The following is a 922,746-nucleotide window of genomic DNA, read 5'->3' on the forward strand; positions in this document are numbered from 1 at the left end:
CTGACGCTGTGAACATTTCGCGTCGACACCCTGAATTTACGCCCGGCGCGCGTTAAGCACAATCTGCGTGACGATGCCGGCGACAAGACCCCAGAACGCCGATCCTATCGAGAAAAGCGTGAGCCCCGACGCCGTCACCATGAACGTGACAAGCGCTGCTTCCCGCTGGCGAATGTCCTGCATGGCGTTGGTGAGACCGCTCATGATCGAGCCGAACAATGCGAGCGCCGCGACCGAGACTACCAGCGCCTTCGGCAGCGACCCGAACAGCGCCGCGATGGTGGCCCCGAAGATGCCGGCGACCAGATAGAAAATGCCGCACCAGACGGCCGCCATGTATCGGCGGGAGCGGTTCTCGTGCGCTTCCGGCCCGGTGCAGATGGCGGCGGTGATCGCGGCCAGGTTGATGCCGTGCGAGCCGAACGGCGCGAGCAGGAGCGACGCAATGCCCGTTGTCGCGATCAATGGCGCCGATGGCGTGTCATAGCCATCCGCGCGCAGCACGGCGATGCCGGGCACGTTTTGCGAGGCCATTGCCACCACGAAAAGCGGGATGCCGATACTGACCGCCGCCGCGAACGTGAAGTGCGGCATGGTGAAGACCGGGTGCGCCAGCGCGACGTGGAACTGGCTGAAATCGAGCAGGCCGAGGGTTCCGGCGGCGACGATGCCGACCACGAGCGTCGTCAGGATGGCGTAGCGGGGCGCGAGGCGCTTGACGATGAGATAGGTGAAGAACATTGCCAGCACGAGGGCTGTCTGGAACTGCGCGGCCCTGAAGATTTCGATGCCGATCTCGAACAGGATGCCCGCCAGCAAAGCCGCCGCGATGCCTGCAGGGATCTTGCGCATGAGGGTATCGAACCAGCCGGTCAGGCCGACAACCGTCAACAGGACCGCACAGACGATAAACGCGCCGATCGCATCCGCATAGGGCACGTTCGGCAGCGACGTCACGAGCAGTGCTGCGCCCGGCGTGGACCACGCAATCACGATCGGCGCGCGGAACTTGAGCGACAGGCCGATCGTGCACAGCGCCATGCCAATGGAGAGCGCCCAGATCCAGGAGGAAATCTGCGCATCGGATAAATGCGCGGCACGCCCGGCCTGGAACATCAGGACGAGGGAGCTGGTATAGCCGGTCATCATCGCGACAAATCCCGCGACCATGGCTGACAGCGACGAATCGGCGAATGGCCGCAAAGCCGTGGCGGACGGATTCATTTAAAGCCTCTCAGGGACGTTTCGCGCGGATCGTACGCGCCGAGAGGCTGAAAGGGCAGGGACAGTGTGAAAAGAAGTGGCCGTGCCACTTGGGACCCGATTTGATTTATTTGGAAAGCGCACGCATCGCGCTTTCAAGCCCGGCCAGCGTCAGGCCGTACATGCGACCGCCCAGGATCTGCCGGATGACCGATACCGATTGCCGGTATTCCCAAAGCCTTTCCGGTTCGGGATTGAGCCACGCGAAACGCGGAAACTGGTCGGCGAGGCGCCTGAGCCAGACCGCGCCGGCTTCGGCGTTGTTATATTCCACGGAACCGCCTGGTTGCATGACTTCGTATGGGCTCATGGTGGCATCGCCGACAAAGATCAGCTTGGTATCAGGCGAAAACTTGTGCAAAACGTCGAACGTGGCAGTTCGTTCGCCATGCCGGCGCTTGTTGTTCTTCCACAGATAATCGTAGACGCAATTATGGAAATAATAGAACTCGAGATGTTTGAACTCGGATTTCGCCGCCGAAAATAATTCTTCCACGCGCTTGATGTGATCGTCCATTGAACCGCCTACGTCAAGCAGCATCAGGACTTTCACATTGTTGTGGCGCTCCGGCACCATTTTCAGATCGAGCCAGCCGGCATTTGCGGCGGTACTGCGGATGGTATCGGGGAGATCGAGCTCATCGGCGGCGCCTTCGCGCGCAAACCGGCGCAGACGCCGTAACGCGACCTTGATATTGCGCGTACCGATTTCGACCTGGTCGTCGTAGTCCTTGTAAGCGCGCTCATCCCAGACCTTGACCGCACTCCGGTTTCCGGCGGAGTCGCCGTCAATGCGAATGCCTTCCGGATTGAATCCGCCATTGCCGAAGGGCGACGTGCCGCCCGAGCCGATCCATTTACTGCCGCCTTCGTGCCGTTCCCTTTGCTCTTCGAAAAGCTCTTTCAGGCGCTCCATCAGCTTGTCGATACCGCCGAGCGCCTCGATCTGCCGTTTCTCTTCGGGCGTGAAATCCCGGTCGAGCTTTTTCTTCAGCCAGTCGAGCGGGATGTCTAGCGCGGTTTCATCGAGTGCGGCAATGCCGTGGAAATACGTGCCGAAAGCCTGGTCGAATTTATCGAAGTATTTCTCGTCCTTGACCAGTGTCATGCGCGCAAGAAAATAAAACTCGTCGATAGACGGCCCGATCACCTGCGCCTTCAACGCTTCGAGCAAGGTCAGGTATTCCTTGACCGAAACCGGCAGCTTGGCGTTGCGCAACGAATAAAAGAAGTCGATCAGCATGACCGGCGTCCGCTCAACGGTTGTTGCGGTTCATGAACAGGAGCCGCTCGAAAAGGCTCAGGTCCTGTTCGTTTTTCAGCAACGCGCCATGCAGCGGCGGGATGATTTGCTTCTGATCGCTCGAGCGCAGCGCTTCGGGACCGATATCTTCCGCCAGCAGCAACTTCAGCCAGTCGAGCAGCTCGGACGTCGAGGGCTTCTTCTTGAGTCCTGACACGTTGCGCAACTCGAAGAAACTTTGCATGGCGGCCGCAACCAGTTCTTCCTTGATGCCCGGAAAATGCACTTCAACGATCTGCTTCATCGTCGTGGGTTCGGGGAACTTGATGTAGTGGAAAAAGCAGCGGCGCAAAAACGCGTCCGGCAGTTCTTTTTCGTTGTTCGATGTGATGATCACGAGCGGCCGGTGTTTCGCCTTAACCAGCTCGTGCGTCTCGTACACATAAAATTCCATGCGATCGAGTTCGCGCAACAGGTCGTTCGGGAATTCGATGTCGGCTTTATCGATTTCATCGATCAGCAAAACGGTCGGCACGTCGGCATCGAAGGCCTGCCACAACACTCCCTTCACGATGTAGTTGCGGATGTCCTTCACGCGTTCGTCGCCAAGCTGTGAGTCCCTCAGACGCGAAACAGCGTCGTATTCGTACAGGCCCTGTTGCGCTTTCGTGGTCGATTTGATGTGCCATTGCAAGAGCGGCATGCCGAGCGCGGCCGCCACTTCCTCCGCCAGCATGGTCTTGCCGGTGCCGGGTTCGCCCTTGATCAGAAGCGGGCGTTGCAGCGTGATTGCGGCGTTGACAGCGAGCTTCAGGTCGTCTGTGGCGACGTACTGCGATGAGCCTTCAAAACGCATGACGCATCTCTCGAAGAGGGAAAATTGCAGTATAAGTCAGATGCCGTTTTGCCATTGAGCGCCCAAATACCCGGTATTCGGGCATTTTCAGGATGTCCATTGGACACAGTGTCGCAGGCCGCCGGGCCTTGATTGGCAAGGCTTTGCGCGGTGCAGACCTTCCCGCCGCGGCCTGTGGACGCAGGGTAGGCCGCGCGGTACAATTAGCGCGATTTTTTTGGCCCGTGTGGCTGTCAATCAGACGTGCCTCAGGCTGCGCGCTGGAAGCACAGGAAGCACGGCCGATTGATCAGTCCCGAGAAAGTCCCGGAACGCCAGGCCTTTACAAGGTGCCGGATTTCCCCTCATGCCAGGTTAGAAGCTATGAATAAATTCGTCGGCAAATGTGCCGTGATCGCAGCGCTGTCGGGGCTTGCCGGCTTCGCGACCCAGGCATCCGCCGATGTCGTGGGCAACGCGAAAGCGGCCCAGGGCAAGGTTGCGATGTGTATCGGGTGTCACGGCATTCCCGGTTATCGCACCGCGTATCCCGAGGTGTACCGGGTGCCCATGCTCGGCGGCCAGAGCGCCCGCTACATTGAGAACGCGCTGCAAGCCTACAAGAAGGGCGATCGCCATTTCGAGACCATGCACGGCATAGCGGTGACGCTGACCGATCAGGATATCGCCGATATTGCAGCGTACTACGCCGCGCAAACCCCCTCTTCGAAGAACAATCCCGACAAGTGATCCTGCGCGTTGGTCCTGATCATGCAAGGCATCAGGCCCGAGACGCACTCACTCGGCATTCACAATTCGCGGGATAGGAGAATTCATGAAGGCACTCGAAACAGTGTTGAAAACAGCATGTACGGCAGCCGCGCTGGCCGGCGTGATCGCCATGCAGCCGGCGTTCGCCGCCGATGCCAGCAACGGCAAGGTGCTCACCGAAGCGCACAATTGCGCAGCCTGCCACGGGCCGAACCTGAACAAGCCGGTGAGCGCGGAGTATCCGAAGCTCGCGGGCCAGCACGCCGACTACATCTATTGGGCGCTGCGCCAGTACCAGATGGGCAACGGCAATCCGAACTTCGGCCGCGCCAACGCCATCATGTCGGCGCAGGTGCAGAACCTGTCGCAGGCGGACTTGAAGGATATCTCGGCGTATATCGAATCGCTGAGTGGCGATCTGGTGCTGAAGAAGTAACTTTTTGCCGGTTTATCGCGCGTGATGAAACACCTCGCTGATGCGAGGTGTTTTTGTTTGACGCTTCAGCGTCTCAATCCCGCGAGGCGCGCTGTTCGATCAACGCAAGATAGGCATCGGTGTCAGGCGGCGTATTGTTGCGTTGCGCCTCCCAGATGATCTGGCCGAGGCATTCCATGATCGCGTGCTGCGCATCATGCGTCGAACCCAGGCGCCCGACCAGCCGCTCGTGCGCGCGGCGAATTCCCGGCGGTTGATCGATGGAAAGTTGCTCTGTGATCGCCAGATGCATCGACAGGTGCAGGAACGGATTGCTCTTGCCCTGGTCCGGCGAGTAGTCGGCGTGGGCGACGTCGGGATCGGCGAGTTCCTGCTGGTATTCCGGATGCTCGCCAATCCAGTCGGCCGCGATGCTTTCAAGCGGCGTCAGGACGCCGCCTTGCCGCTGTTTGCGCCAGGTTTCGGTGAAAAATTGGCGAACTTCGTCGCGGCTGGGGTTGAACATGGGGTCGTGTCGCTTTACTGAATCGTGGTCTGACGGGCATTTTAAGCTGCATCGATGCGGCTCGCTTGGCGCCGGGACAGAGCGCTTATTCGATGGGCGCCGGCGTCTTCGGGCGGTACTCGCACAAAGGTTCGATCGCGCAGTGCCAGCACTCGGGCACGCGCGCCTTGCACACATAACGCCCGTGCAGGATCAGCCAGTGATGCGCGTCTTGCTTGAATTCGTCGGGGACGAACTTCTCCAGCGCCAGTTCTACCGCACGCACGTCCTTGCCGGGCGCGAGTCCCGTTCGGTTCGAAACGCGAAAGATATGGGTATCGACGGCAATGGTCGGATGGCCGAACGCGGTATTCAGGATCACGTTCGCGGTCTTGCGCCCGACGCCCGGCAGCGCTTCGAGCGCCTCGCGGTTATCGGGCACCTCGCCGCCATATTGCTCGACGAGAATCCGGCACGTCGCAATGACGTTCTTCGCTTTCGTCCGATACAACCCGATCGTCCTGATGTATTCCGTCACGCCTTCTTCGCCGAGCGCCAGCACCTTGGCCGGCGTGTTGGCGACCGGGTACATGCGACGCATCGCCTTGTTCACGGAGACATCGGTGGCTTGCGCCGAGAGCAGGACGGAGATCAGCAGCTCGAACGGCGAGTTGTGCTCGAGCTCGGTGGTCGGATGCGGGTTCAGGCTCTGCAGCGTCTCGAAGATCGCGCGGCGTTTTTTCGGGTTCATCGGATCAGGCGTCGGGGTCGTTTGCGGAGTCGCTGTCGGGCTCGTTGTTCGCGTCAGTCAAACCTAGGCGGCGGCGCCGGGCTTCGGCTGCGTCGATTTGCGCCTGGACCTCGGGGCTCACCGAATCGATGTTCTTCGGCCCTGCGCCAAGCCTCGCCAGTTCTTCCTTTTTCTTGCGCGCACGTTCCATCGCGGCCTGGATGATCGCGCGTTTTTTGGCTTGCGCTTCGTCTTCCGGCGTGGCGGCTGCTGTTTTCACGACGCGATCGCCGGATATGGCCGGTTCGACTGGCTTGGCCGATCCCGCCACGCGCGCCGCCTTACGCGCTTCGGCGGCATCGCGTTCACGCGCGAGCCGCGCCAGATGCTGGTCGTGCCGGATGCGCGCGGCGTCGGCTTGCGTCTGCGTCCATGCGTCCCAGCCGGTCTTGTCGCCGGTGACTGGAATCATGGCGATGCAATCGACAGGGCAGGGCGGCACGCACAGGTCGCAGCCGGTACAAAGCTCGGGGATCACCGTGTGCATCTGCTTGGCCGCGCCAACGATAGCGTCCACCGGGCACGCTTGCAGGCACAACGTACAGCCGATACACAGGTTTTCGTCGATGATAGCAAGCGGCCGCGGCCGTTCAACACCGTTCTCGGGATTCAGCGGAATGACAGGCTTGCCAAGCAGGCGGGCAAGCCGCGCCACGCCTTCCTCGCCACCGGGCGGGCATTGGTTATAGCTCGCCTGACCTGCCGCGATGGCCTCGGCGTACGGCCGGCACGCGGGGTAGCCGCATTTTGTGCACTGCGTCTGCGGCAGCAGGTCTTCAATCTGGCTAGCAAGGGTCGTGGGGAAAGTTGCAATCACTGCTGTCACATTAACGGCTGGGGTATGGCGGCGCCGGCCGCATGAATCAGATGGACACGAAGCGAACAGGTCAAGATGCGAGAAGCATCCTGACACTGCAGACGATTCGCATTCAAGCGATCAAACGGCTAAACCGACGACCACTTGTGGGGATATGTTCAAGCGCTTATGCTCGCGCTCGTTTTGATATCGCATTTGTGCGTTCGGGGCATTCGGCCTGGTTTCGATGCGTTGTGCCCGAGGCGGCATTATCGCCGAATTTCAAGCTGTTCCCAATCAATCCCAATTGCCAACGGGCCAACGATGTGCACATAATCAAATCGCTTTAGATTGACTGCAGGACGGTATTCCCAATCACGTTGGCGCAACCGATCCATCGCATGCTTCTTTAGGACACAGGAATGCATGACGCTACTCTCAAAACGCGGTTTGTCGATCATGAAGCCACCATGAACCAGCCAAAAATCAAAAGAGATCCTGAGGGCACGCGCCGCAGAATCCTGCTTGCCGCCGCCGAGGAGTTCGCGGCGGGAGGCCTGTTCGGTGCGCGTGTGGACCAGATAGCCCGCCGCGCCGAAACGAATGAGCGAATGCTCTACTACTATTTCGGCAGCAAGGAGCAGTTGTTCACCGCCGTCCTGGAACATGCGTTCACGGCGCTCACCGATGCGGAAAAATCGCTCGATCTGGAGGGCGTGGCGCCGGTCGAAGCCGTTACGCAGCTCGCGCATTTCATCTGGAATTACTATCGTGAGCACCCCGAGCTATTACGGCTGGTGAATAACGAGAACCTCCATGAAGCACGTTATATAAAGGGCTCCACGCGTATCCGCGAGCTCATCTCGCCCGTGGTCGCGAAGCTCGCGAAGATACTGGAACGTGGTCAACAAGCCGGATTGTTTCGCAATAACGTGGACCCCTTGCGCTTCTACATCACGTTGTCCGGGCTCGGGTATTACATCGTATCCAACCGGTTCACGCTGGAAGCCACGTTCGGGCTCGATTTCAGCGCTGACGCGGAACGCGATGAAATCATCAAGATGAATACGGAGTTGCTGCTCGCCTACCTGATGCGGCGCTGACCCACGCAACCTGCGCAAAAACTCATGCATCCGACTCGGCACGCCTCACTGAAGGGGTCACGCCCGCAATGAAACACGCCGCGTAAGGACGCGGCGTGCGGTGTCATGCTGATCCGACCGATCCAGACTCAGGCGGGAACTGCTTCCTTCTTCGGCGCCTTGTCGTGCGAGAGAATGAATTCACGCAGTTGCGGGTACACCATCGTGCGCCAGCGGCGGCCCGAGAAAATGCCGTAGTGGCCGGCTTTCTCGGCGGTGTAGTGGCGCTTGTTCTTGGCTGGAATGCCGGTGCACAAGTCGTGAGCAGCGCGGGTCTGGCCGCTGCCCGAGATGTCGTCGAGCTCGCCTTCAATGGTCAAGAGCGCCGTCTGCTTGATGTCCTGCGGACGTACACGCTCGCCGTTCACGTCCCACGTGCCTTCGGCCAGCTGGAAATCCTGGAAGACGATCCGAATGGTATCGAGGTAATAATCCGCGTCCATGTCGAGCACGGCGTTGTATTCGTCGTAGAAACGGCGATGCTGCTCTGCATCTTCGTCGTCGCCACGCATGAGGTTCTGATAGAAGTCCCAGTGCGCGGTCACGTGGCGCTCGGGGTTCATCGCGACAAAACCCGCGTGCTGCAGGAAGCCCGGATAGACCTTGCGGCCCACGCCCGGATAGTTCGCCGGGACCGTGTGGATCACGTTGTTCTCGAACCATTCGTAGGAATGTTCGCTTGCAAGCGAGTTCACGGAAGTCGGGCTGCGCCGTGCATCAATAGGACCACCCATCATCGTCATGGTCCGTGGCGTGTCTTCACCGCGGCTTGCCATCAACGATATGGCGGCGAGCACCGGCACGGTCGGCTGGCACACCGAGATCACGTGCAGGTCCTTCGCGCCGATGTGGCGGATGAATTCCTGGATGTATTCCACGTAGTCGTCGAGATGGAACGACCCGTCTTCTAGCGGGACCATGCGCGCGTCGAGCCAGTCGGTCAGGTAGACCTTGTGGTCCTGCAGCAGCGTTTTGACGGTATCGCGCAAAAGCGTGGCGTGGTGGCCCGAAAGCGGCGCGCACACCAGCACGATAGGTTCGGTCTTGAGGTCCGTGACGGTCGCGCTGTCGTCGGAAAAACGCTTGAAGCGGATCAGCCGGCAAAACGGCTTCTCGATCACGATCTGCTCGACGATAGGAATGGCGTGGCCATTCTTCTCGATCTGATGCAGCTCGAATTCAGGCTTCTCGTAATCCTTGCCCAGCCGATAAAGCAGCTCGTAGCCGGCCGCGAGACGCGTGGAACCGGGAACATACGAAAGCGGACTGGACGGATTGGTGAACGACTTCGACGCCGCTTCCGCCCATGCTGTAAGCGGACTCAGCATGGCCCGCTGGAATTCGTGAAATTGATAGAGCATGTTTTACCCGTGTAAAACCGGCTGCGCCTATGGTGAACGGCGGGGCCGGGGTTTGGCTTCGGATGCATTGTTTCGCCGAACGACCGGTCGGAAACCTTCTCCGATCATAGCCAAGAACACCGTTTTGTGCAACGCAGCATACGTGTCGTTTACCTCAGTAAAACGCTGGTTTTCACGCAAAACTCGTCAACTTTTGACTGAAAATTACGAATCGCTTTCGTTTGTGCTCACGGCTTCCGAGGGTTTGTCCTGACGCTGCGCAGGTTGGCCGGTCGCCTTGGCCATGCCTTGCTCGTGTTTCATCAGGTTCATTCCCGTGTGCACGAGCGCCACGTGCGAAAAAGCCTGCGGGAAGTTGCCGACCTGACGTTTCGCGACCGTGTCGTATTCCTCGGCAAGCAAGCCGACGTCGTTGGCGAGTCCCACCAGCCGTTCAAACATGGCGAACGCTTCCTCCAGGCGGCCCTGGAGCGCGAGGTTATCGACGAGCCAGAAGCTGCACGCGAGAAACGTCCCTTCGCCAGGAGGCAAGCCATCCTGCACTTCGGCCGTGTGATAGCGCTTCACCAGGCCGTCGTGCGTCAGGTCGCGTTCAATGGCATCGAGCGTCGAGATCACGCGCGGGTCTTCCGGCGGCAGGAAACCGAGCAGCGGAATCAGCAGCAGGCTCGCATCGAGGTCGCCGCCGCCGTATGTCTGGACGAACGAATTCATCGATGCATTCCAGCTCTTCGAGCAAACGTCGGCGTGGATGACCGTGCGCTGGTTGCGCCAGTGTTCGAGCGGACCTTCCAGCCCGAACTGTTCCGCCGATTTGATCGCGCGGTCGTACGCAACCCAGGCCATGACCTTCGAAAATGTGAACTGCTGGCGGCCGCCGCGCGTTTCCCAGATGCCTTCGTCGGGTTCCTGCCAGACCGTATCCAGGTGATCGAGCATGGCGCGCTGGATGGACCAGACGGTGTCGTCGCTTTGCAGGCCGCCCACCCGTGCGAGGTGCAGCGCGTTCATGACTTCGCCGTAGACATCGAGTTGCAACTGGTCCACTGCGCCATTGCCGACGCGCACGGGCTTCGAATCCTCGTAACCGGACAGCCAGTCGACTTCCCATTCGGGCAAGCGCCGTTCGCCGGCAATGCCGTACATGATCTGGATCTGTTGCGGCGAACCCGCCATCACGCGGCCAAGCCACGCGCGCCATGCGCGGGCTTCGTCGTAGTAGCCGCTGCGCATCATCGCGAGGAGCGTGATGGTCGCGTCGCGCAGCCAGCAGTATCGATAATCCCAGTTGCGGGTTCCGCCAAGCTGCTCCGGCAGCGACGTGGTAGGTGCAGCGACGATGCCGCCGGTCGGCTCGTAGGCGAGCGCCTTCAACGTGATCAGCGAGCGGCGGATCGCCGGACCCCATCGGCCATCCAGGTTGCTGCGGCCGGACCACTCGAGCCAGAAATTCTCGGTGCGTGCGAACTGCGTATGCGGATCGCGGGCGGGCGGCAGGCGCAAGTGAGATTGCGAATAAACGAGCGAGAAGGGCACGCGTTCACCCTCGCTCACCGTGAACTCCCCGACGGTACGCATGTTCTCGCCAGACAGGTCGATGGGCGTGCGCAGCACGCACAAATCGGGACCGGCGATGGCGCGAATGCCACTGTCGTCCGGAAGGCGGCTGACCCAGGGAATCGATGAGCCGTAATCGAAGCGCAGCACCAGTTCCATCTTCATCTTCACGGTGCCGCGCCGGCCAACGACAATACGCACGAGGTCGGACAGGCCATCGCGAACGGGCATGAAATCGATGAGCGAGACCCGGCCCTCGGACGTTTCGAAATCGGTTTCGAGGATCAGCGTGTCGCCGCGATATTTGCGCGTGATGACCGGAGGCGGTGCGCCCTCGGGCAGGTCAGGCGTGATCAGCCAGCGGCCGTTTTCGGGCGTTCCCAGTAGCGCGGCGAAACAGGCGCCCGAATCGAAGCGCGGCCAGCACAGCCAGTCGACAGATCCCTCTTTCGAGATCAAGGCGGCGGTGTGGCCGTCGCCAACCAGGGCGTAGTCTTCGATCAGTGCGGGCATAGGCAGGTATTGATTTCGATGAAGCGATTGGAGCGGTCGATTATGAAGTGCATTCGTATTTCGTGCGTTGGCATGCGAGTTTGGTGTTCACTTCAAAGCGATCGGTCGAACGGAATATGTAAGCTCAACTTGAAAATAAAGTGGACGAACGCCTAGAATGAAAGTTCGCGCCTGAGCGATGCCAGCTTCCGACCGGCATGCAGATTCTGATCGCACCACGCGTCCACGCTTGCCTGACGTCTTCGAGGAAATCGAACGTGAAAGCCATGCCGAATCCGTTGAGAGCCGATTGCATCGCCATCCTGTCTGCTGCGAGCCGTATCACCGATACGTCCACGCTCATCGATCTCGATTACAAACATCTTGGCCTCTCGCGAAATGGGATGGAGGTCGCGGCGACGTTCCTGATTGAACGCGATTGTTTCACGCAGCATCGGGATATAAACGGCTTGCTGGCTGTCGGCGGCCTTTCGCTGCAGGGCCGCATGCGCCTCGAGCAGCTTTCCAACGGGTGATGTACAGCCTGGGTCGCACCCCCAGGGTTCTTGATTTCAATGCTGCAACCTGATGCGAGACCGCTATGCACGATCTCGCACGGCGTTGCGCGCGTCCCGCCGGAACCTCAATCCCAAAGTACCGTCTTACCTCACCATGCTTCACGCGGTGGCGTGCGGCAAGACGGCGCCTGGGGCATGCAGCATTGTCAAAAATGCGTTGCGCTCAATCCGAACACGCCGATCAACCCGATGATGATCAGATAGATTGCAACAATAAAGTTGAGCAGGCGCGGTACGACCAGGATCAAAATGCCTGCGATGAGCGCGACCAGCGGACCGAGGCTCAGATGGATATCCATTATTGCTCCTTTGTTTTGATAGAAATTTGACAGAGACGTTGGTTGTAATTGGTTGGACGAAGGCATGCATCACGCGCCACATAACCTGAAACAAGCCGTAATAACGAACGATCAGGAGGTTTCAATGCATTCCGTTTTTACTTCTTCTTCCCCGCGTAGCGCCCCCACGCAAACTTCATGCCGCAACATGAATGTTCTGGTCAAGAGTTTCGCGGCGAGCGTGACGATAGGGCTGTCCCTGGCAGCGGGCCCAGCGTTCGCACAGAGCGCGTCCGACCCGCCCGTGAATCCTGCCGGGTCAGCCGAGAGCAGCGTATATGACCTGCTGGTCGGCACTTATACGGGCAGCGGCAAGAGCGAGGGAATCTATGTCTACCGGTTCGATACCGCCAGCGGCGCCATCACGCGTCTTTCCGCGACGCAAGCGGTGAATCCTTCTTATCTCGTGGTCAGCAAGGACAGGCAGCACGTCTACGCAGTCAACGAATTGCCCGGCGACAACGGTCCCGCATCGCAGCGCGGCGGCATCAGTGCGTTCCGGTTTGACCCGGCGAGCGGCCAGCTCACCTTCGTGAACCGCGTCTCGTCCGATGGCAACGATCCCGCGTACCTTGCGTTGTCCCCTGACGGCAGGTATCTGCTCACGGCGAACTACTCGGTGGCGTCGAACCCGGGCGGCAGCTTCGCCGTTTTCCCGCTGGAGGGCGAACGCGTCCTGCCGTCTGTACTCACGGTTCATCACGACGGCAGCGGTCCCGTGACCGGACGTCAGGATAATTCGCACGTTCATTCCACCGTGTTTTCGCCTGACGGCCGCTATCTATTTGCGCAGGACCTGGGAGCGGACAAGCTGTATTCGTACCGATACACCCCCGACGGGACACGTGGCCTCTTCGGTCCGACCGAATCGCGCTACACGCTGGTGAAACCGGGTTCGGGACCGCGCCACATGATCTTCGACGAAGCCGCCAGACATGCTTACGTGACGACCGAGATGAACGCGTCGGTGATGGTCTACGATTACAACGACGGCAAGCTCACGCTCAAGCAGACCTTGGCCATGACCACGCCCGGTTTCAAAGGAAAGATCGGCGGCGGCGCGATCCATTTGTCGCCGGACGGGCGCTTCCTGTACACGACCAATCGCGGCGATGTCAATGAGATCCTGACCTACGCTGTCAATCCCGCCGATGGTCATCTGAAACTGCTTGGCCGGCGTTCTACGCTCGGCAAGACGCCGCGTGAATTCGCCATCGATCCGACCGGCCGTTGGCTGATCGTCGGCAACCAGGACAGCGACAGCGTCTACTTCTTCAGGCGCAATCCGGAGACGGGGGAACTGGCATCGGATCCGAAGAAACTCGAAATCGGTTCGCCGGTCGATTTCAAGTTCGTTTCGCCTTCCTGACGATCTCCGAACGTAATTGGATCGTATTGATGTGCCGGGCCGCTTTCGTTCCACGCGGCCTGGATTTTGCACAATAAGAGTTTTTCAACCCGCAGTGCCCGCCAGTTGCCGGTATGCAAGGAATCGACCGTTGAACATCATCACAGCATCGAGCAAAGAAACAGACCGGCCCAATGCCGCAGCGCCCGACGACTCGAAGGCGCCGCCTGGCTTCATCTGCGCGTTCCGCTTTTCCGGCGCCGAGGCGCTGCGCCTGTCCTGGGACGAAGCACGCCGGGAGATCGTCGGCGATGGCCCGACCTGGCTGCACCTGAGCGCCAACGACGACACCGTCGAAAGCTGGCTCACCGGCGTCACCGCCATGCCGGATGTGGCGCGGGAATTCCTGAACGGCGAGGACAAGCGGCCGCGCGTTCATATGGGATCGACCTTCATGTACGGCGTGGTCGCGGATCTGGAGCGCGTCGCGGAGACGCCCGACGCCGATCCGAATGCGCAGGCCACGCGCCGGGCAACGGGCGCGCTGCGCTTTTACGTCGATAGAAACCGCATGATCACCGTACGCGCGCAGCCCCTGCAATCGACTGACCGGCTGCGCCATGCGGTGCTGGAAGGCACGATGTTCCGCGACACGGTCGATCTCTTCGCGGGTTTGATCCGCGCGCTGAACGACACGTTTGCGGATCGTATCGATGAAATCGGTGATCGGCTCGACGACGTGGAGGAGGGCGTGCTCGACGGCCGCCATTCAAACTGGCGCGCGGAACTGGGATCGGTGCGAAGGCGGCTGGTGGAGGTGAAGCGGTTTGTCGATCCCGAACGCAACGCGCTCACACAACTCGTGACGCGGCGGCTCGACTGGGCCGAACCGCGCTCGATGGAAACCTTGATCCAGGCCATCCAGGTTTTGAACGGACTCGCCGCGGGGCTTGAAGCGCAGTACGAACGCGCGAAGTTGCTGCAGGACGAGATCGCGGCGCTGCTGTCCGAGGACATCAACCGCAAGCTGCTGTGGCTCGCAATCATGTCCGCGTTGCTGATGCCCGCGACGCTCGTCTCGGGCATCTTCGGCATGAACGTCGCCGGTTTGCCCGGCACGCACGACCACTATTCGTTCGCGGTCGTGATGGGCGTGATGGCGGTTTGCGCGGCCGTCACGCTGTTCCTGCTCAGGCGCTTGCGCTTGTGGTGATGCGTTATTCCGGCTGGCTCGGCGCGAGCACTTCGCGATTGCCGTTGGTTCCCATCGGCGAAACGAGACCCGCCGATTCCATCTGTTCAACGAGCCGCGCGGCACGGTTATAGCCAATCCGCAACTGCCGCTGAACCGACGAAATCGATGCCCGGCGCGTACGCAACACGAACGCGACGGCTTCGTCGTAAAGCGGGTCAGCTTCGGCGTCCTGCGTCTCGCCGAATAAATCAGGCGTGCCGCCTTCGGGCGTCGGCCCCGACAAGATCCCTTCCTCGTACTCCGGCTCGCCGAACTGCTTCAGATACTCGACCACGCTGTGCACTTCTTCATCGGCCACGAACGCGCCGTGCACGCGCTGCGGATAGCCGGTGCCCGGCGGCAGGAACAACATGTCGCCGGCGCCAAGCAGCGATTCCGCGCCCATCTGGTCCAGGATCGTGCGCGAATCGATCTTCGATGAAACCTGGAACGCCACGCGCGTCGGAATGTTCGCCTTGATTAGGCCGGTGATCACATCCACCGATGGCCGCTGCGTCGCAAGGATCAAGTGGATACCCGCCGCCCGCGCCTTTTGCGCCAGGCGCGCGATCAACTGCTCGATCTGCTTGCCCGCGACCATCATCAAGTCGGCGAGTTCGTCGATCACGACCACGATCATCGGCAGCTTGGCGAGCGGTTCGGGCGCATCCGGCGTGAGCGAGAACGGGTTCGTCAGTTTCTTGCCGGCCGCTTCAGCGTTGCGAATCTTCTGGTTGAAGCCCTGCAGGTTACGCACGCCCACAGCCGACATCAGCTTGTAGCGCTTCTCCATCTCGCCAACACACCAGTTGAGCGCGTTCGCGGCGAGCTTCATGTCGGTCACGACCGGCGCGAGCAAGTGCGGAATGCCTTCATACACCGACAATTCCAGCATCTTCGGATCGATCATGATCAGGCGCACGTCTTCTGGTTTTGCCTTGAATAGCAGCGACAGGATCATCGCGTTGATGGCCACCGATTTGCCCGAGCCCGTGGTGCCCGCGACCAGCATGTGCGGGGCACGAGCGAGGTCGGTGACGACCGGATTGCCGATGATGTCCTTGCCCATCGCGATGGTCAAAAACGACTTGGAATCGCGATACACGTCGGCTTCGAGGATTTCGGAAAGCCGGATCATCTGCCGTTTGGCGTTCGGCAGCTCGAGCCCCATGCAGGTCTTGCCGGGAATGGTCTCGACCACGCGGATCGATGTCAGTCCAAGGCCGCGCGACAGGTCCTTCATCAAGCCCACGATCTGGCTGCCGCGCACGCCTAGCGCCGGTTCGACTTCGAAGCGCGTGATTACCGGTCCCGCCGATGCGCCGACCACCGTGACCGGCACCTTGAATTCCTGCAGGCGCTGCTCGATCAACTGACCGGTAGCGGCGAGATGCTGCTCGGAGACCGGTTCGACTTCGTCGGACGCAGCTTCGAGCAGATCGAGCCCGGGCAGGTCCACCGCAGATGCCGCCGGCGCATGGAACTCGAACTCCGTCGCGATGAAACCACGGACCGGCGCGCGCGGCTCCTGGGGCGCCGGCGGGGTTTGCGTTATGGGCGCAGGCACAGGCGCAACCGCGCGGGGGAAATGCACGACGTTCGATGGATTCGGCGCCTGATCTTCGAGATCGTCTTCTACTTCAGCTTCCTCTTCGATCTCGCTTATTGGCGGCAGGGGAGGGCGGGGCGTGCTTGCCGCTGTATGCCATGCCGGTGTTGCAGCGTGCTCGATGCCTTCGACCGGCGACTCTTCACGGCGAGTGGCCCATGGCGGAATATCGGCGGGCGGCGTCGGTTCCGGTTGCGCGATGGGTGCAGGTTCGTCAACGGCATCGTCCAGATCGATCGATGCGGTGGGCAACGGGTCAGGTTGAGCATCGAGATCGCTTGCTTGGGCTTCGGGCGGCGTATCGGCGGATGCTGCTTCCGGTGTCGCGCCGAAATCATTGTGCGTCGGAACGGCGGGTGAGTACTCGCCCGCCGCGCTGAACGTCGGCGTCGCGGCAGGAATGGGCGTGGCCGGTTCCTGTGCAACGCTCGCAGGTGGGATTTCCACAGCCGGTGGACCGGCCGTAACGCTTGGAATGCCATTGGCGCGTGTCGTCCACTGCGCTGCCGTCTGCTCGATAGAGCGCAGCGCCTCCTTGATCCGGTCGGGTTCCGGCGGCGGCGCGGCGGGCTTCGCGGGCGCGTTCCCCGCGGAGGACGCGGCCACCGCAAAAAACGATTCCTTGGTGACGACAGGCGCGAAGGTGTTGTTGCGCGAAGCCGCCGCCGATGTGCTCGCCGATGGCCGCATCGATGAATTGCGTGCTGCCTGAGCCGCACGAGCCGCCGACGATCCGATGGAACTGGCCGGCACGCTGCGGGTGATTGTCGATCGCGTTGCATCCGGACGTCGCGGTATGTTCGTCTCGACCTGGCGCTGCGTACTTTGCGTATTCGTCGGGCTCAAAGGCGGCGCAGGCTTCCCTTGCGCTGCGTCCGCCTTCAGCCATCCGGCGGGCGCGACGGGCTCGAGCGGTTCGATTGGCCCAGCGCCGCGACCGTGCAGGTCCCGTCTTTCACCAAACGATGGTTCTATCGGACGCGCAGTCTCGGGGCCGCGCGCCTGACGTTCGGCATCGCTGCGTCGAGCGGGCTGCGGCCGCCAGACCGTCGGGCGTTGATACCGGCTGCCCTGACGGGGTGTGACGGGCGGAATGCCGAGCGGGGGTGCATCGGGTGAAATCCTGCTCGATGAAGCGGCCGCGCCCGCAACGCCGCTCGCTCTTTCCGCTTTCTCCCTTGGCGCTTTCTTGCGCGATGGCTTCTCGCGGACCGCGCGTTCCCTGGGCGCGAAGGAGGCGGGATCGAATCCAAAGCCGAATGCGATGTTCGCCCACGCAAGCACTTCGCGCCACTGGAAGTCGAGGAACCACGGCAGGCCGGTCAACAACACGACGGCCGCGCCGGCACCGACGGCGAGCGCGCCCTCCGGATTGATCACCCCGCTGCGGGATGCGAACGCGTTCAACAATGCATGGCCCAGATGGTCCAGGTCGGTGGCGAAAGCAAAGGAGTGGAACAGGGCGGCTTCGAGCGTGCAACTCGCGAAGAGCACGCAGAAGAAACCGAGCCACAGGCGGATCGTGCCGGGACCGCGCAGGCCGCCGCCGTTGGGCAGGACGGACTTGACGATGCGCCAGAGAAGAGGGATGAACCAGACGGCCGAGATACCGAACCAGCCGAAAACTACCGTGTGCATGCAAGGAACCAGGAATGATGTGAGCGATGTGAGCAGCGAACCAAGGCTCGGAAAAATGCTTGAACCAAAGATAAAACCATACCGCCGAGTTTAACCGTCATGGACCTGGAAATGGTTTGGAGAACCACGCTCGGGTTCTCGTTTTTCCGGTGCGGGCGTCACTCTGAAGAAAACATCCTCAAGGTTGCGTGTGTTCGTTGAACGTCAGCACGTCGCCAGTTTTGAGCGTGATCTGCAACTCCCTTGGCGGGCGCATCTGCACCCCGGTCTTTTCGATGCCGGCCAAGCCTTGCAAGAACGGCTGTTCCAGCGCGCTGGCCGGTCCGGGCGCACATGCCATCCGCGTGCCGGCGAGCGGTCCGAATGTGAGCTTGCCATCGGTCAGGTCGTACGTGCCGGCAAAGCGATTGCAACCAGAGAAGCCGTTTGCGCGGCGCTGGCCGCCATCCGTCGATAGATTCAGCGTAAGGGGCGTGGCGTCCGGAATCTTGCGTGCACGGCCGCTTGCGTCCGTCCAGGTGGCAAGCTGCCATTGGGTATCGTCGAGAAGCTGGGTCGCTGCCGGATTGTACGGATCGGTCGGCGGCGCGGCGCTGTCGGGGTGCGTGGGCAGCGCGCAGCCGGCGAGCGCGCCGCCCAGAACGAGTGCCGCCGTTGAGAAAATAGCCGCCATGGAAAGCCTGGAACGGGCAGAAGCAGCATGGACGTGGCTACGCGCCGAGGGGGGCGCCAGGCGCGAACGGGAAGGCTGCATCGACATGAAAGATCCTCAGGCTGGCAAAACCGTAAGGGTATCGCACTCGTCAGGTGATTGACCAAGGTCGTTTGCATCAGAATCGTTGCGATGTGTAAAGAAATGTCCTGTGCGACTTGCTTTCTGGCATGCAATTTCTTGCGGCGAATGTTCCTGCGCGACAGGTCGCGGATCATGTCCGCAAGGAGGCCGCGTGTTAACATCCCGGGCTTTACTGGCCTCTTTTCCGGAGCATCCATGCAGAGCGCGAAGTCCGCTGCGTCCCCCTTTCAAACCGGCACCATCGGCACGCCGCTCTCGCCGGGCGCGACCCGCGTGATGCTGCTCGGCGCGGGCGAACTCGGCAAGGAAGTGATCATTGCGCTGCAACGGCTCGGCGTGGAAACCATCGCGGTCGACCGTTACGCCGATGCACCCGGCCATCAGGTCGCGCATCGCTCGCACGTGATCGACATGACCGACGGCGCGGCGTTGCGCGCCTTGATCGAAGCCGAGAAGCCGCATTTGATCGTGCCGGAAATCGAGGCCATCGCGACCGACATGCTGGCCGAAATCGAAGCCGAGCAACTCGCCGTCGTGATCCCGACCGCGCGCGCGACCCAGCTCACCATGAACCGCGAAGGCATCCGCCGCCTCGCCGCCGAAACGCTCGGGCTGCCGACGTCGCCTTACGCTTTCGCCGACTCGCTCGACGAGATGAAAGCGGGTATCGGGAAGATCGGGTTCCCGTGCGTGGTGAAACCGGTGATGTCGTCGTCGGGGAAGGGGCAATCGGTGCTCAGAAGTGCAGCCGATATCGAACCCGCCTGGCAACACGCAATGGCCGGCGGCCGCGTGAATCACGGGCGCGTGATCGTGGAGGGGTTTATCGATTTCGACTACGAGATTACACAACTCACCGTGCGCGCGACCAGCCCGGAATCCGGCAATCTGCAGACATATTTCTGCGAGCCGATCGGCCATGTGCAGGTCGCGGGCGATTATGTCGAATCGTGGCAGCCGCAAGCCATGAGCGCGGCGGCGCTGGCGAAATCGCGCGATGTCGCGGAAAAAGTCACGGCGGCGCTGGGCGGACGCGGCTTGTTCGGCGTCGAATTGTTCGTGCGCGGCGACGACGTCTGGTTCTCCGAAGTCAGCCCGCGACCGCATGACACGGGTCTCGTCACGCTCGCCACACAGCGTTTCTCGGAGTTCGACCTGCACGCTCGCGCGATCCTCGGTCTTCCGGTGGATGCGGCGTTACGTGCGCCGGGGGCATCGGCGGTGATTTACGGCGGGCTCGACGAAGCGGGCATCAGCTTCGAAGGGGTAGCTGAAGCGCTCGCGGTGCCGGATTCCGACCTGCGCCTCTTCGGCAAGCCGGAGAGTTTTACGAAGCGCCGCATGGGCGTGGCGCTTGCGACCGGACGCGATACTGACGAAGCCCGGGAACGCGCGAAGCTGGCAGCGTCTAAGGTAAGACCCGTCTCCATTCGATGACGGCAACACGCTGCCCGTATCACGGGTTTTGCACGGGCAGCACGGAGGTTCCAAGTGAAATTGTGTGTGTTGGCCGCGTTATGCGCGGTCCTGGCCGGGCTCGGCGGGTGCGGACTGGCAGCGGCGCCGTGCCGTATTGCGTCGGCGGGGCTGAAGATCGTACCGGTGGTCGGTCACGTCGCGGCGGCTCCAACCGACGCGTGCGCCGGGGTGATCGATCCTTGATTGGCGTGCAGCGCGGCGCTTGACCGCACAAACGACGAACAAAAGGATATCGAGATGAAACGAATTTTTGGACGAACGCGCGAGATAAGGAGGAAGGTCGCCGCCACCCTTGCGGCGCTGTGTGCCGGGTCTGCAGCGCATGTGGCATCTGCCATGCCGCTCACCGTGCCCCAGATCCAGACGGCTACCATGAACACGCTGCGCTACAAGTGCGACGGCGGTCATGCGCTGACAGTCCAGTACATGAACACCAAGAACAAGCAGAGCTTCGCGCTGCTCACCGTGGACGGCCGCAAGATGTTGTTCGTCAACGTCCTTGCTGCGTCCGGCGCGAAATACGTTGGCGACCACTACACGTGGTGGACGAAAGGCCCGGAAGGCACGCTTACCGACGAGACCGCCGACCCGAAAGCCGCGCCCATGCTTGCCGAGTGCAAGACAGGAACCTGATCTGGCCAGTGTGCGGTATGCAGTGAAAGCCCGTTTCGACGTCAATCGAAACGGGCTTTTTGTTTTGGCGATTTCGCCGAAAACATAGGCCGGATGGCCAACATGAAGGCTCGTCGCGGCATCGAACGGCTATCCGGAGTATGGTTGCCATGGTGATGTGGACTGAGGCGCACGCGCCGCTGGTACGCGAATGTTTTGCGACGCCGGGTGCGTCTGATCGACGTGCCTATCTTTAGACTGAGGCAGAGGCTGACATGCTGAAGAAAACCTATCCGTATTACCTGGCGAACAAAGCCGTGAACGCCAACACAGACCTGGAAGTCACCGATAAATACAGCGGCGAGGTCGCGACCCGCGTGGCAATGGCAGACGCGAAAACAATCGATGCCGCCATCGGCCACGCCGTTGCTGCCCAGCGCGCGATGCGCGAATTCAAGCCATACCAGCGGCAAGCCGTGCTCGACCATTGCGTGAAGCGCTTCCGTGAACGTTTCGATGAACTCGCCGAAGCGCTGTGCATAGAGGCCGGAAAGCCAATCAACGACTCAAAGGGCGAGGTAACGCGTCTTATCGATACCTTCAGGGTGGCGGCCGAGGAATCGGTGCGTATCGACGGCGGCATGATCAACCTGGAGATCGCGCCTCGCGCCGCCGGTTATCACGGCTATTACAAACGCGTGCCGATCGGGCCGTGCTCGTTCATCTCGCCGTTCAATTTTCCGCTGAATCTCACAGCACACAAGGTCGCACCCGCGATCGCCGCCGGTTGTCCGTTCGTGCTGAAACCCGCGAGCCGCACGCCGGTCGGTGCGTTGATCATGGGCGAAGTACTCGCCGAGACCGATTTGCCAAAGGGCGCATTTTCGATTCTCCCGGCGCATCGGGACGGCGCGGATCTTTTCACAACCGACGAACGTTTCCGCTTGTTGTCGTTTACCGGATCTCCTGCGGTCGGCTGGGAGCTGAAGAAAAAAGCCGGCAAGAAGAAGGTGATCCTGGAACTGGGCGGCAACGCGGCGGCCATCGTGGACGGCGACCAGGCCGACCGGCTGGATTACGTAGTGGACCGGCTGACGTTCGGCGCGTTCTACCAGTCGGGGCAAAGTTGTATCGGCGTTCAACGGATCATTGCTCACGCGGATATCTACGATGCGCTGCGCGAAAAGCTCATCGCAAAAACGAAATCGCTGAAGATGGGCGATCCGAAAGACGAAAGCACTTTCGTGGGCCCGATGATCTCGGAATCCGAGTCCAGACGGCTGGCCGGCTGGGTGGAAAGCGCCGTGGCGAGCGGCGCGAGGATCATCGCCGGCGGGAAGGTCGACGGCGCCATGTTCGAAGCGACGTTGCTCGAAGGTGTGAAGCGCGATCAGGATCTGTATCGGAAGGAGGCGTTTGGTCCGGTTGCGATACTCGAAAAGTTCACTGATTTCGCGCAGGCTCTCGAAACGGTCAATGACAGCGATTTCGGCCTGCAGGCCGGTGTTTTCTCCGATAGCCTCACCCACGTGAATCTCGCCTGGGACGAGCTGGAGGTGGGCGGCGTGGTCGTCAACGACGTGCCGTCGTTCCGCGTCGACAACATGCCTTATGGCGGTGTGAAGGATTCCGGGCTCGGGCGCGAAGGGGTCAAATATGCCATCGAGGACATGACCGAACTGCGGCTGATGGTGGTTCGCGATGTGCCGAAACCGGCGCCAGACACCGCGTCGAAGGCGAAATAGCCTGTTGTCGCCGCTGCGCTGTGTCGCCGGAAAGCCCGGCAGGCTGGGCCGGCGGGGTTTTCGCGGCAGCGGGGTACGCGACGCGATCCGTGTGTGGCTGCAAGCGGCGCAGTGCTACAATATCGGGCTTTCCCGTAGTTCGGACGCCACGACTGGCGCGGCTGCGGCGAAGGGCGGGACCGGCATGCTTTCATGCCGGTTGCCGTCGAGGTGGCGCCATGTGAGTCGCTGCAACCCTGCGCGCTACTTGTAACTTGCCGTTTGAGCCGTTTGTACTAGCTGCACGTACTACGCTGTCCGGCTGAATCAGTACGGACCTGGCAACAATTCGCAGAGGTCGAAACCTTGCGAATTCGAAGTCCGCGCGTTGATCGTCGATTGCCAGTTGCAAGGCGAAACACGCGGCTTCTTTCTTCACGATGTCCATGAGCGGTGGAATGACCGCTCGCGCGCCGCTCCGGCGCATTTTTAGCGAAAGCGAAAGCCACCAAAGTCACCATGTCCGATCCCGTCGTCACGAACCCGTCCGCCGCTCAATCCGACGCACCCGGCGCTGAAATCAGCGCTACGCCTCACGTACCCGAGGCTGCAGCGCCTGCTCCCGTGCCTACATTCGACCAGTTCGGCCTGTCCGCCGACATCCTGCGCGCAGTCGTCGAATCCGGCTACACGATCCCTACGCCCATCCAGGCGCAGGCCATTCCGGTGGTCCTTGCAGGCCGCGACGTCATGGGCGCCGCGCAAACCGGTACGGGCAAGACTGCAAGTTTCTCGCTGCCGATCATCCAGCGCCTGCTGCCAATGGCCAGCACGAGCGCATCGCCTGCCCGGCACCCCGTGCGCGCGCTGATCCTCACGCCCACACGTGAGCTCGCCGATCAGGTCGCCGCCAACGTGCAGGCTTATTCCAAGCACACGCCGCTGCGCAGTACGGTGGTGTTCGGCGGTGTCGACATGAATCCGCAGTCGGAAGCCTTGCGGCGCGGCGTGGAAATCCTGATCGCAACGCCCGGGCGCTTGCTCGACCACGTTCAGCAAAAGACGCTGAATCTCGGTCAGGTACAGATGCTCGTGCTGGACGAAGCCGACCGCATGCTCGACATGGGTTTCCTGCCGGATTTGCAGCGCATCCTGAACCTGCTGCCGAAGGAGCGCCAGACGCTGCTGTTTTCGGCCACGTTCTCGGGCGAAATCAAGAAACTGGCAGCGACTTATTTGCGCAATCCGCAAACCATCGAAGTCGCACGCAGCAATTCCACGAACGCGAACGTGCGGCAAATCGTGTTCGAAGTCGCTGAAAGCGACAAGTCGGGCGCGGTAACGCAGTTGATTCGCGAGCGCGGGCTGAAGCAGGTGCTGGTGTTCTGTAACAGCAAGATCGGCGCAAGCCGTCTCGCACGCGTGCTCGAAAAAGACGGAATCATCGCGACGGCCATCCACGGCGATCGCACGCAGGGCGAGCGCATGCAGGCACTCGATGCGTTCAAGAAAGGCGAGATCGAAGCGCTGGTCGCGACCGACGTTGCCGCGCGTGGCCTCGACATCACCGATTTGCCGGCAGTGATCAATTTCGACCTGCCGTTCAGCGCGGAAGACTACGTTCACCGTATTGGCCGAACCGGACGGGCGGGTGCGACGGGCGACGCGTTGTCGCTGTGCAGCCCGAACGAGCGCAAGCAACTCGCCGATATCGAAAAGCTGATCAAGCGGCCGCTCGAAGTCATGACGCTGAAGGTCGATGTCCCGGTGCGGCGCGAATCGTCTCCGGGTCGCCGCGACGAACGGCCGGCCCGCGCCGAACGCGGTGAATCCCGGCATGCACGCAGCGAGGAGCCGCGCCGCCGTTCTACATCGTTCGAACGTTCGCATTCGCGCCAGCAACCGGTCGATGACTTTTTCCTGAAGCCGTATGTGGCGTCGCCGGCATCGGCGAGGAAAGCACAGGACGAGGCAGCGGCGGAAGCCGAGCGCAAGAATACGCCGCGTCAGCCGTTGGCTGCGTTGCTGGGCGGATTGGGCATGCCGCGCAGGACGCCGTCGGAGTCTTGATGGGTTCGTGGGAGTGTGTAGCGAAGAAAGCGGCCGCGATGCCGCTTTTTGCTTTTTGAAGATTACGAAACTACGGCCCGAACCTTCGCGCCCATTGAGTCGTGGCGTCCAAGAAAAAAGCTTCAAGCGATCCGGCGGACAAGGGTTCCAGGCTGAGATGCCTCGCTGCTTGCGTCAATGCTGCGAGCGGTTTGGCCGTGTCCAGTGCCGTTGCGCCGGTTTGTTTGCTGAGCTTCTCGCCGTGGTCGTTCTCGACCACGGGCACGTGCAGATAAACGGGCGTCGGCACATCGAGGCATCGCTGCAAATAGATCTGGCGGGCGGTCGAATCTAGCAAGTCTGCGCCGCGAACAACATGCGTGATGCCGCAATCTGCATCGTCCACTACAACTGCAAGTTGATACGCCCATTCGCCATCGGCGCGGTTGAGCACGAAGTCGCCCACTTCCGTTGCAAGGTCCTGCGTCTGCGTTCCCTGCCAGCGATCCTCGAAAGTGAATATGGCGGCGTCTCCGTCCGGCACGCGCATTCGCCAGGCGCGCGGCGGCTTGCCATGCAATCCGTCGCGGCAGGTCCCTGGATAAGCGAGCGTGGCGTGCCGCAAGTGAGCATGCGCGAGCGAATCGGCTATCTCGCGGCGCGTGCATCCACAGGGAAACACAAATCCCGCCGATAACAACTGGTCGAACGCTCTCTGATACGCGTCCTCGCGTTCACTCTGCCAAACGGGTTTCTCGTCGGAATGCATGCCGAACCTGCGCAGCGTTTCGAGGATATCGTCAGCCGCGCCGGCTACTGTGCGCGGACCGTCCACGTCTTCGATCCGCACGAGCCATGTGCCGCGATGGGCGCGTGCGTCGAGGAAACTGGCCAGCGCGCTCACCAGCGAACCGAAATGCAGCGGTCCGGTGGGGGAAGGCGCAAATCGCCCGCGATAGCCTTGTCCGGCGTTCATTGGCTGAGCCTGCTTATTGGCATCGCTCCAAAAAGAACCAGCCACGCGGGCGCGGCCCTCATGCCTTGTGTCGCTGCTCGCCGGGGCCGGGGAAAGACGCCCGGCCATCGGCGGTGATTGCGGCGTGCGCTTCGTCGCTGTTTGCAGCCTCGTCTTCCGCGCCCGCGGCATCGCCACTTAGCGGATTTGCCGCCGGCTCGAGCGCCGCGTTCAACGCCGTCCGATGATCGAACACAAAACACTCGCCGTGGTAATGCGCGCCGCCGACTTCCTCGAAGTATTTGAGGATGCCGCCTTCGAGCTGATACACGTGGTCAATGCCCACTTCCTTCATGTGGATCGCTGCCTTCTCGCAGCGGATTCCTCCGGTGCAAAACGATACCACCGTCTTGCCTTCCAGTTCCGCGCGGTGCGCTTCGATCACGTCCGGAAATTCGCTGAATTTGTCGATGCGGTAATCGAGCGCCTGATCGAACGTGCCCACGTCGACTTCGAACGCATTGCGCGTGTCGAGCATCACGACCGGACGGCCTTCGTCGTCATGTCCACGGTCGAGCCACGACTTGAGCCGGGCTGCGGGGACGGACGGCGCACGGCCCAGTTCCGGTTTGATCGCCGGCTTTTTCATGGTGATGATCTCGCGCTTGAGTTTCACCAGCATCTTGCCGAACGGCTGCGTGGCCGAGATGCTTTCCTTGAATTCCAGGTCCGCGAATTTGCCTTCGAAGAGCGCGTCCGTGCGCAGGTAGTGCATGAATGCATGGATAGGTTCCGGCTCGCCCGCGACAAACAGATTGATGCCTTCGGGCGCGAGCAGGATCGTCCCGCGAAGGCCAAGCGCCGCGCAGCGCTCTACGAGCAACGGCCGCCAGTCGGCGCCGCTCTCGATGCTCACGAATTTATATGCCGAAAGATTGATGATGCTCATGACGCAAATGCTCTTAAAGTGCTTGAAAACGGGCGTTGACGGGCGATAAAGCGGGTTCGACAAGCGGAAACGGCATCTGTCGAATCCGTATTATCTCGCAAACGGCCCGCGCTTCCGACTCGGCCGTTCGGCTAACGAGTACACGTCGATGCGGCACTTTTTTCATCATGCGGATCGATCTTGCGGAACCATAGGTCGAATGGCTAACGCGCGCTTTCAAGGCTATTTTCGCGAATAGGCGCATGTACAATATCGTTCATGTCAGATCCCCGCTTTGTCCATCTTCGTGTTCACTCCGAATTCTCGATTGCCGACGGCATCGTGCGCCTTGACGACGTCGTCAAGGCCGCAGCCAAGGACGGCCAGGGCGCGCTCGCGCTGACCGATCTCGGCAATGCATTCGGCCTCGTCAGGTTCTACAAGGAAGCGCGCAGCAAGGGCGTGAAGCCCATTGCCGGCTGCGACGTCTGGATCACCAATCCAGCGGATCGCGACAAGCCCGCGCGTTTGCTCTTGCTCGTCAAGAATCAGCGCGGTTATCTGAACCTGTGCGAACTCCTGTCGAAAGCGTGGCTGACGAACCAGTATCGCGGACGCGCGGAAGTCGAGTACGAATGGCTCGAAGGCGGGTTGTCGGAAGGATTGCTGGCGCTGTCAGGCGCGCAGCATGGCGACATTGGCATGGCGTTCGCCGCCGGTAACGACCAGGCAGCGCAACGTCACGCAGAGCGCTGGGCGAAGCTGTTCCCGAATGCGTTTTACATCGAGTTGCAGAGGGCCGGACACCCGGGCGGCGAGACCTATATCCAGCAGGCTGTCGCGCTCGCCGCGCAGTTGCAGCTGCCGGTCGTCGCCACGCATCCCATGCAGTTCATGACGCCGGACGACTTTACGGCGCACGAAGCGCGCGTGTGTATTTCCGAAGGAGACATGCTCGCCAATCCGCGTCGTCAGAAGCGCTTTACGACCGAGCAATATTTCCGTACGCAAGAGGAGATGTGCGCGTTGTTCGCGGACATTCCATCAGCATTAACGAACACCGTCGAAATTGCGAAGCGCTGCAATCTCAAGCTCGAACTTGGCAAGCCGAAACTGCCGCTGTTCCCGACGCCCGACGGCATGTCGCTCGACGACTACCTCGTGCATTTGTCGAAGGAAGGGCTCGAGAAACGCCTGGCCCAGCTCTACCCCGACGAAGCCGCGCGCGAAGCGCAGCGCGAGACGTATTACGCGCGCCTGGAATTCGAGTGCAAGACCATCATCGGCATGGGCTTCCCGGGCTACTTCCTGATCGTCGCCGACTTCATCATGTGGGCGAAGAACAATGGTGTGCCGGTCGGGCCGGGCCGGGGATCGGGCGCCGGCTCGCTCGTCGCGTATGCGTTGTTCATTACCGACCTGGATCCGCTCAAGTACAACCTGCTGTTCGAACGGTTCCTGAATCCGGACCGCGTGTCCATGCCTGACTTCGATATCGACTTCTGTCAGGAAGGGCGGGACCGCGTCATTCAATACGTGAAGCAGAAGTACGGGGCTGACGCCGTATCGCAGATCGCGACGTTCGGTACGATGGCCGCGAAGGCCGCCGTGCGCGACATTGGACGGGTGCTCGATCTGGGCTACATGTTCACCGATGGCATCGCCAAGCTGATTCCGTTCAAGCCGGGCAAGCACGTGACCATCGCGGACGCGTTGAAGGAAGAGCCGACGCTGCAGGAACGCTTCGACAACGAAGACGAAGTGCATCAGTTGATCGAGCTGGCGCAACGTGTGGAAGGGCTCACGCGCAACGTCGGCATGCATGCGGGCGGCGTGCTGATCGCGCCGGGCAAGCTCACGGACTTCTGCCCGCTCTACACGCAGGGCGAAGACGGCGGCGTGGTCAGCCAGTACGACAAGGACGACGTGGAAGCGGTCGGGCTCGTGAAGTTCGACTTCTTGGGCCTGACCACGCTCACCATTCTCGACTGGGCTGAACGGTATATCCGCCGGCTGGATCCATCGAAGAAAGACTGGAATCTGTCGCAGGTTCCGCTAGACGATCCCGCTTCGTTCCAGATCCTTAAGAAAGCGAATACGGTCGCCGTATTCCAGCTTGAAAGCCGCGGCATGCAGGGCATGCTGAAGGACGCGCAGCCTGACCGGTTCGAGGACATCATCGCGCTGGTGGCGTTGTATCGACCGGGCCCGATGGACCTGATCCCGAGCTTCTGCGCGCGTAAGCATGGCCGCGAAATCGTCGAGTATCCGGACCCGCGCGTGGAATCCGTCCTGAAAGAGACCTACGGCATCATGGTCTATCAGGAGCAGGTGATGCAGATGGCGCAGATCATCGGCGGATACTCGCTCGGTGGCGCCGACTTGCTGCGGCGCGCGATGGGCAAGAAGAAGGCCGAGGAAATGGCCGAGCATCGCGAACTGTTCCGGCAGGGCGCGGCGAAGAATGGACTGACCGCGGTCAAGGCCGACGAAATCTTCGACTTGATGGAGAAGTTCGCCGGCTACGGTTTCAACAAGTCGCACGCGGCCGCCTACGCGTTGCTCGCGTATTTCACGGCGTGGCTGAAGGCGCATCATCCAGCCGAATTCATGGCGGCCAACATGTCGCTCGCCATGGACGACACGGACAAGGTCAAGATCCTGTTCGAGGATTGCCTCGTCAACAAGATGGTCGTGTTGCCGCCGGACATCAACCAGTCGGCGTACCGGTTCGAGCCAGTGCCCGAAGCCGATGGCAAGCGTTCGAAGACCATCCGGTACGGACTCGGTGCGGTGAAGGGCAGCGGGCAGAGTGCTATCGAAGAGATCTTGCGGGCGCGCGACGAAGCGCCGTTCACGGATATCTTCGACTTCTGCACACGCGTGGATCGGCGCATGGTGAACCGGCGCACGGTGGAAGCGCTGATTCGCGCCGGCGCGTTCGATTCGCTGCATGACAATCGGGCGCAACTGATTGCATCGGTGCCGCTCGCCATGGAAGCGGCGGATCAGGCCGCGGCGAACGCCATGCAGTCCGGTCTCTTCGACATGGGCGACGAACCGCAACAAGGTCACGAACTCGTCGACGAACCCATGTGGTCGGACAAGAAGCGCCTGCAGGAAGAGAAGAGCGCGCTGGGTTTCTATTTGTCGGGCCATCTCTTCGACGCCTACAAGACCGAAGTCCGCCGTTTCGTCCGCCAGAAGATCGGCGAGTTGAAGGAAGGGCGCGAGAAGCTGGTTGCGGGCGTGATCACGACCATGCGCACGCAGATGACCCAGCGCGGCAAGATGCTGATCGTCAATCTCGACGACGGCACCGGCCAGTGCGAAGTCACTGTGTTCAACGAGCAGTTCGAGGCGAACAAGGCGCTCTACAAGGAAGACGAGTTGCTGGTCGTGCAGGGTCAGGCGCGCAACGACGCGTTCACCGGCGGCATTCGTTTTACGGTTGAAGCGGCAATGGATCTGGAGCGCGCGCGCAGCAAATACGCGCAATCCGTGAAGGTCGAAATGAACGGCAACGCGGACGCTTTGCGATTGAAGAAGGTGCTGGAAGCGCATAGCGCACCGCCCGAGCAGGCTGCGGCGCCCGCTGCTGTTCAGCCCTCATCGCGGGGCGGCTTCAGAGGCGGCGATCGCGATGGCGGCGGCCGTGGTCAGCGCGTGCCGGTCCCAATCCCGAATGGCCTGAACGTGAGCATCCTGTACCGAAGCGAACACGCGGAAGGCGAAGTGCGGCTTGGCGACGAATGGCGGGTGAAACCAACCGACGACCTCATCACGGCGTTGCGCGGAGAGTTCGCGGGAAGCTCCATCGAAATCGTTTATTGATGCGCGCCGGGACCGACGCGCGGCCAAGTCTCGGCATCTCCGCAAATGCGCTCAAACAAAGCGGCGGCCTCGAGCGTTACGCGCTGGACCTGGTTCGCGGGCTCAACGCGGCCGGCTACACGGGCGAGCGCAAGCCGGCGTTTTTTGCCCGCAAGATCGACACTTCTCAGCCCGAAAGCGCGATGGTTGCGGCGCACAGGATCAACGTATCCTTGCTGCCGTCCAAGCTGCGCGATTCCTATTTCAACTGGGCGTTGAAGCGTGCGCGCAAGAAGGCGCAAGTCGATGTGCTGATTGGCTGCAATCGCGTGGAGTCTTCGGAGATCGCGATTTGCGGCGGTACGCACATCGGTTTCCTGGCCGCGACCGGACGTCATGAACGTCCCTCTGACACCCGTCAGATCAAGATCGAGCGTTTGCAGTATCAGCAGGCCACGGTGATCGTCGCGCACTCGGAGATGATGCGCGACGAGTTGCGCGCGCTCTACGCCGTGCCCGATTCGAAGATCCGTGTGCTTTATCCGCCCGTGGATGGCGCGCGCTTCTCGCCGGTATCCGCCGAAAAACGCGTGGAGCTGCGCAAGCAGTTCGGTTTCGCCAATAACGAGATCATCCTGCTGTTTCCATCCAGTAGTCACGAGCGCAAGGGTTTGCCGCTGATCGAAGCGGCGTTGCGCGACAGCGGCTTGCCCGTGGTGATCGCAGTCGCGGGAAGGCCGCCTGTGCAGACATCGGAAGCGCTCAGATATATCGGGTACGCGAAGAACATCGAGGACGCGTATCGGGCGGCGGACTTCACGATTCTTGCATCTTCGTATGAACCGTTCGGGCTAGTGGGTATCGAGTCGGTGATGTGCGGAACACCGGTGATTTTCCCGACGAGCATCGGCTGCGTCAGCGCGATTGCTGACAACGCCAAATTCACGTTTCAGCCCGGCAATGCCGATGATCTGCGCCGCGCGGTGCAGCGCGCGCTTGCAGCAAAACCGGCGAATGCATCGGCCGAATCCATTCTCTACGACACGAGCATCGCGGCGCACGTCAGCGCCTTGCTGGAACTCGCCGTCAGTGCGGCTGGTTCAACTGTGACAGTTTGAGAAAGCGGTAATACACGGTCTGCGCGTTGAACACCGCGATCATGAAACCGGCGCGGCCATCGAGAAAACCACGGCGCAGGAAATAGGTCCGCACGAACGCCCATGCACCGCGCAGCACCGCGGTGCTGAAGCTGCCGCGCTTGCCCGCCGCGTGACGTTGTTGTGCACCGGCCGTCGAGTACGTATCGAGCTTGCGCAGCACGGTCTCGAAGTCCTCGTAAGAGTAATGCATCAGCTTGCCGTTCAAGCGCGCGACCTTTGTTGCGTCCGGTTGTGTGAGCACGAGCCGCTCGTGCACGAGATCATCGGAGAAACGCGCCGTGCCGCGTTTGAAGAGCCTGGGAATCCAGTCCGGATACCAGCCGCTGTGGCGAATCCAGTTCCCGCAAAAATTCGATAAACGGTCGACCGCGTAGACATCGGCCTGTGGCTTGGCGAGCGCTTCTCGGATCGCCAGGCCCAGTTCGGGCGACACGATTTCATCGGCGTCGATCGACAATATCCAGTCTGTTGTCAGCGCATCGAGCGCGCGGTTTTTCTGCGGGCCGAAGCCGGGCCAGTCCGGCGCGTCTATCACACGGGCACGATGCGCCTCGGCGATCCCGGCGGTAGCGTCGGTGCTGCCGCCATCGATCACGACGATTTCATCGGCGAACGCGACTGCCTCGAGGCATTGCGCGAGTCGGGCCGCAGCATTGAACGTGATAAGGGCGATGCCGAGCGTTGGGCGGGTCATGGGGCGTGAAAAAGGTACATGAATTGCTATAATTTGACGCTAAAAGCACCGGCCGCGAGTGCTGCGTTTATAGTCGCGGTCGCGGCAATTTATGCCGTGAGCTGCACCAGATCGTGCATGGCTGCAAGACTGGTTGAAGTGCACATCGAGCACCAGGCATCAGGCGGTGTGGCGTGCCTGAAGTCTGCGAAGCTGGACATCGTTATACCAGACTCGGCCTGCCCGGCTCAGCGCCGAAACTCACAATACAACCGCCTGGGGCAAGCAGCGGCACGTCAGGATCAAACGGAGTCCATCACTGCAATGAAACCGCTGAGAATTTTGCACAGCGAATCGTCCAACGGGTGGGGCGGTCAGGAACATCGCACATTCAAGGAAATGCTTGCGCTGCGTGAACGCGGCCATACGCTGGAACTCGTTTGTGTTCCGGGCGCGCGGCTCGGCGAGCGGCTCGGCGCGGAAGGCTTCACGATTCACACCACACCCATGCGATCGGGCATGGACGTGAGCGCGGTCGCGCGCATTCGGCAGCTTTTGAAGGAACGCCGTTTCGACGTGCTCAATACGCACAGTGGCCGCGACAGCCTGCTTGGCGGCGCTGCCGCGCGTCTCGCAGGTACGCCGCTGATCGTGCGCACTCGCCATCTCGCGCTTGCCATCACCTCGCGCGCCACGTACACATGGCTGCCGCACAAGGTGGTCGCCGTGAGCCAGTCGGTGCGGCGTTATCTGGTATCCGAAGGCGTGCCGGAAAACGATGTCGTGACCATTTATACGGGTATCGCGAAACCACCGTCGGTGAGCCGCGCGGCATCCACGCTGCGCGCGGAACTTGGCCTCGGAGAGAACGCGGTAATCGCCGGCACGGTCGCAATCCTGCGCGACAAGAAAGGCCACGCGGATTTGATCCGGATTGCGAAACCTTTGATCCAACAGCGTCCAAACCTGCATTTTGTGTTCGCCGGCGACGGACCTCTCTTCGATGAAATCCGCGCGAGCGTGCAGGACAACGGTCTTGCCGATCACATCCATATGCTCGGGCTGCGCCGCGACATCCCCAATGTGCTGGCAGGCTTCGATCTGTTCGTGCTGCCGACACATCAGGAGGCGCTGGGGACGTCGTTTATCGAGGCCATGGCTGCAGGACTGCCTGTGATCGGCACGGCGGTGGACGGTGTGCCCGAGGTTATCGACGACGGCGTGAACGGCCTGCTCGTTCCGGCGCACGACGACCGGGCGCTCGCCGCCGCCCTGCTGCGCCTGGCCGATGCCCCCGACGACCGCCGCCGTATGGGCGATGCCGGTTTGCGCATCACGCAGACGCGTTTTTCGGTGGACACCATGGCGAACGAAATGGCTGCGTTTTATGTGAGCAGCCTGAGCGAGCGGGGCCTCGCATGAAGACGGCGCGCGCCGTGCCCGTGCTGATGTATCACCACGTGAGCCCGGCGGCGGGCGCAGTGACCGTATCGCCGACGAATTTCGCGGACCAGATGGCGATGCTCGCGCGCGAGGGTTACACGACATTGGGTGCGAGCGCTTTCAGCGCGTATCTTGCAGGCGAGCCGGTGCCCGAGAAGTCCGTGGTGCTCACCTTCGACGACGGATACCTCGACAACTGGGTTCACGCCCATCCGGTGCTCGCACGGCACGGATTTACGGCGCTCGGTTTCCTGGTATCGGGATGGATCAACGACGGCCCCGTGCGTTCCAACTCGGTGAGCGCATTGCCGGACCTGCCCGAGTTGCTGGGGCATACGGCATCGAAGGCGGCGATCGAGGCAGGTGAAACGGACAAGGTGATCGTCCGTTGGTCCGAGATTCATGCCATGCGCCAGGCCGGAACGTTCGAATTCCACAGCCATACGCACACGCATACGCGCTGGGATCGGGTGAGCGCGGACCCGGCTGTCAGACGCGCCAGCCTGCGATATGACTTGCTAGAAGCCCGCGCGACGCTCGAACAGAATCTCGGCGAGGCATCGGATCATCTTTGCTGGCCGCAGGGTTATTTCGATACCGACTATCAAGAAGAGGCCGCCGCCGCGGGGTTCCGGCATCTCTACACGGTGCAACCGGGCACGAACGTCCAGCGCGGTGATCCGGGTCATATCTTCCGGCTCGACGTACGCGACAAACCCGCTGCGTGGCTGAAAAGCCGCCTGTGGGTTCACAGCCGGCCGCTTCTCAGCCGCCTTTACCTGAAAATCAAATGACGATGGACCGAAGCAGCCGCCGCGGCGACGCATTCGGACCCACGCGAGTCCCGACACTTACGAGTAATTATCGCCATGCATGATCGACACGTCTCCGTTATCGGCCTGGGTTATGTGGGTTGCCCGTCGCCGTTGCCTTTGGCATGCAGCGCCGCACGATTGGCTTCGACGTCAGCCCGAACCGGCTCGCCGACCTTCGCGCGGGTCTGGACCGCAACGGCGAGGTCAGCCGCGACGAACTGGCTGGGGCGCAGATCGAACTGACCGACAGCGTCGAGAGCCTGAAGCAAGCCGACTTCCACATCGTCGCGGTGCCGACTCCGATCAGCGCCGGCGCGCAGCCGGACCTGCAGCCGGTGATCCGCGCCTCCGAAACGGTCGGCCGGGCGCTCAAGCGCGGCGACATCGTGGTGTACGAATCGACGGTTTATCCCGGTGTCACCGAAGAAATCTGCGTGCCGATTCTCGAGCGCGAATCGGGCTTGTGCTTCGGCACGGATTTCACGGTGGGGTACAGCCCGGAGCGCATCAACCCGGGCGACAAGCTGCACACGTTCTGCAATATCGTGAAGATCGTCTCGGGGTCGGATGCAAGGACGCTCGACCTGGTCGCCGAGGTGTATGGCTCGGTGGTGACGGCGGGCGTGTTCCGCGCCGGGTCCATCAAGGTGGCCGAGGCCGCGAAGGTGATCGAAAACACCCAGCGCGACCTGAACATCGCGCTGATGAACGAGGCGGCGATCATTTTCGATTACCTCGATATCGATACCCGCGAAGTGCTCGACGCCGCCGGCACCAAATGGAACTTCCTGCCGTTCACGCCCGGTCTGGTGGGCGGTCACTGCATTGGCGTGGATCCTTATTACCTGACGCACAAGGCGCAGGTATCGGGTTACACGCCGCAGGTGATCCTTGCGGGACGACGGGTCAACGACGGCATGGGACGGTTTGTTGCCGAGCGTGCCGTCAAGACGCTGATCCGGACCGGCCGCGCGCCGCTGGGGGCGAAGGCGGTCGTGCTCGGGCTCACGTTCAAGGAGAATTGCCCGGACCTGCGCAATTCCAAGGTGATCGATATTGTTCATCACCTCGAAGACTACGGTCTCAACGTCCAGCTCCACGATCCGCTCGCGGACCCGGAGGAAGCTTTCACCGAATACGGCGCGTCGCTGACCGCGTTCGATGCGCTGGAACAGGCCGATCTTGTTGTTCTCGCGGTGCCGCATCGCAATTTCCTGCAAAATACGGGCGCATTGATCGCGCTGGCGAAACCGGGCGCCGTTTTCGCCGACGTGAAGTCGACCTTGCCGCTGGAGGAGATCGCTGCGGCGGGCCTCGTAGTGTGGCGTTTGTGAACGGTTAGCCGGGCCTGAACCTCCTCTATTGCCGGGTTCGCTGAATGGGCGTGGTTCCTGGCGTGTATCGATCGCAACCCACACACTCTAATTCTCAAGCAGGAACGCTGTCCGATGAGCCGACTTTCTGGACGCATGCGCATCATGACCCGCGCATTGCCCCGGCTGACGTTGAAGCCGTTGCGCCGGAAGCCGCAGGTGGTGAGGCGCGTCCTGATTGCGCATCACTTGTTGCTTGGCGACACGCTGCTGCTGACGCCGCTCATCGCCAAATTGCGCGCCCAACATCCGGATGCGCAGATCGTGCTGACCTGTCCGAAGCCGATCGTGCCGCTTTACGCCGGCAAGCCGTTCGGTATCGATGTGATTCCCTTCGATCCGCGCGACCAGCGCTCGGTCAGGGCCGTGTTGCGTTCGGGACCGTACGATCTCGGCATCGTAGCCGGGGATAATCGTCATGCGTGGCTGGCGCTCGCGGCCGGATGCCGGTGGATCGTCGGTCACGCGCACGATCTCCCTGCCTGGAAGAACTGGCCGCTCAACCAGGCCGTGCCCTATCCAGACCATCCGGGCGCGTGGGCCGATATTGCCGCCGGGTTGATCGACGGGCCGGCGCCGCGGGCATATCGGACGGAGGACTGGCCAGCTCCGGCGCCTGCGGCGCTCGCGGAAGACGATGCACGCATCTTGCAGCAACCTTACGTGGTGCTGCATCCAGGCGCGAGCACTGACGTCAAGCGCTGGCCCGATGAGCGCTGGCGCGCGCTGGCGGCTTATGTGGAAACGCTCGGGCTCAGGCCGGTATGGAGCGGCGGCCCCAGCGAAACCGGGTTGATCGACGCAATCGATCCCGCCGGACGGTATGCGAGCTTTGCCGGCCGTATCGATTTGCGTCAGGTGTGGCATATGTTCGCCGGTGCGCGGGCGATCGTCTGCCCTGATACCGGCGTGGCTCATCTCGGACGTCTGACCGGCGTGCCGACCATCGCGCTGTTCGGGCCGGGCAACGCACTGATCCATGGCGCGGGAAACTACTGGCGCGATGCGCCGTTCACGCCGGTTACTATCGCTGAAATGCCGTGCCGTGATCAACCCGATATTTTCAGGCGGTACGTGGCGTGGGCCCGCCGCTGTGATCGCAATACATCGACGTGCGTCGCATGGCGCGGCGACCATGCCGACTGCATGGGCTTTATATCGCTTGAGGCCGTCTGCAAAAGCTTGCGGGCGGCTCTTCCGGGAGTGCAATGACGAAGATGTGCGTGAAGGTGGAACGCGTCCTGTGGGTGGCGTGTCCAGTCATTATGTTTGTCGCGATGTTCGCCCACATGACCGCGCTCGAAAACCTGTCGCTGGGACTTGTGGGGATCGGCACGCTTGCCGCGGCATTTTCGCCGGACCGGCCATCGCCGTTGCGCTGGCCGTTGGTACTGCCTATAGCGGCCTGGGGCGCCTGGGCGCTGATATCCGTCTCGTGGTCGCCGTTCCCGCGCGACAGCATGCATGCGTGGCTCGACGAAGTGCTGTATCCGCTCGTGTCTTTCCTGGCGTTCTGGCTCATCGGCACACGCACTGAGCGGCCGCAGCAGATCGTGCTGATCAACTGGGTTGCGTGCCTGCTGCTCGCGGCCGGCAGTGTGTATTACTGGGGCCGCCTGCAGCCGCCCACCAATCCCGCCGATGTCCTTCTTCACTACTACAACCGGGTTGGCCACACGAGCACGCTCGCCATCTTCTCGATAACCCTTTTCACCGGCTTCCTGATGGATCGCCGCTGGCGGCTTTTCGGGCTGAGCGGCATTGTGCTGGCGCTGGTCATCGGCCTGGCGACGCTCAATCGGTTTTTCTGGCCGGCTGCGGGTGTCACGCTCGTGGTCGCGGCTTACCCGCTGTATCGGAAGCATTTGTTCCTTGCGGCGGTGAGCGTGCTGGTGATTTGCGTCGCAGCGGTGGGAACGCTCGAGCTGAGCGTGCGTTTGCGTCTCGGTCACAACATGCCGAAACCGGTGGCGCGCGAAGTCACGGTCGCCGGCGACAAGATGTACATGCCGGAGGCACTGGCGGGTATCGGCGACGCGATGTCCTCCGATACCCGTCCCAAACTGTGGGCGTTCTACGGGCGGGAGGGCGAGGCGCGCACGTGGACGGGCGTTGGTTTTGGCAAGCCTTTGCCGGGACGCGTCTTTCAGGCGGAAATTCCGCCGAGCTTGCTGGAGCGTGAGCCGCAGGCGTTGACGCACGCGCATAACCTTTTCCTGAACACGTGGCTCGAGACGGGCATTGTCGGCGTGGTGCTGGAGATTTCGTTGCTGCTGGCGTTGATCTGGCGCTTCTGGCGTCTGCGGCACGCGGTGCCATGGGTGAGCGCTGCGGGAATAGCGCTGGCGGTGGGCATGATCGCGAAAAATTCCACCGATGACTTCATGTGGCAGACGACGGCACTTGCATTCTGGTGTTTTTCCGGCTTCCTGATGGGGCAGGGGGAAAAGCTGGCTGGAATGGTTCCGAAAGCGCGCAACGGCGAACAGCGATGATCGTGCGCCGTATGTGTTAGCCGCGTTTCTGAGCTTCTCGGAAAATTGCCGTGGCGAAGCGCCGAGGGTGTTAATGAGACAGAGCACCCCACCGCATTACAATACCGGTTTGCCGAACCGGCACAGGGCAGAGTCAGGGCAAGAGCACAAAAGCACAGGCGCCGTGCGAGCGGCCAAGTCCCGTGCGCGCCCGCCCATGCACCAACCAGGAAAACAACTTTTGAGTCAAAAGCCAACCTTGAGCAAAACGATCGGCGGCGGCAAGACCACATCGCCCGCCGCCGTCATGACCCGGCTCTGGCCATACATCAAGCCGCTCCTCGGCATCGTGACGCTCGGCCTGATCGCGATGGGTTTTGTCGCCGCCAGCGAAGCCGGTATCCCGATGCTGCTCAAACCGCTGCTCGACCACGGCTTCGGCGCGAACGGCAGCGCGAGCGCCAAGTGGATCGTGCCTGCTGCGGTTGTCGGTCTCGCGGTCGTGCGCGGCGGCATGCAGTATGCGTCCGGCTACCTGCTTTCGTACGTCACCAACAAGATCCTGCTCGAACTGCGCCTCAAGATGTTCGACCGGATGATCAACACCAGCGCCGGTTTTTTCCAGCGCGAAACTGCCAGTACTATCATCAACGCGATCGTGTTCGAGGTGAACCAGATCCTGAACGTGCTGCAAAGCGTTGTCGTGACGCTCGTGCGCGATTCGCTGACGGTGATCTTCCTGCTCGGCTATCTATTCATCCTAAACTGGCGCCTGACGCTCGTGATCGCGGTGATCCTGCCGGCTATCGGCTGGCTGGTCAGCAAGATCAACCGGCGGTTGCGCCGCCTGAACCGCGAGCATCAGTTGCTCACGAACGAGCTGTCGTACATCGTTGAAGAAACGGTCGGCGGCTACAAGGTCGTGAAGGTGCATAACGGCCAGAAGTACGAAAACGACCGCTTCACCGACATGAGCAACCGCCTGCGCGGCTACTCCATGCGCATGACGGTGTCGGGCGGTCTCGCCCAGCCGCTGACGCAATTCCTCGCATCGATTGCGCTCGCGATCGTGATCACCATCGCCGTCGTGCAATCGGCGAACGACCAGACCACGGTCGGCGGTTTCGTCGCGTTCGTCACGTCCATGCTGCTGGTGATCTCGCCGCTCAAGCACCTGATCGACATCAACCAGCCGCTGCAGCGCGGCATGACGGCGGCCGAGCTGATCTTCGGTCTGATCGATGAACCCGTCGAGCCCGAAGGCGGCGGCCGTCCCTTGCAGCGCGCGCGCGGCGAAGTGGAATTCCGCGACGTGTCGTTCAGCTATGGCACGAGCGGCGCGCCTACGCTCGATGCCGTGTCGTTCAAGGTCGCGCCGGGCGAGATGGTGGCGCTGGCGGGGGCATCGGGCAGCGGCAAGACAACGCTGGTCAACCTGCTGCCGCGTTTCTTCGACCCGGCCGGCGGCGCGGTCATGGTCGACGGCGTGGCGCTTCCCGAATACAGCCTCCACGACCTGCGCAGCCAAATGGCGATGGTGAGCCAGGACGTGGTGCTCTTCAACGACACGATCGCCGCCAATGTCGCGTATGGCCAGACACCGGACCGCGAACGCGTGAGAGCGGCGCTCGCCGCGGCAAATCTGGCGGACGTGGTCGACGCCATGCCCGAAGGCATGGAGACACGCGTAGGCGGCAACGGCATGCGGCTCTCGGGGGGCCAGCGCCAGCGGCTTGCGATTGCGCGCGCCATTTACAAGGATGCACCGATCCTGATCCTCGACGAAGCGACGTCCGCGCTCGACTCCGAATCCGAGCGGCACGTCCAGGAAGCGCTGGAAACCCTGATGAAAGGGCGCACGACGCTGGTCATCGCGCACCGGTTATCGACGATCGAGCGCGCGGATCGCATCCTCGTGATGGACGCGGGCAAGATCGCCGAGCAGGGCAGTCACGCCGAATTGCTGCGGCACAACGGGCTGTATGCGAACCTGCATCGGATCCAGTATCAGCAGCAAGCGGCTTGAAACAAGAAGTCGCTCTGACCGAAACGCGCGCTTTGCTCAACAGGCAAGGGCGCGTTTTTTATTTGCGCGGGTTCACGATTGAACCGGCGTTGCCGGTGCGGCCGCCTCGCGCGCTTTCATCCGCTTGCGATAAATGATCGTCCACACCGTCAGGCCGCCATAAATCCCGTAGCCGATAAACGGCGACACCAGCAGGAAGCGTTCGATCGGCCAATGCCACGCAAGCCACGCGCGCAGCAGGTTCTCGCCGGTCAGCCCCAGTCCCCACGCAAACGTCATCAGGCGGATCGAGCGGCGCAATTGAGGCCGGCTCTCCCACAGTGTCTCGAAGCGCTCGGCGCCGCCATCGGATTCGCGTGCCACCGTCGCCCGTGCGAGGTAGAACGTCAGCGGCCGGCGCGCGACGAGCGATAGCAGGAACGCAAGGCCGATGGCGCCGGATGCCATCGATTCACGCATCAGCAAGAGGCGCGGACTGCCGCCAAGCGCCATCAGCACGATGGACAGCGCAATGCCGATCAACACCAGCACGCTCAGGGCATCGACACGCCGGTTCCTTGCAAACTCGGCAAGACTCCAGACAATCGGCGGCACCGCCGATGCATACAGCGCCCCAAGCTCACCCCAATACGGCAACGCGAGTTTGTAAGCGAGCCAGGGCAGCAGCAGATTCACCACGAGCTCGATCACTTGTGCGGGGCGAATCTTCATATTGAACGGAGGGCGGGTCAAAGGCGGATATTCACGTAAAGATCGACACGACGATTGCCAGCCAAAGCGCGCCCACGCCTGCCAGAAAGGCGTGCCGCGCATGGCGTATCAGGGAGTCGTCGTCGGGGTGGGCGACGGGGGAGGTGGCGAGCCAGGGCACCAGACCCAGGCATATGAAGCCGCCGAGTGCAAGGATGGCCACGGTAACATCGGCGAAATGCCACTGGGTTGATTCGTGGATGCCCCAGTACCCGAGGAATACGATGCCGATTGAAAACACAGTCGCCGCCGCCGAACTGAGCGCGGCGACTGTACCCGCGGGATAGGCCATTCCAACCTCCGGCGAACGCGTTAAACGCGGATTGTAGCAATCATAGGTCGTTGCGACGGGAGTTTGGGAAAGCGGTGCGGCCGCCCGGTCAGCTATCGCGCGAACCCTGGATATCGGCGCGGGGCAGGTCGTCGAGTTCTGTGCTGGCCGATGGTTTTTCGCGGGTCATCGACTTGAATTTGCGCTGCATGAATCTTTGCACCGATACCACGATGAAAAACGCCAGCGGCGTGAACACGAGCCCGAGGACGGTCGCGGTGATCGCGCCGCCGAACACGCCGGTGCCAATCGAACGCCGGCTTTCCGCCCCGGCGCCGCTCGACACGAGCAGCGGCGTGACGCCCAGCAAAAATGCCGCCGATGTCATCACGATTGGCCGGAAGCGGGCGCTTGCAGCGGCGACGATGGCTTCGGCCAGCGCCATGCCATCGGCGTGAAGCGTGCGGGCGAACTGCACGATCAAGATCGCGTTTTTCGCCGATAACCCGATCACCGTGATCATGCCGACCTTGAAATACACGTCGTTCGGCATGCCGCGCGTGTACATCGCGATCACCGCGCCGATCATGCCGAGCGGCACGATGGTCAGCACCGCCAGCGGAATGGTCCAGCTCTCGTAGAGCGCGGCCAGCGCCATGAACACGGCCAGCAGCGACAAGCCGATCAGCACCGGCGTGAGCCGCGCCGCGCGGGTCTCTTCGAGCGCGGTATCGGTCCAGTCGAAGCCGACGCCAACCGGCAGCATCTGCGCGAGGCGCTCCATTTCGGCCATCGCCGCGCCGGAGCTCACGCCGTTGGCCGGGCGGCCGCTGACATCGATTGAAGGCGAGCCGTTGTAGCGCGTGAGCACGGAAGGACCGGTCGTCCAGTGGAGCGATGCCACCGACGACAACGGCACCATCTGCCCCGCAAGATTGCGCACCGAGAGATTCATGAGATCGGCTTCGGTCATGCGCGAAGACGCATCGGCGGCGATCATCACGCGGCGCATCCGGCCGCCGGACGGGAAGTCGTCGATGTACGTCGAGCCGAAGGTATTGCCGAGCGCATCGCCGATCCTGTCGAACGACACCCCCAGCGCATACGCTTTTGCACGGTCGACATCCAGCACGATGCGCGGTGCGTCCGGCAGCGCTTCCGAGTGGACATCGGCGAACGCGGGGTTGCGTTTGGCTTGATCGAAGAGCTGTTCCCGCGCCGCGGTCAACGCCTGGATTCCAATGCCGCCACGGTCCTCCAGGCGCATCACGAAGCCTTCTGAATGGCCCATGCCGGGCACGGGCGGCGGCATCTGCGCCGAGACCGTCGCGTCCATGATGCCCGCGAGCGAGCGGTTCAATTTGTCGCGCAGCGCGCCTGCATCGATATCCCGCGCGGACCAGTCCTTCAGGTCCACGAAACACATTGCCACGTTCTGGCCGCTGCCCTGGAAGCTCCAGCCAACGACGCTCGTGATATTCGATACCGCCGGTTCGCGTCGAAGAATGGCTTCCGTTTGTTCGATAGCGGCGAGTGTGCGCGCCTGCGTGGCGCCGGCCGGCAATTGCACCATGACCTGGAGCTGGGCCTGGTCTTCCTGTGGCAGGAAACCATTGGGCATATGCATATAAAGCAGCGCGCATGCGCCGGCGAGCATGAGATACACCACGAACATGGAACCTGCCCGACGCAACACGCGTGCGACGAGGCCGCTGTATTTGCGCGAGGTCCAGTCGAACATGGCGGGAAAGCCGCGTGAACTGTGCTTGCCGTGAGCACCATGTCCTCGCGCGTCGCGCGGCGGCGCCTTCAGCAAGTTCGCGCACAACGCGGGCGTAAGCGAGAGCGCGGTGAACGCGGAGACGAGGATCGACGCGATCATTGCCACCGTGAATTGCCGATAGATCCCGCCTACGCTGCCCGGGAAAAAGGCCATCGGTACGAACACGGCAGTAAGCACCGCCGTGATGCCGACAATCGCGCTGCCCATCTGTTTCATCGCGCGGCGCGTGGCGGCCTTGGGTGCAAGACCTTCCTCACGCATCACGCGATCGACGTTTTCGACGACCACGATCGCGTCATCGACAAGAATGCCGATTGCAAGCACCAGCGCGAACATGGTGAAGACGTTGATGGACATGCCGAGCGCGTAGAGCGCGAGCAGCGCGCCGGTGAGCGCGACCGGAATCACGACGGTCGGCACGAGCGCATACCGCAAGTCGCGCAGGAACAGCCACATGACGAGGAACACGAGCAGCACGGCTTCGAGCAGGGTCAGCGCCACTTCGTGCAGCGCGACGTGGACAAACCTGGAGGTATCGAAGGGGATCACGACTGCCACGCCCGGCGGCAAGCTGCGCGACAGTTCGGCGAGCTTCGCGCGAATTGCATCCGACGTTTCGATGGCGTTGCCTTGCGGCGAGAGCTTGATCCCGACCGTTGCCGATGGTTTGCCGTTCAGCCGTGAAAACGACGCGTAACTATCGCGGCCCACCTCTACACGCGCCACGTCTTTCAGCCGGACCGCCGATCCGTCCGGCCGCGCCTTCAGCACGATTTCGCCGAATTCCTGCGGCGAGATCAACTGGCCGCGCACGGTCACCGTCGCCGTCAGTTGCTGCCCCTCGACGAACGGCACGTCGCCGAGCGTGCCGGCTGTTACCGTCGAGTTTTGCGTGGCGATGGCCTGCGTCACGTCGGCGGCGGCGAGGTTGTACTCGCGCAGTTTCATCGGATCGATCCAGACGCGCAGCGCCTCGCCCGCGTCCCACAAATCGGCGGCGCCGACGCCCGGCGCGCGCTTCAGGTCGCGCAGCATGTAGCGGTTCACGTAGTCGCTCAGCACCACTGAATCGCGCTTGCCATCGGTGGAGGTGAGCGCCACGAGCATTAGGAAGGTGCCCGTGGACTTGAACACGCTGATGCCTTGCTGGACGACCTGCTGCGGCAGCCGCGATTCGATCTGCTTCATGCGGTTCTGGACATCGACCATGGCGATGTCCGGGTTCGTTCCCGCCGAGAAGGTGGCGGCGATCTCGAGTTCGCCGATGCTGTCGCTCGTGGTTTCGTAGTACTGCAGGCCTTCGGCGCCATCGAGACTTTCTTCGATCACGCTCGCGACCGTGTTGTCGACGCTTTCCGGCGCGGCTCCCGGATACATGGCCGAGATCACGATGCGCGGCGGCGTCAGCCGCGGGTATTGCGCGACGGGCAGGAAGGGCGTGACGAGCGCGCCCGCCACGAAAATGGCGAGCGCAACGATCCATGCAAATACCGGACGATCGATAAAGAAAGACGACACGCAGGTCCTGACGATTTAACGGGGTTGATCCGGGCTTTTTTCTGGAAAAGCGTCTGCGAGGCGCGGATGCGCGAGCAGCGGAGCCGACGGAAAATCGATCTTAGAAATATAAAAAGACCGTGTCCAGCATTATTAAAAAGGAGGATTGAAACAGGCGCGCTTCATATTTATTTAATAATCGCGCCAGTGCGTATCTTCACTTTTCCAAATGCTGGAATATGTGTTTAACGCATTGCCTATTATCAAACCTGATACCGGGTGTGCTGGTTCGACGTTGAGGCCGAGGGCAACGCGATGTCGCTTGTTGAGTTGGATGTGCGGCTTCCGGCAGGCCTGCCTTCGCAGTTGCCGGAGCGCCAGGGACGTCAATATTTCAGCCACACGTGGACGCCGGTCTTGAATTCGAGTCTTCGAGCATCGAGATGGCCGCGTGTATTTGTCCAACTCGTTTGCGCTGGGCGGGCATGAGCGTCAAGGACAACATCGAGTCCACGCGTTTTCTCCAGTACGACAGAGAAAGCCCGTGACTCGCGGCAATCTTGTTTACCACGCGTTCAAGATGCACGAGATCTTTTTCGATAAGATAGTTATTCAATTTAATTCCCCGGTTGCGCCACAATTCGGTTGCTATTAATGGTGGCCTGTTTGATTCGAGCCGTTTGCTTTTATTGTCTGAGCGTTCTCGTTCAGACCCGCACTGGTCAATGCGATACGTTTTAGGTGCACGAGACGTGCCACGTATTTCGAAGAGAACACGATTGCTGCTACACCCCGTAGCGTCCCCAGCCGGTCACATTCACCGGGCTGTTACGCCGCAGCGTTACGTAACGGCGGCGAAAAGATCGTAACGCGGAGAGGGATGGAGTGGGTCATCGTTGCCGGTTTAGCTATTTTGGGCGGTGGGACTCAATTAGATTTTACCGGGCCTTTTTCCCGCATTTTTTGTACGGCGCTAATTCGTTTCTACCGATTAAACGGTGAACAGGTTCACAGGTGTAGGTGGTGCGGCGTTATAACTACATCCGCCGAATTAATCCCGATATTGTCTCGACCGCATTTGCCAATAGCGACTAGTATCAGTTAAAAGGACGGCGAAAAATAACGCCACCCATCCTGATATATCTCGCGTGGCGGAAGGACACCCGGCGCGAATTCTCAGGAAACAGATTGGCCGGCTCGCCCCGCGTTCGTACGCTTTTTGCGTCGATTGTTCGTGCGATTTGCCGGTTCTCGGAAGGAGCTTCCGATGAATCCTTCAACCCAACCGGGCTCCCTTATTATTTCGTCCTCTGACTCGAAGGCCCTGAATGAGGAATTACAGGCGATCAATGGGGAGCTTCGTTCTACCGGCGAGGGGCTCGAAGCAGGTAAGGAAGAGCTTCAGTCGGTCAATGAAGAACTCGTCACGGTGAACATCGCGCTGGCCGATACAGTCGCCGAAACCGTCGACGCCAACGACGAGCTGCAAGACCTGATCACCTCCACCGGTGTAGCAACGGTGGCCGTCGATCGCGAACTGCGGATCAAACGATACACGCCGCGTGCGGCCGAATTGTTCCGGCTGAGTGCATCGGATATCGGGCGGTCCCTGCTTCATATCACCCATGGGCTCGATTATCCCGACATGGCCGCCGACGCCCGCGCCGCATTCAACGAGTTCAAACTGACCGAACGCGAGATCGGCTCGGATCGAGGCGAATGGTTTATCGCGCGCGTATTGCCGTATCGCAGGGCGGGTGATCACATCGACGGCGCCGTGATCGCCCTGATCGACATCACCGTGCGTCGCGCCGCCGAAACCGCCATGCGCAGCAGCGAAGAACGCCTGTGGCTCGCGGCCGTCACCACGGACGACTATGCAATCATCGTGCAGGACATGGATGGTCTCGTGGTCATGTGGAACGGCGGCGCGCAGCGCATTTTCGGCTACCTGGAAAGCGAAGTGCGGGGCAAGCCTATCGATCTCATCTTTCTTCCCGATGACCGCGACGCACACGTGCCGCAGATGGAACGCCAGCGGGCTACCCAGGCCGGGCGCGCAGAAGACGAACGCTGGCATGTGCGCAGCGATGGCGTAGAGGTCTTCTGCAGCGGCGTGACGACGCCCGTCGAATCGGGTTCGTTCCGGGGTTTCGCGACGATCTCCCGCGATGTCACCGGCAAGACCGGCGTCGAAAGTCCGCAGCAACTCACGCTGGCGCTGGAGCGCGCCATTCGCACACAAGCCGAAGCCGCAAATCGCGTGAAGGACGAGTTCTTTTCTTTCCTGTCGCATGAGTTGAAGAACCCGCTCAACCTGATTCACGTCAAGGCCGAGCTGCTCACGCGCACCCCCGAGGTGCGCGACAACGCGATCGTCCAGGATGCCGCCGACGCCATCCAGCGCGCGGTGGCGGGACAGGCGAAGATCATCGACGACCTGCTGGATTTGTCGCGCGTGCGCACGGGCAAGCTCGCGCTGCGGTTCTCGCCGGTGGACGTGACGTCGATGTTGCGTGCAGTCGTGCAAGCAAGCACGGCGGATGCGGTTTCGGGGGGTATCGATTTATCGATGACAGGCGCCGACGCCGCCATGATGATTTACGCCGACGCCGAACGCGTCGAGCAGATGATCTGGAATCTCGTGCGCAATGCGCTGAAATTCACGCCGCGCGGCGGGCGCGTGCAGTTGGCGATATCGCAGCTTGCGGGTTCCGTATGCCTTGACGTGACGGACACCGGGCAGGGCATTGCGCCGGACTTTCTGCCACGCATCTTCGAGATGTTCAGTCAGGCCGATGGCGGCGGCCGTCGCGATCGCGGTGGTCTCGGTATCGGACTGTCGCTCGTGAAGCAGCTTGCAGAGTTGCATGGCGGGCGCATCGAGGCGGAGTCGGCAGGGTTGGGACAGGGCGCGCGCTTCAGGCTGTGGTTGCCGGAGAATGCGCCGTCGCCGCGCGGGGAAGCGCCGCGCGAACTCGTCGATCCGAGCATCCTGACGGGCCTGCGCGTGCTGCTTGTCGATGATTCCGTCGAAGCGCTCGAAGCGTTTCGCACGTTGCTGGAAATGGAAGGCGCGCATGTGCGGGCTGAGCCGAGCGCGGAGCAGGCGCTCGTGGCCACGACGCAGCAGGAGTTCGACGTGGTGCTTTCGGACATCGGCATGCCGACCATGAACGGCTACGAGATGATCCGGCAGATGCGCAGCACGCCGCGAACCGCGAGAATTCCGGCGCTTGCGCTTACGGGTTTTGGCCGCGAGCAGGACGTGAAAAAAGCGCTGGATGCCGGCTTCGACGGGCATTTGAGCAAGCCGGTTTCGCTGCATGCGCTGGTCGCAGCGATCGACCGGAGTTTGCATAAGTCTTTCAGTTGAGCGATTTTCTGTTTCACCAATATAAAAATTCCGGACACGATGTGGCGCGGCTGAATCTGGCCGCTGTTTGCGTGCGTATATTCGATCGGTATCGATCGAGGGGCCGTTGATCTTGAACATTTCGAGCGGCCGTATCGATGCCAGTCACAGCTTTTGTCTGCTCCAGAAAACGATGCTATTGAAGATTGGAGAGCGCAATGCACAACGACCTCACCGAATTCGAACTGGACTGGCTGCTCGAACTGGCAATTAACGGAAGCGGGAGGATACCCGCCACGATTGCCGCGCATTTTCGGGAACTGGGTTACGCCGAACTGATCTTTTCGACGACCTGCGTCACGCGCAAGGGCCGCGAAACATTGATGGCAGGAATGCAGGCCGGAGCGGGTTCGAAGATCAAGGTGCGGCCGGGGGTGTTGCTGGATTGAAGTGGGGTGTGCGGCACCCTGGCGGCCGCTACTTCGAGTCACTTGGAGGTTCGCTGATCTTTTTCACATCAATGTGGCGAACCCGACGGCGAGGGGAAATGAAGGTGTACATGGCAACCTCCCAACGAAGCTGGCCTCTCGCTCGTCCTGCTACGGAACAAGGACGTGCAGCGTATGGGCGGGACGTGCACGACCCGGCACTAGCTCAACGCTTTCTCTTTGCATTATACGTATTTTGTATATACAATTAGGTTCATGCACGTCACCTTCGATCCGAACAAGAATTCTCGAAACATCACCGACCGTGGCCTTTCCTTTGAGCGTGCAGTGGACTTTGATTTCGGAACCGCCCTTATAGGCTCCGACGAGCGGCGCGAGTACGGCGAGGTTCGGTACATTGCGCTCGGCTTCCTTGACGCCCGTTTGCATGTGCTGTGTTTCACTGAAACCGATGATGGGATCCGCGTAATCAGTTTTCGCAAGGCTAATTCGAGAGAGGTAAAACGCTATGACAGCACGCAAACCCATGATTGATGAGCACGGTGAAGTGCGTGAACTCACGACTGACGATCTGAAGACGTTCGAGCGCGGTGAGAACGCGTTGCCGCCATCTTTGCGCGCGAAAGTTGGGGTACGTGGCAGCCAGAAGGCTCCGACCAAGGTTCCGCTTTCGCTTCGACTGTCGCCGCAGGTGGTGGCGGCTTTCAAGGAAACTGGAGATGGCTGGCAGACACGGATTGATCTGGTGCTGTCTGAGTGGCTGAAAACGCATTCGCCGAAAGAGTTGACGGTATAGCTGCACCATGCGTTTTCCTACGGATCGAACGCCGTGCTCGCGAGCGTCGGGCTTAGAACAATCTCAGGCTCTTAGCTCGGGCGCGGCTTTCATGGGCGCTCTTTATGCGGTCCTTTCCGGCGTGGCATGATCACATCAAGACAATGTCGTATTGTTCCTGACTCAAATTCGACTCGACCTGCAACGACACCGGCTTGCCGATAAAGTCCATCAGCATGGCCAGATGCTGCGACTCTTCTTCCAGGAACAGATCGATTACCTGCTGTGACGCCACCACCCGGAACTCGCGCGGGTTGAATTGCCGCGACTCGCGCATGATCTCGCGCAGCACGTCATAACACACCGTTCGCGGTGTCTTGACTTGGCCTTTTCCATCGCACGTCGGGCAAGGTTCGCACAGCACATGGGCAAGCGATTCGCGCGTGCGCTTGCGCGTCATCTCGACCAGTCCAAGCTGGGAAAATCCGTTGACCGTCACCCGCGTGCGGTCGCGCGACAACGCCTTCTTCAACTCCCCGAGAACCTGATCGCGATGCTCGACGTTCTCCATATCGATGAAATCGATGATGATGATCCCGCCCAGATTCCTGAGCCGCAATTGCCGCGCAATCGTATGGGCGGCTTCGAGATTGGTCTTGAAGATCGTATCGTCGAAATTCCGGGCGCCGACATAACCGCCCGTATTCACGTCGATAGTGGTCATGGCCTCGGTCTGATCGATCATCAGATATCCGCCCGACTTCAGATCCACGCGGCGGGATAACGCGCGCTGAATCTCCGCTTCGATGTTGTACAGATCGTAAAGCGGGCGCTCGCCCGAATAATGATGCACGCGCGATGCAACCGCCGGCGTGAACTCGGCCGCAAAGTCCGCGAGCATTTGATACGTCTCGCGCGAATCCACTTGAATGCGCGAGGTCTCGTCATTCACGAAATCGCGCAATACGCGCTGTGCCAGATTGAGATCCTGATGCAGCAACGAAGTCGGCGCCACGCGCTGGGCCTGCGCGACGATCGTCGTCCATGTCTTGCGCAAGTATGCGACGTCGGCGGCAAGTTCTTCGCTCGTCGCATCTTCTGCGATCGTGCGGACGATGTATCCGCCTTTTTCATCCACGGGCAGAACCGCCGTGAGACGCGCACGAATCGCCTCGCGCTCGGTCTCACTCGCGATCTTCTGCGAAATCCCGATATGTGGTTCCTGCGGCAAATAAACCAGCGTACGTCCTGCGATGCTCACCTGAGTCGAAAGCCGCGCGCCCTTGGTACCGATAGGATCCTTCACCACCTGCACCATCAGCGCCTGCCCTTCAAACACGATCTTCTCGATGGGGATATGCGGCGCACTCGAATGCGTCTCGCCGGCAATGCGCGGATGCCAGATATCGGCAACATGGAGGAACGCGGCGCGCTCGAGCCCTATGTCGATAAACGCCGACTGCATGCCCGGCAATACACGCACGACCTTGCCGAGATATACATTACCCACTCGGCCGCGCGACAACGTGCGCTCGACATGAAGCTCCTGCACCGCGCCTTGCTGAACGAGGGCAACGCGGGTTTCCTGCGGTGTGACGTTGATCAGAATTTCTTCGTTCATGGACGGGTTTAAAAGTCGACGCGCGCCACGCGCAGGAGTGCGGCTGTTTCGAAAAGAGGCAGGCCCATGATACCCGAATAGGACCCTTCAATCCGTTCGATAAACGCTGCCGCGCGTCCCTGAACGCCATACGCACCGGCCTTTCCGAGCGGTTCGCCAGTGGCGGCGTAGCGTTGCAGTGCAGCACGGTCGACCGCGGCGAAGCGCACGAGCGAACGCGACAGGACGGGCTGGAGCATCCCGCCTTCGGAATCGACGACGGCGAGCGCCGTCAACACTTCGTGATCACGCCCGGACAGCCGTTCGAGCATTGCGACGGCATGGGCGGCATCGTCCGGTTTGCCCATGATGGCGCCATCGAGCGTGACGGTTGTATCGGCAACAAGGATGGGCGAAGGCGCGTGCTCGCCCTTTACGCGCCGAGCATATGCAGCCTGTGCCTTCGCCGCGCATACGCGCAGGACGTAGGCATCGGCGGCTTCGCCGGGAAGCTCGGCTTCGAGCGCTTCGGCGTCTTCATCAGGAAGGGGGAGGAGCAGTTCGCACTTGACGCCGAGTTGCTGCAACAACTCCCGGCGCCTGGGACTTTGCGACGCAAGATAAACAAACGCAAACGTGGTCGATGACATTGAGGCAATCCTCGAAGCGCACGCGTTGGCGGTTCCGCGCCTTCGATGACCCGTTGCCGTTCACGCGCGATGATATGGGTGGTTCTGCGTGATGCTCCACGCACGATAAAGCTGCTCGGCCAGGAGCACGCGGACCATGCCGTGCGGCAGCGTAAGACTCGACACACGCAGTAATACGTCGGCGCGCGCCTTGATGTGCGGATCGAGACCGTCGGCACCGCCGATCACGAAGGCCACGTCGCGGCCATCTTGTTGCCAGTCGGGAAGGGCGCCGGCGAGTTGCATCGTGGTCCAGTCGCGGCCGCGTTCATCGAGCGCGACAAGACGCGCATTTTTCGGCAACGCTGCTTCGATGCGCACACGTTCAGCCGCCATGACGCTCTCGGCGTTACGGCCCGACGAGCGCTGTTCAGGCTTGATCTCGCGCAACTCCACGCGCAACTCGGGCGGCATGCGTTTCGCATATTCGTCAAAGCCGGTTGAGATCCAGTCGGGCATCTTGTGGCCGACCGCGAGGATATGAAGTTTCATGGCAGCGTGAGGCGCACGAAGCGTCCGCCTTCAGGTAAAGCGGTACGTTCGCACTGAACCTGAAGCTCAGCGACGCGTGGTCTTGCGCGCGGGCTTGGCCGCCGGTTCGTCTTCCTCGTCTTCTTCGTCCGCGGTCACACGCGCGCCGCCGAAACCGCCTGCGCTTTGCAGCTTCACGCGCACGGGTTTGTCGCCCCAGACTTCTTCGAGGTTGTAGTACTGGCGCAGCGCCGGTTGCAGGATATGGACGACGGCGTCACCGCAATCGACCAGCACCCATTCGCCGATTTCCTCGCCCTCGGTGCTGATGACGTCGCCGCCCAGCTCCTTGACCTTTTCGCGCACGCTGTTCGCAAGCGCCTTGGTCTGACGATTCGACGTGCCGCTCGCCACGATCACACGGTCGAAGAGGGCGGTCAGGTGAGTGGTGTTGAACACCTTGATGTCCTGCGCCTTGACGTCTTCGAGACCGTCGATGATCGCGCGTTGAAGCTTTTGAATTTCCATATTTTTACCGATGGTACAAGTGGTGTTGAACAATATAGTCCCATACGGCGGACGGAACATTACTCTCGGCAGCAATCCCGCCTGCCGCGTGCGTTTTGAGGCGTTCGCCCGACTGCTCGCGGATTTCGGTGGCGGATACTTCGAGCGCCAGCGCCGAGTCGATCAACAGGTGCCCGTGCGGCGTGGACCGGAGCACATCCGCGCTCGCGCTGCGGGCCGCAATTTCCTCGGCAACAGCGGGTGAAACCGTCGATACATCGAAACCCGCGCGTGTTTCCACGCATACGTGCGCAAATTCGAACAGCCGTTTCCAGTCGCGCCAAGAATCCAGATGCACGAGCTGGTCGGCGCCGATCAGCAACGCCAGCGACGCATCCGCGCCTTCCCGCTCGCGCCAGCGCGCGAGCGTCTCCACGGTATAGGTCGGGCCATCGTGATCGATTTCGTCGGTCGCGACGGTGATCTTCAAACCGTCGATGTGCAGCGCTTGCGCCGCTGCGCGAGTCATTGCGAGCCGGTGATGCGCCGGAGTCACGTCTTTTTTCTGCCACGGTTGGCCTGCCGGCAGAAATACGAGTTCGGTCAGGTCCAGCAACTCGGCGAAACGCCGCGCGAGCGCCATGTGAGCGTTATGTATCGGGTCGAACGTGCCGCCCAGCAAGCCGACGCGGTGAACGCAAGGAAGATTGGGTTTCAGTGGACGGTCCTCTTTGGGGACGGAATGCAACGGGTACAGCGCCGGTTTCTCATGTTTCCGTGGCTATTTAAACCCACTCTCGCGCGACAAGGAAATCGGAATAAAGCCGCGCTTCGGGCGTGCCGGTTTCCGGTTTCCAGTTGTATCGCCATGAAACGGCCGGTGGCATCGACATCAGGATGGACTCCGTGCGCCCGCCGCTTTGCAACCCGAACAGCGTGCCCCGGTCGAATACCAGGTTGAATTCAACGTAGCGGCCTCGCCGATAGGCCTGGAATTCCCGCTCGGCTTCGCCATACGGCGTATTGCGCCTGCGTTCGATGATCGGCACGTAGGCGTTGAGAAAGCTGTCGCCGACGCTGCGCATCATCGCGAACGATTCGTCGAAACCGGGTTCCGAGAAATCGTCGAAAAAAATCCCGCCGATACCGCGCGGCTCGTTGCGATGCTTGAGATAAAAATACTCGTCGCACCATTTCTTGAAACGCGGGTATAAATCCGCGCCGTACGGCGCAAGCGCGTCACGGCACACGCCGTGGAAATGCTGCGCGTCTTCCTCATAACCGTAATACGGCGTCAGGTCCATTCCGCCGCCGAACCAGAAGAGCGGCGCCTCGCCGGCTTTCGTGGCGATCAGCAGGCGCACGTTCATATGCACGGTCGGGCAGTGCGGATTGCGCGGATGCATGACCAACGATACGCCCATTGCCTCGAAACCGCGGCCGGCCAGTTGAGGACGCGCGGCACTCGCCGATGGCGGCAGGGAGTCGCCCGCGACATCCGAAAAGCCAATGCCGCCGCGCTCGAAAAACTGCCCGCCTTCGAGAATCCGGGTACTCCCGCCGCCGCGCAGCCGCTCCGCAGGCCCACGCTGCCATGAATCGACGGCAAATTCGGCGCCATCGAACCTGCCGAGCGTATCTGCGATCTGCTTTTGCAAACCGGTGAGATAGGTGCGGACAGCGTGTACGTCGTAGGTCGAATCGGTCATCGTGCTGCGTGCTTTCTGGTGTGCGGGAAAGGCGGACAAGGAGGCGGTCTGCCGCCATTCGGCGCGTTTCGTCTAAAAACGCACTGCCGGACGCGAAGGTCCGGCAGTGCTGTACTTGAATGCGGTGTCGAATCAGCTTTGTCGATCCGACGCCTTTCGATTGAGCGCCCGATACCCAATGTCCCGCCGATACTGCATGCCGTCGAACGCGATCTGGTTGATCGTATCGTAGACGACGGATTGCGCGCCGCGAACCGAATCCGACAGACCCACTACACACAGGACGCGGCCGCCGGACGTGGTCAGCTTGCCGTTTTCCAGCGTGGTGCCGGCATGGAACGTCACTGCTTCCGGCGTTTCTGCAGGTATGCCGTTGATCCGGTCGCCCTTGCGCGGCGTGTCCGGGTAGTTGTGAGCGGCGAGCACCACGCCAAGCGCGGTACGCCGGTCCCATTCGATCTCGGCCGTGGCAAGCGTGCCCGCGATCGCCAGTTCAACCACCTTCGAGAAATCACCCTTCAGGCGCGCCATGATCGGCTGCGTTTCCGGATCTCCCATGCGGCAATTGAATTCGAGCGTCTTCGGATTGCCCTGCGCGTCGATCATCAGGCCGGCATACAGGAAGCCCGTGTAGCGGATGCCTTCCTGCTCCATGCCGCGCACTGTCGGCAGGATGATTTCGCGCATCACGCGCGCATGCAGTTGCGGCGTGACGATCGGGGCAGGTGAATACGCACCCATGCCGCCGGTGTTCGGGCCCTTGTCGCCATCGAGCAGGCGCTTGTGGTCCTGGCTCGACGCCAGCGCCAGCACATGCTTGCCATCCACCATGACGATAAAGCTGGCTTCCTCGCCGTCCAGGAACTCCTCGATCACCACGCGTGCACCGGCGTCGCCCAGCTTGTTGTCGGCGAGCATGGAGTCGACGGCTGCATGCGCCTCTTCCAGGCTTGTCGCGACAACCACGCCTTTACCGGCAGCCAGGCCGTCGGCCTTGATGACAATGGGCGCGCCCTTCGTGTCGAGATAAGCGTGTGCCGCACCGATGTCCGTGAACGTTTCATACTCGGCCGTGGGAATGGCATGGCGTTTCATGAACGCCTTGGCAAAGTCCTTCGAGCTTTCGAGTTGCGCCGCTTCTTTGGTCGGACCAAAAATCTTCAGGCCACGCGAGCGGAACAAGTTCACGATGCCTGCCGCCAGCGGACCCTCGGGACCCACTACGGTCAGCGCGATCTGCTCATTTTCTGCGAAATCGGCCAGCGCGGCCGGATCCGTGATGTCGACATTCAGCAGACGTTCGTCCTGAGCCGTGCCGCCGTTACCCGGCGCGACATAAACCATCTGCACGCGCGGCGACTGCGCGAGCTTCCACGCGAGCGCATGTTCGCGACCGCCCGAACCGACGACGAGTAACTTCATTTAAACCTCGAAGACCTTAAGAAATTCGTGGCGGCTGGCAGCGCAAACCGGTGAGTTCTTCCTGAACCGGTTCACCGCGCCTCCGCAGTTTTGCTTTGCTGCATTCCGGCTGACTGTCAGTGGCCGCAGGGATCATGAGAGAGAGAAGAGGGCTCGCGCCGATAACGGCTGCGTCACACGACTTCGCGTCTTTAAACCCGGCCGTCAAAAGCCGTTTGCGGCTTGTTTCTCTGCAGACCCGGAACGGCTGCTGAACGCGCATGCACCAATCGGGCCAGAAATGCTTTGGGTTCTCGACTTCGCCTGCTGCAATTTCCAGCGCGTGAAAGACAAGCCCCTTACCAACCCGCGTTTACTCTTCGTCGATTGTTGCGTTGGTATAAACCTCTTGCACGTCGTCAAGATTTTCCAGCGCATCGAGCAATTTCTGCATTTTCGCGGCGTCTTCGCCCGTGAATTCGACTTCAGTCTGCGGTTTCATGATCACTTCGGCGACTTCAGCCTTGAAGCCGGCAGCTTCCAGCGCGTCCTTTACCTTTTGGAAGTCGTTGGCCGGACACACCACTTCCATGCTGCCATCGTCGTTCGTCACCACGTCGTCCGCGCCCGCTTCGAGCGCCGCTTCCATCAGCTTGTCTTCCGGCGTGCCGGGTGCGTACAGGAACTGGCCGACGTGGTCGAACATGAACGCGACCGATCCGTCCGTGCCCATGTTGCCGCCGAACTTCGAGAACGCGTGGCGCACTTCCGCGACCGTGCGGGTCCGGTTGTCCGTCATGGTGTCCACGATGATCGCCGCGCCGCCAATGCCATAGCCCTCGTAGCGGATTTCTTCGTAGGTCGCGCCGTCCACGCCGCCCACCCCGCGCTGGATCGCGCGGTTGATGTTGTCCTTGGGCATGTTGGCGTCGTACGCCTTCTCGACGGAGAGCCGCAGGCGCGGATTGGTGTCGATCTCTCCGCCACCCATGCGCGCTGCAACCTGAATTTCCTTGATAAGACGCGTCCAGACCTTGCCGCGCTTGGCGTCGGTGGCCGCTTTCTTATGCTTGATGTTGGCCCATTTTGAATGACCCGCCATACCTTTCTCCATCGCGCCCGAGCTGTTCTCGCACGCCTGTGTGTCAATGTCGCCGCCTTATGCAGCTTTGTGCAGCTTTCTTTCAGCTTCCCTGCGCAGCGTTTTTCGCCAGCTGGCATGTATGTTCCCGCTGCTTACATGACGGGGCCTGCCGGGCGCGAAAAAACCGCGGCAAGGCTGCCTCAATGCTGCATCAACGCATTTGGCGGACCCGAATTTTATCATGGCGCGCCCGTCCGGCAGGCATTGGCCTTATGGCGGCGACGCGATGAGCCGTAGGTTCGCCGGGCTTTCCGTCAGTTCTTGGTGCCGAACAGCCGGTCGCCGGCGTCCCCCAGGCCCGGGACAATGTATGCGTGCTCGTTCAAATGGGAATCGAGCGAGGCGACGTAAAGCTTCACGTCAGGGTGGGCATCGGAGAAAACCTTCACGCCTTCAGGCGCCGCGACCAGCGCGACGAAGATGATGTTTTCACCCAGCACCTTGCGCCGTTTCATGACGTCGACCGCGTGCACGGCCGAATAGCCGGTCGCGAGCATGGGGTCGCACAAGATGAACACGCGCTCCTCGAGATCCGGGGGCAGGCGCACGAGATACTCGACCGGCCGGTGATCTTCCGCCCGATACACCCCGATGTGCCCCACGCGTGCCGACGGAATCAGGTCCAGCAGCCCGTCCGACATGCCGATGCCGGCGCGCAGCACGGGCACGATGGCGAGCTTCTTGCCCGCAATGACAGGTGCGTCGATGGTAACGAGCGGTGTCTCGACACGCTTCGTGGTCAGCGTCAGGTTGCGCGTGATCTCGTAACCCATCAGCAGCGTGATTTCGCGCAGCAATTCGCGGAATGTACGGGTGGACGTGTCCTTGTCCCGCATGTGAGTCAGCTTGTGCTGGATCAGCGGGTGGTTGAGGATGAAAAGATTCGGAAAGCGGCTGTCCTGGTTCATGGTGTTCGCGCGGTTGCCGCGGCATTAAATGTGGTTTCGGGTCATGCTTGTGACGCAGATTGTCGGTGCGGCTGCTTTCAAACCGCGCGTGCAGGGCGGTTTCAATTGCTGAGCTTGGGCAGTGCCGCCAGTTTACCCAAATTAGGGGCGCTGAAAGTGGAGATTGCGGGCGACAGGCCATCCGGTCTATTGCACGGCCGACGTCCGATCCCTCATTCTTCTAGAATTGCATCATGCGATCCAATGCATGATTGCGAGCCGGGATCCGGCCGACATTCGAAATTCCGCTTGGACCGGTGCAAACCTGTCAAAGCGCGGGCAACTAGCGGACAACTACAAAGGGACAGCAATGGACATGGGAATCAAGGGGCGCACGGCGCTCGTATGTGCGGCCAGCAAGGGTTTGGGGCGCGGCTGCGCGGAAGCGTTGGCCGCCGAAGGCGTCAACCTCGTGATCGTGGCGCGCACGGCGGTGCCGCTGGAAGCCACGGCGGAGCACATTCGAGTGACCTATGGCGTGAACGTGACGGCGGTCGCCTGCGACATCACCTCGCCGGAGGGGCACGCGGCGGCGCTGGCCGCTTGTCCGGCGCCCGACATTCTCGTGAATAACGCCGGTGGTCCGCCGCCGGGCGACTTCCGCCAGTTTTCCCGCGATGACTGGATCAAGGCGCTCGACTCGAACATGCTCACGCCTATCGAGCTGATCAAGCAGACGCTCGACGGCATGATCGAACGGGGTTTCGGGCGGATCGTGAACATCACGAGTTCGTCGGTGAAGGCGCCTATCGACGTGCTGGGCTTGTCGAACGGCGCGCGTTCGGGGCTGACGGGGTTTATCGCGGGATTGTCGCGCAAGGTGGCGGCAAGCGGCGTGACCATCAACAACCTGCTGCCAGGTTCCTTCGACACCGACCGCCTCGTCACCACGTTCGCGGCCGACGCGAAGGCGAACAACATCAGCGTGGAAGAAGCCAAGAAGCGCCGCATGAGCAAGTTGCCTGCCGGCCGCTTCGGCTCGCCGGAAGAGTTCGGCAAGGCGTGCGCTTATTTGTGCAGCGTGCATGCGGGGTACATCACGGGACAAAACCTGCTGATCGACGGCGGCGCGTATCCGGGCACTTACTGACGTATCGATGTATTGAAGTATCGGCACCGAACCCATAACAACCCATGACAGAGAGACATTCGATGAACCCACGCGTCGCGCTGATCGCGCACGACATGAAAAAGGATGACATCGTGGCGCTGGCCGGCGAGTTCGCGGCGACGCTCGCGCAGTGCCGGCTGCTGGCAACGGGCACGACCGGCGCGCGTATCGCGGCAGCTCACGGACTGGAGGTGGAGCGCAAGTTGTCCGGGCCGTTTGGCGGCGACCTGCAGATTGGCGCTGAACTGGCGGAGGGCCGCGTCGACCTGGTGATCTTCCTGCGCGACCCCATGACGCCACAGCCGCACGAGCCGGACATCAACGCTTTGGTTCGCGCCTGCGACGTCCATAACGTCGCGTGCGCCACGAACCTCGCAACGGCGCGCATGATTCTCGACGACTTGAAGCTGCGACTGGGCAGGGCCGCTTAGATAGGGCCGCTAAACCAGGCTTGGCGTTGCGTTTGCTGGTCATTGGACGCGCAAGCGCCCTCAACACGGAGACAACGGTGACAAAAGCAATTCGATTCGAAAAAACGGGCGGCCCCGAAGTATTGAAATGGGTCGATGTGGAAGTGGGCGCGCCGGGCAAGGGCGAGATCCGCGTGAAGCATCACGCGGTGGGCCTGAACTATATCGACGTGTATTTCCGAACCGGGCTTTATCCGATGCCGTTGCCGGGTGGCATCGGCATGGAAGCGGCGGGCGAGGTCACCGCAGTGGGTGAGGGCGTGACCGGGTTCAAGGTCGGTGACCGGGTGGCCTATGCGTCGCGGCCGCCGGGCGCCTATGCCGAGGAACGCGTCATGTCGACGCAATATGTGGTGAGCCTGCCCGACGCCATCAGCTACGAGGACGCTGCCTCCGTGATGCTGCAGGGTCTGACCGCGCAGTACCTGTTGCGCAGGACCTATCGTGTGAAGGCGGGCGACACTGTACTGATTCACGCCGCCGCGGGCGGAGTTGGCATGCTTGCCTGCCAGTGGGCGAAGGCGCTCGGTGCGACCGTGATCGGCACGGTCGGATCGGACGAAAAAGCAGCGCTCGCCAAGGCGCATGGCTGCGATCATCCGATCGTCTATACGCGGGAGGATTTTACCAAGCGTGTGCGTGAAATCACGAATGGCGCGGGCGTTCCCGTGGTCTACGATTCGATCGGCAAGGACACGTATACGGCGTCGCTGGATTGCCTCGCGCCGCTCGGCATGTTCGTGAGCTTCGGCAATACGTCGGGTCCGTTGCCGCCGATCGACTCATCGGAATTCGCCGGGCGCGGGTCGCTTTATTTCACGCGCCCGACGTTGTTCAGTTATATCGCCAAGCGCAGCGATCTCGAGCAGATGGCCGCTGAGCTCTTCGATGTATTGACGACGGGGCAGGTCAAGACGAGCGTGCGCCAGCGTTATCCGCTCTCGGAAGCGGCAAGGGCTCACGAGGATCTCGAAGCACGCCGGACGACCGGGTCGACGATCCTGCAGCCTTGAGCGAATGAGACGGCGCGGCGCTGACCGGGTGTGGACGGTGCTGGCGCCGCGCTCTTTCTTTACACAATTTTTATGCTCGCGCATCGACCTTTGATCCGGTCTTTATGCCAACGCGCTTAATGTTCGAGCCATCGCAGGCTATGCAGACGTCTTAGGCCAAACGGCGGAGGATACAAGTCAGCCCCAGTTAAGCATACTGGGACAGTCGCATACCGACGCGCCGGGTCTTCGCGTCGATATGCTCGTCCCCGCCAGGCATGCGACCGCTCCTGAACACTGAAAAATGAATCGCCCGAACCCAGACGAGCTGCTGGACAAGCTGCAAAGAGAAGAAGAAAAGCGTCATCGCGGACGGCTGAAGATATTTTTTGGCGCATCGGCCGGCGTGGGGAAGACCTACGCCATGCTGCTTGCCGCGCGGCGGCGCAAGGAGCAGGGCGACGATGTGGTTATCGGCATCGTGGAAACGCATGGCCGGACCGAGACCGCCGCGCTCACCGAGGACCTGGAACACCTGCCGCTTGCGCAGATCGCGTACCGCGGCCATTCGCTGCAGGACTTCGATCTCGACACCGCCCTGCTGCGCCATCCGCAACTGATTCTGGTCGATGAACTCGCGCATTCCAACGTCCCCGGCGCGCGTCATCTGAAACGCTGGCAGGACGTGCATGAGCTGCTCGACGCGGGTATCGATGTCTACACCACCGTCAACGTCCAGCATCTGGAAAGCCTGAATGACATCGTCGGCCAGATCACGCAGATCCGCGTGTTCGAGACGGTTCCTGACCGCGTGCTGGATCAGGCCGACGAAGTGACGCTCGTGGACCTTCCGCCCGAAGAGCTGCTGGAACGGCTGCGTGACGGCAAGGTGTACATGCCGCAGCAGGCAGAACATGCCGTGCGCAATTTCTTCCGCAAGGGCAATCTGATCGCGCTACGGGAACTGGCGCTGCGGCGCACGGCAGATCGCGTCGATGCCCAGATGCGTGAGTATCGGGCGGACCGGTCTATCGAGCGCATCTGGCAGGCGCGTGAACGGCTGGTGGTCTGCATCGGTCCCGGGCCGGAAGCGCCTACACTCGTGCGCGCAGCGGCACGGCTCGCTGCCAGTCTGCGTTCCGACTGGATCGCGGTGTACGTCGAAACACCGCGCTTGCAAAAACTGTCCGATGCCCGTCGCGAACGCACCCTCGCCGCGCTGAAGCTCGCGGCCGAACTCGGCGCGGAGACGGTTACGCTGGCTGGCGCGGATGCCGTCGCTACGCTGATTGGTTATGCGCAGGCTCGCAATGCATCGAAGCTTGTTGCAGGAGCGTCGGCGCGACGTGGTTTTGATCGCTGGCTAAAACGGCCGTTTGGTGAGCGGCTGGCGGAGCGCGCAGGGGACCTCGACCTTACGCTGATTCGCGCACGCGAAGGTGAGAAGAACCCAGCGCTGACGCAGAAAGACAAAGCTGGCGGAGGTGAATGGCGAGACACGTTGGGCGCTGCCCGCGAGCAACGCTCGGCGCCGCGTGGCTACCTGTACGCCGTCGCCATCTGCGCAGTCATCACGGTGCTTGCCAGCCAGATTCGTGACCGCTTCGATCTCACCAATCTCGTGATGCTATATCTGGTCGGCGTGATCTATACGGCGGCGCGAATCGGGCGCGGTCCGGGCGTGCTTCTGTCGTTTCTGAGCGTAGCCGCCTTCGACTTCTTTTTTGTGCCGCCGCGCATGTCGTTGTCGGTCACGGACACGCAATATCTGCTGACCTTTACCGGCATGTTGTTGACTTCGCTGGTGATCAGTCACCTGACGTCGAGTCTGCGGCGCGAAGCACGCGTTGCATCTAAACGCGAACGCCGCACGGGCGCCATGTATGCCATGGCGGGTGAACTCGGCGCGGCGCTCGCGACCGAGCAGATCGTGGGTATCGGCATGCGTCATGTCAGCGAAGTGTTTCGCGCAAAAGTCGCCATCTTGCTCCCCGATTCCGCCGATAAAGTCCGCCAGAAACTTGACCCTTCGGAACCTTCGGCCACAGCCTTGTTACTCGAGGAAAGTGCGCTTGATCTCGATGTCGGCCAATGGGTCTACGACCAGCAAAAGCCGGCCGGGCGAGGGACCGATACGTTGCCGGCCGCCGCAGCGCTTTATTTGCCGCTGAAGGCGCCAATGCGAACGCGTGGCGTGCTCGCGGTGATGACGCACGACGCCAGTGAACTCGAGGTGCCCGAGCAGAAGCGCATGCTCGATGCGTTCGCCGCGCAGATCGCGCTTGCGCTGGAACGCGTGCATTACGTGGACATCGCCCGTGATGCGCTTGTCAGCATGGAGTCCGAACGTCTTCGGAACTCGCTGCTGTCCGCAATCTCGCACGATCTGCGCACGCCGCTTACAACTATCGTCGGATTTGCATCCATGCTGGCGCAAGCCCATGGCGACGCCCGTTCGCCGGCAAATGTCGAGTTGATCTCGGCGATTCACGACGAATCGCTGCGCATGACGAGTATCGTGACAAACCTGCTCGATATGGCTCGGCTGCAAGCCGGTGGCTTGCGCCTGAACCTGCAATGGTCGTTGCTCGAAGAAACGGTCGGGGCCGCGTTGCGCGCGTGTCGCCGAGTGCTGGATGGCCGTACGGTCGACGTCCGCTTGCCGGCCGACCTGCCGTTCCTGCAACTCGATGCCGTGCTGATGGAACGGCTCTTCTCGAATCTGCTGGAGAACGCTGCCAAGTACACGCCGACAGGCTCGAAACTCGTGATCGGCGCGCAGAACGTCAGCGCGGGTGGAAAGCCCTTTGTGCGTGTGTACATAGACGATAACGGGCCCGGTCTTCCCGCGAACATGGAAGACCGCGTCTTCGAGAAATTCACGCGTGGGGAGAAGGAGTCGGCAAAGCCGGGTATTGGCCTCGGGCTCTCGATCTGCCGCGCGATCGTGGAGGCCCACGGTGGTACGATCGGCGCTGACAATCGCCTGAGCGCGACCGCTCGAGAAACGCAAATAGAAGGCGCGCGCTTCTGGTTCACGCTGCCGGTCGAGCCCGCGCCGCCCGTCCCTTCTCTCTTCGATGAAGTCGAACAGGACTTCGCCGATTTCCCTCAGTCCGACCCGAAAAGCGCATGAGCGAACCTACTGTCACCGTCGTGCTGATCGAGGACGAAAAGCAGATTCGCCGCTTCGTGCGTGCGTCGCTCGAGGCCGAAGGCATCACCGTGCACGAAGCGGAAACGGGCAAGCAAGGCCTGGTGGAAGCGGCCACGCGCAAGCCCGATCTGCTGATCGTGGATCTTGGTTTGCCGGATACGGATGGTCTCGATGTGATACGCGAGCTGCGGAGCTGGACGGAGCTGCCGGTGATCGTTTTATCGGCGCGTACGCAAGAGGAAGAAAAGGTCGCCGCGCTCGATGCTGGCGCGGACGATTACCTGACCAAGCCCTTCGGCGTATCGGAATTGATGGCGCGGATTCGCGCGCATTTGCGCCGGCGCAACCAGGCGGCATCGAGTGAATCGCCGTTGGTGAAATTCGGCGAAGTGTCCATCGATCTCGGCCTGCGTCAGGTGACCCGTGCAGGCGCGGCCGTGCATCTCACGCCGATCGAATACAGGCTGCTTTCCACGCTCGTGCGGCATGCGGGCCGGGTGTTGACGCATCGTCAGTTGTTGCGCGAAGTGTGGGGGCCTTCACATGTGGAAAGCCACCACTATTTGCGCATCTACATGGCGCATCTACGGCAGAAGCTCGAACGCGACGCCGCCCAGCCCGAGCACATCGTGACTGAGACGGGCGTGGGCTACCGGCTGGTCGGCGCGGTCTGAACGGTGTCGAGCGCCACGTCTATGGGCGTGTCGCCACCGACAAAACCGATCACCTCGTCGCGCACGCCGCGGGTAATGCACGCCACTGTCACGCGCGCCACGTCGTCGCGTGACACCTGCAACGTACTGGCGTTGCGATCGGTTGCGAGCGCGATCGTGCCCCGGCCGGTTTCATCGGATAGCGCCCCCGGACGCAAGATGACATACGGTACGCCGCTTGCCTGCACGTAATCGTCGGCTTCGCGTTTCATCTTCGAGTAGTGCTTGAGTTGGAGCGTGCTTGATTCCGGCCAATACGCCGAGATCGCGCTGATCACCACGAGTTGCTGCGTGCGGCGGCGTTTGGCGTAGTCGGCCGTGCGTTGAACGGCGTCGCGGTCGATCGCGCGTTCCTCGTTCACGCCTTCGCTTTCCGCCGATCCCGCCGCGTAAACGACGTGCGTGACGTCATCGAAGGCATGGGAGAAATCGTGCGTCAGATCGCCCAGCACGATTTGCGCGCCGAGCGCCGCGAACTCACCGCGTTGCGTCGATTTGCGCAGCAGTACCTTGAAAGGAAGAGATGCGGCACGCAGTTGCCGGGCAACGTGACGCCCGGTGCGGCCATTTGCGCCGATGAGCAGGACTTTCATCGCTGAAACGCTCCTTCTATTGGTGGGCAGACGGAAACGTTAAGCCATTTTGGGGAATCCTGCTCAGGGCTTGTTATTGAAGCGTCTCATTCCGTCACGCTTGCCGGTCGTTGCGGACCTCTGCGCGCCCGGCGATTCTCCGACCAGATCCGGATCCGGTCCATATAAAGATAAACGACCGGTGTGGTGTAAAGCGTCAGCAACTGGCTCACGATCAGGCCACCCACGATTGCGATCCCGAGCGGGGCGCGCATTTCCGATCCTTCGCCCGTTCCGAATGCCAGCGGCAACGCGCCGAGCAACGCGGCGGCGGTGGTCATCATGATCGGACGAAAGCGCAGCAGGCATGCTTCCTCGATTGCCGCGCGGGAAGTCGATGCCCCGTGCCGCTGCGCCTGGATCGCGAAGTCGACCATCATGATGGCGTTCTTCTTCACAATCCCGATCAACAGGATCACGCCGATCAACGCAATGATGCTGAACTCGGTGCGAAACAGCAGCAGTGCAAGCAATGCACCGATACCAGCCGAAGGCAGCGTGGAGAGAATCGTGATCGGGTGGATGTAGCTTTCGTAAAGGATCCCCAGCACGATATACACCGCTGCGAGCGCCGCCAGGATCAGGATCGGCTGGTCCTTCGTGGAATCCTGGAACTGCTGCGCCGTGCCCGCAAAACTGCCGCGAACCGTGGCCGGCACGCCGATGGTCGCCATCGTCTCGTAGATTGCTGCAGTTGCGTCAGACAGCGACTTGCCCGGCGGCAAATTGAACGAGATGGTCGACGCCACGAACTGGCTCTGGTGATTGACCGAAAGCGGCGTATTCCCCGGCCCGAACTTGGCGATGGACGAGAGCGGGATCATGGTTTCCTTCGACGTCGATACCGCCGCGCCCGACGACGAACTCGACTTTCCGCTTGCCGCAATGGCATTGGTCGCGCTGTTGCGAATGGACGCAAGCGCAAGCGCGCTGTTCACGCTCGTCGAGGCATCGGCGGCCGTGGTGACGCTGGTCGCGGAAGTGGAAGCCGTGGTGGTCGTCGCGTTTGTCGATGCCGCCCCGTTCGCCGACCCGCCCGACGTGCTGATGTAGATCTGCTTGAGCATCTCCGGGTCTTGCCAGTACTTCGGCGCGAGTTCCATCACCACGTGGTACTGGCTCAGCTCGTTATAAATGGTCGATACCTGGCGCTGGCCGAAGGCATCGTAAAGCGTGTTGTCGATCTGCGCCGGTTTGATGCCATAACGCGCCGCGGTTGCGCGGTCGAACGTGACGAACGATTCCAGCCCGCCTTGCTGCTGGTCGGAATTGACGTCGGCGAGTTCGGGGCGGGCGAGCAGGGCGTCGGTGAGTTTCGGTCCCCACTTGTAGAGGTCGGCCGTGGAATCCGCGAGCAGCGTGAACTGGTATTGCGCGTTCGATTGCCGGCCGCCCGAGCGGATATCCTGAACGGCCTGCAGGAACGTGCGGGCCCCCGCGACGTTGGACAACGCTGGACGCAGGCGCTGGATCACGGCATCGGCGGAAACCTTGCGCTCTTTCTTGGGTTTCAGCGAGATGAACATGAAGCCCGAATTGGTCTGCCGGCCACCCGTGAAACCCGCGACGCTTTCTACCGCAGGATCGGCCTGCACGATCTTCATCATGTCGGAGAACTTGCCCTTCATCGCCTGGAATGACGTGCTCTGGTCAGCCTGAATTCCGCCGACGATCCGCCCCGTGTCCTGCTGCGGGAAAAATCCCTTCGGCACGATGATGTACAAATAAACGTTCAGCCCGACTGTCGCGATCAGCACCAGCAAGACGATTCGCGGATGCGCGAGCGCCACGCCGAGCGTGCGTCCATATCCGCGCTGCATGGCGTCGAACTGGCGTTCGAGCCAGCGCGAGAAACGGCCCGGCGGCTTCTGGTTGTGCGGCTCCTGCAAGAGCCGCGCGCACATCATGGGCGTGACAGTCAGCGATACGACCAGCGACACGGCAATCGCCAGCGACAGCGTCAGCGCAAATTCCCGGAACAGCCGCCCGACAATGCCGCCCATCAGCAGAATCGGCAGGAACACGGCGACAAGCGAAATGCTCATCGATAACACCGTGAACCCGACTTCCTGCGCGCCGAGAATGGCGGCTTTCATGCGCGGCACGCCGTTTTCTATATGCCGCGAGATGTTTTCGAGCACAACGATGGCGTCATCGACCACGAAACCGGTCGCGATGGTCAACGCCATCAGCGAGAGGTTATCGAGCGAGAACCCGAGCAGATACATGGCCGAAAACGTGCCGATAATCGATATGGGCACGGCCACGCTCGGAATCAGCGTCGCGCGCCAGTTGCGCAGGAACAGGAACACGACCATCACGACCAGCGCCACCGCAATGATCAGCGTGGCTTCCGTGTCGTGCAGCGACGAGCGGATCGTGGTCGACCGGTCGGCAGTCGGCGTGATCTCGATGTCGGCGGGAAGGGCGGCCTGCAATTGCGGAACCATGGCCTTCACGCGATCGATGGTATCGATGATATTCGCGCCCGGCTGGCGATACAGGATCACGAGCACGGCGCGCTTGCCGTTGATCAGGCCGAGATTGCGCAGGTCTTCGACCGAATCGACCACTTCGCCTACGTCGCTCAGATGCACGGCCGCGCCGTTGCGGTACGCCACCACAAGGTCGCGATATTGCGCGGCCTTTGTGGCCTGGTCGTTGGTGTAGAGCTGGAAGTGCGTGCCGTTGAACTCGATTGCGCCCTTGGGACTGTTCGCATTCGCCGATGCCAGCGCCGCACGCACGTCTTCCAGGCCAATGCCGTAGTGAAACAGCGCGCCCGGTTCGAGTTCCACGCGCACGGCGGGATTCGCCGAGCCGCTTACATCGACCTCGCCGACGCCCGGCACTGTCGACAATGTCTGTTGCAGCACCGTCGCGGCGGAATCGTAGAGTGAGCCGGCCGTTCGGGTCGGCGAGGACAACGCCAGGATCAGGATCGGCGCGTCGGCGGGATTCACCTTGTGGTACGTCGGATTGCTTCGCAACGATGCCGGCAGATCGGCGCGCGCCGCGTTGATGGCGGCCTGCACGTCGCGCGCGGCGCCATCGATGTCGCGGTTCAAGCCAAATTGCAACGTGATCCGCGCTGCGCCCACCGAGCTCTGCGACGTCATTTCGGTGACGTCCGCAATCGAACCGAGGTGACGCTCCAGCGGGCTTGCCACGCTGGTCGCGACCGTTTCGGGACTCGCGCCCGGCAAGCTCGCCTGCACGGAAATGGTCGGAAAATCGACTTGCGGCAGCGGCGCGACCGGCAGCTTGGTGAACGCGAAGAGGCCAGCGAGCGCAATGCCGATTGCCAGCAGCGTGGTGGCGACCGGGCGCGCGATGAACGGTTGCGACAGGTTCATGCGCTTACTCCACGTCCGCCGCGGGGCGAGGCGGCGCGTTCCGGTTAAAACGCGCACGCACACGGCGGCCGAGCGAATCGAAGCCGAGATAGATCACCGGCGTGGTGAACAGCGTGAGCGCCTGCGACACGATCAAACCACCCACGATAGCGATCCCCAGCGGCCGCCTGAGTTCCGAACCCGCGCCCCAGCCGAGCATCAGCGGCAACGCACCGAGAAGCGCGGCCATGGTCGTCATCAGGATGGGCCGGAAGCGCAGCAGGCACGCCTGGTAGATGGCTTCGCGCGGCGTCTTGCCTTGCTCGCGCTCGGCCTCCAGCGCGAAGTCGATCATCATGATGGCGTTTTTCTTCACAATCCCGATCAGCAACACAATGCCGATGATCCCGATGATGTCGAGATCGTGCCCCGTGATCATCAGCGAGAGCAGCGCGCCGACGCCGGCGGAGGGCAGTGTCGAGAGAATCGTGATCGGATGGATGAAGCTCTCATACAGCACACCGAGCACGATATACATGGTGACGATCGCGGCGAGGATCAGGAACAGCTCGTTCGAAAGCGATGCCTGGAACGCGAGCGCGGCGCCCTGGAAGCGGATCTGGAACGACGCTGGCAGGCCGATGTCCTGCTTCGCCTGTTCGATGGCCTTCACGGCCGCGCCGAGCGACGCGCCGGGCGCGAGGTTGAACGACACCGTGGTCGCCGGGAACTGGCCGAGGTGAGTGATGAGCAGCGGCGCGGCGCGTTCGTGGAACGTCGCAATTGCGGATAAGGGCACTTGCCCGTTCGACGCCGTCGATGACGGCAGATAGATGCCGCTCAGGATTTCGCTGTAATGCGCGTCGCTTGGTTCGTTCTCGAGGATCACGCGGTACTGGTTGGACTGCGTGAAGATGGTCGAGATGATGCGCTGGCCGAATGCATCGTAGAGCGCGTTGTCAACGGTTGCAGGGGTGATGCCGAAACGCGCCGCCGTCGAGCGATCGATTTCCACATACACCGATTGCCCGTTCTGCTGCAGGTCGGTGGCGACATCGGCGAGTTCCGGCGATTGCTGCAGACGTGCCGTCAGCTTTGGCACCCATTCGGCGAACTCGGCCGAATTGGGATCGGTCAGCATGAACTGATATTGCGTCGGGCTGACCGTGGAGTCGATGGTCAGGTCCTGCACCGGCTGCATATAAAGCCGGATGCCGGGAATGTTCGCCACATCCTGCTGCAGGTTGCGGATCACGTCGCTCGACGTGCTGCTGCGGTCGTCGCGCGGCGTGAGGTTGATCAGCATCCGGCCGCTGTTCAGCGTGATGTTGGTGCCGTCCACTCCAATGAACGACGTCAGGCTTTCGACGTCCGGGTTCTTCAGGATCTGCGCGGCGAGCGCCTGCTGCTGCTGTGCCACCGCCTGATACGAAGCGGCTTGCGGCGCCTGCGTGATCGCCTGGATCACGCCTGTATCCTGGATCGGAAAGAATCCCTTCGGAATCCAGATATAGAGCAGGGCAGTGAACACGAGCGTGAGCAGCGCGACGACCAGCGTGGAGCGCTGCCGGTCGAGCACCCACGTAAGCGCGACGGCATACCGTCCAATCACGTAATCGATGAACTGATGCGCCCGCGCCGAGAACCGGTGCGTCTCGGTCGGCGGCGTATGGCGCAGCAGTTTCGCGCACAACATGGGCACGAGTGTCAGCGACACGATTGCCGAAATCACGATGGTCACGGCCAGCGTGATTGCGAACTCATGGAACAGGCGGCCGACGACATCGCCCATGAAAAGCAGCGGGATCAGCACCGCGATCAGCGAAACCGTCAGCGAGATGATCGTGAAGCCGATCTGCTTCGAGCCCTTCAGCGCGGCTTCGAGCGGTCCTTCGCCTTCTTCCACGTAGCGGGCGATATTTTCGATCATGACGATGGCGTCATCGACCACGAAGCCGGTCGCAATGGTCAACGCCATCAGCGAGAGGTTATCGAGCGAGAAACCGCACAGGTACATGACGGCAAGCGTACCGATCAGCGACACTGGCACCGACAAGCTTGGAATCAGCGTGGCCCAGATGTTCGCGAGGAACAGGTAGATCACGAGCACGACCAGCACCACGGAAAGCGCCAGTTCGAACTGCACGTCGCGCACGGACGCGCGGATGGTCGTGGTGCGGTCGGTGACAATGCGCACGTCGAGCGCGGCGGGCAACGCCGCTTGCAACTGCGGCAGGATCTTCTTGATACCGTCGACGACCGCGATCACGTTCGCGCCCGGCTGGCGCTGCACGTTCAAGATGATGGCCGGCGTGTTGTCCACCCATGCGCCGAGCTTCGTGTTTTCCGGACCCGACACCACGGTGGCCACGTCCGTCAGCATCACCGGCCGGCCGTTCCTGTACGCGATGACCGCGCTCTGGTAGGCGTTGGCATCGGTGAGCTGGTCGTTCGCGTTGATGGTGTAGGCGCGCGACGGGCCATCGAAATTGCCCTTCGGCGTATTGACGTTCAGGTTCGCAATGGTCGTGCGCAAGTCGTCGATATTCAATCCGTACGACGCCAGAGCGCGCGTGTTCGCCTGGATTCGCACGGCGGGCCGGTTGCCGCCGCTGACCGAGACCAGACCCACGCCTGCGACTTGCGAGATCTTCTGCGCGAGACGGGTATCGGCGAGATCCTGGACTTGCGTGAGCGGCAGGGTCTTCGAGCTGATCGCGAGCGTGATGATCGGAGCGTCGGCGGGATTCACCTTCGCGTAGATCGGTGGCGCGGGGAGGTCGGACGGCAGCAGATTGCCCGCTGCGTTGATTGCGGCCTGCACTTCCTGCTCGGCGATATCGAGCGGCAAGTCGAGACTGAATTGCAGCGTGATGACCGAGGCGCCCGCGGAACTCTGCGACGACATCTGGTTCAGGCTCGCCATCTGCCCGAACTGTTTCTCGAGCGGCGCCGTCACCGACGTGGTCATTACATCCGGCGATGCGCCCGGGTAGAACGTCTGCACCTGGATGGTCGGATAGTCGACAGCCGGCAGTGCGGACAGCGGCAGGAAGCGCAGCGCAACGAGGCCGACCAGCATGATCGCCGCCATCAGCAGCGCCGTGCCGACCGGACGCAGAATAAAGGGACGCGATGGATTCATGCGGTATCGGTGCGGTTAGGGAGCATCAATGCGTTATTGCGGCTGCGGGCGGTGACGGCCATGATGCGCGCCGGAAGCGCCATGCGCGCCCGATGCCCCCGACGCCGTCGCTGCACCTGATGCACCTGACGCGCCTTTCGGTGCATCGGCCGGAATGGTGATCTTCGCGCCTTCCTTCAGCCGGTCCGACCCGTCGATCACCACGCGTTCGCCCACCTGCAGACCTGTCCTGATGCTGGTGCGCTCGCCATCCACCGGGCCGATCTTCACATTGCGCACCGTCACCGTGTTGTCCGGCTTGACCACATACACAAATGCGCCCGATGACCCGTTGAGCACCGCGGGCGTCGGAACGATGGTCGCGTCCTTGATGACATCGACGAGCAGCTTCGTATTCACGAACTGATTTGGAAACAGCAGCGATTCCTTATTGTCGAAGGTCGCGCGAAGCTTGACGGTGCCGGTGGTGGTGTCGATCTGGTTGTCGACCGTTTCGAGGTAACCGCTTTCCAGCGACGTTGTATTGGCCCGGTCGTAAGCGGTCACCGACATCTTCGAGCCCGCATGAAGCGGCTTCAGGATGGCGGTCAGGTTGTCCTCGGACGTCGTGAAGATCACGCTGATAGGCTGGAGCTGCGTGATGACGACCACGCCGTTTGCGTCGCCGGTGGTCACGTAGTTGCCTGGATCCACTTGCCGCAAGCCGACGCGGCCCGATACCGGCGCCGTGATGCGCGCGTAATTGAGGTCGAGCTTGTATGTGTCCACGTTCGCCTGGTCGGACTTGACCGTCCCTTCGAGCTGTTGCACGAGCGAGGCCTGCGTATCCACCTGCTGACTCGCGATGGAATCCTGCGATAGCAGCACCTTGTAGCGCTGCAGATCGAGCCGGGCGGTTTGGAGCAACGCCTGGTCCTTCGCGAGCGTGCCCTGCGCGTTGCGCAGCGAAATCTCGTAGGGACGCGGGTCGACTTGTGCGAGCAGATCGCCCTTTTTGACCATCTGGCCTTCACGGAACGCGACTTCCTGCAGCGTGCCGTTGATCTGCGTTTTGACGATCACCGACGCCAGCGGCGTGACCGTCCCGAGCGAGTTGATCACCACCGGCATTTCACCTTGTGTCACGTTTGCGACATGCACCGGCTGGGGCTGCGCGCCCATGCCGGGGCCACCACCACGCCTGCCGCCTCCCTGCCGCGCTTGCGGCGCGTTGTCCGGGCTGCCCCGGTTCCACGGATGCCACGCGAACAAGCCAATCAAGACCAGCACCAGCACCACGATCCACAACAACTTGCGGCTGCGGGGGCGTGAAGCGGGTGGACGGGGTGTGGAAGCCTGGGAGATGGGCGAACGCGGTTCAGTATGAGGCGGTGGCGTTGAGTGGTTTTTTTGTTCGTCCATCGTTTCAGTGGCTCGGTGAGTCGGTGGGCTCGGAAAAGGTTTCTTGAAGCAGTGTCTTGATGCGCGGCCGCGCGGCCTTGCCGAGCGCTCGCACTGACGGTCGAAAGCAGGCCTTGAACGGGCCGGTTTTGACGCCGTGGCGGCGACCCGCGTGAGGCCGGGCATGGGCGTTGTGGCGTCCAAAGCGGTTGCACGAAGCGTCGAATGATAGCTTTTAAGCGGTGGCCGGGCGCGCGAAGCATGATGCTACGTCCCGCGCTTCCTTGCAGTCCAGTTATCTTTCTTTCGATTGATTACGAGCGTTACAGGACCTTGCTCGTGCTGCAGGAGAGCATCGGGCGATGAACGCTATGCTGGAAACTGCGCTGTGGGCCGCAAGGGCGTGCAACGAAGGCACGTCTTGAAATGGTAATGAAAGCTTTTGTCGAGACGAGCGCCCGACAGGAAACCGAAATGATCGATGCTGCGCCACTACGACCGGCGCAGCATCGGCACAAGCAAGGCTTTACTCGCTCAGGCGCGCAGTCGGCGTGCCACCGATCTCATTGGTGATTCTTGCGACACAGTCAAGCAACGCCGGCGCTACCGTTTCGAGCAGCACGTCAAGGGGCGCCTGATATTCGGCGCCACCGCAGTTCACCGCGTAACGCTGGCCGGACGGACCGACAAAACCGGCCGCGACTGCATTCAGCCCGTGATGCCACTCGCCGGTCGACATGGCAAACCCGCGGCGCAAGGCGTCTTCGAGTCCGGTCTTCAAACCGCTGTCGATGCTCGGCCAGTCATCGCCCGACGCAATGCGCAGGCTTTCGACCAGACTGTCGCGGTCAGCCTCGCCCAACGCAGCCAGGTACGCCCGGCCGACCGCGGTCCGCCCGAGATCCATGCGCGCGCCCACTTCCAGTCGAGACACGAGTACCGCCGAGCGTGGCCGGATAGTATCGATGACGACCATGTCCAGGCGGTCGCGGACAGCCAGATGAACGCTCAAGGTCGTCCGGTCAGCCAGCGCGATGAGAAACGGCCGTGCGCGTGCCCGGATATCGAAGTTGCGCAGGAATCCGTTGCTTAGCTCGAGCACTGATGCCGTGAGCACGAACCGCTCACTGTCGGGTAATTGAAACAGCAGGTTGGCGCTGACCAGGGTCGCTGTCAGGCGCGAGATGGTCGGCTTCGGTATGCCTGTCCACTCTGCGAGCTCACGGTTGCTTACCGGTGCATCAGCCGCTGCAATTCGCCTCAAGACATCCAGTCCACGTGACAACGCAACTACTTCTTCTCCGTCGCGCCCTTTTTCTTTTTCCCGGCTCGCTGGCCGGCTCTCAGTTGTGTGCATTTATTTTTCGGAACTTGGTTTCGTTGGGAAGGACGTTTGCTGCCGATCGTTGATGCTGACCGGTGACGGGCGTCCCGCTTATCGGAATCGTACCAATCAGCGACCATAGGATGCATTCGCTGAACCCGTTTTTGTCATTAAACCCGTGTACCGTACCGTTGGATAGTCGCTCACCCCCCGAAATTTCGCTTGACTCGGTTTCGCTTAACGTAAAAAATGGAACCCGATTTCGAAAGACTGGTTAGAGACGCTTCAACGACTCGCCAGCCAATTGATCACCGGCTCTCAGGTTCTAGCACGGCCCTCGGAATGGCTAGAACTTTTAAGGCGCTACGGCAACGTAGCGCCTTTTTTTTCGCCCCTGTCCCGCTTAAGCGCGCCGCCTGAAGCGCCATGACACCCGATCTATATACCTCAGACCGCGTAATCCTAATCCGTACGGCATCCTATTTTTTACGTTTTTCCGCTCGCGGAAAGGTTTGTTTAGTAATTTCAGGTGAACTAGACAGTGCCGTCTTCCATCTCAATGTCTCCCGCCAAGCGTCGATTCTTATCGGAGTCGTCGAATAGAAATGTGTAGCACCCCACATAACGCGCGTACCGATAGCCTCAATGCGTCGAGAACATCTTTCCCGGTTTGAGCAGGCGCGTCCCGCGCCAGGCCCAATAAATCCCCGCGAGCATGAGCAATACCGAACTGCTCAGGACCAGGAGCGGGGAAACCAACTGAGGCGACGGCTCGCTGGTCGCTATGATCAGTGCCGCCAGCAACGCCGCGCCCGCCTGAAAGAACGCGCGTTTCGCGCGATTGCGATGCCCGGTAAATCGAACGGATCGCGAGACCGGCGCGCGCGTGAAGGGCTCAAACAGGATCAGTCCCGCGACAAATGCGACCAGCAAGTTCATGAGAATCATGACGACACTTCAATGTAGAAATCAAGGATGGTCCGCACTATAAGAAGGGTCACTCACGAATTGAATCAGAAGGGTCTGAAAGGAGGTCGGATTGTTAACACTCCGGATCGGTCGCCCCGTGAAAGGGCTGTTTTGAATGCTGAAGATTAGGCGCAACGGATAACGTCGCGCTCCGAAATAGAGGCGGCGGGCTTCGGCAGTTATCATTTGTATGGTGCAATCGATTGAACTCAGGAATGGACTTCTGGCGTGCGGCGACACGCACACCGGGCAAGGAAGACGAGAAATGAACAAGTTGCGAACGAAAGGAATGAACCGACTGGCGAGCGCAGTGATCGTGATCGGCTTTCTTGCTGCTTGCGAAAAACACGACGCCGCGGCCGGGCAGGCCATGGGTGCGCTGAACAACGTCGCGAGTCAGGCGGGCCAGAAATTCGACCAGGCCGCCAACTATGTCGGACAGCACGTCGACTCGGTCAAGCAGTCCGCACAGCAGAATGTCGAGTCGGCGGGAACCCTGCCGGATTTGTCGGCGAGCGGCGTAGCGGCCACGGCCCGCGCCAATCTGGACGGGGCCGCGAGCGCAACGAATGCGGCCATCGCGAACGTGGCGAGCGATACTGGAGCCGGTTTGCAGACGGCCGGACGCAAGCTGCAAGGGTGGTCGGCAAGCGCTACGCCTGGTTCCCAAGGGGCGGCGAGTGGGGTGTCCGGCACCGGCGCGGCCGGTTCAGGAGCACCGTCGGCTTCATCAGATCCGGGCAACGCGCGCGCCGACATGGATAAATAAGCTGGAGCGAGCGGCGCGGCTACTGGTTTTTCCCGGCTACATTTCGTTACGCACCTGACCGTTTCGTCTAAAGATAATTTCGGGACAACGGCTAAACTGGCGGTCTTTTACATCTTCCACACCGCCATGAAGCCAAGCCGAATCCGGGCGCTCGCTGGCGCGCTGGTCTTTGCTGCGATGTTTTTCGCCGCCATGACCGGTTTTTCTCCCGACGCGCACGCGGCGCCGCCAGCGCTTGCACTGCCGTCATTTCAGGAACTGGTCAGCCCGCCAGCCGCTTCGGACGCAGCGGCTGTCCCCGCGTTCACAACCGGGGCGTCGGATACGCCTGCGAGTGCCGCGACCAACGCCGACCTGACACGCTCGCTCGACACGGTGATCTCCGCACTCGACAGCGACCGCCAGCGCACGGCGCTTGTCGCCCAACTGAAGAAGCTGCGTGACGCGAAGCGCGATGCCGAATCGGGCACGCTGCCACCCGTCACAGCCAGCGCGACGTCTGCGGATGATTCCGCATCAGCAGCGAGCGCGGCGGCCGAGGCGCCGCCGGCAAGTTCTACGTCGGCGGCGTCCTCCGTCGTCGCGGCGATCACGCCGAAGACCGGGCTGCTGGGGGCAATTGCGTCGGGTCTGTCGAACATCGAAGCCGATATCAGCCGCGGGCACACGCCGCTCAACTACTGGGGCGGCCGTCTGAACGCCGCGGGCAACGAGTTGTACACCATCGCCTCGGGGCAGAGCCGCGAACCGTTCGGCCGCACCTTGCTCAACTTTTTCCTCACGCTTGCCGGTTGGGGCGCATGCGCTTTCCTGCTCGTCTACCTTCAAAGACGCCTCCATGCCCGTTTCAAGATTCATTTCGGGCTGCATCCGAATCCGAGCACCCGCGAACTGCTGATTTTCACACTGCGCCGAGTCGGGCCCTATTTGTTCGCGTTTGTCGCGGCGTTGACGTTCGTGCGGATGATGCCGGTATCGCTCGGCCGGACGCTTGCGATGGTGACGGCCTACGCGATCGTCGCGGGCGCGATTTTCTCGTCGATCTGCCTGATCATGTTTTCGCTGTTTGGTTCGGCGCACCGGCGGGTGGCGGTGAACGTGCTGATCGTCCATGCGCGCCGCCTGCTGTTCGTGATCGGCACGCTTGGCGCGCTCGGGGACGCCGCCGCCAACTATGACGTGGCCCAGCAGCTCGGAACGAACTTGTCGGCGCTGATATCGACCATCGCAAACATGTGCGCCGCTATCCTCACCGGCTACTTTGCGCTCGCGTTCCAGCGGCCCGTGGCCCATCTGATTCGCAGCCGTTCCTACGAGCAGCGCAGCCGCCACAAGGCCGCGACCGAAACGTTCGAAGTGTTCGGCTCGTTATGGCATTTGCCCATGCTGCTCCTTGTTGCCGTGTCCGTGATCGGGACGCTGGCGGGGATCGGTACGTCGGAAAATGTGCTGCAACTCGATATTGCCAGCGCCGGGCTGCTTGTCATCGGCCTGTTTCTCAGCGCGATCGTGCTGCACGTCACGAAGCTGCCGGAGCGCAAGACCCGCCGGCAGTCCGCTTATGTGCGGCGGCTCGTCAGGTACTTCGGCCGGCTGCTGGTGCTTTTTATCTGGCTCGGGTTTCTTGAGCTCTGGTCGCATCTCTGGGGTTTTTCGCTCGCGAATCTCGCGGAGGAAAGCGTCGCCGCACGCGGCATCACGCACGCGGTCAGTGCAATCCTGCTGACCATTTTCGTCTCGTGGCTGGTGTGGATCATCATCGATACGGGAATCCAGGAGGCGCTCAATCCGAACGCGCCGCGCGGCAAGGGGCGCGGGCCGAGCATGCGCGCGCGCACCATGCTGCCGCTGATCCGCAACGTGGTGTTCGTGGCGCTCCTGACCACCGCCGCCATTGTGACGGCAGCAAATCTTGGGCTGAACGTGACGCCGCTGCTTGCGGGTGCGGGCGTGATTGGCCTGGCGGTGGGTTTTGGCGCCCAGTCGCTGGTGGCCGATCTGATCACGGGGCTTTTCATCATTATCGAGGACACGATTTCGGTAGGCGATTCCATCGAAGTCGATGGGGGCCACGCAGGCGTGGTCGAGACGCTGACCATTCGGACGGTGCGTTTGCGCGACGGGCAGGGCGCCATTCACGCGATTCCGTTCTCGCAGATCAAGATCGTTAAGAACCTGTCGCGTGATTTCGCCTACGCCGTGTTCGAAGTGCGCGTGCCGTTCTCGGCCGACGTCGACCATGTCACGCAGATGATCCGGGAAGTGGGCGCCGAACTGAAAGCGGATTTCCGCTACCGGCGCGAGATGCTCGGGCCAATCGAAGTGTGGGGGCTCGACCGTTTCGATCCGAACTGGATGGTGGTGAAAGGGCAGATCAAGACGCTGCCGTTGAAGCAGTGGAGCGTCGCCCGGGCGTTCAACGTCAGGGTCAAACGGAAGATGGACGAGGTCGGGATGGACGTTCCGGTGCCGCAAATGCAGTTGCGGGTATCGAAGGAATCATCGGGCAAGGACGCGCCTTGGGACGATCTCGACGAGGTGAAGGACCCCTCGCCGATGTCGCCCGTGTCCCCGGCTGCGCGCAGCGCCGCGTCGGAGGCGCGCGATATCTCGCATGATCCGCAGCCCGCGCCGCCGGCTACGGATCAATCCGTGCAAATTCCGCCGCAGATTCCGACTGCAGCGGCGCCGGGGAAAGCGTAGCTGTCAGGCGGCTTGCACGAGATCGTTCACGTGCGTCGATATTTGCGCACCCGTCACGCCGTAGACATGAATGGAGACAGCGGTTTTCCGCGCTGCTGATGCGTTACCGAGGCGGTGGATCGCGGCGCGTCCCGCGCCCACCACCGAAACGGCGCCGCAAACGCGCTCGTGCTGGCGGATTTCGACCGCGCGATGGGTATCGGCGTCAAAGGAAAACAGTGTTTCGCTCAGCGTCCCTTCGATTACCGTGTAAGCACACCACGTATGGTGCCCGTGGACCGGACTCATCTGGCCGGGCCGCCACACAAGAGCCGCCACGGCGTAGCGGCCAAGTGGATCCTCGAGCAACAGGTGCCGCCTGTAGCCATCGGCGCTGGATTCGCGCTGTGCGTTGGATAGCAGCCCCGGTTCAGCGGCCAAACCGGCCAGTGCGGCCCGGACACCCAGCGTGAAGCCTGGCGATGCCGGGTCCAGGCAGCACGCGGCATCGATTGCATGGGACAACCGGGCGAGCGAAAGTTGGGTGTCCAGGGCTTCAACGGTGTCGAGGATCAGGGTCATGGCGAGCTTTTATGGTCAGCTTTGGTCCGCAAAAGGGCAGCGAATTTGCGTTCTTCGATAGCTCATTTATACCGGTTTGCTTGTGGAAGAAGTTTCCATATAATTTCGTGAATTAGCGCGAAAGTAGAATAATTTCCTACAAGGGGCGGCGTGGGCATGGACCTTATCGATCGGAAGCTGTTGGAACTGCTACAGGAAGATGTCACGATGCCCATTGCCGAACTGGCGACGCGGGTCAATCTTTCGCAGACGCCGTGCTGGAAACGCGTTCAGCGCCTCAAGGAAGCCGGCGTGATACGCGCGCAGGTCGCCCTGTGCGATCCACGCAAGCTCGGTGTGGGGACCACGGTGTTTGTCGCCGTGAAGACGAACCAGCACACGCAGGACTGGGCGGACGAGTTCACACGTGCCGTGCGGGATATCCCCGAAGTGGTCGAGGTGTACAGGATGAGCGGGGAAACGGACTACCTGATGCGCGTGGTGGTGTCGGATATCGACGATTACGACCGTGTGTACAAATCGCTCATTCGCGCCATTCCGTTGTACGACGTGAGTTCGAGTTTCGCGATGGAACAGATCAAATATTCCACGGCGCTGCCAGTCAGGCCGCCGGTCGGTGTGACAGCGAATTAGCCGTCGGCCCGAATGGGGACCGTGTCTTGCGTGTTTCTCGGAGTGAAACCCCGCAATCCATCTGAAATCAGCGTCGAGTAAGATCTTGCGCTTCATCCAATCTTAAAAGAGCCTCGATTTTCATGACCGATGACCGCCGCAAACAGGCTCCGACGCGCAGCAAGAATCCCACTTTCGCGATCAGTATTCTTATTGTGGTCGTGGTGCTGCTTGTGATCGGAACGCTATTTTTCAACGCGATTCGCGAAAAGCGCGACTACGAGCATGAAAACGCGACGCCGGCATCCGGCACAACGGTGCCCGCCGTGCCTGCCACGGGCGCTTCGCAATAACGCGGCACTCGCGCCTCATTCATTCCGGCAAGTTGATGAGGCTCGCGTCCTTGCGGATCAGGAACGACGCCGTCAGCATCTGCTTGCACTGATGCGCGAGCAGCTTCAGGTCCTGCACGGCGTCGAACGGAATATCTTCTGCGCGCTCGGCGCCCACCACCATCGAATCCAGTTCGACCGTGAGTTGCTTCGATTGCTCGGCTTGATCGTCGGGCGCGGGCACGCCTTCTTGCGCCTGCGTCAGATTGTCACGAATCACGGTCAGCGCGCGTTGAACGGGTTGCGCGGCGTGACCCGCGGCGGACTTTCCAACGGACTGCAGCAAGGGACCAGCAGCCGTGATCTGGGACGCGAGCACGTGGCTGCGCACTAGAAGGTCGTTGAGTTCGGGAACGAACTTCTGCTGCGCTTTGGGCTCGAGCATCATGCGCTGAAACGCCTGGCCGAGATTCGCAAAAGCGATATGCACGTTCTTGCGTGCGAGGCGGTATTTGAAATCGCTGTCCAGGGCCGATGCGGCTTCGGCGGCGGCCGCCGATGCGCCCGACTGAGCAGTCGCCGCGGAGCTTTCGCCGGAAACCGGTTTGGTCTTGGTTGCACCGGCTGCGCTCGCGGCTTCGCTCGTGGTCGCAACCATTGACACACTCTCGGCTTCCGGCGCCGAAGCGGGCGGTTCTGCCTTTGCGAGCGCCATTGTTGCCGCTTCGGCAGTCGCCGCATTGGCATCGGCGAAAAGATTGGGGTTTGTCGCGGTCTTCGCTTCGGGTTGCGTCGCGGGCTTGCCCGTCCACCACCAGCTCGCTTCGAGGTAGTTGCGCATTGCGCCGATCATGTCGTGCACTTGCTTGCCCATCAGCCGGTATTCCCAGTACGGGAACAGATGGCTCGCGGCAATGGCGATGGCGCAACCCACGGCGGTATCGATTGCCCGTTCGCCAATCAGGCGCATCCCGCCTGGTGCGAGCAAATGCAGCATCAGCAACACATACGCCGACGTGAAAACGACGCTCGCCGTGTAATTGAAAAGCAGCAGGCTATAGCTCATCACCATGCAGGCGAACATGGCCACGAGCAGCACATGCGGATCCTTCACCACGAAAATCAGCCCGACACATGCCGTACAGCCTATGGCCGTGCCGATGATCCGCTGCACGTTGCGCTGCTTGGTGAGCGAGTAGCCCGGCTTGAGAATGATGACGGTGGTCATCACGATCCAGTACGCGTTGGTCAGGGGCAACAAGCGTCCGAGCCAGAAGCCGATACCGACCGCGATCGTCACCCGCAGCGCATGGCGAAAGCTCGGCGACGACATGGTCAGATTGGAAAAAATCTGCATGAACGGCACGCGCCGGCTCGACACAAACCGCGACAGTTTCGGATCGACCCGTATTTCTGTTTCCGTGATGCTCGGATCGTGCCGCGTCTGGCGCCGCATTTTATCGATGAGACGAGTCGCGCTCCATAACCGCCTGAACGCCGACGACACTGCCGAATACGCCTCGGGGTTCTTCTGCGGGACTTCATGTTTGCGCATCTGATCGAGTTCGTATTCGATCGCGCGCAACTCCGCTTTCACGTTGATCTTCGGACGCGCCGGTCGATTCTGCAGCACGGCCAGACCAATGTCTTCGAGATCGAGCGCAGACTTTCGCATCAGATCCCGATAGAAGATCAGGATGTCCGCGCCGCCGAAAGTGTTGCGCACGAGCGGATAGTCCGTGTGCGCGCCGACGAACATCTCATGCAGATCCACCGCGTTGATGAACAGGTTGAAGAGCATCGCGCGGCGCGGATCGAGTTTGCCGCTCCTCAGCTTGGGCAGGTTGCGCAGCACGATGTCACGCGCCGCGTCCTGACGTTCAACCGCCTGAATCTGCTTTTCGATCAGCTTTCTATAACATTCGTCGATATTCGTATCGAGATCGTAGAACTCGGAACGCGCGAGCAGATACTCGGCGCAACTGAAGACACTTTCGGCAAGCGCCTGGCGTTCGATCCGATAGACCATCCAGCGGCTGACGAACGTTGCCCAATAGGTGTACCAGAGGCCGCCGAGCAGAATCCACGATGCATAAACGAGCGCCTGCATGGGGGTGAAATGCTCTTCCAGCGTCACGATCATCATGAAGAGCGTGGCGAAGCTGATTTGCGGCCAGCGATTGCCGTACACCACGATCAGCGACAGCACGAACGTGAGCGGCACGACGGTCAGCCACAACGTCACCACATTCGCGCTCGCAATCCCGGTTGCAAGCGCCGACAAAAACCCGATCACCGTGCAAGCCAGCATCTCGTTGTGCTTGTACTTCAGCGGCCCCGGCATATCGACCACGCACGCGCCCAATGCGCCGGTCGCTATCGTGAAGCCAAGTTCACGATTGTGAAAAATGGTCAGCATCAGGACGGCAGGCAGCGAGACGCCGAGCGCAATGCGCAAGCCGCCGAAGAAGTACTGGCTATAAATGAATTTTCTGATTTCTAGCGAGTAACGCATCGACTTCCTAATTTCCCGGCGTGGTCCCGTTTGCCTGTGAGGCGTTCGGCCCCGCCTATCATTGTGGCTCCGAGTCTAACCCAACTCGACGGCGCCGAAACGTAGGCCGTTCGGCCTAATCGCCGTGGAGAACGGCCTTTGCTATCCTGTCGTTTCACCTCGCGACACGTCCCTGGCTTTTGCCGAACGAGCCGTTGCCTTTCACGCTCAACTAGCAGGATCCATGCTCGAACTTTTCTATTCGAACCGCCATGAAACGCTGTCGCAGGCGCTGCTGGACGACGTTGCCGCGTTCGCGCTCAATGATGGTGACCCCTTTGCAAGCAGGACCATCATCGTGCCGAGCGCGGCGGTGCGAAGGCGGCTGGAACTCGACACGGCAGCGCGCTTCGGAATCTGCGCCAACGTGGACCTGTGTTATCTCGCGCAATGGTTGTGGGCGCGCATTGGCGGCGTGTTGCAGGTGCCCGAGCATTCTCCTTTTGCGCCGGACCGGCTGGTGTGGCGGTGCTTTCGTCTGCTCGGCGCAATGGAGGACACGGCGCCCGAGGGTTCGTCGCGGCTTCACGCGTATCTGGATGCAGCCGACGATTCCATGCGCTACGAACTCGCGCGCCGTATTGCGACGGTGTTCGATCACTATCTGACATACCGCCCGGAATGGCTGCAGCACTGGCAGGCGGGCGGCTCGATCATGGCGTCCACCGGCGGCGCGATCGATGCCAACGGTCCACGCCTGCCCGGCGCGAGCGCCATCCAGCGCGAAGACGAACGCTGGCAGGCCGATCTGTGGCGCGCACTGCTCGCCGATCTTGCGCTCGATACCGACGCGCGTGACCCCACGCCGCCTGCGTACAAGTTCCTGACCGAATCGCCGAAGCTGGATCTCGATGCCGTGATGAAGGCGGAGTGGCCCGAGCGCGTCAGCGTGTTCGCGTTGCCGACCATGCCGCCGCTGCATATTGCGTTGCTGCGTGAACTGTCGCGCTGGATCGACGTCCGTATTTACGCCATCAATCCGTGCCGGGAATTCTGGTTCGATATTGTCAGCGAGGCACGGGTTGAACAACTCGAACTCGCAGGCAAGCTGGACTTCCAGGAGGTGGGGCATCCGCTGCTTGCCGAATGGGGCCGCCAGACGCAGGCACAGTTGCATATGCTGCATGAGTTGACCGAGAGTGCAGCATCGCGGGAAGCCAGTCATTTCGAGCACAACGCCGCGCCGAGCTGGCTCGCGCACGTGCAGAACGCCATCCTCGACCTGGACGCGCCGTCCGGAGCGGAGGAGGCACTCTCTCTCGAACCCGGGATCGAGATTCATGTTTGCCATAGTCTGTCGCGCCAGCTCGAAGTGCTGCACGACCGCCTGCTCGGCTGGTTCGACGAGGTCGACGGACTGCAGCCGTCCGACGTACTCGTGGCGTTTCCGGATCTGGCCGCAGCCGGTCCGCTGATCGACGGCGTGTTCGGCACTGCGCCGCCCGGCGTGGCCGGGGAGCGTCGGCGGATTCCGTATCGGATCACGGGTCTGCCGCCATCGCAGGCGAATCCTGTCGCGCGTGTGCTGCTTGACTGGCTGGCGCTGCCCGAGCGCAGCGTGGGTGCACCCGAACTGATCGAATGGCTGCGGGTCGATGCGGTCGCGGCGCGTTATGGCATCGATGCCGTCGCGCTCGAAACCGCGCAGACATGGCTGGCGGCGGCGGGCGCGCGGCGTGGTCTCGCGCCTTCGGCCGTCACTGGCGTGGATGTTCCTGCAGCCCGCCATACGTTTTCGGATGCGCTGACCCGGCTCTTCCTTGGCTACGCGCTGCCCGATGGCGGCGCTCCTGTCGACGAATGGCTGCCCGTGGAAGGCGCGCACGGATCGGATTCGGAGCTGCTCGGGCGGCTGACGCGTTTCATCGACGATATCGATGCCTTCGGCGAGCGCGTCGCCACACCACGCCCGCCCGCGGCGTGGACACAAACGCTGCTCGCCGCGCTCACGCAATTTTTCGATGCTGGCCTGCCGTTCGCCGATTCGATCGCCGATGTGCGCGCAACGCTCGACTCGCTGATGCTTTCAATGAACGAGGGCGCGGCCGAAAGCGAAATTTCCGCAGATGTATTACGCACGGCGCTGACGGATGCCCTGGACGATGCCGCGCGTGGCGGCGTGCCGTGGGGCGGTGTGACGTTTTCGTCGCTGACGAGCTTGCGCGGCTTGCCGTATCGCGTGATCTGTTTGCTCGGCATGGACGACGGCATGTTGCCAAGTCTCGCGCGTGCCGACGAATTCGACCTGATGGCAAGTTTCGGCAAGCTCGGCGATCGTCAACGCCGCGACGACGAGCGCAACTTGTTCCTCGACTTGCTGCTGGCTGCACGCGATCGATTGATGATCGCGTACACCGGACGCAGCATTCGCGACAACGCCGCACTGCCGCCCGCTGCGCTGATCGATGAACTGCTCGATCATCTCGCCGTGACGGTCGCGGGAGACGACGCGTCGCCTAAGGAACTCGAAGCGGCACGCAGCCGCTTTGTGTTCGAGCATCCGCTGCAACCATTCGCGCCTGAGTACTTCAGCAATCCCTTGTTCACCTATGAGCCTGAGCGTGCAGAGCTTGCCCGGACGCTGGCGCTCGGCAAGACCGAGCCGTCGGTCAGATTCTTCGGCGTGCCGTTGCCGGCGGAAGACGTCGAACCCATCGCCTTCGATGACTTCGAGCGATTTTGGCGCCATCCGGCGCGAGCGATCCTGCGCGATCGTCTTGGCATCGCGCTGTTCGACGCTGAAAGCGAACTCGGCGATACCGAACCGTTCGAGCTTGAATATCCCGGCCGTGCGGCGCTCGCTGACCGTGTGTTGCCGTCGCTGCTTGAACTCACCGTTGAAAACGAAACTCGTGCGCTCGAGCGCGCGCGCCGGGTTGCGCGTGCAAGTCCGGAAATGCCGGGCGGTGCGACGGGCGGCGTGTGGCAATCACGCGAGATCGGCGCGTTGCATTCGCTTGCCAATCGCGTTCGGATCGCAACGGAAGTAGGCGCGTCGCGTTTGCCTTTTGCGTTGTACATCGCGCCGCGCTGGCCCGACGCCGAACTCTTCGGACGCTATGACGCGACGTTGCAGGCGGACGCCCTGCAACCAATGCAAATCCACGGCACGTTGAATCTGCTGACCGACGAAGGCCAGATCATCTACCGGTACGACGTCCCGCGTGCGCGCGATTATCTGTCCGCGTGGCTTGCCCATCTCGCATATTGCGCCGCGCTGCCCGACGGTCCGAGGCGCACGGTATGGCACGGGCGCGGCGCGCAATCGAGCGGTTTCGAACTGACGCCTGTCGCCGACCCTCTTGCTCACCTTGCGACGCTTGCGGCGCTTTATCGCGCGGGACGGAGGTTGCCATTGCGGTTCTTCCCCAAGAGCGCGTGGACGTGGGTAACGGAGAGCGAATCCAAGGCGCAGGGCATGTGGATATCGGACAGGACGCGTGGCGAGTCGGATGATCCTGCTTTGCGCATCGCGTTTCGTGGCTCGGATCTGAGACTCGATGAAACTTTCGCCACGCTCGCTCGTCTCGTTTTCGAGCCGCTCAAGCAGCACTTGCGGAGCGACGCATGACGAATATGGCAACAAATATGGCAACGACCGTGAGCATCGGCGAACTCGATGTCTTCGAGTGTCCGCTCGATGGCGTGAACCAGATCGAAGCATCGGCAGGGACAGGGAAGACCTGGAACATCTGCGCGCTTTATGTCCGGCTGCTGCTCGAAAAGAAGCTCGCCGCCGACGCGATTCTCGTCGTCACGTTCACGAAGGCGGCGACGGCCGAATTGCACGAACGCATCCGTTCGCGGCTCGTGCAGATCGCGCATGCAATGGAAACAGGCGACGCGGCGGGTGACGCATTCATCGAGCGCCTGTTCGAAACGACGCTCGAGCGTGTCGATCCGGAGGAAGCGCTCAAGCGTATCCGGATTGCGCTGCACACGTTCGATCAGGCCGCTATTCACACCATTCACGCGTTCTGCCAGCGCGCGCTGCAAGAGGCGCCGTTTGCGGCAACCATGCCGTTCGCGTTCGAACTCGAAGCCGACGACAGCGCGTTGCGTTTCGAAATGGCGGCAGACTTCTGGCGTGAACGGGTCGAGCCCGCCGCGGCGCGTGACTCGTCATTCGCTGCGTGGCTGGTGAGCAAGGGCGCCGGGCCGGCATCGCTCGATGCACAGCTTTCGCGCCGCTTGAAAAAACCGCTGGCGGCGCTGCGCTGGGGCGAAATGGAATCAGGCGTGCGGGAAGACGCACGGGTGTTGTTCGACACGGCCTGCGCGCTCTGGCATGCAGAGCGCGCGACCATCGTGCAATTGCTCGTCGATGCCGAAGCGAAGCTCAGCAAGACCACGCACAAGCGTGCATTGATCGACGCCGCGATTGCCGCATGGTCCGATTATTTCGCCGATAACGACTGTCACGCGGCGCCCCCGAAGGAAGCGCTGAAGCTCACCGCAAGCGCGTTGAAAAAAGGCACGAAGGTGAAGAACGAGCCGCCCGCGCACGTGTTCTTCGACCATGCGGAGACGCTCGCTGCCGCCGCTGCTGCCGCGGAAGCGGCGCAGCGCGCAGCGTGGCTCGGGATCGTGCGTGAGTGGCTCGATTACGCGCCGCTCGAACTGGCGGCGCGCAAACGCACGCGTCGCGTGGTTTCGTTCGACGATCTGCTGTCGAACCTGTATCAGGCGCTCGACGCCAACCCGTGGCTCGCCGACGCGCTGCGTGCCCGCTACCCGGCTGCGTTGATCGACGAATTTCAGGATACCGATCCGCTGCAGTTCGCCATTTTCAGCAGGATCTTTGCGCCGCAGGGGCCGCTGTTTCTCGTCGGCGATCCGAAGCAGGCCATCTACAGTTTTCGCGCGGCAGATCTGCATACGTATTTGAAGGCGCGTGAAGAGGCATCGGCGAGATATACGCTGGCGGTCAACCAGCGCTCGACAGCGCCGATCATCGACGCCTGCAATCGGATTTTCAGCACGAATCCGACAGCGTTCATTCTCGATGGCCTCACATATCAGCCCGTGCGCGCGGGGACGCGCGAGCGCGAACCTTTCACCGATGACACGCCGTCAGCCGCGTATTCCGATACCGCCGATTTTTGCGTCTGGCTCTTGCCGCAAGGTGAATCGGTGTTGTCGAAGACGAACGCGAACCGGCAGGCCGCCGAGGCATGCGCGGCCGAGATCGTGCGCTTGTTGCGCGGCGCGCAGGACGGCGAAGTGTTGATCGGCGAGAAGCCGTTGTCGCCGGGGCAGATTGCCGTGCTCGTGCAGACTCACCGGCAGGGCAGTCTCGTCAAGCGCGTGCTTGCGAACTGGGGCGTGGGCAGTGTGGAATTGGCGCAGGCATCGGTGTTCGGCACGCTCGACGCCGAGCAGATCGAGCGCGTGCTGGCGGCTATCGATACCCCTGGCGACCTGCGTCGCCTTCGCGCCGCGCTTGCAACCGATTGGCTCGGCCTCGATGCATCCGAGCTATGGAACATGGAGCATGGCGAGACCGTAGAAAATGCCTCTGACGCCATGAGCTGGGTCGAGCGGTTCTCGCGATACCGCATGTTGTGGCACGAGCGCGGCTTCGCGGTCATGTGGCGCACGCTCGCGCGCGAGTTGTTCATTGCGCAGCGCCTGGTGGTCGGGCCGGATGGCGAACGCCGCTTGACGAACGTCAACCATCTCGCCGAGCTGATCCAGGCGCGCGGCGCGGTGCAACCGGGCATTGCGCCGACGTTGCGCTGGCTCGCCGCGCAACGCGCGGAGCAGAGTGGGGGAGAGGACGCGCAATTGCGGCTGGAATCGGATCGCAACCTCGTGCAGATCGTGACCGTGCATAAATCGAAGGGACTTGAATATGCGGTCGTGTTTTGCCCGTTCCTGAACGACGGCGCGTTGCGCGATCCACCTTCGTCCGGCCTTCCCGATGCCCGCGAATACCACGACGAAGGCGCAGCCGTCCTGCATTACGGCTATACCGATGAAGAAGGTGAGCGCGCTTCCGGCCTGGCGACGCGCGAGCAGGCAGCCGAGCGTGCTCGGCTGGTCTATGTGGCACTGACGCGTGCGGTGTATCGGTGTTATGTGGTGGGCGGCGTGTACCTGATCGGCAAGTCGGCGAAGGAATCGCGGCGCAGTGTGTTGAACTGGCTGGTCGCGGGAGCGGGCCGCGAGTTCAGCGACTGGCTGGCCGAGCCGCCCGAAGAGGACAATGTGATCGGCGCCTGGCAAGCGCTCGCGACCGGATCGATTTCGGTCGAGCCGTTGCCGGTCATCGATGTCCGCGAACCGCTGGTCGTGCGCCGCGATGCTGCGTTTTCGCCCGAGCCGCGGACGAGTCGTCGTGTGCTGCGCGATAACTGGCGTACCGCGAGCTTCAGTTCCATGATAGCGGCCGGCGCGCGCGAAGAATCGAACCAGCCGCAACCCGCCGACGAACGCCCGGACCACGACGGCCGCATCGATGCGGTTGTGTCTCTCGAACCTCCGTTGCCCGAGACGCCGGTTCCACTCGATCCCGACGACATCCTCGCGTTTCCGCGCGGACCGTCGGCAGGCGAGTGTCTGCACAGGATGTACGAACTGGCGGATTTCACGGAGCCTGCGACATGGCCTGAGGCCATCAAGAAAGCCTTGCACGAACATCCCGTTCCGCTTTCCGTTTTTGACGCACCGGAAACGGATCTCCCGTTGATGATGTCGCGCGTTCTCGCCGATACGGTGAAGACCGAACTCGTGCCGGGCATGCGGCTCGACATGATTTCGCCAAAGCGCCGCATGAACGAACTCGAATTCCTGTTCCCGGCGCAATCGCTGGATTTCGCAGCGTTGCGGCGCGTGCTCGTCGCGCACGGCTTTCCCGATGTCGCACTCGAAGCTGCAACCTTGCGCGGCTTCGTGAAGGGTTTTATCGACTTGATCGTGGAACACGAGGGGCGCTTCTGGATTGTCGACTGGAAGTCGAATCATCTTGGTCTGGCACCGGCCGATTACAGCGGTGCGTCGCTGGACGCTGCAATGGCTTCGCACGCTTACCACTTGCAGGCGCTCTTTTATGTGGTCGCGTTGCATCGCTATCTGAAGATCCGGTTGCGTGAATATGCGTTCGAGCGGCACATCGGCGGGTATTTGTATTTGTTCATTCGCGGCGTGCGTCCGGATTGGCGCAATGGCAGCGACCCTGCGGGCGTGCATGTCGGCAAGCCGTCGTTTGAACTGATCGAGGCGCTCGACCGCCTGATGCAAGGAGTCGCCGCATGAACGCGCCAGATCTGAATCTCATCGCCGACGAAAGCCTGGCGCTCGCCGATGGTTTCGCGCGCAGGATCGGCGTGTTGTCGAAGCGCCTTCAACGCGATGCCGGCAACACCCGATGGGCGCAGCGCGCCGCGTTCGCCGTAAGCCGGGCGACGACGCAGGGCCATGTTTGCATTTCACTCGCCGCATTGGCGCGCCGATACGGTGACCAACCCGGCACTGTGCGCGAGGCCTTGCTCGCGAGCGGTGTTGTGTGTGATGGCGAGGAAGTGGCTGCGGACCTGTTGCCGCTCGTCATCGATTCGGGCCAGCGCATCTATCTTGCGCGTTATTTCGACTATGAACGGCGGCTCGCGCGGGCGTTGGTCGAACGGTCCAAGGCGGACTTCGCCTCAGTTGGTCCAGACGAATTGAAAGCGCGAGTGGGACGGTACTTCACCGCATCAAAGAACGCCGGCGACGGCATCGACTGGCAACGCGTAGCGGCGCTGGTGGCGTTGTCGGGACGCCTGACGATCGTGAGCGGCGGACCCGGAACAGGCAAGACCACGACGGTCGTCGGCGTGCTCGCCTGTTTGCTCGACCAGGACCCCGCCTTGCGCGTGGCGCTTGCGGCACCAACGGGCAAGGCCGCGCAGCGCATGCAGGAGGCGCTGGCCGAACGCGCCGGCAGTCTGCCGCCGGAACTGGCTGCACGCCTGCCCAGCACATCGTTCACATTGCAACGGCTGCTCGGCACGCAGGTGAACGGGCGCTTCCGGCATCATCGCGATAACCCGCTTCCGTTCGATGTAATCGTGATCGACGAAGCATCCATGATCGATGTCGCGCTCGCCGCGCACTTGCTCGAAGCGGTTGCGCCGGACGCTCGCCTCATCATGCTTGGCGACAAGGATCAGTTGGCGGCCGTGGAAGCGGGCGCCGTGTTCGCGGAATTGAGCGCGCGGCTGGTTTTCAGCCAGCGCGGCGTGGAGCGGATTGCTGCGGCGTTGCCGGTGCCGGTGGAACGGTTTATCGGTGAGTTGCCGAGGGCTGAGGAGGATCAGCTATCGGTCGAGCCGGACCTCGAGCCCGCGTGGTATCCCATGCCGGAGGGCGACGCCTACGCCGAACTCGACTGGCATCCGGCCGCGCCGGCCGTCGCCATGGCGGAGGCGCAAAGCCCGCTGACTGATTGCGTGGTATGGCTGCAGCGCAATTACCGGTTCGGGCTGGAATCGGATATTGGCAGGCTGTCAGTTGCGATTCGCAGCGGTTCGGTGGACGAAGCGCTTGCGGCGTTGTGGGCCGGGGGCGATGCAACGCTCATCGATGACGCCGGCCCGCATCTCGCCGACCGTACGCTCGCGCTTCTCAACGCCGGCTTCGAACCCTACGCCCGAGCGCTCGCCGAAGCGCTGGCAACCGGAAGTGACGCAGCGCCGCTATTCGATGCCCTCAACCGCTTTCGCATACTTGCCGCAACGCGTCATGGGCCGCGTGGTGTCGATGAGATCAATGCTCGTGTGTCTGCCTGGGTTCGGGCGGCGGCTTCGGTGACATTGGCTACGGGCGCGCAATGGTTCGCCGGCCGGCCGGTGATCGTCACGCGCAATGACTATGCGCTTGGCGTATTCAACGGGGATGTCGGCATTGCGCTGCCAACACCCGGCGGCGCAATGCAGGTCTGCTTTCGCCTGGCCGATGGCTCGTTGCGCGCCATCTCGCCCGCTGCGCTGCCGCCTCACGATACGGCGTTCGCGCTGACGGTCCACAAATCGCAAGGCTCGGAGTTCGATCACGCCGCGCTCGTGTTGCCAAACGCGTTCGGCCGCGTGTTATCGCGGGAACTGGTTTATACGGCGATCACGCGCGCCCGTAGCCGCGTTGACGTGATCGGCTCGGCGGCGGTTTTTGCGCATGCGGTCCAGACGCCGACGCGGCGTGACTCGGGGCTGGCGGCACGCATTGTGGAGGCGGCATCGTGAATTACATGATCGACTATGCAATCCAGCCGAACGAAGTCGAGCTGATCGCCGTGCGCGCGCAAGGCGCGGGCGGCCAGAACGTCAACAAGGTATCCAGCGCGATCCATTTGCGCTTCGACATACGGGCGTCGTCCTTGCCCGAGTCGATCAAGATGCGGCTTCTCGCATTGCGCGACAGCCGTATCACGCGCGACGGCGTGATCATCATCAAGTCCCAGGAGCACCGCACGCAGGACATGAATCGCGCCGCGGCGCTTGCCCGGCTCGACGAGATGGTCCAGCGTGTGAGTATCGTCCGGCGCACGCGTGTGGCGACAAAACCCACGCGTGCGTCGCAGGTGAGAAGAGTCGAAGGAAAAGTGCGCCGCGGCGCCGTGAAAGCGACGCGCGGGCGAGTGGTCGGCGATTGATCCGCCACCAAAGCTTTAATGCGGAATCATCCACGTCAGCACGTTCTGCTGCAGCCAGACGAGCACGCCGAGCAGTACCGTCAGAAGGATGGAATGCTTGAACGTCTTGGCGAACACCACGCCTTCCTTGCCTTTGAGTCCCGTCGTGGCAACGCCTGTCGAGATGTTTTGCGGCGAGATCATTTTCCCCATCACGCCGCCTGATGAATTGGTCGCGGCCATGAGGATCGGATTGAGATTGAGCTGTCGCGCGGCGACCACTTGCAGATTGCCGAAGAGCGCATTACCGGACGTGTCGCTGCCCGACAGGAACACCGCAACCCAGCCGAGGAAAGCGGAAACCAGCGGGAAAAACGCGCCCACCGACGCCACGCCCAGGCCGAGCGTGTAGTTCATCCCGGAGTAGTTCATCAGGTACGCAAGCCCGACGATCGTCGCCACAGTCATGATGGCGATGCGGGTCTGAATCCACGTGTCCGCGATCGATGCGCCGAATTCACGCGCCGGCAGCTTCACGATCAACGCGGTGATGATCGCCGCGACCAGGATGGCCGTGCCTGTAGCGAGCGGCTGGAAATCCCAGATTGCGGCATATGGCTGGTTGTAGAGCGTGATGAAGACGGCTTTGTCGAGTCCGGGCCATGCCACTTTTACATCGCCGATCATGAAGATCTTCGCCACCGTCCACACGATCACGACCACTGACACCACGATCCACGGCACCCAGCCATGTCCGCCGGAAAGTTTGCCGCGTGTCTGCGCCACGCGATCCACGTTCACTGCGAAGCGTTCATCGGGCGCGGGTTTCCAGACGCGCAGGAACGCGATCGTGAGGATTAGGGAGACGAGTGACGACAGGACATCGGTGAGCGAGTAACTGATGAAATTCGATGTCACGAATTGCGTGAGCGCGAACGTCCCGCCGGCAACCAGCAGCACCGGCCAGATCTTGAGCATGTTGCGAAAGCCCGCGTAGACACCGATCACGTAGAACGGCAGCATCAGCGCGAAGAACGGCAACTGGCGGCCGACCATCTTTGCGAGGGCATCGGTGGGAAGGTGAGTAACGGCGCCGAGCACGGTGATCGGCACGCCCAGCGCGCCGAACGCAACCGGCGCCGTGTTGAAGATCAGCGTGAACGTCAGCGCTTCCAGCGTAGGAAAGCCGAGCAGGATCAAGAGCGAACTCGTGATCGCGATCGGCGTGCCGAACCCGGAGATACCCTCGAGCAGCGCGCCAAAAGAAAAGCCGATGACAACCAGCACGATGCGCCGGTCGTTCGGCAGGTTATCGATCATCCACATGCGGAATGCTTCGAAGCGGCCGGAGCGTTGTGCAATGTTGTAGAGCAGGATGGCCGCGAAGACGATCCACATCACGGGCCAGACGGCGAACATCGCGCCGGCTGCCACAGAATCGAGAGCAAGTCCTACCGGGAAATGCCACACGCCGATCGCTATCACGATCCCGACGACGAGTCCCGCTAGAGACGCCTGCCACGCAGGTCTGCGCGCCCATCCGAGCAACACGAGCACGACAATAATGGGCAGCGCCGCCACGAGGAAAGACCAGCCGAGCGAGCCGCTGACTGGCGTCAGAATCTGGTGGAACATAACGTCTCCTGGTTCTTATTTTTCAAGGACGCGCGGCAGTTCCGATTCTGGCGATCGCGGTTGCGATCCAGACGTCAGCGCGCTTTTAACGCATTAAGTAAGTGATCGGCGAACGTGTATCGACTAAGGATAGGGCGATGTGGACAGACGTCAAGGGATGAATACCCACGGCTGTCTCGTTCTATTGAGTGGTCGGCTCTTGCACGGCGGCGCCAGGCGACGCATCTGTGGACGGCGCATCGCGCAGCACCCAGACGGAGAGTACGCCCAGGCAAGCTGCGAGCCAAAGAAGGATCAGCGTAAAGACCAGCATGATAAGGAGTCCCCTGACGGAGCGCGCGAAACGGCGCTTTCGACGGAGGCAGGAGCGAAAACCGTGCCAGATCGGCTTGAAGGGCTTTACCGGCCGAGCAACGTCGCCTTCAGACAAACCAGCCGCTACTTCGGCGCGGCTGGTGTGAAACGGTTACATCAAACGGGTAAGGCGGGACTAATCCGAACCCTTAGTGATAATGCCCGTGGCCGCCACCGCCATGCCAGCCACCACCGCCGTGCCCACCGCCCCAGAATCCAAAGCCGATCGAAACCGCTGGACCGCCATAGCCGTATCCATAGCCATACGGATAACCGTAATACGCCGGATATGGGGCATAGACAGGGTAAGCCGGGTAGTAGGCGGGAGGTGGCGCGTAGCCTGCGGGCGGCGGCGCGGCAGAGGCATAACTGCTTGAATTCTGCTGTGCGTTTTGAGTGTTGTCGTACTGCTGCGCAGGAGCCGAACCGGAAGCCCCGTCCGGCGCCACAGGAATCTCACGTTGCGCCTGCGCCGTGCCGACCACCGGCTGACCGGCGTACGCGGGGTAGCCGGGGTAAGACGGATAGTATCCGTAAGGCACGTAGTAACAGCCGCTCAAGCTCAAGGCGCCCACGAGGGCTGCGGCTGCGGCTGCGAGCTTCGGGTTCATGATTCGACTCCTCGGTTGCGTAGAAACGCGATGTTCGGAACAACGAGAACCTGATACCAGGAGCCTAGCGCATCGTTGAAACGTGGGAAAGCGTTGGTGAGGCCGCGAATATTTCGACGTGTTTCATGACGATGAAACCGCATCGAATCACAAGCGGCCAATAGCCATCGGGCGCTCTCTACGAAAACTTACTTGCCGACCTGATTGCCGATAATGCCACCCGCCGCAGCTCCGCCGACGGTCGAAAGCGCGCTCCCGCCTAGGGCCGCGCCAGCCACGCCGCCTACGCCAGCGCCAACGGCAGTATCGCGTTGACGGGTGCTCATTTGATCGCAGGCAGACAGGCCACCAAGAAGTGCGACCACGAGAGCAGCAGCGCCAATCTGTTTGATCTTGTTCATTTCAACTCTCCAAATCGATAAATCAAGAAGGTGTGACAGGTGTCGCGGAATCGGCGTGTTCTTGTCTCGCATCCTCCCCGGACGACAAAACAGGTCCCGCCGATTCTTTCAATCAGAGAGCAGAAACAGTGCCCGATCGGGTGATTCCGCAGAACAAAGCAAACGGCCCGCCACATTCGCATGTGGCGGGCCGTTTCCATTTTCATCGTGCGTGAGTTTTTAAGTCCGTTGGTAAATCTCCGAGCCTTTCTTTACGAACTCGATGGCCTTGGTCTGCATGCCTTGCTTCAACGCCTCGATATCCGACACCCCCTGTTTAGCCGCATATTCACGCACGTCCTGAGTGATTTTCATCGAGCAGAAATGCGGGCCGCACATCGAACAGAAATGCGCGACCTTGGCGGAGTCCTTCGGCAGGGTTTCGTCGTGGAATTCGCGCGCCTTGTCCGGGTCGAGGCCGAGGTTGAACTGGTCGTCCCACCGGAATTCGAAACGCGCTTTCGACAACGCATTGTCCCGCACCTGCGCGCCCGGATGACCCTTGGCCAGATCGGCGGCGTGTGCGGCGAGCTTGTACGTGATGATCCCGGTCTTCACATCGTCCTTGTTCGGCAGGCCTAGATGTTCCTTTGGCGTGACGTAGCAGAGCATGGCGGTGCCGAACCAGCCGATCATCGCGGCGCCAATGCCCGACGTGATGTGGTCGTAACCCGGCGCAATGTCGGTGGTGAGCGGCCCGAGCGTGTAGAACGGCGCTTCGTCGCACCAGTCGAGTTGCAGGTCCATGTTCTCCTTGATGAGCTGCATCGGCACATGGCCCGGACCTTCGATCATCACCTGCACGTCGTGCTTCCACGCGATCTGCGTCAGCTCGCCAAGCGTCTTCAGTTCGCCGAGCTGGGCTTCGTCGTTGGCGTCGTAGATGGACCCGGGGCGCAGGCCATCGCCGAGCGAGAAGCTGACGTCGTAGGCCTTCATGATTTCGCAGATGTCCTCGAAGTGCTCGTAGAGAAAGCTCTCCTTGTGATGCGCGAGACACCATTTCGCCATGATCGAGCCGCCGCGCGAGACGATGCCGGTCATGCGGTTCGCGGTCATCGGCACGTAGCGCAGCAAGACGCCCGCGTGAATCGTGAAATAGTCGACGCCCTGTTCGGCCTGTTCGATCAGCGTGTCGCGGAAAATTTCCCACGTCAGGTCTTCGGCCTTGCCGTTCACTTTTTCCAGCGCCTGATAGATCGGCACCGTGCCGATCGGCACCGGGCTATTGCGGATGATCCATTCCCGCGTTTCATGAATGTGCTTGCCGGTCGAGAGATCCATGACCGTGTCGCCGCCCCAGCGGATCGACCACGTCATCTTGTCGACTTCCTCGCCAATCGATGATGTCACCGCCGAATTGCCGATGTTCGCGTTGATCTTCACCAGGAAATTCCGCCCGATGATCATCGGCTCGCTTTCCGGGTGGTTGATGTTGTTCGGGATGATCGCGCGGCCGCGGGCGATCTCCTCGCGCACGAACTCGGCAGTGATTTCCTTCGGCGCACCTTCGCCGAACGCCTTGGCGCCGAAAGCCTGCCCTGGATGCTGCCGGCCCATCATTGCCGCGAGCTTTTCACCGTTCGGACCGCTTGTCCTCAGCGATTCAAGATATTCCGCGCGGCGCTGGTTCTCGCGGATCGCGACGAACTCCATTTCCGGCGTGATGATGCCCTGTCGAGCGTAGTGCATCTGCGAGACGTTCTTGCCCGCTACCGCACGGCGCGGCGTGCGGTGCAAACCCTTGAAACGCAAGTCCGCGGTGGCAGGATCGGCGGCGCGTTCGCGGCCGAAATCGCTGGAGAGGCCGCTGAGCGATTCGGTATCGCCGCGTTCTTCTATCCACGCCTGGCGCAACGCCGGCAGGCCCGAACGGATATCGATGCTGGCCTCCGGATCGGAGTAAGCGCCGGAGGTATCGTAGACATACACCGGCGGGTTTTTCTCGCTGCCGAAACTTTCGTTCGTGTCGGATTGCGTGATTTCGCGCATCGGCACGCGGATGTCGGGACGCGAGCCCGTCACGTAGATCTTGCGCGAATTGGGCAGCGGGGCGATGGCGGCGGCGTCGACGACGGCGTCAGCAGACAGGAATTTCGGGTTGGCGTTCATGCGGTTTCTCCTGTGTCGACCGGACTGGGCGCTTGGGCGCTCAGTCCGGTCCCATGCAGATGGTTGCTATGGGGACGGTGTTCCCAGCCGGCTGGCGCGCGTACAAGAAATTCGCAAGACGATCGCAGGACGATCGAAAGCACGCGCACAGTCGGCTGAGCCAAACGCTAGCAACGGGAGACCGACGAAAAAGCAGAGAGAGAAGGCGGCGGATTTGGCGAGGATGCGCGAGAAGAAAGAGAAAGACCCCGGCGCGGCAAAATCCGAACGCTTCCCTGCGCTGGCATTATCCAGATCAGGTTCAAAGGGTATTTCTCACCCGCGACACACGGACAATCCCGACAGACAGATTGCGATGTGCAGCGCAGGACCCCCGCGTTAGCAGCCGCAACAATACACCCCGGCGTAGCGTGTTGGCAACCATCTGTAACGATCTCGCGAAAGCGCGCGGCGCTTACTGCATAATGGCGACCACTGCGTGTTGTCATGGTGTTTTCCCGGATGCGCCCCGAATATTTTCGTGCTGCCCGGTGTCACCTCAAGCGCGCGGCGGTTCGTGCCGGCTTTCGAGCCGATTCCGAGCTTCGGCATGGTGATGCCTGACCCTTTTTTGCTGCTTCCGACATGTTGTTCTGCCTTGCCCGTTTTGCCGCGATATTCGAGCGGCATGCGCGCCGTTCATCGGGTCGCCGGTTCCTTCCGGCCGGATCGATGCCGGCGGTTCCGAGCATTTCTTCGGATTGGGACGCACGGCCTGCCGATACTGCCAGCGGCGCGGAGTAACGGATGTCCACGTCGTTGCCGCCGCCGCAGTCTTCATCGACACCTGCTTCTTCGTCTTCTTCGCAGTACATTCCGCCCGCGACGCAGACTTCGGCGGACGTGTTGCCGTTTCCGCAGTCCACCGCCGATACCCAGGAGACGGGCGCGACGCAACCAGACGCTTTTTCGCCTGATACGGCGCCGCCTCAGCGCCGTCCGTTCAACCTGCCCGGCTATTTCCCCTTCCGGCTTCCAGCAACGAGAGGCGGGCGCATTGCGCTCGCGCTGTTCGTGGTCTATCTGGTCTGGGGCTCCACCTATATGGCCGTGCACTTGTCGCTGGAAGCCTTTCCTCCGCTGATGCTTTCCGGATTGCGCAATCTGTTCGCCGGCATCGGCTTGTTCATTTTTGCGGCGCGGCGCAATCCGGTCTGGCCGAAAGCCGCCGAAGTCCGCAACGCGGCGCTGGTCGGAACGTTGCTTGTGGGTTTATCGAGCGGGATGCTCGCGTTCGGCATGCGTACGGTCGAAACCGGAACGGCCGCCGTGATGGTCGCGACCGTGCCGCTGTTTGCTACGGTCATCGCCGCCATTGCGGGGCGCAAGGTGGCGAAGGGCGAATGGGTCGCGGTCGGGCTCGGGCTGGTCGGCATTGCATTGCTCAATCATGGCGATCCGTCATCCGGTTCCACGGCAGGCAGCCTGGCTATTCTTTGCGGCGCGGTCTTCTGGGCCGGCGGCTCTCATCTCGCGAGCCGTCTCAAGCTGCCTTCGGATCTGCTGGTATCGACTGCCTTGCAGATCGGCCTGGGCGGGCTGATGGCGACCATCGTGGCGTGGGTATCTGGCGAGCGCATCGTGAGCATGGCGTTCACGCCGTTCCTGTCGTATCTCTACCTCATGCTCGTCGGTTCGATGGCTGCCTACGTGGCTTACGCATACCTGATCCGTCACACGAGCCCGATTATCGCGAGCAGTTGCATGTACGTGAATCCGGTCGTGGCCGTGGTGATCGGCGCGCTCTTCCTGGGAGAAGTGATCACGAAGTGGACCGTCATGGCGACGCTGATCATCCTGGCGAGCGTGGGGTTGTCGTTCTGGTTCGATTACAAGCGGCGCGGGCTGGTTTGAGGTTCGAGCGCAAGACGAAAAAAGAGCCTCCGAGGAGGCTCTTTTTCACATATGCATCGCGTTCCCGGCGCGCTGAATCAATTACGCGCCGCGGTCCGTTCACATTACTCCGCGCCGTGCTTGTCGGCCGAGTTCGTGAGCGCGTTGCCCGCCTTCGAAATATCCTGGCCGGCGCCCGCCGTCGTGTTGCAACCTGCGAGTGCTGCGGTTCCTGCGATCAACAGCAAAGCGATGAGTCGAGTCATGAGCAATTCCCCTTGAGTATGCTGCAATTGATATGGGCAACTGGCCTATTGTCGATAAGCCGAAAAACCTTGCCCGAAGTCCGAATCCCGGCCATTCAGCGTATCAGCTAACACATCGTGGCTTTGGTTACGAGCGACCCTTAAAACGTCATCGCCTGAATCATGATTGGCGGCTTCGTTTCGATCGACCACACCGGTCTAAAGAATCTTAAAAAATTGGCCGTCCGCAGGCTGTAGGTGCGGATGTTTTTATCGTGTAGGCCAGCTCTGCAACTTGTGTCGGCGCTGTCCTACATGACTCAAACAGCCAATGTCACGCCGTAAAGTTGCGTACGCGGGGCATGGTCACGCGGATATCGGTGCCATGCGGTTCTCGCCGCTCGATCTCGATGCGCCCGCCGCGCGCGCTCACCCGCTGCCGCATGCCGAGAAGCCCGTGCGTATGCGTGCGCAGCAGATCCTCCGGCCGGATGCCGACGCCGTCATCGGCGACATGCATGGACACGCGCTCATCGTCGAGCGCCAATGCAATCGATACCCGCGTTGCCCGCGCGTACTTTGCGGCATTCGTGAGCGACTCCTGCGCGACGCGGAACAACGCGATCTCCACTTCCTCGCCCAGCTTGATGTCGTCTTCAGGCAACGCGAGGTCGAGCGTCCAGCCGGTGCGTTGCGCGGTCTCGTCGGCAAGGGTGCGAAGCGCCGTGACAAGCCCGAAGTTCGCGAGCACGGTCGGGCGCATGTCTTCGATGATCCGCCGCTTCAGCGCTATACCCTGATCCAGGTTGACCAATGCGCGGCCGAGTTTTTCGGCCATTGCGGGTTCCACGCTTTTCAGCTTGTTGTTGACCCAGGCAACATCCATCTTGCTTGCCGTAAGAATCGAGCCGAGTTCGTCGTGAAGTTCGCGGGCGAGTTCTGTCTTCTCGTTTTCACTCACCGATTGCAGATGCCACGCGAGCGCTTCGAGTTGGCGCGTGCGCTCGAAGACGAGCTGGTCAAGCTCTTCCTGTTGCGTGATGAGTTTCTGCTGCACGCGGTCCTGCTTGTCTAGCTGGATGCCGAGGTTGCGAAACAGAAGCAAGAACAACACGATGTTGAGCGCACACAACGCGCCCACGCAAAACGTGGAAATGCGCTGGTCGGCGCGGCTTGCATCGAGCGCGGATTGTGCGCGATTTTCCTCGTTGAGGCGCAACAGGGCGAGGGTGGTGTCGAGCGTGTCCGAGGTAGGGGCGGCCTGCGCGTTCAGGCCGGCGTTGATGCGTGCATCGAGGATGGTGCTGAGCTGCCGGAAACTGGTAAGCGCAGTATCGTCGGCCTTGCGACGGTAATAGGCGTCCAGCAATGCCACCGAGTTGCGTATGCGGGCCGCCGCAGCGTTGTAGTCCACGAGAGTCGCCGCGTCCGGCGCCGAATGGAATGCGCGCTCGTCGGCGGTGAGTGACGCAATGTCACCGTTTAGCGCCGTCAACAAGGTGGTCGCGCCTTTGGCCTCGAGCGCGGTCTCGTACTCCGCGGCGATGCGCATGCGGCCGGACTCGAGGATCACGAGACCGCCAACCGTGATCACGATGGCCACGGTCATCGCGACGGCCCAGCTCCAACGGCGCATCCAGCCGTTGATGCGCGCGTTCAGCCGGGCTGCATGGCGCGCGAAGCTTGGGGCCGGGGCCGCCTTGCTGCCGTCGTGCAAAGAGGAAGTCATAAGGATCGCCGGGTTTTTATGTAGCCAGTGTAGCTTTCCGAGTCGGTCGGGTCCTCTGAATCATTACGAAACACAGCAACCCAAGACATTTGAAAGCGTTTGTCGGCGCCGTCCTACAGCAAAACCGGCCAGCATCCAGATGGAAGCCGGCCGACTCGCCGCTACCATCCGGTCATCAAGACCAACTCTATGGGAACCGATCATGTTGAAGTGGGCATTGTTTTTCGCGATTATCGCCGTCGTTGCCGGTCTGCTCGGCTTCACCGGCGTTGCAGCGGGTGCGGCCGGGATTGCCAAGTTCCTGTTCGTGCTGTTCCTGATCGTCTGCGTGGTGTTCCTCGTGCTCGGCTTTGTAGTGACGAAGAAAATAGTCGACTAGCGCCCGCTCGTTTCTTCGACGCGGCCGGTGGGTCGCAAAGGGATTCAACGAAGCCGACTTTGCGAACCCGACGCCCGGAACGCTCCATCGGACGGAGAGGTCACCATGCTTCACTACGCCGTCATTTTCTTCGTCATTGCGATCATTGCCGCGGTGTTCGGTTTCACGGGGATTGCTGTTGGCGCCGCCGAGATCGCAAAGATTCTCTTTTACATTTTTCTCGTGGTGTTTGTCGTGACCTTACTGCTGGGTGTGTTCCGGACATGACGACCGGGCACGCCGTATGCGTGCGATAAATATAGCGACCGTAGACGCGCCGCCCAAGCCGTTACTCATCCCGGCACGCGTCGTGATCCCGTCCAATCGCTGAAATTAGAACCCCAAATCTGGAGCACATCAATGTCGAAATCGTCTGCTGTAAAAGCTGCACCGGTCCAACCCAACGAGACAGGTCAGAAGTCTGATCCGTTCGTGCTGGATGTGGAGAAGATCCGCGCCGACGCACGTCAACACATGGACGACGGTCCCGTTACATCCAGCTATGGCGCTGACAAGGATGTCGTACTGAAGCTGCTGAACGACGCGCTCGCGACCGAGATCGTGTGCACGCTGCGCTACAAGCGTCACTACTTCATGGCGAAGGGCATCCATTCGGAAGCCGTCGCGAGCGAGTTCGCCGAACATGCGACGGAAGAGCAGGAACACGCCGATACCCTCGCCGAACGCATCGTCCAGTTGGGTGGCGAGCCGAATTTCGCGCCGGACAGCCTGGCGTCGCGTTCGCATTCGGAATACAAGGAAGGCGGCAACCTTATCGACATGATTCGTGAGAATTTGATCGCCGAGCGCATCGCCATTGATACGTATCGGGAAATCATCCGGTATCTCGGCGAGAAGGATGTCACCACGCGCCGTATCTTCGAGGAGATTCTGGCAGTCGAAGAAGAACACGCCGACGACATGGCCGACCTGCTCGACGGCCTCGACGGTTGACAGGGCGTTGAAGTAACGGACGACTGAAAGCGAAAGACGGCGCGCGGCGGAATGATTTCCGCCGCGCGCCGTCAGTACAATGGTTCAAATATAAAACGGCCGCGGGCAGCGCAGATGATTCGAGTGTTGATAGCGGACGATCACGCAATCGTGCGAAGCGGGTTTCGGCAATTCGTTGCCGACGAACCCGACATGGAAGTGGCAGGCGAAGCGTCCACCGGGGACGAGACTATCGCGCTCGTGCGTGAGAGCGCGTTCGATGTGGTGCTGCTGGACATTGCGATGCCGGATAAAAACGGCATAGACACGCTGCGCGTGATCAAGCAGATTCGCCCGGAGCAGGGTGTGCTGATGCTTTCGGGCTATCCGGAGAGCCAGTACGCCATCAACCTGCTGCGCGCCGGCGCCAATGGTTATCTGAACAAGGATGCGGCACCCGACGAAATCGTGCGCGCCATTCGCACGGTCGCGCGCGGGCACCGGTACTTATCGGAATTCATCGCCGATGCACTCGCGGACAAGCTCGAAAAGCCCGCTGCGGAGCGGCCACACGAAGCCTTATCGGAGCGCGAGTTCCAGATTTTTTGCAAGCTTGCCGCCGGACAACTGCCGACTGAAATTGCGGATGAGCTGCATTTGTCGGTGAAGACGATCAGCACGTACCGCGCGCGCGTTCTCGAAAAAATGCGCCTCGCGAATAACGCCGATCTTACGTATTACGCGATCAAGAACGGATTGATCGAGTAGGAAGCAGGAGGATGCCCGCCGTGGGCCAACAAACGATCGCCGATGAAACCAGGCTTGCACAGAAGCGGCCGCTGAGCGTGTTGCTGATCGAGGATTCGCCGTTGATCCGGCGCAGCCTCGTGGAGGCCATCGATGCGTCCGGCGAGCTGAAAGTGAGTGCCTGGGCCGATACGCCTGAAGGCGCGATTGCGCTGCTGGCTTCGGCGGCATTCGACGCGGTGATCGTCGACTTGCAGTTGAAGAGCGGCTCGGGCATCGAGGTTCTTTCTTATTTGCAACGCACCGGCATCACCGATTCAACCTTCGCCGCCGTGCTGACCAACCATGCGTTGCCGGCCTACCGCGAGCGATGCCTGCAATACGGCGTGCGCCATTTCTTCGATAAATCCCTGGAATTCGACCGCGTGCTCGACGCGCTGCATCTTTATGCGCGCGCCCGGGGCTGAGCACGTCCGGGAACGGCGTCAATCCGTGTCGGCCTGATCCGGCTTCAAGGGATATTTCGCGGCGAGCGTGGCCGGCGCGAGCCACTGGAATGTGCGCATCTGATCGCCGTCAAAGGTGCATTCCACCGCGGCCGGCACAGGGGTTTTCGTGGTCTTGATCGGTGTCGCGCCCGCTGGCGCAACTCTCAGAATGTAAGTGCCTTCCACTACCACGCGCGTCCCGCGATAGGAAACACGCGGAATCTCATAGTCGAGCTTCGGGCTGGAAGCGGGATAGGTCTCGACCATCTTCGCCTTGCATTGCTGGGCGTTCTGATACCCCGTCGTGCATCCGGCGGTACAGGCGAGAACGGCGGCAGCGGCAACCGTGTAGAGGCTTCGATGTTTCATGTGGGCTCGCGCTAATAGAGACGCTCGATGAGACGCGCAGTCTACTTCAGTCGGCGGGCATTGGCAGAATCGCCCGGAAACGATAGCAGGCACAGGCGGCAGTGGCGTCCGCCCGTCTTTCCAAAGCCGTATCGGGTGCTGGTAGCGGGGACCGGACTTGAACCGGCAAGCCGTTAGGCGGCGGATTTTAAGTCCGCTATGTTTACCAATTTCATCACCCCGCCAGGCGGACGGCATTCTACCATCGGAAGGGCGGAGGGCCAATCCGCGGTGCCGTCAACGTCACGAACTCCGGTCATCGAGTCGGCCTCCGGCGCGCCGTTTTTGCACATCGATAAACGCGTTTATCTACGTTGCGCATTGCAACAAAGACAACTGCCCGCGCACTCGTCCATGTCGCTACCGGAAAGAAACAGAAATATATTCGCGACCGGGTGCATCCGTTTCATCTCAGGCCCGCGTATTTAGCTACGTGAAGATCAGCCGTCCTGATGGCATCAGGGCTTCATCGCTCCGGCCTGTCTTCATTACCTCATCCTCATGTCTCATGCATCACGGCTCCTTGTTGCAAGGTGCAGCCGCTGCTTTAACTCGGCTGTGCACTTCGAATGGCGCCGTACGGTTAATTACTCAATATGCAGGAAAGGAGATAGTCATGGCAGAAGAAATTGCGATCCTCGATATCCTCGAACGCCGCGCCAATAAGTTGGCCAAACGCCGGCAGTTCTTCAGGAGCGCAGGCGGGCTGGGATTGGGGCTCGTCGGCGGCACGATACTCGGCGCATGCGGCGGCAGTTCAGGCGACAATGCCAACGCTCAGACAGGCCCGAGCGATGCGGACATTCTCAACTTCGCGCTCAACCTCGAATACCTCGAAGCAAGCTTCTACGCCTACGCCGTGACGGGCGCAGGGCTACCGGCCAATTTGATGAGCGGCGCAGGCACCCCCGGCACCGTCATTCCGGGGCAAAAGGTCGACTTCACGGGCGACCCGCTGGTCGGCGCATACGCTGCTGAAATCGCGCGTGACGAGCTCGAGCACGTTACCTTTTTGCGCACGGCACTCGGCGCCTCCGCGGTCGCAATGCCGGCGCTTGACGTAGGCGGCACGAGCGCGACGGGGGCATTTTCAATCGCGGCGCAAGCAGCCGGCGTGATCGGCCCGGGCCAGGTCTTCAATCCGTACTCGAGCCCGACGAACTTCCTGATCGGCGCGTTCATCTTCGAAGATGTCGGCGTAACGGCGTACAAAGGTGCGTCGCCGCTGATCACGAACAAGACGTACCTGGAAGCGGCAGCCGGCATTCTCGCGGCCGAGGCTTACCACGCAGGTCTGGTTCGCACGGTGCTGTTCTCGCGCGGCATGACGACGCCTTCTATCTATACGACCGTGCAACAGATCTCCGACGCCCGCGATTCGCTCGATGCCTCGACAGATGTAGACCAGGGCATCACCGGCGCAACGGCGGGAAGCTCGAACATCGTGCCGCTCGATACCAACGGTCTTGCATTCAGCCGCAGTTATGATGATGTCCTGAATATCGTGTACCTGAACAAGGGTGCAGTGACGCAGGGCGGGTTCTTCCCGGCCGGTGTCAACGGCACGCTGCACATGAGCAGCGCGTTCGTCTGAGCGTTAAAGAACTTGGGGTGGGTGAAGCGGGCGGCGCCGGTTCTCGCATGTGGGGTCATGCGGAACCCGGCGCCTCTTCGGTCATTGGATAGCTCAAAAGATTTCAGGAGACGATCATGAAAAACGTTTCTATCGGCGCATGGCGGGAGCGCACGCGGCTCGGGATCGGCTTGTCGATCATCGCGGCCGGTGCCGGCTTGCAGTTGCTTCAGTGGCTTCATACATCGATGCCTGGATAAATACCCCCACCTTTCCCTCGTTCACACCAAATCGACAACACTGTGCCGCTCACGCATAATTTGCAGCGCGCAGTTGCGGCGCCATGCAGCCATGCTGCGTGTCCAGGTCGGTTCAAGTCGTGTAACGGGAGAGGGCGAAGATGGGTACGAACCGGATCGAAGCGTTCAGCGACGGCGTGATCGCGATCATCATCACGATCATGGTGCTGGAACTCAAGGTGCCGCACGGCGCCGACCTTGCCGCGCTAGGCACGTTGATCCCTGTTTTCTGCGCTTATGTCCTGAGCTTCGTCTACGTCGGGATCTACTGGAACAATCATCATCACCTGATGCATGCGGCAAAACGCGTCAACGGCAGCGTGCTGTGGGCAAACCTGCACGTGTTGTTCTGGTTGTCGCTGTTTCCGTTCACTACCAACTGGATGGGTGAAAACCACCTTGCGTCCTGGCCGACCGCACTCTACGGCTTCGATCTCTTCATGACGGCAGTCGCGTGGTATATCCTCACGCGCACGCTGATCGGCTTGCACGGCGCCAACTCCATGCTCGAGCGTGCGATCGGGGCGGACTTCAAAGGCAAGCTCTCGGTGGTCCTCTACCTCATCGCGATTGCCGCGTCCTTCTGGGAACCCTGGATCGCTGCCGCCCTGTACGCGATCGTCGCTGTTGTCTGGCTCGTGCCCGATCGCCGTGTGGAAAAAGTGCTGATGACCGAAGAGCCGTAAGAGCGGCTCCTACCAGCATGAACGGTGCTACGCTTCGGGCATGAAGTCCTGAGAGCGAAGCCCATGTCATCAAATGCGATACGCATCGGCGTAATCTCCGATACCCACAACCTCGTGCGCCCCGAAGCGCTTCACGCGCTGCAAAGCTGCGAGCACATCATTCACGCGGGCGACATCTGCAACCCTGCCGTGCTGGACGCGCTCAACGCGCTTGCACCCGTCACCGCAGTGCGCGGCAACAATGATTCGGGCGTGCAGATCGATGACCTTCCCGAAGCGGTGACGCTGCGTTTGGGCGAGACATCGATTCATGTCGTGCACGATATATCGGATGTCCCGCGACGGCTCGACGGTATCGATGTCGTCATCACGGGCCATTCGCACAAGCCGCTGGTCGAGCGTCGCGGTGCGACGCTATTCGTCAACCCCGGGAGCGCCGGACCACGCCGCTTCAAATTGCCAATAACGCTTGGGATCATGGTCATCGAAAGCGGCGAGGTGAAAGTGGAGATCGTGACGCTGGTCGAGTGAAGCCATCGGAATAAAAAGAGGCCGTTCCCAACCAGGAACGGCCTCTTTGTCTTAGCTGGCGTGGATCAGCCCCGATCAGGCGTGAGCGGTTGCATCCGGCAAACGCTCATCCATCTCTGCAGCCTGCTTTGCACCGCGCAACACAGCATGGGCTTCCGAGCGCGAACCGACCGACGGCGGCGAGCCCTTCAGCGGCTTCCTCGCGGTCTCATGCAGCGCGATCACCGAAACGATTCCGATCAACGACGCACCCATCAGGTAGTACGCAGGCATCATCAGATTTCCCGTCGATGAAACCAGCCACGCCGTCACGAGCGGGGTCGTACCGCCGAACAGCGAAACCGAAACATTGAAGCCGATTGCGAGCGCGCCATAGCGGATCTTGGTCGGGAACAACGCAGGCAGTGCTGAAGGCATCGCGCCCGTAAAGCACGACAGCAACACGCCAAGGATCAGCATGCCGCTGAAAATCGGCATCACGTTGCCCATGCGGATCAGCGTGAGCGCGGGCATGGACAGCACCAGAAGTCCGACGCACCCAAACAGCAGCACCGGCTTGCGGCCAATCTTGTCGGAGAGATGGCCGGCGAAAAGCGTCATCGGCATCATCAGCACCATCACGATCAACACGACGAACAGCCCATGCGTTTCGTTGAACTTGAGCGTGGCGGAAAGATAACTCGGCAGATAAGACAGCGCCATGTAGTCAGTGACGTTGAAGATCAGCACGAGTCCCACGCATTGCAGCATCGGCTTCCAGTTCTTCACGAGCATGTCGCGAAACTGATCCTTCGGCGTGCTGTGCGCTTCGGTCTCGCGCTTGTCGGCTTCACGCTGGAACGCAGGCGTTTCTTCGAGCTTCAGACGGATATACAAGCCGATCAGACCAAGCGGTCCGGCGATCAGGAACGGGATACGCCAGCCCCATGAAAGCAGCGATTGCTCCGACATGGTCGCGGTCAGGACCGCAACGCAGCCCGCGCCGAGCACGTAACCCACGAGGGTGCCGAATTCCAGGAAGCTGCCAAGGAACCCGCGCCGTTTATCCGGCGCAAATTCCGCGATGAAGGTCGCCGCGCCGCCGTATTCGCCGCCGGTCGAAAAGCCCTGCAGCAGGCGAGCAGCCAGCAAAAGAATGGGCGCGAAGATGCCGATGGTGCCGTAATCAGGAATCAAGCCGATACAGAACGTCCCAATGGCCATCATGATCATCGTCATCGCGAGCACGCGCTTGCGGCCGATGCGGTCGCCCAGCGGCCCGAACACCATGCCGCCGACCGGACGCACGAGGAATGCCGCAGCGAACGTGCCGAACGTGGCGATCAATTGCGCGCCGGGATTGCTTGAAGGAAAGAACACCTTGCCGAGCGTCACCGCGATGTAGCTGTACACGCCGAAATCGAACCATTCCATCGCATTGCCGATCGCCATGGCGCCGACGGCGCGCTTGAGGAGGCCCTTATCGACGATGGTGATATCGGCAAGCGACAGGTCTTTCTCGGGTTGGGGTTGTCGCCAGAGGCCGTCGTTCGGTGTTGCCATGAAGAGAAGCTCCAGGTGTGTCGCCGATCCATTGGGGGACGGATCGGCGGGTGCGCTATGCGCACGTTGCCGGGGAAAGTGCAGTTTCGCGACGAGGCGAGGCGTCAGTTCATGAAGAAGCCGAAGGCTGGTCGCACACCGAACGCGTCGGAATGCTCAGAGCAAAGCCTATGCCTCGCAACGATGGTCGCGAAATGGCACTTCGTGGGTACTGCTTGAATTGATGGCTGGACGCAACGAAACCCGTTCAGACGCGGCGCATGATGCGCGGCGGTACGGCTTTGCTGTGTCACGGACGGAAGAGGCTTGGGAACAGCATCCACGGACAGACCATGACCCGTGGAAGCCTCGACAATCACTCGCCGGTATCTCTTAAATGACGCTTGGGGCAAAGGGCTCAGCTACTCGGAAGGCTCTTTGCATCTAGTTCAGTCGTGAGAAATTGACTTTGAATTGCTATTGGAAAGAAGGAGATGATAGCACGATGCAAGACGATGCGCAAACCGCCTGCCCTCGCGCGGCATTTGGGGCGTTCTATCTGGTGCATGGTGGAAACGAAAAAGCCGGTCTTTGGAAGACCGGCTCTTCTAAGCCGAACGGTAGTCCCGTCTCAGCTTTGCGCTGGCGGAACATAGCCTTGAGCGGTGTCCGCGCCTTCACCGAAGAAGTACTTTTCCGTCTGCTTGAGCAGGTACTGACGCGCCCGCGGATCGGCCATGTTCAGGCGGTTTTCGTTGATCAGCATGGTTTGCTGCTTGAGCCAGCCTTGCCAGGCTTCCTTCGATACCGTTTCATAAATCCGCTTGCCGAGTTCGCCCGGCAGCGGGGGGAAGTCGAGTCCTTCGGCTTCCTTGCCGAGTTTTGCGCATTGAACCATTCGGGCCATCTGTCATTCTCCTGTAGCGGGTTATCTGGACGATTCGTTCAGGCGGCGCATGGGTTGCGCGGCGACCGGATCGAAGCGTCTGTAAATGGAGTGCTTAAAGCTGCTTCATCAGCACGAGCGATTTGCGCTGCCAGTTGTAAAGGCGGCGCCGGTCTTCAGGCAGGTCGTCCACGGTCACCTTCACGAAACCACGCTTGAGAAACCAGTGCTCCGTGCGCGTGGTCAGCACGAAAATATGCGTGAGGCCGCGAGCGCGCGCGCGTTGTTCCACGCGCTTGAGCAGCCGTTCGCCGTCGCCCGCGCCTTGTGCTTCCGGCGAGACGGTCAGGCAAGCCATTTCGCCGATACGTTCCTGCGTGTACGGATACAGAGCCACGCAGCCAAACAGCACGCCATCGTGCTCGATCACCGAAAAATGATCGATATCGCGTTCAATCTGGTGCCGGCCACGCCGCACCAGCGTGCCGTCCATTTCCAGCGGCTCGATCAGCGTCAGGATCCCGCCAACGTCATCCGGCGTGGCTTCCCGCAGGCTTTCCAGATTCTCGTACGAGATCATGGTGCCGACGCCGTCGTGCAGGAACAATTCCAGCAGGACGCTGCCGTCGAGCGCGTAAGGGATGATGTGCGCGCGCGCCACGCCGCCGCGGCACGCACGAATGGTGTGCTTGAGGTAAAACGCCGCGTCGCCCTGCAGTTCGCCGCTTTCGTGCAAACGATAAGCGTCATCGAGCGACATTTCGCGCACGAGTTCGCCGTTTTCATCGACGAGGCCCGGTGTTTCGGTCAGGAAAATGATCTTGTCGGCACGCAACGCGATCGCCGCCGCCGAAGCGACATCTTCCATCGATAGATTGAACGCTTCGCCCGTTGGCGAGAATCCAAGCGGGGAGAGCAGGACCAGCTTGTTGCTGGTGAGCGAGTGGCGAATCGAATCGCCGTCGATCTTGCGGACCACGCCGGTGTGCTGGAAATCGACGCCATCCAGAATGCCGACTGGACGCGCCGTCACGAAATTGCCCGATACCACGCTGATGTGCGCGTGCGCCATCGGCGTATTGGGCAAGCCCTGGCTGATCGCCGCTTCAATGTCCAGGCGCACTTCGCCGGCGGCTTCCTTCGCGGATTCGAGCGCGCGGGCGTCGGTGATGCGCAAGCCGTGCGAAAACTCCGACTCCACGCCGTGCAGATTCAACTGCTCTTCTACCTGGGGTCGCGATCCGTGCACGAGCACGACGTGAATACCCATGGCGTGCAACAACCCGACGTCCTGGACGAGTGCGTTCAGCCTGCCTTCCTGCACCAGCTCGCCGCCGAACGCGACCACGAAGGTCTTGTTTCGGAACGCGTGAATATAAGGGGCGACGGAACGCATCCAGTCGACAAACTGGGCGTGTTGATCAGGCGCTTCTGGCTCGGCGGAAACCGGCGGCTGCGCGGCGGGGAGGTCGGTCTGAGTATTCATGCCGGGATTATAATGCTGCACTATGCCGAATGCTTTTAAACGTCCCGCCGATGCGGACAAGCTTGACCCCCAGGAGCAGTTGAAAAAGCTGCGTGAAGCCCTGCTGCGCGACGCCGCGGCGCGCGAAAGCGATGGCGAAAACGACCCGGATGATTCCGCCGATGAAGGCTTGAACCGCAAGAAGGAAGCGGCTGCGCGGCGGTTTGCGGGCGGATCAGGGGGTGCGCCGAGCGGTCCTGGCGCGGGGTCGGGTTCGGGACGGAAGGCTACTCAACCCGCTCCGAAAAAAAATGTTGCCAAGGGTGCCGCGAATTCGCCTGGCGTTGCCCCGGATTCTTCCGCTTCGTCCGCGCAGCGCAAGGAGATTCGGGGCGGTTTGGCCGTGCTGGCCTCATTGGTCGGATCGTCCGATAAAACGGCCGCGCCTGATGATGTTGCCGTCACCGCCCGCGACGTGAAGACACAGCCTAAAGAACAAGCAGTAAAAAAAGCGGTGCTGCCTCCTTTTACTGCGCCTCCCGCACCTCCCGCTCCGCCAACTGCGAAGCCAGTGCCATCGGACAAGCAAGTTGCGCGTCGTCCCGAACATAAGACTCACAAGGTCGCCGGTGTTTCCGTGACCATTGGCGCGCAGTCGTCTTCCGTCGAGCGTGCGCAAAAACCTCCAAAAGCCGCCGCCGTCGAAAAGTCGGCGGCGCCGCAGGAGAGGCGTCCTGAGCCGGGACCTGCGCCTCGCGCACCCGAGCCGCGCGCCGATGCGCCTCGCGCCAATGCGCCGCGCGCGCCCGCAGAAGCGTTGGCAAAGCCCGATTTGGAGCGCGAAGCGACACGCAACGGCGGTCGGCGTGATGCCGCGCCGCAGCCACACTCGGCGCCAGACAGCGTACGCGACCGTGTCAAACCGGACGACAAACAACCGCGCAAGCCCGATGACATCCCGCGCCGCACGCGCGCCGAGCGCGATCCGGCGCGTCACGCCGCGCGCCCGGCCCGGGTGATCGCACCGAACCCGATTCCGCCGATTCATTTTCCCGAGACGCTGCCAGTTTCCGCCCGGCGCGATGAGATCGCTGCAGCGATCCAGTCGAATCAGGTGGTTATCGTCAGCGGCGAAACCGGCTCCGGCAAAACCACCCAGCTCCCGAAAATCTGTCTGGCGCTGGGCCGTGGCCTCGGTGCAGGCGGATCGGGTCTTATCGGACACACGCAGCCGCGGCGGATCGCGGCATCGGCGACGGGACGCCGGATTGCCGAAGAACTCGGCACGCCGTTCGGCGAGGTCGTGGGTTACAAGGTTCGCTTCACGGACAACCTGTCCCCTGGCGCATCAGTGAAACTGATGACGGACGGCATCTTGCTTGCCGAAACGCAGACCGATCCGCTGCTCGCCGCGTACGACACGATCATCATCGACGAAGCGCACGAGCGCAGCTTGAACATCGATTTCCTGCTCGGCTATCTGCGTGAAATCCTGCCGCGGCGGCCTGATCTGAAGGTGATCGTGACGTCGGCGACCATCGATGCCGATCGCTTCGCCCGTCACTTCGGCAGCGATGAAAAACCCGCACCGGTGATCGAGGTGAGCGGGCGCCTGTATCCGGTTGAAGTGCGGTATCGGCCGGTCGAGGAGACGAGCGCTGCGGTGAAGTCGGCGCAGGGGACAAACAGCCCGAGCGCAGCCACGCCTCAGAAAGACCGCCCGAAAAACCAGCGTGAAAACGATCGCGACCTGATGGAAGCCATCGTGGACGCCGTCGACGAACTCTGCCGCGAAGGTCCCGGCGACGTCCTTGTATTCCTGCCCGGCGAGCGCGAAATCCGCGAGGCCGCCGAGGCGCTGCGCAAGCACCATCCGCCGCATACGGAAATCCTGCCGCTGTTCGCGCGGCTTTCTGCGGCGGAGCAGGAGCGTGTGTTCAAGTCATCGAACGCGCGGCGCATCGTGCTTTCCACGAACGTTGCGGAAACGTCGCTGACCGTGCCGGGCATTCGTTATGTTGTCGATACCGGCCTGGCGCGCATCAAACGCTACTCGTACAGAAACAAAGTAGAGCAGTTGCAGATCGAACCGATTTCGCAAAGCTCGGCAAATCAGCGCGCGGGCCGCTGCGGCCGCGTGGCCGACGGCGTCTGCATCCGTCTCTACGAAGAGGATGATTACGCGCTGCGTACGCGGTTCACCGATCCGGAAATCCTGCGTTCGTCGCTCGCGTCGGTGATCCTGCGGATGAAGTCGCTGCATCTGACGGCCATCGAAACGTTTCCGTTTCTCGAGCCGCCGCCGGGCCGCGCGATTGCCGATGGTTATCAGTTGCTGAACGAACTCGGCGCCGTCGATGACGACAACACGCTCACGCCGCTCGGCCGTGAACTCGCGCGTTTGCCGCTCGATCCGCGCGTCGGCCGGATGATCCTGGCCGCGCGGGACCATCAGTCATTGCGCGAAGTGCTGATCATCGCGAGCGCGCTGTCCGTTCAGGACCCGCGCGACCGTCCCATCGAAGCACAGGAGCAAGCCGATCTGGCGCACAAGAAGTTCGCCGATGAACGCTCCGAATTCCTTCAATGGACCAAAATCTGGGCGTGGTTCGAAGACGCGATCACGCACAAGAAATCGAACAAGCAACTCACCGATGCCTGCCGCGCGAACTTCCTGAATCACGTGCGTTTGCGTGAATGGCGGGACGTGCATTCGCAATTGCTGACCGTCGTGCGGGAACACGGCTGGCGGCTCAACGAATCGGAAGCCACCTTCGAGCAGATTCACCTTGCATTGCTGACGGGTTTGCTCGGGAACGTCGGCCTGAAAGCCGATGACGAGCCCTATTTCCTCGGCGCTCGCGGCATCAAGTTTTACTTGTGGCCGGGCTCGGCGTTGTTGAAGAAAGCGGGGCGCTGGGTCGTGGCGGGCGAACTCGTCGAGACGAGCCGGCTATATGCTCGATGCATCGCGAAGATCGAGCCCGAGTGGCTCGAACAAGTTGGCGCGCATTTGTTGCGCAAGTCGATTTCCGAACCGCATTGGGAAAAGAAGCCCGCGCAAGTCAGCGCTTATGAGCGCGCGACCTTGCATGGGCTCATGGTCTATGCGCGTCGTCGCGTGAGTTTCGGCAAGCAAGATCCGGAACGCGCACGCGAATTGTTCATTCGCGGCGCGCTGGTCGACGGCGAGTTTGAAACCCGGCTGCCGTTTTTTGCGCACAACCGCAAGTTGCTCGCGGATATTGAACAACTGGAGCACAAATCGCGTCGGCAGGACGTGCTTGTCGATGACGAACTGATCTTCGGTTTCTACGATTCGCTGATTCCCAAGGGCATTTATTCGGGCGCGGCGTTTGAGCGCTGGTATCGGGACGAAGAGAAAAAAGAAGGGACGTCGCGCCTGCTGTTCCTCTCGCGCGACGACCTGATGCGCCACGAAGCCGCCGGCATCACGACCGACCTGTTCCCCAAGCGGATGACGATGGCCGGCATTGAAATGACGCTGACGTACCACTTCGAGCCCGGATCTCCGCGCGATGGCGTGACGCTGACCGTCCCGTTGTTCGGCCTGAATCAGGTCGACGCCCGCCGTTCAGAATGGCTCGTGCGCGGCATGCTGAAAGAGAAAGTGCAGTTGCTGCTGAAGTCGTTGCCGCAAAAACTTCGGCGCCATCTCGTACCGTTGCCCGAGTTTTCGGCGGGCGTGGTCGAGCGCCACAGCGGCAAGACGTTCGGCGCGGGCGGGTTGCTTGAAGCGCTGATCGCCGATATCCGCGAGCAGACGCAAATCGCAATGAAACCGTCGGACTTCAAGCTCGAATCGTTGCCGGCGCATCTGTTCATGAACTTCAAGGTCATCGACGAACACGGGCGGCAACTCGCGATGGGTCGTAACCTCGCGCAATTACGCTCGGAACTCGGCGGCCAGGCGCAGCAGCATTTCCAGAAGCTCGCGGCGGGTGCGACGCTGGACATTGGCAGCGACGCGGCCGCGCCTGTCACGCGAAGTGCGGCGGCGTCGGAATCTTCAGGTGGAAGTTCAGGCACCGCGTTATACGAAAATCTCACCACGTGGGACTTCGGAAGGCTGCCTGAACTGCTCGAAATTCGACGACGCGGGCAGACGCTGTTCGGTTACCCCGCTTTGGTCGATCGGGGAACACATTGCGACGTTGAGGTGTTCGATTCGCCAGAGGAGGCGGCGCGGATTCATCGGGCGGGTTTGCGGCGCTTGTTCGCGTTGCAGTTGCGCGAGCCGATCCGTTATCTCGAACGCAATCTTGGCGGTTTGCGCGAGATGTCGTTGCAGTACATGGCGCTAGGTTCGCAGGAAGAACTCGCGAGCCAGATCATCGAAACGGCATTGGATCGTGCGTGTCTGCAAGATCCGCTTCCTGATAACGACGCGGATTTCTACGCAAGGCGTGATCAAGGGAAAAGCCGTTTGACGTTGCTGGCCCAGGAAATCGCACGGCTCGCCGGCCAGATCCTTGCGGACTACGCAATGGTGACGAAAAAACTGACGCAGGCAAAATCGTTTGGCGCGCCGTACGCGGATATGGTTGCGCAACTGAACGCGCTGATTGGCAAGCGCTTCATTATCGATACGCCTTACACGCAGTTATCCCACTTCCCGCGATACCTGAACGCAATGGCGTTGCGTATCGATAAATTGAAAGTGGACGCGGTGCGGGACGCGCGATTGTCGGCAGAGATTGCGCCGCTGTTGCAAAACTATCAGCGGGCTATTGCGCAACGCGGCGGAGTAGCCGATGCGCGATTGGGCGAGTACAGGTGGTTGCTGGAGGAATTGCGCGTGTCGCTGTTCGCGCAGGAACTGCGCACGCCGATGCCGATATCGGTCAAGCGCTTGTACAAGGTGTGGGAATCAATGCAACGGTAGCCGGTAAAAAAACGCGAGACCTGACGGACAGCCAAGTCTCGCGTTTTGCAGATTTCACGAAATTACTTCGTCGTACCGCCCGGCGTTTCGACTTCAAGACTGAGCGGTGCTGCCGTCAAGACATTGGCTTCGGCGCTTACCGGCCCGCTGGCTTCTGTGCTGACGGGCGTGAACACGTACTTTTGCCATTTGCCGCCGGTGAGCGTTTCCACGTTATCTCCGCATTTCCGATAGAAATTACGAGCCTCGTCGCGCGAGGTGAACACGGCCTTGAGCTGACAGACCATCTGCGGTGCGCCGGCGTCGTTCGTGACGTTCAGCACGTAGTCCCACTCACGAACGCCGAAGAACCCTTCGTTGAACTGCGGACGACCGAGAAGGCCGGCAACCTGGTTTTTCGTCATGCCGGGCTTGAGCTTGCGCAAAGTTTCGGTAAGCGGATAGCTGCCGCCGACATTCGACGCTGATTCCGGAGCCGGGAATACCAACTGGTCTTGACCGCCGTTGCTGGCAAGACGACTGCCAGTGCCAGTGCCGCACGCAGACATGAGAAGGGCTGTGACTAGCGCAGCTGCGAATGGAAGTGCACGCGCTGCATTGCGGAGGGTGAAGTTCATCTCTTGATCGGATCCGTTGTTTTCATTAACTCGATGTCGCGGGCTTTTTGCATGCCCGCGACACTTCCTCTTATTGACTGCTGTGGCTTACCAGTGCATTCCCGCGCCAACCGAGACGCCAAACTGGCCCCGCGTGCTCGTGGTGCCGCTGACCTTGTACGCCCAGATGCCGTTCTCGGAGAGCTGCGATACGCCGACCGCGACTGCGGATTGACCGCCATACGTGCCGCCGCCAATTGCCACCATGCCGCGGCCCGGCAGTACTGCTTGCGGCAAACCCGCGACTGCCAAGGCCGACGCCGTACCCGCATACGCGTCGCGACGCGTGCCTTCCGTCTTCGAGTCGGTGTAGTCGTTGGCTGACTTGAGCGTGCTGCCTGCGCTCTGGTTCAACTGGTTGACGTTGACAGCATCAGTGCCTTGCGTGCCTGCCGCGACGTTCGTGATCTGGCGTTCGCTGCCTGCCGCACCGACCGACACGGTATTCGCACGATCCGCGACAGAGCTCTGTCCGAGGGCGACTGAATTGGCCGCAGTTGCCTGGGCGCCGTTACCCACGGCAACCGAACCCGTGCCGCTCGCGAGTGCGTTTTGACCCAATGCCATTGCGTTGTCAGCTGTAGCCTGAGCGCCATTGCCCATGGCGACTGATCCAGCGCCCGTTGCGACTGCCTTCGCGCCTACTGCAACCGCAAGCGTGCCGGTTGCCGATGCCGCGTCCACGCTGCGATCACCGTCAGCGCTGAACAAGGGGTCCTTCGCGTCGATGACCGCATTGCTTACCGCGTTCGCAACTGCATTGTTGACTGCATCGCCAACCGATGCGTTAACCTGACCGATTGCATCGTTGAGCTGTCCTACGTTCACTGCGTCGGTCGTATCCACGCCGGCCGCGACGTTGTGGAGCACGGTGCCGCTTGTGCCTTCGAGCGTCACGCTGTCATGGTTGACCGAGCCGTCCGTATTGCGGTCGTATTTGACTGCGCCGTCGGCAGTAGTAGTTGCCGTTGCAGCCGCTGCTGTTGCCTGGTCACTGACCGCCTTCAACTGTGCGACGTTGACCGCGTCCGTATCCAGCGCGCCGGCGGAAACGCCGCTGATCGTGCGGCCGCCGACGTTGACTTCGCCGGTCGATGTTTGCGGTGCCGACAAGCCGAAAGCCGCATAGCCGCTTTGAGCGCCGATGGCGGCCGACGATCCGGCGCCGAGCGCGACGCTGTTATCCGCGGTCGCCGACGCGTTTGTGCCGATAGCCACCGAGTTAGCCCTTGCGGCGGCAGCAGAACCCACTGCAACCGCGTTATCGCCGGCGCCCGAGTTTGCACCGACTGCGATGGCATTCACCCCGTTTGCAGTTGCGTAAGTTCCCGCGGCCACCGAATTGGCGCCTTGCGCCAAAGCCGCATTGCCAATTGCGGCTGAGTTGTCGCCCGTCGCTGCGGCGTTGCTTCCGTACGCGGCAGCGCTGGCGCCGCCGGCAGCGGCATTTGCGCCGGTCGCAGTGGAGTTGATGCCCGACGCCTGGGCGTTGTCGCCGACGGCAACCGACGTCTCGGCCGTGGCGACGGCGTTTGCGCCCACCGCAACAGAGCCGGCCGTCGCAATGGTGCTCGAACCCACCGCCACGCCGTTGTCGGCGGCGCCCGAGTTCGTACCGACCGCAATGGCATTCACGCCGTTTGCGGTTGCGTAGTTTCCTGCGGCCAGCGAGCCGGATCCTTGAGCCGAAGCCGCATTGCCGATTGCAGCTGAATTGTCGCCCGTCGCCGCGGCGCCGCTTCCGTATGCTGCAGCATTGGCGCCGCTGGCGACGGCATCTGCGCCTGTTGCAGTGGCGTTTGCACCTGACGCCTGAGCGCTGTTGCCTAGGGCGACTGCGCTCTCGCCCATTGATGTAGCGTTTGCGCCGACCGCGACGGAGTCAGTCCTCGCCACAGCGGCCGAACCCACAGCGACGGCGTTGTCAGCCGCGACGGTATCTGAACCGACTGCGATGGCATTGACGCCATTCGCCGCGGCATAGTTTCCTGCTGCGAACGAATCGGAGCCCACTGCCGAGGCGTTGTTGCCAACGGCTGTAGCATAAGCTCCCTCAGCCGTTGCGCTGTTTCCAAGAGCGGCAGAGTTGACGCCGCTTGCGGTAGAGTTTGCACCGATGGCCGTGGTGCCTGCGGAAGTTGCACTGGAAAGGGCTCCCAAGGCGATGGCCTGATCTGCGGAAGCGGTCGCGCCGTCACCCAGGGCCACGCTGCTGTCGCCAAGCGCGAATGAGTAGTTGCCGACGGCCACTGTCGCCAGGCCCTGTGCTGCCGACGAGTTTCCGATTGCTACGGAACCATTGCCGGCTGACTGCGCGTCAAAACCGACTGCGGTGGACCCGCTTCCCGTGGATCTTGCTCGATTTCCAAATGCACTCGATCTCGTGCCATCCGCTTCAGCGGCAAAGCCAACAGCGGTTGAACGTTCGCCATTGGCGCTGGCAGTAGGCCCAACGCGAGTGGAGTCGCTTCCGGAGCCGACGCCCGCCCAGTCGTCAACTGCTTGCGCCTGAGCCGAGCTCCCGACGAGGAAGCCCCCGACCATTACCGCATGCACGATCGCGAGCTTGCCTGCAGAAGAGGATCGCTTGGAATGCGATTTGGAAGTCTCGGATGCTGCCACCCAGGTACCGGAAGATTCGTTCCAGACTGCTTTGAAAATTCTATTCATGAAAGAAGGATGTCTAACAATTTGACAAATACTTGTCGGTTGATCGATGGAACAGGTCGCGCTGGGTCCGGATGATGGTCGGAATTGGACGTGACCGTTCCTGGTAACGAGGATCTCCCGCCTCGCAAATTCTGGCCCGCTTGGGCGTTGGACAAGCTTCCTGCATGCTGCGCTTCGGACTCAGAAGCTCGGGATCATCCGCGTTGTAACGCCGGCGATATACACGATCTTTCTTAATTTGAGTGGGCGAGCCGGATAAATGGTTCGTATTGCAAACTAAGTGATTTAAGTGTGAAAATTTGTGATGTCTGGTAGATTTTCGTCGTCGTTTTCCACTGTTGCTTGGCTGCTTCTCTTCGGGGCAGTTGTCGAGCCGGTGGACTGGTGATGTTTTTTGCGGCATCGAACTTTGCACGTGACCGCGCCGGCGTTTGCGCGGTATTGCCAACAAAACGTGGAAAACCTGCGTCCGCTCAACCTCTCAAAAGCGCAAACGTTCTACAATGTCGACTGATTTCTGACTTGAGTTTTCATGCGCAATTTTCTTCGTACTCGCCTTCGTACTCGTTTCTCCCGCGCGACTGCAGTCACTGCGGCATTGCTCTCGGTGTTTTCCGTCACCGCGCCGGCCTACGCCAACAACGTGATCGTGCTGAATTCAGGCGAAGCCACGCTCAGTCTCATCGACGAAGCAACTCGCCAGGTCGTGGCCACCATTCCGACCGGCAAGGAGCCGCATCATTTGATGGCAACACCGGACAATTCGTCGCTGATCGTGGCGAACTCGGTGTCGAACAACCTGATGTTCGTGGACCCGAAAACAGGCAAGCCTCAGCGCTGGGTCGAAAATATCGAGGACCCGTATCAGGTCGGTTTTTCGCCGGACAACAAGTGGTTTGTGTCAACCGGCTTGCGGCTCGACCGGCTGGACATCTACCGCTATGACGGCAAGAATATTTCGATCGCAAAGCGCATCCCGCTCGCGGTCATGCCGAGCCATATCGCGTTCACGAACGACAGCAAGACTGCGTTCATTTCGCTACAGGTATCCGGCGAGATCGCAGCTATTGATCTGGCAACGCAGACCGTGAAATGGAAGATGAAGGTGGGGCCGGTGCCCGCCGGTCTCTGGATGACGCCGAACGACAAGTACATGCTGGTTGGCATGACAGGCGCGGATTACGTCGCCGTGGTGGATTGGCGTAACCAGAAGATCGTCAAGACAATCAAGACCGGGAACGGCGCGCATAACTTCCGCTCGCTGGCGGACGGCAAGCATGTCGTGGTGTCAAATCGCGTCGCGAGCACAATTAGCGTCATTGACCAGGATTCGCTCACAAATGTCGGCGACATCACCGGTCTGCTTCCCGGTCCGGACGATATGGAACTTTCCGCTGACAAACGCTATCTTTGGGTAACGTTCCGGTTCGCGAAGAAAGTCGGAATCATTGATCTGACAAATCGCAAGCTCATACAGACAATCGCTGTGGGCCGTTCGCCGCATGGCATCTATTTTTACGACCGGGCGCCGGTGTTTGGCCCGAACGGCGGCTGAGGCGAGGGGCTGGGTCGCGAGTCACGTTGAGGTTGAAGGGCGATGCTGTGCCGGCAGCGCCTGGTAACGGTTACGGAGTTTCATGTTTCAATCCATCATTTCCGTGCTCGACACGGTTGTCTCGACAATTCAGACATCCCTGTACATCGATGTCGTGCAGCCGCTCCTGTTCAAGGTCGGCTTGATGGGCTATGACGAAGACACGTACGACGCGCTCTATTGGGTGATCGTGGGTGTGTTCGAAGTGCTTGTCATGTACGCGATCCTCAGACCGCTGGAGGCGCTCCGTCCGGCGGAGAAATGGGAAAACAGGAAAGGCGTGCGCGTAGACGCACTCTATACGTGGATCGTCAAGCTTGGCATTCTGAACGTGTTCTTTTTCTTTACCTTCCAGCCGTTCTTCGACAGTTTTCAAAGCTGGCTGCGGATTCACAATATAGCGAACCTCCAGCTCGACAATCTTTGGCCGGGTGTCACCTCTGAACCCATCGTTGCATTCGCAATCTATCTGGTCGTGCTTGATTTTGCCGGCTATTGGTATCACCGGATGGAACATCGAATCGGTATCTGGTGGGAGCTGCACGCGGTTCATCACAGCCAGCAAAAAATGTCGCTTTGGACCGACGACCGGAACCATTTGCTCGACGACATCATGCAAGCGGGTTTCTTTGCTGCCATCGCGCTGGTGATTGGCGTGCCGCCTTCGCAATTCGTCGTGCTCGTCGCGATCACCAATCTCATGCAAAGTATTCAGCACGCCAATATCCGCGTGTATTTCGGCTGGTTGGGCGAACGTCTGCTGGTCAGCCCTTCGTTTCACAGACGGCATCACGCGATCGGATATGGCCACGAAGGTACGGCGTACGGATGCAACTTCGGCGTGCTGCTGCCGTGGTGGGACATGATGTTCAGGAGCGTGTCGTGGAATCGCGAGCTCGAGCCGACCGGTATCCGGGATCAACTGGCCAGTCCGGACGCACCGGGACGCAATTACGGGGACGGTTTCATTGCGCAGCACTGGCTGGCGTTCAAACGGATCGGAGAACGCATAGCATCCCACCGGGCAATGCGCGCGCCCGGGTCCGACTCTGACGCCACAGCGGTTTAGCGGGCCGTTCTCTAGAGAGCTTTTTGCTGTTTTCGCAATTTTTTGCAGTCTGACACGGCGTTGCTCTCTTTGGGACTGACCGGTGCACGGCGCAGGCAGTTCGCTCTCGCGCAGCTTGAATTTGTGTTGTCGGCCTGCAACCGGCGATGTTTTTTGCAACGCCGGCGTTAGCCATCCGGACGAGCAGCGCGCAATGCGCGCTCTGGTTTATCCTAGCTTCTTTCCCTCTCTCAAACGATCTCCGCATGAATGACTTGCTGCGTTCGTTCGTGCGTGCTTTCGCGAACGCGTTTCATCCGAGGATGCTCTGGCTGACGTTCATGCCCTTCGCCGTGGCGACGGTCGCATGGGGCGCTGTCTTGTGGTTTTTCTGGCAAACGCTGACGGGCGCCGCGCGTGACTGGCTCGACGGCTGGGCATTTACATCGGCTATGTACCGACTCTTCGATTCTGTCGGGTTCTCATCGCTGCATGCCGTGATCGCGCCGTTTTTCATCGTGATCATGGCAATCCCGTTGATCGTGGTGACCATTCTGCTGCTCATCGCGACGCTTTCAATGCCGTCCGTGATCAAGCTGCTGACACGGCGCCAGTACGCATCGCTTGAGATGCGGCGGGGCGGATCGTGGTACGGCAGTCTCGGGCATTCGGTCGTCACTACCGTCGTGTGCCTCGTGCTGTTGGTCGTCACGCTGCCGCTATGGCTGATTCCGCCGTTTTTCGCAATCATTCCGCCCGTGCTGTGGGGTTGGCTGACGTACCGGGTGATGACTTATGACGCGCTCGCGATGCACGCCAGCGCAGACGAGCGGCGCACGATCGTGCGCCGCTCGCGTTGGCCGCTGTTTGGTATTGGTGTGGTCAGCGGTTTGCTGGGGTCTCTGCCGACGATGTTGTGGGCGTGGTCAGTATGGCTGCTGCCGTTGTTCCCGATCGTCGCCGCGGCGACCATCTGGATTTACGCATTTATTCTGGTTTTTTCGGCGCTCTGGTTTGCACATTATTGCTTGCATGCGCTCGAGCGCTTGCGCATCGAAACCGCTACAGCGCCTGCGCTGAGCGATCATGGCGCGGCTGCCGAGTTGCACACTCCGGCTAATTACTAAGATCAGGGAGCATTCATGGGCTTTGGCGTGATCATCGTTGGTGACGAAATCTTGTCCGGCCGAAGGTCCGACAAGCATCTGCCAAAAGTTATCGAATTTTTGTCGGCGCGCGGTCTGGCGCTGGATTGGGCCGAATATATAGGCGATGACCGTGAGCGGATTACAGCCACGCTCAAGCGGGCGTTTGCATCGGGCGACGTTGTGTTCTCGACCGGGGGTATCGGCGCCACGCCCGACGATCACACGCGCCAGTGCGCGGCGGCGGCACTGGGCGTGCCGCTTGAATTGCATCCGGAAGCGGCCGAGCTGATTCGCGCGCGCATCCGCGAAACGGCGGGCGACAAACCCGCCGACCTGAACGCACCGGACAACCTGCACCGGTTGAACATGGGAACGTTTCCGATGGGAGCGAGCATCATTCCCAACAGCTACAACCGCATTCCCGGATTTTCGGTCGGCGACGTTCATTTCGTGCCGGGATTTCCGGTCATGGCGTGGCCGATGATCGAATGGGTGCTCGATACCAAATACACCGATTTGCATCACGCGACGCCATATGTCGAGCGGTCGCTGTTCGTATTTGGCTTGCCTGAATCGCGCATTACGCCGCTCATGGAATCCATTGAAAACGATTTTGCGGGCGTGCGCGTTTTCAGCTTGCCGAGCGTCGGGGATGCCTCGCGCGGTGAAGTGTTCGGGCGCGCCCATATCGATCTCGGCGTGAAGGGTGAGCCGGAGGCGGCCAATGCGGCGTTCGAACGGCTGCGCGAGGGCGTGACTGCGCTAGGCGGCGAGATAGTCGAAGTCGAGCCGGGCGCGGGCCACTAAGGCTGAGCCGGCGCTGGCTCAACGATTCATGCGCCAAGCCAGGGCAGGCCGCGAAAGCACCATCCCGAAATGGTCTTGCGGTGACCTTGGGCGTCCTTGTCGCCTTCAAAGCCTTCTAGCAGGTCGAAGGCTTTTGTGAAGCCTGCCTTTTCTGCCGCTACGGCCGCAAGCTTTGAGCGTGCAGCGCTGCGGCAGAGAAACAGGATCGGTGTATCAGGCGCGGCGACCTCGCGTAATTGCTCGATGAAGGCCGCGTTTGGAACGGACCCCGGGTATTGGATCCATTCGATGTGCGTGTACTGCGCAGTATCGATGGCAGGACGACCGACCCAATCCAGTTCAGCGCGCGTGCGGACGTCGACAAGGCGCACAGAAGGATCGAGTTGCAGAAGCTCAAAGGCTTCCGCCGGAAGAATAGCGCCGGCGTAGGAAAGCTGATTCTCAGCAGCGCGGCCTGTACCCTGGGAATACAACTGTTCGAGCGTGCTCATGAACGAAGGTCTCCAATCGGACATTTTAATGAGGCATTCTAGCGTGCCGATGGTGGTATCAAAGCGCGCAACGTAAGACTATGGACGCGCATCAAAAAGGTGCGCAGAGTGTGAATCGCCCTGAATCAGTGCTAACGTTATGAGTTGCTGGCCTCTATGCACTAAAAAAGTGCATTTGGGGTTTGCTGCAGTAGATGCGAAGTTTTCAAGTGTGTGCGGCTTCCCCGAAAAAGCGCGCAGCTTCAACTGCTTAGCGCAATAATGGTGCAGTTGGCATGGAAGCTGCTTTTGACTATGCCGATGGTTTCGAATCGGTTAGGCGGCGAATAAAGTTTCGTCGATTTTGTTAATCAGGAGATAGGTAATGAGCAAATCCGTGGCCGACGTCATGCAACTCGTCAAGGACGAGGACGTCAAGTTTGTCGACTTCCGTTTCACCGACACGCGCGGTAAAGAGCAACACGTTTCGGTGCCGGTCTCGGCATTCGACGAAGACAAATTTGAAAGCGGCCACGCTTTCGACGGTTCGTCTATCGCCGGATGGAAGGGCATCGAAGCGTCGGACATGCTGCTGATCCCGGATGCGGACACTGCGTTTATCGACCCGTTTTATGAAGAGTCGACGCTCGTGATGTCGTGCGACGTCGTGGAACCGTCGGACGGCAAGGGCTATGAACGCGACCCGCGTTCGCTGGCAAAACGCGCTGAAGCCTACCTGAAGAGCTCGGGTCTCGGCGACGCAGCGTTCTTCGGTCCGGAGCCGGAATTCTTCATTTTCGACTCGGTGCGCTGGAGTGCAGACCAGTCGGGCTGCTTCGTCAAGGTGGGTTCGGAAGAGGCGCCGTGGTCGTCGTCGATGGAATTCGAAGGCGGCAACACTGGTCACCGTCCCGGCACGAAGGGCGGTTACTTCCCGGTTGCGCCGGTCGACACGTTCCAGGACATCCGTTCGGAAATGTGCCTGTTGCTCGAGCAAATCGGCATCCCGGTCGAAGTGCATCACCATGAAGTAGCGGGTCAAGGCCAGAACGAAATCGGCACGAAGTTCTCGACGCTGGTTCAGCGCGCTGACTGGACGCAACAACTGAAGTACATCGTACAGAACGTGGCGCACACGTACGGCAAGACGGCAACGTTCATGCCGAAGCCGATCGTTGGCGACAACGGTTCGGGCATGCACGTTCACCAGTCGATCTGGAAGGACGGCAAGAACCTGTTCGCCGGCGACGGTTATGCGGGTCTGTCGGAATTCGCGCTGTTCTACATCGGCGGGATCATCAAGCATGCTCGCGCGCTGAACGCGATCACGAACCCGTCGACGAACTCGTACAAGCGTCTCGTGCCGCACTTCGAAGCACCGGTGAAGCTCGCTTACTCGGCCAAGAACCGTTCGGCATCGATCCGCATTCCGCACGTGTCGAATCCGAAGGGCCGCCGTATCGAAACGCGTTTCCCGGATCCGATGGCAAACCCGTACCTGTGTTTCTCGGCGCTGATGATGGCCGGTCTCGACGGCGTGCAGAACAAGATCCATCCGGGCGAAGCAGCAGACAAGAACCTGTATGACCTGCCGCCGGAAGAAGATGCAAAGATTCCGACCGTGTGTGCCGGCCTGGATCAGGCGCTCGACGCACTCGACGCTGACCGCGAGTTCCTGACGGTCGGTGGCGTGTTCACGGATTCGATGCTCGACGCGTATATCGAATTGAAGACGACGGAATTGCAGCGCTATCGCCAGGCTGTGCATCCGATCGAATTCGAGATGTACTACTCGCTGTAAGCGGATGGCGCGCGTGCTTCAGTTTCCGGTAGTCGGAAAAGCATGCCGCTCGATGCGAAGCAGAAGTGTCAGGTGAACGGAAAAGGGACGGCGCGCCGTCCCTTTTTTAATCGCCGGATCTTCGTCTCACCAGTTTCAAGACCGGGTCTCACTGCACGATGGTTCTCAAGAATCTCATCAAGGCGAGAAAGAGTCCTCCCGACAATTCGCTGTCCGACGACGCGACGCTCGTCGCCACCAATCTGCTGCCGGGCATGGAAGCGTTGCCCACGGTCGTGCTCGTGCTGGACAAGTCGACGCTGAAGATCGCATTTGCGAATCCGTCGGCGGAAGCCATGCTGGAACGCTCGCGCAGGCAACTGGCTCAAACTGCGTGGCCCGAATTGTTCGCCAACGCAGACGAGCTGGTGACGACCATTGCGTCCATTGCCGATCACAGGTTTAACGCGACCCATCTCGATGCCGTGCTCGAACGCCCCGGTCGCGAGCCGCTGCATGTTCATGCGATCGTCGCTTATCTGGAAGTGGCGCCCAATTACGTGCTGCTCGAACTCTTCGAGAACGAGCGGCACCTGAAGACCGACCGCGAAGAACGTATTCACGATCTGACCGCGGTCAACAAGCAACTGATCCGCAATCTCGCGCACGAAATCAAGAATCCGCTTGGCGGTATTCGAGGCGCTGCACAACTGCTGGAGTTCGAACTCGGCGCGCGTGAGCGCGATGAACTGCGCGAATACACGCAAGTGATCATCAAGGAATCGGACCGGCTGCAGACATTGGTCGACCGGTTGCTTGAACCGCACCGGCATCCGCATATCGTGGGCGATGTGAATATCCATGAGGTGTGCGAGCGCGTGCGCGCTGTGATTCTCGCGGAGTTTCCGCGTGGCCTCACGCTCGACCGCGATTACGACGTGAGCGTGCCCGACCTGCGCGGCGACAAGGAGCAGCTTATCCAGGCGCTGCTCAACATCGTTCGAAACGCGGCAGAAGCGCTGCGCGAACGGATTTCGCAAGGCGATGCACGTATCGAATTGCGCACACGCATCGCGCGCAAGGTGACAATCGGCAAACGCTTACACAAACTGGCACTGGACTTGCATATCACTGACAACGGTCCGGGCATCCCGGAAGAGATACGCGACCGGATCTTTTATCCGCTCGTATCAGGGCGAGAAGACGGCAGCGGACTTGGCCTCACGCTTGCGCAAACTTTCGTGCAGCAACACGACGGGTTGATCGAAGTGGAAAGCAAGCCAGGCTGCACCGAATTCACGATCCTGTTGCCGTTCGAAGGATGAACGGCCTCGCCCGGCAACCAACGCAATCGCGGCAGTCATTCAACGATCAATCACGAGGGTTCATCGATATCTTGAAAAGCGCTCATGCGCCTGACCGTTTCGACGGGCTTAAACCGAACCACACGAAGACATCTCGCCGAACTATATGAAGCCGATCTGGATAGTAGACGATGACCAATCCATCCGCTGGGTGCTTGAAAAAGCCCTCGCAAGAGAGAACTTCGCGACGCGCAGTTTTTCCGGCGTCCGCGACGCGCTGACCGCACTCGAACAGGAAAGCCCGCAAGTGCTCGTGTCCGACATTCGCATGCCGGGTGGCTCGGGCCTCGAATTGCTGCAAACGGTGCGCGACAAGCTGCCCGGTCTGCCGGTCATCATCATGACGGCGTTCTCCGATCTCGACAGCGCCGTCGCCGCGTTCCAGGGTGGCGCGTTCGAGTATCTCGCCAAGCCGTTCGACGTGGACAAGGCGGTCGAACTCATCCGCCGCGCGGTCGATGAAAGCATGCGCGGCGAAGCCGCCTACGACAACAGCGTCACCGAAACGCCCGAGATGCTGGGCCAGGCTCCGGCGATGCAGGACATGTTTCGCGCGATCGGCCGTCTGTCACATTCCGCCGCCACCGTGCTCATCACGGGCGAATCAGGCACCGGAAAGGAGCTTGTCGCCCGCGCGCTGCACCGCCATAGCCCGCGCGCGAACGGGCCCTTCATCGCGCTGAACACCGCGGCGATTCCGAAGGACCTGCTCGAGTCCGAGTTGTTCGGTCACGAACGTGGCGCGTTCACGGGCGCGCAGGCCATGCGTCAGGGGCGCTTCGAGCAGGCGGAAAACGGCACGCTGTTCCTTGATGAAATCGGCGACATGCCGTTCGATCTTCAGACACGTCTGTTGCGCGTGTTATCCGACGGCCAGTTTTATCGCGTAGGCGGGCACAACCCGTTGAAGGCGAATGTTCGTGTGATCGCGGCCACTCATCAGAACCTTGAGTCTCGTGTACGCCAGGGCTTGTTTCGCGAGGACTTGTATCACCGGCTGAACGTCATCCGTTTGAGGCTTCCCGCGATGCGCGAACGTAGCGAGGACATTCCGCTGCTCACCCGCCATTTCCTGCAAAAGAGTGCGCGCGACCTCGGTGTGGAACCCAAGCGCGTGTCTGAAGATGCGCTGGCGTTCCTTGCGTCGCTGCCGTTTCCGGGCAACGTACGGCAGCTTGAGAACCTCTGCAACTGGCTGACCGTGATGGCGCCGGCGCAGACCATCGAGCGCAAGGATCTGCCGCCCGATCTCACGCCGACTCAGGAATATGCCGGCGAGAGTACGGCGCTCACAGCGTCGGCGGTGGAGGGCGGAACGAGCTCGGGTTTGGCGAGTGGTCCGAATGGCGCGCCGGTTGCACTCGGCGCTGCACCGGCCGGCATTGCCGCGAGCATCTGGGAAAACGGCTTGCGTACTGAGGTCGCGCGACTGTTGCGCGAAAATACCGCCGATGTCATGGACGAACTCGCTCGACGGTTTGAAGCCGCGGTGATTCGCGAGGCCCTCGATTTCACGCGTGGCCGCAAGGTGGAAGCGGCTGAGCGCCTGGGCATTGGCCGCAATACGATCACACGCAAGATCCAGGAACTGCATCTGGACGCGTGACGTGAAGCGGGGACGATTTCGTCCCCGCTTCATTCAATCAATGGTCGCGATAACCGGTGCGTGATCCGACGGCTGTTCCCACTTTCTCGGCACCTTGTCGACTTCGCATGCAGTGCAGCGTGCGGCGAGTTCCGCCGTCGCCAGAATGTGATCGATGCGCAACCCCGCGTTACGGCGGAATCCGAGCATCCGATAATCCCACCAAGTGAATAGTTTCTCCGGCTGCTCGAATTTGCGGAAAGTATCGGTGAGACCGAGGTCGATAAGTTGCACGAAGTGCGCACGCTCATCGGGCGAAACGAGGTTCTGGCCTTCCCATGCTTTTGGATCGTGAACGTCGCGGTCTTCCGGCGCGATGTTGTAGTCGCCGAGCAGCGCCAGTTGCGGATAGGTTTTCATTTCAACTTCTATCCAGTCGCGCAGCGCTTCCAGCCAACGCATCTTGTATGCGAACTTTTCGGTGCCGGGCGCTTGTCCATTCGGAAAATAGGCCGAGATGATCCGGACGCCTTCGACCGTCAGGGCAATCACGCGTTGTTGCGGATCCTCGAACGCGGGGATGTTGCGCACGATCGTGGTTTCATCGACGCTCAAACTGCTGCGCACCAGAATACCGACGCCGTTGTAGGTCTTCTGGCCTGCGTACCAGCTCTTGTAGCCAGCGGCTTCGAGTTCGGCCACGGGAAATTTGTCGTCAGTGAGTTTGAGTTCCTGCAGGCACAGCACATCGACGCCGCTCGTTGCCAGCCAGTCGATAACGTGCTGCTGGCGGACTTTGAGGGAGTTGACGTTCCAAGTGGCAATTTTCATGAAGTAAATGTTTGGGTTTGACTCTGATCAGTGATGCAGCGGCACGGCGACGAGTTTGACGCCCAGCGCGGCCGCTACTTTCTGGATGGTTTCGAACCGGGGTTTCGCGCCTTCGGAGAGCGACTTGTAAAGGCTTTCGCGCTGCACGCCGGCGTCGGAGGCGACCTTCGACATGCCGCGTGCCTTTACGACGTCGGCAAGCGCCGAGAGCAGAATATCCGAGTCGCCCGAAGCAAGCGCTTCATTCAGATAAGCTGCGATGGCCTCTTCGCTGTCGAGATAGTCGGATGCGTCGAATGCTGAAATTTGAGTGGAGTTCATTTCCGTTCCTGTCTGATTCGCTGCCACATGGCCTTCGCTCGGGCGATATCCGCTACTTGCCCTTGCTTGCAGCCGCCTGCTAACAAGAGATAGACGCTCAGGCCGTCGCGCACATAGTAAACACGATACCCCGCGCCGGTGTGGATCCGCATTTCCCAGACGCTTTCGCCAACATCGTGGCAATCGCCAAAATTACCCTTCGCTGCGCGCTTGATCCGGACCAGGATCGTGGCACGTGCGCTCAGGTCTTTTACGCTCAACAGCCAACCTGAAAATTCACGCGTTTGATTGATGGTGTTGGTCATGCACGTGAATCCCGAGTAAGAGTCGAGCGGGATATCTGGCATCGAGTGTATCTCATTGGATACAGTGATTCAAGATATCGTTTAGTGGGGTGTGGCAGTCAGATCACAGGGATTACTTTGACCTGCGCGCCCTCGCTCTTGAAGTCGACCGAATGGCTAACGCGGCCCGTACGCTCGAAATTCTTCTTTCTGTCCCGCTACAATGTCCAGAACACCTCAGCGAAAGGACGAGCCCCATGGACCTGATCATTCGACGCGCCGCGCTCGCCCACTCGCGCGATCCTGTGGATATCGGCATCAAAGACGGCCGCTTTGCCGCCATCGAGCCGCGGCTCGACGCCACGGCGCCTGAAGAAATCGACGCTGCGGGTGCTCTCGTCACGGCGCCGTTCATCGATGCGCATTTCCACATGGACGCTACGCTGTCCTACGGCTTGCCGCGCGTGAACGCGTCGGGAACGTTGCTGGAAGGCATCGCATTGTGGGGTGAACTGAAGCCTGAGCTCACGCAAGAGGCGCTGGTCGACCGAGCGATGCAATATTGCGACTGGGCCGTCGCACGCGGTCTGCTCGCGATCCGTTCTCATGTCGACGTGTGCGATCCGCGTCTGCTTGCGGTGGAAGCGCTGCGTGAAGTGAAGCGTCGAGTGAAGCCATATCTCGACCTGCAACTCGTTGCGTTCCCGCAAGACGGCATCTTGCGCAGCAAAGGCGCTTTCGAGAATTTGAAGCGTGCAATATCGATGGGCGTCGACGTCGTCGGCGGCATTCCGCATTTCGAGCGCACGATGGCCGACGGCGCCGAGTCTGTGCGGCTGTTGTGCGAGTTCGCAGCAGAGAAGGGCTTGCGCGTAGACATGCATTGCGATGAATCCGATGACCCCATGTCGCGGCATATCGAAACGCTGGCGGCGCAGACGCATCGGCTGGGGTTGCAGGGGCGTGTGACCGGTTCGCACTTGACTTCCATGCACTCCATGGACAACTACTACGTGAGCAAGCTGATCCCGTTGATCCGCGATTCGGGCGTGGCCGCAATCGCAAATCCGCTGATCAACATCACGCTGCAGGGGCGCGCCGATACTTACCCGAAGCGTCGCGGCATGACGCGCGTGCCTGAACTGATGGCGGCGGGCGTCGACGTTGCGTTTGGCCACGACTGCGTGATGGACCCCTGGTACAGCCTCGGTTCCGGCGACATGCTCGAGGTGGCGCATATGGGATTGCACGTGGCGCAGATGACGGGCATCGACGCAATGCGCGCCGCGTTCGAAGCGGTGACTGCGACACCGGCGAAGATCCTGGGTATCGAAGGATATGGGATTGCCGTGGGTAACAACGCGGATTGCGTGGTGCTGGACGCGCGTGATCCTGTCGAAGCGATTCGACTACGGGCGGCACGCACGGCTGTGCTTCGACGAGGGAAGGTGATCAGCCGTTCACCGTCGATGCGGGCGAAGTTGAGCCTCGAGGGGCGGCCGGAGGAAGTGAATTTCAGGCTGGACCGCTAAAGCCGTTGACCAAAAAAAAGCGGCCCCGAGAGGGACCGCTTCATCAACTCAAAAAAACAATCAATGCGCAGCGGTCGGCGACATGCCGTTATGCCTCAACAGCGCATCGATATTTGGCTCACGGCCGCGGAACGCCTTGAACGAGTCCATTGCCGGCCGGCTTCCGCCAACCTCGAGAATCTCGCGACGATACCGGATACCCGTTTCTGCATCCAGCACTGAACCGCCGCCGAGCTTCGCCGCTTCTTCGAAAGCCGCGTATGCATCCGCCGACAACACTTCCGCCCACTTGTAGCTGTAGTACCCCGCCGCGTACCCGCCCGCGAAAATATGCGTGAAGGTATTGGTCCAGCGTGAGAAGGGCGCCTGTGGCACGACGTGGAAACGCTCGTTGATCTCACGCGCGAAGTCGTTGACGTTGGTAGCGCCTGCCGGATCGTAGTTGCTGTGAAGCTGGATGTCGAACATGGACAGTACGATCTGGCGCAATGTGCCCAGGCCGCTCTGGAAGTTCTTGGCTGCCAGCATCTTGTCGAAGAGTTCGCGCGGCAACGTGGCGCCCGTATCGACGTGACCGGACATGTCGGTGAGGACGTCCCATTCCCAGCAGAAGTTCTCCATGAATTGCGACGGCAGCTCGACCGCGTCCCATTCGACGCCATTGATGCCGGAGACGCCGAGTTCATCGACGCGCGTAAGCATGTGATGCAACCCATGGCCGAATTCGTGGAACAGGGTGATGACTTCGTCGTGTGTGAAGCAGGCGGGCTTTCCACCGACTGGCGCCGAGAAGTTGCAGGTCAGGTACGCAACCGGTGTCTGCACGCCGCCATCCTGGCTCTTGCGGCGTGAGCGGGCATCGTCCATCCATGCGCCGCCACGCTTGCCTTCGCGCGCGTACAGATCGAGATAGAACTGCGCGACCAGCGAGCCGTCCTTGTTCTCGACGCGGAAAAAGCGCACGTCCTGGTTCCAGACGGGAGCTTCATCGCGACGAATCGAAACGCCGAACAAGGTCTCCGTGACCTTGAACAAGCCCTTCAACACGGCTTCCTGCGGGAAGTATTGCTTCACTTCGTTTTCGGAAAACGAGTAGCGTTGCTGGCGCAGACGTTCGGCGGCGAAGGTCGAATCCCAAGGCTGCAGTTCCGGCATGCCGAGTTCGGTCGCGGCGAACGCGCGCAACTCCATCCAGTCCTGTTCCGCGTGCGGACGTGCGCGCACTGCGAGGTCTTCCAGGAACGAGACCACTTGCGCCGGCGACTCGGCCATCTTCGGCGCGAGGGAAACCTCGGCGAAATTCTGGTAGCCGAGCGCGTGCGCTTCTTCGTCGCGCAGCTTCAATTGCTCGACCACGTTCGCCGTGTTGTCCCATTCGGGCTTGCCTCGGCCGTAGTTCGCGCCGAGCTCGGACGCCCGCGTCACATACGCGCGATACATCGCTTCACGCAGCGGCCGGTGTTCGGCGTATTGCATGACCGGGAAATACGACGGGAAATGCAGCGTGAACTTCCAGCCTTCGACGCCTTCTTTCTGCGCGGCTTCGCGCGCAGCCTCGATCACGTCTTCCGGCAAGCCCGCAAGCTCGCTTTCATTCGTCACGATGTACGAAAACGCATTGGTGGCATCGAGCACGTGATCGGAAAATGCCTTCGACAGCGCCGCCTGTTCTTCCTGCAGACGCGCGAAGCGTGGTTTCTTGTCCTCGGGCAACTCGGCGCCTGACAAACGGAAACCGCGCAATTCATTGCTGAGCAGCTTCTTCTGCTCGGCTGTGAGTGTTGCGTGTTCGTCGCTCGCGGCGATGGCCTTGTATTTCTCGTAGAGCGCCAGATTCTGCCCAACACTTGCTGAGAACTCGGTCACGCGCGGCAGATTTTCGGCATGCGCGGCGCGCAATTCGGGGGTATCGGCGACGGCGTTCAAGTGGCCGATGACGCCCCAGGCACGTGACAACCGTTCGCTCGCGCGCTCGACACTTTCCACGATGTCATGCCACGTCGCCGGTGTTTCGGGCGCGGCGGCATGATCGACCGCGGCTTTTGCGTCGGCGAGCAGCACGTCGAGCGCGGGCGTGACGTGTTCAGGCTTGATATCGTTGAAAAGGGGCAGGTCGGAGAAGTCGAGCAGCGGGTTGCCCTGGACTTGGGACTGAGCTTGATTCGCGGTATTCGATGGTGTCGAACTGGACATGACTCTCCCGGTCTCGGATGAAAATCTTTAAGAAAAAACACAACGGCGCGCCCGACAAACGTAACGCGCCGAATTGACGGTGATCAATCTATTGTGGGGACGCCTTGGCCAATTCTCAAATCGTTTCTGACTACGGCGGCGATTGATGCATCACGCACTTGACAGGCACGAGCGTCGCGCGGTGAATCAGTCGCGGTCCTGCTGCATTGTTCGTTCCGCAGCTTCGATGGTATTCACCAGCAGCATGGTGATTGTCATCGGCCCGACACCGCCCGGCACCGGCGTAATGAATCCGGCAACTTCCTTTACATTCGCAAAGTCCACGTCGCCGCACAGTTTGCCGTTTTCGTCCCGGTTCATGCCGACATCGATTACCGTTGCGCCTGGCTTGAGCATATCCGCGGTCAGGATGTTGCGCCGGCCCGTCGCCGCGACGACAACATCTGCGTGGCGCGTGAGCGCCGCCAGATCGCGCGTCTTGCTGTGCGTGATGGTGACCGTGGCGCCGGCTTCGAGCAGCAGCATGGCCATCGGCTTGCCGACGATGTTCGAGCGCCCGATCACGACCGCATTCGCGCCTTCCAGCGCGATTTTGTGCGCCTCGAACATCTTCATCACGCCATAGGGGGTGCAAGGACGGAACAACGGCTTGCCGGTCATCAGGGCGCCCGCATTCTCGACGTTGAAACCGTCGACATCCTTCGCCGGCGCGATTGCTTCGATGACCTTGTGGCTGTCGATATGTTTCGGCAGCGGCAGCTGGATCAGAATGCCGTGGACGTTCGGATCGTTGTTCAGGTCGTCGATTCGGGTCAGCAATTCGCTTTCCGTGAGCGTGGACGGGTAACGATCGAACACGGAATGCAGGCCGTTGTCCTGGCACGCCTTGACCTTGTTGCGCACGTAGACTTCACTGGCCGGATTTTCGCCGACGAGGACAACGGCGAGGCCCGGCTGCTGGCCACGGGCGGTCAACGCGGCGGCGCGTGAAGCGACATCGGCGCGAATGGTCTTGGAGAGGGCGTTGCCGTCGATGATTTGGGCAGTCATAGGAATCTGGGCGGGGAGGCCGCCGGGTGCTTGAAGGGCGCAGAGCGCGGGAGGCTGTCGTGCCGATGGAATTCCACAGGCGTAACGTTGCGGTCAGACTTGAATTATACCCGCCATGGCTCGGCGGATTTGTATGGGGAGAGGTGCCGGGAAGGGTAAAAGCTGGTGTTGAGGCGCGTTCGTAGCGAATGCTGAACGCGCAAGCCGATCGTTCGGCGAAGTTGCAACACCGGCGCCGCCGGCCTGATAACCGGCGCGCCGATGTAACGGTAAAACCTTACTGCGCCTGCTGCGTCTGCGGCTTGTTGGAAAGCGCGAGCCTCAGCAAGTCGGCAACGGTATTCACGGAAAGCTTCTCCATGATATTCGCCCGATGTGCCTCGACCGTCTTGATGCTGATTCCGAGGTCATCGGCGATCTGCTTGTTCAGGCGCCCCGCGATGATCCGCTCAAGCACCTGGTGTTCGCGCGCAGTCAGTTTGCCCAGCCGCTCGGCCGCAGCACGCTGCTGCTGCACGCTCGAGCTTTCGGTACGCGCCTTGTCGAGCATGCGTTCCACGAGCTTGCGCAACTCGGCTTCATCGAACGGCTTTTCGATGAAATCCATCGCGCCCTTCTTCATGGTCGAGACAGCCATGGGCACGTCGCCGTGACCCGTCACGAAGATGATCGGCAGCAGCGAATTCTCGGCGATCAGCTTTTCCTGCAACTCGAGACCGCTCATGCCGGACATGCGCACATCGAGTATCAGGCACGAGATCGCGCCGGAATGGGCGATCGGGAGGTAAGCATCGAGGTACGCTTCAGCGCTCGCGAAACACGAGACGCGGTAGCCATTGGCTTCAAGCAGCCAGCGCAAAGAATCACGCACGGCCTCGTCGTCGTCGACGACAAACACCGTTTCCTGAGTGGTGACTGTGCTCATAGCTCTCCCGTAACAGTTTGTTGTGTGGGTTGATGGCTGAGAGCCTCCTGCCCGCTATTACCCGGACTGTCGGCTTCTCCGATTGGCAAACTGCAATGGAATGTCGCGCCCGTGACCTGGCCGGCGGTGTCGATATTGTTCACCACCCAAAGCCGTCCACGATGCGATTCGATGATCGACCGGCAAATATTCAGCCCCATGCCCATGCCGTCGGACTTGGTGCTGTAGAACGGCTCGAACAGGCGCTCGGCGGTGGCTTCGTCCACGCCCGGCCCCTGGTCGACCACGCTGATGCATACGAAACCGCCGTCGGTGCGCTGCACGACCACGCGGATCACCGGATCGACGGCGTTCGGCTTGGCGTCGTGCATGGCTTCGGCCGCGTTCTTCAGCAAGTTCACGAGCACTTGTTCGATCAGCACCGGGTCCACATGGATCACCGGCATGCGCGAACGGATTTCGGTGAGTATTCGGATCTTGCGCTTGCGTGCTTCGATTTCCGCAAGACCCACGGCGTCCGCCACGATGTCACTGACACGCGTCGGCTGCCGCTTTGGCTCGCTGCGCTTCACGAATTCGCGGATGCGCTTGATGATCATGCCCGCACGCACCGCCTGCTGCGCGGTTTTTTCGAGCACGGGCAGCAGCGCGTCCTGCGTCATCCGCCCCGATTTCACGAGCGCGACGCAACCCGAACAGTAGTTATTGATCGCGGCGAGCGGCTGATTCAGTTCATGCGCAAGCGATGACGCCATCTCGCCCATCGTCATCAGGCGGCTGGTGAATTGCAGCTTTTCTTCCTGCTGATCGGCGAGTTCCTGCGCTTGTTTGCGCGTGGTGATGTCGGTCGCGATCTGCATCTGTGCGAGGTGACCGTCCACCCACTGGATGTACTGGCGGCGTACTTCGAACCATTTCTGGATGCCTTCCACATACACTTCCTGCGCGTCCGATGTACTTTCGGTCAGCGCAGTGGCGGGCAGGCCGGCGTAGGTATCGACCATATCGATGGAATCGGACGACGCCTGGGCCGTATCGAAACCCGCGCCCGCAAGTTCGAGATGGCCGTCCGGACGGATGCCGAACAAATGCCGGTAATAGCGGTTCGCGAACAGCAGTTCGGCTTCGTCGGCGGCTAGCACGGACACGGCGGCGTCGAGGCTTTCGAGCACGGTCGTGAAGCGCTCGTGCGCAGCGGCGAGGTCCTCGCGGGCGCGGCGCGGCTCGGTGATGTCGGTCATGGAAGACATCCAGCCCGTCTGGCGTCCCGAACTGTCGATCAGCGGCGACACGTAAAGCCGTGCATGGAAGAACGAACCGTCCTTGCGACGCACGCGCAGTTCAAATCCGGACGATGGCGCCTTGCCGCGCAATGTCATGTCGAGTTGCCGCTGCATCTCGGGGTACGCGTCTTTCGGCCAGTACGGGAAGGGTGCCACCTTGCCGACCAGATCGCTTTCGTCCCAGCCCGTCATGCGGCAAAACGCCGGGTTCACGTGCGTGATCCGGCCGTGCATGTCGAGCACGCGCATGCCGATCAGCACCGAGTTTTCCATCGCGCGGCGAAAGAATGCTTCGGCGTAAAGCGCCTGCTGCGCTTCGAAACGTTGCCGCGTGTGTTTCCAGAGACTCCACAAGCTCCACAACACGAAACACGACAACCCGGCGACGAGCCAGACGAGCGTGTTGTTGGTGAAATTGGTGAGTTGCGGGAACGAATAAACGCGTACCGACACCCCTTGTCCCGGCGGATCGAGCGGCAAATCGTAGAACATGTCGCGCGGCAAGCGTGGCCGGGTCGACGTCGTGGCGAGTTCGCGGTTGTTGAGATCGGTGATGGAAATCTTGTACTTCGCGGAAAGCTCGGAGGGAATGTCGTGCTTCAGAATCCCTTCGATGGAAAACACCGCCGCTATCGAGCCCAGGAACTCGCGATCGCGATACACCGGTGTCTGCAGCGTGATGTAGCCGTTGCCGACGTCATCGTAGATAAGGGGGGAGTAAATCTGGCGGCGGGTGGTGCGGGCTTCGTCAAAGGCGGCCTGGACGGCGTCGTCCATCTGCGCGTCCGTGGGTTTGGCGAGCCGCGAACCCAGCACGGGCAACGGCGTGTTTGGCCAGCGCGGTTTGTGCAGCGCCGTGTACCAGTTCATGTAGAGAATCTCGGGATGCCCCTGCATGATGTCGCCCGTGGAACTCTGGAACGACTGGGGATCGCCGTGGCCGGCCGCGATATCACGTGCGAGCGCCTGGACCTGTTCTTGCGCGCCGGTCATGGAAAGCCGGATCTGCTGCTGCGCCCATGCGACATTTCGATACAGCGTGTCCTCTTGCTGCTGCTGCTCGCGCCGGTTGAGGCTCCATAAGATGAGGCTCATCACGACGAGGAAAACCAGAATGGATATCAGCGGCGTGAGCAAATACGAGTTCGACCACCACGGTCCGTGGTGCCAGCGGGTCGGCGCCGTGTCGTTGAGTTTCTTCGACGAGCGGGCCGAGCGTGCGAAAAGCCGGTCGGTCAACATGCGCGCAATTGTAACGCAGCGAAGGACTGTTAAAAGGCGTAAAAAGGCTTCAAAAGCCCGGCATTTGATTGCAAGGACACTAAACCTCTCTCAAAAAGTCCTTGTCCCACGGTGCGTTGCAGCATTTTTCCGCATTATGAGATTGCCTCTCATGATTCGAAAAATTGCTTGCGTTACCGTTTATAGCCTCTTTAGAATTGCCGCACGCGCGCTTGTCCCCATTGTTTTCCGCGGCTGATCCCGTGGTTTTCCATAAGGCTCGCGTCGTCTGTTCACAGAGCGTTCCTCAAATCAGGAGACGAGCATGTCCGCTGTACCCGACGAAGTGATGAAATATGTCGCCAACGCCAAGGACGACGAAGATCCCCAGGAAACCGCAGAGTGGCTCGAAGCCCTCGACGGCGTTATCTCGGCGGAAGGCCCGGATCGCGCACATTACCTGATCGAAAAGCAGATCGAATTCGCACGCGTGCACGGCGAACATCTGCCGTTCTCGGCGAACACGCCGTACATCAATACCATCCCCGTTGCCGCCCAATCGAAGATTCCCGGCGACCAGGACATCGAACACAAGATCCGCTCGTACACCCGCTGGAACGCGATTGCCATGGTGCTGCGCGCCGGCAAGGACACGAACGTGGGCGGTCATATCGCTTCGTTCGCGTCTGCGGCGACGCTGTATGACGTCGGTTTCAACCACTTTTGGCACGCGCCGTCGCCCGAACATGGCGGCGACCTGGTGTTCGTGCAAGGCCACTCATCGCCGGGCGTGTATGCCCGCGCGTTCCTGCTCGGCCGCCTGAAGCAGAGCCAGCTCGACAACTTCCGCCAGGAAGTGGGCGGCGAGGGCATTTCGTCTTATCCGCATCCGTGGCTGATGCCGGACTTCTGGCAATTCCCGACCGTATCGATGGGCCTCGGCCCGATCATGGCGATCTATCAAGCGCGCTTCATGAAGTACATCGATGCGCGCGGTATCGCCAAGGCGGGCAACCGCAAGGTCTGGGCGTTCCTCGGCGACGGCGAAACGGACGAACCGGAATCGCTCGGCGCAATCGGCATGGCCGGTCGCGAGCGCCTGGACAATCTCGTCTTCGTGATCAACTGCAACTTGCAGCGCCTCGACGGCCCCGTGCGCGGCAACGGCAAGATCATTCAGGAACTCGAAAGCGAGTTCCGCGGCGCCGGCTGGAACGTGATCAAGGTGGTGTGGGGCAGCCGCTGGGACTCGCTCTTCGCACGCGATAAAACCGGTGCATTGATGCGCCGGATGATGGAAGTGGTCGACGGCGAATATCAAACGTACAAGTCGGAATCGGGCGCATATGTGCGCGAGCATTTCTTCAACACGCCGGAACTCAAGGCGATGGTTGCAGAGTGGTCCGACGAAGACATCTGGAACCTGAATCGCGGCGGTCACGATCCGCACAAGATCTACGCGGCGTACGCCGAAGCATCGAAGACGAAGGGCCAGCCGACTGTCATCCTCGCCAAGACCATCAAGGGTTATGGCATGGGCGAAGCCGGTCAGGCCATGAACATCACGCACCAGCAGAAGAAGCTGCACACGGATCAGCTGAAGAAATTCCGCGACCAGTTCAAGCTGCCGATTCCCGACGACCAGATCGCCGACGTGCCGTACCTGACGTTCGAAGAAGGTTCGAAGGAACTCGAGTACATGCGCGCTCGCCGCCAGGAACTCGGTGGTTACCTGCCGGCCCGCCGTCAGAAGGCCGAGTCGCTGCCGGTGCCGGATCTGTCGGTGTTCGAACCGGTGCTGAAGGGCACGGGTCCGGGCCGCGAGATCTCCACGACCATGGCGTTCGTGCGGATCCTCAACATCCTGTTGAAGGACAAGGCGCTCGGCAAACGGATCGTTCCGATCGTGCCGGATGAATCGCGTACCTTCGGCATGGAAGGGCTGTTCCGCCAGATCGGTATCTGGAATCAGGACGGCCAGAAGTATGTGCCGGAAGATTCGGATCAGTTGATGTTCTATCGTGAATCGGAAACCGGCCAGATTCTGCAGGAAGGGATCAACGAAGCCGGCGGGATGTGTGACTGGATTGCGGCGGCGACGTCGTACTCCACGCATAACGAGATCATGATCCCGTTCTACATCTTCTATTCCATGTTCGGCTTCCAGCGCATCGGCGACCTGGCATGGGCGGCGGGCGACATGCGTTCGCGCGGCTTCCTGCTGGGTGGTACGGCGGGACGCACGACGTTGAACGGCGAAGGCCTGCAGCACGAAGACGGCCACTCGCTGATGTGGGCAGCGTCCGTCCCGAACTGCGTGAGCTACGACCCGACCTTCGGTTACGAACTCGCGGTGATCATGCAGGACGGCCTGCGTCGCATGGTGGCCGAGCAGGAAGACGTGTACTACTACGTCACGGTCATGAACGAGAACTACGAGCACCCGGCGATCCCGCAAAGCGATTCGGTTGCGGCCGATATCGTCAAGGGCATGTACGCGTTCCGCAAGTCGGATGCCGACGCAAAGGCACCGCGCGTTCAACTGATGGGCGCAGGCACGATCTTCAACGAAGTGATCGCCGCCGCTGACCTGCTGAAGAACGACTGGAATGTCGCTGCCGACCTCTGGAGCGTTCCGAGCTTTACCGAGCTCGCACGCGACGGCATGGACGTCGAGCGCTGGAACCTGCTGCATCCGACCGAAGAGCGTCGGGTCTCGCACGTGACCAAGCTGCTGAAGGACGCGAAGGGTCCGGTGATTGCATCGACCGATTATGTGCGTGCGCTGGTCGACCAGATCCGCGGCTTCGTGCCGAACAAGTTTGTCGTGCTCGGCACGGACGGTTATGGCCGTTCGGACACACGTGAAAAGCTGCGCCACTTCTTCGAAGTCGACCGCTACTGGGTCACCGTCGCCGCGCTCAACGCGTTGGCCGACGAAGGCACGATCGACCGCAAGGTCGTCGCCGAGGCGATCAAGAAGTACGAGCTCGACCCCGCCAAACCCAACCCGATGACGGTTTAACGTATCGGCCCCCGAGTGTTGCTGCGTGAAGTCGCCTTGGCCCTGGCTGTAAGCCTCGTGCCAGGGCGATTTTCGCGTCGCGACCCAGGAGACAATAAACAATGAGTCAAGCGATCGAAATCAAGGTGCCGGATATCGGCGATTACACGGATATTCCGGTGATCGAGGTACTGGTGAAAGCGGGCGATACGGTTGAGAAAGAGCAATCGCTCGTCACGCTCGAATCCGATAAAGCGACCATGGACGTGCCGAGTTCGGCAGCCGGCGTCGTGAAGGAAGTGAAGGTCAAGGTTGGCGACAACGTTTCTGAAGGAACGTTGATCGTCGTGCTGGAAGGTGGCGAGGCGGCCGCTCCTGCTGCTGCTCCCAAGGCTGCTGAAAAGCCGACTGAACCGGCCAAGGAAAAGACCGCGGAAACCGCTGCGCCAGCGGCATCCTCGGGCGGCGGATCGGTTGAAGTGAAGGTGCCGGATATTGGCGACTTCAAGGATATTCCGGTTATCGAAGTGAACGTGAAGATCGGCGACAAGGTCGAGAAAGAGCAATCGCTCGTCACGCTCGAATCCGATAAGGCCACCATGGACGTGCCGTCGCCCGCAGCGGGCACGGTCAAGGAACTCAAGGTCAAGGTTGGCGACAACGTGTCCGAAGGGACATTGATCGTCGTGCTGGAAGGCGGGGCTGGCTCATCGGCACCCGCCGCTGCACCTGCCGCGCCGAAAGACGAAGCGCCGAAGCAGGAAGCACCCAAGGCGGCTGCGCCCGCTCAAGCCGCTCCGGCTCAGAAAGACGCGCCGTCCGCACTTGCGCTCGCTCCGGCAATTCCCGCTGGCGAAGGCGGTGCGCGCACGTCGAGCCATGCATCGCCTTCCGTGCGCAAGTTCGCGCGTGAACTCGGCGTGGATGTATCGAACGTTTCGGGCACCGGTCTGAAGAGCCGCATCACGCAGGCGGACGTCACCGCGTTCGTGAAGGGTGTGATGACGGGTCAGGGCAAGGCGCCGGCTGCGGCTGCAGCAGCGCCGGCAGGCGGCGGCGAGCTGAACCTGCTGCCGTGGCCGAAGGTCGATTTCACCAAGTTCGGTCCGGTCGATCCAAAGCCGCTCTCGCGCATCAAAAAGATTTCGGGCGCGAACCTGCATCGCAACTGGGTCATGATCCCGCACGTCACCAACAACGACGAAGCGGACATCACCGACCTCGAAGCGTTGCGCGTGACATTGAACAAGGAAAACGAAAAGGCCGGCGTGAAGTTCACCATGCTCGCGTTCGTGATCAAGGCGGTCGTTGCTGCGCTCAAGAAATTCCCGACGTTCAATGCGAGCCTCGACGGCGACAACCTCGTCTTCAAGCAGTATTACAACATCGGTTTCGCCGCCGATACCCCGAACGGCTTGATGGTCCCGGTGATTCGCGACGCCGACATGAAGGGTCTTGTCGATGTCGCCCGCGAAATGGCCGATCTCTCGAAGGCAGCACGCGAAGGCAAGCTGAAGCCGGATCAGATGCAAGGCGGATGTTTCTCGATCTCGTCGCTCGGCGGGATTGGCGGAACGCATTTCACGCCGATCATCAACGCACCTGAAGTGGCCATTCTCGGATTGTCGCGCGGCGCGATGAAGCCGGTCTGGGACGGCAAGGCGTTCGTGCCGCGGCTGATTCTGCCTTTGTCGCTGTCTTACGACCATCGGGTGATCGACGGCGCCGAGGCCGCGCGGTTCAATGCCTATCTTTCTGCTGTGCTGGCGGATTTCCGCCGGGTGAGTCTCTGATTTTTTGCGCCTGGCGGCCCGCTTCGCAGTGGTCCGCCAGCCATCTCGTCGAACTCGCTTTGCATGGCATCAAGGCAAAGACAGGCAAGTCTGCCGACGGCAGAACCGATCGCTTTCGCTTGAACGCTTTCGCAGGTTCTGCCCGCTTCTCATTTAGGGGACACCATGAGTCTCACCGAACTTAAAGTACCCGATATCGGCGATTTCAAAGACGTCGACGTCATCGAAGTCAATATCAAAGCCGGCGATGCCATCGAAAAAGAACAAGGCGTCCTGACTCTCGAATCCGACAAGGCTTCCATCGAAGTGCCGAGCGATCTCGTCGGTACGGTCAAGGAAGTCAAAGTCAAAGCCGGCGACAAAGTCTCGCAAGGCACCGTGATCGCGACCGTGGAAACGGCGGATGCGGGCAGCGAAAAGCCGGCGGAACAACCCGCTGCGCCGGCCAAGGCCGAAGCGGCAGCGCCGGCGCCTGCGCCGAAAGAAGCCGCTGCGTCCAGGCCTGCCGAACAAAAACCCGCAGGCGGCGGATCGCAGGACGTGAAGGTACCGGACATCGGCGATTTCACGGACATCCCGGTCATTGAAATCCACGTGAAGGCCGGCGATACGGTCGAGAAAGAGCAGTCGCTCGTCACGCTGGAATCCGATAAAGCCACCATGGACGTGCCGTCGCCCGCAGCGGGAACGGTCAAGGAAGTGAAGGTCAAGATTGGCGACAACGTCTCCGAAGGCTCGCTGATCCTGACGCTCGAAGGTCAGGGCGGTGGCGTAAGCCAGGTCGAGGAAAAGCCGCAGACCGCCGCGCCGCAGCCCGCCGAAAAGGCAAGCGCTGCGCCCGCGCCGAAGGCCGCATCGTTCTCCGGTTCCGCTGATATCGAGTGCGACATGCTCGTGCTGGGCGCGGGTCCCGGTGGGTATTCGGCAGCGTTTCGCGCGGCGGACCTGGGTATGAACACGGTCATCGTCGAACGCTATGCAACGCTTGGCGGCGTCTGCCTGAACGTCGGCTGCATTCCATCGAAGGCGTTGCTTCACGCTGCATCGATTACCGAAGAAGCCAAGGCGCTCGCGCACCATGGCATCTCGTTCGGTAAACCGACTATCGACCTCGACAAGCTGCGCGACTTCAAGTCGGGCGTGGTCAAGAAACTGACCGGTGGGCTCGCCGGAATGGCGAAGGCGCGCAAGGTCCAGGTGGTGACGGGCGTCGGCAAGTTCGTCGGCCCGAACCACATGGAGATCGAAGGCGAGGGCGGCAAGAAGGTCGTGCAGTTCAAGAAGGCGATCATCGCGGCCGGTTCGCAAGCCGTGAAGCTGCCGTTCATGCCGGAAGACCCGCGCGTTGTCGACTCGACCGGTGCACTCGAATTGCGCCAGATTCCGAAGCGCATGCTGGTGATCGGCGGCGGCATCATCGGCCTGGAAATGGCGACGGTGTACGCGGCGCTCGGTGCGCAGATCGATGTGGTCGAAATGCTCGATGGCCTGATGGCCGGCGCCGATCGCGACCTGGTGAAGGTGTGGGAGAAGTTCAACGCCAAGCGCTTCGCGAACGTCATGCTCAAGACGAAGACCACGAAGGCGGAAGCCCGGGAAGACGGCATCTACGTGAGCTTCGAAGGCGAAAAAGCTCCCGCCGATGCACAGCGCTATGACCTGGTGCTCGTGGCTGTAGGCCGCAGCCCGAACGGCGGCAAGATCGGCGCGGACAAGGCGGGCGTGGCGGTGACGGATCGCGGTTTCATCAACGTCGACAAGCAGTTGCGCACGAACGTCGAGCACATTTTTGCCATCGGCGATCTGGTCGGTCAGCCGATGCTCGCGCACAAGGCGGTGCATGAAGGCCACGTTGCAGCCGAAGCCGCGCATGGCGAGAAGGCGTACTTCGATGCGTTACAGATTCCGTCCGTCGCCTACACCGATCCCGAAGTGGCATGGGCCGGCAAGACCGAGGATCAGTGCAAGGCCGAAGGCATCAAGTATGGCAAGGCAGTGTTCCCGTGGGCTGCATCGGGGCGGGCGATTGCCAATGGCCGCGACGAAGGGTTCACCAAGCTCATCTTCGACGAAGAGACGCACCGGATCATCGGCGGCGGGATCGTGGGAACGAGCGCGGGCGACCTGATCAGCGAGGTGTGCCTGGCGATCGAAATGGGCGCGGACGCGGAGGATATCGGCAAGACGATCCATCCGCACCCGACGCTCGGTGAATCGATTGGAATGGCCGCCGAGTTGTACGAAGGCGTGTGTACCGACCTGCCGCCGCAGCGCAAGAAGTAACGGCCGGCAGTCGAATGCAAAAGCGGCGCGTTCTGCGAAGAACGCGCCGCTTTTTCCTGTCTTGCCACACTTCCCGAAGAGCGTAAAAAAACCGCTCGAGCGTGAACTGGAGCGGTTCTTTTTGCTACGCGACTTTCAAGCATTTACGCGAATCTTTTCGGATGCAAATGCTCGAACTACATCGCTTAAGCAGGCTTCTTTACGGCAGCGCGCGAAGCTTGAGCGGTTGCCTGCGATGCGGCCTTCGTGGCGGCCGTAGCGGCTGCGTTGAAGTTGCTTTCCGCGATTTCAACGGCTTGCTTGCTTGCCTTGTGAATGGTTTCGTACGTGGTGTTGGCGGCGGTAATGGCCGACTTCATCACGGCGACAGCCGTTTCCGAACCTGCCGGTGCGTTCTTGGCAACGTTGTCGACAAGTGCCTGCACCTTGCGGTTCTGGTCTTCGTACTGGGCTTCGGCAACGCGTGCGAATTCAGCTTGCGTGGACGATGCGATCTCATACAGGTGGCGGCCATACGACAGCGCCTTTTCGGCAACCGGCTGAGCCAGGCTGGCTTGCAGTGCGAGCAGTTCTTGCGCGTCCTTTACCGACAACACGCGCTGCGTGTTTTCCTGGCTTTCAGCCAGCGTCGACTTTACGACTTGCAGGTTCAGCTCAAGCAGCTTTTCCATACCTTCGAATGCCTTGTTCGTCAGACCGAACAGCATGTCGAATTGGGCTTTGTTTGCAGCGGCGATTTGTTCCGGGGTCAAAAGGGTCATGTCACGCTCCTGAAAGTCGACCCATCATCAGCGCGGGTCGTGGGTTTTGGCGGCGCCGGATCTCCGGCAGCCGTATGAGGCGAAACAGCTATTGGTGCGTCGCAACATGGAACCATTCTAGGCATATTCCTAAAGATGTCAAGCGTCTTTTTGTGCGTCGCAGCATGGGATGAAATGTTATTAAACAACGGCTTACGTAAGCTAAGTTGTTCTATGGAACCATATTTCGAGATGGAAGGCACCAGTTTGGGGCGACGGGCGCAAACGATTCCGATGCTAGGATCACGCGTCGACAAATTGGAATTCCGTTTCAATGAAGGCTTATTACAGCGACCGCTTCGTGCTGCCCTTGCCATCCGGTCATCGCTTTCCGATGCAGAAGTACCGGATGTTGCGCGAACGCGTCGAAGCCGAGTTGCCGGATGTCGAACTGGACGAGGCGCCCATCGCGTCTGATTCGGATCTCGAGCGCGTGCATGCCGCGGATTTCGTCGCTCGGGTTGCGACGGGTTTGCTGAGTGCGCAAGAGCAGCGGGAAATCGGTTTTCCATGGTCGCCCGAAATGGTCGAACGGTCGCGGCGGTCGGTGGGTGCGACCATCGCGGCATGTCGCGCGGCGCTGCGGGACGGATTTGCCGCGAATCTGGCTGGAGGCACGCATCATTCGTACGCGTCTCGCGGCGCGGGATTCTGTGTCTTCAACGACGCAGCCGTCGCGGCCCGCTTCATGCAGTCCGAGGCGCTCAAGCGGGGCGAGGACATGCTGCAAGTTGCGATCGTCGATCTGGACGTGCACCAAGGCAACGGCACGGCGGCTATCTTCCAGGACGATCCAAGCGTCTTCACGCTGTCCTTGCATGGCGAGTCGAATTATCCGTTCAGCAAGGAGACGAGTGATCTCGATGTCGCGCTGCCCGATGGCTGCGACGACGCCAACTATATGGAAGCGCTGGAAAAAGCACTGGCGACGATGTTCGATCGCGTTCAGCCGGCAATGCTTATCTATCTGGCGGGCGCCGATCCCCACGCGGGTGATCGCCTGGGACGGCTGGCGCTGTCAATCGATGGATTCGCCCGGCGCGACTCATTGGTGTTCGCTATGGCGGCCAAGCGCGGCTTGCCGGTTGCGATTACGATGGCGGGCGGTTATGGCCGCGACATCGACGTGACTGTCGATGTGCATCTGCAAACCATCCAGCTCGCCGCGGTCGCGGCTGGTTTGAGTAGGGCAGAGCATGCCGGGCTTACCGGCGGGGACGGTTGATTTGAAAAGGTTTGAAACGGTGTACACCAAAATTGTTAAACCAACGTTAACATTCGAAGTGGGCTGAAAATCGTCATAGTTTGTATGAACAAAAACTCGCGAGCTTGGTCGAACCGCCGGTCGCTTTACTCGCAGTTACGGATTACCTGAACACTCACTTCTGTTGATTCACTCGCTTTTGGCGAAATTTCGCTTTTAAGGTAGCACGCATGTTTTTCGCGGACGCCCTCCAAGCTGCCTCAAAAAGTGCCTTAAGTTTCACGAACTATTGCCGTTAGTTCGTTGATAGCCAAAGCTCTGCAATTACTTATGATGATCAAAACGATTGTGCTGATTGTCATGTTTTCTTACGATTAGGCCCTGAAACGTGTCCGGCTCCAAGGATCGTCTCTTACAATCCAGTTTAAGTACTGCCCATAAGTGCTTAATATTGCTAATTTTTCGAAGCTTTACTACACTGGCGACACTCTCTCGCCGGTCCAGAACAGAACACTAATGAAAACCGAAATGTTTTCGTCGCTCAGGGTGATCCACGGCGTTGCAGTCCGCACTGCGCTGTCGGTTGCCGTGTCGGTGGCGCTCGCGACGTCTTTCGCAGCCGCACCGGTCGACGCTTTAGCCAAGACCCCAACATCAAAAACCGCAAAAAAATCCACCAAGCCGGCCGCTGCTGCCGCGCCGCAAGCAAAGTCCGCCAAGCTGTCGAAGGTCGGCGCGCGTGCGCCCAAAGGCGCAAAGACGGCTAAAGTCGCTGCTGCTGCTCCCGCCGATGACGATGCAGTGCCCGCTGCGCGCGGTACCCGCCGGCATCGGGTGAGCTACCGGATGGATGCACATGGCCGTCGTGCCGCCGTGCGTTCGGTTGCGTATCAGCCACGCCCGCCGACCGTCGGACAGGCGTTTGGTTTGCATGAAACGCCAGATAGCCTTGCGCTGCGTTCGAGCGTCGCATACGTGGTCGACCAGAACACGTCCGAAACTCTCTTCGATAAAAACTCGCGCGCCGTCGTGCCCATCGCCTCCATCACGAAGCTGATGACCGCCATGGTCGTGCTCGATTCGAAAGCGCCGCTGACGGAAGAAATCGACGTCACCGACGAAGACCGCGACTACGAGAAATACACCGGCTCGCGCTTGTCCGTCGGTTCTGAATTGAATCGCGAAGACATGCTGCATATTGCGCTGATGGCATCGGAGAATCGGGCCGCCGCAGCGTTGTCGCGTTATTACCCGAATGGCCGGCCGGGTTTCATCGCTGCGATGAATGCGAAGGCGCGGATGCTAGGCATGACCGACACGCACTTCGAAAATTCGACCGGATTGACGAGCCTGAACGTGTCGAGCGCACGCGATCTCGTGAAGATGGTCAACGCGGCGTATCAATATCCGCTGATCCGGAAGTTCTCGACCGATCGCAGCTACGACGTATTCACCGGCAAGCGCAATCTGGCTTACAACAGCACGAATGCCTTGATTCGCAATCCGAGCTGGGACATCGGCTTGCAAAAAACCGGCTTCATCAACGAGGCGGGTGAGTGCCTCGTGATGCAGACGACTATCCACGGCCGTCCGGTCGTGATGGTACTGCTGGATTCGTCGGGCAAATATTCACGTTTCGCCGATGCCGGGCGTCTGCGCGGTTTCCTCGAAACCGCCGGAGAACCGCAAATCACCAGCGCCGATGCCGGCGGTGGTGGTACCTGATCTGCGAGGACGCCAGAAGCGTAAAAAAGCCGGTTTATCGAAAGATAAACCGGCTTTTGCATACCTGGCCCGAACAGACGGCGTGTCTAGCGCTGCTGGGAATCGGCGCTTGGTTCCGGCCGGTACCCCAGCGAACGCGAAATCTCGAGCGCGGTCCCGCTCAACTGGTTCAGCCAAGAGTCCTGCAGCCGGTCTGCCGGCGCGGACAGCGATAACCCCGCGACGAGCCGGCCGGTATCGTCGTAGATTCCTGCCGCGATACAGCGCACGCCAAGTTCAAGTTCCTCGTTATCCCGCGCGCATGCCTGGCTGCGTACGAACGACAATTCGCGCTCCAGCTTGGCTAGATCCGTAATGCTGTTTTGCGTGTGGCCGGAGAGGCCGGTGCGCGTAGCGTAGGCGCGGACTCGGGCGGATTCGTCGGCCGCGAGAAACAGTTTCCCCACCGATGTCAGATGCAAGGGCGCGCGTCCGCCAATGGCACGCACGACCTGCATGCCCGAACGCTCCGAATAAGCGCGCTCTATATAGACGATTTCGTCGCCCTGACGCACCGACAGGTTCACGGTCTGCCCGGTTTCGCGATGCAGTTCGCGCATGGGCGGCATGGCGGCTTCCCGAACCGACAGCCGCGCCTTCACCAGATTGCCGAGTTCCAGCAGACGCATGCCGAGCCGGTAAGTGCCTGGATCGGAACGGTCAACCAGCCGGCAAGTCACCATGTCGTTCAGGATGCGGTGCGCGGTCGAAGGATGCAGCGACGTGCTCTGCGAGAGTTCTTTGAGACTGACGGGATCGGTGTGCGCGGCAAGCGCATCGAGCAGGCGCATCATGCGCTCGATCACCTGAATGGACGTTCTGGATTCCGGGCTCGTATCGCTCATGGAGAAAATCAGTTGATACGTCAAACAGCGGAATTGTGATTGTATCTCGTATTGTGAAAAGAGCGAAAGGCGGTCGAACGCAGTCACGCTCGGGTTGTGGGGCCAACGGTAAAACGCAAAACAAAAAAAACCGTCCGGGATCTCATGTGGATCGAGGACGGTTTTTTGTGTGATAAGAAAGCGAGACGTCAGTGATTGCGTTCTGAAGTCTGCGGCGAAGGTTTCCCCCAGTTCGAACGGCCAACGTACGGCGTGCGCGCTTGCTGTTGCTGCGGTTGCGGTTGTGGCGCTGCGCCAGGGCCACCGGCTTGCGGCGGGCGGCCGCCTTGCGGACCGCCGCCTCCGGCTTGTTGTCCGCCGTGACCGCCAGGGGCGCCGCCTTGAGGACCGCCTCCGCCTGCTTGCTGTCCGCCATGACCGCCGCGATCGCCTCTGTCACCGCCGCGATCGCCGCCGCGGTATCCGCCACGATCACCCCGGTCGCCCCAGCCTCCAGGCGGCGGGCGCCGGTATCCAGGTCCATCGTCCCATCGCGGGCCGGGACCGCCGCCGTAATAGCCCCCGCCGATCACCACGCCTGACTGAACAACCGGCGCGCCATAGTAGCCGGGATCGTAGCCGCCAGGGTACGCAGGATAAGACGAGTAACCGCCACCCGCATAGGCGGGCGTGCCGTCGGGATAAACGGCGCAGCCCGCGACGAGCGCGGACGAAACGAGGATGAGTCCTGCGGCAGCGAGTTTCATATTTGATATTGCAAACAGTGGTTGATTACCGTATCTGACAGCATTGACGAAGGGTTGTCGCAAGAAACTTGTAAAGTTTTATCTCGCTGGTAACGCGCGCATAAAGGTCGAGACCCACTTGGGACGCGGCTTGCACCGCATTACAACGCCGATTGAACACGCGCTGTTGACACAACTGCAACAATGCTTTGTGCCTTAACGCATTTATCGGATCAGGACTAACCCTTACAATTCAACTGTCCTGCAGTGGGCCCGTCAGCCCACGGGACACGAGAAAGGGGTTAGAAATGAAAAAGACAATATCGACCTACTGGCCTGTTGCCATGCTTGTACCGCTCGCTCTTGCGGGTTATTGCCACGCAATCCACCCCATGGTGGGAGCGGCAGCACACCCGCAAAGCGCCGCTACAGTCAGCGCGGAGTTTGCGCGTGCCATTTCGCTGGGTCTTGTAGATTCGGACAGCGCCGCACCGGCAACATCGCCGTCGGTCACACAGACGTTTTGAACAAGCGTCGTTCGGGCGCAAAAGCGACGTCCTTTGTATAATTCGGGACCGTTCGCGTGCGCTCGCCTTGAGGGGATGCGAGACGGCAGGCGGTACTTTATCGACGCCTCAAGTCAACGATATCCGGAACCCGATGAACACGATCGCCATCTGCTTTGTGTGCCTTGGCAACATTTGCCGTTCGCCCAGCGCCGAAGCGGTGATGCTTCATCAAGTGGGGAAGGCAAGACTCTCGGACCGGATCGTCGTGGATTCTGCGGGCACGGGTGATTGGCATATCGGCCAGCCGCCGGATGAACGCGCCCAGCGCGCGGCCAGAACCCGTGGTTATGACCTGTCCTTGCTGCGTGGCCGGCAAGTCGGCGAAACAGATTTCGCGCGGTTCGACCTCCTGATCGCAATGGACGATGCCAACGCTGCCGCGCTCGCAAAACTCTGCCCACCGGAGTACCGCGACAAGATCCGTTTGCTCATGGAATTCGCCACGCGCGATGACAGCCGCGTTGTCGTCGATCCTTATTTTGGGGGCGATGAAGGTTTCGAGCGGGTGCTCGACCAGTGCGAGGACGCTTGCGAAGGCCTGCTGAAAGCGCTGCGCACCCAGTTGGTGTCCTAGGCGCATGGCAGCCGAGCGGGTTTCGGCCCGCGAAACGTCTCAGCAAATTCCTAATAAATGAACCTGAGATACTTGACTAAATCCGTAGGCTATTTATACTTGAGCAAAATCATCGAGTATTAGCAGTAGCCCCCGGTAGCCACAAATTATGAGACTCACCACGAAAGGCCGTTTCGCCGTCACGGCGATGATCGACTTGGCATTGCGCCAGGAGCAGGGCCCGGTGACGTTGGCCGGAATCAGCCAGCGCCAGCACATATCGCTCTCTTACCTTGAACAGTTGTTCGGCAAGCTGCGCCGCCACGAAATCGTGGAGTCGGTGCGGGGTCCGGGTGGCGGATACAATCTCGCTCGCCGTGCTGAAAACGTCACGGTCGCGGACATCATCATTGCGGTGGACGAACCTATCGATGCGACGCAGTGCGGTGGCAAGGGCGCGTGCGAAGGCACGAAGCAGCACGACGGCCATTGCATGACCCACGAACTCTGGTCCACGCTCAATCAGAAGATGGTCGAGTATCTCGACTCCGTCTCGCTGAAAGACCTGGTCGACCAGCAGCGTGCGCGCGATGGTTCGCCGGCGGTATTGCGCGATCGACGTGCCGATACGGCGGCCGTGGAGCCTGCCCGCGTGGCGCCAAAAGGACCGAATTCCGTTTTCAACCTGGCCGGCTGACGGCTGCCGCGCGTCCATAAAGCCGACGCGGCTGTCTCGCCTGGAAAAGCCAATTGAGTCAATTCCCGGAGCAACTGATGAACAACGACATTCCCCATCTGCCCATTTACATGGATTACAGCGCAACGACCCCGGTCGACCCGCGCGTGGTGGACAAGATGATTCCGTATCTGCGTGAGCAGTTCGGCAATCCGGCATCGCGTAGCCATCAGTACGGCTGGGATGCGGAACGGGCAGTCGAAGAAGCGCGCGAGAACGTCGCGAAGCTGGTCAATTGCGATCCGCGGGAAATCATCTGGACGTCGGGCGCAACGGAGTCGGACAACCTCGCCATCAAGGGCGCTGCGCATTTCTACAAGAGCAAGGGCAAGCACATCATCACGGTGAAGACCGAGCACAAGGCCGTGCTCGATACCTGCCGCGAGCTCGAGCGCGAAGGATTCGAAGTCACGTACCTGGATGTGAAGGACGACGGTTTGCTGGATCTGGACGTGTTCCAGGCGGCGATCCGCCCGGACACCATCCTCGTGTCCGTGATGAACGTGAACAATGAAATCGGCGTGATCCAGGATGTTGCGGCCATCGGCGAGATCACGCGTGCGAAGGGCATCGTGTTGCATGTCGATGCAGCGCAAGCCACCGGCAAGATCGAGATCGATCTGCAAAAACTGAAGGTCGACCTGATGTCGTTCTCGGCGCACAAGACGTATGGCCCGAAGGGTATCGGCGCGTTGTTCGTGCGTCGCAAGCCGCGCATCCGTATTGAAGCGCAAATGCATGGCGGCGGTCACGAGCGCGGCATGCGGTCAGGTACGCTGGCGACGCACCAGATCGTTGGCATGGGCGAGGCTTTCCGCATCGCGCGTGAAGAAATGGCGACCGAAAACGAGCGCGTGCGCATGTTGCGCGACCGCCTGTTGAGGGGTCTCTCGGAGATGGAAGAGGTTTATGTGAACGGCGACATGGCAACCCGTGTGCCGCATAACCTGAACATCAGCTTCAACTTCGTTGAAGGCGAGTCGCTGATCATGGCGGTCAAGGATGTGGCGGTGTCTTCCGGGTCGGCTTGCACATCCGCTTCGCTGGAACCGTCATACGTGCTGCGCGCGCTTGGCCGCAACGACGAACTCGCGCACAGCTCGATCCGCTTCACGGTTGGCCGCTTTACGACCGAGCAGGACGTCGACTACGTGATCAATCTGTTGAAGGGCAAGATTCAGAAGCTGCGCGATTTGTCGCCGCTTTGGGAAATGCATAAGGATGGCATCGACATCTCGTCGATCCAGTGGGCCGCGCACTAAGCAGCACTTTGCGCCCCGGTTGAACGCACACGCATACGAATTCAAGGAGTTTGAATCATGGCTTATAGCGACAAGGTTCTGGACCATTACGAAAACCCGCGCAACGTCGGTTCGTTCGGCAAGGACGACGACACGGTCGGCACCGGCATGGTCGGCGCGCCCGCGTGCGGCGACGTGATGAAGCTGCAGATCCGCGTGGGCGCGGACGGTGTGATCGAAGATGCGAAGTTCAAGACGTATGGCTGCGGCTCGGCGATTGCCTCCAGCTCGCTCGTGACCGAATGGGTCAAGGGCAAGACCCTGGACCAGGCGCTGACGATCAAGAACACCCATATTGCTGAAGAACTGGCTTTACCGCCGGTCAAGATTCACTGTTCGATTCTCGCCGAAGACGCAATCAAGGCCGCCGTTGCAGACTACAAGCAACGTCATGGTGCGGGCGTTGCAGAAGCGGCTCCGGTTGAAGCGAAGCAGCACGCAGCGTAAGCAATTCAGGGAGGGGCGCCTGGGTCTGCAAGAGAGATCCGGCGCTCGGGTTTTGGATTCAAAGCAAGGCTGCAGCATGCGACCGGGAGCAACCATCCGGATTCAAGCAACTGCTGAAGAGAGACTATGGCAATCACGTTGACGGACAAGGCAGCACAGCACGTGCAGAAGTATCTGGTTCGACGCGGCAAGGGCGTAGGGCTGCGTCTTGGCGTGCGCACGACCGGCTGTTCGGGCCTCGCTTACAAGCTCGAGTACGTGGACGAACTCGCGCCGGAAGATCAGGTGTTCGAGTCGGCGGGCGTGAAGATCATTGTCGATCCGAAGAGCCTCGCTTATATCGACGGCACCGAACTGGATTTCGCGCGCGAAGGGCTGAACGAAGGTTTCAAGTTCAACAACCCGAATGTGAAAGACGAGTGCGGCTGCGGCGAATCTTTTCGCGTATAGCATTGTGGAAGAACAGCAAAGAGGCGGCGCGTGCCGCCTTTTTCTTTAGCGTCACTGCTTTTTAAGTCCATCTATCCTCCTCCCATGGCCACGCTCAACGACAGTCACTTCGACCTGTTCGATCTCCCGCCGACTTACGCCATCGATTCCGCGAAGCTGGACGAAGCGTATCGAACGGTGCAGGCGCAGGTTCATCCCGACCGGTTTGCAGCCGCGGGCGATGCGCAAAAGCGCGTTGCGATGCAGTGGGCCACGCGCGCGAACGAGGCGTACCAGACGCTGCGCGACCCGCTCAAGCGGGCCACGTACATGCTCTCGCTGCGCGGTGTGCATGCCGACGCCGAGAACAACACGGCGATGGAACCGGCCTTCCTGATGCAGCAAATAGAATGGCGCGAAAATATCGAGGACGCGGCGGGGGCGAAGAACGTGGGCGCGCTCGAGTCCCTGCTCGAGGAAATGCGCGACCAGGAACGCATTCGCTTCGAAAAGCTGGCGGCTTTGATCGACAGTCACGCCGATCAGGCGGCAAGTGAAGCCGTCCGCCAGTTGATGTTTATCGAACGTGTGGCGAGCGAGATTGGCAACCAGATCGAAAAGCTCGACTGATTTCAGACCACCAGACGACACTACAGGCGTCACCAACCCCCAATAGAGCAACGATGGCTTTACTGCAAATTTCAGAACCCGGCATGGCTCCGGCGCCGCATCAGCGGCGCATTGCCGTGGGCATCGATCTCGGTACGACGAATTCGCTCGTGGCCGCCATGCGCAACAGCGTAGCTGAAGTGCTGCCCGACGAGGACGGCCATTACCTGCTGCCGTCGGTGGTCCGGTATCTGGAGAAGGGCGGCCGGCGTATCGGTCGTGTTGCGAAGGAAGAAGCGGCGCTTGATCCGCGCAACACGATTGTTTCGGTCAAGCGTTTCATGGGCCGCGGCAAGAGTGAAGTGGAAGGCGCCGAGAACGCGCCCTACGATTTTGTCGATGCGCCAGGCATGGTGCAGATTCGTACTATCGATGGTGTGAAGAGCCCGGTGGAAGTATCGGCGGAAATCCTGGCGACGTTGCGTTATCGCGCGGAAGATTCGCTTGGCGACGATCTGGTCGGTGCGGTGATCACCGTTCCGGCTTATTTCGATGAAGCCCAGCGTCAAGCCACGAAAGACGCCGCGAAACTCGCCGGCCTGAACGTGCTGCGTTTGCTGAACGAACCGACTGCGGCCGCGATTGCTTATGGGCTGGACAACGCATCGGAAGGGTTATACGCCGTGTACGACCTCGGCGGCGGAACCTTCGACCTGTCGATTCTCAAGCTCACCAAAGGCGTCTTCGAAGTGCTCGCGGCAGGCGGCGATTCAGCGCTGGGAGGGGATGATTTCGATGCCATGGTTTATCGGCACGTGCTCGCAAAAGCGAAGGTGAAGCCGGCAACGCCTGAGGACGTGCGGCTGTTGCTCGATCATGTGCGTACGGCCAAGGAAGCGTTGTCGGATGCGCCGGAAGCGCGCATCCAAGCCGCGTTCTCCGATGGTCAGAAAATCGATCTGACAATCACCGAAACCGACTTTGCCGCGCTGACTGAAACGCTGGTTGCACGCACGCTGACGCCGACCCGCAAGGCGTTGCGCGATGCGAAGATCTCGGCGTCCGAGATCAAGGGCGTCGTGCTGGTTGGCGGCGCGACGCGTATGCCGGTGATTCGGCGCGCGGTCGAAGAATATTTCGGCCAGCCGCCATTGACCAATCTCGATCCCGATCAGGTCGTGGCGCTCGGCGCTGCGATCCAGGCCGACATGCTCGCGGGCAATCGAAGCGGCGAGGGCGATGACTGGCTGTTGCTGGACGTGATTCCGCTGTCGCTCGGTGTCGAAACCATGGGCGGCCTGACGGAAAAAATCATCCCGCGCAATTCGACCATTCCGGTCGCGCGCGCGCAGGACTTCACGACCTTCAAGGACGGCCAGACCGCAATGGCCATTCACGTGGTGCAGGGCGAACGCGAGCTCGTTTCCGACTGCCGGTCGCTCGCGCGTTTCGAGCTGCGCGGCATTCCGCCCATGGCCGCCGGCGCTGCGCGCATTCGCGTGACGTATCAGGTGGACGCGGACGGTTTGCTGTCGGTGTTTGCGCGCGAACAATTGTCGGGCGTGGAGGCATCGGTGGTCGTGAAACCGTCCTACGGTCTTGCCGATGACGACGTTGCCCGCATGCTGGAAGAGAGCTTCACCACCGCCGAAGTCGATATGCGCGCCCGCGCGCTGCGCGAAGCGCAAGTCGACGCACGGCGTCTGGTAGAAGCATCGCAAGCGGCGTTGGGCGCGGACAGCGAACTGTTGGACGACGCCGAGCGCGCGAATATCGAAATGTTGATCGGCCAGCTGGCAACGGTCACGACGGGCGACAGCACGGACGCCATCGAAGCCGCGACCAAGGAACTGGCCGCCGCCACCGACGAGTTCGCCGCCCGCCGCATGAACAAAAGTATTCGCCGCGCACTCGCCGGCCGCCGGCTCGACGAAGTCTGAGCCCATAACGACATAGAACGGAAAGAAGTCATGCCCCAGATCGTAGTTTTGCCCCACGTCGAGTTGTGCCCGGATGGCGCGGTGATCGACGCGGACTTATCGAAGAGTATTTGCGACAACTTGCTGGATAACGGCATCGAGATCGAGCACGCGTGCGAGAAGTCATGCGCCTGCACGACGTGTCACGTGATCATCCGCGAAGGATTCAACGCGCTGGTTCCATCGGAAGAAGACGAGGACGATTTGCTCGACAAGGCATGGGGACTCGAGCCGACGTCGCGGTTATCATGTCAGGCGATGGCACCCGCCGACGAGGATCTCGTGGTCGAGATTCCGCGCTACACCATCAATCACGCTAAAGAGAATCACTGAAACTATCAGGGACCTTGAGACAGGAGCGCTTGCCATGAAGTGGACAGACACGCAGGACATCGCGATGGCACTGACCGACGCGCATCAGAACGTCGATCCGCAGTTCGTGCGATTTACGGATTTGCATCGCTGGGTGACGGAATTGGCAGGCTTCGACGACGATCCTGAGAAATCCAACGAGAGGATTCTCGAGGCGATCCAGGCGGCATGGATTGAAGACGCGGATTACTGAATCTGGCGTCGGCCAAGACAAAACAAAACGGCGATTCCGCGAGGAGTCGCCGTTTTGTTATCCAGCTCAACCAGCCAACCGATATCAGCCCGCAGCCAGCGTACCGTTCTCGATGCGCACGCGTTGGCCCTGGCTGAATGGCGGCGGCTCACGATACGTGAAATAACGCGTCTTGCCGTTTTCCATGTGCACGCGCACCGAATAATCGGTCTCGCTGCGCAGATGTTTTTCCACCGCGTTACCGCCGAGGCCGCCGCCTAAAGCGCCGAGAATCGTCATGCCGGTACGGCCACCTCCGCGACCAAACTGGTTACCGATCAGACCACCCGCGACCGCGCCGCCAACTGCACCGATACCCGTGCCGTGACCTTCGCGCTTCACCGCCGAGATGCCTTCAACCGTGCCGCAAGTAGAGCAGTACGCGGCTTGCACTGGTTGCTGCTGCGCATAGTTCGGCTGTTGCGCGGGTTGCTGTTGAGCCACTTGGCGGGCCTGCTGTTCCTGCGCTGCTTGTTGCTGTTGCGCCGCTTGCTGTTGAGCGACTTGCTGCTGCGCCTGTGCCTGAGCCGCTGTCGGCGCCACGGGTTGTGTCGCGACCTGTGCTGCTTGCGTTTGGTCGTTCACAGGCGACGTGCTGGACGCCTTCGGAAAGAGTCCAGTGACGGCGGCCGTAGCCGCGAGACTCGCGATGATGACCGCGCCCGCGGCGGTAGCCACCAGTGGGTGAATCTTGCGATTGGGTGAATTTGGTGTGGTCATGTTGTTGTTGCTGTTATCCATTTTTGAACCTCCGTCTCAAGGCAGAGTGCGATGTTGCTGGGTGTCTGGTGATTAGTTTGCGGCAGTATCCGCCGCCGGATTTATCAATTTGTAACGTTTCGGTGTGATCTATTGACGCAAGAACCGCACCGGGATCGATAAATGCTACAGGTGCTTGTTTTATAAGGGTTTTTGCCTGTATTGGGTCCGTGGTTTCGCTCAACAGCAATTACCTTTTACCTAAAGTTACAAACTTTATGACCCATCTGAACGTAAAAAAGGCGCTTTCGCGCCTTTTTTACAAACCAGCCGTGTTTGCCGAAATCAGTCTTCCCGGCGCAAATGTGGGAACAGGATTACGTCACGGATGCTAGGGCTGTCGGTGAGCAGCATGACCATCCGGTCAATACCAATCCCGCAGCCGCCCGTCGGCGGCATGCCGTGTTCGAGCGCGCGAATGTAGTCGGCGTCGTAGAACATGGCTTCTTCGTCACCGGCATCTTTTTGGTCGACCTGCTTTTGAAAGCGTGCAGCCTGATCTTCAGGGTCGTTCAGCTCGGAGAAGCCGTTCGCGATCTCGCGGCCCGTGATGAACAGCTCGAAGCGCTCGGTGATTCCCGGAACCGTATCCGATGCCCGTGCCAGCGGCGACACCTCCAGCGGATAGTCGACAATGAACGTCGGCTCCCACAATTGCGATTCCGCGGTTTCCTCGAACAGCGCGAGTTGCAGCGCGCCCACGCCGGCATTCAGGAACTGCGGCTGCGATGCATCGACGCCAAACTTTTTTAGTTCCGGGCGCAGGAACGCTGGATCGCCAAGTTGTTCGTCCGTGTATTGCGGTGCAAATTTCTGGATTGCCTCGCAAATGGTCAGCCGATGGAACGGCTTCGATAAATCCAGCTCGCGCCCCTGATAGGTGATGTTGGCGGTACCGCGTGCATCGATGGCCGCCTGCCGGATCAGCTCTTCCGTGAAGTTCATGATCCACGTGTATTCCGTGTACGCGGCGTAGAACTCCATCATGGTGAACTCGGGGTTGTGTCGCGGCGACACGCCTTCGTTGCGGAAATTGCGATTGATCTCGAACACGCGTTCAAAGCCGCCGACCACCAGCCGCTTCAAATACAGCTCGGGCGCGATACGCAAAAACATCTGCATGTCGAGCGCGTTGTGATGCGTGACGAACGGCTTTGCCGCGGCGCCGCCGGGAATCGGATGCAGCATCGGCGTTTCCACTTCCATGAAATCCGCCTTCGCCATGAAGCTGCGAATCGACGCGAACGCCTTCGTGCGCGCAATAAACGTCTGGCGCGTTTCCGGCGTCACGATCAGGTCGACGTATCGCTGGCGATAGCGCATTTCCTGATCGGACAGCCCGTGGAATTTGTCGGGAAGAGGGCGCAACGCCTTCGTCAGCAGACGCAACTCGGTGCATCGGACAGAAAGTTCGCCTTTGTTCGTGCGGAACAAAACGCCCTTCGACGCGATGATGTCGCCCAGGTCCCACTTCTTGAACGCGTCGTAGACGTCCTGGCCGACGTCGGCGGGTGTGATGAAGAACTGGATCTGGCCGCTGCCGTCCTGCACTGTCGCAAAACTTGCCTTGCCCATCACGCGTTTCAACATCATGCGGCCGGCGACAGCGACTTGCAGCGGCTCGGCTTCGAGCGCTTCCTTGTCTTTATCGGCGTAATCGGCTTGCAGCGCGGCGGCCCGGTGCGTCGGACGAAAATCGTTCGGGTACGCGATGCCTTGCTCGCGCAGCGCACGGAGTTTGTCGCGACGCTCGGCGAGGATCTGGTTTTCTTCCAGTTCGGGAGCGGCGCCCGGCTGAGTCGGTTCGGTCATGATGTCTTCGGCGATGAATACGGTGACTGCGGCTGAATTGGGACCTGATTCGGTCGTTGGCCGCGAATATCAGCGACGCAATGCTGCGGTGAATTGCTGCAGAACGTCGCTGCAAAAGATGCTTAAAAGCGTGCTTCGGTTACACGCCCTGTTTCAGGCTGGCGCTGATGAAGTCGTCCAGATCGCCATCGAGTACGGATTTCGTGTTGCTGATTTCCACGTTCGTGCGCAAGTCCTTGATACGGCTGTTGTCGAGCACGTACGAGCGGATCTGGTGACCCCAGCCCACGTCGGTCTTGCTGTTTTCCAGGTTGTCTTTCTCGACCTGGCGCTTGCGCATTTCGAACTCGTACAGCTTTGCCTTCAGCATCATCATGGCTTCGGCGCGGTTGCGGTGCTGCGAGCGGTCGTTCTGGCACTGCACGACGATCCCCGTCGGTCCGTGCGTGAGACGCACAGCGGAATCTGTCTTGTTGATGTGCTGGCCGCCCGCGCCCGACGCGCGATACGTGTCGGTGCGAATGTCCGCCGGATTGATATCGATTTCGATGGAGTCGTCGACTTCCGGGTACACGAAGATCGATGAAAACGACGTATGGCGCCCGCCCGACGAGTCGAAGGGCGACTTGCGCACGAGCCGGTGCACGCCCGTTTCCGTGCGCAGGAATCCGTATGCGTATTCGCCTTCCACCTTGATGGTCGCGCTCTTGATCCCGGCAACGTCGCCGTCGGATTCTTCCAGCACTTCGGTCTTGAAGCCCTTACGCTCGCAGTAGCGCAGGTACTGGCGCATCAGCATGGCTGCCCAGTCGCACGCTTCGGTGCCGCCGGCGCCTGCCTGGATATCGATAAAGCAGTTGTTCGGGTCGGCCGGGTTTGAGAACATCCGGCGGAATTCCATGTCTTCGACGCGTTTTTGAAGCGCTGCCGCGTCTGTCTCGCACGAGACGAGTGTGTCTTCGTCGGCTTCTTCGCGGGCCATGTCGAACAGATCCTGCGTGTCGCGCAGGTCGTTATCGAGGTCCGTGATCGTGGTGACGACGCCGTCGAGCAGCTTTTTCTCGCGGCCCAGCGCCTGGGCGTTTTTCGAGTCGTTCCAGACGTTCGGGTCTTCTAGTACCCGGTTGACTTCGTCGAGGCGAAGAGCCTTGGCGTCGTAGTCAAAGATACCCCCGGAGCTCGCCGGCGCGATGGCGCAGGTCGGCGAGGAGATTCTCGATTGCGTTTAGACGTTCCGCTTCCATGTGATCGTTTTCAGGTTTTTTGGCTAAGAGGGAAATTATAACTTAGCCGCAACCTGCGCTGGGCGGGCGCGGACGATCGGGACCCCGCGTTTCACGCGAGCGCGTGCTCGACGATCATCTGCACACGCGCCACACCATTCCATTTATCTGAAACCAGCCGGTACGCCACCACCGTGCGATTCGGCAACGTGTCCGTATGATTGAACCAGATCGCATTGAAGCGCTGCTGGCCGCGCCGCAGTTGCAGTTTCAGGTGTTTGTCCTTCACCAGCGCCTGCGAAGCCACTTCGAATTCGCCAGAGAAAACCGGCGCGGGGAAGCCCTGGCCCCAGACGGCGTTATCGATCAGTTCGACGAATTGCGGCGTGAAATAAGCGTCTTCGAGTTCGCCGTCGGTTTCAACCACCCGCGATAAGGCGTCGGTTGTCAGCCATTCGCGCCCGACCGCTTCGAACGCGGCGGTGAAGCGGGGAATGTCCGCGGTGACGATGGTCATGCCAGCGGCCATCGCGTGTCCGCCGAATTTCACGATCATTCCGGGCTCGCGCTTGGAAATCAGGTCCACGGCGTCGCGCAAATGGAAGCCGGCAATCGAGCGTCCCGATCCCTTCGATAAAACCCCGCTGTCATCCGCGTGCGCAAATGTGAACGACGGACGATGAAATCTCTCCTTCAAACGCCCGGCGACAATCCCGATCACACCCTGGTGCCAGGTGGGATTGAACAGCGTCAGGGTGGCGGAATCGGCCGGATCGATGCTCGCCAGTTCCTCGAGCGCCTGTTCCTGCATCCCGGCTTCGATTTCGCGCCGTTCGCGGTTGATGCCGTCGAGTTGCTGCGCGAGTTCCCACGCGCGGCCGATGTCGTCGGTGATCAGGCATTCAATGCCGAGCGACATATCCGACAAGCGTCCCGCCGCGTTCAGGCGAGGGCCGAGCGCAAAGCCGAGATCGAAGCCGGATGCAACGCGCGCATCGCGCGCCGCTGCGCGAAACAGCGCCGCGATACCCGGCTGCATGCGTCCCGCGCGAATCCGCTTCAGACCTTGCGCCACCAGGATGCGGTTGTTCGGATCGAGCTTCACCACGTCGGCGACGGTTCCAAGCGCAACGAGATCGAGCAGGCCGTCCAGACGCGGTTCGGGCGCTTCGTCCGTGAACGCATTGCGGCGGCGCAATTCCGCGCGCAACGCCAGCAGTACGTAGAAAATCACGCCCACGCCCGCAATGCATTTGCTCGGAAAGCTGCAGCCCGGCTGGTTCGGATTCACGATTGCGCGCGCCGGCGGGAGATCGTCGCCCGGCAGGTGGTGGTCGGTCACGAGCACATCGATACCCAACGCGTTCGCCGCTTCCACGCCATCCACGCTCGCGATGCCGTTATCGACCGTGATCAGCAAATCCGGCTTGCCTCCCGCGCGACCCGCCGCCAACGCCACGATTTCAGGCGTCAACCCGTAACCGTATTCAAAACGATTCGGCACCAGATAATCGATCTGCGCGCCGAACATGCGAAGCCCGCGAACGGCCACCGCGCAGGCCGTCGCGCCGTCGCAATCGTAGTCGGCAACGACGAGCATGCGGCGCTTCGCTACGAGCGCATCGGCGAGAACAACGGCCGCTTCATCGCAGCCCTTGAGCCCGATGGGCGCGTGCAATTTCTTGAGCTCGGTTTCGATTTCGTCCGGTGAACACACACCGCGCGATGCATACAGCCGCGCGATAACCGGATGAACGCCATGACGCACGAGAACGGCGGCATCGGCGGGAGAGGGGGCACGTGTGACGATTCGGGTCATTCGTTCCAGTTTCTATTCGATGAACAACGCGGCAATCGGACGTCGCCGCCAGAATTTGCGCAACGCACCGCGTGTAACGCTCAGCGATACGGAGCCGGTATCGCTGCACAACGTAAGGCGCAACGTGCCGAGCGAGCCATTTTCGAGCGCGCTGAGCGCAGGGGCGAACCAGTCGCGCTCGAGAACACCGAGCGCCTCATTCCACCGCGCCCAGTCCTGTTCTATAAACGGCGCCGAGAACGGATCGAGTTCTACCAGCGTGCGGCCATTGTTCTGGTTTTGATCTGCGGCAAGCGCCGCGAACGATGCCGGCGGCGCTTCCGGAACGATATCGGCGGCGAGTGCCAGGCCGCGTGTGGCTGCCGCACTCGACATGACCCGCGCGAACGGACTTGTCGCGCTGCGAATCGCGCCTTGTGCGTGCAACCAGATCGAGTTGATCGCGGGCAGGCCGCGCATCTCGCGCGCTTCGTTGAGCGGATGCTCGAACCACGCCATCTGCACTTCGTTCTGCAACTTCATCCATGCCCGCGAGCGCTCGCCCGTGCCGGCTTCGTGCGGCAGCCAGATCTCGATGTTGCGCCCGCTCGCCCGCAACGGCGACGCCCCGGCTAGCGTGCCGAGGCTTTCGCCCGTGACGTACCAGCGCACCGGTTGCGGCGCCTGGATCGTCAGGCCAAGGTCTTCTATTAGTGGCTTGACGACATCGAACAGCGTTCGTGCTTCCTCGTTCTCCACGCCGAGCGTCGCCGGATCGATCAGGACCAGGTGGTCACGCGCAATACGAACGTGAACCGGCTCGATGCAAGCCCATGTGGCATCGGCCGGAGAACCGCCGTCGGCGAGCAGCATGTAGGGCGCGAGCGGTGCTTCGTCGGCGGCCTGCCTTGATGACGTATTCGATGAGTCATTCACCACGCCGAATTGCCGCGCAATCCAGCGTTCGTGCGGCAAGGTGCGCTGAAAATCCTCGCCGATCACGCGTTCGTCGACCGTTGCGCGGGCAAGCAGCCGATCAAGCGCTGGACGCGCGAGGGTGTGAAGCGCAGTTGCCGCGTCGGCGGCGGACGGCAGCGCGAACGGAAGAAGAAGATGGAGATCGTGGAGCTTGGGCGTGGGCATGATGCTGGGCATTGTATGGCAAAGGGCCCGGCGCTTCTGCTGGCTGATTGCGCGTTTTAAGCGCGGGTAGGCTCGCGCGGTTCGACTTTTCGATCGATTTCACTGCGTGTGGGCAGTGTCTTGAGGTCGTACATGGCCTGCAGATTCAACCAGAATTCAGGCGTGGTGTCGAAGTAGCGCGCGAGGCGATAAGCCGTATCCGCCGTGATGCCGCGCCGTTCCTTCACGATCTCGTGCAACCGCGTGGCCGGCACGTTGAGCGCCAGCGCCAGCGCGTTCACGCTCAACTCCAGCGGAACCAGATAGTCTTCCCGGAGAATTTCTCCGGGATGAACTGCGCGCATTCCGTTCTTCGACATGTTGAATCAACCCGCTTAGTGATAGTCAATGATCTCGACGTCGACAGGACCCTTCGTCGTCCATTTGAAACAAACGCGCCACTGGCTGTTGATCCGAATGCTGAGCTGGCCCCGCCGGTCGCCCGACAGCCGTTCGAGACGGTTGCCGGGCGGTGATTTCAGGTCGCGCAACTCGTGCGAAGCATCCAGCGCCGAAAGCCTTCTGGTCGCGACATCTGCAATTGCTGCGAACCGCTTCGGCGTTTCACCTTCGTAAAGTGCCTGGGTGTCCTTGCATCGGAACGTTTGAATCATTATGGTCATCGTATTACGTTTTGCGTAATACGTAAAGGGTTAAATTGAAGGCCGTCGCGGCGGGCATCGCCAAGTCTTTTTGGAAGGGTTCGTGCGGCTGGCGAGCTGATCGAGTATGGACTGACGTCTCGCTTCCCGAAATTGGCCGAATGGCCTGTGTCAAGGGTTTTGCACGCGTTTCGCGTGCGTTTTCCGCCGCATTGCGTCCCTCGGTCTAAAGGGGGGCTTAAGCATTGTGTGGCAAACTTCGCGCTTGATCGGATGCGCAACGGCGCGTCCAGTTCGCGCCTGATCGACGGATCGGGTGATAAAAACGGCGCAAGTCGCACGGAACGTCCATCCGTGCACCGAATGCGCGATGGTCGGATCGAAGAACGTTAGACGCTGAAAGGAATCGCTTGAAACTTCCCTATGAATGGCAGATCGGCTGGCGCTACACCCGCGCCGGCAAACGCACCACCGGCAACGGTTTCATCTCGTTCATTGCGCTGGTATCCATGGCCGGCATCGCGCTCGGCGTGGCCGCGCTGATCGTGGTGCTTTCGGTAATGAACGGCTTTCAGAAAGAGGTTCGCGATCGCATGTTGTCGGTGCTCGCGCACGTCGAAATCTTTTCGCCGACGGGGTCCATGCCCAACTGGCAACTGACCGCTCAGGAAGCGCGCAAGAATCCGGAAGTGATCGGCGCGGCGCCTTATGTCGACGCGCAGGCGCTGCTCACGCGGCAAGGTGCTGTCAGCGGCGTGGCGTTGCGCGGCGTCGAGCCGACGCTCGAGCCGCAAGTGTCCGATATCGGCAAGGAAATGAAGGGCGGCAAGCTCACGGATCTCGTGCCGGGCGGGTTCGGCATCGTGCTCGGACGCGACTTGGCGAGCAATCTCGGCGTAGGAACGGGTGACAAGATCACGCTGGTGGCCCCTGAAGGCACGATCACGCCAGCGGGCATGCTGCCGCGGCTCAAGCAATTCACGGTCGTCGGCGTATTCGAGTCCGGGCACTATGAATACGATTCCACGCTCGCACTGATTTCCATCTCCGATGCCCAGGCGCTCTTTCGCCTGCCGGCGCCCACGGGCGTGCGGCTGAAGCTGAAGGACATGCAACGCGCGCCGGAAGTCGCGCGGCAGCTTTCGCGCACGCTCTCCGGCGACCTTTACATTCGCGACTGGACGCAGCAGAACAAGACGTGGTTCTCGGCCGTGCAAATCGAAAAACGCATGATGTTCATCATCCTGACGCTCATCATTGCGGTCGCGGCGTTCAACCTGGTTTCGTCGCTGGTGATGACCGTGACCGATAAGCAAGCGGACATCGCGATTCTTCGCACGCTTGGCGCGCAGCCCGGGTCGATCATGAAGATCTTCGTGATTCAGGGCGTGACGATCGGGTTTATCGGCACGGCAATCGGCGTGACGCTCGGATGCCTGATCGCCTGGAGCATCCCGTGGCTCGTGCCGGGTATCGAACATCTGTTCGGCGTGCAGTTCCTGCCGCCGTCGGTGTATTTCATCAGCGAACTGCCGTCCGAACTCGTCCCCGCCGACGTGATCCGGATCGGGCTGATCGCGTTTGTCTTGTCATCGCTCGCCACGCTCTATCCGAGCTGGCGCGGCGCGAAGGTCCGTCCGGCGGAGGCATTGCGGTATGAGTGAGGTGTCGAACAACATCGTGCTGGAAGCATCGGCCATTTCGAAGACGTTCGTGCAGGGCGGCTTCAACGTGCAAGTGCTGGACAATGCTGAATTGCAGGTGCATCGCGGCGAAAAGCTTGCGATCGTCGGCGCGTCGGGTTCCGGCAAAAGCACGTTGTTGCACGTGCTCGGCGGGCTCGATGAACCCAGCGCCGGCAAGGTTTCGCTTTTGGGCAAGCCGTTCACCGCGTTGCGCGAACGCGAGCGCAACGAACTGCGCAACAAGGCGCTTGGATTCGTGTACCAGTTTCATCATCTGCTCGCTGAATTCAGCGCGCTCGATAACGTCGCGATGCCGCTGCGCATTCGCCGCATGACCGAAGTCGATGCCCGCAAGCAGGCCATGGACATGCTCGAGCGCGTGGGTATTGGGCATCGGGCGAAACATCGGCCCGGCGAGTTGTCGGGCGGCGAGCGCCAGCGTGTGGCCATCGCGCGGGCATTGGTCACCCATCCGGCCTGCGTACTCGCCGACGAACCTACCGGCAACCTCGACGGCGGCACGGCGGACACCGTGTTCAACCTGATGCTGGAGTTGTCGCAGACGCTTGAAACGAGCTTCGTGATCGTCACGCACGATCCTGATCTGGCCGCGCGCTGCGACCGCATCATGCGCCTGCGCGATGGCGTGCTGTTCGAGGAGCCGGTCGTACCTGTCTAGTTGCGGGAATCACGGAGCGATCATGTGGATCGATACGCACTGCCATCTCGATGCTTCCGAATTCGATGCCGACCGCGAAGACGTCGCGGCATCGGCGCTGAAAGCGGGCGTCGGGCGAATCGTGATCCCGGGCGTCGAGCGCCAGAACTTCAGTACGGTGCGCGAGCTTGCGCATCGGATCGAGGGCGGCGCTTATGCACTCGGCATCCACCCGCTCTTTACTCCGCGTGCACAGGACGACGATCTACGCGTGTTGCGCGAGCATATCGCGGCGAGCATGGATGATCCTCGGTTTGTGGGTATTGGCGAGATCGGGCTGGATTATTTCGTGCCTGGCCTCGATGACGCTCGCCAGACCTTCTTCTATTACGAGCAGCTCAAGATTGCACGTGACTTCGATCTGCCGGTCATTTGTCATGTGCGTAAATCGCAGGACAAAGTGCTCAAAGGCTTGCGTGTGCACGGCGTGAAAGTGGGTATCGCGCACGCGTTCAACGGCAGTTTTCAACAGGCCGAAGCGTTCATTGCGCATGGCATGCGGCTTGGTTTCGGCGGCAATCTCACGTTTGAGCGCGCACGGCAGATCCGGCGCCTTGCGGCTGACCTACCGCTCGATGCAATCGTGCTCGAAACCGATGCGCCGGATATTGCGCCCTCCTGGTTATACAAACATCGGAATGCGCCGGATCAGGTGGCGGGCATTGCGCGGGTGCTGGCTGAATTGCGCGGTATCAGCGAAGAGACGCTTTCCATAGGCACAACGGCTAACGCGCAATTGGCACTGCCGCGGCTTGCACTTATCTCCGCATAATCAGTTCTTCTGACTTGTTCGATTGCACGCGTCGTAGAGAAACGCTTTCTCGCCGATGCGTTTGCGCTCGCGTCAAGGTTTTGAGGAGCGGGCGTGCGGGGAATGTTGATCGGGTTTGCTCTCGGGATCGTGTGGCTGCAGCGGCAGGCTGCGCTGCCCGGCGTGTGGGTTATTTGCGCCGCTGCATGCGCGGTTGCGTGCGCTTGTACGCTCTCAGTTTATTTGCCGCGTTGGCGTTACGCGTGCTTGATCTCCGCCGCGTTTATCGTCGGTTTTAGCTACGCCGCATCGCGCGCCGAAGGTCGTTTGCAATTCGTGTTGCCCGCAGCATTCGAGAACCGCAATATCGAGCTGACGGGCTTTGTGCGCGGTCTGCCAATGCAAGGCGAGGACGGCACGCGTTTCCTGTTCGAAGTGGAATCGAACGAAGCACGGATACCTAAGTTTCCGCGCATCGTGCAGTTGTCGTGGATGGCGGTGGATGCATCGAAACGCAGGCCTGCCGCCTCGCCGCCTCCGCCGCTTTGGGCCGGGCAGCGCTGGACGTTCGTCACGCGGTTGAAACGTCCGCACGGAAACGCGAATTTTCGAGGGCGCGATGCCGAAGCGGCGCTGCTCGCCCGCAACATTCGCGCGACAGGGTATGTATCGATGCCGGAGTCCGCGCGCCGAATGCCCTCCGATGCCCGCGGTTTTACGCTGATGATCGATCACTGGCGCGCCCGGTTGCGCGCAAGGGTGTTGAGCGCACTCGATGGCGCGCCGCACCGGGGAATCGAGGTCGCGCTCGCGGTCGGCGCGCAGGACGTGGTCAGTGACGCCGACTGGGCCTTGCTGCGCGCAACCGGCACGAGTCATCTGGTCGCGATCTCGGGGCTGCACATCGGGTTTGTCGCGGGGCTCGCCGCGTTGATCGGCGGATGGTTCTGGCGACGCCTGCGATGGCGCGGCATGCCGTTGCCGTTGATCGTATCGGCGCAGAAGGCGTCGGCGGCGACGGCGGCCGCGTTCGCAGCGTTCTGTGCCGCGCTGGCCGGTTTCAACGTACCGGCGCAACGATCGATGTGGATGTTGTGCTTCGTTGCGCTTGCCGTTCTGAGCGGGCGCAGGCCGGCTTCGTCGCTGGTGCTGACGTGGGCGCTTGCGCTCGTGCTGCTGCTTGATCCGTGGGCGGTCACGGCCGCGGGATTCTGGCTGTCGTTTTGCGCCGTGGCTGCGATCCTGTTCGCGATTGCATCGCGGGGAAGAAGGGCATCGGTCGGCATCGCGGACGAGGCTGAGCCAGATCGCGACGAAGACCTGATCCCTGATATTCCCCACGATCAGCCGCGCGCACGCCGGCTCATGCGTGACCGGATCGCGGATGCGCTTCGTCGCTCCAGCATTCGCTCGAGTGTGCGGCTCAGACGTATGGCACGAGACATCGGCCGCCGGATCGCTGCAAGTGCACGAGTGCAGTACGCCATCACCATCGGGCTTGCGCCGCTCACCGCCTATTGGTTTTTCCAGATCCCGCTGCTCGGACCGCTCGCCAACGCGTTCGCGATTCCGTGGGTCAGTCTTCTGGTCACGCCAACGGTTCTGGTGGCCGTCTTGCTGCCCGCACCATTGGACGAATTCGCCTACCGCGCCGCCCATGGCCTGTTGACGATCATGTGCGACGTGCTTGCGCATCTGTCCGGCTCCGCGTGGACGCTGTGGCGTCTGCCGCAACCGGACACCTTTGCGATGACCGCCGCTGCCTTCGGCGTGATCTGGGCGCTGGCGCCGCGCGGCTGGCCATTGCGCTTCGCCGCGCCGCTCACGTGGCTGCCGCTGGTTTTTCCTCCATCGCATGCGCCTGCGACCGGCACGTTCCGCGTGACGGCGCTGGATATCGGACAGGGTTCGTCGATTGTCATAGAAACCGCGCGTCATTCCTTGCTCTTCGATGCCGGCCCGGGCCCGGAATCCACGCGCGCCGGCGAGCGGCTCGTCGTGCCATATCTCTTTGCGCACGGCCTTTCCACACTCGATACCCTCATGGTCAGCCACTCGGATTCCGATCATTCCGGCGGTGCGCCCGCCGTGTTCGAAAGCATCCGGGTGCGCCAGTTCGTGGCGTCGATGCGGCCGCACGAAGCTTTGTGGCGGATCGCCCGGGAAGAGGGCAGCGACTCCCTGCGATGCATCGCAGGTCAGCAATGGCAGTGGGACGGCGTGAAGTTCGACGTGTTGTGGCCAATGGCCGGTCCGCTTGCGGCGAAGCCGAACGCGACCTCGTGCGTGCTGAAAATAACGAGCGCGGCCGGGCGCTCGGCGCTCCTCGCGGCGGATATCGAAGCGGACGTCGAGCGCCAGTTACTGACACAAGATGGCGCGTTGCTTCAGGCGGATGTGCTGGTCGTGCCGCACCACGGCAGCAAGACATCGTCTACCGAGCCTTTCCTCGACGCCGTCGAGCCGCGCGTCGCCGTATTTCAGGTAGGCTACCGCAACCGATTCAACCACCCGAATCCAACTGTTTTCGAGCGGTATCGGCTGCGTCGTATCGAGCTGTCTCGCAGTGACGAAGATGGCGCTGCACGCATGGAGATGTCGGCGGATGTTTCCATCGAACGGTTCAGGCAAACGCACGCACGCTACTGGATGGGCCGGTAAGAAAGAAGAGGGCACGAGAAGAGGACACGACGCTTGAAAGACATCCTGCATTTTTCACACGCGAACGGGTTTCCCGCGTCGACGTACCGGACGATCTTCGCCGAGCTCGCCGACGATTACGAGATCCGCGCGGTCGAGCGCTTCGGCCACAATCCGCGCCTGCCGGTCACGCGCGACTGGCCTCATCTCGTGGACGAACTGCTCGAAGACATCGATTCCACCCGTCCCCCCGATACAAAAGTCTGGCTGGTCGGGCATTCACTGGGCGGTTATCTGTCGTTGATGGCGGCGCTCAAGCGTCCGCATTGGGTGAAGGGCGTCGTCATGCTGGATTCGCCCGTCATTGCAGGCTGGCGCAGCCATTTGCTGCGGATATCCCAGTGGACCGGTCTCGACACGCGTTTGTCGCCTGCCGCCGCGACAAAAAACCGGCGGACGAACTGGCCGAGCCGTGAAGAAGCATGGCGCCACTTTCATGCAAAAAGCGCGTTCTCGCGCTGGGACGAGCGGATGTTGTCGGATTACATCGACTTCGGGATTCCGCCGGACACGGCTGCCCCCGCGGCGTCCCGCAGTCTGCGCAAGCTCGCTTTTGATCGCGAGGTGGAATTTCGCATCTACAAGACCTTGCCGCGCACGTTGGGTGCGCGGGTCACGCACGGCGTGCCGGTACCGGTCGGCTTTATCGCGGGAACGCATTCGCGCGAAGTGCGGCAAGTCGGGCTGGATATGACGCGGCGCATTGTGGGCGAGCATCTGGAGTGGATCGAAGGCAGTCATTTGTTCCCCATGGAGCGTCCCATCGAAACCGCCCGCGCGTTACAACGCACGCTTGACGGGCTGCGCCGCGCGGACATCTGATTCATCCATGAATATGCGCCGCGCACTGCAAATCCGCCCCCGCGGCGCTGGGTTCCGGGGCGCCTTTCGGGTATAATCCGTTTTTCCCGCGAGCACCTAGCGATGACCAAATATGTATTCGTCACCGGCGGCGTAGTGTCTTCCCTCGGCAAGGGTATTGCCGCCGCTTCCCTCGCCGCGATCCTCGAATCGCGCGGTCTGAAAGTCACCCTCCTCAAGCTCGATCCCTACATCAATGTCGACCCCGGCACGATGAGCCCGTTCCAGCATGGGGAAGTGTTCGTGACGGAAGACGGAGCGGAAACGGACCTCGACCTCGGCCATTACGAGCGCTTCATCAGCACGAAGATGCGCAAGGCCAATAACTTCACGACGGGCCAGATCTACGAATCGGTGATCCGCAAGGAACGCCGTGGCGAGTATCTCGGCAAGACCGTTCAGGTCATTCCGCATATCACCAACGAAATCCAGGCGTTCCTGCAACGCGGCGCGGCTGCGGCCACGTGCGGCGAGCCGGATGTGGCTATCGTGGAAATCGGCGGGACGGTGGGTGATATCGAATCGCTGCCGTTTCTCGAAGCCGCGCGCCAGATGAGCTTGCGCCTCGGGCGCAACAGCGCGTGTTTCGTGCACCTGACGCTTGTGCCGTACATCGCTACGGCAGGTGAGCTCAAGACCAAGCCTACGCAACACAGCGTGCAGAAGCTGCGCGAGATCGGTATCTCGCCGCACGTGCTGCTGTGTCGCGCGGACCGTCCGATCCCCCTCGACGAATGTCAGAAGATTTCGCTCTTTTCCAATGTGCCGGAAGACGCGGTCATTTCGGTGTGGGACGTGGACAGCATCTACAAGATTCCGCAGATGCTGCACGACCAGGGTCTCGACAACATCATCTGCGAAGAACTCAAGCTCGAAGCGAAACCCGCTGACCTCAGCATGTGGGCCGGCCTCGTGCAAAAGCTCGAGAACCCGCAGAGCGAAGTCACCATCGGCATGGTCGGCAAATATGTGGAGTTGACCGAGTCGTACAAATCGTTGATCGAGGCGTTGAAGCACGCGTCCATTCATACGTCGACGAAGGTGAACATCGAGTACATCGATTCCGAGCAGATCGACACGGACGGCGTCGATGCATTGAAGCATCTCGACGCAGTGCTCGTGCCGGGCGGTTTTGGCGCGCGTGGCACCGAAGGCAAGATCAAGGCAATACGTTATGCACGCGAATCGAAGACGCCGTATCTCGGCATCTGCCTCGGCATGCAACTGGCTGTAATCGAATTTGCACGCGACGTGGCCGGTCTCACGGACGCAAACAGCACGGAATTCGATACATCGACTACAAACCCGGTAGTGGCGCTCATCACCGAATGGTATGACCGCGCCGGTCGTGTTGAAAAGCGTACGGAAGAGTCGGATCTTGGCGGCACCATGCGCCTGGGTTCACAAAAATGTCCGATCAAGCCGGGCACCATGGCGGCTCGTATTTACGGAACGGATGTGAACGAGCGTCATCGTCACCGCTACGAAGTGAACAACCGGTTCGTGCCGCAACTCGAGGCAGGTGGCCTCGTGATCAGCGCGCGCACGCCGAGCGAAGACCTGCCGGAAATGATGGAACTGCCGGAATCGATGCACCCGTGGTTTGTCGGCGTGCAGTTCCACCCGGAGTTCACGTCGTCGCCACGCGATGGTCATCCGCTTTTCAAGGAGTTCGTCGAAGCGGCGCGCGCGCATCACCAGTCGCTTGACGCTGCGGGTCACACCGAGGCTTCTGACCCGGCGCCGGCCGTTGCGGTTTCTGTCGGAGCGCAAGCATGAAGCTGTGTGATTTCGAGGTCGGTCTCGACCAGCCGTTCTTCCTGATTGCGGGCACCTGCGTGGTCGAATCGGAGCAGATGACGATCGACGTCGCCGGCCGCTTGAAGGAAATCTGCGCCAAGGTCGGCGTGCCGTTCATCTACAAGTCGTCGTATGACAAAGCCAACCGCAGCTCAGGCAAGTCGTTTCGCGGTTTGGGCATGGACGAAGGCCTGCGGATCCTCGGCGAAGTGAAGAAGCAACTCGGGCTGCCCATTCTCACCGACGTTCACTCGGAACACGAGATCGAAGCGGTGGCATCGGTGGTCGACGTGTTGCAAACGCCCGCGTTTCTGTGCCGCCAGACTGACTTCATTCACGCATGCGCGCGTTCGGGCAAGCCGGTCAACATCAAGAAGGGCCAGTTTCTCGCGCCGCACGACATGAAGAACGTCATCGACAAAGCCCGCGACGCCGCACGCGAAGCAGGCCTGTCCGACGACCGTTTCATGGCCTGCGAACGGGGTGTGTCGTTTGGTTATAACAACCTGGTTTCCGATATGCGGTCGCTCGCGATCATGCGGGAAACCAATGCGCCCATCGTTTTCGACGCCACGCATTCGGTGCAGTTGCCGGGCGGCCAAGGCACGAGTTCCGGCGGTCAACGCGAATTCGTGCCGGTGCTGGCGCGAGCCGCGGTCGCCACGGGCGTTTCCGGCCTTTTCATGGAAACCCATCCGGACCCGGCGAACGCAAAGTCCGACGGTCCGAACGCCGTGCCGCTGCACAGAATGGAAGCCCTGCTGGAAACGCTCGTTGCGCTCGACCGGGCCGTGAAAAGCGGACCGTTCCTCGAGAACGATTTCAGCTAAAAACAAATCAAGGGCACCGCGTTTCGTGACGCAATTTTACGGACACGGCGCCCGAATCGCATCAGGAGGAGAGGGCAATGGCAAAAGGTTATGTCATCGTGAATGCCAATGTGACGGACCCGGAGAAGTACGCGGCGTACCGACCGCTGGCGGCTGCGGCAATCGAAGCGCATGGTGGCCGCTACCTCGCTCGCGGCGGTAAAAGCGAAACCCTCGAAGGCTCGTTGCTCCCGCGCGGTGTCGTGATCGAATTCGACGATTACGAGACCGCGGTCAAGTGGTACCACTCAGCCGGGTATGAAGCGGCGCGAAGTGTGCGAAGCGGCGCAGCCGAGATGCACATGATGGTCGTCGAAGGCGTGTAAGCCTCCCGTTCGAGCCCGCGCAAGATCTTCAACCCCGGCTTGCTGTCAGACCTGATTTATCGTCATTTCTTGAGGAAACCATGAGTGCCATCGTAGATATCATCGGTCGCGAGATTCTCGACTCGCGCGGCAATCCCACCGTCGAATGCGACGTCCTGCTGGAATCGGGCACGATGGGCCGCGCCGCGGTGCCGTCCGGCGCATCGACCGGATCGCGTGAAGCCATCGAATTGCGCGACGGCGAAGCCGGCCGCTACGGCGGCAAGGGCGTGCTGAAGGCAGTCGAGCACATCAACACCGAAATCTCCGAAGCCATCATGGGACTCGATGCATCGGAACAGGCGTTTCTCGACAAGACCCTGCTCGAACTCGACGGTACCGACAACAAGTCGCGCCTCGGCGCGAACGCCATGCTGGCCGTTTCCATGGCAGTGGCCAAGGCCGCGGCTGAGGAAGCGGGCTTGCCGCTGTATCGTTATTTCGGCGGTTCGGGCGCCATGCAATTGCCCGTTCCCATGATGAACATCGTGAACGGCGGCGCGCACGCCAACAACAGCCTGGACATCCAGGAATTCATGATCGTTCCGGTCAGCCAGCCGACCTTCCGCGAAGCGCTGCGTTGCGGCGCGGAAGTGTTCCACGCGCTCAAGAAGATCCTGAGCGACCGTGGCATGAGCACGGCCGTGGGCGACGAAGGCGGTTTCGCGCCGAATTTCGGCAGCAACGACGAGTGTCTTTCGACCATCGTTCAGGCGATCGAGAAGGCGGGTTATCGTGCGGGTGAAGACGTTTTGCTTGCGCTGGATTGCGCCGCAAGCGAGTTCTACCACGACGGCAAATATCAGCTCGCGGGCGAAGGCCTGCAGTTGTCGTCCACTGAATTCGCAGATTATCTCGCCACGCTCGCCGATAAATTCCCGATCGTGTCGATTGAAGACGGCATGCACGAAAGCGACTGGGACGGATGGAAGATCTTGACCGATAAGCTCGGCAAGAAGATCCAGCTCGTGGGCGACGATCTGTTCGTGACGAACACGCGTATTTTGAAGGAAGGGATCGAAAAGGGCATCGCCAATTCGATCCTGATCAAGATCAACCAGATCGGCACACTGACAGAAACTTTTGCAGCAATCGAAATGGCGAAGCGCGCGGGTTACACTGCCGTTATCTCGCATCGTTCGGGCGAAACGGAAGATTCGACGATTGCGGATATCGCGGTCGGCCTGAATGCCGGTCAGATCAAGACGGGTTCTTTGTCGCGTAGCGACCGCATCTCGAAGTACAACCAGTTGCTGCGCATTGAAGAAGATCTGGGCGATATCGCCAGCTATCCGGGCAAGTCGGCCTTCTACAATTTGCGTTGAAGCTAAAGCTTTCGTCCAGACGGACGTTAGTCCAAATGTAGCCGTTTGTTCAGTCCGCCGCCCCGTGTTCCTTCGAACCCGGGGCGGCGCCGAAATACCAGTTGAAGTTTCAGCGCTTTTCTCTCGCCTCTTAAATGCGGATTGTCACCTTTGTCCTGATCCTGCTGCTGGCGATGATCCAGTATCCGCTGTGGTGGGGGCACGGTGGCTGGTTGCGTGTTCACGAGTTGCAGCAGCAACTGGTCAACCAGACAAAGAAAAATGCGGATCTGAAGCTGCGCAACGAACGTGTGCAGGGCGAAGTCGCGGATTTGCAGAATGGTACGGCGGCTGTTGAAGAACGCGCGCGTTATGAAATGGGCATGATGAAGGACAGCGAGGTATTCGTGCAGTTTGTCTCGCCGAATTCCCCTGCGCCGGCCAACTCGGTGAACGCACAGTCCAGCGCGTCCACGCGAGGACAAGTTTCCGCCGCGCCTTTGCGAGTGGTGCCCAACCCGGTTTCACGATCGAAGGAAGAGCGCCGCGCGTTCGAGCGGCAGGCGACCAAAGAGAAGCAGGACGCCGCCAAGAAGAAAGCGGGCGGCTGAGGCTAGTCGAATCGACCCGACAGAATACAAAAAAGCCGTTCCAATGTAAGTTGGAACGGCTTTTACTATTTGCGGCCCTTCTCGACCCTTGGGAATCAGCCTTACCAATAATACCCCGGGTATCCAACCCCAATACCCGTACCCCATCTGTTACCCCACCCGCCGCTCGAATATCCGCCGTACACCGTCACCGGCGGCCGATAGTATTGCGAATACGCCTGAGCCGCGGCATCCGCAGCCATGGCCTGTTGCTGCTCGGCGAGCACCTGCCGGTCGATCTGGTTGTAGCGCTGTTGCTCTTCCGGGGAAAGCGGCTGGGCCGCATGATTCTGCGTGGCGGGCAGGCGGCTGTAAACCGGCGACGGTCCTGGCGGGTCCATCATGCACCCGCCGAGCGTGAGAAACGCTGAACCGCACACCGCGACGGCCAGTTTCTTCGATACAAATGCAAAGAGTTTCATGTCGACCTCCAGCGGGCCGGGCTACTAATCGGACAGGGATAATGCCACGTCGCGCATCGGCAAAGCGCCATCCCGCGACGTCTTGTTACAGACAACAGAACTCTTCCTGTGCGACGTCGATCAATGCCGTTGATCCGGCGCCGGGCTTACGGCTTGCGAGATTTCTCCCGCGACAAAAAGTTGCGCCACGTCCACGGGATCGAACTCATAGCGCTGGTTGCAGAATTCGCAATGGACTTCAACACTGCCACGCTCTTCGACCACGCTGTCGACTTCTTCCCGACCCAGCATTTTCAGCATTCCGCCGACTTTCTCGCGTGAACACGTGCATTCGAAACGAGCCTGAGCCGGCTCGAAGTGCTGCACGTTTTCCTGCCAGAAAAGCCGCTTGAATACAGTCTCAGGCTCTTCCTTCAACAACTCTTCATTCGACAGCGTGCCGCCGAGGTGACACACGCGCTGCCAGGTATCGGCGTCGTGTTCGCCCGGGTGCGGGACGATACCGCCATCGCCCGGAAGCTTCTGCAGCAGCATGCCCACCGCGCGCTCGGTGTTCGCGGCGAGCCACATGCGTGTATCGAGCTGCTCGGAGTGATGCATATAGTGTTCCAGCACTTCGGCCATCGATGCGAGCGGCCCATGCTCGCCGCTTAGCGGCACGATGCCCTGATACGCCTGCTGGCCGGGCTTCTTGTCGCGCGGGTCGAGCGTGATCACACAACGTCCCTGGCCATTGCGGTTCAGCAAGTCGGGGAGGGTCATGTCGTCGGTGATCGCGACGGGCGCTTCGCTCGCTCCTTCTATTGACTCAGCGAGTTTTGCCGTCGCGCGCAGCGACAGGTCCGAATTGCACTGCACGACGAGCATCGTCACCGGTCCGTCGCCGTAGATCTGCATGATCAACGTGCCATCGAACTTGAGATTCGCCGACAGCAGCGCGCAGGCAGCCATCATTTCGCCGAGCACATTGCGCACGGGCGCGGGATAGGAGCGGCGCGTGAGTACTTCTTGCCATGTATCGCGCAACGAGACGATCTCGCCGCGCACTGGCGCCGCGTTGAACATGAATTTTTGCAGCTGATCGTTAACCACGCTGGGGTCCTTTAATCGATTGCGCAAAACGCACGAAGCGGCATTCAGCCGATCCGCACGAGTTGCGCCTTGTAATATTCGCGGCGTTCCACGTAACCACGCGTGCCGCCCTGCATCTTCGCAATGTCCGCTTCCGTCAGTTCCCGCACGGCTTTCGCGGGTGCGCCGAGGATCAGGGTGTTATCGGGGAAAATCTTGCCTTCGGTCACCACGGCGCCTGCACCAACAAGGCAATTGCGGCCAATTACCGCGCCATTCAAGACCACCGCCTGAATTCCGATGAGCGCGCCTTCCTTGACGGTGCAGCCGTGCAGCATTGCCTGATGGCCGACGGTGACGTTCGCCTCAATGGTCAGGGGAAAGCCCGGATCGGTATGAAGCACCGCTCCCTCCTGGATATTGCTTCCATGGCCGAGCACGATCGGCTCGTTGTCCGCGCGCAGCGAGGCGCCGAACCAGACGCTCGAGTTCTCCTCAAGCGTTACGCGGCCGATGATGGTCGCCGTATCAGCGACAAATACGCTTTCGTGGATGGTCGGGGCGGCATCGCCGAGCTTGTAGATTGCCACTGTGTCTCCTGTGGGGCTGGAAGCGGAATTGGGCGGCAGGCTGGGGCGCCGCGGCTGGACAGTACAATCGGTCGCTGGTTGAGCTCTTGAACGGCGGCTCCAGCGCGTTTTGATGCTGAAATCTGAAATGCGACCGGGGAAACCGTTATTTTAGCCGGTTGCGGGGAAGTGCCGTGCGGCCGGCCGCCGAGGACGGGATTGCCCGGTTCCGGCGTATCAAGCATAAGCACGTCAAAACTCTTTGAGAATCATGTCCGACCCGCTCGATTTGTCCAGTTCGTCATCCTTTCTACTGAGTGTCCGGCACGCTGCACTCGCGCTGTTGCGCGAACGTGATCCGTCGACCAAAGCCCGCGCCACGCAGCTTTTCTACGACCGCATGCTCGCGATGGACATGACGCTCGACGTCACCGCCCGTATCACCGATCCGCTCGACCTGCCCGGGCGCCCCGACGCGCCGGAACTGGTGGCGCCTTCATCGCTCAAACGGCGCAGCATGCAGTCCGACGCCGGGCGCGCCGTGCTGTTGCACGCGCTCGCTCACATCGAATTCAACGCGATCAATCTGGCGCTCGATGCAGTCTGGCGGTTTCCATCGATGCCCGAGGCCTTTTACATCGACTGGTTCAAGGTGGCGGCTGAAGAAGCGCGGCATTTTTCGCTGCTGAGCGCGAGGCTGGCGGAGTTTGGTCACGCATATGGCGATTTTCCCGCCCACGACGGCCTTTGGGAAATGGCCGAACGCACGCGGGGCGACGTGCTCGCGCGCATGGCGCTGGTGCCGCGCACGCTCGAAGCGCGCGGCCTGGACGCAGCGCCGCCGATTCGCCGCCGTCTGGCGCAGGCGGGCGACCATGCATCGGCGGCTATCCTGGACATCATTCTCCACGACGAAATCGGCCACGTGCTCATTGGAAATCACTGGTTCCGGCACTTGTGCGACAAGGCGAACGCCGATCCGCACGTCGCCTACGAAGAACTCGCCGAGCGCTATCACGCGCCGAAACTGCGTGGACCGTTCAATTTCGAAGCGCGCCGCGATGCCGGTTTTGACGAGGCCGAACTGCGCGCGCTCGCAGGCCTCGACGCCACCGGGTCTTCCCGATGAAAACATCCACTTCCGACTTCGTCACCACACGCGGGACGCGCCTGCATGTCCGCCGCTGGGGCCGCCCCGACGCGCCCACGCTTTTCATGCTGCACGGGTGGATGGATGTATCGGCGTCATTCCAGTTCGTCGTCGATGCGCTCGCCGGCGAGTGGCAGGTCATCGCGCCCGATGCCCGCGGTTTTGGCCTGTCGGACTGGCCGGTGGCCGAGGGCAAGAGCGGAAACTACTGGTTCCAGGACTATCTCGCCGATCTCGATGCACTGATCGACCACTACACACCGCCACGCGAGGCGGTGAACCTGGTCGGCCACAGCATGGGCGCGAACGTCGTCTGCCTTTACGCGGGCGTTCGGCCGGAGCGAGTGCGCCGCGTGGTCGATCTGGAAGGGTTCGGGATGGCCGCGATGCAACCCGGGCGCGCGCCGGCACGCCTCACGCAATGGCTGGACGACCTTCGGGCGCCGCCGACGCTCAACACCTACGCCACTTTCGACGATGTCGCCCAGCGCCTGATCCGCACGAACCCGCGCTTGCCGCTCGCGAAGGCGCGTTTCCTGGCCGCCCACTGGTCGAAGCCAGACGGCGAAGGCCGCTTCCATTTACTCGCCGATCCCGCCCACAAGCTTCGTGGACCGGTGTTGTACCGGCTGGAAGAGGTGATGGCCGTCTGGTCGAAGGTCGAGGCGAAGGTCTTGCACGTGGAAGCCGTCGGGTCGCCGACTTTGGCTGCGATCGCGGCGGACGTTCCCATCGATGAATTCAAGCAGCGTTTCACCGCATTCCCGGATTGGCGCGAGGAACTCATCGATAACGCCGGCCACATGCTGCACCACGATCAGCCGGAGCGCGTCGCGGCGCTGATCGAAGCGTTTTGCGCGTGATCCGCTTTGACGCGTTGCAGTAGAATGAATAGATGACTCCCAGAGTTCCAACGATGAACGCCGACCTGCATTGCCATTCCACCGTTTCCGATGGCCAGCTCGCTCCAGCCGAGGTTGCCGCGCGTGCGCACGCAGGCGGCGTGACGCTGTGGTCGCTGACCGATCACGACCAGATCGGCGGCCAGCGCGAGGCGCGCGAAGCGGCCAGGGCGCTTGGAATGGACTATGTCGGCGGCGTCGAGATCTCGGTCACATGGGCGGGACGCACGGTTCATGTCGTGGGGCTCAATGTGGATGCGGATTGCCAGGAGCTCATCGACGGCCTTGCCGAGACGCGTAGCGGCCGCAGGGCACGCGGTGAGGCCATCGGGCAGGCGCTGGCCGCGATCGGCATCCCGGGCGCCTATGAAGGCGCGCTGACCTACGTGAACGACCCGGCAATGATCTCGCGCACACACTTCGCGCGTTTTCTGGTTGATAAAGGCTACGCAGAGTCCACCTCGGACGTGTTCTCGAAATACCTCGGTGACGGAAAACCGGGTTTCGTCGGCCATCGATGGTCGAAACTCGCCGACGCCATGAAATGGATCAAGGCGGCCGGCGGCGAAGCGGTGATCGCGCACCCGGGGCGGTATGATTTCTCGCAGGTCGAATTCGCCGCGCTCTTCGATGAATTCATCCAGCTAGGCGGCCGCGCCATTGAAGTGGTGACGGGCAGCCATACGCCGGATCAGTATCGGGAATATGCGGAGGTTGCGCGCCGCTATGGGTTCTACGCTTCGCGCGGTTCGGATTTTCACGCGGCGGGCGAGGGCCGTATCGACCTTGGCCAATTGCCGCCGCTTCCCGCCGACCTCAAACCCGTCTGGGAATGCCTGCGCTGAGCTTGTCCGCGAGGCTTCGCACGATCCTTGCACCACTCCACGCTTCCCTTGCGCCGTTTGTCGCGCAATAGCATGAATTTGCGGGTATTCTGCCGAGTTCACATGGAGAGCCTCGGGCAAACCGACGGATGCTCCCGCCGGGCAACTTTTCTAGTCCTCTGGTCATGTCTCAATTCTTTCGCATTCACCCGGATAATCCGCAGCCGCGGCTGATCAATCAGGCGGTGCAGATCATCAACGATGGCGGCATCGTGGCGTTGCCGACCGATTCGAGCTATGCGCTGGCGTGTCATCTCGATGACAAGGACGCCGTCGAGCGTATTCGCCGCATTCGCGGACTCGACGAGAAACAACTGCTTTCGCTGCTGGTGCGGGATTTGTCTGAGCTTTCAAATTTTGCGATCGTCGATAACCGGAACTATCGTCTGATCAAATCCGTGACACCGGGTCCTTACGTTTTCGTTTTGCAGGCAACCAAGGAAGTCCCGCGGCGCCTTTCGCATCCGTCGCGCAAGACGATCGGCCTGCGGGTGCCCAATCACGCCATCACGCTTGCGCTGCTGGAAGCGCTCGGACAACCGCTGCTGGGCTCCACGCTGATCATGCCCAATGATACCCATCCGCTCAACGACGCCGAAGAGATCCGCGAAAAGCTCGAAAAACAGATCGATCTCGTGATCGACGCCGGCGCCTGCCCAATGGAACCGTCAACCGTGATCGATCTGACGGGCGAAGTACCGGTCCTCGTGCGCCCGGGGCTGGGAAGCCTGGAGCCGTTCGGTCTCACCGCTGACAGCGCGCAATGACACGGGCGGGCAACATTTCCATCACCTGAATTTCCGCGATGACACAATAGGGCGGCGCGCGAGGCAAAGCGCACGCCTCGACGCGCGACGGCCCGCGAACGCTCGCACACACCGCCATGAGTGGCGCCACAACTGCTTGATACAATAGCGAGCTATGGATTCCTCCCTGATACAAACGATCGCGGTCTACGCGCTCCCCGTGATTTTCGCGATCACGCTGCACGAGGCCGCGCACGGCTACGCGGCCCGCCTCCTGGGCGACAACACGGCTTACGTGCTCGGCCGCGTCTCGCTTAATCCGATGCGCCACATCGACCCCATCGGCACGCTGGCAATTCCGCTGGTGCTGTATTTCGTCACGAGCGGCGCGTTCATGTTCGGGTACGCAAAACCGGTTCCGGTTGCATTCGGCAATTTGCGCAACCCGCGCTGGGGCAGTCTGTGGGTCGCGGCTGCCGGGCCGGCCAGCAACTTCGCGCAAGCGCTGATCTGGGGCGTGATTGCCGTGCTGCTCGCAGCATTCAATGTCAACGAACCCTTCCTCACGCGCATGGCTGCGGCGGGCGTGGGCGTGAACCTCGTGCTCGGCGTGCTCAACCTGTTCCCGCTGCCGCCGCTCGACGGCGGCCGTGTGCTGATGGCCTTGCTGCCGGTGCGTGCGTCGATCATGCTGTCGCGGCTCGAGCCCTACGGGTTTTTTATCGTGATGGCGCTGGTCATGACCGGCACCCTGACGCGTTTCTGGCTCGGACCGCTGGTGAGCGCCGGGTACGTCGCGGTGTCGGCCGTCCTGAATCCCCTTGCTTCGCTCTTCCAATAAAACCATGTTCCCTGACCGTATCTTCTCCGGCATGCGGCCTACCGGCTCGCTGCACCTAGGCCACTATCACGGCGTGCTCAAGAACTGGGTGCGGCTGCAGTCCGAATACCCGTGCTTTTTTGCGGTCGTCGACTGGCACGCACTGACGACGCACTACGAAACGCCCGAGGTGATCGAGAAGAACGTGTGGGAAGTGCTGATCGACTGGCTCGCTTCCGGCATCGACCCGGCGCAGGCCACGCTGTTCATTCAGAGCCGCGTGCCTGAGCACGCCGAACTGGCGCTGCTGCTCGGCATGGGGACGCCGCTCGGCTGGCTCGAACGCGTGCCGACCTACAAGGAGCAGATCGAGAAGCTGAAGGAAAAGGATCTCACCACATACGGTTTTCTCGGTTATCCGGTGCTGATGGCGGCAGACATCCTGCTGTATCGCGCGTCGCTCGTTCCGGTGGGCGAAGACCAGGTGCCGCACGTCGAAATGACGCGTGAAATTGCCCGGCGCTTCAACTATCTTTATGGACGTGAAGCGGATTTCGAAGAGAAGGCGCTCGATGCCGCCAAGAAGCTCGGCGGCAAGCGTGCAAAGCTTTATCACGAGTTGCGCGTCGCGTATCAGCAAGAGGGTGACGACGAAGCGCTCGAACAAGCACGCGCGATGCTGCAGGAATCGCAGAGCTTGTCCATGAACGATCGCGAACGGCTTTTCGGCTACCTGGAAGGCGCGCGCAAGATCATCCTGGTCGAGCCGCAAGTGCTGTTGACCGAAGCGTCGCGCATGCCGGGCCTCGACGGCGCCAAGATGTCGAAGTCGTATGGCAACACTATCGGCTTGCGTGAAGACGCCGAGAGCATCACGAAGAAAGTGCGCACCATGCCGACCGATCCGGCGCGTGTTCGCCGCACCGATCCGGGCGATCCGGACAAATGCCCGGTATGGCAGCTTCATCAGGTCTACACCGACGAAGCGACGCACGAGTGGGTGCAAAAGGGGTGCCGCACTGCAGGCATTGGCTGCCTCGAGTGCAAGCAGCCGGTGATCGAAGGGATCCTGCGCGAGCAGCAACCCATGCTCGAGCGCGCACAGAAATACATGGATGACCCTTCGTTGTTGCGTGCCATCGTGGCCGATGGCTGCGACAAGGCGCGCAAGTTTGCAGTCGAGACCATGCGCGACGTTCGCGACGCCATGGGCCTGTCTTACAACTGAAGCAAGCCGTGATGCCGACGCCCGCGCTGTATTCGCCCCCAACCACCGCCAGTGCATGGATCGAGCAATGGTCGCATCTGGTGGAAAAGGGCGGTGCGGTGCTTGACGTGGCGGCCGGCAACGGCCGTCATTCGCGGTTTTTTGCATCGCGTGGACACGACGTTCTGGCACTGGATCGCGATGAAACCGCGCTCGCCAGTCTCGCTGCCGTGCAGCACGTAAGCACGCGTTGCGCCGATCTTGAAAATGCGGCGTGGCCCTTGCGCGAAGACGAAATGTTCGCCGCCGTGGTCGTGACGAACTATCTTCACCGGCCGTTATTTCCCTTTCTTCTCGATGCCCTCGCGCCCGGCGGCGTGCTGCTCTACGAAACCTTTGCCGCAGGCAATGCGCAATTCGGCAAGCCATCGAATCCGGATTTCCTGCTCAATCCCGGCGAACTTCTCGACGCCGTGCGCCCGCGCTTGCGGGTCATCGCTTATCAGGATGGATTTATCAGCGCGCCGCGTGCATCCTGCGTGCAGCGCATCTGCGCCGTAGCCGGGCCGGCGCCTCTGTCCACGGGCCTTACGGACCGTAACAATGCCGCACCCCCGGATCGTTACGTTCTACAGTCCTAATCCGCTACAATCGCGGTTTCCGACCAATTTCCCTAGCGTTTCATGACAAACGGAACACACGGCGGCATCCAGATCCGCGGCAGCATTCCTGCCATCGTCACCCCGATGCACGAGGACGGTAGTCTCGATCTGCCGGCGTTTCGAAAACTGATCGACTGGCATGTTGAAGAGGGCTCGAACGGGCTCGTGGTCGTCGGCACCAGTGGTGAGTCCGCCACGCTCTCCGTGGAAGAACACGTGTTGATGGTGAAAACCGCCGTCGAACATACGGCCAAGCGCTTTCCGATCATCGCGGGCGCGGGTGGCAACTCCACCTCGGAGGCCGTCGAACTGGCGCGCGCCGCGAAGGAAGTTGGCGCGGACGCTACGCTGCAAGTGGTTCCGTATTACAACAAGCCCACCCAAGAGGGCATGTACCAGCACTTTCGCAAGATCGCGGAATCGGTTGATCTGCCGGTGATCCTGTACAACGTGCCGGGCCGTACTGTTGCCGACATGAATCACGACATCGTGATCCGCCTGGCAAACGTGCCAGGAATCATCGGCGTGAAGGAAGCGACGGGCAACATCGATCGTGCAGCGAATCTGATCAACGAGGCACCCGCGCATTTCGCAATCTACAGCGGTGACGATCCGACCGCGATCGCGTTGATGCTGCTCGGCGGCCACGGCAATATTTCGGTGACCGCGAACGTGGCACCGCGTGCAATGAGCGAACTCTGCCGTGCGGCGCTGGCCGGCGACGCCATCACGGCACGCAAGATTCATTTGAGCCTGCTGTCGCTGCACAAAAACATGTTCTGCGAGTCGAATCCGATTCCCGCGAAATGGGCGCTGACCGCGCTTGGGCGCATGGGGAGCGGGATTCGCCTGCCGCTGACGCCGCTCGACGCGCGTTATCACGACGTCGTGCGCGCCGCGTTGCGCGAGACCGGGCTTTTGGCCTGACTTACCGCGGGCGGATGCGCTTGAACAACACGCGCGTTCGCCTGCATGCAGTGCATCCCGGCCGCACAACCGTTCGGCCAGCCAGCGAGTGTCATCAACCCGTCGTTCATCGACCCGTTCCCGGCTTAGCTTCCAGGCAACGCGCATTCAGCATCACGAAGGACCTCATGAAACGTTCTGCCTTAATCAACAACGCTCGCACCATTGGCGCGCTGTCGCTTGCAATCGGCACGCTGATCTCGCTTGGCGGTTGTGACACCTTGAACGATTGGCTCGCGCCTGACCGTGTGAATTACAAGGGTGCTGAAACGGCGCCGTCGCTGGCAGTGCCGTCGGATCTGACCACCGGCGACATCAGCCAGCGATACGCTGCACCGCCCAAGCTGAATTCGCTCGGCGGCGCGGCACCGCGTTCGCTGACGCCGGCAGGCAATGCGACAGTCGGTTTGCCGACGCCGCAAGACCCGTTCGGCATGCACGTGGAACGCGACGGCGACCGCCGCTGGCTAGTGGTCGACGGCCGCTCGCCCGACCAACTCTGGCCACAGTTGCAGGAGTTCTGGGAAGAGAACGGTTTCACGCTCAAGACCGATGCGCCGGCCACCGGCATCATGTCCACCGACTGGGCCGAGAATCGCGCGAACATTCCGGACGACTGGTTCAGGAAGAGCGTGGGCAAGCTGATCGACTTTGCGTATTCATCGGGTACGCGCGACCAGTTCCGCACGCTGGTGGAACGTGGCTCGAACAACTCCACGGACATTTCGATCAGCCACGCCGCGATGGAAGAAGTGCTGACCGGCCAGGACAAGACCTCATCGAAATGGGAAGAGCGTCCGCGCAACCCGGCGCTCGAAGCTGCGTTCCTTGCGAAGCTGATGGAGAAGTTCGGTCTCACGGATGCACAAGCCAAACAATTGCTGACCGAAGCACGTCCGGCCGAGCCGGCTGTCGCACTGGATCAATCGGGCGGCACGTCTACGCTCGACATTTCCGAGCCGTTCGATCGCGCCTGGTTGCGAGTCGGTTTGGCGCTTGACCGTACCAACTTCACCGTGGACAACCGGGACCGCGCGAAGGGCGTGTATTACGTGCGTTTCTCCGACTCCATGGCGGAGCTGAAGAAGGAAGGGCTGCTCGGCAAGCTGTTCACCGGCAGCGCGCCGAAGCCCTCACGCGAATTCATGGTCAATGTGCGTCCGAAGGCCGATGCCCTGACGCAGGTCGCCGTGGTCGATGCGAACGGTCAGGTCGATACATCGACTGACGCTCAACGTATCGTTGCGTTGTTGCATGCGCAGTTGAACTAGGTCCCGACCAATGCGCTTTGCCAGTCTCGGCAGCGGCAGTGAAGGCAACGCGTTGCTGGTCGAGTCGGCCAGCGGCACGATCACCACGCGCGTGCTGCTGGACTGTGGTTTTTCAGCCAAGGAAGTCGAGCGGCGCCTTGCGAGGCTCGACGTTCGCCCTGATCAGCTCGATGCCATTTTCATCACGCACGAGCATACGGATCACATTGGCGGCGCGCTGACGCTGGCGCGCAAATGGTCCATACCGGTACACATGAGCTGGGGCACGGCGCGCGCGGTAGGCGCCGATGACGCACCGGTCGACCTGCATGTGCTCTGGGGCGACGAGAGCGTCGCTGTGGGCAACCTGCATGTGCTGCCCTACACAGTTCCCCACGACGCACGCGAACCCCTCCAGTACGTGTTTTCCGACGGCGCAAGCCGCTTGGGCGTCCTGACGGATGTGGGCGTTGCTACGCCGCATATCGCCAGCACGTTGAGCGGTTGCGATGCGCTGGTGCTCGAATCCAATCACGACATGGAGATGCTCGCGACGAGCCGCTATCCTGCGTCGTTGAAGGCCCGCATCAGCGGCATGCATGGGCATCTGAACAACGACGCGGCGGCGGCCATCCTTGCATCGCTGGATCGATCGAAGCTGCGTCATCTGGTGGCCGCCCATTTGAGCCAGCAGAACAACTTGCCTGAGCTGGCGCAGGCGGCCCTTGCTTCGGTCTTGGGCGCGACGGCCGCCGACGTGATGGTCGCGACGCAGGCGGATGGCTTCGACTGGCTATCCCTTTGAAGCGTCCTCCGTGACAGGCATATCGAACTTTTAAATCAAGAAGCACCAGACGTAAAAAAACCGGCCCGAGGGCCGGTTTTTTCGTAAGCCTACAAAATCAACCTTGTGGGCTTACTGCGGAGGCTTCGTTTCCTGCTGGATCAATCATGCTCAAGAGCGGGAAACTTGGCCTCTGACTCAATACTTACTGGCTCGCGCCCGAAGCAGCAGCAGCCGGAGCAGCAGCGTCCGATGCCGTTGCAGCAGCCGAAGCTGCGTCGCTTGCAGCAGCCGTAGCGCTCGATGCTGCGTCCGTTGCGGAAGCCGCAGCGTCCGAAGCAGCAGCTGCCGGTGCCGAAGCAGCCGACGTATCGCTAGCAGCGCCCGGAGCAGCCGTATCGCTAGACTTGTTGCATGCAGCAAGAGCAACAGCAGCCAACAGGGATGCTACGAGGAGAGATTTCTTCATGATCACGTCCTTTTATGGTTAAAGGTAAGCAACAGCGCAAAGTACCGGTAATGTGTGCTCCAACACCGACCCGGGCCGTTGTGGACTCACATTATGTATGGTTGTGAGACTTCCTACGGCTTGGGCGGAAATTATATGCACTTTCGTACTGACCGTCGATAAATGCAGGGACAATACGTTGTCTTTCTCATACATTTCATCAGCCTGCGATAACAACCCGGCGAACAACAAGACCAAACAACGCTAGGCGTTCGCGTCGACTTGAATCCAGCCCGCACAATACCACTCGTGCAGTAAGACTGTCATTGACGATTCTCCAGAGAGTGTTACAAACCGTTTCCCCTCCAGATATCGCTTGTCAGCAAGCTCGGGCAGCCATTTTCTGGCTTTCGGCGACATTAACTCGCGTTCGCCGTTGAGAAAATAAGCGTGCTTGTCGTAAAGCAGCACGGTTTTTCTATCGAGCTTCAAACCGGACTGCTTCGCGCGCTCAATAAATCGCTTTTCATTCAAAGGTCGTTGTGGCGGATCAAATACGACATTCGCCTTGGGTTCGCTCAAATAAGTACCGAGAAAACCAGCAACCTCCTTTTCAGTCCATTCGATGTTCGCAAGGATCGCGCCTACCCGCTCGACCAGAAGGGGCGGCAATTGCGCGGGATTCGTGACGGCCGGCTGAGTCGGGTCGCGGTAACGCTGTTCGCCCTTGCCGCGGCCACCCGACATCTCTTCCATGCGCTCAGCCAGGTGATACAGGAATTGTCCCGACAGTTCGGCGGCGGACGGTGCGCGAAAGCCGATAGAGCATGTCATGCATTCGCCTTCGGCCACGCCGTCATGGGCGATATGAGGCGGCAGATAAAGCATGTCGCCCGGCTCGAGCACCCATTCCTCATCGGCTTCGAAGTGCTGTAAAACTTTCAACGGCAACCCCTCTTTTAGCGAGAGATCGCGCTGCGCACCGAAACGCCAGCGGCGTTTGCCATGGACCTGCAGCAGGAAGACATCGTAGGAATCGAAATGCGCGCCGACACCGCCGCCGTCCGTCGCGTACGAGATCATGAGGTCGTCCAGCCGCGCATCAGGTATGAAACGGAAGCGGTCGAGGAGCGACCGGGCGCGGTCGTCGTGCAGGTTCACGCCTTGCACGAGTAATGTCCAGTCACGCTTTTTTACGGACGGCAGTTCATCTGGCGCAAACGGGCCATGTTCCATTGCCCAGGATTGGCGAAAATGGGTGATCAGGCGTGATTCGGCGTCGTCGTTGTCGGCGAGGTCGAACAGTTCGTCGCGCGAGAGGGGCACCTGGATGCCGGGAATCGCCTGACGGATCAGCAGCGGCTTTTTCTGCCAGTACCGGCGCATGAACTGCGCGGGCGAGAGGCCGCCAAGGAGGGTTGAAGGTTCGTCGGGAAGCGGCACCGCGAAAGGACTTGAGGGAACGTTTGGGGACCGCGCTGGCATCGTATAATTGAGGCTTGTATCTTGGAGAATCCAATGAAAATCGCAAAAGACACCGTCGTATCAGTCGCCTATAAGCTGTCTGACGCTCATGGCAACCTGATCGAGGAAAGCGACGAGCCGATGGTCTATCTGCACGGCGGCTATGATGGCACGTTCCCCAAGATCGAGGAAGCACTCGACGGTCAGGAAGCCGGCTATCAGACGCAATTGCAGCTCGAGCCGCAAGACGCGTTCGGCGAGTACGATCCCGATCTCGTGAAGGTGGAGGCGCGTGGCCGCTTTCCGGAGCCGCTCGAAATCGGCATGCAATTCGAGGGCACGCCGGAAGACGGCGAGGACGAACTCGATTCGCTCATCTACACAGTGACCGATGTAGCAGAAGACAAGGTCGTGCTCGACGGCAATCATCCGCTCGCCGGCATGGCGCTGCGTTTCGCGTTGAACGTGCAGGAAGTGCGTGAAGCCACCGAAGACGAGAAAGAGCACCAGCACGCGCATGGGCTCGATGGTCTCGAAGTGCTCGACGAGGACGATGAAGAGCCGGGCAAGGACGCGGGTCCGACCTTGCATTGAGGCGGTTCGGTTTTATCGGTTGATCGGGATCGGAAGTGAACACAAGGCGCAGGCAGGTTGCTGCGCCTTTGTTTTATTTCATTGACCATCTGCTTTATTCGATGCACCGCTTGCAGGTGTTATTGGGTTCGAAGGCGCGTTCAGGATCGGCGGCACAGTCGGCGGCGGATTCGGATTCAGCAACGGTGGCATCTGAGGCGTGGCATTGGACGCTGCGCCGTCGCTCGCGGGCGCAGGCGCCGGATGTTGCTGCACCGGTTGCATCTCCTGGAAAAAAGATGACGGTCCCGGCGCGCCGTTTTCAACGCTCGGCACAGACGATGCAGCCGGCGCCGATGCCGGAGGCGACCCTTGAGCTTGCGCGTTCGGCCGCACGGTCACGTCCCGCACGCGGACACGAAACGGCGGTCGCCAGCTCAGGTCGGATTCGACTTCGAGCCATTGCGTTCGCGGATTCTTCAATCCGACCTCGATGCGCGTCAGATTCGCCACCACGGTCCCCTTGTCATTGCGCAAGGGTTGATCGATACGAAAACCTTTGACAATAGGTGTGTCGGAGCCGTGAATCACAATCATCGGACCCCGAAACGATTCTGCGGCTTTCACAAGGCTGCGCTTGAGCTCGAGAAACCCGTCGCGTGATGTATCGCCGCGCGAAAACCGCAACCACGCAAACCGATCACGCCGTTCATAGCGCGTAAAGTCCGGATCACCTTGCAGGATCACCACGACCGCACGCATGTCGGTGCGGCGCGCGGTTTCGACCGCGTGTTCCAGCCAGAAAGCGTTGGCGACGGAGCGGTCCTCGAACTCGCCGTTGCGTCCGCCGGCGGTCAAATAATGATTGTTCGGCGCGGGCGCATTCAATCCGATGAACGCAATGCCGTTGGTCTGCCATCGCACGTTTTCGCGGAACGGACGAAAGCGCGCAACGTCGCTTTCGCGAATCACGCTCATGGGCGTCTGACCGAGAGAGTTCGAATCCGCGAAGAACGACTGGCGAATGAAGTCCAACCGCTCGACCGGATCATAGCCACCCGCTTGCGACGAACTGCACGACGCCCAGTCATTGCCGCCAGGCAGCAGGACCACGGGTTTGCGCGAGCTATCGAAGATCTGCTGGCGCGTGTTGTACAGGGCGTCGCGACAAGGTTCGGCTTCGCTTTTCAGATTGCCGTCGTAGACGATGAACGACGTATTGCGATCGCGTCCGATGGCATCGAGCATCTGTTGCAGCGTGGTCTCGTCACTTGATCTGTTCACCACGTTCGATGCAATCGCGAAACTCATCGGCGGCGCCTCGGCGCACGCCGCTTGCGCGGCCATGACGACGCAGGCGAGGGCAAACGCGTGTGTCACGCGCGCACGCCGCCAGTGAGCGCGATACGCGCAATTAGCGAGATGCATCCGGAGCGTGCGACGCCAGCTCATGTAGTTCGTACAGCAGGTCGAGCGCGTCGCGGGGACGCACCTCGTTGGGATCGATCGCACGAAGGCGGTCAAGCGCCGGGTGAGGCGCGGCCGACTCGTCGCGCGCTTCGGGTTCGTTAATATCCGTGAGATCTGCCGGCGGGGGCGCGAACAGGTCGAATTGCGGCGACGCCTGGCCGATGGACTGCTGCTCCAGATGCGCCAGGTGTTTTCTGGCGGCCTTGATCACGGCAGGCGGAACGCCTGCGAGTTGCGCCACTTGCAATCCGTAACTCTGGTTCGCAGGACCTTCGTTGACCGAGTGCAAAAACACGATGCCATGGTCATGCTCGACCGCCGACAAGTGCACGTTCGCGGCGTGCGCGAACTCGGCCGGCAACTGGGTCAATTCGAAATAATGCGTGGCGAACAGCGTATGGCAGCCGTTGTGCGAGAGCAGGTGCCGTGCAATCGCCCAGGCGAGCGCGAGGCCGTCGAAAGTCGATGTGCCGCGGCCGATTTCGTCCATCAGTACGAGACTCGACGGGGTGGCGTCGTTGAGGATGGCCGCGGCTTCGGTCATCTCGACCATGAAGGTCGAGCGGCCGCCCGCGAGGTCGTCAGCCGCGCCAATGCGCGTAAAAATCCGGTCGATCGGACCAAAGCTCGCGCGCTTGGCCGGCACGTAACTGCCCACGTACGCAAGCAGCGCGATCAACGCCGTCTGGCGCATGAACGTCGATTTACCGCCCATGTTCGGACCGGTGACCAGCAACAGTTTGCGTTCGGTGTTCAGGCAACAATCGTTGGCGATGAACTGTTCGACTTGCGCTTCGACTACTGGATGCCGCCCTTGTTCGATATCGATGCCCGAGTCGCCCGCAAACGACGGCGCCACCCAGTCGAGCGCGAGTGCGCGTTCGGCGAATGCGCTCAGCAGATCCAGTTCTGCTAACGCCGCCGCCACGCGCTGACAATCGCCGATATGCGGTAGCAACGTCTGCAGCAGCGCGTCGTAGAGCATGCGCTCGCGGGCGAGCGCGCGGTCCTGCGCGGACAGCGCCTTGTCTTCAAACGTCTTCAGCTCCGGCGTGATGTAACGCTCGGCATTCTTGAGCGTCTGACGGCGCCGGTAGTCGTCCGGAACCTTGTCCGTCTGACCTCGCGTGACTTCAATGTAAAAGCCATGCACCTTGTTGTACTCGACTCGCAGATTCGCGATCCCCGTGCGGGCGCGCTCGCGCGTTTCCAGGTCGATCAGGAACTGGTCGCAGTTCTCCGAGATGTCACGCAACTCGTCGAGATCCGCGTCATAACCGCGCGCCATCACACCGCCGTCGCGAATCAGCACGGCAGGCTCCTTGGCAATCGCGCGGGTCAGCAGTTCGAGGCATTCCGGCGGCGGTTCGAGCGAGGCATCGATACGTTCAAGCCATGCCGCGTGCACCTTGACCGAAGCGAGCCGTTCGCGCAGTTGCGGCAGGGCGGCGAAGGTATCGCGCAAGCTCGAAAGATCGCGTGGTCGTGCCGACAACAGTGCAAGCCGGCCCGTGATTCGTTCGATATCCGAAATCTGGCGAAGTGCTGTGCGCAGGCCGTCGAGGCTTGCGTCCGGCGGTGCTTCCAGCAATGCGCCGATCGCGCGCTGCCTTCCCTGGGCGATGGTCGAATCGCGCGGCGGATGGTGCAGCCAGTGGCGCAGCAAACGGCTGCCCATGGTTGTGCAGCAGGTGTCGAGCAACGAACAGAGTGTCGGAGATTCCGTGCCGCGGAGTGTTTCGGTCAATTCCAGATTGCGTCGCGTGGCCGGGTCCAGTCCGATGTACTCCGACTCGTACTCCACCTTGAGGCTTCGGACGTGCCGCAATTGCTGACCTTGGGTTGCGGCGGCATAGAGCAGCAGCGCACCGGCCGCTCCACATGCGCAGGTCAGCGAGTGGGCGCCGAAACCGTCGAGGCCCGCGACATCGAGTTGCTCGCACAAGCGCTGCGTGCCGGAGCCGACATCGAAGTGCCATGCGGGTACGCGCGTGGTTGCGCCGACGTTCGGAACCTGGAACGGTGCGTTCGATTCCGAGAACGAGTCGGCCACCAGCGTTTCCGCCGGCCGGATGCGTTCAAGTGCCGCGCCCAGTTGATCCGGCGCCACTTCAGCAAGACGCAACGCGCCGCTTGCAAGATTGAGCCACGCAAGCCCCACGCTCGTCACAACACCGCGACGGTTGTGTGCAGGGCATAACGCCAGCAGGAAGACGTCGTTTTTATCGGAGAGGAGAGCCGCGTCAGTGAGCGTGCCGGGCGTGACGACGCGTACGACCTTGCGCTCGACCGGTCCCTTCGATGTCGCCGGGTCACCGATCTGCTCGCAGATGGCGACCGACTCGCCGAGCTTCACCAGCTTGGCAAGATATTGCTCGCACGAATGATGCGGAATGCCCGCCATCCTGATGGGGTTGCCGCCCGATGCACCGCGTTGCGTGAGAGTCAGGTCGAGCAGGCGCGAGGCTTTGACAGCGTCGTCGAAGAAAAGCTCGTAGAAATCGCCCATGCGGTAGAACACGAGGGTCCCCGGATGCTCCGCCTTGATTCGCAAGTACTGCTGCATCATCGGCGTGTGATGCGACAGGTCGACCGGCACAGCGGAATCGATGCGCTGCGCGTCAGGTGCGGCGGGAGAAACGGAGGTGTGAGTGCCCATCGTGATTGCTTGGATTTCGCGAATGTCTAAGATGTCTAAGGGCACGAGTGTACCGCGTCAGGGCCTTGGCGACCCCCTGGCCGGATGGCTAACGAGAGGTCGAGATCTTGACGTTTTCGAGCGATCTTCACGCCGTAAAAGCAAAAACGCCGGCAAGCCGGCGCTTTTGCTTTGATCATGCTTGCGATTTTACGAACGTCCTGCCAGAAAACCGACCAGCAGCGCAAGGCCCGCGACGGCGCCCAGCGTGTGCCACGGCTTGTCGTGGACGAATTCATCAGCGTAACCGGCGGCGTCGTTGAAACGATCCGCGATCGCCGAGGACGACCCATCGAATTGCGAACGCGCTGTCTTCAGCTTGGACTGCAAGTCCTTGCGCAACTGGTCCACATTGACGTCTTTCGCGTCGCGGATTGAACTGTCGAGCTCGTCCAACAATCCGCGCAGTTGCGTGCTGGCCGAATCGACCACGTCGCTTGCGCCACGCACAGCACGTCGGCCGACCTTGGCGGCGTCATTGATGTTGCTATCGAGTGTAGAACGTGAAAACAAACCCATTTGCAGCTCCTTTGACGTGTCCCTGGTTTATTTCGATCCGCGCTTTTCAGTCGCGCGGCTCTCAATCGAGCAAAGTGTCCAGCAAATACCGTTCCTGCACCAGGCGTTTTATCATTCTTCCACCAGCGCGCCAAGGTCGACCGTGCGCTCGTTGCGCGCGTGCCGCCGCATCGCGAGGCCCATCATCAGGCAAATAAACACCCCGAACACCACGATGATCCATTCCACCGGCAGTTTGGTCGTGAGCAAGAGTGCGTAGGCGCCGAGCATCGATAACACCGCCAGGTTCTGGTTGAAGTTTTGCACCGCGATCGACGCGCCTGCCGTCAGCAAGGTCGCACCGCGATGCTGCAAGATTGCGTTCATCGGCACGATGAAAAACCCCGACAGCGCGCCAAGCAGGATCATCAGTGGATAAGCGCCGAGGATATAAAGCGGGGCAAACAAGGGCCCGATATGCACGCCCGATCCGGCCGGAAACAGGTCCTTGTTATAGAACGCCATGCAGATGGCCACGGCGCCGGTCACGACTCCGATCGGCAACACCTTGAGCGAACTGCGCAACGGCACCCAGGCGGCAGCGGCCGATGCGCCGATCGCAATGCCCAGTCCCGTCACGCCTTGCAGAACGGCCGCTTTGGAGAGCGACAGGCCGAGGTTGGCATCGGCCCATTTGAGGACGAGCAACTGCAGCGTGACGGCGGCGCCCCACAGCAGCGTGGTCACCCACAACGCGATCTGGGCGAGCTTGTCGCTCCACAGAACCTTGAACGCATGCGTGAAATCGCCAACGAGTTTCGATGGTTCCTTCAGGCGGTTCTTGTAGCGCGCGCCAGTATCGGGAATACCGATGTTGATGACGGCGGCGGCCGCATACACGACCATGACCGCGAACATGGCGGCGTCGGCCGCCGAGCGGATCAGGACGAGGTGCGCCGCGCTTACGAAATGTTCCACGTACTGGCTGACCAGTGCGCCGCCAATCACGGTACCGAGAATGGTCGAACCGACAGTCGCCGATTCAAGCCATGCGTTCGCCGGGATGAGTTTTTCGGGTGGCAACAGTTCGGTGAGAATGCCGTATTTGGCGGGCGAATACGCAGCGGCGCCCAGACCTACGACGCCGTACGCGATCATCGGATGCACGCCCAGGATCATCAGCGCGCAGCCGCCGGCCTTGAGCGCGTTGGAGATGAACATGACATGGCGCTTTTGCATGGCATCGGCGAATGCACCGACAAATGGCGCGAGCAGCACATAGGAAATGGTGAAGAAGATCTGCAGCAGCGGCGTCACCCAGGACGCCGAATGCATCACCGAAAGCATCGCGATGGCGGCAATGAGCAGCGCGTTGTCGGCAAGCGACGACACGAACTGCGCGGCGATGATCGTATAAAAGCCTTTTTTCATGTGACGGCAGGGCGGCAGCGAAGGGTGAGGAGACTCGGATGAGGAAGCGCCGCGAGCGGCCGGACGGGACACTGTAGCGGAGGCGGGCGCTGCGTGCATGAACGCCGCGGACCAACATGAGACCCGTTCCGGACATCAAGTGCAATCTGCGTGCTCCAACAAAAAAGGCGGCCGCAGCCGCCTTTCGCTCAACCGTTACGCGCTCGTGCGCGTGGTCGTGAAGGGATCGAGGATCTTGATCATTTGCGCGTACACCTTAGGGTTCGCCGCGACAATCTCGCTCTTGTGCAGGAAGTCGGATTCGCCGGTGTAGTTGCCGACCAGTCCGCCGGCTTCCGTGATCAGCAGGCTGCCCGCCGCCACGTCCCACGCCTTGATACCTTGTTCAAAAAACGCATCGAGACGGCCTGCGGCCACGTTGGCCAGATCGAGCGCGGCCGCGCCCGGACGACGCAATCCGGCGCACGCTTCGGTCATTTGCGTGAAAAGCTTGCTGTAGGCTTCCAGACCGTCACCTTCGCGAAACGGGAAGCCGGTGCCAACGAGGGCGTCGCCGAGACGATCCAGCTTGCCCACGCGGATGCGCCGCTCGTTCAGGTAAGCGCCCGAACCGCGCGAGGCGGTGAAAAGGTCATTGCGAGTGGGATCGTAGACGACGGCCTGCGTGATGATGCCCTTGTGGGCAAGCGCAATGGAAACGCAGTAATACTGAAAACCGTGGATGAAGTTGGTCGTGCCGTCGAGCGGATCGATGATCCACTGGAATTCGGATTCCTTGTCCAGTTCGCCGGATTCCTCGGCGAGGATGGAATGCTTCGGATAAGCAGTCGTCAGCGTTTCGATGATCGCGGCTTCCGACGCCTTGTCGACTTCCGTCACGAAGTCGTTGTGCTGCTTCTTGCTGACCTGGATCCGGTCCAGATCGAGCGACGCGCGGTTGATGATCTGTCCGGCGCGGCGAGCGGCCTTGACAGCAATATTGAGCATCGGATGCATGAATAGAGTCCTTTGCCCGGCGGCTGCGCTCCACGCCATGCGCGTGAAGCCGGAACCCCGAGCGGAAAGTGCCCAACCGGCGGGCAGAATCGACGTTTGTGTCGACGGCAACAAATTGAAGAAGAGCGATGCACGTGCCTTTTTTCAACCTGAAACTGGCTGAAAACAGCGTAAGGCGCGCGCGAACTGCGTATTTTACCCGAGTCGGGCAGGGCGCGGGTTATGCCCGTTGCGCCGCGATGCACACATTGGAAACCTCGTCTGGCGATACCATGACGGTTTTCCTACCTTTTTCGCAAGCGTTCTATCGTGACCACGAACTCTTCCCCGGATCAACCCGGCGACGCCTTCTCATCGACCCGGTTCGTGCTCGTCGAGCCGAGCCATCCAGGCAATGTCGGCGCAGCGGCGCGCGCGCTCAAGACCATGGGATTTTCCCGGCTGATCGTGGTCGCGCCGAAAATCCCGTTCGTCACCCGCGAACCCGAAGCCATCGCGATGGCCTCGGGCGCCGATGGCGTGCTGGCATCAGCGCAAGTCGTCGAAACACTCACCGATGCACTCAGCGGCGTCCATTGGTCCATCGCGCTCACGGCCCGCACGCGGGAATACGGACCGCCGCAAATGGCGCCGCGCGCAGCCGTTGGAAAAGCCTGCGAGCAGGGCGAGGGCGGCGGCGCGATTGCGCTGGTGTTCGGCAACGAGCGCGTGGGGTTGTCGAACGCGGATGTCGAGCGATGCAGCGCGCTTGCACATATTCCGGCCAATCCGGCGTACAGCTCGCTCAATCTCGCGCAGGCGGTCCAGGTCCTGGCTTATGAGTTGCGGCTTGCGCTGCTCGAGCGTACTGAAGTGCCTGCCGCTTCGGTCCCGAGCGCCGCGGCCAGCGCGCCAAGCGACGAGATCGAAGGCATGTACGCGCATCTCGAACAGGCGCTGGTCGCGCTCGATTTCCTCGATCCGGCCAACCCGAAGAAGCTGATGTCGCGTTTGAGGCGCCTCTTTTCGCGCTCGGGGCTGGAGCACGAAGAAGTGAATATCCTGCGCGGAATCGCCAAGCACATTCTTCTGCGGGTCAAGCGCTGAACGAGTTCAGACCGTGCTGCCAGCGGGGGCATCGGCGCGTTTCCGGACGGCTCGTCCTACAATCTGCGCAAAAGAAGCTATCGATACCCGAAATCGTGCTGAGCCATACGGCCGGGCGTTTTCGTAATAACCCCAGCAGATCACCGACCGAGCCACGCCATGTTCAGCCGACTTCGTGAAAACATTGCCGCCATCCGCGAGCGCGATCCCGCCGCCCGCAGCGCCTGGGAAGTCGTGACGTGTTACCCGGGCTTTCACGCTGTCGTGCTGCACCGGATCGCGCATGCGTCGTGGGTGTCAGGCGGGCGCTGGTTCGGGCGCTTCGTCTCGCAGTTCGCGCGTTTCTTGACAGGCATCGAGATCCATCCGGGCGCGACGCTCGGTCGACGCGTGTTTATCGATCACGGGATGGGCGTGGTTATCGGGGAAACAGCGGTTATCGGCGATGAATGCACGATCTACCAGGGCGTCACGCTCGGTGGCACGTCGCTCGAGCGCGGCGCGAAACGGCATCCGACGCTCGAACGGGGCGTGATCGTCGGCGCGGGCGCGAAAGTGCTCGGCGGATTTACGGTCGGCGCTGACGCGAAGATCGGTTCGAACGCGGTCGTGGTGAAGCCCGTTCCGGCGGGCGGAACGGCGGTGGGCAATCCGGCGCGCGTTGTCATGCCGGCGACCGCGAAGCCCGTTGAGAAAGACTGCACGCCCGAGCGTTCCGCCTTTTGCGCGTACGGAATCACGCCGAACGCCGATGACCCCGTCTCGCTCGCCATTCACGGCCTGATCGATCATGCGTCGACGCAAACGCACCGGGTGGATGAGATCGTCGCGGCGCTGGACAAGCTGGGTACACGCATCGATGCCATCAGCGGCGTGGATAACGCGGCGTTCATCGACTTGAAGCGGCTTTCGGATGTGATGAAAGGCGAAGCGGCGCGTCGTTAGAAGCTGACTAAAACCCGTTACAGCGGCAGCGCGCGGATTCCCTCGGCGTCCACGCGCAGATAACCGCCGCGTGGCTCGCCATGATCGAGTTCCCAATCGGGCATGACCCATCGGACGCCATCGTTTTCACGATGCCGCGCGGGCAAGTGCGTGTGGCCGTGAATCATCGTATGCGTGCCGGTGCTGGCGAACAACTGCGCCACGGCGCTTCGCGTCACGTCGTATTTGGCCTGCACGGGGCGCATCCGTCCATCTTCGCTCGTTGACCGCATGCGTTCCGCAATCGATAACCGCAGCTTCAGCGGCAAGCTCAGGAACACCTGCTGCGCAACCTGATTACGCGCAAAACGGCGAAAGCGCTGGTACGCGGGGTCATCGGTGCAAAGCGCGTCGCCGTGCGCGACCACGATCCGCGTGCCGAATGCGGTGATGACGAAAGGATCGGGCAACGACATTGCGCCGGCCGCGCGCATGAAACGCTTGCCGAGCAGGAAGTCGCGATTTCCGTGCATCACGTACAAGCCGATGCCACGCTCGGACAACGTATGCATCAGCGCCGTCATGCGCCGCGCGAACGCCGCGCGCGGACCTTGCACGCAGGCCGCGAGCACGTCGTCGCCAACCCAGAATTCGAACAGATCGCCGAGGATGAAAACCGAGTCTGCGTCGTTCGCCGTCACTTCGATGAAATGCTCGAACGCCGCCACCGTCTTCGGAATGGCGTCGCTCAGATGGAGATCGGAAATGAAAAACAGCGGGCGCGCTGTAGCATGCGCGCCCGCTGTTTCCATTGAATCGATCAAGCCGTGCGTCAAGTCAGTCATTCACCGACTACAACAGCCTTCTCGATCACGACGTCATCCGCCGGCACGTCCTGATGAAAACCCTTCGAGCCGGTCTTCACCTTGCGGATCTTGTCGACGATATCCATGCCGTCCACGACCTTGCCGAACACCGCATAACCCCAGCCCTGCGACGTCGGCGCCGTGTGGTTCAGGAACTCGTTGTCGCCCACGTTGATGAAGAACTGCGCGGTCGCCGAATGCGGATCGTTCGTGCGTGCCATGGCGAGCGAACCGACTTCGTTCTTCAGGCCATTGTTCGCTTCGTTGTCGATGGGTGCGTCCGTCGGCTTTTGCGTCATGCCCGGTTCGAAGCCGCCGCCCTGGATCATGAAACCGTCGATCACGCGATGGAACACGGTGTTGTCGTAGTGACCTTTCTTGACGTAGTTCAAGAAATTCTCGACGGACTTCGGCGCCTTTTCAGCGTTCAGTTCGATCTTGATGATGCCGTGATTCGTATGGAGTTCGACCATGATGAATTCCTTTCCTTTTCAAGAGTTGTTGGAGCATTACGCGACGCGCACGGCGTATGCCTGCTGCTGCAGCTTTTACTTTCCGACCACGCTGGCGGACTCGATCACGACGTTCGATTGCGGCACATCGCCCATGGGACCGCGCGTGGTGGTGGGCGTAGCTTCGATCTTCTTGACCACGTCCATGCCGGAGACGACCTTGCCGAATACGGCATAACCGTTGCCGTCGCCGTTGGGGTAATCGAGGCCGGTGTTATCGACGGTATTGATGAAGAACTGCGACGTGGCCGAGTTCGGATCGCTCGTGCGGGCCATCGCGAGGGTGCCGGTGCTGTTCTTCAAGCCGTTCTTGCTTTCAAGCGGAATGGGCGCGCGCGTGGGCTTCTCAGCGAAGCTCGTGGTATAGCCGCCGCCCTGGATCATGAAGCCTGGAATCACACGATGAAAGATCGTTCCGTTGTACTGGCCGGACTTCACATAATCGAGAAAGTTGGCGACGCTCTTCGGCGCCTTTTCAGGATAAAGCTCGACCTTGATTTCGCCTTGCGATGTCTTGAGCAGCACGTTCGGATGAGCGGCCGCCGGCGACGACTGGGCAAAAGCAGGCGCCTGGGCAATGAGTGCAGCGCTGCCGAGCGCCAACAACAAACTTTTCATGAGCAATCGATCCTCTGGTTGGAGCTGCATCGTGTAGCGGTCTGTACGGACATCCGGACCTGCGCGGTTCGGATGTCCGTACACGCCGGGTCACGGTTTGGAAGGTGCGAAATAAGGCGTGTTCGAGAGCGGCACGCTGGGTCCGCCGAACGGCGAATAAAGCGGTGCGGACATGTCCGTGGATGACGAGGACGAGCCTGTCGTGCCCGAATTCGGCGCGTTCCAGTCACCGTTGTTTGACGTCGCCGCCGATGAAGCCGCTACAGGCGCCGAAGCCGCCGGCACACCCGATGCGCCTGAAGCTGCCGCCGCTGCTGCAGCAGCCGCTTCCGGACGACGCCGCGGCGGAGGTGAAACGATCTTTTGAATATCGCCCACGCGCTGCGCGGTCAGCGGGCTTCTCGAGCCGAGCGTCTGAGCGCGCTTGTACGATTCGCTTGCGAGACGCAGATAAAGATCGCCCAGGTTCTCATACGCAAGCGCGTAGCTTGGATTGGCCTTCGTTGCGGTTTCAAGCGCAACGCGCGCTTCGTCATAACGGCCTTCCTTCGCGTAAAGCGCAGCGAGATTGTTATACGGCTCGGGCAACTCCGGATACGTTTGCGTGAGTTCGGTGAAGGCCGTGATGGCTTCATCGTCCCGGTTCAGGCGCGCGAGGACGGTGGCGCGCTTGAACTTTGCCTGCACGTCGCGCGGATTGGTCGCGAGGCGCGCGTCGAGCTGGATGAGCGCGCTTTGCCATTGCTTCTGCGCAATAGCGGTGTCGATGGCGGGCGTGTCATCTGCAGTGGCGGTGGAGACTTGCGCAAGCGCCGGCATGACCGGCCACAAAGTTGCGCCAAGTCCGAAAGCGGCAGTTGCAAGTGCGGTCGCCGCGAGCTTGGCAACGCTTGGTACGCGGCGGCTGGTAGGTTTCATAGGCTCGTTTCTGAATGTTATACTCCGGCCCATTCTAACAAAACGTCCGCAACGTTCCGTCGAACGTCCGGACAGTCTTTACGCCACTCGCGGCCGCCTCCGTTTTGATTCGCATGACCCGCATGTTTTTGCGGCGCTCTCGCTCCTGTTCCGACGTGCTCTCATCGGGATCGCATCGCTCCGGTTTTTATAGCTGAACATGTCTCTCGCCGTTATGCCATCGTCATTATGTTGCTGCCGGTCATGCTGTCGTTCTAGTTCTTGTCGCCAGCCGATCGCTACCTGTAGCATGATCATCTCGGCGCCGACGTGCAGTTTGCACATTTTGTAAAAGGCGCCTACGTGTGAACCACGTGCCTTACGTGGGAAATACGCAGCACGCTCGCCACATTTGGCCAGCAATCGAAACACTCGGATGTCCCGGCCCACGCACCATCGTTTATGAACTCATTGCGCATCTACAACACGCTCGCGCGTGACAAGCAAGCTTTTGTGCCGCTCCGTGCAGGAGAAGTGCGCATGTATGTCTGCGGAATCACGGTGTACGACTACTGTCACGTCGGGCATGCACGCATGATGATCGTGTTCGACATCGTTCAGCGCTGGCTTCGTACGATCGGCTATGACGTGACCTACGTGCGCAACATCACGGACATCGACGACAAGATCATTCGGCGCGCCGTGGAAAACGGCGAATCGATCAAGGCGCTCACCACGCGATTCATTCAGGCCATGTATGACGATCTCGATGCCCTCGGTGTCGAGCGCCCCGACCACGAGCCGCGTGCAACCGATTTCGTGCCGCAGATGCTCGGCATGATCCAGACCCTCGTGAACAACGGCTACGCCTATCAAGCAAGCGACGGCGATGTGAACTATGCGGTGCGCAAATTCGAGGGCTACGGCAAGCTGTCGGGCAAGTCGATCGAGGACTTGCGCGCGGGCGAACGCGTGGCGTCGAACGACGCGAAGCTGGACCCGCTCGACTTCGTATTGTGGAAACGCGCGAAAGAGGGCGAACCGCCCGACACGGGCTGGGACTCTGCATGGGGACGCGGGCGGCCGGGCTGGCACATCGAATGTTCGGCCATGGGCTGCACGTTGCTCGGCGAGCGTTTCGACATTCACGGCGGCGGCCAGGACCTGCAGTTTCCGCACCATGAGAATGAAATTGCGCAGAGCGAGGCGGCGACCGGCGTTCGGTTCGTGAACTACTGGTTGCACAACGGCTTCGTGCAGATCGACAGCGAAAAGATGTCGAAGTCGCTTGGCAACTTCTTCACCATTCGCGAAGTCCTTGAAAAATTCGATGCAGAAGTCGTGCGGTTTTTTATTGCACGGGCACACTATCGGTCGCCGCTCAATTACAGCGACGTACATATAGATGATGCACGTGGGGCGCTCACGCGCTTGTACACTGCGCTGAAAGATGTGAACCCGGATACGAATCTGCTCGACTGGAACGAGGCACATGCGCAGCGTTTCCAGGCAGCCATGAACGACGACTTCAATACACCCGTGGCTGTTGCCGTGCTGTTCGAACTGGCGAGCGAAGTGAACCGCTCACGGGATGCCGTGCTCGCGCGTCAGTTGAAGTCGCTTGGCGGCGTGCTCGGCTTGTTGCAGCGCGAGCCGCGTGCGTTCCTTCAGGATGCGCCGGGCAGCAGCAGGAACAACGGCGAGGAGGGCGCTGCCGGCCTCACGCCTCTTGATATCGAAACGAAGATCGCTGCTCGCGTTGCTGCGAAAAAAGCGAAGAACTATGCCGAAGCAGACCGGATTCGCGCTGAGTTGCTCGAGGCCGGAATTGCACTTGAAGACAAACCGGGTGGGTCGACCGAATGGCGTCGTAACTGAACGTCCTTCGCATTTCTTTGATCGACTCACCAGGTAGGAGGCATGATGGCAACGGCCAGAAAGACGCCGGCTAAACGAGCCGCGTCCGGAAGTACCGCAGCGACCGAAACAACGGCTACGCGGCGTGCAAATGTAAAGACATCGACGGCGTCCAAGCCCTTGGCCAAGCGGCTCAATGGCGCGGCCGACGGCGCGGCGGGCAAGACGGCATCGAAGAAACGCGCGGTCAACGGCGCCGCGCATGAAGACGTGTCAAAAGCAAATGCAGCGAATGGCGCGACTCGGGCACGCAAGACTGTGCATACGGGCGCGCTTAAGGCGTCGCCGAAGACAGCGAACGGCGACGCGGCCAGGGCGATCGATGTCAAGGTCAACGAAGCCGATCTCGCTGCAGAGTCTTCGCAAGCGCTCGTGCGCGATCCCCAGGCTGATGGCGCGATCGTCCGAAAGTCGCGCGCCATCACTGCGGAAAAATCGGTCCCGGTGCAAACACCCGGGCTTGCCCCGGAAGCCGCCCGTCCCGAGTATTGGGAAAAAGCGTGCGCGGATCTGGTCAAGCGCGACCGGATCCTCAAGAAGCTGATTCCGAAGTTCGGCCCGGTGCACCTCGTGAATCGCGATGATCCGTTCACCACGCTCGCGCGTTCTGTCGTCGGCCAGCAGATTTCGGTGGCCTCCGCGCAAGCCATCTGGAAACGCGTGGAGGTGACGTGCCCCACGCTCGCGCCGCAGCAGTTCATCAAGGTCGGTCCGGCGAAGCTGCAGTCGTGCGGGTTATCGAAGAGAAAGTCCGAGTACATTCTCGATGTCGCCCAGCATTTCGTGTCGGGCGCATTGCACGTGGATAGCTGGACGTCGATGGAAGACGAAGCCGTGATCGCGGAGTTGACGCAGATTCGCGGCATTGGCCGCTGGACCGCGGAAATGTTCCTGATCTTCAACCTGTCGCGCCCGGACGTCCTGCCGCTCGACGACCTCGGCCTGATCCAGGCCATCAGCGTCAACTATTTCAGCGGCGAACCTGTCACACGCAGCGAAGCGCGCGAAGTCGCGGCCAACTGGGAGCCGTGGCGCACCGTCGCGACGTGGTACATGTGGCGCAGCCTTTATCCAGTGCCCGCCGATCACTAAAAGGTATCGTCGGAGTCGTTCGACTATCAATATTATATAATCGATAGTTTCGACCCGAAATTTAGTGAGGCTGGCGCGGTTAGAATACGCGCTGCCCGATGCTCTAGGATTCGTACATATGAAGACCACTTTTCTGGATTTCGAACAGCCGATCGCTGAACTCGAAGCGAAGATCGAAGAATTGCGCTTTGTTCAGGACGATTCCGCTGTCGATATCTCGGAAGAAATCGAGCGGCTTTCGAAGAAGAGCCAGCAGCTCACGAAAGACCTGTACGCAAACCTGACCCCATGGCAGGTTTCGCAGATCGCGCGGCATCCGCAGCGTCCGTACACACTCGACTATGTGAACGAGCTTTTCACCGACTTCCACGAACTGCACGGCGACCGCTCATATGCCGACGACCTGGCCATTGTCGGCGGCCTCGCGCGTTTCAACGGCCAGGCCTGCATGGTGATCGGCCAGCAAAAAGGGCGTGACACCAAGGAGCGCGCCGCGCGTAATTTCGGCATGCCGCGTCCGGAGGGGTATCGGAAAGCCGAGCGCCTGATGCGTCTCGCTGAAAAATTCGGGCTGCCGATTTTCACGTTCATCGATACACCCGGCGCCTATCCCGGCATCGGCGCCGAAGAGCGCGGCCAGTCGGAAGCGATCGGGCGCAATCTGTATGTGATGGCCGAGCTGAAGACGCCGATCATTGCGACGATCATCGGCGAAGGCGGCTCCGGCGGCGCGTTGGCAATTGCCGTTGCGGACAGCGTGCTGATGCTGCAGTTCTCTACCTACTCGGTGATTTCGCCGGAAGGCTGCGCGTCGATCTTGTGGAAGAGCGCGGCGAAGGCGCCGGAAGCAGCCGAAGCGCTTGGTTTGACTGCGCACCGGTTGAAGGCGCTCGGTCTGATCGACAAGATCGTGAACGAGCCGCTTGGCGGCGCGCATCGCGATCCGAAGGGCATGGCCGCGTTGCTGCGCCGTGCGTTGGCTGACACGCTGCGTCAGTTCCACGGCATGAACGCACTCGACGTCCGCGCACGCCGGTTCGACAAGCTGATGGCCTACGGCAAGTTCAAGGAAAACCTGCCGGGTGCGTGAGCGGCAACGCTTCGCTCACCTTCTGCGGATAAGCGATTCCCGTGACCTCCGACACTGAAACTCCCGCCAGCCGCCTCGTGATCGATGCGGTGCGCGCGGCGTTAGCCGACGTGTCGACTTCCACCGACAGTCCCATCGCCGTTGCTTTCAGCGGCGGTCTTGATTCCACCACGCTGCTCGATGCCGCCGTGCGTTGCGCGGGACAGGCTCGCGTCATCGCGTTGCACGTTCATCATGGCCTGAGCCCCAATGCCGATGCGTGGGCCGGGCATTGTCATGCGTTCGCCCGCGGGCTGGGCGTGCGGTTTGTATCGCGCCAGGTCGATGTCGTGCGTGAAGGTGGCGAGAGTCTCGAAGCGGCGGCGAGAGATGCGCGTTATCGAGCGCTCGATGCCTTATGTGAAGAGCAGGGCGCCACCACGCTCTGGCTTGCGCATCACGCCGACGATCAGGCGGAAACCGTGTTGCTGCAACTGCTGCGCGGCGCCGGTGTGGCGGGGCTCGCCGCCATGGCGCCACAACGCGCCGACGGTCTTTCCGTGCCGCGTGTCCGGCCCTTGCTGCATGTGTTGAAAGCGCAGCTCGAGCACTATGCGCATCAGCGGGATCTGCGCTGGATCGACGACGAATCCAACGCCGATACCCGTTATGCGCGCAACGCGTTGCGCCACGATGTCCTTCCCGCGCTCGCCGTGCATTTCCCCGGTTTTCGCGATGCACTTGCGCGCACGGCGTCGCACGCGGCGTCGGCACAACGCCTGCTGGATGATCTTGCGCGCATCGATTTGCAATCGGCCGCCCATCCCGACGATGAAAACGCATTGATGTCATCGGCTGTGCTCATGCTCGACGATGAACGCGCGATCAACCTCTTGCGCTACTGGATGCGCGTGCTTGGACTGCAGGCGGCATCGACGGCGCGTATTGGCGAGATCCTCCGCCAGTTGCGCGATGCCGCGGCTTCCCGCGACGGTCATGCGTTGCGCATCGATCATGCGGGACAGTGTTTGCGGGTGTACCGGGATTCCATGTTCTGGGAGACGGGTGACAGCGCCGATCCGGCAGATCTCGACAACGGCGCATCATCACCGCGCGCGGCAAGCAGACTCGACTGGAATGGCGAGAGCGTGTGGCGCTTGCCGCAGTGGCGCGGGACTTTCGTGTTCTCGCCAGTGACCGACGACGACACCGATACTGCCGGCTCCGTTTCCGAAGCCACTCTGCGCCTGAGCCCGCTCACCGCACGTTCGCGTGCGGGCGGCGAGCGAGTGAGGATATCGGCAAATGGGCCGAGCCGCACGCTCAAAAACCTGTTTCAGGAGCAGGGAGTGCCGGGATGGAAGCGCGACGTGCCGCTTCTCTTTTCAGGCGAGACTCTTTTGTTCGTGCCGCTGATCGGGATCAACCGCGCGTGCGAGCGACCCGGCAGCGAAACCGGCCCCCGCTGGCGTATCGCGTGGCAACCGGATCTGGTGATCGCCTGACCCGTCGAGCGGTCCAGGCATCATCTGCCGGTCGGTAATTTTCTCCCTTCCTGCGGATTCCGACGCCGTCATGCCACGTAGGAAACGGCCGTTCCAGCTTGTGTTTTAGGCCTCGATCGGGTACGTTTACCGGTTTCCCGCTACGCCTTTCAAGCAGCTTTTCCGTCCAGAAGACGCGTTTTTGGCCGCTGGAATCGCATTTTGCGTGTGAGCGAACCTTGCGCGCGCGGCGTCCGCGTTTCGTCGTCACGCTTAAGTCGTCGATCGCACCTATCCAGATTCCGCCCGGACTCACGCTCAAGGCGGGCTTCTGTTGCAATACGTGAACCACGTGCGGTACGCGGCGCATTACACGGCGCGCAGCGCGGCTTTTCCTCCAGTTCAAAACGACAATGGCACTCATCGTACATAAATACGGCGGCACTTCGATGGGCTCGGTCGAGCGCATCAAGAACGTCGCCAGGCGCGTCGCCAAATGGCACAAGGCAGGCCACAAGCTGGTCGTCGTCCCGTCGGCCATGTCCGGCGAAACGAACCGCCTGCTCGGCCTCGCGCGCGAAATCACCGCGAACCCCGACCCGCGCGAGCTCGACATGATCGCCTCCACGGGTGAACAGGTAAGCGTCGGCCTCTTGGCTATCGCATTGCAGGCCGAAGGCCTCGAAGCGGTCAGCTACGCCGGCTGGCAGGTTCCCATCAAGACGGACAGCGCATTCACGAAGGCACGGATCAGCGAGATCGACGGCACGCGCGTGCTCGCCGATCTCGATGCAGGCAAGGTCGTCGTGATCACGGGCTTCCAGGGCGTCGATCCGGAAGGCCATATTGCAACGCTCGGACGCGGCGGTTCGGATACGTCGGCGGTGGCCATTGCGGCGGCATTGAAAGCCGACGAATGCCTGATTTACACGGACGTCGACGGCGTCTACACCACAGACCCGCGCGTGGTGGAAGAGGCGCGCCGGCTGGATCGTGTGACGTTTGAAGAAATGCTGGAAATGGCGAGCCTCGGATCGAAGGTGTTGCAGATCCGTTCGGTGGAATTCGCGGGTAAATATCAGGTGAAGACACGGGTGCTGTCGAGCCTGACGGACCCCTTGATTCCGCTCGAAACCGAAATGTGCTCGGGCACCCTGATTACTTTTGAAGAAGACGAGACCATGGAAAAAGCTGTTATCTCGGGCATTGCATTCCAGCGCGACGAAGCGCGTATTGCCGTGATGGGCGTGCCTGATAAGCCAGGTATTGCGTACCAGATCCTGGGCCCGGTGGCGGATGCGAACATCGACATCGACATGATCATCCAGAACACGAGCGTGGACGGCAAGACCGACTTCACGTTCACGGTGGGCCGCGGCGATTACGCGCGCGCCATGGATATCCTGACAAACCAGGTGAAGGAACATGTGAAGGCCGAGCAGGTACGCGGCGACCCCAAGGTGTCGAAGGTGTCGGTCGTGGGCGTGGGCATGCGTTCGCACGTGGGCATTGCCAGCACGATGTTCCGGACGCTGGCGGAAGAGGGCATCAACATCCAGATGATCTCGACGTCCGAGATCAAGATTTCGGTGCTCATCGACGAGAAGTACACCGAGCTCGCCGTGCGGGCGTTGCACAAGGTGTTCGAACTCGATCGCGCTTGAATTGCAAATGGGTGAATGAATAGCGCGTTAGCCGGGGTGTTTGTTACCGTTTTGAGGGCTTGATGTGTCGTCCTTCAACGCACTCTCAGATACGAAAATTTTTGTCTCATGAAATTGACCCGCAGCCGCTAACCCGCTATGATCTTGGCTTCGTCGCGTTGACTCCCGCGCGGCAGAAAGTGCAGGAGACGTGGCCGAGAGGTTGAAGGTACTCCCCTGCTAAGGGAGCATCTGGGCTAAAACCTGGATCGAGGGTTCGAATCCCTCCGTCTCCGCCAGAAGATGGTCAAAACCCCGTAGATCGTCAGATCTACGGGGTTTTGTTTTTTCTGCTGAGCAACGAATCTGCAAGACGCCCCGCAAGGTCTTCTGGCTCGCGGCGGACTTCGCCTCTCAAGCAACAGCTTCTTCCTCTTCGTGCTGCCAGCCTTTCTCGGTTTCACGCATGACGATGGTCAGCACTCTTTCTGTCACATTGAGTGCTTCGACCAGATCCTTGACCTTCTGATTGCCACCCACGTGTTCCATGTAGATGGCCCGCATGGCGAAGTCGGCCAGCTTGGGCAGCGGAACGTGCTTCTTTTCCCACTTGGCAACGGCCTGATCGGTTACGCCCATCAAGCGTCCAACCGACGTCTGCGATAAACACAGCGCTTGCCGAAGATAGCGAAACTCTTCGGCGGTAAGCGGTGAACGCTTGCTTGCAAGCGCGAGGCAGATTGCCCGGATCAGGCCATCCAGGTCGTGAAACGAAACGCCCGGGCCAAACTCGGTGTCGTGCTCTTCGTATCCGTTCGCGACGACAATGTTGGTCAAGCCGCCATCGGTATAGGTGTACATTTTTTTTCTACTCCTCTCTATCTTTGTCGAACGCAGTGACAACTATGGTTTGCGTCGCGCCCATGCCGGCTACTGCCGCAATGACCTTGATCTCGTCCCCGCCACAGTCGTACTCCATCCGGCACTTCATGTTGCCGCCTGGCGTCTGCACGGGTGGACGCACTATATGTCCTCGACGCAGCGTTTCCAGCACCATTGCTTTCGTGATGCGTCGTGCTGTCATCATCTCGTCGGCATGTCTGGTAAAGATCACGTTGATGGTGCTTTGCGCTATCTCATGAATGAGCTTTTCCCAATCGCGGTTGGTTGCCATAATCTATAAAAAGTATAGATTGATGCGATTCAAAACGCAACCGAAATTTTCATGTCGGTTGCCTCGCCCGCGCCGAGGCTTGACCTATACACTCGCCGGTTTCAAGCATTTTCGGCAAGTAATAATTCTGCAAATTAGATTGGGATGTGACCACGCGAGCTCTCGCGCAGCACGTTGCAGCCATCGATGATTTTGCTTCGCAGAGCGACGGAGTTTTATCGCTTCAACGCTGCGGCTGTTGCTTCATCGGCGGGAAAGAACATCTCGATGGCAAGCTCCGACAGCGTCACATCGACCGGTGTGCCAAATACCAGCGTCGTCGTGATAAACGATAGACGTCCGGCCGTGGTATTCAACACGAACGGAATGGCGATGGACGATTCCATCGTCCGGTCTTCGTTCGAGGCGCCCGGATAGCTCGATAACTCGTCGCGCAATGCGATGAGTTGCACGTCGCCGCTCACCCGTATCTGGCCGTCGAGCCGTTCGAGCAGATGCCTTCGCCACTGCCCGAGATTCGCGATCTTCGACGCAAGCCCGTTCGGATGCAGGCTCAACCGCAGCACGTTGACCGGTGGCTCGAGCAGCGCAGGATCAGCACTGGCGACAAGCGCTGCGACCGCACCATTTGCCGAAATCAGATTCCAGTGCCGGTCGATTGCCAGCGCCGGGTAGGGATCGTGTCCCTTCAACACTTGCTCGACGGCGAGCCTTGCGGGCGCCATCGATTGATCTTCGAGTGAGCGTTCCCGGAACACCGGCGCAAAGCCGGCTGCCGTGAGTAATTGATTGCGCTCGCGCAGCGGAACATCGAGGTATTCGGCGAGACGCAACACCATCGCGCGGCTTGGCGAGGCTCGGCCGGTTTCGATAAAGCTCAGATGCCGGCTCGAGATCTCTGCTTCGTTGGCAAGCAAAAGCTGGCTCATGCGCCGCCGTTCGCGCCAATGCTTGATCAACGTGCCGATAGGTACGGCCGACACGGCCGTCGAGGTCAGAGTGTTCATGTCCTTACCTTAGCAAAGCGCCGTGCACGCGGCCATTACCTCTCGCGTAATCGACGCGCCGCGCGCCTCTCCCGATCATGACTTCCACGCCGTGCCAATCCGGTTCGGCCGCAAGTCAGTCACGTTGAAAACAGGAGAGCATGATGACCGAGCATGAGGTTCTGGTAGGCCGTTATATCGATGCCTGGAATGAGACGGATATGTCACGTCGCGAAGCGCTTGCTGCGCAGGTGTTGCAAGAAAACGGGCGCTACACCGACCCGATGATGAACAGCACCGGCCCCAAGGGCTTCGCCGGCATGATCGGTGCGTTCCAGGCGGCCATGCCGGGCTTGAAGTTCGAGCGTATTGGCAAGATAGATGCGACGGGACAAGTGGTGCGCTTCAGCTGGCGTCTGATCGATGCAACCGGGCGGCAGTTTGCAAGCGGCACGGATATAGGCTATTTCGGCATGGATGGACGCTTCGCCAGCATTACGGGCTTTATCGACAGTGCGTTGATGGGCCGCGACTGGAGTGTCGAGAAGTACGCAGCGTTCTGGGCGGCGCCGGATTTCAGCAAGCCGTCGGACGAACTGGCCGCGGATATCGAAGGATATTGGCCGGGGCTCGATACACCGCTGAAGGGCGTCGAAGCGTATGTTTGTCCGCTGCATGAACTGCTCCGGCGGGTTCCCGATTTCAGCCTCGAAGTCGCAGACTACGCAGGCCGCGGCGACACGGTTTTCATTCGATGGATCGCGACGGGTACGCACGAAGGTTTGCCACTGCGTTTCGAAGGCGTGGACTGCGTCCGGCACAAGGACGGTCAGGTCCATGAAAACCGCATCTTTTGCGACCACCCGCTGGTGCTTTCGTTGAACCGCTAAAAGGCTGTGGTCAGCGGTTATACATCGCCCAGGACGTCATCCTGATCCACGTCGATATCCGGCTGTCCGCGCACCGTGCGGCGCTTTTGCTGTACGTGATAGGCGCTCAGGACGGCGTGGACGACCATGTCCAGCGCCGGCTTCGCAATGCCTTGCTTGTCGGTCCAGACCTTCGGCGTGAGCGCGCCGGCGAGGGAGACGCTGTCGCCGTCATCGAGCGCCTGCAGCGCTTCCTTGGCTATATCGTCGAAAGCGATCACGTTGATGAAAAGGCTCTCTCCATCGCCTGCCGTGGCACGAACGCGGCATGTGACGAAATGCGTGCCGTGCTGGCCGGTGCGCACTTGCGCAGTACCGTAGAGTCGTCCGGAAACGAGACCGTCGATCATCGTATGTTCCTTCGAAATCACGGATTGTCTCACTGGGACTGCGACAGGGCGTGGTAACCGCGCAAGCTTTCGATTTGCAGTGCAAGCGCGCGAACAGCTTGAGTCAAATTTAGAAGGCGAAAATCGGCGTTCCAAGGCGTTTCTCATGCTGCGACGCATAAGCGCCCGCTAATCATGCCATTCATCCTAAAAAAGCATGCGCGTGCGGTAGGTAAAGGTATAAGAACCGGACGCGTCAAACACCACTAAAATCACTTATCACTTTAATAATTAAATGCTACGATTATTGAAAGAGGGCGCTCTATGACGTAATGGAGTAAAGCCACTAGACCTGAGAGTAATAAGAGAGCGCGTTGCCCTGCTTCATAGCAGGGCAACGATGCTTTACGAGTTAAATGAAAGGCCAGCTTGGCCGTTGGCTTGGTTTCAGCTGATGGTCCCATGCGCCAGCCTATGCAATCTGCTTATCGGTCATAACCCAAAGCTAAGCGCACTTACACGATAAGGGTGTTGCCAAGCTCTCCAATGCCTTTACTTCGAACAGCGCTTCCCCCCTTCTGCTGTACCGTTCAGCGCGCTTGTAATGGCTGCATCACGGAAACCGTGATTGAAAAGAACGTTATAACCAGGATCAGACGCCTTCCCGTTAGGTTGAATGAGCAAGCCTGTTGGCCAGGTTAGCAGATATATCAAATATGGTTGAGTGCCGAAACATAGTGACGAAAGCGGTAAAAGCCGGTTTGTCCGGGAAGCACTAAAAGAAACTACTGATCAGGCGCGATCGATATACCGTCCCGCGCCAAGCCATCCGAATTACAACGCGCAAGCAGCCGCATTTCCTCAGGCTGGTATCCCAGATAACACGTCGAACGAATTTGGAGTGCCGGGAAAACATTTGTTATTGGCGAGGCCCGCTGGAAAATGACGGCAGTGTCTTAAGTCACAGCCATCAATAACGGGAAACGGTGGGAAACTTTAGCGGCAAGCTCAATCACGTTCGAACAGTGTGCGCCGACCGACCTGCAGGCGGGACGGTGTGCGCAGAACTGGCGGCGCTCGTCAGGGCTGCGACAGACCAAGTGCCACTTCCGGTCGTGAGGCAGAGGGGCGGCGCTGCTTTCCCACGCCAAGCCCCCGCACATCGGGCGAACCGCTGAAATTTTATGTCACATCCGGTCGGTAGTCGTAATTCGGGGTTACTGCGTTGAAACACTACCCGGAGATCGTTCAGCTAAGATTTCCATAACAACATTCCGTTGAGGTGGTCTTCAAATGAACAACAAGTTAAAGACATCGATTCTTGCAGGCGCAGTCGCCATCGGGGCGTTGGGACTGTCTGGTGCAGCTATGGCACAGGTTCGGTTAGGTGTGAATATCGGCGTTCCCGCGCCGGTGTATGTCGCGCCGCAACCGGTTTATGCGCCGCCCCCGCCACCCGTGGTCTATGCACCGCCGCCGCCCCCGCCGCCAGTTGTCTATGCGCCGCCTCCGCCGGTGTATGCGCAACCCGCGATCGTGATCGGCTGGCATGGCGACCGTTATTACGATGGCCACCGCTACTGGGCACGCGACGACTGGTACCGACATCATGGCGGCGGTCCGCGATACGGCGATCGTCGCGGATATTGAGCGAACGCGGTCTGGTTCAAGTCCGAGGCCCCAGCAACAAGGCCATTCGACGAAAGCCGAATGGCCTTTCATACAAGTTGCACGGCAGCGATCTTCGCCGCTGTCCGCCGTCCTCGTGTACGTAACAAAGAGTAAGCTTTCCACAGACGATATCACTCGTCACCGAACAACTTACAAAGTTGAAATACTGGATTGGTCTCGATCCGCTATATTCGCTTCCACCTGAACAATGACGGCCCGAGGCGCGCCTTTACACATGAATACGACCAGAAGCATCCGCAGTCTTGCAGGCATTGCCGGCATTTGCCTCATCACCTTGTCCGGCGCGGCCCACGCGGGCGGCGTGCACTTGGGTATCAATATCGGCATTCCTGCACCCGTCTACGTTGCGCCGCAGCCGTATTACGCGCCGCCGCCCCCGCCGGTCGTTTATCAGCCGGCGCCTGTGTACGCACCGCCCCCGGTTGTGATCGGCTGGTACGGAAACCGGTACTATGATGGACGGCGTTACTGGGCTCGCGACGACTGGTATCGGCATAATGGCGGCGGTCGGGGCTACTACGGTGGTCCGCAGCATGGCCATGGCGGCGGGGGCGGTGGAAATGGTCACGGGGGCGGTCACGGAAACGACCACCGCAGATAACCCCTCGCGCGATCCACAATACAAAAGGCCGTCCCGGTAAAACGGGACGGCCTTTGCATTTGCTGTAAGACCAAGGCTTCCGATCGACGACTTACTCCGCCGCAGCCAGAGGTGTCATGCCGCCAACCACCGCGTTGAAGCCGCTGTCGACGTGAATGATCTCCGCGCTTACGCCGCCCGCAAGATCTGACAGCAGGAACGCCGCGACGTTGCCGACCTGATCGATGGTCACATTGCGCCGTAACGGCGCGTTGTTTTCGACGAATTCCAGGATCTTGCCGAAGCCCTTGATGCCGCTTGCCGCCAGCGTCTTGATCGGGCCGGCCGAGATGCCGTTCACACGCACGCCTTTCCCGCCCAGCGATTCCGCCAGATACCGCACGCTCGCTTCCAGCGATGCCTTCGCGAGACCCATGGTGTTGTAGTTCGGGATCGCACGCTCCGCGCCCAGATAGCTGAGCGTGAGCAAGGAAGCATCGGGGGAAAGCATCGACTGGGCGGCTTTTGCGAGCGCCGGGAAGCTGTACGCCGAAATATCGTGGGCGATGCGGAAGTTCTCACGCGTCATGCCATCGAGGAAATTGCCTGCAATCGCTTCGCGCGGCGCAAAGCCGATGGAATGCATGAGACCGTCGAGCGTGTCCCAGCGTCCCTTGAGCGACGTGAAAAGGGCATCGATGTCCTCGTCGCTTGCCACGTCGCAAGGAAATATGAGATCGCTGCCAAATTCCGTCGCGAACTCGGTGATGCGATCCTTGAAGCGCTCGCCCACGTACGTGAATGCGAGTTCGGCGCCTTCACGCTTGCATGCCGCCGCAATGCCATAGGCGATCGACCGGTTCGACAACAAGCCCGTCAGCAAAATCCGTTTTCCAGCGAGAAATCCCATGAATGCTCCTTAAGAAGTCAGTATTGCGCCTGCCCCGAATGATGGCGCGATTGCGGCGCGAGAAGCCTGTGCGCCTCGTTACAATGCCCGGGACAGTTGTTTTAAGTAGAATTCTCTCACACTGCCGCGGCTCGGCCGCGGGTTGAGCAGGCATTGCCGGACGATGCTTGCCGGACGTTTTCAATCATCGTTGCAATGGTACGCATAAAGGCACTCATGACGACTGGCTCCCGACGGGTCCTCGGTCCACTGTTCGCAGGTTTGGCTGTTGCCTTCGGCGCACTCGCGGTTTCCCATCCGGCATTCGCCGTGTATGCCATCGCGCAGTATGGCGAGCCGAAATACCCGGCCGGTTTCAAGCACTTCGATTACGTCGATCCTGACGCGCCGCGCGGCGGCACGCTCGTCCTTGCCAATCCGAACCGGCTGACGAGCTTCGACAAGTTCAACCCCTTCACGCTGCGCGGCAACTCGGCGCCCGGTCTCGGCTTCATGTTCGAGAGCCTGACGACGGGAAGCCTCGACGAAGTATCGACCGCCTATGGTCTTCTCGCCGATGACATCAGCGTCGCGTCCGACGGCCTCTCAGCCACGTTCCATATCAATCCGAAAGCGAGGTTTTCGAACGGCGATCCCGTCACCTCCGACGACGTCAAGTACTCGTTCGAGACGCTCAAGAGCCCGCAGGCAGCGCCACAGTATTCGGTGTACTTCGGACAGATTTCGCGGGCGGTGATTGTCGATCCGTTGACGATTCGCTTCGAGTTCAAGGAGCGCACGCGCGAGATGCCGTTCATCGCGGGCGGGATTCCGGTGTTTTCGCGCAAGTGGGGCATGAAGCCGGACGGAAGCCACGTACCGTTCGATCAACTCGCGTTTGAGAAGCCCATAGGCAGCGGACCGTATCTCATCGAGCAATATGACAACGGCCGCACGATCACTTACAAGCGCAATCCGGCGTATTGGGGCAACGCGTTGCCCGTGCGCGTCGGCACGTATAACTTCGAGCGTATCAACTACAAGCTGTATTCGGATGGCGTTGCACGGCTGGAAGCGTTCAAGGCCGGCGAATACGATGCGCTCGTGGAGTACATCGCGCGCAACTGGGTACGGCGTGACATCGGCAAACGCTTCGATAACGGCGAACTGGTCAAGCGCGAATTCCGCAATCACAACGGCACGGGCATGCAGGGGTTCTTCATCAACACCCGCCGCCCCTTGTTCAAGGACGTGCGCGTGCGGCAGGCCATCGATCTGGCCTTCGACTTCCAGTGGCTGAACCGGCAATTGTTCTTTAACCAATACACGCGCATCGACAGTTTTTTTGCCAACACGGATCTCGCGGCGACCGGCATGCCGAGCGCGGGTGAACTTGCGATCCTGTCGCCGCTGCGCGCGCAACTCGACCCGGCTGTCTTCGGCCCGATGGTGAAGCAGCCCAGCACCGATTCCCCCGGCTCCCTGCGCGCAAACCTGATCAAGGCGCGCCAGCTTCTCGCCGATGCCGGCTGGACGTATCGCGACGGCGCGTTGCGCAACGCGAAGGGCGATCCGTTCGTGTTCGAGATACTCGACGATTCGGGCGGCGGCGCATCGATGGAACCCGTCGTAGCGACGCTCCAGCGCAACTTGCAGAAGCTCGGGATCGTGGCGAACTTCCGCACGGTGGATTTCGCGTTGATCCAGAAACGGCTCGACGCGTTCGACTTCGACGTCACGAGCATCCGCATGCCCGACGTGCAGATTCCGGGCACGGAGCAGGAGACGCGGTTCGGCAGCAAATCGGCGGATCAGCAGGGTTCGGATAATTACATCGGCTTGAAGTCGCCGGCGGTCGATTCGATCGTGCATACGCTGATCGGCGCGCAGACACGCGAGCAGCTTCTCGATTCCACCCATGCGCTCGACCGTGTGCTGATGCACGGCTACTATGTGATCCCGCATTGGTACACGGCGTCGCACCGGGTCGCTTATCGCAACACGCTCGCGTATCCAGCGACCTTGCCGCTCTACTACACCGCCGAGGACTGGATCACATCCACGTGGTGGTTCAAACCCGCGCAGCCGACCGCGCAGTAAATCAAAGCATTCAACCGGAGCGCCGCTTATGTGGAGCTACATCCTCAAACGCATCTTGCTGATGATCCCGACCTTGCTCGGTGTCCTCACGCTCACATTTGCCGTGATCCAGTTCGTGCCGGGCGGACCGGTCGAGCAGGCCGTGCACGAATTGCGGCGCGGCGAGCAGGGCACGAGTTTCGGCATGCGCCAGCATACCGGCGTGGACGCGCAACAAGTCGCGCAACTCCGTGCGCTATACGGCTTCGATAAACCCCCGCTCCAACGCTACTTCCTGATGCTCGGCCGTTTCGCGCGCTTCGACCTTGGCGATAGTTATTTCCGGCATCAAAGCGTGTGGTCGCTGATCGTATCGAAACTGCCGGTGTCGATCAGCATCGGCTTGTGGACGTTTTTTATTACCTATCTGATATCGGTGCCGCTCGGCATTGCAAAGGCGGTGCGCAATGGCTCCACATTCGATGTGACCACCAGCTTGCTCGTACTGATCGGCTTCGCGATTCCGGGTTTCGTGCTCGGCGTGTTGCTGCTCGTGCTCTTCGGTGGCGGCTCGTTCTGGCAACTGTTTCCGCTGCGCAATCTCACCTCGGACAACTGGGCGACCCTTAGCCTTGGCGGGAAAATCGCGGACTACCTATGGCATATCACGTTGCCGATCATTGCATCGGTAGTCGGCAGTTTCGCCGTGATCACCATGCTGACAAAGAATGCTTTCCTCGATGAAATCCGCAAGCAATACGTTCTGACTGCGCGGGCAAAGGGTTTGTCCGAGCGCACGGTGCTGTGGAAGCACGTCTTTCGCAACGCATTGCTGCCGTTGATCGTAGGATTTCCCGGCGCGTTCATCGGTGCGTTTTTCACGGGCAGCTTGCTGATCGAAACGCTTTTTTCACTCGATGGACTCGGCCTGCTTTCATACGAATCCGTCGTGCGGCGTGATTACCCGGTCGTGCTCGGCACGTTGTACTTGTTCACGCTGATCGGACTTGCCACCAAGCTCATCTCCGACCTCTGTTATGTGTGGGTCGACCCGCGCATTCAATTCGAACAACTGGAGCGTTGAGTTGAACCAGTCCATGCTCCGCACGCCCCGCGACAGCGACGCAAAACCATTGAGTGCGCCTGTCTCGACCACGCCCGGACGACGCGTCTGGCAGCGCTTCAAACGCAACCGGCTCGGTTACTGGAGTTTCGTGATCTTCGTGATCGCGTTTGCAATCAGCCTGGCCGGACCGTTATGGTCCAACGACAAACCCCTGGTCGTTCGCTATCAGGGGCAGCTCTATTTTCCGCTGGTGAGGACGTATTCGGAAACCACCTTCGGCGGTGACTTCCCGACACCCGCCGATTACCTCGACCCGTACATTCGCGACCGTTTCAGCGAGGGCAGCAACTTCGCCGTCTATCCGCCGAATCACTACTACTACGACACGCTGAACTACTTTTCGAAGGGCTCGAACCCGGCGCCGCCATCGCGCGAAAACTGGCTCGGGACCGATGACCGCGGCCGCGATGTATTCGCGCGGCTTCTGTACGGATTCCGCGTCTCGGTGATCTTCGCGCTGGTGCTGACCGCAATCGGCACTGTGCTCGGCATGCTGGCCGGCGCGGTACAGGGTTACTTCGGTGGACGCACCGACCTGACCGGACAGCGCCTGATCGAAATCTGGAGCGCGCTGCCCGAGCTTTATTTGCTGATCATCTTTGCGTCCATCTTCGAGCCGAGTTTGCTGCTGCTCGTCGTGCTGCTTTCGCTTTTCGGATGGATAGGCTTGTCCGATTACGTGCGCGCCGAGTTCCTGCGCAACCGCACGCAAGACTATGTTCGCGCGGCGCGGGCGATGGGGTTGTCGAATGCGCAGATCATCTGGCGGCATATCCTGCCCAACAGCCTCACACCCGTCATCACGTTCCTGCCGTTTCGCATGAGCGGCGCCATCCTCGCGCTCACGAGCCTCGACTTTCTCGGCCTCGGCGTGCCTTCGCCGACGCCGTCGCTTGGCGAACTGCTCGCGCAAGGCAAGGCGAATCTCGACGCGTGGTGGATTTCGTTATCGACTTTTGGCGTGCTGGTCGCGACCCTGTTGCTGCTCACGTTCATGGGCGACGCGCTGCGTAATGCTCTCGACACCCGCATCTCGGATGCCATCAAGGCCGGAGGCGGGAAATGAGCGCGCCGTTGCTGGACATCGCGGATTTGCGGGTGCGCTTTGGCGACACCATGGCGGTCGATGGCGTCAGCCTCAGGATCGCAGCCGGTGAGCGCGTTGCGCTGGTGGGCGAGTCGGGGTCGGGCAAAAGCGTGACGGCGTTATCGATCCTCCGTCTTTTACGCGATGCCGACCTGACCGGGTCGATCCGGTTCGACGGCCAGGAGTTGCTCTCGAAGAGCGAGCCGGAGATGCGCAAGCTGCGCGGCTCCGACATCGCGATGATCTTCCAGGAGCCAATGACGGCGCTCAACCCGCTGTACACAATCGGCGACCAGATCATCGAGACCATCGTGCTGCACGATGGTGTATCGGCACGCGATGCCCGTCGCCGCGCGATCGACCTGCTGGCGCGCACGGGCATTACCGAGCCGGAAAAACGCATCGACCGGTATGCGCATCAGCTTTCCGGCGGACAACGGCAGCGCGCGATGATCGCGATGGCGCTTGCGTGCCGCCCGCGCCTGCTTCTCGCCGACGAACCGACGACGGCGCTCGACGTCACGATCCGTGCGCAGATCGTGGAATTGCTCCTCGAACTTCAACGCGATGAAGCCGCGTCGCGCGGCATGGCCGTGTTGCTGATCACGCACGATCTCAACCTGGTGCGCAAGTTCGCGCAGCGCGTGGCTGTGATGGAGCAGGGTGTGCTGGTGGAAAGCGGGACGGTGGAATCGATTTTCGCGTCGCCGCAGCATCCGTACACGATCCGCCTGCTCCAGAGCAAACCGGAGCGGACAGTGTTGCCGGTGTTGCCGTTGTCGCCAGTTCTGCTCGACGCGAAGGATGTATCGGTGGAATTCGCCACGAAGATCGCGGGCGTGGGCGGCTGGTTCCGGCGCGGCGCGTTCAAGGCGGTCGACGGCGTTTCCGTAAGCGTGCGGCAGGGCGAGACGCTCGGCATTGTCGGCGAGTCGGGCTCAGGCAAATCCACGTTGGCCATGGCGTTGCTCGGTTTGCAGCGGACCTCGCACGGACAGGTCGAGTTCCAGGGGCGTTTGCTCGCCGATTACCGTGGCCGTGAGCAGACGGTGCTGCGATCGAACATGCAGGTCGTGTTTCAGGACCCGTACAGCTCGCTCTCGCCCCGCCAGACCATTGAGCGGATCGTGGGGGAGGGGCTGGCGCTGCATCGTCCCGGGCTCGACGCTGCCGCCCGTCACGCAAAGGTCGTTGCGGTCCTGCGCGAGGTCGGCATGGATCGGACTTGCCTGAATCGTTATCCGCACGAGTTTTCCGGCGGCCAGCGTCAGAGAATCGCCATTGCCCGCGCATTGGTGCTCGAACCGCGCATCCTGATCCTCGATGAGCCCACCAGCGCACTCGATGTTTCAATTCAACATCAAGTTTTACGTCTGCTAGCCGACATACAACAGAAGTACAACCTGGGCTATGTCTTTATCAGCCATGACCTGGAGGTCATCGGCGCAATGGCACACCGGGTGGTGGTCATGCAGAACGGAACTGTCGTGGAAACCGGTGATGTAGAGAATATTTTTGCCACGCCGTCCCACGAATACACAAGAAAGTTACTGAAAGCCGCGATCGCGGCCTAATTTTCACCAATTAGGTGCGCATCTTAATTGTATTTTTCTATGCCTTTTGACATGTAAATAATATCTGGCTAGTATCGAGCAAACTTTTTCCGCATCGCCCTGATTTTTCAGACTTTTCACCCCAAACTTACCGACCGATGCAGCCATTGACCTTGACTCAGACATGCGCGCGTGCAGCAGCCAGCATGTTGATCGGCCTGATGATGACAGCAGCTAGCGGTGCGTTCGCCGACGAAGTCAACATTTCGAGCCAAAATGCCAGCAACGGCATTTTTTCGTCGCCGAAAGCAGCGAATGACATCTATCCCGTTGCAGGATCCAGCAACGTGACAAGCACCTCATCTTCTCCGGCACCCGCTTCTACAACTGGCGGTACGCGTTCTTTTCTTTCCGGCATGGCGAGCAAGGCAGGCGACGTGGTCGTCGGCGCGCTCAACATGATCGGCGTGCGTTACCGCTGGGGCGGCAACACGCCGGACTCCGGCCTGGATTGCAGCGGCTTTGTGCGCTACGTGTTTCAGGACACGCTCGGCATGACGCTGCCGCGCCGCGCGGAAGAGATGAGCCGGGTTGGTGAAAAGGTTCGCGTGAGCGAGCTGAAACCCGGCGATCTGGTGTTCTTCAACACAATGCGCCGTTCGTTCTCGCATGTCGGCATCTATATTGGCGACAACAAGTTTGTGCATTCGCCGTCCACGGGCAGCACGATCCGTGTCGACGACATGGACAACAGCTATTGGGAAAAGCGTTATACCGGCGCTCGTCGAATCGAAGCGACGTTCCCCATCGACGGCGTGGATCTGCGCCAGCGAGTTAGCGCCACGATTGGTGGCAACGGCGACAATTAAATTATTCGAAATGAGCTGATGCCGGCTGATAGGTAAATACGCGCCAGCCAGCAACACATGCCTGCCTTTCGAAAGAAGGCGGGCTTTTGTCGTTGATCGAAACAACTCAGGCACGCTGACGCGCTCAAGACAAAACTTGACACCCTGATCGCTGCCTGCAGGCAACCTTGCCACGTACAATCGCCAGCTTTTCACGCTGACTGCGGCTCCCTGCCGCAGCCAATCACGCAAATGCCGTCAAAGCGTTTCGAAGTGAATAAAAGCGCATGTTGAAATTCGAAACAGGCTGCTGCAAATCCTTGCACCCTGACGAACCGAAGTGCGTTTAGGATCGGAAGCGCTTTTTAACCCCGTCATTCTTCCTTTGCAACGAATAAACGGCTGGTTCTAAAAGTTAATAGTTTCGGAATCCGAAATAAGTTCCGGAATTTGATTGAATGTGACCTAAGGGCGTTGAGTCGCTTGGGTGAGGAGAGTGATATGGGGGAACTCGACCGATCGCGTCGTGGTTTTCTTAAGGCGAGCGTCGTTGCAGGACTGACTGTCATCATCGCGCCGCTTGGCAGTCGCGCTTTCGCCGCGTTGTTTGAAGAAAAGGTGCTGACGCCGATCCAATGGGATGCGGCGACCGGCCGCGCGAAGTTTCGTATCGACGGGATTGCAAAGGTCACCGGGTCCAAGGTGTTTGCTCGTGACGTACGCGCCGCTGACATGCCGCACTGGCCGAACCAGCAGTCCCATGCGTTGATCTTGCGCACGACGCAGGCCGACCGGACCTATGAGGGCTTCGATCTCGGCCTGCTTGGCGACGAACTGAAACCCGACCGGATCGTCACGGCCGAGGATCTGGCGCGTGACGGTCTCGCGTTCCCCGCCTTCTATGGCGACGACATGCTCCTGCCTCAGGGCAAGACGCCGGCCTATCTGGGCCATGCCGTCGCGATGCTGATCTATCACGACTTCGCGCGCTTTCGCTTCGCGAAAGACGCGCTGCAGTTCCACGAAGACGTCATTCGCTACGGCGCGAAGACCGGGCCGCTCGAACGCGATCCATGGGGCACGTTTCGCTTCGTGCGCGTCGGCGGTGCGACCCCGTTCGACGAGGACACGTTCTCGAGCTTGAAAGACACCATGCTTTTCCCAAGCGCGATGCGCAAGCACGAGCCGCTGTGGGCCGCCGGCAATGCAAGCGGCAAGCTCGATCAGCAGGGCATGTTCCATGCCGAGAAGTTGCGCGATGAACTGGACCATCCGCCGGCAGACTGGCTGGTGCTGGATCGTCACTACACGACGCAATCCGTCGATACCGCCGCGCTCGAAGCCGACAACGCGAATTGCTGGTACGACGCGTCAACGCAGTCGCTGCACATGGTTGTGCCCACGCAAGGGCCGACCGAAGTCGCAGCAAGCGCCGCGGGTATGGCGACGAAGTGCCGGTTTCCGGTGAAAAACCTCTTCGTGCACCCGGTATCAACCGTCGGTTACGGGTCGAAGGATCACTACAACGTGCCGTTCTACGGCCTTGTCGCCGCCATGTACGGCGATGGCCGGCCGGTGCGCCTTGCCTTTGACCGCTACGAGCAGTTCCAGACTTCCATCAAGCGTCATGCGTCGAAGATGCACTACCGGATCGGTGTCGATAAGAAAACCGGCATGCTGCAATCGTTCAACGCCGAGCTCGAAGTCAACGGCGGCGGGCGTTCGAATTTTTCACCATCGGTCGCGATGGTGGGCGCGTCGGCCGCGCAGTCGATCTATTACTTTCCGAAAAGCGATCTGTTGGGTGTGGCGACCGCATCGCGTGCAATCGATGCCGGTTCCGCGCGCGGTTATGGCACGCTGCAGACCATGGCTGCAACCGAGATGCTGATCGATGAATTGGCCGGGCAGCTCGAAACGGACGCCATCGATTTGCGGTTGAAAAACGCGCTGCGTTCGGGTATGAAAAACACGCAGGGCGCGATCCCGGCGGGCGCGATTCGCGTCGACGAAGTCCTGCAGAAAGCCAAGGTTCATCCGCTCTGGACCGAACGCGCGAAGAAGAAGGCCGAGTACGAATTCGCGCATCCGGGCAACCGGTACGGCGTGGGGTTCGCCTGCGTGCAGAAAGATTTCGGCACGGGCGCGGAGGCTTCTTTTGCTAAGGTCGAGATCGCGGCCGACGGCACGATCAAGCTGCAGCATACCGCCGCTGAAATCGGCACGGGCATTTCCACGTCGCAGGCAATCGCGTGCGCGAAGTGGCTCGGCAAGCCGGCGGCGGTGGTTCGCATGGCAATTGTCGACTGGCCCGAATTGCCGATGATCACGAGCGGCGACCCGTACATGATGTCGCAAGCCGAGCAGGACAAAGTGTCGGCGAATCCGCGATGGACCCCGGAGCTGGCATCGCCTTCGAGTGCCACGAATTCGGCGTTCTATTTCACGCACAGCACGCATGAAGCAGCGCGCGTCGTCTTCACTCATGGCTTGTGGCCGGCAGCCATGTCCATCTGGGGTGGCGGTATTGGCGGCGGTCAGGCTGCGCCGCTGGTCGTCCGGCGCGAAGATGCGCGCTGGGTGGACGGCAAGCTGACCGCGGCGGGTCTCGAACCCCTGCCGCTAGAACAACTTGCGAAGAAGGCGCACGAACTCGGGCTCGTCACCGGCGCGGTCGTGCACGTGTTCAACCGGTGGCAATGGACCGAAGCCGAGTTCGACATCCGTGGCGCAACGGACCGTTTGCCAATAGACGGGTTGTCGCTGCTCTTCGGCGAAGGGGAAGCCAAAAAAGGGGAAGCCAACAAGGGCGAAGCCGCACCCGCTGCGCCCGCGTATCACGCTGTGAACCGCAAGCGCGTTTTCATCGCGCCTGTTCAGCGCAATAACGCGGCCGTGACGTATTACAGCGCGGTCGGAACGCTGGTCGAACTCTCGGTCAATGAAGCAAGCGGCCGCGTGGATCTGCTCTCGCATCACTCGATCATGGAGTGCGGCAACATGCTTTCGCCGGAACTCGTGTCGGGCCAGTTGCAGGGCGGCCTGGCGATGGGTATTGGCCACGCGCTGCACGAGTATTTGCCGCTTTACGAGGAAGGTCCCGGCAACGGCACCTGGAACTTCAACCGCTATCACCTGCCGCGCGCAAGCGATGTCGCCGTCTGGACCCAGACCGGCGAAGTGCTGCCGCCCTTGTCCGAAACCGATCCGCCGAAGGGCATTGCGGAAGTGGTGATGATTCCGGTGGTGGCAGCAATCGTCAACGGCATTGCGCACGCTATCGGGCATCGGTTCAACGACTTGCCTGTCACGCCCCAAAACATTCAGGAGGCGCTCGCATGACGGCCCCTAATCAAACCAGCATGATCCAGATGAAGCCTCTGTCGCTCACCATCAACGGGGTGGCGACCGGTCCGGTCCAGACGCCCGACGGGCTGATGATGATCGACTTCCTGCACGAATACGTCGGTCTGACGGGCTCGCGGCTCGGCTGCGGGCAGGGCGTCTGCCACGCGTGCGTGGTGATTCTCGACAAGCCCGACGGAACCAGCGAGGAAGTGCGTTCGTGTATCACGGGCGCGCATTTCTTCGATGGCAAGAAGATCCGGACCATCGAAGGTCACGGTTCGAAGAACGAGCAAGGCGAGATTGTCGAACTCTCGCCGGTGCAGCAAAAATTCCTTGAGCACTTCAGTTTTCAATGCGGGTACTGCACGCCGGGATTCGTCAATGCTGCGACGGTTTTTATCGAACGTCTGAAGCGCGAGCCGATCTCGAAGGCATCGGTGGATAGCGAGATCATGAAGGCGCTCGACAACCACATCTGCCGATGCACAGGCTATGTACGCTATTACGAAGCGGTAAAGGACGTTGTGATGAACACGCCCGGGCTCGTCAAGGATTCCGCATGAGCACGACATCCTCACTTCGTCTTGGCGCCCTGGCGTTATGCATCGCGGCCCTGTCTACTTTGGCAGCGTGTAGCAAGACACCCGACAATACGTCCGTCGATGCGCGCACGTCCACGCCCGATCAGATCGCACACGGCCGTTATCTTGCGAAGGCCGCCGATTGCGCCGCGTGCCACACGAGTCCCGGCGGCGCACCGTTTGCGGGCGGCGTGCGCCTCGGTTCGCCGTTCGGCACCTTCTATGGCACGAACATCACGCCGGACCCGGTGCATGGCATCGGCAAATGGACGGCGGCCGAGTTCTACAAGGCCCTGCACGATGGCGTGACGCCCGACGGCCAGCTCTATCCGGCGATGCCCTACACGTCGTACCGGACAATGACGCGTGCGGACAGCGACGACATTTACGCCTACTTGATGGCGCAAAAACCGGCTGCTGTGCCGAACCTCAAGCCCGACCTCAAGTTCCCGTTCAACATGCGGTTTGCCGTGATGTTCTGGAACATGCTGTTCCTGAAAGACAGCTTGCCGGATGCATCCGTTGGAACGTCGGCTGACTGGACGCGCGGGAAATATCTGGCTAACGCGCTGGGCCATTGCGCCGAATGTCACACGCCGCGTGGCGCGTTCGGGCAGATGAACGGGGCGAAGGCGCTGCACGGATCGGATCTCGGACGCGTCGTTCCACCGGATATCACACCCGCCGCGCTCGTCGCGCGCGGATGGACCGGCGCCGACCTGCAAACATTCTTCGCGACCGGGATCAGCCGTCAGGGACCCGCGTTCGGAGAGATGCATCCGGTGGTTTATCTGAGCACGCAATATCTGTCGCCGGGCGACTTGCGCGCGATGTCGGTTTATCTGCTGGGCGACGCACCGCCGCCGCCAACACCCGTACAGCCGGGATCGGCGGATGCCGCTCAGGTCGCCGCTGGCCGCAACACCTACGTCGCGGTGTGCGCGGGGTGTCACGGACTCGGCGGGGAAGGCAAGCCGCACGTGTCGGTATCGATGCAAGGCAGTTCCACGCTGCGTCAGGCCGATCCGCACAACATGCTCGTCGCGATGCTCGACGGCGTGGAAGCGTCGGCGTTCCCAGGCACGGAGAGCCTGCAGGCAATGCCGGCGTTCGCCAAGACGCTCAACGACGAAGAACTTGCGCAACTCGCGAACTATCTTCGTTCAGGCTGGGGCGGCCAACCCGGCGATGTCACCGCGGCGAAGGTCAAGGCGCTGCGAGACGCGCCGTCGCACTAAGGCCCCTGGGCGCTTCCGTCCTCTCAGACGGCAGCGCCTTTGGCCGCCAGTTGCCGTTGCAGATCGGGCCAGATCCTGGCAACGGCTTCTTCGCCCGCCAGGATCGCCGCATTGCGCTGACTGAAGTCGCTGCCGCTCATGGCGGCGAGGTTCGGGCGAATGACGAAGTCGGCGTATTTATCGAGCTCGTAGGCCTTGATGGTCTGGCCCATGATCGTGAAGGTCTGCATCAGCACGTCGAAAGAGCTCTGCGTCAGCGCCGTTTCCGGACGCGCTGAAATATCCACCGCGATCACGAAGTCCGCACCCATCTTGCGCGCAAAAGCGGCCGGCACCGGACTCACCAGTCCGCCGTCCACATACTCGTGGCCGCCGATCTTCACGGGCTCGAAGATCGACGGCACGCTGCACGATGCACGCACGGCAATGCCCGTATTGCCGCGCTGGAAGAGGATCGGCTGGCCGGTTTTCAGGTCGGTTGCAACGATCCCGAGCGGTTTCGCCATCTTCTCGATCGGCTTGTTATCGAGCGTCTTGTTCAGGTAATTCTGCAGCGCCACGCCTTGCAGGAAACCGCGCGTGCGAAACGGCATGGCCCAGTCGCTGATCGACGCTTCGTCCATGGTGAGCGCGAGTTTGTTGATGGCAATCCCGTTCATCCCCGATGCCGATAACGCCGCGATCACCGATCCCGCGCTCGTGCCGCTCAGCAGGTCCACCTTCACGTTGCGCGCTTCGAGCGCCTTGATCACGCCGATATGCGCGAACCCGCGCGCCGCGCCGCCGCCGAGTGCAAGACCGATGCGGACGGGTCGCTGCGGCGATGTCGCGACCGGCGAAGCCGGCGTGACGCCCGATGTCCCCGCTGAACTGGACGATGTTTGAGATGTGGTAGCCGTCGTGCAGGCGCTAAGGACCGCGGACGCGCAGCCGAGAGAGAACGCCCGGCGGGACAAGCCGGACAGGCGAGGCAAAGGGGGGAGCGTTGGGGAAAGCGGCGATTTCAAGGAGTTCTCCTGCTGTGCGGCGAACGAAGCGTATTTAAGCAGATCAAGCGGATCAAGCGGGAGGCGCGCGTCCGGTCGGCGGACCTGGCCGTTCGGATACGTCGTCCTGTAGCGGCGGACATGATAAAACATGATGACCGGCCGCCGCAGGTCGAAAGTCCCCGGCAGGTATAATTCCATCTCGCATTGAGCGCTTGCAGTGTTAATCAGTAACCGCGCGGAACACGGCGCGAAAACACTTTGCCCCAAGCCGTTCCCCGATGTATCGCCTGTCTGGCAGTCCGTGCCGGCATGCGCATTTGAGCTATCGAGCACACCGCACATGACCCAAGTCCGTACCCGTTTCGCTCCCAGCCCCACAGGCTTCATCCACCTCGGCAACATTCGCTCCGCGCTTTATCCGTGGGCGTTCGCGCGCAAGATGAAGGGCGTTTTCGTGTTGCGTATCGAGGACACCGACCTGGAACGTTCAACCGACGCATCCGTGGACGCCATTCTGGAGGGCATGGAATGGCTCGGCCTCGACTATGACGAAGGTCCGATCTATCAGATGCAGCGCATGGAGCGGTATCGCGAAGTGCTCAAGCAGATGCTCGACAAGGGCCTTGCATACCACTGCTACATGTCGACGGAAGAACTCGACGCATTGCGTGAACGCCAGCGCGCCGCCGGCGAGAAGCCCCGTTACGACGGCACGTGGCGCCCCGAAGAGGGCAAGGTGCTGCCGCCCATTCCCGAAGGCGTGTCGCCCGTGATCCGCTTCCGCAATCCGATTGGCGGCGTGGTGAGCTGGGACGACGCGGTAAAGGGCACCATCGAGATCTCGAATGACGAACTCGACGACCTGGTGATCGCGCGTCCGGACGGCACGCCCACGTACAACTTCTGCGTGGTCGTGGACGACCTCGACATGAAAATCACCCACGTGATTCGCGGCGATGACCACGTGAACAACACGCCGCGGCAGATCAACATCCTGCGTGCGCTGGATGGCGAGGTGCCGGTGTACGCGCACTTGCCGACCGTGCTCAACGAGCAGGGCGAGAAGATGAGCAAACGTCACGGCGCGGTTAGCGTGACGGGGTATCGCGACAGCGGTTACCTGCCGGAAGCGGTGCTGAACTATTTGGCGCGGCTGGGTTGGTCGCACGGCGACGCGGAAATCTTCTCGCGCGAACAGTTTGTGGAGTGGTTCGATCTCGACCATCTGGGCAAGTCCCCGGCGCAATACGACCCAGACCGTCTGAACTGGCTGAATGCGCACTACATCAAGGAAGCCGACAACGCACGGCTCGAGATGCTCACCAAGCCGTTCCTGGCGGACCTGGGCATCGATGCGGCCATGCTGGAACAAGGGCCGGCACTCGAGCTCGTGATCGGGCTGCTGAAGGATCGTGCATCGACGGTAAAGGAGATTGCCGAGAACGCCGCCATGTTCTATCGCGAACCCGTGATCGACCCGGCTGCGCTCGAGCAGCACGTCACCGACGCCGTGCGTCCGGCGCTGGCCGACCTGCGCCATGCACTGAGCGAAGTTGAATGGAACAAGGAGGCGATCTCGGCGGCATTCAAAGCCACGCTGGCGAGCCATAAGCTCAAGATGCCGCATCTGGCCATGCCCGTACGTCTGCTGGTCGCAGGCACCACGCATACGCCCTCTATTGACGCCGTGTTGATGTTGTTCGGACGCGAAACGGTGCTGGCGCGGCTGGAAAAGGGTGCCCCCTGATCCTGGCAACGGACGTGCTCGCGCCGGCAATTTGGAACGGGCACGAACGGTGTCTGATTCACGTGTCCGTTTTGCACCCTGAAGACGATTTATTTTCAGAAGCTGTGGCGAAAGGTATTTACAACTTCAATAGCCCCCTTTAAAATCTCGTTTCTGTTCTGCAAGGGGGGTATAGCTCAGCTGGGAGAGCGCTTGCATGGCATGCAAGAGGTCAGCGGTTCGATCCCGCTTACCTCCACCACGGAATAGAGTGAAGTCAGTTGAAACGCCAAGGCATCGGACAAAAAACACTTCACAAGGTACAAAAAGCTGTTTATAATGTCGTTCTTCGCTGATCACTGAAACAAACTGATTAAACGATTCGAATGATTAAGAAGTCGTTAATCATGGTTAATCAGAAAATAATCAGGGTTTAAGCGAAAATAGTAAAGACATTAACTGAAAAGTTTATGTCCCCTTCGTCTAGAGGCCTAGGACATCACCCTTTCACGGTGAGTACAGGGGTTCGAATCCCCTAGGGGACGCCAAAACATCGGCGGCTGCTAGAAGCGCTGCAAGCTTGATGAGTCGACCAACCTCTCAAGCCGATGAAAAGAAGTGGAGCGGTAGTTCAGTTGGTTAGAATACCGGCCTGTCACGCCGGGGGTCGCGGGTTCGAGTCCCGTCCGCTCCGCCAACGAGTTGTAAGAAAAAATCCAGCCTACGCTGGATTTTTTTCGTTGAGCGTCCGCTTTTCACGCTGGCGTGTTTTACCCTGTTGAACAGGCGCGACAAACGTCGTCAAAAGCGTGTGCCCGGAAAACTCTCCATTGCCAGCGGGCGCGAGCTGACTTAGTGTGGTGACCTGATTCAGTGCTTTTATCGCGCAATGCTCGATCCCACCGAAGCCCTCTCGCCGTTTATGCTGCGCCTCGCGTCGATGGACGATTTTTCGTTCGCCGAAGCGCTCACGCGCAACAACATGAACGGCTACTATCGACGCCACAACCTCGTGTGGCGCAGCGACCTGTTCCTCGGGAGCTGGCGGGAATCCGAAAACTTCGTGCTCGAGTGCGATGGCAAAGCCATTGGCGTGATGCGGGTGACCGAAGAAGACGAGTCGCTTCATATACGCGATGTTCAGGTCGTCGAAGGCTGGCGCCGCACGGGCGCAGGCACGTTCCTCCTGGACACGGCTCACCGATGGGCGCGCGCACGTGGATTGAAAGAAACGCAATTGCGCGTTTTCGTCGATAACCCCGCGGCCCGGCTTTATGTTCGAATGGGCTATAAGCCCGCGGGTTCTCGGCTCGCACAGTTCGGCGCGATCCGGCACATGGTGCGCAGCGTCTGACAAGCTGAATTAATCCCTTTCGTCAACGGTCCGCCACGTCGCGCGGCTCGCTATCGCGGACAAAAAACGCGCGTGGACTTTCGCCGAACGCACGCCTGAACATGGCTGAGAATGCGCTCTGGCTCTGATAGCCCAGCAGCAGCGCGACTTGCGCAAGCGGTCGTCCCTGGCTCAGCAACGGAATGGCGCGCGCCAGCACTGCCTGTTGCCGCCATTGCGAAAAACTCACGCCCAGCTCGCGACGGAACAAACGCGCGATCGTGCGCGTGCTTGCACCCACAAGCGTCGCCCAATGTTCGAGCGAATCGGCGGAAGCGGGGTCCTCCAGCACCGCTTCGCACAACGCGAGCAAGCGTTTGTCCGTGGGCATGGGGATGGAGAGGGGAAGGGGGCGGGATCGCGTGATCTCGTCGAGCGCGAGGGTTCCAAGCAGCCGTTCACGTTCGCGTGAGATGGATGTGTCATTCAGTGCGACCGCCACTTCGCGCAGCAGCGGCGATACTTCCACCACGCGACATGCATCGAGTCCTTCGGGCACGACGCTTTCATCGATATAAAGCGTTCGCAGGAACGCGTCTTCCACGATCACCACTTCATGCGTGACGTTGGGCGGTACCCAAATAGCCCGCGATGGCGGCACCATCCATGTAGAACCTTCTGCGGCGATCCGCAACACGCCGCGCGTCGTACACGCGACCTGCGCCCACGCATGCGTATGACGCGCGATCCGGACGCCCGCCGGCACGGGCCGCGAACGCACGCGGATGGGGTGTGCGGGCGTAGGCGACGATTCGGCCGGAATGTCGAGGTGCTCGACTTCCTCGGCGGTCGGGCTTTCTGTCTGCTGGCGGGCGTGTATAAGCATGCGGTCTCTCGACGAATTTCATCATGATAGTCAATGCAGTGCTGTTTCTGCTCTTGGCATAATGCGCTGGCTTGTCTGCAATCGATAATTCAAGGAATCAAGCGCATGCAACACGTATTCGTCTACGGCACGCTGCGGGCCGGGGAGAGCAATGACATTCACCGCGCGGCCGAGCGCAATGGCGTCGCGGACCCGGTGCTCGTCGGTTCGGGCCGTATCCATGGCCGGCTTTATGATTTCGGCGCATATCCGGGCGTGGTTCTTGATGCCGACGCCTCATCGGTTCATGGCGATGTTTATCGGATAGAAGATACGCTCGTTCCCGTACTCGATGAAATCGAGGAAGTCGTGCCGGGTATCAGCGGACTCTTTCGTAGTGAGCATATGCACATGACGGTGGGGCTCGATGGACCTGCCGAGACGATCGAATGTCTGGTTTATCCGGTGAGCGACGCGGCCGTGCAGGGGCTGCCGCGTATCGATCATGGCGACTGGGTGAGTTACAGGCGAGCGCGATAACTCAGGGTTGGCTTGGGCGTTCTCCGATTCCGTTACTACAATGGAAGACCACACGGAGCGGCGGGGAGCCAGCCATGTTCAAGCACATTCTCGTTCCGACGGACGGGTCGATCCTGTCGCAGAAGGCCATCGACGGCGCGATCGACCTGGCGCAATCGGTGGGCGCGCGGATCACGGCCTACGCCTGCTTGCCGCTCTATCCGTATTCCCCTTTCGCCGATGTCGCGGTCGAACCGCCCAGCGACTTCCATGAGCGATCGGAGCGTGAGGCGCGTGAGCATCTCGCCGCGGTTGAAGCGGCTGCGGCCGCCGCGGGCGTTTCCTGCGATGCCGTGACGAGCGTCGAGTCGGCGCCCTACATCGGAATAATCGATATCGCCGAGCGTGATGGCTGCGATGTGATCTTCATGGCGTCGCACGGACGACGCGGGCTGGGAAGCTTGCTGATCGGCAGCGAAACGCAGCGCGTCCTGACGCATACGAAGATCCCGGTGATCGTGTATCGATAACGCCGCAGCGGGGCGTCGTCTATCTGTTTTCACGTGCAAGCGCGAGGAAGGCGAGGACGGCTCCACTGGTTTCGTTGGCACGACTTAACAGCATCAGATCCGCCGACATCTCCGTTTCTATGATCGGCCGGTAAGTCAGGTTTGGAATCGCGACGCGAGCAACCGGCGCGGGGACAATGGCAACGCCGAACCCTGCCCCTGCGAGCGCGAGCACCGTCAACGTGCTCGACACCCGATGCACCGCCTTGGACTGCGTACCCATTTGCGCGCTCAGCATCGCCACGCTCTTTTCGCCTTCATTGAGACCGTAAAGAATGAGCGTTTCGCTGACCAACGATTTCACCGATACGCGTTTCTTTTTCGCCAGCGGATGATCCTCTGCCATGGCGATCAGCAACGGCCACGCTCCAATCTTTTCCACGATGAGTCGCGGGTCTGGCGTCGACCCCAGACTCGGGCTGTATCCGACATCGAGTTGGCCCGCAAGGATGGCCTCGCTCTGCAAATGCGGCGACATTTCGACCGGCTGCAATTCCGCATCGGGGTAGCGTTGGCGAAACGCGCGCAAGTTGTCTGTCAGCTTGCCGGTCACAACGGCGTTGCCCGCAAAGCCGACCCTGACCGTGCCGGTCTCGCCCCGCAGCGATCGCTGCACAATGTCTTTCGTGCGCTCGGCTTGCGCAAGCGTGCGCCGCGCTTCTACCAGAAGAAGGGATCCCGCCTGCGTGAGTTCGACGTTCCGGCTCGTGCGTACAAAAAGTGCGCCGCCAATTTCTTCTTCGAGCGAGCGTATTTGCATGCTCAGCGCAGGCTGCACGATGTGCAGACGTTGTGCCGCGCGACCAAAGTGCTTCTCTTCTGCAACGGCAACGAAATAACGGAGATGACGCAGGTCCACGATCGATCACTCATCAGAAAAATTGATTAATCGATCATATCAATCTACTTAACGATACGGCTCCAATGCGTGACACTACGTTCACGTTGCGGCGATCGAGAATTCGCTGCCCACTCGCGTTAGAAGGAGATTGACTGTGCAAACGTACCTGGAAGACCGGCTCAGCATTGCAGATTTGATGACCGGATGGATTCACCGCGATCTCGCGCAATGGGACGAGCTGCGCGAACTGTTCCATTCTGACGGCACTATCGAGATCACCTGGTTCGACGGCCGCTTCAGCGATTTCGTCGATGGATCAATGAAAATGGGCGCCTCCGATTTGCGCACCAAGCATTTCATCGCGGGGCCGGTGGTCGAGTTCAACGGCAACAAGGCCATCGTCGAGACCAACGCAATGATCGTTGGCGAGAATGTTCGCCTTGGCTTGGGCTGCAGTTCGCACAACCGCTTCTACGATCGGGTCGAAAAGCGCAATGGCGTCTGGAAGATCGTGAGGCGCCAGAGCATTTACGACATGGGGTCGTTCACGTTCCCGCGCGGTATCGTCGAGATTGACGCAGCGGCCGTTGAAAAGCACCCGCGCGAATACGCACCGCTCGCTTATCTGCTCGAGAAAAGCGGCTTTCCTGTACAAAAGACCTTCGCCACCAAAGGTAGCGACCTGGAGAAGAGAATGAAGGCGGAAGGGCAGGCCTGGCTGGCGGGCTGAACAGCAGCGGTGTCAGCCACGTAGAAAAGGGCATACGGTTTTTGACCGTATGCCCTTTGCAAGCCTTAAACGTCAAGCCTCAAACCAAGCGTAGCCTTTTAAGCCACTTTTTCCTCGAAGAACTGTTCGTCTTCGGTAGAACCGTGCAACGCCGTCGTCGAGGCTTCTTTTTCGACCGCCTGCGTGACGGCATCGAAATACCCCGTGCCCACTTCACGCTGATGCTTCACAGCCGTGAATCCCTTTTCAGCCGCGGCGAACTCCGCTTCCTGCATTTCGACGAACGCGCTCATCTGGTTGCGCGCATAGCCGTGGGCGAGATTGAACATCGAATAATTCAACGCGTGGAAGCCGGCGAGCGTGATGAACTGGAACTTGTAGCCCATCGCGCCGAGTTCCTTCTGGAACTTCGCGATGGTCGCATCGTCCAGATTCTTCTTCCAGTTGAACGAAGGCGAGCAGTTGTATGAAAGCAGCTTGCCCGGAAATTCGCGATGAATCGCTTCGGCAAATTTTTTCGCATATGCCAGATCCGGCTTGCCGGTTTCGCACCAGATCATGTCGGCGTACGGTGCGTATGCAAGACCACGCGATACCGCTTGTTCCAGGCCCGGCTTCGTGCGGAAAAATCCTTCGATAGTGCGTTCACCGGTGAGGAAAGGCTTGTCGTTTTCATCCACATCCGATGTGACCAGGTCAGCGGCTTCGGCATCCGTCCGTGCAAGCAGGATCGTGCGCGTGCCTGACACGTCGGCGGCCAGTCGCGCGGCCGTGAGTTTGGCGACGTTCTCACGCGTCGGCACCAGCACCTTGCCGCCCATGTGTCCGCATTTTTTCACCGATGCCAACTGGTCCTCGAAATGCACGCCGGCCGCGCCGGCTTCGATCATTGCCTTCATCAGTTCGAACGCATTCAGCACGCCGCCGAAACCGGCTTCGGCATCGGCTACGATCGGCTGGAAGAAGTCGAGATAACCTTCCTCGCCGGGGTTCTTGCCTTCCGACCACTGGATCTGATCGGCGCGCGTCAGCGTGTTGTTGATGCGCTTGACGACGAGCGGCACCGAGTTTGCCGGATACAGCGACTGGTCCGGATACATTTCGCCCGCGACGTTCGCGTCGCCTGCCACTTGCCAACCGGACAAGTAGATTGCCTTCAGGCCCGCTTTCACTTGCTGCATGGCCTGGTTGCCCGTCAGCGCGCCGAGTGCGTTGACGAACGGCTCTTCATGGATCGATGCCCACAGTTTTTCCGCTCCGCGTTTTGCCAGCGTATGTTCCACCGGCACCGAGCCGCGCAGGCGCACGACGTCATCGGCCGAGTAGCTGCGCGTGATGCCTTTCCAACGCGGGTCCGTATCCCATTGCTTCTGGAGTTCCTGAGCTTGTTGTTGACGCGACATGGCGTTTCTCCTTTGATTGCTGATAAGTAACCGGATGGTCATCTGGCCGAACAAGCAGGGCGGTGCTGCTTCCTGTTGCTCAACTCTTATATAAGAGTCTAGTGAGATGAAGACATCCGATCCAGCCTTTAAACGGAGATTTCACATAAAAATAGTATATATAAATCATAAGGATGGAGCAGAAATTTCACATCGAGAAATGACCTCTTTCATCCTGAGATTCCGAAATTTGTGCCGTGCACCAACAATTTCGCCGCCCGCAACCTCTTTCCACATCGTGAAACGTCGACCACAGGCGAAAAAAAACCGATGCACGAGGGCATCGGTTTTTTTAATCGAACAAGGCGTGCAAGGCGCACGCCACGCTCTGGCTACATTTAGCTGCCACGACGCGGAGCGCGCGGGCCGTCATTGCGACGTGCTGCATAACCATCGCGCGAACCGCCGCCGAAGCCCGAACCGCCATCACGCGATCCACCGCCGCTGCGATAGCCGTCACGCGAACCACCATCACGCGAGTCACGTGCACCAGCGCTCGCCGGCTTGTTGCCCCAGCCACCCGGTTTGCCCGTACCGCTGCTGCTGCCGCCGCCACTACCAAAACGACGGCCCGCGCCAGCACCTGCACCACCGCCCGGACGGCCACGGCCGCCAAAGCCCGGACGACCACCGCCACCAGCGGGAGCCGAACGACGCGGTTCGAAGCCGACAATGACGCTCACTGCCAACGGCAGACGAACGAAACGCTCGATGCGCTTGAGCGCGCCTTGCTCTGCATGGTGCACGAGGCTGATTGCCGTGCCCGTACGGCCAGCACGGCCCGTACGACCGATACGGTGAACATAGTCTTCCGCGAACTTCGGCAGATCGTAGTTGAACACGTGCGTGATGCCGGGGATGTCGATACCGCGAGCCGCGACATCGGTTGCCACCAGCACGCGCACCTTGCGTTCACGCAGCGCACGGATCGTGCGGTTACGCGCGCCTTGCGGCAGATCGCCGTGCAGTGCAGCCGATTCAAAACCAGCGTCCGACAGACGGATAGCCAGTTGGTCAGCGTCGTTCTTGGTTGCCGTGAAAACGATAGCCTGGTCGAGGCCTTCATCGCGCAACAGATGGTCGAGCAGACGATCCTTGTGATCGCGGTCATCGACGTAATGCACTGTCTGCGCAATGTTGTTCTGTGCTTCGAGCTTTTGAATGATCTCGATGCGTTCCGGGTTCTTCAACAGGCGGCCGGTCAGCGAGCTGATCTTGCCGTCGATGGTCGCCGAGAACAGCAGCGTCTGACGCGAAGCGGGCGTAGCGGCAACAATGGTCTCGATGTCGTCGATGAAACCCATGTCCAGCATGCGGTCGGCTTCGTCGAGCACGAGCATTTGCAGTTGCGACAGGTCAATACGGCCGCGTTCCAGGTGATCCAGCAGACGGCCCGGCGTTGCAACCAGGATTTCCGGGTTCTTCGCGAGCAGCATCAATTGCTGGCCATAGGCAACGCCACCCAGGATGCTGACGGTACGCAGCCGGCGCAGGTGCTTGCCGTACGTGGTTGCAGCAGCGGTAACCTGCATGGCGAGTTCGCGCGTGGGCGTCAGAACCAGCATGGTCGGACGAGCGACCGGCTGCTGGCGGCGTGCCGGACGCGCATTCGGGTCATGCGGCTCACGGGGAGCTGCGGCCTTGGTTTTTTCGAGTTGCGAAAAACGTTCGATAGCCGGCAGCATGAACGCTGCCGTCTTGCCCGAACCGGTCGGGCTGGACACCAGCAAGTCACGGCCGGCGAGCGCTGCGGGAATTGCGCGCTGCTGAACCGGGGTCGGTACTTGATAGCCGGAAGCGGTCAGCGCAACGACGATCTCGGGCGACAGGCCGAGCGACTCGAAGCTCGGGCCAGTCTGCACAGCGATTGCGGCGGCGACAGGCGCTACTGATGAAATGGGGGTGGGAGCAGCCGGCGAAGCAGATGCTGCGGGCATGGCGGGTGTATCGGCGCCTAGTGCCTGTGCAGCGATGGAGTCCAGCGGGCTGTTGGTGTTGCTCGAAGTCATGTCGATCCTTGAAACGGGGAATAAGGCGTGTGGCGCCAATCGGCATACCCAAGTCGTCAGATTCAGCGAGCAAAGAAGCAGCGAGCAAATCGAAAAACGGGGGCAGCTCGCAACAATGAAGGCGAGCTTTTCGTTAGAAGCTGTATCGGATTCGACAGGCCGAGGCGGCGTTGTCGTCAGCCTGATGCATGATCGGCCGAAGAAGGCCTAGCAGGGAGGGGACAGTTTCTAAACTGGATTGGAGCAAAACGCTACGAGGCGCCGCGCTGCGTGCGATGAACTGACCTCAAACATCAACTCACCCGGTCACAGTGAAGCGCAGGCAACAGTATATCGGGAATTGTTGCGCTGCGCCAGATTTTAAGACAGTTTGATTCGATTGGCGCTTCACCCGCTGCAAAGTTGCGGGCGTTCTTACCAGTGCTTACGCAGATTCGCCATCTTTCAGCGATTCCACCAGTTCCACATATTGCTGCTTGGCCGTGTCCTGCGATGTGCCAGTTAGCGCTGACCAGGCGTCGTACTTGTACTTCCCGACAATATCGGCGAAACCGGGCTTGTCGCCGTCCGCATCGCCCACGCTGCCTTGCTTGAACAGCGCGTAAAGGCGCAGCAAGGTGAGATTGCCCGGACGTTCAGGCAAATCCTTGACATCGGCCTGGGCTTTTGCGAACTGCGCATCGATATCGCTCATTCTTGGTCTCCGTAATTGCTGGTTCAGGGCGATCGATCATAGCAAGCGTACTCAAAGCAGATTTCGAAGGTTTATTCCAAAATCGTCGCAGAGGGAATTACCAGGAACCGGCGTGAGCAGGCACTCACGCACCCTTCGACGCCGACGCCACGCATTACAATAGCGGCTATGACACGTACCGTTTTGCTCGCTCTCGATACATCGACCGAATTCTGCTCGGTCGCGCTGCTGGTCGCCGGTCCGGCGGCCGACTCGGCATATCGAAACCCTCCGCACCATGTTTCCGGCGAAATCCGCGTCTGGTTCAGCCATGAAATGACCGGGCCGGTCTCCAGCACGCGTTTGCTGCCCGCTATCCGCGAACTGTTCGATGAAGCAGGTCTTAAGCTCGCCGATTGCAGCGCGATCGCCTTTGGCGCCGGGCCGGGATCGTTCACGGGCTTGCGTACGGCAACAGGCGTGGCGCAGGGGCTCGCGTTCGGTTTGAGTGTGCCGGTTGTCCCAATCGGAACCTTGCTTGCGTGCGCCGAGTTCGCGCGGCTGCATGATCCAGCGGTCACACGCGTGCTCGCAGCACTCGACGCCCGCATGAACGAGGCGTACTGGGCAGATTTCCGCTGGGGCGACGCCACGAACGAATGGGTCACGATCCAGGCGGCATCGCTGGATGTTCCTGGCGCGATTGCGGCGCCCGATGTTCCGTTCGTGCTTGCGGGCAATGCAGCCGCCGCATTCGGCGATGTTTTATCGCTCCAGCAATCGGCCGCATGCCGAGTCGACTTCGATGCGCTTCCCCATGCCTTGCCTGTCGCGCTCGCCGGCCTCCGCGCGTTTCGCGACGGCCGCACGGTCGCGCCGGACCAGGCTGCGCCGGAATATGTGCGCAACAAGGTCGCGCAAACCACGGCCGAGCGCATGGACGCGCGGGCAGCCAAAGACGCCGCCGCTCAACTGGATTCCCAGGCCGCTTCCGCCGCGGAGCCGTTACGGTGAGCGGCGTGTTGCTCGCCGATCGCTATCTGTCTCCCATGACGGAGGCCGATCTCGATGAAGTCGCCGCCATCGAAAAGATTGCGTATGAATTTCCGTGGAGCCGCGGCAATTTCCAGGATTCGCTGCGCAATGGCTACTTCGGCGTGTGTCTGCGCCACGTCACCGGCACGTTGCTCGGTTATTGCGTGCTCATGCCGGTCGTCGATGAAATGCATCTGCTGAATCTTTGCGTCGCGCCGCAAGCACAACATGCGGGCGCCGGGCTGACGCTGTTGCGCGAAGCGGTGCGCATTTCGAAGCACCAGAAGCTCGATGGCGTGCTGCTGGAAGTGCGGCCCTCGAACCCGCGCGCCATATGGCTTTACGAGCGCTTCGGATTTATGACCATCGGGCGTCGGAAGAACTATTACCCGGCGCGGCATCGTTCGCGCGAGGATGCGCTTGTCATGCGCCTGACGTTTTCAAGGGAGGCCGCCGATGGCGCTGCATAAGTCGATGCTCGACGAGTTTGGACTCGGGACTATCTGGGTGAGGCGGGGAACGCAGCCGGTCGAAACGGCTGTGGAACCCGATGCAGTCGCGCCCGAAAGATCGACAGCCGTTCCGTTGAACCGCGCAGCGGCGGCTGAACTTGCTGAACTCGAGCGCGCCGCGCCGGGCGCGCCGCAGCGTAGCGCCAGCGAGACCTTGACCGCGCTCGATGCCGTGCTTTCCGCGGCGCAAAAGAGCCGAAACGTTGCACGAGAAACGCGAGAAGCGCGAGAAACGCCAGAAGCGTCAGAAGCGCCGGTGGTGGCGAAGTCCGATCCGCAGGAACCGCCTGCCTTCGATGACATTCCGTGGATCGACGATCTTCCGCAACACATGCCGCCCGAACCGGAAGCCATCGATGAAACCGCGAACGACATTGCGTCCCTCGACTGGGACACGCTTGCCGCCCGCGTCTCCGTTTGCGAGCGCTGCAAGTTATGCGAGCGGCGCACGAACTCGGTTTTCGGCGTGGGCGACCGTGATGCCGACTGGATGCTGATCGGCGAAGCACCGGGCGAAAACGAGGACAAGCTAGGGGAGCCGTTCGTCGGGCAGGCGGGCAAGCTGCTCGACAGCATGTTGCATGCGGTGGCGTTATCGCGTGAAGACAATGTGTTTATCGCGAACGTGATCAAGTGCCGCCCGCCCGGCAACCGTAATCCTGAACTCGATGAAGTCGCGCGTTGCGAGCCGTATCTGAAGCGTCAGGTCGCACTGGTGAAGCCAAAGCTGATCGTCGCGCTGGGACGTTTCGCGGCGCAAAGTCTGCTGAAGACCGAGGCGAGCATTGCGTCGCTGCGCGGGCGGGTGCATGACTATGAGGGCGTGCCGGTCATCGTGACGTATCACCCCGCGTATCTGCTGCGCAGCTTGCCCGACAAAGCCAAGGCGTGGGCCGACCTATGCCTCGCTCAGGCGACTTATCGCGAGTCGCTGAAGGTGGCGAACGGCGCGTGAGCTTCGCCGGCGCGGTTGCGCGATTCAACGATGCTGCCGTCCGGGATCTCGCGTGGCTACTGTTCTCACCTGACTTGCTGAGCGCGTCACATGCGGGCGCGCCGCTGGCGTGTCCTGTCGAAAGCGATAAGCGCGCAGCCGTTTCAGGCTGGCTCGAAGCGCTCGATGACAATCCCGAAGCGCTTCACGCGCTGGTCCGCAAACCGTCGCTGAGACGGCTCGGTCTCTATGCCGAGGCCTTGCTCGAATACTTTTTGACGCATGGACCCAATGCACGGCTGATCGCCGCCAACGTGCCGTTGCGCGCAGCAGGGCAGACCCTCGGCGAGGTCGATTTCCTCTTGCACAACGCCCGGCGCGAACGTCTGCATTGGGAGCTTGCCGTGAAGTTCTATCTGCATATCGGCGAGGGTGCGGCCGCGTTATCCGATTATGTCGGACCCAATCTGCAGGATCGCTTCGACCTGAAGCATGACCGGCTCTTGCATCATCAACTCGGTTTGAGCGCGCGCGATGAATTCGCATCGCTCGGATTCGAAGGACCGTGGCGCGCTGAACTGTTCGTCAAGGGCAGGCTGTTTTATCGACAATGCGCCGCGCCGACGCTGCCCCCCGAACTCGCCGACGATCATTTGCGCGGCTGGTGGATGACGGTATCGGAGTGGCAGGAGTCGAAAGGAGACGAGGCCTTTGCCGTTGTGCCGAGACTTGCGTGGCTGGCGGAACGGTCGTTGTCGAACGAAGAAGCCGGAACGCTGACCTTCGATGCCGGCGCGCTGACATCGCCGACCATGGTCGCAAATTACGACCGGAGCGCCGGCGATATCTGGCGCGAGCGCTCGCGTGGTTTTATCGTGCCGGATGAATGGCCCGAACGCGCGCTGCGTTATGCGCGCCTCACCACCACTTGAAGAAATGATGCACAGGCCCGACGCCGTGCCCGACTTCGAGTCGCGCGCTCTGTTCGATCGCGCCGGTCAGATAAAGCTTGGCATCGGCGGTTGCGGCGGCGAGCGAGTCGCGCTGCGGCAATAACGCGGCGATCGACGACGACAACGTGCATCCCGTCCCATGCGTGTTTTTCACCGGCACGCGCGGACCGCACAGCCGTAGCGAACCACTTGCCTCGATGAGCCAGTCGGGACTGTCGGGGGCGCTCAGATGGCCGCCTTTCATCAGCACGGCCTTCGCACCCATCGCCCGCAGCGCTTCGCCCTGGCGCACCATTGTTTCTTCGTCTTCCGCTGACACGTCGTTCAATAGCGCCGCCGCTTCCGGCAGGTTCGGCGTGACGATGGTGGCCAGCGGCAATAATTCATCGCGTAACGCGGCGACGGCTTCCGGTGCGAGCAACGCATGATGACTCTTGGAAATCATGACCGTGTCGAGCACGACATGCGCCGGTTGGTATCGACGCAACGCTATCGCAACCGCGCGCACCACATCGGCGTTGGCGAGCATGCCGATCTTCACGGCATCGATACGGATATCGTCGAAAACAGCGTCCAGTTGCGCCGTGACGAACGACGCATCCGGCGTGTGGATCGCCGTCACGCCGCGCGTGTTTTGCGCGGTAAGGGCGGTGATCACCGACAAACCATATGCGCCGAGCGCCGAAAACGCCTTCAGGTCGGCCTGGATACCCGCACCGCCGCCCGAGTCGGAACCGGCGATGGTGAGAACGTTGGGGATCGAATGGGTCATGATGTCCGGGAATTTTCAGCGCGCAATTGCTGCGCGGCGAGACGTGGATCGGCGGCCTTGCAGATCGCCGATACCACCGCGATTCCGCCCGGTTTTGCGCGTTTGACATGCCCGGCGTTGCTCAACTGGATGCCGCCGATAGCCACCGTCGGATGCAACGACCGCGCACACAGCGCCGCAAACCCTTCTATACCCAGCGCCGCCGATGCATCCGGCTTCGTGGGGGTGTCGAACACGGGTCCGACGCCGACGTAATCGATCATCGTGCCGAGCGGATTGGCGTCATCGACTTCGCGTTCATCCGATACCGACAGACCGATCAGCGCACGCGGTCCGAGCAGCTTCCGGGCAACCGCTGGCGGCAGATCCTTCTGCCCGATATGCACGCCATCGGCGCCGCAGGCGAGCGCGACATCGATGTGATCGTTGATGATCAGCGGCACGGCAAACTGGCGCGTGATCGGCAGCAGATCCGAGGCGAGCGCGAGCCACGCGCGCTTGTGCCATTGCGGCGCGCGCAGTTGCACGATCGTGACGCCGCCTTCAAGCGCGGCTTGCGCGATGGCGAGCGAGCCCGCATGTCCGCCGCACTGCACAGGGTCGAGCACGAGATAAAGCGAGAGATCGAGGTTCATATTCAGGCGGCCGGGATATCGCGCTGGACGAGCGTGGCGGCGAACGCGTCTTCAGCAAGCGATGCCAGCCTGTCCAGATACGCGACTGCAAAGCTGCCGGGTAACGCTGCGTCGCGGGCGGCGAGTTCGCCGGCAATGCTCGAATACGCGACGGCGGCCAGGGTCGCGGCCCAGAACTCGTCAGCTACGGCTACGCCCACGAATGCTGCCACCGTCGCCGATAACGCGCACCCGACGCCCGTCACGCGCGTCATCAAGACCGATCCGTTCGATAACGCCACAGTCCGCCGGCCATCGGTGATGTAATCGGTCGCACCCGTCACGGCCACGATCGCGCCCGTTTTCAGCGCGAGGATCTGGGCTGCATCGAGCGCACTTTCGGCCAGGGCCGTGCTGTCCACGCCGCGTCCGCTCGACGCGCCGCCCGACAGGCTGATGATCTCAGACGCGTTGCCACGAATCACGGCGGGTTGTGCATTGAGCAGATCGAGCGCGAATTCAGTGCGAAAGCTCAGCGGGCCGACCGCGACCGGATCGAGGATCCAAGGCTTGTGCGCGCCGTTGGCGGCATCGACGGCGGCGCGGATCGCGCGGCTTTGCGGCAGGTCGAGCGTGCCGAGATTCACCGATACCGCGTTCGCCATCGGCGCAAACTGGCTGACTTCCTCGCGCGCGACGACCATCGCCGGCGCTGCGCCGATCGCGAGCAGCACGTTGGCCGTAAAATTCGTGACAACGAGATTCGTCAGGCAATGGACGAGCGGCGCGCGTTCGCGCACGCGGTTTGCGAACGAAAAGAGATCGGCGGCGAGCATGGAGTCTGGCGTGAAGAGAAATGGATAGCCCGATTATCGCGCGTCCGGCTTCGCTCGCGTCGTGCCGGGTTCGGCCGGGTTCAGTGGCGTGATTCGCCGATCAGCGCGACCGAATCGAACGCGCGCTGATTGGCCTGATGCCGCCGCATGACGAAGTACATCATCAGGCAGACAAAGGTGCCGAACAGCACGATCACGAATTGAATCGGTACATCGAGCCAGACGAGCACGGCATACAGGCACAACATCACGAGCACCGAAAGATTCTCGTTGAAGTTCTGCACCGCGATCGAATGCCCGGCCGAAAGCAGCACGTGTCCGCGATGTTGCAGCAGCGCGTTCATCGGCACCACGAAAAAGCCCGACAGGCCGCCGACGATCATCAGGAAGATATACGCGACGATCAGGTAACCCGGAAGGTGCATGCGACCAAAATAGATGCCCCAGTGCACCGGGAAGAGATGCTTCGAATAGAACGCGAGCAGCATCACCGCGACGCCCATCATGATGCCAACCGGCAGCACCGACAGTGACTTCTTCAGCGGCACGCGCGCCGCCGCGAGAATTGCACCCACGGCCACTCCGACCGCGATGATCGCCTGGAGAATCGCCGCCTCCGACAGTGACATGCCGAGCGACACTTCCGCCCACTTCAGCACGATGAACTGCAAGGTCGCGCCCGCGCCCCAGAACAGCGTGGTCACGGCCAAAGAGATCTGCCCGAGCTTGTCGTGCCAGAGCGCATTGAAACAATCGGCGAAGTCGGTGATGAGTTTGATCGGGCGATGTTCCTGCTTCGGATAACGTGCGCCGGTATCGGGGATCCGCAGATTGAAGATCGCGGCGACGATGTACATGAACACGATCACGAGCATGGCCGCTTCGGCGGGCGTATCGACCTTGGGAATATGTAGCGAAAGTATGTGCGACGCTATATGCGGACTGATCAGCGCACCGCCCATGACCGTGCCGAGAATGATCGACCCGACCGTCGTCCCTTCAATCCATCCGTTGGCCGCGACCAGACGGTCGGCAGGCAGCAGTTCGGTGAGAATGCCGTACTTCGCGGGCGAGTACGCGGCCGCGCCGAAACCGACAATGCCATACGCCAGCAGCGGGTGCGCGCCGATCAGCATGGTCAGGCAGCCGACTACCTTGATGGAGTTGGTGACGAACATCACGTGACCCTTCGGCCGTGAGTCGGCGAAGGCACCTACGAAAGCAGCCAGAACTACGTATGACAGCACAAAGAACAGCTTGAGCAGCGGCGTCATCCAGTTCGGGGCGTGAAGATCTTTCAGCAGGGCGATCGCAGCGATCAGAAGGGCGTTGTCGGCCAGCGACGAGAAAAACTGCGCGGCCATGATGGTGTAAAAACCTTTTTCATCTGATCCGATGCTAGTCCGCACTGCGGGTGATCCGCCCCGTTTCCGCACGGCGCGCTCGTCTTTCGCGTCCGGGTTCGCGCTCAGGCTCCCGTTCAGGCAATTTCTGTTTGAAATGGGTTGTGTGCACGGCTTTATAACACGAAAATAGGCGCATTCTGACTAGCAGTAACCTCCATGACAGTCCCCTGGCGCTCATGTGACATGCGTGCCGCAACATCGGCTGGCATCAGGGTGACGATAAAGTATTGATTCGAAACATGTGTTCTTTTCGAATTTCGTGCCGGGTTCGCGGTCTTAAGTTCATCGGCGAGCTGACAGGTCTTCTGTACGAAGTCTCTCGTGCAACCGCAGCGCGGCGGTTTGCCACCGCGCCAGCGCAGTCGGAACACAGTCCGCTGTTACCGCGCCGACCTTGAAAATGCCCCGTCCGCGACGACGGCCAGCTTTCGCGGAATTCCCCGTTCATCCAACCGAACCTTCCATGCCGCGCCCCTTATCCGCTACTGTCCACACTGCCGCACTCGCCAGCAACCTGGCCATCGCACGGGCGCATGCGCCGAAATCCAAGATATGGGCCGTCGTCAAGGCCAATGCTTATGGCCACGGATTGGCGCGAGCGTTCCCCGGATTGCGTGCAACCGATGGTTTCGGTCTTCTTGACCTAGAGGAAGCGGTCAAGTTGCGTGAACTCGGCTGGGCCGGCCCGATTCTCCTGCTGGAAGGCTTTTTTCGTCCGACAGATATCGATGTAATCGACCGGTACAGCCTCACAACCGGCGTTCATTGCGACGAACAGTTACGCATGCTCGAAATGGCGCGCTTGTCGAAACCGGTGAATATCCAGCTGAAGATGAATACGGGCATGAACCGCCTGGGCTACGCGCCCGAGCGTTTTCGCGCCGCATGGGAACGGGCGCGGGCGGTGCAGGGCATTGGCCAGATCACGTTGATGACCCATTTCTCCGATGCCGATGGTCCTCGCGGCATCGACCATCAGATGGAAGCGTTCGAGCGCGGTGCCGAGGGCATTGCCGGCACGCGCAGCCTGGCGAATTCGGCAGCCGTGCTCTGGCACGCCGGATCGCATTTCGACTGGGTGCGCCCGGGGATCATGCTGTATGGCGCGTCGCCGTCGGGCAGGACCGAGGACGTCGCGAATATCGGCCTGAAGCCGGCCATGACGTTCGCGTCCGAACTGATCGCCGTGCAGACCGTGGCGGCAGGGCAGACGGTGGGCTATGGTTCGTCGTTTTCCGTCACTTCGCCTATGCGCATTGGCGTAGTGGCGTGCGGTTATGCGGACGGTTATCCTCGTTGCGCGCCGGAAGGCACGCCTGTCATTGTGGATGGCGTGCTCACGCGCATTGTCGGGCGCGTCTCCATGGACATGATCACGGTGGACCTGACGCCGGTGCCGACGGCCGGCATCGGAACGCATGTGGAAATGTGGGGTGCGAAGCTGCCTGTCGATGACGTTGCCGCCGCGTGCGGCACGGTCGGCTACGAGCTGATGTGCGCGGTCGCGCAACGTGTGCCGATGCGGGCTGAATAACAGCAAGTTTGTGTGTGTAACGATGAAACCCAGGAAGGCGAGTGGCGAAAGTAGCGAAGGTTAAAACGCTTTACGTATGCACGGAATGCGGCGGGCAAGCGCCGAAATGGCAGGGCCAGTGCCCGGCTTGCGGCGCGTGGAATACGCTGGTGGAGTCGGTGGCGGAGTCGCCGTCGGCGCATCGCTTCCAGGCGCTGGCGAAGACATCGCCTGTGCAGCGTTTGTCGGAAATCGAAGCGTCGGATGTGCCGCGCTTCACAACGGGTATCGGCGAGTTCGATCGCGTGCTGGGCGGCGGTCTGGTCGCGGGCGGCGTGGTGTTGATCGGGGGCGATCCGGGCATCGGCAAGTCGACGCTGTTGCTGCAATCGCTCGCGGAAATCGCGCGTGAACGGCCCGCGCTTTACATCAGTGGCGAAGAATCCGGCGCGCAGATCGCATTGCGCGCCCAACGGCTCGGCTTGCTCGGCGATTCGGGTAACGCGGCGCCCGATTTGCGCCTGCTCGCGGAAATCCAGCTTGAGCGGATCCAGGCAACCATCGATGCCGAACGGCCGGAAGTGGCGGTCATCGATTCCATTCAGACGGTTTATTCCGAAGCGCTGACTTCGGCACCCGGATCGGTTGCACAGGTGCGCGAATGCGCGGCGCAACTGACGCGGATCGCCAAGCAGACCGGGACGGCCATCATCATGGTCGGTCACGTGACGAAAGAGGGCAATCTCGCCGGACCTCGCGTGCTGGAACATATCGTCGATACCGTGCTGTACTTCGAAGGCGATACCCATTCGTCGTTCCGGCTCGTGCGCGCGTTCAAGAACCGGTTCGGCGCGGTCAACGAGCTTGGTGTATTCGCAATGACCGAGCGCGGTCTGCGTGGCGTGGCGAATCCATCGGCGCTGTTTTTATCGCAGCATGAGCAGAGCGTGCCGGGGTCCTGCGTGCTCGTCACCCAAGAGGGATCGCGGCCGCTGCTGGTGGAGGTACAAGCACTGGTCGATACCGCCCACGTGCCGAATCCGCGACGCCTTGCCGTGGGACTGGAGCAGAACCGGCTGGCATTGCTGCTGGCGGTGTTGCATCGGCATGCGGGAATTGCCTGCTTCGATCAGGACGTGTTCCTGAACGCAGTCGGCGGTGTGAAGATCACAGAACCCGCCGCCGACCTGGCCGTGCTGCTGGCCATTCAGTCATCCCTGCGCAACAAGCCGTTGCCCAAGGGCTTGATCGTGTTCGGCGAGGTGGGTCTTGCGGGCGAAATCCGGCCATCGCCGCGTGGTCAGGACCGGCTGAAGGAAGCGGCCAAGCTCGGTTTTTCGATCGCGCTGATTCCGAAGGCGAACGCGCCGAAACAGCCTATCGACGGACTGGAAGTGATCGCCGTGGACCGGATCGAAGAAGCAATCGACCGGGCGCGTGCGTTCGACTGATTTTGCGAAAGACTCGCGATCGGGATCGGGCCCTTTCGTAATGTGGCGTAAAAATCGGTGCAGTCCCTGTAACCCACGTGGCGCGTCCTTTTTCTATGCTTCTATCGCGACAAACCCCGATACGAGCGGAAAAGGACGACGCCTTGAAACACGCAAATCAAACTTCGTCAGCCCCATCATTTCATCTGCGTGGCTGCCGGGTGTCAGCACCTATCCCGCAACCGTGGGGCGGTGGCTGCAGAATCGTCGAATGGATCGATGCGGAAGGGCAGATCTCCCGCCGCGTGGTGGCGGAAAACGTGACTGAGGACGAGGTCGTGGCAACGATCCGCTGCCACGTAAAGGGCCGCAAGCACGTGCTGCACGACGACGAAGGCATGCCGAGGCAAACCTTGCCACGGCGTTAGCCTGGACTCACTCAAGTCAGCCGATCTGCTCGAGTTCTTCGTGTGCCTCGAGCCATTGCGCTTCCAGCGCTTCGAGTTTGATGTTCACGTCGGCCTGACGGCGAATCGACTCGGTCAGCTTGGATTTCATTGACGGCTCGTAGCTCGCGGCATCGGCTACGAACGCATCCAGTTGCGCCTTCTCGGCGTTCAGCTTGTCCATCTCCTTCTCGATCTTCGAAATCCGCGACTGCAGCGGTTTCTTCAAGTGCGAGAGTTTCTGGCGCTCTTGCGCTTCCAGCCTGCGCTGTTCCTTGCGGTTCTGCCCCGAATCGAGCGTGTCGTCCGCGCTGTCACTGCCGGCATCCTTGGCGGCCGCGCGCTGCTCGGCCGCGTGCTGGAGCAGCCAGTCACGATAATCGTCGAGGTCGCCGTCAAAGGGCTGAAGGCGGTGTTTTGCCACCAGCATGAACGTGTCCGTGGTCGCGCGCAGCAAGTGGCGATCGTGCGAAACCAGGATCAGCGTCCCCTCGAATTGCGCCAGCGCCATGGTCAGGGCGTGCCGTGTTTCGAGGTCGAGATGGTTCGTTGGTTCATCGAGGAGAAGCAGATTCGGCTTTTGCCAGATGATCAACGCGAGTGCCAGGCGCGCTTTTTCCCCGCCGGAGAACGGGGCGATCTTCGCGGTCGCCATCTCGCCCGAGAAATTGAATCCACCCAGGAAGTCGCGCAGTTCCTGTTCGCGGGTATCGGGCGCGAGACGGGCGACGTGCTGCAAGGCGGAGTCATCCGGACGCAGGGTTTCGAGCTGATGCTGCGCAAAATAGCCGATCCGCAAGCCCTTGCCTTCGCGCACGGTCCCGCTGAGCGCTTCCAGTGTCCCGGCGAGCGTCTTGATCAGCGTGGATTTGCCCTGGCCGTTAGCGCCCAGCAGACCGATGCGCTGGCCGTTCTGAATGGAGAGCGTGACACCTTCCACGATCGGCACGTCGCCCGCTTCCGTGTGGTACCCGCAGCGCACGCCTTCCATCACCATCATCGGATTGGGCGCGGAGTCAGGCGTGCGGAACTCGAACGTGAAGGGCGAAGAAGCATGCGCGGGCGCGATGATTTCCATGCGCTCGAGCGCTTTCACGCGGCTTTGCGCCTGCTTCGCCTTGGTTGCCTGCGCCTTGAACCGGTTGATGAAGCTCTGCAGATGCTCCACCGTCTTCTGCTGCTTCTCGTATGCGCTTTGCTGCAACGCCATTTGCTGCGCGCGGAGGATCTCGAACTGACTGTAGTTGCCGCCGTAGCGCTTGATCTGCCGGTTTTCCAGATGCAGCGTGACGTTGCACACCGAATCGAGGAATTCGCGATCGTGCGAAATCACGATCAGCGTCCCCGGGTATCGATGCAGCCAGTCTTCCAGCCAGATGATCGCATCGAGGTCCAGGTGGTTCGTGGGTTCGTCGAGGAGCAGCAGGTCCGAACGGCACATCAGCGCCTGCGCAAGGTTCAGGCGCATGCGCCAGCCGCCCGAAAAACTCGTGACAGGATCCTTTGTCTGCGCGAGCGTAAAGCCCAGGCCAATCAGCAGCGTCTCGGCGCGGGCGGGCGCGGTGTAGCCGTCGGCATCGGCGAACGCGGCGTGCGCGTCACCTTCCGCAGCGCCGTCGTGAGCGGCTGATGCCGCCGCGATCCGCGCTTCGATGCTGCGAAGCTGCGTGTCTCCGTCGAGCGTGTAATCGAGCGCGGTGCGGTCCACCGCCGGCGTATCCTGCGCGACGTGCGCGATTTGCCATGACGGCGGCATCGTAAAATCACCGCCGTCTGCGTGCAGGTCGCCGCGCAGAACGGAGAACAGCGTGGATTTGCCTGCGCCGTTTGCACCGACAAGCCCCGCCTTTTCGCCAGGATTGAGCGTGAACGTGGTCTGTTCGAAGAGCGGTTTCGTGCCGCGGGCAAGGCTGAACTGATTGAAGCGAATCACGGCGTGAGACCCAGGCGAGTACGGGAAAACGCTATTTTAGACTGCCGCCGCTGCTCGCCACGTGCTCATTCATGTCCGGCGCCTCGCTGGCCGTTCGGCCGAATGTTCTTTGCCTGGCGTTTCGCTTAGACTGGATTTTTTCAAGCGGAGACTCGAATGAACCCTATCTACTCGTTTTCGGCGGAAACCCTGGGCGGCGAGACAGCCAGTCTGGAGCAATACCAGGGCAAGGTGCTGTTGATCGTGAATACCGCGAGCGAGTGCGGATTCACCCCGCAGTACAAGGGTTTGCAGGAAATCTACGACCGGTATAAAGACCGCGGTTTCGCGGTACTGGGTTTCCCGTGCAATCAGTTCGGGAAGCAGGAACCGGGCGACGCCGCGCAGATCGGCAGCTTCTGCGAGAAGAATTACGGCGTCACGTTTCCCATGTTCGCCAAGGTCGATGTGAACGGCGCGAACGCGCATCCGCTGTTTCGGTATCTGACTGAAGAAGCACCGGGTGTGCTCGGAACCGAGGGCATCAAGTGGAACTTCACGAAGTTTCTCGTCGATAAGGAAGGCAACGTGACCAACCGGTTCGGATCGGTGACGAAGCCTGATGCTCTGTCCAGAGATATCGAAAAGCTGCTTTAAGCATGGGTACGGTCGAACACTTCGATTCGACCGCATCACCTCTTTCCATGGCGACGCCCGTCCGGGCGGCGCTTTCCGAGTAACGGCAGATTGATCGGAACCCGTGCATGCGTCGGGATTCCCTCGTCACATCCGAACCATCGCGCTGGACGTGTTAAGTGCTGCTCATTGTGGAAATATGTCATACATAACAATTTCTTGAGGCTAAATTATGTATGATTTATTCCACTGACCTTGAGCGAGTTCTTCGATGAAACCCGAATCGGCGGCCGCGCCGACCATGACGAAGCTGCACGAGGCGATTGTCGTTCACCTTGCGGATGCAATCCTTTCTGGCGTCCTTCCGGTCGGATCGAGCTTGCCAAACGAGAATGAACTTGCCGCCGCGCATGGTGTGAGCCGTACGGCAGCCCGGGAGGCGATGCAAAAACTGGCATCGCTCGGATTGATCGAAAGCCGGCGGCGCAAAGGCGCGACAGTTCTTCCTCGCGATAACTGGAAGCTGCTGGATGAATCCGTGCTCGACCTGGCAGTGTTGCGCGTCACCGACGCCGCGTTCTTCCAGTCTTTGGTGGAAGCGCGGCTGTTGATCGAGCCACGCGCGGCAGAGTTGGCGGCGCAACGGGCCTTGCCGGCCGATATCGCCTGTATCGAAGAGGCGTTGACCGCGATGGCGAGCGAAGCGGATGGTGCGCGCGGAGCGCTGTGGGCCGCAGGAGACGTCGAGTTTCATGCGGGCGTCATTGCGGCGGCCGGCAACTGGGTGTTCACGCAATTGATCGGCACGGTCCGCGCGGCGCTGGGTGCAGGGATTCGCCTTACTGGAGAACACGCGCTGTCGGCGCAGGCGTCACTGGAACAGCATCGTGCTGTGTTCGAGGCAATTCGCCGGCGCGATCCTGCCGAAGCACACGCGGCCATGACGCGACTGCTGCTCACAACGCGGCGTGACTTCGACGCGCTGGAGCAAGACGGCGTGCTGTCGGGTCGGTGACCTTAAACCTCAACAAGACACATCATGCGCAAACTTCGATCGCAACAATGGTTTGGCACGCACGGGAAAGACGGTTTCATTCACCGTTCGTGGATGAAGAACCAGGGCATCCCGCACGACAATTTCGACGGACGGCCTGTCATCGGCGTATGCAACACGTGGTCCGAGTTGACGCCCTGCAACGCGCATTTTCGAGAACTTGCCGAATACGTGAAGCGTGGCGTGCGCGAAGCCGGGGGATTGCCGCTCGAATTTCCCGTGATGTCGCTCGGCGAATCCAACCTTCGTCCCACGGCAATGCTGTTTCGCAACCTCGCTTCAATGGACGTCGAGGAATCGATCCGCGGCAATCCGCTCGATGGCGTGATCCTCCTCGTGGGCTGCGACAAGACCACGCCGGCGCTTCTGATGGGCGCGGCGTCCTGCAATTTGCCGGCGCTCGCAGTCTCCGGCGGACCGATGCTCAACGGCCGGTATCGCGGCAAGCCGATTGGTTCGGGAACCGGCGTATGGCAGATGTCGGAAGAGGTGCGTGCGGGCACGATGACGCAGGAGGAATTCACGGAAGCGGAGTCCTGCATGAACCGCTCGCGCGGCCATTGCATGACCATGGGCACGGCGTCCACGATGGCGTCGATGGTCGAATCGCTCGGCATGGGCCTGCCGCACAACGCGGCGATTCCTGCCGTCGATGCCCGGCGTCAGGTGCTCGCGCACATGGCCGGACGGCGAATCGTCGATATGGTCCGCGAGGACTTGACGATGGACCGGATCCTTACACGCGAAGCATTTGAAAATGCGATTCGCGTGAACGCGGCGATTGGTGGCTCGACCAACGCCGTGGTGCATTTGATTGCGCTCGCAAAGCGCATTGGTGTGCCGTTGACACTGGAGGACTGGGAGCTCGGTTCGGATGTGCCATGCCTCGTGAACCTGCAGCCATCGGGCGAATTTCTGATGGAGGACTTCTACTATGCAGGCGGCTTGCCGGCCGTCCTGAGGGAACTGGGCGAACACGGTTTGCTGCACAAGGACGCGCTTACGGTGAACGGCAAGACGATCTGGGACAACGTCTCGAACGCCCGCAATGACGACGAGAAGGTCATCACGCGGTTCGCCGCGCCGTTCAAGCAGAAAGCGGGCATTGCCGTGCTGAAGGGAAACCTCGCACCAAACGGCGCAGTGATCAAGCCGTCGGCGGCGACGCCTCATTTGCTCAAGCATCGTGGCCGGGCGATCGTGTTCGAGAACGTGGAAGAACTGCACGCGAAAGTGGACGACGAAGCGCTCGATATCGACGAGCACTGCGTGATGGTCTTGAAGGGCGCGGGGCCGAAGGGTTATCCGGGATTTGCCGAAGTCGGCAATATGCCGCTGCCGAAAAAGGTGCTTCAAAAGGGCATCACCGACATGGTGCGCATCTCCGATGGCCGGATGAGCGGCACTGCATACGGCGCGGTCGTGCTGCATGTGTCGCCGGAAGCGGCTGCCGGAGGTCCGTTGGCGTTCGTGCAGACCGGCGACATGATCGAGCTCGATGTCAAAGCGCGGCGGCTGCACCTGGAGGTTTCGGATGAAGAACTCGAACGGCGGCGGGCGGCGTGGCGGACACCGGCATCTCCGCTGCGTGGATACGTGAAACTTTACGTCGATCATGTGCTGCAGGCGGATCAGGGCGCGGACCTCGATTTCCTGGTCGGGGCAAGCGGCGCGCCCGTGCCGCGTGACTCGCATTGAACTACAGCCTTAAGGAGTCACGCATATGGAATTGACCCGCGCAACACTGCCTGCGAACTCGCCGGCCGGCATATGGCCGGTCCTCTACGCTTATTTCGATCACAGCAACCAGCTCGACCGCAACGCAATGCGCACTCAGATCGAGCGGACCATCGCGGCGGGCGCGCCTGGCATCGTGGTGCTGGGTCTCGCGACCGAAGTGCAGCGGTTGTCTCGTAGCGAACGCGAGCAGATCGTGGATTGGGCGCATCAGGACATCGCTTCGCGCGTGCCGCTCGCCGTGACGGTCACAGGCGAGACCCCTGAGACGCAGATCGAGTTTGGCAACTGGGCCATCGCGCATGGTGCGCAATGGCTGATCTTGCAACCGCCGTCGGCTCGCACCCAGCCCGAGCGATTCTATTTCGACTTCTTCGCTTCGGTCATGAGCGGTTTGAACAATACCGCCGGTGCGGGTATCCAGAATGCGCCGGAGTATCTTGGCGTGGGTTTGTCCCCGGAATCGATCGCGGAACTTGCGCGGCAATGTCCGAACTTCCGGTGGTTGAAAGGCGAGGGCGCGGCGACGGTGCTGCACGCCACGATCGAATGCTTGCGCAGGTCCGGCAGCGCCATGCCTGTGTTCAACGGGCGCGGCGGACAGGAGTTGCTGGATAACCTGCGCTCCGGCTGCGCTGGAATGATCGTGGCGCCGGACAGCTTCGATCATCAGGTGAGCATTTTCCAGGCTTACGAGCACGATCCGGCTGAGGCGCAGCAGCTTTACGAAGATGTATTGCCGGCGATCGTTTTCGTGATGCAGTCGCTCGATGCCCTAACGTGTTACGGCAAGCGCATTGCGGCATGGCGAATGGGGTTTGAGGTCAGTCACGATCGCGGTATGGCGCCTACGGCCTTCGGCCTCGATTGTGCACGGCGCTTTGCCGACAGCCTTGGGCCCTACGCGGGATAATGCCAGCCTAAAGAATGGGCGAAAAAAGCCGCGCGACATGCATGGCCATGCGCCGCAGAGGGGGCGCACCAAGGTAATCGTCGCGGCTGATTTCCCACGATTGCGCGAAGTCGTCGAGCAGCATCTTTTCGACTTCGGCGGCAAAGCTCTGGTCCACCGTCAGCACCATGATTTCGAAGTTCAGGCGGAACGAGCGGTTATCCAGGTTCGCGCTGCCGATCGCCGCCGACATGTCGTCGACCAGCACCACTTTCTGATGCAAAAAGCCCGGCCGGTAACGGAAGATCCGCACGCCGGCGAGCAACGCATCGTAGGCATACAACTTCGACGCGGCAAACACCACCCGATGATCGCGCCGGCTCGGAATCAGGATGCGCACGTCCACGCCGCGCAGCACGGCAAGGCGTAACGCGGAGAACACGGCTTCGTCGGGGATGAGATAGGGCGTCGTGATCCATATGCGCGAACGCGCCGCGTTGATGGCTTCGACAAAAAACAGCGAACACGTTTCCTGCCGGTCGGCGGGACCGCTTGCGAGCACGAGACAGCTCATGTCTTTTTCAGAGACCTTCGATGCCTCGACTTCCGGGATGCGCTGCGTCGCCCAATACCAGTCTTCAATGAACACGAACTGGATGCTCGCGACCGCCGGCCCGCGCACTTCAATGTGTGTATCGCGCCATGGCGACAAGCGCGGATTGCCGCCCAGATATTCCACGCCAACGTTGTGCCCGCCGACAAACGCGCGTTCGCCGTCCACCACGACGATCTTTCGATGATTGCGAAAGTTGATCTGAAAGCGATTGACGAATTTTCGCTTGGTCGCGAAAGGATGCGTCTGCACGCCGCCGGCGCGAAGCGCGTTCACGTAGCGATGCGGCAAATCGAAACTGCCGATGCTGTCGTACAGGAAATAAACCCGCACGCCTTCTTGTGCTTTCCTGATCAACAGGTCTTTCAGCTTCAGCCCGAGTTCATCGGCGCGAACGATGAAAAACTGCACGATCACATAAGTCTTTGCTTTTTCAATGGCTTCGAAAATTGCATCGAAAGTCGTGGTGCCGTTGATCAGCACGCGTACCGAATTGCCGCGCAAGAACGGCATTCCGCTCAGACGCGTGAGCGCGCGAATAGTCGGGTGTCCAAGATATTCGGCGGGATCGCCGGGCGCCACGCCGCGAAGGCGGGCGGCTTCATCGGGGAAATTCCATTCGGTCGGATGCGCGCTTTTGCGCAGGATTTCGTTCTCGAGGCGCCTTGCGTCGATATACCCCGCGAACTTGCTGCGCCCAAGGAACAGATACGGGATGAGCGTGAAGTACGGCATGGCGACGAGCGACACTGCCCACGCAACCGCGCCCTGTGACGTGCGCGTGTTGAGCACCGCATGGCACGCGGCCATCACGCCGAGCAAGTGGGCGATGATGACAAACGTGCCTAGATGCAGCCAGTCCTGCCATTCAATATGCATGTGCGCGGTCGGCCCGTGAGCGTGCTCTAGTGGTGCTGGAGTCCTGCGGTGGACATCAGGCCGGCAGGTCGGCGGCCTGGATGAGGAACACGTTGTCGTCGCCGGCACTGGTCGAAAGCCAGACCATGTCCAGTCCGCCGAGCGTCGCTTCCACGTTCGCACGTTCGTTGCCGATCTCGATCACGAGCACGCCGTCCTCGGTCAGCCATTTGCGCGCTTCGCCAATGATCCGCTTCACGATATCCATGCCGTCCGCGCCGCCGGCAAGCGCCAGTTCAGGCTCATGACGGTACTCGGCCGGCAACGACTGCATGGCGAGCGCGTTGACGTAGGGCGGGTTCGTGATGATGACCTCGTAACGGCCGCCGGGCAGCGGCGCGAACAAGTCGCCTTCGTACAGGGCGATGCGCGAATCCAGGTCGTAGTCGTCCACGTTCTGGTGCGCGACTTCCAGCGCTGGCGCGGAGATGTCGACGGCATCGATATCCGCATTCTGGAACGCCTGCGCCGCGAGAATCGCGAGACAGCCCGAGCCGGTGCAGAGTTCGAGCACGCGCGAGACTTCGTCGGGGTCCTGCACGTACGGCTGCAAGCCGTCCTGCAACAATTCGCCAATGAACGACCGCGGCACGATCACGCGTTCGTCGACGTAAAAACGATGCCCGTGCATCCACGCCTCGTTCGTGATGTACGCCGCGGGCACGCGATCTTTCGCGCGCCGCTCGATCACTTTCATGATGGCGTCGATTTCGGTGTCGAGCAGACGGGCGTCGAGAAACGGGTCGAGCGTGTCGAGCGGCAAGTGCAAGGTGTGCAGGACGAGGTACGCGGCTTCATCGAATGCATTCGATGAACCGTGCCCGAACGACAGCTTTGCCTCGGTGAATCGCGAGACGGCAAAGCGCAGCAGATCGCGTACGGTGGTGAAGGGAAGCGCCATCGCAGGCTCCTTTAAAGAGTGGTTTGGATCAGGCGAGCAAGGTTTCGAGCACGCGCCGGTACACGTTTTTCAACGGATCGATGAACGCGATCTCGACATGCTCGTCGATCTTGTGAATGCTGCCGTTGGGCGGTCCGAATTCGACGACTTGCTCGCAGATCTGCGCGATAAAGCGGCCGTCCGACGTGCCGCCGGTGGTCGAGAGTTCGGTGCGAACGCCGGTTTCATCGAGAATGGCCTGCTCCAGCGCGCCCGACAACGTGCCGCGCGGCGTGAGGAACGGCAGGCCGCTGACGCTCCATGCGAGGTCGTAGTTGAGCGCGTGTTGGTCGAGGATCGCGTGGACGCGGCTTTGCAAGCCTTCCACCGTGCTCGCCGTGGAGAAGCGGAAATTGAACATCAACTCGATGTGACCCGGGATCACGTTGGTCGCGCCCGTGCCGCCATGCAGGTTGGAGACCTGCCACGTGGTCGGCGGGAAATATTCGTTGCCGTCGTCCCAATGCGTCTGGACGAGTTCGGCCAACGCCGGTGCAAGCAAATGGATCGGGTTCTTCGCGAGATGCGGATACGCAATGTGACCCTGCACGCCTTTCACGACCAACTTGCCGGACATCGAGCCGCGGCGGCCATTCTTGACCATGTCGCCAAGCCTGGCGCTGGATGTCGGCTCGCCGACGATGCAGTAATCCAGCCGCTCGCCGCGTGCTTTCAGCGCTTCGATCACCTTGACAGTGCCGTCGGTCGCGGGACCTTCTTCGTCGCTCGTGATCAGGAATGCGATCGAGCCGCGATGCGCGGGATGCGCCGCGACAAACTCCTCGCTCGACACCACGAACGCCGCGATCGACGTTTTCATGTCTGCCGCGCCGCGGCCGTACAGTTTGCCGTCGCGGTGTGTCGGCTCGAACGGCGGCGATGTCCACTGCTCAAGCGGGCCGGTCGGCACCACGTCCGTGTGGCCGGCGAACGCAAGCAGCTTGCCGTCAGTGCCATCCGTGCCGCGTTTAACGGCCCACAGGTTCGTGACGCCGCCCGACTCGATGGTTTCGCATTCGAAACCAATCGCCGACAAACGCTCGATCAGCACATTCTGACAGTGTTGATCGTCCGGCGTGACGGACGGACGCGCGATGAGTTGTTCGGAGAGAAGAAGGGTGCCGGACATGGTTTCGAGCCACTTTCAATAAAAATGCCGGCGCGGCGGCCGGCATGGATGATTATTCACGCAGGATTCACGCGCGCTACGATGGCGCGCGATGCTGCATGCAAAGCCGAAACTTCAAACAAACAGCGTTTGGTACTTTTCGGCGTCGAACCCGAGCGACTTCACGCGGCCGTTCACGACCAGCACGGGCCGCTTGATGATCGACGGCTTGTGGATCATCAATGCAATCGCGCCGGCGGTCGATCCGGCTTCGTCCTTGTACGTATCCGACAAGCCGCGCCATGTCGTGCCGCGACGGTTGATCAGTTCGTCGAGCGTGACGTCCTTCAACCAGTCCTGCAACAACGCCGTCGATACACCGGCCTTCTTGAAGTCGTGGAATTCGAACGGCACGTCATGTTCTTCCAGCCACACGCGCGCTTTTTTCACGGTGTCGCAATTCGGAATCCCATACACGACGATCTTTTTCGCGGCCATGGATCAATCGCCTCGCAGCAACTCGTTCAGACCAACCTTGGCGCGCGTCTTCGCATCGACCTTCTTCACGATCACCGCGCAGTACAGGCTGTGCGAACCGTCCTTTGAAGGCAGATTGCCCGCAACGACCACCGAACCTGCCGGAATGCGGCCGTACGTCACCGAACCGGTTTCGCGGTCATAGATCTTCGTGCTCTGGCCGAGATACACGCCCATGGAAATGACCGAATTTTCTTCGACGATCACGCCTTCCACCACTTCCGAACGCGCGCCGATAAAGCAGTTGTCTTCGATGATCACGGGGTTTGCCTGCAGCGGTTCCAGCACGCCGCCAATCCCCACGCCGCCCGACAAGTGCACATTCTTGCCGATCTGCGCGCATGAACCGACCGTGGCCCAGGTATCGACCATCGTGCCTTCATCCACATACGCGCCAATGTTCGTGTATGACGGCATCAGCACCACGTTCTTCGCGATGAACGAACCGCGGCGCGCAATGGCAGGCGGGACGACGCGAAAACCGCCCGCTGCGAAATCTTCAGCGGTGTAGTTGGCGAATTTCGACGGCACCTTGTCATAGAACTGGCTGTAACCGCCGGCGGGCATCGGCGCATTGTCTTCAAGACGGAACGACAGCAGCACCGCTTTCTTCAGCCATTGATTGACCAACCATTCGCCGTTCTGCTTTTCGGCGACGCGCAGCGCGCCTTTGTCGAGTTGCTCGATTGCGTGAGCGACGGCGTCGCGTACCTCGGCGGGCGCCGCTTTCGGCGACAGCTCGGCGCGGTTTTCCCAGGCGGTATCGATGATCTGCTGAAGTTGTTGCGACATGGTCGTGACTTAAAGTGAGTGCTGAGATTAAGGAGGGATCTAGCGGTCCAGCGAGCGGCAGAAATCCACGATTCGCTGTGCGCCTTCCACGCATTCGTCGACATCCGCGACCAGCGCAATGCGGATAAAACCGCTGCCGGGATTCGTGCCGTGGGCATCGCGTGCCAGGAACGAGCCCGGCAAAACCGTCACATTATAGTCGGCGTAAAGGCGTGCGGCGAACTCGGTGTCCGAGAGGCCGGTGCGCGCTACGTTCGCCCAAAGGTAGAACGCGGCGTCGGGCAGGCGCACGTCAAGCACCTCGGCGAGCATGGGCGTCACCGTCGTGAATTTCTTCAGGTAGAGCGCGCGGTTTTCGCGAACGTGCGCCTCGTCTTTCCACGCGACGGCGCTCGCTGCCTGGAACATGGGCGAGAGCGCGGCGCCGTGATACGTGCGATAGAGCAGGAATTGCTTGAGGATGGCCGCGTCGCCGGCGACAAAGCCCGAGCGCATGCCGGGCACGTTCGAACGCTTGGACAGGCTCGACAACATTACCAGGCGCTCAAACCCGCGCCCGAGCTTGTGCGCCGCTTCCAGGCCGCCAAGCGGCGGGGCGGCTTCGTCGAAATAGATCTCGGAATAGCATTCGTCGGATGCGATCACGAAGCCATGGCGATCCGACAACGCGAACAGTTCGCGCCAGTCGTCGAGTGTGAGCACGGCGCCAGTCGGGTTGCCCGGCGAGCAGACGAAAAGCAACTGCGTGCGCGCCCAGATGGCGTCCGGTACGGCCGAGTAATCGCAGGCGAAATTGCGCGCCGGATCGCTGTTCACGAAATACGGCTCGGCGCCGGCCAGCAACGCCGCGCCTTCGTAGATTTGATAAAACGGATTCGGGCACACCACGACCGGCGGTTCGGCGGCGCTACGGCTGTCGATCACCGTCTGAGCCAGCGAAAACAGGGCCTCCCGTGAGCCGGAAACCGGCAGCACCTCGGTGGCGGCGCTGACAGCGGGAAGCAAGTAACGTTGCCTGGTCCATTCCGCAATCGCCTGCCGCAACGGCTCGCTCCCGGCGGTGGCCGGATAGGAAGCCAGCCCCGCCATGGCATTGACAACAGCTTCGCGGATCAGCGCGGGCGTGGCATGTTTCGGCTCGCCGATGCCAAAGCTGACCGGTGAGAAATCCGCCCGCGGCGTGACGCCCTTGAACAGCGCGCGCAGCTTTTCGAACGGATACGGCTGAAGTTTCTGGAGAAGTGGATTCACGGCTTGGTCGATGCCCTGGGGTTCATGCGTCAGGTCGCGGCTGACAGTGAGACAACAAGGCTGCGATTATATCCCGGGGCGCTTTCCCGGCGGCCCTGCAACTTCAATGGCGGGGCCATTCGGACTAGAAAAACGCCCGCTGACCTGCCTGGTCGATTGCCGATAAAAGACATACACAAAGCGTCCGCCTTGAGCGAAAAGAAATCATTCCGCGCGATGGTATGATTGTCATCGTTCGCCGGGCAGTGTCTTGATCAAGGGTCCAGCCCGCGCCGCCCGAGCGTTTTCGACCGGCGTCTTACGCCCTCCGCTGCACGGACATGCGTGCACACGAGGTTCGCCGGCCCGTTTCCAGCATTCATTTCAATCAGCGATATCGCCGTGCGTCTGACCTCGATAAAACTCGCTGGCTTCAAGTCCTTCGTCGATCCCACCCATTTCCAGGTCCCAGGCCAGCTTGTCGGCGTGGTCGGCCCGAATGGCTGCGGCAAGTCCAACATCATCGACGCCGTGCGCTGGGTGCTCGGCGAATCGCGCGCCTCCGAGCTGCGCGGCGAGTCGATGCAGGACGTGATCTTCAACGGTTCCACCGCGCGCAAGCCGGGCAGCCGGGCCAGCGTCGAACTGATCTTCGATAACGCCGACGGCCGCGCCGCCGGGCAGTGGGGCACCTACGCCGAAATCGCCGTCAAGCGCGTACTCACGCGCGACGGTACCTCCAGCTACTACATCAACAACCTGCCCGCCCGCCGCCGCGATATCCAGGACATTTTCCTGGGTACGGGCCTTGGGCCGCGTGCGTACGCGATCATCGGGCAGGGCATGATCGCGCGGATCATCGAGGCGAAGCCCGAAGAACTGCGCGTGTTCCTGGAAGAGGCCGCGGGGGTATCGAAGTACAAGGAGCGCCGGCGCGAGACCGAAAACCGCTTGCACGACACCCGCGAAAACCTGACCCGCGTGGAAGATATCGTGCGCGAGCTGAGCGCGAACCTCGAGAAGCTCGAAGCGCAGGCAATCGTCGCGACGAAATACAAGACCTTGCAGGCCGATGGCGAGGAAAAGCAGCGGCTCTTGTGGCTTTTGCGCAAGAACGAGGCGGGCAACGAGTCCGAGCGTCAGCAGCGTGCAATCAGCGACGCGCAGATCGAACTCGAATCGCAAACCGCGAAGCTGCGCGAAGTCGAAGCACAACTTGAAACGCTGCGCGTGGCGCACTACAGCGCAAGCGACGCCATGCAAGGCGCTCAGGGCGCGCTCTACGAAGCGAATGCCGAAGTCAGCAAGCTCGAGGCGGAAATTCGCTTTATCGTCGAATCGCGTAATCGCGTGCAGGCGCAGATCGCCGCGTTGACCGCGCAGCGCGAGCAATGGCAGATGCAGGCCGGGAAAGCGCGCGGCGAGATCGACGACGCTGAAGAAGCACTGGCTGTCGGCGAGGAAAAGGCGGCCATCGCGCAGGAAACGGCGGCTGCGAAACAGGACGAATTGCCTGCGCTCGAAGCGCGTTTTCGCGATGCACAGACCGGATTGAACGACGAACGCGCGACCATTGCGCGCACGGAGCAGGCGTTGAAGCTGGAGGCCGCGCATCAGCGCAATGCCGACCAGCAACTGCAGCAATTGCAGCAGCGCCACGAACGCCTGAAAAGCGAAGCGGGCGGCCTGGATGCGCCCGACGAAGCGCAGCTCGAAGAGTTGCGCATGCAAATGGCCGAGCACGAGGAAATCCTCGCAGAGGCCCAAGCGCGTCTCGCCGATGCACAGGACATGGTCCCGCGTCTGGACGGTGAACGGCGGGCCGCGCAGGAGAAAGTGCAAGCCGAAAGCGCCCAGATTCACCAGCTCGAAGCGCGGCTCGCGGCGCTCAGGCAGTTGCAGGAAAACGTCCAGACCGAGGGCAAGATCCAGCCGTGGCTCGACAAGCACGAACTCGGTTCGCTGCCGCGTCTTTGGAAGAAGCTGCATGTGGAAGCCGGCTGGGAAACGGCGCTGGAATCGGTGCTGCGGGAACGGATCGCGGCGCTGGAAGTGTCGAATCTCGATTGGGTGAAGGCGTTCGCCACCGACGCGCCGCCGGCCAAGCTCGCGTTCTACGCGCCGCCGAATGCCGGCCCAGCGCAGGAAACGCCCGCGGGTTTGCGGCCGCTCCTGGGGCTGATCCGTATTGACGACGCGGGTTTGCGGGCCGTGCTGACCGACTGGCTGGCCCAGGTGTTCGTCGCCGATGACATCGCCCAGGCGCTTTCCACGCGCGCTCAATTGCCCGATGGCGGCGCGTTCGTGGTGAAGGCCGGGCACGTGGTAACGCGGGTCGGCGTGCAGCTTTACGCGGCCGACTCCGAGCAGGCCGGCATGCTCGCACGCCAGCACGAAATCGAAAACCTGACGAAGCAGGTCCGCGCCCAGGCGTTGCTCGCCGACGAAGCCAAAGCCGCCGCCGTTCGCGCGGAAGCGGCGCACACGCAGGCATCGGGGGCGCTCGGCGACGCACGTTCGGCCGCTGAACGCGCGACCCAGCGCGTGCACGCGCTGCAAATGGACGTGCTGAAGCTCACGCAGGCGCACGATCGCTACATGCAGCGCAGCACGCAAATCCGTGAAGAACTCGCAGAAATCACGGCGCAAATCGATGAACAACGCGCTTTGCGCGCCGAATCGGAAGCGAACTTCGAGCGCCATGACGGCGAGCTTGCTGAATTGCAGGCGCGTTTCGAAGACAACCAGCTTGCGTTTGAAGCACTCGACGAAGCGTTGACCAACGCCCGTCAGGAAGCGCGCGATCTGGAGCGCGCGGCTACCGACGCCAGCTTCGCGGCGCGCGGGCTTGCGGCGAAGATCGAGGAATATCGGCGCAATATCGAAACAGCGAAAGAGCAGAGCGAACGTGTTGCAGGCGCCCTCGAAGATGCGCGTGCCGAGCTCGAAACCATCAACGAGCAAACGGCGCACACCGGCTTGCAAGACGCGCTCGAATTGCGCGCGGCCAGGGAAGAGGCGCTGCAGTCAACGCGTATCGAACTGGACGATCTCACCGCGCGTCTACGTCAGGCAGACGAGCTTCGGCTGATCGCCGAGCGTTCGTTGCAGCCGCTGCGCGACAAGATCAGCGAGTTGCAGTTGAAAGAGCAGGCCGCGCGCATCAGCGGCGAGCAGTTCGTCGAGCAACTGGCGGCCGCCGGCGTGGACGAAGCCGATCTGCAGGCCAAGCTCACGCCGGACATGAAGCCTTCGTACCTGCAAGGCGAAGTCACGCGTCTGAATAACGCGATCGCGGCGCTTGGCGCGGTCAACATGGCGGCGCTCGACGAACTCGCGGCGGCGAGCGAGCGCAAGTCGTTCCTCGATTCGCAATCGGCGGATCTGAACGACGCCATCGGCACGCTGGAAGACGCGATCCACAAGATCGACCAGGAAACGCGCTCATTGTTGCAAGGCACGTTCGACGAGGTCAACCGTCATTTCGGCGAGCTGTTCCCGCGTCTCTTCGGTGGCGGTCAGGCGAAGCTCGTCATGACGGGCGATGAAATTCTCGATGCCGGCGTGCAGGTTCTCGCACAGCCGCCCGGCAAGAAGAATTCGACCATCCACCTGCTTTCGGGCGGTGAAAAGGCGCTGACGGCGACCGCGCTCGTGTTCGCCATGTTCCAGTTGAATCCGGCGCCGTTCTGCTTGCTGGACGAAGTCGACGCGCCACTCGACGATGCCAACACGGAACGCTTCGCGAACCTCGTCCGGGCGATGTCGGAGAAGACGCAGTTCCTCTTCATCTCGCACAACAAGATCGCGATGGAAATGGCGCAGCAACTGATCGGCGTGACGATGCAGGAACAGGGTGTATCGCGGATTGTTGCCGTGGATATGGAATCTGCGGCGGGTTTCGCCCAGAATGCATGAACGTTTCGCCGGAGCGCGGATTGATGCACTTCCGGCGATCAAAACAGAGTGAAGAACCGGTCCGGCAGGCCGGTTCTGGCGCGTCAGGCGCGGAGTGGCGAACGGGGTTCGATTTGTGAATCCTGATGCGGCGCAGATCGCGGGGCGTAATTCAATACAAGCGCTGGACACGGGTAGCGGCAGCTTAAAGGGCGCCGCTCGGCATGAAACAGCGCAAACAGAAAGTATGACGGAGCGTGCATGGACGAGTTGACACTCGGGTTGATCGGGGCAGGAGCCGTGGTGGTGGGCGGCGTGGTGGTCTACAACGCGTGGCAGGGCGCAAAAGTGCGCCGCAAGATGCCCCGTCCAATGCCTGAGGAAGCGGCGGAATCGCTCGCCCGGCAGGATACGGAGGACGAGCAGCCGTTCATTGAACCGACGCGCCCGGTACGGCGCGAGCCCGCAATCGGCGAGGCTGACAGAACCGACACGCCGGACTCACGCGTGGAACCGAGTTTCGGCGGCACCGGGCCGCTGTCCACGGTTGCGCCGGCGGACACGGCCGTGGATATCCAGGCCGAATCGACTTCGGTGAATGGCGACTTCGAGGAACCGGATTCGCCCTCCATCATTGCCGATGACGACGAACCGGTGCTGCCGGCCGCGACCACCATTTCTTCGGCGCCGCCGGCTATCGTGGATCGCCGGATCGATTGCGTTGTGCCAATTCGCCTTGTCGCACCCATTGCCGGCGACAAGCTGATTCCGAGCGCACAGAAGCTGCGGCGCGCGGGCGCGAAACCGGTACACATCGAAGGCAAGCCGGAAGGCGGCACGACGTGGGAATTGCTCAAGAACGGCGCACGCTACGAGGAATTGCGTGCAGCGGCCCAGCTTGCCAATCGCGGCGGCCCGCTGAATGAACTCGAGTTTTCCGAGTTCGTGACGGGCGTACAGCGTTTCGCCGACGGAATCGACGGTTCGCCCGAATTCCCCGACATGCTCGAAACAGTCGGAATGGCGCGTGAGCTCGACGCGTTCGCGGCCCAATGCGACGCTCAGTTGTCCATCAATATTCTCTCTGACGGCGCGCCCTGGTCGGCCAACTACGTGCAGGCGGTGGCGTCGCAGGACGGCTTGCTGCTTTCACGCGACGGCACGCGCTTCGTCAAGCTCGACGCACGCCAGAACCCGGTTTTCATGCTGCTTTTCGGCGATACCAACTTCCTGCGCGACGACCTGACCTACAAGGGCGGCCAGATGATCACGCTGGTGCTGGACGTGCCGGTCGCCGACGAAGACATCCTGCCGTTTCGCCTCATGTGCGACTACGCAAAATCGCTGTCCGAGCGCATTGGCGCAAGGGTGGTGGACGATCAGCGCCGGCCGCTGCCGGAAAGCTCGCTGCTCGCCATCGAAAAACAGTTGATGACGCTCTACGCGAAGCTTGAGCAAGCCGGCATTCCCGCGGGCTCGCCCGCCACGCGGCGCTTGTTCAGCCAATAAAGCTTACCGCAGCGGCGCGGCATTGCCGAATCAATTTCGGAGGCATCGGCCATTCGGCCGATGCCACGATCAGCCGTTCTCTGAGACAATCGACAGGTCGGTTTCTTCCAACTTCTCAGCCCGTCCTGCCGCATGTCCGCCAAACCGAAAGCCGCTGCCAAAGCAGAAAAAGCAGAGCCCGCTGTTCCAGCTACGCCCATTCCGGGCGCCGACCGTCCGGCCGAGCGCGCCGGGTGGCTGCGCGCGGAACTCGAGCGTGCGAACTACGCGTATTACGTTCTCGACCAGCCGGAGCTGCCTGACGCCGAATACGACATTCTGTTCAAGGAACTACAGCAGATCGAGGCGGCGCAACCTGACCTGATCACGCCGGATTCGCCCACGTTGCGGGTCGGCGGTCAGGTCGCGACAGGTTTCCAGCCGGTCACGCACGACGTGCCCATGCTGTCGCTGAACAACGGCTTTGCCGACGAAGATATCGTTGCATTCGACAAACGCGTCGCTGACGCACTCGGCCATACGCCCGTGGAATATGCGTGCGAGCTGAAATTCGACGGCCTCGCCATTTCGCTGCGGTATGACGACGGCGTGTTCGTTCAGGCGTCGACGCGCGGTGACGGCGCGACAGGCGAAGAAGTGACCGAAAACGTTCGCACCATTCATTCAATTCCGTTGAAACTCAAAGGCAAGAACATCCCGAAGCGGCTCGACGTCCGTGGCGAAGTGCTGATGTTCAAGCGTGACTTTGAGCGGCTGAACGCCCGGCAGCGCGAGGCGGAGCAACGTGAATTCGCCAACCCGCGCAATGCGGCTGCAGGCGGTCTACGGCAGCTCGATTCGAAGATGACCGCGCAGCGGAAGCTGTCTTTTTTTGCGTATGGGATCGGTGTGCTGGAAGGCGCGGAAATGCCGCCGTCGCACTCGGCGCTGCTCGACTGGTACAAGCAAATGGGCCTGCCGGTGAACGCGGAGCGCGGTGTCGTGAAGGGCGCGGACGGGTTGCTCGCTTTTTTCCACAGGACCGGCGAGAAGCGCGATGGTTTGCCGTATGACATCGACGGCGTGGTTTATAAGGTCAATCAGCGCGACGAACAGGACAAGCTGGGATTTGTCTCGCGTGCACCGCGCTTCGCGCTTGCACACAAGTTTCCGGCGCAGGAAGCGCTGACGCAGTTGCTGGCCATCGACGTGCAGGTCGGGCGGACCGGCGCAATCACACCGGTCGCGCGGTTGATGCCGGTGTTCGTCGGCGGCGCGACCGTGACGAACGCGACCTTGCACAACGAAGACGAAGTACGGCGCAAGGACATTCGTATTGGCGATACGGTGATCGTGCGACGTGCCGGCGACGTGATTCCCGAAGTTGTCGGCGCGATCCTGGATCGTCGTCCCGACGACGCGCGCGAGTTCGTGATGCCGACCGCGTGTCCGGTGTGCGGTTCGAAAATCGAACGGCTGCCCGACGAAGCCATCGCCCGTTGTACCGGTGGCCTGATCTGTCCCGCCCAACGCAAGCAGGCGCTGTGGCATTTCGCGCAGCGGCGCGCGCTGGATATCGACGGACTGGGTGAGAAGATCATCGACCAACTGGTCGAACAGAACATTGTGCGCACGCCGGCCGATCTGTTCAATCTGGGCGTCGCGAAGCTCGCGGCGCTGGACCGGTTCGCCGACAAATCTGCCCAGAATCTATTCGATTCCATCGGCAAGGCCAAGCACACCACCTTGCCGCGGTTTCTCTATGCGCTGGGTATTCGGCACGTGGGCGAGTCCACCGCGAAGGATCTCGCCAAGCATTTTGGTTCGCTCGATCCGATCATGGCGGCAAGCGTCGAAGAATTGCTCGAAGTGAACGACGTGGGTCCGGTCGTGGCCGAATCGCTGCACAATTTTTTCAGCGAAGAGCACAACCAGATGGTGATCGAGCAATTGCGCGCGCCGGGCAACGTCACATGGCCCGAAGGGCCGCCGGCGCCCAAGGCGCCGCAAGGTGTGCTCGCCGGCAAGACGGTCGTGCTGACCGGTACGCTGCCTACGCTTTCGCGCGAGGACGCCAAGGAAATGCTCGAGGCTGCGGGCGCGAAGGTGGCAGGCTCGGTATCGAAGAAAACGGATTACGTGGTGGCTGGAGCGGAGGCGGGCAGCAAGCTCGTGAAGGCCGAGGAACTCGGCGTTCCGGTACTCGACGAAGATGGTATGCGCAAGCTTTTGGAGGGAGAAACACCATGATTCGCGAAATCCTCAAGATGGGCGATCCGCGTTTGTTGCGTATCGCCGAGCCGGTGGATCATTTCGATACGCCCGAACTGCACGCCCTGGTGGAGGACATGTTCGACACCATGCGTCATGCGAACGGCGCTGGGCTTGCGGCGCCGCAGATCGGCGTGGACCTGCAGGTAGTGATTTTCGGCTTCGCTCACAACGAGCGTTATCCGGACGCGCAACCGGTGCCGGAGACGGTGTTGATCAATCCGATCATCACGCCCGTGTCGCACGACATGGAAGAAGGGTGGGAAGGGTGTTTGTCGGTGCCCGGGTTGCGCGGCGCCGTGCAGCGGTATTCCATGATCCGCTATCAGGGTTTTGATCAGTACGGCACGGCCATCGAGCGGCTTGCCGAGGGCTTTCACGCGCGTGTCGTGCAGCACGAATGTGATCACCTGATCGGCAAGCTTTATCCGATGCGCGTGACGGACTTCTCGAAGTTCGGTTTCACCGAGGTGCTGTTTCCCGGGCTGGATCCGAAGAGCGACGACTGAAAGTCGTCACTGGCAGCCCGTGGAATTGCTTTGAATCGACGGGCTGCCGACGGGTTTCAGGCAAAGCTCTTATTGCCCGAAGCCGTCTCCGGCTGACGAAACAGCTTGATATGTTCCGGATTTGCCGATGCCTGCAAGCGCCCATCCGGCAAACGCGCAATGACGACTTCGCCAATGCCCGGGCTCATTACCACGACTTCGTCGCGCAACGCGAGCAGTGCGTCGAGGCGACGTCGGCCGCTGACGATTTCGAGGCCGGTTTTTGTTTCGCGAACAATGATCTCAACGGACATGGCAATTCTCCAGTGGCTTTTGCAAGGCACACGCGCGGCGGAGCGGTAAATTGCACGTGTACCTGCCTAACGGTCATCAGTCATATTTTCTTTAACCAAAATATTGGCCAAAAAAAATCGATGTGATCAGCGGGTGCTGTTCACATCGATTTGTGCGGATTCCGTCGTTTTTTCGCGACGTTATCTATCAGATCAGAAGCTTTCGTCTGCGCCGAGGTAACGCCATTGTCCCGGCGGCAGCGCACCCAGGGTCACGTGGCCCATCCGGATTCGCTTCAGCCCAACCACTTCCAGGCCGACCAACTCGCACATCCGGCGAATCTGGCGCTTTTTGCCTTCGCGCAACACGAAGCGCAGTTGCTCTCCGTTTTGCCAGCTAACCTGGGCGGTCTTGAGCGGCACGTCGTCAAGTGCGAGGCCGTGGCGCAAGAGCGCGAGGCTTTCCGGTGGGAAGTGCGATTCGATATCGAGTTCATGCTCGCCGAATTTCACGCGCACGAGATATTCCTTGTCGACATCCGAATGTCCGCCGATCAACTGCTTCGCCACGCGGCCATCCTGCGTGAGCACGAGCAGACCTGTCGAGTCAATATCCAGACGTCCCGCAGGCGCCAGCGTGCGCAGATGCGTGGGTGAAAAGCGGATGCCGGATTGGTCATCGGCCCAATGGTTCGAAGGGTTGACCAGCGTGACCGCCGGCTGATACCCGTCTTCCGCCTGACCCGAAACATAGCCGACCGGCTTGTGGATCAGGATCGTCACCTGTTGCATTTGTGCGGCATGCGCGGCCTGAGCGATCTCGATGTTCTGATCGGGACGGATCTTGGTGCCAAGCGTATCGATGACCACGCCGTCTACCAGCACCCAGCCTTTTTCGATCCACTCATCGGCTTCCCGGCGCGAACAGAGGCCGAGTTCCGACATCACTTTCGACAAACGCACGAGCCCGTCTTCACCTTCGCGCGCGATGCGGGCCGGTGAGGGCGGCGCGTCTGCATCGCGGGGTTTAGAGGGTTTGGCCGCTGGTTTGCGTGGGGGCTTGCGCTCGTCACCGAAGCGTTCCGGCGATGCCTCGCGTTTTGCGTAGGGACGATCGCCTGGCGGACGCTGGCGATCGAAGGAGGCCGGACGCGGGCTGCCATCGTGCGCGTGGTTGCGCTCGCGGCGAGGTGCGCCGGTGTCACTGAACGACGGGCGCGGCGCGCGATCGCTTGCCGGGCCGCGGGAATCTTCACGGGGCTTGAACGGGCGGCCTTCGCCGTCACCGGTCGGGCGATCGCCGCGCGGCGCGGCGCGGTCGTTGAACGACGGGCGGGGCGTACGATCGCTGCTTGCGCCACGGGGCGCGTCGTCACGCGGGCTGAAGGGACGGCGTTCACCGTTCCCCGTAGGACGGTCACCGCGCGGAGCGCCGCGATCGCCAAATGACGGACGTGGTCCACGATCACCGCGGGGTGCATCCCCACGCGGCGGGAACGGACGACGTTCGCCATCGCCCGAAGGACGGTCGCCACGTGGTGCGCCACGATCTCCAAACGAAGGACGTGGTCCACGATCACCACGAGGTGCATCGCCGCGCGGCACAAACGGACGGCGTTCGCCATCGCCCGAAGGACGGTCACCACGCGGAGCGCCGCGATCGCCGAATGACGGACGTGGTCCACGATCACCGCGGGGTGCATCGCCACGCGGCGCAAACGGACGGCGTTCGCCATCGCCTGAAGGACGGTCACCACGCGGTGCGCCACGATCCCCAAACGAAGGGCGTGGGCCGCGATCGCCACGCGGTGCATCGCCACGAGGTGGGAACGGACGACGTTCGCCATCGCCCGAAGGACGGTCGCCACTTGGTGCGCCACGATCGCCGAATGACGGACGTGGTCCACGATCACCGCGGGGTGCATCGCCACGCGGCGCGAACGGACGGCGTTCGCCATCGCCTGAAGGACGGTCACCACGCGGTGCGCCACGGTCCCCAAACGAAGGACGCGGCCCGCGATCGCCACGCGGTGCATCGCCACGCGGCGGGAACGGACGACGCTCGCCATCGCCCGAAGGACGGTCACCACGCGGTGCGCCACGATCCCCAAACGAAGGTCTAGGCCCGCGTTCGCCACGAGGTGCATCGCCACGCGGAGTAGCCGGGCGATCTCCCGCCTGATCGACCCTTACCGGCCGATCTCCAGCCGGCCCCTCTGTCCGAGGCGGTTTTTTCCGTCCGGCAACGCTGCCGGTACGAACGGGGGAACGCGCCGGCGATGCCGGTCGCGGATGTTTCGCTGTCAGTTTGACGCGCATAGATTCTCAGGCTGCGATCGCGCGCAGCAGCTCGGTTTCGACCTGGATTTGCGTCCGGTTGTCGGATAGGGTTTTGCCGTCGAGCAGGAACACGTCTTCCACACGTTCGCCAAGCGTGTTGATCCGCGCCGCATGGACGCCGATCCGGTGCTGGGCGAGAACCCGCGCGATCGAATAAAGGAGGCCCTGCCGGTCGTTGGCCGACACGGACAGGATGTAATACTGACCACGTTCGTCGGGACGCAAATCCACGCGCGGTGTGATCGGGAAAGTGCGCACCAGCCGGGAAACCCGTCCCTTCGACGGTTCCGGCAAGATGCCCTCGGCGGTGAGCAACATGCTCAACTGCTGTTCGACGAGGTTGGCAATGTCGCGATAATGCCCGTCATGGTCCGGATGCGCGACCAGAAAATTGTCGAGCGCATAACCGTGGCGGGTCGTTGTAATGCGTGCATCGAGGACGGACAGGCCGTTTTTGTCGAAATAAGCGCAGATGCCGGCAAACAGGTCCGGCCGGTCCTTCACGTACACGAGCACTTGAAGCGCCGCGCCGATCGGCGATGGGCGCGCCCGCACGATCGGCTTTTCACTCTCGACGTGCTTGTAAAGCACGCGGGTCTGCCAGGCGATATCGGCAGCGTCATGGCGCAGGAAATAGCCGACATCCAGCTTGTCCCACAACGCTTTTTCAGCGTTCTCCGGCACCGTTTCAAGGCGCAGCAGCGCAAGCGCGTCTTCCTGGCGCGACTTGAGTTCCGAGTGCGCGTGCATTTCGGCGCCGCCAAGCACGGCACGGGTGGCCCGGTACAGATCCTCGAGCAGCTTGCCTTTCCATGCGTTCCAGACCTTGGGGCTCGTGCCGCGGATATCGGCGACGGTCAGCAAATACAGCGCGCTCAGCCGGCGCTCGGTCTGCACCATCGATGCAAACCGCTTGATGACTTCCGGATCGCTCGTGTCCTGCTTCTGCGCGACCTGGCTCATGGTCAGGTGCTGTTCGACGAGCCATACGACCAGGTCGCTGTCGTCGGCATTCATGTTGTGGTCGCGGCAAAAACGCCGGGCATCGACCATGCCGAGCGTGGAGTGATCGCCGCCGCGGCCCTTCGCAATGTCATGGAACAGCGCCGCCACGTAGAGCACCCACGAGCGTTCGAAATTGCCCATCAACTGCGTGCAGAACGGATACTCGTGCGCGTGTTCGGCCATCGCGAAACGGCGGATATTGCGCAACACCATCAGGATGTGCTGGTCGACGGTGTAGACGTGATACAGGTCATGCTGCATCTGCCCGACAATGCGCCGGAAATTCAGCAGATATCGGCCGAGCACGCTTGTCTGGTTCATCAGCCTGAGCGCGTGCGTGATGCCTTCGGGCGCCTGCAGGATCGCCATGAACAGGCGCCGGTTTTCCGGGTCGCGGCGCCAGTCGCGGTCCATCAGGTCGCGTGCGTTGTAGATCGCGCGCAACGTCCTCGCCGATAACCCCTTCACCCCGCGCGTTTGCTCATACAGCAGGAAGGCTTCGAGAATAGCGTTCGGCTGACGCTCGAAGACATCGTCGCTGGCAATTTCGAGCATTCCCTGCTTCTCGACGAAGCGCTCGTTCAACACGCGCGTCACGCCGCTCGTCGATGGAAACAGTTGCGCTTCCACGTTCTGGATCAGGATGGTTGCGAGCTGCGTCACGGCTTTCGCGGCCCAGTAATAGCGGCGCATGAGCTGTTCGCTGGCGCGTTTGGACGATGTCGCCTTGTAACCCAGGCTTTCCGCGAGCGCGGTTTGCAGATCGAATACGAGAATGTCCTGCCGGCGCTTCGCAATCACGTGCAACCGCGCTCGCAGCGTCTTCAGGAAACCTTCGTTGCGCCTGAGCTCACTCGCTTCACGCTCGGTGATGAGCCCGCGTGAATCGAGTTCGCGCCAACTGCTGCCAAAACCCGCCGCACGCGAAATCCACAGGATCAGTTGCAGGTCTCGCAAGCCGCCGGGGCTTTCCTTGATGTTCGGCTCGAGGCTATACGGCGTGTCCTGGTATTTTGCGTGGCGCTGGCGCATTTCCAGCACCTTCGCCTGGAAAAACGCACGCGGATCGAGCGTCTGCTGGTAGCGCGCTTCGAAGGCATCGACCAGTTTCTCGTTGCCCACGATCCGGCGCGCTTCGAGCAGCGACGTCCGGATGGTGATGTCGTTGCTCGCTTCGTGGATGCACTGCGACACCGAGCGCACGCTGCTGCCAATCTCGAGCCCGAGATCCCACGCCATGCCGATCAGCTTTTCGATACGTGCACCAAGCGTTTCCACCTGATCGGGCGTTTCGTGATCGGGCAGCAGGACGAGGATATCGATGTCCGAATACGGCGCGAGCTCGCCGCGCCCGTAACCGCCGACCGCCAGCAACGCCGCCGATGCCGGCATCTCGCACGCGTCCCACGCGCCCTTGAGGGCGTCGTCGGTGGCGCGGGCGAGGGCATGCATCAGGCCATCGACATTGGTCGCGCTCTTGAAGCGCTCGAGCAGCGCGGCTTTCGCTGTCTTGTACGAGGCTTTCAGCGAATCGGCAATAGGCGGGGCGTCGGCAGGTACGCTCATGGGCAGGCGGATCGTGAGGTCAGTGGAAGAACGTTATATTCGACGAAACGCTGCGCTCGCCGTCTTTCAATGCGCCGGGCCGTGCCCCGAGCAGTTGCGCGAGATACCGGGTCTCTCGCGGGGTGCTTCCGATCAATCAAGCCGTCGCGGCGATCAGCTCGGAAGGTGCCTGCGTTCCGGCCGACACGGTCAGCACTTCATAACCCGTCGGCGTCACCAGCACTGTATGCTCCCATTGCGCCGACAAGCTGCGGTCGCGGGTCTTCACGGTCCACTGATCAGGCATGGTGCGGATATCGCGGCGACCGGCGTTGATCATGGGTTCAACGGTAAAGATCATCCCGGCCTGCAGTTCGATGCCCGTACCCGGGCGGCCGTAATGCAGCACTTGCGGGTCTTCGTGGAACACCTTGCCCACGCCGTGACCGCAATATTCGCGCACCACGCTGTAACCTTGTGCTTCGGCATGTTTCTGGATGGCGTAGCCGATATCGCCCAGATGCGCGCCCGCCTTGATCTGGTCGATGCCAAGCCACATGCAGTCGAACGTGGTCTGCACCAGCCGCCTGGCCAGGATGGAACCTTCGCCGACCAGGAACATGCGGCTGGTATCGCCGAAATAACCGTCCTTGATCACCGTGATGTCGATATTCAGCGCGTCGCCGTTCTTCAACGCCTTGTCGCCGGGAATGCCGTGGCAGATCACGTCGTTGACGGAAATGCAGGTGGCCTTGGGGTAGGGCGGATAGCCCGGCGGCTGGTAATTCAGGGGCGCGGGCACGGTGCCCTGTTCCTTCGCCATGTATTCGTGGCAAAGGCGGTCCAGTTCGCCGGTCGTTACGCCCGCGACAATGTGGGGCGTGATGAAATCGAGTACCTCGCTCGCGAGCCGGCAGGCGATGCGCATTTGCGCAATATCGTGATCGTTTTTCAGCGTGATGGACATGACTTGTATCGAAAATGCGTGTTAGCGGCTTGAAACGCCAATCGCGCATTATCGCACCTTAGGCGGCACGCCGCAGTGGAAAACCGGTGAGGTTTGCGCCAAAAGCGCCGCCCGGCGCGGCACCGGCGGCTTTGGCGCACCCGGAAAACGCAGTTCGGAACGACTCCTTGCGGATCGTCAGGCAGCTTGAAACGCGACATTGGTGCGTGATATACTCGCTGGCTAAGTCTGCATCCACTTTGCAATCGTCTTTTCAATGCCTTTTTCCAGAAACCCCGGTTTCCGGGCAAGCCGGCGAAAAGCCCATCAAGAAGAGATCGGACTTGAATCGCAAGCCGGCGCACCCAGGGTGTCCGACGCCTCGAAAAGCTAAGAAACACGAGGCGCCCGATGCGGCAGCCGGCTTAAGACCCAACCCTCGCGGAGAACTCTCATGGCAGTAACAATGCGTCAAATGCTGGAAGCCGGTGTCCACTTCGGTCACCAAACGCGCTTCTGGAATCCGAAGATGGCTCCGTTCATTTTCGGTCATCGCAACAAGATTCACATTATCAACCTCGAAAAAACGCTGCCGATGTACAACGACGCGCTGAAGTACGTGCGTCAACTGGCAGCAAATCGCGGCACGATCCTGTTCGTCGGCACGAAGCGTCAGTCGCGTGACACGGTGGCAGAAGAGGCGCAACGCGCCGGCATGCCGTTCGTGAACGCACGCTGGCTCGGCGGCATGCTGACCAACTTCAAGACGCTGAAGGTATCGATCAAGCGCCTGAAGGACATGGAAGCAGCGCTGGAAGCCGGTGAAACGGAACGCATGAGCAAGAAGGAAGCGCTCCTGTTCGAACGCGAAATGGCCAAGCTGGTGAAGTCGATTGGCGGCGTGAAGGACATGGGCGGCATTCCGGACGCAATTTTCGTGGTTGACGTGGGTTACCACAAGATTGCCGTGACCGAAGCCAAGAAGCTTGGCATTCCGGTTATCGCGGTGGTCGACACGAACCACTCGCCGGAAGGCATCGACTACGTGATCCCGGGTAACGACGACGCCAGCAAGGCTGTCGCGCTGTACACGCAAGGCGTGGCCGACGCGATCCTGGAAGGCCGTTCGAGCGCGGTGAACGAAGTGGTGCAGGCAGTTCGCAGCGGCGAAGGCGACGAGTTCGTTGAAGTCAACGCAGAAGCGTAATTTGCAAAAGATGACGCCGATATGATGTATCCGGCTAGAAAGGGGGCTTTGCGAAAGGCCCCCTTTTTTTAGCCAGGCTCGTTTGGCCAGCCTCAGTAAGCGCTGAGCAACACGCAGGTCATCGAATAGTGTTGAAGTAACAAGCAGTACCCCATTCTGGCCGCGGGTGATTTTCGCCGGCGGCGCGTGTCAATAGTGCGATTCACGTGCCTTAAAGCTAAGGCTAAGGCACGGCACAGACTCAAGGAGCAAATGATGGCGGCAATTACCGCAAGCATGGTGGCAGAACTGCGCGCAAAGACCGACGCGCCCATGATGGAATGCAAGAAGGCGCTGACCGAAGCCGATGGCGACATGGACCGCGCTGAAGAACTGCTGCGCGTGAAGCTCGGCAACAAGGCGAGCAAGGCTGCATCGCGCGTGACGGCTGAAGGCATCGTCTCGGCGCATATCGCCGACGGCGTGGGCGTTCTGGTCGAACTGAACTGCGAAACCGACTTCGTTGCCAAGAACGACGACTTCCTGGCGTTCGGCAAGACGGTCGCAGAACTGATCGCGAAGAACCATCCGGCTGATGTGGCGGCCCTCTCGGCGCTGCCGCTGGAAAGCTCGACGGTTGATGCAGTGCGCCTCGCACTGATCGGCAAGATCGGTGAAAACGTCTCGGTGCGCCGTTTCGTGCGTTTTGAATCCGCCAACAAGCTCGCTTCGTACCTTCACGGTACGCGCATTGGCGTGCTGGTCGAATTCACGGGCGCGGACGAGCAGGTCGGCAAGGATGTCGCCATGCACGTTGCAGCAATGAAGCCGGTTTCGCTGTCGTCGAACGACGTGCCGGCGGAATTGATCGCGAAGGAACGCAGCATCGCTGAGCAAAAGGCTGCTGAATCGGGCAAGCCGGCTGAAATCGTCGCGAAGATGGTCGACGGCAGCGTGCAGAAATACCTGAAGGAGGTGTCGCTGCTGAACCAGACGTTCGTCAAGAACGACAAGCAGACGATCGAGCAGATGCTGAAAGCGGCAGGCGCATCAGTGCAGAAGTTTGCGCTGTTCGTGGTCGGCGAGGGCATCGAAAAGCGTACGGACGACTTCGCTGCCGAAGTGGCTGCCCAGGTCGCCGCTGCCAAGCAAGGCTGAGAAGCAGGTCCTCGCATGACGTTTCAAGCGGTGGCGGGTGTTCGCAACTGACGCTCAGCCGGCCCGTCCAACCGGGCCGCTCGACCGATGCACAGCTCGCCGCCGTGTTGTCACAGTTTCAAAAAGCAGTCGGATGCGGGTCTGGCGTTCCCATCGAGGAACGCTCGTTCCGTACCCTCATAGCGGCCAAAACCGCGCCGGATGGGCAAACCGGGGTCAACTCGTTATGCCGCCGCGGCTTGCCCAATATGGGATGCTTGCCGTAAATATCGTTTCACCCCTACAGTTCTACGTTGTTGCACTCCCTCTCGGCGCGAAACCGGAAATCTCATATGCCCACAGCCTACAAACGCGTACTCCTCAAACTCTCCGGCGAAGCACTCATGGGCGACGATGCCTTCGGCATCAATCGCGCAACAATCGAAAGGATGGTGGCAGATGTTGCGGAAGTGGTGCGCATGGGCACGCAACTCGCGGTCGTGATCGGTGGCGGTAATATCTTCCGCGGTGTGGCGGGCGGCGCGGCCGGCATGGACCGTGCAACAGCCGATTACATGGGCATGCTTGCCACCATGATGAACGCGCTGGCCTTGCAGGACGCCATGCGCCATGCCGGTATCGAAGCGCGCGTGCAGTCCGCGCTGCGCATGGACCAGGTGGTCGAGCCGTACATTCGCCCGCGCGCGATTCGTCAGCTCGAAGAAGGAAAAGTGGTTATTTTCGCGGCCGGCACGGGTAACCCGTTCTTCACGACTGATACCGCTGCTGCCCTGCGCGGTGCGGAAGTCGGCGCGGAAGTCGTGCTCAAGGCGACCAAAGTGGACGGTGTATATTCCGCCGATCCCAAGAAAGATGCGAGCGCTACGCGTTACAGCACGATCAGCTTCGACGAAGCGATTGGCAAGAACCTGCAGGTGATGGACGCGACGGCGTTTGCGCTGTGCCGCGACCAGAAGCTGCCGATCCGGGTGTTTTCGATCAATAAACCGGGGGCGCTAAAGCGCATCATCCAGGGCGACGACGAAGGTACGCTCGTCCACGTGTAAACTCTCGCAGTAAGTAACGAAAGCAGGCTTGAGGCCGAGTGCGGGTTCGTTGGGACCGGCGCCCCCCATGCCTGCACTGCGTGTAACAAAGCAAGTACGGAGGCTGAAATGAGTGTGGCTGACATTAGAAAGAGCGTCGACCAGAAGATGCAGAAGTCGATCGAAGCGTTCAAGAACGATCTCGCCAAGATTCGCACGGGTCGCGCCCATACGGGTTTGCTCGACCATATCCAGGTGGATTACTACGGCTCGAGCGTACCTATCTCGCAAGTCGCGAACATGACGCTGATCGACGCGCGCACGATCGGCGTGCAGGCGTGGGAAAAGAAGATGGTGCCGGTGGTGGAAAAGGCGATCCGCGATTCGGATCTCGGCCTGAACCCGTCGAACCAGGGCGACCAGATCCGAGTGCCAATGCCCGCGCTGACGGAAGAACGCCGCCGCGAACTGACGAAAGTGGTGAAAAGCGAAGGCGAAAACGCCAAGATCGCGATTCGCAACCTGCGTCGCGACGCGAACGAGCAACTGAAGAAGCTTGTGAAGGACAAGGAAATCTCCGAGGACGACGAGCGTCGTGCAAGCGATGACGTCCAGAAATTAACTGACAAAAACGTCGCGGAAATCGACAAGCTGGTGGTGTCGAAAGAAGCCGAAATCATGACGGTTTGAGGCCGATCACGGTCTCTTGCGTCGTGCCGGCGCGTCACTCTGTCGATACTAAGATTCAGCGGCCATGACCTATACCAGCTCTACCGTTCGCGTGCCCGATGTCGCGGCTGTCCCGCGTCATATCGCGATCATCATGGACGGCAATGGCCGTTGGGCAACGCAGCGGCGCCTGCCGCGCGTAGCGGGCCACACGCGCGGCGTCGATGCCGTGCGGGCAACGGTCGAAAGCTGTGCGCGCCAGGGCGTCCAGTTCGTGACGTTGTTTGCCTTCAGTTCCGAAAACTGGCGGCGTCCAACTGACGAAGTCTCGTTCCTCATGCGCCTGTTCGTCACGGCGCTCGAGCGGGAAGTCGGCAAGCTGCACGCAAACGGCATCCGTTTGCGGGTGGTGGGCGACACGTCCATGTTCGACGATCGCATCCGCGCGCTGATCCAGCGTGCCGAAACCAAGACGGCGCGCAACACGCGCCTGACGCTGACCATTGCGGCGAATTACGGTGGCCGCTGGGACATCATGCAGGCCGCCAGGAAGCTCGCCGAGCAGTCGGTGGAAGAAGGCCGCGTCGTTCCCGTCGACGAAGCGTCGTTCGAGCAGCATCTGGCCATGGCTTATGCGCCCGAGCCGGATCTCTTCATCCGCACGGGCGGGGAGCAGCGCATCAGCAACTTCCTGCTGTGGCAACTGGCCTACACCGAGTTCTATTTCACCGATACCTATTGGCCCGACTTCGACGCCGAGGCGCTCGCACGGGCGCTCGAGTCGTATGGCGAACGCGAACGCCGCTTCGGCCGCACCAGCGCGCAACTCGAACCGCAATCGCAGAAGGCCGATACCCTTTCATGCTAAAGACCCGTGTCATCACGGCAATCGTCTTGCTGGCAGTGCTCCTGCCAATCACGTTTTTCGCACCAGTGGGCGCTTTCGCGGCGCTGATCGCCGTAGTCGTGATCTTCGCGGCCTGGGAATGGGCGCGGCTCCTCAAGCTGGGCGGCGGGACGCCGGTGGTGTACGCGGTGATTGCGGGCGTGGCGCTGGTCGCCAGCACGCGGCTCGGGCTCGGTTACAAACCCCTGTATCAGATGGCCGCGATCTTCTGGGTCCTGGCCGGACCATTTGCGCTCGCCCGCAAGCCGGCGCTGGCCGAAGGCGCGTGGCGCGTTTTCCTGTTGTTCGCGGGAATCGTGACGTTTGTGGCGTGCTGGCACGCTTTGGTTGCGGCTCGTACGGTAGGCGTAGCATTCGTGCTATCGCTTCTCCTAGTCGTATGGCTGGCCGACATTGGCGCATACTTCGCCGGAAAAGCGTTTGGCCGGCACAAGCTCGCGCCGTCCATCAGCCCGGGCAAGACCCGCGAAGGCGCGGCTGGCGGCTGGCTGGCGGTGATGGTCGTGGGTTCGGCGGCCGCTGCAACGATGGTTTTTGCGCCAACCCTTTATACGGCGCTCGTGGAGCATCTCGGCTGGCTCGGCGCGCTGGTGTCATTGACCGTGCTGACCGTGTTCAGCGTGATCGGCGATCTGTTCGAATCGCTGCTCAAGCGCCAGGCCGGTGTCAAGGATTCGAGCGGATTGCTCCCGGGACACGGCGGCGTGCTCGACCGGATTGACGCTCTCCTGCCGGTATTGCCGATCGCGCTGTTGTTGCTCGGATCGTTCGGCGGCTAGTTGGCCAGAAAGAGTGGCCACGTGTGCGGTCTTGCAGGTAGCCAAATGCGATGTAGCCAAATGCGCCAAATCGAAGCTAAATCGGCGGCCGGGTTGATCCGGCCAGCCCGCTAAAGAAGGATTTATGCAAAAACGTCTGACTCTGCTCGGCTCAACGGGCTCGATCGGCGAGAGCACGCTTGATGTCGTGGCGCGGCATCCCGACCGGTTCAAGGTCTACGCACTGAGCGCGCATCGCAACGGCGACAAGCTCGTCGATCAATGCCTGCAGTTCCAGCCGGAAGTCGCGGTCGTGGGCGACGCCGGCACCGCCGAGAAGGTCGCAGCCGCGCTGCGCGAGCAAGGTTGCAAGACCGAGGTGAGCTACGGCCGGCAGGCGCTCGTGGATGCATCGGAGAGTTCGGGTTGCGATACCGTGGTCGCCGCGATCGTCGGCGCCGCGGGGCTCGCGCCCACGCTGGCCGCAGCCCGTGCCGGCAAGCGCATCCTGCTGGCCAACAAGGAAGCGCTGGTCATGTCGGGGCAGATTTTTATTGATGCCGTGCGCGATCACGGCGCCGTCCTGCTGCCGGTGGACAGCGAGCACAACGCCGTGTTCCAGTGCCTGCCACGCGAAGTGGCGCTGCACGGCGGGGTATCGAAGATCATCTTGACGGCGTCGGGCGGACCGTTCCGCACGCGCGACCCGTCGTCGCTCAAGCATGTCACGCCCGACGAAGCCTGCAAGCATCCGAACTGGGCCATGGGCCGCAAGATTTCCGTCGATTCCGCGACCATGATGAACAAGGGTCTCGAAGTGATCGAGGCGCACTGGTTGTTCGACGTGCCGGGATCGCGCATCGAAGTGCTGATTCATCCGCAAAGCGTGATTCATTCGCTGGTGTCCTACGCCGATGGCTCGGTGCTCGCGCAACTCGGCAATCCCGACATGCGCACGCCGATCGCGCATGCGCTGGCGTTCCCGGATCGTGTCGATTCCGGCGTCGCACAACTGGATCTCGCGCAAATCGCCACACTCACCTTCGAGAAGCCCGACCTCAAGCGTTTTCCGTGTCTCGCGCTCGCGCTCAAGGCGCTGGAAGCCGGTGGCACGGCAAGCGCGGCGCTCAATGCTGCCAACGAAGTCGCGGTGGAGGCGTTCCTGACGCGCCGTATCGGCTTCATGGCGATTGGCGAAGTGGTCGAGCGCGTGCTGAACGCCATGCCGAACGGCAATGCATCGACGCTCGATGAAGTGCTCGCAGCCGACGCCGAAGCGCGCCGCCTCGCGGGCGAGTTCTCGGCCTTGCTGACCATGGACGCGCCGCAAGCAGAGCGCGTCCTGCATTGAGACGGACATGAACTTCCTGACTGAAATCGTTGCGTTTGTCGTGGCCATCGGCGTCTTGGTCGTCGTCCACGAATTTGGCCATTTCAGCGTCGCACGGCTGTGCGGCGTGAAGGTCCTGCGATTTTCGGTCGGCTTTGGCAAGCCGCTCGTGAAATGGGTCAGCAAGACCACTGGCACCGAGTGGACGATCTCGGCGTTGCCGCTTGGCGGCTACGTGAAGATGCTCGACGAACGGGAGTCGGACGCGACCATTCCCGAAGCCGATCTGCCGCACGCGTTCAACCGCCAGCCCGTGTTCAAGCGCATCGCGATTGTTGCGGCGGGTCCTGTCTTCAACTTCATTCTCGCCATCCTTTTGTTCGCTGGCGTGTTCGCCGCAGGCGTGTCCGAGCCGGCGGCGATCCTCGCCACGCCGGCAGCCGGTACCGTGGCCGCGAAAGCCGGCTTCGAAGGCGGCGAGACAGTCGTTTCGATGCGCGACATGACGCCCGGCGGCGGTGCGACTGGTGACACGTTGCCGATCCGGTCATGGTCCGACCTGCGCTGGAAGCTGCTCGATGCATCGTTTGACCAGCGCCGCGTCGTGCTCGCGGCCAAGACGAGCGAAGGTACGTTCGATTTTCCTGTGACGGTGGGCAAGGTCGACGACCAGGACATCGACCAGGACTTCATGGACAAGCTCGGCTTCGAGCCGGGCGGCGGCACGTTGTCGGTGGCGGGCGTGGAAGCGGGTAGCGCGGCCGCGAAAGCGGGTCTTCAGGCGGGCGATGTACTGCGCGCAATCGATGGCAAGAAGATCGACAACGCGATGGGCTTCATCGACTATGTCCAGCATCGTCCGGGGACGCCGGTTTCGTTGACGGTCGAGCGCAACGGCGCGCAGCGCGCCGTGCAGATCGTGCCGGAACTCAAGGCCGATGCAAGCACGAACCGCAACGTCGGCCGCATCGGCGCGTCGCTTGCCACGCGCATTCCTTCGGTCGACGTGCGCTACGGTCCCATCGAGAGCCTGCAACTCGGCGTGAAACGCACCTGGGACATCAGCATCTATTCGCTGCGCATGTTCGGCCGGATGATCACCGGCGAAGCCTCGCTCAAGAATCTTTCGGGTCCCGTGACAATCGCGGACTATGCAGGCAAAAGCGCGCGCCTTGGCTTGTCAGCGTTTCTGTCCTTCCTGGCACTCGTGAGTATTAGCCTCGGAGTGTTGAACTTGTTACCGATTCCGGTTCTTGACGGTGGGCATCTGTTATATTATTTGGTTGAAGCCGCAACTGGCAAAGCCGTGTCTGATCGCTGGCAGATGGTTTTGCAGCGAGCGGGTCTTGTCTGCATCGTTGCCTTGTCGGCGATTGCACTCTTTAACGACCTCGCTCGGTTGATTCGCTTTTGATCCGGTTTCCGATTCACATTGATCCTTTTCATCTTGTCCGGCGGCGCTTGAACGAACGCGGTCCGGCTAGATGCAGCTATACACACTGGGGAAGCACGTTGTTCAAACCTCATCGCTTTGTTCCTAAGTCGGCTGTGGCCGCAGCATTGGCCGCTACCGGCATGGCGGCGCACGCGACAACGCCGTTTGTCGTGCAGGACATCCGGATTGACGGCCTTCAGCGCATCGAACCCGGCTCGGTTTTCGCCTACTTACCCATCAAGCAGGGCGACACGTTCACCGACGACAAAGCCTCCGAAGCGATTCGGGCGCTTTACGCAACGGGCTTCTTCAACGACGTCCAGGTTGCAACACAGGGCAACGTGGTGGTCGTGCAGGTGCAGGAACGTCCGGCTATCTCGCAGATCGATTTCTCCGGCATCCACGAGTTCGAAAAAGACAACCTGATCAAGGCACTGCGCTCGGTCGGCTTGTCGCAAGGCCGCTCGTACGACAAGGCGCTCGTCGACAAAGCTGAACAGGAACTCAAGCGCCAGTATCTGACGCGCGGTTTCTATGCAGCGGAAGTCACGACCACGGTCACGCCGGTCGACCGCAACCGTGTGCAGATCTTGTTTTCGGTGGCTGAAGGTCCGAGCGCGAAGATCCGCCAGATCAACTTCATCGGCAACAAGGCGATCAGCACGAGCACGCTGCGCGACGAGATGCAGCTGTCCACGCCGAACTGGTTCTCGTGGTACACGAAGAACGACTTGTACGCGAAGGAAAAGCTCACGGGCGACCTCGAAAACGTACGTTCGTACTACCTGAATCGCGGTTATCTCGAGTTCAACATCGACTCGACGCAGGTGTCGATCTCGCCGGACAAGAAGGACATGTATCTCACGGTTTCGCTGCACGAAGGCGAGCCTTACAAGATCAGCGCCATCCAGCTTTCGGGCAATCTGCTCGACCGTCAGGCCGAGTTGAACAAGCTCGTCAAGATCAAACCAGGCGATCGTTTCTCGGCTGAGAAGCTGCAGGCGACCACCAAGGCGATCGTCGACAAGCTGGGCGAATACGGTTATGCGTTCGCCCAGGTCAATGCCCAGCCGCAGATCAATCAGGCCAATCACACCGTCGACCTGACGCTCAACGTGGATCCGAGCCGCCGCGTGTATGTGCGCCGCGTGAACATCGTCGGCAATACGCGCACGCGTGACGAAGTCGTGCGCCGCGAAATGCGTCAGCTCGAAAGCTCGTGGTTCGACTCGAGCCGCCTTGCGCTCTCGAAGGACCGCGTGAACCGTCTCGGTTACTTTACCGACGTCGATGTGACGACCACGCCTGTCGAAGGCACGAACGACCAGGTGGACGTGGACGTGAAGGTCGCTGAAAAGCCGACTGGCGCCATTACGCTCGGCGCCGGTTTCTCATCGACGGACAAGGTCGTGCTGTCGGCCGGCGTGTCGCAGGACAACGTGTTCGGTTCGGGTACCAGCCTTTCGGTCAACGTCAATACGGCCAAGACGTATCGAACGTTGACGGTGACGCAGGTCGATCCGTACTTCACCATCGACGGTATCAAGCGTATTACCGACTTGTACTACCGCACGTATCAGCCGCTGTATTACTCGACCGATTCGAGCTTCAAGATCGTGACGATTGGTGGCGACCTGAAGTTCGGCATTCCGTTCTCCGAGCAGGACACGGTCTACTTCGGCGCGGGCCTCGAGCAGAACACGCTGGATGTGGATGCATCGACGCCGCAAAGCTACAAGGACTACGTCAACGAATTCGGCCGCGTCGTGAACAACGTGCCGGTGACAGTGGGCTGGTCGCGCGACAATCGGGACAGCGCGCTGGTCCCGAGCCGCGGGTACTACACGCAGACGAACGCCGAGTACGGCACGCCCGCGGGTAACACCACCTATGTCAAGGTGGACGCGCAGGCGCAGTATTACTATTCGTTCGCTCGCGGCTTCGTGCTGGGCCTGAACCTGCAAGGCGGATACGGTAAGGGCCTGAAGGGCCAGACGTACCCGATTTTCAAGAACTACTATGCAGGTGGTATTGGTTCGGTCCGGGGTTATGAACCAAGCTCGCTCGGTCCGCGCGACACAACCACGGGCGATCCGATCGGCGGTTCACGCATGGCGGTGGGTAACATCGAGTTGACGTTCCCGTTGCCGGGCACGGGTTACGATCGCACGTTGCGCGTGTTCACGTTCCTTGACGGTGGTAACGTCTGGGGCGATCCGGGTCAGGGCGGTACGACCACCGGCGCAAATGGCCTGCGATACGGTTATGGTGTGGGTCTGGCGTGGATCTCGCCAATTGGTCCGCTCAAGCTGAGCCTGGGTTTCCCGCTGCAGAAACATGAAGGCGACCAGTATCAGAAGTTCCAGTTCCAGATTGGTACGGCCTTCTAATACCGTGGGAACAGTTTTCGCGACCCGGGTTGCGCTGCGGCGGAAACCGGGTCGAGACGAAATGGATTTCGCAGCAAACGTAAATCAAGCGACGTAAATAAGTAACGTGAGGAAGACTTTGCGAACCGGTAAGCTTTCGAAACATGTGGCACTGGCACTCCTGATGTCGGTGGCGTTCGGACTGACGGGCGTGGCTACCGCAGACGCGCAAGAGGCCCGGATTGCAGCCGTCAATTCCGATCGCATCCTGCGCGAGTCGGCGGCGGCCAAGGCGGCGCAGTCGAAGCTCGAACAAGAGTTTTCGAAGCGCGACAAGGCGTTGCAGGACATGGCCGCGCGTTTAAAGACCATGTCGGACGCCATGGACAAGAACGGCGCGGCCATGGCCCCGGCGGACCGTGCTGCCAAACAGCGTGACCTGTCGCAACTGGACCAGGATTTCCAGCGCAAGCAGCGCGAGTTTCGGGAAGACCTGAACCAGCGCCGCAATGAGGAACTCGCGGGTGTGCTTGACCGGGCCAACAAGGTCATCAAGCAGATTGCGGAGCAGCAGCATTACGACCTGATCGTGCAAGAAGCGGTGTATGTCAGTCCGCGTATCGATATCACGGATCAAGTGCTGAAGGCGTTGGCGGCGAATCAGTCGAGCCTGTCGACCAACCCGGGCGCCGGCACATCGAACTGATCGTCAAATAGTCAATCGAGTCACTGAATTTGCACTGATTTGGAGCGGTATAGCGGATGGCATCAAACAGCGCAATCACGTTAAGTGAGTTGACACAGCGCTTCGGCGGAGACATAGCGGGCGATGCCGGGCATCGTGTGAACGGCCTTGCGCCGCTCGATAAAGCAGGGCCCGAGCAACTCGCGTTTCTTGCAAACCAAAAGTATTTGCCGCAGGTGGAAAGCACGCGCGCGGGCGCGGTGCTGATCTCGCCGGCCGACCTGGAAAAAGTGGCGTCGCCGGAAGGGCGCAACTTTATCGTCACACCGAATCCCTACGCTTATTTCGCCCGGGTGGCGCAGGTCTTCATCGACCTCGCGACGCCTCCGGCTGAACCCGGCGTGCATCCCACGGCGTTTGTCCATCCAGCGGCAAAAGTCGCGGCGAGTGCTGTGATCGGGCCGCATGTGAGCGTGGAAGCGGGCGCGGTGATCGGCGAGCGCGTGAAGCTTGACGCGGGCGTTTCGATTGGACAGGGCGTCAGGCTCGCGGACGACGTGCATTTGTATCCTCACGTGACCGTCTATCATGGCTGCAAGCTTGGCGCGCGCGTGATCGTGCATGCGGGCGCGGTGATCGGAGCGGACGGCTTCGGTTTTGCGCCGGACTTCGTTGGCGACGGCGAAGCGCGCACTGGGAGCTGGGTGAAGATTCCGCAAGTCGGCGCGGTGGTTATCGCCCATGATGTGGAGATCGGCGCAAACACCACTATCGATCGTGGCGCCATGGCCGATACGATCATCGAAGAATGCGTGAAGATCGATAATCTGGTGCAGATCGGACATAACTGCCGGATCGGCGCTTATACGGTGATTGCGGGCTGCGCCGGCATTGCGGGCAGCACGAACATTGGGCGGCATTGCATGATCGGCGGCGCGGTGGGCATCGCCGGCCACGTCACGCTGGCGGACTACGTGATCGTCACGGCGCAGTCGGGCGTGTCGAAATCCCTGCTGAAACCCGGCATGTACACCAGCGCATTTCCCGCTGTGAATCATGCGGACTGGAACAAGAGCGCTGCCATTGTCCGGAATCTGGACAAGCTGCGCGAGCGTATCAAGACGCTGGAAACGGCGGCTGAGAAGCTTCAAGACAAGCCCTAAAGCGAGCCATACCACAAGCTGTACGGCGAGCCGTGGCGGCGAACTGGAAAGCACTTCGGACACACACCAAGACGGTAAAAACCGCCATCCCACGCGAAGTCGCCCGAGACGAAATCCACGAGCGCCTTCGCAGTCAACACCCGCGCTGTGAAGCGCGCGAGCAGAACGACTATGAGCACCGACAAAATCAATTTAGACATTCACAAGATCCTCACGCTGCTGCCGCATCGGTATCCGATCCTGCTCGTGGATCGCGTGCTCGAACTCACGCCGCACAAGAGCATCAAAGCGCTCAAGAACGTGTCGATCAACGAGCCCTATTTCCAGGGCCATTTCCCGACGCGACCGGTAATGCCTGGCGTGCTGATTCTCGAAGCGCTCGCACAGGCTGCGGCGCTGCTGACTTTTGTCGAAGATGGTGAAACAGCGCCGCATGATCCGGAAACGACGCTCTATTACTTCGTCGGTATCGACAAGGCGCGCTTCAAGCGCGTGGTCGAACCAGGCGATCAGTTGATCCTGAACGTGAATTTCGAGCGCTACATGCGCGGCATCTGGAAGTTCAGCGCGGTTGCTGAAGTCGACGGCGCGGTTGCAGCCGAGGCCGAGCTGATGTGCACGATCAAGAACACGGCTACCGAGCCAAAATGATGCCGGCCGCGCAATCAGTGCAAAGGGCGCCATCGGCGCGGCGAACAGGCAGCAGAACACATAGCGAGGGCGCATGAGCAAGATTCACCCTACCGCGATCATCGAACCGGGCGCGCAGCTCGACGAATCCGTCGAAGTCGGTCCGTACGCGATCGTAGGGTCGCACGTGCAGATCGGTGCACGTACGACCATTGGCTCGCATAGCGTGATTGAAGGCCATACGGTGCTCGGCAGCGATAACCGCATCGGCCATTACGCGTCGGTCGGCGGCCGGCCGCAGGACATGAAGTACAAGGACGAGCCCACGCGGCTCGTGATTGGCGATCGTAATACCATTCGCGAATTTACGACCATTCACACGGGCACGATGCAGGACACGGGCGTGACCACCATCGGTGACGACAACTGGGTCATGGCCTACGTGCACGTCGGTCACGACTGCCAGTTGGGCAGCAACATCATCATGTCGAGCAACGCGCAGCTTGCGGGCCACGTGATCATCGGCGATTACGCGATCGTCGGCGGCATGTCGGGCGTGCATCAGTTCGTGCGGATTGGCGCGCATTCCATGCTGGGCGGCGCTTCGGCGCTCGTGCAGGACATTCCCCCGTTCGTGATCGCGGCCGGAAACAAGGCCGAACCGCATGGCATCAACGTTGAAGGACTGCGTCGGCGCGGTTTTTCGGCCGAAGCCATCTCGGCGCTGCGCTCGGCGTATCGGCTGGTCTACAAGAGCGGCGCGACGCTCGAAGAAGCGAAGATGCAGTTGCGCGAACTCGCTTCCGCAGGCGGCGACGGCGATGCGCCGGTCACCGCTTTCGCTGATTTTATCGACGCGTCGCAGCGCGGCATCATCCGTTGACCGAGCGCCCGATGACGCTCACGCCCGCACCCTTGCGTGTTGCGATGGTCGCCGGCGAGCCGTCCGGTGACTTGCTGGCCGCGTCGCTGCTCGACGGCCTGAACGCGCGCTTGCCTGCGGGTACGCGGTTCAGCGGCATTGGGGGTCCGCGCATGACGGCCGCCGGTTTCGATGCCCACTGGCCCTTGGAGAAGCTGACCGTCCGCGGCTATGTGGAAGCGCTCAAGCACATTCCCGAGATCCTCGGCATTCGCAACGAGCTCAAGCGCCAGTTGCTTGCCGAGCCGCCATCTGTGTTTATCGGCGTGGATGCGCCTGATTTCAATTTTGGTCTCGAACACGCGTTGCGCGATGCCGGCATTCCGACCGTGCATTTCGTGTGTCCGTCGATCTGGGCGTGGCGCGGCGGGCGGATCAAGAAGATCGTCAAAGCCGTCGATCACATGCTGTGCGTGTTTCCGTTTGAACCGGCGCTGATGGAAAAGGCGGGCATAGCGTCCACTTATGTGGGCCATCCGCTTGCCGATGAAATCCCGCTCGTCCCCGACGTCGATGCCGCCCGCCGCGAACTGGGTCTGACCGTGGGTGGTCCGATCATCGCCGTGTTGCCAGGTAGCCGGCGCTCGGAGATTACGCTGATCGGCCCGACGTTTTTCGATGCAATGGCGCTGATGCAGCAACGCGAACCCGGCGTGCGATTCGTGATGCCGGCGGCGACCGCCGCGTTGCGCGAACTGCTGCAACCGCTCGTGGCGGCGCATCCGGATCTGGCGTTGACCATCACGGAAGGCAAGGCCCAGGTCGCGATGACCGCCGCCGACGCCATCCTGGTCAAGAGCGGCACGGTGACGCTCGAAGCGGCATTGCTGAAAAAGCCGATGGTGATCTCGTACAAGGTGCCCTGGCTGACTGGCCAGATCATGCAGCGCCAGGGTTATCTGCCGTATGTCGGCTTGCCGAATATTCTGGCGGGGCGTTTTGTCGTGCCGGAGATCCTGCAGCATTTCGCCACGCCCGAAGCGCTCGCCGATGCAACGCTCAAGCAGTTGAACGACAACGCAAACCGCGCGACACTCACAGAAATCTTCACCGAAATGCATCATGTATTGCGTCAGAATACGGCGCAACGGGCGTCGGAGGCTGTGGCGCAGGTGCTGGAAACGAGGAGGCCGCGGTAATGGCTAAGATCGTCGTAAAGGGCGTGGTCAGGCGCGCGAATCAGCCGGAGTTCGACTTCGATTCCCCGTCCGACATCATTTGCGGTGTCGACGAAGCCGGCCGTGGTCCGCTCGCCGGCCCGGTGGTTGCGGCGGCAGTGATCTTCGATCCGTCGAAACCGAAGATTCGCGGCCTCGATGACTCGAAAGTGCTGAGTGCCAAGAAGCGCGAGGAGTTGTACGAGAAGATCATCGATCGCGCGCTGGCGTATTGCGTGGCATCGGCGAGTGTCGAGGAAATCGACACCATCAACATTCTGCACGCCGCCATGCTCGCCATGAAACGCGCGGTCGAAGGGCTGTCGGTCACGCCGACGGTCGCGAAGATCGATGGCAACCGGTGCCCGACTTTGTCGATGCGTTCCGTTGCCGTCATCGGCGGCGACGCGCTGATTGCGCAGATATCGGCGGCATCGATTCTGGCCAAGGTCACGCGTGACCGCATGCTGCTCCAATTGCACGATACACACCCCGTGTACGGCTTCAATGCTCACGCCGGGTACGGTACGCCGCAGCATCTGAAGGCGCTGCTCGACCATGGGCCTTGCGAGCATCATCGGCGTTCTTTTGCGCCTGTGCGCGAAGCGCATGCGCGATTTGGCGTGGTGCTGCCACCCGTCGCGCCGGAGTTGCTCGCGGCAGCCGCTGCTGCGGCGGCCAGTGCCGAGCCAGGTATCGACGCACCTCCGTTTTAAATCCAAGTGAAATCCATAACCTCGCGGGACAACCCGCTTTACAAGCGGTTGAAGGCGCTCGCCGGGTCGACGGCGCAGCAGCGCCGCAGCGGCCATGCGCTGCTGGAAGGCCTGCATCTCGCCGATGCCTATCTGCAAGCGGCCGGACAGCCCGAGACTTGCGTGGTGACCGAAGGCGCGTTGCAGCACGATGAAGCGCGCGAGATCGTTGCCCGCATCGATCCCACACGGGTCCATACGTTGCCCGATGCCTTGTTCGGGCAATTGTCGGGTGTCGTGCACGGCGTGGGCATGGTGTTGCTGGTTGACCGGATTGCGCCGGTTTTGCCTGTGCGTGTGGATCAAACCTGCATCGTGCTCGATGGGGTTCAGGATGCCGGAAATGTCGGTTCCATCTTGCGGAGCGCGGCGGCGGCGGGGATCCAGCACGTGTTCTGTGCGCCGGGAACGGTGTACGCATGGTCGTCGAAGGTCTTGCGCGCCGGCATGGGCGCGCATTTCCTGCTGAACGTCTTTGAGGATGTCGAGGCAGCGGATCTGCGGTCGCGGCTCGAACCCGAAGTGCGGGTTACCATCACTGATTCGCACGGCGCGAAGGCGCTCTACGACATCGATTTGTCCGGCCCGCTGGCCTGGGTGATGGGCAATGAAGGCGCGGGCGTTTCGACGTTCTGGCGCGATCATGCGGCGTTGCGCGTGACGATCCCACAGCCCGGTGGCATGGAGTCGCTGAATGTGGCGGCGGCTGCGGCGGTGTGCATCTTCGAGCAGTGCCGGCAGCAACGCGTATAAAAAAGCCGTTTCAACGCAGGTTGAAACGGCTTTTTGCTGAAGGTCGCCGCCTGCTAATAATACGAAGGCCGCTCCAGGCGAATCTCCTGCAAGATCGTGGTGGCGATTTCCTCGATCGACTTATGCGTCGATGACAACCACTTGACGCCTTCGCGCTTCATCATCGCTTCGGCTTCGTTGATTTCGTAGCGGCAATTTTCCAGCGCGGCATACTTGCTTCCCGGGCGGCGCTCGTTGCGGATCTCGGCCAGCCGCTGCGGATCGATCGACAAACCAAACATCTTTTCCCGATACGGCAGCAGAGGCGTCGGCAACCGGCCGCGCTCGAAGTCTTCCGGGATCAGCGGATAGTTGGCCGCTTTCACGCCGTACTGCATTGCCAGGTACAAGGAGGTCGGCGTCTTGCCGCTGCGCGATACGCCGACCAGGATGACATCGGCATCTTCCAGGTTGCGGTTCGACTGGCCATCGTCATGCGCGAGCGAAAAGTTGATCGCCTCGATCCGGTTCTTGTACTCGTCCGTGTCGGCGTTCTGGTGAACGCGGCCCATTGCATGCGTGGACTTGATGTCGAGTTCGATTTCCAACGGCTCGATGAACGTCTGGAACATGTTCAGCACCAGCGCGTTCGAACGCTGCACGATCTCGTTGGACTCGCTGTCGACCAGCGTGGTGAATACGATCGGACGGCGGCCATCGAGGGAAACAGCCTCGTTGATCTTCGCGATGGTCGCATGCGCCTTGTCCGTGGAGTCGACGAACGGCACGCGCACGAGCCGGAACTTTTGATCGAACTGGGAGAGGATCGAGTGCGCGAAGGTTTCGGCAGTGATCCCGGTGCCATCTGAAACGATAAATACGGTTGGCGGCATCGGCGTGGTGAGCGTTGAATGACGTGAAAGAATGAGGCGATTATCGCCGATGTGCGTCGCCACACGTAACACGTGTGAAGGGTCTCATTGCGCAGCGGATTTATGCCCCGCAATAGAACATTTCGAGAGCCATCACGGTAGAATAGCGGCAACCTGTTCGATAAGCAATTGCGAACGTTCTGCCCGAGAATTGCACGAAGTTACGTATAGATCGCGTGTTCTGGGCGAAATTGTTCGGTTTTCAAAGCAAATTTGATTGGTGGCGGCGAGTTCGGCCGAACCGTCATCGTGGCTCAGGAAGTCTTATGCGGTTGCTTATCAAACAGGTTATGCAGGTTGCGGTACGCGTTGCCAATCAACGCGGCCGCATCGAGCCCACTTGCATGATCGTGAATTCCATCCACCTTAGGGGCTTGTATGACTAACGAAGCTAACGTTGCAAAGGACCAGGCGTATGTAGTTCCATTCGAGCAGTTGCGAATGACCGACGTCGACATTGTCGGCGGCAAGAATGCCTCACTCGGCGAAATGATCAGCCAGCTCGCCGAAGCCGGCGTGCAGGTGCCGACTGGTTTTGCGACCACGGCGCAGGCATTTCGCGACTTCCTGCATCACAACGACCTGACTGAGCGCATCGCCAAACGTCTTGAACTCTTCGACGTAGACGATGTAAAAGCCTTGGCCGAAGCAGGCAAGGAGATTCGTCAATGGATCGTCGACGCGCCAATGCAGCCGCGCCTCGAAGAACTGATCCGCAAAGGCTTCGACACACTTCAGGCGAGCTCCCCGGAAGAACTGTCGTTTGCCGTGCGATCGTCGGCGACCGCTGAAGACTTGCCGGACGCATCGTTCGCAGGTCAGCAGGAAAGCTATCTGAACGTGGTCGGCATCGACGAAGTGCTCGATCGCATGAAGCACGTGTTCGCGTCGCTCTATAACGACCGTGCCATTTCGTACCGCGTGCACAAGGGTTTCACGCATGCTGAAGTGGCGTTGTCGGCAGGCGTGCAGCGCATGGTTCGCTCGGACGTGGGCGCAGCCGGCGTGATGTTCACGCTCGATACCGAATCGGGTTTCAAGGACGCCGTGTTCATCACGTCGAGCTACGGTCTTGGCGAAACGGTCGTGCAGGGCGCCGTGAATCCGGACGAGTTCTACGTCTTCAAGACCACGCTCGAACAGGGCAAGTACCCGATCATCCGCCGCTCGATTGGCTCGAAGCTCATCAAGATGGAATTCACGAAGGCCGGTGAAGCCGGTCGCGTGAAGACGGTCGACGTATCGCACGAGCAGCGCAACCGTTTTTCCATCACCGACGAAGACGTGATCCAGCTCGCGAAGTACGCGGTGATCATCGAAAAGCATTATCAGCGTCCAATGGATATCGAGTGGGGCAAGGACGGCCGCGACGGCAAGATCTTCATCCTGCAGGCACGTCCTGAAACGGTGAAGAGCCAGAACGCGGGCAAGGCTGAAATGCGCTTCAAGTTGAAGGGCCAGTCGAACGTGCTCGCAACGGGTCGGGCCATCGGCCAGAAGATCGGCGCGGGTCCCGTGCGCGTGATTCACGATCCGTCCGAGATGGATCGCGTCCAGCCCGGCGACGTGCTGGTGGCGGACATGACCGACCCGAACTGGGAACCGGTGATGAAGCGTGCATCGGCGATCGTGACGAATCGCGGCGGACGCACGTGTCACGCGGCCATCATCGCGCGTGAGCTGGGTGTGCCGGCAGTCGTCGGTTGCGGCGATGCTACCGATCTCCTGAAAGAAGGCCAGTTGGTGACGGTGTCGTGCGCGGAAGGCGACGAAGGCAAGATCTACGACGGCCTGCTGGAAACCGAAATAACCGAAGTCGAGCGCGGCGAATTGCCCGAGATTCCGGTCAAGATCATGATGAACGTCGGCAACCCGCAACTGGCTTTCGACTTCTCGCATCTGCCTAACGCAGGCGTGGGCCTGGCGCGGCTCGAGTTCATCATCAACAACAACATCGGCGTGCATCCGAAGGCGATTCTCGAGTATCCGAATATCGATGCCGATTTGAAGAAAGCTGTGGAAAGCGTCGCACGCGGTCATGCATCGCCGCGTGCGTTTTATGTCGACAAGCTGACGGAAGGCATCGCGACGATTGCCGCGGCGTTCTATCCGAAGCCGGTGATCGTGCGCCTGTCCGACTTCAAGTCGAACGAGTACAAGAAGCTGATCGGCGGTTCGCGTTACGAGCCGGACGAAGAAAACCCGATGCTCGGCTTCCGTGGCGCTTCGCGTTATATCTCGGAGGACTTCGCTGAAGCCTTCCAGATGGAATGCATTGCGCTGAAGAAGGTGCGCGAAGAGATGGGCCTCGACAACGTCGAGATCATGGTGCCGTTCGTGCGGACCTTGAAGCAGGCCGAGAAGGTTGTTGGACTGCTGGAGAAGTTCGGTCTCAAGCGCGGCGTGAACGGCCTGCGCCTGATCATGATGTGCGAGATTCCGTCGAACGCGATCCTTGCTGAAGAGTTCCTTGAATTCTTCGACGGCTTCTCGATCGGATCGAACGACCTGACGCAGCTCACGCTGGGCCTGGACCGCGATTCGGGCATGGAGTTGCTCGCAGTCGATTTCGATGAACGCGATCCCGCTGTGCAGTTCATGCTGAAGCGCGCTATCGAAACATGTTTGCGGCTGAACAAGTACGTGGGTATCTGTGGTCAGGGTCCTTCGGATCATCCGGACCTTGCTGAATGGCTTGCGAAGGAAGGCATCGCGTCGATGTCGCTCAATCCGGATACGATCATCGACACGTGGAAGACGCTTGCGAAGGCGTTGAACAAGTAAGGCTGCAGGCAGTTCGCGCATTGGCAAGAAGGCTTTTTATCAAGCTTTCAAAACCGTAAGCGTGCTATAACACCCCGGACACCATCCGGGGTGTTTTTGTTTGGAGCGGGTCAGGAGGTAGGCAATGGCTGCTAACGGATTTTTCTGGTGGATCGGCGCCGGCGCGCTCGTCTTGCTCGAGTTGATGTCGGGCACGTTTTATCTATTGATGATCGCGCTTGGATTTGTGGCGGGCGGGATCGCGCATCTGGTGGGAGCGGGACTTGAGATCGAATTGCTCGTGGCCGCGCTGGTCGCGGTGATCGCGGGAGCCGTGTTGCGGCGTTCGAAGCTCGGGCGTCCTGCGCGCCGGGACGCATCGCATGATCCGGGCGTGAACCTAGACATTGGCGAGACGTTGAAGGTCAACGAATGGCACGAAGGCCGCGCGCGGGCGATGTATCGCGGCGCCGAGTGGGATATAGAACTGGCGCCGGGGGAAACGGAAGGTGCGCAGCTCTACAGGATCACGGCGTTTTCCGGCAACACACTGGTTGTGGCTGCCAAGCGCTGAGATGTTGGACCGGGGTTCAAGCCTTTATCAGCAGGACATGCATTGTTAAGGAGTGGAGATGGACGTGACTATCATCGGGGCAATTTTGTTGATCATCGTTATTGCGATTGCCGCGCAGACGATCAAGATCGTGCCGCAGCAACATGCCTGGGTGCTCGAGCGGCTGGGGCGTTATCACGCGACGTTGACGCCGGGCATGACGATCGTGCTGCCGTTTATCGATCGGGTGGCCTACAAGCACGTGCTCAAGGAGATTCCGCTCGAAGTGCCGAGCCAGGTTTGTATCACGCGCGACAACACGCAGCTTCAGGTGGATGGCGTGCTGTATTTTCAGGTCACCGACGCCATGAAGGCATCGTACGGATCGAGCAACTTCATCTATGCCATCACGCAGTTGTCGCAGACCACGCTGCGTTCGGTTATCGGCAAGCTGGAACTCGACAAGACCTTTGAAGAGCGCGACTACATCAACCACAGTATTGTCACGTCGCTCGATCAGGCAGCCGCAAACTGGGGCGTAAAGGTGCTGCGTTACGAGATCAAGGATTTGACCCCGCCCAAGGAGATCCTCCACGCAATGCAGGCGCAAATCACGGCGGAACGTGAGAAGCGGGCGGTGATCGCTGCGTCCGAAGGTCGCAAGCAGGAGCAGATCAACATTGCCTGGGGCGCGCGCGAAGCGGCCATTCACAAGTCCGAAGGCGAGCGCCAGGCGCAGATCAACCAGGCAGAAGGCGAGGCTTCGGCAATCCTGGCGGTGGCCGTTGCAAATGCTCAGGCGATCGAGAAAATCGGTGCGGCAATCCAGACGGCGGGCGGCATGGAAGCGGTGAACCTGAAGGTCGCCGAGCAATACGTCACCGCGTTCGGAAACATTGCGAAGCAGGGCAATACGCTGATCGTGCCGGGGAATTTATCGGAGATGAGTTCCATGATCGCGTCCGCGCTGACCATCATCAAGGGCGATGCCGCGCCGGGTAGCGTGATCCGCAAAAGCTGATTTTTACTGTGGCTGAATGCAAAAGGGCGTCGACTCAACCAGTCGACGCCCTTTTTGTTTTGCCATACTGACAGCCATGCGCACGCCCTCGATCAATGCTTGGCGCCGCGCATGATTTGCGCTTTTTCGCGTTCCCAGTCGCGCTTCTTCTCGGTTTCGCGCTTGTCGTGGAGCTTCTTGCCCTTGGCAAGGCCGATTTCGCACTTCACGCGGCCGCCTTTGTAGTGAAAGTTCAGTGGCACGAGCGTGTGGCCTTTTTGCTCGACCTTGCTGATGAGCTTGGAAATTTCTTCGCTATGCAGCAGCAGCTTGCGCGTGCGGACCGGATCCGGATGGATGTGGGTCGAGGCTTCGGGCAATGGGCTGATATGTGCGCCGATCAGGAACAGCTCGTTGTCACGAATGATGACGTAGCCTTCCTTGATCTGGCCGCGACCAGCCCGGAGGGCCTTGACTTCCCACCCTTCCAGCACGAGCCCCGCCTCGTAGCGATCTTCGATGAAGTAATCGAAGAAGGCTTTTCTGTTGTCGATGATGCTCATGAATGAAAAGTGCCCAACTCGTTTAAAATCCTGATTTTAGCAGCGCGGGCCCGGTAAAGCCCGCAAAGCTTCCCACTCTTGCCACGCGTTGCGCCCTTTATGGCAGATGTTCAGAAAACTGTATTGATCCGACATTCTGCTGAGCAGATGTTCGACCTCGTCACCGATGTCCCCGATTACCCGAATTTCTTGCCCTGGTGTGGCGGCGTGGAGGTAGGCCGCCACGACGAGCACAGCATGGAAGCGAAGATCCACATCAATTTCAAGGGTATCAAGCAGCATTTCGCGACGCGTAACGTGCAAACGCGCCCGACCAGTATCGATATGGAGTTCCTCGACGGGCCTTTCAAGAAGTTCACCGGGTATTGGCGCTTCACGCCGTTGCGGGCGGACGCCTGCAAGATCGAGTTCGCGCTGCACTACGAATTTTCGAACATCATTCTCGAGAAGATCATCGGGCCTGTTTTCAGTCACATTGCGCACACGTTCGTGGATTCGTTCGTGAAGCGCGCCGACCAGCGGTATGGGAAGTGACGAACCTTTCCATTGAGGTTTGCTACGCGTTGCCGGACGGCAAGGGGGCGGTATGCGCGCTTTCGCTGGCTGAGGGCGTGACGGTGCAGGAGGCTATCGATGCAAGCGGGCTGCTGGCCCGTTTTCCGGAGATCGATCTCGGGGTACTGAAAGTTGGTGTCTTCGGGAAAATTCAATCGTTGGATGTCGTGCTTGCGGATTTTGATCGTGTGGAGATTTATCGGCCGCTGAAGGTCGATCCCAAGGTCGCGCGGCAACGGCGGGTTGAAAAGACACGACGCGGCGGATCCATAGAAGGGCGGCGCTGGACGCGAAAGGAAGCCCGCTGAGCGCAGCGCGTCATCTCGGGTCTTCCGCAAAACCGAACTTCGATTGAACCTGAGTCGAGCGAAAAAGTGAAAAGGCGGCGTGAGCGCCGAGGCCCATAAATTGCACTGCAGAGGTCAAACGCGACCTAAGCCGCTGTTCGGGCAGTGAAAATCCGGGGAACTATCGGTATAATTCGGTTTTGCGCCCATAGGATTTGCCATGCGTCTGATCCAGAAAGCACTCACGTTCGATGACGTGCTCCTCGTGCCCGCGTTTTCCAACGTGCTCCCGCGCGACACCAGCCTGAAAACTCAGGTAACCCGCAAGATTTCCCTGAATATGCCCCTGTTGTCCGCTGCCATGGACACAGTCACCGAAGGCCGGCTCGCAATCGCGATGGCCCAGCTCGGCGGCGTCGGCATCATCCACAAGAATCTCACATCAGCCGAACAGGCCCGCGAAGTCGCGAAGGTAAAGCGTTTCGAATCCGGCGTCGTGCGCGATCCGATCACCGTTCCGCCGCAAATGAAAGTGCGCGATGTGATCGCCTTGACGCAACAGCACGGCATTTCCGGTTTCCCGGTGGTCGAAGGGCCGCAGTTGATCGGTATTGTGACAAACCGGGATTTGCGCTTCGAAGAACGTCTCGACGACGAAGTGCGCAAGATCATGACGCCGCGCGAGCGGCTCGTGACGGTCAAGGAAGGCACGCCGCTCGCAGAAGCCAAGGCGCTGATGCACAGCCATCGGCTGGAGCGGGTGCTGGTCGTCAACGACGCGTTTGAATTGCGCGGCCTGATGACGGTCAAGGACATCACCAAGCAAACCGAACACCCGGACGCCTGTAAAGACGAACACGGCAAGCTGCGCGCCGGGGCGGCAGTCGGTGTCGGTCCGGAAAACGAAGAACGCGTGGATCTGCTGTCGGCGGCGGGCGTGGACGTGATCGTAGTCGACACGGCGCACGGCCATAGCCAGGGCGTGCTCGAACGCGTGCGCTGGGTGAAGCAGAACTATCCGCACATTGAAGTGATTGGCGGGAATATCGCCACGGCCGCGGCGGCCAAGGCGCTCGTGGAATACGGCGCGGACGGCGTGAAGGTGGGTATCGGCCCGGGGTCGATCTGCACCACGCGAATCGTGGCCGGCGTCGGCGTGCCGCAGATCACGGCGGTGGCGAATGTATCGGATGCATTGCGCGGTTCGGGCGTGCCGGTGATTTCGGACGGCGGTGTGCGTTTTTCCGGCGATGTCAGCAAGGCGCTTGCCGCCGGCGCGGACGCCGTGATGATGGGCAGCATGCTGGCCGGCACGGAAGAGTCCCCGGGCGACGTGTTCCTGTTCCAGGGTCGCCAGTACAAGGCGTATCGCGGCATGGGTTCGGTCGGCGCGATGAAGGACGGCGCGGCGGATCGCTACTTCCAGGACAACTCGGCGAACATCGACAAGCTGGTGCCGGAAGGGATCGAAGGGCGGGTCGCCTATAAGGGCTCGGTCAATGCGATCCTGTTTCAGGTCATTGGCGGCGTGCGGGCGAGCATGGGATATTGCGGTTGCCGCAATATCGGCGAAATGCACGACAAGGCCGAGTTTGTCCAGATCACGGGCGCCGGCATGCGCGAGTCGCACGTGCACGACGTCCAGATCACGAAGGAAGCCCCCAACTACCACGTGGACTGACCATGAAACCGCTGCTGCGCGTTGTACTTGTCGTCAATGCACTGATCTTCCTCGCGTTTGGCGTGCTGTTTTTGCTGAGCCCATGGGGATCCTTGTGGGAATCGATGCATCTCGTGCGCGTGCAGCCGCCTCTGATCGGCCAGTTGCTGGGTGTGGCGCTGATCGGGTTTGCGTGGCTCGGGTTTCACGCGGCCATCGATGGCGCTCTCACTGCGACCGCGGCGAAGGTTTCAGGGCATGTGGAGTGGTTGTCGGGCCTGATACTGATTGTGTGGCTCGGGCTCCGGATGTCGGACGTGACCGGCTTCGGGCAGTTGCTCGGCGCGCTGATCGGCGCCGCGTTGCTGATATTGGGGCTCGGCAGCGTCCGGCTCTCCGGCGCCGTGCGGCGGCGTGAGCGCGCGGCGATTGCCGGTGCGGCTGCTGCCGAGCGTGCCGAGAAGCAGGCAGCGAAGACGCGTGCTGAAGAGCGTGCTGCGGGCACGCCCGTGCGGCCGCCCATGACGTCGGACCCCGTTGCGCCGGCAAACCCGCGCTGGGACACGGAGCCTGTCGTGGGTGAAGCGGTGCGGCCGTCTACGTCGGCCCGGCCTGCGGCGAATGCAGCGTTTGATCCGGCCACGGGACATGCCATCGGTCCGGCCACGGGCCGTTCGCTCGATCCTGTGACCGGCCGCGCGTTCGAGCCGGTAAGCAGCGGTCACAAGATCGATCCCGAGACCGGCCGGGCAATCGACCCGGTGACCGGACAAGCCATCGATCCGGTGACGGGCGCCACGATTCGCCGCGATCCGCATTGAACGTCGTGAGCGGCAACTGTGCCGCTCCAAGTGTTTCCAAAGACGAGCGGCGTCAGACGCCGGCCGTTGATATTTCTGCGCGACGCGACGCGCGGGACACCGTTCCCGCCGCTTCGCGTTTCTGTTTTGCCAACCGTTTCCGCTCACTCGCCTTCTGGCCGCTGCCATGCACGACAAGATCCTGATTCTCGATTTCGGCTCCCAAGTCACCCAACTGATTGCGCGGCGCATCCGCGAATCGCACGTGTATTCGGAGATCCATCCGTACGACGTCGATGAAGCGTTCATTCGCGAGTTCGCGCCGAAGGGCATCATCTTGTCGGGCGGACCCAACTCTGTGACCGAGCTGAATTCGCCGCGCGCCCCGCAAGTCGTGTTCGATCTCGGTGTGCCGGTCCTCGGCATTTGCTACGGCATGCAGACCATGGCCGAACAGCTCGGCGGCAAGGTCGAACTCGGCAATGTCCGCGAATTCGGCTATGCGGAAGTGCGCGCGCATAACCATACGAGTTTCCTGAACGGCATCGAAGATTTCCAGACGGCCGAAGGTCACGGCATGCTCAAAGTGTGGATGAGTCACGGCGACAAGGTGGCCGACATGCCTTTGGGATTCAAGCTGATGGCATCGACGCCGGCTTGCCCGATCGCCGCCATGGCCGACGACGAGCGCCATTTCTACGGCCTGCAGTGGCATCCCGAAGTCACGCATACAGTGCAGGGCCGCGCGATGCTCGATCGCTTCGTGCTGGAACTGTGCGCAGCGCGGCCGGATTGGGAGATGGGTCATTACATCGATGAAGCCGTCGAGAAGATCCGCGCCCAGGTCGGCGACGAACACGTGATCCTCGGGTTGTCGGGCGGCGTGGATTCGTCGGTGGCCGCGGCGCTGTTGCATCGCGCGATTGGCGCGCAACTGACGTGCGTGTTCGTCGATCACGGCTTGTTGCGGTTGAACGAGGCCGAGCAGGTCATGACGACGTTCGCCGATCACCTTGGCGTGAAGGTGATTCACGTCGATGCCAGCGAAGTGTTCTTGTCGAAGCTTGCCGGTGTCAACGATCCCGAAGCGAAGCGGAAGATCATTGGTGCTGAGTTCGTGGAAGTGTTCCAGACGGAAGCAAACAAGCTGAAAGATGCAAAGTGGCTCGCGCAGGGGACGATTTATCCCGACGTGATCGAGTCGGCGGGCAAGGGCAAGAAGGGTCACACGATCAAGAGCCATCACAACGTGGGTGGTTTGCCGGAGACGTTGAACCTGAAGCTGCTGGAGCCGTTGCGCGAGTTGTTCAAGGATGAGGTGCGCGAGCTGGGCGTGAAGCTTGGACTGCCGCCAGCGATGGTTTATCGGCATCCGTTCCCGGGTCCGGGGCTGGGTGTGCGGATTCTTGGCGAAGTGAAGCGCGAGTTCGCGGATCTGTTGCGTCACGCGGATGCGATTTTTATCGAAACGTTGAGGAATACGTTCGATAAGGAATCGGGCAAGTCATGGTATGAGCTGACGAGCCAGGCTTTCGCGGTGTTCCTGCCGGTGAAAAGTGTCGGCGTGATGGGCGATGGGCGGACCTATGAGTATGTGGTCGCCTTGCGCGCCGTGCAGACGCTGGACTTCATGACCGCGCAATGGGCGCATCTGCCTCATGAGCTGCTCGGGCATGTTTCGAACCGGATCATCAATGAGGTTCGCGGGATCAATCGCGTTGTTTATGATATTTCGGGGAAACCGCCGGCGACGATTGAGTGGGAGTGAGCTTCGAAGTTTTCAGCAGCATCTCTTTCGCCATAAAGTGGAATGGACACCTATAGAAGTTAGGCTGCAGCTTTAGTCTATCGTTTGGCTATAACGCGCGACGCCCCCCGGCATCGCGCGCAGTCCCATCTCACTGCTTATCCGGCAACGCATAAGCCATCACGTAATCGCCCAGCTTGGTCCCGAACGACCCATGACCACCTGCCGCGATGACCACGTACTGCTTACCACCGGCCTCATACGTCATCGGCGTCGCCTGGCCTCCCGCAGGCAGGCGAGCTTCCCATAGCTGCTCGCCGGTATCGGTATTGAACGCGCGCAGATAGTTGTCCGCAGTCGCCCCGATAAAGAACACGTGACCCGCCGTCGTGACTGGACCGCCGAGCATCGGCATGCCCATCTTGAACGGGATCGGGATGGGCGAGCTGTCACGCGTCGTGCCGATGCGCTTCTTCCAGATCACCGCATTCGTGCCCAGATCGACCGCCGATACATAACCCCACGCAGGTTGCTTGCACGGCAATCCCAACGGTGACAGGAACGGGTTCAGCGTCACTCCAAACGGCACGCCATATTGCGGCTGGACGCCGGTTTCGGTGCCCGTACCACTCTGGCCGGAGGCGGGAGGCTCTATCGGATTTTTAGGCCCGCGTGGAATGAGCCGCGAGACGAAAGGCAGCGCGATCGGATTGGCGATAGCGATGCGCCGGTCTGTATCGATGGCAAGTCCGCCCCACTCGAACATGCCGAGATTCCCAGGAAACACCAGCGTTCCTTGCTCAGAAGGCGGCGTGAACGGTCCTTCATAACGCAAACGATGGAACATCACGCGGCACACGAGTTGGTCGAACATCGTCGCGCCCCACATGTCCGCGCCGGTCAGGTTCTTCTTCGGCCTGAACGTGAGATCGGAGAATGGCTGGGTCGGCGACACGTGATCACCCGTAGCCGCGCCTTGCGGCACCGGTTGCTCGGGTGCGGGCACGATCAGCTTGCCGGTGCGCCGGTCGAGCACGAAGATGTTGCCCGTCTTGGCCGGCGCATAGATCGCGGGGATGATGTTGCCGCTGCTGTCCTTGATATCGGCGATGGTCGGCTGCGCCGGCAGGTCCATGTCCCACAAGTCGTGGTGGACGGTTTGATAGAACCAGGCAAGCTTGCCTGTCGTTGCATTCAGCGCAAGCAGTCCGCTCGCGTAGCGCTCCTGATCGGGCGTGCGATGGCCGCCCCAGATGTCGGGAGTCGTTACGCCCATCGGCAGATAGATGAGATCGAGTTTCGGATCGTAGGCTGAGGGAGCCCATGAGTTTGGCGAGTTCATCGTGTAACTATGCTGGTCGCCAGGAATTGCGTTGGGGTTGGACGCGCCGGGATCGAACGCCCAAAGAAGTTTGCCCGTGTCCACATCGAATCCGCGTATCACGCCGGACGGCTCGCGCGTTCCATAGTTGTCGGTGACGGCACCCGCAACGACGATGACCTTCGATGTAATGATCGGCGGCGACGTGGGCTCATACTGACCAGGGGTCTTGACCGGCTGCAGATGCTGCAGATCGAGCACGCCGTTTTCGGCGAAGGTGGCACAGCGCTGACCGGTGGCGGCATCGAGTTCGAACAGGCGGCCATCGTTCACCGGGAGGATGATCCGGCGCGAGCACGCGGGCAGGGCCGCTGCGCTGCTGGTCTCGCGCGCCTGCGATGCGGCGGCGGTCTCGTGGTAGGAGACGCCTCTGCATGTTACGTGCTGGAAGCTGGGATCAGGCTTGAGGTCCGGGTTGAAACGCCATTTCTCCTTGCCTGTCGCTCCATCCAGCGCGATCGCAATCTGATGCGGCGTGCAGAAGAACAGCGTTCCATCGACTGCCAGCGGAGTTACTTCGTTGGTTATCTCGACCGGATCGTTCGGCCCTTTCATGTCGCCGGTGCGAAACGTCCAGGCCTCTTTCAAGGTGCCCGTGTTCTTGCTGTTGATCTGCGTGAGCGGCGAATATCGCGTTCCAGCTTGCGTATTGCCGTAGGCGAGCCAATCGCCCGGCCGGGAGGCGGCCGCTGCCGGCGCGCTGTCTGCCTGCGCCTGCACGGTGCCGTTGATTTCCTGCGGATCGTTGAACGCGGCATATGCAAGGGCGATGCCGCTAAGCACCACCGCTGCAGCGAGCGTCAGGCCGCCTTTCTTTACGGGCGTCGCAAACAGGCGATAGGTGAATGGAAGCAACAGCCAGACGCCGGCGATAACCAGTACGTCCAGGCGCGGCGCCAGCGCCCAAAAGTCGAACCCCGCCTCGATGACCGCCCATATCAATGTGCCAAAGAGCAGCAGCGCATAAAGATAAAGCGCCGATGTGCTTCGTCGCCAGACGAGATAAGCGACCGCCAGCATGAAAAGTCCGGCGATCACGTAATAAGGCGACCCTCCGATTGCGATCAGCCAGATACCCATTGCCACGAGGTAAATCCCCGACAGCAACAAAAACGCAATGGTGAGCCACTTTACGATGGGAGATGACGCGACAGGGGATCGCGCTGCCGGAGAGTTCGTGTTCATTTACGCACCTCGGGTTGTAGCCTCTAGCGGTTCTTGGCAGAACGGTGCCAAGGAAATTGCATGACGGGAAGGGTAACCGGTGTGGAATACGCTATGCCGGATCGACTTGATGCGGCTATCGCGCCGTCGAACATGGCGACGCGAAAGGCATACATATCGGCGGAGCGCCCGGGCGGGGCGCGCAAGCTTTCAAAAAAGTCGAAATTTCGGCGATGCGCATGGATGTGACTTTTATAGAAACAAGCGCTGCCCCGCAATCATCATGCCCGGAGGGTCACATCGAGCCGGGGGCATGGGTCAGGTTGCGCGTCTAGCGCTTCGTGACTGCGGCAATATCGAACACGGCACGGACTCCGAATCCGAGCTTTTCATACACGCTGGCTGCGCCGGTGTTTCCGTCTCTCACGTGAAGAAACGCGGTGTCGCCACGCTCGAGGATGGTCTCCGTGATTGCCGCGCTCAGTAGCTGCGCATAGCGCTTGCCTCGATGCTCAGGATGCGTGCATACGCCGCTTACCTCGGTTGCGCCGTCGAGCCGCATCCGCTCCCCAGCCATTGCAATGAGCTTGTCGTCGTCATCGAAAATGCCGAGATACCGGCCTAGTGTGACCGTTCGAGCTTCCATCGGGCCGGGCTGTGCGAGCGCCGCGAGTTCGACCATGGCGTTGCCATCGGCGAGGGTGAGTACGCGCATTGACGGGTGAGCAGCCGCGCGTGCGGGTGCCTTGAAACTCGCCCTCGTGCATGTCATCTGCGCGAAGGTGTAGCGCCAGTCGACAGTCCAGTCTTCGGGCGGCGCGTCCTTGTCGATGGCGAAAACGCCAACCAGCGAACCGGCGCCTACAACTTCGGCCAGTGCGCTCCAGCAAGCCGGATCGGCGGAATTCATGACCGCTGCGATGGGCGATATGGACGGTTCGAAGCGGCGAGCCAATTCATTGCCCGAGCTGACCGAGCGTTGCAAGGTGGTGAGCGCGTTCCACGCCGGATTGTCGAGAGGATGCACTAAGCGAAGCTCCTTTTAAGGTTAGTGGGGGGTGCCGTCTTACCATGAACACCAGGCAGCCCGCAATATTCCCTGCACGGCTAACCGATTACCGATATCTCGGTTGCCAATAGTGCCTTCATTGCCGGTCGTCTGCTGCTTCTGTATGGTGGTCGTCATGCGCAATGCACTGATACGCAGCACAGAAGAGGATACTGAATGACGTTCGAGAACGGCACCCATACCGGTACCCCGATCCGCACCGATGTCCTGATTGTCGGTGCCGGTCCCGTTGGACTTTTTGCGGCGTTCGAGGCGGGCGTCGTCGGTTTGTCGTGCCAGATCGTGGACACGCTTGGGCGCATTGGCGGGCAATGCATCGAGCTGTATCCCGACAAACCCATCTACGACATCCCCGCGGTTCCATCGTGTACGGCACGCGAACTCGTCGACCGGCTGATGGAACAGTGCCGTCCGTTTGATCCGCCTATCCATCTGAACCAGCGCGTCGAAACAGTCGACCAACGCGACGATGGCCGATGGACCGTGACAACAGGTCAGGGCCTCGTCTTCGATACCGCCGCCATCATGCTCGCGGCCGGCAACGGCGCGTTCGTGCCGCAGCGTCTTGCTCTGCCGGAAGCCACACCGCTGGAAAATGAATTCGTGCATTACAGCGTGCGCTCGCTCGCGGACTTCGCCGATAAAACCGTCGTGGTCGCCGGCGGCGGCGACTCGGCGCTCGACTGGGCGCTGGCCTTGCGCAAGCTTGCGCGGCGCGTGGTGCTGGTGCATCGGCGCAATGGGTTTAGCGCGGTGGCATCGAGCGTCGATCAGATGCGGCGTGCGGTCGATGCCGGCGAGATGGAGTTCATGGTCGGCTCGATCGCCGGGCTGCAGATGCTCGATGACAAGCTCGCGTCCATCGAGATCCGACAGATCGGCGGCGCAGCGCAGATCGATGCCGATCATCTCGTGGTGCTGTACGGCCTCGTTGCAGATCTCGGACCGATCGCGAAGTGGGGTATCGAGATCGCGGGTGGCCGCGTCAATGTCGATACATCGAACTACGAGAGCTCGCGGCCGGGGATTTTTGCGGTAGGGGATATCGCGAACTATCCGAACAAGCAGAAGCTGATTCTCTCGGGGTTTCACGAAGCATCGCTCGCGTTGAGAAAGGCGTACACATACGCGTACCCCGACAAGAAGCGCACCCATGTGCATTCGAGCTACGACGCGGGACTGGCCGAGCGGATTACATCGAGTGCAGCGCATGATGACAACGCGGCATGGCCGCGCATCAGCTGATGTTGAAATGAACGCGAACATCCTGATGGCTTTCGACCGCATGGCCGTCCTGCATCGCGGGGAAGAAACGCCACTTACGCAGTGCGTCCAGCAGTAACGCGTTCAGGCGCGGATTGGACGTCGGTTTCGATAGTTCGACGTCCACGCTTCCGTCCGCATGGACATCGAAACGGGCGATCGCCACAGCTTGAAAGGCGTCTTCGCGAAGATCATCGGGAAGAGAGGGCATGGGCTGATTGATGACCCGCGCGGTGGAGCTTGCGGGGGCTGCGGACTTATCGCTCTCCGGTGCCGGCGGTGACGGCGCGGGTTCCTCGGAATGTGGAGGCGCTTCAGTCTTGTCGATGGCGTGTTCGATCGCCGGCAAGCGTGTCACGCGCGGCTCTCTCGCGTGAATTGGCGCTGGACTCGGCCGTGCATGAAGGGGTTTCGCTGAGGGTTCGTTGTGGGCAGGCGCGGGCTCAAGCACAGCAGGCGGCGTGATTTCGACAAGACGCATCTCCACGGGTGGCGGCTCTTGCACAGGACTTTGCGGCGACGGCTGCGACAATCGGCTCATGACATGAGTCAGCAGGATCATCCACGCAGCGACCGCGATCAGAAGCGCAATGCTCAACCTGAAGCGCGGACCATCGAGCAGAACGTTCAAACGTCGCGTCCAACTATTCACGATCTACAGCGATCAGGAAATGCTCGGCGCCGCCGCGACGTGCGGCGAGCATCGCGTGCACGACGACGCCTTGGGCTGCGGCGTCATCTGCGGCAATCACCACGTTCCGATCAGTTTTAAGGCGTCGCTTTACGCTGGCCTCGACCTGATCCAGTCGAACCGGTTGATGATCTATAAAGATCCCGTTCTTCTGATCGATGCTCATTGTCAGCGGTTGGTTTTCGGCCATGCTCCCGGCCTGTCCCGATGGCAAATTGATCTTCACTGCATCGAGGTGTTGCATTGCCAGGGAAGCGAGCATGAAGTTGGCGAGCAGGAAAAACATCACGTCGATCATCGGAATGATTTCGATGCGGCCGCGCTTCGATGCTCGTGATCGCCGAAGTTTCATGGAACATCGCTCGCATTTGCTACTGTATTTTCAGCTCCGAGGCGTAGTTCACTGAGGCGCTCGTTGGCGAAAACCTCGAGGTCATCCATCAACCGCTCGAGGCGTCGCGAAAAGTAGTTGAATGCGAAGAGCGCGAACAACGCAACGATCAACCCGATCGCCGTCGCCACCAGCGACTGCGCGACACCGCCAGTCACTGCGCCGGGATTCACGAGTCCGCTGCCTCCAAAGAGCTGGAAGGAATGCATCATTCCCACGATGGTTCCGAGCAACCCCAGCAATGGCGCAGCGGTGACGATCGTCTCGAGCAGCCAGAAACCCCGACTCATGTCGCGCTCGATGCGCGTTGCCAGAGACTGCGCCCGCGTTTCGTGCAGCCATAACGGCGTGCCGGGTTGAGTGACGAACATCGCGTCGAGGCGCCTGAAGGCGTGAAAGCGCGCAAAGACATAAGCGCGGTCTATGGTTATCGCCATTGCCAGCACCGCAAGCAGCGTCAGCGGATAGACGACCCATCCGCCTACTCGCACGGCAGCAAGCATTCCTCCCCAATCCTGCATGATCGAAGCCCTTAGCTAGTTATCCGGTCCATCAGAAATTTTTCGTCACGCCTGCGTACAGCGCGAGGTGCGGACCGTACTGTGGCGCACCTACGCCAATGCCGGATCCATCGCGCAACTCGTACACGCGATTGAACGCATTGATGAGCAGCAGCCGCCCGTCGAACTTGCCGATCAGCGGCTCCTTGAAGTCGAAGTGATGAATCACGCCGAGGTTGATCTGCGTGTACACCGGCAGGCGATCTGTGTTCGCAAAGCCGCTGCGCAGCCCGCTGCCGACAATGCCATCGAACGTGAAGGTGGTGGTGCCCAACTGATAGGCGCCCCCAAACGATGCTGTCACACGCTGGTCGTGATCGAGGAACACATAGTGGCTGCTGATGAACGCGAGCTCGTCCGGGCCGAAGTTGAACTGCGCCGAGTCGATGTCCTTTCCCTGAGCGCGGCTGAACGCGACGTTCAAGTACGCGGAGACGTTGCCCTGTTTGTAGTTGCTGGTGAACTCGACACCGTACACGCGGCCGTATTGATAGTTGAATGGCGTGAAGATCAGGGCGGTTCCGAACTGCCCTTCATCGAGCAGGTTCTTCGATTTCTTGTAGTACGCATCCACACCGACGGTGATCGCAGACGTCAGCCGTTGCGTGACGCCGAGGTCGAAATAATGGCTGCGTTCCGGCTGCACGGGGTCATTTTGCGTCGATGTCTGCGCAGTCGTTCCGGCGAATCGCGCGATGTCTTCGCCAGAGACAAGTTCAAATGCGGGCGGCGTGAAGTATCGCGAATAACCGGCATGTACGATCGTCGATGGCGTCAACGCATAGACAAGCCCAACGCGCGGACTGAGCTGGCTTGCGCTCACGTACTCATCCATCTTGTCGTATCGCAGGCCGTAGTTGACCGTGAGTTTATCGGTGACTTTCCATTCGTCCTGGACGTAGGCGCTGTACAGATACCCCGTCTTGCTGCTTGAATCCGGTATGTTGAACGGTTGATCGGAGAGCGGGTTGCCGTCCTGATCGGCGGGGAAAACGCTCAGGTCATTGTTGAACACCGCGTGTTCCTGTTGAAACGATATACCCGCGCGCAACGTATGTTTTGCGTTGAGCCGGTAGGTGGTGTCGGCTTGCACGCCGTTCGCGCTGTCGCTGTGAAAATCGCTTGCGGCCACGCCGTTGAAGAGCATATCGCCTACAGGGTCGGGATTGAACTGCGTTCGGGAATAGCGGGTGAAGAGCGCGACCTGATAGTCCAGCGCGCCGCCGTTGGTGCCCTGCAGCGCGACCACCGCGAACTGGTTGAGTTCGGACTGGGTTTCGTTGAGCTTGCTCGAGTCGAACGAGTTGTTGCCGTTCAAGATGAAATTGGTGGGCAAACCCGCCGTGTTCGGAATGTCGAACTGATTGCTCGTCGTGCCGAACATCAGGCTTACGCGCGTGAGCGGGTTGATGATGTACGACATGAGGCCGAAGGCATCGCCCTGACGCGTATGGTCGTGAATGGCGTTCGCGCTCGACGTCGGATTTTCTATCCCCAGGTTGTTCTCGCCCACGGAGCCGCTGAAGTAATAGCTGAACGGCCCCTTGCTGCCGAATACATCGGCGCTGGTCCTGATGGTCTGATGGCTGCCACCAAAGACATCGATGGAACCACCGTTGCCCTGGTCCCCGGATTTCGTATGGATATCGACAATGCCGGCCGTCCGGTCGCCATATTGCGCGGGCAAGGCGCCGGTCAGCAGATTCAACTGATCGATGATGCGCGTATCGAGCGATTGCCCGAAACCGCTGATTGGTTCCGGAATGATCACGCCGTTGATACGGTATTGCAGGTTCGCGTGGTCTCCCCGCACGTGCAACTGTCCGTACGAATCGCTGGCGACGCCCGGCGCCTGCAACAGCACCTGATTGAGCGCGGTGTCCTGGCCAGCGGGGAGGGTGTCGATGTCTGTCTGGCTGAAACGATAAACGCTGCTTCCTGTCTCCGGCAGCAGCCCGTTTCGTGCGCGGTCGAGCCGCTTGGCGTTGACTTGTACATCGAGTGCGTCGCTCTTTGAAATCGATATGGATACCGAAGTATTTCCGTCACTGCTTGTGGTGGCGATGGTGCTTCCGCTCGCATATCCCGGCGCGGCCGCGACGACTGCATAGGTACCCGAAGTCACGTTGTGCACGACAAAATGTCCGCTCGTGTCTGTGCTGGCTGTCCCGGCGGTCGCGCCGCTTGCGTTCTGCAATACGACATTTGCATTCGCAACAGGTTTGCCCGTGCTGTCAATCACAGAGCCGGATACGGTGGCGTCCAGACCGGCTGCATAAGCGTGCCCCACTGCTATCTGGGCAAACAGCAATAACGCCGCATGGGCAAAGAGCGTGCGATTTTTCATCGATTATTTTTTTGGTAAGTGTTGGCGGGGAGCGCGACGAGTCAGGTGGATGAGCTTGGGCAGGGAAATCGATTTGTCGAAAAGGATGTCAGTGATGTAATGTTATAACATTCAACAATGTTGATGCGAGAAATTTGATGACGAAATTGATGGGAAAGCTTCCCGTAACTGTTTTGTCGGGTTTTCTTGGCGCTGGCAAAACCACGCTTCTGAACCACATCCTCAACAACCGCGAAAGTCGGCGGGTCGCGGTGATCGTCAATGACATGAGCGAAGTCAACATCGATGCCGCGCTGATTCGTGAAGGCGGCGCGCAGCTTGCCCGAACCGATGAAAAGCTCGTGGAGATGAGCAACGGCTGCATTTGCTGCACGTTGCGCGAGGACCTCTTGCTTGAAGTGAACCGGCTCGCAAAGGAGGGGCGCTTTGACTATCTTGTGATCGAATCAACCGGCGTGTCGGAGCCATTGCCGGTCGCGGAAACGTTCACATTCGCCGATGAAGAAGGACAGAGCTTCGCCAATGTCGCGCGGCTCGACACCATGGTCACCGTGGTGGACGCGTTCAATTTCTTGAAGGACTACGGATCAGCCGACAGCTTGCAGTCGCGTGGCGAATCGATGGGCGAAGAAGATTCGCGCACAGTCGTGGACTTGTTGGTCGAGCAGGTCGAGTTCTGCGATGTCATCGTACTGAACAAGATCGACCTCGTCAGCGATGAAGATCGCACCCGGCTCATGACGATCCTTCGCGGCCTGAACCCGCGTGCGAAGATCGAGATGGCCGAGTTTGGCAAGCTGAGTCTGGACAAGGTGCTCGACACCCGGCTATTCGATTTTGATGAGGCTTCCAAAGCGCCGGGCTGGCTCACGGCGTTACGCGGCGAACATCGATCCGAAGCCGACGAATATGGCATCACGAACTTTGTGTATCGGGCGCGCCGGCCGTTTCATCCTGAGCGGTTCTGGGATTTCATCGAAAGCGAATGGCCGGGCGTGGTGCGGTCCAAAGGGTTCTTCTGGCTTGCGAGCAGGCCTGCCTATGTCGGTTCGTGGTCGCAAGCCGGCGGTGTATGCCGTCACGGCGCGATGGGGTTGTGGTGGGCCGCGGTGCCGAAATCTTACTGGCCGCAAGACCCCGAGTCGCTGCAATCAATCGAGGAGGACTGGGACCCGCAGGTCGGCGATGCACGGCAAGAGCTGGTGCTGATTGGCATCGATATGGATGAAGCGGCGTTGCGTGCTCGGCTGTACGCGTGTCTTCTCACCGATGTGGAAATGTCGCAGGGACCTGAAGCCTGGCACAGGTTCAAGGATCCGTTTCCAGCGTGGCAACACGAAGCAGAGCTTGCGCACTAAGCGGCCATGATAGTCACCCGCCGCACGAAGCGAGCTCGGCCACTTGCAGCACCTCGCCGTTCGTTCCACGTTCAACGAATGCAACGACGCCGAAGCGCATGGCATCCGACGCGTAATCGCCGGATAGTTGCGCGCGTCCTTCGGTCAATCGAATGGGTCCGATCCATTGGCGCACCACGCGGTCGTGATGCAGTGTCGCGCCGTTGTTTTCTCCGCCGTTGACTGCGCTGACGAGCTGGTTTTCATACACGGCTGCGTAGGCGACAACATCGTCCGGGAGGTTCTTGCGCGCTGTGAACGATGCGTTGAACGCAATATGGCCGGGCGCTGACGGATGGCCGTCGATGTGGATATCGGCGAGCGGCGTTTCGCTGTTCAACTGTTTTATACGCGATTCGAAACTCGCGTCGCTCGACCAGTCGCGCAACTCTTTTCCGCCGACGAAAATCTCCGGCGTGTACACGACATGTCCACTGCCAGCCGATGTCAGTTGCTGTTGGCGCGTGGTGAATGCCGCTTGTGCAAACCGGTCTTTCCACGCCCGGTTATCCCAGTAGTCCACGTGCAGGGCGAGCGGCACGATGGTATCGGTCCGGCGTGCGTGATCGAGTGCGCCAAGCCAGTTGTCGGCGGGCGGGCAACTATTGCAGCCTTCGCTTGTGTAGAGTTCTACGAGCGCCGCGCGGTGAGCGGGACTCGACGCACTGCACGTATTACCCGATGCAGCGTTGGCGCTCGCGGCGCAGAGTGAGATGCAAATAGCAAAGAGGGCGGAAGCAGACGAAGGGCGCATTGCGGACTCCAGACATGGGGCGGATGAAATCTAATTCGACCGGGACATGAAACGGGTTACATCAATGCAAGAATACTTGCTGCAGTCACCGCAGCGCCCATTCAAGGTGCGGGTCGTCGACTAGCCTGATCGATTCGGCAGCGCGTGGCTGCCACCTCGGCCGCTACCAGCGCAACACACGCGGTCCCAGAATCCCGCCGACAATCGTTGGCGCCATCATCCCAAGCACGTACCACACGCCCCAGAACGGCACGGTCATCTCCACGCAATAAAGTGTGTAGACAAGGACGGCCTGAGCGCCGCTGAGCAGACCTGCCGCAGCGCCCGCCAAAACCGGCCGGGTTGGCGCAAGCCCTTTCATGGCCCAGAACACAGCAACAAAAGTCGGCGCTGACAAGATCGCGATGTTGATCGTGCAGACTTGCCACGTGCTGCCAAGCACGAGTTGAAGCCGAAGCGCCGGCGGTGCGGCAATGATCACGATCAACGCCGCCATCCAGATAAGCACGAGTGGAATGGCAAGCGCGATCCATCCGAACGCCGTATCCGCACCGGGGCGTGAAAGTCGGGTCGCGATGAAAAGCGACGCACCAGCGACCACAAGAGGAAACGCAACTTTCAGCCAGAATAGAGGCGTGGTCAGCATTTGCGGCATGTCGCCGCGCACGCCGTAGAGGGCAACCATCAAGCAGGCAGCGCCGCTCAGGCCTAAAAACAGTGCCGTTGCGAAACGTCGCGCGATCACACGAGGGTGGGTCGGGGCGATGCCAGTGGCAAGCATCGATACAAACTCGCTGGTCTTCATGGCCACTCCGCAGACAGGAACCGATAGTGCGTCGATCCCGAGGCCGCAGAACAGGACGCATGACTTCTATTCGGTTTGATCTGCAGGAAGGTTACGCTTGCGTGCGAATTTTTATGAGGCGGCGATTGCGCCTCATTAGCCGAGCTGGCTGCCCCGTCAAGCTTATTACCAGCGCAGGAAACGCGGACCGAGCAACGCGCCGATCAGCGTAGCTAGCGTCATGCCAAGCAAGTACCAGACAGCCCAGAAGGCTACGCTCATCTCGGGACAATGCAGGCAGTACGCCATGGTCGCGATAGTTCCCGCCAGCATGCCGCCCGCGGCACCCGCGAGTCGCAACCGCGTGGGTGCAAGTCCGCGAATCGCCCAGAACACGGCGACAAAAGCCGGCACCGAAAGCAACACGATATTGAACGGGCATGAGCGCCACGTCGTGCCCATTACAAGTGGTATGCGGGCATCGGGGGAAGCCAGGCACAGGACCGCGACCGCAGCGCTCCACACTACAAGGATCGGCACGGCGGGCATTGCCCAGAATGCGCCGATGTTCGTCCCCGGGCGCGACAGGCGCGCCGCCAGGAACAGCGCGCACGCGGCAAGTGTTGCGGGAAATGCGAAGCGCGCCCAGAAGAGCGGTGTGCGCGATACAACAGCGAGGTCGTGTCGCAAGCCGTAGACGGCCAGCATGAGCACGAATGAACCCATGCCGCCCAGCAGCAACGCGCGCACGAAGCGGCGTCGCGACAGGCCGGTATCGACGGGCGTGACCCCTGTCGAGAGAAGCGAAATCAGGTCGTCGGTTTTCATGCGGTGCCTCGAATTTTTGCTGCCAGCGCTTTCAATCCTCGGTGAATGCCCACTTTGACCGCCGACTCCGACATGCCCGTCAGCGTGGCTGTCTCGGTCACGGAAAGACCCTCCAGCTTCACATGCACGATCGGCAACCGGTGACGGTCCGGCAACTGCTCGAGCAACTTGCCGATATCACGTTTCGCGTCGGCGGGCTCTTCATCTGAAATTGCGAAGATATCGAGCGTCTCGTCGAGCGGATCATTCAGCGCTTCGCGCCGTGATCTCGCCCGAAAGAAATCCATCAGCTTGTAACGCGCAATGGCGTGCACCCACGCCGTCAGCGGTTCGTCCGGACGATATGTATGGCGGCTGTTGTGCACCGCCAGCAGGATTTCCTGCACGATGTCTTCGATGTCGTCCTGAAGATAATGGATACGTTTCCTCAGGAAACCGCGCAGGTGTCCCGTCAGGTCGTCCAGAAACGCACGATACGCAACCGCGTCGCCATCCAGGCCGCGTACGAAGAGCGACTTCAGCCGCTCTTCGACACCCGACACGCCATTACCTTGTGTTATTCGCTTCATCGCGGCATTGGGTTACAGCGCGCTCCAAATAAAAAAGCGGCAGGGCGTCTGGTGACCTGCCGAACGCGAAACGTGCGGATTGTGCCGCAACGTTTTGCTGCTGTCGACGTCGGCGCGCAACGCCGGCGTCGAAAGCGGGGCGAGATCAGCGAGCGGCGTCCGGATAATTTGATGGGAAGAGGGCACGGCGTGCTTGTTCGTCAAGTTCGCGCTTGAAAGTCAGGTCGCGGCCGACGGCGCGTGCGCGGGCGACAGCCGGCCGGGCGCTGATGGAATCGAAGAAACGGCGCAGATTCGGGAAGGCAGCCAGCGGCTCCACGTCGCCCGGCAGAACCCGTGGCGCGCGTTCGAGCCAGCCCCAGGCAGACATGTCGGCGATCGAATAATCCTGGCCGACGATATATTCGCGCTGCGCCAGATGTTCGTCGAGCACGCGGTAATGACGTTCGATTTCCCGTCTGTAGCGGTTGATCGCATATGGCAGTTTTTCCGGCGCGGCATGCTGGAAATGCACTGCCTGACCCGAAAACGGCCCAAGGCCCGAACTGATGAAGAACAGCCATGAGAGGAGTTCGGGCCGGTCTGCCGCTGTGCCGGCAAAGCGCTGGGTCTTCTCGGCGAGGTATAGCAGGATCGCGCTGGAATCGAATACGCGCGCTTCGCGGCCGCCGGGGCCGTCCGTATCCACGATCGCCGGGACCTTGCCATTCGGGTTGACGCTCAGAAACGCGGGCAGATGCTGTTCGCCTTTGCTGGTATCGATGGGGATGACCTCGTACGCCAGTCCCGATTCTTCGAGAAACAGTGCGACTTTTGCCGGGTTCGGCGTGGGGTGAAAGTAGAAGCGGATCATGGCGTCCTGGAATTGAAGAGCGATAAGCGGGGCCGCAATGGCCGGCCGTCTGTGTTTAGCGTGTTCGATTCAGGGTATCCGATGAAATCCGGGATGGCAATCGTGTCCCGTGAGAGCGATTTACGCCTGCATGTTTGCTTACGTCCTCGCCTGAGTCGCACTGCCGGCAATAAAGATATTCCGTTGTAACCCGCCATCGGTTTCTGACGAACTAACTTGCAGACACACGTTTGTCTGTGAATGAAAGCTTTCGCAGAAACAATTTTTCGAGCGGTGTAACCGCTTATGCAGCCCCGGCGAATTAGTAAGCATTGGGCTGATCGGCAAGGTCAGCATTTCGATACCGGCACAGGATCTCTTATGAACACGACACATGCAGCACGCGGTATCAAGGGTCCTGCGAGAGTCATCCAGCCCGCATGGGTGCGCACCACGCACTGGCTCAACGCGCTTGCGGTGATCCTGATGATGCTGTCGGGATGGAGGATCTACGACGCATCACCAGTATTCAAGGGCTTCATGATCCCGCCGGGCATAACGTTGGGCGGCTGGCTCGGCGGCGCGCTGCAATGGCATTTCGCGGCAATGTGGCTGCTGGTGTTCAACGGTTTGTTCTACCTCGCGATGAACCTCGCCACGGGGCGCATCAGAACGAAGTTTTTCCCGCTGTCGCTGCGCACGATCTTTCATGACCTGATCGAAGCACTCAAGGGTCACCTCTCGCATGCCGATCCGGGCAAGTACAACGCGGTACAGAAATTCGCTTACCTGTTCGTGATGATCGATATTGCAGTGCTGATCTTGTCGGGTCTGGCCATCTGGAAGTCGGTGCAACTTCCTCTGCTGCGCGACCTGATGGGCGGATATGACTTCGCGCGCGTCGTCCACTTTTGCGCCATGTCGCTGCTGGCGGCGTTCATCGTGGTGCATCTGGTGATGGTCTCGCTCGTGCCGCGCTCGCTCCTCACCATGATTCGCGGCCGATGAATCAACCACCGATCCCAAGCGAAGCCTCTGGAAAATCGATCATGAAACCCATCAAGCCAAACCGCATGACTGTAGACCGTGAGTCGCTGATCATCGACGTGAAGCGTGAACTCGACATGCCTTCGCGCCGCCTTTTTGGCAAGCGCATCGTCACGCTTGGCGGCCTCGCGATGCTGACCGGTTGCAGCATCTCCGACGACAAGTCCGTCGAGACCTTCCTGTCCCGCGTCTCGCGCCTGAACGATACCGTGCAAGGCTGGCTCTTCGATCCTAACCGCCTCGCGCCCACCTATACAGAAGCGCAAATCACACGGCCGTTTCCGTTCAATGCGTTCTACGGCGTTGACGACGTTCCCGAAGTCGATGGTGCCAACTTTCGCTTGAAAGTAAGCGGTCTCGTTCAGGACAAGAAGACCTGGACCTTGCCTGAACTTTACGCGTTGCCGAAGGCCGAGCAGATCACACGGCACATCTGCGTGGAAGGCTGGAGCGCGATAGGGCGCTGGGGCGGAACGCCGTTCTCCGAGTTCCTCAAGCGCGTAGGCGCCGATACATCTGCGAAATACGTGGGCTTCAAATGCGCGGATGACTACTACGAGAGCATCGACATGCCGACGGCATTGCACTCGCAGACGCTCCTTACGTTCACGTATGACGGCAAGCTTCTGCCGCCCAAATATGGCTATCCGATGAAACTCAGGATGCCTACCAAACTCGGCTACAAGAATCCCAAACACATCATGGAGATTTTCGTCACCAACACGTTCCCTGGTGGTTATTGGGTTGATCAGGGCTACAACTGGTTCGGAGGTTCCTGACTGCACGCATGCACCTTGCATTGCGGCGTCAGGTACTTCGATTCATCCCGGCTCGGCCGGCTACTGTTACTTGAGAAGAGGTTTATATGAAACTGTTTATCACGGCAGCACTCGCAGCAACACTCGCATTGAGCGGCTCCATGGCGTTTGCCCAGGCAAGCGATGCAATGGCCCACGATTCAATGGCGAAGGATTCAATGGCCAAAGACTCGATGTCGAAGGACTCGATGTCCAAGGATTCCATGTCGAAAGACTCGATGAAGAAGGGCGACAAGATGAAAAAGCACGATGCAATGGGCATGGGACATCCGGCATCCGGGGCCATGGCTCAGTAATTGCCCGGCGTTTCGAAAGCGATTCAACGCATGCGTGAAATCGCTTTCGATAGAAGTTCTCTTCCCGCAAGCCCAGATCCCGGCTCCCCGCAGAGTCGCAACAGCGGATTTTTGGCGAGGTTTAATCTGTGCTGGTGTTGACCAATACGGTCAACCACGGGCGCAAGCTGTGACACCGAGTGTGGTGTGTCTGCACATTCGCCCCCAAATCATTCATTTTGATAAACAATAACGGCACCGCACGTCTTCGTGAGCTTCGAACCAATACCGCCGATGCCCGATCACCGTTTGCTGATAATCACTCCCGCCACACATGGCGTCGCCATCGACCTGGTCTACGCCACAGACCGCAATCTCACCGGCAAGCCGATCTACAACGCGGCGCACTGCCTGCTGCTGAGCCCCGCTGAAGCGGCGTTGAGAAAGGCTGTCGAGCTTGCCGGAAACATTGGCATGACGCTCAAGATCTTCGATGCCTACCGGCCTCCGCAAGCGCAGCAAGTGCTCTGGGACTTCCTGCCCGACCCCACCTATATCGCTGACCTGAAGCGCGGCTCGAACCACAGCCGCGGGACGGCGGTCGACCTCACGCTTGTCGGCGCCAACGGGCACGAACTCGACATGGGTACGGGTTTCGACGAAATGTCGGTTGCATCCGAACACTTTCACGCTGGCTTGCCCGAGCATGTGCAGCGCAACCGCACGCTTTTGCTAGGCGTCATGCACGGCGCGGGTTTCATGCATATTCCAAGCGAGTGGTGGCATTACGAATTGCCCGGCTCGCGTGAACTTCCGGTCATCGACAATGCGGACAGCGGCCCTTTGCGTCTGATGTAAGGGCGCGCCAAGTACAGCGATCAACTTTCACGGAGCGAGTATGAAACGTGTTTTGCGCAACGCGCTGGCAGCCATCGCGGTGGCATCGACCTTGACGGTGACCATGGGCGGCTTGAGTTCGGCATATGCGGCCACGCCCAAGGACATGCTGGTGATGGCGACCTTGCTCGACGAATTCACCACGTTGGATCCGGGCGAGATCTACGAACTGGTGCCGCAGGAATATGTGGCGAACACGTACGACCGCCTGATTCGTGTCGATCTTAAAGACCCGGCGCGCTTCAACGGCGATGTTGCGCAATCATGGGCCGTGAGTCCCGACGGCCTGACGTTCACGTTCAAGATCCGGTCCGGCCTCAAGTTCCACTCGGGCAACCCGCTCACCGCCGACGACGTCGCGTGGTCGATCCAGCGCACCGCGTTGCTCGACAAGGGCGCCGCGGCGGTGCTCGCGGGCATTGGACTCACGAAGGCGAACGCGCTGCAGAACGTGAAGAAGATCGACGATACAACCGTCTCTGTCACGACCGACCAGAAGTACGCGCCGACCTTCGTGCTCAACGTGCTGGGATCGTGGCCGGCATCGGTGCTCGACAGAAAGCTGCTCGAATCGCACGCGAAGGGCAACGATTTCGGCAACGAATGGCTGAAGACAAATGAGGCGGGGTCGGGTGCCTACAAGCTCGTGAAATGGACCGCGAACGACAGCATCGTGTTGCAGCGTTTCGATGGTTATCGCGTGCCGCTTGCCATGAAGCGCATCGTGATGCGGCATGTGCCCGAGGCATCCAGTCAGCGTCTGATGATCGAAAATGGCGATATCGACATAGCGCGTGACCTGAGTTCAGATGACCTCGCCACGCTTACGAAGAAGGGCGCGATTCACGTGACATCCGTGCCGCAAGCTACGCTGATGTATCTCGGGCTGAACAACAAGAACCCGAATCTTGCGAAGCCGGAGGTGCAGGAAGCAATGAAATGGCTCATCGATTACAACGGCATCCAGCAGAACATCGTGCGCACGACGTACAAGGTTCACGAGACGTTTCTTCCCGAAGGTTTCCTCGGCGCCCTGAATACAAATCCATACCACCAGGATGTCCCGAAGGCGAAAGCGCTGCTCGCAAAGGCTGGTCTGCCGAACGGTTTTGCCGTCAAGATGGATGTGCGCAACGACTCGCCTTATGGCGAAATAGCGCAAGCGGTGCAAGCCAACCTGGCGCTGGCCGGTATCAAGGTAGAGCTCATTTCCAGCGATAACAAGCAGACGCTCGGCAAATATCGCGCGCGCCAGCATGACATATACATTGGCGAATGGTCGGCCGATTACATCGATCCGCACAGCAACGCGCAAGGCTTCGCATGGAATCCGGACAACTCCGACAACTCCAGCTTCAAGATGCTCGCGTGGCGCAATTCGTGGGACATTCCGCAATTGACGAAAGAGACGCAGGCGGCGCTCGAGGAATCATCGACGGCAAAACGCGCGCAACGTTATGAGGTTATGCAAAAGGAAGTGCTCGCCAAGTCGCCATTCGTGATCATGTTCCAGAAGGTCTCGCAGGTCGCGGCGCGGCCGGGGGTGACGGGACTGGAAGTCGGGCCTATCTGCGATCTTGTTTCCTACCGTGACTTGAAGAAGCAGTAAGCGTGGATCTGCAACTAACAGTCTCCCAACGTGCACGCCGCGCGCTTGCAAATCATGCAGGCGTGCGCCGGGGATGGCTGTTCGTACGCTGGCTGTTGATGCTGGTTGTCACGTTCATCGGCTTGCTCGGGGTGACGTTTTTCATCGGGCGGAAGATCCCGATCGATCCGTTGCTCGCCATGCTCGGCGAGCGCGCATCGCCTCAGGCTTACGCGGCGGCGCGGCTCTCGCTCGGGCTCGACAAGCCCCTGATCGTGCAGTTCGCAATCTACGTTCGCGATGTGCTGCATGGCAATCTCGGCATGTCGCTGCTGACGTCGAATCCGGTTGTCGACGACATCAAACGCGTTTTTCCAGTCACGCTTGAACTCGCCACCCTGTCCACCTTCATGGGCATCGTGATCGGTGTGCCGCTCGGCGTCGTGGCGGCAGTGCGGCATAACCGCTGGATCGATCATGTGGCGCGATTCATCGGGTTGGCGGGGAGTTCACTGCCTGTGTTCTGGCTCGCGCTGATGGGCCTGCTTTTGTTCTATGCCAAGCTGCATTGGGTCTCGGGACCGGGTCGTATTGATCCGCTTTACGACGGCATGGTCGATACACATACCGGAAGTTTGCTGATCGATTCCATCATTGCCGGCGAGTGGGACGTGCTGAAGAATGCGCTCTCGCATATCGTCCTGCCTGCCGGCATTCTTGCGTTCTATTCCATCGCTTACCTGAGCCGCATGACGCGCTCGTTCATGCTCGAACAGTTGAGCCAGGAATACATTGTCACGGCGCGGGCAATGGGGCTGAGCGAACGGCGCGTGATCTGGCGTCATGCATTTGGCAATATCGCGGTGCCGCTCCTGACGGTGATCGCGCTCGCTTATAGCTACCTGCTCGAAGGCTCGGTGCTGACCGAGATCGTGTTTGCGTGGCCGGGTATCGGTTCGTATCTCACGGGCGCGCTCCTCAACGCCGATATGAACGCCGTGCTCGGCAGCACGCTTGTGATTGGCGCAACGTTCATCACGCTCAACTTGCTGACGGACGCACTGTACAAAATATTCGATCCTCGCGCCCGATGACTGCCAAAGGTTCATGACGTGCTTCCATCCAGTGATTCCACTCGAATGACGAAACCGCGCAAGGAATGGCAGGCGTGGCTCTTGACGGACACGCCCGCGTCCCGCAGGCAAGCCGCGCTCGGATTGGCATACAGGCGATGGACACGGTTCGCGAGCAACCCACTGAGCGTGTTCGGCCTTGCAATTTTGCTCTTGCTGATCCTGTTCGCTGCAATCGGTCCGTGTCTTCCGCTGCACGATCCTTTGCGTCAGGTACTGGGTGATCGCTTGCTGCCGCCGGGTTCGCCTTCGCATTGGTTCGGCACCGATCAACTTGGGCGCGACATTCTCGCGCGCCTTGTGATCGGATCGCGACTGACGTTGAGCATCGCTATTCTGGTGGTCGTGCTGGTCGTGCCCGTCGGTTTGCTGATCGGCACGGCGGCAGGCTTTTGCGGCGGTTTCGTCGATACCATTCTCATGCGTCTCACCGACATCGCGCTCGCGTTTCCGAAGATCGTGCTGGCGCTCGCGTTTGCCGCAGCGCTCGGACCGGGCGTGATCAACGCGGTCATCGCAATATCGATCACTGCATGGCCGCCGTACGCGCGTCTTGCTCGTGCCGAAACGCTTCGGCTCGTCCAGGCCGACTTCATCCATGTCGCGCGCCTGCAAGGGGCGTCGTCCATGCGGATCTTGTTACGTTATATCGTGCCGATGTGCTCGTCGTCCGTGATCGTGCGTGCAACGCTCGACATGGCGGGCGTCATCTTGACCGTCGCGGGGCTCGGTTTCCTCGGGCTCGGCGCGCAGCCGCCCAGTCCGGAATGGGGCTTCATGGTTGCGTCGGGGCGCGGCGTGCTGCTGGACGCCTGGTGGGTCGCGACCATCCCGGGCATCGCCATCTTGTTGGTGAGCCTTGCTTTCAACCTGCTCGGCGATGGCCTGCGCGACGTCTTCGATCCCCGTCAAGGAGGCTGACATGCACGCTGATACCCTCTGCGAAATCGATAACCTGCGCATTGCGTTCGCAGCCCACGACGGCACGCTGACCGAAGCCGTGCGAGGCATTTCACTTACGCTGGCAAAGGGCGAACGCCTTGGTATCGTCGGTGAATCGGGATCGGGAAAGTCGCTGACAGGACGCGCGCTGCTCGGACTTCTGCCAACATCTGCACGATGGTCGGCCGATGCCATGCGCCTCGACAATCACAACCTGCTTGCCTTGAGCGCCAAAGACCGGCGCCGTCTGTGCGGCACGCAGATGAGCATGATCCTGCAGGACCCGAAGTATTCGCTCAATCCCGTGATGACCGTCGCGCAGCAAATGCGCGAGGCATTCGGGCGGCAATCGCCGAGGCTTAGTGGGAAGGCAATGCGCGAGCGCATTGTCGAAGCGCTTGCTGCCGTGCATATCCGCGATCCGGAGCGGGTTGCCGACGCTTATCCGCACGAGCTCTCAGGCGGCATGGGCCAGCGCGTGATGATCGCGATGATGGTCTCGTCGGGGCCCAAACTGCTTATCGCCGATGAACCCACCAGCGCGCTCGACGTCCTGGTTTCCATGCAAGTGCTCTCGGTGCTCGACGAAATGATCGCGAAGCACGACACCGGTCTGATCTTCATCAGCCACGACTTGCCGCTCGTGATGTCGTTCTGCGACCGCGTGATGGTGATGGTCGGCGGCCGCGTGGTCGAGACGTGCGCGGCGCGTGATCTCGCGAATGCGCAGCATCCGTACACGCGCGCTTTGCTTGCAGCGAGCCCACCGCTGCGCAACCCGCCGGACCAGTTGCCGGTATTGCAACGCGACGCTGCATGGTTCGCCGAGGCCGCGCGATGATCGATGCAAACGCGGTACAGGTACGCTTCAAAACCAAAACCGGTTTCGCCGATGCCGTGCGCGCAGCGACCTTTCACGTGAACGAAGGCGAAGTCTTCGGACTTGTGGGCGAATCGGGCTCGGGCAAGTCGACAGTGCTTCGCGCGCTGACCGGACTCGTGCCCATTGCAGGCGGTTCGATGCGGATCGGCCGGCACGTCCTCGGTGAGCGCGTCGACCGCACGTTCAGGCGCGAAGTGCAGATGGTGTTTCAAGACCCGTACGGCTCGCTTTATCCGCGCTTCACGGTCGACCAGACATTGCGCGAACCGCTGTCGATCAACGGCATGGATCGCCAGGACGAACGCATCCTGGATGCGTTGCGCGAGGTTGGTCTCGGCCCGGCATTTCGCTTCCGGTACGCGCATCAATTGTCGGGCGGGCAGCGTCAGCGCGTTGCAATCGCACGCGCGTTGATTGTGGAGCCGCGCGTGCTGCTCCTCGATGAACCTACGTCCGCGCTCGATGTATCGGTGCAGGCGGAAATCCTGAATCTGCTGCGGCGGCTGCATCGCGAACGCAATCTCACGATGATCCTCGTCAGTCACAACATGGCGGTGGTTGGATTTTTATGCCAGCGGGTGGCGGTGATGCGCGATGGCGATATCGTCGAGCAGCTTTCGGTTGAAGCGGTGCGCGAGCAAACCGTGGCGCATGAGTACACACGAAGCCTGTTGCTCGCAACGCAAGGTTATACGCGAAGAACGGAGGATTCAGCCCGTTCCGGAGCGCCTGATAGAATAGGACATTAGCTGGTGGCATCCCCGAAGCGCGTGACGCCGGGATCGCCTGCGCGGCTATGCACGCGGCCGGCTTTTCCCCGCTACCGCGCAGCGTAACCCTCAAAACGTGACAGTCTGGCTCGATCCGCTTTATCGAACATGTTTAAGAATGACATTCGACAAGCCGGTCGCCGACACCCAAAACGCCGATGAAACTGCTAGATGCCCTGGTCGAACAGCGAATTTCGGCCGCAGCCGCGCGCGGTGAGTTCGATAATCTGCCTGGCGCGGGCGAGCCCCTCGAGTTCGACGACGACGCCCTGGTTCCCGAAGAAGTGCGTGTTGCCAACCGCATTATGAAAAACGCCGGTTTCGTGCCTCCTGCTGTCGAGCATCTGCGCGCGTTGCGTGATCTGCAAAACGAAACAGGCGTTGCGGAAGATCCGGCAACACGTCTCAAGCTGCAAGCCAAGATGCTCGCGCTCGACATGGCCCTTGAATCGCTGCGCGGCAACTGCACGGTGGTGCCGCTCGAGTATCGGCGGCGCATTGCGGAGCGTCTGTCCGAGCGCTGGTCGGAGCAGGAAAAGACCGCAGACGTTGCCACGCACGATCAGGCCGGGCAGAAGTGACAGCCGTTTCCGAGCCTGCATCCCCGGACGAGCGCGACCGCCGGTTCATGGCGCTTGCCCAGGCCGCCGCCGAAAAAGCGCGTGCGCTGGGCGAAGTGCCTGTGGGTGCGGTGCTGGTACGTGGCGACGAAGTCATCTCGACCGGTTTCAATCATCCTATTGGCGCCCACGATCCATCGGCGCATGCCGAAATGGCTGCGTTGCGCGCCGCTTCCATCGCACTCGAAAACTACCGCTTGCCCGGTTGCGAGCTGTACGTCACGCTCGAACCCTGCATCATGTGCGCCGGCGCAATCATGCATGCACGCATTGCGCGCGTGGTGTTCGGCGCGCACGATCCCAAGACCGGCGCGTGCGGCAGTGTCGTCGATGCATTCGCCATCGGCAACCTGAACCATCACACGACCGTTACCGGCGGTGTGCTCGGCGACGAATGCGCCAACGCGCTGCGCAGTTTCTTCGCCGAACGCCGGCGCGAAACCAAGGCGGCACGCGATGCCCGCAACGCCGCCACGCCTGATCCCGCCGATCCACTTTTACCTCGCCCATGACCCTTCGCGCACGCACCATCGATCTCGTTGCACCTTCTGGTTATCCTGCTCTGGAGCCGGTTGAACGCGCGATCGCGCGTCTGCAGGAGCAGGGGCATACGCTCGAGAATGCGTCGTCCGCGTGGCGCCGGTACCAACGGTTTGGCGGTACGGATAGCGAGCGCGCAGCGGATATCAACCGGCTTGCCGATCCGTCGCGGCCTTTGCCTGAAATCGTGCTGGCAGTGCGAGGTGGTTACGGTGCGTCGCGCATACTTCATGGTCTCGACTACGACGGTTTGCAACGCCGCTTGCGTGATCAGCCCGTGGTGATGGTCGGCCATAGCGACTTTACGGCCCTCCAGCTTGCGTTGTTCGCCCGCGCCGGCATCAAGACTTTCGGCGGGCCGATGCTCACTGCCGATTTTGGTGCCGAAGAGCTGAGCGCATTCACCATGGATCACTTCTGGGAAGCGATCACGAAGCCATCTTTCACGGTGACGAGTGACGTCCCCCAAGCGCAATCCGCCGATGTCAACGGCATGCTCTGGGGCGGCAATCTCGCGATGATCGCTTCGTTGATCGGCACACCGTACATGCCACCTGTCGAGGGCGGGATCCTGTTTCTCGAAGACGTCAACGAGCATCCGTTTCGCGTTGAACGAATGATTTATCAGCTTCATTTGTCCGGGATTCTTGCGCGGCAGCAAGCCGTCGTACTGGGTCAGTTCACGAGCGCCAAACTCTCGGAATACGACAACGGATACACGTTCGAGACGATGGTCGAGCAGGTTCGATCGCTGGTCGCGATTCCGGTCGTGACCGGGTTGCAGTTCGGACACGTGCCGGATTTGCTGACCTTGCCTTTTGGCGCGACTGCGCATCTGGTCGCGAGACCAAGTGGTTTCAGTATGAAGCTTTCGGATTACCCGCATTTGTCCTGACTACGTTCGAAGGTCAGCCGAAAAGCGCCCCGTCGGGCGCTTTTTTCATTTGAACGCACTGGATCTGGGCAAATTTGCACGGGTTTCGTGCCCAATATTGTTGACAATATGGGGGCGCACGGAGTGAGGGATTTACCTGATAAGGCCTCCCAAGCCTTTACCTGCAGGCCTCTGGACTGCTTTTGAGTATCGTGACCTCCCGCAGGCGATCGAATTTCACGAGAAATTGTTGACAGTTTTTATGTCCGTCATAAGATGCAACACATACAGGCGAACGCGCTCATGTCCGAAGACAAAATGAAAGCTTTATCGAAGGTAAGCGTCATTGGTAATGCGGTTCCGGCTGCCGCGGCTACGGCCGAATCGATCGCGGCAAACATCCGTGATGCGATCCTCGAACATCGTCTCGCGCCTGCGGCCAAGCTAACAGAAGCGCAGTTGTGCGAAGTATTCGATGTAAAGCGCGGTACGGTGCGCCAGGCGCTGGCGCAACTCGCGAGCGAGCGTCTGGTCGATCTCGAGCCGAACCGGGGCGCATTTGTCGCGAGTCCGTCGGTGCAAGAGGTCCATGAAGTGTTCGAGATGCGGCGCATCGTCGAGATGGCCGTGGTCGAGCGCATTTGCAGCGGACACGGCACGCGCAGGCTGAAGTCGATCAGCGCGACGATCGGACGTGAACGCAAAGCATATGAAAGCCGCGATTTTTCATCGTGGATAAGGTTGTCGGGCGAGTTTCACAAGGAGCTCGCGCAGCTTACCGGCAACACTGTCTTGTGCGAATGCCTGTCGGGGCTGGTGGCGCGCTCCACGCTGATATCGGCGTTGTATGAGTCGCTTGGCCGGAGCTCCTGCAGTTTTGAGGATCATGAGGAAATCCTGGCCGCACTCGACGCCGGCGACGCGCCCAAAGCCGCCGAACTGATGGCGCGTCACTTGCAGGACGTGGAAATGAAAATGCTCGACCGGCCCGCTCGCGGCGCAGTCGATCTGCATGAAGTCTTCGCCAAACCGAAGTCCGCCGAGCGCGAAAAAAGCGCTTGAACGAAGTGTGTTGCCGCGCGACCTTAAGCATGGGCGCGCCGCGATAAGCCTTAATTGAAAGTTGAGTGAATCTTAAGGTCCGCATTGAACGAATGCGTGACTTGACCGTGCCTTTTCCTGGATGCATGCGCTTTTGTGCGCGTGTTGAAGTGTTGAATTGCGTCCGCGCAACGTCTGTATGCGTTTGGACTGCCAAATGAATCGATCAAAAGAACGCCGCGCGCGAACCTGTGCGAAGGCGCCGTGTAGCCATACAACGAAGCCGTAGAAGTCGACGACCTCAACGACGATCTTAAGCGGCGCCATTGCCGAGTTCATTCAAGGAGAAGTCATGGTTCAGTTCAGCGCGACCCCTGGCAGTGCTGCAATACCCCCTTACGAAGATTCGGACCGCGATCCAGATTATCCGGCTGGCTATAGCGATCGTCTTTATAACGACGACCTCGCGCCGCTCAAGCACCAGACCTGGGGCGCATACAACATCTTCGCTTTCTGGATGTCGGACGTGCACAGCGTAGGCGGTTATGTTTTCGCAGGAAGTCTGTTCGCGTTGGGCCTGACGAGCTGGCAAGTGCTGGTTTCGTTGCTGGTTGGAATCGGTATCGTCAATGTACTTTGCAACTTGATCGCCAAGCCGAGTCAACAGGCCGGTGTGCCTTATCCGGTTGCCTGCCGCGCGACCTTCGGCGTGCTGGGCGCGAACCTTCCCGCCGTGATTCGCGGGCTGATCGCGGTCGCGTGGTATGGCATCCAGACGTTCCTTGCTTCCAGCGCGCTCGTGATCGTGTTGCTGAAATTCATGCCGCAATGGATGCCTTACGCCGATGTCCACAATCACGGCTTTGCGGGCTTGTCCGCGTTGGGCTGGGCCGGGTTCATGCTGCTGTGGGTCCTGCAAGCCGTCGTGTTCTGGCGCGGCATGGAGATGATCAAGAAGTTCATCGACTTCGCGGGGCCGGCGGTGTACATCGTGATGTTCATTCTTGCCGGTTACATGGTGTGGCGTGCGGGTTGGCGCAATATCGGATTGAACCTGGGCGGGGTCAAGTATCACGGCATGGAAGTGGTGCCGGTCATGATTACGGCGATCTCGTTGGTCGTGTCCTACTTCTCCGGACCGATGCTCAATTTCGGCGACTTCTCGCGATACTGCAAAAGCTATAAGAGCGTGAAGCGCGGCAACTTCTGGGGATTGCCGGTCAACTTTCTCGCGTTCTCGCTTGTCACCGTCGTGACGACCGCCGCGACCTTGCCGGTGTTCGGTCAACTGATCACGGACCCCGTTGAAACCGTTGGGCGGATCGATCAACCGACGGCCGTCATCCTGGGCGCCTTGACCTTTAAGATCGCAACCATCGGTATCAACATCGTCGCAAACTTTGTTTCGCCGGCTTTCGATTTTTCGAATGTTGCACCACGTCTGATCAGCTGGCGGATGGGCGGAATGATGGCGGCGGTGGCGTCGATTTTCATCACGCCGTGGAACCTCTTCAACAACCCCGCCGTGATCCATTACACGCTCGATGTACTGGGCAGTTTTATCGGACCGTTGTATGGCGTGCTGATCGTGGACTTCTACTTGATGAAGCGCGGCAAGTTCAACGTGGAAGAGTTGTACACGACCTCTGAAACAGGACGTTACTGGTACACCAATGGCGTGAACTGGCGCGCGGTATCGGCCTTGTTGCCCGCTGCTGCGATTGCGGTCGCATGCGTGATGATCCCGGCGTTGCAGGGTTCGGCGAACTTCTCGTGGTTCATTGGCGCGGGATTGGGCGCCTTGTTTTACTGGATCATCGCGGACAAGAAATCAGTGTCGAATTTTTCCTGAAGAAAATTCATGCCGCGCATGGTGTAGCGTGGCATGAACGTGATTTCACTGGTGCTTTCCGTACGCTCAAGGAAGAAGGTATAAATGCGCATCAAACTGATCAATCCAAATACGACCGAACGCATGACACGCGCAATGGATCGCTGCGCTAGAGAGGTGGCATCGGATGGGACGGAAGTCATCTCGGTCAGCGCGTCGATGGGACCACCGTCCATTGAGGGCTATTACGATGAAGCGCTTGCAACGCTGGCCTTGCTGCAGGAAATAGAAAAGGGCGAGAAAGAAGGCCTGGATGGTTATGTCATTGCGTGCTTTGGCGACCCCGGCCTTTACGCGGCGCGCGAACTCGCAAGCGGTCCTGTCATAGGGATAGCCGAAGCGGCAATGCATGCAGCAAGCGTGATTGCGCCGAGCTTTTCTGTTGTAACAACGCTCAGGCGCACATGCACGATGTCGTGGCATCTGGCCGAGCGATACGGTATGAAGCGCTTTTGCAAGAACGTGCGCGCAACCGATGTCGCCGTGCTCGATCTCGACATTCCCGGTTCCGAAGCGCGCGCAATCATCATCGATGAATGTCGCAAGGCGTTAGCGGAAGATGGCGCGGAATCCATCGTCCTGGGGTGCGCCGGCATGGCGGAGTTCTGTCGCGAGATTGAAGATGCAATTGGCGCGCCGGTAATCGAGGGCGTGATGACTGCGGTCAAATGGGCGGAGGCGTTAATTTCGCTAAGGCTTAAAACTGCCAAGCGCGGCGATTATGCGCGCCCCTTGGCTAAACAATACGACGGCGCCCTCGCGGCTTATAGTCCTGAATGAGTCAAATGACCCTGGTGGCGTGCGCAGAACATACCTGTCACCTGACCCGCAATATCTGCGTATGAATATGGGCGCGGCGATGCGTTTTCGCTAAACTGGACTATCGTCGCGCAGGGTCCAATGCAGGGTCCTTAGGCACCGTGCGCGGCCCCATCGACTTTCACGCACTGATCCAGCCATGTCGAACCAATCGAATTATCCACGCGACCTGATCGGCTATGGCCGGCATCCCGTGCAGCCGAACTGGCCCGGGAACGCGCGCATCGCCGTGCAATTCGTGCTGAATTACGAAGAGGGCGGAGAGAACTGTGTTCTGCACGGCGATCCGGCATCCGAGCAATTTTTGTCGGAGATCGTGGGCGCGGCTGCTTACCCGTCGCGTCACATGAGCATGGAATCCATCTATGAATACGGGTCGCGGGCGGGCGTGTGGCGCATTCTTCGCGAGTTCGAAAAGCGTGATTTGCCGCTGACCGTGTTTGGCGTTGGCATGGCGATTGAACGTCATCCGGATCTTGGACGTGCATTCGTCGAGCTGGGGCATGAAATTGCGTGCCATGGATATCGATGGATCCACTATCAGGACATGTCGCCCGAGAAGGAAGCGGAGCATATGCGTCTGGGCATGGAAGCCATCGAGCGCGTAACGGGCGTTAAACCGCTTGGCTGGTACACGGGACGTGACAGTCCCAATACGCACAGACTGGTAGCGGAGCACGGCGGCTTTCTCTACGACTCGGATTATTACGGCGACGACTTGCCGTTCTGGATGGACGTGGAAGTAAGCGGCGGCGCAAAAACGCCGCAACTGATCGTTCCCTATACGCTCGATACCAACGACATGCGCTTCGCCACGCCGCAGGGTTTCAACACGGCGGAACAATTCTTCGTGTATCTGCGCGATGCATTCGACGTGCTTTACGAAGAAGGCAGCGAGGCGCCGAAGATGCTGTCCATCGGCATGCATTGCAGATTGCTCGGGCGTCCCGGGCGCTTTCGCGCGCTGCAGAGGTTCCTTGACCACATCGAACAATATGACCGCGTGTGGGTCACGCGCCGCGTGGACATTGCGCGCCACTGGCGCGAACATCACCCGTATGAAGGTACGGCAGGAGCGAGCGCGTGATGACGACTACACGAATGACACTAGAACAGCTTAACGCCGTGAACGCGGACGATTTCGTTGGCGCGCTGTCCGGCATCTTCGAACACTCGCGCTGGGTCGCGGAAGAGGCGGTGGCGAAGAGACCCTTTGCGAGCGTCGATGCGCTTTTTAAAACCATGGCATCCATAGTCGATAACGCCGGCGACGCGCGTCAGCTTGCGTTGATCAACGCTCACCCCGAGCTTGCGGGCAAGGCTGCGGTGCGTGGCGAACTCACGCACGAGTCCACGCGTGAGCAAAGCGGTGCGGGCCTCGATCTGTGCACGCAGGAAGAGTTCGACACCTTGCAGGCGCTCAACTCAGGCTATCGTGAGAAGTTCGGTTTTCCTTTTATCTTGGCCGTGCGCGGGTTTGATCGTCACGGCATCATCGCGAACTTCCAGGCGCGGCTTAATAACAGCCGCGATGTCGAGTTGCGCGAAAGTCTGCAGCAAATCTACCGGATAGCGCGCTTCAGGCTCGACGATCTGATCGTCGCCTGATGTCCGCGCGCCGCCTTCAACTCATACAAGGAACCTCATGTCCATTCCGACACTCGATCCCAACGCTCCCGAATTCACGCGCCGTTATGTGAACCTCGCGGACCCGCGGCTTGGCGCGCAGGCGCTCGAAGCCAGCGACGATTTTTTTGCGCCCAAGGAGCGCATGTTGAATCCGGAGCCGGCTGTTTTCATCGTGGGCAAATTCGACGATAACGGCAAGTGGATGGACGGTTGGGAAACGCGCCGCAAGCGCGTGAGTGGTTACGACTGGTGTGTGGTGAAACTGGCGCGGCCGGGCGTGATCAAGGGGTTCGATATCGACACGAGCCACTTCACCGGCAACTTCCCGCCGGCGGCGTCCATTGAAGGCGCGCATGTAGCCGATGGCGCGCCAAACCAGTCGACGAAGTGGACCGAGGTCGTGCCGTCCATGACCTTGCAGGGCAACACGCATCACTACGTGGATGTCGCGAATGAACAACCGTTCACGCATTTGCGCGTGAACATCTATCCCGATGGCGGTATTGCCCGGTTGCGCGTCTATGGTCAGCCGCAGCTCGACTGGAGCAGTGCGAGCCGCAGCGAATTGTTCGATCTCGCTGCCATGGAAAATGGCGCGTATCTGGTTGGCACGAACAATCAGCATTTCGGCTTGGCGTCGACCTTGCTGATGCCGGGCCGCGGCGTGAACATGGGCGATGGCTGGGAAACGCGGCGTCGTCGTGAGCCGGGCAACGACTGGTGCATCGTCGCGTTGGCGCAGCCGGGCGTGATCAAGAAAATCGAAGTCGATACCGCGCATTTCAAGGGAAATTATCCTGACCGGTGTTCGCTGCAGGCCGCGTATGTGACGGGTGGAACCGACAGTTCGCTCGTTACGCAGGCTATGTTCTGGCCGGTGCTGCTTGGCGAGCAGAAGTTGCAGATGGACAAGCAGCACGGGTTTGAATCGGAGATTGCTGCACTGGGCCCTGTCACGCACGTGCGGTTCAACATTTATCCGGATGGTGGCGTATCGCGGTTGCGCTTGTTCGGCACGCTGGCGTGAAGTTCATGATGAAGCAGGTCCTGCGATGAAAAAGTTGGCAGTTGAACCGTTGACCAAGGCAGCCTTCGAGCCGTTCGGCGATGTCATCGAGCTCGAGGGCGCGAAGCAGATCCCGATCAACCTCGGGACGACGATGCGCTTCCATGATCTGGCTCGTATCGATGTGGAAGACGAAGGTGGACGGACGCTGGTGAACCTGTTCCGCGGGCAGCCGCGGGTGCTGCCGTTCGAGGTATCGATGCTCGAGCGGCATCCTTTGGGAAGTCAGGCGTTTGTGCCGCTCAACGATCGACCGTACCTGGTCGTGGTGGCGCCGGCTGGCGAGTTGAAACCTTCTGCTATTCGCGCGTTTGTGACGCGCGGGTGGCAGGGCGTGAATTACGCGAAGGGAGTCTGGCATCACCCGTTGATTGCACTTGATGAAGTGAGTGACTTCATCGTGGTTGATCGTGGCGGTGATGGGGTCAACCTCAATGAGCAGCAACTGGAAGAATCGCTCTGGTTGATGGACGAGGACTTCGGTCGTACCTGACTAGAGTATTTGCGTGAACGAAAAGCAGCGAGCCGGTTCAACCCGTGCCGCTGCTTTTTGCTTTACTGGATTTGTTTGAAGGTGTTTCAGAGGCTCAGCTAACTAAGCGAACATTTGATCAAGCCATAGATCGCAAACGAAGGATTCGGTCATACCAAGCCCTATGTGCATTGGAACTAGCCCGAGACCACTGGTGGCGAAGCGTGTGGATGTAAGAGTTCGGAGGGGGAGGGGTTCAAGTGTCGGTGGTTATGGCGTCGAGCGTTCTTCTGAAATACCAAACAGTTTGGAACCGCACGCTCGGGACACTTATGAGCCATCGGTTGAGAGGCGTTTTCTTTGCTTCGTTTCTTTTTCGCCGTTGGAAAAAGAAATGAAGTCCCGCCACGGACAGTGGCTAATAGTGTTCAAGAAATCAGCCAAGACAAACCGCGCGAGAACCTGGACAGCAGCAACCCGGCATAACCGAGCACCGAGCTACTGCCATCAACCGTCCAGGCCCCGCGCAACAAACCAAACCAGTGCGAACGAAAGTTACTTCAAAGCCCCGCCTTGAAACCACGCAGCGATCTTGGCCCGTTCGGCATCGGTCATCTGCGTGACGTTCCCAAGCGGCATTGCTTTGAGCACCACAGCCTGCTGATAGACCCGTTGCGCGTTCATCGAAATAGCATCCGGCGTATCAAGCAAAACCCCTGCGGGCGCGGCGCCCATCATCGTAGGATGTGCAGCATGACAGGTCGCGCAACGCTGCTGCAGGATCGGCTCAATATCGGCAACCCGCACAACCGGCGCACCCGCCACTGGCGCAACAGTCGGCACAGCCTTCGGCATGGTCCACGCAAATGCACCGAACATCAGCAACACGCCAATCACAGGCAAATACCACAACACCTGCCCACGATGCCGCATCACAAAGAACTGCCGAATCAGCGCACCGGCCAGCATGATGATCAGCAACACGGCCCAGTTATACGGATGCGTGTAAGTCATCGCGTAGTGATTCGACAGCATCACGAACACCACCGGCAACGTGAAATAGGTGTTGTGCACCGAACGCTGCTTGCCGCGCTTGCCATAAATGGCATTGGGCACCTGGCCTTTGAGCATGGCATCGACCATCTTGCGCTGGCCGGGGATGATCACGAAAAACACGTTCGCCGACATGATCGTGGCAAGCGTCGCGCCGGTAATCAGATAAGCGGCGCGTCCAGCGAACACATGACATGCCAACCACGCCGCGATGATCACGTAAGCGCCAACACAGATGCCCAGCAACCGGTCGCGATTCCCGAGCAGGCGGCACAGCGAGTCATAAACAATCCAGCCCGCAAGCAGGAAACCCAGCGCTGACGAAACGGCAACGACCGGCCCCATGTCGAGCACGTTTTTATCGATGAGATACGTGCTCGGCGAGAACAGATACAACACCATGAAGAGCCCGAAGCCGGACATCCACGTGGTGTACGAAGGCCACTTCGACCAGTGCAAATCCTCGGGCATGTTCTCCGGCGCGACGGTGTATTTCTGCATGTTGTAAAACCCGCCGCCATGCACGTGCCACAACTCGCCGAATACGCCGCGCTTCGTCGCGGCAGGGTCCTTCGCCGGTTTCAGGCTGTTATCGAGCGCCACGAAATAGAAGGACTCGCCAATCCACGCAATCGCCACAATGACATGCAGCCAGCGCAACGCGAGATTAAGCCAGTCAACAATAAAACCTTGCATGAAACGTCTCCACCACGAATTCTTTAATCAAGCCTCAAAGGCCAGCTCTTGAGCAAAACTCCGATCAACCTCAGCTTCCGCGATACGTGCTGTAAGCCCATGGCGATAAAAGCAGCGGCACGTGATAGTGCGAGGTGGCATCGGCCACACCGAAACGCAGCACCACGCGATCCACGAATCGTGGCTCGGGCAGCGTTACGCCACTGGCAGCGAAATAATCGCCTGCGTGGAACACGAGCTCGTATTCGCCTGTGACGAATGCACCGTCCTGAAGCAACGGAGCGTCGCAACGCCCGTCGGAGTTGGTTTGGGTGGTGAGAAGTGAACGCCGGGTTTCACCGGCAAGAACGAAGAGTTCGACTTTGATGCCGGCGCCGGGACGGCCGTGCGCGGTATCGAGTACGTGGGTTGTTAGCTTGCCCATTCGCGTTGTCCTTGTAGTGTGCGAGGAGCGGCTGCGCATCGAACCGTCTGGAACAGACTTCAGCGGCGGATCGAGGCTCCACAATCGTGGCTACATACCCGTCGGCGTGAGTGGATGCGCGCCGTGTTCAGCATTGTAAAAAGTTGCCGTGATCATAACGCCCGCGATAAGCAAGATAATCCGCAGCACATGAGCGAAAACCCTGCATTGCGGGCGAGAACGGCCATGCGTTCCAACCCTTTTTCATCGCTTCCCGCCGATGCTACCTGCGCCAAAATTCACCATCATATTGAGTCTGTGAAGACAACTATGGCGGCGTTCGCATTGTCAGGGGCTTTTTGGCTTGTGACAGTGAGGCCTTGCACAGCGCGGCTGGCTGGCATCCCGAAGACGGCGATCGACGCTGGGTAACCGGGTGAATACGCGAAGTCGAGTGTTATCTTCGCGCCCTCGGAAAACAGTGAAGCAGCGGAGATCAATATGCAACAGAAGCAAAAAACCTTGCTGGTAAAGAATGCGCAGGTGCTCGTGACCATGGACGACGCACGGCGTGAGATTCGCGACGGCGGATTGTTTATCGAAGGCAACCGGATCGTGGCCGTTGGGCCGACGAGCGAGTTGCCGCAGGACGCAGACGAAGTGCTGGACATGGCGGGCCATCTGGTGATTCCGGGTCTCGTCAACACGCATCACCATATGTACCAGAGCCTGACGCGGGCCGTGCCGGCAGCGCAGAACGCCGAGTTGTTCGGCTGGCTCACGAGCCTCTACAAAATCTGGGCGAACCTGACGCCGGAAATGATCGAGGTGTCGACGCTCACCGCCATGGCCGAGTTGCTGCTCTCGGGCTGCACGACGTCGAGCGATCACCTCTACATTTATCCGAACGGCGCGCGGCTCGATGACAGCATTGCGTCGGCGCAGCAAATTGGCATGCGTTTTCATGCGGCGCGCGGCAGCATGAGCGTCGGGCAAAAAGACGGCGGATTGCCGCCGGATTCAGTGGTCGAGAAAGAAGACGCGATCCTGAAAGACACGCAGCGCCTGATCGAGGCATATAACGACACAGGCCGTTACGCGATGCTGCGCGTCGTCGTGGCGCCATGCTCGCCGTTTTCAGTGAGCCGCGAGTTGATGCGCGATTCGGCTGTACTGGCGCGGGAGTATGGGGTATCGATGCACACGCATCTCGCCGAGAACGTGAATGACGTCACGTACAGCCGCGGGAAGTTCGGCATGTCGCCGGCCGAATACGCGGAGGATCTGGGCTGGGTCGGACCGGATGTGTGGCACGCGCATTGTGTGCAGCTCGACCGCGCGGGTATCGAATTGTTTGGACGCACCGGGACGGGCGTGGCGCACTGTCCGTGTTCGAACATGCGGCTGGCATCGGGCATTGCGCCAATTCGTGCGATGCGTGATGCCGGCGTGAGCGTGGGCATCGGCGTGGATGGATCGGCATCGAATGATGGCGCACAGATGGTCGCCGAAGTACGGCAAGCCATGTTATTGCAGCGCGTGGGGTTTGGTCCCGACGCCATGGGCGCACGCGAAGCCCTGGAGATCGCCACGCTTGGCGGCGCAAAAGTACTGGGCCGCGACGATATCGGCGCGTTGGCGCCGGGCATGGCCGCGGATTTCGTGTCGTTCGATCTAAGCCATCACGCTTTCGCCGGCGCGCTGCACGATCCCGTCGCGGCGCTGGTTTTCTGCGCGCCGTCGCAGGTGGCGACGAGTGTTATCGATGGAAAGGTGGTCGTGCGTCACGGTCAGTTGACGACCGTCGATCTGGGTCCGATCGTCGAGCGTCATAACCGGCTGGCGGGAAAGCTGATGGAAATGGCCCGCTAGGGCCTCGGGAAAGGATCAGGGAACATCGATCAGCGAGCGCGTGGCATCGGCGACCAGGTGACGCAGCCACCGTACTTCGTCGGAGTAATGGCAGCGCTCGTGCCACAACTGGTAATACTGCATTGGCGGGAAATCGAGCGGGGCGGGCACCACGGTCAGCGGCAGGAACTTCGCGTAGTGATCCGCAAAAAGGCGGGTGGTCGTGAACACGAGGTCCGACTTGATCAGCACGTACGGCGCGAGATTGAAGTAGGGCAGCGTGACGACCACATGGCGCTTGAGGCGCTCGCGTGCCAGATGGACATCGATCGCACCGCGCTGGCCCACGGAATAAGGCGTGGGCGCGAGATGCGGCGCGTTGAGGTACTGGTCGAGTGTGAGCGCGCCGCGACGCGCAAACGGATGATTGGAACTGACAAGGCACACGATCTTGTCGACAAAAAGATTCGAGAGATGCAGTTGTTCTGGCGGCTCGGGCCAGTTGCCCACAACGATGTCGAGCTTGCCTTCTTCCAGCGCGAGTTCGTAGTCGAAAGCGGGACCGAGCGAATGAAATTCGAGCGTGGCGTTGGGCGCAGCAATGCGAAAGCGCTCGACCACGGTGGGCACGAACAACACGTTCAGGTAATCAGGACAGCCAATCCGATAACACCGCACCGAAGTCGACGGTTCGAAATTATGTTGCTGGACCTTGATGCGTTCGATCTCGCGCAGTGCGTTTTGCGTGGGTTCGAGCAGGCGCAGACCGTATTCGGTCGGGACCATGCCTGCTTTGCCGCGCACGAGCAGCGGATCTCCGGTGATATCGCGCAGACGCCGGAGCGCCGCGCTGATGGCGGGTTGCGACTGATTCAACTTCACGGCCGCGCGTGTGACGCTGCGTTCCATGAGAAGGGTGTGCAGGACGCGTAACAAGTAAGTATCGATTGCTTCGCGTTGCTGACTCATGTTCTCTCCAATATACGGTCTAGCTGATAGACCAAGGTGCGGGACATATTGTTTTTAATATGACACATTCATGGCGTCAAGACAGACATACCCGAAAGCAAGTTCGTTGCAAGCTTTGCAACAGCCGTTTGTTGCTTGGAAGTGACTTCAATGTGGCGTTATCACGCGCACTATTTTGAGCAATCGACGCCCCGCACCATTTTGGGTATCTTTTCCTCGCAGACTGCTTGTTTCCGTTGCTGCCTGACCGGTTACCCCGGTTTTGCGCAATTTCCGCACTTTCTGAGTCCATATGGGCGACGCTATTTCCTCTTCCATTCAGCCGGGCGGTGCGCGTGTTCCGCGCCTCGCGCTACGCGGCATCAGCAAGCAATATCCCGCCGTCAAGGCGAACGACGACGTCACGCTCGTCGTCGAACCCGGTGAAATCCACGCCGTGCTCGGCGAGAACGGCGCTGGTAAATCGACGTTGATGAAAATCATCTACGGCGCCGTGCGGCCAGACGAAGGCGAGATTCAGTGGAACGGCGAGACGGTCGAGATCGGCAGTCCGGCTGCGGCGCGAAAGCTGGGTATCGGCATGGTGTTCCAGCACTTTTCGCTCTTCGATACGCTGACCGTCGGCGAGAACATTGCGCTCGCGCTCGACGATAAATTCGATCTCAAGACCTTGAGCAAACGCATCCGCGAGGTGTCGGCGGACTACGGACTCGATGTCGATCCGCAGCGCCACGTGCATAGCCTGGCGGTAGGCGAACGGCAGCGCGTCGAGATCGTCCGGTGCCTGTTGCAGAACCCGCGGCTCTTGATCATGGACGAACCGACGTCCGTGTTGACGCCGCAAGCGGTGAAGAAGCTCTTTACGGTGCTCAGAAGACTTGCGTCCGAAGGCTGCAGCATTCTCTACATCAGTCACAAGCTCGATGAAATCCAGGCGCTGTGCCAGACCGCGACGGTGATGCGCGGCGGCCGTGTGACGGGCAGTGTCGATCCAAGAAAGGAAACGCACGCATCGCTCGCGCAATTGATGGTCGGCCACTCGCTGCCGGACTACACGCGGCGCGAACACACGCCGGGCGAGGTGAAACTGGCGGTAAAGAATTTGTCGGTCACGAGTGCCGATCCGTTCGGCACGTCGCTCAAGGACGTTTCGTTCTCCGTGCATGCAGGAGAAATTTTCGGCATCGCTGGGGTGTCGGGGAATGGACAAGCCGAGTTGCTTGCCGCGCTTTCGGGCGAAATCCGCGATAAACACATCGCGCCCGATGCGATCACTATCGTGGGCCAGCCAGCCGCGCGCTACAGCGCCGGTGGCCGGCGTGCGCTCGGCTTCGCCTTCGTGCCCGAAGAGCGGCTTGGACGCGGCGCGGTGCCGGCCATGTCACTCGCGGAAAACGCGCTGTTGACCGGGCATCGCGAACATATGGTGCGGGGCGGCTGGATCAGCACGAAGTCCATGCGCGCGTTCGCCGACCGTTGCATCAGCGCCTTCGATGTCCGCTGCGGCGGCAACGGCGCGCTCGCGCAAAGCCTGTCCGGCGGCAACTTGCAGAAGTTCATCGTGGGCCGCGAGATCCTGCAGGAGCCGAAGGTGCTTGTCGTCGCGCAACCGACATGGGGCGTCGATGTCGGCGCAGCCGGCTTCATCAGGCAGCAATTGCTCGATCTGGCCGCGCGCGGCGTGGCGATCCTGGTGATATCGGAGGAACTGGAAGAGCTCTTCGATATCTGCGACCGCCTCGCCGTCCTTGCCCGCGGCAAACTTTCTCCGGTTCGCGAAACCGGCCTCACAAACGCGGAAGAAATCGGCCTCTTCATGGCGGGTCTCTTCGATGGCAACCGCGCCGAACCCGCCGCCCTCGACACCACGGCATCGACATCATGAATTTTCCGTACCGACTCGAAGCGCGGCCTACGCCGTCGCGCGCCATGCAACTCGCGGTGCCGGTGGTTGCTGCCGTGCTGACGCTGATCATCGGCTTCCTGATTTTTACGCTAGTTGGACAAGACCCCTTGCGCGCGATGCACGGGTTTTTCATCGAACCGTTGTCGAACGTGAATGGCTGGTCCGAGCTTGTCCTGAAAGCGTCGCCCTTGTGTCTGATCGCGCTCGGGCTTGCTGTTGGCTACAGGGCGAACGTCTGGAACATCGGCGCGGAAGGGCAGATGCTGCTCGGCGGGATCGTCGCGGGCGGCATCGCGATTCATCTCCCCGATGCAACCGGCTGGTGGATCCTCCCGCTGATGATGATTGGCGGGGTGATCGGCGGCATGGTCTGGGCGGCGATCCCCGCGTTGCTCAAGAGCCGTTTCAACACCAACGAAATCCTGACGAGCCTGATGCTCACGTACGTTGCGACGCAATTGCTGATCTATCTGGTGAGCGGTCCGTGGCGAGATCCGGAAGGCATGAATTTCCCCATCTCGGCCATGTTCAGCGATGCCGCCCAATTCCCGCGTCTCTACAGCGACTGGGGCTGGGCGTGGCTGAAGGGAACGCGGATCAACGCATCGGTGTTCCTGACGGTGATTGCGATTCCGCTCGTATGGTTGTTCATGAGGAAAAGCTTCGCAGGATACCGGATGAACGTGGGCGGTCTCGCGCCGCTCGCCGCCCGCTACGCCGGTTTCTCCGATAAAAAAGCCATCTGGACTTCACTCCTGCTGAGCGGTGGTCTCGCCGGTCTGGCCGGCATGGGCGAAGTCGCCGGGCCGATCGGCCAGTTGCAGGCCGGGTGGTCACCGGGGTACGGCTTTACGGCGATCATCGTTGTGTTTGTCGGGCGCTTGCATCCTGTCGGGATCGTGCTGGCAAGTCTTCTTATGGCGCTGCTGTATCTCGGTGGCGAAGCGGTGCAGACGTCGCTGCAATTGCCGCAAGCGCTCGCCGGCGTGTTCCAGGGCTTGCTGCTGTTTTGCCTCTTGGGCGCGGATTTGTTCGTCAACTATCGCGTGCGCCGCCGGGTCGTCGCGCACGCGCATTCATAAATAAGTCGATAAAAGCATATGGACATCAATCAAGCCAGTTCGCTTGCATCGAGCGCCGTTGTCGCGGCCATTCCGCTGATGTTCGCCGGCGCGGGCGAGCTTGTCGCGGAGAAGTCGGGCGTTTTGAATCTCGGCGTGGAAGGCATGATGCTGATGGGCGCCGTCACCGGATATGCCGTCACCGCGATCACCGGCAATCCGTGGCTCGGGATCATGGGCGCGATCGTCGCGGGCGTACTGATGTCGCTCGTGTTCGCGTTCCTCACCATCACCATGCTCGCTAATCAGGTCGCCACGGGTTTGTCGCTGACGATCTTCGGCATCGGGTTTTCGGCGTATATCGGCAAGCCTTATACGTCGGCGGCGGTGCGAGCTTCCATCGACGTATTGCCGATACCTGGTCTCGCTTCCATTCCCGTCATCGGACCGGCGTTTTTCATGCTGACGCCGCTCGGTTATCTCGCGTTCATCATGTTCGGCGTGATCGGCTGGTTTCTGTACAAGACGCGCGCCGGGCTCGTGCTGCGCTCGGTCGGCGAGTCGCCGTCGGTTGCGCACTCGGTCGGCTTCCCCGTGGTCGGCGTGCGTTACGCAGCGACGCTTTTCGGCGGCGGCATGGCGGGCATTGCCGGCGGTTATTATTCGATCGTCTACCTGCATTTGTGGCAGGAACAGTTGACCTCCGGGCGCGGCTGGATTGCGCTCGCGCTGGTCGTGTTCGCGACGTGGCGGCCGGGCAGGTTGCTGATCGGCGCGTTGCTGTTCGGCGCCGTGATGGCCCTGCAGTTCTATGCACAGGCGATCGGCGTGCCGATTCCGACACAGTTTCTCGCGATGCTGCCGTACCTTGCGACCATCGTCGTGCTGGTGCTGATCTCGCGCAATCCGAACACGATCAAGCTCAACGCTCCTGCCTCGCTCGGCAAGCCGTTTTTCGCGGCGAGCTAAGGGTGCTTGCCATCCCATTTTTGCACCACGATTTATAAACAACATCGACAGGAGAATCACGATGAAGAAAAGCTGGCTGAATACGTTGGGCGCGGCAGGCGCCGTGGGCACGATGCTCGCGCTCTCCGCCACGATGGTGACCGCCCCGGCGCAGGCCGCCGATGCACCCGGCATTGCGTTCGTCTACCTCGCCAATCCAGGCGATGCAGGCTGGACCTTTGCGCATGATGCCGGCACGAAGGAGATCGAAGCCAAATACGGCAACAAGATCAAGATCACGCGAGTGGAAAACGTCCCGGAATCGGCGGACTCCGAGCGCGTGTTTCGCGACCTGGCGGCGAAGGGCAACAAGGTGATCCTGGGTACGAGCTTTGGTTATCAGGATTTCGAACTGAAAGTGGCGCGCGATTATCCGGACATTACGTTCCTGACCGCGACGGGCTATAAGAAGGCCAAGAATTTCGGCGTCTACGACAACCGCATGTATCAGGGCGCATACCTCGCGGGTGTGGCTGCCGGTTACGTGACAAAGACGAACACGTTGGGCTTCGTTGCGTCGGTGCCGATTCCCGAGGTGATCCGCAACATTAACGCGTACACGCTGGGCGCGCGATCGGTGAACCCGAAGATCCACACGAAGGTCATCTGGATCAATAGCTGGTTCGACCCGGGCAAGGAAAAGCAGGCAGCCGAAACGCTGATTGGACAGGGTGCCGATGTCCTGTTGCAAAACACCGATTCGAACGCGACGCTCGCCACGGCCGCTGAGAAGAAGGTTTATGCATTTGGCTGGGATTCGAACATGAAGAAGTTCGGTCCGAGCGCGCATCTGGGGTCGGTGGTATCGCACTGGGGCGTGTACTACAACATGATGGTTGAGGAGCTTCTGGCGGGTAAGGTCAAGACCGATCCGGTGTGGCTGGGCATGCCGCAAAAGGCGGTCGATATTGAAGACATGAATACGGCCGTTGTCCCGGCGAAAGCGATGCAGGCGGTTCAGGCGAAGCGCGAAGAATTGCAAAGCGGCAAATGGGATGTCTTCATGGGACCTGTGAAGGATCAGGCCGGTGCGGTAAAGATCGAAGCCGGCAAGAACCTGAGCGATCCGGAACTGCAGCGAATCAACTGGTACGTTGAGGGCGTGGACGGTACGTTGCCGAAATAAGTCGCCGGTCGGTATGAACGTCATATGAAAAGGCCGCGCTCTGGTGTGAGCGCGGCCTTTGTTGTCTGCGTCGCGATTAATCTTAATCGTCGATTCGCAGTCCAACTTTAAGCGTGACTTGCCAGTAGGCGACCTTGCCGTTTTCGATCTGGCCGCGGGTCTCGGTGACCTGGAACCAGTGAAGGTTGCGAAGTGTCTTCGATGCTTTTTCGAGCGCAACGCGCACGGCGTCGTCGCTGGATTGGGTGGAGGAGCCTGTCAGCTCGATTTGTTTGTAGACGTGATCGGTCATGGATTCTCCCGGTTCTGTTTAGCAGTCCGCTGCGCGGGGCCTAAGTTGCTCAGAAGTGTTGCAGCAAGTCTTGAGCCTAGGCAGCGCGGACACAATGCCAAGACGCAGGGTTGTCGCTGTCTACATTATTGCGCTCATGCTGATACGCGCAATACGGGTTTCCGATTTGACTGCCACAGGCACTGGTGGCGAAGCGTGTGGGTATCTGTTGACGGAGGGGGAGGGTTTCAAGTGTTCTTGATTGCGGCGTCGAGCGTTCTTGTGAAGTACCAAACAGTTGTCACTGCACGCTTGGGACACTTAAGAATTAGCGGTTGAGAGGCGTTTTCTTTGCTTCGTTTCTTTTTCGCCGTTGGAAAAAGAAATGAAGTGCCGCCACGCACAGTGGCCAATAGTGCGAAAAAGATCAGCCAGGAGGTAACGCGCGAAGACCTGAAAAGCAACAACCCGGCACAAACCCCGACCCCGCCCTACCTCAACCTCGAAGCCGCATCCCCCGCATCTTGCCTGCGGGCCCCACGTCTAACCCGCGAACTCGCGGTCGCACCAAACTCGCTCAAAATCTGCGTTCGGGCCCGGCTGGCAAAGACCAGAATTCCGAACCCATTAGCCTCATACCAATACCCGCCATTCTCGAGCCCATCGATCGGCTGTTCCAACGCATTGGTGATGCACTCAATACACCGCCGGTGCAATTCCTCCACTGCTGGATAGGGCGGTTGCGCACCCCGCACGCTGCAAAGAAGTACATCGAGCCCCGGCAGGACATGTGCATACAACACCGGTTCATCCTGGGCGCGAGCACGTGCGATCTTCGTATCGAGTTGGCCGAACGGCTTGAAATGCCTGAGCACGGCGAGGAAGGACTCATCGCCGTCGACCTTCGCGCGTCTACGCTTTTTCGGGAAGGACATAAAAATTCGCCTGAAAAAGAATTGCAAAAAACGCAGCGTCCTCATGCGGCCACTCCCGTCTGGCGGGCCGCTCGTTTGTCTGGACACGTCGATCTTTTATAGCACATCGAAGTGGTGGGTTCACGGCGATTCAGGGTAAGGGCGCAGCACCTGGGTCAATCGACCTGTCGTGCAGCGCCGCACGAATTCTGCCGAAAACCCTGCTGCGGCTCGCATGGCATTCATGTCTCAATAATAGACCTACGAAACCCCGCTGCGCCAAAAATCGCGAGGAAAATTCAAGCGAATGTCACGAACTGGCATCCCCGCAACAGTGCGGGCACAAAACAAAAAGCCCGCGGCAAGCATCGCGGGCTTTTATGTATCACGCCTGAATCAATCGTGGATGTGAGTGGCAGGTTCCACTTCAAACGCGCGGCGTACCCTTGAGCGAGTCGCGGATCTCGCGCAGCAGGAGCACGTCTTCAGGCGTTGCAGGCGCTGGCGCGGGCGCTTCATTCTTGCGCAGGCTGTTGATGAACTTGACCATCAGGAAAATGATGAACGCCAGGATGATGAAGTTGATCAGTACCGTAATGAACGACCCGTAGCCAAATACGGCGACGCCTGCAGTCTGCAAATCCTTGTACGAGCCGGGATTACCCTTGAACGACGGTGGAATCTCGCCCAGCTTGATGAACAAATTGGAGAAGTCCAGCCCGCCGGTCGCCAGTCCGACGACCGGCATGATCAGATCCTTCACGATCGAATTGACAATGGTCGAAAACGCGCCGCCGATAATCACACCGACCGCCAGATCCATTACGTTGCCTTTTAAGGCGAAGGCCTTGAATTCCTGAACCATGCTCATGCGTCGCTTCCTCCGTAAATAGTTCACAAGAATCGGCAGCAAAGGATGTGCCATTGAATCAAATCCATAAACGAATGGCCGAAACGCCGCGGAAGCTGGAGTCGTTCTGATCGGGCGACCATTCATTGAAACGGATAGTGACAATGATATCGAATCGGTTGCAATTCCGTCCCCGGTTTTTTGTGAGATAGGAGCTGAACAAGCTGTCGAGCCAATCGTCAGGATTTTTCCGGGGGCGCCGCCTTTACGCGTCCCGCGGCGATCGCCTGCACGAAGGCTGCGTGATCGTCGACGGTCTGCGCGCCGTAGCGCTCGGCCCATTGCGCGTATGCGGCGTCCAGCCGCTCCGAGCTGCCGCAATACCCCGCGATCAACGCGGCATCTCCCGTGCGGGCATGGGCGCGTGCCAGCAACAGGCCCAGGCACCAAGCGTAAAAGTCCAACGTCGCGCCATGCAGCCAGTCGACGGGAATCGAGCCGCGCATGTTTTTCATCTGTCGGACATAAAAGTCGCGCCCCGAGATCGTCGTCCATCCAAGCAACGGGTCCGATGAACTTTGCAGCAGGCGCTGCCCGTGCACGACGCGCCGGCCCTGGTGATTGAAAGGTTCTGGCATCGCCGGCATGAATGGCGCGGCGGCCGGCACGATGCCTTCCTTTACCTGCATGAACAGCGGGTCGCCATGTGCGCGCCCGAGCAGCAGCAACAAATACGCACGCGTACCGACGCTGCCCACCCCGACTACCCGATGCGCGACATCGGCCACGTCGTAGCGCTCGAGCATCGTGCGCCACTCGCCGGCGATGGTCTGCGTGTATCCCCGCAATCCTTCGATCACATGGTTCGTCTCAGCTTTGTCGAGACGCGTGAGAATGGGCGGGTCCTCGCGAAAGCGCCAGCTTTTGCCCGCGGGCTCGGCAACCCGCGCGAGCATGGTCGCGTGACTGCGCTTGGTCGCCCGCTCGACGGCCTTCGTGATCGTTGCTTTTTCGGCCGAATCAAGCGCGACGGGCGCCTCGATATGCAGCACGCTCGCATAAGAGCGCATTTGCCAGAGGTCGTAGGCGGGTACTTGCCATAGCGTGGACATCGTTGTCCGATAACCCGCGCAGGCCGAGCGCACGGCGCGCTCGCGGCCGCTGGCATCGACGCCGTTTTCCCGCGCTGCCACGTTGATGCTGGCAGTCAGCCGCTTCAGATCCCATTCCCAGGGCGCGACGATGGTTTCATCGAAGTCATTCAGGTCGAAGACCACGTCTTGCCGCGGCGTGCGGAAAAGGCCGAAATTGTTGAGATGCGCGTCGCCATCGATCATCACGTGATGCCCGATGGACGGCGTTCGCGCCAGATCCCACGCCATCACGCTTGCCGCGCCGCGCAGGAACGCAAACGGAGAAACGGCCATGCGCGCCATTCTCAGCGGCACGAGGCGTTCCTGTCTGCCTGCGTTGTTTGCAAGCACGCGTTCGACCGGATCGGGCCGGTCGTGCTCCGGTTGCCACGCAGCGTGGGCATCAAAGGGAGTGGTGTCGCGCAACGATCGGCCGAGCGCGCGGCTCTCCTCGGCGCTGCCATGGGAAGTGCCGGCTGGCGTTGACTTGACGGAGAGGGGGCGAGTGGGCAAGGGAAAGCCTCTGGATCAATGATGGACAAATGACGTGGCGGTGCTGAGTTCCGTCGCAGGCAAGCCGCGAGCAGGATGCGCGCCGATCTTGCTGGAAAATGCGATCGATAACAGGCACGCAACCTGCTCTTGATCTCTGCCCGTCGAAACACTGAGCGATGCATTTTGCACCTTGACTGATTCAGATCCCTGCGGATCCCGGACTCAGGCGGCGCGCATCAACTACTGACAGCATTACCCAAATACCTGGACACCCGCATACATGGCTCACGATATCCGCATTGCCGAAGGTTCGCCATTTCCGCTAGGCGCGACCTGGGACGGCGAGGGCGTCAATTTCGCGCTGTTCTCCGCGAACGCCTCGAAAGTCGAACTCTGCCTCTTCGATAAAGACGGCGAAAAGGAACTCGAGCGCATCGAATTGCCTGAATACACCGATGAAGTTTTCCACGTTTACCTGTTCGGCCTGAAACCGGGCGCGGTCTATGGTTATCGCGTTCACGGTCCGTACGAACCGGAAAACGGCCATCGTTTCAACCCGAACAAGCTCCTGCTCGATCCGTACGCGAAGGCGCACGTGGGCGAGCTGAAATGGGACCCGGCGGTCTTCGGCTACACGCTCGACGACGACGGCGAAGACCTGAGCTTCGATGAACGCGACAGCGCGCCGTTCATGCAAAAGTGCCAGGTCGTCGACCAGAGCTTTTCGTGGGTCAATCCGACGCGCGTTCGCGTGCCCTGGGAACAGACCATCTTCTACGAAACCCACGTGCGCGGTTATACGAAACGCCATCCCGCCGTGCCGGAACATTTGCGCGGAACGTTCGAAGGGCTCGGCACGAAGGAAGTCATCGAACACATCAAGGGCTTGGGTGTGACATCGGTCGAACTCCTGCCCATTCACGCGTTCGTGAACGACAGCCACCTCACCGACAAGGGTCTTACGAACTACTGGGGCTACAACACCATCGGTTTTTTTGCCGCCGATCCGCGCTTTTTTGCGCAGGGTCCGGGCGCTATTTCCGAGCTCAAGCAGATGATCGACCGCTTCCACGAAGCGGGACTCGAGGTGATCCTGGACGTCGTGTACAACCACACGGCCGAAGGCAATGAACGCGGGCCGACGCTCTCTTTCAAGGGTATCGACAACGCTTCGTATTATCGCTTGCCGGATGACAAGCGCTACTACATCAACGATACCGGCACGGGCAACACGCTTAACCTGTCGCATCCGCGCGTGCTGCAGATGGTCACCGACAGCTTGCGCTACTGGGTGACGGAGATGAACGTCGATGGTTTCCGTTTCGATCTGGCGACCATACTCGGCCGTGAACCCTACGGTTTCGATGAAGGCGGCGGTTTCCTCGACAGTTGCCGTCAGGACCCGATTCTCTCGAGCGTGAAGCTGATCGCCGAACCGTGGGACTGCGGTCCGGGCGGATACCAGGTCGGCGGTTTTCCGCCGGGCTGGGCTGAGTGGAACGACAAGTTCCGCGATACCGTTCGCGAGTTCTGGAAGGGCGAAGAGGGCGTCGCGGCGGAACTCGCCACGCGCATTACGGGTTCGGGCGACAAGTTCAACCACCGTGGGCGTCGCCCGTGGGCAAGCGTCAATTTCATCACCGCGCACGATGGCTTCACGTTAAACGATCTCGTTTCGTACAACGAGAAGCACAACGAGGCGAACGGCGAAGACAACAAAGACGGAAGCTCGGATAACCGCTCATGGAATTGCGGCGCCGAAGGCCCGACCGATGACCCCGAAATCCGCGCACTGCGTGAACGCCAGAAACGCAACATGCTGGCGACGCTGCTGTTCTCGCAGGGCACGCCCATGATCCTCGCGGGCGACGAATTCGGCCGCACGCAGCAGGGCAATAACAACGCGTATTGCCAGGACGACGACATAAGCTGGGTCAACTGGGATATCGACGAAGACGGCCGCGCCTTGAACGACTTCGTGCGCAAGCTCACGACCTTGCGTCACACCTTGCCGGTGCTGCGCCGGGGCCGTTTCCTGACGGGCGAGTTCCACGAAGACCTGCAGGTCGCAGACGTCAAATGGTTCAGCCCATCGGGCGATGAACTAACACCCGAGCAATGGGACGATCCGGCAATGCGCTGCTTCGGCCTGGTTATCGATGGCCGGGCCCAGGCGACCGGTATACGCCGCCCGGCATCGGATGCGACGTTGTTGCTGGTTGTCAACGCGCATCACGATGTCGTGGATTACACGCTGCCCGAAATCCCGGGGAGCGACCAGTGGAGCTGCCTGATCGATACCAATGCGCCGATCCGCGAAGAACTCGAGGACTTCGATTCAGGCGGCGTGTATCAGGTGACGGGCCGTTCGCTCCTGCTGTTCGCGTTGCATGCTCGCGGTGCTACGAAGCGGATTTTCAAGCGCCTCGAAGAAGCGTTGACGGATGAGGTCGAGCCGGAAGGCGGCAACACGATCTGAAGCCGCGCCGCCTGGGTTTTGAGACAGGCGGATCGCAACGGCTATCATGCGGGTCATGAACCCTTTTAAGCCGTTGCGACCCAGTTTGATCTTTCCACTAATACCGCGCGACTTTCAACGCGCCCGTAAAACATGATGCTGGCGACGCTGCTGCACGTCGCCGGTTGGGACCAACTCGAACGGATCTGGGAATTCGTCGTAGGGTTTTTCAAGTTCTTGTGGGCGTTGCTGAGGTTCCTCGGCGGCGGATAAAATAAAAGCGCGGGACGATTTGCATCGTCCCGCGCTTCTTGTCTGGCGCGCTGCATTTAGCTTAGCTGTTGTTATCCCAGTTGCCCGAATCGTTGCTGCCGAGATCCACGCCGCCGCCATCGCTCCAGTCGTTGGAGCCATTGCCGAAGTCAAGGCCGCCGCCGTTGTTGCCACCACCTCGGCGACGCAATTCGTCGTCCACGTCCACCGGCACGTCGCGTTCGATCACGCGTTCCCGGCCGCCGCCGGACAGCGCTTCACCAAGCAGGACGCCGCCCAGCAATCCTCCCAGTCCGCCGCCAAAACCACCGCCGCCTTGCTGAATGACAACCGGCGGCTGTTGCTGCGGATAAGGCGAATAGGGCGGCTGTCCCGGCTGCGTGCGCCCGAAGCGCTCCGCTTCCTGCGCATAGACCGACTGGTTGTCGTTGACGTTCGCCGCGGGCGCTGCTGCACGCGGATCAGGGCGTCCCTCCGAACGTGCCCTGACGCTGTCGATCTGACTCGCCAAATCCTCGATCGCATAAGGCGGCACGGGATTCTTCGAATTGGACAGCGCTTCGACCATCTGTCGCAATTGCGTCTCGATGCCTTCCACTTCCTTTAGCATCCCTTCGTGACCCGGTTGCGTCGATAAACGCACGTCAAGCTTGAGCGAGCGGACATCGTTGAGCAGTTCGGTCGCGCGTTTGAGTTGCGTGCGGCGATCGGTATCGGCCTGACCGTCTTCGTTCGAGCGCGCGCGTTTCAGACCCCATCGCAAAACCAGCGCAATGCCGGCCACCACGACCGCGAGCAACACCCACATTCCCATGGACGGGCCGGGTTTTTCAGGTGCTGCAACCGCGCCCTGGTTAAACGGATTGCGCGTCACCGATGTCACCGCATTACCCGTGGACCGCTCGTTCGTCTGCCCACCCGAATTGGATGATGAATTCACGCGGTTCGCGTCAGAGCGAATCCGCGCTTCCATCGCGTTGAAGCGCGACGGGTCGGTGAACTTGATCGCGGGGTCCAGCGTCTTCGCCTGCTGGATCTGGGCGAGCGCATCGGCAGGACGGCCTTCGCGGTCCAGCACCTGCGCATAAAGATAATGCGCCTTGGCATTGTTCGGATGCGCCTGGATCACTTCGTTCAACTGGGAGTCGGCCTGAGCCCAGTTGCCTTGCGTCATCGACTGCTCGATCTGGCCGGCGCTCGGTACGGCGAACGCCGCAGCCGACACCAGCATCAGCGATGCAGCCACTGCCATCACATATTTTTTCATCAGCGGACCGGGGCGTTCGCACCCGTCTCCATTTCGTGCGACATGTCGATGCAATATCCAGTGTTGCCCGCAGCGGACTCGATGATTTCACCGGCCGCTGCGTCCTGAAGGGCGTTCGATACCCTTCGTTAAACCGGCGCAAGTTTCGCGCCGCTACTTCCTGGTCACTGCGCTGGCGTATTCATCTGCTTCTTCAACGCTTCGAGGCGATCTTCCACCGACGGTCCACGCGTGAGAGCTGCGAGTTTGTCTTCAAGCGCCTTGCCGCTCTTCTGATCGGCAGAGTTCAGCCGGGCATCGGAACGCGCATTCGATAGCTGAACCTTGTCTTCGAGCTTCTGAAAGTCTTCTGACAGGTTCTTCCCGCCGATACCGCCCAGCGCCGTAGCGGCCACGTCTTTCGCAGTCGCAATCTCCTGCTTCGCCTGCAAAATGTTCGAGCGCGAATTGAGCTCGTTGCGGCGCTGGCGCATGTCGTTGATTTGCTGCTTGAGATGATCCGTCGATGGCACCAGCGTCGTCAATTCGGCAGCCAGTGCGTCGCGTTCGGATTCGGCGTTGGCTTGCGCGCTCAGCGCTTCACGTGCAAGCGCTTCGTCGCCGCTTTGCAGCGCGCGCTTCGCGCCTTCCTCGTACTTCCTGGCCTTTTCGGCGGCGACATCGCGCTTGCTTTGCTGCGTGGCGACCTGCGCCTCGATTTCGATCAGCGAGTTCTCGGCTTTCGCGATGCTGTCGTCGAGTTCGCGCACGATCTGACGAGCGTCTCGCGACGGGTCCTGCACGGTGTCGGCGGCGTCGTTCAACAGGCCCTTGACGGTGCGCGAGATGGAATCCAAAAGCGACATGAGTTTCCTCCTGAAAATTGATTCGGCTGCTTCGGGACGGGTCCCTCAGCGAGCCGTGCTGCAACGTTCAACATCTGTTGAACGCATGCTTAAAGTTGCTCTAACGCAGCGCTCGTTGCGCCACGCGTCGGGTAGGTCGGGCCGGGCGCGGTAATTGCAAGCTCGCCGATACACTTTGTTGCGAGCTTTTTTGCACCGGACAATGCCGGGTTTTCGTCTTTGCATCCGGGCCGGTGCATTAAACCATGCATCGGCTTAAACCGGACTTAACAGGCACCGCATCCACTACGGTACACCTTGCGCCCGAGTCCGGAAAATCACATATCTTTCACGCTTTGCTCAACGTACCGGAATGCTCATGTCAAAGACGTTAGTTGTTGCTTTTGTGGCCACCGCCGTCGTGTTCCTGATCCTCGATGCCATCTGGCTCGGCGTGGTTTCGCGAAATATCTATCAGCGTGAAATAGGTGACTTGCTGCTGCCTAAACCGAACTTCGGCGCTGCGGCCATCTTCTACGTGATTTATATAGTCGGCCTGGTTTATTTTTGTGTCGTGCCGGGCGTAGCCGAAGAGAGCGTCATGCGCGGACTGATCAGCGGCGCGTTGTTCGGGATTGTTGCATACGCCACGTACGACCTGACGAATCTCGCGACGCTCAAGGGCTGGAGCACGTCGCTTGTTTTCATCGATATTGCGTGGGGCGCCGTTGCCAGCGCAATCGCATGTGCGATCGCCGTGGCGGTGACTACGCGAGTGGTATCGGCGAGTTGAAACGCCTCTAATCAGGAATGCCCCGAGAGCGACGCGTCTTCATCCGAAGCGTCCGATGCAGACGTGTCCGGTAAAGCCAGATCCTCCGCCTTTTCCGCCGCCAGCGTCCGTTTGCTTGCTTCCCGGGCGACTTGTGCGGCGTCCCGCGCCTCGCGAGCGGCGGCGCGTTCGGCGACTTGCCTGAGCGCGACATTCAGCGGATCGGGCGTCTTCGGCGCACGCAGTTTGTCGACGAGGCCCGCGACCTTGACCTGCTCGCTGGTCGCATTGAAGCTGAGAACAGCGCGTCGCATGAGTTCGCTGACACTGATGCCGAGACCGTCGGCGGTGCTGGTGATCGCGAGTTTCTGCGCGGGGGTCACAAATACGACGATGCGTTCGCTGGGTTTGGTAGTCATGAGCGCCTCACATGCTGGGGCCACGCAAGCGCGGCCGGTCGACGTCCGTCAGCGGCACAACAGGCGACGCGTCCAATATGCGCCGCAGTCGCGGAGTCAGGCAAAATCGCGCAATCAATGCATCCATCATATCGTTTTGGCGCGGCTGCGTGCTTGTGCGCGTGCATGAACGCAGCGTGTGCGAGACAGGTATGAAAGCGTAGAGGTATCAACGACTTGCGTCCTGCAGATGAGAATGCTAAAGCTCCGCTCGACCTGCTGTGCGGCATCGCGCGCATGGCGAGAAAAAAGCGGAAAGGCTTTCCGATCTGGTCGCGAACCCAACTTCTTACAATGGATTTACTTACAAAAAAATCGGGCATCGCCCGGTGCTGCTCCCGCAAATTCTTTAAAATGCGCTGTCATTACGCACTGGGCCATAGCTGTTGCAGGTTTCTTACAACGCTATAACAGCCCGCTGTGGACGCGCAGCCTGTCCGGGGACATCGGCGTGCAATGCAGCGGTTCGCGCCAGATTTGAACCGCCGCACTCTTCGATGATGACGACGGCTGCACATTCGGCTTCAAGGCACAAAGCGCTCATTGGCTCTTTGAAGGCCTCAACATTCATCGTCACGCGGCGGGTTGGCGTGGCGCACCGGGCGCCCCAGAAGCGCACCGTTCAAATCCAGTCATGCCAATCATCAAACGACCTAATTCCTCGAACACGCCACGCGATGACCGGGATCAAGACGGTCCATACAGATACCGCACCTCAGACCGCAAACCTGCCAGACCGTCCATAGCGCTGCGTCTCATGCTGTGGTTCGTCGGGCTGATTGCCGTCATGGCGATCGTCGGCGCATTGATCGTGGGATACGCGCTCGTGGTGATGGGGCCGAATTTGCCGTCGCTTGATGCAATCACCGATTACCGGCCGAAGGTGCCGTTGCGCATCTATACGGCGGACCATGTGCTGATTGGCGAATTCGGCGAGGAGCGCAGGCGCATCGCCCGTTTCGACGAAATTCCGGAGCAGATGAAGAAGGCGGTGCTCGCGATCGAAGATTACCGCTTCTATGAACACGGCGGTGTGGACTTCGTCGGCATTGCACGCGCGGGCGTGAGCGACATCATGCATGGCGGTGCATCGCAGGGCGCAAGCACGATCACCATGCAGGTCGCGCGCAACTTCTTCCTTTCCAGCGAAAAGACCTATACGCGCAAGATCTATGAAATGCTGCTCGCGTACAAGATCGAGCGTGCGCTCACCAAGGACCAGATCCTTGAGCTGTACATGAACCAGATTTATCTGGGCGAGCGCTCGTATGGGTTTGCATCGGCGGCGCGGGTGTATTTCGGCAAGGATCTGAAGGACCTCACGCTCGCCGAATGCGCAATGCTCGCAGGCTTGCCCAAGGCGCCTTCGGCGTACAACCCAGTGGTCAATCCAAAGCGCGCGAAGATTCGCCAGCAGTACATCCTGAAGCGCATGCTCGATCTGAAGTTCATCACGCAGGAACAATTCGATCAGGCGAGCGCCGAGGAATTGCATGCGCGCGTGGCCGGCACGGAGTACAGCGTGCACGCGGAATACGTCGCGGAAATGGTGCGTCAGATGATGTACGCCCAGTACAAGGATGAAACCTACACGCGCGGATTCTCGGTGACGACGACCATCGATTCTGCCGATCAGGACGCGGCGTATCGGGCGGTCCGAAAAGGCGTGATGGATTACGAACGGCGCCATGGATACCGCGGGCCGGAAGGCTTCGTCAATTTGCCGGCAAATCCGGATGACCGCGATGAAGCCATCGACGACGCACTCGCCGATCATCCCGACAACGGCGACATCATCGCGGGCGTGGTGACGTCGGTGAATCCGAAGCAGGTGGTGGTCGAGTTCGTCAATGCCGACCCGGCGACCATCACCGGCGACGGCTTGCGTTTTGTAGCAACCGCTCTGCGCAGCAATGCGACGCAAGCGCTGAAGATCAAGCCGGGTTCCATCGTGCGTGTGATGAAGGACGCGAAGGAAAATTGGACCATCACGCAGTTGCCGCAAGTGGAGGGCGCGCTGGTTTCGCTCGTGCCGCAAGACGGCGCGATCCGGGCGCTGATTGGCGGCTTCGATTACAACAAGAACAAGTTCAATCATGTGACGCAGGCATGGCGTCAGCCGGGGTCGAGCTTCAAGCCGTTCATCTATTCAGCGTCACTGGAAAAGGGCCTTGGACCGGCGACCATCATCAACGACGCACCGCTCTATTTCCCGCCGACATCGCCGGGTCAGCAAGCGTGGGAACCGAAGGACGACGATCAGCCCGACGGCCCCATGTCCATGCGCATGGCGTTGCAGAAGTCGAAGAACCTGGTGTCGATCCGGATTCTGTCGTTCATCGGCACGAAGTACGCGCAGGATTTCGTCACGCAGAAATTTGGTTTCGATGCCGATAAAACCCCGCCGTACTTGCCGCTCGCACTCGGCGCGGGTCTCGTCACGCCGCTCCAACTGGCGGGCGGTTATTCAGTGTTCGCCAACGGTGGTTCACGCATCAATCCTTACCTGATCGGAGAAATCGCCGATGCACGCGGCACCGTGATTTCGCGCGCGAATCCGTTGCTTGCGGGGAACAACGCGCCGCAAACGCTCGAACCGCGTAACGCGTATGTGATGAACAGCTTGCTGCATTCGGTCGCGACTGCCGGCACCGGTTCGGGCACGAATGTGCTCAAGCGCAACGACCTGCAAGGCAAGACCGGTACGACCAACGACGCCAAGGATGGCTGGTTTGCCGGCTATCAGCATCAGCTCGTTGCTGTCGCGTGGATGGGCTACGACCAGCCCAAGTCGCTCGGTGGCCGCGAATTCGGCGCGCAGCTCGCTCTGCCGATATGGGTCGAATTCATGCAGCGTGCCCTTGCGAAGATTCCGCAGCAGCCGATGGAAATGCCCGAAGGTCTCACGAGCATCGACGGAGATCTGTTCTTCGCCGATAAAACCCCGGGCAACGGTTTTGTCGCGAGCATTGGCCTGGATACGGCGAATCCGGCGGAAGGTTCCAGCGACGCCGTTGGCGGAGTCGGACCGGGCGGGATGACGCCGCCACCGCCGCCGCCGGATGTTGCTCCGGCCGAGCGCCAGGAGATCATGAATCTCTTTAAGGGGCATTGACCGGCAATTCAACGCCAAACGAAAAACGCGCCGCAATCAGATTGCGGCGCGTTTTTTTATTGTGCTTCGAGGTGGACGTTGCGGGGTTACTTGCCGAGCGTTGAAGCCGCCTTCACGGCGCACTGTGTGCTGATGCTCGACTGGTCCGAGAACGTCAGCTTGAGCGGGATTGTGGTGCCGACCTTGAGCGGTTTGGGCGCGTCCTCCAGCATCAGGTGATAACCGCTCGGCGCAAATGCGAGCGTGCCGTGCGCGGGGACGTCGGCGGAATCGACCATCGCCATGGTGGACGTGCTGCCGTTGCTGCTCGATTTATGCAGCATGGCCATGCCGAACGCGGGCGTTTCTGCGCCGGTGAGCGTGGCGAGTTTATCGCCGTCATTCGATACCACGAAGTACCCCGACGACGGCAAGCTCGCCGGCATCAAACGAATCCAGCAATCGTGCGCTGTGAGCGTCGCGGCTTGCGCGGACGTGAATGCCATTGCGCTCATCGCGATGAAACCCGCGTGTATCAGTGTGAATTTTTTCATGGTCGGGCTGCTCACTTCACGTTGAAAAGATAATGACCTTGCGTACGATGCCCGTCTTCGGCCACCGCGGTCCACTCGACCTGGTATGCACCGGTCTTCAGATCGCCGAGCGCGACGCTCATATGCTGTTTGTTGCTGCTGTCGACGGCTGACTTTGCGCTGTTGACCTGCTTGCCGCCGGCATCGACGACTATCAGGGTGCTGAAAGTCGGCTCCAGCCCTTCGGAGAAATCGATGGCGACTTCGTGAGGCGCTTCGACGGTTGCGTCGGGCGCGGGTGTCTGTTGCTTCGGCAATGCGTGGGCCATGGCGAGTTGAGCCATGGCAAGAAAGGCGGCTGCAAGCGCGCCGCGCCTGGCCAGCTTTGCGACGTTTGAAAGTGGCGGGTTCATGCTGATCCTGTTTGCGCGAAAAGAAAGTGCCGGCGATAAAGCCAGCCACAGTGCGGAATTCAGATGAAGAAGGGCGGTGCCCTGGGTTGCGCGGCGAATGAGGGAGCGTAAGGCGCCGCGAACAGAGCCGGGGCGTTGACCGCAAGAGCCGCTGCCGCACGATGCGTTGGCAGCGTATCGATGGAAGGCGGCGCCGCGGGCGAGTGCGCTGCGAAATTACAGTAACCGCATGCGTCCCAATGACCTGCCATCGAGTGATGCGGCTGCTGGTGATTTGCTGCAATTAACGTTTGGGATTCCGTTATCGCAGAGCAATGCGCGTTGTAAATCGAGTTCGTGCGAGCACGCGAAGCAAGCGTCTGTGAAATGGCAGGCGCGAGCGTCATCATCAGAATTGCAAGCATTCCGATAAAGCTGCCGAACTTGCGGACGTGACTGCGACGCATGAGGCTGACGATGGCTTCCGAGGCGATTGAGCCGTCGATTATGCCACGCGTGGAATGGGGGATTTGTGCCGAGGGGTCGCACCTTCAGTGGCGCATTGAGGCAGCGGCGAACTGCTACCAATGGACTCTGCAGGTGGAAGTGACTTCAAACGCAAAAAGCCCGGAGAACCGGGCTTTCGACATTTGATCTTGGTTGCGGGGATAGGATTTGAACCTATGACCTTCGGGTTATGAGCCCGACGAGCTGCCAGACTGCTCCACCCCGCGAAAAAGATTATATGACAAGCGGCACTGCAGTGCAACATGTTTGTCACGCTGGACTGCTCGGTGAAAATGGACAAACAAAAAAGCGGCGGCGTATCTCGTTGCCGAGACATGCCGCCGCATTAAAGCACCTTGCTTCAACGTTGCTTAGAAGCCGAACGCGAAACCTGCACCGCCCGTGGTTTCTTCGCCGGTTGTCGAACCGCCGACCGTCAGGACCATGTTCGTTCCAAAGCGCTTCTGGAAGCCGATCGCAATTGCAGCCTTGTCACGATAAACACCCGTGCCGGCCGCGAAGCGATTGTCCTTGTCAGCGATGGCCGCCGCGCTGCCTGCCATCATCGCCATGGCGCTGCTCATTGCACCGACGCTGTTGATATGGTTGTTGGCAAGCGAAAGACCGCTGTTCATGTCCGAGCGCAATGCGTCGGTGTAACCCTTCGCTGACTTCACACCCGTGTTCACCGACTGCTGCATCTGGTTCACGTTGACAGCGTCGGTGCCTTCCGTGCCGGCCGCGACGTTCGTGATCTGGCGCTGACCGCCCGCAGACGCCGTACCGACCGAGACCGCGTTGGCACGATCGGCCACCGACCCTGCACCGAGCGCCACCGAGTTCTTCGCCGTAGCCGATGCATTCGCGCCGACAGCAACCGCATTGGCGCCGCTCGCCACGGACGAGGCGCCCGAAGCAATGGCATTTGCGCCAGATGCAACGGCGTTCGCACCCAACGCAACCGAATGCGTACCGCTCGACGTTGCCGCTTCCGTATCGCGGTTGCCGTCAGCCGAGAACATCGGGTTGTAGGCGCCGTTGGCGAGGTTGGTGACCTGGCTGATCATGTCGTTCATCTGACCCAGGTTGACCGCGTCCATGCTGCTGGTGCCGGCCGTTACGTTATGCAAAGCCGTGCCCGTTGCATTGCCGTTGCCAAGCGTTGCGTTGGCGTAGTCCGGCGTGCCGTCGGCGTTGGTGTCGTACTTGATTGCGGCCGCGCTAAGCGTGCTCACGCTGTTCGAAACCGCGTTGAGCTGGCCTACGTTGACTGCATCAGTCGTTGCCGTGCCTGCTGCTACGTTCGTGATCTGACGCTCGCTGCCAGCGGCTCCCACCGACACTGAGTTGGCCCGATCAGCCACCGAGTTCGCGCCCAATGCAACCGAATTCTTCGCCGATGCAACCGCCGCGCCGCCGATCGCCACTGCATCCGTACCCGTCGCCGACGAATCGATCAAGGTCGAGTTCGAGTGGAAGTACTTGATGCCGCCACCGTTGTTGATGTTGTTGGTGAAGCTTTGCAAGGCTGCGACGTTCTGGTTTGTCGCATACAACTGTGAACCGTTGACTGCGTCCGTGCTCGTTTCCGTCAGGTCGCCCTTGGCGAGGTTGGTCAGAAGCGTGGGTTGCGCCGCGCCCGCGCCGCCCAGCGTTACACGCTGATAGTTCGCCGAGCCGTCTGTGTTCTTGTCGTACTTGACGGCAAAGCTATCGAGCGTGCTGACGTTGTCGGACACGGAGGTGAGCTGACCGAAGTTGACTGCATCCGTCGTGCTCGTGCCGGCTGCCACATTCGTGATCTGACGTTCGCTGCCCGCTGCACCTACCGACACGGAGTTCGCGCGATTTGCCACCGAGTTGGAGCCGAGCGCAACGGCATTGTTCGCCGACGCTTTAGCCGCGCCGCCGATCGCCACGGAATCGGTGCCTGTGGCCACGGAGTCTGCCAACTGCGAGTTAGTGTGGAAGTACTTGATGCCGCCGCCGTTGCTGATGTTCGTCTCGAATGTTTCCAGCGAGCCGACGCGTGTGTTCGTGGCAAACAGTTGCGAGCCGTTGACGGCATCGACGCTGGTCGACGACAACATGCCTGCTTTTACGTTCGTCAGGGTGACGGGCGTTGATGTGCCCGACCCGCCGAGCGTGACCTGCGTCTTCGCGGATGAATCGTAGGCAACCTTGTTGTTCAGTTCCGTGTCGACCTTGGCAATGGCGTCACCGACCGTGCTGAGCGAGGTGCCGGCGACGGTGTAGGCGGGCGCTTTGATCGAACCGTCCGCGTTCACCTTGGCGCCGCCGCCGAGCAACGAGGTAACGTTTTGAAGTTGCGTGACGTTGACAGCGTCGGTGCCAAGAGTGCCAGCGCTTACGCTGGTGATCTGGCGGGTACTCGCTGCGGTGCCTACCGAAACTGTGTTTTCACGGTCCACCGTTGAACCGGCTCCAAGGGCGACGGAATTCTTCAGCGATGCCACTGCGCCGTTGCCAAGCGCCACTGCGCCAACCGCCGATGCCGATGCCGCAGCACCCAGTGCAACTGCGTTCGCGGCAGTCACGGACGACTTCGAACCAATGGTCACGCCACCGGCTGCACCAGCCGCTGTTCCGGACAAGTTGATTGAGTCGTCAGAGTCCGACGTGTTGGTAGGGGAGTTCGAAGTAGCGTCACCGAACGGATTGAACGAAAGCGAGCGGGCAGAATTCACCACATTGCCTCCGTTGGGAGCAAGAAGCACGCTCTCGTGAGAGGCCGCGTCGAGCGAGAGGTAGTTGCTGCCCACGACAACGGAATTGACGGCCTTGTTAGCGATTTGCGAGCCTATCGAGAGCGCGTCGTTAGCGGTACTCTGAACGTCGGAGCCAATGGCGATGGACTCGTTACTTCCGCTGGAAATCGCCTTGTTGCCGATCGCGACTGTTTGATTTCCGGAGGACGTCGACAATGCGCCGATCGCGACAGCGTTCAATCCTGTGGCGGCTGAGTCGTCCTGCGTCGAGTTGACGTGGAAGTACTTGCCTGAGCTTGAGCTGTCGGCGAGTGCAGCCAGCGCTGCACCGACCGTGCTGTAGTTTGTGCCTTTCAATGTGAAGGTCGGACTGGTGACAGAGCCGTCCGCTGCGACTGTGGCGCCGCCGCCCAAGGCGGCGACGACCGGTGTCAACTGGCTCAGGTTCACCGCATCGGTGCCTTGCGTGCCGCGAGCGACCTGTACGAGCTGACGCTGATTGGACGAGTTGCCGATGGAGACGGTGTTGTCCCGGTCTGCAATGGCGCTCATACCGATTGCAGTGGATGCTGTAGCTGACGCAGTAGCATGCGATCCGAGCGCTGTTGATTGAAGGCCGGAGGCGTTGGCGAGTCCGCCGAACGCAGACGCGCTGCTGGCCAAGGCGTGCGCGTTCGAACCAACGCCGACGCTGCCGAGGGCACCTCCGTCGCCAGTTAACGCATTGCTCTTGACGAGCGTGCCGGCGCCGATGGCGATGTCGTTTATGCCTGTGGCCTGCGCTTGAGAACCAAGGGCCACGCCGTAATCGTTGTTTGCACCGGAGCCGGTCCCGATGGCGATACCATTGGTTCGGATATTGTCAGGACCAAGGAATCCACCGCCGTCAAGACTGACAGATGCCGATGCAACGCCTGCTGTACCCAGTGTTACCGCTGACGCCAACATCGCTTTAGCAATACTGCCGCTTTTCTTCCCACGTGCGCGGCTCAATTCCGAAGCTGCCACCCAAGCGCCCAGCGATTCATTCCAGACGGATTTATAAGTTTTGTTCATTCGTACACCTGTGTAAAAGTTAGCCTTTGTCCGGAGCCGGAAGACGGATCACGCTCACGCGCGCTGTGTTGCAGGGCTTTGCATCGGCAGAGAACCGCTGGTTCTTCGGCTTTTGCCTGGAGAAGGCTTGAACTCTACGTAGACGGATGGATAGTCTTAATCGGAAATGTCCTAATCTCGGGCGAGAGGATACATATACAACGCTGTTAGAAGACGGGATGGCAGATTCTCGGAAAAACCGGGACGAAGCGTGTGGGGAACAAGAACACCACCTTCACGCGGCGCGGAGTTTGTGCTTGCGCAGGGCGTGGGAACACCGGTGCATGACGGTCGGGAACAAGCGAATGCAGCCCCTCGTGTCAAAATCCAGGGATCGCGCGATGAACGCTTCCGGTTCACCGCATGTTTGAGCTTTCACTACAAGGATTGACTGGCCATGGATATCGCTCACGATTTGCAAACCATCCTGCATCAGGAGCACACGCTCGTTTTCCCGCAATTCGATACCGACCGCGCGTGGCAGATCGGCTCGCAATTGCGTGAAATGGCAGTGGCGCGTGGCGCCGTCGTCGCCATCGAGGTGAGGACACTCGGCCAGCCGCTGTTCTTTGTCTCGCTGAACGGCACAACCCCCGACAACGCCCGGTGGGTTCAGCGCAAGGCGCGCACGGTCGAGCACTTTCGCCGCAGTTCCTACGCGATCGGCTTGAGCTTGCAGCAGGCATCGACGACCCTAGCCGATAAATACTCGCTGCCCGCCGCCGAGTTCGCATCCCATGGAGGCGCGTTTCCGTTGACAGTCAAAGGCGCGGGCGTGATCGGCGTGGTGACGGTGTCGGGCTTGCCGCAACGCAAGGATCATGAACTCGTGGTCGAGGCGCTGTGCGCGGTGCTCGGACACGATGCGAGCGCGCTCGCATTTGCATCGGACAAGGGGTAAGCGATGCGCACTTCCGCTTATGCGCTGCTCGCGGTCGCGATCGTTGCCGAAGTCGTGGCGACATCGGCCTTGCGGGCATCGGACGGGTTTTCGCGGCTCGTGCCGTCGGTGATCGTGGTGATCGGTTACGGCATCTCGTTTTACTTGCTTTCGCTCACGCTCAGGTCCTTGCCGGTCGGCATCGTGTATGCCGTGTGGTCAGGGGCGGGCATCGTGCTGATCACGCTCGTTGCTGCAATCTTGTTCAAACAGATACCCGATCTGCCCGCCGTGCTCGGCATGGGGCTGATCGTGGCAGGCGTGATCGTGCTGAACGTATTCTCGAAGGTCAGCCCGCATTAGCCGAAGCCCTCGCGGCTGACCGCCGCCGGCGTGGCGGCTTAGTTGCAGCGAACGACCATCGAGCGATTTTTTACATTTGCCGATATCACGTTTGTAATGCCGCCACCCGTCGGGCCGCCTTCCTCGTTGTCCTTCGACACGATCGTATATCCCGTCGCGCCGCACTTGTCGCCGGCCATGACGTAGCAACTCGCCCACGTCGTGCTGGCGTCCGCTCCGCTGCAGTTGATGGCGTAGCCGGACTGGCCATCAGGGAGATGGATCAGAGATGCGTCGTTGGACGATGCACACCCGCCAACGCTCAAGACTCCGGCGGCGCAGAACGCCAGGCCTGCGCCCCGCAGCATGCGCGTGATGGATGTGTTCAGCGGCAACCGCCATGCAAATTGCTTCATTCTTTTCCTCATTAGCCATCGGCCGGGTTATTTGTTGCGCGCATTTTCCCATACACCCGTACCCGCGGGAAAAAGCGCTGTCCTTGATGCAGGTCAAATGATGGCGTGAATGTGCTGGCGCGTGCCTTGCGGAGGTATAGACAAGCTCTATCTTTTTACATTCGTCTCTGATCTGGCGCCTGGAGAAAATGCAACCGGATGCAACCAACGAGAACTTATTGCAGGGCGGCGGACCTTACAGTATTCATGGACATCAAATAAAACGACGAGAGGACAACCATGGCAGAACGCGTCACCGGCCCGTACCGCGGGTATTACATCAGTGCTGCAGCACGGCTGACGCCGGCACCGGAGCAAGGCGAAGAGCCCATTTATGTCGGCACAGTGAACGTCGCGCAGGGCGGCCCGGATAATGTGCACCGGTTTGAAACCATGGTCGATCTGGGCGGCCAGCAACGCTTTGCGACCGAAGACGACGCGCTCGGCCAGGTCGAGGAGGCAGCGCGCGCCTACATCGACAGACTGTTGCAAAATACCTGATGCGCACGCTCAACATCCGTCACCCGGCGATGCGCTGCGTGGCCAAGGCGTTGCTCGATCTTTTTCCGAGCGGCGCGGATATCAGCGAAATCGGCACGGACGCGAAGCCCTGTCTTTTTGTTGGCTGGCGGACCAGCGGCACCGCGGGTCAGCCCGGCAATATTGCGTGGGGCGTGCACTACCGCTTCGAGGCCGAGGCGCTGAGTCTTTTCGATATCGCTTGCGAGCCCGCCCAGCAGCGGCTCTGCGAACACGTGAGGGATATCAGCCGGCATCTGAAATTCGACTATGCCGATCCAGACGCGCTCTCGTTGAAAATTGTCGACGTGACCGCTGACATGGTCCGCGAGTGCATGAGCGAAGCGTAGCGCGCCCGGGGTAGACCGGCCTCTCGCGGTGCGAGTACTATCGATGCGTTTCTGTTTCTTGCGTCCGAGGCAATCATGAACATCCAGTTTCCGGCCGACGCGCCTGCGTATCGCGGCACCAATCTCACCGTGGTTTTTCCCGCGCTGGTCGACGGCGAGCGCGTGCCGTGCGCGATCTCCGTGGAAGCGCTGGAGGACCATTTCGGCGTGAAAAGCTTCGACAGCAACGGCTGGATCAGCGCGTTCCATGCGGCCCGGCCGAAAATCGAGGCGGTGGCGCGCGAGCATTTATCGATAACGCACGGCGCGCCTGTGCTTTTGAAAAGCGGGCATTTTCCCCCGGGCGCAGTTTCTTGCTGAACACCGTTCAGGTTTAAATTGACTTGGCCGTCATCTCGCGGAAAATGCGCGGATGGTCAGCCAAAAACAACATCTGTCCGATCAGCCGCTGCTCCGAAGCCATATTCTCGATGCCGCGCGCTCCATAGTCGTGCGTCACGGATTCGACGCGCTGTCCATGCGCAAGCTCGCCGAGGTTGTCGGCTATTCGCCCGCTTCGCTTTATCTGCATTTTTCCGGACGCGATGCGATCGCCCATGCGCTGGGCGCCGAAGGACATTCAAGATTACTCGCGGCGCTGCATTCGTACGATTTTGTCGAGGACGATACCGACCGTTTGAGATCGATGGGGCATGCTTACGTCGAGTTCGGGCTCAAGCATCCGGAGATGTATCGGCTGATCTTCATGCAGAATGTCGGTTATACGGAAGCGATATTCAATGACGCGGCGGCGTCCGGCGAAACCGCGCTTTCCCTGCTTGCGGAGGCGCTCGCGTTTTCCAGCCAGGCACCGGCTGCTGCCGAAACCTTGTGGACGGCGCTGCACGGCATCGTGTCACTGAGTCTGACCGCGGCGAAGCATCTGGTCACGCCGACCGACGTGCTCATCGATGCAACGCTCGAGCTTTATTTATCCGGCGTCAGGAAAAAACCCGTGCGCCGCCCGCCGAGGCCCCGCGCTGTGTGACGATTGCCGCCATACTTTCCAGTTATTTCGAATCCACCGAACCTGTATTGCACATGACCGAGACTATCGAAGAAATCCGCGTCGAACGCGCGCAGCGCATTGGTTTTATCGCGCTGAACCGGCCGAAGGCGCTCAATGCACTTTCCACGCCGATGATCCACGCCATTCACCGCGCGCTCGAAGCCTGGCGCGACGACGACTCGGTGCATGCCGTGATCATCTACAGTCCGCATCCTCGCGCGTTTTGCGCGGGCGGCGATATCCGCTTCCTTTACCACACGGCGAAAGCGGGCGAGCACGCGGCGATTGACGAATTTTTCACCGATGAATACCGCCTGAACCACGCTATTTTCACGTATCCGAAACCGTACATTGCGTTGCTCAACGGTGTGGTGATGGGCGGCGGCATGGGCATCTCGCAGGGTGCACGGCAAACGGGCGGCTTGCGCGTCGTGACTGAATCCACCCGGATGGCGATGCCGGAAACGCGCATCGGCCTCTTTCCGGACGTTGGCGTGAGCTGGTTTCTCGCGCGTACGCCCGGCGCGATCGGACGCTATCTCGCGGCGACGAGTGCGACCATCGATTCCGCCGATGCCCTCTACGCCAATCTCGCCGATGTCTACATGGAAGAAGACACGCTCGCCGGGCTTGTGGATACGCTCAAACACAAGAGCTTCGGATCAGGTGCGGAGGTCGTGAGGTTCATTGAAGGGGAAGGGCGTGCGGATGCGGGCAAGGCGAGCGAGCTCGAAGCGAATCGCGGGTTGATCGACAAGCATTTCGCGTCGGGCAATGGCGCGGCTTGCCTGAAGTCGCTCGCAAGCGCCACGAACGGCGCCGAGCAGGAGTGGGCGGCGAACACGGCGGCCGAGTTGCGTGAGCGTTCGCCGCTGTCCATCGATGTATCGCTGGAGCTGATCGATCGCGCCAAAACATCGACGATGGCCGAAACGCTGCGCCGCGACCTCGGTCTCACACGCGCAACCTTCGATCACGGCGATGTGATGGAAGGCATCCGGGCGCGCATTGTCGATAAAGACAATCAGCCCGTCTGGAAAGTGACGCGCGTGGAAGACGTGACGCGTGAAGAAGTGCTGCAGATGTACGAAAGCCCGTGGACTGCAGCCGGTCATCCGCTTGCCGATCTGGCGGATTAGTCCGCGTCGCTGCCGGCTGTGAAGGCGCGCATGAAGACGAGCGCGCCCCAACCCCACATTGCATTCGATGCAAATCCGAGCGCCAGTCGCGGCATCATGTTGCCGCTTGGCCAGATGCCGCGCAGCGGATCAAGCACGAACACGCTCGCGGCCGTCAGCACGATTCCGCCGAAGACCAGCGCGCCGATCCACGGCGCGGTGCGATCGGGCGAGACGCGCAGGAGCCACGCCATCAGAATGCTGAAAAACCCGCTCCATAACGCCGCCACGATGAACTCGGGAATGCCAAGCGGCAGGAAGGGAGTAGTCGAATAACCGGTGATTTCGATCACGCCGGCTGCGTGCAGGATCGCAATTGTCGATTCACGGAAGAACAAGGCGGCGAGAAAACCCGCGACGAACGGCAGAATGACTTTTTGCATTGAAAAACACCGCTTAAGACGCGAGCTGCGGCCGCGCCTGATTTTTAGAGTGGCGTCATTATAGGGTCGGGCATGCCGCGAAATGGTGCAATCGATGGCGCCTTTGCGGTGGATGCAACGGAGTCCTTGTCGTCGCTATTTGGCGATGGCGTCGCTCGCCGGATTGTTGTGCAGCATCCGGTCGCTGTTGGCGGGGAGAGCCGGGCGCTTGGTCGGCATGTTGTCTGGATTGTTGGGGTGTGTGGCGCCTGCATCCGGCGACGCCGGTGGTTTGACCATAGATGCAGAGTCGGCGGGCTTGGCGGTCTGGGCCTGGGCAGTGGCCGTCAAGATTGATGCTGCAGCGAGCGCAAGGCCAAGCGAAGTTCTGATGGCGCGGGATTTCATCTTTATCTCCAGTGCGGCGCGCGTTTTGGTCGAGGCTTGCGGGACGCTGCCGTCTGCATTTCTGACAGTGGAAAACGGTGAAGATTCGGTTTTCCTGATGGCCAGACACGTAGTGCCAGGGTTCTCGGTACCGTTCCAGTGGTTACGGTAAAATCACGTACTCGGCGCAAAAACCGCGCCTCACGCTTCGAATTCAGCAGTTTCCATGTCTAAAGCATCAAAAATCAGCCCTCGCCGCGTAAGCGTTGCACCGATGATGGACTGGACCGACAGGCATTGTCGTTCCCTCCATCGCATGATCTCGCGCGACACCTGGCTTTATACAGAGATAGTCACGACCGGCGCCTTGCTGCACGGCGACGTTGCGCGCCACCTTGCCTTCACGCCCGGCGAAGCACCCGTCGCGTTGCAGCTCGGCGGCAGCGAGCCGGCCGACCTCGCCCACAGCGCGAAGCTCGGCGAGCAATGGGGCTATGACGAGATCAATCTGAATTGCGGTTGTCCGTCCGAGCGCGTCCAGCGCGGCGCGTTTGGCGCGTGCCTGATGAACGAGCCGCAACTCGTCGCCGATTGTGTGAAGGCGATGCGCGATGCCGTGTCAATTCCTGTCACGGTCAAGCATCGGATTGGCGTGGATGCCGTCGAAGACTATGGGTTCGTGCGTGACTTCGTCGGCACGGTTGCGAATGCGGGTTGCGAGGTGTTTATCGTCCATGCGCGCAACGCGATCTTGAAGGGCTTGAGCCCGAAGGAAAATCGCGAGATCCCGCCGCTGAAGTATGAATACGCGTATCAATTGAAGCGTGATTTTCCGCATCTTGAGATCTCGATCAACGGCGGTATCAAGACGCTCGACGAAGTGGAGGAACACCTCAAACACGTCGATGGCGTGATGCTCGGCCGCGAGGCGTATCACAATCCGTACGTGCTGGCAGGCGTCGATTCACGGTTCTATGGAGCGTCGACAGCGATTCCTTCGCGCGAAGAAATCGAGGCCGGATTGATCGAATACGCGCGTGAAGAAGTGGCGCGCGGGACCTATCTCGGCGGTATTACACGGCACGCTCTCGGGTTGTATCGCGGCATGCCGGGCGCGCGTGGCTGGCGGCGTGTGTTGTCGGACAGCCGCAGGCTTGCAACCGGCGATCTGGCCGTCTTCGATGAAGCGCGCACGCATCTACGGGAATCGGCCGAATTGATCGAATAAGGGACTAGGCAAACCGAATCTTTGTTCGTATAATCTCGTTTCTCGATTCAGCAAGCCGGTTTTTGGTGCGCCAGAGAAGAAGTAAGTCAGTGGTGGCTGTAGCTCAGTTGGTAGAGTCCAGGATTGTGATTCCTGTTGTCGTGGGTTCGAGCCCCATCAGCCACCCCAAAGAATTTGCTGGTAGTAGGAAGGTTTCAAAGACGGGCACTGTGAGAAATCGCAGTGCCTGTTTTCATTTCAGCCGCCGGTTTTCGCCTTGCGTCCGCTTACTTCCGCCCCCGCATCCCGATGCAGACTGAACAGATCGGCCACGCCGAGCAGCCCCACCGCCGCCACGATCAAGAACGCGATGCTGAAATCCGCGGCCGTCACCGTCTGCGAACCATGGCCATGCATCCATTCGGCGAGCCTCAACGCGATCGCGCCCAACGCCACACCCACACCCATCGTCAGTTGAAACAGCGTGCTCGATAACGCCGACGCACCGCTCATCTGCGCTTTCGGTACGTCGGCAAAACTGAGCGTGTTGAGCGCGGTGAACTGCAGCGAGCGCGACAATCCGCTCGCGAACAACACGGCGACGACGATCCACGTCGGTGTCGCCGGTGCGATCAGGCTCATCACCGCCAGCGATATCGCCGCGATGACGCCGTTCACGATCAGCACCGAACGAAAGCCGTAGCGCCGGACGATCGGCGTGGTGACGAGTTTCATCGATAAATTGCCGGCGAAGACAGACAATGTCAGCAGCCCGGATTCAAACGCGTTCAGCCCGAAGCCGACCTGGAACATCAGCGGCAATAGAAAAGGCACGGCGCTGATCGATACGCGAAAGAGCGAACCGCCGCCCATCGCGACCGCGAATGTCCGGATTCGCAAGGACTTGAGATTGACGACGGGCTCCGGCGTGCGCCGCAGATGCAGCCACGCGGCCACGCTCGCCAGCACGCCCGCGGTGATCAACGCTCCCGTCAAGAACCACGGCGTGTCGTTCCGGCCAACCAGTTCCATCGCGTAGAGCAAGGTCGTGCAGGCGAGGCCGCACAGCATGAAGCCCGCGAAATCGAAGCGGCGCCCGGCCTGTTCGCGGGTGTTGTCGAGATAACGAAGCGCCAGCGCGAACCCAATGATTCCCAGCGGCAAGTTGAGGTAAAAAATCCATCGCCACGATGAATACGTCGTGATGAACCCGCCCAACGGTGGCCCGATCACCGGCGCGACAAGACCCGGCCACGTGATGATCGAGATCGCGCGCATCAGGCCGTCCTTCGGCGTCGCGCGCAACACGGCGAGCCGGCCGACCGGCACCATCATCGCGCCTCCGATGCCTTGCAGCACGCGCGCAGCGGTGAACATCGGCAAGGTGGACGTCATGCCGCACAACACCGAGGCCACCGTGAACACGGCAATCGCGCTGCCAAATATGGTGCGAAGGCCGAAGCGGTCGGCGGCCCAGCCGCTGATCGGGATAAACACGGCAAGCGTCAGCAGGTACGAGGTGATGCCAAGGCTGAGATCGACAGGATGCAGGCCGAACGATTGCGCCATCTGCGGCAGTGCCGTGGCGATGATCGTGCCGTCGAGGTTCTCCATGAAGAATGTCGCCGCGACCAGCATCACGATGACCGACGACCCACGCGGGTTCGTCCGCTGCGATGCGTCGCGGGTGAGATCGGGGGCCTGCATCAAAGGCGTACTCCTGTGGCGGTTACGGTCTCGGCTGCTCGTGTAAGGCAATGAAAAGCTGATCGGAAGCTTGGCGCAATCCAGCGGGCAGTCACTGCAGCAAGGCCCGCGCTATGGTAGCGTCAGCGTTTGGCCGAAGGTCTCGAAACGACGGCCCGACACCTGAACATGACCATAGGAAAGCATACGATGGAGTACCGGAAACTCGGTGGAACGGATATCAATGTCAGTCTGATCGGACTGGGCACGATGACCTGGGGCGAACAGAACACGGAAGCCGAGGCGCACGCGCAAATCGATGCCGCGCTCGGCGCCGGCATCAACCTGATCGACGCCGCCGAAATGTATCCGGTGCCGCCGCGCCCTGAAACACAGGGGCGCACGGAAGAGTACATCGGCACGTGGCTGCGTGCGCATCCTGCCCAGCGCGAGGAGATCGTGCTCGCCACGAAGATCGCCGGACCGGCGCGTCAGCCGCATAATCCGCGTCACATTCGCGGCGAAGGCAATCAGTTCGACCGGAAGAACCTGACGGAAGCCATCAATTCAAGCCTCACACGGCTGCAGACGGACTACATCGACCTGTATCAGTTGCACTGGCCGGACCGCAGCACCATGACGTTCGGCCGCGCCAATTATCCGTGGATCGAAGATGAATATACGGTGCCCATCGAAGAGACGTTGAGCGTGCTCGGCGAGTTCGTGAGAGCGGGCAAGATCCGGCACGTAGGGGTATCGAACGAGACGCCCTGGGGTGTCGCCCAGTTCCTCAACGCCGCCGATAAACACGGCCTGCCGCGCATCGTCAGCATTCAGAATCCGTATAGCCTGGTGAACCGCACGTTCGAAGCAGGGCTCTCGGAATTCACCCACAAGGAAGGCGTGGGCCTGCTCGCCTATTCGCCGATGGCCTTCGGCTGGCTGTCCGGCAAATACGAAGGCGGCGCGCGTCCGGACGGCGCGCGGATCACGTTATTCGAGCGTTTCCAGCGTTACAGCAAGCCGCACGCGGTAAAGGCGGTCAGCGCCTACGTGGAACTCGCCCGGCGTCATGGCCTGAGTCCGGCGCAGCTTTCGCTCGCATTCGTGAATAGCCGGCCGTTCACGACCAGCACGCTAATCGGCGCAACCACCCTTGCGCAGTTGCACGAGAACATCGGCAGCGTGGACGTGAAATTGTCGGACGAGATCCTGGCTGAAATCGACGCCATTCACGAGCTTCAGCCTAACCCCGCGCCTTGATAGGTTCACCGAAAAGTGTCATGCATGGCCGTTATCCTGACGGGTAGCGGTCATCGAATGGCCACGAAAAATTACCGTTTGCGTTCGTTTTTGCAAGGTTTCAAGCGTACAGTTGTCGTCTCAAACAGTATCGTAACCGTCTGTCATAAGCCGCGCCGGGCCTTTGGCGGCGCGCGCTTCGTTGTTCTTTGGTGACGCGCCAGTTCCCATGGCACTACACTTGCTCGAAGGACCCGGTTGCCCGCTGTGGCGCCTCTCGTGCCTCAGCGCGCCCTACGCAAAAGGAGTCGTCGCTCATGCCGCAAACCCCCTCGAACTCGTCGGATCTAGACACACTCGCCATCAATACCATCCGCACGCTGTCCATGGATGCCGTGCAAAAGGCCAATTCGGGGCACCCCGGAACGCCTATGGCGCTTGCGCCCGTTGGTTTTCACCTGTGGCAAAACCACCTTCGCTACGACCCGACCGAGCCGCTGTGGCCCAATCGCGACCGCTTTGTCTTGTCGGTCGGTCATGCTTCCATGCTGCTTTATTCGCTGCTGCACCTGACGGGTGTCAAGGCAGTCGATCATGCTGGCAAGGCGACCGGCGACCCAGCCGTATCGCTGGATGACATCAAGCATTTCCGGCAACTGGACAGCAAGACGCCGGGCCACCCGGAATACCGCATGACCACGGGCGTCGAGACCACCACCGGTCCGCTCGGGCAAGGTCTGGGAAACAGCGTTGGCATGGCAATGGCCGCACGCTGGTACGAGGCGCATTTCAACAAGCCGGACGCGAAGATCTTCGACTATCGCGTGTACACGCTGTGTGGCGACGGCGACATGATGGAAGGCATCTCGCACGAAGCTGCATCCATGGCCGGGCACCTGAAGTTGTCCAACCTGATCTGGATCTACGACAGCAACCGCGTGACCATTGAAGGGCATACGGACTTGGCGTATAGCGATGACGTGGAAACGCGTTTCAAGGGCTATCACTGGAACACGCTGCATGTGGACGACGCCAACGACGCCGGCGCGCTCGAAGCAGCGCTGAACCAGGCGAAGGCGAGCACTGATAAGCCGACGCTGATCGTGGTGAAGAGCATTATTGGCTGGGGCGCACCGCACAAGCAGGACACATCGGCGGCGCATGGTGAGCCGCTGGGTGTCGAAGAAATCAAGCTCGCGAAGAAGTTCTACGGCTGGCCGGAGGATTCGAGCTTTCTCGTGCCGGACGGCGTGTACAAGCATTTCGACGAAGGCATCGGTGCACGCGGCAAAGCTGCACGTGAAGCGTGGCAAAAAAGCTTCGATGATTACTCGAAGAAATATCCCGACCTCGCGAAGGAGTTTACGCAGATCGAGGAGCACGAGCTGCCGGAAGGCTGGGACGCCGATATTCCGGTGTTCGATGCCGACGCCAAGGGCGTGGCATCGCGCGAGTCGTCGGGCAAGGTCCTGAACGCCATCGCCAAGCGGATTCCGTGGATGATCGGCGGTTCGGCGGACTTGTCGCCATCGACCAAGACCGATCTGAAGTTCGAAGGCGCGGGCAGTTTCGAGTATGACAACTACGCCGGCCGGAACCTGCACTTCGGCATTCGCGAACACGTGATGGGCGCGATCTGCAATGGCCTTGCGTTATCGAACTTGCGGCCTTATGGTTCGACCTTCCTGATTTTCAGCGACTACATGAAGCCGCCTGTCCGCCTGTCCGCGATCATGGAAGTGCCGGTGGTCTACGTGTTCACGCACGATTCCATTGGCGTGGGCGAGGATGGTCCGACGCACCAGCCGATCGAACAGCTGGCTTCGTTGCGTGGCGTGCCGGGATTGAGCACCTTCCGTCCGGGCGATGCCAACGAAGTCGGCGAAGCGTGGCGCTTTGCGTTGAACCAACCGCAGACGCCGGCTTGTATCGTGGTATCGCGTCAGCCCATGCCGACGTTCGACCGTACGAAATACGCATCGGCGAAGGGCGTGCACAAGGGCGCCTACATTCTCGCCGATGCCGAAAACGGCAAGAAGCCCGAAGTCATCCTGATGGGGACGGGCACGGAAGTGGGCGTGTGTATCGAGACATATGAAAAGCTCAAGGCGGAAGGAATCGCCGCGCGCGTTGTCTCCATGCCGTCATGGGATGTATTCGAGAAACAGGACAGCGACTACAAGGATTCCGTCCTGCCGCCGGACGTCGATGCCCGGGTGTGCGTGGAACAGGCCGGTTCGCTCGGCTGGGATCGTTATGTCGGCCGTCTCGGCTCCGAGATCGTCATGCATACATTCGGAGCATCAGCGCCGCTTGCCGACTTGAAGAAAAAGTTCGGCTTCACGCCGGAGCACGTCTACGGCGAAGCCAAGAAGCAGATCGAACGCGTCAAAACCAGCCATAAGGAGTAAGCCGTCATGCAGATAGGAATCGTTGGACTCGGCAGGATGGGCGCAAACATCGCACGCCGTCTCATGCGCGGCAAGCAAACATGCGTGGTGTACGACCACAACCCGGACGCGACTCAAGCCGTGGTTGCCGACGGCGCGACAGGATCAAGCGACCTCGGCGACCTGGTGAAGAAGCTCGAAGCGCCGCGAACCGTCTGGCTGATGTTGCCGGCGGGCAAGATCACCGAAGATTCCATGAACGATCTCTACGAGATCCTGGAAGCGGGTGACACGATCATCGACGGCGGCAACAGCTTCTACAAGGACGACATCATCCACGCGGCGAAGCTCAAGCAGAAGGGCATTCATTTCGTCGATGTCGGTACGTCCGGCGGCGTCTGGGGCTTGGAACGCGGCTATTGCATGATGATCGGCGGCGAGCAGGATGTGGTGCAGCGGCTCGATCCCATCTTCTCCGTGCTGGCTCCGGGACGCGGCGACATTCCTGAGACGCCCAATCGCGAAGGTCGCGATGCACGCGTCGAAAATGGCTATATGCATGTCGGGCCGGTCGGTTCGGGGCACTTCGTGAAGATGGTGCATAACGGTATCGAATACGGCTTGATGCAGGCGTATGCGGAAGGGTTCGATATCCTGAAGCACAAGTCATCGACTGATTTGCCCGAGGCGCAGCGCTATGATCTCGATCTCGCCGATGTCGCCGAAGTCTGGCGGCGCGGCAGCGTGGTGTCGTCATGGCTGCTCGATCTGACGGCGGGCGCGCTGGCGGGCAACGGAACGCTCGACAAATACTCGGCTGAAGTTGCCGATAGCGGTGAAGGCCGCTGGACCATCGAGGCGGCGATCGAGGAAGCAGTGCCGGCGCAGGTGTTGTCAGCGGCGCTTTACTCGCGCTTCCGTTCTCGCGACGGCAATTCGTTCGCCGACAGGATGTTGTCGGCAATGCGCTTTGGGTTCGGCGGTCACAAGGAGTTCACGCCGGGTTTGAAGTGAGCGTGTGACTGGCAGTTGGAAAGCCGCTCGAGCGCCAGGCTGAGCGGCTTTTTTTATCAGCGCATCATGCGCCGGCGGAACAGAATCGCGCAGAGGAAAAACGGGACGATTGCATAAGCCAGAAGCACTGCAACGTGCAGAAAGACATGCTCCGGCGGACGATCCAGCATCGCGGGCCGGATCAACGCGACCGCGTGCGATAACGGCAACAACAACGAGACATGCTGGGCGAGCGCCGGCAATTGCGTCAGCGGGAAAAACACGCCCGAGAGCAACAACATGGGCGTGAGCGCGAGGGTCTGGTAGAACATGAAAAAGTCATAGCTCGGCGCGAGCGCGGTCACGATCATCGCCGTGCTGGAAAACGCCAGACCGGTCAGGACGATGACGGGCAGCGCGTAAAGCATCGATGGAAAACTCGCGTACCCGAGCACACCGGCGACCAGCATGATCGCCACACCCGAGAGCACCGACTTGCTCGCCGCCCATATGATCTCGGCCAGCACGATATCGCCGAGCGTCAAAGGTGTATGCATGATCGCTTCCCACGTGCGCTGGACGTGCATACGCGAAAAGCCGGAATACATGGCCTCGAAGCTCGCCGACATCATCACGCTCGACGCAACCGTGCCCGCCGCCAGGAACGCGATGTACGAAACACCGTCCACATGACCGACCATCAGTCCGAGCCCGAGACCCAGGCCGAATAAATAGATCATGGGATCGGCGAGATTACCGAACATCGACGCAATCGCGAGTTTCTTCCAGACGAGATAGTTTCGCCGCCAGACCGAAATCCAGTTCGATGCGTTCGCCGGCATGGACGACAGGAACGGCTCGTCCGCGCGCTTCTGTTCGACAGGCCGGGGCGCGCTTGCGGCGCTTGTTTGCGGTTCGCTCGCCATTGATCAGTCCACCATCTCGCGCCCGGTCAGGCGCAAAAACACATCTTCGAGATTCGCCGGGCGGTGCAGGTAACGCACGCCCGGCCGCCCCTTTACTCGCTGATGCACGGGGGCGGGGTCATCGACGTAACAAAACAGCGTTTCGCCGCTTATTTCCATCCGCCCGACAAACGGCGTGAGCTCGTCCCGCAGTGCTTGCGGATCAGGCCCGTAGATTTCGATGACGTCGCAACCAATCACCCGTTCGATCAGCTCATCGGGTTTGCCTTCCGCCACCTTGCGTCCTTCCTCGATCACGCACAGCCGGTCGCAAAGCCGTTCGGCTTCCTCCATGAAGTGCGTTGTGAGCAGAATTGTCTTGCCGCGCGAGAGCAGCGAGCGCAGACGCTCCCAGATCAGGTGACGCGCCTGGGGATCGAGGCCTGTGGTCGGTTCGTCCATGACCAGAACGTCGGGATCGTTCACGAGCGCGCGGGCAAGCGTCAATCGCCGCTTCATGCCGCCCGACAACTCGCCGACGCGCGCATTCGCCTTGCTTTCCAGCCGCGCAAATTCCAGCAGCGACGGAACCACGGCTTCAATCTCGCGCCCGCTCATGCCGAAATAGCGGCCGAAGATCAGCAGGTTTTCGCGAACGGTGAAATCGGGATCGAGATTGTCGAATTGCGGAACCACACCCACGCGGCGCCGTGCGAAGCGCGCGCGGGATGGAATGGGTTCACTGACCAGATTGATGGTGCCGGCGTCCGGTGCGGCCAGTCCGAGCAGCATCTTGAGCGTGGTTGTCTTGCCAGCGCCGTTCGGCCCCAGCAGTCCGAAACACTCTCCCGGCTGCACGTGGAACGACAAGCCATTGACGACGGTCTTGTCGCCGTAGTGTTTCCGGACATCGATGAATTCGATAGCCGGAGTCGCCGGCGCGTGGTCCGCGGCGGGCGTGTCGAGGGATAACACTGCTGCATCTGCCATGCGTAGGAACTCGGCGTGGGGTCAGGAAACAAGCTGCTTAGTTTAATCGATTGCACCAGCGCGGCGCGTCGCCGCTATTGCCTGCACTGCCAATGCGCATCCTCGCTTGAGTACGGTTGCGCCAAGATTGCGGCAGGAGGCGGTCAATGTCCGGAATGCCCGCCCAGCAAGGAACTGCAGGCGCTGGCACGCCGCACGCTTGACGTTTTTCCGGCGGCGCACATGCATTAGCGTTTTCCATCGTTGCAAGCGATTTGGCAACGCACCATGATGACGGCAACGCCACTCGCGTCATGTTGCCCGATGGCACGGGGCAACACGCGCAATACGTTGAAGACTGTTTTTTTCGATGCCCTTTGCTGCCACGAGCAGCGCGGAGAACCACCATGGCAAGCTACCGAAAAATCCTGCTGTGCTACGACGGCTCCCGCGAAGGACGCAAGGCGTTACGCGACGGCGCAAATCTCGCGCTCGAGCTAAAAGCCGAAACCCATCTGCTGGCCGTTGTCGATATGCGTTCGAGCATCGCGCAAAGCGCGGGCCTCCTCACCGACATGGCCTGCGGGCGCTTTGAAGACGCCGCCCGCGACATCCTGCACGAAGGCGTGGATTGGCTGACCGAGCGTGGTGTACATGCCGAGGGTCATTTTGCGTTCGGGCACCCTATCGATGAGATTGCCGGGCTTGCGCAAAGTCTTCAGGTGGATCTGGTCGTGGTGGGACACCGTTGCCGCACCGGGCTGGCGCGGTGGTGGATGGGCGCGGGGAACACGCCGCTGATGGACCGCGTCTCGTGCAGCATTCTGGTGGCCGTGTCGCCGACCGGATCGACGGCCGAGCAGGAAGATGCCGCCCACGCCGCAGTCCCCGTCAAGGCCGAAGTGAGTGTGTGAGGATGCAGGGCGTCAAGGTACCTGAAGCCCGGTTCATCCGTTCAACTCGATGCCGACCAGCTTCCACGAGAACAGGCCGTATCGTTTGAGAATGGCCGAATAGCGCGCGTCACCGGCGCCGTGCCGGTAGTTCACCGTGAACGTGTCGAAGCTTCTATAACCCGCCGTTGTTTGTGGCGGCTGCTTGGGCGCCGGTTGCGCCGGCGCGCTCGTGACAGGCGGAGATTGCTGTGCGCTGGGTGCCGTGCCAGGTGTGGCGGAATCGGGCGAGGGCGGAGCCGGCGGTTTCTCGCCGGGATCGCCTCGCGGCGGTATACCGTTCAGGATTGCCGCCACGCCATCCGGCGTTGCGTACGAATCCACGAGTGGACCGATCAGCGCGGCGCCAATCATTGCGCCCAGCAACGCCAGCGGATTGCCGCTTTTACGTACATCGATCTTCCGGGTAAGCAGTTGCCCGACTTGTTCCTTCAGACTCTCTCGCAGCAGCGGAAAATCCACGTACGCGTTCACCGTCTCGGCATCGCGCGCATCGGCGGCGCGTTTCATGCGGTCCAGCGCAATATAAGGTGATGCATAAAGTAGTCCGAGCGCTGCGACGGCCGCAATTACGATCAGTGCGGTTAGAACGGATTTGCTGATGCGAGACATACGTCAGGGTGCCTTCGTGAGTTCGAGGTGATTGACGACGACCAACTGACAACCAATCTCAATTGACCGCGCCGTCACGAAATCTATCCCTCAAACTCGAACAATCACGAGGATTACCTGGAGGTCACGCAAGAAGACCGCCTTCGACGCCCGCGCGTTCTTCGTCGATATAACGGTCGATCATGCGCGAAACCGCTTCAATGTTGCCCACCATGATCACGCGCGATTCGCCGCGATAAACCCGCACCGGCGCACGGCGCTCGGCTTGCGCATGAACCGATGCGCTGAGCGACACCCGTGCAAACGCAGGTTGCCGCGAAGGCAGCACAGGCGGTTCGTCGAACATGTCGGGCGTGTTTGTGTCCTTGCGGGTCTTGCAGGAGATCAGCGCGCGCAGATGACGAAAGCGGCCGAACTCGCGGAATTGCCTGAATGAAAGCGGCGACCGTGCTGCGGGCGCGAAAGAAGCTGACGCAGCCGACGAAGCAGATAAAAACGAGGCAGAAAACAGGCGGGCAAATCGTTCCATGATGTTTCTCCGTGAACAATAGGGTGCGCGCCGGTTCATCGCGGATGCGATGTCCGTCACGCTTTATAAGGCCGGAAATTCAACCGCGGCGCGGCTGGTAGCGGGAGCGCCCGCCGCCGCAGAGCGGATCAGAAAGCAGCAATCAAAAGACGAGAATCAGAGCGTGGGCATCAAGTCGACCGCGCTCGAAGCACATCACAATTCGCCGGATCGGATCAGTCCGACGGCGATACCTTCAAGTGCGAATTCGTCGCTGCCCGAAGCCACGAAGATGTTTTCGTAGTCGGGATTCTCGGCGATCAGTTCGACGCCGTCCGGGCGACGCTTCCAGCGTTTCACCGTCACGTCGTCACCGAGCCGCGCGACGACGATCTGGCCGTCTTTTGCCTCGTTCTTCTTCTGCACTGCGAGCAGGTCACCGTCGAAGATGCCGGCGTCGCGCATGGAAAGCCCGCGAACCTTCAACAGGTAGTCGGGCTTGCTCGAGAACAGTGCCGGGTCACAAGCGAAGTGCTGCGAGATATGTTCCTGCGCAAGGATCGGGCTGCCTGCAGCCACGCGCCCGACCAGCGGCAGGGACAATTGCATGATGCTCGCGTGCGGCAATGTGAATTGATGCGGTCCGTCATCAGGACCTGGCTGGTTCAGCAACCGAATGCCGCGTGAGGAACCCGCCGCCAGCTCGATCACGCCTTTACGGGCCAGCGCACGAAGATGCTCTTCGGCGGAATTGGCCGAACTGAAACCGAGTTCCGCCGCGATCTCGGCGCGCGTGGGCGGAAATCCCGTGCGCTCGATTGCGCGCTGGATCAGTTCGAACACCTCTTGCTGCCGCGCAGTCAGTTTGCTTGTCTTGGTCACGTGCTTTAGCCCCTTGTCTGGTCCGCCACCCACTGTATGGATGAACAGATGCCTGTAGTTTTATACAGTATTCGCCGCTTTTCAAGCTTTACTTTAAGTTCGGCGTCGTCCAGACCACACAGAGCGAGAAAACAGGCTGCTCCAACACCCGTTTACCGGTCGCAACGCCGTTGCCAGCCTTCATTAGCACTTTTTGATCTAAAAACATGAAGAACAATTATTTTTAATAATGAAAGGCCGTCGATAGACTCAGCCCATCGAATACCATAAGACGGAGAAGGGGAATGTTGAGTCGTAGATCGGGGTGGGGCGTGCGTGCCAGGAAACTGCTTGCAACGGCGGTTATCGGGGCTGCGTCGGGAATCGGGATGATCGCGCAAGCGCACGCCGATACGTCGTTTCTCAACGTGTCGTACGACCCGACGCGCGAGTTGTATCAGGACTTCAACCAGGCTTTTGGCAAGAAATGGAAGGCCGAGACCGGCGAGACGGTCACGTTCAAGCAGTCGCACGGTGGGTCGGGCGGTCAGGCGCGCTCGGTTCTGGATGGCTTGCAGGCTGACGTGGTAACACTGGCGCTGGCTTATGACATCGATGCATTGTCGGCCAAGGGTCTGGTCGCGCAGGACTGGCAGAAGCGTTTGCCGGACAACGCGTCGCCTTATACATCGACTATCGTGTTCCTCGTTCGTAAGGGCAACCCCAAGCAGGTCAAGGACTGGCCGGATCTGCTGAAGCCGGGTGTATCGATTGTGACGCCGAATCCGAAGACTTCCGGCGGCGCCCGCTGGAACTACCTCGCGGCATGGGCATACGCCGAACATTTGCCGGGTGGCAATGCGACGACCGCCAAGGATTTCGTGACCAAGCTCTATAAGAACGCCGGCGTGCTCGATTCAGGCGCGCGTGGCGCCACCACGAGCTTCGTGCAACGCGGTCAGGGCGACGTGCTGATCGCCTGGGAAAACGAGGCGTTCCTGTCGCTGAAGGAATTCGGTGCGGACAAATTCGAGATTGTGGTGCCTTCGGTGAGCATTCTGGCTGAGCCGCCGGTGGCAGTCGTCGACAAGGTCGTTGACCGTCATGGCACACGCAAGCTGGCCGAGGCGTACCTCAAGTACTTGTATAGCGAGGAAGGGCAGGAGATTGCGGCGCGCAATTTTTATCGTCCGCGTTCGGCAACGGTTCCGGCCGCATTCACCAAGCAGTTCCCAAAGATCAAGCTGTACACCATCGATGATTCGTTTGGCGGCTGGACCAAGGCGCAAAAGACGCATTTCGCCGATGGCGGCGTGTTCGATTCGATCTATCAGCCGCAGTAATAGCGGCGAGTTTCAAAGCATGAAGCACAGCATCGCCTGCGTTGATCCGCTCGCGATGCTGTAGTCGTAAGAAGCCACAAAAAACCAGCAACACCACCACGGCCGCACAGACGGTCAGAACCCCGAAGCGCCGTTCCCCGCGACGCAACGGTACTGGATGATGGACGCATGACAACTTTCACTTTCCGCAAGCCCAGCGCGCTGCCGGGCTTCGGCCTGACGCTCGGCGTCACGGTGGCGTATCTGAGCCTCGTGGTGTTGATTCCGCTCGCCGCGACCTTTGCCAAGACGGCCACCCTCGACTGGGCAACGTTCGTGCGAGCCGTCACGTCGCCGCGTGTGCTGGCGTCGTATCGGCTGACGTTTTCGGCCGCGCTCGGCGGCGCGCTGATCAACGCCGTGTTCGGCTTTCTGGTCGCCTGGGTGCTGGTCCGCTATACGTTTCCATTCAAGCGGATCGTGGACGCTGTAGTCGATCTGCCGTTTGCGTTGCCTACCTCCGTAGCAGGCATTGCGCTCGCGGCCGTGTATGCGCCCAATGGCTGGATCGGACAATTTCTCGCGCCGCTCGGGCTCAAAGTGGCGTTTACGCCGCTGGGCGTGCTGGTGGCGCTGACGTTCATCGGCTTGCCGTTCGTGGTGCGGACCGTGCAGCCGGTGCTCGAAGACTTCGAGCGCGAACAGGAAGAAGCCGCCGCGTGCCTTGGCGCGACTCGCTGGCTGACGTTTCGCCGCGTGGTCCTGCCGTCGCTGTTCCCCGCGCTTCTGACCGGCTTCGCGCTTGCCTTCGCGCGCGCGCTGGGCGAGTACGGGTCGGTGATTTTCATCGCGGGTAATGTGCCGATGAAATCCGAAATCACGTCGTTGCTGATCATCACGAAGCTGGAACAGTACGACTATGCCGGGGCGACCGCGATTGCGGTCGTGATGCTGTGCGTGTCCTTCTTGATGCTGCTCCTGATCAACACGCTGCAATGGTTCCTCCAGCGGCGCACCAGCCGCGGCGGAGCGGGTCCCGCGCCGGCGCTGGCCGGTTCACTGCATGTCGATGGAGCCAAAGCATGAGCGGCGTCGACCAGAAAGCGGCGGATCTCGGGGCGCTGCGTGCCATCGAACACAAGCTCGATCCCGTTACCGAATCGCGCGCCGTGCGCTGGATCCTGACGACGATCGCGCTGATCTTTCTCGCGCTGTTTCTCGTCGTGCCGCTTGCTGCCGTGTTTGCGCAGGCCTTTGCGAAGGGCGTGGCGTATTACTTCGATTCGTTGAAGGACCCCGATGCGTGGTCCGCCATCAAGCTCACGTTGATCACGGCGGCCATTGCCGTGCCGCTGAACGTTGTGTTTGGACTCTGCGCTTCGTGGGCGATCGCCAAGTTCGAGTTTCGTGGCAAGGCATTTCTCACCACGCTGATCGACTTGCCGTTTTCGGTCTCGCCGGTCGTCTCGGGCCTCATCTACGTGCTGATGTTCGGCGCGCAAGGCTGGTTCGGACCATGGCTCATCGACCATAACGTGCAGATCATCTTTGCCGTGCCGGGCATCGTCCTAGCAACGATCTTCGTCACGTTCCCGTTTGTCGCCCGTGAGCTGATCCCGCTGATGCAGGCCCAAGGCAACGACGAAGAAGAAGCGGCGCACGTGCTTGGCGCGTCGGGCTGGCAAATCTTCCGGCGCGTGACGCTGCCCAATGTGAAGTGGGGTCTCCTGTACGGCGTGATCCTCTGTAACGCGCGGGCGATGGGCGAGTTCGGCGCCGTGTCCGTGGTCTCGGGCCATATTCGCGGCCAGACCGACACCATGCCGCTGCACGTCGAAATTCTCTACAACGAATACAACTTCTCGGCGGCGTTCGCCGTGGCCTCGTTGCTGGCGCTGCTGGCGCTCGTCACGCTCGGGCTGAAACTGCTCGCCGAAAACCGCATGGAGAAATCGATAAAAGCCGCGCAAGCCCGGCCTGCCGATATCGATGTACACAAGCCCGCGGCCGCGTCACTCCAGAACTAGAAGGCGAAGATCACCATGAGCATCATCGTTCGCAATTTGCAAAAGCGCTTTGGCGATTTCGTCGCGCTGGATAACGTCTCGCTGGACTTCCCCGCGGGCGAGCTGGTCGCGTTGCTTGGACCGTCGGGCTGCGGCAAGACCACGTTGTTGCGCGTAATCGCGGGACTCGAATACGCGGATGCGGGTTCGGTCGTGCTGAACGGCGAAGACGTCGCGGAAGTCGGCGCGCGCGAACGTCAGGTCGGTTTCGTGTTCCAGCATTACGCGCTGTTCCGCCATATGACCGTGTTCGAGAACGTCGCGTTCGGGCTGCGCGTGAAACCGCGCAAGGAACGGCCGCCGGAAGCCGTGATCCGCGAGAAAGTGCATGAGCTGCTGAAGCTTGTCCAGCTCGATTGGCTTGCGCAACGGTTTCCATCGGAGTTGTCGGGTGGTCAGCGGCAGCGCATTGCGCTGGCGCGTGCATTGGCTGTAGAGCCGAAAGTGCTGCTGCTCGACGAACCCTTCGGCGCGCTGGATGCCAAGGTCCGGAAGGAGCTGCGTAGCTGGTTGCGCCGTCTGCATGACGACCTGCATATCTCGACCATTTTCGTCACGCACGACCAGGAAGAAGCGTTGGAGGTCGCGGACCGGATCGTGGTGCTCAATCGCGGACATGTGGAGCAAGTGGGCAGCCCGCAAGACGTCTACGATCATCCGCAGACGTCGTTCGTCTACGAGTTCCTGGGCGCGGCAAACCGCCTGAAAGGGACCGTCGATGCACAAGGTTTCGTGGCGCAAGGCGCCGCCAAACCGATCGCGACCGAAGCCAGCTTCACGGGTCCGGCGGTCGCCTACGTCCGGCCGCACGATCTCACGCTGTTCCCGACGGCGTCGAGTCATCGCGACGGGATCGTGGTCGACGTGCGCCGCGTCGTGACGCTCGGCGGTTCGGTGCGCGTGGACCTGGAAGGCGCGGAAGGCAACGTGCTCGAAGCCGAACTGGATCGCGAGACGTGGCGCGCTTTGAACCTGAACATAGGCGATGGCGTGACCGCCGTCCCGCGCATGCTGCGCGTGTTCCCGGCACATTGAGACTACCCAAGAAGAGAGGCTGACATGAACTTCCAGCAACTGCGTTTCGTCCGCGAGGCCGTGCGCCAGAACATGAATCTGACCGAGGTCGCGAACGTGCTTTATACGTCGCAATCGGGTGTATCGAAGCAGATCAAGGACCTCGAGGATGAACTCGGCGTCGACATTTTCATTCGTCGCGGCAAGCGTCTGACGGGCCTGACCGAGCCGGGCAAGGAAGTGCATCAGGTGATCGAACGCATGCTGCTCGATGCCGAAAACCTGCGCCGCGTTGCGCGCCAGTTCGCCGACCAGGACAACGGCCATCTGGTGGTCGCGACGACTCACACGCAGGCGCGTTATGCATTGCCGAAAGTCATTCGCCGGTTCACCGAGGTGTTCCCGAAAGTCCACCTCGCGCTGCGCCAGGGCAGCCCGCAGCAGATCGCGCAGATGATCATCAATGGCGAGGCGGACATCGGTATTTCGACAGAAGCGCTCGACCGGTATCCGGACATCATTACCTTCCCATGCTATTCGTGGCATCACACGGTAGTCGTGCCGAAGGGCCATCCGCTGGTCGGGCGCGAGAACCTCACGCTCGACGAAATCGCCGAATACCCGATCGTCACCTACGATAACGATTTCACCGGCCGTTCGCACGTCGACCAGGCGTTCGCGAAAGTGGGCGCAATGCCGGACGTGGTGCTGACCGCCATCGATGCCGACGTGATCAAGACCTATGTGGAGCTGGGCATGGGTATCGGCATTGTGGCTGCAATGGCCTTCGATGAAAAACGCGACACCGAACTCGTCGCGCTCGATACCCAACATCTGTTCGAGGCGAGCACCACGCGCGTGGGCTTGCGCAAGGGCGCCTTCCTTCGCGCTTACGCGTACAAGCTGATCGAGATGTTCGCGCCGCAACTGGATGAAGCGCAAATCGCGGCGCAGTTGCGCGAGGCGGCGTAAAACTCGCTTCAGACACGCTCCGCTACAATTGCGGCATGAACTCCTTACACACTTCATTGCCGCAGATTGCCGTCCTCGCCACCGGTGGCACCATCGCGGGCGAGGCGAGCGATGTCGCGAAAACCTCGGGTTACAAGGCCGGCGTTGTCGGCGTCGACAAACTGCTCCACGCCGTGCCGTCCTTGTCGCAGGTTGCGCGGATTCACTCGGAGCAAGTCGCGAGTATCGACAGCAAGGACATGACGCCGGCGCTCTGGGCCAATTTATGCGCACGCGTGAATGTCTTGCTCGCGCAGGATGACATCGATGGCGTCGTCATCACTCATGGCACGGATACGCTCGAAGAAACCGCGTATCTGCTGCATCTCACCGTCAAGAGCGACAAGCCGGTTGTGCTGACGGCGGCCATGCGGCCATCGACTGCCTTATCCGCCGATGGCCCGCTCAATTTGCTCAACGCGGTCACTGTGGCTGCGAGCAAGGCATCGTGGAAGCAGGGCGTGCTGGTCGCGTTCAACAATCAGATCCACAGCGGGCGCGATGTCACCAAGACCAGCACCTACGCCGTCGATGCCTTCCGATCGCCTGAGGGCGGCGCGCTCGGCTGGGTTCAGGACGGACAGGTCGAATATCAGCGCACGGTCGTGAGACCCCACACGCTGCAGACGCCGTTCGAGATCGCGGCTGAATTGCCGGCGGTCGAGATCGTGGCGAGCTATGCGGGGGCATCGCGAGTGGCTATCGACGCCCTGGTCGCCGCCGGCGCGAAAGGGCTGGTAATTGCCGGTACGGGAAACGGCTCGATCCACTCAACCATGCAGCAAGCCGTCGCCGATGCCACGAAGCACGGCGTAGTGGTCGTGCGGTCATCGCGTGTCGGTTCGGGTCACGTGATGCGCAACGGCGCGGCGCCGGACGACGCGCTCGGCTCGATCACGGCGGGAAGCCTGAACCCGTACAAGGCCCGCGTGCTGTTGATGCTGGCGCTGGCCGCGGGTGTTGCATCGAGAGACCTGCAAAACGTCTTCGATACCTACTGATTCGCACACTCGCTCAATCGCTCGATATCGCCCGACACGATCTGTTCCAGGTGTCGGGTGATGGTTTCGACAGGCCAGTCCCACCCGGCGATGGCCTGCAGCCGGGCAACGGCTTCGGGCGCGAAGCGGGCCTTGATGGTTTTCGCCGGATTGCCGCCTACGATCGTATAGGGCGCGACATCGCCGGTCACCACCGATCTCGACGACACAATCGCGCCGTCCCCGATCCTGACGCCCGGCATGATCAGCGCGTCGTAGCCAATCCAGACGTCGTTGCCTATTACCGTATCGCCCTTATACGGCAAGTCGGAAAGCGATGGCATGACCTTTTCCCAGCCATTGCCGAAGATTTGAAACGGATACGTCGAGATACCGGAGAGTTTGTGATTGGCGCCGTTCATGATGAACTGGGCGCCTTTGGCGATAGCACAAAATTTCCCGATGATCAGCTTGTCGCCAATAAACGGAAAGTGGTAAAGCACGTTGCGTTCGAAGTGCTCGGCGTCTTCGGGATCGTCGTAATACGTGTAGTCACCGACCACGATATTCGGATTCTTGACAGTGTTCTTGATAAAACAGACTTGCGGAAAGCCTTCCATGGGATGTTTGTTCTTCGGATCGGGACCGTTCATGCGCACTCCGGAAAAAGGATGTCATTGATAGGCCGATCCTGCCTTGCCGCGTTGATTCAGGCAATAAAAAACGCGAACCACGGTTCGCGTTCTTCAATTCTTCAACCGACTCAACCTACTCAAGCCAGCGGCGGAATCCGCAAGACCTGTCCCGGATAAATCTTGTCCGGGCTGCTGAGCATCGGCTTGTTGGCCTCGAAAATCACGTCGTTCTTCGCGCCGTTGCCGTAGTACTTGGTCGCGATCTTCCAGAGATTGTCGCCCGCGGCCACAGTGTGAAATTGTGAAACGGGCGTGGGATTCAGAACGGTGATGTGATCGTCGACCTTGTCGACATGCTGCACGTTGCCTGCCGCGACGAGAATCTTCTCCTTGGTCGCCTGATCGGCGGCCTGGCCGCTAACTGTGACCGTATGCGATGCGCCGTCGAACGTGACTTGCAGGTTGTCGGCCGTGAGGCCCTGATTGCGGATGTACGCAGCGATCGCGTCTCCCGCAGTCTTGTTCAACGCCGCTACATCCGGCGCTGCTGGCGCAGCCGATGCGGTTGTCGATACGGCGCCGAACAACTTCTCGCCCGCTTCCTTGATGAAACTGAACATGCCCATGTTGCAACTCCTGTATTAAGCCAATGAGACGGCCGGATAAAGCCGAGCCTCTTAGTCGCACGGCATCGGGCTTAGTTCGCGGTGTTCACGGGAGGAGTTGTAATACTGTGTGGACGGGCACGAAGTGAAACAAAAACTTGAAGCAAAGCTTGAATCAAAAACAAAAAAAGATCCGGCAGGCGGACACCCGGCAATGACGTCTGACCGACCAAGGCTTCCACGTCATCGCCGGGCGCCGCTAGACGGACCCAACGTTATTACACTTCTTGCAACCCACCGGAGATCAGCCGGTTTTCAGCAATTCAGTTTCCTTCGGTAACCTGATGATTCGACATCAGTTCCAGCGCCCGGACCATGCCCGAGTGATCCCACTCGCGCCCGCCGTTCGCCACGCAGACGCTGAACAGTTGCTGCGCGCTCGCCGTATGCGGCAACGCGAGTCCAAGCTTCTTGGCGCTTTCCAATGCCAGATTCAGGTCCTTTTGATGCAGTTCGATCCGGAAGCCCGGGTTGAACGTGCGCTTGGTCATGCGCTCGCCGTGAACTTCCAGGATCCGCGATGCCGCGAAGCCGCCCATCAATGCCTTGCGTACGCGCTCGGGATCGGCGCCGGACTTCGATGCAAACAGCAGCGCTTCACCCACGGCTTCAATGTTGAGTGCCACGATGATCTGGTTGGCCACCTTGCAGGTTTGCCCCGCGCCGTTATCGCCGATGAGCGTGATGTTCTTGCCCATCGCTTCGAAGAGCGGCTTCGCGCGTTCGAACGCAGCTTCCGGGCCGCCGACCATGATGGTGAGCGTCGCTTCACGCGCGCCGACTTCGCCGCCGGAGACGGGTGCATCGAGGTAATCGCAACCCAATGCGTTGATCTTCTTGGCGAATGCCTGCGTTTCGATGGGCGAGATGGAGCTCATGTCGATCACGAGCTGGCCTTTCTCGAGACCCTTCGCCACGCCGTCGTCGGCGAACAGGACGTTGGCGACGTCGGGCGTGTCCGGCACCATCAGGACGATGATTTCGCTGCCGCGCGTCACTTCCGTCGAGCTGCCGACGACCGTGCCGAGCGAGCGCAGATCCTCAGGCACCGGATACGCGCCGTTCAGGACCAGCGTGTGGCCCGCTTTTTTCAGGTTGCGCGCCATGTGGGCGCCCATGATGCCAAGTCCGATAAAACCGATTGTTGCCATTACGTGTGTCTCCTCCAGTTGTCGGGTCGTGGCTTCAAGCCACCGCGCGCGCGTTCTTCCAGCCTGCAAGCTCGCTCAGCCATCCAAGGCCGGCTTCGGTCGTCGCACGCGGCTTGTATTCGCAACCGATCCAGCCTTGATAGCCGACCGAATCCAGCAGCGAGAACAGGAACGGATAGTTGATCTCGCCCGTGCCCGGTTCGTTGCGGCCGGGGTTGTCGGCGAGTTGAACGTGCGCGATCAGTGGCAGGTTGCGTTTGATCGTCGCCGCAAGTTCGCCTTCCATGCGCTGCATGTGATAGATGTCGTACTGCAGGAACAGGTTGTCCGAGCCGACATCGCGGATCACATCCAGCCCTTCCTGCGATTTGTTCAGCGCGAAGCCGGGGATATCGAAGTGATTGCACGGCTCGACCAGCAGCCTGATGCCTTCCTTCTTCAACGCGGCGGCGGCGAACTTCAAATTCTCAACGATGGTCGCCCGTGCGTCCTCACGGCTCACCGAAGCAGGCGGAATACCGACCAGGCAATTGAGTTGCGGCACGTTCAACGCCTTCGCGTATTCGATCGCCTTCGACACGCCTTCGCGAAACTCTTCCTTGCGGTCCGGCAGACACGCGATGCCACGCTCGCCGCCTTCCCAATTGCCGGCCGGGAGGTTATGCAGCACGATCTGAAGGTTGTTGTCGTCAAGACGCTGGCGCAGATCCGCGATGGAGTACGGATACGGAAACAGGAACTCCACCGCCTCGAAACCCGCTTCCGCTGCCGCTGCAAAGCGGTCGAGGAAGGGCACTTCGTTGAACAGCATCGTCAGGTTTGCGGCAAATTTCGGCATGGTTTCTACTCTCTCAGGCTGCATTCAGGCTACGTTCTGACTGGTACTCAGGCGTTCGATGTCGACGCAATGGCCGTCGGCGCGTCCTGCTCGGTTTCGGCGAGCGGCTCGAACTCGTTGATGGCATCGATTTCCGTGCCCATCGCAATGTTCGTCACGCGCTCCAGAATCACTTCCACGATGACCGGCACGCCGAACTCCGCGAGCATCCCTTCGGCCTTGCGCAGCGCCGGGGCGAGATCTTCCGGTTTGAAGACGCGCATCGCCTTGCAACCCAGACCTTCGGCCACCGCCACGTGATCCACGCCATACCCGTTCAGATCGGGCGCGTTGATGTTCTCGAACGCGAGCTGCACGCAGTAGTCCATATCGAAGCCGCGTTGCGCCTGGCGGATCAAACCGAGGTACGAGTTGTTCACGACCACGTGAATGTAAGGCAAGCGGAACTGCGCACCCACAGCCAGCTCTTCGATCATGAACTGGAAGTCGTAGTCGCCGGAGAGCGCCACGATCGGCCGTTGCGGGTCCGCTGCACGCACACCGAGCGCTGCCGGAATCGTCCAGCCGAGCGGGCCGGCCTGGCCGCAATTGATCCAGTTGCGCGCCTTGTACACGTGCAGGAACTGCGCGCCGGCGATCTGCGAGAGACCGATCGTCGAGATGTAGCAGGTGTCGCGTCCGAAGACCTTGTTCATCTCTTCGTAGACGCGCTGCGGCTTCATCGGCACGTTGTCGAAGTGCGTCTTGCGATGCATCGTGCGCTTGCGTTCCTGGCATTCGCCCACCCACGTTCCGCGATCCTTCAGCTTGCCCGCTGCCTTCCATTCGCGCGCCACTTCCACGAAAAGTTCGAGCGCGAATTTGGCGTCGGAGACAATCCCGAGATCCGGTCCGAACACGCGGCCGATCTGCGTCGGCTCGATATCCACGTGCACGAACGTACGGCCCTTCGTATAGACCTCGACGCTGCCCGTATGACGGTTCGCCCAGCGATTGCCGATGCCGAGAACGAAGTCCGACGCAAGCATGTTGGCGTTGCCGTACCGGTGCGCGGTCTGCAAGCCGCACATGCCGGCCATCAGCGGATGGTCGTCGGCGATTGCGCCCCAGCTCATCAGCGTCGGGATCACCGGCACGTTGATCAGCTCGGCGAACTCCACGAGCAGATCTTCAGCAGCCGCATTCAACACGCCGCCGCCGGACACGATCAACGGCCGCTCGGACGTGGTCAGCATCGTCAGTGCTTTTTCGACCTGGGCGCGGGTGGCTTTCGGCTTGTAGACGGGCAGGGGTTCGTAGGTATCGATATCGAATTCGATTTCGGCGAGCTGCACGTCAATCGGTAAATCGACCAGCACCGGACCCGGACGGCCCGAACGCATCAGGTGAAACGCCTGCTGGAACACGCGCGGCACAAGCGCCGGTTCGCGCACCGTGACCGCCCACTTGGTCACCGGCTTCGCGATCGACTCGATATCGACGGCCTGGAAATCTTCCTTGTAGAGACGCGAGCGCGGCGCCTGGCCCGTGATGGCGAGGATCGGAATCGAATCGGCCTGGGCGGAATAGAGACCGGTGATCATGTCGGTCCCGGCGGGTCCCGACGTTCCGATACACACGCCAATATTTCCCGGCGACGCCCGCGTATAACCTTCAGCCATGTGCGACGCGCCTTCCACGTGCCGCGCCAGCACGTGGCCGATACTGCCGGCCCGCTGCAACGCCGAGTAGAACGGATTGATGGCCGCGCCCGGCACGCCGAACGCCATTTCGATCCCTTCTTTTTCCAGCACGAGAACGGCTGCATCTACAGCTCGCATTTTGGTCATGACTGTCTCCATCCACTGTGTGTTTCGTTGCGTCCCGCCATTGCAGAACGTCGTTTGATGGACTTTATGCGTGTGCCGGAGTGTTGATAAGATCAGCCAGAGTCGTTTGATCCGATACAAAAAGTATCGAACGGACAAATACGGAGACAAACAAAATGGATCGCTTCAGGCAAATAGAGACGTTCGTGAAAGTCGCCGAGGCCGGCAGTCTTGCCGCGGCCGCGCTGGAGGAGGGCGTGTCGCCGGTGATTCTCGGGCGGCGTATCGATGCGCTGGAAAAACGTCTGGGCGTCAAACTGATGTACCGCTCGACGCGCCGTCTGGTGGTGAGCGAGGAGGGTGCGGCATTCCTGGAACGCTGCCGCGGGCTGCTCGCCGACTGGAACCAGGCGGAAAACGAGCTCGCCGATGGCCAGCGCACCGTCGATGGTCATCTGATCGTCTCGGCGCCCGCAGCTTTCGGGCGAATGCACGTGGCGCCGCATGCCCCCGGTTTTCTCGCCGACAAACCCGCGCTGCAGATGTCGTTCAACCTGAACGACCGCGTGGCGGACCTGATCCGCGAGGGCTACGACTTGTCGATAAGAATCGGCGGCGCGGTGGACCAGAATTTCGTGGCCGTGAAGCTCGCCGAGAATCATCGCGTGGTCTGCGGCACGCCCGCGTACTTCAAGAAGCACGGCAAGCCGAAAACGCTCGATGACCTTCCGCGCCACAACTGCCTTGCATTCAACCTGCAGGGCGGCCAGAACCGCGGCTGGTATTTCCGTCGAAACGGCAAGCTGGCGACCGTGCGCGTGTCCGGCAACCTGGATTGCAACGACGGCGAATTGCTCCATCGATGGGTATCCGAAGGCCACGGACTCGGCTGGCGCTCGACATGGGAGATCCAGCGGCAACTGGCTGCGGGCGAACTGGAAACCGTGCTGGACGAATTTGCGCTGCCTGACTACGACATCCTCGCGGTGTATCCGCAACAGCGCTACATTCCGGCGAAAGTGCGCTACTTCATTGATTATTTGAAGAAAATCTATGCGCAGCCGGATTACTGGAGCCGCTGACACTAGACCGTACCGGTTGGCTAAAAGCCTGTTGCCGATGCCTTGCCGATGCCTTGTTGATGCCTTGTTGATGCCTAAGCCATTGAAAACACAGCGGAACTAAAGCGCGAAAAGCCCGATTTAGTTGTACGCGCATCCAGATCCGGCTATAATCGCTGGCTTCTCTCTTGCCGCACCGGTCCGACGCCCGGGTGGCTTTATATCCTCAAGGAGTAACAATGCGTCATTACGAAATCGTATTTATCGTGCATCCGGATCAGAGCGAGCAAGTGCCCGCCATGATCGAACGGTACAAAACCACGATCACGTCGCACGGTGGTTCGATCCACCGCATCGAAGACTGGGGCCGCCGTCAGCTGGCTTACATGATCGAGAAACTCGCGAAGGCTCACTACGTGTGCATGAACATCGAATGCAGCCAGGAAACCCTGGAAGAGCTGGAGCACGCATTCAAGTTCAATGACGCAGTGCTGCGTCACCTGATCGTCAAGATGAAGAAGGCCGAAACCGGCCCGTCGCCGATGATGAAGGAAGTGCACCGCGAAGAAGCCAAGAAGGCGGCCAGCCAGCCGTCGACTGAAGCGCAGGCTTAATTAGTCGCCTATACCTAAACATAGGCGTCAAGCCACCAGGATTTAAGTGAACCGGCTGCAACTGACAGCAAGCGTCGTGGAACGCGAACCGGTGCGGTACACCCCCGCCGGCGTCCCCATAGCAAGCTGCACGTTGCATCACTGTACGGAAGTTGTCGAAGCGGGCATTCCCCGCCAGATCGAGCTGACACTTCCTGCGGTAGCGGCCGGAGCTGCGAGCGGCAAGCTGGAAAGCCTTGCGATGGGCGTCGAAACGCTCTTTACAGGCTTCATGGCGAAGAAAAACCGCAACGCGCGAACCCTGGTGTTTCACATCACAGAATTGCAGGATATTGGAAAGGACTGAACATGCCCCGCCCGACTGGTAAGAAATTCGACAAACGTCGTCAGCAACAAAACCCGCTCTTCAAGCGCAAGAAGTTCTGCCGTTTCACCGCGGCCAATGTCGATTACATCGACTACAAGGACACGGACACGCTGAAGGACTTCGTTGGTGAGAACGGCAAGATCACGCCGGCTCGTCTGACTGGAACGAAGGCTCACTACCAACGTCAGCTCGACACGGCTATCAAGCGCGCCCGTTTTCTCGCGCTCCTGCCGTACACCGACCTGCACAAGGCCTAATCAGACGACGCAATAAGGAAAAGCCAAATGCAAATCATTCTTTTGGAAAAAGTCGTCAACCTGGGCAACCTCGGCGACATCGTGAAGGTCAAGGACGGTTACGCACGTAACTTCCTGATCCCGGGCAAGAAAGCTCGCCGTGCAACGAAGGACGCGATCGCGGAATTCGAAGTGCGCCGTGCGGAACTGGAAAAGGTTGCAGCTGAAAAGCTGGCAATCGCTACGGCTCAGGGCGAAAAGCTGAACGGCGCAACCGTTCAGATCTCGCAGAAGGCGGGCGTCGACGGCCGTTTGTTCGGTTCGGTGACGAACGCGGACATCGCCGACGCGCTGAAGAAGCAAGGTCTGGCAGAAGTCGAAAAGTCGCAAGTGCGTCTGGCCGACGGCCCGTTGAAGCTGGTTGGCGATCACGCTGTCCAGGTTGCATTGCACACGGACGTCGTCGTCGACGTGACGGTGTCGGTGCTGGGCGAGCACGCTTAAGCTTCCAGCCAGCCGGGTTGTCTCCCGGCGCTGATGCAAAAGTAAAGTGGTAAAGGAAGGGCGGGAACCCTCAACGGTTCCCGCCTTTTTTGTTTTCTCTTCGCCCGCCGCCCCGTCATTTCGCCGATAATTGCCCCCATGAACGCACCCTCGAAAGATCCGCAAATGGATGCGCTGAAGGTCCCGCCGCATTCCATCGAAGCCGAACAGTCCGTCATTGGCGGCTTGTTGCTCGACAACGCCGCGTGGGATCGCATTGCGGACTTGATGTCGCACAGCGATTTCTACCGCTACGACCACAGGATCATCTACGAGGCGATCGGCAAGCTGATTGCGACCACGCGTCCGGCCGACGTCATCACGGTCTATGAGGCGCTGACCAACACGGGCAAGGCCGAGGAAGTGGGCGGCCTCGCGTATTTGAACGCGCTGGCCCAGAACACGCCGAGCGCGGCCAACATTCGCCGGTACGCGGAAATCGTGCGCGACCGGGCAGTTTTGCGCCGCCTGGTTTCCGTCGCCGATGAAATCTCCGCCGACGCCTTCAATCCGCAAGGCAAGGAAGTGCGCCAGTTGCTGGACGAGGCCGAGGCGAAAGTGTTCTCGATTGCGGAAAGCGGCGCGCGCGGCACGCAAGGGTTTCTTGAGATTGGCCCGCTTTTGACGGAAGTTGTCGAACGTATCGACACGCTTTATCACACCGCGAATCCCAGCGATGTCACCGGTACACCGACGGGTTTTGTCGACCTGGACCGCATGACCTCGGGCATGCACGGCGGTGAGCTGATCATCGTGGCAGGGCGCCCATCGATGGGTAAAACCGCTTTTTCCATGAACATCGGCGAGTATGTGGCGGTCGAGTACGGCCTGCCGGTCGCCGTGTTTTCCATGGAAATGCCGGGCACGCAACTCACCATGCGTATGCTGGGTTCGGTCGGACGCCTCGATCAGCACCGGATGCGTACCGGCCGTCTCACGGACGAAGACTGGCCAAAGCTCACCCACGCAGTGCAAAAAATGAGTGAGGCGCAGATCTTTATCGATGAAACCGGTGGCCTCAACCCGATGGAACTGCGCTCGCGCTCGCGCCGCCTTGCGCGCCAGTGCGGCAAGCTGGGTTTGATCATCGTCGATTATTTGCAACTCATGTCGGGGTCCGGGTCGGGCGGCGAAAACCGCGCGACGGAAATCTCGGAAATCTCGCGATCGCTCAAGAGTCTCGCAAAAGAGCTCGATGTCCCGGTGGTTGCGTTATCGCAGTTGAATCGCGGACTTGAGCAGAGGCCAAACAAGCGTCCGATCATGTCGGATTTGCGAGAATCCGGCGCTATCGAACAGGATGCGGATGTCATTTTGTTTATTTACCGGGACGAAGTTTACAACCCCGACAGCCCCGACAAAGGTACTGCCGAGATCATCATCGGCAAGCAGCGCAATGGCCCAATCGGGCCAGTACGTCTCACGTTCCAGGGGCAATACACGAAGTTCGAGAATTTTGCGGGCGCGCAGAATTTCTACAGCGACTAAAGGAACTCATGTTGCAACCGCACCCGGATTGTTACCGATCAGGGTGCGGCAGCGTTCCCGCGAAGGTACAATGTGGCGGTTTTATGTCAGCCCCATTTTGAGCCACTTTCCGGGATTTTCATGTTCGGTCGATTCATGCCCACCGAGGGCAAATTTTTCGAAATCTTCAATGCGCACGCGAAGTGCATCGTTGACGCGAGCCACGAACTCGAACTGCTGATCGACAACATGGACCAGATGGAAGTCCATAAGCAGAACGTCCAGACGAACGAAAAACGTGCTGACAAGCTCACGCACGAAACCATCGACCTGTTGCACAAGACCTTCATCACGCCGCTCGATCGCGACGAAATCCACAAGCTCATCACGACCATGGACGACATCCTGGACCTGATGGAGGATGTCGCCACGGCAATCTCGCTTTACGACGTGCGCGAATCGACTGCGGAAATGAGCCAGCTCGCTCATATCTGCACGGCGACTTCCGAGCGCGTGCAGCAAGCCGTGCAACTTCTCGCGGACATGAAGCGCGCCAGCGAAATCCTGAAGATCTGCGAAGAAATCGACCGTCTGGAGTCCGATGCGGACCGCGTACTGCGCTCGGCCATGTCCAAGCTTTTCCGCGAAGAAGATAACGTCAAGACGCTGATCAAGCTGAAGGCAATCTACGAGCTGCTCGAGACGATCACCGATAAATGCGAGGATGTCGCGAACATCATCGAAGGCATCGTGCTGGAAAACGCCTGATTTCAGCCGCGCCACTCACTCGATAAACGATGCATTCGATTCAACTCGCCCTCTGGGCTGTCATTACGCTCGTCGTGGTCGCGCTGGTGTTCGACTTCATGAACGGTTTTCACGACGCCGCCAACTCAATCGCAACCGTCGTCTCTACCGGCGTGCTGAAACCTCAGCAGGCCGTGGCTTTTGCTGCAGCTTTCAACGTCATCGCGTATTTCATCTTCCATTTGAAGGTCGCAGCGACCGTAGGGAAGGGAACCATCGATCCGGCAATCGTCGATCAATATGTGATCTTCGGTGCGCTGGTCGGCGCTATCGGCTGGAACATCATCACGTGGCACTATGGCATTCCGTCGAGTTCGTCGCATGCGCTGATCGGCGGCCTGGTCGGGTCTGCATGGGCCAAATCCGGCTGGGGTTCGCTTAACCTCGACGGCCTGCTCAAGACCGTTTCGTTCATCTTCATTTCGCCGCTGCTCGGCTTTGTGCTCGGGTCGCTCTTCATGCTGATCGTCTCGTGGATGTATTTCCGAACGCCGCCGTCGAAGGTGGACCGGCGTTTCAGGCGCTTGCAGCTTGTGTCGGCGGGACTCTATAGCCTCGGGCATGGCGGTAACGACGCGCAGAAAACCATCGGCATCATCTGGATGCTGCTGATTGCGGCGGGTTATGCATCGGTTACAGCCGACGCGCCGCCAATCTGGGTGATCGGCGGATGTTATTTGTCGATGGGACTCGGCACGCTCTTCGGCGGCTGGCGCATCGTGCGCACGATGGGGCAGAAAATCACGAAGCTGAAACCAGTCGGCGGGTTTTGCGCGGAATCGGGCGGGGCGATCACGCTGTTCGTGGCTTCGTTTCTGGGTATTCCCGTCTCGACCACCCATACGATTACCGGCGCGATCGTCGGTGTCGGCGCGACGCAGAAGTTCAGCGCGGTGCGCTGGGGCGTGGCGGGGAACATCGTCTGGGCGTGGATTCTGACGATTCCGGCATCTGCCGCAATGGCCGCCGTTGCATGGTGGCTAGGTCGGCACTTTTTCTAAGCCGGCATGCCATCAGGCAGTTAAAGAAACGGGCGACATCAGTCGCCCGTTTTCGTTTCTAAATCAACGGTGCGCCAACGCCGTCCATCGGAATGATTGCGCCGGACACGTAGCTCGCCTGGCGGCTCGCCAGGAACAATGCAACGTTCGCGATTTCCTCCGGAGTGGCGTAGCGGCCGAGCGGCACTTTCGCCTGGCTGCGCGCCAGCGCTTCGTCGCGTGTGATGCCTTGCCGTTGGGCTTCGAGCGCGAGCGATTCCTCCACACGTTCCGTCAGGGTCGCGCCCGGGTTGATCGCGTTGATGCGAATCCCTAGTTTCGCGTAATGATGTGCGAGACCAACCGTCGCCAGCATCAGTGCCGCATTTGCCGCGCCACCGGCAATGTGAATATCGCTCGCAATCTTGCCGCCCATTCCGATGATGTTCACAACCGCGCCCGGATCGCTCTTCGGGTCCGCTTTCAGCCGCTCGGCCATTTTTTTCAGCACCGCTTGCTGCGGATAGATGCATGGGAAGTACTTGGCTTCCATCGCGGCTTTGTAGGCGTCGGCATCGAGCAGATCGGGATCGTAGCGTTTCGCCGCGCCCGCGGAATTCACAAGGATATCGATGGGGCCAAGCGCGCTCGTGGCTTCCTCCACCACATCCTGCACGCTGTGCGCTTCGTGAAGGTCGGCGCGTGCGAGATGCACGTGGTGTCCGTGCTGCGCCAGCTGTTCGCGGGCGCGCGCCAGGTTCGCTGCATCGCGCGAAACGATCGCGACGCGCGCACCTTCCGCTGCAAATGCCTGCGCGCATGCGAAGCCGATGCCCTTGCTGCCGCCCGTGATGAGCACGACTTTCCCGGCAAGTCCCAGGTCCATGAGGTCACTCCTTATCGAGGCTGATTGCGATTCTTCGACGCTTGGCAATCGATGCTGGCAAGCGTTTGACAACACACGATAGCAGAGGCCGCCGGGGTGTGCGCGTCAGGAGATGTGTGGAGAGGCGTGCGTCGTTCGCGGCTCAGTAGCCGCCGTTGGCAAACTTTGCGATGGGGTCATCGGCGGCGGCGGGGCGCGTGGGCACGAGCGGATTCGTCGACGCACGCATTACGTGGACGGCCGGGTCCGAAGCTGGAATGCGCGCCACGGACGATGGCTGTTGTTCCTGCACCGCGCGTACTTGTTGGGCCGCGAGGCGGGCGGTCGGCGGCGGTGGTTCGAAGGCATCGGCGGCGGCGGCGATGGGGTCCGGCGCATTCGATGCTTTAGCGATTGCGCTCGATTCCGCTTGCGGCTGCCGAACTGGCGAGGTTGCGTTGGCCGCCAGCGCCTGACGTTGCGCGGCGGAAAGCGCGGACGGCGGAGGTTCGAACGGATCGACGCTCGCACGTGCGGTAGACACAGCCGGCGAAACCGCGCCGGCTGATTGCGCTTGTCGCTGAGCGGCAGACAACACCGGCGGCGGAGGTTCGAACGCGTCAACCGCGTTGGTACTGTTCGGCGCCGCCGCGACTTGTGCAGGCGCAGACCGGCTGGCAGCGCCATCGGACGGAGCGGGAACGGGCGACGCCAGATACGTCGGTGAATCGAAAGGCGCTGGAGCCGACTTAGGCGCGGCGACGCGGCGGATGCCATCGAAGCGCTTCGCCCAGTAGGGGTTCGTCAGATAATCAAGCCGGACCGTGCCGCCGGTGGATGGCGCATTCACGAAGCGCAGCTTGCCCACGTAGATCCCGACATGCGAATGCGCGCGTCCGGTCGTGTTGAAGAAGATCAGGTCGCCGGGTGCGACTTCGTCTGGTTCGATGGACTCGCCGCGCCCGCTCATGTCAGCGGTCGTGCGTGGCAGGTTGACCGAGGCGGCGCGGTCGACCACGTACCGAACCAGTCCGCTGCAATCAAAACCGGCTTCCGGTGTATTCCCGCCCCAGCGATACGGCACGCCGACAAGCGCCATTGCCTGAATGGAAATTTCCTCGCGCCCCACGCTGTGATCGACGAAGTTTGGAAACCCGGATGGCTTGGCAAAAGTGCGGTTTGCAGCAGTCGTATTCGATTCGGCCGGCGCGCGCGATATCCGCTGCGGCGCGCTGGAGCAGGCGGCAACGAGAAAGGTGACGAGCAGCAGTGACCAGAATCGGCGCATTCGAAAAGGCGAGCGGACCGCTCACCGTGATGACGGTCTCGCGATACTAGCCCGTCAGATGGGGCTCCGGCAAGTTTTGTTGATAAGTCACTTTAGGTTAACGTTGTAAGTGCGGTTGCATACGACGTCGGTTTAGAGAAAAAACCACAAAAAAAGCCCGGCAAGCGATGCTTGCCGGGCTTTCGGACAGTGGGTGAAACTTTAAAGGATATCTGAAGCGTAATCCGCCAGACGCGAGCGCTCACCGCGCGCCAGCGTCACGTGACCGCTGTGCGTCCAGCCCTTGAAGCGGTCAACCACGTACGTCAGCCCCGAGCTGCCTTCGGTCAAATAAGGCGTATCGATCTGCGCGATATTGCCCAGGCACACGATCTTCGTACCCGGACCCGCCCGCGTGACGAGCGTTTTCATCTGTTTCGGCGTCAGGTTCTGCGCTTCATCGATGATCACGTACTTGTCCACGAACGTGCGTCCACGCATGAAGTTCATGCTCTTCACCTTCAGGCGCGAGCGGATCAGTTCCTGCGTGGCGGCGCGGCCCCATTCGCCGGCGGCGTCGTCCGTTTTCTGCAGGACCTCGAGGTTGTCGTCGAATGCGCCCATCCACGGCTGCATCTTTTCCTCTTCCGTACCCGGCAAGAACCCGATATCTTCGCCCACCGGAACCGTCGCCCGGGTCACGATGATCTCGTTGTAGCGCTTGTCGTCGAGTACCTGTGCGAGGCCGGCGGCCAGCGCCATCAAGGTCTTGCCGGTCCCGGCCTGACCCAGCAGCGTGACAAAGTCGACGTCCGGGTTCATCAGCAGGTTCAGCGCAAAATTCTGCTCCCGGTTGCGCGATGTAATGCCCCACACGTTGTTCTTGTGGTGACTGTAATCGCGCAGCGTTTGCAGCAGCGCCGTCTTGCCGTTGAGCTCACGCACGATGCCATAGAACGACGGTTCGCCGTTCTGCGGTTCGAAGTACACAAACTCGTTCACTAACATGGACGCGCATTGCGGACCGGTCACGCGGTAGTACGTGGTGCCTGTCTTCGTGTCCTGCCAGCTTTCCATGCCTTTCGCGTGCTTCGTCCAGAAGTCCGAAGGCAGCGCGCGCACGCCGGAATAAAGCAGATCCTTGTCTTCCAGGACCTGGTCGTTGAAATAATCTTCTGCCGGCAGACCGAGCGCGTGGGCCTTGATGCGCATGTTGATGTCTTTCGACACCAGCACGACCTGGCGATCCGTGCGCTCTTTTTGCAGCGCGCGAACCACGCCGAGAATCTGGTTGTCCGCCTTGCCGACCGGCAGACCCTCAACCGGCTCGATGTCGGTCAACGTGGTCTGGAAGTAAAGGCGGCCGGTTGCATCGCGGTTACCCAGGGCGGAGAGCGGCAATCCCGCCGACATCTCGCCAACATGGGCGACCAGCGCATCCAGCGTACGGCTGACCTGGCGTGCATTGCGCGCCACTTCCGACATGCCTTTCTTGTGGTTGTCGAGTTCCTCGAGCGTCATCATGGGCAGATAGACGTCGTGTTCCTCGAACCTGAAAAGCGATGATGGATCGTGCATCAGCACGTTCGTATCGAGCACGAAGAGCTTGCCGATCTCGTTTTCCGGCTGGCCGCGCTGACGGCGCTTTTGCTGAACGCGCGGCTGTGCGGCAGCCGAAGCCGGCGCGGCGGGCGGCGCTTCGGAACGAACGCGAGCTTCGACCGGCGCGCGGGCCACGGCCGGCTGCGCCGTGGTCTCGACCTGCTCGGCGGGCGCAGCGGCGGGCTGCAGCAAGGCCGCGGTCTGCCTGGTGCGGCGCGTACGCGCGGCAGGTGCGGCGTCGGATGCTTCGACGGCCGAGCCTTTTGCGGCATTCGCGAGCGTTTCACTGGCGATCGCGCGCAACGTGTTCGCGGCGGTGGGGCGCGAAGCGCTAGCCGGCGCGGCGAAGTCAGTATCGATGTCAGTCGTGGCTAGGTCGCCCTCGCTCGCCTGCTTTCTGGATGGTCGGGCAGGCCGGGCTTTGGCTTTGTATTCTTCAGACGGCAGGAGGTTGCCGAGCTTGACGGGTGCGGTAGGCAAAGGCATGGTTTCCCTCGAAAGGATCGGATCTTATGTCGTGCGTCGCCTGTCGCATCCTGCTGGGTTGGCCTGAGTTATCAGGCCTGACTTCGATGCAGTTTGCGCCCGGTGACGCGCTTCGGTTTCGAAAACGCCGGTTCGCCTAGATTTCGATCGGCTCCTTGGAAGTTGCGTCCTGAAGATCAAACGGGAGTTCAAACGCGCGGACGGCGCGGCGCGCAGCGCGGGAGGGAGCGTCCGCAAACAAAAAAGCCGCCGTCCCGGACGTTGGGACCAGCGGCTCTGGAGCGCCTGCGTACCTGCTCCTTTCGTCCTTCACTTCGCCCGGGCAACATGTGAAGCCGGAGCGTCGTGTGTAGCGGAGACCCGTGCCGGTCGCGGTGGTTGCCGCGATACACCGGGCGCTACGTAAAGAGAAATGGAAGGAGGGGCATGCGCTCATTGCGAATCAATATAACGTGCCTCAAAGCGCTTGTACAGCTTCCACAATCTGCTCGACGTGACCTGGAACCTTTACGCCACGGAACTCCCGGCGAAGCACACAGTTCGCGTCCAGCAGGAAGGTCGAACGCTCGATTCCGCGGACTTCCTTGCCATACATTTTCTTCATCTTGATGACGCCGAAGAGCGAGCAGATGGCTTCGTCGGAGTCGGACACCAGTGTGTACGGCAGTTCCAGCTTCGCCTTGAAGTTGTCGTGCGATTTCACGCTGTCGCGCGAGATACCGATGACCTCCGCGCCGGCTGCCTTGAACTGGTCGTAGAGATCGCGGAATTGCAGGCTTTCAGTGGTGCACCCCGGCGTATTGTCCTTCGGATAGAAAAACAGCACGACTTTCTTGCCCTTCAGGCTGGACAGCGAAAAGTCGCCGCCGGTGGCGGGGGCGGTGAAATCGGGAACAGGTTGATCGACTGCGATCGGCACGGAGTTTCTCCTCTTTTTTATCGATGACGCGTGCCCGGACGCCAGTTTCTGGTGATCGGGCACGTTGAAACGGTGGTGCAGATTGGAAGAATCTCGTTCCTGCAAGCTCGCTGAGCCCGCGCGAGGCATCAGTCCGGCTGCAGGATCAGCTCACCCGCGCGGCCCGGAATCTCGCCCCACGCAACAGGGTACGTGGGCAGCGTCGAGCGGTCCAGCGTCGCATGATAGTCACCCATCGTGCAGAACGTGTGACCCTGGGCGCTCCAGCCAGCCAGCATCTGCTCGAAAACCGGGGCAAGCTTTTGTCCCTCGAGTTCGGCGTGCAGCGTGAATACCTGATCGTGATCCCGCTTCGATGTCAGCCCGAGCAGATGAGCGGCGACGTTGCTCACGTCGACGCCATCGACGCCCAGAACCTCATCCAGCGTGGGCAGCGTGGTCGGCATCTGGACGTGATTCAGGACGCGGCCATCGAGCACGGGAATGTAGGGCGCGTGGCCCCGTCCGTCGGACGCGTACTTCATGCCCCAGGCATCGATCTGTTCAAACGCGTAGCCGTTCATCTGCCAGCCTGCCGCGCCGTGCGTGACGGGCGGTGCGCCGAAGATTTCGATGAAACGCGCGTGGCTGCGCTGCATCTGCGCGGCGGTCCACTCACGGTTGCCTGCGCGGACGTTGTCCTGCCAGTAGACGTGGTCCCACGTGTGGATGCCGCACTCGAAGCCGCCTTCGTGAATTGCGCGCATCTCTGCAACCGCACGCCGGCCGATGTCCGGCCCCGGCAGAAGCACGCCATACATGAGCGTCTTGACGCCGTAGTGCTCCACGACCGATGTCCGCGAGACCTTCTTCAGGAACCCCGGACGAAACACCCGGCGTAAAGCCCAGCCGGTGTGATCGGGTCCGAGACTGAACAGGAAGGTCGCGCGGGCGTGATACTTGTCGAGCAGGCGCGCGAGATTCGGCACACCTTCGCGCGTGCCGCGCAACGTATCGACGTCGATTTTCAGAACGATGCGAGCCACGCGCCGCCCTTAATTCTGGTCTTCGACAAGGCGCCGGGCCGTCGCCACATCGCCGCGATACGCTTCGAAGATCTTGCGCAGGGCGTCGTCCATGGTCGCGACCGGTTTCCAGTCCAGTTCTTCGATCGTGTTGTCGATCTTGGGCACGCGGTTCTGCACGTCCTGGTAGCCCGTGCCGTAATAAGCATCCGACGACGTCTCGACCAGTTGCACGGTCTTCGCGCTCTCGGCGTACTCGCTGATCTCGTTCGCGAGCTTCAGCATCTTGTTCGCGAGTTCGCGCACCGAGAAGTTGTTGCTCGGATTGCCGATGTTGTAGATCTTGCCCGTCGCCACGCCGTTCTTGTTTTCGATGATCTTCATCAGCGCGCCAATGCCGTCGTCGATATCCGTGAACGCACGTTTTTGCGCGCCGCCATCGACGAGACTGATGTTTTCGCCCCGCACGATATGGCCGAGGAACTGCGTGACCACTCGCGAGCTGCCTTCCTTCGGCGTGTAGATGGAGTCGAGGCCCGGGCCGATCCAGTTGAACGGGCGGAACAGCGTGAAGTTCAGGCCTTCCATGCCGTAACCCCAGATCACGCGGTCCATCAACTGCTTCGAGCACGCGTAGATCCAACGCGGCTTGTTGATCGGGCCGTAGCTGAGTTGCGATTCCTCGGGATCGAACTGCTCGTCCGTGCACATGCCGTAGACCTCGGACGTCGACGGGAACACGAGGTGCTTGCCGTACTTCACGGCCGAACGCACGATGGGCAGGTTCGCTTCGAAGTCGAGCTCGAACACACGCAGCGGCTGCTTCACGTAGGTGGCCGGCGTTGCGATCGCGACCAGCGGGAGGATCACATCGCATTTCTTGATGTGATATTCGACCCACTCCTTGTTGATCGTGATGTCGCCTTCGAAGAAATGCATGCGCTCATGGTGGGCGAGGTCGCCCAAACGGTCGCGCTGCATGTCCATGCCGAAGACTTCCCAGTCGGTCGTCTCGAGAATGCGCTTGGAAAGGTGGTGGCCAATGAAGCCGTTGACACCCAGGATCAGGACTTTTTTCATGAATGAGGAAGTGATTGAGTGAGTCGGCCGAATTCGGCGGGACTGACGACGCGTTCGCCGCCGGCTGGAGTCTGGCTTTCGTCCACGAATGGCTGCCGTAGTTCACGAATGGCGACGACGCGGCCATCGCCGCATACGCCAAACAGCGCATTATCCTTCACGTGAAGGCCGGGGGGCAAATCCCCGAGCGCGCGCAGGGTCTCGGCTTCGAAATCGGGCAAACCGGTCTCCGGCACGAGCCGGGCCCGCGCCACGATAAACCGTGTCGGTCCAAGATCCGTGAAAGCGCCCGGATACGGCGGCGCGACGGCGCGAATCAGGTTGTACACCTGCTGTGCCGGTTTCGACCAGTCGATACGCCCATCTTCCGGTTTCCTGCCGCCGAAATAGCTGCCTTTGCTGAGATCGTTCGGAAGATGCGGCGCTTCCCCTGCGATCAGCGCCGGCAGCACACGCCAGAGCGTCTGTTCGGCGGCGACGGTGGTTTTGTCGAAGACCTGGCTCGCGGTGTCGTCCGGGAGAATGGGAACAGGCGTCTGCGCGAGAATGGTCCCGGCGTCGGGCTTTGCCGCCATTTCATGCAGCGTCGCACCGGTTTCCGTCTCGCCGTTCAGCACGGCCCAGTTGGTTGGAACGCGGCCGCGATATTTCGGCAGCAGCGAGCCGTGCATGTTGTACGCGCCGCGCGTGGCGAGCGCGAGCAGGCCGACCGGCAGCATATGACGGTAGTAGAACGAGAAGATGAAGTCCGGCGCAAGCCTGGCTATGGCGTCATGCAGCTCGGCCGACTTCGGGTCGGCGGGCGTGATCACGTCGATCCCATGATCCGCCGCCACGGATTTCACGCTGCTGAACCAGATGTTCTCTTGCGGATTGTCTTCGTGCGTGACGACCAGCGCAACGTCCACGCCGCGCGCCAGCAACACCTGCAGGCAACGCACGCCGACGTTGTGATACGCGAACACGACTGCGCGTGGCTTCATGGCAAAGACCTCATGACGGATCGACCTCGCGCGTGATCGCGGCGACGGCTTCCTGACGCGGCTTGGTACGCGAGATCTGGCCGTCGCGTTCTTCCAGTATTGTCTGAACCAGATAACGCGGCCGTGCACGAACCTGCTGATAGATCCGGCCGATGTACTCGCCGAGCAGCCCCAGCGCGAAGATGATCACGCCGAGCATGAAGAAGGTGATGGCGAACAGCGTGAACACACCTTCGACTTCCGCGCCGAACATGAAACGCCGCACCAGCAGCAGCAGGAACAAACCTGCGGACCCTACCGAAAGAATCACGCCTATGAACGATAACCACTGCAGCGGCACGACCGAAAACCCGGTCACGAGGTCGAAGTTCAGGCGGATCAGGCTGTACAGCGAATACTTGGATTCGCCCGCGAAACGTTCTTCGTGCGCGACATCGATTTCAATCGGATTCTGCGAGAACGTGTAGGCGAGCGCCGGAATGAACGTGTTGATTTCGCCGCAACGATTGATCGTATCGATGATATGACGGCTATACCCGCGCAGCATGCAGCCCTGGTCCGTCATGCGAATCCGCGTGATGCGTTCGCGCAATCGGTTCATCAGCCGCGATGCCTTCTTGCGCCAGAAACTATCCCGGCGCTGCTGACGGATCGTGCCGACATAGTCGTAACCCTCGCGCATCTTGGTTAGCAGCTTGGCGATTTCCTCGGGCGGATTCTGCAGGTCGGCGTCCAGCGTGATTACGCTTTCCCCGCGTGACTGCTCGAAGCCGGCGAGGATGGCCATGTGCTGGCCGTAATTGCCGTTTAGCAGGATCACGCGCGTCGTGTCCGGACGTGCGCGAAATTGCTGCGCGAGCAGTGCGGCGGATTTGTCCCTGCTGCCGTCGTTGATAAAAATGACCTCATACGTTGCACCGAGCGCATCGAGCGCGGGATACAGGCGCGAGAAGAGCGCGGCGAGGCCGTCTTCCTCGTTGTACACCGGGACCACGACCGTCAGTTCGGGGCCGGTCGGCAAAAAATCGGTTTGACTCATATTGGCGATGGTTCCGCTAGATTTCCGTAATCAATTGATGCTGCGCCGGCCGCAGCCCGCGGCGCGGCTTCTTCTTATATGGCGTGCGCCGCGCAGATTTCATCGACGGCCTGCACGACTCGCGTCACGTCGTCATGGGTCATCTGCGTGAAAAGGGGCAGCGTAACCGTGGACGCGCCATACTTTTCGGCTTGCGGGAACATGCCTTCATGGAAACCGCGCGCCCGGTACAGCGTGAACAGATGCAGCGCCGGGTAATGCACGCCCGTGCCGATGCCGCGCTCCTTCATCTGCCCCATGAATTCCGAGCGCGTGAGGGAGAGGCGCTCCAGCGGCAACGCAATCTGGAACATGTGCCAGTTGCTGTCAGTGAAGTTCTGCACCGGCAGTTGCACGCCCGCGCGCACGGCCGAGCCGTTCGCGAAACTCTCGAAATAGGCTCGCGCGAGCTCGCGGCGCTTTTCCGTGAAACGCTCGACGTGCTTCAACTGCCCGAGGCCGACGCGAGCGGCGACATCGGTGAGATTGTATTTGCCGCCGAGCAGGTCGCAGTCCATTCCGTCGAAGCCCGTGCGCGTGATGCCCTGCAGCCGGTACTTCTGGGCCAGCACCGCTTCCTCTTCGTTATTCAGGACAAGCGCGCCGCCTTCTATGGACGTCACGTTCTTGTTGGCGTGAAAACTGAACGAAACCATGTCGCCAAACGAGCCGATTTTCTTGCCGCGCCAGCTTGAACCGAACGCCTGCGCGGCGTCTTCGATCACGCGCAATTTATGGTCGCGGGCGATGCCGTAGAGGCGGTCCATATCCACGGGCAAACCAGAGAGATATACCGGCAGGATGGCCTTGGTGCGCGGCGTGATGGCTTTTTCCAGTAGATCCAGGTCGATATTGCGCGTGACCGGATCGATGTCCGCAAATACTGGCGTGGCGCCCGTTTCAATGATCACATTGCTGGTCGAGACCCAGGTCATCGGCGTGGTGATGACTTCGTCGCCTTCGCCTTCGCCTACGCCCGCAATCCGCAAGCCGATTTCCATGGTCGCCGTACCGGAATTGAACGTGCGCACCGGGCGGCCGCCGCAATAGGCAGACAGATCAGCTTCGAACTGCGTGTTCTGCGGGCCGGTCGTGATCCAGCCGGAACGCAGTACGTCGGCGACGCCCTGGATCGTCTCTTCGTCGATCTCGGAGCGCACGAACGGCAGGAAAGGGAGCGTTTTGGAGGTCACGTTCTGGGTCATGGAGTCTCTGCGTTAGAAATGGAGGAGCGAGGCGTTGACATAAGCTGACAAAAGCGAAGCCGGGGCTAGGCGCGGGTCAACACCACTACGCCAATCAGGATGATGCCGATACCAACCAGGCGCTGCACTGACAGAATTTCACCGAACAAATACCACGCTGCGAAAGCGTTTACCACGTAACCCAATGAAAGCATGGGATAAGCCACGGAAACGTCGACCCGCGACAAACCCACGATCCACACCACGACACTGAACACATAGCAGGTGAGGCCACCGATGATCGGCCATTGCGTTGCAATCTTCAAACCAATCGGCACGATGTTCGCCGGCGTGAACTCGAAATGGCCCACGGCGTTCACACCTGCTTTGAGCAGCAACTGCGCACCGGCGTTCAACAGGACGCCGGTGATGATGCAAATGAAGGATATCGGGTTCATCGTCGACCGTAATAGTGGTTTTTATCGGCGTAGTGCGGCGCAGCATTCTTGTACAAAATGGCTTGCGCGAACGCCGCACCATTGTTTCAAGGCTGCGGCTTTTCCACAATGACCCTTCGATCATCACGCGCAATCACTTTCATCGGCACGTTTTTCGCAAGCATTTCGTCATACCTGCCCGGGGGCATCAGCGCGAGAGCGTATCGATCGGCGTCCCAGCGTTCAATCCACGCATCGATGGTCGGCAACCATTTCTGCGGCTCCGTCGTCACGCCGAACTGCAGTTCGTCGGGCTCCTGGACCATGATCATGGTGTGGCCGAGGTAAAACGGCATGGTGTGGTCGAGCTTGGCAACCGAATAAAACGGCGTGTCTGCCGGGAGCTTTGCCATAGCTGCCTTGACCGCAGGCACCAGTTTCACGCCGGAACTCTCGCGGCCGAAGACATCGTGTCCTGTTCCCGCGATGGTACCGATCAGCAACCACGCGGTGCCCAGCAACACAACGCCGCCAATCGAACTGCGCCGGTTGTACCAGATCGCTGCAAGCGTGACTACGAACGCAACAGCGAGCGCTGCATACACCCAAAGCTGGAACTCACGATACAGAGAGTTCGGCGTATGCCCACCGCCCATGCGACCCAGGAAGATTGCGCCGAATGCCGCCGCGACCAGAAAGACGGCATAGCCAATCAAATGCCGGCTCCATTGCACCCTCGTCAGAAGCGGCAAATAGATTGCGATAAGCAACGCGATCGACGGCGCAATCGGCAGCGTATAGGACAGGAGTTTCGAGTGTGATGCGCTGAAAAACAGGAAGATGAAGGCCGTCCAGAGCAGCAGCAAGGTGACCGGCGCAAAGCCGTTTGGCTGTCGTGGCACTTTCACCGCGTGGCGGGCGCTCTGGAAAATCACGGAGAGCCAGGGCAGGAATCCGATGATCAAAACGGGCACAAAGTAATAGAACGCGCCCGGCCGGTTCTGTTCGGGCGTCAGATAACGCTGAAACTGCTGCACGATGAAAAAGAAGTTCAGGAACTCCGGATTTTTCATCTGCACCAGCACGAACCAGGGCACGGAGATGATCGCAAACAGGATCAGTCCGCTGCCAATGTAAAGGCGCCGCCACAGGGCCCAGTCACGCGCGATCAGCGTGTAGAGCACAAGGACCGCGCCCGGCAGAATAAGACCGACCAGCCCCTTTGAGAGCAATGCGAGCGCCATGCCGGCCCAGCAGAGCCACATCCAAAGCCGGACCTGGCTGGCGGGGAGGTTGGGGCGTTGCGCGAGCAACAAGCCGCACAGCGTGAGTTCCATCCAGAAGGACAAACCCATGTCGAGCGTGTCGAAATGGGCCATCAGATTCCAGTAGGGCGACGTCGCAAGGACGACTGCCGCGCAAAAGCCCGTCACGCCATTGAATACTCGCGCGCCGGTATAGCCAATCAGCAGCACGCCGGCAAACCCCGTCAGTGCGGTATAGAGCCGCGCCTGCCATTCGCCGATCCCGAACCACGCGAACGTCAGCGCGTTCGCCCAGGTTTGCAGCGGCGGTTTCTCGAAATATTTGTAGCCGTTGTATCGCGGCGTGATCCAGTCACCGGTCACGAACATTTCGCGGGCCATTTCCGCGTACCGGCCTTCGTCGCTGGGAACGAGATGGCGCAGGCCGAGGGGCGCAAACCAGACCACAGCGAGCGCTGCGACCAGCAATAAAAGCGAGAGGCGGGTGAGCGGTAGCCGGTAAGGCGTATCGTTCATAGAAGTCGACCTGTCCAGTGCCGCTTTTGCGGCGAAAAGCAAATTCAAAAAGGGGCTCGAGTGTTGCGCATCGAGACTTAAGGGCGGCTTAGGCGGGCTCCGGATGTCTTGTCGCACATGTTCGGTGAACACACGCAGGTTCCGCGTCTTCGACAATACGCACAAGCTGTCCGAATGGGCTGGTAGGTGAAGAAACGTGCAACGTTTCAACTGCTGACCGAAGGGCGCGGGCCGGGCTTACGTGACAAAGCTGCCGGGCGGCAGTTTATCGTACTGGCGTGCCGATTCCGCGCTGAGGCGCCTTGATGACGTTACGAACCGGTTCAGCGAGCGCGGATCAGGCTTCGAGCAGCAGCGCGGCGGCGACCCGGCGGCCTTCCGACATCAGAATGTTGTAAGTGCGGCATGCGGCGCCGAAGTCCATCGTCTCGACGCCAATGCGCTGCTGCGTGAGCCTGGCAGTAAGCCGCGGATGCGGAAAACGCAGGCGCGCGCCGCTGCCGAACACGATGACTTCGGGCGCCAGCTCGAGCAGCGCATCGAAATGTTCAGGCGTGAGCGTCTCGAACGACGTGACCGGCCACTGGATCACGGGACTTTCCGGCATCACGATAATGCTGCCTTCATGACGCTGGAGATTGATCGCGACGTAATCGGCGCCGTAACTCGTGATGGTGTTGAGCGCGCCGCTGGCTTCCTGATGTAATTTCAAATCGATAGTCCGACAGGCGGGTTGATGGCAAGGAGCGACTGTGCGAACGCCCGTGCCGGGAAGAATCTGCCGGCGAGTACGGCGCGCGCATTGCGAAAGTCACGCTTAATCCGCTAAATTATAACTTTTCAGCCGTTCGCGGGTTGCGAGTCCGGACGGCGCAGTGCTTCGCGTGCCGCCACAAGCTGCTTGCCGACACGCAAAAAAGGGCTGTTTTCCTTGGCCTGATGGCCAAAAATCACACGTTTGAGCCCAAACCCGCCTTTATCCGGCGCATTTTCGCTAGACTGCCTGTTCTGCGCTGCCTTCCGAATCCCGAAATTTTCGCCGGTTCAGGAGCGCCATGACGTCCACCACGGTCGAACGTCCTTGTTGCATCTTGTGACCGGCCCGCGTGCATCGACGCGATCCCGGTCCGGATTGGAACGCCTTGCAGCGCAGGCCGCAATGTCCTTTGTTCGTATCCTTTCGCCGACCTTGGCCGCCGACTGCACCCGATAACCAACAGAGCCTGATTTCAAGTAACCGAGTGAGCCTTCCCGCCGTGAAACCGATTCTCAAGTCCAATAAATTACAGAACGTCTGTTACGACATTCGCGGACCCGTGCTCGAACACGCGAAGCGTCTCGAGGACGAAGGTCACCGGATCATCAAGCTCAACATTGGCAATCTGGCCTCGTTTGGTTTCGACGCGCCCGACGAAATCATCCAGGACATGATCCGGAATCTGCCTGCATCGTCGGGATATTCGGACTCGAAGGGCGTGTTCGCTGCGCGCAAGGCGATCATGCATTACACGCAGGAAAAGGGTGTGCTGGGCGTGGAGCTGGACGACATCTACATCGGCAACGGCGCGTCCGAGCTGATCGTGATGGCCATGCAGGGTTTGCTCAACGACGGCGACGAAGTGCTGCTGCCCGCGCCGGACTACCCGCTGTGGACGGCCGCGGTCAGCCTGTCATCCGGCACGCCTGTGCATTATCTCTGCGACGAAGCCGCTGACTGGATGCCCGATCTCGACGACCTGCGCTCGAAGATCACGCCGAACACGAAGGCACTGGTCATCATCAACCCGAACAATCCGACCGGCGCGCTGTATTCCGACGCGCTGCTGACCGAAATGATCGAGATCGCCCGCAAGCACGGCCTGATCATTTTCGCCGACGAGGTCTACGACAAGATCGTCTACGACGGCCGCAAGCATACGGCGGTCGCGGCTTTGTCCGAGGACGTGCTGACGGTCACGTTCAACAGCCTTTCGAAGAGCTATAGGGCGTGCGGGTATCGTGCGGGCTGGATGTTCATTTCCGGGTTGACGGGCGAGAATCGCCGGATTGCGAACGACTATATGGAAGGGCTAGGCATCCTTGCGTCCATGCGCTTGTGCGCGAACGTGCCGGGACAGTACGCCATCCAGACGGCGCTCGGCGGCTACCAGAGCATCAACGACCTGATCCTGCCAGGCGGGCGCCTCTTCAAGCAGCGCGAGCTTGCGTACGACATGCTGACCGCCATTCCCGGCGTGAGTTGCGTGAAGCCGCAAGCGGCGCTGTACATGTTCCCGAAGCTCGACCCGAAGATGTATCCGATCGTCGACGACCAGCAGTTCATCACGGACCTGTTGCTTGAAGAACGCACGTTGCTCGTGCAGGGCACGGGTTTCAACTGGCCGGCGCCCGATCATTTCCGCGTGGTGTTCCTGCCGAACGTGGACGATCTGGCTGACTCGATCAACCGTATCGCGCGCTTTCTCGATGGTTATCGAAAGCGTCACTCTGTTTAACACCTCTCTTAAAAGACTTACGCTGCAATGGAACCGATCAAAGTTGGCCTGCTGGGCTTCGGCACCGTCGGCAGCGGCACCTTCACGGTGCTGCGCCGCAATCAGGAAGAAATCAAACGGCGCGCCGGACGTGGTATCGAAATTTCGCGCATCGCCGTGCGAACGCCGTCCAAGGTGAAGGGCGCCGAAGGCATCGAGATCACGACCGACTTCAATTCGGTCGTGGACGATCCGTCCATCGACATCGTGGCCGAGATGATCGGCGGCACGGGCGTGGCGCGTGACCTGGTGCTGCGTGCGATCGCCAACGGCAAGCACGTGGTGACGGCGAACAAGGCGCTGCTCGCCGTGCACGGCAACGAGATCTTCGAGGCGGCCAGCAAGAAAGGCGTGATGGTGGCGTTCGAGGCGGCGGTCGCGGGCGGCATTCCGATCATCAAGGCGCTGCGCGAAGGGCTGACGGCCAACCGGATCGAATACATCGCGGGCATCATCAACGGTACGACGAACTACATCCTGTCCGAGATGCGCGATCGCGGGCTCGACTTCGCGACCGCGCTGAAAGCGGCACAGGAACTGGGGTATGCGGAAGCCGATCCTACCTTCGACATTGAAGGCGTGGACGCCGCGCACAAGGTCACGATCATGAGCGCGATCGCGTTCGGCGTACCCGTGCAATTCGACCGCGCTTATGTGGAAGGCATCAGCAAACTGGATGCAATCGATATCCGCTACGCTGAAGACCTGGGTTACCGGATCAAGCTCCTGGGGATCGCGCGCCGCACGGAGAAAGGCATCGAATTGCGCACGCACCCGACGCTGATCCCGGAAAAGCGTTTGCTCGCGAACGTGGAAGGGGCAATGAACGCGGTCGTGGTTCACGGCGATGCCGTGGGCACCACGCTCTACTACGGCAAGGGCGCGGGCGCGGAGCCCACCGCGTCGGCGGTGGTCGCGGATCTCGTGGATGTGACGCGCCTGCATACGGCCGACCCGGAGCATCGCGTGCCGCACCTGGCATTCCAGCACGACAGCCTGGCGAATACACCGATTCTGCCTATCGAGGAAGTGACGAGCAGCTACTACCTGCGTTTGCGGGTGGCTGACGTGACCGGTGTGCTCGCCAACATCACGCGCATTCTCGCGGACAAGGTCATCTCGATCGATGCCTTGCTGCAGAAGGAATCCGAGCACGTCAACGGCGAGGACAAGGGCGAGACCGACATCATCCTGCTCACGCACGAAACGGTTGAAAAGGAAATCAACGCAGCGATCACGCAGATCGAAGCGCTCTCCACGGTGGTTTCGAAGGTGACGAAACTGCGCATGGAAGGAATGAAATAAGGCCCTGAAATGAACTACATCTCGACCCGCGGCGCAGGCATTGGCGAGCGCCATACTTTCTCCGACATCCTTCTCGGCGGTCTCGCCAAGGATGGCGGCCTGTATCTGCCCGCTGAGTACCCGCGCGTCACGGCGCAGGAACTCGACGCGTGGCGCTCGCTGCCTTATGCAGATCTCGCCTACGAAATCCTGCGCAAGTTCAGCGACGATATCCCTGACGAAGACCTTCGTTCGCTCACACGGCGCACCTATACCGCAAAGACGTACAGCAACGTTCGCGATCACGAAAGCGCATCGCAGATCACGCCGATCAAGACGCTGGGCGTGGAGAACGGCACGACCGTGTCGCTGCTGGAATTGTCGAACGGACCGACGCTCGCGTTCAAGGACATGGCCATGCAGTTGCTCGGCAACCTGTTCGAGTACACGCTCGCGAAGCACGGTGAGACGCTCAACATCCTGGGCGCCACTTCAGGCGACACAGGCAGCGCCGCCGAGTACGCCATGCGCGGCAAGCAGGGCTTGCGCGTGTTCATGCTCTCGCCGCATCAGAAGATGAGCGCGTTCCAGACGGCGCAGATGTTTTCGCTGCAGGACCCGAACATTTTCAATCTGGCGGTCGTCGGCAATTTCGATGGTTGCCAGGACATCGTCAAGGCTGTATCGAACGATCACGCGTTCAAGGCTGCCAACAAGATCGGTACGGTCAATTCGATCAACTGGGCCCGCGTGGTTGCGCAGGTGGTCTATTACTTCAAGGGCTACTTCGCCGCGACGAAATCGAACGCCGAGCGGGTGTCGTTCACGGTGCCGTCGGGTAATTTCGGCAACGTCTGCGCGGGACATATTGCGCGGATGATGGGCTTGCCGATCGAACAGCTCGTTGTCGCCACGAATGAAAACGACGTGCTGGACGAGTTTTTCCGCACCGGGGTTTATCGCGTGCGCACGGCCGCCGAGACGTATCACACGACGAGCCCGAGCATGGATATCTCGAAGGCGTCTAATTTCGAGCGTTTTGTGTTCGATCTGCTCGGCCGCGATCCGGCCCGAGTACTGCAGCTTTTCCGTGACGTTGAGGAAAAGGGCGGTTTTGACCTCGCGGCAAGCGGCGATTTCGGGCGCGTGAAGGAATTCGGTTTCGTGTCGGGGCGCAGCAGCCATGCGGACCGGGTGGAAACCATCCGCGACGCATTCAGCCGGTACGACACCATGATCGACACGCACACGGCAGACGGCTTGAAAGTGGCTCGCGAACATTTGAAGCCGGGTGTCCCCATGATCGTGCTGGAGACAGCGCAGCCCATCAAGTTCGGCGAAACCATCCGCGAAGCCCTGCAGCGCGAACCGGAACGTCCGGCAGCTTTTATTGGCATGGAAGAATTGCCACAGAAGTTCGATATCGTCAAAGCTGACGCAGGCGTGGTGAAGGCGTATATCGCTGAGCGCGTGTAGGCAGGACACAGGCGGCGAGCGGCCTTCAGCGCCGCTTTGCCGTCCCGTTCCGCTGCAACGCCGCAAATCGTCGCAAAAACTGCTAAAATTGCAGGTTTTTCGCCGTACACCATTCAAAAGGACGCGCTGTGCTGTCTACTGCCAACATCACCATGCAATTCGGGCCGAAGCCCCTCTTCGAGAACATTTCGGTCAAGTTCGGGGAAGGAAATCGCTACGGCCTCATTGGGGCAAACGGCTGCGGCAAATCCACGTTCATGAAAATCCTGGGTGGCGACCTGGAACCGAGCTCCGGCAACGTGATGCTCGAACCGAACGTTCGCCTGGGCAAGTTGCGCCAGGATCAGTTCGCGTATGAAGACATGCGCGTGATCGACGTCGTCATGATGGGCCACACGGAAATGTGGAATGCCATGTCCGAGCGCGACGCCATTTATGCGAATCCGGACGCCACCGACGACGACTACATGCACGCCGCCGAACTCGAAGCAAAGTTTGCGGAATACGACGGCTATACCGCTGAAGCGCGTGCGGGCGAACTGCTGCTCGGTATCGGTATTGCAATCGAAGACCATGCCGGACCAATGAGCAACGTAGCGCCGGGCTGGAAGCTGCGCGTGCTGCTCGCGCAAGCGTTGTTCTCGAAGCCGGACGTGCTGCTGCTCGACGAACCGACCAACAACCTGGACATCACGTCCATCCGCTGGCTCGAGGACGTGCTGAACCAGTACAACTCGACCATGGTGATCATTTCCCACGACCGGCACTTCCTGAACCAGGTCTGCACGCACATGGCGGACATGGATTACGGCACGCTCAAGGTTTATCCGGGTAACTACGACGACTACATGCTGGCGTCGGCTCAGGCGCGCGAGCGTCAAGCGAGCGCGAACCAGAAGGCGAAGGATCGTGTGGCCGATCTGCAGGACTTCGTACGCCGCTTTTCGGCGAACAAGTCGAAGGCGCGCCAGGCGACGAGCCGCGCAAAGCAGATCGAGAAGATCAAGATCGAGGAGTTCAAGCCTTCGTCGCGTCAGAACCCGTTCATTCGCTTCGAGTTCGAGAAGAAGCTGCACAACATCGCGGTCGTGGCCGATGGCATCACGAAGAAATACGACCGGACCATCTTCAATCATCTCAATTTGAGCGTGCAGCCGGGTGAGCGGATCGCGATCATCGGCGAGAACGGTGCGGGCAAGACCACGCTGCTGCGCGCGTTGAAGGGCGCGATCGAACTGGATGGCGGTACGGTCAAGTGGGCGGAAAACGCGCTGATCGGCTACATGCCGCAGGACACGTACGAAGAGTTTCCGAACGACGAGACGCTGACCGACTGGGTCGATCAGTATCGTCAGGACGGGGACGACGACCAGATGGTGCGCGGTACGCTCGGGCGTTTGCTTTTCAACGCCGACGACATCAAGAAGTCCGTCAAGGTGCTGTCAGGCGGTGAAAAAGGCCGCATGATCTGGGGCAAGCTGATGCTCGGCCGCCCGAACGTCTTGCTGATGGACGAGCCGACCAATCACATGGACATGGAATCTATCGAATCCCTGCAGATTGCGCTCGAGAAATACGAAGGCACATTGATCTTCGTGTCGCATGACCGCGAGTTCGTGAACGGCTTGGCGAATCGTGTAATCGAAGTCAAGAACGACGGCACGATTCGTGACTTCGGCGGCACGTATGAAGAGCTGCTGGCAAGTCAGGGTATTCAGTAACACGACAGTCGAATAGCCGAATCCGAAAGGGTCCGCTTCGAAAGAAGCGGACCCTTTGCGTTTTCAAGGCCGCGTTAGTGCCAGACAAGAGCTGCAACACAATCAACCGCAACACAATCAACCGCAAACACGTTCGCGAAAACGAAACGCAGCACAGTCGAACTTGATTGATAAATCGCAACATGGGTCTGTCTAACCTCCTGCAAGCTGAAAAAACTTTGACCCAGGAGTTGAACCCCACATGACGCCTCTTTCCCACCTGACCATCCGCGGCCGCACCTTGCTTCCTGTTGTGCAGGGAGGCATGGGCGTTGGCGTTTCCGCGCACCGGCTGGCCGGCTCGGTGGCAAGGGAGGGCGCAATGGGTACGATCGCCAGCATCGACTTGCGCCACCACCATCCTGATCTGATGGAAATGTGCCGCATTGAACCGTCACAGGAAACACTGGAGACCGCAAACCAGACCGCCTTGCGCCGGGAAATCATCGCAGCGAAGGAGATCAGCGAAGGTCGCGGCATGATTGCCGTGAACGTGATGCGCGCAGTCGCATCGTATGCGGCGGCAGTGCAGACGGCGTGCGATAGCGGCGCCGACGCCATCGTGATGGGCGCGGGACTGCCGCTCGATCTGCCGGACATGACGCAAGGTGTCGACATCGCGCTGATTCCCATTCTTTCGGACAGCCGGGGCATCGCGCTGGTGCTCAAGAAGTGGATGAAGAAGAACCGCCTGCCTGATGCCATCGTGATCGAACATCCGGCGCATGCCGGCGGTCATCTTGGCGTGGCAAGCGTCGCGGATATCCCGAGCGAGCGTTTCGATTTTGCGCGCGTGATCGAAGAAACCATGCTGACGTTCGATGCACTCGGCCTCAGCCGAACGCAGATCCCATTGATCGTGGCGGGGGGTATCGACAGTCATGCTGCGGTACGTCACTGGCTTGCGGCGGGCGCATCCGGTGTGCAGCTTGGAACGGCGTTCGCGGTTACCGAAGAAGGCGATGCGCATCCCGAATTCAAGCGCATTCTCGCCGATGCAAAACCTGAAGACATCGCCGAATTCGTGAGCGTGACGGGTTTGCCGGCGCGCGCCGTGAAGACGCCGTGGCTCGTGCGATACATGCGTCAGGAAACGAAGATTCGCGAGAAGATCGGCACGAAGCCGCAAGAATGTCAGTCGGGCCTGAACTGCCTGACTGCGTGCGGATGGCGCGACGGCATCGAAAAGTTCGGGCACTTTTGCATCGATGCCCGGTTGTCCGCGGCACTACGCGGCGATCGTCAGACCGGATTGTTTTTCCGCGGGCGCGAGGCGCTTCCGTTTGGCTCGGCGATTCGCAGCGTGCGCGAATTGCTCGACCTTCTGGTTGCGGACATTCGTCCTGCGGCGGCGCCGGCCTGAACGACGCCGGAACAACGCAATAGCGCGGCTCAGACCTTGTCGCGCGTGAAACGCATCGCCGAGCCTTCGCGGTTGATACGCTCCCAGATCGCGCGCTTTTCGTCGTCGCTCAGGAATACCCAGTTGGAAACTTCGGAGGCGGTCCGGCCGCAGCCCTTGCAAATGTCGTCGAAGAGCGTGGAGCACACGCCAATGCACGGGCTGTCGGGTAAATCGTGAAGATTCGATGCCATAAGACGCCTGTAAAGCGGGCGCTGCACGTGTTAAACGGCAGCGCCTGCGCGGAAAGTGAACCCGATTTTACCGCGCAATGCTGTATCCGATCCGGGCGATCCAGTGTTGCCGCTGGTTGTAGTCGAGAATGTCCTCGCCGTAGCCGTTAAAATACCCCACCCACAAATAACCGCCCCATGCGCTGTTGATGAGCTTGGCAAGCGGGTACGTGAACTGGGCATCCACGCTGCCGTATTTCGCCTTCGTCCCTTTGCGCAAGGTCGCCGCGAGTTGCCAGCTTTCCGGGCTGCCGTACTTCACGAGCAAATCCACGTACCCGCGATAGTCCTGGATATCCTCGTTGCCGCTCTTTGTGATGTAGTAATAAACCTTCGGCGATATGGTCAGGTGGTTCGAGTTGACATCGCCGAAATCCCACGTCGGGCGGACGAACGCGATATTGATCGCGCGCGAATCGGCGCCGCTCTTGCCGTTCGATTCATGGCCGATACCCGCCGTCACGCCCATGCGCGACCAGAGCGAACTCTTCCAGCCCGTGTCCTGCAGGTAGTAGAACAGTTGCGGCTGGTAGCTGGTATCGCGAAAGGGTGCGGACTCTGCGGACAAGTCCCAGATCGAGGTCTGCGTGTACGCCAAGTACAGGTTGTCCAGGAAGCTGCGTGAGCGGGGATCGTCGGGCAGCATCAGGCGGTACTTGAAGCTGAACTGGAACTTGGCGAGGTTGTCGCCGTTCTGGCCATCGGCGAAATACATGGGTTCGAACGTCGATAAACGGCCGCTCAGCATGCGGTCGCTCGTGGGCGTCGGTACTGCCGATGTATTGGCCGCCGCTTCCGCGCTCGCAAGTTGCTGCGGCGTCTTTGCCTGCGTCTCGGCGGTCTCCGCGGCGACAACCTGGGCTTGCTTGTCGCCGCGGTTAAGCACGATCAGCATGGGCGATGAATCGAAACCCACCGGGTCGACTTTCACCGTGCCGCGCGCCGTGTCCGGCCACGGGGCCGAGTACTTGACCTTCCTGTATTGGCCTGGGCGCAGCGTGAGTCTGTCCGGCACGTTCGCTGCGCGATCGAGCGCCAGCGGTTTCGGCGGCAGATCGCCGTTGGTCAGCGTGACCGTGAGGTTGCGGGGGACGTCGATGGTCAGCGGCTTCTTGTCGTCATCGCTGTACAGCAGCGTGAGTTCGAGCGGCTGCTGAGCGGCTGCTTCCCGCACCGGTTGCAGCACCGAGACCGTGGCATGGGCCGTCGCGGTCCAGCAAAAGCCCAAGCCAAGCGCCGCTGCAAAAGGGGTAAGACGAAAAGCACGCGGAATACCGCGCAGTGGCAAACGATTGATGTGCTGCAGTGGGCCTTGGGCCATGAAACGATCGTCCTTGTGGCGTTGATTGGCATCGGGCGCGGCGATGCGGCAAAGGACGATAAACCCATTCTCCTTGCCGTCTGTTGAGCGCGGCTCACAACCGCAAAACGTCGCGGATTTCGCTCATCGCCGGGACTTGCAGCCAGCGAATCTTCGAAATGCCGAATTGTAAACGCGATGAACGTTTATCTCGAAATACGGTGCAAAACGGGCAGCAACAGCAAGAAGCGATCCCGGGCGGCAAGAATTGCCTGGTGGGATCTCGGTTATATGCTGGAGTGACGTTGCGTCATTACGTGGCCGCTCAGACGTCCGTCACTAATTGCCACAGCAAAGCCACGTTCAACACGACGATAATCCCGGCGCACATCCACGCCAGGGCCAGCGGGATGCGTTTGACGCGCCAGCGGCCCATGAGGCCGGCATCGGAAGCGAAACGTACGAGGGGAATGACGGCCAGCGGCAGTTGCAGGCTCAAGACCACCTGACTCGCCACGAGCAACTGATTGGAACCGTGTTCGCCAAACGCGCCGACGGCAAGCAGCGCCGGTCCTATTGCAAGTGTGCGGGTCAGGAGCGCCCGAGCCCAGCGTGCAATTTTCAACTGCAGGAAACCTTCCATCACCGCCTGGCCCGCCAGCGTGCCGGTGACGGTCGCGTTCAGCCCGCAGGCGAGCAGCGCCGCTGCGAAGATGGCGCTTGCCCACTGGCTGCCGACAAGCGGGGCGATCAGGCGGTGTGCATCGGCGAGATCGCTGACGTCGTAATGTCCGCTTGCGTGAAAAACAGCGGCGGCCACGATCAGTAGCGACGCATTCACCGTGAAAGCCAGGCTGAGCGATGCAAACGTATCGATGTTCACGCCTTTCATGGCGTCGGAGATGGCTTCGTCGTCGCCGCTTTTCGCGTGGTCCTTTACCAGCGCCGAGTGCAGGTAAAGGTTGTGCGGCATGACGGTCGCGCCCAGGATGCCGGCGGCGAGCCAGACCATGCCGGCGTCGCGCAAGAGCGCGGCGGGCGGCGCGAGGCCGGCGAGCGCGCCGCGCCACGAGGGATTGGCGAGCGCGAGTTCGACCACGAAACAAAAGCCCACGAAAAAGATCAGCGTGGTGATGACGATCTGCAGCGGACGTTGGCCACGGCTTTGCAGCGCGAGCATGGCGAACGTGCCCACGGCGGACATCAGCACGCCAACCGTGAGCGATACCCCCAGCAGCAGTTGCAATGCCACGGCGCTGCCGACGACTTCGGCGACGTCGCACGCGATGATCGCGATCTCACAAGTGATCCAGAGGAAAACCGTGGTGCGGCGGCTATAGCGGGCGCGGCACAGTTGGGCAAGATCACGTCCGGTCACGACGCCGACTTTCGATGCCACCCATTGCAGCAGCAAACCCATCAGGCTGGCTGCCAGCACCACGCTCAGCAACTGGTAGCCGTACTTTGCGCCGCTGCCAAGCGCGGTGGCCCAGTTCCCCGGGTCCATGTAACCGACCGCGACCAGCGCGCCGGCGCCGATAAAGGAGAACCAGCGTCCGCGTACTCGGGGAGCGCCGTCGGGCGGTTCGCCGCGATGATTGAGGCGGGAGGCGGGAACGAGATCGGACGGCGGATTGTCCGCAGAGCCAGTCTGGTCGAGAGCGGACGAATTCGTATTCATGCAGTCTGAGGCCTGTTTCCTATAACCGGAAATTCACGAAGCGGGTGGAAAAATGGCGAGTTCGGCAAGAGCAGTGCCGCGGCGAGCGTCGGTTCCGGCTGCGCAGCAACCAACGTTCCGCTCCGTGTAGTCAGCGGCAAATGCACGACAAAAACCTTCGATTCGATAACAACATGGCAATCTCCCCAATGATGACATTACGCAAGCGAATGCGCTTTCAGATTCATTGGCGGCATTATGGTCTTTACCGGTATCGATAAGGTGCCGTGTCCGCACCAGCCACAATGCACCAGCTCGCGCCAGTCCTTGCAGGCAGTGATTCCGCGCATGTGCACTTTGCGCGACAATCGCTCCCGATTGTTTTTTGGTGCGACGCGTTTTGATGATAGTTTTCGTTTTTTTCACCGTCTCGATTGAGCTATAAGGAAAGGGCGCATCGGGATGAGGGTGGTCAACGGCCGGCAAGTCGAAAGGACGGAGGAACTGATATGGCAGAGAAATTGGCGGACCAGTTGTCAAAGCGCGCAGGCGCGGCGGCGTTAGTAGTGGCCACTGCAATGGCATTGGGAGCGTCGATGCCGGCATCGGCGAAAGACACGCAGCTCAACGTCTACAACTGGTCGGACTATATTGCCAAGGACACCATCCCGAACTTCGAGAAGCAGACCGGCGTCAAGGTCAAATACGACAACTACGACAGCGACGACACGCTGCAGGCCAAGTTGCTTACAGGCAATTCGGGCTATGACATCGTGGTGCCGACCAGCAATTACGCGGGCAAGCAGATCGCCGCCGGCATTTTTTCTCCGCTCGACAAATCCAAGCTCCCGAACCTCAAATACCTCGATCCCGACCTGATGAAACTCGTCGCCGGCGCGGACCCGGGCAACCAGTACACGGTGCCCTGGGCGTACGGCACGACGGGTCTTGGCTACAACGTGACGAAGGTCCAGCAGATTCTCGGCAAGAACGTGCCGCTCGATAACTGGGACATCCTGTTCAAGCCGGAAAACATCTCGAAGCTGAAGGCATGCGGCGTGTCGGTGCTCGACGCGCCGGACCAGATGTTTGCGGCGGCGCTGCATTACATCGGCAAGGATCCGATGAGCACGAACCCGGCCGACTACCGCGCCGCGCTCGCGATGCTCAAGAAGATCCGCCCGTACATCACCCAATTCAACTCGTCGGGCTACATCAACGACCTGGTAGGCGGCGATGTGTGCTTTACCTACGGCTGGTCCGGTGACGTCGTGATCGCCAAGCACCGCGCCGTGGACGCAAAGAAGGCGTTCAAGATCGAGTATTACATTCCGAAGGGCGGCGCGCCGGTCTGGTTCGACGTGATGGCCATCCCGAAGGACGCGAAGAACAAGGAAGCCGCGCTCGAGTGGATCAATTACATCGAGACGCCGCAGGTCCACGCCGCAATCACGAACGAGGTGTATTACCCGAGCGCGAACCAGGAAGCGCGCAAGTACGTATCGAAGGATGTGGCTGAAGATCCCGCCGTGTATCCGCCGCAGGACGTGATCAAGACGCTGTTCCTGCTCAAGCCGTTGCCGCCGGAAATCCAGCGCCTGCAGACCCGGCTCTGGACCGAGTTGAAGTCCGGCCGATAAAGAAACGATGCCGCACGGCGTACGATGAACGCAAAGCCCCCGGTCACCCGGGGGCTTTGTTCGTCACCGGTTTGAACATTGGTACAGGAAAAAAACGCAGTGGAACGAGGCAGCACGAACGCGCGGATGCGCACGAGCCGGGCAGCAGATCATGAGTGAGCAGTGGAGTGCAGTGCCTTCCGCACAAGGTGGCCAGAACGGCTCAGGCGGTCCCAACGGCCGCCGGCCGGAGCCCGGCATGCGCAGCCCGGACTGGGCCGAAGAGAACTTCGTGCGGATCGTCGATGTCGTCAAGAAATTCGATGAAACCGTCGCTGTGAAAGGCGTGAACCTGTCGGTCAAGAAGGGTGAGTTGTTTGCGCTGCTCGGCAGTTCCGGTTGCGGCAAGTCCACCTTGCTGCGCATGCTCGCGGGGCTCGAGTCGGTGACATCGGGCCAGATATTGATCGATGGCGAGGATCTCGCGGCCATGCCGCCGTATCGCCGGCCGACGAACATGATGTTCCAGTCGTACGCGCTCTTTCCGCATATGTCGGTGGAAGCAAATGTCGCGTTCGGGCTGAAGCAGGAAGGCGTGCGCGGCGCGGAGCTCAAGGAGCGCGTGCACACGACGCTCGAACTCGTGCAAATGGCGCGATATGCGCAGCGCAAGCCGCACCAGTTGTCCGGCGGGCAGCAGCAGCGGGTGGCGCTTGCCCGCAGTCTCGTGAAGCGGCCGAAGCTGCTGTTGCTCGACGAACCCATGTCCGCGCTCGACAAACAAATCCGCCAGCGTACGCAGATCGAGCTGGTGAATATCCTCGATAAAGTCGGCGTCACCTGCATCATGGTCACGCACGATCAGGAAGAGGCCATGACCATGGCTGGCCGGATCGCGGTGATGAGCGAGGGCGAGATCATCCAGACCGGCACGCCGCACGAAGTCTACGAATACCCGAATAGCCGGTTCACGGCGGAATTCATCGGTTCGACCAATCTCTTCGATGGCAACGTGGTCGAGGACGAACCCGATCACGTGTTCGTGGAGTCGAAGGATCTGCCGTCGCGCTTGTATGTGAATCACGGGATCACTGGACCGCTCGGCATGCCGGTCACCATTTCGGTCAGGCCGGAGCGCATCGCGCTGACACGCAAGCCGCCCGAAGGCGCCTATAACTGGGGCCGTGGGACGATCGCGAACATCGCTTACATGGGCGGCTACACGCTTTATCACGTGAAGCTTGACAGCGGCAAAGTGGTGGTCGCGAACTTGTCGAGCCTGACAATCGGCGAACTCGAATCACCCACCTGGGACGACGAGGTTTATGTGCGCTGGTCGGCGTCGGCCGGTGTGGTGCTCACGGCATGAAAGCGCTGCATTCAATCCGGCAACGCTTTGGTCTTTCCGGAAGGACGGCTGTGATTGCCGGGCCGTATCTCTGGCTCGTGCTGCTGTTTCTCGTGCCGTTCCTGCTGGTCGTGAAGATCAGTTTCTCCGACTCGCGTCTGGGCATCCCACCTTATACGGATTTGACGGCTTTGAAAGAGGGCGTGCTGAATATCGCGCTCGATTTCTCGCACTACGCATTCCTGCTGACCGACAGTTTGTACTTCGCAACGTACATGAACTCGCTGCTGGTCGCGGGGATATCGACGTTGCTGTGTTTGCTGATCGGTTATCCGATGGCGTATTACATCGCGCGATCGAATCCGGCGACCCGCAATCTGCTGATGATGGCCGTCATGCTGCCGTTCTGGACATCGTTTCTGATTCGCGTCTATGCGTGGATCGGCATTCTCAAGAACAACGGGCTGCTGAACAATTTCCTGATGTGGACGGGGATCATTCATTCGCCCATCGAGCTTTATCACACGAATATCGCGGTTTATATCGGCATGGTGTATTCGTATTTGCCGTTCCTCGTAATGCCGCTCTACGCGCATTTGGTCAAGATGGATCTGACCTTGCTCGAAGCCGCTTACGATCTCGGCGCGAAGCCCTGGAAAGCGTTCTTGCAGATCACGCTGCCGCTTTCGAAGAACGGGATCATTGCGGGATGTTTGCTGGTGTTCATTCCGGCGGTGGGCGAATACGTGATTCCGGAACTGCTCGGAGGCGCGGATACCTTGATGATCGGCCGCGTGATGTGGAATGAATTCTTCGATAACGCCGACTGGCCCATGGCCTCGGCCGTGACGTGCGCGATGGTCTTGCTGCTGCTCGTGCCCATGGCCGTCTTCCAGTATTACCAGGCGAAGCAACTGGAGGAGAAGCCATGATCCAGCCTAGCCGCCCGCTGCGTTTTACGTTTCTCGGTATCGGATTCCTGTTTCTTTATATCCCGATCATCAGCCTGATTGTGTATTCCTTCAACGAGTCGCAACTGGTCACGGTATGGACGGAGTTTTCGTTCAAGTGGTATCGCGCGCTGGTTCACGATGAAGAGTTGATCAACGCCGCGTGGTTATCTATACGGATTGCAGTATTTACGGCGTGCGCGTCGGTCGTGATCGGCACGTGGGCGGGTTACGTGCTCGCGCGAATGGGCCGGTTTCGCGGCTTCACGCTCTATGCCGGCATGATCAACGCGCCGTTAGTGATTCCCGAGGTGATCCAGGGGATTTCGCTGTTGCTGCTGTTTGTGGAAATGGCCAAGATTTTCGGCTGGCCTGCGGGACGCGGCTTGTTCACCATCTGGATTGGCCACGTGATGCTGTGTATTTCCTATGTCGCGATCATCGTGGAATCGCGGGTCAGGGAATTGAATCCATCGATTGAAGAAGCCGCACTTGATCTGGGCGCCACGCCGTTACGGGTGTTTTTCTCGATCACGCTGCCGCTCATATCGCAGGCGTTGGTGGCCGGGTGGCTGCTGTCGTTCACGCTGTCGATCGATGACCTCGTGTTGTCCGCATTCTTGTCCGGACCGGGATCGACCACGTTGCCGCTCGTCGTGTTTTCGCGCGTCCGGCTCGGGCTGAATCCCGAGATGAACGCGCTGGCCACGTTGTTTATTGCGTTTGTGACGGTCGGCGTGATCGGCGCAAATTATGTCATGCAGAGAAACGAGCGAAAGCGCCTGGCCAACGTGCTTTAACCGTCAGGCGGCCATCGACAGGTGTTTGTTCAGCGTCGCCGGGTCGGTGTTCGTGCCGCACAGCAGGACGCCGACGCGCTTGCCTTCCAGCGTTTCGCGCAACGGCCCGAGCAGCGCCGCCGTAGCCGCGGCGCATGCCGGTTCCACGGCCAGCTTAAGCTCGTTGAACAAATGCAGCATGGCGCGGCGCAGGTCGGCATCGGTTACGGTCACGAGACGGTCGATATGCCGCCGGCACAACTCGTAGCTGTACTCCTCGGTATGCGGCGCCATCAATGAATCGGCAATGCTCTGCATGGCGCCCATCTTCACCGTGTGGTTTGCGGCGAAGCTTTGGCCCATGGCATCGGCGCCTTCGGGCTCGACGCCGAAGACATGTATCGATGGATTCGCGAGCCGGAATGCCAGCGACACACCCGCAGCAAGGCCGCCGCCGCCGACAGGCAGGATCACCGCGTCGAGGTCAGGCGCTTGCGATGTCCATTCGTAACCGAGCGTGGACGTACCGATCACGGTTCTATATCCGTTGAACGGGTGCACGAAATAGCGGCCTTCCTCGGCTTCGATCTTACGCACGATCTCGAACGCTTCCGCGCCGTTCTCCGCCATCACGACTTCGGCGCCGAAACGGCGGCACAACGCGACGCGCGCCGGACTCGCGGTCTTGATCATCACGACCTTCGCGCCGATTTCGAGGCGCATCGCAGCATAAGCGACGGCCACCGCATGATTTCCCGCCGATACACACGTCACGCCCGCATCGCGCTCACTGTCGGATAAGGCAAGCAGGTGCGAAAAGGCGCCACGCGTCTTGAACGTGCCGCCGACCTGCAGCAGCTCGAACTTGAAGTTGACCGGCGTGCCTTCCAGTGTGGGGAAGTCGTGGCGCTCGAAGGTCGGCGTGCGCGCAACCCACGGCGCGAGCGCCATGTGCTGGGCGGCGATATCGTCGAGGGTGGGGATCGGCGTGCCGTCGATGGTCTGGTCGGGGTGATGGGCGGTGGACATGGGGATGTGCGTAATGTGGGTCAAAGAAGCGTTTCACTCATACCGGCGCCGCTTCCGCCAATACCTGTTCTCGAAACCTGATCGGCAGATAGCCCGGCGTGAGTAAGTCAACGGTCACGCCAAGCACTTCTTCGAGTTCCATTTGCAGGCCGCCCAAGCCGAAAAGCGTTGCGCCAGGCAAAGCGTCGACCAGCAGGTCCAGATCGCTGCGGTCCAGGTCGGTGCCATGCAAAACCGAACCCAACACACGTGGGTTGGCAGTGTGGAAGCGGCCAACCGCTTCGCGCATTGTGTCCCGTTTCAGATCAAGGGCGGCGGAAGGTTTCATCGTATCAACGCACCTGCGCTTCGACCGACATGCTATGAATGAACTTGCCCAAAAACGCCTCGCAGGCCGCAAGCTGCTCCAGCGACACATACTCGTTCGCCTTGTGCGCCTGCTCGATATTCCCTGGCCCGCAGACAATACTCGGCACGCCGGCGAGCTGGAACAACCCGGCTTCCGTGCCATACGCGACCTTGCGTTTGTCCTGGTTCTCCGTCAGCGCGCGCACGAGTTGCGTGATCGCCGCCTGCTCTGAAGCATCCAGACCTGGAGCCGCGGCGATCCGTGAAAACTCGATCGCCGCGTTTGCGTGTTCCTTCTGCATCTTCGGCAGCAACTCTTCGCGCGCGTACTTCTCGATGCGCTGAAAAATCGGCTCCGGATCGAGCGTCGGCAAGTTGCGGAATTCGAACGCGAAATTGCATTCGGCGGGCACCGTGTTGATCGCGTTGCCGCCGTTGATCGTGCTGGTCTGCGCGGTCGTGAAGGGCACGTCGTATTGTTCGTCGAACGGACCTTGCGCGCGGAATTCGTCGGCGATATCGCGGATATGGCAGATCAGCCGCGCCGCGTATTCAATCGCGTTCAAACCCTTCGGTGTCAACGACGAATGCGCCGCCAACCCGCGTACACAGCAGTTATAAGCGTTGATGCCCTTGTGCGCGATGATCGGCCGCATGCTGGTCGGCTCGCCGACAATACAGCCGTCCGGACGCAAGCCGCGCTTTTGCAGGTCGGTGATCAGCAGCGGCGCACCGGCGCAGCCGATTTCTTCATCGAAGGAGAGGGCGAAGTGGATCGGCCGCGCGAGTTTCGTGGCCTGCATCTTCGGCAGCAGGGTCAACGCCGCGCCGATAAACCCCTTCATGTCGCAGGTGCCGCGGCCGTACAGCAAACCGTCGCGGACTTCAGGCTTGAACGGATCGCTGTCCCATTTCTGACCGTCGACGGGCACCACGTCCGTGTGGCCGGACAGCACGATCCCGCCATTCGTCGCGCCGTCGTGCGCGGGAACGGTCGCGAAAAGATTGGCCCACTTGCCGCTCGGGTCGGTGGTCAGCGTGCTTTCGATGCCCGCCGCGCGCAGGTCGTCGCGCACGGTCTCGATCAGGCCCATGTTCGGATTGCGGCTGACGGTATCGAAGGAGACGAGCTTCTTGATCCACGGCAGCGACGCCGGTTCAGTGGAAGGTGTTTGGGCGACGGAAGCCGTCGATTCAGCGATCTGCGACATGACACTCTCCTTGATTTTCACTTTTCGATGATACCGAAAAAGCAATAAAAACTAACGCGATGGTGCGATGGCGGCAGCCGGTTTCTGTTGCCGCACCGGCGCGCCGAGTGCGCGCAACGTTTCCTTGACCGTCGAAATCCGCACCGCGAGGTCCGGACTGCGCACTTCGATGCGCAGCTTGTCCTGCCCCGCGAGCTTGATGTGCTTGTTCTTCTGCACCATCTCGATGATCTTCATGGCGTCGACAGGCGGGTTCGGCACGAACTGCAGCGAGATCACATGTTCCGCCGCATCGATCTTCAGGATCCCCAGCGGTTTGGCGGCGAGCCGCAGCTTGTGGGTCTCGACCAGTGCGCTAGCCTGCGGCGGCAGCTTGCCGAAACGATCGATGAGTTCTTCCAGGATCGAGTCGATGGCATCGCTCGATTCGCAGTTCGCCATGCGCTTGTACAGCGACAAACGTTCCTGCACGTCGGCGCAATAGTCGGCGGGGAGGATCGCGGGCGCGTGCAGGTTGATCTCGGTCGTGGCGGCGAGCGGCGCGTTCAGGTCCGGTTCGCGGCCCTCTTTCAGTGCACGCACGGCGTCGTTGAGCATGTCGGTGTAGAGCTGGAAACCGATCTCGTGGATCTCGCCCGATTGTTTGTCGCCGAGCACTTCGCCCGTGCCGCGAATTTCCAGATCGTGCATGGCGAGGTAAAAGCCCGAACCGAGTTCTTCCATCTGCTGGATCGCTTCCAGCCGCCGCTGCGCCTGTTTCGTGAGCGCGGCCGGATCGTGCACGAGCAGGTACGCATACGCCTGATGGTGCGAACGCCCGACACGGCCACGCAACTGATGCAACTGCGCGAGGCCGAATTTATCGGCGCGATGGATCAGGATGGTGTTTGCGCTCGGCACGTCGATCCCGGTTTCGATAATCGTCGTGCACAGCAGCACGTTCGCGCGCTGGCCGACGAAGTCGCGCATTACGCGCTCGAGTTCGCGTTCATGCATTTGTCCGTGCGCGACCGCGATGCGCGCTTCGGGCACGAGTTTTTCGAGCATCGAACGACGGTTTTCAATGGTCTCGACTTCGTTGTGCAGGAAATAAACCTGACCGCCGCGCTTGAGCTCGCGCAGCATCGCCTCGCGGATCACGCCATCTTCCTCGCGGCGCACGAAGGTCTTGATCGCGAGACGTTTTTGCGGCGCGGTCGCGATGATCGAAAAGTCGCGCAAGCCTTCCAGCGCCATGCCGAGCGTGCGCGGAATGGGCGTGGCGGTGAGCGTGAGCACATCGACTTCAGCGCGCAGCGCCTTCAACGCTTCCTTCTGCCGCACACCGAAACGGTGTTCCTCGTCGATGATCACGAGCCCCAGCCGCTTGAACACCACGTCGCTGGACAGCAGCTTGTGCGTACCGATGACGATATCGACAGTGCCGTCGTTGATCGCCTGGATCGACCCTGCCACTTCCTTCGTGCTCTTGAAGCGCGACAGCTCGGCGATCTTCACGGGCCAGTCGGCGAAACGGTCGGTGAAGGTGTTCGTGTGCTGTTCGGCGAGCAGGGTGGTGGGCGAGAGGATCGCGACCTGTTTGCCGCCAAGCACCGCGATAAACGCCGCCCGCAGCGCGACTTCCGTCTTGCCGAAACCCACGTCGCCGCAGACCAGACGGTCCATTGGCTTGCCGCTCGTCATATCGCCGATGACAGCGGTAATCGCCGCGGCCTGATCCGGCGTTTCCTCGAAGCCGAAACTTTCGGCGAACTTCGCGTAGTCGCGCGCTTCGAGCGGGAACGCGTGGCCCTGGCGCAGCGCCCGCCGCGCGTAAAGGTTGAGCAGCTCGGCGGCGGTATCGCGGATCTGCTGCGCAGCCTTGCGTTTTGCCTTGTCCCACTGGCCCGACCCGAGCGTGTGCAACGGCGCGGTGTCCGGGTCCGCGCCGCTGTAGCGCGAAATCACATGAAGCTGCGCGACCGGCACGTAGAGCTTGGTTTCGTTCTGATATTGCAAATGGAGAAACTCGGTCTCGCCTTCGCCGAGATCCATCGATACCAGCCCCATATACCGTCCGATCCCGTGCTGCGTATGCACGACCGGATCGCCGATTTTCAGCTCGGAGAGGTCGCGCACCATCGAGTCGACGTTGCTCGCCTGTTCCTGGCGGCGTCGTCCGGCGCGGCGCGTGAGTTGTCCGTATAGCTCGGTTTCGGTGACGATCGAGAGACCTTCGCCCGGCAACGAAAAGCCGTTCGAGAGCGGCGCGACGCCCAGGGAAAACTTGGCGTCGCCCGTCAGCCATTGCTGGAACGTGTCGTCGATGGCGGCGCGCAGCCCGTTGTCGGCGAGAAGCTGCTGGATCGTCTCGCGACGACCCGCCGATTCCGTGGCGAGCAGCACGCGATTGGGCGTTTGCTCCAGGTAATGGCGCAGCGCGAGCAACGGATCTTCGGCATGCCGATCCACGGCAAGGCCCGGCAGCGGCACGGCCCAGCCGCCCTCGGGCGAGGGCGGAAACTTGATCTGCGCGAACGGTTTGGCGAAGGAAAAGAAGTCGTCGTCGGAAAGAAAGAGACGCTTTGGTTCGAGCAGCGGCCGCTCGCGGTCATGCGACAGGAAGTTGTAGCGCTGCTTCGTGTCGTTCGTGAAGCGCTTGATTGCCGCGTCCATGTCGCCGACGAACGCCAGTTGCGCGTCTTGCGGCAAATAGTGGAAAAGCGTGGCTGTTTCGTCGAAGAACAAGGGCAGGTAGTACTCGATACCCGCTGCCGGCACACCATTGCCGATGTCCTTGTATATGGATGAACGGCTCGGATCGCCTTCGAAAACCTCGCGCCAGCGGCTGCGGAAGGCGGTGCGGGCGGGTTCATCGAAGGGAAATTCGCGCCCTGGAAGCAGACGCACATCGCGGACCGGGTACAAACTGCGTTGCGTGTCCGGATCGAAGGCGCGGATGGAATCCACCTGATCGTCGAACAAATCGATCCGGTACGGCAGCGGCGAGCCCATCGGAAACAGATCCAGCAACGACCCACGCACGCAGTATTCGCCCGGACGCACGACCTGGCTCACATGCTCATACCCCGCGAGCGTCAACTGGCTCTTGAGTTTCGCCTCGTTGAGCCGCTCGCCCTGCGTGAACGAGAACGTGTACGCGGCCAGGAACGATGCCGGCGGCATCCGGTACAACGCCGTGGTGGCGGGCACGAGCAGGATGTCGCAACGGCCTTCACCGAGGTCGTGCAGCGTCGCAAGGCGCGCTGAAACCAGGTCCTGATGGGGTGAAAACGTGTCGTAGGGCAGCGTTTCCCAGTCGGGCAGCAGCCTGACCCGGGCGTCCGGCGCGAAGAACGGGATTTCGACCGAAAGACGTTGGGAATCCACCGCGCTCGCGCACATCACGACCAATAACGGGACGTTTTCGCGGTTTGCGAGGTGGTAACGCGCGAGAGCGAGCGCGTCGGAGGAACCGGTGGCGCCATCGAAGGCAAAGCGCTGACCGGCCTTGACGAGTGCGATAGGAGACGTTGACTGCAAACTGACGGCTTTTGAAGGCATAAAGTGTGCGGGGAACCGTTCGCGTGCGAAAGTGCATGCGGGACCGGCATGGTCGCGATAGACCTATTATAAAATCCGGGCTTCACTTTTGACTTGGGCGTTTTCAACTCGTGACTTCCCGCCTGTTCGCCCTCATCCCATGTGCCGGTTCCGGCAGCCGTTCCGGCGCCCCCATGCCGAAGCAATATCAGACCGTCGGCCGTCATCCGATGCTGCGCTATTCCCTCGCTGCCTTCGATGCCTGCTCCGAGTTCGCCCAGACGCTCGTGGTGCTGGCGCCGAACGATCATCACTTCGATGACCGCCGTTTCGCGGGCCTGCGCTTCGCCGTGCAACGCTGCGGCGGCGCGACGCGGCAAGCTTCTGTATTCAACGGCCTGGCGGCGCTGGCAGGCTTTGGCGCCCGGGAAGACGACTGGGTGCTCGTGCACGACGCTGCGCGCCCCGGTCTCACGCCCGAGATGGTGCGCAAGCTCGTGGGTGAGCTGAAGAACGATCCGGTTGGCGGGATTCTGGCGCTGCCGGTGGCGGATACGTTAAAGCGCATCGAGGCAGAAGGCACGGCGCACGACGAAGGGCGCATTGCCCGCACCGAGTCGCGCAACGGCTTGTGGCAGGCACAGACGCCGCAGATGTTCCGTCTCGGCATGTTGCGCGATGCAATCACGCGGGCCCGGCAAGACGGCCACGACCTCACCGATGAAGCGAGCGCCATCGAATGGCTGGGACATGCGCCGCGATTGATTCAGGGGAGTTTGCGCAACTTCAAGGTCACCTATCCTGAGGATTTCGCATTGGCGACAGCCATGCTCGGCGCTGTCTGATATTTCATTTAGCTCACCGCTTAACCTTTTAGGATTATCGATGGATTTCAGAATCGGACAAGGCTACGACGTTCACCAACTGGTCGAGGGACGGCCGCTGATCATCGGCGGGGTGACGATTCCTTACGAACGCGGCCTGCTCGGGCATTCGGACGCCGATGTCCTGCTGCACGCGATCACGGACGCCTTGTTCGGCGCAGCGGCAATGGGCGATATAGGCCGTCATTTTCCCGATACGGATGCCGAATTCTCAGGCGCCGATAGCCGTGTTTTATTGCGCGAGGCATTTGCGCGGGTTTCGGAGGCGGGGTTTGCGATCATGAACGTCGATTCGACCGTGATCGCGCAGGCGCCGAAGCTTGCGCCGTTTATCGAGGCGATTCGCGCGAATATCGCAGGGGATCTGGAACTGCCGTTGAGCCGCGTCAACGTGAAGGCGAAGACCAACGAGAAGCTGGGCTATCTGGGCCGGAAAGAGGGGATTGAAGCGCAGGCGGCGGTACTGTTGATGCGTACGGGAATCGATGCCTGAAAAATGCAGTTGATAATAGTCGCGCCGGAGAATCCTCCGGCGCGCTTGATCGATTTACTTCCCTTCAGCCGTAATCGCCAACTGAGCCGCCACGATCACCGCGGCAATGCGCCCGACATCGCGTAATTGCGTCGTGCTCATGCCTTCGCCTACGAGATTCTCGTAGTGCGATTTCACGCAAAAATGGCACTTCCCGACAATCGATGCCGCCAGCGCAAACATCTCGAAACGCCGTTTATCCAGACCGCCGTGCGTGGCGTACGCATTCATCCGCAAAGCGGCGGGCTGCGTCTTCAGGTCGGCGTTATCGGCCATTTCCAAGTACGGATACCAGACGTTGTTCATGCCCATCAAGGCGGCAGCGGTCAACGCGCCGTTCGTTTCCTCAGCCGACAACACGCCCGACTCGCGAATCAGCGTCACGATCTTCGTAGCCTTCGCGGCATAGGCGGCCGCGAGCGCCACGCCGACGGCATCATTGCCTTCCAGCGATGACCGCGCAATCGTCCCGTCCACGTTCAGCCGGATGTCTTTTGCGTAATCAGGAATCAGTTCTTTAATCGATGCGAGGAATTCCATAAATTTCTCCTATCCAACAACCGATAAAAAAGCCCGCCGGCTCGAGCTTGACTCGTAAAGCGGACGGGCTGAGGCGCAGCCATGAAGGCCTCGCCGGTACATATGCAATTACAGCGTCGTACCGCCGACAGCGCGGTTGCACGGGCAGAGTTCGTCCGTTTGCAGGCCGTCGAGAATACGCAGCACTTCTTCCGGGCTGCGGCCGACGTTCAGGTTGTTCACCGAAACGTGCTGGATCACATTGTCCGGATCGATGATGAACGTTGCCCGCAACGCCACGCCCGCTTCCTTGTCACGCACGCCGAGCTGGTCGATCAGTTCGCCCTTCACGTCGCCGAACGAGTAGTGGTTCAGCTTGCTCAGGTCCTTGTGCTCACGGCGCCATGCCAGCTTGACGAATTCGTTGTCCACGCTGCCGCCAAGCAGCACTGCGTCACGGTCTGCGAAGTCGCCGTTCAGCTTGCCGAACTCGACGATTTCCGTCGGGCAGACGAACGTGAAGTCCTTCGGATAGAAATACAGGATTTTCCACTTGCCAGGAAACGACTGCTCGGTGATCTCTTCAAATGCCGACACGCCATTTTCTTCGTGATTGTTGAAACCCGGCTTTGCAGCTGTAACGGTGAAAGCTTCAACTTTATCGCCCACGGTCTTCATATGAATACTCCTGTGTTCGTTGGAAGAAAAACCAAGACTACCTGATCGCTGTAACGCTCACATGACGCAGCATCAAACTCAAAGCCGTTGATCTGGCGAGAGCGCTGCGTTGAACGAAGTCCACTATAACCCTATTGAGCAATGGTATCAATAGATTTTGACTAACACCCCAGATAGCTTTTAACGAATGGACCGATAGGCATTTGAAACCACCCTGCGCATTGAACGCCATGGCGAAACCCTTGGGCCTGCATGAAACTTCATGAGCGCAGTGTGCGTTTTTCCATGGCCGGAAAGTCGATGGTGACTTCGAACCCTGGGTGCGGCGAACGGTTACGCAGCCGCAGCGTGCCGCGCTGACGCGTCACCAGCCGTTGCACGATCGCCATGCCCAATCCGGTTCCGTTGGCCTGCGTGCGGGCGGTATCGACGCGATAGAAGGGCCGCGTGATCAGCGCAACCTGGTCTTCGGGAATGCCGCGTCCTTCGTCCATTACCGATAACTCCACGCGCCCATGGTTCACACGGGTTTGCAGCGTGATCCGCGCGACGTCATCGGCGGCGCTGCGGCCATACTTGCGCGCGTTTTCCAGCAAATTGCCGATCACGCGACGCACATCGGTGGGATCGCCCTCGACGATCGCGCCTTGCGCCAGATCGGTTTTCATCACCACGCCTTCCTCGGTGAGAAAGCGCGCGGTCATCTCGCCGCCGATCATCGACAGATCCACAGCCTCGGCCATGCGCTGCATCGGCCGCGCATAGTCGAGGAAACGCCCGATGATCATGTCCATCTGTTCGATGTCATCGACCATCGCGAGTTTCGTCGCTTCGTCGGAGGGGCTCATCTCGGTTTCCAGCCGCAGACGCGCGAGCGGCGTGCGCAAGTCGTGCGAGATCCCGGCGAGCATCAGCGCACGGTCGGCATCGAGTTGCTCGAGGTCCTGCACCATCTGGTTGAAGCTTCGATTGGTTTCGGCGGCAACGCCCATGCCGCGTTCAGGAAGCGGTTCGGGTGATTGTCCCGAGCCGACCTTGCGCGCGGCAAGCGCGAGGCGCGCGAACGGCCTGTTGACGAGACTGGTGATGAACGCCGCGCCGAAGAGCGACAGCGCGAGCGCAAAGATGCCCCAGCCGGCCCATTGCAGGCCGGTGACGGTATCGAGCTGATCGCGGTCGAGCGCGACCCAGTAATCGTCGTCGTCGATCTTGAAGCTGATCCAGACGCCCGGGATGTCGTTCACCGATTGCGCGATGACCGTGTCGTTGCCCAGGCGGCCGCGAACGTCGCGCTCGATCAGACGGTTCAGCGATTCGTCGGGCTGGAGACGGTATTTATCGGTGGTTTCGCGCGGATACACGCGCACGCCTTCATTGCTTTCCAGATCCTGCAGCAGCGCGCGGCGAAGGTCGGGATCGGAATAAAGGAGGGCGGTGCGGGTGAGCTTGACGACGGCGACCAACTGCAGCGCGACGCGCTGCGCGCGCGGCTCGCGTTCGATCACGCGAAAGCTCTGGAACCAGGCGGCGATGCTCACCGCGATCAACAGCGCGATGAGGGCGAACGTCCGCCAGAACAGGCCGCCGAACGCGAGCGTCAGTAGCCGCCTGTCAATCCGCATGGGTCGTTGACGCTCGTGCTTGTGGCGCGCATGAAGCGCGTTTGCGAGGACTCAATCAGAACTCAACTGGTACTCAATGCTCAAGCCGCGCCGTCCGGAATGAAGACGTAGCCGAGACCCCACACCGTCTGGATGAAGCGTGGGCTGCTCGGGTCCGGCTCGATCAGCTTGCGCAGCCGGGAGATCTGGACATCGAGACTGCGGTCGAAGACTTCGTATTCACGGCCACGCGCCAGTTCCATCAGTTTTTCACGTGACAGCGGCGCACGCGGATGCCGCGCGAAAACCTTCAGCACGGAGAATTCACCCGTGGTCAGCGGGATTTCCTGGCCATTCTTGGTCAGCGTGCGCGTGGCGAGATTCAAGGCAAACTCGCCGAATTCAAACACCTCAGCAGTTTCGGACGGCGCACCCGGCAATTCCGACGGAGACTGCCGGCGCAGCACGGCATGAATCCGGGCCACGAGCTCGCGCGGATTGAATGGCTTCGGAAGGTAATCGTCGGCACCCATTTCCAGCCCGACAATCCGATCCACGTCTTCGCCCTTGGCCGTGAGCATGATGATCGGCGTGCGGTCATTGCTGCCGCGCAGTCGCCGGCAGATCGACAGGCCGTCTTCCCCCGGCAACATCAGGTCGAGCACGAGCAGGTCGAAACGTTCGCGTACCCAGAGCTTGTTCATCGACGGTGCATTTTCAGCGACATAGACATTAAAGCCTTGTTCGCCGAGATAACGCCGCAAAAGATCGCGCAAACGGGGATCGTCGTCGACTACGAGTATTTTTGAGGGATTTTTGGTTTCCATTCCGGCATCTTAGCGCGATTAGAAAGAGGAGCGAGTTTGCGTGAATTATAAGGTAACAGATAGTTACAAAATTTACGGGGACTGTGGCACGACGTAAAGGTTCTATGCGTACACTCCTTTACCTAAGCCCGTCATTCGGTAGATACTCCATTAGTACAACGATTGCGCGTCAGCGACATGGCGGCATGACCGTCCACCTTGCCTGCCACGCAAGCACGCCAAAGAGCCTGAGACTGTCCGGTTGTCGAGCAACGAAGGGAACAACATGAAGGGAGCGCGGCGGCGCAAACCTGTGCGCAACATGCGCATCATCCGACTAACGCTGATCGCTAGCGCGTTTTACGCCGTGTTTGCCGTGCGCAGTGCTTTCGCGCAACCATCCCAATCCTCCAGTCGCAATGCGTCGGCGTTTGACCGGCCGGATTCGTCGTGGGCGTCGTCATCGGGTTATCTGAATTCGGATGCCGGCGAGAATCCAACTGCCGGCGGGTCGAGTGCGCGCCCGCAAAGGAGCCGCAGTTTCGATGGCCGCCTGATGCGCGCACAGCATCGAATGGGCAAGCAGTCTGGAAACACTCAAGCGCAGCAAATGCCTGTCATGCAGCCGCCACCGGTTGACCCGCAACCGCCCGAACGTACGCCACGGCACGGCGTGATGACCGCCGATGAACGCAGGCTGTTGCGCCAGCACATCGAGGAAGCGGTCAGGGATCTGTATAAGCGGTGATTGCTTTCCGTCTGATGCCGGCCGTTCCCGGAACGCAAGCGCGCCTATGAACCGGCGCGATTTTCTTTCTGTTGCTTGCGCACTCGGTGTTTGTGCGATGGCGCCATCGACGATTGCCGTCGCTCGTCAGGTTCAGCCGGCAGCTCAAGGCATGGTGCTGATTCTGGTCGAGCTGAAAGGCGGCGACGACGGCTTGAATACCGTGATTCCGTTTGCCGATCCCGCTTACGCGGACTTGCGTCCGACCATCGGAATCCATCGGGACCATGTGCTGCAGCTCGACGAGCGCAGCGGGCTTCATCCGGCAATGCAGCCGCTGATGCCGCTGTGGCGCGACGGACAGCTCGCAATCGTGCAGGGCATTGGCTACCCGCAGCAGAACCTCTCGCATTTTCGATCGATGGAGATCTGGGACACCGCGTCGCACGCAGACCAGTACCTTCGCGATGGCTGGCTTGCACGGGCGTTTGGCGCGGGAGGCTTCGAAACGACATTGCCCGCCGATCCCATTGGAACGTCAATCAAGACAGCGATGGAAGCGCTTGCAAGCACGCGAGCCTTGTCGGTGATTCGCCTTACGCTCAACGGCTTCGATACTCATCAGAACCAGCCGATACAGCACGCGCGTTTGCTCGGTCAGTTATCGAATGGATTGGCCGCAGTGCGATCCGCACTGACCGAACTCGGTCGATGGAACGACACCCTTGTCATGACGTACTCGGAATTCGGCCGGTGTCCACGTGAAAACGACAGCCGCGGCACGGATCACGGCACGGCCGCGCCGCACTTCCTCCTGGGTGGCCGGGTGAACGGCGGTTTATACGGCGCCGCGCCCGCACTCTCTCGGCTCGACGGCAACGGCAACCTGCCAATGAACGTGGACTTCCGGCAGCTGTATGCAACTGTTCTGGGGTCCTGGCGCGGCATGAACGCCGACGCCGTTCTCGGCGGCAAGTTTGAAACGCTGCCAATAATGCGCGCCTAGCGAACCCGCCACGTAATCCACAGTTTGCGGATGGGCGTGAGCGCGATGCGCTGATGCAAGACCTTGAAATCCTCGCGCTCGATTTCATCGAGCAAGGCCAGCGATAACGCCGCGTGCGAGCGCAGCACGCGCTGCGTCGGGCGTTCATCGGCGGGAATGGCGGCCAGCGCCTGGTTCAGCGCGTCACGGGCACGGCCCGTCTGGAAGCGCATGAGTTCGGTGAACGCGTCGCTGTATTTGCGGTTGATCAGATCGGCCGCCGTGACGCCGAAGCGCTGCAGTTCGTCGATGGGCAGATAGATGCGGCCATGACGCGCGTCGTCGCCGATGTTTTCCACGCGCTCCGCGAGCATCGAGGCCGAGCCCAGCGCCATCGCCCAGTTTGGAACGTTTTCAGGGTGGCGCGCCGTGGCCCGCGCGACGATCACGGCAAACGCGCCGCCCGCGTTATCCAGATATCGCCGAAGACCCGCCCAGTCGATATATCGCGCCTGCTCCAGGTCGAGTTCATAGCCATCGACCATGTTGCCGACATATCCGCGGCCTTCGTCGTCAAGGACCGGCGTGCCGGCCTGATGCGCCGCGATGGCCTTCGTGACCGGGTGCGCCGGTTCGCCGCCGAAGAGGCTTGCCAGTTCCTTCTGCCACCACGCATGTTTGGTCCGTCCGATAGTGGGATCGCTCGTCTCCTTGGCCGTTTCCTCGAGTTCGCGGCGCAGGGCGTGGAGCGCGGTCAGGAGCGGCCGGCGCGAAGCGGGCGCGCGACGCAGCGCGTAGTAGGTGCTGGAGCCATCGGGCGCAGCTTTTTGCTGACAGTAGTCGTCGAAGTTCACGGCAATGAATTGGCAACGGCGCGAAGCCGATAAAGTCCCGCCCAGAAAAAAAGCCATTGAAATTCAATGGCTCCGGCTGTTCTGGCACGAGGACGTGTAGGGGAGGACGGTTGGTCTGTCAAGCCGGCGCAAGAACCGGGTTGCGCGCAAATCTCCCGGCGAATTATCGCCCGGATGAGAATGTGCCGCAAGGCGCGGGCAAGTCGTCGGCACGTGCGGGCGCAGCCCGGCCCGCGTCGCGCACCAGGATACTTAGAATCCCGAATCAAACCTGCGCTTCTTCCTGCTCGCAAACGACATCGAACTTGAGCAAGGCGGTAGGTCCGAAGGTGTTGCTGATGGCCACATCCGCGGCGTCGCGGCCGCGCGCCATCAGCACGCGTCCAATACGTGGGGCGTTGTTGCGTGCGTCGAACGTCTGCCAGCTTCCGCCGATGAACGCCTCGAACCACGCAGCAAAATCCATCGCTGCGTAGGGTGGCGGGAGGCCTACGTCGCTGATATAACCCGTGCAATATCGCGCGGGGATGTTCATCGCCCGGCATAGCGTCACAGCCAGGTGTGCGAAGTCGCGGCAGACGCCCTGGCGCTCCTGATAGGCCTCGAACGCGGTTTTCGTCGGCCGCGCGTGCGCGTAGTTGAAGACGATGTGATTGTGGGCGAAGTCGCAAATCGCCTGCACGCGCGCGCGTCCGGGCGGCGTGGCGCCGAACTGCTTCCAGGCGAAGTCGGACAGCAGATCGGTTTCGCAATAACGGCTGCCGAGCAGGAACACGAGGCATTCGTTCGGCAAATCTTCCACCGGATGCTGTTCGCCGTTCGGCCCGGGCTGTTCGAATTCGCCGGACACTTCGAGCAACGCGGAGGTCGACAGCGATATCCGTCCCGCCGGTGCCACCAGCCGGCTGCACAGGTTGCCGAAGCCATCGCGATACTGCGAGATGGGCACCGGCGGATTGACCGTCAGCACATCGGCCAGCAACACCTGCGGCGCGACTGAAAAGTGCGTATTCAGCATGAGCAGCATTGGTGTCGGTTGCGGACACTCGTAGACCAGTTCGTAGCCAACGCGGAGTTTCATGGGAGCTGCCCTTTGCTGTGAACTATAAAAGAAAACGTCACTGGTTCTCGGTCACACTGACCTCGACATCGAGGCTGCGAAACGATCCGGGCTCGCCATTCCAGGTTCCCCACAGCGGCAGGGCCTGATGGTGATCCCAAGCAACCGCGACGCGTATCAGGTGCCGATTGCCGACAATGCTGTTCGTCGGGTCGAAATCGACCCAGCCCGCGCCCGGGAGATAGATCTGCAGCCACGCGTGCGTGGCGCCGCCGCCGCGCGTGGTGTCGCGTTCGGGCACGAAGATGTAGCCGCTCACGAAGCGCGCCGCCAATCCGAGCGACCGGACGGCGTCCATCATCAGCACCGCGAAGTCGCGGCAACTGCCGCTGCGCAGACGCAGGGTATCGGCGGGACGATTCACGCCTTTTTCCGTGCGCCGTACGTACTTGAAATCGTCGTTGATCTCCTGCGTCATTGCCCGCAAGAGCGCCATCGTGCCCGTGCTTTCCCCGGGCGCAACGAACCGGCGGGCCCACGCGTCGACATCTCCGTCCGGTTCCGGGCGGTTGCGCGCGTTGACGAGATCCGATGCTTCCTCGTTGGTGTACGCGAACGGGAACGTGAGCGCGTAGCGTTCCAGCGCGTAGTCCGGCTGCGGCGACTCGAAGTGCTCGAGCGTCACTTCGCTTTCGAAGGTCAGCTCGGTCGCCTGCGTGTCGAAGGTGGCGACGGCCACCGAATTATCGAAGACATCGTGCAGCCAGCGCAGTCGCGCCGGTTCCGGCGTGATCTTCAGTTGCGTGGTGACCAGCCGGAGATCGTGGCTGGATCGTGGCCTGAACATCATTCGATGCTCGCCGAAATCGACCGGTTCCGAGTATCGGTACACGCTCGTATGCCGGACCGTAAAGCGTTGCGGCTCGTTCACCTGGCAAATCTTCCCAAGTTCAGGCTGGCCGGCCGCAGGGCGCTGCCGAGCAACCACACCGCGGCTTTTGCAGCCTGTTTGTTGAAATCCATGGTGGACCCTTGTATTGCAGCGCCCGGACGTTCCGGTCGCCAGAATTCAGGATACACGAGACAGTTCTGGCGAAAGAATTCGTTTGTGATTCGGTAAGAGGCGTCTTGCGCGCGAGAAGAGGGGAAATGAGCGGCGGGCGCGAGGAGACAGCCGCGCCGGGCGGGACGCTTGCCCGGCAAATCCGGCTTACGCGAGGGCCGGTTCGGTAATCCGCGGCAGGGCGATGCGCCCAAGCCGCAGCCGGGCGATCAGCGAATGGGTAAGCAATACCGCGAACGCACTTGCAGATGCTGTTGTCACCGCCGGGGCTCTGGTTAGCGTCAAGGCCACGAGCGCATGCACGTCCTGCCGGGCGATTGCATCGAGCAATAGCTCGATTGCGTCCTCGGCGCCCAGCGAGGCGTCCGGGCGGTCGCGCCGCCGGTCATCCCGCACGCGGTCTTTCGCCCGATGCACGATCTGCCGGCAATGCACCGCGCTGCGGTTAAGAATCCTGGCGATGCTCGCATAGTCTTCCTCGAACGCCTCGCGCAGCAAAAACGCGGCGCGTTCCTCAGCCGACAGACGCGCGAGCACGCGACGCATTCCGTACGACAAATCGGATTTCTGTTCGGCCAGAGCCTGCGCAGAAGGGGCTTGATCGAAGCCGTCGCATTCCTCGAGCAGCCGCATGTCCTGCGCTGAACGCCGCAGACGGTCGATGGCCGTGCGTTTTGCAACCGTCGTGAGCCACGCGACGGGCGTTTCGAGCGCATCGATACCGCCGGCCCGTTGCTGCAGATGCCATTTCACGAACGTATCCTGCACGACGTCTTCCGCGTCCGCGCGTACGCCGAGAATCCGGTAAGCGAGCGAAAAAAGCCGCGAACGGGACGCCTCGAAGAGGGCGAGCTGCGCTTCGTCGCGATGTGATTCGATCTCAACGCTCATGCGTTTCTCCTTGTTGCGCTTCATCACCTGTGACGCTTATGACGGCTCGCACGGGGCGAACGTGACAGCCGGCGACAAAAATATATCGCGACCGCGAATGTCACGCACGAACGGCGGCGCGCGTCATATGGGCTGGAACGCTCTTGAGTGATCTGAAAACAACCCGGGAACCGCAAAGATATGAATCCGCTGAACCTCGGCCTCGTGCCGACCGTTATCGAACAATCCGGGCGCGGCGAACGCGCCTATGACGTCTATTCGCGGCTGCTGCGCGAACGGATCATCTTCATGGTAGGACCGGTGACGGACCAGACGGCGAGTCTGGTTGTCGCGCAATTGCTGTTTCTCGAAGCCGAGAATCCGGAGAAAGATATTTCGCTGTATATCAATTCGCCGGGTGGCTCGGTCTACGACGGCATGGCGATTTTCGACACGATGCAGTTCATCCGCCCCGATGTCTCCACGCTGTGCACGGGTTTTGCCGCGAGCATGGGCACGTTCCTGTTGAACGCGGGCGCAAAGGGCAAGCGCTACGCGCTGCCGAACGCGCGCATCATGATTCACCAGCCGTCGGGCGGTTCGCAGGGGACGGCAGCGGATATCGCGATCCAGGCAAAGGAAGTGGTGTATTTGCGCGGCCGGCTGAACGCGATCATGGCGGAGCGCACGGGGAAAACCGAAGAGGAGGTTGCCCGCGATACCGACCGCGATAATTTCATGTCGGCGGATCAGGCGCGGGACTATGGCTTGATCGATGAAGTGCTGCAGCAGCGGATTTAAGTCCCGCCGCTTAGACCCGCCGCAACAGAAACGACAAAGCCCCGCAGCTTTCGCTGCGGGGCTTTGTTTTTCAGCCTGGTGCGTGAGGTCGGACTCGAACCGACACGACATTGCTGCCGTCAGGACCTAAACCTGGTGCGTCTACCAATTTCGCCACTCACGCGTATCTGTTCTGGTGGCACGCGCTACGCGCGCTACGAGTACGCACGCCACTGAGCCGGGCATTCTAACTGAATCGATGACCAATGTCTGCAGTACGGCGTTTCAAGCACGGCCCTGCGGCGCCACAATCCGCATTGCATCGCGCGAACGACCTGCCTACAATCGCAACTCATTCTCGTTTGTGTCCACTTCGACAACTTTTACATCGATGAACCGCACTTCGCGCAATCGCTTCGTTGCATGGCTCGGCATTGCCGCCATGTGGCTTGCCATTGTCGCGCCGGTGATCAGCCAGACGCTGGCCTCGCGCGAAGCCCGCTTTGATCTCCTCGAGGCGCTGTGTTCCGTCGACACCCGAGGTCAAACCCAGGCCGCATCGCCCGTTCCGAACGGGTTGAATGTGCAAGCCCAAGGGGAAGAACACGCCGGCCATCACATGTCCGGCGACGCGTTCGATGCCTGCTCGTATTGCGGACTGCTCGCGCACAACGTGCCGCTGGCCTCGGCCCCGGCTGCGGCGCTCGTGCGCATCGAACGCGTTACGCGGCTTGCCGCCGAGCCGGCCGTTCGCGCTGTACACGTCAAGTCGTTCAACGCCGCGTCGCCACGCGCGCCTCCCGTCGTTTCCTGAAGTCCGTCGTCAGAGACCGTTTGCCGTGACCTTGCGCGCCGGTTGAGCGCGTGCGTCCGGCCGGCTTCTCGTCCACTCATTCAGGAATTTTTCAGATGCTCAAGCTCCTCAAGCGAGCTCGGCAGCCTTCCGGCCGCCGAGCCGCCGTGCGTTCGCGCGCGTTCAGTTTTCATCGCCATGCGTGCTTGCCGATTTCGCTGATGGCGCCCGCATTTGCACTCGCTGCGCCTCCCGTCACACCGGAATCGCCATCGGCCGAACGCCGCGAAACCGGTGCCGTGCAGCTCGCACCCGTGGTCGTCACCAGCTCGGCAAGCTCGCCTGCACGTTCGCCGCTCGATCCGGACCTGCCTTCCACGACCGCAACGGTCACCGCCGAACAGTCGCAATACTGGAACGTGGTGACGGCCGAAGACGTGCTGAAATACGTGCCGAACATGGCGGTGCGCAAGCGCTTCATAGGCGACGTGAACTCGCCCATCGCCGTACGCGGCACGAGCAATTCGCAAACGGCGCGCGGTCTCGTCTACGCCGACGGCCTTTTGCTCAGCAATTTCCTCGGCAACACGTTCACCTTCGCGCCGCGCTGGTCGATGGTCTTCACCGACAACATCGACCGCACCGATGTGATCTACGGCCCATATTCCGCGCTGTATCCGGGCAACTCGATCGGCGCGACGGTCGCGATCACCACACGCATGCCGCAAAAATTCGAAGCCGACGCCCACGTCCAGGCGTTCAGCCAGCATTTCGATTTGTTCGGCGTGAACCGCAGTTTCAACGGGACGAATTCGTCGGCGACCATCGGCGAGAAAAACGGCAACCTCTCCTGGCTCATCGGCGTCAATCATCTGGAAAACACCGGGCAGCCGCTGCAATTCGCGACGCTCGCGGCATCGAATGTTCCGGCTCGCACGACCGATCGGCCAGTTACCGGCGCGCTCTTCTACAACGACCAGAACAACGCGCGAACCGCAGTTTTGGGCGTAACGGCCGAAGGCATCGAGCGGACCTTCCAGGATCAGTTCAAGCTGAAACTTGCATACGACTTCACGCCGACGTTGCAAGCCGGCTTCACGCTCGGCTACTGGCATCAAAAATACAACAGCGACACCCAGTCGTTTCTCCGCGATGCCGCCGGCAACCCCGTGTATAGCGGCCTTGTGAATATAGGCGGTTACGAATACAACGTTCCCGCCGCGACGTTTGCGCCGAGCCAGGGTTCGAGCGAGAACTTCCTGTACGGGTTATCGCTGAGAACGCGCAATGCAACGGGCTGGAATGCCGAAGCGGTGGCGTCTTATTTCGACATCACGCAGAGCATTGCGCGCACGGCGAACTCAGGCGTGCCGGGTAACGGTCCAGGCACGATCGCTTTCGGCGACGGCACCGGCTGGAAGACACTCGACCTGCGCACGACATGGACGCCCGAATCGCCGACGGCAGGGCTCGCTGCCCACTGGCTGTCGTTCGGTTACCACTACGACGACTATTTCCTCGACAACGAAACCTACAACACGGCCGCGTGGCGCGACGGAGGCGGGACATCGTTCGCCAATGCATTCGGCGGACGCACGCAAACGCAAGCCGTCTACGCGCAAGACGCGTGGCGTTTCCTGCCGCGCTGGAAATTCACCTACGGCGCGCGTTACGAGAACTGGAATGCGTACGACGGCTCGCGGGCGATCGGCGCGACATCGCTCGACTACGGTGAAGTCAGCCAGAGCCACTGGTCTCCCAAGGCGTCGCTTTCCTTCGATGCCACGCAAGATCTTTTGCTGCGTGCATCGATAGGACGCGCCTACAGGTTTCCCACCGTCGGCGAGTTGTTTCAAGGGCAGATCACGGGTTTGTCGATCGTCAATAACAACCCGAACCTCAAGCCCGAGGACGATCTCTCGAAGGAGCTGACGGCCGAGTGGCAACACGGCAACGGGGTGTATCGGTTCACGCTCTTCCAGGACGATGTGAAGAACACCTTGTTCAGCCAGACGAACACCACAGTGATACCGAACATCACCAACTTCCAGAATATCGACAAGGTGCGCTCGCGCGGCATCGAGACGAGTTACGAAGGGCAGGACGTGCTGATCCATGGCCTGGATCTGACGGCGGGCGTGTCCTACACGCAGTCGAAGATCATCGCGAACAGCGGCAATCCGGCGTCAGTGGGCAAATATTTTTATCGGATTCCGTTGTGGCGCGCGAACGTCGCCGCGACGTGGCGTGCGACGAGCCAGAGCGCAATCACTCTCGCCGCGCGCTATTCGGGCCGCGAGTACAACACGCTGACCAACACCGATACGAACCCGAACACCTACGGCGGGACCAGCACGTACACCGTCGTGGACGCCAAGTTCACCTTCCGGCCGACCAAGCGGACCGAGCTTGGAATCGGCGTCGATAACCTCTTCGATCATCGCTATTACGTGTTCCATCCGTATGCGGGCCGGACGGTTTATGTCGAAGGGCGTATCGGGATCTAGGCACCTTAAAAGGACAACTCACATGCAATCCGCTTCTCTTTCCGATGCCCGCGCGCTCGCGCGGCATCGTCTGCTCTGGCGCTGGCATTTTTATGCCGGCTTGTTTGTCATGCCGCTCTTGCTGGTGCTTGCGATCACCGGCACGCTGTATTGCTTCCAGCCGCAGATCGAACCGTTGCTGTATCACGACCGGATGACCGTCAGCGCCCGCGCCGAACCGCGTATGAGCCAGCAGGTGTTGCTTGCGAAAGCCACCGCCGCCGAGCCGCGCGATGCAACGCCGACGACCGTCGTCGTCAACAACAATCCTCGCCGCAGCGCCGAGTTCGTTTTCAGGCTTCGATCGGGCGGGAGTGAAAGCGTTTATATCGATCCGTATAACGGCGCAGTGCTGGGACGGTTGAGCGTCGAGAACCGGTTGACGAAGCAGGTCCGCAATATTCATCGCGGCTTGCTGCTGGGCAAGACCGGCGAAATCGTGATGGAGCTTGCCGGCTGCTGGACGCTCGTGATGATTGCTACGGGCGTGGCGTTATGGTGGCCGAAAGCGCAACAGAAGAACGGCCGTTTCGTACCGCGTTTGTCGTCAGTGAAAGGCCGTGCTTGGTGGCGGGAGTTGCATGCGGTCGGTGGTGCATGGCTCGCACTCGGCGCATTGTTCTTCGTGCTGAGCGGCCTGCCGTGGTCGAGCACGTGGGGCAAGCAGTTCAAGGCGCTCGCGACGTCGGCACAACTCGGATACCCTAAGGGCGCGTGGGGCAAGGCGCACGTACATTCCGCAACCCCCGCACCGACGATGAACATGGCCGATCCATCGATGGCCGGCATGAAGATGGACGACCTGCCGTTACCGCAAACGCCCTGGGCGGTCGGCGCAACGCATGTACCAGACAGCGCCGCCGATGCAACGCATTCCACGATTGCGCTCGATCAGGTGATCGGCATTGCAGCGCAGGCGGGGGTGAAAGACGGCTACGACATTGCGTTGCCCACCACGCCACAGGGCGTGTACACCGTCTCCTACTTTCCCGCGAATCCGCAAGACGAACGCACGCTTCATATCGACCGATACAGCGGCCGGATTCTCTCGGACATCGCTTACGGTGATTACGGACGTGTGGCGCAGTGGATTTCGTATGGCACTTCGCTGCACATGGGCCGCTATTTTGGCGTGGCGAATCAATTGCTCGCCTCGGCAATCTCGCTCGGGCTCGCCGCCATGACCGTGAGCGGTTTCGTGATGTGGCGCAGGCGCAAGCCTGGCCGGGCGGTAGGTGCACCGGCGCGGCCGGCGTTGCACCCGCCGATGCGCGCGTGGGCGATCGGCTTGACGGCGCTTGGCATCGTTTTCCCGCTGATGGGGTTGACGATGCTGATCGTGTGGCTTTCGGATCGCGTGCTGTTCAGTCCCGGAAGAATCGCCAGCACGCGATGATCAGGACGGCTTCGGTCCGAACTTCAGCCGCGCCAGTTGCTCTGCTTCATTGGCGAGCAATGTGGCGGCGTCGCGGATGGCGATTTCCAGCGTGATCGGACCGGGGGCGGGCGAAAAGCAGCCGCTGAAATATTCCGATAAACGCGGCAACGCCGCCGGATCGATCGCGCCCGACAGCAACGAGGCCTCCACGCCAAACGCTCGCGCATGCTGGCACGCGATGAACGGCGCCTTGCCGTGCAGCGTCTGTACGTCGGAGCGTCCTTCGCCGGTGATGAGCCAGTCGGCGCCCTCGAGCGCGGCATCGAGACCCACTTCCCGCGCGACCACTTCCGCGCCCGCCTCGAAGCGCGCGCCCAGCATGTGCAGCGCAAAACCAAGGCCGCCTGCCGCGCCGGCGCCGGGTTTATCGCGTGCTTCGAGCTTGAGCGCAGGCTCCAGGACATCGGCGAAATGGGCGAGGACAGCATCGATGCCCGCGATCTGCTCGGGCGTCACGCCTTTTTGCGGGCCGAAGATCGCCGTTGCGCCGTGCTCGCCGGTGAGCGGATTGTTCACATCGGACATGCCGGTGAATTCGGCCGCATACACACGCGGATCGAGCCCCGTTGCATCGATGCGCGCAATTCGCGCCAACTGCGAAGGCACGGGTTCGAGCGTGTTGCCGTCCACATCGAAGAGTTTCAGGCCGAGACCCACGAGCAGCCCGGCGCCGCCGTCGTTCGTGCTGCTGCCGCCAAGCGCCACATAGAACTTGCGCACGCCGAGATCCAGCAGCGTGCGGATTGATTCGCCCATGCCGAGCGTGCTGCGTTCCGCAACTGGCACGGCCATGCCGTCGGGGTCCGTGATGCCCACGACTTCCGCCGTCTCCACGATCGCGCTGCCATCGGCGAGGAGGCCCGTCGCGGCATCGCGCCGTTTCGACGACGCCCCGCGCACGTTGAAGAGGCGCCGCTCGCCACCGGCGGCCAGCATGGCGTCGAGCGTACCTTCGCCGCCATCGGCCATGGGAACGATACGGATCACGGCATCGGCACGGGCGCGGCGAATGCCGCCTGCGATCGCTTCGGCGACCTGTTCCGCGCTAAGCGACCCCTTAAATGAATCGGGCGCGATGACGACGACGGGGGGCGTGGAGGAATGGATGGAGGGCATGTTGTCTCGTGTTATGGAATTTGCCTGAAATCTATCGGCACGGCCCGAATTAATCAAACCTTATGCATCCAGCGCATGCTTCCAATGCGCACGGGAAATGGAAGGGCTGCGGGAGAGCGGCGTAAGCCACCAGTGCGCGCGGATTCAAAACGTGCCCGCAGCGGCGCGTCCTACTTGAGAAACCCACCTAAAAACCGCGAAAACAGGTCCGTTTCGACGGTATTTGCACCCCCGAGTCCCGAACCGGCGTGATGCTTGCAAATAGTTTGGTAAAATGTTTGGCTCTGTTGACTCAAACCGGCGTGAACGGTTGCACAAGCGGTTGAATTAGCGGTTTCCTGTCCGGCTTGCTGAACGCTTCTGCGAGCCGCTGGCATTTCAGGAGCCGCATTCAGGAACCGCGAGACGCCGAGCGCCTTACGCGGCGCGAGATCGAACAAGAATTGACCCGATACACGAACCCGAATACTCGATTTACTCTAGGACGATAGAAGCCATGGCTAACGTTGTTGAAAACCTCGGCAAGCTCGAACGCCGTGTGACGATCTCCCTGCCGAAAGATACGGTGCAAAAGGAAGTGGACTCGCGTATTCGTCAGTTGGCGAAGAACGTGCGCATGCCAGGGTTCCGCCCGGGCAAGGTGCCGCTCAAGATGGTCACGCAGCAGTACCAGGGCCAGGTCGAAGCCGAAGTGCTGAGCGACAAGGTCGGCAAGGAATTCTTCGACGTCACGCGCACGGAAAACCTGCGCGTTGCAGGCCAGCCGAGCTTCGCACCGAAGGTGGCTGAAGGCGAGGTCGCTCAAGACTATGCGTTCGACGCCACGTTCGAGGTGTACCCGGAAGTGAAGGTCGGCGACGTCGCGACGGCCGAAATCGAGCGTACGGTGACGACCATCTCGGAAGCCGAGATCGACCGCACGCTTGAAATCCTGCGCAAGCAGCGCGTTCACTTCCACGCTCGCGGCGAAGGTGGCGAGCACGGTGACGGCGGTGCGGACACGGCGGCCAAGGACGGCGATCGAGTGACCATGGACTTCGTCGGCAAGCTGGACGGCGTGCTGTTCGAAGGCGGCAGCGCCGAAGATTTCACCTTCGTGCTGGGCGAAGGCCGCATGTTGCCGGAATTCGAAACCGCGGCGCTCGGCCTGAAGGTAGGCGAGTCGAAGGAATTCGACCTGAAGTTCCCGGACGATTATCACGGCAAGGACGTGGCCGGCAAGACGGCTCAGTTCACGATCACCATGAAGAAGATCGAATGGCCGCATCTGCCGGAAATCGACGCTGACTTTGCCAAGTCGCTCGGCGTGGAAGATGGCGACATCACCAAGATGCGCGGCGAGATCAAGGACAACCTGGAGCGCGAAGCCAAGCGCCGCACGCAGCAAATCGTGAAAAATCAGGTCATGGACGCGCTGCTGAAGATCTCCGAACTCGACGTGCCGAAGGCGTTGGTCGAGCAGGATCAGGAACGTCTGGTGGAAATGGCGCGTCAGGATCTGCAACAGCGCGGCGTGCCGAACGCAGCCGACGCGCCGATCCCCGCAGAAATGTTCGTGGAACAGGCTGAACGCCGCGTCAAGCTGGGCCTGGTTCTGGCCGAACTGGTCAAGGCAAACGACCTGCAGGCAAAGCCGGAACAGATCCGTGCTGAAGTCGACGAATTCGCGAAAAGCTACGAGGACCCGAAGGAAGTCGTCCGCTGGTATTATTCGAACCAGCAGCGCCTCGCCGAGATGGAAGCGTACGTCGTGGAAAGCAACGTCGTCGAATTCGTGCTCGGCAAGGCACGAGTGAAGGACAAGGAAGTAAGCTTCGAAGAGTTGGCCAGCGCGACGGCGCAAGCGTAAGCAGCGTCGGAAAGGCGTGCAGGGCCGTCGGGGTGACGGGCCGGCACGCCTTTTTTGCGTTTGTGCAGGATCGACGTTTTCGGCGCCGGGTTTGCAAGTCATTGCAAGTCACCGTGTTTGGCCTTATCCAAGGATGTTGCTTGTCGTTCAGTATCCCTATTCCGAACAAGGAAATTGCATGACCTATCGCGCTCAATTACTGGACTCGCTCGCGTCAAACGCGCCGCATGATTTCGAAACCAAGGCGCTGGGTCTGGTGCCGATGGTTGTCGAAACTAGCGGCCGCGGCGAACGTGCCTATGACATCTACTCGCGCCTGCTGAAAGAACGTGTCGTGTTCCTGGTCGGGGAAGTGAACGACCAGACGGCCAACCTGGTTGTCGCGCAGTTGCTGTTCCTCGAAAGCGAAAATCCTGACAAGGACATCAGCCTGTACATCAACAGCCCGGGCGGTTCGGTATCGGCTGGCATGGCGATCTACGACACCATGCAGTTCGTGAAGCCCGACGTCGCCACGCTGTGCATGGGCCTCGCCGCAAGCATGGGCGCTTTCCTGTTGGCAGCAGGCGCCAAGGGCAAGCGCGTGGCGCTCCCGAATGCACGCGTGATGATTCACCAGCCGCTTGGCGGCGCGCGTGGGCAGGCATCGGATATCGAAATTCAGGCGCGGGAAATCCTGTACCTGAAGGAACGTCTGAATCAGTTGCTGTCGCACCATACCGGCCAGCCGGTGGAGCGTCTCGCGCGCGACACCGACCGCGACAATTTCATGTCGGGCGATGACGCGCAGGCTTACGGTCTTGTCGACCAGGTTCTTCACAAGCGTCCCTGAGTTGTAACGCGCCGGACTCGGGAATGACCGGTCCAGCCGACTGTTTCATTAAGTAGGCGTTGCGGATCAGTGCTGTGCAGCGGTCTGATTCGCAGCGGCAACGCAGCAAGGAAGCCCGGCACACCATGCTGGAGCCGACGCGCGAAATGGCGTTAAAGCACACGCCACACACGCTTTCACCTGGTGCACGTGCCGTTTCTGCGCGGGTGAATTGAGCGGCGTATTATGTAATCGAGTGTCCGGAGGCTCACACATCCATGGCGGACAAGAAAGGTTCGAACAGCGAAAAGCTGTTGTATTGCTCGTTCTGCGGCAAGAGCCAGCACGAGGTCAAGAAGCTGATTGCCGGTCCTTCCGTATTCATCTGCGATGAATGCATCGACTTGTGCAACGAAATCATTCGCGACGAGGCAGCGGGCGCGGCGGAAGAGGCCGGCCTGACGAAATCAGATTTGCCGAGTCCGCAGGAAATCAGCGAAATCCTGAACCAGTACGTGATCGGTCAGGACCGCGCGAAGCGCATTCTTGCTGTGGCGGTCTATAACCACTACAAGCGTCTCAAGCATCTCGAGAAGAAAGACGATATCGAGTTGTCAAAGAGCAACATTCTGCTGATCGGACCCACGGGTTCGGGCAAGACGCTGCTCGCGCAAACGCTCGCGCGCATGCTGAACGTTCCGTTCGTTATCGCAGACGCAACCACGCTCACGGAAGCGGGTTATGTAGGCGAGGACGTCGAGAACATTATTCAGAAGCTGCTGCAGAACTGTAACTACGAAGTCGACAAGGCCCAGCGCGGGATTGTCTACATCGACGAAATCGACAAGATCAGCCGCAAGTCGGATAACCCGTCCATCACGCGCGACGTGTCGGGCGAAGGCGTCCAGCAAGCGCTGCTGAAGCTTGTTGAAGGCACGATGGCTTCAGTGCCGCCACAGGGCGGGCGCAAGCACCCGAACCAGGATTTCATCCAGGTCGACACCACCAACATCCTGTTTATTTGCGGCGGCGCGTTCGATGGCCTGGAAAAGGTCATTATCGACCGCACGGAAAAGACAGGCATCGGGTTTGGTGCTAGCGTAAAGAGCAAGGTTGATCGCGACGCGGGCGAAGTGCTGCGCGAAGTGGAACCGGAAGACCTGATCAAGTTCGGTTTGATTCCTGAGCTGATCGGCCGTTTGCCGGTGGTCGCCACGCTCGGCAAGCTGGACGAAGATGCGCTGATCAAGATCTTGACCGAGCCGAAGAACGCGCTGGTGAAGCAGTATCACAAGCTGTTCAACATGGAACGGGTGGATCTGGAGATTCGTCCCGCCGCGTTGCAGGCGATTGCGCTCAAGGCAATCCGCCGCAAGACGGGCGCGCGTGGTTTGCGCTCCATTCTGGAACAGGCGTTGCTGGATGTGATGTACGAGTTGCCGACCATGAAGGGCGTAAGCAAGGTTATCGTGGACGACAACACAATCGACGGCGACGGCAAGCCGCTGTTGATTTATGAAGATACACCGAAGGTAGCAGGTTCTAACTAAAGTTGGGCTGTGTGTCGGCGAAAAGCCGTTCATGGCAACGTGAACGGCTTTTTGTTTATTTTTCGGATATCTTGTGGACGTTACTGACACGTTACTGAGGCGAATTTTTTCGATTCACTGATCTTTTCCCACACGCTTAAGGCTTGCAATCCATTTTGACGGCCTTATTTACGACTGAACTGATTCCACTACTGGGGAAATGAAAATGTCAGGAACCCAACTCCTCCCGCAGGAACGCATTACGCTCCCGCTGCTCCCGCTGCGTGACGTAGTCGTTTTCCCGCACATGGTGATTCCGCTCTTTGTCGGACGACCCAAATCGATCAAGGCCCTCGAAGCTGCGATGGAAGGCGGCAAGCACATCATGCTTGTTGCACAGAAAACCGCCGCCAAAGACGAGCCGACCGAAAAAGACATGTACGAAGTGGGATGTATCGCAAACATCCTGCAAATGCTGAAGCTTCCCGACGGTACCGTTAAGGTGCTCGTGGAAGGTTTGCAGCGCGCGAAGACGCTCACGATCGAAGAACAGGAAACGCAATTTTCCTGCGACGTGATGCCGCTCGAACCCGACCATGCCGACAGCGCGGAAACCGAAGCGTTGCGCCGCGCGATCGTGTCGCAGTTCGATCAGTACGTGAAGCTCAACAAGAAGATCCCTCCCGAGATCCTGACGTCACTGTCGGGTATCGATGAAGCGGGTCGTCTGGCCGATACCATCGCGGCGCATCTGCCGTTGAAGCTCGACCAGAAGCAGCACATTCTTGAGATGCTCCCGGTCGTCGAGCGCCTCGAACATCTGCTTGCGCAGCTCGAAGCCGAAATCGACATCCTTCAGGTCGAAAAGCGTATCCGTGGTCGCGTGAAGCGTCAGATGGAGAAGAGCCAGCGCGAGTACTACCTGAACGAACAGGTCAAGGCGATCCAGAAGGAACTCGGCGAAGGCGAGGAAGGTGCAGATCTCGAGGAGCTCGAGAAACGCATCACCAACGCACGCATGCCGAAGGAAGCCAAGAAGAAGGCCGACGCCGAGCTGAAGAAGCTCAAGCTGATGTCGCCGATGTCGGCTGAAGCGACTGTCGTGCGCAATTACATCGATACGTTGATTGGTTTGCCGTGGCGCAAGAAGAGCAAGGTCAACAATGACCTCTCGAATGCGGAACGCGTACTCGATGAAGATCACTTTGGCCTGGAGAAGGTCAAGGAACGGATCCTCGAGTATCTTGCGGTCCAACAGCGTGTAGAGAAGGTCAAGGCGCCTATCCTGTGTCTCGTCGGGCCTCCGGGCGTCGGCAAGACCTCGCTGGGTCAGTCGATCGCTCGTGCAACGAACCGCAAGTTCGTGCGTATGGCGCTCGGCGGCGTGCACGACGAGTCCGAGATTCGCGGTCACCGTCGCACGTACATTGGTTCGATGCCCGGCAAGATTCTGCAAAGCCTTGCGAAAGTCGGCGTGCGCAATCCGCTTTTCCTGCTCGACGAAGTCGACAAGATGGGCATGGATTTCCGCGGCGACCCGGCTTCCGCTTTGCTCGAAGTGCTCGATCCGGAACAGAACCATACGTTTGCCGATCACTACATTGAAGTGGACTTCGACTTGTCGGACGTGATGTTCGTGGCGACGTCGAACTCGCTGAACATCCCGCCGCCGTTGCTCGACCGGATGGAAGTGATTCGCCTCTCGGGTTACACCGAGGACGAGAAGGTCAACATCGCGCAGAAGTACCTGTTGCCGAAGCAAACGCGCAACAATGGCCTGAAGCCGGGCGAGATGGATCTCACGGAAGAAGCAATCCGCGACATCATTCGTTACTACACGCGTGAAGCCGGCGTTCGTTCGCTCGAACGCGAAATGTCGAAGATCTGCCGCAAGGTCGTGAAGATGCTTCTGCTGAAGAAGGCAGATGGCGCGGTCAAGGTCGACGGCAGCAATCTCGATACGTTCCTCGGCGTGCGCAAGACCGACTTTGGTCTGGCCGCGAAGGAGAACCAGGTCGGTCAGGTAACGGGTCTCGCGTGGACGGAAGTGGGCGGCGATTTGCTGACCATTGAAGCTGCAGTCATGCCGGGTAAGGGCAATATCATCCGCACGGGTTCGCTTGGCGACGTGATGAAGGAATCGGTCGAGGCTGCACGTTCGGTGGTGCGTTCGCGTTCGCGTCGTCTGGGTGTATCGGATGAAGCGTTCGAGAAGAAGGACATCCACATCCACGTGCCTGAAGGCGCGACTCCGAAGGATGGTCCGTCCGCCGGTATTGCGATGACGACGGCGCTCGTGTCCGTGCTCACCGGCATTCCCGTTCGCGCTGATGTGGCGATGACCGGCGAAATCACGTTGCGTGGCGAAGTGTTGCCTATCGGTGGATTGAAGGAGAAGTTGCTCGCGGCGCATCGCGGTGGCATCAAGCTCGTGCTGATCCCCGAGGAAAACACGAAGGATCTCGCCGAGATTCCGGACAACGTGAAGAACGCGATCGAAATCGTTCCGGTTCGCTGGATCGACAAGGTGCTCGAGCTTGCGCTCGAACGTGTCCCCGCGGCATTGCCGGAGGAAGAAGCGAAGCCTGCAACGCCGGCCGTGGCCGACAAGAAGGACGCGCCGGCAACGGGTGACTTCGTTAAGCATTGAGGTTGGTTGCCGGTTGAGAAAGTCGAAACCCGCGGGTGCCCCCCGCGGGTTTTTTGTTGCGCGCCCGAGATGGAGAATGGTGGGCGGGATCAGGCTCAATCCCGGTTGACACGCGTGTTTCGGCTACTTCTAATGACCGCCGCATATATGGCTCACGGCCTGTGCTCAAAGCAGTGAATCGCTCTTTTGCATCGCCCAATCACAAACCATTTTCGGGGGATCACAATGAACAAGACGGAATTGATCGACCATATCGCGCAGCAGGCGGATATATCGAAGGCAGCAGCCGGACGGGCGCTCGAAGCGGTGATCGGCGGCGTGAAGACTACGCTGGAAAAGGGCGGTTCGGTGACGCTTGTGGGCTTCGGAACGTTCGCGGTCGGCAAGCGCACGGCACGCACGGGCCGCAATCCCCGAACGGGCGACGCGATCAAGATCAAGGCCGCAAAGGTTCCTAAATTTCGGGCTGGCAAAGCACTAAAAGATGCGCTAAACTAGCGGACTCGCTGGGTACGGAACGGTTTAAACCAGTTTAAACCCGGCAGAAACCCACGCGGTATTGCGAAGTTTGCGAAGCGGGGTGCTTAGCTCAGTTGGTAGAGCGGCGCCCTTACAAGGCGTAGGTCGGGAGTTCGAGCCTCTCAGCACCCACCACCGTTTTGCAAGACGTCCAAGGCAGCCTGAAGAAGTGCAGAGAAGTATCTAGAACCCGCATGGCGATAAGCTCTGCGGGTTTTTTATTGGCTGGAAATCGGCTCGGGACGTCCGCCGTGGTGCCGCCAGTTCTTAAGTTTGATAGTTGTTGATATCCTGGCTCAATAGACGCATCGCTGCGTGTTTGCCTCAGGACAAACGCGCTTCCAGAGAAGCCTTCAGCTTGCCCGGTGTCACGCCATAAATCTCTTTAAAGCCGCGAATAAAATGCGCGGAGTCAGCGAAGCCACATTCGTAAGCGATTACCGTGATGCGCTTCGTCGTGTTGAGCAGCAGCCAGCGCGCGTAGCGCAGTCGCATCGTCCGATAAAACTCCTTCGGCGACATCCCTGTTTCTGTCAGGAAGTTGCGCTCGAGTTGCCTGACGCTAGTCCCGGCCATCTTCGCGATCACCGTGATATTGAGCGGCGCCTCCAGGTTTTCTTCCATCAGCACGATCGCGTGCCGCACCAGCAAATCACCTACCGCCAGATAGCCTAACGCCTTGCGGCGTTCCACGAACGACGTGCCGCCCAGACGGCTGACCGTCATTTGATGGATCACCTTGGAGGCCCTGTCCGGGCCGCAATGCAGGCTGATCAGACGCGTTGCCAGTTCAAGGACAGAGACCCCGCCGGCGCATGTGATGCGGTTGCCATCGATCAAATAGTCTGAATTGGCGACGACCGGCGTGTTCGGGAACATCGTTTTGTAGTCTTCAAGATGGAACGCATGGACGCACGCCACGCGGCCTTGCATCAGGCCGGCGTGCGCCAGTACAAAACTGCCGGTACACATGCCGATCAACGGCACGCCGCTGGCATCCGCCTCGCGCAAATAGTCCCAGTAGCGCCGGTCGACCTGTTCGAGTTTAGGCAGCAGCCCGCCGATCACGACGAGGTAATCGAATTGACGCGGCGACCCGTCTACCGCCTGGACGGGCACGGCCACGCCGCAACTCGCTTCCACGGTTGTAGCGGACGTGCCGAGCAGCGTCCATGTGCATCGTAAAGGCCTGCTCTGGTCACCAAGGTCCGCAGCATGGCGCAATGCGTCGCAGAAACCGGCTAGTGAGAGCAACGGGAAGCTGGGCCAAAGTAAAAAACCGATATTCAGTTCGGCGCCCGCCCGGGAAGGATGGGTGTCGCGCTTCAAACAGGCGCGGTCGAGCCGGTCGACAAGTTCCCGGCCATCGGACGGTGTTCTCTCTGTACCCATGACCTTCCCTCAAGCCGCTGATGAACCCAAGTATAAGAGCCGGCGAACGAGTCCGGCCGGCGTGTCGCGTTTCTTCTATTTTCTTGCGGTTTGGTGCAATGCCAGCGATTTTATCGATCCTAAAGTCAGTCCTGTCGAACGTCCCCGTCGATTCCAGCCGAGCACCGCGGCGATACCTTCAAAGCCATGCAATAAAACAGGAGAGTCTCATGTCGACCAGAAATCCCGGCAGTCTGTTTGCCCGAATTGGAGCAAGCCTGATCGTGCTCGGCTCTGCCAGCGCGTTTGCAGATGAAGTTGTCAAAATTGGACATGCGGCGCCGTTGACCGGCGCGAATGCCGAATGGGGCAAGGACACCGAAAACGGCGCCCGTCTCGCGGTAGAGGAGATCAATGCAAAGGGACTTGTGATCGGCGGCCAAAAAGTGACGCTCGAACTGGATGCACAGGACGACGCGTCTGACCCGCGCCAGGGAACGCAGATCGCGCAGAAGCTCGTCGATGACAAGGTTGTCGCCGTTGTCGGGCATATGAATTCGGGAACCACGATTCCGGCTTCGAAAATTTATAGCGATGCGGGTATCGTCGAGATCTCTCCTTCGGCTACGAATCCGATCTACACACAGCAAGGATTCAAGACCGCTTACAGGGTAGTTGCAACCGATGCACAGCAGGGCCCGGCACTGGCCGATTACGCGAAGAAAACGCTCGGGGCGAAGTCAGTCGCGATCGTGGACGACGCAACCGCTTACGGTCAGGGGCTTGCCAACGAGTTCGAAAAGCAGGCGAAGGTGCTGGGTCTGACGGTCCTCTCGCACGATGCGACCAACGACAAGGCGGTCGACTTCCGTTCGATCCTCACCAAGGTCAAGGGCGAACATCCGGACATCATCATGTATGGCGGAATGGACGCCACGGGAGGCCCGTTCGCGAAACAGGCGCGCCAGCTTGCGATCGGCGCCCGCGTGCTGGGTGGCGACGGCTTGTGCGCCGATTCGCTCGCGAAACTCGCAGGCGAAGCTGCCGATAACGTCGTGTGCTCGATCGCCGGCATGCCGCTCGAGAAAATGCCGGATGGTCCCGCTTTCGAGCAGCGCTATGAAGCCCGGTTTCATCAGCATGTGCAACTCAACGCGCCGTTCGCCTACGACGCGGTGTATATCATCGTCGATGCAATGAAGCGCGCCCGCTCGGTCAAAGCCGCGGACATTCTTGCGTCGATGCCGGGTGCGGACTTCGTAGGCGTGCTGGGACGCACACAGTTCGACGCACATGGCGATCTGAAGCAGGGCGCCATCTCCTTGTATGACTACAAAGGCGGCAAGCAGACGCTCCTCACCGTAGTGAAAATGTGAGCATCATGGAAATCACTGTTCTAGGCGCCGGCGTGATCGGCTTGACAACCGCTTATTACCTGAATGCGTCGGGTCATCACGTGACAGTTGTCGACCGCCGTTCGCAAGTCGGCCTGGAAACGAGCTATGCAAACGGCGCGCAACTTTCGTACAGCTACGTTGCGCCGCTCGCCGGTCCGGGTGTCCTGTCGAAGATTCCTGGCTGGCTGATGCGCCACGACTCGCCAATGCGTTTTCGTCCGTCTGCGGACCCTGCCTTATGGCGCTGGTGTTTCCAGTTCTTGAGGGCGTGCACGCGTCAGAGAAGTTTGCAATCGACGCGGCACTTGCTTGCACTGTCTTTTCTCAGCCGTTCGCTGATGCACAAGCTGGTGGACAACGAACCATTGCTTGATTTCGACTATGCCCGTTCCGGCAAGCTGGTCATGCATCGGGATGCGAAAGCGTTCGGGTCGGCGCTGGGTTTGCTGGAGTTCCAGCGCACGCTCGGCTGCGAGCAGCTGCCGCTCGACCGGGAAGCATGCGTTCGCATTGAGCCCGCGCTGGAATCCATTCGTCACGAGATCGCCGGCGGCATCTACACCGCCAGCGAAGACACGGCGGATTGCTATCGATTCTGTTTGAGCCTCGAAAAGTTGCTGCGCGGGCGCGGCGTGGTCTTCGAATTTTCAGCCGATGTCAGCGCGTTGAAGCACGCGCCGGGCGGACGTGTCGAAGCGTGGGCCGGGGCACGCAGATTGCCCGGTGAACAGATCGTCGTTGCGTTGGGTTGCGGCAGTACGAAGTTGTTGAGGCCGGCTGGTATCGATGTGCCGGTGTACCCGTTGAAAGGATATAGCCTGACGGTTCCAATCAGGTCCGGCGGTATTGCACCCCGTATCAGCGTGACGGATTTCGCCCGCAAGGTCGTATACGCGAGGCTGGATGGGCGCATGCGCGTGGCGGGAATGGCTGATTTAGCGGGTTATTCAAATGCGCTTAACCGTCGTCGGCTTGATATGTTACGCCTTGAGTCGGAGGCGGTCTTCCCGCGGGCTGGTGACTATGCCGCCGCCGATGAATGGGCCGGATCAAGACCCGCTACGCCAGGTGGAATGCCTATCGTTGGCTCGACGCCGATCAAGAATCTGTGGCTCAACGTCGGGCAGGGCGCGCTCGGTTTCACACTCGCGACGGGGTGCGCGCAGTTACTGGACGATCTGATCGCGCAACGCCCCACGGCCTTCGATTGCTCGATGTTCAACCTGAGCGCACACCCATGACGCGCGATACCGCAGCGGCTGCGCGACAGAAAGCGAGGATCGTACTGATTGGCACGGGCGGAACGATCGCAGGTCGAGGCGCCTCGCCGGTCAACACCTCGGCATATGATTGTTCGGTGCTGTCTATCGACGACATCCTAGCTGATCTGCCAGTCGCGGATTCGCTAGCCGACATCACGACTGAACAGCTATTTCAGGTTGGTTCCGAGAATTTCGGCAACGTGCAACTGCTGCAGTTGGGAAAGCGCATTGCGTCGCTCCTGGAACGTGACGACATTGACGGCATCGTGGTCACGCATGGCACCGACACTATCGATGAAACGGCTTATTTCCTCCATCTGACGCTCAAGAGCCCAAAGCCGGTTGTCGTGGTCGGTGCCATGCGTCCGCCGTCCGCCCTAAGCTCGGACGGACCGCTCAACCTGTACAACGCGATAGTCGTGGCTGCGAGCCGGCTTGCACACGGCAAAGGCACGTTGGTCGTCTCGAACGACGAGATCCACACAGCGCGCGACGTCGTCAAGACGAATACCTTCAAGCAGGACGCGTTCAAGTCGCCTTACGGACCCTTGGGATTTGTCGTCGAAGGCAAGCCGGTCTTTTACCGGCTGCCGGCACGTCCCCATACGGTGGACAGCGAATGGTCGATCAACGAGATCGAAGCGCTGCCCCATGTCGGCGTCGTCTACGCGCATGGCGGCATGAACGACGCGATAGTACGCGCCATACTCGACTCAGGCGTAAAGGCGGTCATCTATGCTGCAACAGGGAACGGCAATGTGGCGGTTTCGATCGTCGCTTCTCTGGTCGAGGCGAGAAAGCGCGGCATCCACGTGGTTCGCGGTTCGCGCACGGGAGGAGGCGTAGTCATCCGTAATGCCGCCCAGCCCGATGACCTATACGACTGGCTGGTAACTGACGATCAGCCTGCGCACAAGGCCCGGATCCTGATGATGCTTGCGCTCACCCGAGAGCATTGCACACGAAAGCTGCAGGACGTTTTCTGGCGTTATTGATGTGGGTCTGAGCATATCCGTACTATCGAATTTTTACGTTCGAAGTCCTGAATACAAGCGGTCAACTGCGCAGTTTCGTCGTGGGCGCTTTGGCACCTTTCCTACGCGGCGAGCCCGCAATCCCATAGGAGCCCGCGAACTGCAACTCCCGCGTCGTGTCGATCACAAAAGAACGAAGCCACGCATTTTGCTCATCGTCGTTCTGCGCCGCCTTCCAGATCATGAATACGCGAAAGGCCGGCACGGTGATGGGCACCGGACTCACCGTCAAGCGCGCAATGCGCGCGTAAGCATGGGCCGCAAAGGTCGGCAGCGTGGCAATGGCATCGCTATAAACAAGCGTTGCGAGCATGCCTGAGAAATGAGTAAACGACGCCGAGACCCTGCGCGCGATGCCCTCGTTTTCCAGCAGATCGTCAACGAAGCCACGGCGGCCGTCGAACGACACGCACACGTGGTGATGCAAAAGATATTCGTCGCGGGTGATCGGACTTTTCAGATTCAACCGCACGCCATCGTAGAGACACGAGTACGACGACGAAAACAGGATCTGCGACGAATAGCGCGAGCTGAACGCTTTCGGCTCTGAGCAAAGCACAAGGTCCACGTCGCGCTCGTCGAATACTGGCTTCCATAGCGAGCTGTTGGTCTGGTGGAACGCGAAACCTACCGATAGCCCGCGCGACTGCGCCTCGTTGACCAGCATCGGCGACACGCAACTCTCGATGTCGTCCGACATTGCAATGTTGAACACGCGGCGAGAGGTTTCGGCGGCGAATTGCCTGCGCCCGTCGATCAACGTGGAGACCGCGCCGAGCGCCTCGCTCACCTTCGGTGCGAGTTCGAGTGCACGGCGTGTCGGCGTCATACCACCGGCGCCCCTGATGAACAGGTCATCGCCGAACTGTTCCCGTAGCCGCTTCAATGACGAACTGACCGCACCCTGCGTCAAGCTCAGGATCTCCGCGGTACGCGTCACGCTGCGCTCGTTCATGAGGCACTGGAACACAACCAGCAGGTTCAGATCCATCCGGCTGATATTAGCTACATTAATGATGGTCATTTTTAACATTCGTTTGATTGAATCCGTTCCCGATTTCTACACTGAGGCCACTCAGTCATGCAACTGCAATTTTCGGGAGTTCGGGATGAAACAGATAACGATGGATAGCACGCTGGCCACCCAAGCGGTAGCCGAACAAGGTGTCGACCTACGCAAGCGGGCGATTGCGGTCGGCATCGGCAATTTCATGGAGTGGTTTGATTTCGCGATCTACGGCTACTTCGCGGCGATTATCGGCAGGACCTTCTTTCCATTGGCAGCGCCGGGCGTCTCGCTGCTCTCGTCCCTTGCGGTGTTCGCCGTGGGTTTTCTGGCGCGACCGTTCGGTGCGCTTGTGCTCGGACCGCTCGGCGACCGGCTTGGACGGCGTGCAGTGTTGATCATCACGGTTTTCGGGATGGGTTTGTCGACTACGCTGATCGGCCTGTTGCCGGGCTACGCCACGCTCGGTCTTGCCGCGCCCGCGCTGCTGGTGCTGCTGCGCTTCGTGCAGGGGATGATGGTCGGCGGCGAATGGTCGAGCGCGGGCATCTACATGGTCGAAAGTGCGCCCCGCAACCGGCGTGCGACGGCTGCTAGCGTCATCACGGGAACGGCCGGCGCGGCGTTCCTGTGCGGCACGTTTATCGCTGCCGTGATCTCGGTGTCGCTGCCGGAGGCCGCCGTGGCGTCGTGGGGATGGCGCATGCCCTTCGTCGCGTCCGTCTTCATGACGGCGGTGGCGATCTACATCCGCAGACGCCTGGGCGACACGCCGGTGTACGAAGAAGTGCAACGCCAACGCGCGAGCCACGCAACCGCGCCACCGGCGCGCGGCGAATACGCGAAAGCCATGGTGATGACGCTCGCGTTCTCGGCACTCTTCGGCGTGTCGCTCTACTACTTCATCACATACGCCAACAACCATCTGACGCAGACGGTCGGATTGCCAAAGTCCACGTCCCTCTGGCTATGCAGCATCTCACTGGTCCTGTACACGATTTTCCAGCCCTTGGTGGGACGACTGTCCGACCACATCGGACGACGCACGATGGTGCTCGCGTCGGCGCTCGGTCTTACCGTACTGGCCTATCCAATCTTCTTGCTCCTCAACACCGGCAATGTTGCGGCGATTCTCGTGGGTCTGGTCGTGCTCGCCGCCCTCGTTGCCGTGACGGCGGTCATGGATGTGGTGTTGCTCGTGGAGGTGTTTCCCGCCTCGATCCGTTCGACAGGCGCTGCACTCGGTCACAACATTGCGCTGGCGGTGCTCGCCGGACCGGGACCGTTCATAGCCACTGCGTTGATCCAGTTCACTCACAACCCGAACATTCCCGCGTGGTATCTCGCCGGGGTCTCGCTGCTCTGTTTCATCGTCCTGTACTTCACCTTGCCGGAAACGAGAGACAGGGACATCGTACGTGGTTAAACATGCGATTCAAATTCAATTCAAGCCGGAGTGTTTGTCATGTTCAAAGCTGCTGTAGTCCAGGCTTCGTCGGTTCCTTTCGAGCCGATGAAGAGCGCCGAAAAAGCCGCCAATCTGATTCGCAACGCTGCTCGCGAAGGCGCGACGCTCGCCGTGTTTCCAGAGGCATTTCTCGGTGGCTATCCGAAGGGTGCGTCGTTCGGCACCGTGGTCGGCAAGCGTACCGAAGCGGGCCGCTCGCATTTTCTCAGCTACATGGAAGGCGCGGTGACGCTCGACGGTCCCGAGCTTGCGCTGGTCGCCGAGGTCGCGACAGAGACGGGCGTGCACGTGGTGATTGGCGTGATCGAGCGCTTGGGACGCACGCTGTACTGCACGGGGGTGACGCTCGTGCCGGGCAAAGGCGTCGCGGGCTACCATCGCAAGCTTATGCCGACGGGACAGGAGCGCATCATCTGGGGTTTCGGTGACGGCTCTACAATTGCGCCGGTCGATACGCCGCTCGGCAGTATTGGCACCGTCATATGCTGGGAGAACTACATGCCGGCCCTCCGGCAGGCTATGTATGCGCAAGGCACGGAGTTGTATTGCGCGCCGACCGCCGACGATCGCGCGACCTGGGCGCCGTCGATGGTGCACATCGCCCTTGAGGGCCGCGTGCATGTGTTGAGTGCGTGCCAGGCCATCCGGCTGGGCAAATACCCGCCGTTTTATCGCGAAGACTTTTGTATGGAGGCGGGCGTCGACGATTTCATCATGCGCGGCGGCAGCATGATCGTCGATCCGCTCGGCAAGGTGCTTGCCGGACCCGTGTTCGACACAGAGACGATTCTTTACGCGGATATCGATACCGCTATCGGCCGCGCCAGCAATCTCGACTTCGATGTGGCCGGCCACTACTCGCGGCCGGAAGTGTTCCATCTGTCGGTCAATACCGCGCCGATGCCGCCGGTGACATTCGCGCCGAAGTAATCCACATCGAATCTTGAACAGCCGCAAAAAAGCCCAGGCGCTGGCTCTGGGCAAGTCCACCAGGTTGCAGACCGGTGGAGGAGGTTCTTTAAAAGCAAGCTGACCGCTTATCGAAGTCGATAGCGGTCAGCGTTCCATGGGGGCCGCAGCTACTACTGCCAGGTCGGCTTAGTGACCGAAATAGACCGGCTTGACTCCGTTCGCTGTGCCCGTAAATGCCGGTGCGTGATAGGCACCCGATGCTGAAGAGGTATCCGCAACGCCACCGTAACTGGCTTGGTCATTCCGAGCTGCGATCTTCGCGTCGGCCGCCTGAATCTCTGCCGGATACGTCGTACGGTCCGTCGTCGGGTTGTAACCGGCCCGTTCGACCTGAACGAGCTGCGCCTTCACATCAGCGCGAGTCAGCGGTTGACTTTGAGCGAATGCGGAGAGAGCAGGGACAGCCAGCGCAGCTGCAACGATGATGGTTGAAAGTTTCATGATGCTTACCTCCAGATCTTGTTTTCGCGCAAACACCCGTTTGCGTTTCAGTGAATTCAGTATAGGTAAGCGCACGCTTAATATTCATGTCAGAAAAGACAAAGCATTATTGCGGCGTTTGCGATAACGGCTGGACGACAATCGAACTCCGTTTTCCAAACAGCCGACTACGTCATTAATATTGTGCAATTCGGAATTATTAATTGCGCATATCGATAAAATCAAAGTTGGTTAATCAGACGATTCTATTTCCCGCACCAAATGGAAGCGAAAACGAAACCGCCTCCGCTGCCATTCGAAAACATAATGTAATTACATTTGAAGGAAGCGTAATGCCGCCCGAGGGGTTTTGACTTTTTCATAAAGCTGTACTAGATTAAAAGCAACTCGCGTCTTCCACGAAAGTTGTTGCCAAACATTTTCAGTGCGAGTTAGAGACCGTAAGCGGGCTTACGGTCTCGCCCTTAAACTGCCCATCCTGCATTCATTTGCCGATGGGCATCTTTCGTTTATTAATCAGCGACTTCGATTGACTTGATCAAGTTGCAAAAGGGCAACAGCTTTAATTACTCGTTTTTTTAAGATGTATGCTCTGCGCTGATTCGCTTCCTGATTTTTTATCGCGTGGAGAACAGAATGAAAAAGATCGCTTTAAGTGCGCTTTCGTTGACGCTGTTCGGAATGACCGGCGCCGCCTATGCTCAATCCAGTGTCACACTATACGGCACTATCGATGCAGGTGTCGGTTACGTTAAAACCAGTTCGGGCGCTCGCTGGGGGTTCATTGATGGCACGCTTTCTGGCGATCGCTGGGGCTTGAAGGGATCTGAAGATCTCGGCGGTGGATTGAAAGCAATCTTCGATTTGGAAAATGGCTTCGACATTGCCAATGGCACGCTTGGACAGGGAGGCAAGGAGTTCGGGCGGCAAGCGTTCGTCGGGTTGACCGGGGATTCCTGGGGTACTGCCACGATCGGCCGCCAGTACGATCCGCTCGTCGACATGGTCCAGCCAATCACCGAAGACAACTACTTTGGCAGCGCCTTCGCGACGCCGGGCGACGTCGACAACTACGACAACAGCTTGCGCGTGTCCAATGCGCTCAAGTACGTCTCGCCGAATTTTGCCGGGCTGCAGTTTGAAGGCCTGTATGCGTTCAGCGGTCTTGCCGGTCGCACGGGTCAGGGTTACACGTACAGCGGTGCGGTCACGTACAACAACGGCCCGCTCGGCATCGCCGGAGGTTACTTCCTCGCGACCAATCCGAACCCGACCGCCGGCGCCTTCCGCGACGGTTGGGATCCGACCTCGTCGTCGGACGCGATTTTCGACGGCGCCATCAATACGGGCTACGCTACCGCCAAATCGCTCGGCATCGCGCGCGGTGCGATCCAGTACGCCATCGGGTCGTTCACGGTGGGCGCGTCGTACAGCAATGCGCAATACAAAAACGACGGCGCGTCGACGTTTGCCAGCACCGAGAAATTCAATATTGGCAGCGCGTTCGTGAACTATCAGATGACGCCGGCCATGCTGCTTGGCGCGGGCTACACGTACACGAAGGCGAGCGGCGATACGTCGGCCAAGTACCATCAGGCGAGCCTGGGCGCCGACTACTCAGTCTCGAAGCGCACGGACTTCTACGCCGTGGCCGCCTATCAGCATGCGAGCGGCACGCAGCTCAATCCGGACGGCACGACGCAGAACGCACAAGCATCGATTGGCTCCTACGGTTTCAACGGCACAGCCAGCCAGGAACTCGTGATCCTGGGTATGCGCCACAAGTTCTGATACGCGCGGCTCCCGAAGGCGACGGTTTTCGTACTTGAGTGACGCGCTCGAGCTTGGCGAACGCCGTCGCCATTGCACTGGCCGATCTGGATTCGCGACGGTTGCGCCGCCGCTTATGGCTACTGTGGCCGCCACTGCCGCCACGCCGTTCCTGCGGCGCGCCGTGAATCTCCGGGTCTTCGTCTAGACGCATGTCAACTGCCATGGAACACTGACTTGTTCTGAAGGCATTCACTCGTGCTACAGCGCACAAATCAGACTTCTGCATGACTATGTATTCGCAGAGGGTTTCCGCGATGACATGGCGTCGTCTTGTTGGGTCGCTCAAGGGTCGCTCAAGGGTCGCCACCTGCGTCTGCAGAAGAGAATGCCTGGTGACCTGATGAGGACCATTGCAGAGAATTCAATCGTTTGCTTGCGGCTCCGGTTTCTTACGACCCTGTGCAGCAAAAATTAATTCATCAGATAATGAAATACGCTCTTGGCTCCAAGACCTTGGACGAAGGCAGGACTTCCTTCTCATAGATGGTACGGAGCTCTCGCGATCTTCATGTCAGATATCAACGAACATTGGCAGCGCAATCTCATCGTGTGTCTTCTGGGGTCGTTCTCGACCATCTTCGCCATGACGTTGATGCTGCCGTTCTTGCCTATCTATGTGGAACAGCTTGGCGTGCGCGGGCATGCAGCGATCGTGCAATGGTCGGGAGTCGCCTATAGCGCCACGTTCATGACTGCCGGGCTGGTAGCGCCGTTATGGGGATATCTCGGCGACCGCTATGGACGCAAGCCAATGCTTGTGCGCGCGAGCTTCGGCATGGCGATTGTCATGTCGCTGATTGGATTTTCGACCAATGTCTGGCAGCTTGTCGGGTTGCGCCTGCTTGCGGGTATTGCCGGCGGATACTCTTCTGGCGCCACGATCCTTGTCGCCACGCAAACGCCGCGCGATCGCTCGGCATGGGCGCTTGGCATGCTGTCGTCCGGCGTCATGGCGGGCAATCTGCTTGGACCGTTGGTGGGTGGGTCGCTGCCGCCGTTGATCGGCATCCGCGCAACGTTCTGGTGCGCAGGCGCCATGATTTTTATCGCTTTTCTTGCGACGGTGTTTCTGGTCAAGGAAGCGCCCCGGCAGCCTCGGGGAAACGAACCGAAACCAAAACGCGGTTGGTCTGAAATTTCTGCGAAGACTGTGGTTATCGCCATGCTCGCGACATCACTGTTGCTGATGTTCGCCAACATGTCGATCGAGCCGATCATCACCGTTTATGTGGGCACGTTGGTCAGGGACCCGAAGCAGGTAACGATGTTCGCGGGACTCGCGATGTCCGCGGCCGCGTCGGGCAGCATTTTGTCGGCATCGCGGCTGGGGAAGCTGGCGGACCGCATCGGATATTCCACCGTTATCGTGTTCGCACTGGTCATGGCGGCGCTCCTCATGATTCCGCAGGCGTTCGTCAATTCGGGCTGGCAACTGATCGGCTTGAGATTTTTGATGGGGCTTGCGCTGGGCGGCCTGATGCCTTGTGTCATCGCCGCAATCCGGCGCTGCGTACCGGACCACATGGCGGGAACCGTTTTGGGGTATTGCGTCTCCGCGCAGTTCGCGGGACAAGTCGCGGGGCCGTTGATGGGCGGATTCGTCGGCGGTCATGTTGGTATGCGTGCGGTGTTCCTCGGAACGTCCGTGCTACTTTCACTGGGCGCCGTATTCAACTGGCGCGTGGCCCGACGCGCATCCTCTATGTAGCACGTCACGCTTTCCAGTGGCTGTCCTGGGCATGTTTCAGTCTTGATATCGTGGACGGCAGCGTTGCGCCTCGTTCAAAGCGCCTTCGCATGGCTCCGGTCGCCGGTCGACAAGTAACGATGGTCATCCTGGAAAAATGGCGTGGCCATTCGCCTGAAAGGAGAAATGATGGAAGTGAATCAGCAAAAATTATCGGTGGACTCGGCCGGGACGGTAGATGAGGCGCTGCTGACGCGACGCTCGGTGCGTGCATTTCTGAATAAAGAGGTGGAGCGTGAGCAGATTGAAGACGTCTTGCGCCTGGCATCTCACGCACCCAGCGGATCGAATTTCCAGCCGTGGCATGTGTATGTCGCGACGGGCGAGACACTGGCCAGGCTGACGCATGCAATGCAGGGGGCCTATCTTTCCAACAATGGCGACGTCATGCGGGAGTACGATTTCTACATGAACCCGATAGAAGAGCCGTACCTCAGTCGTCGTCGCGCATGTGGCTGGGGGCTTTATGCAACACTTGGCATTGAACGGCACGAAAAAGACAGGCTGGCCGCGCAACGGGCCCGTAACTTCGTTTTCTTCGATGCGCCAGTCGGCATGATTTTTACTATCGACAGGCGCATGGCGTCAGGGAGTTATATCGATTACGGCATGTTCCTTCAGAGTATCGCATTGGCTGCGCGCGCACGAGGCCTTCACACGTGCGCCCAGGCTTCCATAGCCGAGGTACCGCAAATTGTGTGTGAGCACCTCAACGTCCCGCCTGATGAGATGGTCTTGTGCGGAATGGCGCTAGGTTATGCCGACCCTGACGCAGTAGTGAACGAATTCAGCCCCAAGCGACAAGATGTCGAGGCCTTCACGCGTTTTTTCAACTAGCGGGCTGCGATCAGGCAATACCCACTTGCGTCTCGCAGCCATTCGATGCGGGAAGCAAAACTCTCTCGACAGTCAAGCGGCTGCCGCGGTTATCTAGTGTGGCCGCCGAACTCAAGATTGCGCTCAAAAATGCCGTAATTACGATCGAAAGCCATAAAGTAGTGGCGACGTACAAAAAATATCCTGAGAGAGGTAGTACCCCATGCGATCTTCGAACTCGATTCGATCGCTGTTGCGCGTTTGCGACGACAATCCGGAACTGACCCGTTCGCAACTCTCGGCGCTTGGACGCCAGTTGCCGCTCCTGTACTTCATTCTCGTTGTCAATACCATCGCGGTATGCGTAACGCATTTTCGCCTGGCGCCTTTGTGGCTGGGCGTGTATTTGCCAGGAGCGCTTTGCATCGTTTGCTTGTGGCGCGCGATCCACTGGTGGCAGCGTCGCGCGATCTATCTGTCTCACGACAAGGCTGTCAGCCTTTTGCGAAAGACCGTCCGTCTGACTGTCGTGTTCGGCATCGCCTTTACCGCCTGGGCGCTCAAGCTTTACGAATATGGCGATGCCTACGCGCAGGCGCACATTGCGTTTTACATGTCGATCACGGTAATAGGCTGCATCTTCTGCCTGATGCACCTGCGTCCGGCCGCATTGCTTCTCACCGCAATCGTCGTAATTCCGTGGACCATCTTTTTCGTTCTGAGCGGACAACCGGTATTCATTGCGATTGCCGTGAACATTGCGCTCGTCGCGTTAGCGATGATGGTCATTTTGTTCATCAACTACCGCGACTTTGCGAACCTGATCGATTCGAAGAAACAATTGCTCAAGCAACAGGCCGCTACGCAGACGCTCAGTGACGACAATTTCCGTCTTGCCAATCTCGACAGCATGACCGGCCTCCCGAACCGGCGCAGTTTCTTTTCGTCGCTGGACGCCATGCTTGTAAGCGCAGAGGCGCAGAAGCGCCGTTTCGCCGTAGGACTGATCGATCTGGACGGCTTCAAGCAAGTGAACGACGCCTACGGGCATTCGGTCGGCGACCGGCTGCTCTCGGAGGCAGCGAACCGGCTGGTTGGCATTGCATGCATCCATACACAGGTTTCGAGGCTGGGTGGCGATGAATTCGGTATCCTGATCGATCGGGACATGACGCGCGAAGAGTTGTTGATGCTCGGCAACCTGATTTGCGCGACACTCAAGGACGATGTGCTCATTCGCGACGCCACAGTGGGACTGCTTGGCTCCGTAGGCTTCGCTACGTTCCCCGACGCCGGCGTGACCTCGGAAGAACTTTTCGAACGCGCCGACTATGCAATGTATTTTGCTAAACGAACGGCGCGCGGTTCGTCGGCGATCTTCTCCTCCATGCACGAAACGCAAATCCGTCGGGCAAGTGTTATCGAGCAGGAATTGCGGCTCGCAGTACATCACGACCAGATGACGCTCGCGTTTCAACCGATCGTGGATTTGCACACGACGCAGATCGTCGGCTTCGAGGCGCTTGCACGCTGGACCAACGGCAAGCTCGGAGTCGTCGGTCCGGACGAGTTCATCCCCGTCGCGGAACGCTCTGACCTTGTGCATCTACTGACGACGAACCTGCTGACAAAGGCGCTTGCGGTGCTGACAATATGGCCGTCGGACGTCTTCGTCTCGTTCAATCTTTCCGTTCGCGATCTCTCGTCGAGCGAGCAGACGAATCGCATCATCGATATTGTGAGGGACAGTGGTATTGACCCGGCGCGCATCGAGTTCGAAGTCACGGAAACAACTGTCATGCCGGATATCGACCAGGCGTGCGCTTCGATCGCTGCCTTGCGCAGGCTCGGTGCGCGCATTGCGCTCGATGATTTCGGTTCGGGGCATTCGAGCTTGAGTTATGTGCACCGGTTGCCGCTCGACAAGATCAAGATCGACCGGAGCTTCATCGAAGGGATCGAGTTGGACAAAGCGTGTCGGGATATCGTGCGGACAGTTGTCGACATGTGCCACAGGCTGAAAGTGGAATGCACGGTCGAAGGAATCGAGACCAACCAGCAGCGGGATGCTGTGGTGGCGCTTGGCTGCAACTCGGGCCAAGGCTATATGTTTGGCAAACCGATGAGCGAACAAGATGCGCTTGCATGCCTGATGACGAGGTCTCAACACCAATGACCATCGCGTTGGCTTACGGAGAAACCGCTAGTCACGATGTTCTGCCGATTCAACGGGTCCGGCGCGAAAGCACCGGGCCGAGGAAGCTCGGGTGATTCGATGCTACCGGTCCCACACCTCGTGTGGCACGGGCAGTCCTTCGAGATCGGCTGCGCTCAGCGGTCCATCAGGCGCGATGCCATCGCTTTCCAGCATCAGCATGACCTGGCGCGTATGCTGCGCCGCGTGCCAGGCGGTGCGCTCCAGCACTTCGTGGAACGGCCGGGTGCCGTAGTAGGTCTCGACACTGTAGTTCACCATCGGGTCGCTTTCTGCCGCCCACCAGTCCAGGAATTTCGCATGTACACGCTCACCCCAGGCAGCAATGTCCTCGCCGCTCCAGTCGTCGGGCGGAAGTTCATCGAAGGACTCGAAGCGCAATGGAATACCTTGCGCGGCCTGCATTCCCATCTCGGCCACGCGGAACATATGAAAGCCCAGCCCGGCCGGCGTCCGGTGCCTGTTGCGGAATGGCGTCTTCAATTGCTCCGCGGTGAACTGGCGAATGTATCGGGCATTCGCACTCATCAGAAGGTCGAGCTTGGCCACCAGTTGCGCGGGAGGCAGCGGGTCCATGACGCGCGTCTTGAGGTCGAGGAACTTGATGACATCGTGGATTGACTGGCAGAAGGTATAACGTTTGCCGATTGAAACGACCGGTACGCTGCGAGCGCCCAGTTCCACGAGTTGCGCGAGCGCATCAGGATCGTTATGAACGTCGAGTGATTCGAACTCGATACCCTGTTCAGTCAGGAATTCCTTGGTTCGTAAGCACGACGAACATCCGGGCTGCCAGAAAACCTTGATGCGCGCTGCGTTCAGTGTTTCGGTCATCATCGTTCCCCAAGAATCGACTTTGGTGAAATCAATCAGGAATTCAATCCGTTGTCCGACTTTGCCAGGCTGTGGTGCCACTTCAGCAGCAACAGGTTCACTACCGTTGCAAACACGAACAACAGGATCGCCAGCGCCATGATGGTTCGCGTGTCGTTGCGTCCCATCGCAATCATTAGCATGTGGCCTATGCCGCTTTGCGACGCGAACATCTCGCCGATCAGCGTACCGAGCAGCGTCAGCGAGAAGCCGATGCGCAAGCCCGCGAGCACTTCCGGAACGGCAGCGGGAAGCAGCACGTAACGCGCATATGCAACTGGCGACAGGCGGCAGGCGCGCGCAGTGCGGCCAAAAACCGGCCGCATGTTGCGCACGGCGCCCATTGTGAATACGGTGATGGGAATGATGCCGTGGATCACGCCGAACGTGACCTTGGCGTAGAGGCCCAGTCCGAACATGAGGAGGACAACCGGGTAGAGCGTGATCTTCGGAATAGCATAGAACGCCATCAGGATCGGCTCTATCACGTCGCCCGCGAGGCGCTTGACGCCGAGGACCAGACCCAGGCAAACGCCGCCGACGCACGAGATCGCAAAGCCGAGCGAAAACGCAATCGACGTCACCCGCAAGTTCTCTGGAAAGTCTTCGTCTTGCAGGATTGCCTTAAGGCGGACGGAGGTGGCCCATGGACCGGGCAGGACGTCATCGCCCAATAGCGAACTGGCAATTTGCCACAGCGCAAGCAGGACCACGATCAACAGGACGCTGTCGCTCCATCGTGAGGCGGAGCGTTTTGGCTTCAGGGCAGCCGTCGCAATGGTGCTCATGCCGGGCTCCTCCGTGTGCGGCTGTAGAGACGCTGTTCGGCCATATGAAGCAGCATGTTCAGCGTGCCGACAAAAACCAGCAGTAACAGCATCAGCCCATACATGGTGGGGTTATCGAAATTGTTGTACGCGTAAGCGATCCTGAAACCGAAACCCGATCCCGCCAGAACGAATTCGCCGGCGATCACCGCAATGAACGCATACACCACGGTCAGCTTGATGCCAGTGAACACGAATGGCAGGCTCGAGGGCAGCGTAACGAGACGGATCTCATCGAGCGCACTCATGCGCATGGCGCGTGCGGAGCGCAGCAGCACGCGCGGCACGCGTTCGAGTCCATTAAGTGTATTGGCGGCCATTGCGACGACGCCAAACAGAAAGCCGATAGCAACGAGCGGCCAGCGGTTCAATCCGAAAATCACGATCAGGACCGGATACACAACAAAAATAGGCACCGCGTAATACGACAGAAGCAACGGGTCGATCACGCGCCGCAAGCGCGGCAGCCGGAACAGACCTACGCCGAACGCGAAACCACCGGTCACCGCCAGCAATACCGCGAGTGTCGCATTGGCGAGCGTTTGCAGAATGTCGTGTGTGTAGTCGCCGGAGGCCAGCAACGCCCACGCACCTTCAACCATTCTGGATGGCGGTATGAACGACACCGGATCGATCCACGCAAGCCGGCTTGCCACCTCCAGCGTCGCGACGAAGAGCACGACCAGTGCCAGGCGCCAGCGCGCCGCGACTTTCATGTCTGACTCCCGAGAGCCTTGAGCGCTTCACTGCGCAGCAGTCCCCACACGCGCGCCGTCAGTTCGCCGAAGCGCGGATCGAGTGCGGTGTTGCTGTCGCGCTGCCGTGACCAGCCGGTATGGATCGTTTCAATGAACCGTCCCGGACACGCCGACATCACGCCGATACGATCCGATAGCAGCACTGCTTCATCGATGGAATGCGTGATCAGCATCACAGTCGCGCCAGTCTCGCGCCAGAGCTTCAGCATCTCCTCGCCCATCAGCAGACGAGTTTGTTGATCGAGTGCACCGAAGGGTTCGTCGAGCAGCATGAGCCGCGGACGCACGACCATTGCACGCGCGATGCAAACGCGCTGACGCATGCCACCCGAGAGCTGGACCGGATACGAATGCGTGAACGCCTTCAGGCCCATGAAAGCGAGCGCATGCTCGACCCGTTCGCGGATCTCGCTTTCGGACACGCCCGCACGGCGTGCGCCAAATGCGGCGTTGTCGTAGACATCGAGCCAGGGGAACGTTGCGTCTTCCTGGAAAACCACCGCGACGCCTTCCGGCACTTTGCCTCGCACGGCAGCGCCTTCGAACATCACCGTGCCGGAACTCGCCGCGTTGAGTCCGGCGATGACATCGAGCAACGTCGATTTGCCGCAACCCGACGGGCCGACGACCGAAAAGAACTCGCCTTTCTGCAGGCTCAAGCTGACCGGCCCAAGCGCGTGAAAGGGCGGCTTGCCATGCTCGGCGGCATAGAACCGTGTGACATCGGTGAGCGTCGCGTGAATCTCCGACTCGCCACGCTCCACGTTGCTTGCCGGCACGACGGACAAGGGCAGGGATTTCATCGCTGGCCTCACTTTGAGCGATCACTCGCGGGCAGCATCGATTCGTCGACGATCGCATGCCAGTCGAACGGGCCCGGTTCCACTGCCTTGATCAGCACGAGACCTTTCACCACTTCGTCCATGCTCGTGTAGTTGAAACGGCCGGTGCTCCAGTAGTGCGGATCGGTATCGAGACAGTTGTCGATGGCCGACTTCGCAACCGCCAGATCGATCTTGTAGGCCCTGGCGAGAATCTGCGCGGACTCCTCACGATGCGCGGCAATGTATTGCACGCCCTTGGCGCGTGCATCGATGATCGCCTTGATCGTTTCGGGATGCGCCTTCAGGTAATCAGTTCGCACCACGCCTACAGTCTGCGTCTCGGCCGGGACGATATCGGTCGAGCGAAATGCGATTTTCAATTGGTCCTTGCGCGCGCTGTAGGCAGGCTCCGTCATGTAGGCAACATCGACCGCGTGTTGCTGCAATGCAATCATCATCGTGCCGGAAGCGCCGACGGGTTTGCGCTGTACCTGGCCCGTGAGCCCGGCACGTTCGAGACCGACGATCGTGATCATCTCGGTCATCGATTTGGGGCTGCTGTAGCCAATGCTCTTTCCCTTCATGTCCGCAATGCCGTTCACGTTCGATGCCTTTAGCTGGACCCACAACAGGTCCGCCACGCTCTGTACGCCGCTATGCACGATCGTGATCGGCACGCCTTGCTTGATCGCAGCGATGGCAGCCGGCAACGCAACTTCGCCATAGGGAATCTCGGACGCCATTGCATTGCGCACTGACGTGCCGCCGCCTTCCGATGTAATGAAGCCCGTGACGTCCACCCCGTTTTGCTTGAAATAGCCCTTGTCGAGGGCGACCGCGAAGGGAACCCCATACATGCCGTCGATCCAGTGTGTGACAGTCAGCGTTGCGGCTTGCACATGCGTCGCTGCCAGTACCGGACTCAGTAGCGCCGTCAGCACGGCAAGTCGCGCCAGCGCGCGGTTGAGCTTCATCGGGGGTCTCCTGAATGGTCGTTGTTAGACTTTGATCAGAGATTTATGGAAAAATTGTAGGATACTTTTAGTCCTCAGCTTGATTTGTCGCCATGCTTGTTTACACCTAAAAACCCTGAAAGCCTTGTCAGTAAAGGCTTGTGGCGATCTACTGCGTGGTTTTCCGTGTCTTGTCTCAATTAGAAGCAGCGCGTGGGCACCTTTTTGTCCTACACTTTCAGCGAGCCCAACTTTGCGTTTCCATTGAGACAAAATCCTGTGCAGGCCGAAAAGGCCGCCATATCGATCCATGAACTACGAATCCATTGACCAGCTCGACGACGCGCCCCAAGCCGCGATCGAACCCTTGCTTCGCACCGGGGAAACGGTCGACAGGACAGCGGATCTGCTTAAACAGCAAATCCTGGAAGGGCGCCTTGTCCCCGGGCAGCGGCTGATTTCACGCGACCTGATCGAGGAACTCGGGATCAGCCGGGGTTCATTGCGTGAAGCGTTCAGGCGGCTTGTCGCCGATGGCCTTGTCGATCTGATTCCGAATCGCGGCGCGGTGGTCCGTCACTTGTCCGTCGATGAAATCGCGAACCTGTACCAGGTGCGAGAAGCGCTCGAAGGTTTTGCCGCGCGGCGTGCCGCCGAAGTCATCGACGAGGGCGATAACCGCGCCCGCTTCACCGAGGTGCTGGAGCGCGGACGGCGGCATTTCACGCACCCGGACTTCCAGGCGTTCGTGGTCGATAACCGCCAGTTTCATCGGATCATCGTGGACATGTGCAACAACCCTCAGTTAAGCGAACTGATCGACAGGTACCAATTGCCCGTTTTCATGATCCAGTTGCGCCAGCGCATCGGCGTGGATGCGATCGTGCGCAACTCGTTGGCCGAACACGAGGCGATTGCCGCGGGGATCCTGGCCGGCGACCCGGATGCCGCAAGCAAAGCCATGCGGCAGCACCTGTGGCATTCGGCAGATGCGCTGGTCAAGCTGCCGGCGCTCAAGCCGCCGAAGTAGCGCTGCACGATGTAGCGCTACACCAGCGCACAAACGGCTCGAGCCGTCATTGGGACAAAACGCCAGGGAGACGAGTCGTGGCAAGAACCATGTTCGACAAGATCTGGGACGCGCATGTGATTGCTGACTTGCCCGGCGGCGTCAGCCTGCTGCATGTGGACCGGCACCTGATGCATGAGCTGACGAGCGTCGCTGCGATCCGCCAGCTCGAGCAGCGTGGCGCCGCTGTCCATAATCCCGAGCTGACGTTTGCCACGGTCGATCATGTGATCTCCACGCGTCCAGGGCGCGCGGCGGGCGATGCCGAATGGAGCACGACTGCGATCAGTACGCTGCGGGAACAGACCACCCGGCTTGGCATAGAGCGCTTCGATATCGACGATGGCCGCCAGGGAATCGTTCACGTGATCGGTCCGGAACTCGGACTGACCTTGCCGGGGCTGCTGCTCGTTTGCGCCGACAGTCATACGTGCACACATGGCGCGCTCGGTGCGATCGCGTTCGGCATAGGCTCGACCGAGCAGGTTCATGTACTCGCGACGCAGACCATCCGCCAGACACGTCCTGCCACCATGCGGGTGCGCTTCGAAGGAGAGACGCGGCCGGGCGTCGAAGCCAAGGACATGATCCTGTATCTGATCGGGGTGCTTGGAACCTCGGCGGCAACGGGATATGCAGTCGAGTACGCGGGACCGGCAATCGAGGCGCTGCGCGTGGAGGCGCGTCTGACACTGTGCAACCTGTCGATCGAGCTTGGCGCGAAGGTCGGCATGATTGCGCCCGACGGGACCACGTTCGCTTACATCGAAGGACGCGACTATGCGCCGAAGGGAGAGGCGCTTGACCAGGCCATTTCGCAATGGCGTCTGCTTGCAAGCGATACCGATGCGGTTTTTGATAAGGAAATCACGGTCGACGCCACGCAGATCCGCCCGCAAGTGACATGGGGCACGAGTCCCGAACACGTGATGGCCATCGATGCGCGGGTTCCCGATCCCCTGGATGAACCCGACCCCAGACGGCGCGAGGCGCTTGAAAAGGCCCTGTCCTACATGCAGCTCAAGGCGGGACAACGGCTCGACGACACGCGGATCGACCGTGTCTTCATTGGCTCGTGTACGAACAGCCGGCTCAGCGACTTGCGCAACGCCGCGGGCGTGGTTAAGGGCTTGCACGTGGCTCGCCATGTGAAGGCATGGGTCGTACCCGGCTCGATCGACGTCAAGCGTCACGCCGAACGCGAAGGGCTCGACCAGATTTTTATTGCTGCCGGCTTCGAGTGGCGCGAACCGGGCTGCTCGATGTGCGTTGGCGCGAACGGCGATCTGGTCGGCCCGGGAGAGCGATGTGTATCGACATCGAATCGCAATTTCGTGGGACGGCAGGGGCCGGGTGCACTGACGCATCTGGCCAGCCCAAGCGTGGCGGCCGCGAGCGCCATAGCAGGGAAGATCGCCATGCCCGGCGTGGAGCGTGCCGCATGAAAGCATTCACCGTGTGTGAAGGCATTGCCGCGCCGCTTTTGCGCGACAACATCGATACCGACATGATCGTGCGTGTCGAACGCATTGCGCAATTGCAGCGCGGGCAGTTCAAGGCGTGGGCGTTCGAGATGATGCGTTATCACGCCGATGGAAGCGAAAACCCATCGTTCATCCTCAACCAGCCACCGTTCCGAGGCGCGAAAATCCTCCTTTCCGGCAGCAATTTCGGTTGCGGCAGCTCACGCGAAATGGCGGTCTGGGCGCTGGAAGAGTTCGGCATCCGCTGCGTGATCGCGCAGAGTTTCGGCGACATCTTTTATGCAAACTGCATTCAGAACGGCCTGTTGGCAATACGCATGAGCGCGGCGCAAATCGAGCTGCTTGCTGCGGCAGCCGGGCGCGGCGACCCGCTCTGCGTGGACCTTCACAGCCGCACGGTCAGCGCGCCCGGTGTGCCGCCTGTCGCTTTCGATTTTCCTGGCCACCACCGTGACGCGCTGCTCGAAGGGCTTGACGAGATCGACCAGACGCTCCGGCACGACGCGCGCATTCTTGCGTTTCAGCAAGCCGGCAAGGTGCGGTGTCCATGGGTCTACATTCAGCAATAACATTCATTACATCGGAGTCCGAATATGCTGAGCACGGTACATGCAGGCGCAAGACTGGACCGGTTACCGACTTCATCGTTTCACCGGCGAATCTTGTGGCTGATCGGCGGTGGCATGTTCCTCGATTCCTTCGATATCTACCTCGCCGGCGGGGTGCTTGGTGCGCTGTCGCGCAGCGGCTGGTCGAGCATGACGTTGAACGCGGCATTCCTGTCGTCGACCTTCATCGGCATGTTGATCGGCGCGTTTACGGCCGGACTTCTGGGCGACGCCTACGGCCGGAAGTTCACCTATCAGTTCAACCTGGCGATCTTCGGTATTGCATCCATCGCGGGATCGCTTGCGCCAAGCATGAACTGGCTGATCGCCTGCCGCTTTTTCATGGGGCTCGGATTGGGGGCGGAGATCGTTGTCGGCTATGGCTCGATAGGCGAATTCATTCCGCCGGCGGTGCGGGGAAAGTGGTCGGCGTATCTGTCGTTGATTACGAACTCCGCGCTGTTTTTCTCGACCTATATAGGCTATCTGATCATTCCTACGATCGGCTGGCGGGCGATGTTCGCAATTGTCGGCGTCGGCGCGCTCGGTGTCTGGGTGCTGCGCAAGAAAATGCCGGAGTCGCCGCGCTGGCTCGAATCCAAGGGACGCTTCGAGGAAGCTGAAGCCATCCTGGCGGGCATCGAGGCGGAGACTGCGCAAGGACGCGCGTTACCCGCGATCGTGGAACCGGCGGCTGCTCCGATCAAGGCAACGTCGCTTGGCAGTCTGTTCCGGCCGCCGTTGTTGCGCCGGACGCTGCTCGCGGTGGTGATCCAGATCGCGATCAACGTGGTGATCTACGGTTTTATCGTGTGGGTGCCCACCTTTCTGATCAAGCAGGGACACGGCATGGCGTCGTCTCTTGGCTACTCGTCGCTGATGGCGCTGGGCGGACCGGCGGGCGCGCTTGTGGGTGTGCTGATAGCGGACCGCGTCGGCCGCAAGAACGGACTCATCGGCGTTGGAATCCTTGCCGCCATCGTTGGGTGGCTGTACGGCAATTCCACCAGCGTGGAAATGGCGACGCTGCTCGGCTTTCTGCTCTTCACGATGACTTACCTGATGGTCGCGCTTGGCGTCGCGACATACATTCCTGAGCTGTTCGCCACCGAGAACCGGATGCGCGGCAATGGCATCGCCGGATCGGCCGGCCGCTTGTCGGGCATCGTCGCTCCGCAGATCGTCGTACTCATGTATGCCACTGGCGGCATCAAGGACGTGCTGTCGGTCATTATCGGCGCATTGGTCCTGATGGTCGCCGTACTGGCCGTCTTCGGTGTCGAGACTAACCGCCGCTCGCTCGAAGAAATCGCGGTGGTCCCGGGCGATCCGTCGTTGCATCGCCCAGCCACGGACATTCCCAGCGAGCCGGTTCATTGACTGGTTTCGCTAATCTTTTTCTGTTCACTCATTTCAGAAGGTAATCGACATGACCGCTAATTCCCGTAGAAAAGCGCTGAAAGCACGACTCAATTCCGGCGAGATCGTTGTTGCGCCCGGCATCTTCGACATGATCTCGGTGCGTCTCGCGGACACGATGAACTTCGACTGCCTGTACATGACAGGCTTCGGTACGGTTGCGTCTTATCTTGGCGAGCCGGACGCAGGGATTGCCACATACACCGACATGATCAATCGCGTCACGGCGTTTTGCGCGGCTGCCACGACCCCGCTTGTCTGCGACGCGGATACCGGCTACGGCGGACTGCTCAACATGGCGCATACGATTCGTGGCTACGAACGCGCAGGCGCGGCCGGCATCCAGATAGAGGACCAGGAGTTTCCAAAGAAATGCGGGCACACGCCTGGGCGCCGCGTGATTCCGATAGCCGACATGGTGAAGAAGATCCAGGTCGCGAGCGACGCGCGGGAGGACAAGGACTTCCAGATCATCGCGAGAACAGATGCACGGACAACGCTTGGCCTGGATGAAGCATTGCGCCGTGGCGAAGCCTACGCAAAAGCAGGTGCGGACGTCGTATTCATCGAGTCGCCGGAGACTGTGGAGGAACTCGAAACGATCGGCAAGTCGTTCGATATGCCCTTGCTGGTGAACGTGGTGGAGGGCGGCAGGACACCGCAACTGACGCCGGCGGAGTTGCAGGAACTCGGCTTTTCGATTGCGATTTATCCGTCGGCGGGATTCTTGAGCGTCGCTCGCGCGCTCGAAAATGTATATGGCGAAATAAAAGCGCTCAAGGGAACCACCGGCGCGGAGGCCAACATGATGCCGTTCAAAGCCATGTGCGAACTGATGGGCTTTCAGGCGGTCTGGGACTTCGACAAGGCCCATGCCGAGTGATTGAAATTGAAGAGAACACGGCGATGAAAGGGATGGAGTCGCCTGTCATCCAGCGCCGAATGGATCGCCGGAATTCGGCGCTGGCCTAGCCGGTGTCGGCATCTGCGATGAGCGGCAGCGTCGTGCATGCGACGATGCGTGCTGCATTGGCGACCATCTCGGTCATCGTCAGGAGGCCGTAGTCCGGCAGGCCGAACGACGCTGACGTACCCGCGCCGGTCATGTAGAGGGCTGAGAAACCCGCTTGCTCGGCGAGTCGTGCGGTCAGGCCATCATAAACGCCGGGTGCGACGGTCAATTGACCGCTGTCGAGCAACTGACGCAGGCGCTTCGAGCGTGAAGAGGCAACGGGGTCCGACATGCGCATCTCCTTCAGGGTGATTTCAGACCGCCAGGCGTTGTGCTTGCAGCAAAACGGCTTCCGCTTTCGCGGCGTAAGGGGCATCGATCATGATGCCATCGACAACGATCGCGCCTCGACCCAGCGCGCCGGCTTTCCGCCACGCCTCCACTACCTTGCGCGAAAAAGCGATTTCGGTCCCGCTTGGCATGAATGCCTCGTTGGCTGCCGCGATCTGCGTTGGATGAATGCAGCTCTTGCCGCGAAAGCCGAGGGCTTTTGCGCGCATGGCTTCTTCGCGGAAGCCTGTTTGATCGGCGATATCCGGAAATGCGCCGTCAAAGGCGGCAATACCGGCTTCGCCCGCCGCGAACCGCACTGCAAGTTGCACGTGTTCGAGCGCGCCCGCGTGCTTGCGCCCGATGTCCAGCGGCTCGAAAAGATCGCCATACCCGATTTGCAAGCCCATGACACGCGGACTCGCCAAAGCAATGTCGGCGGCGAAACGCAAGCCGCGAGGCGACTCGACGTTCGCCAGGATCTTCAACGGCCGGCGATGAGCGCGCTGTTTTTCCAGTTCGCCGATTGCGCCGGCAAGCGTGGCGATATCGTTCGCCGACTCGGCCTTCGGCAGATTGACGATATCGAAATCGAGGCCAACGAGCGCGTCGAGATCGGCGTCGAAATGCATAGAACCTAGCGGATTGATTCGGATGAGAATCACCTTCCCATGATCGCGATCGAGATCGCGAACGAAGCGGGCTACGTCACCACGTGCATGTGCTTTCATCGTCTCCGGAACCGCGTCCTCCAGATCGATCGAGATTGCGTCGGCACTGCTGGCAAAGGCTTTCTGGAACAATTCGGGGCGCGCGCCCGGTACGAAGAGCTTGCTTCTCATGGGCGGATGGCTCACGTCAGTCGACCATCCGGCCCGCATTGCCTTCGAGCAGCAAGCGGTTATGGTGCGAGGGCATTTCGCTGAACGGCTTGCGATATTGCGACCACAAGCGCAAGTCCTCTGCCTTGTGGAAGACCTGCGAGTCAGGCATTGCAGGCCATGAAGCCGCGGTGAGCCACAGGCGCATCAGATGCCGCCGGTCCTCGAGCGCCTTTGCGTCCTGATAGTCGGTGCGGCCATGCACCATCACGCGGTTATTGAGGAACTGGATGTCGCCATCGCGAAAGCCCATGTCGAGATAGAACTCCGGCGATGCCGAAATCTTCCGTACCTGATACAGCGCCTCCGATTCAAGCGCCGAGTACGGACGTTCACCGCTTTTCTCGGCGAGGCGCGCATATCCCGTCGGCAAATAACAGATGGTCTGTGGGCCTTCGCCTGTAAAGAACGGCACCTTGAATTCGCTGAACGTGCGCGTGGCACGGCGGCCGTCTTCGTCGGTACGCTTGAGGAACAGTCCATCGCGCAGCACCTCGAGCAGATCCGGCCGGTGTTCAAGCATGTGATTGTGCACGGCAACGGCACTCGAAATGCGGCTTTCGCCGCCGGAAATCGCCGTGCGCAAGCACATCAGGCCAATGATGTCGCAGGAGTCCGTGTGCATCAATTGACCGCCGCCCTTGCGATAACCGCGTGATTTCGGCTCGTAGTCGCTGACATCCATGACGTGCCCGAGCAGATCGCCAAGATACGACTGCGTGACCGGGCGGCTGATGTACGAGCCGAGACCAACGTAGATCTGCGCCATGTCGTCGTCGGAATATTTGTCGCGAGGCAGTCCCCGCAGCATCAGGAAGCCGCGACCATTGGCAAGGAAATGCGGCAGGTCGCGCATCAACTGGCCGACGCCATCCAGTGGAAACGTCTCTGGCGTGATGTCCGGAAAGTCGATGTTACCCAGCGCCTGCAGGTGGCGCAGCGCATGGTCGATCTCGGCAAGCTCGCTGGCGCTGAGCAGATGCAAACCCTCTTTGGTCCAGTCGAGGTCGGGACCTTTCCAGACTGCGGGGCTATCGATTGCTGATTCGATGGTACTCATTCACTGTCTCCAGTTGGAAATTGATTCAGGCGACCGGCGCAATCACCGCGTGCTCGCGGTCCGTTTCCACGATCACACCGTCGGTTACGAGTTTCCGATACGCAGCGTCGCCGAGAAGCGGGGCGAGGATTTCACCGCTATGCTCGCCCTTGAGCGGCGCCGGAAAGCGAAAGCCGCCAGGCGTTGCGGATAGACGCGGGACGACGTTGTGCATCGGCAACTGGCCGACTTCGTGATCGTCGACTTCCACGATGCTTTCCCGCTCGCACACGTAGTGGTCCTCGAGCAGGTCCGCAGCGTCGAAAACGGGGCCGGCGGTGACATCGGCGGCATCGAACAGTGCGCGATTCTCACTCAGCGTCCGCTCGCCGATAAACCCGCCTACGATGCGATCGATCTCTTCCACATGGGCCACCCGGGCGGCGTTGGTTGCATAGCGCACGTCGCTGGTCAGTTCGGGCTTGCCGATGGTCGCGAACAGCCGTTGCGCCATCGACTGTGTCGAGGTCGAAACGCAGAGCCATTTTCCATCCGCCGTCTTGTAGGTATTGCGCGGCGCCGTCGTGCCAGAGCGGCTGCCGGTGCGCGGCTTGATGCGGCCATTGAGCTTGAAGTTTGCAACCTGCGGCCCGAGAATCGAGAGCGTCGGTTCGAAGAGAGAGATGTCGAGCACTTGCCCGCAACCGCCGTTCACCCGCGTATGCCAGAGCGCCATCATCACCGCATTGGCGCCATAGATGCCGGTTGTCATGTCACCGAGGAACATGGGCGGCAGCACCGGTTCACGATCAGCGAAGCCATTCATTGACGCAAAGCCGGAATACCCTTCCACCAAAGTGCCGAAACCAGGTTTGTTCCGGAAGATGCCGGTTTGCCCCCAGCCCGAAATCCGCGCAATGACGAGCCGTGGATTGCGCTCGTGGAGTCTTGCGGGCGCGAGTCCCATTTCCTCCAGCGTGCCCGGTCGGAAACTTTCGACCAGCACATCGGCATCGTCGATCATGCGCGCTATGAGTTCGATTGCTTCCTTGCAACGAAAGTCGACGCACACGCTCTTTTTGTTGCGCGCATACGTCTTCCAGAATATCTCGTAGCCGTCAGTCTTGAACGCACGCAAGGTATCGCCGGCAATGGGCTCGACCTTGACGACATCTGCACCGAAATCGGCAAGCTGCAGAGTCAGCATATTGCCAGCCACGAGGCGCGACAGGTCCACGACCCTCAAGCCCTGCAGCGGGCCGTTTTCATCGTGTGAGAATTCCTTCTTGTGCAGCTTTGACATGGGTTTCCCGAGCGTTGCGCATTGAGGCACTGAATTCAGGTTACACAGAAATAGACATGATGTCTATTTAAGCAGACGGCCGCGCCTTGCGGAGTGCCCTGAATTGCTTTACTTTTAGGCCGCGCGCGGGGCGCGAGACGCTGACCCCGCATAACATTGACGAACGAAATCATTGGCAACACGACATGGCAAATCCAGCCGATACAGGCGTAGCAGCCGTGAACAGGGCGCTGAGCATTCTCAAGGCGTTCGAAGAAAGCGTCGACGGCATGACGCTCGCCGATCTCACGGCGGCAACGGGTCTCTATCACAGCACCATCCTTCGTTTGTGCGAGTCGCTGGAAAGCTTCGGCTACCTCAAGCGTCTTGCCGATGGCCGCTACATGCTCGGCCCCACGCTGTTCCATCTCGGCATGATCTACCAGGGCTCGTTCCGGCTACAGGACTACGCGTTGCCGGTGCTGCGCGAACTGGTCAAGCAGACAGGCGAGACCGCGGCTGTCTACGTGAGGGAAGACGACGTGCGCCTGTGTCTCTATCGGCTGGAATGGCAACGCTCCGTACGTATGCATGTGCGCGAAGGAGAGCGTCTCACGCTCGAAAAGGGCGCCGCCGGCAAAGTGCTGCTCGCCTTCGCAGGCGACAAGGGCGCGACGCTCAAGAAAGTCCGTGACGCGGGCTATGCCGTGTCCCTTGGTGAACGCGATGCCGAGAGCGCTGCCATTGCAGTGCCCGTGTTCGGTGTGGGGCAGAAACTGATATGTGCGATATCGCTGGGCATTCCTCGCTACCGGTTCGACAAGAAGGAATTCAAACTCTATCTGCCGTTCGTGATGCGAGCCGGCGCCGAGCTGACTACTGCCCTCGGCGGTGATCCTGCACTGTTCGAACCGCCGTTCGCGCCAAGCGATGTCATGCGCTGATGCTCTCTAGGCTTGCGCGTTCACGAGCGGTACTGCGCGTCGCGACATCTGCGTCTGGAGGAATGCAAAGCACACGGCGCCGATCAGCAGTGCGCCGATCATGAAGATGAACCCGCCGTTGTACGACCCGCTCGTCTTCACGATCGCGCCTACCACCAGGGGCGCCGTCAACCCGCCAATCTGTCCGCCCGTGTTGATGAAGCCGGCATAGCCGCCGCGCGCGCCTTCGGGCGCCAGGTGCGCGACGAGACCGGCGTACGGCGAAAGGCTGCCGTAGAGCAGGAAAGCCGCCGCGGAGAGGCCGGCGATGCACATTGCGGGGTCGTCGGCGGTGAAAGTGAAGTACAGCGCGATCGCGGTGCCGGTGTAGCCAAGCGCAAGCATGACTGGACGCTTGCGATGCAGCGTGCCGCTCCCCAGCGTGCCGAAAACGATCAGTCCAAGAAAACCGAACAGGTACGGGATCGATGCCGCGAAGCCGAGCGCCTTCAAATCGATATGCCGTTGTGCCGAAAGATAGCTCGGCACCCAGCCGAGGAAGCCCCAATACCCGATGCTGAACGTCATGTATCCGAAAAACAGCAGCCACGTGCTTTTCAGTCTGATGAATGTCTTCCAGTGTGCGCGACGTTCCGCACGTTCCGCCAGCGATGATTTCGCGCCCGCGACTTGCGGCGGAATCATCGCGTAGATCAGAATCGAGACGATCACGCCAGGAATCGCGAAGAAGAAAAATACGTGCTGCCACGGACCGCGCACGAGCAGCCAAACGACGACCGGCGCGACCACCGCCGGACCGATTGCGAGCGCGCTCAGCCACACACTGTGCGCGCGGGCGGCGTCCTTCGAGCTGAAGTTGTCAGCGACCAGTTTGTAGACCGCTGCATTGCACGATCCCTCTGACAATCCAAAGCAGAAGCGCACCATCACCATTGCCGTCACGGTCGACACCAGACCGGTCAATCCCGTGAACAGTGAGAACAGGAGCGGCGCGACGACCAGCAGGGCCTTTGTGCCGAAGCGGTCCGACAGCATGCCGCCCGGCAGTTGCATCAGCGCGTAGCCAAGCGCGAACGCGGCGAAGATCACGCCAAGCTGGGCGGCGTCGAGGTGCAAGGCTTTCATCATCGATGGTGCGGCTACCGAGATGCTGACCCGGTCCAGGTAGTTCACGAACTGCAGCAGCCACGTCAGCATCAGCAGCTTGTACCTAAGGCTCATGTCTTCTCCATGTGATTTTTCGACAGCTCTGGATTCTCGACCGGTGATGATTCTGGATTGTCGGTCTTAAAAACAGACATACTGTCTATTCGGAGTTTATGGGAGCTGTCTGCGCGCTGCAAGCACGTTTGAGGCAGGGATTACCCGCGTTTTTCCTGCGCGGAAATCAATAGCAGAATGCTCAGGCGCGCGTTGCGCCCGCATCGGATGAAGGAAGGTCCATGAACAAAATTGAAAGCCTTAACCGGCACGCCGCAGTTAGAACGCTGTTCGACAAAGTCTGGGATGCGCATGCGATCACGGTCACAGACAACGCGTGGACGCTGCTTCACATCGACCGGATGTTGTTGCACGATCTGTCCGGCAATAACGCACTGACGGCGCTGGAGCAGCGTGGCTTATCGGTTCGGCATCCTGAGCTTTCGTTTTCCACGCCCGATCACGCCGTATCGAGCGCGCCCGGGAGAACCGGTCAAACGTATCCCGGCGGCGCAAAGTTGTGGGCAGGTCTGAAGGGACGTTCGGCCGCGCAAGGCATCCGGTTTTTCGATACCGGTGAAATCGGGCATGGCATCGTTCACGTGATGGGGCCGGAGCTCGGAATCGTCTTGCCGGGCAGCACGCTGGTCTGCGGCGACAGTCATACATGCACGAATGGCGCCCTTGGCGCGCTGGCGTTTGGCATTGGCGCGTCCGAGCTGGTGCACGCCCTTGCCACGCAGACGCTATGGCAGCAGAAGCCAAAGACGCTGCGCGTCACCTTCGACGGTCCGCTGCAGGACGGCGTCACGGCGAAAGACCTGGTGCTGTATTTGATCGGCAAACTCGGGGCCAAGGCGGGAACGGGGTATGCCGTCGAATACGCTGGTTCAACGGTACGGGCGCTGGACATCGAAGCGCGCCTTACGCTTTGCAATCTCTCCATAGAGCTCGGCGCGAAGGTCGGGATGATTGCGCCCGACGACACCACGTACGCGTATCTCGAGGGACGCGACCGGGCGCCGAGTGGGTCGATGTTCGACATGGCGGTGGCGCACTGGCGCACGCTACCTTCTGATCCAGGCGCAGTTTTCGATCGTGAAGCGCACATCGACACGACCGGAATCAAGCCGATGATCACGTGGGGCACGAGTCCCGAGCATGTAATGGCTATCGATGGGGCCGTGCCCGATCCCGCCTGCGCACCCGACGACAAGCACCGCGCAGCCTGGCGCGACGCACTGGACTACATGGGGCTCGCTGCGGGACAAAGCTTGGAGGGAACGCCGGTGGACTGGGTGTTTATCGGTTCGTGCACGAATTCGCGGCTGTCCGACCTGCGCAGCGCGGCAGCCGTGATTCGCGGACAGCAGGTTGCGAAGGGCGTGCATGCCTGGGTCGTGCCGGGTTCCGAGACAGTCAAGCGCGATGCCGAAGCGGAGGGTCTCGACCGCGTGTTCATTGCCGCTGGCTTCGAATGGCGCGAGCCGGGATGCAGCATGTGCGTTGCGGCCAATGGTGAGACCGTACCGCCTGGCGCGCGCTCGGTTTCAACGACCAACCGTAACTTCATCGGCCGTCAGGGCCCGGGCGCGCGCACGCATCTGGTGAGCCCACAAAGCGCTGCTGCTGCGGCCATCACCGGCGTAATCACCGACGCACGAAGGCACCGTCATGGATAAGTTCACTATGCTTAGCGGTGTTGCAGCACCACTGCTGAGGTCGAATATCGACACTGACACGGTGATACGGATAGAACGTCTCACGCAGAACGCCCGGCAGGATCTGGGTCCCTATGCATTTGAAGCGCTGCGCTTCCGGCCGGATGGCAGTGAAGATCCAGCATGCGTGCTGAACCAGGCCCCGTTTCGCGGGGCCCCGATCGTGCTCGCCGGAGAAAACTTCGGTTGTGGTTCGTCGCGCGAAGGCGCCGTTTGGGCTCTGATGGCTGCCGGCATACGCTGTGTGATTGCCGAAAGCTTTGGCGACATTTTCTACAACAATTGCTTTCAGAATGGCCTGTTGCCGGTTCGTCTGCCTGCAAACGAAATCGCGATGCTGGGTCAGGCCGTCGAGGTCGATCTGGAAAAACAAATGGTGAGTTCAGGCTCCCACGCTTTCCCGTTCGACATTGAACCGATCCGGCGCGAAGCGCTGCTTGAAGGTCTGGATGAAATTTCTCGCACCATGAAAAGCGCCGCGGTCATTGCGCAGTGGGAAGAGAACGATCGTGTACAGCGGCCGTGGATTTGGGGTGGGTGATTGGAGAGGGCGGATTGCTGTTTCGAATGGGTGCGCGACGGCAAGTCTGGGAGCTTGGGCATCGCGACGGCGTATTACGCTGTCGTGCTGCTCGATGTTTCTCTCTCGGGCGCATGCGGTATCGATCTGTAAAGCGCGTAACGTACTGCGCGCAACGATGTTCCCGTGCTGACGCTCAATGCAGTGAATGATCTCGAAACGCGTGTGCACAGTCTTGATGTTGGATCCGACGATTGCCCCCGCAAGCCATTCGGCATCCGCGAAATGCTTGAGCGTAGGCGGGCCGTATTGCGGCGTTCGTGCTGCCCCGACCTTCGCTCAGATTGCCAGACCACGCTTGCGTAGCCAGTCAAGCACGATCATTGCGATAGTATCGCTGTTGTCGTCGGCCATGAGGGCGTGAGAATTGCCCGTAATGCCGCGCGCGGGCAAATCGATCCATTCGACATCTGCGCACGCAGCCGCCAGCGCGTCGTACCAGCGACGCACTTTCGGCACCGAGTCGACCCAGAACGAGTGCCGATCGAGAAAGTCGCCCCAAACAAAAAGATGAGGCACATGCCTGAGCGCGGCAGCATCGTTTTGATCGGCAGAAGGGGCGCCCGATGGCTCAAGCGAGATGACTGCCTTGATTCGTTCCGGCGCATTTAGCGCAGCGGTCAGCCCGAAATTGCCGCCCTGGCTGTGCGTGAGAATGATGCTGGCGTCGAGTTTGCCGACAAGAGCGTCGTATGCGCGTTGCGTGCGCTCGTTGTTCGTCGACCAGCGGGGAACGAACTGGTTCATGAAGGTTTGCATCAACTCGACCGGGAAGCGCACGCCAGGGTGTGGGTACCTCGCTCCCGGGTCGCGATGCCATGATCCAACGGGCCCAAACCGAAAGGTCTCTTCCCATGCTTCTCGCGCGGTGCGGAAATACGGCGCTTCGTCATAGACCTCGGGATAGGGCGCCCATGAAGCACGGCCTCGCTCGACCGCATCCGAAACATAAACGTCAAATCCCGCCCGCAGGAAGAACATCTGCCAGCCGGGGCGGCCGTCGGGTGTCGTTTCCCAGTTGACGCCGCTCATGCCGCCTCCATGCCACAGCAGCAGGGGCCATTTGCTGGTCGGACGTTCGAGTTTGACGTACTGGACGTACATCTGGCCGGCAATGATCTCGCCGTTCTGATCGACCGGGTGAATCGCCCCTTGATTGGTACTGACCCGCTCACGAAGCGGCATTCCTTGAAGGCTCAACATTTCTCCGCCCACATGGAAACTGCCCATGTCGCGGACTAGGACCGGGCTTGTCAGTAGCCGCAATGAATCCACCTGCGTTTCTTCGCTCATGACCAGACACCTCCACAGGGTAGCTATTGAAATAATGCCATCTTCATCGGCGGGCGTTCCCTGACATCAATCAGATCCGGCCGGCCGTGAGCACTACCACCACTAGCGCCCAAAGTCCCGAGAGACTCATGCCATCGCACTGGGTTTCATGCACGTTCCTTAAGTCTGGAAATTGTCTCGAACTGCCAAAAGCGCTTTGCGCTTGTGCCCGTTCTGTTGAGCACGCCGCTTCGAACGACGAAACGCAGACCGAACGGGTAACGGCGATATCTCTTCACATCGATTCACGAGGCTGTCAATTTTTACGGCCTGATTCTTCGTATCAGTCGATGTCGTCAACGACTCCTTTCGATGATGCCGCTGACGGCTCTCTAAGCGGAAAAATGAACATGGCGGCGGCAAGGCCGAGTGTGCCGCCGAGCAGCGTTTCCCAGGCGCGGGCGACGAGCAACGCAAGCGAATGCACGCCGCTTGCCGCAAGCGTCACGATCAGCGTGAACGCGAATGCGCCGCACGCAATGTCGTAGCGCTCCGGTAGGGCCATTGCGTAGACGATGATGGCGAGCGCGGCGGCGATCCATATCAGCCGCGGCGCATGTTCCGCGACGGGCAGACAGGCGAGGCCCAACGGCACGCCGATCAGCGTGCCGACGATCCGCCGTCGCACGCGCAGCATTGTGCCGCTCGCCGATCCCGCGACGACATACGTGCAGGCAGTGATTGCCCACGACGATTCAACGAGGCCGATCGATTCGTTCAGACCGACGATGACCAACGCCGCGATCGACGCCTGAAGCCCCATGCAGAATTCGGGCGAGCATCGATGGGAGTCGGAGGCCGGGCCGGCAGAGAGCGCCGCGATGGAAACGGGGCGCTCGGCGGGCCCGCTCAGCACGCGCGGCACAATCGACGCGACCGCCGCGATCAATGCCGCCACGCTTATGGCGCGTAGATCCGCAGTGGTGAGCCGTGCGCCATAAGCGAGCAATTCGCCGATAAAAACCTGCGACCCGATGCCCGCGCCCAGCACCCCGAACCGCTTCAGATATCCGGTGAGGAACGCGCCGCTCACGAGAACCAGTTCCGGCCCCGCCAGACCGGCGAGCGCCAACGGGCGGGACATGACCACGAATACGAGCGCGCCCAGCGCGGCCGCGAGACTCAATAGTGCTAGATCGCGGCTCGACTGGGCTCGCGTCGTCTTGCCTTCGGACACGCTTGCCCAGAGCGCAATGTTGCCCGCGAGAAAGCCGAGCGACGCGCTGCCTGGCAAGCCGATCGCAACGTCGTGAAGCGTCCCGAGCGCCGCCGCAATGCCGTAAGCGGTCACGAGCCGCAACCCCTTGATGCGCCGATGCGTACCCGGGTCGACGCGATCCAGCCAGCACACTGCCGCGTTGAGCCGATTTCGGGTGGTATGTGCGTCTTCAATCATGGCGTTCCCTTTCTGGAAAGTGGTCCAGGTCGCCACAAAAACCTTTGGTTTGCGTGCGCATTCTTTCCCCACTTTCACAGCTCACACTGCCTGCATCGATACGGCGAACCGCTGGCATCACACGAAAGGAGCCGATATGAGAGTCATCCGCCACACCGTCATTGCCGCCGCACTGGGTTGTGGTCCATCAACGGGATTGTGAAGTATGGGCAGGCCGAGTGTTCAGGATCTCACACGAGAGCGCCGATTACATCTTGGAGACGACAACTGTGCCGACCCGCGTCTAGCCACCATTCGATGCGGGGAGCAACACCCTCAACAGTTCGGCGATGTCAGGCAAAGACCCCACATAGCTGATCGGACCGTCGAAATCAATCGCGTTTTGCTGCATGCCTTTGGGTTTGGCGCCTGGTTCCAGAACAAACGTCAGGCCACCGGCGTGGTGAACGGCTTCCGTACCCCGGGAGCCGTCGTCAAGCGCACCTGACAGAAGGATTGCAACGCTTCGATTGCCGGCATGCAGAGCGACGGATTTGTATAACTCGTCCACAGTCCGATTGCGTAATTTGTCATTGCGACCGTCAATGAGCTGCGCCTCGCCTTGACTTCCCAATGTCAGAATCGCGTCGGGTGTTCCAAGATAACAAACGCCCGGCTCCATTAGTTGGCCGTTGCTCGCAATCTCCACGGGAAGGCTGCTGGAACGGCGAAGGATATCGGCGAGGAAACTCACGTGACCGCTCGGGCGATGAAGCACCGCCAACACGGTTACGTCCAGCCCTGTAGGCCAGATTTCCATCAATTCACGTAGGTTGTCCAGGCCTTCAGAGCCGGAACCGCCGATAGCAACATAAGACCGCGAAGAATTTTTGTTCATTCCAGATCATAGAGGATGCGAAAAGGTAGTCTTGAAATCGGACATGGAGCATCTTTCCGGTTAATTACCATGACGCTGCGCTCATCGGAAAAAAACAGTTCGTCGGGCGGGGATGTGCTTCTACTTGCGCTCGGCTCCGAGGACGGCGTCGGCGCACGCGAGGAAGCCCTTGATCAAACGTGCCCTCGGCGACGCCCGGTTCCACAGCACGCCGAATCGACGCGGCTCGGTGTGAACGGGCAGTGCAAGTTTCGCGATGTCCAGATGTACTGTCAGGGGTGACACGATATCCGGCACGAGCGACACGCCGAGTCCGCGATCCACCATCATTGCAATCGCCATCAATGAATTCAATTCGAACAGTTCGCGCGGCATGATCTTCGCCGCACGCAGATACCGGTCAGCCTGCTTGCCACCGCCAAGCGAGCGGTCATAGCGGATGAACGGCTCGTTTCTAAGCAGTCCGTGCGGATCGTGGGCGGCAAAACGCGCTGGTGCCAGCACGACGATCGGCTCTTCTCGCAGCAGGTGCCAGTCGTAAGCTTTCGGTAGTGAAAACCCCGGATGAAGACAGACGGCGATATCGACGTCGGCACGCTGAAGCGTTTCGTAGAGTTCCATCGACGTTCCGGCGCGGATCAAAACCTTCGCGTTCGGATACGACCTGGCGAACGCGGAGAGGACGTCCGGCATCAGGCTCAGCAATGCGGTTGTAATCGTGCCGATCCGCAGTTCGCCCGCCGCGTCGTCTTCGAGCGCCAACGCCTTCAACTCCGAAAAGTCGTGCACCAGGCTGCGCGCGCGCTGGATCACGCGATAGCCGGCTTCCGTAGGCATGACCGTGCGCCCCGAGCGAACCAGTAGTTCGGCCCCGAATGCGCGTTCCAGCGACTGGACCTGCTGGGCCACCGCAGCCGGTGTTATCCCAATCCGGCGCGCTGCTTCCGCGATAGAACCACTGTCGGCAACCAATAAGAAATTCGCCAGAAAAGCGATGTCCATAAAGATAGATTCTGCATCTTTTGAAGATAGGTTCGGATAGTTTATCTAAATTCATTCAGGAATTAGACTGGATCGTGATAAGTCAAATAGATCAGAGCGGAGACATGAGAAGCAAACTGTTTGTGCCAGCCTCGCGACCCGAGTTGTTCGGCAAGGCTTTAGCCAGCGCCGCCGATGCAGTTTCATTCGACCTCGAAGACGCGGTTGCGCCCGAACGCAAGCCGCAAGCACGGGCTGCGCTGAGCGAACTGCTACGCTCCAATCTCGTCGCTGCCGCCAATAAGGTACTGATAGTGCGTGTGAACGCGCTCGACACCCCTTATTTCAATGCGGACATCGATGCCATCGCACAGCGCGGCCTTGATCTGATCAATCTGCCAAAAGCGGAATCGGCCGACGACGTGCGCGCTGCCGCCGATGTGCTCGAGCGCGCCGAAAGGGCCAACGGCGTGACCACACCGATCCGGCTGCTGCTTAACATTGAAACACCCAAAGGATTACGCCACGCCGCCCAGCTCGCCGCTGCGCACCCGCGCGTCGCGGGCTTGCAACTCGGCTTGGGCGATCTGTTCGAGCCGCTCGGTATTGCGCGTCGCGAAGCAGTTGCCATTCAGCAGGCCATGTTCGGCTTGCGCATTGCGGCCGGCGAAGCGGGTGTGTTCGCCTACGATTCCGCGTTCGCCGACATCAAGGACCAGGAGGGTTTCCGTGCCGAAGCACAACTCGCCCGGTCGATGGGTTTTCTCGGCAAGAGCTGCATCCATCCAAGCCAGATTGCGCTCGCCAACGAAATCTTCCGTCCTTCCGACGAGGAGATCGCCCATGCGTTGCGCGTCCTCGACGCGGCACGCGACGCCGAAGCACGCGGCGTCGGTGCGTACGTGGTGGATGGAAAGATGATCGATCCGCCGTTCTTCGAACGCGCGCGCGCACTGGTCCGTGATGCCGAACGCCTTGGCCTGCTGAATGATCGCTGAATCCGCCACGTCGAACCGGGAACCGATGGAGCCACACATGGAACGTTCGTCTCACGCAGCCACGACCGGCATGACAGGCCCGCTATCGGGAATTCGCGTGCTCGACTTGAGCGCTTACATTGCAGGTCCGTACGGATGCACACTGCTCGCGGACCAGGGTGCCGATGTCGTCAAGATCGAACCGCCTGCCGGCGACAATCTGCGCAAATATCCGTCCACCCTCGAAGCCGAAAGTCGCGCCTTCCTGGGTGTGAACCGTGGCAAGCGCGGTCTGGTCCTTGACCTGAAGCAAGCAGAGGCACTCAACGTGCTGATGCAACTCGTCAAAACCGCCGATGTGCTCGTGCACAACTTCCGCCCCAACGTACCGCCGCGTCTCGGCATTGCATTCGAACAGCTTCGCCAGGTGAATCCGCGGCTGATCTATTGCGCGGTCACCGGCTATGGCGAGACCGGCCCGAAGAAGGACAAGGCCGGCTATGACCAGGTCCTGCAAACGATGAGCGGAATGTGCGCACTGCAAGGCCCGAGCGAAGGGCCGCCTGAAATCCTGTACGGCTCGGTGGTTGACTACTACGCTGCGGCGCTCGTCGCGGCGGGCGTGTCTTCCGCGCTTTTCGAGCGCGAGCGTACCGGCGAGGGACAGTACGTTGGTGTATCGCTGCTGCGCAGCGCGCTCACGATGCAATCAGCGCGGATGATCTGGGCCGACAGCGAACCGAGAGACGTTGGCCGCGATATGCGTTCGGGCGGCATCACAGGCATCCATCCGACTCGCGAAGGCTACCTGTATATCTCGGCGAACACGCCACACTTCTGGCAGGCACTGTGTGAGAAAACCGGGCTCAGCGCACTTGCAGAAAACGAACGCTACGACTCGGTGCGCAAGCGCGCGATGCATCGTGATGAAATCGTACCGAAATTGCACCAGGCGCTGGCAGCGCGTAGCGCACTGGAATGGGAAGCGCTGTTCGGCGACGCGGTGCCGTGCTCGGCCGCGCGCACCATCGAAGACATGTTCGACGATCCGCAGGTGCTTGCGGAGGACATGGTGGCCACCTACGACTATCCCGGCGTCGGACGTTACCGCGGCTTTCAGCATCCGATCCGTTTCGGCGATAAAGCAGGAGACGCGACAGCGCACACGCCGCAAGCCGCTCCTGCATTCGGCCAGCATTCGGATGCGGTGCTGCGCGACGCAGGTCTGAGCGATGACGAAATCGCGGCGCTGCGTGCGAGACGCGCGGTGCTGTAGGGAGAGAGTGCAGCGCGGTGTGAGTGACAGGGCAGCACGCCCGACATATAAAACGGAGACGATGATGAATTCGCAGTCGCGTAAAGATAACGCGCAACCCGCCGGGCGCCGAGCCCCTGCAGGCGCGTGCGATTCGCACATGCACGTGTACGACCGCCGCTTCCTCGCGGATGGCGCAAGCCAGGCGAACTTCCCGGATCGCGCGAGCGCTGCGGAGTATCTCGAGGTACAGCGGCAGACCGGCACGACCCGCACCGTAGTCGTAACGCCGCGCAATTATGGCTCCGACAACCGCGTCACGCTGGATGCAATCCAGGCGCTTGGCCGCGAACGAACGCGCGGTGTCGGCGTGCTGACGCCCGAAGTGACGGACGCACAACTCGAACAACTTCACAATGGCGGCGTTCGGGGTATCCGTTTCACGCTTTACACCCCGGCCAATGCCGCCGTCCGCTTCGATATGGTCGAGCCACTCGCGCAACGCATCGCGGAACTCGGCTGGCACGTGCAACTGCACTGGACCGCTGCGCAGATCGTCGAGCACCGGGCGATGCTTGCACGCCTGCCATCGGCAATCGTGTTCGATCATCTCGCGCGTCTGCCATTACCCGACGGTGCTTCACATCCCGCGTTCAATATCGTGCGTGATCTGGCCGAATCGGGTCGCGTCTGGGTCAAGCTCTCCGGACCGTATCTCGACTCTTGCGTGGGGCTCGCCGATGACTATGCCGATACTGCACCGGTCGCACGTGCATGGATTGGCGCGCTGCCCGATCGCGTCGTCTGGGGCAGCGACTGGCCGCACGTGACAGAGTCACACAAGCCCGATGACACGCGACTGCTCGATCTGCTCGATACATGGACCGAGGATACTGCGGTCAGCGACCGCATCCTGGTGGACAACGCAGCCGCGCTGTATGACTTTCCGAATCAAGAGGATCCGGTATCAAAAGCCTGAGTCTTCCATTTCCCAGCGCCCAAAGAACGCGCGACCTACAAAAAATCAAGAGATAAAACGATGAAACCTGCTGCCGCAACACCCATCGAGCGCAAGACGCGTTTCACCGAAGCGACGGTCAGGCTTTTCGAACGGATCATCCCCGACCCGTTTGTCCTCGCGATCCTGATTACCGCCGCGGTCGCGGTATTGTCGGCGGCATTCGGGCCGCGTGCGTCGGCCTCGCACCTGATCGGGGGTTGGTACAAGGGCTTCTTCGACATCCTGACGTTCGCGTTCCAGATCACGCTGGTGCTCGTGACAGGACACGCGTTTGCGCACGCGCCGCTCGTTCAGCGCATGTTCAAGGCGCTGGTCTCGGTCGCGCGCACGCCGGTCCAGGCGGCGGCGCTTACGTTTTTGCTCGTCGCGGTCGCATCGTTCTGCAACTGGGGCCTGGGGCTCGTCATCAGCGCATTGCTGGCGCGCGAAGTCGCGAAGCGCATGCGTGTCGACTTTGCATGGATCGTTGCGGCGGGTTTTTCGGGCTGGGTCGTTTGGGCAACGGGCATGTCAGGCTCGATCGCGCTCGCGCAGTCCACGGCCGGCAGTTCGATGAACGTCGTGCAGAAGCTGACCGGACAAGTGCTGCCGTTGAGCAGCACCGTGTTCACGCGCTTCAACCTCGTGCCGACGATCATCATGCTCGTCGCAATGCCATTTGTGTTTGCGTGGCTCAAGCCATCCGCCGAGGATTCGGTGGTGCTCGACATGACGAAGCATCCTGACGCGCCGAAGCGGGAGCGACCGGCCGGCCCGCTCAGCTTCGCGCGCTGGATCGAATATTCCTGGATCGGCAGCGCATTCATCGGTGTGGCGGGCATCGCGTTTTTCGTGTTGGCGCGCATCGAGAACCTGCCGTTTTCAGGCGTGAATGGCGTGATCTTCGTCATGTTCATAGGCGGCGTGATCCTGCATGGGTATCCGCTCGCGTACGCCGATGCTGTCAAGAACGCTGCAAAGCAGACTGGCTCCATGATGCTCCAGTACCCGCTTTACGGCGGGATCATGGGAATGATGGACGCGACCGGATTGCCCGATGTAATTTCGCATTTCTTCATCGCGATTTCGAATGCACACACGCTGCCGTTCTGGAGCTACGTGTGCTCGTTGATCGTCACGTTCTTCATTCCAAGCGGCGGCGGTCACTGGGCTGTGCAAGGACCGTTCGTCGTGCCTGCAGCCATCGCGCTGCATGCGTCGGTGCCGGCAACAACAATGGCCGTCGCCATGGGCGAACAAGTGTCGAACATGTTGCAGCCATTCTGGGCTGCGCCGGTGGTCGCGATGGCCGGCATCGGCGTGCAGCGTGTGCTCGGCTATACCGCGGTGACGTTTGTGGTGGGCGCACTGGTGTACGGCGCTGCGTTACTGCTGCTGGTGTAGTGCAACACCGCACTGTGCGGTCATAACAAATAACAGGAGACGATGCATGCATCGCCGTCATTTCATCAAATCGCTTGGCGCGCTTGCGGTCAGCGGCACCGCGCTGCAATCGTCGTTTGCCGCTGGTGCGCCGGCCGCCACCTCGATTGCAGAGCAGCTCGCTGCTTACACGGCAGCACTGCGCTACGAGGACCTCGATGAACAGACCATCGAAGCTGTCAGGACACACCTCGCCGACGCGCTCGGATGCGGCGTTGCGGCGCTAGGCGAAGGGCCGGTGACAATCGCGCGCAAGGTCGCCCTCGCCGGTGCGGGCGATGCTGCGGGGTCGACTGTACTCGGCACGTCGCGTCGCACCTCGCCGGATCTTGCGACCTTCGCCAACGGAGCCGCGATTCGCTACTACGACCTGAACGATGTCTATGCGGGCAAGGAGATCGGCCATCCGAGCGACAACGTGTCGGCCTGTCTCGCTCAGGCAGAGGCGGAACACGCAAATGGACGCGACCTGATCCTCGCGATCGTAATAGCGTACGAAATCGATTGCCGCTTGATGGACGCGGCATCGCTCAGTTCGCGCGGCTGGGACCATCCGATCTACAGCCTGCCCGCCGCGGCGCTCGGGGTAGGCAAGCTGATGAAGCTTTCGGCAGCGCAGCTCGCGCAGGCAGTCAGCCTTGCAATCAACGGCCATCTCGCGCTGAACCAGACGCGGGTGCAGACCATGTCGAACTGGAAGGGGCTCGCCGATGCCGACGCCGCGCGCAACGGCGTATTCTCCGCCGCACTGGCGCGGGAAGGCCTGACTGGACCCGCTCCCATCTTCGAGGGCGATGCCGGATTCTTCAAGCAGGTGTCCGGGCCGTTCACCATCGACACGAGTACTTTTGGCGGCAGGGGCCGCCCTTTTCGCATCAACGATTGCTCGGTCAAGTTCTACCCGTCACAGGCGCTCACGCAGACAGCCATTGCGGCAGGCATAGACGTGGCGAAGCAGGTCGGGAATCTGTCGCGTGTGACGAATGTCGAGATCCGGACCTCCCATGAAGGTTACTTCTCAGCGGGTATGGACCCTCAAAAATGGACGCCCGACACCAGCGAGACCGCCGATCACAGTCTCCCGTACGTGACTGCAAGAGCCATGTTCGATGGCGACATCAGCCACGCGAGCTTTAGCGACAAAGCGCTGCACGATCCGGCTATCCGCGCGTTCATGCAGAAGATCAAGGTCGTGGAAGATCCGGTTCTGACGAAGCTGTACCCGAAGTACTACGCGACGATCGTGACAGCGACTTGCGACGATGGACGCACTTTCACGCGACGCGTCGATGATATTCCCGGCTTCGCCACGCGACCGATGCAGCGGCACGACTTTGAATTGAAGTTTCGCAAAAACGTGGCATCGCGGATTGGCGACGCGCGCACTCAAGAGGCACTGCAAATGTTCTGGACCCTTGAGAAGCAGGGGAATATCTCGCAATTGTTCACGCCGTTTGCGGTGCTTTAAATCCATGAACGACCTTCAGGCGCGCGCGACACTGGCGCGACCTGGCCGCAACAGCATGCGCCGAAAGACAGCATTGGTTTGGGCGTCGCTCCCTCGTACCGGACGCATGGTTGAGCAGAACCGGCGGCACGGCGAGGAAGGCCGACGACGCAATTCAGACGCTCGCGGTCACCAAACTCGCCTGAAGAGACTTCAAGCCTTCCGCGATGTCCTTAAGGCTTCGAGTAGATGTCGCTGATGTTGGCGAACGACTGGGTTTCGCGGCGGAAGGTGAGCCGCTCGGTAGCACGTCTGCGTGCAATCAATCTCGCCGTGTCCGCGCGCCGGCTCGCAGTCACGCTGACACCTGCTGCAGGCGCGATGATCGCGGGTTCGCCGGCAGGCGTACCGGTTTGTGCCACCGCGCGCAGCAGCATGTCGCGCGCTTCCGAATCCGAGACGTCGCTGGCCAAAGCATCGCCCGCGGCTCGAAGCACGCACGGTGTATCGCCGGCTTTTTCGCATGCGCGTGCAAGACCCATCGCCGCGTCCCGCGCAAGTTCGCGCTGGATCAACTCGTTCGTGATCTGACGGACGTCGCCGCGTTTGCTTTCACTCGCTGGCAGCATCGAAAGGCGCGTGCGGGCGTCGCGCAATTCGCCACGCACCATGGAGAGCCTGGCGGCATCGACGGTGCCTGCCAGATCGAGCGACGCGGCCTTGGTGCTGAAAGGCGCGTCGATAAGCCGGTCGGGCGCAAGGTGCGGAATGCTGTCCTGCGCGACAGCTTCTGTCAGTTCCGAGTCGCCACGCCCGGGAGTCGGGCCGAAGGCAAGGTACAAACCGCCGGCCAGCAGCGCGACGAGGGCCGCGCCAATCCCCGCGCGCCTGAGTGCACGGCCGGACCCGCTTCCCGTCGCGACCGGTGCGCCTTCCTCATACAGTTCAGGCTCTTCGACGCTTGGGTAGGCCGAGTCCATCGAGGCGCGCTTTTGCGCGAAGCGGTCAGGGAGGGTGGCTTCATCGGCGGCGCTCAGGACGGCTGTTCCTGCGGCGGCCGTGTCGGACAAATGCGGCTCGATTGTCGCGCCGCTTGCGGACACGCCGTTGCAGCGCGTGCAGGCGGTATCGGACGAGGGCAGCGGATTACCGCACGTCAGGCAGTAGTCGGAAGGGTCTGTGTTGGGCACGGTCGGGTCGCATCAGAAGACAAAAGCAAATCGCTCGAAACAGATAGTAACGGTTTGCGGCGGACGGCGAACGTTCGCCTGAAGCAGGATCAATGCCGAGTGTGCTCAGGCGCACACATCGCTCGCAGGCGGGCGTCCCGTCGGAAGGGCCACGCAAGGACCGGCAGCCTCATGTAGGAATCGACCGGACTTTTGAAATTTCGTCGCGTCGATCGTAAGACAAATTATCGAAGCGTCTCGACCTCCAGTTGCGCGACGCTCGCCCGCGACTCGTGCCTTTCCACCTCCTCCACACGATGCACCCCAAGCGTCTGCCGGCGCACGATCCTGTCGAATCCAGCGAGCACGCGGGCGCAGGTCAGCGTATGACGCCACCATTTGTTCTTCAGGAATGCGCTCGGCACCCATTGCCACGGCAGCACCACTTCGACATTACCCCAGGCCGGCCGCCATTTTTCCGACACATTCCTGCGCCGGAACACACTCACAGACGGAATGCCGAGATTCGACGCAAGATGCCCGATGCCGGAATCGTTGCCGATAAACCAGCCTGACTCATACACGTAGCCCGCGAGCTCGCTCAGGTCGTGGATCCTGGGCGCGGCGATACCTTGCTGGCGCAGGTCCCGCCAGCGTTCCCGTTCGTGAGGCGCCAGGATGAACACGACTTCCAGACCGCGTGCTTTCAGTTGCGATGCGACTTTCATGAATCGGGCCGGCAACCAGCGCTTGTCGCCGGTGCTGGCTTCCGGATGGATGATGACGCGGTTTGCATGGCGCCTGTGCACGAGCCCCTTGAGCGCTGTCATGCCGTTGTGCGATGTCGCGCCGCTGATGCCGAGCTCGTCGCGGCAGTAATGCATGAATCGCTCGGCCATGGAGCCTTGCCTGTTTCCATACTCCACGTCGTGCAGCGTAATCACGCGATCATGCATGTCGGCAAGCGTTGGCAGCGGCTGCTCGGGCTGCATCTGAAATACGGCTTCGAACTGGGCGAATGTTTCCTTGATCTTGCTGACGTGCGGCAGCGGCAAGATCCGCGCATCCGGAAACCACGCGCGCAGTGCATGGGCTGGCGCGCCGAACACAGTTACGTCGATGCCATTCCTGATCAGGTTCTGCACGATCACCATGCAGACGAGCGAATCGCCGATCGCGTTCGACATGGAGAATGCCACGCGCCGAAAGGGCAGAAGGCCACGTAACGGCGTTAAAGCCATCGGGTTTCGCTTGTAAGAGTGTTCACGCTGCCTGAATGCCTGGATGCAAGGTTGAGCTGAGAGGGCGGTTCGATTGCACGCATTGAACGCGTTTTGATCCCGGCCGGACCAACATGATAAGCGCCATTGAGAAATTGCTCACGGGTGAGCGCCGGACCAATGCCAAAAGCCAGCAAATCAACCAATATTGTTCGATGAAAATCACGACTTTCGCGAGTCACTCACACTACTCGGGTTGGTGGCAACGCTGAAACCGGAGCCGGTTCGCGGTGAAGGATATGCATCAGGGCTTTCGGGTTGTAAGACGTGTATCGGTGAACACCCTTAAGCCTGCAGCCATCTGTGCAAACGAACGCGCTTAACAGGTAGCATGTGACGGCTAGCTGACAAAAAATTACCTGGCATACAGGAGGAGACAAAAGCATGCGCAAGATGCGTTGGATGGTTGTATTTCTTTGCTTCCTTGCTATCGCGATCAACTACATCGATCGTGCAAATCTGGCGGTCGCAGCGCCGCAGATAGAGAAGGCCCTCAATATTGGTCCCGCGCAAATGGGGCTCGTGCTGAGCGGATTTTTCTGGACCTACGCTTTCATGCAGATGCCGTTCGGCTGGTTCGTCGACAAGATCGGCGGACGTATTGCTTTGCCGCTCGCAGTGGGATGGTGGTCCGTATTCACCGCACTGACCGCGGCGGCCACGAGCGTAGCGGGCATGTTCGGCTGCCGGCTGATGCTCGGCGTGGGCGAGGCGGGCGCTTATCCGGCGTGCGTGAAACTCGTCGCGCAATGGTTCAAGCCCGCGCAGCGCGCGTTTGCAACCAGCATCTTCGATAGCGGTTCGCGTGTCGGCTCGGCGCTCTCCATTCCGGTGGTGGCGCTGATCATCAGCAGCTTCGGCTGGGAAGCGTCGTTCATCGCAACAGGCGCGCTCGGAATCGTGTGGGTGCTGGGCTGGTTCGTCCTCTATCGCAATCCCTCGCGCGGTGACCTGACAGGCGAAGAAGGCGCGGAACCCGTGGTTCAACCAAAAGCAACGGGCAAGAAGATCACCTGGTTGTCGCTCTTCAGGCATCGGACACTGTGGGGCATGATGCTCGGCTTCTTCTGCCTGAACTTCGTGATCTACTTCTTCATCACATGGTTCCCGAGTTATCTCGTTCAGACACGCGGGTTCTCGTTGAAGTCGCTTGGCACGCTCGGCATGATTCCCGCGCTGATATCGATCCCGGGCGGCTGGCTCGGCGGCATTGTCTCCGATGGCCTGTACAAGCGCGGCTGGAGCCTCACCAAGGCGCGCAAGACCTGCATGGTCGGCGGCATGTTGTTGTCGTCGGTGATCACGGTGTCCGCGTTCACCACGAGCACGGCATTGATGCTAGCATCGTTCGGCATCGCTTATGGAAGCCTGGCGTTTGCAGCGGCAAGCATCTGGTCGCTGCCCGGCGATGTCGCGCCAACGCCGGATCATGTCGCATCGATTGGCGGCATACAGAACTTTGCCTCGAATCTCGCGGGCATCGTCATTACCACCTTCACCGGTTTCATGGTGCAGCTCACCAAGGGCTCGTTCACTGTGCCGCTTGTCGTTGCTGGCGGTTTCTGCGTGCTTGGCGCGTTCAGTTATCTGGTGATCGTGGGGAAGGTCGAGCCGTTGCATTTACCCGATGACCCGCCGCAGGATCTCGCAGCCACGCAAGGTGCCGGCGGCCACTGAAACGCTCATTTCTATCCCGATATAAAAATCTTCGCGCCGCCGGAAATTTCGTTATATACTTCGTCCCCGATTGATTGAAACGGTTGTGGCGCAAGGCTGGCAGAGGTGTCGTTCAACTCTTCGGCATGTCGTTTTCCGATTCGAATCAAGCGGTAAGCAGCACAAAATGGAGTGGTAGTTCAGTTGGTTAGAATACCGGCCTGTCACGCCGGGGGTCGCGGGTTCGAGTCCCGTCCGCTCCGCCAATATCGTGGTTCACGCAGCATCAAAGCAAACTTCATAGCCCGCACGCAGCGGGCTTTTTGCTTTTCAGTTTTCCCATGGGTCGGCAACTTAGTGGACGCATCGCGATTTGCAGCGAATCGTCATCCAGTATCATTAACGAACCCCGTTAATGACTTAAGCACGATGCCCGACGACCACACGCCTCCGACTTCCGCGCCGCCTCGCATGGCCGATGTAGCGCGCATTGCCGGGGTCTCCAAGATGACCGTATCGCGCGTGCTCGCCGGCAGGCCGGTGGCCGCCGCCACCCGCGAACGCGTGCTCAACGTGGTCAACGAACTGGGGTATGTGGCGGACGCGGCGGCGGGTGCCTTGTCGTCAGGGAAATCATCGTTTGTAGCGGTGCTCGTGCCGTCGCTGTCGAGTTCGAATTTTTCCGATACCGTGCGTGGCATCAACGACGTGATCGAACCGGCCGGCATGCAATTGCTGCTGGCCAACACCGACTACGAATTGCCGCGCGAGGAAGAGCTCGTGCGCGCCATGCTGCGTTATCAGCCGCGCTGCATCGTGCTGACGGGCAGCCATCACACCGAAGAGACGCATTCGCTGCTTGCCCGGGCGCGCATTCCGGTGATCGAAACATGGGACATGCCGGTCGATCCTATCGACCGGGTCGTGGGCTTCTCGAATGTCGATGCATCGCGCGCGATGGTGCGCCATCTCTACGAACGCGGCTATAAGCGCATCGCGTTCGTGAGCAGCGCGTCGAAGCTGGATAGCCGCGGTATCGATCGGCGTCGCGGGTATCTGAAGGAGGTGAGGGCGGCCGGTTGCGAACCGCGCGACATCACCAAAAGCGCATGGACGACGACCATGGCGCACGGCGTTGCAATGGCGCATGGTGCGGCCGCGTTGCAGCAGTTGCTCGAACGCTGGCCCGACACCGACGCCGTCATGTGCGCAAGCGACATCCACGCGTTTGGAGCGGTGATGGCGTGTCATCGGCTGGGGTTGGCGGTCCCGGGGGATATCGCGATTGCGGGCTTCGGGGACTTCGAGGTTTCGCGGCATTGCTATCCGACCATCACGACCGTTTCAGTCGATGCCTATGGGATTGGCCGCGCCACCGGCGAGTCCTTGCTCACGGCACTGGACGAAGTGGAAGGCGATGAAAAGCTCGACAAGACGCGCGGCGTGAAAACGACCGCTGCGACCAGGCGCAAGCCGTCTCCACCCGTCATCGAAATTCACTACGAAGTCGTGCCGCGCGAGAGCACCTAGTGCTCCCGCGTGGCATGCACGAAGCTGGGCGCTTAGTGGTTGTCTTAGTGGTTATGCCGCGACTCGCCCCGCGTTTCGACAATGTTGAGATACAACGTCGCCGGCTCCAGGCATGCGCCGCTGCCTTGCTGCCCGACCATGCTTCTGTAGATCTCTTCCCACGGCGTCATGTTCTTAAGTACGGGCGGCTTCCATGCCGCACGACGCTGCGCGAGTTCGGCCTCGGGGATCATCAGGTCGACCTTGCGCGTCTTCAAATCGATGCGAATCCTGTCACCCGATACGAGCAATGCAAGGCCACCGCCAACGGCTGCTTCCGGCGAGACATTGAGAATCGAAGGGCTCGCCGATGTCCCGCTCTGACGACCATCGCCGAGCGTTGGCAGTGTGTCGATACCGCGCTTGAGTAACGCTGCCGGCGGCTGCATGTTCACCACTTCGGCGCCCCCAGGGAAGCCGACTGGCCCGCAATTGCGGATGACGAGGATCGAACGTTCATCGACACCCATTGCCGGGTCTTCAATACGCGCGTGATAGTCCTCCGGACCTTCGAACACGACGACCTTCCCTTCGAACACGTCGGGATGATCGGGATCGGCGAGAAAGCGCTTGCGGAAGGCTTCGTCGATCACGCTGACCTTCATCACGGCGCTGTCGAAGAGGTTGCCCGAGAGCACCACGTAACCCGCCGATTCCTTCAACGGGTTTTCATAGGCACGGATGACCTCGCGGTCAGGCACGGGGACCGTGGCCAGATCTTCGCCCAGCGTCTTGCCGGTCACGGTACGCACGGAGGCGTCGAGACGGCCGGCATCGAACAGTTCTTTCATCACCGCCGGCACGCCGCCCGCGCGATGAAACGCTTCGCCCAGGAACCGTCCCGCCGGCTGGCAATCGACCAGCAGCGGCACCTCGGGCCCAAGCCGCTGCCAGTCTTCCAGCGTATGGTCGATACCCATGTGCCGCGCAATCGCGATCATGTGGATCGGACAATTCGATGACGCGCCGAGCGCCGCCGCCGCGACGACCGCGTTCTCGAAAGCGCCCTTGGTCATGATGTCCGAAGGCCGCAGGTTTTCGGCGACCATCTCCACGATCCGCTTGCCGGTCGCATAAGCCATCCAGCCACGCTCGCGATGCGGACCCGGGATCGCCGCGCAGCCGGGCAGCGACATGCCGAGCGCTTCGGCGAGCGAGTTCATGGAAAGCGCGGTGCCCATGGTGTTGCAATGCCCGACCGACGGCGCCGACGACGCCACCATATCCATGAATCCCGGATAGTCGATCTCACCCGCCGACAGCCGTTTGCGCGCGTCCCAGATCACCGTGCCGGAGCCTGCGAGCTTGCCGTGATACCAGCCGTCGAGCATCGGGCCGCCGGACAGGACGATCGCCGGAATGTTGACCGTGGCCGCAGCCATCAGGCATGCGGGCGTGGTTTTATCGCAGCCGGTGGTAAGCACGACGCCATCGATGGGATAGCCGTGCAGGATCTCCACGAGCCCGAGATAAGCGAGGTTGCGATCGAGCGCGGCGGTCGGACGCTTGCCGGTTTCCTGGATCGGATGCACCGGAAATTCGAGCGGAATGCCGCCGGCGTCGCGGATGCCATCGCGCACGCGGGTGGCGAGTTCGATGTGATGACGATTGCACGGCGCGAGATCGGAACCCGTCTGCGCGATACCGATGATCGGCTTGCCCGACTGCAGCTCTTCGCGCGTGATGCCATAGTTCATATAGCGCTCGAGATACAGCGCGGTCATGCCGGGGTCGGAGGGATCATCGAACCAGCGGCGGCTGCGAAGACGGTTTTGCGGGGTGTTCGATTGATTCGACATGCTTGTCTGTCCGTTTTATTTGTATGGGGAGTCAGTGATTCGTTCTAGGTTCAACGCGTGGAAAACTCGGTCACGAGCGGCGCGCCACTGAAGAACGCCCTCAAGTTCTCACGCACCAGTTGCGCCATCGCACTGCGCGTTTCGACGGTTGCGCTGGAGCGGTGCGGCTGCAGCACGACGTTGTCCAGCGTGAAAAAACGCGGATCGATTGAAGGCTCGTTCCAGAATACATCCAGCGCGGCGCCGCGAATACGGCGTTCGTTCAGATATTCGAGCAACACGGGTTCGTCGACAATACTTCCACGCGCGATGTTCACCAGAATGCCATCGGGTCCGAGCGCGTCGAACACATCGCGGCTTACCGATCCCTGGCTCTGCTTGTCCGCCGCCGCACAGATCACGAGGAAATCCGATTCGCGCGCCAGGGCCACGGCGCTGTCGCAATACGTGTAGCCGACATCGTCGAACTGGACGCGATCGTGATACGCAATGGACATGTCGAACGCAGCGGCCCGCTTCGCCAGTGCGCGTCCTACACGGCCGAGTCCGAGAACGCCAAGGCGCTTGCCGAACATGCGCGTGGCGAGCGGAATTGCGGCCTTGCCCCATTGAGCGTCGCGCACGAGGCGATCGTTCGCCGGGATCTGGCGCGCAATCGAAAGCATCAGGCCGATGCCCATGTCGGCGACATCGCCAGTCAGCACATCGGGCGTATTGGTCACGCGAATGCCGCGTTTTGCTGCGTGTGCGAGATCGATCGCATCGACTCCGACGCCGTACGACACGATGATCTCGAGCGCCGGCAACGCCTCGATCAACTCGGCGCTTGCGCCGGCTTCGCCGTTGGTGGCGAGCGCGCGAATGCGGGAACCGACTTCAGCGAGCAATGCACCCCGATTGGCGCAATCCGACAGGACGTGCAGCGAGAAATGACGTTCGAGTTCCGCCATATCACGCTCCGGATACCGGACGACTACCAGTAAATCCGTCTTGTGCATGCCATCTCCTCATGTTAGATTCGTTTAATGGTTACCGGTAACCATACCTCACGATGAAACGCATGTCCAGCAGTGGGTGACTTCAAGGTAGCGAGACGATGACGAATTCAAAGGACCGGCCGGAGAAGATTGCTTTTCTTGGGATCGGCTTGATGGGAGAGCGGCAAGCACGCGTGCTGCTCAGGGCGGGCTACGGGCTAACCGCCTGGAACCGTACCCGGGACAAAGCCGAGCGCTTGCGTGCGGATGGCGCGGACGTTGCGGACTCGCCGGCTGAAGCGGTTCGCAATGCCGACATCGTGATTACGATGCTTGCAAACGGCGAGACCGTGCACGATGTTCTGTTCGATCAAGGCGCGGCGCAGGCGTTGAGTGCCGATGCGGTAGTTATCGACATGAGCTCGATCCGTCCCGACCAGGCGATCACGCATGCGCGTCTGCTTGCCGCGCGAGGTGTTCGACATATCGATGCCCCCGTATCAGGCGGCACGAGTGGCGCGGAAAACGCGACGCTTGCAATCATGTGCGGCGGCGATGCAGAGGTCTTCGATCGTGTATCGCCCGTGCTGCGTTGCATGGGGCGGCCTGTGTTGATGGGCGCTCACGGCACGGGGCAACTCGCCAAGCTCGCGAATCAGATGATCGTGGGCACGACCATTGGCGTGGTGGCCGAGGCGTTGTCGCTGGTTGCGAAGGGCGGTGCGAACCCCGCGATGCTGATCGAAGCGCTCGCGGGCGGTTACGCCGACAGCACCATCCTGCGCATCCACGGCCGCCGCATGGTCGACAAAAACTTCGAGGTCAGTGGCCGGTCGAGCTCGCAACTCAAGGATCTTCAAAACGCGTTGCGTGCGGCACAGGACGTGGGCGCGTCGATGCCGTACACCCAACTCAGCGCGCAGCTTTTCACGTCTCTCATCGCGCATCACGGCGATATCGATCACAGCGGAGTCGTGAAGATCATCGGCGATCAGACAGCATGAACAACCGTTTCATTCGATACGTCCGCAGCCCTAACCAATCCGAAGCGGACAATACATACATAAAGAAATAGCCGGGATTCAATCAACCGGCAAACCGATTTGCAAAGGAGACGCAAATGGATCTGCAGCACCCCCCAATACCCGAACTACCTTCGGCGTCGCTCGCCGGTACGCCAACCAAGGCGCCGGTTTCACCACAGCAATTGCGGCGTGCAATCCTCACGGGCGCGGTCGGAAGCGCCCTCGAGTATTACGACTTTGCGATCTTCGGACTCGCGTCGGCGCTGGTTTTCAGTCATATCTTTTTTCCGGCGCTCGGTGCGAAAGCCGGCCTGCTGGCGAGTTTCGGCACCTATGGTGCGGGCTTCCTCGCGCGGCCGTTCGGCGGCCTGTTCTTTGGTTCCATCGGCGACAGGAAGGGGCGCAAGTTCGTGTTGCTCGTGACCATCGCGATCATGGGGACATCGACCATGCTGATCGGACTGTTGCCGAGCGGCACGATCGGCGCGGTATCGCTCGTCGTATTGCGGCTCGTGCAAGGTTTCGGCGCGGGCGCCGAGCAAGCGGGGGCATCGACGCTCATGGCGGAGGTCGCGCCCGTCAAACAACGCGGCTTCTTCGCGGCGCTGCCGTTCGTCGGCATCTTCGCCGGGCTGGGTCTCGCGACGGGCACGTTCAGCATCATGCAACACGTGCTGGGTGAGCAGGCCATACTTGATTGGGCGTGGCGCATTCCGTTTGTATCGAGCGTAGTGCTGATCGGCGTTGCGGTATGGATCCGGTTGCGCTTGCGTGAGAGTCCGACGTTCCTGAGCCTCGAAGGCGCGCAAGCCGTCATCAAGTCGCCGATGAAAACCGTCATCACCCACGCCCGCCGTCCCGTACTCGCCGCCACGCTGATGCGTTTTGCCGAGCAGGGCGGACGACGATCTACACCACAGTCGTCATTGCGTTCCTGGGCGGCACGGTCGCCGCGAAGCTGGGTATGAAGCCGTCCGCGCTGAGTTCGATCGGCACGACAGGCGCGCTGATCGCGAGCATGGCCAGCGTCATCACCACGCCGATGTTCGGCGCATTGTCGGATCGGATCGGGCGTATTGCGGTGTATCGCGGCGGCGCGATCTTCATGCTGCTCTGGTCGGTGCCGTCCTGGTACATGGTGAGCACGGGCAAACCGCTGTGGGTCGACATTGCGATGTTCGGCGGCCTCGCGCTCGGCGCGAACAGCATGCTTGGCGCGCAATGCGCTCACTTCTCGGAACTCTTCGGCAACCGCTACCGGTATTCGGGCGTGGCGCTCGCACGCGAACTGGGCGCGGTGCTGTCGGGCGGACTCGCGCCCTTGCTCGGCATCTACCTGATCGGGTTATCGGACGGTGCGTTCTGGGTCATGGGCGTCTACATGGCAGTGTTGTCGGCGATCACGCTGATTGGCGTGTCCTTGTCGACGGAAACCCGCCGGCGCGACCTGACCTTGCTCGATGACGCCGTGCACTGATTTCGCCGCGCAAAACGTGCCCGGATCATTGTTGCGGATCCGGTTTCAGCGGCACGTTTATCGAGTCCGCGGAGGGGGCCGGAAGGGGAGCAAGAAGGGGGGGCAAGAAGGGCGCGGATGTTATACTTCGCGCGCTTTACAGAGTGCCCGTTCGTTGACCGAGCGTACTTTCAAGGTGCACCGCGGTTCGTCGAATCGTGCAACGCCTTGACTGATAAGGCTCACCGGCAGGAGGTCGCACCTCGTCCACACCGGCCGAATTCACGAGAAAGGCGAACTCCGGTTCGCCTTTTTTATTGCCCGCTGCTGTAACATCGGGCGTTTCGTATTAGGCAGAATCGTCACGCATGCTCGACTTTTTCCGTAACCACCAACGCCTGATGATGGCCCTGTTGATCCTGATCGTCGTGCCGGGATTGGGTATCGTGGGTGTCCAGGGTTTCAGCAGTTTCTTCGACGAAAACGCAAACGTCGCCAGCGTCAACGGCCACAAGATCACGCGTGTCGAGTACGACGGCGCGATGCGTCAACAAGTCGATCGCGCGCGCCAGATGCTCGGTGCGCAGTTCGACCCGAAGATGTTCGAAACGCCGCAAATGCGCGCTTCGCTGATCGACAGCCTCGTTCAACAGCGCGTTCTCGCCGATGAAACCCAGCGCCTGCACCTGACCGCATCGGATCAGGCCGTGCGCCGCGCGCTCCTGGCCGACCCGACGATTGCATCGTTGCGCAAGCCCGATGGTTCGATCGATCTGGACCAGTACAAGCAACTGCTCGCCATGCAGGGCATCACGCCCGAGCAATACGACGAGCGCGTGCGTTATGGCCTGGCTGCCGATCAGCTTCCTTCGAGCATCCAGTCGACCGCGTTCACGTCGAAGACACTGGCGCAGAGCCTGACCGAGATCGCCGAGCAGCGTCGTGACGTGCAGGGCCTTGCTTTGCGCACCGCCGATTACGCCGCGAAGGTCCAGCCGACCGACGCGCAACTCAAGTCTTACTACGACGCGCACAGCGCCGAGTTCACGACGCCGGAATCCGCGAACATCCAGTACCTGGTGATGTCGCCGGCGACCTTGGCGACCGCGATCAAACCCACGGACGCCGATCTCAGGAAGTACTACGACGACAACATCGCGCGCTTCAAGACGCAGGCCGAAGTGCGCGCGAGCCACATCCTGATCACCGCGCCGAAAGACGCGAGCGCAGCCGACAAGGCCAAGGCGAAGGCGCAAGCCGACGCGTTGCTCGCGCAAGTGAAGGCGCATCCGGACCAGTTCGCGCAGATCGCGCAGAAGGAATCGCAGGACCCGGGTTCGGCATCGAAGGGCGGTGACCTCGGGTACTTCTCGCACGGCATGATCGCGGGCGGCAAGGCATTCGACGACGCCGCGTTCGGCCTGAAGAAGGGCGAAATCAGCGGCGTGGTGCAGACGGATTTCGGTTACCACATCATCCAGGCAACCGACGTCAAGCCGTCCGCCACCCAGTCGTTCGACGAAGTGAAGGACCAGATCACGCGTGACGTCACCGCGACGCAAGCCGCGAAAAATCTCGCCGATGAAGCCGAAGGTTTCACGTCGCTCGTCTACGAAAAATCGAAGACGCTGCAACCTGCCGCAGATAAATACAAGCTGCAGATCCAGACCGCGACGGTCGGACCGAAGCCCGACCCGAAGCTGCCGGCCGACAGCCCGCTGAACAACCCGAAGGTCCTGAACGCCATCTTTGCTTCGGACGCGGTGAAGGAGCGCAACAACACGCAGGCTATCGATATCGGCAACAGCACGCTGGTCGCAGCGCGTGTGACGGACTACAAGCCGGCGGCCGTCCCCGCGCTCGACACGATCAAGGACGCAGTGCGCACCAAGGTCGTCGCAGAGCAAGCCGCGGAGATGGCGCGCAAGGACGGCGCGGCGAAGCTTGCCGACGTGCAGAAATCAAACTCGACGACAGGGTTCTCATCGGTGGCAAAGGTATCGCGTAACGACGCGCAAGGCGTGCCGCCCGCAGCGCTCGCCGCGATCTTCAAGGCGGATTCGTCGAAGCTGCCAACGTACGTAGGCGTCGATCTTGGCGCCGATGGTTACGCGATCTACCGTGTGGACGGGATCGAGAAGCCGGAGCCGGTTGCCGCAGACCGCCTGACGGGTGCGCAGCAGCAGGTCGCGCAGGTTTATGCCCAGGCCGAGATGGAATCGTATCTCGACGCATTGAAGGCGCGCTCCAAGGTGAAGATCAATGCACCGGCCACCAACGCGCCGGCAGAGCAGCCGCAATAAACTGAAGCGTACTTACGCGTACGCAACACAAACAAAAGCCCCGCTGGCCAAAACCAGCGGGGCTTTTTTTATCGCTAAAACCTGCTTACAGGCAGGCCTGGATATCGCCAGTGGCGTCGCTGCCGCCCGCGCCAGCGGCACGGAAGCCGACCCACGAACCCGGGCCCGAATAGTTGGGACGCACGACGGCGGCGGCGCCGTTCGGCGGTTGCTGACCCGGAACGTAGACATCGGCTGCCATGTCGTTCGCGAGCGTGTCTTGCGACACCACTTGCTGCTGTGATTTATCGGCCCATTTCTGCGCGATACATTGTGCGACCACCTTGGGCGGTTGCTGGCTCGTGCCGACCTGGCTGACGTTAGCGGGCGGTTGAGCGGCGCAAGCCGAGATCGCGACGGTCATAGCGAGAATTGGTAAATATTTCACGTTACCTCCTTTCAATGCGCTCACAAGCGGAGCCGGGGTTTTTTCAGGGTTACGCGAAAGTCTTGATGCTGAATCGTGGCCTTTCTTCGCGCATGGCTGAAAGCCGGCTGGGCAACGCGTGACGGGGTTTAAACGTGAATCGCTTCAAAAACGGCTAAATCCCCATCATTTCGATGGCGTGCCCAGCAAAGGTCTCAAAACTGGCCAGACGTTATTTAATAGCAAAGGCTGGGCCTGAGGGGTCGGATGAATTTGGTCTGCCTGGAACATTTCAGGCTTGTTCTCCATGCCTGCAAGAAGGAACGGGACGAGCGGCACCTGTTTCTCCTTCGATAACTTTTCGTACACGGCGTGGAATTTTTGCGAGTAGTCCGGGCCATAGTTAGGCGGAACGTACATGCCGACGAGTAAAACCTTCGCATGGACCGCCTGCGATTTCTCGATGATCGTGCGCAGGTTGGTTTCGGTGGTGGCTAGCGGGACGCCGCGTAACGCGTCGTTGGCGCCCAGTTCCACGATCACCACCTTCGGCTTGATCCGGTTGAGTGCGGCGGGCAGGCGGGCGAGGCCGCCGCTGGTCGTGTCGCCGCTGATGCTTGAATTGGCGACGCTATAATCGAAGCGCTCTTGCGTCAGCTTCTGCCGCATCAGGTTGACCCATCCTGTATCGCGCGGCAGACCGTATTCCGCCGATATGCTGTCACCCAGCACCACAATGGCCGGCGCCGCGGGCGCGGCCATTGCGGTATGGGCCAACGCATCGGCCGCTTGTGCCGGCGCCGTGGCCGCGTATCCGACCATCGCCAGCAGCGCCAGTGTGGCGCGTGGTGTCCAGTTCACCTTAAGTCTCTCCATGCCAAACAATATCGAACCAGTCATTGAAGTACGGGGTTTAAGCAAGCGGGTAAAGGACGCGACGGGTGAATTGATCATCCTCGATCAGATCGACCTGTCGATAGAAAAAGGCAGCAGCGTCGCCATAGTCGGCGCATCGGGCTCGGGTAAGTCTACTTTGCTTGGGCTGCTCGCAGGATTGGACAGCGCGAGCAGCGGGTCGGTTCGCTTGCTCGGCCGTGACCTTGGCGCGCTCAATGAAGATGAACGCGCGGCATTGCGCAGCGGGTCGGTCGGATTCGTGTTCCAGTCGTTTCAGTTGATGCCGCATCTGACCGCGCTGGAAAACGTGATGTTGCCGCTGGAGTTGCGTGGCGGCGTGCCGCACAAGGACATCACGTCGCGTGCGCGCGACCTCCTCGAACAAGTTGGATTGGGTCAGCGGACCGCGCACTATCCGAAGCTTTTGTCAGGTGGCGAACAACAACGCGTGGCGCTGGCGCGTGCGTTTGTCACGCATCCAGCCATCCTTTTCGCCGATGAACCCACGGGCAGCCTGGACGCCGCGACGGGTTACGCGATCATCGACCTGATGTTCGAGATGAACCGGCGCAACGGCGCAACGCTGATCCTCGTCACGCACGATACCGAACTCGCCGAGCGCTGCGATGCGACGGTGACAATCGAAGCCGGGCGAATCGTGAACAGTTTGAGCGTATAAAAAACGAAGGGCGTACCAGTCTCAAGTGACCGGAACGCCCCACGCCGCTTAGATGCTCTTCAGTGCGGCTTGCGCCCGCGCGATCAGCGCCGACGTCGACGAATCGTGCTTGGACGGATCGGACTTCGAACTGGTGATATCGGCTTCAACGACCTTGCCGAGAATCTTGCCCAGTTCCACGCCCCACTGATCGAACGAATTGATGTCCCAGACCGCGCCCTGTACCAGCACCTTGTGCTCGTACAGCGCGATCACGGCGCCGAGCGTTTCCGGCGTGAGTGAATCGAGGATGATCGTGGTCGTCGGACGATTGCCCGGGAAGCTCAAATGCGTCGCGAGTTCTTCCTTGCCTTCGCCCGCAACCTTCTTCGCTTCTTCAAGCGTACGTCCGAGCATCAGCGCTTCACTTTGCGCGAAGCAATTCGCAAGCAGCTTGGCGTGATGATCGATGAGCGGATGCTCCGGCTTCAATACCGCGATGAAGTCGACCGGAATCAGCGTCGGGCCCTGATGCAGCATCTGATAGAACGCGTGCTGGCCGTTGGTGCCGGGTTCGCCCCAGATCACGGCGGCGGTCGGGTAATCGACCATGGTGCCGTCGAGCCGCGCCGACTTGCCGTTGCTCTCCATCTCGAGCTGCTGGAGATACGACGAGAGATACCGCATGGCTTGCGAGTATGGCGCGACCATCACGCTTTGCGACTCGAAGAAATCGCGATACCAGATCCCGATCATGCCCATCAGGACAGGCAGGTTGCGCTCGAACGGCGCGGTCCGGAAATGCTCGTCCATGGCATGCGCGCCGGCCAGCAGTTTCTCGAAGTTTTCAGGCCCGACCGAGATCACGATCGACAAGCCGACAGCCGACCACAGCGAATAACGGCCGCCGACCCAGTCCCACATCTCGAAGACGTTTTCGCGCGCGATACCGAACTTGACCACTTCCTCCGGATTCGCCGATACACCCACGAAGTGCTTCGACAACGCGTCTTCCGGGCAGCCGCTCTTCACGAACCAGTCGCGCATGGAACGCGCATTGGTCATGGTTTCGAGCGTAGTGAACGTCTTCGATACCACGATGGCCAGCGTCTCTTCGGCATTGATGTCCTTGAGCACGTTGTAGATATCGGCGCCATCGACGTTGGAGACAAATTCCGTCTTGATCTCCGGCAGCGCGAGGTGCTGCAGCGCGTGCACGACCATCTTCGGGCCAAGGTCCGAACCGCCAATGCCTATGTTCACCACGTGGCGAATGCGCTTGCCGGTGTAGCCCGTCCACGAGCCGTCGCGAACCTTGTTCGCGAACGCGGCCATCTTGGCTTTTTCAGCGCGGATTTCCTTCTGGAAGGGCGAGTTGTCGTCGGTCGCTCGCAACGCCGTGTGCAGCACTGCGCGATGTTCCGTGACGTTGACGATGTCGCCCGCGAATACCGCGTCGCGCTTCGCTGCGACCTTCGCCTGCCCGGCGAGCTCCACGAGCAGCTTGAGCGTGGCTTCGGTGATGCGGTTCTTCGAGAAATCGACGGAGATGCCGCCGCCGTCGAACGTCAGGCGCTCGGCGCGGGACGGTTGGGTGTCGTTTTGCGGCGCGAACCAGTCGCGCAGGCGCTCGTCACGGATGGCATCGTAATGCGCCTGGAGCGCCGGCCAGGCAGGAAGCGAATTGAGCGTCATAACGGTCCGTTTTTAGAAGGTGGCGGAAAGTGTTGATCATCACGCGCGGCCGGACAGGTTTCACATCGACCGCCTAACGCGAGACAACAAGTATAGCCACGATGGATGAACGATTGCTTGCTTGAGCGTAAAGGCGTGCTGCCGGCATGCCGTGTTTAGTTACGTCGGGTAGAACAGGCGGTTGATCAGCGCGCGAACCTTGGGAGCGAGTTCGCCCGCCGTCAGGCCCGCGGGACCTTGTCCCTCGCCGGTCAGCGTCTCGGCGGCAAGCCCGTGCAGATAGACGCCTGCAAGCGCCGCTTCGTACGCGGGCAAACGCTGCGCGAGCAACGCGCCTATCAGTCCGCCCAGCACGTCGCCGGTGCCGCCGGTCGCCAGCGCGGCGTTGCCCGTCGGATTCACCGATACACGTCCATCGGGCGAGGCGACGATCGTGCCCGTTCCCTTCAGCACGGTGACCGCGGTATATCGCGCGGCCAGTTGGCGCGCCGCCGCAATCCGGTCGGCCTGCACCTTCTTTACATCCGATCCCAAAAGCCGGGCCGCTTCCAGCGGATGCGGCGTGAGCACGCACAGATCGCCGCGGGTGCCGCGTTCGGCGACCTTGCCGGCAAGGTTTTCATCGGATGAAATCAGGTTGAGCGCGTCGGCATCGAAGAGTTTTGCGACATCGAGCGCGAGCACGTCTGTCAGCACCTTCTTCGCACGATCGCTCTGGCCCATGCCGCAACCGACCGCCAGCGCGTCCATCTTGTCGAGAGAAAACTGGTCGATGTGATGCAGCATGAGTTCCGGATGCGGCGGATCGTAGGGCGGCGAGTCCGTGCCGATGAACGCCACGTTCACCTTGCCCGCGCCGCTGTACAACGCCATGCGCGCGGCGAGAATGGGCGCGCCGCACATGCCGGTGTCTCCGCCAATGACAGCCAGCGTGCCGAACGTGCCTTTGTTGGTCGCGAAGTCGCGCGGGGGAAGATGCGGGCCGAACAGCGACGGTGCGTTCAGCACCACGGACGGTTGCGCAAGCGGCCCGATGCCCAGATCGGCGATATAAACCTTGCCCGACAGATCGCGTCCGTCGCCGGTGAAAAGCCCCGGCTTCCCGCCGATGAACGTAATCGTGTGCGTCGCGCGCACGGCCTGAGCGCGGCCGTCGTTGCTGCGGCTGACGGGCTCGCCCGTGTCGCTTGACAGGCCGCTTGCAATATCGAGTGCGAGCACGTTGCCGGAAGACTTCGAACGCTTCGACAATCGCGCCGCGACCTCCGCGAAGACGCCCTCGAGCGGCCGTCCAAGGCCGATGCCGAACATGCCGTCGGCGAGCCAGCCGAAGTCATCGAAGGAAGCGGGCACGTCTGCCGTGATCTCGACGCCGGCCTGACGCGCTTCGTTGAGCGCCCAGCGGGCATCGCCGGGTTTGACTTCTACGGGCATGCAAACCTGCACTTCCACACCCGCCTGCTTGAGGCGCGCCGCCATCACCAGCGCATCGCCGCCATTGTTGCCCGGACCGGCGACGATCCAGACAGGCCGCTGCGAACCGCTATCGACGATGAATTGCGCCGCGGCCGCGCCAGCGCGCGCCATCAGCGTATTGGGCGGAAGAGCCGCCGCGGCGCGGTGTTCGAGCGTTCTGAGTTCATCGAGCGTGAGAAGGGCGATTGCGCGGTCGCCTGGCTCGGCATACGGCGAAGTCAGGGAATTGGAAGCGGAGTCGGTCATGGCGGCGGCGTGAAATAGGAGCTTGAACCCGCCGCAATTATTGCGCCCAAATGACCGGAGCGGCCATCTGCGGGTGTCCCGCGTGCGTTCAATACGTCGCCCGCAACGCGGCGCGCGGCATCAGAACCGGTCGATCCTCAACGCCCTGAGTGTTCGTTCAGGCACGTCGGGTTCCTCATGCGAGACAAGCGCCGCGATCAGTCTGGCGGCTCCGCACGCAATACCCCAGCCCGCCGGACCATGCGCCGTGTTGACGAACAACCGCGCGTGCGACGTTGCGCTCACCACGGGCAGTCCGTCCGGCGATATCAGCCGAATCCCGTCCCAGGCCCGTGCGGCGGATACTTTCGCTGCGCCCGGAATCCAGTCGTGCGTTGCCTGGCCAAGCAGCGCAAGCGCGCGATGGGTCAGGCTTTCGCTCATCGGCTTGCTGGCCTTGGCGATGCTTTGCAATACCGCGCCGCCGGTCACGCGCATGCGCTGGTTGATTCGCGTCATCGCGATGCGTTTCACGGAATCCACGATCGTCAGGTGGGGCGCGCGCTCTTCGTAAGCTATCGGAGCGGTCAGCGTGTGCAGTCGAAGAGGATGCAGGGGCAACGAGATTCCCAGCGTGGCCAGCAACGCCGGCGTCCCGGTGCCGGCCGCCACGACGATGGCATCGGCGCCGATCAGCTCCACTTCGCGAGATCTGCCGCCTTTGCCATCCAGTGCGCCGCTAAGCGGCGCCAGTTCGACCGCGGCGCGTTGAGCCTCGACGCGAATGGCGGTCACCTCGCGGCCCAGCCGGAACTGGACGCCGTCGTCCTCAAGCACTTGCTTGAGCAGCTTGGTGAACAACGGGCAGTTGGCCGTGCGCGCGTCAGGCAGCAGCACACCGCCGGCAAGCGGCGGATCTTCCGGTATGGATGGCTCCGCGGTGACGCATTCCTGCGCGGTGAGCAGCCGGTGCGGCGTTTCGAAACTTTGCATCAGCTTGATTGCCGCATCTGTCAGTTCCAGATCGCGCTCGTGCCGGAACACGTGCAACACGCCGGTACGCTGTTCAAAGTCGAGCGGGAATTCAGCCTCGATTTCCGCGATGGCATCGCGGGAACTGTCGACCAGCGGCCGCAATGCGCCGTATTGAGTGGCAAAGCGGTGCGGATCGTGAAATTCCGTGAGCTTCTTGGCGAATTCGCGTGTTTCCGAATCGAAGCCGGGTTTGAACACGACACCCGTTTTCGCAGCACGGCGCGTTTGCATGAAAGTCGGCCCGAACCAGACGTCGAGCGGTGAGGGCAGGATGGCGCCGCCGTGACCATAGGTCGCGCCTTGCGCGACGGTGGCATGGCGCTCGACCACGCAGACGCGGTGCCCGGCCGCACGCAACTGATACGCGGTGGCGATGCCGCCGATTCCGCCACCGATGACAATGACATCCATGATTCGTTTTCGCCCGAAGGCGCAAGACCTTGACTGGTTCACGAGCCGGCGGCCGCATGAGCGCGGGCGTCCGGACCACTCGACCCGGGCGTGGCGCCCGGACCGCCGGAAATCTCGTAAGAGAGGCGAGCCGGCGCATTGATACCGCTTTGCTGCACGGGTAACCGGTGCGCCGGGTTGGGAAAGCGCGCCATGATAGCGCCAAACGCGCCCGGCCGGGACGCCGCGGGGCGGGGTGAAACGGCCAAACGCGCTCTGTGCGGCCGATCAGCCGGGCGCATCGAGGCTTCGGGCGTGCATCGCCGGGGACGGTCAAAAAGTATCGCGTCGTCTTTGAGAGATTGCCGCGGGCCGTTCCCGCCGTTTCACGCATGGCCGCGAGGGCGTTTTCGAGACACTTCCGGGTTATAATCCGGGTCTTCCCATCGCCAATTGCGGCAATCCCGCAAGCGGCTCCGACGTCTTTCGTCCCGACGTCTTCTCAGCACCGTGACAATGGCCCACTTCTCGTGTTTCCCCGGCGCTTCGGCCCTCTCTGATTTCCGTCAAACCCGCCTGCTCGAAACACTGACGCGCATCGACCCGAATATTGTCGGCGTGCGCGGCCAGTTCCTGCATTTTGTGAACTCGGTCGAACCGCTCTCCGACGAAGACAGCAACCGCATCCACGCGCTGATGCATTACGGAACACCGTTCGATGCCGGCAGCGAGCGCGGCGCGCAAGAAACCTTCATGGTCGTGCCGCGTTTCGGAACAGTGTCGCCGTGGGCCAGCAAGGCCACCGACATTGCGCATCATTGCGGGCTGACGCAGATTCGCCGGATCGAGCGCGGTGTCGAGTACACGGTCCTGCTGAGAAGCGGCTTGCTCGGCACGGGCATCGGCGGCAAGAAGGCCTTGTCCGAACAGGCGCGCACCGAAGTGGCCGCCGCGCTGCACGACCGCATGACCGAAAGCGTAGCGCCATCGCGCGATCACGCCGTGCATCTGTTCGATGAACTGCCGGCTCAACCGCTGCAAGCCGTCGATATCCTCGGCCACGGCCGCAGCGCGCTGGAAACGGCGAACATGGAACTGGGCCTCGCGCTCGCCGACGATGAAATCGACTACCTGGTCGATTCATTCAAGCACTTGCAGCGCAATCCCACGGACGTCGAATTGATGATGTTCGCGCAGGCCAACAGCGAGCATTGCCGCCACAAGATTTTCAACGGTCAGTGGACCATCGACGGCGAGCCGCAGGACATCTCGCTGTTCAACATGATCCGCAACACCGAGAAGCTCAATCACGCCGGCACCGTCGTCGCGTATTCGGACAACTCGGCGATCATGGAAGGCGGCACGGCCGAGCGCTGGTTCCCGCGCGGATCGAGCGAGCATTACGGGCGTCACACCGAACTCACGCACACGCTGATGAAGGTCGAGACGCATAACCATCCGACCGCCATTTCGCCGTTTGCAGGCGCTGCAACGGGTTCGGGCGGCGAGATCCGCGACGAAGGTGCGACCGGCCGCGGCGCGCGCCCCAAAGCGGGTCTGGCGGGCTTCACGGTCTCCAACCTCGATCTGCCCGATGCACGCCAGCCATGGGAAAACGCCCGCGACAGCGCCGTGCCGGTGCCGCAGCGCAACCCCTCGGACAATAACGAACCGTATGGACGGCCGGAGCGGATTGCTTCGCCGTTGCAGATCATGATCGACGGCCCCATCGGCGCGGCCGCGTTCAACAACGAATTCGGCCGGCCCAATCTGGGCGGCTATTTCCGCGCATATGAACAGAACGCCGCAGGGCGCGTGCGCGGTTATCACAAGCCGATCATGATCGCGGGCGGTATCGGCAATATCTCGGACCAGCATACGCACAAGATGGATCTGCCGGCGGGATCGTTGCTGATCCAGATCGGCGGCCCGGGCATGCGGATCGGCATGGGCGGGGGCGCCGCGAGTTCGATGGCGACCGGCGCGAACACCGCGCAACTCGACTTCGATTCCGTCCAGCGCGGCAACCCGGAAATCCAGCGGCGTGCGCAGGAAGTCATCAATGCGTGCTGGCAGTTGGGCGCGCAGAACCCGATCCTGAGCATCCACGATGTGGGCGCGGGCGGGTTATCGAATGCATTCCCCGAACTGGTCGATGGCGCCGACAAGGGCGCGCGTTTCGAATTGCGCCGTGTGCAACTGGAAGAGTCGGGCTTGTCGCCGCGCGAGATCTGGTCGAACGAAGCGCAGGAGCGTTACGTCCTGGCAATCGCGCCGGAAAGCCTGCCGGCCTTCGAAGCCATCTGTACGCGTGAACGTTGTCCGGTCGCTGTCGTGGGTGTTGCGACAGAAGAGCGCCAGCTCAAGCTGATCGACGACGAGAAGAACGCCGATCAGGCGCTCGAACCCGTCGACATGCCCATGGAAGTCCTGCTCGGCAAGACGCCCAAGATGCATCGCGATGTCAAGCGCGAAGCGCTGGCGTTCGAACCCGTCGATGTAACCGGCCTGGTGTTGTCGGAGGTCGCGGTGAGCGTGTTGAAGCACCCGACAGTCGCCAGCAAGTCGTTCTTGATCACCATCGGCGACCGGTCGGTGGGCGGCACGACGGCGCGTGACCAGATGGTCGGCCCGTGGCAAGTGCCCGTCGCCGATTGCGCAATCACGACCATGGATTACGCCGGCTTCCGCGGCGAGGCGATGACCATCGCCGAGCGTACGCCTTTGGCCGTGATCAACGCGCCCGCGTCGGGCCGCATGGCCGTCGGCGAAGCTGTGACGAACATTGCTTCGGCGCCCATCGAATCGTTGAACAAGCTGAAGCTCTCCGCCAACTGGATGGCCGCATGCGGCAGTCCAGGCGAAGACGCAGCGTTGTTCGACACGGTGAAGGCCATCGGCATGGAGTTGTGCCCGGCGCTGGGTATCAGCATTCCGGTGGGCAAGGATTCGCTGTCGATGCGCACCAAGTGGCAGGACGCAACGGGCGTGGCGAAGGAAGTCGTGTCGCCGGTGTCGCTGATCATCTCGGCGTTCGCGCCGGTCGAAGACGTGCGCCGCCAGCTCACGCCGCAATTGCAGCGTGGCACGGATACCGTGCTGATTTCCATCGACCTCGGCCGCGGCAAGAACCGCCTTGGCGGGAGCATTTTGGCGCAGGTCACGCAGCAGATTGGCGACGCTGTACCTGACGTCGATGACGCCGAGGACCTCAAGCGTTTCTTCAACGTCATTCAATCGCTGAACGCGGCGGGCAAATTGCTTGCGTATCACGATCGTTCCGATGGCGGCCTGTGGGCGACCGTGTGCGAAATGGCATTCGCGGGACACGTGGGTGTATCGATGAACGTGGACATGCTGATCCTCGATCCGACCCACGAATCCGATTACGGCGATGCCAAGGACTGGGCGAAGCAGACCAGTGGACGTCGTGAGGACCGCACCATTCGTGCGTTGTTCTCCGAGGAACTGGGTGCGGTGATCCAGGTCCGTCTGTCAGAGCGCGATGCCGTGCTGGCCGCGTTGCGCGAACATGGACTGTCTGCGTGTTCGGAAGTCATCGGCAAGCCGAACGATCGTGACGTCATCGAGATCTATCGTGACGCGAAGAAGGTCTTCGATGCGCCGCGCCATGAATTACAGCGCGCGTGGAGCGAAGTGAGCTGGCGCATTGCACGGTTGCGCGACAACCCCGCGTGCGCCGACGCCGAGTACGACGCGTTGCTCGACGCCAACGATCCGGGCATTTCGCCGGTTCTCACCTTCGATCCGGCGCAGGATGTCTCGGCTCCGTTCGTTGGCAAGGGTACGCGTCCGCGTGTCGCGATCCTGCGCGAGCAGGGCGTGAATTCGCATCTGGAAACAGCTTACGCGTTCGATCGTTCAGGGTTCGACACCCATGACGTTCACATGAGCGATTTGCTGGAAGGGCGAGTCACGCTGGCAGACTTCGCGGGTGCGGTTGCGTGCGGCGGGTTCTCGTACGGCGACGTGCTGGGTGCAGGCGAAGGCTGGGCCAAGACGATCCGGTTCAATCCGCGTCTCGCCGACATGTTCGCCGAGTTCTTCGGCCGCACGGATACCTTTGCGCTGGGCATCTGCAATGGTTGCCAGATGATGAGCAGCCTTGCATCGATGATTCCTGGCGCCGACGCATGGCCCAAGTTCACACGCAACAAATCGGAGCAGTTCGAGGCGCGGCTTTCATCGGTTGAAGTGCAGAGTTCGCCGTCGATCTTCTTTGCCGGAATGGAAGATTCGCGGCTTCCGGTCGCCGTTGCGCACGGTGAAGGCTTTGCAGATTTCTCGCAGCAGGGCGACAAGTCGAACGCCCTGGTCGCAATGCGCTTTGTCGATAACCAGGGTGCCGCGACCGAGCGGTATCCGTTCAATCCGAACGGGTCGCCGGAGGGCATTACGTCGGTGACCACACCGGACGGACGCTTTACGGTGCTGATGCCGCACATGGAGCGCGTGCACAGGAATGTGCAGATGAGTTGGACGCCAAACGACTGGACCGCCGATGCCAGCCCGTGGCTGCGTGTGTTCCAGAACGCCCGGCGCTGGGTGGGTTAAGGCGCAGTACGAAAAAAAGCCGCTCGAAGATCATCGAGCGGCTTTTTTTACGTCTGCACTAAAGCGTTGCTACTTGATAACCGCTTTCTTGCGCAAATCCTCTTCGAACGCAGCCAGCTTCTCCTGCTGGATCTGCTGCGCAATCTGCGCCTTCACCTGCTCGAGCGGCGGCGGAGCGACATCGCGCACATCGTCCAGACGGATGATGTGCCAGCCAAACTGCGTCTTCACCGGCGTATCCGTCATCTCACCCTTCTTCAACTTCTCAGCGGCCGCACCGAACTCCGGCACGTAAGCCTGCGGGCTAGACCAGTCCAGGTCACCGCCGTTCTTGCCCGATCCCGGATCCTTTGAAAACTGCTTCGCCAGGTCTTCAAAGCTCGCGCCACCCTTGATCTTTGCGATCAGATCCTTGGCCTGTGCTTCGTTATCGACCAGGATGTGATGCAGGTGGTATTCCTTGCCGCCACCGGCCTGCTTGACCATATCGTCGTAACGCGCCTTGATCTCGGCATCGGTCGGCGCATTGGCCTTCACGTAATCTTCGATCAACGCACGCAAAACCACCGTCTGCTGGGCCACTGCGATCTGCGCCTTCACGTCGGGACGCGTGGCGATACCGCGGCGGGCCGCTTCCTGCATCAGGATTTCGCGATTGACCAGTTCCTGGCGCACGGCCGCCTGCAATTGCGGCGTGTCCTGCTGGCCTTGCTGGACCAGTTGCGCCACGAGGGCGTCGACACGGGATTTGGGAATCGGTGTGCCGTTGACCACGGCAATGTTCTGAGCGAAAGCAGGCGCTGCCGCGAACGCGGCCAGCAATACCCAAATACGGGGGTTTTTTAGAATCATCGATGGTTCCTGATCAGGACGAGGGCTGGAAATTCTGGAATGAATTGAAGGTGTCTCGAACACGTAAGTCCGCAGCAACCCCGAGGGCTATTCGAACTGGTCTGCGAATTCTTCAGGCGTGTAAGCCTTGATGGCAAGGGCGTGAATGCCTCGCCGCATCTCGTCGGCCAGCGCATCATACACTAGCCGGTGCCGCGCCACGCGTGGCTTTCCGGCGAATCCTGCGGCCACGATGGTCACCGTATAGTGGCTTCCCGCCGACGCCCCGGCGTGCCCGGCATGCGCTGCGCTGTCGTCATCGATATGAACGGATTGCGCGTTGAGCGCCGCATTCAGCCGCGCTTCAAGGTGCGCGATCTTGCCTTCGGCGGACGCGTTGACGAAGTCATCTGTGGAGGTCGGATCGCTCATTTGCCTTCATCCTCTTTCATGTACTTCGCGAGCCACAAACTCTGCGCGACGATAAAAACGAGCAAGCACCCGGTCGCGCCGAACAGCTTGAAGTTGACCCATTGGTCGGTGGTGTAGTTGTAGGCCACGAACAGGTTCACCACGCCGAGGATCGCAAAAAACACGGCCCACGCGAGATTCAACTGGCCCCACACGCGATGCGGCAGCACGATCTGCTTGCCCATCATCGCCTCGATGAGATTCTTGTTGAAGATGCCTTGTGACACGATCAGCGCGCCGGCGAAAAGCCAGTAAAGCGCGGTGGGTTTCCACTTGATGAACGTATCGTCATGCAGCACGAGCGTTGCCCCACCGAACACGACCACGACGCCCAGGCTCACCCACAGCATGGGATCGACCTTGCGATGCCGGAACGCAACCCATGCAATCTGCACGAGCGTGGCGACAATCGCGACCGCGGTGGCGGTGTAGATGCCCCAGATCTTGAATGCGACGAAGAAGAGGAGGATCGGAAACAGATCGAACAGAAATTTCATGTCGTTGGGACGGGGAGGGGCATCGAATTGGAAGCGCAAGTGCGACGGACGTGCCCGGGATCGGATCGGATTCGGAGCCGGCACGAAACGACGCGCGCGTTTTTAGGGTGACCGTTAGTAAGCAGCCACTGAAGAAGCGTTGACAGTGGCCAGAAAAAAGGCGGCTTACCTGAGTAAGCCGCCCTTGTACTTACTTGGGTTCGAATTGTAGCGCAGCCGAGTTGATGCAGTAGCGCAGGCCGGTTGGCGCCGGGCCATCTTCGAAGACGTGGCCCAGATGCGCGCCGCAGTTATTGCATTGCACTTCGATGCGCAGCATGCCGTGCGCGCGATCCGTCTTTTCCTTGATGACTTCGCCGTTGATGGGCTTGAAGTAGCTCGGCCAGCCGCACCCGGCGTCGAATTTCGTGTCCGATTCGAACAGTGGCGTGCCGCAGCACACGCAGTCATAGATGCCGCGTTCCGTGTGATCCCAGTATTCGCCTGTGAACGGCCGCTCGGTGGCGGCGTGGCGCGTGACCTGGTACTGGATATCGGTCAGCTCCTTCTTGTACGTGGCGTCGTCTTTCTGCAGCGGTGCAGCGGGTTCCTTCGCGAGGTCGTCTCGGTTCATCGTTTATCTCCAGAGCGGTAGAGCGGCTTTGATATCCGGCTCAGGTATTTTGGGGCGGTTTCAGGAAGAACAACTCACTTCCAGGTCGCTTGCCCAGTCGGGCGGCAGTCCGGCGTAGGCTTCGAACTCGGGTTGTTCATCAAAAGGATGGCGCAGCACCCGTGCCAGCCGCTCGACTTCCGAAAAATCCTTTTCCTTTGCAAGGCGTATGGCGTTTTCGGCCAGATGATTGCGCAGGATGAATTTCGGATTTACGGCGTTCATGGCCGCGGCACGTTCTTCGTCGCCGCGTGTTTCCTCCGACAAACGTTGCCGGTACTCGTTCGCCCAGACATCGAAAGCGCCGCGATCGAGGAACAGATCGCGCACGGGTGCGTCGCCGGAAGCATCTGCCCTGCGCAGTTTCGCAAGGTTGCGGAACGTCAGTGTGAAATCGGCGCGATTCGCGTTCATGACTTCGAAGAGGCGATTGGCCAGTTTGTCATCGCCGTCCCGGATTTCGGCCAGGCCGAGTTTCGCGCGCATACGCTGTTCGAGCGCCGGTGCAAACCGGTCCCTGAAGCCTTCCAGGACACGCTGCGCATCCTCGATGATTTTTTCGTTGCGCGCGTCCTCGCCATATTGCGGGCCGAACAGCGGCACCAGCGCCTGCGCAAGACAGAAGAGGTTCCAGTAGCCAATCTGCGGCTGCATCTTGTATGCGTACCGGCCCTGCGAATCCGAGTGATTGCAGATGTGATTGGCGTTGAAGCCATCGATAAACCCAAACGGCCCGTAGTCAATCGTCAGCCCGAGGATCGACATGTTGTCCGTGTTCATCACGCCGTGGCAGAAACCGACGGCTTGCCAGTCCGCCATCAGGTCGGCGGTGCGCAACGTGACTTCGCCAAGGAGCGCGAGATACGGGTCATCGGCTTCGCGGCATTGCGGATAAAACCGGTCGATGACGTGATCCGCGAGCTTGCGCAATTCGTCCAGCCGATCGTTCGTGTAGAAATGCTCGAAGTGCCCGAAGCGCACGAAACTCGGCGCGACACGCGTCACGACGGCCGCCGTCTCCATGGTCTCGCGGCGTATCGGCTGGTCCGATCCCGTGACGCACAAGGCGCGTGTGGTCGGAATGCCAAGATGGTGCATGGCTTCCGAGCAGAGATATTCGCGGATCGATGAACGCAGGACCGCGCGGCCGTCGCCCATGCGCGAATATGGCGTGCGTCCCGCGCCCTTGAGCTGCAGTTCGAGCCGTTTGCCGTCATGTTCGATCTCGCCAAGGCCCATCGCGCGTCCGTCACCGAGCTGTCCCGCCCAGACGCCGAACTGATGGCCCGAATAAACCGATGCATACGGCAGCTCATCGGCGGGCAGATCGCGCGTGGTATTGCCCGTGAAATAGTCGATAAACGCCGGATCCTGCGCGTGAGTCGAGTTCAAGCCGACATTGAAGCCGAGCTCGGCAGCGGTATCGGCGGAGAATCCGACCAGATAGGGCGCGGGCAAGGGCGAGGCGGGCAGGCGGGTGAGGAACGCGGAACCGAGCGCGACGAATGAATCACGCCGGTCGGTTTCGATCGACCCGATCAGCTTGCTTACCGGTCCCGAACTCGCATCCGATATCGCGTGCGAGTCCGTCAATTCGGCTTCTGCAGCGGCACTGACAGCCATACCGCTTGGGGAAAACGACATATTGAGCACCTCATGGTTAACCGATATTGTAAATCCGCGCCCGCGCCGCTGCTGGAGCCCGCTCTTAGCCTTATCCGCGTTGGCTTTGAGACAAAATCAGATATTGCTTAGTCGAGAAACACTCAACAAGAAACACCCAGCATCAAATCCCGTGCATCCGGACTTGTGAGGAACTTGCCCATGACGTCGCCGCTTTTAGGCCAGATGATGGATGTACCGCTACTCGCTTCATCGCTGATTTCCCATGCTTCCCGCCATTTCGGCGCTACCGAGATCGTTTCGCGCCGCATTGAAGGCGACATTCATCGCTATACGTGGCGCGATTGCGAAAAACGCGCGAAGCAGCTTGCGCAGGCGCTGATCGGGCTGAATGTGCAGCCGGGCGAGCGCGTTGGTACGCTGGCGTGGAACGGGTATCGTCATCTGGAATGCTATTACGGCGTGACCGGCATGGGCGCGGTCTGCCACACCATCAACCCGCGGCTTTTCCCCGACCAGATCGCGTTCATCATCAATCACGCCGACGACGAATACGTCGCCTTCGACATGACCTTCACGGCGCTTGTCGACATCATCGCGCCGCAGTGTCCGAACGTGAAAGGCTGGATCGCTCTCGGCGACGAAGCGTGCATCAGCACCCATCTCGCCGATATGGCCACGCCCGTCACGAGCTACGAAACGCTGCTCGCGAAACACGATGGCGACTACGAATGGCCCATGCTCGATGAACGTTCGGCATCGTTTCTCTGCTATACATCGGGCACGACCGGCAATCCGAAGGGCGCGCTGTACACGCATCGCTCGACGGTCCTGCATGCCTTCGGCGCAGCGCTTCCCGACGCCATGGCCTGTTCCTGCCGCGATTCGATCTTGCCCGTCGTGCCGATGTTCCACGTCAATGCATGGGGCATTCCGCACGCGGCGCCGCTGGTTGGCGCGAAGCTCGTGCTGCCCGGCAATTGTCTCGATGGAAAATCGCTCTACGAACTGATGGAAGCCGAAGGCGTGACGTACTCGGCCGGCGTGCCGACCGTCTGGCTGGGTTTGCTGAACTACGTGAAGCAGGCTGGCGTGCGCTTCAATACGTTGCAGCGCACGGTCATTGGCGGCTCGGCTTGTCCGCCGGCGATGCTGCGCACGTTCGAGGACGACTATGGCGTCGAGGTCATTCATGCCTGGGGCATGACGGAAATGTCGCCGCTCGGCACGCTCGCCAAGCTCAACTGGGAACAGCGCCAGCGTTCGCCCGAAGAACAACGCCATCTGCGCGAGAAGCAGGGCCATGTGATGTTCGGCGTCGACATGAAAGTCGTCGGCGACGACGGCAACGAACTTCCCTGGGACGGCAAATCATTCGGCGATCTCTACGTGCGCGGGCCATGGGTGATCGACCGGTATTTCCGGAAGGACGATTCGCCGCTCGTCGATGGCTGGTTTCCGACCGGCGATGTCGCGACCATCGATACCGACGGTTTCATGCACATCACCGATCGCAGCAAGGACGTGATCAAGTCAGGCGGCGAGTGGATCAGCTCGATCGATCTGGAAAACATCATGATGTCGCATCCGCAGGTCGCGGAGGCAGCGTGCATTGCGTGTTCGCACCCGAAGTGGACGGAACGGCCGCTGATCGTGGTCGTGCTGCGTCCTGAGGCAACCGTCACGCGCGAGGAACTGCTCGCGTTTTACGACGGCAAGGTGGCGAAGTGGTGGCGCCCGGACGACGTTGTTTTCGCCGATGAACTTCCCCACACGGCGACCGGCAAGCTGCAGAAGCTCCGGTTGCGCGAAATATATCGGGAGCATGTGTTGCCGACGGTCGGTGAAAGCGTCGACTAGCTTGCCATTCACCGGGCTGCCGCCGCGCAGCCCGTTTCTTGTTTTCCGCGTTCCGTCTCCGCCATCCCGCAACAACAAAATTGAACGAGCGTTCGTTTTTGTGTATTCTTGCCGGGTGGCTCAAACCCAAAGCATCACAATCACAGCATCACGCGAATCAGCGCCTTCCGGATTTTTGCCGGAAGATAGATGGCGCACCGAATGGAGGAAGACGAAATGGCAGTGGATTACACGACCCGCGACGGCATCGCCGTCATCACGCTGAATAACCCGCCGGTCAACGGCCTCGGGTTCTCCACGCGGCTTGGCATTGTCGAAGGCATCGAAAGAGCGCAGGCCGATGCGTCGGTCAGGGCCATCGTCCTGATCGGTGCGGGCAAGGCGTTCTCCGGCGGCGCCGATATCACCGAGTTCAACACGCCGAAGGCCACGCAGGAACCGACGCTGCATACGGTCATCAAGGTCGTGGAAGCCAGCTCGAAACCCGTCGTGGCCGCGATCCATGGCGTCGCAATGGGCGGGGGCCTCGAGCTTGCGCTGGGCGCGCATTATCGGATTGCTTCGGCGGGCGCGCAAATCGCGTTGCCTGAAGTCAAGCTTGGTTTGCTCCCGGGCGCCGGCGGCACGCAGCGCCTGCCGCGCGCGGTGGGTCTCGAAACCGCGTTGAACATGATCGTCTCGGGCGCGCCAGTGATGTCGGAGAAACTCGCCGGATCGGGCTTGATCGACCAGATGGCCGAAGGCGACCTGCTCGACGCAGCCATCAAGTTCGCCCAAGAAGCCGGGGCGCAAAACGGGCAGCATCCGTTGGTTCGTGAGCGCAAGATCGAGCATCCGAACGCGGAAGGGTTCATCCAGTTCGCGCGCAATATGGTCACGCCGCTGGCGAAAAATTTTCCGGCGCCGCTTAAATGTATCGATGCAGTCGCGGCCGGCGTAAAGCTCGGCTTCGACAAAGGCCTGGCGGTCGAGCGCGAGTGTTTCGTGGCGCTGGTGCAGACGCCTGAAAGCCGCGCCTTGCGCCATGCATTCTTCGGCGAACGCGCGGCGAGCAAGATTCCCGACGTGCCGTCGAACACGCCCGTTCGCAAGATCGAACGCATTGGCGTGATCGGCGCGGGGACGATGGGCGGTGGTATTGCGATGAACTTCATCAACGCCGGATTGCCGGTGACGTTGCTCGAAACGAAACAGGAAGCGCTTGATCGCGGCCTCGCGACCATTCGCAAGAACTACGAAAGCGCTGTGAAGAAAGGCCGGCTGACGGCGGAGAAACTCGAAGAACGGCTTGCGCTGATCACGCCGACCCTTGCGTATGAGGACCTGAAGGACGCCGATCTCATCGTCGAAGCGGTGTTCGAGGAACTCGGCGTGAAAGAACAGGTGTTCTCCAAACTGGATCAAGTGGCGAAGAAGGGCGCGATCCTGGCATCGAATACTTCCACGCTCGATGTCGACAAGATTGCCGCGTTCACCAAGCGCCCCGAAGACGTCGTAGGCATGCATTTCTTCAGCCCGGCCAACGTGATGAAGCTGCTCGAAGTCGTGCGTGGCGCGAAGACATCGAAGGACGTGCTCGCCACCGTCATGCAACTAGCGAAGAAGATCAAGAAGACGGCGGTGGTGTCGGGCGTGTGCGATGGGTTTATCGGCAACCGGATGATCGAGCAGTACTTGCGTCAGGCGCTGTTCATGCTCGAAGAAGGCGCATTGCCGGCGCAAGTCGATCGCGCGATCGAAAAGTTTGGCTTTGCGATGGGACCATTCCGCATGAGCGATCTGGCGGGCAATGACATTGGCTGGGCGATTCGCAAGCGGCGCTATCAGGAGAAGCCGGACCTGAAGTATTCGAAGATCGCAGATCGTTTGTGCGAGACGGGGCGCTTCGGCCAGAAGACCGGCGCGGGATGGTACGACTACAAGGCCGGTGACCGGACGGCGCATTCGTCGAAAATCGTGGACGAGATGATCGTTGCGTATTCGCAGGAACAAGGCGTCGAGCGCCGCAAGATTTCGGACGATGAGATCGTCGAACGCCTCGTCCTCGCGCTCGTGAACGAAGGCGCGTTGATCCTGGATGAGGGGATTGCGTCGAAGGCATCGGACATCGATATGGTCTATCTGACGGGCTACGGTTTCCCGCTGCATCGCGGCGGTCCGATGTTGTATGCGGACACGGTCGGCCTCTACAACGTCGAACGTGCGATGCGCAAATACGCCGCGCAGCCCAATGGCGATGCATGGCAGCCTGCGGCGAGCGTGACCGGACTGGCGGCCGCCGGCCGTGGTTTCAATAGCTGAAAACCGTAAAGCGAGGCATCAATGAAAGGCGCAGACGAAGTCCTTCTCGTGATCGATGTCCAGAATGATTTCATGCCGGGCGGCGCATTGGCCGTCGCTTACGGCGATGAAGTCGTGCCCGTGATCAACCAGTTTGCGCACGCGTTTTCGCATGTCGTCGTGACGCAGGACTGGCATCCGGCGAAGCATATTTCGTTTGCCGAGCATCACGCGGGCCGCGCGCCTTTCGACATGACCACGCTTCACTACGGCGAGCAGGTCTTGTGGCCGACGCACTGCGTGCAGGACACCGAAGGCGCGGCGTTGCATCGTGATCTCCATGTGCCGCATGCGCGGCTCGTTATCCGCAAGGGCCACCATGTGGGCGTCGATAGTTACTCGGCCTTCATGGAAGCCGATCGCGTCACGCCGACGGGCCTCTCGGGTTATCTGCGCGATGCGGGCGTGAAGCGCGTCTTCTGCTGCGGACTGGCGACGGACTATTGCGTCGGGTGGTCCGCGCTCGATGCACGCAGCGCAGGCTTCGAAGCGGTCGTCATCGACGATGCCTGCCGCGCCATCGATCTGAACGGATCGCTGGAACGCGCGTGGGCGCAGATGACGGCGGCAGGCGTGGAGCGGATCGTCTCGGCGGATCTGCTGCGCCCGTAGCTACGCCCGTAGTGATCAACATCAACATTATTCGTATTCGAAGTGGAGACAGGAATGACTGACGCGGTAATCGTATCGACGGCACGCACGGGTCTCGCCAAATCTTGGCGCGGCGCATTCAACATGACGCATGGCGCGACGCTCGGCGGTCATGTGACGCAGGCGGCAGTGGCGCGCGCGGGCATCGACCCGGCGCGTGTGGAAGACGTGATCATGGGTTGTGCGAATCCGGAAGGCGCGACGGGCATGAACATCGCACGGCAGATCGCGTTGCGCGCGGGACTGCCCGTGAGCACGCCAGGCATGACCGTGAACCGCTTTTGCTCATCCGGGCTGCAGACCATCGCGCTCGCGGCGCAACGCGTGATTGCCGGAGAAGGCGACGTTTATGTGGCCGGCGGTGTGGAATCGATTTCGTGTGTGCAGAACGAGATGAACCAGCACATGCTCTTCGATGGCTGGTTGAAGGAACATAAGCCGAGCATCTACTGGTCGATGCTGCAAACCGCCGAGAACGTCGCGAAGCGCTATGAAATATCGAAGGAACGCCAGGACGAGTACGGCGTGCAATCGCAGTTGCGCGCGGCCGCCGCTCAAGCTGCGGGCAAGTTCAACGACGAGATCGTGCCGATCACGGTGCTTGCCGGTATCGCCGACAAAACCACGGGCCGCGTGTCCACAAAGGAAGTCACGCTTTCCTCCGATGAAGGCATTCGCGCCGATACGACGCTCGAGGGGGTATCGAAGATTCGCACCGCGATGCCCGGTGGCGTGATCACGGCGGGCAATGCAAGCCAGTTTTCCGATGGCGCATCGGCTTGCGTGGTGATGAATGCATCGGTGGCCGAAAAGGAAGGGTTGAAGCCGCTCGGGATTTTCCGGGGCTTCGCCGTTGCGGGTTGCGAGCCGGATGAAATGGGTATTGGACCGGTGTTTGCCGTGCCGAAGCTGCTGAAGAAAGCCGGCCTCAAGGTCAGCGATATCGACCTGTGGGAACTCAATGAAGCGTTCGCCGTGCAAGTGCTGTATTGCCGCGATACGTTGGGCATTCCGGCGGATCGATTGAACGTGAACGGCGGGGCGATTGCGGTGGGACATCCGTATGGCGTGTCGGGCGCACGATTGACGGGGCATGCGTTGATCGAAGGGAAGCGGCGTGGCGCGAAGTTCGTCGTGGTGACGATGTGCATCGGCGGCGGGCAGGGCGCGGCGGGATTGTTCGAAGTGGTGTAGGCGGGCGGTTGGCTGGGGTTTAACCCGGGCAACCGGCTGTAGGGCGCTGGCGAAACGTGGGATAATCGCTACGGGTGGGGTTTGAGCACGAACAGCGTCGCGCAGCCGTCGATTTCGCATTGAAAATGGCGCGCGAACTCATCGAGACAAAAAAGAGTCTTGTGCCTTATACGCCACGTCATTTCAACAACGTCAAGGACACAAGCTCCAGGATGGTTTCACATCGCTTTGGCTGGGTCGGACACGGAACACAGAACAAGCCACCGACGGGTGGCTTTTTTATTGCTGCGTTGTTATTTATGCGTTGTTGTTACCCAGCGCGTCGCAGGTTTTTGCGTCCACGCCATGAACATCGGAATCTGTTAATTTTATGCGTTGAGCAAGAACCCGCAAACGCTAACGAACCAAGGTGATCAAGTTGTTACGACACATCGTCATGTGGAAGCTTAAGGAAAGCGCCGAGGGCGGCACGCGCGCTGAGAACATCGTCAAGCTGAAGGCCAAGCTCGAAAGCTGCCGCAGCATCGTTTCAGGGCAGGGACACTTCGAAGTCGGCGTGGCTCAGGACGGCTACGAAGCCACGTGCGACGTAATCCTCGTTTCGGATTTCGATAACAAGGAAGCGCTGCATGCGTATCAGGTCCATCCCAAACACGTGGCAATCAAGGACTTCGTGGCGGCGGTGCGGGAATCGCGTCAATGCATCGATTACGAAGTCTGAACTCATGACTGACTCCTTCGCGCTTCCTGAAAGTCCGTTCGTCGACTCACTCGGAGTCCAGCTCATCTGCGCCGAAGACGGCGCGAGCGAAGTTTTGCTGCCGCTGACCGCCACGCACATGAACACGTGGGGCATCGCGCACGGCGGCGTCACCATGACCCTCGCCGATGTCGCTCTTGCAATGGCCGCGCGCAGCCTTGCGGGCACGGGTATCGGCGTGGTCACGGTCGAAATGAAAGTCAACTTCATGCAACCGGGCCGCGGCGAGCTTCGAGCGTTCGCACGCGTGCTGCATCGGTCCACCACCATGGCGTATTGCGAGGGCGAAATCCGCGACAGCGAAGGGCATTTCGTCGCCAAGGCACTTGGTACTTTCAAATACATGCGCCGGCTTGCAGTCGGGCGCGACATTGCACAGCAACGCCTTCGATCAGACCCGTCGGCGAAACCCGGTCCAAGCGACGCCTGATCCGCAGGGCCCGACCATAGACCGAACAGGAGTATCACGATGTCCGAAAACGCCGCAATCAATCGTCAGGTTCTGCTTGTCTCACGCCCGCAAGGCGCGGCAAGCGTAGATAACTTCAAGCTCGTCGAGACGCCCCTTGCACCGCTGGCCGACGGTCAGCTACGCGTGCGCAACCACTACCTTTCACTCGATCCCTACATGCGCGGCCGAATGGACGATTCGAAATCGTATGCCGCGTCGCAACCGCTCAACGAAGTGATGATCGGCGGAACCGTGGGCGAGGTGGTGGAATCGAAGAATCCGAAGTTTGCAGTCGGTGACAAGGTCGTCGGAACCTATGGCTGGCAGGAATTCGGCACGTCGGACGGCAAGGGTCTGCGCAAGGTCGACGATACCCATATTCCGCTTTCAGCCTATCTCGGCCCGGTCGGCATGCCCGGCGTGACGGCGTGGCTTGGGCTGAACAAGATCATCGAACCGAAGGCGGGTGAGACGGTGCTCGTCAGCGCGGCGAGCGGCGCGGTGGGCAGCGTGGTCGGCCAGTTGGCGAAGGCGGCGGGCTGCCGGGCGGTGGGCATCGCGGGGGGTGCAGACAAGTGCCGGTACGTGACCGAGACGCTCGGCTTCGATGCGTGCGTCGATTACAAGGCTGGCAACCTGTATGAGGACCTGAAGGCGGCCTTGCCGAATGGGGTCGACGGTTATTTCGAGAACGTCGGCGGGGAAGTGCTCGACGCCGTGTTGCCGCGCATGAACGCGTTCGGCCGTATCGCGTTGTGCGGGATGGTCGCGACCTACGACGGCTCGCCCATGCCGCTCAAGAAACCTTCGCTATTGCTCACACAACGGCTGAAGGTCCAGGGCTTTATCGTGAGTGAGTCGCCGGAAGTGTGGCCCGAAGCGCTCGCTCAGCTCGGGGGCCTCGTCGCGCAGAAAAAGCTGCAGTATCGTGAAAGCATCGCGCAAGGGCTCGAGAACGCGCCCGAAGCGTTTCTCGGCTTGCTCAAGGGCAAGAACTTCGGCAAACAGCTCGTCAAGCTGATCTGAGGCCGGGTGCACATCGAAGGGAGACACAGTGGATCAGTTCGACGGCAAGGTAGCGGTGATCACGGGCGCGGGCAGCGGCTTTGGCCGTGAGTTCGCGCTGAAGGGCGCGGCGCTCGGCATGAAGCTCGCACTCGCAGATATCGATGTCAAAGGCCTCACGGAAACCGTCGAGATGGCCTGTGCGTTGGGCGCGCAAGCGCTGGGCGTGCCGACAGACGTCTCCGATGCAAACCAGGTCGACGCCCTGGCACGCATGACCATGGACACGTATGACGCCGTGCACTTGTTGTTCAACAACGCGGGCGTCGGTGCAGGCGGATTCGTGTGGGAAAACAGTGCGAACGACTGGGCTTGGGTGTTCGGCGTCAACGTAATGGGCGTGGCGAACGGCGTGCGTGCGTTCACGCCGTTGATGCTCGCGCAGAACGAACCGGCGCATATCGTCAACACGGCGTCTGTCGCGGGTTTGTTGTCCGCGCCCGCAATGGGCGTGTACAACGCATCGAAGCACGCGGTCGTCGCATTGACCGAGACGCTTTATCACGACCTGAAGATCGTCGGCGCTCCCGTGGATTGTTCATTGTTGTGTCCGGCGTTCGTACCCACAGGAATCGCTCAGGCCGAGCGTGCGCGGCCTGAGGAATTGCGTAACGAAGAGCCCATGACGCCATCGCAAACCATGGCAGTCAAGCAGCTCACGAAAGCGGTAGAAGGCGGCAAGCTGAGTGCAAAAGAGGTGGCGGAAATCACCTTTGACGCCGTGCGCCAACGCCGTTTTTACGTGCTGACGCATCCGAAGATCCTGGCGTCGGTGCAACTGCGCTTCGACGATGTCGCGCAAATGCGCAACCCGACCGATCCGCTTTCGCTGAAGCCCGAGGTGAGAGGGCGGCCTTGAGCACCGATGTGTCATCATCGCGAGCTTTTACCGCCATCCTTTTCCCATGCCGCTGAATCCTGCCATTGCCCAGGTCCTCGAACTGATCGCGAAGGCGAAGCGGCCGCCGTTTCATACGCTGAGCGCTGCCGCAGCGCGGGCATCGTATGAACGCAGCGCCCTGATCATCGATATCGCGCCGGCACCCATGTTCGATATCCAGGATCTGGCTATTCCCGCGCGAGACGGCGCGTCCATTCGCGCGCGGCTTTTTCATCCGGTCGAACCGGCGTGGACCTCCCCGGTGCCGACGCTCGTCTATTTCCACGGCGGCGGTTTCGTGGTGGGGAGCATCGATACCCATGCGGCCCTGTGCCGGCGTCTCGCAGCAGATTCGGGGTGCGCGGTGGTATCGGTCGATTACCGGCTCGCCCCTGAGCACACGTTCCCGACCGCCGTCCACGATGCCTTCGATGCCCTCACGTGGCTCCACGCACAGGCCTCATCGTTCGGGCTCGACAGCGCGCGTTTCGCCATTGGCGGCGACAGCGCTGGCGGCACACTCGCCACGGTCTGCGCGGTACTCGCCCGCGATGCGGGTATCGCGTTGCGCCTGCAGTTGCTGATCTATCCCGGCGTCAGCGCGCGTCAGGACACGCCGTCGTACGCGCAATTCGCGGAAGGTCACGTCCTGACGGCGAAAACGGTCAAATGGTTCTTCGAGCATTATCTGCGCGAAGAAAAGGACCGCGACGACTGGCGTTTCGCGCCCCTGGATGCGCGAGGACCGATGCCATCGTTTGAAGGAATTGCACCCGCGTGGATCGCCGCTGCCGATCACGACCCGCTCTTCGATGAAAACGTCGCCTACGCGGCGAAACTCGAACGCGAGCACGTGCCCGTCGAACTGGTCCGCTACGAAGGCATGACGCACGAGTTCTTCAAGATGGGCGGACTGGTGCCGGACGTCGCGAAAGCGCATGCCGACGCGGCGAGTGCGTTGCGTCGTTATCTCGACGTCGAAAGTTGATCAGCGGGCGATCACAAACGCGTCGCTGATCTCAAAGTTGCCGGGGCGAACGATCTTGTGTGAACCGTCGTCGTCGCTGAGTTCCTTGATTTGCAGCTCGAGTTGATCGCCTGCAGATGAAACACGCAGCGCCGTCGTGCTCCGCGTCCCATACCCATCCGACTCGATAAACGCCGCCGACAACACGCGTTCGCGTTCAAGCGAAAGGCCGGTCGAGGGCAGCAGGGCGTCATCGGCAATATGCGGGTTTCGCATCGTCCCGATCAGCAGATCCAGCGATGGCTGAACCCGGTCTCCGGTGTGAACGAGATCGCGAAGCGCATCGCGTTGGGCGACGAGCTTTGGCCACGGCGTATTCAGCAAGCTGTTCGATAAACCATGGATACCGGCCTCAAGGCGTGCGGGCGGCGCATCGGCGCGATTGCCGTACCACGCCAGTTCGCGCCGCGTGAAGTCGCCGACAATCAGGTTGAAGCCGTTGTACAGATGCCCGTTGCGGGCGACGTCGTCCAGATAAGCGAGCGGCGCGGCGATTTCTCCCGACAAGAAATTACTGACGAGCGTACCGCGGGTGGGCGCGCCAGGCCGCACCTCGGTCGGCGCCCGATAGTTCGTCAATGCAGCAAACCGGCCATCGCGTGTCACGCCCAGCCATGTCCCGCCGCCCGTGAGGTCGCGTCCGGCGAGCATGCCCGGCGCGTCCTTCCACCAATGCATCGGCTGGGTTTCGCGGCTGTAGAACTCATCGCGATTGGCGGCGAGCCTGAGCATCGGGCGATTCGATGCCGAAGGCCCCGCTTCCGGCTGCCAATCGAAGACGATCAGGCACATGAGCGCCTCAGACTTCTGTGGGGAAGGCGTACGGCAGCGGCGAGAACTTCAGCACGGGACCATCCGCCGCGCCCACATGCACCGATCCCTGTTCCAGCGCCGCAAGCTTGATTTCCACGAGCGCATCCACGCCGCCATCGGGCGCGCTCGCTACGTTGACCACGAGGCCGCAGGGCTGGCCGGGGTCGTCGGAGTGGAACAGTTCGTCGCCGGCTTTGGCCATTTCCGCATGCGCGAGCGATGTGCGCCGCTTGATCGTGCCGCGATACTGGCTGCGCGCGACCACTTCCTGACCCGGATAACAGCCTTTCTTGAAGTTGACGCCGCCGAGCACGTCGAAGTTGACCATTTGCGGGACGAACTGCTCGGACACCGGCTGTGTGATGCGCGGTTCGCCCGCGTGAATGTCGAGCCAGTCCCACACTTCGGCGCTCGCGCGAGTCAGTTTCTTTTCCAGCGCGGCGAGATGCGAATCGACTTCTGCCTTCGGGCCGACCCACAGGAAACGCGGACGGCCGGCGGCATCGGGTACGCGGATCAGCGAACCGAGCGGACCGTCCACTTTCACGTGCACGCCGTCAGGCATGGCATCGAAGAGATGGGACAGCGCGTCGCGCACGTCGCCTGCAAAACCGACGGCGGTCAGCGCCGGAGTGGCATCCGCCAGCTTGGCTTTTGCGCGCATCACGAACATGGACAACCGCTTCTGCACGGTGGCCTGCAAGTCGGCGGCGATCATCAAACGCACTGCGTCCCCGGCACGCCACATCAGGAATGACGCCATCAAGCGGCCTTTCGGCGAGCAATACCCCGCCAGACGCGCCGTCGATGCATCCAGGTGCTGGACGTCGTTCGTCAGTTGCGTGTGAAGAAAGGCGGCGGCGTCGTCGCCGGTAGTATCGATGAAACCAAACTGCGTGAGCGGCGCGAAAATTCCGCCGCTGAGCACAGCCTTGAAAGGAGAAGCAGCGGGTGTACCGGTCGAAGAATTCATGGACCTGACTTGGACGATGGCGAACAAGTATTATATGGGTCTTACCTAGAGCGTGTTTCGCATGTCCCTTTTGAAGAAATGTCTGGTCGCGGCGGTCGTCGCGGTCGTGGTTGCCGGTGCGCTCGTCGCGGGCATGTTCAAGTGGGCGAATAGCCCGGTCGACCTGGCCTCGCCCGAACTCGACATCACCATCAAGTCCCACAGTACGCTGAAAAGCGTGAGCACCCAGCTCGATCGCGGCGGCGCCCATATGCGCCCCGAGCTGTTCGTGCTGATGACGCGCGTGCTCGGCCTGTCGTCGCAGTTGAAATCCGGCAATTACGCGTTCAAGGAAGGCGTCACGCCCTACGAGATGCTGCAAAAAATCGCGCGTGGCGACGTGAACGAATACGTGGCGACGATCATCGAAGGGTGGACGTTCCAGAAAATGCGCAACGAGCTGGACGGCAATCCGGCGCTCCAGCACGACACCGCGGGCATGACGGATACCGATCTGCTGAAGGCCATCGGCGCGCCGGACGACGTGATTGCGAAGGCGACGGCGGAGGGTCTGTTTTTCCCCGACACCTACCTCTTCGATAAAGGCACGAGCGACATCGCCGTCTACAAACGTGCGTACAAACTGATGCAGATGCGCCTGACGGAAGCCTGGAACACGCGTGCACAGAACCTGCCGTACAAGACGCCGTATGACGCGCTGATCATGGCGTCGATCGTGGAGAAGGAAACCGGGCGCGCCGCCGACCGGCCATTGGTCGCGGCCGTGTTTGCGAACCGGCTGCGCATCAACATGCCTTTGCAGACCGACCCGTCAGTGATCTACGGCCTGGGCCCGGCTTACGGCGGCCGGCTCAAGAAGAAAGATTTACAAACCGACACTCCGTACAATACCTACACGCGCATGGGCCTGCCGCCCGGTCCGATCGCCTTGCCCGGCGTCGCGGCGCTGGCAGCGACGGTCAACCCTGCGTCGAGCAGCGCGCTGTATTTCGTGTCGCGCGGCGACGGCAGCAGCTTCTTTTCAGACAATCTCGGCGACCACAATCGGGCCGTCGACAAGTACATCCGGGGACAATGATGGTGCGCGGCAAATTCATCACGTTTGAAGGCATCGACGGGGCGGGTAAGACAACGCACCTCGGGTGGTTCCGCGAACGTCTGGAAGCGAAGATCGCATCGGCCGGCCACTCGGTCGTGATGACGCGCGAACCCGGCGGCACGGCGCTCGGCGAAAGCCTGCGGGAATTGCTTCTCAACCAGCCGATGGACCTCGAAACCGAGGCGCTGCTGATGTTCGCTGCGCGCCGGGAGCATCTGGCGCTTGTGATCGAGCCGGCGCTGGCGCGCGGCGACTGGGTGCTGTCGGATCGATTTTCCGATGCCACCTTTGCGTATCAGGGCGGCGGCCGGGGTCTGCCGCGCGACAAGCTCGAAGCACTGGAGCGTTGGGTGCAGGGCGGATTTCAACCGGATTTGACCGTACTTTTCGATGTCCCGACGAACGTGGCCAGCGAACGCCGGGGCGCGGTACGTGCGCCGGACAAGTTCGAGAGCGAGTCCGATTCGTTCTTTGCGCGTACGAGAGCCGAGTATCTGCGTCGGGCGGCGGAATCACCAGGCCGGTTCGTGGTAATCGATGCAACACGGTCGGTCGCAGATATTCAGAAAAAACTTGAGGAAGTCGTTTCAAGCATCTGATTTCAAAACGAATTTATGCAAGAAATAAAGTTAATTGTAATTTACAACAACGCAGCTTAAATTACTGATTTAAAAGACTTTTCATGATCTATCCGTGGCAAACCGACGACTGGGCTCAACTTGAGCAACTGCGCGCAAGCTGGCCGCATGCGTTGTTGCTGCATGGGCGCGCGGGCATCGGGAAATTGCAGTTCGCGCAACATCTCGCACAGAGCCTTTTGTGCGAAGCACCGACTGCGACGCGGGAACCGTGCGGTCATTGCGTCGCTTGCCTCTGGTTTAGCCAGGGCAATCATCCTGATTATCGGGCGGTGCTTCCGGAAGCGCTCGCCGGCGAACTGATCAGCGACGAAAAGCCGGATGCCGATGAAGGCAAGAAAACCAAGGTGCCGAGCAAGGAGATCAAGATCGATCAAGTGCTCGGCCTGTCGAATTTCTTCAGCCTCGGCTCGCACCGGGGCGGCGCGCGCGTCGTGATGATTTACCCCGCCGAATCCATCAACGTGTTTGCCGCGAACGCTTTGCTCAAGACGTTGGAAGAGCCTCCGGCGGGCGTTGTGTTTATCCTGGTGACGGCGCGTATCGACCGGTTGTTGCCGACGATCATCAGCCGATGCCGACAATGGCCGATGACCCTCCCGGCCGCCGAACCTTCCGTAGCCTGGCTCGCGCAGCAAGGCGTTCAGCAACCGGCGGCGCTGCTTGCGGAAGCGGGCGGTGCGCCACTGACTGCGCTGGCGCTCGCCAACGATGAAAACCGCGCCCTCCGTGATTTCGCGCTGGCGCAGTTGGCGGCGGGTCCCGGCTGCGATGCGTTTGCATGCGGTGAGAATCTGCAGAAACTGCCCGTTCCGATGGTCCTCGGCTGGATGCAGCGCTGGCTCTACGATGTGCTGGCGCAGAAAACGGCGCGGCGGCCGCGGTATTTCCCGGCGGCATCGAAGGCCCTCGAACGCTGCGCCGCGCAACTCGATGTGGACAGGTTTTCCCGCTATCAAAAGTCGGTGACGCGCCAGCGCGCGGTGGAGAATCATCCGCTCAACGCGCGGCTGGTTTTTGAAGAGCTGTTTCTGGGCTATCGCGACGTGTTCAACGCCGCCTGACTTGCCATTCACGTCCGTAAACATTCATTCGCAAAAGCAAAACGCACCATGACTCTCCGTTTCCGCGACGCGGTTCTCGATGATCTTCCCGGCATCGTGGCCATCTACAACTCCACGGTGCCCTCGCGGCTCGTGACGGCAGATCTGGAGCCGGTGACAGTCGAAAGCCGTCTCGCCTGGTTCCATGCTCACGGGCCGAACGCCCGGCCGCTTTGGGTCGTGGAGGAAAACGGCGCGATCGTCGCGTGGCTGAGCTTCTCCGATTTCTACGGACGTCCGGCTTATTTGCGCACGGCCGAAGTCAGCATCTATCTGCACGAGAAAACGCGCGGACGCGGCCTGGGAACGCAGTTGCTGGACGCGGCATTGGCACGCGCGCCGGAACTGGGTATCGATACGTTGCTGGGTTTCGTGTTCGGCCATAACGATCCGAGCCTGCGCCTGTTCCGCCGCTTCCAGTTCGACGTCTGGGGCACGCTGCCGCGTGTCGCGGTGCTGGACGGCATAGAGCGCGATCTCGTGATTCTCGGCCGCCGGCTGATCCCGCAATCCGCCGGCTAATCAAAGCCTTGTCGGAAATCACCACGGAACCACCATGTTCGTCGATTCACATTGCCACATCAATTTCGAAGGTCTCGCCGACCGGCTGCCCGAAGTCCTCAGCAAGATGCACGAGCTGAAGGTGACGCACGCGCTGTGTGTATCGGTGGATCTGGAAACGCTGCCTTCGGTGCTCAAGATCGCGGAAGAAAACGAGCATATCTATGCATCGGTGGGCGTGCATCCGGATCACGAAGATGCGCAGGAGCCGAGCGTCCAGCAGCTCGTGGAACTGGCGCAGCATCCGAAAGTGGTCGCCATCGGCGAAACAGGACTGGATTACTACCGTCTGGAAGGGCGCAGCATCGCCGACATGGAATGGCAGCGTGAACGCTTTCGCACGCATATCCGGGCCGCCCACGAGACGGGCAAACCGCTGATCATCCACACACGGTCGTCGTGGGAAGACACGCTGCGGATCATGGCCGAGGAGCGTGCAAGCGTGCCGGGCGGCGTGATGCATTGTTTCACCGAGCCGTGGCACGTCGCCCAAGCCGCGCTCGAGCAGGATTTTTACATTTCGCTGTCAGGCATCGTCACGTTCAAGAGCGCGAAGGACGTGCAGGACGTCGCGCAACGCGTGCCGCTCGAGCGTTTGCTGATCGAAACGGACTCGCCGTATCTCGCGCCGGTGCCTTATCGTGGAAAGTCGAATGAACCTGCGTACGTAAGTTATGTCGGACGTTTCATCGCGCAGTTGCGTGAAATGCCGGAAGACGCGCTGGCAACCGCCACGACCCGCAATTTCTTCAAGCTCTTCAAGATTCCCGAGCCTGTCGAACACTAGGCTCGCCGGAAGCCTTCGACGCGAAAACTATTAGATTCAGCCAGTAATCCCCAAGGAACACATGCTCAAACTTTCGACGGATTCATTTTCGACATCTTTCAACCGCCAGACGGCCGCGCGCAGCAAGACGTGGCGCTCGCTGGTCACGGGCATCGTCCTGACGGCCGCAGCCATTGCTCAACCGGTTTTCGCGGCGCCTGAGGATTCCATGATCAAGGCGGTGAAATTCGACGATGTGTCGGCCGTCAAGAAGCTGTTGTCGCAAGGCATCGATCCGAATCTCGTCGATAACACCGGCGCGCCGCTGCTCGTGATCGCCGCACGCGAAAAGTCCGACAAGGTGGGCAAGCTGCTCGCCGAGAATCCGAAGACCGATCTCGAGAAGCTCGACCCCGCCGGCGAAAACGCAATGATGCTGGCCGCGCTCAACGACGACCTCGATTTCGTGAACATGCTGATCTCGAAGGACGCGGAAGTGAACAAGAAGGGCTGGACGCCGTTGCACTACGCCGCGACCAACGGCAATGACGATGTGGTCAAGGTACTGCTCGACCATTCGGCGTACATCGATTCGGGGTCACCCAACGGCACCACGCCACTGATGATGGCGGCGCGCGGCGGCCACCTGTCCACGGTGAAACTGCTGCTCGATGAAGGCGCCGACTTGCGCGTGAAGAACCAGATCGGCCTGACTGCGGTGGACTTCGCGAAGCAGTATCACGAGAAGGACGTGGCGGAAGGCCTGGCGGCGCGGCTGGCGTCCATGCAGGCGGCGGGCGCCGCGGGCGCATCCGGAACCCCGCAAACCGGTACAAACAGTGCAAAATGACGCACTCGCGAAGCGAGGCCGGAAAATCAAACCGGTTTCGCGCTCCGCAAAGCGTCATTATAAGAAATAGTCCAAACAAGCCGGGATCGAGCCAAAAGGCGCTGCAAGGCGCAGGGAGGGCCACACCCGGCGACCGCCAATCATAAAAAAGGATCATCATGCTGCGGGTTTTAGTCATGGCCGGGGTGCTTGCGTTTCCGCTCAGCGCGGCAGCGTTCACCGGCAACGATCTGAACATGCTTTGTACCAAGACGGACACCGCTTCGCGCAGCGCATGCGCGGCTTACATAGAAGGTGCCGCTGACGGCATCTACAACACGATCGAAGCAATCGGCGGCACTTCCGGTCCGCAGGTAGGCCAGTATTTTTGCCTTCCCGTCGATGTAAAACCGCAAGAGCTGACTGACGCGGTGCGCAAATTTATCGCCGAGAATCCCGCCCAAGGCACTTTCAACGCGACGACCATGGTTTCCCTGGGGCTGGGTAAAGCCTTTCCGTGCAAGGCGGAAAAGTAAGCGTTTCTTGGCTGTGCGCCCCTCTGATGCCCGCCGCCTGATCAGCCGGGCACAGCATTTGCTGCACTGCAATACGCCGGTCATGTAACCGGCCTTTTGCAAATCCCGTCGTATCCACCTTCTCAAGGCTGATTCCACGACGAAGATGATCAATTTCGATACCTTCGAGCGCATCGCTTCGGCGCCGCTCAACACCTGGCCCGGCGCCATTGTCGTAGCAGCGCTCGCGGTCCTCTTTGCCATCGGCGTACATCGGATCGGCGCACGGATTCTCGTGCGCATCGCGCGGCCGTACCCGCTGATGAGCGTGGTCCTGCGTTTCATCGATAAACCCGCGCTCGCGCTCCTCATCATCCTCGCGCTCGGCTTCGTGCTGGTCGAAGCGCCGGATTCGCTGCCCTTCGCCGCCGCGTTGCGCGACCTGCTGACCCTTTCGTTGATTGTCGCGCTGACGTGGCTCGCCGTGCGTTCGGTCGGCGCCGTGGCCGAAGCGCTGGTTCAGGCCCATCCGCTCGACTCCAAGGATAATCTGCAGGCCCGCCGGATACACACGCAGGCACGCGTGCTGGCGCGCTCCGTGATGGTGGTCATCGTAATCATTGGGTTTGGTGGCGCGTTGATGACGTTTCCGGCCGTGCGGCAGATCGGCGCGAGCTTGCTGGCGTCGGCGGGCGTGGCGGGGCTGGTCGCCGGTATTGCCGCGCGGCCCGTGCTCGGCAACCTGATTGCCGGCTTGCAGATCGCGTTGTCGCAGCCCATCCGGCTCGACGACGTCGTCGTGATCCAGGGCGAATGGGGCCGCGTCGAGGAAATCACGGGTACCTATGTATCCATCAGGATCTGGGACCAGCGGCGCATGATCGTGCCGCTGCAATGGTTCATCGAGAACCCTTTTACCAACTGGACGCGCAATAGTTCGCAGATCATCGGGACGGTGTTTTTCTACGTCGATTACCGCATGCCGATGGCGCCATTGCGCGAAGAGCTCGAACGCATCCTCGAGCATGCGCCGGAATGGGATGGCCGCGTGCAGGTACTTCAGGTCACCGACGCCACCGAAAAGTCGATGCAGATTCGCGTGCTCGTCAGTTCCTTCGATTCCGGCCTGAACTTCGACCTTCGATGCCGCGTGCGCGAAGGTCTGCTGAACTTTGCCCAAGCCGAGTTCCCGCAGTTCCTGCCGCGCACGCGGGCGGATTTGGCGCCGGAGGGCGAGCATGTCGATTTCGTCGCGCCGCTCGACCGGACGCAGGCAAGCAGCGCGATCCGGCCGCCAGTACGCGGAACGGCCAATACGGAAGCCGATCCGGTGGCTAGCCGCGGAGAGCGGCATGGCCCGGATCCGACGGCGCATTCGGCGGCATCGACAGCGCCCGAGCCTGCCAGCGCGGGCGAGCGGCGCTGAACGCCGCATCCGACTTCAAGATCCGGACAAAGTTTGAACTGAGGCCGCCGCCCGGGGCCAAACTCACTACTATTTCCGGATGGACCCGAAAACCCGGACGTCACGAACCAAGAAAGGAATTCCAGGAATGAGCCGTCTAGTCGTTGTATCGAACCGAGTTGCTTCACCGACAGAAACCAAAGGCTCCGCCGGCGGCCTCGCCGTGGGTGTATTCGGCGCGCTGAAGGACAGTGGCGGCGTGTGGTTCGGCTGGAGCGGCGACGTGGTGAGCGACACGGTCGCGAACCAGGGCCCGAAGCTCGAACAGGATGGCGCAGTCACATTCGCGACTGTCGGCTTGCCGAAAAAGGATTACGACCAGTATTACCGCGGTTTTTCGAACGCGACGCTCTGGCCGGTCTTCCATTATCGAAACGATCTGGCTGTCTACGACCGCGACGAATACGCCGGATACAGAAGGGTGAACTCGTGGCTGGCGCACCGTGCGATCAAGCTGCTGCAGCCCGACGATGTCATCTGGGTCCACGACTACCATCTGATCCCGTTCGGCGAAGCGCTGCGCTCTGAAGGCGTCACCAACCGGATGGGTTTTTTCCTGCATATCCCGTTTCCGTCGCCGCAGATCCTGCTCAACATTCCGCCGCACGAGGAACTGGTCAAGTCACTATGCTGCTACGACGTGGTGGGTTTCCAGACCCCCGGCGATCAGGCTGCGTTTCATGACTACATCGTGCGTCACGCGCATGGCACGGCAAGCGCCGACGGTCAGGTGGAAGCCTTTGGCCGAAAGCTGAAAACGGGCGTGTACCGGATCGGCATTTTCCCCGATGAGATCGCCGAGCAAGCCACGCGTGGCGAAGCACGTCAGGATGTGATGGATCTGAAGCAGAGTCTTGAAGGACGCAAGCTCATCATGAGCGTGGACCGGCTGGATTATTCAAAAGGGCTGGTCGAGCGCTTCAAGGCTTTCGAGCATTTCCTCGAGAAATCGCCGGAATGGCGCGGCAATGTCACGCTCGTGCAGATTGCGCCGCCAACACGCTCCGACGTCGATACGTACCAGCAAATCCGCCATAACCTCGAGTATGAGGCCGGGCGCATCAATGGCCGCTACTCCGGTCTCGACTACACGCCGATCCGCTACATGAACCAGCGGTATGACCGGTGGAAGCTGATGTCGCTGTTCCGCGAATCGCAGATCGGGCTGGTCACGCCGTTGCGCGACGGCATGAACCTCGTCGCGAAGGAATACGTTGCGGCGCAAAATCCGGACGATCCCGGTGTGCTCGTCTTGTCCCAGTTCGCCGGCGCCGCCGACGAAATGACGGGCGCTATCATGGTCAATCCCCACGATATCGTCGGCATGAGCGAAGCGATCGGGCGCGCGTTATCCATGCCGCTTGCCGAGCGTCGCGAGCGCTATGAGACGAACATGAAAATGCTGCGCAAGTACGATCTCGGCGTGTGGCGCGACTCGTTTCTCGCCGACCTTCGCGGTGTCCCAAAGGGCAAACCGTCGTCGAAGACGAAATAAGCGGTAATCAAAAAAAACGTTCTCACCACTCAAGAAACGGTCCAAAAACGCCGATGTAACGTTGCAAAACGTGTGTTTCGTGACTGTAACAGCGTCATGAAAGTGAAAGTTTTGCAAACGCCGGCGCATTCACGGCCAATAATGCGGGTGTCGTCATTACGAGAGGAATGCTCGCGCGTGACGACCGGCGACCGTGCTTATCCGGCATTGCACCGGCTAAAGATCGCGGCGACGTAAGACCGAGTGGAGACGAGAACAATGAGAATTGCACAAATAGCACCCCTGACCGAGTCGGTGCCGCCCAAGCTGTATGGGGGAACCGAGCGGGTCGTGTCGTACATCACCGAGGCGCTAGTCGAGCTTGGGCACGATGTCACGCTGTTCGCTTCGGGCGACTCCGAGACCAAGGCCAAGCTCGAAGCCGTCTGGCCACGCGCGTTGCGGCTCGACCCGGCTATCCGGGACCGGATTGCGCCACATATGCTGCTGATGGAAATGGTTCGCCGTCGCGCCGACGACTTCGACGTCCTGCATTTCCACATGGATTACTACTCGTTCTCGCTCTTCAAGCGGCAGGACACGCCGTTCGTCACCACGCTGCATGGCCGGCTCGACTTGCCGGAGCAGCAGCCGATTTTCAACACCTTCAACACCGCGCCGGTCATCTCGATCTCGGATTCGCAGCGCCATCCATTGCCACAGGCAAAGTGGTTGTCAACCGTGTATCACGGGCTGCCGGAAAAGCGATACATGCCGCAGCCGGCCGACCAGACCTACCTGGCGTTTCTCGGGCGCATATCGCCGGAAAAACGCGTCGATACTGCCATTCGTATAGCCGGGCGTTGCGGCATGAAGATAAAGATCGCGGCGAAGGTGGACTCGGCCGATCGCGAGTATTTCGAGCGCGAAATTGCGCCCTTGATGAAGCTGCCGTATGTGGAGTTCATCGGTGAAATCGATGACCATCAGAAAGCCGATTTTCTCTCCGGCGCCCACGCGCTGCTGTTCCCGATCGACTGGCCCGAGCCGTTTGGCCTCGTGATGATCGAAGCCATGGCGTGCGGCACGCCGGTGATCGCATTCAACCGCGGCGCAGTGCCGGAAGTGGTGGACGAGGGCGTGTCGGGGTTTATTGTCGAGGACGAGATTGGCGCGGTTGCCGCCGTGAACCGGCTGCACACCATCTCCCGCGCAGGCGTGCGTAAATGCTTCGAGGAGCGCTTCACGTCGCACCGCATGGCGCAACAGTACGTGGATGCTTATCAGGCCGTTGTGAGGGCGCAGAAGCGTTCACGGCTCAAGCTGATCGACAGCGCCACGAGCTAAAGGACCACGCAAGACAAAACCGCCGCGCAGTACGACCTTTAGGGTCGGGCTGCGCGGCGGTTTTTTTGCGGCATCAAGTCAACAAGACAGGCTTGGAAACCTCAGATGGACAGACGCGAGACCTTCGTGCCTTCCAGTGACAGATTGGCCATCAGGCCGGCGTTCGTCAGCACGAACACTTCGACCGGCGCGGTTGCTGTCGTCGAATCGATGTTGCCGTTTGCGCCCATCTTGACCAGTGCGACGGATGCATCGCCGCCCACCGACCAGCCGTCGGTATTGCGGAATTTGTCGAGTGCGTCCTGCGTCATGAACAGGAAGATGATCGACTTGGATTGCGCACCAGCCTGCAAGCCGATGGAACCCGAGGTCGTGCTGTAATAGCCGACCGAGCTGCCGCCCACTCGCAGCGCGCCCTTGCCGTACTGCGCGCCCACGATGAAGCCCGCCTGGATTACCGACGGGAACACCAGCACGCCGCGCGCCTTGCCCACGAGTTCGCGTGAGCCTTTGGCCGTAACGTACAGGCGCTGCATGGTCGCATCGATATCCGAGTCAATGGAACGGCGTGCGTCCGCGTCGCCTGCCGTCTTTTGTGCGCCCTGGTTCGACGTCGTCGTGCAACCGGCCAGCGCGAAGCCGCCCATTGCAAGTGCGGCGGTCGATTTGATCATGAAGTTTCGTCTTTGCATCGTTTTCTCCATCGTGGTTTTTTGGGAAACCCCATCTAACGAGTGTTCCAGCAGGGCGATTTATAACACAGCAGGTCGTTTAACAACACCTTCGCTGATCGCGCAAAGCCTTGCCCCGCTTGGGCTTGAGCACGATAGTACGATCCGGTGAGGTAATTTTGACCTGGAGCGGCCCGCCGCTTGGCCGAGCGAGAACCCGCTTGTTTGTGTGAAACATTTTGTGCTCCCGTCCAGCAGATCTGCACTGCGCAAAATACGGGCCACCTCAACCAGGAACGGGGAATTACGGTCAAACTTACCCGTAAAAATAAGTTTGAAAGATGGGATGATTTGGTCAAAAAGAAGCGAATTTGTTGTCACAACGCAAATGCGCAGTCTCATGGTTTGGCGACGTGCGTGGTTTTGTGAGCGGGTTCGTGCGTGGATTGAACGTCGTTTTGCTTCATCGGATGACGCAGTGATCGACGAATCACACCGATGATCGCGCCGAGTACGAAAAGCGTGATGGCCGGGACCACCCAGTATCCAATGAAGGCAGTCCAGAGATAGCCGAACAGCACGCCTTTGCGTGTCGCGTATTGGGCGATGGCCTGCTGGTCCAAAGCGGTTTTCGCAGCCAGCATGTCTTGAGGACATCCGGCGCTTCGCGCTTCATCGATCGGACCGTGGCAGCGTTGAGCTGCGGGCTGCGCGCGTTGGGTATCGGTGAACGACCAGGTTGAAAGCGTGTGTGACAGGTCCGCGGAGTCATAAGCGAGTTGCTCGCGGATTTCATTTGCTGCCACGATCATCACCGGGACCGCCCAGAAGACGATCAGCACCAGCCACCGCCTGAACCAGCGGTTTTTATATCGCCACACCATCCTCGGGCCTCCGTCCGTTGCAGTGCTGCAAACCGGCAAGACTGGCGGACCCGTAGCGCTTGCATGTCGTATTTGTGTCTCAGGGCAGGGCCGCCTCCGCGTCATCTTATGAGATAAACCGCGTGGCGCGTAGCATGACCGTAGGTGCGCTGCAATAAGAGCGGGTGCGGGTTTTCCCGGCTTTGCGACCCTTTGCCACGCCTCGCGATGCTTTGTGACGTTCTGCCGCGGGGGGTTTTAGTCGGTCGATCGATAAAAAAGCCGCGGGCCCGAAGGCGCGCGGCTTGCGCGGTAACGACCCGCGTCACCTCGCTGCGGCTTATCCCTTGTTGCTCAGGCAGTCTTTCATGAACGCCTTTCGCTCATCGCCTTTCTTGCCGGTAGCAGTCTTGTTGCATGCCGTCATTTTTTGCTGCTGGGTCATGGGTGCAGCTGCAGCAACTGGCGCCGATGAAAGGCAGTCCTTCATATAAGCCTTGCGGTCGTCGCCTTTCTTGCCGGCGGCTTGCGTGTTGCAAGTACTCATTTTCGACTGCTGGCTGTTCTGCGCGAACGCTGGCGTTGCAGCGAAGCTCCCGCTTAACGCTACGCCCAGTGCCAACGCTGTCATGGTTGCCCGGATCTTCATGGCGATGCTCCCTCTTTGGATGGATGACGTGCTGCAAGGTGACGCCGGTCGAAATCCAGGACTGGCGTTCGCCGAACGGCATATATGCTTCGGCGCCTCATTATGGCAAAAAGCCCTACAAATGCCGTACGGTTTCGTACCGATACAGCATGAAAACCTGCGCTCGCGCGTCGGCGCATGGAAGCGGAAGAACGGTCATCGCTGTACCACGATCAAGGTTGTAAGCTTGTGCTTCACGATGACGGCAATCGACTGTTGCAGGCTTACAATTTCGCCGGTGCTTGCCGCTGGCTGTCCGCACGCCATGCCGCGTTGCAGCGTCGCCACATTGCGGTTTTCGAAATGTTGCAGACCCGCTTGTTCCAACCGTTGAAGGAGTCGCGCATGACCAGCCCCTTGTCAGATCACTACAAAGGTTTTGAAATCAGCGTCCAGGCGTTGCGGCGCGCGAAGGAACGCGACGAGCCCGACGACGGCCCGCGCCATTTCGATATCGTCGTGACCATTTCGCGCAGCTCGGCGGGCGAGAGCGGCAGATCGGAGATGTTCGGCGTGCCGGACCAGGAACCGTTCGAAAGTCCTATCGAAGCAACACGGGCCGGGATCGACTATGCGCGCAAGATCATCGACAAGCAGGTGGAAGGCCAGTCCGTCGATGAACTGTGATGGCTGCGTCATGTGGATCTGGGTCAATGAGCGGGTGTGCTGAAATCAGGGGCAACAGCAATTGCGGCATGCCGGGGAAACATCCACGCTTGGGGCGCGCGGCTGTCGGCCAAACAGCCGGTTGAGCCGTTCTACAGGTTCTACGCGTCATAGGTTCAACGCCGTCCTACCCGACATCCGACAACTCGAACAATCCAGGAGATTCGTTGCATGAACTCACATGACAAGACCGTAAAACCAGCGCTGCGCCGCCGCTTTCTTTCCATCGCGCTGTCGCTTGGCGCTTGCGCTGCGCTGCCTTTGTCGATGTATTCGACCGGTGCCGCCGCTCAGACCGCGCACAAGCCCAAGGTCGCGCTCGTGATGAAGTCGCTTGCAAACGAGTTTTTCCTGACCATGGAAACCGGCGCCAAGGATTACCAGAAACATAATCCGAGCCAGTTCGACCTGATCACGAACGGCATCAAGGACGAAACCGATACCGCCAACCAGATCCGCATTGTCGAGCAGATGATCGTGTCGAAGGTCGATGCGCTCGTGATCGCGCCGGCGGATTCGAAAGCGCTGGTACCGGTGATCAAGAAAGCGGTCGATGCCGGGATCATCGTGGTGAACATCGACAACAAGCTCGATTCCGACGTGCTCAAGTCCAAGGACCTGAACGTGCCGTTCGTGGGTCCGGACAATGCCAAGGGCGCGCGTCAGGTTGGCGAGTATCTGGCGAAGCAGAAGCTCAAGTCCGGCGATGAAGTCGGCATCATCGAAGGTGTCTCGACGACGACAAATGCGCAGCAGCGCACGGCGGGTTTCAAGCAAGCCATGCAAGCTGCGGGTGTGAAGGTCGTGGCGCTGCAGTCAGGCGACTGGGAAATCGACAAGGGCAACGCGGTGGCATCGCAAATCCTGAACGCGAACCCGAATGTGAAGGCGCTGCTGTGCGGCAACGACAACATGGCGATTGGCGCCGTGTCTGCAGTTCGCGCAGCGGGCAAGGCAGGCAAGGTGCAGGTCGTGGGTTATGACAACATCAACGCCATCAAGCCGATGCTCGCCGATGGCCGCGTGCTCGCCACGGCCGATCAATACGCTGCAAAACAGGCAGTTTTTGGCATCGATACCGCGCTAAAAGCAATTGCCGAGCACAAGAAACAGTCGGAATTGTCCGGGGTGGTGGAAACGCCGGTGGATCTCGTTACCAAAAAGTAGTAAGTATCTGCATGGAAAATGGGATTCGTCTGTCGAAATCTGTCTAAAATCTCAAGAACCGGGCATCGCTGCCGATAATTGAAGCAACGGCCGGGTCGTCGATGCGCCATGGAGATGACTGGCCAGGCGATGTTCAGCGTGGTTTTTACTGACGCGAAGGACCGGAGACGGCTTGTCAGAAGGGCTTGCCTGCAAACGATTGCGGCGTGCCTTGCGTGACAGCGTCCGGTCCGCAGCAGCGGGAAGGCGATGGACAACATTATGGAAACCGCTCCGGTTTTAACGGTGAGCGGCGTTGGCAAGACCTATGCGGAGCCGGTGCTGGCGGGCGTCACGCTGGACTTGCGCGCGGGCGAAGTGCTGGCGCTGACCGGCGAGAACGGCGCGGGCAAGAGTACGTTGTCCAAGATCGTCGGCGGACTGGTCGATCCGACTGCTGGTTCCATGACGCTTGGCGGCGAGCCTTACGCGCCCGCGAGTCGCAAGGATGCCGAAGCGCTGGGCGTGCGTATGGTGATGCAGGAGCTGAACCTTCTGCCGACTTTATCGGTGGCGGAAAACCTGTTCCTCAACCGTCTGCCCCAGCGCAAAGGCCTGAAATTCGGCGGGATCGACCGGGCGGCGCTGCGCGAGGATGCGCACCACGCAATGCGCCAGGTCGGACTGGACGCGATCGATCCCGATACGCTCGTGGGCGAACTGGGCATCGGGCATCAGCAGATGGTCGAGATCGCGCGGAATCTGATTGGCGATTGCCGCGTGCTGATTCTCGACGAACCTACGGCCATGCTGACCGCGCGTGAAGTGGATCTGCTCTTTGAGCAGGTCGAGCGGCTGAAGGAGCGGGGCGTGGCGCTGGTGTACATCTCGCACCGGCTGGAAGAGTTACGCAGGATTGCGGGGCGCGCGGCGGTATTGCGCGACGGCAAGCTGGTCCATATCGACGCCATGGCGAACCTGACGAGCGACCGGCTTGTCACGCTGATGGTGGGACGTGACATTGGCGAACGGATTGATCTGGGCGAACGGCGAATTGCCGATGTTGCGCTGAAAGTCGAAGGCATGCGCCGCGCTGACGTGGTTCGCGACGTGTCCTTCGAAGTCAAGGCCGGGGAGATTTTCGGCATCAGCGGGCTGATCGGCGCGGGCCGCACCGAGCTGATGCGGCTGATCTACGGCGCGGACAAGGCCGACGGCGGCGTTGTATCAGTGGCGCATCAAGGCGGAGCGCTCACGCCGGTGAAGATTGCATCGCCGGCTGATGCGGTGAAGAACGGCATCGCGCTCATCACGGAGGATCGGAAAGGCGAAGGTTTGCTGTTGCCGCAGCCGATCGCCGCGAATATTTCGCTGGGGAACATCGGGGCGGTATCGAACAAGGGTTTTGTCGATGGCCGGCGCGAAGCCGCGCTTGCCCAGACGCAGATCGACGCCATGCATATTCGTGCGGCGGGTCCGTCGCAGCCGGTCTCGGAGTTGTCGGGCGGCAATCAGCAGAAGGTCGTGATCGGCCGCTGGCTCGCGCGTGATTCCACGGTGCTGCTCTTCGATGAACCCACGCGCGGCATCGACGTCGGCGCCAAGTTCGACATCTATGCGCTGATGGGCGCGCTCGCGCTCGAAGGGCGTGCTCTGGTGGTGGTATCGAGTGATCTGCGCGAGTTGATGCTGATTTGCGATCGTATCGGCGTGATGTCGGCGGGGCGGATGACCGGGATCTTCGCTCGCGATGACTGGACGCAGGACATGCTGCTCGCAGCGGCGTTCGCGGGCTACGCGAAACGCGATGAGATCTTGCAAGATCCCATCGTGCCGGACGCAAAGGCGCCGCCGGCGGAGACGGGGGAAGTGCAACGATGAACCGGGTCCCGCGCTGCCTGGCACAGCGGGTGCTTTGTTGAGACGCTTCGGGCGGAATGGAAACCGTTCAGTGGTCAGAAGAACGACGCGTTACGTTACACGCTGCTTATTCGCGAGAAGCAGCGAGGTAACAAAGAGGACACACGCAGCTCGGACTGCGGACGTAGCGAGCATGAAGCCGGCACGGGGATGCACGCCGGCTGACGGCCTTGAGGCTGATGAACTTGAGTCGGGGCCGCGAACCAGCGTGGAACGGGTGCTGCCGGGCGGACTGCCGAAAGGCAAGCGTTGCGAGTGCCAACTATAAGAGCAAAAGCAAGACCAAAAGTCAGAGAGAAGGACCAAGTATGGCGACGATCAAAGATGTAGCAGCCATTGCGGGCGTTTCGTTCACAACCGTGTCTCATGTGGTGAACAACTCGCGGCCTGTATCGGCTGAAGTGCGGGTCAAAGTAGAACGAGCAATCCGGGAACTGGACTATGTGCCGTCGGCGGTGGCGCGTTCGCTCAAGGCGCGCAATACGCTCACCATCGGCTTGCTGGTGCCGAATGCGACCAATCCGTATTTCGCGGAACTCGCACGTGGCGTGGAAGATGGGTGCGCGAAGAACGGCTATTGCATGTTCTTCTGCAATTCCGACGACGACCCCGCCAAGCAGCGAAGCTACCTTCGTGTGCTGCAGGAAAAGCGCATCGACGGGCTCGTGATTGCATCGGCGGGAGAAGATGCGGTGCTCGCGCAAAGTCTTGCCGGCGCACGCGAACCGCTCGTGATCCTGGACCGGAATATTGAAGGGGTATCGGCCGATCTGGTGCAGATCGATCACGAAAAAGGCGGGTATCTCGCCACGCGCCACTTGCTGCAACTCGGACATTCGCATGTTGCCTGCATCACCGGACCGATTGGCACCGCGGTGAGCGCAATGCGCGTCCACGGCTTCATCCGGGCGATGGCCGAGCGCGGTATCGAGATCGAGCCGAATGCAATCCAGCAGGGCGCGTTCTCGGCGACAGGCGGTTATGAAGCGGCGTCGCAACTCTTCGATACGTTAAAGCCAACCGGCATTTTCGCGTGCAACGACATGATGGGCGTGGGCGCGTTGCGGGCGGCGGCGGAGCGGGGAATCAACGTGCCGAAGGACTGCTCGATCATCGGTTTCGACGATATCGAATTGAGCCGGTACACGTATCCGGCTTTGTCGACGGTTGGGCAATCGGTGCGGGAACTGGGCGAGCTGGCGGCTCAGACGCTGATTGACCGGATCGCGGGGAAGGTGCCGGCGAGCACACGCCGGCGCGTGGTCACGCCGCATATGATCCTGCGGGAATCGACCGGGGTCGTGCCGCAACAGGCTTGATGGGTCGGTTGGCGCTGCTTCGCGCTTAGGTCGAACGCCGCCCGTTTGAAATCCGCGTTGGGCACAACGAGTGTCTCAACGCGGCTCTCTGTTTCTCTCCAAAACGCTGGCTGCCAGCCACGCTTCTCCCAGTTCGCCCCGACCCTGCTAAATTGCGCTTCATTACACATCTCATTCATGCATGACCGCCGACGAGCGCAGCGTCCGTTTTAACGACTTACTAAACATGAACTTTTCAGGGTTTATCCGCGTCCTGGCGCAGAAAATTGCTAAGGGTTAATCCTCTGACGAAACATCATTTCAATTTTTCCCTAAAGTGCGTGGCTTACAGGCCGTAAATCTGACCAAGCAGGCGCATTCGGCCTCGTCGTGAAGAACGATGGGCTGGATACTGCCGCCGATCATTTCACACACGCGGTTCAAGGAAAATCATGAACATGAGTTTCACGATCAAGGCCCGGCTCGGCCTCACGATGGCTTTTCTCGGCCTCTTGCTGGTGGCGATCGGCGGCCTGGGCCTTTACGGCATGACGCAGTCGAACCACGCGTATCGCGACACGTTCGAAAATCAGATGCCAAGCGCGAATGCCGTGAGCAACGCAGAACTCTATACCGCCCGCGAACGCCTGGTGTTCGATCGCGCGGCTTTCCTCGCCGGTACGCCGGAAGCAGCACCGACCATTGAACGCGGTGCGATGATGCGCTCTAAAGCTGATGGTTTCTGGAAAAAATATACCGAACTTCCCGTGTTCAACGATCACGAAAAGCAGCTTGCGGAGGCATCGAATACAAAACGCCTCGCGCTTCAGAAGCTGATCGATGGCGGGTATGACGCGGTGAGAGCCAACGACCAGGCGCGCATCGTGGAATCAGCCAAGGCGATGCAGGCAACCTACAACGAACTCTCGGGCGCCAATGACGCGCTGCGCAAGTTCCAGTTCGATGCCGCCCGCCAGGGTTACGACGCGGCCCAGGGCGCTGCGTCGACTTTTGAAACGCTGAGCCTGACTGCGATCGTGATCGGACTCGCCGCAGCCGCGTTCTCGTGGTTTGCACTGCGCCGCGCCATCGGCCGGCCGCTCGACGAGGCGATCGAACACTTCGACGCGATTGCCGCCGGCGACCTGCGCCGCCAGGTCAACGTTGCATCGCGCGATGAAATGGGACTGCTGATGCAAGGCCTTGCGCGCATGCAGACGAGCCTCGTTGCAACGGTTCGCAGCGTGCGCTCGGGCAGCGAATCCATTGCGTCGGCGACCAAGCAGATCGCGGCGGGCAACATCGATTTGTCGTCGCGTACCGAGGAACAGGCGTCGGCGTTGCAGGAAACTGCGTCGAGCATGGACGAACTGACCGGCACGGTGAAACAGAACGCCGATAACGCTCGCCAGGCCAGCTCCCTTGCGGCCAACGCATCAGAAATTGCAAACAAGGGCAGCCGCGTGGTCGCACAAGTCGTCGGCACGATGGGCGACATCAACCAGAGCTCCGCCAAGATCGCAGACATCATCACGATCATCGAAGGAATCGCCTTCCAGACGAATATTCTCGCGCTCAACGCGGCGGTCGAAGCGGCGCGCGCAGGCGAAGAAGGACGCGGTTTTGCGGTCGTGGCAGGCGAGGTGCGCAGCCTCGCGCAACGGTCATCGGCGGCGGCGAAGGAGATCAAGGGTCTTATCGATACCTCTGTCGAACGCGTCCAGTCGGGCACCTCACTGGTCGATGAAGCCGGCCGCACCATGGCCGAGATCATCGGCGCCGTGCAGCGCGTAACCGACATCATGGGCGAGATTGCAGCAGCGTCGGAGGAGCAGAGCAGCGGGATCGAGCAGGTTGCGCGCGCCGTCACGCAAATGGACGAAGTGACGCAGCAGAATGCGGCGCTCGTGGAAGAAGCGGCCGCGGCCGCACAGTCACTGGAGGACCAGGCCGGGAAACTGCGCGAAGCCGTGGCTGTGTTCCATCTCAACGACGACGGATCAGCGGTCGTAGGCGCGGCTCGGACGGCTCCTCGTACCGTGTCGTCACCGGGCGCGGCGAAGTTCCGGCCTGCCGTTGCGCTCAAGGCCAAAGGCGTTGCTCCGGCCAAGCCTGTAGCGGCTGCCGCGCGACCGCTGGCGACGGCGGGCGGCGATTGGGAAACGTTCTGATGTCGAGTTGAATGCAGGGCTTTCAACGCGCCGCGAGTTTTCGCGGCGCGTTTTCGTTTGGCCTCAGGAAAACGTTCGCGCGTATCTCCGGGCGATGTATTAAACGATCGTGTGGAATGGGTATCACAGCGGGTATCACAGCGGGTTTCACAGCAGTATTCGAAGGGCGCGCATCCGATTCGCGGCCGTTGCCAACTTCCCCGTACACTGTGCGCTGCATCCGATAACTATTTCAGGACATGCCATGACCGAATCCACTCTCGCCGCGCAACTCGTGCAGGCCCGCCGGCAGCGAACGCTGATCGAGGACCTCGAGTCGGCAGATATTCCCGCCGATGCCAACGCGGCTTACGCCATCCAGCATGAAGTCCTGTCGCTCACAGGCGCCCGGATCGGCGCGTGGAAAGTCGGCGCACGCTCGCCCGGCGCGCAGGCGAACACGGCGCCTATCGATGCGGAGCTCGTCCACACATCACCGGCGCGTATTGCGCATGCGTCTTTCTTTCGCGTTTTGATCGAAATGGAAGTGGCATTTCGTTTTTCTCATGCACTTCCGGCGCGCGCGGAAGCTTACAGCCGCAGCGAAGTATTTGCGGCGCTGGGCGGCATGGCGGTGGCGCTCGAAGTCGTCGATAGCCGTTTCGCCCAATGGCCGAACCTTGCGCCGCTTGCGCAACTAGCCGATTCGCAGAACAACGGTGCACTGATCGTGGGCAAGATGGAGCCGTACGAAGTGATCTCACCGGGCTTCGACTTCTTGTCGCCACAACTCGAACTGACCGTCGACGGTGTCTCGATCGTTCCGCCGACCGCAGGCAACCCCGCTGGTGATCCACGTGAACTGCTGGTGTGGTTCGTCAATCATTGCAGCACGAACGGACATACTGTGCAGCCTTTCTGGACCGTCACGACGGGTTCGTACACGGGCGCACGCCGCATCGAAGGGCCAGGTGTAGTAAGTGGACGGATTGACCGGATCGGGGATATTGAATTGACGCTCGAATAGGCATGACGCATGCGGCCAAAGCGCGCATGAACGAAGCTTTAACAAGTTTGTAACGCTGAGCGCCAATGCTATGGCGTTGTAGAAACAGCACTAAATCAAGGCACTCGAATGAGTGCCTTTTTTATTCCGCAAATCCCTTTGCGCATATCGGGTATTGAATGAACAAGCACACATGCAACGCCAAAAAGCCGGGTAACGGAGGTCAACCGATGCCATTGCGACTCGTTGTGTAAGAAAGACCAAAAAGAACATTGCGTCTGCATCGTTTGGGCTTGGTTGTGCGTATGTACGCATGGAGCAAGGCAGTCGATGCGTCACACATGCTTCATCGCGGTGGATAACATGTGGATGAGTCTGTGGATGACCGGTAGATAAGCGATGGATAACCTGGGGCATAAGCACGCTGCACAAACGCGGCGCGCGACTTGTCTGCGGCAGCAGCAGCCGGGTGCTTCGGCTGCCAGCGTGCGCATGAGTCCAGGGCTTGTACAGCAAGGCTGTGCAGCTATTGCCGAAGACGTTTCGCGAGTCGGGATGATGATTGTAGGTGAACGAAAATATTCCACCAAGCTAGGAATACTTCGAAGCAAATCAGCAACGCATTTGCATGAAAAAAAATTCGAATAGGTTTAGGATGAACTGAAGCGATGTTGTTCTGATTAGGCGCGCCGCGCACACATTGCTTTCTGACTTCGGCGAGGAGGTAGCATGGATATCTACAGCAGTTTCGCGACCCGCTTCGAAAAAACCCGCGAGGAGGAATTCTCGCTCGAAGAGTATCTCGCGCTCTGCAAAGACGATCCTGCAACGTATGCAACAGCGGGCGAACGGATGTTGGCGGCTATCGGGGAACCGGAGTCAGTCGACACGCGCACGGACCCGCGTTTATCGCGTGTGTTTGCAAACAAGGTGATCAAGGTGTATCCGGCATTCCGTGAGTTCTACGGAATGGAGGAAGTGATCGAGCAGGTGGTGTCGTACTTCCGGCATGCAGCTCAAGGGCTGGAAGAGAAGAAGCAGATCCTGTATTTGCTGGGTCCGGTAGGCGGCGGCAAGTCATCCATTGCCGAACGTCTGAAGCAACTGGCCGAGCGTGTTCCTTTCTACTCAATCAAGGGTTCCCCCGTCAACGAGTCACCTCTTGGCTTGTTCGACTACGACGAAGACGGTCCCATTCTCGAAGAGCAATACGGTATTCCGCGCCGCTACCTCAAGAACATCCTGAGCCCGTGGGCCGTCAAACGCCTTCATGAATTCAACGGCGACATCCGCAAGTTCCGCATCGTTCGCCGCTATCCTTCCATCCTTCGCCAGATTGGTATCGCCAAGACCGAACCGGGCGACGAAAACAATCAGGACATCTCGTCACTGGTCGGCAAGGTCGACATCCGCAAGCTCGAAACCTTTTCACAGGATGATGCCGACGCCTACAGCTACTCCGGTGGATTGTGTCTCGCGAACCAGGGCTTGCTCGAATTCGTCGAAATGTTCAAGGCGCCAATCAAGGTCCTGCATCCGCTCCTGACCGCCACTCAGGAAGGCAACTTCAAGGGTACGGAAGGTTTCGGCGCGATTCCGTTCGACGGCGTGGTGCTGGCTCACTCGAACGAGTCGGAATGGAAGACGTTCCGCAACAACAAGAACAACGAAGCACTGCTCGATCGTATCTTCGTGGTAAAGGTGCCGTATTGCCTGCGCTATGGCGAAGAGATGAAGATCTACGAGAAGCTGCTGCGTAATTCTTCGTTGACGAACGCAGTGTGCGCACCTGGCACGCTGAAGATGATGGCGCAAATGGCGGTTCTGACGCGTCTTCATGAACCGGAGAATTCCAGCCTCTTTTCGAAGATGCAGGTCTATGACGGCGAGAACCTGAAAGACACCGATCCAAAGGCGAAATCCTTCCAGGAGTACCGCGATTTTGCGGGTGTAGACGAAGGCATGAACGGGGTATCGACCCGCTTTGCGTTCAAGATTCTCTCGCGCGTGTTCAACTTCGATTCCACCGAAGTTGCGGCCAACCCGGTGCACCTGATGTACGTGCTCGAACAACAGATCGAACGCGAGCAGTTCCCGCCGGAAACCGAACAGAAATACCTGTCGTTCATCAAGGACGTGTTGGCCTCGCGGTATGCCGAGTTTATCGGCAAGGAGATTCAGACGGCTTACCTGGAATCGTATTCCGAGTATGGCCAGAACATCTTCGACCGTTATGTCACCTATGCCGATTTCTGGATCCAGGATCAGGAATTCCGCGATCACGATACCGGCGAGAGTTTCGACCGTGCGTCGCTGAATGCGGAACTGGAGAAGATCGAGAAGCCGGCCGGCATCAGCAACCCGAAGGACTTCCGCAACGAGATCGTGAATTTCGTGCTGCGGGCGCGGGCGGCGAATGGCGGCAAGAATCCTGCGTGGATCTCCTACGAGAAGCTGCGGGTGGTGATCGAGAAGAAGATGTTCTCGAACACTGAAGAGCTCCTCCCGGTGATCTCGTTCAACGCCAAAGGTTCGGCGGAAGAACAGCGCAAGCATGAGGATTTCGTCAACCGCATGGTCGCAAAGGGTTACACGCCGAAGCAGGTTCGTCTCTTGTGCGACTGGTATCTGCGTGTTCGCAAGTCGTCGTAATTCGGTGCGTCGCGTTACGGTTACGGTGCGTTCAGTCTTGAGCGAAGGAGGAAATCTGTTCCCAAGCGAAACCAGGCAAAACGTGATTGAATCAGGAATGTGTTGCTAGTTCTATAGTCATACGTTCGCGTGACGCCGGTATCTAACCGGTGAAACGCGAGCACCTTGGCGAGTGCTTGTCGGTCCGCGCCGCAGCGTGCGGTTGAGGCAAACGAGCGCTTCGCTTCCTCGCCAATTACGCGGGAGACTGGATGTGCTGCATCAAATCATCGACCGCAGGTTAGCCGGTAAGAACAAGAGCATTGCCAACCGCGAACGCTTTTTGCGTCGTGTCAAAAACTACATCCGCCGCGCGGTGTCGGACGCCGTTCGAGACCGCAGCATCAAGGACATTCAAAGTACGCAGAGCATCACGATTCCGAAAAAGGACATCGCCGAACCGTCGTTCCGGCATGGCCCTGGCGGAAAGCGCGAGCTCGTGCATCCGGGCAACGCCGAGTACATTCGTGGCGACAAGATCGCGCGTCCGAATGGCGGCGGAGGCGGTGGCGGCAAGAGCGCAAGCAACGAAGGCGAAGGGCAGGACGACTTCGTGTTCGAACTCTCGCGTGAAGAGTTCATGCAGTATTTCTTCGATGACCTCGAGTTGCCGCGCCTCGTCAAAACCCAGTTGGCCGCCGTGCCAACCTGGAAGAACGTGCGCGCGGGTTTTTCGGCGGAAGGCACGCCGAATAACATCGACGTCGTCCGGTCGCTGCGCAGCGCGCTAGGACGCCGGATCGCGCTGGGTTCGCCCCTGTCGCGTCAGTTGCATGAAATGGAGCGTCAGCTCGAAGTGCTTCTGGACGAGAAAGGTGACCCTGAAGAGATTGCGCGGCTCGAAGCCGAGATCGTGATCATGAAGGGGCGTATCACGCGGATTCCGTTTATCGATCCGTTCGATCTGCGGTATGTCAACCGGGCCAAACAGCCGACGCCCTCCAGCAAGGCCGTCATGTTCTGCCTGATGGACGTGTCCGGTTCCATGGACGAACAGCGCAAGGACTTGTCTAAGCGCTTCTTCATTCTTCTCTATCTGTTCCTGAACCGGAATTACGAGAAGATCGAAGTGGTCTTTATCCGGCACCACACGCGTGCAGAAGAAGTCGATGAAGAAACGTTCTTCCATTCAACAGAAAGCGGCGGCACGGTGGTATCTAGCGCGCTCGAGTTGATGAAAAAGATCATGGACGAGCGTTATTCGCCCTCGGAATGGAATATCTACGGCGCGCAGGCTTCTGACGGCGATAACTGGACGGATGACTCGCCCAAGTGCCGCAAGCTCTTGTCTGAAGACATCCTGCATAAGGTGCGCTATTTCGCGTATATCCAGGTCGCGCCTGAAGAGCAGAACCTTTGGGTCGAATATGCACATCTGGCGCAGAGCGCGCCGGAACTCGCGATGAAAAAAGTCGAATCGGCTGCGGATATTTATCCGGTCTTTCGCGAACTGTTCGAAAAACAACAGGCGGCCGCATGACGACAAGGCATTTGAACAACGAAGCGCGCGGGTATCACCTGAAACCTGGCGAAGAACTGAAAGCACAGGACAGCGCGCCGCAAAAGGTCAGGAAGCCGCGCGCAAGCGCGACGCCGGAGGGAGACACCATGAACGTGGCGGAAAAGAGACCGTTGCCATGTCCTTCGGACTGGACGTTCGAACTCATCGAGGAATATGACACCGAGATTGCGCGTGTGGCGCAACGCTATGGGCTCGACGTCTATCCCATCCAGCTTGAACTCATCAGCGCCGAGCAGATGATGGACGCATATGCGTCGGTCGGCATGCCGGTGAATTATCGGCACTGGTCGTTCGGCAAGCACTTCTTGTCGACCGAAAAGAGTTACCGGCGTGGGCAAATGGGCCTTGCTTACGAGATCGTCATCAATTCGAATCCATGTATTGCGTACCTCATGGAAGAGAACACGATGACGATGCAGGCGCTCGTCATTGCGCATGCCGCTTACGGGCACAACTCGTTCTTCAAGGGCAACTATCTGTTCAAGTTGTGGACAGATGCCCATGCGATCATCGACTACCTGGTTTATGCGAAAAATTACATCGCAGAGTGCGAGGAGCGGCACGGGATCGATCGCGTCGAGGAGTTGCTCGACTCATGTCATGCGCTGATGAATTACGGGGTAGACCGGTATAAGCGGCCGCAGAAGTTGTCGCTGGCGAAGGAAGCTGCTGCGCGACGTGAACGCGAAGCGTATCTGCAATCGCAAGTGAATGAACTCTGGCGCACGTTGCCCAATAAAAAGGCGACGACAACCGAAGAGATCGAAAGCCGATATCCGCCGGAGCCGCAGGAAAACCTGCTGTACTTCGCGGAGAAAAATGCGCCCTTGCTCGAACCCTGGGAACGCGAGGTGATTCGCATCGTGCGCAAGGTGGGACAGTATTTCTATCCGCAGCGCCAAACGCAGGTCATGAACGAAGGCTGGGCCACCTTCTGGCATTACACGCTGCTCAACACGCTGTATGCGGAAGGCCGGCTCGAGGACGGCTTCATGATGGAGTTCCTCCATTCGCACAGCAACGTGGTGTATCAGCCGCCGGTGACCAAGCAGTATTACAGCGGCATCAACCCGTATGCGCTCGGCTTTTCCATGATGAGCGATATCCGCCGCATCTGCGAAAACCCGACGGACGAAGACCGGGAATGGTTTCCCGAACTTGCCGGCAGCGACTGGCTGGAAGCACTGCACTACGCCATGCGCAATTTCAAGGACGAGAGTTTTATCGCGCAGTATTTGTCACCGCATCTGATCCGGGAAATGCGCCTGTTCTCGATTCTCGATGACGACATGCGCGACTCGCTGGAGGTATCGGCGATTCACGACGAAAGCGGGTACAGGTACGTGCGGCAAGCGTTATCGCGTCAATACGACATGCATCACCGGGAGCCTAATATCCAGGTCTACTCGGTGAACACGCGCGGTGACCGAAGCCTCACGCTTCGCCACTTCATGACCGATAACCGGCATCTCACCAACGACAGCGAGGAAGTGCTCAAGCACATGGCTCGACTTTGGCAGTTCGATGTGTATCTGGAAAGTGTCGATGAAAACGGCACGGTGAGAAAACGCTTCGACTGCAAGTACGCGGGGGCAGAGCGGCGCTGAGTCGAACGGGTTCTCATGGAAAAAACGGCTCGCTGATCCAATCAGCGAGCCGTTTTTCATTCAGCAGGCAAACTCACACCTTGTCGATGGTCCGTGTTCCTTCCGCCTGGCCTTCTTCGTTCTGCGTGAACAGGTCCCAGGCCGCCATGAACAACGCGGCGATCAGCGGTCCGATCACGAAGCCGTTGATCCCGAACAGTCCCATCCCGCCCAAGGTCGAAATCAGCACGACCCAGTCCGGCATCTTCGTGTCCTTGCCAACAAGAATCGGACGCAGGATGTTATCGACCAGACCGATGATGACCACGCAGAACGCGATCAGGATCACGCCTTTCCAGATGTCGCCGGTGAGCAGGAAATACGCTGCCGCCGGCGCCCAGACGAGTGCGGCGCCGATGGCCGGAAGCAGCGACAGGAAAGCCATCAGCACGCCCCAGAGCAGCGAGCCCTGGATGCCGAGAAACATGAAGATCATCCCGCCGAGAAACCCCTGAGCTGCGGCAACGGCGATATTGCCCTTCACGGTTGCGCGTACGACCGTTGTGAATTTGGCGATCAGGTGCTGCTTCGGCGCTTCATCGAGCGGCAATGCGCGGCGAATGCGCCGGCCGATTTCACCGCCATCGCGCAGCAGGAAAAACACCAGGTACAGCATTACGCCGAAGCTGATCACGAACTGGAATGTGTTCTGTCCGATGCTGAGGGCTTGCGTCGCGACAAACTGGCTGATCGCGGCGGCGCCATCGGTCAGCCGTTTCTGGATGCTCGGGATATCCGTGAGTCCAAAACGGCCGAGCAAGGTCTGCACGGACTTCGGCAGTGCGTGGATGCCTTCCTGGAAGTACATCGTGAAGTTGGGCTGGCCCGACTTGATCTGCGTGTAGGCGAGACCGATTTCCTGGACCAGCGTGGCTGCAACAAACGACAGCGGCAGGATCACGATCACGATGGTCAGCCCGAGCGTTGCAAACGCAGCGAGATTGCGGCGCTTGCCGAATTTGGCGGCAAGGTAGCGCTGCATCGGCTGGAACAGGATGGCGAGAATCGTCCCCCAGAAGATCGCGCCGAAGAACGGCGTCAGGATCCAGCAAAGCGCGACGGTAACCACGAACAGCAGGATGTGGAAAAACTTTTGGTGTACGGAGTGGTTGTTCATAAATGCCTTGAGGGAAGCTGGAATCGTGACGTAGGCGCGGCAAGCTCCCATGCCGGCGCCCTATAGCAAGAAGACGGCCCGATGCTAGCACGGGCAGGTTTTGGCCCGTCCGGAGCGATATTGCGTCAATCTCAAAATTGGTTATAATTGAGCATTCACTCATTTAAACTGCAAGATCTTCGATGGCCCGACCCAAAAGCGACGACAAACGCAACGCGCTTCTTCTTGCCGCCGAGCAGGTCTTCGCCGAGCGCGGACTTGCCGCCGCGCCTACATCGGCCATTTCGAAGCAGGCGGGCGTCGCGGAAGGGACGCTGTTCACCTATTTCCGCACGAAGGACGAACTGGTCAACGCGTTGTATCGGTCGATCAAGCTCGAACTCGCCGACGCGCTGATGGCGCAGTTCCCGCGGCGCGGGCCGGTGCGGCACCGGCTCGAATACTTGTGGAATGCGTTCGTGGACTGGGGTGTGGCCAATCCGCAGCGGTTGAATGTGCTCGATCAGTTATCGGTGGCGGATATTGTCACTGAGGAATCGAAGGCGGTCGGGTACGAACCATTTGCCGAAATCGAAGCGCTCGCGCTGCACAGCATCAAGACCGAGATCTTGCAGGCTTATCCGTGCGAGTTCATTGCGGCGAATATGAAGGCGCTGGCGGAGACCACGATGGGATTCATGAATGCGTATCCCGATGAAGCAGGGCGGTATCGGCAGATTGGCTTCGACGTGTTCTGGAATGGTGTCGCGCGCGACAAAGCCTGAAGTCCGCCTGATTCAAGCCAATTTGCCGCCGATTCAATGACTGATTACTCACGCAATCAAATGCGAAAGGAATTCAAATGAGCACATGGACGACTGCCGATATCCCGCCGCAAACCGGCAAGCGCGTTGTCGTGACGGGCGCAACGGGTGGACTGGGTTATGAGACCTCGCTGGAACTTGCACGTGCGGGCGCCGAGGTGGTTCTCACGGGACGCAACGAGGCAAAGGGCCGGGCGGCGCTCGACCGTATCCGCCACGAAGTGCCGAATGCGCGGGTCAGCTTCGAGATGATTGATCTGGCGAGTCTGAAGTCGATTGCGCGCGCGTCTGAGCGCTTGCTCGCGGATGGCGCGCCTGTCGATATCCTCGTGAACAATGCGGGCGTGATGATGCTGCCGCAACACGAGAAAACTGCCGATGGCTTCGAGCGTCAGTTCGGCACGAACTATCTCGGTCACTTTGCGTTGACTTCGCAATTGCTGCCGCTCCTGCAAAAGAGCGCCGCGCCGCGCGTGGTGAACCTGAGCAGCATCGCGCACAGGCGGGGCAAGATCGCATTCGATAACCTGCAGGGCGAGCGCGCCTACAAAGCGTGGCCCGCGTACGAGCAATCGAAACTCGCCATGCTGATGTTCGCGCTGGAGTTGCAACGGCGCAGCGACGCAAACGGCTGGGGCCTCATGAGCAACGCCGCACATCCGGGATTCGCACGCACGGACCTGATTGCGAATGGACCGGGAACATCGGGCATGCTGGCGCTCGCCGGTCGAGTGATGTCGCGGTTCCTGAGCCACAGCGCAGCAGAAGGCGCCTTGCCCACGCTTCTTGCGGCCACTGCACCGGAAGCACGCGGCGCCGCGTACTATGGGCCAAAGGGTTTTCAGGAACTGATCGGGCCGCCATCGGAAGCGCGCATTTTCCCGCAGGCTACGGATGCGGCTGTCGGCGCGAAGCTCTGGGATGTATCGGCGAAACTCACGGGCACTGAATGGGGCCCGAAGCGGAACATAGAGCGGGACATAGAGCGGGACATCAAGCGGGACGCAAAGCCGGGCGTCCAAAGGCCGGAGAAACTATGAAAGTCATCGTTTTTGGCGCGACGGGAATGGTCGGGCAGGGCGTGCTGCGGGAATGTCTGCTCGACCCGGATGTCGAGCGCGTGGTCGCGCTCGGGCGCAGTTCCACGAAACAACTCGATCCGAAGTTCAACGAGATCGTGCATGGCGATCTCTTCGATCTCTCCGCAATCGAGGACCAGCTTACTGGATTCGACGCCTGCTTTTTCTGCCTCGGCGTGTCGTCGTTCAGAATGAAAGAGGCCGACTACGCGCATCTGACATACGACCTGACGTTCGGCATCGCGCGGGTCTTGTCGCGAATCAATCCCGGGATGACGTTCTCGTATGTCTCGGGCTCGGGCACGGACACGACCGAGCGCGGAAACAGCATGTGGGCACGGGTGAAGGGGCGCACGGAGAACGCGCTTTTGCGCATGCCCTTCAAGGCGGCCTATATGTTCCGCCCCGGAGCGATCCAGCCGATGAACGGCATCCGTTCGAAGACGCCGATGTATCAGGCGGTCATTTCCGTCATGGGGCCGTTGTTTCCGCTGTTGCGGCGTTCGTTTCCGAATGCGATCACGACGACGCAGCAACTCGGCCGCGCAATGGTCGCCACGGCCAAACAGCGCGGGCCGTCGCGCACGTTCGAGCCACGGGATATCACGAGGTACTAGGTTTGCCCGTGCCGGCCGAAACCGGCACTTTCGCAAATCTAGCGGGCCGCATCGCCCCAGCGATATTCCTTCGTTGCATCGTCGAGCTTCGCTTTCAGCGCGTCGTCGAGTTTCAGGTCGACGGCGGCCAGACTGTCCGTGAGTTGCTCGGGTTTGCTCGCACCAATGATCGCCGATGTAATCGCGGGATTCGCCAGCACCCAGGCCACCGATGTCTTTGTCAGTGACTCGCCGGTTTCCTTCACGATCTGCTGCAGCTTCGCGATGGTCTCGAACTCGCGCTCGTGCCAGTAGCGCTGCGAATACATCTCGCCGGCCTTGCCGACCGTCCCGGTGAAACGGCCATCGGACGGTTTGGCGTCGTGCTTGTGCTTGCCGGTCAGCAGGCCTCCGGCGAGCGGGTTGTACGGAATCACGGCGAGGTGTTCGTCGGTCGCAAGCGGCAGCAGCTCGCGCTCGATCTGGCGAAACAGCAGGTTGTATCGCGGCTGGACGGAGATGAAGCGCGCGACGCGCAGGAAGTCCGAGCGGCCGAGCGCGGTCGCAAGCCGGTACGCCAGGAAATTCGACACGCCGATGTAGCGCGCCTTGCCATGACGCACGATGGTATCGAGCGCTTCGAGGGTTTCGTCGAGCGGCGTCTCGCGATCGTCGCTATGCAACTGATACAAGTCGACGTAATCGGTATTCAGCCGTTTGAGCGATGCATCGATCGCATCCAGCAAGTGCTTGCGCGACGCGCCTTGATCCCATGCCGCCGGGCCCATCTTGCCGACCGCCTTGGTCGCGAGAATGAATTCGCTGCGGCGCGACGGCGTGTCCTTGAGCCATCGGCCGACGATCTCTTCCGTGCGGCCCGCGTGCGTTTCGTCGGCGCCGAGCGGATAGACGTCGGCGGTATCGATGAAATTCACGCCCGCTTCCGCCGCACGGTCCATGATGCTGCGCGACACGTTTTCTTCGGTCTGCAAGCCGAAGGTCATGGTGCCGAGACACAGGCGCGAAACGGTCAGGCCGGTCTTCCCAAACTTACGATATTCCAAGGCGAACTCCTCGAGCGATTGACCAGGTTGAACATCAAGCAAGCTTAAACGCTACAGCCGATGCTTGCAGACGAAGCCTATGAGGTTGCGGGCTGGGTCGAGGCACGGGGGGGGACGGCATCGAGGAACCGGAACACGATGGCCGACGCGAGCGTGACCAGGCCCACGCACACGAACGCGATGCGAAACGCCAGCGCGGCCGAGCCGAGGCTCGACGAGAAAACGGACACGAGGCCACCGCCTATCGATACACCCAGTCCGATCGCGAGCATCTGCACCATCGAGAAGAGGCTGTTGCCGCTGCCCGCATCCTTGATCGAAAGTCCCTTGAGCGTGACGCTGTTCATCGCGGCGAACTGCATGGAATTACAGGCGCCGAACACGGCGAGAATCGCAATTTCCAGCACGAGCGGCGTGCTCACCGAGAACGACGCGAAGCCGACTATCGATGCACCGACCAGGATCGTGTTCCACAGCAGGAAGTTGTCGTAGCCGTAGCGTTTGACGAGCGGCGAGATCCAGCCCTTCGCGATCGTTCCCGCGAACGCAGCGGGCAGCATCATCAAGCCCGAATGCAGCGGTGAATAACCGAGTTGCAATTGCATGAGCAGCGGCAGCAGGAACGGCACGGCGCTCGAACCAATCCGGCACAGCAAGTTGCCGATCAGCCCGACGCTGAAATTCGGTTCGCTGAACAAGGACAGGTTGAACAGCGGATTCGCACGGCGCCTTGCGTACGGAATGTAGGCGAGCGCGGCGATGGCGGACACCGCGAACAAACCGCCCGATACCAATATCTTGTGCGATTGCGCGGGGCTGTCGAGCGCCATCGAAAACGCGACCATGCAGAGCGACAACATCGCGCCGCCGATGAAGTCGAAAGGCGGGGCATCGGAGATGGCGTCATCGGGCAGGAAACGCTGCACCGCGAGCAGACCGACTGCGCCGATCGGCACGTTGATCAGGAAGATCCAGTGCCACGAAAAAGATTCGACGAACCAGCCGCCCAGGGTCGGGCCGAGAATCGGGCCCACTTGGCCCGCAATGGAGATCACCGCCAGCGCCGAGACGTAAGCCTCGCCGGTCACGCTGCGAAGCACGGCGAGCCGGCCGATAGGCAGCAGCATGGAACCGCCGATACCCTGGATCACGCGCGCCACGATCAGTTGATTCAGCGTTTGTGCGTTCGCGCAGCACAGCGATCCGATCACGAACAGGAGAATGGCGACGAAATAGACGCGCCGCGTGCCGAAGCGGTCAGCGAGCCAGCCGGAGGCAGGCGTAAGCAACGCCATGGTCAGCGTGTATGCAACCACGATCGGTTGCATGGCGAGCGGTTGCGCGTGCAGGCTTCGCGCAATGGAGGGCAGGGCCGTATTGACGATAGTCGTGTCGAGGGCCTGCATGAAAAAGCCGACGGCCACGATCCAGAGAAGCGCCGTGTGTGAGTTCTTTGGGGTCATTCTTTTACTGACGAAGCGTTATAGCGCGGAATTCCGTGCAATGTGAAGATTTTAAGACGATGCGTGGTTATCGGGAACCCCGCTGGCAACATTGACTGCTATCGGATTAGTCGATAACAATGGCATATGCTCAATCCTGTCTGGCTGAACACCTTCGCGACGGTGGCCGCGTCGCATAGTTTCACTGACGCCGGCCGTCAGCTCAGTCTCACGCAGTCGAGCGTCAGCGAGCACATCCGGCGTCTCGAGGAACATGTGGGTCGCCGCCTGCTGGTCCGCGATACCCATTCGCTCGCGCTCACCGCCGACGGCGAAGCCATGCTCGTTCACGCGCGCGTGATCCTCGAGGCCATGTCCCATGCCGAATCGCAATTCCGCTCGCCGCGATTACGTGGCCGCGTGCGGCTGGGTTCATCGGACGATATGGCGCTCGGGCCGCTGCCGAGCGTGCTCGCTGCGTTCCGGCGCACGCATCCCGATGTCGAGCTGGAGATCACCATTGGCATGACGGGGCGGCTTTACGAGCGCCTGGATGCGGGCGCGATCGATCTGCTGATCGGCAAAAGGCGGCTGGGCGACCGGCGCGGCATACCGCTCTTTTCAGGAAAATTGGAATGGCTTGCGCGGGCCGGCACCGAAGTGGATCTCGCGCAGCCCTTGCCGCTGATCCTCGTCGCCGAGCCGAGCGTCACTCGTGCCGTGGTGCTCGATGCGCTCGCGGCCGCGGGCGCCCAATGGCAAATGGTCTGCACGAGCAGCTCGTATGCAGGATGCATTGCCGCCGCGCGTGGCGGGCTGGGCCTGACAGTGCGTTCGAACTTTCTCTCGGGCAGGGGACTTGCACCCCCAACCAATCGTGCCGAGTTGCCGGAATTGCCGGAGGTCGAGTTCATCGCGCTGGCGGCGAAGCATTTGAGCCGGCCGGCGGAAACGCTGCTCGAACTCCTGCAGGACAGCGATCTTCGCGGTGAATGGGCCGGGGAATGACCCGGCACCGCCCGCAGGCATGCTGCGTGCGAAAGCGGTGGCGCGGCATCGCGCCGCCGCTTGTGTCGCTTTTCGCCACTTTTGGCTAGACCTAATCGTGGGATCAATCGCGTTGTAAGCGCGTGTGCTTCGGAAAACATTTGCAAGGTTGTGCAAACACAACGCGCTGCGGATTGGATTCGTTCCAATAAGAAGCTTCTTATATATTGTGCGGCGTCGGCCTGCAGTCAGCTTCAGGCAACAGTCTCGTGCCGTACACGGCAATCAACCTCTTATCGATGCCCCAAGCCACACTTCGTCTCCTTCGCCACCTGTTGCCCTTCGCTGCCTCGCTCGCGTGCAGCGCTCACGCGAGCGCTGCTTCCTACGTGGTCAAGCATTGCGCTGAACTGCAGGGCAAGGACGTGCCCGCGTCGGTGATCGGACTGCCCACGCGCGGGGCGATCATCACGGATGCATCGTTCGTTGCTGCTGCGGCGCCTCGCAACCGCAACGGCGATTACTGCCGGCTCGTCGGCGTGATCAAGGCGCAGCTCGACACCACGCCCGATATCCGCTTCGAAGTGAACCTTCCGGCGCGCTGGAATGGCCGCGCGCTGCAAATGGGCGGCGGCGGTTACAACGGCGTGATCGTGAGCGGAACGGAACCGACGGCGTTCGCGCCGGCGGCGTCTCCGTTATCGATTGGTTACGCGACCTTCGGCTCGGACTCGGGTCACGTCGGGAATTCAGGGCGCGCCGACTTTGCGATGAACGACGAAGCGGTGATCAACTTCGGCTACGGGCATTTGAAGAAGACGCACGATGTCGCGCTGGCGCTCATCATCATGGGCTACGGGCGCAAGCCCGAGCAGACCTACTTTGCGGGTGGCTCGACAGGCGGACGCGAGGCGTACACGGTCATCGAGCGTTTTCCCGACGACTACGACGGCGTGATAGCAAACGCGCCCGCCATCAATTTTTCGGGCGTGCGGCTGATGGGGGTGAAAGTCGGGCGTGCATCGTACGGGACACCCGGCGGGTTTGTCGGACCGGCGCAGCAAAAACGCGTGGTCGAAACCGTGCTGCAGGAATGCGACGGACTCGACGGCGCGCTCGACGGCATCGTTGCGAATGTGGAAGCCTGCCGTGAACGCGAGCCGAAGATCATTGCGCAGTTGCGATGCGTCGGCGGACAGCGGCCATCGCAGCGGGACAGTTGTTTGTCGGAGGCGCAACTCGCGACGCTCGAGACCTTGCGCGACGGCTTCACGCTGCCCTACGAACTCGCGCACGGCGTGACCCGTTATTACGGCTACAACGTTTTCCAGGGCGTGGACTTTTCAAGCGGGCTGGGGCTTGGCAATTCGGCAACGCTCGTGCAGCCGCCGCGTTTCGATGTCAACGGCTACCTGTTCACGCAGGGCGACAGCTACATGAAGTACTTCGTCACGCATGACCTGCGCTTCAACACGCTCGACTTCGACCTGGATCACCCCGGCGAGTACAAAGGGCGCCTGGTGGATTTATCGTCGACGGTCGGCGCAATGAACCCCGACATGTCGGCGTTCATTGCGCATGGCGGCAAGCTGATCACCATGCACGGTCTCGCCGATGAAGTCATCAGCCCGAACCAGACCATCGCTTTCTATCAGTCGCTTGTCGCGAAGTATGGGCAGGCGATCGTCGATTCGTTCATGCGGCTTTACATGGTCCCGGGTTTTCAGCATGGCAACGGCGTCTTCATTCCGGCCTGGGACGAACTCGGCGCGCTGGACCGATGGGTCACGGGAAACATTGCGCCGGAGACGCTGGTCGGCTTCGATATCGCAAGCGCCACGAACGGACGCAGCCGCCCGCTTTGCCGGTATCCGGGATATCCGCGGTACATGGGGAAGGGGAGCATGAACAGCGCGGCGAGCTTTCGTTGTGAGAATCCCTGAGTTCGCCGCTTTCAAACGTGACGCTTACTTCGCCGCTTCGACCTGGCCGCGAATCTCGCCGCCCGGGTTCTTCGCCGTGTGAACGTTGAAATACCAGTTGCCGGCGAGCAGGTCCTTCGCTTGTGCATCGGTCAATGTGGCGCTGCCTTCGATCGGGCTCGGCAGCTTGCTTGGATCGATAGGAATCACCACGCCTGCGTTCTTGCCCACCGGCGCCGGGCCGTGGAAATGCGCCATGCTCGCCGGACCCGTCAGGTCTGCGTAAGTCACTTTCCATTGCAGCAGCTTGGACGACGTGTCGTACGTGCCGTCGAGCTTGCCGTGACCCTGGCTGTCCTTCGGCGGGACTTCCGACGAAGCGGCGAGGTCGGCTTTCAGGTTGACCGTATCGGCAAAGGCGAGCGCCGGTACAGCCAGCGTGAGCGAGAGGGCGGCGGCAGTCAGCATGCGATTGAGTTTCATGGCGTTTTTCCAGTTTTTATGGACTAATGGAACTTCACGACGATGCTCGACCAAAGCTGTCCTTGGATCCCGGCCGAGTGTTTCGATAATACGCGTTGCGTCGTTAGCTGCTTTGGGAAACGCCTGTGCTCACGGGTTTATTCCATGTGCGCATGCGGGATTTGCGACGCGTGAAAAAAGGCGCCGTCGGCGCCTTTTTCGTCATGATGGCTTTGCTGGCGAGTACCGTGCTTACGACCGCGTCGCTTCGAAGAGGAACCACACTCGCTCTTCTGTCTGGTCGATCCAGTTTTCAATAAGACTTGCCGTTGCGACGTCTTCCTTGTCGTCGCAGAGTTCATGCAATTCGCGCATGTACTTCACGAGCGACTCGTTGTCGGTGCGCAGCTCGTTGAGCATGTCGATAGGCGGCACGAAGTCCGCGTCGTTATCGGCGAGGCGCTTCAACGTGCTGATTTGTCCGACGGAACGCAGCGTCGTGCCGCCGAGCTTGCGTGCGCGTTCGGCGATCGGGTCGATCATGTCGTAGACGAATTGCGCCTGGTCATCGAGCAGCAGGTGATAGTCGCGAAAGTGCGGGCCGCTCACGTGCCAGTGGAAATTCTTCGTCTTGACGAAGAGAGAAAACACGTCAGCGAGCAACCGGGTCAGGCCTTCGGCGACTTGCTTGCGTGCGTCGTTACCCAGGTCGGTCGGTGTGGTCAGAGCGGCAGATGCTGCGCTCGGTTTCTTTGTCGATGTAGCCATGTAAAAGCTCCGGAGTTGCAGATTGGCGGGAAAATCTTGGGTCAACTAGCGCATGCGTTGCACGTCTTGTGCCTAACCGGATCCAATGGACACATCACGACCCGCGTTTTCCCCTACGTCTTATTTGTTGACTCAGGACCGCCGAGGCAACACACTTTGTCTCAAGGTGTGATCACAGGTCACAGATCGCGTAAGGAGTTGTTTAATTCATGGCACAAGGCACGACGCGAGACACCACGCGCGAAGCAAACGAGCCGCTGCCGCTCGAACTGGTGGCGCGCGAAACCATGGCAGGGCGTGTGTACGCCCAGTTGCGCGAAGCGATCATGACGGGGCGTTTTGCGCCCGGACAGGCGCTGAGCCTGCGCGGGGTGGCGGAGGCAGTGGGTTCATCGACCATGCCGGTGCGCGCCGCGCTGACACGGCTGCAGGCCGAAGGCGCGCTGATCGACGGTCCCGGCCGCGCGCTCATGGTCCCGCCCATGACGCTCGACTTGCTCGATGAGCTGCGAGATGTCCGGATATCGCTTGAAGGGTGCGTCGCGAAACGCGCGGCCTCGCGGATGACGAAGGAACATTTAAGCGCGCTGCAAGCCGTGTTCGATGCAATGCACGCGCATGTGGAAGCCGGCGATGTCGCCGCGTATTTGCGCAGCAACTTCGAGTTTCACATCGCCATCTACACGCATGGCGCGAGCGATCTCACGCTCGCCACGATCCAGAACTTGTGGATGCGCATTGGGCCGTTCCTGAATCTCGTCGCGCCGGATATTCCGCACATGAGGTTATCGATGGCCGCGCACAAGAAGATCGTCGATGCGCTCTGGAAGGGCGATGGCGAAAGCGCGCGGGCGGGTATTGAAGAAGACATCGGCGGCGCTGCGGCTGACTTGCAGGACCGCCTGCAAAGCAGGGAGGCTGCACGCGCCTAGCAAGGCTTTCGAGGCTCAACGAACTATAAGAACATCAACGGAGACAAGCATGACGGTTCTGCAAATGTTGAAACCGCACGCGGGATTGCGCGTGCTGGTTACGGGTGGGGCATCGGGTATCGGACTCGTGATAGCGCGTGCTTTCGTCGATGCCGGTTCGCGTGTCCATGTCTGCGACGCAAGCAAGGATGCTATCGACACGCTACTCAAAGTCGAAGAAAGCGCCGAGCTGAACGCGATCACCGCGACGCTCGCGGATGTATCGGACAGGGCGGCGGTGGATCGCGTATTCGATGACGTCGCCACGCAACTTGGCGGCCTCGATGTGCTGATCAACAACGCGGGCATTGCGGGGCCGACGGGCGGTATCGATGAGATGGATGTCGGCGAGTGGGAACAGACCGTCGATGTCAATCTCAACGCGCAGTTCTATTTCGCGCGTCGGGCCGTGCCGTTGCTGAAAGAGGCGCGTGAGGGCGGATCGATAATCGCGTTGTCGTCGGTGGCAGGAAGGCTCGGATATGCATTCCGCACGCCGTATTCCGCGACGAAATGGGCCGTGGTCGGGCTGACGAAGAGCCTGGCCATTGAACTCGGACCGGACAACATCCGCGTCAACGCCATTCAGCCGGGCATTGTGAAAGGACCACGCATCGAGCGTGTGATCTCCGCGCGCGCCCAGCAGCTCGGCCTCTCCTATGAAGACATGGAGAAGGATTACCTGGCCAAGATCTCGCTGCGCCGCATGACCACGCCGGAAGAGGTCGCCGCGACCGCGCTGTTCCTCTGCTCGCCCGGCGGCAGCGGGATTTCGGGGCAGGCCATCTCGGTGTGCGGCAACGTCGAAGTGCTTTGAACACGCTTAAAACATTCGTCTTTTTTCACGAGGTCCGAAAGCAATGGCTACCAAGCGCAAGGTCATCATCACATGCGCGCCCACCGGCGCGATCCATACTCCTTCGATGTCGCCGTACCTGCCCGTCACGCCGCAGGAAATCGGCGACGCCGCGCTGGCCGCAGCGAAAGAGGGCGCGGCAATCCTGCACCTTCACGCCCGCGACCCCGTCGACGGCCGGCCCACGCAAGACCCCGCTGTGTTCCAGCAATTCCTGCCGCGTATCAAGGCCGAAACGAATGCGGTGATCAACATCACGAGCGGCGGCAGCCCGCATATGACGGTGGAAGAACGTCTGAAGCCGGCACATCATTTCCAGCCGGAAGTGGCATCGCTGAACATGGGTTCGATGAACTTCGGCCTCTATCCCATGCTCGACCGCTTCAAGGAGTTCAAGCACGACTGGGAGCGCCAGCATCTGGCCAACAGCCGCGACCTGATCTTCAAGAACACGTTCAAGGATATCGAATACATCCTGACGTCTTGCGGTGCGAACGGTACGCGCTTCGAGTACGAGTGCTACGACATTTCGCACCTCTATAACCTCGCGCATTTCGTTGATCGCGGTCTCGCGAAACCTCCGTTCTTCGTGCAGAGCGTGTTTGGTCTGCTTGGCGGTATCGGCGCGCATCCGGAAGACCTGATGCACATGCGGCGCACCGCTGACCGGCTCTTCGGAAACGATTATGTCTGGTCGATCCTCGGCGCAGGACGTCATCAGATTCCACTCGCAACCCTCGGCGTGGCGCAGGGATCGAATGCGCGCGTCGGTCTTGAAGATTCGCTTTGGATAGAAGCCGGGAAACTCGCTGAATCGAGCGCGGCGCAGGTCGTGAAAATCCGTCAGGTGATAGAGGGCCTGTCGCTCGACATCGCCACGCCAGATGAAGCGCGCGCCATGCTCGGGCTCAAGGGCGCGGACAACACGAACTTCTGACGCATCCTTTCAACCTTTGACGGCGGAGATCACTGTGACTGTGCAGAAGCTCAAGGTGGTCGCCATGCCTACGGGATGGCTGATTGTCGATCGTTCATCGCAGATATACGGCCGGTATTACGGCCAGCAGATCAAGGTGCCGGTCTGGTCGACGGCAATTGTCGGCGGCGACAAGAAGATCGTGGTGGATACCGGCATTCACGATCCGGGCTGGGTATCGAATTTCGTGTGCCCGTGCACGCAGGCGCCGGAAGAACGGCTCGAACGCGCGCTGAAAGAGTACGTGGGATGGAGTGCGGACGAGGTCGATATTGTCATCAACACGCATTTGCATTACGACCATTCCGGCGGCAATACGCTGTTCAAGAATGCGCGGTTCGTCGTGCAGGCAAGTGAATGGGAATACGCGGGCCGTCCGCTGCCCACGCAAGCCACGTTCTATCAGGAGTTCCTGATTGGCCGCGAACCGCTTGCCTATTTCCGCTGGCAGTTCGTGCACGGCATCACCGACATCGCTCCGGGCGTGCGTGTTGTGCCAACGCCTGGTCATACGCCGGGCCATCAGTCGGTCGCGGTCGACACCGCCGACGGCGTGGTGCTGATCGCCGGCGACTGCGCAAGCTGCATGGAGAATATCGTCGATCTCGTGCCGGTTGGAATCGTTCACGAGACCGCGGCCGAACTGGCTTCACTCCGGCGAATCAGGCAGATCGCTGACTTCGTCATCCCCGGTCATGATCCGAATGTCGTGGCCGGATCTGCAGGCATTGAATTACCCGCAAGTGCACGTCTGAAGCACGTAGAAAGTTAGTAGTACACGTATATATAACCATATGCAGCATCGGAGGAAGACATGAAAACGCTGACGAACACCCTGCGTCGGGCGGCACGGCTTGCGCTCGGGGCCACGTTGCTCGCAACGCTGGCGGTATCGCAACAAGCAACGGCCGCCGAGAAATACAAGGTATTCCTTTCGATGAGCTATGTCGGCAACGACTGGCAAACCGAAGCCGCGAACATGGTCAAGGCCATGTCCGCAACGCCGGGCCTGAAAGACAAGGTCGATCTCGAAGTGCAGGTCGCGGGCACCGACGCACAAAAGCAGATCCAGCAAATCAATTCGATGGTACAGGCGGGCGCGAAGGCCATCGTGATCTATCCGATCTCACCGACGGCGTTGAATCGTGCAATCAAGAACGCGTGCTCGAAAGGCGTGATCGTGGCCGCGTACGACGGCGAAGTGACCGAGCCATGCGCGCATAACGTGACGATCGACCAGAAGCAGGCCGGTACGGTGACGGCGGAATGGCTCGCGAAGACGATCAATGGCAAGGGCAATATCGTGCTGATCAACGGCGTGCCGGGCACGTCCGTGGATCGTGCGCGCACTGAAGCGGCCAAGGCGGTGTTCGCGAAGTATCCGGGCATCAAGATCGTGGCTGAGGGCACCGGCATGTGGAGCCAGGCGACGGCGAAGACGGAGTTGTCGAAGATCCTTGCCACCAATAGCTGGGACAAGATCGACGGCTTATGGATGCAGGTTGGCTGCTTCACGGCGGCGTCCATGCAGCTCGAAGCCGGCATAGCCGACGACAAGGTGAAGCCATGCGCGGGTGAATCGTCGAACGGGCACCGCGTGCAGATGCTGCCGCCGGGCACCGTCAAGGGCGACGGTTCGTATCGCTCGATCGGGTACAGGTCGATCTCCTATGGATCGCCGCCGTACTCGGGCGCGCTGGCGTTGAAGATGGCTGTCGGCAAACTCGAAGGCAAGGACTTCCCGCCGCACGTGACGCTCAAGCTGCCGCTGGTCCTGACGGCGGAATCCAAGCTGTGCAAGACGGGGTCGATCGATGAACTGAAGGCAGGGTGTACCGCGTTCATGCCGGACAAGGTGCCGCCGGGCTGGTTCGCCGACATCTATTCGGCGGAGACGAGCGAGGTGGGTTTCAACGCGGCGCTGACCGGCAAGCCGGATTAAGGAGCGTTCCATGCAGAGCCACTCACAGGCAGCAGACGGCGGCTGGGCGATCGATCTGTCGAACGTGACCAAGCGCTTCGGCGCGACCGTCGCGCTGGACAATGCGTCCTTTCGGGTCAGGCGTGGTGCCGTTCACGCGCTGCTTGGCGAGAACGGCGCGGGCAAGTCGACGACCGTGAAGCTGCTTTCAGGCTTGATGCAGCCGGACGAAGGCAGTATCTCGATCCTCGGGCAGAGCGTGAACATGCGCGGTCCGAAAGACGCGCACCGGGCGGGCGTGCAGACCGCGTTCCAGGAAATGACGCTGGTGCGCGACCTGACGGTCGCGCAAAACCTGCTCATGTCGTATGAACCGACGGGCTGGTTCGGCCGCATCCGCCAGCGTGAAGCGCAACGTCAGGCGGCGGAGTGGCTCGACAGGCTCGAACTGGGCGATGTCCGTCCCGGCGCGTATATCCGCGATCTGGCTTTGCCGGTACGCCAAAAGATCGAGATTGCAAAAGCGCTCGTGCGCAAACCCGACGTTCTGTTGCTCGATGAACCGACTTCGGCGCTATCGGGCCGCGATGTGTCGTGGCTTGCGCGCCGTATCGAAGAGATGAAGGCGCGGGGCGTGACCTTCGTGTTCATCACACATCGCATGCAGGAAGTGCGCGAGTTCTGCGACAGCCTGACGGTGTACAGGAACGGCCACGACGTGGGCGCATTCGATACCTCCGCGATCTCGGACGACGAAGTCATCCGGCTTGTCATCGGCCGGTCGCTGGAAGCCAAATACCCGCCGAAGGTCGCTTCTCCCACCGTGCTCGACACCCCGGCGATGGAAGCGCGCGGCATCAAGGTGAATGCCGTGGTGAACGACTTCGACCTGACGTTGAAAGCGGGCGAGGTGCATGGCATTGCGGCACTTCAGGGCATGGGGCAGCGCGAAATTTTCGAGGCGCTGTTCGGGGCGGAGTTTATCGATGCAGGCCAGATTCTGGTGGATGGGAAACCGGTCACGCTGACGTCGACGGCTGATTCGTTGAAGGCCGGGATATCGACAAGTTTTCTGCCTGAGGACCGCAAGACCGAGGGCTTGTTCCTGCGGCTTCCCGGCGGAGAAAACGTCTCGTTGCCGGTCATCAAGCGCTTTACGCACTTCGGTCTGATCGACAGAAAACGCGAGCAGGCTGCCATCAAGCGTGCGCTTGCACAGATGGAAGTGAATCCGCGGGCCGTCTACAAACCGTGCCTCTCGTTCTCGGGCGGCAACCAGCAAAAGATCGCGATGGCGAAATGGCTGCTCACGCAAAGCCGCGTGTGGCTGATGTTCGATCCGACGCGCGGTATCGATGTCGGGACCAAGCATCAAATATTCGTGTTGATGCGTGCATTCGCGGCGGCCGGCGGGTCCGTGCTGTTTTATTCCACCGATGTCCCCGAGCTGGTGAACGTATGCGATCGCGTGACGGTGGTGTATCGCGGGCGCAATGTGGCCGAGCTCGCAGGCGACGCGCTCACGGAAGAAAACGTGATGCGCAAGATGCTCTCAAGCTGAAGCAACCAGAGGTCGATCATGAAAATTGCAATTGCGTCACCCGATAGCGAAATCGTGCGCCCAGGCGCGCACGTCGGTTTGCGGGCGCGCATCGATCATTATCGCGGGCTGATCATCGCCATCGGCGCGCTCTTCGCAATGCTGGTTGCGTGGGTGTCACTGTCGGCAACGCCGGTCGGCATGTACGACGTCGGCTCGGTGATCTCCAGCAGCACGACGCTTGCGCTTGCGGCCATTGGCCAGACTATCGTCGTCCTGAGCGGCGGCTTTGATCTGTCGGCGTCCGCGGTGGTTTCGCTGTCGAACGTGCTCGCCGTGCACTTTGTACAAGGCACGCCCATCCAGCAATGGGGCGGCGTTGCGTTGATTCTCGCGATAGGCGGCGGTATCGGGCTGATCAACGGTGCACTGATCGCGTGGTTCCGGTTGCAGTCCATCGTTGTCACGCTCGCGACCATGTTCATGGTGCAAGGACTCACGCTGCTGATCCAGAACAAGCCGGGCGGGAGTATCGGCGAGCAGTTTGGCGGCCTGATCACGTCGGATCTCATTCAGGACAAGGTGCCGATGTCAGCCGCCGTGCTGATTGTCGCGCTGCTTGTCTGGACCTTCGTCAAGCGCACGCGGTTTGGCGTGGGGCTCTACGCCCTTGGCAGCGATCCCGACGGCGCGTACTCGAACGGCATGCCCGTTCAAACATACCGGATTGCGACGTATGCGCTCGCCGGCATGTTCTACGCGGCGGCGGGCTTGTATGTATCGGCACAGACGGGCTCCGCCGATCCGCTCGTCGGCCGGCCGTTGCTGCTTTCCATGTTCACCGCGGTGGTGCTCGGCGGAACGTGGCTCGGCGGCGGGCGCGGCGGCTGCGTCGGCACGGTGTTCGCGGCCATGACGCTCATGATCACGGTGAACATCTTGCTGGTACTGAACGTGTCGGCGTTTTTCACGACTATCGCTGAAGCGATCATCCTGATCCTGGCTGTGCTCGGATCGTCGATCGGCAAGCAATCGGCGGCGCATCACTGCGCACAATACGCCAGCCGATGGGTCACCGCGTGGCGAACCGGAACGCGCGCCAAGGACGATCCAGGCGCGCGGCGCGTGAAATTTGAAGTCGAGGATTTTCGTCCGCTGGAAAATACCGAGCTCAAGGGCAGGGTGGTATTGGACTGGATCGAGCGCAATCGCGAATGGGTGAAGTACGTGGTGCCCGCGTATTTGTTGTTCTTTGCGGTCATCGCGATCACGGGCGTGGTATATGGGCCGGGCGTACTTGCGAGCTCGAACTTCTATACGAGCTTGCTCACGCTGACGCTCTTCCTCGCCATATTGGGCCTGGGGCAAGGCGCGGTCATTCTCACGGGCGGACTCGATCTATCGGTGCCGTGGCTCATCACGTTATCGGGCGTGTTGCTTACGGGACTCACGCACGGTCTCAACGATGCCGCGATCTGGGCCGTACCGCTCGTGCTCGGCGCAGGTTTGCTCGTGGGTGTCTTCAACGGCGTCGGTGTGGTTGTGCTCGGCTTGCCGCCGATCGTCGTCACGCTTGCAGCCAATGGCTTGCTGCAGGGCATCACGCTGATCTACTGCAACGGATCGCCGCAAGGCTGGGCGCCTTCAGCGATAAGCAACTTCACGAACGGACACTTCGGGCCTTTGTCGCTCGCCGCGTGGTGCGTCCCGCTGTTCCTGGCGTTTGCATTGTTGCTGCTGCATCGCACGGCCTTCGGAAGACGGGTCTATGCGGTTGGGAATTCGCCCATCGCGGCGAAGCTCTCGGGCGTACGTGTGGGCGCCACGCTGATCGCCGTGTATTGTCTTTCCGGCTTGTGCTCCGCCGCTGTGGGCTTGCTGCTTGCCGGCTTCAGCAGCCAGGCGTTCCTCGGCATGGGCGACCCGTACTTGTTGCCATCGATTGCAGTCGTGGTCGTCGGCGGCGCTTTGATCACCGGCGGACGCGGCCATTATCTCGGCGTGTTCGGTGGCGCATTGCTGCTGACCGCGCTCGGAACACTGCTCGCAGGAACGACCGTACCGCCGGCCGTGCGCGACATCATCAACGGGCTCGTCGTGCTGGCCGCGGTGATCACGTTGCGCGACAAGAAGGCATAAAACCAAAAAGGAGTCGACGATGAGCAGCAAACGCGTTGCGGTGATCGGGTCGGGGCGCATCGGGCGCGCGTGGGCGGTCGTGTTCGCGCGTGCGGGGTTTGAAGTGCGTCTTCACGATGCCGACAGCGCAATGCTCGAAGGCGCGATTGCGTCGATACGTGAAAGCGTTTCCGATCTCCAGGACTATGGCCTGATCGATGAACCCATCGAACAGATCGTGTTGCGGGTGAGCACCTTCAACGCGCTCTCCGACGCCGTGCACGACGTCGATCTGGTGCAGGAGAACATCGCGGAAATCGTCGATGTGAAACGCACGTTGTTTGCAGAACTCGACAAGTTGACGCGTCCCGACACGCTGCTCGCGAGTTCGACTTCAGGCTTGCCCGCTTCGACATTCACCGAAGAGCTTGCCGGGCGCTCGCGATGTCTCGTGGCGCATCCCGTGAACCCGCCTTCGCTCGTGCCTCTCGTGGAGTTGTGCGGCGCGCCGTGGACCACGCCCGAGACCATCGCCCGCGCGCGCGCGATCTATGAAGAAGCCGGTCAGCAACCGGTCACCGTTACACGCGAGATACCGGGTTTCCTGTTGAACCGGCTGCAAGGCGTGCTGCTAGATGAAGCCCTGAGCCTCTACGCACGGGGTTACGCAAGCGCCGCCGACCTCGATACCGTGATGCGCGATGGCCTCGGATTACGCTGGTCGTTCATGGGTCCGTTCGAGACCATCGATTTGAATGCGCCCGGTGGCGTGACGGATTACGCGACGCGTTATGGCGCGATGTATCAATCGTTCGCGAAGGACAGCGTGCCGTTCGACTGGTCGCCCGAAAGCATCGCGCGGCTCGATGCCGAACGTCGTGATGTCCTGCCGCGCGACGAGATAGAAAAGCGCAGCCGGTGGCGTGACCGGCGGCTGATGGCATTGCTTGCGCATCGTCGGACCACGTCGAAGTCCGATAAATAACAGGAGACAACCATGATCGAAACGCGCCTGATTGTTGATGCCAACAATCACCTTGGCGAAGGGCCGCTATGGGACGTGAAGGAACAGCGCTTGTACTGGATCGACAGCACGGCCGCCGAGATCAGCAGTTGCCGGGCCGATGGCAGCGATACCAAGCGTTATTTCGTGCCGCGCCATATTGGTTCGATGGCGCTGCGCGAGCAGGGCGGCGCCGTGGTCGCGCTTGCCAACGGTCTGCATTTCTATGACTTCGACGCGCAGACGGTGAAGCTCATCGCCGACCCGGAAAGCGACGATACAGAAACACGTTTCAACGACGGCAAGGTGGACCGGCGAGGGCGGTTTATCGCGGGGACCATGGCGTATGACTTCGACCGCTATGACGCAGACCGGGGCCAGCGTTCTAGCCGCAGCGGCGCGTTGTATCGGCTCGATACCAATGGCAAGGTCACGCGCCTGGACGGCGGCATCAGTTGCTCGAACGGTCCGTGCTGGAGCCCGGACAACCGCACCTTCTATTTCACCGATACCTACGACCGCCAGATGTACGCGTATGACTACGACATCGAAACGGGCGCCGTTGCGAACCGGCGCGTGTTTGCATCGGCGAGAGACATGGCGGGTACGTTCGATGGCGCGACCGTGGATGCCGAAGGTTACGTCTGGTCGGCGCTCGTGTTCGGCGGGCGCATCCTGCGCTTCGCGCCGGATGGAGCGCTGGACCGCGTGGTGCCTTTCCCTGTACGCAACCTGACGAGCGTGATGTTCGGCGGCCCGGACCTCGACATCCTGTTCGTCACGACGATGGGCCGTCCAATGTGGGGTATTCCCCAAAAAGAGCGCGACAAAGGTGGACTGTTCGCAGTCACCGGGCTCGGCGTGAAGGGCTTGCCGGAGCCACGGTTCGCGGGTTGAGGTGTTGGTGAACGGCGGGATCAGACTTGAGCAAAAGCGATAGCGACATGAAATCTTGTCACTATCAACGCCGAAGGGGCCATGCCTATACTGCGGGACCAAAGCCGCGGAAGATGCGGCGGTCTGGTTAACCCTTTAGATAACGCTTGCTCACTGCCATGTCGCTCATCAATTACATCACGCAAATCCAGTTCGACTTCGGCGCAGTCAAGCTCATCAAAAGCGAGTGCGAGCGCATCGGCATCCGTCGTCCGTTGATCGTGACGGATCAGGGTGTGAAGGCTGCCGGCATTGTCGATATCGTGCTCGATGCCCTGGGCCAGGGCCCAGCCGTGCCGGTGTATGACCTAACGCCACCGAACCCGAACGAAGGCGCCGTGCGCGACGCCGTCGCCTTATACAAGCAATCGGAGTGCGACGGCATCATTGCGATAGGCGGTGGCTCATCAATCGATCTCGCGAAGGGCGTCGCCGTTTGCGCCACGCACGAAGGGCCACTGCAGAGCTTCGCGGTGATCGAAGGCGGTGCTGCGCGCATTACATCGGCGACTGCGCCACTGATCGCGATTCCGACCACGGCCGGCACCGGCAGCGAGGTAGGGCGCGGTGCGATCCTGATTCTCGACGACGGCCGCAAGGTCGGCGTGATCTCTCCCTTCGTCGTGCCGAAGTCAGCGATCTGCGATCCCGAACTGACGATGAAATTGCCGGCGGCGCTGACCGCTGCAACCGGCATGGACGCGATAGCGCATTGCATCGAAACGTTTCTTGCGCCGGCGTTCAATCCTCCTGCCGACGGCATCGCGCTCGACGGGTTGTGGCGCGCATGGCGTCATATCGAGCGTGCGACGCGTCAGCCCGATGACCGCGTTGCGCGCCTGAACATGATGAGTGCGTCGATGCAGGGCGCGCTCGCGTTTCAAAAGGGACTTGGTTGCGTACACAGCCTGAGCCATTCGCTTGGCGGCATCAACCCGCGATTGCATCACGGCACGCTCAACGCCATCTTCCTGCCCGCTGTGATCGCGTTCAACAGCGAGGCCGCGAGCGTGAAGGAGGAAGGCAAGCTCGCTCGTCTCGCACAGGCGATGCAACTCGAATCCGGCGATCAGATCGGCGTCGCGATCCGCGATATGAGCCGCACGCTCGACCTGCCTTCGGGACTGGCCGAACTCGGTGTAACGCGCGACATGTTCGAGCGGATCATCAGCGGCGCGCTGAAGGATCACAGCCACAAGACCAATCCGCGCGATGCGTCGGTGGAGGACTATAGGGAAATCCTCGAACGCTCGATGTAATACGTCTTAGGCTTCTTGTTCGTTGAACGTTTCCGTGTTCGGGTCGACCGAGGCAGGTCGAACATACCCCACATCTCCAGGCAGGCCGCTCTGCCGCAGCGGCTCCGTTATGCGCGCCGTCCCCTCGTCACCAAATATCGGCCACTGTGCGAAGTCGTCGCACAGCGATACCTTTCGACTGCCGTCATGACACCGCGCGAGACGTGTTTTGATAGATCGCAGTCGTCAAAGATAAATGTGACTCTATCTTCAAGATCACCTGTCAGCAGATCTTCGATGCGCTAGAGTGAGAATTCGATAGCCCGGAATCTGGAGGATAACGATGTTCGAATTGAAAGAGCTTGAAGATGGAGACTTCAGGCTCATCGCCGCAACCAACGGCGGTGCGGCTTGGAAAGCTGACCGCGGCATCTGGAATCGATACCTTCAAGAATCGCGTAATGGTGAAAGGCACATATTGCTTGCCCTTGACGAACAAGGACGAGCAGTGGGCTATGGAAACTTACTGTGGGCCTCGGATTACCGCGCATTCCGTCAGGCGGGTGTGCCGGAAATCAATAATCTTGTCGTTGCATCTTCGGTCCGTCGGAGTGGCATCGCTACGCGACTCATTGCAAAATTCGAGCAGTACGCGCTCGGCCAAGGTAAAACAACCATCGGAATTGGAGTCGGCCTTTATGCCGACTATGGTCCCGCACAAAGTCTTTACGTGAAGCTTGGCTATCGACCCGACGGGAACGGGGTTTCTTACAATTATGAGCCGGTACCGCCGGGCTCGAACGTACCCTTCGACGATGACCTGGTGCTCTGGATGACAAAACAGCTGAAGCCGTAAGATTGTCTGCGACACGCATCTCGATTCCAATTTCAGGAATTGGTCAAAATACGAGCCAGGCTTTGACAGATTCCGGTCGCCCTAAAAATTCTTCTGCCAGCGGCGCAAACAGCGCTTCTTGCGGCACGAACCCGGATTGCGGGCAAAAGCGCCATGATCTGTTCGATAAAAAGGATCGCACACTTTGTTGCACACCAGGGATCAAACCGCTCAGGTTAGGTCGATAATCAGAGTTGAGAGATCCCTTCCACGACAGTGTCGAGAGTGCATCGGCATTATTGGGGTACTAATTGAATATCGAATTCAAACGATTACCAGCTGTACGTCTCAGTGAGATCATCTCGTTGCTATCAGATCCTCTGGTTTTGCGGCACATGCCTCTTTCGGACGGAGTCTTTGACGAGGAAAGATGTCGCGCGTGGGTAGAGGGCAAGGAATTGCAATGGCAGCATCATGGATATGGTCCGTGGGCATTTTTCATCGATGGAAAATTTGCTGGATGGGGCGGGTTGCAGCTTGAGCATGACGATGCCGATCTGGCGTTGGTGCTTGCTCCAGAATTCTGGGGGCTTGGCCACGCCATTTACAAGGAAATTATCGAAAAAGCATTCGATGAAATGAAGCTTGAATTCATAACGGCTCTACTACCCACTAGCAGAAACCAAACGAGAAATATGTTGCGTCTTGGATTTGAGAAAGACGGTGAGACGGAACTGAACGGAAAGAGCTTTATCCGTTATCGATTATTCGCTCGTCAAGGGAAGTGAGCTGGAATTGATCCGGCCAGTCCCGAAGCAAGAGATCCGCAGTTACTGTTTGAAACTCGTGCGGTGAATCGCGCATGTGTTGCTCCTGGTTGAGCTGCCACCGGGTGGCGGCAGTAAGCGGAGCTTCGCACGGACGTTAAAATGTGTAGCTGGTGGGGGTGCCGAGGGACCTGGCGGCGGTTGAATCGGGGAATTGGACATCGCTAGAATGTCATTGGTCGACGAGCATACTTGAGTTGATAACTTGACATAACATAAATTATCCACTTTTTGCATGTAGGGGCAATATCCTAATGTCGTGTTTTAGCAATATAGAAATGTCGTGTTCTGCTGTTGGTGCCAAGCTGGGAACTTCCGATCAGACGATGGGAGTTCGCCATGAAACCAACCGGACTGGTGACACTAAATATGCGCGAACTCGATCGTCTCAAAGTGATTCAGGCTGTCGTGGACCGGATGCTCAAACCGGGCCTGGCGGCTGAGCGTTTGAATTTGACGGTGCGCCAGGTCGAGCGTTTGGTGCTGCGGTACAAGCAAACGGGCGCAGCCGGTGTGGGCTCGGCAGCGCGAGGTCGTCCAGGCAATCGAAAGCTTGATGAGGTAACGGCATGCCGGGCACTGGTTTTGATTCGCGACCGATACGTCGACTTTGGCCCAACGCTTGCCTGCGAGAAGCTGCGCGAATGCCATGGTTTAACGCTTTCAAAGGAAACGGTTCGCCACCTGATGACCGACGCCGGCCTGTGGATTCCACGCAAGCAGCGCCCGCCCAAGATCCATCAGCCGAGGAACCGGCGTTCGTGCCTGGGCGAGCTGATCCAGATCGATGGTAGCGATCACCGATGGTTTGAAGACCGGGCGCCAGCGTGCACGCTGCTGGTGTTTATTGACGATGCATTTAACGCGCATCGGGCGCTCAGGAGCGATGAAGACCTCGACCTGATTCTGACGCACCGGGTGTTGCGTTGCGTGTCGAACAGCCTGACATTGCAGTACGACCGGGTCATCTACATGCTTGACGACACGCCGCAAACACGTGCCCTCGCCCATCACTACATCGATGTCTATGAATACCCGGATGGGCGTATCGAAATCCGGGCACATGGCAGCGCGCTGGCCTATCGCCAATACGACAGGCTATCAGCGATGGACCAGGGTGCCGAGGTCGACAACAAGCGCCTTGAGCATGTGTTGGCGCTATCGCGCCAGGTGCAGATGGAGCGCGACAACCGACGTATCTCGGGCTCGCCATCAAGGACCAATCAGGGCGAACCGGTGAAACCGAAGATGCGGGCCAACAACACGCGTAAGCAACGCGAGCTCAGGCAAATCGACATGAACGCGATGATGCTAAGAAGCGCCGAACTGCGGGCAGCCGCGGTGGGGAAATGAGTTTTTTAAAGAGAGATTGATAAAGTCAAAACCCGACATTTCTAAAAAGTTTGAACCCCGACATCTGAACTTGGCCTCGACATCGGTTGTTAGGGCTTTTTAGAAATGTCCGCTTCTAGCCAGATTCAAATGTCCGCTTCTCGGCGGCTTAAGCTTAGCCGGCGTCGATTCCCACGGCGCCGGAGGCTACGATGGCGGCGACGGACAGAATCACCATGACGATGCGCGGGTTGGACCGATTTAAAGTGATTCAGTGCGTGGTCGACGGGCAACTCAAGCGTCGCCGGCAACCAACGGCATTCGGCAGCCGGTAAAGGTCGATGACCATGCGTTCCCCATCGAGTTTCTCGATGCATGCGCGAACGCCTATGCGTTCACGTTCGGTTGAAAAGAATCACGCGGCTTCCTCACACGCACGCATAACAAAGCCGCCACGGCGAGCGCTGCGGCTGCAGTTTCGAGCGACGTCGAGAACGAATGATGCGATGCATACATCGTATTCGCAACAAGCGGTCCGACGATCTGCCCGACACCAAAACACGCGGTCATCATCGCGAGGATGCTGATGCGCATGGTGTGTGCGACCCGGCGCGCGGCGAGCATCGCGATGGTTGCGGTCCCCATGAACGTCCCGCCTACGATCAGCGCGCTGCCGAGATAACCCACCGGATTGGCAAACACGACCGGCAATACAACGCCCACCGCTTGCAACGCAAGATTGAGAAACAGCGCGCGCCGTGTTCCAAGCCGCATGTGGACCGCGTGCCAGATGAAGCACGAAGGAATCGCGCCCAGACCGAACAACGCCCAGACCTGAATCGGATCGATCGAGCCGATCGCGTCCCTCACGAACAACGGCAAGTAGGTCGCGGTGATGATGTAGCCAAAGCCCGCAAGTCCGTAGAGTGCGATCAGCGGTCCCGCTCCGAGCGCCGGAAAGGACTCGTGTCCATGCAAAGCGGCACGCGTGCCGGAGTCGTGAACCGGACGTGCATCGAGACCCGGCAATGCGATGGCGCCAAGGATCAGCGCGCCCGCCGCCAGCACCCACCACAGTCCTGCGCTGTGCAGGCCGGAACTGCGTCCGGCGACGAGCATCTCGGATGACAGCACGATCCCGATGCCAACACCCGCATACAGCATCGGCGCGCCGCGCGTGTGACCGCGATGCTGCAAGAGCCAGAGCGACGCCGCGACCATGGTGACCGCGCTGACGGCGCCGGTGATCCCGCGCATCGCGATGATGAGCCAGGGCGCAACCAGCAACGCCGTAACACCGAGACAAACCGCAATGCCGGCAAGCGCAAGCATGCACAACCTGCGCGAGTGTCGCGGATGCACGGCCGCGGTCAGCAGCGCGCCGATCAGGTAACCCGCATAGTTGGCCGACGCGGCGAGCGTTCCCTGGTGCACGCTCAGCACGGCATCGCTGACCATGACCGGGTAGATGCCCGTGAACGCAAAGCGCCCGAATCCCATTCCGACTGCCATGACGAGGGCGGCCACCATCGCCGCCATGCCCTGGCTTGCAGTCGATGAAACCTGCCGTATCGTGCTCATGACATTTTCTCCTTCGCCGACAACTGCTTCGACATGAATGGCGTGAGCGCCTCGCGCAGTGCGTTGAACGCTGGCGTCTGATAACCCTTTCGATGAACCAGCCACGTGTCCACTTTCGCCACGACATGCGTGCGGAACTTCGGCGGTTCGCGCAGCAACTCCAGCACGCTGCGCGGCACAAGGGACACACAAGCGCCCGCAGCAACGCACGCAAGCATGCTGTGATACGAACCGACCTCCTGGATGTCCAGCAGCGCTGCGCCCTGCCCGAGCCACTCTTCGGCGAGCACGCGATAGCTGCAGCCCTGCGCAAACGCGGCGAGCGAACGCACGGTGACGTCCCCGCCCTTCCGAACGACGCCATGTCCGGGCGGCAACACGAGCAAGATCTCCTCGCGAAAAACCGCTTCGCCATGAAGTCCTGCGGCATCGAGATCCATTGCCGACGCCATGTCGCCACACGGCGGCAACGCCGCAAACGCGCAATCGACAAGACCGCTGCCGACCTGTTCGAGCAACTGCCTGGAAGGCGCGGTCGAAATCCGCAACTGAACATCCGGGTACTGCACGTGAAGCGCCGCAAGCGGTCCGGGCAACCGCGCCGCAGCCGTGCTTTCCATGGTGCCGATCCTGAGCGTGCCTGACGGCGCTTGCGGGGCAAGCACCTGCCGCGCTTCGTCGGCGAGAGCGAGCATGCGGTTCGCATAACCGAGAAAGCGTTCGCCTTCTGTGCTGAGCGTCAGGCGGTTGCCGTCGCGCCGGAATAGCGCAACGCCGAGCTCTTCTTCAAGCTGCTGGATTCGAGTCGTGACGTTCGACTGCACGCGGCCCAGCCGTCTGGCGGCCCGGGTCACGCTCAGTTCGGCGGCAACGACACAAAAAATATCGAGAGTCGTATGGTCCACGTGAATCTCTATTTGAGAACGATGTAAACATAATATTCCCAAATAGAGATAATATGCAAGTCAGGTATTTCTTTTTCCGGTCATTGGCCGGACGTCTTCCCGAACCATCGAGGTCTTCATGGATCAGCACGCAACCGTCTTGCCCAGCTATGCCGAACGCAACGCACCTTATTGGCGGCGCAACCTGTTTGTGTGCGTCTTCGGCTCTTTCACCACGCTGCTGAGCTTGAGCATGTTGCTGCCGTTCTTGCCGCTCTACGTCGAGCAACTGGGCGTGCATACGCCCTCCGCGATCGTTCAGTGGTCTGGCGTTGCCTTTGGCGCAACGTTTTTTGGTACCGCGATCACTGCGCCGCTCTGGGGGCGTCTCGCGGACCGTTATGGACGCAAGCCGATGCTGGTTCGCGCGGCCGTCGGCATGGCTATCGTGATGTCGATGATCGGGCTCGCGCACAACCTGACCGAGCTTGTCGTGCTGCGGCTGATCGCGGGGTTGATCGGCGGTTATGCGTCGGCATCGATAGTCATGGTCGGCACGCAAGTGCCGCGTGAACGCTCGGGATGGGCGCTCGGCGTACTGTCTACCGGCGCGCTTGCGGGCAGTCTCATCGGGCCGCTCGTGGGCGGTTTCCTGCCGACATGGGTGGGCATCCGCGGCACGTTTTTCGTGGGCGGCGCAATCATCGCGGTCGCGGCGGTGCTGACCATCGTCGTGGTGCGCGAGGATTTCGACCGCACGGCCGATACGAAAAAGCGCATCGACGTTGCAGGCGCATCGCTGCCATCGATGAAGCGCGGGGTGATCCTCATATTGCTCCTGACAGCAATGATGGTGCTGCTTGCAAACATGTCGATCGAGCCGATCATTACCGTGTATATCGGGCAGCTTGGTGTGCCGCGCGATTATGTTGCGCGCATGGCGGGCATTGTGATGGCGGCCTCGGCGTTCGGCAGCATGTTGACCGCCGCGCGGCTTGGCGCGCTTGCCGATCGCATCGGCAGCGCGAAGGTGATCACAGGGTGCCTGGTTGCCACGGCCGTGGTCCTGGTGCCGCAGGCGTTCGTCACGCAATGGTGGCAGCTCGCCATTCTTCGCGGCCTGATGGGTATGACGCTCGCGGGCTTGCTGCCATCGATTGCGAAGGAAGTCCGGCACGCCGTCGCCGATCACAACTCCGGCAAGACACTCGGGTATCTGCAATCCGCGCAGTTCAGCGGACAAGTGATCGGTCCGTTGATCGGCGGACAGATCGGCGCGCATGTCAGTTTGCGCGCCGTGTTTTTCGTGACCTCCTCCTTGCTGCTTGTTTGCGCGGGTTTGAATCGATGGATGCGAGGCGCGTCATGAAGCGAATCGCTAATCGAACTCAGCCGCCGAATTGCGCGTTCAATGTCTTGCCTGGCGCCGCGCCTTCGAACCCGTCGAACCGTCCTTTGGCGAGCGACTCCGCCGCGCGCATGAAACCTCCCCAGGCTGCGCGGGCCAGTCCGCCGCCCACGCTTACCCGGCGCACGCCGAGCGCGGCAATCTCCTGGACGGTGAAGTCGCTCACCGATCCCACCAGCAGGTTCACCGGCTTCGGCGCAACCGCGGCCACCACGGCCGCAATCTGCTCGCGCGTGGTGATCCCCGGCGCATACAGACAATCTGCGCCCGCGTCCGAATACGCCTTCAATCTCGCGATGGTGTCTTCAAGGTCCGGCCGTCCCGCAAAAAAATTCTCGGCGCGGCCGACGAGCAAGGTATCGCCACCGGTTGCATCGATAGCCTTTCGTGCCGCGTGCATCCGCTCGACCGCGACATCGATGCTGAAGAGCGGTTCGTCCGGGTTGCCGGTCGAATCTTCAATCGATAATCCCGCAACACCGGTCGCAACCGCAAGCCGCACGCTTTCGGCGACGCCGTTGGCATCGGACGCGTAACCGTTTTCGAAGTCCGCGTTGACCGGCAAATCCGTCGATGCAACCATGTCCCGCAAATGCGCCAGGATCAGGTCACGCGCCACGGTATTGTCGGCCTGCCCGAGCGACCACGCGAAGCCGGAACTGGTCGTGGCGAGCGCCTTGAATCCGAGGCCCTCAAGATACCGGGCGCTGCCGGTGTCCCAGGGATTCGGAAGCATGAAGCAGCCTTGTTCATGAAGCGCACGGAAGGCAGCACGTTTTTCGGCGATGGAACGGCTCATTTGAAGTCTCATTGTTTGGCGCATGCATAAGTCGGGCGGATGCCCTGAGCGAAATAATACGCCTCGCACGTGTATCCGTTTCTCGTAACGAACGCGATACCGCCTGTGTTCACATCCCTCGGGCTGATTCCGTGTGAACACTATCTTGCGTCGCTAGCAGAACCTTGGCCAATAGACATGGTCTTGAAACAAAGCGATCGACCTTTCGGAACCTCTATCAAACCGATAACGATTGTTTTGGGATAACCCTTGGGCTACAGTTTCAGCCAGTGCCATCCGTCAAGGTGGGCCCGCGAATCGCTTTGGCATCCTCAAGTTGATCAGTCAGCCTTTATTTCCCTTCCAATGATCTTTTAAAAAACGATCTCGCAAAACGGTACCAAGTCCAACATGATCTTCCTACCAGAAGGCTCGGCAAAATGTGGAAAAAGGGTTTTCACATAAGCCATCCCTTGCGAACAAAGACCTTCGTCGGCTTTCTTGCATTTGCGATTGCAATAATTCTGCACATATTTGTGCTGCTCGCTTTGGTTCATGAAGAACGAAGACCGCGCGCATCACGTCCACAACTTGCACCATTGCTCGCGCGATTGATTCCAGATGAAATATCGATGCCGGTGTCCCTACCCGGACGTACACACAAGGCAACAGTGAACAGAGCCGTGCCGCGCAAGCAGAGTCGCAACGGGAGCACTGATCGTCGCGTGCCTGAAGGTCGAGCTCCGCCCAATGTTGCAAGTGCAGCCGATCTTGAGAGACGCGACCCTGACTGGCAAGCTGACTTGGGATCGATCACATCGCATCGATCAGTGCGCTACAGCGACGAACCACGGATGCCCGAGCCAGCCGCTGGAACAAACGTCCAGCGAGAATCGCCGGCTGAGACACTCGAACGCGAGATGTCCAAGGCCGTGCGCAACGATTGCCGCGACGCGTATTCTCGCGCTGGGCTGTTGGCGATTCCCATGCTGGCTATCGACGCAATGAATCGATCAGGTTGCAAATGGTGAACGCTGACGCGAGTTTGATTCAGTACGACCGGCAGCCATTTACGACCCATAGTTTTATGCACATTAGGAAAAACCGATGTTTCATAACCGTGTTATAAAAATGCGTGTGTTTTCGTTAGTTGGCAAGGCCTGTTCAAGCGTAGCTTTTGCGCTGTTTTTTGGACTACTAGCCGGCGTCGCACACGCTGCCGAAGTGCGGAGTGCAAGCACGACGAACCTTGCTCCGTTATTGACGTATTCGATTAAGCGGCCACATGCAGGAGATACTGACATTACCTATTACCTGAGCAGGCCGAAGGAAAAGATAGATTTCCCCATTGTTGTGTTGATCGGCGGCTCGTCGGATCAGAACAATGCAGCCAGCATCACGCAATTTCATCGTTATTTTTTAAGAAACTTCGATGCAGTCGGCGCCGCCGCCTTGACTGTTGAACAGTGGGGCATAACCGAGCACGCCATAGACAAAAAGATCTTCATGGCGCATTACACCCGAACCCAGCGCCTGCAGGATCATCGTGCCGTAATCGAGCATATCAGGCGTTACCCGCCACGAGGGTGGAATGGCAAGCTTGCGCTTTTGGCGGTGTCCGAAGGCGGTAACATTGCGGTAACACTCGCCGCCGATCCCAATGTCCCCGTTTCGGCCACTGCAATCTGGTCGGGCGCTGGCGACTGGTCCTGGCGTGATGAACTTTGGGCTTTTATGCGGCAAGCATGCAGCGAAGAATCTGCTAAAGACGAAGCGGAGTGTCAGAATGTATCGACCAGGCAGCAATTCGATTCAAGATTGGACGAGGTATTTTTACACCCGTCTTCTCAGCTCTATTACTCCAACATGACCAACATGTATATGTCCGATGCCATGACATACCCCAAGCCGGCCTATAAAAACATACATGGAAAGCTGCTTGTGGTGTCGGGAGTGAGAGACACGCTGATTCAATCAAGTGATGACTTCTACAAGAAGGCGAAGCAGGCCGGGGTAAATATCACTTACTGGCGCATTGAAGACATGGACCATTCAATCAGGAAGCGGCCTGAGCTGATCGAGCGTTCGTTTGAGTGGCTGAAACAACAACTGCAATAGTATCCCTTGCTTGATGCCTGCCACGCTGCTAATCACTCGGAGCAAGCTGCACATCAAACTATGGTTTTTCCGATCACGTTCCAATCGATACAGACAACTGCACCATCGGCGCCTTTGATCCACCCGGCACCGGTGCACGCAGCGGCACGCCATACGTGCCGCGCAAATCCACATGACGCGACCACTGGACGCGCAAACCCGCACCCACGCTCACCAGCGATCCGTTGCTCGCTTCCGCCGGCTGGTCGATGCGGTTCCACGCGTGCCCGGCATCGAGAAAGACGAAGGGCTGCATCGCGATACTGCTTGCGCCTATGGGAATGCCCGGCGTACGCACTTCCGTCTGCACGTTCCATCCGCGGTCGCCCAGCACCACATACGGGTCGTATCCGCGCACGCTGGTCTCGCCGCCCAGCCCAAGTTCCTCGCTCGGCAGCAAGGTGTTCGGCGTCCACTGAAACGTGCCACGCGCGCTGAACGCGAAGCCTGCGCCGAGCGCGAAGTCGTGTTGGCCGCCAAGCTGCAAGTACGCATATCGGGCGGTTGCGCCTTGTCGCGCGGTGGTGAACGCAGTATCGCTGTTGTCTGAATCGAGCCCGCCCGGACTTGCCACGAGCGTGACGTTCGCACGCGCCAGTCCGAAATCATCGGGCTTGCTGATCGAGTACGAAGCCAGGAACTGATGCACGTGCACATTCGAATTGAAGACCTGGAAACCGCCGAACTCGAGATCGTTGTTGGTTCGCTTGAGGTCGTAACCGAACTGCATCTGCTGATTCCAGCCCCCGGCCGGCGGCAATAGCCAGTCGTATCGGATACTTGCTTGCGCGGAGATGCCGGTCTGGCCGTAGCTGTCGGGCAGCCTCGGCGTGCTTTGGGCATAGACGCCGAACAGTTCGATGCGGTCATGCCACGGCAACGGCGCCGAATAGCTCAGCGAATGCGCCATGAAGCGGGCGCGATCCGGACGCCCTTCTATGTCGGGATTGCCGCCGAAAATATCGTTGCTCGCGGTGAATTGATACGCGATCTGCTGATCGAGTCCAAACAGATTCCCATAGTCGATGCCGGCAAAAAAGCGGTCGCGGCCGAGTTGCGGAACGCCGGCGTTATCGTAACCGGCGTTGACGCGCAGCGGCAGGCGGTCATCGGTTTGAAGAAGGACATCGGTGGAATTTGCGGCCGTGCCCGGCGCGTAGACTACATCGACGCTCCGGTAAGGATTTGCGTTGAGCATCGCGAGCCCCGCCGCAACCTGCGATTGCAGGATCGGCTCGCCGGGACGCAGCGGCATCTCGCTTGTCAACACGGCATCGGAAAAATAGCGGTTCCCGCTTGCACGCACTTGCCCAAGCCGAAACTCGGCAATCGCGATATGCACCACGCCGTTGGTCACGTCTTGCTCGGGCACGAAAACATCGACGAGCGGTTTGCCCGCAGCACGATACTGCGCGACGACCGCACGGCGGATCTGCGCGAGGCGCTCGAAGGTAAGCGGCTTGCCGATGTCGGGCTGGAAGGTCTGCAGGAAGGCGGCATCGAGAACGGGAAGTCCTTCGGCGCCGATCTGTGCTTGCGGCGCCGATGTGTCAGACGTACCAGCCGGCACGAAGATCAAGGCCGCAAGCGACGGCACCGCGACTTGCGTAGCCTGCGGCATCTCAACGGCCTGGGGCGGCGACGCCTCACGCTTGATCATGGAAGGCGGCGTTTGCGGCGCGACATCACGATACGACTGCGCATGTGCGGACACTGAGAGCGCAGCCGCGTACGAAGCCGTCAGCAGGCGTCGTACGTTACGCGACATGGCCTGGCGCTCAGTTCTCAATCTGCCGGCGCAACAGGGAATGCGCGGCGCCGGCGGGCGGTCCGAAGCCCGGTACGATGGACGTCGAGATCATTCGGCATACTGATGGAGACGGCATGGTGATCTCCGTGACACGAACGCGGGCGCGCCGTGGGGTGGCACACCATCGCATCCGATTAGCCGGTCACCGGGTACCTTGCGCAATCGGCCAAAGGAGAATAGCAGATGGGTCGGAGATGCAAAGCACGTTAATCGGACAATCACTGTTCAAAAAGAGACGAAAGCGCCCTCCGCCAACGTGGGAAACGACCTGATACGAAAGCTCGGCGGATGTTCTTACCGTCCTCATGAGCGTCATGCAAAACCGATCAAACGGGCTTGCCCTCGCTCGATGCCCAGTTCGGCATCAGCGTGTTGGTCGGGAGGGTTTCATCGATCATCTTTTTGGCGGTCTGGATGCCCGCGACCGGCAGACCCGTCGGATCGAGCACGCCGATCTGCACCAGCACCGAAGCCTGATCCCAGTAGATGTGCTCGTTGTAAAGCTTGTCGCCGCGAAACCGGATTACGGCCAGCATGGGAACCTCGAAGTATTTGCCCGTAGGCTTGAGTCCCGGCAACAGCCAGTCGATCTCGCGATCGTGCGTGGCGCAGAACACGAATTCATCGACAACCCGATCCGAGCCGATGGTCCGGGACACCGGAATCAGGCGTGTATCGGCGGGATTGGAATCGACGAAATGGTACTTGTAAAAGCGCTTCAATTGATCATGACCGACACCGCCCGTCATGGTCGGAACGTGGTTCACGTAAGGCTCGGCCACCATGGTCGGCATGACGGCGTCGACGTCGCGCGTGCCGAACTCGTAGTAGCAATGCATCTCCCACAGGCGGTTCAGGTCGTACACGGGACCCAGCACCTTGCGCAGCAATGACAGGGTCCGCGAATAGGCCATCAGGGCCGCGGGCTTGTCGTAGTGATCGCGCTCGGGCGTGGCGAAGGCGTGATCGCAACCCGCGTAGACGTAATGCTCGATCAGCGGTTTGCCGGCGAACGCGGCTTCGAGCTTCGCGCGGGTTTCAGGCGGCGTGAACGTATCGTTTTCGGCGAAGTGGAAAACCATCGGGCAGCGGATGGTGGCGATCTCGCCGAGATACGCATCGAGGTCCACGCCGTAGTAACTCACCGCGCAGTCCACGTCCATGCTTGCCGCTGTGCGCATCGCGAGACGGCCGCCGAGGCAATAGCCGATCACCCCGAGCTTGCCCGCTTGCTCGGGCAGCGCACGCAAGGCAGCGAGTGTCGCGGCGATATCGTCGAGCGCTTCGGGTTCGTCGAATCTCGCGTTGAAGTCGAGCGCAGCGGCGAAATCCGCTTCCCCGTAGCCCAATACCACGCCGGGTTTCATGCGCCAGAACAGATCCGGTACGAGCACGACGTAACCTTCTTCGGCGTAACGGTCGGCCATCGACTTCATGTAGTCGTTGATGCCGAAAATTTCCTGGAGCAAAACAAGGCCGGGACCCGAACCTTGCGCGGGTTTCGCGAGATACGCAGTAAATCGGCCGCCGTCCTGCGCCGTGATTTCAATCGTCTGACTGCTCATGTCGCCTCTCCTGGTTCGCTTGATGAACGTTACGTGCCTCGCGTGAAGCGCATATTGTGCACTGGGTCGATCGAGGAGATCATGCCGGTCAAATTAATCAACACCGCGTCATAGCCTCATAATCGACGACTGCGCAACGAACTCTTTATCGACCATGCTGATCAACGATCCCGCTACCCTCGCCTCCCTCGAAACCGCGTTCGACAAGTATGAAGTCGCGTTGACCATAAACGATGTCCCGGCGCTCGACACGCTCTTCTGGGACAGTCCGCATACGCTTCGATACGGCGCAACCGAAAACCTGCAAGGTTACGAAGCGATCCGCGAGTTCCGCGCCAAGCGACCGGGCAGCGCGCTGCAACGGACGATCATCGACCGGTCGGTGACGACGTTCGGAACGGAGTTTGGCGTGGCGAACATCACGTTTCACCGCAACGGCGAAACGCGGACCGGCCGCCAATCACAGACCTGGGCACGTGTTGACGGCGTGTGGAAAGTGGTCGCCGCGCATGTGAGCTGGATGGATGAACCGAAGCCGTGACGTAGACATGGTGATGGAACGTCTCGGTTATCGAACGCGGCGAGCCTGTCGCCGTGGCCAGGAAGAACGGCACCATCTCGCCCCAATGGCCGGCGAAGATGTTGAGCTTCGGATACTTTTCGAAGAAACCCGCCAGGATGGTTGTGGCATACGCGGTGGGATCGTCCAGCGTCTGCGCGGCCCATCCCGCCATATGGTGCGCCGGCGCCGGACCTTTCTCAAACGCGTGATGCGGGCAGTGCGCTCAGTATCTCGTGCAGTTCATTGGCAAAGATCACCGGGTCGCTTGCATAGCTCACGTGATGCCCGATCATCTCGATGCAGGGGCAAGGCAGTTCACGCGCCAGTTGGCGTGCAGTCTGCGCGTAGAATGCGTCGCCGCTCGCGCGGCCAACGGCGGTGACCATGGGCACGCCACCGCGGCGCAACGCATCGAGATCGGGAATGAAACGGTTGATGACATTGAATTCGTGTGCAAGGAAGCGCTCAAAGTCGCCGCTGTCCTGATCCGGTGGAGCGATTGCTGCAGAAGGAAGACCAACAAACGATGAGGCGAACAGCTTCATGGCGGGAGCACCACCTTGCGTGCGATAGGTGTCATACACGCTGTCGAAAAACTTTCGCCATATCACGCCGTCCGGCAAGATGTCGCTGACAGGCGGCTCGTGGTCCACCAGCCCTCGAACGAGTTGCGGATGATCCTCTGTCAGCTTCAATGCAATATTGGCGCCGGCGCTGTTGCCGAACACGAACGCCGGTTCACCGCCCATCGCATGGATGACGGCGGCAGCATCCCGGCCTTGTTGCGCCATGTTCATTTCGGCATGTTTGTCGCCGGTACTGCGCGAATTCGCACGGCGGTCGTAACGGACGACTGTGTAGCGATCGGCTAGTTGCGCCGAGAGTCTGATGAAACGACTGCTGTCACCATTTCCCCCGACGATCAATAAAAGCAACGGCCCTTGGCCTTCAACGTCGTAGGCAATCTCTGCATCTTCATTATGGACAGTGGCAAATCGATTCATGCGGAACTCCCTGAGTAATGGCTCGTGATGCCGGCGACTATGAACATGACCGCCGCCGGGACGATCCCAATCATGTGATAAATACCGGGTGAGGTCCAATAACTTTATCTAACCGATCAATCAGTTCACCTGACCCTTGAATTCCTGTCATGCGACAGATCACGCGGCTCTAGCCTCCCGCGAGCGCAACGGATGTTCAACCGGGGTATCGAGAACCAGACGCCCGAACTCCTTCGCCGCCAGCGTCTTTTCGCCCTTGCCCCACAGCAGCCTGAACTCGGCTTCGGGCAATGCGGGCAAACCGTATTGCCCATCGATCACGGCGATGCCCGGTTCAAGGTCGTCTCGTGTCAGCACGGTGATCGCAAGGCCGGCCATGACGGCTGCACGAATGCCCGACTGACTCGACGATGTGAACGCCACATGCCAGTCCACGGGCAAGCTATCGAGCGTTTCGACGGCCACGCGCCGGTTCACACAAGGCGCCGGAAAAAACGCCAGCGGCAATGACGCGCCTTCGCGTACCTCGAACGATTCGGCCGCCGCCCATACAAACCGCGTGCGCCGCAGCACAATGCCTTCGTCGCCACTTCCGTGCTTGTGGCTCTTCACGCATAACACCACCGCGAGATCGAGCTCCTGCGCGGCAACCATCGCTTCCGAATCGATACTCATGCCAACGCTGACATCGAGCCGCACGTTTGGAAATGCCCGCGAAAATTGCGTCAGCAACACGGGCAGGCGCTCGCCCATGAAGATATCCGGTGCGCCGAACCGCACCACGCCCGATGCCGGTGATGAATGAAAACGCCGCGTGACCGCTTGCATTGCATCGAGGATTTGCGTGGCGTAGCGCAGGAAATCCTCGCCGTCCTCGGTCAGTGTCAGCGTGCGCGTCGTGCGGTAAAGCAGCGGCCTGCCGACCTCTTCTTCCAGGCGCCTGATCTGGTGACTGATGGCAGATTGCGTCAGGTTCAGCCGACGGGCGGCCTTGGTGAAGCCTCCCGCTTCGGTGACGGCGATAAACGCACGCAGCAAGCCTGGATCAAGATTCATGGTCGCTCGAATGATGAAGTGATTTACTGGATGATAGTAAATTAAATCATTTCCGTCATGGAGACGAATTGCCGAGAATGGATTTATCCCTTCTTTCGGTAGCTCGTCATGGATGCTTTGCCTCGCGTCACCGCATCAAGGCAACTCGCGCTTACGTTGTTGCTTGCGGCCGTCATAGCCGCAACTTATGGCTTTGGTGTGTACTTGTTTCCGGTTGTCCTGCCCGCGATGAAACACGATCTTGGCTTCGGGTATGCACAAGCGGGTTACATCACCGCAGCCCGGCAAATCGCGAATGTGCTGGTGGCGTTGCTGTCCGGCCTTGCTGCTTCGCGTTTCGGCGCAGCAAGAGTCATGCTGGGGGCCACCGCGTTATCGGCTGTCGGGCTTGCGTGCCTGGCCTTTGCCGATCACACCTGGGTCATGGGAGTTGTGCTTGTTGCACTCAACGCGTTCGCAGCGGCGACGTGGGTGCCCATGATGGCGCTCGTCGCGCCTTTGATCGATGAACGTCATCAAGCGAAAGCCATTGGCGTGATCGGTAGCGGCACCAACTATGGCGTGTTGCTCAACGGGCTCATGGTGCCGGGGTTGATGGCAGCGTGGGGATGGCGTTCCGTGTGGCTTGTGAGCGCGTTGTTCACGGCATTGCTGAGTGTCGTGATCTTGCTGATGTTTGCACGGCTTGGACGACCGGAAACGCGCGTGAAAGCGCAGCCAGGAGTCAAGGGGCCACGGTTCGCCGCGCGGACGCTGTTCTCGCGGCGCTGGCAGCTCGTGTACGCAATCGCGTTGCTCTCGGGCTTTGCCGGCGTGCCGTTCATCACCTATTTCTCGGCTTATGCGCACGATGACCTGCATCTCGGACTCGATGTCACCGCACATGCCTGGGCGCTCGTCGGCTTCGTGGGTGCGGTAAGCGGCCTGACGCTCGGCATGATAGGCGATGCACGATCTTCTGCCTCACAACCGCAACGTGACGGCATGCGCACGGCGCTTGTCAGCGCAGGGATTCTATTGCTGTGCGCGTCGTTGATAGCGGCATCGCGTCCCGGCGTTTATGCGTTGATGATCGCAGCCGTTGCGTTCGGCTTTTCGTTCTTTCCGCTCTTCGGGTTGTTGCATGCGTATGTCGGCAAGACGAGTGAACCGGCGCTCGCGGCTATCGTGTGCGGAATTTGCGAAGCGTCATTCGGTGCAGGGGGCGCGCTCGGTAACGTGCTCGGCGGTTTGTGCAAGAGCGTGGCCGGGTCGTTTCAACCGGTGTATTTTTTCGCGGCAGGCGCGTCCGTCGTGGCAATCGCACTGAGCTGCTTTATGCCGGGCGTGCGGCGAGCGGAATCGACTAATCGATGCACACTCGCCGACGCGCGTTGACGCGCACAAGGAAAACCGCGCGCCATCTGGAATTTCAGGTGATCGCGCCGATCTGCCAGGGCACGAATTCGTTCTGCCCATACCCGTGCACTTCGCTCTTCGACAACGTGCCCGATGCCGTCGCCAGCATCAGTTCGAAGATCTCCTGGCCGAGTTCATCAATGCTCTTTTCGCCATCGAGAATCGAACCGCAGTTCAGATCTATGTCTTCTTCCTGGCGCTTCCACAAAGCGGTATTCGTGCTGAACTTGAGCGATGGCGACGGCGCGCATCCGTAAGCCGAGCCGCGTCCGGTCGTGAAGCAGATCAGGTTCGCGCCACCCGCAACCTGCCCCGTCGCGGACACCGGGTCATAACCCGGCGTGTCCATGAACACAAGCCCACGCGCGCTGACATGCTCCGCGTACTTGTAGACATCGACGAGATTGGTCGTGCCGCCCTTCGCCACCGCGCCGAGCGATTTTTCGAGGATGGTTGTAAGGCCGCCTGCCTTGTTGCCCGCCGACGGGTTGTTGTTCAGGTCAGCGTTCATCCGCGCACAATATTCTTCCCACCAGTGAATGCGCTCGACGAGCTTGTCGCCCACTTCCTTCGATACCGCCCGTCGCGTCAGCAAATGCTCCGCGCCGTAAATCTCCGGCGTCTCCGACAGGATCGCCGTGCCGCCATGTGCGACGAGACGATCGACCGCGGCGCCCAGCGCCGGGTTCGCCGTGATCCCCGAATACCCATCCGAGCCGCCGCATTGCAGGCCGATCACGAGGTGGCTGGCATCGACGCGTTCACGCACGACCTCGTTCGCTTCCACGAGCATGACCTTGATCGCCTCGATACCCGCAGCTACCGTGCGCGCGGTGCCGCCCGTTGCCTGAATCGTCATGGTCTTGAGCCGGGCGCCTGTTTCGAGGTGCTGCTCCTGGAGCAAACCGTCGATCTGATTCGTTTCGCAACCGAGGCCGACCAGCAGCACGCCGGCAAAGTTCGCATGCCGCGCGTAGCCGCCGAGCGTGCGGCGAAGCATCTTCAGGGCTTCGCCTTCGGAGTCGACCGCGCAGCCCTGACCATGCGTGAGCGCGACCACGCCATCGACATTCGGAAATGCGGCGAGCGCTTCAGGATGCACATCGCGGCGAAAATAATCGGCGATAGCCCGTGCGGCGGTAGCCGAGCAATTTACCGATGTGAGCACGCCGATATAGTTGCGCGTCGCAATGCGTCCATCGGGACGGCGGATGCCGAGAAAACTTGCAGGCTGCACCGCGTGTTGCGTGGGTTTTGCATCTTCGCCGAACGCGTAGTCGCGATCGAAATCGCCCATTGCGAGGTTATGCACGTGCACGTGTTCGCCGACATCGATGTCGCGCTTCGCAAAGCCGATGATCTGCCCGTAGCGTCGGACGGGTTGCCCTTGCGAGACTGCTTTGACGGCAACCTTGTGCCCCGCCGGGATCAAACCGCGCACGGTGATGTCGCCATCGGCGAGCTGCATGCCCGCGACGAGTTGATGGCGAGCGATGAGGACATCATCGATGGCATTCAGGCGCACCGTCGCAGTGTTTGCGGGAGCAGTTTCAACTACTGGTTTCATAATGCGTATCTCCGTATTTTGCGTGGGGTGCGCGAGGCTCAACGCGATGCCGCTTTCGATGCAGCCAGGTCGCCCGCTTCCTGCCGCCGCCCTTTCATGCCGATGCTCAACAGCAGCAGCACGCCGATCACACCCGCCACCGCAAGCGCGCCCATGCCGGCACGCTGACTCTGAAAGAAGCTTTCGACAGCGGTCTTCAATGTCGGCGCAATGAAACCGCCGAGATTGCCCAACGCACCGATCATCGCAATACCGCTTGCCGCCGCGGTCCCGCTCAAGTACGCCGTAGGCAGTGTCCAGAACAGCGGTTGAACGACCACAAAGCCGACCGTCGCAATGCAGAATGCAAACAGAACGGGGACGAGATGCGTGCCCATTGTCGAGAGGCCAATGCCCGCTGCCGCCATGACCAGCATCACCACCGCGACCTCGCGATGCTTGCCGCGGGCATCGGCGTAACCCGTCACGAAGCGCAACGAGACCAGCGCACAGAACCATGGAATCGCGGTGAGAAAGCCCACCTTCGCGCCAATCGCGGTCCCCGTCAATTCGGATATACGCGTCGGCAGATAGAAGATCACGCCATACACGCTGACCTGGATCGCAAAGTAAATGGCGACAAAACGCAGTACGTTCCAGTTCGCGAGCGCGGCAAGCGCCGTCGACGGACCATGGGCGACCTTCAGCCGGTCCTCCGCGGCGATCGCCGATTCGAGCGCATCTTTTTCGGCATCGGTCAGCCATTTCGCCTGACGCGGTTTGCTCACGAGATAAAAGAATGCGATCACGCCGACCACGGAAGCCGCGAGCCCTTCGATCAGGAACATCCATTGCCAGTTGCGCAGCCCGAGCAAACCGCCCATGACTTCCATGAGGTAGCCGGATAACGGACTGCCGAGCACGAGTGCGACCGGGACGCCGAAATAATAGATGCCGAGCGCCTTGCCGCGCTCGCGTGCCGGAAACCAGTAGGTCGAATAAAGGATCACGCCGGGCGAAAATCCCGCTTCGGCGACGCCGAGAATGAAGCGCAGCACATAGAACGCGGTCTCGTTGTGCGCGAACATCATGGCCGCCGACGCCAGCCCCCACGTCACCATGATGCGGCTCAGCCAGACCTTTGCACCCACGCGATGCAGCATCATGTTGCTCGGAATCTCGAACACTGCATAACCGATGAAGAAGATCCCGGCGCCCAGTGCAAACGCTGCGTTGCCGATATTGGAATCGACCTGCAGCGCCTGCTTGACGAAGCCGACGTTGGAGCGGTCGAGCATGGAAAGCGCGAACATCAGCGCGAGAAATGGCGTAAGGCGCAGCCGCGCCTTGCGCACCGCGCTCGCCAACGGCTGGGACGAGAGGGCCTGAGTCTGCATGTGTATTGTCTCCATCGTGAGGACGCCGGATCCGCCCGGTCTATTTCATCTGGCACCACTCTATGCATTGGCGCGATAAACATCCAATCGATTATTGACTACAATCGATTCCATCCGGTTATGAGTAGATGCAGGTTTACCCTTCACTCGTCCCTATGTCCCGACCTTCGTCACTGCTTCCATCGACCGTCCTCGCCCGCCTGCGCTACCGGCACCTGCAATTGCTCGACATCCTCGGCCGCACGCGCAACATGCGGATCACCGCCGAGCAGATGCACATGACACAGCCTGCCGCCACGAAAATCCTGGGCGATATAGAAGGCATGCTGGACGCGCCGCTCTTCGAACGCCTGCCGCGCGAGATGCGGCCGACCGAGCTGGGGCATCTCGCGCTGCGTTATGCGAACACCGCGCTGGGCGACCTCGGGCGCTTCGTGAGCGAATTCACGACGTTGAAAAACGGCGGATATGGGCACATCACGGTCGGCGCTATATCGGCATCGGCGGCGCAACTGGTGACGGCGGGTATCGGGGAGATCCGGCGGCAACGGCCGCAACTCGTCGTGAAGCTGTTTGAACTCAGCAGCGATCAGCTTGCAATCTGGCTCGATGAAAAAAGATCGACGTGATGGTCGGCCGTCTGACCGAGCCGCGTCATCATGCGTTGTTCGACTTCGAGGTGCTCGCGGCGGAGCCGGTTTGCGTGGTGGCGGGAAGCCATCATCCATTATTGAAAAAGCGAAAGCTGGAACTGGCCGATCTCGCGGAATGGCCGTGGATTCTTTATCCGCAGGTAACGGCGATCAGGCAGTTATTCGAAGAGACGTTCGCAGCCGCGGCCATCCCTGTACCGGTCGGGATGGTGGAGCTGACATCGATATTTTCCGCGCTGGAACTCTTGCAGGCGACCGACATGATTTCGCTGCAACCACAAGCCGCCGTCGAGAAGTATGTGAACAATGGCTTGCTCGGACAGCTTCCTGTTCCGATACGCCGCGTCATGACAAGCTATGGGATCGTCACGCGCAAGCACGAATTCCCTGCGCAACCGGTGCAGGAGTTTATCGGCATCTTGCGTTCGCTTGCGGCCGATAAAGAAAAGCCTTGAGCGTTACTTCGATGTCACCTGGACCAGCGCATCGATTGCGATGGCATAGCCCTTCACGCCCAGCCCCACGATAATCCCGCGTGCCGCCGGCGAGATGAACGAGTGATGCCGGAACGATTCGCGCGCATGCACGTTCGAGATATGCAGCTCGATCAACGGAACGCTCGCGCCCTTGATTGCATCGTGTAGCGCAACCGATGTATGCGTATAAGCACCCGGATTCATCACTACGCCCAGCATGGCGCCGGCCGCGACCTCGCGCCCGGCCTCATGAATCCAGTCGATCAGCACGCCCTCGTGATTCGACTGCCTGCATTCCACCGCGACGCCCAGCTTGTCGCCTGCCTGCACGCACAGCGTTTCCACCGTATCGAGCGTGTCATGGCCGTACTGATCGGGCTCGCGCAAACCCAGCAAGTTCAGATTGGGCCCGTTGATCACCATTACCTTCTTCATGACTTCGCCCTCAGTATTTGATCTGGGAAACTGCGCGCAACTCGTCCGCCGTGGCTGTGCCAAAACCGAAGAATTCCAGATACGCCGGGATCATCTCGAAGAGCATGTCGGTGCCGACCTGCACTGCACAGCCCTTCTCTTTGGCTGCATGCAAGAGCGGCGTGTACTCTGACTTCATCACGACCTCGCCCACGAACGTGGACGGTGAAATCCGGTCGATATCGAAAGGCAGCGGATCGTTCGCGTTCATGCCGATAGGCGTTGCATTGACCACCACGTCGTAGCCCGCCGGGTCTTTCGAGCCTGTCGTCACTTCGAGCTCGGGATAGTGCTTGCGCAAACGGGCGGCGAGTGCATCGGCGGATGCGCTGCTGGTGTCGAAGAGCGCTAGCGCCGATACCCCGGACGCCGCCAGCGACGCAGCAATGGCAGAACCCACTCCGCCGCTGCCCAGCACGAATGCACGCGCGCCTTGCAACGGACGGCCCTTGCGTTCGACGCCACGCGTGAAACCGGCGCCATCGAATTGATCGCCGAGCAAGCTTCCATCCGAACGCAGCAGGATGGCGTTGCAAGCGCCTGCAATGCGCGCGGTGGGCGTGAGTTCGTCGACAAGATTCGTAGTCGTCACCTTGTGCGGCATGGTGACCAGCGCGCCGCGAATGTTGCTCAAACGGAAGAGCGACTTCACGAACGCGGCGTAATCGTCAGGCTTGACGCCCATCGGCACCACCACTGCGTCGATGCCCTTCTGCTCGAACCACGGGTTGTAGATCATGGGCGCCTTGAAGGTTTCCGTGGGATAACCCAGGTGCGCAATAAGGGTAATTTTTCCGCTGATCATCGCTGCATGCCTTAAGAAGTTGGAACTGCGGAACACTCAGTCTGCAATTTCAACGCGGCGAACGTCGCCGACTATGAAGATGTACGACAGCGCGCCAACGAGCGCCGCCGCGCCTACGTACGACAGCGCGTAGAAGAACGAGCCCGTCTTCGCCACGATCAGGCCGATCACCAGCGGCGTAACGATGCCCGCAAGGTTCGCGCAAAAATTGAAGATGCCGCCCGTCAGTCCCATCAGATTTTTTGGCGCGATATCCGAGATCAACGTCCAGCCGAGCCCGACCATGCCTTGCCCGAAGAACGCGATCGAGAGAATGGTGATGACGAGGGCGTCGCTGCTGACGTAGTTCGCCGCAATGATCGTCGATGCCCCCAGCAAACCGAAGATGATCGGCAACTTGCGTGCAATGTTGGCCGAGCCGGTGCGCTTGAGCAGAAGATCGGAGATCCATCCGCCGAACATCACGCCGACCGCCGCCGCAAGAAACGGCATCACCGCGAAGAAGCCGACCTTGAGCCAGCCCATGTGACGTTCCGTGGCTAGGTAGGTCGGGAACCACGTCAGGAAAAATACGAGCGTGGTGTTGCCCGCAAACTGCCCGAGGCATGCACCCGCGATCTGACGGCGCTTGAGCAGCTTGCCGACGTTGCCCCACGAGAAAGCCATGGTCTGCTGACCGCCCGCCGGCTCGAGGCCGCCGCCCGCGGAAATGTAGTCGAGCTCAGCCTGGTTCACCGACTTCGAATCATGCGGCTCGCGATAAAACAGCCACCAGACCATTCCGAACACAATGCCGATTACGCCCACCACAATGAACAAGGAGCGCCAGCCGAAGTTGCCCATGATCCAGAACAAGGCCGGCGCAAAACACGCGAGGCCGAGGTATTCGCCAACGGTATAAATGCCCGTGGCGCGTGCCCGCTCATGCTGCGGGAACCATGTAGCGACCACGCGGCTGTTGACCGGGAAGCATGGCGCTTCGCTGACGCCGAGCCCGAAGCGAAACAGCAGCAACGACTTGAGTCCGACGGCGAAACCCTGCATCAGCGTGAAGAACGACCAGAACGTCAGCGCGAGAAAGTAGGTGACCTTGCTGCCGAAGCGGTCAAGGAAAACGCCGCCCGGGATCTGCGCCAGCGCGTATGTCCATGAAAACGCGGAGAACACGATCCCCATCACGGCCGCATCGATTCCGAGCTCCTTCGTCATGGTCGGCGCTGCAATGCCGAGGACCGTGCGGTCCAGATAGTTGATCATCGTACCGACTGCCAGCAGCGCGAGGATCACGAAGCGCGTGCGCGACCGTGTGCGAACTGCGGCCGGCGCGGCCGTATGAACCGCGTGGGATTGGTGAACGTCTTGCATGACGCGTCTCCTGAATCAAAATATTGGATCCCGCCCTGCGGTTTTATGCGCGAGCGATGTTATTGGACCGGTGGTCCGCCCATTAAAAGCGGTGATGATACCTACGCCGCAGCTCACTGCTGGAAGCCGTTGCTGAAAACTGCCGCTATAACGCTTGATGGACACTTTGATCAGCGTTCCTAATCTATTAAATTGATTTCTTGCTTACGGAAAAAGGCACTGCATGTGCGAGTGCCTTGTTGATCACTCGCCGCTTGTTAGCCGTGCCGGTATGTCGTCACAATAGAGCGAAGGCCGAGTCCGGGCAACGGAATATTAGAAAACACGTATGTTTATCGAACGCATTCGTTCGGTAATCGCGCATTATTCGGGTTTGCACTAGACGGTGCTCGACGTTGACGAATCAGACTTCTCGTGCCTTCCCGAGCGCAATCAGATTCCCTTCGCCGAACCCTTCCCCGCCGCGCCGCTCCACGATTTCGAAGAACATGTCCCCGGCCTCGTGCTGGATGAAAGTCTGCAAGAAGAGCAACGGCTTGCCGTCCTCGGCTATACGGCCATCGACGAGAATGCCGCGTGAGCGCAATGCCTCCACATCCAGTCCATGACCGGGCAAGCGCGCATCGAGTTGCTCGTAGTATTTCGCCGGCGGCTGCACGAAGCGCATGCCGCGTGCACGCAAGATGTCGACGGAAGCAAAGATATTCTTCGATGCCAGCGCGATATGCTGCACGCCTTCGCCGCTGTGATCGGGCAGATAGTCCTGCATCAGGCTCGTACGATACGTGCCTTCTTCATACACCGGAATGCTGAACGTCTGGCATGGCGAGACGATCACGGGCAGATCCTGTGCGACTTTCCAGTCGGGATGTATCGCGTGGATCTCCTTGAAATGGAGCACCTGGAGATAGAACTCCAGCCAGTCCGGAAGCCGGCCAGCCCCAACGGTCTGCGTAAAGTGATCGACCTTGACGAGCCCTGCGTCGTTGTCATGCAATGCAGATCTTGTGGTTTGTGCATCGAGCCACTTGAAATCGATGTCGTAGATGGACTTCGCTTTCTCGCTCGGTGGCGCGTCCCGGCCCTCCCAATGATCCACGAAATAAATATGCGAGTCGCCAATGCCCTGGATCGCGGGAATCATCAACTCGTTGGGTCCAAGCCGTTCGCCTTCGAAATCCCAGGCCCCAAACTCGACGGCGCGTTCGTGCGAGATAGGCGCATCCAGCACGCGAAGGCCGATTGCACATATGCCCACGCCATGCGTCTGCGCAAAGCGGGTGGCGAACGAATCGTCGTCGGCATTGACAAGGAAATTCATGTTCCCTTGCCGGTACAGCGTGACGTCCTTGCTGATATGGCGGGCAACCTGCGTAAAACCGAGTTGCTCGAAGAGCGCACGCAGCCGGTCAGGATCCGGGCTGGAAAACTCGACAAATTCGAGGCCGGCGACGCCGAGGGGGTTGTCGCCCTGCAGCATTTGCGCCGAGGCAGCGCCAGGCAGGGAAGCATCGTTGTTCATCGAAAATCACCTCAGAGAAAGTCCGGTCACATTCGCCTGAGGCCTGGTCATCCGTAATGTCCGATGTCCAGTCGCAGCAAGCGCGTGAACAGATTATCGCCTCAGGCGGCGAGGCGTCAAACTCTCTGCACGTGTCCCCATGCCTGCGCGCGCCGCTGCGCATGGGCGGCAAGGCGCACGGGCGCGTTCGCCGCGCCGTATCCTTCGTAGCCGCCACGGCGTTCCACGATCTCGAGGAAAAAGCGTTCGTTGAATTGCTCCGTGTAAACGTGTAGAAACTCTCCGCCATCGGGATCGCGATCATAGAGGATGCCGCCCTCGCACATGCGCTCGATCTGCGTATCGTCGAATCCAAAACGGGCTTGCAGGTCGTCATAATAGTTGCGCGGAATGCGCAGCAATGGCACGCCTTGCGTACGCAACGCAGCGACGGTCGCAAAGATATCGCGGGTCGCGAACGCGACGTGATTGAGCCCCGAGCCGTGGTACTTAGAGAGCGATTCAACCACCGATGTATGCCGGTCTGCCGACGCATTCAGCACGATCCGCACAGACCCGTCGCGGCTGCGCAGCGACCGGCTTCTGACAAGGCCGTACGGGTCCGGCAAGAGCACGGAAGCTTCTGCATCAAAACCGAAGGTAGCCTTGAAGTACAGCACCCACGTGTCGAGCGTATCGGCGGGGATGTTCAGGCAAACGTGGTCAATACACTGCAGCGGATCCGCACCGCTCCTGCTTTCGATATTGCCGAGATTGAAATCGGTTTCGTAAAGCGTGGGTTCGCCGGGCGCTTCATCGACAAAATATTGCAGGCTTCCATCCGGCGCCTGCACGCTCGGCACCACACGTTCGTTCGGCCCCACCCTGCCTGAAAACGGGACGAAGCCGAATGCCGCTGCGCGCTCGAAGGCTTGCGCGGCATTGTCGACCCGATACGCCGATGCACACACGGACAACCCATGCGCCTCATGAAACTCGCTCGCAAACGAGTTGGCCTCTTCGTTGAGCAGAATGCTCGCGTCGCCCTGCACGTAGAGCGTCACCTGCTTCGACCGGTGCCGCCCCGCTGCGCGAAATCCCATGCGTTCGAGCCATTGTGCGAGCGTCCGGCCGCTGTTTGCATCGACGGCGAATTCGAGAAACTGGAAGCCTGCGTGCGCAGGCGCGGCCGGCGGATGGAACAACGTCTCCTTCGATGCCCCCGCGCATTGCTCCTCGAGAAAGAGCAGCGAACGATAACCATCCACAGCAGTTGCCGCATTGGGCGCGGCACGAAAGCCGTCGTTGAAGATTTCAAGCGACAACGGTCCCGCGTAACCCGATGCCAGCACTGCACGCGTGAAGGCCGTCACATCCAGATCGCCTTGCCCGGGAAAACAGCGGTAATGGCGGCTCCATTCGAGCACGTCCATTGCCATTCTGGGGGCATCGGCGATCTGCACGAACGTGATGCGATCGGCGGGGATGCTGGCGATTTCATCAAGCGAATCGCCTATGGACAGCGTATGGAAGCTATCGAGAATCAGGCCGAGGTTGGCGTGATCGAGCGTATTGACCAGGCGCCATGCGTGCTTGTAGGAGTTGACATGCCGGCCCCACGCGAGCGCTTCGTAACCTGCGATCACGCCTTCGGCGCGCGCAAGGTCGGCGAACTCTCCAAGCTGATCGATGATCAGCGCATCGTCGCGGATCGTATCTGGTGATGCATTGCTGCAGACCAGAATGCGATCCGTGCCCAGTTGATGCATCAGGTCGAACTTGCGGCGGGCGCGTTCAAGGTTGCGCGCGAGTTTGTCGGCGCTGACGCCTTCGAAGTCGCGGAACGGCTGGTACAGCATGATCCTGAGTCCGAGATCGGCGCAGATGCGTTTGACGTCAGCGGGAGAACCGTCGAAGTAAAGGAGATCGTTTTCGAAGATTTCGACACCGTCGAAGGCGGCTGCGCTGATGGCTTTCAGCTTTTCGATGAGCGTACCGCTGATGGATACTGTGGCGATGGATCTTTGCACGGAAGTCTCGGGGTGGTTGTTCGGGCGGTTTTTTATGCTGGCGCTTGAGTCGCGGGGTTCGGTACAGTGGGCGGGGGTGATGCCGGGTTGTTGCTTCTTACGCTACCGCGCGGTCTGTTCTAGCTGATTTCTTTAACACTATTAGCCACTGTGCGTGGCGGCACTTCATTTCTTTGTCCAACGGCGACAAAGAAACGAAGCAAAGAAAACGCCTTCCAACCGCTAATTCTTAAGTGTCCCGAGCGTGCATGTACAACTGTTTGGTACTTCACAAGAACGCTCGACGCCATAACCACCAACACTTGAAACCCTCCCCCTCCGTCAACAGATACCCACACGCTTCGCCACCAGTAACTGTGGCAGTCAATACGGAAACCTGGTCCAGGTATAACAACGGGTTGAGCCCATAACGGCCTTACAGCACTCTGAACTTGCCCGACACGTTGCCACCGGTGGTCCCAGGTAAGCACGGGTACAACGGAACCAGTACAGCGAATTCCTCCGTTTGGGCGCTAGCGCGCGCAGCGCGGAAGCCTGATTAGCGGATTCCCACACTGGTGGCGAAGCGTGTGGGTTGCCGTTTACGGAGGGGAAGGGTTTCAAGTGTTCTTAAGTCCGGCGTCGAGCGTTTTTCTGAAGTACCAAACAGTTGTCAGTGCACGCTTGGGACACTTATGAGCCCTCGGTGGAGAGGCGTTTTCTTTGCTTCGTTTCTTTTTCGCCGTTGGAAAAAGAAATGAAGTCCCGCCACGGACAGTGGCTAAAAGTGCTAAAAAAATCAGCCAAAACAAACCGCGCGGTAGCCTAAATAGCAGCAACCCGGCATCACCCCCACACCACCTCTTCCACACACAACCCTGACGCCAATCACGATCACGCAAGCCCCTAAACCTCAGGTCTTTTTCATCTTCGCGGCAACGACCACCGACAGTGCACATCCAATGGCGAGATACGCCGCCACCGGGTGCCACGAACCCCCGGCGAAATTCACCAGCGCCACCGCGATGAACGGCGTAAACCCGCCTCCCACCACGCTAGCCACCTGGTACCCCACGCCCGCGCCGCTATAACGATATTCAGTGCCGAATAGCTCCGTGAACATCGGCTGCTGGACGCTCACGACCATGTCATGCGCAATGTTCGCAAGCATCACCGAGAAGACCACGATCCAGACGGTCGAGCGTGCATCGAGCGCAAGAAAGAACGGCACCGCGCTCAACATGCCGATCACCGCGCCAATGATGTAGATACGCCGGCGCCCGAAGCGGTCAGCGAGTATTGCAAAACACGGAATGGTGAGAATGCTGACGGCGCCCACCAGCAACCCGATGTTCAGGAAAAACTGCCGGGGCATGCCGAGGTTGCTCGTGGAATAACTCAGCGCGAATGCAGTGACGATATACATCGTGAAAAGCTCGGCAAGACGCAGCGCAATGATCAGCAGGAACGCTTTCGGGTGCTGGCGCAGCGCTTCGAAGATCGGCAGGCGTTTGGGCTTTTGTCCCTTTTCGATGACCTTGTGCACGAACTCCTGCGACTCCTCCATGCTCGATCGAACCCACAACCCGATCAGCACCAGCACGACACTGAACACGAACGGAATGCGCCAGCCCCAGCTCTTGAAAGTGGCATCGTCCATGGTCTGGCTGAGAATGGAGACAATCCCCGTCGCGAGAATCAGCCCAACGCCATAACCCACTTGCACGCCGCTGCTATAGAACGCCTTCTTTTTGCTCGGCGCACTTTCCACGGCCATCAATGCTGCCCCGCCCCATTCGCCGCCCACGGCAAAACCTTGAATCGCACGCAACGTGATCAGCATCACCGGCGCCCACCAGCCGACGGACGCGAACGTAGGCAACAAACCGATCATCGCCGTCGACAAACCCATCATCATCACGGTCAGCACAAGCATGCGCTTGCGGCCCAGCCTGTCGCCGTAGTGCCCGAACACGAAGCCGCCCAGCGGCCGGAACAGGAAACCCACGCCGAAGGTGCCGAACGCTGCGAGCGTGCCCATGGCCGGGCTCACTTTCGGAAAGAACTCGGTGTTGAACACGATCGCCGCGATGATCCCGTAGAGCAGGAAGTCATACCAGTCGACCACAGCGCCTACGAAACTGCCGAGTGCCGCCTTGCGGGCGCGGCTTTTATCGAGGTCCACACTCGCGACGCCGACAGGCTGGATTGCGATAGTCATTGCGTTGTCTCTGATATGTATTGGTTTGACTGTCCGATGTTTTTTTCATGCTGCTCGCGTAAGCGAGTCGATCGGTTCCGGAGTGGATGAAGCATAGGATGGCGTCTTTTGCAGGGCAACGGTTTCTATAGATGTGAACGCGATTATCGAACGAGAATGTGCGATCAGCGATTGTTTATCGGGTTAGCACTAGGGCCTGGAACGGCGTCCGCGAGGCGCGCCATCCGGATTCTGCATTATGAGTGCGTGAAACATCAACGCGCTCATGTGAGCGATAATCGCTCGTATGCCATCACTGATCGCACGGATTTAGGATTGATGCTTATGACCAAACGACCGCCTCTCGACAAACGCGACTGGATCGCGGGGCTCGAAAAAGGTCTTGCAATACTCGAGGCTTTCGACAGCGACCATGCACGCATGACCCCGACGCAGGCCGCGGCTCGCACGGGAATGACGCGCACGGCCGCGCGCCGGCATCTGCTCACACTGGAGCATCTCGGCTATGTGGAAAGCGACGGCAAGCTCTTTGGCCTCACCCCGCGCGTGCTGCGAGTCGGTTGGTCGTACTTCGATTCCGCGCGCTTGCCCAAGCTCGTTCAGCCCTATCTGCAACAACTCAGCGCGACGCTCAACGAGTCGGTCTACATGAGCGTGCTCGATGAATGGGAGCTTGTGTTCATCGCGCGCAACGGCACCTCGCGTGTGATGTCAACGGGCTTCGTGCTCGGTGCGCGAGTGCCGGCGCCGCTGACATCGCCGGGTGTGGTGCTGCTCGCCTACAAACCTGATGAAGACGCGGTGCACGAGTGGCTCAACACCACGTCGCTCGCGCCGTTCACGCCCCATACGCTGACCAACAAGGTGCGGCTGCAGGAGAAGATCCGTCAGGCGCGCGCCGATGGATTTGCGGTCATCGAACAGCAGTTGCAGGTTGGTGTGCGCGGGATTGCGGTGCCGGTGAAGGACCGGCATGGCGAAGTCGTCGCGGCGCTCAGCACCAACATGCCGATAGGACGCGAAACCACCGAAGCCGCCGTCAACCGAGTGGTGCATCACCTGCAAGAGACCGCGCTCGCCATGCTGAACGTTGTTTGATGTGGTCTGAGCGAGCCCCGACATCATGAATCTCCGGCACCTGCATGCGTTTGTCGTCCTTGCGGAAGAACTCAACTTCAGCCGCGCGGCCGAGCGATTACACGTCGCGCAGCCCGCGCTCAGCCAGCAGATCCGCGCGCTTGAAGAACGGCTCGGCACACAGCTCGTGGATCGTGGCAGCCGTCCGTTGCGGCTGACCGAAGCGGGAAGTTATCTATGCATCGAGGCACGGCAGATCCTTTCATCGTTCGATCAGGTCGCGCTCGGCACACGTGAAATCGGACTCGGCTTGCGCGGATGGCTCGGCATAGGGTTCACGCGTTCATCGATGTATAGCGTGCTGCCTCCCGCGCTCAAGGCGTTTCATCGCGCGTATCCGAACGTCGAGCTGAAACTGTTCGAGATGCTCACCGAAGAACAGACCGACGCCCTGCACGAAACGCGGATTCACGTCGCCATTGGGCGGCAGGTGCAGGCCATTGCGGGCTGCACCACGCTGCCGCTTCTGCACGAGCGGGTCGCGGTCGTGCTCTCACCGGACCATCCGCTTGCGGGCAAGAAATCGGTGCGCATCACACAACTTGCCAATACCCCGCTCGTGCTCTACCCCAAGCATTCAAACGGACTATATTCGCGCTTTGTGGAATCGCTTTATCGCAATGCCGGCGTGACGCCGCATGTCGCGCATCAGGCTTACGAGATCCAGACGGCGATTGCACTGGTTGCGGCCGGGCTGGGCGTGACGTTCGTGGGTGAATCGGTTGCACGGCACGGTCGTTCCGATGTCGTCTACCTTCGCCTCGATGCACCGTTGGCGTCGCAGACGACGACGCTTTCAGCGAGCTTTCGAAGCGACGATACATCGTCTCATCTCCAAGCCTTTCTGAAGTGCCTCGCGCCCGTACTATAAGCAAATCATTATAAAAAGATAAAAACACGGTCTTGGACGCGCGGCGCCCGGGTTCGTAACATCACTTCCATCAGTCAGGCATCCCGTGCAATGCACGATCTTGCCGCAGCTCGCTGTCCCGCACGCCAACACATTCCGGACTTGATCGAAGCAACGCGGGCACCGCCCTGTGCGTATGCGTCCGTCCGCAAAAAAGCGATTCACCTATACGACACCCGGTCCACGGGCGCTAATAAAGACAGGAGACGTTGATGATCGACTCGATCGAAAGCTCGACCATGCGCAAGGTGTACGGCCGCCTCATGCCGTTGCTCTTCGCGATGATGTTCTTCAACTATCTGGACCGGATCAACATCGGTTTCGCCGCGCTCGACATGAACAAGCAGCTCGGCTTCAGCCCGGCCGTGTTCGGTTTCGCAGGCAGCATCTTTTTCTTCGGCTACATGCTGCTCGAGGTACCGAGCAACCTGCTGCTGCATCGTCTGGGCGCGCGGCTCTGGATCGCACGGATCCTGCTGACATGGGGCGCGGTTGCAGCCGCTACCGCTTTTGTTTTCAGCGAATCCAGCTTCTACGTGCTGCGTTTCCTGCTAGGCGTGATGGAAGCGGGCTTTCTGCCCGGTGTTGCGGTCTATCTGACGAAGTGGTTCCCGGTGCGCTACCGGGCGCGGGCGGTGGGCGGCTACATCATCGCGGGATCGTTTTCGGCGGTGCTTGGCGGACCTATCTCGACTGCGCTGATGACCTACGCGAACGGACCACTCGGCTTGCAAGGTTGGCAATGGATGTTCATCCTCGAAGGCGTCCCCGCCATGCTGCTCGGCTTGCTGACCCTGCGGTTGATGACAGAACGTCCGACCGAAGCAGCCTGGCTCACGCCTGAACAAAAACACTGGCTCGAATCCACGCTCGCGAGAGAACGCGAAGCGCTCGGCGCCGATAAACACTTCCCCATGCTGCGCGTCGCGAGCGATATCCGCGTCTGGAGCCTTGCGTGTCTCTTCGGCTGCGCGCTCGTGGGTATCTATGGCCTCTTCCTGTGGTTGCCGCAGATCGTGAAAAGCCTGGGTCATTTGAGCAATTTGGAAGTTGGATTTCTTTCGGCCGTGCCGCCGCTTCTCGGTGTGGTCGGGACGCTCGTGATCAGCCGCAGTTCCGATAGAACCGGCGACCGCAAGAAGCATCTGGCCTTCGTGTATGGAATGAGCGCGCTTGCAATTGCAGGCAGCGCCTACGCGCCGAATCCGGTGATTGCCTATGCGCTGCTTTGCGTGACCGGCCTCTTCATCTATGCAGGCAATCCGCTGTTCTGGAGCCTTGCTTCGTCATTCAGAACGGGCGCGGCGGGCGCGGCGACCATCGCGCTGATCAACACCATCGCGCAATTCGGCGGACTGGTCGGCCCGTGGAGCATCGGCCTCGTGCGCAGCGCGACGGGCAACTTCAAGCTGGCGCTCCTGACGATCGCAGCGTTTCTTGTCGTGGCGACTGTCATTGCGCTGGTGATGCGCGTGAAGCCCTCTGAAGACGAACTCGAAGCGATGCCTGCCGGCGATACCCCTGCGGGACATCTTCATTAAGCCTTGATCTGGAACCCAGCGATGATTATCGATTGTCACGGCCACTACACGACGTCTCCACCCGAACACGAGGCATGGCGTGCTGCGCAAATCGCCGCGCTGAAGGACGGCCTGCCGACTCCTGCGCGTCCGGTCATCACGGACGACCAGATCCGCGAGAGCATTGAAGGCGGACAGTTGCGCCTCCAGCGCGAGCGCGGCACCGATCTCACGATCTTCTCGCCGCGCGCAGCCGGCATGGGCCATCACCTTGCCGGCGCCGATGCCAATACACATTGGTCGCAAGAAAGTAACGACCTGATTCACCGCGTGTGTGCGCTTTTTCCGCGCAACTTCGTGGGTGTATGCCAGTTGCCGCAAGCGCCGGGGGTGGCGCCTGCGAATTGCATTCCCGAATTGCGCCGATGTGTGGAAGAGCTTGGCTTCATAGGTTGCAATCTGAATCCCGATCCATCGGGCGGCCACTGGACCGGACTGCCGCTGACCGACCGTTCGTGGTATCCGCTGTATGAAGCCTTGGTCGAGCTGGACGTGCCCGCGATGATCCACGTTTCGTCGTCGTGCAATGCGAATTTTCATGCAACCGGCGCGCACTATATCAATGGCGATACGTCCGCATTCATGCAGTTGCTGACCGCGGACCTGTTCGCCGATTTCCCGACTTTGCGCTTCATCATCCCGCATGGCGGCGGCGCTGTTCCCTATCACTGGGGACGCTACCGCGGGCTTGCGCAGGACATGAAAAGGCCTTTGCTCAAGGACTATCTGCTCAAGAACGTGTTCTTCGATACCTGCGTGTATCACCAGCCCGGCACCGACTTGCTGGCAAAAGTAATACCTGTAGAAAACATTTTGTTTGCATCGGAAACGATCGGCGCTGTCCAGGGCATCGATCCCGAGACAGGCCATTATTACGACGATACCCGCCGTTATATCGACGCCATCGAATGGCTCACCGACGCCGACCGCCAGCGCATCTTTGAAGACAACGCGCGCGCCGTTTATCCACGCCTTTCGAATCAGATCACCCGCCAGTTTTCCTGAAGGAGGAGCAATCATGAATCAACCTGGATGGCGCCGGAATGCATCCGCGCCGCAAGCAAGTCCCGAAGTGCTAGAGACGTTGCGCGGCCTTGCCGTATCGCTGTTAAGCGACAACATGGCGCGTGCGAGCGGCACGATAGGACTTCTGCCCTATCACAAGCCCAAGCCTATGGCCGGAACGGCCGTAACCGTCCACACCCGTCCGGGCGATAACCTCGCGATTCATCGCGCGTTCGATTTTTGCCGCCCCGGTGATGTCCTCGTGATCGATGGCGGCGGCGAACTCACGCAGGCGCTCATGGGCGAGATCATGGCGACGTATGCTGAAAGCCTCGGTGTGCAAGGTCTCGTGATCGATGGCGCCATTCGCGACGTCGGCGCGCTGAGCGCACACGATTTTCCGGTCTATGCACGCGGTGCGACCCATCGCGGGCCGTATAAAAACGGCCCTGGCGAGGTCAATGTGCCGGTGACCGTGGGCGGCATGGTAGTGCATCCAGGCGATATCATCGTTGGCGATGCGGACGGTGTGCTTGCAATTTCCCCCGACGATGTAATGACGGTAATCGAAGGCGCGAAGCGTCAGGCGGACAAGGAAGCCGCTGCGCTGCGCTCCATCGCCGAGGGACATTTCGATCGCGACTGGATCGAGGCACAGGAGAAAAAGATGATGGCTGTCTAAAACGATGCGCGGCGCCGCTTGAACGATTCGATGAACAGCGCGTTATCGGCGGCGCTGCCTATGGATACACGCATGCAGGTCTCGTAGCCCGCTTCGCGCCACGGCTTGACGATCACGCCATCAGCAAGCATGCGCGCGGCGAGCGCGGCAGCGTCTTCACCGCAGTCGAAAAAGAGAAAGTTGGCAAGAGAGCGCGCCGGACTGATGCCGAGCGCTTCGAGCGCAGCATGCATTTGCGTTCGCCCTGCACGCGTGTCTTCGACGCTCGCGGCAACATGAGCCTGATCCGCGAACGCAACGGCCGCGGCTTCCTGAGCAATCTGATTGATGTTGAAGGGCGTGCGAACGCGGTCCATCAAGCCGGCGAGTTCGGGCGCCGAAGCCACGCCATAACCCACGCGCAAACCAGCGAGCCCGTAAGCCTTGGAGAACGTGCGCAGCAACAGCCACGGCAAACCAGATTCGCGCAGTATCGCGAGGCTGTCGGGATAACCGTGTTCGCCAGCGGCATATTCGAAATAGGCTTCGTCCCACAAAACCAGCGTATTCGGCGATACCGCGCTCAACAGCCTCCGCATCTCATTCGCGTTCATCGCGCAACCGACCGGATTGCTCGGATTACTGATTATCACCATCCGCGTTTGCGGAGAGATTGCCGCGATCAACGCATCGACATCGAATTCCAGATCGGCGCGCATGGGCACAGTGATCACCTTCGCGCCAGCGCTCTGCGGATAAATGATATGCAAGCCAAACGACGGAACCACGGTGACCACTTCATCGCCGGCGCCAAGAAACGTATGCGCTGCAATCGCAAGCAAGTCTTCGGAGCCGTTTCCGAACAGCAACTGCTCAGGAGCGACGTTCAGCTTTTCAGCGATCATCGTGCGCAAGACGCTGCATGATGGATCGGGATAGAGCGAAAGTGAAGCGGCGGTCGTCCACTGCGCCAGATGTGCCAGGACGGCCGCACTGGCCCCGCGCGGATTTTCATTGCTGCCGAGTTTGGCAACATGCGTCACGCCATATTGCGCACGTACGAGATCGCTCGATAAACCCGCGTTATAGGCAGGCAGGTTGCGCACTTCGGCACGCATGCCGTCGATAAATCCGGTAGTGCTCATCAAGTACCTTCCGCAGGCAATACCTTGCCCGGATTGAGAATGCCGTGCGGGTCGAGCGCATGCTTGATCGCACGCATGCACGCAAGTTCGGCCGGACTGCGCGAATAACCGAGGAATGGCCGCTTGAGCAAGCCGATCCCGTGCTCCGCGGATATCGATCCCTTGTAATCGCGGACCATGCCGTAGAGCGCGTGATCGACCTCTTCCACCGTCACGCCGGGTATCGATCGCGCATCGAGCGTGACATGCAGGTTCGAGTCGCCTATATGCCCGAAATAGAACCCGCGATGCGTCGGCCAGCGTGCGCCAAAGTCCTTCCGGCATGCATCGACAAAATGACCGATCGCGCCTATCGGCAAGCTCACGTCGAAGTTGATCGGCTCCAGTTTTACCGGCAATTCCGCGGTCGCTTCGCGGATCGCCCAAAGCGCTTGCGTCTCGGATTGCGATTGCGCAATGACCGCGTTGAGCACAACGCCCGCCTCGAGTTGCGCATTGAGCGCAGCGGCGAACCGCTCGCCGTGGTCATCGGAGAAACCGGCTTGTTCGATCAGCGCATACACCGGATACGCTTCGCCCAGCGGCGATTGCTTCGATTGCGTCAGCGACACACCGAAGTCGTAAAACTCCGGCCACATGATTTCGAATGCGCCGATTTCATCGCCGAAAGTGGATTGCAGCGACCGCAGCAACGCAACCGCGCCGTCATAATCATTCAGCGCGCAAAGCGCTGTGCTGCGTGCCGCCCGACGCGGCTTCAGCTTCAACACTGCACGCGTGATGATGCCAAGCGTTCCCTCCGATCCAATGAACAGATTGCGCAGGTCGTAACCCGTATTGTTCTTGACCATCTTGTTCATGGAACTGAGCACGGAGCCATCGGCGAGCACGACTTCGAGTCCAAGTACCTGTTCTCTCGCCGTGCCGGATTGCAGCACGCGAATACCGCCGGCGTTCGTGGCGAGATTGCCGCCGATCTGACACGAGCCGCGCGCGCCGAGATCCAGTGCGAATTCGAAGCCGGCCGCCTGCGCAGCTTCCTGCACGGTCTGTAACGTGGTGCCGGCGAGTACGGTCATGGTCGCGGCCGCTTCGTCGAGTTCTTCGATGCCGACGAGACGTTCCATCGAAATGCAAACATCGCCGCCTGTGGGAATCGAGCCGCCGGCGAGACCTGTCATGCCGCCTTGCGGCACGACACTTTGACGCGCTTCATTGCAAAGGCGCAGGACGGTCGCGACTTCATCGACCGAACGCGGCAGCACGACCGCCAGCGGCGGCACCGGCGAACGTCCGCTCCAGTCGCCAAGATAGCGCGGCTCGATCGCGTCGCCAGTGCGCACCGATGCCGGACCCAGTGTATCGATCAACTTTTGTACTATCTGGTTCATTCCGTGTTCAGCCATTCGCGCGTTTCTTTCTGTAACCCATCGAGTCATTGATGCGGCCGAGTATGTAGTCGCCGGCCGCGACCGGGTCATACAGTGGCGGTGTATCGCTCAAGCCGAGATCGCGGGGATCGACACGGGCGCCGTAAGTCGGATCGTAGAAGGTCGCGATTGAATAACGCTCTTGTCCCGAACTATTGATCACGCGATGCAGCGTCGAACGAAATCGATCGTTCGACCAGCGCGCGAGCAGATCGCCGACGTTCACCACGAGCGTGCCGGGAATGGGCGGCGCGTCGATCCAGCTATCGGTCGCCAGCTCCTTCACTTGCAGGCCGCCCACGTTGTCCTGCCACAAAAGCGTGATGCATCCGTAATCGGTATGCGGCGCGACGCCGAACTGATCGGCGTCGGATTTGGGCGCTTGCGGCGGGTAATAAACCATCTGCGTGCGCTGCATGCGCTTGGTGTATTTATCGGTGAAAAACGCTTCGTCTATATCCAGGCTCACCGCGACCGCGCGCAGCAAATCTGCGCCGCATGCACCAATCGCTTCGTAATAACCATACAACGCCGGTCTCAGCGACGGCATGAAGTCCGGCCAGTTGTTCGGACCGCGCAATGCTTCGCCCGCGAGGACGCTGGGATCGTCCTCAGCCAGTTCCAGGCCAATGCTGAAGAACTCTTTGTAATCAGGCTTGGTCGCCTGATACATGACGGCATCGCCAAGCGCATTAAAGCCGCGATGCCGATGATTCACCGCCACGCGACGCTTCACTTCCGGCGCATGCGCGAAAAATTCGCGCGCACCTTTAATGGCGCCGTCGAGCACATCGGCAGGCACGCCGTGATTGCTCACATAGAAGAATCCGATGCTCGTGCAGGCGTCGCGGATTGCCGCAGCGGCTTCGCGCAAGCCGACGGGGTCATGCGCGCGAACGGCCGCCATATCGACGACAGGAATGTGGGAAGCCGATCTCATCCGTGACTCCAGAGATTTGAATACCGTCTGTTCATAGCCGCGAAAGCACATCAAGATCGCGGCAACATCGTCTGTATATACCGCCAATTACGCGAGCGCAACCCGGCGTTTGTTCGAACTTGATCACGCTTTCCTACAAGGCCGACCTTGCCTCTCAAGAAGTATTTTTGACACGGTTGGCACCGCAAATTGACGGTATATACTGAATTGCACCATCCGGATTTCAGCGCTTCTGCCAACCCAACACCCATCAATCCGCTTGCTCACCTGCGCAAACTCCATGAGGCCAGGTGCTCTTAAATCAGGGGAGTTCAACAATGAATGTGTTCTCGAAGTGGAAGGGTCGTTTGCTCGTGGCCGCGTTGGTCGCGACAGCGGTTTCGGTTTCGGCTCACGCGGAAGACCAGTTGGCGAAGGTCAAGAAGGCGGGTGAACTGGTCGTCGGAACTGAAATGCAGTTTGCGCCGTTCGACTTCCTGGAAAACGGCCAGCAACAGGGCTTCAATAAAGACTTCTTTGCTGAACTCGCGAAGGAAATGGGCGTGAAGGTTCGCTCGATCGACTTGCCCTGGCCGAGCGTGCTGCCAGGTCTGGAAGCCGGGAAGTTCGACATTGTCAGCGGTCCCGTGACCATCACCAAAGCGCGCATGGAACGCTACGAATTCATGCTGCCGATTGCGGATGGCACGGTTGCATTGCTCAAGCGCGCGAACGACACGAGCATCAAGACGAACGCCGATGTCGCCGGCAAAGCCGTTGGCGGCGGCAAGGGTTCGGCGCAACTCGACCAGTTGAAGCAGTACGTCGCGACATTGCCGGGCAAAACGAACGTTCGGGAATACATCGACAATAACCAGGCCTATGCCGACCTTGCTGCCGGCCGGATCGTCGCCGTGGGTAACTCGCTACCGAACATTGCCTACGTGGCGCGTCAGCGTCCGGATACCTTTGCCGTGGTGCAGCCGCCGTTCGGAACGAAGGTGTTCTTCGCCTACCTTGGCCGCAAGGACCCGGACAGCAAACCGCTTATCGATGCAATCAACAAAGCGATCATCAAGATGCATGGCGACGGCCGTCTCGCAGCACTGCAGAAGAAGTGGTTCGGCGTAACCATGGATACGCCGACAACCATGCCAACGCCTAATTATTGATCCAGGAGCCGATGGCGCCGTGGCGCCTTCGAATCCCCTGCCGGACAGCACATGTTCAGCCTTCATGCATTGTTGGACGCCCTGCCGCTACTCATCAAGGCCGCGCAAGCCACGGTCCTGATTTCGCTTGTCGGGCTGGTGGTGGGCTTTGTCGTTGCGATCGCCGTGTGCAGCGCGAGGCTTTCGAAGAATGTTTTCATCTCGAAGCTCGGCGGTGCGTACGTCGGATTCTTCCGCGGCGTGCCGCTGCTCGTGCAGCTTCTGCTGACCTACTATTTTTTGCCATTCATCGGTATCAATGTGCCGCCGCTCGTCGCCGCTGCCGCAGCGGTGTCCTTGTGCGAGGCGGCTTATCTCGCCGAGATTCTGCGTGGCGGGTTCATCGGGATTGCGCATGGGCAACTCGAAGCCGCGCAGTTGCTCGGGCTGTCGCGCATGCATGCCGTGCTGCGCATCCAGGTGCCTCAGGCATTGCGCACGACACTGCCGTCGCTCGTCAATGAAATGGTGATGCTCGTGAAGGCCTCGTCGCTGATCTCGGTCGTCGGGGTCGCCGATATCACGCGCACCGCGCAGAATATTGCAGCGAGCACATACCGGCCGCTTGAAGCGTATGTCGCGGCCGGGCTCGTGTATCTCGTGATCAACGGCGCCTTGTCGCTCGCCGGGCATCGCGCGGAACGCCGGCTCGCGCAGGCATAGGCATAGACAACGCCATGGCCCTTCACTTCGACCCATCGGTCCTTACCGATTCCCTCCCTGCCCTCGCCGAAGGTTTCGCGACGACCATCGCCGTGTGGATAGGCGGCGTGCTGATCGGCATGGCGATAGGATTCGCCATCGCGTTGCTGCAGATTTTTTGCGGCAAGTGGGTGCGCGGTTTTTTGCGCGCGTATATAGAGGTCTTTCGCGGCACGCCGTTTCTCGTGCAGCTATTCGTGCTGTATTACGGCGGCCCATCGTTCGGGTTATCCCTTGAACCGTTGACGGCGGGTATCGTTGGATTGGGCCTGTATGGCAGCGCCTATTTTGCGGAAGCGTTCCGCTCGGGTTTTACGTCGGTGCCGCGCGGTCACATGGAGGCTGCGCAATGTCTCGGCTTCACGCGGCTGCAAGTCATCATGCGCGTACAGTTGCCGCAGATGCTCGTGATCATCCTGCCGGCGCTGACGAATCTGATCATCGTGCTGAGCAAGGAGACCGCGGTGTTGTCGGTTGTTACCGTACCGGAACTGACGTTCGTGCTGACGGGTATCGGCTCCGAAAAATTTGCGTTTGTCGAAACGCTGCTCGCGTTGTGCGTATGTTATCTCGTGCTGGTGGAAGTGGCTTCGCGCGCCGGGCAATGGGTCGAATTGCGCGTCGGCCGTTTCCTGACCCGATGAACGCATTAAAAACGCCGACCTCATTGTGAGTGCTGAATCATGAAGAAACCGATTATCGGCAACACGCCGGCGCAGGCTGAATATCTCGTCGATGCCCGGCATGTCAGCAAGCATTTCGGCACGCTCAAGGTACTCGACGACGTTTCGCTCGCCGTGCGCAAGTCGGAGGTGACGTGCATCATCGGGCCGTCGGGTTCGGGCAAAAGCACCCTGCTGCGATCACTCGCGTTCCTCGAGGAATACAGCGAAGGCGAGATTTACATCGAAGGCGAGTTGCTGGGTTATGTGACGGAGCGCAACGGCAAACGCGTGCGCGCACGCCAAGCCGAGATCAACCGCGTGCGCCGGAATGTCGGCATGGTGTTCCAGCAATTCAATTTGTGGCCGCACATGACGGCCATGGAAAATGTCGCCGAAGCGCTGGTGCGCGTGCGCAAACTTCCGAAGGCGGAAGCGCATAAACGCGCGCTCGCCATGCTCGACAAAGTCGGCCTCGCCGATCGTGCGAACAACCATCCCGCGCGTCTTTCCGGCGGCCAGCAGCAACGCGTTGCGATCGCACGCGCGCTCGCCATGGAACCGCACATCATGCTCTTCGACGAACCCACGTCCGCGCTCGATCCGGAGCTCGTTGGCGAGGTGCTTCAGGTCATGAAGAACCTGGCGAACGACGGCATGACGATGGTCATCGTCACTCACGAAATGGGTTTTGCAGCGCAGGTTGCGGATACGGTCATGTTTATAGATCATGGCAAGATTGCCGCGCAGGGCTCGCCCGAGGACGTGTTTCACAACGCCCAGCAGCCACGCCTTCGACAGTTTCTGCAAAACTATCTCGACAGGAACGCGTTCTGGACGCGTCGTGAGGACCCCGCTGCCGGCAGCATGCCGGTCTTGACAGAATCCAGCAGGATGTAAAAACATGAATACAAACGGGCTTTCGAACCCAGCATCTGCAGCGCAGGAAACAGCCGTGCCACTCGCGCGCTATGAGCGCGTGAAGGAACATATCCGCACGCGCATTCTCTCGGGGGAATGGCGGCCGGGCGACCGCATTCCGTCGGAGATGACGCTGGTCGGCGAGCTGGGCGTATCGCGCATGACGATCAACCGCGCGTTGCGCGAGCTAACGGAACAAGGGGTATTGACGCGCTTTTCGGGCGTCGGGACGTTCATCGCGGAAGAGAAGCCGCAGTCCACGTTGCTGATGATCGCGCATATAGGCGACGAGATTCGTGCCAGAGGTCACGAGTACGGTTATTCGATCATGCTTGCCGTGCGTGAGGCGGCCGCAAGCGATGTGTCCGCCGCGCTAGGTCTGGCGCCTGGTGCGTCCGTGTTTCATGTGGTGTGCGTGCATCGTGAGAACGGGGTGCCGGTGCAACTCGAAGACCGGTATGTGAATCCGGAAGTCGCACCGCATTTTCTGGAGCAGGATTTCTCGACGGTGCGGCCTTCGGAGTATTTGTACAACACGGTGCCCGCACATGAAGTCGAGCACGTGGTCGATGCCGAACTGCCGTCCCGCGCCGATGCCCGCTTGCTCGAGATCGGCCCCGATCAGCCGTGCCTGACGCTGGTGCGGCGGACGTGGGCTAACAACGTTGCGGTGACGTTCGCGCGCTTCGTGCATCCGGGCACGCGATACAGATTGGGATGCCGCTTCAGCAGCGACAACCTACAGCGGCAGAGCTGAGAACGACCCGGCCGCCGTAGGCTTGAAAACGACTTAAACCGTGCCGTGCGACGCGAATTGCAGCGGGCAGAATCCGGCAATCTTGCCGCTTCTCACCTGCTTCGCCACGGCCACGATATCCGGCGCGAAGTAATGATCGAGCTCGTAATGCTCGACATCGGCGCGGATGGATTGCATGACCGGCTGCAAACGCGGACTCGTCAGATGCGGCGCGCGCAAGTCCACGCCCTGCGCCGCCGCGAGCAGTTCGATCGCGAGGATATGGGTCACGTTCTCGGCAATATCGCCCAGCTTGCGCGCGGCGAACGTCGCCATGGACACGTGATCTTCCTGATTCGCCGACGTCGGCAGCGAGTCCACCGATGCCGGATGCGCGTAGGTCTTGTTCTCCGATGCAAGGGCGGCCGCCGTCACATGCGCGATCATGAAGCCCGAGTTCACGCCGCCATCGCGAACGAGGAAAGGCGGCAAGCCGGAGAGCGTGGCATCGATCAGTAGCGCAATGCGGCGTTCCGCCAATGCGCCGATTTCCGCCGCGGCAATCGCGAGGTTATCGGCGGCAAACGCGACGGGCTCCGCATGAAAGTTGCCGCCCGAAAGCACTTCGCCCGTGTCCGGGAAAATCAGCGGATTGTCCGATACGGCGTTCGCTTCGATCAGCAACACGTTGCCTGCATGACGGATCTGGTCGAGACACGCGCCCATGACCTGCGGCTGGCATCGAAGGCTGTACGGGTCTTGGACCTTGTCGCAATCCTGATGCGACAGGTTGATGCCCGAGCCTTCCAGCAAGGTGCGATACGCAGCGGCTGCATCGATCTGCCCCTGGTGGCCGCGCAACGCGTGAATGCGGGCGTCGAAGGGAACGACGGAACCCTCGGCGGCATCCACCGACAGCGAGCCCGACACCAGACCCGTCCGGTAGAGGTCTTCGATCGCGAACATGTTGTATAACGCGAGCGCGGTCGATGCCTGCGTGCCGTTCAAAAGCGCGAGCCCTTCCTTGGCTTGCAGGGTCAGCGGTTCGAGGCCGACGGACTTGAGTCCATCGATGGCAGGCGCCAGCTTTCCGTCGAGGAACACTTCGCCGATACCCATAAGCACGCCCGACATATGCGCGAGCGGCGCAAGGTCGCCCGATGCGCCGACCGACCCCTTGACCGGAATGACGGGCAGCACGTCTGCGTTGAACAGCGTGATCATGGCGTCCATCACCTTGCGGCGAATGCCGGAATGACCACGCCCCAGGCTCGACAGTTTCAGCGCCATCAACAACCGGACGACGGGCGGCGACATTGGCTCACCGACACCGACCGCGTGCGACAAAACCAGATTGCGCTGCAGGAGTTCAAGCTGGTCTGCGGGAATATGCGTGTTCGCGAGGCGGCCAAAACCCGTGTTGATGCCGTAGGCCGGCAGACCTTTCGCGGCGATGTCCTCGACGGCTTTTGCACTGGCATCGATAGCCGCGTGGCTTGCCGGGTCGAGTTCGAGCTGCACGCGTTCGCGTGCGATCTGGCGCAGTTGCGGGAGGGTCAGTTTGCCGGGGGTGAGCGTCATCATCGTGTTGTCCTTAAGCGTCAGGCTTGCGCGTTTGCATGCGGGGCTGTCTTGTCTATACAAGAGCATAACCGCGAGTCTAGGACAACAAAATCGGTATATACAAGTATTTTATGATTTAGGACGAACGAAAATCAACGCCGTGCCGGCCCCGCAGCCAGCAACAGCGGGGACTACCGCATGAAACTGCTGAAATCCAAGCGATCGTCGAATTTTGATCGCAACGCTGACCCGGTCCATTCCGCATCCTGAAAAGCTTCTGTCTATACCGCGTCCCGGGAGACGTCCGAGATCACGGTCACGAGCAGCTCGGCGCAATAAATGAACGCGCGGCACGTGAGCCGCGCGTTAGTCGGCACCTGACGCAGTTTGCGGGTGTTGTTCGAGCAAGATCAAACTGCCGCGTTCGGCCGAGCCAGGCAGCCCCCCGCTCAGCGGGCGGCCAGCCGTGGATGATCAGCCTCTAGCCGCGCCCGACGCCGTGCGTTAGATGCCCGCTTTGTGCGCCGCGAATATGAGCCGCAAACCGAGCGCGGCAACGGCCGTTGCAGCAATCCGGTCAACCCATTTCTTCGCGCGCAGATAAACCTCGCGCGGACGGCGGCTGGAGAAACCCAATGCTACGACGGTGTACCAGCCCGCCTCGATGCCGAACAGCAAAGGCGGCAGCACGAAATAACACCAGAGTGGCGGATGTTGCGGCAACAGGGCAGCAAAGATACTGCCGTACCAGATCGCGGTCTTCGGGTTGCTGAGTTGCGTACTCAGGCCCATCCAGAACGATTTCCGAAGATTGCGGGCGTGTGCGGAGCGCGTTTGGTCGACGGATATGGGACTCGATGCACCCCGCCAGATATTGAACGCGATGTAGATCAGGTAGAGGCCACCAGCAATTTTTAACGTGACATAGAGCCATGCGACGGCGGACAGCAGCGTGTACAAACCCGCCAGCGCGATGCCGCTGAAGAACACACCGCCTACGCCCATGCCGAGTGCGGTCGCGAGTCCATCGGCGCGGGACAGGCCAATTGCATTGCGCGCGACCAGCACGAAGCTGGGACCGGGGCTCATGGCGCCCATCAGGATCGCGGCGAGGATGGCCAGGATAGCGGCTGAGGCAGTCATCGGAAAGCTCCTTTGTGTGACAGCGAAGCGGTTGGAGGCTTGAAAAATAACACGGTACGGCTTAAGTGGCTCCTTTTCCCCGGCCAGATGAAATCAGGTCTCGGCTGGTGTCACGCGCATCTGCCATGCGGCAAGCAACTCCGCCTGCTTGCTCAACCAGCGCTTGGGCAATGCTTGCGATCCCCATTGATCGGTCCTGCTTGCGTGCCCGCCCATGAACCAGAAATGGCGGACTGGTCGAAGGCACATGAATATCCATCAGTGAAGCGCCGTACCATTCAACGTGACTTTCGTGACCGCACTCGATTGCAAGCTCCACTTCGCGACAATCGCTGCGTACGTACCGTTCGCAATCAACGTATTGAGCGCACCGAGCACGGCATCGCGCAATTTTGGATTCGACTTGGCGAACGCAATGCCTTCAGGCGATGTCGCGAACGGCTCGCCGATAGGCTTGTACGTGTTCGGTTCAAGCTTCATTGCGTACGGCAAGGTCTCGCTGCCCTGCACGCCCGCTGCAATGCGTCCTTGCTTGAGTTGCATGCGCGCGGACGCGGTATCTTCGGTTCCCGCGACGGTGATCGCGCCCTTGCCCGCGCCTTCGCAGTTTTTCGCGCTCCACGCGGCGGTATCGGCGGGAAACGATGTGCTGCGGCTCGTACCGACCGGCTTGCCGCACAGGTCCGGCGCCTGTTTGATCTCATGCGCCCGCGACGCAAGGATATAAAACTGCGCGCCCGAATTCAGGTAGTCCAGAAAATCCGCGGTATCGCGACGACCGGGGACATCACTCAGGCCGCTCAGGATCATATCGACACGACCCGTCGCCAGCGATGGCAACAACTGTTCAAACGCCGATTCCTGCCAGTCGAACTTCACGCCGAGTTGCTTGGCAATCGCGTTGCCGAGGTCGATATCGAAACCAACCAGGTCCCCGCTTTCCGGGTCCTTGTATTCCATCGGCGGATAGATGGAGTTCACCGCGACCTTGATCACTTTCGACTTTGCGAATGCATCGGGCAAGGCCTGCGCGTGCGCGCCGCTCGCGAACAGAAACGTCGAGAGGCACAAGGCCATCAGGCTGGAAACGGCACGCATCGGGTTCAGCTTGTTCATGAAAGACACACCTTATGAAGGTCTTGTGAAGTTGCGAAGGATCGTTACGAAATCTCGGGACGTAGTGGCCTAACGCACTACAGGTCGTGCATCGGCATCGCCGCCGAGCCATTGCGTCAGAGTCCGGACATCGGCGAGAGTGTCCAGATCGAGCAGCGCCGTTTCAAGCGCATCGACTGAGGCTTCCGGAATCGTCATACCGGCCAGCGCGCGGAATTTCGCAACCAGAGCCGCGTCCGAAACCGGATTGCGCGGATCGCCGAGCGGTATGTCGACGCGTCGCGAACGCGGTTCGGTATCGGACATCGCGAGGGTGATCACGGGTTCGTCGAGATCCGACATGGCAGGATCGATCTCGAGCATGATGCGTCGCATGGCCGCCGCGATACGCGGGTCGTGACGTTGTGCGTCGAGATATGCGCCTATGCCAGCCTGGCCGTTCACGAGCGCCGTGGCGATGGCGTACGGCAAGCTCATTTGCGCCGATGCAAGCGTGTTGAGATCGCGTCCGCCGCACATCTGGTTCACAAACGCGCTCAGGCTGACATGCACCCCGGTCAGCTTGTCCAGGTCCGCAGCGCGTCCTTGCAGGAGTTCAAGCGTGGCGTCGATCGCCGCATGCGTACTCCGGCATGCGGCGTGTGGCTTGATCGAACAGCGCATCAGTTTCCATACCACGCCAATGTCCGCGAGCAATGCCTCGGGCTGCTGTGTTTCACGCGCGAAGGCATTGAAGAAACCGCCCCATACGTCTTCGAAGATTTGTGTCGGACCACTGACGCCCTGGCGCGCGAGCAGCGCGGCAAGCAGGCCGCCTTCCGCAGCGCGTCCCGTATGCATGCGCTTGGTCTGCGATGCATCGTGTATGAAGCCCCACAACCCGCCGCTGAAACTTCCGGCGTGGCCGAGCGCGGCGGCGGTCTGAATAGCGTCGAGACCGAGCAGGCGCGCGCTCGCCGCAGCCGCACCGAACGCGCCGCATGTCATGGTGGAATGCCAGCCGTAGTTGTTGTGTGGCGAATATCCGCCGCACGCTTCGAGCACACGCCGGCCGACGTCGTAGCCTAAGACGACCGCCGTCAGAAATTCGCGCCCTGATACAGCGCGGTCGGTGCAGGCGAGCGCCGCGAATGCAGCGGGAAGGACGACTGCGCCGGAGTGGTCGCAGCCGCCGGCGTCATCGAGTTCGAGCGCATGTGCTGCAACGCCATTGACGAACGCCGCATCACGCGCGTTAAAACTCTGCGACGTACCCCATGCGCGTATTTCGCCTTTGCTTCCCAGGCTCATCAGTGCACGCACGCTGCGCGCTTCAACGGCCGTCGCACCGCCCAGAGAAACGCCGAGCGTGTCGAGTATATGGCGCTTCGCTTTATGCACGACAGCGGCCGGAAGCGTCTCCCCCGAAGTCTCTGCGACAAACCCCGCAAGCCGTTGCGACAAGGTCGATTTGCCAGCGTTCATGCCTGCTCCTGCTTGTGCCGTGCATACACTTCGACCGGGTGACCGGGCTCGTTGCTCGTGACGCTTTGGCGCCACCACGCGGCCATCTCGGCGCCCGTCGCGAACCAGACATCGTTGCGTGAGCGGATGTCGGCGAGCAGTTCACGCAGCACATCGATGCGCCCTGCCGTGCCGATGATCTCCGGATGCAGCCGCAGCACGAAGCACAATCCAAATCGATGAAACGCCGCGAAATCATGCTTCCAGTTCTTCGCCACTTCACCGTACGACGGAATGCGGGGCTGCCCGACAGGAACCGCCGGCGACAGGTTGTATGTGAAGTACGGTTCGTCTTCGAGCTCATAGTGAAGCGGCAGTTCTACGAGCGGCGGTGTAGTGATCGCCGTGTCGGAATCCGGCAAATGGAAATACGGCAGGTCATCGCCACGCCACGACGACGACCATGTGACGCCTTCATCGCGAAGAAAGTCCGCGAAGCCCGGCGCCCAGTTTCCAGTGAACGAACGGAAGCCCTCGGCGCGGTGGCCAAGCACGTTTTCAAGCGCGGCTTGTCCCTGCCTGAAGACGTTCTTCTGAGCGTCGAGCGTGAGCGTATCGAAGTCCTCGCAGACGTAGCCGATATTGCCTATCTCGTGCTTCTGCGCATCAATGCGCGCGACCAGTTCGCCATGCGTCTCGGCAACACGGCCCGGCACGAACCAGCTTGAACGGACATCGAATTCTTCCAGCGCATCGAGCACGCGATCCACCCCGCGCTTGGCGCCGTAACGCCATACGGATAACGACTTTTCGCGGCCCGCGATGCGCGGTTCCTGCGTGAGGATGCCGTGTTCGTCGTTGAAATCGACCGTGATGACGACGGCGCTTCGCGCATTGTCGGGCCACCGTATTGTGTTCATCGTTCAGGCCTCCGTGTGGTTATCGTGCCACCATTGCGCCACATCGCGACACGTGGCGAACCACACGTCGCCCTTCGCGTGCATGTGATCGAGCAGGTTTTCGAGCAGCGCGATACGCCCCGGCTTGCCCGAGACTTTCGGATGAAACAGCGTCGTCAGACACAACCCGTCGCGATGCGAACCATCGAATTCACGACGCCAGTTGTCGAGCGTCGTGTCGTAGCTTGCAATGCGGTCGAGGCTCGCCGGAAAGTTTGGATTGCGGTGATATGCAAGCGACGCATAATCGTCCATCTCCCAGCGTCCGGGGATCTCGACCATGGGAGTGTCTCCGTTTTCTGCCGGCAGGAAGTACGGACGGTCGTCACCGCGCATGGAGCTCGAGTAGCGCACGCCGGCTTCCATCAGGACGCTGATGGTGTCAGGACCCCAATCGCCCGATGGCGTTCGGAAACCGACCGGGCGCATGCCGAGATGTTTATCGAAGGCTTGCGCGGAGCGCTCCATGACCGCGCGTTGTCCATTGCGATCGAGCGTCCAGAATGCTTCATGCTTGTAGCCGTGGTAACCGATCTCGTGTCCGCCTTCCAGGATCGCCGCGCATTGCCTAGGCCAGTGTTCCAGCACCCATGCAGGCACGAAGAACGTGGCCGGGACCTTGCGTTCCGCGAGCATGTCCAGCAGACGGCCCAAGGCACGCCACGGCCCGTAACTGCCCAGCGTGAAATACGCAGGATTGTTCCATATGGAGCCGTCGAGCATCGCGTCGCCCGTGGGTCCGTCGAGATCGAAGGCCAAGGCGAAGCAGGATCGCTTGCCATCCGGCCAGCGTGGTTTGCTCAAATCAGTTGTTGGCATCGATGACAGCCTTTTTCACTGCGTGTTCCTGCAAGCCCCATTTCACGGGGATCTTTGAAACGTGCCATCAATCAACGCCGACGACGGCCCCGTCTTGAAGCGCCCGCCCCACAACCGGTTTGAATGCTCGCTCATGCGAATCGCCGCGAAGCTGATTGGTATGCGGCGGCGGATTGCGTCGAGAAACCAGACCTACCCGCACGATCCAGCCGATTTTATGAACGCCAATTTTTTACCGACAAACGGTAAAATCTCATGGTTACCATGCACAACTTGCATAAATGAAAATCGAACGATATCCGCCGTTCAATGTGCTGCAGTCGCTGCTGGTGGTCGCGCGTTGCGGGAATTTCACGGCCGCTTCGCAGCAGCTTTTCCTGAGCCAGAGCGCCGTCAGCAGGCACATCCAGCAGATCGAGGAGTATTTCGGCTGTGCGCTTTTCGTGCGCCATACGCGCATGGTCGTGCCGACTGCAGAATGCCAGCGGCTGGTTCCCATCGTGGAGGAGTTGCTGGCGACTGCGCGCCGATCCATGCATGTCACGAGCACCGGCGGGCAAACCGTGACCTTGCGCGTGACGCCGACGCTCGCTGCGCGCTGGCTGATGCCGCGCCTGCCGAGCTTCTACGAGGATGTGCCGGGCACACAACTCAATATCGATACCGCGTGGTTCCTGCCGACGAATTTCGGCGAAGGCACGCTCGATGCCGCCATTCTCTTTGGCAACGGCCGCTGGGACGGGCTGGAGGCGACCTGCCTGATGCGGGAAAGATTGACGCCCGTGTGTTCGCCGCAGACGGCGCTGGGCGAGCCGCCCTTGCGCGACCCGGCAGACTTGAAGAAGCACACGCTGCTGCATTCGAGCTTCGGGCGACGCGGCTGGATGTTATGGCTGCAGCAGGAAAGCAGCGAGCTTGCGGCTCATACGTATCGCGAGCAAGTCTTCGATACGCTCGATCTCGCGTTTGGCGCAGCCGTTCGCGGAATGGGCGTAGCGTTGGGCGATCTGAATCTGGTCCAGGAAAATCTGTCGAACGGCGCGCTGGTGGCGCCGTTCGATCGCGTGCTTGAATCGGGCTCGGGGTATTACCTCGTGCATCCGCCGCGCAATGAGTATCGCGAGAAGCTCAGGCCGCTTCTGGCGTGGTTGCAGGGGATTGCGGCAGCGAATTAACGCGTCAGGATTTCATCCACGGCCTTGAGCACCAGACCAAAAAACTCATCGGCGTGGGCGGAATTCAGCCAGCGGACGATCACCGCCATCTTCCGCTCCGGCTCGATCCACATGAACGAACTCCCCGCGCCGATAGCGAAATAGCTCGATGCCGGCACGCTCGGAAATACGCGCCCCTCGTGGTTCAGCCACACGAGATACCCGTAGTAAGCCGCGAGTTTGCACGGCGTCTGCATGCGGGCGATCCACTCGCGCGAGATAACCTGGCGCCCGTCGATCGTCCCTTCGTTGACGAAGAGCTGGGCCACCTTGAGCTGGTCGTTCGCGCTGATCGATAACCCGCCGCCCCAGTGCGTTCCACCCGGCACCGACTGCACGCGCTGACCGTTGATCTCCACCCATGCGTTGTCGTAACCGACCCATTGCCAGTTCTCGCTCGCTCCAGCCGGTCGCATGATCGCTTCGCGGAATACATCGGGCAGTGGCCGGCCGAACAAATACAGTAGCGCCAGCGACAACTGGTTGATGCGCACATCGTTGTATTCCCAATACGTGCCGGGCGTTTGCACCGGCCGCAGGTCGCCCTTCTTGCCATTCGGCGGCGTGCCGAACGTCACCGCCCGATAATGATCGGCCTGATCCGACAAGCCGAAGCACTCGCCCGTCCATTCGCTCGTCTGCTGCAGCAACTGCGCCCATGTGACCTGGGCGTTGTGTTCATCGTCGAAACCGATGCCCGGCACGCGCACATGGACCGGTTCGTTCACATCGGGCAACAGGCCGCGATCGTGCGCCACGCCTGCCAGCAGAGCGAGGTACGTCTTTGCGATACTGAACGTCAGGTCCGCACGATCCGGTTCGCCCCACGTAGTGAGCACGCGGCAATCGACGGAAATCGCACCCGACACCGGCCCGCGATCATGCACTGGCCCAAGCAGCTTGTTCCAGGGCGGGGGGTCGTTCGGATGCACGCCCCACGCGCCCTTCACGCTGCGATCCCAGACAGTTTCGTGGTCGGTTGAAAACCGGATGGCGTCCTTCATGGCCTGCGATAAATCGTTTTGCATATCGTTTGATTCCAAGGTGTTCGTCGAACTGAATCAGTGTACTTTCAGGCGCCTGCGCGCCCATACCAGAGTGAAAAGACTGATGATGGCGGCGATCATCAGATAGAAACCCGGCGCCAGATTGTTGCCCGTCAGCGCGATCAGCGAAGCCACCGCAAGCGGCGTGAAACCACCGAAGACGGTCGTGCCGACGTTGTAGCCGACCGCCATCCCCGTGGTCCGAGTACGAGTCGGAAACAGGTCGGACATCAAGGCGGGAATCGGCGCGAAGTAGATGGCCTTCAGCACCGCGACCCAGATCACGGCGGCAAGCAGCGTCAGCATGGAGGGATGCGCATTCATGAACATGAACGCCGGATAGATGGTGACGAAGAATATCGAGCCGGCCCCCAGCATGATCCGGGTGCGGCCGACTTTATCGGACCAGTGACCCACAATCGGCGTGAGCACCATCACGATAAAACCGGCCGCCAGCGTCGCGATAAAACCGGACGACGGCGAGAGCCCGAGCTGGCGCGATGCATACGTCGGCATGTAAAGCAGCATGTAGTTGGCGGTCGTCGTCAACACCAGTGATCCGATGGACACCAGCAGCCGCTCTTTCTGCGTCGCGAGGACTTCGCGTATCGGCGAGTCGGCCGTTTCAGCGCGCTCGAACTCGGGTGTCTCATCGACATGGCGGCGGATATACATACCCACCGGGCCGATCAGCAAACCGAAGAGAAAAGGAATCCGCCAGCCCCAGCCTTCGAGTTGCGCGGGCGTCAGCGTGCTCGTCAACACTGCGCCAAACGCCGATGCAACCAGCACGCTCGCGCCCTGGCTTGCGAACTGCCAGCTCGCCATGAAGCCGCTGCGCGCGGGTGCATGTTCGGTCAGGAACGCGGTCGAGCTGCCGAACTCGCCGCCCGCCGAAAAGCCTTGCAACAACCGCGACGCAAAGATGCCGATGGGCGCCAGCACGCCGATCGCCGCATAACTCGGCATCAGCGCGACCATGCCGGTGCCGAGCGTCATCATCGCGATGGACAAGGTCAGCGACGCCTTGCGGCCCTTGCGGTCGCTGTATGAACCCAGCACGAAGGCCCCGACCGGCCGCGCGAGATACGAGAGTGCGAAGGTGCCGAGCGTGAGGAGCAGCGAGACGGTTTTATCGGTGGTCGGGAAGAACAGCTTTGAAAGCGTCGACGCGAAGTAGCCATAGACCACAAGGTCGTAGAACTCGAGCGCATTGCCTATCGATGTCGCGGCGATCAGCTTGTAGATGCTCGCCTGTGGTTTCCTGCCCGGTATGACGGTCGCGGCCGTGTCAGTGCTCATCGCGTGTTCCCCGCCTGGTTCATGATGGCCGCGTGCGGAACATCTCGCTCGCCCAGGTCCCAGAAAAGCCCCGCCATGATGCCGAGACCCTCGCGCACGACCGGTCCGAGCATGTGTTCGTCGGGCGCGTGCTGCGAGCACCCGGGGTACGAATGCGGCACCCAGAGCGTCGGCATGCCGATGACCTCTGCAAAGACATCATTGGGCAGCGTGCCGCCGAGGTTCGGCAAGAGGACGGGCTTCTTGCCGGTGGTCTCTTCGAGGGACTTGAGCCCCCATTGGACCCATGCGTTGTCCGGGTCCACGCGCGTTGCAGGCGCGCCGCGATCCACATCGATATGAACCATGCCGAACCCGCGTTCGTCCAGATGACGGCGCACGATATGTTCGAGATCCTCCCAGTTCGTGCCAACCACGAAGCGGATCTGCATGAACGCGAAGGCGTGCGGCGGGATTGCGTTGACGGGCTTCTCGGGGTTGCCGGTGCGAAACGCCAGCACTTCGAGATTGTTCCAGCCAAACACGCGTTCCGATGGCGTGAGGCCCGGTTCGCCGTAGTCGGTATCGACTTCCGGCTCGCCCGGGTTCCCGCCTACAACGATGCCCTCCAAAGCACGACGCACCGCTTGCGGGACTTCAGGGGGACGCAAGCCTTCAACCAGAATGCGGCCGTTTTGATCGACCATCGATGCAATTGCGTTCGCCAGCACCACGCCCGGATTGCGCAGCAAGCCGCCCCAGTTGCCGGAATGATGGCCGCCTTCGCGCAGGTCCACGGTGAGCTTGAAGTTCACGAGACCGCGCGAGCCCAGAAAGATCGTGGGACTCGATGCGCCCAGGCGCGGACCGTCGGAGGCGATCAGGACATCGGCTTTCAGTTCGTCGCGCAAGGTCTCGCACACAGCGTGCAGACCCGGAGAGCCGACTTCCTCGCCAGTTTCGAATAGCAGCTTGAGGTTGAAGCCGAGCCGTCCATCGCGTGCGTCGAGCACGGCTTTGAGCGCTGCAAGGTTGATGCTGTGCTGGCCCTTGTTGTCGGCGGTGCCGCGGCCATACCAGTGATCATCGACGACGGTGACTTGCCACGGCGACAAGCCCTCGCGCCACTGCGCGTCATATCCGCGGACGACATCGCCGTGACCGTAGGTCAGCACGGTGGGCAACCCGTCGCTTTCCTTGCGATGCGCAACCAGGAACGGCCCCGCGCCGGGCGCCGGGTTATCGACCAGCCGGAACGTGAATCCCATTCCGGCCAGAACCGGCGCGATTTCGTCGACCAGGTAAGCGCTCAGAACCGGACCGCTTTCTGACTCCTGACTCTCCGTGCGAAAAGCAACCCGGCGACGCAGGTCTTCGAGAAAGGCGCCGGAATCGTACAGATTGGCAGCGGCTTGGATAGCGGACTCGCGTGTCACTTCTTTCTCCAGTAAAACGCGCCCTAAGCAGCCCAGGCACGCCGGTTCTTCTTCAGGTAGAAAAAATCGATGACGCGATCTTGATACCGCCGATATTTATGGACAATGACAATATTTGGCAGTTTGCGTTGCCGAAACGGCAAAGCTACCGGGCTATCGATTTGTCTTTACTAGAGATGCATCATGCAAACCACCGCGCTGCGGTACTTTCTGGAAGTTGCACGAAGCGGCTCGCTGAGCAAGGCGTCGGAGCGCCTGTTCGTGGCGGTATCGGCGATCAGCAGGCAGATTGCCAAGCTCGAGGACGAAATGGGCGTGCCGCTGTTCGAGCGCCGGCCGCGAGGCATGGTGCTGAGCGAAGCCGGTCGTTTGCTTGCGGCGCACGCTCACAGAAGCCTGATGGAACAGGAACGTGTCACCGAGGAGATCCGCGGCCTGACTACGGAAAGCCGCGCGACGATTCGCGTGGCAAGTTCGGAGGGCGTAGCGCGCGATTTCCTGCCGCAAGTCTTCGCACATTTCCTGAAGAGCTGGCCGGCCGCGCATTTTCAGCTCGATGTCGCGGCGCCTACTGAAGCGACCCAACGTGTACGCGATGGCACCGCCGACATCGCCGTGTGTTTCAGCGTCGCACCCGAGAAAGACGTGAACGTGCATTACGCCCAGCGCGCGCCGATATTTGCATTGGTCACGCAGGATCATCCGCTGGCGAAAAAAGAGTCGGTGTCGCTGGCAGACCTCACACCGTGGCCGCTCGCGATCTATGGCGAAGGCGTGACCGTGCGTCAGCTATTCGATATCTCCTGCAGCCTGGAAGGTTTGAACTTCGAGCCGGTATTCGTGAGCAACTACGGCGGTGCGCTGCAGAGTTTCGTGCAGCAGACGAAAGCGGTGACATTCGTGGGTTACCTGACGGTTCGCAGCCGGCTGAAGCCCGACAGGATGGCGGCCATTCCGATCAGCAACCCCGAGTTGCATCAGCGTACGCTGCAAGTGCAGACCATGGCCGGACGCACTTTGCCTAAAGCAGTGGGCGCATTCCTGGATTTGCTGGTCGCGGCGATTCAGGACCCTGCATGCCTTGACTGAAGCATGCCGCAGCGCCACGCGCATCCGGTTTGTGCGCGGAACATAGTGAAGTCGCGGGACGCTTCAGGTCGTATGCGCGCATCGATTACGTCAGCCGGGAGGGTGTTGAAGTCGAACAAGCCGCAGTGATGGGCGATCAACGCACGAGCACCACTTTGCTTCGCGAGCGCGATGCCTTCATCGAGCGTGAAGTTTCCGGGCACGCCATTGACGCTGCGCTCGGCGTCGCGGCCATTGACGGGTAGCAGCGCCACGTGCGGTTCGAACCTTGCCAAGGTTTCAGCAAGTCCCGCGTAGGGAATGCAATCGCCCGAGTGATACAAACGGATCGGGCCGGCATCGATCACATAACCCAGCCAGGGATAACGCCCGTCGGCATCCCTGTCCAGCGACTCGTGTGCCGAGGGAACCGGCGACACGAAGCAGCCTGGAAGGACCTCGATGCGTTCGCCCGCGTTGACCGGAATCAGCCGTTCGATACCAACACCGCATCGCGTGATGGCTTCTTCAGTGACCGCAGCAGGAACCACGAACCTGAGATTTGGGAATCGCCGCGCAAGCGGCTGCAAGGTCCCCGGGTCCATGTGATCCGTGTGCCGATGCGTGCACAACACAAGGTCCAGCCGATCCAGTTCACCGGGCAGGACAGGCGCGGCCATCAAGCGCGTATGCGGAAACTTCGTGCCCTTGTATTTCTCCGCGAGCGAGTCGGAGAGGTACGGATCGATCAGCATCCTGTAACCGCCGGACTCGATCACAAATCCCGCCTGCCCGAGCCAGTACAGCACGGCCTCGCCTTCACGAGGTGCCGCATCATGATCGGCCAGGCGGTCACGCAACGACGTCGCGAACGTCTCGGTCAGCAGCGAGACATCACCAGCAGACATAACCGCCGTCGGCGAGAACGATCGATCCTGTCATGAGGCTCGATGCATCGCTTGCGAGGAACAGGATCACCGACGCCACTTCATCCATGCGTCCGAGGCGATTCATCGGCGTACCGCCGACCCACTTGTCGAACATCTCCTTGTTCTGATACACATAGGTGTTCATCTCGGTATCGATATACGTCGGCGCCACCGCATTCACACGCACGCCACGCGCGCCCCATTCGGCCGCGAGCGACTTCGTGAGGTGATGCACGCCCGCTTTCGACGCGTTGTAGTTCGCCTGCTCCTGCGGCCGATTCACAATGAACCCCGACATCGACCCCACGTTCACGATACTGCCGGCGCCACTCTCCAGCATGCCTTTTCCGAACGCACGGCAAGCCCAGAATACGCCGTTGAGATTGACATCGATCACCTTGTTCCAGATCTCGTCCGTCATGGTCTCGGCGGGATGGTTCGAGATCGCGATCCCCGCGTTGTTCACGAGTACATCCACGCGTCCGTGCCGCGCGACGACCGCGTCGTTCACGCGTTGTGCCGCGGTCGAATCGGTGACATCGAGCAATTCGGTTTCGACGCGATGTCCCTTCGCCGACAAATCCGACGCGGCCTTGTCGAGCAATTCCGCATTCATATCCGTGAGCACCACGAGCGCGCCGGCTTCGGCCAGCGCCTCGGCCGTGGCGAACCCGATACCGCGGGCCGCCCCGGTGACTACGGCGATCTTCTTGTCGAGCTTGAACTTGTCGAGATACATGCTTGGCGTCTTCCTTAAGCTGTTCTTGTTGGCGCGGGTTTGCCCGCTTGTGCCGCAATGCGGCTGATTTCATCGAAGCCGGGACCGCTCACCGGAATGTCGACGTGAAAGACTTCGGCGATCACGCGCGTCCATCCGTAGATGAAGTAAGTCCAGCCGTCTTCGATCTGCAGTGTGCGCGTGCCTTCCTGCGCGCGCGCCTGATCGAGAAAAATCAGGTCGCCGCGATAGTTCAGGTCCCACACAACCGCGCGTTCCGGGAACACCGCCGCGTTGCTCAACGGCGAACCCGGCGCGTCCTTGCCCAACCCCGTCGCATTGATCACGAGCGCACCCGGCGATAGACGAGCAAGCACGGCGTCGTTGTCCTCGGGCTTCGGTGCGACGACATATTCGCACGGTACATCGAATTCGAGTTCGCGATGAATGCGTTCGATTTCCTCGAGCCGTCCCGCCGACCGGTTCGATACGATCACCTTCGACGGCCGGTTCGCGCCGCGTTCCTTCTGCATCAGGTGCCAGGTCAGTGCGATGGTCGAACCGCCCGCACCCATCGAAAAAACTTCCGCGCCGGTATCGGAAAAGTGATTGGCCGGCAAGAATCCATCCAGCGATAACCCCGATGTAATGGGATCCTTCGCGTGACAGATGAATTTTCCATCCTGCTTCGAGAGGCAACTGGTCTCGCCCATGACCTCGGCGGTCGGATCGATCACATCGAAAAGATCCTTGCACGCGGCGTACAGGTCGATCTTGTGCGTGGTGACGAGCGCGCCGACCGACAACGGATCATGCTTCAGGAACTCGACCGCTTCACGATACGCCTCGGGCGCCGCATGCGGCGGAAAATCGATGCCCTTGATCTCTACATCACCGAGACCGAGATGCTTCGCCCACTGCGGGAACACACGCATGATGGAACTCTGCGCAGTCGTCACGCCGATGAAATAAAACGTCGGACGCGTGGCGGCCCGGTACTGCGTGGAAGCGCTCATCGCGTCGCTCCTTCGGTTGCCAGCGCACCGCGCGCCAGCAGCGCTTCGATTTCTTCCGGCGTGCGTTCCTTGTAGTCCGGATTCGGCTCGGTGCGCCACGCGCCGGCGCCGTCATCGACTATGCGCAGTTTCATGCCGTTCGATTGTTCGATGATCGCGTAGTCCTGCCCCGAATCGGCCGGATAACAGAACAGCATCACGAAGTCCTCCTGCCCCAAATTAACCGAACGATGAATCCATCGCGGTGGCACATAACATGCCGTGTTCGCCTTGATCTCGACCACGCGTGTATCGCCTGATGGCGACTCCATCAGCATCACGCCATGACCCTTCAGCCCGAAGTAAAGCTCCGGGCGGTCGATGGCCGCGTGAATGTGCCCGCGCGTCATGAAAAATTCGTCGCCGACCTTGCCCGCGCTCATGCGCGTCACGCCGGTAATCAGGTCGCCGGGATTGCTGTTCGGCTTGTGGTCGGTGACTTCATATACGACTTCGTCACCGCGCGTTGCAGCGAGCGCATTGAAGGCGGCGCTGTTGGCATAGAGCCCGCTCAGGTCGCGCAGGAACTTCTGGTAGCGCGAGCCGGTGCCGTTCATCAGGCCCGTCTGCAGGTCGACATCGAAGGAACGTGGTTCAGGCCATTGCATCGGGTCCATCTCCTGGAAAGTGCAAGTCGCCTCATCCAGCGAAGCGAACGTTAGTTTTAATAATGATAGCTTTAACTTAAATGCAAAACATCAGGGTTTTCCCCGCCATTCGACGCCTGTATTTCAGATAAATGATAGCTATACTATCGTTCAAGATATGCGGAAACAACGTTACTTCCGCTCAACTTGGGGTTAAGCGAAATGCTTGCTGATTCAACGCGACCCCGATTGCTGGAGACATTCAATGCAAGACAAGCAGCCCTCCGAACATGTTCAGCCCAGCGCCGCTGTTGCAGCGCTGCGTGAAGCGCTCGGAGCCGACGTGGTGACCCTTCCGCACGAATTCGCCGGCCGCAGGAACGCGGACTCGAGCCGCATGCCCTGCGATGAACCGGTCGCACTGATCCGGCCACGCACGACTGAACACGTCGCCACCGCAATGCGGATCTGCCACGAGCACAAGCAGACGGTCGTGACGCAAGGCGGCCTGACGGGACTCGCCGGCGGCGCGTGCATGCTCGGCGGTGAAGTTGCGTTGAGCCTGGAGTTGATGAACGGGATCGAAGCCATCGATGAAGTCGGCGCCGCCATGACGGTCTGGTGCGGCACGCCGCTGCAAGTCGTGCAGGAAGCCGCCGACGCAGCCGGCTTCATGTTTCCGCTGGATCTGGGCGCACGAGGAAGCTGCACGATTGGCGGCAACCTCGCGACCAACGCAGGCGGCAACCGCGTGATCAAGTACGGAATGATGCGCGACCAGGTGCTGGATATAGAGGCAGTGCTGGCGGACGGCAGTATCGTTGGCGGGCTGCGCAAGATGATCAAGAACAATACGGGTTACGACTTGCGCAACTTGTTGATCGGCAGCGAAGGAACGCTCGCGATCATCACGCGTGCCGTGCTGCGCCTTAGGCCCAAACCACGGGCGGTATCGACGGCTTGGTGCGGATTGCCCGGCTACGACGCGGTCACCACGTTGTTGAGACGCGCTCAGGAAGGCTTGCCTGCGGGTGTGTCGGCGTTCGAAGTCATGTGGCCGGGTTATTACGATTTTGTGTTGTCGCGCCTGCCGGAATTGCGCGCGCCGCTCGAAGGCAAGCATGCGTATTACGTGCTGCTCGAAAGCAGCGGCGCCGATCCCGAGCGTCAGGCGGACGCGTTCGAAGATTTCCTGGGCGGGATGCTCGAGGAAGGCTTGATCAGCGACGCCGCCCTCGCCTCATCGGAGTCCGATGCCGCCGCGTTCTGGGCGATCCGCGATGCCCCCGGCGAATATCAGCGGCTGATTCCGGGCCGCGTTTCCTTCGATGTGAGTTTCTCCATCGCTGATGTAGGCCGCGCCGCGCATGAATGCGACAAGCAGCTTCGCGAGCGCTGGCCCAACGCGACCATCCTGATCTACGGACATCTCGGCGACGGCAACCTGCATATCGTCGTGCAGGAACCCGACTGGCCGCCAACCACCGCGCCGCAAGTGCAGGAAGTCGTCTACGGCGTGACCGGCGCAATGGGCGGCTCGGTATCGGCGGAACACGGCATTGGTACGAAGAAACTGAAGGTGCTCGCGTTATCGAGAACACCGGCCGAACTGGCCGCCATGCGCGCCGTGAAAGCCGCGCTCGATCCGCTGAACATCCTGAACCCAGGCAAGTTGTTGTTGAACGTTGTTTAAAACCGCCAAACCCCAACAAAAGGAGGAGACATGACGCGGTTCGTGAAGAAGGTGATGTGTGGTGTAGCGCTGGCAGTCGCAGGTGTAGTGGCAGCAGCCCCGGCGATGGCAGCCGACAAGATGAAAGTGGGCATTTCCATGAAGGTGCTCAACGCGCCCTACTTTTCGGCCGCAATGGAATCGGCCAAGGCGCGAGCCGCGGAACTCGGCAACGACGTGATCACCGCGGATGCCCAAGGCAAGATGGGCAAGCAGATCTCCGACGTGGAAGACATGCTGACGCGCGGCATCAAGGTGCTGATCATCGATCCGGCCGATCCCAAGGGTCTCGTCAACGTGGTCAACACGGCGACCGCCGCAGGCGTGAAAGTCGTCGTGATCGACAGTACGCTCGATCCGAAAGCCAACTACCTGACGCTCGTGCAATCGTCCAATCGTGAGAACGGCGCGCTGGTTGGTTCGTGGGTGGTCGACACCATGGGCGACAAGCCGCTGAAGATCGCGTTGATCTCCGGCGAGAAAGGCAACCCGGTCGGCAAGGAACGGCGCGACGGCGTGATCGAGGGCATCGTCGAGGCGCAGCTCGCAAAGACCGGCAAGGTCAACATGCAGATCGTGGGCCAGGGCTGGGGCAACTGGTCGGACGAAGGCGGCCTGAAGGCGATGGAAGATTTGCTCGTCGCCAACAAGGACATCAACATGGTGCTCGGCGAAAACGACAGCATGGTGCTGGGCGCACGCCGCGCGATCGAAAGCGCGAACCGTACGGGCATCACGCTGGTTGCCGCCGCCGATGGCCAGAAGGAAGCGCTCAACCTGATCAAGCAAGGCAAGTACGGCGCAACCGCGCTGAACGACCCGGCGCTGGTTGCGCGCACGGCAGTCGATATCGGCGTGAAGGCGGCGAAGGGCGAAGCCACCAACGTGCCGAAGATTTCGTACACGCCGTCCGCCGCGATCTACAAGAGCAACGTCGACAAGTACTACAACCCCAAGGCGATTTTCTAAAGCCGGCGGGTTCATGCGAGGCGCGCCGGCCAAGTACGGTGCGCCTCGCATTCTGGAGACACCTTCATATGATACCCTTTATAGCCCTCACCGGCGTCGACAAACGCTTCGGCGGCATTCATGCCATCGAAGGCGTCGACTTCGATGTCCTCAGTGGCGAAGTCCATGCGCTCGTCGGCGAGAACGGCGCGGGCAAGTCGACGCTGATGCGCATTATCGGCGGTGGTCATCAGCCGGATTCCGGCACGATCAAGCTCGAAGGCCGCGAGACGTCCTTTCGCAATCCGCATGCGGCGATGGAAGAAGGCATCGCGGTGATTCATCAGGAAACCGCGCTGGCACCGGATCTGTCCGTGGCGGAGAACGTATTTCTGGGTGCGTTGCCGGCTGTCATCGACTGGGGGACGCTGCGCAAGAACGCGCGTGCCTTGATCGCGAGCCTCGGCTTCGATATCGATCCTGCCGCGCTCGTCGGCGATCTCTCGGCAGCTCAATGCCAGGTGATCGAAATTGCAAAGGCGCTCAGCCGCCAGGTGAAGCTTCTCGTACTCGATGAACCCACCGCGGCCCTCGCGCCATCGGATGCAAACAAGCTGCTCGAGATCGTGCGCGAGCTGCGTTCGCGCGGCGTGGGCATTGTCTATATTTCGCACCGGCTGGAAGAGGTGTTTGCGATCGCGGACCGCATCACCGTGCTGAAGGACGGCAAGCGCGTGGATACCCTCACGCCCGCCGAGCTCACCATGGACGGCCTGATCCGCAAGATGGTCGGGCGCCCGCTATCCGTGCTGTTTCCGCAGCGCCGTGCAACGCTTGGCGCCAAAGTCCTGAAGGTCACGGGCCTCATGCGAGGTCATGCCGTGCGCAACGTGTCGTTCACGCTGCGCGCCGGTGAAGTAGTCGGTCTCGGCGGCCTGATCGGCTCGGGCCGTACCGAAGTCGCGCGCCTGATTTTCGGCGCCGATACGCGCGATTCCGGCACCATCGAATTGAACCAGAAGGTCATGGCGATCCGCTCGCCGATGGCCGCAGTCAAGGCCGGCATCGGCTTCGTGCCTGAAGACCGCAAGGGGCAAGGCGCGATTTTATCGATGCCGATTCGCGTCAACGCCACCCTCGCCGCACTGAAGTCGGTGAGCGGACCGGGCGGCTTTCTCGCCTTCGGCCGCGAGCGCGCATTCGTGCAAAAGCTGATGGAACAACTGCGCATCAAGGCGCGTTCCATGGACGCCGATGTCTCAACACTCTCTGGCGGCAATCAGCAAAAGGTCGTGCTGGCGAAGTGGTTCCACGCGGACGGCGACCTCATCATCCTCGATGAACCCACGCGCGGTGTGGACGTCGGCGCGAAGGTCGAGATCTACACGCTCATCAACCAGCTTGCCGAACGCGGCAAGGCAGTGCTCGTGATCTCGTCGGAACATCAGGAACTCATGGGCCTGTGCGACCGAATCCTCGTGATGGGCGAAGGCGAGATTCGCGGCGAACTTCAACCTGCTGATTTCAGCGAAGAACAGATCCTGTCGCTGTCGCTGCGCCGCGCGCCGGACGAAGCGCCGGCCACGCTCACTCATTAAATGCATCGTGAATAATCCGGAGACTCGCACCATGAATCCCAGCGCCGTCACCCCGAAAACGCATCAGGCGAACTCGGCACAGGCCCACGCAAAACACTGGTGGTCTGTTGCGCGCCGCTTCAACACGGTCGCGATCCTGATCGTACTCGTGATCGCAGCGTCGTTTGTATCGAGCGACTTTTTATCCGTGCCCAACCTGTCGAATATTTCGCGGCAAGTGGCGGGCGTCGGCATCATGTCGGTCGGCATGTTGCTGGTCGTGCTGACCGGTGGTATCGACTTGTCGGTTGGATCGATTGCGGCGCTTGGCAGCGTGCTGTCGGCGTTGCTGATTCCGCAATACGGGCTGACGGTCGCCTTGCTCGCCACGCTGGTTGTCGGCGGCTTCTGCGGGTTTATTTCCGGCGCGTTGATCGCGTGGTTTCGTCTTACGCCCTTCGTTGTCACGCTGGCCATGATGACCGTTGCGCGCGGCGTTGCGATGATCGTGTCGAACGGCTCGCCCATCCTCGTCGATGACCCCGGTCAGGCCCTGCTCGACTTCGGCCGTCATTCCTACTTCGGCATTCCGGGTCCGACACTCGTGATGCTGATCGTGTTCGTGATCGGCGGCATAGCATTGAACCGTCTGCGTGCCGGCCGCGTGGTTCGTGCAATCGGGTCGAACGAGGAAGCCGTGCGGCTTTCCGGCGTGCCCGTCGCGCGCCATGTACTCGGTACCTATGTCAGCTCGGGATTGCTCGCGGCGCTGGCCGGGATCATCTCGACATCGCGTGCGGGCGTCGGTGCGCCGACAGTCGGCGTAGGCGATGAACTGACCGTGATCGCGGCGGTGGTGATCGGTGGCGCGAGTCTCGCCGGTGGCAAGGGCGGCGCGCTGAATACGCTGATGGGCGTGCTGATTCTCGGCGTGATCGGCAACATCATGAATCTGGCGAGCGTGCCGGGATACCATCAGCAAGTGGTGATGGGCGTGATCATCGTGGCGGCTGTCCTGTCGCAGCGAGGTGCGCGTTTCTGGCGCCGGTGATGGCCCGAATCCAGGCCGCCCCCGCCGATCCGATACACTTGGAACGCTTGCCACTTGCATGAAGCTCGGGGCGCCGCTTGCGGCGCCCCGTTCATAATGAACGAAGGAATATCGAGTGCCCGATTACAATATCCTCGAACTGATCGACCGCGCGCGTCCCAATCTGCGCCGCGGCAGCCGGCAAGTGGCCGAGTACATTCTTGCAAACCTCGGTTCCATCTCCGATATCAACCTCGCCGAACTCGCGCGCAACGCGAAGGTGAGCGAGCCGACCGTGCTGCGTTTCTGCGCGTCCCTCGGCTGCAGCGGCTTCAAGGACTTCAAGATTCGCGTGGTGCAAAGTCTGGCGCTCGGCGCGCCCGCCACGCATTCAGTGCTCGGTAAAGGCGATGATCCGGAAACCGTCGCCACCAAGATCTTCGACTACACCATTACGAGCCTCGACTGGGCACGCAAGAAGCTGGATTTTGCGGCCGTCGGGCGCGCGGTCGATCTGCTGGCGAGGGCGCGGCGTATCGAGTTCTTCGGGTTCGGTGCATCGGGCATTGTTGCGCTGGACGCGCAGCAGAAGTTTCCGCTCTTCGGCGTGCCGTGCGTCGCGCATCAGGATTCGCATCAGCAATTCATTGCAGCGTCGATGCTCAAACCCGGCGATGCGGTCGTTGCGATTTCCAATACGGGATCGACGCGATCATTGATCGAAGTCGCAAGGACCGCTAAGGAACGCGGCGCGAGCGTGATCGTGATCACGGGTTCGAATAGTCCGTTGACGAGCTTTTCGGATGTCGCCGTGATAGCCGAAACGCTGGAAAACACAGACGTCTATACGCCGACGACTTCTCGCCTTGCCGCGCTCGTGATCATCGATATTCTTTCCACCAGCGTCGCGTTGCGCAAGGGCGAAGCGCACACCCTCGAAGTGCTGGACATGAAAAAGCGCCTCGCCGATATGCGGTCTACGGGCGTGATCTGAGTTGAGGGGACGGATCAGCCTTCGCCATCAAGCAAAAACGAGCCTTCCATCACGTTCACACATTTCCCGCCGATACGCACGCGTGGCTGACCGTCATGGACATCGACGGTCGTGATCAACGTGCTCGGACGGCCCATGTCCACGCCCTGCCGAACGCGTAACGACAGTTCCGACACTCCCCGCACATCAGCGATCAATGCAACGGCCGCAGCAGTCGCGCTGCCGGTTGCCGGATCTTCGGTCATGCGCGGCGTGAACATGCGCGCCTGGATATCGCCCGAGGTGTCGTCACCGACATCTCGCGTATAGGCATAGATGGACGTGGCGCCATCAGTGGGCAACACCTTCTTGTAGTCCACGAGGCTCGGGATAGATCGGCGCAACGCTTCGCGCGATGCAAGCTCGACCACGACAAACGGCAAGCCGACAGACGCCACTTGCGGCGCGTGGGCGTCGGTCCGGATGTCAGTCACGTCGAGCGACAGGCACGCAGCCACGCTCTCAACTGCTAGCGTCGATGCCCGCGTCAGACGCTCCGGCACCGTGAGTTCCGCACCCACCACCCGGCCGCCGTCTTTCATTTGCGTAACCGGCACGAGACCCGCGGCTTCCTCGAACACGAGCTGATCCGGCAAGGGCGTGCCGCTCGCCGCAGCACGCGTCGCAAGGACAAACGCCGTGCCGATGTTCGGATGTCCCGCAAACGGAATCTCGCGGCTCGGCGTGAAGATGCGCACCCATGCAGTGTGCGCGGCGTCGCGCGGCGGCAAGACGAAGGTCGTTTCGCTATAGCCGAATTCAGCGGTAATCGCCTGCATCTGGATGGTCGAGAGGCCTTCGGCGTCCAGCACCACGGCCACGGGGTTGCCCTCGAATCGGTTGCTGGTAAAGACGTCCGCTGTGACATAACGACGGTTCATGACTGTTGCCCCTGTTGGAAGAAACGTATTGGCGACGAACTTCATTGTCACCTCGATGCACCGCCTTGCACCATGTACAGTTCGACCGGATTTCATACGGCCGGCAACTTCGAAACCCATGAACGGACACTGATCCGCGACAATCTCACCCTCCCAATGCAGGGCCGCGCTTCCTGCGGCGCCCCACATCAAGAGGGTGACGGACATTGCGCACACTGCCTATAACAGAGCATGAGTTGCAAACGCGGATGCGCCGTCCGTGCTTGCGAGTCACTCCTGAAAACGGATCGTGCTTCGAGGTGACCACCATGCGCGTCCTGATCGTCGACGACCATTCTTTACTCAGGGCAGGACTCACTCTGCTGCTCAAGGAGCGCGACAGCGACGCACAGGTGTTCGAGGCGGAATCCGTTAGCGACGGGGTGGAACAGGCGCTGACTCATTCGCCCGATGCCGTGCTGCTCAGCCTCGACATGAGCGAAAACCGGGGCTTTGCCGCACTTGCTGCATTGTGGCAACGTATGCCATTGGTTCCAGTCGTGGTGATTTCGTCCGACGAGCGCGCGGAAACGGTGCGGCGTTGCCTCCAGATGCATGCAATGGGGTTCGTGGCGAAGACCGCTCGTGCGCACGTGCTGCATCTCGCGCTCGAGGTTGCAATGATCGGAGGTGTGTTCGTTCCCGCCGCGAGCGTCGGGAAGACCTTAGCCTGTAGTGAAACGTTCTGCGCGCCCTGCGCTGATCCTTCCGCTCACTCGTTCGACCGCAGCCCCGTTGCGATGACACCGCGAGAAAGAGAAACGCTCTCGTGGCTGCTTCGAGGTCTTCCGACGAAGTCGATCGCGTCCAAAATGGGCGTAGAGGACATCACCATACGCAAGTACGTAAGTCACTTGCTGGCGCGTTTCAACGTGCACAGGCGTACTGAACTGATCGCGATGATGTCCGACCACGGCACCCGCGCGCAACCCGGGTGCGCCTTTGCTACTGGCGACGTCAATGCCGAAGCTGCAGAGGCGCTCCTGGCAGCTCGTTTTGAGTCGAGCCGCGTTACTACATTTGTTGCATGAATTAAATCAGGCGTGGCGATACACCTGTGGGTAGCGCCCTTCCATTGACCGGCGAACAATACACCGGTCGGTCAAGCTTGAATGTCTCACAACTGCCTTGGGCGGCCCTTTCAGTGAGGGTACAAATGAAACGCTATCTGCTTGTTTTGGTCTTGCTGGCGAACGTCGCCTGCTTTGTGAGCCAGATGTGCGTTCCGTTTCAAGCTGCGGGTCCTGTGACACAAGCTGCGACCGCTCGGAGCGCGATACCAGCGGTAACGCCGCGTGCCATGAAATCCGCGCACATCGCCGCACGTTCCACGCAACTATAAAAAACCGCGCAAAGCCGCAGATGAATCCAAGCGAAAACGCGGCCGTCTAATAGTACGTATTACTAATATAACTGAGTGTAAATCTGGATGCGCCCGCTCGCGCCGGGTACTCGCGCCAGCCGTCAATCCGTCCCTTCAAAACGAGGTAAGTCATGAGCACCGTACCGAATCCGATCGACTCGATTTCCATCGACCTGCAAGAGATCCAGGGAAATATCCTTGCGGGCTTCAACAAGGATCATCAACGTTTCGTGTTCTTCACCATCGAACATGTGGTGCGCGCCAAGAACTGGCTTGCCGGGTTTGCCAGCCACGTGGACAGCACTGCCGCCGTCGGGGCGTTCAACGACGTCTTCAGGGCGAAACGCAAAAAGCACAAAGGCGAAGTGAACATGCCTACGGCGACGTGGCGCAACATCGCGTTCAGCTATGCCGGTCTCGAGAAACTGGGCGCACCGGATCATGCGACATTCCCGGACGACTTCAAGCAAGGCATGGCTGCTCGCAAGACCCTGGTCGGAGACCTCGATCGCAGCGATCCATCACGCTGGCACGGCCCTTTTAAAAAGCCGCAGGAACTGCACATCGTGGTGATGGTTGCGTCGGACATCCCTGGCGAGCTCGCGCATACAACGGATCAGATCATCGCGCACGCACAGCTGAATGGTTTGCGTCTGCTCCATGTGGAACATGGTGAAGTCCGTCCCGACCTGCCGGGTCACGAACAATTCGGTTTCAAGGACGGCGTCTCGCAACCCGGGATCAAGGGGTTTACGCTCTCGGTGAATGACCAGCCTGATCCGAATTCCGGACATCAGGGCGTGCCCGGCCAAGACTTGCTGTGGCCCGGTGAATTCGTGCTGGGATATCCGACCCAGATCCCCACCACGCCACCGCCGCCCTTCGACGGGCCAAATCCCGGCCAGGGTCCGATCAGCGCCAGCGGTCCGGACTGGACGAAAAACGGTTCATACCTCGTGTTTCGCAAACTACGTCAGGACGTTGCCGGCTTCATGGCAAGCGTGGCCGCGCACGCTTCGACTCTTGGCCTAAGCTCCGATGTGTACGGAGCAAAACTGGTCGGGCGGTACGCGAGCGGCTGTCCGCTCGCGCCAACATCGTACGAGGTCGACTTGAGCAAGCTGCCCGAACTCGCGCCATCGAGCGCTAACGGCTTTCCCTCGGCGTTCGATCCAAATGATGGCGATCCGTCTGTCCAGCATCCGGAGTTGCTGGACGACAACCTCATCAACAACTTCGAATACGGTCAGGATCTGCCCGGGACGTGGGTGCCCCGCGCAGCGCATATCCGCAAGGCGTATCCGCGTGACGAAGAGTTTTTGCTGGCTGACGGCACCGTCGATCCAAACAGCGCGCTGCAGGAAAGCTTCACCCAGACCCGCCGGCTGTTGCGGCGCGGAATTGCCTACGGCGCGCCGCTGGCGCTGCCCAAAGATCCGGGCACACCGATACAGGATGACGATGTCGACCGCGGCCTGCTGTTCCTCTGTTATCAGAAGAGCATAGAGTCGCAGTTTGAGTTCGTACAAAAGACGTGGATCGACAACCCGGACTTTCCGCAGTCAGGCGACGGCGAGGATCCGCTCATTTCGCAGACAAAATCAGCGACCATGACGTGCCCCATACACGGCGCATCGACAACCGAAACGCTTTCGCATTTTGTCGTCACCGAGGGCGGAGAGTATTTCTTTCAGCCATCGATCACAGCGCTTAAATTGATCGCCAGCAGCTAGCGCGCAAGAACAAAATGGCGGCTCACAGGTAAGCGTGAGCCGCCATTTCTTGCTTTGCTCCTTTAGTTTCTACACCCCGCTCGCATACCCTCCATCGACCGGCAACGTCACGCCCGTGATGAATGCGGACGCCGGCGACGCCAGGAACAACGTCGCGCCGACGAGGTCATCGACTTCGCCCCAGCGCTTGAGCGCACTGCGCGCCGCGATCTTGTCCGCGCTTGCCGGCACTTCCCACAACGCGCGTGTCATGTCCGTCCGGTGGTAGCCGGGCGCGATCGCATTCACGCGCACGCCCGCGGGCCCGAACGCGTGCGCGAGCGAACGCGTCAAACCCAGAATGCCCGTCTTGCTCGCGCAATACGCGGGCACTTCCACATCGGCGATATAACTGAGCATCGACGCCACATTGACGATTGCACCATGCGCGCGTTCGAGCATGTCGCGCGATGCCATTGCGAGGCGCATGGCGGCGGTCAGGTTCACATCGATGACTTCGCGGAACACATCATCACGATACTCATCGGCGGGACGCGCCACGCCTGCCGCATTCACGAGCACATCGAGTTCACTCAGGCTCCCAACGAACGCCTTGATCGCGTCGTTATCGCGGACATCGAGTTGTTCGAAGCGAATGCCTTTCAGTGTCGTGTCCGCGCGCAACGCTTCGAGCTTGCGCGTGGAGCTTCCCGTGGCGATGACCTCGGCGCCCAGCGCGGCGAACCCCTGCGCGATCGCCAAGCCGATACCGCTCGTTGCGCCTGACACAAGCACGTTTTTTCCATCGAAGAGGCCGGGACGGAACGCCGCTGTTTCCTGACCTTTGAGTTCAGTTGCCATGTTGTTTCTCGCGTGAGTTCAGATTGGGTTATCGAAGCGCTGTGCATAGCGGTCCATCGCTTTCAATGCGGCGACGACCAGCGCTGCATCGACGGGATACGGTTCGTTGTGGATGATCTCGCCCGCGCGGCACGCACGCTTTGCCACGGTTTCGAGCGCGGCCTGATCAGTGACGTCCACGTTGATTTCAGCAAGCCGCGTAGGCAATCCCACGGCGCGGCAGAACTTGAAAACGCGCTGACGCTCGTCATCGGGCACCGCCGATAAAAACAGTGAAGCCAGCACGCCGATCGCAACCTTCTCCCCATGCAGCAAACCATGTGACGAAGGCAAGTCCGCGAGACCGTGATGGATCGCGTGGGCCGCCGCAACGCCGCCCGACTCGAAGCCAACGCCAGAAAGCAGGACCGTCGCTTCGAGCGTGGCATCGAAATCCGGCGTGACGATCTGCGCACGGCAATCGTCCACGGCCTGCACGGCATGCGCGAACAATGTGTCGCGGCAGAGCTTCGCAGCTTCGAACGCGAGCGCCGTTCCGCGGCCGCCGCACAGGTTCTTCGCATAAGCTTGGCGGCACGCGTCGGCTTCGTAGAACGTCGCGAGAGCATCGCCGATTCCCGCGATAAAAAACCGCACCGGCGCACGCACGATCAGGCTCGTATCGAGCAATACGAGATCCGGATTGCGCCGCACGAACCGGTCACGCACCACGCGGCCTTCTTCGTCGTAGATCACGGCGAGCGCCGAACACGGCGCATCGGACGCGGCGATGGTCGGCACGCAGACGAACGGCAGGCGCAGGTCATCGGCTGCGGCGCGGCCGGTATCGACCACCTTGCCGCCACCGAACGACACCACGATGTCCGCCCCGCTCTCGCGAATCCACTCGGCCGCAGCGGCGACCGAGCGCTCGGTGCAGGCGGCGTCGACGGAACGCACGACGAGCTTCACGCGTTCCGCCTTCGATAAAGCCGGCTGCAACAACGCCGCGACGTTGCTGTCGACGAGACACGCGGCATGCGTGCCCAGGCGCGCGAGTTCGGTATCGAGGGAATCGAGCGCCCCTGCGCCCTGGACGTATCGCGAGGGGAAAATGCTGGTTCGGAGCATGGTCTGGGTTTCAGGTGTCAAGTTGAACGCCGAGTGCTGCGGCGATGGCGGTGGACAACTCGTGTTCGGAGAAAACGAGTTCGGCGAGTTCAGGGAAAGACGACGCCGCGCCCGGATGTTCGGGCCATGCAAGCACTCGCATGCCTGCCGCGATGGCTGCACGTGCGCCGGTCGGACTGTCCTCCACGACAATCGCTTGTTCCGGCGAAATGTGCAAAAGCCACGCGGCGCGTTCGTACGGTTCGGGATGCGGCTTGCCGGCGCGGACATCGTTGGCGCTGATGGATATGAGTTGCGGGTCCTGCAAATCCAGCGCGCGAAGTCCGGCTTCGAGCAGCATGCGCGGCGAATTCGATACGATCGCCTGATGGATTCCGGCTGCACGCACGGCGCGATAAACGCTCAACGCGCCGGGCCTGGGTTGCATGTTGATGGCTTCGGACACGTAGTGGCGCGCACGCGCCATCGACCATTCGTCGTAGTCGAAGTCGATGCCAAAAAGCTTGCAACATAATGTATGCACTTCGCGCGCGGTCATGCCGAATATCGATGCATGCAGATCGTCGCCCGCCTTGATGCCGTGATGATTCAGCACGGTGACGAGTGTGTTCAGATGCAGCGCTTCGCTGTCGGCGAGCGTGCCGTCCATGTCCCACAAAACTGCTTTGATTGCGTGCGTCATGCATGAGTCTCAGCGAGACGATCGAGGTCGTCGTAGAACTGTTGCGAGCTCGAATAGAGCCGCTCGAAGATCGGCATCATCCGGTCGTAGATATCGCCGGCGCGCGGGTCCGGCAGGACTTCGCGCTCGAATTGAACGAAGGCGGAGACGGCATCGCCAAGGCGCGCGAACTGGCCATGCGCGGTCGCCGCGAGAATCGCGCAGCCCATCACGCCGCATTCCACTTCAGCCGGCACGAGAATCGGCGTTCGGTACATGCTCGCCTTGATGTCGAGCCACAGCGCAGCCTTCGCACCGCCGCTTGCAGCGACGAGCCGTTCCATGCGCACGCCCGCGGATTCGATCACGCCAATGTGACGCCGCACGCCGAAGGCAACACCCTCCAGCACCGCCCGATGCAAGTGCGCCGTCCCATGTTTGGCACCGATGCCAAAAAATTGCGCGCGCGAATTCGAGTGCTCGCCAAGGCGTTCGCCCGTGAGATACGGCAGGAAAAAAAGGCCTTCGGAACCGACCGGCGCTTCGGCCGCTTTTTGCGCGACGGCGTCGTAGCTCAAGGCGTTTTCGTGGAACGCACGACGTGCCCAGCGCATGGCGTCGCCGCCTGAATCGAGCAACATGAAGCGTCCCCACAAGCCCTCTGCGGTCGCCACGTTCGAGACTTCGGGATGCAGCATGGGGGTATCGGCGATCACGGTGATGATCGATGACGTACCGGTGATGTCCGACCCGAGACCCGGTGCATACACACCCGAGCCGAGCACCGACAGCGGATAATCCGCACCGCCTACCAGCACCGGCGTGCCTTCGCGCAAGCCGGTCGCCTGCGCAGCTTCAGCGGTGACGCTGCCGAGGATTTCCTGCGGCGAACGGATGGGCGGGAATTTGGTGATGTCGAGGCCGAGCGCATCGAGCATCGGTTGGGACCAGGTCCGCGTTTGCGGGTCCATCAAGAAGCTTGTCGATGCATCGCTCCAGTCCCACGCGCGTTCGCCCGTCAGACGGAAGTTGACGTAGTCCTTCGACATGAAGACGGTCGCGGCGCGCTCGTACGCTTCGGGCTCGTTCTGCTTGAGCCATTGCAGCTTGAAACCGGGCCACGCGGGCGTGGCGGGGTTCGCTGTCAGCGGGAGGTAGGACGTGGAGTCGTGCGCTGCCCGGAAGGCTTCGACTTGCGCGAGCGTGCGTTTGTCATTCCAGAGCGGCGCGGTTTCGCGGGTGAGTTGGCCGTCCGCATCGATCAGAACCGTGCCGTGCATTTGCCCGCACGCGCAGATTGCCGCGATGTTTGCAGCCGCATTCGGCACGCTTTCGAGCACTTCACGAATGGCGCCGGCAGCGCCCTGCCACCAGTCCGCGGGACGTTGTTCGGACCAGCCGTAGCGGAGCACGATCTGCTCGTGCTCGCGCGCCGCCATGCTTGCTATTTTTCCACGTCCATTGACAAGGGCAGCGCGAACGCTGCCCGTGCCAACGTCGATGGCAAGGTAATACGTCTCCATGACTCGAGTTCCCAGGTGTTGCCTGAACGAGCGAATTCGTCGTGCGAAAAATGCGCCGAACTTCTAATTAACGTTATTTTGACTACGTTTTGTAGTCGTGTCAATTAGCTGCTCACGCTTATTCCGCCACGAATTCGCCGTTCAACCACCGAGGCCTCTCGTTTTTAGCTTCCGTCTTTCGTTGTTTTCACTAACTTTATTTCTCATTGATGCGGAAAGCGCTCCCGCATCGCGTCCAGCCAAAAACCGTCAATACAATACGTTCTTTGCAACCGGCTGATCGATGTTGCCCTTGTCGACCATGACCACGCCCGTATCGACAAACTTGGGCGGCATTTTCTTCTCGATCACGCCAACCACCGTTTCGATGCCCTTGTAGCCCATCTGGTACGAACCCTGCACGGCGATCGCCTGGATGGTCCCGTCCTTCACGAAGTTCTGCAGATCCTGGTTGCCATCGAAGCCGATCGCCACGACCTTTCCGGCCTTGCCCGATTGCGCGAGTGCGCGGCCCATGCCCACTGCCGTCGGTTCATTCGCGCCGAAGATTCCTTTGAGATCGGGATTGGCCGCCAGCACGTCGGTCGTCTGGTTCAGCGCGTTCGCCATTTGCGATTGCGAGTAGAACGGACCCACCACCGTCAGCTTCGAATGCGCTTCCAGGTACTTCCGGAATCCGCCCACGCGCGCAGCCTCGGAGCCGGCGCCGGCCACGTACGACATCAACGCGATCTTGCCCGTCTGCCCGACCTTCGCGATCAGCGCCTGAGCGCACATCTCGCCGGCCTTGGCGTTATCGGTGGAAAGGAAAGCCTGGTAGTACTGTTTGCCCGAATCGGCCAGTGCCGAGTCGATGATCACCACCGGAATGTGCGCTTCCCACGCCTTCTTCACAGCCGGCACGAGCGCATCAGGATCTGACGCGGCCAGCACGATACCCGAGACCTTGCGGTTCACCGCGTTCTCGACCATGTTCACTTCGGCTGCGATATCCGATTCGGCGGTCGGCCCCTGGAAGGTCATCGTGTAGCCCTTCTGCTTGGCCATGGCCGCAGTCGCGCCCTTGTTGACGTTTTGCCAGTAGTTGGAATCGGCGCTCTTCACAATGACCGCAATCTCGCCGCCCGCGGCAAATGCGGTGCTCGCGGCAACGGCCAGCACAGTGGCAAACATCGCCTTCGTAGTCAGTTTCATGTCTCGCTCCTTTGGTTTTATAAGCCTCTGCGGCCCGCTTCGCTGCTGCCCTTCGGACGCTTGAGAAAGACCCCTCGCGCCCGATGAAACTCATCGCCGGTTGCGAATCTGGTCGATCCACACCGTGCCCAGAATCACGAGGCCAATGATGATCTGCTGGATAAAACTCGATACGCCGTTCATGTTCAGGCCATTGCGCAAGATGCCGATCACGAACGCGCCAATGGCCGTGCCCGAGATCGTCCCGACGCCGCCCATCAGCGACGTCCCGCCGATCACCGCACTGGCGATGGCATCGAGCTCATACATCACGCCTTCGTTCGGCTGCGCGGTCACGAGCCGCGACATCAGCACGCAACCCGTCAACCCCGCGAGCGCGCCGGACAACACATAGGTGAAGAGCTTCACGCGATTCACGTTCACGCCCGACAAGCGCGCTGCTTCCGCGTTCGATCCGACCGCATAGATATGCCGCCCCAGCGACGTCCGGCTGAGCATGATCGACACCAGCACGGCGAGCACGACCATGATGATGACGGGATAAGGAATGCCCGGAAAGACGACGTCAGGAAAACCATCCGAACCCATGCGCACGATACGAAACAGCGACCCGTTGCCGAGTTCCGCGAACGAATCGCCGAGACCCGAAACCGGCCGTGCGCCGGTGATCTGCAGGGCAACGCCGCGTGCGACCAGCATCATCCCCAAGGTCGCGATAAACGGCGGCAAGCCCATGCGCGTGACAAAGATCCCGTTGAACGCGCCGCAGATCGCTCCGACGATCACGCCACCCAGCATGCCGATCGGCACCGGAACGCCCGCCTTCACGAGCAGCGCGGCGCACACGCCGGAGAGCGCGAGCACCGACCCCACGGACAGGTCGATACCGCCCGTGATGATCACGCAAGTCGCCCCGAGTCCGAGATACGCAATCGATGTCACCTGCAGCGCCACCGTCATGCCGTTACCCAGGGACATGAACGCGTTGCTCGTCGCGGAAAACACGATCACGAGCATCACCAGACTGCCCAGCGCGGCAAACTTCTGTATCAGATCGCGGCGCCGTTCACGAGCGCGTGCGCGATCGGCATGAGCGGGGTCGGTAGTCATCTCAAGCATGGGTCGTCCGTCCTGATGCGTAGTGCATGATTTCTTCCTGATTGGTCTTGCGGGTCTCGAGTACGCCCGCTATTTCGCCTTCGTGGAACACCGCCACGCGATCGGTCATGCCCATGATCTCGGGCAGCTCGGAACTGATCAGGACAACGCCAATTCCCTGCGCTGCCAGCCGGTCCATCAGTTCATAAATGGCGTATTTCGCGCCGACGTCGATGCCGCGCGTGGGTTCATCGAAGAAAAGAATCTTCGATTCGCGGAACAGCCATTTGCTGATCACGACCTTCTGCTGGTTGCCCCCGGACAGATTGCGCGTGATCTGGTTCGCGCTCGGCGTACGGATGCCGAGCGCATCGATATATTTGCGTGCGACCTTCCCTTCTTCCTCGAAACGGATGAAACCGCCCGCGCCGGAAACCGCCCCCACGTTCGCAAGCGTGATGTTCTTCGCGACCGTCATCTGCAGCGCGAGCCCGTTGCCCTTGCGATCCTCCGAGAGATACGCAATGCCGTTGCGAATTGCATCGATAGGCGAATGAATCGACAGCTTCTCGCCTCGCAAATGCACTTCGCCACTGTCCACGGGGTCCGCACCGAATACCGCGCGCGCCACTTCGGTACGACCCGAACCCATCAGGCCCGCGAAGCCAAGAATCTCGCCGCGACGCAATTCGAAGCTCACCGGCCCGAACACTTCGCGGCGCTTGAGGCCGTTGACGCTCAAGAGGACCTCGGTAGTCGGCTGCGATTTGCGTTCGGGGAACACATCGTCGAGATCGCGGCCAACCATATGCGACACCACTTGTTCGATGGTCGTGGCCGCGAAGTCGTCGGTGGAAATCGTGCGGCCATCGCGCAGCACTGTCACGCGGTCCGCGATCTCAGCAAGCTCATCCAGCCGATGCGAGATGTACACGATCCCCACGCCGGACTTCCGCAACTCCTTGATGATCCGGAAAAGATGCACGGTCTCGGATTCGGTCAGCGACGACGTGGGTTCATCCATGATCAGAAGCCGCGCGTTGAGCGACAACGCCTTCGCGATCTCGATCATCTGCTGCTGCGCGACCGACAGCGATCCAACCAGCGTGCGGGGTTTCAGGGGCAAGCCGATCCGGTCGAGCGCGGCCTGCGAATCGGCGGCAAGCCGGGCGCGGTCGATAAATATCCCGCGCTTCGGCTCCCGCGCCAAGAAGATGTTTTCCGCGATCGACAGATGCGGGATCAGGTTCAGTTCCTGATGGATGATCGCGATGCCGGCGGCTTGCGCATCGAGCGTGGACGCGAAATGCTGCACGCGACCATCGAGATAAATCTCGCCTTCGTCCGGCCTGTACTGCCCGCTGACAATTTTCATCAACGTGGATTTCCCTGCGCCGTTCTCGCCGCAGATGGCGTGGACTTCGCCCGCACGGACATCGAAGCTCACGTTTTGCAGCGCGATCACGCCCGGGAAACGCTTGCCTACGCCGTTCAGGCGCAGCAAGGATTCCGCTGAACTGGCGGAAGGGGATGACACGTCCGGTTCGGCCGTTGCGTTCATTGCACGGCCCGACAGACTGACTGGGACGGATGCATCGGCTTTTGTCTCCTCGATGTGGGGCCTTCGCCCATGTCGTACCCGCTATCAAAGTGGTCAAGCCAATTTAGTGTTCGCGGCAATGGTTAGAAGAAGCGGCCTGACCTGCCGCTAATGATAATGGCGTTGGGCCTGTACTGGAATCGAGGTATTTACCCTTATATCCAAAGACATACGCTCCAAGCGATGCTGGCGCGAAATGGCGGCAAATTGGTCAAGCCACCTTACACGTTTCGACACGGACAACGCATCGGGCTCCATGACTTCTCTCGTAAAACCTGTTGAAACCCGGCGGCTGTATCAGTCCATCGCCGATCAGATCAACATGCTGATCCGTCACGGCAGCTTTCAGGCCGGCGCGCGGTTGCCACCGGAACGCGAACTGGCGCAGCAACTCGGGGTATCGCGTCCGTCGCTGCGCGAAGCATTGATTGCGCTGGAAATCCGAGGACAAGTCGAGATCCGCATGGGTTCGGGCGTGTACGTGTGCGAAGTCGGCAGCGAAACGTCGCCTTTGACTGCCATGGGAGAAAGCCCGACTGAACTGATGCAGGCGCGCGCCGCAATAGAAGGATCGGTAATCGTGCTGGCGTGCACACGGCTTACCTCCGATGGCACGGCCAAGCTGCAGAAAACAGTCGATGTCATGCGCGAGTTGATCGCAGCAGGCCGCTCGCCACTGGAACCGGATCGCCAGTTTCATATGACGATCGCGGACATAGCGGGAAATTCGGTGCTCACACGGCTCGTCGGCGAATTGTTCGATGGCCGCAACGATCCCATCGCAGCCAAAGCCAGCGTGCTTTCGGAAAACATCACGACGTGGGGCGTCGCGTTATCCGAGCACGAACGCATTCTAAGGACGCTCGAAGCACGCGACCCGATCGCGGCGCAGGCAGCGATCCGGTCGCATTTGAAAGCATCCGAGGAACGGTGGGTCGGCGACGCGTGAACTCATCCGCGAGATGATTCTTCTCCTGCGCCCTTCGTAACCCTCACAAAAACATCCCGCCAGAGCGGTTATCAGTTGTGTCGTTTTTTTTGCGCAATCAAATGATAACGATTCGCATTCATGTATAATCCGCTCGTTTGTTAGGTCTTGTTGTCCAGTTGTAAATCCAAACTCGCAAGCCAGACATAAACCCACTACAAAGCAGCGCTCCGTTGCCTATCGTTTGCCCGATGGACGACGGGGCGAAATCACGACCGCTTCGCTACTCCGCTCCTTCGATGCTTCCAATCAAACCGCAACCGCTTCGCGTCCGGCCCGTATCGGCCGCCGTCCGTCAGGTCTTTTTCCGCGCAGCGATGCCGCTCGCCATGGGTCTCGCCGGCGCAGCCGGTATTGCTCACGCGCAAAGCGACCCGACGACAGATGCCACCGACAAGACCCTGCCGGCCGTAAAAGTCCAGGGTGCCGCAGAAGCGCTCCCAGGTGACTTCGCGCCGACGTACAGTGGCGGTCAGGTCGCGCGGGGCGCGAGTTTCGGTGTGCTGGGCGACCAGAAGATGATCGACGTGCCCTTCAGCATGACCACGTACACCTCGAAGCTGATCGAAGACCAGCAAGCGCGAACCCTCGCCGATGTCCTCGACAACGATCCGTCCGTGCGCTCGAGCCTGGGCTTTGGCAACCAGTCGCAAGTGTTCGTGATCCGGGGCTTCCAGTTGAACGGCGACGACATCTCGCTCAACGGACTTTATGGCATTACGCCGCGTCAGCTCGTGGCAACCGAAACACTCGAACGCGTCGATGTCTTCAAGGGCGCAAATGCGTTCCTGAGCGGCGCGTCGCCGACCGGCTCCGCCATTGGCGGCGGCGTGAACCTGGAGCTGAAACGTGCCGGCGACAAACCCCTGACGCGCGTAACGGTGGAAGGCACGGCATCGGGCGAACTCGGCACGCACGTGGATGTAGGCCGCCGTTTTGGCAGCGAAGGCCAGTTTGGCGTGCGCGTGAACAGCTTCGTGCGCGACGGCGAAACCAGCGTCGACGATGAACACAAGCGCAGCACGGCCACGTCGGTATCGCTGGATTATCGTGGCGACAAACTGCGTCTCTACGGCGATTTCCTGTATCAACGCGAACGTGCGAACGAAGCGCGCCCCACGGTCAACCTGAGCGGCACGGACATCCTGATCCCGGCGGTTCCGTCGGCAACGCACAACTACGCACAGCCCTGGTCATTCACCGCGCTCGAAGACACGGTCGGCATTGCGCGCGCCGAATACGACTTCTTGCCGGGATGGACGGCGTATGTGGCGGGCGGCGTGCATCACGCGAACGAGCATGGCGATTATTCTTCGCCGAACTTCAACGGCGATACCGGATTGACCACGGCGTATCGCCTGGGCGTGCCGCGCAAGACCGATGCATTTTCGACCGAAGGCGGCGTGCATGGCCGCTTCGACACCGGCCCGGTCTCGCATTTCGTGACCCTGGGCGGGTCGCTGACCAGTATCGAAGACCGCTCGGCCTTCGACTTCTCTGGCACATTCAACACCGACCTCTACAACACGCCGCAGGTGCCGCGCCCGGGCGCGAGCCCGGTCGGCAACTTCGCCGATCCCTTCGTTACCGACCGCGCGTTGATCCGAAGCGTGGCGGTATCGGACACGCTGGGCTTTTTGCATGACCGCGTGCTCTTCACACTCGGCGCGCGCCGCCAGGAATTGCACCAGAACAACTACGCAACCGGGACCGGCGACCTCACGTCCTCGTATAACGACTCCATCACCACGCCGATTCTCGGACTCGTGATCAAGCCATGGGAAAACGTCGCGATCTTCGCCAATCGAAGCGAAGCGCTGGCCCAAGGGCAGGCGGCGCCGTCGACCGCGGTCAACTTCGGCACGAACCTCGCGCCATCGCGCTCGAAGCAGTACGAAGTCGGCGTGAAATACGACACGAACCATTTCGGCTCGACGTTCTCGGCCTATCAGATCGAAGAACCGACTGCGTACACGAACAGCGACATGGTGTTTGCAGCGAACGGGCGCGAGCGGCATCGCGGGCTTGAAGCGTCGATCACGGGTGAACCGTACAAGGGCGTGCGGCTGCTGGCGGGCGCGTCCTACATCCAGGCCGAGCTGCTCAACACCGTGGGCGGCCTGACCGACGGCAACCGTCCGACCGGCGTGCCCGCGTTCCTGTTCAATCTCGGCGCTGAATACGACCTGCCGATGGTGCCCGGCCTGACGTTCACCGCGCGCTACCTGCACACGGGCAAGCAATACTTCGATGTCGCCAATACGGCGTCGCTTTCATCGTGGAATCGCTTCGATGTCGGCGCACGTTACGCGACCAACCTGTTCCGCAAGAACACGACCTTCCGGGTCAGTGTGCTGAACGTGGCAAACAAGGCGTACTGGGAATCAGCCGCGACCTCGGGCCAGGGGTATTTGACGCAAGGCGCACCGCGCACGTTCTTGTTCTCGATGACGACGGACTTTTAAAGCAGGTTCGACATCGCGTTTCAAAGCGCCAGCGCAAACCTCCGCAAATGCAAACGGCCCGCTAATAGCGGGCCGCTGGAGTTCAAAGCGCTGCAACAACGTGATGTCGGGAGCTTCCATGCCGGATGGTTGTTTCAACCGAACCATCGGCCGTATATCTGCTGCTTACACGGTCATTGCACTTACTGGCGCTTGGTCGCCTCCTTCTTCAACTTCTTCGCCTCTTTCTTTTCCTTCGGCGACTTGAGGGCAACCTTTTTCTCGGTTTTCTTTGCGTCCTGGGCTTTACTCATGATGTGCTCCGTGGTTGACCTTAAATTTTGCCCGGGTTTTGCCCCAGGCTGGCTGTGAGCCTTTGTTAATCGATCCGTGAACGCAGTTCTTCCGCGCTCACAAGCAGCGCCTGATAGCCCGAGCGTGCATGCTCGGGCAAATCCGGATCGCCGACAAGCGTGCCCAGCGTCTCGATCACGCTGTACAGAATGCCTTTCGCAGCCTTGGCGGCCAGCACGCCCGACGAATACGAACTGTCGACGTGGTTGATGGCGGCATCGAAGTGATCCTGCTCGGGCCGTTCATTGACGTTGACTGACGGCGTGCCGCGATCTTCTGCCGGGTTGGGTTCCATGATGATCGACCTCTTTGGTTATTACTTGACTACCGGCACGTTACTTCCAGCCGCTCTCTACGATATCAGCCAATCTCAATCTGTAACGGGCTGAATGATGTGCACGCGACGTTCCAACGCAGGCTCGCGAACCGGCGCGCCGCATTCGGTCAGCAGCGACCGCAATTCGAGGATGACCGGAAACACCTCGTGATTATGATCGCCGCCTTGCCGGTCATGCGCTTCCTGTTCGCGCTCGACGATCCACCGGTCTTCCTTGAAGATACGCTCGGTGAACCACACCAGCAGCGGCCAGGCGGCATCGAGAATGCCCGGAATCTTCGGGCGGCGGATCGACAGCAAACCGAACGTGCGGTTCGTGCGCTGCTCGGCGTCGAGCGGCACATAGGCAATCCACAGATCCATCACCATGGTCTGGTCCTTGGTGCGGATCCTGAGCGTCTGGTACGGATATTCCGTACGGATCGTCATTACGTCCTTGTTATTGTCGTCGGGCTTCGTGCCGCGTTTCTGGCTGAAGACGAGCGCTTCGCCTATCGGCTGCTTGCCCTCTTCGCGCGCGAACGTGTAATTCACCTCCACCCAGTCTTCGCCACGACTGCGTCCGACTGAACGCGCCTTCATCTGGCCCATTTGCTTGCGATGCAGGAACTGATGGTTCATGTCCATCAGGTTCTCGTGCATGAAGGTGTAATGGCACTTCACCGCGCGGCCGAAGCGGCGGGTTTTATAGGCTTTGTCGCCGGCGGAACCGAGCGCCGGGAACGGCACGCTCTCAGCGAGCAGCGGATCGCCCGGGAAGATGAAGATCAGGCCGGCTTCTTCGCGGCACGGGTACGAGCGCACGCCGTTGGGCAGACGCTCGCGCCCGAGATAGGGCACGTCGATACACTTGCCCGAGCAGTCGTAAGTCCAGCCGTGGTAACAGCAGCGGATGGACTCGCCGTCGACCACGCCCGCATGCAACGGCACTTGCCGATGCGCGCAGCGGTCTTCCAGCGCGAACACCTTGTCGCTCTCGGTGCGCACCAGCACGACGGGGTCGCCGGCGAACTTGACGCCATGCGCCTTGCCGCGCTTGACTTCGCGCGACCACGCGACGGGATACCAGTGATCGGGGTGAATGTCGACACGGCGCAGATCACGCGGCGTTTTTTGAGGTTGTTCGGCGGGCGTGCCGCTCGTGACGGCTTCCTGCTGCAGCGCTACATGCATGTACGATGCCTCCGCTTGAGGGTATCGGCGAAAAATCGGCCCGATAGTGGCCGAAATTGGCGAAAAAATGTGTTGGGGAGTCGATGCAACCAACGGGTCTAACGCAGTCTACACGTGAGCGGCCCCTTGAGGCGCAAACGCCCACCCTTGAAAGTTCGGCGAAGGCGTGCGGGGCGGGCATCGGAGCAGAAAATTTTGCGGATTTTCCCCGATGGTTCCACCTAGATTCGCGCCCGCCTGAACACCAGGCTGAAATTGTTGGCGGGCATGGGCACGGCTTCTTCCATCACCAATCCCGCGCGGCGGCCCAGTTCCGACACGTCCTCCATGTTGCGCACGCCCCAATCCGGGTTGGTGGCGCGAAGCTGGGCATCGAAAGCTTCGTTCGATACCGCCGTGTGCGCGCCGTCGCGTTTGTAGGGTCCATAGAGGAACAGCACGCCGTCGTTCGTCAGACGTTCGGCCGCGCCACGGAACAGCGCTTCGGCCGCCGCCCACGGCGCGATATGGATCATGTTGATGCAGACGATCGCCGCGAGCGAATCCGGCACGGGCCACGGCGCGCGGCATACGTCCAGTGCGACGGGCGCGTTCAGGTTGGCGAGCGCGGCGTGGGCGCGCCATGCGCTGATGGAGGCGCGCGAGGCTTCGTCCGGGTCGCTCGGCTGCCAGGTGATCTCCGGCAGTGCGGCGGCAATGTGGACCGCGTGCTGTCCGGTGCCGCTCGCGATTTCGAGAACGATCCCGCTCTTCGGCAGTACACGCAAGAGGACATCGCGGATCACGTCGCGGTTGCGCGTGGCTGCCGGTGCAATACGGCGCAGGGGGTCGGGATTGTCGGAATGACTGGCGTTCAAAGATGCGTCTCCAGAGGAATTGGTGGCGAGCGTAAGCGCGCGGTTTGCGCGGGTCAAGAAAAGATCCGCAGCAACTCAGAACCATACGCCTCGGCTCACGCGCTCTCACGAGGCCCGAATCCTGCTACCTCGTGCGGCCCTCGATCAAATCTGTGTATCCTGACGCACTTGAGGCGCAGGACCGAATGCAGCACCGAATACCAGCACCCGAAACCCTGAGGAACGACCCGCCACGGGCCAGTGCATCGTGCCCGGCCGCCCGGTCCATCCCACTCCATGGAGCCTTTCATGCCAACCGATACCCCTTCCGGCGAGCAGAAGCCGAATCAAGAAACGATGAGCGAAGAACTCATCAACTTCGCGGCTGAAGTCTTCGATACCGCCCGCCGCGGCGACGCCCCCATGCTCGACGCGCTGCTGCACAAAGGCCTGCCGCCGAACATGCGCAACGACAAGGGCGACACCCTCGTGATGCTCGCGAGCTATCACGGCCATGCCGACGCCGTGCGCGTGCTGCTGCAACACAAAGCCGATCCGAACCTGCGCAACGACAACGGCCAGACACCGATTGCGGGCGCGGCGTTCAAGGGCTACAAGCCGGTCATCGAAGCATTGCTGGAGCATGGTGCGGACGTCGAGGGCGCATCGCCCGATGGCCGCACGGCGCTGATGATCGCGGCTATGTTCAATCGTGTGGAAATGGTCGAGTTCCTGATCGCGCACGGCGCAAATCCGGACGCAAAAGACGCAAACGGCTTTACCGCACGCGACGCTGCCGCGAAAATGGGCGCCCCCGACACCGTCGCGCGTCTCGCCCAGGCAACCGAAGCGAAGTCGCGGCCGCCGGGCGTCTGACTTTTCCGAACCAGCGTTTTACCGATAAACCCGCGCCATCGATCATTCTGATTGGCGGCGCACGACCCTTTTGAAGGCGATCCGGCAACATGGAGCTCTTGTGATGAGTGGCGGCTTCCCGCGGGGTGGCTTCCCGCTTCGAGCGTACGACTGGCACTGGCGCACGATGGCCAGGATGCTTGCCATCCTTATCGGGCTGGCGTTTGTCACGGTCATGTCCGGGTGCAGCCTGTTCCCGACACAGCCGGCGGCGCCGATCATCGATTTGTCGACGCCGCAGCCGGCGAGCGAGCCCGAAGCCGTCGAGCCGGAAGAAGAGCCTGCCTCCACACCGGTCGCCACGCAACCGCCGACCGAGCAAAGGGCGCCGCGTCCGAAGCCCAAGCGCCGCGTTGTCGTGCCGAAGAAAGCGCCGCCTCCGCCGCCTCCGCCCGTTGAAGAGAAAGTGCCGGCGCCTCCGCCGCCGCTGCTGACCACGCGCATCATGCAGCGCGAGCAGATCCACGGTCTCCTCGACAGCGAGATCCAGCGCGACGGCAAGATCGTCGGCCGCGCGGTCGACATGTACGTGGATGCCGCCGCCAAGCCGAAGCTCATGATCGTCAACCTGTCGGGTTTCCTCGGCGTGGGCGACCGCAAGGTCACGTTCCCGTGGAGCGCGTTCCGCTTCAACCCGGCGGACAAGAAAGCGCCCGTGACCTTTGTCATGCCGCAACCGGCGACAGGTAAATCGAAGGCGGAAGCGCCGGCGAAACCGGGTTCTGTCGCCGATGTCCCGCCGACCCTTGCCCAACTCGTCGATTCCAACGTCACGCAAAAGAGCGGCGCGCGCATGGGCCGGGTGGTCGACGTATTGATCGATTCGCAGGCGCAACCGCAGGCGCTCGTCATCGACCTTTCCGATTCCCTCGCCGGCGACAAACGGCAAGTCGCGGCCAACTGGCCGGACCTGCACGTGGTATCGCGCAACAAGGTGCTGCAATTGCAACTGGATTTCACCGATACACAGATCAAGGCCGCACCGACCTATTCGCCTGACCAGCCGATCAAGATCATCTCTCCCGTCGTGCCGCCGGCCGAACCGGCGGCGGCGTCGGAGCCCTCATCGGCATCGGCGGCGGTTGCGGTACCCGCTTCAACGTCCTCTGGACCGGTCGCGGCTGCATCCGCCGCTCGGCCCTCGAAACAATGAGGACGATCTGAAATATGGTTACTGCACGAAGTCTGCGCGCGCTTGACTGGCTGAACTTTTTCGTCGCGAATGTGCAGACCGGCTTTGGGCCGTTCATCGCTTCCTATCTCGCCGCGAACAAGTGGACGCAAGGCGAGATCGGGCTGATGCTGAGCGTCGGCACGATCAGCGCGATGGCAAGCCAGTTACCGGCCGGCGCGCTCGTCGATGCCTTGCGCAACAAGAAAGGCGCGGCTGCCGCTGCGATCATCGCGATCATCATCAGTGCGCTGCTGCTCGGCGCGAGTCCCACATTCGTCTCCGTCTTCGCGGCCGAAGTGCTGCACGGGTTCGCGAGCTGCATGCTCGTTCCCGCGATGGCCGCGATCTCGCTCGCCCTCGTCTCCCGCGCCGATCTAGGCACGCGGCTCGGGCGCAATGCGCGATGGGCGTCCATCGGCAGCGCGCTGACCGCGGCGTTGATGGGCGTGTTCGGGGAGTACCTGTCGCTGCGCTCGGTATTCTTCCTGACGGCTGCGCTCGCATTGCCGGCGCTGGTCGCGCTGAACATGATCCATCACGAGATGCCGCCGGTCGTACCACGCATGAAAAAAGCGGCGGCGAAGGCAGGATCGAATATCGCCGATGCACTCAGTTCAGCTAGCGGCGAACGCCCCGAAAGCCTGCGCGACTTGGTGCGCGATCCGCGATTGCTGACGTTCGCGGCGTGCGTGGTGCTGTTCCACTTGTCGAATGCGGCGATGCTGAATCTTGCCGCCGGCGAAGTGACCGCGCACATGGGCGACAACGTTCAACTGGTGATTGCGGCGTGCATCATCGTGCCGCAATTCATCGTGGCAGGGTTGTCGCCGTGGGTCGGGCGGCAGGCGCAGACGTGGGGACGGCGGCCCGTGCTGATCCTTGGTTTCTCGGCGTTACCGTTGCGTGCGCTGTTGTTCGCCGCGGCCAGCAGCGCGAGCAGCCCGTATCTGCTCGTGCCGGTGCAGATGCTCGACGGTATCAGCGCAGCGGTGTTCGGCGTGATGCTGCCGCTGATCGCAGCCGACGTTGCCGGCGGCAAGGGCCGGTATAACCTGTGTATCGGCTTCTTCGGGCTGGCCGCGGGGATTGGCGCCACGCTGAGCACGGCGATCGCGGGGTTTGTCGCGGACAAGTTCGGTGTGAACACGAGCTTTTTCGGGCTTGCTGCGGCGGGCGCGCTCGCGGTTGCGCTGGTTTGGCTGGCAATGCCGGAAACGCGCGATGCCGCCGCCAACGACGAAGCTGCAAAGAACGGCAAGGACAAGGAAGCCACGCCTGCGGGGTGAACGAGCATGACCGAAACGAGCGTAGCCGATGGTTTTTCATGGTCGCGGCATGAGGGCGTGGTCACGGTGCGGCTGACGCGCGAAGCGCAGCACAACCGGATCGATCCCACGGATATTGCGGGCTTGAGAGAAGCGATTGCCAATGCTTCGAGCGATGCGGCTTCAATCGCGCTGGTGGTGACCGGCACAGGACCGGCAACCTTCAGCTCCGGCTACACGCTGTCGGCGCTCGCGGCAGGGAACATCGACGATTCGTTCGAAAGCCTGCTCAACGAACTCGAAGCGTGTCCCCTGCCTACAATCTGCGCGCTGAACGGAAGTGTGTATGGCGGCGCGACGGATCTAGCGTTGTGCTGCGATACACGCATTGGCGTTGAAGGATCGCGGATGTTCATGCCGGCGGCGCGTATCGGCTTGCATTACTACCCGGATGGCATGCGCCGGTATGTCCGCGAACTCGGGGCTACGCAGGCGAAGCGGCTGTTTCTGACCGGCATTGCAATCGATGCGCCGGAAATGCTGCGTATCGGCTTCCTGACTGATCTTGTCGCGGCCGACCAGTTGACCACGCGCACGGCGGAATACATCGATGCATTGCGCGCCTGCGAACCCAACGTGGTGCGCTCGATGAAGCGCCAGTTGAATGCCATCGCGGCAGGCGATCCCTCCGCTTTGACAAATAGAATCGCCTACGAAGCCTCGCTTCAAAGCCCGACGATCGCCGAGCGGATCAAGCGGCGCCGGAGTTGATCACTCCAGCGGTTTCAACATCCCCATCAGCGTGGGAATCAGCTCGCTCACCGTCGGATGAATATGCATCGCGCGTTGCAGCGTGGTGTACGGCGCGTCCGCATTCATGATGTCGATGAACGTATGGATCGCTTCGTCACCCTCGATGCCCAGAATTGCCGCACCGAGAATCTTCTTCGTCTGCGCGTCCACCAGCACCTTCATGAAGCCATCTGTCTCGCCACGCTCGCGGGCTCGCCCAACGCGCGACATCGGCATGGTGGCGATCAGCGCGGCGCGTCCGTCCTTGCGGACATCGGCTTCGCTCATGCCCACTCGCGCAAACGGCGGATCCACAAAAACCGCGTAGCACATGATGCGGGAATCGACGCTGCGCGATTCGCCATCGACCACGTTCGACGCAATGATCTCGTAGTCGTTGTACGACGTATGCGTGAACGCGCCGCGCCCGTTGACATCGCCGAGCGCCCAGACGCCCTCCGCTTTGGTGCGAAGCTGACCATCGACACTGATCAGGCCATGCTTGTCCGGCACGATGCCCGCATGCTCGAGCCCGAGGTCGTCGGTGTTCGGCGTGCGGCCCGTGGCGAACAATAGATGCGACGCATCGATGCTCTTCCCGTCGGTGAGGAAGATCCGCACGCCCTCGCCCGCCGCCTCGACCTTCGACGTCTGGGTGTTGAAGCGGAACTCGACGCCATCGCGCGCCAGAACCTTCTGAACCTGTTCCGCGAAATCCTTGTCCTCGCGTGCGAGCACGCGCTCGCCCCTTACAAGCACCGTCACGCGGCTGCCGAAGCGCGCGAACATCTGCGCGAATTCCAGCGCGATGTAACTCCCGCCCACGATCGCCAGATGTTCAGGCAACGCGGTCAGTTCCAGGATCGTGGAATTGGTCAGATATGAAATCCCCGCGAGTCCTTCGATTTCCGGAACGGTCGCACGCGTGCCGGTATTGATGAAAATCGAATCCGCCGTGAGTTCGTGCTGCTGACCGTCGTTGCCCTGCACGCTGATGGAATGCGGCCCGCTAAAGCGCCCGTGACCGTTGAACACCGTCACGCCCGATGTCCCCCGCAACCACTTCTCCACGCCTTCGCGCGATTCGCCGATGACCTCGTCCTTGCGCGCCTTGACGCGCGCCAGATCCACCCGAACGCCGCCATCGAGGATCACACCGTAATCTCCGGCATGGCGCGCGACGTGCGCCACCCGTGCGCTCGCCACATATGTCTTGGTCGGCGTGCACCCTACATTCACGCACGTCCCGCCGAACAACGACCGTTCGATGATCGCCGTACGCTTGCCGCTTTCTGCAAGCTTCACGGCCAGCGGCGCGCCGCCTTGTCCGGTGCCGATCACGATGGCGTCAAATTGTTGCGACATGTTCACGTCTCCTCGGCGGTGTTTGCGGACTTTGCATGGTAGCTCGCCGGGGAAACCGGTGCAGCAGGAAACCTCCCCGCCGTGTGTGCGTTTTACGCATGGACAGGTCGAGATTTAATCGCTTGTGGCCCAGTGTCGCGCCCGCTAAAACTAGCGCCATTCACGTCGCGGACCCGCTGCGGCGCTTCTTTCCGGGCTATCACGATGCGCACCTACCGTAATTTCATCGACGGCCGCCTGATCGACTCATCGTCCGATCGGTTTGCCGATGTCGACAACCCCGCCACCGCTGAGATCATCGCCCGCGTCACGCTCGCGTCCCGGGACGACGCGCTCGCCGCCGTAGAAGCCGCATCGCGGGCGCAGAAAACGTGGCGCAAGCTGAGTTCCATCGAGCGCGGGGAGCATTTGCGCCGTTTCGCCGATGCCATCGTTCAGCGCGCGCCGCAAATTGGCGCGGCGCTCGCGCTGGAATCGGGCAAAAGTGTGGCGGATTCGGAAAACGAAGCCCGCTACGCCGCCGATATCACCCGCTATCACGCCGAATGGGCACGCCGGATCGAAGGCGAAGTCATCCCCAGCGACACGCTCAACGAAAACCTCGTGCTGCATCGCGAGCCGATTGGTGTGGTCGCCTGCCTGATCCCGTTCAACTACCCGGTCTACACGCTCTTGCGCAAGGTCGCTCCGGCGTTGATCACGGGCAATACGGTCGTGGTACGGCCGAGCAACAACACGCCCATGTCCGCTTTCGAAATCGCCGAAGCCGCGCGTCAGGCGGGACTGCCGGCCGGCATCTTCAACGTGCTTGCAATGGACCACACTACGGCGGCCACGGTCTGCACGCATCCGGCCGTCGGCATGATCACGCTCACCGGCAGCGTGAACGCCGGGCGCATCGTGCTGGACTACTGCAAGGCGAACATCGCGAAACCTTCGCTGGAACTCGGCGGGAAGGCGCCCGCGATCATCGAACCGGATGCCGACCTCGAAGCGGCAGCGAGCGCGATCGTCGGATCGAAGACCACGCATTGCGGCCAGTTGTGTACCGCCATGGAACGCGTGTATGTCCACGCAAGCGTGCACGAGCGCTTCGTCGAATTGCTGCGCGCGAAGATGAGCGCCGTGAGTTTCGGCGACCGGTCGATGGACGCATCGAAGATGGGACCGCTGGTGAGCCGCTCCGCCCAGCAAGACATTCACGCGATGGTCCAGCGCGCCGTGGCCGAAGGCGCTACGGTCGCGACCGGCGGCACGCTGCCCGACACCGCTGGCTATTTCTACCCGCCTACGCTGCTGCTCGATTGCCGCCACGACATGGAAATCGTGCGCGAAGAAATCTTCGGCCCGGTGCTGCCGGTGATCTCGTACGGCACGCTCGACGAAGTCCTCGCGATGGCGAACGACCATCAGTACGGGTTGTCGTCGGTGCTTTATACGGAGAACTATCGCACCGCCATGCGCGTGGCCAATGAGATCGAAGCCGGCGAGCTGTACGTGAACCGCACGCCCGCCGATCCGTATCAAGGTTTTCACGCTGGCTGGAAACGCTCGGGACTCGGCGGCGATGACGGCAAGCACGGGATGCTCGAATTCACGCAGACCCGCCTCGTGGTCATGAAGTACTGATTTTTCCTCAACCTGCATGAATCGATAAAAAAACAGCGCGCCTCAAAGCGTGCTGAAGGAGACGTATTGTGGATAAAACCTTGACCGGCGTCACGCCGGCAGTCATCGAGACAAGCCGGTCGCAGCGTTACATCCAGCTTATGTTGCTGGTTGTCGCCGCTGGCGCGATCTACCCGTTGCTCTATCTGCGTCAGGTGTACCAGACGCCGATGCTCGAGTTTTTTCACATCGACAATAGCCAGCTCGGGTATCTGTATTCCGTCCTCGGCACGGTTTTCCTGCTGAGTTATCTGCCGAGCGGCTGGCTTGCCGACCGCATCGCTCCGCGTTTCCTGATCTGTTTTTCATTGATCGCAACCGGCGCGCTCGGGCTCGTTTATTCGACCGCGCCGAGCTTCGGGATCCTGCTGGTCGTATTTTGCTGCTGGGGCTTGACCACCGGCCTGACCTTCTGGGCATCGATTCTGAAACGCGTCAAGACCATCGCCGCGCACGACGAACAAGGCCGTTTCTTCGGCTTGCTCGATGGCGGCCGCGGCCTGATTGAAGCGCTGCTTGCGACCATCGCGCTCGTGATCTTCGCCACCGCCACCGAAAAACACGGCTTGCCGACGAACGTCGGTTTCCGCTACGTGGTCTATTTGTATTCGACGTTTTGTATTGGACTTGGGTTGCTCATGGCGCTGGTGAAGGAACCGCCCGCGACACCGCAGGAGCTTCAGCAAGCCGCCGACAACCGCACGCAGAAACACAACCTGTGGCGCGATCTCGTCACGCTGATGCGCATTCCGCAACTCTGGCTGATGGCGGCCATCGTGTTCTGCGGATACCAGATTTTCTGGGCGACCTATAGCTTCTCTGCGTACCTGCAAGTGGGCGACCTGAAGATGACCGTCGTGATGGCGGGCACGCTCACCACGCTGAAACTCTGGATGCGGCCGGTTGGCGGTATCGGCGGCGGCTATCTCGGCGATCGTTTCTCCACGCTCGGCGTACTGACCACCGCGCTCTTTCTCGCCGCGATCGGGCTCGTGGCGCTGGCCGTGCTGCCGACGCTGCATATAGCACCGCACGTGGGCGTCGCGGTGATCGCAGTTGTCGTGCTGGTCATCGGCATTCTGACCTACGCGATTCGCGGCCTCTACTGGTCGCTACTCGACGATTGCGGCATCCCATTGCGCATCACGGGCCTGGCGATCGGCCTGGTTTCGTTGATCGGTTACTCGCCCGATGTCTTCCTGCCGCTCGTGAACGGCTGGACCACCGAGCATTTCCCAGGCCTTCCCGGCTATCAGATCTATTTCTCCTATATCGCTGCAATCAGCGTGGTTGGCGGTGTGGCCGCCCTCGCCCTGACGCGCATGCGCAAGACTGTCACAAAGGACGCCATCCGATGAAAATCGTCTCCCTCGAAACGCATTTCGTAGCCGTGCCGCCGCCGCATCTCGGCGGCATGTACTGGATCTTGTTGAAGCTCAAGACGGCTTGCGGCATTGAAGGCGTGGGTGAGATCTATTCGGCGACGTTCCATCCGAAAGCGATGGCGCACATCATCGACGACGTCTTCGGTCGCTATCTGCAGGACCACGATCCGCATCACGTCGAGCGCTTCTTCCGCGAAGCCTATTCGAGCGGCTTCACGCAACGCCCCGACCTCACGATGATGGGCGTCGTCAGCGGCCTCGAGATGGCATGCTGGGACATCATCGGCAAGGCGGCGGACAAGCCGGTCTACGAGTTGATGGGCGGGCTCGTGAACGAACGGCTGCGCTCGTACACCTACCTGTACCCGAAAAACGCCGCCGGCGAATACGATTACGACGACGTCGACCTGGCCGCCGACTGCGCAGTGAAGAACGCGGACCTCGGCTTTACCGCCGTCAAGTTCGATCCCGCCGGTCCCTACACGGCCTATTCGGGCCACCAGATATCGCTCGACGTACTGGAACGCTGCGAGACCTTCTGCAAGCGCATCCGCGAAGCCGTCGGCAATCGCTGCGACCTGCTGTTCGGCACGCACGGGCAGATGGTTCCATCGTCGGCAATTCGTCTCGCCCAGCGGCTCGAAAAGTACGACCCGTTGTGGTTCGAAGAACCCGTTCCGCCCGGCCAGGAAGACGCGATGGCGCAAGTTTCGCGGCATACGAGCATTCCAATTGCAGCCGGCGAACGGCTCACCACCAAATATGAATTCTTCAAGCTGCTGCAAGCGGGCGCGGCATCGATTCTTCAACTGAACGTTGCGCGCTGCGGCGGTCTGCTCGAAGCCAAGAAGATCGCGACGCTCGCCGAGGTCTACTACGCGCAGATCGCACCGCATCTCTACAACGGGCCCATTGGCGCTGCCGCGAGCATCCAGTTGGCCGCGTGCACGCCGAACTTCCTGATCCAGGAAAGTATCGGCACGTGGGACGGGTTCCATGCGCAGATCTTGAAGACGCCGATTCAGTGGGAAGACGGTTACATCATCCCGTCGAAAGCGCCGGGACTCGGCGTGGAACTGGACATGGATGTCGTGCGCGCGCATTCCCCTTACACCGGCGAACGTCTGCATTTGCAGATGGCGTCGAAACCCGCCGATGTACGGGATTCTTCTCCGGCCAGAGGCTGAGGCGAGCGATCAGATATGACTTACGACTACATCATTGTGGGCGCCGGATCGGCGGGCTGCATCCTGGCTGAACGGCTGTCGGCATCGGGACGACACACCGTGCTGGTGCTCGAAGCCGGCGGCAAGGCCGATTCGTTCTGGTTCAAGATACCCGTGGGTTTTGCAAAGACATATTACGATCCGGACTGCAACTGGATGTACTACTCCGAGCCGGAAGCGGAACTCGCCGGCCGCAAGATCTATGCGCCGCGAGGCAAGGTCCAGGGCGGCTCCGGCTCCATCAACGCCATGATCTTCGTACGCGGCGCACCACGCGACTTCGACGACTGGGCCGCCGCCGGGAACGCTGGCTGGTCGTACAAGGACGTGCTTCCGTACTTCCGCAAGCTCGAGACGCACGCCGCGGGCGACACCGCCATGCACGGCTCGAACGGCCCGATTCACGTGACATCGATGAAAGATGGCATTCATCCCGTCACGCGTCATTTCCTCGACGCCTGCGACGAACTGAAGTTTGCGCGCAACGATGACTTCAACGGCGTGCACATAGAAGGTGTCGGCGTGTACGACGTGAACACGCATAACGGCCAGCGTGCATCGAGCAATGTGGGTTATCTGGAGCCGGCATTGAAACGCGCGAATGTGAGCATTGAACATCATGCGCTGACGACACGCGTCTTATTCAATGGACGGCGCGCCACCGGCGTCGAAGTTTCGCAGAACGGCGTCACGCGCATGTTCAATGCAAAACGCGAAGTGCTGCTGTGCGCGGGCGCCGTCGATACCCCAAAGCTGCTGCAACTTTCGGGCGTGGGTCCGGCCGCGCTGCTCGCGCGCCACGGGATTCCTGTCGTGCATGCGCTGCCTGCCGTCGGCCAGAACCTCCAGGATCATCTGTGTGCGAGTTACTACTATCGCGCGAACATGCCGACGCTCAACGGCGAATTCGGCTCGCTTCTGGGCAAGCTGAAACTCGGTCTGCAATATCTGCTGACGCGCAAGGGACCGCTTGCGATGAGCGTGAACCAGGCCGGCGGTTTTTTCAGCACGGATCCAGATAGCAAGCACGCAAACATGCAGCTTTACTTCAATCCGCTGTCGTACCGGATTCCGAAGTCGAGCCGCTCGCAACTCACGCCCGAGCCGTATCCCGGTTTCCTGCTCGCGTTCAATCCGTGCCGTCCGACGAGCCGTGGATCAATCGAAATAGCATCGGCGAATCCCGCCGATGCCGCCCTGATCCGCGCGAACTATCTGACGACGCAAAAGGATATCGATGAAGTGATTCAGGGCAGCCGCCTGATCCGCTCGATCATGCAGGCGCCTGCATTGCGCACGGTAACGGTCGAAGAAACGCTGCCGGGGCAATCGGCTGTGCCCGAAGGCGACGACGCCGCCATGCTCGAATATTTCCGCGAGAACAGCGGTTCGATCTACCACCTGTGCGGTTCATGCGCGATGGGCCCGGACACGCGGACCGCCGTGGTCGATAACCGCTTGCGCGTGCACGGCATGGAGGCGTTGCGGATCGTGGATGCATCGATCTTTCCGAACGTCACGTCGGGCAACATCAATGCACCGGTCATGATGGTCGCGGAAAAAGCCGCGCAAATGATCGTCGACGACGCCACCGCGCCAAGCTTCGTTCAGCGCGAAGCACTCGCCGCCGCTTCGGCCTGAAGCCATTGCTGGAACAGGCGCTGCGTCCCGCTTGCCCGCTGCTCGGGACGCAGCACGAACCAGTATGACTGGCGACCCTCGATCTCCACATCGAGCACTTGCCGCAACTGTCCCGAGGCCAGTTCGGCCGCGATCATATGACGATCGGCGATGGTGATTCCCAAGCCGTCAACTGCCGCTTGTATCGACAAGTCGAGCACATCGAACTCATGGCCGCCGTCCGTATCCACGCCTTCGATACGCGCCGCATCCAGCCAGTGCTGCCACGTGAGATAGCGCTGGTCTTCGCCGGACAGCACATGCAACAGCGTGAAGCGGTTCAAGTCGACCGGCGTGCCCTCACTCTCACGATCGAGCAAAGCCGGCGACGCCACCGCAATATGCCGTTCGTGCATCAGCAAGGTGCTTTCGAGGTTGTTCCATTCGCCATCGCCAAAACGAACCGCGCAATCCAGCCGGTTCGAATCCGCGATGCCGTCATCCACGCGCGTCGTAATGCTCAGGTCCAGTTCCGGGAAAGCCTCACGCAGCCGCCCGAGCCGCGGTACGAGCCAGCGGGCCGCAAAGGTAGGCGGAACGTTGATGCGAAGCCGGTTGACATCGTTTTTCTGGCTGATCGCGCGCACTGTCAGCTCGATCTTGTCGAACGACTGCTGCAACGCGCGCAGAAGCACACGGCCGCTCGGCGTCAGCACCAGATGCTGATGACGGCGCGAAAAAAGCGTCTCGCCGACCTGCTCCTCCAGTTGCCGGACCTGCCGGCTCACGGCGCTCTGCGTAACGTTGAGCAGCGTGGCGGCGCGGGTGAAGCTGCCGGTCGTGCCGGCTGCTTCGAAGGCTTTTAGCGCATTGAGCGCAGGCATTTTGCGTTTCACAGGGATTCGGTGATTCGATGGTTCGTGGTTCGGGAACGCTGCATGTCCCGACGTTCGCGTGATCTTACGCAGGCGGCCGCCCGAACTGTGACGATTTCATAATCTCATGCAAGAAACACGAAACACGCCTGACGGCATTATTCGCCTGGTATGGTTTTGTGGCACGCCCCTTGCTCCCAGATGGCGTAAGTCGCATCCACCTCAGGCTCTCATGACCGAAACGATATGGTTTCTCGTCGTTGGCGGTGTGCTCATCTTCATGGGGCTTGCCAGCTCGACGTTCAAAGAACTCCCCATCAGCAGTGCAATGGTTTATCTCGCCATCGGCTTCGGCCTTGGCCCGTTTGGCGTCGGCCTGCTCAAGATCGACCTGCTCGGCGACGCAACCCTGCTGCGCCGGATCACCGAAGTCGCCATGCTCGTGTCGCTTTTTGCGATCGGCCTGCGCCTGCGTGTGCCGCCGACCGACCGAATCTGGCTATTGCCCCTGCGTCTGGGCCTGGTCGCGATGGTCGCGACCGTCGCCATCATGACGCTCGCCTGCGTCTACCTGCTGCATATGAGCTGGGGACCCGCATTGCTGATCGCCGCGATGCTCGCGCCCACCGACCCCGTACTCGCCCACGACGTGCAAGTCCAGGTCCCGGGCGATGTCGACCTCCTGCGCTTTTCGCTCACCGGCGAAGGCGGCCTGAACGATGGCATCGCGCTGCCGTTTGCGCTGCTGGGTATTGCGGTGTGCAACTACGAGGCATCGCCGCAACAGGCGTTGAGCTGGCATTTCGCCGCTGATGCAATGTGGGGTGTCGCGGGGGCGCTGGCCGTCGGCTGGCTTCTGGGTGACCTTGCCGTGCGGCTGATTGCGTACCTGCGCACACGCCACAGCCTCGCGCTCGGGCCTGAGGGCTTTTACGCGCTCGGCCTGATCGCGCTTTCGTACGGCATCGCTGAACTGATGCATACCTACGCATTTCTCGCCGTCTTCGCCGCCGGCCTCGCGATGCGCCGTGTCGAACAAAAAGCAAGCGGCGATAAATCCGTCCACGAAGCCGTCGGCAAGATCGATGCGCAGGACGTGGGCGCAACGGCGTCCGATCCCGACCGCGCGCACGCGTTCGTCGCGGAGCGGGTGCTCGGCTTCACGATAGAACTCGAGCGCATCGCCGAAGTCGCGGTCATGCTGATGGTCGGAAGCGTGCTCGCCAATGTCTGGGATCACCTCTTCACGTGGCGCGGCGCAGCCATTGTCGCGCTGCTGTTCTTCGTGGCGCGGCCGATTTCGGTGCAAGCGTCACTGATCGGCTCTTCGGCAACACGATCACAGAGGCTGCTCACGAGCTGGTTCGGCATTCGCGGCGTGGGCTCGTTTTATTATTTGCTGTACGCGCTGGAACATGCGCCACGAAGCGCCGCACAACCGCTGGTACCGCTGGTACTTGCGGTGATCGCGGCGTCGGTCATCATGCATGGCATTACGTCTACGCCGTTGATGAACCGCTATAAGGGTTGAAGTTAAGGGCGGCGTGTCCAGCCGCCCCCGGCTCTCCTCAAGCTTCCACAATCTCCCGCACGCCGGCTATTTCCCGCGCCCCTTCATACAGCCGTCCGAAACGGTTATCGAGAAACGCCTGCAGAGGAACCTGTTCCTGCCGGATAAAACCGCTTTCCGGCAAGACGCCGTCACGGAACAAATCGAGTTCTGCGCAAACGGCTCCAGCGGTCGTGATCTGGATCGCGCTCATCGATACACCGCAGACCTTCTTCGCGAAAATCTTCCGTGTGAAAACGTCCTGCACCAGACGTCCGTCGCGCATGCCGGTGGTCGTGACAAAAACCAACACGACGTCCTGCGCCGTCGCGGGGACTGCGCGCCGCAGCATCGCCTTCAATCCGTCACGATCGCTCGACATCCGCAGGTCATCGAGCAGGAATTTCATCAGCTCACGATGCCCCGGGTAACGCACCGACTTGTAATCGAGCGATTCCACTTTCCCCGCCAACGTCTCGCACAACGTGCCAAGGCCGCCTGAGGTGTTGAACGCCTCGTACTCGGTGCCATCGAGGGAAAAATGCTCCAGGCCTTCCAGCGGCTGCACCCATTGTGTACTGCCGTCGCGAATGGCTTCGCAGGGCTGACAATATTCGTTGATCAGGCCGTCGATACTCCACGTCAGGTTGTACTTCAATGCGTTCGTCGGGAATTCGGGCAATGCGCCGACGCGCATCTTGACCTCGCGCAACTCGGTGAACCGCTGCGCCAGTTCGTTCGCGACAATGCCGATAAAACCCGGCGCCAGCCCGCACTGCGGCATGAATGCATGCGTGGACTCTTCGGCGATTGCGCGGATTGCATGGGTGGCGCGCACGTCTTCGGTCAGGTCGAAGTAATGCACCCCGGCCGCCTTCGCAGCCGTGGCAACAGTTACGGCAAGGTAATAAGGCATGGCATTGATGAGCGCATCGAAACCTTGCAGGGCGAGGCGCAACGCATTGGCATCGGCGGAATTGACGCGCCGGGTCGGGATGTCCTGCGCTTCGAGCAGGCTGAGCGCGTGGGCGTCTCGGTCGAAAACGACGACTTCATAGTCGCCGGTTTCACGCAGCATCCGGGCGATGCTCTGGCCAATCAGGCCGGCGCCGATGAGGGCTATTTTCATGTTCATCTCCTTGATGGGCGTCCTGGGGGCAAATCCCTGGACACCAGTTTAGGAGCGCATGAATATTGATAAAAGGCACAAAAAGATGCGATTCGACATCTAATTTCGACATTTTGACGATCTTTCGATACAAAACGTCAAGGTGTCATTCAATTCATGCCACCTCGGTCCACCTTGCGCGCAAGAATGATGGACGTGGTGGTGCGCTCGACGCCCTCAAGACCGCCGATTTCATCGAGCAGGTCGTTGAGTCTGTCAGGCGAATCGGCCCGCAGCCACGCAACGTAGTCAAACTCGCCGCTGACCGCGCAAAGCAGTTGCATCTCGGGCATCCTGGCGAAGCGCTTTTGCACGTCGCGGCCGTACTTCGGCGCGAGTTTGATGCCAACGTATGCCTGGATGCTCGCGTCGAGCACGTCTTGTCCGAGCCGCACGCCATAACCCGCAATCACGCCGGTCTTTTCGAGCCGCGCGAGCCTGGCAATCACTGTAGTGCGTGCGATGCCAAGCTGGCGCGCCAGTTCCGACACGCTCTCGCGTGCGTTCACCTGCAATGAAGCAACGAGGTTGCGGTCGATATCGTCAAGTTGATCGAGGCGCGGCGGTCGCATGGAACAATTTCCTTTTGTTATTACAACGCGTTAGGGCTTCCAGGTATTAAAGCATGAGGCTTAACCTGCGCACGATGCATCAGGTTGGTTAAACTCCGTGGTCTCGCGCGAATTTTTCGCAGTCGTATCGGTTGTAAGCAGTTGTGGCAACCAAAGCAGAGCCGCGCGCTAACGTGATATTAATAGCGCGTTGCCAAGCAGCACATGCGGTATTTGTGTGTATCGCTTGCCCCTTCTTAATGGACCCAAGGTGTCACCCATGAAAAAAACACTCGTTGCACTGGCCGCCTCGCTCGCTCTTTCGACCGCATTTGCACAGTCTTCCGCGCCGGCCGCCTCGCCTGCGGGAGCGTCGGCGCCTGAATCGGCGCGCGGTCAGGCACGCGAAGCACGCGTCGAGCAACGCATTGCCGATCTGCACAGCAAGCTCAAGATCACTTCGGCACAGGAAGATCAATGGAACAAGTTCGCCGATGTCATGCGTGAAAACGGCCACACCATTGGTGAGTTGTATCGCCAGCGTATCGCGCTCGGGACGAACACCACGGCGGTCGACGACATGAAGCAGTACGCGCAGATCACGCAAGCGCAAGCCGACGGCACGAAGCGCCTCGTCGATGCATTCGAGCCGCTTTACTCGAGCCTTTCGCCGGAACAGAAGAAGCTCGCCGACGCCAGCTTCCATCAGACGGCGCAACGCGGCGAGCACAAGGGCCGCCGCGCACCGCGCAGCAAGGCTACGCCGGACAGCATCGCGCCGGACGCAGCGTCTTCAACCAAGCCGTAAGTTGGAGAAACAAGCGCTTGTATCGGGTTACCGGTGCAAGCGCTCTTTGTTTTTGTTGTGTGCGAACTGCAAGGCTTGGCGTTACGATTCCGGTCTCCAAAGCTTCCGCCTCTCCCGGCACCGTACATGACATCGATTACCCACCTTGACCTGACTGCCGACTCCGCCACCCAACGCGTGGTGAAGGACGAAGCCGTCCATGTCCAGTTCGCGCATGAACCGGGCTCGCTGATGAGTCTGGAGGGTCCGAACCGCTATGAAACCGGCGATGCGCTGATCACCGGCGCGACGGGTGAACGCTGGGTGGTTTCGCGAGATCGTTTCAATGCGAAATACCTTCCGCACGATGGCGTCGAGCACGGCGACGCGGGCGTGTATCGAAACATTCCGGTTGTCGTGCTTGCGAAACAAATGCACGAGTCGTTTTCAATCGCGAGATCGGAAGCCGGCGATGTATTGCACGGCGTGGCAGGCGACTGGGTCATGCAGTACGCGCCGGGCGACTACGGTGTAGTCAAAGCAGCGCGTTTCGCGAAGGTTTATAAGCCGGCTTAAGCAATCAAGCGTCCGGGTCACGCGAAATCGTCGCCCATGTCGATCTCCACGTTACGCGGCACTGTTTCCCCGTTCGCGTACATCTCTTCAAGCGCGCCCAGTTCCGTTTCCACATACGCCCGCAGCACCGCGTAACTGCGCGCGTGCATGCGCGGCTGCATCGCCCGATAGCGCGCGAGCGCAGCGGGATCGAAGCGGATGTCGATGGCAATGCGGCGCGCCGTTGTCCCGAAGCGCATCGCGATGTAATGGACGACGAGCGAAAGCCGGCCATCGTCGCCGGGGCGTTCAACGAATTGCGTCTGTTCCGGGAACAGGTCGCTGATCACGCGCGCCAGGATTTCGATGTCGGCGCTCGGACATTCGAACTGATATTCGTCGCTCATCTCAGACTCCGTTCTTCGCTCGCGCCGCACGGTCGGACGCAACCCTCACACCGATAAAATACCGGCGCAACGCACGCATCACGATCAGGCCGAACACGAGATACACGGCGTCGGCCGCGAGCAGCGGGATCAAGCGCGCCTGATACAGCGCAATGGGCAACGCAATCAGCGCATGCGCCACGATCATGAACGGCAGCGTGAAGCGGAAACGCTCGCGCAACATGTGCCACATCACGACAGAAAAGCCGATCTGGAACACGAACGCCGCAGCGCGTTCGGCCAGGAACAGTCCCGCGGATTCAGGCGTCAGGCTGCCCAGCACCATATGCAAGCGCAGCAGCGATTCTGCGGGAACACTGGTGAAATATTGATCGAGCATGTTGCGATCGGCGAGCGTGGCATACAAAAGCCATTGAAGCTGAACCAGCACGCCGACAAGCCACGCTTCCGCGCCACCATGCCCGATTCCGTAACCCAGCGCCGTCCCCGGCTTTTGCAGCGACGCAGGATCGCGCCGGATCAGCCATTTCATGCCGGCGAAGCGGCCCACTTCTTCGCAGATACCAGTAGCCAGCGCGCCATAGATCACGAACAACGCGGGGTTCATCAGCAAGCCGACGGTCGTCGCATTGCTCAGCATCAGGCCATGCAGGCCCCGTTCGATGACCATCGAAAAAAGCGCGAATACCGCAATCCCGACGATCACATCGCGCCGCCCGAACCCGTACTGCGGCCGCATTTTCCGGTAGAGCCAGAAAGGCAAGGCCGCAATCAGCAGCGTTGCAAGCGTGAGGCAAACCAGCGTCAATACACTTACCATGAATCAATATCCTCAAAAACCATGTTCGGCCAGATGCTAGATGTTGCCCGCAAGCGTTGACGTGCGCACGACCAGTTCGCCCGGCAGCAGGCATTCGCGCGGCGCCATGACCGCGCCCTCGATGCGCTCGTGCAGGAATTCGACGGCGCGCTCCCCTATGGTATAGGTCGGCTGGCGTACAGTCGTCATTCCGGCTAGTTCGGCCCACTCGGAATCATCGATACACATCAGCGCCACGTGCCGCTGCCACGCGGCGCCATGGCGCTCTTTCATATGCAGCGCGACGCGCAACGCAACCGGCGCGTTCGCCGCGAACAACGCAATGCGGCGGTTGCGTTGCCGGTTCTCGCCGATACGGGTATCGATTCCGGCAAGCGCCTCGGCCGCCAGTTTGTCATCATCCAGGTCGAGCACGACTGTCGCGCCCGACACTCCAAGGGCGCCGATAGTGTCACGAAACGCCGTCTCGCGCACGCGGCGCGAACTCACATGCGTGAAAGGCTGCACCACGAATACGAGTTCATCGAAACCCTGCTCCGCCAGATGGCGGATCGCTGATGCGACCGCTGCGGTGTTGTCGAGGCCGACCATGTCGGTCACCAGGCCATCGATCGAACGATCGACCAGCACTACCGGCACCCCGCCGCTTGCGAGCGTTTCCAGCGTCTCCTCCTTCACGCCGAGCGCATTCACGATCACGCCTTCCACGCGATACGTACTCAGCAATTGCAAGTACCGCCGTTCGAGATCCACCTCGTTGGCCGCGTGGCAGATGAGCGGCATATACCCGAAAGCGTGGCACGCCGCCTCGACGCCCTGCAGCACTTCCACCGAATACGGATTGGTCAGGTCGGCAAGCAACATGCCGATCAGCCTGTTGCGCCCGCGTTTCAGCCCGCGCGCCATCTGGTTCGGCCGATAATCGAGCTTGGCAATCGCCTCCTCGATGCGCTCGCGAAGGTCCGTGGACAGCACGCCCGTCTCGCCATTCAGATACCGCGAGATGCTGGTCTTACCGGTGCCGGCTTCGCGGGCGACATCCGTGATGGTCGCGCGGCGTTCGGTCAGGAAGTTGTCTTTTGGCATGGTCTCGTGCAGTAAAAATAAAGCGCGCCAGAGCGCGCTTTATCTACCAAGGCGGATTGAAGGCAACGCCGCTCAGCGCTTCAGTGCTTCCGGATTCACCATGTTGTTGGTCAACGTGCCGTCGAGCGCGCCGATCAGGTTCTCGGCGGCGTTCTTGTTCATCGCGTGCCGGGTTTCGTGTGTGGCCGAACCAATGTGCGGCAGTGCGACCACGTTCTTCAGCTTGAGCAACGGCGAGTACGCGGCAAGCGGTTCTTTCACGAACACATCGAGACCCGCGGCGAGGATCGTCCCGTTTTGCAGCGCTTCGATCAGGGCGTCTTCATCGACGGTCGGTCCCCTCGATGCATTGATCAGGATCGCGCTCGGCTTCATCTTCTTCAGTTGCGCCGCGCCGATTAGATTGCGCGTCTCGGCGGTCAGCGGCACTTGCAGCAGCACGAAATCGGAGGTCGCGAGCAACTCGTCCAACTCGACTTTCTTCGCGCCGTAATCGCGTTCCGCTTGTTCATTCCGGCTGCGATTCGTGTACTGCACGTTCATCCGGAAGCCCAGCGACGCACGCCTTGCAACGGCGCCGCCAATCCGTCCCAGGCCGATGATTCCCAGCGTCTTGCCTTGCACATCGACACCGAATTGTTCCTCGCCAATGCTCTTGGTCCATTTGCCCTCTTTCACCCAGTCGGCCAGTTCCACGACACGGCGCGCGCTCGCCAGAATCAACGCGAAGACGGTATCCGCGGTCGATTCGGTCAGCACGTCGGGCGTGTTCGTCAGCACGATGCCGCGGCGATTCAGGTCGGCGATATCGAAAGCATCGAAACCAACGGACACCGTTGCGAGCGCCTTGAGCTTCGTTGCGCCTTCCAGCATTGCGGGCGTGATCTGCGTGCTGGCGCCAATGGCGCCGTCGGCATCTTTCAATGCAGCGACAAACGCGTCGTGCTGCTTCGGGTCGACGGTGGTAACGTCCGCGTGTTCCTGCAAGTAGGCCAGCACGTCCGCGGGCAGCGGCTTGTACGCGACGATTTTCTTTTTCATCGAACGGATCCTGTGGGTCAGATTAGTGCGCTGCGAGTTTGGCGGCAGGCGCAACGGGTTGCGGTTTCACAGCTAGCGTCAGTATGACGGCAGCGACGAGCGCCGCACTCATGAACACGTACGATGCCGCAGGCGACCCCGTCGCGCCGTTCAGATACCCGACGACGTAGGAACCCACGAACGAGCCGAGCGCGCCCATGCTGTTGATCAGCGCCATGGCGCCGCCCGCGACGTTCTTCGGCAAGAGTTCCGGCACGATCGCGAAGAACGGGCCATAAGGCGCGTACATGGCGGCGCCGGCAACCACGAGCAACGCATACGACGCCCAGAAATTCGTCGATCCCAGCAAGTACGACCCCGCGAAAGCAAACGCGCCGATCAGCAGGAACGGCCATACAAAAAGCTTGCGGCGCTCCAGTTTGTCCGATGCCCACGACGCCGCAATCATCGCAATCGTCGCCGCGAGATAAGGCACGGCGGACAGCCAGCCGGTCTCGACCATGCCGAACGAGGACGCGTTCTTGAGAATCGACGGCAGCCACAGCACGAAGCCATACACGCCGATGCTCCAGCAGAAATACTGCGCCGAGAGTTTCATCACGGCCGGAGACTTGAACGCCTCGCCATAGTTCTTGACCGGTTTGATGGCGGCTTGTTCCGCGCGCAGGGTTTCGTCGAGATCGCGCTTTTCCTGATCCGAAAGCCACTTCACCTGCGCCGGTTTGTCTTGCACGATAAACCACCAGATCACTGCCCAGATGATTGCCGGCGCGCCTTCCACGATGAACATATGGCGCCAGCCAAAGGAGTTGATCAGATAACCCGAGACCACGGACATCCACAGCACCGTCACCGGATTGCCGAGAATCAGGAACGTGTTGGCGCGCGAGCGTTCGGACTTCGTGAACCAGTTCGAGATGAAGATCAGCATGGCCGGCATCACGGCTGCTTCCACGATGCCGAGCACGAAGCGCAGCGCCATCAGCGACGGAATGTTCGTGACTACACCGGTCAGCGCCGCGCATCCGCCCCACAGGACCAGGCTCACGAACACGAGCTTCTTGACGCTGCGCCGTTCGGCGTAGATCGCGCCGGGAATCTGGAAGAAGAAATAGCCGAGGAAAAACAACGCGCCGATCAGCGATGCCAGCCCCTTGCTGATCCCGAGGTCATGGTTTATCCCCGCCGCCGATGCAAAACCGAAGTTCGCCCGGTCGAGGTAGGCAAGGCTGTAGGTGATGAATACGATCGGCATGATCGTCCACCAGCGGCGCACCGCGAGCGTGGGTTTGTTCGTCGTGCTGTCGCTGGCTTGTTGCATGACTGTCTCCGTCCGTGGGCGTGCGCGCGTTATGAGGCGACCGTGGTGGTGGCGGGTGCTTGTTCCAGCTTGTCGAGTTCCGCGCGGGTCGGCAGGCCTTCGCTGTCGCCGATCACCTGGATTGCCAGCGCGCCGATGCGGTTGCCGCGCGTCAGCGCGTGACGTACATCGCGTCCTTCCAGCAAGGCGCTTACCACGCCGACGGCGAAACCATCACCGGCGCCTACGGTGTCCACGACCTTCTCAACCGGAATCGCCGGCACGGTGCCCTGGTCGTTGTCCGCGGTGCGGAAATACGCGCCATGCGCGCCGAGCTTCACCACGACGCCCTTCGCGCCCTGATCCAGATAGAACCGGGCAATGTCCTCCGGCGTCGTGTAGCCCGTCAGGATCTTGCCTTCGCTCACGCCGGGCAACACCCAGTCCGCGTGCGCGGCGAGCGCGTTGAGCGCCTCGGCCATTGCTTCTTGCGACGGCCAGAGCGTGGGGCGCAGGTTCGGATCGAAGGAAATGGTCTTGCCGGCCTTGCGCATTTCGGCCGCCATGTGGAACGCGAGTTCGCGCGATGTGCCCGAGATCGCAGGCGCCACGCCCGTCAGATGCAAATGGCGCGCGCCGAGCACGTAGTCGGCGACGTAGTCATCGAGCGACAAATGGCTCGCCGCCGAACCCTTGCGGAAATATTCGATGGCCGGATCGCTGCCGTCATCGTTCCTGGACTTGAGCTGGAACGCCGTCGGATAGCGCTCGTCGATGGTCACGCGGCTCGAGTCGATGCCCTCCTGCGCGAGTACATCGAGCACGTACCGGCCGAATGAATCGCGGCCGACGCGGCTCATCCAGCCGACCTTGAAGCCGAGCCGCGACAAGCCGATCGCCACGTTCAGATCGGCGCCGGCAACGCGTTTTGCAAAGTGGCCGACCTTCGCGAGATCGCCGGTTTCCGTCGCGACGAACAGCGTCATTGCTTCGCCGTAAGTCACGACATCGAGTGCTGGATTCATGTTCGGTTTTTCTTGGGTCATGTTCATTGATCAGTCGATGCTATTTGTTTGACGTAGCGCGCGGCGTCATCGGCAAGATGCGCAGGGTCGAACGGAAATTCGATACCGCGTGGGACGTCGCGCGGGAGGTGTTTAAGTAGCGTGGCGAAGGACGTGTCGCCGATTGCGGGCGCGGTTGCGAAACGTCGCGCGCCTTCGCCCTGGACCACCTTGCAATGCACGTAGGTGACGTAGCTGGACAGGCGCCGCGCCGCCTCCATCGGATCCTGATCGGCCCAGCGCCAGTTGCCGGTATCGAAGGTCATCGACAGCGCATGCGTGCGGGGTTTCAACGCTTCGAACAAGGCCGCGAATGCGTCGATCGTGCCGCCTGCTTTCAATTGGCCGTTCTCGACCACGACCTTGGCTTTCGAGTCAGCGATCCCTGCAATCAGCCGCTCGAGCGTGTCTGCAGCGGTCGCCGTGCCCGTGGTTGCCGACCCGCCCAACTGAAACTTGACGATGCGCGCGCCGAGCGCGTCGGCTTCGGCAAGCGTTTGGGTCATGGCGGTTTCATCGAGCGCGCCATGGTCGTCGAAGAGCGTTGCCGGCGTGGAATACACAGGCCAGATCCCGGCTGCGCGGATTGTGTCGCCGAGTTCGCGGAGGTAGTCGGGCTGGGATTGTGTGTTATCGGCAAACAGTTCCCGACGCACTTCGAACCCCGCCGCACCCGCTCGCGCCGCGACTTCGGCCCATATTGCGTGACCATCGCGGCGGATCGATTCGACGCCAAAAGCGCTCGCAACGATCACAACGGGGACATTTCCGGCAATAGCAGTATTTTTGGTCAGATTCACGGAATGACTGGATTCCACGGTCAGATTTGCCTGAAATGTCGCCTTGGAACCGGTTCCAAAGACGATATTTAAAAAAGACGCGTGAGCGTCCGTGCATTTCCGAAATGATCCGCCAGCGACAGACGGGTTGCCATCATGGAAATCCCTTACGGCAGCCGACTACCGGTGATTTTCCCCGTCGCCTTCCATACACAACGCACGAAAGCTCGCCGCTACCCGCGATGGCGCCGCCGCATGCGGCATCAGAATCGAAAACCGGCGCGTGAGTGGTTCAGGCGCGATCCGCAAGCGTTGCAAGGCGTCGTCCTCGTGCCGCATCGACATCGCCGATACAAAACCGATCCCCATTCCCGCCCGCACCGCTTCCTTCACACCCTCCACGCCCGCGATTTCCAGCGCGACCCGCATCTGCACGCCAGCCCGCGCGCAAGCACGCTCGACCAGTTGGCGCACGCCAGACCCCGCTTCTCTCAAGACCAGCGGCCCGGCACAGAGCGCTTCAAGTGTGGCCTCGCCATTCCCCGCAGTCAGAGGATGGCCACTCGGCGCAATCGCGACAATCTCGTCCTCGCGCCACTGCGCAACTTCGGTTCCGGGCGGCAGATCGGCGCCAACCGGCCCTTCGATCATTGCGATATCGAGCGAGCCGAGCGCCGCGACGATCTCGGTCGTGTTGCCGTCGATGGTATGGATTGTCACGTCCGGATGCTGCCGATGAAACGCCGCTATCAGATAAGGCAGGAGATAACTGGCGGGCGTGGTGCTCGCCCCGATTCGCAGGGTGCCGCTTTCGAGGCCACGCAGCGCATTCCGGTATGCGTGCGCCTGAGCGAAGGTTTCGCGAATCCGATTGGCATACACGACAAGCTGCTCGCCGGCACCAGTCAGCTTTACGCCACGGCCGTCACGCTGGTACAGCGGCTCGCCGAATTCGTCCTGCAACTGCCGCAATTGCCCCGACACCGCCGGTTGCGACAAATGCAGGGCGATCGCTGCCCGGCTGATATTTCCGTGTTCGGCAACAAACGCTAGGGTTATAAGCTGGTCAGGGGTCATTTGAAGAAAAATATCGGCTGGACTGATACTTTACATCCTAAATGACGATTTTTCATATCGATATATCGAGAATAGGATTGGCAAATCAAACCAAGGTGAAAAAACCATGTCCTCCGTCACTACGCCCCTCTCACCGAATGCCGCCCCCGCCGGCCAGACTCGTGGCCAACTGAACGGTATTTTGTTCGTCGCACTCTTCGCCGCAGCGGTGACGCAATTGTCGGCGTTGCCGGTCATTGCAAATCTGGGCTTGAGTCCGCTGATCGTCGGGATCGTCGCGGGCGCGATCTACGGCAACGTACTGCGCGACGGCATGCCGGAGAGCTGGGCATCAGGCGTGAATTTCTCCGCCCGTAAATTGTTGCGCATCGCCGTGGGCTTCTTCGGGCTGCGCGTCAGCCTGCAGGAAATCGCGCAAGTCGGCTTGCCGGGGTTGACGGTATCGGTGCTGGTCGTGGTGAGTACGCTTGCAATCGGCACGTGGGCCGGCATGAAGCTGATGAAACTCGACCGCGATACCGCCCTGCTGACCGCCGCGGGAAGCGCGATATGCGGCGCGGCGGCCGTTCTTGCGTTCGAATCGACGCTGCAATCCGAGCCGCACAAGAGCGCGATGGCCGTTGGCAGCGTGGTGCTGTTCGGCACGCTCTCAATGTTCCTCTATCCGCTCGCCGTGCATCTCGGCTGGCTGCATCTGGATACGCTGGGAGTCGGCTTGTTCTTCGGCGGCACGATTCACGAAGTGGCGCAGGTCGTGGGCGCCGCGAGCAACATAAGCCCGGAAGCAACGCATATTGCGACCATCGTGAAGATGACGCGCGTGATGTTGCTCGTGCCGGTGCTGCTCGTGATCGGCATGTGGGTGAACCGCTCGCGCAATGCAGCGGATGGCGCCGATGGCACGGATGGCACAAAGCGCAAGCTCGCGATTCCCTGGTTCGCGCTTGGGTTCCTCGCACTGGTCATCGTGAATTCGCTGCACGTTCTGCCCGCCGCGGCCACACATTCGCTGAACACGCTGGATACGTTCGCGTTGACCATGGCGATGACGGCGTTGGGTATCGAAACGAGGGTCGCGCAGATTCGTCAGGCCGGGCCGCGTGCGCTCGTGACAGGGGCTATTTTGTATGCCTGGCTGATTGGCGGCGGGCTGGCGATTACGGTAGGTGTGGAGCGGTTGCTGGGATAGTTAGCGCCGCAACTGAGGAATTTTCGATTAGAGACCGAGAATTGACCGCTTTTGTTAAGATATTTCGAATCCGCTTAAAAAATTTCGAGTCTTATGGCATTTATCGGCTACGCACGGCTTATCGAACAATTCTCATTGCAGGTTCGCCCCTTGGATGCGCCTGCATCGACCAGCGGCTCCGTCAATAGAAGAGTCGACACGCACGACCGGATTCTATTTCCTAGAAATGTTTCAGTCGACGACTCGCCCGTAGGCCATCTCGAATTCGCGCTGCGACATGAAGGCGTCAATCTGGAAGTTATCGATGCCGCGTTCCAGCACATCTCGCCAGTTGATCTTGCGACCCGGCTTAAAGCTGCGCCAACCGGAAATCACATTCGACGGGCATGCTACTTGTGGGAGTGGCTTACCGGCGGTGACCTACCGACCACAGGAATCGCCATGGCCGGGGGATACGTTGATCTGTTTCCAAGAGAGGCCTACGTCACCGCTGAGAAGCCAGTCAACAAGCCGAAATTCCGCGTTCGCGATAACGCCCTGGGTACGGCCGACTTTTGCCCCATCGTCCGGCTCGACGCTGTGCCCCAGGCGCCGTCGGTGATCGAACTATTCGATGAAGCCAGGCGCACTCTCGAAACCTTATCCGACCCGGCGCTTTATGAGCGCGCCGTCAACTATCTGAACTTGTCCGAAACGCGCAGCAGTTTTGCCATCGAGCGCGAGCAACCGAGCTCGGAAAAACAAGAACGGTTTATCCAGCTCTTGCGCCGCGCGGGTGAACCGGTAGTCGTTGACGAAGACTGGCTGGTCGACTTGCAAAATACCGTTGTGCGGGATGTATTTAGCCAGGAAGCGTCGTATCGGACGACACAAAACTGGCTTGAAGATGCGACCGGGAAAATCTCATTTTTTCCACCACCGCCCGAAGATTTGCGACGCCTCATGGACGGGTGGGAAGCGTTTGTCAGCGAACGAGGCCGATGCAATGACGTATTGGTGAAAGCGGCCTGCGCTGCATTTGGATTTGTATATATCCACCCGTTCCTCGATGGCAACGGCCGGCTTCATCGTTTTCTAATTCAGCATGTCCTGGCAAGGTCAGTTCCGCTTCCCGGAGGCGCCATCGTTCCGGTGTCTGCAGTCATCCTGAAGGACATCCCGGATTACCTCGCCGTGTTGACCCGGTTTTCGCGTCCTGTGACTAATCTGTGGCGCTACACGCGCGGTGATGTCAGCCCAATGGTGATCGAATCGCCGCCGAGCCGGGCTTATCGGTTTTTCGATGCAACCCGGGAAGTCGCGTTTCTGCACAAAATGATTCGACTTGCCGTCCAAGAGGAGATACGACGCGAGCTCGCATGGCTGACCGGTTACGACGTCGCCTTTCGACAAATCGATACCGAGTTCGACCTGCCTCAAAAGGATATTTCCGCTTTGATACGGATGATTCAGTCCAACCAAGGGAACATCTCGGCGAACCGGCGCAAGCAGTTCAGCCATCTGCCAGCTACGGTGCTCGACCGGATCCAGGAGATTGTGCGAGATACATTTTTTAGCGCTATTGGTAGCAAGAACGAAAACTAGGCTGATCTTTTTTCAATAATCGCTTCGAAACTCGCGGAAAATATGGCTTTTACGAATTAAACGAGTTTTTTGCGAGCGGGGGGCACCGCAATACCCTCTTTTGCAACTACGCGGCGCGATTTATTGGCGAGTTCGCCAAGGACACTCCTGCAGCGCTTCCACCGGCACAACCGTTGCTACCCTTCCCAGTTCACCCCGCCAACATTCAGACATGAGGATCTTACGAATGGCGTACGAGCTCTATTACTGGGATGGCCTTCAGGGTCGCGGCGAATTCGTTCGGCTCGCACTCGAAGATGCGGGTGCGGACTACATCGATGTGGCGCGCGGCGCCAAGAAAGACGGCCAGGGCACGGGCGCGATGATGAAGATCATCGAAAGCGAGAGCGAACCACATATTCCCTTCGCGCCGCCCTTTCTCAAAGACGGCGAGCTGATCGTGCCGCAAGTCGCGAACATCCTGTTTTACCTTGGTCCCAAACTCGGCCTTTCGCCCAAGGACGAAAAGCTGCGTTACGTTGCCAACGGTTTGCAACTGACCATCGCGGACATGGTGGCCGAAGTCCACGATACCCATCACCCGCTCGCCTCCGACCTGTACTACGAGGACCAAAAGGACGCGGCGAAAACGCGGGCGAAGGATTTTATCGACAACCGGATTCCGAAGTTCATCGGTTACTTCGAGCGTGTGCTCAAGCAGAATCCGCACGGTTCCAGACACATGGTCGGCGATCAGACCACCTATGTGGATCTGTCGATATTCCAGCTTGTCGAGGGCCTTCACTATGCCTTCCCGCGCGCAACCAGGACATTCGCAAAGCAATACCCGCACGTGCAAGCGCTCCACGACGCCGTTCTGGATCGCCCAAACATTGCCGCATATGTCGATTCGGAACGCCGGATTCCCTTCAATGAATCCGGTATCTTCCGGCATTATCCCGAGCTGGATCAGGATGCCTGAGCGCACCTGGACTCGCTCGGCCCTTGAATAACCGTACTCAAAGGAGCATCAGATGGTTGAAACGATTCCCTCATTTGGACTGGGTACTTTTCGTGTGGATGCCGAAAAGACCGTGAACGCAGTCAAGAGCGCGCTGCAGCTCGGCTACCGCCATATCGATACCGCGAAGTTCTACAACAACGAAGAGTCCGTCGGCAAAGGCGTGCGCGATTCGGGCATTCCGCGCGAGGACATCTGGGTCACGACGAAGGTCTGGCACGACCAGTTGCGTAGAGTTGATGTGGTGAAGAGTCTCGTCGATAGCCACAAGAAACTGAACATCGGCACGATCGATCTGGCGCTTGTCCACTGGCCGTCGCCCGACAGCGTGGTGCCGATCGCGGAAACCATCGCGGGATTCCAGGATGCGCAGAAGCAAGGGCTGATTCGCCATTTCGGCGTGTCGAACTTCACCGCACCGCTGCTGGAAGAAGCGCTGAAGGTGCCGGGCGGCGAAGGTATCGTGACGAACCAGTTCGAGATCAGCCCGTTCCTCGCCAACCGCAAACTGGTCGAAGCGACGCAAAAGCTCGGCGTAAAGGCGACCGCGTACATGCCGCTTGGCGAAAGCCGTGCGCACAAGGATCCGACGCTCAACGAAATCGCGAAGAAGCATGGCGTGACGGCCGCGCAAGTGACATTCGCGTGGCTGTTGTCGCGCGATATCGTGGTGCTGTCTGCATCGACGAATCCGGAACATCAGCAGGTGAACTGGGACTCGCAAAAACTCAAGCTCGACGCCGACGACATCAAAAAGATCGATGCCCTCGACGAAGGCGAACGCCACGCCAAGCCGCCTTTCGCGCCCAAGTGGTGAAATAGCGGTTGCATGCTGGACAGCCCGGTCTTGCGCAGGCACGACCGGGTTTTTTATTGCCGCGACACCCGCAGCGCGTGAAGTCCCCGCGCCCGGTCGCCAGTGATATCCTTGCCCCCGCAAACCTCCGCCTCGACCCGATCACACCCAGCTCACGTGCTTTCATTCCTCCTCAAGCTGCGTACCCGCGCACAGCGCCGGTTCCGGTTCTCCGAAGCCCATACCATGCTCGTGTGGGCAGTGATCGTCGGCGTGGCCGGGGCGTTTGCGACGGCGGCGTTCCGCAGTGGTATCGACGAATTGCAGCGGCTCTTTGGCGGCACGAACGGCAACTTCGTCGAGATGGCCACCCGCCTGCCGTGGCCCGTGCGCGCTACGTTGCCTGCGGCGGGCGGTTTGATCGCGGGACTGTGTCTTCTGATGGCGCGGCGTAGGCCGACCAGTCAGGCGCATGCGGACTACATGGAAGCAGTGACAATCGGCGATGGCGTCGTGCCTGTGTCGCAAAGCCTGTGGCGCAGCGTCTCGTCGCTGTTCACCATTGCGAGCGGCGGGTCCATCGGGCGTGAAGGTTCTATGGTGCAACTCGCCGCACTCTGTTCTTCCCTGATCGGCCGCTGGGTTCACTTCGATCCGCCGCGCCTGCGTTTGCTCGTCGCGTGCGGCGCGGCGGCCGGGATCACATCGGCTTACAACGCACCCATTGCCGGCGCGTTTTTCGTGACAGAGATCGTGCTCGGTTCCATCGCGATGGAAAGCTTCGGGCCGATCGTCGTCTCGTCGGTGGTGGCGAACATCACGATGCGCGAATTCGCGGGGTATCGGCCGCCTTACGAAATGCCGGTGTTCCCGACAGTGACCGGCGTCGAAGTGCTGCTGTTCGTGCTGCTCGGATTGATATGCGGCGTGCTGGCGCCGTATTTCCTGCGCCTGCTGTCGGCATCGAAGGAACGCTTCGCGCTCTTGCCCTTGCCGGTGCCCATCCGGCTCGCGCTCGGCGGTCTGATCGTCGGCGTGATTTCGATCTGGTATCCCGAGGTCTGGGGCAATGGCTACGAAGTCGTCAACTCGATCCTGCATCACGCGTGGACCTGGGAAGCGCTCGCCGCCGTGCTGCTCTTCAAGATCGTCGCGACCGCAGCGACTGCCGGCTCGGGCGCGGTCGGCGGGATCTTCACGCCGACGCTGTTCGTGGGCGCGGTCGTCGGTTGCCTGTTCGGACTTGCCGCGCACGCCATCTGGCCGCACTCCACCTCCGCGCCGTTCGCCTACGCCATGGTCGGCATGGGCGCGTTCCTCGCCGCCGCCACGCACGCGCCGCTGATGGCCATCCTGATGATCTTCGAGATGACGCTGAGCTATCAGGTCATGCTGCCGCTGATGCTCTCGTGCGTGGTGGCATTTTTTATCGCGCGGGCCTCGGCGCAGACATCGATGTACGAAGTCACCTTGCGCCGCAATCGCGATGAAAAGGAACGCGTGCGCCTCGCTGCCACGCAGATGCGCGAACTCGTCAAGCCGGCTGACACGATCGTGCAACTCGATGCCGACGTGAAAGCCATGACGCGCGTGTTCCTCGAGTATCCGGTGAAATACCTGTACGTCGTCGATACAGACGGTTTGTTTCGCGGCGTAGTCGCGCTGAAGGACATCACGTCCGACCTGCTCGACGAACGCGATACCGCAGTCAAATCGGCTGCGGACTATCTGCAACCGCATTTCGATGTGCTGACGCCCAACATGTCGCTTGGCGAAGCATTGCAGCACTTCATGGCATTCCAGGGCGAGCGTCTGCCGGTCATCGACTGCGCGGCGCGGCCGGTCCTGCTGGGCGTGGTGTACAAGACGTCGCTGCTCGATGCTTACTTCCGCCTCAATCCTGCCTCGCGCTAAGTCAGGACAAACCCGCGTTGAATTTGCGCGCAGCGTGCAAAAACGTGGCGTCCACGGCGGCCAGGAAAAGACGCGCTGCATCTAGAAATCACGCGAAGAACTTCTTGCCGCGTCCGGCCTCGGCTGGCTTTGCGCTACATGTGAAATCGTCAGTCGATTCGCTAAAGAGTGGCGGCCACTGATTGGCATAACCCTTGCTCGAGTCATCGCTGATAATCTTGTACTGCCTTGATCTGATTCGTTTTGTTGTCAGGAGGGTTGGGCGATGAAAACCTCGACGGTGTTATCCATGGCGCTGGTCTCCGTGTCCTGCTACGCGGCCCCGCTTCACACGGGAGACGGAGCTGCCGACGCCGCGCGGCAAGAGCAGGCGACGCGCGTGGCGCTGGCCCTCCGGGCAAACGCAGCGCCAGTCTCGCCGCCCGCGCCCGACATCGCCGCACAGGAAATCGATCACGCGCGCTGGCGCCACGTGCCGTTGCCGAAGTCGCACTCGCCTAGTCACGGCATGGTGAGTCAGGTAGTGCAAGCCCGTACATGACTCAACCACAACCCAGGACACAGATGACCGATACACGCATTAGCGAAGGCCTGAACTACGAACCTATCAACGATGAAATTGCGCAGGTTCTCCGCGACGTGAAGTTCCCGGCCAACAAGGACGGCATCGTCGATGCAGCACGCGCCGCGGGCGTGAGTAATGACGTAATCAGTGTGTTCGACGGCTTACCCGAACAGGACTACGCAAGCGCCGATGCAGTCGAGCAATTGCTCGGCAGTGGCGCAGGCCCGGGAATATCGGCTTGAAATAAAACACCAGTTCAGGCGGTCCCGGCCTTTTCAGCCCCAAACACCACCCGGCTGAAGAACTTGGCGAGCACCGACTCGGACATTTCGGCCCCGCAGCCTTGCGGGTCCGAAGTATAGAAAAACTGCATTCCATCGATCAACGCCGTCAGGCCCAGCGCCAGTTCTTCAGCCGGCATGGGCAACGGCGTTCCCGCACGCTCCGAAAACGCGACGATGTACGCCGTCGTCATCTGCAACAGTTCCCGGATGAATGCATTGAATTGCGCGCGGAATTTCGCATCGCGGCTTGACTGCAATTTCGCTTCGACCCAGAGCAAAAAACACTTGTTGTCGCGATAACAGACGCTGTAATACTGCAGGAGGCGCGCTTCCATGTCGGCGCGCGTCGCCTCGCCCTCGAAGATGGAATGCAGCCGTTTCATGATGACGTCGTGATCACGCTTGAGAAGATCCAGGAACAACGCCGACTTGCTGCCGAAGTTCGAATAAAAAGCGCCGCGCGTATAACCGGCCGACGCCGCGATGTCCTCGACACTTGCCGCAACAAATCCCTTCTTCATGAATACCGCTTGGGCAGCGTCCATCAAACGCTCTCTGGTTTGATCGCGGCTTTGTTCCCGGGTCAGGCGAATTCGGTTCATCCGCGAAGTTTATCATCTCAAAAATTTAGATACAGAGTCGATTCCAGATACAGTGTTGTATTAGAATGCAACCCGTATCTCGGTATCAGCATACTCGAAAGCATGTGGGCATTGGCTTTCGGACGCTTCGATCACCGCAACCAAACCGCTTGAATCTCATGAAAACGCGCTGCATCAGGCTGAGTCGGTGCTGCGCGTTCACCGTTTTGCGTCGAGGTCATCCGTGATTCTGCAAGTCTGTCGTCGCATGTTCTCGCTGTTACCGCGGGTTGAACGCCGCACGGTTTCCTTCCGTGCAGCGCTTGTCGGATCTATTGGCGTGGTCGCCGTCGTGACGTTGGCCGCGTGCGGCAAGAAGGACGCGCCGGCCGTTGTCTTGCGTCCGGTGGTCGCCGTCGCAGCACAGGCCGATACCCGCGCGTCGCAATCGTCGTTGCCCGGAACCATCGAATCGCGTTATTCCACGCCGCTGTCGTTTCGTGTCGGCGGGAAGATCATTGAGCGCCGCGTGCGGCTTGGCGACCGGGTGAAAGCCGGTGACGTCGTGGCGCGCCTCGATCCCGCCGACAACACCAAGAACGCCGCCGCAGCCGCCGCTCAACTCTCCGCGGCGCAGCACCAGTTGACCTACGCCGAGCAGCAGGTCACGCGCGACCGGGTACAGGCACAGGAAAGCCTGATCTCGCGCGCGCAGCTCGAACAGACCGAAAACGCGTATGCCGCAGCGCTCGCGCAGCGCAATCAGGCGCAAGCGCAGTCGGCGTTATCGCAGGATCAGTTGAAGTACACCACGCTCATCGCCGACAAAGCCGGCGTCATCACCGCTGAACAGGCCGACACGGGGCAGAACGTGTCAGCGGGACAAGCCGTCTACAACCTCGCATGGAGCGGCGAGACCGATGTGGTGGCCGATGTGCCGGAGACGGCGCTTGCCTCGCTTGCAGTCGGGCAGAACGCTACGGTCAGCATCGGCGCGCTTGCCGGCAAGAAATTTGCCGCACGCGTGCGCGAAGTGTCCCCCGCCGCCGATGCACAGAGCCGCACGTACCGCGTAAGGCTCACGCTCGAAGCGCCCACGCCGGAAGTCCGGCTTGGCATGACCGCCGATGTCGCCTTCGCGCAGAGTACGGCTTCGGCTTCCGGCACCCCGGGACAGTCATTCACGCTGCCTTCCACGGCACTGTTTCATGCCGGAAACTTGCCCGCCGTGTGGGTCGTGAAGGCGGACAACGCGCTTGAATTGCGTCGCGTGGAAGTGTCGCGTTATGGCGAGCGCACCGTGACCGTATCGCAGGGAATCGCGGCGGGCGAGCGCATCGTATGGCAAGGCGTCCATACCGTTTCCGCCGGCGAAAAGGTTCGCGTGGTCCCGCCCTTGCATCCGGAAGATTTCGCGTCATGAGCGATCAAGAGGGCAAACAGACGCGCGGCACCTCCGCCGCCGAGGCAGCGGCGGCTTCCGGCGATTATCGTCACGAAGAAGGCCGCTTCAATCTCTCCGCGTGGGCGTTGCGGCATCAGGCGCTGGTCGTCTTCCTGATCGCCATGGCGACGATCTTCGGCGTGCTTGCTTACACGCGGCTCGCACAATCCGAAGATCCGCCGTTCACGTTCCGCGTGATGGTCATCCAGACCTTCTGGCCGGGCGCAACCGCGCGCCAGATGCAGGAACAGGTCACCGACAAGATCGCGAAGAAGCTGCAGGAAACGCCATCGACGGACTTCCTGCGCAGCTACTCGCGCCCCGGCGAATCGCTTCTGTTCTTCACGATGAAAGACGGCGCACCTGCGAAGGAGGTGCCCGAAGAGTGGTATCAGGTGCGCAAGAAAGTCGGCGATATTGCGTACACGCTGCCCCCGGGCGTGCAAGGCCCCTACTTCAACGATGAATTCGGCGACGTCTTCACCAACATCTACACGCTGGACGGCGACGGCTTTTCGCCTGCGCAGCTTCACGATTACGCCGACTCGTTGCGCACGGTCCTGCTGCGCGTGCCGGGCGTCGCGAAGGTCAATTATTTCGGCGATCAGGACGAGCGCGTTTATGTAGAGATATCGAATACGCAATTGACCCGGCTTGGCATTTCGCCGCAGCAGATCGCGCAGGCTATCGACGGGCAAAACGCCGTCGCCCCCGCCGGCACCATGAACACGCCGAACGACCGCGTATTCGTGCGCCCGAGCGGCCAGATCACCGACATGGCCGCGCTCGCCGACACGCTCATCCGCGTGAACGGCCGCTCGTTCCGCCTTGGCGACATCGCGGCGATCAAGCGCGGTTATCTCGATCCACCTTCCACGCAAATGCGTTCGGGCGAAAAGCCTGTACTCGGCATCGGCATCACGATGCAGCCCGGCCAGGACGTCGTGCGTCTGGGCAAGGCGCTCGACGCACAGGTGGCGCAACTGCGCACGCAACTTCCCGCCGGCCTCGTGCTGAACGAAGTGTCGAGCATGCCGCACGCGGTATCGAAGTCGGTGGACGATTTTCTCGAGGCGGTGGCCGAAGCTGTCGTGATCGTGCTGATCGTGAGTCTCGTGTCGCTGGGTTTTCGTACCGGCATGGTCGTCGTGATCTCGATTCCGGTCGTGCTCGCGGTGACCGCCCTCTTCATGTATCTCTTCGATATCGGCCTGCACAAGGTCTCTCTGGGCACGTTGATTCTCGCGCTGGGCCTCCTGGTCGACGACGCGATCATCGCGGTCGAGATGATGGCCGTAAAGCTCGAACAAGGATGGAACCGCTCGCGCGCCGCGGCTTATGCCTACACGAGCACCGCCTTCCCCATGCTCACCGGCACGCTCGTCACCGTCGGCGGCTTCCTGCCTATCGCGCTTGCAAAATCGAGCACGGGTGAATACACGCGCTCGATCTTCGAGGTATCGGCGATCGCGCTCATTGCATCCTGGTTCGCGGCAGTCGTGCTGATTCCGCTGCTTGGCTACAAGCTGTTGCCCGAACGCAAGCGCGAGGCACATCACGCGCATGATCACGAACACGATATCTACAACACGAAGTTCTATACGCGGCTGCGCGGCTGGCTCGCGTGGTGTATCGAGCGGCGCTTTGTCGTGCTTGGCATCACGCTCGTGCTGTTTGTCATTGCCATGGCGGGCTTCACGCTCGTGCCGCAACAGTTCTTCCCGAGTTCGGATCGTTCGGAACTGCTCGTCGATGTCCGGCTGCAGGAAGGCGCCTCGTTCGAAGCTACGTTGCGCGAGACCAGGCGTCTGGAAAAGGTGCTCGAAGGACGTCCGGAGATAGATCACATCGTGAACTTCGTCGGCACTGGTGCGCCGCGTTTTTATCTGCCGCTCGACCAGCAATTGCCGCAACCGAACTTTGCGCAGTTCGTGATCACCGCGAAGTCCGTGGAAGACCGCGAGAAACTCGCAAGCTGGCTGGGACCCGTTTTGCGCGAGAAGTTTTCATCGATAAGAACACGCCTTTCACGGCTCGAAAACGGTCCGCCGGTCGGCTATCCCGTGCAGTTTCGCGTGAGCGGCGACGATTTGCCGACCGTGCGCGGCATCGCGGAAAAGGTTTTCGCCGAAATGCGCGCCGACAGCGGCACGGCCAACGTTCAATACGACTGGGACGAACCATCGGAGCGCTCGGTGCGCTTTCAGATCGACCAGAAGAAAGCGCGTGAACTCGGCGTCAGTTCGCAAGACGTGTCCAATTTCCTCGCGATGCAATTCACGGGCTACACGGTCACGCAGTATCGGGTGCGCGACAAGCTGATCAGCGTCGACCTGCGTGCGCCGCAAAGCGAACGCGTCGATCCGGCGAAACTCGCCACGCTTGCCATGCCCACACCGAACGGTCCCGTGCCGCTCGGGACCATTGGGCATGTGGTGAACGACCTGGAATACGGCGTGATCTGGGAGCGCGATCGACAGCCGACCATCACCGTGCAATCCGATGTCAGCGCGGGTGCGCAAGGCATCGACGTGACGCATGCCATCGAGAAAAAACTCGATACGCTGCGCGCGAGCCTGCCGGTCGGTTACAGGATCGAAGTCGGCGGCCCGGTCGAAGAAAGCGGCAAGGGTCAGGCTTCCATCAACGCGCAAATGCCGATCATGGTGATCGTCGTGCTGACGCTCTTGATGATCCAGTTGCAGAGCTTCGCACGCGTGATGATGGTCGTGCTGACCGCGCCGCTCGGGCTGATCGGCGTGGTGATCACGCTGCTGCTTTTCAACAAGCCATTCGGTTTTGTCGCGATGCTCGGCGTGATCGCCATGTTCGGCATCATCATGCGCAATTCGGTGATCCTCGTGGATCAGATCGAGCAGGACATCGCGGCGGGGCATCCGCGTTTCGATGCCATCGTCGGTGCAACCGTGCGGCGCTTCCGGCCAATCACACTGACCGCAGCAGCCGCCGTCCTCGCGCTGATTCCGCTCTTGCGCAGCAACTTCTTCGGGCCGATGGCCACCGCACTGATGGGTGGCATCACGAGCGCGACCGTGCTTACGCTGTTCTATTTGCCGGCATTGTATGCGGCGTCGTTCAGAGTGAAGCGCCATGAGCGCGCGGATTACCAGGAACCCACTACGCCCGATGCTGGAAACGGAGGCCGGTCATGATGCGTTTTTCCCTGGCTGCCTTTGGCGTTGCAGCCGCCCTGTCCGCCTGTTCGTTTGGCCCGGACGGAACGCCGCCCATATTACCGCCGGTACCGCACTACGGCGTATCGGCGCAACCCGCGCGCACTGTGATGGCCGAAGGCGTGACACAGACCTTCGATGCCAACGCGAAACCCGTTCCCGACTGGTGGAAGCTCTACCAGTCGGACGCGCTGAACGCTCTCGTCGACGAAGGCCTGCGCAACAGCCCGAACCTCGCCGCCGCCGATAAAAGCCTCGCCGCCGCCCGCGAACAACTGCGGGCGCAAGTCGGCTCGTCGATGCTGCCGAGCATCGACCTGGGCGGACAGGCCAACCGCGAACGTGCGATCGGCGTGCCGAATTTCGGGCCGCCGACCGTGCTCTACAACCTGTTCGTCGGCCAGATCCGCGCGCAGTACACGTTCGATCTGTTCGGCGCGGCGCGGCTCGCCGACCGCGCGCTGGCGGCGCAGGTGGACAGCCAGTCCTGGCAATTCGATGCCGCTCGTCGAGCGCTCGCCGCGAACATCGTGACCGGCGCAATCAGTGCGGCCGCGTTGCACGCGCAGATCGACACAACGGAGCGCCTCGTCGTTCTCGCCGATGAAGACGCGCGCGACACGCAACGCCGCTTCGAACTCGGCTCGGCGTCGCGCTCGGACGCGCTCAATGCGCAATCGGGCGCGGCTTCGTTGGCTGCGTCGCTTCCCGGCTTGCGCGCCCAATGGCTTTCGACGCGTCACGCGCTCGCCGTCCTGCTCGGCCGTACGCCCGATCAGGCGCCCCCCGATCTCGATCTGGCGGCGCTCACGGTCCCGGCGAACGTGCCGGTCGTGGTGCCATCGGACCTGCTTGCCAGCCGGCCCGACATCCAGGCCGCCGATGCCTTGCTCAAAGCCGCCGCCGCGCAGGTCGGCGTGGCGACCGCGCAGATGTACCCGAGCCTGTCGCTGTCGGCGCAAATGGGGAAAGCCGGGTTCAGCTGGCCCACGGCGCTATCCGACGCGGGCGCCATCTGGGGCATCGGCGCGTCACTTTCGCAGCCGCTTTTCCATGGCGGCGCGCTGCTCGCGCAAAAGCGCGCGGCGCAGGCGAGCTACGAAGCCGCGGTGTCGCAATACAAGCAGACGGTGCTGACCGCATTCCGCAACGTCGCCGATTCTCTTGCGGCGCTCGAGCAGGACAACCAGGCGCTGAATTTCGCCGATACCGCCAGCCGCACCTCCATGAGCGTCTTTACCGATTCGGCGGCCCGTGCGCGGCTCGGCGCAATCCCGCCGTCGTCGGTTCGGGCGAGCGAGCGGCAGTATCGAAATGCCAGGCTCGATGCAATCCGCTACGAAAGCGCGCGCCTGACCGATACCGCGCTGCTCTTCCAGGCGATGGGCTCGCCGAACGGCGGTACAGCGAACGTGGCTGCGGCGAGCGCCAAATGAATGGCGTGGCCGGGAGAAAACCATTCACTATTCGGATAAATCCGGTTATCTCGGACTGCCGTTTGCCATAGGCTTGCGTTCTTTCGTGCAATCCGAGGAAATGCCATGTCTCGCCCACCGATCCGCGACGTCTTCCGATTCGCTCATTTGGGACTGGAAAAAGTCGCGCTGGCATGTGCTGCCTTCAGCTTGATGCACGCAACGGCCCGCGCCGATGAAACGGCACCGCCTGAACCCACGGTTGTCGATCAATGGGCCTTGCCAGCGGGCGTTCAACCGGGCGTCCCGGACGCCGATCAAACCGTCCGGAATACTGTTCGCGACGATCCGTGGGCAAACCCGGCCGCAGTACACATCGTGCAGGACGATTCGTGGAGCGCACCTTCTGGCAATCAGGTCAGATCGGGAGAGCAACTGCACGCAGTCACACCCGCTCGACAAACAATGGCGGCAGCCGACCAGCCGGGCCGACCGGCGCACCCCGCCAACGTCCTTGTGATGGACAGCTCGAACTGGAACGAAACGCCGCGCGGACGTTCGCCCGGCCTGATCGCCAGCAACAATGCATGGCGCAAGCGCGTAGCGCCCGATTCGGCCGCGACGATCGAACGCGACGCCACAAAACACAATCGGGGGACTCAACCGGCCGCAGTGTTGAAACTTGATGGCAGTGCGCAATCCGATCCCTGGATCACCCCTGCAGCAGCCTCCAAAGGTGCCGACAACGCTGCGGACTGGCAGAACCTCAGGCTTGCATCGGCGCATCAGCCACGAAGCTGCAATCGCGACTGGAGCATCTTCTCCAGCCCGGGTTGCCCGGATTCCAGGAACCCTGCCGATTCAGCGAAGGGCACACAGGTGCAGGCAAGCGGCAATACCGTGCGCCGCCTGATCGCCATAACGCCGGACGGTCGCTGGCGCGCTCCGCTGGTTATCGACGCCGAGGCTTCGCCGCGAAAGTAAGCGCTTATGCGCCGCCGACTTCGACCCGGTTACGTCCATCGCGTTTCGCACGATACAACGCCAGATCAGCCGCTTCGATAAGCTGCTTCACGTCTTCGCCAGGTTCCGGCACTTGCGTTACGCCACCCACACTGATGGTGACGCACTTGGCAACCGCGCCGGCATGCGGCACGGCAAGCGTCTCGACCGCCGCGCGAATTTTTTCGCCGAGGAGGCGCAATCCCGCAGCCGACGTAGACGGCAGCACCACGGCAAACTCTTCACCGCCAAAGCGCGCAGCGAGATCCGCAGGTCGGTTCAGGCAAGATTCAACGGCGCGCGCGACGTGCTTGAGCACATCGTCACCGGCGACGTGACCGTAGGTATCGTTGTATGACTTGAAGCTGTCTACATCGATCATGAGGAACCCAAGCGGCGACTTGTCGCGCGCGGCGCGTTTCCATTCGGCGCTCAGATAATCATCTAGGCAACGCCGGTTCGACAAGGCCGTCAGCCCGTCCGAATTCGTGAGGCGCTGCAATTCCAGATTCGTTTCCAGCAGCTTCTGCTGCGACGTACGCAACGCGCGATACGCCTCGTCGCGCTGCGTGAGGTTCAGGTACGAGCGCGAGTGGTAACGGATCCGCGCGATCAGCTCGATGCTGTCCGGCAGTTTCACCAGGTAATCGTTGGCGCCTGCCGCAAACGCCGCGCTCTTGATGCGCGGTTCCTCTTTCGTGGACAACACGATGATCGGGATATCGCGGGTCGACTCATGTTCACGATACTGCCGCACGAGCGTCAGTCCATCCACGCCGGGCATCACCAGGTCCTGCAGGATCACGGTTGGCCGCGTGGCTTGCGCCACCCGCAACGCGTCCTCCGGGTTCGCGCAGTAATGGAAATCGAGCCTCGGCTCGTCCACCAGCATGCGGCGCACGGCTTCCGCTACGATCGTCTGGTCATCGACGAGCAGCACCATGACCGCGCTTTCCGCCGCGCTCGGCATGTTCAGCGCGTCGTTGAGCAGGTCGGCGGCGTGGGTAGCCGCAGCCGACGTGTCGTCGCTGGGGCTCTCCGGCTCGGCTTCCCGGCTCTGCGCCTCACGTCGGGCACGCTCTGCCAGCGGGTCTGCGTTTCGATGTTCCATGACTGTCCTGTGTGATCCTGAATACTCAATCGGTTCTCAAGCGCGAGCTCATACGCCTCGCTTGCGCGACGATGCGAACGCATTGACGGCAGCATTCGCGATGTTCTGAAGCGGCAGGATGGAAACAGCCGCATTGATTGCGGCGGCCGCTTTCGGCATGCCATATACAGCGCACGTCGCCTCGTCCTGGGCGATCGTGTAAAACCCGTTGGCGCGCATGGCCGCCAACCCCGCTGCGCCGTCGCGGCCCATGCCGGTCAGCAGCACGCCGACCGCGTTACCGCTCCAGCGCGCGACGACGCTGTTGAAAAATACATCGATCGAAGGTCGGTACGGCGTCGCCTCCGGATCTTTCGTGTAGCCAAGCCGGTTACCGCCGCCAAAATGCAGGTGGTCGTTGGTCGCGGCCAGCAGCACCTTTCCCGGCTCCGGACGATCGCCCTCGCGGGCAATGTACACCGGCAATTTCGACTGTGCGTTCAGCCATTCCGCCATCCCGATGGCAAACGCCTGATCCACATGCTGCACGATCACCGTCGCCGGCGTGAAATCGGCCGGCAGCGCGGCGAGCAGCACCGCAAGCGCTCCGGGACCGCCGGCCGACGCGCCTATCGCAAGCAAATCCATACCGGGTGTAATACGCGGCGCGGCACCCAGTGGATTCGCAGCGGCTTTTGCCCGCTGCTGCGCCCCGACCTGGTCGATCTTCGCGATCAACGCGGCGATCCCGCGCTTCGCGTCGGGGCCGGCGAGCGCGGGGGTATCGACGGCATCGAGCGCGCCTGCGCCCATTGCCTCGTACACGCGCCACGAGTTCGCACCCACGTCAACCGTCACGATCAGGATCGCGCACGGCGCCTGACGCATGATCCGCCGTGTGGCTTCCGTCCCGTCGACGTGCGGCATCACGAGGTCCATCAGCACGACGTCCGGCTTCTGCGCCGTGCAGTAATCCACGGCCTGCACGCCATCGGTCGCCACCCAGATCACATCGAAATCAGGCCGCGTCGCCAGCGCCAGGCGCGTGGCTTCCACCGCAAGCGGCATGTCGTTCACTATTCCGATCTTCATTGCCAGCCCCCAGCTCTCTCGTTTTTATAACTGCATCATCATGGCTGCGCCTCGCCAATCAGATCGCGCACAGCATCGAGCAGCGTCTGATCGTGGAAACTGCCCTTTGCCAGATAGTAGTCCGCGCCCGCGTCCAGCCCCCGCTGGCGGTCTTCCGCACGGTCCTTGTACGACACGATCATGACCGGCGTGTCGCGCAAATGCGGATCGCGCCGGATCAGCGTCACGAGCTCGATGCCGTCGAGCCGCGGCATGTCGATATCCGTGATCACCAGGTCGAAGCGCTCTCCGCGCACTGCGTTCCAGCCGTCCATGCCATCGACGGCAATGGTCACGTCGTAGCCGCGGCCGGCCAGCAGCTTGCGTTCGAGTTCGCGCACGGTCAGCGAGTCGTCGACCACCAGCACGCGTTTTTTCGGCGCGGCGACGGCGCGGGCAGTACCTTGTGAAACGCGGCCGAGTTCGCCATCGACGACGAGTTTTTCGACCGCGCGCAGCCAGTCGTCGAGATCGGCGATCAGGAGCGGATCGCCGTTTTCCATCAACGCGCCCGCCGCGATGCTCGGCACCTTGCCGAGACGTTTGTCGAGCGGCTGCACGACCAGCATGCGCTCGCCGAGGAACCGGTCGACCACCACGCCATAAGTCGCCGCACCCTGGCCGATCACGACCACGTTGAGCGTGTCGCTGACCGTGTTGAAGGTGCCGGCGCGCAGGATCTGGTGCGCCGTCACGATGCCAAGACGCCTGCCCTCGAACTCGAAATGCTGATGGCCCTCGAGCAGATCGATCGATGCACGCGGCAACACGAGCGTGCGCGCCACATGCGCGAGCGGCAGGCCGTAGGGTTCGCCATCGACCTCCACGATCAGGCTGCGGATCACAGACAGCGTGAGCGGCAATTGCATCACGAAGCGCGTGCCGACGAGTTCTTCCTGCGTGACACGCAGGCTGCCACGAACCTGGCGCACGACGTCGTGGACCGCGTCGAGACCGACGCCGCGGCCGGAGACATCGGTGACGGTATCGCGCATCGAAAAGCCGGGGAGGAACAGAAATTCGAGCAATTCCGCTTCCGACAGACGCGCGGCCGTCGCTTCGTTGGACAGGCGTTTTTGCACGATCGCCCGGCGCAGCGCGGGAAGGTCGACGCCGCCGCCGTCATCGCTCACGCTGATGAAAAGCGATCCCGCGCTGTGGCGTGCTTCGAGCGTGATCGTGCCTTCGGGCGGCTTGCCGAGCGCGCGGCGCAGCGACGGCGCCTCGATGCCGTGGTCAACGGCGTTGCGCAGCAGGTGACCGAGCGGCGCTTCGAGCATGTCCAGAATGTCGCGGTCCACCTCCGTTGCTTCGCCCGCGATCACGAAGCGCACTTGTTTCTCGAGCGCACGCGCGACGTCGCGCACCATGCGCGCAAAACCACCGGTGGCATCGACGAAAGGACGCATCCTGCATTCGAGCGCTTCGTCGTAGAGCTGTTGCGAAAGGTGCGTCGTACGGCGGTCGTAGTTCTCGAGCTCGGCCAGGCGTTCGCCAAGCTGGCGCTGCGCCTCGGCGTTGAGGCGGCGGATTTCATCGAGGGCGGCGAGCGTGCGCACGTCGAGCGCGGCGGTCGACGTAACGTTCGAAGCGGCGCCCGAAGCGGTGCCCGAACTACGCGAAGATTCGGTCAGCGATTCATGCAGGAAGTCGAGCGCGCGGCTCGCGTCGCGCTGAATGCGCTTCACGCGCAGCATGGATTGCGCGAATGGCTTCAGCCAGCGCGATTCCACCAGCGACTCGCCGGAATGGCTGAGCAGGCGATCGAGGGTTTCCGTGCGAACGCGCAGCATGCGAGTCGTTTCACGTTGTTCGGCCGGCGACCAGACGGGCAACGGGCGCGCGGGTTCGGGTTCCGATTGGGGAACCGGCGCGGCGAGCGTCAATTCCTTCGATAAATCCAGAAAGTCGTCCGGTGCCGGCGGCTTGAACGAAGCCTCCCCGGAGTCCCCGGCTTCGCCACTCATCCGCGCATTCAACTCATCGACGAACGCGTCGACGTCGGCCTGCGGGATGGTTTCGTCGCCGGAAGCCTGGCCGATGCGCACGATCAGGTCGACGCCTGCCAGCAACACATCGATCATGGCGGCATCCACGTTCACGCGGCCCTGCTGCGCGCCGACGAAGCAGTCCTCCATCACGTGCGCGAGGCTCACGCCGACCGGCACGCCGACAATCCGCGCCGCGCCCTTCAACGAATGCGCGGCACGCATGCACGCTTCAAGCGTGACAGGATCGCGCGGCGCGCGTTCGAGCGCGAGCAGGCCGTCGCTCAGGATCTGCGCCTGTGCCCGCGCTTCCTCGCGGAACAGATCGACGAGCGAGGCGCCGCTCATGTCAGGCTCCGGTTGAGGGTTTCGAAGAGCTTCGCGGCGTCGAGCAAACCGACCGTCACGCCCTTCCACGCCGTGACGGCGATCGCGTGCGAAGCCGACATGCTCGCGACCGTGGCCGGGACTTCCTGGAAGTCGGCACGGGCAAATCGATGCACGCCATCGACGGCATCGACGGGAAACACGATCGGGTTCGCGAAGTCGCTGCGCGGCGCGCTATCGGCGGCGGGCTCGACGACCAGCAGGCGGCCGAGATCGCGGGCATCGACGACCTGCTGCGCGGCGTCGCGCCGGCCATCCTGCGCAAACTCCGATGCAATCCCGAAAAGCCGTGCAAGCGATGCGCAAACCAGCAGCGCGCCGCGGATGTTCACCACGCCGAGCACCGCCCGGTGACGCCGGTGCGGCAGCGAGTGGATCGGCCTTAACTGCGCGACCTGCTGGAAGATGGCCGTGGGCAAACCCAGCCATTCTTCGCCGATGCGGAACACGAGCCATGACGTGGTATCGGCTTCACGCGCGGTACGGTCGGCCAGCGAATTCAGCGGCTGGCGTTCGCCGATCGAATCGACGGCGTGCTCACGGTCGAGCACGAGCGCAGCCGCGGCATCGTGCACGGGGCAATTGCGGCAATGGATGTAGCCGGCAAGACGTGGACACGAACCGTCGCCACGCACGCCGATCCGGTTCCAGCAATCATCGATGAGCACTGTCTGGGACGCGTCGTGGACTTCACTCATCGCGTCCTCCCGAAGCACGACCCGGATGACTCGCCCGCGCCGCACGAGCCAGCAGCAATTGCGCGCCCGCACGATCACCCTCCAGTCCCAACACCGCTGCGAGATGCGTCAACGCTTCGCCATGCTCGGGATCCAGATACAGCGCACGTTTGTAATGACCGCGCGCCTCGGTTTGCGCGCCCTGAGCATCGGCAATGACGCCCAGCAGGTAATACGCGTCTGCGCTCGACGGATGGGTCTCGAGGAACCCACGGGCAAGAGCGGCGGCTTCGGACAAGGACCCGCTGTTAGCGAGCGCGTGTGCCTGGTCGAGCGTGCCCTGCCCGTCCGGCGCCGGTCTCGCGGCCGCGTGGACAGATGCCGCCGGCGCTGCGGTCTTCGCTGCGGGCACCGATGCAAAAGGACGTGCGTTCGGCTGCAGGCCGCTCAACAATGACCCGGCTTGCGATGCAAACACATTCGCTGCAGCCAGATTCGCGCTTGCCGAGACAGCCCGTGGCGCGGCTTGGCGCGCCGAAAAGCCCATCTCCTCTTCCGCTTTCGCGATTGCCGAATACAGCGCCCGCGTCTTCGCGTCTTTCAGGCGGGTATCGTCAAACGATGGCCGGCCGTTCTCAGGCCGCCGGAACGCAAACGCAAGCGCGAGTTTCGCCGATGTCATTCCCTCACGCATCATCAGCCCGGTTTCCGCCGGCCCGACGAACAGGGTCGCGCCAGGCGCAAGCAGATCGTCCAGCACGCGCACGGCGGTGCGTTGCATTTCCCGATCGAAATAGATCAGGACGTTGCGGCAGAACACGAAATCGAACGGCTCGAATGCCTGGGTTTCGAGCGTCAGCAAGTTTGCCTGCCGAAAACGCACGCGTTCGGTGACGTCGGCGGAAAGACGCCAATGGTCGCCCGACGGCTTGAAATGGCGGTCGCGAAAGCCGAGCGCCCGACTGCGGAATGCATTGCTGCCGTATCGCGCCTCGCGAGCGATGGTGAGGGCGTGATTGCTGATATCGATGGCATCGATGGTGAAACGCTCGGGCGCAATCCCCGCGTCGAGCAAGGCCATGGCGATGGTGTACGCCTCCTCGCCCGTCGAGCACGGCATGCAGAGGATGCGCACCGGCTTGAACGGCTGTTCGGCGAGCCGTGCGCGTGCGAGGGTCACGAGCGCGTTGAATGCCTCGCTATCGCGGAAAAACCACGTCTCGGGCACGACCACCGCCTCGATCAGCGCCTGCAACTGCTCCGGCGCACCGCTCACCGCAATCCAGAAATCTTCGATGCCGGCCGCCGGGAATTTCACGGCGTTCGCCGCACGCCACGCGGCATAACGATCGGCTACGGCCCGCTCGATTGCTTTGTCGCCGATAGACGCCGCATCCAGCCCGATCGTTTTATGCAGCAACGCCGCAAAGCGCAGGATCTGCGCACGGGGGAGCGGTTCGCGCACGCTTTCATGCAGCGCATCGAGCGCGCGGCGCGTCTGAACGGAGATGAAGTCGTGCTTCATGCCGCGCTCTCGGTGAAAAGTTGCGCCTGCACGTGCTCGGGCAACAGATGTTCGATCCGGACCCACTGCACGAGTCCTTCCGCGTCGCGTGCAAGCGGCCCCAAATAGCGCGCATCCGCCGCTTCGATACCAGCGGGGCTGAACGCGCTTGCATCGAAGGAGATCGTGCGGGTCGCGCGTTCCAACAGGATGCCCAGCCGGCGCATTTCGACGTCCGCGCCGCTTTTGTGCGGGTAATACACCAGCGCAAGCCGCGTCGAAAGCCGGTCATGTGAATGCCGCCCGAGCGCGAGCGCCGCCAGATCGATGACCGGCACCGGTGCGCCCTCGTACTCGAAAATGCCGGCCACCCACGCGGGCACGCCCGGCATGGTCTTCAGCGGCGCGAGCGGCAACATCCGCTCGATCTGCGAGCTGTCGAGAACGTAGCGGTCTTGATCGAGCGTGAACTGAACGAAGAGCATGATTATTCGGTCCGTCAGACCGTCGCGACCTTGAAGCGCGACACACCCGTGCGCAGGCCGTTGGCGGTGTGCGTGAGGTCGTCGATGGCTTGCGTCGACTGCCGCAGCGACTCAGCCGTCTGCTGCGCGGCCTCGGACAGTTGCGCGAGCGCCTGCGTGATCTGGTCGGCGCCCGTCGCCTGCGTCTGCATGCCTTCGTTGACCATCACGAAACGTGGCGCGAGCGTCTGCACCTGCATGATGATCTGAGACAACTGGCCGCCGACCTGTTGTACGTCGGTCATGCCGCGCCGCACTTCTTCGGAGAACTTGTCCATGCCCATCACGCCGGCGGCGACCGCCGACTGGATCTCCTTCACCATCTGTTCGATATCGAAGGTTGCAACCGCCGTCTGATCCGCAAGCCGGCGGATCTCGGTCGCAACGACCGCGAAACCGCGCCCGTATTCGCCCGCCTTCTCCGCTTCGATCGCCGCATTCAGCGACAGCAAATTGGTCTGGTCGGCGACCTTCGTGATGGTGGCAACCACCTGGTTGATGTTGCTCGCACGCTCGTTCAGGATCGCCAGCTTGCCGTTCACCGAGCCGGCCGCCTCCATTACCAGGCGCATGGTGTCTTCCATCCGCGTCAAGCCGATCTGACCCGTGCCGGCGAGTTGCGCCGACTGTTCGGCGACGCCGGAGACCTCGTTCATCGTGCGCACGAGATCGCGGGACGTCGCAAAGATTTCCCGCGATGTCGCGCCGATCTCCGTGGTCGTGGCCGCCGTTTCGCTCGCCGTGGCTTGCTGTTCGCGCGCAGTCGCGGCAATTTCCGCCACGGACGTGGTCACCTGCACCGCCGACTTCTGCGCCTGTCCGACGAGACCCGTGAGTTCATCGGTCATGCGGTTGAAACCCGTGCCGAGCGTGCCGAATTCATCCCCGCGCTCAAGGTGCAGGCGCTGCGAAAGATCGCCGGTACGCATGGCATCGACCACTTCGACCAGGCGCTGCATGGGGATCGTGATGGCCTTGAGCAACAGGAAGCCCGCCCAAGCCGCCACCACGAACGTCACGAGAAGCACGACCAGCAGCGTTATTTCAGCTTTCGTGACCGACTGGCGAATGCTCTGCGCCGACCTGATCTGCTGTGAATTGTTCAGCTCGACCAACTCGCGGATCGCGGTCCTGCCCGCTTCCCAGATCGGCGTGAGCCGGGTGTTGAACGCCGTTGCGGCCGTAGCCTTCGATACCGCCAGGTCATCGAGGATCTGCCCCTGGACCGGCGCGTAGAGCGTGCGTTGCTGCTTGAAATTGTTGAAGAGGCGACGGTCCTCGTCGTCGAAGATCGTGGCTGCGTATTTGTCCATCAGCTTGTCCAGCGAGTCCTTCGTCTCCGCTGCACGCTGCGTGTCGCGCTTGATCTGATCGGGCTCGGTATCGATGTAGATCAACCGCTGCGTCACCGTGTAGTTCTCGAACCACGACGCGCGGATCGTCGTCGCGAGATAAACGCCCGGTGAGGAATCGACTTCCTGGCTATGCGCGTCACGATCGATGTCGCTGAACAACGCGTACGACACCACGGCCATCACCAGCATCAACGCCAGGATCACGCCGAAGCTCGCAAGAATCCGGTTTCGAATGGTCAACTGCTTCACGCATGAACCTTTTCAGTAATGGTTGGGACGGGCGCGCGGAGGCGACGGACACGGAACGTCGGCGCAATTTTAAGACGGAAAACAAAACGGCTAGCGGATTAATGCGTAGATCTGTCTGTTATCTGCTAATGGCGCCCGGCTGCGGCTGTTTTCCGGCAAATATTGCGTGCACGAGCTCGACAAAACTTATGCACAGAAACTGGGGAGCACCCTGTTGAAAACGTTCTGACAAACGCCGGATGACATTGATAGCAAACGGTTTTCAGCCGTCGCTTCATAGCGATCAAAGCGTGTGGTTGGCGTGTCGACGGTTCATCGACTTGTGCACACAAACTGTTGATGGCCCTGTGGACAAGCATGAGCTAATGTCTGTAAGCCTCTGATTCGAATTGGGAATTGAGCTGCGACTGGTTTTGATACACGTTTGCCTGCTTCAGGCGATCCATGTCACCGCAGGCAAGTTATCCCCAAAAATTGTGGGCAGGCTTGTTGATAAGTGCGGGACCTGAAACCTAAGCTGCTGATGCAGCACGAATTAACACGTCTGACTCAATGCGCGCTTTCGGCATGGCGGCCAGCGCTCAGCGAAAACCACCGGCGGGTCTTCTTGGATTGGTAAACGGCAACGGGCCCGTTCGACGAACCTCGCCACGGATGCGGGAAAGGAGGTCATCGGCTCGATATCGTTCGTCGGCGGCGAGATGGTCGGCGACGGCGTCGAAAGCGGTATCGATGCGCAACAGCACCGCTTCCGCCTCGCCGCGTTTCAGGCCCAGGCGTTCACCGTAAGCCACGAGCTGTTCGGGCACCGGGAACACCTTGGACTTGTTCAGGTTCAGCGCCATGCGGCCATCGAGCGACGGATAGATGCCCGTACAGACGACATCGTAAATAGGCGAAAGGCGGCGCGGTCCGGTTGGATCCGAATACAGCAGGCCGATGTTCTTCATGTGGGCATCCCCGTCACGCAGAAAGCACGACAACGCCACACGCTCGAACAGCCGGATGGCCTGTGCGCGGAAATCCGCACCCGTGTACACCTCCACTGCACGCGCGATCATCTCGTAACTGCCGCGATACTTCTCGTTGCCCGTCAGCACGCTCATGTCCTCGAAACCGAGCGCCGCGCCGTCCGGCGTGCGGTCGAACCGGGCCATGACAAATAGAAGACCGTCGTCGGACAGCCAGAAGTCCGGCACTTCGAAACCCGCTTCCCGCGCCACCGACATGCAAAGGAACTCGTTGCGCGCGATGCCTGGATAGTCGTCACCCTCCGCTTTCACGATCACCGTCTTGAGCGGCAATGCAGCGTGTGAATCGACGGTAGCAGGCTCGGCGGCCGCTGGAAGCAGCGGCACGACCGTCTTGGGTTGCACGCCCGAGATACCAGACCCGAGCGCATACTTGCTCACGAGCCGCTCGAACAGTTGCCCCGAAGGCGAAGACAGCAATTCGTCGAGCTGCTCGCCCTCGCCTTCGGGCACCGCCTCGCCGCGCAGCGCATACGTCAGCCGTCCGATCTGGTTCCGGCCGGCGAGAAACAACAGGAACATGTCGCTCGGCGTGCCAAAGCGCGCCAGTCTTTCTTCGATGATGTAACGCAGATAGCCTTCCGGCCGGTTCATGGCGAAGACGCTCATCAACGCGCCGCTGCTGTAACTCTTGCGGCGAACGGGCATGGTCAGCGAGACAGCCGCGCTTGGCTCGACGTCGCCGTAATTGAAGACAAACGTGCTTTCCTTCGCCAGCAATCCGGCGATGCCCTGGGGCGTGTGGACATCGAGTTGACGGATTTTGTCGAAAAGCTTTTCGATGTCGAAAGTGGAGGCAGGCGTGTTCATTCCTCCTCCCGGAAAAAGAAATCCAGGTCCTCGTAGACCACGGTATCTTTCGGACGCAAGGTCAGGTCGTAACCCAGCGCGTTCGCCATTCGGCAGAACTCATGAAGACCGACGTTCTGCGCGGTCTCCGCGTTCGTGATCGTTCGCCGCGACACGCCTGCGCGGTCGGCGAGCGTCTGCTGATTCATACGAAGCTCACGCCGGAGCTTTCTGAGCTCAGCGGCGACTCGCTCCGAATTACTGATAGGATCGGATTTTTTGCGCGTCATGATGCTCAATTATAGGCTTTATTAATTTTTTGAGCATTATTTTACGCATTGGCATGTTTTGATATGCCTGCGACGTCATAACTTGAAATTGCGCGTTATATTGCGCTTTTTAGATGCGAAAATGGCAAATGCGCATTTTAATGCGCATTTGCCATTTTACGTAAGCCAACCAAAACCAGCAAATCAACTACCCCGATAAGCCGCCGCACTTGCCGGTGAAGGCGCTACCGGCTGAGCCTTGGCTTTGCCTTTCGCAGCCGCCGCACCGGGAGCCGACGCCGCGGCCGGGTTCGACACCCCCGGCTCCATATATCCGGGCGCACCTTTCGCCACTTGCTTCTGCCCGGGCGGCGGGGCCGACGGCGCCTTGCGCATGTCAGCCAGCATTTGCGTGCACGGCAGCGGCTGGTTGTTGCTCGGCGCAATCAACGGAATCAGTGCGGCAAACGGATTGATCAATCCGAGCCCGACCGCCGCCGCGCCACGCGCGGCTAGTGCACCGGCATCCACGCCCACGTGCGGGTCCTTGAATGTCCCCTTCACGTAGAGCGGCGAGCGTAGCGAAAACACCCGGAAGCCCTTCGTGTGCGGATGAATGCCAAGATTCATCTCCTCGGTCTTGAGGTTGATCGTGCCGTCCATGTTGATGACGGCGTCGTCGGTATCGAGAGCGAACACGCGCGATTCAAGTACGCCGTTCGTCGCCACGAAATCGGCGGCAGCGCAGTTGATCTTCACGTCGCGTTTGCCAAAAAGCTTCTCGTACACCGCATTCGCCACGTTCAAGCCGGCCGCTTCCATGTACAGGCGGCTGACGGTGCCATCGGTGATGAGCGTCTTCACTTCGCCGTTCATCGTGCCGGCGAGCGCAGCCGGGGAATTGCCGGTCGCGGACAACGCGGCGTCGCCGTTCACTTCGCCCAAGGCGGACTGCATGGTCTTGACGGTCGGCAGAAGCTGCTTGAGCTTCAAATGCCGCGCCGAGGTCGAGAAGCGGCCCTTGAGCGGCGTCGTGCTGCCATCGAGGTGAATATCCGATGACAACGTCCCGCCCGCCACGCCGAACTTCAGCGGCTCGAACGACAGTACGCCATCCTTCATCACGACATGCGTGTAGAGGTCCGAAATTGGCAGCGCCGGATCCTTGACGATCTTGCGGCCGGTGAACTTCACGTCGGCGTCGACAGCCTTCCATCGGTCGGTCTTGAACTCTTCGGCAGGCAATGCCTTGGCCGACGGCTGTTTCTCCGTCTCTCCGCGCTTGGCTTTGCTGGCGTTGGAATCGGCGCCGATGATCGGTGCCAGATCCGAGAACTGCAGCAGGTTCGATACAAGCTCGCCCGAGAGCAACGGCCGAGGTTTGCGCCCGACGAACGTCAGCGAGCCGTTCAGGTCGCTGCCGCCGACGCGGCCGGTGAAGTTCTCGTACTTGAAGACGTTGCCGTCCTCGCGGAACTGGCCGACGAGCCGTCCTTCGGTCGCATACGGCGGCGTGGTCGGCAGCGTCACGCCAACAATCGGATAAAGGTGATCGAGACTCACACCCTGCAACCAGAGGCGCAGATCGAGCGCGCCCAGATGCGCCGGGTCGGTCACCGTCCCGACAAACGCAATATGCGTGTCGCCAATACGAACATCCGCCTGCACCGGGAACGGCCGCGTGGCGTCCTGCAACGCGAACACGCCGCCCACCTTGCCGTCGCCGGACACTGCCACATTGTTGTACTTGCCCTTGACCGACCAGCCAATGCCATAAGGCGGCACAGGCGGTTTCGGCGCGTTCTTGGTCGTGATGCTGTTGCTGGCGGAGACGCTCGCCGGATTCGGCGCGCTCGCGTTGGCCGCGGCCGCGGCAGAAGCCGCCGATGCCGCCGCCGCTTCCGATGCCGCGGCTTTATCGACTTGCTGGTTGAGCTTGTTCGCGCCGCTCTTGCCGACCTGCTCGGCCGATGACTTCTGCGATGCCGCTTCCTGCTGCTTCATCACATCGCCGATAGGAATCATCTGGCCGAGCGTATTGACGACTGCCTGCATATCGGCTTTCGTGATTTCGTCGGCGTAGGCGATATTGCCTTTATTCAGCGCAATGTCATGAAGCTGCAAGTTCCACGTGGACGGCTCCGTGGATTGCTTGAACTTGAACGTCCAGTTATTGCGGTTATCTTTCAGGCGTTCGAGATCGACCGAGGGGTTCACCAGGTTGATCGATGGAATCACGATATTGCGTGCGAGCAGCGGCAGGATCTCGACCTGAAAGTCGATCTCGTCGAGCGTCGCAAAGTACTTTTGTTTCGTCCAGTCCGGATTGGCGACCGTGATTTTTTCAGCGGAAAAACGGGGCCATGGAACCCATCGGCGCCATCCGGTTTCATTGGGCGGACGCTGCCAGCCGACCTTCAGGTCGCCGGTAATCTGGAACTCCCGGCCGATGGCTTGCGAGACCTTGTCGTCAACCCATGGCCGCGCGCGATTCCAGTCGAAGGTGAGGAACACGATCACCGCAACGACGATCAGCACGATCAGAACCGCAATGATCCAACCGACTATTTTTCCGATTTTCCGGCCAATTGCCATCGCGGCATCCTCGTTTTTTCTGTTGAATAACGGGGTCAGCACGTCGCGTGCCCGGCGTTTCCATGCCTTATCGGTGGCTTATGATTGCGCTCAAACAACAATCCCCGCCGTCAGCTCGATGCCCACACACGCAAATTCGCCAATGCTTCGCACCGTCGCGCTCACGCGCCAGGACCCAGCCCGCGGCGTCACCCTGCTTCATCCGACCAGCTTCACCCTTGCAGCCGGCGAGCGAGCGGTAATCACGGGGCCATCGGGATCGGGCAAAAGCGTGTTCTTGCGGGCGTTGGCGCTGCTCGATCCCATCGACGACGGCACGATCCAGTGGCGCGGCCAGCCGATCGCGCGCGGCGAAATTCCTTCGTACAGACGCCGGGTGGCCTACATCGCGCAACGCCCCGCCATGCTCGATGGCAGCGTCGAAGACAATCTGCGCTATCCGTTTTCGCTGAAGGTTTATCGCGATATCCGGTTCGATCGCGAGCGCGTTGTCGAGCTTGCGAACCACGCTGGCCGCAGCACTGGTTTCCTCGACAAACGCGCAAGCGACCTTTCGGGCGGCGAAGCGCAGATTGCCGCGCTGATCCGCGTGCTGCAGGTCGACCCGGACATCCTTCTCCTCGATGAACCCACGGCTTCGCTCGACCCTGCTTCGGCGCTGGAGATCGAAGCGCTGGTCGGCGCATGGTTCGCCGAAGGCCATGGCGCGCGCGCGAGCATCTGGATATCGCACGATCCGGCCCAGGCGCAACGCGTGGGCGAACGCCAGCTCGTGATGACTGCCGGAGTCCTGGCATGAGCGGCTACCAGACGCTAAGTCTTTTCGATATCGGCATTGCGGCCGCGCTGATCGTGGTGAACGGCGTGTTGTCGGTGATGTTGAAGCTCGATCTCGAACGCAAGCTGGCGTGGGCGGCGGTGCGAACCGTCGTGCAGTTGCTGGCGATCGGCTATGTGCTCGGCTGGGTGTTCCAGTTCGCGCGCTGGTATGTCGTCCTGCCTTTGATGGCGTTGATGACGCTGATCGCGGGACTGTCGGCATCCAATCGTGGACGGCGGACCTATGCAGGGCAGCGGGCAGACAGCATCGTGTCGATCTGGGTGAGTTCGTGGCTCGTGGCGGCTGTCGGATTGTTTGTCGTGATCCGCATTCATCCGTGGTACGAACCGCAATACGCGATTCCAATCCTCGGGATGATCCTCGGCAATACGCTCACGGGCGTGTCGCTCGGGATCGAGCGGATGACGGAGGAACTGACCTCGGGACGCGGCGTGGTGGAGATGTCGCTTGCACTGGGCGCCACGCGCTGGGAAGCGGCGCAGGGTCCGGCGCGGCAGGCGGTGCGCGCGGGCATGATCCCGACATTGAACCAGATGACCGTGGTCGGCCTGGTCAGTCTGCCCGGGATGATGACGGGACAGGTGCTGGCCGGACAATCGCCGTTGCAAGCGGTGCGGTATCAGATCGTGATCATGTTTTTCATCGCGGCTTCGTCGGCGCTGGGAACGGTCGGCGCTGTATTGATGACGTACCGGCGATTGTTTTCCGCCAAGCACCGGTTCATGGCATCGAAACTGGTCGAGAGGAAAACCAGAAGCAAATAAGGCAGCTAAATAAGGCAGCTAGATAAGGCAACTAAGCGCCCGGCCGCCGCGCGAACGTATGAATCAGCGACTCGAGCCGTGCAAAATTCACCGGCTTGGTCAGGTGATCGAGGAAACCGGCTTCGCGGCATCGGCGGATATCCTCGTCCATGCCATAACCCGTGATCGCAACCGACGGCTTGCCGGGCTGCAGCTCGGTCCAGGCGCGCGCGACGTCGAGCCCGCTGCCATCCGGCAAACCGATATCGCTGACGAGCAGATCGAACACATCCGATCGCGCGAACGACAGCGCTTCGGTTACGGTCGTCGCGACGGCGACCTGATGCCCGAGCACTTCCAGGACCTGCGCCATCGCCGACGACGTGTATTCGTTGTCCTCGACCAGCAACACCTTTAGCGACCGCACTATTTCATCGGGGTCCTGAGTGGCGCTCGGCGACGCCTCGTCTTCAGCGCCGGACTTGACGAGCGGCAAGGTCAGCGTGAAGCGCGCGCCCTTGTCGCGTCCGTCGCTCTGGGCGGTCAGCGTGCCGCCATGCTTCAACGCCAGCGTGCTTGCAATGGCAAGCCCCAGTCCAAGTCCGCCGAACGCGCGCGTGATGGAATCATCGGCTTGCTCGAAAGCCGAGAAAATGCGCGGCAACGCTTCGGCGCTGATGCCGATGCCGCTGTCGGTCACCGAAATCGCAATCGTCGATGTGTCCGGATTCCACGTCCGCACCGCGATATGTCCACCCGCGGGCGTAAATTTCACCGCGTTCTTCATCAGGTTCCAGACGATTTGCTGCAGCCTGGCGGCATCGCCGAAAACCAGCGTCGAGCTCGCGCCCAGCGTGGTTTCGAGCGTCAGGCCCTTGCCGCGCAGATCGGACTCGGACATATCGAGCGCGCTCGACATCAAAGTCTCGAGCACCACGTTCGCAAAATTCAGCGATAACTTGCCGCGCGCAATGCTGGTCAGATCGAGCAGATCGTCGATCAGGCGCGCTTCCAGTTCCACGTTGCGCCGGATCAATTCGAGCGTGGGCTGGGCTTCGGCCGGCAGCGTATGACGCATCTCGAGCAGCCGGACGGCAGCCACGATCGGCGTCAAAGGCGTGCGCAATTCATGCGACAACACGGCGAGGAAGTGGTCCTTCGCGCGGTTCGCGGTCTCGGCCTGCTCCTTCGCAACGCGCAGGGCGTCGGCGGCCATGTGTTCTTCGGTGACATCGCGGATGATCGTCGAATAGCCGATCAGGTCGCCGTTATCCGCGCGGATGGCCGTTGTCACGCCCGATGCAAAAAACGAGCGCCCGTCCTTGCGCCATAACCACCGGTCGGCGCTTCCACTACCTTCGGCACGCGCGATCGCCAGTTCCGCGGCAAAGACATCGGCGTCACGATCTTCCTGACCGTAGAACACTTCGGCCGAGCGGCCGATCACGTCATGTGCCGTAAATCCCAAAATGCGTTCCGATGCCGCATTCCACGTCCGTATCCGGCCCTCCTGATCGAGCGTGATGACGGCGTAGTCCTTGAGTGCATCGACGAGCAGCCGGAAATGCGTCTCCGTCTCCCGCAACGCGCGTTCAACCGCAATGCGTTGCTGGCGTTCGGTGCTTTCCGTCAGCGCACGACGCACGACCGCGGGCAAGCGCTGCAGGCGCTGCTTGAGCACGTAGTCGGTGGCGCCGCGCTTGAGCATGTCGACCGCATGTTCCTCGCCGAGCACGCCGGACACAAAAATGAATGGCGTCTGCGGCACGCGTTCACGCGCGATCGCGAGCGCTTCCACGCCGGAGAAAACCGGCATGACAAAGTCGGCAAGGATGACATCGAACTCGGTGGTGTCCAGCGCCGCGATGAAATCCTGTTCGGTATAGACAATCTGTACGTCGACCTCATAGTCGGCGCGCTCCAGCTGGCTCAAGGTCAGTTCCGCGTCGAGCGCGTTGTCTTCTACGAGAAGCAGGTGCAAAGGCTGCATGGTCTGGGAGCTCAGGCGAACCGGCGCGCGCAGCAAGGCGCCGGGCGGACAAGATTGTGCTTATGGTTCATTCCGAAGCCGGCTGACGGCGTACCCGCATGGACCCGGGCGGCGGCTCGTTCAGCACGGCCCAGAACACCCCGAGATCCGCAATGGCCTCGACGAACTCATTGAACTCGACCGGCTTGACCACGTAGGCGTTCACGCCAAGCGCGTAGCTGCGAACGAGGTCCTGTTCTTCACGCGACGAAGTCAGCATGACGACGGGAATCGCCTTGAGTACCTCGCTCGCGCGAATGGTCTCGAGCACTTCCAGGCCGTCGATTTTCGGCAGCTTCAGGTCAAGCAGTATGACCGCCGGATTACCCGGGTTACGCGTGTTCCATTCGCCCTCGCAGCGCAGGTAATCGATCGCTTCCTGGCCGTCGCGCGCCACGATCACCTCGTTGGCGAGCTGGCTTTTATCGAGCGCGACGAGCGTCAGTTCTAGATCGCTGGGATTGTCTTCGACAAGCAATATGGGTTTCAGCATGGTCTGGTAATTGACTGGTTTTGAGCGGGTGCTGCCTGGGTGCGTTTCAACCGGACGACGGCGCCGCGCGAGACTTGCGCCGCCTGCCGTCGGCATCTACGGAATCGGTCCTGAACACCTTTGGCAGCGAGAAATGGAACGCGGCCCCTTCGCCTTCGCGCCCTTCGGCCCACGTCCGGCCGTCGTGCCGCTCGATGATCCGGCGCACGTTCGCAAGCCCGATTCCGGTGCCGTCGAATTCTTCCGCACGGTGCAGCCGCTGGAACACCCCGAACAGCTTGTTCACGTACTTCATGTTGAAGCCGACGCCGTTATCCCGCACGCTCACGATGTATTCGTCGGTCGTCGAATTGACCGACAATTCGATTCTCGCCGATTCCCGCGTACGCGTGTATTTCACGGCGTTCGAGAACAGGTTGCGCAGCGCGATCTGCAGGAACGCCGGGTCGCCCGTGACACTCGGCAACTCGGGAATGATCCATTCGACCTTCCGGTTTGCGGTTTCCGCGCCGAATTCCTGGACCACCGACTGAACGAGCTGATTCAGGTCGACCTGTACCGGCCGCAACGCCGCACGGCCCATTTGCGAAAACGTCAGCAGATCATCCACGAGCACGCCCGCAAGCCGCGCCGAATCCAGCATATTGGTGAGAAAGCGCTTGCTGCGCTCCGATAGCGTCTCGCCCTCGGTCTCGCGCAGCAGGTCGCCGTATCCGGCAATGTGGCGCAGCGGCGCGCGCAGATCGTGGGAAACGGAATACGAAAACGCTTCGAGTTCCTTGTTCGCGCGGCTCAGTTCGCTTGCGAGTTCCGCGAGTTCTTCGGCCCGGCGCAACACGATGTTAAGCATCGATGCACGGAATTCAGCCGCTATTTCAAGTTCCACCGGCCGCCAGCGCAGTGACCGGTTGCGCACGATTTCGAGCCATGGCGCAAAGTCCTTGCGCGGCGCTACGCTGCCGTCCTGACTCGATACACGCTTGACCGGCTCGCCCGCCCATTTGATCGTGCGCGCGGTTTCGGGCCGGAACCAGATCACGTAATTGCGAAAAATCTGCGAGATGGGCACAGCGAGAATGCCGCTTGCCGTATCGATATGACGGGATGCGCGCGGCCACTCTTCAGGCAGTGCGTCGGTTGCATAAACGCCCTTCGTGCTCGATTCGAGCCATTGTGCGAGTGCGAGCACGGTATCGGCGTCGGGCGTGAAACCGATCAGCGTCACCTTGCCGTCCGCGACAATGGCCGCGCCCCGCGAGCCGGCGAAACACAACAGATCGTCGGGCGACGATTCCAGGGCCACACGGTAATCTTCGTGCTCCGAAAGCCTCGCGATCAGACGTGACATCGTGCTGCGCAAGCTTTGCAGGTAAGCGGCCTCGGCGCGCTCTTCCTTCGCCTCGATCTGCAGCGACACAAGCTGCCCAAGATGCTCGATCGCCATGCGCACTTCGAACGGTACGAGCTGCGCGTCGTGGTCGTGGCAGGAAATCAGGCCCCACAGCTTGCCGCGCACGATAAGCGACACCGACATGGACGCGTACGTGCCCATGTTGCGCATGTATTCGAGATGAATGGGCGAGAAGCTGCGCAGCGAGGTGTAAGTCAGGTCGGGCGGGCGGCCTGTGACAGGGCTGACCGGCGGCACGATCCGCACGGGTTTGGCATCGACGTCCGCGACCAGCCGCACGCGCTGCTTGACGTAGAGCGCACGCGCCTGACGCGGGATATCCGAGGCGGGAAATGTCTGGTTCAGGAACGACACGTAGCTGTCGTCCTTGCTTTCGGCCAGCACGTGGCTGCGGCCTTCTTCGTCGAAATTGTAGAGAAGCACGCGGCCAAAACCGGTCATCCGGCGCACTTCCTGGACGGCAAGTTCCGCCAGCTCGGTCACTGTCTCCACATCCTGCAGGCTGCGTGTGAAGGTGCGCACGAGCGGATACATGGATGCAAAGACATCCGAGTTCGAATGCCGCGCGATTTCGAGTTCGACGATCAGGTTGCCGTCATGCCGGTGGATGGTGATATCGAACTCGGGTCCATCGACGGATGCAATCGGTCGTTCCTGTGCCGATGCCGCCGGCAGATGAAGCACGTTTTCCACCACGCCGATGTAAAGCGGCGTCTCATCCAGCTCGGCGCTCGCCACGGCATGCGCGATCTGTTCTGCGGCAGTTATGCCGAGCAGTACATCGACCGGTTCGCCCAGTAGCTGCTCGACAGGCCGCTTTGCAAGCACTGCAAGATTTTCGCTCGCCTGCAGGATAGTCAATGTGTCGGACAGACACAGCAGATAGCCATGCGGCTGGATGCCACCAGGGATATGGATGGGCTCGGCGTCGCATTGCGCATTGGCAGCGCCGGCTGCTAATGCGAGCTGGCGCGCCTTCATGTCAGGCAATGAAGAAGAATATGCGATGTCGCTGACCGCCGCGCGCGCTGTCGCATCAACGCCCGGCGTTGGCTCGGACCCACTGCTCATGCCGTTGCCCCCGAATCTGCGCGAACCGCGCCGAGCCAGTCGTGCAGTCCGTCGAATGTGGCAATCGCAGCCTCGAGCGCAGCATCGTATTGGTCACGCGGCACTTCACCGCTCGCCGTTTCGCGAAACGCATTCCACATGCTGCCGGTTCGCGGGCCGTAACCGTCGAAGTACGCGTTGCCCAAGCCGGCATCCAGGCTGAAGAGCTTGGCCACGTGCGGCGCGATGAAACGTCCGCCGAGCGTCGAGCCTTCCATGACATACATGGAACCGAACACACGGCCAATGGTGTTCATCGCAGGCAAATGGTCCACTGAAGGCGCTGTTTGCGCGCGGGCGGGGTCGCCGGTGAGAAACGACAGGTCAGCTTCGAGAAGCGCTGCCTTCCGACGTGCTTCAAAGAATTGGCGCAAGTGCGCCGGCACGGACCGCGCAGCCAGGTCTTCCCACGGCGCAACATAGCCATAAAAGCCGTCGAGCAGCGCGACATAGTCTTCACGCGGCCATTCGGGGCGCATCAGGTCCAGTTCGTTTTCAAGCCGCGTATGACTCTCGGCGGTTGCAGCCTTCAGAAGGGACAGAAGTTCGTATTGCATGGTCCGTTCATGGTTTTCCACGGGGTTGCGGCGCATTGGCCCACGTCGCATTACGACGATGCATGAGATCCGCAGCTTTTTAGCGGACACCTCGTTGCCGATGCAAGGCCGGCCGGCGTGCGCGAGGATATCGGCAAGGATTACCGAAAATCAATTTTTGCCAACTGCAAAAAGGTAAGAATAACTGCAGCGAACTCCCGCGAGCGCCTTTACCAGCTTGACTCACGCGCTGTCGCGTCAATTTTCGATACCGCGCGCCCATTCTACGCAAGAGGCGCTTTGTTGACCACGGGCAGCGATTACGTGTTGCGGGTCAGGGCTTGCGAGGGCTGTTCGTGTTCGCGTGCTCGTCGGTTTGCGTCCGCTCCTGATAGTCTGCGCCGCCACGGCGATCCGTATCTTCGAGTCCCCGCTCCAGATCCTCATGCGCCTGTTCCCCGACCTTGCGCGGCTCGCGATCATCTTGCGAGGCCGGGCTTTCATCGGTTTCATGCGGAAGCGGCGCGGCCGTATCGACCGCGCGCTTGCTTTCCAGTTCGCGGCCGTCGTCAGTCGGACCGGCTCGCGTGGCTTCGTCGTGGGATGTCTTGCCTTGCTGCGTCATTGCAACCTCCGGGCGGTTTATTTGATATCGAGCCGCTTTTTCATGGCAGCGGAGATGCGTTGTTTCGTCTTCCAGTACTCGGCCCATGGATCGGCGTCGAGTTCGTCCAGCCGCTCATGCAGATTGCCGATGTTCCATTGATCGCCGGCCGTGGTGGCATCGAGTTCATCCCAGCCGATCGGCACCGACGCCCCCATTCCCGGCCGTGCGCGCAATGAGTATGCGGCGACCGTGCTTGAGCCGCGGTTATTGCGCAGGTAATCGACGAAGATCTTGTCCTGACGATTCTGCTTGCCCATCTTCGCCGAGAAATATTTTGGCAACGCGCCGGCCATGTGCTGCGCGACGGCTTGCGAGAAACCCTTCACTTCATCCCATCCGGCTTGCGGCGTGAGCGGTACGACTACGTGCAAGCCCTTGCCGCCGCTCGTCTTGCAAAAGGAGGCAAGGCCGAGTTCTTCCAGCAGTTCGCGCGTGAGACGCGCGGCTTCCTTCATGCGGTCCCAGCCGAGTCCTTCGCCGGGATCGAGGTCGAAGACCATGCGGTCAGGTTTCTCCAGCTTCGCCGCAAGCGCGTTCCACGTGTGCATTTCAATGGTGCCCATCTGCGCCGCGCCGACGAGCGCGCCGACGTTTTCTATCGTGATGAGCGCCGGGTGTCCAGGATCGATACCCGGATGCTGTTTCACGTTCGGGATCGTGAGTTTTTCGCTGTGCTTTTGAAAGAACATCTCCCCGCCGATATCCCCTGGTGCTCGAACCAGCGACACGGGACGGTCCTTCAGATGCGGCAGCATCCAGGGCGCCACGGCTTCGTAGTAAAGGGCAAGGTCGAGCTTGCTGACACCCGTCGATGGATCGAGCACGCGCTCCGGATGGCTGATCTTCACGCCGGCAACCAGTTCAGCGCCGGCGGTTTTTTTCGCGGCGGCTTTCTTGGGCGGGGCTTTCTTGGCTGGGGCTTTCTTGGCGACGGCATTGGTTTTGCTCACCGACTTCGCCGCCGATTTTTTCGCGGGCGCCGCTGCGACTTCGTTTTCGTCGTTCAATGCGACCTCCTTCGTCGATTTCGGCTCTTCCTTCACGATCTCTTTCGCGGGTTTATCGGTTCTCAAACTGACGAACGATGCCTGCCGGACAATCCGCTCAGACGTCCACTCGGCAAAGTTGCACTCGGCGACGAGCTCCGGCGTGACCCAATGCACCGGCGTACGGCTGCGCTCTTTTGGCGCCGACGCAAACGGCATCTTTTGAATCTCGCGTTTATCGAGTTGCTTCTTGATATCGCGCAGGGTTCCGGCATTGAAGCCGCTGCCCACGCGGCCAGCGTATTGCAGCTTGCCTTTTGCATCGTAGACGCCAAGCAGCAAGGCGCCGAACTCGCCACGGCTGCCAGTAGGCTCCGAGTATCCGCCGACCACGAACTCCTGCCGCCGCCTGCATTTCAGCTTGATCCAGCTATTGCTGCGCCCAGACGTATAAGTGCTGTCGCGACGCTTGCCGATGATTCCTTCCAGCGCCATGTCGCACGCACTTTTCAACAGATCGTCCGCGCCGAATTCGAAGTCCGCCGAAAAGCGCAGTACGTCGTCGTCCAGCGGTTCCAGTAGCGCTTGCAGGATCGCCCGGCGCTGGATCAGCGGCACGTTGCGCAGGTCGTAACCATTCAGAAAAGGGATATCGAAGAAATAGATCGCGATGTCTTGCGGACGGTTTGTATCGAAGGCGTTCTGCAGCTTCTGGAAATTCGGCAGATCGTTGTCGTCCAGCACGACGGCTTCGCCGTCAAGCCATGCGTTCTGTACATCGAGCTTGTCGAGCGCCTTGACCTCACGGCTGAACTTGTCGGTCCAGTCGTGGCCGTTGCGCGTAAAGAATTGCGCTCGCGCTGCCTTTGGCTTTGCACCGCCCTCGCGGTCTATGCGGATCATGATCCGATATCCATCGAACTTGATCTCGTACGTCCAGTCATCGCTCGAAGGCGACGCGTCCACGAGCGTCGCAAGTTGCGGTTTCATGGTGGCGGGGAGTTTCGCCTTGACCGCGTCCTGGATGGCGGGGTTATCGGCGAGGGTGCGCAGCGATTCAGCGCTGCGGTTCGCGACGATGTCCGGCCGCGGCCGCTCGGGACTCGTTCCCTTGTCCTTGACGGCAGGCCGCTTTGGGGATGGCGCCGCTTTCGTCGTCTTCGCTGCGCTCTTGCGCTCGGCGCGCTCGCGCACCTCACCGCTTTTCGTGCGCGCGCCAAGCGAATCGCTCATCACACTGCCGGGCTTCTTGAGCAAAACGTCGTAGTCGGCTTCGTTGCGGGCTTCGTCGTCGCGTTCCTTGATCAGCAACCACTGTTCTTTGTCGCCATTGCCGCGCATATGGCTGCGCACGAGCGTCCAGCCGCCCTGCAGCTTGTCGCCATGAAGCACGAACTTGAGCTTGCCCTTTTCATACGTGGCGCGCGCTTCATCGATACTCCCGCTTTGCGGCTCCCACGTCCCGCGATCCCAGACGATTACGCTGCCCGCGCCGTAATTGCCTTCGGGGATCGCGCCTTCGAACGAACCGTAATCGATCGGATGGTCCTCGACATGCACAGCAAGCCGTTTAACCGATGGATCCAGGCTCGGCCCCTTCGGCACGGCCCACGACTTCAGCGTGCCGTCGAGTTCGAGCCGGAAGTCGTAGTGAAGCCGGCGTGCGTCGTGCTCCTGAATGACGAACGAAAGCTCGCTCGCCTGCGCCTTTTTCGATGCGCGTCGGGCTTTAGCTTTTTCAGCAGCGTCGCCGGAAGGTTCCGGCGTCTGGTTGAAACGCCGCATGCGCTGATAGGTTTCGAGTTTTCCAGCCATCGGCGGGTCCGCTTGACGGTTGCGTGCTTTAAGCGCGCTTGCGGCGCGTAGCCGTCTTGCGCGCCGGTTTCGCGGCGGCGGCCGGTTCTTCGGTGTCAGCCGCGTCGTCGCCTTGGTCAGCGGCCGCTTTGGCGCCGCGCTTCGCCGCGGGCTTGCCCTTCTTCAGGCTGCGTTTAAGCAACTCCGACAAATCCAGAATCTCCGCCGATGACTTCCGCGGCTTGCCTTCCTCGACCTCGGACACTTCCTCCGTGTGCCCTTCCTTCACCTTCTTTTCGACGAGCGCCATGATGTCTTCGCGGAACGTATCGTGGTAATCGTGCGGATTCCACGAATCGCTCATGTCGTCTATCAGGCGCTGCGCCATCTCCAGTTCTTTCGGCGTGACGCCGGCTTTCTTCGGGTCTTCATCGGGTAGCTTGAACTGGTCAAAATCGCGCACTTCGTCGGCCCAGCGCAAGGTGTTGAGCGCGAGAGCCGGACCAACCGGAATCAGCGCGGCCAGATGCTGCTTGTTATGCAGCACCACGCTCGCGATACCGACCTTCCCCGATTGTTTCAGCGCGTCGCGCAAAAGCGCGTAGACCTTTTCGCCCTTGCGGTCGGGCGCAAGGTAATACGGGGTGTCCAGCGACAGAAACGAGATGTCGGGCGCTTCGACGAACGCGAGGATATCGACGGTTTGCGTCGATTCTGGATTGGCCGAGCGGATTTCGGCGTCGCTCATCACGACGTATTTGCCCTTCTCGTACTCGAAACCGCGCACGATGTTGTCGCGCGTCACGTCCTTGCCGGTGTTCTTGTTGAACTGCTTGTAGCCGATGGGATCCATCGAGCGTTTATCGAGCAGGTTGAAGCCCACTTTCTCCGACTGCGTGGCCGGATAGAGTTGCACGGGGACGTGGACCAGCCCGAAGCTGATCGCGCCTTTCCAGATCATGTGTGGCATCGTGCTTGACCTTCCGACGAGCGGTTTATCGACGTTGCGGTTGACGGTGTTGGCCCGCGCCAGCGGGCGCGGACCGTCAACGCTCCGCAGAAAACGTGCCAGATGGGAAAGCGCCGTGGCGCCGTGGTTTTACTTGCGGCTTGCGCTCACGGTGAGCTTCGTACCGTCGCTGAGCGTCACCGATTTTTCGGCGCCACCGGTCGGCATCGTGAAATGTGTCATCTGGCTAAAGGAATTATCGGTGGGACATTGCAGTTTTTTGCCGGCTACAGTAACCGCCGTCGCGGCACGCGGCGTGTGGCCCTGGAAATTCATCTGGACATCGGCGTCACCGTTGCTCGCAATCACCGCCGCAAAGCGGATCTTCACCTGGCGCACCGTGACGCCGCTGGCGTTGCGGATGGAACCCACGTCCGGACAGGCGTCCGGCACGTTTTGCGCGCCGCCGGGAGGTTTGCTCTGCCAGGTGAAGTCATCGGTCTGGCCGGAGCGGATCGTGCGTGTTTCCTGTTCGTTACCCCACGCCTTGGACGCCATCTTGACCGTGTATTTGATCGGGCCGTCGTTGGCGACTTCGGACATCACCTTGATGCCGGGCGTTGCATGCGCCGACACCATACAAAAGCACAGCGCGAATGCCGTACCCGCAGGCCGGCAAAACTGAGCGAAACCCGAACGATCGATCATGCGTTGCCCTCCGTTTGCACCGTCACGCGAGATGAACACGACGGCGCCGAGGAGGCTCGGACCGCGCGCGAGGCGCGTCCAGTCTAGCGCGACGCGCGCCGCGGGCTTCTCATGGGAAACCCGCGGCGCGCGCAGCGTGCAACGCAATGGCAGATCAGTTCAGACGGCGAATCAGAACCCTGTCATCACCAGCTTGCCGATCGCACGCCCTTCTTCCAGAAGGCGATGCGCCTCGCGCAAGTTCGCTGCGTTGATCTTGCCGAGATCACGGCCGAGCGTCGTCTTGATCGTGCCTGCGTCGATCAGTCGCGCCACTTCGGTGAGCAGTTTGTGCTGTTCGATCATGTCGGGCGTGCCGAACATAGCGCGGGTGAACATGAATTCCCAATGGAACGCGGCACTCTTCGCCTTCAGCAATTCGACCGCAATCGGCATGCTGTTTTCGACGATCGTGCAAATCCCGCCTTGCGGGGCGATGACCTCGGCGGCCGCGGGGAAATGCTTGTCGGTATCGTTGAAGATCAGCACGTAATCGACCTGCTCAAAACCCGCGTCCTTCAATTGCTTCGGCATGTCGCCGAAGTGATCGACTATATGATCCGCGCCCAGCTCGGTCGCCCATTTCGCCGATTCCGGCCGCGACGCGGTCGCGATCACCCTCAGCTTCGCCACTTTCTTCGCGAGCTGAATCCCGATGGAACCCACACCGCCCGCGCCGCCCACGACCAGCACCGACTTGCCCGCGTCCTTCCCTTCCGCCGATACCCCCAGCCGGTCGAACAACGCTTCCCAGGCGGTGATCGTGGTGAGCGGCAACGCGGCGGCATGCGAAAAATCAAGCGATGCCGGTTTCTTGCCGACGATGCGTTCGTCGACGAGATGAAACTCGCTGTTCGTACCCGGCCGCGTAATGCTGCCCGCGTAAAACACAGGGTCGCCCACTTTGAACAGCGTGACGTCCGGGCCGACCGCCTCGACTGTGCCCGCTGCATCCCAGCCGAGCACGCGCGGCGACTCTTCGACCTTGTCCTTCGGCGCGCGGACCTTGGTATCGACAGGATTCACGCCGATCGCTTCGACCTTTACCAGCAGGTCGCGTCCGGTTGGCGCGGGTTTGTCGATTTCGACGTCCATTAGCGATTCGGGGTTGGAAATCGGCAGGTAACGGGTCAGGGCAATGGCTTTCATGGATTAGTTCCTTCGAAGGTTTCCAGCTTCAGGCTGCAAGGTGTGAACCCGATCCTAGGGGCTTTCGGCTTCACAAAGAACCCAGCAATCGATAAAACATCTTCGCTTAAAAGACGAAAATGCGCCCGCTAGAGTTACCTGGAACGAGCTCTTTCAGGGGCAGACGCCCGTTCCTGCGGGGATAACGCGGCCAGCGAAGCTTGCAATTTACATTTCTCCTGTCAACCCGCCCGATTATCTCAAATTCATTCATTTTTTTAAGAACCTTCGATAAATCAGCCGTGGTAGCATCGTTCTCTATATTTATTGAGCGCGTGATTTGTTAAATTAATTAATCAATATTTTGATTTAAACTTGAATTATGCAAGACGAACAAAACACGCTTCACGCTGCTTTTACAGCGCACCAGCGCGGTGACTATGCGTTAGCCGAAGAACAGTACAAAGCAATCCTGGAAATTAACAAGCAATCAATTGCGGCATTGACCAACTATGGCGTCTTGCTAGCCCAGTTGAAGAGGTCAGCCGAAGCACGTGCCCACTTCGAGGCGGCGCTAAAAATCACGCCGAACGACGTCGGATTATTAAATAACCTTGGTCGATTGACGCTGGATCAGGGTGATATTGAAGCCGCTGAAAAGCTGTTCCGCAAGGCGTTTGCACGCAACAAGACAGACGTGACAACACTAGGCCATATTGGATTGATCAAAAGCTGTTTATCGGACCTGGCTGATGCGGAAAAGTGGTATCGGCGCGCGCTTGAGATTGACGAATCAGCCGACTGGGTAAGTTACAACCTGTCCGTCAATCTGCTTGCACAAGGTCGCTTCGACGAAGGATGGCCCTTGCATGAAGCCCGATTTTCAAAGCGGTGGGATGCCCGTCCAGTCAATGCGCCAGAGTTGCCGTTTCCACCATGGCGCGGGGAAAACCTAGTCGGCAAATCGATTCTGGTCATTGGCGAACAAGGGCTGGGCGACGAAATCCAGACGGTCCGTTACGCAGCTTCGCTCGCCGCGGCCGGCGCAAGCAAGGTTACGTGGGCCTGCAAGCCCACGCTGGTTAGCCTGTTCGCGAGCATTGGAGAGGTTGATTTTCTTCCGTTATCTCCTGGCATGTCGGTAAATCGTCACGACTATTGGGTGCTCTCAATGAGTCTGCCGTACCGTTTTCATACGGCAGTCAGCACAATTCCGGAAGCCGTTAATCCATATCTGCGCGCGCCCACCATAAGAACCGGCGTCATTCCACAAAGCGATACGCTGCTTAAAATTGGATTGGTCTGGAAAGGAAGCAAGCAGTTAAAGAACGATAACAATCGTTCAGCGTCGCTGGTCGACTTCAAACTCTTGTTGGAATTGAGCTCAATCAAAGCAGTTCATTTCTTCAGTTTGCAAAAAGGCGAAGGTGAAAGTGATGCGCGTGAGGCAGACGGTCGGGGAGAACTTGTCGATCTGAGCGGTGAGCTCCACGACTTTGCAAATACAGCGGCACTAATCAACCAGCTCGATTTGATTATCACGGTCGATACCGCGGTCGCCCATCTCGCGGGGGCCCTGGGCAAGCCGGTCTGGATCATGTTGCCTCACTTCGGAACTGACTGGCGCTGGATGACAAAAAGTGAAACGTCAGCCTTGTATCCAAGCGCCCGGCTCTTCCGTCAGCCCCGGCCGGGTCGAGACTGGTCGAGCGTCATTGCTCAAATGCGACGGGAACTCATCTCGAGGCCAGGTGCTTGACGACGCTAGGCGCTGCGCGTTGTTGGCCACGCGAGGCGCGAGCGGCGCTTCCGCAGACCCACGAAAGCGAGCACGCGCATCTCGTGTTGCGGCGTCGGCCAGCCGATACGGCGTATAGGCGGCAACACAATAGTCGCCCGCTCGCCTTACGGGGCGAAGGCGACAAGCCTGCGCACAGATGAATGCCGAACAAGCGGAAAATTAGAACCCCGTCGTCACCATCTTCCCGATCGCACACCTTTCGTCCAGAAGGCGATGCGCCTCGCGCAAGTTCGCTGCGTTGATCTTGCGGAGATCACGGGCGCTTCGGCATGTCGCCGAAGTGATCCACGTTGTGATCGGCGCCCAGCTCGTTGCCCATTTCGTCAATTCCGGTCGCGTGATGCTCCCCGCATAGACGACCGCGTCGCCCATCTTGACCAAGCGTGATGTCCGGACCGACCGCCTTCACCGTACCCACCGCATCCCAGCTGCGCACGCGCGGCGACTCTTCGACCTCGTCCTTCGGAGTGTGGGTCCATCTTATGGACTTCCACCTTCGCGGAAAAATACGGTAATCGCTAAAAAATCTTCTTCCGAATCGCGAAGATCGATAAACGAAAGTGACCCTCTAGGCCAACACGTATAGGACTAGGCCAAAGTTCATCTCAAAGAAATGGGAATAAGAGTTTTCCGATTTTAAATAATTTTTAGCCCTCAGATTATTCCTAACGAGACATCGATACGGCCTTTAGACCGGCGCGATCCATAGTTCGTCGGTGTACATTGAAAGCTTGCATATCCAGATTTTTGGGGGTACATTATTAATGCCAATCTCGTACAACGTACTGAAAAGCGAGACGAACATTCGGGAGCGTGGCCTGTCTTTCGAGGCGGTCCGCGACCTGGATATGACAACGGCGCTGGTTGTCGAAGATATCAGGAAGCTTTACGAGGAGCGGCGCTTCCAGGTGCTTGGCTTAATTGAAGGCAGGTTTCACATGCTGGTTTTTACTCCGCGCGGCGCGAAGATGCACGTGATCAGCCTGCGTAAAGCAAATTCTCGCGAGATAAACAGATATGAACAAGCAAATCAAAGAAGTTAAGGATCTGGCGCCGGAAGACAATCCAGAATGGGGTGATACCGAATTCGCCCGCGCGCGTCCGGCCTCGGAGGTCTTGCCGGAGCTTTATGGCCAGGAACGCGCGCAGGAATTACTGCGTCCGCGCGGTCGGCCCAAGCTCGAGAACCCTAAACTGCCCGTCAAGTTGCGGATCGATCCGGATGTGGTCCATGCGTACAAGGCACAAGGCGACGGCTGGCAAACACGCATGAACGCCGCGTTGCGCCATTACGCCATGTCGCACGGTCTGATGCGTTGAAGCTGCAGCGCGTCTGTCATTCCACCAGAACCGGCGCTTCCACAAAACCACGGAAGCGAGCACGCGCGGCTCGCGTTGGGGCGCCACTCAGCCGATACGCCGAAAAGCGCGCCACGAATCGTCCGATCGCGATTCGGGCCTCAAGACGCGCGAGCGACAAACCCGCGCACTGGTGAATGCCGAATCCGAACGCAAGGTGGCGGTTCGGCTCACGGGTGATATCGAATGTTTCGGCATGATCGAATTGCTCCGGGTCGCGATTCGCCGCACCAATGCACAAGGTTACCGGCGTCCCGCACGGTACTTCAATGTCCGCGATCTGCGTATCCGCCGTTGCTATCCGGTTGCCGAGCTGATTCGAACTTTCGTACCGCAGGCATTCCTCAATCGCGCTTTCAATCAGCTCCGGCCGGGCCCGCAGCCGCGAGCGTTGCTCCGGCCACTGTGCCAGCAGGACAATGCCGTTGCCGATCAGATTCGTGGTCGTCTCGTGGCCCGCGTTCAAGATGAAGATGCAGTTGTGCAGCAATTCGGCTTCGTCGAGCGTTTCGCCGTCGGATTCACTTTGGATGAGACGCGTCAACACATCGTGCTGCGGATCGCCGGGATTTCTCCGGCGGCGTGCCACCAGCGTCACCAGATAATCGATGAACTCCGTCACCGCGCGATTGCCCTTCTCGTGCTGCTCCACGGTGAGCGCCGGCTCCAGCGCGCCGAGAATCGCGAGGGACCAGTCGCGCAGCGGCGCGCGTTCGTCGTGCGGGACATCGAGCAGATTGCCGATCACTTCGACCGGAATCGCCGATGCAAACTCGCCGATCAAATCGATCTCGCCACGCTCGGCGGCCTGATCGAGCAGAGCATCGACAAGACTCACGAGGCCGGGTTCCATCGCGGCGATGGCGCGTGCCGTCAACGCGCCCGCTATCAGCTTGCGAACGCGCGTGTGCCGCGGCGGATCGTTGAAGACGAGGCTGGTCGTGTGATGTGCGAAAAGGGGACTGTCGGCGCCGTACTTCGGGCCGAACTCTACGGTCTTGTCCGAACTGAAGGTCTTCGGATCGCGATATACCGCCTGCACGTCTTTGTATCGTGTGAGAAAGAGCGAACCGTCCGGCATTCTCTTGATCGGCTCGGTGGCGCGCAACGCATCGTAGACCGGATAGGGATCGGCGTAGAACGCGGCGTCGAGCTGGCGCAGGTCGAAGGCGCGTGCGTGGTCGGTCGGGGTCATGCGGGTCTCCGTTATGTCATCTGACGTTCATGATAGCGGCGTGGCGCGTGCGTTCGCCATCGGTCGGGACCATTACAATGACGGTCTTTCGCCGCTTAATATTCCCTCCCGCCATGAATCTCGTCATCCAAAGCCTGGAACCGATCGCCGATACCCATCTGAAACCGCTCGCCGCCCTCGCCCGTTCGCGGCAAACGGAGCGCGCGGCCGCTGACGGCACGGTGTTGCGATTGAGCGGCGCTGATCCGCTGCAGCGTCCGGACATCGATGCCTATTGCGGCACACATCGGCTGGATTACGCGTTCGTGGCACCGGACGCGCGGCTTGCCGACTTCGGCCTGGTTGCAATGGACATGGATTCGACGCTGATCACGATTGAATGTATCGATGAAATCGCCGACTTCTGCGGGCTGAAAGCGGAGGTCGCGGCGATCACGGAAGCGTCGATGCGCGGCGAAATCAAGGACTTCAACGAGAGCCTGACACGGCGCGTCGCGCTGCTGAAAGGACTCGATGCAAACGCGCTGGAGCGCGTGTACGAGGAGCGCCTGCGCTTGTCGCCGGGCGCGGAAGTCATGCTCGCGGGCGCCCGCGCCGCCGGCCTGAAAACGCTCCTGGTGTCCGGCGGTTTCACGTTCTTCACCGAAAAATTGAAAGCACGCCTCGGCCTGGATTTCACGCGCGCGAACACGCTTGAAATTATCGATGGGAAGCTGACTGGCAAGGTGACCGGCGAGATCGTCAACGCAGAAGTGAAAGCCCGCACGTTGCGTGAAACGTGCACTCAGCTCGGGATTGATCCGAAGCGCGCCATCGCGATGGGTGACGGGTCGAACGATCTGAAGATGATGGCGGAAGCGGGGTTGTCGGTGGCGTTCAGGGCAAAGCCGGTGGTCCGGGAATCGGCGACGCTCGCGCTCAATTTCGTGGGACTCGATGGCCTGTTGAAACTCTTCTGAACGCCGCCGTTGGTTGTTCTCAGTCGCCCAGGCCATCCAGCGCGCGCTCCAGATCCGCGCGCAGATCGGCCTCCTCCTCCAGCCCGATATACAAACGCACCAGCACTCCCTCATGCGGCCACGCGCCGGCGGTGCGCATCGACTTGATGTTGTACGGCATGGCGAGGCTGTTCGCGCCGCCCCAGCTCCAGCCAATCGCGAAGTTTGCCAGCGCTTCAACGAAGGTATCGATTTGCGCCGGGCTGTAGCGCTTATCGAAGACCATGGAAAACAGGCCTCCCGCGCCCGTAAAATCGCGCTCGAAGAACTCATGGCCCGGACAATCCGGCAGCGCCGGATGCAGCACCGCCGCGATTTCCGGGCGTGTCTTCAGCCAGCGCGCCAATGAAAGCGCCGTCCGGTCATGCGCTTCGAAGCGGATTTTCATGCTCGGCAAGCTGCGCAACACCAGCGAACAATCGTCTGACGACACACCGATCCCCATGCGCATCCGCGCGGCTTTGATCCGGGCGTGGAGGGATTTATCGACGGTGATGATCGCGCCCATCAAAATGTCGCTCCCGCCCGACTGGTACTTCGTCAGTGCCTGCACCGAGATGTCGACGCCGTGTTCGAACGGCTTGAACGCGAGGCCGGCGGAGTAGGTGTTGTCGATTGCGGTCAGCACGTCATGTGCGCGCGCAACCTTCGTAATGGCCGGCACGTCCTGCACTTCCATGGTCACCGAGCCCGGTGCTTCCAGCCAGATCAGCCTGGTGTTCGGCTGGATCAATGCGTCGATACCCGCACCGATCAGCGGATCGTAATACGTCACTTCGAGCCCGAAATCCTTGGCGAGCCAGTCGGCGTGTTCGCGATTGGGCGAATACGCGTTGTCCGGAATCAGCACGTGATCGCCGGATTTGACGAGCGCGAAATACACATTCGATATCGACGATAACCCCGACGGTGCCAGCAACGCATGCTGACCGCCTTCGATCGCGGCGAGGCGTTGCGCCAATGCAAGCGATGTCGGCGTGGCATGCAGGCCATAGCGCCACTGGCTGTCGTCGTGCCAGACGAGGGCGCGCATGGTGGCGAGATCCGGAAACACGACCGTCGACGCACGCGCGACCGGCACCGAAAACGACTGGAAACCGGGCGTCAGCTTGTCCTCGGGATGGACGATGCGAGTCTGCAAACTAAGTTCTTTCGACGAATGGCTGGAATCGGTCATGGAAATGTCCTGCATGTCTGGGCTAAAAGAAAAAAGCGCCATCGCGAGAAGCCGATGACGCCGTATCACGCTGGACGGCTAAGTGCAAATCACTCGCCGATGATCACGTTGCTCGTCCCGCCCACTGCGTTGTTCGGCGGCACGGGCGCGGGTTCGAGCGACGGCGCGGCGGGCGGCGCGGCTCTCGGCGCGAGCGGCGCATTCGCACCGGCCGCACGGGCGGGCGGCAATCCGGCGCCGACCGGCTTGAGCTCGAACGGCACCGGGTTGGAATCGTCGGCGTTCATCCGCTCACCGGATACGCTGCCGTCGGCGGCAAACTTGCCGACCCAATTGCCCGTGATGTGCGTGCCATCGGTCGACTCTTCGATTTCGAGCGTATCGCCGTCGCGGTCTCCCGCCACCACGATCACCGTCGGACTTCCTGCGAACCGGTATTCGCCGTGAACGCCCGACGCTTCATCCGTCTTTGCGCCGAGCTTCATCTCGATCTGTTGGTCGCCGAGCGTACCTGCGTACACCGGAAACCGCGCAAATTCGGGGTTGGGCGTCAAGGGTTTTGCCGGCGGCAACGCCAGCGTCTCGATGGCTTCCGACGTCCCCGGCGCCCGCAGGCCCAGGTCGCCCGGCGTGGCCGCTGCACGCGCTGCTGAAACCGAGCGCGATCCATCGGGCGGCATGGCTGAATTACATCCGGCAAGCATCAGCGCTGCCGCCGCGAATGCTGCCACTTTCAATTGCGTCATCAATGGTCTCTGCTCAATCGCTACTTACACGTTCAAAAATTGCCGCGATACCCTGCCCGCCGCCAATGCACATCGTCACGAGCGCATATCGGCCGCCCGTGCGCTGCAGCTCGTACAGCGCCTTCACGGTGATCAACGCGCCCGTTGCGCCAATCGGATGGCCGAGCGAAATGCCCGAGCCGTTCGGATTGACCTTCGCGGGATCGAGCGCCAGTTCCTTCGATACCGCACATGCCTGCGCCGCAAATGCTTCGTTGGCTTCGATCACATCGAGATCGGCCACGCTCAATCCGGCGCGCTCCAAGGCCTTCCGCGTGGCCGGAACCGGTCCGATGCCCATGTATTTCGGATCGACGCCCGCATGCGCATACGAGACCAGACGCGCAAGCGGCCTGAGGCCGCGCTTCTCGGCCTCATTGCGTTCCATCAACACGACGGCAGCGGCGGCATCGTTGATACCCGATGCGTTGCCCGCCGTCACCGTGCCGTTTTCTTTCGCGAACACCGGCTTGAGCTTCGAGAAGTCTGCGAGCGTTGCATTCATGCGGACGTGTTCGTCGGTATCGAAGACGATGTCACCCTTCTTCGACGCCTGCGTCACCGCAAGGATCTGCTCCTTGAAATAGCCCCCTTCGAGGGCCCGCGCCGCCCGCCTGTGGGACTCCACCGCAAGCTCATCCTGCGTCTCGCGCGAAATGCCGTACTTCGCCGCGATGTTCTCAGCGGTCACGCCCATGTGAATGGAATCGAAGGGATCGTGGAGCGCGCCGAGCATCATGTCGACGAGACGGGCGTCGCCCATGCGCTGGCCGAACCGCGCGGCCGGCGCGAGATACGGCGCCCGGCTCATGCTCTCCGCACCGCCGCCGATGGCGATATCGGTATCGCCCAGCAAGATGGATTGCGCGGCGGAAACAATGGCCTGCAATCCCGATCCGCACAGCCGGTTGACGGTCAACGCCGGTGCGTGTTGCGTGACGCCGCCGTTCAACGCGGCGACGCGCGCCAGGTACATGTCCTTCGGCTCGGTCTGGATCACGTTGCCGAACACGACATGGCCGACGTCATCGCCGGACAGATCCGCCCGCGATAAAACCTCGCGCACCACACGTGCGCCAAGATCGGTCGGGCTGAAGTCCTTCAGAGCACCGCCGAAATCGCCGATTGCAGTCCGTACTCCACTGACCACCACCACTTCACGCTGCGTCATGAAAGCTCCTTTGTCCCGTTGTTAAACTTCGCCCCACAGGTCGTGGCCATCGGCGCCAGTGATCTTTACCGACACGAAGTCGCCCGCTTTATATCGTTTGGACGCTTTTTTCGCCGGTTCGATATACACCACGCCATCGATCTCGGGCGCATCGGCCGCAGTACGTCCGACGCCGCCTTCGGCGCTGAGTTCATCGACGAGCACTTTCAGCGTCTTGCCCACCTTGCGCTTCATGCGTTCCGCCGATAATTCCTCGGCCAGTTCCATGAACCGCGCACGGCGTTCCTCGCGGACTTCGTCGGGCAGCGCGCCGTCGAGATCATTCGCCGTCGCGCCTTCGACCGGCGAATACGCGAAGCAGCCGACCCGATCCAGATCAGCGATACGAATGAAGTCCAGCAGCGTCTGGAACTGCTCTTCCGTCTCGCCCGGGAATCCCGCAATGAACGTGCTGCGGATCGTCAGGTCCGGGCACATTGCGCGCCACTTCTGCACGCGTTCGAGCACTTTCTCGGCGTTCGCCGGGCGCTTCATGCGCTTGAGCACTTCGGGATGTGCATGCTGGAACGGAACGTCGAGGTACGGCAGCACGTGCCCTTTCAGCGGTCCCTCCGCCATCAAAGGAATCACTTCGTCCACACTCGGATACGGATACACGTAATGCAGGCGGACCCACGCGCCATATTGCGCCGCGAGTTCGCCCAGCGCACCGACGAGGTCCGTCATCCGTGTCTTGACCGGCTTGCCGTTCCAGAAGCCGGTGCGGTATTTGACATCGACGCCATAAGCGCTCGTGTCCTGCGAAATTACGAGCAGTTCCTTGACGCCGGATTTGAAAAGGTTTTCCGCTTCGAGCATCACGTCGGCGATGGGACGCGAGATCAGGTCGCCGCGCATCGACGGGATGATGCAGAACGTGCAGCGGTGATTGCACCCTTCCGATATCTTCAGGTACGCGTAATGGCGAGGCGTGAGCTTGATCCCGGCCGGCGGCACCAGATCGATGAACGGATCGTGCGGCTTGGGCAAGTGCTGGTGCACGTGGATCATGACTTCGGCCGTCGCGTGCGGACCGGTCACGGCCAGCACCTTTGGATGCACTTCCTCGATCAGGCCTGTCCCGCTGGCGCTCTTTTTCGCGCCGAGACAACCAGTCACGATCACTTTGCCGTTTTCATGCAGCGCTTCACCGATGGCGTCGAGGCTTTCCTGCACGGCTTCATCGATAAAACCGCATGTGTTCACCACCACGAGATCGGCGCCATCGTAGGAGCTGGAAATCTCGTAACCTTCGGCGCGCAGTTGCGTGATGATTTGCTCGGAGTCGACCAAGGCCTTCGGGCAGCCGAGGCTGACAAAGCCGACTTTAGGCGCCGAATGAGCCTTAGCCGTTGTTTCTAAATGATTTTTCACGGGACTTCCAGATGTGGGGCAGGCCGGGACCGCAACTCGCGTCAAGCGGTGTAGACCAATCCGATATTTTACCCGCAGACGGGCGCGTGCACGTTCGACGAGATCGAACCGGTGAGATTGACGGCGGCACACCTTAACTTTATTTCGAGATAAGCGATCGTCGCAAGGTCCCGTCATACAATTTGAGGCGATCGACCCGACAAGGCCCAAAGCACCAAGTGGCCGAACTGGAACAGGAAACAACCGTCATGAAAAATGCTTCCATACATATCCGCGTCGCAACCATCGAAGACGTGCCATCCCTTTTCGACGTTCGCACCAGCGTGCGTGAGAACCACATGTCCATCGCAGACCTGGCGTCTGTGAATATCACGCCGGAGACAATTGCCGCCATGCTGACCGGCGAAGGTCGCGGCTGGGTCGCAGAGGACCTTGGAAGGGTTGTGGCATTTGCCATGGCCAACGCGACGGAAGCGACGATCTTCGCGGTTTTTGTTCGACCCGAATATGAAGGAATTGGAATAGGCCGCCTGCTCATGCGCGAAGCGGAACAGTGGTTGTCGACTCGAGGCTGCGGTGAAATCTGGTTACGCACAGACCGGAATCCGAAAGTTCGCTCGAATGGCTTTTACCAGCGACTTGGCTGGAAGAATGAGGGCGTTCAGGAAGATGGGCAGAATCAGTACACAAAGCGCGTCGATAACGTCGACCAGCAATGACGATGGCGACACATGGGACGTTGCGCAAAAGCTATGGGGCCGCAGCCCGTTACGTCACCGAGCCGGCGATGAAGCGCCCGGTCAAATAGCGAGGCTTTACCGGATCGGGCGACCCAATGGCCGCACATTGAACGACCGGTGTTGAATCATCGAGTGCCATAGCGCGCTCGATCACTTCAAGAATTTCATACGCATCATGCAGGCGCCGAATCGCTGCGTGCAGCTCGGCAGCCTGTGGCCAGGTCCGCTTAAGATAGCCGAGCCACATCTTGACGCGGCCGTGCTCATGACGGGATGCCACCCGGAGTTGCAGTTTCCTCAGGTAATCGGCGAGTAGACCCCGCACGGCCGGCCATTCGTCGTCGGAAGGCGTCCGGTCCATTAGTCCGCGGATACGCAAAGCCAGGAACGGGTCCGAGACGGCGCCCCGCCCGATCATCACGTCCGCGCAGCCGCTGACCGCACGGCATGCGTCCCAGTCGGCCACGGTCCAGACTTCTCCGTTGGCTACAACCGGTACGTCCACGGCGGCGTCGATACGCGCGATCCATTCCCAGTGCGCCGGCGGCCGATAACCATCGTCCCGCGTTCTGGCATGCACCACGAGGGAGGCAGCGCCGCCCTCCGCCAGCGCCGTGGCGCAGTCGATCGCGAGCGAAGTATCGGATACGCCAAGCCGCATTTTTGCCGTCACGGCAATGCTGCGAGGGACTGCTGCACGAACGGACGAAACAATCCGGTGCAACTGTTCAGGGTGCGCCAGCAGCATCGCGCCGCCACCGTGCCGGTTGACGATCTTTGCGGGACAGCCGAAGTTCAGATCGATGCCATAAGGCGACAGACTGGCCGCCGTAGCCGCATTCAACGCCATCCATTCAGGATCGCTGCCGAGCAACTGGATCACCATCGGCGTGCCGTTGGGTGTTCGGCCTCCGTGGAGGACTTCAGGCGTCTCTCTCTCGTAGACACCCCGGGGAAGCACCGACCCCGTTACCCTGATGAATTCGGATACGCAGCCGTCGAATCCGCCGGTGCTGGTCAGCACATCGCGCAGCACGTAGTCTGCGAGCCCTTCCATGGGCGCAAGAAGCAGCCGGCTCATGCGAAAGCCTCGCCTGAGCAGCGTCTGCGAATTTTACAGGCGTCCAAGTGAACTCAACCCCACCTTGGGCACAGCGGGATTAGCGATCAGGGACATTTTTTACTCTGGTGTTGTAAGTGACGTATGGCTTGCGGCAAGCCGGCCTGGAACGAAGCTGACCAGCCGGGCAGCGCGCGCTGTCGCTGGCGTCACCGCTGGAAAAGCAGGACAGAAGACGCTTGGAAGGGAAAGACCCGGCGCGGCTGTCGTCACAAGGCGACTGTTCGCCCAGGCGCCGCACCGCAAACCGTCATTGTACTGTGAGCCAGGAATGGCTCACGGACGGCGTCAACCGGTCGGGTTCTGTTACTTCTTCTCCCCCGTCCCACTCGCGCCCGGCGGATTCGGAAACGGAAACGTGCTGAACATCGATTTCGCCTGGCTTTGCATCTGCTCCTGCATCTGCACGAACATGTTCTTCGACTGCTCGATATAGCTCGTCATCATCCCCTGCATCATCGGCGCCTGCATGTTCATGAACTGTGACCACACTTCCGGGTTCAGTTGCGTCCCGTTCCCGCCATCGATCAAGCCCTTCGACTGATCGGTGAGCTTGTGCTGGATATCGATGAACGCCTGGATATTCTTCTCCAGGTACGTGCCCATCATTCCCTGCATGGCGTTGCCGTAGAAACGGATGATCTGCGAAAGCATGACCGATGAAAACATCGGCAGCCCGCCGCTCTCCTCCTCCAGGATGATCTGCAGCAAGATGCTGCGCGTCAGGTCCTCGGACGACTTGGCGTCCATCACCTTGAACTCTTCCTGGTCGAGCACGAGCTGCTTGACGTCGGAGAGCGTGATGTAGGTGCTGGTTTCGGTATCGTAGAGCCGGCGATTCGGATATTTTTTTATGAGCCGTTCAGCGGATTTCTTTGTAGTGGTCATGTAACGCCTTTAAACGCAAAACTCAAACTGTGCCGGCGGACTTCATGCGCTTTGAGCGCCGGGAAGCCGCCGGTTCGTAGTGGGCGCCGGGGTCGGAAGGTCAAGCCATTCGCGGCACGGCGCGCAAGGTCTCCACGTTCTGTCGCGCGCAGTGCCTCGCGCCCTCAACCCATGTGCAGGCCGCCGTTCAGCGAGAAGTCGGCGCCGGTCGAGAAACCCGATTCCTCCGATGCCAGCCACGCCACGATCGACCCGATTTCCTCAGGCCGCCCGAGCCGGCGGACCGGAATGGTCGCGACGATTTTTTCGAGCACGTCCGGGCGGATCGACTTAACCATGTCCGTGCCAATGTAGCCCGGCGAAATGGTATTGACCGTCACGCCCTTGGTCGCCACTTCCTGCGCGAGCGCCATCGTGAAGCCGTGAATGCCGGCCTTCGCCGTCGAATAGTTCGTCTGGCCAAACTGCCCTTTCTGGCCGTTCACCGATGAAATATTGATGATGCGCCCGAAGCCGCGCTCGACCATGCCGTCGATCACCTGCTTGGTCACGTTGAAAAGACTCGTCAAGTTGGTATCGATAACCGCGGTCCAGTCCTCATGCGTCATCTTGCGGAACACCACGTCGCGCGTGATGCCGGCGTTGTTCACGAGGATGTCGATCTCGCCGACTTCGGCCTTGACCTTGTCGAACGCATTCTTGGTCGACTCCCAGTCGCCCACGTTGCCTTCCGACGCGATGAACTCGTACCCGAGCGCCTTCTGTTCCTCGAGCCACTTGACCCGGCGCGGCGAATTCGGTCCGCAACCCGCGACGACCGTGTAGCCGTCCTTGTGCAACCGCTGGCAGATGCTCGTGCCAATGCCACCCATACCGCCCGTTACATACGCTACTCGTTTAGTCATTGCTCGCTCCGTTTATCGTTATGCGCGCTGGTACAGCGCACCGTGCCCGCTCGCACGGCCTCCCTACGGGCGCTCGAGTGCAAGCGCCACGCCCATGCCGCCGCCGATACACAGCGACGCCAGCCCTTTCTTTGCATCCCGTTTCTGCATTTCGTGCAGCAGCGTGACCAGGATCCGCGCGCCGGACGCACCAATCGGATGGCCGATCGCGATTGCCCCGCCGTTCACGTTCACTTTCGATGTATCCCAGCCCATCTGCTGATGCACCGCGAGCGCCTGCGCAGCGAACGCTTCGTTGATTTCCATCAGGTCGAGATCGCCTGCAGACCAGCCCGCGCGTTCCAGGCACCGCTTCGATGCCGGCACCGGACCCATGCCCATGATCTTGGGATCGACGCCCGCATTCGCGTACGCCTTGATGCGCGCGAGCGGCGTGAGGCCGAGCGCGTCGGCTTTTTTCGCGGACATCACGATCACGGCTGCAGCGCCGTCGTTCAGGCCGGACGCATTCGCCGCCGTCACCGTGCCTTCCTTCGAAAACGCCGGTTTCAGCGATGCAAGCGACTCGGCCGTCACGCCGTGGCGCACGAATTCGTCGGTAGCAAAACGCACGGGGTCGCCCTTGCGCTGGGGAATCTCGACGGGCACGATTTCATCGTCGAAACGGCCGGACTTCTGGGCCGCTTCCGCCTTGTTCTGCGACAACGCAGCGAACGCGTCCTGGTCCGCGCGCGAGATGCCGTATTCCTTCGCGACATTTTCTGCGGTCACACCCATGTGGATGGAGTTGAACGCATCCCACAGGCCGTCGACGATCATCGAATCGATCAGCTTGGCGTCGCCCATGCGAAAACCATCGCGCGAACCCGGCAGCACGTGCGGCGCCGCGCTCATGTTCTCCTGTCCGCCTGCGACCACGATGTCGGCATCGCCGGCAATGATCGCGTTTGCCGCGAGCATCACGGCCTTCAGGCCCGAGCCGCACACCTTGTTGATGGTCATGCCCGGAACCGAATTCGGGAAGCCCGCCTTGATCAGCGCCTGACGCGCTGGATTCTGGCCGGAGCCGGCCGTAAGCACCTGGCCGAGGATCACTTCGCTGATCTGCTCGGGCTTCAGGTTCGCGCGCTCCAGCACCGCGCGCAGCACGATTGCACCGAGATCAGGCGCGGCGATCTTCGCCAGCGACCCGCCGAATTTGCCGACTGCCGTCCGTGCAGCCGATACGATCACTACGTCTGTCATTTCCGTTTCCTTTGATAATCGAAAGTGGTAGCCCGCTTCGGGAAGCCTGCTTGACCCTTTGTCTGACGATGCACGCGGCGATCCGGAGAGCGTGCGCGTCGCGTGTAATTACTCGCCTACTGTTGACCTGTCGCAGTTGAAATGCAATCAGGTCTGGTCCGCATGCCGGTCACTGGTCCCGCTGCAGGACGTAGCGTCCCGGCGCCGGCTCGATCACCGCGAAATCTGCTGACCCCAGTTCCGGCTTCGGCTTTACTTTCTTGCCGCCGTGTCCATCGAGCCAGTCGGTCCAGGTTGTCCACCAGCTTCCCGGATGCTCGGTCGCGCCTTCGAACCAGTCGTCTGCGTTCTCGGGAAGAGTCTTATCGGTCGTGTCCAGCTTCCAGAAGCTGCGCTTGTTTTTCGACGGCGGATTGATCACGCCCGCAATATGCCCAGATGCGCCGAGCACGAACGTCTGCGGGCCGGTGAGCAACGGCGCCGATGCGTAGGCCGCCGTCCACGGCACGATGTGATCCTCGCGCGAGCCATACAGGAACGTGGGCACGTCGATCAGCGACAAATCCACCGGTTCGCCGCAGGCGGTCAACTCGCCGGGATTGCGCAGGCGGTTTTCCAGATACGTGTTGCGCAGATACCAGACGAACATCGGCCCGGGAAGATTGGTGGAGTCGCTGTTCCAGTAAAGCAGATCGAACGCTTGCGGCGTGCGTCCCTTGAGGTAGTTGTCGACCACGTAGTTCCACACCAGGTCGTTCGGGCGCAGATACGAGAACGTGTTCGCGAACTCCACTCCGCGCATCAGGCCCGCCGGCGTACCGTCTTTTCCGCCGATGGTCTGTTCGCGCATCTTCACATGCTGTTCATCGATAAAAACATCCAGCACGCCCGTATCCGAGAAATCGAGCATGGCGGTGAGCAAGGTCATCGATGCCGCCGGATGTTCCCCGCGCGCGGCCAGCACGGCCAAGGCCGTCGCGAGCATGGTGCCGCCCACGCAGAAGCCGAGCGTGTTGATCTGCTCGCGTCCGCTGATCTGCTTCACCACATCGATAGGCGTAAGCACGCCCTCGTCGATGTAATCGTCCCACGTCTTGTGCGCAATCGATGCATCCGCATTGCGCCACGAGATCATGAAAACCTGATGACCGGCATCGAGCGCGTGGCCGACGAGCGAACCTTCGGGCTGCAGATCGAGGATATAAAACTTGTTGATGCAAGGCGGCACGATCAGGAGCGGCCGCTCGCGCACCGTCGCGGTATGCGGCGTGTACTGGATCAATTGCAGCAGGTCGTTCTCGAACACGACCGAACCCTGGGTGGTCGCGATGTTCTTGCCGACCACGAAGCCCGATTCATCGCTTTGCTGGATCTTGCCGCGCTGCATGTCCGCGAGCAGATTCATCATGCCTTTCTGCAGGCTCTCGCCGCGGCTTTCGATCAACGCCTTCTGCGCATCCGGATTCAACGCAATGTAATTACTCGGCGATGCTGCCGCCGCCCATTGCTGCACGGCGAAGCGAATGCGCTCGCGCGTCTTGGCGTCGCCCTCGACCGCTTCCGCAAGTTCCTGCAGATAACGCGCGTTGAGCACGTACCACGCGGCCGCGAACGCAAAACCCGGTGTGGCTTGCCAGGCGGCGCCGCTGAAACGCCGGTCTTTCAATGTCGACAAATCGATGCTTTGCGCGCCCGCCTGCTTCATCAGTTCCGTGGCGTCGCGCGAGAAACTCGCCTGCAATTCCTGCAGGCGTTGCGGCGCAATCGCGGCCGTCGGAATCTTCGGCATGGCCGGCATACCGGGCATCGACGCAAACATGGATTGAATGTTGCCGTTACCGCCGGGAAAACCCGCAAAGCCAGGGATGGCGCCGAAAGCCGCAAACGGATTCGCACCCGGCGCGCCCGATGACCCCGCATTGGCTTGTGCCGAGAGCTTTTGCCACGACGAAGGATCGGCGACTGAACGCCATGTGTTGAGCCATTGCTCGAACATCTTTTGCATGGCGGCGGGGTCCGCACCTGGCACGCCGGACGGCGTGCTCGCTGCTGTATCCGCAGCCCCGGCCTTACCCGAAGGACGCGACGAACCCGATGAAGATGAGGAAGAAGATTTGGAGGCAGCCATATCCGCGTTTGACCTAAGCGTCCCGAAAGACTGAGTTGCTGATAGAGGCGTGACGTGGAGCCGCGTCGGATCCATCGCGAGTGAGGTGCCGGAGGTTCAAACGCCCGACGAACGCCCGACCGCGATGATTTGACTTTGCTTACGCCATGCGCTTTTGTGAAACATTCTTGCTCCACGGTGCAAGGCGTGTCAATGCGTCACCTTGATTTTGACGCAGTGCGATATTTTTTTCATCATCGTTTTCCCGATGTAATCAACGGTCCGGACAATGAATTATGTTGCGCAACATATAAGTCGCGATAACGCCTCAATGGCGAGCAAGAAATGCGCACTTCTAAGCGCGCGCTGGCCGGGTGAAAAGTTCAGTTGGCAAGCCAGATCATGGCGGCCATACGCCCGGTTGTCCTTTCGCGCCGATACGAAAAGAAACGCTCAGCCTCCGTAACCGTACAATGCGTTCCGCCGTGGACGTGCTGCGGCGCAACGCCCGCCAGTTCGAGCCGCAAACGCGCAAGCGCATAGATATCAGCGAGATATTTGTGTTTCTGTTCGCGCGGCGCGAAGGCGGCCATGACTGCGTCGCGATGCGCAGGACTGGCGGGGCTTACAAACGCATCGAGCACATCTTCGCCGACCTCGAATGCGCTTGGACCAATTGCCGGTCCAAGCCATGCATGCAGCGTTTCCATGCGAGCGCCTGCGAGACTGGCGACGCGCATCGCCGTCTTCTCCACAATGCCGCCAGCAAGTCCGCGCCACCCCGCGTGCGCCGCGCCCACGGCACGGCCGGCGGTATCGCAAAACAGCACCGGCAAGCAATCGGCCACCATTACCGCGCAGACCACGCCAGGGCGATCGGTCACGGCGGCGTCGGCCTTGACCGTCGATGAGGGAGAACCCGCGCACCGGTCGATCACTTCGGCCGCGTCTTCGATATCGACGCCGTGAACCTGCTCGAGCCACGCGACAGGCGCGCCCGTCAACGCGACCACGCGGCGCCGGTTTTCAAGCACCGTGTCAAGAACGTCGCCGGTATGCAACCCGAGGTTCAAACCGCCCTCGCCCTTTGCTCCGCCGTAAGGCGCTTCGCTCACGCCTCCGTTGCGCGTGGTCGCGAACGCATGAACGCGCTTCGATACCGCCGCAGGCCCGCTCGACCAGTCAGGCCAGAGACAATCGTCGTGACGAAGCGGCCGAGCTGAAAAACCCGCACGGGAAGTTTCGCTCATCGCCCTTATTCCTCGTCGTCATCTTCGTCGTATTCGATCGGCTGCGATTCATCCCAGCCACCGCGCGCCTGGGCGTCATACCCTTCTTCCTCGATGAAGTCCTCATCTTCCGGATCGAGATCGGTCGATTCATCGCGGCCGAGTCCGAGTTCAGCCGCCAGCGCCTCGATGTCCTCCGGAACGTCCGCGCGCCAGCTTATCTCGCGGCCCGTGGTCGGGTGAATCAGGCCGAGACGCCAGGCATGCAGCGCCTGCCGGTTGAAGCCATCGGGCAAAGGCTGCACCGAGCGCTTGCCGCGCGCGTGGCCATAAATCGGGTCGCCGAGCAAGGGATGGCGGATATGCGCGCAATGCACGCGAATCTGGTGCGTGCGGCCGGTATCGAGATCGCAATGCACGGCCGAGACGGGCTGCTGGTTCCACATCGCCCGGTCGATGGTGCGGTAATGCGTGCGCGCGTACTTCCCCGATGCGCTCTCCACCACGGCCATGCGCGTGCGGTCGCGGGGATCGCGGCCGATGGGGGCATCGATCGTGCCTTCGTCCGGCATCGTGCCCCACACCAGCGCGACGTAGCGGCGCTTCACCGTGCGCGCCTGCAACTGGCGCGTGAGGATGGTCTGCGCCTCGAGCGTGCGCGCAACGACCATGAGCCCCGACGTCTCCTTGTCCAGCCGATGCACGATACCCGCGCGCGGCAGGCCGGCTGCGGCATCGCCGTATCTGTAAAGCAGGCCGTTGAGCAGCGTGCCGCTCCAGTTCCCGGCTGCCGGATGCACGACCATGCCGGCGGGTTTGTTGATGACCACGAGTGCATCGTCTTCATAAACGATGTCGAGCGGCACCGGCTCGGGCGTGAACGCAAGCTGCTCGGGCAACAGGTCGGGAATCAGCGTGATCGTCGCGCCCAGCGGCACCGGTTGCCGGATCTTTGCAGGCGCGCCGTCGACCTGCACGCGCTGTGCATCGATCCATGTCTGCAAGCGGCTGCGCGAGAATTCCGGGAACAGCCGCGCCATGACCTTGTCGAGCCGCTCGCCGGCGTACTCGTCGGGCACGGCAATCGTGCGTGGCGTTTCGGCATCGGCGCGGCGCGCGTGAAGGTTGGTGGATACAGGCGCACCATGCGTTTCGGTTGCAGAACCGGATGCCGCCGCGGATGCGGTCAAATCGTCCGGACGTGCGTCGTCGGCCGATGCGCTTGGGCTATAATCTTTGCTGCGATCTTTGGTACGACTTGTACTTGAGCGGGTCATTTAGACTGAAAGCTGGGAATTAGCCAGAAAGGCATGAGCTAGAAAATGCAAGCACTGATGCGAGCCGTGAATCAAGCTTTGAAAACCGTTTTGAACCCTGTGCGCCAGTTGATCAGGCTATCGTCGAATTCGTCTGTCAGGGTTGCTGCGCTGGCTGCGGGTGCCGTCATTGTCGCAGGCTGCCATGGCCTGCCCGAGAAAACCGACGAAACGGCCACGTGGAATAACGGGAAATTATACTCGGAGGCGCAGGATGCGCTGACCGGCGGCGACTTTGGCAAATGCGCAAAGTATTTCGAGAACCTCGAAGGCCGTGACCCGTTCGGACATTTTGCGCAACAAGCGCAGATCAACGTGGCGTACTGCAACTGGAAGGACGGCGAAACCGACTCGGCTGATGCTGCCATCGACCGGTTCATCAAGCTGCATCCGGATCATCCGGACATTGCCTACGCGTATTACCTGAAGGGCATGATCCATTTCAACGACGACCTCGGTCTGTTCGGCCGCTTCTCCGGCCAGGACATGAGCGAGCGCGATCCGAAGTCGCTGCGCGAATCCTACGATGCGTTCAAGATCGTTGTCGACCGTTACCCGCAAAGCAAGTATGCGCCGGATGCAGCCCAGCGCATGCGCTATATCGTGAACGCACTGGCTTCGCATGAGGTTCATGCCGCGGATTATTACTATCGGCGTGGTGCTTATGTGGCCGCAATCAACCGCGCGCAACTCGCCATTCGCGAGTACAAGAACGCGCCGGCAACGGAAGATGCACTGCATATCATGATGCTGTCGTACGGCAAGCTTGATCAGCCGCAACTGGAAGGCGACACGAAGCGCGTGCTGGCCGCTACGTTCCCCGACAGCCCGTATGTCACCGGCAGGTCGCGGCCGGGCAAGGACAACAAATCGTGGTGGCAGATCTGGTAAGCAGTTTGATTCGCTGACCGTACCAACAAAAAACCCGGCTTTAAGGCCGGGTTTTTTATTTATGTGTTCGGTTGAAAGAATGCGTGTTACTTACTCTTCCGCTTCGGTCACCGCCGTTTCAGGATCGGTGAAGAACGCGCGCACCACCTCTATTTCACGCGTGCGCTTGAACGGCGGAAGGCTCTGCCAGATGCGCCGGCCGTAAGGTTTATCGACGAGACGGGTGTCGCAGATCATCAGCACACCGCGATCCGTTTCTGCGCGAATCAGACGCCCCGCGCCCTGCTTGAGCGTGATCACTGCCTGCGGCAACTGGTGCACAGCGAAAGGGCTCAAGCCCTTCTTCGTCAGCGCATCGAGTCTCGCCGACAACACGGGATCATCGGGCGGCGCAAAAGGTAGCTTGTCGATGACAACCAGCGACAACGCATCACCGCGCACATCCACGCCTTCCCAGAAACTCTGGCTGCCAACGAGGATCGCGTTGCCATAAGAACGGAAACGATCGAGCAATTCAGTGCGGCTCGCGTCGCCCTGAACCAGCAACGGATAATCCCAGCCGCGCCGCTCGATGGTGTCGCGCAGGCGGTTGGCAATGCGATCGACGGCGCGCAAGGTCGTGCACAAGAAAAACACGCCCCCCTTCGATGCTTCGATGACAGGCAACGCAGCATCGAACACGGCGTCGGTGAAATTCGGCGACGATGGTTGCGGCAAGTTGCGCGGCACGTACAGCAAGCCCTGCTCGGGGTAGTCGAAGGGACTGGGCAGCGTCATGGAGCGTCGCGCGTTCAGGCCCATCTGCGCGGCGTAATGGGTGAAGTCGCCGCGCACCGACAAGGTTGCCGATGTGAAGATCCACGCACGCGGAACGCCCGCGCGCTGCTTCGAAAAGATCGGCGCGACGGACAGCGGCGTTTCGTGCAACTGGACCGTGTGCGAGAACACTTCGATCCATCGGACCATCTCGTTCGGATCGGCTTTGGCGGCGGCTTCCTTCTCTTGCGCGACGGCCTTTTCCACGGACGTTGGCGGTGCGGTCCAGCCCCCCAGCAAACCTTGTAATTCCCGTGCCCGGCGCTGCAGCGCGCCCAGCGATTCCGCGCGTTCGGCGTGAGCGTTCAAAGCGGCCGTGAGCGCATCGAGGTGTTCCTCAAGTGTGTCGAGGGCATCGAATAAAGGATGATCGTCGACGAGCTGGCCGAGCGACATGCGCACCGAATCTTCCCTGAATGCGAGCCGGACGTCCCGCGCCGCACGTTCGAGCGCGGCGCCGAGCTTGGTCCAGTCGGAGAAGTCACGCGCGTGGCTCAGGCCTTCCGCAACGGCATCGCGTGCGAGTTCCAGGAACTGCGTGGTCGATACGGTCTCGCCGAAAAACAGCGTCGCCGTCTCGGGAAGCTGATGGGCTTCGTCGAAGATGATGGTGTTGGCGGTCGGCAGCAACTCGGCCATGCCGGTGTCGCGGAGCATGACATCGGCGAAAAACAGGTGGTGATTCACTACCACGATGTCCGCCTGCTGCGCCTCGCGCCGCGCCTGCATGACAAAACATTCCTTGTACTGCGGGCACTCCTGGCCCAGGCAGTTGTCGCGCGTGGACGTGACCATCGGCCAGACCGGCGAGTTCTCGGGCACGCTCGCGAGTTCGGCTTTGTCGCCGGTGTGCGTCAGTTTCGCGAAGCGGATGATTTCCTGCAGATGCGCGGTGTCCTGGCGCGTGGGCAAACGGCCGTTATCGGCGGTGCGCTGCAGGTAGTAATGGCACAGGTAATTCGCGCGGCCCTTGAGCATCGCGACGGAAACCGGCACCGCGAGCGCGTCGCGCACGGTCGGGATGTCGCGCTGGAAAAGCTGGTCCTGCAAGTGCTTGGTGCCCGTCGATACGATCACCTTGCCGCCCCACAGCATGGCCGGCACGAGATACGCGAAGGTCTTGCCCGTGCCCGTGCCCGCTTCCACGATCAACGTGTTCTCACCGCCGTCGACGCCCGTGGTTGCGGTGGCCAGGCCGACCTCCTCGCCGCTTTCCTCGACCACGACCGGCGCATCCGATGGCCCGAGCTTGCGCGCCGGACGGCGTTGCGCGTCGAACAAGGCGGGTTCGGGCATGGCGCGGCCGGACGCTTCCATCGCGGCCGCGACTGCGCGCGCCATTTCGATCTGCGACGCACGCGAGCGATAACCATCGATTTGACGCGCCAGCAGGCCCTCGGCGGCAAAAATCGCGTCGAGTTCGGTGCGGCGCTTCGGTGCAAGTGTCAGCGAAAGCGATGTGTCGGCGCCACCCGCTTTCGCGGCCGGCTTCAGCACGGATTCCGCGTTGTCTGTGAGGGCGTTGTCGGGCGAATTCAAGGGGAAGGTTCCTGCTTGTAGCTTGGGCTTTTTTGCCGCGCGTAAGGCAAAACTGTTCGATGCACGCGCCGCTGAATCGCGCGACGCCATTCAGCGCGACGCCATTCAGCGCGACGCCATTCAGCGCGACGCCTTTCAGCGCGACGCCGTTCAGCGCGCGTCCGGTTCCAACTGTAACTGCAGCAGGATGATCGTGTCCTTGACCTTGAGCTTGCGCTTTTTCAGGCGCCTGATTTCCAGCTCATTGATGCCCGGCACGTCGGCCATCTTGTCGATCAGGCTGTCCAGGCCATGATGCTCCGCCTGCAACTGCACGATACGCTCGCGGATCGTGCCCGTGTCGACTGCTGCTGCAGGATATGCGTGCATGTTCGGCTCCTCTCGTCACGGCGGACGCCGGAAAAACGCCGGCGGCATCGCCCGAGGTTGCTGTCCACATCCAGACCTTCTTCAGCTTACTTCGATTGTTGTTGCTGTTGTTGCTTGAGCTGCTCCTGATGCGCGCGATCGGCGGCTTCCTGTTGCGCGCGCTGCTGCTGTTTCACAGCCGCTTCCTTCTGCCGTGCCTGCACTTCCGCCTGGTGCTCGGCAGCGTCGCGCTGCTTCGCCTCGTAACGCTCAGCCTTCGCGTCGCGATCACGCGCGTCCTGCGCGCCACGCGCGGCGGCGTCGTCGAGCTTCTTCTGGTAATCCGCCTGCTTGCGGTCGTACGCCGCCTGATTCTGGGCCCGTTGCGGCGCTTCTGCGGTGCGCTGCGCTTCTGACAGTGCGTTCTGGCGCTGCTTTTCAGCGAATGATTCCGCGCTCGCCTTTTCGGTCGTTGCGCGTTGCGGCGCATCTGCTTCGTACTGGGCGCGCTTGAGCGCCGTTTGCTGGTCCCGCTGTTGCGCGTGTTGCAGACGTTGTTCGTCGTCGAGCGCCAGTTGTTGCTTGCGGATTTCCTGGCTTACATCGCGTTTCGCTGCACGCGCGGCATTAAGACAATGATTGACAAAAAAATCGTTATAACAATCGTGCTGCTTGACCGCATACCGATAGTTGTTTTCCTCGCTGCGCGTGTCAAGCGCCTTCTGACGCGCGCCGAAACCGTTCGCGTCCGCGTCTGCGTCCGCCGGACTTGCGGCATTTGCGCCGGTCGCACGGGCGTCGTCGAGCGGCGATTCTGTGACCGACGTGCCCGGATTGATAGGCCTGGGCGTCTGCGCCGTGGCTGCCTGAACAAAACCCGCGCACGCCAGCACGGCCATTGCGGCGCGAAGCGGATGAAACCACCGCGAGCAAGAGCGCGCGGCGTGGCGCGTGGCGAACAAATCGACTGGTACAGTCGGCAAAACGGGCGAAAGGCGGGAGGTCGGCAACGTGATAGCCAGCGGGTTGGACAATGTATTGAAATGCAGCTTCTACGATGCCGAAATTCTATCACCGTGCGCCGGAGGCCTCCGGCATTTATGGCAAAATGCCCCGCTTCACCAACCCGGCAAACGTGTTCGCGCGGATTCAAGTGAAATGCGCGGCATGGAAACGCCCCTGATGAGCCAGCAGGCAGACGCAGACACCCATGACGGAAACCGTAGCACTCAAGATTGTCCAGCGCATCGCCACCGAGTTGAGCGTGCAGCCGCGCCAGGTCGCCGCCACCGTGCAACTTCTCGATGAAGGCTCCACCGTTCCGTTCATCGCCCGTTATAGAAAGGAAGTGACAGGCAATCTCGACGATACGCAATTGCGCAATCTCGAAGAGCGGCTCGTCTACCTCCGCGAGCTCGAGGACCGGCGCGCGGCGATTGTCCAGAGCATCGACGAACAGGGCAAGCTCACGCCCGAACTGCGCGCAGCCGTGGAAGGCGCGGACAGCAAGCAGGTGCTCGAAGACCTGTATCTCCCGTACAAACCGAAACGGCGGACCCGCGCGATGATCGCCCGCGAGGCCGGCCTGCAGCCGCTTGCGGACGCCCTTCTCGCCGATCCGAAGCTCGACCCGCAAACCGAAGCCGCGCGTTATGTGGACGCAGAAAAAGGCGTCGCGGACACGAAGGCCGCGCTCGACGGCGCCCGCGACATTCTCTCCGAGCAGTTCGGCGAAACTGCCGAGATTCTCGGCAAGGTCCGCGAATATCTGTTCAAGCAAGGCAGCGTGATCTCGACCGTGGTCGAAGGCAAGGAAACCGAGGAAGGCGAGAAATTCCGCGATTATTACGACTACTCGGAAACCATCCGCACGGTGCCGTCGCATCGTGCGCTGGCGCTGTTCCGCGGCCGCAACGCGGGCGTCCTGTCCGTCAAGCTGGGGCTTGGCGGCGAACTTGATGCCCAGGTGCCGCATCCGGGCGAGACGCTGATCGCGAACCATGTGGGTATCGCCAATCAGGGCCGTCCCGCCGATAAATGGCTCTCCGACGTCTGCCGCTGGTGCTGGCGTGTAAAGGTGCAGCCGAATGTCGAGAACGACTTGCTGACGAATCTGCGCGAGGAGGCCGAAGGCGAGGCGATTCGCGTGTTTGCGCGCAATCTGAAGGATCTTTTGCTGGCAGCGCCGGCGGGTCCGAAGGCGGTTATCGGACTGGATCCGGGCATGCGTACCGGCGTGAAAGTCGCCGTGGTCGATCGCACTGGCAAGCTGCTCGCAACCGATGTCATCTATCCTCACGAGCCGCGTCGCGACTGGGATGGCTCGCTCGCGAAGCTCGCGCGCATCGCGGCGCAGACGCAAGCCGAGCTGATCAGTATCGGCAATGGCACCGCTTCGCGCGAGACGGACAAGCTCGCAAGCGAGCTGATCGCGAAACACCCGGAACTGAAGCTGCAGAAGATCGTGGTGTCGGAAGCAGGAGCATCGATTTATTCGGCATCCGAACTGGCATCGAAGGAATTTCCTGACCTGGATGTAACCTTGCGCGGCGCTGTTTCCATCGCACGGCGCTTGCAGGATCCGCTCGCAGAACTCGTCAAGATCGACCCGAAGGCCATTGGCGTTGGCCAGTATCAGCACGACGTGAATCAGCGCGACCTCGCCCGCTCGCTCGACGCCGTCGTCGAAGACTGCGTGAATGCCGTCGGCGTGGACGCGAACACGGCCTCGGTGGCGCTGCTTGCACGCGTGTCCGGTCTGAACGCGACATTGGCGCGCAATATCGTTGATTTCCGCGATGCCAACGGCCCCTTCGCTTCACGCGATCAGTTGAAAAAAGTCCCCCGTCTCGGCGATAAAACCTTCGAACAAGCTGCGGGATTCCTGCGCATCAACAACGGCGCCAATCCGCTCGACCGGTCGTCGGTACATCCGGAAGCGTATCCGGTCGTCGAACGGATCCTGGCGAAAATAAAGAAACACGCCGCCGATGTGATGGGCAAACGCGAAGCGTTGTCAGGCTTGTCGCCGGCGGATTTCGTCGATGACCGGTTTGGTCTTCCCACCGTGCGTGACATTCTGGCCGAGCTCGAAAAACCCGGCCGTGATCCGCGCCCCGAGTTCAAGACGGCCACGTTCCGCGAAGGCGTCGAAAAGCTCTCCGACCTGACGCCGGGCATGATCCTGGAAGGCGTGGTCACGAACGTGGCGGCGTTTGGCGCGTTTATCGATATCGGCGTGCATCAGGATGGACTCGTGCATGTGTCGGCGATGTCGACGAAGTTCATCAAGGACCCGCACGAGGTGGTGAAAACCGGTCAGGTGGTGAAGGTGAAAGTGCTCGAAACAGATGTGAAGCGCCAGCGGATCGCACTGACCATGCGTCTTGACGATGACTTCGCGCCTGAGGGCGGTACGGCGCAGCAACAGCAACGCGGCGGGCAGGATCGCCGCGGCGGTAGTGCCGGAGGTGGCAGCGCCCGCGATGTCCGCGGCAACAGCGGCAGCCGGCGCGAGCCGGAAGCAGCCAGCAGCGCAATGGCAGCGGCGTTCGCAAAGCTGAAGAAATAGGTCATCGCAATCGACGAAGCAGAAACAAGAACGGCCCATCTTTCGATGGGCCGTTTGTCTTCCTCAGTCAAACATGACGATCAAATCTCGATCTTCGTCCCGAGTTCGACCACACGATTAGCCGGAATGCTGAAGAAGTCCGTTGGCTTCGCGGCATTCTGATGCATCCACGCGAACACACGCTCGCGCCATACCGACATGCCCGGCAATTGCGTCGGCACCACCGTCTCGCGCGCCATGAAGAACGAGGTGTCCATAAGCTCGAATGTCATGTCATGTGTGCGCCCGATTTCCATCAGCACAGCCTTCACATCCGGCGTTTCATTGAAGCCGTACTGCGCCTTCACGAGGAACAAACCCCCGCCCGCGTCTTTCACTTCCACGCGGGTAGCATCGTCCACGTAAGGGACATCGCGCGTGGCGAAATTCAGGAATATCGTGCGCTCGTGGAGAACCTTGTTGTGTTTCAGGTTATGCAGCAAGCTCACCGGCACGAGCGAATCGCTGCCGGTCAGGTAGATCGCCGTACCCGACACCCGATGCGGCGGGTGCGCAAGCAGACCCTGCAGGAACGGCATCAGCGGAATACCATCGGCGGCGGTCCGGTCCTTGACGATCATGCGGCCCTTGAACCACGTCATCAGCAGGAAGAACAACACTCCGCCGATACCCAACGGCAGCCAGCCGCCCTGCTCGATCTTGAGCAGGCTGGCGCCGAAAAACCCGACATCGATAATAAAGAACACGCTGATGATCGCGCCCACCAGGAACTTGTTCCATCCCCACAGCTTGGTCATCACCACCGACGCGAGAATGGTCGTGACCAGCATGGTCGCGGTGACGGCAAGCCCGTATGCAGCCGCGAGATTCTCGGAGCTCTTGAAGCCGATCACGATGCACAGGATGATGAACAGCAGCATCCAGTTCACGACCGGAATATAGATCTGCCCAATAGCCAGATCCGACGTATGCAGGATCTTCATGCGCGGCACGTAGCCGAGCTGGATGGCCTGGCTCGTCAGCGAATAGGCGCCGGAGATCACCGCTTGCGATGCAATCACGGTCGCAATGGTCGACAGGATCACGAGCGGCAGCAGCGCCCAGTCGGGCGCCATCAGGAAGAACGGACTTTCGCGCGCTTCGGGCGAATGCATCAGCAGCGCGCCCTGGCCGAAGTAATTCAGCAGCAGCGAGGGCATGACGAGGCCGTACCAGCCGTATCGAATGGGCTTGGCGCCAAAGTGTCCCATGTCGGCATAAAGCGCTTCAGCGCCGGTCAGCACCAGCACGACCGAGCCCAGCACGATATACGCTTGCAACACATGCGCCTGCATGAACGAAAACGCGTAGTACGGATTCAATGCGACCAACACACGCGGTGCCTGAACGATGTGAAACACGCCCATCACGGCAAGCGTCACGAACCACACCAGCATGATCGGCCCGAACAGCTTGCCGACCACCGACGTGCCGCGCCGCTGAATCCAGAACAGCGCGATCAAGATGACGATGGTGATCGGAATCACGTAGTTAGCGAGCCGCGGCGAGGCAATTTCAAGCCCTTCCACCGCCGATATCACCGACATGGCCGGCGTAATCACGGCGTCGCCATAAAACATGCAGGCGCCGAAGATGCCAAGCATCATCAGCACGCCGGTGGCGCGGCCCGATTCCTTCAGCGTGCGCAGCGCGAGCGTCATGAGCGCGAGCACGCCACCTTCGCCGTTGTTGTCGGCGCGCATGACGAACAGCACGTACTTGATGCCCACCACGATCACGATCGCCCAGAACAGCAGCGAAATGACCCCGAGGACGGAAGCCTCATTGAGTTCGATGCCATGCGTTTTGCTGAACGCCTCTTTCAGCGCGTACAGCGGGCTAGTACCAATGTCACCAAACACGACTCCGATAGCGGCAAGCGCCAGAGCAGGAAGTGGTTGTTTGCGCTCATGCGCGTGGGTCACTGTTGTCATAAACGCGGCGGAGCCGTCCTGATCGGAAAAAACGAACGCCATTCTAACGCCGCGCCTGTCGCCTCACCGCCGTGTTGTGATACCGCGACGACGGGCGCATTTAGGCGATTTGACATTGCGGCGAAGTCACTAAGCTGCATGGGCGATGAACATGAAAATGCCGTTCGAACATCCTAACAGGCATTCGAACGGCATCTTGGGTGGAACGGCGTAACAGCCGCCGTGCCGAAATGGAACAAACGATCAGCTACGTTCGTCGTGCAGACCGCGCTTGATCCACGCACCGAGGTTGTGCGGCCGGACCGTATCCCATTCCTCGAACGGCTGATGAATCCACGGGTTCGTTTCGAGGAACTGAACGAAATAATCGGGCTTCACGGTCGAGCAGCCTTTATACCAAAGGACGGCAGAGCGCACGGCGGTTACCGCCGGATAACGCTCCTTCAGATGCTGCTGAACGCGCGAAAGCGTGACGCCTGAATCGACCAGATCGTCGACGAGCAGCACGTTGCCGGAGAGTTCCCCACGCGTCATCGTGATGTATTGACCGATGTCGAGCGCCCCCTGCTCCGTTCCCGCCGCCTCGCGATACGAACTCGTCGCGAGGATCGCGAGCGGCAGATCATAGATGCGCGAAAGCTGGTCGCCTACGCGCAGGCCGCCGCGCGCGAGACACAGGATATTGTCGAACTTCCAGCCTGAGTCGTGCACGGACAGCGCCAGCAGTTCGATCAGCCGGTGATATTCGTCCCAGCCCACCCACAGGTTCCGGTCGTCGTTGCGCGGGTCTTTCATCGCGATCATGGTCAAACTCTTTAAATACGTGCAACGGTTGAAAATGCAAAGTGGCCGCACATTCGCGGCCACTTGGTCTTTGCCGGACGCCCGAGGTCTTAAACCTTGAACGGGTGACGCAGCAGGATGGTTTCGTCGCGATCCGGACCCGTCGACACCATGTCGATAGGCACGCCCGCCACTTCCTGCACACGCGACAGATACTTGCGCGCGGTTTCCGGCAAGCGGTCCCATTGCGTGATGCCGATGGTGCTTTCCTTCCAGCCGCCGAACGTTTCGTAGATCGGCTCGCAACGCGCCACTTCCGAGGCGCCGCGCGGCAGGATGTCGACGTCCTTGCCGTCGAGCTTGTAGCCCACGCAGAGCTTCACTTCTTCCAGGCCGTCCAGCACATCGAGCTTGGTCATGCACAGGCCCGAGATCCCGTTGATCTGAATGGAGCGGCGCAGCGCAGCGGCGTCGAGCCAGCCGGTGCGGCGCGGACGGCCGGTCACCGAGCCGAACTCCTTGCCGACGGTGGCAAGCGTCAGGCCAATCTGTTCCTGACGATTCACATTGTCCGCATCATACAACTCGCTTGGGAACGGACCCGCACCCACGCGCGTGCAATATGCTTTCGTGATGCCGAGGATGTAGTTCAGTTTCTGCGGACCCACGCCCGCCCCCGAGGTTGCCGCGCCCGCCACGCAGTTGCTCGACGTGACATACGGGTACGTGCCGTGGTCGATGTCGAGCAGCGTGCCTTGCGCACCTTCGAACAAGAGGTTGCGGCCGGCGTGGTTCTCGTCGTAAAGGCGACGCGAGACGTCCGTCACCATGGGCGCGAGGCGCTCGGCGTAACCGAACATGGTGTCGAGCGTTTGCTGAAAATCCACCGCCGGCGCGCCGAGATAACCCGTCAGCACGAAGTTGTGGAAGTCCAGCGTTTCGCGCAGACGTTCAGCGAATACGTCGCGGTCGTACAGGTCCTGCACGCGCAGGCCGCGGCGGCCGACCTTGTCCTCGTACGCCGGTCCGATACCGCGTCCCGTCGTTCCGATCTTCGCCGCGCCACGACGTGCTTCGCGCGCCTGGTCGATGGCAATGTGATACGGCAGGATCAGGTTGGCGGCTTCGGAAATGAACAGGCGCTTCTGGACGTCGATACCCGCCGTTTCAAGTTCGCCGATTTCCTTGAAGAGCGCTTCGGGCGACAAAACCACGCCGTTGCCGATATAGCAAGCCGTGCCGGCGCGCATGATGCCCGACGGAATCAGGCGAAGAATGGTCTTCTTGCCGCCGATAATGAGCGTATGGCCGGCGTTATGACCGCCCTGGAAGCGCACGACGCCTTGGGCGTGGTCCGTCAACCAGTCGACGATCTTGCCCTTGCCTTCATCACCCCACTGGGTGCCGACCACGACGACGTTGCGCCCCGGGTTCACATTCACTGCGCTGGCAGACATGTCAATTTGATAGCTGGTTAAAAAAGCATTTTACCTATGTTCGCCGAAGGTTCCGAGTTTTTCCCGGTATTTGCGAACGGATATCGACCGAAAGTCGATCGGATGAGGCTGAAGTTTTGTCTGCGGTTGTGTGCTGCATGCGCGTGAAAAACGCTTGCAGCAAGCCCCGAAGCCGCTAGGAACGGGCCTCGACGACCCATGTCCCGTTGCGCTCCACCAGCACGCGGTCGAACGCGAACTCGTCGAGATCATGGTCGTGTCCGGGCAACGCCTGGATCACGACTTCGCCGGCATCGCGCAGTTTCGCGACCGCCGTCTGCAGCGGTTCGTCATGGTTCCACGGGGCGAGGACCGCGCTGCCGCGGGCATCGACAGGAGAAATGCGCGCGACTTCACGCAGATCGAGCGAGAAACCGGTTGCGGGACGTGCGCGGCCATAGGCCTGGCCAACGTCGTCGTAACGGCCGCCTCGCGCAACTGCGTTCGGCACGCCGTCCACGTAGGCCGAGAACATCACGCCGCTGTGGTACGCGTAGCCGCGCAGGTCGGCGAGATCGATCATCAGCTCGGCGCCGTGCGCCTGCGCCGCAAGGAACGCGAGGTCGTCGAGCGCCCGGCCGATGACCGGCAAATTCGGCAAGCGTGCGCGCGCTTCATCGAGTACCGATGCGTCGCCGTAGAGTGACGGCAACGCCCGCAGCGCGTCGCGGGCGACATCGCCGAGTCTGGACGTGAGTTCGTTCAGACGCGGTACGTCCTTCGCGCCGAGCGCGTCGTAGAGCGACTCACCGAGCGCGGCAGCGCCAGGTTCGAGGTCGAGCAAAGCCGCCAGGACGCCCGCGTGGCACAAGTCGAGACGCACCTTGTTCAAACCGCTCAGACGCAGCGAATCGAGCATCAATTGCTGGATTTCCAGATCCGCTTCCAGCCCGGCGTGGCCGTAGATTTCCGCGCCGATCTGGATCTGCTCGCGCGTCGCGTGCAAGCCACGCGGACGCGTATGCAGCACATTGCCCGCGTAACACAGGCGCGTCACGCCTTGCCGGTTCAGCAAATGCGCATCGATGCGGGAAACCTGCGGCGTGATGTCAGCGCGCAGGCCGAGCGTGCGTCCGGACAATTGGTCGACGAGCTTGAACGTGCGCAGGTTGAGGTCGCTGCCGCCGCTGGTGAGCAGCGATTCGAGGTACTCGAGCATCGGCGGCATCACGAGTTCGTAGCCGTACGAACGAAAACGATCGAGCAGCCGGCGGCGCAACTCTTCAATCTTGCGCGCCTCGGACGGCAAGACGTCGGCGATATTCTCGGGAAGTAACCAGGTGGACATCGGGGCGTTTCCTACGGAACGTTTTTGAGCGCGGCGATGCGAGGTGAAGGTGGCATCGCCGGTCGGTCAGGATAATCTTTTGATCTGCGGGTGGCTACGGACTCGGCCAGCCTCGACGCAATTCAGGTCGCAATCAGCAGCAGAATCACGCCGAGCGCCATCGCGATCAGGCCGCCGATCCGAATCTGGTGCGGCGGCCGTTGAGCGATCCGGCGGAACGTGTCGCGCCAGGAATTGGGGAAGACGAACGGAAACATCCCTTCGATAATCAGCATCAACGCAATCGCGAGCAGTAACGATGCAGCCATATCCATTCAATAGATGGCGCCGCGGCTCGCACCGCGACGATTGGAGCTCAGCGCTTGCGCGCGGGCGCCGGGGTGGTGGCATCGGCGGCGCTCGGCGCAGCACCGTTCGGGCTGCGCATGAAGCGGAAGAAATCGCTGCTCGGATCGACAACCATCACATCGCCGGCATTGAACGTCTTTTTATACGCTTCAAGGCTTTGATAGAACTGGTAGAACTGCGGATCGACGCCGTACGCATCTGCGGCAATCGACGCAGCACGGCCATCGCCCTCGCCCTTGATGGTCTGCGCTTCCTTGTAGGCATCGGCGAGAATGGCTTCCTGCTGACGATCCGCATTTGCCTTGATTGCGTCTGCGTCAGCCGTGCCCTTCGCGCGTTCTTCGGCCGCCGCTTGCTGGCGTGCTGCAATCATGCGTTTGTAGACGGAATCCGCCACCGCAGCCGGAAAGTCGATGCGCGTCAGTTGCACATCCACGAGTTCCACGCCGAACGCCGCTGCCGGCTGCTCGATCGCCTTCTGCGCTTCCGTCCCGATAGCCTGCTGCTCGCCGAGCACATCGGCCAGCGGACGCTTCGTGAACGACGACGTCAGCGCCGTGCGCGTGAGCGCGGCCAGACGGTCCTGCGCGGTCTGCGTGTTCTTTTCGTTGCTCACAAAAAGCTTGAGCGGGTCCGCGACACGATACTTGATGACCGTATTCACGATCACCTCGTTCTTGTCCGACGTATTGAAACGGTCAGTGCCCGCTTCGTCGATGGTGAGCGTACGGGTGTCGATCAGCGTCAGCGTCTGGAACGGCGGCGGCAGCTTGAAATGCAGGCCGGGCGTGACGAGCTTGGGGTCACCTCCGCCGTGCGCGGTGACTACGCCGGCATGACGTTCGTCGACCACGAACATCATGGAAGAGCCAATAAACAACACGACCACGACGGCAACTACCAGCGCAACGATTCGATTCATGATCGCGCTCCTCATTGCGTGTCGTCTTCACGCGAGCGCGAACGGAACGCGTCGCGCGAGCGCAATGGATCGCCACCGGTCGACTGCGCCGATCCAGATGCCGATGTCGACGATGCAGCCACGGCGCTGGCCGCAGTGCTGGCGGAGGCAGATTGCGCCGCAACGGCCGATGTTGCCTGCGCGCTTTCGCTGCGCGCATCCTGCGTGATCGACGTGCCGACGCTCGCGGGCGCTGCGCCAACCGGCTGGTTCGCTACACTTGCCGAAGGAGCCGAAGCGTCCGATGCACCGCTTGCCGGAGCGGCCGCGCTCGCACGCTGACGGTTTGCATCGACGAGCTTGTCGAGCGGCAAATAAACCACGTTATTCGAGCTCTTGCTGTCGACGAACACCTTCGTCGCCCGCGAATAAATCTGCTGCATTGTGTCCAGATACATGCGTTGACGAATCACTGCCGGCGCCTTCGAATATTCTGCATAAACCTGCTTGAAACGCTCGGCATTGCCTTGCGCCTGCGAAACGGCCCGGTTGCTATAACCCTTGGCTTCGTCGATCATGCGCGCCGCGTCCGTCTTCGCGCGGGGAAGCAATTGATCGGCGTAGGCCTTGGCTGTATCCACCGCGCGTTCGTTGTCCTGGCGCACCTTCGCCGCTTCCTCGAACGCGGGTTGAACCTGCGCGGGCACCTGTACGCTCTGAATGGTCACGCCGGTCACCTGCAAACCGGTCTTGTACGAATCAAGCGATGCCTGGATCCGGTCGACCAGCTTCGCACGCAATGCTTCGTGGTCCTTGAACAGCAGTTCGTCCGTGCTGTGCGTGCCTGCGATCTCGCGGATGGCGGCCTGCGCCGATTCCGTCACGTTCTGCTCCGGATCGAGATTGCGGAACAGATAGTCGGTCGCCGACTTGATCTGATACTGCACGGCAAAGCGCACGTCGACGATATCCGCGTCGTGCGTGAGCAGCGACGCGTCGCGAACGTTGGCTTGCGTGAGCGTGTTATTGCGGCCGATATCGACCGAACGGATCTGCGACGTATTGACGATCTCGTGCGATTCGAACGGATATGGCAGACGCCAGTGGACGCCCTGATCCGCCTGGCCTTCGTACTTGCCAAAGCGCGACACCACGCCCACGTTCCCGTCCTGCACGACAAACACGCCGCTGCCGAGATAGATCGCGATCAGCGCGCCGACAACAATGCCCAGTCCGATCTTCGCGGTGCGGCCGTTATCCGGACGCGGACCGCCGCCGGCCGGCTTCTTGCCGAACAGGCCTGCAAGCTTCTTGTTGAAGTCGCGCCACATTTCGTCGAGATCCGGCGGTCCTTCGCCATCCTTGTCCTTCGATGGACGCTTCTGTTCCTGCGGACGCTTCGGGTCCTGGCCTTTATTTTCGCCATTGCCGTCGCCCCGCCCCCAGCGCGGGTCGTTGATCGAAAAGACGGCATGCGAAAGCTGCCGGGTACTCCGCTCGTTGTAGTCGTTCACTCGGTGATTCACCATTAGACAGCCGGGTCAATGCAAATCGGAACAGATCAGTGCCCGTGCTCGGGGACCTTGCGGTCTTCACTTTCGTCGGCTGACCGGTGGTCTTCCGGTAGCGTGGTTCCGTCGTCGGATGTGCTATCCATGGACTCCGGCACGATTGTGCCGTCCGGAAGTTCCGTGTACTCGTTGTTATCTTTAGGTTCGGAAGCTGCAAATTCGGCGATGGCAGCGCGCAGCGCGTCGAGTCCCTGACCCGTTCGCGCGCTCAAAAATACGCGCAAAATATTACCATACTCGTCCCTTTCAACCGGATCGTTGCGGGCCGCGAGTTCAGGCACTGCATCGATCTTGTTGAATACGAGAATTTGCGGAACGCCGTCGGCACCGATACTGCTCAGCACCTTGTTCACTTCCTCGATCTGGTCGAGCCGCACCATGCTCGATGCATCGACGACATGCAGCAGCAAGTCGGCCTGTACCGTTTCCTCGAGCGTCGCGCGGAATGCCGCAACCAGTTGGTGAGGCAAGTCGCGAATGAACCCGACCGTGTCGGACACCACCGCCTGTCCCGCTTCCTCGCCGAGATACACCCGGCGCGAGGTTGTATCGAGCGTGGCGAACAGCTGGTCCGCCGCATACGCCTGCGCCTTCGTCAGCGCATTGAACAGCGTGGACTTGCCCGCGTTCGTATAACCCACGAGAGAAACCGACGTGGTCCGGTTGCGCTCCCGCTGACGGCGCTGCGTGCCATGCTGGCGTTGCAGCTTCGCAAGCCGCGCCTTCAACGCCTTGATACGCTCGCCGATCAACCGGCGGTCGGTTTCAAGCTGTGTTTCACCCGGTCCGCGCAGGCCGATACCACCCTTCTGCCGCTCGAGGTGAGTCCACGCACGAATCAATCGTGTGGACAGATACTGGAGCTGAGCGAGTTCGACCTGCAGCTTGCCTTCGTGACTGCGGGCACGCTGCGCGAAAATATCGAGTATGAGACTGGTGCGGTCGATCACTCGGCGCTCGAGCGCCGTTTCCAGGTTCCGCTGCTGCGCGGGTGCCAGAGCATGATTGAAGATGACGAGTTCCACGTCGTTGGCAACGCAGGCGAGGCGCAGCTCTTCGACTTTGCCGCTGCCGACAAACATCTTGGCATCAGGGCTGGAACGGCGACCGGTCAGGGTGACGGCGGGATGGGCACCCGCACTTTGTGCGAGCAGACTGAGTTCTTCGAGACTGGCGTCGAAATCGATTTTTCCGAAGTCGACACCCACAAGCGCTGCGTTGATCAAATTGATGTTTTCATTTTGAAGCGACCGGTGAATTAGCAAGTTCATTCATGCCATTACACCGGACGCTGCGAGGTTTAGGGCGTTTCAGCATCCGGGTGGAAATTCACCGGACGCGCTGGCACGACCGTGGAAATGGCGTGCTTGTAGACCATCTGGGTCACGGTGTTACGGAGCAACACGACGTACTGGTCGAACGATTCAATATTGCCTTGCAGCTTGATGCCGTTGACCAAGTAGATCGACACCGGCACATGCTCTTTTCGCAGTGCGTTCAAAAACGGGTCTTGTAACAATTGCCCTTTGTTGCTCATAGCAAACTCCGTATTATTTTTGCAGGTTAACGTGATTGCGACGAAGAAAAAGAGATCCGCCGTCAATCGCTACACTATAGCCGATTTTCATTTTCGCACCAGCGCGCCCCGCCCGTCCAAATCCGCCGAAACGCTTGATGCACGCGGGATTCAGGCCGGCATCAGCCCTTATCCGCGTAAGGATTCGCACTCGAACGAAACTCTATTAGCAATGGAGTCCCAACCAGCCCGAAAGTTTCTCTGAAGCGTCCTTCCAGATAACGTTTGTAGGTGTCCGTGATCGCGTCGAGCGCGTTGCCATGCACGACAATGATCGGGGGATTCTGCCCGCCCTGGTGCGCGTAGCGCAGCTTCGGACGGATCGGACCACGGCGCCGGGGCTGCTGGAACTCCACTGCGTCAATGAGGGCGCGCGTGAGCTTCGGCGTCGGCAGCTTTGCCATGGCCGCGGCGTAAGCGTCATCGACGGATTTCATCAACTGGCTAATACCGGTTTTCTCCAGCGCCGAGACGTAATGGAAATTAGCAAAGTCCAAAAACTTGAGCTTGCGCGTGAGGTCCGCCTTGGTGCGCTCGCGCACATGCGAATCGAGTCCGTCCCACTTGTTCACGCCAACGACCAGCGCGCGGCCTTGTTCCACTACGAATCCGGCGATGTGCGCATCCTGCTCGGAGATGTCCTGTTGTGCATCGAGCAGCAGGATCACCACGTTCGCGTCTGAAATGGACTGCAGCGTCTTCACCACCGAAAACTTCTCGATCGCTTCGAACACCTTGCCGCGACGACGCAAACCCGCTGTATCGATCAACGTGTACTTGCGGCCACTTCGCTCGAAATCAACATAAATGGAATCGCGCGTGGTGCCGGGCATGTCGAACGCGATCACGCGCTCTTCGCCAACCAGCGCATTGATCAGCGTCGACTTGCCGACGTTCGGGCGTCCCACGATGGCGATCTTCACGCCACGCGCGGCCTTTTCTTCGGGATCTTCTTCCGGCTGTCCGGCGTAAGCGATCTCGAGCGCATCGCCGATCATCTCCGTCACACCGTCGCCGTGCGCGGCTGAAATGGCGCGCGGGTCGCCCAGGCCCAGTTCGTAGAAGTCCGCGGCCACCGCGCTGTACTTCATGCCTTCGGCCTTGTTGACCACGAGGAACAACGGCCGGCCCGTCTTGCGCAGGTAGTCGGCGATCGCCTTGTCTTGCGGCGCGAGCCCGTTGCGGCCGTCGGTGATGAACACGACGATGTCGGACTCTTCCACTGCCTGGCGCGTCTGGCGAGCCATCTCGTGCAGGATGCCGTCCTTTGCGACAGGCTCGAAACCGCCGGTATCGACGACCAGATAAGGACGGTCGCCCACACGGCCTTCACCGTAATGGCGGTCGCGCGTAAGACCGGGCAAGTCGGCGACGAGCGCATCGCGCGAGCGCGTCAGGCGGTTGAAGAGCGTCGATTTCCCCACATTGGGGCGCCCCACGAGGGCAATTACGGGTTTCATCAGATGGTGTTCTTGGTTGAACGCACGGCGGATCATTCCAGCCCGGCGCGAGCCGGATGTCACTCCGGAAACGGCGAACCGCGAGTTTGCGGTCCGGCGATGTGTCGAAAATTAGCACGGTTCCAGCGGATGGATCGCAGGATGCAGCGTTTCTGCTGCTCGGGTTCCTGGTTCATGGCCGCTTTCATCGCGTTCGGGACGCACTTGGAACGCCTTACGTGTTGTCTGGCGTTGCGTTTGCCGTTGCCAATACTGCTTGTGCGCTTATTTGCCGCACGACAGGTCCGTCACGTGCAGCGTTGATCAATCGATTCTATTCGCACGGCGCGGACTCAAAAAACATAAAAGTCCGTAAAACACGAGCGGCCGGCAAAACCGGCGCGCTCATCAGGTCAAACCAACGCATTAACGCGGGCGGAAACCATACAGGCCGCCGTCATGTGTCTGGATCACGAGCGTGTCGCCCGCCAGCACCGGAGCAGCCGTGATTGCGCTGCCGTCGGTCTTCGCGCGGCCAACGAACTCGCCATTGGTTGCCGACAGGAAGTGCACAAATCCTTGATAGTCGCCGACCACGACCGCGCGACCCAGGATGAACGGCACGCTGACCGTGCGATTCTTCAGCTTGTCGTTCTTCCAGAGGACGGTTCCGTCGATACCGCTAAATGCGTTCACCACCGACCAGTCGTCGCCTGCTGCCACGATCTCGTTGTCCTGCGCGAGACCGCTGTCGCTCGAGAAGTTCTTTTCCCATTGCGGACGGCCCGAATTCGCATCGAAACAGCCGATACGGCCCTGGAACGTCACCGCGCAGGTCACGGATCCGACCAGCGTCGGTGCGCCCGTCACGTCGTTGATACGCTCGACTTCGGTCACGCCCTTGGGGAACGAAACCGGCGCTTGCCAGTAAGCGTCGCCGGTCTGCAAGTTGATCGCCGCAAACGTGCCGCCCGGGAAACCCGCCAGCACCGCCTGCGATGCCGCGAACGTCATACCGGCAGCCACGCGCAGGTTCAGCGGTACGGCGCGCGTCTGGAACATCCACTTCTGCTCGCCGGTCACCGAATTGAACGCGACGATCTTGCCGTCGATAGTCCGTACAACCACGAGGTCGTTACCCACGAGCGGCGGCGAGATGATTTCGCCCGGCGCCGTAGCCGTCCACAATTGCTTGCCGTCGGGTCCGAGCACGTACACATTGCCCTTCAGCCCGCCGACCGCAGTCAGGTTGCCGTCGCTGCCCACGCCCGCCGACAGATCGTCTTTCAGCTTGATGCGCCACACGTCCTGACCGGTCTTCGCATCGATCTTCGCGACCGTGCCGTTCGCGCCTGCTGCATAAACAGCATCGCCGATGGCAACCGGCGAGAACAGGTAACGTCCGGCCTTGCCGACGCTCGCCTTCCAGGCCTGCTCCACATTCAGGACAGGCTTGATCTCGACAAGCGGAGTCGGCACCCGGCGCTCGTCCTTGGTGGCACAGGCCGTGAGCATGACCGACATCGCGCAGGCGAGCGGCAGAGCGTAGCGTTTCAGAAAATTCATCGGTGGACGCAACATGGATAAAATGAAATCGGTTGATCGGTGTGCGGCGCGAGACTCAGGACTGTTCAGGTCTGACCGCTGAGAACCCGCGACTTTAACCCAGTGAGCACCGCGCCCGCACAAAGACGACGTTGCTACACGCCTATTCCGGCACGAGCGGCATCAGCCGCCCAGCGCGTCGAGCTTGAACTGAATCAGCTGGCGTGCGGACGAATCGGATTGCGGCAACGAGGTGAGCGCCAGTTTATAGGCCGCGCGCGCGTCGTCGCGCTTGCCTTGCGCCGCCAGCAAATCACCACGACGATCCGATACCACGCCCTTGAACGCGTCGAGGGGTTCGTCGGCGAGGACTTTCAGGCCGGCGTCGTAAGCTTTTTGATCGAGGAGGATCAGCGACAGCCGCAGTTTCGCGATCTGCTTGTATTCAGCATCCTTCGCGTGATCGACAGCCCACTGAAGCTGCGTCTTGGCACCGGCGCTGTCGCCACTCATGTACAGGGATTTGGCTGCGGCAAGCGCGGTCATCTGCGCGTACGCGGTGCCGCCGAACTTGTCTTCCATGTCCGACGACACACGTGTGACCAACGCCTTGTCACCCGCTGTGACTGCTTGCTGGACCTGATCGTAGAGTACGGCGGCTTCGGCCGCCTGCCTGCGTTGCCAGAAATTCCAGCCGTTCCAGCCGGCCGCGACCACGAGCACCGCGAGCACGATCCAGGTCGTGGAGTTGCCCCATTTCGCCCACCAGGCCTTCAGGTTTTCAAGTGACTCTTGTTCTTCGTGATAGCTCATGCCCAGCGTATTCCTTGACTGCTTTTGTGTTCGCGTGCAATGCCGCGCGCCATTGTTTCGGGCCGCCGCACGGGGGTTTCCACGCGGCGCCGCCGGACAATCAGTCGGCGCTGTCGTCGGCGGTTGCCACCATCGCATTGATTAGAAATTCGGTCAAGTCTTCCACAGGCACGGTGGCCTGCTCGTTCTTTTGACCCGTCGATTCAAGCGATGAGGACCGCAACGGTTTCACGCCAACCATGCCTTGCGCGAGTTCGTTTTCGCCAAGAATGACCGCGAACGCTGCGCCGCTTGCATCGGCTTTTTTCATTTGCGACTTGAAGCTCGCCGGCGTGCCGTCCGGGCTGCAATGCAGGATGACGTCGAGACCGGTATCGCGCAAACGCTCGGCAATGATAAACGCCTGCTCCGCCGCCGCTTCACCCTGATGCACGACATAAATGTCAGTGCCTTCCGCCGCCGGCACGAGGTTTTCTTCTTTCAGCAATTCAAGAATCCGCTCGACGCCCATCGCCCAGCCGCACGCAGCCGCCGCCTTGCCGCCAAGCTGTTCGATCAGCGGGTCGTAGCGTCCGCCGCCTGCAACCGTGCCTTGCGAGCCGAGCTTGTCGGTCACCCATTCGAACACGGTCAGGTTGTAGTAATCGAGACCGCGCACCAGGCGCGGATTGATCTTGAACGGCACGTTGTTCGCCTTCAGCAAACGCTGAACGCCTTCGAAGTGCGCGAGCGATTCGGGCCCGAGAAATTCAACGAGCTTCGGTGCGTTCTGCGCGATTTCCTGCATCGCCGGATTTTTCGTATCTAGCACGCGCAACGGGTTCGTGTAGAGGCGGCGTTTCGCTTCTTCATCGAGTGCTTCGACGTGTTGCTCAAGATAGGCAATCAATTCTTTGCGATGCGCCGCGCGCTCTTCCGGCTGGCCGAGCGAATTGAGTTCGAGACGGATGCCGGTCAGCCCGAGGTCGTCCCACAGACGCTGACACATCATGATGATTTCAGCGTCGGTGTCCGGACCTGCGAAGCCCAGCGCTTCCACGCCTACCTGATGAAACTGCCTGTAGCGTCCGCGTTGCGGGCGCTCGTGGCGGAACATCGGGCCGACATACCACAACCGCTTCGGGCCGTCGTACAGCAGGTTGTGTTCGATCGTCGCGCGCACCACCGCAGCGGTGTTCTCCGGGCGCAGCGTGAGCTGCTCGCCGTTGAGCGCGTCGGTGAAGCTGTACATTTCCTTTTCGACGATGTCCGTCACTTCGCCAATGCCACGCGTAAAGAGTTGCGTATGCTCGAGGATCGGCGTGCGGATCTGCTGGTAGCCATAAGCACGCAGCATCGATTTGACGGTACTTTCGAAGAATTCGTAAAGCGCGGCGTGTTCGGGAAGGATGTCGTTCATGCCCTTCACGCCGCTTAGCTTTTCAAGCTTTTTCTTGACTTCAGTCATCTGTATTTAGAGTGTTTCTGCCTGCGCGGTTTCGCGCTTGCCGTAAGTCCGCGTGACGTACTCGCTGACGATTTGCTGGAAATCCTGGGCGATGTGTTCGCCGCGCAGCGTCTTGACCTTCACGCCATCGATGAACACCGGCGCCGCAGGATTCTCACCGGAACCGGGCAAGCTGATGCCGATATTCGCCTGCTTCGATTCGCCCGGCCCGTTCACGATGCAACCCATCACCGCAACGTGCATTTTCTCCACGCCCGGGAACTGGTCGCGCCAGACCGGCATTGAGTCACGCAGATACGTTTGAATCTGCGACGCCAGTTCCTGGAACAACGTGCTCGTGGTGCGTCCGCAGCCCGGGCAGGCAATGACCATTGGCGTGAACGAGCGCAGACCCATGGTCTGCAGGATTTCCTGCCCGACAATCACTTCGCCGGTCCGCGCGCCACCCGGTTCGGGCGTCAGCGAGATCCGGATGGTGTCGCCGATCCCTTCCTGCAAGAGCACCGACAACGCCGCCGTCGATGCCACGATGCCCTTCGATCCCATCCCTGCCTCGGTCAGCCCGAGGTGCAGCGCAAAGCTGCAGCGCTTTGCCAGTTCGCGATACACCGCGATCAGGTCCTGCACGCCGCTGACCTTGCACGACAAGATGATCTGGTCGCGCCGCAAGCCGAGTTCGACCGCGCGTTCCGCCGAGCCGATCGCCGATTGGATCAGCGCCTCGTACATCACGCTTTGCGCTTCCCAGGGCGTCGGGCGCGCGGCGTTCTCGTCCATCATGCGGGCGAGCAGATCCTGGTCGAGACTGCCCCAGTTCACGCCGATACGAACCGGCTTGTCGTACCGCGCAGCCGCTTCGATCATTTGCGCAAACTGCGTGTCGCGCTTGGCACCGGCGCCCACGTTGCCCGGATTGATACGGTACTTCGACAGCGCTTCCGCACACGCCGGATAGTCGCGCAGCAGCGTATGCCCGTTGTAGTGGAAATCGCCGACGAGCGGCACGGTCACGCCCATCCGGTCGAGTTGTTCACGTACCGCGGGGACCGCCGCCGCTGCTTCAGGCGTGTTCACCGTGATCCGGACCAGCTCAGAGCCGGCCTGCGCCAGTTCCTTGATCTGGATTGCGGTACCGATTGCGTCCGCGGTGTCGGTGTTGGTCATCGACTGGACGCGCACCGGTGAATCTCCGCCGATAGTGATGAGCTGGCCGCCCCAGCGCACGTCGACGGCATGCGATGCCCGCCGTTTCCACGATCCGCCGAAAACAGGCTCCGACGAACAAATCTTGCTTTCAATAAGGGGGTGTTGAGCTTCGGATTGCATCTAAGTGACCCTCTGCGTTGCCGGATGCCGCACGGAAGACGCGTTTCTGGAATGAATGAGACTCAAGGACAAGGATCGGCGTTTGACAATCTTTAACGCCGAAACGAAATCTTCGCACGATTTCGTGTCAAGCCTGAGGATCGAGGTCAGACGCCACGATCCGGCGCAACTTGTTACGAAGGCTCCGGCATACGATGCACGGAGCCTGCGGCACGGACTTCAACGGCTTCAGGGGAGCGAAAAACGCGCGACGTTACCCTTGGCCGGCCCGAACTTGGCGGCCTCGACCGGTTGTCCGTCGAACGTCAGCGAGTCGAGGCCTGCGCGATTGCCGATCGTGATCTTGAACGGCGCTTCGCCCGCCACACGCTGCACCGAATCGGCCTTGACCAATCCTGAGAACACTTCCTTGCCGTCCTTCTGGCGGACGCTGAACCAGCTGTCGGCCGCCACCTTCAATTCGAGCGTATTCGAGCCCGTGCCGACCGCAGCCGCAACGGATGCGGGTGTGGGCGCTCCGGCCTTCGCCGCATTCGTCAACGGAACTGCAGCGGGAACACCCGCGCTTCTGGCGGCGGCACCCTGAACTGCCGAAATGGTCGATGACGACGCCGGCAGCGCGTTCGTACCCAGCGGGCTCGGCATTGGCTGAGCGCCAGCTTGCTGCGTAGTCGCGTTGTTCTCTGCTGCGCCGCTTGCAGCCGTCGTATCGGCCGGCGCAACCGAACCGGCATTTGCGCTCGACTCTTCAGATCCAACTACGGCCGAACTCGTGCTCGTATCGCCGCCGGCTGACTGGCCCGTACCATTGGCGCTTGCTTTGAAACGGGCAAGCCACGCGGCGGAGTCACCGCCGGTATGCCACATTGCAAGCGCGATCACCGCAACGACTACAGCCGCCACGCCCCACAACCACGACCGGCGCTTAGGGGAACTGCCAAGCGGCACCGGTACACGGCCTCGCGGCAATCCTGCACCCGACGATGCCGGCAACGACAAATTCTGTTCAACCGGACCGTTCGCCTGGCGCAACGCCGCAGTGAACGGCGCCGGATCGGCGCCCATGATCTTTGCGTAGCTACGCACAATGCCGGCCGCGAAATTGCGATCGGGAAAAAGACTGAGATCGCCGCTTTCAAGCGCGCGCAACTTTTGCGGCGAGACCTTCAACCGCGCGGAAACGTCGTCAAGCGACCAGTTCTTCGCCTCGCGAAGCTGCGTCAGACGCGCCCCTACCGCTGCGACCGATTCAAGGCGCGCGGCCTGGATTCCACCCTGCGCGGCGCTCGCGGCCCGCTCCGGCTGGCTTCCCGGCACATCGCCGGCTTGGCCGCCCGACTGGCCACCTTTATGAGCGCCAAACGGCGTCGGGTGCTGCGGCTCACTCATCCCAATTTCCTCGCATCGATTCTTTTTTGTCGCTGCTCAGCTTCGTTGCCAAGCACGGCGCTACCGCACGGACTTGCCGCGCCGGCGTTGCAGACCGCTTTATAACAAAATGCGCGGTGTTGTGCGCCGACTTTGATCGTTTATTGCTGATTATTCCGATTCCGTAACCGAATGACACGTATCAGCCTGGAGCGCTCGTCTTGCGGCGCCGGCGTGGCTGATGAAACGAATCAGACAGCCCGAACCTCAATTACCTTCGATGCCTTGCCCATGCGCTGCGCAAGACGCGTACGGTCCTGGACCGCACCGGCCAGTTGTCCGCATGCCGCATCGATGTCGTCGCCGCGGGTCTTGCGCACCGTGGTCACTACACCGGCGTCCATCAAAACCTGCGCGAAACGCTTGATCTGCTCGTTCACCGAGCGCTTCAACCCGGATTCAGGGAACGGATTGAACGGGATCAAATTGAATTTGCAAGGCACGTCGCGCGTGAGCGCAACGAGCTCGCGTGCATGCGCTTCGCTGTCGTTCACGCCGTCGAGCATGCAGTACTCGAACGTGATGAAGTCGCGCGGCGCCACTTTCAAATAGCGCTGGCATGCCGCCATCAGTTCGCGCAACGGATACTTCTTGTTCAGCGGCACCAGCATGTCGCGCAAGGGGTCGTTCGGCGCGTGCAAGGATACCGCGAGCGCAACCGGCAAATCCGCGCCAAGCCGGTCCATCATGGGCACGACACCCGAGGTCGACAAGGTCACGCGGCGACGCGACAACCCGTATGCGTTGTCGTCAAGCATCAGCCGCATGGCGGGCACCACGGCGTCGTAATTGAGCAGCGGTTCGCCCATGCCCATCATCACGACGTTGGTCACCACACGATCGGCCTTGCCATTGTTCGGCGCGCCGTAAGTACCGCTCTTCGATGCACGCAGCGCAAATTCCGCCATTCTCAACTGGCCGATGATTTCGCCTGTGCTCAGGTTGCGCGAGAAACCCTGCTTGCCGGTCGAGCAGAACCGGCAATTGACTGCGCAGCCCGCTTGCGATGAAACGCACAGCGTGCCGCGATTTTCTTCCGGAATATAGACGGTCTCGACCGCGTTGCTACCGCCCACGTCGATCAGCCACTTGCGCGTGCCGTCGGTGGAAACATGGTCGCTGACGATGGCGGGCATATCCAGACTCGCCCGCCCTTTCAATTTTTCGCGCAGTGACTTCGCCAGATCGGTCATGCCGTCGAAATCGTCGACGCCGAACTGGTGAATCCAGCGCTGCAGTTGCTTGGCGCGAAACGGCTTCTCCCCCAGGCTGTCACAATAAGCGACAAGCCCGGCGGCATCGAGATCCAGAAGGTTGACGGTGGAAGCTGTCATTCGATTTTCTGCCATTTCCCTGATGAGCGAAGCCGGGAAGCCGTTCAAAGCCGCACCCCAGTTCGCTTTTCGGTTATTTCGCGCCAATTCCTGCGATAAATCTACTCCGAATCAACGCGAATAAACGTTTACTTCGGGGAAGAAGAAAGCGATTTCCTGACGCGCCGTTTCTGCTGCGTCGGAACCGTGCACTGCGTTGGCGTCGATGCTGTCTGCGAAGTCAGCGCGGATGGTGCCCTTGTCAGCCTTCTTCGGATCCGTCGCGCCCATCAGGTCGCGGTTTGTCAGGATGGCGTTTTCGCCTTCCAGCGCCTGGATCATCACGGGGCCGGAGATCATGAATTCAACGAGGTCCTTGAAGAACGGACGTGCAGCGTGGACTGCGTAGAACTTTTCTGCATCAGCACGCGACAGGTGAACCATGCGCGACGCGATGATCTTGAGGCCCGCTTGTTCAAAACGGCTGTAGATCTGACCGATCACATTCTTTGCCACTGCATCCGGTTTGATAATCGACAGGGTGCGCTCGATCGCCATGAAAAACTCCAAAAAATTAACGGGTTACGAATATAAAGAATCGACAATTGTAGCACGAAGCATTGTATGATTGCGATGGAAACCTTACGACATCGTAAGCATCAAAGCTCAAGTCTCGTGACGAAATGCGCGGTAATTTTACTGGTTGAGCCATTGCAGTGCAGCACTGTTGATTTCGGTGCAACATAGGCGCATATCGCGTCTGTAAGGCTCGCCGCGTCGCGAAGTAAATAAGTCGAGCCGGAATTTTTGAACCAGTTGGCTTTACACAAGTTTAGGCAAGGAGAAACCATGAACGAATCCCCTTACGGTTTTGGTCGCACAGGCAGTGTCACGTCGTCCGAAACCCGCAATCGCGTTTTACGGAACACGTACTGGCTGTTGGCGCTCTCCATGGTGCCGACCGTACTCGGCGCGTGGGTAGGCGTCGCGACCGGCTTCTCGCTGTTCGCGGCAACCAGCCCGGCCATGAGTTTCATCGCCTTCATGGCGATCGCTTTCGGCTTCATGTTCGCTATCGAGCGCACCAAGAACAGCAGCCTGGGCGTGCTCGTCCTGCTCGGCTTCACGTTCTTCATGGGCCTGATGCTGTCGCGTCTCCTGAGCTTCATTCTCGGTTTCTCGAACGGACCGCAGCTCATCATGATGGCGTTTGGTGGCACGGGCGTGATCTTCGCGGCCATGGCGACCATCGCAACCGTGAGCAAGCGTGACTTCTCCGGTCTTGGCAAGTGGCTGTTCATGGGCGTGCTCGTGCTGCTGCTGGCCGCGTTTGCAAACGTGTTCCTGCATCTGCCGGCATTGATGCTGACCGTGTCGGTCCTCGCGATCGTGATTTTCTCGGCCTACATGCTGTTCGACGTCCAGCGCGTCGTGAACGGTGGCGAGACGAACTACATCAGCGCCGCACTCGCAATCTACCTCGACCTGTACAACGTGTTCACGAACCTGCTCGCGCTGCTTGGTATTTTCGGCGGGAATCGGAACTGACGCGGCGGAACTGATCCGGACAGCGAAAAAGTTTTATCGATAAAAAAAGCCGGCCTCATTTGGGGCCGGCTTTTCCATGTCCGCGACGGGGCTAGTTGCGGGTTAGTCGCGCTCGAACAGCGCGATCGATTCGACGTGCGACGTATGGGGAAACATGTTCATTACGCCAGCGCCCTTCAGCCTATAGCCCGCCTCGGTCACAAGCACGGCGGCGTCGCGAGCGAGCGTTGCCGGATTGCACGACACATATACAATGCGCTCAGGCATCAGATCATGATCGCCGTTCTGCGCCAGTTCCGCGAGCGCCTTCGACACCGCAAGCGCGCCGTCGCGTGGTGGATCGATGAGATATTTATCGAAGCGTCCAAGCGCACGCAGATTGTCTGCCGTAATCTCGAACAGGTTTCGGCATGCGAACGATGTGTGCCCGTCCACACCGTTTGCTTTCGCATTTTCAAGCGCGCGTTGAGTAAGGCTCTCGCTACCTTCAATGCCCACCACCTCGCGCGCAACCCGCGCAAGCGGCAGCGTGAAATTGCCGATACCGCAAAACAGATCCAGCACGCGGTCCGTGCGTGCGGAAGCCAGCAGCCGCAGCGCGCGGCTGACCAGCACGCGGTTGATCTGATGGTTGACCTGCGTGAAATCAGTCGGCTTGAACGGCATCCGGATGTTGAATTGCGGCAAGGTGTACGCCAGTTCTTGTTCGACCGGATGGAACGGATAAGCCGTCTCCGGCCCTTTGGGCTGCAGCCACATCTGCACGCCGTGCTCTTCGGCGAATGCACGTACCAGCGATTTGTCGGCTTCGGTCAATGATTCAAGAATCCGCAACACCAGCGCCGTAACCTCGGCGCCAACGGCGACTTCAATCTGCGGCAGACGATCGCGAACGGAGAGATCCTGAACCAGCTTGCGAAGCGGCATGAGCAACGCCGACACTTGCGGCGTTAGAACGTCGCAAGTCTGCATGTCGGCGACGAAGTCGCTTTTTTTCTCATGAAACCCGACCAGCGCCCCGCCCTTGCCCGCGATCAGCCGCACAGACAAGCGCGCCCGGTAACGATACCCCCACGAAGGCCCGTGAATCGGCCGATAGATGGTCTCGGCGCTCAGCTTGCCGATCCGCTCGAGGTTGTCCTCGAGCACGCGTTGCTTGACCGCGATCTGTGCGCGAACATCGAGATGCTGCATGGAGCAGCCGCCACATTTGCTGAAATAGGGACATTTTGGACGCGTGCGCATCACGCTTTCGCGCAGCACCTTGACGAGCAACCCGTTCTCGAATGCCGCTTTCCGGCGAAAGGTCACATACGAGACACGTTCACCCGGCAGCGCGCCTTCTACAAAGATAACCTTGCCCGGCGAGCCGTCCTCGGTGGCCGCGCGGCCGACTCCCTGCGCCTCCATATCGAGTGAATCGATTTCGATCTCGACCGGTGCGGCCGTCGGGTCCAACGGAACGATTCGGGCCGGCATGCTCCAGCGGCGGTTGGATTTTTTACGAGCGCGAGGCACCTGCGGACTTCCTGACTGATATTTGAACTGCGATGGGGACTGACGTCGAAGGGCAGGATTGTAAACGATGCGGGTGCGGCACTCGCCTGATGCTGCGGAAGGCTTATTGACCGAACGCCGCGAGATATTCCGCCCAGTGCGGCGCCGGCTCGAGCGCAAGGGCGTTCTTCACGACGTTGATTTCATCCGCATATTCTTCCTGCGAAAAACCGCCGCGCATCAACTGGAACCGGCAATACATCAGGTACGTATTGACCACGTCGGTCTCGCAGTAATTGCGGATTTCTTCGAGTCGTCCCTCCGAGAACGCTTGCCAGACCTTGCCACCGTCCATGCCGAGTTTTCCCGGAAAGCCGCAGAGCTTCGCCAACGCATCGAGTGGTGCATTCGCGCGGGCCTGGTACATCGCGAGCACGTCCATGAGGTCGGTGTGACGCGCGTGGTAGCGGCTGATGTAGTTGTTGTAGCGGAATTCGCGGTCATCGCTTCCGAGGTCCCAGTACCGCGAAGCCGCTACGCCGTGGATCATCGCGCGATAGTGCAGTACCGGCAGATCGAAACCGCCGCCGTTCCACGAAACCAGTTGTGGCGTGTACTTCTCGATCACGCGAAAGAACGACTGGATCAGCGTGGCTTCGGTGTCCGTCGTAGTGCCGAGCGAGCGCACGCGAAATCCCGTGTTATCACGAAACACGCACGAAATGGCGGCGATGCGCTGCAGATGGTGCGGCAGGAAGTCGTTGCCCACGCGCTCCCGGCGCGCGGCGAATGCGTGCTCGGCGACTTCGGCGTCGGTGAGCGTGGCGGAGAGATCTTCGAGACGGCGAATGCCGTCGACATCGGGAATCGTCTCGATATCGAAAACGAGAATGGGTGTCATTGCTTTATTCGATGCTGCGTTTTTAAGGAAAGCGCTGACCGGGTCGCCGCCCGAATTGCGAAAGGCTAGAGAACAGCGTCTTTGCGCACACCGTTCGATGCAAAAAATCGCTTTAGCCGCACTAGCGCTTCTTGCTGGATCTGGCGCACGCGTTCGCGCGTCAGGCCCATTTCGTCGGCGAGTTCTTCGAGCGTGGCCGGCTCGATGTGGTTCAGGCCAAAACGTCGCTCGATGACGTGCCGGTGTTTGTCGGAGAGACGCGAAAGCCAGAGCTTGGTCAGCGTTTCCAGTTCACGATGCTGAACTTCGGAATCGGGCGACTGGCTGGCGTCGTCGGATAGAAGGTCCAGCAAACTGCTCGCCGGGTCCAGATCGAGCGGCGCGTCCAGCGACGCTGTGTGTTCGTTCAGCGCGAGGATGTCGGTAACTTCTTCAGGCGTCTTCCCGGTGAGATGCGCGATGTCGTCGATGCTTGCGTCGCGCCTGTCCGGCGCGATTGCCGCAGTGGAATTCGCCGAGCTTTTCTCGAGATGACGTTTCGCGCGCAGCACCTGATTGAGCTCGCGAATCACATGCACCGGCAAACGCACCGTACGCGCCTGATTCATGATCGCGCGCTCGATGCTCTGGCGGATCCACCACGTGGCATACGTAGAAAACCGGAAACCGCGCGTGGGATCGAATTTTTCGATGGCGTGCATCAGGCCGAGATTGCCTTCCTCGATCAGGTCGAGCAACGGGACGCCCCGATTCAGATAACCCTTCGCGATGCTGACCACCAGCCGCAAATTGCGTTCGATCATCACCTGCCGCGCCTCGAATTCGCCGGCTTTCGCAAGCCGCGAATAACGCTGCTCTTCTTCGACCGTCAAGAGCGGCTTGACGCTGATGCGATTCAGGTAATGCTGGATGGTGTCGGCAGTGAGTTCCGCCTGCAGGATCGATTTGAAGTCGTCAACGTCGGGCACGGTATCGTTTGCGCCCTCCACTGCTTCCTTGCGGTTTGATCCGCTGTCTTCGTCGCTATCCAGCTCGGCTTCAGCCGCTTCGGATTCCGACTCGTCAGCGTGGTTCGAAGCGCCGTCTTCCACCGTTGTCTGCGTGGGTCTGATTAAATCAGTCTCGGCTTGCGGCGGATGGCGCTTCGATTTAGGCATGATGATTTCGCTTATTGCGGCGGCAAATACGTCAGAGGGTCGACAGGTTTGCCCTGCCGGCGAACTTCGAAATGCAACATCACACGGTCCGAATCGCTGCTGCCCATCTCGGCGATCTTCTGCCCTTTTGTCACCGCGTCACCTTCTTTTACCATCAAAGCGCGGTTATGTGCGTATGCGGTCAGAAAAGTTGCGTCGTGCTTGATGATGATGAGATTACCGTATCCGCGCAGACCATTGCCGGAATAAACAACCCGTCCATCCGCCGCGGCATTGACCGGATCGCCCGGCGCGCCGCCAATATTGACACCTTTGTTCTTGGCGTCGTCGAACGTGCCGAGAATCGGTCCGCGCGCCGGCCAGATGAACGCGGGTTGGGCCGCCGGCGCAGCCGCTGCCGCGCCGTTATCGATTCCGGTGGCGGGCTGGTTCATTGCCAGCCCGGGCGTCGCGCCCGGTACCGGAGGTTGCGGCGTTCCCATGCCGGACGATGAACCGTAAGCCGGCGCCTGCGGCAGCATGGTGCTGCCTGCGCCGTTGGTGGTGGCAGCACCGTTCGCGCCATTCGCGCCATACGTGCTCGTCAGCGGCTGCGCCTGCACGCCGCCGCCTACGATAGGCGCGGTAGACACGCCCGGCGTTGCGGCGGCAAGATTTGCACCCGGAGGCGCTACCCGCAGCAGCTGGTCAACTTCGATTTGATTCGGGTTCGTCATGTTGTTCCACGACGCGATATCCCGATAATTCTGGCCGTTTTCCAGCGCAATCCGGTATAGGGTGTCACCCGGTTTTACGCGGTAGTAGCCTGGCGGCGGCGGACCCGGCGGCAGGACGGCACCGTCCTGAGCGGCTTGCGTGCCGATCGCAGCTCCGGTCCGGTCGACGACCGGCGCATTGTCCATCCGTGTCGCGCACGCCGCCAGCACGGACAGCGCCGCGACACACACCATGCGCTGAACCACGGTCAAACCAGGGTTCGCGCTCACTTCTCGTTTAGCACGCAACATACTCATCGGTGTCAAATCACTCCGGATTTTAAAGGTACAAAGAAAACCCGATCAAGCTGCGACTCGCGCCATTGCGTGGGCGAAACGCGCTCGACGAGCGTCAGGATTTGCGCTTGCGCGGTTTGCGATCCGACCGGCGCAACCAGCCTGCCGCCAACGGCGAGTTGATCGAGCAGCGCTTGCGGAACATCGAGCCCCGCGCACGCTATGACGATGGCGTCGAACGGCGCGGCTGCCGGCAGTCCGAGCCGGCCATCGCCGTAATGCAAACGGATGTTCGGTACACGCAAGGGGCGCAAATTCAGCTTCGCGCGCTCCGACAACGGCCGAATCCGTTCAATGGAGTACACATCAGTTGCGACCTGCGACAACACGGCCGCCTGGTAACCACAGCCGGTGCCGATTTCCAACACGTTTTTCAGCGTTCGCCCCGCAGCAACCAGTTCGATCATTCGCGCGACAACCGAAGGTTTCGAGATCGTCTGGTGATGACCGATTGGCAACGCGGCGTCCTCGTAGGCCTGCGCCGCAAGCCCGGGGTCCACGAACATGTGCCGCGGCACCGCTGACATGGCCGCCAGCACACGCAGGTCTGTGATGCCGTTTGCGCGCAGCCGTTCGACCATACGTTCACGCACCCGTTCCGATGTCAACGCGTGCGTGCTGCCATGCGTTCCGTGCAACGCCGTCTTCCGGCCCGTACCGGACTTGACGTCCGGCTGCTGCACCGGCTTCGTATCCTGCGCCGCCTGAGCCTTCACGCTCGCGGCGAAGTCCCGCGTTTCGTTCAGGCGCGCACCGGAACGCAACGCCCCGGACTGATGGTGAGCCACAACCGCAGAAGGCTTCGGTGCGGCATGCGGCTTTCCTGCTGTCGTTCCCGGAACGCCGGCCGGCTTGACTACAGCGTTGGCCTTCGCTCCGGGATGAAGCGCCGTCGACAATTTCGCAACCTTTGCAGCCGCGGGTTTCAGCGTCGCGGCGCCGGCCTTGTGCGTTGCCCCCGCCGGCCGCGCTGCGCCGTTACCGCCCGCGATCGACTTCAGGACCGGCTTCGCGACCGGCCTGGCGTTCGATTTGCTGCTTGCATCGGGACGCGCAGTCGCTTTGCGCGGCTCGCGCACCAGGTCGGCGAGTGCCAGCGGGAAGCGTTTTGCGCGTTCTTCCGTCATGAACGGCTGCTCCGCGCCTCGGCCCACTCGCGCGTGGCGGGCAGCAGCTTGGTATGCGTGAGATCGAGTTGCAACGGCGTGATTGAAACATGTCCGTTCGCAATAGCATGAAAATCTGTGCCTTCGCTTGCATCGAGCGCGTCGCCTGACGGCCCGATCCACCAGATCGGGTTCCCGCGGGGATCGATTTGCCGGATCACCGGTTGCGAGGGATGACGCTTGCCAAGCCGCGTGATGCGCCACTCTCCCATTTCTTCGTAAGGCAGACTTGGAATGTTCACATTCAATAACGGATGGCCCGGCATGGGATGCGCCAGAAAATGCGCAACGATGTCAGCGGCAACGCGCGCTGCGTCTTCAAGATGCAACCAGTCGCGCCCGACCAGCGAGAACGCGATGGCCGGCACGCCGAACATGAAACCTTCTGTCGCCGCCGCGACCGTTCCGGAATATAACGTGTCCTCGCCCATGTTCTGGCCGTTATTGATACCGGAAACGACCAGGTCCGGCTGCTTTTCCAGCATGCCCGTCAGCGCGATATGCACTGAGTCGGTGGGCGTACCGTTCACGTAATTGAAACCGTTCGGCGCCGTGTGAATGGTGAGCGGGCGCGACAGTGTCAGCGAGTTAGAAGCACCGCTGCAATTCTGCTCAGGGGCCATGACCGTGACCTGCCCAAGCGGCTCCATGGCCGCGTGCAGCACGTTGAGCCCGCGGGCCAGATAACCGTCGTCGTTGCTGAGTAGGATTTGCATTCGACGATTGTAACCGAGGAAAGTAGGCCCGCGGCCCGGCCGTGGGGTCCTCGGCCGAACGGCCAGGTTTTCCGCGCAATGCTGGTTGATCTCGAGCGTTTTTCGTGCGTTTTATTAGACCGGATGGCTAACGCTGCGTCTCTGAACGCACGCCCGGGCAACGTCGTTTTACACTGGCGCATAGCGGATTTTTCAATGGAGACCCCATGCGCGCCATTCGATGCAACCAGTACGGACCGCCCGAATCACTCGTGCTCGACACCTTGCCGGATCTCCGTCCAGGCGCCGACGAAGTGGTGATCGACGTACGGGCGGCCAGCGTGAACTTCCCTGATGTGCTGGTTATCCAGAACAAGTATCAGACGAAGCCGGCACTGCCCTTCACCCCGGGCGCCGAGTTCGCGGGTGTCGTGCGAGAGGTCGGCATGAACGTCAGGCGGCTCAGCGTAGGCATGCGGGTCGCTGCTTACACCGCGCAAGGCGCGTTCGCCGAACAGGCGGTTGCCCGCGAAGCGGCCTGCATTGCCCTGCCCGAGGACATCGACTTTGCGAGCGCGTCGGCCGTCACGCTCGCGTACGGCACGTCGCATCACGCCGTGGTCGATCGCGGCGGCCTGAAAGCCGGCGAAACCATGCTCGTGCTCGGCGCGGCCGGCGGCGTGGGGCTGGCAGCGGTTGAAATTGGCAAGGCGCTTGGAGCACGCGTGATCGCTGCGGCGTCCAGCGCGGAGAAGCTGGCATTGTGCGTTGAACATGGGGCAGATGCGACCATCGACTATTCGAGCGAGAACCTGCGTGAGCGCATCAAAGAGCTGACGGACGGAAAAGGTCCGGACGTCATCTACGATCCGGTTGGCGGCGAGTATGCGGAACCGGCTTTTCGCAGCATCGGATGGAGGGGGCGTTATCTGGTGGTGGGGTTCGCCAACGGCGAGATACCGAGGTTGGCCCTCAATCTGACGCTGCTGAAAGGCGCCAGCATCGTGGGCGTGTTCTGGGGCCAGCACATACAACACGAACCCGAGCTCGCAGGCGCAGCAATGAAGCAGATCTTTGGTTGGATCAAGGAACGCCGGCTTCGCCCGCACATCACGAAGCGTTATCCGCTCGCGCGAACCGCCGATGCATTGAGCGACATGGCGAGCCGGCGTGTCTCGGGCAAGATCGTGATCGAGCCGTGAACGATCGGCGTCAAGAGGGCCGCGTCACATCTTTTCGGTATCACCGGCGCTCGGCTGCCACTTCATCAGGCGGCGTTCGACGAACGCAACTATCCCGTCCAGGATCAGTGCGAATGCCGTGAGCACCAGAATGCCTGCGAACACGGTATTGATATCGAACGTGCCTTCGGCTTGGAGAATCAGGTATCCGACACCGCGTGCCGAACCCAGATATTCGCCCACCACGGAGCCGACAAACGCAAGTCCCACCGACGTGTGCAAGCTGGAGAACACCCAGCTTGTCGCGCTCGGCAAATACACGTGCCGCAGCAGATGTTTGCGATTGGCGCCGAGCATGCGGGCGTTGGCAAGAACGACCGGGCTCACTTCCTTCACGCCCTGATAGACGTTGAAAAACACGATGAAAAAGACCAGCGTCACGCCGAGCGCCACTTTCGACCAGATGCCGAGGCCGAACCAGACGGCGAAGATCGGTGCAAGGATGACGCGCGGCATCGAGTTCGCGGCCTTGATGTACGGATCGAAGAGCGCGCTCATCATGGGCGCCAGGGCAAGCCATAAACCAACCCCGAGACCCATTACCGTTCCAATCACGAATGCGAGCACGGTTTCGATCAGCGTGACCCAGAGATGCACGTAGATCTCGCCGGTCGTGAACCATTGCCAGATGCGCAACAGCACTTTCTGCGGTTCGCCAAAGAAGAATGCGGCCTTGCTCGAATCGTCGAAATAAAAAGCCGGCAACAGCGTCGGGCTGGTCAGCACATACCAAAGTAAGAAACACAGCACGAGCAGCAGCCACTGCCATACAACCAGGTTTGCGCGGTTCGGGCGCAACGTTTTCCACATGATCGATCTGCTCTTGTTAGCAAGCTAATTGGTGGATCAAACGGCTGTGAGCTGTTGCTTGTAGCCTTTCAGGACTTCTTCCCGAAGCACGGACCAGATCTGTGCGTGCAGTTCCACGAAGCGCGGATGCGAGCGGATTTCGGCCACATCACGCGGACGCGGCAGATCGATCACGAACTCGCCGATCGGATGCGTGCCCGGCCCTGCCGACAGCACCACCACGCGATCGGACAGCGAAATCGCTTCGTCGAGGTCATGGGTGATGAAGAGCACGGCTTTACGCTTGGCTGCCCAAAGTTCGAGCAACTCGTTTTCCATGAGCTGGCGCGTCTGGATATCCAGGGCGGAAAACGGTTCGTCCATCAGGATGATGTCCGGATCGAGGATCAGCGTTTGCGCCATGCCCACGCGCTTTCGCATGCCGCCGGACAACTGATGCGGATAACGGTCGCCGAACCCGCCAAGACCGACGCGCTTTAACCACTCTTCGCCTCTCGCAGACGCTTCGTCTTTGGGAACGCCGCGAAACGACAAACCGGCTGTGACGTTGTCGAGTGCCGATCGCCAGGGCATCAGCGCTTCAGCCTGGAACATGTATCCGGCGCGGCGGTTGATCCCGTTGAGTTCGGTACCGAAGACGTTGACCGTGCCCGACGAAGGCGCGAGCAAACCGGCGCCGACGTTCAACAGCGTGGACTTGCCGCAGCCCGTAGGACCGACGACCGAGACGAACTCGCCCGGCGCCACGCGCAACGTTGTCTCCTTGACCGCCGTGTAGCGGGAACGGCGGTCATCGCGGGAGACGAACGTGCAAGTGACATTCTCCAGCGCGAGCGCGGGGACCGGTGTAGTTGTCGGCTGCACCGCTTATGCCTTGACCGAGGTCAACGCCTTCTTCACGAAGTCGTTGGTCCACGTCTTCGACAGGTCGATCGGCTTGCTTTTTACGGTTTCGTCGAAGGCTTGCAGCGTCTTGAGCGACGTCGCAGGGCCGTTTGCGGGCATCAGGCCATCGGGCGACATGGCTTCCTTCACGTGCTGCCATGCATCCAGATAAAGCGAACTGTCGCCGAGCAAGTATGCCTCGGGCACCGTCGAGATCAGGTCCTTGCCCGTTGCCGTCTGAAGCCACTTGAGTGCACGGACCATCGCGTTGGTGAGCGCCTGGGTGGTGTTCGGATTCTTCGTGATGAAGCTCTGCGACGCATACAGGCACCCTGCCGGCATGTCGCCGCCGAAGACCGCGCGGGTATCGGCGAGCGTGCGGGTGTCCGAGATCACTCGGATGTCGCCGGAGCGTTCCAGTTTGGTCATGACGGGATCGAGGTTCGCCATGGCATCGATCTGTCCCGACTGCAATGCAGCGACCGCACCCGCTCCCGCGCCCACGCCGATGAACGACACGTCGCTCGCGGTGAGCCCGGCCTTTGCCAGAACGAAGCTCGCCATGATCGATGTCGACGAACCCGGCGCAGTCACGCCGATCTTCTTGCCTTTGAGATCGGCGATGCCCTTGTAGTTCGGCATCGCTTTCTTCGACACAGCCAGCACGATCTGCGGCGCGCGCCCTTGCAGCACGAACTCGCGGAACATCTGCCCCTTCGCCTGCAGCAGCAGCGTATGTTCGAACGCGCCCGACACCACGTCCGCGCTGCCACCCACCGCGGCTTGCAACGCTTTCGCACCGCCGGCGAAGTCGGAGATTTCGATCTCGAGCCCTTCGTCCTTGAAGTAGTTGCGGCGCTCCGCAATGGTGAGCGGCAAGTAGTAGAACAGGTTCTTGCCGCCGACCGCGATCGAAACCTTTGGATGCTCGAGCTTCGCTTGCGCGAACGCGAATGGGGTGTCTATCAATGTCCCGGCAGCGAGCGCCGCGCCGCTTGCGATGAAAGTCCTGCGTTGCATCTTGTCTCCTTCGTTTTTATTTTTCGAGGCTTTGGTTTGAACGCCGAGATATTTTGCGGAGGCTCAAATCACCCTGTCCGCCCGCAATCTTGCAATATTGTCAGGATCATACCCGAGCGATTGCAGGACATCATCGGTGTGTTCACCAAGTTGCGGTCCGAGCCAGCGTGTTCCGCCAGGCGTTTCCGAGAGCTTTGGCGTGACGTTCGGCAAGGCGATCTCACGGCCGTCCTGCCACGAAAATCGCTGGATCATCTGGCGCGCGATGTACTGCGGGTCGGTGAACATGTCGGCCACGCTGTAGATGCGTCCCGCGGGAACATCGGCAGCGTTGAGCACGGCGAGGGCTTCGTCGATCGTGCGCGTGCACAGCCACACGCGGATGGCATCATCGATTTCCCGCGTACGTGGCACACGTCCATCATTCGATGCCAGCGTCGGATCGTTGCCCAGATCTTCGCGGCCGATCGCCAGCATCAAACGCTTGAAGATAGGATCGCTGTTGCCGCCGATCACGATGCTGCCATCGCGGCACGGATACGTATTCGACGGCACGATACCCGGCAGCGACGCGCCCGTGCGCTCGCGGATCATGCCGTACACACCATATTCCGGCACCACGCTTTCCATCATGTTGAAGACGGCTTCGTAAAGCGCGACATCGACGACCTGCCCTTTGCCACCGTTCGCTTGCCGGTGATGCAGCGCCATCAGTGCGCCGATCACACCGTGAAGCGCAGCAATGGAGTCCCCGATCGAAATGCCGATCCGGGGCGGCGGCAAATCGGGATAGCCCGTGATGTGACGTAATCCGCCCATGGATTCGGCGATCGCGCCAAATCCCGGCCGGTCGCGATATGGCCCGGTCTGCCCATATCCGGACAAACGCACCATCACGAGGCCAGGATTTTCAGCGGACAAGACTTCATAACCGAGCCCGAGTTTCTCGAGCAGACCCGGCCTGAAATTCTCGACGACGATATCGGCTTCCTTGGCCAGCCGGCGGACGATTTCCTTGCCTTCCGGGGCTTTCAGGTTGATGGTCACCGACTTTTTATTGCGCGCCTGAACGGCCCACCATAGCGACGTCCCGCCCACTTCCGGATAGAGCTTGCGCCATTTGCGCAGCGGATCGCCGCCGTTCGGATCTTCGATCTTGATGACGTCAGCGCCGAACTCGCCCATGAAGCGCGAGGCGAACGGCCCGGCGATCAGCGTGCCGAGTTCGAGAACCTTGACGCCGGCGAGCGGTCCCGAGGTTGCGCTCATGGTGTCTCCTGCGTTGTTGTTTGTGACTTGTTAAAGCGGAATCTCGAGCGCCTGGAAACGCGGCGAACCGTTTGAGAGCGTGTCGTTGAAGATCGCGGCCGGCCGCACCCACAAGCCGTGGTCGTGAGGCCACAGATGTTCGTAGACGATCATGGGCTCTTCAGTTTCGGAATGCCGCGCCACGCCAATCACACGATACAACCCGCCCTTGTAATGGCGATGTGTGGCCAATGCCAGTGCTTCTGCTTCGGTCATGTCGTTGTATGTCCTCGGGTCTATACCGAACGGCGATCCAGCATCGCGCGCGCGATCGTGCCTGCATCGACGTACTCGAGTTCCCCGCCCACCGGTACGCCGCGCGCGAGCCGCGTCACCTTCAGGCCCTTGGATTTCAGCGTCTGCGCGAGGTAATGCGCGGTCGCTTCGCCCTCGTTCGTGAAGTTCGTGGCGAGCACGATCTCCTTCACGATGCCATCGGTGGCGCGCTGGATCAGGCGATCAAAATGAATTTCCTTCGGCCCGATACCATCGAGCGGACTCAGCCGCCCCATCAGCACGAAATACAAGCCGCTATAAGTCAGCGTCTGTTCGAGCATGATCTGGTCGGCTGGCGTTTCGACCACGCAGAGCAATTCGGCGTCGCGCTCGGGATCGCTGCAGACTTCGCAGATTGCCGCCTCGGTGAACGTGTTGCATTTCTCGCAGTGCTGCAGATGCTCGGTTGCAAACATCAGCGACCGGCCGAGCTTTTCAGCGCCTGGCCGGTCATGCTGCATGAGGTGATAGGCCATGCGCTGCGCCGACTTGGGACCCACGCCCGGCAGAGCGCGCAGCGCTTCGACGAGCGCCGACAAGGCGGAAGGTTGTTTCATGCGCGGTGGCCGTTGCTCTGAGAGTTGGTGTGCTGGCAGCTTAGAACGGCAGCTTGAAGCCCGGCGGCATCGGCATGCCGGCGGTCATGCCGCTCATCTTTTGCTGCGTGGTGGCTTCGGCCTTGCGCACGGCGTCGTTGAATGCTGCAGCAACGAGGTCTTCCAGCATGTCCTTGTCGTCGGCGAGCAGGCTCGGATCGATCACGACCCGGCGCACGTCGTTCTTGCAAGTCATCGTTACCTTCACAAGGCCCGCGCCCGACTGACCTTCCACTTCGATCAGCGCGAGTTCGTCCTGCGCCTTCTTCATGTTGTCCTGCATTTGCTGCGCTTGCTTCATCAAGCCGGCGAGTTGGTTCTTCATCATGATCGGGCTCCTTGGGAAAAACGGTATAGAAAATGGGTGTCTATTGCGTGGCTGGCGTTCAGTACATGGCCATGCCAGCGAAGAATGTGCGCTTCGTTGCGCTTGAAACGATGTTCTCTAAAAGCTCAATTCGCCGATGCCGCATTCTGCCCGCCGCCCTGTGCGCTGCTGCCGTTCTCCGGCGAGATCGGCTTGATGGACCCCTGCACGATACTCGCGCCGAAATCGCGAATCAGGGACTGCACGAACGGGTTCTGCGTGATTTCCTTTTCCGCTTGCTGCTGGCGCTGGGCGCGAAGAGCCGCATCGACGGCCGCAGCCGTACGGCGCGCCGCCCCGACGCTCACGACCACTTCGAGCGGCCGGCCAAGCTTGTCGGCCAACGCCGCTTTCAACTTGGCGACTTGCGCACTTTCCGCGTATTGCGGAACCGGCACGACCAGTGTGATCGATCCGGCGTCGCATGCGGTCAGCTCGCTATTGAACGCAAGCTGATAAGCGATGCCCTTCAACGGCAAGTCCACGGCCAGCGAAGGCCAGTCGCCTGTGACGCCAATAGCATCGAGCGGGACGGCCGGCGGGAGCGGACGGGTGTCGGCCTTGGCTGCGGGTTTGGTCTCGGTCCTCGAACCAGGCGAGTCATTGAAGCGTACGTCGTCGGGGCCGCTTTCGAACGAGGGCACGAAACCGTCGTCCGGCGCCATGAAATACCCATCGTCCGATGAAGCCGGCTGATAATCATCCAGTGGAATCTCTTCCCACGGCGCAACGGCGCTGCCGTTATTGGCACCGGCGGGCTCGTTTGCGTTGCGCGCGGACGCGTCGGGCCGGGCATCGCTCGCGGGCGCAGGCTGCACGGGCGGCGCGGCTGGCCGCCGTGGCACCGGAACCTGGACGACCGGCGCGGCCTTCGGCATTACTGACTTGCGCGCCTGTTCTGCCGGACGCGCGCCCCGGTCCGACGATACCCGCATGCCGGCGCTGCGCAGTACATCAAGCGCCGCACTCGCGCCACCGGGAGTCCGCAGAGAAGCTGTTGCCACTTTTTCGAGCGGTGCGCTTTCGCTGGGCTCCGCTACCACGCGCTCCACGAGTTCCTGTGCAGCAGCAGCCATGGGCGCCCGCTCAGGCTCGGGAACTCCCGCAACAGCAGGTTCGCTGTTTAAAGGAACTTCCGGTCCCGCGGTTTGAAGCGAAGAGGTATCGACGGGAGTTTGCGCTTCATCAGTGCCTTGCTCGACCGGCGCATCCTGATCAGCCGGCGCGGCTGGCAACGTGCCGGAAACATCGGCCAAACTACCCTCGATACCCTTCGCGGCATGCGCTTCTGATTCAGGAGCGTTGACGGAAGCCTCTGCACTGGCCAGGGGCGCCTCGATCGTCTTCGGACTGCGTGCATCAGCATCGAGCTCCGGCGCGGCCGCCGCCTTCGGCGTCACGTCGGCCGCAGCGCGAATACCGCTGGCTGTCACCGCGCCCGGCGCCGCGCTGCGAGCGCTCGTGGCGCTCACGCCGGCTCCCGCAGCCTTGACACGCGCGCCGCCCCCTCCTCCCGGACCACCCGCTGGTTCGAACGCCAGCATCCGCAGCAGCGTCATGGTGAACCCGGCGTATTCATCGGGCGCGAGACCCAGTTCACCACGCCCGATGGTCGCGATCTGATAGAACAGTTGCACGTGCTCGGCGCTGAGGGCACCGGCAAAACGGCGGATATCGCCGGCCTCCGGCCATTCATCGAGCACCGATGCCGGCGCAAACTGCGCCCATGCAACCTTGTGCAGCAATCCGGCAAGATCCTGCAGCGCCGTGGAAAACGACAGGCTCCGCAACGCCATTTCGTCGGCGATAGCCAGCACGCCCGGCCCGTCGCCGATCGCGAGCGTATCGAGCAAACGGATCAGATAACTCTGGTCGAGCGCGCCGAGCATTCCGCGCACGGCTTGCTCGGTCACCTGGTTCGCCGAGTATGCGATGGCTTGGTCAGTGAGAGACAGCGCGTCACGCATGCTGCCGTCAGCCGCACGCGACAACAACCGCAACGCCTGCGCCTCGTAAGGGATTTTTTCCTCGCCCAGCACGTGTTCCAGATGACCGACGATATGTCCCGCCGGCATCTGCTTCAAGTTGAACTGAAGACAGCGCGAGAGCACGGTGACCGGGATCTTTTGCGGATCGGTGGTGGCGAGGATGAACTTGACGTGTGCGGGCGGCTCTTCCAGCGTCTTCAACATGGCGTTGAATGCGTGGTTCGTGAGCATGTGCACTTCGTCGATCATGTAGACCTTGAAACGCGCATCGACCGGGGCGTACACGGCACGCTCGAGGAGCGCCGCCATCTCGTCCACGCCACGATTGCTGGCCGCGTCCATCTCCACATAATCGACAAAACGTCCCTCGTCGATTTCCTTGCACGCCCGGCATACGCCGCACGGCGTTGAGGTCACGCCGGTCTCGCAATTGAGCGCCTTGGCGAAGATACGCGACAGCGTCGTCTTGCCGACACCGCGCGTTCCTGTGAACAGATAAGCGTGATGCAGCCGCCCGCCGTCTAGCGCGTGCGTGAGCGCGCGCACCACGTGCTCCTGGCCGACGAGCGAGGCGAAAGATTTGGGGCGCCACTTGCGTGCGAGAACTTGATAGGTCATGCCGAAATTGTATCAGCAACGTCAAGAGCCCAAAGCGTTTCCAAGGCGGGACGGCACGGGCTCGAACGGCGTTCGGCGCGCTGCGGGAAACGCATTGAAATGCGATTCAGGCGGCCATACATTTGACGCAAAGGAAGTAAGAGCTGGAGCGAAAGATGCGAGTAAACAGCAGAGATAAAAACAGGGGAGATGAAGCGAAGGTGACGAGCCCGACCCTCGGCACTGGTAGAAAACGGCTGTGGCTGCTTCGTTCCCGACCTGACCAGGTTGACCGCGCCACCATGCGAGGAGGCCCGTCACGCAGAATCATATCAGACCTGGTACGCATTGCGTACCCCCATCCTCAAGCGCCCTCGCGTTCACCCCCGTTCACCCCATCACCTCATGGCTCGCCGCGCTCTTTATCGACGCAGAAAAACCGGCTTGGAGATCTTGAAAAACGCGGGTCCGGGTACATCCTATCGGTAGCCGGCAACGGATAGCAAAGTAAGCTAAGATGACATTTTGAAGCACCGGCTAAACGCCGTGTGGCGGGCAGAAGCGGCATACCGGCAACGGTTTCGCGCCCACCCAAGCGAGCGGTTCTACACCCCGCGGCGCGGGAGAACAATTTCCTTGTTTTGGTGTATCGTGGCGAGCATTCAAACGCGGGCCTCGAATTCAGAGAGGTATCTACATAATGAGCGAATCGATCAAACATATTAGCGACGCATCCTTTGACCAGGACGTCACGAAGTCGGATAAACCCGTTCTGCTCGACTTCTGGGCCGAATGGTGCGGTCCCTGCAAGATGATTGCGCCCATCCTCGACGAAGTTGCCAAGGATTACGGCGACCGCCTGCAAATCGCGAAGATCAATGTGGATGAACACCAATCCACGCCCGTGAAGTTCGGTGTGCGCGGCATCCCCACGCTGATCCTCTTCAAGAACGGCGCGGTTGCAGCGCAAAAGGTCGGCGCCTTGTCGAAGTCGCAATTGACAGCGTTTCTGGACAGCAACCTGTGAGGTTGAATCCGGGACGCCGGCGTCAGGCAACTGATTCGGCGACCCGGATTCAGCAGCAAGTCTGCATTAGTGCACGGCCTGGCTTCGGTGCCCGGCCACGCAAGTAAAAAGCAAGTAAAAGCGATTAGCTGCACCTGTGGGATTCCCGCTAAATGTTGTGCGACCACAACATGCGCGCGTTCCATCGCCACCAGGCCTTTTCGAGGCTCCGTCGGCATGTGCTATGCTAGAATCCTAAGACTGCAAGACCAAGACGGTTTAGGTCCTTGAGCGTTCAGCTCACTTCTCCTCCCAAATTCTCTGTTGTACCTCTTCTCCCTGGCGGGAAATCCGTATGCATTTATCCGAGCTCAAGTCTCAGCACGTCTCCGCATTGATCGAAATGGCCAATGGCCTGGAGATCGAAAACGCCAATCGCCTGCGCAAGCAGGAATTGATGTTCGCGATTCTTAAAAAGCGCGCCAAGACCGGCGACACGATTTTCGGCGACGGCACGCTCGAAGTATTGCCGGACGGCTTCGGCTTCCTCCGCTCACCCGAGACTTCATACCTCGCCAGCACGGACGATATCTACATCAGCCCGTCGCAGATTCGCCGCTTCAACCTGCATACCGGCGACACCATCGAAGGCGAAGTGCGCACCCCGAAAGACGGCGAGCGTTATTTCGCGCTGGTCAAGGTGGACAAGGTCAACGGCCAGGCGCCGGAAGCCTCGAAGCACAAGATCATGTTCGAGAACCTGACGCCGCTGCACCCGAACAAGCCGCTGCCGCTCGAGCGCGAAATGCGCGGAGAGGAAAACGTGACGGGCCGGATCATCGACATGATCTCGCCTATCGGCAAGGGGCAGCGCGGGTTGCTGGTGGCATCGCCGAAATCGGGCAAGACCGTGATGCTGCAGCACATTGCGCACGCCATCAAATCGAACCACCCGGATATCGTGCTGTTCGTGCTGCTGATTGACGAACGCCCGGAAGAAGTGACGGAAATGCAGCGCTCGGTGGTCGGCGAAGTAATCGCCTCCACCTTCGACGAACCCGCCGCGCGCCACGTGCAAGTCGCGGAAATGGTGATCGAAAAGGCCAAGCGCCTGGTCGAGATGAAGCACGACGTGGTCATCCTGCTCGACTCCATCACGCGTCTCGCGCGCGCCTACAACACGGTCGTGCCGGCTTCGGGCAAGGTGCTGACCGGTGGTGTGGATGCCAACGCGCTGCAACGTCCGAAGCGGTTCTTCGGCGCGGCGCGCAATATCGAGGAAGGCGGATCGCTGACCATCATCGGTACGGCACTGATCGAAACCGGCAGCCGCATGGACGACGTGATCTACGAAGAGTTCAAGGGCACCGGCAACATGGAAGTGCATCTGGAACGCCGTCTTGCTGAAAAGCGGGTTTATCCGTCGATCAACCTGAACAAGTCGGGCACGCGCCGCGAAGAACTGCTCATCAAGCCTGACCTGCTCCAAAAGGTCTGGGTGCTGCGCAAGTTCATTCACGACATGGACGAAGTCGAATCCATGGAATTCCTGCTCGACAAGATCCGCCAGACCAAGAACAACGCTGAATTCTTCGATCTGATGCGCCGCGGCGGTAGTTGAGCCCCGACGGTCCAACCGAACACGAAAGCCGTCCGCATTGCGGGCGGTTTTTTTTCGCCCATCGAAACCTATACCAGGATTCCAAACGTGTACGTTCACGTTCATGTTGATCTATAATTCAGGGAAACCTTTCTCGCCGGAACGCAAACCGGCCAACGTCATGTCCGAAGAACTTCTGACCGTGCGCGACGCCGCCGAGCGGCTCGGAGTCACGCCCCGCACGCTGAAATACTATGAAGAACGCGGCCTTGTTGTGCCGAGCCGGAGCGAGGGGCGGTATCGGCTATACGACGCAGACGATCTGGAACGGTTTGGGCGCATTCTCCGGCTTCGCTCGCTCGGATTCTCGCTGCACGGGATTGTCGAGATGCTCAAGCGGCCGCTCGAAAAAACCGATGCGGGCCACAACCGTTATTCGCCGGATTCGCTGGCCGGAATCAAGAACGGCTTGCAACAGCAACTCGATGCCATCGATACCCGTATCGAAAACGTGCGTCGAGAACTGAAAGAAGCGCAGACCGTACGCGCGGAGCTGCGGCTCGATCTGGATTACGTGGAAGCGCGGCTTGCGGGCCAATCCGCCGAAGCGCTCCTCGAACAACAATCGAAGACGCGCGCCAAACCGGGGAGCAAGAAGTAATGAGCGCGCGGGCGCCGGTATTTGCAGTCGAGCGGCTGCGAGGCGACTTCTTCCCGTGGGTGCTGGCGCTGGTAACGGGCCTCGATTACTTCGATAACGCCATCTTCTCGTTCTTCGCGAGCTACATTGCGGGCGGCATCAATGCATCGCCGGACGAGCTCGTGTGGTCATCGAGTGCTTACGCGGTCGCGGCCGTGCTCGGGATCTTGCAGCAGCAATGGTGGGTCGACCGGCTGGGGCATCGGCGATACGTGGCTGGTTGCATGTTGTTCTACGCGTGCGGCGCGATCCTGTCGGCGCTCGCAGAAACCTCGCTGGAACTCACGTTCACACGCGGCCTTCAAGGCTACTTCATCGGTCCGATGATGGGCGCCTGCCGCATCCTGATCCAGATCAGCTTCACGCCGCAAAAACGCGCCGGCGCGACGCGCGCGTTCCTGCTGCTGATCGTGGGCAGCAGCGCGATCGCGCCGTTGTTCGGCGGCTGGCTGGTATCGCATTTCGACTGGCGCGCGTTGTTCGCATGCACGGCGCCGGTGGGTTTCGCGTTCGCGGGCCTTGCGATGCTCGCGTTGCCCGATTCGGGCAATGTTCATCGCGATGAACGCGGCGCCACGTCCTTCTGGCCATATCTGGTGTTTGCGTTCGCCCAGGGCGCATTGCAAATCGTGATGCAACAGGTGCGCTTCGAGCACTTCACCACCTCGCCGACGCTCGTGATGCTGACGGCAGCCGGCATCGGCACGCTGGTCTGGTTTGCGTGGCATCAGTGGCATCACCCGGCCCCACTCGTTCGCCTTCACGCGCTGCGCGAGCGTTCGTTCCAGGTTGGCCTCGTGCTGTACATGCTCTACTACTTCGAGTCCACGGGATTCAGCTATCTGATCTCGCGGTTTCTGGAACAAGGACTGGGCTATCCAGTTCAGAATGCCGGACGGCTCGTGGGGATGACGTCGCTGATATCGGGTTCGGCGCTCTTCCTTTATTTCAAATATACGAAGTACGTCACGCGGAAGAAATGGATCATCGTGCCGGGGTTTGCGATTGCAGCGCTGGTCGGGTGGATCATGACGCGCATGTCGCCGGGCGTGGCGCAAATCGATCTCATCCTGCCGATGCTGCTGCGCGGCTTGCTGTTGCTGTTCATCGTGCTGCCGGTGGCGAACCTCACGTTCAAGATCTTCGCCATAGAAGAGTTCACGCATGGCTACCGGCTGAAGAATATCGTGCGGCAGTTGACGCTCTCGTTTGCGACGGCGGCGGTGATCATCGTGGAGCAGCACAGGCAGGCGCTGCATCAATCGCGGCTCGCCGAAGCCGTGAATCCGTACAATCCGGAGTTCCAGAACGCCGCAGGCACGCTGGCGCACGGGTTTGCCGCTGCCGGCCATACGGCCGGTGAGGCTCACGCGCTCGCCCTCGTGACGATTTCCCGTATGGTTACGCAGCAGGCGAGTTTCCTGGCGTCGCTCGATGGCTTTTATTTCCTGATGGGCGTCGCGATTTGCGGTGGTCTGTTCGCGGCATGGCAAAAACAGATTGACTGAATTCGAGAGACTGACACGGACCTCATGGCCAATTTTCTGACCCGGCTGATCGGCGGGAATCGTCGCGAACGGGCGCTGCGCAAGTACGCGATCGATGACGCGCTATGGCAAGCCACGTTCGACCGGCTGCCGTTTTTCGGCCATCTTAGTGCTGGCGACCTGGAGCGTCTGCGTGAGAACACGACGCTTTTCATCGCCGAGAAGGAATTTTCGACGGCGCACGATCTGCCGCTGACCGACGCGATGATCGTCTCCATCGCCTTGCAGGCCTGCCTGCCGGTGCTGAACCTGAGCCTGGAGTTGTATCGCGGATGGGTGGGCGTGATCGTGTACCCGGGCGAGTTCGTCATCAAGAAAACGGTCGAGGACGAGGACGGCGTGGTGCATGAGATCGAACACGACGCCAGCGGGGAGGCTTGGGAAGGCGGCCCGGTGGTGTTGTCGTGGGAGGACGCGCAGATGACCGACGGGGAGGACGCGTACAACGTCGTGATCCATGAGTTCGCGCACAAGATCGACATGCTCAACGGCGAGGCGGATGGACACCCGCCGCTCTACCGCAAATGGCATGCGCCGCTCGATTCCGTGGCCTGGAACGATGTCTTCGATCATGCCTACGACCATTTCTGCGCTCAAGTCGACGCCGTTTCCGACCGCCGATGGAACCGTTTCGAGCGCGAATCCCTGATCGATCCGTACGCGGCCGACCATCCGTCGGAGTTTTTCGCGGTGTGCAGCGAGGCCCTGTTCGTGAAACCGGCGGCCTTCGAACGGGACTATCCCGAGTTGTATCGGCTGCTCGCGCGTTACTACCGGCAAGACCCGGCGAACGTGGGCGCGCTTTCGTAAGCGCCTGGCCAGAGGGCCCCAAAAACATGCCAGGCGACTGATTTTCTGGCATAATCCACGGTTTTCGACCTCAGGCAAGTGGCTCGCGCTCGGGAAAAGTGACAAACGTCATACTGAGCGCACGTTGAGCGGGCTGGCTACCAACAGATACCAAAGGAAAGACCATGAAAGAAGGCATTCACCCGAATTACCGCGAAGTGCTGTTCGTCGACATGTCGAATGATTTCAAATTCATTACGCGTTCGACCATCAACACGCGCGAAACCGGCGAGTTCGAAGGCAAGCAGTACCCGCTGGCAAAGATCGAAGTGTCGTCGGAATCGCATCCGTTCTACACCGGTCAGCAAAAGATCATGGACACGGCCGGCCGTGTCGAGAAGTTCAACAAGAAGTTCGCAGCGTTCTCGTCGAAGAAGTAATTCAGCAGAATTGCAGCACTGAAGAAAGGCAGCGAAAGCTGCCTTTTTTTTCGCTTGAATTTTCGTCGGAAGCCCGTCGTCTACGCACCGCAACGACGCACGCGACGGCTCCCGTCTACAATGCCGGATTCGTTAAAAATTGCACTAACTAAAAAGTGACGAAAAAGCGTCACGAAAACCGCGCGCTCCCGGGCTTGCCAGCCTTGATCCAGCGCCGCCGCTTCGCCCAATCCGTTCTGTTTCCTGTCGCCACCGCATGCGAAATGTCATCCGTCTGACCGCCTCCGCAACCAGCGCCCTGCCGCGCTGGCTGCTGCTGACCATTTGTATCGTCTATGCGTCGTTTGGCCTGTTCGGCCGCGATCCGTGGAAAAACGAGGACGCGGCAGGTTTCGGCGTGATGTGGACGATGGCCAACGGCAGCGTCAAGGACTGGCTATTGCCGAATCTGGTCGGCAAGGCGCTGACCTCCGACGGCCCGTTCATCTATTGGTTCGGCGCGGGTTTCATTCGCCTGCTGAGCCCTTGGGTCGATGCCAGCAACGCTTCGCGGGTCGTCACCGGCCTGCTCTTTTGTATTGCGTGCGCGTTTGTCTGGTACACGGCGTATTTGCTCGGCCGCCGCGACGAAGCGCAGCCCTTCAAGTACGCGTTCGGCGGCGAACCGGAACCGCGTGACTACGGCCGCACGCTCGCCGACGGCGCCCTGCTCATTTTGCTCGCCTGCTTTGGTCTCGCCGAGCGTGGCCACGAAACCACGCCTCAGCTTGCCCAGTTCGCCGGTACCGCCATGCTCGTGTACGGCCTCGTGCGCAGTTGCGATAAACCCATTCAAGGCGCGCTCATCTGGGGCGCGGCGATCGGCCTTGTTGGTTTGTCGAGCAGTCCGGTGCTGGTGCTTGCACTCCTGATCTGCACGCTGGCCATGACCGTGATCGTGCGTGAAGTGCGGCCGTTTTATCTGCTCGTGCTCGGCGTGCCGGTCGCGGCCATTCTGATCGGCGCGTGGGTCTGGCCGGTGCTGCATCTTTACCCGGACGACGGCGAGTGGTGGCTGCGCCAATGGTGGCGTCATAGTTTCGACGCGTTCTCCGGCTCGCCGATCCCGGCGCTGTCCTACGCAATCAAGAACCTGCCGCTATTCACCTGGCCCGCATGGCCGCTCGCCATCTGGACCTTCGTGAGCTGGTCGGGACTGCGGCGTTCGCCGCACGTGGCAGTGCCGGTATCGGTGATCGGGCCGTTGCTGGTGCTCGTGATCCTGCAAAGTCATCAGTCGAACCGGCTTTTCATGTTGCTGCTGCCGCCGCTGTCGGTGCTCGCCACGTTCGCCTTGCCCACGCTCAAGCGCGGCGCGATCAACGCCATCGACTGGTTCGCCATGCTGAGCTTCACCCTGCTCGCCACCTTCGTCTGGCTGGTCTGGACTGCCGGCTTGTACGGTTTCCCGGCGCCGCTCGCGCGCAACCTGGCGCGCCTCGCGCCGGGGTTCCAGCCTGAATTCAAGATCCTGTCGTTCGTGTGCGCGGTCGCCGTGACGGTCTGCTGGTTCTCGCTCGCGCGCTGGCGCCTCGCGCGGCATCCGAAGGTCTTGTGGCGCAGCGTGGTGCTGTCGAGCGCCGGCACGACGCTGATGTGGGTGCTGCTGATGACACTGTGGCTGCCGGTCGTGAACTACAGCCGGACGTATCGCGACGTGGCGGAGCAGATTGCCGATCATCTCCCGGCCGACTACACGTGCATTTCCCCGGTACGTCTGGGCGATGCGCAGATCGCAACGTTCGCATATTTCGGCGGCATGCACTTCGCCTTCGATGAAGACTGCGACGTCATCCTGCGCCAGGACACGCAGGACTACGGCGAGCCGTCGTCCATTTCCACGTTCGTCTGGAAGCTCGTCTGGGAAGGCCGCCGCGTCGCCGACCGTGACGAACGCTTCCGGCTGTACGTGCGCATCGAGCGGCCGGTTCCGCCCGTCAGAAGGCCTGGGCCGAAGCCGTTGCGCCGGGGCACGAACTGACCATGTGGCCGGACGTCCGCAAGATCGCCGCGTTGGCGTGGCCGGTGCTGATCGGGCAACTGGCGATCATCGCGTTCGGCGTGATCGATACCGCCATGGTCGGCCGCTTCTCCGCGACCCGATCTCGCCGCGCTCGGCCTGGGTTCATCGATATACATTTCCGTCTACATTGGCCTGACCGGCATCCTCACGGCGTTGCAGCCAATCGCCGGGCAGCTATTCGGCGCGCGGCAGGAAGCCGAGATCGGCGAGGAAGTGCGCCAGGCGTTGTGGCTGGCGGCGGTGTTATCAGTGATCGGTTTCGTTTGCCTGTACTTCCCGCAACCGCTCCTGAGCATCGCCGATGCCCCACCCGTCCTGCACGAACGCACCCTCTCCTATTTGCGCATCCTGTCGCTGGGGTTGCCCGCGAGTCTCGCGTTTCGCGTCTATAGCTCGCTGACCAATGCGGTCGGCAAACCGCGGCTCGTGATGTTCCTGCAAGTCGGCGCGCTGGTGGTGAAGGTGCCGCTCAATTTGTGGTTCATCTTCGGCGGCTTCGGCATGCCGGCGCTGGGCGGCCCGGGCTGCGCGATCGCCAGCACGCTGATCAACTGGCTGATCGCGATCGTCGGAATGACGGTGCTCGTACGCGTCGGATTCTTCCGGCCGTTCGGCATCTTCTCGCGGTTTTGCTGGCCCGTCTGGCGACGCCAGAAGGCGCTCCTCAAGCTCGGGATTCCGATGGGACTGTCCTATCTCATCGAAGTGACGTCGTACACGTTCATGGCGCTTTTCATCTCGCACTTCGGCACGACGACACTGGCCGGGCATCAGATCACCGGGAACATCGGCGCGGTGCTGTACATGACGCCGCTCTCCATTGGCGTAGCCTCCGCCACGCTCGTCTCGCAGGCAATCGGCGCGCAACATTTCGATGCCGCCCGTTCCCTCGCACGGCACGGCATCGCGCTCTCGTGCGGGATCGCTGTTGTATATGGCGTCGCGCTGTTCGTGCTGCGGCCCTACGTGCTGATGGCCTACACGCCGGACGCGCAGATCATTGCCGCAGCCATGCCGCTGCTCGCAATCGTGGTGTTCTACCACCTCTTCGACGCACTCCAGATCACCACGGCCTTCGTGCTGCGCGCCTACAAGGTCGCCGTCGTGCCGACGGTGATCTATGCCGTTGCGTTATGGGGAATCGGGCTGGGCGGCGGGTATTTGCTTGGCTTCAATGTAGGGGGTTTTGCGCCTGAATCGCTACAAGGCGCGCGCGGGTTCTGGGTCGCGAATTCGGTGAGCCTGGGAGTGGCGGGCATCGGTCTGTTTCTGTACTGGCGCCGCGTCAGCCGCCGCCATATCCCCGCCGACGCCAAACCCGCATAGCATCTTCACGTAACAACGCGCACCCGATGCAAACAATCATCAAATCTTGTCGCACGATGGAAACAAATGCTTAGCTTAACGTAAGGCTCCGGTAAAATCGCCAGCGGTTTTGGCTTTTCCCGGAGCGCATTCGATGATCAGCGTCATAAAAAAACAAACCTGGACGCTGGCTTCGGCCGCTGCCGTCTCATTGCTGGCAATAGGCTTTCTCGGCGCGACGCATCGCGCAGACGCCGCCCGGACGGTAAGCGTTTCACCGCAGGGCAAGGTCACGCAGGTCCGGCAAGTCGTGGTCAAGTTCGACGAACCCATGATCGCCTTCGGCGGCGCCGCCGCGAAGGCGCCGGCTCAGGTGCACTGCAGCGGTGGTCCGGCCCCGGGTGCCGCGTCAGGCTCGGCCCACTGGGTCGACGATAAAACCTGGGCCTACGATTTCGATCAGGACCTGACGCCCGGCATGCGCTGCTCGGTGGCGCTCAACGACGGCCTCAAATCAAACGCTGGAAACGCGCTTACCGGACCGCGCGAATATCGCTTCGAGACGGGCGGCCCGTTTGTCCTGAGCGTGATGCCGGGGTATGGCGACATCGAAGAGAACCAGTTCTTTGTGGTAAGGCTCAACGGCCCGGCAACGGAAGCCTCCGCGCTGCAAAACATCTGGTGCGAATCGAACGGCTTGGGTAACCGCATTCCCGTCAAGTCCATCGATGCCACCGCACGCACCGCCTTGCTCAAGCACTTCCGCCTTGAAAAAGACAGTGCACGCGTCCTCACGCTCGCCTGCCAGCAGACCCTGCCCTCGGCCACGAAGATGCAACTCGTCTATGGCCGTGGCGTCGCGGGCCCGAGCGGTCTCGCGAACGACGTGGAAAAACGTTTCGACTTCGATGTCCGCGCCCCCTTCACCGCAAGTTTCTCTTGCGAACGTGAAAACGCAAAAGCGCCCTGCACGCCGCTGCGCCCGTTGCGCATCCGCTTCAACTCGCCTGTACTGCGCACCGACGCCGCGAAGATCACGCTGCGTGGCCCGGGCGGCAACGCAACGCCGACCTTCGATCCCGACGAAAAGGATAGCGAGATCAGCACGGTCGAGTTCGCGGCGCCGTTGCCGGAACACGCGGATCTATCGATTGAACTGCCTGGTGGGTTGAAGGACGCGAGCGGCCGTGAGTTGTCGAACGCAGATCTCTTCCCGCTGAGGACCGCGACCGCTCCCATGCCACCGCTGGCGAAGTTTTCATCGTCGACATTCGGGATCATCGAGCGCTTCGCCGAACCGAACATGCCCGCCATGTTGCCCGTCACGCTGCGTCATGTAGAAGCCGACCTGAAGGTCAGCGGCTTGAACGCGGGAGCATCGAGCGTGACGAAACTGCGCGTGGACGCCGATACGGATATTCGCCGATGGATGAAGACCGTCGACCAGTTCGACGGCTTTTCGATGTCCGTTTCGCAGATCGAGAAGCAGATGCCGCAGGCGCTGCACAACGGCATCAAGCCAGTCTACGCGGTGGGGAGCACAGCGAAAAATCCGCAGATCGATATCCGCTCGTTGTCGCTGCTCGCAAAGCAACCCGGCGTCGAGACGTTGAGCGTGCCGCAGGCCGATCCGAAGTCCCTACGTCCGTTTGAAGTGGTCGGCATTCCGATCATGAAGCCGGGATTTTACGTGGTCGAAATGGCGTCGCCGGCGCTTGGCGCGTCGCTGCTCGGCAAGCCGCAGGCCATGTACGTGCGTACGTCGGTGCTTGTGACAAACCTCGGCGTGCATTTCAAGCAAGGGCGCGAGAACAGCATCGTTTGGGTGACTGCGCTCGACAGCGGCAAGCCGGTGCCCAACGCGCAGGTCGACATCAGCGATTGCAATGGCGAACAGATCGCCACGGCAACGACGAACGCGCAAGGCATTGCAAACGTGAACAAGCCGCTCGCCGCGGCTGCCGAATGCGATGAACAGAGTCTGGAATGGTCGGGCTTTTTCGTCTCGGCACGTGTGGACGATCCGAAGACCGGTCCCGACATGGCGTTCGTGCGCTCGGACTGGAATCGCGGTATCGAAAGCTGGCGTTTCAACGTTCCGACCGACATGAGCCGCGACCAGACCACCCGCGCCACGACCGTGTTCGACCGGACGCTCTTGCGCGCCGGCGAAACGGTATCCATGAAGCATTTGATGCGCGAGGAAACGCTCAGCGGTTTTGCGTTCCCGTCGCATATGCCGTCGCGCGTGACGATCCGTCATCTGGGCAGCGGCCAGACCTATCACCTGCCGCTCAAGTGGGCCGCCGATCACAGCGCCGATTCGACCTTCCCGATTCCCTCCGCCGCAAAGCTCGGCGAATATAGCGTGACGCTCGACGACGGCAAGGCCGACGCCGGCGACGATGACGACGATTCAAGCGCCGGTTCTGGCCGAATGAGCGTCGATACAGGCAGTTTCCGCGTAGAAGAATTCCGCCTTCCGGTGTTCAAGGGATCGATCGGGATTCGCGACCAGAAGACGGGCGCGCTTGTCGCCGCCAAAGAAGCGCCGCTCGCGGTGCAGATCGAATATGTATCGGGCGGACCGGCATCGAATCTGCCTGTCCAAGTGTCGGCGTTGATGAAAGACACATCGCCGCCGTTTGCATCGCAATTCGATTCGTTCAGCTTCGCGCCGTACAAAAAGCCTGCGGACGATGGCGCAAGCGCGCCCGCAACGGAAGGCGACGACGACAACTCGAGCGCGCAGGAAGATACATCGACGGCAAAACTCGTCGCCGATAAAACCGCGCTCACACTCGACCGTAACGGCACGGGCACGCTCACGCTGAAATCGCTGCCCGCGGTCGAGGCGCCGAAACGGCTCGCGCTGGAAGCGACCTTCGCGGACCCGAACGGCGAGATCCAGACGCTGCGCGGCGACGCGACGCTCTGGCCTGCGGCGGTGGCTGCTGGCATCAAGGCGGGCGACTGGGTATCGGTCGGGAACGCAGTGCCGGTGCAGGCGCTCGCCGTCGATTTGCAGGGCAAGCCGCGCGCCGGCGTTGCGCTGGAAATACGCGGCGTTGCGCGCACCATGACGAGTTCGCGCAAACGCATGGTCGGCGGTTTTTACGCCTACGACAACCACACCGAAATCAAGGACCTCGGCACGCTGTGCAGCGGCAAGAGCGATGACCACGGGCTGCTTTCCTGCGATGCAAAACTCAAGGAAGCGGGCAACGTCGACCTGATCGCGATTGCGAAAGACGGTGACGGACGTGTCGCGAACGCGACGACATCGGTTTGGGTCACGCGGGAAGACCAGCTCTGGTTCGGCGGCGAGAACACGGATCGTATCGACGTATTGCCCGAGAAGACCAGCTACGAACCCGGCGAAACCGCGCGCTTCCAGGTGCGCATGCCGTTCCGCTTTGCGACCGCGCTCGTGGCCGTGGAACGTGAAGGGATCGTGGAAACGAAGGTCGTCGAACTGGACGGAAAGAACCCGACCATCGAATTGAAGGTCCAGGACACGTGGGGGCCGAACGTGTATGTCTCCGTACTCGCGATTCGTGGCCGGATTCATGAAGTGCCGTGGTATTCGTTCTTCACGTGGGGCTGGAAAGCGCCGCTCGACTGGGCGCATGCGTTCTGGTACGAAGGCCGGCAATATGAGGCGCCCACGCCGCTCGTCGATTTGTCGAAGCCCGCTTTCCGGTACGGTCTCGGCGAGATCAAGGTGGGTACGGCCGTGCACAAGCTGGGCGTCACGGTGACGCCCGACGCAAAGTCGTACGCCGTGCGTTCGAAGGCGCATGTGAAGGTTCGCGTGACGTTGCCGGACGGCAAGCCTGCGCCGGCCGGCACGCAGATCGCGCTCGCCGCTGTCGATGAAGCCCTGCTCGAACTCATGCCGAATCAAAGCTGGAACGTGCTCGACGCCATGCTGCAACGGCGCGCATATGGCGTGGAGACATCGACGGCGCAAATGGAGATCATCGGACGGCGTCACTTCGGGCGCAAGGCGGTGCCGGCGGGCGGCGGCGGCGGACACAGCGCCACACGCGAACTCTTCGATACGCTCCTGCTCTGGAATCCGCGCCTGACGCTCGATGCAAACGGCGAAGCGTCGGTCGACGTGCCTTTGAACGATGCGTTGACGAGCTTCCGTATCGTTGCGATCGGGGCGGTTGGCGCCGGGCAGTTCGGTACCGGGAGCGCATCGATACGCAGCACGCAGGACCTGCAACTGATATCCGGTTTGCCGCCGCTCGTGCGCGTGGGCGACCAGTTCCGCGCGCTCTTCACGCTGCGCAACACGACCGCGCGCACCATGCAGGTTGTCGTCACGCCGAACGTGCCTTCGCTCGATCTGAAGGCGCAAACGGTGGAACTCGCGCCGGATTCATCGAAGGAAATCTCGTGGGAGATCAACACGCCGGACGCCATTGGCATGGCGGCGACGGGCGCGTTGAACTGGCAGGTGAACGCAGCCGAGCAAGGCGGTCCGAAAGCCGCCGATGCGATCAAGCTCACGCAACGCGTCGTGCCGGCCATCCCCGTGACCGTCCAGCAGGCCACCATGACGCAAGTCGATGGCACGTTCACGCTGCCGGTCGCGCCTCCGGAGACTGCAGTGGCATCCGCCGACGGGCAGATTCGCGGCGGGATTGCTGTGACCTTGCAGCCAAGACTCGCCGATGGCCTGCCCGGCGTGCGCCGCTGGTTCGAGCGCTATCCGTATAGCTGCCTTGAGCAACAGACATCGCGATCGCTGGGTCTCAACGACCTCACGCAATGGAAGACGGTGATTGCACGCATGCCGTCGTATCTGGACAGCGACGGCCTCGCGAACTACTTCCCGCCGTCCGATGATTCGCGCCCATACGGCAGTCCGACGTTGTCGGCGTATCTGCTTGCGGTCAGCGACGAAGCATCCAAAGCGGATCGCCGCTACGCCCTGCCTGATGACCTTCGCGACAAGCTCGCGGGCGCATTGACGAACTTCGTGGAAGGCAAGATCCAGCGCAAGTTCTGGTCGCCGCGTCAGGACCTCGACTTCGTGAAACTCTCGGCCATCGAAGCGTTGTCGCGATACGGTCTCGCAGAGCCGCGCATGCTCGGCTCGATCACCATCGCGCCGAACCAGTGGCCGACGTCCGCGCTGCTCGACTACTACGCGATCCTTTCCCGCGTGGACGGCATTGCCCAGCGCGACGACCAGCGCGCGCAAATCGATCAGATCCTGCGCGCCCGCATGACGTATTCGGGTACGCGCCTGACGTTCTCGACCGCGGCTGATGACGACCTCTACTGGCTCATGACCGGCCCGGAAACGAACGCGGCGCGCATGGCGCTGCTTTTCGCCGACAACCCTTCCTGGAAGGACGAAATGCCGAGGCTGATCGGCGGATTGCTGGCGTTGCAGAAGAACGGCGCGTGGGACACCACGACTTCGAATCTGTGGGGCAAACTTGCTGTCGAACGTTTCTCGCGTGTGTTTGAAAGCACACCGGTGACAGGGCAGACGCACATTGCGTTAGGCAGCGTAGATAAAGCGATCGCGTGGAACACACCGGGCTCGCACAGCGTGACATTGCCCTGGGACAAGGGTGCGCTCACCCTCACGCAGGACGGAACAGGCAAACCATGGGCGACCATGGAAAGTCTCGCGGCCGTTGCGTTGAAGGCGCCGTTCGCGGCGGGGTATCGGATCACGAAGACTGTGACGCCCATCGATCCCGCCGTCAAAGGCACGCTGTCGCGCGGTGACATTGTGCGCGTGCATCTTGATATCGAAGCGCAAAGCGACATGACGTGGGTTGTCGTGAACGATCCGGTCCCGGCTGGCGCGACGATCCTCGGCTCCGGCTTAGGCCGCGACTCGGAAGCCGCCACCGAAGGCGAAAAGAGTGCGCAAGGCGCGTGGCCGGCATTCGTGGAACGTGGCTTCGATGGATACCGCGCGTATTACGACTATCTGCCGAAGGGCAAATTGCAGGTCGAGTACACGGTCCGGCTGAACAACGCGGGCACGTTCGGGCTGCCGCCAACGCGCGTGGAAGCGCTGTACGCGCCGTCCGTGTTCGGTGCAGTTCCAAACGCGACCGTGGTCATCGCGCCGCTTGCTTCATCACCGACCGCTGCAAAGTAGACCCGTGAAACGCGCCGCCCTCGCCCTTCTCGGATGCATGCTCGCCAGCTCGGCCTACGCGCTGCCGAGCTTCGACGAGGTGCGCTCGGGCTGGCGCAGTTCCGACTGGGTGTTGCTTGGCCGCGATGGCGAGCCGCTGCAGCGCACGCGCATCGATACATCCGAACGGCGCGGCGACTGGGTCGCGCTGCAGGATGTATCGCCGGCGCTGCGCGAAGCGATCGTGGTCTCGGAGGACAAGCGCTTTTACGAGCACAGCGGCGTGGACTGGCGCGGCGCCGCGGCCGCGGCATGGGCGAACTTGTGGAACACGCGAACGCGGGGTGCGTCGACGGTGACGATGCAACTGACCGGTTTGATCGATGACGATCGCCGGCCGGGCAGAAGATCGGTTACCGAAAAAGCGACGCAAACAGTCGGCGCATTGTGGCTCGATCACGCGTGGCGCAAGGACCAGATCCTGGAGGCGTATCTCAATCTCGTGCCGTTTCGCGGCGAGATCGTGGGGCTGTCCGCGTTATCGCAGACGCTCTTCGGCAAGTCGCCATCCGGCTTGAACGAGCGCGAAGCCGCTGTGACCGCGGCGCTCGTGCGAGCGCCGAATGCGAATTACGCGAAGGTCTCGGCGCGGGCGTGCGGAATCCTGCGCGACATGAACCGGGCTAAGACGCCGACTTTGGACCCGTGCGTGAATCTCGACAGCTACGTGCAGTTGACGCTCACGCGCACGGCATCGGCGGCGCAGCGTTCGTTCGATTCAGAATCGCTCGCGCCGCATTTCGCGCGTCGTATCGCGAATGAAGTCCATCCGCAAGCCGGCGCGCGCATCAAGTCCACCATCGACACCCGCCTGCAGCGCTTCGCCCGCAATTCGCTCGCGCGCACCCTGCTCGAACTCAACGCGCGCGCGCATCAACGCAATGTGCACGACGGGGCGGCCATCGTGATCGATAACCGCAGCGGCGAGATCCTCGCGTGGGTGGGCTCGGCGGGCGGGTTATCGAATGCGCCGGAGGTCGATGCGGTCGTCGCATTGCGGCAGGCCGGCTCGACGCTCAAGCCGTTTTTATACGCTCAGGCCATCGATGAAAAACGTCTCACGCCTGCCACCTTGCTCGATGACGCTCCACTCGACCTCGCGACCGGCGGCGGCCTGTATATCCCGCAGAACTACGATCACGATTTCAAGGGCTGGGTGAGCATGCGCACGGCGCTCGGGTCATCGCTGAACGTGCCGGCCGTGCGTACGCTCGTGATGGTCACGCCGCACAAGTTCGCGAAGACGCTGGTCTCGCTCGGATTGCCGCTCACGCAGGCCGGCGATTACTACGGCTTCAGCCTCGCTTTGGGGAGCGCCGACGTGACACTTGCATCGCTCACGAACGCGTATCGCACGCTTGCGAACGGCGGCACCTCCGGTTCGATGTCCGACGCGGCGGTGCATCCTGCCGCCGTGCCCGGAACACGTATCTTCAGCCCGCAGGCGAGCTTTATCGTGACGAACATCCTTGCCGACAACAACGCCCGCACGCGTACGTTCGGCTTCGACAGCGTGCTCGCCACGCGCTTTTTCAGCGCCGTCAAGACCGGCACGAGCAAGGACATGCGCGACAACTGGGCGGTCGGTTATACGTCGCGCTATACGGTCGGCGTGTGGGTCGGGAACGCCGACGGCGCGCCGATGTGGGACGTCTCCGGCGTGACGGGCGCCGCGCCCGTGTGGGCCGCGCTCGTCAACTACCTGCACCGGCAGACGCCGAGCCGCGCGCCCGCTGCGCCCGAAGGCGTGGTGCGCACGAAGATCACGTATCAGAACGATATCGAACCGGCGCGCGACGACTGGTTCCTGAGCGGCACGCAGATGTCGCGGATCGGGTTATCGGCGAATGCTGAGGGAACCATAAAGGGTGCGGATAACTCCGGCGCGGCGCGAATCTCTACGCCGACCGACGGCACGATCTTCGCGCTCGACCCTGACATTCCCGCGGCCCGCCAGCGCGTCTGGTTCGAAAGCGGACAAGGCGCGCCTTCGGGCAGCACGTGGCGTCTGGACGGCAAGCCGGCCGGACGCGCACAACGCATGGCATGGTTGCCGTGGCCGGGACATCACACGCTGGATCTCATCGATAAACACGGCGAAGTCGTCGACTCCGTGAAATTCGAGGTTCGCGGCGCATTCGTGGAAATCAAAACCAAGGGCTGATCGAAGGCGGATTTTGTTGATAATTTTTATAAGACAAAAGACAGATTAATCGCAGCGACATTCAGAAACTGTTAAATCTCGACAGGATCGTCCCGATCCGCCACGCATCTGGTGATAATCGCAAAAGAGAATTGAAACGCTGCAGCGAAAGCGCTGCCGCAGCAAAATACTATCCGGCGATGTTGTCAAAACTAATGCTGCCCGAACCGATTCACGGTTGCCGCCATTATGCTGGCGGTCGTTTTGTCCTATGCTAGTTGGACTTTCTGGCCAGGCTTCCAGTAAAGTCGGGGCGGCACTGAGACACTGATTTCTCCTTCTGTTTTCAACCTGGAGCACTTGTCATGCTTAAAAAGCTGTTGATGTTGTTTCTGGCCTTTTCGTTGTCGATGGGCGCGGCATTCGCCGCCACTGACGTGAACACCGCCGACGAGGCCTCGCTTGAAGCCATCAAAGGGCTCGGGCCGGTGAAGTCGAAGGCGATCATCGACGAACGGACTGCGAACGGCCCGTTCAAGAACGCCGACGATCTCGCCAATCGCGTGAAAGGGCTCGGCACGAAGTCCGTAGGACATCTGGAAGAAGCCGGGCTGACCATCGGTGGTTCATCCGCGCCGCCAACCGGCGTGAAGCCCTCCAAGACGCCTGCAACCAGCACGAGCGCCGCGCCGGGCAAATCGACGGTGAAGTCTTCGGCCGCCGCCACCGCCGCAACCTCTCCTGCAGCGACCACGGCCACCACGCCTGCCGTCACGCCGGACGCGGCATCGGCTCCGAAAGCGAAGAAATCGAAGAAAGCAAAAGCCGCCGACGCCGCCAGCGGGTCGACCACCGCCAGCGCCGATGCAGCATCTGGCGCGAGCGGCGCCAAGGCATCGAAGAAGTCAAAGAAGAAGAAAGCCGCGAGCGACGCGGCTGCAACCTGAGTACAGCGGCGCGTTTCTTTCGCGCGCCGTTGACTTGATGCAAGGGCGTGTCGTTCGTGAAACGGACACAAACACGACGCTTGAGCTTCAGCGCACTCAGGTCGTTTTGCAGCAGAACACGCGTTGTCCTGACGGACGGCGCCTTGTTCGCCCGGTCACTGCAACACAACCGGGCGATATACCCAACCCGTATCGCTTTTCAGAGAGACAGCCATGAGCCTACTCGATACCCTCGCCTCCTCCTTCGGCAAATCGTCACCGGAAGGTGGCGGCGCAGCACCGGCCGGTCTGGTCGCTGTCGCCATGGAATTCATCAACAACCAGCCAGGCGGCCTGACCGGCCTGATCCAGCGCTTCCATGAAAATGGCGCAGGTGATGTGGTGTCGTCATGGATCGGTCATGGCGAAAACAAGCCGATCAGCTCGGACACCCTGACCAACGTGCTCGGGTCGGGCGCAGTCAGCGATCTCGCACAGAAGGCAGGTGTGTCGGGCGATCAGTTGAGCGGCATGCTGGCCTCCGTGCTGCCGCAACTCGTCGACAAGGCAACGCCGAACGGCGAAGTGCCGGCGGACGGCAAGCTTGATCTCGGCAGCGTGCTGGGTTCGCTCGGCGGTCTGGGCGGCCTGTTCGGCAAGAATGAAGAGCCGAAGGCTTGAGGGTTCTTCTCTTTATTGTGTTTGCTTGAAGTGACGAAGGGGCATCGGAGTAATCCGTTGCCCTTTTTCGTCAATGCTTGAAACCCTGGCGCGCGAGCAGCTTCCAGCCGTTGCCGCCCTTCTTCCAGACCATCAACTGATCGAGTTCGACATCGGTCTGCTGGCCGTCGCTTTCCACCGTTGTCGAAAAATGATCCCGGACGATGGCGTTATCGCCCGCGAGCGTCACGCTCGGCTCGGTCAGGTCGATGCGCTTGTAGTGCGTCTTCCCGCTCGTGATCGTATCGATATAAACCTGCTGGTTCTGAACCGAAGCGTTCGAATGACCGTAGCTCAAAGTCGAGGTGGTCAGCGCTTTGAGTTCGGCGCCGTTGGCCGCGATCATCGCGGCATGCAGGCGCCTGACGGCAGAGTCAAGGGACGCCTGATCGCTGGTCTTGGCGTAGACGTTCACCGACGCGGCGCACGCGACTGTCGCTGCCAACAAGAAGTTCAGTTTCGTCATGAAATGATGTGAGTTGGAGGTGATTAGAACGGACGTCCTATGACTTTCGCCTTTTATAACGGAGGACTTTCAAGTATGAGCGACGCTTTTTAGATACGACGTCAGATAACTTGGTCGCAGATTATCACGATGCCCAAAGTTCGCTAACGGGGTATACCCAAACACGCTCTTGCTCCAACCACGAAAAAAAACGCCCGATAAACCTCATCGGGCGTTTCATCGCACCACCAAAGCGTCTTAATGCACGACGCGATCGAACACCAGCTCCCCGTCCCGAACATCCACAGGGATCACGTCCTTCGGCCCAAACTTGCCGGCCAGGATCAGCTTCGCGACCGGGTTCTCGATCTGCTGCTGGATCGCGCGCTTCAAGGGCCGCGCGCCGAACACCGGGTCGTAACCCACCTTGCCGACCAACTCGAGTGCCGCGTCCGATACATCCAGCTGCATCTCCAGCTTCGCAAGCCGTTCATGCAGCCGTTGCAACTGGATCTTCGCAATCGACTGGATGTTGCTGCGGTCGAGCGAATGGAACACCACGACGTCATCGATACGATTCAGGAACTCCGGCCGGAAGTGCAGCTTGACCTCTTCCCACACGGCATCCTTCACCGCTTCGTGCGGCTCGCCGACCATCGACTGGATCACGTGCGATCCAAGATTCGATGTCATCACGATCACCGTATTCTTGAAGTCCACGGTGCGCCCTTGCCCGTCGGTCATGCGACCGTCGTCGAGCACTTGCAGCAGCACGTTGAACACGTCCGGATGCGCCTTCTCGATTTCATCGAGCAGGATCACGCTGTACGGTTTGCGCCGCACGAGCTCGGTCAGATACCCGCCCTCTTCATAACCGACATAACCCGGCGGCGCGCCGATCAAACGGGCGACGCTGTGCTTCTCCATGAACTCGCTCATGTCGATACGAATCAGGTGATCCTCCGAATCGAACAGGAACGCGGCGAGCGCCTTGCACAACTCGGTCTTGCCCACGCCCGTCGGCCCGAGGAACAGGAACGAACCATACGGCCGGTTCGGGTCCGACAAACCGGCGCGTGAGCGGCGGATTGCATCGGCCACGGCGCCAATCGCTTCGTCCTGACCGATGACGCGTTCATGCAGCTTGGCTTCGATCTGCAGCAGCTTGTCACGCTCGCCCTGCATCATCCGCGACACAGGAATGCCGGTCGAACGCGACACGACTTCCGCGATCTCTTCAGCACCGACTTGCGTGCGCAACAGGCGCGGCCGCGTGGGATTGCTTTGCTCGGCGGTCTCGGCCTGCGTCACCTGCTTCAATTGCGCCTCGAGCCCGGGCAGCTTGCCGTACTGCAATTCGGCGACCTTCTCGAGCTTGCCTTCGCGCTGCAAACGCACGATATCCGCGCGCACTTTCTCGATCTCTTCCTTCAGCGTCGCGCTGCCCTGCACGGCGGCTTTTTCCGCCATCCAGATTTCCTCGAGGTCGGAATACTCGCGATCCAGCCGCTCGATTTCCTCTTCGATCAATTGCAAGCGCTTCTGCGATGCTTCGTCCTTCTCCTTCTTCACAGCTTCGCGCTCGATCTTCAACTGGATCAAACGACGGTCGAGCCGGTCCATCTCTTCAGGCTTCGAATCGATTTCCATCTTGATGCGCGACGCGGCTTCATCGATCAGGTCGATAGCCTTGTCCGGCAGGAAACGGTCCGTGATATAGCGATGCGACAACTCCGCCGCCGCGACGATCGCGGGATCGGTGATCTCCACGCCGTGATGCAGTTCGTACTTTTCCTGCAAGCCGCGCAGGATCGCAATGGTCGCTTCCACCGAAGGTTCGTCGACGAGCACCTTCTGGAAACGGCGTTCGAGCGCCGCGTCCTTTTCGATGTACTTGCGATATTCGTCAAGCGTGGTCGCACCGATGCAATGCAGCTCGCCGCGCGAGAGCGCCGGCTTGAGCATGTTGCCCGCGTCCATCGCGCCTTCGGCCTTGCCGGCGCCGACCATGGTATGGATTTCATCGATGAAGACGATGGTCTGCCCTTCGTCCTTCGCGATGTCGCTCAGCACGGCCTTGAGCCGCTCCTCGAACTCCCCGCGATACTTCGCGCCGGCCAGCAACGCGGCCATGTCGAGCGAAAGCACGCGCTTGCTCTTGAGCGATTCCGGCACTTCGCCGTTCACGATCCGTTGCGCAAGCCCTTCCACGATGGCGGTCTTGCCCACGCCCGGCTCGCCGATCAGCACCGGATTGTTCTTCGTCCGCCGTTGCAGGATCTGGATGGAACGGCGGATTTCGTCGTCACGCCCAATCACCGGATCGAGCTTCCCGGCGCGAGCGCGCTCGGTCAGGTCGACGGTGTATTTCTTGAGCGCGCCGCGCTGGCTTTCGGCATCCTGACTATGCACCTGGCCGCCGCCGCGCACGGTGTTGATCGCGGCTTCGAGCGCCTTGCGCGTCAAGCCATGCTGCTTGGCAAGACGGCCCGCGTCGCCTTTGTCATCGGCAACTGCGAGCAGGAACATCTCGCTCGCAATGAAAGTATCGTTGAGCTTTTGCGCTTCTTTATCCGCGCTGTTCAGCAAGCCGGCAAGGTCGCGGCTGACCTGGACGTTGCCGTCCGTGCCCTGGACTTGCGGCAAACGCGTCATCGCGTCTTTCAACGCGGTTTCCAGCGCCTGAACCTGAACGCCCGCCTGCGAGAGCAGCGAGCGCGCCGAACCGTCCTGTTGCGCAATCAGCGCAGCAAGCAGATGAACCGGTTCGATGTATTGATTGTCGTTGCCGACGGCGAGACTCTGCGCGTCGGCCAGTGCTTCCTGAAACTTGGTCGTGAGCTTGTCGATTCTCATATTGAGACCTCCAAATGGGATGTATTCAAAATGAGGCGCGATCCGGCACTTTCAAGCGCTTCGGTGCCCGAAAACGGCAATTTTTTGGATAAATCGTTAAATCGGGCGCGAGGGAAGCCGAGGATGCGGAAGCTTTGGAGCAGGTAGCAGAAGGCCTAAGTTCGACCGGCGCTCTGACCCGATCCGCCTTTGTCCGAGCTTGGGTGAGGCATGAACCGCACGATACCGAGCAAACCCGCCAGCTCGTCCGCCGGCGACGCCAGATCCCCTATGGTATGCCGGTCGAGCTCGGCGAGGAAAGCATCGCGCGCCGCCGCAAACACGCCTCTCAACTGGCAGTGCGACTGGATCACGCAATGCCGATGCGCTTCATGGTCCCCGGCGAAGCAACCGACGATGGAAAAATCATTTTCTGTCTTGCGCACTACCTCGCCGATGGTCAGAAGCGGCGTACGAGAGTCGAGCCTCAGGCCGCCGTTACGGCCGCGAAGCGTTTCGACCCAGCCCAGTTCTCCAAGACGCTGCACCACTTTCATCAAATGATTCTTCGAGATGCCGTACGCCTCCGAGATTTCCTGGATCGTCGCCAGTCCTTCCGGGCGCACGGCCAGATAGAGCATGACGCGCAGGGAATAATCGGTGTAATCGGTTAGTCGCATTAGGGTAATCGCGTAACAATCGCGTTATTCAGTCGCGCTTCGATGCCGCATGGGCGGGCGCATCGATTTGAAAGGTGGCGCGTTGGCGGCGCCGTTCACGCGCAGGGATCGCGCGCCAAGGGTCGTCGGGCACGCACACGGGCAAACCGCGCGGCGCGGCGATGGAAGGCTGAACGTAGGGGCCGGAGCCGACATGCGTATGTCCGGACTCGGCTCGAGCGTCATCGTCGCCGCGGCAAGCCGTCGCTGACACGACGGAGGTTTCACGCTGAAACGTCGATTATCATGAGACGCCAACTCGCAGGAGAACGTGAAACCGTATTTCACGGCATGGGCGCTATTCTGCGACAAATTTCCCATTTATTCACTTTTCTTCGAAATCGCCCTTGTTCTGAGGCTTGGTCCGCGAATAAAGGACCGGTATAAAACGCGGGTTCAGCCGCTTCAACCATTGCACGAAACGCATTCAAGCCATGACCGATCCCGCAGTCCAGCCCACGCCGCCTGTTCGCGCCTCGCAGGCTAGCGAAGCCAACATCCGCGAACTCGTCGAAGTTTTTTACCGTCGTGTAGATGAAGATCCGCTGCTCGGCCCGATCTTCGCGCGTGAGTTGGCAGGGCGCTGGGACGCTCATCTCGCGAAGATGACGACTTTCTGGTCGAGCCTCGTGCTCGGGACGAAGGACTATTGCGGCAACGTGCAGGAAGCGCACCGGCCACTTGGCGATATCGAACCGCAGCACTTTGCGCGCTGGATCACGCTATTTCTTGATACCGTCGAAAGCCGGTACGAACCGGCCGCCGCAGTCCAGTTCATGGAACCGGCGCTGCGCATTGCGCAAAGCCTGCAGTTGAGCAAGTTTGGCTGGGACTATCGCATTCCCGAGGCACAGGTTGCGCTGCTGGCGTCGCTCAGGCGCTTGCGCAGAGGTGAGCGGGAAACGGAAGCGGCGGAGCATCTGCGCGATCGCAGCGGTGCTACGTCGTTTCCCGTGAATGTGACGGACACAGGCAGCGAGAAGTCCTGATCAGCGGGCCGCGGCGCCCCATCGCGCACGCGCGGCGTCGTCGGATTCGCGTGCATCGACCCATTTCTCGCCGTGCTCGGTCTTCTCTTTCTTCCAGAACGGCGCCTGCGTTTTCAGGTAATCCATCACGAACGCGCACGATTCGAACGCTTCCGCCCGATGCACCGCGGTCGTCGCGACCAGCACGATCTGATCGAGCGGCAGCAGCTTTCCCACCCGATGCACGATCAACACATCCGATCCTGGCCAGCGCCCGCGCGCCTCGCCTGCAATCGCTTCGAGCGCCTTTTCGGTCATGCCGGGATAGTGTTCCAGTTCCATGGCCTGGACGGTATGGCCTTCGTTCAGATCACGAACCGTCCCGACAAAACATGCAACCGCGCCGACCTTGGGGTTGTCGGCACGTAGTGCGGCGACCTCGGCGCTGATATCGAAATCGGTTTCCTGCACGCGAATCCGGGTCATCTCAGCCGCCTGTGACCGGAGGGAAAAACGCGACCTCGCAGCCGTCCGTGATGCGCCGCGACGGGTCCGTCATCTCGTGGTTGCAAGCCATGCGCAGCGACCGCCCTTCCCCCAGCGTCTCGGCCCACACGCCGCCGCGCGCGCGCAGCCAGGCACGGACATCGCCAACGTTGGCAACGCCGTCCGGCACTTCGACACTTTCATTTGCCACACCGAGCGCTTCACGCACGCTCGCAAAAAACCGCAACTCGACTTTCATGATTGCCTTCAACGCATCAGTTCTGAAAACGGGATAAAACGCACGATTTCGCCGGCCTGGATGGCGTGGTCCGGAGGGTTATCGATCAGTCCGTCACCCCATACCGTCGATGTCAGCACCGCCGAACTCTGGTTGCCGAACACGTCGAGACCGCCGGCGGCGTTCACACGGGCGCGCAGGAATTCGTTGCGGCGATCACCCTTTTTCTGCGTGAAATCCGCCCGCATGGAATACACGCGCGGTTCGACCGCGTCCACGCCCGCCAGTCGCAGGATAAACGGCCGCACGAACAGCAGGAACGTGCAGAAACTCGAAACCGGATTCCCCGGCAAGCCGATAAAAAACGCCTCGTCTTCCGCCCGGGAAGCCTCGCGCCTGACCGCGCCGAACGCGAGCGGTTTGCCGGGTTTCATCGCGATTTGCCACATGGAAATGCGCCCTTCGGCTTCCACGGCGGGCTTGACGTGATCTTCCTCTCCCACCGACACCCCCCCGCACGTAAGAATCAGGTCGTGATCGCGTGCCGCCCGCCGCAGCGTCTCGCGGGTCGCGTCGAGCCGGTCCGGCACGATTCCGAGGTCCGTCACCTCGCAGCCGATCGTGGCGAGCAGCGCGCGCAAGGTGTACCGGTTCGAGTTGTAGATCGCGCCCGGGCGCAGCGGCTCGCCGGGCGTGGTGAGTTCGTCGCCGGTGAAAAACACAGCCACGCGCACGCGCCGCGCGACCTCGAGCGCAGCACATCCCACCGATGCTGCCAGCCCCAATGCCTGCGGTGTGAGCCGCGTCCCGGCGGCCAGGATGACAGCGCCGCGACGGATATCAGCGCCTTGCCGGGTGATCCACTCGCCTTCTGCCGGAGCCTGCGAGAAGCTTGCGCCGTTGTTATCGAGACGAACCATTTCCTGCATCACGATGGCGTCCGCGTCCGGCGGCACGGTCGCACCCGTAAATATCCGCGCGGCCGTGCCGGCGGCCAGCGGCTCGGCTATGGCGCCGGCCGGAATGCGCTGCGACACGGGGAGCGTCACACCGTTAGAGCCGGAAGCCCCGGCGAGATCCGCCGCCCGCACCGCGTAGCCGTCCATGGAGCTCGTGCGCATGGGCGGCACGTCGAGCGGCGACACCACGTCGGCGGCGAGCACGCGGCCGAGCGCGTCGAAGCAGTCGACGGTTTCCGTGCCGTCCACCCGGCGCGCGGCCGCGAGCAAGGTGGCGAGCGCGTCGGCGGTGGACAACATCGGCGGGCGTGATGCGGCGGGCGTGGTGGACATCGGCAGGATGAGTTAGTGACCGTGAAATGGACGACGCAAAAAAAGCGCCGCATCCGAAGGACTTATATTGTAGCCAGAAGCGTCCGCCCGCTCGCACCCGATCCGGGGCCATAGACCATCCGGACAAGTCGCCGATGCAACCGCAACGCGGCCGCGACCCGTCCGCGCGCCCCGGCCTCGGTGATACACTCGCACGACACTTTCAGACTTCTCCCCTATGAAATTCTGCTCCGTCTGCGGCCACGAAGTTAGCCTGCTTGTGCCTCCCGGCGACAACCGCGAACGTTTCGTCTGCGGCAACTGCGGAACGGTGCATTATCAGAATCCGCGCAACGTGGTCGGAACCGTCCCTGTCTGGGACGACAAGGTTCTGCTGTGCCGCCGCGCGATCGAACCGCGCTACGGCTTCTGGACGCTGCCGGCGGGTTTCATGGAAATGAACGAGACGACCAGCGAAGGCGCCTCGCGCGAGACGCTGGAAGAGGCCGGCGCACGCGTCGAGATCCAGAGCCTCTTCACGCTGCTGAACGTGCCGCATGTGCATCAGGTGCATCTGTTTTATCTGGCGCGTTTGCTCGATCTGGATATCGATGCCGGCGAGGAAAGCCTCGAAGTGAAACTCTTCGATGAAAGCGAGATTCCCTGGGACGAAATTGCGTTCCCGACCGTCGGCCAGACGCTGCGTTTCTTTTTTGCCGATCGCGCCGCCGGCACCTATTCGCTGCACACCGGCGACATCTTCCGCTCACTGCGCGAAGGCTGAGCGCCGCCCCGCATCATGGTTCCATGGCTCGCATCCGACGATCCGTTTCCGCCCGTCGAGCGCGCACTCGGCGAGGCGAGCGGCGCGCCCGGTTTGCTCGCGGCGAGCGCCGAATTGCAAAGCTCACGTTTGATCGATGCCTATCAGCACGGAATTTTCCCCTGGTATTCCGATGGCCAGCCCGTCCTCTGGTGGAGCCCGGACCCCCGCATGGTCCTGATTCCGGATGAATTCAAGGTCTCGGATTCACTTCGCAAGACGCTGCGACGGGTATTAAAGGACGCAGCGTGGGAAATTCGCGTCGATCACGATTTCGCCGGCGTGATGCGCGCGTGCGCGCAGACGCCGCGTGAAGGCCAGCGCGGCACGTGGATCACGGCGGACATCGTGGAGGCGTATTCGTCTTTACACCGCGACGGACGCGCGCACAGCATTGAAAGCTGGTTCGAGGGCAGGCGCGTGGGCGGTCTTTACGGCGTGTCGTTCGGGCGGATGTTTTTCGGCGAATCGATGTTCGCGCACCGCACTGATGCATCAAAAATCGCGCTCGCGGCACTCGTCGGACACTTGCGCCACCATAAAATAGAGATGATAGACTGCCAGCAGAACACGTCGCATCTGGCCTCGCTGGGCGGGCGCGAGATCACGCGGAAGGCATTTCTGCGACACCTTCGCTACGCCGTGTTCGAGCCGCCGATTCCCTGGCAGTTCGACAAGTCGGCACTGCTCGCCACGCTTGGGGTCAATGCGGAAAGCTGAGAGCGCCCGAGCCAATCGCGACGGCAAGACAATTCAACGCAGGATCGAGTATTTCGAACACAGTGCCTTGTTTGGCCGGCAACGTCAGTCCGGCAACACAACGAGGCGACAGACGTTTAGAACGAGAGCTGCCAACGTGACTCACCCCAATGAGCTGCCGCTTTCACCGCTTTCGGCGTTGCAATTCTATGCAACGGCGCCGTATCCCTGCAGCTACCTCGACGGGCGCATCGCCCGCTCGCAGGTGGCGACGCCCAGTCACCTGATCAACTCCGACGTCTACACCGAACTCGTCAAGGCCGGCTTCCGGCGCTCGGGCGTGTTCACGTACCGGCCTTATTGCGACGGTTGCCGGGCGTGCGTGCCGGTGCGTTTGCCTATCGATGGATTCAAGCCCAACCGCACCCAGCGGCGCGTCTGGAAACAGCACGGCGACCTGGTCGCGAGTGTGGCTCCGCTTCACTACGACGAAGAACATTACGCGCTCTACATGCGCTATCAGTCGGCGCGGCACGCAGGCGGCGGCATGGATCGCGACAGCCGCGACCAATACGAGCAATTTCTGCTGCAAAGCCGGATCAATTCGCGCCTGGTGGAATTTCGCGAGCCGGTGGCGCCGGTCGAAGCTGCCGCGAGCACGGAAAGCGACGACGGCAAGCCCAGCGACGATCCACCCGCGAAAGGCGTGCTGCGCATGATCAGCATGATCGACATCCTGGGTGACGGCTTGTCTTCGGTGTACACATTCTTCGAGCCGGACATGCCGCACACGAGCTTTGGCACCTACAACATCCTGTGGCAAATCGAGCAGGCGCGCAGCCTCGACCTGCCTTTCGTGTACCTTGGCTACTGGATTCGCGAGAGCGAAAAGATGGCATACAAGGCGAACTTCCGGCCATTAGAAGGATTGATCGATGGCCGCTGGGATCTGCTCGATCCCCTTACGATGCACTCCGCCGGAACGCCGCCGATGCCCGGCAAGATGGCCGCTGACAAACCGCGTCGCTAACGGCGGCACGCGCCGGGTTACTGCCAGGTCCGCCCCAAACGGATTTTTCCGCGAAATTCAACGTTCCGACACAGCTTTTCGGCCGTCGCCATTAAAGCCGTTAAAATGGCGCGTCTCAATTTTTGCCGTTCCGGCCTCTCCTCGTGTTCAGTTCCCTCTACCCGCTTGCCCGCGCGCAACTTTTTCGCATGGATGCGGAAGATGCCCACCATCTGACGCTGCGCATGCTCGGCGCCGCCGGCCGCACCGGTTTGTCCGGCATGCTCGCCGAGCGCGCGCCCGACTCCCCGCGCACCGTCATGGGCCTGAACTTCCGCAATCCGGTCGGGCTCGCGGCCGGGCTGGACAAGGACGGCGCGTGTATTGACGGGCTGGCGTCGCTGGGGTTCGGGTTCATCGAAGTGGGAACGGTCACGCCGCGCGCCCAGCCCGGCAATCCGCGCCCGCGCATGTTCCGGCTGCCGGATGCGCAAGCGCTCATCAACCGGCTCGGCTTCAATAACCGCGGCGTCGATCAGTTCGTCGAGAACGTGCAGGCGGCGCGGTATCGCGGGATTCTGGGGCTGAATATCGGGAAGAATGCCGATACACCCATCGAACGGGCCGCCGAAGATTATTTGTATTGCCTCGAGCGCGTGTATCCGTTCGCGAGCTACGTGACCATCAACATCTCGTCGCCGAACACGAAGAACCTGCGCCAGTTGCAAGGCGCGGGCGAACTCGACGCACTGCTCGGTGCGCTGAAGGACAAACAGCAACGTCTTTCCGACATGCACGGCAAGCTCGTGCCCCTCGCGCTCAAGATCGCGCCCGATCTCGACGACGAGCAGATCAAGGAGATCGCCGCCACGTTGCTGCGTCATCAGATCGACGGCGTGATCGCCACCAACACCACGCTGTCACGCACCGCTGTGACCGGCATGAAACACAGCGATGAAGCTGGTGGTCTGTCCGGCAAGCCGGTGTTCGAGGCGTCGAATGCGGTGATCCGAAAGTTGCGCGTGGAATTGGGCAATGCCGTGCCGATCATCGGCGTGGGCGGCATCATGTCGGGCGATGACGCGCGTGAAAAACTGGCGGCGGGGGCATCGCTCGTGCAGATCTACACGGGCCTCATTTATCGCGGACCCGCGCTCGTGACAGAGTGCGTGGAAGCGCTGTCGCGCCAGCCAGCCGCTGTATGACGCGCGAAGCATCCCTACCCGTTCTCATAACCACATGAGGAATCGATCTGAAGCGGTCGTGGCGTTTTCGCTATCATCGCGGCACTTCAGATTACCGATAAAAACTCGGACAAAGGCAAACAACACATGAAATTGACTCTCTTCAAGAAAGTGCTCGTGGCAGCACTGATCGGCGCGTCGCTCTCGGCGGTCGCCCACGCAGAAGATCTGCTGGATTCGGTCAAACAGCGCGGCACGTTGCGCATTGGCCTGGAAGGCACGTTCCCGCCGTTCAACTCGAAGTCGCCGCAAGGTGAACTGGTCGGATTCGATGTGGATATCGCCAAGGCTATCGCGGCGAAACTCGGCGTCAAGCCGGAGTTCGTCACGACCGAGTGGAGTGGCATCATCGCCGGTTTGCAGGCAGGCAAGTTCGATGTGATCGCGAACCAGGTCGGCATCACCGATGCCCGCAAGCAGACGCTCGATTTCTCCCCGGCCTACACATATTCGAACGCCCAGCTGATTCAGCGCAAGGACGACACGCGCGACTTCAAGACGCTCGACGACCTGAAGGGCAAGAAGCTCGGCGTGGGCCTCGGCACGAACTACATGGACATGGCGAAAGCTGTTCCGGGTATCGATGTCAAGACGTATCCGGGCGCGCCTGAATACTTGCGCGATCTGGCATCGAACCGTCTGGACGCCGCGTTGAACGACCGACTGATGCTCGCGTACCTGATGAAGAATTCGCAGTTGCCGCTGCGCACCGGCGCGAACGTCGGCCCGGGCAACCCGTCGGGCATCCCGTTCAAGAAGGGCAATCCGAAGTTCCAGAAGGCCATTGATGACGCGATGACCCAGCTCGAAGCCGATGGCACGTTCGCCAAGATCTCGGACAAGTGGTTTGGTATCGACGTGACCAAGCCGGCTGTAAAGTAAAACCGGGCGCTCCGCGTTCGGCATCGGGGCGGCGTCTTGACGATGCCGCCCTTGGCTTTTGATACCCGCCTCGATCGATAAGAAGCCAACTCAATCCCTCATGTCCACGACATCCCTGCTCGTTCAATCGATACCGGCACTGGCCCAAGGCGCCGTGCTGACGATCAAGTTCGCGGTCTACTCCATGTTCTTCGGCCTGATAGCCGCCGTCGTGCTTGCGGTCATGGGCATCAGCCGCAGCAAGACGCTGGTGGGGATCGGACGCGTTTATGTAAGCGTGATGCGCGGGACGCCGCTGCTCGTGCAGATCTTCGTGATCTATTACGGGCTGCCGAGCCTTGGAATTTCGCTCGATCCGACCCCGGCTGGGGTGATTGCGTTATCGGCGAATGCGGCCGCGTATTTGTCGGAGAGCATGCGCGGGGCAATTCTCGGGATCCAGAGCGGGCAATGGCTGGCGGCGTATAGCCTTGGGCTTTCCAGGTCGCAGACGCTTCGATATGTGATCGGCCCGCAAGCGTTGCGCATCGCCGTGCCGAGTCTTTCGAACAGCCTGATCAGCCTCATCAAGGATACGTCGCTGGTTTCCGTGATTACGGTGACCGAACTGCTGCGCAGCGCGCAGGAAGTGATCGCCGCCACATACCAGCCCTTGCCGTTATATCTGGCCGCCGCCGTGGTTTATTGGGTGCTGTGCAGCGTGCTGGAATTCGTGCAACGGCGGCTCGAGCGGAGACTGGCACTGCCGGGAAGGCATTAAACGGCACTTAGGCTTAGCCGTCTCCTTAGCCGTCCAGCCGCGCGCCGAATCTTCCCAGGCGCGGAAAATAATGTTTTTCCGGGTCGAGCGAATACGCAACCCTTCTCGCCCTTCCCATCAGTTCATCGCGCGGAAAAAAACCGAAATAGCGCGAATCCGCGCTGTCATCGCGGTTGTCTCCGAGCATCAGATACTGCCCCTTCGGAACGGTCACCGGCCCGAACGAGCGCCGTGGACTCGGCGCGAGTACCGACAACCTGACCACATGCGAAACGTGCCCGAGCTTCTCATCGAGATACTCGCCCGGCGACGATGAATCACCCGCCACGCCCGCAATATCGACAGGCTGGTAAGCAGCGCGTTTGCCATCGATGTAAAGCACGTTGTCACGCATGGCGACCACGTCCCCAGGCAGACCGATCAACCGCTTCACGATCAGTTCCTTCGCCGCCGACGAATCCACCGTCACGATGTCCCCACGCTGCGGATCGTGCAGATGCAGGATCGCTACATGGGTGAACGGGACGCGCAGATCGTAAGCCATCTTGTCCACGACGATCCGGTCGCCTTCGCGAATGGTCGGCAACATGGAACCGCTCGGCACCACGTTCCAGTCCGCAATCGCGCTTCGAAACAGGGCCATCAGAACCAGGAACGCCACCAGCTTGCGATTGTCGCGCCAGAATCGGGATAAGAATCGCATGGTAAAAATGCCCTGCATGTGAAGACGTCGCAGCGTATCGCGACAGTCTGAAATGACGCTTAAACAAGTTGGTGCGCGGCGAGACCGGTCTGTCAGTCGGTCTCGAACGGGAAATGCACGCCGAGGTCGCGGCGGGCGGCGTCGGTGATGAAGATCATTTGCATCGATACCGCGTGACGCATGATCGGACTTTCAATCGCCCCAGCGCGCAGCAGCTCGCAAAAGTGCGCGGTTTCGTAGTTCAGGCCACCGCCTTCGAAGGGTGCATCGAGTTCGACCGTGCGGCCATCTACGTAGCGAACCGTTGCGCGCGCGGGGTTCCACCAGTTCTCGTGAATCGTGACCGTACCGCCGGTCGCGGCAAGCAACGCGTCGCCCTTGCCCTGAAGATCCATACCGCAAAAGATCTGCGCGACACCGCGTTCATGGCGCACATTCAGGCTCGCAAAACTGTCGACGCCGCTTTGCCCGAGCCTGCCGAACGTCTGCACTTCAAGCGGTTCGCCGAGCCAGTCGACCGCGAGGAACGCTTCGTAAATGCCGATATCGAGCAACGCGCCGCCGCCCATGTCCATCGAATACGAAGGATGGTCGAGCGGGACATTTGCAATCGAACACCCGGCGCGTACAAGTCCAATCTGGCCGATGGGGTCCGCCGCCAGATGCTCGCGCAATTGCGTGTAGAGCGGGTAGAACGGCGGTTTCATGGCTTCCATGAAGAGGAGCTTCGAAGACCGGGCGGCGTCGATCATCTGCTGCAACGCGCGTGCATTGACGGCGGCCGGCTTCTCGCAAAGCACGGCACGCCCCGCCTTGAATGCACGCAACGCATACTCGGGATGACTGTTCTGCATGGTCGCAATGTAGAGCGCGTCGATATTTTCGAGCATTGCGTCGAAGCTTTCGAAGGCCTTCGTCTGGTATTTGTCGGCGAATGCGCGCGTTGGCTCCCCCCGGCGCGACCAGACGCCTGCGAGCTGCGTGCCCGGTACGAACGCCAGCCCTTCGGCGAAGCGGTGTGCAATGCGTCCCGCGCCGACGATACCCCAGCGAATCGTGCTCTCTTCGTTCATCTGCTGCGCTCCGTGATTTGATGTCGATGACTCAATGACGCTCATTGTCCACTAAGGGAGCGATCGCCGGGAAGCGTGAACAAACGGCAGGGAGTTAGAAAGACGAGAGGGAGTGAAACGTTTGCGCAGGGAAGAACCCCGGAAACGGCGCCTGAAGCGCCCGGTCACGAGAAACGTGACCAGAAATCTCCCGGAACCGTTCCGGGATCAAGCATGCAGCACGTGCCGAAATCAGGCGCCCGCTGACTGTGATTCGTCGATCGGCGGAGACGAACTGTCCTCGCGTCGTTCAAACGAAAACGCGCGGCCGACTTCTTCAGCCGTGACATCGATCAGGCGGCTCATCGCACGTTCGGCCGCGGCGGCATCGCGTGCACCGATCGCTTCCACGACTTCGCGTTGCGCGCCGAGCGTAGCTTCACGCATCGTCGCAATGCCTTGCACGATCGGATATACCGTCACCAGCGCCCCACGCACGATAGCCGTCATCTGCTGGAAGAACTGGTTTCCGCTCGCCGCAACAATGCGTGTATGAAGCGCGACATCGGCCGCCTGGAACTCGGGCTCGCCCGTTTCAAGCGACGACAATGCGTCGAACGCTTCGCGGATCCCGGCAAGCTCGTCGGGTGTCGCGCGAGCCGCAGCCAACGCAGCTGCACGCGGCTCGATCAGCATCCGGAACTCGATCACGTCGCGTAAAAACGCCTGGTCGGGCGTGGCCCTGAAACGCCAGCTCACAACGTCTTCATCGATCAGCCGCCAGTCGCTCATCGGCCGGATTCGCGTGCCCGTCTTGGGGCGTACGTCCAGCATGTGACGCGCGAGGAGCATGCTGAGCGCCTCCCGCATCACGGTCCGACTCACGTCGAACTCCTTCGACAAAACATCCTGCGGCGGCAGGATCGCGCCGTACTTCTGTTCGACGATGCCCGATACGAGCCCGTCCATCACCTTGGCCACCAGTGACCGCTCTTTATTTTCGTCCATCACCCCTCTCCCCTTGCGCCCCACATTGTGTCCCTGCGTATCCGGAAAGCTTCCCCAAGCTCCCGGAACCGCACGCCCGTGCAAAGCCGATGAACCAGCAGTGCCGCTACGTGCTCGATAAATTGCGTGTTCAATACCGCGAACGCCAGTCGGAATGTCCCTCTCAAGGGTTATCCCTTTGCCTCTCTCGCGTCCGCGGCGCTGCTTCGGCAACCGCTGTATTAAGTACTCCGTGATTCCTGTTGCCTTGTTGCCCTGAGCGGTGGCCTGTGTTCTTTTTTGCTTCGCCGTTCAGTTCATGCATTCGTCTTGCGGGTCTTTTTTTCCGCCACGCGTCCATACTGATCGTCGAAGCGAACAATGTCGTCTTCGCCCAGGTACGTACCCGATTGAACTTCGATCATTTCCAGCGGCGTCTTGCCGGGATTTTCCAGTCGATGCGTCGTGCCAAGCGGAATGTAAGTGGACTGGTTTTCGGTCACGAGGAATGTCTCTTCACCTCGGGTAACAAGTGCCGTGCCGCATACGACGATCCAGTGCTCCGCGCGATGATGGTGCATCTGCAGCGACAGCCGCTGACCCGGCTGCACCACGATCCGCTTCACCTGGAAGCGCTCGCCGTGATCGATCGAATCGTAGAAGCCCCACGGACGCTGTACCTTGCGATGATCGTGCGCTTCTGCGCCCTTCACTGCTTTCAGACGGCCGACCATCGCTTTCACTTCCTGCACGCGGTCCTTCGATGCCACGAGAATCGCGTCAGCCGTCTCCACCACGACCACACCGCTCACGCCCACGCATGCAACGAGCCGTCCGTCGGAATGCGCAAAGCTGTCGTGCGACCCTTCAAAGAGCACGCGGCCACGCGCCACGTTGCCGTCTTCGTCTTTCTTCGACATGTCCCACACTGCGTCCCACGCACCGACGTCGGACCAGCCGGCTGCAAGGGGCACGACCACGCCCGGGAAACCCGGCTCGTGTGCGATGCGTTCCATCACGGCGAAATCGATGGAGTCCGAAGGGCATGCTTCGAAGGCGGCGACATCGAGTTGCGTGAAGCCGTCCTGGTGCAATCCGCGTTCGAAGGCCGCGATGCACGCCGCGTGAATAGCCGGTTGAAAGTGCTCGATCGCGGCGAGCCACACGGATGCGCGGCACACGAAAATGCCGCTGTTCCAGAGATATTCGCCCGATGCAAGGTACTGCTCCGCAATCTCGCGCCTGGGCTTTTCGATAAACCGTTCAAGCACGTGCGCTTCGATCGCGCCAGTGATCGAACCCTTGAGCGCCGCACCCGCCTTGATGTATCCGTAACCTGTTTCGATCTTGTCCGGCACGATGCCGAGCGTGACCAATGCACCGCCTGCCGCGTGTTCGATCGCGGTCGCGATGGTGCGCTGGAATGCGTCGGGATCGGAGACTGCATGGTCTGCGGGCATTGCGACAATCACGGGATCGACGCCTGGAACGGTTGCCTGGGCAGCCCATGCAGCGAGCGTAAGCGCCGGCGCCGTATTGCGCGCACACGGTTCGAGCACGATGCGCGCATGGCGCCCATTACGCTCGATCTGCTGTGCGGTCAGCAATTTGTGTTCCGATCCGCATACAACGATGAGTTCGTCGGCAGTCTCGAGTTGCAGGGCGTGATCGTCCTTGCCGGATGCATCGAGACCGTCGAGACGACGCAGCGTGGCTTCCAGCAAAGACTCCGAACCCATGAGTTCGATCAGTTGCTTGGGGAACTGCTGCCTCGACAAGGGCCATAGCCGCGTGCCTGAGCCGCCTGCAAGAATGACGGGCTGCACACGCACGCTCGCGGCACTTTCCACGGCAGCGCTCGCGAGGGGATGGCTGGACACGTCCACGGTGACTCCTGATGCGTAAAAGCTGATTGGGGGCTGAACGCGTCGAACAGGTGCGGACGCGCGGAACACACGCATCGATTGATGCGTCATTTAAACAGGCAAATATTTTTAGTTCTGTGCGCGCGCGAACGCCCGCACGCTGTTACGTCTTCGGCGCTTCATGACCAGGACCCGCGAATCTCGCAGATGTCACGCAACGCAAAGTCGACGCTGGGCCCGTCACCCCGCGCTAGGGAGCAAGCGCTGCCGCAACCGCGCCGCGACCTCACGCAATTCGCTCGATTCGAACAACGACCATCCGAGGTTGCCCACCACCAGCGCCACGCAGATTGCTGCCATGCTGCTCAGCGAATCCATGTAGTCCGCGCACAGCGTCGCGACGATCAGGAACGCCAGATGTCCGGCCATGTTGCGCACGATGGGTTGCGGCTTGAGCTTCGAAAAGTAGAGGAACGCCGCGTAGTCGAAGAAGGTTTTCGCGACCACTGCAACGCCCGCGCCCAGCAACCCGTACCAGCGAATTCCCAACCACAGGACCAGCGCGAACACCGGCAATCCGATCCAGCCGACCCGCGCCACTTGCGCCGGATTGGCCTTCGCCTGTATCAGCACGCTCATGATGCTTGACTGACCGGCAAGCCACACGCCAATTACAAGCACCCGTCCGACAGGAGCAGACTGAACTGCCATCTCGTGGCCAAGCCATACGTTCAGGAACGGTGCGAGGGCGAACAGTGCGACCACCACGCAGGGCGTGAACGCACAGTTGAGGAACGCCAGGGCCTGATGCGACAACGCGCCGGCGTGTTCACTGCCCGAGGCGGAAAAGCGCGGGAAGAGCGTGCGCAACATGGCGCTTGGCAACAGGTTCAGACGCGTGACGAGGTTCTGCGGCGTGGCGTAATAAGCCACGGATTTGGCACCCAGCATGGAGCCGATCACCACGCGGTCCAGCGTGGTCGCAATCATGTTCGCGCCCGAGAACAACAATAGCCAGCGCCCATAATTGAAGAGCTCGCGGATCAGCGGCCATTCAGGTTTTGCGACACCGGTGATGCCGAGCGCGCGGAACGTGCCATAGCCCAGCAGTAGTGCCGCAAGGAAGCGCGCGATGACCGCAGCCGGCACGACCACCGCCAGCGACGGCGAGATCAGGTACAACGCTGCAAGCGGAAGCAACTGGAACATGAACGTGCCGACAGTCTGGTTCGTGTTGTACAGCGTAAACTTTTCCATGCCGCCGATCGCGCCGCTGAAGACCCACGACACATTGGCGATCGGTACGGCAATCGCAATCCAGGGCAGCGATTGCAGCACTTCGCGCTGGAACGCCGGCGCGATGGTCGCGATATGCACCACGTAGATATACGCGCCGAACCAGATCATCACGGCACCCGCGAACCCGGTCGCGAGGTTCAGGAAGAACGCGCTCCAGAAAATGCGCTGGATGCTGCCGTCGTTTGCATCACGCGCCTTGGCGATGTAGTTTTCAGTCGCCATCGAAATGCCGAGATCGAGCACGCTGAAGTAGCCAATCAACGCCCACACAAGATTGATCACGCCATAACGTTCGATACCCATGCCATGGATATAGGCCGGCACCGTCGCGAGCGAGACGAACACGGGCAGGATGAGCCCGGCGAAGTTGATCGCGATGTTCTTGAGGAGACTTTTTTCCATTGAGCGACGGACCGATTACAACAAATCAAACAGGATGAACCCGGGGACCGCGGACAGCTTGCGGTGATGCGCGACACGTCCAGGACGTGCCGCGTAGTGCATGAAACAACTGTCCGGCCTGCGAGTTTCTGATGCACCGGAACAATCAGACAATTGACCGCTAGGGTAAAACCCTTGCGCCCTGGGGTCTGTGCGAATTCGAACGCATCAGGGCGCGCTTTGCAATTGGTTACATTCGCTGCGCCTGACGTGGCTCGAGAACCTCCGTATGGCGCTCCTTGGTGCGTTCAACTGGCGCCTGGAAGACAGGCAGGATCGAGCGAAAGCGCGGACGCCGACGCTTGTGACCCAACGTTTGTTGCGACTCGTCACGAACGAATGCAGCAAACGAAGCCATCAGTTCCTCGCGCGCCGGATAAGAAAAACAGGCGTGGTCGAGCGTCTCGCTGTGGATCGTCTCCACGTTGCGCCATTTGCGCATGCGCCAGCCGCCCGCGCCAAAAAATATCGCGAACTCTTCCAGGCCGGCATCGGCATTGCCGTACACAAAGCGCACCTGGACGCCGCGCTCGCCGAGGCCGCGCACCATTGCCCGGACACGGGAGCCAACCGAGTTCACGCCCACTGTGCGTTCCGCAAGATACGCGATGCTCGCCGTGAACCGTGTACCCATGCGCCGCACGAGTTCCTTTGCGATCGGTGCGACCTCGCGCTGGCCGCGCAAGACACGCTTCCATTTGCGCGCGTTCACGAACGAACGGATGAACGTGCTGGTTGCCGTTCGCGGACGGTCATCGTTGCTGAAGAGCGGCACCGGATCTTCCGGGGAGTTGAATTTCGGCGTATTCACGAGGGTCAGCGACCGGATATAGGGGCTGACCGTTGCCGCTTGCAGGCAAAGATATGCGCCCGAACAGACGCCGAAGCACGAGACGTCGTCAAGACCCCGCGCAGCCAGATAAGCCGCGGCGGCAGCCACGTCGTCACAGCTTTCGCGCATGAAAAGCATGGAGACCGGACGTTCGTCGACGGGCGCTGCGCTGTCGCCGAGGGCGCCGACATCGAAACGAAGCGACGTTACGCCTTCCCGCGCAAGCCGGCGTGCGAGCGTCACGGAAATGCGCGCGTCGCCAATGCGATGCGTGGCGCCCGGGTTCACGAAAATCACCGAGCGGCGCGACGCCGTGCCTGATACCGGCTCGCAAAGAATGCCGAAGAGACGGCCGTTGTCGAAGATTACTGGGGTTTCGCGCATGCCGTTGTCGACGAGCACCGCTGCCGGAATGTCTCTCGCGATCGCCGCGCCGGAAAACGCGGGCGCGCCCAGCCATTCGACGATGCGCGCGATCGCCGCACGCGGCGTTTCCGTCACGCCGGATTCCTGCATGAACGCGCTGCATTCATCAAAGCTTTCAAACGATGCGTCGGCGCCGGCAGCCGAGCAGGCATCGACGAGTTTCCTGGCGCGCACCGGATCGTACGAATCGAGCACGAGCAGACGGCGCGGCGGATGCTCGACGAGGCGCGCGTCGCGCAACAGGTCGAACTTGCTCAGCTTCGCCACGCTCGATGCCACCAGACGATGCCCCACGGCTTCTGCATAAGCAGCGTCGGCGGGCGCCGGATCCACATAGATGCCGCCCGTCTCGAGCCAGTTCTGTTGCAGCAAGCGCAACTCGCGCAGATATTGACGGCCCGATGCAACTGGCGCCAGCAGCACGAGCTCACTGATCTCTTCATCAGCCGCGACCATCGCAGCAAGCGTTGCCCCGAGGCGTAACCCGCACAACGCGACTTCGGTCACGCCGGTGGTTTGCTTGAGGAAAGCGACTGCCGCGCGGATGCTTTGCAGCCATCGCTCGAGCTGTTCCCGTCCATCGCCGGGATTCTCGGATTCACCGGCGGAGTCGCCCGTGCCGGCGTAGTCGAAGCGAAGTGTCGGCGAACCGGCTGCAGCAAGTTCTTCGGCCAGCACGCGCCAGCCCTTGTGTATCCACATTGCCTCGCGGCCAAACGGCTGACACAGCACGACCCCTCGTGCGGCGGATGGCACGCCCTCGTGTAGCCAGCCAAAGCAGTCATCGAAAGTTACAGGCTTCATCTCGGCATTGCGCCCGGAAAAGGCGTCGTTATTAAGTTGTCTGCGTATTACACGTTTTGTAAGACTTCGGTTCAGTGCGCCCGCACACACACTTTCGACCCGGCCCCGATTTTTTTGCTGCGCGTTTCAAAACATGGGTTGTTCGGCCTACCTTGCGCCGTCCGGTGTTCGATGTCCCACAGACGCATATTTCTGCGGCAAGTCAAATAGCGCATCACGCCGTGCCGTACAAAAGACGGAACAACGACAAAAAAGCCGGGGAAACACATGGTCAACTCATTTCACGAATCCAGTCAGTCTGCAGCGCCGAGTTTCTCGGTCTGCATCTGTACGCGCGACCGGCCGGAGGACCTTGCCCGGGCGTTGCGCTCGGTCGAGGCATCGACGTATCCGGCGCATCAGATCATCGTGTCGGACGACAGCAAGGAACCGCATACGCGCGCCATGGTGAGCTCCGAGTTTCCCCAGGTCGTGTTTCTCGAGGGACCGCGCCGCGGGCTGGGCGCAAACCGCAATAGCGCGCTCGATGCCGTCACGGGCACGCACGTGGCATTCATCGACGACGACGCCACCCTGTCCCCGGACTTCCTCGCGCGGATGGCAAAGTCGCTTCAGAACGGCGGACAGCATCCGGAAAAGCTTATTGTTACGGGATACGAACTGAATCACGGCACCAAGGTTTTCGCCAACGCGACCACGTTCTTTGGTTTCCAGTCACGACCTTACAGGAGCGGGGATTTCCAGGACACAGTCGTCATCAACAGCGCAGTGTTTCCTGCATGGCTTTTCAAGGTGATCCGCTTCGACGAGCATCTCATCTATGGTTACGATGAGGTCGATATCGTGATGCGCGCCACGCTCCAGGCGAAATGCGTCGTCCGGTTGCTGCCCGACGTGTTCAACTCGCATTTCCCGTCGATGGTGAATCGCGACTACTACAGCTCGTTCACAGAAGCTTCACGTATCTACGTGACGCACAAGCGCTACCGCTGGTTCGAGCGCAATCGCGCGAAGGCGGCCCTGTTTCTGACGCTCGCCGTGGCGCACAACTTCCTGCACAACGTCCGTGCGCATGGTCCGAAAGGCCTCGCGCGCAGCGCGCGCACCGTCTCGCTCGCAAGCGGCTACATTCGTCGATACACCCCGGAAGGACTGGCTCTGCAAAATGAAAATAACCGTACTAGTACCCACGTATCGTCGAACCTCGGATCTCGCTCGCTGCCTTGATGCGCTCGCGCGCCAGAAGCGCGCGCCTGACGAAGTCCTGGTGGTGTGCCGTGGCGCCGATGAAGAAACGCAGGCATGGCTCGCCATCGAGAAGTCGCGTGCGCGGTTGCCGCTCGTGAAGGTCGAGGTTTCGCAGGGCGGTCAGGTTGCTGCGTTGAACGCGGGGCTCGATGCTGTCACCGGCGACATTGTTGCGATCACCGACGACGACGCAGCCCCGCGTCCCGCGTGGCTGCAGCGCATTGAAGCGCATTTCGCGAGCGCGCCTGATGTAGGCGGAGTGGGCGGGCGCGACTGGGTGCATGAACATGGCGCAACGCTCGATGCGTCCGAGCCGGAAGTCGGGCGCTGGCAGTTTCCGGGCCGCGCGATCGGCAATCATCATCTGGGTGTGGGCGCGGCGCGCGACGTCGATTTCCTGAAGGGCGCGAACATGAGTTATCGCGTGAGCGCGGTTCGCGGCAAAGCCATTCGCTTCGATACGCGTTTGCGCGGAACTGGCGCGCAGGTCAACAACGATATGGCGTTTGCATCGGCGGTGCGGCGTGCGGGGTGGCGGCTCGTCTACGATCCGGCAGTGGAAGTGGATCATTATCCGGCGCAACGTTTCGATGAAGACGCGCGTGCGGTGCGCGGCAGCCGGAGTTGGGTTGCTATCGAGAACGAGTCGTATAACCTGCATCTGGTCATACGCGATGAGTATCGCGGCGTACGTCGGCGGATTGCGTTGATGTGGCTGACGGCGGTGGGGCATGGCGCGTGTCTGGGGTGGCTCAATCTTGCGCGCGCCCGGGTGGTTCATCGCGAGGGGACGGCTTTGCAACGGTGGCGGGCGGCGCGCAGCGGCGCTGCAATCGCCAAGAAGGATTTTGCGCAACGCCGGTTGAGGAATGCACAAGGGGAATTTGCGGGGTGATTTTTGCTCGTGCTTGGGGAGGGTTTCAGTGGTTGGGGCAGATGCCGGGTTGTTGCTGCTTGGGCTTGCTCGCGTTTTCGTCCCGACTGCTCTCTTTAGCTGCGAAAGACCGGCGAAGGGCCGGTCGAGCTACGCGTGAGGAGTTGATTACCCGGGCGCATCGCAGAGGCGTGGGAACGGCGGTACGAAAAGCGCGGCGCGAACGATGATGCGGACCAAGCGGCGGGTTAATCGCTTTTTGGCTGACGGGTAATCTTTATGTACGGCTCCAGCATCGGGTAGGAGATAGCGAGCGTCGTCAAAATGCTTGCTCCTAATTTACGCGCAAATTCGTCATCAAGATTGTGCTTATGGTCCTCAAGAAAAACAGGGTACGTAAGTTTCGTGGCGTCAAGGCCGGCAATTGCCATTGCATCGATAGTCTGAATGTTGATCGCCTCATTGTCTTGCGAGTAAGACAAGACAACGGATTTTGGTTTCCGTTGTGACATTAAAATCCCCTGCAAGTTTGGTAATCTTCAAACGCGTTTTGTTTGCACAGCGCATAACCCCGTGCGCCTCCCATCAAATGGGCGAGATTGTCACAGGTGCGCATTGCTGATTCATATTCGTAAAAACAATCGGCGTTCAGTTCTTCGCCTACGCCGCGCGCTGCTACAGACAATACATCATCACCCGTCGCGCTCCTGAAGTACTCGAACGGTGCGGCGTCGCCTAACGGCGTGCTGCCCGTGCCGACTTCCGACACATTGCCCAGGTCAAAGACCTCATGATCCATCGACGGCAACGCAGAAGCAACGACAGACGCCGCCGTCGATGCAAGCGCGGCAAGTGCATCACGCGCCGCCCACGCCGCCCGATTGCGCACCGCTGCCTCTGCGATGGTCTCGATGTGCCGGAAGACTTGCGGCGGGCGCGCTGCGCGTTCGGCGTCCTCGACTAGTTAATGATATTCCGCTAACTCCTGCTGATACCATTTCGTGCGAGCCTCGAAGATCGCGCCGCGCTCGGCCATATCCGCCATTTCGCGCCTATACCGTTCATCCTCGGTAAGCGCCGGGGCGAAACCGCTATGCGCGATATAAGCAGGCTTCGCACGCACGATCAACGCTGCCCCGTTTCGCACCTCCCAGCACAGCGCGTTGATCACGTCGCGCGGCCTATTGCCGTAGGGACTCGGACGATATGACGGTACCGCACGCACAAGGAAAGTCTGGATACACTCGACAAGCTCCGGCTGGCTCGCGCAATGTTCGAAATTCGCGGCCTTGAATAAAGCTTGCCCGGCATCGAGCGCTTCCTGCTGCTCTTTGGTTCTGCCGTGCGGCGCGTAGTCCCATCGCTTATAGAGCATGAACCGATGGCCTTGATACTGCATCAACTCCGTTGTCATCCTGATTATTTTTTTTGTCGAAACGCCTACGCTAGCGCACTTTTCCGCGCGCCGATCTCAATAAAAGACGGACGCGCGGGCGGTACGTTTCGATGGTGTCTGCATCGAGCGCTTTGCAGCAACGCGCCGATACACACACGCTTCGCCGCCAGTGCGGGAATCCGTTAATCAGGAAACCCTCTGCGAAAGCCCTGGAAACAACAACTCGGGATCACCTCCGACCGTTACCAACAGCCCCACCGGCGCCTGCGGCCCTGACAGTTCGTTGCCCCCCTCTTTCCTGCCGCGCTTCCTGCACCTTGCGTTCCTCGATCGCGCGCTGGTACACCGCAAGGTGATCCGCGCAGACACGCTCCACCGAAAACTTCTCGAGGTCCCGGCGCGCCCGCTCCTTGTATTGCGCCCGAACCGGCGAATCCATCAACAACCAACCAATCTTCGACGCCAGTTGATGCGGCTGACCCGGCTCCACGAGCACACCCGTGCCCATGTCAAGCATCTCGGGAACACCATCCACTTTCGTCGCGACGATCGCACAACCCGCTTCGCGCGCCTCGCTCAGGATCAGCGGTCCCGGCGCTTGGTGCGGCGCGAACACAAACACGTCAGCGGACGCAAGGTACGAGCGCGGATCTGCCACGAACCCCGCGAACGTTACAAACTTCGCAATCCCAAGTTCTTCGGCGAGCATTTCCATCGCGCTGCGGTCCGGTCCGTCGCCCACCAAGTAAAGCTGTGCATCGTGCGTATGACGCACGAGCGCAAACGCGTGCAAGATATCGGCGATGCCGTTGCGCTCGAACATGGACGAAACGCTCACCACAGCCGGACGATGCAGGTTGAGCGGCCGCGGCGCCGGACGCCCGCAATGACGCGGCGTTCCCACCGTCCCGCTCGGGATCACGCTGAGGATGTCGCCCAACACCCCACGCTCCAGCATGACGTCGGCCACCGCGTGACTCACCACGATCACACGATCGCCAAAGCGCATCAGGGATGCACTCTTCTGGATATCGTGATGAATGGTCGTGACGAGCGCAAAGCGGCGGCGCATGCTGCCAAACCGCGATATCAGCGCGCCGGTCATCATGTGCGCATGCACGACATCAGGATTGAAGCGCTCGATCAGCCGGCCGAAACCCGCGATCATCGCCGGCACGCGCCATGGCTGGCGCGACTGCTGCAACAGCACGTGCGTGACGCCATGACGGCGCAGCAACGACTCGTAGCCGCCGCCCGAGGACGCAACGGCAACGTCGTGTCCGTTACGCGCCTGTGTGCACGCGAGATCGATCATTGCATTGACAGTGCCGTTGCCGTTGCACTGCGCATGTGTAGCCAGGTGAACGATTTTCATGACTAGGTTCGCTTCGAGGTTGGACGGCGCCTGGGGCGCCGAGGCCCTTCTTTCTTCTTGCTGGCCCTATGCGCGCGCTGAAACAACGCAACATCAATATGAGTCGATTGCTTCGCGATACACCGCCGCAGTCTGCGCCGCAATCACGGGCAGGTCGAAGTGAGCGCGCGCGTATGCACGGCACTGTTCTTCCGTGGGCAGCGTCCGGCGGCCGAGCAACGCGCTGCTCAATCCTGCGCCCAAGGCCTGGAACCCCCCTGCTTCGAGCACAAGCTCCGAACTCAAAGGCGCGACAGCCTCGGGCAAACCGCCGACCGGCGTCACGATCACCGGCGTGCCGCTTGCAAGCGATTCGATGGTCGTCAGTCCAAACCCTTCGAGCGCAACCGTGGGCACCACCGATACATTCGCGGCGCGATACCAGAGCGGCAGCGCTTCGTCGGCGACAAAACCCGCGAGACGCACATGCTGCGAAAGCCCGCGATGTTCGATTCGCGCCTGCAACGCAGCCATGAGCGGTCCCTTCCCGGCAATCGTCAGGAGTACGTCCGGTACGGCCTGGCGCACGATGAACATGGCATCAATAAGATCTTCGAGGCCCATGCGCGAAACCAGCCGGCGCACGCAAAAAAGGATGGGACGGTCTTGCGGCAAGCCGAGCGCGGTGCGCGCGGCATGCTGGTCGACACCGGTGCTGAAGTGATTCACGTCCACGCAGCCCGGCACGATGCGTATCGTGTCCGGCTTCACGCCGTACTGCTTCTGCAGGACGTTGCCAAAGGCCTGGGACAACACGATATGCCGGTCGCCGCGCTGATAAACATGCCGTTCCAGCGCGCGCCGTGCGCCGGCGCTTGCCTGTCCGCGCGCACCGTGGGCCGATTCGTCGCCCCAGGGCCCGTGAAAATGAATCACCTTGGGCACGCGTTTGAATTTGCCGAGCACGGGTGCCGCATACAGCGCAAAATGCGCCGCCACGACGTCCGGCATGCGTGCATCGCGCAGTTCGACGGCCGAGCGGCGCACGGCGAGCAGACGCTTCATCAGCGGCGCGTCAGCTTCGGCGAACGGCGTGACGACGCCATCCGTGGACGTGCGCACGTTCTCCGTGCCCGCAACTAGTCCGCGAACCGACACACCCTGCGCCGGCAGCGACTGGATTAGCGCAGTCACCATGCGGTCGAGGCCGCCGGGACGCTCGAAAAACCAGTTCATGCCGATCTGCAGCGAATCGATGTTCCGCTCGCCCAGCTTGTCTTCCGAGGCCTTGTTCATAGGTGCTTTGACACTTGGAGTCGCCCCGGGGATCATCGTGGATTTCAATACCGTACTCATGTTTTCACCGAAACAGTCTCGCGATGCGTCCGCGCGTTGTGGTTTGTCTTCTTGCCGATCTTTCGTTTGGCGGCGATCTCTTCGAACAGCAAAAGATAACGGGCCGCCATGGTCTGCCACGACAAGGTTGCAGCGAGCGCCTGCGCTGCGTGCCCCATGTCACGCGTGCGCAGCGGATCGGCTGCAAGCCGCGTGATCGCGTCGGCGAGCGGGCGTTCATTGTCGGGGTCGTCCAGCACCACGCCGCATTCAGGCGTAATCACTTCCGCACCGCCCGACGTATGCACGGTGATCACCGGCAAGCCCGAGGCAAGCGCTTCGAGCATGACGAGGCTCATCGCTTCGTAACGCGACGGGAACACGAACGCATCGGCGCAACGCATCAGTGCAGGCATTTCGCGGATCATGCCCACGAAGTGCACGCGGTCAGCGATGCCGAGTTCTGCGGCCATTGCCGGATAGGGACTCTTGTCCGTGCCGGCCGCGACCGTCAGATGCACGCTCGGCGAGCAGGTCACCATGGCGCGAAGCACGGTATCGAGGTTCTTGCGGGCTGTGCGGATATCGCCCGCGAAAAGCAGCATGAACGGCGCTTCAGGAAGCTTGAAACGCGCACGCTGCGAGGTTTGCGACGGGTCCGGCGAAAACTCGACGTTGTCCACTCCGTTATGAATCACGCGGATCTTGTCACGCGGCATGCCGAGGTCCACCAGTTCGGCGGCGACTTTCTCCGATACCGGCACGAGCACGCCAGCACGCTTGAACGCCCAGCGTTCGCACCACGCGTTCAGGCGCGTGAACAGCACTTGATAAGCCCCATACGGACCGCCGCTCAGGCGAAACGGGTAATAGCCGCTCTTGAACCAGCCGGTGTGAACAAAGTGAATGGCGTTGACGTCGGCACGCGTCCACGCAATGAAGCCGTTGACCTGCACGACATCGAACTCAGCGCGGTGAGCACGAATCCAGGCCGCTGCGCGCAACGCGAAAGACTGGTATTTGAGCAAGCGCGTCGGCACGCGGCTTGGCGCAAGCCGAACGACGGTGATACGCGGATGACGGGACAAGGTTTCATCGACTGTCGTGCTCAGCAACGTGACGGAGTGGCCGGCGGCGAGTGCGGCCTGGACAACCTCGTAGTTGACGCGCCCTTGTCCGTCGTTCTTGCCGACAGTGTGGGTGACGATAAGCAGGTTCATGCGATCCTCGTTGAATACTGGAAGGTCGGCCTTGCGATCGGCCCGCTCGATAGTGGCGCTCATGGGACCAGCGGCGAAGGCAACGCAATGCTTTGTTGAGCAGCGGTTCCGGAAGGTGCCGGCGCTTCGGCACTGGCGGCGGCGCGCGCTTGCGCTTTCACCTGCTGATCGGCACGAGTCTGCATTTCGAGCGCGTAACGCCTTCCGGCGACCGGCAACATCACCCCGATGAAAAAGAACACGCCGCCGCCGCCGACCAGTGTGTTGAGAAACACCATCATCGCGAGGATGCCGAATGCGGCGGCTGTACCCGCCACGGCAAAGCGGTCGTTCTTGCGGCTGAAACTCGTGACGAACGCGCGCAGCACCAGCATCACCACGCCCGCGGCATACAGCAGCGTGCCCGGCCAGCCCAGCACGAATGGCACTTCCATCAGGCCACTGTCGAAGTCGACGCTGCCCGACGACGAACCATCGCCGGAAAGCTTCGACCCGAGACCCGTCATGCCGAGTCCCTGACCCGCGATGTTGGTAGTCATCTCCGAGAGGAAGTGCTTGTAGATCTCGGTGCGCGTCTGATAGCTGTCGTCCTGGTTGAGCTGCGTGACCGTCGAGAAGCGCGCCGTGGCCTTCTCGGTAATCTCGTCGACCATCAGCGCCGGCGAACAGAGCAGCACGATCACCGCAATTGCGCCGGCAAGGCGCAAACGGCTGCGGCCGTCGAGCATGATGAAAAGATAAATCAGCCCGATGGCGAGACCGCCGAGCACGCTGCGCGACATCGTACCGATCAACGCCGGAACCGCCAGCCCGCCTGCAAGCATCGCCATCTTGTTTCGCGCGGCGAGCGTCATCAGGAGACAGACCATCATCGCTATGGCGAACGGACCGGACGAATTCATCGTGCTCGAGACACGCATGGAATACGGCGCCGCGACGCCTTCGGAGACCATCCCCGAGTTTTGCAGCCAGAATGCGTCCCATGGTGGCGGATTGACGTACTGGAACACGCCATACGCCGCGATCACCAATCCGCCGAAGACAAAGGTCTTCAGCAGGACGCGGTGATATTCGGGGTAATGCCGCCATGTGATGAGCACATGAAAACCGATGAGCACCGGAAACAGCCACGAGATCAGCATGTATGACGCCGCTGCAATGCCCGCCCCCACCATGCCGATGAAATAGCCGTATAGCGTGGCGAGCACGATCAGCGTGAGGGGAATGGCGCGCCGTTGCATCAGCACGCGAAAGTGGGTCAGCAGGTTCATGCCGCAGATTGACGCGGCCATTACCGGTGCCAGCATGATCAGGCTGCGTTCGCTGAACGCGCCGTTGAAGAAATCGGCGAAGCGTCGCACTTCTGGCGTGAGGAAAAACAGCCAAAGCACGAATGACAGGTAGTGTGCGGGCGAACGCCTGAAGAGCAACGCGGCCACCGCGAGCGCGCCGGCGGGGAAGATGAATTCGACGAGGCGGCCCTGATGCAGTACGAGCAGCAATATCGTGATTGCTGCAAATCCGATCGGGGCGATCACCAGACGGCGACGGCGGCCCGATTCGGCGCGTTTTTTTGCCTTGGGCGAGCTGGCGGCGTTCATAGCGCGTGCGTCCTCGACAGACGCGGAGTCGTTCGCGGCCATCTTTTCGCGCTGCGCCATCCAGGGCGTTTTCCATGTCTCGACGCGTCCATCCTGCGACTCGTCTCGAACATTCGTGATCGAAACACTCGACATCGTGCAATCCTGAAAAGTAGAGGTCGGCTCAGTGAAGCGTGCAATGCACGCAGCTGCGCGTCCTCTGTGTCATTTGGAAACGTCCAATGCCGACGTTGGGCACCTGCTTGATCAAACTTGCTGCTACGGCTTCAAAACGTTTCGACGGTATCGATGCAACCCGCCGTCCTCGCGAGGCCCAGGTTCAGACGGCTTTTACGTACCAGGCTGATCGTGTGGACTCCGCGATCGTCGAAAGGCCCATCGTTCTTGCGAAAACCGAATGCTTCATAAAACCCGCGCAAACTCACCGGCGCAAGTAACCGGATGCTGCGTCCGGGCCAGCGTTCGCCCGCCGCTGCAATCACCCGCTCGATCAGCACGTGCGCCGTGCCATCGCAGCGCCGCTGCGGACTTGTCAGGATCTTGTCCACCACGACTTCCGCCGCTCCCGTCCCCCCCTCATGCAAGCGCGCGTAAGCGATGACGGGCATCGAACGGGAAATGTCTTCCGCCGCGAATACATGAACCGATGTCTCGTCGCGCCCATCCGGATCCAGATGCACGCAGGACTGTTCGACAACGAACACAGCACTTCTCGCGCGGAGGATCAAATACAGTTCCCGCGCGGTGATCTGTTCGAAGTCGAGGGCTTTCCAGTTCATGTCCGGGTCCGGTCGTGAGAACACCGGCAGCACCGGCTTGTTCCATGTTCATACGATACGTCGCCAACCGCGCAGCTTCCGTGCGCCATCGCACCGACGCCACCCCTTGTCAATTCGTTAAATACGGTCATCGGAGAGCAATCCGGCATTGAGGAACGGCAGCGAGAAAAAGCCCGGCATCCAGACACTTGGAACGACCGATCAGGCTTCACAACAAGCGAGCCGTTATGGATTGCAAGACCAACCCGGTCCGTGAACGCGACAAGCCAGTACGAGTGGCCGCGTCCGGTTTTTAGGTGACACACCTTTAGTGACGCTTCTTTGGGGGCTATTAAATGAAATCCGCACTGCGCCGCATTCTTACCGAATCCGCCCGGCTCGACGTTCCGGCCGAATCACTTGCTGATGACGCCGATCTTTACGCCGCGGGACTGTCGTCGCTCGCAACCGTTCATCTGATGCTCGCCGTGGAAGACGAGTTCAACATCGAGATTCCTGACCGCATGCTCACGCGCCGCCTGTTTTCGTCCATCGACGCGCTCGCTGCAGCGGTTACCGAATTGCAACAGGCACAGGCGGCCGCATGAACGCCCCGGTGCAGGCCGCTGTTTTGACAGCGAACGCCGACCGGGCTGCAGTCGCCGCGGCGCAGATCGTGGAGGAAGTCCGGCAGGCATCGGCCGAACCTTCCTGGCTTGCCGCCACCCGGCGGGTCGCGCAGGTCGCGGCGCAGCATGCGGCAGCAGTCGATCGCGAGGCACGCTTCCCCGTAGAGGCGTTCGAAGCCATGCGCCGCGAACGGCTTTTGTCGGCGATGGTTCCGGCGGAACTCGGCGGTGCCGGCCTGACGCTCTCCGAAGTCGCGTGCATTTGTGAAACGTTGGCGCATGCGTGTTCGTCGACGGCAATGGTCTACGCGATGCATCAAAGCCAGGTGGCGTGCCTGTCCGATCAGGGCAACGACGTCCCCTGGATTCGCCAGATGATCGCCCGCATGATCGATGAACAATGGCTGCTGGCGTCGGCAACGTCGGAGGAAACGATCGGCGGCAACATGCGCACCAGCGCCTGTGCGGTCGAATTGACCGATGGTGCGTTTCGCATCGAAAAGCTTGCTCCGACCATTTCATATGGCGCGCACGCCGACTGCATCCTGGTCACCGCGCGCCGCAGTGCCGAGGCAAGCGCGTCGGACCAGGTGCTGATCGTGGCGCCGCGCGACACCCTCGTGCTGGAAAAGCGCGGCGGCTGGGATTCGCTCGGCATGCGCGGAACCTGCAGCGAAGCTTTCCGTCTGATCGCGACGGGCCGCGCCGAGCAGATCCTGCCCGTGCCGTTCGCCCAGGTCGCGGACCAGACCATGCTGCCGGTGTCGCACACGCTCTGGGCCGCGGTCTGGGTGGGCATCACGTCCGACGCCGTGAACCGCGCGCATCAGTTTTTCCGCACGCAGGCACGCGGCAAGCCGGGTGCGCTGCCGCCATCGGCGGGACGGCTGGCCAATGCGGTTGCGCAGTTGCGCATGATGCAGGCACGTCTGAAGGACGCACTGGACGCCGCCAGCGTCGCATCGTCCGAACGCGTGGCGCGCGATGCACGTGAAGCGTGTGACTTCGATACGCCGCTTGGCGCGTCGTTGAGCCTGGCATCGGACATGAATACGCTCAAGCTGAGCATTTCGTCCGCAGCGCTCGAAGTCGTGCAGGAAACGCTGATGATCTGCGGCATGGCAGGATACAAAAACAACACTGAATATAGCGTCGGGCGTCATCTGCGCGATCTTTTTTCCGCGCCGCTGATGATCAGCAACGACCGCATCCAATTGAACACGGCGAATCTGCTGCTCGCGCAGCGCACGCCGGCTACGGGGAGAATCTAGGACATGAACACGCTCACGGATAACGCGGCCATTGAAGCCGCCAGCGCAACGAACACCTACAACGCTTCGGATGTGACGCTGCGAGCGCGCATGATCGAAGCGGGGATCCTGATTGAAACCGGTGAAGACGGCCTGTACGGACGCAGCCACGTGTTCGAGGATGTGATCGAACGCCTGAACAACGCCATTTCGCTGCTGGGCGCGGATCAGGAAGCCGAAGTGCTGCGTTTCCCGCCGGCCATGCGCCGCCACGACTTCGAAGACAGCGAGTATCTGAAGAGCTTCCCTGACCTTGCCGGCACGATCCACTCGTTCCAGGGCAACGACCGCGGTCATCACAGGCTGCTCGCGGCGCTCGAAAAGACGGTTTCAGTCGGCGAAGAAGAACGTACAGACGAATGGATGGACCAGCAAAAGCCCACGCGCCTCGTGCTCACGCCGGCCGCCTGCTATCCGATCTACCCGGTGGTCGCCAAGCGCGGTGCGCTCGCTGAAGACGGCGCAACGGTCGACGTATTCGCGTACTGCTTCCGTCACGAACCGTCTATCGATCCGAGCCGCATGCAGATGTTCCGCATGCGCGAATACGTGCGTTTCGGCAGCCCGGAGCAAGTCATGGCGTTCCGCCAGAAGTGGATCGAGCGTGGTTCGCTGCTCGTGAACCTGCTCGGCCTGCCGTTCGAAATCGATCTGGCCAACGATCCGTTCTTCGGTCGCGGCGGCAAGATCGTGGCCGACAGCCAGCGCGCGCAGCAACTCAAATTCGAATTGCTGATTCCGGTTGCGACGCCCGACCGTCCTACCGCATGCCTGTCGTTCAACTATCACATGGAACACTTCGGCGAAATCTGGAAGATCGCCCAGGCAGACGGCGAAGTGGCGCACACAGCGTGCGTGGGCTTCGGCATGGAGCGCACCACGCTCGCCCTCTTCCGCCATCACGGTCTGGACGTCAAGGCGTGGCCGGCTGAAGTGCGCGATTTCCTCTGGGGCGATACGCAATCACGCATCAAGACCGGACTCGAGGCACTTTCATGACAGCCGTTCACACAAGCGGCGCGGCAGATTCGAATCGCGAGCGTGCCCGGGTAATTCAATTGCTTCCGCAGCATATGCGCGTACGTAAGCACCAGTCGCACTCGCTGCATCAGGGCGATCGCGTCTGGGCGGAAACGAACTGCTACGTCGACTTGTGGATTGAGTTGCTGCACGGCTACGGGCTCGACCCGCGCGCCGCGCTCGGCTTCACTGTCATGCAGGACTTCGAGGGGGACCAGTTCACGTTCTTCAAGTTTCCTCTCGAAGACCTCTACACGCTTTATGGCATGCAGGTGCAGGAACTCGCAATCTACGATTCACTCGAGGACCGCATTCGTACGCAAACCCAGCGCGGGCATACCGTGCTGGCTGAAGTCGACGCGTTTTATCTGCCCGATACCCGTGCGACTTCGTACCAGCAGCAGCATACGAAGACGACCATCGGCGTGGATTTCATCGATCCGCGTTCGCGCCGGCTCGGTTATTTCCACAACACCGGTTATTACGTGCTGGACGGCGAGGACTACCAAGGCGTGTTCCGGCAGCTTCCTGAATTCGCGGACCGCCCCGAGATCCTGTTTCCGTACGTGGAGTTCTGCAAGCGCGCACGGCCGGCGCTGAGCGGCACGGCGCTCGCGGAGGCATCGGCGGATTTGCTGGTCGCGCATTTGCAGCGCCGCCCGGCGCGCAATCCGATCACGCAATGGCGTGCGGCATTTCCCGAGCACCTGGAGATGCTCGTCGAGCGCGGAGAAAGCGCTTTTCATCTCTACACATTCAACGTGATGCGGCAACTGGGATCGAACTTCGAGTTCCTTTCGCGTTATCTCGTGTGGATGCGGGAACGTGGTTTCGCGATTCCGGACGCCATGCCGACCGCGGCGCAACGGATCGCGACCGAATCGATGGTCATGCAGTTCCGGCTCGTCCGCGCAATTACGCGCGGACGCCGCGACCCGTGCCACGAGTGTTTCGATGTGCTCGAAGAGTCCTACGATCAGGTCATTGGACCGCTTGCCGCACTGATTCGCTAACAGGTTTTCACAAGCCGGTGCCGCGGCCTGATACGCCAACAGGTCGCGCCGCGTTCCGGCTGGACACACTATAAAAAGAAGGCCGTCCCGATATGGCCTTCGATAGTCATACGGGGAAATAACCATGCGCGTCATAACGCCTGGCGTACTCACGCCTTGCTCGTCCACGCCCGCCGAGCCCACGCCGGCCGTCCGCACGCCGGCCTCCTATCTCCCACAACGCTTGTCCGAAGGCTGGCAGTGCATCAGCACGCCGGCAGGTGCATATGCAACGCCGGCCGAACTGCCCTCCACCGACAACACCGCACACTGGATCGACGCACCCGTGCCCGGCACGGTTGCGTCGGCATGGAGAGCAGCCGGCAAACTCGATATGGAGTCGCCTCCGGCTTTCGCTTTCGATGACCACTGGTATCGATTGGTCTTGTCGGGACATGGCGCGCGCCGCGTGCGCCTGAACGGACTTGCAACAATTTGCGAAGTCTGGCTCGACGATACAAAATTGCTCGATACGGATTCGATGTTCGAAGCGCACGACATCGATATCAATCTCGATGGTCACGCAACGCTGTACCTGTGCTTTCGCTCGCTCACCGCCGCACTCGGCGCAAAGCGGGGACGTGCGCGCTGGCGCCCGAGGCTCGCGCAGCCCGCGACATTGCGCAATGTCCGCACGACGCTGCTTGGCCACATGCCCGGTTGGTGCCCTTCCGTGCAAGCCGCCGGACCGTGGCGCGCGGTGCAATTGCTGGGTGAATCGGCTACGTCGATTGATCGCGTGGATCTGCAATCGAGCCTCGATGGCGACGATGGCATCGTGCACTTAACCATTCGCTTCGTGCATCCGCAGGCGTATCAAGCCGCGCGTGTCATGTGCAGGGACTCGGCGATCACGCTGCAATGGCAGGATGCGCAAACGATCAGCGGCACCTTGCGCGTGCCCGATGTTCCGCGCTGGTGGCCGCATACGCATGGCGATCCGGCCTTGCACGAGGTCACGCTCGAGTTCGCGAATCTCGATGCCATTTCCCTTGGCCGTATCGGCTTCAGGGAGATCACGGTGGACCGCGGACCCGCAGGCGATGGCTTTCAGCTCGTCATCAACGGTGTACCTGTGTTCGCGCGCGGCGCGTGCTGGACGACCGCAGATCTCGTGTCCCTCGACACGTCGGCTGAACAGGCGCAAACGTTTTTCCGGCTTGCGCGCGATGCTGGCATGAACATGTTGCGAGTGGGTGGCACCATGCTTTACGAGTCCGATGCGTTCTATGCTTTGGCCGATGAACACGGACTCCTCATCTGGCAGGACTTCGCGTTCGCTAATTTCGATTACCCGACCGATCCGGCCTTTAAAGCCAGTGTTCAGCGCGAGGCAGAACAGTTTTTATCAAGAACGCAACGCTTTGCGTCGCTTGCCGTCCTGTGCGGTGGAAGCGAAGCCGACCAGCAAGCGGCCATGCTCGGACTGCCGCCGGCAATGCGCACGCAAACGTTGTTCACGCAGCAATTGCCTTCCATCTGCGCGGCGAAGCGCCCTGATGTGCCTTATGTCGTCAACTCGCCGAGTATCCCGGCATCCGATGACAGCGAGAACGCCTGGCCCTTCGCCACACGTGCAGGCATCACCCATTACTACGGCGTGGGTGCGTACCAGCGGCCACTCGATGACGCACGACGCGCAAACGTTCGTTTCGCAAGCGAGTGCCTCGCGTTCGCCAACGTTCCCGACGATGTCGCGCTCAACGCGGTGCCGCTTGCATCGATGCCGCACCAGCCGCGCTGGAAGGCCGCCGTACCGCGTGATCCGGGCGCAAGCTGGGATTTCGACGACGTCCGCGAACACTACCTGCGCACGCTCTATTCGGTCGATCCACTGCGTCTGCGCTATGAAGACCCGGAGCGGTATCTGGCCTTGTCGCGAGCCGTGGTCGCCGAAGTGATGGTCGAAGTCTTCTCGGAATGGCGCCGGCAAGGATCGTCATGCGCGGGCGGGATCGTGTGGCAGTTGCAGGACATCAGGGCGGGCGCCGGCTGGGGCTTGATCGATGCCCTGGGCACGCCCAAAAGTGCGCTACACGGCCTCGCACACGTTTTACGTCCCGTAACGGCGCTCATCACCGACGAAGGCCTTGACGGGCTCGATATCCATCTCATCAACGAAACGGCGACGCCGATCAATGCGCATCTCGAACTCGTGTGTCTTCGCGACGGCGCCACGAAGGTTGCGAGCGCCTCGCGGGACGTAACGCTTTCGCCCCGCAGTAATACACGCCTGCAGGCATCCGATGTCCTCGGCCAGTTCTTCGACTTTACCTACGCGTATCGATTCGGCCCGCGCGCCCATGAAGCGACCGTCATCACCTTGCGAGACAAGGCGACCGGTACCGTGCTGTCGGAAGCATTCCACTTCCCCGAGCGAGAACTGGCGCAACGCCACGACCTCGGCTTCGAAGTACGTCTTGAACACGACGCGCAGGGCGAATGGGCGCTCGTGATGCACGCCAAACGTTTGGCACGATGGGTACATGTAGTCGATCCGCACTATCGCGCACGCGATGAATGGTTCCATCTCGCGCCCGGTGTCGAGCGTCGAATCGCCCTCGTTGCTCGTGAACGAAACACTTTGCATACGCCGCAAGGCGAGGTTCGTGCGCTGAACGCAACGTTTTCAGTTCAGTACCAGCGCATGCAACGCGCGTTGTCTGCAAGGGCTGCATAAGCCCTGCGCGCCCTTGCAGGTGTGTCAAGCGGGCGTCGGCGGCACTTGCGTTCGTTAGCACACGCAGATCGTGGAACAGTTCTGAATCATTTTTTAAACAACCGATGAATGCCTGTTAAAGCATTCGCGGTTCGTGCGCCAGATGCCCGTTTTGTGGTCAGGAATGAAACGTGGACAGGCCACCAGTAAGGCATTGCGCAGACGAAAGGGTGCGTTGCATCAATCAAGGTGGAAGTCCGGGTCAAACAGGGCTGCTGTTCAAGAGTGAAACAAAAACATCCATCTGCAGATTTGCCGCTGGCACCCGCCACGCACGACCCCATGATGGCATTGAGATTGACCATCGCTGGCACGGTCCTCGCTAAATGAGTTGCGCAACGCGGTAACGTCGAAAAAACAAACCAACTAAACGACGATGCTGCGCTGCTTACGGGGCTGGTCGCGAACCGTTTCGATGAATGCCGTCAGATGCACTCACGGATCGTTTCGCTGGCCGGTAAATAAAAAGTAAGGCGCAATGCGCACAGTCACGAGAGAAGAACATCATGCTGACCCTTCAGTCCGACCTGCACGGCAATCATCTGTTGGGTGCGCTTCCCGCGCACGAATGGCAAGCTCTTACACCTCACCTTGAACTGGTTCAGCTTCGCACCGATCAATTGCTGTGCGATTCGGGTCAGCGTATTCATCACGTGTACTTCCCCACCACCGCCATCATCTCCCTGCTTCACACGATGGAAGACGGCGGTTCAGTCGAGATCGCAGCAGTCGGCCGTGAAGGCATGACCGGCGTGCCCGTTCTGACTGGCGGTGAAACCATGCCGACGCGCGTCCAGGTGCAATGCCCGGGCTTCGCTTATCGCATGAGCGCATCTGCTTTGCGCGAACAGTTCGGCCGCTCGGATTTCCTGCGCCGCCTGATGCTGCTTTATATGCAAGCCCTGCTCACGCAAGTGGCGCAAACGGCTGCATGCAATCGTCACCACTCGCTCAACAAGCAACTGTGCCGCTGGCTCCTGATCGAAATCGACCGCACTTCTTCGAACCAGCTTCAAGTCACTCAGCAACTGATTGCCGACATGCTTGGCGTACGCCGTGAAGGTGTGACCGAAGCCGCAGGCAAGCTGCATGATGCAGGACTGATTCATCACAGCCGTGGTTGCATCAAGGTGCTGGATCGCGAAGGCCTCGAAGCGCGCGCATGCGAATGCTACGGCATCGTCAAGCGTGAATTCGACCGGCTGCTCCCGCGTCTGCGCCAGGCTGCCGAAGAAGTTCATTGAATCCGCGGACCATGCGATCAGTGTGAGCGTCACGCAAGTCAGGTCATGGCCTGCCGCGCGCCCTCCTCTTCCCGCAGTCACAGGTTCAACGTGTCGACATTTGCGTACGCATTAAGCTGCGATCATGCGTTTCATAAAAACATAATCATGCTTTCGATATTTATTGCATCGAACGGATTTTGCACGCGTGTGGTGGTCGGATCGCGTTAATCGCCGCGCAGTTTTAAAAAGTGGTTTTGATTTGAAGCATTACATGTCAAGGGGTCACGGCGCTATTTGTGTGAACTAAGACGCCCACGTGCGGAAACGCACTTACCGGCCCTGCCGGAAACGCCACGATGTCACATCGAACGGCCAGAAGCGCGCCTCGACCATCGCATCACCGCGAGTCAGTGCAAGCAGCCGCAAAGATGAAGCGAAGCAACGTAGCCAATAACAGTTTTCAAAGAGGCGCAGCGGTCTCCTGCCATGCGTCTTTCAACCTGCAGTTCTTCCTGTGTGAACACCCGCCAGATTCTCAAGGCAGGGAGCGTTAGCTGTTGTTTCGAGTGGCTGCTGCGAATGGGTGGACCGGGGAGAAACCCGTTCGCAGCGAAACCCGGATGACGCTATCAAGGCGCTTACGTCATGCACAGGAAGGACTACCTACGCGCACTGCGCGTTGACGGTCAGGAGACTTTGCGCTGGGGACATTCAGCGTATCCGTAACGCGAGGACCACTAATATGAATATCAAACTACTCGTTTCACTGCTGGCTGGCGCAACCTTTACAGCATCGTTGACCGGTTGCGCGATTGCACCGGGACCTTATCTCGACACCGATCGTCTCGACCAGACACCGGCGCCGGACAGCGTCGCCCAGGCGAACGTGAAGTATCACGTGACGCCTATCGATGTCAGCTACTTCGAGACCCATCCGCAACTCAGCGATGAAACGATCGCAAGCGTCTGCCCGCTCACCTGCCTGACCAAAGATACCCGCAAGCTCTATGCGTATCACATTGGCGTGAACGACCAGATCAGCATCACCGTCTGGGATCACCCTGAGTTCAGCTCGAGCGGTATTTCGGCAAGCACGGGAGGCGCGGGCGTACCGCCGCTGCCCGCGGGCACTGCAGGCAACGCAGGCGCGCCGCTGAATGCGTCGGCTGGTGCGGCCAGTCCGGAAGCCGGCGGCGTGACAGTGCGCGTCGCCAACGACGGCACCATCTTTTTCCCGCGTGTTGGCCGCGTGCAGGCTCTCGGCAAGACGCCGCAGCAATTGCAGGCAGCGCTTACGCAAGGTTTGTCGAAGACCATCCGCAATCCGCAGCTCGACGTACGCGTGTCCGGCTTCTACAGCAAGCAGGTACAAGTCACCGGCGACCTGAAGACACCTTCATCCATGCCGATCACCGACGTGCCGCTGTCCGTTATCGATGCGATCAACCGCTCGGGCGGTGCAAATGCCGACGCCGATCTGCAGAACGTAGGCGTCACCCGTGACGGCAAGCGCTATGCAGTCGATGTCGCCGCCCTCCTCGATCGCGGCGATATCCAGCAGAACGTGTTGCTGCAGGATGACGACATCATCGATGTGCCGGATCGCACCAAGAGCCGTGTGTTTGTGCTCGGCGAACTCGCAAAGCCGCAAACCATTCCGATGAACCGCGGCCGCTTGACACTCGCCGATGCACTTGCGAACGCCAACAGCATCGACCCGCGTTCGGCTGACCCGCGTCAGATCTACGTGATCCGCGCACCGGAACAATCGGCAAAGGGCGGCATGATCAAGACCGCCGCATTGACGCCGGCCAATGGCAGCGCAATGCCGGGCGCACGTCCGCTCGATCTCAGCGTGTACAAGCTCGACATGACGCAAGTCGATGCGCTGATGCTGATGACACAATTCGAGTTGCATCCGCGTGACGTGATCTACGTGCAAGTTGCCAGCGCTGCCCGCTTCAACCGCGTGCTCGAGCAAATCTCGCCGACGATCCAGACGCTGTTCTACACCATCCAAACGACCCGCTAACAACGCGTCATGTGTCATGCCTGGAGTGCGACATGAGTACTTATGAAATGCTGGAGCATTCGCCCGCGCAAGCCAAGGACGAAGAGTTCGTCTTGCGCGACCTCGTGCGGATGATCACGGACCAGATCTGGTGGGTGCTGGGCATTGCGCTTGGCATCTTGCTGGCCGCCGTGCTGTATGCAAAGCTGTCGACCCCGATCTATTCCGCCGATGCCCTCGTGCAGGTCGATACGCCGAATACCACTTCGACGAGCAACAATCAGGGTTCGCTTTCCGCAGCGTTGACGCCGAGCGGCGGATCGTTGCACGCGGACTCCGAGATCGAGATCATCAAGAGCCGCACGGTGATCGAACCTGTTGTCGATCAGTTCAACCTGAACTTCAGCACCGAGTCCAACGTGATGCCGTTTATCGGGCGCATCACGCCGTTGTTCGCACGCAGGGGACATCCGCTGCCTGCGGTGTTGGGACTCGACACCTACGCATGGGGCGGCGAAGAGTTCAAGGTGGACTCCATCACGGTTCCTGCGATGCTGCAAGACCAGCGACTCACGTTGCGTGCGCTGGGTCAAGGCCGCTACGCATTGCTCGATGCACAAAACCACGAACTGCTTCAGGGTCTCGCCGGCAACATGGCGAAGGGTAATGGCATCACGCTGCTCGTAAGCCAGCTCGTGGCTCGCCCTGGCACCGAATTCTTCGTGACGCGTGCCTCGCAGCTCGAAGCCGTGCAAGCGTTCGGATCCGGCATGCAGGTGGCCGAGAAAGGCAAGGACACGGGCATCATTCAGATCTCGTACAGCGGCTCGCAACCCCTCTATATCACCCAGGTCGCAAACGCGCTTGCCGCTTCATACTTGAAGCAGCGTACGGAACGTGCGCAGGAAGAAGCGAACCGCATGCTCACCTTCCTGAACAACGAGCTGCCGCGAGTGCGTGACGAGTTGCATGCAAGCGAGACCGCACTGGCGCAGTATCAGACGGCGGCCGGCTCGTTCCAGCCGACGCAGGAAGCGCAGACGTATTTGTCGGGTGGCCTCGATTACGAACGCCAGATCGCTGCGCTGCGTATGCAACGCGTTCAGTTGCTGCAACGCTTCACTGATGGCGCCGACGAGGTCCGTGCAGTCGACGCGCAACTTGCCGCGCTCAACGTCGAGAAATCGCGCTTCGATAACCAGTTCAAGACGCTGCCGGGTTCGGAGCGTCAGGCGGTATCGCTGCAACGCGAAGCCAAGGTCAACTCGGAGATCTACGTCGCGCTGCTGAACAAGACGCAGGAGCTTTCGATCAGCCGTGCGGGAACGGTCGGCAACGTGCATATCGTCGATATGGCGCTCGTGCCTTCGCAACCCGTGAAGCCCAAGGCTGCGCTGATCATTGCCGCGGGCGGTCTGCTTGGCGTGATTGCCGGTGTTGTGTTCGCCTTCGTGCGCCGTTCGTTCTTCGCCGGTGTGGATGATCCGGAACTCGTCGAGCGCCGCTTCAACCTGCCGATTTTCGGCGCGATTCCCTTTAGCGCAGAACAAGCCAGGCTGGATCGTGTGCGCCTCGATCGTCCGATGGCATTGCCGTCGTCGTCGGCCAAGGGTGGCATGAAGCGTCTGGGCACGCAGTCTGTAGGCGATTCGATGGGTACCACGCTCGGGCTTTCCACCAAGACCCCTGTGGCCATGGCGCTTCAGAACGCTACGGTGCTGCCGGCGGCCAACACTGGCAAGCAACCGTTGCTCTCGACCACGCATCCCTTCGATACATCCATTGAAGGTCTTCGCGGACTTCGCGCCACGCTGCAATTCGCACTGGTCGATGCACCCAACCGCGTGATCGCGATCACGAGCCCGGCGCCGTCGGACGGCAAGAGCTTCCTTGCGGCCAACCTTGCGGCGTTGCTCGCCGAGTCAGGCAAGCGCGTGTTGCTGATCGATGCCGATCTGCGCCGTGGCCGTCTTGCTCACTATATGGGGAAGTCATCGAATGGTGGTCTTACCGAGCTGCTTACGGGACAGACCGACTTCGAGATGGCTGCACGTGAGACCGGTGTGAATGGACTGCACTTCATTGGTTCGGGTGCACATCCGCCGAATCCGTCGGAGATTTTGACGTCGAGCCGGTTCGCTACGTTGCTGCAGGCTTTTGAGAAACAGTTCGATCTGGTGATTGTCGATACGCCGCCGTTGCTGGCTGTGCCGGATGCTGCCGTGATCGCGAGCCTTGCTGGATCGACGGTGTTGGTGATGCGTTCTGGTGCCCATTCGGAAAAGAATATTGCGGATGCGCTGAAGAAGCTCAAGCGCGCTCGCGCCAGGGTTGTGGGTGGTGTGTTGAATGCGATGCCGGCTAAGAGCGGTGGTCGTAAGGGGACTTATGACTATGCCTACGCTTATACGTATTCGAGCGATCCGGCCGCTGTTGATGTGAAGCATTGAACGCAGGTGGGGGAGTGTTTTTTCATTAGGTCATGAGATAGCCAGAAGGCTGCTAGTAGCCAAGGGTGCCCGCGGAAGCGGGCATTTGGTTTTGGGGGGTGCTGGCGAGTGGGGTTGGGGTGGTGCTGGCGCCTGAGGTTGAGGTTGGTGCCGTGTTGCTGCTTAGGTCTTCGCGCGGTTTGTCTTAGCTGTCTTCTTTAGCACTATTAGCCACTGTCCGTGGCGGGACTTCATTTCTTTGTCCAACGGCTGTTTAGACCGGAGACATAGCTGACAGGTGTGCGGAGAGATGGTTAACACTTTCGAGCAGTCCAACTGCCTCGAATCCGACCATGCCGTGGAACCCACGAGACACCATGAAACTGCGCCAGGAGTTCGTCGGACTCGCTTTGCATCAAAGCGTGCCCCTTTGCCGATTTGTGCCGACGCTTTGGTGTGAGCCGCCAGACCGGCTACAAATGGCTTAATCGATATAAAAAAGACGGCATCGCCGGACTGGCCGATCAGTCCCGCCGGCCGTTGGACTCGCCATCGATCACCCCGCCCGCGCTCGAGCAGCCCGTGCTCGGCGTGCGCACGCGCAACCCCGCCTGGGGCGCGCAAGATCGCCCGGCTCCTGCGCGATCAGACGCCGGTGCCGCCGCCGGCCACCAGCACGATTGCCGGGATCCTGCATCGCCACGATAGGATTACGTCGCAAGCATCGGCCGATTCCACCGCCTGGCAGCGCTTCGAGCGCGAGCAGCCCAACGAGCTGTGGCAGATGGATTTCAAGGGCCACTTTGCTACCGTGGGCGAAGGCCGGTGCCATCCGCTGACCGTGCTCGATGACCATTCACGCTTCAACGTGGTGCTCCAAGCGTGCGCGTTCGAGACGACAGCCACCGTGCAAGCGCATCTGGAACGGGCGTTCGCCACCTACGGGCTGCCGCGCCAGATCAACACCGATAACGGCGCGCCGTGGGGCGCATCGCGCCAGTTCGGCCAGATGATCGGTTTCATCGCTCGCTGAAGGCCGAAGTACTGGCGGGGCGGACCTTTATGACGCATCGCGAGGCGCAAACGGAGTTCGAGCGCTAGCGCGAGCTTTACAACAACCGGCGCCCGCATGAGGGCATCGGCTTGAGCACGCCGGTCAAGCGCTATCGGCCAAGTACGCGCGTTTGGCCCAGCACGATTCCTGAGCCGGAATACGGTCCCGACGACGAGATCGTAAAAGTCGACTGGCGTGGCCACTTTACATTCCGGGGACACGAACTCAAGGTCTCGAGGTCACTGGAGAAACTGAGCCTTGCTGCGCGACCCAATGCCGAAAAAGACGGGGTGTTCGATTTTAATTTTTATCAACATCGGGTGATGGAACTTGACCTGAACCAGCCCCTGATTTCACTATGAAATGTGTCAGCTATGTCCCCGTACAAGTGTCAACCATGTCTCCGGTCTAAACAGCCGCAGGACAAAGAAACGAAGTCCCGCCACGCACACAGTGGCTAATAGTGCGAAAAAGATCAGCCAGGACGGAACGCGCGAAGACCTGAAAAGCAACAACCCGGCATCGACCCAGCACCAACCCAAACACCAACCCAAACCTCCAAACGAAAAAAAGCCCACGCTGTTCAAGCGCAGGCAACGGTGCTACCTACCTTATCCGAGATTAAAGGCCTAAGTTTGGCCCATACGCACCCCTAAGCAGCCTTAACAAACGCCCGCGCGGCCATCGCCGATACATCCCTGTCGGCGCCAGGATTCGCCTTCGCCATCGTATTCAACACCTCGACAATGAACTTGCGACGAAAGTCCGCAGCACTGAAACGCTCAGCATTCTTCCGGCATGCCTGCGCCGAAAACGCATGCGGCGAATCCTCAAATCGCTCGACCGCATCGCACAGCGACGCAGCCGTCTGCTGAGGAAAATGAATGCCAGTCGCCCCCGGCATGCCAAGCGGCACGACCGACTCCAACGCCCCACCCTTGCCAAACGCAATCACCGGCGTGCCGCATGCCTGCGCTTCCACAATTGCAATGCCAAAGTCTTCCTCAGCCGCGTAGACAAATGCCTTGGCGCGCTGCATATGATCCTTCAGAACATCAAACGTCTGATAGCCAAGAACACTCACGTTGGGCGTTGCCTTTGCGCGCACCAGATCCATCTGCGGACCGTCGCCAATCACCACGAGCTTGCGATCCGGCATCGACGCAAACGCTTCAACGATCATATCGATGCGCTTGTAAGGCACCATGCGCGAAGCGGTCAAATAGAAATCGCCCTTCTCGCTGCCAACCTCGAAAGCCTGCACGTCGACCGGCGGCGCAATGACCGCCGACTCACGCCTGTAACTCTTCATGATCCGGCGCGCAACGAACTGCGAATTGGCAATGATCCTGTCAACGCCGTTAGCCGAGCGCGCGTCCCAATTGCGCAAGTAATGCAGCAACATGCGCGCGACCCATGACCGCGGACCGCGCTCGAGGCGCGCTTCACGCAAGTATTGATGCTGCAGGTCCCACGCGTAGCGGATCGGCGAGTGCACATAACTCACATGCGTCTGATCAGGACCAACCAGCACGCCCTTGGCCACGGCATGTGAGCTCGAAAGAATGAGATCGTAGCTCGACAAATCAAACTGTTCGATAGCGAGCGGCATTAACGGCAAATACCCGCGATATTTCTTTTCCGCATATGGAAGCCGCTGGATAAAGGACGTCTTGACGGGCTTGTTATGAACAATCGAACGGTCTTCGAGAAAGTCCACGAGGCTGAAGATATCCGCCTGCGGAAAGCACGCAATCATCTGCTCAAGCACCTTCTCCGCGCCGCCCGACACCACCAGCCAGTCGTGAACAATAGCCACTTTCATGATGAAACCCGTGTGCCGCAGCCTATTGCTGCCGATGAAGCGAGTTTAAAGAGAGTCCTTTTATGGTTTCGTGCGCACGCCCACACACCAGAAGCATCGCAATGCGAATAATGGGTCCTGTGTTCATGTCGTCTTAATGCTCTTCATTTACCCATGGCCGCCGGGTTAATCGGCCTCGGGTTTGCTCAATGCTCATACCTGTCATCGATGCCCACAAAATCCGCAGCCAGCTTATCGATTCCAGCCAACACGCTGCTGCGTGATCAGGGCCTGGCGCCCGCGGCCGGCGCACGTGACACGAGCCATATGCGTGCAGACACGCCTTCGCAAGTCCAGGGTGAACCGAAAATTCTTTTCATCGATCAGAGCGGTCAGCTCGGTGGCGCTGAAATCTGCCTGCTGCCTCTCGCTGTTCGATGCACCCCGCGAAGCGAAGTGCTGCTGCTCTCCGATGGTCCGTTCCGCGACCGGCTTCGTGCTGAAGGTGTGACAGTATCGGTTGAGTCGGACGCGCGCATTCAGGGCATCAAGAAAGAGCGCATGAAGTTCGGCACGCTTGCCGCCCTGCCCGGCATCTTGCGTCAGGTACGCATGATTGCCGAGCGCGCAAAACCATTCGACATGGTGTTCCTCAACACGCAGAAGGCGCTGATCCTTGGCGCCTTCAGCCGCGCGTTGCATGGCAAGCCGACGGTCTGGCATGTGCATGACATCGTTTCGCGTGAACATTTCGGCCGCTTGCATTTAACGCTGATCAAATGGGCCGTGAAAGTCGGCGTCGATCATGTCGTTGCAAATTCACGCGCTTCCGCAGACGCGCTGATCAAACTCACCGGCTTGCCGCGCAGCGCCGTACCCGTCGTACATAACGGCGTGGACATGACACGCTTTGGCGACGATGCGAGTCAGGCGAGCGCGGTCATCGAACAACGCCGTACCGCGCTCGGACTTCCCCGCGATGCATTTCTCGTCGGACTGTTTGGCCGCTTCACGCAATGGAAAGGTCAGCATGTTGCCATCGATGCAATCGCCCGCGTGCCAGACGCGCATCTGGTTCTCGTCGGCGATGCGCTTTTCGGCGAGACCGCCTATGCGCAAGGTCTTCGAACACAAGCCGAGGCGCTTGGCATCACTGACCGCGTGCACTTCGCCGGCTTCCAGCACGACGTTGCATCGTGGATGAAAGCCATGGACGTGATCGTTCATGCATCGACACAACCCGAGCCCTTTGGTCTTGTCATCATCGAAGCAATGGCTGCAGGCAAACCCGTGATAGCGTCGAACGGTGGCGCGGTGCCGGAGATCGTGAGGCACGGCGAGAACGGCATGATCATAGAACCCGGCGATGCATCGAAGCTTGCCGTTGCCATCAGCACCTTGCAGCGCGAGCCTGAAATGGCGAAGCGTATTGCCGCTCAAGGTCACGCGGATGCGGGCCAGCACTTTTCCATCGATCGATATTTGCAGCAAATGACGCGCGTGCTGTTCGATATCGCAACGCTCGCAAGCAGGAACGATGCGCCGGAATCGACGAACGTCATCGAAAATGCGCCGGCCAGCGAAGCCGGATTAACCAGATAGTTAAAAATGGAATCAAAAAAATGGCCCGGCATGAATCAATGCCGGGCCATTTCCATGATCAGTCGATAAGTGCGTTACCGAGTACTGAAGTTGCCGGGCACGCCCAGCTTGATCTCATACATCGCGGCGAGCATCGCAAGGTAAGCGCGTTCGCTCTCCGCTTCTTTCATTGTCATTCCCCTGCAGGTTTGTCCACCCATGATCACGCCGAGGCATAACGCGTAGTTGCCGGCGAACGCCGTAGGCGACGGTTCCATGCTTCTCAGGCGGATATAGGACGCGTCGAGTGTCTTGCGAAGATTGTTGTGCATCGCTTCATTCCCGTAATTGTTAAGACTTTGATGCCGCGCCCAGCGAGAGATGAGATTCAACCTGTTGAGGCTGTCAATGCGGACGAAACGTTCGCGGTCACTCTGATTGACGGGCTTGAAGCACTGGCTCCAGCGACGTACCTAGTTTGAATGATCGCCCTTGTGCCACGCATCGGATTGATCTGACTATGAATGTAGTTTAGCGAAACAGATCATTGAGCGTTGGCGGGAATAAAAAAACGCGCGGCAGCCGTGAAAGGCTGACCGCGCGCCTGACCCGTGCGCATCCTGCGTTTTTATATTCAAGCAAGCATCATCGAGCGATGTAATCGATCCGCTCGACACCGCCCGCCGTTCCCAAAAGACAAACATTCGCACCGCGCGCCGCGAAAAGACCCACGGTCACCACGCCCGCCCAGCCGTTGACCGTCGCCTCGAGCGCGATCGGGTCGGTGATCTTGAGCGCCTTCACGTCGATGATCTCGTTGCCGTTATCCGTGATGAAGGGCGAGCCGTCCGTGTTCACGCGCAGCACCGGCACGCCGCCTAAGGCAATCACGCGACGCCCGATTGCGGTACGCGCCATTGGCACGACTTCGATTGGCAACGCAAAGTTGCCGAGCACGTCGACGCGCTTGCTGCCATCGGCAATACACACAAACACGTCCGCAACCGACGCCACGATCTTCTCGCGCGTCAGCGCCCCGCCGCCGCCTTTGATCATGGCGCCGTGTGCATCGATTTCATCGGCGCCGTCCACGTACACAGGCAATGACTCGATTTCGTTGAGTTCGAGCACCTGGAACCCGTGCGCTTCGAGCCGCGCGGTGGTTGCAAGCGAACTCGATACCGCCCCGCGATACCGCGACTTCGTGCTCGCGATGGCATCGATAAAACAATTCGCCGTCGTGCCCGTGCCGACGCCGATCACCGCGCCTTCAGGTACGTTGGCGTGGACGTAGGCGGCCGCTTCGGCAGCGACCAGTTGCTTCAGTTCATCTTGGGTCATGGCAAGGGTGACAGCTTGGAAGAGGTAAACCTGAATTCTAGACGCTCAGACGTGCATCAAGAAGCCGAGCGGATTGTGCGTGCGCGCGACCGACGCAATAAACGCGAACACGAGGATAGCGAGCACGCCGAACACCGCACGCGCGCCTTTTGTGCGGCCGCGTTTCAGGGCAAACGTCCCGAGCACGATATACACGATCAATCCTGCAATCTTCGCCGAAAGCCACGCGGCGTTCGGCCCGAAACCGATGATGCCGACAAGCACGATGGCGCTGAGCAGCAACAGCGTATCGACGATATGCGGTACCACTTTCACGGCGCGTTTTTGCAGCATCGGCGAGTCGCGCAGCATCCAGATCCAGCGGATAAAAAATCCGAGGATGCTAAGCGCGGCGCACGTCATGTGCACCGAACGAAAGGGAAGGAAAAGTTCTGACATGGGCGGGATAAGCCTTTAGGGAAGGTACTTGTCGAGCAAGGCTGAAGCGATGGCGTCGGTTTGCGCGTCCGGATTGCCGGCGTAATCGGTAGCACGAAAGTGCATCTGGAACGCAGCGATGACCTTGCGCGTCTTGTCGTCGAGCACGCCGTCGGTTGCGACTTCGTAGCCGTATCGATGAAGTTTTTGCTGCAACGCAGCCACGTCGACCAAAGACTTCGGATCGCGGCCCGCGAGATGCTGCGCGACGGTTGCGTCGTCGGGCCAGGCACCTATGCCGTTGTCGTAGAGTGTGCGCCACGGGAACGCAGGCCCCGGATCGATCTTGCGTTGCGGCGCGATATCGCTGTGGCCCACCACGCGCGTGGGCGGAATCTTGTAGCGCGTGACGATGTCCTGCGCGAGCTTCACGATCGCGTCGACCTGAGCCGGCGGGTATGGCGCCCAGGTGCGGCCTTGGCGGGTATCGATGGGACCGACGTTCACGTTTTCAATGCCTATCGATGCCGCATTCAGTTCCGTCGTGCCCTGCCATTCGCTTTTGCCCGCGTGCCACGCGCGCTCGGTTTCCGGCACGAGCTGGTACACCACCGGCTCGCCATTCTCGATACGCGGCGCATCCGGCACCACGTAATGGACGCTGACATCGTCACCGGTGAGCACCGCGAGCGATCGCGCTTCACCGCTTTGCGTGTAGTGCATCACGAGGAAACGCACGCGTGAATCGACGCTCGGCGCGTGATAGCGCGTGTCGGCAATGTACGCGCCGCGATCGACCTGGGTGGTGGAACAGGCTCCGAGCAGCACACATAACACGCCGCCCGCAATCGCAGAAATGAACCGCTTCACGTGCGCTTACTTCTTCACCGACCGCTGACGCACCGCTTCGAACAGGCAAATCCCGCTCGCCACCGATACATTCAGACTCTCGACACTGCCGGCCATCGGGATCTTCATGATTTCGTCGCAGGTCTCGCCGGTCAGGCGGCGCATGCCCTCGCCTTCGGCGCCGACCACGATCGCAACGGGTCCATCGAGCTTCGTCTCGTAGACGCTCGCCGTCGCATCGCCCGACGTGCCGATCACCCACACGCCGGCATCTTTCAACTCGCGCAACGCGCGCGCCAGATTCGTCACCGTGATGTACGGCACGGTTTCGGCCGCGCCGCTCGCGACCTTCGCGGCCGTTGCGTTCAATCCCGCTGAACGATCGCGCGGAGCGATCACGGCATGGGCGCCGGCCGCATCGGCGACACGCAGGCATGCGCCGAGGTTATGCGGATCGGTCACGCCATCGAGCACGAGCAGCAAGGGGGTGCCGCTCACGCCATCGAGCAGCTCCGCCAGGTTTTGCGCAAGCGGCATGTCGGACGCGCGTGCGACCACACCCTGATGACCGACATTGCCAGACAGGCCCCAGAGGCGCGCTTCGTCGGCGGCGATCAGGCGAATGCCCGCTTCTTTCGCGGTGCGCAGGAAATCCGTCATGCGCCGGTCCTTGCGGGTCGGATCGTAGAGAATTTCTTCGATCGTCGATGCATCCGCGCGAACCCGTGCGGTCACCGCGTGAAAACCATACAAAACTTTGAGACGTGACATGACTGGACCAGACCGTATTCAAACAAAACAAAATGGAAACGCGGCCCGGATGCATCGTGCATCGGGCCGCGCATTTCAAACCGAGGCGTGCGGCATCCTCATTACTCGATGAAAAGCCGCGCCGCCTCAGTACTTCTTTTAGCGCTTCTTGCGCGGCGGGTGACTTTTCGCCGCCGGCTTAGTGACAGCGCCGCGCTTTTTCGCCACCGCCAGATCTTTCGCGATGGTCGGCGGCAACGCGGCGGCTGCCGCCTTGCCTGCCGCTTGCGCCGCGGCCTTCTTGCCGCCGCGATCACGCCGGCGCCCGTTCACGCTGCTGCCTTCGTCGGCCGGCAACGAACGGACACGCGGACCGGCACCGTTGACGCCCGCGTGCTCAACCGCCGCAGCCGGTGCCGATGAACGGCCGGGCGGCTTGACGGGTGTATCGCGGACGAGACGGAAGTCGATCTTGCGCGAATCCAGATCCACGCGGCTCACCTGCACGCGCACACGATCCGACATGCGGTAGCGGATGCCCGTGCGTTCGCCGCGCAACTCGTTCTTGATCTCGTCGTACTGGAAGTAGTCCGCACCGAGCTCGGTGATATGCACCAGCCCTTCGATGAACAACGAATCCAGTTGCACGAAAATGCCGAACGTCGTCACGCCGTTGACCATGCCGCCGTACTCTTCGCCGAGCTTGTCGCGCATGAAATAGCACTTGAGCCAGGCTTCCACGTCGCGCGAGGCCTCGTCGGCACGCCGTTCATTCGACGAACAATGCAGTCCGAGTTCTTCCCAGATCGCGACGTTGTTGCGCTGACGGCTGCGCGACTCGTCGTCGGACTTCTGCATGGCGCGTGCGGCTTTCGTCAAGCCGGTGCTGAGCGTGACGTCGTGACCGACTTCAGGCTGGTACTTCTTGCCTTGCAGGATGGCGTAGATCGCGCGATGCGTGAGCAAATCCGGATATCGGCGAATCGGGCTCGTGAAGTGAGCATACGCTTCGTACGCGAGTCCAAAGTGGCCGATGTTGTCAGGGCTGTACACGGCTTGCTGCATGGAACGCAGCACCATGCTTTGCAGCATTTGCGCATCCGGCCGGTCACGAACCATCGCCATGAGCGCGGCGTAATCGCTTGCGTGCGGCTTCTCGCCACCGCCCAACGCCAGCCCCACGCCACGCAGGAACGCACGCAGATTCTCGAGCTTTTCCGGCGTAGGCCCGGCATGCACGCGATACAACCCCGGGTGCTTGTTGCGCTTCAGGAAGTCCGCGGCGCAGACGTTCGCGGCCAGCATGCACTCCTCGATCAGCCTGTGCGCGTCGTTCCGGTGACGCGGCACGATCTGCTCGATCTTGCCCTGCGCGTTACATACGATGTAGGTCTCGGTGGTATCGAAGTCGATCGCGCCGCGCTTCTGACGCGCCGCGTGCAGCGACTTGTACACGCCATAGAGATTCTGCAGTTGCGGCAGAAGATCAGCGCGCTTCGCAGCTTCGGGTCCCTTCGTATTGGTCAGGACAGATGCAACTTCCGTGTACGTCAACCGCGCCGCCGAATGCATCACAGCCGGGTAGAACTGGTACGCCTTGATCTCGCCACGCGCGGTGATCACCATGTCGCAGACCAGCACGCAACGATCAACCTGCGGATTCAGCGAACACAAGCCGTTCGACAGCTTCTCCGGCAACATTGGAATCACGCGGCGCGGGAAATACACCGACGTGCTGCGATCGAGCGCGTCCACGTCCAGCGCTTCATTCGGGCGCACGTAATGCGAGACGTCGGCAATCGCGACCAGCAAGCGAAAGCCCGTACCCCGACCGACATTCATGGGTTCGCAATACACGGCGTCGTCGAAGTCGCGTGCGTCTTCACCGTCGATGGTCACGAGCGGCACATCGCGCAAATCCACGCGATGCCGGATGTCAGCCGGACGCACTTCGTCGGGCAGCTTCGAGGCTTGCTCGAGCGCGCGATCGCTGAACTCGTGCGGCACGCCGTATTTGCGCACCGCGATCTCGATTTCCATGCCCGGGTCGTCGATATCGCCGATCACTTCGACCACACGCCCGAGCGGCTGCGAGTGACGGCTCGGAAAATCGGTGAGATCCACCGATACCACCTGCCCCACTTTCGCCTTCTTCGGGTTCTGCGTGATCAGGATGTCGTGACCGATACGCTTGTCTTCGGGAACGAGAATCAGCGCGCCGTTTTCGCTGATCAGCCTGCCGATAATGCGTTTATTCGCGCGATCCGTGACTTCGACAATATGGCCTTCCGGACGTCCGCGGCGGTCATAGCCGACGATCCGCGCGAGCACGCGGTCGTTGTGCATGACTTTCTGCATTTCGCCGTTGGGCAAAAACAGGTCGTCCTGGCCGTCGTCGCGAATCAGGAAACCGAAACCGTCGCGATGGCCCTGGACCCGGCCCGCCACGAAATTCGAGGGATGCGTGAGCTGGTAGTAGCCGCGTTTGTCGAGACGGACCTGGCCGTCGCGCTCCATGGCTCCCAATCGCTTGAAAAATCCTTCGCGCTCCTGGCGCTTGATCGACAGAGCTTCAGCGATGTCGTTCGCAGCAAGCGGGGCTTCGCTCGTGCGCAACACGCCGAGAATTTCTTCGCGGCTCGGAATCGGATACGGATATTTGTTCAAGGGCTTATCGATGATCTCTTCTCGTCTAACTGAATGTCGCGGTTAATCGGGCAACGCACGGGTAACGCGCTCCGGGCTTCCCGTCCTGACTTTACCCGCCGTCCTGAAAGCGGTGGGCCGGCGCGTTGCCGGGACGTTGCGCTTAACGTTGTTCCGGTTCGTTCACGAATAGTCTGCGAATCATTCTAACACCCGCAAACGAGGCCATATCGGCGCTTAAGCCATATGGACAATGGCTCGCGGCCCCGTTTCACTTTGGGTCTCAAAATGCTTGACAGGGCGACAAGCCCGGCTATAATTACGTTCTTTGCTGCATACGCACACTGCCCAGGTGGCGGAATTGGTAGACGCACATGGTTCAGGTCCATGCGCCGCAAGGTGTGGAGGTTCGAGTCCTCTCTTGGGCACCAAAAAGCTGAAGCAAGGCTTCGCGGTTCGTAGTAGAAGTTGATGCACGTAGTTTCTGCTCCGCAAAAGCAGCCTTGTTTTACAAAAAGCCTTCCTTAACCGGAAGGCTTTTTCGTTTCCGGCTCCAAGCCCCAGCCATAACGACAGCTCGAATGTCAGTCGATACACCTGCGCAAGCGCATTAATACAAAAACAAAAACTGCGCGCGCGTCGTTACGATAGTGGCAATCCCTACGATCCGGCGCTTCCGGTCCCGCCTGGCTTGCCTTCGGACAGAACGCGATCCGCCCCTGACGGTTTCTACTCCCCACATACTCCTCTGCCATGCCACGCCCGATCTTCGCCGAAATCCACCCAAACGCCGTCAGGCACAATCTCGAAGTCGCCAGACAGAAAGTTGCCGGGGCGCGCATCTGGGGCATCGTGAAGGCGGACGCCTATGGTCACGGCATCGAACGGATTTATGCGGGGCTGGACGCGGCGGACGGCATCGGTCTGCTCGACCTGAACGAAGCAGTCCGCGTGCGCGAACTCGGCTGGACCAAACCGATTCTCTTGCTCGAAGGCATATTCACGACAGAAGACGTGCAGATTGCCGATCGATACCGCCTAACCACCGCCGTCCATTGCGATGAACAACTCGCACTGCTAGCGAGCTGCAAAGCAACGCGTCCCATAGATATCTATCTCAAGATGAACTCTGGCATGAACCGCCTGGGTTTTGCGCCGGACGTCTATCGCGCCGCGTGGGACCGCGCGCGCGAATGCGTGAATATTGGAGAGATCACGCTGATGAACCACTTCGCCAACGCTGACGAAGGCGAAGTGGACTGGCAGATGGACCGCTTCGATGCCACCACCGCCGGCATGCCGGGACAACGCAGCCTCGCGAACTCGGCATCGGTGCTCTGGCATCCGCGCACGCATCGGGACTGGGTCCGCCCGGGAATCGTGTTGTATGGCGCGTCGCCGACGGGTATGGCCGAACATATCGCCGATGTGCCGCTTCAGGCGTCCATGACCCTGCGCAGCGAATTGATCGGCGTCCAGACACTGCGCGAGGGCGAAACCGTCGGATACGGGCGCACCTTCACGGCGCCGCACGCGATGCGCATCGGCGTGGTCGCGTGCGGTTATGCCGACGGATATCCACGGCACGCGCCAACCGGCACGCCGGTCGCGGTGGACGGCGTGAAGACGCGCCTGGTTGGACGGATATCGATGGATATGCTGACCGTCGACCTCACGCCCGTTCCCGCCGCACGCGTGGGTTCGCGCGTGGAATTGTGGGGCGGCCAGATCCGCATAGACGATGTCGCGAGCAGCGCGGGGACCATTGGGTACGAGCTGATGTGCGCGCTTGCGCGCCGCGTGCCGGTGGGTATCGTTTAAGGTCTTGAACAGCTGGCAACCGGCTATTTCTCACTCGCCCATTGACAGCGCGGGACGGTTGGCTACAATACCGGTCTTCGCTGTACCGCTTGGCCCAGGTGGCGGAATTGGTAGACGCACATGGTTCAGGTCCATGCGCCGCAAGGTGTGGAGGTTCGAGTCCTCTCTTGGGCACCAAAGATTCAGGCAGTAAGGAAACATCGAGAAACCCCGTGATGCTTTTGGCTCGCGGGGTTTTTTGTTGTCCACTCGTTTCTGCCCGACTGCTTCCGTTCAACGCCTCCGTGTCATATCTTCGCCACGCGACGCGGTTACGGTGCTGTACCACCACAAAAAACAGTCCCCACGATGTCGTCGACGTCCGAGTACGGCCGCGAAAAGCATGACACTGTCTCTGCCTTCAGAGCAGCCCAAGCGAGTGTCCTTTTGAATGCGGTGCTGATGACGGTGCAGATCGTCATTGGATGGATGGCTTTTTCGGATGGACTGCTCGCCGACGGCGTTCATACCCTGGCCGATCTCGGCGCCGACGGCATGGTGCTGATCGTGTTGCGCCTGAGCGCAGCGGCAGCGCATCGCCGGGCAGGTTACGCATTCAACCAGTCCGATCGATATGAAACCGCGGGGTCCCTTCTCATAGCGATCCTGCTGATTGCAACCGGAATGCAAACGCTCTGGACGAGTCTCAGCCACATGAACGACGCTGGCAACGGCGCCTCCGTTCATGCAGCCGCACTCGTGGTCGCGGTGTTCGTGATCGTCGCCAAGGAGGCGCTGTTTCGCTACATCATGGGCGTGGCCAAACGCACCCGCTCAAGCGTTCTCGTTGCGAGCGCGTGGCATGCGCGCTCGGATGCGATATCGGCGTGTGTTGCCGTGCTTGGGATCCTGGGCAGCATGGCCGGCGTGCCGATGTCGGACCGCGTCGCCGCCGCGCTGATCGGCTTGATGATTGCGCGCATGGGCTGGACGCTCGGCTGGAAAACGTTCAAAGGTTCCTTCGCGCGAACCGCCGCCGAAACGACCGGCCAATAGCTGACTGATTCAGGCGCGCCTCAAGCGATCCTGAACACCGCGACCGCCGCTTTCAGATGACGCGTTTGCTCATGCAGCGACGTCGCGGCAGCGGCCGCCTGCTCCACCAGCGCGGCGTTCTGCTGCGTCATTTCATCCATCTGGACGACCGCCTGATTCACTTGCTCGATACCCGTGCTTTGTTCAAGCGATGACGCGCTGATCTCGGCCATCATTTGCGTGAGGCGGGATATGGATGTCGATACTTCACGCATCGCCTCGCCGGCGCGTTCAGCGAGCGCGGAGCCGTCGTTCACTTGCGAAACCGATTCGCCGATCAGCGCCTTGATCTCCTTCGCCGATTGCGCGCTGCGTTGCGCGAGACCACGCACTTCACTTGCGACCACAGCAAATCCGCGGCCCTGCTCACCCGCACGGGCCGCTTCGACCGCCGCGTTCAGCGCGAGAATGTTGGTCTGGAACGCAATGCCGTCGATGACCGAAATGATCTCCGCGATCTTGTCCGAACTCTTCGCAATGCTGCTCATCTTCTCTACCACCTGATCGACCACGCCCGTGCCTCGTGAGGTCGCGGTCAACGCGTCGCCAGCGAGACTGTTGGCATCGCGGGCATGATCGGCGTTCTGGCGCACCGTGGCGGTCAGCTCTTCCATGCTCGACGCTGTTTCTTCAAGCGATGCCGCCTGGTTCTCCGTGCGTGCCGAAAGGTCGGCGTTGCCGGTGGCGATTTCATCGGCGCCGAGGTTGATGGAATCGGACGATTCGCGCACCGTCCTGACAGTATGCGCAACGCTTGCCTGCATCGCGGAGAGACTCGCGAAGAGACGGCCGATCTCGTTGCTGCCGCGATCGGCGATGCGCTCGTCGAGCTTGCCCTCTGCAATCTGTTCGAAGTGACGCCCCGCTTGTTCGAGCGGTGCGATCACACCCCGGCGCAACGCGATGTGAACCAGCACGACGCCCGCGACCAGCGCCACGAAAATCGCCAGTCCGACGCCGCGAAAGAGGTTCAGGCGTGCATCGATGGAATCGAGATACGACTGGCTGGCGGCATCGCTGAAATTCGCGAAGGTTCGTTGTTCGGCGAGATAACGGTCCTGAAAACCTTGCGTAGGCTGATCGAGGAACGCCTGGATGTTGTTGCCATCGAGGAATTGCGCCAGTTCGCTCAGCGCGCCGTGATAAGCCTTGAATTTTTCCTGCAATGCGACGGCGCGCGCCTGGTTTTCATCGCCGGTCTTGGGTGCGTTCAGGAACGCGCTGAACGATTTGTCGGCGAGCGTGAGTTGTTCGCGCGCGTGCTGGACGATCTCAACAGGTTCCGTGCCGCCACGGACCATGCGCGTGCCGGCGCGCGACAGGTTGATGCGGGCGTCCATCAGGCGTTGCGTGGTTTCGTTGACGGCGTTGGCCTGCCTGAGTGCAATGTCCGAGAGGTTGCTGACGTCGGCATGCGTGGAGGTCAGGGACCAGAAGCCGAGGCCTTCGGTCAGGACCTGGAACAGGCAAAACACGGCGAGCACGAACAGCAGGCCGGATGAGACACTTATTTTTTTAAGCATGTTGACGACTCATTAAAACGAGATATTCGATGTTGTCCGCGTGCATCCCGGCCTTCCTGTCGATGAACCCGGTGAAACGCAGCCGATTGAACGCGATTCGCTGCGGCGAAGGCAGCGCGATGCGTCCCGATGAAGCGTGGAAAGCGAAACACGTTCGCTGGAATAAGCGTCGAGTGGTCGAAGGCGAGATAGAACGTGCGTAGGGTGACGCCGGTATTAACGGCTAATCACAGCGATACTTGAGGCACGGTTCGCGCCTCCTGAAACAATCTGACAGGCGTTGCGGCTATGCTTTGCAGTCTCTACCCCCAAAAACGATAACGATGACGGTCACCGAAAACCCCGCGCTCAAGGAAATTTTCAACGAAGCCCGCTTTCGCCTGGCTGCACGAGAGGTCAAGGCGGTCCATCCTTCATTCGATACGCGCCGCTTTTTGAAGGTCGCGCTCGCGGACCTTGAAAGCCTAAGCCTGATGCAACGCCTGCGCCGCATGACGCATGCGTTGCACACGACGCTTCCGGAAGATTTCAGCGAAGCGCTAAGCATTCTTCGCGCGCTCGCACCGAACATGCAGCAAGGATTTTCGACGCTGGTTCTTCCCGATTACGTCGGGCAGTACGGCCGGGACGACTTCGAGCTTTCCATGGATGCGCTCAAGTACTTCACGGGATTCGGTTCGTCCGAATTCGCCGTCCGCGAGTTCCTGCGCCAGGACCTGAAGCGGGCGCTAGCCATCATGAAAGTCTGGTCGCGCGATGAAAGCGATCACGTGCGCCGGCTTGCAAGCGAGGGTTCACGCCCGCGCCTGCCCTGGTCGTTCCGGCTCGACGCCATCATGGCCGACCCGGCGCTCGCCGCCCCTATTCTGGAGAATCTGCGCGCGGACCCGAGCCTCTATGTGCGCAAGTCCGTCGCCAACCATCTCAACGATGTCACCAAGGTGCATCCTGAATGGGTCCTGGACCGGTTGAAGACGTGGCCCATCGATCAAGCGCATACCGCGTGGATCGCAAAACGTGCGTTGCGCTCGCTGATCAAGGACGGTAACGGCCGCGCGCTGGCGTTGATCGGCGCGGGCGGCGCGCCCGAGGTCAAGCTGAGCAAGTTCATCGTTTCGCCGGCTGCGCTAACGCTTGGTGAGCGGGTCACGTTGTCGTTCGAACTGGCATCGAAAAGCGATGAAAGCCAGCGCCTCGTGATCGACTACCGCATGCACTATGTGAAGAAATCCGGCGCAACAGCCGCGAAGGTCTTCAAGCTCAAGGAACTGACGCTCGACGCACGCCAGCGCGTTTCAATAGAACGCACGCAGAACATCCGCGACTTCACCACGCGCGTGCATTACGCCGGAAGGCATGATGTGGAGATCCTGGTCAACGGCGTATGCATGGCGAAGGGTTATTTCGATTTGACCTGTTGAAGCTGAATCAGACCATCGACAAGCGCCCTTTCCGGCCGTTGCAGGGCGTCCAGATCGCGCACGACGATCAGAAGCTGGCGCGGCGCCCAACGATCAGTCAATTCCACGATCCGCACACCCAATGTTCCCCGATAACGCCGCGCCGCAGTGACTGGTACGATCGCGATTCCGGCTCCATGCTCCACCATGCAGCAGATGTTTTCAAAGGTCCGCATGCGCGCACGGAAATAGAAATTCTGCCCCGCGAACAACGCCTGCTCGCCGAGATATTCCGAGAGCGCGCTGCCCGCGCTCAGGCCGATGAAATCTTCCCCGACCACGTCCCTGAGCGCGACCTTGCGTTGGCCGCTCAATGCATGGTCACGCGCGACGATCAGCACGAGTTTATCGGTGGCGAACGGAAACGCCTGCAGCGAACCGTGCTCCACGGCGTCGGCCACGATACCGATTTCCGCCGAGCCGTTGAGCACCGCCTTGACGGTTTCAGCGCTTTGCCGCTCCTTCATATCGATATGAACATTCGGGTGATCGCGAAGAAACTCGGCCAGCGGACGCGGCAGGAATTCGGTGACTGCAGCAGTGTTCGCCCATAGCCGGATGCGGGTCTTGCGGGCCTCGGAATGCTCGCCCAGTTCACCCTGCATGCGTTCGATTTGTGCAAGCACGAGTCGCGCGTGGTGCGCGAGTGTATCGCCGGCGGGGGTGGTCTCCACGCCTCGCCGACCACGCTCGAGCAGCGGCATGCGCAACGCCTCTTCCATGCCTCGCAGACGCGCGCTTGCAGATGGCAGCGACATGTTCGCCTGCGCTGCGCCATGTGTGATGCTGCCGGTTTCCAGCACGTAGAGAAAGAGGCGTAAGTCGATGAGGTCAAAGCGCATCGAGAGGATTGTTCGAGTGGATCAGCCTTAGTTATACCCTAAGGCACAGTTCGCATCATCCACATTGTGGTGGCTGGCAATCCCGGCAGAATGCATCGATTGATCCTCTGCTCGCAATTGGTCCAGGTTGCTTCTACTGCAGGTCTTCCAGAATCATCAGGAGATCCGACGCGATGTTGTCTCCACTACTCGAAACACTCGGCGCCCTGGCGATACTGCTGAGCCTTGCCGTCAACCTTCGCGCGTTGTTCGACCGGCATCGATAGCCGCTGCGGCCGCCGTGTTGCGAACAATCAGCCGATGCACCGTCTTGCCCGACGAAACGCTGGTCTGCTCGGTATCGGACAGGATGGCATGTTGCGCACCGAGCTGATCGAGGACCACTTGTTTATTGAAAGCGGCGTACAGGCGGCCGGTTTTGTCGCGTTGCGATGCGTGTTGCGTAACTCGCCAGCTCAGGTAAAGCGTGCCGCCGGGACGCAGCAGATCGAGCAGACTGCGTACCGCGTCGGGAAGCGTTTCAGGATCCAGGTGCATGATCACCGTCTCGCACAGGACGTTCTCATAGACGCCCCTTTCAACGCCGGCGAGATCCGGGAGCGCGGCGAAACTGAAGCGAATCTCCGGGTGCGTTGCACGTGCGTGTTGCAGCAGGCTTTCGGATGCATCGAAGCCGTGTGCGTCGTAACCGTTCGCCACGAGCCACGCAACGTCGCGGCCGGAACCACAACCTATATCGACGGTCGGTCCGGGTTTGAAATGATGTTGCAGCAAGTCGTACATGTCGACAGGCGCCGCTTGCTCGTGCCATTCCTTCGCGAAGCCGGCAGCGTCGGTGTCGTAAGCCTGTAAGGTTTGTTTGTCCATTCTTGCGTGTCCGTTTGTCTTGATAGCGTTTCGCGAACCTCTGCGCTGATGAGCGACGCGTTGTTGATTGACGCAATTATGTACGACACCGCACATACACCCCGCATCGACGTGCGAACCTTTCGAGAGCGCGTGCGTCCGCCGAATCTCGGCGCCATTTTCGCTGAATTGGACGTCCAATGCTTTTTGACAGGCAAAAGGGGAGCGGTAATTGAAGATCGACTTTTGTGCCGCCCGTTCAAAACCACAGCGAAGACACAGGCTTCAACCGCTTCTACTCATGATCGTGTCGTGTTGCGTGAGCACCGCGCTTCACGCGACAGAAGCAGCATCGAGTGTTGCCCGCGAGTCGAGCGCGAAGGGAGCCCATCATAAAAATCTCGATCGCACCGGCAAGGCACGAAAGGGAACGGCTTCGTACTACGGCCGAAATTTCTACTCGAAAAAGATGGCTGATGGTACGCCGATGAACCCCCAATCCAATGTCGCCGCGAGCAAGACCTTGCCGCTAGGCACCAAGGCCCGTGTCACGAATTTGGAAAACGGCAAAACCGAGGTGGTTGAAATCCGGGATCGCGGCCCTTACGTGAAGGACCGGATCGTCGACGTGTCGCCCAAGACCGCCGATAAACTCGGCTTGAAGGAAAACGGCACCGCTCCCGTCGAGGTCAAGCCCGTGGAAGTCCCGCAACCCGACGGCAGCGTGAAGCCCGGCGCCGGCGCAGCGGGTAGCCAGTAGTGTTGTTTAGATCGTGCCGCTTACCGTTGCCAGGGCGCAGCCTGCCCATTGCCCGCTTTCCCATACTTCTGCGAAGCCGCGCGCACCACTGACATATCGATTTCGCCTTCGTCTGCAAGCGCCTTTAGCGCAGCAATGACGATCGACGCACGATCCACCTCGAAGAATTCGCGCAACGCCTGACGTGTGTCGCTGCGACCGAAACCATCGGTGCCCAGAGCCACGTAACGTCGCGGCACGTATGCACGAATCAGTTCAGGCACGGCGCGCACATAATCAGTCGCCGCAATCACCGGACCGCGCGACGATCCCAGCGCCGTCGTGACGTAAGGCGCAGGCACATCCTCTCCAAGCCGCGCCAATCGTTCGGATGCCATACCATCGCGTTGCAGCTCGGTGAAACTCGTCACGCTCCACACCGCCGCATCGATCTCCCAGTCCTCATGCAACATCCGCTGCGCCGCGATCACTTCGCCGAGGATCGCGCCGGCGCCGAGCAATTGCACCCGCGCCGAACCGTCCGATCCAGTCGCGAGCGGATACATGCCCTTCAGAATCCCCTCGCGCACAAGCGCGAGATCGCCGCCGGGCACCGACGGTTGCGCGTAGTTCTCGTTCATCGCCGTGATGTAGTAGAAGACGTCGTGCTGGCGCTCGACCATTTCGCGCATGCCTTCGTCGACAATCGCCACGAGCTCGTACGCGAACGCGGGATCGTAAGCGCGGCAATTCGGTATGGTCGATGCCACCAAATGACTGCTGCCATCCTGATGCTGTAGCCCTTCGCCGCCGAGCGTCGTCTTGCCCGCCGTTGCGCCGATCAGGAAGCCGCGCGCACGCTGGTCAGCTGCTGCCCAGATGATGTCGCCAATACGCTGGAAGCCGAACATGGAGTAGTAGATGTAGAACGGCAGCATGGGCAGATCGTGCACGCTGTAAGAAGTCGCGGCGGCAATCCACGACGACATCGCGCCCGCCTCCGAAATGCCCTCTTCCAGGATCTGCCCCTTCGTGTCCTCGCGGTAATAAAGCATGGACCCGAGGTCTTCCGGCTCATACAACTGGCCAAGCGGCGAATAGATGCCGACCTGGCGGAACATGTTTGCCATGCCGAAGGTACGGGCTTCGTCGGCGACGACCGGTACCACGCGCGAACCGAGCAACGGGTCCTTCATCAGGCTGCCGAACATGCGCACGATCGCCATGGTCGTCGACATCTCCTTGCCGGCGGCATCGAGCGCGAACTGGCCCCAGCTCGAAATGGAAGGTACGACCAATCCCTTCGATGCCACCCTGCGCCGCCGCGGCAGGTACCCGCCGAGCGATCCACGTCGTGCGTGGAGATATTGCATCTCGGGGCTGTCGTCGGCGGGCTTGTAGAACTTCACCGCCTCGACATCCGCGTCGGAGAGCGGCAAACGGAAACGATCGCGAAATGCCTTGAGGTCATCGAAGCCGAGCTTCTTTTGCTGGTGCGTCGTCATGCGGCCCTGGCCCGATGTCCCCATGCCAAAGCCCTTCATGGTCTTCGCGAGAATCACCGTCGGCTGGCCGCGGTGCCCAAGCGCCTTCGCGTACGCTGCGTGAAGCTTGCGCACGTCGTGACCGCCGCGGCGCAAGCGGTCGATGTCTTCATCGCTTAAATGCGATGCCAGCGCGGCAAGCTCCGGGTTCTGGCCGAAGAAACGCTCGCGGTTGTACGCGCCGTCGTTCGCGGAGAACGTCTGGAACTGGCCGTCGACGGTATGCGCGAATGCACGCAACAACGCGTTGCCCTGGTCGCGCGCGAACAGCGCATCCCAGTCCGATCCCCACAGCACCTTGATCACGTTCCAGCCCGCGCCGATAAACTGCGCTTCGAGTTCATCGATGATGCGGCCATTGCTGCGCACCGGGCCATCGAGCCGCTGCAGGTTGCAGTTGATCACGAAGACGAGGTTGTCGAGCTGTTCGCGCGAGGCCAGGGACAACGCGCCGATCGACTCGGGCTCGTCCATTTCTCCATCGCCGAAAAAGCCCCAAACCTTTCTGTCCTGCGTTTTTGCGAGACCACGGTTGTGCAGATAGCGCATGAAGCGCGCTTGATAGATCGAGTTGATCGGACCAATCCCCATAGAACCAGTCGGGAATTGCCAGAAGTCGGGCATGAGCCACGGATGCGGATATGAACACAACCCCGGCCCCGCGATTTCCTGCCTGTAATGCTCGAGATGCTCTTCGCTCAGGAAACCTTCAAGGTACGCACGCGCATAAACGCCGGGCGACGAATGCGGCTGAAAATACACGAGATCGCCACCCGTGCCTTCCCCGGCATCGGGCGCGGCCGCGCGGAAGAAATGGTTGAAGCCGACTTCGAACAGATCCGCCGCCGATGCATAACTCGCAATGTGGCCGCCCAGTTCACCGTATGCCTTGTTCGCACGCACGACCATGGCGAGCGCATTCCATCGCAGCGCGGCGGCAAGCTTCTCTTCGATCTCCAGATTGCCCGGATATCGGGGCTGCTCGGCGAGCGGGATGCTGTTGGTGTAAGGCGTGACTCGCGCGCGCGATGACTCGATTCCGATCGACAACGCGTGCTCCGCGAGCCGGTCGTACAAATACTGAGCACGGTCACGGCCGACGTGTTCCGTGACCGCGTCCAGCGCCTGCAGCCATTCGGCGGTTTCGGCCGGATCGCTGTCGTCGCGTCCCCGCGAAATGGAAATCAGATGTTCGGTTCCGCTGGATAAATCGGTCATGGCGTGGCTCCGCGTTTCGATAGGGACAAGTCCGCTGCATATCACTACAGCTTAGCTACCGTTGCACAGAATGTGCCTCTGATTTGCATTTCAGGCGGTCTACGGATAGTGTATTTATTCTGCGCCGTCCCACTTTTCCAGAATATTCGAGTTATGACGACATCGCCTAAACGCCTGGACCGGATCGACATCGGGATCCTGAACCAATTGCAGCAGAACGCGCGCATTACCAATGCCGAGCTGGCGCAGGCGGTGAACCTGTCGCAGACGCCATGTTTCAACAGGGTTCGCGCGCTCGAAAAACTGGGCCTTTTCAAGCAGCAGGTGACGCTGCTCAACCCCGAATTGCTCGGCTTGCGCATCAACGTGTTCATTCAGGTGAGTCTGGCGAAGCAGGACGAAGACGCGCTGCGGCAATTCGAAGAAGCGATCAGCGAACGGCCCGAGGTCATGGAGTGCTATCTGATGACGGGCGATGCCGATTACCTGTTGCGCGTGATGGTGCCGGACATTCAGGCGTTGCAGCGTTTTATCGTGGAGAGGCTGACCAAGATTCCAGGGGTATCGAACATTCGGTCAAGCTTTGCGCTCAAGCAGGTGCGGTACAAAACGGCGCTGCCGTTGCCATCGGCGGGCATGACGCTGCAAGACCCCGACGAAGGCGCCGATACCGAATGGAGTTAGACGCTTCATAGATCGATCTGCGGGACACGAAACGAACTCGTCAAGGACCGGAGTTCCGCGCGATGCAGCTCCGCCAGTCGCGCAAGCAGTTTCTCGCTGGTCTTGAGCAGGTGCACTTCAACCTGACGGCGGTCGGTCTCGCTGGCCTTCCGCTTGACGAGCTTCAGCGCTTCGCATCGTGAGACTAACGCTACAACGCCATGATGTTGCGCCTGGAGCCGTTCCGCCAACTCGCCAATGGTCGCCCATTCGCGCTCCGGATAACCCTTGATGTGAAGCAGCAGCAAGTACTGCAGTGGCGTGACGCCTTTGCTTTGTGCGGCCTGCTCGGACACGTCGAAGGCGGTGGCGGCACTGTACTTGTCCATCAAATCCGAGCGCGTCACGATACCGATGACCCGATCTGCGTCGTCGATCACCGGGAGCGCCTTGACATCGTGGCGCTTGAGCAAGTCCCGGGCAGACGTCGCGGGCGCAGACGCCACGGCCGTGAGAACGGGGCTAGACATGATGTCCGCACACGCCAGTTCGCGAAACGAGCGCGCGTACGCGAGCATTTGCGTGTCGCGCATCAGCGATTCAAGATCGTCCAGGTCGATGTCCAGAAGTTCGTCGCGCTGGTTGAGAGCGGCTTGGATGTATTGATTAATACAAAATCAATTCAAAATACTTTCATTATATTTAAACCGCTGAATACCTCGAAAGCCATCCGATTGCCCCGCAGTGTATCCCGCTCACAGAATTACCGGGGTTAATACCAATCCGGCCGATCGTTTCAAGCATCCGCTTAAACAGCGGCGTACACTTCCTCGTGCCGACGCAAGCCGGGCGCCTTATGCGGCGCGGCGCAAAGGAGAGCGCGGCCTCGTTGTTCTTTTAATTAGATTTACGCGAATAGGGGAATACGGCAATGAGCTGGACGCGAGAACAAAGGAACGTGACGATAGCGGCCTATTTGGGCTGGACACTCGACGCCTTCGATTTCTTTCTGATGGTTTTCATACTGAAAGATATTGCCGCCGAGTTTCATACAAAGATTCCGGAGGTCGCATTCGCGATTACCTTGACGCTCGCAATGCGTCCCATAGGCGCATTGATCTTTGGCCGTCTCGCTGATAAATACGGCCGCCGTCCCACGCTGATGATAAACATCGCGATCTATTCACTGCTCGAGTTATTGTCCGGCTTCTCTCCAAACCTCTTCACGCTGCTGGTACTGCGTTCGCTGTTCGGCATTGCAATGGGCGGCGAATGGGGTGTAGGTTCTGCCCTCACCATGGAAACGGTGCCGACCAAAGCGCGCGGATTCGTTTCCGGCCTCTTGCAAGCGGGATATCCAAGCGGTTATTTGCTGGCCTCGATCGTGTTCGGCGTTGCCTATCAATATGTCGGCTGGCGCGGCATGTTTTTCATCGGCGTGGCCCCGGCTCTCCTGGTCCTTTACGTGCGTGCGCATGTACCTGAATCGCCCGCATGGAAAGCGATGGAGAAGCGGCCTCGGCCAAGTTTGCTGAAGACGCTCAAGCAAAACTGGCAACTGTCCGTCTATTCCATCATCCTGATGACGGCATTCAATTTCTTTTCGCACGGCACCCAGGATCTTTACCCCACCTTCCTGCGCGAGCAACATCACTTCGATCCCCATACGGTTTCGCTGATCACCATCGTCCTGAATATCGGCGCGATTTGCGGCGGCCTCTTCTTTGGGTCGATGTCCGAAAAAATCGGGCGTCGCTGGGCAATTTTCATCGCCGCGCTGATCGCATTGCCGGTATTGCCGCTGTGGGCGTTCTCGAGCGGTCCGGTTGCGCTCGCGGCCGGCGCATTTCTCATGCAGATATCGGTGCAGGGCGCGTGGGGTGTCATCCCCGTTCATTTGAACGAGATCTCCCCCGACGAAATCCGCGCCACCTTCCCTGGACTCATCTATCAACTGGGGAACTTGCTGGCATCGGTGAATGCGACCATGCAGGCGTCGATTGCCGTCAAGAACGGGGATAACTATGGACTCGCAATGGCGCTCGTTGGCGGCACGGTCGCCGTGGTGATCGCTGCGCTGATTTTCTTCAGCCGCGAAAGGCGAGGTATCGACATGACCGAATCCGCCGAGCAGGTAGTGGCACGCGCTTCCACTTAAGCTTCCATATAGGCTTCCATAAGGCTTCCAGCTCCTTCCGGGGTGCCGTCCGGCACCCCGCTTTCCGCTCCCTTTCGCCGCACGATCGTTCTCTTTCTAGAGAGCACGCTCCATTAAATGGCTTGTCCATCCGGCCAAAGGTTTTTATCTTCGGTTAAACGCCCGTTTCAATCAGAGGCCAAAACTATTCCGGAGACGCCAGTGCCCAGTCGTTCCATCCCGTCCATCCGCCCCGCCGACACCAAGACCCGACTGCTCGATGCAGCCGAAGCGCAGTACATCGACTCGGGCTACGAGGCCATGTCATTGCGCCATATCACGGCGCGCGCAAACGCGAACCTTGCTGCAGTGAACTACCACTTCGGCGGCAAGGACGCGCTGATCCACGCCATGCTGACGCGGCGTCTCGACGGTCTTAACCGCAATCGCCTCGTGTTGCTTGAACGCTTCCAGTCGATGCACGGCGCGCAACTCACATGCGAACACATTCTCGGCGCGATGTTCATTCCGGCGCTGCAGCAGTCGCGTTGCCCTGAGAGAAGCGGCCCGGCGTTGCTGCGTCTGCTCGGACGCGCGTACACGGACCCGTCGCCGTTCATTCGAGCTTACCTGCGCACGATGTACACCGACGTCGCCGAACGTTTCTTCTGCGCCTTCCAGAGCGTGCTGCCACACTTGCCGCGCGAAGAACTCGGCTGGCGGTTGCACTTCTGCATTGGATCGCTATCGGGCATTCTCGCTGGTGCCGACACGAACAGCCTGATCGATGACTTTACGCAGGGGCGGCGCCTCGAAGATCCGCAATTAATAGGACGTCTTGCGCTCATCATGGTGGCGGCGCTCAAGGCGCCGCAAGCCGTGACACGCGAGATGTGTCCGTTCCAGTCGATGTTCGCCGAATGCAACGCGGCGCCGATCGATACGAAGGAAACGCAACCAGCGTTGGCATGAAACGCGGACCGAGAGACGGGTACACAATGTGCTGATGAATGTGTATTTGGCGCACTGGCACACTGGTTCTCCGTCGTCACCGCGTGACCCGGGCATCGGACATCATCAGGAGAGGTCTTCATGACAGCCAGCTTCGTGATTGCATTGTTCATCGTGAGCGGCGCGTTGATCTATATCCAGGCGCCAGCGACCGCATGGCTCGTGTGGGCCTTGATCTGGATCGCGGCCGGATGGCTCGCCGGCATCGCCGGGCCGGTTGTCACCACGCTTCTCGCCATCGTTTTTGTGGTGCCCGCGTTGATACTCGCAATCAAGCCGCTGCGCCGCGTGATCCTGACCCGATCCATCTTCGATCTCTTCCGCAAGATCCTCCCGCAGATGTCCCCGACCGAACGCGACGCCATTGAAGCGGGAACGGTCTGGTGGGACGCGGCGCTTTTCTCGGGACGCCCCAAGTGGGACACGCTGCTTGAAACCGGTGCGCCGGTCTTGACGGCGGAAGAACGCGATTTCATCGAAGGGGAATGCACTCGGCTTTGCGATATCGCCAACGACTGGGAAACCACTGCCGTCTGGCAGGATCTCTCGCCAGAGGCGTGGGATTTCATCAAGTCGAAAGGGTTTCTCGGCATGATCATTCCGAAGCAGTACGGCGGCAAGCAGTTCTCCGCCTATGCCCATTCACAAGTGATCATGAAGCTCGCCACGCGTTGCTCGGCGGCCGCCGTTTCCGTGATGGTGCCGAACTCGCTCGGACCTGCCGAGCTGCTGATGCACTACGGCACGCAAGCCCAAAAGGATCACTATCTGCCGCGTCTCGCGCGTGGCGATGAAATCCCCTGCTTCGCGCTGACAAGTCCTTATGCGGGATCCGACGCGGCTGCGATTCCGGATATCGGCATCGTGTGCAAGGGTGTGTTCGAAGGCCGCGAGACGCCCGGCTTCCGGGTGACCTGGGAAAAGCGTTACATCACGCTTGGGCCCATCGCAACCGTACTCGGTCTTGCGTTTCGTGCGCTCGATCCCGACCATCTTCTTGGCCCCGCCGATGAACCCGGCATCACCTGCGCGCTCATCCCGACCAAGCATCCCGGAGTCAACATCGGGCGTCGTCACTGGCCCCTGAATGCGGTGTTCCAGAACGGGCCGAACTGGGGCCACGAGGTGTTCATCCCGATGGACTGGGTCATTGGCGGACGCGATCAAGTGGGCAACGGCTGGCGCATGCTGATGGAATGTCTTGCGGCCGGACGGGCGATTTCGCTGCCGTCGTCGAATGTGGGGATGGCCAAGCTCGCTGTCCGCGGGACGGGCGCGTATTCGGCGGTGCGCCGGCAGTTCCGTACTGCGATCGGCAAGTTCGAGGGGGTGCAGGAAGCGCTCGGACGCATGGGCGGCAACCTTTATGTGATGGACGCGGCACGGCGCTTGTCGGCGCAAGCGGTGGATCTGGGCGAGAAACCGTCGGTGATATCGGCGATCGCGAAATATCACATCACCGAACGCGCGCGCAAAGTCATCAACGACGGCATGGACGTGGTCGCAGGAAAAGGCATCTGCATGGGGCCATCTAATTTCCTCGCTCGCGCTTATCAGCAAGTGCCCATCTCCATCACCGTGGAAGGCGCGAACATTCTCACGCGCAGCCTGATCATCTTCGGTCAGGGCGCGATAAGTTGTCATCCGTACGTGCTCAGGGAGATGGCCGCAACACGGGATTCGGACCGGGCCAAAGGCCTGCGCGATTTCGATAACGCCTTCTTCGGCCACGCCAGTTTCACCGCATCGAACATGGTTCGCAGCCTTGTATTCGCGCTGGGCGGCAGCGTGCTGATTCCGAAACCCGCCCGCGCCGATGCACGTCTTGTGCCCTACTACCGCGCATCCACACGCATGGCGACGGCGTTTGCCCTGCTCGCAGATGTCTCGATGTTCGTGCTCGGCGGCGAACTGAAGCGGCGCGAGCGTTTGTCGGCAAGACTCGGCGATATCCTTTCGCAGCTTTACCTGATCTCGGCGACGCTCAAGCGTTTCGAAGACGACGGCCGCCGCGACGCCGATCTCCCGCTCGTGCGATGGGGCGTCGAAGATGCGCTGCATCAGGCGCAATCTGCTTTCGATGCCGTGTTGTCAAACTACCCGAACCGCGTCGCCGCAGGCCTCGTGCGCGTGCTCGCGTTCCCGTTCGGCCTGCCGCATCGCGTGCCGGGCGACCGGCTCGGAACACTGATTGCCGAGTTGATGACCACGCCCGGCGAGGCGCGCGAACGCCTGATTGCGGACTCATATGCGCCTGATGCGAGCGTCGACCCGATTGGTTACGGCGAGCTGATGTTCGCGCTCAATCCGCGATACGCTCAGATCGAGCTCAAGCTGCGCGACGCGGTCAAATCAAAACACATTCCGCCGATGCCCCAAAGCCTGCCCGACCTCGATGCCTGGGCGGCAGATTGCCAAGCGAAGGGTTTTATCGATTCAGAAGAAGCTCAGGTACTCTCCGACTACGCGCGTTACGGAGTGGAAGTCGTGAAGGTGGACGACTTCGGAGCGGATTTCGGTATGCTCGATGCGTTGCAAAAACGCCATGAGGCGCTCGCGAACGAGCCGGAGGCAATCCCGGCATGATCCCGAATGCATCTAAAGCACTTGATACACCTTAATGCACGCGCCCAGGCGCACAGCAGGCAGTGATGACAGACCGTTATCTCGACTTCGTCAACAAACCGTTCGGCGCGAGCGTCGCGCGTTCCATCGGGCTGCCCCGGCCGGAAGTGCTGCGGCGGCATGCGCAAGGCCGCGCGGAATTCGGCGGGATCGCAGCAATTGGCGCGGGGCCATCGCCTACGTTGTTCGAGCCGTTGATGACGCTGCTGGGTTCTGTCGGCATGACGAGTGTTGCGCATGAAAGCGCGTTGAGCTGGCTGCCAGTGGCGGCACGCCATAACGCAATGAGCGGCCGCTTCGAACCGCGTTCGCCCGATGCGCCGCCGAACGATCGCGTACAAGCGCTCATCTTCGATGCCACGGGCATGGCCGACAGCACGCACTTGCATGCTCTCTACGGCTTCTTCCACGATGCCATCCGGTCCGTGGCAAAAAGCGGCCGCATCATCGTGCTCGGATTGCCGCCGGAATCGTGCGCGTCCCCGAAGATGTGGACGGCGCAGCGCGCCCTGGAAGGCCTGACGCGTTCGCTTGGCAAGGAGGCGCGTGGCGGCATCTCGTCGAATCTCGTGCAGATGGAACCCGGCGGCAACATGGAAGGTGCGTTGCGCTTCCTGCTGTCGCCGCGCTCGGCGTATATATCGGGACAAGTCATTCGTATCGATGCGACGCCCGCTTCGCCACCCGCAGACTGGAATCAGCCTTTGGCGGCCAAGCGTGCGCTGGTGACGGGCGCGGCGCGCGGCATCGGGGCAGCGATCGCGCATGTGCTGGCCGAACGCGGCGCGCATGTGATCGGGCTCGATGTAGCCGAGGCGCAGGATGCGCTCGACCAGACCATGCTCGCGCTGGAAGATGCGTGGCCGTCGCAGGGCGCGCATACGGCGCTGCTTGCAGATATCGCCGCGCCTGACGCGCCTGCCACGATCTCGGCCGCGCTGGCGGCGTTCGGCGGTATCGATATCGTCGTGCATAACGCCGGCATCACCCGCGACAAGACCATCGCGAAGATGACCGGGGCTGCGTGGGACAGCGTGATCGACGTGAACCTGTCGGCGCAGGAACGCATCGATGAAGCGCTGCTCGAAAAGGATGTGCTGCATATGGGCGGCAGGATCATAGGCGTATCGTCGATAAGCGGCATCGCCGGCAACCTCGGCCAGACGAACTATGCGACCTCGAAGGCCGGCGTGATCGGCCGCGTGCAAGGGATGGCGAAGCTCCTCGCTGCGCGAGGCATCACGATCAACGCGGTAGCGCCGGGGTTTATCGAAACGCATATGACCGCGAAGATTCCGCTGGGGCTTCGGGAAGCGGGACGGCGCATGAATTCGATGAGCCAGGGCGGCTTGCCTGTCGATGTCGCCGAGACGATCGCGTGGCTTGCGAGCCCGGCATCGAGCGGCATTACCGGCAACGTCGTGCGCGTATGCGGTCAAAGCCTGATCGGAGCGTGAACATGATGCTTGCGTCAGGCGCGGCGCGCATGCGCACGGTGATCGTGGACACCTTGCCGCCGCCGGCGAAACTCTACGGCCGCGCGTTGCAAGGCATCTTCAAGCGTGGCGTCGGCGCGGCAGAGTTGCCCTCGCTTCGGCTCGTGCGGCCCAAGGTGCCGCTCGATCCCGAGCAGATCGGCCGGTATGCGCGCGTGTGCGGATTCATTCCCGAACATGGCGTGCCGCCCACGTTCCCGCACGTGATGGCGTTCCCGCTGCATCTGATGCTGCTCACCGATACCGCGTTTCCGTGGCCCGCAATCGGCCTCGTGCATATATCGAATACGGTGCATATGCGACGTACCTTGCATTCTGGACAGACGCTGCGCATTGAAGTGGAAAGCGGCGCGCTCGTACCGCACGACAAAGGCCAGGCCTTCACGCTGCATACGCGTATCTATAGAGGTGGCGAAGCGGTGTGGGACGCCGACAGCATTTATCTGAAGCGTGGCGTGGCCAATCGTGCGGGCGGTGCGAGCGGTGCTCCCGTTGCGGAAGCATCCGGCATCGAAGCGCCCGTGCTGACACGTGAAGCACGCTGGCAACTGCCCGCGCAACTCGGGCGTGACTACGCGAAGGCATCCGGCGACTTCAATCCCGTCCATCTGCATGCACTCACCGCAAAAGCCTTCGGCTTCCCGCGCGCCATCACTCATGGGATGTGGACGCTTGGCCGAACCGTCGCGGCGTTGCAGCCCTGCAAGCAACTTGGTTCTGCAAATATAAGCGGCGAGTTCAAGTCGCCCATTTTCCTGCCCGCCGAAACCACGCTGTGGACCGCGGCATCATCGACCGCGGCGCGCGACTTCGAAGTCCGCGATCTTGCCGGCGAAAGGCTGCATCTGCGCGGCCGCTTCGATTGGGAATTGTCATGACTACGAGCGCCCTTCCCGCTGTGCGTCGCGTGGCGATCATCGGCAGCAACCGGATTCCGTTTGCGCGCTCGAACACGGCGTATGCGGCGGCATCGAATCAGGACATGCTGAGCTTCGCGCTGCAAGGGCTCGTTGATCGATACGACCTCCATGGCCTGCGCCTGGGCGAAGTCGCGGCGGGCGCGGTCGTCAAGCACTCGCGCGACTTCAACCTCACGCGCGAAGCCGTGCTCTCAACCACGCTCGCGAAGGAGACGCCCGCGTACGATGTCAGCCAGGCATGCGGCACGGGCCTCGAAACTGCCATCCTGGTTGCGAACAAGATCGCGCTTGGACACATCGATGCAGGCATTGCAGGCGGTGTCGATACGACGTCCGACGCGCCTATCGGCGTCAACGAACGGATGCGCAAGATCTTGCTGGAAGCCAACCGCAGCAAGTCGGCGGCGCAGCGCATGAGCGCGCTTGCGAAGCTGCGGCCGGGCATGCTGGTGAAACCCGCGTTGCCGCGCAACAGCGAACCGCGCACGGGTTTGTCGATGGGCGAGCATTGCGAACTGATGGCAAAGCGCTGGAAGATACCCCGCGAGGCGCAGGACGAACTTGCGCTCGAGAGTCATCGCAAACTCTCCGCCGCTTACGAGCGCGGTTTCTTCAACGATCTCATGACGCCCTACAAGGGCCTCTCGCGCGACAACATCCTGCGGCACGATCTCACGCTTGATCGCTTAGCCGCGCTCAGACCTGTCTTCGATCGTGATGCCGGCACGCTCACTGCCGGCAATTCCACGCCGCTCACCGATGGCGCGTCGGCCGTCCTGCTCGCATCCGACGAATGGGCTGCCGCGCGCAACTTGCCCGTGCTCGCGTATTTCACTTACTCGGAAACGGCGGCCGTCGATTTCATCGACAAGAAGGAAGGCTTGTTGATGGCGCCTGCCTATGCGGTTCCGCGTATGCTCGAACGCGCGGGACTCGGCCTCGCGGACTTCAGCTTCTATGAAATCCACGAAGCTTTCGCCGCGCAAGTACTGTGTACGCTCAAGGCATGGGAAGACGATGAATACTGCTGCACGCAGCTCGGTCTCGACGGCCCTTTTGGTTCGATCGACCGGTCGCGAATGAACGTGAACGGCGGGTCGCTGGCGGCAGGTCATCCGTTTGCCGCCACGGGTGGACGAATCGTGGGCGCGCTTGCAAAGATGCTCGCGGGCGAGCCGGATAGGCCCGGCGCAACCACGCGCGGCCTGATATCGATTTGCGCCGCGGGCGGCCAGGGCGTGGTCGCAATCCTCGAACGATGACCGTCAGAAACAGGGCCTTGCAGCGCCCAAGCACATAAAGTGCTGCTCCGTGGAATTTCGGGCGCTCCGAAGCGTTGTGTCACAGATAAATACCCGGCGAATAAACCGCCGTGAACCGCACGACGCCGAAGCAGCCAACAGCCAGAACGCCGAACGCCGAACGCCGAACGATTGGACCACGGAGAATCTCATGCATCGAGTACGACAGCGTCGCCCGCGCGTGTTATCGAATCACACGGCTACAGGCGTGTGGAGCGTGCTGGGCGCCTTCGCGCTGAGCGCGGCCATGTCAGGACCGGCCGGCGCCCAGGAACCCGCCAGCGCGGCTTCTGCCGCCAACACGGCCACGCCGTCTCTCCCCACCTCCGCCGCCACATCTGCCGCCGGGCCTGCGCTTTCCGCCAACGCCACGGCCGAACCGCCGAAAACGCCGGCATCGCAGGTCGGAAAGCTTTCACTCGATCGGCAGGTCCGCTGGCTGAGCCGCGCGGCGCTATCCGGCATGCTCGCGAAAATGAGCGACACGGCGCTGGTGTCTTTGTTTCAATCGCTCGATCCGCTTGCGTTGCCGCGTTATCTGAAGGAAGGTCCGAACGGGTACCCGTCGTATGAGTTCACCATGCTGCGGCGCGAGCGCATCGAGGGAAGATGGCCCGACCAACCCGATCACATGCTCGTGCGTGTCACGCGCGACCCCATGCGCGTCTACGCCAAATGGCTGCCCGACGGCGACCACGCGGGCCAGGAAATCCTCTACGACGAAACCACGCGCCCCGACGAAATGCTCGGCCACCTCGGCGGCATTCTCAACGTCATGACGCTCTGGACTGCACTCGACGGGTCGCTCGCGCGCTCGCAATCACGTCATTCCATTCGCGACCTCGGCACCGAATTCATCACGCAGCAGTTCCTGGCAGAAGGCAAGAAGTTCGCCGAAGCGGGCGTGACCCGAGCGAACAATATCGAGGTGAAGACTATCGACGGCGCGCGCGTGGTGGCATTCACTTACGAAACGCCATCGGGTCAGCCACAGTTCTATGCGAAAAAAGAGGTGCTCGGACTCGACCTGAGAAGGCCGTATTTCCGCACCGCCGAATCCTTCGATAACGACGGCAATGTCTTCGAAAGCATCGTTTTCCAGAACATCGCGCCGAAGGTTTTCGACGAGGACACCTTCAATCCGAAGAACCCGGACTATCACTTCTAGGCGTGCACCGTCTCAGGCGGTAAGCATTCGTCACATGCTTTATTTCGGTTTTAAGTTTTGCCTAAGACTTCGTCGATACCCTCGCCCCACTTGCATCATGACTGTTGCAGTCAAATCGCCCGCAAAGCACTACGCGTAAAGCATCAACGAAAGGAGTTCGTCATGAACCTCCGCGACGCATCGGCTCCAGTGCGAGCCATCAAGAGATTATTGAGCCATCACGAAATTGCCACGCTGCTGTTGCTGCTGCACGCGCCTATCGATGTGCGTGCTGCCACGCCCGATGTCGCCTCGCTCAGCGAATACGGCTACGTGGAAATGGTGACGCCGGAACCGGGCGAAGCCAAGTTTCGCCTGACCGCCGACGGCAACGCCGTCCTGCGCGGGCTCGGCATCAAGTAACGCACCCCGCTACCCGACAACGCGATCTCTGGAATAATCGATTGACTTGTACTTCCGTCAATCGACAAGGAGATCTGCAATGCCTGCCGCTTCATCGTCTACTTCATCGTCTACATTCCGACCGCGCATTCAACGCGTCCTGCTGACCAACGACGATGGTATCGATGCACCCGGCCTCGCCGTGCTCGAAGCCGTCGCAGCGGAAATCGCCGATGAAGTGTGGGTCGTCGCGCCCGAGCACGATCAAAGCGGCACGTCGCATTCCATCAGCCTGCATTCGCCTTTGCGTGTAAGCCAGCACGGCCCTCGCCGCTTTGGCGTACTCGGCACGCCGGGCGATTGCGTCGTGATGGGCGTGCGACACCTGATGCGGGATGCGCGGCCTACGCTCGTGCTATCCGGCATCAACCGCGGTGGCAATCTCGGTGCGGAAACCATGTTCTCCGGCACGGTTGGCGCGGCCATGACGGGCTTGCTGCTCGGTTTGCCGTCGATCGCGCTGAGCCAGACATTCAGCGATCGCGAGAACGTGCGCTGGGATACATCGCGTGCGCTCGCGCCCGGCGTGATCAGTCAACTGGCTACCATCGCACACGATGCACCCACTTGCCTCAACGTGAATTTTCCCGATGTCGATGCCGCTTCAGCGGGTCCGCTCACGCCTACGCGTCAAGGCGTGGGACTGGTGGAGGGTATCGATGTATTGCCGCAAACCGATCCGCGCGGACTGCAATATCACTGGCTGCGATTCCAGCGCGGCCCGCGTGAAAATACGCCCGACAGCGAGACGGCAGTGGTTGCATCGGGACGCGTGTCGGTCACGCCGCTGCACTTCGAACGCACCGATGAACGCACCTTCGCGACGTTGACCGCGGCATTGCGTTAAAAGCCTGAATCAGTCGACGGCGCGCGTTTCAGGCTCTTCGTCGAAGATCTGGAACTTGCGCATCTTCTCCCACAGGACCTTGCGGCTGATACCAAGATGACTTGCCGTGTCCTGCCGGCGCCAGCCGTTGGCATCGAGCGCAGCAAGCACGCGATTGCGCTCGTTCATGTCCCACTTGCTGCGGTCCACGACCACTTCCGCGTTGAGGTCCGGCGGCAACGGCTGCGAGGTCCGGGCGAGTGCCAGCAGCCGCTGCAGGCGCGCCGTATCCCACGATCCCACCTGACGCACCGTCACGCCGATACGCTCAGCGAGATTGCGCAACTCGCGGACATTGCCGGGAAAATAACTGTCGGCGACTGCATCAGCGAGCCAGTAGGGAAGCTCGGGTAAGGTCGCGAGTTTTTCTTGTCCCACCACCTGTGCAATGAACGACTTGAATAACGCAATCTTGTCGACTGCGCCGCGTTCCTCGAGCGACGGAATCTTCAACTCGATCACCGCCAGCCGATAATAAAGGTCAGCGCGAAACTCGCCGTCCTTCACGAGCTGCGGCAAGCTTTTGTGGCTCGCCGCGACCAGCCGGAAATCCACCTTCGCGGGCGTAGCCGAACCAATGCGCGTCACCGCGCTGTCCTCCAGAACGCGCAGCAATTTGACCTGTTGATAAAGCGGCATGTCGCCGATTTCATCGAGGAACAGCGTGCCGCCATCGGCCTGTTCGAAATAGCCCTTGTGGGCGATCACGGCGCCTGTGAACGATCCTTTTGCGTGACCGAAGAAAAGGGATTCAAAGAGACCATCGGGGATGGCGCCGCAGTTCACCGGCACGAACGGTCCCTCTGAATAACGCGAGTGGCGCTCGTGCAGCATCTGCGCAATGCGCTCCTTGCCCACGCCGGTTTCGCCGTGCACGAGGACGCTGGTATCGCAATCGGCGAAGGTTTCCACTTCACGCAGCAAGGTCTGCATGCACTCGGCGTTTGCTATCAGCGCGCTCGATTCCTGAACCTCTTCGCCATGCGCGCGAAGCTGTTGCGCAAGCTTCGCCACCATGCGGCGCAGTTCGGCGCCGGTGAAGTCGAGCGGCAGGATATGCGAGTAGTCGGTGGGGAAAACCGCGGCGTCGCGTTCGCGCGGGGCGGCGCCTACCCAGACGACCGGCATGCCGCGATGCGCTTCCCAGTCGCGCAACGCGAACGCGCCTGTGTCGATCACGCTGACACTCACGATGGCAATCGCCTGGCGCTCCGACGTCTGGCTCGAGGCGATCGACATGCCGTCGGCGCGAATCACATCGACTTCGAAACTCGACATGCAGCGCACCACCTGCTCGACGATATCCGCCTTGCCTTCCCACACATAGATATCGAGGTCGTCGATTTTTGTCGCTGGTCTCATTGATCGAATCTCATGGCTTTGATGCGTGTGGTACTTGATAAGGTTATCGGCGTCGATGAAGCGAAGCTTCAGTACTGCAGTTGCGATTGCCCGCATACAGGCGGCAAGCCGTGAACGGTGCTGACGCCGATCTGTGCGCCGAGTAGTTGCAGTATCGGCGTGAGGATGGAGTCAAGCGCGTTAAAAACGGGCTTCAGCAAGGGCAACAGAATGGCCAGGACCGGGCCGACAACAAGCTGTCCAAGTACCGAGCCCAGGAGAGTCTGAGCGCCGAACACTTTAAGCGTCAAACCGGTCGGGCTGGAAAGCTGTGTCGCCAGGCCGAGCGTTGCGTTGTATAACACGCCCCCTACCTGGTTCGAATTGGTATTCTGATAGTCGTCAGCATTTCCGGAAATACCGTCGAACGCCATGTTCACAGCACTCGATGCCGGCACTGTCGCCGGAAGACCTGCCGCAGTCGTGATGGTCAATACATTAAACACGTTGATCAACGTCGCGGGCGAACAACTAAACGGTGTCGCTGCGAAAGGATTGGTGATCGAATCCCCCACGCAAACCTGCGCGATACCAGTCTGGACACCAACCACCGAATTGCTTGCCGCCTGCGTCGAGGCACATTGTGTTGAAACCAGCCAGGCTTGTCCCGGCGCCACGGCAATGTTCACAGGCAGATAAAGGGCTGGTGAGCCCAGTCCGAGGGCGGCAAGCGCCGGCACCTGGCCGAGGGAGACTTTTATGGACGCCAGCAACTGTGCCGAACTGGCCACCGTGCGCCACGCGCCAGCCGGCGTCTTGCCGGCCTCGCCGACCGCCAGCACCGGCGGCTGGATGATCTGGACCTGCAGCGACGCAGTCGCCACGCCCAGGTTGAGCGCGGTTCCCACATTGATAGCCGCCTTCCCCGCTTGCGCAACCTCGGCGGTGACCATCAACGCATCGAACGGACTGATGGTGGCGTGCAAGGCGGATTGTGTATCGGCTAGACCGATTTGCAGCAGCCCCGCCGAGCCGTTTACCGCGCCTATCGCCAACGTCCCCGAACCCTGGATGTTCGCGTTGACAATGGTCTGCAACGCGCCCACCGCCGCCGACAAATTCGCGTTCAGCACATGGGTATTCTGCAATGCGGTGAGCGTCAACTTGGCGATCTGGGCCGCGGTGAGATTCAGTGCAAGCAACTGATTCACGGTGCCGACGCCCGCCGCCGTTACCAGGTCGCCGATTTCGATCCGCGATTGCGCAAGCCCCGCATAGCCCGCCGCCGATATCTGCAACGAGTTGATATTCGTCCCCAGCATGGAGTTCAACAAGCCGGTGATGACTGTTGGATCGACGCTTGCCGTAGTCGTGCCAATACTGAACGCGCCCACGTTGATGGCCTGCGCGGTCGCTGTCGCCGTGACCATGCGTCCCGGTCCGGCAAAGAAGTACGGCACTTGCTTCGCCACGGTGACCTGTACCGCGTTCGCGGGCGTACCGGCTGCAGCGAAGTAGGTCGGTCCGGCGTAGAGCGTCGAGTCCCAACGGCCGCATGTCGTCGTGATCGTGTTGCTTGTTCCCGAAGCCGTGAAGCCGTTCGCACCGGCGCTTCCCGCAGCGGTTGCCGGAGCCCTCGAACAGGCGTCATCGATAACCTGCACGCCTGCGCTCGCCGCCAGATCCGCCACGCCCTGCAACAGGCGTCGTTGATAGAACACGTTGCCAATATCGATAACGCCCAGCAAGATGACCGCTGCGACCAGCCAGATCGAGGCGATGACGCTCGCAATCCCGCGCTGACGGCGGCGGGATACGGGTCCGGTCGTTATCGATGAGCGGCGCATGTCAGTTCTGTGCTCCGCCACCCGATCCAGCACCCACCTCGCCCACCGACGAATTCAGTTGCGCCGGAATCGGATGATCGAATGACTTGAGGTATCGGCGAAACGCGGCATCGGCCTCGACGCCGAGCATGGGCTGTGCGGGCGCCGCAAGGTGGCCCTCACGCTGCATTGCGAGCCACGCGACAGTTGAATCGCCTATGCGCGTCACAGGCGCCTCGACTGGCTGCTCCATGACGGGCGGCTGCGCAACGGTCTCGTACTGCGGTTGTGCCTGCGATTGCGGCTGCGCTTGCGCTTGCGCGGTCAAAGGCGTTTGAACTTGCGTCTGTGCCAGAACGGGTGACGCAAACGGCAACACGCCAATTGCGATCGCAATCATGATCGCGTTATTGCGCATCGATCGAATCCTGTTCATAAGCTTCCCCTTAACGCGCAACGAGTTGCGGCTGGATTGCCGCCGTCGCGCCAGATTGACCGAATGCCTGGCCGCCCAGCGTCTGCGTCAGCGGCAATTGCGCATGAAGCAGCGAATCGACCGTCTGCGGCGCGTTCGATACCGGCACGCGCGCGCGCTCGGTCGTCGCGGCAGCCACCGCCGCGACGCGTGCTCGCGACGCCTGTGTGGAAGCTGCGGTGATCCGCTGGGCATCGGTGCGAATCGCCTGCTGTACTTCCGGCGAAAATTTCTGTTGTGCGATCAGACCTTGGGCTGCGGCCGGCTGTCCGTCGACCAATAGAAACAACGCAACGTTGCTCAGGATCTTCGGGTTGTTCTGCGCAAGCTCAGCGGCTTTCATCAGCGGCACACGGGCGCCGGCGATATCGCCGAGACACAGGCGTGCATACGCGAGATCGGAAAGCGTGAGCGCATCGGTAGGTTCGAGGCGCGATGCGGCATCGAGAGATTCGGATGCCTTACTGAAGTCGCCCGCGCTTCCCGCAAGCAGACCCAGTCCACGATATCCGCGAGCCGCAAGCGGCGTATTGATGAGCTTCGTATAGGCATCGGCGCTGGCTTGCGACTGGCCGGTCTGGCGCAAGGCGTCGGCGCGCAGCAAGATGGTATCGGGGGTGGAACCATATTGTCTTTCGTACGCATCGATATGCGCCAGCGATGCATAAAACAATCCTTGCGACTGCATCTTGTCGATCAGCGCGAGATACATGCCGGGTGTATCGGGCGCATCCTGCTTCTGTTGTGACTGACGCACTGCAGCCTCGCGTTCAGCCTGGATGCCGACGCCATATCCGCTGTCGATCTTCGACGCGCAGCCACCCAAAGCGGCCAAACCGCCACTTGCAAGAACCATCAATACGATTGCAGCATTTCTCATGACTCACTCTCTTCAACGTCATTCGACGTCATTTGTGCAGCGTGGACAGCGAGTGGAACACAGCAATGAACCCCGGCCCCGCGGTGATGATCAACAGCGCGGGCAGCAAAGTCACGACCATGACGCCGGTCATCTTCACCGTCAGCGCTCCGATGCGTTCCCGCAATGTCGCCCGGCGCGATTCGCGCAACCGGTCGCCGAACTGGCGCAGTGGCTCCTGAACGGCGCCCCCGTGTTTATCGACCTGGATCACGAGACGCATCACGGCCGTCAGGTCGTCGTTTTCATAGCTGGTGGAAAGACGGTTCAGCGATTGCTCGCGCGTGCGTCCCGTGTTGAATTGCCGATGCGCGAGCGCCAGTTCCGTCGATAACACCGGCAGCACAGTCGCAAAGTCACTGATCATGACCTGCAGGGTCTGATCCAGCGAAAGTCCCACGCCCTGCAGCAGGCGCAACAGGTCCACGAACATCGGCAACTCGCCGACGACCGCGCGCTGACGCGCCTTTGCGCGACGCCGGATGAGCCACTTTGGCAACATGAAGCCCGTGGCAAGCGCGCCAGACATCCACAACGCGACGCGCGGCTCGCCGCTGCGCCAGATGACCATAATCAGCGGCAACACCACAGAGCATCCGATCCGCGCCGCGAAAAAGCGCGCGCGTGCGGTGTTGTCGAGGAAACCGCAGCGTTCGAGCAAGCGGCGATCTTCATCGGCAACCACGATTTTTCCGAGCGGCGTGTCAAGCCATCGCGCAGCGGTTCGGCTCAGCGTCTGTACTATCCGGTCGAGGCTCGTAAGCCGTGATTTGTCCGTTTCGTCAGATACTTTGGGATCCTTCCTTTCATTCGATGCAGGCGTGGCTGCGCGTGCAGCAGCCGCGCTTGCGGCGCGCTGGTCGAGCGCATGGTCGAGGGTGCGCACGCTGCGGCGATTACGGCCGAGACCGGCGAACACGAGCAGTCCGATCAGCGCACAAGCTGCCGAACCGCACATCAGCGCAACAACGAAGAATGAGTCTGCGTCCATGTCAATCCTTCAGCCGTGCAAGCGAATAAAGCAGGAAAACACCAAGCAACTGCAGTCCAATTGCGACGAACACCAGGCGCTGGCCGACGGGATCAGCCCACATTGCGGCGAAGTACGACGGGTTGGACACGATCACGAAGCCGCCGACCACAACCGGCAGCAAGCCAAGCACCCATGACGACAAACGTGTCTCGGTGGTGAGCGCAACCAGTTCGCGTTCGGCTTGCTCGAGATCGCGCATCAGCGCGGCCATGCGGTCGAGCATGACGTCGGAGCGCCCGCCATAACGCACCGACACCCTCAGCACAGAGCCGACCAGCTCGAGTTCGCGGACGCGGTAGACGAGCGCCACGTGCTTGAGCGCGACATCGATGTCCACGCCCGAGCGCAACATGCGCGATACGCGATCGAGGCATTCCCGCAAAGGTGTATCGGTCGTGGTGAGCGCCGCCTGGAACGAGGCCGGCACGCTGTTGCCGATGATGATCAGGCGCACGATGCCATCGAGGAAAACAGGCAATTGCCGCGCAATGCGCTGGTAGCGTTTTTGCGCGCGCCACGAAAGCGCCGCGTAAAGACACACGCCGCTGACAACGACAAACCCCGCTCCCAAAAGCCAATTCGTTCTCAAGCCAATAGTGATCGCGCCGGCCACGAACACAGTACCCGCGATCAGGAAAAGCACACGTGGATTCGCAACGCCCGCGCGGCTCATCAGGTTGCCGGACGCATACATCCAACGCTCGCGCTGATGCTTTACGTGTTCACGAAGGCCACGCGGCACGCTCCGCGAGGGCATCGTGGGCGGTGCATTGACACGCGGCCGCTGAGCCGGCGGCGCATTGGACGGCTGCATGACGCCTTGTACGGAGGCCACACGCCGGCCGACGAACTGGTCCGTCATCGCGCGATTACGCGAGTCCTGCGAGCGCTGCCACAGCAACAACCCGCCCGCTGCGCACAACAGCGCGACCATCAGCACGAAGCCGATACCGCTAGACATTGAAGCCCCCGCCCGAGCGTCCGAAACCGCGGCCAAACCCGTCGTTGAAACCGTCGCGTTCGCGCATGTCGTTGCCGAGCGCCTGCCGGTACTTCGCGAGCTTCGGCGAACTCGGATGAATGCCGAGCGACACCCAGTTGTCCTGTTCCTCGCCGCCTTCGAGCAAGACGGGTTCGTATCTGTACAACTCCTGCGTCGCGACAATGTTGTCGGAAAGCCCTGTAACCTCGGTGACCGACAGGATCCGTCTGCGCCCGTTGGAAAGCCGGCCAATCTGCACAATGAAGTCGATCGCGTTCGCGATCTGCCGGCGCAAGCTCGATTCGGTGCCCTGAAAACCGGCGAACCCCGCCAGCATCTCCAGCCGGTAAAGACATTCACGCGCCGAACTTGCGTGCACGGTGCCCATGGAACCGTCGTGGCCGGTGTTCATCGCCTGGAGCATTTCGAGCACTTCGCCGCCGCGCACTTCACCCACGATGATCCTGTCCGGCCGCATCCGCAACGTGTTGCGCAAGAGGTCGCGGATCGACACCACGCCCGCGCCGTCGAACCCGCCGGGCCGGCTTTCGAGGCGCACCACATGCGGATGATTGAGCGAGAGTTCTGCCGTGTCCTCGATCGTCACCACGCGTTCATGCTTTGGAATGAAGAATGCAAGTGCGTTGAGCAAGGACGTCTTGCCCGAACTCGTTCCTCCCGAGACCAGCACGTTGCATCGTGCGGCGACTGCTGCGTCGAGCAAACCGCTGATCTCCTGATTGAACGTGCCGTTGGCAAGCAGATCGTCAGGGCGCAATGGATCGCGGCGAAACTTGCGTATCGATACAACTGGTCCATCCAGCGACAACGGCTCGATCACCACGTTCACGCGGCCACCGTCGGGCAGGCGTGCATCGACCATTGGGTTCGATTCATCCAGCCGCCGCCCGATAGGCGCCAGAATCCGCCGCACGATGCGCAGCAGATGCGCGTTGTCGGCAAACCGCACGGGGATTTTAGCGAGCATGCCGTGACGCGATACATAGACATCGTCAAAGCCGTTGATCAGAATGTCCTCGACGGCGGGGTCCGCGAGCAGATCCTCGATCGGCCCGAAACCCGCGAGTTCCTTCGTCAACGCCTCGCCAACCAGACGCACTTCGCTTTCGTTCAACGGAATGCGCCGCATGCGCACGAAGCCGTCTATCTCGAGGTCGACAAACTGTTGGATCGCCTGACGCGACCATCGTCCGAACTCTGCGCCGAGTTCCTCGATGCGCGTAAGCAGATGTTCGTGGGCCGCGTGCTTGATGTCCTGGAACTGCTGCGTGTGCGCAAACGAAGTGGCGTCGTCGGAGAATTCGATGTCTTTTGCCATCTTCTATGACCGCTTTTTAAAAGTGGAAAGGAACCGCTTGACGCTGCTCGCCGCGTCGGTGGACGCAACGGGTGTTGCGCTCTCCGGTACAGACCCTGGCGCACCCGCTTCCGGCGCTTTGCCGCCGCCAAGACGCGCGAGCAGACCATCTAGCGCCCGCACGTACGGATCGCGCTCGGCAATATCCGCGAGCAATTGTCCCTGGTTCACGGCTCGCCCCAGCGCCTGCGTGCGCGAGGGCAACACTGCAAGCAACGGCAAGCCCAGCCGCTCGGCGATCTGGTCGGCGCCGAAATGCAGCGTCGCGTCGAACTTGTTCACGACCAGATGCATTTTTTGCGGTGCATCTGTCTGCGACTGCGCGTCATGTTCGCGTATTCCTTCGAGCAGTTCGACAGCCGACACTGCCGACGCCACGTTCGGGTCGCAGACGAGCCACACGTTGTCCGCGGCTTGCACGACCTGGCTGATGAATTCAAGGTTGGTGAAGCCGCCGAGGTCCACCAGTTGATGATCGAAAAACGTCCGCAACCGGTTGAGCAAACTGACCGCCGATGCATACGACACCTCGCGCATGGAGGCAAGGTCTGTCGGCAACGTGGTGACGGCAAGACCACTCGCGTGACGGCCAAACGCGGTATGTACGAAGGTCTGGTCGAAGCGGCGCAGATTGCGCACGGCATCGACGAAATTGAATTCGCTTTGGGTGTCGAGCAGCACGGAACTGTCCGCGGCGGGAATGCCGAGGTCGAGCAGCGCCGCAGTTTTCAACGCAGTGACATCGCGCTTTTGCAGCTTGACCGCGAGGTTTGCGGCCAGCGTGCTGACGCCCACGCCTATACGCGCGCCGAGTAGCACCGTAATTTTTCCGTGGCGGTTCGCGGTGCGCTGGGTTTGCGCAGACAGGCTCGCCTGTTCCAGCAATTGCTGCGTGATCCGGGCTGCTTCTGCGGGATCGCCATCCATATCGATGAAATCACGCACGCCTGCACGCAGCGCTGCAACCGCGCTGTCGGAGCCTTGCAGCGATCCCAGCGCGACGATCGCGAGGCCCGGAAAGGCATCGCGCACGGCGGCGGCCATGGCTGTTGCGCTTTCCGCGCTTGCCTGCGGCGCTTCGAGCGGCGCCCGTCCGAAGTCGATAAAAACCAGCGACGTGCCAAGTGTCACGATCTTGGGTACGAGCGCAACTGGATCGAATGGCACATGCTCGATCTGGCCCAACGTCCCGAGCGCACGCGTGAGCCACGCACGTCGTCCTGCATCCGCGCAGACGCACAGGAAGCGCGTGTTTTGCACCCGTGTTTCAACCTCAGTCAAGGAAAGTACTCTCGCGTTCATCGCGCGCACCTCTGCTGGTTTCCACCGCTGGAATATCTCTGCCCTTGCGCTTCATTTTGAAAATCCCGGCGCCATATCGCTCGACGCCACACCGCCCATGAACGAGCGCCACACCGGTCCGTCGCGCTGCTCGGATTGCTCGCCCGGCGTGCCGGGCAGCGGCGCGCCCTTGGCTATCGGCGAAACCAGGTGCGGCGTCACGACGATCACCAGCTCGCGATCGTTTTGCGTGTATTGCAGGGTCTTGAAGAACGAACCGATGATCGGAAGATCGCCGAGCATCGGCACCTTGTCGACGTTCGACATCGTCTCGCGATCGATGAGACCGCCTATCACGTAGCTCTCGCCATCGCCGAGCTCGACGGTTGTATCGGCGCGCCGCGTGGTGATCGCAGGCACCGAAATGCCGTTGATGGTCAGCGCGTGCTGGAAGTCGAGCTGGCTCGCCTCAGGCGCTACCTTCAGCGCGATGCGATTCGCTCCAAGCACGGTCGGCGTGACCGTCAGGCCGATCCCGTACGGCTTGTAGATGATGCTGATCGTGCCTAGCGTCTGCGGCACCGGCACCGGGATCTCGCCGCCCGCGAGAAAACTCGCGCTCTGGCCGGACAACGCGACGAGCGTCGGTTCAGCCAGGACCCGCGCGAGATTGTTCGACTCCAGCAAGCTAAGGTTGGCGAAGATGCCGCGCGTGCCCAGGTTGACGATGAGGTTGAAGGCGCTGCTGACGGGCGATGTTCCCTGGACCTGCAGGTTGGTCGTCGCACCGCCTGTGTAGGACGTCAGCGATGAAGGAGAGAACGTCCCGAATGCAAACGCGTTGTTTTGCTTGAAGAGGTTGAAGCCTGCTTGCTTCAGCACCGACTTGCTGAACTCGACGACCTTCACGTCTACCTGGACCACGGGGCGCACGGCCACCGTGGATGCATCGTAGACGCCTCCGCCTTTAGTTGCGCTTGCGGCTGCATCGGACGATCCATTGTCCTGCTTTCCAGCGTCTTTCGAGTCGGAGCCAGCCGCGCCGTCCGCGGACTTGCCTATCGCATCCTTCGCCACCGCCAGCGCCCGCTGATGCGATTCCACGTTCGCAGCAGACCCGGTGAGAACCGCCGTGCCACCCAGCACATCAACCGCCGGTGTATCGCTGCCAAGCAACTTGCGCGCGGCCTGCGTGGTGACGTTGACAGTGAAGGTGCGCGGCTGCGTGCTGCCCTTCTCCCACAGCATCATTTCCGTGCGTCCCGCGCTTTTCCCGACCAGCAACAAGCCGCTGTTGACGCCGCCGCTGCTCTTGAGCCAAAGAACATCGGCGACGGCGGGGTCCCCCACTGCGACGCGTTGCAACGCGTGCCCAGGCGCGATCTGCCGCTGTGCGCCAACCGCGATATCGAGCACGCGGGGAACAGGTTCCGGTGCGTTGTCCGCGCTCGTGGCACGTGTGGTTTTTGCATCGACCATGCCTCCCGGCGCAACGGCGCACAGACAGGCCAGCATGGCGAACAACATTCCCCGCATGCTGCGAGCACACTGCCTTCGAACAGAACCTTTGGTTTTCGTCATTTTTTATATCGACTGCGTACTGCGTTGTCGCCACACGGCGGCATGGCCCCGAACTTCCATTTACTTATTCGCACTTCTAACCACATTAACGTCACACGCAATGCTTTTCAGTAGGCAATCTTTTCCCTACGCGAGCCGCGGATCAATTCCAGATCGTTCGATGCCGCCTGAACCCGAGGCGCCTTGAAAGCCGCTGTGGCCGGCACCGGCGGCCACGAGGGAATTTGCTTCGGCGGTTGCGCTCCAGTCCCGCCCGCAAGCGCCTGCAACGACAAACCCGCGGCTGCGCGTCCTTTGCCATCGTTCGTAATCCTGAGCGATGCCAGAAACGGCGCCATCGCTGCAGGCTCTGTCACGTCGTTATCGGCGGGATTGCGCAGCGCGAGAACCAGGCGGCCGGCGCCTTCAGCAAGCGTCAATGCATCGATGTCGGCCGTGCGCACCGCCAGCACCGCGGTCCGTGCCCCACCACCGGCGCTCGAGGCGCGCGTTGCGCTCGACGCGGCATCAGCGCTATCCGATGTACCGGGCAGCGTGGCATCGCCGAAACTCAGTACACGTACCCTCGACAACAAAAGTCGCGCCTGCGTGGCCGCGACCTCGGCGTCGGTGCCGGGACCCGCGCTCATATCGCGCTTGAGCATGAAAAACACATCGACGAAATTGCCCGGCCGCACGCGATTGCCTACGGCGTTACCTTCGTCGATGCGCACCGCGACAGCCCGCTCGCCGGGTGCGATGGCATCGGCGAGTCCGGTGGTAAGGCTGGCTTCGGTGATCGTCGTGTTCGCGGCAACCGCAGTAAGCGGCACGCGGCCGACCAATGGTGCGGCATCGCCGAACTCGCCTGCACCACGCGATGGCGCCATGCGCAAGGTCAGCGCATCGGCTTCTATCGGTTTGCCTGCAGGCAAGTCACGCGAAGCCACGACTACGGGAAAGCTTGCCTGCCCTTGCACGACAGGCGCAATCGTCGCGGGCGCACGGCGCGAAAGCGACCAGGCAAAAATGCCGAGCAGCACTGCAAGCGCGATCAGACTTCCAGCAAGGATACGAGTGATATTGGCCATGTTCATGTTCGTTCGGGGCGCGCTTGGCGCTCAGAACAGGTTCTCCGGGTTCAGTTGCACCATGGCGTTTGCGGTAAGCGTGGTCGGCGTTGGCAAGCCGATAAGCGGCAAGACAGGCACGAGCGGCTTGCTCCCGTAGTCGTAGTTGAGCGAGACCTTCACGCATTGCATCGATGCATCGAACGTACAGGGCGCGTAGGTTGCCGTGCATGGCGTGGTGGTCGCGATCCAGTTCACGAGTCCGGTCGCCGTAGCACAGGCCGCGCTTGCACGCAGCGTGAGCGCGCTTGCTGCACTGGTCGCATTCGGCTGAAACTTCAACGCGGCGCGCGCTCCTTCCGATGCCGCAAGCGCCAGCGATTGCTTAGCGGCGAAGATGATGCTGTAGGTGACGATCGCGTAGAAAATCAGGAAAAACAGCGGGAAGATGAGCGCGAACTCCACGGCCGTGCTGCCGCGTTGTCCCCGCTGTTGCTGTCGTGCAGACACGGCTCGCTTCAGATGTTTCATCGCGCGGCCCCGAGTGCATTCAGTGCGAAACTCGCCAACGCCGATACCGCGAGCAAGGCAGCGTACGGCGTCGCGCGGCGGCCACCGACCATGAAAGTCGCACGATGTACACGTTCGTTGCCGCCAACGGCGCCAGCGACATGTGCCGCGTTGGTTCGCCTTGTCTTGATCATCGCGGGCACGATCAGGCAAAGCGCGTGAATGCCCGCAAAGACGCTCGTGGCCATCCATAGGCCGAGCAGTGCGTGCACGCCGCACCACGCGCCCAAGGCGGCGAATACCTTGACGTCGGCAGCGCCCATCACGCCCATCAAATAGAACGGCATGAGCGCGATAAGCCCGACTGGAAGCCCGAGCGCGGCATCCTTAAAAGCGATATGAAATGGTGAATATCCACTTGCTGCAAATGCGCACGCAAGCGCCACCCCGGCAATGACGAGCCAGTTTGGGATGCGGCGCCAAAAGCAATCGAATAAAACGACCGCGAGTGCCCAGCTAACGAATAACGCGGCGTTAATCACGATAATGATTCGCTAACGCCAGGCACAACTTTCCAATCGATTGCGTTTTATCGCATTCGAATAAAAAGCACAGCGACACGGCCGCGCATAGCCACGCTCAGCCTGCGTTAATGCGTGTTAACGCGATTAGCAGGGAGCGTCCTGTATATACCGGCACAAATGCCGATATATACAGGAGCTGATACGCAGCAAGAATGTGGCGCTCTAAGCCTGACAGCGCGAAGCCTCAGTTATCAGATCGCCGCAAGGATGGTTGCAAACACGGACGTGAGCTGTTTTGCGATCGGCGCTAACGACGCAGCCAGTGCCACTACAATGATGCCGGCAATGAGACCGTATTCGATCGCTGTAACGCCGCGTTCGTCGTTGGAGAAACGTTTGATGAAGTTCGACATGATGTTGCCCTCGGATATTTTTTAATGGCCTTAAAGCAAGTGTTCCGGCATTTTGGTGGATCGTAGCCCGCGGGTTCTCTCTTCCCCGCAGTCATGTGTCCGTATGCCTTGTTGCGCGTCTTTGCGCGCTGGTTCACTCGCTGCTTCTCTCAGGTTCTAGATATGTAATCGATGTAGCCTCCATCAGTCCGGATGTTAAATGATGCATCCATGAAACGATTTATAGCTGAACGCTATCTCGAAATCAACGGGTACGCGCAATAAATTCATTAGTTGATACCCTTGATCGGTAAGCATAGTGCAACAACAACACTTTTCGCTCAAAGGTTTGGCGTCGTTTGTAAAATTCAGTGCCTCTTCTTTCAGTGCGTTGTTAGCGTTCTCTGAATTAGCGATCTTTCTATTACGTTTTCCGACTTTGTAATGTGTCGTAATGAAAGACGGTTCACTATCTAGTTAACGGCCGGTTTGACGCCGGCTTGAGCCTAGCCAGTAGTGCAGTTACTGCAGAAAACAAGCGTCGCCGCGATTTTTAATGACCACAGCGAAACGTGTTACGTCCGCGTCCGTAACGGCATCGGTCGCACGTTACGTTACGTGACACGTTACGTTGCACACAACGCGTGGTGCCTTGATCCTGCCACCTCCCCGCAAAGCCCCACCCCGCCTTGTACCATCTGGTTAACCCGGCCACATTTCGACGTACGTCACACGGCTCCATTCAAAATGGCACGCGTCCTGCAATAAGACGATGGCAGTTCAAACACAAAACTAAATACCATCCGAGGGCGTTATGAAGACCGCACACAATCGCACGGGCGCATTGCGCGTCACCATTCTCACCGCTGCTATCGCGACCATGCTGACGCTCGGCGCATGCGGCGGGTCAGGTTCCACCAGCAAACAACTCGGCAGCTCCGGCTCGACCGGCGCAATCCCCACCACCGGTGGTGACGGAAGCACATCGGCGGGCACCGGCGGCGACGGCAGCACATCGGCAGGCACTGGCGGCGGATCAGGCGCCGGCGGCAGCGGCAGCGGATCCGGCGCGGGTGGCGGCGGTTCGGGCTCAGGCAGCGGCACTGTCGTGGGCGGCGGCGGTACGGGTGGCGGCACCGGTGGGGGCACCGGCGGCGGCACCGGTGGTGGAACTGGCGGCGGTACGGGTGGTGGAACTGGTGGTGGAACACCGACAGTGACCCCCGTTGCAGGCGTCGCCTCCAACGCGGGCAATCTCGTCACGGCGGTGGGCAATACGGTCTCCGGTCTCGGCTCGGTCGTCGGCAATGCCAGCGTTCCGGGCGTGAGCCCCGCCACGACCCAGGCGGCGGGCGACGTCGTATCGAATCTCGGCGGGGCCGTGGGCGCGCTCGGCAACGGCGTATCGCAAGGTCTTGGCCAGATCGGATCGAGCGCCAATCCTGTCGGCACGACACTCGCGAGCACGGGCAACGTCGTGCAGAAAGCAGGCGATGCAGTTTCAAGCGCAGGCGATCTGGTGACCAGTGTCGGCAGCGGCGCGCTGTCCCCGCTCGCACCGGTCACGACACCTGTCGGCACGCTGGTCAGCGGTGTCGGCGGCGCGGTCACGCAGGTCGGCGGTGCGCTCGGCACCACGTTGTCGACGGGCGCTGTCAGTCAGGTCACGCAAGGTGTCAGCACACTGATCACCCCGATCACGACGATGGCCAGTTCGCTCACGCAAACGGTCGGCTCGGCAACGGGCCTTGGCGCACCGGTCAACAACCTGCTCACCACGCTCGGCGGTACGCTGAACTTGGCGGGCCAGACGGTGGCATCGACGGGAAACAATCCGCTCGCAAGCGGCCTGGGCGGCGTCGTGTCCAGTACCGGAACGACGCTGGCATCCGCCGGCGGACTGGTCAACGGCACGCCGGGTGCAAATCCGCTGTCGCCGATCACCGGCGTCCTCACGGGCTTGACAGGCGCAACCGGCGGCGGTGGCACGGGAAGCCCGCTCTCCCCGGTGACGGGCGTTGTCAGCGGCTTGACGAATACGGTCGCTGGCCTGGGCGCTGCGCCGGGAGCCGCGGGCCCGCTTGCTCCGATTGCATCACTCGTGAGCGGCGTGACGGGTGGATTGACCAGTGTTGGCGGCACAGGCGGCGCAACGGGCGCACTGGCTCCCGTGACGGGTCTCGTCAGCGGCTTGACGGGCGCACTTGCCGGCGCAGGCGCAACGTCTGGCGGTGCGGGTTCCCTCGCTCCGGTATCAGGTCTCGTCGGCGGCTTGACGAATACCATCGGTACGGTCGCCACGGGTGTTGCCACACCGGTCGCAGGCACAGTGGGTGGCGCGACGAGCGCGCTGACCAGTGCGACCTCGGGCAGCGGCTCAGGCTCGACAGGCAACCTGCTTGCGCCGGTGACCGGTCTCGTGGGCGGCCTGACCGGAGCGTTGGGTGCGGGCACGCCCAAGTCGCCGTCGGCCGGAACGACGACGACTACGGCCGCAGTCGGCGTTGGCGTGGGTCTCTCGAGCACCACCGGCGGCACATCGAGCAGCTCACCTGCTAACCCGCTGGGCGGCGTGACCACGCTCCTCGGCGGCTTGCTCGGCGCGCATAACAAGTAAGACTGCAAACTCTGCAGCCGGGTCCATGATCCGTCGCCCTCCCCAGGTGACGGATCATGGTGAAACTTCCTTCCATACGTCCGCGCGGCGAGGAGGTACGGGTCCAGACGCCCCCTTCACGATCCCCTTCTGCGAACCTTTTGAAGCCCCGTAGCACTTTGATCTAGCCGGCGCCCTTCGCGGCGCCGGTTTTACATGGAACACAACATACGATCCATCGATGCAGCCCTCCGGCCAGACGGCGCACGACGGACACAAGATTGACGCGAGGATGACCACCCGCTACCCAAAATTTTTTGTCGGGAAAACAAAAAAACACGAAAGTTAAGGCCGCAAAGAGCCGTAATACAGAGGTCTGCAATTGCATCAGCAGCAAACGATGACGAACGCGAGCAAGACGCCGGATCGATTCGATCCTCACTCCACTCGCAGTTCGCACGATAAAAGCCAACGAGGGCCGTACCGTGAAGATCAAGGAATGGAAATGGACGCTGCTGGCCGCGGCGGTGGCGGCGCACGCCGCGCAAGCGCAGACCAGCGGGCAAGTCGCGCGCCCGTCCGTAGCGGGCAATCCGCTCGACGCGCTGCCACAAGTGAATGCGCCGCAAAAACCGCCGTCGGTTACGGTCGACGTCCAGACGCAGACGCCGCATATCCAGGAGCTGCTGGCGCGCCACCTGACGCCGCAGAAAATTCAGATCGAAGGCGCAAAGACCATTCCCTTCGATGAAATCGCCCAACGCTTCACACCGCTCGTCGGCAAGGACGTCACCATCGGCGAATTGATGGAGACCGCGAACGGCGTGACCGCGCTCTACAAGGAACGCGGTTACGCGCTCTCCTTCGCCTTCGTGCCCGCGCAAACGTTCGAGGGCGGCGTGGTCCACATTACGGTGGTTGAGGGTTACGTAGCCGACGTAAAGATAAAAGGCGACCCTGGTACTACGGAAAAACGCATTCGTGCGATCGCTGACCGGATCCGCGCCGATCGTCCGTTGAAACAGGATACGTTCGAGCGCTACGTCAACGTTCTTGGCCTCACGCCCGGCGTGAAGATCGCGGCGACCGTCGCGCCGCCGCAGACCACAGATGGCGCCACCTCGCTCGAACTCGATGTCGACCGCAAGCCGTTCAACTTTGCAACGGGTATCGACATGAATCACCCGGGCTTGCAAGGCATTGTGAGCGCAACCGAAAACGGCCTGCTGGGACAAGGCGAGACCATTGGCGCGTCGGCGTTGTTGCCGAAAGGCCGCAACGATCAAACCTACTTCGCAGTCAACGGCGCACTGCCCATAGGCACGGACGGTTTCACCGCAAAGGTCGATGCTTCGCATTACTACGGTCATCCCGTCGATAACCCCGGCCTGCCATCCTTCGTCGAGCGCACCGTGGTCAACGACAAAGTCGGCTTGTCGGCGTCGTATCCGTTCATTCTGAGCAATTCGCGCAGCCTGGTCGGAACGGCCGGCGCATACGCGTCGCATGACGAAGACCGCTTCAAGAACACGATAACGGGCGCGCTGCTTGGACAGCGTTCGCAAGTCCGCGTGACGACGCTGCAGCTCGACTACACCGGCGTAGACACCGGCACCGTGCGGCGCGCAAGCATCAACGTGGCGAAGGCGTTCGATGTACTGGGCGCATCGAAGACGGCGGAAACCAACATTCCCGGCGTTGTCACGATCAACCCGATTTCGCTCACCTTCGTGCGCACGGGCGCGACGATTTCGCAAACCAACGAATGGCCGTACAAGATCGGCACGTCGATCGCCGCGACCGGACAATACAGCCCGGACTCGCTGCCGACGTCCGAGCAGATTGCGTTCGGCGGCCAACGTTTCGCACTCGGTTATCAGCCGGGCGAAGTGTCGGGCGATTCCGGCTGGGCGGCATCGGCCGAAGTGAACCGGCCGTTCGCCATCGGGCTTGCGTTCATGAAGAGCGTCACGCCCTACGTTTCAGTCGACACCGCCCATGTGTACCTGCACGGCGGCACGGCGAAACCGAGCCGGCTGGCATCGGTGGGCGTGGGCTTCCGCGTGTCCGATGCGAAGTACTACAGCCTGGATTTATCACTCGCAAAACCGGTGGGCGATGCCCCCGTAGAAGGCAACGGTTCTCGCAGCCCGCGGGTGAACGCGACGTTCTCCTACCAGTTCAACTGAGCGGTACCCAGGGCATGCATGGCACACGCGTGGTGTGCCATGCATGCCCGCCATGAACCAACTAGAGGAAGTCCTATCAAACGTCCTTGTTGCTTTGACGTATTCTGTGCGCCAAACAATGGCGCATGAAGCGGCCAGCACATCAAGAGACGTTTCACCTCCAGGAGGAAGCATGACGAGTACGACTGAGCGCGCGCATCGGCAATTCAAACGCATCTTGCTGGCCGGCGCATTGCTCGCATCGGCTGCAAGTACGCTTGCACAGGCGGCATCGCCGGCGGGACTCTGGCAAACCATCGACGATGCAACCGGCCAGCCCAAAGCCGTGGTTCAAATCGTCCAGGAAAGCGACGGCACGCTTTCCGGCAAGATTCTCGAGGGGATTGGCAGCAACAATGACCCTACCCGCCGGTGCACAGCCTGCACCGATTCACGCAAGGATCAATTGGTCAAGGGCATGACGATCATCAACGGCATGAAGCCTGATGGCGATGCGTGGGATGGTGGCCAGATTCTCGACCCGGAGAACGGCAAGTCGTACAAGTGCAAGATGCATCTCGACGACGACGGCCAGAAGCTCGTGGTCCGCGGATATATTGGGGTGTCGCTGCTCGGGCGCTCGCAGACCTGGATCAGGCAGCAATAAACTTGTGCGGCTTTGATGCATAAAAACCCGGCTGCAGATTCAGATCTACAGCCGGGTTTCTAATTGCAGGATTACGCTGCGCGACGCGCGCCGTCGGTGTAATCTGCCGGCGCCGGATTGGGCGCCTGCACGATCGGAACGAACACCACACGGGCATCACCATTCACTGATGCGCCAGTTACCGGATCGGCTACGTGATCGCCAAGGCCTGCGGGCAGTTCAACTGGCACGCGCATACGCGATGTCATCAGCGAATACAGACCTTCACTCGCGCCGCCAAACAACTGCTGCATCACACGAGCCAGTACGCCCGAATCATGCCACGCCTTGAAGCGGCGATGACACGTCTGGTACGACGGATATTTGCGCGGCAGCGTGGACCATGAAGCGCCGCTGTACATCACCCAGAGCACGCCGTTGAGCACGGCGCGGGTGTTGGCGAGCGGCCGGCCGCGCAACTCTGAACGGGGACGCAATTCGGGCAGAAGCGGCGCCACCAATTGCCATTCTTCGTCGGACATATCGCGGTAAGGCTTCATGGTTTCCTCCAATCACAAGTAAGTGATTAGAAGATACCCATCCGCCCGAAACGCCGGTATCAGACATGTCCGAATCTTGAAATAGCGCGCCAAGCCTTGCAGCACTAACCTGACGACGAAATTATGAGTCTCGCATTGTCAACTGTCCTGTCGGCTAACGTCATCAGGTCAGCGACGTATCGACGAGCCTGCGTTCGGACTCCAGATATTCCTTGGACTGCATCTCCGTGATCCGCGAGACCGTGCGCGCAAATTCGTTCGCCATCGGACCTTCCACATACAACTCTTCGGCTGGCACTTCAGCCGACATCAGGAGCTTCACCTTGTGGTCATAGAACACATCGATCAGCCAGGTAAAGCGGCGCGCCTCCGACGCATTGCGCGGCGACATCTTCGGGACTTCGGACAGGATGACCGCGTGAAAACGGCTCGCCAGTTCGAGGTAGTCGTTCTGCGATCGCGGGCCGCCGCAGAGCGTGGCGAAGTCGAACCAGACAACGCCATCGGCTTTGCGCAACGCCTTCAGTTCACGCTTCTCGATACGCAGGATCGGGCTTTCGTCGGGCACGGCGGCGAGCTTCGCAAAGTCGGCGCGCAGCGCCTGGTCAGCGGCCGCACCGAGCGGCGTATGGTAGGCCTTCACTTGCGACAACGTGCGCTTGCGATAATCCGTGCCGGCATCGACGTTGATCACGTCGAGCTTCGACTTGATCAGCTCGATGGCAGGCAGCAACCGGTCACGATGCAAACCATCGGGATACAACAAATCCGGGTCATAGTTCGACGTCATCACGAACTGCACGCCCGCGCCAAACAAACGGTCGAGCAGGCGATACAGGATCATGGCATCGGCGATATCGGAGACGTGAAACTCGTCAAAGCAGATCAGCCTGTACCGCTTGGCTACGCGCCGCGCGAGTTCATCGAGCGGATCGGCCGTGCCCTTCAGTTCTTCCAGTTCGCGATGCACCTCGCGCATGAACTCGTGAAAATGAAGACGCGTCTTGCGCTGCACCGGCACGACCGCAAAGAAGCTGTCCATCAAAAAGCTCTTGCCGCGCCCCACGCCGCCCCACATGTACACGCCGCGCGGCAAGTCCGGGCGCGAGATCAGCTTCTTGAACGCGTTAGAACGGCGCGCCTTGTACGCGACCCATTCGTCGTAGCAGCGCTGCAGACGTTCGACCGCCGCGAGTTGCGCGGCATCCGACTGATAACCCCGCGTCTCTAGTTCGTGTTCGTAGTATTCGGTGACGTTCATGGTGCGCGGTTTCAAGACCAGGGAGACTGAAGACGACGGACAAAACAAAGGCGAGCGGGATAACTCCCGCCCGCCTTCGTCATGCTGCTCAAACCTGCTGCAATTACATGTTGAGCGCGCGCTTGTCGACGGCGAGCGCGGCTTC

Annotated in this window: 803 protein-coding genes, 12 tRNA genes, 1 other RNA gene, 5 pseudogenes and 1 riboswitch (1 of these 822 cut by a window edge); of the genes and pseudogenes, 425 read left to right on the forward strand and 396 right to left on the reverse strand. The window is 60.8% G+C overall.

The genetic code is table 11. The features are described 5' to 3' along the window. Positions 1–36: 36 nt before the first annotated feature. The 3 genes from AXG89_RS10865 to AXG89_RS10875 all read right to left on the reverse strand — a co-directional run bounded on the left by AXG89_RS10865 (position 37) and on the right by AXG89_RS10875 (position 3,362). Entirely contained in the window at positions 37–1,224 is a 1,188-nt protein-coding gene (locus AXG89_RS10865) for a benzoate/H(+) symporter BenE family transporter (protein WP_062169665.1), read from the reverse strand. A 106-nt stretch (positions 1,225–1,330) separates the two neighbouring features. Next, positions 1,331–2,506, reverse strand: a complete 1,176-nt coding sequence (locus tag AXG89_RS10870; protein ID WP_062169667.1) for a vWA domain-containing protein — start codon at positions 2,504–2,506, stop codon at positions 1,331–1,333. A 13-nt stretch (positions 2,507–2,519) separates the two neighbouring features. Continuing rightward, positions 2,520–3,362 (reverse strand): AAA family ATPase, encoded by an 843-nt coding sequence (locus tag AXG89_RS10875; protein ID WP_062169669.1) that lies wholly within the window; start codon positions 3,360–3,362, stop codon positions 2,520–2,522. A 363-nt stretch (positions 3,363–3,725) separates the two neighbouring features. Here AXG89_RS10875 and AXG89_RS10880 point away from each other — a divergent pair, with 363 nt between their 5' ends. Further along, positions 3,726–4,091, forward strand: a complete 366-nt coding sequence (locus AXG89_RS10880; RefSeq protein ID WP_056352325.1) for a c-type cytochrome — start codon at positions 3,726–3,728, stop codon at positions 4,089–4,091. A gap of 85 nt (positions 4,092–4,176) precedes the next feature. Next, the gene (locus AXG89_RS10885; RefSeq protein WP_061998959.1) at positions 4,177–4,548 is read left to right on the forward strand and encodes a c-type cytochrome; all 372 of its coding nucleotides are present in this window, start codon (positions 4,177–4,179) and stop codon (positions 4,546–4,548) included. Between the two features lie 73 nt (positions 4,549–4,621). On the opposite strand, the gene AXG89_RS10890 is transcribed toward AXG89_RS10885, so the two are convergent. From AXG89_RS10890 to AXG89_RS43005, 4 genes are all read right to left on the reverse strand, one after another. Then, positions 4,622–5,053 carry a DUF1841 family protein gene (locus AXG89_RS10890; RefSeq protein ID WP_061998960.1) on the reverse strand — a complete coding sequence of 144 codons (432 nt, stop codon included), beginning with the start codon at positions 5,051–5,053 and terminating at the stop codon, positions 4,622–4,624. 85 nt (positions 5,054–5,138) lie between these two features. Continuing rightward, complete coding sequence (gene nth, locus AXG89_RS10895) at positions 5,139–5,783, reverse strand: endonuclease III (protein ID WP_061998961.1); 645 nt, start codon at positions 5,781–5,783, stop codon at positions 5,139–5,141. A gap of 4 nt (positions 5,784–5,787) precedes the next feature. Further along, positions 5,788–6,639 carry an electron transport complex subunit RsxB gene (gene rsxB / locus AXG89_RS10900; RefSeq protein ID WP_062000772.1) on the reverse strand — a complete coding sequence of 284 codons (852 nt, stop codon included), beginning with the start codon at positions 6,637–6,639 and terminating at the stop codon, positions 5,788–5,790. A 248-nt stretch (positions 6,640–6,887) separates the two neighbouring features. After that, the gene (locus tag AXG89_RS43005; protein WP_231941396.1) at positions 6,888–7,286 is read right to left on the reverse strand and encodes a hypothetical protein; all 399 of its coding nucleotides are present in this window, start codon (positions 7,284–7,286) and stop codon (positions 6,888–6,890) included. Between AXG89_RS43005 and AXG89_RS10910 the strand changes: the two genes are divergently transcribed. Beyond that, positions 7,191–7,721 carry a TetR/AcrR family transcriptional regulator gene (locus AXG89_RS10910; RefSeq protein ID WP_231941366.1) on the forward strand — a complete coding sequence of 177 codons (531 nt, stop codon included), beginning with the start codon at positions 7,191–7,193 and terminating at the stop codon, positions 7,719–7,721. The two genes, AXG89_RS43005 and AXG89_RS10910, sit on opposite strands and share 96 nt — an antisense overlap. Before the next feature lie 128 nt (positions 7,722–7,849). Here the strand turns inward: AXG89_RS10910 and AXG89_RS10915 are convergent, their stop codons facing one another. Both AXG89_RS10915 and AXG89_RS10920 read right to left on the reverse strand, forming a co-directional pair. Next, a complete protein-coding gene (locus AXG89_RS10915; protein WP_061998962.1) occupies positions 7,850–9,121 on the reverse strand; it encodes a polyhydroxyalkanoate depolymerase in 1,272 nt (423 codons plus the stop codon). 204 nt (positions 9,122–9,325) lie between these two features. Beyond that, positions 9,326–11,191 (reverse strand): glycoside hydrolase family 15 protein, encoded by a 1,866-nt coding sequence (locus tag AXG89_RS10920; RefSeq protein WP_062169673.1) that lies wholly within the window; start codon positions 11,189–11,191, stop codon positions 9,326–9,328. A gap of 266 nt (positions 11,192–11,457) precedes the next feature. Here AXG89_RS10920 and AXG89_RS10925 point away from each other — a divergent pair, with 266 nt between their 5' ends. After that, positions 11,458–11,706 (forward strand): hypothetical protein, encoded by a 249-nt coding sequence (locus tag AXG89_RS10925; RefSeq protein ID WP_062170531.1) that lies wholly within the window; start codon positions 11,458–11,460, stop codon positions 11,704–11,706. Positions 11,707–11,894: 188 nt separating this feature from the next. On the opposite strand, the gene AXG89_RS10930 is transcribed toward AXG89_RS10925, so the two are convergent. Further along, entirely contained in the window at positions 11,895–12,047 is a 153-nt protein-coding gene (locus AXG89_RS10930) for a DUF3096 domain-containing protein (RefSeq protein WP_075360510.1), read from the reverse strand. Between the two features lie 187 nt (positions 12,048–12,234). On the opposite strand from AXG89_RS10930, the gene AXG89_RS10935 reads away from it, so the two are divergent. Then, positions 12,235–13,455 carry a lactonase family protein gene (locus AXG89_RS10935; protein ID WP_062169674.1) on the forward strand — a complete coding sequence of 407 codons (1,221 nt, stop codon included), beginning with the start codon at positions 12,235–12,237 and terminating at the stop codon, positions 13,453–13,455. Between the two features lie 130 nt (positions 13,456–13,585). Next, positions 13,586–14,647, forward strand: a complete 1,062-nt coding sequence (locus AXG89_RS10940) for a transporter (RefSeq protein ID WP_236873328.1) — start codon at positions 13,586–13,588, stop codon at positions 14,645–14,647. 4 nt (positions 14,648–14,651) lie between these two features. Here AXG89_RS10940 and AXG89_RS10945 read toward each other — a convergent pair whose 3' ends face one another. Then, a complete protein-coding gene (locus AXG89_RS10945; protein WP_062169676.1) occupies positions 14,652–17,915 on the reverse strand; it encodes an FtsK/SpoIIIE family DNA translocase in 3,264 nt (1,087 codons plus the stop codon). Positions 17,916–18,093: 178 nt separating this feature from the next. Beyond that, a complete protein-coding gene (locus AXG89_RS10950; RefSeq protein WP_442857252.1) occupies positions 18,094–18,669 on the reverse strand; it encodes an META domain-containing protein in 576 nt (191 codons plus the stop codon). Between the two features lie 237 nt (positions 18,670–18,906). Between AXG89_RS10950 and purT the strand changes: the two genes are divergently transcribed. From purT to AXG89_RS10970, 5 genes are all read left to right on the forward strand, one after another. Continuing rightward, entirely contained in the window at positions 18,907–20,148 is a 1,242-nt protein-coding gene (purT, locus tag AXG89_RS10955) for a formate-dependent phosphoribosylglycinamide formyltransferase (RefSeq protein ID WP_062169678.1), read from the forward strand. A 54-nt stretch (positions 20,149–20,202) separates the two neighbouring features. Beyond that, complete coding sequence (locus AXG89_RS42105; protein ID WP_172811922.1) at positions 20,203–20,373, forward strand: DUF6726 family protein; 171 nt, start codon at positions 20,203–20,205, stop codon at positions 20,371–20,373. A gap of 54 nt (positions 20,374–20,427) precedes the next feature. Next, positions 20,428–20,823, forward strand: a complete 396-nt coding sequence (locus tag AXG89_RS10960; protein WP_205583047.1) for an MliC family protein — start codon at positions 20,428–20,430, stop codon at positions 20,821–20,823. A 254-nt stretch (positions 20,824–21,077) separates the two neighbouring features. Beyond that, complete coding sequence (locus tag AXG89_RS10965; RefSeq protein ID WP_061998969.1) at positions 21,078–22,547, forward strand: aldehyde dehydrogenase family protein; 1,470 nt, start codon at positions 21,078–21,080, stop codon at positions 22,545–22,547. A 498-nt stretch (positions 22,548–23,045) separates the two neighbouring features. After that, positions 23,046–24,596 (forward strand): DEAD/DEAH box helicase, encoded by a 1,551-nt coding sequence (locus AXG89_RS10970; RefSeq protein ID WP_082771394.1) that lies wholly within the window; start codon positions 23,046–23,048, stop codon positions 24,594–24,596. Positions 24,597–24,666: 70 nt separating this feature from the next. On the opposite strand, the gene gluQRS is transcribed toward AXG89_RS10970, so the two are convergent. Then, the gene (gene gluQRS, locus AXG89_RS10975; protein WP_062169680.1) at positions 24,667–25,551 is read right to left on the reverse strand and encodes a tRNA glutamyl-Q(34) synthetase GluQRS; all 885 of its coding nucleotides are present in this window, start codon (positions 25,549–25,551) and stop codon (positions 24,667–24,669) included. A gap of 58 nt (positions 25,552–25,609) precedes the next feature. Beyond that, on the reverse strand, positions 25,610–26,479 hold the full coding sequence (locus AXG89_RS10980) for a sulfurtransferase (RefSeq protein ID WP_082771395.1): 870 nt from the start codon (positions 26,477–26,479) through the stop codon (positions 25,610–25,612). Positions 26,480–26,728: 249 nt separating this feature from the next. On the opposite strand from AXG89_RS10980, the gene dnaE reads away from it, so the two are divergent. After that, positions 26,729–30,292 carry a DNA polymerase III subunit alpha gene (gene dnaE / locus AXG89_RS10985; protein ID WP_172811965.1) on the forward strand — a complete coding sequence of 1,188 codons (3,564 nt, stop codon included), beginning with the start codon at positions 26,729–26,731 and terminating at the stop codon, positions 30,290–30,292. Next, a complete protein-coding gene (locus tag AXG89_RS10990; protein ID WP_062169682.1) occupies positions 30,292–31,389 on the forward strand; it encodes a glycosyltransferase family 4 protein in 1,098 nt (365 codons plus the stop codon). The genes dnaE and AXG89_RS10990 overlap by 1 nt, the downstream gene beginning before the upstream one ends. On the opposite strand, the gene AXG89_RS10995 is transcribed toward AXG89_RS10990, so the two are convergent. Beyond that, positions 31,358–32,125 carry a glycosyltransferase family 2 protein gene (locus AXG89_RS10995; protein WP_061998974.1) on the reverse strand — a complete coding sequence of 256 codons (768 nt, stop codon included), beginning with the start codon at positions 32,123–32,125 and terminating at the stop codon, positions 31,358–31,360. The two genes, AXG89_RS10990 and AXG89_RS10995, sit on opposite strands and share 32 nt — an antisense overlap. Before the next feature lie 303 nt (positions 32,126–32,428). On the opposite strand from AXG89_RS10995, the gene AXG89_RS11000 reads away from it, so the two are divergent. The 6 genes from AXG89_RS11000 (at position 32,429) to msbA (ending at position 40,235) form a co-directional block, all read left to right on the forward strand. Continuing rightward, positions 32,429–33,526, forward strand: a complete 1,098-nt coding sequence (locus AXG89_RS11000; RefSeq protein ID WP_061998975.1) for a glycosyltransferase — start codon at positions 32,429–32,431, stop codon at positions 33,524–33,526. Continuing rightward, a complete protein-coding gene (locus AXG89_RS11005) occupies positions 33,523–34,341 on the forward strand; it encodes a polysaccharide deacetylase family protein (RefSeq protein ID WP_062169684.1) in 819 nt (272 codons plus the stop codon). The genes AXG89_RS11000 and AXG89_RS11005 overlap by 4 nt, the downstream gene beginning before the upstream one ends. A gap of 119 nt (positions 34,342–34,460) precedes the next feature. After that, positions 34,461–35,696 carry a nucleotide sugar dehydrogenase gene (locus tag AXG89_RS11010; RefSeq protein WP_335671950.1) on the forward strand — a complete coding sequence of 412 codons (1,236 nt, stop codon included), beginning with the start codon at positions 34,461–34,463 and terminating at the stop codon, positions 35,694–35,696. Positions 35,697–35,810: 114 nt separating this feature from the next. Next, positions 35,811–36,947, forward strand: coding sequence for a glycosyltransferase family 9 protein (locus tag AXG89_RS11015; protein ID WP_061998978.1), 1,137 nt, complete (start codon positions 35,811–35,813; stop codon positions 36,945–36,947). Then, positions 36,944–38,230, forward strand: a complete 1,287-nt coding sequence (locus AXG89_RS11020; RefSeq protein ID WP_062169686.1) for an O-antigen ligase family protein — start codon at positions 36,944–36,946, stop codon at positions 38,228–38,230. Before AXG89_RS11015 ends, AXG89_RS11020 begins: the two co-directional genes overlap by 4 nt. Positions 38,231–38,516: 286 nt before the next feature. Beyond that, complete coding sequence (gene msbA, locus AXG89_RS11025) at positions 38,517–40,235, forward strand: lipid A export permease/ATP-binding protein MsbA (protein WP_236873419.1); 1,719 nt, start codon at positions 38,517–38,519, stop codon at positions 40,233–40,235. Positions 40,236–40,307: 72 nt separating this feature from the next. Here the strand turns inward: msbA and AXG89_RS11030 are convergent, their stop codons facing one another. The 4 genes from AXG89_RS11030 to AXG89_RS42110 form a co-directional block, all read right to left on the reverse strand. After that, on the reverse strand, positions 40,308–40,946 hold the full coding sequence (locus tag AXG89_RS11030; protein WP_061998980.1) for a VC0807 family protein: 639 nt from the start codon (positions 40,944–40,946) through the stop codon (positions 40,308–40,310). Positions 40,947–40,977: 31 nt separating this feature from the next. Beyond that, a complete protein-coding gene (locus tag AXG89_RS11035) occupies positions 40,978–41,277 on the reverse strand; it encodes a hypothetical protein (protein WP_061998981.1) in 300 nt (99 codons plus the stop codon). An 88-nt stretch (positions 41,278–41,365) separates the two neighbouring features. Beyond that, complete coding sequence (locus AXG89_RS11040) at positions 41,366–44,557, reverse strand: multidrug efflux RND transporter permease subunit (protein WP_062169689.1); 3,192 nt, start codon at positions 44,555–44,557, stop codon at positions 41,366–41,368. A gap of 373 nt (positions 44,558–44,930) precedes the next feature. After that, complete coding sequence (locus tag AXG89_RS42110; RefSeq protein ID WP_162916047.1) at positions 44,931–45,152, reverse strand: hypothetical protein; 222 nt, start codon at positions 45,150–45,152, stop codon at positions 44,931–44,933. Positions 45,153–45,803: 651 nt separating this feature from the next. Here AXG89_RS42110 and AXG89_RS11045 point away from each other — a divergent pair. From AXG89_RS11045 to AXG89_RS11060, 4 genes are all read left to right on the forward strand, one after another. Next, positions 45,804–47,912, forward strand: a complete 2,109-nt coding sequence (locus AXG89_RS11045) for an ATP-binding protein (protein WP_062169691.1) — start codon at positions 45,804–45,806, stop codon at positions 47,910–47,912. A gap of 197 nt (positions 47,913–48,109) precedes the next feature. Continuing rightward, positions 48,110–48,340, forward strand: a complete 231-nt coding sequence (locus tag AXG89_RS11050) for a hypothetical protein (protein WP_061998984.1) — start codon at positions 48,110–48,112, stop codon at positions 48,338–48,340. Between the two features lie 255 nt (positions 48,341–48,595). After that, on the forward strand, positions 48,596–48,874 hold the full coding sequence (locus AXG89_RS11055) for a BrnT family toxin (protein ID WP_061998985.1): 279 nt from the start codon (positions 48,596–48,598) through the stop codon (positions 48,872–48,874). Further along, positions 48,867–49,136, forward strand: coding sequence for a BrnA antitoxin family protein (locus AXG89_RS11060; RefSeq protein WP_236873329.1), 270 nt, complete (start codon positions 48,867–48,869; stop codon positions 49,134–49,136). The genes AXG89_RS11055 and AXG89_RS11060 overlap by 8 nt, the downstream gene beginning before the upstream one ends. 130 nt (positions 49,137–49,266) lie before the next feature. Here the strand turns inward: AXG89_RS11060 and rng are convergent, their stop codons facing one another. The 9 genes from rng to upp form a co-directional block, all read right to left on the reverse strand. After that, positions 49,267–50,736 carry a ribonuclease G gene (rng, locus tag AXG89_RS11065; protein ID WP_061998993.1) on the reverse strand — a complete coding sequence of 490 codons (1,470 nt, stop codon included), beginning with the start codon at positions 50,734–50,736 and terminating at the stop codon, positions 49,267–49,269. An 8-nt stretch (positions 50,737–50,744) separates the two neighbouring features. Continuing rightward, a complete protein-coding gene (locus AXG89_RS11070) occupies positions 50,745–51,365 on the reverse strand; it encodes a Maf family protein (protein ID WP_082771396.1) in 621 nt (206 codons plus the stop codon). Positions 51,366–51,425: 60 nt separating this feature from the next. Next, a complete protein-coding gene (gene rlmH, locus AXG89_RS11075) occupies positions 51,426–51,896 on the reverse strand; it encodes a 23S rRNA (pseudouridine(1915)-N(3))-methyltransferase RlmH (RefSeq protein WP_062169693.1) in 471 nt (156 codons plus the stop codon). Positions 51,897–51,962: 66 nt separating this feature from the next. Next, complete coding sequence (rsfS, locus tag AXG89_RS11080; protein ID WP_061998996.1) at positions 51,963–52,403, reverse strand: ribosome silencing factor; 441 nt, start codon at positions 52,401–52,403, stop codon at positions 51,963–51,965. 4 nt (positions 52,404–52,407) lie between these two features. Continuing rightward, positions 52,408–53,130: a nicotinate-nucleotide adenylyltransferase gene (locus AXG89_RS11085; RefSeq protein WP_082771397.1), complete on the reverse strand. Its 723-nt coding sequence runs from the start codon at positions 53,128–53,130 to the stop codon at positions 52,408–52,410. 37 nt (positions 53,131–53,167) lie between these two features. Further along, positions 53,168–54,091 (reverse strand): oxygen-dependent coproporphyrinogen oxidase, encoded by a 924-nt coding sequence (gene hemF, locus AXG89_RS11090; RefSeq protein WP_062169695.1) that lies wholly within the window; start codon positions 54,089–54,091, stop codon positions 53,168–53,170. Between the two features lie 132 nt (positions 54,092–54,223). After that, complete coding sequence (gene purD / locus AXG89_RS11095) at positions 54,224–55,513, reverse strand: phosphoribosylamine--glycine ligase (protein ID WP_061998998.1); 1,290 nt, start codon at positions 55,511–55,513, stop codon at positions 54,224–54,226. A 352-nt stretch (positions 55,514–55,865) separates the two neighbouring features. Beyond that, positions 55,866–56,594 (reverse strand): YebC/PmpR family DNA-binding transcriptional regulator, encoded by a 729-nt coding sequence (locus tag AXG89_RS11100; RefSeq protein ID WP_062000783.1) that lies wholly within the window; start codon positions 56,592–56,594, stop codon positions 55,866–55,868. A gap of 296 nt (positions 56,595–56,890) precedes the next feature. Continuing rightward, positions 56,891–57,544, reverse strand: coding sequence for a uracil phosphoribosyltransferase (gene upp / locus AXG89_RS11105; protein ID WP_056352410.1), 654 nt, complete (start codon positions 57,542–57,544; stop codon positions 56,891–56,893). 349 nt (positions 57,545–57,893) lie between these two features. Between upp and AXG89_RS11110 the strand changes: the two genes are divergently transcribed. From AXG89_RS11110 to kdpE, 5 genes are all read left to right on the forward strand, one after another. Further along, entirely contained in the window at positions 57,894–58,673 is a 780-nt protein-coding gene (locus AXG89_RS11110) for an SDR family oxidoreductase (protein ID WP_062000784.1), read from the forward strand. Positions 58,674–58,735: 62 nt separating this feature from the next. After that, positions 58,736–59,125: a methylglyoxal synthase gene (locus AXG89_RS11115; RefSeq protein ID WP_062000785.1), complete on the forward strand. Its 390-nt coding sequence runs from the start codon at positions 58,736–58,738 to the stop codon at positions 59,123–59,125. Positions 59,126–59,202: 77 nt separating this feature from the next. After that, positions 59,203–60,177 (forward strand): quinone oxidoreductase family protein, encoded by a 975-nt coding sequence (locus AXG89_RS11120; protein WP_062000786.1) that lies wholly within the window; start codon positions 59,203–59,205, stop codon positions 60,175–60,177. Positions 60,178–60,460: 283 nt separating this feature from the next. Beyond that, complete coding sequence (locus tag AXG89_RS11125; protein ID WP_062169697.1) at positions 60,461–63,292, forward strand: sensor histidine kinase; 2,832 nt, start codon at positions 60,461–60,463, stop codon at positions 63,290–63,292. After that, entirely contained in the window at positions 63,289–63,987 is a 699-nt protein-coding gene (gene kdpE, locus AXG89_RS11130) for a two-component system response regulator KdpE (protein WP_061999002.1), read from the forward strand. Before AXG89_RS11125 ends, kdpE begins: the two co-directional genes overlap by 4 nt. Here the strand turns inward: kdpE and AXG89_RS11135 are convergent. The 6 genes from AXG89_RS11135 to AXG89_RS11160 form a co-directional block, all read right to left on the reverse strand. Beyond that, complete coding sequence (locus AXG89_RS11135; RefSeq protein WP_062169699.1) at positions 63,963–64,619, reverse strand: SDR family oxidoreductase; 657 nt, start codon at positions 64,617–64,619, stop codon at positions 63,963–63,965. The genes kdpE and AXG89_RS11135 overlap by 25 nt on opposite strands. Before the next feature lie 86 nt (positions 64,620–64,705). Then, positions 64,706–68,014 (reverse strand): efflux RND transporter permease subunit, encoded by a 3,309-nt coding sequence (locus tag AXG89_RS11140; RefSeq protein ID WP_062169701.1) that lies wholly within the window; start codon positions 68,012–68,014, stop codon positions 64,706–64,708. Between the two features lie 4 nt (positions 68,015–68,018). Then, positions 68,019–71,138, reverse strand: a complete 3,120-nt coding sequence (locus AXG89_RS11145; protein ID WP_062169703.1) for an MdtB/MuxB family multidrug efflux RND transporter permease subunit — start codon at positions 71,136–71,138, stop codon at positions 68,019–68,021. 33 nt (positions 71,139–71,171) lie between these two features. Beyond that, positions 71,172–72,539, reverse strand: a complete 1,368-nt coding sequence (locus AXG89_RS11150) for an MdtA/MuxA family multidrug efflux RND transporter periplasmic adaptor subunit (protein ID WP_082771398.1) — start codon at positions 72,537–72,539, stop codon at positions 71,172–71,174. A 505-nt stretch (positions 72,540–73,044) separates the two neighbouring features. Then, positions 73,045–73,875 carry an IclR family transcriptional regulator gene (locus AXG89_RS11155; RefSeq protein ID WP_062169705.1) on the reverse strand — a complete coding sequence of 277 codons (831 nt, stop codon included), beginning with the start codon at positions 73,873–73,875 and terminating at the stop codon, positions 73,045–73,047. 609 nt (positions 73,876–74,484) lie between these two features. Continuing rightward, on the reverse strand, positions 74,485–74,790 hold the full coding sequence (locus AXG89_RS11160; RefSeq protein ID WP_061999007.1) for a hypothetical protein: 306 nt from the start codon (positions 74,788–74,790) through the stop codon (positions 74,485–74,487). 286 nt (positions 74,791–75,076) lie between these two features. Here AXG89_RS11160 and AXG89_RS11165 point away from each other — a divergent pair, with 286 nt between their 5' ends. Next, positions 75,077–75,580: a hypothetical protein gene (locus AXG89_RS11165; RefSeq protein WP_062169707.1), complete on the forward strand. Its 504-nt coding sequence runs from the start codon at positions 75,077–75,079 to the stop codon at positions 75,578–75,580. A gap of 126 nt (positions 75,581–75,706) precedes the next feature. Further along, positions 75,707–78,283 (forward strand): mechanosensitive ion channel family protein, encoded by a 2,577-nt coding sequence (locus AXG89_RS11170; protein ID WP_082771399.1) that lies wholly within the window; start codon positions 75,707–75,709, stop codon positions 78,281–78,283. 3 nt (positions 78,284–78,286) lie between these two features. Here AXG89_RS11170 and AXG89_RS11175 read toward each other — a convergent pair whose 3' ends face one another. Continuing rightward, the gene (locus AXG89_RS11175; RefSeq protein ID WP_062169709.1) at positions 78,287–78,844 is read right to left on the reverse strand and encodes a cysteine dioxygenase family protein; all 558 of its coding nucleotides are present in this window, start codon (positions 78,842–78,844) and stop codon (positions 78,287–78,289) included. A 156-nt stretch (positions 78,845–79,000) separates the two neighbouring features. Between AXG89_RS11175 and AXG89_RS11180 the strand changes: the two genes are divergently transcribed. Together AXG89_RS11180 and AXG89_RS11185 are read left to right on the forward strand one after the other, a co-directional pair. Continuing rightward, positions 79,001–79,477: an Lrp/AsnC family transcriptional regulator gene (locus tag AXG89_RS11180; protein ID WP_061999010.1), complete on the forward strand. Its 477-nt coding sequence runs from the start codon at positions 79,001–79,003 to the stop codon at positions 79,475–79,477. A 122-nt stretch (positions 79,478–79,599) separates the two neighbouring features. Continuing rightward, entirely contained in the window at positions 79,600–79,809 is a 210-nt protein-coding gene (locus AXG89_RS11185) for a hypothetical protein (protein ID WP_061999011.1), read from the forward strand. 19 nt (positions 79,810–79,828) lie between these two features. On the opposite strand, the gene AXG89_RS11190 is transcribed toward AXG89_RS11185, so the two are convergent. Next, entirely contained in the window at positions 79,829–82,303 is a 2,475-nt protein-coding gene (locus tag AXG89_RS11190) for an FUSC family protein (RefSeq protein ID WP_062169711.1), read from the reverse strand. A gap of 223 nt (positions 82,304–82,526) precedes the next feature. Between AXG89_RS11190 and recC the strand changes: the two genes are divergently transcribed. The 4 genes from recC to arfB are packed head-to-tail and all read left to right on the forward strand — an operon-like array spanning position 82,527 to position 91,973. Further along, complete coding sequence (gene recC / locus AXG89_RS11195; RefSeq protein WP_062169713.1) at positions 82,527–85,913, forward strand: exodeoxyribonuclease V subunit gamma; 3,387 nt, start codon at positions 82,527–82,529, stop codon at positions 85,911–85,913. Then, positions 85,910–89,599 (forward strand): exodeoxyribonuclease V subunit beta, encoded by a 3,690-nt coding sequence (recB, locus tag AXG89_RS11200; RefSeq protein WP_119024632.1) that lies wholly within the window; start codon positions 85,910–85,912, stop codon positions 89,597–89,599. Before recC ends, recB begins: the two co-directional genes overlap by 4 nt. After that, on the forward strand, positions 89,596–91,563 hold the full coding sequence (locus AXG89_RS11205; RefSeq protein ID WP_062169715.1) for an AAA family ATPase: 1,968 nt from the start codon (positions 89,596–89,598) through the stop codon (positions 91,561–91,563). Before recB ends, AXG89_RS11205 begins: the two co-directional genes overlap by 4 nt. A gap of 5 nt (positions 91,564–91,568) precedes the next feature. Next, positions 91,569–91,973, forward strand: a complete 405-nt coding sequence (gene arfB, locus AXG89_RS11210) for an alternative ribosome rescue aminoacyl-tRNA hydrolase ArfB (protein ID WP_062000790.1) — start codon at positions 91,569–91,571, stop codon at positions 91,971–91,973. Positions 91,974–91,988: 15 nt separating this feature from the next. Here the strand turns inward: arfB and AXG89_RS11215 are convergent, their stop codons facing one another. From AXG89_RS11215 to thiC, 5 genes are all read right to left on the reverse strand, one after another. Beyond that, complete coding sequence (locus AXG89_RS11215) at positions 91,989–93,587, reverse strand: L-lactate permease (protein WP_062169717.1); 1,599 nt, start codon at positions 93,585–93,587, stop codon at positions 91,989–91,991. Positions 93,588–93,768: 181 nt separating this feature from the next. After that, complete coding sequence (locus AXG89_RS44140; protein WP_257792706.1) at positions 93,769–93,900, reverse strand: hypothetical protein; 132 nt, start codon at positions 93,898–93,900, stop codon at positions 93,769–93,771. A gap of 190 nt (positions 93,901–94,090) precedes the next feature. After that, entirely contained in the window at positions 94,091–94,552 is a 462-nt protein-coding gene (locus tag AXG89_RS11220) for a hypothetical protein (protein WP_119024633.1), read from the reverse strand. A 188-nt stretch (positions 94,553–94,740) separates the two neighbouring features. Further along, on the reverse strand, positions 94,741–94,953 hold the full coding sequence (locus AXG89_RS11225) for a glycine zipper 2TM domain-containing protein (protein WP_061999017.1): 213 nt from the start codon (positions 94,951–94,953) through the stop codon (positions 94,741–94,743). Positions 94,954–95,172: 219 nt separating this feature from the next. Beyond that, complete coding sequence (thiC, locus tag AXG89_RS11230) at positions 95,173–97,104, reverse strand: phosphomethylpyrimidine synthase ThiC (RefSeq protein WP_062169721.1); 1,932 nt, start codon at positions 97,102–97,104, stop codon at positions 95,173–95,175. Between the two features lie 254 nt (positions 97,105–97,358). After that, positions 97,359–97,489, reverse strand: a riboswitch (TPP riboswitch). A gap of 401 nt (positions 97,490–97,890) precedes the next feature. Between thiC and AXG89_RS11240 the strand changes: the two genes are divergently transcribed. Next, positions 97,891–98,997 (forward strand): EamA family transporter, encoded by a 1,107-nt coding sequence (locus AXG89_RS11240; protein ID WP_082771400.1) that lies wholly within the window; start codon positions 97,891–97,893, stop codon positions 98,995–98,997. 104 nt (positions 98,998–99,101) lie between these two features. Here AXG89_RS11240 and AXG89_RS11245 read toward each other — a convergent pair whose 3' ends face one another. Beyond that, complete coding sequence (locus AXG89_RS11245) at positions 99,102–99,242, reverse strand: entericidin A/B family lipoprotein (RefSeq protein ID WP_056352444.1); 141 nt, start codon at positions 99,240–99,242, stop codon at positions 99,102–99,104. 313 nt (positions 99,243–99,555) lie between these two features. After that, a complete protein-coding gene (locus tag AXG89_RS11250) occupies positions 99,556–100,950 on the reverse strand; it encodes a sensor histidine kinase (protein WP_062169725.1) in 1,395 nt (464 codons plus the stop codon). 202 nt (positions 100,951–101,152) lie between these two features. On the opposite strand from AXG89_RS11250, the gene AXG89_RS11255 reads away from it, so the two are divergent. The 5 genes from AXG89_RS11255 to AXG89_RS11275 all read left to right on the forward strand — a co-directional run bounded on the left by AXG89_RS11255 (position 101,153) and on the right by AXG89_RS11275 (position 103,515). Beyond that, positions 101,153–101,329: a DUF1328 family protein gene (locus AXG89_RS11255; RefSeq protein WP_075360549.1), complete on the forward strand. Its 177-nt coding sequence runs from the start codon at positions 101,153–101,155 to the stop codon at positions 101,327–101,329. Positions 101,330–101,434: 105 nt separating this feature from the next. Next, complete coding sequence (locus AXG89_RS11260; protein WP_069638345.1) at positions 101,435–101,596, forward strand: DUF1328 domain-containing protein; 162 nt, start codon at positions 101,435–101,437, stop codon at positions 101,594–101,596. 132 nt (positions 101,597–101,728) lie between these two features. Then, positions 101,729–102,322 carry a ferritin-like domain-containing protein gene (locus tag AXG89_RS11265; RefSeq protein ID WP_061999021.1) on the forward strand — a complete coding sequence of 198 codons (594 nt, stop codon included), beginning with the start codon at positions 101,729–101,731 and terminating at the stop codon, positions 102,320–102,322. A 114-nt stretch (positions 102,323–102,436) separates the two neighbouring features. Beyond that, a complete protein-coding gene (locus tag AXG89_RS11270) occupies positions 102,437–103,069 on the forward strand; it encodes a response regulator (RefSeq protein WP_062170541.1) in 633 nt (210 codons plus the stop codon). Between the two features lie 20 nt (positions 103,070–103,089). Continuing rightward, a complete protein-coding gene (locus AXG89_RS11275) occupies positions 103,090–103,515 on the forward strand; it encodes a response regulator (RefSeq protein WP_236873330.1) in 426 nt (141 codons plus the stop codon). 18 nt (positions 103,516–103,533) lie between these two features. Here AXG89_RS11275 and AXG89_RS11280 read toward each other — a convergent pair whose 3' ends face one another. After that, positions 103,534–103,905: a hypothetical protein gene (locus AXG89_RS11280; RefSeq protein ID WP_061999024.1), complete on the reverse strand. Its 372-nt coding sequence runs from the start codon at positions 103,903–103,905 to the stop codon at positions 103,534–103,536. 139 nt (positions 103,906–104,044) lie between these two features. Then, positions 104,045–104,129: transfer RNA gene (locus tag AXG89_RS11285), tRNA-Leu, on the reverse strand. Between the two features lie 431 nt (positions 104,130–104,560). On the opposite strand from AXG89_RS11285, the gene AXG89_RS11290 reads away from it, so the two are divergent. The 4 genes from AXG89_RS11290 to AXG89_RS11300 all read left to right on the forward strand — a co-directional run bounded on the left by AXG89_RS11290 (position 104,561) and on the right by AXG89_RS11300 (position 107,033). Continuing rightward, positions 104,561–105,538, forward strand: a complete 978-nt coding sequence (locus tag AXG89_RS11290; protein ID WP_062169729.1) for a ferritin-like domain-containing protein — start codon at positions 104,561–104,563, stop codon at positions 105,536–105,538. 116 nt (positions 105,539–105,654) lie between these two features. Continuing rightward, positions 105,655–105,777 (forward strand): hypothetical protein, encoded by a 123-nt coding sequence (locus AXG89_RS44145; protein WP_256701365.1) that lies wholly within the window; start codon positions 105,655–105,657, stop codon positions 105,775–105,777. A gap of 140 nt (positions 105,778–105,917) precedes the next feature. Beyond that, the gene (locus AXG89_RS11295; RefSeq protein WP_061999026.1) at positions 105,918–106,502 is read left to right on the forward strand and encodes a TMEM175 family protein; all 585 of its coding nucleotides are present in this window, start codon (positions 105,918–105,920) and stop codon (positions 106,500–106,502) included. Positions 106,503–106,565: 63 nt separating this feature from the next. Beyond that, the gene (locus AXG89_RS11300) at positions 106,566–107,033 is read left to right on the forward strand and encodes a metallophosphoesterase family protein (protein WP_062169732.1); all 468 of its coding nucleotides are present in this window, start codon (positions 106,566–106,568) and stop codon (positions 107,031–107,033) included. Positions 107,034–107,108: 75 nt separating this feature from the next. Here the strand turns inward: AXG89_RS11300 and proP are convergent, their stop codons facing one another. The 3 genes from proP to argA form a co-directional block, all read right to left on the reverse strand. Further along, positions 107,109–108,575 (reverse strand): glycine betaine/L-proline transporter ProP, encoded by a 1,467-nt coding sequence (gene proP / locus AXG89_RS11305; RefSeq protein WP_062169734.1) that lies wholly within the window; start codon positions 108,573–108,575, stop codon positions 107,109–107,111. 610 nt (positions 108,576–109,185) lie between these two features. Continuing rightward, positions 109,186–109,461, reverse strand: a complete 276-nt coding sequence (locus AXG89_RS11310) for an oxidative damage protection protein (protein ID WP_061999029.1) — start codon at positions 109,459–109,461, stop codon at positions 109,186–109,188. Between the two features lie 94 nt (positions 109,462–109,555). Next, entirely contained in the window at positions 109,556–110,926 is a 1,371-nt protein-coding gene (gene argA / locus AXG89_RS11315; RefSeq protein ID WP_062000792.1) for an amino-acid N-acetyltransferase, read from the reverse strand. Positions 110,927–111,005: 79 nt separating this feature from the next. Between argA and hrpA the strand changes: the two genes are divergently transcribed. Then, entirely contained in the window at positions 111,006–115,811 is a 4,806-nt protein-coding gene (gene hrpA, locus AXG89_RS11320) for an ATP-dependent RNA helicase HrpA (RefSeq protein WP_236873331.1), read from the forward strand. A 62-nt stretch (positions 115,812–115,873) separates the two neighbouring features. Here hrpA and AXG89_RS11325 read toward each other — a convergent pair whose 3' ends face one another. Further along, a complete protein-coding gene (locus AXG89_RS11325; protein ID WP_062169736.1) occupies positions 115,874–116,428 on the reverse strand; it encodes an outer membrane protein assembly factor BamE in 555 nt (184 codons plus the stop codon). An 87-nt stretch (positions 116,429–116,515) separates the two neighbouring features. Continuing rightward, positions 116,516–119,137 carry a YadA-like family protein gene (locus AXG89_RS11330; protein WP_069638346.1) on the reverse strand — a complete coding sequence of 874 codons (2,622 nt, stop codon included), beginning with the start codon at positions 119,135–119,137 and terminating at the stop codon, positions 116,516–116,518. A 532-nt stretch (positions 119,138–119,669) separates the two neighbouring features. On the opposite strand from AXG89_RS11330, the gene AXG89_RS11335 reads away from it, so the two are divergent. The 4 genes from AXG89_RS11335 (at position 119,670) to AXG89_RS11350 (ending at position 123,734) form a co-directional block, all read left to right on the forward strand. Further along, the gene (locus tag AXG89_RS11335) at positions 119,670–120,692 is read left to right on the forward strand and encodes a YVTN family beta-propeller repeat protein (protein WP_062169738.1); all 1,023 of its coding nucleotides are present in this window, start codon (positions 119,670–119,672) and stop codon (positions 120,690–120,692) included. Between the two features lie 82 nt (positions 120,693–120,774). Continuing rightward, positions 120,775–121,800, forward strand: a complete 1,026-nt coding sequence (locus AXG89_RS11340; RefSeq protein WP_062169739.1) for a sterol desaturase family protein — start codon at positions 120,775–120,777, stop codon at positions 121,798–121,800. A 245-nt stretch (positions 121,801–122,045) separates the two neighbouring features. Continuing rightward, the gene (locus tag AXG89_RS11345) at positions 122,046–122,906 is read left to right on the forward strand and encodes an EI24 domain-containing protein (protein ID WP_062169740.1); all 861 of its coding nucleotides are present in this window, start codon (positions 122,046–122,048) and stop codon (positions 122,904–122,906) included. A 15-nt stretch (positions 122,907–122,921) separates the two neighbouring features. After that, entirely contained in the window at positions 122,922–123,734 is an 813-nt protein-coding gene (locus tag AXG89_RS11350) for a competence/damage-inducible protein A (protein ID WP_062169741.1), read from the forward strand. A gap of 26 nt (positions 123,735–123,760) precedes the next feature. On the opposite strand, the gene AXG89_RS11355 is transcribed toward AXG89_RS11350, so the two are convergent. After that, a complete protein-coding gene (locus AXG89_RS11355) occupies positions 123,761–124,225 on the reverse strand; it encodes a rhodanese-like domain-containing protein (protein ID WP_061999035.1) in 465 nt (154 codons plus the stop codon). 364 nt (positions 124,226–124,589) lie between these two features. Between AXG89_RS11355 and glnA the strand changes: the two genes are divergently transcribed. The 3 genes from glnA (at position 124,590) to ntrC (ending at position 128,954) form a co-directional block, all read left to right on the forward strand. Further along, the gene (gene glnA / locus AXG89_RS11360; RefSeq protein ID WP_061999036.1) at positions 124,590–126,005 is read left to right on the forward strand and encodes a type I glutamate--ammonia ligase; all 1,416 of its coding nucleotides are present in this window, start codon (positions 124,590–124,592) and stop codon (positions 126,003–126,005) included. 158 nt (positions 126,006–126,163) lie between these two features. Beyond that, positions 126,164–127,309, forward strand: coding sequence for a nitrogen regulation protein NR(II) (gene glnL / locus AXG89_RS11365; RefSeq protein WP_061999037.1), 1,146 nt, complete (start codon positions 126,164–126,166; stop codon positions 127,307–127,309). 145 nt (positions 127,310–127,454) lie between these two features. Further along, positions 127,455–128,954, forward strand: a complete 1,500-nt coding sequence (ntrC, locus tag AXG89_RS11370; protein ID WP_061999038.1) for a nitrogen regulation protein NR(I) — start codon at positions 127,455–127,457, stop codon at positions 128,952–128,954. A 33-nt stretch (positions 128,955–128,987) separates the two neighbouring features. Here ntrC and xth read toward each other — a convergent pair whose 3' ends face one another. Genes xth through AXG89_RS11385 form a run of 3 tightly spaced genes read right to left on the reverse strand, consistent with a single transcriptional unit; the run spans position 128,988 to position 130,390 of the window. Beyond that, the gene (gene xth / locus AXG89_RS11375) at positions 128,988–129,764 is read right to left on the reverse strand and encodes an exodeoxyribonuclease III (protein WP_061999039.1); all 777 of its coding nucleotides are present in this window, start codon (positions 129,762–129,764) and stop codon (positions 128,988–128,990) included. A gap of 27 nt (positions 129,765–129,791) precedes the next feature. Next, entirely contained in the window at positions 129,792–130,085 is a 294-nt protein-coding gene (locus tag AXG89_RS11380) for an addiction module antidote protein (protein WP_061999040.1), read from the reverse strand. Continuing rightward, the gene (locus tag AXG89_RS11385; RefSeq protein ID WP_061999041.1) at positions 130,082–130,390 is read right to left on the reverse strand and encodes a type II toxin-antitoxin system RelE/ParE family toxin; all 309 of its coding nucleotides are present in this window, start codon (positions 130,388–130,390) and stop codon (positions 130,082–130,084) included. Before AXG89_RS11385 ends, AXG89_RS11380 begins: the two co-directional genes overlap by 4 nt. 236 nt (positions 130,391–130,626) lie before the next feature. On the opposite strand from AXG89_RS11385, the gene AXG89_RS11390 reads away from it, so the two are divergent. Then, complete coding sequence (locus AXG89_RS11390; protein ID WP_062169742.1) at positions 130,627–131,901, forward strand: amidohydrolase family protein; 1,275 nt, start codon at positions 130,627–130,629, stop codon at positions 131,899–131,901. Between the two features lie 60 nt (positions 131,902–131,961). On the opposite strand, the gene AXG89_RS11395 is transcribed toward AXG89_RS11390, so the two are convergent. From AXG89_RS11395 to fixL, 4 genes are all read right to left on the reverse strand, one after another. Continuing rightward, positions 131,962–134,094 carry a M3 family metallopeptidase gene (locus AXG89_RS11395; protein WP_061999043.1) on the reverse strand — a complete coding sequence of 711 codons (2,133 nt, stop codon included), beginning with the start codon at positions 134,092–134,094 and terminating at the stop codon, positions 131,962–131,964. 186 nt (positions 134,095–134,280) lie between these two features. Next, positions 134,281–135,144, reverse strand: a complete 864-nt coding sequence (folD, locus tag AXG89_RS11400; protein ID WP_062169743.1) for a bifunctional methylenetetrahydrofolate dehydrogenase/methenyltetrahydrofolate cyclohydrolase FolD — start codon at positions 135,142–135,144, stop codon at positions 134,281–134,283. 277 nt (positions 135,145–135,421) lie between these two features. Further along, positions 135,422–136,069, reverse strand: a complete 648-nt coding sequence (gene fixJ / locus AXG89_RS11405; RefSeq protein ID WP_060816916.1) for an oxygen response regulator transcription factor FixJ — start codon at positions 136,067–136,069, stop codon at positions 135,422–135,424. Continuing rightward, positions 136,066–138,594 carry an oxygen sensor histidine kinase FixL gene (gene fixL, locus AXG89_RS11410; protein WP_061999045.1) on the reverse strand — a complete coding sequence of 843 codons (2,529 nt, stop codon included), beginning with the start codon at positions 138,592–138,594 and terminating at the stop codon, positions 136,066–136,068. Before fixL ends, fixJ begins: the two co-directional genes overlap by 4 nt. Before the next feature lie 304 nt (positions 138,595–138,898). On the opposite strand from fixL, the gene aceE reads away from it, so the two are divergent. The 4 genes and pseudogenes from aceE to lpdA (AXG89_RS11425) all read left to right on the forward strand — a co-directional run bounded on the left by aceE (position 138,899) and on the right by lpdA (AXG89_RS11425) (position 145,653). Then, the gene (gene aceE / locus AXG89_RS11415) at positions 138,899–141,598 is read left to right on the forward strand and encodes a pyruvate dehydrogenase (acetyl-transferring), homodimeric type (protein ID WP_061999046.1); all 2,700 of its coding nucleotides are present in this window, start codon (positions 138,899–138,901) and stop codon (positions 141,596–141,598) included. Positions 141,599–141,699: 101 nt separating this feature from the next. After that, on the forward strand, positions 141,700–143,370 hold the full coding sequence (gene aceF, locus AXG89_RS11420) for a dihydrolipoyllysine-residue acetyltransferase (protein ID WP_062169744.1): 1,671 nt from the start codon (positions 141,700–141,702) through the stop codon (positions 143,368–143,370). A 165-nt stretch (positions 143,371–143,535) separates the two neighbouring features. Beyond that, positions 143,536–143,700 (forward strand): annotated as a pseudogene (locus AXG89_RS44615) (biotin/lipoyl-containing protein); the annotation flags it as partial. 210 nt (positions 143,701–143,910) lie between these two features. Beyond that, positions 143,911–145,653, forward strand: coding sequence for a dihydrolipoyl dehydrogenase (lpdA, locus tag AXG89_RS11425; RefSeq protein WP_062170545.1), 1,743 nt, complete (start codon positions 143,911–143,913; stop codon positions 145,651–145,653). Between the two features lie 185 nt (positions 145,654–145,838). Here the strand turns inward: lpdA (AXG89_RS11425) and AXG89_RS11430 are convergent, their stop codons facing one another. Beyond that, positions 145,839–146,414, reverse strand: coding sequence for a phasin family protein (locus tag AXG89_RS11430; protein ID WP_061999048.1), 576 nt, complete (start codon positions 146,412–146,414; stop codon positions 145,839–145,841). Positions 146,415–146,727: 313 nt separating this feature from the next. Between AXG89_RS11430 and AXG89_RS11435 the strand changes: the two genes are divergently transcribed. Together AXG89_RS11435 and pbpG are read left to right on the forward strand one after the other, a co-directional pair. Further along, positions 146,728–147,678: a histone deacetylase family protein gene (locus AXG89_RS11435; protein WP_062169745.1), complete on the forward strand. Its 951-nt coding sequence runs from the start codon at positions 146,728–146,730 to the stop codon at positions 147,676–147,678. 495 nt (positions 147,679–148,173) lie between these two features. After that, positions 148,174–149,382, forward strand: coding sequence for a D-alanyl-D-alanine endopeptidase (gene pbpG, locus AXG89_RS11440; RefSeq protein ID WP_061999050.1), 1,209 nt, complete (start codon positions 148,174–148,176; stop codon positions 149,380–149,382). Between the two features lie 86 nt (positions 149,383–149,468). Here the strand turns inward: pbpG and AXG89_RS11445 are convergent, their stop codons facing one another. Together AXG89_RS11445 and AXG89_RS11450 are read right to left on the reverse strand one after the other, a co-directional pair. Continuing rightward, positions 149,469–150,266 carry an IclR family transcriptional regulator gene (locus tag AXG89_RS11445; RefSeq protein ID WP_062000796.1) on the reverse strand — a complete coding sequence of 266 codons (798 nt, stop codon included), beginning with the start codon at positions 150,264–150,266 and terminating at the stop codon, positions 149,469–149,471. A 188-nt stretch (positions 150,267–150,454) separates the two neighbouring features. After that, positions 150,455–151,012 carry a hypothetical protein gene (locus tag AXG89_RS11450; protein ID WP_062169746.1) on the reverse strand — a complete coding sequence of 186 codons (558 nt, stop codon included), beginning with the start codon at positions 151,010–151,012 and terminating at the stop codon, positions 150,455–150,457. Between the two features lie 287 nt (positions 151,013–151,299). Between AXG89_RS11450 and AXG89_RS11455 the strand changes: the two genes are divergently transcribed. The 10 genes from AXG89_RS11455 to iscX all read left to right on the forward strand — a co-directional run bounded on the left by AXG89_RS11455 (position 151,300) and on the right by iscX (position 158,179). Next, positions 151,300–151,518 (forward strand): hypothetical protein, encoded by a 219-nt coding sequence (locus AXG89_RS11455; RefSeq protein ID WP_062169747.1) that lies wholly within the window; start codon positions 151,300–151,302, stop codon positions 151,516–151,518. A 133-nt stretch (positions 151,519–151,651) separates the two neighbouring features. Further along, positions 151,652–152,134, forward strand: a complete 483-nt coding sequence (locus AXG89_RS11460; protein WP_062169748.1) for a low molecular weight protein-tyrosine-phosphatase — start codon at positions 151,652–151,654, stop codon at positions 152,132–152,134. A 148-nt stretch (positions 152,135–152,282) separates the two neighbouring features. Next, positions 152,283–152,810 carry a Fe-S cluster assembly transcriptional regulator IscR gene (iscR, locus tag AXG89_RS11465; RefSeq protein WP_062169749.1) on the forward strand — a complete coding sequence of 176 codons (528 nt, stop codon included), beginning with the start codon at positions 152,283–152,285 and terminating at the stop codon, positions 152,808–152,810. Positions 152,811–152,887: 77 nt separating this feature from the next. Beyond that, positions 152,888–154,111: an IscS subfamily cysteine desulfurase gene (locus AXG89_RS11470; RefSeq protein ID WP_062169750.1), complete on the forward strand. Its 1,224-nt coding sequence runs from the start codon at positions 152,888–152,890 to the stop codon at positions 154,109–154,111. A 57-nt stretch (positions 154,112–154,168) separates the two neighbouring features. Continuing rightward, positions 154,169–154,597 carry a Fe-S cluster assembly scaffold IscU gene (iscU, locus tag AXG89_RS11475; protein ID WP_061999055.1) on the forward strand — a complete coding sequence of 143 codons (429 nt, stop codon included), beginning with the start codon at positions 154,169–154,171 and terminating at the stop codon, positions 154,595–154,597. A gap of 126 nt (positions 154,598–154,723) precedes the next feature. Beyond that, a complete protein-coding gene (gene iscA / locus AXG89_RS11480; RefSeq protein WP_047896463.1) occupies positions 154,724–155,047 on the forward strand; it encodes an iron-sulfur cluster assembly protein IscA in 324 nt (107 codons plus the stop codon). An 84-nt stretch (positions 155,048–155,131) separates the two neighbouring features. After that, complete coding sequence (gene hscB, locus AXG89_RS11485) at positions 155,132–155,656, forward strand: Fe-S protein assembly co-chaperone HscB (protein WP_062169751.1); 525 nt, start codon at positions 155,132–155,134, stop codon at positions 155,654–155,656. A 53-nt stretch (positions 155,657–155,709) separates the two neighbouring features. Next, entirely contained in the window at positions 155,710–157,575 is a 1,866-nt protein-coding gene (hscA, locus tag AXG89_RS11490) for a Fe-S protein assembly chaperone HscA (protein ID WP_062169752.1), read from the forward strand. 30 nt (positions 157,576–157,605) lie between these two features. Next, the gene (gene fdx, locus AXG89_RS11495) at positions 157,606–157,947 is read left to right on the forward strand and encodes an ISC system 2Fe-2S type ferredoxin (protein ID WP_061999057.1); all 342 of its coding nucleotides are present in this window, start codon (positions 157,606–157,608) and stop codon (positions 157,945–157,947) included. A 34-nt stretch (positions 157,948–157,981) separates the two neighbouring features. Next, positions 157,982–158,179, forward strand: coding sequence for a Fe-S cluster assembly protein IscX (iscX, locus tag AXG89_RS11500; RefSeq protein WP_061999058.1), 198 nt, complete (start codon positions 157,982–157,984; stop codon positions 158,177–158,179). Between the two features lie 84 nt (positions 158,180–158,263). Here iscX and AXG89_RS11505 read toward each other — a convergent pair whose 3' ends face one another. The 7 genes from AXG89_RS11505 to AXG89_RS11535 all read right to left on the reverse strand — a co-directional run bounded on the left by AXG89_RS11505 (position 158,264) and on the right by AXG89_RS11535 (position 165,615). Continuing rightward, positions 158,264–158,959: a glycine zipper 2TM domain-containing protein gene (locus tag AXG89_RS11505; RefSeq protein WP_062169753.1), complete on the reverse strand. Its 696-nt coding sequence runs from the start codon at positions 158,957–158,959 to the stop codon at positions 158,264–158,266. Between the two features lie 303 nt (positions 158,960–159,262). Continuing rightward, positions 159,263–160,789 carry a lysine--tRNA ligase gene (gene lysS, locus AXG89_RS11510; RefSeq protein WP_062169754.1) on the reverse strand — a complete coding sequence of 509 codons (1,527 nt, stop codon included), beginning with the start codon at positions 160,787–160,789 and terminating at the stop codon, positions 159,263–159,265. Positions 160,790–160,928: 139 nt separating this feature from the next. Continuing rightward, a protein-coding gene (prfB, locus tag AXG89_RS11515; protein WP_119024634.1) for a peptide chain release factor 2 occupies positions 160,929–162,033 on the reverse strand; the annotation gives its coding sequence in 2 pieces (ribosomal slippage) (positions 160,929–161,951 and positions 161,953–162,033; 1,104 coding nt in all). Between the two features lie 91 nt (positions 162,034–162,124). After that, complete coding sequence (gene recJ / locus AXG89_RS11520; protein WP_062169755.1) at positions 162,125–163,831, reverse strand: single-stranded-DNA-specific exonuclease RecJ; 1,707 nt, start codon at positions 163,829–163,831, stop codon at positions 162,125–162,127. A gap of 12 nt (positions 163,832–163,843) precedes the next feature. Continuing rightward, entirely contained in the window at positions 163,844–164,965 is a 1,122-nt protein-coding gene (locus AXG89_RS11525) for a hypothetical protein (protein WP_062169756.1), read from the reverse strand. Positions 164,966–165,009: 44 nt separating this feature from the next. Beyond that, positions 165,010–165,312, reverse strand: coding sequence for a HigA family addiction module antitoxin (locus tag AXG89_RS11530; RefSeq protein WP_061999063.1), 303 nt, complete (start codon positions 165,310–165,312; stop codon positions 165,010–165,012). 15 nt (positions 165,313–165,327) lie between these two features. Next, positions 165,328–165,615, reverse strand: coding sequence for a type II toxin-antitoxin system RelE/ParE family toxin (locus tag AXG89_RS11535; RefSeq protein ID WP_075360460.1), 288 nt, complete (start codon positions 165,613–165,615; stop codon positions 165,328–165,330). A 389-nt stretch (positions 165,616–166,004) separates the two neighbouring features. Here AXG89_RS11535 and AXG89_RS11540 point away from each other — a divergent pair, with 389 nt between their 5' ends. The 10 genes from AXG89_RS11540 to ftsB all read left to right on the forward strand — a co-directional run bounded on the left by AXG89_RS11540 (position 166,005) and on the right by ftsB (position 177,258). Beyond that, positions 166,005–167,258: a lipoprotein-releasing ABC transporter permease subunit gene (locus tag AXG89_RS11540; protein ID WP_061999064.1), complete on the forward strand. Its 1,254-nt coding sequence runs from the start codon at positions 166,005–166,007 to the stop codon at positions 167,256–167,258. After that, on the forward strand, positions 167,251–167,958 hold the full coding sequence (gene lolD, locus AXG89_RS11545; protein WP_061999065.1) for a lipoprotein-releasing ABC transporter ATP-binding protein LolD: 708 nt from the start codon (positions 167,251–167,253) through the stop codon (positions 167,956–167,958). The genes AXG89_RS11540 and lolD overlap by 8 nt, the downstream gene beginning before the upstream one ends. A gap of 22 nt (positions 167,959–167,980) precedes the next feature. Next, the gene (locus AXG89_RS11550) at positions 167,981–168,769 is read left to right on the forward strand and encodes a TatD family hydrolase (RefSeq protein WP_061999066.1); all 789 of its coding nucleotides are present in this window, start codon (positions 167,981–167,983) and stop codon (positions 168,767–168,769) included. Between the two features lie 93 nt (positions 168,770–168,862). Beyond that, on the forward strand, positions 168,863–171,409 hold the full coding sequence (locus AXG89_RS11555; RefSeq protein WP_062169757.1) for a DNA internalization-related competence protein ComEC/Rec2: 2,547 nt from the start codon (positions 168,863–168,865) through the stop codon (positions 171,407–171,409). Between the two features lie 33 nt (positions 171,410–171,442). After that, a complete protein-coding gene (locus tag AXG89_RS11560; protein WP_061999068.1) occupies positions 171,443–172,270 on the forward strand; it encodes an alpha/beta fold hydrolase in 828 nt (275 codons plus the stop codon). 102 nt (positions 172,271–172,372) lie between these two features. Next, entirely contained in the window at positions 172,373–174,088 is a 1,716-nt protein-coding gene (locus AXG89_RS11565; protein ID WP_062169758.1) for a CTP synthase, read from the forward strand. Then, on the forward strand, positions 174,085–174,939 hold the full coding sequence (gene kdsA, locus AXG89_RS11570) for a 3-deoxy-8-phosphooctulonate synthase (protein ID WP_061999070.1): 855 nt from the start codon (positions 174,085–174,087) through the stop codon (positions 174,937–174,939). The genes AXG89_RS11565 and kdsA overlap by 4 nt, the downstream gene beginning before the upstream one ends. Positions 174,940–175,016: 77 nt before the next feature. Further along, a complete protein-coding gene (locus AXG89_RS11575) occupies positions 175,017–175,304 on the forward strand; it encodes a DUF1330 domain-containing protein (RefSeq protein ID WP_061999071.1) in 288 nt (95 codons plus the stop codon). An 80-nt stretch (positions 175,305–175,384) separates the two neighbouring features. After that, positions 175,385–176,668 (forward strand): phosphopyruvate hydratase, encoded by a 1,284-nt coding sequence (gene eno, locus AXG89_RS11580; protein WP_056352523.1) that lies wholly within the window; start codon positions 175,385–175,387, stop codon positions 176,666–176,668. Positions 176,669–176,802: 134 nt separating this feature from the next. Further along, positions 176,803–177,258, forward strand: coding sequence for a cell division protein FtsB (ftsB, locus tag AXG89_RS11585; RefSeq protein WP_061999072.1), 456 nt, complete (start codon positions 176,803–176,805; stop codon positions 177,256–177,258). 101 nt (positions 177,259–177,359) lie between these two features. Here ftsB and AXG89_RS11590 read toward each other — a convergent pair whose 3' ends face one another. The 3 genes from AXG89_RS11590 to AXG89_RS11600 all read right to left on the reverse strand — a co-directional run bounded on the left by AXG89_RS11590 (position 177,360) and on the right by AXG89_RS11600 (position 179,380). Further along, entirely contained in the window at positions 177,360–177,719 is a 360-nt protein-coding gene (locus AXG89_RS11590; RefSeq protein ID WP_061999073.1) for a hypothetical protein, read from the reverse strand. Positions 177,720–177,839: 120 nt separating this feature from the next. Next, the gene (gene hslO, locus AXG89_RS11595) at positions 177,840–178,784 is read right to left on the reverse strand and encodes an Hsp33 family molecular chaperone HslO (protein WP_062000799.1); all 945 of its coding nucleotides are present in this window, start codon (positions 178,782–178,784) and stop codon (positions 177,840–177,842) included. A gap of 71 nt (positions 178,785–178,855) precedes the next feature. Beyond that, positions 178,856–179,380 (reverse strand): gamma carbonic anhydrase family protein, encoded by a 525-nt coding sequence (locus AXG89_RS11600; RefSeq protein WP_061999074.1) that lies wholly within the window; start codon positions 179,378–179,380, stop codon positions 178,856–178,858. A 250-nt stretch (positions 179,381–179,630) separates the two neighbouring features. On the opposite strand from AXG89_RS11600, the gene AXG89_RS11605 reads away from it, so the two are divergent. From AXG89_RS11605 to AXG89_RS11650, 10 genes are all read left to right on the forward strand, one after another. Beyond that, complete coding sequence (locus AXG89_RS11605) at positions 179,631–180,488, forward strand: ferritin-like domain-containing protein (RefSeq protein ID WP_061999075.1); 858 nt, start codon at positions 179,631–179,633, stop codon at positions 180,486–180,488. Next, positions 180,485–181,372: an alpha/beta fold hydrolase gene (locus AXG89_RS11610; protein WP_062169759.1), complete on the forward strand. Its 888-nt coding sequence runs from the start codon at positions 180,485–180,487 to the stop codon at positions 181,370–181,372. The genes AXG89_RS11605 and AXG89_RS11610 overlap by 4 nt, the downstream gene beginning before the upstream one ends. Positions 181,373–181,425: 53 nt before the next feature. Continuing rightward, positions 181,426–182,256 carry a 3',5'-nucleoside bisphosphate phosphatase gene (locus AXG89_RS11615; protein ID WP_061999077.1) on the forward strand — a complete coding sequence of 277 codons (831 nt, stop codon included), beginning with the start codon at positions 181,426–181,428 and terminating at the stop codon, positions 182,254–182,256. A gap of 164 nt (positions 182,257–182,420) precedes the next feature. After that, positions 182,421–183,062 carry an L-threonylcarbamoyladenylate synthase gene (locus AXG89_RS11620; RefSeq protein ID WP_062169760.1) on the forward strand — a complete coding sequence of 214 codons (642 nt, stop codon included), beginning with the start codon at positions 182,421–182,423 and terminating at the stop codon, positions 183,060–183,062. A 154-nt stretch (positions 183,063–183,216) separates the two neighbouring features. Continuing rightward, positions 183,217–183,882, forward strand: coding sequence for a site-2 protease family protein (locus AXG89_RS11625; protein ID WP_061999079.1), 666 nt, complete (start codon positions 183,217–183,219; stop codon positions 183,880–183,882). A gap of 4 nt (positions 183,883–183,886) precedes the next feature. Further along, positions 183,887–185,089: a tryptophan--tRNA ligase gene (locus tag AXG89_RS11630; RefSeq protein ID WP_061999080.1), complete on the forward strand. Its 1,203-nt coding sequence runs from the start codon at positions 183,887–183,889 to the stop codon at positions 185,087–185,089. Positions 185,090–185,100: 11 nt separating this feature from the next. After that, positions 185,101–185,709 (forward strand): class I SAM-dependent methyltransferase, encoded by a 609-nt coding sequence (locus AXG89_RS11635; RefSeq protein ID WP_062169761.1) that lies wholly within the window; start codon positions 185,101–185,103, stop codon positions 185,707–185,709. A 42-nt stretch (positions 185,710–185,751) separates the two neighbouring features. Continuing rightward, positions 185,752–186,657: a 4-hydroxy-tetrahydrodipicolinate synthase gene (dapA, locus tag AXG89_RS11640; protein ID WP_062169762.1), complete on the forward strand. Its 906-nt coding sequence runs from the start codon at positions 185,752–185,754 to the stop codon at positions 186,655–186,657. Between the two features lie 167 nt (positions 186,658–186,824). Beyond that, on the forward strand, positions 186,825–187,967 hold the full coding sequence (gene bamC / locus AXG89_RS11645) for an outer membrane protein assembly factor BamC (RefSeq protein WP_062000800.1): 1,143 nt from the start codon (positions 186,825–186,827) through the stop codon (positions 187,965–187,967). Between the two features lie 10 nt (positions 187,968–187,977). Further along, complete coding sequence (locus AXG89_RS11650; RefSeq protein WP_062169763.1) at positions 187,978–188,751, forward strand: MBL fold metallo-hydrolase; 774 nt, start codon at positions 187,978–187,980, stop codon at positions 188,749–188,751. A gap of 184 nt (positions 188,752–188,935) precedes the next feature. Here the strand turns inward: AXG89_RS11650 and AXG89_RS11655 are convergent, their stop codons facing one another. Both AXG89_RS11655 and AXG89_RS11665 read right to left on the reverse strand, forming a co-directional pair. Further along, complete coding sequence (locus AXG89_RS11655) at positions 188,936–189,199, reverse strand: hypothetical protein (protein ID WP_075360448.1); 264 nt, start codon at positions 189,197–189,199, stop codon at positions 188,936–188,938. A 243-nt stretch (positions 189,200–189,442) separates the two neighbouring features. Then, positions 189,443–190,663 carry a cupin domain-containing protein gene (locus tag AXG89_RS11665; protein ID WP_082771402.1) on the reverse strand — a complete coding sequence of 407 codons (1,221 nt, stop codon included), beginning with the start codon at positions 190,661–190,663 and terminating at the stop codon, positions 189,443–189,445. A gap of 33 nt (positions 190,664–190,696) precedes the next feature. On the opposite strand from AXG89_RS11665, the gene AXG89_RS11670 reads away from it, so the two are divergent. Beyond that, a complete protein-coding gene (locus AXG89_RS11670; protein ID WP_061999085.1) occupies positions 190,697–191,236 on the forward strand; it encodes an FKBP-type peptidyl-prolyl cis-trans isomerase in 540 nt (179 codons plus the stop codon). A 78-nt stretch (positions 191,237–191,314) separates the two neighbouring features. Here AXG89_RS11670 and AXG89_RS11675 read toward each other — a convergent pair whose 3' ends face one another. The 5 genes from AXG89_RS11675 to AXG89_RS11695 all read right to left on the reverse strand — a co-directional run bounded on the left by AXG89_RS11675 (position 191,315) and on the right by AXG89_RS11695 (position 198,308). Continuing rightward, on the reverse strand, positions 191,315–192,667 hold the full coding sequence (locus AXG89_RS11675; protein ID WP_082771403.1) for a hypothetical protein: 1,353 nt from the start codon (positions 192,665–192,667) through the stop codon (positions 191,315–191,317). Further along, a complete protein-coding gene (gene mutS, locus AXG89_RS11680; RefSeq protein WP_236873421.1) occupies positions 192,630–195,254 on the reverse strand; it encodes a DNA mismatch repair protein MutS in 2,625 nt (874 codons plus the stop codon). The genes AXG89_RS11675 and mutS overlap by 38 nt, the downstream gene beginning before the upstream one ends. Before the next feature lie 279 nt (positions 195,255–195,533). Next, positions 195,534–195,902, reverse strand: coding sequence for a DUF883 family protein (locus tag AXG89_RS11685; RefSeq protein WP_061999087.1), 369 nt, complete (start codon positions 195,900–195,902; stop codon positions 195,534–195,536). Positions 195,903–196,013: 111 nt separating this feature from the next. After that, positions 196,014–197,312, reverse strand: a complete 1,299-nt coding sequence (gene lplT / locus AXG89_RS11690) for a lysophospholipid transporter LplT (RefSeq protein ID WP_061999088.1) — start codon at positions 197,310–197,312, stop codon at positions 196,014–196,016. Positions 197,313–197,507: 195 nt separating this feature from the next. Further along, positions 197,508–198,308 carry an inositol monophosphatase family protein gene (locus AXG89_RS11695; protein ID WP_062169767.1) on the reverse strand — a complete coding sequence of 267 codons (801 nt, stop codon included), beginning with the start codon at positions 198,306–198,308 and terminating at the stop codon, positions 197,508–197,510. 309 nt (positions 198,309–198,617) lie between these two features. Here AXG89_RS11695 and AXG89_RS11700 point away from each other — a divergent pair, with 309 nt between their 5' ends. Together AXG89_RS11700 and cysE are read left to right on the forward strand one after the other, a co-directional pair. After that, on the forward strand, positions 198,618–199,394 hold the full coding sequence (locus AXG89_RS11700; RefSeq protein WP_236873332.1) for an RNA methyltransferase: 777 nt from the start codon (positions 198,618–198,620) through the stop codon (positions 199,392–199,394). A 159-nt stretch (positions 199,395–199,553) separates the two neighbouring features. After that, a complete protein-coding gene (gene cysE, locus AXG89_RS11705; RefSeq protein WP_062169769.1) occupies positions 199,554–200,339 on the forward strand; it encodes a serine O-acetyltransferase in 786 nt (261 codons plus the stop codon). 17 nt (positions 200,340–200,356) lie between these two features. Here cysE and AXG89_RS11710 read toward each other — a convergent pair whose 3' ends face one another. From AXG89_RS11710 to AXG89_RS11725, 4 genes are all read right to left on the reverse strand, one after another. Beyond that, complete coding sequence (locus tag AXG89_RS11710) at positions 200,357–201,163, reverse strand: UDP-2,3-diacylglucosamine diphosphatase (protein ID WP_082771404.1); 807 nt, start codon at positions 201,161–201,163, stop codon at positions 200,357–200,359. Continuing rightward, a complete protein-coding gene (locus AXG89_RS11715) occupies positions 201,160–201,657 on the reverse strand; it encodes a peptidylprolyl isomerase (protein ID WP_061999092.1) in 498 nt (165 codons plus the stop codon). Before AXG89_RS11715 ends, AXG89_RS11710 begins: the two co-directional genes overlap by 4 nt. A gap of 75 nt (positions 201,658–201,732) precedes the next feature. Beyond that, positions 201,733–202,314 carry a peptidylprolyl isomerase gene (locus tag AXG89_RS11720; protein ID WP_062169770.1) on the reverse strand — a complete coding sequence of 194 codons (582 nt, stop codon included), beginning with the start codon at positions 202,312–202,314 and terminating at the stop codon, positions 201,733–201,735. A 90-nt stretch (positions 202,315–202,404) separates the two neighbouring features. Further along, a complete protein-coding gene (locus tag AXG89_RS11725) occupies positions 202,405–203,265 on the reverse strand; it encodes a tetratricopeptide repeat protein (RefSeq protein WP_069638347.1) in 861 nt (286 codons plus the stop codon). A 408-nt stretch (positions 203,266–203,673) separates the two neighbouring features. On the opposite strand from AXG89_RS11725, the gene cysS reads away from it, so the two are divergent. The 6 genes from cysS (at position 203,674) to AXG89_RS11755 (ending at position 210,715) form a co-directional block, all read left to right on the forward strand. Then, a complete protein-coding gene (gene cysS, locus AXG89_RS11730) occupies positions 203,674–205,089 on the forward strand; it encodes a cysteine--tRNA ligase (protein ID WP_062169771.1) in 1,416 nt (471 codons plus the stop codon). A 45-nt stretch (positions 205,090–205,134) separates the two neighbouring features. Beyond that, positions 205,135–206,220: a DNA-3-methyladenine glycosylase family protein gene (locus tag AXG89_RS11735; RefSeq protein WP_062000804.1), complete on the forward strand. Its 1,086-nt coding sequence runs from the start codon at positions 205,135–205,137 to the stop codon at positions 206,218–206,220. 118 nt (positions 206,221–206,338) lie between these two features. Beyond that, positions 206,339–207,310, forward strand: coding sequence for an acetyl-CoA carboxylase carboxyltransferase subunit alpha (locus AXG89_RS11740; RefSeq protein ID WP_060816859.1), 972 nt, complete (start codon positions 206,339–206,341; stop codon positions 207,308–207,310). A 41-nt stretch (positions 207,311–207,351) separates the two neighbouring features. Further along, complete coding sequence (gene tilS, locus AXG89_RS11745; protein WP_062169772.1) at positions 207,352–208,794, forward strand: tRNA lysidine(34) synthetase TilS; 1,443 nt, start codon at positions 207,352–207,354, stop codon at positions 208,792–208,794. Positions 208,795–209,186: 392 nt separating this feature from the next. Beyond that, a complete protein-coding gene (locus tag AXG89_RS11750; RefSeq protein WP_061999096.1) occupies positions 209,187–210,437 on the forward strand; it encodes an aspartate kinase in 1,251 nt (416 codons plus the stop codon). Between the two features lie 184 nt (positions 210,438–210,621). Continuing rightward, positions 210,622–210,715 (forward strand) — tRNA-Ser (locus tag AXG89_RS11755). Between the two features lie 115 nt (positions 210,716–210,830). On the opposite strand, the gene AXG89_RS11760 is transcribed toward AXG89_RS11755, so the two are convergent. The 3 genes from AXG89_RS11760 to AXG89_RS11770 form a co-directional block, all read right to left on the reverse strand. Next, positions 210,831–211,277 (reverse strand): helix-turn-helix domain-containing protein, encoded by a 447-nt coding sequence (locus AXG89_RS11760; protein WP_061999097.1) that lies wholly within the window; start codon positions 211,275–211,277, stop codon positions 210,831–210,833. A 7-nt stretch (positions 211,278–211,284) separates the two neighbouring features. Then, positions 211,285–211,590, reverse strand: coding sequence for a DUF4258 domain-containing protein (locus tag AXG89_RS11765; protein WP_061999098.1), 306 nt, complete (start codon positions 211,588–211,590; stop codon positions 211,285–211,287). Between the two features lie 215 nt (positions 211,591–211,805). Then, complete coding sequence (locus AXG89_RS11770) at positions 211,806–212,597, reverse strand: helix-turn-helix domain-containing protein (protein WP_061999099.1); 792 nt, start codon at positions 212,595–212,597, stop codon at positions 211,806–211,808. A 140-nt stretch (positions 212,598–212,737) separates the two neighbouring features. On the opposite strand from AXG89_RS11770, the gene AXG89_RS11775 reads away from it, so the two are divergent. After that, positions 212,738–213,466 carry a nuclear transport factor 2 family protein gene (locus tag AXG89_RS11775; RefSeq protein ID WP_082771405.1) on the forward strand — a complete coding sequence of 243 codons (729 nt, stop codon included), beginning with the start codon at positions 212,738–212,740 and terminating at the stop codon, positions 213,464–213,466. 17 nt (positions 213,467–213,483) lie between these two features. On the opposite strand, the gene AXG89_RS11780 is transcribed toward AXG89_RS11775, so the two are convergent. Next, positions 213,484–213,855 (reverse strand): single-stranded DNA-binding protein, encoded by a 372-nt coding sequence (locus AXG89_RS11780; RefSeq protein WP_062169774.1) that lies wholly within the window; start codon positions 213,853–213,855, stop codon positions 213,484–213,486. 1,272 nt (positions 213,856–215,127) lie between these two features. Here AXG89_RS11780 and AXG89_RS11785 point away from each other — a divergent pair. Both AXG89_RS11785 and AXG89_RS11790 read left to right on the forward strand, forming a co-directional pair. Continuing rightward, positions 215,128–215,484: a hypothetical protein gene (locus tag AXG89_RS11785; RefSeq protein WP_062169775.1), complete on the forward strand. Its 357-nt coding sequence runs from the start codon at positions 215,128–215,130 to the stop codon at positions 215,482–215,484. Positions 215,485–215,740: 256 nt separating this feature from the next. Continuing rightward, the gene (locus tag AXG89_RS11790) at positions 215,741–216,127 is read left to right on the forward strand and encodes a hypothetical protein (protein WP_061999103.1); all 387 of its coding nucleotides are present in this window, start codon (positions 215,741–215,743) and stop codon (positions 216,125–216,127) included. Positions 216,128–216,218: 91 nt separating this feature from the next. On the opposite strand, the gene fabI is transcribed toward AXG89_RS11790, so the two are convergent. After that, positions 216,219–217,016: an enoyl-ACP reductase FabI gene (fabI, locus tag AXG89_RS11795; RefSeq protein ID WP_062169776.1), complete on the reverse strand. Its 798-nt coding sequence runs from the start codon at positions 217,014–217,016 to the stop codon at positions 216,219–216,221. Between the two features lie 216 nt (positions 217,017–217,232). Here fabI and AXG89_RS11800 point away from each other — a divergent pair, with 216 nt between their 5' ends. The 8 genes from AXG89_RS11800 to AXG89_RS11835 all read left to right on the forward strand — a co-directional run bounded on the left by AXG89_RS11800 (position 217,233) and on the right by AXG89_RS11835 (position 228,855). Continuing rightward, positions 217,233–219,095 carry an extracellular solute-binding protein gene (locus AXG89_RS11800; RefSeq protein ID WP_061999105.1) on the forward strand — a complete coding sequence of 621 codons (1,863 nt, stop codon included), beginning with the start codon at positions 217,233–217,235 and terminating at the stop codon, positions 219,093–219,095. A gap of 28 nt (positions 219,096–219,123) precedes the next feature. Then, the gene (locus AXG89_RS11805; protein WP_061999106.1) at positions 219,124–220,158 is read left to right on the forward strand and encodes a microcin C ABC transporter permease YejB; all 1,035 of its coding nucleotides are present in this window, start codon (positions 219,124–219,126) and stop codon (positions 220,156–220,158) included. 13 nt (positions 220,159–220,171) lie between these two features. After that, positions 220,172–221,266 (forward strand): ABC transporter permease, encoded by a 1,095-nt coding sequence (locus AXG89_RS11810; RefSeq protein WP_062170551.1) that lies wholly within the window; start codon positions 220,172–220,174, stop codon positions 221,264–221,266. Next, positions 221,263–222,861 carry an ABC transporter ATP-binding protein gene (locus AXG89_RS11815; protein ID WP_061999108.1) on the forward strand — a complete coding sequence of 533 codons (1,599 nt, stop codon included), beginning with the start codon at positions 221,263–221,265 and terminating at the stop codon, positions 222,859–222,861. Before AXG89_RS11810 ends, AXG89_RS11815 begins: the two co-directional genes overlap by 4 nt. Positions 222,862–222,998: 137 nt before the next feature. Then, on the forward strand, positions 222,999–223,709 hold the full coding sequence (locus AXG89_RS11820; RefSeq protein ID WP_061999109.1) for a C40 family peptidase: 711 nt from the start codon (positions 222,999–223,001) through the stop codon (positions 223,707–223,709). 480 nt (positions 223,710–224,189) lie between these two features. Beyond that, the gene (locus tag AXG89_RS11825; protein WP_062169777.1) at positions 224,190–227,030 is read left to right on the forward strand and encodes a xanthine dehydrogenase family protein molybdopterin-binding subunit; all 2,841 of its coding nucleotides are present in this window, start codon (positions 224,190–224,192) and stop codon (positions 227,028–227,030) included. Next, entirely contained in the window at positions 227,027–227,599 is a 573-nt protein-coding gene (locus tag AXG89_RS11830; protein ID WP_082771406.1) for a (2Fe-2S)-binding protein, read from the forward strand. The genes AXG89_RS11825 and AXG89_RS11830 overlap by 4 nt, the downstream gene beginning before the upstream one ends. Next, a complete protein-coding gene (locus AXG89_RS11835) occupies positions 227,596–228,855 on the forward strand; it encodes a c-type cytochrome (protein WP_061999112.1) in 1,260 nt (419 codons plus the stop codon). The genes AXG89_RS11830 and AXG89_RS11835 overlap by 4 nt, the downstream gene beginning before the upstream one ends. Positions 228,856–228,878: 23 nt before the next feature. Here AXG89_RS11835 and AXG89_RS11840 read toward each other — a convergent pair whose 3' ends face one another. Further along, positions 228,879–229,994, reverse strand: a complete 1,116-nt coding sequence (locus AXG89_RS11840) for a patatin-like phospholipase family protein (RefSeq protein ID WP_082771464.1) — start codon at positions 229,992–229,994, stop codon at positions 228,879–228,881. 190 nt (positions 229,995–230,184) lie between these two features. Here AXG89_RS11840 and gltX point away from each other — a divergent pair, with 190 nt between their 5' ends. The 5 genes from gltX (at position 230,185) to AXG89_RS11865 (ending at position 232,924) form a co-directional block, all read left to right on the forward strand. After that, a complete protein-coding gene (gltX, locus tag AXG89_RS11845; RefSeq protein ID WP_061999116.1) occupies positions 230,185–231,591 on the forward strand; it encodes a glutamate--tRNA ligase in 1,407 nt (468 codons plus the stop codon). 165 nt (positions 231,592–231,756) lie between these two features. Further along, positions 231,757–231,832 (forward strand) — tRNA-Ala (locus tag AXG89_RS11850). A gap of 210 nt (positions 231,833–232,042) precedes the next feature. After that, positions 232,043–232,118 (forward strand) — tRNA-Glu (locus AXG89_RS11855). 72 nt (positions 232,119–232,190) lie between these two features. Then, positions 232,191–232,267 (forward strand) — tRNA-Asp (locus tag AXG89_RS11860). Positions 232,268–232,459: 192 nt separating this feature from the next. Next, positions 232,460–232,924 (forward strand): GNAT family N-acetyltransferase, encoded by a 465-nt coding sequence (locus AXG89_RS11865; RefSeq protein WP_056352642.1) that lies wholly within the window; start codon positions 232,460–232,462, stop codon positions 232,922–232,924. Positions 232,925–232,946: 22 nt separating this feature from the next. Here the strand turns inward: AXG89_RS11865 and AXG89_RS11870 are convergent, their stop codons facing one another. Next, positions 232,947–233,789 (reverse strand): AraC family transcriptional regulator, encoded by an 843-nt coding sequence (locus AXG89_RS11870; RefSeq protein ID WP_062169778.1) that lies wholly within the window; start codon positions 233,787–233,789, stop codon positions 232,947–232,949. Positions 233,790–233,894: 105 nt separating this feature from the next. Between AXG89_RS11870 and AXG89_RS11875 the strand changes: the two genes are divergently transcribed. Together AXG89_RS11875 and AXG89_RS11880 are read left to right on the forward strand one after the other, a co-directional pair. Next, a complete protein-coding gene (locus AXG89_RS11875; RefSeq protein ID WP_062169779.1) occupies positions 233,895–234,308 on the forward strand; it encodes a gamma-glutamylcyclotransferase family protein in 414 nt (137 codons plus the stop codon). Positions 234,309–234,382: 74 nt separating this feature from the next. Further along, positions 234,383–234,817 (forward strand): universal stress protein, encoded by a 435-nt coding sequence (locus AXG89_RS11880; protein ID WP_062169780.1) that lies wholly within the window; start codon positions 234,383–234,385, stop codon positions 234,815–234,817. Positions 234,818–234,836: 19 nt separating this feature from the next. Here the strand turns inward: AXG89_RS11880 and AXG89_RS11885 are convergent, their stop codons facing one another. Next, positions 234,837–235,715 (reverse strand): LysR substrate-binding domain-containing protein, encoded by an 879-nt coding sequence (locus AXG89_RS11885; protein ID WP_062169781.1) that lies wholly within the window; start codon positions 235,713–235,715, stop codon positions 234,837–234,839. 136 nt (positions 235,716–235,851) lie between these two features. Here AXG89_RS11885 and AXG89_RS11890 point away from each other — a divergent pair, with 136 nt between their 5' ends. Further along, the gene (locus AXG89_RS11890) at positions 235,852–236,427 is read left to right on the forward strand and encodes a nuclear transport factor 2 family protein (protein ID WP_061999121.1); all 576 of its coding nucleotides are present in this window, start codon (positions 235,852–235,854) and stop codon (positions 236,425–236,427) included. Between the two features lie 98 nt (positions 236,428–236,525). Here the strand turns inward: AXG89_RS11890 and aceA are convergent, their stop codons facing one another. From aceA to AXG89_RS11910, 3 genes are all read right to left on the reverse strand, one after another. Then, on the reverse strand, positions 236,526–237,830 hold the full coding sequence (aceA, locus tag AXG89_RS11895; RefSeq protein ID WP_061999122.1) for an isocitrate lyase: 1,305 nt from the start codon (positions 237,828–237,830) through the stop codon (positions 236,526–236,528). Between the two features lie 377 nt (positions 237,831–238,207). Further along, on the reverse strand, positions 238,208–239,878 hold the full coding sequence (locus tag AXG89_RS11900; protein WP_062169782.1) for a DEAD/DEAH box helicase: 1,671 nt from the start codon (positions 239,876–239,878) through the stop codon (positions 238,208–238,210). Positions 239,879–240,302: 424 nt separating this feature from the next. Continuing rightward, positions 240,303–240,572: an acyl-CoA-binding protein gene (locus AXG89_RS11910; protein WP_062169784.1), complete on the reverse strand. Its 270-nt coding sequence runs from the start codon at positions 240,570–240,572 to the stop codon at positions 240,303–240,305. 168 nt (positions 240,573–240,740) lie between these two features. On the opposite strand from AXG89_RS11910, the gene tsaB reads away from it, so the two are divergent. From tsaB to AXG89_RS11930, 4 genes are read left to right on the forward strand one after another with little or no spacing between them, the layout of a single operon-like run. Further along, positions 240,741–241,565 carry a tRNA (adenosine(37)-N6)-threonylcarbamoyltransferase complex dimerization subunit type 1 TsaB gene (gene tsaB / locus AXG89_RS11915; RefSeq protein ID WP_062169785.1) on the forward strand — a complete coding sequence of 275 codons (825 nt, stop codon included), beginning with the start codon at positions 240,741–240,743 and terminating at the stop codon, positions 241,563–241,565. Beyond that, positions 241,562–242,056 carry a ribosomal protein S18-alanine N-acetyltransferase gene (rimI, locus tag AXG89_RS11920; RefSeq protein WP_061999127.1) on the forward strand — a complete coding sequence of 165 codons (495 nt, stop codon included), beginning with the start codon at positions 241,562–241,564 and terminating at the stop codon, positions 242,054–242,056. The genes tsaB and rimI overlap by 4 nt, the downstream gene beginning before the upstream one ends. Beyond that, entirely contained in the window at positions 242,043–243,053 is a 1,011-nt protein-coding gene (locus tag AXG89_RS11925) for a uracil-DNA glycosylase (protein WP_062169786.1), read from the forward strand. Before rimI ends, AXG89_RS11925 begins: the two co-directional genes overlap by 14 nt. Then, the gene (locus AXG89_RS11930) at positions 243,050–243,964 is read left to right on the forward strand and encodes a DUF1853 family protein (protein ID WP_236873333.1); all 915 of its coding nucleotides are present in this window, start codon (positions 243,050–243,052) and stop codon (positions 243,962–243,964) included. Before AXG89_RS11925 ends, AXG89_RS11930 begins: the two co-directional genes overlap by 4 nt. Here the strand turns inward: AXG89_RS11930 and thiD are convergent. The 4 genes from thiD to lplT (AXG89_RS11950) form a co-directional block, all read right to left on the reverse strand. Further along, complete coding sequence (thiD, locus tag AXG89_RS11935; RefSeq protein WP_062169788.1) at positions 243,951–244,757, reverse strand: bifunctional hydroxymethylpyrimidine kinase/phosphomethylpyrimidine kinase; 807 nt, start codon at positions 244,755–244,757, stop codon at positions 243,951–243,953. The two genes, AXG89_RS11930 and thiD, sit on opposite strands and share 14 nt — an antisense overlap. Further along, complete coding sequence (gene thiE, locus AXG89_RS11940) at positions 244,754–245,392, reverse strand: thiamine phosphate synthase (protein ID WP_062169789.1); 639 nt, start codon at positions 245,390–245,392, stop codon at positions 244,754–244,756. Before thiE ends, thiD begins: the two co-directional genes overlap by 4 nt. Before the next feature lie 2 nt (positions 245,393–245,394). After that, positions 245,395–246,207: a hydroxyethylthiazole kinase gene (gene thiM / locus AXG89_RS11945; RefSeq protein ID WP_061999131.1), complete on the reverse strand. Its 813-nt coding sequence runs from the start codon at positions 246,205–246,207 to the stop codon at positions 245,395–245,397. Positions 246,208–246,287: 80 nt separating this feature from the next. Further along, a complete protein-coding gene (gene lplT, locus AXG89_RS11950) occupies positions 246,288–247,571 on the reverse strand; it encodes a lysophospholipid transporter LplT (RefSeq protein ID WP_062169790.1) in 1,284 nt (427 codons plus the stop codon). Between the two features lie 505 nt (positions 247,572–248,076). On the opposite strand from lplT (AXG89_RS11950), the gene alr (AXG89_RS11955) reads away from it, so the two are divergent. The 3 genes from alr (AXG89_RS11955) (at position 248,077) to AXG89_RS11965 (ending at position 250,984) form a co-directional block, all read left to right on the forward strand. Continuing rightward, entirely contained in the window at positions 248,077–249,147 is a 1,071-nt protein-coding gene (gene alr / locus AXG89_RS11955) for an alanine racemase (protein WP_061999133.1), read from the forward strand. Positions 249,148–249,188: 41 nt separating this feature from the next. Next, positions 249,189–250,577, forward strand: a complete 1,389-nt coding sequence (radA, locus tag AXG89_RS11960; protein ID WP_061999134.1) for a DNA repair protein RadA — start codon at positions 249,189–249,191, stop codon at positions 250,575–250,577. Positions 250,578–250,672: 95 nt separating this feature from the next. Then, positions 250,673–250,984: a DUF2866 domain-containing protein gene (locus tag AXG89_RS11965; RefSeq protein WP_372237100.1), complete on the forward strand. Its 312-nt coding sequence runs from the start codon at positions 250,673–250,675 to the stop codon at positions 250,982–250,984. A 16-nt stretch (positions 250,985–251,000) separates the two neighbouring features. Here AXG89_RS11965 and AXG89_RS11970 read toward each other — a convergent pair whose 3' ends face one another. Then, positions 251,001–252,935, reverse strand: a complete 1,935-nt coding sequence (locus AXG89_RS11970; protein WP_062169791.1) for an ATP-binding cassette domain-containing protein — start codon at positions 252,933–252,935, stop codon at positions 251,001–251,003. Between the two features lie 156 nt (positions 252,936–253,091). On the opposite strand from AXG89_RS11970, the gene AXG89_RS11975 reads away from it, so the two are divergent. The 4 genes from AXG89_RS11975 to AXG89_RS11990 all read left to right on the forward strand — a co-directional run bounded on the left by AXG89_RS11975 (position 253,092) and on the right by AXG89_RS11990 (position 257,254). Next, positions 253,092–253,571, forward strand: coding sequence for a glutathione peroxidase (locus AXG89_RS11975; RefSeq protein ID WP_061999136.1), 480 nt, complete (start codon positions 253,092–253,094; stop codon positions 253,569–253,571). Positions 253,572–253,821: 250 nt separating this feature from the next. Continuing rightward, on the forward strand, positions 253,822–254,565 hold the full coding sequence (locus AXG89_RS11980; RefSeq protein WP_062169792.1) for a FadR/GntR family transcriptional regulator: 744 nt from the start codon (positions 253,822–253,824) through the stop codon (positions 254,563–254,565). Positions 254,566–254,589: 24 nt separating this feature from the next. Then, positions 254,590–256,302: an IlvD/Edd family dehydratase gene (locus AXG89_RS11985; protein WP_062169793.1), complete on the forward strand. Its 1,713-nt coding sequence runs from the start codon at positions 254,590–254,592 to the stop codon at positions 256,300–256,302. Between the two features lie 25 nt (positions 256,303–256,327). Beyond that, a complete protein-coding gene (locus AXG89_RS11990; RefSeq protein WP_236873334.1) occupies positions 256,328–257,254 on the forward strand; it encodes a dihydrodipicolinate synthase family protein in 927 nt (308 codons plus the stop codon). 7 nt (positions 257,255–257,261) lie between these two features. Here the strand turns inward: AXG89_RS11990 and cls are convergent, their stop codons facing one another. The 6 genes from cls to dapC form a co-directional block, all read right to left on the reverse strand. Continuing rightward, complete coding sequence (cls, locus tag AXG89_RS11995; protein WP_172811924.1) at positions 257,262–258,725, reverse strand: cardiolipin synthase; 1,464 nt, start codon at positions 258,723–258,725, stop codon at positions 257,262–257,264. Positions 258,726–258,780: 55 nt separating this feature from the next. After that, a complete protein-coding gene (gene prmB, locus AXG89_RS12000; RefSeq protein WP_061999139.1) occupies positions 258,781–259,665 on the reverse strand; it encodes a 50S ribosomal protein L3 N(5)-glutamine methyltransferase in 885 nt (294 codons plus the stop codon). Between the two features lie 28 nt (positions 259,666–259,693). After that, positions 259,694–260,833 carry a succinyl-diaminopimelate desuccinylase gene (gene dapE / locus AXG89_RS12005; protein WP_062169794.1) on the reverse strand — a complete coding sequence of 380 codons (1,140 nt, stop codon included), beginning with the start codon at positions 260,831–260,833 and terminating at the stop codon, positions 259,694–259,696. A 114-nt stretch (positions 260,834–260,947) separates the two neighbouring features. After that, positions 260,948–261,310: an ArsC family reductase gene (locus AXG89_RS12010; protein ID WP_061999141.1), complete on the reverse strand. Its 363-nt coding sequence runs from the start codon at positions 261,308–261,310 to the stop codon at positions 260,948–260,950. A 3-nt stretch (positions 261,311–261,313) separates the two neighbouring features. Further along, the gene (gene dapD, locus AXG89_RS12015) at positions 261,314–262,141 is read right to left on the reverse strand and encodes a 2,3,4,5-tetrahydropyridine-2,6-dicarboxylate N-succinyltransferase (RefSeq protein ID WP_061999142.1); all 828 of its coding nucleotides are present in this window, start codon (positions 262,139–262,141) and stop codon (positions 261,314–261,316) included. A gap of 39 nt (positions 262,142–262,180) precedes the next feature. Then, the gene (dapC, locus tag AXG89_RS12020) at positions 262,181–263,392 is read right to left on the reverse strand and encodes a succinyldiaminopimelate transaminase (RefSeq protein ID WP_062169795.1); all 1,212 of its coding nucleotides are present in this window, start codon (positions 263,390–263,392) and stop codon (positions 262,181–262,183) included. 381 nt (positions 263,393–263,773) lie between these two features. Here dapC and smc point away from each other — a divergent pair, with 381 nt between their 5' ends. From smc to def, 4 genes are all read left to right on the forward strand, one after another. Beyond that, complete coding sequence (gene smc / locus AXG89_RS12025; RefSeq protein WP_062000808.1) at positions 263,774–267,289, forward strand: chromosome segregation protein SMC; 3,516 nt, start codon at positions 263,774–263,776, stop codon at positions 267,287–267,289. A 240-nt stretch (positions 267,290–267,529) separates the two neighbouring features. Next, positions 267,530–268,777, forward strand: a complete 1,248-nt coding sequence (locus AXG89_RS12030; RefSeq protein WP_061999144.1) for a cell division protein ZipA C-terminal FtsZ-binding domain-containing protein — start codon at positions 267,530–267,532, stop codon at positions 268,775–268,777. Positions 268,778–268,909: 132 nt separating this feature from the next. Continuing rightward, positions 268,910–271,006, forward strand: a complete 2,097-nt coding sequence (gene ligA, locus AXG89_RS12035) for an NAD-dependent DNA ligase LigA (RefSeq protein WP_062169796.1) — start codon at positions 268,910–268,912, stop codon at positions 271,004–271,006. Next, complete coding sequence (gene def / locus AXG89_RS12040; protein WP_056352690.1) at positions 271,003–271,536, forward strand: peptide deformylase; 534 nt, start codon at positions 271,003–271,005, stop codon at positions 271,534–271,536. Before ligA ends, def begins: the two co-directional genes overlap by 4 nt. A gap of 56 nt (positions 271,537–271,592) precedes the next feature. Here def and AXG89_RS12045 read toward each other — a convergent pair whose 3' ends face one another. The 5 genes from AXG89_RS12045 to map form a co-directional block, all read right to left on the reverse strand. Further along, positions 271,593–271,829 carry a hypothetical protein gene (locus AXG89_RS12045; RefSeq protein WP_062169797.1) on the reverse strand — a complete coding sequence of 79 codons (237 nt, stop codon included), beginning with the start codon at positions 271,827–271,829 and terminating at the stop codon, positions 271,593–271,595. A 192-nt stretch (positions 271,830–272,021) separates the two neighbouring features. Beyond that, positions 272,022–272,771 (reverse strand): pseudouridine synthase, encoded by a 750-nt coding sequence (locus tag AXG89_RS44330; protein ID WP_335671951.1) that lies wholly within the window; start codon positions 272,769–272,771, stop codon positions 272,022–272,024. Next, a complete protein-coding gene (locus AXG89_RS44335; protein ID WP_335671952.1) occupies positions 272,753–273,961 on the reverse strand; it encodes a hypothetical protein in 1,209 nt (402 codons plus the stop codon). Before AXG89_RS44335 ends, AXG89_RS44330 begins: the two co-directional genes overlap by 19 nt. Before the next feature lie 172 nt (positions 273,962–274,133). After that, positions 274,134–276,719 carry a [protein-PII] uridylyltransferase gene (locus tag AXG89_RS12055; protein ID WP_062169800.1) on the reverse strand — a complete coding sequence of 862 codons (2,586 nt, stop codon included), beginning with the start codon at positions 276,717–276,719 and terminating at the stop codon, positions 274,134–274,136. 136 nt (positions 276,720–276,855) lie between these two features. Next, a complete protein-coding gene (map, locus tag AXG89_RS12060) occupies positions 276,856–277,665 on the reverse strand; it encodes a type I methionyl aminopeptidase (RefSeq protein WP_062169801.1) in 810 nt (269 codons plus the stop codon). 433 nt (positions 277,666–278,098) lie between these two features. Between map and rpsB the strand changes: the two genes are divergently transcribed. The 11 genes from rpsB to lpxD all read left to right on the forward strand — a co-directional run bounded on the left by rpsB (position 278,099) and on the right by lpxD (position 290,329). After that, positions 278,099–278,851 carry a 30S ribosomal protein S2 gene (rpsB, locus tag AXG89_RS12070; protein WP_062169803.1) on the forward strand — a complete coding sequence of 251 codons (753 nt, stop codon included), beginning with the start codon at positions 278,099–278,101 and terminating at the stop codon, positions 278,849–278,851. A 255-nt stretch (positions 278,852–279,106) separates the two neighbouring features. Next, entirely contained in the window at positions 279,107–279,988 is an 882-nt protein-coding gene (tsf, locus tag AXG89_RS12075; RefSeq protein ID WP_061999153.1) for a translation elongation factor Ts, read from the forward strand. A 332-nt stretch (positions 279,989–280,320) separates the two neighbouring features. Continuing rightward, positions 280,321–281,034 (forward strand): UMP kinase, encoded by a 714-nt coding sequence (pyrH, locus tag AXG89_RS12080; RefSeq protein ID WP_056352704.1) that lies wholly within the window; start codon positions 280,321–280,323, stop codon positions 281,032–281,034. A 108-nt stretch (positions 281,035–281,142) separates the two neighbouring features. Further along, positions 281,143–281,703 (forward strand): ribosome recycling factor, encoded by a 561-nt coding sequence (frr, locus tag AXG89_RS12085; protein ID WP_056352706.1) that lies wholly within the window; start codon positions 281,143–281,145, stop codon positions 281,701–281,703. A gap of 64 nt (positions 281,704–281,767) precedes the next feature. Next, entirely contained in the window at positions 281,768–282,550 is a 783-nt protein-coding gene (gene uppS, locus AXG89_RS12090) for a polyprenyl diphosphate synthase (protein ID WP_061999154.1), read from the forward strand. Continuing rightward, positions 282,544–283,368 (forward strand): phosphatidate cytidylyltransferase, encoded by an 825-nt coding sequence (locus tag AXG89_RS12095; RefSeq protein ID WP_062169804.1) that lies wholly within the window; start codon positions 282,544–282,546, stop codon positions 283,366–283,368. The genes uppS and AXG89_RS12095 overlap by 7 nt, the downstream gene beginning before the upstream one ends. A 124-nt stretch (positions 283,369–283,492) precedes the next feature. Then, the gene (locus AXG89_RS12100) at positions 283,493–284,698 is read left to right on the forward strand and encodes a 1-deoxy-D-xylulose-5-phosphate reductoisomerase (RefSeq protein WP_061999156.1); all 1,206 of its coding nucleotides are present in this window, start codon (positions 283,493–283,495) and stop codon (positions 284,696–284,698) included. 7 nt (positions 284,699–284,705) lie between these two features. After that, the gene (rseP, locus tag AXG89_RS12105) at positions 284,706–286,091 is read left to right on the forward strand and encodes an RIP metalloprotease RseP (protein ID WP_062169805.1); all 1,386 of its coding nucleotides are present in this window, start codon (positions 284,706–284,708) and stop codon (positions 286,089–286,091) included. A 98-nt stretch (positions 286,092–286,189) separates the two neighbouring features. After that, positions 286,190–288,502 (forward strand): outer membrane protein assembly factor BamA, encoded by a 2,313-nt coding sequence (gene bamA / locus AXG89_RS12110; protein ID WP_062170559.1) that lies wholly within the window; start codon positions 286,190–286,192, stop codon positions 288,500–288,502. Positions 288,503–288,665: 163 nt separating this feature from the next. After that, positions 288,666–289,187, forward strand: a complete 522-nt coding sequence (locus tag AXG89_RS12115) for an OmpH family outer membrane protein (RefSeq protein WP_061999158.1) — start codon at positions 288,666–288,668, stop codon at positions 289,185–289,187. Between the two features lie 56 nt (positions 289,188–289,243). Then, positions 289,244–290,329, forward strand: coding sequence for a UDP-3-O-(3-hydroxymyristoyl)glucosamine N-acyltransferase (lpxD, locus tag AXG89_RS12120; RefSeq protein WP_062169806.1), 1,086 nt, complete (start codon positions 289,244–289,246; stop codon positions 290,327–290,329). Here the strand turns inward: lpxD and AXG89_RS42115 are convergent. Beyond that, positions 290,326–290,529, reverse strand: a complete 204-nt coding sequence (locus AXG89_RS42115; protein WP_143325676.1) for a hypothetical protein — start codon at positions 290,527–290,529, stop codon at positions 290,326–290,328. The genes lpxD and AXG89_RS42115 overlap by 4 nt on opposite strands. On the opposite strand from AXG89_RS42115, the gene fabZ reads away from it, so the two are divergent. The 5 genes from fabZ (at position 290,501) to AXG89_RS12145 (ending at position 294,546) form a co-directional block, all read left to right on the forward strand. After that, the gene (gene fabZ / locus AXG89_RS12125) at positions 290,501–290,980 is read left to right on the forward strand and encodes a 3-hydroxyacyl-ACP dehydratase FabZ (protein ID WP_061999160.1); all 480 of its coding nucleotides are present in this window, start codon (positions 290,501–290,503) and stop codon (positions 290,978–290,980) included. The genes AXG89_RS42115 and fabZ overlap by 29 nt on opposite strands. A gap of 73 nt (positions 290,981–291,053) precedes the next feature. Then, positions 291,054–291,842, forward strand: a complete 789-nt coding sequence (gene lpxA / locus AXG89_RS12130) for an acyl-ACP--UDP-N-acetylglucosamine O-acyltransferase (RefSeq protein WP_061999161.1) — start codon at positions 291,054–291,056, stop codon at positions 291,840–291,842. A gap of 11 nt (positions 291,843–291,853) precedes the next feature. After that, positions 291,854–293,020: a lipid-A-disaccharide synthase gene (gene lpxB, locus AXG89_RS12135; RefSeq protein WP_062000810.1), complete on the forward strand. Its 1,167-nt coding sequence runs from the start codon at positions 291,854–291,856 to the stop codon at positions 293,018–293,020. Next, a complete protein-coding gene (rnhB, locus tag AXG89_RS12140) occupies positions 293,020–293,754 on the forward strand; it encodes a ribonuclease HII (protein ID WP_061999162.1) in 735 nt (244 codons plus the stop codon). The genes lpxB and rnhB overlap by 1 nt, the downstream gene beginning before the upstream one ends. Before the next feature lie 6 nt (positions 293,755–293,760). Next, positions 293,761–294,546 (forward strand): TrmH family RNA methyltransferase, encoded by a 786-nt coding sequence (locus AXG89_RS12145; protein WP_062169807.1) that lies wholly within the window; start codon positions 293,761–293,763, stop codon positions 294,544–294,546. Between the two features lie 53 nt (positions 294,547–294,599). Here the strand turns inward: AXG89_RS12145 and ppsR are convergent, their stop codons facing one another. Continuing rightward, positions 294,600–295,418, reverse strand: a complete 819-nt coding sequence (gene ppsR, locus AXG89_RS12150; RefSeq protein ID WP_062000811.1) for a posphoenolpyruvate synthetase regulatory kinase/phosphorylase PpsR — start codon at positions 295,416–295,418, stop codon at positions 294,600–294,602. A 417-nt stretch (positions 295,419–295,835) separates the two neighbouring features. On the opposite strand from ppsR, the gene ppsA reads away from it, so the two are divergent. The 3 genes from ppsA (at position 295,836) to AXG89_RS12165 (ending at position 299,794) form a co-directional block, all read left to right on the forward strand. Further along, positions 295,836–298,241, forward strand: a complete 2,406-nt coding sequence (ppsA, locus tag AXG89_RS12155; RefSeq protein ID WP_061999164.1) for a phosphoenolpyruvate synthase — start codon at positions 295,836–295,838, stop codon at positions 298,239–298,241. Positions 298,242–298,365: 124 nt separating this feature from the next. Further along, entirely contained in the window at positions 298,366–298,794 is a 429-nt protein-coding gene (locus AXG89_RS12160) for an NfeD family protein (RefSeq protein WP_061999165.1), read from the forward strand. Between the two features lie 58 nt (positions 298,795–298,852). Continuing rightward, positions 298,853–299,794 (forward strand): SPFH domain-containing protein, encoded by a 942-nt coding sequence (locus AXG89_RS12165; RefSeq protein WP_061999166.1) that lies wholly within the window; start codon positions 298,853–298,855, stop codon positions 299,792–299,794. Positions 299,795–299,886: 92 nt separating this feature from the next. Here AXG89_RS12165 and smpB read toward each other — a convergent pair whose 3' ends face one another. Continuing rightward, on the reverse strand, positions 299,887–300,336 hold the full coding sequence (smpB, locus tag AXG89_RS12170) for an SsrA-binding protein SmpB (protein WP_061999167.1): 450 nt from the start codon (positions 300,334–300,336) through the stop codon (positions 299,887–299,889). 99 nt (positions 300,337–300,435) lie between these two features. Here smpB and AXG89_RS12175 point away from each other — a divergent pair, with 99 nt between their 5' ends. From AXG89_RS12175 to guaA, 5 genes are all read left to right on the forward strand, one after another. Next, complete coding sequence (locus AXG89_RS12175) at positions 300,436–300,870, forward strand: type II toxin-antitoxin system RatA family toxin (protein ID WP_061999168.1); 435 nt, start codon at positions 300,436–300,438, stop codon at positions 300,868–300,870. Then, positions 300,867–301,199 (forward strand): RnfH family protein, encoded by a 333-nt coding sequence (locus tag AXG89_RS12180; RefSeq protein WP_062169808.1) that lies wholly within the window; start codon positions 300,867–300,869, stop codon positions 301,197–301,199. The genes AXG89_RS12175 and AXG89_RS12180 overlap by 4 nt, the downstream gene beginning before the upstream one ends. A gap of 199 nt (positions 301,200–301,398) precedes the next feature. After that, positions 301,399–302,859, forward strand: coding sequence for an IMP dehydrogenase (gene guaB, locus AXG89_RS12185; RefSeq protein ID WP_061999170.1), 1,461 nt, complete (start codon positions 301,399–301,401; stop codon positions 302,857–302,859). Between the two features lie 2 nt (positions 302,860–302,861). Beyond that, complete coding sequence (locus AXG89_RS12190) at positions 302,862–303,659, forward strand: hypothetical protein (protein ID WP_062169809.1); 798 nt, start codon at positions 302,862–302,864, stop codon at positions 303,657–303,659. A gap of 166 nt (positions 303,660–303,825) precedes the next feature. Then, the gene (gene guaA / locus AXG89_RS12195; protein WP_062169810.1) at positions 303,826–305,406 is read left to right on the forward strand and encodes a glutamine-hydrolyzing GMP synthase; all 1,581 of its coding nucleotides are present in this window, start codon (positions 303,826–303,828) and stop codon (positions 305,404–305,406) included. Positions 305,407–305,536: 130 nt separating this feature from the next. Here the strand turns inward: guaA and AXG89_RS12200 are convergent, their stop codons facing one another. Beyond that, positions 305,537–307,951 carry a glucose/quinate/shikimate family membrane-bound PQQ-dependent dehydrogenase gene (locus tag AXG89_RS12200; RefSeq protein ID WP_062169811.1) on the reverse strand — a complete coding sequence of 805 codons (2,415 nt, stop codon included), beginning with the start codon at positions 307,949–307,951 and terminating at the stop codon, positions 305,537–305,539. A 310-nt stretch (positions 307,952–308,261) separates the two neighbouring features. Further along, positions 308,262–308,957: a GNAT family N-acetyltransferase gene (locus AXG89_RS12205; RefSeq protein ID WP_061999174.1), complete on the reverse strand. Its 696-nt coding sequence runs from the start codon at positions 308,955–308,957 to the stop codon at positions 308,262–308,264. Between the two features lie 198 nt (positions 308,958–309,155). Here AXG89_RS12205 and AXG89_RS12210 point away from each other — a divergent pair, with 198 nt between their 5' ends. Next, entirely contained in the window at positions 309,156–310,244 is a 1,089-nt protein-coding gene (locus tag AXG89_RS12210; protein WP_062169812.1) for an NAD(P)/FAD-dependent oxidoreductase, read from the forward strand. On the opposite strand, the gene AXG89_RS12215 is transcribed toward AXG89_RS12210, so the two are convergent. Genes AXG89_RS12215 through AXG89_RS12230 form a run of 4 tightly spaced genes read right to left on the reverse strand, consistent with a single transcriptional unit; the run spans position 310,237 to position 314,251 of the window. Then, the gene (locus tag AXG89_RS12215; protein ID WP_062169813.1) at positions 310,237–310,893 is read right to left on the reverse strand and encodes an energy transducer TonB; all 657 of its coding nucleotides are present in this window, start codon (positions 310,891–310,893) and stop codon (positions 310,237–310,239) included. The two genes, AXG89_RS12210 and AXG89_RS12215, sit on opposite strands and share 8 nt — an antisense overlap. Positions 310,894–310,906: 13 nt before the next feature. Further along, on the reverse strand, positions 310,907–311,305 hold the full coding sequence (locus tag AXG89_RS12220) for an ExbD/TolR family protein (RefSeq protein WP_062169814.1): 399 nt from the start codon (positions 311,303–311,305) through the stop codon (positions 310,907–310,909). After that, positions 311,302–311,865, reverse strand: coding sequence for a MotA/TolQ/ExbB proton channel family protein (locus AXG89_RS12225; RefSeq protein ID WP_062169815.1), 564 nt, complete (start codon positions 311,863–311,865; stop codon positions 311,302–311,304). The genes AXG89_RS12220 and AXG89_RS12225 overlap by 4 nt, the downstream gene beginning before the upstream one ends. 31 nt (positions 311,866–311,896) lie before the next feature. Then, positions 311,897–314,251: a TonB-dependent receptor gene (locus AXG89_RS12230; protein WP_062169816.1), complete on the reverse strand. Its 2,355-nt coding sequence runs from the start codon at positions 314,249–314,251 to the stop codon at positions 311,897–311,899. Positions 314,252–314,388: 137 nt separating this feature from the next. On the opposite strand from AXG89_RS12230, the gene zigA reads away from it, so the two are divergent. Then, positions 314,389–315,609, forward strand: a complete 1,221-nt coding sequence (gene zigA, locus AXG89_RS12235; RefSeq protein ID WP_062169817.1) for a zinc metallochaperone GTPase ZigA — start codon at positions 314,389–314,391, stop codon at positions 315,607–315,609. A 13-nt stretch (positions 315,610–315,622) separates the two neighbouring features. Here zigA and AXG89_RS12240 read toward each other — a convergent pair whose 3' ends face one another. The 5 genes from AXG89_RS12240 to AXG89_RS12260 form a co-directional block, all read right to left on the reverse strand. Continuing rightward, entirely contained in the window at positions 315,623–316,402 is a 780-nt protein-coding gene (locus tag AXG89_RS12240) for a DUF1223 domain-containing protein (protein ID WP_062169818.1), read from the reverse strand. Between the two features lie 163 nt (positions 316,403–316,565). After that, positions 316,566–317,207 carry a DUF1109 domain-containing protein gene (locus AXG89_RS12245; RefSeq protein WP_061999182.1) on the reverse strand — a complete coding sequence of 214 codons (642 nt, stop codon included), beginning with the start codon at positions 317,205–317,207 and terminating at the stop codon, positions 316,566–316,568. 165 nt (positions 317,208–317,372) lie between these two features. Next, complete coding sequence (locus AXG89_RS12250) at positions 317,373–318,014, reverse strand: DUF1109 domain-containing protein (protein WP_062169819.1); 642 nt, start codon at positions 318,012–318,014, stop codon at positions 317,373–317,375. Further along, complete coding sequence (locus tag AXG89_RS12255) at positions 318,011–318,583, reverse strand: sigma-70 family RNA polymerase sigma factor (protein WP_061999184.1); 573 nt, start codon at positions 318,581–318,583, stop codon at positions 318,011–318,013. The genes AXG89_RS12250 and AXG89_RS12255 overlap by 4 nt, the downstream gene beginning before the upstream one ends. A gap of 145 nt (positions 318,584–318,728) precedes the next feature. After that, positions 318,729–319,436 carry a glutathione S-transferase family protein gene (locus AXG89_RS12260; RefSeq protein WP_061999185.1) on the reverse strand — a complete coding sequence of 236 codons (708 nt, stop codon included), beginning with the start codon at positions 319,434–319,436 and terminating at the stop codon, positions 318,729–318,731. A gap of 360 nt (positions 319,437–319,796) precedes the next feature. On the opposite strand from AXG89_RS12260, the gene AXG89_RS12265 reads away from it, so the two are divergent. The 19 genes and pseudogenes from AXG89_RS12265 (at position 319,797) to AXG89_RS12360 (ending at position 336,741) form a co-directional block, all read left to right on the forward strand. Then, positions 319,797–320,423, forward strand: a complete 627-nt coding sequence (locus AXG89_RS12265; protein ID WP_062169820.1) for a cytochrome b/b6 domain-containing protein — start codon at positions 319,797–319,799, stop codon at positions 320,421–320,423. 41 nt (positions 320,424–320,464) lie between these two features. Beyond that, positions 320,465–321,241, forward strand: a complete 777-nt coding sequence (locus AXG89_RS12270) for a molybdopterin-dependent oxidoreductase (protein WP_075357841.1) — start codon at positions 320,465–320,467, stop codon at positions 321,239–321,241. An 86-nt stretch (positions 321,242–321,327) separates the two neighbouring features. After that, complete coding sequence (locus AXG89_RS12275) at positions 321,328–321,576, forward strand: pentapeptide MXKDX repeat protein (RefSeq protein WP_062169822.1); 249 nt, start codon at positions 321,328–321,330, stop codon at positions 321,574–321,576. Between the two features lie 273 nt (positions 321,577–321,849). Beyond that, positions 321,850–322,413, forward strand: coding sequence for a D-alanyl-D-alanine dipeptidase (gene ddpX / locus AXG89_RS12280; RefSeq protein WP_062169823.1), 564 nt, complete (start codon positions 321,850–321,852; stop codon positions 322,411–322,413). A gap of 40 nt (positions 322,414–322,453) precedes the next feature. Next, a complete protein-coding gene (locus AXG89_RS12285) occupies positions 322,454–324,061 on the forward strand; it encodes an ABC transporter substrate-binding protein (RefSeq protein WP_062169824.1) in 1,608 nt (535 codons plus the stop codon). Between the two features lie 98 nt (positions 324,062–324,159). Further along, the gene (locus AXG89_RS12290; protein WP_082771466.1) at positions 324,160–325,134 is read left to right on the forward strand and encodes an ABC transporter permease; all 975 of its coding nucleotides are present in this window, start codon (positions 324,160–324,162) and stop codon (positions 325,132–325,134) included. Between the two features lie 45 nt (positions 325,135–325,179). Beyond that, positions 325,180–326,094 (forward strand): ABC transporter permease, encoded by a 915-nt coding sequence (locus tag AXG89_RS12295; protein ID WP_061999191.1) that lies wholly within the window; start codon positions 325,180–325,182, stop codon positions 326,092–326,094. A 1-nt stretch (position 326,095) separates the two neighbouring features. Continuing rightward, on the forward strand, positions 326,096–326,956 hold the full coding sequence (locus AXG89_RS12300) for an ABC transporter ATP-binding protein (protein ID WP_062169825.1): 861 nt from the start codon (positions 326,096–326,098) through the stop codon (positions 326,954–326,956). Then, positions 326,953–327,747, forward strand: a complete 795-nt coding sequence (locus AXG89_RS12305; protein WP_062170563.1) for an ABC transporter ATP-binding protein — start codon at positions 326,953–326,955, stop codon at positions 327,745–327,747. Before AXG89_RS12300 ends, AXG89_RS12305 begins: the two co-directional genes overlap by 4 nt. Before the next feature lie 179 nt (positions 327,748–327,926). Continuing rightward, entirely contained in the window at positions 327,927–328,349 is a 423-nt protein-coding gene (locus AXG89_RS12310) for a DnaJ family domain-containing protein (protein WP_061999194.1), read from the forward strand. Further along, a complete protein-coding gene (tadA, locus tag AXG89_RS12315) occupies positions 328,346–328,900 on the forward strand; it encodes a tRNA adenosine(34) deaminase TadA (RefSeq protein ID WP_062169826.1) in 555 nt (184 codons plus the stop codon). The genes AXG89_RS12310 and tadA overlap by 4 nt, the downstream gene beginning before the upstream one ends. After that, a complete protein-coding gene (gene ldcA, locus AXG89_RS12320) occupies positions 328,897–329,823 on the forward strand; it encodes a muramoyltetrapeptide carboxypeptidase (protein WP_062169827.1) in 927 nt (308 codons plus the stop codon). Before tadA ends, ldcA begins: the two co-directional genes overlap by 4 nt. Positions 329,824–330,105: 282 nt before the next feature. Then, positions 330,106–330,864, forward strand: coding sequence for a GntR family transcriptional regulator (locus tag AXG89_RS12325; RefSeq protein ID WP_082771467.1), 759 nt, complete (start codon positions 330,106–330,108; stop codon positions 330,862–330,864). A gap of 331 nt (positions 330,865–331,195) precedes the next feature. Beyond that, on the forward strand, positions 331,196–332,695 hold the full coding sequence (locus tag AXG89_RS12335) for an NCS1 family nucleobase:cation symporter-1 (protein ID WP_062169829.1): 1,500 nt from the start codon (positions 331,196–331,198) through the stop codon (positions 332,693–332,695). 84 nt (positions 332,696–332,779) lie between these two features. Next, a pseudogene (locus AXG89_RS12340) lies at positions 332,780–333,511 on the forward strand (aspartate/glutamate racemase family protein); the annotation flags it as partial. Between the two features lie 181 nt (positions 333,512–333,692). Further along, a complete protein-coding gene (gene puuE, locus AXG89_RS12345; protein ID WP_062169831.1) occupies positions 333,693–334,640 on the forward strand; it encodes an allantoinase PuuE in 948 nt (315 codons plus the stop codon). Next, entirely contained in the window at positions 334,640–335,161 is a 522-nt protein-coding gene (gene uraD / locus AXG89_RS12350) for a 2-oxo-4-hydroxy-4-carboxy-5-ureidoimidazoline decarboxylase (protein ID WP_062169832.1), read from the forward strand. The genes puuE and uraD overlap by 1 nt, the downstream gene beginning before the upstream one ends. Positions 335,162–335,198: 37 nt before the next feature. Beyond that, positions 335,199–336,209: an allantoicase gene (gene alc, locus AXG89_RS12355; protein ID WP_061999201.1), complete on the forward strand. Its 1,011-nt coding sequence runs from the start codon at positions 335,199–335,201 to the stop codon at positions 336,207–336,209. Positions 336,210–336,234: 25 nt separating this feature from the next. Next, complete coding sequence (locus tag AXG89_RS12360) at positions 336,235–336,741, forward strand: ureidoglycolate lyase (RefSeq protein ID WP_062000814.1); 507 nt, start codon at positions 336,235–336,237, stop codon at positions 336,739–336,741. A 534-nt stretch (positions 336,742–337,275) separates the two neighbouring features. Here the strand turns inward: AXG89_RS12360 and AXG89_RS12365 are convergent. Together AXG89_RS12365 and uraH are read right to left on the reverse strand one after the other, a co-directional pair. Next, positions 337,276–338,469, reverse strand: a complete 1,194-nt coding sequence (locus AXG89_RS12365) for a urate hydroxylase PuuD (RefSeq protein WP_061999202.1) — start codon at positions 338,467–338,469, stop codon at positions 337,276–337,278. 70 nt (positions 338,470–338,539) lie between these two features. Next, the gene (gene uraH, locus AXG89_RS12370) at positions 338,540–338,893 is read right to left on the reverse strand and encodes a hydroxyisourate hydrolase (RefSeq protein WP_062169833.1); all 354 of its coding nucleotides are present in this window, start codon (positions 338,891–338,893) and stop codon (positions 338,540–338,542) included. A 480-nt stretch (positions 338,894–339,373) separates the two neighbouring features. On the opposite strand from uraH, the gene AXG89_RS12375 reads away from it, so the two are divergent. Then, positions 339,374–340,744 carry an 8-oxoguanine deaminase gene (locus AXG89_RS12375; RefSeq protein ID WP_062169834.1) on the forward strand — a complete coding sequence of 457 codons (1,371 nt, stop codon included), beginning with the start codon at positions 339,374–339,376 and terminating at the stop codon, positions 340,742–340,744. 15 nt (positions 340,745–340,759) lie between these two features. Here the strand turns inward: AXG89_RS12375 and AXG89_RS12380 are convergent, their stop codons facing one another. Further along, the gene (locus tag AXG89_RS12380) at positions 340,760–341,692 is read right to left on the reverse strand and encodes a LysR substrate-binding domain-containing protein (protein ID WP_056352995.1); all 933 of its coding nucleotides are present in this window, start codon (positions 341,690–341,692) and stop codon (positions 340,760–340,762) included. 292 nt (positions 341,693–341,984) lie between these two features. On the opposite strand from AXG89_RS12380, the gene AXG89_RS12385 reads away from it, so the two are divergent. The 4 genes from AXG89_RS12385 to AXG89_RS12400 all read left to right on the forward strand — a co-directional run bounded on the left by AXG89_RS12385 (position 341,985) and on the right by AXG89_RS12400 (position 346,793). Beyond that, positions 341,985–343,577, forward strand: a complete 1,593-nt coding sequence (locus tag AXG89_RS12385; RefSeq protein ID WP_062169835.1) for an ABC transporter ATP-binding protein — start codon at positions 341,985–341,987, stop codon at positions 343,575–343,577. Further along, a complete protein-coding gene (locus tag AXG89_RS12390) occupies positions 343,574–344,680 on the forward strand; it encodes an ABC transporter permease (protein ID WP_061999207.1) in 1,107 nt (368 codons plus the stop codon). Before AXG89_RS12385 ends, AXG89_RS12390 begins: the two co-directional genes overlap by 4 nt. 18 nt (positions 344,681–344,698) lie before the next feature. Then, on the forward strand, positions 344,699–345,628 hold the full coding sequence (locus AXG89_RS12395; RefSeq protein WP_061999208.1) for an ABC transporter permease: 930 nt from the start codon (positions 344,699–344,701) through the stop codon (positions 345,626–345,628). Between the two features lie 61 nt (positions 345,629–345,689). After that, positions 345,690–346,793, forward strand: coding sequence for a BMP family ABC transporter substrate-binding protein (locus AXG89_RS12400; protein ID WP_062169836.1), 1,104 nt, complete (start codon positions 345,690–345,692; stop codon positions 346,791–346,793). An 82-nt stretch (positions 346,794–346,875) separates the two neighbouring features. Here AXG89_RS12400 and AXG89_RS12405 read toward each other — a convergent pair whose 3' ends face one another. The 4 genes from AXG89_RS12405 to AXG89_RS12420 all read right to left on the reverse strand — a co-directional run bounded on the left by AXG89_RS12405 (position 346,876) and on the right by AXG89_RS12420 (position 350,474). Beyond that, positions 346,876–347,085: a dodecin gene (locus AXG89_RS12405; protein WP_056353004.1), complete on the reverse strand. Its 210-nt coding sequence runs from the start codon at positions 347,083–347,085 to the stop codon at positions 346,876–346,878. A gap of 470 nt (positions 347,086–347,555) precedes the next feature. Continuing rightward, entirely contained in the window at positions 347,556–348,044 is a 489-nt protein-coding gene (locus AXG89_RS12410) for a hypothetical protein (RefSeq protein ID WP_061999210.1), read from the reverse strand. A gap of 361 nt (positions 348,045–348,405) precedes the next feature. After that, positions 348,406–348,849, reverse strand: coding sequence for a large conductance mechanosensitive channel protein MscL (gene mscL, locus AXG89_RS12415; RefSeq protein WP_062000815.1), 444 nt, complete (start codon positions 348,847–348,849; stop codon positions 348,406–348,408). 218 nt (positions 348,850–349,067) lie between these two features. Then, on the reverse strand, positions 349,068–350,474 hold the full coding sequence (locus AXG89_RS12420) for a DUF2252 domain-containing protein (protein ID WP_061999211.1): 1,407 nt from the start codon (positions 350,472–350,474) through the stop codon (positions 349,068–349,070). Positions 350,475–350,736: 262 nt separating this feature from the next. Between AXG89_RS12420 and glgX the strand changes: the two genes are divergently transcribed. Beyond that, positions 350,737–352,935 (forward strand): glycogen debranching protein GlgX, encoded by a 2,199-nt coding sequence (gene glgX / locus AXG89_RS12425; RefSeq protein ID WP_061999212.1) that lies wholly within the window; start codon positions 350,737–350,739, stop codon positions 352,933–352,935. A 313-nt stretch (positions 352,936–353,248) separates the two neighbouring features. Here glgX and AXG89_RS12430 read toward each other — a convergent pair whose 3' ends face one another. Both AXG89_RS12430 and AXG89_RS12435 read right to left on the reverse strand, forming a co-directional pair. Continuing rightward, complete coding sequence (locus AXG89_RS12430) at positions 353,249–354,454, reverse strand: tetratricopeptide repeat protein (protein WP_062169837.1); 1,206 nt, start codon at positions 354,452–354,454, stop codon at positions 353,249–353,251. 164 nt (positions 354,455–354,618) lie between these two features. Beyond that, on the reverse strand, positions 354,619–355,299 hold the full coding sequence (locus AXG89_RS12435) for a PspA/IM30 family protein (RefSeq protein ID WP_061999214.1): 681 nt from the start codon (positions 355,297–355,299) through the stop codon (positions 354,619–354,621). Positions 355,300–355,657: 358 nt separating this feature from the next. Between AXG89_RS12435 and AXG89_RS12440 the strand changes: the two genes are divergently transcribed. Next, positions 355,658–356,071, forward strand: coding sequence for a DUF2177 family protein (locus AXG89_RS12440; protein WP_062000816.1), 414 nt, complete (start codon positions 355,658–355,660; stop codon positions 356,069–356,071). Between the two features lie 11 nt (positions 356,072–356,082). Here AXG89_RS12440 and AXG89_RS12445 read toward each other — a convergent pair whose 3' ends face one another. Further along, positions 356,083–356,469 carry a hypothetical protein gene (locus tag AXG89_RS12445; protein WP_061999215.1) on the reverse strand — a complete coding sequence of 129 codons (387 nt, stop codon included), beginning with the start codon at positions 356,467–356,469 and terminating at the stop codon, positions 356,083–356,085. Between the two features lie 673 nt (positions 356,470–357,142). Here AXG89_RS12445 and AXG89_RS12455 point away from each other — a divergent pair. Beyond that, entirely contained in the window at positions 357,143–359,623 is a 2,481-nt protein-coding gene (locus tag AXG89_RS12455) for a penicillin-binding protein 1A (protein ID WP_061999217.1), read from the forward strand. 86 nt (positions 359,624–359,709) lie between these two features. On the opposite strand, the gene AXG89_RS12460 is transcribed toward AXG89_RS12455, so the two are convergent. The 5 genes from AXG89_RS12460 to AXG89_RS12485 all read right to left on the reverse strand — a co-directional run bounded on the left by AXG89_RS12460 (position 359,710) and on the right by AXG89_RS12485 (position 364,819). Then, positions 359,710–360,156 carry a copper chaperone PCu(A)C gene (locus AXG89_RS12460; RefSeq protein ID WP_061999218.1) on the reverse strand — a complete coding sequence of 149 codons (447 nt, stop codon included), beginning with the start codon at positions 360,154–360,156 and terminating at the stop codon, positions 359,710–359,712. Positions 360,157–360,167: 11 nt separating this feature from the next. Further along, entirely contained in the window at positions 360,168–360,548 is a 381-nt protein-coding gene (gene copC / locus AXG89_RS12465) for a copper homeostasis periplasmic binding protein CopC (RefSeq protein ID WP_062169838.1), read from the reverse strand. 59 nt (positions 360,549–360,607) lie between these two features. Further along, a complete protein-coding gene (locus AXG89_RS44620; protein WP_062169839.1) occupies positions 360,608–360,994 on the reverse strand; it encodes a DUF2946 domain-containing protein in 387 nt (128 codons plus the stop codon). Positions 360,995–361,184: 190 nt separating this feature from the next. After that, positions 361,185–361,261 (reverse strand) — tRNA-Met (locus AXG89_RS12480). Between the two features lie 144 nt (positions 361,262–361,405). After that, positions 361,406–364,819 carry an ESPR-type extended signal peptide-containing protein gene (locus AXG89_RS12485; protein WP_062169840.1) on the reverse strand — a complete coding sequence of 1,138 codons (3,414 nt, stop codon included), beginning with the start codon at positions 364,817–364,819 and terminating at the stop codon, positions 361,406–361,408. Positions 364,820–365,255: 436 nt separating this feature from the next. Between AXG89_RS12485 and AXG89_RS12490 the strand changes: the two genes are divergently transcribed. Next, positions 365,256–365,759: a heme-degrading domain-containing protein gene (locus AXG89_RS12490; protein WP_062169841.1), complete on the forward strand. Its 504-nt coding sequence runs from the start codon at positions 365,256–365,258 to the stop codon at positions 365,757–365,759. Positions 365,760–365,762: 3 nt separating this feature from the next. Continuing rightward, entirely contained in the window at positions 365,763–366,101 is a 339-nt protein-coding gene (locus AXG89_RS12495) for a DMT family transporter (RefSeq protein WP_062169842.1), read from the forward strand. A 38-nt stretch (positions 366,102–366,139) separates the two neighbouring features. Here the strand turns inward: AXG89_RS12495 and AXG89_RS12500 are convergent, their stop codons facing one another. Next, positions 366,140–366,448 (reverse strand): hypothetical protein, encoded by a 309-nt coding sequence (locus AXG89_RS12500; RefSeq protein ID WP_119024661.1) that lies wholly within the window; start codon positions 366,446–366,448, stop codon positions 366,140–366,142. Positions 366,449–366,775: 327 nt separating this feature from the next. Between AXG89_RS12500 and AXG89_RS12505 the strand changes: the two genes are divergently transcribed. The 5 genes from AXG89_RS12505 to AXG89_RS12525 all read left to right on the forward strand — a co-directional run bounded on the left by AXG89_RS12505 (position 366,776) and on the right by AXG89_RS12525 (position 369,591). Next, positions 366,776–367,036, forward strand: coding sequence for a hypothetical protein (locus tag AXG89_RS12505; protein ID WP_061999225.1), 261 nt, complete (start codon positions 366,776–366,778; stop codon positions 367,034–367,036). Beyond that, complete coding sequence (locus AXG89_RS12510) at positions 367,036–367,404, forward strand: hypothetical protein (protein WP_231941331.1); 369 nt, start codon at positions 367,036–367,038, stop codon at positions 367,402–367,404. The genes AXG89_RS12505 and AXG89_RS12510 overlap by 1 nt, the downstream gene beginning before the upstream one ends. 75 nt (positions 367,405–367,479) lie before the next feature. Then, positions 367,480–367,764, forward strand: a complete 285-nt coding sequence (locus AXG89_RS12515; RefSeq protein WP_062169844.1) for a DUF1488 domain-containing protein — start codon at positions 367,480–367,482, stop codon at positions 367,762–367,764. A 52-nt stretch (positions 367,765–367,816) separates the two neighbouring features. After that, positions 367,817–368,431: a TetR/AcrR family transcriptional regulator gene (locus AXG89_RS12520; RefSeq protein ID WP_062169845.1), complete on the forward strand. Its 615-nt coding sequence runs from the start codon at positions 367,817–367,819 to the stop codon at positions 368,429–368,431. A gap of 53 nt (positions 368,432–368,484) precedes the next feature. Then, entirely contained in the window at positions 368,485–369,591 is a 1,107-nt protein-coding gene (locus tag AXG89_RS12525) for an enoyl-CoA hydratase/isomerase family protein (protein ID WP_062170567.1), read from the forward strand. Here AXG89_RS12525 and AXG89_RS12530 read toward each other — a convergent pair. Continuing rightward, on the reverse strand, positions 369,588–370,013 hold the full coding sequence (locus tag AXG89_RS12530; protein ID WP_061999230.1) for a hypothetical protein: 426 nt from the start codon (positions 370,011–370,013) through the stop codon (positions 369,588–369,590). The two genes, AXG89_RS12525 and AXG89_RS12530, sit on opposite strands and share 4 nt — an antisense overlap. Positions 370,014–370,148: 135 nt before the next feature. Further along, positions 370,149–370,400 carry a hypothetical protein gene (locus AXG89_RS12535; RefSeq protein ID WP_082771410.1) on the reverse strand — a complete coding sequence of 84 codons (252 nt, stop codon included), beginning with the start codon at positions 370,398–370,400 and terminating at the stop codon, positions 370,149–370,151. 205 nt (positions 370,401–370,605) lie between these two features. Between AXG89_RS12535 and dusA the strand changes: the two genes are divergently transcribed. Next, positions 370,606–371,607, forward strand: coding sequence for a tRNA dihydrouridine(20/20a) synthase DusA (dusA, locus tag AXG89_RS12540; RefSeq protein WP_062169847.1), 1,002 nt, complete (start codon positions 370,606–370,608; stop codon positions 371,605–371,607). Between the two features lie 92 nt (positions 371,608–371,699). Further along, positions 371,700–371,775 (forward strand) — tRNA-His (locus tag AXG89_RS12545). A gap of 69 nt (positions 371,776–371,844) precedes the next feature. On the opposite strand, the gene AXG89_RS12550 is transcribed toward AXG89_RS12545, so the two are convergent. Continuing rightward, on the reverse strand, positions 371,845–373,293 hold the full coding sequence (locus AXG89_RS12550; RefSeq protein ID WP_062169848.1) for an MFS transporter: 1,449 nt from the start codon (positions 373,291–373,293) through the stop codon (positions 371,845–371,847). Positions 373,294–373,482: 189 nt separating this feature from the next. Between AXG89_RS12550 and AXG89_RS12555 the strand changes: the two genes are divergently transcribed. From AXG89_RS12555 to gnd, 3 genes are all read left to right on the forward strand, one after another. After that, positions 373,483–374,535: an NADP(H)-dependent aldo-keto reductase gene (locus AXG89_RS12555; protein ID WP_062000817.1), complete on the forward strand. Its 1,053-nt coding sequence runs from the start codon at positions 373,483–373,485 to the stop codon at positions 374,533–374,535. Positions 374,536–374,831: 296 nt separating this feature from the next. Beyond that, entirely contained in the window at positions 374,832–376,925 is a 2,094-nt protein-coding gene (gene tkt, locus AXG89_RS12560) for a transketolase (protein ID WP_062169849.1), read from the forward strand. 6 nt (positions 376,926–376,931) lie between these two features. Beyond that, on the forward strand, positions 376,932–377,918 hold the full coding sequence (gene gnd, locus AXG89_RS12565) for a phosphogluconate dehydrogenase (NAD(+)-dependent, decarboxylating) (protein WP_061999235.1): 987 nt from the start codon (positions 376,932–376,934) through the stop codon (positions 377,916–377,918). A gap of 56 nt (positions 377,919–377,974) precedes the next feature. Here the strand turns inward: gnd and AXG89_RS12570 are convergent, their stop codons facing one another. Both AXG89_RS12570 and nodI read right to left on the reverse strand, forming a co-directional pair. Beyond that, positions 377,975–378,739, reverse strand: a complete 765-nt coding sequence (locus tag AXG89_RS12570; protein ID WP_236873422.1) for an ABC transporter permease — start codon at positions 378,737–378,739, stop codon at positions 377,975–377,977. Between the two features lie 87 nt (positions 378,740–378,826). Next, the gene (gene nodI / locus AXG89_RS12575; RefSeq protein WP_062169851.1) at positions 378,827–379,792 is read right to left on the reverse strand and encodes a nodulation factor ABC transporter ATP-binding protein NodI; all 966 of its coding nucleotides are present in this window, start codon (positions 379,790–379,792) and stop codon (positions 378,827–378,829) included. Between the two features lie 386 nt (positions 379,793–380,178). On the opposite strand from nodI, the gene AXG89_RS12585 reads away from it, so the two are divergent. Further along, positions 380,179–380,685 carry a universal stress protein gene (locus tag AXG89_RS12585; RefSeq protein WP_061999238.1) on the forward strand — a complete coding sequence of 169 codons (507 nt, stop codon included), beginning with the start codon at positions 380,179–380,181 and terminating at the stop codon, positions 380,683–380,685. A 33-nt stretch (positions 380,686–380,718) separates the two neighbouring features. Here the strand turns inward: AXG89_RS12585 and AXG89_RS12590 are convergent, their stop codons facing one another. From AXG89_RS12590 to lexA, 3 genes are all read right to left on the reverse strand, one after another. Further along, positions 380,719–381,336 carry a DUF2939 domain-containing protein gene (locus AXG89_RS12590; protein WP_062169853.1) on the reverse strand — a complete coding sequence of 206 codons (618 nt, stop codon included), beginning with the start codon at positions 381,334–381,336 and terminating at the stop codon, positions 380,719–380,721. Between the two features lie 124 nt (positions 381,337–381,460). Then, positions 381,461–381,865 carry a hypothetical protein gene (locus AXG89_RS12595; RefSeq protein ID WP_236873335.1) on the reverse strand — a complete coding sequence of 135 codons (405 nt, stop codon included), beginning with the start codon at positions 381,863–381,865 and terminating at the stop codon, positions 381,461–381,463. Between the two features lie 195 nt (positions 381,866–382,060). After that, positions 382,061–382,726 (reverse strand): transcriptional repressor LexA, encoded by a 666-nt coding sequence (gene lexA / locus AXG89_RS12600; RefSeq protein ID WP_062000819.1) that lies wholly within the window; start codon positions 382,724–382,726, stop codon positions 382,061–382,063. A 284-nt stretch (positions 382,727–383,010) separates the two neighbouring features. On the opposite strand from lexA, the gene AXG89_RS12605 reads away from it, so the two are divergent. The 6 genes from AXG89_RS12605 to AXG89_RS12630 all read left to right on the forward strand — a co-directional run bounded on the left by AXG89_RS12605 (position 383,011) and on the right by AXG89_RS12630 (position 389,119). Continuing rightward, on the forward strand, positions 383,011–384,048 hold the full coding sequence (locus tag AXG89_RS12605; protein WP_062169854.1) for a sulfate ABC transporter substrate-binding protein: 1,038 nt from the start codon (positions 383,011–383,013) through the stop codon (positions 384,046–384,048). Positions 384,049–384,216: 168 nt separating this feature from the next. Then, on the forward strand, positions 384,217–385,113 hold the full coding sequence (gene cysT, locus AXG89_RS12610; protein ID WP_061999241.1) for a sulfate ABC transporter permease subunit CysT: 897 nt from the start codon (positions 384,217–384,219) through the stop codon (positions 385,111–385,113). Beyond that, entirely contained in the window at positions 385,110–386,054 is a 945-nt protein-coding gene (gene cysW / locus AXG89_RS12615; RefSeq protein WP_061999242.1) for a sulfate ABC transporter permease subunit CysW, read from the forward strand. Before cysT ends, cysW begins: the two co-directional genes overlap by 4 nt. A 15-nt stretch (positions 386,055–386,069) precedes the next feature. Next, positions 386,070–387,128, forward strand: a complete 1,059-nt coding sequence (locus tag AXG89_RS12620) for a sulfate/molybdate ABC transporter ATP-binding protein (RefSeq protein ID WP_062169855.1) — start codon at positions 386,070–386,072, stop codon at positions 387,126–387,128. 24 nt (positions 387,129–387,152) lie between these two features. Further along, entirely contained in the window at positions 387,153–388,079 is a 927-nt protein-coding gene (locus tag AXG89_RS12625; protein ID WP_061999244.1) for a CysB family HTH-type transcriptional regulator, read from the forward strand. Positions 388,080–388,114: 35 nt separating this feature from the next. Then, on the forward strand, positions 388,115–389,119 hold the full coding sequence (locus AXG89_RS12630; protein ID WP_061999245.1) for an asparaginase: 1,005 nt from the start codon (positions 388,115–388,117) through the stop codon (positions 389,117–389,119). Here the strand turns inward: AXG89_RS12630 and AXG89_RS12635 are convergent. The 5 genes from AXG89_RS12635 to gcl all read right to left on the reverse strand — a co-directional run bounded on the left by AXG89_RS12635 (position 389,113) and on the right by gcl (position 394,216). Beyond that, on the reverse strand, positions 389,113–389,751 hold the full coding sequence (locus AXG89_RS12635; protein ID WP_062169856.1) for a Vat family streptogramin A O-acetyltransferase: 639 nt from the start codon (positions 389,749–389,751) through the stop codon (positions 389,113–389,115). The genes AXG89_RS12630 and AXG89_RS12635 overlap by 7 nt on opposite strands. Before the next feature lie 119 nt (positions 389,752–389,870). Beyond that, entirely contained in the window at positions 389,871–390,359 is a 489-nt protein-coding gene (gene lysM, locus AXG89_RS12640) for a peptidoglycan-binding protein LysM (RefSeq protein WP_061999247.1), read from the reverse strand. 302 nt (positions 390,360–390,661) lie between these two features. Further along, positions 390,662–391,549 (reverse strand): 2-hydroxy-3-oxopropionate reductase, encoded by an 888-nt coding sequence (gene glxR, locus AXG89_RS12645; protein WP_062169857.1) that lies wholly within the window; start codon positions 391,547–391,549, stop codon positions 390,662–390,664. A 34-nt stretch (positions 391,550–391,583) separates the two neighbouring features. Next, positions 391,584–392,387 carry a hydroxypyruvate isomerase gene (gene hyi / locus AXG89_RS12650; RefSeq protein ID WP_062169858.1) on the reverse strand — a complete coding sequence of 268 codons (804 nt, stop codon included), beginning with the start codon at positions 392,385–392,387 and terminating at the stop codon, positions 391,584–391,586. Positions 392,388–392,434: 47 nt separating this feature from the next. After that, positions 392,435–394,216, reverse strand: a complete 1,782-nt coding sequence (gene gcl, locus AXG89_RS12655) for a glyoxylate carboligase (RefSeq protein WP_062000821.1) — start codon at positions 394,214–394,216, stop codon at positions 392,435–392,437. Positions 394,217–394,371: 155 nt separating this feature from the next. On the opposite strand from gcl, the gene AXG89_RS12660 reads away from it, so the two are divergent. From AXG89_RS12660 to AXG89_RS12695, 8 genes are all read left to right on the forward strand, one after another. Further along, on the forward strand, positions 394,372–395,277 hold the full coding sequence (locus AXG89_RS12660) for a LysR family transcriptional regulator (protein WP_062169859.1): 906 nt from the start codon (positions 394,372–394,374) through the stop codon (positions 395,275–395,277). Positions 395,278–395,495: 218 nt separating this feature from the next. After that, positions 395,496–395,870, forward strand: a complete 375-nt coding sequence (gene rpsF, locus AXG89_RS12665) for a 30S ribosomal protein S6 (protein ID WP_056353082.1) — start codon at positions 395,496–395,498, stop codon at positions 395,868–395,870. Positions 395,871–395,916: 46 nt separating this feature from the next. Beyond that, entirely contained in the window at positions 395,917–396,216 is a 300-nt protein-coding gene (gene priB / locus AXG89_RS12670) for a primosomal replication protein N (RefSeq protein WP_061999250.1), read from the forward strand. A 2-nt stretch (positions 396,217–396,218) separates the two neighbouring features. Beyond that, complete coding sequence (gene rpsR / locus AXG89_RS12675) at positions 396,219–396,494, forward strand: 30S ribosomal protein S18 (protein WP_061999251.1); 276 nt, start codon at positions 396,219–396,221, stop codon at positions 396,492–396,494. 27 nt (positions 396,495–396,521) lie between these two features. Further along, positions 396,522–396,977 (forward strand): 50S ribosomal protein L9, encoded by a 456-nt coding sequence (gene rplI, locus AXG89_RS12680; RefSeq protein ID WP_061999252.1) that lies wholly within the window; start codon positions 396,522–396,524, stop codon positions 396,975–396,977. A 138-nt stretch (positions 396,978–397,115) separates the two neighbouring features. Further along, entirely contained in the window at positions 397,116–398,504 is a 1,389-nt protein-coding gene (locus tag AXG89_RS12685) for a replicative DNA helicase (RefSeq protein ID WP_060857247.1), read from the forward strand. 120 nt (positions 398,505–398,624) lie between these two features. Further along, positions 398,625–399,251, forward strand: coding sequence for a DUF47 domain-containing protein (locus AXG89_RS12690; protein WP_056353092.1), 627 nt, complete (start codon positions 398,625–398,627; stop codon positions 399,249–399,251). 29 nt (positions 399,252–399,280) lie between these two features. Beyond that, a complete protein-coding gene (locus tag AXG89_RS12695; RefSeq protein ID WP_061999254.1) occupies positions 399,281–400,291 on the forward strand; it encodes an inorganic phosphate transporter in 1,011 nt (336 codons plus the stop codon). A gap of 58 nt (positions 400,292–400,349) precedes the next feature. On the opposite strand, the gene AXG89_RS12700 is transcribed toward AXG89_RS12695, so the two are convergent. The 12 genes from AXG89_RS12700 to AXG89_RS12755 all read right to left on the reverse strand — a co-directional run bounded on the left by AXG89_RS12700 (position 400,350) and on the right by AXG89_RS12755 (position 413,668). Next, a complete protein-coding gene (locus AXG89_RS12700; RefSeq protein ID WP_061999255.1) occupies positions 400,350–401,156 on the reverse strand; it encodes an SDR family oxidoreductase in 807 nt (268 codons plus the stop codon). Between the two features lie 142 nt (positions 401,157–401,298). Continuing rightward, positions 401,299–402,423 (reverse strand): NlpC/P60 family protein, encoded by a 1,125-nt coding sequence (locus AXG89_RS12705; protein WP_062169860.1) that lies wholly within the window; start codon positions 402,421–402,423, stop codon positions 401,299–401,301. Positions 402,424–402,624: 201 nt separating this feature from the next. Continuing rightward, positions 402,625–404,490: a PhoH family protein gene (locus tag AXG89_RS12710; protein ID WP_061999257.1), complete on the reverse strand. Its 1,866-nt coding sequence runs from the start codon at positions 404,488–404,490 to the stop codon at positions 402,625–402,627. 457 nt (positions 404,491–404,947) lie between these two features. Further along, positions 404,948–405,409: a peroxiredoxin gene (locus tag AXG89_RS12715; protein WP_062169861.1), complete on the reverse strand. Its 462-nt coding sequence runs from the start codon at positions 405,407–405,409 to the stop codon at positions 404,948–404,950. A 128-nt stretch (positions 405,410–405,537) separates the two neighbouring features. Beyond that, positions 405,538–406,434 (reverse strand): polysaccharide deacetylase family protein, encoded by an 897-nt coding sequence (locus tag AXG89_RS12720; protein WP_062169862.1) that lies wholly within the window; start codon positions 406,432–406,434, stop codon positions 405,538–405,540. Between the two features lie 9 nt (positions 406,435–406,443). Continuing rightward, positions 406,444–407,493 carry a bifunctional UDP-4-keto-pentose/UDP-xylose synthase gene (locus AXG89_RS12725; protein ID WP_061999261.1) on the reverse strand — a complete coding sequence of 350 codons (1,050 nt, stop codon included), beginning with the start codon at positions 407,491–407,493 and terminating at the stop codon, positions 406,444–406,446. Continuing rightward, on the reverse strand, positions 407,490–408,476 hold the full coding sequence (locus AXG89_RS12730) for a formyltransferase (RefSeq protein ID WP_061999262.1): 987 nt from the start codon (positions 408,474–408,476) through the stop codon (positions 407,490–407,492). Before AXG89_RS12730 ends, AXG89_RS12725 begins: the two co-directional genes overlap by 4 nt. A gap of 10 nt (positions 408,477–408,486) precedes the next feature. After that, on the reverse strand, positions 408,487–409,515 hold the full coding sequence (locus tag AXG89_RS12735) for a glycosyltransferase (RefSeq protein WP_062169863.1): 1,029 nt from the start codon (positions 409,513–409,515) through the stop codon (positions 408,487–408,489). Positions 409,516–409,589: 74 nt separating this feature from the next. Then, positions 409,590–410,759, reverse strand: a complete 1,170-nt coding sequence (locus AXG89_RS12740; protein ID WP_442861734.1) for a DegT/DnrJ/EryC1/StrS family aminotransferase — start codon at positions 410,757–410,759, stop codon at positions 409,590–409,592. A 65-nt stretch (positions 410,760–410,824) separates the two neighbouring features. Then, entirely contained in the window at positions 410,825–411,196 is a 372-nt protein-coding gene (locus AXG89_RS12745) for an SMR family transporter (protein ID WP_061999264.1), read from the reverse strand. Positions 411,197–411,282: 86 nt separating this feature from the next. Next, the gene (locus AXG89_RS12750; RefSeq protein ID WP_062170573.1) at positions 411,283–412,956 is read right to left on the reverse strand and encodes a glycosyltransferase family 39 protein; all 1,674 of its coding nucleotides are present in this window, start codon (positions 412,954–412,956) and stop codon (positions 411,283–411,285) included. Positions 412,957–413,293: 337 nt separating this feature from the next. After that, entirely contained in the window at positions 413,294–413,668 is a 375-nt protein-coding gene (locus AXG89_RS12755; RefSeq protein ID WP_061999266.1) for an Mth938-like domain-containing protein, read from the reverse strand. Between the two features lie 544 nt (positions 413,669–414,212). Between AXG89_RS12755 and AXG89_RS12760 the strand changes: the two genes are divergently transcribed. From AXG89_RS12760 to AXG89_RS12780, 5 genes are all read left to right on the forward strand, one after another. Next, a complete protein-coding gene (locus AXG89_RS12760; RefSeq protein ID WP_162916050.1) occupies positions 414,213–415,451 on the forward strand; it encodes a pyridoxal phosphate-dependent aminotransferase in 1,239 nt (412 codons plus the stop codon). 27 nt (positions 415,452–415,478) lie between these two features. Next, positions 415,479–416,795 (forward strand): homoserine dehydrogenase, encoded by a 1,317-nt coding sequence (locus tag AXG89_RS12765; RefSeq protein WP_061999269.1) that lies wholly within the window; start codon positions 415,479–415,481, stop codon positions 416,793–416,795. Positions 416,796–416,804: 9 nt separating this feature from the next. Then, on the forward strand, positions 416,805–418,250 hold the full coding sequence (thrC, locus tag AXG89_RS12770; RefSeq protein ID WP_062169864.1) for a threonine synthase: 1,446 nt from the start codon (positions 416,805–416,807) through the stop codon (positions 418,248–418,250). Positions 418,251–418,378: 128 nt separating this feature from the next. Next, positions 418,379–419,971 (forward strand): ABC-F family ATPase, encoded by a 1,593-nt coding sequence (locus AXG89_RS12775; RefSeq protein ID WP_061999271.1) that lies wholly within the window; start codon positions 418,379–418,381, stop codon positions 419,969–419,971. Positions 419,972–420,212: 241 nt separating this feature from the next. Continuing rightward, positions 420,213–421,373: an NAD(P)H-dependent flavin oxidoreductase gene (locus tag AXG89_RS12780; RefSeq protein WP_062169865.1), complete on the forward strand. Its 1,161-nt coding sequence runs from the start codon at positions 420,213–420,215 to the stop codon at positions 421,371–421,373. A 29-nt stretch (positions 421,374–421,402) separates the two neighbouring features. Here the strand turns inward: AXG89_RS12780 and AXG89_RS12785 are convergent, their stop codons facing one another. The 4 genes from AXG89_RS12785 to AXG89_RS42120 form a co-directional block, all read right to left on the reverse strand. Beyond that, the gene (locus tag AXG89_RS12785) at positions 421,403–421,606 is read right to left on the reverse strand and encodes a DUF1289 domain-containing protein (RefSeq protein WP_061999273.1); all 204 of its coding nucleotides are present in this window, start codon (positions 421,604–421,606) and stop codon (positions 421,403–421,405) included. Positions 421,607–421,673: 67 nt separating this feature from the next. Next, positions 421,674–422,966 (reverse strand): phospholipase A, encoded by a 1,293-nt coding sequence (locus tag AXG89_RS12790; RefSeq protein ID WP_082771411.1) that lies wholly within the window; start codon positions 422,964–422,966, stop codon positions 421,674–421,676. A gap of 304 nt (positions 422,967–423,270) precedes the next feature. Beyond that, a complete protein-coding gene (locus AXG89_RS12795) occupies positions 423,271–424,626 on the reverse strand; it encodes an Nramp family divalent metal transporter (RefSeq protein ID WP_062169866.1) in 1,356 nt (451 codons plus the stop codon). A gap of 33 nt (positions 424,627–424,659) precedes the next feature. Next, positions 424,660–425,031: a hypothetical protein gene (locus AXG89_RS42120; protein ID WP_162916051.1), complete on the reverse strand. Its 372-nt coding sequence runs from the start codon at positions 425,029–425,031 to the stop codon at positions 424,660–424,662. 152 nt (positions 425,032–425,183) lie between these two features. On the opposite strand from AXG89_RS42120, the gene AXG89_RS12800 reads away from it, so the two are divergent. The 4 genes from AXG89_RS12800 (at position 425,184) to AXG89_RS12815 (ending at position 429,322) form a co-directional block, all read left to right on the forward strand. Next, positions 425,184–426,245: a polyamine ABC transporter substrate-binding protein gene (locus AXG89_RS12800; protein WP_086383732.1), complete on the forward strand. Its 1,062-nt coding sequence runs from the start codon at positions 425,184–425,186 to the stop codon at positions 426,243–426,245. Between the two features lie 151 nt (positions 426,246–426,396). Next, positions 426,397–427,593: a polyamine ABC transporter ATP-binding protein gene (locus tag AXG89_RS12805; RefSeq protein ID WP_082771412.1), complete on the forward strand. Its 1,197-nt coding sequence runs from the start codon at positions 426,397–426,399 to the stop codon at positions 427,591–427,593. Then, positions 427,590–428,504, forward strand: a complete 915-nt coding sequence (locus AXG89_RS12810) for an ABC transporter permease subunit (protein ID WP_062169867.1) — start codon at positions 427,590–427,592, stop codon at positions 428,502–428,504. Before AXG89_RS12805 ends, AXG89_RS12810 begins: the two co-directional genes overlap by 4 nt. Then, positions 428,501–429,322 carry an ABC transporter permease subunit gene (locus tag AXG89_RS12815; protein WP_442861735.1) on the forward strand — a complete coding sequence of 274 codons (822 nt, stop codon included), beginning with the start codon at positions 428,501–428,503 and terminating at the stop codon, positions 429,320–429,322. The genes AXG89_RS12810 and AXG89_RS12815 overlap by 4 nt, the downstream gene beginning before the upstream one ends. A 3-nt stretch (positions 429,323–429,325) precedes the next feature. Here AXG89_RS12815 and AXG89_RS12820 read toward each other — a convergent pair whose 3' ends face one another. The 4 genes from AXG89_RS12820 to mfd are packed head-to-tail and all read right to left on the reverse strand — an operon-like array spanning position 429,326 to position 435,432. Beyond that, positions 429,326–430,330: a threonine/serine dehydratase gene (locus AXG89_RS12820; RefSeq protein ID WP_062169868.1), complete on the reverse strand. Its 1,005-nt coding sequence runs from the start codon at positions 430,328–430,330 to the stop codon at positions 429,326–429,328. Between the two features lie 37 nt (positions 430,331–430,367). Next, complete coding sequence (locus AXG89_RS12825) at positions 430,368–430,658, reverse strand: nucleotidyltransferase family protein (protein ID WP_062169869.1); 291 nt, start codon at positions 430,656–430,658, stop codon at positions 430,368–430,370. Positions 430,659–430,662: 4 nt separating this feature from the next. Beyond that, a complete protein-coding gene (gene argE / locus AXG89_RS12830) occupies positions 430,663–431,889 on the reverse strand; it encodes an acetylornithine deacetylase (RefSeq protein WP_062169870.1) in 1,227 nt (408 codons plus the stop codon). Between the two features lie 51 nt (positions 431,890–431,940). Continuing rightward, the gene (mfd, locus tag AXG89_RS12835; RefSeq protein WP_062169871.1) at positions 431,941–435,432 is read right to left on the reverse strand and encodes a transcription-repair coupling factor; all 3,492 of its coding nucleotides are present in this window, start codon (positions 435,430–435,432) and stop codon (positions 431,941–431,943) included. 110 nt (positions 435,433–435,542) lie between these two features. On the opposite strand from mfd, the gene ispD reads away from it, so the two are divergent. Continuing rightward, positions 435,543–436,256, forward strand: coding sequence for a 2-C-methyl-D-erythritol 4-phosphate cytidylyltransferase (gene ispD / locus AXG89_RS12840; protein WP_061999281.1), 714 nt, complete (start codon positions 435,543–435,545; stop codon positions 436,254–436,256). A 40-nt stretch (positions 436,257–436,296) separates the two neighbouring features. Further along, a complete protein-coding gene (ispF, locus tag AXG89_RS12845) occupies positions 436,297–436,788 on the forward strand; it encodes a 2-C-methyl-D-erythritol 2,4-cyclodiphosphate synthase (protein WP_062169872.1) in 492 nt (163 codons plus the stop codon). A 54-nt stretch (positions 436,789–436,842) separates the two neighbouring features. On the opposite strand, the gene AXG89_RS12850 is transcribed toward ispF, so the two are convergent. The 4 genes from AXG89_RS12850 to ompR all read right to left on the reverse strand — a co-directional run bounded on the left by AXG89_RS12850 (position 436,843) and on the right by ompR (position 440,452). Further along, positions 436,843–437,367, reverse strand: coding sequence for a carboxymuconolactone decarboxylase family protein (locus AXG89_RS12850; protein WP_061999283.1), 525 nt, complete (start codon positions 437,365–437,367; stop codon positions 436,843–436,845). Positions 437,368–437,475: 108 nt separating this feature from the next. Continuing rightward, complete coding sequence (locus AXG89_RS12855; protein ID WP_061999284.1) at positions 437,476–438,024, reverse strand: peroxiredoxin; 549 nt, start codon at positions 438,022–438,024, stop codon at positions 437,476–437,478. A gap of 260 nt (positions 438,025–438,284) precedes the next feature. Continuing rightward, positions 438,285–439,646, reverse strand: a complete 1,362-nt coding sequence (locus AXG89_RS12860) for an ATP-binding protein (RefSeq protein ID WP_062169873.1) — start codon at positions 439,644–439,646, stop codon at positions 438,285–438,287. 80 nt (positions 439,647–439,726) lie between these two features. Continuing rightward, positions 439,727–440,452, reverse strand: a complete 726-nt coding sequence (ompR, locus tag AXG89_RS12865) for an osmolarity response regulator transcription factor OmpR (RefSeq protein ID WP_056353156.1) — start codon at positions 440,450–440,452, stop codon at positions 439,727–439,729. Positions 440,453–440,717: 265 nt separating this feature from the next. Here ompR and AXG89_RS12870 point away from each other — a divergent pair, with 265 nt between their 5' ends. Further along, positions 440,718–441,179 carry a hypothetical protein gene (locus AXG89_RS12870; RefSeq protein WP_061999286.1) on the forward strand — a complete coding sequence of 154 codons (462 nt, stop codon included), beginning with the start codon at positions 440,718–440,720 and terminating at the stop codon, positions 441,177–441,179. 97 nt (positions 441,180–441,276) lie between these two features. After that, on the forward strand, positions 441,277–442,164 hold the full coding sequence (locus tag AXG89_RS12875; RefSeq protein WP_442861736.1) for a DUF1501 domain-containing protein: 888 nt from the start codon (positions 441,277–441,279) through the stop codon (positions 442,162–442,164). Here the strand turns inward: AXG89_RS12875 and AXG89_RS12880 are convergent. From AXG89_RS12880 to AXG89_RS12895, 4 genes are all read right to left on the reverse strand, one after another. Then, positions 442,161–443,054, reverse strand: a complete 894-nt coding sequence (locus tag AXG89_RS12880; protein ID WP_119024636.1) for a squalene/phytoene synthase family protein — start codon at positions 443,052–443,054, stop codon at positions 442,161–442,163. The two genes, AXG89_RS12875 and AXG89_RS12880, sit on opposite strands and share 4 nt — an antisense overlap. 208 nt (positions 443,055–443,262) lie before the next feature. Then, on the reverse strand, positions 443,263–444,078 hold the full coding sequence (locus tag AXG89_RS12885; RefSeq protein WP_061999288.1) for a transglutaminase-like domain-containing protein: 816 nt from the start codon (positions 444,076–444,078) through the stop codon (positions 443,263–443,265). Positions 444,079–444,115: 37 nt separating this feature from the next. After that, positions 444,116–444,988 (reverse strand): transglutaminase family protein, encoded by an 873-nt coding sequence (locus AXG89_RS12890; RefSeq protein ID WP_062000827.1) that lies wholly within the window; start codon positions 444,986–444,988, stop codon positions 444,116–444,118. Between the two features lie 279 nt (positions 444,989–445,267). Next, positions 445,268–446,011: a sigma-70 family RNA polymerase sigma factor gene (locus AXG89_RS12895; RefSeq protein ID WP_062169875.1), complete on the reverse strand. Its 744-nt coding sequence runs from the start codon at positions 446,009–446,011 to the stop codon at positions 445,268–445,270. Between the two features lie 180 nt (positions 446,012–446,191). Here AXG89_RS12895 and clpP (AXG89_RS12900) point away from each other — a divergent pair, with 180 nt between their 5' ends. Continuing rightward, a complete protein-coding gene (clpP, locus tag AXG89_RS12900) occupies positions 446,192–446,791 on the forward strand; it encodes an ATP-dependent Clp endopeptidase proteolytic subunit ClpP (protein ID WP_061999290.1) in 600 nt (199 codons plus the stop codon). Positions 446,792–446,867: 76 nt separating this feature from the next. Here the strand turns inward: clpP (AXG89_RS12900) and AXG89_RS12905 are convergent. Then, positions 446,868–446,954: transfer RNA gene (locus tag AXG89_RS12905), tRNA-Leu, on the reverse strand. Between the two features lie 207 nt (positions 446,955–447,161). On the opposite strand from AXG89_RS12905, the gene AXG89_RS12910 reads away from it, so the two are divergent. From AXG89_RS12910 to AXG89_RS12920, 3 genes are all read left to right on the forward strand, one after another. Continuing rightward, the gene (locus tag AXG89_RS12910; protein ID WP_062170579.1) at positions 447,162–447,584 is read left to right on the forward strand and encodes a DUF2946 domain-containing protein; all 423 of its coding nucleotides are present in this window, start codon (positions 447,162–447,164) and stop codon (positions 447,582–447,584) included. Positions 447,585–447,679: 95 nt separating this feature from the next. Continuing rightward, positions 447,680–450,070 (forward strand): TonB-dependent receptor, encoded by a 2,391-nt coding sequence (locus AXG89_RS12915; protein ID WP_082771414.1) that lies wholly within the window; start codon positions 447,680–447,682, stop codon positions 450,068–450,070. Positions 450,071–450,092: 22 nt separating this feature from the next. Beyond that, a complete protein-coding gene (locus AXG89_RS12920; protein ID WP_062169876.1) occupies positions 450,093–451,505 on the forward strand; it encodes a PepSY-associated TM helix domain-containing protein in 1,413 nt (470 codons plus the stop codon). Here AXG89_RS12920 and AXG89_RS12925 read toward each other — a convergent pair whose 3' ends face one another. Further along, entirely contained in the window at positions 451,506–452,663 is a 1,158-nt protein-coding gene (locus AXG89_RS12925; RefSeq protein WP_062169877.1) for a glycerate kinase, read from the reverse strand. Positions 452,664–453,159: 496 nt separating this feature from the next. On the opposite strand from AXG89_RS12925, the gene tig reads away from it, so the two are divergent. The 6 genes from tig to AXG89_RS12955 all read left to right on the forward strand — a co-directional run bounded on the left by tig (position 453,160) and on the right by AXG89_RS12955 (position 460,156). Next, positions 453,160–454,512: a trigger factor gene (gene tig, locus AXG89_RS12930; protein ID WP_061999293.1), complete on the forward strand. Its 1,353-nt coding sequence runs from the start codon at positions 453,160–453,162 to the stop codon at positions 454,510–454,512. 178 nt (positions 454,513–454,690) lie between these two features. After that, positions 454,691–455,344, forward strand: a complete 654-nt coding sequence (gene clpP / locus AXG89_RS12935; RefSeq protein WP_056353750.1) for an ATP-dependent Clp endopeptidase proteolytic subunit ClpP — start codon at positions 454,691–454,693, stop codon at positions 455,342–455,344. 257 nt (positions 455,345–455,601) lie between these two features. Beyond that, positions 455,602–456,873 carry an ATP-dependent Clp protease ATP-binding subunit ClpX gene (gene clpX / locus AXG89_RS12940; RefSeq protein ID WP_056353183.1) on the forward strand — a complete coding sequence of 424 codons (1,272 nt, stop codon included), beginning with the start codon at positions 455,602–455,604 and terminating at the stop codon, positions 456,871–456,873. A 205-nt stretch (positions 456,874–457,078) separates the two neighbouring features. Beyond that, positions 457,079–459,502 (forward strand): endopeptidase La, encoded by a 2,424-nt coding sequence (gene lon, locus AXG89_RS12945; RefSeq protein WP_062000830.1) that lies wholly within the window; start codon positions 457,079–457,081, stop codon positions 459,500–459,502. Positions 459,503–459,727: 225 nt separating this feature from the next. Next, positions 459,728–460,000 carry an HU family DNA-binding protein gene (locus AXG89_RS12950; protein WP_056353185.1) on the forward strand — a complete coding sequence of 91 codons (273 nt, stop codon included), beginning with the start codon at positions 459,728–459,730 and terminating at the stop codon, positions 459,998–460,000. An 80-nt stretch (positions 460,001–460,080) separates the two neighbouring features. Further along, positions 460,081–460,156, forward strand: a tRNA-Val gene (locus tag AXG89_RS12955). A gap of 189 nt (positions 460,157–460,345) precedes the next feature. Here the strand turns inward: AXG89_RS12955 and AXG89_RS12960 are convergent. Then, complete coding sequence (locus tag AXG89_RS12960) at positions 460,346–461,413, reverse strand: GlxA family transcriptional regulator (protein WP_062169878.1); 1,068 nt, start codon at positions 461,411–461,413, stop codon at positions 460,346–460,348. Positions 461,414–461,622: 209 nt separating this feature from the next. On the opposite strand from AXG89_RS12960, the gene AXG89_RS12965 reads away from it, so the two are divergent. Genes AXG89_RS12965 through AXG89_RS12975 form a run of 3 tightly spaced genes read left to right on the forward strand, consistent with a single transcriptional unit; the run spans position 461,623 to position 465,046 of the window. Continuing rightward, positions 461,623–462,768 carry a branched-chain amino acid ABC transporter substrate-binding protein gene (locus AXG89_RS12965; RefSeq protein ID WP_061999295.1) on the forward strand — a complete coding sequence of 382 codons (1,146 nt, stop codon included), beginning with the start codon at positions 461,623–461,625 and terminating at the stop codon, positions 462,766–462,768. A 5-nt stretch (positions 462,769–462,773) separates the two neighbouring features. Further along, the gene (locus AXG89_RS12970; RefSeq protein WP_062170583.1) at positions 462,774–464,030 is read left to right on the forward strand and encodes a D-amino acid dehydrogenase; all 1,257 of its coding nucleotides are present in this window, start codon (positions 462,774–462,776) and stop codon (positions 464,028–464,030) included. Then, on the forward strand, positions 464,027–465,046 hold the full coding sequence (locus tag AXG89_RS12975; RefSeq protein ID WP_062169879.1) for an asparaginase: 1,020 nt from the start codon (positions 464,027–464,029) through the stop codon (positions 465,044–465,046). The genes AXG89_RS12970 and AXG89_RS12975 overlap by 4 nt, the downstream gene beginning before the upstream one ends. A 61-nt stretch (positions 465,047–465,107) precedes the next feature. Here the strand turns inward: AXG89_RS12975 and AXG89_RS12980 are convergent, their stop codons facing one another. Beyond that, entirely contained in the window at positions 465,108–466,109 is a 1,002-nt protein-coding gene (locus AXG89_RS12980; RefSeq protein WP_082771416.1) for a LysR family transcriptional regulator, read from the reverse strand. Between the two features lie 85 nt (positions 466,110–466,194). Between AXG89_RS12980 and AXG89_RS12985 the strand changes: the two genes are divergently transcribed. After that, complete coding sequence (locus AXG89_RS12985) at positions 466,195–467,517, forward strand: MFS transporter (RefSeq protein WP_082771417.1); 1,323 nt, start codon at positions 466,195–466,197, stop codon at positions 467,515–467,517. 39 nt (positions 467,518–467,556) lie between these two features. Next, complete coding sequence (locus AXG89_RS12990) at positions 467,557–468,489, forward strand: carbon-nitrogen hydrolase family protein (RefSeq protein ID WP_062169880.1); 933 nt, start codon at positions 467,557–467,559, stop codon at positions 468,487–468,489. A 168-nt stretch (positions 468,490–468,657) separates the two neighbouring features. On the opposite strand, the gene AXG89_RS12995 is transcribed toward AXG89_RS12990, so the two are convergent. Next, positions 468,658–468,972, reverse strand: coding sequence for a DUF4148 domain-containing protein (locus AXG89_RS12995; RefSeq protein ID WP_062000832.1), 315 nt, complete (start codon positions 468,970–468,972; stop codon positions 468,658–468,660). A gap of 636 nt (positions 468,973–469,608) precedes the next feature. On the opposite strand from AXG89_RS12995, the gene AXG89_RS13000 reads away from it, so the two are divergent. The 4 genes from AXG89_RS13000 (at position 469,609) to AXG89_RS13015 (ending at position 475,544) form a co-directional block, all read left to right on the forward strand. Beyond that, positions 469,609–470,763, forward strand: coding sequence for a porin (locus tag AXG89_RS13000; protein WP_061999299.1), 1,155 nt, complete (start codon positions 469,609–469,611; stop codon positions 470,761–470,763). 550 nt (positions 470,764–471,313) lie between these two features. Then, entirely contained in the window at positions 471,314–472,513 is a 1,200-nt protein-coding gene (locus AXG89_RS13005) for an MFS transporter (protein WP_062169881.1), read from the forward strand. Positions 472,514–472,681: 168 nt separating this feature from the next. Beyond that, entirely contained in the window at positions 472,682–473,389 is a 708-nt protein-coding gene (locus tag AXG89_RS13010) for a nitroreductase (protein WP_062170587.1), read from the forward strand. A gap of 202 nt (positions 473,390–473,591) precedes the next feature. Further along, positions 473,592–475,544, forward strand: a complete 1,953-nt coding sequence (locus tag AXG89_RS13015) for a putative bifunctional diguanylate cyclase/phosphodiesterase (RefSeq protein ID WP_062169882.1) — start codon at positions 473,592–473,594, stop codon at positions 475,542–475,544. A 102-nt stretch (positions 475,545–475,646) separates the two neighbouring features. Here AXG89_RS13015 and AXG89_RS13020 read toward each other — a convergent pair whose 3' ends face one another. From AXG89_RS13020 to AXG89_RS13040, 5 genes are read right to left on the reverse strand one after another with little or no spacing between them, the layout of a single operon-like run. Continuing rightward, positions 475,647–476,420 carry a glutaredoxin domain-containing protein gene (locus tag AXG89_RS13020; protein ID WP_236873336.1) on the reverse strand — a complete coding sequence of 258 codons (774 nt, stop codon included), beginning with the start codon at positions 476,418–476,420 and terminating at the stop codon, positions 475,647–475,649. Between the two features lie 32 nt (positions 476,421–476,452). Further along, a complete protein-coding gene (locus AXG89_RS13025; protein ID WP_061999302.1) occupies positions 476,453–477,244 on the reverse strand; it encodes an ABC transporter permease in 792 nt (263 codons plus the stop codon). Further along, on the reverse strand, positions 477,241–477,999 hold the full coding sequence (locus tag AXG89_RS13030) for an ABC transporter permease (RefSeq protein ID WP_062169883.1): 759 nt from the start codon (positions 477,997–477,999) through the stop codon (positions 477,241–477,243). Before AXG89_RS13030 ends, AXG89_RS13025 begins: the two co-directional genes overlap by 4 nt. Next, entirely contained in the window at positions 477,996–478,844 is an 849-nt protein-coding gene (locus AXG89_RS13035) for an ABC transporter ATP-binding protein (RefSeq protein WP_061999304.1), read from the reverse strand. Before AXG89_RS13035 ends, AXG89_RS13030 begins: the two co-directional genes overlap by 4 nt. An 8-nt stretch (positions 478,845–478,852) precedes the next feature. Then, the gene (locus AXG89_RS13040; protein ID WP_062169884.1) at positions 478,853–479,839 is read right to left on the reverse strand and encodes an ABC transporter substrate-binding protein; all 987 of its coding nucleotides are present in this window, start codon (positions 479,837–479,839) and stop codon (positions 478,853–478,855) included. A gap of 289 nt (positions 479,840–480,128) precedes the next feature. Between AXG89_RS13040 and AXG89_RS13045 the strand changes: the two genes are divergently transcribed. The 5 genes from AXG89_RS13045 (at position 480,129) to AXG89_RS13065 (ending at position 485,281) form a co-directional block, all read left to right on the forward strand. Then, positions 480,129–480,848, forward strand: coding sequence for a GntR family transcriptional regulator (locus tag AXG89_RS13045; protein WP_062169885.1), 720 nt, complete (start codon positions 480,129–480,131; stop codon positions 480,846–480,848). 89 nt (positions 480,849–480,937) lie between these two features. Continuing rightward, positions 480,938–482,332 carry a 3-isopropylmalate dehydratase large subunit gene (gene leuC / locus AXG89_RS13050; RefSeq protein ID WP_062169886.1) on the forward strand — a complete coding sequence of 465 codons (1,395 nt, stop codon included), beginning with the start codon at positions 480,938–480,940 and terminating at the stop codon, positions 482,330–482,332. Next, positions 482,329–482,940 (forward strand): 3-isopropylmalate dehydratase small subunit, encoded by a 612-nt coding sequence (leuD, locus tag AXG89_RS13055; protein WP_062169887.1) that lies wholly within the window; start codon positions 482,329–482,331, stop codon positions 482,938–482,940. The genes leuC (AXG89_RS13050) and leuD (AXG89_RS13055) overlap by 4 nt, the downstream gene beginning before the upstream one ends. 24 nt (positions 482,941–482,964) lie before the next feature. Then, positions 482,965–484,359, forward strand: a complete 1,395-nt coding sequence (locus AXG89_RS13060; protein WP_062169888.1) for an MFS transporter — start codon at positions 482,965–482,967, stop codon at positions 484,357–484,359. Positions 484,360–484,408: 49 nt separating this feature from the next. Continuing rightward, positions 484,409–485,281, forward strand: coding sequence for an isocitrate lyase/PEP mutase family protein (locus AXG89_RS13065; protein WP_172811926.1), 873 nt, complete (start codon positions 484,409–484,411; stop codon positions 485,279–485,281). 85 nt (positions 485,282–485,366) lie between these two features. On the opposite strand, the gene AXG89_RS13070 is transcribed toward AXG89_RS13065, so the two are convergent. Genes AXG89_RS13070 through AXG89_RS13085 form a run of 4 tightly spaced genes read right to left on the reverse strand, consistent with a single transcriptional unit; the run spans position 485,367 to position 488,903 of the window. Further along, positions 485,367–485,642: an isocitrate lyase/PEP mutase family protein gene (locus AXG89_RS13070; protein ID WP_062169889.1), complete on the reverse strand. Its 276-nt coding sequence runs from the start codon at positions 485,640–485,642 to the stop codon at positions 485,367–485,369. Positions 485,643–485,664: 22 nt separating this feature from the next. Next, on the reverse strand, positions 485,665–486,522 hold the full coding sequence (locus AXG89_RS13075; protein WP_062000835.1) for an HpcH/HpaI aldolase/citrate lyase family protein: 858 nt from the start codon (positions 486,520–486,522) through the stop codon (positions 485,665–485,667). Positions 486,523–486,538: 16 nt separating this feature from the next. Next, complete coding sequence (locus AXG89_RS13080; protein WP_061999312.1) at positions 486,539–487,621, reverse strand: TauD/TfdA family dioxygenase; 1,083 nt, start codon at positions 487,619–487,621, stop codon at positions 486,539–486,541. Between the two features lie 25 nt (positions 487,622–487,646). After that, positions 487,647–488,903, reverse strand: coding sequence for a CaiB/BaiF CoA transferase family protein (locus AXG89_RS13085; protein ID WP_062169890.1), 1,257 nt, complete (start codon positions 488,901–488,903; stop codon positions 487,647–487,649). A 185-nt stretch (positions 488,904–489,088) separates the two neighbouring features. Here AXG89_RS13085 and AXG89_RS13090 point away from each other — a divergent pair, with 185 nt between their 5' ends. After that, a complete protein-coding gene (locus tag AXG89_RS13090; protein WP_061999314.1) occupies positions 489,089–489,826 on the forward strand; it encodes an IclR family transcriptional regulator in 738 nt (245 codons plus the stop codon). Between the two features lie 6 nt (positions 489,827–489,832). Here AXG89_RS13090 and AXG89_RS13095 read toward each other — a convergent pair whose 3' ends face one another. Next, complete coding sequence (locus AXG89_RS13095) at positions 489,833–491,047, reverse strand: MFS transporter (protein ID WP_062169891.1); 1,215 nt, start codon at positions 491,045–491,047, stop codon at positions 489,833–489,835. A gap of 221 nt (positions 491,048–491,268) precedes the next feature. Between AXG89_RS13095 and leuC (AXG89_RS13100) the strand changes: the two genes are divergently transcribed. Together leuC (AXG89_RS13100) and leuD (AXG89_RS13105) are read left to right on the forward strand one after the other, a co-directional pair. Then, entirely contained in the window at positions 491,269–492,708 is a 1,440-nt protein-coding gene (leuC, locus tag AXG89_RS13100) for a 3-isopropylmalate dehydratase large subunit (protein WP_062169892.1), read from the forward strand. Between the two features lie 7 nt (positions 492,709–492,715). Further along, the gene (leuD, locus tag AXG89_RS13105; protein ID WP_335671960.1) at positions 492,716–493,288 is read left to right on the forward strand and encodes a 3-isopropylmalate dehydratase small subunit; all 573 of its coding nucleotides are present in this window, start codon (positions 492,716–492,718) and stop codon (positions 493,286–493,288) included. Between the two features lie 318 nt (positions 493,289–493,606). Here the strand turns inward: leuD (AXG89_RS13105) and AXG89_RS13110 are convergent, their stop codons facing one another. The 4 genes from AXG89_RS13110 to AXG89_RS13125 all read right to left on the reverse strand — a co-directional run bounded on the left by AXG89_RS13110 (position 493,607) and on the right by AXG89_RS13125 (position 497,934). Continuing rightward, positions 493,607–494,620, reverse strand: coding sequence for an esterase (locus AXG89_RS13110; RefSeq protein WP_062169893.1), 1,014 nt, complete (start codon positions 494,618–494,620; stop codon positions 493,607–493,609). A 322-nt stretch (positions 494,621–494,942) separates the two neighbouring features. After that, entirely contained in the window at positions 494,943–496,055 is a 1,113-nt protein-coding gene (locus tag AXG89_RS13115) for an FUSC family protein (protein WP_062170591.1), read from the reverse strand. A 283-nt stretch (positions 496,056–496,338) separates the two neighbouring features. Further along, the gene (locus tag AXG89_RS13120; RefSeq protein ID WP_062169894.1) at positions 496,339–496,932 is read right to left on the reverse strand and encodes a chemotaxis protein CheB; all 594 of its coding nucleotides are present in this window, start codon (positions 496,930–496,932) and stop codon (positions 496,339–496,341) included. A 120-nt stretch (positions 496,933–497,052) separates the two neighbouring features. Continuing rightward, entirely contained in the window at positions 497,053–497,934 is an 882-nt protein-coding gene (locus tag AXG89_RS13125) for a LysR family transcriptional regulator (RefSeq protein ID WP_061999321.1), read from the reverse strand. A gap of 104 nt (positions 497,935–498,038) precedes the next feature. On the opposite strand from AXG89_RS13125, the gene AXG89_RS13130 reads away from it, so the two are divergent. The 5 genes from AXG89_RS13130 (at position 498,039) to AXG89_RS13150 (ending at position 504,056) form a co-directional block, all read left to right on the forward strand. Continuing rightward, positions 498,039–498,911: an HpcH/HpaI aldolase/citrate lyase family protein gene (locus tag AXG89_RS13130; RefSeq protein ID WP_062169895.1), complete on the forward strand. Its 873-nt coding sequence runs from the start codon at positions 498,039–498,041 to the stop codon at positions 498,909–498,911. A gap of 37 nt (positions 498,912–498,948) precedes the next feature. After that, a complete protein-coding gene (locus tag AXG89_RS13135) occupies positions 498,949–500,166 on the forward strand; it encodes a CaiB/BaiF CoA transferase family protein (RefSeq protein ID WP_062169896.1) in 1,218 nt (405 codons plus the stop codon). Between the two features lie 61 nt (positions 500,167–500,227). Further along, positions 500,228–501,124: an amidohydrolase family protein gene (locus tag AXG89_RS13140; RefSeq protein WP_236873337.1), complete on the forward strand. Its 897-nt coding sequence runs from the start codon at positions 500,228–500,230 to the stop codon at positions 501,122–501,124. 60 nt (positions 501,125–501,184) lie between these two features. Continuing rightward, positions 501,185–502,549 carry a short-chain fatty acid transporter gene (locus tag AXG89_RS13145; RefSeq protein WP_062169898.1) on the forward strand — a complete coding sequence of 455 codons (1,365 nt, stop codon included), beginning with the start codon at positions 501,185–501,187 and terminating at the stop codon, positions 502,547–502,549. A gap of 46 nt (positions 502,550–502,595) precedes the next feature. Continuing rightward, positions 502,596–504,056 carry an MmgE/PrpD family protein gene (locus tag AXG89_RS13150; RefSeq protein ID WP_062169899.1) on the forward strand — a complete coding sequence of 487 codons (1,461 nt, stop codon included), beginning with the start codon at positions 502,596–502,598 and terminating at the stop codon, positions 504,054–504,056. 212 nt (positions 504,057–504,268) lie between these two features. On the opposite strand, the gene AXG89_RS13155 is transcribed toward AXG89_RS13150, so the two are convergent. Beyond that, positions 504,269–505,225: a hypothetical protein gene (locus AXG89_RS13155; RefSeq protein ID WP_062169900.1), complete on the reverse strand. Its 957-nt coding sequence runs from the start codon at positions 505,223–505,225 to the stop codon at positions 504,269–504,271. Between the two features lie 224 nt (positions 505,226–505,449). Beyond that, a complete protein-coding gene (locus tag AXG89_RS13160; protein WP_236873338.1) occupies positions 505,450–506,391 on the reverse strand; it encodes a glycosyltransferase family 9 protein in 942 nt (313 codons plus the stop codon). 477 nt (positions 506,392–506,868) lie between these two features. On the opposite strand from AXG89_RS13160, the gene AXG89_RS13170 reads away from it, so the two are divergent. The 3 genes from AXG89_RS13170 to AXG89_RS13180 all read left to right on the forward strand — a co-directional run bounded on the left by AXG89_RS13170 (position 506,869) and on the right by AXG89_RS13180 (position 509,670). Beyond that, the gene (locus AXG89_RS13170) at positions 506,869–508,161 is read left to right on the forward strand and encodes an MFS transporter (RefSeq protein ID WP_062169902.1); all 1,293 of its coding nucleotides are present in this window, start codon (positions 506,869–506,871) and stop codon (positions 508,159–508,161) included. Positions 508,162–508,329: 168 nt separating this feature from the next. After that, a tRNA-Asp gene (locus tag AXG89_RS13175) sits at positions 508,330–508,406 on the forward strand. Positions 508,407–508,569: 163 nt separating this feature from the next. Next, complete coding sequence (locus AXG89_RS13180; RefSeq protein WP_075357747.1) at positions 508,570–509,670, forward strand: LacI family DNA-binding transcriptional regulator; 1,101 nt, start codon at positions 508,570–508,572, stop codon at positions 509,668–509,670. A gap of 44 nt (positions 509,671–509,714) precedes the next feature. On the opposite strand, the gene AXG89_RS13185 is transcribed toward AXG89_RS13180, so the two are convergent. Together AXG89_RS13185 and AXG89_RS13190 are read right to left on the reverse strand one after the other, a co-directional pair. Beyond that, complete coding sequence (locus AXG89_RS13185; RefSeq protein WP_062169903.1) at positions 509,715–511,508, reverse strand: IlvD/Edd family dehydratase; 1,794 nt, start codon at positions 511,506–511,508, stop codon at positions 509,715–509,717. Between the two features lie 50 nt (positions 511,509–511,558). Continuing rightward, entirely contained in the window at positions 511,559–512,506 is a 948-nt protein-coding gene (locus AXG89_RS13190) for a 2-hydroxyacid dehydrogenase (RefSeq protein ID WP_062169904.1), read from the reverse strand. Positions 512,507–512,604: 98 nt separating this feature from the next. On the opposite strand from AXG89_RS13190, the gene AXG89_RS13195 reads away from it, so the two are divergent. The 4 genes from AXG89_RS13195 (at position 512,605) to AXG89_RS13205 (ending at position 517,269) form a co-directional block, all read left to right on the forward strand. Continuing rightward, positions 512,605–513,489 carry an NAD(P)-dependent oxidoreductase gene (locus tag AXG89_RS13195; protein WP_062169905.1) on the forward strand — a complete coding sequence of 295 codons (885 nt, stop codon included), beginning with the start codon at positions 512,605–512,607 and terminating at the stop codon, positions 513,487–513,489. A 116-nt stretch (positions 513,490–513,605) separates the two neighbouring features. Further along, the gene (locus tag AXG89_RS42735) at positions 513,606–514,478 is read left to right on the forward strand and encodes an MFS transporter (RefSeq protein ID WP_205583048.1); all 873 of its coding nucleotides are present in this window, start codon (positions 513,606–513,608) and stop codon (positions 514,476–514,478) included. After that, entirely contained in the window at positions 514,475–514,987 is a 513-nt protein-coding gene (locus tag AXG89_RS42740) for a hypothetical protein (RefSeq protein ID WP_205583049.1), read from the forward strand. The genes AXG89_RS42735 and AXG89_RS42740 overlap by 4 nt, the downstream gene beginning before the upstream one ends. Positions 514,988–515,334: 347 nt before the next feature. Continuing rightward, positions 515,335–517,269 carry a SurA N-terminal domain-containing protein gene (locus tag AXG89_RS13205; RefSeq protein ID WP_062169906.1) on the forward strand — a complete coding sequence of 645 codons (1,935 nt, stop codon included), beginning with the start codon at positions 515,335–515,337 and terminating at the stop codon, positions 517,267–517,269. Positions 517,270–517,354: 85 nt separating this feature from the next. Here the strand turns inward: AXG89_RS13205 and AXG89_RS13210 are convergent, their stop codons facing one another. Next, on the reverse strand, positions 517,355–517,696 hold the full coding sequence (locus tag AXG89_RS13210) for a hypothetical protein (RefSeq protein WP_062000838.1): 342 nt from the start codon (positions 517,694–517,696) through the stop codon (positions 517,355–517,357). Between the two features lie 165 nt (positions 517,697–517,861). Beyond that, positions 517,862–518,551, reverse strand: coding sequence for an arylesterase (locus tag AXG89_RS13215; RefSeq protein ID WP_062169907.1), 690 nt, complete (start codon positions 518,549–518,551; stop codon positions 517,862–517,864). Here AXG89_RS13215 and AXG89_RS13220 point away from each other — a divergent pair. Then, on the forward strand, positions 518,550–519,251 hold the full coding sequence (locus tag AXG89_RS13220; protein ID WP_062169908.1) for an ABC transporter ATP-binding protein: 702 nt from the start codon (positions 518,550–518,552) through the stop codon (positions 519,249–519,251). The two genes, AXG89_RS13215 and AXG89_RS13220, sit on opposite strands and share 2 nt — an antisense overlap. 48 nt (positions 519,252–519,299) lie before the next feature. Here AXG89_RS13220 and pgi read toward each other — a convergent pair whose 3' ends face one another. The 4 genes from pgi to AXG89_RS42125 all read right to left on the reverse strand — a co-directional run bounded on the left by pgi (position 519,300) and on the right by AXG89_RS42125 (position 524,266). Beyond that, positions 519,300–520,925, reverse strand: coding sequence for a glucose-6-phosphate isomerase (pgi, locus tag AXG89_RS13225; RefSeq protein ID WP_062169909.1), 1,626 nt, complete (start codon positions 520,923–520,925; stop codon positions 519,300–519,302). 159 nt (positions 520,926–521,084) lie between these two features. Then, positions 521,085–522,647, reverse strand: coding sequence for an NAD(P)H-hydrate dehydratase (locus AXG89_RS13230; protein WP_062169910.1), 1,563 nt, complete (start codon positions 522,645–522,647; stop codon positions 521,085–521,087). 120 nt (positions 522,648–522,767) lie between these two features. After that, entirely contained in the window at positions 522,768–524,072 is a 1,305-nt protein-coding gene (locus AXG89_RS13235) for an FAD-dependent oxidoreductase (protein ID WP_062169911.1), read from the reverse strand. A gap of 38 nt (positions 524,073–524,110) precedes the next feature. Further along, on the reverse strand, positions 524,111–524,266 hold the full coding sequence (locus tag AXG89_RS42125; RefSeq protein ID WP_162916053.1) for a hypothetical protein: 156 nt from the start codon (positions 524,264–524,266) through the stop codon (positions 524,111–524,113). A 301-nt stretch (positions 524,267–524,567) separates the two neighbouring features. On the opposite strand from AXG89_RS42125, the gene purL reads away from it, so the two are divergent. Further along, positions 524,568–528,626 carry a phosphoribosylformylglycinamidine synthase gene (purL, locus tag AXG89_RS13240; protein ID WP_062169912.1) on the forward strand — a complete coding sequence of 1,353 codons (4,059 nt, stop codon included), beginning with the start codon at positions 524,568–524,570 and terminating at the stop codon, positions 528,624–528,626. A 69-nt stretch (positions 528,627–528,695) separates the two neighbouring features. Here purL and AXG89_RS13245 read toward each other — a convergent pair whose 3' ends face one another. The 5 genes from AXG89_RS13245 to AXG89_RS13265 form a co-directional block, all read right to left on the reverse strand. Further along, complete coding sequence (locus AXG89_RS13245; protein ID WP_061999338.1) at positions 528,696–529,478, reverse strand: peptidylprolyl isomerase; 783 nt, start codon at positions 529,476–529,478, stop codon at positions 528,696–528,698. Between the two features lie 87 nt (positions 529,479–529,565). After that, positions 529,566–529,889 (reverse strand): BolA family protein, encoded by a 324-nt coding sequence (locus AXG89_RS13250; RefSeq protein WP_061999339.1) that lies wholly within the window; start codon positions 529,887–529,889, stop codon positions 529,566–529,568. Next, the gene (locus AXG89_RS13255; RefSeq protein ID WP_062169913.1) at positions 529,886–530,425 is read right to left on the reverse strand and encodes a septation protein A; all 540 of its coding nucleotides are present in this window, start codon (positions 530,423–530,425) and stop codon (positions 529,886–529,888) included. The genes AXG89_RS13250 and AXG89_RS13255 overlap by 4 nt, the downstream gene beginning before the upstream one ends. Before the next feature lie 190 nt (positions 530,426–530,615). After that, a complete protein-coding gene (gene msrB, locus AXG89_RS13260; protein ID WP_062169914.1) occupies positions 530,616–531,038 on the reverse strand; it encodes a peptide-methionine (R)-S-oxide reductase MsrB in 423 nt (140 codons plus the stop codon). A gap of 60 nt (positions 531,039–531,098) precedes the next feature. Then, complete coding sequence (locus AXG89_RS13265; RefSeq protein ID WP_061999341.1) at positions 531,099–532,721, reverse strand: protein adenylyltransferase SelO; 1,623 nt, start codon at positions 532,719–532,721, stop codon at positions 531,099–531,101. 180 nt (positions 532,722–532,901) lie between these two features. Here AXG89_RS13265 and AXG89_RS13270 point away from each other — a divergent pair, with 180 nt between their 5' ends. The 9 genes from AXG89_RS13270 to AXG89_RS13310 all read left to right on the forward strand — a co-directional run bounded on the left by AXG89_RS13270 (position 532,902) and on the right by AXG89_RS13310 (position 542,889). Continuing rightward, on the forward strand, positions 532,902–534,560 hold the full coding sequence (locus AXG89_RS13270) for a 3-(methylthio)propionyl-CoA ligase (protein WP_061999342.1): 1,659 nt from the start codon (positions 532,902–532,904) through the stop codon (positions 534,558–534,560). Between the two features lie 216 nt (positions 534,561–534,776). Continuing rightward, positions 534,777–536,861, forward strand: a complete 2,085-nt coding sequence (locus AXG89_RS13275; RefSeq protein ID WP_062170595.1) for a 3-hydroxyacyl-CoA dehydrogenase NAD-binding domain-containing protein — start codon at positions 534,777–534,779, stop codon at positions 536,859–536,861. Positions 536,862–536,882: 21 nt separating this feature from the next. Beyond that, positions 536,883–537,512, forward strand: coding sequence for a bifunctional nicotinamidase/pyrazinamidase (gene pncA, locus AXG89_RS13280; RefSeq protein WP_062169915.1), 630 nt, complete (start codon positions 536,883–536,885; stop codon positions 537,510–537,512). Between the two features lie 54 nt (positions 537,513–537,566). Then, positions 537,567–538,745, forward strand: coding sequence for an acetyl-CoA C-acyltransferase (locus tag AXG89_RS13285; RefSeq protein ID WP_061999344.1), 1,179 nt, complete (start codon positions 537,567–537,569; stop codon positions 538,743–538,745). Between the two features lie 418 nt (positions 538,746–539,163). Continuing rightward, on the forward strand, positions 539,164–539,466 hold the full coding sequence (locus AXG89_RS13290; protein WP_062000840.1) for a Dabb family protein: 303 nt from the start codon (positions 539,164–539,166) through the stop codon (positions 539,464–539,466). 4 nt (positions 539,467–539,470) lie between these two features. After that, complete coding sequence (locus tag AXG89_RS13295) at positions 539,471–539,935, forward strand: PaaI family thioesterase (RefSeq protein ID WP_061999345.1); 465 nt, start codon at positions 539,471–539,473, stop codon at positions 539,933–539,935. Between the two features lie 39 nt (positions 539,936–539,974). Then, on the forward strand, positions 539,975–540,982 hold the full coding sequence (locus AXG89_RS13300; protein WP_062169916.1) for an NADP-dependent oxidoreductase: 1,008 nt from the start codon (positions 539,975–539,977) through the stop codon (positions 540,980–540,982). Between the two features lie 28 nt (positions 540,983–541,010). Next, positions 541,011–541,880 carry an SDR family oxidoreductase gene (locus tag AXG89_RS13305; protein ID WP_062169917.1) on the forward strand — a complete coding sequence of 290 codons (870 nt, stop codon included), beginning with the start codon at positions 541,011–541,013 and terminating at the stop codon, positions 541,878–541,880. Positions 541,881–541,926: 46 nt separating this feature from the next. Continuing rightward, positions 541,927–542,889, forward strand: coding sequence for an alpha/beta hydrolase (locus AXG89_RS13310; protein ID WP_062169918.1), 963 nt, complete (start codon positions 541,927–541,929; stop codon positions 542,887–542,889). Here the strand turns inward: AXG89_RS13310 and AXG89_RS13315 are convergent, their stop codons facing one another. Then, positions 542,890–543,720 (reverse strand): NRDE family protein, encoded by an 831-nt coding sequence (locus tag AXG89_RS13315; RefSeq protein ID WP_062169919.1) that lies wholly within the window; start codon positions 543,718–543,720, stop codon positions 542,890–542,892. It lies immediately after the preceding gene. Positions 543,721–543,727: 7 nt separating this feature from the next. Beyond that, positions 543,728–544,714 carry a CAF17-like 4Fe-4S cluster assembly/insertion protein YgfZ gene (ygfZ, locus tag AXG89_RS13320; RefSeq protein ID WP_061999349.1) on the reverse strand — a complete coding sequence of 329 codons (987 nt, stop codon included), beginning with the start codon at positions 544,712–544,714 and terminating at the stop codon, positions 543,728–543,730. 61 nt (positions 544,715–544,775) lie between these two features. Here ygfZ and mltG point away from each other — a divergent pair, with 61 nt between their 5' ends. The 10 genes from mltG (at position 544,776) to AXG89_RS13370 (ending at position 554,511) form a co-directional block, all read left to right on the forward strand. Continuing rightward, entirely contained in the window at positions 544,776–545,792 is a 1,017-nt protein-coding gene (mltG, locus tag AXG89_RS13325) for an endolytic transglycosylase MltG (RefSeq protein WP_062170599.1), read from the forward strand. Continuing rightward, complete coding sequence (tmk, locus tag AXG89_RS13330; protein ID WP_062170597.1) at positions 545,792–546,412, forward strand: dTMP kinase; 621 nt, start codon at positions 545,792–545,794, stop codon at positions 546,410–546,412. The genes mltG and tmk overlap by 1 nt, the downstream gene beginning before the upstream one ends. Before the next feature lie 83 nt (positions 546,413–546,495). Beyond that, entirely contained in the window at positions 546,496–547,515 is a 1,020-nt protein-coding gene (locus AXG89_RS13335) for a DNA polymerase III subunit delta' (RefSeq protein WP_062169920.1), read from the forward strand. 48 nt (positions 547,516–547,563) lie between these two features. Further along, positions 547,564–548,076, forward strand: a complete 513-nt coding sequence (locus tag AXG89_RS13340; RefSeq protein WP_062169921.1) for a GNAT family N-acetyltransferase — start codon at positions 547,564–547,566, stop codon at positions 548,074–548,076. A 34-nt stretch (positions 548,077–548,110) separates the two neighbouring features. Beyond that, positions 548,111–548,902 carry a TatD family hydrolase gene (locus tag AXG89_RS13345; RefSeq protein ID WP_062169922.1) on the forward strand — a complete coding sequence of 264 codons (792 nt, stop codon included), beginning with the start codon at positions 548,111–548,113 and terminating at the stop codon, positions 548,900–548,902. Between the two features lie 61 nt (positions 548,903–548,963). Continuing rightward, complete coding sequence (locus AXG89_RS13350; protein WP_062169923.1) at positions 548,964–549,731, forward strand: ankyrin repeat domain-containing protein; 768 nt, start codon at positions 548,964–548,966, stop codon at positions 549,729–549,731. 158 nt (positions 549,732–549,889) lie between these two features. Beyond that, a complete protein-coding gene (locus AXG89_RS13355; protein ID WP_061999367.1) occupies positions 549,890–550,246 on the forward strand; it encodes a Rap1a/Tai family immunity protein in 357 nt (118 codons plus the stop codon). Positions 550,247–550,391: 145 nt separating this feature from the next. Next, positions 550,392–551,651, forward strand: coding sequence for a mechanosensitive ion channel family protein (locus AXG89_RS13360; protein ID WP_062169924.1), 1,260 nt, complete (start codon positions 550,392–550,394; stop codon positions 551,649–551,651). Positions 551,652–551,778: 127 nt separating this feature from the next. Then, the gene (otsA, locus tag AXG89_RS13365; RefSeq protein ID WP_061999369.1) at positions 551,779–553,185 is read left to right on the forward strand and encodes an alpha,alpha-trehalose-phosphate synthase (UDP-forming); all 1,407 of its coding nucleotides are present in this window, start codon (positions 551,779–551,781) and stop codon (positions 553,183–553,185) included. Between the two features lie 258 nt (positions 553,186–553,443). After that, on the forward strand, positions 553,444–554,511 hold the full coding sequence (locus tag AXG89_RS13370; protein WP_062169925.1) for a glycosyltransferase family 4 protein: 1,068 nt from the start codon (positions 553,444–553,446) through the stop codon (positions 554,509–554,511). Positions 554,512–554,612: 101 nt separating this feature from the next. Here AXG89_RS13370 and AXG89_RS13375 read toward each other — a convergent pair whose 3' ends face one another. The 3 genes from AXG89_RS13375 to AXG89_RS13385 all read right to left on the reverse strand — a co-directional run bounded on the left by AXG89_RS13375 (position 554,613) and on the right by AXG89_RS13385 (position 556,694). Next, complete coding sequence (locus AXG89_RS13375; RefSeq protein ID WP_062000842.1) at positions 554,613–555,203, reverse strand: BPSL1445 family SYLF domain-containing lipoprotein; 591 nt, start codon at positions 555,201–555,203, stop codon at positions 554,613–554,615. 377 nt (positions 555,204–555,580) lie between these two features. Beyond that, a complete protein-coding gene (locus tag AXG89_RS13380; protein ID WP_069638350.1) occupies positions 555,581–556,066 on the reverse strand; it encodes a hypothetical protein in 486 nt (161 codons plus the stop codon). Between the two features lie 319 nt (positions 556,067–556,385). Next, entirely contained in the window at positions 556,386–556,694 is a 309-nt protein-coding gene (locus AXG89_RS13385) for a PsiF family protein (protein ID WP_061999371.1), read from the reverse strand. Between the two features lie 384 nt (positions 556,695–557,078). Here AXG89_RS13385 and AXG89_RS13390 point away from each other — a divergent pair, with 384 nt between their 5' ends. The 9 genes from AXG89_RS13390 (at position 557,079) to AXG89_RS13430 (ending at position 570,739) form a co-directional block, all read left to right on the forward strand. Then, positions 557,079–557,360 (forward strand): hypothetical protein, encoded by a 282-nt coding sequence (locus AXG89_RS13390; RefSeq protein ID WP_062000843.1) that lies wholly within the window; start codon positions 557,079–557,081, stop codon positions 557,358–557,360. 210 nt (positions 557,361–557,570) lie between these two features. After that, positions 557,571–558,566 (forward strand): sugar ABC transporter substrate-binding protein, encoded by a 996-nt coding sequence (locus AXG89_RS13395; RefSeq protein WP_062169926.1) that lies wholly within the window; start codon positions 557,571–557,573, stop codon positions 558,564–558,566. A gap of 261 nt (positions 558,567–558,827) precedes the next feature. Continuing rightward, positions 558,828–560,426, forward strand: a complete 1,599-nt coding sequence (locus tag AXG89_RS13400; RefSeq protein WP_236873339.1) for a sugar ABC transporter ATP-binding protein — start codon at positions 558,828–558,830, stop codon at positions 560,424–560,426. Positions 560,427–560,773: 347 nt separating this feature from the next. Continuing rightward, complete coding sequence (locus tag AXG89_RS13405) at positions 560,774–561,784, forward strand: LacI family DNA-binding transcriptional regulator (RefSeq protein ID WP_061999374.1); 1,011 nt, start codon at positions 560,774–560,776, stop codon at positions 561,782–561,784. A 431-nt stretch (positions 561,785–562,215) separates the two neighbouring features. Next, entirely contained in the window at positions 562,216–563,934 is a 1,719-nt protein-coding gene (locus tag AXG89_RS13410) for a methyl-accepting chemotaxis protein (RefSeq protein ID WP_119024637.1), read from the forward strand. A 244-nt stretch (positions 563,935–564,178) separates the two neighbouring features. After that, a complete protein-coding gene (locus AXG89_RS13415) occupies positions 564,179–564,940 on the forward strand; it encodes a 2-keto-4-pentenoate hydratase (RefSeq protein ID WP_061999376.1) in 762 nt (253 codons plus the stop codon). Between the two features lie 708 nt (positions 564,941–565,648). Continuing rightward, positions 565,649–567,571 carry a PrkA family serine protein kinase gene (locus AXG89_RS13420; RefSeq protein WP_061999377.1) on the forward strand — a complete coding sequence of 641 codons (1,923 nt, stop codon included), beginning with the start codon at positions 565,649–565,651 and terminating at the stop codon, positions 567,569–567,571. A gap of 253 nt (positions 567,572–567,824) precedes the next feature. Continuing rightward, on the forward strand, positions 567,825–569,090 hold the full coding sequence (locus AXG89_RS13425) for a YeaH/YhbH family protein (RefSeq protein ID WP_061999378.1): 1,266 nt from the start codon (positions 567,825–567,827) through the stop codon (positions 569,088–569,090). Positions 569,091–569,218: 128 nt separating this feature from the next. Continuing rightward, positions 569,219–570,739, forward strand: coding sequence for a SpoVR family protein (locus AXG89_RS13430; protein ID WP_372237088.1), 1,521 nt, complete (start codon positions 569,219–569,221; stop codon positions 570,737–570,739). 73 nt (positions 570,740–570,812) lie between these two features. Here AXG89_RS13430 and AXG89_RS13435 read toward each other — a convergent pair whose 3' ends face one another. Further along, the gene (locus AXG89_RS13435; protein ID WP_061999380.1) at positions 570,813–571,895 is read right to left on the reverse strand and encodes an AI-2E family transporter; all 1,083 of its coding nucleotides are present in this window, start codon (positions 571,893–571,895) and stop codon (positions 570,813–570,815) included. 182 nt (positions 571,896–572,077) lie between these two features. On the opposite strand from AXG89_RS13435, the gene AXG89_RS13440 reads away from it, so the two are divergent. From AXG89_RS13440 to AXG89_RS13450, 3 genes are all read left to right on the forward strand, one after another. After that, positions 572,078–572,659 carry a TetR/AcrR family transcriptional regulator gene (locus AXG89_RS13440; RefSeq protein WP_062169930.1) on the forward strand — a complete coding sequence of 194 codons (582 nt, stop codon included), beginning with the start codon at positions 572,078–572,080 and terminating at the stop codon, positions 572,657–572,659. Between the two features lie 77 nt (positions 572,660–572,736). Continuing rightward, entirely contained in the window at positions 572,737–573,738 is a 1,002-nt protein-coding gene (locus AXG89_RS13445) for an SDR family oxidoreductase (protein ID WP_069638351.1), read from the forward strand. Further along, positions 573,735–574,394, forward strand: coding sequence for an NAD-dependent epimerase/dehydratase family protein (locus AXG89_RS13450; RefSeq protein ID WP_062169931.1), 660 nt, complete (start codon positions 573,735–573,737; stop codon positions 574,392–574,394). The genes AXG89_RS13445 and AXG89_RS13450 overlap by 4 nt, the downstream gene beginning before the upstream one ends. A gap of 38 nt (positions 574,395–574,432) precedes the next feature. On the opposite strand, the gene AXG89_RS13455 is transcribed toward AXG89_RS13450, so the two are convergent. Both AXG89_RS13455 and AXG89_RS13460 read right to left on the reverse strand, forming a co-directional pair. Beyond that, on the reverse strand, positions 574,433–575,437 hold the full coding sequence (locus AXG89_RS13455) for an aldo/keto reductase (RefSeq protein ID WP_062000844.1): 1,005 nt from the start codon (positions 575,435–575,437) through the stop codon (positions 574,433–574,435). Positions 575,438–575,514: 77 nt separating this feature from the next. Next, positions 575,515–576,900, reverse strand: coding sequence for a DHA2 family efflux MFS transporter permease subunit (locus AXG89_RS13460; RefSeq protein WP_061999384.1), 1,386 nt, complete (start codon positions 576,898–576,900; stop codon positions 575,515–575,517). A 126-nt stretch (positions 576,901–577,026) separates the two neighbouring features. Between AXG89_RS13460 and AXG89_RS13470 the strand changes: the two genes are divergently transcribed. Together AXG89_RS13470 and AXG89_RS13475 are read left to right on the forward strand one after the other, a co-directional pair. After that, positions 577,027–577,887 carry a LysR family transcriptional regulator gene (locus tag AXG89_RS13470; RefSeq protein ID WP_062169932.1) on the forward strand — a complete coding sequence of 287 codons (861 nt, stop codon included), beginning with the start codon at positions 577,027–577,029 and terminating at the stop codon, positions 577,885–577,887. Positions 577,888–578,165: 278 nt separating this feature from the next. Next, positions 578,166–579,809: a tannase/feruloyl esterase family alpha/beta hydrolase gene (locus tag AXG89_RS13475; protein WP_062000845.1), complete on the forward strand. Its 1,644-nt coding sequence runs from the start codon at positions 578,166–578,168 to the stop codon at positions 579,807–579,809. A 24-nt stretch (positions 579,810–579,833) separates the two neighbouring features. Here AXG89_RS13475 and AXG89_RS13480 read toward each other — a convergent pair whose 3' ends face one another. Together AXG89_RS13480 and AXG89_RS13485 are read right to left on the reverse strand one after the other, a co-directional pair. Next, positions 579,834–580,256, reverse strand: a complete 423-nt coding sequence (locus tag AXG89_RS13480; RefSeq protein ID WP_062000846.1) for a CHRD domain-containing protein — start codon at positions 580,254–580,256, stop codon at positions 579,834–579,836. A 246-nt stretch (positions 580,257–580,502) separates the two neighbouring features. Then, positions 580,503–581,018 carry a Dps family protein gene (locus AXG89_RS13485; protein ID WP_061999386.1) on the reverse strand — a complete coding sequence of 172 codons (516 nt, stop codon included), beginning with the start codon at positions 581,016–581,018 and terminating at the stop codon, positions 580,503–580,505. 287 nt (positions 581,019–581,305) lie between these two features. On the opposite strand from AXG89_RS13485, the gene AXG89_RS13490 reads away from it, so the two are divergent. The 13 genes from AXG89_RS13490 (at position 581,306) to AXG89_RS13550 (ending at position 595,592) form a co-directional block, all read left to right on the forward strand. After that, a complete protein-coding gene (locus AXG89_RS13490) occupies positions 581,306–581,950 on the forward strand; it encodes a GntR family transcriptional regulator (protein WP_086383743.1) in 645 nt (214 codons plus the stop codon). A gap of 49 nt (positions 581,951–581,999) precedes the next feature. After that, a complete protein-coding gene (locus tag AXG89_RS13495; protein ID WP_061999388.1) occupies positions 582,000–582,806 on the forward strand; it encodes an SDR family oxidoreductase in 807 nt (268 codons plus the stop codon). 43 nt (positions 582,807–582,849) lie between these two features. Then, entirely contained in the window at positions 582,850–583,782 is a 933-nt protein-coding gene (locus tag AXG89_RS13500; RefSeq protein ID WP_061999389.1) for a 3-keto-5-aminohexanoate cleavage protein, read from the forward strand. Between the two features lie 64 nt (positions 583,783–583,846). Next, entirely contained in the window at positions 583,847–584,593 is a 747-nt protein-coding gene (locus AXG89_RS13505) for an N-acyl homoserine lactonase family protein (RefSeq protein ID WP_062170601.1), read from the forward strand. A gap of 42 nt (positions 584,594–584,635) precedes the next feature. Next, positions 584,636–585,763 (forward strand): sugar ABC transporter substrate-binding protein, encoded by a 1,128-nt coding sequence (locus tag AXG89_RS13510; RefSeq protein WP_061999390.1) that lies wholly within the window; start codon positions 584,636–584,638, stop codon positions 585,761–585,763. A gap of 10 nt (positions 585,764–585,773) precedes the next feature. Further along, entirely contained in the window at positions 585,774–587,303 is a 1,530-nt protein-coding gene (locus tag AXG89_RS13515; RefSeq protein ID WP_062169933.1) for a sugar ABC transporter ATP-binding protein, read from the forward strand. 18 nt (positions 587,304–587,321) lie between these two features. Further along, on the forward strand, positions 587,322–589,421 hold the full coding sequence (locus AXG89_RS13520) for an ABC transporter permease subunit (protein WP_062169934.1): 2,100 nt from the start codon (positions 587,322–587,324) through the stop codon (positions 589,419–589,421). 19 nt (positions 589,422–589,440) lie between these two features. Continuing rightward, entirely contained in the window at positions 589,441–590,385 is a 945-nt protein-coding gene (locus AXG89_RS13525) for a 3-hydroxyacyl-CoA dehydrogenase (RefSeq protein ID WP_062169935.1), read from the forward strand. 12 nt (positions 590,386–590,397) lie between these two features. Further along, positions 590,398–591,300: an SMP-30/gluconolactonase/LRE family protein gene (locus AXG89_RS13530; RefSeq protein WP_061999394.1), complete on the forward strand. Its 903-nt coding sequence runs from the start codon at positions 590,398–590,400 to the stop codon at positions 591,298–591,300. A gap of 158 nt (positions 591,301–591,458) precedes the next feature. Next, entirely contained in the window at positions 591,459–592,598 is a 1,140-nt protein-coding gene (locus AXG89_RS13535) for an iron-containing alcohol dehydrogenase (RefSeq protein ID WP_061999395.1), read from the forward strand. A gap of 322 nt (positions 592,599–592,920) precedes the next feature. Then, positions 592,921–593,433 (forward strand): GNAT family N-acetyltransferase, encoded by a 513-nt coding sequence (locus tag AXG89_RS13540; protein WP_062169936.1) that lies wholly within the window; start codon positions 592,921–592,923, stop codon positions 593,431–593,433. A gap of 290 nt (positions 593,434–593,723) precedes the next feature. Then, positions 593,724–594,200 (forward strand): GNAT family N-acetyltransferase, encoded by a 477-nt coding sequence (locus AXG89_RS13545; RefSeq protein WP_062169937.1) that lies wholly within the window; start codon positions 593,724–593,726, stop codon positions 594,198–594,200. A 378-nt stretch (positions 594,201–594,578) separates the two neighbouring features. Next, on the forward strand, positions 594,579–595,592 hold the full coding sequence (locus AXG89_RS13550; protein ID WP_069638352.1) for a helix-turn-helix domain-containing protein: 1,014 nt from the start codon (positions 594,579–594,581) through the stop codon (positions 595,590–595,592). 366 nt (positions 595,593–595,958) lie between these two features. Here AXG89_RS13550 and AXG89_RS13555 read toward each other — a convergent pair whose 3' ends face one another. Beyond that, on the reverse strand, positions 595,959–597,152 hold the full coding sequence (locus tag AXG89_RS13555; RefSeq protein ID WP_082771418.1) for a YbfB/YjiJ family MFS transporter: 1,194 nt from the start codon (positions 597,150–597,152) through the stop codon (positions 595,959–595,961). After that, complete coding sequence (locus AXG89_RS13560; RefSeq protein WP_062169939.1) at positions 597,149–598,057, reverse strand: LysR substrate-binding domain-containing protein; 909 nt, start codon at positions 598,055–598,057, stop codon at positions 597,149–597,151. The genes AXG89_RS13555 and AXG89_RS13560 overlap by 4 nt, the downstream gene beginning before the upstream one ends. 118 nt (positions 598,058–598,175) lie before the next feature. Between AXG89_RS13560 and AXG89_RS13565 the strand changes: the two genes are divergently transcribed. Next, on the forward strand, positions 598,176–599,405 hold the full coding sequence (locus AXG89_RS13565; protein ID WP_062169940.1) for an MFS transporter: 1,230 nt from the start codon (positions 598,176–598,178) through the stop codon (positions 599,403–599,405). Positions 599,406–599,424: 19 nt separating this feature from the next. Here AXG89_RS13565 and AXG89_RS13570 read toward each other — a convergent pair whose 3' ends face one another. Next, positions 599,425–600,243: an isocitrate lyase/PEP mutase family protein gene (locus tag AXG89_RS13570; protein ID WP_062169941.1), complete on the reverse strand. Its 819-nt coding sequence runs from the start codon at positions 600,241–600,243 to the stop codon at positions 599,425–599,427. Between the two features lie 419 nt (positions 600,244–600,662). On the opposite strand from AXG89_RS13570, the gene AXG89_RS13575 reads away from it, so the two are divergent. Both AXG89_RS13575 and AXG89_RS13580 read left to right on the forward strand, forming a co-directional pair. Then, entirely contained in the window at positions 600,663–601,253 is a 591-nt protein-coding gene (locus tag AXG89_RS13575; protein ID WP_062169942.1) for a hypothetical protein, read from the forward strand. 76 nt (positions 601,254–601,329) lie between these two features. Next, a complete protein-coding gene (locus AXG89_RS13580) occupies positions 601,330–602,340 on the forward strand; it encodes an alpha/beta hydrolase family protein (protein WP_062169943.1) in 1,011 nt (336 codons plus the stop codon). Positions 602,341–602,413: 73 nt separating this feature from the next. Here AXG89_RS13580 and AXG89_RS13585 read toward each other — a convergent pair whose 3' ends face one another. Further along, a complete protein-coding gene (locus tag AXG89_RS13585) occupies positions 602,414–604,147 on the reverse strand; it encodes a ShlB/FhaC/HecB family hemolysin secretion/activation protein (protein WP_062169944.1) in 1,734 nt (577 codons plus the stop codon). A 368-nt stretch (positions 604,148–604,515) separates the two neighbouring features. Then, positions 604,516–605,754 carry a dienelactone hydrolase family protein gene (locus AXG89_RS13590; protein ID WP_062169945.1) on the reverse strand — a complete coding sequence of 413 codons (1,239 nt, stop codon included), beginning with the start codon at positions 605,752–605,754 and terminating at the stop codon, positions 604,516–604,518. Positions 605,755–605,908: 154 nt separating this feature from the next. Here AXG89_RS13590 and hpxZ point away from each other — a divergent pair, with 154 nt between their 5' ends. After that, on the forward strand, positions 605,909–606,295 hold the full coding sequence (gene hpxZ / locus AXG89_RS13595; RefSeq protein WP_061999410.1) for an oxalurate catabolism protein HpxZ: 387 nt from the start codon (positions 605,909–605,911) through the stop codon (positions 606,293–606,295). A gap of 218 nt (positions 606,296–606,513) precedes the next feature. Here the strand turns inward: hpxZ and AXG89_RS13605 are convergent, their stop codons facing one another. Next, a complete protein-coding gene (locus AXG89_RS13605) occupies positions 606,514–607,419 on the reverse strand; it encodes an alpha/beta fold hydrolase (RefSeq protein WP_205583050.1) in 906 nt (301 codons plus the stop codon). Positions 607,420–607,479: 60 nt separating this feature from the next. Beyond that, entirely contained in the window at positions 607,480–608,376 is an 897-nt protein-coding gene (locus AXG89_RS13610) for a LysR family transcriptional regulator (protein ID WP_062169947.1), read from the reverse strand. A 108-nt stretch (positions 608,377–608,484) separates the two neighbouring features. Here AXG89_RS13610 and AXG89_RS13615 point away from each other — a divergent pair, with 108 nt between their 5' ends. Further along, positions 608,485–609,753: an MFS transporter gene (locus AXG89_RS13615; RefSeq protein ID WP_061999413.1), complete on the forward strand. Its 1,269-nt coding sequence runs from the start codon at positions 608,485–608,487 to the stop codon at positions 609,751–609,753. A 34-nt stretch (positions 609,754–609,787) separates the two neighbouring features. Here AXG89_RS13615 and AXG89_RS13620 read toward each other — a convergent pair whose 3' ends face one another. Continuing rightward, the gene (locus tag AXG89_RS13620; RefSeq protein ID WP_062000848.1) at positions 609,788–611,341 is read right to left on the reverse strand and encodes a UxaA family hydrolase; all 1,554 of its coding nucleotides are present in this window, start codon (positions 611,339–611,341) and stop codon (positions 609,788–609,790) included. A 38-nt stretch (positions 611,342–611,379) separates the two neighbouring features. Further along, positions 611,380–612,717 carry an MFS transporter gene (locus AXG89_RS13625; RefSeq protein WP_062169948.1) on the reverse strand — a complete coding sequence of 446 codons (1,338 nt, stop codon included), beginning with the start codon at positions 612,715–612,717 and terminating at the stop codon, positions 611,380–611,382. A gap of 155 nt (positions 612,718–612,872) precedes the next feature. On the opposite strand from AXG89_RS13625, the pseudogene AXG89_RS13630 reads away from it, so the two are divergent. Continuing rightward, positions 612,873–613,825: pseudogene (locus AXG89_RS13630) on the forward strand (LysR family transcriptional regulator). 3 nt (positions 613,826–613,828) lie between these two features. Here AXG89_RS13630 and aroQ read toward each other — a convergent pair. From aroQ to shiA, 6 genes are all read right to left on the reverse strand, one after another. Further along, positions 613,829–614,281, reverse strand: coding sequence for a type II 3-dehydroquinate dehydratase (aroQ, locus tag AXG89_RS13635; RefSeq protein ID WP_061999416.1), 453 nt, complete (start codon positions 614,279–614,281; stop codon positions 613,829–613,831). A 10-nt stretch (positions 614,282–614,291) separates the two neighbouring features. Next, the gene (locus AXG89_RS13640; RefSeq protein ID WP_062169949.1) at positions 614,292–615,125 is read right to left on the reverse strand and encodes a shikimate dehydrogenase family protein; all 834 of its coding nucleotides are present in this window, start codon (positions 615,123–615,125) and stop codon (positions 614,292–614,294) included. 36 nt (positions 615,126–615,161) lie between these two features. Next, positions 615,162–616,490, reverse strand: coding sequence for an MFS transporter (locus AXG89_RS13645; protein ID WP_061999418.1), 1,329 nt, complete (start codon positions 616,488–616,490; stop codon positions 615,162–615,164). A 403-nt stretch (positions 616,491–616,893) separates the two neighbouring features. Further along, positions 616,894–618,012, reverse strand: a complete 1,119-nt coding sequence (locus tag AXG89_RS13650) for a 4-hydroxyphenylpyruvate dioxygenase family protein (RefSeq protein WP_061999419.1) — start codon at positions 618,010–618,012, stop codon at positions 616,894–616,896. Between the two features lie 116 nt (positions 618,013–618,128). Next, positions 618,129–620,021: a bifunctional sugar phosphate isomerase/epimerase/4-hydroxyphenylpyruvate dioxygenase family protein gene (locus tag AXG89_RS13655; RefSeq protein WP_062169950.1), complete on the reverse strand. Its 1,893-nt coding sequence runs from the start codon at positions 620,019–620,021 to the stop codon at positions 618,129–618,131. 892 nt (positions 620,022–620,913) lie between these two features. Beyond that, positions 620,914–622,221, reverse strand: coding sequence for a shikimate transporter (gene shiA, locus AXG89_RS13660; protein WP_062169951.1), 1,308 nt, complete (start codon positions 622,219–622,221; stop codon positions 620,914–620,916). 324 nt (positions 622,222–622,545) lie between these two features. Between shiA and AXG89_RS13665 the strand changes: the two genes are divergently transcribed. From AXG89_RS13665 to AXG89_RS13685, 5 genes are all read left to right on the forward strand, one after another. Then, the gene (locus tag AXG89_RS13665; RefSeq protein WP_062170605.1) at positions 622,546–623,319 is read left to right on the forward strand and encodes an IclR family transcriptional regulator domain-containing protein; all 774 of its coding nucleotides are present in this window, start codon (positions 622,546–622,548) and stop codon (positions 623,317–623,319) included. Positions 623,320–623,344: 25 nt separating this feature from the next. Next, the gene (locus AXG89_RS13670; protein WP_062169952.1) at positions 623,345–624,229 is read left to right on the forward strand and encodes a LysR family transcriptional regulator; all 885 of its coding nucleotides are present in this window, start codon (positions 623,345–623,347) and stop codon (positions 624,227–624,229) included. 251 nt (positions 624,230–624,480) lie between these two features. Continuing rightward, positions 624,481–625,809 carry an MFS transporter gene (locus tag AXG89_RS13675; RefSeq protein WP_062169953.1) on the forward strand — a complete coding sequence of 443 codons (1,329 nt, stop codon included), beginning with the start codon at positions 624,481–624,483 and terminating at the stop codon, positions 625,807–625,809. Positions 625,810–625,830: 21 nt separating this feature from the next. Further along, positions 625,831–626,853: an amidohydrolase family protein gene (locus AXG89_RS13680; protein WP_062169954.1), complete on the forward strand. Its 1,023-nt coding sequence runs from the start codon at positions 625,831–625,833 to the stop codon at positions 626,851–626,853. A gap of 13 nt (positions 626,854–626,866) precedes the next feature. Continuing rightward, entirely contained in the window at positions 626,867–627,535 is a 669-nt protein-coding gene (locus AXG89_RS13685; RefSeq protein WP_062169955.1) for an RraA family protein, read from the forward strand. Here AXG89_RS13685 and hisC read toward each other — a convergent pair. From hisC to AXG89_RS13700, 3 genes are read right to left on the reverse strand one after another with little or no spacing between them, the layout of a single operon-like run. Further along, positions 627,532–628,659: a histidinol-phosphate transaminase gene (hisC, locus tag AXG89_RS13690; RefSeq protein ID WP_062169956.1), complete on the reverse strand. Its 1,128-nt coding sequence runs from the start codon at positions 628,657–628,659 to the stop codon at positions 627,532–627,534. The genes AXG89_RS13685 and hisC overlap by 4 nt on opposite strands. Then, positions 628,659–630,050 carry an FAD-binding oxidoreductase gene (locus AXG89_RS13695; RefSeq protein ID WP_231941341.1) on the reverse strand — a complete coding sequence of 464 codons (1,392 nt, stop codon included), beginning with the start codon at positions 630,048–630,050 and terminating at the stop codon, positions 628,659–628,661. Before AXG89_RS13695 ends, hisC begins: the two co-directional genes overlap by 1 nt. Before the next feature lie 7 nt (positions 630,051–630,057). Beyond that, positions 630,058–631,029, reverse strand: a complete 972-nt coding sequence (locus AXG89_RS13700) for an isopenicillin N synthase family dioxygenase (RefSeq protein WP_062000850.1) — start codon at positions 631,027–631,029, stop codon at positions 630,058–630,060. A gap of 317 nt (positions 631,030–631,346) precedes the next feature. Here AXG89_RS13700 and AXG89_RS13705 point away from each other — a divergent pair, with 317 nt between their 5' ends. The 5 genes from AXG89_RS13705 to hutC are packed head-to-tail and all read left to right on the forward strand — an operon-like array spanning position 631,347 to position 635,261. Next, the gene (locus AXG89_RS13705; RefSeq protein WP_061999427.1) at positions 631,347–632,180 is read left to right on the forward strand and encodes a transporter substrate-binding domain-containing protein; all 834 of its coding nucleotides are present in this window, start codon (positions 631,347–631,349) and stop codon (positions 632,178–632,180) included. Positions 632,181–632,231: 51 nt separating this feature from the next. After that, positions 632,232–632,882: an amino acid ABC transporter permease gene (locus AXG89_RS13710; RefSeq protein WP_061999428.1), complete on the forward strand. Its 651-nt coding sequence runs from the start codon at positions 632,232–632,234 to the stop codon at positions 632,880–632,882. A gap of 14 nt (positions 632,883–632,896) precedes the next feature. After that, on the forward strand, positions 632,897–633,565 hold the full coding sequence (locus tag AXG89_RS13715) for an amino acid ABC transporter permease (protein WP_062169957.1): 669 nt from the start codon (positions 632,897–632,899) through the stop codon (positions 633,563–633,565). 39 nt (positions 633,566–633,604) lie between these two features. After that, on the forward strand, positions 633,605–634,483 hold the full coding sequence (locus AXG89_RS13720) for an amino acid ABC transporter ATP-binding protein (protein WP_061999430.1): 879 nt from the start codon (positions 633,605–633,607) through the stop codon (positions 634,481–634,483). Positions 634,484–634,487: 4 nt separating this feature from the next. Further along, complete coding sequence (hutC, locus tag AXG89_RS13725) at positions 634,488–635,261, forward strand: histidine utilization repressor (RefSeq protein WP_061999431.1); 774 nt, start codon at positions 634,488–634,490, stop codon at positions 635,259–635,261. A gap of 33 nt (positions 635,262–635,294) precedes the next feature. On the opposite strand, the gene hutH is transcribed toward hutC, so the two are convergent. From hutH to AXG89_RS13755, 7 genes are all read right to left on the reverse strand, one after another. Next, the gene (gene hutH, locus AXG89_RS13730; RefSeq protein ID WP_062169958.1) at positions 635,295–636,824 is read right to left on the reverse strand and encodes a histidine ammonia-lyase; all 1,530 of its coding nucleotides are present in this window, start codon (positions 636,822–636,824) and stop codon (positions 635,295–635,297) included. A gap of 483 nt (positions 636,825–637,307) precedes the next feature. Next, entirely contained in the window at positions 637,308–637,946 is a 639-nt protein-coding gene (locus tag AXG89_RS13735; RefSeq protein ID WP_062169959.1) for a LysE family translocator, read from the reverse strand. 93 nt (positions 637,947–638,039) lie between these two features. Further along, positions 638,040–638,195, reverse strand: coding sequence for a hypothetical protein (locus tag AXG89_RS42130; RefSeq protein ID WP_162916054.1), 156 nt, complete (start codon positions 638,193–638,195; stop codon positions 638,040–638,042). A 9-nt stretch (positions 638,196–638,204) separates the two neighbouring features. Beyond that, positions 638,205–639,062 (reverse strand): ABC transporter substrate-binding protein, encoded by an 858-nt coding sequence (locus AXG89_RS13740; RefSeq protein ID WP_062169960.1) that lies wholly within the window; start codon positions 639,060–639,062, stop codon positions 638,205–638,207. 69 nt (positions 639,063–639,131) lie between these two features. After that, complete coding sequence (locus AXG89_RS13745) at positions 639,132–640,526, reverse strand: MmgE/PrpD family protein (protein ID WP_062169961.1); 1,395 nt, start codon at positions 640,524–640,526, stop codon at positions 639,132–639,134. Continuing rightward, a complete protein-coding gene (locus AXG89_RS13750) occupies positions 640,523–641,425 on the reverse strand; it encodes a polysaccharide deacetylase family protein (RefSeq protein WP_062169962.1) in 903 nt (300 codons plus the stop codon). Before AXG89_RS13750 ends, AXG89_RS13745 begins: the two co-directional genes overlap by 4 nt. 3 nt (positions 641,426–641,428) lie before the next feature. Further along, positions 641,429–642,283 (reverse strand): polysaccharide deacetylase family protein, encoded by an 855-nt coding sequence (locus tag AXG89_RS13755; RefSeq protein WP_119024638.1) that lies wholly within the window; start codon positions 642,281–642,283, stop codon positions 641,429–641,431. 281 nt (positions 642,284–642,564) lie between these two features. Here AXG89_RS13755 and AXG89_RS13760 point away from each other — a divergent pair, with 281 nt between their 5' ends. Further along, positions 642,565–643,458: a LysR substrate-binding domain-containing protein gene (locus AXG89_RS13760; RefSeq protein ID WP_061999438.1), complete on the forward strand. Its 894-nt coding sequence runs from the start codon at positions 642,565–642,567 to the stop codon at positions 643,456–643,458. Here the strand turns inward: AXG89_RS13760 and AXG89_RS13765 are convergent. From AXG89_RS13765 to AXG89_RS13775, 3 genes are read right to left on the reverse strand one after another with little or no spacing between them, the layout of a single operon-like run. Then, complete coding sequence (locus AXG89_RS13765; protein WP_062169964.1) at positions 643,455–644,525, reverse strand: serine hydrolase domain-containing protein; 1,071 nt, start codon at positions 644,523–644,525, stop codon at positions 643,455–643,457. The genes AXG89_RS13760 and AXG89_RS13765 overlap by 4 nt on opposite strands. Positions 644,526–644,558: 33 nt before the next feature. Then, the gene (locus tag AXG89_RS13770; protein ID WP_062169965.1) at positions 644,559–645,845 is read right to left on the reverse strand and encodes an MFS transporter; all 1,287 of its coding nucleotides are present in this window, start codon (positions 645,843–645,845) and stop codon (positions 644,559–644,561) included. Continuing rightward, complete coding sequence (locus AXG89_RS13775; RefSeq protein ID WP_062169966.1) at positions 645,842–647,260, reverse strand: M20 family metallopeptidase; 1,419 nt, start codon at positions 647,258–647,260, stop codon at positions 645,842–645,844. Before AXG89_RS13775 ends, AXG89_RS13770 begins: the two co-directional genes overlap by 4 nt. A 183-nt stretch (positions 647,261–647,443) precedes the next feature. Between AXG89_RS13775 and AXG89_RS13780 the strand changes: the two genes are divergently transcribed. Then, positions 647,444–648,349 (forward strand): LysR family transcriptional regulator, encoded by a 906-nt coding sequence (locus AXG89_RS13780; RefSeq protein ID WP_062169967.1) that lies wholly within the window; start codon positions 647,444–647,446, stop codon positions 648,347–648,349. Here the strand turns inward: AXG89_RS13780 and AXG89_RS13785 are convergent. Genes AXG89_RS13785 through AXG89_RS13800 form a run of 4 tightly spaced genes read right to left on the reverse strand, consistent with a single transcriptional unit; the run spans position 648,325 to position 651,638 of the window. Continuing rightward, entirely contained in the window at positions 648,325–649,236 is a 912-nt protein-coding gene (locus tag AXG89_RS13785) for an MBL fold metallo-hydrolase (RefSeq protein ID WP_082771419.1), read from the reverse strand. The two genes, AXG89_RS13780 and AXG89_RS13785, sit on opposite strands and share 25 nt — an antisense overlap. Further along, positions 649,223–649,996, reverse strand: coding sequence for an SDR family NAD(P)-dependent oxidoreductase (locus AXG89_RS13790; RefSeq protein ID WP_062169968.1), 774 nt, complete (start codon positions 649,994–649,996; stop codon positions 649,223–649,225). The genes AXG89_RS13785 and AXG89_RS13790 overlap by 14 nt, the downstream gene beginning before the upstream one ends. 14 nt (positions 649,997–650,010) lie before the next feature. Continuing rightward, complete coding sequence (locus AXG89_RS13795; RefSeq protein ID WP_062169969.1) at positions 650,011–650,991, reverse strand: shikimate dehydrogenase family protein; 981 nt, start codon at positions 650,989–650,991, stop codon at positions 650,011–650,013. Next, positions 650,988–651,638, reverse strand: coding sequence for a glucose-6-phosphate isomerase (locus AXG89_RS13800; protein ID WP_062000851.1), 651 nt, complete (start codon positions 651,636–651,638; stop codon positions 650,988–650,990). The genes AXG89_RS13795 and AXG89_RS13800 overlap by 4 nt, the downstream gene beginning before the upstream one ends. Positions 651,639–651,882: 244 nt before the next feature. On the opposite strand from AXG89_RS13800, the gene AXG89_RS13805 reads away from it, so the two are divergent. The 5 genes from AXG89_RS13805 to AXG89_RS13825 all read left to right on the forward strand — a co-directional run bounded on the left by AXG89_RS13805 (position 651,883) and on the right by AXG89_RS13825 (position 657,898). Then, positions 651,883–653,310, forward strand: a complete 1,428-nt coding sequence (locus tag AXG89_RS13805; RefSeq protein ID WP_062169970.1) for an FAD-binding oxidoreductase — start codon at positions 651,883–651,885, stop codon at positions 653,308–653,310. 30 nt (positions 653,311–653,340) lie between these two features. After that, positions 653,341–654,318 carry a sugar ABC transporter substrate-binding protein gene (locus AXG89_RS13810; RefSeq protein WP_086382437.1) on the forward strand — a complete coding sequence of 326 codons (978 nt, stop codon included), beginning with the start codon at positions 653,341–653,343 and terminating at the stop codon, positions 654,316–654,318. A 68-nt stretch (positions 654,319–654,386) separates the two neighbouring features. Continuing rightward, positions 654,387–655,895 carry a sugar ABC transporter ATP-binding protein gene (locus AXG89_RS13815; RefSeq protein ID WP_062169971.1) on the forward strand — a complete coding sequence of 503 codons (1,509 nt, stop codon included), beginning with the start codon at positions 654,387–654,389 and terminating at the stop codon, positions 655,893–655,895. A 31-nt stretch (positions 655,896–655,926) separates the two neighbouring features. Next, on the forward strand, positions 655,927–656,925 hold the full coding sequence (locus tag AXG89_RS13820) for an ABC transporter permease (RefSeq protein WP_061999448.1): 999 nt from the start codon (positions 655,927–655,929) through the stop codon (positions 656,923–656,925). Positions 656,926–657,040: 115 nt separating this feature from the next. After that, positions 657,041–657,898 carry an SIS domain-containing protein gene (locus tag AXG89_RS13825; RefSeq protein WP_062169972.1) on the forward strand — a complete coding sequence of 286 codons (858 nt, stop codon included), beginning with the start codon at positions 657,041–657,043 and terminating at the stop codon, positions 657,896–657,898. 14 nt (positions 657,899–657,912) lie between these two features. On the opposite strand, the gene AXG89_RS13830 is transcribed toward AXG89_RS13825, so the two are convergent. Further along, positions 657,913–658,818 carry a PhzF family phenazine biosynthesis protein gene (locus tag AXG89_RS13830; RefSeq protein WP_062000853.1) on the reverse strand — a complete coding sequence of 302 codons (906 nt, stop codon included), beginning with the start codon at positions 658,816–658,818 and terminating at the stop codon, positions 657,913–657,915. A 308-nt stretch (positions 658,819–659,126) separates the two neighbouring features. Here AXG89_RS13830 and AXG89_RS13835 point away from each other — a divergent pair, with 308 nt between their 5' ends. Both AXG89_RS13835 and AXG89_RS13845 read left to right on the forward strand, forming a co-directional pair. Beyond that, positions 659,127–659,888: a response regulator transcription factor gene (locus AXG89_RS13835; RefSeq protein ID WP_061999450.1), complete on the forward strand. Its 762-nt coding sequence runs from the start codon at positions 659,127–659,129 to the stop codon at positions 659,886–659,888. Positions 659,889–660,351: 463 nt separating this feature from the next. Beyond that, on the forward strand, positions 660,352–661,953 hold the full coding sequence (locus tag AXG89_RS13845) for a Dyp-type peroxidase (RefSeq protein ID WP_062169974.1): 1,602 nt from the start codon (positions 660,352–660,354) through the stop codon (positions 661,951–661,953). Positions 661,954–662,022: 69 nt separating this feature from the next. Here AXG89_RS13845 and AXG89_RS13850 read toward each other — a convergent pair whose 3' ends face one another. The 7 genes from AXG89_RS13850 to AXG89_RS13880 form a co-directional block, all read right to left on the reverse strand. After that, positions 662,023–662,793, reverse strand: coding sequence for an SDR family NAD(P)-dependent oxidoreductase (locus AXG89_RS13850; RefSeq protein ID WP_061999452.1), 771 nt, complete (start codon positions 662,791–662,793; stop codon positions 662,023–662,025). An 18-nt stretch (positions 662,794–662,811) separates the two neighbouring features. Beyond that, positions 662,812–663,903 carry a glycerol dehydrogenase gene (locus tag AXG89_RS13855; RefSeq protein ID WP_062169975.1) on the reverse strand — a complete coding sequence of 364 codons (1,092 nt, stop codon included), beginning with the start codon at positions 663,901–663,903 and terminating at the stop codon, positions 662,812–662,814. Positions 663,904–663,913: 10 nt separating this feature from the next. Next, positions 663,914–664,585, reverse strand: a complete 672-nt coding sequence (locus AXG89_RS13860) for an HAD family hydrolase (RefSeq protein ID WP_062169976.1) — start codon at positions 664,583–664,585, stop codon at positions 663,914–663,916. Beyond that, positions 664,582–666,087 carry a xylulokinase gene (locus tag AXG89_RS13865; RefSeq protein ID WP_062169977.1) on the reverse strand — a complete coding sequence of 502 codons (1,506 nt, stop codon included), beginning with the start codon at positions 666,085–666,087 and terminating at the stop codon, positions 664,582–664,584. The genes AXG89_RS13860 and AXG89_RS13865 overlap by 4 nt, the downstream gene beginning before the upstream one ends. Before the next feature lie 249 nt (positions 666,088–666,336). After that, on the reverse strand, positions 666,337–667,281 hold the full coding sequence (locus AXG89_RS13870; RefSeq protein ID WP_061999456.1) for an ABC transporter substrate-binding protein: 945 nt from the start codon (positions 667,279–667,281) through the stop codon (positions 666,337–666,339). A gap of 90 nt (positions 667,282–667,371) precedes the next feature. Further along, positions 667,372–668,400: an ABC transporter permease gene (locus tag AXG89_RS13875; RefSeq protein ID WP_061999457.1), complete on the reverse strand. Its 1,029-nt coding sequence runs from the start codon at positions 668,398–668,400 to the stop codon at positions 667,372–667,374. Continuing rightward, a complete protein-coding gene (locus tag AXG89_RS13880) occupies positions 668,393–669,940 on the reverse strand; it encodes a sugar ABC transporter ATP-binding protein (RefSeq protein ID WP_061999458.1) in 1,548 nt (515 codons plus the stop codon). The genes AXG89_RS13875 and AXG89_RS13880 overlap by 8 nt, the downstream gene beginning before the upstream one ends. A 295-nt stretch (positions 669,941–670,235) precedes the next feature. Between AXG89_RS13880 and AXG89_RS13885 the strand changes: the two genes are divergently transcribed. Beyond that, positions 670,236–670,928 (forward strand): FadR/GntR family transcriptional regulator, encoded by a 693-nt coding sequence (locus AXG89_RS13885; protein ID WP_061999459.1) that lies wholly within the window; start codon positions 670,236–670,238, stop codon positions 670,926–670,928. Between the two features lie 278 nt (positions 670,929–671,206). Continuing rightward, on the forward strand, positions 671,207–673,432 hold the full coding sequence (locus tag AXG89_RS13890; protein ID WP_062169978.1) for a TonB-dependent receptor: 2,226 nt from the start codon (positions 671,207–671,209) through the stop codon (positions 673,430–673,432). Positions 673,433–673,790: 358 nt separating this feature from the next. On the opposite strand, the gene AXG89_RS13895 is transcribed toward AXG89_RS13890, so the two are convergent. The 3 genes from AXG89_RS13895 to AXG89_RS13905 all read right to left on the reverse strand — a co-directional run bounded on the left by AXG89_RS13895 (position 673,791) and on the right by AXG89_RS13905 (position 676,099). Further along, positions 673,791–674,060 carry a hypothetical protein gene (locus AXG89_RS13895; RefSeq protein WP_061999461.1) on the reverse strand — a complete coding sequence of 90 codons (270 nt, stop codon included), beginning with the start codon at positions 674,058–674,060 and terminating at the stop codon, positions 673,791–673,793. 75 nt (positions 674,061–674,135) lie between these two features. After that, positions 674,136–675,275 (reverse strand): aromatic ring-hydroxylating oxygenase subunit alpha, encoded by a 1,140-nt coding sequence (locus AXG89_RS13900; RefSeq protein ID WP_061999462.1) that lies wholly within the window; start codon positions 675,273–675,275, stop codon positions 674,136–674,138. Between the two features lie 221 nt (positions 675,276–675,496). Then, a complete protein-coding gene (locus AXG89_RS13905) occupies positions 675,497–676,099 on the reverse strand; it encodes a DUF938 domain-containing protein (RefSeq protein WP_082771469.1) in 603 nt (200 codons plus the stop codon). 369 nt (positions 676,100–676,468) lie between these two features. On the opposite strand from AXG89_RS13905, the gene AXG89_RS13910 reads away from it, so the two are divergent. From AXG89_RS13910 to AXG89_RS13925, 4 genes are all read left to right on the forward strand, one after another. Next, positions 676,469–676,987, forward strand: a complete 519-nt coding sequence (locus AXG89_RS13910) for an ankyrin repeat domain-containing protein (RefSeq protein ID WP_086382463.1) — start codon at positions 676,469–676,471, stop codon at positions 676,985–676,987. 103 nt (positions 676,988–677,090) lie between these two features. Next, positions 677,091–678,179 carry a hypothetical protein gene (locus AXG89_RS13915; RefSeq protein ID WP_062169980.1) on the forward strand — a complete coding sequence of 363 codons (1,089 nt, stop codon included), beginning with the start codon at positions 677,091–677,093 and terminating at the stop codon, positions 678,177–678,179. Between the two features lie 14 nt (positions 678,180–678,193). Beyond that, positions 678,194–679,486 (forward strand): MFS transporter, encoded by a 1,293-nt coding sequence (locus AXG89_RS13920; RefSeq protein ID WP_061999465.1) that lies wholly within the window; start codon positions 678,194–678,196, stop codon positions 679,484–679,486. A gap of 6 nt (positions 679,487–679,492) precedes the next feature. Next, positions 679,493–680,236 carry an enoyl-CoA hydratase/isomerase family protein gene (locus tag AXG89_RS13925; protein WP_062169981.1) on the forward strand — a complete coding sequence of 248 codons (744 nt, stop codon included), beginning with the start codon at positions 679,493–679,495 and terminating at the stop codon, positions 680,234–680,236. Here AXG89_RS13925 and AXG89_RS13930 read toward each other — a convergent pair whose 3' ends face one another. Then, positions 680,237–681,622, reverse strand: a complete 1,386-nt coding sequence (locus tag AXG89_RS13930; RefSeq protein ID WP_062169982.1) for an FAD-containing oxidoreductase — start codon at positions 681,620–681,622, stop codon at positions 680,237–680,239. It abuts the gene before it with no gap. Between the two features lie 204 nt (positions 681,623–681,826). On the opposite strand from AXG89_RS13930, the gene aldA reads away from it, so the two are divergent. From aldA to AXG89_RS13950, 4 genes are all read left to right on the forward strand, one after another. Further along, positions 681,827–683,251 (forward strand): aldehyde dehydrogenase, encoded by a 1,425-nt coding sequence (gene aldA / locus AXG89_RS13935; RefSeq protein WP_062169983.1) that lies wholly within the window; start codon positions 681,827–681,829, stop codon positions 683,249–683,251. A 68-nt stretch (positions 683,252–683,319) separates the two neighbouring features. Further along, positions 683,320–684,648, forward strand: coding sequence for an MFS transporter (locus tag AXG89_RS13940; RefSeq protein WP_062169984.1), 1,329 nt, complete (start codon positions 683,320–683,322; stop codon positions 684,646–684,648). Next, positions 684,645–685,862, forward strand: a complete 1,218-nt coding sequence (locus AXG89_RS13945) for a mandelate racemase/muconate lactonizing enzyme family protein (protein WP_062169985.1) — start codon at positions 684,645–684,647, stop codon at positions 685,860–685,862. The genes AXG89_RS13940 and AXG89_RS13945 overlap by 4 nt, the downstream gene beginning before the upstream one ends. 15 nt (positions 685,863–685,877) lie before the next feature. Further along, positions 685,878–687,542, forward strand: a complete 1,665-nt coding sequence (locus tag AXG89_RS13950) for a GMC family oxidoreductase (RefSeq protein WP_062169986.1) — start codon at positions 685,878–685,880, stop codon at positions 687,540–687,542. Here the strand turns inward: AXG89_RS13950 and AXG89_RS13955 are convergent. Then, positions 687,509–688,405 carry a LysR substrate-binding domain-containing protein gene (locus AXG89_RS13955; protein ID WP_205583051.1) on the reverse strand — a complete coding sequence of 299 codons (897 nt, stop codon included), beginning with the start codon at positions 688,403–688,405 and terminating at the stop codon, positions 687,509–687,511. The genes AXG89_RS13950 and AXG89_RS13955 overlap by 34 nt on opposite strands. A gap of 223 nt (positions 688,406–688,628) precedes the next feature. On the opposite strand from AXG89_RS13955, the gene AXG89_RS13960 reads away from it, so the two are divergent. After that, positions 688,629–689,927: a cation:proton antiporter gene (locus tag AXG89_RS13960; RefSeq protein ID WP_062169988.1), complete on the forward strand. Its 1,299-nt coding sequence runs from the start codon at positions 688,629–688,631 to the stop codon at positions 689,925–689,927. Between the two features lie 37 nt (positions 689,928–689,964). Here AXG89_RS13960 and AXG89_RS13965 read toward each other — a convergent pair whose 3' ends face one another. Both AXG89_RS13965 and AXG89_RS13970 read right to left on the reverse strand, forming a co-directional pair. Next, positions 689,965–691,074 carry a saccharopine dehydrogenase family protein gene (locus AXG89_RS13965; RefSeq protein WP_062169989.1) on the reverse strand — a complete coding sequence of 370 codons (1,110 nt, stop codon included), beginning with the start codon at positions 691,072–691,074 and terminating at the stop codon, positions 689,965–689,967. A gap of 149 nt (positions 691,075–691,223) precedes the next feature. After that, positions 691,224–691,685 (reverse strand): Lrp/AsnC family transcriptional regulator, encoded by a 462-nt coding sequence (locus AXG89_RS13970; protein ID WP_061999474.1) that lies wholly within the window; start codon positions 691,683–691,685, stop codon positions 691,224–691,226. Positions 691,686–691,944: 259 nt separating this feature from the next. Between AXG89_RS13970 and AXG89_RS13975 the strand changes: the two genes are divergently transcribed. Both AXG89_RS13975 and AXG89_RS13980 read left to right on the forward strand, forming a co-directional pair. Continuing rightward, positions 691,945–692,472 (forward strand): Spy/CpxP family protein refolding chaperone, encoded by a 528-nt coding sequence (locus AXG89_RS13975; protein ID WP_061999475.1) that lies wholly within the window; start codon positions 691,945–691,947, stop codon positions 692,470–692,472. A gap of 126 nt (positions 692,473–692,598) precedes the next feature. Then, the gene (locus AXG89_RS13980; protein WP_061999476.1) at positions 692,599–693,027 is read left to right on the forward strand and encodes a PGDYG domain-containing protein; all 429 of its coding nucleotides are present in this window, start codon (positions 692,599–692,601) and stop codon (positions 693,025–693,027) included. 17 nt (positions 693,028–693,044) lie between these two features. On the opposite strand, the gene AXG89_RS13985 is transcribed toward AXG89_RS13980, so the two are convergent. The 8 genes from AXG89_RS13985 to AXG89_RS14020 form a co-directional block, all read right to left on the reverse strand. Then, complete coding sequence (locus tag AXG89_RS13985; protein WP_061999477.1) at positions 693,045–693,413, reverse strand: DUF3022 domain-containing protein; 369 nt, start codon at positions 693,411–693,413, stop codon at positions 693,045–693,047. Position 693,414: 1 nt separating this feature from the next. Continuing rightward, on the reverse strand, positions 693,415–694,233 hold the full coding sequence (locus AXG89_RS13990) for a YhfC family intramembrane metalloprotease (protein WP_062169990.1): 819 nt from the start codon (positions 694,231–694,233) through the stop codon (positions 693,415–693,417). A 36-nt stretch (positions 694,234–694,269) separates the two neighbouring features. Then, a complete protein-coding gene (locus AXG89_RS13995; RefSeq protein WP_062169991.1) occupies positions 694,270–695,319 on the reverse strand; it encodes a LacI family DNA-binding transcriptional regulator in 1,050 nt (349 codons plus the stop codon). Positions 695,320–695,391: 72 nt separating this feature from the next. After that, complete coding sequence (locus AXG89_RS14000; protein ID WP_061999480.1) at positions 695,392–696,360, reverse strand: NAD(P)-dependent oxidoreductase; 969 nt, start codon at positions 696,358–696,360, stop codon at positions 695,392–695,394. Between the two features lie 22 nt (positions 696,361–696,382). Beyond that, a complete protein-coding gene (locus tag AXG89_RS14005; protein ID WP_062169992.1) occupies positions 696,383–697,681 on the reverse strand; it encodes an MFS transporter in 1,299 nt (432 codons plus the stop codon). A 29-nt stretch (positions 697,682–697,710) separates the two neighbouring features. Continuing rightward, complete coding sequence (locus tag AXG89_RS14010; protein WP_062000856.1) at positions 697,711–698,685, reverse strand: sugar kinase; 975 nt, start codon at positions 698,683–698,685, stop codon at positions 697,711–697,713. A 23-nt stretch (positions 698,686–698,708) separates the two neighbouring features. Next, positions 698,709–699,524, reverse strand: a complete 816-nt coding sequence (locus AXG89_RS14015) for a sugar phosphate isomerase/epimerase family protein (protein ID WP_119024663.1) — start codon at positions 699,522–699,524, stop codon at positions 698,709–698,711. 159 nt (positions 699,525–699,683) lie between these two features. Continuing rightward, the gene (locus AXG89_RS14020; RefSeq protein ID WP_062169993.1) at positions 699,684–700,580 is read right to left on the reverse strand and encodes a LysR family transcriptional regulator; all 897 of its coding nucleotides are present in this window, start codon (positions 700,578–700,580) and stop codon (positions 699,684–699,686) included. Positions 700,581–700,686: 106 nt separating this feature from the next. On the opposite strand from AXG89_RS14020, the gene AXG89_RS14025 reads away from it, so the two are divergent. The 7 genes from AXG89_RS14025 (at position 700,687) to AXG89_RS14055 (ending at position 707,870) form a co-directional block, all read left to right on the forward strand. Then, on the forward strand, positions 700,687–701,769 hold the full coding sequence (locus tag AXG89_RS14025; protein WP_062169994.1) for a YeiH family protein: 1,083 nt from the start codon (positions 700,687–700,689) through the stop codon (positions 701,767–701,769). Positions 701,770–701,862: 93 nt separating this feature from the next. Then, complete coding sequence (locus AXG89_RS14030; protein WP_062169995.1) at positions 701,863–703,353, forward strand: Fic family protein; 1,491 nt, start codon at positions 701,863–701,865, stop codon at positions 703,351–703,353. 226 nt (positions 703,354–703,579) lie between these two features. Further along, a complete protein-coding gene (locus AXG89_RS14035) occupies positions 703,580–704,314 on the forward strand; it encodes a glutathione S-transferase (RefSeq protein ID WP_062169996.1) in 735 nt (244 codons plus the stop codon). A gap of 52 nt (positions 704,315–704,366) precedes the next feature. Next, positions 704,367–705,170: an aldo/keto reductase gene (locus AXG89_RS14040; RefSeq protein ID WP_062169997.1), complete on the forward strand. Its 804-nt coding sequence runs from the start codon at positions 704,367–704,369 to the stop codon at positions 705,168–705,170. Positions 705,171–705,326: 156 nt separating this feature from the next. Next, a complete protein-coding gene (locus AXG89_RS14045) occupies positions 705,327–707,063 on the forward strand; it encodes a ClcB-like voltage-gated chloride channel protein (RefSeq protein ID WP_062169998.1) in 1,737 nt (578 codons plus the stop codon). A 265-nt stretch (positions 707,064–707,328) separates the two neighbouring features. Continuing rightward, positions 707,329–707,604, forward strand: coding sequence for a hypothetical protein (locus AXG89_RS14050; RefSeq protein WP_062169999.1), 276 nt, complete (start codon positions 707,329–707,331; stop codon positions 707,602–707,604). Positions 707,605–707,627: 23 nt separating this feature from the next. After that, complete coding sequence (locus AXG89_RS14055; RefSeq protein WP_061999489.1) at positions 707,628–707,870, forward strand: DUF2795 domain-containing protein; 243 nt, start codon at positions 707,628–707,630, stop codon at positions 707,868–707,870. Positions 707,871–707,884: 14 nt separating this feature from the next. Here AXG89_RS14055 and AXG89_RS14060 read toward each other — a convergent pair whose 3' ends face one another. Beyond that, positions 707,885–708,514: a TetR/AcrR family transcriptional regulator gene (locus AXG89_RS14060; RefSeq protein ID WP_062170000.1), complete on the reverse strand. Its 630-nt coding sequence runs from the start codon at positions 708,512–708,514 to the stop codon at positions 707,885–707,887. A 247-nt stretch (positions 708,515–708,761) separates the two neighbouring features. Between AXG89_RS14060 and AXG89_RS14065 the strand changes: the two genes are divergently transcribed. The 4 genes from AXG89_RS14065 to AXG89_RS14080 all read left to right on the forward strand — a co-directional run bounded on the left by AXG89_RS14065 (position 708,762) and on the right by AXG89_RS14080 (position 715,530). Then, positions 708,762–709,916, forward strand: a complete 1,155-nt coding sequence (locus AXG89_RS14065; protein ID WP_062170001.1) for an efflux RND transporter periplasmic adaptor subunit — start codon at positions 708,762–708,764, stop codon at positions 709,914–709,916. Next, entirely contained in the window at positions 709,913–713,110 is a 3,198-nt protein-coding gene (locus tag AXG89_RS14070; RefSeq protein WP_082771421.1) for an efflux RND transporter permease subunit, read from the forward strand. Before AXG89_RS14065 ends, AXG89_RS14070 begins: the two co-directional genes overlap by 4 nt. Then, entirely contained in the window at positions 713,110–714,567 is a 1,458-nt protein-coding gene (locus tag AXG89_RS14075) for an efflux transporter outer membrane subunit (protein WP_062170612.1), read from the forward strand. Before AXG89_RS14070 ends, AXG89_RS14075 begins: the two co-directional genes overlap by 1 nt. A gap of 105 nt (positions 714,568–714,672) precedes the next feature. Beyond that, entirely contained in the window at positions 714,673–715,530 is an 858-nt protein-coding gene (locus AXG89_RS14080; RefSeq protein ID WP_062170002.1) for a hypothetical protein, read from the forward strand. Between the two features lie 4 nt (positions 715,531–715,534). Here the strand turns inward: AXG89_RS14080 and AXG89_RS14085 are convergent, their stop codons facing one another. From AXG89_RS14085 to AXG89_RS14130, 10 genes are all read right to left on the reverse strand, one after another. Next, complete coding sequence (locus tag AXG89_RS14085; RefSeq protein WP_062170003.1) at positions 715,535–716,659, reverse strand: diguanylate cyclase domain-containing protein; 1,125 nt, start codon at positions 716,657–716,659, stop codon at positions 715,535–715,537. Positions 716,660–716,707: 48 nt separating this feature from the next. Further along, on the reverse strand, positions 716,708–717,730 hold the full coding sequence (locus AXG89_RS14090) for a chemotaxis response regulator protein-glutamate methylesterase (RefSeq protein ID WP_062170004.1): 1,023 nt from the start codon (positions 717,728–717,730) through the stop codon (positions 716,708–716,710). A gap of 38 nt (positions 717,731–717,768) precedes the next feature. Next, positions 717,769–720,105: a hybrid sensor histidine kinase/response regulator gene (locus AXG89_RS14095; protein WP_062170005.1), complete on the reverse strand. Its 2,337-nt coding sequence runs from the start codon at positions 720,103–720,105 to the stop codon at positions 717,769–717,771. After that, positions 720,102–720,842 (reverse strand): chemotaxis protein CheW, encoded by a 741-nt coding sequence (locus tag AXG89_RS14100; protein WP_062170006.1) that lies wholly within the window; start codon positions 720,840–720,842, stop codon positions 720,102–720,104. The genes AXG89_RS14095 and AXG89_RS14100 overlap by 4 nt, the downstream gene beginning before the upstream one ends. Beyond that, positions 720,835–722,346 carry a CheR family methyltransferase gene (locus tag AXG89_RS14105; protein ID WP_069638353.1) on the reverse strand — a complete coding sequence of 504 codons (1,512 nt, stop codon included), beginning with the start codon at positions 722,344–722,346 and terminating at the stop codon, positions 720,835–720,837. Before AXG89_RS14105 ends, AXG89_RS14100 begins: the two co-directional genes overlap by 8 nt. Beyond that, positions 722,343–722,810 (reverse strand): chemotaxis protein CheW, encoded by a 468-nt coding sequence (locus tag AXG89_RS14110; RefSeq protein ID WP_061999497.1) that lies wholly within the window; start codon positions 722,808–722,810, stop codon positions 722,343–722,345. Before AXG89_RS14110 ends, AXG89_RS14105 begins: the two co-directional genes overlap by 4 nt. 14 nt (positions 722,811–722,824) lie before the next feature. Next, on the reverse strand, positions 722,825–724,453 hold the full coding sequence (locus AXG89_RS14115; RefSeq protein WP_061999498.1) for a methyl-accepting chemotaxis protein: 1,629 nt from the start codon (positions 724,451–724,453) through the stop codon (positions 722,825–722,827). Positions 724,454–725,034: 581 nt separating this feature from the next. Beyond that, complete coding sequence (locus AXG89_RS14120) at positions 725,035–726,294, reverse strand: type II toxin-antitoxin system HipA family toxin (RefSeq protein WP_062170007.1); 1,260 nt, start codon at positions 726,292–726,294, stop codon at positions 725,035–725,037. Next, on the reverse strand, positions 726,291–726,482 hold the full coding sequence (locus tag AXG89_RS14125; protein WP_231941241.1) for a helix-turn-helix domain-containing protein: 192 nt from the start codon (positions 726,480–726,482) through the stop codon (positions 726,291–726,293). The genes AXG89_RS14120 and AXG89_RS14125 overlap by 4 nt, the downstream gene beginning before the upstream one ends. A gap of 264 nt (positions 726,483–726,746) precedes the next feature. Then, positions 726,747–729,137 carry an AsmA family protein gene (locus AXG89_RS14130; protein WP_062170008.1) on the reverse strand — a complete coding sequence of 797 codons (2,391 nt, stop codon included), beginning with the start codon at positions 729,135–729,137 and terminating at the stop codon, positions 726,747–726,749. Between the two features lie 142 nt (positions 729,138–729,279). Here AXG89_RS14130 and AXG89_RS14135 point away from each other — a divergent pair, with 142 nt between their 5' ends. Together AXG89_RS14135 and AXG89_RS14140 are read left to right on the forward strand one after the other, a co-directional pair. Next, entirely contained in the window at positions 729,280–729,936 is a 657-nt protein-coding gene (locus tag AXG89_RS14135) for an ABC transporter ATP-binding protein (protein WP_231941242.1), read from the forward strand. Next, positions 729,933–730,742 carry an ABC transporter permease gene (locus AXG89_RS14140; protein WP_062170009.1) on the forward strand — a complete coding sequence of 270 codons (810 nt, stop codon included), beginning with the start codon at positions 729,933–729,935 and terminating at the stop codon, positions 730,740–730,742. The genes AXG89_RS14135 and AXG89_RS14140 overlap by 4 nt, the downstream gene beginning before the upstream one ends. Before the next feature lie 31 nt (positions 730,743–730,773). On the opposite strand, the gene AXG89_RS14145 is transcribed toward AXG89_RS14140, so the two are convergent. From AXG89_RS14145 to AXG89_RS14185, 9 genes are all read right to left on the reverse strand, one after another. Beyond that, positions 730,774–732,711 carry a hybrid sensor histidine kinase/response regulator gene (locus tag AXG89_RS14145; protein WP_061999504.1) on the reverse strand — a complete coding sequence of 646 codons (1,938 nt, stop codon included), beginning with the start codon at positions 732,709–732,711 and terminating at the stop codon, positions 730,774–730,776. A gap of 67 nt (positions 732,712–732,778) precedes the next feature. Beyond that, positions 732,779–733,243, reverse strand: coding sequence for a response regulator (locus AXG89_RS14150; protein WP_062000860.1), 465 nt, complete (start codon positions 733,241–733,243; stop codon positions 732,779–732,781). 46 nt (positions 733,244–733,289) lie between these two features. Beyond that, a complete protein-coding gene (locus AXG89_RS14155; protein ID WP_082771422.1) occupies positions 733,290–735,725 on the reverse strand; it encodes an ATP-binding protein in 2,436 nt (811 codons plus the stop codon). Beyond that, positions 735,722–736,321 (reverse strand): biliverdin-producing heme oxygenase, encoded by a 600-nt coding sequence (locus AXG89_RS14160; RefSeq protein WP_062170618.1) that lies wholly within the window; start codon positions 736,319–736,321, stop codon positions 735,722–735,724. The genes AXG89_RS14155 and AXG89_RS14160 overlap by 4 nt, the downstream gene beginning before the upstream one ends. 313 nt (positions 736,322–736,634) lie before the next feature. Then, positions 736,635–736,925: a hypothetical protein gene (locus AXG89_RS14165; RefSeq protein ID WP_061999505.1), complete on the reverse strand. Its 291-nt coding sequence runs from the start codon at positions 736,923–736,925 to the stop codon at positions 736,635–736,637. Positions 736,926–736,942: 17 nt separating this feature from the next. After that, positions 736,943–739,768, reverse strand: a complete 2,826-nt coding sequence (gene ligD, locus AXG89_RS14170) for a DNA ligase D (RefSeq protein WP_062170010.1) — start codon at positions 739,766–739,768, stop codon at positions 736,943–736,945. Between the two features lie 28 nt (positions 739,769–739,796). Further along, the gene (ku, locus tag AXG89_RS14175; protein ID WP_062170011.1) at positions 739,797–740,717 is read right to left on the reverse strand and encodes a non-homologous end joining protein Ku; all 921 of its coding nucleotides are present in this window, start codon (positions 740,715–740,717) and stop codon (positions 739,797–739,799) included. Positions 740,718–740,846: 129 nt separating this feature from the next. Continuing rightward, positions 740,847–741,404, reverse strand: coding sequence for a DUF6013 family protein (locus AXG89_RS14180; protein WP_231941243.1), 558 nt, complete (start codon positions 741,402–741,404; stop codon positions 740,847–740,849). A 171-nt stretch (positions 741,405–741,575) separates the two neighbouring features. Then, positions 741,576–742,592 carry a zinc-binding alcohol dehydrogenase family protein gene (locus AXG89_RS14185; protein WP_062170012.1) on the reverse strand — a complete coding sequence of 339 codons (1,017 nt, stop codon included), beginning with the start codon at positions 742,590–742,592 and terminating at the stop codon, positions 741,576–741,578. Positions 742,593–742,953: 361 nt separating this feature from the next. Here AXG89_RS14185 and AXG89_RS14190 point away from each other — a divergent pair, with 361 nt between their 5' ends. Then, complete coding sequence (locus AXG89_RS14190; protein WP_062170013.1) at positions 742,954–744,330, forward strand: tetratricopeptide repeat protein; 1,377 nt, start codon at positions 742,954–742,956, stop codon at positions 744,328–744,330. Between the two features lie 295 nt (positions 744,331–744,625). Here AXG89_RS14190 and AXG89_RS44625 read toward each other — a convergent pair whose 3' ends face one another. Continuing rightward, positions 744,626–744,808, reverse strand: a complete 183-nt coding sequence (locus AXG89_RS44625; RefSeq protein WP_442861737.1) for a hypothetical protein — start codon at positions 744,806–744,808, stop codon at positions 744,626–744,628. 295 nt (positions 744,809–745,103) lie between these two features. Here AXG89_RS44625 and AXG89_RS14200 point away from each other — a divergent pair, with 295 nt between their 5' ends. Beyond that, positions 745,104–745,415 (forward strand): BrnT family toxin, encoded by a 312-nt coding sequence (locus tag AXG89_RS14200; protein WP_236873341.1) that lies wholly within the window; start codon positions 745,104–745,106, stop codon positions 745,413–745,415. Then, positions 745,390–745,692, forward strand: a complete 303-nt coding sequence (locus AXG89_RS14205) for a BrnA antitoxin family protein (protein ID WP_061999512.1) — start codon at positions 745,390–745,392, stop codon at positions 745,690–745,692. The genes AXG89_RS14200 and AXG89_RS14205 overlap by 26 nt, the downstream gene beginning before the upstream one ends. 16 nt (positions 745,693–745,708) lie before the next feature. On the opposite strand, the gene AXG89_RS14210 is transcribed toward AXG89_RS14205, so the two are convergent. Continuing rightward, positions 745,709–746,926 (reverse strand): cytochrome P450, encoded by a 1,218-nt coding sequence (locus tag AXG89_RS14210; protein ID WP_062170015.1) that lies wholly within the window; start codon positions 746,924–746,926, stop codon positions 745,709–745,711. A gap of 113 nt (positions 746,927–747,039) precedes the next feature. Between AXG89_RS14210 and serB the strand changes: the two genes are divergently transcribed. Further along, positions 747,040–747,885, forward strand: coding sequence for a phosphoserine phosphatase SerB (gene serB, locus AXG89_RS14215; RefSeq protein WP_062170016.1), 846 nt, complete (start codon positions 747,040–747,042; stop codon positions 747,883–747,885). A 19-nt stretch (positions 747,886–747,904) separates the two neighbouring features. Here the strand turns inward: serB and AXG89_RS14220 are convergent, their stop codons facing one another. The 4 genes from AXG89_RS14220 to rimO form a co-directional block, all read right to left on the reverse strand. Continuing rightward, entirely contained in the window at positions 747,905–749,101 is a 1,197-nt protein-coding gene (locus AXG89_RS14220) for a cystathionine beta-lyase (protein WP_062170622.1), read from the reverse strand. Positions 749,102–749,190: 89 nt separating this feature from the next. Next, entirely contained in the window at positions 749,191–749,847 is a 657-nt protein-coding gene (locus tag AXG89_RS14225; RefSeq protein WP_075359539.1) for a hypothetical protein, read from the reverse strand. Positions 749,848–749,860: 13 nt separating this feature from the next. Then, positions 749,861–751,057 carry a beta-ketothiolase BktB gene (bktB, locus tag AXG89_RS14230; RefSeq protein WP_062170017.1) on the reverse strand — a complete coding sequence of 399 codons (1,197 nt, stop codon included), beginning with the start codon at positions 751,055–751,057 and terminating at the stop codon, positions 749,861–749,863. Between the two features lie 21 nt (positions 751,058–751,078). Further along, on the reverse strand, positions 751,079–752,470 hold the full coding sequence (gene rimO / locus AXG89_RS14235; protein ID WP_061999516.1) for a 30S ribosomal protein S12 methylthiotransferase RimO: 1,392 nt from the start codon (positions 752,468–752,470) through the stop codon (positions 751,079–751,081). Positions 752,471–752,688: 218 nt separating this feature from the next. Here rimO and AXG89_RS14240 point away from each other — a divergent pair, with 218 nt between their 5' ends. Next, positions 752,689–753,189 carry a GNAT family N-acetyltransferase gene (locus AXG89_RS14240; protein ID WP_086386583.1) on the forward strand — a complete coding sequence of 167 codons (501 nt, stop codon included), beginning with the start codon at positions 752,689–752,691 and terminating at the stop codon, positions 753,187–753,189. A gap of 49 nt (positions 753,190–753,238) precedes the next feature. Here AXG89_RS14240 and AXG89_RS14245 read toward each other — a convergent pair whose 3' ends face one another. The 7 genes from AXG89_RS14245 to AXG89_RS14275 all read right to left on the reverse strand — a co-directional run bounded on the left by AXG89_RS14245 (position 753,239) and on the right by AXG89_RS14275 (position 761,981). Beyond that, positions 753,239–754,291: a tRNA dihydrouridine synthase gene (locus AXG89_RS14245; RefSeq protein ID WP_082771423.1), complete on the reverse strand. Its 1,053-nt coding sequence runs from the start codon at positions 754,289–754,291 to the stop codon at positions 753,239–753,241. Positions 754,292–754,636: 345 nt separating this feature from the next. Continuing rightward, positions 754,637–755,218 (reverse strand): polyhydroxyalkanoate synthesis repressor PhaR, encoded by a 582-nt coding sequence (gene phaR / locus AXG89_RS14250; protein WP_061999518.1) that lies wholly within the window; start codon positions 755,216–755,218, stop codon positions 754,637–754,639. A gap of 164 nt (positions 755,219–755,382) precedes the next feature. Beyond that, on the reverse strand, positions 755,383–756,123 hold the full coding sequence (locus tag AXG89_RS14255; RefSeq protein ID WP_061999519.1) for a 3-ketoacyl-ACP reductase: 741 nt from the start codon (positions 756,121–756,123) through the stop codon (positions 755,383–755,385). Between the two features lie 63 nt (positions 756,124–756,186). Next, on the reverse strand, positions 756,187–757,368 hold the full coding sequence (locus AXG89_RS14260; RefSeq protein ID WP_061999520.1) for an acetyl-CoA C-acetyltransferase: 1,182 nt from the start codon (positions 757,366–757,368) through the stop codon (positions 756,187–756,189). 169 nt (positions 757,369–757,537) lie between these two features. Then, positions 757,538–759,373 (reverse strand): PHA/PHB synthase family protein, encoded by a 1,836-nt coding sequence (locus AXG89_RS14265; protein ID WP_062170019.1) that lies wholly within the window; start codon positions 759,371–759,373, stop codon positions 757,538–757,540. Between the two features lie 485 nt (positions 759,374–759,858). After that, positions 759,859–760,725, reverse strand: coding sequence for a peptidoglycan editing factor PgeF (gene pgeF, locus AXG89_RS14270; protein WP_061999522.1), 867 nt, complete (start codon positions 760,723–760,725; stop codon positions 759,859–759,861). Positions 760,726–760,730: 5 nt separating this feature from the next. Next, on the reverse strand, positions 760,731–761,981 hold the full coding sequence (locus AXG89_RS14275; RefSeq protein WP_061999523.1) for an RluA family pseudouridine synthase: 1,251 nt from the start codon (positions 761,979–761,981) through the stop codon (positions 760,731–760,733). Between the two features lie 57 nt (positions 761,982–762,038). Here AXG89_RS14275 and AXG89_RS14280 point away from each other — a divergent pair, with 57 nt between their 5' ends. Next, positions 762,039–762,911 carry an outer membrane protein assembly factor BamD gene (locus tag AXG89_RS14280; RefSeq protein WP_062000866.1) on the forward strand — a complete coding sequence of 291 codons (873 nt, stop codon included), beginning with the start codon at positions 762,039–762,041 and terminating at the stop codon, positions 762,909–762,911. A gap of 90 nt (positions 762,912–763,001) precedes the next feature. Here AXG89_RS14280 and AXG89_RS14285 read toward each other — a convergent pair whose 3' ends face one another. From AXG89_RS14285 to AXG89_RS14295, 3 genes are all read right to left on the reverse strand, one after another. Then, the gene (locus AXG89_RS14285; RefSeq protein ID WP_372237084.1) at positions 763,002–765,224 is read right to left on the reverse strand and encodes an ATP-dependent DNA helicase; all 2,223 of its coding nucleotides are present in this window, start codon (positions 765,222–765,224) and stop codon (positions 763,002–763,004) included. Between the two features lie 192 nt (positions 765,225–765,416). Next, on the reverse strand, positions 765,417–765,635 hold the full coding sequence (locus AXG89_RS14290) for a DUF465 domain-containing protein (RefSeq protein ID WP_061999524.1): 219 nt from the start codon (positions 765,633–765,635) through the stop codon (positions 765,417–765,419). Between the two features lie 86 nt (positions 765,636–765,721). Further along, on the reverse strand, positions 765,722–766,648 hold the full coding sequence (locus AXG89_RS14295; protein ID WP_372237083.1) for a colicin transporter: 927 nt from the start codon (positions 766,646–766,648) through the stop codon (positions 765,722–765,724). 176 nt (positions 766,649–766,824) lie between these two features. Between AXG89_RS14295 and AXG89_RS14300 the strand changes: the two genes are divergently transcribed. Continuing rightward, positions 766,825–769,185, forward strand: coding sequence for a Tex family protein (locus AXG89_RS14300; RefSeq protein WP_062170021.1), 2,361 nt, complete (start codon positions 766,825–766,827; stop codon positions 769,183–769,185). Between the two features lie 80 nt (positions 769,186–769,265). Here the strand turns inward: AXG89_RS14300 and AXG89_RS14305 are convergent, their stop codons facing one another. From AXG89_RS14305 to ndk, 17 genes are all read right to left on the reverse strand, one after another. Beyond that, positions 769,266–771,158, reverse strand: coding sequence for a potassium transporter Kup (locus AXG89_RS14305; protein WP_062000868.1), 1,893 nt, complete (start codon positions 771,156–771,158; stop codon positions 769,266–769,268). A 243-nt stretch (positions 771,159–771,401) separates the two neighbouring features. After that, positions 771,402–771,962 (reverse strand): phosphoribosyltransferase, encoded by a 561-nt coding sequence (locus AXG89_RS14310; protein ID WP_061999527.1) that lies wholly within the window; start codon positions 771,960–771,962, stop codon positions 771,402–771,404. A gap of 89 nt (positions 771,963–772,051) precedes the next feature. Further along, on the reverse strand, positions 772,052–773,398 hold the full coding sequence (locus AXG89_RS14315; protein ID WP_061999528.1) for an adenylosuccinate synthase: 1,347 nt from the start codon (positions 773,396–773,398) through the stop codon (positions 772,052–772,054). Positions 773,399–773,573: 175 nt separating this feature from the next. Next, on the reverse strand, positions 773,574–774,725 hold the full coding sequence (locus AXG89_RS14320) for an ATP phosphoribosyltransferase regulatory subunit (protein WP_061999529.1): 1,152 nt from the start codon (positions 774,723–774,725) through the stop codon (positions 773,574–773,576). A 122-nt stretch (positions 774,726–774,847) separates the two neighbouring features. Continuing rightward, positions 774,848–775,039 carry a DUF2065 domain-containing protein gene (locus tag AXG89_RS14325; RefSeq protein ID WP_056363906.1) on the reverse strand — a complete coding sequence of 64 codons (192 nt, stop codon included), beginning with the start codon at positions 775,037–775,039 and terminating at the stop codon, positions 774,848–774,850. A gap of 41 nt (positions 775,040–775,080) precedes the next feature. Then, positions 775,081–775,995, reverse strand: coding sequence for a protease modulator HflC (hflC, locus tag AXG89_RS14330; RefSeq protein WP_062000869.1), 915 nt, complete (start codon positions 775,993–775,995; stop codon positions 775,081–775,083). A gap of 11 nt (positions 775,996–776,006) precedes the next feature. Beyond that, on the reverse strand, positions 776,007–777,488 hold the full coding sequence (hflK, locus tag AXG89_RS14335) for an FtsH protease activity modulator HflK (protein WP_062000870.1): 1,482 nt from the start codon (positions 777,486–777,488) through the stop codon (positions 776,007–776,009). Between the two features lie 47 nt (positions 777,489–777,535). Continuing rightward, positions 777,536–778,816, reverse strand: coding sequence for a GTPase HflX (gene hflX / locus AXG89_RS14340; RefSeq protein ID WP_061999530.1), 1,281 nt, complete (start codon positions 778,814–778,816; stop codon positions 777,536–777,538). Between the two features lie 29 nt (positions 778,817–778,845). Further along, positions 778,846–779,082, reverse strand: a complete 237-nt coding sequence (gene hfq, locus AXG89_RS14345; protein ID WP_031356421.1) for an RNA chaperone Hfq — start codon at positions 779,080–779,082, stop codon at positions 778,846–778,848. Positions 779,083–779,243: 161 nt separating this feature from the next. Further along, positions 779,244–780,581 (reverse strand): ribosome biogenesis GTPase Der, encoded by a 1,338-nt coding sequence (gene der, locus AXG89_RS14350; RefSeq protein WP_062170626.1) that lies wholly within the window; start codon positions 780,579–780,581, stop codon positions 779,244–779,246. Between the two features lie 405 nt (positions 780,582–780,986). Continuing rightward, positions 780,987–782,126: an outer membrane protein assembly factor BamB gene (gene bamB, locus AXG89_RS14355; RefSeq protein WP_061999531.1), complete on the reverse strand. Its 1,140-nt coding sequence runs from the start codon at positions 782,124–782,126 to the stop codon at positions 780,987–780,989. A gap of 162 nt (positions 782,127–782,288) precedes the next feature. Continuing rightward, on the reverse strand, positions 782,289–782,918 hold the full coding sequence (locus tag AXG89_RS14360) for a YfgM family protein (protein WP_061999532.1): 630 nt from the start codon (positions 782,916–782,918) through the stop codon (positions 782,289–782,291). Between the two features lie 100 nt (positions 782,919–783,018). Beyond that, entirely contained in the window at positions 783,019–784,365 is a 1,347-nt protein-coding gene (gene hisS, locus AXG89_RS14365) for a histidine--tRNA ligase (RefSeq protein WP_061999533.1), read from the reverse strand. Between the two features lie 6 nt (positions 784,366–784,371). Next, a complete protein-coding gene (gene ispG / locus AXG89_RS14370) occupies positions 784,372–785,691 on the reverse strand; it encodes a flavodoxin-dependent (E)-4-hydroxy-3-methylbut-2-enyl-diphosphate synthase (RefSeq protein WP_061999534.1) in 1,320 nt (439 codons plus the stop codon). A gap of 228 nt (positions 785,692–785,919) precedes the next feature. Next, on the reverse strand, positions 785,920–787,080 hold the full coding sequence (locus AXG89_RS14375; protein WP_062170022.1) for a RodZ domain-containing protein: 1,161 nt from the start codon (positions 787,078–787,080) through the stop codon (positions 785,920–785,922). A gap of 230 nt (positions 787,081–787,310) precedes the next feature. Then, the gene (gene rlmN, locus AXG89_RS14380; RefSeq protein ID WP_062170023.1) at positions 787,311–788,453 is read right to left on the reverse strand and encodes a 23S rRNA (adenine(2503)-C(2))-methyltransferase RlmN; all 1,143 of its coding nucleotides are present in this window, start codon (positions 788,451–788,453) and stop codon (positions 787,311–787,313) included. A gap of 111 nt (positions 788,454–788,564) precedes the next feature. Then, positions 788,565–788,990, reverse strand: a complete 426-nt coding sequence (ndk, locus tag AXG89_RS14385; protein WP_061999536.1) for a nucleoside-diphosphate kinase — start codon at positions 788,988–788,990, stop codon at positions 788,565–788,567. A 291-nt stretch (positions 788,991–789,281) separates the two neighbouring features. Here ndk and AXG89_RS14390 point away from each other — a divergent pair, with 291 nt between their 5' ends. Further along, complete coding sequence (locus tag AXG89_RS14390; protein WP_061999537.1) at positions 789,282–789,980, forward strand: Bax inhibitor-1/YccA family protein; 699 nt, start codon at positions 789,282–789,284, stop codon at positions 789,978–789,980. A gap of 102 nt (positions 789,981–790,082) precedes the next feature. Here AXG89_RS14390 and rlmD read toward each other — a convergent pair whose 3' ends face one another. The 6 genes from rlmD to surE (AXG89_RS14420) all read right to left on the reverse strand — a co-directional run bounded on the left by rlmD (position 790,083) and on the right by surE (AXG89_RS14420) (position 796,469). Further along, a complete protein-coding gene (gene rlmD, locus AXG89_RS14395; protein ID WP_062170024.1) occupies positions 790,083–791,459 on the reverse strand; it encodes a 23S rRNA (uracil(1939)-C(5))-methyltransferase RlmD in 1,377 nt (458 codons plus the stop codon). 142 nt (positions 791,460–791,601) lie between these two features. Further along, positions 791,602–792,378, reverse strand: coding sequence for a 3'-5' exonuclease (locus AXG89_RS14400; RefSeq protein ID WP_061999539.1), 777 nt, complete (start codon positions 792,376–792,378; stop codon positions 791,602–791,604). Between the two features lie 65 nt (positions 792,379–792,443). After that, the gene (gene rpoS / locus AXG89_RS14405; RefSeq protein ID WP_061999540.1) at positions 792,444–793,535 is read right to left on the reverse strand and encodes an RNA polymerase sigma factor RpoS; all 1,092 of its coding nucleotides are present in this window, start codon (positions 793,533–793,535) and stop codon (positions 792,444–792,446) included. Positions 793,536–793,546: 11 nt separating this feature from the next. Further along, positions 793,547–794,548 (reverse strand): peptidoglycan DD-metalloendopeptidase family protein, encoded by a 1,002-nt coding sequence (locus AXG89_RS14410; RefSeq protein WP_061999541.1) that lies wholly within the window; start codon positions 794,546–794,548, stop codon positions 793,547–793,549. A 5-nt stretch (positions 794,549–794,553) separates the two neighbouring features. Continuing rightward, positions 794,554–795,714, reverse strand: coding sequence for a protein-L-isoaspartate(D-aspartate) O-methyltransferase (locus tag AXG89_RS14415; RefSeq protein ID WP_062170025.1), 1,161 nt, complete (start codon positions 795,712–795,714; stop codon positions 794,554–794,556). After that, positions 795,711–796,469, reverse strand: coding sequence for a 5'/3'-nucleotidase SurE (surE, locus tag AXG89_RS14420; RefSeq protein WP_061999542.1), 759 nt, complete (start codon positions 796,467–796,469; stop codon positions 795,711–795,713). The genes AXG89_RS14415 and surE (AXG89_RS14420) overlap by 4 nt, the downstream gene beginning before the upstream one ends. Before the next feature lie 206 nt (positions 796,470–796,675). On the opposite strand from surE (AXG89_RS14420), the gene AXG89_RS14425 reads away from it, so the two are divergent. Beyond that, the gene (locus AXG89_RS14425) at positions 796,676–797,650 is read left to right on the forward strand and encodes an NADPH:quinone oxidoreductase family protein (protein ID WP_062170026.1); all 975 of its coding nucleotides are present in this window, start codon (positions 796,676–796,678) and stop codon (positions 797,648–797,650) included. Positions 797,651–797,674: 24 nt separating this feature from the next. Here the strand turns inward: AXG89_RS14425 and AXG89_RS14430 are convergent, their stop codons facing one another. The 9 genes from AXG89_RS14430 to ffs form a co-directional block, all read right to left on the reverse strand. Beyond that, positions 797,675–798,499 carry an ABC transporter permease gene (locus AXG89_RS14430; RefSeq protein ID WP_061999544.1) on the reverse strand — a complete coding sequence of 275 codons (825 nt, stop codon included), beginning with the start codon at positions 798,497–798,499 and terminating at the stop codon, positions 797,675–797,677. A 36-nt stretch (positions 798,500–798,535) separates the two neighbouring features. After that, positions 798,536–799,363 (reverse strand): ABC transporter ATP-binding protein, encoded by an 828-nt coding sequence (locus AXG89_RS14435; RefSeq protein ID WP_062170027.1) that lies wholly within the window; start codon positions 799,361–799,363, stop codon positions 798,536–798,538. A gap of 3 nt (positions 799,364–799,366) precedes the next feature. Further along, positions 799,367–800,404 (reverse strand): ABC transporter substrate-binding protein, encoded by a 1,038-nt coding sequence (locus AXG89_RS14440; RefSeq protein WP_062170028.1) that lies wholly within the window; start codon positions 800,402–800,404, stop codon positions 799,367–799,369. A 63-nt stretch (positions 800,405–800,467) separates the two neighbouring features. Continuing rightward, positions 800,468–801,673, reverse strand: coding sequence for a CaiB/BaiF CoA transferase family protein (locus AXG89_RS14445; protein ID WP_062170029.1), 1,206 nt, complete (start codon positions 801,671–801,673; stop codon positions 800,468–800,470). Positions 801,674–801,703: 30 nt separating this feature from the next. After that, positions 801,704–801,928: a DUF1653 domain-containing protein gene (locus AXG89_RS14450; RefSeq protein WP_061999548.1), complete on the reverse strand. Its 225-nt coding sequence runs from the start codon at positions 801,926–801,928 to the stop codon at positions 801,704–801,706. A gap of 20 nt (positions 801,929–801,948) precedes the next feature. Then, positions 801,949–802,545 (reverse strand): recombination mediator RecR, encoded by a 597-nt coding sequence (gene recR, locus AXG89_RS14455; protein WP_061999549.1) that lies wholly within the window; start codon positions 802,543–802,545, stop codon positions 801,949–801,951. A gap of 40 nt (positions 802,546–802,585) precedes the next feature. Further along, positions 802,586–802,912, reverse strand: a complete 327-nt coding sequence (locus tag AXG89_RS14460) for a YbaB/EbfC family nucleoid-associated protein (RefSeq protein ID WP_056363948.1) — start codon at positions 802,910–802,912, stop codon at positions 802,586–802,588. A gap of 125 nt (positions 802,913–803,037) precedes the next feature. Next, positions 803,038–805,557: a DNA polymerase III subunit gamma/tau gene (locus AXG89_RS14465; protein ID WP_062170030.1), complete on the reverse strand. Its 2,520-nt coding sequence runs from the start codon at positions 805,555–805,557 to the stop codon at positions 803,038–803,040. 199 nt (positions 805,558–805,756) lie between these two features. Then, positions 805,757–805,855: signal recognition particle sRNA small type (gene ffs, locus AXG89_RS14470), an RNA gene on the reverse strand. Between the two features lie 381 nt (positions 805,856–806,236). Here ffs and trxA point away from each other — a divergent pair. From trxA to AXG89_RS14530, 12 genes and pseudogenes are all read left to right on the forward strand, one after another. Continuing rightward, positions 806,237–806,563 carry a thioredoxin TrxA gene (gene trxA, locus AXG89_RS14475; protein ID WP_031356443.1) on the forward strand — a complete coding sequence of 109 codons (327 nt, stop codon included), beginning with the start codon at positions 806,237–806,239 and terminating at the stop codon, positions 806,561–806,563. 334 nt (positions 806,564–806,897) lie between these two features. Further along, positions 806,898–808,163 (forward strand): transcription termination factor Rho, encoded by a 1,266-nt coding sequence (gene rho / locus AXG89_RS14480; RefSeq protein WP_056363952.1) that lies wholly within the window; start codon positions 806,898–806,900, stop codon positions 808,161–808,163. A 160-nt stretch (positions 808,164–808,323) separates the two neighbouring features. After that, on the forward strand, positions 808,324–808,803 hold the full coding sequence (locus tag AXG89_RS14485; protein ID WP_062000874.1) for a MerR family transcriptional regulator: 480 nt from the start codon (positions 808,324–808,326) through the stop codon (positions 808,801–808,803). Further along, the gene (locus tag AXG89_RS14490) at positions 808,803–810,350 is read left to right on the forward strand and encodes an MFS transporter (protein WP_061999551.1); all 1,548 of its coding nucleotides are present in this window, start codon (positions 808,803–808,805) and stop codon (positions 810,348–810,350) included. The genes AXG89_RS14485 and AXG89_RS14490 overlap by 1 nt, the downstream gene beginning before the upstream one ends. A gap of 24 nt (positions 810,351–810,374) precedes the next feature. After that, on the forward strand, positions 810,375–811,199 hold the full coding sequence (locus AXG89_RS14495; protein ID WP_061999552.1) for a M90 family metallopeptidase: 825 nt from the start codon (positions 810,375–810,377) through the stop codon (positions 811,197–811,199). Between the two features lie 164 nt (positions 811,200–811,363). Beyond that, a complete protein-coding gene (locus AXG89_RS14500; protein ID WP_056363961.1) occupies positions 811,364–811,618 on the forward strand; it encodes a type B 50S ribosomal protein L31 in 255 nt (84 codons plus the stop codon). Positions 811,619–811,874: 256 nt separating this feature from the next. Beyond that, positions 811,875–813,638 carry an ArnT family glycosyltransferase gene (locus AXG89_RS14505; protein WP_061999553.1) on the forward strand — a complete coding sequence of 588 codons (1,764 nt, stop codon included), beginning with the start codon at positions 811,875–811,877 and terminating at the stop codon, positions 813,636–813,638. Between the two features lie 2 nt (positions 813,639–813,640). After that, positions 813,641–815,006, forward strand: a pseudogene (locus tag AXG89_RS14510) (MATE family efflux transporter). A gap of 133 nt (positions 815,007–815,139) precedes the next feature. Then, positions 815,140–821,124, forward strand: coding sequence for an Ig-like domain-containing alpha-2-macroglobulin family protein (locus tag AXG89_RS14515; RefSeq protein WP_062170031.1), 5,985 nt, complete (start codon positions 815,140–815,142; stop codon positions 821,122–821,124). 4 nt (positions 821,125–821,128) lie between these two features. Further along, positions 821,129–823,327, forward strand: a complete 2,199-nt coding sequence (gene pbpC, locus AXG89_RS14520; RefSeq protein WP_062170032.1) for a penicillin-binding protein 1C — start codon at positions 821,129–821,131, stop codon at positions 823,325–823,327. A gap of 344 nt (positions 823,328–823,671) precedes the next feature. Continuing rightward, positions 823,672–824,253, forward strand: a complete 582-nt coding sequence (locus AXG89_RS14525; protein WP_062170033.1) for a ComEA family DNA-binding protein — start codon at positions 823,672–823,674, stop codon at positions 824,251–824,253. Positions 824,254–824,466: 213 nt separating this feature from the next. Further along, positions 824,467–824,913, forward strand: a complete 447-nt coding sequence (locus AXG89_RS14530; protein WP_061999556.1) for a YidB family protein — start codon at positions 824,467–824,469, stop codon at positions 824,911–824,913. A 70-nt stretch (positions 824,914–824,983) separates the two neighbouring features. Here the strand turns inward: AXG89_RS14530 and AXG89_RS14535 are convergent, their stop codons facing one another. The 4 genes from AXG89_RS14535 to AXG89_RS42135 all read right to left on the reverse strand — a co-directional run bounded on the left by AXG89_RS14535 (position 824,984) and on the right by AXG89_RS42135 (position 829,165). Beyond that, positions 824,984–825,418, reverse strand: coding sequence for a nuclear transport factor 2 family protein (locus tag AXG89_RS14535; RefSeq protein WP_061999557.1), 435 nt, complete (start codon positions 825,416–825,418; stop codon positions 824,984–824,986). Positions 825,419–825,655: 237 nt separating this feature from the next. Continuing rightward, complete coding sequence (gene clpB / locus AXG89_RS14540) at positions 825,656–828,253, reverse strand: ATP-dependent chaperone ClpB (protein WP_061999558.1); 2,598 nt, start codon at positions 828,251–828,253, stop codon at positions 825,656–825,658. A 155-nt stretch (positions 828,254–828,408) separates the two neighbouring features. After that, on the reverse strand, positions 828,409–828,912 hold the full coding sequence (locus AXG89_RS14545) for an Rrf2 family transcriptional regulator (RefSeq protein ID WP_062170034.1): 504 nt from the start codon (positions 828,910–828,912) through the stop codon (positions 828,409–828,411). A 28-nt stretch (positions 828,913–828,940) separates the two neighbouring features. After that, a complete protein-coding gene (locus AXG89_RS42135) occupies positions 828,941–829,165 on the reverse strand; it encodes a hypothetical protein (protein ID WP_143325528.1) in 225 nt (74 codons plus the stop codon). A gap of 220 nt (positions 829,166–829,385) precedes the next feature. On the opposite strand from AXG89_RS42135, the gene AXG89_RS14555 reads away from it, so the two are divergent. Then, positions 829,386–829,940, forward strand: coding sequence for a group III truncated hemoglobin (locus AXG89_RS14555; RefSeq protein WP_082771427.1), 555 nt, complete (start codon positions 829,386–829,388; stop codon positions 829,938–829,940). Here AXG89_RS14555 and moaE read toward each other — a convergent pair whose 3' ends face one another. Genes moaE through AXG89_RS14570 form a run of 3 tightly spaced genes read right to left on the reverse strand, consistent with a single transcriptional unit; the run spans position 829,941 to position 831,935 of the window. Further along, positions 829,941–830,405 (reverse strand): molybdopterin synthase catalytic subunit MoaE, encoded by a 465-nt coding sequence (gene moaE, locus AXG89_RS14560; RefSeq protein ID WP_061999562.1) that lies wholly within the window; start codon positions 830,403–830,405, stop codon positions 829,941–829,943. A gap of 1 nt (position 830,406) precedes the next feature. Continuing rightward, entirely contained in the window at positions 830,407–830,664 is a 258-nt protein-coding gene (moaD, locus tag AXG89_RS14565; protein WP_062000876.1) for a molybdopterin converting factor subunit 1, read from the reverse strand. An 8-nt stretch (positions 830,665–830,672) separates the two neighbouring features. Further along, positions 830,673–831,935, reverse strand: coding sequence for a molybdopterin molybdotransferase MoeA (locus AXG89_RS14570; protein WP_061999563.1), 1,263 nt, complete (start codon positions 831,933–831,935; stop codon positions 830,673–830,675). Positions 831,936–832,152: 217 nt separating this feature from the next. Between AXG89_RS14570 and AXG89_RS14575 the strand changes: the two genes are divergently transcribed. The 6 genes from AXG89_RS14575 (at position 832,153) to AXG89_RS14600 (ending at position 837,331) form a co-directional block, all read left to right on the forward strand. Continuing rightward, the gene (locus tag AXG89_RS14575) at positions 832,153–832,698 is read left to right on the forward strand and encodes an NUDIX hydrolase (protein WP_061999564.1); all 546 of its coding nucleotides are present in this window, start codon (positions 832,153–832,155) and stop codon (positions 832,696–832,698) included. Between the two features lie 15 nt (positions 832,699–832,713). Further along, positions 832,714–833,457 (forward strand): leucyl/phenylalanyl-tRNA--protein transferase, encoded by a 744-nt coding sequence (gene aat, locus AXG89_RS14580; RefSeq protein ID WP_061999565.1) that lies wholly within the window; start codon positions 832,714–832,716, stop codon positions 833,455–833,457. 136 nt (positions 833,458–833,593) lie between these two features. Continuing rightward, positions 833,594–834,466, forward strand: coding sequence for an arginyltransferase (locus tag AXG89_RS14585; RefSeq protein ID WP_062000877.1), 873 nt, complete (start codon positions 833,594–833,596; stop codon positions 834,464–834,466). Positions 834,467–834,609: 143 nt separating this feature from the next. After that, positions 834,610–835,650, forward strand: coding sequence for a quinone-dependent dihydroorotate dehydrogenase (locus AXG89_RS14590; protein WP_061999566.1), 1,041 nt, complete (start codon positions 834,610–834,612; stop codon positions 835,648–835,650). A gap of 126 nt (positions 835,651–835,776) precedes the next feature. Further along, entirely contained in the window at positions 835,777–836,571 is a 795-nt protein-coding gene (locus AXG89_RS14595) for a cystine ABC transporter substrate-binding protein (protein ID WP_061999567.1), read from the forward strand. A gap of 100 nt (positions 836,572–836,671) precedes the next feature. Then, complete coding sequence (locus AXG89_RS14600) at positions 836,672–837,331, forward strand: amino acid ABC transporter permease (RefSeq protein ID WP_061999568.1); 660 nt, start codon at positions 836,672–836,674, stop codon at positions 837,329–837,331. 25 nt (positions 837,332–837,356) lie between these two features. Here the strand turns inward: AXG89_RS14600 and lepB are convergent, their stop codons facing one another. From lepB to AXG89_RS14630, 6 genes are all read right to left on the reverse strand, one after another. Continuing rightward, positions 837,357–838,034: a signal peptidase I gene (gene lepB, locus AXG89_RS14605; RefSeq protein ID WP_062000878.1), complete on the reverse strand. Its 678-nt coding sequence runs from the start codon at positions 838,032–838,034 to the stop codon at positions 837,357–837,359. A 92-nt stretch (positions 838,035–838,126) separates the two neighbouring features. Continuing rightward, positions 838,127–839,107, reverse strand: coding sequence for a Gfo/Idh/MocA family protein (locus tag AXG89_RS14610; protein ID WP_062170035.1), 981 nt, complete (start codon positions 839,105–839,107; stop codon positions 838,127–838,129). Between the two features lie 231 nt (positions 839,108–839,338). Then, positions 839,339–840,094, reverse strand: a complete 756-nt coding sequence (locus AXG89_RS14615; protein ID WP_061999570.1) for a FadR/GntR family transcriptional regulator — start codon at positions 840,092–840,094, stop codon at positions 839,339–839,341. Between the two features lie 296 nt (positions 840,095–840,390). After that, positions 840,391–841,959, reverse strand: a complete 1,569-nt coding sequence (locus tag AXG89_RS14620) for a mannose-1-phosphate guanylyltransferase/mannose-6-phosphate isomerase (protein WP_062170036.1) — start codon at positions 841,957–841,959, stop codon at positions 840,391–840,393. A gap of 219 nt (positions 841,960–842,178) precedes the next feature. Continuing rightward, a complete protein-coding gene (locus AXG89_RS14625; RefSeq protein ID WP_061999571.1) occupies positions 842,179–843,639 on the reverse strand; it encodes an oligosaccharide flippase family protein in 1,461 nt (486 codons plus the stop codon). Between the two features lie 229 nt (positions 843,640–843,868). Beyond that, the gene (locus AXG89_RS14630) at positions 843,869–845,740 is read right to left on the reverse strand and encodes an alpha/beta hydrolase (RefSeq protein WP_075357835.1); all 1,872 of its coding nucleotides are present in this window, start codon (positions 845,738–845,740) and stop codon (positions 843,869–843,871) included. Between the two features lie 267 nt (positions 845,741–846,007). Here AXG89_RS14630 and AXG89_RS14635 point away from each other — a divergent pair, with 267 nt between their 5' ends. Next, positions 846,008–846,967 (forward strand): glycosyltransferase family 2 protein, encoded by a 960-nt coding sequence (locus AXG89_RS14635; RefSeq protein WP_062170038.1) that lies wholly within the window; start codon positions 846,008–846,010, stop codon positions 846,965–846,967. Continuing rightward, a complete protein-coding gene (locus tag AXG89_RS14640) occupies positions 846,906–847,883 on the forward strand; it encodes a glycosyltransferase family 2 protein (RefSeq protein WP_062170039.1) in 978 nt (325 codons plus the stop codon). The genes AXG89_RS14635 and AXG89_RS14640 overlap by 62 nt, the downstream gene beginning before the upstream one ends. Before the next feature lie 227 nt (positions 847,884–848,110). Here the strand turns inward: AXG89_RS14640 and AXG89_RS14645 are convergent, their stop codons facing one another. From AXG89_RS14645 to AXG89_RS14690, 8 genes are all read right to left on the reverse strand, one after another. Then, positions 848,111–848,374 (reverse strand): hypothetical protein, encoded by a 264-nt coding sequence (locus tag AXG89_RS14645; RefSeq protein ID WP_062170040.1) that lies wholly within the window; start codon positions 848,372–848,374, stop codon positions 848,111–848,113. After that, on the reverse strand, positions 848,374–848,661 hold the full coding sequence (locus tag AXG89_RS14650) for a hypothetical protein (protein ID WP_144029436.1): 288 nt from the start codon (positions 848,659–848,661) through the stop codon (positions 848,374–848,376). The genes AXG89_RS14645 and AXG89_RS14650 overlap by 1 nt, the downstream gene beginning before the upstream one ends. A 165-nt stretch (positions 848,662–848,826) precedes the next feature. Then, positions 848,827–849,261 carry a hypothetical protein gene (locus AXG89_RS14655; RefSeq protein WP_143325527.1) on the reverse strand — a complete coding sequence of 145 codons (435 nt, stop codon included), beginning with the start codon at positions 849,259–849,261 and terminating at the stop codon, positions 848,827–848,829. Positions 849,262–849,487: 226 nt separating this feature from the next. After that, entirely contained in the window at positions 849,488–850,633 is a 1,146-nt protein-coding gene (locus tag AXG89_RS14660; RefSeq protein ID WP_069638355.1) for a glycosyltransferase family 4 protein, read from the reverse strand. Between the two features lie 93 nt (positions 850,634–850,726). After that, positions 850,727–851,884, reverse strand: coding sequence for a glycosyltransferase family 4 protein (locus AXG89_RS14665; protein WP_086386560.1), 1,158 nt, complete (start codon positions 851,882–851,884; stop codon positions 850,727–850,729). 80 nt (positions 851,885–851,964) lie between these two features. Next, positions 851,965–853,167: a glycosyltransferase family 4 protein gene (locus AXG89_RS14670; RefSeq protein WP_062170628.1), complete on the reverse strand. Its 1,203-nt coding sequence runs from the start codon at positions 853,165–853,167 to the stop codon at positions 851,965–851,967. A gap of 59 nt (positions 853,168–853,226) precedes the next feature. Beyond that, positions 853,227–854,903 (reverse strand): O-antigen ligase family protein, encoded by a 1,677-nt coding sequence (locus tag AXG89_RS14675; protein WP_069638356.1) that lies wholly within the window; start codon positions 854,901–854,903, stop codon positions 853,227–853,229. A 131-nt stretch (positions 854,904–855,034) separates the two neighbouring features. Then, positions 855,035–855,547, reverse strand: coding sequence for a GNAT family N-acetyltransferase (locus AXG89_RS14690; protein ID WP_062170630.1), 513 nt, complete (start codon positions 855,545–855,547; stop codon positions 855,035–855,037). 335 nt (positions 855,548–855,882) lie between these two features. Between AXG89_RS14690 and AXG89_RS14695 the strand changes: the two genes are divergently transcribed. The 9 genes and pseudogenes from AXG89_RS14695 to AXG89_RS14735 all read left to right on the forward strand — a co-directional run bounded on the left by AXG89_RS14695 (position 855,883) and on the right by AXG89_RS14735 (position 869,338). Beyond that, positions 855,883–856,134, forward strand: a complete 252-nt coding sequence (locus AXG89_RS14695) for an acyl carrier protein (RefSeq protein ID WP_056364015.1) — start codon at positions 855,883–855,885, stop codon at positions 856,132–856,134. Further along, positions 856,131–857,426 carry an acyl-CoA dehydrogenase family protein gene (locus AXG89_RS14700; protein WP_062170044.1) on the forward strand — a complete coding sequence of 432 codons (1,296 nt, stop codon included), beginning with the start codon at positions 856,131–856,133 and terminating at the stop codon, positions 857,424–857,426. The genes AXG89_RS14695 and AXG89_RS14700 overlap by 4 nt, the downstream gene beginning before the upstream one ends. Before the next feature lie 3 nt (positions 857,427–857,429). Then, a complete protein-coding gene (locus tag AXG89_RS14705; RefSeq protein WP_061999580.1) occupies positions 857,430–858,464 on the forward strand; it encodes an amino acid--[acyl-carrier-protein] ligase in 1,035 nt (344 codons plus the stop codon). A gap of 74 nt (positions 858,465–858,538) precedes the next feature. Next, a complete protein-coding gene (locus tag AXG89_RS14710) occupies positions 858,539–859,498 on the forward strand; it encodes a DUF1839 family protein (RefSeq protein WP_062170632.1) in 960 nt (319 codons plus the stop codon). Positions 859,499–859,622: 124 nt separating this feature from the next. Next, positions 859,623–862,217 (forward strand): glycosyl hydrolase 2 galactose-binding domain-containing protein, encoded by a 2,595-nt coding sequence (locus AXG89_RS14715; protein WP_162916055.1) that lies wholly within the window; start codon positions 859,623–859,625, stop codon positions 862,215–862,217. A 545-nt stretch (positions 862,218–862,762) separates the two neighbouring features. Next, complete coding sequence (locus AXG89_RS14720) at positions 862,763–863,500, forward strand: Crp/Fnr family transcriptional regulator (RefSeq protein ID WP_056364021.1); 738 nt, start codon at positions 862,763–862,765, stop codon at positions 863,498–863,500. A gap of 724 nt (positions 863,501–864,224) precedes the next feature. Continuing rightward, positions 864,225–865,514: a polysaccharide biosynthesis/export family protein gene (locus tag AXG89_RS14725; RefSeq protein WP_062170045.1), complete on the forward strand. Its 1,290-nt coding sequence runs from the start codon at positions 864,225–864,227 to the stop codon at positions 865,512–865,514. Positions 865,515–865,546: 32 nt separating this feature from the next. Beyond that, positions 865,547–867,943, forward strand: coding sequence for a polysaccharide biosynthesis tyrosine autokinase (locus tag AXG89_RS14730; RefSeq protein WP_062170046.1), 2,397 nt, complete (start codon positions 865,547–865,549; stop codon positions 867,941–867,943). A gap of 332 nt (positions 867,944–868,275) precedes the next feature. Next, positions 868,276–869,338 (forward strand): annotated as a pseudogene (locus AXG89_RS14735) (DDE-type integrase/transposase/recombinase). A gap of 290 nt (positions 869,339–869,628) precedes the next feature. Here AXG89_RS14735 and AXG89_RS14740 read toward each other — a convergent pair. Further along, the gene (locus tag AXG89_RS14740; protein WP_061999596.1) at positions 869,629–870,801 is read right to left on the reverse strand and encodes a glycosyltransferase family 4 protein; all 1,173 of its coding nucleotides are present in this window, start codon (positions 870,799–870,801) and stop codon (positions 869,629–869,631) included. A 207-nt stretch (positions 870,802–871,008) separates the two neighbouring features. Here AXG89_RS14740 and AXG89_RS14745 point away from each other — a divergent pair, with 207 nt between their 5' ends. Next, positions 871,009–872,382 (forward strand): glycosyltransferase family 4 protein, encoded by a 1,374-nt coding sequence (locus AXG89_RS14745; RefSeq protein WP_062170047.1) that lies wholly within the window; start codon positions 871,009–871,011, stop codon positions 872,380–872,382. 74 nt (positions 872,383–872,456) lie between these two features. On the opposite strand, the gene AXG89_RS14750 is transcribed toward AXG89_RS14745, so the two are convergent. From AXG89_RS14750 to rnr, 6 genes are all read right to left on the reverse strand, one after another. Further along, complete coding sequence (locus AXG89_RS14750) at positions 872,457–872,693, reverse strand: hypothetical protein (protein ID WP_061999598.1); 237 nt, start codon at positions 872,691–872,693, stop codon at positions 872,457–872,459. Between the two features lie 313 nt (positions 872,694–873,006). Beyond that, positions 873,007–873,702, reverse strand: a complete 696-nt coding sequence (gene rpiA / locus AXG89_RS14755) for a ribose-5-phosphate isomerase RpiA (protein ID WP_061999599.1) — start codon at positions 873,700–873,702, stop codon at positions 873,007–873,009. 45 nt (positions 873,703–873,747) lie between these two features. Beyond that, positions 873,748–874,140: a SirB2 family protein gene (locus AXG89_RS14760; RefSeq protein ID WP_061999600.1), complete on the reverse strand. Its 393-nt coding sequence runs from the start codon at positions 874,138–874,140 to the stop codon at positions 873,748–873,750. 15 nt (positions 874,141–874,155) lie between these two features. After that, on the reverse strand, positions 874,156–874,989 hold the full coding sequence (locus AXG89_RS14765; protein WP_062170048.1) for an N-acetylmuramoyl-L-alanine amidase: 834 nt from the start codon (positions 874,987–874,989) through the stop codon (positions 874,156–874,158). A gap of 6 nt (positions 874,990–874,995) precedes the next feature. After that, the gene (gene rlmB, locus AXG89_RS14770; RefSeq protein ID WP_056364043.1) at positions 874,996–875,739 is read right to left on the reverse strand and encodes a 23S rRNA (guanosine(2251)-2'-O)-methyltransferase RlmB; all 744 of its coding nucleotides are present in this window, start codon (positions 875,737–875,739) and stop codon (positions 874,996–874,998) included. A gap of 138 nt (positions 875,740–875,877) precedes the next feature. Next, positions 875,878–878,385, reverse strand: coding sequence for a ribonuclease R (gene rnr, locus AXG89_RS14775; RefSeq protein WP_061999602.1), 2,508 nt, complete (start codon positions 878,383–878,385; stop codon positions 875,878–875,880). A gap of 325 nt (positions 878,386–878,710) precedes the next feature. On the opposite strand from rnr, the gene AXG89_RS14780 reads away from it, so the two are divergent. From AXG89_RS14780 to AXG89_RS14795, 4 genes are all read left to right on the forward strand, one after another. Beyond that, a tRNA-Leu gene (locus AXG89_RS14780) sits at positions 878,711–878,795 on the forward strand. Between the two features lie 322 nt (positions 878,796–879,117). Beyond that, the gene (gene alr / locus AXG89_RS14785; protein ID WP_062170049.1) at positions 879,118–880,185 is read left to right on the forward strand and encodes an alanine racemase; all 1,068 of its coding nucleotides are present in this window, start codon (positions 879,118–879,120) and stop codon (positions 880,183–880,185) included. Between the two features lie 92 nt (positions 880,186–880,277). Next, positions 880,278–880,362, forward strand: a tRNA-Leu gene (locus AXG89_RS14790). A 171-nt stretch (positions 880,363–880,533) separates the two neighbouring features. Further along, positions 880,534–881,220 carry a cation diffusion facilitator family transporter gene (locus AXG89_RS14795; RefSeq protein WP_082771429.1) on the forward strand — a complete coding sequence of 229 codons (687 nt, stop codon included), beginning with the start codon at positions 880,534–880,536 and terminating at the stop codon, positions 881,218–881,220. Between the two features lie 20 nt (positions 881,221–881,240). On the opposite strand, the gene AXG89_RS14800 is transcribed toward AXG89_RS14795, so the two are convergent. Beyond that, positions 881,241–882,782, reverse strand: a complete 1,542-nt coding sequence (locus AXG89_RS14800) for a methyl-accepting chemotaxis protein (protein ID WP_062170050.1) — start codon at positions 882,780–882,782, stop codon at positions 881,241–881,243. 29 nt (positions 882,783–882,811) lie between these two features. Here AXG89_RS14800 and AXG89_RS42140 point away from each other — a divergent pair, with 29 nt between their 5' ends. Continuing rightward, positions 882,812–882,985: a hypothetical protein gene (locus AXG89_RS42140; RefSeq protein WP_162916057.1), complete on the forward strand. Its 174-nt coding sequence runs from the start codon at positions 882,812–882,814 to the stop codon at positions 882,983–882,985. Between the two features lie 120 nt (positions 882,986–883,105). Further along, positions 883,106–884,203, forward strand: a complete 1,098-nt coding sequence (locus AXG89_RS14805) for a DNA alkylation repair protein (protein WP_062170051.1) — start codon at positions 883,106–883,108, stop codon at positions 884,201–884,203. Here AXG89_RS14805 and AXG89_RS14810 read toward each other — a convergent pair. Both AXG89_RS14810 and AXG89_RS14815 read right to left on the reverse strand, forming a co-directional pair. Then, the gene (locus AXG89_RS14810) at positions 884,182–885,084 is read right to left on the reverse strand and encodes a LysR substrate-binding domain-containing protein (RefSeq protein ID WP_062170052.1); all 903 of its coding nucleotides are present in this window, start codon (positions 885,082–885,084) and stop codon (positions 884,182–884,184) included. The two genes, AXG89_RS14805 and AXG89_RS14810, sit on opposite strands and share 22 nt — an antisense overlap. Before the next feature lie 231 nt (positions 885,085–885,315). Beyond that, the gene (locus tag AXG89_RS14815) at positions 885,316–885,951 is read right to left on the reverse strand and encodes a class I SAM-dependent methyltransferase (protein WP_062170053.1); all 636 of its coding nucleotides are present in this window, start codon (positions 885,949–885,951) and stop codon (positions 885,316–885,318) included. A gap of 211 nt (positions 885,952–886,162) precedes the next feature. On the opposite strand from AXG89_RS14815, the gene AXG89_RS14820 reads away from it, so the two are divergent. Continuing rightward, positions 886,163–886,690 (forward strand): septal ring lytic transglycosylase RlpA family protein, encoded by a 528-nt coding sequence (locus AXG89_RS14820; RefSeq protein WP_231941246.1) that lies wholly within the window; start codon positions 886,163–886,165, stop codon positions 886,688–886,690. Positions 886,691–886,710: 20 nt separating this feature from the next. On the opposite strand, the gene mdeB is transcribed toward AXG89_RS14820, so the two are convergent. Beyond that, on the reverse strand, positions 886,711–889,431 hold the full coding sequence (gene mdeB, locus AXG89_RS14825; RefSeq protein WP_061999610.1) for an alpha-ketoglutarate dehydrogenase: 2,721 nt from the start codon (positions 889,429–889,431) through the stop codon (positions 886,711–886,713). 153 nt (positions 889,432–889,584) lie between these two features. On the opposite strand from mdeB, the gene AXG89_RS14830 reads away from it, so the two are divergent. Further along, on the forward strand, positions 889,585–890,115 hold the full coding sequence (locus tag AXG89_RS14830; protein WP_061999611.1) for an Lrp/AsnC family transcriptional regulator: 531 nt from the start codon (positions 889,585–889,587) through the stop codon (positions 890,113–890,115). A gap of 5 nt (positions 890,116–890,120) precedes the next feature. On the opposite strand, the gene AXG89_RS44630 is transcribed toward AXG89_RS14830, so the two are convergent. Further along, positions 890,121–890,624 carry a MarR family transcriptional regulator gene (locus tag AXG89_RS44630; RefSeq protein WP_372237090.1) on the reverse strand — a complete coding sequence of 168 codons (504 nt, stop codon included), beginning with the start codon at positions 890,622–890,624 and terminating at the stop codon, positions 890,121–890,123. 401 nt (positions 890,625–891,025) lie between these two features. Between AXG89_RS44630 and AXG89_RS14840 the strand changes: the two genes are divergently transcribed. The 9 genes from AXG89_RS14840 to surE (AXG89_RS14880) all read left to right on the forward strand — a co-directional run bounded on the left by AXG89_RS14840 (position 891,026) and on the right by surE (AXG89_RS14880) (position 902,040). Then, positions 891,026–892,252, forward strand: coding sequence for an MFS transporter (locus AXG89_RS14840; RefSeq protein WP_061999612.1), 1,227 nt, complete (start codon positions 891,026–891,028; stop codon positions 892,250–892,252). Positions 892,253–892,438: 186 nt separating this feature from the next. After that, positions 892,439–893,203, forward strand: coding sequence for a TetR/AcrR family transcriptional regulator (locus AXG89_RS14845; protein ID WP_372237091.1), 765 nt, complete (start codon positions 892,439–892,441; stop codon positions 893,201–893,203). A 120-nt stretch (positions 893,204–893,323) separates the two neighbouring features. Next, positions 893,324–895,828 carry an acyl-CoA dehydrogenase gene (locus AXG89_RS14850; protein WP_062170054.1) on the forward strand — a complete coding sequence of 835 codons (2,505 nt, stop codon included), beginning with the start codon at positions 893,324–893,326 and terminating at the stop codon, positions 895,826–895,828. A 65-nt stretch (positions 895,829–895,893) separates the two neighbouring features. Next, positions 895,894–897,324, forward strand: a complete 1,431-nt coding sequence (locus tag AXG89_RS14855; protein ID WP_062170055.1) for a 3-oxoacyl-ACP reductase — start codon at positions 895,894–895,896, stop codon at positions 897,322–897,324. A gap of 5 nt (positions 897,325–897,329) precedes the next feature. After that, the gene (locus AXG89_RS14860) at positions 897,330–898,241 is read left to right on the forward strand and encodes a MaoC family dehydratase (RefSeq protein WP_062170638.1); all 912 of its coding nucleotides are present in this window, start codon (positions 897,330–897,332) and stop codon (positions 898,239–898,241) included. Continuing rightward, a complete protein-coding gene (locus AXG89_RS14865) occupies positions 898,238–899,545 on the forward strand; it encodes an acetyl-CoA C-acetyltransferase (protein WP_062170056.1) in 1,308 nt (435 codons plus the stop codon). The genes AXG89_RS14860 and AXG89_RS14865 overlap by 4 nt, the downstream gene beginning before the upstream one ends. Before the next feature lie 190 nt (positions 899,546–899,735). Then, a complete protein-coding gene (locus tag AXG89_RS14870; protein WP_062170057.1) occupies positions 899,736–900,752 on the forward strand; it encodes a DUF1571 domain-containing protein in 1,017 nt (338 codons plus the stop codon). Between the two features lie 162 nt (positions 900,753–900,914). After that, positions 900,915–901,154 carry a hypothetical protein gene (locus AXG89_RS14875; protein ID WP_061999617.1) on the forward strand — a complete coding sequence of 80 codons (240 nt, stop codon included), beginning with the start codon at positions 900,915–900,917 and terminating at the stop codon, positions 901,152–901,154. A 79-nt stretch (positions 901,155–901,233) separates the two neighbouring features. Next, positions 901,234–902,040 (forward strand): 5'/3'-nucleotidase SurE, encoded by an 807-nt coding sequence (gene surE, locus AXG89_RS14880; protein WP_062170058.1) that lies wholly within the window; start codon positions 901,234–901,236, stop codon positions 902,038–902,040. Between the two features lie 9 nt (positions 902,041–902,049). On the opposite strand, the gene AXG89_RS14885 is transcribed toward surE (AXG89_RS14880), so the two are convergent. The 13 genes from AXG89_RS14885 to AXG89_RS14945 form a co-directional block, all read right to left on the reverse strand. Continuing rightward, positions 902,050–903,441 (reverse strand): sigma 54-interacting transcriptional regulator, encoded by a 1,392-nt coding sequence (locus AXG89_RS14885; RefSeq protein WP_062000886.1) that lies wholly within the window; start codon positions 903,439–903,441, stop codon positions 902,050–902,052. A 68-nt stretch (positions 903,442–903,509) separates the two neighbouring features. Then, entirely contained in the window at positions 903,510–905,267 is a 1,758-nt protein-coding gene (locus AXG89_RS14890; RefSeq protein WP_062170059.1) for a TadG family pilus assembly protein, read from the reverse strand. A gap of 1 nt (position 905,268) precedes the next feature. Next, positions 905,269–905,682, reverse strand: coding sequence for a DUF3613 domain-containing protein (locus AXG89_RS14895; protein WP_082771431.1), 414 nt, complete (start codon positions 905,680–905,682; stop codon positions 905,269–905,271). A gap of 10 nt (positions 905,683–905,692) precedes the next feature. Next, positions 905,693–906,601 carry a hypothetical protein gene (locus AXG89_RS14900; RefSeq protein WP_061999621.1) on the reverse strand — a complete coding sequence of 303 codons (909 nt, stop codon included), beginning with the start codon at positions 906,599–906,601 and terminating at the stop codon, positions 905,693–905,695. 28 nt (positions 906,602–906,629) lie between these two features. Further along, positions 906,630–907,631, reverse strand: a complete 1,002-nt coding sequence (locus AXG89_RS14905) for a type II secretion system F family protein (RefSeq protein WP_062170061.1) — start codon at positions 907,629–907,631, stop codon at positions 906,630–906,632. Position 907,632: 1 nt separating this feature from the next. Continuing rightward, a complete protein-coding gene (locus AXG89_RS14910; RefSeq protein ID WP_062170062.1) occupies positions 907,633–908,634 on the reverse strand; it encodes a type II secretion system F family protein in 1,002 nt (333 codons plus the stop codon). After that, positions 908,627–909,994: a CpaF family protein gene (locus tag AXG89_RS14915; protein ID WP_062170063.1), complete on the reverse strand. Its 1,368-nt coding sequence runs from the start codon at positions 909,992–909,994 to the stop codon at positions 908,627–908,629. The genes AXG89_RS14910 and AXG89_RS14915 overlap by 8 nt, the downstream gene beginning before the upstream one ends. Before the next feature lie 3 nt (positions 909,995–909,997). Next, positions 909,998–911,335 carry an AAA family ATPase gene (locus AXG89_RS14920; RefSeq protein WP_061999625.1) on the reverse strand — a complete coding sequence of 446 codons (1,338 nt, stop codon included), beginning with the start codon at positions 911,333–911,335 and terminating at the stop codon, positions 909,998–910,000. Between the two features lie 51 nt (positions 911,336–911,386). After that, complete coding sequence (locus AXG89_RS14925) at positions 911,387–912,895, reverse strand: type II and III secretion system protein family protein (RefSeq protein WP_442861738.1); 1,509 nt, start codon at positions 912,893–912,895, stop codon at positions 911,387–911,389. A gap of 107 nt (positions 912,896–913,002) precedes the next feature. Next, entirely contained in the window at positions 913,003–913,965 is a 963-nt protein-coding gene (gene cpaB, locus AXG89_RS14930; protein WP_062170064.1) for a Flp pilus assembly protein CpaB, read from the reverse strand. 30 nt (positions 913,966–913,995) lie between these two features. Next, positions 913,996–914,466: a TadE/TadG family type IV pilus assembly protein gene (locus tag AXG89_RS14935; RefSeq protein ID WP_062170640.1), complete on the reverse strand. Its 471-nt coding sequence runs from the start codon at positions 914,464–914,466 to the stop codon at positions 913,996–913,998. A gap of 5 nt (positions 914,467–914,471) precedes the next feature. Beyond that, entirely contained in the window at positions 914,472–914,996 is a 525-nt protein-coding gene (locus AXG89_RS14940; RefSeq protein WP_305954645.1) for an A24 family peptidase, read from the reverse strand. 233 nt (positions 914,997–915,229) lie between these two features. Then, positions 915,230–915,391: a Flp family type IVb pilin gene (locus AXG89_RS14945; protein WP_075359793.1), complete on the reverse strand. Its 162-nt coding sequence runs from the start codon at positions 915,389–915,391 to the stop codon at positions 915,230–915,232. A gap of 793 nt (positions 915,392–916,184) precedes the next feature. Here AXG89_RS14945 and AXG89_RS14950 point away from each other — a divergent pair. The 3 genes from AXG89_RS14950 to AXG89_RS14960 all read left to right on the forward strand — a co-directional run bounded on the left by AXG89_RS14950 (position 916,185) and on the right by AXG89_RS14960 (position 920,801). Then, a complete protein-coding gene (locus tag AXG89_RS14950) occupies positions 916,185–917,987 on the forward strand; it encodes a collagen-like triple helix repeat-containing protein (protein WP_062170065.1) in 1,803 nt (600 codons plus the stop codon). Positions 917,988–918,451: 464 nt separating this feature from the next. Further along, positions 918,452–920,155, forward strand: a complete 1,704-nt coding sequence (locus AXG89_RS14955) for a ShlB/FhaC/HecB family hemolysin secretion/activation protein (RefSeq protein ID WP_062170066.1) — start codon at positions 918,452–918,454, stop codon at positions 920,153–920,155. Between the two features lie 172 nt (positions 920,156–920,327). Continuing rightward, positions 920,328–920,801 carry a DUF2147 domain-containing protein gene (locus AXG89_RS14960; RefSeq protein WP_061999629.1) on the forward strand — a complete coding sequence of 158 codons (474 nt, stop codon included), beginning with the start codon at positions 920,328–920,330 and terminating at the stop codon, positions 920,799–920,801. Between the two features lie 71 nt (positions 920,802–920,872). Here AXG89_RS14960 and AXG89_RS14965 read toward each other — a convergent pair whose 3' ends face one another. From AXG89_RS14965 to lpdA (AXG89_RS14975), 3 genes are all read right to left on the reverse strand, one after another. Continuing rightward, a complete protein-coding gene (locus tag AXG89_RS14965; protein WP_119024643.1) occupies positions 920,873–921,340 on the reverse strand; it encodes a transposase in 468 nt (155 codons plus the stop codon). A gap of 163 nt (positions 921,341–921,503) precedes the next feature. Continuing rightward, complete coding sequence (gene zapE, locus AXG89_RS14970) at positions 921,504–922,601, reverse strand: cell division protein ZapE (RefSeq protein WP_062000890.1); 1,098 nt, start codon at positions 922,599–922,601, stop codon at positions 921,504–921,506. A gap of 103 nt (positions 922,602–922,704) precedes the next feature. Continuing rightward, positions 922,705–922,746, reverse strand: partial view of a dihydrolipoyl dehydrogenase gene (gene lpdA / locus AXG89_RS14975; protein ID WP_061999630.1) — the 3' end only. It continues 1,389 nt past the right edge of the window; only the last 42 of its 1,431 coding nucleotides appear in the window; its start codon lies beyond the right edge, outside the window; the stop codon is at positions 922,705–922,707.

The sequence above is a fragment of the Burkholderia sp. PAMC 26561 genome (genome assembly GCF_001557535.2).
GTDB lineage: Bacteria > Pseudomonadota > Gammaproteobacteria > Burkholderiales > Burkholderiaceae > Caballeronia.

Excerpts from the sequence above, each read along its gene's own strand:
- AXG89_RS10865 (WP_062169665.1), bottom strand. The coding sequence starts at position 1,224 with ATGAATCCGTCCGCCACGGCTTTGCGGCCATTCGCCGATTCGTCGCTG.
- AXG89_RS10870 (WP_062169667.1), bottom strand. The coding sequence starts at position 2,506 with ATGCTGATCGACTTCTTTTATTCGTTGCGCAACGCCAAGCTGCCGGTT.
- AXG89_RS10875 (WP_062169669.1), bottom strand. The coding sequence starts at position 3,362 with ATGCGTTTTGAAGGCTCATCGCAGTACGTCGCCACAGACGACCTGAAG.
- AXG89_RS10880 (WP_056352325.1), top strand. The coding sequence starts at position 3,726 with ATGAATAAATTCGTCGGCAAATGTGCCGTGATCGCAGCGCTGTCGGGG.
- AXG89_RS10885 (WP_061998959.1), top strand. The coding sequence starts at position 4,177 with ATGAAGGCACTCGAAACAGTGTTGAAAACAGCATGTACGGCAGCCGCG.
- AXG89_RS10890 (WP_061998960.1), bottom strand. The coding sequence starts at position 5,053 with ATGTTCAACCCCAGCCGCGACGAAGTTCGCCAATTTTTCACCGAAACC.
- nth (WP_061998961.1), bottom strand. The coding sequence starts at position 5,783 with ATGAACCCGAAAAAACGCCGCGCGATCTTCGAGACGCTGCAGAGCCTG.
- AXG89_RS43005 (WP_231941396.1), bottom strand. The coding sequence starts at position 7,286 with ATGTTCCAGGACGGCGGTGAACAACTGCTCCTTGCTGCCGAAATAGTA.
- AXG89_RS10915 (WP_061998962.1), bottom strand. The coding sequence starts at position 9,121 with ATGCTCTATCAATTTCACGAATTCCAGCGGGCCATGCTGAGTCCGCTT.
- AXG89_RS10920 (WP_062169673.1), bottom strand. The coding sequence starts at position 11,191 with ATGCCCGCACTGATCGAAGACTACGCCCTGGTTGGCGACGGCCACACC.
- AXG89_RS10925 (WP_062170531.1), top strand. The coding sequence starts at position 11,458 with ATGCCGAATCCGTTGAGAGCCGATTGCATCGCCATCCTGTCTGCTGCG.
- AXG89_RS10930 (WP_075360510.1), bottom strand. The coding sequence starts at position 12,047 with ATGGATATCCATCTGAGCCTCGGTCCGCTGGTCGCGCTCATCGCAGGC.
- AXG89_RS10935 (WP_062169674.1), top strand. The coding sequence starts at position 12,235 with ATGAATGTTCTGGTCAAGAGTTTCGCGGCGAGCGTGACGATAGGGCTG.
- AXG89_RS10945 (WP_062169676.1), bottom strand. The coding sequence starts at position 17,915 with ATGCACACGGTAGTTTTCGGCTGGTTCGGTATCTCGGCCGTCTGGTTC.
- AXG89_RS10950 (WP_442857252.1), bottom strand. The coding sequence starts at position 18,669 with ATGCAGCCTTCCCGTTCGCGCCTGGCGCCCCCCTCGGCGCGTAGCCAC.
- purT (WP_062169678.1), top strand. The coding sequence starts at position 18,907 with ATGCAGAGCGCGAAGTCCGCTGCGTCCCCCTTTCAAACCGGCACCATC.
- AXG89_RS10960 (WP_205583047.1), top strand. The coding sequence starts at position 20,428 with ATGAAACGAATTTTTGGACGAACGCGCGAGATAAGGAGGAAGGTCGCC.
- AXG89_RS10965 (WP_061998969.1), top strand. The coding sequence starts at position 21,078 with ATGCTGAAGAAAACCTATCCGTATTACCTGGCGAACAAAGCCGTGAAC.
- AXG89_RS10970 (WP_082771394.1), top strand. The coding sequence starts at position 23,046 with ATGTCCGATCCCGTCGTCACGAACCCGTCCGCCGCTCAATCCGACGCA.
- gluQRS (WP_062169680.1), bottom strand. The coding sequence starts at position 25,551 with ATGAACGCCGGACAAGGCTATCGCGGGCGATTTGCGCCTTCCCCCACC.
- AXG89_RS10980 (WP_082771395.1), bottom strand. The coding sequence starts at position 26,479 with ATGAGCATCATCAATCTTTCGGCATATAAATTCGTGAGCATCGAGAGC.
- AXG89_RS10990 (WP_062169682.1), top strand. The coding sequence starts at position 30,292 with ATGCGCGCCGGGACCGACGCGCGGCCAAGTCTCGGCATCTCCGCAAAT.
- AXG89_RS10995 (WP_061998974.1), bottom strand. The coding sequence starts at position 32,125 with ATGACCCGCCCAACGCTCGGCATCGCCCTTATCACGTTCAATGCTGCG.
- AXG89_RS11000 (WP_061998975.1), top strand. The coding sequence starts at position 32,429 with ATGAAACCGCTGAGAATTTTGCACAGCGAATCGTCCAACGGGTGGGGC.
- AXG89_RS11005 (WP_062169684.1), top strand. The coding sequence starts at position 33,523 with ATGAAGACGGCGCGCGCCGTGCCCGTGCTGATGTATCACCACGTGAGC.
- AXG89_RS11015 (WP_061998978.1), top strand. The coding sequence starts at position 35,811 with ATGAGCCGACTTTCTGGACGCATGCGCATCATGACCCGCGCATTGCCC.
- AXG89_RS11020 (WP_062169686.1), top strand. The coding sequence starts at position 36,944 with ATGACGAAGATGTGCGTGAAGGTGGAACGCGTCCTGTGGGTGGCGTGT.
- msbA (WP_236873419.1), top strand. The coding sequence starts at position 38,517 with ATGACCCGGCTCTGGCCATACATCAAGCCGCTCCTCGGCATCGTGACG.
- AXG89_RS11030 (WP_061998980.1), bottom strand. The coding sequence starts at position 40,946 with ATGAAGATTCGCCCCGCACAAGTGATCGAGCTCGTGGTGAATCTGCTG.
- AXG89_RS11035 (WP_061998981.1), bottom strand. The coding sequence starts at position 41,277 with ATGGCCTATCCCGCGGGTACAGTCGCCGCGCTCAGTTCGGCGGCGGCG.
- AXG89_RS11045 (WP_062169691.1), top strand. The coding sequence starts at position 45,804 with ATGAATCCTTCAACCCAACCGGGCTCCCTTATTATTTCGTCCTCTGAC.
- AXG89_RS11050 (WP_061998984.1), top strand. The coding sequence starts at position 48,110 with ATGCACAACGACCTCACCGAATTCGAACTGGACTGGCTGCTCGAACTG.
- AXG89_RS11055 (WP_061998985.1), top strand. The coding sequence starts at position 48,596 with ATGCACGTCACCTTCGATCCGAACAAGAATTCTCGAAACATCACCGAC.
- AXG89_RS11060 (WP_236873329.1), top strand. The coding sequence starts at position 48,867 with ATGATTGATGAGCACGGTGAAGTGCGTGAACTCACGACTGACGATCTG.
- rng (WP_061998993.1), bottom strand. The coding sequence starts at position 50,736 with ATGAACGAAGAAATTCTGATCAACGTCACACCGCAGGAAACCCGCGTT.
- AXG89_RS11070 (WP_082771396.1), bottom strand. The coding sequence starts at position 51,365 with ATGTCATCGACCACGTTTGCGTTTGTTTATCTTGCGTCGCAAAGTCCC.
- rlmH (WP_062169693.1), bottom strand. The coding sequence starts at position 51,896 with ATGAAACTTCATATCCTCGCGGTCGGCCACAAGATGCCCGACTGGATC.
- rsfS (WP_061998996.1), bottom strand. The coding sequence starts at position 52,403 with ATGGAAATTCAAAAGCTTCAACGCGCGATCATCGACGGTCTCGAAGAC.
- hemF (WP_062169695.1), bottom strand. The coding sequence starts at position 54,091 with ATGACCGATTCGACCTACGACGTACACGCTGTCCGCACCTATCTCACC.
- purD (WP_061998998.1), bottom strand. The coding sequence starts at position 55,513 with ATGAAGTTACTCGTCGTCGGTTCGGGCGGTCGCGAACATGCGCTCGCG.
- AXG89_RS11100 (WP_062000783.1), bottom strand. The coding sequence starts at position 56,594 with ATGGCGGGTCATTCAAAATGGGCCAACATCAAGCATAAGAAAGCGGCC.
- upp (WP_056352410.1), bottom strand. The coding sequence starts at position 57,544 with ATGAACCAGGACAGCCGCTTTCCGAATCTTTTCATCCTCAACCACCCG.
- AXG89_RS11110 (WP_062000784.1), top strand. The coding sequence starts at position 57,894 with ATGGACATGGGAATCAAGGGGCGCACGGCGCTCGTATGTGCGGCCAGC.
- AXG89_RS11115 (WP_062000785.1), top strand. The coding sequence starts at position 58,736 with ATGAACCCACGCGTCGCGCTGATCGCGCACGACATGAAAAAGGATGAC.
- AXG89_RS11125 (WP_062169697.1), top strand. The coding sequence starts at position 60,461 with ATGAATCGCCCGAACCCAGACGAGCTGCTGGACAAGCTGCAAAGAGAA.
- kdpE (WP_061999002.1), top strand. The coding sequence starts at position 63,289 with ATGAGCGAACCTACTGTCACCGTCGTGCTGATCGAGGACGAAAAGCAG.
- AXG89_RS11135 (WP_062169699.1), bottom strand. The coding sequence starts at position 64,619 with ATGAAAGTCCTGCTCATCGGCGCAAATGGCCGCACCGGGCGTCACGTT.
- AXG89_RS11140 (WP_062169701.1), bottom strand. The coding sequence starts at position 68,014 with ATGAACCTGTCGCAACCGTTCATCGCGCGCCCGGTCGCCACCACGCTG.
- AXG89_RS11145 (WP_062169703.1), bottom strand. The coding sequence starts at position 71,138 with ATGAATCCATCGCGTCCCTTTATTCTGCGTCCGGTCGGCACGGCGCTG.
- AXG89_RS11150 (WP_082771398.1), bottom strand. The coding sequence starts at position 72,539 with ATGGACGAACAAAAAAACCACTCAACGCCACCGCCTCATACTGAACCG.
- AXG89_RS11155 (WP_062169705.1), bottom strand. The coding sequence starts at position 73,875 with ATGCACACAACTGAGAGCCGGCCAGCGAGCCGGGAAAAAGAAAAAGGG.
- AXG89_RS11160 (WP_061999007.1), bottom strand. The coding sequence starts at position 74,790 with ATGATTCTCATGAACTTGCTGGTCGCATTTGTCGCGGGACTGATCCTG.
- AXG89_RS11165 (WP_062169707.1), top strand. The coding sequence starts at position 75,077 with ATGAACAAGTTGCGAACGAAAGGAATGAACCGACTGGCGAGCGCAGTG.
- AXG89_RS11170 (WP_082771399.1), top strand. The coding sequence starts at position 75,707 with ATGAAGCCAAGCCGAATCCGGGCGCTCGCTGGCGCGCTGGTCTTTGCT.
- AXG89_RS11175 (WP_062169709.1), bottom strand. The coding sequence starts at position 78,844 with ATGACCCTGATCCTCGACACCGTTGAAGCCCTGGACACCCAACTTTCG.
- AXG89_RS11180 (WP_061999010.1), top strand. The coding sequence starts at position 79,001 with ATGGACCTTATCGATCGGAAGCTGTTGGAACTGCTACAGGAAGATGTC.
- AXG89_RS11185 (WP_061999011.1), top strand. The coding sequence starts at position 79,600 with ATGACCGATGACCGCCGCAAACAGGCTCCGACGCGCAGCAAGAATCCC.
- AXG89_RS11190 (WP_062169711.1), bottom strand. The coding sequence starts at position 82,303 with ATGCGTTACTCGCTAGAAATCAGAAAATTCATTTATAGCCAGTACTTC.
- recC (WP_062169713.1), top strand. The coding sequence starts at position 82,527 with ATGCTCGAACTTTTCTATTCGAACCGCCATGAAACGCTGTCGCAGGCG.
- recB (WP_119024632.1), top strand. The coding sequence starts at position 85,910 with ATGACGAATATGGCAACAAATATGGCAACGACCGTGAGCATCGGCGAA.
- AXG89_RS11205 (WP_062169715.1), top strand. The coding sequence starts at position 89,596 with ATGAACGCGCCAGATCTGAATCTCATCGCCGACGAAAGCCTGGCGCTC.
- arfB (WP_062000790.1), top strand. The coding sequence starts at position 91,569 with ATGATCGACTATGCAATCCAGCCGAACGAAGTCGAGCTGATCGCCGTG.
- AXG89_RS11215 (WP_062169717.1), bottom strand. The coding sequence starts at position 93,587 with ATGTTCCACCAGATTCTGACGCCAGTCAGCGGCTCGCTCGGCTGGTCT.
- AXG89_RS44140 (WP_257792706.1), bottom strand. The coding sequence starts at position 93,900 with ATGCTGGTCTTTACGCTGATCCTTCTTTGGCTCGCAGCTTGCCTGGGC.
- AXG89_RS11220 (WP_119024633.1), bottom strand. The coding sequence starts at position 94,552 with ATGAACCCGAAGCTCGCAGCCGCAGCCGCAGCCCTCGTGGGCGCCTTG.
- AXG89_RS11225 (WP_061999017.1), bottom strand. The coding sequence starts at position 94,953 with ATGAACAAGATCAAACAGATTGGCGCTGCTGCTCTCGTGGTCGCACTT.
- thiC (WP_062169721.1), bottom strand. The coding sequence starts at position 97,104 with ATGAACGCCAACCCGAAATTCCTGTCTGCTGACGCCGTCGTCGACGCC.
- AXG89_RS11240 (WP_082771400.1), top strand. The coding sequence starts at position 97,891 with ATGTCCACGTCGTTGCCGCCGCCGCAGTCTTCATCGACACCTGCTTCT.
- AXG89_RS11245 (WP_056352444.1), bottom strand. The coding sequence starts at position 99,242 with ATGACTCGACTCATCGCTTTGCTGTTGATCGCAGGAACCGCAGCACTC.
- AXG89_RS11250 (WP_062169725.1), bottom strand. The coding sequence starts at position 100,950 with ATGACTTCCTCTTTGCACGACGGCAGCAAGGCGGCCCCGGCCCCAAGC.
- AXG89_RS11255 (WP_075360549.1), top strand. The coding sequence starts at position 101,153 with ATGTTGAAGTGGGCATTGTTTTTCGCGATTATCGCCGTCGTTGCCGGT.
- AXG89_RS11260 (WP_069638345.1), top strand. The coding sequence starts at position 101,435 with ATGCTTCACTACGCCGTCATTTTCTTCGTCATTGCGATCATTGCCGCG.
- AXG89_RS11265 (WP_061999021.1), top strand. The coding sequence starts at position 101,729 with ATGTCGAAATCGTCTGCTGTAAAAGCTGCACCGGTCCAACCCAACGAG.
- AXG89_RS11270 (WP_062170541.1), top strand. The coding sequence starts at position 102,437 with ATGATTCGAGTGTTGATAGCGGACGATCACGCAATCGTGCGAAGCGGG.
- AXG89_RS11280 (WP_061999024.1), bottom strand. The coding sequence starts at position 103,905 with ATGAAACATCGAAGCCTCTACACGGTTGCCGCTGCCGCCGTTCTCGCC.
- AXG89_RS11290 (WP_062169729.1), top strand. The coding sequence starts at position 104,561 with ATGGCAGAAGAAATTGCGATCCTCGATATCCTCGAACGCCGCGCCAAT.
- AXG89_RS44145 (WP_256701365.1), top strand. The coding sequence starts at position 105,655 with ATGAAAAACGTTTCTATCGGCGCATGGCGGGAGCGCACGCGGCTCGGG.
- AXG89_RS11295 (WP_061999026.1), top strand. The coding sequence starts at position 105,918 with ATGGGTACGAACCGGATCGAAGCGTTCAGCGACGGCGTGATCGCGATC.
- AXG89_RS11300 (WP_062169732.1), top strand. The coding sequence starts at position 106,566 with ATGTCATCAAATGCGATACGCATCGGCGTAATCTCCGATACCCACAAC.
- proP (WP_062169734.1), bottom strand. The coding sequence starts at position 108,575 with ATGGCAACACCGAACGACGGCCTCTGGCGACAACCCCAACCCGAGAAA.
- AXG89_RS11310 (WP_061999029.1), bottom strand. The coding sequence starts at position 109,461 with ATGGCCCGAATGGTTCAATGCGCAAAACTCGGCAAGGAAGCCGAAGGA.
- argA (WP_062000792.1), bottom strand. The coding sequence starts at position 110,926 with ATGAATACTCAGACCGACCTCCCCGCCGCGCAGCCGCCGGTTTCCGCC.
- AXG89_RS11325 (WP_062169736.1), bottom strand. The coding sequence starts at position 116,428 with ATGAACTTCACCCTCCGCAATGCAGCGCGTGCACTTCCATTCGCAGCT.
- AXG89_RS11330 (WP_069638346.1), bottom strand. The coding sequence starts at position 119,137 with ATGAATAGAATTTTCAAAGCAGTCTGGAACGAATCTTCCGGTACCTGG.
- AXG89_RS11335 (WP_062169738.1), top strand. The coding sequence starts at position 119,670 with ATGCGCAATTTTCTTCGTACTCGCCTTCGTACTCGTTTCTCCCGCGCG.
- AXG89_RS11340 (WP_062169739.1), top strand. The coding sequence starts at position 120,775 with ATGTTTCAATCCATCATTTCCGTGCTCGACACGGTTGTCTCGACAATT.
- AXG89_RS11345 (WP_062169740.1), top strand. The coding sequence starts at position 122,046 with ATGAATGACTTGCTGCGTTCGTTCGTGCGTGCTTTCGCGAACGCGTTT.
- AXG89_RS11350 (WP_062169741.1), top strand. The coding sequence starts at position 122,922 with ATGGGCTTTGGCGTGATCATCGTTGGTGACGAAATCTTGTCCGGCCGA.
- AXG89_RS11355 (WP_061999035.1), bottom strand. The coding sequence starts at position 124,225 with ATGAGCACGCTCGAACAGTTGTATTCCCAGGGTACAGGCCGCGCTGCT.
- glnA (WP_061999036.1), top strand. The coding sequence starts at position 124,590 with ATGAGCAAATCCGTGGCCGACGTCATGCAACTCGTCAAGGACGAGGAC.
- glnL (WP_061999037.1), top strand. The coding sequence starts at position 126,164 with ATGGTTCTCAAGAATCTCATCAAGGCGAGAAAGAGTCCTCCCGACAAT.
- ntrC (WP_061999038.1), top strand. The coding sequence starts at position 127,455 with ATGAAGCCGATCTGGATAGTAGACGATGACCAATCCATCCGCTGGGTG.
- xth (WP_061999039.1), bottom strand. The coding sequence starts at position 129,764 with ATGAAAATTGCCACTTGGAACGTCAACTCCCTCAAAGTCCGCCAGCAG.
- AXG89_RS11380 (WP_061999040.1), bottom strand. The coding sequence starts at position 130,085 with ATGAACTCCACTCAAATTTCAGCATTCGACGCATCCGACTATCTCGAC.
- AXG89_RS11385 (WP_061999041.1), bottom strand. The coding sequence starts at position 130,390 with ATGACCAACACCATCAATCAAACGCGTGAATTTTCAGGTTGGCTGTTG.
- AXG89_RS11390 (WP_062169742.1), top strand. The coding sequence starts at position 130,627 with ATGGACCTGATCATTCGACGCGCCGCGCTCGCCCACTCGCGCGATCCT.
- AXG89_RS11395 (WP_061999043.1), bottom strand. The coding sequence starts at position 134,094 with ATGTCCAGTTCGACACCATCGAATACCGCGAATCAAGCTCAGTCCCAA.
- folD (WP_062169743.1), bottom strand. The coding sequence starts at position 135,144 with ATGACTGCCCAAATCATCGACGGCAACGCCCTCTCCAAGACCATTCGC.
- fixJ (WP_060816916.1), bottom strand. The coding sequence starts at position 136,069 with ATGAGCACAGTCACCACTCAGGAAACGGTGTTTGTCGTCGACGACGAC.
- fixL (WP_061999045.1), bottom strand. The coding sequence starts at position 138,594 with ATGTTGACCGACCGGCTTTTCGCACGCTCGGCCCGCTCGTCGAAGAAA.
- aceE (WP_061999046.1), top strand. The coding sequence starts at position 138,899 with ATGTCCGCTGTACCCGACGAAGTGATGAAATATGTCGCCAACGCCAAG.
- aceF (WP_062169744.1), top strand. The coding sequence starts at position 141,700 with ATGAGTCAAGCGATCGAAATCAAGGTGCCGGATATCGGCGATTACACG.
- AXG89_RS11430 (WP_061999048.1), bottom strand. The coding sequence starts at position 146,414 with ATGACCCTTTTGACCCCGGAACAAATCGCCGCTGCAAACAAAGCCCAA.
- AXG89_RS11435 (WP_062169745.1), top strand. The coding sequence starts at position 146,728 with ATGAAGGCTTATTACAGCGACCGCTTCGTGCTGCCCTTGCCATCCGGT.
- pbpG (WP_061999050.1), top strand. The coding sequence starts at position 148,174 with ATGAAAACCGAAATGTTTTCGTCGCTCAGGGTGATCCACGGCGTTGCA.
- AXG89_RS11445 (WP_062000796.1), bottom strand. The coding sequence starts at position 150,266 with ATGAGCGATACGAGCCCGGAATCCAGAACGTCCATTCAGGTGATCGAG.
- AXG89_RS11450 (WP_062169746.1), bottom strand. The coding sequence starts at position 151,012 with ATGAAACTCGCTGCCGCAGGACTCATCCTCGTTTCGTCCGCGCTCGTC.
- AXG89_RS11455 (WP_062169747.1), top strand. The coding sequence starts at position 151,300 with ATGAAAAAGACAATATCGACCTACTGGCCTGTTGCCATGCTTGTACCG.
- AXG89_RS11460 (WP_062169748.1), top strand. The coding sequence starts at position 151,652 with ATGAACACGATCGCCATCTGCTTTGTGTGCCTTGGCAACATTTGCCGT.
- iscR (WP_062169749.1), top strand. The coding sequence starts at position 152,283 with ATGAGACTCACCACGAAAGGCCGTTTCGCCGTCACGGCGATGATCGAC.
- AXG89_RS11470 (WP_062169750.1), top strand. The coding sequence starts at position 152,888 with ATGAACAACGACATTCCCCATCTGCCCATTTACATGGATTACAGCGCA.
- iscU (WP_061999055.1), top strand. The coding sequence starts at position 154,169 with ATGGCTTATAGCGACAAGGTTCTGGACCATTACGAAAACCCGCGCAAC.
- iscA (WP_047896463.1), top strand. The coding sequence starts at position 154,724 with ATGGCAATCACGTTGACGGACAAGGCAGCACAGCACGTGCAGAAGTAT.
- hscB (WP_062169751.1), top strand. The coding sequence starts at position 155,132 with ATGGCCACGCTCAACGACAGTCACTTCGACCTGTTCGATCTCCCGCCG.
- hscA (WP_062169752.1), top strand. The coding sequence starts at position 155,710 with ATGGCTTTACTGCAAATTTCAGAACCCGGCATGGCTCCGGCGCCGCAT.
- fdx (WP_061999057.1), top strand. The coding sequence starts at position 157,606 with ATGCCCCAGATCGTAGTTTTGCCCCACGTCGAGTTGTGCCCGGATGGC.
- iscX (WP_061999058.1), top strand. The coding sequence starts at position 157,982 with ATGAAGTGGACAGACACGCAGGACATCGCGATGGCACTGACCGACGCG.
- AXG89_RS11505 (WP_062169753.1), bottom strand. The coding sequence starts at position 158,959 with ATGGATAACAGCAACAACAACATGACCACACCAAATTCACCCAATCGC.
- lysS (WP_062169754.1), bottom strand. The coding sequence starts at position 160,789 with ATGACCGAACCGACTCAGCCGGGCGCCGCTCCCGAACTGGAAGAAAAC.
- recJ (WP_062169755.1), bottom strand. The coding sequence starts at position 163,831 with ATGACCCGAATCGTCACACGTGCCCCCTCTCCCGCCGATGCCGCCGTT.
- AXG89_RS11525 (WP_062169756.1), bottom strand. The coding sequence starts at position 164,965 with ATGCCCAGCATCATGCCCACGCCCAAGCTCCACGATCTCCATCTTCTT.
- AXG89_RS11530 (WP_061999063.1), bottom strand. The coding sequence starts at position 165,312 with ATGTCGAAGAACGGAATGCGCGCAGTTCATCCCGGAGAAATTCTCCGG.
- AXG89_RS11535 (WP_075360460.1), bottom strand. The coding sequence starts at position 165,615 with ATGACCATAATGATTCAAACGTTCCGATGCAAGGACACCCAGGCACTT.
- lolD (WP_061999065.1), top strand. The coding sequence starts at position 167,251 with ATGAGTGAGGTGTCGAACAACATCGTGCTGGAAGCATCGGCCATTTCG.
- AXG89_RS11550 (WP_061999066.1), top strand. The coding sequence starts at position 167,981 with ATGTGGATCGATACGCACTGCCATCTCGATGCTTCCGAATTCGATGCC.
- AXG89_RS11565 (WP_062169758.1), top strand. The coding sequence starts at position 172,373 with ATGACCAAATATGTATTCGTCACCGGCGGCGTAGTGTCTTCCCTCGGC.
- kdsA (WP_061999070.1), top strand. The coding sequence starts at position 174,085 with ATGAAGCTGTGTGATTTCGAGGTCGGTCTCGACCAGCCGTTCTTCCTG.
- AXG89_RS11575 (WP_061999071.1), top strand. The coding sequence starts at position 175,017 with ATGGCAAAAGGTTATGTCATCGTGAATGCCAATGTGACGGACCCGGAG.
- eno (WP_056352523.1), top strand. The coding sequence starts at position 175,385 with ATGAGTGCCATCGTAGATATCATCGGTCGCGAGATTCTCGACTCGCGC.
- ftsB (WP_061999072.1), top strand. The coding sequence starts at position 176,803 with ATGCGGATTGTCACCTTTGTCCTGATCCTGCTGCTGGCGATGATCCAG.
- AXG89_RS11590 (WP_061999073.1), bottom strand. The coding sequence starts at position 177,719 with ATGAAACTCTTTGCATTTGTATCGAAGAAACTGGCCGTCGCGGTGTGC.
- hslO (WP_062000799.1), bottom strand. The coding sequence starts at position 178,784 with ATGTTCAACGCGGCGCCAGTGCGCGGCGAGATCGTCTCGTTGCGCGAT.
- AXG89_RS11605 (WP_061999075.1), top strand. The coding sequence starts at position 179,631 with ATGTCCGACCCGCTCGATTTGTCCAGTTCGTCATCCTTTCTACTGAGT.
- AXG89_RS11610 (WP_062169759.1), top strand. The coding sequence starts at position 180,485 with ATGAAAACATCCACTTCCGACTTCGTCACCACACGCGGGACGCGCCTG.
- AXG89_RS11615 (WP_061999077.1), top strand. The coding sequence starts at position 181,426 with ATGAACGCCGACCTGCATTGCCATTCCACCGTTTCCGATGGCCAGCTC.
- AXG89_RS11620 (WP_062169760.1), top strand. The coding sequence starts at position 182,421 with ATGTCTCAATTCTTTCGCATTCACCCGGATAATCCGCAGCCGCGGCTG.
- AXG89_RS11625 (WP_061999079.1), top strand. The coding sequence starts at position 183,217 with ATGGATTCCTCCCTGATACAAACGATCGCGGTCTACGCGCTCCCCGTG.
- AXG89_RS11630 (WP_061999080.1), top strand. The coding sequence starts at position 183,887 with ATGTTCCCTGACCGTATCTTCTCCGGCATGCGGCCTACCGGCTCGCTG.
- AXG89_RS11635 (WP_062169761.1), top strand. The coding sequence starts at position 185,101 with ATGCCGACGCCCGCGCTGTATTCGCCCCCAACCACCGCCAGTGCATGG.
- dapA (WP_062169762.1), top strand. The coding sequence starts at position 185,752 with ATGACAAACGGAACACACGGCGGCATCCAGATCCGCGGCAGCATTCCT.
- bamC (WP_062000800.1), top strand. The coding sequence starts at position 186,825 with ATGAAACGTTCTGCCTTAATCAACAACGCTCGCACCATTGGCGCGCTG.
- AXG89_RS11650 (WP_062169763.1), top strand. The coding sequence starts at position 187,978 with ATGCGCTTTGCCAGTCTCGGCAGCGGCAGTGAAGGCAACGCGTTGCTG.
- AXG89_RS11655 (WP_075360448.1), bottom strand. The coding sequence starts at position 189,199 with ATGAAGAAATCTCTCCTCGTAGCATCCCTGTTGGCTGCTGTTGCTCTT.
- AXG89_RS11665 (WP_082771402.1), bottom strand. The coding sequence starts at position 190,663 with ATGCCAGCGCGGTCCCCAAACGTTCCCTCAAGTCCTTTCGCGGTGCCG.
- AXG89_RS11670 (WP_061999085.1), top strand. The coding sequence starts at position 190,697 with ATGAAAATCGCAAAAGACACCGTCGTATCAGTCGCCTATAAGCTGTCT.
- AXG89_RS11675 (WP_082771403.1), bottom strand. The coding sequence starts at position 192,667 with ATGAGCTGGCGTCGCACGCTCCGGATGCATCTCGCTAATTGCGCGTAT.
- mutS (WP_236873421.1), bottom strand. The coding sequence starts at position 195,254 with ATGATGCAGCAGTACTTGCGAATCAAGGCGGAGCATCCGGGGACCCTC.
- AXG89_RS11685 (WP_061999087.1), bottom strand. The coding sequence starts at position 195,902 with ATGGGTTTGTTTTCACGTTCTACACTCGATAGCAACATCAATGACGCC.
- lplT (WP_061999088.1), bottom strand. The coding sequence starts at position 197,312 with ATGAAAAAAGGCTTTTATACGATCATCGCCGCGCAGTTCGTGTCGTCG.
- AXG89_RS11695 (WP_062169767.1), bottom strand. The coding sequence starts at position 198,308 with ATGCATCCGATGCTCAATATTGCTGTCAAGGCCGCTCGCCGCGCCGGA.
- cysE (WP_062169769.1), top strand. The coding sequence starts at position 199,554 with ATGTTCAGCCGACTTCGTGAAAACATTGCCGCCATCCGCGAGCGCGAT.
- AXG89_RS11710 (WP_082771404.1), bottom strand. The coding sequence starts at position 201,163 with ATGACTGACTTGACGCACGGCTTGATCGATTCAATGGAAACAGCGGGC.
- AXG89_RS11715 (WP_061999092.1), bottom strand. The coding sequence starts at position 201,657 with ATGGTCGAACTCCATACGAATCACGGCATCATCAAGATCGAACTGAAC.
- AXG89_RS11720 (WP_062169770.1), bottom strand. The coding sequence starts at position 202,314 with ATGAAAAGTTTGTTGTTGGCGCTCGGCAGCGCTGCACTCATTGCCCAG.
- AXG89_RS11725 (WP_069638347.1), bottom strand. The coding sequence starts at position 203,265 with ATGGGCCGGAGTATAACATTCAGAAACGAGCCTATGAAACCTACCAGC.
- cysS (WP_062169771.1), top strand. The coding sequence starts at position 203,674 with ATGAACTCATTGCGCATCTACAACACGCTCGCGCGTGACAAGCAAGCT.
- AXG89_RS11735 (WP_062000804.1), top strand. The coding sequence starts at position 205,135 with ATGGCAACGGCCAGAAAGACGCCGGCTAAACGAGCCGCGTCCGGAAGT.
- AXG89_RS11740 (WP_060816859.1), top strand. The coding sequence starts at position 206,339 with ATGAAGACCACTTTTCTGGATTTCGAACAGCCGATCGCTGAACTCGAA.
- AXG89_RS11750 (WP_061999096.1), top strand. The coding sequence starts at position 209,187 with ATGGCACTCATCGTACATAAATACGGCGGCACTTCGATGGGCTCGGTC.
- AXG89_RS11760 (WP_061999097.1), bottom strand. The coding sequence starts at position 211,277 with ATGTACACCTATACCGATGGCGGCTTGACCAACATTGTCGTCGCGAAC.
- AXG89_RS11765 (WP_061999098.1), bottom strand. The coding sequence starts at position 211,590 with ATGGCAACCAACCGCGATTGGGAAAAGCTCATTCATGAGATAGCGCAA.
- AXG89_RS11770 (WP_061999099.1), bottom strand. The coding sequence starts at position 212,597 with ATGAACACTCTGACCTCGACGGCCGTGTCGGCCGTACCTATCGGCACG.
- AXG89_RS11775 (WP_082771405.1), top strand. The coding sequence starts at position 212,738 with ATGATGACCGAGCATGAGGTTCTGGTAGGCCGTTATATCGATGCCTGG.
- AXG89_RS11780 (WP_062169774.1), bottom strand. The coding sequence starts at position 213,855 with ATGATCGACGGTCTCGTTTCCGGACGACTCTACGGTACTGCGCAAGTG.
- AXG89_RS11785 (WP_062169775.1), top strand. The coding sequence starts at position 215,128 with ATGAACAACAAGTTAAAGACATCGATTCTTGCAGGCGCAGTCGCCATC.
- AXG89_RS11790 (WP_061999103.1), top strand. The coding sequence starts at position 215,741 with ATGAATACGACCAGAAGCATCCGCAGTCTTGCAGGCATTGCCGGCATT.
- fabI (WP_062169776.1), bottom strand. The coding sequence starts at position 217,016 with ATGGGATTTCTCGCTGGAAAACGGATTTTGCTGACGGGCTTGTTGTCG.
- AXG89_RS11800 (WP_061999105.1), top strand. The coding sequence starts at position 217,233 with ATGACGACTGGCTCCCGACGGGTCCTCGGTCCACTGTTCGCAGGTTTG.
- AXG89_RS11805 (WP_061999106.1), top strand. The coding sequence starts at position 219,124 with ATGTGGAGCTACATCCTCAAACGCATCTTGCTGATGATCCCGACCTTG.
- AXG89_RS11810 (WP_062170551.1), top strand. The coding sequence starts at position 220,172 with ATGCTCCGCACGCCCCGCGACAGCGACGCAAAACCATTGAGTGCGCCT.
- AXG89_RS11815 (WP_061999108.1), top strand. The coding sequence starts at position 221,263 with ATGAGCGCGCCGTTGCTGGACATCGCGGATTTGCGGGTGCGCTTTGGC.
- AXG89_RS11820 (WP_061999109.1), top strand. The coding sequence starts at position 222,999 with ATGCAGCCATTGACCTTGACTCAGACATGCGCGCGTGCAGCAGCCAGC.
- AXG89_RS11825 (WP_062169777.1), top strand. The coding sequence starts at position 224,190 with ATGGGGGAACTCGACCGATCGCGTCGTGGTTTTCTTAAGGCGAGCGTC.
- AXG89_RS11830 (WP_082771406.1), top strand. The coding sequence starts at position 227,027 with ATGACGGCCCCTAATCAAACCAGCATGATCCAGATGAAGCCTCTGTCG.
- AXG89_RS11835 (WP_061999112.1), top strand. The coding sequence starts at position 227,596 with ATGAGCACGACATCCTCACTTCGTCTTGGCGCCCTGGCGTTATGCATC.
- AXG89_RS11840 (WP_082771464.1), bottom strand. The coding sequence starts at position 229,994 with ATGTTTTATCATGTCCGCCGCTACAGGACGACGTATCCGAACGGCCAG.
- gltX (WP_061999116.1), top strand. The coding sequence starts at position 230,185 with ATGACCCAAGTCCGTACCCGTTTCGCTCCCAGCCCCACAGGCTTCATC.
- AXG89_RS11865 (WP_056352642.1), top strand. The coding sequence starts at position 232,460 with ATGCTCGATCCCACCGAAGCCCTCTCGCCGTTTATGCTGCGCCTCGCG.
- AXG89_RS11870 (WP_062169778.1), bottom strand. The coding sequence starts at position 233,789 with ATGCTTATACACGCCCGCCAGCAGACAGAAAGCCCGACCGCCGAGGAA.
- AXG89_RS11875 (WP_062169779.1), top strand. The coding sequence starts at position 233,895 with ATGCAACACGTATTCGTCTACGGCACGCTGCGGGCCGGGGAGAGCAAT.
- AXG89_RS11880 (WP_062169780.1), top strand. The coding sequence starts at position 234,383 with ATGTTCAAGCACATTCTCGTTCCGACGGACGGGTCGATCCTGTCGCAG.
- aceA (WP_061999122.1), bottom strand. The coding sequence starts at position 237,830 with ATGTCGCGTCAACAACAAGCTCAGGAACTCCAGAAGCAATGGGATACG.
- AXG89_RS11900 (WP_062169782.1), bottom strand. The coding sequence starts at position 239,878 with ATGACTTCGAGCAACACCAACAGCCCGCTGGACTCCATCGCTGCACAG.
- AXG89_RS11910 (WP_062169784.1), bottom strand. The coding sequence starts at position 240,572 with ATGAGCGATATCGATGCGCAGTTCGCAAAAGCCCAGGCCGATGTCAAG.
- tsaB (WP_062169785.1), top strand. The coding sequence starts at position 240,741 with ATGACACGTACCGTTTTGCTCGCTCTCGATACATCGACCGAATTCTGC.
- AXG89_RS11925 (WP_062169786.1), top strand. The coding sequence starts at position 242,043 with ATGGCGCTGCATAAGTCGATGCTCGACGAGTTTGGACTCGGGACTATC.
- thiD (WP_062169788.1), bottom strand. The coding sequence starts at position 244,757 with ATGACCCATTCGATCCCCAACGTTCTCACCATCGCCGGTTCCGACTCG.
- thiE (WP_062169789.1), bottom strand. The coding sequence starts at position 245,392 with ATGAACCTCGATCTCTCGCTTTATCTCGTGCTCGACCCTGTGCAGTGC.
- thiM (WP_061999131.1), bottom strand. The coding sequence starts at position 246,207 with ATGCTCGCCGCCGATCTCTTTTCGTTCGCAAACCGCGTGCGCGAACGC.
- lplT (WP_062169790.1), bottom strand. The coding sequence starts at position 247,571 with ATGGCCGCGCAGTTTTTCTCGTCGCTGGCCGACAACGCCCTTCTGATC.
- alr (WP_061999133.1), top strand. The coding sequence starts at position 248,077 with ATGCCGCGCCCCTTATCCGCTACTGTCCACACTGCCGCACTCGCCAGC.
- AXG89_RS11965 (WP_372237100.1), top strand. The coding sequence starts at position 250,673 with ATGCTTCTATCGCGACAAACCCCGATACGAGCGGAAAAGGACGACGCC.
- AXG89_RS11975 (WP_061999136.1), top strand. The coding sequence starts at position 253,092 with ATGAACCCTATCTACTCGTTTTCGGCGGAAACCCTGGGCGGCGAGACA.
- AXG89_RS11980 (WP_062169792.1), top strand. The coding sequence starts at position 253,822 with ATGAAACCCGAATCGGCGGCCGCGCCGACCATGACGAAGCTGCACGAG.
- AXG89_RS11985 (WP_062169793.1), top strand. The coding sequence starts at position 254,590 with ATGCGCAAACTTCGATCGCAACAATGGTTTGGCACGCACGGGAAAGAC.
- AXG89_RS11990 (WP_236873334.1), top strand. The coding sequence starts at position 256,328 with ATGGAATTGACCCGCGCAACACTGCCTGCGAACTCGCCGGCCGGCATA.
- cls (WP_172811924.1), bottom strand. The coding sequence starts at position 258,725 with ATGCATATTGAATGGCAGGACTGGCTGCATCTAGGCACGTTTGTCATC.
- prmB (WP_061999139.1), bottom strand. The coding sequence starts at position 259,665 with ATGGCGCTTCCCTTCACCACCGTACGCGATCTGCTGCGCTTTGCCGTC.
- dapE (WP_062169794.1), bottom strand. The coding sequence starts at position 260,833 with ATGTCCGGCACCCTTCTTCTCTCCGAACAACTCATCGCGCGTCCGTCC.
- AXG89_RS12010 (WP_061999141.1), bottom strand. The coding sequence starts at position 261,310 with ATGGCCGCGAAAAAGATCGTCGTGTATGGGATTCCGAATTGCGACACC.
- dapD (WP_061999142.1), bottom strand. The coding sequence starts at position 262,141 with ATGTCGCAACAACTTCAGCAGATCATCGATACCGCCTGGGAAAACCGC.
- AXG89_RS12030 (WP_061999144.1), top strand. The coding sequence starts at position 267,530 with ATGGACGAGTTGACACTCGGGTTGATCGGGGCAGGAGCCGTGGTGGTG.
- ligA (WP_062169796.1), top strand. The coding sequence starts at position 268,910 with ATGTCCGCCAAACCGAAAGCCGCTGCCAAAGCAGAAAAAGCAGAGCCC.
- def (WP_056352690.1), top strand. The coding sequence starts at position 271,003 with ATGATTCGCGAAATCCTCAAGATGGGCGATCCGCGTTTGTTGCGTATC.
- AXG89_RS12045 (WP_062169797.1), bottom strand. The coding sequence starts at position 271,829 with ATGTCCGTTGAGATCATTGTTCGCGAAACAAAAACCGGCCTCGAAATC.
- AXG89_RS12055 (WP_062169800.1), bottom strand. The coding sequence starts at position 276,719 with ATGAGCGTACCTGCCGACGCCCCGCCTATTGCCGATTCGCTGAAAGCC.
- map (WP_062169801.1), bottom strand. The coding sequence starts at position 277,665 with ATGTCCATCACGCTGAAAAACGATCACGATATTGCGCAAATGCGCATC.
- rpsB (WP_062169803.1), top strand. The coding sequence starts at position 278,099 with ATGGCAGTAACAATGCGTCAAATGCTGGAAGCCGGTGTCCACTTCGGT.
- tsf (WP_061999153.1), top strand. The coding sequence starts at position 279,107 with ATGGCGGCAATTACCGCAAGCATGGTGGCAGAACTGCGCGCAAAGACC.
- pyrH (WP_056352704.1), top strand. The coding sequence starts at position 280,321 with ATGCCCACAGCCTACAAACGCGTACTCCTCAAACTCTCCGGCGAAGCA.
- frr (WP_056352706.1), top strand. The coding sequence starts at position 281,143 with ATGAGTGTGGCTGACATTAGAAAGAGCGTCGACCAGAAGATGCAGAAG.
- uppS (WP_061999154.1), top strand. The coding sequence starts at position 281,768 with ATGACCTATACCAGCTCTACCGTTCGCGTGCCCGATGTCGCGGCTGTC.
- AXG89_RS12095 (WP_062169804.1), top strand. The coding sequence starts at position 282,544 with ATGCTAAAGACCCGTGTCATCACGGCAATCGTCTTGCTGGCAGTGCTC.
- AXG89_RS12100 (WP_061999156.1), top strand. The coding sequence starts at position 283,493 with ATGCAAAAACGTCTGACTCTGCTCGGCTCAACGGGCTCGATCGGCGAG.
- rseP (WP_062169805.1), top strand. The coding sequence starts at position 284,706 with ATGAACTTCCTGACTGAAATCGTTGCGTTTGTCGTGGCCATCGGCGTC.
- AXG89_RS12115 (WP_061999158.1), top strand. The coding sequence starts at position 288,666 with ATGTCGGTGGCGTTCGGACTGACGGGCGTGGCTACCGCAGACGCGCAA.
- lpxD (WP_062169806.1), top strand. The coding sequence starts at position 289,244 with ATGGCATCAAACAGCGCAATCACGTTAAGTGAGTTGACACAGCGCTTC.
- fabZ (WP_061999160.1), top strand. The coding sequence starts at position 290,501 with ATGAGCACCGACAAAATCAATTTAGACATTCACAAGATCCTCACGCTG.
- AXG89_RS42115 (WP_143325676.1), bottom strand. The coding sequence starts at position 290,529 with ATGTCTAAATTGATTTTGTCGGTGCTCATAGTCGTTCTGCTCGCGCGC.
- lpxA (WP_061999161.1), top strand. The coding sequence starts at position 291,054 with ATGAGCAAGATTCACCCTACCGCGATCATCGAACCGGGCGCGCAGCTC.
- lpxB (WP_062000810.1), top strand. The coding sequence starts at position 291,854 with ATGACGCTCACGCCCGCACCCTTGCGTGTTGCGATGGTCGCCGGCGAG.
- rnhB (WP_061999162.1), top strand. The coding sequence starts at position 293,020 with ATGGCTAAGATCGTCGTAAAGGGCGTGGTCAGGCGCGCGAATCAGCCG.
- ppsR (WP_062000811.1), bottom strand. The coding sequence starts at position 295,418 with ATGCCGCCAACCGTATTTATCGTTTCAGATGGCACCGGGATCACTGCC.
- ppsA (WP_061999164.1), top strand. The coding sequence starts at position 295,836 with ATGACTAACGAAGCTAACGTTGCAAAGGACCAGGCGTATGTAGTTCCA.
- AXG89_RS12160 (WP_061999165.1), top strand. The coding sequence starts at position 298,366 with ATGGCTGCTAACGGATTTTTCTGGTGGATCGGCGCCGGCGCGCTCGTC.
- AXG89_RS12165 (WP_061999166.1), top strand. The coding sequence starts at position 298,853 with ATGGACGTGACTATCATCGGGGCAATTTTGTTGATCATCGTTATTGCG.
- smpB (WP_061999167.1), bottom strand. The coding sequence starts at position 300,336 with ATGAGCATCATCGACAACAGAAAAGCCTTCTTCGATTACTTCATCGAA.
- AXG89_RS12175 (WP_061999168.1), top strand. The coding sequence starts at position 300,436 with ATGGCAGATGTTCAGAAAACTGTATTGATCCGACATTCTGCTGAGCAG.
- guaB (WP_061999170.1), top strand. The coding sequence starts at position 301,399 with ATGCGTCTGATCCAGAAAGCACTCACGTTCGATGACGTGCTCCTCGTG.
- AXG89_RS12190 (WP_062169809.1), top strand. The coding sequence starts at position 302,862 with ATGAAACCGCTGCTGCGCGTTGTACTTGTCGTCAATGCACTGATCTTC.
- guaA (WP_062169810.1), top strand. The coding sequence starts at position 303,826 with ATGCACGACAAGATCCTGATTCTCGATTTCGGCTCCCAAGTCACCCAA.
- AXG89_RS12200 (WP_062169811.1), bottom strand. The coding sequence starts at position 307,951 with ATGAACACGAACTCTCCGGCAGCGCGATCCCCTGTCGCGTCATCTCCC.
- AXG89_RS12210 (WP_062169812.1), top strand. The coding sequence starts at position 309,156 with ATGACGTTCGAGAACGGCACCCATACCGGTACCCCGATCCGCACCGAT.
- AXG89_RS12220 (WP_062169814.1), bottom strand. The coding sequence starts at position 311,305 with ATGAAACTTCGGCGATCACGAGCATCGAAGCGCGGCCGCATCGAAATC.
- AXG89_RS12225 (WP_062169815.1), bottom strand. The coding sequence starts at position 311,865 with ATGCAGGATTGGGGAGGAATGCTTGCTGCCGTGCGAGTAGGCGGATGG.
- AXG89_RS12230 (WP_062169816.1), bottom strand. The coding sequence starts at position 314,251 with ATGAAAAATCGCACGCTCTTTGCCCATGCGGCGTTATTGCTGTTTGCC.
- zigA (WP_062169817.1), top strand. The coding sequence starts at position 314,389 with ATGACGAAATTGATGGGAAAGCTTCCCGTAACTGTTTTGTCGGGTTTT.
- AXG89_RS12240 (WP_062169818.1), bottom strand. The coding sequence starts at position 316,402 with ATGCGCCCTTCGTCTGCTTCCGCCCTCTTTGCTATTTGCATCTCACTC.
- AXG89_RS12245 (WP_061999182.1), bottom strand. The coding sequence starts at position 317,207 with ATGAAGACCAGCGAGTTTGTATCGATGCTTGCCACTGGCATCGCCCCG.
- AXG89_RS12250 (WP_062169819.1), bottom strand. The coding sequence starts at position 318,014 with ATGAAAACCGACGACCTGATTTCGCTTCTCTCGACAGGGGTCACGCCC.
- AXG89_RS12255 (WP_061999184.1), bottom strand. The coding sequence starts at position 318,583 with ATGAAGCGAATAACACAAGGTAATGGCGTGTCGGGTGTCGAAGAGCGG.
- AXG89_RS12260 (WP_061999185.1), bottom strand. The coding sequence starts at position 319,436 with ATGATCCGCTTCTACTTTCACCCCACGCCGAACCCGGCAAAAGTCGCA.
- AXG89_RS12265 (WP_062169820.1), top strand. The coding sequence starts at position 319,797 with ATGAACACGACACATGCAGCACGCGGTATCAAGGGTCCTGCGAGAGTC.
- AXG89_RS12270 (WP_075357841.1), top strand. The coding sequence starts at position 320,465 with ATGAAACCCATCAAGCCAAACCGCATGACTGTAGACCGTGAGTCGCTG.
- AXG89_RS12275 (WP_062169822.1), top strand. The coding sequence starts at position 321,328 with ATGAAACTGTTTATCACGGCAGCACTCGCAGCAACACTCGCATTGAGC.
- ddpX (WP_062169823.1), top strand. The coding sequence starts at position 321,850 with ATGCCCGATCACCGTTTGCTGATAATCACTCCCGCCACACATGGCGTC.
- AXG89_RS12285 (WP_062169824.1), top strand. The coding sequence starts at position 322,454 with ATGAAACGTGTTTTGCGCAACGCGCTGGCAGCCATCGCGGTGGCATCG.
- AXG89_RS12290 (WP_082771466.1), top strand. The coding sequence starts at position 324,160 with ATGCTGGTTGTCACGTTCATCGGCTTGCTCGGGGTGACGTTTTTCATC.
- AXG89_RS12295 (WP_061999191.1), top strand. The coding sequence starts at position 325,180 with ATGACGAAACCGCGCAAGGAATGGCAGGCGTGGCTCTTGACGGACACG.
- AXG89_RS12300 (WP_062169825.1), top strand. The coding sequence starts at position 326,096 with ATGCACGCTGATACCCTCTGCGAAATCGATAACCTGCGCATTGCGTTC.
- AXG89_RS12305 (WP_062170563.1), top strand. The coding sequence starts at position 326,953 with ATGATCGATGCAAACGCGGTACAGGTACGCTTCAAAACCAAAACCGGT.
- AXG89_RS12310 (WP_061999194.1), top strand. The coding sequence starts at position 327,927 with ATGAAACTGCTAGATGCCCTGGTCGAACAGCGAATTTCGGCCGCAGCC.
- ldcA (WP_062169827.1), top strand. The coding sequence starts at position 328,897 with ATGACCCTTCGCGCACGCACCATCGATCTCGTTGCACCTTCTGGTTAT.
- AXG89_RS12325 (WP_082771467.1), top strand. The coding sequence starts at position 330,106 with ATGTCCGAAGACAAAATGAAAGCTTTATCGAAGGTAAGCGTCATTGGT.
- AXG89_RS12335 (WP_062169829.1), top strand. The coding sequence starts at position 331,196 with ATGGTTCAGTTCAGCGCGACCCCTGGCAGTGCTGCAATACCCCCTTAC.
- puuE (WP_062169831.1), top strand. The coding sequence starts at position 333,693 with ATGTCGAACCAATCGAATTATCCACGCGACCTGATCGGCTATGGCCGG.
- uraD (WP_062169832.1), top strand. The coding sequence starts at position 334,640 with ATGACGACTACACGAATGACACTAGAACAGCTTAACGCCGTGAACGCG.
- alc (WP_061999201.1), top strand. The coding sequence starts at position 335,199 with ATGTCCATTCCGACACTCGATCCCAACGCTCCCGAATTCACGCGCCGT.
- AXG89_RS12360 (WP_062000814.1), top strand. The coding sequence starts at position 336,235 with ATGAAAAAGTTGGCAGTTGAACCGTTGACCAAGGCAGCCTTCGAGCCG.
- AXG89_RS12365 (WP_061999202.1), bottom strand. The coding sequence starts at position 338,469 with ATGCAAGGTTTTATTGTTGACTGGCTTAATCTCGCGTTGCGCTGGCTG.
- uraH (WP_062169833.1), bottom strand. The coding sequence starts at position 338,893 with ATGGGCAAGCTAACAACCCACGTACTCGATACCGCGCACGGCCGTCCC.
- AXG89_RS12375 (WP_062169834.1), top strand. The coding sequence starts at position 339,374 with ATGCAACAGAAGCAAAAAACCTTGCTGGTAAAGAATGCGCAGGTGCTC.
- AXG89_RS12380 (WP_056352995.1), bottom strand. The coding sequence starts at position 341,692 with ATGAGTCAGCAACGCGAAGCAATCGATACTTACTTGTTACGCGTCCTG.
- AXG89_RS12385 (WP_062169835.1), top strand. The coding sequence starts at position 341,985 with ATGGGCGACGCTATTTCCTCTTCCATTCAGCCGGGCGGTGCGCGTGTT.
- AXG89_RS12390 (WP_061999207.1), top strand. The coding sequence starts at position 343,574 with ATGAATTTTCCGTACCGACTCGAAGCGCGGCCTACGCCGTCGCGCGCC.
- AXG89_RS12395 (WP_061999208.1), top strand. The coding sequence starts at position 344,699 with ATGGACATCAATCAAGCCAGTTCGCTTGCATCGAGCGCCGTTGTCGCG.
- AXG89_RS12400 (WP_062169836.1), top strand. The coding sequence starts at position 345,690 with ATGAAGAAAAGCTGGCTGAATACGTTGGGCGCGGCAGGCGCCGTGGGC.
- AXG89_RS12405 (WP_056353004.1), bottom strand. The coding sequence starts at position 347,085 with ATGACCGATCACGTCTACAAACAAATCGAGCTGACAGGCTCCTCCACC.
- AXG89_RS12410 (WP_061999210.1), bottom strand. The coding sequence starts at position 348,044 with ATGAGGACGCTGCGTTTTTTGCAATTCTTTTTCAGGCGAATTTTTATG.
- mscL (WP_062000815.1), bottom strand. The coding sequence starts at position 348,849 with ATGAGCATGGTTCAGGAATTCAAGGCCTTCGCCTTAAAAGGCAACGTA.
- glgX (WP_061999212.1), top strand. The coding sequence starts at position 350,737 with ATGGCTCACGATATCCGCATTGCCGAAGGTTCGCCATTTCCGCTAGGC.
- AXG89_RS12430 (WP_062169837.1), bottom strand. The coding sequence starts at position 354,454 with ATGAAAAAATATGTGATGGCAGTGGCTGCATCGCTGATGCTGGTGTCG.
- AXG89_RS12435 (WP_061999214.1), bottom strand. The coding sequence starts at position 355,299 with ATGTCGCTTTTGGATTCCATCTCGCGCACCGTCAAGGGCCTGTTGAAC.
- AXG89_RS12440 (WP_062000816.1), top strand. The coding sequence starts at position 355,658 with ATGTCAAAGACGTTAGTTGTTGCTTTTGTGGCCACCGCCGTCGTGTTC.
- AXG89_RS12445 (WP_061999215.1), bottom strand. The coding sequence starts at position 356,469 with ATGACTACCAAACCCAGCGAACGCATCGTCGTATTTGTGACCCCCGCG.
- AXG89_RS12455 (WP_061999217.1), top strand. The coding sequence starts at position 357,143 with ATGCCAATCATCAAACGACCTAATTCCTCGAACACGCCACGCGATGAC.
- AXG89_RS12460 (WP_061999218.1), bottom strand. The coding sequence starts at position 360,156 with ATGAAAAAATTCACACTGATACACGCGGGTTTCATCGCGATGAGCGCA.
- copC (WP_062169838.1), bottom strand. The coding sequence starts at position 360,548 with ATGAACCCGCCACTTTCAAACGTCGCAAAGCTGGCCAGGCGCGGCGCG.
- AXG89_RS44620 (WP_062169839.1), bottom strand. The coding sequence starts at position 360,994 with ATGCGTCGCAGTCACGTCCGCAAGTTCGGCAGCTTTATCGGAATGCTT.
- AXG89_RS12485 (WP_062169840.1), bottom strand. The coding sequence starts at position 364,819 with ATGAACAAAACTTATAAATCCGTCTGGAATGAATCGCTGGGCGCTTGG.
- AXG89_RS12490 (WP_062169841.1), top strand. The coding sequence starts at position 365,256 with ATGGATATCGCTCACGATTTGCAAACCATCCTGCATCAGGAGCACACG.
- AXG89_RS12495 (WP_062169842.1), top strand. The coding sequence starts at position 365,763 with ATGCGCACTTCCGCTTATGCGCTGCTCGCGGTCGCGATCGTTGCCGAA.
- AXG89_RS12500 (WP_119024661.1), bottom strand. The coding sequence starts at position 366,448 with ATGCTGCGGGGCGCAGGCCTGGCGTTCTGCGCCGCCGGAGTCTTGAGC.
- AXG89_RS12505 (WP_061999225.1), top strand. The coding sequence starts at position 366,776 with ATGGCAGAACGCGTCACCGGCCCGTACCGCGGGTATTACATCAGTGCT.
- AXG89_RS12510 (WP_231941331.1), top strand. The coding sequence starts at position 367,036 with ATGCGCACGCTCAACATCCGTCACCCGGCGATGCGCTGCGTGGCCAAG.
- AXG89_RS12515 (WP_062169844.1), top strand. The coding sequence starts at position 367,480 with ATGAACATCCAGTTTCCGGCCGACGCGCCTGCGTATCGCGGCACCAAT.
- AXG89_RS12520 (WP_062169845.1), top strand. The coding sequence starts at position 367,817 with ATGGTCAGCCAAAAACAACATCTGTCCGATCAGCCGCTGCTCCGAAGC.
- AXG89_RS12525 (WP_062170567.1), top strand. The coding sequence starts at position 368,485 with ATGACCGAGACTATCGAAGAAATCCGCGTCGAACGCGCGCAGCGCATT.
- AXG89_RS12530 (WP_061999230.1), bottom strand. The coding sequence starts at position 370,013 with ATGCAAAAAGTCATTCTGCCGTTCGTCGCGGGTTTTCTCGCCGCCTTG.
- AXG89_RS12535 (WP_082771410.1), bottom strand. The coding sequence starts at position 370,400 with ATGAAATCCCGCGCCATCAGAACTTCGCTTGGCCTTGCGCTCGCTGCA.
- dusA (WP_062169847.1), top strand. The coding sequence starts at position 370,606 with ATGTCTAAAGCATCAAAAATCAGCCCTCGCCGCGTAAGCGTTGCACCG.
- AXG89_RS12550 (WP_062169848.1), bottom strand. The coding sequence starts at position 373,293 with ATGCAGGCCCCCGATCTCACCCGCGACGCATCGCAGCGGACGAACCCG.
- AXG89_RS12555 (WP_062000817.1), top strand. The coding sequence starts at position 373,483 with ATGGAGTACCGGAAACTCGGTGGAACGGATATCAATGTCAGTCTGATC.
- tkt (WP_062169849.1), top strand. The coding sequence starts at position 374,832 with ATGCCGCAAACCCCCTCGAACTCGTCGGATCTAGACACACTCGCCATC.
- gnd (WP_061999235.1), top strand. The coding sequence starts at position 376,932 with ATGCAGATAGGAATCGTTGGACTCGGCAGGATGGGCGCAAACATCGCA.
- AXG89_RS12570 (WP_236873422.1), bottom strand. The coding sequence starts at position 378,739 with ATGCCGGCGAACGCATCGAACTGGATTTCGGTCTGGCGGCGAAACTAT.
- nodI (WP_062169851.1), bottom strand. The coding sequence starts at position 379,792 with ATGGCAGATGCAGCAGTGTTATCCCTCGACACGCCCGCCGCGGACCAC.
- AXG89_RS12585 (WP_061999238.1), top strand. The coding sequence starts at position 380,179 with ATGGCAAGCTACCGAAAAATCCTGCTGTGCTACGACGGCTCCCGCGAA.
- AXG89_RS12590 (WP_062169853.1), bottom strand. The coding sequence starts at position 381,336 with ATGTCTCGCATCAGCAAATCCGTTCTAACCGCACTGATCGTAATTGCG.
- AXG89_RS12595 (WP_236873335.1), bottom strand. The coding sequence starts at position 381,865 with ATGGAACGATTTGCCCGCCTGTTTTCTGCCTCGTTTTTATCTGCTTCG.
- AXG89_RS12605 (WP_062169854.1), top strand. The coding sequence starts at position 383,011 with ATGTTGAGTCGTAGATCGGGGTGGGGCGTGCGTGCCAGGAAACTGCTT.
- cysT (WP_061999241.1), top strand. The coding sequence starts at position 384,217 with ATGACAACTTTCACTTTCCGCAAGCCCAGCGCGCTGCCGGGCTTCGGC.
- cysW (WP_061999242.1), top strand. The coding sequence starts at position 385,110 with ATGAGCGGCGTCGACCAGAAAGCGGCGGATCTCGGGGCGCTGCGTGCC.
- AXG89_RS12620 (WP_062169855.1), top strand. The coding sequence starts at position 386,070 with ATGAGCATCATCGTTCGCAATTTGCAAAAGCGCTTTGGCGATTTCGTC.
- AXG89_RS12625 (WP_061999244.1), top strand. The coding sequence starts at position 387,153 with ATGAACTTCCAGCAACTGCGTTTCGTCCGCGAGGCCGTGCGCCAGAAC.
- AXG89_RS12630 (WP_061999245.1), top strand. The coding sequence starts at position 388,115 with ATGAACTCCTTACACACTTCATTGCCGCAGATTGCCGTCCTCGCCACC.
- AXG89_RS12635 (WP_062169856.1), bottom strand. The coding sequence starts at position 389,751 with ATGAACGGTCCCGATCCGAAGAACAAACATCCCATGGAAGGCTTTCCG.
- lysM (WP_061999247.1), bottom strand. The coding sequence starts at position 390,359 with ATGGGCATGTTCAGTTTCATCAAGGAAGCGGGCGAGAAGTTGTTCGGC.
- glxR (WP_062169857.1), bottom strand. The coding sequence starts at position 391,549 with ATGGCAACAATCGGTTTTATCGGACTTGGCATCATGGGCGCCCACATG.
- hyi (WP_062169858.1), bottom strand. The coding sequence starts at position 392,387 with ATGCCGAAATTTGCCGCAAACCTGACGATGCTGTTCAACGAAGTGCCC.
- gcl (WP_062000821.1), bottom strand. The coding sequence starts at position 394,216 with ATGACCAAAATGCGAGCTGTAGATGCAGCCGTTCTCGTGCTGGAAAAA.
- AXG89_RS12660 (WP_062169859.1), top strand. The coding sequence starts at position 394,372 with ATGGATCGCTTCAGGCAAATAGAGACGTTCGTGAAAGTCGCCGAGGCC.
- rpsF (WP_056353082.1), top strand. The coding sequence starts at position 395,496 with ATGCGTCATTACGAAATCGTATTTATCGTGCATCCGGATCAGAGCGAG.
- rpsR (WP_061999251.1), top strand. The coding sequence starts at position 396,219 with ATGCCCCGCCCGACTGGTAAGAAATTCGACAAACGTCGTCAGCAACAA.
- rplI (WP_061999252.1), top strand. The coding sequence starts at position 396,522 with ATGCAAATCATTCTTTTGGAAAAAGTCGTCAACCTGGGCAACCTCGGC.
- AXG89_RS12685 (WP_060857247.1), top strand. The coding sequence starts at position 397,116 with ATGAACGCACCCTCGAAAGATCCGCAAATGGATGCGCTGAAGGTCCCG.
- AXG89_RS12690 (WP_056353092.1), top strand. The coding sequence starts at position 398,625 with ATGTTCGGTCGATTCATGCCCACCGAGGGCAAATTTTTCGAAATCTTC.
- AXG89_RS12695 (WP_061999254.1), top strand. The coding sequence starts at position 399,281 with ATGCATTCGATTCAACTCGCCCTCTGGGCTGTCATTACGCTCGTCGTG.
- AXG89_RS12700 (WP_061999255.1), bottom strand. The coding sequence starts at position 401,156 with ATGGACCTGGGACTTGCCGGGAAAGTCGTGCTCATCACGGGCGGCAGC.
- AXG89_RS12705 (WP_062169860.1), bottom strand. The coding sequence starts at position 402,423 with ATGCGCCGATTCTGGTCACTGCTGCTCGTCACCTTTCTCGTTGCCGCC.
- AXG89_RS12710 (WP_061999257.1), bottom strand. The coding sequence starts at position 404,490 with ATGCCTTTGCCTACCGCACCCGTCAAGCTCGGCAACCTCCTGCCGTCT.
- AXG89_RS12725 (WP_061999261.1), bottom strand. The coding sequence starts at position 407,493 with ATGAAAAAAGTCCTGATCCTGGGTGTCAACGGCTTCATTGGCCACCAC.
- AXG89_RS12730 (WP_061999262.1), bottom strand. The coding sequence starts at position 408,476 with ATGAAGCCACGCGCAGTCGTGTTCGCGTATCACAACGTCGGCGTGCGT.
- AXG89_RS12735 (WP_062169863.1), bottom strand. The coding sequence starts at position 409,515 with ATGAGTCAAACCGATTTTTTGCCGACCGGCCCCGAACTGACGGTCGTG.
- AXG89_RS12740 (WP_442861734.1), bottom strand. The coding sequence starts at position 410,759 with ATGACCCAGAACGTGACCTCCAAAACGCTCCCTTTCCTGCCGTTCGTG.
- AXG89_RS12745 (WP_061999264.1), bottom strand. The coding sequence starts at position 411,196 with ATGAACCCGATATCCTTCATTTGCATCATCACCGGCGTCCTGTTGAAC.
- AXG89_RS12750 (WP_062170573.1), bottom strand. The coding sequence starts at position 412,956 with ATGAACGATACGCCTTACCGGCTACCGCTCACCCGCCTCTCGCTTTTA.
- AXG89_RS12765 (WP_061999269.1), top strand. The coding sequence starts at position 415,479 with ATGGAACCGATCAAAGTTGGCCTGCTGGGCTTCGGCACCGTCGGCAGC.
- thrC (WP_062169864.1), top strand. The coding sequence starts at position 416,805 with ATGAACTACATCTCGACCCGCGGCGCAGGCATTGGCGAGCGCCATACT.
- AXG89_RS12780 (WP_062169865.1), top strand. The coding sequence starts at position 420,213 with ATGACGCCTCTTTCCCACCTGACCATCCGCGGCCGCACCTTGCTTCCT.
- AXG89_RS12785 (WP_061999273.1), bottom strand. The coding sequence starts at position 421,606 with ATGGCATCGAATCTTCACGATTTACCCGACAGCCCGTGCATTGGCGTG.
- AXG89_RS12790 (WP_082771411.1), bottom strand. The coding sequence starts at position 422,966 with ATGGCCCAAGGCCCACTGCAGCACATCAATCGTTTGCCACTGCGCGGT.
- AXG89_RS12795 (WP_062169866.1), bottom strand. The coding sequence starts at position 424,626 with ATGAATACGAATTCGTCCGCTCTCGACCAGACTGGCTCTGCGGACAAT.
- AXG89_RS12800 (WP_086383732.1), top strand. The coding sequence starts at position 425,184 with ATGGCATTGGGAGCGTCGATGCCGGCATCGGCGAAAGACACGCAGCTC.
- AXG89_RS12805 (WP_082771412.1), top strand. The coding sequence starts at position 426,397 with ATGAGTGAGCAGTGGAGTGCAGTGCCTTCCGCACAAGGTGGCCAGAAC.
- AXG89_RS12810 (WP_062169867.1), top strand. The coding sequence starts at position 427,590 with ATGAAAGCGCTGCATTCAATCCGGCAACGCTTTGGTCTTTCCGGAAGG.
- AXG89_RS12815 (WP_442861735.1), top strand. The coding sequence starts at position 428,501 with ATGATCCAGCCTAGCCGCCCGCTGCGTTTTACGTTTCTCGGTATCGGA.
- AXG89_RS12820 (WP_062169868.1), bottom strand. The coding sequence starts at position 430,330 with ATGTCCACCGCCCATCACCCCGACCAGACCATCGACGGCACGCCGATC.
- AXG89_RS12825 (WP_062169869.1), bottom strand. The coding sequence starts at position 430,658 with ATGAAACCTTCCGCCGCCCTTGATCTGAAACGGGACACAATGCGCGAA.
- argE (WP_062169870.1), bottom strand. The coding sequence starts at position 431,889 with ATGTCGCAGATCGCTGAATCGACGGCTTCCGTCGCCCAAACACCTTCC.
- mfd (WP_062169871.1), bottom strand. The coding sequence starts at position 435,432 with ATGCCTTCAAAAGCCGTCAGTTTGCAGTCAACGTCTCCTATCGCACTC.
- ispF (WP_062169872.1), top strand. The coding sequence starts at position 436,297 with ATGGATTTCAGAATCGGACAAGGCTACGACGTTCACCAACTGGTCGAG.
- AXG89_RS12850 (WP_061999283.1), bottom strand. The coding sequence starts at position 437,367 with ATGGAATTCCTCGCATCGATTAAAGAACTGATTCCTGATTACGCAAAA.
- AXG89_RS12855 (WP_061999284.1), bottom strand. The coding sequence starts at position 438,024 with ATGAAGACCGTGGGCGATAAAGTTGAAGCTTTCACCGTTACAGCTGCA.
- AXG89_RS12860 (WP_062169873.1), bottom strand. The coding sequence starts at position 439,646 with ATGCGGATTGACAGGCGGCTACTGACGCTCGCGTTCGGCGGCCTGTTC.
- ompR (WP_056353156.1), bottom strand. The coding sequence starts at position 440,452 with ATGGAAACCAAAAATCCCTCAAAAATACTCGTAGTCGACGACGATCCC.
- AXG89_RS12870 (WP_061999286.1), top strand. The coding sequence starts at position 440,718 with ATGAAGGGAGCGCGGCGGCGCAAACCTGTGCGCAACATGCGCATCATC.
- AXG89_RS12875 (WP_442861736.1), top strand. The coding sequence starts at position 441,277 with ATGGCGCCATCGACGATTGCCGTCGCTCGTCAGGTTCAGCCGGCAGCT.
- AXG89_RS12880 (WP_119024636.1), bottom strand. The coding sequence starts at position 443,054 with ATGGCTTTTTTTCTGGGCGGGACTTTATCGGCTTCGCGCCGTTGCCAA.
- AXG89_RS12885 (WP_061999288.1), bottom strand. The coding sequence starts at position 444,078 with ATGAAACTCCGCGTTGGCTACGAACTGGTCTACGAGTGTCCGCAACCG.
- AXG89_RS12895 (WP_062169875.1), bottom strand. The coding sequence starts at position 446,011 with ATGAGCGTTGAGATCGAATCACATCGCGACGAAGCGCAGCTCGCCCTC.
- clpP (WP_061999290.1), top strand. The coding sequence starts at position 446,192 with ATGAATCCGCTGAACCTCGGCCTCGTGCCGACCGTTATCGAACAATCC.
- AXG89_RS12910 (WP_062170579.1), top strand. The coding sequence starts at position 447,162 with ATGAACCGCACTTCGCGCAATCGCTTCGTTGCATGGCTCGGCATTGCC.
- AXG89_RS12915 (WP_082771414.1), top strand. The coding sequence starts at position 447,680 with ATGCTCAAGCTCCTCAAGCGAGCTCGGCAGCCTTCCGGCCGCCGAGCC.
- AXG89_RS12920 (WP_062169876.1), top strand. The coding sequence starts at position 450,093 with ATGCAATCCGCTTCTCTTTCCGATGCCCGCGCGCTCGCGCGGCATCGT.
- AXG89_RS12925 (WP_062169877.1), bottom strand. The coding sequence starts at position 452,663 with ATGCCCTCCATCCATTCCTCCACGCCCCCCGTCGTCGTCATCGCGCCC.
- tig (WP_061999293.1), top strand. The coding sequence starts at position 453,160 with ATGGCTAACGTTGTTGAAAACCTCGGCAAGCTCGAACGCCGTGTGACG.
- clpP (WP_056353750.1), top strand. The coding sequence starts at position 454,691 with ATGACCTATCGCGCTCAATTACTGGACTCGCTCGCGTCAAACGCGCCG.
- clpX (WP_056353183.1), top strand. The coding sequence starts at position 455,602 with ATGGCGGACAAGAAAGGTTCGAACAGCGAAAAGCTGTTGTATTGCTCG.
- lon (WP_062000830.1), top strand. The coding sequence starts at position 457,079 with ATGTCAGGAACCCAACTCCTCCCGCAGGAACGCATTACGCTCCCGCTG.
- AXG89_RS12950 (WP_056353185.1), top strand. The coding sequence starts at position 459,728 with ATGAACAAGACGGAATTGATCGACCATATCGCGCAGCAGGCGGATATA.
- AXG89_RS12960 (WP_062169878.1), bottom strand. The coding sequence starts at position 461,413 with ATGGGTACAGAGAGAACACCGTCCGATGGCCGGGAACTTGTCGACCGG.
- AXG89_RS12965 (WP_061999295.1), top strand. The coding sequence starts at position 461,623 with ATGTCGACCAGAAATCCCGGCAGTCTGTTTGCCCGAATTGGAGCAAGC.
- AXG89_RS12970 (WP_062170583.1), top strand. The coding sequence starts at position 462,774 with ATGGAAATCACTGTTCTAGGCGCCGGCGTGATCGGCTTGACAACCGCT.
- AXG89_RS12975 (WP_062169879.1), top strand. The coding sequence starts at position 464,027 with ATGACGCGCGATACCGCAGCGGCTGCGCGACAGAAAGCGAGGATCGTA.
- AXG89_RS12980 (WP_082771416.1), bottom strand. The coding sequence starts at position 466,109 with ATGACCATCATTAATGTAGCTAATATCAGCCGGATGGATCTGAACCTG.
- AXG89_RS12985 (WP_082771417.1), top strand. The coding sequence starts at position 466,195 with ATGAAACAGATAACGATGGATAGCACGCTGGCCACCCAAGCGGTAGCC.
- AXG89_RS12990 (WP_062169880.1), top strand. The coding sequence starts at position 467,557 with ATGTTCAAAGCTGCTGTAGTCCAGGCTTCGTCGGTTCCTTTCGAGCCG.
- AXG89_RS12995 (WP_062000832.1), bottom strand. The coding sequence starts at position 468,972 with ATGAAACTTTCAACCATCATCGTTGCAGCTGCGCTGGCTGTCCCTGCT.
- AXG89_RS13000 (WP_061999299.1), top strand. The coding sequence starts at position 469,609 with ATGAAAAAGATCGCTTTAAGTGCGCTTTCGTTGACGCTGTTCGGAATG.
- AXG89_RS13005 (WP_062169881.1), top strand. The coding sequence starts at position 471,314 with ATGTCAGATATCAACGAACATTGGCAGCGCAATCTCATCGTGTGTCTT.
- AXG89_RS13010 (WP_062170587.1), top strand. The coding sequence starts at position 472,682 with ATGGAAGTGAATCAGCAAAAATTATCGGTGGACTCGGCCGGGACGGTA.
- AXG89_RS13015 (WP_062169882.1), top strand. The coding sequence starts at position 473,592 with ATGCGATCTTCGAACTCGATTCGATCGCTGTTGCGCGTTTGCGACGAC.
- AXG89_RS13020 (WP_236873336.1), bottom strand. The coding sequence starts at position 476,420 with ATGATGACCGAAACACTGAACGCAGCGCGCATCAAGGTTTTCTGGCAG.
- AXG89_RS13025 (WP_061999302.1), bottom strand. The coding sequence starts at position 477,244 with ATGAGCACCATTGCGACGGCTGCCCTGAAGCCAAAACGCTCCGCCTCA.
- AXG89_RS13030 (WP_062169883.1), bottom strand. The coding sequence starts at position 477,999 with ATGAAAGTCGCGGCGCGCTGGCGCCTGGCACTGGTCGTGCTCTTCGTC.
- AXG89_RS13035 (WP_061999304.1), bottom strand. The coding sequence starts at position 478,844 with ATGAAATCCCTGCCCTTGTCCGTCGTGCCGGCAAGCAACGTGGAGCGT.
- AXG89_RS13040 (WP_062169884.1), bottom strand. The coding sequence starts at position 479,839 with ATGAAGCTCAACCGCGCGCTGGCGCGACTTGCCGTGCTGACGGCGCTA.
- AXG89_RS13045 (WP_062169885.1), top strand. The coding sequence starts at position 480,129 with ATGAACTACGAATCCATTGACCAGCTCGACGACGCGCCCCAAGCCGCG.
- leuC (WP_062169886.1), top strand. The coding sequence starts at position 480,938 with ATGTTCGACAAGATCTGGGACGCGCATGTGATTGCTGACTTGCCCGGC.
- leuD (WP_062169887.1), top strand. The coding sequence starts at position 482,329 with ATGAAAGCATTCACCGTGTGTGAAGGCATTGCCGCGCCGCTTTTGCGC.
- AXG89_RS13060 (WP_062169888.1), top strand. The coding sequence starts at position 482,965 with ATGCTGAGCACGGTACATGCAGGCGCAAGACTGGACCGGTTACCGACT.
- AXG89_RS13065 (WP_172811926.1), top strand. The coding sequence starts at position 484,409 with ATGACCGCTAATTCCCGTAGAAAAGCGCTGAAAGCACGACTCAATTCC.
- AXG89_RS13070 (WP_062169889.1), bottom strand. The coding sequence starts at position 485,642 with ATGTCGGACCCCGTTGCCTCTTCACGCTCGAAGCGCCTGCGTCAGTTG.
- AXG89_RS13075 (WP_062000835.1), bottom strand. The coding sequence starts at position 486,522 with ATGAGAAGCAAGCTCTTCGTACCGGGCGCGCGCCCCGAATTGTTCCAG.
- AXG89_RS13080 (WP_061999312.1), bottom strand. The coding sequence starts at position 487,621 with ATGAGTACCATCGAATCAGCAATCGATAGCCCCGCAGTCTGGAAAGGT.
- AXG89_RS13085 (WP_062169890.1), bottom strand. The coding sequence starts at position 488,903 with ATGTCAAAGCTGCACAAGAAGGAATTCTCACACGATGAAAACGGCCCG.
- AXG89_RS13090 (WP_061999314.1), top strand. The coding sequence starts at position 489,089 with ATGGCAAATCCAGCCGATACAGGCGTAGCAGCCGTGAACAGGGCGCTG.
- AXG89_RS13095 (WP_062169891.1), bottom strand. The coding sequence starts at position 491,047 with ATGAGCCTTAGGTACAAGCTGCTGATGCTGACGTGGCTGCTGCAGTTC.
- leuC (WP_062169892.1), top strand. The coding sequence starts at position 491,269 with ATGAACAAAATTGAAAGCCTTAACCGGCACGCCGCAGTTAGAACGCTG.
- leuD (WP_335671960.1), top strand. The coding sequence starts at position 492,716 with ATGCTTAGCGGTGTTGCAGCACCACTGCTGAGGTCGAATATCGACACT.
- AXG89_RS13110 (WP_062169893.1), bottom strand. The coding sequence starts at position 494,620 with ATGAGCGAAGAAACGCAGGTGGATTCATTGCGGCTACTGACAAGCCCG.
- AXG89_RS13115 (WP_062170591.1), bottom strand. The coding sequence starts at position 496,055 with ATGATTGAAGACGCACATACCACCCGAAATCGGCTCAACGCGGCAGTG.
- AXG89_RS13120 (WP_062169894.1), bottom strand. The coding sequence starts at position 496,932 with ATGAACAAAAATTCTTCGCGGTCTTATGTTGCTATCGGCGGTTCCGGC.
- AXG89_RS13125 (WP_061999321.1), bottom strand. The coding sequence starts at position 497,934 with ATGGACATCGCTTTTCTGGCGAATTTCTTATTGGTTGCCGACAGTGGT.
- AXG89_RS13130 (WP_062169895.1), top strand. The coding sequence starts at position 498,039 with ATGAGAAGCAAACTGTTTGTGCCAGCCTCGCGACCCGAGTTGTTCGGC.
- AXG89_RS13135 (WP_062169896.1), top strand. The coding sequence starts at position 498,949 with ATGGAACGTTCGTCTCACGCAGCCACGACCGGCATGACAGGCCCGCTA.
- AXG89_RS13140 (WP_236873337.1), top strand. The coding sequence starts at position 500,228 with ATGATGAATTCGCAGTCGCGTAAAGATAACGCGCAACCCGCCGGGCGC.
- AXG89_RS13145 (WP_062169898.1), top strand. The coding sequence starts at position 501,185 with ATGAAACCTGCTGCCGCAACACCCATCGAGCGCAAGACGCGTTTCACC.
- AXG89_RS13150 (WP_062169899.1), top strand. The coding sequence starts at position 502,596 with ATGCATCGCCGTCATTTCATCAAATCGCTTGGCGCGCTTGCGGTCAGC.
- AXG89_RS13160 (WP_236873338.1), bottom strand. The coding sequence starts at position 506,391 with ATGTCGAACGCGATCGGCGATTCGCTCGTCTGCATGGTGATCGTGCAG.
- AXG89_RS13170 (WP_062169902.1), top strand. The coding sequence starts at position 506,869 with ATGCGCAAGATGCGTTGGATGGTTGTATTTCTTTGCTTCCTTGCTATC.
- AXG89_RS13180 (WP_075357747.1), top strand. The coding sequence starts at position 508,570 with ATGCCCGACGACCACACGCCTCCGACTTCCGCGCCGCCTCGCATGGCC.
- AXG89_RS13185 (WP_062169903.1), bottom strand. The coding sequence starts at position 511,508 with ATGTCGAATCAATCGAACACCCCGCAAAACCGTCTTCGCAGCCGCCGC.
- AXG89_RS13190 (WP_062169904.1), bottom strand. The coding sequence starts at position 512,506 with ATGCACAAGACGGATTTACTGGTAGTCGTCCGGTATCCGGAGCGTGAT.
- AXG89_RS13195 (WP_062169905.1), top strand. The coding sequence starts at position 512,605 with ATGACGAATTCAAAGGACCGGCCGGAGAAGATTGCTTTTCTTGGGATC.
- AXG89_RS42735 (WP_205583048.1), top strand. The coding sequence starts at position 513,606 with ATGGATCTGCAGCACCCCCCAATACCCGAACTACCTTCGGCGTCGCTC.
- AXG89_RS42740 (WP_205583049.1), top strand. The coding sequence starts at position 514,475 with ATGAAGCCGTCCGCGCTGAGTTCGATCGGCACGACAGGCGCGCTGATC.
- AXG89_RS13205 (WP_062169906.1), top strand. The coding sequence starts at position 515,335 with ATGCTCGACTTTTTCCGTAACCACCAACGCCTGATGATGGCCCTGTTG.
- AXG89_RS13220 (WP_062169908.1), top strand. The coding sequence starts at position 518,550 with ATGCCAAACAATATCGAACCAGTCATTGAAGTACGGGGTTTAAGCAAG.
- AXG89_RS13215 (WP_062169907.1), bottom strand. The coding sequence starts at position 518,551 with ATGGAGAGACTTAAGGTGAACTGGACACCACGCGCCACACTGGCGCTG.
- pgi (WP_062169909.1), bottom strand. The coding sequence starts at position 520,925 with ATGACGCTCAATTCGCTTCCTGCCTGGCCGGCGCTCCAGGCGCATTAC.
- AXG89_RS13230 (WP_062169910.1), bottom strand. The coding sequence starts at position 522,647 with ATGACCGACTCCGCTTCCAATTCCCTGACTTCGCCGTATGCCGAGCCA.
- AXG89_RS13235 (WP_062169911.1), bottom strand. The coding sequence starts at position 524,072 with ATGGATGTCATTGTCATCGGTGGCGGAATCGGCGGCATCGCCACCGCG.
- AXG89_RS42125 (WP_162916053.1), bottom strand. The coding sequence starts at position 524,266 with ATGGCGCGCTTTCCCAACCCGGCGCACCGGTTACCCGTGCAGCAAAGC.
- purL (WP_062169912.1), top strand. The coding sequence starts at position 524,568 with ATGGCCCACTTCTCGTGTTTCCCCGGCGCTTCGGCCCTCTCTGATTTC.
- AXG89_RS13245 (WP_061999338.1), bottom strand. The coding sequence starts at position 529,478 with ATGATTCTAAAAAACCCCCGTATTTGGGTATTGCTGGCCGCGTTCGCG.
- AXG89_RS13250 (WP_061999339.1), bottom strand. The coding sequence starts at position 529,889 with ATGAGCGATCCGACCTCCACAGATGACTTCGTCAACGCGTCCGCCGAA.
- AXG89_RS13255 (WP_062169913.1), bottom strand. The coding sequence starts at position 530,425 with ATGAAATTTCTGTTCGATCTGTTTCCGATCCTCCTCTTCTTCGTCGCA.
- msrB (WP_062169914.1), bottom strand. The coding sequence starts at position 531,038 with ATGAACCGAGACGACCTCGCGAAGGAACCCGCTGCACCGCTGCAGAAA.
- AXG89_RS13265 (WP_061999341.1), bottom strand. The coding sequence starts at position 532,721 with ATGTCGTTTTCCCCAAGCGGTATGGCTGTCAGTGCCGCTGCAGAAGCC.
- AXG89_RS13270 (WP_061999342.1), top strand. The coding sequence starts at position 532,902 with ATGACGTCGCCGCTTTTAGGCCAGATGATGGATGTACCGCTACTCGCT.
- AXG89_RS13275 (WP_062170595.1), top strand. The coding sequence starts at position 534,777 with ATGGCAGTGGATTACACGACCCGCGACGGCATCGCCGTCATCACGCTG.
- pncA (WP_062169915.1), top strand. The coding sequence starts at position 536,883 with ATGAAAGGCGCAGACGAAGTCCTTCTCGTGATCGATGTCCAGAATGAT.
- AXG89_RS13285 (WP_061999344.1), top strand. The coding sequence starts at position 537,567 with ATGACTGACGCGGTAATCGTATCGACGGCACGCACGGGTCTCGCCAAA.
- AXG89_RS13295 (WP_061999345.1), top strand. The coding sequence starts at position 539,471 with ATGACTGACTCCTTCGCGCTTCCTGAAAGTCCGTTCGTCGACTCACTC.
- AXG89_RS13300 (WP_062169916.1), top strand. The coding sequence starts at position 539,975 with ATGTCCGAAAACGCCGCAATCAATCGTCAGGTTCTGCTTGTCTCACGC.
- AXG89_RS13310 (WP_062169918.1), top strand. The coding sequence starts at position 541,927 with ATGCCGCTGAATCCTGCCATTGCCCAGGTCCTCGAACTGATCGCGAAG.
- AXG89_RS13315 (WP_062169919.1), bottom strand. The coding sequence starts at position 543,720 with ATGTGCCTGATCGTCTTCGATTGGCAGCCGGAAGCGGGGCCTTCGGCA.
- ygfZ (WP_061999349.1), bottom strand. The coding sequence starts at position 544,714 with ATGAATTCTTCGACCGGTACACCCGCTGCTTCTCCTTTCAAGGCTGTG.
- mltG (WP_062170599.1), top strand. The coding sequence starts at position 544,776 with ATGTCCCTTTTGAAGAAATGTCTGGTCGCGGCGGTCGTCGCGGTCGTG.
- tmk (WP_062170597.1), top strand. The coding sequence starts at position 545,792 with ATGGTGCGCGGCAAATTCATCACGTTTGAAGGCATCGACGGGGCGGGT.
- AXG89_RS13335 (WP_062169920.1), top strand. The coding sequence starts at position 546,496 with ATGATCTATCCGTGGCAAACCGACGACTGGGCTCAACTTGAGCAACTG.
- AXG89_RS13340 (WP_062169921.1), top strand. The coding sequence starts at position 547,564 with ATGACTCTCCGTTTCCGCGACGCGGTTCTCGATGATCTTCCCGGCATC.
- AXG89_RS13345 (WP_062169922.1), top strand. The coding sequence starts at position 548,111 with ATGTTCGTCGATTCACATTGCCACATCAATTTCGAAGGTCTCGCCGAC.
- AXG89_RS13350 (WP_062169923.1), top strand. The coding sequence starts at position 548,964 with ATGCTCAAACTTTCGACGGATTCATTTTCGACATCTTTCAACCGCCAG.
- AXG89_RS13355 (WP_061999367.1), top strand. The coding sequence starts at position 549,890 with ATGCTGCGGGTTTTAGTCATGGCCGGGGTGCTTGCGTTTCCGCTCAGC.
- AXG89_RS13360 (WP_062169924.1), top strand. The coding sequence starts at position 550,392 with ATGATCAATTTCGATACCTTCGAGCGCATCGCTTCGGCGCCGCTCAAC.
- otsA (WP_061999369.1), top strand. The coding sequence starts at position 551,779 with ATGAGCCGTCTAGTCGTTGTATCGAACCGAGTTGCTTCACCGACAGAA.
- AXG89_RS13370 (WP_062169925.1), top strand. The coding sequence starts at position 553,444 with ATGAGAATTGCACAAATAGCACCCCTGACCGAGTCGGTGCCGCCCAAG.
- AXG89_RS13375 (WP_062000842.1), bottom strand. The coding sequence starts at position 555,203 with ATGCAAAGACGAAACTTCATGATCAAATCGACCGCCGCACTTGCAATG.
- AXG89_RS13380 (WP_069638350.1), bottom strand. The coding sequence starts at position 556,066 with ATGGTGTGGCGATATAAAAACCGCTGGTTCAGGCGGTGGCTGGTGCTG.
- AXG89_RS13385 (WP_061999371.1), bottom strand. The coding sequence starts at position 556,694 with ATGAAGATCCGGGCAACCATGACAGCGTTGGCACTGGGCGTAGCGTTA.
- AXG89_RS13390 (WP_062000843.1), top strand. The coding sequence starts at position 557,079 with ATGACCAGCCCCTTGTCAGATCACTACAAAGGTTTTGAAATCAGCGTC.
- AXG89_RS13395 (WP_062169926.1), top strand. The coding sequence starts at position 557,571 with ATGAACTCACATGACAAGACCGTAAAACCAGCGCTGCGCCGCCGCTTT.
- AXG89_RS13400 (WP_236873339.1), top strand. The coding sequence starts at position 558,828 with ATGGAAACCGCTCCGGTTTTAACGGTGAGCGGCGTTGGCAAGACCTAT.
- AXG89_RS13405 (WP_061999374.1), top strand. The coding sequence starts at position 560,774 with ATGGCGACGATCAAAGATGTAGCAGCCATTGCGGGCGTTTCGTTCACA.
- AXG89_RS13410 (WP_119024637.1), top strand. The coding sequence starts at position 562,216 with ATGAACATGAGTTTCACGATCAAGGCCCGGCTCGGCCTCACGATGGCT.
- AXG89_RS13415 (WP_061999376.1), top strand. The coding sequence starts at position 564,179 with ATGACCGAATCCACTCTCGCCGCGCAACTCGTGCAGGCCCGCCGGCAG.
- AXG89_RS13420 (WP_061999377.1), top strand. The coding sequence starts at position 565,649 with ATGGATATCTACAGCAGTTTCGCGACCCGCTTCGAAAAAACCCGCGAG.
- AXG89_RS13430 (WP_372237088.1), top strand. The coding sequence starts at position 569,219 with ATGAACGTGGCGGAAAAGAGACCGTTGCCATGTCCTTCGGACTGGACG.
- AXG89_RS13435 (WP_061999380.1), bottom strand. The coding sequence starts at position 571,895 with ATGAACAACCACTCCGTACACCAAAAGTTTTTCCACATCCTGCTGTTC.
- AXG89_RS13440 (WP_062169930.1), top strand. The coding sequence starts at position 572,078 with ATGGCCCGACCCAAAAGCGACGACAAACGCAACGCGCTTCTTCTTGCC.
- AXG89_RS13445 (WP_069638351.1), top strand. The coding sequence starts at position 572,737 with ATGAGCACATGGACGACTGCCGATATCCCGCCGCAAACCGGCAAGCGC.
- AXG89_RS13450 (WP_062169931.1), top strand. The coding sequence starts at position 573,735 with ATGAAAGTCATCGTTTTTGGCGCGACGGGAATGGTCGGGCAGGGCGTG.
- AXG89_RS13460 (WP_061999384.1), bottom strand. The coding sequence starts at position 576,900 with ATGACCCCAAAGAACTCACACACGGCGCTTCTCTGGATCGTGGCCGTC.
- AXG89_RS13470 (WP_062169932.1), top strand. The coding sequence starts at position 577,027 with ATGCTCAATCCTGTCTGGCTGAACACCTTCGCGACGGTGGCCGCGTCG.
- AXG89_RS13475 (WP_062000845.1), top strand. The coding sequence starts at position 578,166 with ATGCCCCAAGCCACACTTCGTCTCCTTCGCCACCTGTTGCCCTTCGCT.
- AXG89_RS13480 (WP_062000846.1), bottom strand. The coding sequence starts at position 580,256 with ATGCTGACTGCCGCCGCCCTCTCGCTCACGCTGGCTGTACCGGCGCTC.
- AXG89_RS13485 (WP_061999386.1), bottom strand. The coding sequence starts at position 581,018 with ATGGCTACATCGACAAAGAAACCGAGCGCAGCATCTGCCGCTCTGACC.
- AXG89_RS13490 (WP_086383743.1), top strand. The coding sequence starts at position 581,306 with ATGGCAGGGCGTGTGTACGCCCAGTTGCGCGAAGCGATCATGACGGGG.
- AXG89_RS13495 (WP_061999388.1), top strand. The coding sequence starts at position 582,000 with ATGACGGTTCTGCAAATGTTGAAACCGCACGCGGGATTGCGCGTGCTG.
- AXG89_RS13500 (WP_061999389.1), top strand. The coding sequence starts at position 582,850 with ATGGCTACCAAGCGCAAGGTCATCATCACATGCGCGCCCACCGGCGCG.
- AXG89_RS13505 (WP_062170601.1), top strand. The coding sequence starts at position 583,847 with ATGCCTACGGGATGGCTGATTGTCGATCGTTCATCGCAGATATACGGC.
- AXG89_RS13510 (WP_061999390.1), top strand. The coding sequence starts at position 584,636 with ATGAAAACGCTGACGAACACCCTGCGTCGGGCGGCACGGCTTGCGCTC.
- AXG89_RS13515 (WP_062169933.1), top strand. The coding sequence starts at position 585,774 with ATGCAGAGCCACTCACAGGCAGCAGACGGCGGCTGGGCGATCGATCTG.
- AXG89_RS13520 (WP_062169934.1), top strand. The coding sequence starts at position 587,322 with ATGAAAATTGCAATTGCGTCACCCGATAGCGAAATCGTGCGCCCAGGC.
- AXG89_RS13525 (WP_062169935.1), top strand. The coding sequence starts at position 589,441 with ATGAGCAGCAAACGCGTTGCGGTGATCGGGTCGGGGCGCATCGGGCGC.
- AXG89_RS13530 (WP_061999394.1), top strand. The coding sequence starts at position 590,398 with ATGATCGAAACGCGCCTGATTGTTGATGCCAACAATCACCTTGGCGAA.
- AXG89_RS13535 (WP_061999395.1), top strand. The coding sequence starts at position 591,459 with ATGTCGCTCATCAATTACATCACGCAAATCCAGTTCGACTTCGGCGCA.
- AXG89_RS13540 (WP_062169936.1), top strand. The coding sequence starts at position 592,921 with ATGTTCGAATTGAAAGAGCTTGAAGATGGAGACTTCAGGCTCATCGCC.
- AXG89_RS13550 (WP_069638352.1), top strand. The coding sequence starts at position 594,579 with ATGAAACCAACCGGACTGGTGACACTAAATATGCGCGAACTCGATCGT.
- AXG89_RS13555 (WP_082771418.1), bottom strand. The coding sequence starts at position 597,152 with ATGAGCACGATACGGCAGGTTTCATCGACTGCAAGCCAGGGCATGGCG.
- AXG89_RS13565 (WP_062169940.1), top strand. The coding sequence starts at position 598,176 with ATGGATCAGCACGCAACCGTCTTGCCCAGCTATGCCGAACGCAACGCA.
- AXG89_RS13570 (WP_062169941.1), bottom strand. The coding sequence starts at position 600,243 with ATGAGCCGTTCCATCGCCGAAAAACGTGCTGCCTTCCGTGCGCTTCAT.
- AXG89_RS13575 (WP_062169942.1), top strand. The coding sequence starts at position 600,663 with ATGTGGAAAAAGGGTTTTCACATAAGCCATCCCTTGCGAACAAAGACC.
- AXG89_RS13580 (WP_062169943.1), top strand. The coding sequence starts at position 601,330 with ATGTTTCATAACCGTGTTATAAAAATGCGTGTGTTTTCGTTAGTTGGC.
- AXG89_RS13585 (WP_062169944.1), bottom strand. The coding sequence starts at position 604,147 with ATGTCGCGTAACGTACGACGCCTGCTGACGGCTTCGTACGCGGCTGCG.
- AXG89_RS13590 (WP_062169945.1), bottom strand. The coding sequence starts at position 605,754 with ATGAGCAGTCAGACGATTGAAATCACGGCGCAGGACGGCGGCCGATTT.
- hpxZ (WP_061999410.1), top strand. The coding sequence starts at position 605,909 with ATGCTGATCAACGATCCCGCTACCCTCGCCTCCCTCGAAACCGCGTTC.
- AXG89_RS13610 (WP_062169947.1), bottom strand. The coding sequence starts at position 608,376 with ATGAATCTTGATCCAGGCTTGCTGCGTGCGTTTATCGCCGTCACCGAA.
- AXG89_RS13615 (WP_061999413.1), top strand. The coding sequence starts at position 608,485 with ATGGATGCTTTGCCTCGCGTCACCGCATCAAGGCAACTCGCGCTTACG.
- AXG89_RS13620 (WP_062000848.1), bottom strand. The coding sequence starts at position 611,341 with ATGAAACCAGTAGTTGAAACTGCTCCCGCAAACACTGCGACGGTGCGC.
- AXG89_RS13625 (WP_062169948.1), bottom strand. The coding sequence starts at position 612,717 with ATGCAGACTCAGGCCCTCTCGTCCCAGCCGTTGGCGAGCGCGGTGCGC.
- aroQ (WP_061999416.1), bottom strand. The coding sequence starts at position 614,281 with ATGAAGAAGGTAATGGTGATCAACGGGCCCAATCTGAACTTGCTGGGT.
- AXG89_RS13640 (WP_062169949.1), bottom strand. The coding sequence starts at position 615,125 with ATGATCAGCGGAAAAATTACCCTTATTGCGCACCTGGGTTATCCCACG.
- AXG89_RS13645 (WP_061999418.1), bottom strand. The coding sequence starts at position 616,490 with ATGCAAGACGTTCACCAATCCCACGCGGTTCATACGGCCGCGCCGGCC.
- AXG89_RS13650 (WP_061999419.1), bottom strand. The coding sequence starts at position 618,012 with ATGAACAACGATGCTTCCCTGCCTGGCGCTGCCTCGGCGCAAATGCTG.
- shiA (WP_062169951.1), bottom strand. The coding sequence starts at position 622,221 with ATGACTATCGCAATCCAGCCTGTCGGCGTCGCGAGTGTGGACCTCGAT.
- AXG89_RS13665 (WP_062170605.1), top strand. The coding sequence starts at position 622,546 with ATGACCAAACGACCGCCTCTCGACAAACGCGACTGGATCGCGGGGCTC.
- AXG89_RS13670 (WP_062169952.1), top strand. The coding sequence starts at position 623,345 with ATGAATCTCCGGCACCTGCATGCGTTTGTCGTCCTTGCGGAAGAACTC.
- AXG89_RS13675 (WP_062169953.1), top strand. The coding sequence starts at position 624,481 with ATGATCGACTCGATCGAAAGCTCGACCATGCGCAAGGTGTACGGCCGC.
- AXG89_RS13680 (WP_062169954.1), top strand. The coding sequence starts at position 625,831 with ATGATTATCGATTGTCACGGCCACTACACGACGTCTCCACCCGAACAC.
- AXG89_RS13685 (WP_062169955.1), top strand. The coding sequence starts at position 626,867 with ATGAATCAACCTGGATGGCGCCGGAATGCATCCGCGCCGCAAGCAAGT.
- hisC (WP_062169956.1), bottom strand. The coding sequence starts at position 628,659 with ATGAGCACTACCGGATTTATCGACGGCATGCGTGCCGAAGTGCGCAAC.
- AXG89_RS13695 (WP_231941341.1), bottom strand. The coding sequence starts at position 630,050 with ATGAACCAGATAGTACAAAAGTTGATCGATACACTGGGTCCGGCATCG.
- AXG89_RS13700 (WP_062000850.1), bottom strand. The coding sequence starts at position 631,029 with ATGAGATCGGCTTCCCACATTCCTGTCGTCGATATGGCGGCCGTTCGC.
- AXG89_RS13705 (WP_061999427.1), top strand. The coding sequence starts at position 631,347 with ATGAATGTGTTCTCGAAGTGGAAGGGTCGTTTGCTCGTGGCCGCGTTG.
- AXG89_RS13710 (WP_061999428.1), top strand. The coding sequence starts at position 632,232 with ATGTTCAGCCTTCATGCATTGTTGGACGCCCTGCCGCTACTCATCAAG.
- AXG89_RS13715 (WP_062169957.1), top strand. The coding sequence starts at position 632,897 with ATGGCCCTTCACTTCGACCCATCGGTCCTTACCGATTCCCTCCCTGCC.
- AXG89_RS13720 (WP_061999430.1), top strand. The coding sequence starts at position 633,605 with ATGAAGAAACCGATTATCGGCAACACGCCGGCGCAGGCTGAATATCTC.
- hutC (WP_061999431.1), top strand. The coding sequence starts at position 634,488 with ATGAATACAAACGGGCTTTCGAACCCAGCATCTGCAGCGCAGGAAACA.
- hutH (WP_062169958.1), bottom strand. The coding sequence starts at position 636,824 with ATGATGACGCTCACCCCCGGCAAACTGACCCTCCCGCAACTGCGCCAG.
- AXG89_RS13735 (WP_062169959.1), bottom strand. The coding sequence starts at position 637,946 with ATGACTGCCTCAGCCGCTATCCTGGCCATCCTCGCCGCGATCCTGATG.
- AXG89_RS42130 (WP_162916054.1), bottom strand. The coding sequence starts at position 638,195 with ATGTGCCTTCGACCAGTCCGCCATTTCTGGTTCATGGGCGGGCACGCA.
- AXG89_RS13740 (WP_062169960.1), bottom strand. The coding sequence starts at position 639,062 with ATGAACAAGCTGAACCCGATGCGTGCCGTTTCCAGCCTGATGGCCTTG.
- AXG89_RS13745 (WP_062169961.1), bottom strand. The coding sequence starts at position 640,526 with ATGAACGCTGGCAAATCGACCTTGTCGCAACGGCTTGCGGGGTTTGTC.
- AXG89_RS13750 (WP_062169962.1), bottom strand. The coding sequence starts at position 641,425 with ATGAACACAATACGGTGGCCCGACAATGCGCGAAGCGCCGTCGTCATC.
- AXG89_RS13755 (WP_119024638.1), bottom strand. The coding sequence starts at position 642,283 with ATGCCAACAACTGATTTGAGCAAACCACGCTGGCCGGATGGCAAGCGA.
- AXG89_RS13760 (WP_061999438.1), top strand. The coding sequence starts at position 642,565 with ATGAAAATCGAACGATATCCGCCGTTCAATGTGCTGCAGTCGCTGCTG.
- AXG89_RS13765 (WP_062169964.1), bottom strand. The coding sequence starts at position 644,525 with ATGCAAAACGATTTATCGCAGGCCATGAAGGACGCCATCCGGTTTTCA.
- AXG89_RS13770 (WP_062169965.1), bottom strand. The coding sequence starts at position 645,845 with ATGAGCACTGACACGGCCGCGACCGTCATACCGGGCAGGAAACCACAG.
- AXG89_RS13780 (WP_062169967.1), top strand. The coding sequence starts at position 647,444 with ATGCAAACCACCGCGCTGCGGTACTTTCTGGAAGTTGCACGAAGCGGC.
- AXG89_RS13785 (WP_082771419.1), bottom strand. The coding sequence starts at position 649,236 with ATGTCTGCTGGTGATGTCTCGCTGCTGACCGAGACGTTCGCGACGTCG.
- AXG89_RS13790 (WP_062169968.1), bottom strand. The coding sequence starts at position 649,996 with ATGTATCTCGACAAGTTCAAGCTCGACAAGAAGATCGCCGTAGTCACC.
- AXG89_RS13795 (WP_062169969.1), bottom strand. The coding sequence starts at position 650,991 with ATGAGCGCTTCCACGCAGTACCGGGCCGCCACGCGTCCGACGTTTTAT.
- AXG89_RS13800 (WP_062000851.1), bottom strand. The coding sequence starts at position 651,638 with ATGCAATGGCCTGAACCACGTTCCTTCGATGTCGACCTGCAGACGGGC.
- AXG89_RS13805 (WP_062169970.1), top strand. The coding sequence starts at position 651,883 with ATGCAAGACAAGCAGCCCTCCGAACATGTTCAGCCCAGCGCCGCTGTT.
- AXG89_RS13810 (WP_086382437.1), top strand. The coding sequence starts at position 653,341 with ATGACGCGGTTCGTGAAGAAGGTGATGTGTGGTGTAGCGCTGGCAGTC.
- AXG89_RS13815 (WP_062169971.1), top strand. The coding sequence starts at position 654,387 with ATGATACCCTTTATAGCCCTCACCGGCGTCGACAAACGCTTCGGCGGC.
- AXG89_RS13820 (WP_061999448.1), top strand. The coding sequence starts at position 655,927 with ATGAATCCCAGCGCCGTCACCCCGAAAACGCATCAGGCGAACTCGGCA.
- AXG89_RS13830 (WP_062000853.1), bottom strand. The coding sequence starts at position 658,818 with ATGAACCGTCGTTATGTCACAGCGGACGTCTTTACCAGCAACCGATTC.
- AXG89_RS13835 (WP_061999450.1), top strand. The coding sequence starts at position 659,127 with ATGCGCGTCCTGATCGTCGACGACCATTCTTTACTCAGGGCAGGACTC.
- AXG89_RS13845 (WP_062169974.1), top strand. The coding sequence starts at position 660,352 with ATGAGCACCGTACCGAATCCGATCGACTCGATTTCCATCGACCTGCAA.
- AXG89_RS13850 (WP_061999452.1), bottom strand. The coding sequence starts at position 662,793 with ATGGCAACTGAACTCAAAGGTCAGGAAACAGCGGCGTTCCGTCCCGGC.
- AXG89_RS13855 (WP_062169975.1), bottom strand. The coding sequence starts at position 663,903 with ATGCTCCGAACCAGCATTTTCCCCTCGCGATACGTCCAGGGCGCAGGG.
- AXG89_RS13860 (WP_062169976.1), bottom strand. The coding sequence starts at position 664,585 with ATGACGCACGCAATCAAAGCAGTTTTGTGGGACATGGACGGCACGCTC.
- AXG89_RS13865 (WP_062169977.1), bottom strand. The coding sequence starts at position 666,087 with ATGGAGACGTATTACCTTGCCATCGACGTTGGCACGGGCAGCGTTCGC.
- AXG89_RS13870 (WP_061999456.1), bottom strand. The coding sequence starts at position 667,281 with ATGAAACTGACTACGAAGGCGATGTTTGCCACTGTGCTGGCCGTTGCC.
- AXG89_RS13875 (WP_061999457.1), bottom strand. The coding sequence starts at position 668,400 with ATGCTTGAGATGACTACCGACCCCGCTCATGCCGATCGCGCACGCGCT.
- AXG89_RS13880 (WP_061999458.1), bottom strand. The coding sequence starts at position 669,940 with ATGAACGCAACGGCCGAACCGGACGTGTCATCCCCTTCCGCCAGTTCA.
- AXG89_RS13885 (WP_061999459.1), top strand. The coding sequence starts at position 670,236 with ATGACTTCTCTCGTAAAACCTGTTGAAACCCGGCGGCTGTATCAGTCC.
- AXG89_RS13890 (WP_062169978.1), top strand. The coding sequence starts at position 671,207 with ATGCTTCCAATCAAACCGCAACCGCTTCGCGTCCGGCCCGTATCGGCC.
- AXG89_RS13895 (WP_061999461.1), bottom strand. The coding sequence starts at position 674,060 with ATGGAACCCAACCCGGCAGAAGATCGCGGCACGCCGTCAGTCAACGTC.
- AXG89_RS13900 (WP_061999462.1), bottom strand. The coding sequence starts at position 675,275 with ATGCATGTAGCGCTGCAGCAGGAAGCCGTCACGAGCGGCACGCCCGCC.
- AXG89_RS13910 (WP_086382463.1), top strand. The coding sequence starts at position 676,469 with ATGAGCGAAGAACTCATCAACTTCGCGGCTGAAGTCTTCGATACCGCC.
- AXG89_RS13915 (WP_062169980.1), top strand. The coding sequence starts at position 677,091 with ATGAGTGGCGGCTTCCCGCGGGGTGGCTTCCCGCTTCGAGCGTACGAC.
- AXG89_RS13920 (WP_061999465.1), top strand. The coding sequence starts at position 678,194 with ATGGTTACTGCACGAAGTCTGCGCGCGCTTGACTGGCTGAACTTTTTC.
- AXG89_RS13925 (WP_062169981.1), top strand. The coding sequence starts at position 679,493 with ATGACCGAAACGAGCGTAGCCGATGGTTTTTCATGGTCGCGGCATGAG.
- AXG89_RS13930 (WP_062169982.1), bottom strand. The coding sequence starts at position 681,622 with ATGTCGCAACAATTTGACGCCATCGTGATCGGCACCGGACAAGGCGGC.
- aldA (WP_062169983.1), top strand. The coding sequence starts at position 681,827 with ATGCGCACCTACCGTAATTTCATCGACGGCCGCCTGATCGACTCATCG.
- AXG89_RS13945 (WP_062169985.1), top strand. The coding sequence starts at position 684,645 with ATGAAAATCGTCTCCCTCGAAACGCATTTCGTAGCCGTGCCGCCGCCG.
- AXG89_RS13950 (WP_062169986.1), top strand. The coding sequence starts at position 685,878 with ATGACTTACGACTACATCATTGTGGGCGCCGGATCGGCGGGCTGCATC.
- AXG89_RS13955 (WP_205583051.1), bottom strand. The coding sequence starts at position 688,405 with ATGCCTGCGCTCAATGCGCTAAAAGCCTTCGAAGCAGCCGGCACGACC.
- AXG89_RS13960 (WP_062169988.1), top strand. The coding sequence starts at position 688,629 with ATGACCGAAACGATATGGTTTCTCGTCGTTGGCGGTGTGCTCATCTTC.
- AXG89_RS13965 (WP_062169989.1), bottom strand. The coding sequence starts at position 691,074 with ATGAAAATAGCCCTCATCGGCGCCGGCCTGATTGGCCAGAGCATCGCC.
- AXG89_RS13970 (WP_061999474.1), bottom strand. The coding sequence starts at position 691,685 with ATGCGACCGCCGCGCCTCGATCAACTTGACGATATCGACCGCAACCTC.
- AXG89_RS13975 (WP_061999475.1), top strand. The coding sequence starts at position 691,945 with ATGAAAAAAACACTCGTTGCACTGGCCGCCTCGCTCGCTCTTTCGACC.
- AXG89_RS13980 (WP_061999476.1), top strand. The coding sequence starts at position 692,599 with ATGACATCGATTACCCACCTTGACCTGACTGCCGACTCCGCCACCCAA.
- AXG89_RS13985 (WP_061999477.1), bottom strand. The coding sequence starts at position 693,413 with ATGAGCGACGAATATCAGTTCGAATGTCCGAGCGCCGACATCGAAATC.
- AXG89_RS13990 (WP_062169990.1), bottom strand. The coding sequence starts at position 694,233 with ATGGTAAGTGTATTGACGCTGGTTTGCCTCACGCTTGCAACGCTGCTG.
- AXG89_RS13995 (WP_062169991.1), bottom strand. The coding sequence starts at position 695,319 with ATGCCAAAAGACAACTTCCTGACCGAACGCCGCGCGACCATCACGGAT.
- AXG89_RS14000 (WP_061999480.1), bottom strand. The coding sequence starts at position 696,360 with ATGAAAAAGAAAATCGTCGCGTACAAGCCGCTGCCCGCGGACGTGCTG.
- AXG89_RS14005 (WP_062169992.1), bottom strand. The coding sequence starts at position 697,681 with ATGCAACAAGCCAGCGACAGCACGACGAACAAACCCACGCTCGCGGTG.
- AXG89_RS14010 (WP_062000856.1), bottom strand. The coding sequence starts at position 698,685 with ATGAATCCAGCACTCGATGTCGTGACTTACGGCGAAGCAATGACGCTG.
- AXG89_RS14020 (WP_062169993.1), bottom strand. The coding sequence starts at position 700,580 with ATGACCCCTGACCAGCTTATAACCCTAGCGTTTGTTGCCGAACACGGA.
- AXG89_RS14025 (WP_062169994.1), top strand. The coding sequence starts at position 700,687 with ATGTCCTCCGTCACTACGCCCCTCTCACCGAATGCCGCCCCCGCCGGC.
- AXG89_RS14030 (WP_062169995.1), top strand. The coding sequence starts at position 701,863 with ATGGCATTTATCGGCTACGCACGGCTTATCGAACAATTCTCATTGCAG.
- AXG89_RS14035 (WP_062169996.1), top strand. The coding sequence starts at position 703,580 with ATGGCGTACGAGCTCTATTACTGGGATGGCCTTCAGGGTCGCGGCGAA.
- AXG89_RS14040 (WP_062169997.1), top strand. The coding sequence starts at position 704,367 with ATGGTTGAAACGATTCCCTCATTTGGACTGGGTACTTTTCGTGTGGAT.
- AXG89_RS14050 (WP_062169999.1), top strand. The coding sequence starts at position 707,329 with ATGAAAACCTCGACGGTGTTATCCATGGCGCTGGTCTCCGTGTCCTGC.
- AXG89_RS14055 (WP_061999489.1), top strand. The coding sequence starts at position 707,628 with ATGACCGATACACGCATTAGCGAAGGCCTGAACTACGAACCTATCAAC.
- AXG89_RS14060 (WP_062170000.1), bottom strand. The coding sequence starts at position 708,514 with ATGAACCGAATTCGCCTGACCCGGGAACAAAGCCGCGATCAAACCAGA.
- AXG89_RS14065 (WP_062170001.1), top strand. The coding sequence starts at position 708,762 with ATGTTCTCGCTGTTACCGCGGGTTGAACGCCGCACGGTTTCCTTCCGT.
- AXG89_RS14070 (WP_082771421.1), top strand. The coding sequence starts at position 709,913 with ATGAGCGATCAAGAGGGCAAACAGACGCGCGGCACCTCCGCCGCCGAG.
- AXG89_RS14075 (WP_062170612.1), top strand. The coding sequence starts at position 713,110 with ATGCGTTTTTCCCTGGCTGCCTTTGGCGTTGCAGCCGCCCTGTCCGCC.
- AXG89_RS14080 (WP_062170002.1), top strand. The coding sequence starts at position 714,673 with ATGTCTCGCCCACCGATCCGCGACGTCTTCCGATTCGCTCATTTGGGA.
- AXG89_RS14085 (WP_062170003.1), bottom strand. The coding sequence starts at position 716,659 with ATGGAACATCGAAACGCAGACCCGCTGGCAGAGCGTGCCCGACGTGAG.
- AXG89_RS14090 (WP_062170004.1), bottom strand. The coding sequence starts at position 717,730 with ATGAAGATCGGAATAGTGAACGACATGCCGCTTGCGGTGGAAGCCACG.
- AXG89_RS14095 (WP_062170005.1), bottom strand. The coding sequence starts at position 720,105 with ATGAGCGGCGCCTCGCTCGTCGATCTGTTCCGCGAGGAAGCGCGGGCA.
- AXG89_RS14100 (WP_062170006.1), bottom strand. The coding sequence starts at position 720,842 with ATGAGTGAAGTCCACGACGCGTCCCAGACAGTGCTCATCGATGATTGC.
- AXG89_RS14105 (WP_069638353.1), bottom strand. The coding sequence starts at position 722,346 with ATGAAGCACGACTTCATCTCCGTTCAGACGCGCCGCGCGCTCGATGCG.
- AXG89_RS14110 (WP_061999497.1), bottom strand. The coding sequence starts at position 722,810 with ATGCTCTTCGTTCAGTTCACGCTCGATCAAGACCGCTACGTTCTCGAC.
- AXG89_RS14120 (WP_062170007.1), bottom strand. The coding sequence starts at position 726,294 with ATGAACACGCCTGCCTCCACTTTCGACATCGAAAAGCTTTTCGACAAA.
- AXG89_RS14125 (WP_231941241.1), bottom strand. The coding sequence starts at position 726,482 with ATGAATCAGCAGACGCTCGCCGACCGCGCAGGCGTGTCGCGGCGAACG.
- AXG89_RS14130 (WP_062170008.1), bottom strand. The coding sequence starts at position 729,137 with ATGGCAATTGGCCGGAAAATCGGAAAAATAGTCGGTTGGATCATTGCG.
- AXG89_RS14135 (WP_231941242.1), top strand. The coding sequence starts at position 729,280 with ATGCTTCGCACCGTCGCGCTCACGCGCCAGGACCCAGCCCGCGGCGTC.
- AXG89_RS14140 (WP_062170009.1), top strand. The coding sequence starts at position 729,933 with ATGAGCGGCTACCAGACGCTAAGTCTTTTCGATATCGGCATTGCGGCC.
- AXG89_RS14145 (WP_061999504.1), bottom strand. The coding sequence starts at position 732,711 with ATGCAGCCTTTGCACCTGCTTCTCGTAGAAGACAACGCGCTCGACGCG.
- AXG89_RS14150 (WP_062000860.1), bottom strand. The coding sequence starts at position 733,243 with ATGCTGAAACCCATATTGCTTGTCGAAGACAATCCCAGCGATCTAGAA.
- AXG89_RS14155 (WP_082771422.1), bottom strand. The coding sequence starts at position 735,725 with ATGAGCAGTGGGTCCGAGCCAACGCCGGGCGTTGATGCGACAGCGCGC.
- AXG89_RS14160 (WP_062170618.1), bottom strand. The coding sequence starts at position 736,321 with ATGCAATACGAACTTCTGTCCCTTCTGAAGGCTGCAACCGCCGAGAGT.
- AXG89_RS14165 (WP_061999505.1), bottom strand. The coding sequence starts at position 736,925 with ATGACGCAGCAAGGCAAGACATCCCACGACGAAGCCACGCGAGCCGGT.
- ligD (WP_062170010.1), bottom strand. The coding sequence starts at position 739,768 with ATGGCTGGAAAACTCGAAACCTATCAGCGCATGCGGCGTTTCAACCAG.
- ku (WP_062170011.1), bottom strand. The coding sequence starts at position 740,717 with ATGCCACACATGATCTGGAAAGGCGCGATCAGCTTCGGGCTGGTCCAC.
- AXG89_RS14180 (WP_231941243.1), bottom strand. The coding sequence starts at position 741,404 with ATGATCGATCGTTCGGGTTTCGCTCAGTTTTGCCGGCCTGCGGGTACG.
- AXG89_RS14185 (WP_062170012.1), bottom strand. The coding sequence starts at position 742,592 with ATGAAAGCCATTGCCCTGACCCGTTACCTGCCGATTTCCAACCCCGAA.
- AXG89_RS14190 (WP_062170013.1), top strand. The coding sequence starts at position 742,954 with ATGCAAGACGAACAAAACACGCTTCACGCTGCTTTTACAGCGCACCAG.
- AXG89_RS14205 (WP_061999512.1), top strand. The coding sequence starts at position 745,390 with ATGAACAAGCAAATCAAAGAAGTTAAGGATCTGGCGCCGGAAGACAAT.
- AXG89_RS14210 (WP_062170015.1), bottom strand. The coding sequence starts at position 746,926 with ATGACCCCGACCGACCACGCACGCGCCTTCGACCTGCGCCAGCTCGAC.
- serB (WP_062170016.1), top strand. The coding sequence starts at position 747,040 with ATGAATCTCGTCATCCAAAGCCTGGAACCGATCGCCGATACCCATCTG.
- AXG89_RS14220 (WP_062170622.1), bottom strand. The coding sequence starts at position 749,101 with ATGACCGATTCCAGCCATTCGTCGAAAGAACTTAGTTTGCAGACTCGC.
- AXG89_RS14225 (WP_075359539.1), bottom strand. The coding sequence starts at position 749,847 with ATGACGCAATTGAAAGTGGCAGCATTCGCGGCGGCAGCGCTGATGCTT.
- bktB (WP_062170017.1), bottom strand. The coding sequence starts at position 751,057 with ATGACGCAGCGTGAAGTGGTGGTGGTCAGTGGAGTACGGACTGCAATC.
- AXG89_RS14245 (WP_082771423.1), bottom strand. The coding sequence starts at position 754,291 with ATGAGCCGGCTGCTTCTTGCGCCCATGGAAGGGCTCGCAGACTACGTG.
- phaR (WP_061999518.1), bottom strand. The coding sequence starts at position 755,218 with ATGACCACTACAAAGAAATCCGCTGAACGGCTCATAAAAAAATATCCG.
- AXG89_RS14255 (WP_061999519.1), bottom strand. The coding sequence starts at position 756,123 with ATGACTAAACGAGTAGCGTATGTAACGGGCGGTATGGGTGGCATTGGC.
- AXG89_RS14260 (WP_061999520.1), bottom strand. The coding sequence starts at position 757,368 with ATGACAGACGTAGTGATCGTATCGGCTGCACGGACGGCAGTCGGCAAA.
- AXG89_RS14265 (WP_062170019.1), bottom strand. The coding sequence starts at position 759,373 with ATGCAAAAGATGTTCGAGCAATGGCTCAACACATGGCGTTCAGTCGCC.
- pgeF (WP_061999522.1), bottom strand. The coding sequence starts at position 760,725 with ATGAGCGAAACTTCCCGTGCGGGTTTTTCAGCTCGGCCGCTTCGTCAC.
- AXG89_RS14275 (WP_061999523.1), bottom strand. The coding sequence starts at position 761,981 with ATGACCCGCTCAAGTACAAGTCGTACCAAAGATCGCAGCAAAGATTAT.
- AXG89_RS14280 (WP_062000866.1), top strand. The coding sequence starts at position 762,039 with ATGCGAGCCGTGAATCAAGCTTTGAAAACCGTTTTGAACCCTGTGCGC.
- AXG89_RS14290 (WP_061999524.1), bottom strand. The coding sequence starts at position 765,635 with ATGCACGCATATCCTGCAGCAGCAGTCGACACGGGCACGATCCGCGAG.
- AXG89_RS14300 (WP_062170021.1), top strand. The coding sequence starts at position 766,825 with ATGACGGAAACCGTAGCACTCAAGATTGTCCAGCGCATCGCCACCGAG.
- AXG89_RS14305 (WP_062000868.1), bottom strand. The coding sequence starts at position 771,158 with ATGACAACAGTGACCCACGCGCATGAGCGCAAACAACCACTTCCTGCT.
- AXG89_RS14310 (WP_061999527.1), bottom strand. The coding sequence starts at position 771,962 with ATGATCGCGATGAAAGACCCGCGCAACGACGACCGGAACCTGTGGGTG.
- AXG89_RS14315 (WP_061999528.1), bottom strand. The coding sequence starts at position 773,398 with ATGTCTGCCAGCGCAGTGAATGTGAACCCGGGGCGCAACGTCGTCGTG.
- AXG89_RS14320 (WP_061999529.1), bottom strand. The coding sequence starts at position 774,725 with ATGTCCACCTGGTTACTTCCCGAGAATATCGCCGACGTCTTGCCGTCC.
- AXG89_RS14325 (WP_056363906.1), bottom strand. The coding sequence starts at position 775,039 with ATGGATATGGCTGCATCGTTACTGCTCGCGATTGCGTTGATGCTGATT.
- hflC (WP_062000869.1), bottom strand. The coding sequence starts at position 775,995 with ATGAATCGAATCGTTGCGCTGGTAGTTGCCGTCGTGGTCGTGTTGTTT.
- hflX (WP_061999530.1), bottom strand. The coding sequence starts at position 778,816 with ATGAACTTGCTAATTCACCGGTCGCTTCAAAATGAAAACATCAATTTG.
- hfq (WP_031356421.1), bottom strand. The coding sequence starts at position 779,082 with ATGAGCAACAAAGGGCAATTGTTACAAGACCCGTTTTTGAACGCACTG.
- der (WP_062170626.1), bottom strand. The coding sequence starts at position 780,581 with ATGAAACCCGTAATTGCCCTCGTGGGGCGCCCCAATGTGGGGAAATCG.
- bamB (WP_061999531.1), bottom strand. The coding sequence starts at position 782,126 with ATGAATTTTCTGAAACGCTACGCTCTGCCGCTCGCCTGCGCGATGTCG.
- AXG89_RS14360 (WP_061999532.1), bottom strand. The coding sequence starts at position 782,918 with ATGAGCTATCACGAAGAACAAGAGTCACTTGAAAACCTGAAGGCCTGG.
- hisS (WP_061999533.1), bottom strand. The coding sequence starts at position 784,365 with ATGACTGAAGTCAAGAAAAAGCTTGAAAAGCTAAGCGGCGTGAAGGGC.
- ispG (WP_061999534.1), bottom strand. The coding sequence starts at position 785,691 with ATGCAATCCGAAGCTCAACACCCCCTTATTGAAAGCAAGATTTGTTCG.
- AXG89_RS14375 (WP_062170022.1), bottom strand. The coding sequence starts at position 787,080 with ATGAGTGAGCCGCAGCACCCGACGCCGTTTGGCGCTCATAAAGGTGGC.
- rlmN (WP_062170023.1), bottom strand. The coding sequence starts at position 788,453 with ATGACAGCTTCCACCGTCAACCTTCTGGATCTCGATGCCGCCGGGCTT.
- ndk (WP_061999536.1), bottom strand. The coding sequence starts at position 788,990 with ATGGCGATCGAGCGCACCCTGTCGATTATCAAACCGGATGCAGTGGCA.
- AXG89_RS14390 (WP_061999537.1), top strand. The coding sequence starts at position 789,282 with ATGAACGAATCCCCTTACGGTTTTGGTCGCACAGGCAGTGTCACGTCG.
- rlmD (WP_062170024.1), bottom strand. The coding sequence starts at position 791,459 with ATGCCGGCCCGAATCGTTCCGTTGGACCCGACGGCCGCACCGGTCGAG.
- AXG89_RS14400 (WP_061999539.1), bottom strand. The coding sequence starts at position 792,378 with ATGACACCCATTCTCGTTTTCGATATCGAGACGATTCCCGATGTCGAC.
- rpoS (WP_061999540.1), bottom strand. The coding sequence starts at position 793,535 with ATGCCTAAATCGAAGCGCCATCCGCCGCAAGCCGAGACTGATTTAATC.
- AXG89_RS14410 (WP_061999541.1), bottom strand. The coding sequence starts at position 794,548 with ATGAGTATGTTGCGTGCTAAACGAGAAGTGAGCGCGAACCCTGGTTTG.
- AXG89_RS14415 (WP_062170025.1), bottom strand. The coding sequence starts at position 795,714 with ATGACGGAAGAACGCGCAAAACGCTTCCCGCTGGCACTCGCCGACCTG.
- surE (WP_061999542.1), bottom strand. The coding sequence starts at position 796,469 with ATGCAAATCCTACTCAGCAACGACGACGGTTATCTGGCCCGCGGGCTC.
- AXG89_RS14425 (WP_062170026.1), top strand. The coding sequence starts at position 796,676 with ATGCGCGCCATTCGATGCAACCAGTACGGACCGCCCGAATCACTCGTG.
- AXG89_RS14430 (WP_061999544.1), bottom strand. The coding sequence starts at position 798,499 with ATGTGGAAAACGTTGCGCCCGAACCGCGCAAACCTGGTTGTATGGCAG.
- AXG89_RS14440 (WP_062170028.1), bottom strand. The coding sequence starts at position 800,404 with ATGCAACGCAGGACTTTCATCGCAAGCGGCGCGGCGCTCGCTGCCGGG.
- AXG89_RS14445 (WP_062170029.1), bottom strand. The coding sequence starts at position 801,673 with ATGAGCGCAACCTCGGGACCGCTCGCCGGCGTCAAGGTTCTCGAACTC.
- AXG89_RS14450 (WP_061999548.1), bottom strand. The coding sequence starts at position 801,928 with ATGACCGAAGCAGAAGCACTGGCATTGGCCACACATCGCCATTACAAG.
- recR (WP_061999549.1), bottom strand. The coding sequence starts at position 802,545 with ATGAAACAACCTTCCGCCTTGTCGGCGCTCGTCGAAGCGCTGCGCGCT.
- AXG89_RS14460 (WP_056363948.1), bottom strand. The coding sequence starts at position 802,912 with ATGATGAAGAACCAACTCGCCGGCTTGATGAAGCAAGCGCAGCAAATG.
- AXG89_RS14465 (WP_062170030.1), bottom strand. The coding sequence starts at position 805,557 with ATGACCTATCAAGTTCTCGCACGCAAGTGGCGCCCCAAATCTTTCGCC.
- trxA (WP_031356443.1), top strand. The coding sequence starts at position 806,237 with ATGAGCGAATCGATCAAACATATTAGCGACGCATCCTTTGACCAGGAC.
- rho (WP_056363952.1), top strand. The coding sequence starts at position 806,898 with ATGCATTTATCCGAGCTCAAGTCTCAGCACGTCTCCGCATTGATCGAA.
- AXG89_RS14485 (WP_062000874.1), top strand. The coding sequence starts at position 808,324 with ATGTCCGAAGAACTTCTGACCGTGCGCGACGCCGCCGAGCGGCTCGGA.
- AXG89_RS14490 (WP_061999551.1), top strand. The coding sequence starts at position 808,803 with ATGAGCGCGCGGGCGCCGGTATTTGCAGTCGAGCGGCTGCGAGGCGAC.
- AXG89_RS14495 (WP_061999552.1), top strand. The coding sequence starts at position 810,375 with ATGGCCAATTTTCTGACCCGGCTGATCGGCGGGAATCGTCGCGAACGG.
- AXG89_RS14500 (WP_056363961.1), top strand. The coding sequence starts at position 811,364 with ATGAAAGAAGGCATTCACCCGAATTACCGCGAAGTGCTGTTCGTCGAC.
- AXG89_RS14505 (WP_061999553.1), top strand. The coding sequence starts at position 811,875 with ATGCGAAATGTCATCCGTCTGACCGCCTCCGCAACCAGCGCCCTGCCG.
- AXG89_RS14515 (WP_062170031.1), top strand. The coding sequence starts at position 815,140 with ATGATCAGCGTCATAAAAAAACAAACCTGGACGCTGGCTTCGGCCGCT.
- AXG89_RS14525 (WP_062170033.1), top strand. The coding sequence starts at position 823,672 with ATGCTTAAAAAGCTGTTGATGTTGTTTCTGGCCTTTTCGTTGTCGATG.
- AXG89_RS14530 (WP_061999556.1), top strand. The coding sequence starts at position 824,467 with ATGAGCCTACTCGATACCCTCGCCTCCTCCTTCGGCAAATCGTCACCG.
- AXG89_RS14535 (WP_061999557.1), bottom strand. The coding sequence starts at position 825,418 with ATGACGAAACTGAACTTCTTGTTGGCAGCGACAGTCGCGTGCGCCGCG.
- clpB (WP_061999558.1), bottom strand. The coding sequence starts at position 828,253 with ATGAGAATCGACAAGCTCACGACCAAGTTTCAGGAAGCACTGGCCGAC.
- AXG89_RS14545 (WP_062170034.1), bottom strand. The coding sequence starts at position 828,912 with ATGCGACTAACCGATTACACCGATTATTCCCTGCGCGTCATGCTCTAT.
- AXG89_RS14555 (WP_082771427.1), top strand. The coding sequence starts at position 829,386 with ATGACCGATCCCGCAGTCCAGCCCACGCCGCCTGTTCGCGCCTCGCAG.
- moaE (WP_061999562.1), bottom strand. The coding sequence starts at position 830,405 with ATGACCCGGATTCGCGTGCAGGAAACCGATTTCGATATCAGCGCCGAG.
- moaD (WP_062000876.1), bottom strand. The coding sequence starts at position 830,664 with ATGAAAGTCGAGTTGCGGTTTTTTGCGAGCGTGCGTGAAGCGCTCGGT.
- AXG89_RS14570 (WP_061999563.1), bottom strand. The coding sequence starts at position 831,935 with ATGTCCACCACGCCCGCCGCATCACGCCCGCCGATGTTGTCCACCGCC.
- AXG89_RS14575 (WP_061999564.1), top strand. The coding sequence starts at position 832,153 with ATGAAATTCTGCTCCGTCTGCGGCCACGAAGTTAGCCTGCTTGTGCCT.
- aat (WP_061999565.1), top strand. The coding sequence starts at position 832,714 with ATGGTTCCATGGCTCGCATCCGACGATCCGTTTCCGCCCGTCGAGCGC.
- AXG89_RS14595 (WP_061999567.1), top strand. The coding sequence starts at position 835,777 with ATGAAATTGACTCTCTTCAAGAAAGTGCTCGTGGCAGCACTGATCGGC.
- AXG89_RS14600 (WP_061999568.1), top strand. The coding sequence starts at position 836,672 with ATGTCCACGACATCCCTGCTCGTTCAATCGATACCGGCACTGGCCCAA.
- lepB (WP_062000878.1), bottom strand. The coding sequence starts at position 838,034 with ATGCGATTCTTATCCCGATTCTGGCGCGACAATCGCAAGCTGGTGGCG.
- AXG89_RS14610 (WP_062170035.1), bottom strand. The coding sequence starts at position 839,107 with ATGAACGAAGAGAGCACGATTCGCTGGGGTATCGTCGGCGCGGGACGC.
- AXG89_RS14615 (WP_061999570.1), bottom strand. The coding sequence starts at position 840,094 with ATGGACGAAAATAAAGAGCGGTCACTGGTGGCCAAGGTGATGGACGGG.
- AXG89_RS14625 (WP_061999571.1), bottom strand. The coding sequence starts at position 843,639 with ATGGAAAAAAGTCTCCTCAAGAACATCGCGATCAACTTCGCCGGGCTC.
- AXG89_RS14630 (WP_075357835.1), bottom strand. The coding sequence starts at position 845,740 with ATGAAGCCTGTAACTTTCGATGACTGCTTTGGCTGGCTACACGAGGGC.
- AXG89_RS14635 (WP_062170038.1), top strand. The coding sequence starts at position 846,008 with ATGGTCAACTCATTTCACGAATCCAGTCAGTCTGCAGCGCCGAGTTTC.
- AXG89_RS14640 (WP_062170039.1), top strand. The coding sequence starts at position 846,906 with ATGAAAATAACCGTACTAGTACCCACGTATCGTCGAACCTCGGATCTC.
- AXG89_RS14645 (WP_062170040.1), bottom strand. The coding sequence starts at position 848,374 with ATGTCACAACGGAAACCAAAATCCGTTGTCTTGTCTTACTCGCAAGAC.
- AXG89_RS14650 (WP_144029436.1), bottom strand. The coding sequence starts at position 848,661 with ATGGATCATGAGGTCTTTGACCTGGGCAATGTGTCGGAAGTCGGCACG.
- AXG89_RS14655 (WP_143325527.1), bottom strand. The coding sequence starts at position 849,261 with ATGCAGTATCAAGGCCATCGGTTCATGCTCTATAAGCGATGGGACTAC.
- AXG89_RS14660 (WP_069638355.1), bottom strand. The coding sequence starts at position 850,633 with ATGAAAATCGTTCACCTGGCTACACATGCGCAGTGCAACGGCAACGGC.
- AXG89_RS14670 (WP_062170628.1), bottom strand. The coding sequence starts at position 853,167 with ATGAACCTGCTTATCGTCACCCACACTGTCGGCAAGAACGACGGACAA.
- AXG89_RS14675 (WP_069638356.1), bottom strand. The coding sequence starts at position 854,903 with ATGTCGAGTGTTTCGATCACGAATGTTCGAGACGAGTCGCAGGATGGA.
- AXG89_RS14690 (WP_062170630.1), bottom strand. The coding sequence starts at position 855,547 with ATGAACTGGAAAGCCCTCGACTTCGAACAGATCACCGCGCGGGAACTG.
- AXG89_RS14695 (WP_056364015.1), top strand. The coding sequence starts at position 855,883 with ATGAAATCCGCACTGCGCCGCATTCTTACCGAATCCGCCCGGCTCGAC.
- AXG89_RS14700 (WP_062170044.1), top strand. The coding sequence starts at position 856,131 with ATGAACGCCCCGGTGCAGGCCGCTGTTTTGACAGCGAACGCCGACCGG.
- AXG89_RS14705 (WP_061999580.1), top strand. The coding sequence starts at position 857,430 with ATGAACACGCTCACGGATAACGCGGCCATTGAAGCCGCCAGCGCAACG.
- AXG89_RS14710 (WP_062170632.1), top strand. The coding sequence starts at position 858,539 with ATGCGCGTACGTAAGCACCAGTCGCACTCGCTGCATCAGGGCGATCGC.
- AXG89_RS14715 (WP_162916055.1), top strand. The coding sequence starts at position 859,623 with ATGCGCGTCATAACGCCTGGCGTACTCACGCCTTGCTCGTCCACGCCC.
- AXG89_RS14720 (WP_056364021.1), top strand. The coding sequence starts at position 862,763 with ATGCTGACCCTTCAGTCCGACCTGCACGGCAATCATCTGTTGGGTGCG.
- AXG89_RS14725 (WP_062170045.1), top strand. The coding sequence starts at position 864,225 with ATGAATATCAAACTACTCGTTTCACTGCTGGCTGGCGCAACCTTTACA.
- AXG89_RS14730 (WP_062170046.1), top strand. The coding sequence starts at position 865,547 with ATGAGTACTTATGAAATGCTGGAGCATTCGCCCGCGCAAGCCAAGGAC.
- AXG89_RS14740 (WP_061999596.1), bottom strand. The coding sequence starts at position 870,801 with ATGAAAGTGGCTATTGTTCACGACTGGCTGGTGGTGTCGGGCGGCGCG.
- AXG89_RS14745 (WP_062170047.1), top strand. The coding sequence starts at position 871,009 with ATGCCCACAAAATCCGCAGCCAGCTTATCGATTCCAGCCAACACGCTG.
- AXG89_RS14750 (WP_061999598.1), bottom strand. The coding sequence starts at position 872,693 with ATGCACAACAATCTTCGCAAGACACTCGACGCGTCCTATATCCGCCTG.
- rpiA (WP_061999599.1), bottom strand. The coding sequence starts at position 873,702 with ATGACCCAAGATGAACTGAAGCAACTGGTCGCTGCCGAAGCGGCCGCC.
- AXG89_RS14760 (WP_061999600.1), bottom strand. The coding sequence starts at position 874,140 with ATGTCAGAACTTTTCCTTCCCTTTCGTTCGGTGCACATGACGTGCGCC.
- rlmB (WP_056364043.1), bottom strand. The coding sequence starts at position 875,739 with ATGTCACGTCTCAAAGTTTTGTATGGTTTTCACGCGGTGACCGCACGG.
- alr (WP_062170049.1), top strand. The coding sequence starts at position 879,118 with ATGCCACGCCCGATCTTCGCCGAAATCCACCCAAACGCCGTCAGGCAC.
- AXG89_RS14795 (WP_082771429.1), top strand. The coding sequence starts at position 880,534 with ATGTCGTCGACGTCCGAGTACGGCCGCGAAAAGCATGACACTGTCTCT.
- AXG89_RS14800 (WP_062170050.1), bottom strand. The coding sequence starts at position 882,782 with ATGCTTAAAAAAATAAGTGTCTCATCCGGCCTGCTGTTCGTGCTCGCC.
- AXG89_RS42140 (WP_162916057.1), top strand. The coding sequence starts at position 882,812 with ATGTTGTCCGCGTGCATCCCGGCCTTCCTGTCGATGAACCCGGTGAAA.
- AXG89_RS14805 (WP_062170051.1), top strand. The coding sequence starts at position 883,106 with ATGACGGTCACCGAAAACCCCGCGCTCAAGGAAATTTTCAACGAAGCC.
- AXG89_RS14810 (WP_062170052.1), bottom strand. The coding sequence starts at position 885,084 with ATGCGCTTTGACCTCATCGACTTACGCCTCTTTCTCTACGTGCTGGAA.
- AXG89_RS14815 (WP_062170053.1), bottom strand. The coding sequence starts at position 885,951 with ATGGACAAACAAACCTTACAGGCTTACGACACCGACGCTGCCGGCTTC.
- mdeB (WP_061999610.1), bottom strand. The coding sequence starts at position 889,431 with ATGACCGATTTATCCAGCGGAACCGAACATCTGATTTCCATTTCGCGG.
- AXG89_RS14830 (WP_061999611.1), top strand. The coding sequence starts at position 889,585 with ATGACGACATCGCCTAAACGCCTGGACCGGATCGACATCGGGATCCTG.
- AXG89_RS44630 (WP_372237090.1), bottom strand. The coding sequence starts at position 890,624 with ATGTCTAGCCCCGTTCTCACGGCCGTGGCGTCTGCGCCCGCGACGTCT.
- AXG89_RS14840 (WP_061999612.1), top strand. The coding sequence starts at position 891,026 with ATGAGCTGGACGCGAGAACAAAGGAACGTGACGATAGCGGCCTATTTG.
- AXG89_RS14850 (WP_062170054.1), top strand. The coding sequence starts at position 893,324 with ATGACAGCCAGCTTCGTGATTGCATTGTTCATCGTGAGCGGCGCGTTG.
- AXG89_RS14855 (WP_062170055.1), top strand. The coding sequence starts at position 895,894 with ATGACAGACCGTTATCTCGACTTCGTCAACAAACCGTTCGGCGCGAGC.
- AXG89_RS14860 (WP_062170638.1), top strand. The coding sequence starts at position 897,330 with ATGCTTGCGTCAGGCGCGGCGCGCATGCGCACGGTGATCGTGGACACC.
- AXG89_RS14865 (WP_062170056.1), top strand. The coding sequence starts at position 898,238 with ATGACTACGAGCGCCCTTCCCGCTGTGCGTCGCGTGGCGATCATCGGC.
- AXG89_RS14870 (WP_062170057.1), top strand. The coding sequence starts at position 899,736 with ATGCATCGAGTACGACAGCGTCGCCCGCGCGTGTTATCGAATCACACG.
- AXG89_RS14875 (WP_061999617.1), top strand. The coding sequence starts at position 900,915 with ATGAACCTCCGCGACGCATCGGCTCCAGTGCGAGCCATCAAGAGATTA.
- surE (WP_062170058.1), top strand. The coding sequence starts at position 901,234 with ATGCCTGCCGCTTCATCGTCTACTTCATCGTCTACATTCCGACCGCGC.
- AXG89_RS14885 (WP_062000886.1), bottom strand. The coding sequence starts at position 903,441 with ATGAGACCAGCGACAAAAATCGACGACCTCGATATCTATGTGTGGGAA.
- AXG89_RS14890 (WP_062170059.1), bottom strand. The coding sequence starts at position 905,267 with ATGCGCCGCTCATCGATAACGACCGGACCCGTATCCCGCCGCCGTCAG.
- AXG89_RS14895 (WP_082771431.1), bottom strand. The coding sequence starts at position 905,682 with ATGAACAGGATTCGATCGATGCGCAATAACGCGATCATGATTGCGATC.
- AXG89_RS14900 (WP_061999621.1), bottom strand. The coding sequence starts at position 906,601 with ATGAGAAATGCTGCAATCGTATTGATGGTTCTTGCAAGTGGCGGTTTG.
- AXG89_RS14905 (WP_062170061.1), bottom strand. The coding sequence starts at position 907,631 with ATGGACGCAGACTCATTCTTCGTTGTTGCGCTGATGTGCGGTTCGGCA.
- AXG89_RS14910 (WP_062170062.1), bottom strand. The coding sequence starts at position 908,634 with ATGTCTAGCGGTATCGGCTTCGTGCTGATGGTCGCGCTGTTGTGCGCA.
- AXG89_RS14915 (WP_062170063.1), bottom strand. The coding sequence starts at position 909,994 with ATGGCAAAAGACATCGAATTCTCCGACGACGCCACTTCGTTTGCGCAC.
- AXG89_RS14920 (WP_061999625.1), bottom strand. The coding sequence starts at position 911,335 with ATGAACGCGAGAGTACTTTCCTTGACTGAGGTTGAAACACGGGTGCAA.
- AXG89_RS14925 (WP_442861738.1), bottom strand. The coding sequence starts at position 912,895 with ATGACGAAAACCAAAGGTTCTGTTCGAAGGCAGTGTGCTCGCAGCATG.
- cpaB (WP_062170064.1), bottom strand. The coding sequence starts at position 913,965 with ATGGCCAATATCACTCGTATCCTTGCTGGAAGTCTGATCGCGCTTGCA.
- AXG89_RS14945 (WP_075359793.1), bottom strand. The coding sequence starts at position 915,391 with ATGTCGAACTTCATCAAACGTTTCTCCAACGACGAACGCGGCGTTACA.
- AXG89_RS14950 (WP_062170065.1), top strand. The coding sequence starts at position 916,185 with ATGAAGACCGCACACAATCGCACGGGCGCATTGCGCGTCACCATTCTC.
- AXG89_RS14960 (WP_061999629.1), top strand. The coding sequence starts at position 920,328 with ATGACGAGTACGACTGAGCGCGCGCATCGGCAATTCAAACGCATCTTG.
- AXG89_RS14965 (WP_119024643.1), bottom strand. The coding sequence starts at position 921,340 with ATGAAGCCTTACCGCGATATGTCCGACGAAGAATGGCAATTGGTGGCG.
- zapE (WP_062000890.1), bottom strand. The coding sequence starts at position 922,601 with ATGAACGTCACCGAATACTACGAACACGAACTAGAGACGCGGGGTTAT.